Below are 910,622 nucleotides of genomic sequence, written 5' to 3'. Positions count from 1 at the left end.
GGGACCCGGCGCTGCTGTTGATCATGGGCCTGGGCGGACAGCTCATCCACTGGCCGGACGAGGTGGTGCAGCGCCTCTGCGAAAACGGCTTCCGGGTCATCCGTTTCGACAATCGCGACGTCGGACTCTCGGCCTGGATTGGCCCCGCACCTTCGACCAACCTGCCTTACGAAGTGGTGCGTTATCGCCTGGGCCTGCCGGTTTCAGCGCCTTACGGCCTGCGCGACATGGCCAGCGACTCATTGCACCTGCTGGATGCCCTGCACATTCGGCAGGCCCATGTACTGGGCGCCAGCATGGGCGGGATGATCGCCCAGCACCTGGCCGACCTCGCTCCGCAGCGGGTGCTGAGCCTGACCCTGATCATGACCAGCTCCGGCGCCCAGGGCTTGCCGGCGCCTAGTTCGGCGCTGCTGGAGCTGCTTGCACGGCGCGAGGCACCGAGCCGCGAGGTGGCTATCCAGCAACAGGCCGACTTGCTCGCCGCGCTGGGCAGTCCCGATGTCAGCGACGATCGCTTTCAACTGCTGGAGCAGGCTGCCCGCGCCTACGACCGCTCCTTCAACCCCGAAGGTGTGCAGCGGCAGATGCTGGCGATCCTCGCCGAGCCCAGCCGCGTCGACATGCTCAATCGCCTGCAGGTGCCCACCCTGGTGGTGCACGGTACGGCCGATCCGCTTCTGCCGGTGATGCATGGCGTGCATGTGGCGGCGCATATCAAGGGTTCGGAGCTGAAGCTGATTCCCGGCCTGGCGCATCGGTTCCAGGAGGCTTTCAAGGAACCGTTGCTGTCGGCGGTGCTGCCGCACCTGATGGCTCACCGCCGCTCCGAGGGGCATGTGGCACAGCTATAGCGTGTAGGTACGAGCCATTTGCCGGAACGGAGACGTGGCCAGCACCCTAGTCCGGATATCAGCCGGGCTGCTGGCTACGGAAATACCGAACGACGCAACGCGATCGCCGGGAGGTGAATTTTTTCTGGGCGCCCCGAACCTGTGTTGCACGGCGCAGTCATACGCCAGCCCCGAAATCACAATGACTCTCCTGCACGCCATTCCATGCGCCCAATCCGCCGATCCCTTCGTCTGCTTCCAACCTTGCCACTTGCCCTGCTGTCCCTGTTCACCCACGCCGCCCAGGCGGGTGATGAGCGTCAACTGCTGGCAGCGATCAACGACTACCGCACCCACAGCCAGCGTTGCGGGTGGAGCAGTGTCCAGGCGGCACCGCCGCTGAAGATGAAAGCCAACGTGGCACTGCCGGTGGGGTACTCGGGTGAACTGCGCCGGGGGCTGCGCGATGCCGGCTACGTGGCCGGTGAGGTGCGGAGCATCCGCTTGTCCGGGGCGCGTGATGCGCGTTTGGCGTTCGACATGCTCCGCGATGACTACTGCACGGATTTGATGGACCCGCAGGTGACCGATGTCGGCATTAGTCGTAGCGGCAATCAGTGGCGCCTGGTACTGGCCCGACCCATGGCCAGTGCCCAGCTTGGGGATACCCGCTCGGCCGGTCAGGCGCTGCTGGCTCAGGTCAATGCGGCGCGGGCCAAGCCGCGTATGTGCGGTGGCAAGCGCTTTGCCGCTACCCGCCCTCTCGCCTGGAGCCCCGCCCTTGGCAGTGCAGCCCAGCAGCACAGCCGCTCAATGGCCAACCGCGACTACTTCTCCCACAACGATCCCAACGGCGATTCGCCTTTCGACCGGGCGCGGGCCGCGGGCTACCGGGGACGACAAGTCGGCGAGAACATTGCTGCGGGGCAGGGCTCACCGCGCGCGGCCATGGACAGTTGGCTGGCCAGCCCAGGCCATTGCGCCAATCTGATGAATCCCCGTTTCACGCAAGTCGGCGCCGCCTACGCTGCACAAACCCGCAGCGAGAATGGCATCTACTGGACCATGATGTTCGGCGCGCCCTGAAGGGGCGCCGACAGCATTCGTTGGGCTTCGCATAGCTCAGCGCAATCTACGCGAGCACGAAACTCACTTGCGGCTTCCAGACGATTTGAGGAGGTTGTCGCGTAGCGCCGCGACGGCCTGCTGCATGCGCACGAACTCATCCGAGTCCAGGCCCGTTGCACCGTTGAGGCCTGTTTCCGCGCGTTGCTCCCTAAGCTCTTTGCCCGCCTTTGTCAGGCTGACGCGCACCTGACGCTCATCTTCTGGATCGCGCTGACGCTGGACCAGGCCCATCGCCTCGAGCTTCTTCAGCATCGGCGTGAGCGTGTTCGACTCCAGAAAGAGCTTTTCACCGAGGCTGCCGACGGTCTGATTGTCTTCATCCCATAGCGCGACGATGGCGATGAACTGGGTGTAGGTCAGCCCGAGCTGCTCGAGAATCGGCTTGTACGCCTTGCCGAAGGCCAGGTTCGCGGAATAGACCGCGAAGCACAGAAAGTCTGAGAGCGGGGCCGGTTGGGCCGGGGTCGATCTGCCGGTGGATTTCATCTGTTTCCTCGTTGAACAAAGACCGATGTCTCGAATGTCCGGACTATAGATCGCATGCGAGAACATCGGAAGTGCCTTGAGTTCAGGGGCCGACCAAGGGCCGCTGCGAATCGATCCGGAAATAGAGCGCCCGCGATGTCGCGGACGCCGTATCCCGCCTCGATCATCGCCGGCGCGCTCATTCCTTGATCACTGCACCGCCAATGTGGGCAAGGAAGAACACGGAGTCTTCGAGGGCTTCCGCGTCGTGCTCTTCACCGGAGCCGATCCTCAGGTAGTCGCCCGCTGAAAGCACCAGATCGCCGAAGCGGATGCGGCCCGACAGCATGAGAATTTCTTCCGGGCCTTCATGGTCGTGGAGGGGGAAGCGGGTACCGGCCTTGAACTCGATGAAGTCCGAGCCGTTGCCGTTCTCGCCCCAGACAGTGGCGACGCGGATGCCGGGAAGGCCGATCTCGGTGAACTGGCGGCTGGCTTGAGTCAGATGGATCATGGTCATTTCCTCGTGCGGTCGATGTTCATTTGTTGTCGCTAGCGATTAAATCGTATACGATGCAAATAATCCTCATGCAAGTGCCCATCGACGTCAAGCAGGTCCCTCATCAAAAAATGCTTGAGGCGACGACCGGTATTTTCGGAGAGAAGTCGGGCGGCGCGGGCTCGGACTTAACCGCTGGCCCCTGCGCGTCGTCCTTCAATCCAATGCCAATTTGCAATCACGCAATCACCCTCAAGAATGAATAGGGTCGGTAAAGGGATTTTCCATGACCCCCATTTCAACGTTCCTCAAGCGCGTCCAACTGCTTTGGCAGTCGTCTGATCTCGCATTGGTCGGCCAGCGCAGGGAGCGACGCATGCGTTTGCTGGCGAGCGGGCTCATGGTGCTCATGGGGCTGCTCTGGGGCGGCTACTTCTCCCTGCGGGGCGCGTGGGGGATCGTCCCGATGGACCTGGTCCTGATCTTCTGTGGGCTGGGGGTATTCGTGCTGACACTGCGCAACCGGACGCGCGCGGCCAACCTGTTGCTGTTCGGCGTGCTGATTGTCGTCATCCTGATTTCCACCCTGATGCTCGACGTGCCGACGGCGGCGGCGCCACGGGCGTCCCATCTGTATTTCCTGCCTCTGGCCCTGGCTGCGCTCATGGCCTTTCGCGACGAACCCAGGTGGTTGCGCTACGGCGTCACGACCCTCTGCCTGGCGCTGTTCGCCGGGCTGGCATCGTCCTCCTGGAGCCCGATCACCGGTTACAGCCTGCCTGACGAGGTGCGGGTGGTCGGTTCCTGGGTCCAGGGCGTGGCGTCCATGGCGATGTTCTTCATGCTGCTGCACATCCTGCAGACCGATGCGGTGGAGCGCTCGGAGCTCGACCGTGACCTGCGTACCGCCCTGCGCGAGGAGCAGTTCGTCCTGCATTACCAGCCGCAACTGGATTCCGCTGGACGAGTGGTGGCGGCGGAGGTGCTGGTTCGCTGGCGGCACCCGCAACGCGGGTTGGTGGCACCGGGCGAGTTCATCGACCATGCCGAGAAGACCGGGCTGATGCTGCCCATCGGCCAATGGGTGCTGCGTCAGACTTGTGCACAGTTGCGCGCGTGGAAGGACGACCCTGATTTGGGTGAAATGGGCCTGGCGGTGAATATCAGCCAGAACCAGTTCCGCCAGCCGGCCTTCGTACCCGAGGTGCTGGCGCTGATCGAGGAACACGGTATCGAGGCGCGGCGCCTGGAGCTTGAACTGACTGAAACGCTGGTGGTGCAGGACCTGGAAGACCTTACGCGGAAGATGACCGCGCTGGTGGAGCAGGGGGTCCGCTTCTCCCTGGATGACTTCGGCACCGGCTTCTCGTCCCTGAGCCACCTCAAGCGCCTGCCCCTGAGCAAGCTGAAGATCGATCGCTCCTTCATCTGTGATGTGCTGACCGACTCCAGCAGTGAAACCATCGTGCGCACCGTCATCGCCCTGGGACGAAGCATGGGGCTGGCGGTGATAGCCGAAGGCGTGGAAACGGAAGCGCAGCAGCGGTTCCTCGTTGGCAACGGTTGCGGGCAGTTCCAGGGCTACCTGTTCAGCCGGCCGCTGCCGCAGGAAGCGTTCGTCGAGTATGTGCGGCGGCTCAACGCGCAGGTTCCGGACAAGGAGCGGGTCGACGCCTTGTCGGCATTTCCAGCCGTCGGCCAATGAATTCGGGTGCCTGTCGCCGGGCCTAAACTCCTTCTGCCACCGATGGCCGTCGCACCCGTCGAACGCGCTGGCGGCCTGACTCCGAGCGGGAGGACATCCGATGATCAACGCTCCTACGGCCAGGATGCTTGCCCATTACAAGCAGTGGGTCGACGAACGGCTCTTCGAGGATCTTGCCGGGTTGCCGCCCGGCGAAGTCGGCAAGGAACGCGTGACCCTGTGCAAGAGTATCCTGGGCACCCTGAACCATATCCACGTCATCGATTGCATCTGGCGCGCCCACCTGGAACACCGGCCGCATCCCTACAAGACGCGCCTGGAAGTTCCCTATCCCGAGTTCGACGATCTCCGCGCCGCGCAGGCCGCCATGAACGACTGGTTCGTCTCGTGGAGCGCCGCGCAGACGGACGAATCGCTGAACACGCCGGTGGAGTTCGTCTTCTGTTCCGGGGACCCCGGCGTCATGACCGCGGGCGCCATGCTCATGCACGTGGTCAACCATGCGTCCTATCACCGCGGCAGCGTGATCCAGATGTACTTCGAGATTCCCGCGCGGCCACCGATCACCGATCTCCCGGTGTTCCTGCGCGAGACTCATCCGCTCTATGCGGCGGGCTGATCGGGCATTGCCGGCGCGGACATGTATTGCACGATCAGTTCACGGAGCCAGCGCTCGGCGGGATCGTTGTCCGTGCCGCTGCTCCAGACCATGGAGAGCTCGGAAGTGAAGATGGGGAAGGGCGGCTCATCGGCGCGTAATCCACAACCGTCGATCAGCGCATCCGCTGCGTAGTCCGGGACGGTGGCGAGCAACTCCGTGCCTGTCAGGATCGAGCGCAACCCGCTGAACTGCGGTACCGCCAGCACCACGCGGCGTGTGCGGCCAACGCGCGCCAGGTCATTGTCGATGTTTCCGGTCAGGTCGCCCGAGAAGGATACGAGTGCGTGCGGACGCGAACAGTAGTCATCCAGGGTGAGTGCGCCGGGGCGGTCGTCGCCGCGCAGGATCTTGCAGCGCAGGTTGCGCAACCGCTTGCGCTTGGCATTGGCCGGTAGTTCCGTGGTGTAGCTGACGCCGACCGAGATTTCCCCGGAGGCGAGCATTGCTGGCATGAGCAGGAAGTTGACCCGGCGCACCACCACTATGCTGTCGGGCGCTTCCTCGCGGAGCTGGTGGAGCAGGGGAGGGAACAGGCCGAACTCGACGTCGTCCGATAGGCCGATCCGAAAGGTATTGCGATAGGTGGACGGATTGAATTCCTTCGCCCGGCTGACGGCGCTGGATATCGAGTCCAGTGCAGGTTGCAGTTCCTCGAGTATTTCCAGCGCCCGCTTGGTGGGTTCGAAGACGCGGCCATTGCGGACCAGAAGCGGGTCGTCGAAGAGGTCGCGCAAGCGGGCCAGCGCGGCGCTTACCGCGGGCTGGCCGAGGAAGAGCTTTTCCGATGCGCGAGTCAGGTTTTTCTCGTACATCAGCGTCTCGAAGACCACCAGCAGGTTCAGGTCCACGCGACGCAGATCGTTCCGGTTCATCCGGGGCCTCCCCCACACTGAATCTGCCTTGAGTAAAGCTGATTCGATGGCCGGCGACCGGGTAATGGCGCTGGCGGCTATTTCACCGCCTTGTCTTCGATCACGTCGGCGTCGAACAGGTGTTCCAGTTCCGTGCGTGCTTCGCGGGCGGTCTGGATCACGGCGGCGGCGTCGTCATAGACGTTGTGCTGGGCCGCCAGGACTTCTTCGTCGTGGCGCTGGAAGCGGCGAATGCGGGCGTTGGCCCGGTCTTCGTCGAGGCCCAGGCCAAGCAGGGCCTGGCGGCTCATCTCCAACGCCGAATGGAAGGTTTCGCGCACGGGCACGGCGCCCAGGTCAAGCAGCCGATGGACGTGCTGGCGGTTGCGGGCACGGGCGATGACCTTGACGTGAGGGTAGAGGCGCTTGACCAGTTCGGTGATCTTGAGATTGGTGTCCGGGTCGTCGGTGGCGATGATGAGGAACTCGGCCTTGTCCACCTTTGCTGCGCGGAGGATTTCCGCCCGCAGTGGATCGCCGTAGTAGATGGGCATGCGGCCCAGGCTACGGCCGTACTCGATCATGTCCACCGCGGTGTCCAGGGCCACGAACGGAACCTGCTGGGCGTGCAGCACACGGGCGATGATCTGGCCCATGCGCCCCATGCCGGCGACCACCACGCGGGGCGCGTCACTGTCGATGCGCTGGTACTCCGCCGGTACCTCCACTGGTGCCGGTGCAGCGACCAGTCGACGGAACAGGGCCAACACCAGCAGCGGCGTGAGGGCCATGGACAGGGTGATGCTGAGCACCAGCAGACCGTGCAGGCGGGCGTCGAGCATGCCCTGTTCGAAGGCCACCTTGAACACCACGAAGGCGAATTCGCCACCAGCGGCCAGGACGATGCCCAGGCGCAGCGCATGGCCGCGCTCCAGCCCTCCGGCAAAGCGGCCCACCAGGTAGAGCAGCGGGAGTTTCAGCATCAGCAGCAGGATCGTCAGCACCATGACCGCGAACGGTTCGTTCAACAGCAGGCTGAGGTCAGCACTCATTCCCACGCTCATGAAGAACAGGCCCAGCAGCAGACCCTTGAAGGGCTCGATCTGCGCTTCCAGCTCATGGCGATATTCGGAGTCCGCCAGCAGCAGGCCCGCGATGAAGGCGCCAAGCGCCATGGAAACGCCGGCCAGCTCCATCAGCCAGGCGGTGCCGATCACCACCAGCAGCGAGGTGGCGGTGGAGACCTCCTTCAGTCCGGCCTTGAGCACGGTGCGGAATACCGGTCGCAGCAGGTATCGGCCGCCAATGATCACCGCACCGATACTGGCCACTGCCAGCAGCACGTCGCGCAGGTTGACGCCTTCCGTGTCCAGGTGGCCAGAGCCACTGAGCAGCGGCAGGAGGGCGATCAGCGGGATGGCTGCGATGTCCTGGAACAGCAGGATGGCGAAGGCCAGGCGGCCGTGGGGGCTGGTGAGTTCCTTGCGCTCGGCGAGTATCTGCAGGCCGAAGGCGGTAGACGAGAGTGCCAGGCCGAAGCCCAGTACGGCGGCGGTGTTCAGGCTCTTGGCGAACACCAGCCAGGCCACCAGGCCAATGGCCAGGGCGGTGAGCAGGACCTGTGCGAGGCCTGCGCCGAACACCGAGCGGCGCATCACCCAGAGCCGGCGGGGCGAGAGTTCCAGACCGATGATGAACAGCAGCAGCACCACGCCCAGTTCGGATACGTGGGCGACGCTCTCCGGGTCGCTGACCAGCTTCAGTACCGAGGGACCGATCAACACCCCTGCCAGCAGGTAGCCCAGCACAGCGCCAAGCTGCAGCCGCTTGGCCAGGGGGACGGTGATTACGGCGGCGAACAGGAACACCACCGCTGCCTGCAGCAGGCTGCCGTCATGGGGCATGGGTCACTCCTCAGTCATGCTGCTTGAAAGGGGCGACATCTTAGAGCAGTGCGGCGGACCGGGGCAGGGCGCCGCGCCAATACGACGCGGCCCCTGTGTCGTTCACTTGGCGGTGAGCGTGGTGTAGCTGGTGATCAGGTTACGGTAGTCGGGGATGTGGTTGGAGAACAGGGTGCCCAGACCCTCGATGTCGTTGCGCCAGTCGCGGTGCAGCTCGCAGGCCACGCCGAACCAGGTCATCAGTTGCGCACCGGCAGCTTCCATCCGGCGCCAGGCGGCGTCACGGGTGACTTCGTTGAAGGTGCCGGACGCATCGGCGACCACGAATACGTCGAAGCCTTCTTCAAGGGCCGACAGTGCAGGGAAGGCCACGCAGACCTCGGTCACCACACCCGCGATGATCAGTTGCTTCTTGCCGGTGGCCTTCACCGCCTTGACGAAGTCTTCGTTGTCCCAGGCGTTGATGTTGCCGGGGCGGGCGATGTAGGGCACATCGGGGAACTGCTCTTTCAGTTCTGGTACCAGCGGGCCGTTGGGACCGGTCTCGAAGCTGGTGGTGAGGATGGTCGGCAGCTTGAAGTACTTGGCCAGATCGCCCAGGGCCAGCACGTTGTTCTTGAACTTGTCGGGATCGATGTCCCGCACCAGGGAGAGCAGGCCAGCCTGGTGATCGACCAGCAGTACCGCAGCATCGTTCTTGTCCAGTCGCTTGTATTGGAAAGACATGGTGATTCTCCTTGCTTGGGTTGGGCGCCGGCTTGGGGCCTGCGCAAATAATTCAGGGCTGTTTTCTCTGTAGGGGCAAATTCATTCGCCAGGCAGGCCGAAGGTCTGCCCTTCGGGTTCGCCGGGGGCAGCGTTGCTGCCCTTGGCGATTGAAGTCGCCCCCTCAAGGAACCATCAGAAGGCAAAGCAGGAGCAGCCCAGTGCCCCCCAGAAGCCCTGGAAGTCGCTCACCGGCACGCTCGACTGCCGTGCCCGCTCGTGGCTGTGGGCGTGCACCGTGCAGGCGCCGACGCACTGGTGCACCTGGGCGGCGAGCGGCGCGGCGGGCTTCCAGTGGCCGGGGACCTTGGCCACCGGCGACCACTCCGGCAGCACCGGCAGCTGCGGCGGACCGAGCTTGTCGAACTCGCCGGCGGCGTAGACCACCTTGCCGTCGACCACGGTCAGCACCGACTCGATCCACTTGATGGCCTCGTCCTCGACGCTGAAGAAATCCGCCGACAAGGCGGCGAGGTCGGCCAGTTGGCCCACCTTGATCTGCCCCTTCTTGCCTTGCTCGCTGGAGAACCAGGCGCTGCCGTGGGTAAAGAGTTGCAGCGCGGTCTCGCGCGACAGGCCCTGGGGATAAAGCTCCAGGCCGCCGACGGTGCGGCCGCTGACCAGCCAGTACAGCGAGGTCCAGGGGTTGTAGCTGGAGACGCGGGTGGCGTCGGTGCCGGCGCCCACCGGCACGCCTTCGGCCAACATGCGCTGGATCGGCGGAGTCTGCTCGGCCGCCTTGGCGCCGTAGCGGTCGACGAAGTACTCGCCCTGGAAGGCCATGCGGTCCTGGATGGCGATGCCGCCGCCCAAGGCACGCACTCGCTCGATGTTCTTCGGCGAGATGGTTTCGGCGTGGTCGAAGAACCACGGCAGGCCGTTGAACGGGATGTCGCGGTTGACCTTCTCGAACACATCCAGCATGCGCGAGATGGATTCGTCGTAGGTGGCGTGCAGGCGGAACGGCCAGCGCTGCTCCACCAGGTGGCGCACCACCGGCTCCAGCTCCTGCTCCATGGTCTGCGGCAGGTCCGGGCGCGGTTCGAGGAAGTCCTCGAAGTCGGCCGCGGAGAACACCAGCATCTCGCCGGCGCCGTTGTGGCGCAGGAAGTCATTGCCCTGGCCGGGCTTGACCACCTTGCTCCAGTTCTGGAAGTCGGTGAGCTCTTCCTTGGGTTTCTGGGTGAACAGGTTGTAGGCGATGCGCACGCTGAGCTGGCCCTGCCTGGCCAGTTCCTCGATCACCTGGTAGTCGTCCGGGTAGTTCTGGTAGCCGCCGCCGGCGTCGATGGCGCTGGTCAGGCCGAGGCGGTTGAGCTCGCGCATGAACTGGCGGGTGGAGTTGACCTGGTACTCCAGCGGCAACTTCGGCCCCTTGGCCAGGGTGGCGTAGAGGATGGTGGCGTTGGGCCGGGCGATCAGCATGCCGGTGGGGTTGCCGCTGCCGTCGCGCTGGATTTCGCCACCCGGCGGGTTGGGCGTGTCCTTGGTGTAGCCGACCGCCTTCAGCGCGGCGCGGTTGAGCAGCGCGCGGTCGTAGAGGTGGAGGAGGAACACCGGGGTGTCCGGCGCTGCGCGGTTGATTTCCTCCAGGGTCGGCATGCGTTTTTCGGCGAACTGGAACTCGTTCCAGCCACCGACCACGCGTACCCACTGCGGAGAGGGGGTTCGGTCGGCCTGGTCCTTGAGCATGCGCAGGGCGTCGGCCACCGAGGGCACGCCTTCCCAGCGCAGTTCCAGGTTGTAGTTGAGGCCGCCGCGGATCAGGTGCAGGTGCGAGTCGTTGAGGCCGGGGATCACCGTGCGCTGCTTGAGGTCGATGACCTGGGTGGCGTCGCCGCGATGGGCCATGGCCTCGGCATCGCTGCCGACGGCGAGAAAGCGCCCGTCCTTGATGGCCACGGCGCTGGCGGTGGGCTTTTCGCGGTCGACCGTGTGCAGGCGGCCATTGAACAGGATCAGGTCGGCGGACATGGAACCCCCTGAAGTAGCGGCATGGGCGACGCCTGCGGCGCCGGTGAAGGGTAGTGCGGACCAGAGTGCGCCAGCGGCACCGAGCACGGAGCTGGCGGCGAGGAACTGGCGGCGGCTATTGCTGGATGGGTCTTCGCTCATGGAGCCCTCCCTGGATCAGTGTTGGTTCAGCCAGCCGGAGAAGAAACGCGTTACCGGAGGCATGAAAAGATAGACAACCAGCAGCACTATGCTGGCGGTAATCACCACGTTGCTGGCCACGTAGCCGCCAAGCCAGGGCTGCAGCCTGAACAGCGGCTGCCAGAGCAGCGGCACCAGCAGGGCCAGCGGCAGGATCACCAGGAAGGTGACGCAGGCCTGTTTCCAGCGCGGCGGTTGTGGCGCGTCGGCGCTTGCCGGGGTGAACCAGAATTCGCGTTCGGGGTTGATCTCCACCTGGTCGCCATCGGCCAGCAGGTGACTGACTTCCTCCACCAGTTGGCGACGGTCGGTGGATTCGAGCCAGGCCTGGAGCTGGGTGGTATTGGCGAAGCGCAGGACGCAGGTGAACAGGTGCAGGCCATCCTTGCGATCCCGCACCACATCGATGCCGAGGTGGCCGGGATAACCCTTGGCGATGCCGATGATGCGGCGCAGCCAGTTTTCGTACTCCTGTTCCCGGCCTTCCTTGACCCGATGGCGGATCAGCAGGGTGACGATGTCGTCAGTGGTCATGGCGAGGTGCTCCGTGCAAGGCGTGGAAGAAGGCCGGGGGCGTTACCCGCCGCCGGCCTTGCGGCTTACTTCACCTGGCGCTGGGGCGCCTTGTGCACCAGGGTGTAGGCGTAGTCCACGCCCATGCCGTAGGCGCCGCTGTGCTCCTGCACGAGGCCGATCACGGCGTCGTAGGTTTCCTTCTTCGACCAGTCGCGCTGGTACTCGAGCATGACCTGCTGCCAGGTCACCGGGATGGCGCCGGCCTGGATCATGCGTTGCACCGACATGTCATGGGCTTCCTTGGAGGTGCCGCCGGAAGCGTCGGTGACGATGTACACCTCGTAGCCGGCTTCGATGGCTTCCAGTGCGGGGAAGGTCAGGCAGACCTCGGTCCAGAGTGCGGCCATGATCAGTTTCTTGCGGCCGGTGGCTTTCACGGCGGCAACGAATTTCTCGTCTTCCCAGGAGTTCATCGAGGTGCGCTCGATGGGTTGCTGGCCCGGGAACACACCGAGCAGTTCCGGCCAGATGTAGCCGCTGAAGCTTTCGGTCTCGACGCTGGTGAGGATGGTCGGAACGTTGAAGATCTTGGCGCTCTTGGCAAGGGCCACGGTGTTGTTCTTCAGTTGCTGGCGGTCGATGGACTGCACGCCAAAGGCCATTTGCGGCTGGTGGTCGATCAGGATCAGGGCGGAGTTGGTCGGGTTCAGCAGTTCGCGGATGGACATGGCATTTCTCCTGAAGCGTGAGTTGTGTGATTTCTTCCTGGCCGGTGCCTCTGTCTGTGAGGCTGTTTGGTTCCGACTTGGGATAAATTCTGATCGCGCCCATAAAGAGAAACAATTAGGCATAATTGAACTTCATTGATTCTGAATTGGAGACATTGATGGACAGGGTCGAGTGCATGCGCGCCTTTATCGAAACCGTGCGCAGCAATGGTTTCGCGGCGGCGGCGCGGGCGCTGGACTTGCCACGCTCGACGGTGAGCAAGCAGGTGCAGGCGCTGGAGGAAGCCATCGGCGTGCAATTGCTGGTGCGCACGACGCGCAGCCTGCACCTGACGGAGGCGGGGACGGAGTACTTCGAATCAGCGCGGGACCTGCTGGCGGCCCTGGACGAGGCCGAGCAGCGGGCGCGAGATGGGGTGGGGGAGTTGCGTGGGGTGTTGCGGGTGAATGCGCCCATGTCCTTCGGGCTGCGCAAACTGGGGCCGCTGATCCCGCTATTCCATGAGCGGAATCCGCAGATCGAGCTGCAGCTGGTACTCAGCGACCAGCAGGTGGACCCGGTGCGTGGTGGCTTCGACGTGACCATCCGGATTGCCAGCCTGGCGGACTCGTCCATGGTTGCCCGCACCATCGCACCGGCGCCGCGCCTGCTGGTGGCTTCACCGACCTATCTGGAAAAGGCCGGGATACCGCAGTCGCCGGAAGACCTCGCCAGCCACGCCTTCCTCGGCTACGGCTACCTGCAGAGCGGCGTCAGCCTGGCGCTCAGTAACGGCGAGGAAACCCGCCGCGTGCAATTGAACGGTCCACTCCAGGCCAACAACGGCGACTTCCTCGCCCAGGTGGCCGAGGCCGGCATGGGCATTGCCCTGCTGCCGAGCTTCATCGTCGACGAAGCCCTGGCCGCCGGCCGGCTGGTGACGCTGCTCTGCGAATGGCAGGCACCCCCCATCAGCATCAACGCGGTATATCCCTCGGCCCGACGCATGCCGCAGAAGACCCGCGCCTTCATCGATTTCCTGGTGGAAGAGATGGGCAAGGTGAATGAGCGAGTGGCGTGCTGATGACCTGTCACAGCCGTTGCGGCTGATTTCGCACGTCAGGGGGAGGGGCCTTCGAGCATCTCGTCGACCAGGTGCTCGGGGTCTTCTTCGAAGTCGAGGTAACCCTGTTCGGCCAGCAGGCTGAAGAAGGCGGCGGGTGAACCGTTGACCAGCGCTTCGGCGTCCAGCGGCGGCTCTTCGGTGATGGCGCGGTCGCGATTGAGCTCGGCGATCACTTCGCGTACCAGGCTGGCGGCGGTGGGGTAGCTGCTGATGGGGCGGGCGTGGGAGGCGATCAGGGTGTCGAAATCCTCGCCTTCGATCACGCTGCTGAAGTACAGGCCGAGGGCGATGGTGTCGGCGCGCGCTCCGGCGGGCATGTGGCTGAGGTTCCAGTTGGACACTTCCAGCAAGGTTTCGGCATAGAGGACAGGGCGCACCAGGATTGCCGTGGCCAGGCCGCTGACGATGCCGCCAAGGCTTTCCATGCCTTCAGCCACGGCTACCAGGCCTGCCGCCATCTGGTCGGCCAGGTCGCGCATCAACAAGGCGTAGCTGCGGACCGAGCAGTAGGCGCCACAACCCGCGGCGATGGCCACTTCGATGGCAATGGCGATGCGGCGCACCAGTTGTTCGGCAGCGATCACGCCCGCCTCGGTGGCGCCTCGAGCAATCAGGAAACGCAACAGCGCCTGCTGTGCCGCACGACCCGACGCCGTGCGGATCGGGATGAAACCAACGCGTCCATGGACGACGAAACCGAGGATGGTCTTGACCGAGTTCAGGACGGAGTAGCTCCGGAAAGCATTCTGGAAGGTACGGAATCGTGCGTTCCCCCGCGCCCGGCCGTAGCTTTCCCGGTACTCCTCCCAGACAGCGCCGAGGAACATCTCGGTGATGTCCCGCCAGATGGCCGGCGGCACGCCGAGTTCGCACAGGGCGAAGCAAAGCAGCAGGCCGGGCTCCTGGCCGACGATCTCGGGCGTGAGCTCCTCGTCGCCGGGATCGCGACGCAGGACCGCGCCAGCGGTACCGCGCTGTTGCACCACATGGGTCAGCTCATGGGCCAGCAAGTGCTGGCCTTCGCGTGATGCCGGGGCGAATTGTCCGGCATCGAAGACGATGTCCTGGCCGACCGTGTAGGCGTGGGCGTTACAGGCTTCGCAGCTCCATGCGCTTCAGTGCGCCCCGTCACCTTTGAGCAGGTCGCTTTCGTTCCACTCGGTGTAGACGCAGGCATTCGCCGCGGCCCAGCGCAGCAGCACCGGCGCGCCGGGTTGCAGCGCAGCGGTGGCGCCGGAAAGCTCACAACGCCCCGTCCTGCCTCGCAGGATGGGGCGTTTCGCTTGTGGACCAGCAAGATGCCAGAGCTCAGCTAGCTTTTACTGATCGGGTCCCACAACAGCGGAGCAGGTCATGGCGAAGGGCAAGAAAAAGGCGGCCGCCAACGCGGCGGAGCAGGACAGTCTGGGGCGCAAGGAGTACGACAAGGAGCTCAAGCGCCTGCACGTGGAACTGGTGAAACTCCAGCAATGGGTGGTGGACCAGGGGTTGAAGGTCTGCATCGTCTTCGAAGGGCGCGACGGCGCAGGCAAGGGCGGGACCATCAAGGCCATTACCGAGCGGGTCAGCCCTCGAGTGTTCCGTGTAGTAGCGCTACCGGCACCCACCGAGCGGGAAAAGTCCCAGATGTACATACAGCGCTATCTGGCGCATATGCCGGCGGCCGGTGAAATCGTGATATTCGACCGCAGCTGGTACAACCGCGCCGGTGTCGAGCGAGTCATGGGCTTCTGTTCCGAGGAGCAATCTCACAAGTTCCTCACGGTCACGCCACTGTTCGAGAAGATGATGGTCGAGTCCGGGATCGTCCTGGTCAAATACTGGCTCGAGGTAAGTGCCGAGGAGCAGACCCGCCGGCTCAAGGACCGTATCGACGACGGGCGCAAGATCTGGAAGCTGTCGCCCATGGACCTCAAGTCATACGCTCGCTGGGATGACTACACCCGCGCCCGCGACGAAATGTTCGCTGCCACCGACTCTTCCTGGGCGCCTTGGTACATGGCCAATTCGGAAGACAAGCGTCGCGTGCGACTGAACATCATCAGCCACCTGCTCAAGCAGATTCCCTACAAGGACCTGACCCGCGATCAGAAGGTCGAGCTGCCCAAGCGCGGCAAGCTGGGCAAGTACAAGGCGGCGCCTTATCCATTCCGGTTGGTCGACGAGGTGTTCTGATTCCGTCGCCCTGGGCGGCGAAGGCGGTGTCTCATGAGGAGGAGTTGAAGCGCTTTGCCGCGCTGGTCGGCATTTTCGAGAAGCACGCCGGGACCTACGACTTCGACTACCTGATGCTGATGGCCCAGGGGTACCAGGAGTCCCAGCTCAACCAGAATGCTCGCAGCCATCGCGGTGCGGTTGGTGTGATGCAGTTGCTGCCCAGCACCGCAGCCGACCCCAGCGTGGGCATCGCGGAGATCGACAAGGACGTTGACCGCAACATCGAGGCGGGCAGCAAGTACATGCGGCTGCTGGCCGACAAGTACCTGAACGACCCCGAACTGACGCCGGTGAACCGCACCCTGATGGCCTTCGCCGCCGACAACGCCGGGCCGGGAAACCTGCGCAAGTTCCGCCGGCTGGCAGAGAAGTCGGGGTTGGACAAGAACGTCTGGTTCGGCAACGTCGAGCACGCCGCCGCGCGCCTGGTGGGGCGCGAGACGGTGGATTACGTCGGCAATATCTACAAGTACTACGTGGCCTACAAGCTCGCCCGAGACAAGCAGATGGCGAAGGCCCGGAAGTCCTGACTCAGATGGTCACGGCAGTGCCGCTGATGCTCACCATCAGCATGCTGCCGTTCTGTCCGACTACCTCGTAGTCGATATCGATGCCGACCACCGCGTTGGCTCCGAGCTTTTCGGCGCGCTCGGACAATTCCTCGAAGGCGATTTCACGGGCCTTGGCCAGTTCCTTTTCATAGGCGCCGGAGCGGCCGCCGATGATGTCGCGGATGCCGGCGAACAGGTCGCGGAACACGTTGGCGCCGAGAATGGCTTCACCGACCACGATGCCCTTGTATTCGCGGATGGTTCGGCCTTCGAGGGTGGGGGTGGTGGAGAGGATCATGTTGCACTCCTTGGCGGTGGGGATAGAGGGCAATTGTAGGGGCGATTTCGATCGTCAAGGGCTGCGTAGCAGACCTCTGGGCATTGAACGGCAGACCTTCGACCTGCTTGGCGAATGAATGCGCCCCTGCAGTCGAGGTTCTCTGCGGCTTCCTTGCGGGAGCCAAATTGAAATCGCTCCCACACAAAAAAGAACGGGCACCCCTCTCGGGATGCCCGCCCTTGTTCCTTGTGCGACTCAGACCAGGGTCAGGGTCACGTCGATATTGCCGCGAGTGGCGTTGGAGTAAGGGCACACGATGTGCGCCTTGTCCACGATGGCGCGGGCTTCCTCGCGGTCCAGGCCGGGGATGTCGATACGCAACTCCACCTCGATGCCGAAGCCGGTGGGAATGGCGCCGATGCCCACGATGCCTTCGATGGAGGTATCGGCCGGCAGCTTGTGCTTGTCGCGGGCTGCGACGAACTTCAGTGCGCCCAGGAAGCAGGCCGAGTAGCCGGCTGCGAACAACTGCTCGGGGTTGGTGCCTTCGCCGCCGGCGCCGCCCAGCTCACGCGGGGTGGTCAGGCTGACGTCGAGTACGCCGTCGGAGGAGATGGCGCGGCCTTCACGGCCGCCGGTGGCTTCAGCGTAGGCGCGGTAGAGAACGTTTTCGATGCTCATGATGGTTTCCTTTTCAGTCAGGTTTGGATTGCGTGGTGTGCGTGAGTGGTCGGGGTTGTCTGGATCAGCCGTCGTGGTTGATCAGCCATTCCGGGTACTGGGCTCCGCTGCCGTTGCCGCTGCTTTTCTGCTCGCTGCTCCCGGTATCGGCGAAGCTGGCGGAGGAAAGCGCGAGGATGGCGGTGAAGGTGATCAAGGCTTTCATGGTGATTCTCCGATGTAGTTTGTTCGTTAATGTTTTGTGCGTTAAGTAATTCGGTGAGGTGGAAATTACTGCTGAGTTATTTTGCGCGCAAGATATTTTTTAGAGCATTTCGCTCTAGCGCCCACTCAGAAAAGACATAAGCCTCTGGAATGCGCCATGAGTGGAATAGGTGGCGGAGCGGGGCGGGCGTTATGCTGCGCGCCCCGCCCGAGTCGGTGGTCTATATGAATGAGAGTGGGTCTTTCTGGTTTTGTTGTTTTAATAACAAAATATTTTGAATTTACTAGTGAATTCCCAATCGTATTGGCAGTATTGTAGTTTGTATAAAAACAAATCTACCCGCTACTTGGAGTCGAATCCATGCATCCCCGCGTACTTGAGGTAACCGAACGCCTGGTGGAGCGCAGCCGCGCAACCCGCGAGCGCTACCTGGCGATGATTCACAAGGCGGTCAGCGATGGGCCGCAGCGCGGCAAGCTGCAATGTGCCAACTTCGCCCATGGAGTGGCCGGTTGCGGTAGTGGCGACAAGCAGCGCCTGCGCCTGATGGATTCGGCCAACGTGGCCATCGTCACCGCTTACAACGACATGCTCTCGGCGCACCAACCTTACGAGGTCTACCCGGAAAAAATCCGCCAGGCACTGCGCGACATCGGTTCGGTGGGCCAGGTCGCCGGCGGTGTGCCGGCCATGTGCGACGGCGTCACCCAGGGGGAGCCGGGCATGGAGCTGGGTATCGCCAGCCGCGAAGTGATCGCCATGTCCACCGCGGTGGCGCTGTCGCACAACATGTTCGATGCCGCGCTCTTCCTCGGTATCTGCGACAAGATTGTCCCCGGGTTGATGATGGGCGCCCTGCGCTTCGGCCACCTGCCCTCGATCTTCGTGCCCGCCGGACCCATGCCGTCGGGTCTGTCGAACAAGGAAAAGGCCGAAGTGCGCCAGCGTTACGCCGAAGGCAAGGCCACCCGCGATGAGCTGTTGGAGTCGGAAATGAAGGCTTACCACAGCCCCGGCACCTGCACCTTCTACGGCACCGCCAACACCAATCAGATGCTCATGGAGATCATGGGCTTGCACTTGCCAGGCGCCTCCTTCGTCAACCCGAATACCCCGCTACGCGAGGCGCTGACCGTGGAGACAGCGCGCCAGGTAACGCGCCTGACGAAGCAGTCCGGGCAGTTCCTGCCGCTCGGCGAACTCGTCGATGAACGCGTGCTGGTCAACTCCATCGTCGCCCTGCACGCCACCGGTGGCTCCACCAACCACACTCTGCACATGCCTGCCATTGCCCAGGCGGCGGGCATCCAGCTCACCTGGCAGGACATGGCGGACCTCTCCGAGGTGGTGCCGACCCTGGCCCACGTCTATCCCAACGGCAAGGCCGACATCAACCACTTCCACGCCGCTGGCGGTGTGGCCTTCCTGGTACGCGAGCTGCTCGATGCCGGCCTGCTCCATGAAGACGTCAACACTGTCATGGGGCGCGGCCTGCGCCAGTACACCCAGGAGCCGTTCCTGGAAGACGGCAAGCTGGTGTGGCGCGAAGGTTCGAGCAAGAGTCTGGACGAATCCATCCTGCGCCCGGTTTCGATGCCCTTCTCGCCGGAAGGTGGTCTGCGTGTGATGGTGGGCAATCTTGGCCGTGGCGTGATGAAAGTGTCCGCCGTGGCACCGGAGCACCAGGTGGTCGAGGCCCCGGTGCGGGTCTTCCACGACCAGCAGGCGCTGGCCGATGCCTTCAAGGCCGGTGAACTGGACCGTGACCTGGTGGCGGTGATGCGCTTCCAGGGCCCGCGCAGCAATGGCATGCCCGAACTGCACAAGATGACCCCCTTCCTCGGTGTGCTGCAGGACCGTGGCTTCAAGGTGGCCCTGGTCACCGACGGGCGCATGTCCGGCGCTTCGGGCAAGATTCCCGCCGCCATCCATGTCTGCCCGGAAGCCTTCGACGGCGGGCCGCTGGCGCGGCTGCGCGACGGCGATAGGGTACGTGTGGACGGCACCACCGGCACCCTGGAGGTTCTGGTGGATGCCGCCGAGTTCGCCGCCCGCGCGCCGGCACCCTGGGACCTCGAAGCGAACGTGGGAACGGGGCGCGAACTCTTTGCCTTCATGCGCGAATCCTTCAGCAGTGCCGAGCAGGGCGCCAGTGCCTTCACCCGCAACCTGGAGAGCCTGAAGTGAAGTTGGCGCTGGTCGGAGACATTGGCGGTACCAATGCGCGATTCGCCCTCTGGCGAGACGAGGAACTGGAGTCGGTGCGCGTGCTGGCCACCGCCGACTTTGCCGGGCCGGAACAGGCCATCAGTCACTACCTCGCCGGCCTCGGCCTGGCGCTGGGTAGCCTGGGTGCCGTCTGCCTGGCCGTGGCCGGGCCCGTGAGTGGCGAGCACTTCCGCTTCACCAACAATCACTGGCGCCTGAGCCGCTCGGCTTTCTGCCGCACCTTGCAGGTGGAGGAGTTGCTGCTGATCAACGACTTCTCCGCAATGGCCTTGGGCATGACCCGCCTGCGCGAGCACGAAAAGCTGCAGATCTGTCCCGGCGTCGCCGATCTGGACAGTCCGGCGGTGGTGATCGGCCCTGGCACCGGCCTTGGCGTCGGCACCCTGTTGCCATTGGGCGAAGGGCGCTGGAAGGCGTTGCCGGGGGAGGGCGGACATGTCGACCTGCCGGTGGGCAACCTGCGCGAGGCAACCCTCTGGCAGCAACTGCACGGCCAGCTTGGTCATGTCAGCGCCGAGAACGTGCTCAGCGGCAATGGGTTGCTACAGCTCTATCGCGCGGCCTGTGCCGTGGACGGTCATGCACCGCGCCTGGCTTCACCTGCGGAAGTGAGTGCGGCGGCGCTGGCGGGCGACCCGCTGGCCGAGGACGTGCTGGACCTGTTCTGCGGCTGGCTTGGGCGAGTGGCCGGCAACAATGTGCTGACCCTTGGCGGCCGTGGCGGTGTGTATATAGTCGGCGGCGTGGTGCCGCGCTTCGCTGCCTTCTTCCAGAAGAGCGGCTTCGCCCGCGCCTTCGCCAGCAAGGGCTGCATGAGCGGTTATTTCGAAGGCATCCCCGTGTGGCTGGTGACAGCTGAATACCCCGGCCTGGAAGGCGCCGGAGTCGCCCTGCAGCAGGCGCTATTCCGTAGGATGGATAGAGCGTAGCGGAACGCCGCCCGACCCATCCTACCGGCACCTCGTATCACCAGTGTTTGATCAGAACAACAAAGGACGGCCACTGTGAGCCAATCCGGAAAATCCATTCTCCTGGTGGATGACGACCAGGAGATTCGCGAACTGCTGGAAACCTACCTGAGCCGCGCCGGCTTCCAGGTGCGCAGCGTGGCCGATGGCGACGGCTTCCGTCGTGCCATGGGTGAAGAGGCGGCGGACCTGGTGATACTCGACGTGATGCTGCCCGACGAAGACGGCTTCAGCCTGTGTCGTTGGGTACGCGCCCATCAGCGCCTCGCGCAGGTGCCGATCATCATGCTCACTGCCAGCTCCGACGAAGCCGACCGCGTGATCGGCCTTGAGCTGGGCGCCGACGACTACCTTGGCAAGCCCTTCAGCCCACGTGAGCTGCTGGCGCGGATCAAGGCCCTGTTGCGTCGCGTCGGTTTCGGTCAGGAGCGAGCGGTGGTCGAGGTGCTGGCCTTCGATGAATGGCGCCTGGATATGATCAGCCATCGCCTGTTTCACCTGGACGGCGAGGAGGTGATCCTTTCCGGTGCCGACTTTGCCCTGCTGAAGCTCTTCCTCGACCACCCGCAGCAGATCCTCGATCGCGACACCATCGCCAACGCCACCCGTGGCCGTGAGGTGATGCCCCTGGAGCGCATCGTCGACATGGCAGTCAGCCGCCTGCGCCAACGCCTGCGCGACACGGGCAAGGCACCACGGCTGATCCGCACCGTGCGCGGCGCGGGTTACCTGCTGGCGGCGCAGGTGACGCCGCACCACCATGCTTAGGCTGATGCCGCGCTCGCTGCTCGGGCGCATGCTGTTTCTCACCCTGCTGGTGGTGCTGCTGGCGCAGGCGTTATCCAGCGTCATCTGGGTCTCGCAGCTGCGCGCCAGCCAGATGGAGGGCCTGCTGACCAGCGCCCGCAGCTTGGCGCAATCCATGGTCGCCAGCGTCAGCTACATCCGCTCGCTGCCCATCGGCTACCGCCCCATGGTGCTGGATCAGTTGCGCTCAATGGGCGGCACGCGCTTCTTCGTGTCCCTCAACGACAAGCCGCTGGAGATGCGCGTGCTGCCGGAAACCCCGCGCAAGCGCGCGGTGCTCGACGAGGTGGAAACGGTGCTGCGTGAACGGCTGGGCAAGCAGGTGGACCTGTCCCTGCACTTCGTCAATCCGGATGATCTGCGCATCTTCAACAGTGGCTTGAAACTCGACGAACTGCCGCGCTCCTGGGCTCACTACGCGCTGACCCTGGAACCGGTGAATCCGCCCATCCTGGTCACCCAGATCCAGATCGGGCCCAGCGAATGGCTGTACCTCGCATCTTTGATGCCCGAGCCGTACGCCACGCTGGAAGACCAGGGCCTGCCCACCCAGCAGCTCTGGTTCATCATCCTCACCAGCTCGTTCCTACTGTTGTTCATCGGCCTGCTGGTTCACTGGCAGAGCCGCCCGCTGAAGCGTCTGGCCAGGGCCGCGCGGGAAATGTCCCTGGGGGCGGAAGTGGAACCCCTGCAGGAAGCCGGTGGCAGCGAAGTGGCCGACGTGAGCCGCGCCTTCAACAGCATGCGCGAACGCATCAGTCGCTACCTCAGCGAACGCAGCCAGTTGTTCAGTGCCATCTCCCACGACCTGCGTACCCCCATCACCCGACTGCGCCTGCGGGTGGAGTTGCTGGAGGACGAGACACTGCAGGCCAAGTTCAGCCGTGACCTGGATGAACTGGAACTGCTGGTGAAGGGCGCGCTGCAGTGCGTGAAGGACACCGACATCCACGAGAACATCGAGCCGGTGGATCTCAATCACCTGCTGCATGGGCTGATCGAGCCCTACCTCGGCTCCGGCCAGGTGACGCTCGAAGGGGAGGCGAGTGCGTCCTATCCCGGCAAGCCCCTGGCCCTGCGTCGCTGCATCGGCAACCTGGTGGACAACGCCTTGAAATACGGTGAGCGCGCGCACCTGCAGATCGAAGACAGCGATGACGCCTTCGTGCTGCATGTCGACGACGAAGGCCCCGGCGTGCCGGAGCAGAAGTTGGAACAGGTGTTCGAGCCGCACTTTCGCCTGGCCGGCCATACGCAGGGCTACGGGCTGGGGCTGGGCATCGCGCGGAATCTGGCGCACAGCCATGGCGGAGAACTGAGCCTGCGCAATCTGCGTGAAGGCGGCTTGCGGGTGACGCTGTGGTTGCCCAGGCAGGCCTGATTTTCTCCCTCTCCCAGAGGGAGAGGGAGTCAGCCCGAGTTTTGTAACCACCCCGTGACCATCCACTATCCCTTTGTTACCCGCGGGCTTGAAGGCCGTGGTTAGACTGCAGGCAAGCGCAAGCACCGACTTGCACAGTCATAAAAACAAGAAGGTATCCCCGTCCATGAATGCCATCTCCCGCCTGGCCGCTGTCGTTTCCCTCGCCTCCCTGTTCCCCCTGTCCGCCCTCGCCGGCGAAGTGGAAGTCCTGCATTGGTGGACGTCCGGTGGCGAGAAGCGTGCCGCCGATACCCTGCAGAAACTCGTCGAAGAGAAAGGCCACACCTGGAAGGATTTCGCCGTTGCCGGTGGTGGTGGCGAGGCTGCCATGACCGTGCTGAAGACCCGCGCCGTCTCCGGCAACCCACCGTCTGCCGCGCAGATCAAGGGGCCGGATATCCAGGAGTGGGGCGAGCTGGGTCTGCTGGCCGAACTGGATGAGGTCTCCAGCGAAGGCAAGTGGGATTCCCTGCTGCCCAAGCAGGTGGCGGACATCATGAAGTACGACGGCCATTACGTGGCCGTGCCGGTCAACGTGCACCGGGTCAACTGGCTGTGGATAAACCCCGAGGTCTTCCAGAAGGCCGGCGCGACGCCGCCCACTACGCTCGACGAATTCTTCGTGGCCGCCGACAAGCTCAAGGCTGCCGGCTTCATCCCGCTCGCCCACGGTGGCCAGCCCTGGCAGGACGGCACGGTGTTCGAGGATCTGGTGTTCAGCATTCTCGGCCCGCAGGGCTACCACAAGGCCTTCGTCCTGCAGGACAAGGCGACCCTCACCAGCGACAAGATGGTGGAAGTCTTCGCCGCCCTGAAGAAGCTGCGCGGCTACGTCGACCCCGACGCCGCCGGTCGTGACTGGAACAGCGCCACCGGCCTGGTCATCAACGGCAAGGCCGGCATGCAGATCATGGGCGACTGGGCCAAGAGCGAGTGGAGCGCCGCCGGCAAGGTGGCGGGCAAGGACTACCAGTGCCTGCCATTCCCCGGCACCCAGGGCAGCTTCGCCTACAACATCGACTCCCTGGCCATGTTCAAGCTCAAGGATGAAGCGAACATCCAGGCGCAGAACGACCTGGCGCGCACGGTGCTCGAGCCGCAGTTCCAGCAGTTCTTCAACCAGAACAAGGGTTCCATCCCTGTTCGCCTCGATCAGGACATGTCGAGCTTCGACGCCTGCGCCCAGCAGTCCATGAAGGACTTCAAGGAAGCGGCGGCCGGCGATGGCTTGCAGCCCAGCCTGGCGCACGGCATGGCCGCCTCCAGCTACGTGCAGGGCGCGGTGTTCGACGTGGTGACCAACTTCTTCAACGACCCCGCCGCCGACCCGAAGAAGGCCGCGCAACAACTGGCCGCCGCGATCGAAGCGGTGCAGTAAGCGCGCACCCGGGCGGGTCTTGCCCCGCCGGATTCCAAGTCTGAATTCAGGCACATGCCCAGGTGTGTGCCTCGGGATCGGTCGCGCCTGAACTACCTGTAGGAGCCAGCTTGCTGGCGATGCGGAGTTGGTCGGCAACCTCAATGCCGGTCGGCTGCCTCTGTTCGCCAGCAAGCTGGCTCCTACGAGGTCCGTGCCACCGCTCTTTCCTTGCGAGGAGTTATCCATGTCTTCAACCGCAGTCTTCGCCAAGGCCTCACCGCTGGACGCGCTGCAACGCTGGCTACCCAGGCTGGTGCTGGCGCCCAGTGTGCTGATCGTGCTGGTCGGGTTCTACGGCTACATCCTCTGGACCTTCCTGCTGTCCTTCACCAACTCGCGCTTCATGCCCAGCTACACGTTCGTCGGGCTGCAGCAGTACGAGCGCCTGCTGGGCAACGACCGCTGGTGGGTAGCGAGCCAGAACCTGCTGGTCTACGGCGGGATGTTCATCGGCATCAGCCTGGTGATCGGCGTGTTCCTGGCGGTACTGCTGGACCAGCGCATCCGCCGCGAGGGCTTCATCCGCACCGTCTACCTCTACCCCATGGCACTGTCGATGATCGTTACGGGCACCGCCTGGAAGTGGTTGCTCAACCCCGGCCTCGGCCTGGACAAGTTGCTGCGCGACTGGGGCTGGGAGGGCTTGCGCCTGGACTGGCTGGTGGACCCTGATCGCGTCGTCTATTGCCTGGTGATCGCTGCCGTGTGGCAGTCCTCGGGCTTCGTCATGGCGCTGTTCCTCGCCGGCCTGCGCGGGGTGGATCAGTCGATCATCCGCGCCGCCCAGGTGGATGGGGCGAGCCTGCCGACCATCTATCTGCGCATCGTCCTGCCGAGCCTGCGTCCGGTGTTCTTCAGCGCGCTGATGATCCTCGCTCACATCGCCATCAAGAGCTTCGACCTGGTGGCGGCGATGACCGCCGGCGGCCCCGGCTATGCGTCCGACCTGCCGGCGATGTTCATGTACGCCCACACCTTCACCCGCGGCCAGATGGGCCTCGGCGCCGCCAGCGCGATGCTCATGCTCGGCGCGGTGCTGGCGATCCTGGTGCCCTACCTGTACTCCGAACTGAGGAACAAGCGCCATGACTAGCCTGGCCGGAAAACCCGCCTTCAGTTTCAGCCGCCTGGCCATCCACGCCACGCTGTTCGTTGCCTGCGCCGTCTACCTGGTGCCGCTGGTGGTGATGCTGCTCACCAGCTTCAAGACGCCGGACGACATCCGCACCGGCAACCTGCTGTCGCTGCCCGACGTGTTCACCCTGGTGGGCTGGGCCAAGGCCTGGGCCAGCGTCGGTGGCTACTTCTGGAACTCGGTGAAGATCACCGTGCCGGCGGTGATCATCTCGACCCTGCTCGGCGCGCTGAACGGCTACGTGCTGTCCATGTGGCGCTTCCGCGGATCGCAGCTGTTCTTCGGGCTGCTGCTGTTCGGCTGCTTCCTGCCGTTCCAGGTGGTGCTGCTGCCGGCGTCGTTCACCCTCGGCCAATTCGGCCTGGCCAACACCACCGGTGGCCTGGTGCTGGTGCATGTGGTCTACGGCCTGGCCTTCACCACGCTGTTCTTCCGCAACTTCTACGTGAGCATCCCGAACGCCCTGGTGAGCGCGGCGCGGCTCGACGGGGCGGGCTTCTTCACCATCTTCGGGCGCATCCTGCTGCCCATGTCGGTGCCGACCATCATGGTCTGCCTGATCTGGCAGTTCACCCAGATCTGGAACGACTTCCTCTTCGGCGTGGTGTTCGCCAGCGGCAACACCCAGCCCATCACCGTGGCCCTGAACAACCTGGTGAATACCAGCACCGGAGCCAAGGAATACAACGTCGACATGGCCGCCGCGATGATCGCCGGCCTGCCCACCCTGCTGGTCTACGTGCTGGCCGGCAAATACTTCCTGCGCGGGCTCACTGCCGGCGCTGTAAAAGGCTAGGAGTCGCACCCATGGCAACCCTCGAACTGCGCAACGTCAACAAGTCCTACGGCAGCGGCCTGGCGGACACCCTGAAGAACATCGAGCTGTCCATCGACTCCGGCGAGTTCCTGATCCTCGTCGGCCCCTCGGGCTGCGGCAAATCCACCCTGATGAACTGCATCGCCGGGCTGGAGAGCATCAGCGGTGGCGCGATCATGGTCGACGGCCAGGACATCAGCGGCATGAGCCCCAAGGATCGGGACATCGCCATGGTGTTCCAGTCCTACGCCCTGTACCCGACCATGAACGTGCGCGAGAACATCGCCTTCGGCCTGAAGATCCGCAAAATGCCGGCGGCCGATATCGACGCCGAGGTAGCGCGCGTGGCCAAGCTGCTGCAGATCGAGCACCTGTTGCAGCGCAAGCCGGGTCAGCTCTCCGGTGGCCAGCAACAGCGCGTGGCCATGGGCCGGGCGCTGGCGCGGCGGCCGAAGATCTATCTGTTCGACGAGCCGCTGTCGAACCTCGACGCCAAGCTGCGGGTGGAGATGCGCACCGAGATCAAGCTGATGCACCAGCGGCTGAATACCACCACCGTCTATGTCACCCATGACCAGATCGAGGCCATGACCCTGGGCGACAAGGTGGCGGTGATGAAGGACGGCATCATCCAGCAGTTCGGCACCCCGCAGCAGATCTACAACGACCCGGCCAACCTCTTCGTCGCCGGCTTCATGGGCTCGCCGCCGATGAACTTCATCCCCCTGCGCCTGCAGCGCCGTGACGGCCGCCTGGTGGGCCTGCTGGACAGCGCCGACGGCCACTGCGAGCTGCCCCTGGGCGACGCCGATGGCGATCTGGAAGGGCGTGAACTGATCCTCGGCGTTCGGCCTGAGCAGATCCTGGTCGGCGCCAGCGACCTGCCCGCCATTCGTGCCGAAGTGCAGGTCCTGGAGCCAACCGGCCCGGACACGCTGGCCTTCGTAGAGATCAACCAGACCAAGGTCTGCTGCCGCCTGGCCCCCGATGCCCCGGTGCGCGTGGGCGACACCCTCGACCTGCAGTTCGCGCCCGACAAGGTGCTGCTGTTCGACGCGCAAAGCGGCGAGCGGCTGCGTGCACCGGGAAAGGCGGCATGCCCTGAGCGCGCCAAGGTGGCACGCCTGAAGGGCATGTAGGAGCGAGCTTGCTCGCGAGGGGCTGGCACGGAGCCGGGTTGTTCGCGAGCAAGCTCGCTCCTACCAGCGCACCGCGTAAACGATCCATCGCAACACAACAATAAAAATCTGGAGTGGACATGAGCACGACGATCAAAGGTTTGTGGGTACTGCCCTGCGCGCTTTTCGCGGTTTCCGGTATGGCGCAGGCGGTGGAATTCACCGGCTACATGCGCAGCGGCGCCGGCGGTTCCAGCGAGGGCGGCACACAATCCTGCTTCCAGTTGCCGGGGGCGCAATCGAAGTACCGTCTGGGGAACGAATGCGAGCAGTACATCGAACTGGACCTGCGCCAGGACCTGCTCAAACTCGATGACGGTTCGGTGGTCAGCGTCGAAGGCATGGCGCAGCTCTACAACGAATACGGCCATACGCCCGAGTTCACCGGTGATCATGGCTTCGCGCGGATGAACCAGATGTACGCCGAGTGGAGCAACATGCCGGCGCTGGGCGGCGGCTCCTTCTGGGCAGGGCGCCGCTTCTACAAGCGGAACGACATCCACATCTCCGACTTCTACTACTGGAACCAGAGCGCCACCGGCTTCGGCTTCGACGAAGTGGCCATCGGCGACCTCAGGTACAGCTACGTATTCTCGCGCAAGGACAACTACGACCAGGACCCTTACATCAATCGTCATGATTTCAACGTCGCGGGCTTCCAGACCAACCCCGGCGGCGAAGTGGAGCTGGGTGTCAGCTACCTCTCCAAGCCCGACAGCACGGACGCCCACAGTGGCTGGTCGGTGGCGGCCCAGCACAAGCAGAAGGAATTCCTCGGCGGGGTGAACACCTTCGCCCTGCAATACGGGCGTGGTCCGGGCACTGCGCTGGGTTACACCGGCGATCCGACCCTGGACAACGCCAACCAGAGCTGGCGCGTGGTGGAGTTCTTCGACTGGCAGGTGACCCCGCGCTTCGGTGGCCAGTTCGAGGTGATCTACCAGAAGGACAAGCGCCCGGATGGCGGCGACCAGAACTGGCTGTCCGTCGGCGTGCGTCCGAGCTATGCGATCACCGAGCAGTTCAAGCTGGTCACCGAGCTGGGCCGCGACCAGGTTGAAGCCCCGGGCGGCACCCGCAAGCTGACCAAGTTCACGGTCGCGCCCACTTGGTCGCCGGCCGGTCCTGGTTTCTGGGAGCGTCCGGAAATCCGCCTCTACTACACCTATGCCAGTTGGAACGAAGCCGCCCAGCGCGCGGCCAGCGAACTGGCAGCGGGCTCGGCGCTGTCGGATACCGGCGCCTTCGGTGATGCCCTGCACGGTTCCAATTTCGGTGTGCAACTGGAGTACTGGTGGAAATGACCGGGAACGACGATGGCCGCCGGTGAAATCCGCCGTCGCGGGCCGTGCCTGGTGAAGGCGGGAGAGGGTGCTGACCATCCCCTTGCCGGCCTGTTGCGTCCGGCGAATGGGCAACCCTTTCGCTGGACCGAGCACCAGGGGCGCGAGCTGCTGCTCGTTGAGCACCCGCGCTGTTCGGCGGTGTTCAGCCGCCAGGGTGGCCAGTTGCTGCACTTCCAGCCATCCGGCGAACGTCCGTTGCTCTGGTGTGCAGCGCGTTGGCCGCGCATCGGTGCCATTCGTGGCGGCGTGCCGGTCTGCTGGCCGTGGTTCGGTCGTCACCCCATGGAAGGTGGCTGGCCGCACCACGGTTGGGCGAGGCTGTCGGATTGGCGACTTATCCACAAAGAAGCCGATACCGACGGCGTGCGCCTGAACTGGCGTCTCGACCTGCACGACTGGCAGGTGGAGCTGGTGGTCGAGCTGGGCGAGCGTATGAGTCTGCAATTGGTCACCCGTCACCGTGACAGCGAGCCTTGCGTGCTCAGCCACGCGTTGCACGCCTATTGGCGAGTCAGTGATGTGGCGCGGGTCGGGTTGCTGGGGCTGGACGGCGCCGAAGGTCGCGACCTGCTGAGCCGCGAGGCGTGCCGGCAGGAGGGTGAACTACGGGTGATCGACGGCTGCCACACGGTGTTCCAGCGCGGCGGCCGGGTGCGGATTCAGGACGCCGGGTGGCAGCGGCGGTTGTGCATCGAGGGTGGGAGTAATCCTGGCACCGTGGTCTGGCATCCCGGCAGCCGGCCCTTGGCGGAAGTCAGCTGGTCGGAAGGGCTTGGCTTTCTCTCGGTACAGGGAGCGGCCTGTGGTGAGGACAGTGTGGAACTGGCGGCGGGGGAGGAGGCGCGGCTGAGTTTGAAGGCGTGGGTGGGGTGATCGGGGGCGGGCCTGGCCGCTAGAGGTGTAGGGGCGAATTCATTCGTCAAGCAGGCCAAAGGTCTGCCCCCGGCTTCCCTCGGGGCCGCTGCGCGACCCTTGGCGAATGAATTCGCCCCTACAAGGAGGAGTCGGGACGCTTCAATCAATCAGCTCGGCTCCTCATCCGCTGGATAGCGGCTGGCGTTGAGGCTTTCCTTGATCTTGCGCAGGTGTGGCTGGAAGTCGACGCCGCGGCGCAGGGTCATGCCGGTGGCGAGCACGTCCAGCACGGTGAGCTGGATGATGCGCGAGGTCATTGGCATGTAGATGTCGGTGTCTTCCGGCAGGGGAATGTCCAGGCTCAGGGTGCTGGCCTTGGCCAGCGGCGAGTTGGCTGCCGTGAGACCGAGTACCGATGCGCCATTCTGCCGTGCCAGGCGTGCCGCCTCCACCAGCTCACGGGTGCGGCCGGTGTAGGAAATGATCACGAAGAGGTCGCCGGTATGCGCCACCGACGCCAGCATCCGTTGCATCAACACGTCGGAGTGGGCCGACACCGCGAGGTTGAAGCGGAAGAACTTGTGCTGGGCGTCCAGGGCCACCGAGGCCGAGGCGCCCAGGCCGAAGAAGTGGATCTGCCGGGCCTGGATCATCAGGTCCACCGCGCGGCTGATCAGTTGTGGGTCGAGGCTCTGCAGGGCGCTGTCCAGGGAGGCAATGGCACTGCCGAAGATCTTCCGCGTGTAGGCCTCGGGGCCATCGTCGGCGGACACCGCCTGGCTCACGTAAGCGGCACCGCTGGCCAGGCTCTGGGCCAGTTGCATCTTGAGTTCGGGGTAGCCGTTGACGCCGAAGGAGCGGCAGAAGCGGTTCACCGTCGGTTCGCTGACCTGCGCGGCCTGGGCCAGTGCGGCAATGCTGTAGCGGGTGGCCTGCTGCGGGTCGCGCAGGATGACTTCGGCGACCTTGCGCTCGGCCTTGTTGAGTTCGTCGAGGCGGTTCTGGATCTGCTCCAGCAGGTTGTGCACGCGGTCCATTGGGATTCCTGGGAAGGGGCCTGCAATCGGTGGCCTATCGTACTGAGCGCATCCAGGCTGAGCCACCGCAATCTCGCATGTTGAGAAATGTAGTTTTATTACAACATTTTGTCTTGCTGTAACGCTTAACTGGGTGTATTCATAAGCTTATGTTTGATAGAAGAACAAATATTATGACCTCGCAACCTGTCGAACCCTGCACCCTGGCCCTCTTCGGCGGCCTGGGTGATCTGGCACTGCGCAAACTGTTTCCTGCGCTCTATCAACTGGACCGCGCCGGCCTGCTGCCGGCCGATACGCGCATCCTCGCCCTGGGGCGCGAGAACGGCGAACCCGCCTCGCATATCGCCGCCATTGGCGATCACCTGCGCCGCTACGTGCCGGCTATCGAAGTGGAGGAGGGCGCGGTACAGCGCTTCCTGGCGCGACTCGATTACCTGACCATGGACTTCCTCGACGCCAGCGCCTATCCGGCCCTGGCCGACAAGCTGGGGCCGGTTGCCCGGCTGATCGCCTACTTCGCCACGCCGGCCGCCGTGTACGGCGCCATCTGCGCGGGCCTTGCCGTCACGGGACTGGCCGAGCGCACCCGCGTCGTGCTGGAGAAGCCCATCGGCCACGACCTGGAATCCTCCCGTGCGGTGAATGACGCCGTGGCGGCGCACTTCCCGGAGAACCGCACCTACCGGATCGACCATTACCTGGGCAAGGAGACGGTGCAGAACCTGATTGCCCTGCGTTTTGCCAATAGCCTGTTCGAGACCCAGTGGAACCAGCACCACATCTCCCACGTGGAAATCACCGTGGCCGAGCAAGTGGGCATCGAAGGTCGCTGGGGCTACTTCGACCAGGCCGGCCAACTGCGCGACATGATCCAGAACCACCTGCTGCAACTGCTCTGCCTGATCGCCATGGACCCGCCCAGCGACCTCTCCGCAGACAGCATCCGCGACGAGAAGGTGAAGGTGCTGAAAGCCCTGGCGCCCATCGCCCAGCAGCAGCTTGGCCAGCAAGTGGTACGCGGCCAGTACGTGACCGGCAACATCCTCGGCAAGACGGTGCCCGGCTACCTCGAAGAGGAGAACGCCAACACCCACAGCGACACCGAGACCTTCGTTGCCCTGCGTGCCGAAATCCGCAACTGGCGCTGGTCCGGCGTGCCCTTCTACCTGCGTACCGGCAAGCGCATGCCGCAGAAGCTTTCGCAGATCGTCATACACTTCAAGGAACCGCCGCACTACATCTTCGCCCCCGAGCAGCGGCCGCTGATCAGCAACCGTCTGATCATCCGCCTGCAGCCGGACGAAGGCATTTCCCTGCAGGTGATGACCAAGGACCAGGGCCTGGACAAGGGCATGCAGCTGCGCAGCGACCCGTTGCAGCTGAGTTTCTCCAACACCTACCGCAGCGCGCGGATTCCAGATGCCTACGAGCGGTTGCTGCTGGAAGTGATGAAGGGCAACCAGAACCTCTTCGTGCGCAAGGATGAAATCGAGTACGCCTGGAAGTGGTGCGACCAGCTGATCGCCGGATGGCGCCAGCAGGGCGACGCACCCAAGCCCTACGCGGCGGGAACCTGGGGGCCGGTGGCCTCCATCGCATTGATCACCCGTGATGGCAGGAGCTGGTATGGCGATCTGTAATCTCGACCTGCCGACGCAGGTCACCGGGCTCAGCCTCGGCAGCCCTGAACAACTGGCCGGTGAACTGGCCATCACCGTGGCCAATGCCCTGCGCGTGGCCATCGAATCCCGCAATGCGGCCGTGCTGGTGGTATCCGGTGGACGCAGCCCGGTGGCCTTCTTCGAGCGGCTCTGCGCGCAGACGCTGGACTGGTCGAAGGTGACCGTCAGCCTGGCCGACGAGCGTTTCGTGCCAGTCAGCCACCCCGACAGCAACGAAGGCTTGGTGCGCCGCCATTTGCTGCAGGGCGCGGCCTCCAACGCACGCTTCGTCGGTCTCTACCACAGTTCGCAGGGTCTGGAAGAGTCAGCCCGCCTGGCCGATGCGGCCTTGGCCCGGCTGGGCGCCATCGACGTGCTGGTGCTGGGCATGGGCGAGGACGGCCACACCGCGTCGCTGTTCCCGTCCAGCCCGAATCTGGAGCAGGCGCTGAATGCCGACTGCGCGCAACGCTGCCTGCCGATGCAGGCGCCCAGCGTACCGCGCCAGCGCCTGACCCTGACGCTGCCGTTGCTGGCCAGCGCACACCTGACCCTCCTGGCCGTACAAGGCCAGGCCAAGCTGGCCACCCTGGCCGACGCGCTGGCGGGTGATGACGTGGCGGCCATGCCGATCCGCGCTTTCCTCCGCCGTCCCCTGGAAATCCACTGGTGCCCCTGAGCCCGAAGGAACGCCCATGACCAGTCTCCCCACCCATCGGGCCACCAGTCGCGAAGCCGTGCCGAGCATGGCCGACAAGGCGGCCCTGATCGATATCCTCTGCGGTGCGGCGCGCATCCTCCCGGTGATCACCATCGAACGCGAGCAGGACGTCCTGCCCCTGGCCGACGCCCTGGCCGCTGGAGGCCTGCGCACCCTGGAAGTGACCCTGCGCTCCGAGCACGGCCTCTCCGCCATCCGCACCCTGCGCGAACAGCGCCCGGAGCTCTGCGTCGGTGCTGGCACCGTGCTGGATGAATGGATGCTGGCCGAAGCCGAGGCCGCCGGCTCGCAGTTCATCGTCACCCCCGGCTGCACCGCCGAGCTGCTGCGTGCGGGCGTCTACAGCCCGTTGCCGCTGCTGCCCGGTATCAGCAGTGCGTCGGAAATCATGCTCGGCTACGCCTTGGGTTATCGCCGCTTCAAGCTGTTCCCGGCGGAAATCTGCGGTGGCGTGAAGGCCCTGAAAGCCTTTGGTGGCCCCTTCCCCGGCATCCGCTTCTGCCCCACTGGCGGGGTCAACCCCGACAACCTGCACGACTACATGGCCCTGCCCAATGTGATGTGCGTGGGTGGCACCTGGATGATGGACAAGGACTGGATACGCAACGGCGACTGGCGACGCATCCAGGAAGCCACCGCCCAGGCGCTGGAACTGCTGGGCTGAAACCCACCCAGTCAGCGTTCCTGCTTCACCTGTAGGAGCGAATTCATTCGCGAAAGGGCACCCAGTGCCCTCGGGTAGCCGCTCAGGACAGGCCAGCGGCCTGCTTCGCGAATGAATTTGCTCCTACACGTTTCAACCCCGACACCGTAGTTCCCGGACTTCAATTTCCTGCGAGAACGGATTCCGCCAAACGGTTTGCTGAAACGATTTACCAAATCAAGAAACCGCGTTAAAACCGACTTCCAGTGGTTCCGATCCAGAGGAAAGTGCAATGACCCACAACAACAAGCTCGAAGCCCTGTTCCCCACTGCCGACCAGATTCCCGAGCGCTACCGCCCCGGTGCGCCGATCGAACAGCGCGAGTACCTCGTCAACGGCGAGCTGATCCGTTGGGATGGCCCATTGGCTGCCGTGCGCAGCCCGATCTTCCTGGCCACCGACAAGGGTGATGAGCAGGTGGTGCTGGGCAGCACGCCGCTGCTGGACGCCGACGCCGCGCTGGCAGCCCTGGAGGCCGCCGTGAACGCCTATGACCATGGTCAGGGGCTGTGGCCGACGATGCGCGTGGCCGAGCGAATCCAGCACGTGGAGAAGTTCCTCGCCCGCATGCGTGAGCAGCGCGACGCGGTGGTCAAGTTGCTGATGTGGGAGATCGGCAAGAACCTCAAGGATTCCGAGAAGGAGTTCGATCGCACCTGCGACTACATCGTCGACACCATCGAAGCGCTCAAGGAGCTGGACCGCCGCTCCAGCCGCTTCGAGCTGGAGCAGGGCACCCTCGGCCAGATACGCCGCGTACCGTTGGGCGTGGCCCTGTGCATGGGCCCCTACAACTACCCGCTGAACGAGACCTTCACCACGCTGATCCCGGCACTGATCATGGGCAACACCGTGGTGTTCAAGCCGGCCAAGTTCGGCGTGCTGCTGATCCGTCCGCTGCTGGAGGCCTTCCGCGACAGCTTCCCGGCCGGCGTCATCAACATCATCTACGGCCGTGGCCGGGAAACCGTCAGCGCCATCATGGCCAGTGGCAAGGTGGACGTGTTCGCCTTCATCGGCACCCACTCCGGCGCCGCCGACCTGAAGAAGCTGCACCCGCGCCCGCACCGCCTGCGCGCGGCGCTGGGCCTGGACGCGAAGAATCCCGGCATCGTGTTACCCAAGGTGGACCTGGACAACGCCGTCAGCGAGGCCATCACCGGCGCGCTGTCTTTCAATGGCCAACGCTGCACGGCGCTGAAAATCCTCTTCGTCCACGAGGATGTGCTCGAATCCTTCCTCGACAAGTTCTGCGCCAAGCTGGCCGCGCTCAAGCCGGGCATGCCCTGGGAAGACGGCGTTGCCCTGACCCCGTTGCCTGAACCGGGCAAGGTCGATTACCTCAACACTCTGCTGGCGGATGCCGTGACCAAGGGCGCCAAAGTGGTCAACCCGAGTGGCGGCAGCCACCGGCAGAGCTTTTTCTATCCCGCCGTGCTGAGCCCGGTGAGCCCAGAGATGCGCCTCTACAACGAAGAACAGTTCGGCCCGCTGATCCCGGTGGTGCCGTATCGGGAAGTGGAGGAAGTGATCGACTACGTGCTGCATTCGGACTACGGCCAGCAGCTAAGTCTGTTTGGCAACGACCCCGCCCAGGTTGGCCGGCTGGTGGATGCCTTCGCCAACCAGGTGGGCCGCATCAACATCAACGCCCAGTGCCAGCGGGGCCCGGACACCTTCCCCTTCAATGGGCGGAAGAACTCGGCCGAGGGCACGTTGTCGGTACATGACGCCCTGCGGGTGTTCTCCATCCGTACCCTGGTGGCAACCAAGTTCCAGGCGGACAACAAAGAATTGGTGAGCGAGATCATCCGCAACCGCGAATCGAACTTCCTGACCACGGATTACATTTTCTGAGGCGGATGTGATTGCTGCTTTTTTGTGGGAGCGAATTCATTCGCGACAGGGTGGTTCCCGGTCAGGCCTTCGGCCTGATTCGCGAATGAATTCGCGACTACAAGGTTTGATTCCCCGCCGCAAAAACGGAGACTCCAATGCCCCGCACCATCAGCCGCGACACCCGGCTCTGCATGTCGCTGTCCGGCCGGCCCGGCAACTTCGGCACGCGTTTTCACAACTATCTGTACGAGGCCCTGGATCTGGACTTCGTCTACAAGGCCTTCACCACCACCGACCTGCCGGCGGCCATTGGTGGCATCCGCGCCCTGGGTATTCGTGGTTGCGCCGTTTCCATGCCGTTCAAGGAAGCCTGCATCCCATTGCTGGATGAACTGGACCCTTCTGCCTTGGCCATCGATTCGGTCAACACCATCGTCGCCGACAACGGCTGGCTGAAGGGCTACAACACCGACTACAGCGCCGTGGCCAGCCTGCTGGCGAGCCACGCGGTGCCGAGCGACATTCGCTTCGCCGTGCGTGGCAGCGGTGGCATGGCCAAGGCGGTGGCCAGCGCCTTTCGCGACAGTGGTTTCCGACACGGCACGATAGTCGCCCGCAACCCGGAGGCCGGCCCGGCGCTGTCTGAGGGCTGTGGATATGCATGGCTGGCCGAGCTGGGTGACGAGCATCCGCAGATGCTGGTCAATGTCACTCCCATCGGCATGCAGGGCGGCCCGGAAGCGGACTCCCTGGCCTTCACCCGTGAGCAGGTGGAAGCGGCCGAGTGGGTCTTCGATGTGGTGGCCCTGCCGGTGGAAACTCCGCTGATCCGCCTCGCCCGCGAGCTGGGCAAGCCGGTGATCACCGGTGCGGAAGTCATCGTGCTGCAGGCGGTGGAGCAGTTCGTGCTCTACACCGGCGTACGGCCGGAGGCAGGGTTGATCGAGAAGGCTGCGGAGTTTGCGCGAGGGTGAGGGAAACCTTGTAGGGGCGATTTCAATCGCCAAGCAGGACGGAGGTCTGCCCTTCAAGGCCCCATGGGGACACTGCGTGTCCCTTGGCGAATGAATTCGCCCCTACAGGAACTGCACCACCGGAGGAATCAATCCTCCGGCAGGTTCGCGTAGATCTTTTCCAGCGTGCCGTTGAGCTTGGCGATCTGGGCTTCGGTGAGGCCCTGGAAGCTGTTGGTGAAGATGTGCGCGGTATTGACCTGGATTTCTTCCACCATGTGCCGGCCCTTGTCGGTGATGGTCACCTGGGTGACGCGGCCGTCGTTGCTGCAGGGGGCGGTGTCTACCAGGCCGTCGTCCTTCATGCGGTAGACGATCTTGGTGACGGTGGAGAGTTTGGCGATGGCATGCTCGGACAGCTCCGAGATGCTCGACTGGCCGTTCTCCTTGAGGATGAAGAGGATGCGCCAGCGAGGGACGTCGAGGTCGATCTTCTTCAGGGTCTTCTCCATGGCCATGTTGTAGCGGCCATAGACTCTGGCGATCCAGTAGAAGGGAAACTCCTCCTTCTTGAAATCGTCGCTTGCGGGGTTGTAACGGTTGAGGCGCTTTTTCGGGGTGCTCATGCGAGGGGGGCAAGGTTCGAACTGACAGGGGGAGAGTTATAGGGGGTTGCGCGTGGGCTGTCGACAGCCATCTGCAGCGGGCTTGACCTCGGTCAGCAGGGCGGGCCGCTGCGGAGAGCGGCCAACCCCCGTCAGCCGTGCAGGAAACGCTGGGCCAGGTCGAGCTGGGAGTTGGCCAGCTGGTGCAGTTCCTGGCCGATCTGGGTGCTGCGCTGGGCCTGGCCGGCGCTCTGTCCGGCAAGCCCGGCCGGTCGACGATCGGCCGGGCTGTTTACCTAGCTGGCGAGCATCTCCTGGTGCTTGCTGGCCAGGCCCAGGTAGGCCTCGATCACACGCGGGTCATCGGCCAGTTGGGCGGCCGGGCCCTGCATGGCGATCTGGCCGGTTTCCAGCACATAGGCGTAGTCGGCCACACGCAGCGCGGCGCGGGCGTTCTGCTCCACCAGCAGGATGGAAACCCCCTGCTGACGCAGGGTGGTGATGATGCGGAAGATCTCGCGGGTGATCAGCGGTGCGAGGCCCAGACTGGGTTCGTCGAGCATCAGCAGCTTGGGCTTGGCCATCAGCGCACGACCTACGGCGAGCATCTGCCGCTCGCCGCCGGAGAGGGTGGCGGCCAGTTGGTCGCGGCGTTCCCACAGGCGCGGGAACAGGTCGTAGACCTCCTTCAGCGTGATCGCGTGGTCGCGCTTGCCGCTGCGGTGACGCTGGAAAGCGCCGAGCAGCAGGTTGTCGGCCACCGTCATGCTGCCGAACAGTTCGCGCTTCTCCGGTACCAGGCCGAGGCCGCGCGCGACCATCACTTCCACTTCCGGCACCGCCTCCAGGCTGCCGTCGAAGGCGACCCGGCCGCGGGAGCCGAGCACGCCCATGATGGCGGACAGCAGGGTGGTCTTGCCGGCGCCGTTGGGGCCGATCACGGTGACGATCTGCCCCTGGCCAACCCGCAGGCTGGCGTTGGACAGGGCTTCCACCTTGCCGTAGGCGACGCTCAGGTCGCTGACTTCCAGCACCGGATTGGCGGCGAGGTTTTCCGGCTGCTTCAGGTCTTGAATCGGCATGTTCATCACTCAGCACCTCCGAGATAGGCTTCCAGCACTGCCGGGTCTTTCTGTACGTCAGCTGGCAGGCCGTAGGCGATGCGCTGGCCGAACTCCATCACCACGACCCGGTCCACCAGGCCCATGACGAAGTCCATGTCGTGCTCCACCAGGAGAATCGCCATGCCCTCGCTGCGCAGGCGGCTGAGGAGCACGCCAAGGGCTTCCTTCTCCTTGTGGCGCAGGCCGGCGGCCGGCTCGTCGAGCAGCAGGAGGCAAGGGTTGGCGCAGAGTGCGCGGGCGATCTCCAGGATGCGCTGCTGACCCAGGGCCAGGCTGCCGGCTTCCACGTGCAGGTAGTCGCCCAGGCCGACGCGTTCCAGCTGGCGACGGGCTTCGCCCAGCAGTTCGGCTTCCTCGGTGCGGTCCAGGCGCAGCGCGGCGGAAAGAACGCCCTTGTTGCCGCGCATGTGGGCGCCGATCGCGACGTTCTCCAGCACGCTCATTTCCGGCAGCAGCTTCACATGCTGGAAGGTGCGGCTCATGCCCATGCGGGCGATCTCGCGGGAGGGGATGCCGTTGATGCGCTGGCCACGGAACAGCACGTCGCCCGAGGTGGGCGTGTCGACGCCGGACAGCTGGTTGAACAGGGTGCTCTTGCCGGCGCCGTTGGGGCCGATCAGCGCGAGGATTTCCCCGGCGCGTACGTCCAGGTTCATCGCGTTGTTGGCCACCAGGCCGCCGAAGCGGCGGGTCACGTCGCGGGCTTCCAGCAGGACTTCGCCCGCGACAGGCAGTTCACGGCGTGGCAGCTCGACGGTGGCTTCCACCGCCTTGAACGACGGGCGCGGTTTCCACGCATCCGGCACCAGGCGCAACAGCAGGGGCCAGAGGCCGCCCGGCGCACGTTGCATGAGCAGGATGATGAGCAGGCCGAAGACGATTACCTCGTAGTTGCCGGAGCTGCCGAACACGTGTGGCAGCAGGTCTTGCAGCCACTGCTTGAGCATGGTCAGCACGCCCGCGCCGAGCAGCGCACCCCAGACGCTGGCCACGCCGCCGATCAGCGCCATGAACAGGTAGTCGATGCCCATGTGCAGGCCGAAGGGCGTGGGGTTCACGAAACGCTGCGTATGGGCGTAGAGCCAGCCCGACAGGGCGGCAAACAGCGCGGAGATGAGGAAGATCACCATCTTCGCGCGGAAGGTGTTCACGCCCATCGACTCGGCCATCAGTTGGCCGCCCTTGAGGGCACGGATGGCGCGGCCTTCGCGGGAGTCCAGGAGGTTCTGGGTGATCAGCATGGCGCAGAGCAGCACGGCCCAGATCAGGTAGTAGATGTCCTCACCCTTGTTCAGCTCCCAACTGAACAGCGAGATCGACGGCAGGCCGCTGACGCCGGTGTGGCCGCCGAGGGATTCCAGGGTGCCGAACAGGTAGTAGAGCGACAGGCCCCAGGCGATGGTGCCGAGTGGCAGGTAGTGCCCGGAGAGCTTGAGGGTCAGCGCGCCTAGCAGCAGGGCCACCGCACCGGTCAGAACAAGGCCCACCAGCAGCGTCAGCCAGGGTGAGGCGCTGGCCCAGGCCAGCCAGCCCGGCAGGTCCTGCACGGTAGTCAGGTAGGCGCTGGTATAGGCGCCAAGGCCAACGAAGGCAGCCTGGCCGAAGCTGGTCATGCCGCCGACGCCGGTGAGCAGAACCAGGCCGAGGACCACCAGCGTGTAGAGGCCGATGTAGTTCAGCAGGGTGACGTAGAAGGGAGGCAGCAGCAGCGGCGCGACGCCGAGCACGGCCACCAGGGCGAGGATCAGGTAGCGCGGTTTCATTCATCGTCCTCCACATGACGGCTGGTGAGGGAGCGCCAGAGCAGGAACGGGATGATCAGGGTGAAAACGATGATCTCCTTGTAGGTGCTGGCCCAGAACATCGAGAACGCCTCGATCAGGCCGACGCCCAGCGCACCCAGCGCAGCCACCGGGTAGCTCACCAGGCCGCCGATGATGGCGCCGACGAAGCCCTTGAGGCTGATGACGAAGCCCGAGTCGAAATAGAGGGTGGTGATGGGGGCGATGAGGATGCCCGAGAGCGCACCGATGAAGGTGGCCAGCGCGAAGGTGGACTTGCCCGCCAGGTTCGGCGAGATACCCATGAGCCGGGCGCCCAGGCGATTCACCGCCGTGGCGCGCAGGGCCTTGCCGTAGAGGCTGCGCTCGAAGAACAGGAACAGGCCGACGATCAGCGCCAGCGAGACAGCGATCACCCACAGGGTCTGGCTGTTGAAGGTCACCGGACCCAGGGTCAGGCCGGCCTCGGAGAAAGGTGCGGTGCGTGCGCCTTCAGGGCCGAACATCAGCAGGCCGAGGCCGACCATGGCCACATGCACGGCGATGGAAACGATCAGCAGCACCAGCGAGCTGGCCGAGGCGATTGGCTGGAAGACCAGGCGATAGAGCTGCGGGCCCAGCGGTACCACCAGGCACAGGGTGAGCAGGGCCTGGATCGCCATCGGCAGTTCGGCCAGAGGCAGGCTACGCACCAGTCCGACCATGGCCAGCGCATAGGCGAGCTTGGGGATGATTCGTATGGGGAAACGGAAGCCGCGGCTGGCGCGGGTTGCGTCATACAGGTCCATGGCGCAATCCGCCAGGGTCAGGCCGAGCAGCAGCCAGACCAGCGCGGTGGGCTGGCCGGCCTGCAGGCTGGCCATGGCCAGCGCGCCATAGGTAACGAACTCCCCCTGGGGGATCAGCAGGATGCGCGTGACGGTGAAGACCAGCAGGAGCGACAGGGCCAGCAGCGCGTATATGGCGCCGTTGGTGATGCCGTCCTGGCCGAGCAGCAGGGCTATCTGGAGATTCATGGTGGGAACTCTTGTTGCGATTCATAGGGTGGATGACGCTTTCTCGTCCACCGTCGGTGCTCCATCCGAACCCCGAAAGGTGGACATGAGGAGCGATGTCCACCTTACGGAGCGGAAAGGTTCGTGCCGGGCGTAGGGTGGATGACGTTTCTTTCATCCACCGTCGGCGCTCGACCCGCCTCAGTCACTGCCGAGCAGCGTCCAGGTCCCGTTCTTCACCTGGATCAGTTCACGGCCGCGTTCGTCGAAGCCGCTGTGGTCTTCCGGAGTCATGTTGTAGACGCCTTGGGTAGCAGGGAGCTCGTGGCTCGATTCCAGCGCGTCGCGCAGGGCCGCGCGGAACTCCGGGGTACCCGGTGCGGCCTTGGCGGCGGCCTGCGGAATGGCCTTCTGCAGGAGCAGGCCCGCGTCGTAGGTATTGGCACCGAAGGTGGCCGGCTTGCTGCCGTTCAGCTTCTCGTAGGCGGCTACGTACTCGCCGGCGACCTGCTTGGAGGGATGGCTGTCGGGGATCTCGTCCAGCACCAGCATCAGGCTGGCGGCGAGGATGGTGCCTTCGACCTTCTTGCCGCCGAGCTTGAGGAAGTCCGGCAGGGCGGCTCCGTGGGTCTGGTACATCTGGCCGCGATAGCCCTGGTCGAACAGGGTGGTCTGCGGCAGTACCGCGGCGCTGCCAGGCGCCGCGACCAGCACGGCGTCAGGGCGGGAAGCCAGCACCTTCAGGCTCTGCCCGGTGACGGACGTGTCCTGGCGCTGGAAGCGCTCGTTAGCCACCAGCTTGATGCCATGTTCGGCGGCCAGGGCGCCCATCACCTTGGACCAGTTCTCGCCGTAGGGGTCGGCGGTGCCGATGAAGCCCAGGGTCTTCACGCCGCGCGCGGTCATGTCGTCTACCAGGGCCTTGGCGATCAGGTCGTCGTTCTGGGTGGTCTTGAACACCCACTTCTTCTGGTCATTCATCGGCAGCACCACGGAGGCGGTGCCCACCGGTGCCAGCAACGGCACACCGGCCTCGGCGACGAACTGGATCACGCCCATGGCGTTGGGCGAGCCGCTTGGGCCGATGATGGCGTCGACGTTCTCTTCGCTGATCAGCTTCTTCAGCGCCTTCACGGTAGCGGTGGGGTCGCTGCCGTCATCCAGGGGGATGTAGGTCACCGTCTGGTTCCCTGCCTGGGTAGGCAGCAGCGGCGTCGAATTCTTCTGGGGAAGCCCCACCAGGGCCAGTGGACCCGTGGAAGAGGTTATGACACCGACTTTCACTTCGGCCTGGGCATTGGCCAGGCAGATGGCACTGAGGAGCAGGGTGGACACGGCTTGTTTGAGGAACATGACGTTCTCCGAGGGTTGCAAGGCTATTGGAGAGGCAATCCGCAAGGCGCGTCGGTCCCTTGTGGGGGGGCCGGCGCGCAGATGGCTTGCCGCCTTTTTTTTGTTCTGGCGCCTTGTGGCGCTGCCGGCGGCTATCCCGCTCGGCGGAAGCGAAAGTGCAGCTCCCGTGCCAGAAAAACCTGCGCCATGGCGGTGCAATGCCGAGGCATCCCCGTTGAGGCGTTCGGCTTTCTCCTCAAGTCGGCATGTTCTGGCTCTCACGTCGGACCTTTCGGAAAACCTCATTCCTGCCAGTGGCAATCGGCCTTTCAGCGTCCTTCTTCAGGGTGTTTTACCTGCTTATTTATGTGATTTTTTAGGCTGTAAAAAGCCATATCTATCGCCAATAAAACCGCAATAATTTGCAAATAATCCGTTCGATTACCGGTCATTTCGAGATGGGGTATATGCACGCAGATTTTCAATGTGTGCGATGTGAATGATTCTTAAGTGACTTATAAATCATTAAAAAATAACGATTTAATAATCATTTTTGCGTGAAAGTTCCATTTTTAGGTTGTTACCTAAATGCACGGAAGTGGTGCTTTGTTACGTGAAAATGCACCTAATCTACACACTCTTTTTCCAGTGATAATTCAATTGACATTTCACGTAATTATTCCGATTCTGGATTTACGCAATCGACACCCTCGACGGGGTGATCGGGCACCAACAAGAACGCCAATGGGTGAAGCAGATGACGATAGTGGTCGAGCGACTGGAGCTGGGTGGCGCGGGGCGAACCGTGATGGTGAAGGACACCATCGATATCGCCGGCCACCCGACCCGTGCCTCCAGTCGTGCGCTGGAAGAAGCGCCCGACGCCGTGCGCCATGCCGATGTAGTCCAGGCGCTGCTGGATGCCGGTTGCCGCATCACCGGCAAGACCAGCCTGCATGAACTGGCCTTCGGCACCACCGGCCTCAACGCCTGGACCGGCACCGCGGAAAACCCGCGTTATCCCGGACGCGTGCCCGGTGGCTCCTCCAGCGGTTCGGCCGCTGCCGTCGCCGCGGGTCTCTGCGACTTTTCCCTGGGTACCGATACCGGTGGCTCGGTGCGCGTTCCGGCGGCCTGCTGCGGTGTGTTCGGCCTCAAGCCGACCTTCGGACGTGTCAGCCGTGCGGGTGTGATGCCGGCGCAGACTTCTCTGGATTGCGTCGGCCCCTTTGCCGACACCATCCAGATACTGATCGAGGCCATGGCTGCCATCGATCCTTCCTTTGATGCACTGCCGACGGTGAACGGCGTCCGGATCGGCGTCGTACCGGTACACGCCAATCCGGAAGTGCAGGCGGCGCTGGATGCCGTGCTGGAAGCCTCCGATTTCGAACTGCTCAGTGCGCCGCTGCCCGGGATGCAGGCCGCCTATGACGCGGGCCTGGCCATCATCAACCGGGAAACCTGGAATGCCTGCGGCCACCTGGTGGAAACCGGGCTGGTTGGCGCCGATGTCGCTTCGCGCCTGCTGGCTGCCAGTGGCACCACCGATGCCGCCTTGGCCGACGCCGAAGACGTCCGCGCCGCATTCACCGCTGAAGTGGATGCCGCCCTGGCGCGTTGCCCGATCCTCGCGCTGCCGACCATGCCGGACTACCCGGCGCTGGTCGCTGACGCTGCTGATACCCGCGCGGCCATTGGCATGACCGCCTTCGTGCGGCCGTTCAACCTCACTGGCCACCCGGCATTGAGCATGCCCTTCGAGGGCGCCTCGAAGCTGCCGGTGGGTCTGCAACTCGTTGCCGCCAAGGGCGCGGATGAACTGCTGCTGGCAGTCGCCCGCGAGATCGTGCAGCGCCTCGAACAATAACCAAGAAGCCCACCTGGAGAGCCCCATGTCTTCGCTAAGCGAGCTGGATTACCAGCGCCCCACCCCGATTACCGCGAGTGAAGGATTCCAGGCACTGCTCGCAGACATCCGCGAGCGTGCCCGGCGCGAGGAATTCGACCGGCAGAAATTCATTTCCCAGGACGTGATCGAGCGCTTCAAGGAGCTCGGCGTCTACCGTGCTCTGGTGCCCACTCGCTTCGGAGGCGATCAGCGCTCGCCGATGGAGTTCTGCCAGATGGTGGAAGACATTTCCGCCGCCGATGGCTCTGCCGGCTGGGTCGCCAGCTTCGGCATGAACCCGGTGTACCTGGCGGCGCTGCCCCTGGCGACCCTGGAAAAGATCTATGCCAACGGTCCGGACGTGGTGTTCGCCGGTGGCATCTTCCCGCCGCAACCGGCCGTCTTCGTCGAAGGCGGACTGGAGGTCAACGGCCGCTGGAAGTTCTCCAGTGGTTGCATGGGCGCCAACCTGATTGGTGTCGGCATCAGCCCGAAGAACGGTGACACCGTCGGTCTGCCTCGTCTGGCCGTGATGCCGAGCGAAAAGGTGAAGATCGAGGAGACCTGGGACGTGGTCGGCCTGATCGGCACCGGCAGCCATGACGTGGTGATCGATGGCGTGGTAGTCCCCGAGGAATGGACCTTCGTCCGTGGTGGCCCGTCCAACCTCGACGAACCGATGTTCCGTTATCCGTCCCTGTCCTTCGCCACCCAGGTGCTGTCTGTCGTGGGGCTGGGCGTCGCTCGTGCCGCGCTGGACTACCTGTCCGGCATGGCCACTGGCCGTTTCTCCGTCACCGGTGCCCCGGCCCTTTCCGACCGCCCGTTGGCGCAGATGCAGATGGCCAAGGCCGAAGCCGAATTGCGCGCCGCCCGTGCCTGGTTCTACGAGGCCATGGAAAACGCCTGGGCCAACTTGCTGGCCGGCGACCCGGTGAGCGTGGAACAGACCAACCTGCTGCGCCTGTCCTCGACCCATGCCACCCGCGTGGCGGCCGAAGTGGCGCGTACCGCGCAGATGCTCTCCGGCATGACCGGCGTGTACCGGGACAACCCGCTGTCGCGCTTCGTCAACGACACCCTGGTGATCACCCAGCACGCCTTCATGGGCGACATGACCTACCAGAACGCCGGCGCGATCTTCTTCGGCAACAAGCCGCTGCCCGGCTACCTGTGAATTCCAACTGACTGATCGGTGATTCTGATGAGCGATAAAAAAGCCCTGCGCGTCCTGTTCTGCATGGGTATCAACCAGAACTTCTTCGATGCGCCGCGCGAAGAACAACTGCAGGTCTGGGCTGCTTTCAGCGAAATGTGGAACGGCATCCACGACCTGCCCGGTGTGAAGGTGTTCGGCAACATGGACGACGACCAGAGCATGGTCGGCCCGTCCACCGGCTACCCCTGGACCACCTACCTGCTGGCCGACGTACCGGACATCGAAACCGTGCACGCCGCCTGCAACCTGTTCCGCACCACCCCGGTGGGCGACGGCACCTACAAACTCTGGCGCTACGCCAAGGTCGAGGCCCGTACCGGCCGCGAACTGATCATCCAGCGCGCGTGACCGCCATGACCGAAGCCCTTGAGCAACGCCTGCGCCAACTGGAAAGCGAACATTCCGTGCGCGCCTGCATGAACCGCTACATGGAGCTGTGCGACGCACTGGATGCCCGCACGCCCCTGGATGAGTTGGCCGGCCTGTTCACCGCCGACGCCATCTGGGAAGGCAAGGGTGCCAAGTACGCCAAGAGCTTCGGTGGCTACCAGGGCCGTGAGGCGATCCGCGCCATGTTCGCCACCTACATGGTCGAGCCGGCGCACTTCGCCCTGAACGTGCACTTCCTCTGCTCCGAGCTGATTCGCGTAGAAGGCGCGCAAGCGCTTGGCAGCTGGGTGATGTTGCAGACCTCCACCTTTGCCAGCGGCGCCTCGCACCTCAATGCAGCGCGCCTGACGGTGAAGTTCCGCGAGGAAGAGGGCACCTGGCGCATGGCGCATTTCCAGACCGAGAACCTGTTCAGCCGCCCGGTGGATGCCTGGAACGATTCCGCGCACCTGCCGGTGCCGGGCAAATGAAAACACCTGCCTGCCTTTGTGTAGGAGCGAGGGGGGACGCCGAGTCCTTGCTCGCGAAAGGGGAGCGACCGAGGTTCGCGAGCAAGCTCGCTCCTACGGAAGCCGCCAACAAGAACTTTGTGTGAGTCGACGCCTTGCGCCGACGAGGAGTGATCGTGACCAACCTGATCGAAACCGTGAACCTGGCCAGCTCGCCGGCCGACCTGGTGCTGCACGACCGCGTGCACACCTCCCTCTATACCGACGCCCGCATCTTCGACGAAGAGCTGGAGAAGGTCTTCTACAGCACCTGGATCTGGGTCGCCCATGCCAGTGAGATTCCCGAGGCCGGCAGCTACAAGAGCACCTACGTCGGCAAGCAGCCGGTGATCGTGGTGCGTGACCGCAAGAAGGACGTGCACGTGCTGCTCAACCGCTGCCGTCACCGTGGCGCCACCGTCTGCGAGCACAAGAAGGGCAAGACCAACAGCTTCGTCTGCCCCTACCACGGCTGGAGCTACGCCCTGGACGGCAGCCTGCGCGGCGTGCCGCACCCGGAGAGCTACGCCGATTGCCTGGACAAGGGCGAGCTGCCGCTGGTGAGCCTGCGTGTCGAGGAATACAACGGCATGATCTTTGCCACCTTCAAGGACGACATCGAGCCGCTGGTGGACTTCCTCGGCCCGGCCAAAAAGTGGATCGATCTGTTCATGAAGCAGGGTGCCGGCTACGGCGTTAAGGTTTCCGGTGAGCACCGCTTCCGCTTCCCCGGCAACTGGAAGATCCAGCTGGAAAACACCACGGATGCCTACCACTTCCCGCTGGTGCACAAGTCGTTCCTGTCCTCGGTGGACGAGCAAACCCTGGAACTCTTCGATTTCGTGAAGGGTCCGGGCTACGTCGAAGACCTCGGCAACGGCCACAGCGTGATGGTGATGATCCCCGACCTGGTGGACCTGGAAGCCAACCTGGACCTGCCGATCCCCGAGCGTTTCGAGGCCCTGGCCATTGATCTGCGCGCCGAAGGCATCGAGGAACAGCAGGTGCGCCGTATCGTCCGCGCCGTCGGCGGCTCCGGCTTCAACCTCAACCTGTTCCCCAACGTGGCCTGCTCCATGGCCTTCTTCCGTGTGCTGCAGCCGATCTCCGTGAACGAGACCGAGATCCACCACGCGGTGATCACCATGGACGGCGGCCCGGCCGTGGCCAACCGCTACCGGCTGCGCCTGCACGAACACTTCCAGGGCCCCATGGGCTTCGGCACCCCGGATGATTCCGAGGCCTGGGAGCGTGTGCAGAAGGGCGCCCAGGCGGGCACCGACCTCTGGATCATGCTCAACCGCGGCCTGCCCGGCGAGAAGCCGAGCGAGGACGGGCTGATCAGCGACGTCAGCGCCGAGACCGGCATGCGCGCGGCCTATCAGCAGTGGAAAAAGATGATGTCGGCCTAACCCCATCCGACGCTGCGCGCGCCCCTCCCCAGCGGTGAGAAGGGCGGCGTGGCCACGCAACGCACAGTTTGAAGAGACCAGCCATGAACCTTGAATTGCTCAACCACGTCAGCGCTTTCATCTGGCAGGAAGCGGACATGCTCGACCACGGCGAATTCGACGCCTGGTTGAACCTGTGGTCCGACAAGGGCACCTACATCATTCCGATCGATCCGACCGAGACCGATTTCGAGAACACCCTGAACTACGCCTACGACGACCACCACATGCGCCAACTGCGGGTGCAGCGTCTGATCGGCGGCGAGTCCATCTCCACCAGCCCGCGGGCCCGCACCGTGCGTGCCCTGTCGCGCTTCCGCGTGCTGGGCGAAGAAGACGGCGTGATCACCGTGCGCTGCGCACAGAACCTGCGGGAATTCCGCAAGGACGTGCTCAAGCACTACACCGCCGACATCACCTTCCAGCTCAAGCGCGAAGGCGAGGGTTTCAAGATCCAGCGCAAGCTGATCCAGCTGATCAACTCCACCGATACCCTCGCCGGTATCGGTTACATCCTCTGAGGGCCGATCCATGAGCTGCTGCGCGTCGGCGATACCGCGTCATCAATGGCTTCGAGATGCTCATTTACAGCACGTAAACTCCGCTCTCTCAGCCATTTCTTCCTTGTCTCGCTCTAGCTCGCGAGCCCATGAGTCGACCCTGCGGAGCGCGCCATGAGTCAGATTGCACTCGTCACCGGCGCCGCCCAGGGCCTCGGCCTCGCCATCGCCAGCCGCCTGTTCGCCGCCGGTTACGCCGTGGTGATCTCCGACCTGTCGCTGGAACGCGCCCAGGCCGCTGCCGACCGGCTCGACCCGAGCGGCGAACGCAGCCTGGCGCTGAAACTCGATGTGGCCAGCAAGGCCGACTTCGAGGCGGCGCTGGCGGCGTCGCTGGATCGCTTCGGTGCGCTGCATGTGGTGGTGAACAACGCAGCCATGACCATGACCACGCCGGTCATGCAGATCAGCCCCGAGGAGTTCGACCGGGTCCTGAGCCTCAATACCCGCAGCGTCTTCGTCGGCTGCCAGGTATTCGGCGCGCACATGGCCGCCGCCGGCTACGGGCGGATCGTCAACATGGCTTCTCTGGCCGGGCAGAACGGCGGCACCGCCACGGGCGCGCACTACGCCGCGTCCAAGGGCGCCATCGTCACCCTGACCAAGATCTTCGCCAAGGAGCTGGCGGCCAGTGGTGTGACCGTCAACGCTATCGCGCCCGGGCCGATCGAATCGCCCGCCGTGCGCGCAGCGGTGCCGGCCGAGCGCATGGAAGGGCTGCTTGCCAACATCCCGGTCAAGCGCCTGGGCGATGCGGATTTCCTCGGCGATCTGGTGGTGCAGCTGGCGCGTCCTGAAGCCTATTTCACTACCGGGGCGACCTGGGATGTGAACGGTGGACTGTTCATGCGCTAAGTGCGCGAAGCGACAAAGCAAGGCCGTGCGTGCAGTGCGGTGGGTAACAACGAGAACAAGCAGCACCTTGAAGGTGCGGGAAGGCCGGTATGAGTGAGCAAGTGTTGAATCTGGTGGTCCGCAAGCGGGTGGAGCAGGGCGAGGGCGTGGTGATCCTCGACCTCGCCGACCCGTCGGGCAAACCCCTGCCGGCGTTCGAAGCCGGCGCCCATGTGGATATCCACCTCAAGCCCGGCCTGGTGCGCCAGTACTCCCTTTGCGGTGACCCGGCCAACGCCTCCGTCTACCGCCTTGGCGTGCTGCGCGATCCGGCTTCCCGTGGCGGTTCGGTTGCGGTCCATGAACTGCTGCAGGAAGGCAGCGAGGTCGCCATCGGCGCACCGCGCAACCTCTTCCCGCTGGCCGGCGGCGCGAGCCGTTCGATCCTCATCGGCGGTGGCATCGGCATTACCCCGATGATCGCCATGGCCCACGAGCTGACCGCGAAGGACAGTGCCTTCGAGCTGCACTACTGCGGTCGCTCGCGCAGCCGTACCGCCTTCCTCGACGAGCTGGAAAACGCCGACTTCGCCGCTTGCGTCCGTACCCATTTCGATGATGAGGCCGCCGAGCAGAAGCTCGACCTGCCCGCCGTGCTGGGGCAACCAGCGGCCGATGTTCACGTCTATGTTTGCGGCCCGGCCGGGTTCATGGACTGGGTGATCAGTGAGGCACGCAAGGCCGGTTACGCCGACGATCACATCCACCGCGAGTACTTCCAGGTGGAAGTGGACGCCAGTGGCGACAGCTTCGAAGTCGTTGCTTCGCGCAGCGGCAAGGCGGTGCAGGTGGCTGAGGGCCAGAGCATCGTCGACGCTCTCGCCGGCGTCGGTATCAAGATCGAGATTTCCTGCGAGCAGGGCGTCTGCGGTACCTGCCTGTGCGACGTACTGGAAGGCGAACCGGACCACCGTGACGTCTACCTGACCGATGAAGAAAAAGCCGCCAACGACCAGATCCTGGTCTGCTGCTCGCGGGCCAAGTCGAAAAAACTGGTGCTGGACATCTGACAGCTGAGGGGCAAGACCATGGTCGATACCAATGGATTCCGTAATGCCATGGCGCTGCTGGGCGGCGCCGTTTCAGTCATCACCACCGATGGCACCGCAGGCCGCTGGGGCTTTACCGCTTCGGCTGTGTGCAGCGTCACCGACCAGCCGCCGACGCTGCTGGTGTGCATGAACCGCTCCTCGTTCGCCAATGGCCATTTCAAACAGAACGGCGTGCTCAGCGTGAACGTGCTGACCGCCGAGCTGAAGGAAATCTCCGGTGTCTTCGCCAACCGCGAACTGGACTCCGAGCAACGTTTCGCCCGCGCCAGCTGGAGCACCCTGGAGAGCGGTTCGCCGCTGCTGGACGACGCCCTGGTGAGCTTCGACTGCCGCATCGCCCAGGCGCATGAGGTGGGCTCGCACACCATCTTCTACTGCGAGGTGCTGGGCATCCGTCACGGCAAGAACCAGGAAGGCCTGGTGTATTTCAACCGCGCCTACCACCGCCTGGGGGATGCCTCGCGCTCGGCCTGCTGATCGACCTGTAGGAGCGGGGGCCGCGAAAGTCTGCCGCAGGTTGTTCGCCAGCAAGCTGGCTCCTACGGCAAACGAGACCCGGTTAGCGTGTAGGAGCGGATTCATTCGCGATGCGGGTCGCAGGCCTGCCAATGGATTTCGGCTGATCGCCGGAATACCGGATGAAGTTGTACTTCATCCAGTTTGAAGCTGTACCCATAACTATATATATCGAGGGCGCCCGTACATGTTCGGGTGGCGGGCCTTGCTACAACTTTTTTGCAGTAAGTGGTTATAAAAACAAAACTGTGGATTAACTGCCGAAGTTGCACTTCTTGCTAATTAATCTGCTCCCACTAGATGTGCCTTGCATGCACATGTAAGAAAGGATCACTTCCATGTTTCAGAAAAGCTGGCTGGCCAGCGGCGTGGCTGCCGCGGGCCTGATGGGGATGCTCATGCCGATGTCCGCCCAGGCGGACTTCGTGAAGGATCGGCAAATCAGCCTTGGCCTGCGCAACTTCTATATCGATCGTGATTTCAAACAGGATGATGCGCCAAAGTCGCGTATTGGAAGTTGGACCCAGGGTTTCGACTTCCGTGCCATCTCCGGATATACCGAAGGCACTTTGCAGTTCGGTCTGGATGTATCCGGGCAATATGCCTATCGCCTCGATGGCGGCGGCGGTCGCGGCCCGGACACCATCATTCCCTACGACGACAGCAAAGGTGAGCAGGTGCGCGACTACGGCCGCGCCGCGCTGACCGGAAAGGTGCGTTACTCCAAGACCGAGTTGAAGGTCGGCGAGCATCGGCCGATGCTGCCGGTGGCCTTCTACGATGATTCCCGCCAACTGATCACCACTTTCCACGGCTTCCTGCTGGAGTCCCGTGAAGTGGACCGGCTGACGCTCACCGGTGGCCGTTTCACCGAGATCAGCAGTCGCGAATCGTCCAACCGCGAGAAGATGTACCTGTTCAATGGGCCGGACATCAAACGCCGCAGCGATGGCCTGAATTTCGGCGGTGCCACCTACGCCTTCACCCCGAGCCTTACCGCCAGCTACTTCTACGGCCAGCTGGAAGACATCTACCAGCAGCATTACCTGGGCGCGACCCATACCGCTGACCTGGGTGGCGGCTATGGCCTGAAGACAGACCTGCGCTACTTCGACAACAGCGAAGACGGCAAGGCGTTGTACGGCGATATCGACAACCGCTCCTACGGCGCGATGACCACCCTGCGCAAGGGCCCCCACGCCATCGGCGTCGGCTACCAGCGCATGCTCGGCGAGAGCGTCTTCCCAACCCTCAACGGCTACGCGCCGCAGCCGTATCTGGTGAACTGGTCCACCGTCGGTTTCGTAAAACCCAACGAAAGCTCCTGGCAGCTGCGCTACGACCTCGACTTTGCCGCCTACGGCGTGCCCGGCCTGAAGCTGATGACCCGCTACCTGCGAGGCACCGGCATCGACCGTGGCAACAACGCCCTGGACCAGAACGTCGAGAGCGAACGCAACATCTACCTCAGCTACGTGGTGCAGAGCGGCCCGCTCAGGGGCGTCGGTTTCGAGTGGCGCAACATCGACGTCAAGACACGCTACGGCAACGGCAGTGCCTCGGGTCCGGACTATCAGGAAAACCGCCTGATCACCACTTATACCTTCAAGTTCTGACCCTGCGGGGCCGGTCGAAAACGGTCGGCCCCGCATTCTTACCTGGCAGCGAGACTCCGATGCGACTCTACGAACTCATCACCTTCACCCTGCGCGTGCGTACTCCCGCCGCGACCCTGGCGCGCCTGGAATCCACCCTTGCCGAAGCGCTGCCGGGCTGCACATTGGTCGGCTGCTGGTCCTCGGAAATCGGCCCCCTGAACCAGGTCGCCGTGCTGCGCGGCTTCAGCGACGAACAGGCCCGTCAGGCCGAGCGCGAGCGCTACCTGCTGGCGCGGGATGCATTCGGCATCGAGGAGTTCATGCTCGACATGAAGGTGGAGAACTACAGCTTGTTTCCCTTCCTCGAACCCCTCGCGCCGGGCGCCCACGGCCCCTTCTACGAACTGCGCGAATACAACCTGATTCCCTCCGGTCTGACCCCCACCCTGGAAGGCTGGAAAAAGGCCGTCGCGCCGCGTACCGGAGAAAGTTATTCACAGGTCTACGCGGCCTTCTACGCCACCGACGGACGCACGCCGCGTTACCTGCACATCTGGCCCTACGCGACCCTGGAACAGCGGCTGGATGTCCGCACGCGAGCCGTCGAGGACGGCGTGTGGCCACCGGAGAACTCCGGGCCGCAACTGCGTGAAATGCATTCCACCGTCTACCTGCCGGCGAAGTTCTCGCCGCTGCAGTAGGCGAAAACCCTTTTTAGCTTTACCTCAGCCCGTTCCACTCCTTTGCGGGCTTTTTTTCTTGTTGTAGGGGCGCTTCGGCCGCTCTCTTGTGGGCGTGAATTTATTCGCCAAGGGCAGCGCAGGGGCCCCGAGCACGCTCAGGCACCGATATGCCCTTCGGACAGCTCTTCGATCAGATCCAGGCAATGGGTCAGCGCCGGGGAGGCATCGCCCACACGGCGGCTGATGATGATGGGGGAGGTGGCCTGGGCTTCCTGCAGGTTGGCGTAGCCGATGTCGATGCGGTGCAGCACCTGCACCGAGGCCGGTACCAGGGTGATGCCGATGCCGGCGGCGACCAGGCCGATGGCGGTCTGCAGTTCGTTGGTCCATTGCGCCACTTCGATCTGCAGGCCGTAGGCCGCGAACAGTGCCAGCACATGGTCGGCATAGCTTGGCCGTGGGTTGCCCGGATAGAGCACGAAAGGCTCCTGGGCCAGGTCGGTAAGGCTCACCGGGCCGGGTAGAAGCGGATGTCCGGCGGGGAGGGCGGCCACTAGCGGGTCGAGGGTCAGCACCTCTTGCTGGATGGCCGGATCATTGATGTGGATGCGGCCGAAGCCGACGTCGATGCGCCCGGCCTTGAGCGAGTCCACCTGTTGCAGGGTGGTCATCTCCGACAGGCCCAGTTCCAGCCCGGCGTCGCTGCGCAAACGACGGATCAGATCGGGCAGCACACCGTAGAGGGTGGAGGGCGCGAAGCCGATGCCGAGCCAGGCTTTTTCGCCTGACCCAATGCGGCGGGTATTGTCACAAACCTTCGTCAGCTGCTCGAGGAGGGTGCTGGAGTGCTCATGGAAAAAGCGTCCTGCCTCGGTCAGGCGCAGGGGTCTGCCACGGTCCAGCAATGCCACCCCGAGCTCCTCTTCGAGTTGCTGTATCTGCCGGCTCAGTGGGGGTTGAGCGATGTGCAGGCGCTCGGCGGCACGGGTGAAATTGAGGGTTTCGGCAAGCGCCTGGAAGTAGCGCAGGTGGCGAAGCTCCATGGTGACTCCGGGGCGGTGACTTTTCGGGTTTGTCGATACCCTGTAGGTATCGTGCTAGACAAACTCTATATTGGACCCCGCGATTTGTCGCGGCCACTATCGGGACCAGATGAAACGAACCTGATGGGTATTGAAGTGAGCCAAGTCCTGATCGAAAGCGTCGAGACGATCATCGTCGACCTGCCGACCATCCGCCCGCACAAGCTGGCCATGCACACCATGCAGAACCAGACCCTGGTGGTGATCCGCCTGCGCTGCTCCGATGGCATCGAAGGCATCGGCGAGTCCACCACCATCGGTGGGCTGGCCTACGGCAACGAAAGCCCGGAGAGCATCAAGCAGAACATCGACAGCCACCTCGCGCCGCTGCTGATCGGCCAGGACGCCAGCAACATCAATGCCGCCATGCTGCGCCTGGACAAGGCCGCCAAGGGCAACACCTTCGCCAAGTCCGGCCTGGAAAGCGCACTGCTCGACGCCCAGGGCAAGCGCCTCGGCCTGCCGGTGAGCGAACTGCTCGGCGGCCGCGTGCGTGACGGCCTGGAAGTGGCCTGGACCCTGGCCAGCGGGGATACCGCCAAGGACATCGCCGAAGCCGAGCACATGCTGGAAATCCGCCGTCACCGCATCTTCAAACTGAAGATCGGCGCGGGTGAAGTGAACCGCGACCTCAAGCACGTGATCGCCATCAAGCAGGCCCTGGGCGACAACGCCAGCGTGCGTGTCGACGTCAACCAGGCCTGGGACGAATCCGTTGCCCTGCGTGCCTGCCATATCCTTGGTGATAACGGCATCGACCTGATCGAACAGCCCATTTCGCGCATCAACCGTTCCGGCCAGGTACGCCTGAACCAGCGCAGCCCGGCGCCGATCATGGCCGACGAGTCCATCGAAAGCGTCGAGGACGCCTTCAGCCTGGCTGCCGACGGCGCCGCCAGCATCTTTGCCCTGAAAATTGCCAAGAACGGTGGCCCACGTGCCGTGCTGCGCACCGCCCAGATCGCCGAGGCGGCCGGTATCGCCCTGTATGGCGGCACCATGCTGGAAGGCTCCATCGGCACCCTGGCGTCGGCCCATGCCTTCGTCACCCTCAAGCAACTGACCTGGCACACCGAGCTGTTCGGCCCACTGCTGCTGACCGAGGAAATCGTCACCGAAGCGCCGGTCTACCGCGACTTCCAGCTGCACGTGCCGCGTACCCCGGGCCTTGGCCTGGCCCTGGACGAAGAGCGCCTGGCGTTCTTCCGCCGCAAGTAAACAGGAGATCTTTCCATGCTGTTCCACGTGAAGATGACCGTAAAACTGCCGGTCGACATGGACCCCACCAAGGCGGCCAAGCTCAAGGCCGACGAGAAAGAACTGGCCCAGCGCCTGCAGCGTGAGGGCAAGTGGCGCCACCTGTGGCGCATCGCCGGTCACTACGCCAACTACAGCGTGTTCGACCTCGCCAGCGTCGAGGAGCTGCACGACACCCTGATGCAGCTGCCGCTGTTCCCCTACATGGAGATCGAGGTGGACGGCCTCTGCCGCCACCCGTCATCGATTCACGAAGACGATCGCTGATCGATTCGCGCCCGATAACAACAAGATGAGGAAATAGCCATGACTATCAAACTGTCCAGTACCGAAAGCGTCCAGAAGTTCTTCCAGGAAGTGAGCGGCTTCAACAACGACCAGGGCAGCCAGCGCATGAAGAAGCTGGTGAACCGCATCCTGGTCGACACCATCAAAATCATCGAAGACCTGGAAGTCACCACCGAAGAGTTCTGGAAAGCGGTGGACTACTTCAACCGCATGGGCGCCCGTGGCGAAGCCGGCCTGCTGGTAGCCGGCCTTGGCCTGGAGCACTACCTGGACCTCCTGCTGGATGCCCAGGACGAGCAGGCCGGCCTGTCCGGCGGCACCCCGCGCACCATCGAAGGCCCGCTGTACGTGGCCGGCGCGCCGCTGTCCGAAGGTGAAACCCGCATGGACGACGGCACCGATGCCGGTACCGTGATGTTCCTCCAGGGCCAGGTCAAAGACGCCGATGGCAAACCGATCGCCGGTGCCGTGGTCGACCTGTGGCACGCCAACACCAAGGGCACCTACTCCTACTTCGACACCACCCAGTCGGACTACAACCTGCGTCGCCGCATCGTCACCGATGCCGATGGCCGCTACCGCGCCCGCAGCATCGTGCCGTCCGGCTACGGCTGCCCGCCGGATGGCACCACCCAGGAAGTGCTGAACCACCTGGGCCGCCACGGCAATCGTCCGGCACACATCCACTTCTTCATCTCCGCACCGGGCTATCGCCACCTGACCACCCAGATCAACCTGTCGGGCGACGAATACCTGTGGGACGACTTCGCCTATGCCACCCGCGACGGGCTGGTGGGCGAGATCCGATTCACCGAGGACGCCGCCGCTGCTGCCGCCCGTGGCGCTGTGGATCGCTTCGCCGAAATCGACTTCGACTTCCAGTTGCAGAAGGCCCCGAGCCCAGAGCAGGAAGCCATCCGCGACCGCGTTCGCGCCGAAGCCTGAGTCACCGAATCGGCGGGGGAGGCTGGTTCCCCCGCTGTTTGAGCCGGCCGATTGGCCGGCTTTTTTATGGGCGGCTAGTCAACCTGGATCGGCCGTCGGGGCGTGGCCGAACGCCGCTTCCCTCACCCCAACCCTCTCCCAGAGGGAGAGGGGGCTGTCCAAGCAGGATGGCTGGTGAGTGCCCGGCGCGAGTCACCTCTCTCCTTTCGGGAGAGGGGCCAGGGGGAGGGTGGTTGACCCCGCGCTAGGCCTTTCGCGAATGAATTCTCTCCCACAAATGAGCACCCCTGACTCCCCGGATAGCCATCCCCGACTATCCGGATTTCGCCATTCCACGGGATGCCGCCTAATCGACGGACAACCATCGGAGGTGCCCATGACCCGCCCCAGTGATCCGGCCGAACTGGCCGCTTACTACGACGTGCAATACAACGCTCGCGCCAGCGTCGAAGACTTCGATCAGTACCCGCGCCAGTACCGCGCACTGAGCGACTCAGCCCACGCGAGCCTGAAGTGCTTCAAGGATGTGTCCTACGGGCCGGGTACCGGTGAGCGGTTGGATATCTTCCCTGCCGAGCAGCCGAACGCGCCGGTGCTGTTGTTCATCCATGGCGGCTATTGGCGTGCCCTTTCCAAGGCCGATTCGGCATTCATGGCGCCAGCCCTGACCGCTGCCGGCGCTTGCGTGGTGGTGCTGGACTACGACCTGGCTCCGGCCGTGACCCTCGATCACATCGTCGACCAGACCCGCCGCTCGCTGGCCTGGCTGCACCGGCATATCGCCGATTTCGGCGGCGATCCGCAGCTCCTGTATGCGAGCGGCAGCTCGGCGGGCGGGCACCTCACCGGGATGCTGCTGGCTGGAGGCTGGCACGGACGCTATGGCGTGCCGGACAGTGTGCTGCGTGGTGCGCTCCCCATCAGTGGGCTGTTTGATCTGCGACCGTTGCTGGAAACGCATATCAATGGCTGGATGGGAATGGACGAAGCGGCGGCGCGGCGCAACAGCCCGACTTTCCATTTGCCGACGCGGGGAGCCGAGCTGGTGATCAGCTATGGCGCGCAGGAAACGGCGGAATTTGCGCGCCAGTCCCACGAGTTCCTCGACGCCTGGATCGCGAGGGGGCTGCCAGGTCGCTTCGTGGCCGCACCGGGCAAGAACCACTTCGATGTCGTGCTGGAGCTAGGCCAGCCGGGGACGCAGCTGTATCGGGCAGTGTGCGAACTCATGGGCCTGAATGGGTGAGCCTGTAGAAGGTGCGAATTCATTGGCTATGTCTGCATTACGTCTTGCAAGGAGCTGCATTGCCCGTAGGAGCTGGCTTGCCAGCGAATGGCCGCGTTTCGCTGGCAAGCCAGCTCCTACAAGGCTCTTGGCCTGATGGTCAATCTCTCGCAACAGCTAACGCAGACATAGCGAATGAATTCGCCCCTACAAGGAAAGCAGCGGTGATCAACCCACCAACCCCCTCAGCTGCCTGGTGATCCGCTGCTTCTCGTCCAGCCGCTGCATGATGCGCTGGACGATTTCGTAGCGGGTGGTGGCAACGCGCTTCATCTCCGCCAGGGCCTGCAGGGCGATGGCGGATTTCTCCAGGCCGGCGCGGGTCGAACCGTCCACTTGTGCAAGGCCCGTACGTGCGTTTTCCGAGGCCTGTTGCAAGCCTCCGACAATCTCCCTGATCTGTTCGCTCGCCTCGTTGGCACGGCGGGCGAGGTGGCGCACCTCGTCTGCCACCACGGCGAATCCACGGCCCTGTTCGCCAGCGCGTGCCGCTTCAATGGCGGCGTTGAGAGCCAGCAGGTTGGTCTGTTTGGCGATCTCCTGGATGCTGCCGACGATGGAGCCGATGCGCTGTGACTGATCGCTGAGGTCGTTGAACACTTCAGTGATATGTCCCATGTACTGGCCCAGTTCGCCGATGGAGTTTTTCGAGTCCTCGATGCTGTTGGTGGAGAGCTGCAAGTTCTCGCCCGCCTGGCGAGCCAGGCTGTTGGCCTGTTGCATGTCTTCCGCGCTTTCGGCGATGGCCAGGCCAAGGTCGGCCAGGCGGGCCAGCAGGTGTTCGAGGGGTAGGGTTAGGACCGGCGCTACCGGGATTTCCAGCGCGGGCGGTGGAGCGGGTAGCGGTTCCGGCGCCGGTTGGTTCAGCGGGACCTCGACTACCCGGGCTGGCAGGTGGTGGTAGAGCAGCCCACCACAAAGGGTGCAGGCGCTCGCCAGGAGCAGGGGCCAGGAGCTGGCCAGCAACCAGGCAGCGAGCATGAAGAGTCCGCCGAGACAGAGCAGCAGGGCGGCCAGGGATTTTCGGGGCATGGCGGTTTCCTTGTCGGGGCAGGGACTGTGGGCAAGAAACCTGTTGGGGCGAATTTATTCGCCCCAACAGGGCTTAGAACAGTGCCAGGGTGTAGTTGAGGATCAGACGGTTCTCGTCGATGTCGGTGCGATAGTTGGAACGTGCGGTGACATTGCGGATGCGCACGCCCAACCCCTTGAGCGAGCCGCTCTGGATCACGTAGCCGATATCCAGGTCGCGTTCCCAGTCCTCGCCTTCGAAGCCCTTACCGGTATCCACGTTGTCGCCCTTGATGTAGCGCACCGTGGTGGTCAGGCCGGGGATGCCGAGGGCGGCGAAGTCGTAGTCATGGCGCACCTGCCAGGAGCGCTCATCCGCCGAGGCGAACTCGTAGGTCGGCACTTCGTTGCCCAGCGGCGTGATGTTGGCGAACACCTTGGGGAAGCCCTGGTCGCCGTACATACCCTGGTAGCCGACGAAGAAGGTATGGCCGCCTCGCTTGGCCGAGAGCAGAGAGTAGAAGGCCTGGTTGTCGACCTCGCCGATCAGCTTCTTGCCGTCCTCGGAAGAATCGTAGAAGCCCATGTTGGCGCCCAGCACCCAGTCACCCACCGGCTCGGCGTGCTTGAGGCTGATCAGGCGCTGGTCGTAGATGTCTTCGAGCTGCGCGTACCAGGTACCCACCGTGGTGCGGTTGGCGTTGAAGGCGTAGTCGGCACCGGCGTAGTTGAAGGCATCGCTGGAAGCCTGCCGTTGCGGCTGGTAGCCGATCTGAGCCTGGATCTTGTCGTCGCCGGCCTCGTTGCGCAGGCTTGTACCGGTCAGATGGCCGCCTTGCAAGGTCAGCCCGGCGATCTCGGTGGAGGTGATGCTGGCACCCTGGTAGCTGGGCGGCAGCAGGCGGATGTCGCTGAACATCAGCACGGGCAGGTTGGGTTGCAGTTCGCCGACTTTCAGCTCGGTCTTCGACACGCGCATTTTGCCGGCCACGCCCAGGCGGCTGTAGTCGTCGGCGGCCTCGCCATCTTCCTGCACCGGCAGCAGGCCGGTGTTCACCCGGTCGGGACTGCTGTCGAGCTTGATGCCGAGGGTGCCGATGGCATCGATGCCGAAACCGACCGGGCCGGGCGTGTAGCCGGACTTGAAGTTGAGGATGAAGCCCTGGGCCCATTCCTCGGCCTTGGACTGCTGGTTCGGCCCGACGATGTCGGAGAAATCGCGACTGAAGTAATAGTTGCGCAGTTGCAGCGTGGCGGTGGAATCCGCGATGAAGCCGGACTCTGCAGCCAGGGCGGAAAGCGGGAGGGTGCTCAAGAGGATCGGGAACGCACGGGACTTGTAGATCATCGCAAGGCTCTTCTTCTTCTGGTTTTCAGGGCGCACCCGTCCGCCGCCGGCTTTTGCTGAGCCGGTGGGGAGCGGATTGCGTCGGGATTACCGGTCCGTCTTGACTACGGGCCGGGAGGCTGGGCGTTGGTCAGACGCCCAGGTATCGATGCGACAACTCCGGTGTCGCGGCGAGCTGGTCCGGCGTGCCCTGCCAGACCTGTCGGCCCTTCTCGATGATGTGGTGGCGATCGACCACCCGCGCCATCTCCTTGAGGTTCTTGTCGATGACCAGGATGGTCTCGCCCTCTGCCTTGAGGGTCACCAGGCAGTTCCAGATGGTCTCGCGGATCACCGGGGCCAAGCCTTCGGTGGCTTCGTCGAGGATCAGCAACTGCGGGTTGGTCATCAGCGCGCGGCCGACGACCAGCATCTGCTGCTCGCCTCCGGAGAGGGTCTTCGACAACTGCTCCTGGCGCTCTTCCAGGCGCGGGAACAGGGCGTAGATGCGTGCCAGGTCCCACTTGCCGCCCTTGGTGGCGGTAGCCAGCAGGTTCTCCTTCACGCTCAGGCTGCCGAAGGTGCGGCGGCCCTCCGGCACCAGGCCGAGGCCCGCCTGGGCGATGCGGTAGGGCGTGGCGCCGCGCATCTCCTGGCCGTGTATGCGGATGCTCCCGGCACTGGGCTTGAGCAGGCCCATGATGGATTTCACGGTGGTGGTCTTGCCCATGCCGTTGCGGCCGATCAGTGAGACCACCTGACCCTGTTCGATCGTCAGGTGCATGTCGAACAACACCTGGCTCAGACCGTAGCCGGCCTGCAATCCACTGACTTCAAGCATGTTCTTCCCCCAGGTAGGCGGCGCGGACCTGCGCGTTGCTGCGGACTTCTTCGACGGAGCCGGTGAGGATCGTCTGGCCATAGACCAGCACGGTGATGCGGTCGGCCAGGGCGAACACGGCATCCATGTCGTGCTCCACCAGCAGGATGGCGTAGCGCCCCTTGAGCGACTGGAGCAGATCGGTCATCCGCGCGGATTCTTCCGCACCCATGCCCGCCATGGGTTCGTCCAGCAGCAGGACAGATGCCTCCTGGGCCAGCGCCAGGGCTAGCTCCAGCTGGCGGCGTTCACCGTGGGACAGCTCGCTAACCAGGTCCTGCGCGCGGTGGCCGAGGCCGACCTGTTCCAGGTAGTCCTGGGCCGGGTCCAGCAAGCTGCGGTCGCGGGACAGCGGGCGCCACATGCCGAAACTCTTGCCTTCGCGAGCGGCGATGGCCACGGCGACGTTCTCCAGCAGGCTGAAGTCCGCGTAGAGCTGGCTGACCTGGAAGGAGCGGGCCAGGCCCAGGCGCGGCCGCTCATGGGCCGGCACTTCGGTGATGTCCCGGCCGGCGAAGAGGATCTGCCCCTTGTCCGGCCGGATTTCCCCGGCGATCTGCGAGATAAGCGTCGACTTGCCCGCGCCGTTGGGGCCGATGATCGCGTGCAACTCGCCAGCGGCCAGCTCCAGGTTGGCGCCGTTAGTGGCTTTCACTGCACCGAACGCCTTCTCCAGGCCACGGATGGACAGTTGCGCGCTCATGGATGCACCTCACGGGTGGTGGCGACAGGGGAGGACTTGGAGTAAGCCTTGCGCGGCCGCTGGCGGGCCATCAGCAGGCCGTAGATGCCCTGGCGGCCGAACAGCACTACCAGCAGCAGGAGGGGGCCGAAGATCAGCAGCCAGTGCTCGGTCCACAGGCTCAGCAGCTGTTCCAGACCGAGGTAGGCGGCCGCCCCCAGCACCGGGCCGAGGAGGGTACCGACGCCACCGAGGATGACCATCGCCATCAGCTCGCCGGACTTCTGCCAGGCGCCCATGTCAGGGCTGACGAACAGCGCGTAGTTGGCCCAGAGCACGCCGGCCAGGCCCGCGCCGAGGCCGGCGATGACGAAGGTGGTGAGGCGGTAGCGCAGGGGTTTCAGACCGAGGCTGATGGTGCGTCGCTCGCTCTGCTTGAGGCCGCGCAGGACGAAGCCGAAGCGCGACCCGACCAGGCGCCGGCAGAACAGCAGCCAGGTCACCAGCAGGGCCACGCAGAGGTAATAGAACTGGTTGGCGTCGTTCAGGTCGAGGCCGGGCAGGCTGTTGCGCTCGTTCATCAGGATGCCGTCGTCGCCACCATAGAGCGACAGCGAGCCGAGGATGAAGTAGAGCATCTGGCTGAAGGCGAGGGTGATCATGATGAACTGTACGCCGCTGGTACGCAGCGACAGGTAGCCCATCACCAGGCCCAGCAGGGCGCAGCAGAGCAGGGCCAGCGGCCAGACGATGAGCGCGCTGTTGCTGCCTTCCCAGCCCCACAGCGGCATCGCCTGCGAGCTATGGAAGGCGATGATGCCGACCACGTAGCCGCCCAGGCCGAAGAAGGCCGCGTGGCCGAAGCTGACCAGGGCGCCGTAGCCGATCAGCAAATCCAGGCTGGCGGCGGCCATGCCGTAGATGGCCAGGCGCGTGAACAGACTGACCAGGAAGGGTTCGTCGAACAGCGCCGCCACCAGGGGCATCAGCGCGAAGGTGGCCAGGCAGGCCAGGTCGATGAAGAGGCGTCGGGACATGGAATTCTCCTCAGGCGCGGGACGGCAGCAGGCCGCGTGGACGCACCAGCAGCACCAGGGCCATGACGATGTAGGCGCTGGCGGAAATCAACCCGGCGCTCAGCGCGCCGCTGACCTCGGCCGGCAGCAGCTGGTCCAGCAGTTGCGGGATGTAGGCGCGGCCCAGGCTGTCGACCATGCCGATCAGCAGGGCGCCCACCAGGGCACCGCGCACCGAGCCAACGCCGCCGACGACGATGACCACGAAAGTAGTGATCAGCACCTTCTCGCCCATGCCGATCTCTACCGAGAGCAGCGGCGCGGCCATGAATCCGGCGAGGCCGCAGAGCATGCAGCCGAAGACGAATACCAGGGTGTAAAGACGGCTGATGTTCACCCCCAGCGCACCGACCATCTCGTGGTCGTCGGCGCCGGCGCGGATCAGCATGCCCAGGCGGGTGTGGTTGATCAGCAGCCACATGCCCAATGCCACCAGCAGGCCAGCGCCGATGAACAGCAGGCGGCTGACCGGGTACATCAGGCCGGGGAGCACTTCGACGAAGGCGTTGTACCAGTCCGGCGTCGGCATGGCCGGCGGGCTGCGGCCGAACAGCAGGGTGATCAGCTCGTTGGTGAAGAACACCACTGCGAGGGTGGCCAGCACCTGGTCCAGATGGTCGCGGTTGTAGAGGCGGCGGATGATCCCGGTCTCGATCACCAGGCCGTAGAGCGCGGCACCGGCCAGGGCGGCGAGGCCGCCGAGCCAGAACGAGCCGCTGGCGATGGCGGTATAGGCGGCACAGAAGGCGCCGACCATATAGAAGGCGCCATGGGCCAGGTTGATGACGCCCATGATGCCGAAGATCAGCGTCAGGCCGGAGGCGAGCAGAAACAGCAGCGCGCTGTACTGCAGGCCATTGAGAAGTTGTTCGAGCAACAGCATGGCGAAGTCCTGCGGTGGTGGCCCGCCGGTGTGGCCGGCGGGCTGGCGGATCAGATTGGAATCAGAGCGCGCACTGGGTCGCGTAACTGTCCACCTGGGCCTTGGCGATGGTCTTCACCGGCACTTCGGCGAGCTTGCCGTCGGCGCCGGCCTGGACCTTGAGCAGGTGCCAGTCGATCACCGCATGCTGGTTGCTACCGAAGCGGAAGTCGCCACGTACCGAGTCGAAGCGGGCATCGCGCAGGGCCGCGCGGAAGGCGTCGGCGTCCTTGAGGTCGCCGTTGGTGGCCTTGAGTGCCGAGCCGATCAGGCGCGCGGTGTCGTAGCCCTGGGCGGCATACATGGTCGGCGCGCGGTTGTACTTCTCGGTGAAGGCCCTGATGAAGGCCTGGTTGGCCGGGTTGTCGGACTGCGGGTTCCAGCCGCTGACCACGTTGACGCCCTCGGCCACGTTGCCGGTGGCGGCGAGCATGCGTTCATCCATGGAGAACACCGGCACCACCATCGGAATGCTCTTCGACAGGCCCGAGCTGCCGTACTGCTTGGCGAAGTTGATGCCTGCACCACCCGGGTGGAACTGGAACACGGCGTCCGGGTTCAGCGAGCGGATGCGCGCCAGTTCCACGGAGAAGTCCAGTTGGTTGAGCTTGGTGTAGATCTCGGTGACTTCGCCCTTGAAGGTGCGCTTGAACCCGGCCAGCGCATCGCGACCGGCCTGGTAGTTGGGCGCCAGGATGACCATCTTCGTGTAGCCCAGGTCGTTGGCGGCAACGCCGGCCATCTCATGGGGCACATCGTTCTGGTAGGAGGCAGCGAAGTAGTTCGGCTTGCACTGCGCGCCGGCAAGGTTGGACGGTGCGGCGTTGGTGCTGATGTAGAAACGGTCGCCCTGGGTGGCACCGTTAACCACGGCGGCCAGCACGTTGGAGAACATCACGCCGGTGTAGAGGGAGATGCCATCCAGGCTCATGCGGTCGATGATCTGCTTGCCCTTGGCGGGTTGCAGGCCGTCGTCCTCGACCACCAGTTCCACCGGCACGCCGCCGAGCTTGCCGCCTTCCTGGTCCATGGCCAGGCGGAAGGCGTCGCGGGCGTCCTCGCCGAGGTAACCGGCCGGGGTCGAAAGTGTGGTGATGAAGCCGATGCGCACAGGTTCCTGTGCCAGGGCGGGAAGGGAAGAGGCCAGTGCGGCCCCGAGCATCGCAAGGTTCAGAGTCGTTTTCATGGTTACCGCCTTGGTTACGCAGTGCCGTCGTGACCCGGCCTGCTAGTTGTTGTGTGGGCAGTTGGTGAAGCGGGTGGAGCGTATTTGTTGTTTTGTGTGCCGCCGTAGGCGCGAGCTTGCCAGCAGCGCACCGCGCATTCGCCAGCAAGCTGGCTCCTACAAAGGGGCCTGCGTTTGGGACGAGCCTCAGGTATTGCTCTCGGTGAACTTCTCGAAATACAGGTGGCCGTTGTCGATGCCGTTTTCCGTGAGCCAGGTCTTCACCGACTCGACCATCGGCGGGGGGCCGCAGAGGTACATGTCGAACGGGGATTCGCGCAGGGCCGCTGCATCGAAGTGCTTCGCTACGTAACCGCGCTTACCGTTCCAGTCCTGGCCTTCGTCGCTGATCACCGGGGTGAAACTGAAGTCCGGGATGCGCGCGGCATAGTTCTGGATGCGCTCCAGCTCGCAGAGGTCCGCTACCTGGCGCACGCCATAGAACAGGTGTACCGGCTGTCCGCAGCCGCCGTTCGCGGCGATATCGTCGAGCATGCCGAGGAAGGCGGAGAGGCCGGTGCCGCCGGCCACCATCAGCAGCGGTTTTTCGATGTGGCGCATGTAGAAGGCACCCAGCGGGGCTTCGAAGCGGATCTCGTCACCCACCTTGCAGCGTTCGCGGATGTAGTTGCTCATCACCCCGTCCGGCAGCAGGCGGATGAGGAACTGCAGCTTGTTCTCCGCGTTCGGTCGGTTGGCGAAGGAGTAGGAGCGTTTCGAGTCCGTGCCCGGTACCTGCAGGCGGGCGTACTGTCCCGGCAGGAAGTCCAGGTGCTGGCCGTCGATGCCGGCATCCAGGTGGAGGATGGCGGTGGTCGGCGACACCTGCTCCACAAAGGTGACCACGCCACGCTCTTGCACCGGCCGCGCCGCGCTGCAGAGCGATGAGGCGAAATCGAAGTAGAACGAGGCATCGGACTGCACACGGGTCTGGCAGGTGAGCATCCTGCGCTGCTCCAGGTCCTTGGCCGACAAGGCTTCTTCGTCCACGTAGTCCATTGCGTAGCGGCCAGATTCGCAGCGGCCCATGCAGGTGCCGCAGACACCCTCGCGGCAGTCCAGCGGAATGTTGATGCCGTTACGCAGGGCGGCGTCGAGCAGGATCTCGTTGCCCTGCACGGGGAAGAACAGGGTTTTGCCATCGGCAAAACTGAAGGCGACCTTGTGATTCATGGCGCATGCATCCGGGCAATCAGAGGTGGTAGAAGTCGAGCACCGAGTTGATGGTGTCGTTGAGCAGGACCATGTGCTTGCGGGTGATCTTCCAACTCTCGCCGCTGGGCTTGAGGTGGTAGGTCGCATGGCCAAAGAAGTGCTCGGCCTGGCCCAGGCGGTAGTACAGGGTCTGCCAGCCGGCCGTCACTTCGAGCTGACCGTCTTCGCGCTCGGTGATGCGCACATTGCTGATCTGGTGCAGGGTGCGCGGCATCGGGATGGTCGAGGCGGCCTTGCCGGTGCGGATGCGGAACACGCGGTCTTCCAGGCCCGAGCGGTTGCTGTAGTAGATCAGCGACATGCCGCGTTTCGGGTCGGTGGTGTACTGGTGCTCGGACTCCCACTGCGGCAGGTGGTACTCGCACTGCTCGTCGAACAGGTCCAGGTAGGCATCCCAGTCCTGGGCGTCGCACAGGGCGGACTTGCGATAGAGGAATTGTTCGATCTGGTATTGCAGCTGCGAGTTCATGCCTGCACCTCCTGCAGTTTCAGGGCTTTCTGGTCCAGACCCTGGAGCAGGAACCGCTGCCAGTTGCTGTGCTGGTTCACGTACAGGCCTTCATGGGTGAATTCGGTGCCGGTCATCACCGGGGCGATGCCCAGGGTCTGGCTGTTCGGCGTGGCGCCGGTGACCCACTTGCCGTAGCCGCGGGAGATGTCGCTCCAGCGCTCCAGGCGCCCCTGGAAGCCGCGTTGCTGTTCGCGGAATTCCACCAGGTCGTCGGGGGTGCCGAGGCCGGAGACGTTGAAGAAGTCCTCGAACTGGCGGATGCGGCTCTCACGGTCGGCGTCGGATTCGCCCTTCACGCCAATGCACTGGCTGATGATCTCGGTCTTGTTCCAGGCCACCGGGCGCACGATGCGCAGCTGGGAGCTGATCTGGTCCATGAAGAACAGGCTGGGGTAGATGTTCAGGTTGCGCAGGCGGTGCATCATCCACTCCGCCTTGGCCTGGCCGTGCTCCTGCACCAGGCGCGGCATTACGGTGGCGTAGCCGGGACGCACGGTTGGGTTGGGCATGTCGCTGAACAGCACGCTGTGTCCGTTGTTGAAGGAGAACCAGCCATCGTCGGTCTCGGCATCGCCGGCGCCGAGCTTGCTGTAGTCCAGCGTGCTGCTGGCGCCACCCTTGGCGGCGTTGACCTGCTGGCGATGTTGCACGGTGGCCACGTAGTTGTAGTGCACGGTGCTGACGTGATAGCCGTCCAGGCCGTTCTCGTTCTGCAGCTTCCAGTTGCCGTCGAAGGTGTAGGTGGACTTGCCCGGCAGCACTTCCAGCTCGCCGGTGGGCGACTGGGCGACCATCATGTCGAAGAACACCTTGGCGTCGCCGAGGAAGTCTTCCAGGCTGTCGGTGCCCGTGACGTCGAGGCTGATGAAGACGAAGCCCTTGTAGCTTTCGATGCGCGCCTTCTTCAGTCCTCGGGTGGCCTTGTCGAAGCCTTCCGGGTATTCGCCAGGTGCCTTCACCTTCACCAGGCGGCCGTCGCTCTTGTAGCACCAGGCGTGGAAGGGGCAGGTGAAGGTGGACTGGTTGCCCTTGCCGACGCGCGTGAGGGTGGCGCCGCGATGCTGGCAGGCGTTGATCAGGGCGTTCAGCGCGCCATTGCCGTCACGGGTGATGATCATCGGCTGGCGGCCGGCGCGCATCGTCATGAAGTCGTGGACGTTGGGGATCTCGCTCTCGTGGCAGGCGTAGATCCAGTTCTTCTCGAAGATCAGCTCCATCTCCAGGTCGAACAGGTCCGGCTCGGTGAACATGTCCCGGGCAATGCGGTACACGCCTTCGGCCGGACGGAAGTCCAGGCAGCCGCTGACGTACTCTCTCCACTGCGCAACGTTTTTATTCGAAGTATTCATGGGTGGCACCTTCCACATCGGGCGAAACAGTGGAGGTCATTAGAAGGAGCCGGGACTTCCCCGGTCTATCCGTTTGGTTGGCAAAGACGCGCCGAAAATTTTGTGTCCCGGTTGCAGGCCAGAGAGCAGACGGGGCGGGGTTTCCAGCGGATTTCGGGCGGCCGGAAAAAGCGGATAGCCTTTGTCCAGGGAGCGGATAGCGACGAGGCTCTGAAGGGGAATTGAATCCACTCTGTCGGCAGGTTGGCGGGGCGCGGTAACGGCCGCCTGGCCTGGATTGGCCCGAGGTAACGCAAAGTCGTGGAAATTGCGGATGGCTAGCCGATTCGTTCGCTGCGCGCTATCCGAAAAGTTGGCAAAGACTATCCGCCGGTGCTGCGCGGGTAACCCTTCGCCTGCGCGCCCTTCCCACGTCAGGTAACACTGGGGTGCTTTACCTGTCTGGCGGTGCTTCATCGAGTGGCGCCGGTGACGGTGGCCAACGCGCGCATCGAAGTGTTGCTGCGCGTGCTTCAGCGCGTGGCAGCAAGGCTCTGGGATGAGGCGTCCAGACGCGCGGTCTGGTTCTTTGAAGTGACCCGTCCGGGGGATCGAGGAACGGTTCTATCCGGAAAGTTGGCCAATGCTATCCTCGTTTTCTGCTCTTCGAAGGATCGTGCTGGCGTGGCATGGAGCTTGCCTGCTTTAACTCGACGCGCCGCTAGAGCGCGCATCTCCAATTGCCGCGTTGGGTGCCGCGTGATGAGTACGAAGAACCATCTTCATTTTCGAGACATATCCGCCGATCGCTACGATCTGGCCGGAGCCCGTTCCTGGATGTCGAACATTTGCGGCCCCCACCACTTGAAGGTGGCGAAGCCTGAACGCATCCAGTTCCACCACAGCGGCAATGTGCTGCCCTCGATGTCCACGACCCTGGGCTATGTGGAGTACGGCACCGACGTCACCATCGGCGTCGGCGAGGACATGAACCTCAATTGCTACAGCCTCAGCCTGCCGCTCTGCGGTGAACAGGAGCTGGCCAAGTCCGGGCGTCTGCTGCGTTCGGATCGCGACTGGGGGGTGATTGTCTCGCCCCACGAGCATCAGGAACTGACCATCGCCGGCGACTGCCACAAGTTGCAGGTAGCCATTCCCCGCGCGGCGATGCTGCAGACCCTGGAAGACCTGCTGCAACGCAGCGTGGATACTCCTCTGTGCTTCCAGGCCGAGATGGACGCCGTGGATGGCGCGGCCGCGTCCTGGTGGCGCATGGCCCGGCACCTGATCGACGAGCTGGAGCGCAGCCGCGATCTCTACGGGCAGCTGTTCTTCACCCGTGACCTGGAAAGCGCGTTGATCAAGGGGCTGATCCTGGCGCAGCCGAACAACTATTCGGAAGAGCTGCGCGAACGCCTGGAGATAAAGCTGCCTCACTACCTGCTGCGTGCCCGTTCCTTCATCCAGGTCCACGCCCGCGAGGATATCTGCCTGGAGGACATCGAGCGGGCTGCCGGCGTTTCGCGCTTCAAGCTGTTCGAGGGCTTCAAGAAGTACTTCGGCCAGTCGCCCATGGCGTTCCTGAAAAAGCACCGGCTCACTGCAGTGCGCCAGGACATCCTCGAGGACCGTTCCCAGCGCAACATCTCGGCGATTGCCCTGGCCTGGGGCTTCAATCACCTCGGACGCTTCTCCAGCGAGTACCGCAAGCTGTTCGGCGAGACGCCCAGCGCCACGGTGCAGCGCCTGGAAGCCCGGCGCGGCCACAGCCTCTGAGGCGGGGCCGTTCGTCGCCAACTCTTCGAGCGATTGTCGAGCGCACTTTCCGTCGGACGACCAATAGGGCGAGTCCCTTATCAACGTCTGGTTCAGGAGTGCGCACCATGAAGATCGACAAGCATCCCGTAGTTTCCCGAGAAGAATGGCTTCAGGCGCGCGAAGAGCTGCTGCGCAAGGAAAAAGCCTTCACCCGAGAGCGCGACAAACTCAGTGCCGAGCGGCGGGCGCTGCCTTGGGTACGAGTCGAGGAGATCTATGCCTTCGAGGGGCCGGATGGCTGGGAAACCCTGGCCGACCTGTTCGATGGGCGCAGCACGCTGGTCATCTACCACTTCATGTTTGGACCCGGCTGGGAGGAGGGTTGCCCGGGCTGTTCCTTCCTCGCCGACCATATCGACGGGCCAAACCAGCACCTGAAGCACCACGACGTGACCCTGCTGTGCGTTTCACGTGCGCCTTTGCAGGAGTTCCAGGCCTTCCGCAAACGCATGGGCTGGAAGTTCAAGTGGGTGTCGTCCCATGGCGGCAGTTTCAACCGGGACTTCGGCGTGGCCGCCAGGCCCGAGGACATCGCCGCTGGCATTGCACGATACAACTACGGCACCAGCAAGGACCCGGGTGAGGACATGCCGGGGCTCAGCGTGTTCTATCGCAACGAGGCGGGGGAAATCTTCCACACCTATTCCACCTATGCCCGTGGCCTCGACCTGCTGGTGGGCGCCTACAACTTCCTCGACCTGCTGCCCAAGGGACGGGACGAAGCGGAGATCATGGACTGGATGACCTACCACGACCGCTATGAGGACGAGCCCGTCAAGGTGCATAGCTGCTGTGCGGAGTAGCCTCTCGCAATTGTGGGGGTGAACTCATTTGCCAAGCAGACCGGAGGTCTGCCCTGGGAAGTGTCAGGGGGCAACTGCGTTGCCCTTGGCGAATGAATTCGCCCCTACAGGAGGTTTACCGCCTCATGCCAGGGCCGCAGCGGTGGTTATCGGTTTTTCCTTCCGCAATACCAGCGCACACAGCGCCGGCAGGAACAGCAGGGTGAGCACTGTGCCCACCAGTACGCCACCGATCAGCACATAGGCCAGGGATGACCAGAACACCGAGAAGGTCAGCGGGATGAAGGCCAGCGCGGCAGCCAGGGCGGTGAGCAGTACTGGGCGGGCACGGCGGACGGTGGCTTCGATGATGGCCTCGCGCAGCGGTCGGCCGTGGGCCTGCTCCTGTTCTATCTGGTCGGTGAAGATCAGCGTGTTGCGCATCAGGATTCCGCCGATGCCGATCAGCGCCAGGATGGCATTGAAGCCGAACGGCTGGTTGAACAGCAGCAGTGCCGGCATGGCGCCGATCAGGCCCAAGGGCGCGGTGGCGAATACCATGAACATCCGGCCGAAGGACCGCACCTGGAACATGATCACCACCAGCGTCAGCAAGATCATTACCGGGAATAGCACGGCCAGCGCCTTGTTGGCCTTGGCGCTTTCTTCCACCGGGCCGCCGATGGTCACCTTGTAGCCTGCCGGCAGCTTGGCGATCAGTGGTTGCAGGTCGGCGAACACGGCCTTTTCCACATCCGGCGGCTGGGTGCCCTTGATGATGTCGGCGCGCACTTCGAAGGTGAGCTCGCGGTCGCGGCGCTTGAGGATGGGGTCTTCCATCACCGGCTGGAAGCGGCCCACCTGTTCCAGCGGCACCGAGACGCCGGCAGCGTTGGTAATGGTCAGGCCCTCGATACCGCCGAGGTTTTCCCGCTGGGTGTTTTGCGCACGGACCGTTACGGCCACGGTGCGGGTGCCTTCGCGGACTTCGGTCACCGGGTTGCCGGTAAGCAGGGCGTTGAGCTGGCTCTTCACATCAACGGGTGTGAAGCCGAGCAGGCGCAGGCGGTCCTGGTCCAGTACCAGGCGATAGGAGCTGCTGCGCTCGCCCCAGTCGACGAAGGTGTCGCGGGTCTTGGGATTGGCGGCCACCACGGCGCGAACCTCTTCGCTGATCTGCCGCAGTTGGTCGAGGTTCGGACCGGAAACGCGGAACACGACCGGGAACGGCACTGGCGGGCCGAACACCAGCTGGGTGACACGTACCCGTGCGGAGGGGAATTCGCCAGCGGCGATGCGCGTCTGCATGCGTTCCCTGAGGGCGTCGCGGGCCTTGGAATCGGCGGTCTGCACGATGATCTTGGCAAACGCCGGGTCCGGCAGCTCGGGGTTAAGGGACAGGAAGAAACGTGGCGCACCACCACCCACGTAGGCGTCGACCAGTTTGGTCTGTGGCTCCTCCAGCAGGGCTTTCTCCACCTGGGCGACTACGGCTTCGGTCGCCTTGAAGGCACTGCCCGGTGGCATGTAGACCTCCACCAGTAGCTCGGAGCGGTCGGAATTGGGGAAGAATTGCTTCTTCACGATGCCCATTCCGAGGCCGCTGGCGACGAAGGCCAGCACCACCAGCACGGTGACCAGCTTGCGGTGGTTCACGCACCAGGTGATCAGGGCGCGCAGGCGCTGGTAGAGACGGGTGGCATAGAGCGCTTCATGGCCACCGGGTATGGGTTTGATCTTCGGCAGCAGCTTCACCCCCAGGTAGGGCGTGAAGAACACTGCCACCAGCCAGGAAGCGAGCAGGGCGAAGCCGACGATCCAGAAGATGTTTCCGGCGTACTCGCCCGCGCCGGACTTGGCGAAGCCCACCGGCAGGAAGCCGATGACGGTTACCAGGGTTCCGGTGAGCATGGGGGCGGCGGTGGAGGTCCATGCGAAGGTGGCGGCCTGCACGCGGTCGAGGCCTTCCTCCAGCTTCACCACCATCATCTCGATGGCGATGATGGCGTCGTCCACCAGCAGGCCCAGGGAGAGGATCAGCGCGCCGAGGGTGATCCGGTCGAACTCGCGCCCGGTCATCAGCATGATCACGAAGACGATGGACAGGGTCAGCGGTACGGCAGCAGCCACCACGAGACCGACGCGGAAGCCCAGGGCCAGCAGGCTGATCAGCATCACTACGCCCAGGGCGACGAAGAACTTGAGCATGAACTCGTTCACCGCGATGCGGATTTTCTCGGCCTGGTCGGAAACCTTGTCGAACGTGACGCCCAGCGGCAGCCCGGCGTGGATGCGGTCTTCCTCGGCCTGCAGGGACTTGTCCAGTTCAAGGCCGTTGAAGTGCGGGTCCATGATCACACCGAGCATCAGTGCCGGTTCGCCCTGGTGACGAATGCGATAGCTCGGCGGGTCCTCGTAGCCGCGCTTGACCGTGGCGACATCGGCGATGCGCAGCAGCTTGCCGTTGGCGTTGATCGGTACGTTCTCGATCAGTTTCAGGCTGTCGAAGGCGCCATCCAGGCGGATGTAGGCGCGCGGCCCGCTGGTTTCGACGAAACCTGCCGGGGCCACGCCGTTCTGCTTGCCCAGGGCTTCAAAGATCTGTTCGGGTTTCAGGCCGAGGGTGGCCAGACGTTGGTAGGAAAACTCGACGAAGATGCGCTGGGCCTGTTCACCGAGGATGTTGACCTTCTTGACGCCAGGCAGGTTGAGCAGACCCTGGCGCAGGTCCTCGGCCATCTGCACCAGCTGACGGTGGGGCAGTTGTTCGGCCTCCAGTGCATAGAGGGCGAAGTAGACGTCCGAGTACTCGTCGTTGAAGAAGGGGCCGACCACGCCTTGTGGAAGGCGCTTGGCTTCATCGGAGAGCTTCTTGCGGGTCTGGTAGAACAGCTGTTGGATGTCCCCCGGCCGGGTGGAGTCCTGGTACTGCAGCTTCATCGAGACGAAGCCGGGCTGGGCGATGGTTTCTACCCTGTCGTAGAAGTCCAGCTCCTGCAGGCGCTTTTCCAGGCGGTCTGCCACCTGCTCCTGCATTTCCCGCGCAGTGGCGCCCGGCCAGGCGGCGGTAATGGTCATGGTCTTGACCGTGAAGGAGGGATCTTCGGCGCGGCCCAGCTTGCTGAAAGCGATGGCGCCGGCGACCAGCGTGGCGATGATCAGGAACAGCGTCACCGCCCGGTTGCGTACCGCGAATGCGGAAAGATTGAAGCGGCTCATCTCAGTTCTCCAGGGCCAGCGACGGCGCCGGCAGTTCGCGCACGCTGTCACCGGCGTTCAGCAGGTGGGCGCCGAGGGCGACGATGCGTTCACCCGGCTGCACGCCACCTTCCAGCACCGCTTCTTCCTGCTCCAGGCGCACCACGCGAACCGAACGCAGCTCGACCTTGCCGTCCGCCTTGATGACCCAGACGCCGGTGCCCTGGCCTTTGTCGTGCAGGGCGCCAAGCGGCACGCGTACCAGTTGCTGTTGGGCGGCGCCTTCCAGTTGCAGGGTGATGGTGGAACCGATGGCCAGGGCCGTGGAGTCGCCACCCAGGGTGTAGCGGGCGCGGAAGGTGCGAGTGGTGGTATCCGCCGCCGCGGAGAGTTCGCGTAGGGTGGCTGGCACCGCATCGCCTGACGCTCCATATGGGTAGGCGCGGGCAGCGTGGTTGGCGAAGGAACGCTGGGTTTCCGGGATGTCGATCACCGCTTCGCGCGCACCGTCATGGGCGAGGCTGGCGACGATCTGGCCTTCGGCGACGACCTGTCCGCGGTCCACCCGTACATCGGTGATCACGCCGTCGCCATCGGCCTGCAAGGTCGAGTAAGTGCGACGGTTCTCCACCTGGGCCGCTTCGGAAGTGGCGGCGGCCTGTTCGGCCTGGGCGACCCGCAGGCGCGTGGCGGCCTGGTCGTACAGTTGGCGGGAGACCGCGCCGGTGCCGGCCAGGCGGCGATAGCGGGCTTCGTCGTCGCGGGCCTGGCGCAGTTCGGCTTCAGCCGCGGTGACGCGGTTGCGTGCGGTGCGCAGGGCCAGTTCGAAATCGGTGTTGTCCAGCACCAGCAGTACATCGCCACGCTTCACGCGGGTGCCCGGGTCCACCTTGCGGGCAATCACCTTGCCGCCGACGCGAAAGCCCAGGTCGCTGGCCGTGCGGGCGGCTACCACGCCGGTGTAGAGGGCATTCTGCTGGGCCGCCGCTTGTACGTCCGCCGCCAATACCGCCCGTGGCTGGGGCGCGCTGACCGTGGTGTCGGCCTGGCTGTTGCAACCGGAGAGCGCCAGCAGGGCGGCGGGGATCAGGGCGAGTAGGGCAAGGTGCGGGCGATTCATGGAGCGATCCTCGGAGTGGGCGGCATCGGGGCGGAGCACCGCAGGTCGAAAATATGATAGGCATAATCTAATTTCGTGTATATATGTCACTCGTCATCTAATTCGTCAGCCCAAGGGCGAAGCGACCAACGGAGGTGCATGCGATGTGCAATGAACAACAAGTGGCAGATAACGGCCTGGCCTGCGTTGCGCCGCCCGCCGTCAGCAACGACGACTGGCATGCCCTGGAGTGGCAACTGATGGCCCTGGCGCTGGAAGCCGAAGTAGTGGGAGAACTGTCATGAATCCGTCGCGCCTGCTGCTGGCCATCCTCATGGTGCTGACCGCCATGGGGGAAATCTCCACTCAACTGATCATTCCCGCCCTCGGTGCCCTCGAACAGGGGCTGGGTGCGGCTCATGGCACCAGTCTCGCGGCGCTGTCCGCTTTCGTCGCAGCGTTCGGGCTCGGGCAATTGCTGCTCGGGCCGCTGTCCGACCGGGTTGGCCGCCGACCGGTGCTGATCGGCGGTCTCAGCCTTTATCTGGCCGCAACTGCGTGGATGTTCCTGGCCGATAGCATGTCCGACTTCATTCTCGGCCGTGTGGTCCAGGGCCTTGGTGCCTGCGCGGCACTGGTGCTGGCGCGTGCCATCGTGCGTGATGTCTGGAAGACCCAGGCGGCCCCGGCCCTGGCCCTGACCGTGATCGGCATGCTCAGCGCCATCGCCCTGGCGCCCATGGTGGGCGGCCTGCTCACCCAGTGGGGCGGCTGGCATGCGCCCATCCTTGCTTCCCTGGCCATCGGCAGCCTGGCGCTGCTGGCGGTGCTGGCCTTCTACCGGGAATCCAACCCCAGTCTCGATCCCAAGGCCGGTCATCCGGCGACGCTGGCGCGCGATTACTTCGACCTGCTCAAGCAGCGTTCCAGCCGCGCCTTGGCCTTTACCCTGGCAGGTACCTATGGGGCGATGTTCGCGGTGGTGGCCGGTTCATCGGCTGTCTATATCGGCCTGCTGGGACTGAGCGCGGCGGAGTACGGTCTGGCCTTCGGCGCCACCATTTCCGGACTGATCGCCGGCGCGTTGTTCACCCAACGCAAGATCATGCAACTGGGTCCGCAACGTATCGTTGGTATTGGTGTGAGCCTGGTGGCCACGGGTGCACTGACCACCCTGCTGGTGCACGCCACGCTTGGCCTGTCGGTACTCGGCCTCTCATTGCCGCAGGTGTTGGTGACCCTGGGCGGCGGCATGCTGATTCCGGCTTCGGTGGCCGGTGTGGTCATGCCCAACGCCCACCGCGCTGGCCTTGCCGCCGGCCTGATGGGCTTCGCCCAGATGCTCGGCGCGACCTTGAGCGGCGTTCTGCTGGGGGCGCTGCAAGATGGCAGCTCCTGGCCGATGGTCGGCGTGCAAGCCGTATTCGCCGTGGCGGCCATCAGCGGGTTCACGCTGATGACCCGCAAGGCACGCAGCGCGGCGGTTTCTGCGGCGGGGTGAGGGAAAGGAGAAGCACGCACGGGGCCGCCTGCCCCAGGCCCGAGACGCAGGGCAGGGACTGACCATCGCCCAAGCTATGCCCGCCAGCCTCGTCGCAGGTCGGTAGAGAGGACTGAGAGATCGTGCGATGGATGAGAGCATCCATCGCCGTTGGCCCGAATCATGAGGACCCATTCCCCGCCGCTAAGGAGCCGCCTGGTGACCTTCGAGTAGGCCGCCAGGTAACTGGGCGAATCGCTTACTTGAACAGCGCCGCGTTGGTCGCCAGGACTTCGTCGGCGCACTGGGCGTCCAGGTGGCCACCCGGGGCGCCGGCTACGCCGATGGCGCCGATGACGGCATCGCCGGCCTTGACCGGAACGCCACCACCCAGCAGCAGGAAGCCGGGAATGTCGGCCAGGTTGGCGGCGGCCGGGTTCTTCTGGGCGTTCTCCATGATGTTCAGGGTCGGGTTCTTGGCGGAGGCGGCAGTGAAGGCCTTGGCGCGGCTGGCTTCTACGGTGTGTGGGCCGGCGTTGTTGGCGCGGGCGAAGGCTTTCAGCAGGCCGGCGCGGTCCACTACCGAAGCGCTGACGTTGTAGCCCTTGGCCTGGCAGGCGGCGACGGTTGCGACTGCCAGCTTCTGGGCGTCTTCGCTGGAGATGTTGCTTTCCTTCAGCACGGCGGCCTGGGCGGTGCCCGCGAGGGTCAGGGAGCAGAGCAGGGCAGCGAGGGAAGTACGGGGCATGGCTGTGTCCTTTCGTGGTGGACTTGAGGTGCAGCCAGTGTGTCTGGAGGGGGGGCGGCGCGGTATTCGCCCGACTACGGGACGGCCTCCGTAGTGCTACGGAGGTGGCGAGTCGAGCAGGCTGGCGTATTGGCGGATGAGCTGCGCCAGCGAGTCGGTTTCGAGCTTGGCGAAGACGTTGGCCCGATAGGTTTCCACGGTGCGCGGCGACAACTCGAACTCGCGTGCGATCTCTTTGTTGCTCATGCCCTGGACGATGCGTTCCAGCACATCGCGCTCGCGCCCCGAGAGGCGCCCCAGCCGCTCGACGGCGGCCTGGGTCACCGCCTGACGCTCGCGGCTGGCGATGTGGGTGCGCACGGCGGTCTGAACTGCGTCGAGGAAGACATCGTCGTCCGCCGGCTTCTGCAGGAACTCCATGGCGCCGCCCTTGAAGGCCCGGCGGCAGAGGTCGACGTTGGCGTGGCCGGTGAGCATCACCACCGGCAGGTCGGAGACTTCCGCCAGGCGGGCCAGCACGTCCAGCCCGCCGATGCCCGGCATGCGAATGTCCAGCACCACGCAACCGATGGCCTGCGGCGCCAGCGAGTCGAGAAAAACCTGGGGATCGCTGAATCCCTCACTGCGTAGTCCAACGCTGCGCAGCAACAGCGCCAGGGCGTCGCGCACGGCGTCGTCATCGTCCACCAGGTAAACGAGCGGAGAGTGTGCGGGGAGGCTCATGCATCGGCTCCGGCGAGGGGCAGGCGCAGGGTGAAGCAGGCGCCTCGGGGTTCGAGGTTGCGAACGCTGATGCGGCCGTCCATTGCGCCGGCCAGGGTTTCGCAGAGTGTCAGGCCCAGCCCCATACCGTGCGGTCGCGTGGTGTAGAAGGGCTCGAACAGGCGCGGCAGCGCATCGGCGGGAATGCCCGGACCGTCGTCGCTGACGCTGAATACATAGCCGCTGTCCTCGACACCGCCAGAAAGGCCGATGTTGCGGGTACTCGTCGCGTCGGCGGCGTTCTGCACCAGGTTGTGCAGGATCTGCTCGAGGGCCACCCGGTCGCCCAGCGGCCGTTCGCCCGGAGAGGCGTTGCGCCAGGTCAGGCGGATGCCACGGCGCGCCAGTTCCTGTTCGCGCAGGAACAGCAGCGAAGCCGCGAGCGCATCGGGATCGACCGCCGTGCGTGGCGAGGGTGAGCTGGGCTGCACCAGCTCGCGCATGCGCTGGATGATGTCGGCTGCGCGGCGTGCCTGGCCGGCGCTGGCGAGCAGGGCCTGGCGCACTGCCGGGCGTTCCTCTTCGTCATCCAGCAGGCGTTCGGCGGCACGCACCTGAGCGAGGATGGCTGTCAGCGGCTGGTTCAGCTCGTGGGCGATGCCAGCCGCCATCTCGCCCAGGGTGCTCAGCCGTGTCATTGCGGCCAGACGGGCTTCTTCCTGCTGCCGCCTGGCGTCGGCGCGCGTACGCTGCCAGACGCTCGTACCGGCGGCCAGCAGGCAACTGGCGACCGTCCAGACCAGCCATTCCAGCCAGGGCCAATCGCTGGGCGTCAGCCGTTTCCAACTGTGCAGGGGAAAGGGTTGGCTGACCGCGCCCAAGGGTTTGTGCAGGTCGATCAACCAGCCCAGCGAGCTGGCGCTGGATTGGCGTGCCAGCAGGGTCAGCGGCCCGGCGCCCACATCCAGCGTCAGCGTGGCCAGCGAGGGGGGGAAATCGGCGGTCGGTATGAGTTGCCGCGCATCCAGCAACAGGCTCCAGCTCGACGGTGCCACCAGCCAGTAGCGTGCCTCGTCCAGCGGCTGCGTGACGGGACGCTTCAGTTGGCGTGCCTGCTCGATCGTCGCAGCGAAGTTCGGCGGGGCGGCGAGGCTGCCCGTCCAGGTTCCGTCGCGCAGGAAACCCAGGTCCAGCAGTTGTGGCATGGAGGGTTGCAGGCTGGGGAGCAGGCGTTCGGGATCAGGCGGATGCGACAACGCGGCCAGGGTGGCCAGCACAGCCTCGTGCTGCACCGTCTTCTGGCTGAGCATGCGCTGGGCGATGCTGGTGTCCTGGAGAAAGCGCTCACGTCGGTCGGCATGGTCCTGCCAGCCGATCCAGGCGGCGACGGGGCAGAACAGCACCAGCCAGAGCAGGAATGTGCGGGTATTGGTCAGGGGTTTCACGGTGTGCATCATGCCTGGCCTGTGCCGATGGCGGCCATCCGTAGGGCTACGGAGGAGCGGTGCGATTCGCCGCGCGGGGCAGGGGCTGGAGCCAAGTGGGGCGAGTCCATCGGTGGCATCTGTCGGGCCTGGTTGCGGATGTCGAGTGGGCGTGGCTGCGTTGCAGCCCTCTGGTCACTCCCGCAAGGCTCCTGCCGCCCTACAATGCTTCGGGTTCCATTCAAGACCACTGTCTTTTGTCCTGCATGAGGGGGTTCACATGTCCGATGCACGCTATGTTCCGCCGGAAGTATGGCGGCACCTCGAACCGTCCGGGGGCGAGTTCGCCAACATCAACCGCCCGGTCGCGGGGCCGACCCATGAGCGCGAGTTGCCGGTGGGCAAGCATCCGTTACAGCTCTATTCGCTGGCGACGCCCAACGGGGTGAAGGTGACCATTCTGCTGGAAGAGCTGCTGGCCCTGGGGCATGCCGGCGCCGAGTACGACGCCTGGCTCATCCGCATTACAGAGGGCGATCAGTTCTCCAGTGGATTCGTCGAGATAAACCCGAACTCGAAGATTCCCGTGCTGGTGGATTACAGCCAGGAAAAGCCCATCCGCATCTTCGAGTCGGGCTCGATCCTGCTGTATCTCGCGGAGAAGTTCGGCCGCTTCCTGCCGTCCGATCTGGCAACGCGCACCGAAACGTTGAACTGGCTGTTCTGGCAAATGGGGTCGGCGCCCTACCTGGGGGGAGGTTTCGGGCACTTCTACGCCTACGCGCCGGAGAAGTTCGAGTACGCGATCAACCGATTCACCATGGAGACGAAGCGCCAACTGGATGTTCTGGATCGCCGTCTCGCCGATCACCGCTATCTCGCCGGCGACACCTACACCATCGCCGACATGGCCGTCTGGCCCTGGTACGGCCAACTGGTGCGGGGGCATCTGTACTCCGCGGCGGAATTCCTCTCCGCCCATGAGTACGTCCATGTGCTGCGCTGGGCCGAGGAGATCGCCCAGCGGCCTGCGGTGAAGCGTGGTCGGCGAGTCAACCGCACCTGGGGTGATCCGGCGGAACAGTGCCCGGAGCGGCATCAGGCATCCGATCTGGACGGAGACTGATGCCCGCTTGGCGTTGGGGATAGCCAGTCTGGAAGATTTGTGCAGCTGGCGGGTTCAGAGCTTCTTGCCGCTACTGGCCACCGCTGGCCTCAACGCCCGCGCTACTTCACCCTGGATTTTGTAGGCCGGGGCTTCCACCGAGTTGTAGTCCCGTGTGTAGCGCTTGGCGAAGTCCGCCACGCCCCATTCCAGGTACTGCTTTACGTGGTGCAGTTCATGAGCCCAGAGGGCGACGTTGTTCTGCGCGTCGTCCTCGTTGCGGAAGACGATCACGTCCACCAGGGTCACCGCTTCCACGTCCGGGTTCTGCATCAGGGTGTTGGCGGCGTTCATCTCGGCATCGACGCCCACCTTGTAGCGGGCCGTGTCCAGCACCTGCAGGTCGTAGTAAGGCTCCAGCTGCGCACGGATGTGCAGTGGAATGGGGTACAGAAGGGTCGCTGGCATGTTGTTGCGCGACTCCACGATCCACTGTTGCAGGCTGGTGGCGGCCATCTGGTTGACCCCTTCCAGCAGCGGGGCAATGTCCCCCTGGCTTCCCGGTGCGCAGAAACAGGTCACCACGCACACCTGCGATTGCCCGGCGGGACAGGCAAGGGCGGCGGTGGAAACGAAGGGCAGGGCAAGAATGGTCTGACGCAGGAATGTGCGAAGGGATACAGCGAACAAGGAGCCTCCCGGAGGCGCTGACGGAGCGCGCCATTATGGACAGCGGTGGCGGGGATTGGTTGCGCAATCCCCATCCGGCTGTCGGCCGATGTTCAAACGGTCTTCGTTTCCTGGGGCAGGCACGTGGCGGATGTGGAATTGTCGATTGCGTCCTGGAATGTCATGTCGCATGCTCTTCGCAGTCCTGCACAGGTATCCCTAAGTCCATGAAAAATATAGCAATGGTATTGTTTCAGGACTTCCTGCTCCTGGACATTGCCGGTCCGCTTGAAGTCTTCTCCATCGCCAACCGCTATCTGCCTGCCGACAAGCATTACCGGATCATCACCATTGGCACCGAGACCAGCGCTATTCGGGCCTCCAACGGCACCTTGATGCAGGCGGAGCTTAGCCTGGAGGAAGCCGTCGATGCCTACGACCTGCTGCTGGTCCCCGGCGGGCCAGGCGCCTACCTCAAACCCTTCCCTGAGCTGGTGGACTGGCTGCCGCGGGCCTGTGAAAAGGCCGGGCGCTTCGGTTCCATCTGCACGGGCGCGTTCATTCTCGGTTTTGCGGGGTTGCTGGATGGACATCGGGTGACAACGCACTGGCATTACACCGATCGTCTGGCCAAGGCCTTCCCCAGGGCACAGGTTCAGACCGACCACATTTTCCTGGAGGATGGTCGCCTGGTGTCCTCTGGGGGCGTCACTGCCGGTATCGACCTGGCGCTGTCGATGGTCGCCAAGGACCACGGCCGCAAGGTCGCCCTGGATGTGGCCAAGGTGCTGCTGGTGGTCATGACGCGTCAGGGCGGGCAGGCGCAGTTCAGCCCGCTGGTGGCGACGATCAGCACCCACGAGACACCGATCAGCCGGGTGCAGAGCCATGTGCTGGAGCGCCTGGACGAATCCTTCAGCGTCGCGCGAATGGCCGAGATCGCGGCCATGAGTCCGCGTCACTTCGCCCGTACCTTCGTCCGTGAGGTGCAGATGACGCCCATGGATTTCCTGCAGAACGCCCGTATCGATCACGCCAGGAACCTGCTGGAAACCAGCGACCTGCCACTGAAGACCATTGCCTTTCGCAGTGGCTTCGGCAGCGTGCGCGTGATGCGTCAGCGCTTCACCGAGCGGCTCGGGCTGACCCCCCTGCAATACCGCCAGCAGTTCAGCTGAGCCGCAGTGTCCGCATCGGGCACTGCGATGTCCGTATTCGGCACCGCCGCAGAGTTGTCGTACATCTTCCAACTGACAAGATAAAGGCCATTCGTCGGGAGCCTGGCACATGGCTGTCGGTGTGCTGACGCACGCCTGCAAAGAACCACTGGCCTCATTGCCAATCAGCAGCTTGCTGGTGATGGCCCTCACTCACCCTGCCAGACCCACCGTCTCACCACGATGGACTGAAGCAATGCCACGATCCGAGTTCCACGCCACGGGCGCCCCCGGTGCAATCTCCGGGGACGATGTGGCGTTCTCCACCGCAGGTGGGCTGAGCGCCAGCCGCGAACGCCTGGTCAAGCAGCTGATTCTCGCCAACCTCGCCAGCAGCCTTGAAGTCACCGCCCTGGCCGATGCCTGTTCTCTGTCCCGAAGCCATTTTTCCAGGGCATTCAAATGCAGCACCGGACTGTCGCCCCGGGAATGGATTCAGCGCCAACGTATCGCCCGCGCCAAGGAGCTGATTCGCCGCTCCGAGCTGAGCCTAATCCAGATCGGCCTGGAATGCGGCTTCTGCGATCAGGCGCATTTCTGCCGCAGTTTCTCGCGCAGCGTCGGGGTCACGCCCCTGACCTGGCGCCTCGGAGCGCGGCTCGACCCCAACGACTCCGCCACCAGGAATACCCCATGAACCGAAACCAACTGCGTCGCGTCGACCTCAACCTCCTGGTCGTTTTCGAGGCCCTGATGTTCGAGAAGAATGTGACGCGGGTAGCCGAGAAGCTTTTCCTCGGCCAGTCGGCGGTGAGTGCGTCGCTTGCACGTTTGCGCGACCTGTTCGACGACCCGCTGCTGATCCGCCAGGGCCGTGGCATGGAAGCCACGCCGAGGGCACAGGCCATCCTCGAGGAGTTGCGTCCGGCGCTGGACGCCATTTCCGGCGCGGTGAGCCGTGCCAAGGATTTCGACCCTGCCAGCAGTCGCGAGATATTCCGCATCGGCCTTTCCGACGATGCCGAATTCGGCCTGTTCCCGGAGCTGCTGCGGCGTCTGCGCGAGGAGGCTCCCGGCATAAAGGTGGTGGTGCGGCGGGTGAACTACCTGCTGCTGCCGTCGCTGCTGGCATCCGGCGAGATTTCCGTGGGCGTCAGCTACACCCAGGAACTGCCGGCCAATGCCAAGCGCCGAAAATTGCGCGACATCCCCTGCAAGGTGCTGCGTGGTGACGACCGGCCGGAGCCGCTGACCCTGGACGACTACTGCGAGCGGCCGCACGCCATGGTGTCCTTCTCCGGGGACCTGTGCGGCAACATCGACCACGACCTGCAACGGGTGGAACGCAGCCGTAACGTCGTGCTGGCGGTGCCGCAGTTCAGCGGCCTGCGTTCGTTGCTGCCGCGCACCGAGCTTATCGCCACTGTGCCCGACTATGCCGCCTGTGCATTGGTCGCGGGCACCAGCCTGCGCGCCGAGGATCCACCGTTTCCCATTACTCCGGCCGAGCTCTCCATGGTCTGGAGCGGGGCGCATGACAACGACCCGGCGGAGCGCTGGTTGCGCACGCACATCGTCGAACACATGTCGCGTCCGCTGCACTAGCGGGTTGGGAGCGCAGCCGTCTAGGACGGGCGTTCCAGCTGAAGAACAGCACATTCGTGCAATCGTTGCATGAGAGGACACGGCATCCTCGGGGTCCGATTTTCGCCGTCAGCCCCGGCGAGCGCGACGACCGAGGAACCGTTCATGAGCCAAGACCCATCCAGCAATAGCCGCCGCCAGTTCCTCGCCGCCAGCTCCGTGCTGGGCGCCGCTGGCGCACTCTGGTCCGCACTACCCTTCACCGGCGCCGCAGGCGTCGCCCATGCCGCTACTTCAGGGGGTTCCATGTCCGCCGACCTGATCCTGTTCAATGGCCGCCTGCACACGGTCGACCGCGAAAAGCCCACCGCCAGCGCCGTGGCATCAAGGACGGGCGCTTTCTCGCCGTCGGCAGCGATGCCGAGGCCATGGCCCATCGCGGCGACGCCACCCAGGTCATCGACCTCAAGCAGCGCACGGTGATCCCCGGCCTCAACGACTCGCACCTGCACCTGATCCGCGGCGGCCTCAACTACAACCTGGAACTGCGCTGGGAAGGCGTGCCCTCGGTGGCCGACGCCTGCGCATGCTCAAGGACCAGGCCGACCGAACCCCCTCTCCGCAGTGGGTACGCGTGGTCGGTGGCTGGAACGAGTTCCAGTTCGCCGAAAAACGCATGCCGACCCTGGAGGAAATCAACCGCGCAGCGCCGGACACCCCGGTGTTCCTCCTCCACCTCTACGACCGCGCGCTACTCAACCGCGCCGCGCTGAAGGCGGTCGGCTACACCAAGGACACGCCCAACCCGCCGGGTGGCGAAATCCAGCGCGACGGCAGCGGCAACCCCACCGGCATGCTGATCGCCCGGCCCAACGCCACCATCCTCTACGCCACCCTGGCCAAGGGGCCGAAGTTGCCGCTGGAGTACCAGGTCAACTCCACCCGCCAGTTCATGCGCGAGCTCAACCGCCTCGGCCTGACCAGCGCCATCGACGCCGGCGGCGGCTACCAGAACTACCCGGACGACTACCAGGTGATCGAGGAACTGGCCAGGCAGGGCCAGCTCAGCGTGCGCATCGCCTACAACCTGTTCACCCAGAAACCCAAGGAAGAGCTCACCGACTTCCAGAACTGGAGCAAGGTGGTCAAGCCCGGCCAGGGCAATGACTTCCTGCGCCACAACGGCGCCGGCGAGATGCTGGTGTTCTCCGCGGCCGACTTCGAGGACTTCCTCGAACCGCGCCCGGACCTGCCGCAGACCATGGAGCAGGAGCTGGAGCCGGTGGTGCGCCACCTGGTGGAGCAGCGCTGGCCGTTCCGCCTGCACGCCACCTACGACGAATCCATCTCGCGCATGCTGGATGTGTTCGAGAAGGTCAACCGCGACATCCCGTTCAACGGCCTGCCGTGGTTCTTCGACCACGCCGAAACCATCTCGCCGAAGAACATCGAGCGAGTGCGTGCCTTGGGCGGCGGCATCGCCATCCAGGACCGCATGGCCTTCCAGGGCGAGTACTTCGTCGACCGCTACGGCGCCAAGGCGGCCGAGCAGACTCCGCCGATCCAGCGCATGTTGGCCGAAGGCGTGCCGGTGGGCGCCGGCACCGACGCCACCCGCGTCTCCAGCTACAACCCCTGGACCTCGCTGTACTGGCTGGTCAGCGGCCGCACCGTCGGCGGCCTGGAGCTTTATCCCCAGGGCCTGTCGCGCGAGACCGCGCTGCAACTCTTTACCCACGGCAGCGCCTGGTTCTCCAGCGAGCAAGGCAAGAAGGGGCAGATCAAGGTGGGCCAACTGGCCGACCTCGCCGCCTTGTCGGCGGATTTCTTCAGCGTCGAGGACGAGGCCATCAAGTGGATCGAGTCGGTGCTGACCGTGGTCGACGGCAAGGTGGTCTACGCCGCCGGCGAGTTCGACAAGCTCGGTCCGCCGCAGCTGCCGGTGCTGCCGGAGTGGTCGCCGGTGGCCAAGGTCCCCGGCCACTGGAAGCCCGCCGCGCCGCTCGCCGCCCAGGTGCACCAGTGCGTCGGCGCCTGCACGGTGCACGCCCACAGCCACGAGCGGGCACGGCAGTCGAGCGTGCCGGTGAGCGACTTCCAGGGCTTCTGGGGGGCACTGGGCTGCTCCTGCTTTGCCTTCTGATGGTTCCTTGAGGGGGCGACTTCAATCGCCAAGGGCAGCAACGCTGCCCCCGGCGACCCGAAGGGCAGACCTTCGGCCTGCCTGGCGAATGAATTTGCCCCTACAGAGAAAACAACAGCAAGCCTGAATTATTTGCGCAGGCCCAAGCCGGCGCCCAACCCAAGCAAGGAGAACACCATGGCTACTCCTACAAGCGTCTCGACAAGGACAACGCGCGTCCTGCTGGTGGACCACCAGTCCGGCCTGCTGTCGCTGGTTCGCGACTTCACCCGACGAGTTCAAGAACAACGTGCTGGCCCTGGCGACATCGCCAAGTTCTTCAACCTGCCGACCATCCTCACCACCAGCTTCGAAAGCGGCCCGAACGGCCCACTGGTGCCAGAACTCAAGGCCATGTTCCCAGACGCGCCGTACATCCCGCGCCCCGGCCAGATCAACGCCTGGGACAACGCCGATTTCGTCAAGGCGGTGAAGGCCACCGGCAAGAAGCAACTGATCATCGCGGGCGTGGTGACCGATGTCTGCGTGGCGTTCCCGACCCTGTCGGCCATTGCCGAAGGCTTTGACGTGTTCGTGGTCACCGACGCCTCCGGCACCTTCAACCCGGTGGTACGCGACGCCGCACTGAACCGCATGAGCCAGGCCGGCGCCCAGCTGATGAACTGGTTCGCCGTGGGCTGCGAACTGCACCGCGACTGGCGCAACGACATCGAAGGTTTCGGCGGTCTGCTCGCCGGTCACCTGCCGGCCTACGCCAACCTGATGCAGAGCTACTCGGCGCTGAACGCCAAGTAATCCCAGCGCAAAAAAATGCCCGCATTTGTGCGGGCATTTTTGTTTCGCCGGTGGACATCGGGAGTGATGCCTGGCCAGCCCCAAGGGTGGATGACGCTCTGTTCATCCACCAGCGATGCCGATCCGGGCTCCGATCGTTGGGTCTCGTTCCTCGGCACCAACCTACCGAAGAACATCGTTCTGCACGGCGAATCTCTTACTGCAGGTGCTTCCTCAGCTCGGTACCGGCCTGACGCATGGCCGCCTGCACGGCGGGAACATGGGCCAGCGGGTTGAGCAGGCCATAGTCGTGGATCATGCCGTTGAAGCGCACGGCGGTGACGTCGACGCCAGCAGCATTCAGCTTGCGCGCATAAGCTTCGCCCTCGTCACGCAGCACGTCGAACTCGGCGGTCTGTACCAGGGTCGGCGGCAGGCCCTTGAGTTGCTCGGGCGTGGCGCGCAGCGGTGATGCATGGATCTCGGCGCGCTGCTTGGCGTCAGTGGTGTAGTTATCCCAGAACCACTGCATCATCGGTTTGGTGAGGAAATGCCCCTGGGCGAACTGGTTATAGGAGGCGGTCTCGAAGCTGGCGTCGGTCACCGGCCAGAGCAGGACCTGGGCGCGCAGTTGTGGCGTGCCCTTTTCCTTGGCCATTAGGGCGACCACTGCCGCCATATTGCCGCCGACGCTGTTGCCGGCGACGGCCAGGCGTCTGCCATCCACGCCGAGTTCCTTGCCATGCTCGGCGACCCATCGGGTGGCGGCGTAGGCCTGGTTGATGGCGGTGGGGTAGCGGGCTTCAGGGGACGGCGTGTAGCCGACATAGACTGCAACAGCGCCGGAGTTGACCACCAGATCGTGGATCAGCCGCGCATGGGTCGGGTAGTCGCCCAGCACCCAGCCGCCACCATGGAAGAACATGAATACGGGCAGCTCACCCTTGGTGCCTTCGGGGCGAACGATGGTCAGCTTGAGCGGCTGACCGTCGGCCTGGATGGTCTTTTCCTCGACGCGAGTGCCGGCGAGATCGACCTTCACCGATGCCTGGGCGCCCACCAGCACGGCACGAGCATCCTTGGGCGAGAGGGTTTCCAGGGGTTTGCCGTCGCCGGCTTCCAGGGCTTCGAGGAAGGCCTGGGTTTCATGGTCCACGCCGGGGCTGCCGGCGGCGAAGGCGGTCGCGGACGAAAGGCCGATGGCCACGGCGAGCAGGTGGTTGCGCAGGTTCAAGATTCATTTCCCTGTGTGTTTGCCAAAAATCGAGTGCGGCAACCGTGCCGCGCCCAGCTGGCTGGACTATCGCGCTGGCCGGTGCGGAGTTATTGCATGGGTGTGCTTACTTTCGGTCCGGTACCGGCCAGGGTGGAAATCCGGCGGAGCAATTCCGTCGTCACGGGCGGTGCGAAGGGAAGTCGCCGCGCAAGAACGATCAAGTGCCATCCTCTCCAGCGCGGCACACTCGCTGGCGTCTCGTAAGGAGTGAACATGGAAGACCCTATCGGCAAAGCCCTCTGGATGATCGAAACCGATGTCGACGGCCACTTCGATCTCCAGGCCATCGCCGACGCCTGTGGCGTATCCCGTTTCTGCCTGGCCCGTGCGTTCGTCGTTGCCACCGGCTGGCCGGTGATGCGCTACGCGCGGGTAAGGCGGCTAAGCCGGGCAGCGCGCAGGCTGGCTGACGGGGAAACGGACATCCTCGGCCTGGCCCTGGAGTCCGGCTATGGCTCCCACGAGGCTTTCACTCGCGCGTTTCGCGAGCATTTCGGCCTGACGCCGGAATCCGTTCGAGCACGCGGCCATCTGGACGGCATCCAATTAAGAGAGGCCATGCGCATGCGCCCCACCAGCACCTATCCACTTACCGAACCGCGTTTCGAACAGGGCGAAGAACTGCTGATCGCCGGACTCGGTGAGCGCTTCACCGCCGACAAGTCCCAAGGCATCACCGCCCTCTGGCAGCGCTTCGTGCCCTACATCGGCCGGGTATCCGGGCAGCAGGGTTACGAGACGTATGGTCTGTGCCACAGCCCGGATGAGGAGGGTGGTTTCGAGTACATGGCTGGCGTTCGGGTCAACCGCACAGACGATCTGCCGGCCGGTTTCACCCACCAGCGGCTGCCAGCGCGGCGTTATGCGGTGTTCCGCCATCAGGGGCACATCTCCAGCATCCACGAGACCTTTGCAGCGATCTTCCAGCGCTGGTTGCCGCAGTCCGGATTGCAGGCCGCCGATGCGCCGGAGTTCGAGTATTACAGTGCTGATTTCGATCCCATGGCTGGAACGGGTTGGGTGGAAATCTGGGTGCCGATAAAGGACTGAAAAGGGGGAGACTCGCGGCTTCCCGTCAGCCTAAACTGAGCGGCATTTTCGTCAGGCCCCTTGCCCATCCATGCCGAGTACGCAGGTATCAAGTCGTTGCCGAGCGTTGTGGTTCGTCGCGCTGCTGCTGGCCAGCGTGTGGCCGCTGTTCGGCCATGCCGGCCAACCGGCCGAGTACCGCATCGGGGTGGAACAGGTGGATTACTACCCCATCTACTCCGCGGTGCCGCCAGACAACGAATACCGCGGCTATGCCCGTGACCTGCTGGACCTCTTCGCCACCCGGGAAAACCTGCGCTTCATCTATGTGGCGCTGCCGGTGCGGCGTCTGTCCCATTCCTTCTGGAGTGGACGACTCGATCTGGTCTTCCCCGACAACCCGCGCTGGGCAGAGCCGCAGAAGCCCGCCGGAATCACCTACTCGCAGCCGGTGCTGCAATTCCAGGACGCCATGCTGGTGTTGCCGGAGCGCAAGGGCCAGCCGCGCAAGAACTTCCGCCGGCTCGGCTTCGTCCGTGGTTTCACGCCGTGGAAGTTTCAGGACGACATCGCTGCCGGACGGGTGGTCATCGAGGAGGCGCCCAACCCCGAGGGACTTATCCACATGGCCATGGCCGGCTACATAGACGCTGCCAACATGGCGCAGCAAGTGGCTAACTTCCACCTCAAGCACCTGGGGCGGGAAGGCGGCCTGGTGATCGAGTCGTCATTGCTGCCACTCAGCGACAGCTACTACCACCTCTCCAGCATCCAGCACCCTGAGCTCATCCACCGTTTCGATGCCTTTCTCCAGCGTGAGCAAGCGGCGATTCAGACGCTGAAGGCGAAGTACGGCTTCTAACGCCGGGGCAGGCGGTCAGGCCAGCTCGAAGGCATCCATCAATTCCGCGAGAAAGGTGCTCACCAGTTCGCTCTGGCGGATGGAATGCCGGACTGCCGCGTGGAACTGCACTTCATAGCGAAACTGGTTCGGGTTGAGGGCGCGGAGCTGGTCCAGTTCAACGTGGCGTGCCGCGTAGTGCTCGGGCAGAAAGCCCAGGTGCTGGCCAGAAAGGATCAGCAGGGCAGCGCCATCCATGCTGTCGGTGAGAGCGGTCATGCGGTCGATCGAGGTAGGGGCTGGCATTTCCGGCAGCGGGTGACTGGGCCAGACCCACTCGTGTTCGGCCACGTCGGCGACTTGTAGCGTGCCAGCCTGGAGATAGAGCGGGTGCGAGGCACTGCAATAGGCAGCCTGGGTTTCGCTGAACAGGGACAGATAGTCGAGGTTGTCGAGACGCCGCCAGAAATAGCCGATGGCCAGGTCAAGATGGCCATTGATGAGCTTCTCTTCGAGGAAGGCGGACGACAGCTCGGTGAACTGGAAGTACAGGCCCTGGTTGCGTGCGCGCAGGCGAGCGATGGCCAGGGCGATCTTCTTGTTGGCCGTCGGGTCGATCTGTCCGAGCAGGCCGATGTTCAGCGTGCCGGAGAGGGTGCGGTTGATGTGCTGCACTTCAAGGCGAAAGCCCTCGGCAGCTGCCAGCAGGCGCCGCGCCGCTTCGACGAACTGGCTGCCCTTGGACGTCAGCGCGAATCCCGCCCGGCCACGTTGGCAGAGGCGGAAGCCCACGCGAGTCTCAAGTGACGCCAGTTGCGCACTGATAGTGGGTTGCGAAGTGTTCAGCGCAGTCTGCGCAGCGGAAATGCCTCCTGCCTCGACAACCGCCAGGAACACGCGGATCAGACGGATATCCAGTTCGGATACGTTGCCCAGCATGGGGCCTCCGGGAATGCCTTACATAGAAGGCGATCTATGTGAACAGTTGGCCCGCGCTATTTTACGAGTTCGGCAGGGCACCTAGATTGCTGCTTCAGCGACGGCTCGATCCCAATCAGGATGCCGGGAATAGCCGGGTCGCCAGGCGTCATCATAGGTCGCCGCAGAGGGCGTTCGCCACAGGGCTTGGGCAGCGCCATCTCACCCAACATAGATGAACCCGATGTATGGCTGGCGCCTTGCGTGGCCCGCTGACCGCATCATCACAAGAACAACAGTTCGCTCGACCAGGAGCGAAGGAGCATCCCATGTCAGGGTCCACCCAGCCCGTTCACGCGGCTGACGCCAGCGCCGGATTGGCCATCGAAGGCCACTCGATCGACTACATCCCCGAATCCGAGCGCCACGCCCGGCTCAGCAGCCAGGGGCCGTTCTGGTTCCTCGGCAACTTCCACTTCTTCACCATCTCCATCGGTTTCGTCGGGCCGAGCCTGGGGCTGTCTGCCCTGTGGACGACCCTGGCCGGTGCGCTGGGCATCATGTTCGGCACCTTGTTCATGGCCTTCCACGGCTCCCAGGGGCCGGAGATGGGCCTGCCGCAGATGATCCAGTCCCGTGCGCAGTTCGGTTATCGCGGGGTGGTGCTGGCGTTGATGGCGACCCTGTTCGTGTTCGTCGGCTTCAACGTGGTGAACGTCTCGCTGATCATCGACGGCCTGAAAAATGTCTTCGGACTTGAGCCGCTTCCCGTGGCCTGCGCGGTGATCGCCGTCGGCGCGCTGCTGTCGATCTATGGCCACGACCTGATGCATAAGGCCTTCAAATGGGCATTGATGCTGACCCTGCCGCTCTACGCGCTGGTGACCGTCGCGCTCATGTTCGGCGCCGGGCAGTCGGAGGCAGTCGAGGCGGCCAGCCTGGGCTTCACCTGGGTTGCGTTCGTCACCCAGTTCGCCATCGCGGCCAGCTACAACATCTCCTACGCGCCCTATGTATCTGACTACTCGCGTTACCTGCCGAAGAACACCAGCCGACCCAAATTGATTGCGGCGGTGTTCCTCGGCGCTTCGCTCTCCGGTGCCTGGATGATCGGCCTCGGCGCCTGGCTTGCGCAGTTGCTGCAAGTGTCCGACGCACTGGTGGCGCTGGATCGCGTCGGCACGGCCGTGCTGCCGGGGCTGGGCCATGTTCTGGTACTGGTTTCGGTGGTCGGCTTCCTGCCGGTGATCGCGCTCAACACCTACAGCGCCATGCTTACCCTGCTGACTGGCATCGACTCGGTTCGCCGCATCAACCCGACACCGCGTGCGCGGGTGCTGTCGATCCTCATCATCACCCTGGTGCTGCTCGCCTGTGTGATGTCGATCCGTGGCAATGGCATCTCCATCCTCAATACCTTCCTGGTGCTGATGCTCTACTTCCTCGTGCCGTGGACCGCCGTGAACCTGGTGGACTACTTCTGCGTGCGCAAAGGCCGCTATGCGATCCCCCACTTCTTTACGCCGAATGGCATCTACGGCGCGTGGCAAATGCGCGGCATCGTCGCCTACGTGGTGGGCTTCGTTTGCATGATCCCGTTCTTCTTCATCTTCGATGCAGCGGCAGGCCAGGAGGTCTTCGTCGGCCCCATGGCACGCCTGCTGGACGGCGTGGATATCGCCTGGCTGGTAGGGCTGGTGGTGTCCGGCCTGACCTACTTCATCCTCAGTCGCTCGCTCGACCTGGAAAGCGAACGCCGCATCATCGATGCCATCAGCGAACGCGACATCCTCGAAATGACCCAAGCTGGCGCAAGCCAGGAACCGCGAGCCTGATATCAGGGAGTACTGCCCAGTGAACGCATCCCGAAACCTCAAGGTCGCCTGCTGCCAGTTGGCGCCGAAGATCGGTGACCTCGCCCACAACCGCCGCATTGCCGAGCGGGCCATCCGCGCGGCTGCGCTGCAAGGCGCGCGAGTCGTGGTGCTGCCGGAGCTGGTGCAGAGCGGTTACGTCTTCCACGACCTGGCCGAGGCGCTGGCTTCGGCCGAAGCCGTGGACGGGCCGACGCTGCAACTCTGGCAAGCGCTGGCCCGCGAGCTTGAGATCGTCATCGTTGCCGGCTTCTGCGAGCGACTCGATGATCAGCGCGTTGCCAACAGCGCCGCCCTGGTCGATGCCACGGGAGTGCGCGCCCTGTACCGCAAGGCGCACCTGTGGGATGCCGAAAACGCCATCTTCACCACTGGCAACGAACCGCCGCCAGTGGTGGAAACCGCCTTCGGACGGATCGGCGTGATGATTTGCTACGACCTGGAGTTCCCCGAGTGGGTGCGCCTGCCGGCATTGGCTGGCGCCGATTTGCTCTGCGCGCCGGTCAACTGGCCGGACGGCCCGCGCCCGCCCATCGAACGCCCGGCCGAAGTGGTGCGCGTGCAAGCCAACGCTGCGGTCAACCGCCTGTTCATCGCTGCCTGTGATCGGCATGGCAGCGAGCGCGGGGTGAACTGGGTGCAGGGCTCGGTGATCGTCGATCCGGACGGCTACCCGTTGGCTGGGCCGGCGGAAGAGGGCGGGGAACAGATTCTCGTCGCCACCCTGAATCTGGATGAAGCGCGCAACAAGCGCATCAGCCAGCACAACCACCTGCATGAGGATCGTCGGCCGGAGCTGTACGGGGCGGGTGGACTGCTGGAGTGAATGGCGGCTGCGAGGTGCATTGCGTGGTCCAAAGCCTGCACAGAGAAAAGCCCCGCTTGAGGGGCTTTTCCTTTTTGGAATGTCAGTTCGCTGCGTTGTTCGTGGTTTGCTCCAGGGATGCGGCCTGGCGCAGAGGCTGCGTTTCCCTGATGCAGAAGAGGACCATATGGAAGTCGCTGCCCCATTCCGACTCGCATTGGCCGCGAATGGGGCCGCTGTAGCTGGCAACGGCTTCGGCTGACTGGCGTTGCTCTTCTACGCAATAGCTGCGCATGGCATCACCGCTCCATTTCTCCAGGCAATGTGCCTGGATGGCCGATTCGTCGGCCTGGGCGCCAGTCAGGACGCCGGTAGCCATTGCTGCAGCGGCGATCAGACGTTTTCTTTGCGACATAAGTACGCTCTCTTCCTTCGAAATGTCGGCCCTCCGTGGCCTGCGAGTTACACGAAGCAGTGAGATGAATTCGTGGTTGTGAACAACCGGAGCCCTGACCGCCACGCTTGGGTGCACAGTGGTGGTGCAGTCTAGTACAGCTCCGCCTTCTTCCCAGATCACCCCATGGTGGCCCGACGTCCGGTATACGGAAGCGGCGGGGAAGGCGCGCATTTTTCCATGCAGGGACTTCACCCCACCTAACCTGGATCAATGGTTTCCGATGCAGGGCTGGCGACCGGATGGACGGCGGGCCTATCGATATGAACGAGATTTGTGGGAAAGCCAGGAACTCGTTTCGCGTGCCGCAATCTGAGGGGAACGCAAACACCCAAGGAGTCACCATGCGTTTCCGCAACACCGTTGCCACCCTCGCACTGATCGCTGTGCCATTCGCGTCTGCCGTTGCCAAACACGACCACGACGATCACGACGACCTGCTGCGAAATCTCATCTCCACCGGCGCTACCACCGCCTCCAGCTACATCACCAGCGGCGGCGACGATAAGCTCGTAGGACCGGTGAAGGACGACGCCAGCAGCTTCATCGCCAGCGGTGGCGAAATCCGCGGCCCCTATCTCGAAGCCGAACTGCAACGGATTCGCAGCGCGAACCCGAGCCTGAGCGAGCGCAGTGACCTGGATCTGGCGAGCGCCATCCTGGCGGGTGACTCGCAGTAATCAAGCGGCAGCGCTTCGCGCAAGCGAAGTGGAGGGACAGGGAGGTCCTGCCTCATTTCGCCGTACTGTGAATGAGCCATTCGGCGGCGTATTCCCTGGCGCGCAGGACGCCTCGGGAGCGGCCTGGACGGCCCTGTTCGGGGGTGTACTTCAGGGTCTTTAAGCTTCCCGCCGAACGGTCGATATCAGGCCCCTTTCCCCGCTTTCCGTGAGCTATACCCCTTCCACGCGCTCTGTTCAGAACGCGCGTACGATCTGGGGAGAGCAATGAGAGCCAAGCTGGAACATCGATTGCAAAAGCGGCTGGAAGCGTTGCTACCCGGCCATGTCATCAATTGCCAGATCGGCGCCGATGGCATTTTGGCGCTGACGGTGCATTGGCCTGCCTCCGGCGAGAGCATGGCCATCACCGGTATCACCATGCAGTCCCTGCTGGGGCGTGAAGCCCTGGAAAATACCGTCGATCAGATTCTGATCGAGATCAGTGCCGCTCGTGGTGAGTTGCCCCTCCTTCTCACCCAGCGGAAGGCGGAATAGAAGAGCAAGGGGCGATTAGGGGACAGATCTGTTATCTGCCCCCCTGCCTCTCTGTTATCCGACCACCACTGGTTCTCGCTCCAGCAAACGCGAGCATTCATTCAGCGGCAGCCACGCCTTGCCCTGCCAATGCAATACCTCCAACTCCCGCCCCAGCCAATGCAGCACCCTGCGACAGGGTCGCTGGCCGTCGAAGCGTTCCTCGCTGCGCAGGCGAGGGATCACCTGCCGAGTTATCCACTGGCGTATGCAGCGGTTCTCCGGGTGATAGAAGTGGATCAGCGTGGCATACAGGCCGGAGTCGCTAACCAGCAATTCCTCCTGGAACTCGCCATGGCTGTTGCGCATCCAGGCCCTTTGCACCTGATCTTCATCGAGGTTGCGTTGTATCCGTTCGGCAAGCTGGGGATGTGCCATCAGCCGGGCGAGATCGTTGACGGCAAACCAGGGCTCGTCGTCCAGCAGCAGTGCACGGAGCTGGCGTTTGTGGCGAATGAAGGAGAGGGGGAGCAGGACTTCGACGTCAGTCTGCTGCGCGGGGAGAAAGGGGAAATCGGGCATATCCATTACCTCTGCTTGATGGAGCAGCTTTCTTAGGGCTGTTGGAGTCGGGAGCTAAGAAACCTCAAGCAGAAGGCCGGGCATATTTCCCTTTCGGGTGTTGTATTAGCCCACTCCCGACAGTGCAGAGTTTTGCGGACGCGAGTATGCCGCGAGCACAAAAAAGCCGCTGAGCTTTCGGGAGCGGTGATCCGCTGCTTGATAGGCGTTTCTTAGGCGCCAGCGAAAGAGGGTATGGACGGTGCCGGAAAGCGGCAATGTCGAAGACGTGTGCGAAAGGGCTGATTGGGGAAGCGGATTCTGGGCGGCTCAGAGGCCCAGAAACGAAAAGACCATCAAGTGGGCCTTGATCTGAGGAGGTCTGGAGCGGGCGAAGGGCATCGAACTCTTATGACCTGTCCCCGGAAGACGCTCGACTACGCAACTGGCGGTCGGTAGTGAATGGCAGCTACCGGTTGAATCCACAGTTGATTGTGGACACCAGTACGTCACGGGAGCGCTCCTGGCATCCAATGAGGCGTCAGGTCATGAGGCTCGGAAGTGCCCAGCAGGTCGAATACCACTTTGAATCGCGTCGATTCGTGCGTCGATCAGCGGAGTGAGCAAGGCATAGAGGTCGGTAGGCTGGAGTGCGGTTCGCTGTACACCCATTAGCTCAGTGGACAGACGCCCCAGGGCCGCGCGGAGGGGCACGTCTGCATTCTTCAGCAGGCGATCATGCAGGTACTGCAGCTGAATGCGAAGCTCCAGCGGGCAGTGTTCCTGGGCAGCCGCGCGAATCGAAAGACCTCGCAGTCGGCCGAGCTCTTCGACTTGCCAGCATCGCTCGGCGACCTCCGGTGTCAGTGCCAGCAGGTGGCAACGTTGCAAGTCCAGGTGCTGGATGTGGGCAAGCAGTTGCTCCAGCAAACGGCAATGCCCATCGAAGTCCTCCGGCGTGCGCAGCAGGCCTTGCCAGGTTCGATAGTGCCCCGACGCTGTCCAGGCCAGCCAGGACTGTTCCAGTTCGGCTGCAAGCTTCTGGCGGTGGTGCAGGGCCTCGCCACTGCTCTGAGCGCCCAGCGCACGATGGCGCTGGACGCCCTGCATGAGCACCAGGCCCAACTGCAACATGGTGCGCAGTTCTTCTTGCTGGCGGTACTGCCGGCGTCGATTGGCCCACAGCAGGGCCATGCACGACGCGGCGAGGGCCGTCAGTACGGCCAGTGCGGGCAGGCTCTGCATGATCATAGCGTCGCGTCGCTTGTGAGTCGGGTGAGGTAGCGGGTCAGGTCATGCAGGTCGTGGGTCTGTCGGCTTTGCACCTGAAGGCTGGTGCTGATCTGTTGCAGCTGTTCACCGAGGTCCTGGTTCGCCTGGTGATGCTCGACCAGGGCCTGTTGCATGTTGTCGAAACGCTGCAGGTTTTCCTGACTTTTGCGGGCCAGCCGATCAAGGCTCTCGGCGAGGCTGTTGCTCTGGCCGCTACCCCGCTCCAGCAGCTCGCGGTGATGCTCGACCTCATGGCTCACCTGCTTCACAGCTTCGGCAATGGCCGAGGCTGCAGCGATTATCTCGCGCGTGGTCCTGTCGGTAGCGGTAGCCATCTGCCGGACTTCGTCGGCCACCACCGCGAAACCGCGACCTTGTTCACCGGCGCGGGCCGCCTCGATCGAGGCGTTCAAAGCCAGTAGTTGGGTTCGCTTGGCCAGGTCCTGAATGCCATGCACCGACTGCTCGACGAGCGCGGTGCTGTGCAGCAATTGCGTCACAGCTCGGGCGGTGTCGCCGAGGCTGCTGCGTATGTCCGCCATCCCTGCCCCCAGTTGCCGAGCCGCCTGGCATCCTTCCTCGCCCTGGGCATGGGCGGCCGCGAAATCCGTCCGGGCGCTACTGGCCATTTCGTCCACGCTGACCAGGCTGCGCTCAATCTGTTCGCTGGCGGCTGCGATCATGTTCACCCGCTGGCTTTGCTCACCGCCCTGGACATTGGCTTTCTGCGCCAACTGTTCCAGCGCCTGGCTGGCGAAGCGCACCTCGCTGTTGAGGCGATCATTGCCGCGCAGTCGTTCACTGCACTCGACCAGCAGGTTGGCCTGGTCGTTGGCGGATTGAGTGCTGAGCAGGCGCGCCAGTTCGTCGAACCAGAAGGCTTCGCTGCAGCGCTGGCGCAACTTATGTAGATGCAGGGAGATCGCCAGGTAGAGCGTCACGAGGATAAATCCAAGCGCCATGACCGGCTGACCTGCATATGTGCAGGCCGCTGCTCCCAGTGCCGTCCCGATGGGCAGCCATGCACCGGATTGGACACTGGCGACCAGGGCGATACCTGGCTCGAATGGCAGGGAGGTCGTCCGTCGTCGAGGCGTTCGCCGGAGGTCCTGAGCGAGTCTGGTCGCTCCGTCGATTCCAGTTACACCGGAGTCAGCGAGATTGCTCATGCAGGGATTCCCACGTGGAGTGAAGACTGTGCGTTGTCCATGATCGTGCCGCGTCCTCGTGAACGGTTCGGCGGGATCGGTGTGGGGCAAGACGCCCGCACACCGATGTACCCACCAATTTGCGGTTAGTAGGTGTATTGCACCTGCACCCAGAGCTTGTCGGTATCGACCGTGCGGGCTCGATCATCCGAGTCGTAGCTGGCGTACTTGAGCAGTCCGACCAGGCCTTTCACACCTGGAATCGGGTGCGCATAGGACAGGTCGATCTCGCTGCCGTAGCTGTCGCTGCCCTGCTCGGTGTCGAAGTCGTGGTACCAGGCTTGCAGGCTGCCGCCGGCCAATGGCGCGGTGAACCCCAGGTAGGCGTCCTCGATGCCGTCGGCCGGCGTGGTGAGGAACTGGTCGGCCCAGCCCTGAAAGATGTGCTTGGTCGCCAGCGGCGTCTGGAACGCGCGGTTGCCGGGGCCGCTGTCGCCACCCAGCACCTCGTACCCGCCCTTGAACTGCACGCCCTTGAAGACATACCCCAATTCCGCCAGGTAGTACTCACTGTCCAGGTCCAGCGGGTTATCGGCGTAGTCCTGCTGGCGTGCGTACTCCAGCGCATAGTTGAAACCGGCCAGCGCACCGTTCAGGCGCAGGCCGCTGGTCCGGCTGGACAAGCTGCCCAGCGGGGAGGTCGCGGTGGTCGCAATGTTGTCCAGGCCGAGCAGGTAGCTGTAGGCGGTCACTGCGAGTTCCGGCCGCACCAGGTACTGGGCATTGAACAGGTGGCTGTGGCCTTCGATGTTGGCCGGGTTGGTGCGGTTGTCGAAGCGGCCGTTTTCCGGGCCAAAGATGGTGTTGATGTTGTCGAGGTAGCTGTAGGTCAGGGTCAGGCCGTCGAGGGGCTTGAGTTGAGCGAGAGCCGCGTCGTAGGTCTGCTCGTTCTGCCGCCAGGCGGAGCCGCCGACGAAGCGTTGGTTGTCCAGATTGATGCGCTGGCGGCCAAGCACGGCGCTGCCGAAGGCCTGGTCGTAACGCAGCAGGGCCTGGTTGACTTCGGTGCCGTCGGGGTCGACCACCATGGCGTAGTTGGTCTGGCCATTGCGGGTGCTGTTGTAGGCGGCATCGCCGAGGCGGCTGACGTTGTCCACTTCCACCAGGCCCGAGAGGCCGTACCACTTGCCGGTCTGGAAGCCGACGCGGGTGCGCAGGGTCTGGGCATTGGCGTCGCGCAGGTTGTTGTTCTGGTCAACGTTCTCAAAGCGGTAGCGGGCATCGAGGATGGCTTTGCCCCCAGTGAACAGGTTGCTAACGTCCTCTGCGGCCAGGGCGGCGTGACTGGTGCCGGCAACGGCCAGCGACAGCAGAGCGGGTTTCAGCATGTGCATAGCGGTTTTCCTAGGTCTGAAAAGCGCAAAAAAAAACGTCACGGTGTCCGCGCTCCTGATGGAGAGGGGATTCCGCGACGTCGTTGTCGGTTGAGTGGCAGACACGCCGTTGTGCTGACCGGGGAAGGTCTTAGCAGGCACTGTGCCAGTTTGTTCAATTACTTGATTTGCCTGAAGTTTGTTTGGCGCCAAGAACATTTGGCGATTACGTCATGCACATGCGCGGGCAAGGTTGCATTGGTGGGGTGCGAAGCCGGGGACGGGGGCCCCTGCATGGGGCATGCGGGCAAGTCAAAACGCGAAAGCCCGGCACGTGGCCGGGCTTTCGCGAAGGGCAGGGCGGATACCTAAGCAGCAGGGCGCTGCTGGCGTTGGTAGAGGAACTCCAGCACCGCGGTGCGGTACTCGTGGTAGTGGGCATCGTTGGCCAGCGCCAGGCGATTGCGCGGGCGCGCCAGATCGACCCGGACGATATCGCCGACGGTGGCCGCCGGGCCATTGGTCATCATCACGATTCGGTCGGAGAGCAGCACGGCCTCGTCCACGTCATGGGTGACCATCACAACGGTACTGTGGGTCTCGCCGACGATGCGCAGCAACTCGTCCTGCAGGTGCGCACGGGTGAGGGCGTCCAGGGCGCCGAAGGGCTCGTCCATCAGCAGCACCTTGGGTTCCATCGCCAGCGCGCGGGCGATGCCCACGCGCTGTTTCATGCCACCGGAGATTTCACTGGGGTGCTTGTGCGCCGCGTGATCCAGGCCAACCATCTGCAATGCGGCGGCGGTGCGCTCCTTGAGGCGGGCCTTGCTTTCGCGGGCGCCGAAGACCCGCTCCACAGCCAGGTAGACGTTGCCGAAGCAGGTCATCCAGGGCAGCAGGCTGTGGTTCTGGAACACCACAGCACGCTCCGGGCCAGGGCCGTCGATTTCCCGGCCATTGCAAATCAGCCCGCCTTCGCTGGCGTCCAGCAGGCCGGCGATCAGGTTGAGCACGGTGGACTTGCCGCAGCCGGAGTGGCCGATCAGCGAAACGAACTCGCCACGGGCGATGCAGAGGTTGACGTTGCTGAGGGCCTGGAAGCGCCCCTGGCGTGTATCGAAGTGTTTGCTGACACCGGTCAGCTCGACGAACTTGTCCATCAGGGTTCTCCTGCTCTTGGTAGGAGCGAGCTTGCTCGCGAATGCGGTTCGCGAGCAGAGCTCGCTCCTACAGAAATGGTCAGTTGTTGTAGTCGAAGCGCTTGGCCAGCCACAGCAGGCTCTGTTCCAGGGCCAGGCCCACCAGGCCGACGATGATGATGGCGATGAGGATGTGCTCGACGTTGAGGTTGTTCCATTCGTCCCACACCCAGAAGCCCAGGCCGGTGCCGCCGGTGAGCATTTCCGCCGCCACGATCACCAGCCAGGCGACACCGATGGCCAGGCGGATGCCAGTCATCAGGTGAGGCAACACGGCGGGGAACAGGATGCGGGTGAGTACCTTGAACTCGGAGAGCTTCAGAACCCGCGCCACGTTGAGGTAGTCCTGCGGCACGCTGGCCACCCCGGCGGCGGTGTTGAGGATGATCGGCCAGATCGAACTGATGAAGATCACCCAGATCGACGCGGGGCCCGCGGCCTCGAACACCAGCAGGCCGATGGGCAGCCAGGCCAGCGGCGACACCGGGCGCAGCAGGCTGATGATGGGGGACAGCATTCCGGCCAGGAAGGTGAAGCGGCCGATGGCGAAACCCAGGGGAATACCTACCAGCGCCGCCATGCCGAAGCCCAGGCCGACCCGGCCCAGCGAGTGCAGGATGTTCCAGCCGATGCCCATGTCGTTGGGACCGTTGTCGTAGAAGGGATCGGCAAAGAGTTCCAGCGCCGAATGCCAGGTCGACAGTGGCCCCGGCAACCCTTCGCTGCGTGTCGCCACCAGGGCCCAGAGGCCGATGAACAGCAGCAGGCCGAGCAGTGGTGGGACCAGTGCCCGTGCCAGGTTGTTGAAGAACTCCACGGCTGGCTTGGCCAGTCGTGGAGCGGAGCTGGGTGCGGCCTTGGCCGGCAGAGGCAGCGGCGGAGTTACCGGAGCGTTCATCGTTACCTCCCGGGTCAGGCTTTGATGGCAAAGGACTGGGCGTAGGCGGCAGGGTTCGAGCCGTCCCACAGCTTGCCGTCAATCAGGGTGCTGCCGCGCATCTGGCTGGCCGGAACCGGCAGGCCGAGGGCGCTGGCCGCTTCACTGAACAGCTTGGTCTGGTTGACCTGGGCGGCGACGGCTGCGTAGTCCGGGTCCTGCTTGATCAGGCCCCAGCGCTTGAACTGGGTCATGAACCACATGCCGTCGGAGAGCCAAGGGAAGTTCACGTTGCAGTCCTTGCAGAAGGCCATGGCGTGCTTGTCATCCCATTTGTTGCCCAGGCCGTCCTCGTAGTGGCCGAGGAAGCGCTGCTCGATGACGTCCACCGGGGCGTTCACGTAGGCCTTGCCGGCAATGAGTTTGGCGGTGGCCTTCTTGTTCTCGTCGCTGGCCTCGATGAAGCGGCTGGCGTCGAGCAGGGCCATCACCAGTGCCCGTGCGGTGTTGGGGTTCTGCTCGACGAAATCGCGCGAGCAGCCCAGCACCTTCTCCGGATGGTCCGCCCAGATCTGCTGGGTGGTGGTGGCAGTGAAACCGATCTTGTCGAAGATCGCCCGCGCGCCCCAGGGCTCGCCGACGCAGAAGCCGTCCATGTTGCCGACGCGCATGTTGGCGACCATCTGCGGCGGCGGCACGGTGATGGTCTTCACATCGGTCAGCGGGTTGATGCCATGGCTGGCCAGCCAGTAGTAGAGCCACATGGCATGGGTGCCGGTGGGGAAGGTCTGGGCGAAGGTCAGCGGGTTGCCGCCCTTCTTGATATGCGCGGCGAGTTGTTCACCGTTGGTCACGCCAGCTTCTTTCAATTGGCGGGAGAGGGTGATGGCCTGGCCGTTCTGGTTCAGTCCCATGAGCACCGCCATGTTCTTCTGCGGACCGGCAACGCCGAGCTGGGAGCTGTACATCATGCCGTAGAGCACGTGGGAGGCATCGAGTTCGCCGGTGTTCAGCTTGTCGCGCACGCCAGCCCAGGAAGCTTCCTTGCTGGGTGTGATGGACAGGCCGTACTTGGCGGCGAAGCCCTGGGTGGCGGCCACGACCACCGAGGCGCAGTCGGTGAGGGGAATGAAGCCGACCTTCAGGGCGGTCTTTTCCGGTGCATCCGAGCCGGCGGCCCAGGCCGCGCTGCGCAGGAAACCGGGGGCGGAGAGGCCGAGGGCGGTCACGCCACCGACCGTGCCGGCAATGGCGATCGATTGCTTGAGGAAGTTGCGACGACTGTTGTTCACCGGGTCTTTGGAATCACGTTCGCTCATGGTGCTGTCCTGAATGGAGGGCAAAACAAAAACGGCGCACGCCAGAGCTCCCGAGAAGGAAAGGAGCTCTGACGGACGCCGTTGTCCGTGATCCGCGGCCCACCGCCGTTGGCGCGCTACGCAAGATTCTGCAGGTGAGACTGCAAACGCCTTGCCAGCTTGCCCAGCAGCCCGAAGCCATGACTTCGGCAGGCTGCTTTAGGTCGTTATTGTCTTTTAAATCAGCAGCTTGACTCTTTGGGTAAAAGTGCGGACAGGCTGGCGGCACTGAGCCATGTTCGTGCGGTGCAGAGGTGGCCTGAACGGTTTTGGTTCACTTGGAGTAGGAGTGCGGCGAGGGGCGGATGCCAGGAACGTAGTCCTGTGTCTGGGGCAACGACGGACCGCACCACAGTGCGCCTGCGTACGGTGTGTGGCTTGAGGTTGTCGCGGGTGTTTGCCCTGTCCATGTGGAGCGATGAGTTTGCACCCACATGGACTTGGCCGATTTCTACTCGCTGTTCAGACGCCGAGCATCTCGTGCGTGGCGATGATCTGTTCGGCCACCTGGATCAATCGTTGTTGACGCCCCATGGCCTGGCGACGCATCAAGGTGTAGGCGGCATCCTCGTCACAGCTTTTCATCTTCATCAGTAGGCCCTTGGCCAACTCGATGCGTTTGCGTTCGGCCAATTGGGTATCCCGCACCAGCAACTGGGTACGCAGGGCCTGGTCAGCCTCGAAGCGCGCCATGGCCACGTCCAGGATCGGCCGCAGGCGTTCGGCGTGAATGCCCTCGATCACGTAGGCGCTGACACCGGCCCGAATCGCCTGGCGCATCAGCTCGGGATCGTGGTCGTCGGTGAACATGACGATCGGGTGAGGCCGGTCGCGGCTGACCATCACTACCTGTTCCATCATGTCGCGACCCGCGGATTCGGTGTCTATCAGCACGACATCGGGGCGCGCGGCTTCGATCCGCTCAGGCAGGTTGATACTCAGGCCGGTTTCGTCCATGACCTCGAAACCGGCCTCCACCAGGGCATTGCGCAGACGGCCGACTTTCTTCGGGGTGTCATCAATCAGGAGAATGCGGAGCATGCTGTGATCAACTCCAGGCGTCAGAGGGAAGCAGCCGCAATGGCGGAGCTGCGGGCATGGATGGCGAAGCTGCGGGCGTAGCCGGCCGGATCGGTGCCGTCCCAGACATGGCCGTCGAACAGCCTGGAGCTGCGCATGGGGTGCTCGGGGACCACGATGCCCAGTGCTTCGGCCGCTTCGCGGTAGAGCGCAAGCTGGTGGACTCGACGGGCCACGCCGAGGTAATCCGGGTCTTCCCTGAGCAGCCCCCAGCGACGGAACTGGGTCATGAACCACATGCCATCGGACAGCCAGGGCATGGTCGCCTCTCCGTCGGCAAAGAAGCGCAACGGGTGATCATCGCGCCAGGCGTAGCCGAGGCCGTCCTCGTAGAAACCGAGAAAACGCGGCTCAATGGCTGAGAGTGGTGCATCGAGGTATTCGCCGCCGCTGATCAGTTGGGCGGTGCTGCGCTTGTTGTCGTCGCTGGCGTCGATGAAGCGGCTAGCCTCGAGCACCGCCATGGTCAGGGCGCGGGCTGTGTTGGGGTACTGCTCCACGAAGGCGCGAGTGCAGGCGAGCACCTTTTCCGGGTGGTCTGGCCAGATCATCTGACTGGTCGCCAGGGTGAAGCCTTGTTTCTCATCCACGGCGAGCGCGCCCCAGGGGCCGCCGGCACAAAAACCGTCGATGTGTCCTGTCTTGAGATGCTGGACCATCTGCGCAGGTGGCAGCACCACCGTGTTCACGTCTTCCAGCGGGTGGATACCCTGGGCCGCCAGCCAGTAGTGAAGCCACATGGCATGGGTGCCGGTGGGAAAAGTCTGGGCGAAGGTCAGCTTCGCACCGTGCTGGCGCACCCGGGCGGCCAGGGCGTCGGCACGGGTCACGCCTGCCTGACGCAGCGGTTCGGAGAGATTGATCGCCTGGCCGTTCTGGCAAAGTCCCATGAGGATCGCCATTTCGGTCGGGGCGCTGCCCAGTCCCAGGTGGGTGCCGTAGACCTGTCCATAGAGCGAATGCGCGGCGTCCAGTTCGCCGCTCAATAGTCTGTCGCGCAGGCCGGCCCAGGAGGTCTGCCGCTTCAGTTCCAGGGTCAGTCCATAGGGTTGGGCGAAACCCTGGGTAGCCGCGACTATCAGCGAGGCGGAGTCGGAAAGGGCCATGAAGCCCAGGTTCACAGTGCGCTTTTCCGGGGCATCGCTGCCCGCGACCCAGGCGAGATTGTCGTTACGGGTGCAACTCTTGTCGGTCATGTTGTTTGTCCCACCGCTGAACGAAAAAGGCGCCGCCCCAGTCACCATGGGATTGGTGACCGGGAGCGACGCCATCGTCTATGAACTGTCTCCGCCGTTGGAGGACGTTCGGAGTGCTGGTGTCAGCAAGTGATGTGCCATCGTTCAGCAAGGAAACTGAACGGAGGGCAGGGAAGGCCGGGAATATGGCGCATGAAGTAGTACTGGAAGCCAACGCCAGAGGTGAGGACGAGATGGAGAATGAGTTGCGTAGGTTTAGACATGGGTAAGTCCTCAGAAAAGGAAATTCTTGGACTGACAGCTACCCATTAACCTCAATGCCGTCGCGGAAGGCCCGTACTAGAGCGGTTCCGTGAGGAGTATGGAGCGGGCGAAGGGAATCGAACCCTCGTCATGAGCTTGGGAAGCTCAGGTAATGCCATTATACGACGCCCGCGAAGGGTGCTCTTTTTACCAGAAGGCGCGGGCGAGGTGAAGCCCGGGGCAGTCACAAGTTACTGAAAATACTTGCACCTGCCCGGGCGGCCACGCGTTCAAACGGCTACTGCCTGGTAGTCGGCAACCTGCGGGCGAGCCATGCCCTTGGTGGCCGGCGCCTTGAGGAAGCCCAGCATGGCTTGCTGGGTCTGCAGCCAGGCGGCCTTGGTTTCGACGTCGACGAAGTGGCCGGCGTTGTCGATGGTGGCGAACTGGCAATCGCGCACGTGCTTGGCGAAGTGGCGGGCATCCTCGGCGGAGGTGTACTCGTCGCGGTCCCCGTTGATGAACAGCAGCGGGATGTCGACGTTGGCCAGGCAGTCCACGTAGCAGCGCGAATCCATGTTCAGCACCTGGCAGACGTGGTGGTGCATTTGCAGGTACTCGTGGTCGTCGAGGCTGCTGCAGTGTTTGTGGTTGAAGCGCTGGTACAGGCTCGGCAGGTACTTGCCGATGGTGTTGTTGACCAGGTGGCCCACGGCGTCCCGATCGATGGCCGACAGGCAATCCAGGCCGCGGGTCAGGTAGTCCATCATCGGTTCGTTGAGGATGGGCGAGAAGGAGGTAACGATGGCCTTCTTGATCCGTGCCGGGCACTGGGCCAGGGCGAGGAGGGCGGAGACGCTGCCCCAGGAGAAGGACATCAGGTAGTCCACCCGGAAGTGCTCAATCAGGTGGAGGAGAATGTCGGCCTCGGTTTCCTTGCCGATGAAGCGCGAGTTGTCGTTATGCGGCTTGGACTGGCCGGCATAGGGCTCGTCGAAGAGCACCACGTTGAAGTGCGGTTGCAGGTATTTCACTGTCTGCGCGAACGAGGCGGTCGTCGACAAGGAGCCGTTGACCAGAATGATGGTCTCCCTGGCTTCCGGGTTGCCGTAGAACTCCGTGTAAACCTTGTACTGGCTGTGAATCTCGACGATGGCGGTTTCCGGCCTCATGTCGTTTCCTCCTGGCGCAGATGGGTCATGCGAGCCCTCTCAACGGCTTGGCCCGCTCTAAGTCTTGGCAGTAGGAAAGCGCCTTTCGATGACAATCGAATGTCAGGCTGGAATTTTTAGAATTCTTTATTTATCAAGCGGTTAGGTCGAGAAAAGACGAGGGAGTTCGGCGCTTTTCAGAGCACCGAACGAGTCTTCTAACCAGGCAGGGAACCTACGAGTGCAGAGCACAGGAGACCGCAGGGAACGCTTAGATGGTCGGCGTGACTCTTTGGTCACGCTCTGACCTTGTGTCCGATTTAAGCAGGGCATGATTTCACTCGCAAGCTCATTGAAAGGAAAAATTCTTGCAGTTCGTCGGGTTATTCAATCCCGATGTGACTCGCGAGTGATCTAGCTAAAAGCAGGCCACTTCCTGAGCCGTGAGCGACCGGTAGTCGCCTGGCTGCATCTGCGGGTCCAGCTTCAGCGGTCCGACGCTCTCGCGGTGGAGGCGTACGACCTTGTTCTGGAAGTGGCCGAACATGCGCTTGACCTGGTGGTAGCGACCCTCGTGCAGGGTCAGGCGGGCGGCGCGGGGGCCGAGGATTTCCAGCTGGGCGGGGAGGGTGGTCAGGCCCTCATAGGCGAAGTAGAGCCCTTGCGCGAAGGTGTCGATGTACTCGGTACCGATGGGCTGCTCGGTTTCCACGTAATAGACCTTGGGCTGCTTGCTGCCGGGCAGGGTGAGCCGGCGGGACCAGAGTCCGTCGTTGGTGATCAGCAGCAGGCCGGTGGTGGTGAGGTCCAGGCGCCCGCCCAGGTGCAGCTCGTGCTTGTCGGGCTCGTCGAGCAGGTCGAGCACGGTGGGATGCTCCGGATGCTCGGTAGCGCTGACGTGGCCGGAAGGCTTGTAGAGCATGAAGTAGCGGGCTGGCTTGCCGGCCTGGAGCAGGCGATCGTCGAGCTCGACGCGGCTGAATTCCCGGACCTCGAAGCGACTGTCGGTAACTGGCTGGCCATCCACTCGAATCCGACCGGCGGCTAGCAGCAGGCGCGCGTCGAGGCGGCTGAATTCCGGGAAATTGCTCAAAAATCGATCAAGGCGCATCAGCTTGGTGCATCGGGTGGCAACGCGCGTGCGCAGCGAGGACAGAGGCAGGTGCGATCGATGTCCTGCGGGGGGATCTCGTCGAGCACGGCGGGGTTGATCTTCGCCTCGAAGCACCAGCAAGCCTGGCCGGCCCTGGCGGGATCAGCCTGGGTGCACTGGTTGCTCTGGCCGCAAAGCGGGCAGCGGGTGGGATCGGGTGGGGCGCTCATGGCGGTTGATCAGGGTGGAAAGGGCGCAAGGTTGCCGTCTTGGAATTCTGGCTGCAAGTCCGCACCGATGGGTGCCGTTTTTCGGATGTTCGCGCGCCGACCGGTATTGCTGTCTGGCGCGGATGACCTAGGCTCGAATATGCAAGGTGAAGATGTCTGAAAGCGACATGGCCGGATTCACAAAACTCTGAAGGCATTTGAGAAGCTAACGCATAATCGCGGTCTATCGATTCTGTCACCCACCATTTAGAGCAGAGCTGCCTCGTGTCCACCAACATTAGTGTCGTCAATAAAGCCAAGGCCTGGTCGGCTCACGGTGTCACTGCCACCGGCGTTGTGCTGGCCCTGATGGCCATTCTCGCCCTGTTCGACAATCAGCCCCGCGACTGCCTCCTCTGGCTGGGTGCTGCCCTGCTGGTCGATGGTCTGGATGGCACTCTTGCCAGGCGTGTCCAAACCAGCACCATGCTGCCTAATTTCGACGGCTCGACCCTGGACCTGGTGATCGACTACCTCACCTACGTGTTCATTCCGGCCATCTTCATCTACCGCTACATCGACCTGCCCGAGCATACGGCGCTGGTGGCGGTGAGCCTTATCCTGGTGTCGTCGCTGTTCTGCTTCTGCAACCTGAACATGAAGAGCAGCGACAACTACTTTGTGGGTTTTCCCGCTGCGTGGAATGTGGTGGCGCTGTACATCTGGATCATCGATCCGCTGCCCGTTGTGAGCCTGCTGCTGATTTGCGCCCTCGCGGCGCTGACGCTGACCAAGCTGAAGTTCCTCCATCCGTTCCGGGTGCGCAAGCTGATGCCACTGAATATCGTGGTCACCTTCGTGTGGATGATCAGCAGCATGCTGCTCATCCTCCAGCACCCCTTCTACAAATCCCTGGTGCTGGGCATCTGGTGGCTGGCCTCGGCCTACTTCGTGGGCATCTGCTTGTGGCGCAGCCTGCTGGACTGGACCCACAAGCTGAAGGCTTGATCGTTCTTTGTCGGAGCGAATTCATTCGCGATTGAATTCGCTACCACAATCTTTCTCACCCTGATCTCGCACGTGCATTGGCCACCTCGTAATCACGCCAATTGGCCGTAGGTCACAAGCCCCGTCGGCAGTAGTTTTGAGGCATCCCTTCCCACCACGAGGATGCCTCGATGACACCACGCATGGATTACTACTCCGCCTCTCCCGACGCGCTCAAGGCGATGCTCGCCCTGGAAGCGGCGGTGAGCAAACTCCCCCTGGAGAAGCCGCTGCTGGAGTTGGTGAAGCTGCGTGCATCGCAGATTAATGGCTGTGCCTTCTGCGTCGACTTGCACAGCTCCGACGCACGCAAGCGTGGGGAAACCGAGCGCCGCCTCTACTCGGTTGCCGTCTGGCGCGAAAGCCCGTTCTTCAGTCCTCGCGAACGCGCCGCTCTGGCCTGGACGGAATCCCTGACGCGCCTGGCCGAAACTCACGCCCCCGATGAGGACTATGCCCAGTTGGCGGCCGAGTTCAGCGAGCGCGAGCGGGTGGACCTGACCCTGGCGATCAACACCATCAACAGCTGGAACCGGCTGGCTGTCGGCTTCCGCAAAATCCCGAGCGAGTGAGACCACGATGCGCAACCTGAAGACCTTGAGTGCCTTGGCCGCTGGCCTGATGCTGTTGAACCTCCCCCAGGCCTATGCGCACGAAACGGGCGAGGGCCAGGAGCAGGTCACCATCCTGCATGATCACGAGCTGCTCAATGCGCCTGGCAAGCAGGCCATCCTGCTCACCGTGGACTATGCGCCAGGGCAACGCTCCGTGGCCCACAGTCATGCAGGTTCGGTGCTCGCCTACGTTGAGGAAGGGGAGGTGATCTCCCAGCTCAAGGGCGAGGAGCCCAAGCGCTACAAGGCGGGCGAGAGCTGGTACGAGCCTGCGGGCAGTGTCCACCTGCAATCGCGCAATGCCAGCGACTCCAAGCCGGCGAAGCTGGTGGTGTGGATGCTCAAGACCGAGCAGGAGGCAGTGCTCGAGCCTTACCCGAAGTGAGCGTGAGGGGCTGTGCTATGTGTCCGTAGGATGGGTTCGGCGGCGGTCCGCGAGCCTGCGATACCCATTAGCCCGGTGTGCAGTCATCGACGGGTTTCGCTTCGCTCAGCGCCAACCTATGGGAGCCCCTCTCCCTGAAGGGAGAGGGGCGGCCCGTGCGCACATCCCTGTAGGGGCGAATTCATTCGCCAGGCAGGACGCAGTCCTGCCGTAGGTTGGCGTCGAGGAACGAGGCCCAACAGCGCGGTCCGAAGGTTGGCTTTGAGCCCTTACCAGAGTGGCAGGGTGTAGCTGAGAATCAGGCGGTTCTCGTCGAGGTCGTTGCCGAAGTTGGTCGAACGCACCGTCGCGTTGCGCCACTTCAATCCAAGGTTCTTCAGCGGGCCGCTCTGCACCACGTAGGCGATATCGGTGTCGCGCTCCCATTCCTTGCCGTCTTCGCGGCCAGCGCCCAGCTCGATGCCGTCGCCGGAGAGGTAGCGGGTCATGAAGGTCAGCCCCGGAATCCCGACAGCCGCGAAGTTGTAGTCGTAGCGTGCCTGCCAGGAGCGTTCCTCGCGGTTGGCGAAGTCGCTGATCTGCACGAAGTTCACCAGGTAGGCGTCGCTGCCATTGACGTAGGCGAAGCCGGTGTCGCCGCTCATACGCTGGTAGCCCAGGCCCACGGCGTGGCCGCCGAAGCCGTAGGTGAACATTGCGCCGAAGGCCTTGTTGTCGACATTGCTACCGCCCTCGTCAGTGGAGCGGGCAAAGCGCAGGTCGCTCTTCAGGCTCTGGCCGTCACCCAGGGGCAGCAGGTGGTTCAGGCTCAGGTAGTGCTGGCGGTAGAAGTCGTCCAGGCGGCCGAAGCCATAACCAGTGGTGAGGGCGTCGTTCCACTTGTAGCTGAGGTTGGCGAAGTCGAAGGCATCGCTGGTGGTCTGGCGCGCGCGGATGTTCTTCACGCCCACCGTGGTGATGCTCATGTCCTCGTAGTCCGAGGAGTCGCGCTGGTTCACCTGGCGCAGGCGTCCGGCATCGAAGGTCAGGCCGTCGATCTCCAGGGAGTTGAGTTGACCGCCTTCGAACGTCTGCGGCAGCAAGCGCGAATCGTTGGCCAGCAGCACCGGCAGCTTGGGCATCAGGGTGCCGAGCTTGAGGGTGCTCTTCGAGGCGCGCAGCTTGGCGGTCAGGCCCAGCTCACCGTATTCATCCTGGGCGCGCTTGGGCGCTTCGCGGTCACGCTTGAGCAGTCCGGAACCGGCACGGTCAGGGCTGGAGTCGAGTTTCACGCCGAGCAGGCCGATGGCGTCGACGCCGACACCGATCTGTCCCTCGGTGAAGCCGGACTCATAGCGCAGGAGGAAACCCTGGGCCCATTCCTCGGCCTTGGCCTGGGTCGCGTTGTCTTGGCGGAAGTCGCGGTTGAAGTAGAAGTTGCGCAGCTCCAGGCTGGCTTTCGAATCCTTGACGAAGTCCGCCAGGGCGGGTGTGGAGCAACACAGCGCGCCGCCGACGAACAGTAGGTGGGAGGTGAGGGTGGTACGGGTCATCGTGAGTCCTCTTGTTTTTGTTTTTTCAGGTACAGCGGTATTAAAAAAGCGCGGCCCAAAGGAGCACGGGCCGCGCCACGCTCAAGGGTCAGAACTGTTCGCTGGAAAGGCCGAAGAGCGGCTCGGCGCCAGCGCGGATGCTGGCCTCCAGGGCCAGGGTGCGCGGTAGCAGGCGACGGAAGAAGAACTCGGCGGTGGCCAGCTTGGCGCCGTAGAAGGCCTCGTCCTCCTCTCGACGCGCTTCGGCTACGGCAGCCATGCGCGCCCACAGCCAGGCGTAGGCCACATGGCCGAAAAGCTGCAGGTATTCCACCGAGGCTGCGCCCACTTCGTTGGGGCTGCGGCTGGCCTGGGCCAGCAGCCATTCACTGGCGCCCTCCAGGCGCCCGAGGGCTTCCAGTAGTTCGGTGGTGTAGGGGGTGGCGGATTGGCTGGCGAAGGCGCGCACATCGGCGCAGAACAGCTTGAGTGCGGCGCCGCCGTTGGCCACTACCTTGCGGCCCAGCAGGTCGAGGGCCTGGATGCCGTTGGTGCCTTCGTAGATCTGCGCAATGCGTACGTCGCGTACCAGTTGTTCCTGGCCCCATTCGCGGATGTAGCCGTGGCCGCCGAACACCTGCTGGCCGAGCACGCAGCTGTCCAGGCCGGTGTCGGTGAAGAAGGCCTTGGCCACCGGAGTGAGCAGGGCCACCAGGGCCTCGGCGCGCTGGCGTTCGTCGCTGTCATCGGCGTACTTGGCCAGGTCCAGTTGCTGGCCGACATAGCAGGCGAATGCGCGGCCACCCTCGGTCATGGCCTTCATGCTGAGCAGCATGCGGCGCACGTCGGGGTGATGGATGATCGGGTCGGCCACCTTGTCCCGCGCCACTGGGCCGGCGGGCGCGCGGCTCTGGATGCGCTCGCGGGCGTAGGCCACGGCGCTCTGGTAGGAGGCGTCGGCGCAGCCAATGCCCTGGATTCCGATGGACAGGCGCTCGTAGTTCATCATGGTGAACATCGCCGCCAGGCCCTTGTTGGCTTCGCCGATCAGCCACCCGCTGGCGCCGTCGAAGTTCATTACGCAGGTGGCCGAGGCCTTGATGCCCATCTTGTGCTCGATGGAGCCGCAGCTCACGGCGTTGGCCGCGCCGAGGGACCCATCTGCGTTGACCATCACCTTGGGCACCAGGAACAGGGAAATGCCCTTGGGACCGGCCGGCGCATCCGGCAGCTTGGCCAGCACCAGATGGATGATGTTTTCGGTGAGGTCTTGTTCGCCTCCGGTGATGAAGATCTTGGTACCGGTGATGCGGTAGCTGCCGTCGGCCTGGGGGGCGGCCTTGGTGCGGATGATGCCGAGATCGGTGCCAGCCTGGGGTTCGGTGAGGCACATCGAGCCGGCCCAGCGACCTTCGTACATCGGGGGCAGGTAGGTCTGTTTCAGGTCGGCGCTGGCGTGGGCGTCGATGGCCAGGCAGGCGCCGGAGGACAGCGCGGAGTACAGGGCGAAGCTGGAGTTGGCGGCGTAGAGCATTTCCTCGAACTGCACAGCGAGCATCTTCGGCATGCCCAGGCCACTGAAGTCCGGGTTGCCGGAAAGCCCCACCCAGCCACCGTCGATATAGGTGGCGTAGGCCTCCTTGAAGCCTGTCGGGGTGCTGACCACGCCCTCGTGCCACTGAGCGCCTTCTTCGTCACCGCTGCGGTTGAGCGGGGCGATGAGCTGCCCAGTGACCTTGGCCGCTTCTTCCAGGATGGCGTCGGCGGTGTCGACATCGACCCGTTCGGCCAGCGCAGGCAGGCGCGCCCAGAGGGACGGGGCGTCGAAGACCTCATGCAGGACGAAGCGCAGGTCGCGCAGCGGGGCGTTGTATTCGGGCATGGCGTGGAACCTCTGTTACGGCGATTGCGGGAAGGCACGGCCCGCAGGCCGTGCCGGATGGTTCAGTGGCTGCTGGCGGCGGCAGCCCCCAGGCCGGTCTGGGCGCGCACGAACTGGTCGTCATAGGCGGCGCGTTCGCGGCTGGCGCGGGCGCTGCGATCGAGAGTGGAGACGACGACGATCACCAGGAACGCCAGCGGCATGGAGAACAGCGCCGGCTGGTCGTAGGGGAACAGGGCCTTCTCATGGCCCAGCACGCCGACCCAGACGGCCGGTGCACAGATCACCAGGGCCAGGGCGCTCACCAGCCCGGTCAGCCCACCCCAGAGGGCACCACGGGTGGTCAGGCCTTTCCAGTACATGGCCATGATCAGCACCGGGAAGTTGGCCGAAGCGGCGACGCCGAAGGTCAGGCCCACGAGGAAGGCGATGTTCATCTGCTCGAAGAGAATGCCCAGGCCGATTGCGACCAGGCCGATAGCCACGGTGGCGATGCGCGACACCCGCATTTCATCCTTCTCGCTGGCGTGCCCCTTTTTCAGCACAGAGGCATAGAGGTCGTGGGAGATGGCCGAGGCGCCCGCCAGGGCAAGGCCTGCAACCACGGCGAGGATGGTGGCGAAGGCTACGGCGGAGAGGAAACCGAGGAACAGGTTGCCGCCCACTGCCTGGGCCAGGTGCATGGCGACCATGTTGCCGCCGCCCACCAGGGCGCCACCCAGCTTGCCGTCGACGAAGTACTGCGGGTCGGTGCCGACGATCACGATCGCGGTGTAGCCGAGCACGCAGACCACCAGGAAGAAGAAACCGATGAAGCCGGTGGCGAACAGCACCGAGCGGCGGGCTTCCCTGGCATTGGGCACAGTGAAGAAGCGCATCAGGATGTGTGGCAGGCCGGCGATGCCGAACACCAGGCCGAGGGACAGCGAGACGGCACTGATCGGGTCGGCCAGCAAGGTACCGGGCCCCATGATCTTGACGCCGCTGGCGTGTACGGCGACCGCTCGCTCGGCCAGGTTCTCGAAGCTGAAGCCGAACTCGCTCATGGCCATCAGCACCAGTGCGGTGCCACCGGCCAGCAGCAGGACGGCCTTGGTGATCTGCACCCAGGTGGTGGCGATCATGCCGCCGAAGATCACGTAGACCAGCATCAGGACACCGACCACTACCACGGCCAGCTGATAGTCCAGGCCGAACAGCAGCTTGATCAGCTGGCCGGCGCCGACCATCTGCACGACTAGGTAGCAGCAGACCACGGTCAGCGAGCCGAGGGCGGCGAAGCTGCGAATGCGGGTCTGGTCCAGGCGGTAGGAGACGATGTCGGCGAAGGTGTAGCGGCCCAGGTTGCGCAGGCGCTCGGCCATCAGGAAAGTGACGATGGGCCAGCCGACGAAGAAGCCGATGATGTAGACGAAGCCGTCGTAGCCCTTGGCGAACACCAGGCTCGAAAGGCCCAGCAGGGTGGCCGCCGACATGTAGTCGCCGGCAATCGCCAGGCCGTTCTGGAAGCCCGAGATGCCACCGCCAGCGGTGTAGAAGTCGGCGGTGGAGCGGGTGCGCCGGGCGGCCCACCAGGTGATGGCCAGGGTGGCCAGGACAAAGACGAAGAACATGCCGATGGCATGCAGGTTGAGGGGTTGCTTCTGCGCCGTGATGGTGTCGGCGAAGCCGCTCAGCGGCGCGAGGGCAAGGAGGGCGAGGAGGGCTTTCATGCCTGACCCTCCGCGAGGATTTCCGCGCTCAGTGCATCGAAGCGGGTATTGGCGTGACGCACGTACCAGGCGGTCAGCAGCCAGGAAAGAATGATGATGGCGGCACCCAGCGGGATGCCGCGGCTGAGATGGCTGCCCTCGTAGAGGGGAAGGTGCAGCCAGCCGGGGACGAAGGCTACGAGCATGATGAACAGGTAGTAGACCGCCAGCACCAGGGCGCTGAGCGACCAGGCGAGAACGGCGCGCTCCTGGGCCAGGCGCTGGAACTTCGGGTTGGCCATGATGCGAGCGCTGGCCGAGGTGTTGGGGGAGTGGTGAGGTGTCATATCGGGCTCCGCTTGTTGTTGTTGTCGATGCCTGTAGCCGGCCGCCGCAGCTTTTCGGGCATGCGACTGCCCTTGGCGGCAACCACTGGCTGCCGCCCCGTTCCTGGGTCTCTGGTATGTCCGGCTGCTGCCGGAGTCGGATTAGAGGCTCTTTGCCATTTCCCGCAGGACGTACTTCTGGACCTTGCCGGTGGAGGTTTTTGGCAATTGGGTGAAGATCACCGTCCTTGGCACCTTGAAGCCGGCCAAGTGCTCGCGGCAGAAGGCGATGATGTCGGCCTCGCGCGTCTCCTGCTGGTCGGCCTTGAGGGTGATGAAGGCGCAGGGGGTTTCACCCCATTTCTCGTCCGGGCGCGCCACCACGGCCGCTTCCAGTACCGCCGGGTGGCGGTAGAGCACGCCTTCCAGCTCGATAGTGGAGATGTTCTCGCCGCCGGAAATGATGATGTCCTTCAGCCGGTCGCGGATTTCCACGTAGCCGTCCGGGTGGCAGACCGCCAGATCGCCGGTGTGGAACCAGCCGCCCTCGAAGGCTTCGCTGGTGGCGCTGGGGTTCTTCAGGTAGCCCTTCATCACGGTGTTGCCGCGCATGAAGATCTCGCCGATGGTCTGGCCGTCCATGGGAACCGGTTCGAGGGTCTTCGGATCGGCCACCATGACGCCTTCCAGGGTGGGGTAGCGCACGCCCTGGCGGGATTTGATGCGGGCGCGCTCTTCCAGCGGAAGGTCGTCCCATTCGTCATGCCATGCGCAGACGGTCACCGGCCCGTAGACCTCGGTGAGGCCGTAGACATGGGTCACGCGGATGCCCATTTCCTCCACCGCGCCAATCACCTTGGCCGGCGGTGCGGCGCCCGCCACCATGGCGTTTACCGGGTGGTCGATGGCGGCCTTGGCCGATTCGGGCATGTTCACCAGCGCGTTGAGCACGATTGGCGCACCGCACAGGTGGCTGACCTGGTGTTCGCGAATCAGGTTGAGGATCTTCTGCGGGTCGACCCGGCGCAGGAATACATGCACGCCTGCTAGGGCAGTCACGGTCCAGGGGTAGCACCAGCCATTGCAGTGGAACATCGGCAGGGTCCAGAGGTAGGCCGGATGGTTGCCCATGTTCCAGGTCATCTGGTTGCCCAGGGCGTTCAGGTAGGCGCCGCGGTGGTGGTAGACCACGCCCTTGGGGTTGCCGGTGGTGCCGGAGGTGTAGTTCAGCGAGATGGCCTGCCATTCATCCTCGGGCCACTGCCAGGCGTAGTCCGGGTCGCCCTCTGCCAGTAGCGCCTCGTAATCCAGCTCGCTCACGGCCTGGCCTTCGCCGTATTCCGGGTCGTCGACGTCGATCACCAGTGGCGGGTGGTCGAGCATGCCGATGGCGGCGCGGATCACTTCATGAAACTCGCGGTCGGTGATCAGCACCTTGGCCTCGCCGTGCTGCAGCATGAAGGCGATGGCCTCAGCGTCCAGGCGCACGTTCAGGGTGTTGAGCACCGCGCCGATCATCGGCACGCCGAAGTGCGCCTCGAGCATCTGCGGGATATTCGGCAGCATCACCGCCACCGTGTCGCCCTTACCGATGCCGCGGCTGGCCAGGGCCGAGGCCAGGCGCCGGCAGCGCGCGTAGGTCTGCGCCCAGTTGCGGCGGATAGAGCCGTGGATCACGGCCGGGTAATGGGGGTAAACGGCGGCAGTGCGCTCGATGAAGCTGAGGGGGGAGAGGGCGATGTGGTTGACGGCGGCAGGGGCGAGGCCCTGATCGTAGATCGACATGCTGGATACCCGGCGGCTGATTATTAGCTCTTCTGCACCGGCGCATCTGGAAGAGGCCGGTAGTTCTCTGGGGTGATTTATATAACAAGCTTGTGGGCATATGGAAGTACTTCTAGAGTCGTATAGTAAAACTACTATAGTGTTTCTGTTCCTTCCGTAGACCGGTATATCCTTGCCCACCCCCTGCCGCTGGACTCGCTATGACCCAGACCCCGGTTCGACTTCACACTTGGCTGCGCCTGCAGCGCGAGGGCGTGTCCCTGTCCGCCCGCGCCGATGCCCTGTGCCGGGCGTTGCGCGGCTGCCCCGAGGTACGCCAGGCCTTCTATCTGAGCTGGCAGTCTGGTGCGTCCATCTACAGCCATGAAGGCAGCGGTCAGCAGCTACCACCAGGGCAGGGCGATCCGCTGCAAGCCAGCGATGAACGCCTGGTCGAGCGTCTGGCAGAGGATGGGCGGCTGTCGTTGCATCAGCTCCGCCAGCTCGACTGCTGGCTGGCTGGACGTCTGCGCCGGGCCGCGATCAGCCATGGCCAAGCGTTTGACCTGACGCTGGAGATCGGCCAGCGGGGGCTGCTGCTGGTGGAAGTGCACGAAGGCGTGGGGCTGGATTGGCTGGGCTGCGTGCACGAATTGCTCACCACTCTACTCGGCAGCGTCAACGGCCTACTGCGCGCTTCGCCGCTGCTCGGCCATGACCCGCAGCCGAGCCTGCTGGTGGATGCCGGGGCCGCCCCCCTGGAACTGAACGCCGCGCTGCTGGCGATGCTTGGGGAAATGCCCCTGGCCGAGGTGTTGCGTTTTTTGCCGGTGAACCATTCCTCTCTTGTGCGTGCCTGTCTGGCCCAGGAGCGCGCCATCGAAGGGGTGGAGGCCCAGTGCGGCGAGCGCATGCTGATCTGGACCTATATCCCCGACCCGCGGGAGCGACGGGTGGTGGCGCGCTGCCGCGAAGCTACCGCGCAGATCCTCGCCGAACGCGAGGCGGCACGGGCGCGTCGGCTCTACCGGCTGATCACTGAGAACACCACCGACCTGATTTCCCGGCACACTCCCGAAGGCCGTTTCCTCGACGCCTCGCCGGCCTCCTGGACCCTGCTCGGCTACTGGCCGGAAGAGCTGCGCGGACAGCTCGCCCAGTGCCTCTTCCATCCCCAGGAACTGGCCCAACTGGTACAGCGCGCCCGGGATGCGCTGGAGCAAGACGGTTATCACACCATGACTTACCGCATTCGCAATCGCGCCGGGCATTACCTATGGTTCGAGACGGCCAGCCGCGCCATTCGCGAGACCTACACCGGGGCCGTGGTGGAGGTGGTCAGCGTTTCCCGCGACATCACCGCGCGGGTGCAGGCCGAGGAGAACCGGCGACGCCTGGCCGAGGTAGTGGAGGCCAATACCGACCCGGTGCTGTTCGTCGACCCCTCTGGGCACATCACGTACCTCAATCCGGCTGCCCGTCGTGCCCTGCGCCTGGAGGCCCGGCAGCCGATGCCGGCGCTGGCCGAGGTGATGCTGGCGGATGATCTGGCGCGCCTGCAGCGCGAGGGCTGGCGCACCGCCGAGCGCAAGGGCGTGTGGAGCATCGATTCGCGGCTGCTGCCCCCGGATGGCAGCGCATCGGTGCCAGTGTCCATGGTGCTGCTGGCCCACAGCACGGCGGGGGGCGAACGCTACTACTCACTGGTGGCCCACGACATGACCGAGCGCGAGCTGCGCGAGGCTCAGCAGCGTCGCCACCAGGATGAGCTGGCGCACACCGCACGGCTGGTGACTTTGGGCGAACTGGCCTCCGGCATCGCCCACGAGATCAACCAGCCGCTCGCCGCGGTGGTCAACTACGCCAGTGCCAGCCAGCGCTACCTGCAATCCCTGGGCAGCAACCCCAAGGCGGCGGAGCGCGTGGCCCAGGGGCTGGAGCGCATCACCGAACACGCCAACCATGCCTCGGAAGTGATCAAGCGGCTAAGGGCCTTCCTGCGCAAGGGGCAGCGCAAGATGCAGGCGCTGGACGTGGCCGAAGTGGCCCGCGAAGCGGTGCGCCTGTGCGCCTGGGAAGCCAGCGCCTGCCAGGTGGCGATCGCCGAGCAATTACCGGACAATCTGCCGCCGGTTTACGCCGATCGGGTGTTGCTGGAACAGGTGCTGCTCAACCTGCTGCGCAACGCAATCGACGCCAACCGCGAGGCTCATCCCGGTCGGGAATCGGTGATCCGGTTGGCTGCCAGTGCACAGGACGGACAACTGCTCATCGAGGTTTGCGATCAGGGGCCAGGGCTCGGCGAAAAGGAACTGGCGCGCATCTTCACTCCCTTCTATACCAGCAAGCCGGATGGCCTGGGCCTGGGGCTGTCGATGAGCCGCAGCATTATCGAAGGATTCGGTGGCGCCCTGGACGGAATGCCGAACGGGGAGGGCGGGCTGCTCATGCGCTGCCGCCTGCCGCTGCAATAACAAGAAGGTAACAGGAGCGATTTGATGTCCAACAGTGGCGAACAGGTGGTCTATGTGGTGGACGACGACCAGGGCATGCTCGATTCCACGGTCTGGCTCCTGGAGTCGGTAGGTCTCAAGGCGCTGCCCTTCACCAGCGGCCGCGCCTTCCTCGACGCCTGCGATGCTAGCCTCGACGCCTGTGTATTGCTCGACGTGCGCATGCCCGGCATGGGAGGCCTAAATGTGCAGGAAGAAATGCGCAGCCGCGGCCTCGACCTGCCTGTGATCTTCGTCAGTGGCCACGCGGATGTGCCGATTGTGGTACGCGCCTTCAAGGTGGGCGCTCATGATTTCATCGAGAAGCCCTACAACGAACAGCTCCTGCTCGATAGCGTGCAGCAGGCATTGTCCCGCGCTGACCACCAGCGCACCGTCTCAGGTAACCAGGGGCAGTTGCAGGAGTGTCTCGACAGTCTGACTCCGCGTGAGCGCGATGTACTGCTGCCGCTGGTGCAGGGCTACACCAACCGCGAGATTGCCGAGCAGTTGGACATTAGCGTGAAGACCATCGACCTCTATCGTGCCCGCGTGATGAAACGCATGCAGGCCGAGCGCCTGCCTGACCTGGTGGGCATGGCCATCGCGGCCGGCCTGGTGGACCCTCTGAAACTGCGCTAGGCAGAACCCGAGTGTTCAGCCGTAGGGTGGACCACGCTTCACTGGTCCACCATCGAGGTCCGGTATGGCGCCGCTGGTGAATGGAAAAGCGCCATTCACCCTGCGGGGCTGCGGCTTTGACATGGAATCTCCCTCAGGCAGGGTTAATGTTTAGTCGTTGGTTAACCAAGGATAGGAAAACCTGAATTTTATTCACCCATCCCGCCGTGCGAGCCTCCAACGCATTCCAATAAAGCAGCTTTCCCACATGGGTTGTTCCACTCCGCACACTTCTCCGCTCCGCGCCCTGACCCTCGGTCAGAGCCGCGCTGCCCGCCGTGCTCCCGGAGTCGCTCCCAAGGTCCAGTTCTTCCGTAAGTGGGCCTCCCATCTCGTGATTTCCCTGCCGCTCGAACTTGCTTTCTGGGCGCTCTGGCATTGCCGCCACGCTCGTCCGCCGGACAGCGCTCTCGCCTGATCGGGCCGCCATCGCTGCGGCCAACCTCACCCAGAAAGAGAAATTCGACCCTTGCCCGAACCGGTGAGGGCCAGTTTGCGTGCCCATGGGCACTAAAGAGAGCGACATGACATTTGCCAGCGTGCAGGAAGCCCGGGATTTCCTCGAACAGAATCCGGACATCGACGCATTCGAACTCTTCATCCTCGACGCCAATGGCGTGCCTCGCGGCAAGCTGCTGCATCGCGACGAGCTCCTGGCCGTTTACGAAACCGGCCGTCCGTTACCCAGCACTATCCTGGGCCTGACCATGCATGGCGAGGATGTGGAAAACTCCGGCCTGGTGTGGGATGTGGGCGATATCGATTGCCGCGCCTATCCGCTGGCCGGCAGCCTGGTTCGCATGCCCTGGCGCAAGATGCCCACCGCCGCCGTGCAGGTCAGCATGCACCCGCAGGAGGGCATGCCCGCCGCCATCGCCGACCCGCGCCATGTGCTGGTAGAAGTGATCGATCGCCTCAAGGCCGATGGCTTCCACCCGGTAATGGCCTGCGAGCTGGAGTTCTACCTGCTGGACCAGAAGCGCGACGCTGACGGCCGTCCGCAGCCGGCGCTGGATGCCGATGGACATCGTCCGCGTGGTACCCAGGTGTATGGGCTGCGTGAACTGGAGCAGATCGAGCCGTTCCTCGCCGACCTCTATGCCGCCTGCAAGGCCCAGGGCATTCCGGCGCGCACCGCCATCTCCGAGTACGCACCGGGCCAGGTGGAAATCACCCTGGAACATGGCGATGCGCTGCAAGCCATGGATCAGGCCGTGCGTTACAAGCGCCTGGTCAAGGGTGTTGCCCACGCCCACGGCATGCAGGCGTGCTTCATGGCCAAACCCTTCGCCGAGATCGCCGGCACCGGCATGCACATGCACGTGAGCCTGGCCGACGCCGAAGGCCACAACCTGTTCGCCAGCGAAGACCCTGCCGGTACCCCGCTGCTGCGCCAGTCCGTGGGGGGCATGCTCAAGAGCCTGCTGGATTCGCTGCTGCTGTTCTGCCCCAACGCCAACTCCTATCGCCGCTTCCAGGCCAATAGCTACGCACCGCTGGCGCCGACCTGGGGTGTGGATAACCGCACTGTGAGCCTGCGTGTGCCGGGCGGCCCGGCCAACAGCCGGCATATCGAGCACCGCATCTGCGGGGCCGACGCAAACCCGTACCTGGCGGCCGCGGCCATCCTTGCCGGTATCCACCGCGGTATCCGCGAGAACATCGATCCGGGTAATCCGATCGAGGGCAACGGTTACGCCCAGGCCAAGGAGCTGCTGCCCACCGACTGGCTGACTTCACTGTGTGCCCTGGAGCGCTCCAGCTGGGCACGCGACGCGTTCGGTACCGCCTTCCTCGGCGTCTATCTGGCCGTGAAACGCGCCGAGTACCGCCAGTTCATGTCCGAAGTTGGTGAGCAGGACTGGCGCTGGTACCTGAACCAGGCCTGAGCCGGAGAACGACCGTCCGTTTCTGTTTGTGGGAGCGAATTCATTCGCGAATCGCTCCCCGGAATTGAAGGCCCCTGTGGCCAAGAAGGATCCACCCATGACCGCTGCAATCAGACATCCGCTGCCCGCCGCCGAGCGCGCGCCTTCCTATTACTCCGCGACCCTCAACGAGGAGACCGCGTACCCCACGCTCGAAGGTGAAGTGAATGTCGACGTCGCCATTATTGGTGGCGGCTTCACCGGTGTAGCCACGGCAGTGGAAATGGCGGAGCGCGGCTACAAGGTCGCCCTGGTGGAGACCCACAAGATTGGCTGGGGCGCCACCGGCCGCAACGGCGGCCAGGTGACTGGCAGCCTTTCCGGCGATGCGGCCATGCGCAAGCAGATGAGCAAGTTCCTCGGCAAGGATGTGGACGACTTCATCTGGTATCTGCGCTGGCGTGGTCACGAAATCATCAAGAGCCGCGTGGCGAAGTACGGCATCCAGTGCGACCTGAAGCATGGCCACCTGCATGCCGCGATGAAGGCCTCGCACATGGACGAGCTGAAGGCTTCCTATGACGAAGCGGTGCGCCGTGGCATGGCGGACGACGTGACCCTGCTGGATGCGGCCGGCGTGCGCGAACACCTGGATTCCAATCTGTACGTCGGCGCCATCAAGAACACCCGCAACATGCACCTGCATCCGCTGAACCTGTGCATCGGCGAAGCCAAGGCCGCTGCCAGTCTGGGCGCGCTGATCTTCGAGCATTCCGAGGTGCAGGACATCATCCACGGCGACCGCCCGGCGGTGGTCACCAGCCGTGGCCGGATCAACGCCCAGCAAATCCTGCTGGCAGGGGACGTCTACCACAAGCTGGAGCGCAAGAAGCTCAAGGGCATGATCTTCCCGGCCATGGGCGGGATCGTTACCACCAAACCCCTGGGCGACCTGGCCAAGGAACTCAACCCGCAGGACCTGGCCGTGTACGACTGCCGCTTCGTGCTCGACTACTACCGCATGACGGGCGATGGTCGCCTGCTGTTCGGCGGTGGTGCCAACTACTCCGGCCGCGACTCCCGCGATATCGCCGCAGAGCTGCGCCCCTGCATCGAGCGCACGTTCCCGAAACTCAAGGGCGTGGAGATCGACTTCAAGTGGAGCTGCGCCATGGGCATCGTGATGAACCGCATCCCGCAGCTGGGCAAGCTGTCGAAGAACGTCTGGTACTGCCAGGGCTACTCCGGCCACGGCGTGGCGACCACCCACATCATGGGTGAGGTCATGGCCAATGCCATGAGCGGCAGCCTGGAGAAGTTCGACACCTTCGCCCAGTGCCAGCATATCCGGGTGCCGCTGAGCGAGCGCCTCGGCAATCACATGCTGGCGGTAGGCATGTGGTACTACCAGATGATGGAAAAGCTGCGCTGACCGATTTGTTGTGCGTCCTTATAAAGCCGGCCTTGTGCCGGCTTCTTTTTGTCTGGCTGGTCCCCTGAGCTGATAGCGCTTGGGGTCGGCCTGTCTGCACTGAATGTTGCAGGTAGCTCCATTGCCCGTATGAGCTGGCTTGCCAGCGAATGGCCCCTTTTCGCTAGCAAGCTAGCTCCTACAAGGCTCCTGGACCGAAGGTCGATCCGCTGCACCAACAAAAAGCCCCGCATTTGCGGGGCTTTTCAGGCAAGGCGCCACTTACAGGTCGAAGTCGTAGTCGGAGAGCTGTTTCTGCAGGCGGCGTTCTTCGAGGTAGTTGTCGATGATGCGGCGCTTGGTCAGGTTGGTCTTCGCGGTTTCGGCCGGGGCTTCCGAATCGTCGGATTCCTCGGAGACGAATTCCTCTTCGAGTTCGATTTCTTCTTTGGCAGTGGTCATAAGGTTCACTCCACAATGCGGGGCGCTATTGGCGCACCTTATAACCACAAAGCCAGAGCCGGTAAAAAAGATTTTTTCAATCAGATACCTGAGTGAATCAATAGGACATCAATCGTCGGACGTCTTCGCCTTGTATTCGCACAGGTCCTCTATACGGCATGCGCCACAGCGCGGTTTGCGGGCCACGCAGACATAGCGGCCGTGCAGGATCAGCCAGTGGTGGGCATCCAGCAGGAATTCTTTTGGCACGAATTTCAGCAGCTTTTTCTCGACTTCCAGCACGTTTTTACCGGGGGCGATGCCGGTGCGATTGCTGACTCGGAAGATGTGCGTGTCCACGGCCATGGCGGGTTGGCGGAAGGCGGTATTGAGCACCACGTTGGCCGTCTTGCGGCCCACGCCGGGCAGGGCCTCGAGGTCCTCGCGGTTGTCCGGCACCTGGCTGCCGTGCTTCTCGACGAGGATGCGGCACGTCTCGATGACGTTCTTTGCCTTGCTGTTGTACAGGCCGATGGTCTTGATGTACTCCGACAGGCCTTCCACACCCAGGGCATGGATGGCTTCCGGGGTATTGGCCACCGGGTACAGCTTCGCCGTGGCCTTGTTCACACCGACATCGGTCGACTGGGCGGAAAGGATGACCGCGATCAGCAACTCGAACGGCGTGCTGTAGGCCAGTTCGGTGGTGGGGTTGGGGTCGTCGTCGTGGAGGCGGCGGAAGATTTCGTAGCGTTTGGCGGCGTTCATCAGGAGTCAGCGGTCTTCGTGGTCAGTTGGCGCCAGAGGGCCATTAGTGTGCCGAGCAGGATAAAGGCGCCAGGTGCGAGGGCGAACAGGGGAATGCCATCGGCGCCGAACTGCAAGCGCCAGCCGAGCGCGACCGGCCCCAGCAGCCAGTCGAAGTGGGCGAACAGACTGGCATGTCCGAGGGCTTCCCGCAGGGTGCCCAGCAGCAGGGCGAGCAACGTGAAGACGAGCCCCGCGCGCAGGCCGCCGGCGGCCGTGGAATCCATTGCGGCGAGTTGCAGGCACGGCAGTACCAGCAGGTAGAGGTAGGGGCCGAGGGCGCGATGCAGCTCGAAGGCGCCGGCCTGCAACAGCAGACTGGCCAGGCTCGTCAGCAGGGCGGCCAGCAGCATCGCGCCGAACCAGTAGCCGGTGTCTTGCAGATGGCGCCGCAGCAACGGCAGGAGCAGGCCAAATACCGCAAGGACAGGCAATCCGGCCAAGGCGAGCCCCAGCCCTTTGATCAGCAGGTCGGTGGCACCTGTCAGCAAGGCCAGGCCCATCAATCCGAGTTGTCGGGCGTTCATGGCGATGGGCTCCCGAGCAGCAATTGGCGATGGCCATCGAAGTACTGCAGCGCGTGCTGGATGGCGCTGACTACGGCGCGGGAAGTGATGGTGGCGCCGGCAATCTGGTCGAACTCGCCCTTGTCGGCCTCGACTCGCCATTCCGCTTCTGGATGGCTGGCCAGGGAGGCGTCGGCGAAGATTTGCAGCCAGCTGCTGCGGGCGGGTTCGATTCGGTCACCTATTCCCGCGGTTTCCCGGTGGTCGAGGACCTTGGTGGCCAGCAGGCGTCCGTCCGGGCGTATGGCCAGCAGCAGGCGGATCGGCCCCTCGTATCCTTTGGCGGTGGCCGGAAGCAGAACGGCTACCGGAGTGCCTTCGCGAGTAGCGAGCCAGGCCTGGGTTGGCGCCGGTTCACCCAGCAGTTCGCTGGCGGGCAGGGTGATGGGTTGGGCCAGTGGATGGTTGTCGTAGCTGCCAGGGGGAAGCAGATCGAGCAGGGCACGCTCGTCGGCGGAGCGGCGTTCGGCCGCTATGCGGCCATCGAGCAGTTGGCTGGTGACGACCACTACGGCCAGGCCAAGTCCCGCCAGTGCGGCCAGCAATGCCAGGCTGCGCCCGTTCATGACTGCGTCTCCTGGCCACGCGCGGCGAGGCGGTCGAGGGTCGGCACGACCAGGTCCATCAGCAGGATGGCGAAGGCCATGCCGTCCGCATAGCCACCCCAGGTACGGATCGCATACACCAGGACGCCGGCGCCTACGCCGAACAACAGTCGCGCGCGATCACTACCGGCGCCGGATACGGGTTCGGTGGCAATGAAGAACGCACCGAGCATCGTCGCGCCGCTGAACAGGTGGAACAGGGGTGAACCATTGGAGTCCGAGCCGGAGCCGTTCCAGCACAGCAGGCTGATCACGAAGAGACCTGCCAGCAGGCCCACTGGCGCGTGCCAGCGAATCACCTGGCGTTGCAGCAGGAACAGGCCACCCAGCAGGAACGCCAGATTGACCCATTCCGTGCCGCGCCCACCAAAGCTGCCGAACGCGTGGTGACCGGCGAAGAGCTCGTCGATGGTCAGGCGGTTGTTGTGCTTGAGGCTGTCCAGCGCGGTGGCCTGGCTCCAGCCATCCACCAGTCCGCCGCCGAAGCCCAACACCTGCTGCAGGGATTCACCCAGGCCGGGGTGCTGGCCCGGCGCGGGCCATTGGTTGAGGTGTGCCGGGAAGGCCACCAGCACCAGGGCGTAGCCGAGCATGGCCGGGTTGAAGGGGTTCTGGCCAAAACCGCCGAACAGTGCCTTGCCGAACAGCAGGGCAAAGGCACAGGCGCAGGCGGTAAGCCACCAGGGCGAATAGGGCGGCAGGGCAAGTGCCAGCAGCGTTGCGCTGACCAAGGCGCTGCCCTCGCCCAGCAGCGGCTGGTTGAACAGTGAGGTTTCGGGCGTGGCGGGCTGCCGGAGCTGGCGACGTACTACAGCTTCACAGATCAGGGCGACCGGGATGGCGATCATCAATTGCAGGAGGCTGCCCCAGCCGTATTGCCAGAACAGGGCGAGCAGGCCCGGCAGGCAAGCGACCAGCACCAGTTGCATGCTGGGGCGCGGGTCGAAGGCCGGGCGGGTCGTCATGAGCGGACCTGCAAGAAATCGTAGGAGCGAGCTTGCTCGCGAAGAATGCAGTTCCACATCTGTTCGCGAGCAAGCACGCTCCTACAAGGGCTACGGTCTGGGTTGTTCATTTAGTGCTTGCTCAGCCTTATGCAGGCGCTCGCGGGCCTGGGCCAGTGCCGCCGGGTCGGCATCGGGCTGGCGTTCCAGCTTGCTGAGGTCGGCGCGGGCATAAGCCAACTCGGTCTTGATGGCGCGCATGGCTGGGTCAACCGGGCGCTTCTCGATACGCTGCAAATTCGGTGGTTGCTTGCCCGAAGCGTCTTCGGCGGTGTGCAGGGCGGTTTCAGCATCGGCGAGTGCCAGGCGCAAGGACGCCAGTTCGGCCGCGTTCGCGCCCCGATGCTCGGCGCTCTTGAGCGCCGCTCGGTGGCTGGCAAGGGCAATCTTGGCCTGCTTGAGGCGGGCCTCGCCTTCGCTGATGGGGGCGGGTGCGGCTGGCGAGCCATGGGCTGCATCCAGTCGTTGTTGAGCCTGCTCCACGGCCGCACGCAGTTCGACCAGTTGGGCCTGCTGATCCTCAGTGGGGGATTCGCCGAAGGCTTTCTCGGCCCTCGCCAACTGGGTGCGGCTCATTGCAGCGGCGATTTTCGCCTGCTTGAGGGTGGCTTCGTCTGCCTGCGGAGCGGCGTCTTCCAAGGCTGCCTTGAGTGCGGCCTGGGCCTTCTCGTTGGCGGCACGTAATTCGACGACCAGAGCCTGCAAGTCGGAAGTGCCATAAACCTCCAGCTTGTCTTCGGCCTTCTTCAGCGCCACCTGAGCCATGGCAGCTTCGATCTTCAGGCGCTTCTGCTGGTCGCTGAGACTCGGGGTGGCGGCCTTCTGGGCCTTCACCCGTTCGATGGCAGCCTGCACCGCGTCCAGCGGCGCAGCGGCAGTGCTCTGCGGGGCCTCTGCGGCTCGGGCGGCACGGGCTTCGCGTTCAGCCCGGCGACGAGCGTCGTCACGGGCAAGTCGTGCGTTGCGAAACTCGAAACGCTGACGGAACTGGTCGGCGTGCTGGCGCTGGGCGCTTGCGGCAGGTTCGGCCAGGGGCAGGATGTCGATGCAGTCCACGGGACAGGGCGCCACACAGAGTTCGCAGCCGGTGCATTCATCCGTGATGACGGTGTGCATCTGCTTGGCGGCGCCGACGATGGCGTCCACCGGGCAGGCCTGGATGCACTTGGTGCAGCCAATGCATTCCGCCTCGCGGATGAACGCGATCTGCGGCGGAACCGGGCCGTTGGGTGCATCCAGCGGAAGGGGCTGGACCTTCAGCAGGTCGGCCAGGGCATGAATGGTGGCGCTGCCGCCGGGGGGGCACTTGTTGATTGCCTCGCCCTGGGCGATGCCTTCGGCGTAGGGCTTGCACCCGGGGTGACCACACTTGCCGCACTGGGTTTGTGGCAGCAGGGCGTCGATGCTCTGGATCAGGCTGGCCTGGCTCATTGCGCCCCCATGCCATTGAATCCCAGGAAGGCCAGGCCCATCAGGCCGGCGCAGACCAGCAGCAAGGGCGTGCCGCGAAAGGCGGCCGGCACCTTCGTTTCATCCACTTGCTGCAGCAGATCGTCCAGCAGGGTCAGCACCAACCAGAATCCCAGGCCTCCGCCGAGGCCCAGGCCGATAGCCACTCCAAAGCCGCTCTCACTGCCGATGAGCATGGCGCCCAGTGCTGCACCGTTCGCCAGCAACAGCGGCCAGAGCCCCTCGCGAGGCAGGCTAGGGCAAGCGCGGCCGACGCCTTCGAGGCAGAGCCAAGCGAGCGGGGCGAGCAAAGGCAGGAAGATGAACAGACGTAGCGCGCCCAGCTCCAAAGGAACCAGGACGAACTGGTCGAGCAGCCAGGCAATCGGGGTAGCCACGGCGATCAGCGCGCCACCCGCCAGGGCCAGCGCCCGGCTGCGCGACTGGCGCAGGCTGTCGGCGCCAAGGGGCAGGCCGAGGATGAGGTTGTTGACCAGCGCTGCACCGAGCAGGGCGAAGATGAAGTCGGTCATAGGGACGTAGCGTCGCCAGGCTGAAAAAGGGGCCGCGTATTATCCGGAATGCAGTCGGAGCGGTACAGGGGCACGGCCGTGAGGGCCGGGCTCTGTTACAAGGCTAGCTCAGGACCATGCGAATTCGGTTGGCGGGCTGAAGCCAGCGATGGGCCTCGCTTCCAACGTATCCGGTGCGAGAGTGGATTGCCGGTGCTCCTGAACAAAAATGCCCGCAGGAGCGGGCATTTTTTTTGGAGCTTGTGGTGTTACTTGACGCGCTGACCGGGCTTGGCGCCGCTGTCCGGGCTGAGCAGGTAGATTTCCTCGCCTCCGGGGCCGGCGGCCAGGACCATGCCTTCGGAGACGCCGAACTTCATCTTGCGCGCCGCCAGGTTGGCGACGTACAGGGTGAGGCGGCCTTCCAGCTTGCTCGGGTCCGGGTAGGCGCTCTTGATGCCGGAGAAGACGTTGCGCTTGGCATCGCCGATATCCAGGGTCAGGCGCAGCAGCTTGTCAGCGCCTTCGACGAACTCGGCCTTCTCGATCAGCGCGATGCGCAGGTCGACGGCGGCGAAGGTGTCGAAGGCGATTTCCGCCGCCAGCGGGTCCTTCGTCAGTTCGCCATTGCCTTTCGGCGCCGAGGCGGCCGCCAGGTCTTCCTTGGAGGCGGCGACCATGGCTTCGATCTTCGCAGGCTCGATGCGGGTCATCAGCGGGTTGAACGGGTTCAGTTGGTGGTCGGCGAGCAGCGTCTTATGGTCATCCCAGGCCAGCGGGGCGACATTGAGGAATTGCTCGGCAGCGACGGCCAGTTGCGGCAGCACGGGCTTGAGGAAGATCACCAGCTGGCGGAACAGGTTGACGCCTGCGGCGCATACGGCCTGCACTTCGGCTTGCTTGCCTTCCTGCTTGGCCAGGGCCCAGGGCGCCTTGTCGGCGATCCAGGCATTGGCGCGGTCGGCCAGGGCCATGATTTCGCGCATGGCGCGGGCGAAGTCACGGTTCTCGTAGGCTTCGGTGATGCTCGGTGCGGCGGCAGCGAACTCGGTGAACAGCTCGGGCGCGGCGTTCTCGGCTACCAGCTTGCCGGCATTGCCCTTGTGGATAAAGCCGGCGCAGCGGCTGGCGATATTGACCACCTTGCCCACCAGGTCGGAGTTGACCTTCTGCACGAAGTCCTCGAGGTTCAGGTCGAGGTCGTCGACGCTGCGGCTCAGCTTGGACGCGTAGTAATAGCGCAGGTATTCCGGCTGCAGGTGATCCAGGTAGGTGCGTGCCTTGATGAAGGTGCCGCGGGACTTGGACATCTTCTGGCCATTCACGGTCAGGTAGCCGTGCACGTTCAGCGCGGTCGGCTTGCGGTAACCGGCGCCTTCGAGCATGGCGGGCCAGAACAGGGCGTGGAAGTTGACGATGTCCTTGCCGATGAAGTGGTACAGCTCGGCGTTGGAGTCCTTGTTCCAGAAGGCGTCGAAGTCCAGTTCCGGGCGGCGCGCGCAGAGGTTCTGGAAGCTCGCCATGTAGCCGATCGGGGCGTCCAGCCAGACATAGAAGTACTTGCCGGGGGCGTCCGGGATCTCGAAGCCGAAGTAAGGCGCGTCACGGCTGATGTCCCACTCCTGCAGGCCAGCGTCCAGCCATTCGGCGATCTTGTTGGCCACCGAATCCTGCAGGGCGCCGCTGCGGGTCCACTCCTTCAGCATGGCGTCGAAGTCCGGCAGCTTGAAGAAGTAGTGCAGGGACTCTTTCAGCACCGGAGTGGCGCCGGAAATGGCGGACTTCGGGTTCTTCAGTTCGGTAGGCGAGTAGGTCGCACCGCACACTTCGCAGTTGTCGCCGTACTGGTCGTCGGCCGCGCATTTCGGGCAGGTGCCCTTGATGAATCGGTCTGCCAGGAACATCTGCTTGTCCGGGTCGAAGTACTGGGTCACCGGACGGGTGGCGATGTGGCCGGCGTCGCGCAGCTTGGTATAAATGCTGCTGGACAGCGCGCGGTTCTCCTCCGAATGGGTGGAGTGGTAATTGTCGAAGTCCACCAGGAAGTCGGCGAAGTCGGTGGTGTGCTCGGCGCGCACGTTGTCGATCAGCTGCTCGGAAGTGATGCCTTCCTTTTCGGCGCGCAGCATGATGGCCGAGCCGTGGGCGTCGTCAGCGCAGACGTAGACAGCCTGGTTGCCACGCATCTTCTGGAAGCGCACCCAGATATCGGTCTGGATGTACTCAACCATATGCCCGAGGTGGATGGACCCGTTGGCATAGGGAAGGGCGCTTGTCACAAGAATCTTGCGGGGCTCGGTCATGGTGCTCGGCTACCGGATACGAAACAAAAGGGAAGTCGGCAACTATATAGGCCCGGCGCGATTTTTTCACCCGTGGGCGACCCAGCGGTGAGGTGGTCGGGTAGGATAGCCGCCTGATTTGCTCGGTCTTTCCGGAGTCATGCGATGAGTAGCCTTTCCCGCGCCCAGGTCGAAGCCACCCTGCGCCAGTTCACCGATCCCCACCTCGACCAGGACCCGGTCAGCGCCGGCTGCCTGCGCGAAGTCGATATCCAGGGCGGCAACGTCCGCGTGCGCCTGGAGCTGGGTTATGCCGCCGGGCTGTTCAAGTCCGGTTGGGCACAGATGCTGAAAATGGCCCTGGAGAACCTGGCTGGCGTCGACCGCGCCGAGGTCCAGGTGGATTGCGTCATCGAGGCGCACAAGGCTCAGGAGCAGGTGCCGGCGCTGGCCAACGTGAAGAACATCATCGCCGTGGCCTCCGGCAAGGGCGGCGTGGGCAAGTCCACCACCGCCGCCAACCTGGCGCTGGCGCTGGCACGCGAAGGCGCGCGGGTGGGCATTCTCGATGCCGATATCTATGGCCCCAGCCAGGGCATCATGTTCGGCATTCCCGAAGGTACTCGGCCGAAGGTTCGCGACCAGAAGTTCTTCGTGCCGGTGGAAGCTCATGGCGTGCAGGTGATGTCCATGGCGTTCCTGACCGACGACAACACCCCTGTGGTGTGGCGCGGTCCGATGGTCTCAGGCGCGCTTATCCAGCTGATCACCCAGACCGCCTGGGAAGAACTGGACTACCTGGTTGTGGACATGCCACCGGGCACCGGCGACATCCAGCTGACCCTGGCGCAGAAGGTGCCGGTGGCCGGCGCGGTGATCGTCACCACCCCCCAGGACCTGGCGCTACTGGATGCCAAGAAGGGTGTGGAGATGTTCCGCAAGGTGAACATCCCGGTACTCGGGGTCGTGGAAAACATGGCTGTGCACATCTGCTCCAACTGCGGACACGCCGAGCACCTGTTCGGCGAGGGCGGCGGCGAGAAGCTGGCGGCCCAGTACGGCGTGGATCTGCTGGCGTCGCTGCCGCTGTCCATGGCCATCCGCATGCAGTCCGATGGTGGCAAACCCACCACCATCGCTGACCCGGAAAGCCAGATCGCGATGATCTACCAGCAGGCGGCCCGCTGCGTTGGGGCGCGCATTGCGCTGTCCGACCAGGCTGCCACCGCCATGCCGAACATCACTATCAGCGACGACTGACGCTCCGACCATCCGGCGGGGCCTTTGCCGAGGCTTTCGCCGGGCTGTAAGATTCGCCGTCAAATTTTCAGCCCCTGACAGGACGCCCGCCATGACCATCAAATCGGATAAGTGGATTCGCCGCATGGCGCTGGAGCACGGCATGATCGAGCCGTTCGTCGAGCGCCAGATTCGCGGTGCGGACGATAGCCGGGTGATTTCCTACGGCGTTTCCAGCTACGGCTATGACGTGCGCTGCGCCGCCGAATTCAAGGTGTTCACCAACATCCATTCCGCCGTGGTCGACCCGAAGAACTTCGACGAGAAGAGCTTCGTCGACATCAACAGCGACGTCTGCATCATTCCGCCGAACTCCTTCGCGCTGGCCCGCACTGTGGAATACTTCCGCATTCCCCGTGATGTGCTGACCATCTGCCTGGGCAAGAGCACCTATGCCCGTTGCGGCATCATCGTCAACGTGACCCCGCTGGAACCCGAGTGGGAAGGCCACGTGACCCTGGAGTTCTCCAACACCACCAACCTGCCGGCGAAAATCTATGCTCACGAAGGCGTGGCGCAGATGCTGTTCCTGCAGTCGGACGAGGCGTGTGAGGTCTCTTACAAGGATCGTGGCGGCAAGTACCAAGGCCAGACCGGGGTTACCTTGCCCAAGGCCTGAGGCCAATGGGCAATGAAAGAACCGGGCTCGATGCCCGGTTTTTTTGTGCCCGGTGTCCGCAGGTCGGAAAGCTTGAATGCCTGGCGGAGGGTGGGGCTCTATCCAGGGAACTCCCTACCACGGAGGAATCCGGGATGCACATCGAAAAGCTCATAGAGACACTGTCGCCGGAGTCCAGCTTCCTGCTGGGGACTGTCCTGCGCGAACTACTGGCCGGTCGCGACCCGTTGCACGAGGAAGGGCCCGGCGATCCGGGACAGCCCGACGAGCCGAGTCAGCCCCATGAGCCGGGCGAGCCCACCATTCCTGATGAGCCACCACCGGCACCGGTGGTCTGAGGTTCAGGGCACCAGCGGCAGGATGCGCTTGTGCTGGGTGTTGTCGTAGGTGCGAACGATGGTGGCGTAGGCTTCGGGGCTGACTTGCTGACCGTGCAGGAAAGCGTCGATCTCGATGTAGGTCACCCCATGAGCTTCTTCATCGGGCTTGCCGGGGCGCAGTTCTTCCAGGTCGGCGGTGGGCACTTTGTGGACCGCGCTTTCCGGTGCGCCCAAATGACGGGCAATGCTGCGTACCTGGTTCTTTACCAGACCGGAGAGGGGGGCGAGGTCGCAGGCACCATCGCCGAACTTGGTGAAGAAGCCCATCACCGCCTCGGCTGCGTGGTCGGTACCGATCACCAGGCCATTGTTTGCGTTGGCGATGGCGAACTGGGCCACCATGCGGATGCGCGCCTTGATGTTGCCGGTGACGAAGTCGCGGCGCGCGTCGGTGAGGTGGTTCAGGTGGGTAACCTGCTCGGACAGCCCGATCACGCTGTCCGCAATGTTCACGGTTTCTTCTTCGTCGGCACGAATGAAGTTCATCGCCACCTGCGCATCCGCCTCGTCGTGCTGGACGTTGTAGGGCAGGCGCACGGCGATGAAACGGTAGCCGGCATCACCCGTCTCGGCACGCAACTCCTCGACGCTGAGTTGGGCCAGGCGGCCGGCGGTGGTGGAATCGACGCCGCCGCTGATGCCCAGCACCAGGACCTTCAGGCCGGACTTGCGCAGGCAGTCCTTGATGAAGCTCTTGCGGCGTTCGACTTCGGCCACCAGGGCTGCTTCGTCGGCGAAGGGCGGGACAACATCCAGGGCTTTGGCGATTTCTTGCTGGCGGTTGCTCATGTGCGGAGTCCTTACTGGGCGTCGGTGACGCGGAAAACGTGTTTCAGGTAGGTGACGAAATTTTCGTCGCGGCATTGGGTCTTGCCCGGCTCATCGGAAATCTTCGCCACCGGTTGGCCGTTGCAGGCTGTCATCTTGATCACGATGTTCATGGGCTCGACCCCCGGGATATCGCAGGTCAGGTTCGTGCCTATGCCGAAGCTGACCTGGATGCGCCCGCGCAGGGCGCGGTAGAGCGCGAGTGCGCGGGGCATGTCGAGGCCGTCGGAGAATACGAGGGTCTTGGTCTGTGGGTCTATGCCCAGATTCTGGTAATGCCGGATGGCTCTTTCCGCCCATTGCAGCGGGTCGCCGGAGTCGTGGCGCAGGCCGTCGAAGAGCTTGGCGAAGTACAAGTCGAAGTCGTTGAGGAAGGCCTGCATGTTGATGCAGTCGGTCAGTGCGATGCCCAGCAGGCCCCGGTACTCGCGGACCCAACACTCGAGCGCGGCGATCTGGCTGTCGATCAGTCGCGGGCCGAGTTGCTGATGGGCCATCAGCCATTCGTGGGCCATAGTGCCGATGGGCTTGATGTCGTACTCGCGGGCCAGGTGCACGTTGCTGGTGCCGACGAAACGGCCGGGGAAGTCGCGCTTGAGGATGTGCACGACTTCTTCCTGGACCTTATAGGAGAAGCGCCGGCGGGTACCGAAGTCCGCCAGCTGGAATCCGCTGAGTTCCTCGTCACTGGCATTGGCCTTGAGCCAGTCGAGCTTGCGATAGAGCCTTTCGCGGGCGTGGGTCAACTTGACGTCGCGATAGCGGTAACGGTTGCGGACTTCGCTGATGATCGCCAGTAACGGAATCTCGAAGAGGATCACGTGCAGCCAGGGGCCGCGCAGGCGGACGCAGATCTGGCCGTTGTCGATACCCAGTTGCAGGTAGCGCAGGTTGAAGCGGAACAGGCTGAGGAAACGGGTGAAGTCCGGCTTGATGAAGGGGATGCGCTCGAGGAAGTTCAGTTGGTCAGGAGTGATGGAGATGTCCGCCAGTTGCTCGATCTGGAAGCGGATTTCCGCGAGGTAGGGCGTCAGGTCTTCATCGTTGCGGCAGCGGAACTCCCACTCGACTTCTGCGTTGGGATAGTTGTGCAGCACCGCCTGCATCATCGTCAGCTTATAGAAGTCGGTGTCCAGCAGGTTCTGAATGATGCGGCCGGAAAAGGCGCTGTCGGGCATGGTCGGTTCTCGGGGCTCCGGGCAAACCGTGGAAAGGGCGCAGGATGCGGCACCGGCGGGTGTTACGCAAGATTGCGGGCACTACCTCCCATGCGGAATGCCGGGCAAAAGAAAAGGCACCCGAGGGTGCCTTGAAATGTGATCTATGGAGTAAGTCCACCAGATCAGAGCGATGGGGCGGTGGGAAGTTCCACCGCTTGCCGATCATTTTTGCGGGGTCAGCATCAGGCGCTTGGTGCCATAGACGGCATCGAGGTTCTGCGGCTGGAAGGGGAACTTCACGTAGCGCGCCTTCAGCCAGGCATCGATGCCGTCGGCATAGTGCGGGCTGGCCGGGTTGCCGGACTGGCCGGAGCTGTTCACACCGATCATGGGCTCGGGCTGGCCGAAGTCGACGATGATGCGCATGGCCGGAATCAGCCAGGTATCGAAGTCTTCGCCCCAGTGGTAGGCCGAGACGTTGAGGGTGGTGTGGTCACCGCCGGCCGGGTAGGGGCCGCGATCCAGATAGCCCTTCAGGGCGTTGAGGCCGCTGCGCTGGCTGGCGCTCATGTACGGCGCCAGCTGGGTGCTGTCGGTGACCCACTCATAGGTGTGCAGCTTGCCCCATTGCCAGGCCTTGCGGTCCGCTCCCAGGCGGCCTTCGGCGTAGCTGACGGCGGCGGCCAGGCTGCGCGCGAGGATGGCTGGCTTGTCTTCCTTCTGCGGGGTGTTCACATCGTCCCAGAACGGGCTGTCGACGCGCCCCAGCAGGTGATCAGCCTGGGCTGAATAGGACAGGTCGGCGGTCTGCACCAGGGCGCGCCAGGCCGGGTTGCTCTCCGGGCCCAGTTCGTCGAGGAAGATCTGCCGCGCGCTTTCGTGGAGGAAGGCGCCGTAGTAGGCGGCGTCGGCCGACGTCGGACTGAGGCGGCCGTCGAACGACAGCAGACGGTCGAGGCCTTCCTGGGCCTTGGCCCGGTCGGTGGGCGGCAGGGCATTGATGGCCTGTTTGAGCGGCTGGGCCATGCCGGGGTCCTGCAGCATGGTCTTGAGCTTGGCCGGGAATGGGCTGGTCTGGTCGTACTGCATGGTGATCATGCTCTGCCAGTCGTGCTTGCCGCTGCCGCCAGCCAGTTCGGCGATGCGCTCGGCGCGCTCCGGGTAGTACCAGGAGTTGGACAGCTGCACGCCGTAGCCGCCCTGCACGGTGCGGTGGTTGGCGGTGCCGAGCCAGCCCTGAGCCGGGTCCTGGTCGTAAGGATGGAGCATCGGGTCGGCGTAGCCGTCCCAGTCGTAGCGGCCGTCCCAGCCTGGGGAAGGCAGCAGGCCACGGCCTTCGCGGCGGTTCGGGTAGCGGCCGGTCACCTGCCAGGCAATGTGCTTGTCATCGGCGTAGAGGATGTTCAGGCCCGTTGCACGGATGGAGCGGGTGGCCTCGTGGGCTTGGTCCACTGACTGTGCGCGGGACAGGGCAAAGAAGGCGTCCAGGGACTGGTCGGCTTCAAACTGGCTGGTCTGCAGGGCGATGCCATAGCCGCTCTTGATTTCCATGGGCTGGAGCGGGTGCTTGCGCTGGCCAAGCACCGAGTTCAGCAGTGGGCCGTGGCGGGTTTCGTAGATTACTTCGCGTACCGGGCGTTCGCCTTTGACGAAGAAGGTCTCCATGCGCTCGCTGGCAGGCACCCACTTGCCGTTGGCCTGGTAGTAAAGACGGCTGCCTTCGCGCTTGATCTTCTCGAGGAACAGATCCTGGTTGTCGCCCATGACCATGGTCATGCCCCAGGCCAGCTTGCCGTTGTAGCCGGCGACTACGGCCGGTACACCGGCGATGGAGACACCGGCGGCCTGGAACTTCGGCGAGCGGATCTGCACGAAGTTCCAGACCGAAGGCATGGAGATGGGCAGGTGGGTGTCATTGGCCAGGATGCTGCGGCCGGTGCGGCTCTTCTGCGGTGCGATGGCCCAGTTGTTCGAGGCGGCGACGCCAAGCATGTCGAGCGAGGCGATCTGGTTGGCGGCATCATCCAGCGCAGTCAGGCCAGGAATCTGGCCGCCCAGTTGCAGGCCCTTGAGCTTCTCGGCTTCCTCGAACGGCAGCGGTTCGTCGGGATAGATGGGGGTGAGCCAGGCCAGCTTGTCGGCGCCGACCTTCTGCGCCAGGACTAGGGAGGCGATTTCCTCCTGCAGGTTCACCGCCAGGCCAAAGTTCAGCAGGGTGAAGACCAGCGCCGAGTCCTCGGGCTTCCAGTAGGCCGGTTTGTAGCCGGACTCGGCCAGGTCCATCGGCAGTTTGTCGCGGTAGCGATAGAGATAAGCGTTGACGCCGCGGGCGTAGACCGCGAAGAACTCCTTCAGGCGGGGCGAGGAGTTCTTGTAGAGGATGTCGGCACTCTTGCGCAGGTTCACGGCGCGCATGAACCGGTCGATTTCCAGCACGCCGGGTCCGGCCAGTTCCGCGAGGCGGCCTTCGGCCATCAGGCGCAGGCCAACCATCTGGCTGAGGCGATCGGAAGCGTGGACGTAGCCGAGGGTGAACAGCGCGTCGTGGAAGGTGGTGGTTTCAATCAGCGGCATGCCCAGCGGGTTGCGGCGGATCGACACGCTCTGCGCGAGGCCTTTTACCGGCTGGAAGCCGGAGGTGGGCGGCAGGCTGTCCGAGTAGCGGCTGTCCAGCCAGGACTGGCAGCCACTGAGACCGATCATGGCGCCAGCGGCGGCGGCAACGCAGAACCGGGGGAGGAAGCGCTTGAAGGCTGGCGAAGCCATGGAACGGGCTCTCCTGAGAGGGGCATCGGATCAAACGCGCTACGTTAGTGAGCCGCCCCGCGCCGTGCAAGCACCGCCCGCCCTACTTTTTCACGTTACCCGGATTCACCTGTTCCACTAGTGCATAGGCGCGGATGGTCGCCGGGCGCGCCTGGATATCCAGATACCAACGCTTGAGGTTGGGGAAGTCGTCGAGGTTCTGTTCCTGCCAGGGGTGGCGGTCGATCCAGGGATAGATGGCCATGTCGGCGATGCTGTACTCGTTGCCGGCCACGTAGGCGCGGTCGGCTAATCGCTTGTCCAGCACGCCATAGAGGCGGGCGGTTTCCTTCATGTAGCGCTGGATGGCGTAGGGCAGCTTCTCCGGGGCGAAACGGTTGAAGTGATGGTTCTGCCCGGCCATCGGCCCGAGCCCACCCATTTGCCAAAACAGCCATTGCAGGCATTCCTGGCGGCCACGCAGGTCCTTGGGAATGAAGCGGCCGGTCTTCTCGGCCAGGTAGAGCAGAATGGCGCCGGATTCGAACAGCGACAGCGGCTCGGCGCCATCTGCTGGTTCGTGGTCGACGATGGCCGGGATGCGGTTGTTCGGCGAGATCTTCAGGAAGTGCGGCTGGAACTGCTCGTCCCTGCCGATATTGATCGGATGGAGTCGATAGGGCAGGCCGGCTTCCTCGAGGAACAGGCTGATCTTGTGGCCGTTGGGCGTGGTCCAGTAGTAGAGGTCGATCATCGACAAGGCTCCTGGGGCGTAGGCTTGGTCCGGAAACGAAAAGGCCCGCACTTGGCGGGCCTGGTGAGTGTCAGCAACGTCAGGCGCCGTGGCACTTCTTGAACTTTTTCTGGCTGCCGCAGGGGCAGGGATCGTTGCGGCCCACTTCCTTCAGCGGGTTGCGCACCGGCTCCTGGTGGCCGTGATTGCAGTGCGGGCCGTGGACGTGGCCGTGATGGTGGTCGTGATCATGGTCGTGGTTGCAGTTCGGACCATGTACGTGGGGTTCTTGGCTCATGAAGGTACTACTCCGGGATGTAACTGCCGGGGATTATCTCGCCATTGCGGCTCAGGTGCACGCTCTTGCCGAACATCAATCCAGTCTTAACTTCGCCTTGCAGGCGGTACTTGATGGGCTCGTCGGGCTTTTCCAGCAGCTTCACGATGTACTTCATGTGTCGCCACAGGTTGGTGCGCACCGGTACTTCGAAGGTCTGGCTGCCATGGGCGGGTACGGTGAACCAGGTACTGGATTCGCCGGATGCCAGCTTCACTTCATTGAGGTGAACGGTGTAGACCAAGCCGCGCACTGGCAGGCTGACGTCGTTGGGGTTGTCTATGCGAAAACGCAGCACGAACTGTTGTTCCAGCAGTTTGGCGCGTACCACGTCCACCTTGAGAAGGCGCACGTCGGGGTCCTGGAAGCTGTCGCTGATCCAGGTGGAGCATCCACTGAGGCCCGAAAATGGGAGGGCGAAGAAAAACAGTAGGCTGAGAATTCTTATCGTTTGCGCCTGGGAAAACATTGCAATACTCCAAGTGACGCTCCAGTGTAACAAGCAACTGCTCGGCCGCAACCAGTTGTGGGGGGAAAAAAAGCTGCGCCATACTGCAAGACAATTCGGACAGGAGTGTGACCAATGGGGCGTTATGAGATCGCCTTTTCCGGAAAGCTGGTACCAGGGGCGCAAAGGGAAGTGGTGCAGGCCAATCTGGCCAGGCTTTTCCAGGCCGATGCCCAACGCGTTGCCATGCTGTTCTCTGGTCGGCGCGTGATTCTCAAGAACAACCTGGATGAAGCCGCTGCCGAAAAATATCGCTCGACCCTGGAGCGCGCCGGTGCGCTGGTCGAAGTGGCATCCATGGAACCGGAAATAGAAGAGGTGGAACTGGCTCCGCCGCCCGAACCCGAACCGCAGGTTCAGCCGGTCCCAGCGCCCAACGCCGCGCAGCAGGCTGCATCGCCTGGTCGTTTGAAGGTGGTGCCGCGTGATGAATACATGGCTGCTTTCGTCGGTGTGGACGCACCGGACTTCGGTATCGCGCCGGTTGGCGCCGACCTTCAGGATGCCAAGCCACAATCGACGGCGCCACGCTACGACTTCTCCACTCTCAGCCTGGCGCCCGTAGGCAGCGACATGGGACAGCAGAAAACACCCCCGTCAGGCCCCCCGCCAGATACGTCGCATTTGCGGCTTGAAGAGCGCAAATAGATAGAGAAAGGCCCGCGATTGCGGGCCTTTTTTGTCAGTGCCTCAGAAATAACTCGAGCAACATTTCTTGAACTTGAGGCCACTGCCACAAGGGCAAGGATCGTTGCGGCTCGCCGTCACCGGGACGGTCGGGTCGAGGAAGTACCAGTGGTTATCCGCCTGGACGAAAGCCGAACGTTCACGATGGCTGTGCTCACCACTCTGGTCGTGCCAGCGTGCAGTGAAGGTAACGAACGCGTGCTCCGGCTGGCCGCCGAGCAACTCATGGCATTCCACCTCCAGCCCGAGCCAGGTGCTGCCAAGGCTCCAGGCGCGGATGGCCTCGATATCCAGCCCGGAGCGCTGGGCGGGCAGGGTGGTTTCCACCAGATAATCCACCAGGCCCAGTACATAGGCGCTGTAACGCGAACGCATCAGTGCCTCGGCGCTGGCGGCAGGATGACCGACATGATGGCGGCCGCAGCAGACTTCGAGGCGGTTGCCACTTCCGCAGGGGCAGATCGCAGTGCTCATGGCTTACCACCAGTATTTGCCGAAGTTTTCCGGGTTGGCCCAGAACTTCGCGTTCAGCCAATCGGGGACCTGCTTGTATTCGCGCAGGTCGTAGGTGAACAGAGTGAGGGTCTGCTCTTCGCGGCGAAAGCGCTCGCTTGCCTGGAGAGCGAGAGAAAAGAAGTCGGTGTCCCGCCAGCCGCAGGCACTGAGGTCGGCCAGCACCGCCACCCGACTGGCATTCAGATTACGGATACCGCCAAGCAGTTCCAGTCCGGTTCGCTTGGGCAGGTGTTCCAGGCAGTCCGCCAGCAGGGCGAGGTCGAAGCGCTTTGCGGCCTGTTCCGCTGGCAGCGTTCCGGCTGGCACTTGCACGACCTGGCTGTCGGGGTGTGCGGCGGCGAACGCTTCAAGGGCAGGAAGCGGGCTGTTGCCCACCAGCAGGAGGCTTTGCGGCGCGTAGCGTTCGAGCAGGGCCGCGAGTGCCTGCTGGGGTGTGCGGAAAGAGAAGCTGTCAGTCATCGAAAATCCTCGAACAAGTGGAGCAAGACTAGCCCGAAGGCGAGTCATGGCCTAGTGCTGGCGGTTTCCGGGGCTGGCGTCTTTACTCCCTAATTGTCGGTATGGGCCGATTCTAAGAGGAGACTCGCTTATGAGCATTACACGGACAGCTTTACCCCTAATCCTGGTGACCAGCTTGTTGACCGGTTGCGCCGGTCTGCAGAAGACCGACTGGCCCAAGTGTGCAGCAGTAGGTGGTGTGGTAGGTGCGGGGCTGGGTGCGATCGAAAGCAGTACTTACGCTGGCTGGGGCGCCTTGATCGGCGCCGGTACGGCAGCTGCCTATTGCTGGGTACACGGCGATGGTGACGAAGACGGCGATGGCGTATTCGACAGCCGTGACAAGTGCCCTGGCACACCGCCCGGCACCCAAGTGGACGCTGACGGTTGCCCGCTCAAGGCAGAAGAGCCAGTGGTTGAAGAAGTGGTCGTCGAGCACGAAACCATTGTTGTCCGTGACCTGCTGTTCGCCTTCGACTCCTCGAAACTCGATGCGGCAGACGAAGCCACCCTCGACAACGTAGCTACTCGCCTGAAAAACGAAGCACCTGACGCCAAGTTGACCATCACCGGTCACACTGACAGCGTTGGTTCCGACGCCTACAACCAGAAACTCTCCGAGCGTCGCGCCCATGCGGTTGCAGACTATCTGGTGCGCAGCGGCATCCCGGCCTCCAATATCGTCAGTGTTGGTGGTGCGGGTGAAAGCCAGCCAGTGGCCGACAACTCCACCAAAGACGGTCGCTCCATGAACCGTCGCGTAGAAATCCAGATCGACCGTTAAACCCCGGTAAGCCTGCGGCGCGCGCCTTGTGCGCCGTGGGCGCCGGGTCTTTACTCCTGTGTTACCGGCCTGGCCGGTGGCACAGGAGAATCATCATGGGCAACCAACTTCCCCGGGTTGCGATTTCACTTCTTCTGGTCAGCAGTTTCCTGTCTGGTTGCGCGTCCACGTCCAGTGATGGCCGTGCGGTGTTGAATCAGGGGAATTGGCCAATCTGTAGTCTGGTCGGTGGTCTCGTAGGTGGTGGGTTAGGCGCCGTGGAAAGTTCTGCCTGGGCGGCCGGTGGTGCCGCGGCAGGTGCCATAGTCGGTGGCCTCATCTGCTTTGCGCAGGATGGCGATGCCGATGGCGATGGTGTTTTCGATCGTCGCGATACCTGCCCCAATACACCCGCCGGAGCGACGGTCGATAGCCGGGGCTGTCCGGAACGGACTTATCCGCAGGCACCTCCGGAGCCCGTCCCGCCGCCACAGGACGAAGTCATCGTCCTCAGCGATATGGGCAACGTGCTCTTCGCATTCGATTCGGCCGAACTGACCTCTGCAGCGAAAGACCAACTGGCAGCAGTTGCCAATCGACTCACTGGCGCCAACCTGGTCAGCGTCAAGGTGATCGGCCACACCGACAGCGTGGGTTCCGATCAGTACAACCAGGGGCTTTCCGAGCGACGGGCGAGGAGCGTGGCGGACTTCCTGGCGAGCCAGGGCGTACCTGCTGACAAGCTGACGACCGAAGGCGTGGGCGAGAGCAAACCGGTGGCGGACAACGAGACGGATGCCGGGCGCGCGCAGAATCGCAGGGTGGAAATCCAGGTCGACCGCTGACGGATTTCCTGCGCCGTATCAAGGAGTCGATTGCAAGTGAATGCTTTTCCCGGCGACGCACTGGTGCGTCGCCGGGCTTCGGCGTATGTTCCGCAAAAACTCGAACAATGCCGGGAGGAAGGCATGCGTTTATTAATGGGGCTGGGCAAGGTAGTTGCCCTGTTGTTCTGGCTGGTCGTCATTGCCAACGTCGCTGCACCGTTCACAAAACCATTCGACATGCTGCTCAACGGTGCCGGAATCCTGCTGATCCTGGTCCACCTGTTCGAAATCATGCTGTTCAATTCCTTGCTGCACGGCCGCGCCAATCCCTGGCAGGACCGCCTGCAGCTGCTCCTGTTCGGCGTCTTCCATCTGCTCAGCATTCCGCGTCATCGCGGCAAGGAGGCACGTCATGCGTAAGCTGGGCCTCCTGCTCGCACTGATCACCCCCGTCGCCCTGGCCCAGGGCCAGGTGAAGGTGGACGCTCACAACTTCCTCAAGCTGCCCCCCAGAGCTGGGAGCCTCAGTCTCGACCAGGTCGAAGTGGCCGACTACGCCACACTACTGATTCCCGCAGGCGTTACCGAGCTGCGCATTGGCGAGTTGCGCATGGGGCGCGAGGCCCGACTTGGCATCGCACCGTCCGAGAAGGCTTTTCGTCTCGAAGTGCAGCATGGCGAGATCGGTACCGGCAGCCATATCACCGCATCGGGCGCGGCCGGCAGCATGAGCAGACCGGCTAGCGCGGGACGCAACCTCGAACTGCGCCTGGTGGATGTCCAAGTGAATGAAATGACCCTGGATGTGCGCGGCGGCATCGGCGCACCGGGACGGCCGGGGCTGGCTGGCGCCGACGGCGATGCTGCCGGTTGCCTCTGGGGCTCCGCCGGCCGTGGCTGGGACGGTCAACCCGGCACCGATGGCGAGGCTGGTGGTGCGGGCGGTCAGGTGCGCCTTGAAGTGCCGGCATCTTTCCCGGTGGATCTGGTGCGCGTGCGTCTCGAAGGTGGCGTGGGCGGCGCTGCGGGAGAGGGCGGTGCCGGTGGCCATGGAGGTGCCGGCAAAGGCTGCTTGCTGTACAAGGCCGACGGCGCCAAGAGTGGGCGCGCCGGGCAACCCGGCAAGGTCGGTGCTGCCGGCAATACCGGCAGCTTCAAGGTCGTACGATTCTGATCGAGGGCAGGCGCACAGGGACGTGCGCCTGATTCAGAAACTGGGGCGAATGGCGACTATGGTCACCAGCGTCAGCCCGATCAGCAGGTTGAATCCCACCACGCGGCGGATGCGACCGAGCACCGCGCCCCCCTCCGGCCAGTTTTCCGCATTCACCGCCGCACGCAGCTGCGGCAGCAGCAAGGCACTCACCCTCAGGAACAGTGCCAGCATCGCCACATACAGACCGATCATCATGTGCACATAGCGCGGCGCGGTTTCCATGCTGGCGTACGACATATGCAGCATGCCCACGCCGGTGAAGGGCAGGACCAGGACCGCCGGCCATACCCAATAGAAGAAACGGCGGAACACATCCAGCCAGAGACGCAGCCTGGCCGGGGGCTCCAAGGTGGCGACGGCGGCGGGGCGCAGGATCATCCAGGCGAAGAACATGCCGCCGACCCATACCAGGGCGGCCAGCAGATGCAGGGCGTAAAGGGCTGCGTGGGCAGTCATCCGGTCAACTCCATTCGGCGGGTAAAAGAAGGCGCGCTATCATAGCCGTCCTGTTAAAGTACTGAAAATTTATCCAGCTCTTCCCGCCGCAGTCATCCATGCTCAGCACCGAACTCAAATCCCAGATCCAGGGCGCCTACAGCCGTTTTCTCGAAGCCAAGGGGCTGAAGGCCCGCTATGGCCAGCGCCTGATGATTGCCGAGGTAGCCAAGGCCCTGGGTGCCATTCCCGTGGACGACGAAGGTCACCGCGAGGGCGAGCCTGCCGTGGTGGCGGTGGAGGCGGGTACTGGTACCGGCAAGACCGTGGCCTACAGCCTGGCGACCATTCCCGCAGCAAAGGCTGCCGGCAAACGCCTGGTGATTGCCACCGCCACCGTGGCGCTGCAGGAGCAGATCGTCCACAAGGACCTGCCCGACCTGATGCGCAACAGCGGCCTGAACTTCAGCTTCGCCCTGGCCAAGGGGCGTGGCCGCTATCTCTGTCTGTCCAAGCTCGACATGCTGCTGCAGGAAGGCCAGGCGCAGAGTGCCACGGCCCAGCTGTTCGCCGACGAAGGCTTCACCATCGACGTCGACGAGAAAGGGCAGAAACTCCTCAATCAGATGATCGAACGCCTCGCCGGCAACCGTTGGGACGGCGATCGCGATTCCTGGCCTGAAGCCATCGAGGACCAGGACTGGGCTCGCGTCACTACCGACCACAGCCAGTGCACCAAACGCCATTGCCCGAACTTCCAGCAGTGCGCTTTCTATAAGGCACGGGAAGGCATGACCAAGGTGGACGTCATCGTCACCAACCATGACATGGTGCTCGCCGACCTGGCCCTGGGCGGTGGTGCCGTACTGCCGGACCCGCGCGAAACGATGTACGTGTTCGACGAAGGTCATCACCTGCCGGACAAGGCCATCGGCCACTTCGCCCATTACACCCGACTGCGTTCCACCGCCGATTGGCTGGAACAGGTGGCGAAGAATCTCACCAAGCTGTTGGCGCAGAACCCCCTCCCAGGCGATTTCGGTCGTCTGGTGGAAGGCGTACCCGAGTTGGCTCGGGAGATTCGTACTCACCAGCAGTTCATGTTCAACGCTTGTGAGGAGATTGCGGACTTCCGCGCCGGTGAGGACATGGAAGGCCGCGACCGTCCCCGCCATCGTTTCGAGGCCGGTGTTGTGCCGGAGCACCTGCGAGAGTTGGGTATCGAGCTGAAGAAAGGCTTCTCCAGGCTGCACGACGTCTTCACCCGGCTGACCGAGTTGCTCAAGGAAGCCATGGACGGTGAAGCCAGCATCGGCGTTGCCAGTCATCAGGCGGAAGAGTGGTATCCCCTGTTCGGTAGCCTGCTGTCTCGTGCCCAGGGTAATTGGGAGCTGTGGACGGCCTTCACCGCCGAGGATCCGGAGGACAGTCCGCCCATGGCGCGCTGGCTGACGCTCGCTGAAAGCGGGGCGCTGCATGACATCGAGGTCAATGCCAGCCCAATCCTCGCCGCTGAGACGCTACGCCGTAACCTGTGGAATGTGGCATACGGTGCGCTGGTCACTTCCGCAACCCTCACCGCGCTGGGCAAGTTTGACCGTTTCCGCATGCGCGCCGGCCTGCCCAAGGTCGCGGTCACTGCCGTCGTGCCTAGCCCGTTCCAGCATGCCGATGCCGGTCTGTTGCGTGTTCCTGACCTGAAAGCCGACCCGCGCGATGCCGCCGCTCACACTGCCGCCATCGTCCGTGAATTGCCTGCTCTGGTGGAGGGCGCACGCGGCACGCTGGTGCTGTTTGCCTCGCGTCGGCAGATGCAGGATGTCTTCGAAGGGCTGGACCGTGACTGGCGCAAGCGCGTGCTGATCCAGGGCAACCTGTCCAAGCAGGAAACCTTGAACAAGCACAAGGCACGGGTGGACGACGGCGAGCCCAGCGTGCTCTTCGGGTTGGCGAGCTTCTCCGAAGGTGTCGACTTGCCGGGTGCCTACTGCGAACACGTGGTGATCGCCAAAATTCCCTTCGCCGTACCGGACGACCCGGTGGAAGCGGCGTTGTCCGATTGGATCGAGGCCCGCGGCGGTAACCCCTTCATGGAGATTGCCGTGCCCGATGCCTCCCTGCGTCTGGTGCAGGCATGTGGTCGCCTGCTGCGTACAGAGGCCGACCGAGGCACCATCACGCTGTTGGATCGACGCGTGGTCACCCAGCGCTACGGCCGCGCCATTCTCGATGCCCTGCCGCCGTTCCGTCGCGAGATCGCCTGATACAGGACTGCCCTTGACGCTGAGCGCCCCCCATCTGCGATGATGCCGGGGTTTTTGCGGACGCCCAGAGCGCCCGCCTTGTCCCGCTTCGTTTTGTCGCACAGTTGGCGAGATACGAACTTTTTGCGGTCTATGCTCAGCATTCTCTTGGGAACTCCGGTCCGATGCTTTCGATACCAAAACGCCCCCTCGCCCTGGCCATCCTTTTCGGGATGTCGGGAATTCCCCTGATTGCCCAGGCGGAGACCCTGTTCAACTTCGTCCGGCCGCTGGATGCGGTGCAGGTGACCACCCAGGACGCCAACCTGCCGAGCGTGACCGCTGAAACCACCGCGAATGGCGAAGTCCTGCGCCGTCTCACTTTCAATGCAGCGGAGAAGCCCAGCCTGCGCCTGACCCCGCAGAGCGGTACCTGGGACTGGACCAAGGCCGAGGCGATGAGCCTGCGCATCCAGAGTGCGCAGGACTGGGCAATTACCTTGGACGTGGCCATCGAAAGCACCGATGGCAAGGTTCTGACCACCCAGGTAGCGCTGCCGGCCGGACCGGCGCAAACCTTGCTCGTCCCCCTTTCCGCAACATCACCCAATGCCCACGGAATGAGAGCGGCGCCGCCGGTACCCTGGACCGCCGATGGCAAGCGCTGGCTGCCGGCGACACTGGTCAACGGCGAGATCGACCGCAGCAAGGTCGCCTCTGTGACGCTTTCCCTGAGCCAGCCGACTGCCGCCCAGAACGTGCTGCTCGGTCGTTTCGGAACTGAAGAGAAAGATCAGCAAGAAGCCTTCTACGACGGCCTGATGGACGCCTACGGCCAGTACACCCGCGCTGATTGGCCGGGTAAGGTGAAGAATGACGAGCAGCTGAAGAAGGCCGCCGGGGACGAAGTGAAACAGCTTGCCGACTGGACGGCCAAGTTGCCGCAGCAGGACACCTACGGTGGCTGGCTGGGTGGTGAAACCTTCGAAGCCAGCGGCTTCTTCCGTACCGAGAAGCGTAATGGTCGCTGGTTCCTGGTCACCCCGGAAGGCCATCCGTTCTTCTCGCTGGGCGTCAACGCGGTGACTCCGGGGTTGAGCCAGACCTACGTCCAGGGCCGGGAAGCCATGTTCAAGGCACTGCCGAAGGACAACGAGCCACTGGCCGGCCATTTCGGCAAAGGCGACGACCGTGCCGAAACCGACGCCAACAAGGGGCGCGAATTCAACCAGGGCCGCTGGTACGACTTCTACGGCGCCAACATCGAGCGCACCTACGGCGGGAATGATCCGCAGCGCTGGGTTCGCCACAGCCTGGATCGTCTCAAGGCGTGGGGCTTCAATACCGTCGGCAACTGGAGCGACCCGGCCTTCAACAACAGTCAGCGCATGCCCTACACGCTGCCTCTGTCCATTCACGGTGACTACGCCACCATCAAGACGGGCTTCGACTGGTGGGGCGGCATGCCCGACCCCTTCGACCCTCGATTTGCGATGGCGGCGGAGCGCGCTATCGCCATTGCCGCCCGCGACCATCGCGACGATCCCTGGCTGCTCGGCTTCTTCGCCGATAACGAACTTGCCTGGGGCGGCCACAGCGAAGACCCTAGGGCCCGTTACGCGCTGGCCTACGGCACCCTGCGCCTGACGACCGACGTGCCTGCCAAGCGCGCTTTCCTCAAGCAGCTGCGCGACAAGTACCGTAACCAGCAGGGCCTCTCGAAAGCCTGGGGCATCGATTTGCAAGCCTGGGAGCTGATGGAAGACCCGGGCTTCGAACCTCCGCTGCCGAATCCGGAGCACCCGGCCATCGAGGAAGACTTCCAGCGCTTCCAGCGCTTCTTTGCAGACACCTATTTCAAAACCATCGCCGACTCCATGAAGTGGCATGCGCCAAACCATATGCTGCTAGGTGGTCGTTTCGCCGCAACCGTGCCCGAGGCCATCGAGTCCTGCGCGCAGTACTGCGACGTGATCAGCTTCAACCGTTACACCCGTGAGCCGCAGCACGGCCTGGACATGGATTTGCTGCGTCGCCTCGACAAGCCCCTGATGCTCACCGAATTCCACTTCGGCTCCCGTGACCGCGGTCCGTTCTGGGGTGGCGTCTCCGAGGTCTACAAGGAAGAAGAGCGCGGTCCGGCTTACGCCGCTTATCTCAAGAAGGCAGCCGAGGAGCCGCTGATCGTCGGCGCCCACTGGTTCCAGTACCTCGACCAGCCCGCCACTGGCCGTCTGCTGGACGGCGAGAACGGCCACCTGGGACTGGTCGGCATCACTGACCGCCCATGGCAGGGCTTCGTCGAGGCCGTGCGCAAGGCGAACCTGGCGTTGGCCGCTGATATCAACAAGCCTGTGCAGCCCCAAGCTCCCTCGAAGGAGCAGCCCAAGACGCCGGTGAAGGAGCAGCCCAAGGAAGCGGCCAAGCCGACAGCGGCAGAAAAGCCCGTGGAGCCAGCCCAAGAGGCTGAACAACCGACTGCCGAACCGGCAGAACAGCCCAAGGCTGAGGAACCCGCCCAGCCGGCCGCTCCGAACCAGGAGGAAGCCGGGAAGCCCTGATGGGTGACCCGTCTTCGGCACGGTTCACAAGGGGCGGCAAGGCTGGAACAATGCCGCCTCCATTTTCTTTCAGGAGCATGCCGGTGCAGACCCAGGGCTATTTCGACTTGCGCTTCGAAGCGGCGAGAGACGCGTTCGCCGAACTCTTCGCTGATCCGCAGGAGCGCGGCGCCGCCCTTTGCGTGCAGGTCGGTGGCGAGACGGTGCTCGATCTCTGGGCCGGCGTGGCCGACAAGGATGGCCAGCAGGCCTGGCACAGCGACACTATCCTCAACCTGTTTTCCTGCACCAAGACCTTCGCCTCCGTAACGCTGTTGCAGCTGGTGGGGGAGGGCAAACTGGAACTGGACGCCCCCGTGGCGCGCTACTGGCCTGAGTTCGCTGCAGCAGGAAAGGAGCGAATTAGCGTTCGCCAACTGCTTTGTCACCGCGCCGGCCTGCCCGCGATTCGCGCCTTGTTACCGGCCGAGGCCCTCTACGATTGGGAAGCGATGACGTCGGCCCTGGCTGCTGAAGAGCCTTGGTGGACACCCGGGGAGGCTCATGGCTATGCGCCTATCACCTACGGCTGGCTGATTGGCGAGCTGATTCGCCGAGCCGATGGCCGGGGACCGGGCGAGTCCATCGCTGCCCGCATCGCCCAACCTCTGGGGCTGGATTTTCATGTGGGCCTGGCGGATGAGGAGTTCCATCGCGTCGCCCATATCGCACGTGCCAAGGGCAACATGGGGGATGCCGCGGCGCAGCGGCTGCTCAAGAGCATGATGACCGAGCCGACGTCGGTCAGTACCCGCTCGTTCACCAATCCGCCGTCGATCATGACCAGCACGAACAAGCCGGAATGGCGTCGCATGCAGCAGCCTGCGGCCAATGGCCACGGCAACGCGCGCAGCGTGGCGGGTTTCTATGCCGCCTTGCTGGACGGCGAGCTGCTGGACTCGGAGCTGCTCGCCGAACTGACCCGTGAACACGCCCAGGGCGAGGACCTCACCCTGCTGACCTCCACCCGCTTCGGCCTCGGCTGCATGCTCGATCAACCGGACGTAACAAATGCCACCTATGGCATGGGCCGTTACGCCTTCGGCCATCCCGGCGCAGGCGGCTCCACCGGCTTTGCCGATCCGGAGCGCGAACTGGCCTTTGGCTTCGTCACCAACACCCTCGGCCCCTATGTGCTGATGGACCCGCGAGCGCAAAAACTGGCACGCGTGGTCAAAGACTGCCTGGGCTGAGCCACTCGTCAGATACCCTGTTTATTTCTTTGCTGATTAAAGGCTTGGCGCGAAAATTTAAGCTCGATTGAGAGATTAAAACGCCATCAGCTGATGCTGGCGAGCGGCCTTCAGCGACTACGGAATCCTGCCCCATGAAGCTGTTAAAGATTTCCACCCTGATCCTCTGTGTGTCTGCCTCCGGCTGCAGCATGCTTGGCCAGCAGAAGGCCGAGGCGCCTGTTGCCAAACCCGAGAAGACCGTCTCCGCCAGCAAGGGCTGGTGGCCCTTTGGTGGTGACGAAAAGGCCAAGCAAACCAAGGTTGCCAAGGTGGATACTAAGGCGACCCAGGCTTGGCTCGATCAGTACGAGCCGCGCCTGCGCGAGGCGGTGAAGGGCAGCAAGCTGGAATTGGAGCGTCGTGAGAACGTGCTGGTGGTGACCCTGCCGGTCGACCCGTCCTACAACCCGGATCGCCCGAGCATGCTGCTGCCTATCACCCTTGGCCCCATTACCAGAGTGGCGAAGCTGGTGGAAGGCGATCCCAAGACCGCGGTGCTGGTCCTGGGCCATGCAGATAGCTCCGGCAAGGACGAAATCAACCGCAAGCTCAGCCAGGAGCGCGCCCAGTCCGTTGCGGCGATCTTCCGCCTGAGCGGCCTGCAGCGTGATCGCCTGTCCCTGAAGGGGCTGGGCTCGGATATGCCGCGCGCCGCCAACGACAGCCAGCAGGGCCGTTCCCTCAACCGCCGTGTCGAGATGATCCTGACGCCGCAGGAAACCCTGGTTGCGCTAATAGCCCAGTACAACAAGCCGGCCAAGCCGGAGCCGCTGGACAAGGCCAAGAAGGTGGTTGCGGCAGATCAAACCGAATAGGCCTGGCTTGGGTAAGCTATTGGTTTTCCGAACACAGGACTGCCAATCATGACCCAGACCCTGGCCGATATGCGCCGTGACTATGCCCGTGACGGGCTCAGCGAGGAACAGGCTCCCGCAGAGCCCTTCAGCCTGTTCCAGAGCTGGTTCGGCGATGCGGTGAAGACCGAGCAACTACCGGTCGAGCCCAACGCCATGACCCTCGCTACGGTCGACACCGAAGGCCGTCCCCATTGCCGGGTCCTACTGCTCAAGGGACTGGATGAGCGCGGATTCACTTTCTTCAGCAACTACGACAGTGCGAAGGGCGATCAACTGTCGGCCAATCCATTCGCCGCCATGACCTTCTTCTGGCCCGCCCTAGAGCGCCAGGTACGAATCGAGGGCAAGGTGGAGCGGGTGAGCCCGGCCGAGTCCGACGCCTACTACCAGGTTCGTCCGCTGGGTAGCCGCCTGGGTGCCTGGGCATCGCCACAGAGCCGGGTGATCCGCGATCGCGCGGAGCTCGAAGCGCTGCTGGCGAATACCGAACAGCGATTCCTCGATAGCGCACCCAGCTGCCCTCCGCATTGGGGCGGCTATCGCTTGCTGCCCGAGCGGATCGAGTTCTGGCAGGGGCGCCCGAGCCGTCTGCATGACCGCCTCAATTACCGGCTCGTGGATAGCGCCTGGGTTCGCGAGCGCCTGGCACCCTGACTTTCCCGAGAGAAGGCGCGAGGCCATCGACCACTCGCGCCCGAATCCGCTTTACCGCCTGGAAACGGTTGAGCCGTCCGGCCTTGATTGGCGGCTTTCCGGCGTTGAATTCGAAGTAGCGGCAGATGTGACAACCCGCTATGCGGGGCCTGTGGCGCCACTCATGTTTCCGGCCTGAAGAAGGATGCCAATCCCACGTAGGTGGAATCGCTCGACGCGGCGCCAGGGGCATTACGCGCAGCGGATCGCCGCTTGCTAGGGCCGAGACCATGGCCTGCACCTGCGCGCAGGTGCAGGCCAGCGGCCTGGGGTTTGCCGCGCGGGCCTTTCTCGGTGCCCGCTTCCGCTCCGTAGTCGAGCTGGTGGCGGAAGTTCGCCTCGACCCCCAGAGCTTGCATGGCAAGACGCCCGCTGGGCGCGGTGCGTAGCTCGATATCACCCGGCTATAGGAGCTCCCCGCTAACCGCCCTCAGGCGGTGTAACGCTGCGCCGCCCGCTCAAGCCACACCTGCAGGTCCTTGCGTCTGACGCCTTGGGCGCGGGCGGCCTGCAACTGCTCCAACATGAAGGCTTGCTTGTCCTTGTCGCCCCCGGCCAGGGACAACGCGAGGTCGCGATCAATCCAGCGCTTGATGCGAACGTACAGCCACCAGTGAAAGTAGAGGCCGGCGATGGTGGTGATCGCGATGATGAAGTAGTCCATGGGCTAACCTTGAGTGACAGGGAGCTTGTGGGAAATTTCCTTTGAAACTGTCAGAAAGCTGAATTCAGGCTGAACGATACCTGAGTAGTCAGCCCGCTCTGGTGACAGCCTCCGCGGCGCGGAGTCTAATGGACAAGTAATTAATTCTGGAGGAATTGCTATGCGTAAACCCTATCTGCTGGTTGCCTCTTTCACGGCAGTGGCACTGGCGCTGGGTGGCTGTCAGTCGAGCCTGACCGGAGACACCTATTCCCGTGACGAAGCTCGACAAGTGCAGACCGTGCGCATGGGCACCATCGAATCCCTGCGACCGGTGAAGATCGAAGGCACCAAGACGCCAATCGGCGCCGGTGCCGGCGCTGTTGTCGGCGGCATTGGCGGCAGCACCATCGGTTCCGGTCGCGGCAGTGCAGTCGCAGCCGTGATTGGCGCAGTTGCAGGCGGTCTGCTGGGTGCGGCTGCCGAAGAGGGCGTTACCCGTACCCAGGGCGTCGAAATCACTGTACGTGAAGACGATGGTTCGATGCGCGCCTACGTCCAGGAAGTCCAACCCAATGAAGTCTTCCGCGTGGGCGAGCGTGTGCGCATCACGACGGTCAACGGCACCAGCCGCGTCGCCCACTGAGGCTAAGCTGTCCCAATCGGGACAGCTTGCTGTTTCCCTCCCCGCTTCCACGTATGTCGGCGATAGCGTCATGGCGCTATCGCCGTTTGGAGTGGACGTTCTCCGCAATTGCTAGCGTTTTGAAATAATTCAATCTATCGCGATGAATCGATAGTAATGGATAATCGCTGGGTTTTTTTCTTGCCATTTCCGTTACTTGGAGGAAGTTGGCGCTGACCTAGGGGAGATATGGATGATTCTGGCGCTCATTGTCGCGCTGCCCTTTCTCGGGGCACTTCTTCCGCCGCTGGCCGAGCGCCTTGGCCGTTCCGTTTGCGCGGCCGTCACCGCATTGTTGCCGCTGACCGGCCTCGTTCTCCTGTTGTCCCAGACCGATAGCGTCTTTGCCGGGCACACCCTCAACTTCGTCCAGCCCTGGCTACCGGGCTTCGGCCTCAGCTTCAACCTTCGACTGGATGGCCTGGGCTACCTGTTCGCCCTATTGATTCTCGGCATCGGCCTGTTGGTGATCCTTTACGCCCGCTACTACCTGTCGAAGGAAGAGCCCATGGGGCGCTTCTTTGCTTTCCTGCTGCTGTTCATGGGCGCGATGCTGGGCGTCGTGATGTCCGAGAATCTGCTGCTGATGCTGGTGTTCTGGGAGCTGACCAGCCTGTCTTCGTTCCTGCTCATCGGCTTCTGGGGTTATCGCTCCGATGCGCGCAAGGGAGCACGGATGGCGCTGGCGGTTACCGGTGGCGGTGGCTTGGCGTTGTTCGCCGGGATATTGCTGGTAGGGCATATCGCCGGTAGCTTCGAGCTGACCCAGGTGCTTGCCGCAGGCGAGCAGATCCGCGCCCACAACCTCTATCCGGTGGCGCTGGTGTTGGTGCTGCTGGGTGCATTCACCAAGTCCGCGCAGTTCCCGTTCCATTTCTGGCTGCCCCACGCCATGGCCGCGCCGACCCCGGTGTCCGCCTACCTGCACTCGGCCACCATGGTGAAGGCCGGGGTGTTCCTGCTGGCGCGGCTGTATCCGGCCTTGTCCGGTTCCGACCTCTGGTTCTACCTGGTCAGCCTGAGTGGCCTGGCGACGTTGCTGTTCGGTGCCGGCATGGCGTTGTTCCAACATGATCTCAAGGGACTGCTGGCTTACTCGACCATCAGCCATCTCGGCTTGATCACGTTGCTGTTCGGCCTCGATTCGCAGCTTTCCAACGTTGCCGCAGTGTTCCACATCATCAACCACGCCACGTTCAAGGCTTCGCTTTTCATGGCCGCGGGAATCATCGACCACGAAACCGGCAGCCGCGACATGCGCCTGATCAACGGGCTGTGGCGGTACATGCCGCATACCGCGGTGCTGGCGATGGTGGCCTCTCTTGCCATGGCCGGCGTGCCCTTGCTGAACGGTTTCCTCAGCAAGGAGATGTTCTTCGGCGAGACGTTGCAGCAGGACCTGTTGGGTAGCTTCAGCTGGGTAGTGCCGGCGGCGGCGACCCTCGCCGGGGTTTTCTCGGTGGCCTATTCGCTGCGTTTCGTCCACGACGTCTTCTTCAATGGCGAGCCTGCTGTCCTGCCCAAGTTCCCGCCTCACGAGCCGCCGCGCTACATGAAGGTGCCGGTGGAGATCCTCGTATCCCTCTGCCTGCTGGTGGGCATGCTGCCGGGCATCACGGTCGCGCCTCTGCTCGCTACTGCAGCCTCGGCCAGCCTGGGGGGCACTTTGCCGGAATATGACCTGGCGATCTGGCATGGCTTCAACCTGCCGCTGGCCATGAGCCTGGTCGCGCTGGTGGGCGGCGTGCTGGTCTATGTACTGCGCAAGCCGCTGTTCCGCTGGTACGCCGACCTGCCCGATACCGATGCCAAAGAAGTGTTCGAGCAGCAAGTGCAGCGCTGTGTCGTGGCCGCCCGCTGGATCACCGGCCACCTGGAGAACGGCTCCCTGCAACGTTACCTGTCGCTGCTGCTGGGCGCTGCAATGGTGATGGTGGCGCTGTCTCTCGCGCCCTTGCCGCAGATCGCTGGCGAACGTCCGCTGACACCATTGGACGGCATCACCGCCCTGGGTTTGGTGGTGCTGGCGTTGTCTGGTGTGTTGACGGCGATATTCCATCGCCAGCGGCTGATCGCGCTGATGATCCTCGGTGTGGCCGGCTTGCTGGTAGCACTGGCATTCGCCCGGTTCTCCGCACCTGACCTGGCGCTCACCCAACTGGTGGTGGAAGTGGTGACCCTGGTCCTGCTGATGCTGGCGCTCTACTACCTGCCGTCTCGTACGCCGGGGGAAAGCTCCAGCCTGCGTGGACTGCGCGATTTCATCCTGGCCTGTGCGGTAGGCGTGATGGTGGCGTTGCTGGCCTATGCCGTGCTGACCCGTCCATACGAAGGCATCGCCGATTTCTTCCTCGCCAATAGCGTATCCGGGGGCGGCGGCACCAACGTGGTCAACGTGATACTGGTGGACTTCCGTGGCTTCGACACCCTGGGCGAAATCACCGTCCTGACGATTGCCGCCGTGGGTATCTTCGCCATGCTCTCGGGACTGCGCCTGGAAAATCCGACCTGCGACCCCCAGGGGCGCAACTGGGCCGGTGCCAAGCACCCGCTGATTCTCGAAACCCTCTCGCGCCTGATGCTTCCCCTGGCCCTGCTGATTTCGGTGTTCATCTTCCTGCGCGGGCATAACCTGCCGGGTGGCGGATTCATAGCCGGCCTGGTCACCGCGGTGGCCCTGGTGCTGCAGTACATCGCCAGTGGAATTGCCTGGGTGGAACAACGCCTGCCGTTGAATTACCAGCGCATGGCGGGTGCCGGGGTGCTCATTGCTGGACTCACTGGCCTCGGTAGCTGGGCCTTTGGCCGCAACTTCCTCACCTCGGCTTTCGGCCATTTCGAGCTGCCGCTGGTGGGGGAATTCGAGCTGGCCACCGCCATGCTGTTCGACCTCGGCGTCTATCTGGCCGTGGTTGGCTCGACGCTGCTGGTACTGGTCAACCTCGGACGGCTGAGCCTGTCCCCGCCTGCGATCAAGGAGATTCATTGATGGAGGCGCTGTTCGCCGTAACCCTCGGCCTGTTGACCGCAAGCGGCATCTACTTGTTGCTGCGCGGCCGGACTTTTCCGGTGGTACTTGGGCTGACCCTGCTGTCCTACGCAGTCAATCTGTTCCTCTTTGCCATGGGGCGTCTGGCCGGTGAAGCGGCGGTGCTCGGGCGCGACGTGCAGTTTGCCGACCCCGTGCCGCAGGCCCTGGTACTGACCGCCATCGTCATCGGCTTCGCCATGACCGCCTTCGTGGTGGTGCTGGCCCTGCGCGGCGTGGGTGATCTGAACAGCGATCATGTCGATGGCCACACCGACGGGGAGTCGGCGCCATGATCCACCTGACGATACTGCCCGTCCTGATTCCGCTGTTCACCGGCGCGCTGCTGCTGGTGCTGCCGTCCAACGAGCGCCTCAAACGCAGCCTTTCGGTGCTCGCTACCCTGGCGCTGATACCGGTGGCGCTGTACCTGATGCAGCAGGCTGGCGATGGCCAGTTGCGTGTCTATGCCCTGGGCAGCTGGCAGCCTCCCTTTGGCATTATCCTGATGCTGGACCGCCTTGCAGGGCTGATGCTGCTGGCGACCGCCGTACTGGCCAGCGCTGCCGTGCTCTATGCCGTGCGCGGCGATGATCGCATCGGTCTGCGCTTCCATGCGCTTTTCCAGTTCCAGTTGTTGGGAATCAACGGCGCCTTCCTCACGGGCGACCTGTTCAACCTCTTCGTGTTCTTCGAAATCCTGCTGATCGCGTCCTATGCGTTGCTGCTGCATGGCGGAGGTGGCGAGCGGGTCAAGGCGGGCATGCACTACGTGATCCTCAACCTCGCCGGTTCGGCGCTGTTCCTGATCGCAGTGGGCGCCCTCTACGGCATCACCGGTACCTTGAACATGGCCGACATGGCCCGCCAGGTGGCCGCAGCCGGACCGGAAAATGCCCCGGTGCTGGCCGCAGCCGGACTGGTGTTGCTGCTGGTGTTCGCCCTCAAGGCGGCACTGCTGCCGCTGTACTTCTGGCTGCCACGCGCCTATGCGGCGGCGAGTGCTCCGGTGGCCGCGCTCTTCGCGATCATGACCAAGGTGGGCATCTATTCCATCCTGCGGGTATACAGCCTGGTCTTCGGTCCCGAAGCCGGAGAGTTGGCCAACCTGGCGCAGCCCTGGCTCTGGCCGCTGGCCCTGGCGACGGTAATCCTCGGCGCTCTGGGCGCACTGGCGGCCACTACGTTGCAGGGCCTGCTGGCCTACCTGGTGGTGGTATCCGCCGGCACCCTGCTGGCAGCCATCGCCCTGGGTACCCCCGAAGCCCAGGGCGCTGCACTTTTCTATCTGCTGCACAGCACCTGGGTGGCCGGAGGCCTGTTCCTCCTCGCGGACCTGGTCAGCCGGCAGCGTGGGGAGAAGGCGGGCCACCTGGTGCAAGGACCGGCACTGCAGAACCCGAACATCCTTGGCGCGGCGTTCTTCCTCGGTGCCATTGCGGTGGCTGGTCTCCCGCCTCTGTCGGGCTTCTTCGCCAAGCTCCTGCTGCTCCAGGCAGTGCCGCCGGGCGCTGGTGCATTGCCGCTGTGGAGCGTGCTGCTGATCGGTGGCTTTGTCAGCCTCATCGCCCTGAGCCGCGCGGGCAGCACATTGTTCTGGCGCACTGGCCACCAGGTGCTCGGCAGCGCGGAGCTGGACGGTGGCCGATTGCTCGCCACCCTTTTGCTGTTGGCCGGCAGTCTGCTGCTGGTGGCGTTTGCCCAGCCACTGCTCGATTACGCCCAGGCCACAGCCATGCAGCTGCATGACCTGAACCTTTACCGCGCCATTCTCGAGGGGAGCGGAGCATGATTCGAAGAATCTTTCCTCACCCCGCCGAAAGCCTGCTGCTGCTGTTCGTCTGGTTGCTGCTGGTGGATTCCTTCGCCTTCGGCCACTGGCTGATGGGGGGCTTCCTCGGCTGGGCGATTCCGTTCTTCTTCCAGCCGCTGTTGATCGAGCGTCCGAAACGCTGGCACCCGCTCAAGTTGATGCGCTTCCTGCTGATGGTGGTGGGGGACGTGCTGGTGGCCAACTTCCAGGTGGCGCGCCTGACCCTCGGCCGTGTCGAAGCGCTGCGTCCCGCCTTCGTCGAGGTCCCCATCGAGCTGGACAACGAACTGGCCATCAGCGTGTTGGTGAGCGTGGTGTCGCTGACACCAGGTTCGCTGGCCGCCGACCTCAGCGCCGATCGCCGGACACTCCTCGTGCACGGCCTGGACGTCCCGGACAAGGCGGCCATGGTGGCCGAGATCAAGTCGCGCTACGAGGCGCCGCTGAAGGAGATCTTCCCATGCTCGGCCTAGTGATCCCCCTTTGCCTGGCCATGCTCGGCCTGGCGCTGCTGCTGACCCTGGCGCGGCTCATCAAGGGGCCTTGCCTGCCGGATCGCGTGCTGGCGCTGGACACCCTCTACATCAACGCCATCGCCATGCTCGTGCTCTACGGCATCTGGAAGGGCAGCAACCTGTTCTTCGAGGTCGCACTGCTGATCGCCGTGCTCGGCTTCGTCAGCACCGTGGCGGTGGCCAAGTACATGCTGCGCGGAGACATCATCGAATGACCGGCGAACACTTGGCCCTCTGGTTGGAAATCCTCGTGTGTGCGCTGCTGATCCTTGGCAGTGCCTTCATGCTGATCGGCGCCATCGGCCTCTATCGCCTACCGGACTTCTTCATGCGCCTGCATGGCCCGACCAAGGCCACCACCCTGGGCGTGGGTGGCGTGGTGATGGCTTCGCTGGTGTTCTTTTCGGCCGATGCCGGCGGGATCAGCCTGCACGAGTTGCTGATCAGCCTGTTCCTCTTCATCAGCGCCCCGGTCAGCGCCTATATGCTGGCCAAGGCAGCGGTGCTGCAGCAGTTGCCGCTGGACCAGAAAACCCGCGGCAAGCCCTGGAACCAGTGAACGCAACAGTTTCTCCTGCCGGCTGTGCCTGTCTGGCCCCATGGACGGCCGTCTAGACTGGCGACTTTCTCCCGGAGGTGAAGCATGGCGCAGCAAGGTCGACTGGTGGCGGTGGTCTGCCTGGTGCTGGCCATGGCGCTCTGGGGCAGCTCCTTCATCGCCCTCAAGCTGGCCTTCCAGGAGGTCGCCCCGCATTGGGTGATTTTCGCGCGTATGGCCTTGGGCAGCCTGATCTTCCTTGCCGCCTGGCGCTGGCGAGGCAACCTCGACTACCGGCCTGGCGACTGGAAATACCTGCTGGGCCTGGCCGCCTGCGAACCCTGCCTCTACTTCATTTTCGAAGCCCTGGCGCTGCAGCACACCAGCGCCTCCCAGGCCGGAATGATCACCGCGCTTCTACCGCTGCTGGTAGCGGTGGGTGCCTATGGCTTGCTACATGAACGGATCACTCGCGGCACCCTGGCTGGCTTCGTCCTCGCCGTGGTCGGCGCAGTCTGGCTCAGCCTGGCCAGCGACTCGGATAGCCATGCCCCGCAGCCGCTGCTGGGCAATTTCTACGAGTTCCTCGCCATGCTCTGTGCCACCGGCTATACGCTGCTGCTCAAGCACCTGTCATCGCGCTACTCGGCCTTCTTCCTGACCGCCATGCAGGCCTTCATCGGCAGCCTGTTCTTCCTGCCCCTGGCATGGGTCACTTCGCCCTTGCCGGAGTCCGTCAGCGCGCTGGGCGTTGGCGCCATGATCTACCTCGGCACCGTAGTCACGGTGGGTGCCTATGGCCTCTACAACTTCGGCGTCTCGCGGTTGCCGGCGAGCCAAGCCACCGGCTTCATCAACCTGATACCGGTGTTCACCCTGGTATTTGCCTGGGGCTTGCTGGGTGAGCGGCTGACTTTCGTGCAACTGCTCGCTGCCAGCGTGGTGTTCGCGGGTGTTGCGCTGAGCCAGTGGAAGAGCGCATCTCCGGCTCCGGCCGGGGTGCTGGATTGATCGTTCTGAACAATGCCTTCGCCATTCGCCTGGCCACCGCTGATGACATCCCAGCCTTGTGCGACCTGATCCTCGCGCATGGTCCCAACCCGTGGAATCACCTGCCACCAGATGAGGTCCGCGCCCACTTGCGGGGCATCGCCGATGCATCCGTAGGAGCGATCCTGGCGGAAGGCGAGGGGAGTCTGGCGGGCTTCGTCAGCTTCTACCTGAGCCAGGACATCCAGGTCCATCAGCAAGCCGGAAGGCAGGATCAGCTCCAGGGCTATGTCTGTGAGGCCGTGGTGCATCGCGATCTGGCCGGGCGCGGGTTGGGCACGCGACTACTTTTGGCCGCCATGGAGAAACTGGCCGCGCTTGGGACTGTGGACATCTATATCCAGCGGCATGAGGAGAACCTCGCCTCGGCGGGCATGATGCGCAAGGCCGGCTTCCGCGAGGTGTCGACCTTCGACGATCCTGCCCGCCGGCCCAACGGTTCTCGCCGGACCACCCTCTGCCACTGGAGCTCGGGCGGCGCAGCTTTCTAAGGGTTCAGCCACGCCAGGACCACGTCCAGCATCCGGTTGGCGAAGGCCCATTCGTTGTCGTACCACGCCAGTACCTTCACCAGCTCCCCTTGCACGCGGGTGTGATTGAGGTCGACCACGCAGGACACCGGATAGCCATTGAAGTCGCTGGATACCAGCGGCAACGCGTTGCACTCCATCACGCCCGGCGGCAGGTTCTCCGCACCGGCTACGAGGGCCGCATTGAGGACTTCGCGGCTCGTCGGGCGTTCGGCGATGAACGTGAGATCCAGCAACGACACGTTCGGCGTTGGCACCCGAACCGCCAGGCCATCCAGGCGTCCTGCCAGCTCCGGCAGCACCAGGCCGATGGTCTTGGCCGCGCCAGTGCTGGTGGGAATCATCGAGAGAGCCGCAGCCCGTGCGCGATAGGGGTCGCTGTGGCTCTTGTCCAGCAGATGCTGGTCGTTGGTGTATGCATGCACCGTGGTCAACAGGCCGCTGCGAATCCCCACTTCGCGGTGCAGCAACATGGCCAACGGCGCCAGGCAGTTGGTGGTGCAGGAGGCATTGGAAACGATCTGCTGGCTGCCCAGCTGGTCATGGTTGACCCCGAACACCACGGTCAGGTCGGCGGTTTCGAGGGGGTGCGACAGCAACACTCGCGGCGCACCCGCGGTCAGGTGCTGCTCCACTTGGGCGCGCTTCTTCAGCTTCCCGGTGCATTCCAGCACCAGGTCCACGCCAAGCTGGTCCCAGGGCAGGTTGACCGGGTCACGCTCGCGCAGCAGGTGAATGATCTGGTTGTTCACCTGCAGGCGATCATCGCTCAGGTGAACATGGCCGGAGAAGCGGCCGAAGGTCGAGTCGAAACGGGTGAGGTGGGCCAGCGATTCGAAATCGCCGAGGTCATTGATGGCTTCGATGCGCAGGCGCTGGTCGAGACCCCGCTCGAACAGAGCACGAACGAGCGCGCGACCGATGCGCCCATATCCATTCAGGGCGATGCGCAGCATGGTGTTCTCCTTCCTTTGATCCTTCCCTCAGCTTAGTGGTGAAGGACGAGGAAGGAGACCGCTGCCAATCGTCAGTTGTCGCGGGCGCCGCCGAAGGAGGCACAGCCACGTTGCGTCTTGCCGTCCAGGCGCAGCTCGGCGGTCAGGTGCTGCACCGCACCGTTCATGCTGTCGACACAGCGTTGGGGCGCTACCCAGAGCTCCAGGTGTTGGCCATTGGCTTCGCTGGACAGGTTGAATCGGCCGTCCGGCAGTTGTTCTTCCATATAGGGAAGGGCCAGGGAAGGTTGGCCGGGACGGTCGAGAATCAGGCCCTTGCCACTGACGCTGATGCTCCAGTCCGGCTCATGGCCGCTGGCGCGCAGCAGCAGGCGCTTGAAATTGAGGTCATCGCAGCCATGGCCTTCGCGCTGCAGGCGGTAGAGGGTCTTCAGGTTCAGCTGGCCGTCGGCGTCCGGCAGCTTCGTTGCGCCCATGCTGGCGCGAATATCAGCGAACAGGGTGCCGGGACCATCCGCCGAGAGGTTGGCGGCTTCAGGCAACAGCCCGGTGGCGCCACTGTCGACCAGCGCGAAGCGGCGTTTCTCGCCACAGGGGCTGAACATCACCTGCCCGGAGACTACGCTCAGCTCACCCTGCAGGCGCACCATGTTGGCGTCGGGAGCAGGGGCTTTGTCGGCGAACATCTGGCAAGCGCCGAACAGGGGCAAGAGGCTGAACAGCAAGGGGCGGGCGAAGCGCATAGTGGGTCTCCTTCAGGGAGCGGCAACGTTACCGGTGCGCAGCTTCCGGCTCAAGCGCGGAGAAGGCAGATGATCCAGTGCAAGCGAGTCTTTGATGCGGTGCAGTCCGGAGATGGCCAGCGGGTACTGGTGGATCGACTGTGGCCACGCGGATGCCGAAAGGAATCTTTGGCCCTGACCACCTGGCTGAAGGAGGTGGCGCCTTCAGACAGCCTGCGCAAACAGTTCTGCCATGATCCGGCGCTATTCGATGAGTTCCGCCTGCTATACCGCGCGGAATTGGCGGCCCATCCCGAGTACTGGCAGGGACTGCTGGAGATGGCCCGCAAAGGCGACCTGACCCTGCTCTACGCCGCCAGGGACGAGGTGCACAACAACGCCCGGGTGCTGGCGGATTTTCTCGAGGAAGAGCTTGAACGCAGCGGTCCACCCAGTTCGCCGGTGTGTTATGCCGGCGAACTTTAGGGGGGTCAGCCCACGTGGTAGGTCTGCCCGGTTTGCGCACCTTCCGTGCTCTTGGCGTAGGCCAATGCCGCCTCGGCTGCCGGTACCGCCTTGTAGCCACGGAAGTAGGGTGCGTAGTCGGGCAGGGCCTCCTCGATCACGGTCGGGCTGACGCTGTTGATGCGCATGCCGCGCGGCATCTCCAGGGCGGCGCTGCGCACGAAGGCATCGATGGCGCCGTTGACCATGCTGGCGGATGCGCCGAAACGGATCGGGTCGTGGCTCAGCACCCCGGAGGTGAGGGTGAACGAGGCACCGTCGTTGGCGAACTCGCGGCCGATCAGCACCAGGTTCACCTGGCCCATCAGTTTGTCCTTCAGGCCGATGGCGAACTCGGCTTCACCCATTTCCGCCAGGGCGCCGAAATGCACCTTGCCGGCGGCGCTGATCAGGGCGTCGAAGGGGCCGACCTTCTCGAACAGGCGACGAATCGAAGCAACGTCGGTGATGTCGGCTTGCAGCTCACCGCTGTTGCGGCCGACGCGGATGATTTCGTGGCGCTCGGTGAGCTCCTGTTCGATGGCCTTGCCAATGGTGCCGCTGGCACCGACGAGAATGATTTTCATGGGACCGGATCCTGTGTGGAGGAATGAACGACAGGTCCAGTGTAGAGTGCTGCCTGTTGTCGATAATCCATGCAATTGGAAAAATTTGGTTTTCAATTGGAAACAATAGGACCGCATTTCAATGAGCGAAATGGATGATCTGGCCGCCTTCGCGGTGCTGATGGAAGCCGGTAGCTTCACTGCTGCTGCCGAGCGGCTGGGCTGCAGCAAGGGGCAGTTGTCCAAGCGCATCCGGTTGCTGGAGCAGGGGCTGGGGGCTTCGTTGCTGCATCGCACGACGCGGAGGCTGGACCTGACCGCCGCAGGGGCAGCCTTGTTGCCGGAGGCACAGGCCCTGGCCGCCCAGGCCGAGCGAGCCAGGCAATCGGTGCGGCGCCTGCAGGAGGAACTGGCCGGCTGCGTGCGCTTGACGGTGCCGGTGTCCCTCGGTGAAACCTTTTTCGATGCGCTGTTGCTGGACTTCACCCGGCAGTACCCGCAGATCCGTGTTGAGCTGGACCTGCACAATGGCTATCGCGACCTCGTGGCGGAAGGTTTCGACCTGGCCATTCGTTCAGGCGTGGACATGGATGAGCGTCTCGTGGCGCGGCCGCTGTTCTCCCTGGAGGAAATCACCTGCGCTACCCCGGCCTATCTAGCCTCCCACGGTGAACCCCGGCAACCGGCAGACCTGGCCCGCCACCAGTGCCTGCTGAACACGCATTACAGCGGTTTCGAGGAGTGGCTCTATCACCAGCAGCACCGGCTGGAGCGGGTAAAGGTGGCGGGTGCGCTGGCGAGCAATCACTACAGCTTGCTGAAGAAGGCCGCTCTCTCTGGCGCCGGCGTTGCGCGGCTGCCCTCCTACATGATCTACGACGAACTGGCCGATGGCCGTCTGGTGTGGCTGCTGCGCGACTTCCAGACCCGTCAGACGCCAGTCTTCCTGGTTCACCCCTGGCAAGGCGGGCTACCGAGACGCACCCAGGTACTGGTGGACTACCTGCTGGCCTGGTTCGAGCGCAGCCGGCGAAAACTGGATAAAGCGGGAGAGTAGGGCAGGGGCGGCGCCAGGACGGAACAGCGCTGTCCGTCCTGGCGCAATGGGAGAGGGTGTCAGGCCAGATGCTTCAGCAGGCGTGCCTGCAGGGCTTGCAGTTCATTCGGGTCGGCCTTTTTGCTGGCGTGGATTGCCAGCGACTCGCCCTCGAAGCGCGGCACGATGTGCATGTGAATGTGGAACACCGTCTGGCCCGCCGGTGCACCGTTGAACTGCGCCACCTGTACACCGGCCGGTTGCAGTTCCTGCACCAGTACGTGGGTCAGCCGTTGCACCACGGCCATTACCTTGGCCAGGGCGTCGGTTTCGATCTCCAGGATGTTGCGGGCGGCGGATCGCTTGGGGATCACCAGCGTGTGGCCAAACGACTGCGGGAAGATGTCGAGGAAGGCGAGCACGTCGTCGTCTTCGTAGAGTTTGTAGCAGGGGGCTTCGCCGCGAATGATCTGGGCGAAAACGTTCTGCGGATCATAGGTGCCGTGCAAGCTCATCGAAGGCTCTCCATTTGCCGATTGCGAGCCGTGCACATTAACGCCCGGCGCGACGCCGGAAAACCCCGGAAGCGCCCATCCGCCACACCGACCGCTGCATCCACTGCAAGCGCAACCGCAGCATCCGGCGATTCGTCGATTTTTTCGGCCATGAGCCGGTAATCAAGGCGCTGAGACCCGTATTCGTCTGCAAGAGGATGCTTAATCGCTAATAATTTGAACTGGCAATTACTCCCATTTTGTCTTGAGGAGCTTCACCGGCAGGCTGGCTACTTTGCGGCCAGTGCCAGATCCCCTTCAGCTTTGCATGTAGGAACGATCGATTTCTGACCTTGTGCCGCGGGTTGTCCAGGCAGTCCGCGGCTTTCCTTTCTTGTTGGCCTGCTAGCCAAGTGGCCATTTCCGGTCATGCACATCCAATTGGGTGCTGAATCCACGGCCGTGAAACTGCGGGCGAACACCGCTGCGAACGACTAGGGTATCCAGGGTCGAAAGTGGACCGATGGTTCTGCGTTTTTGCCGACGTTCTGGCAAAAGTCCCCGTCGCCAGCCGCCGTTTCTGGCGTTACCCTTCGCATCTGGATAAGAAGTGGAGCACCGCAAAGCTGACGTCGGCGATCCCGCCACCTGGCACCAAGCCCGCCAGCGAGGCACGACGAAGGATGTACGCGCCAAGGCTTCCACCCCTGTTTGCTGTTTCATTCCGCCTGCGGGATGACCCTTTTTCCGCTGCCGGCCTGTCGTGGCCGGTAGCTGACTGCCTGAACCGGCCGTTCGAGCGAGCGGCCCAGTATCGAGAGGATCGACCGTGCACAACGTCGTAATCAGTGGCACCGGCCTGTACACCCCGTCCAACAGCATCTCCAACGAGGAGCTGGTGGAGTCCTTCAATGCCTACGTGCAGGCCTACAACGCCGAGAACGCCGGCGCTATCGAGCGTGGCGAAATCGAGCCCCTGGCCGAATCCAGTGTGGCCTTCATCGAGAAGGCATCCGGCATCAAGAGCCGCTTCGTGGTGAACAAGGACGGCATCCTCGATCCCAAGCGCATGACGCCGCGCATTCCGGAGCGCACCAACGATGAGTGGGGCATCCTTTGCGAAATGGCAGTTGCCGCCGCGAAGCAGGCGCTGGAGCGTGCAGGCAAGACCCCGGCGGACATCGACGGTGTGATCGTCGCCTGCTCCAACCTGCAGCGTGCCTACCCGGCGGTGGCGATCGAAGTCCAGGCGGCGCTCGGTATCGACGGCTTCGGCTACGACATGAACGTCGCCTGCTCCTCGGCCACCTTCGGTATCCAGGCTGCCACCACCGCAGTCCAGACCGGCCAGGCCCGCGCCATCCTGATGGTCAACCCGGAAATCTGCACCGGCCACCTGAACTTCCGTGACCGCGACAGCCACTTCATCTTCGGCGATGCCGCCACCGCGGTGATCATCGAACGTGCCGACCAGGCCACTTCCAGGCACCAGTTCGAGGTCGTGGGTACCAAGCTGCTGACCCAGTTCTCCAACAACATCCGCAACAACTTCGGCTTCCTCAACCGCGCCGCGGAAGAGGGCGTGGGTGCCCGCGACAAGCTGTTCGTCCAGGAAGGCCGCAAGGTGTTCAAGGATGTCTGCCCTATGGTCGCCGAGCTGATCGCCGCCCACCTGGAAGAGAACAAGCTCAACGTCACCGACGTGAAGCGCTTCTGGCTGCACCAGGCCAACCTCAACATGAACCTGCTGATCGCCCGCAAGTTGCTGGGTCGTGAGGCCGAGCCGCAGGAGGCGCCGGTGATCCTCGATACCTACGCCAACACCAGCTCCGCCGGTTCCGTGATCGCCTTCCACAAGCACCAGGACGACCTGCCCAGTGGTGCGCTGGGCGTGCTCAGCTCCTTCGGCGCCGGCTACTCCATCGGCAGCGTGATCCTGCGCAAACGTTGATGAACCAACCGGCCGACGCTGACCTGCTGCCCCGGCTCCTGGCCGGGGAGCAGGGCGCGTTTCGCGAGTTGATCGGCACCTACCAGGGCGCCATGCGTGCAGTCGCCTATGCCATCGTCGGCCAGCGGCATGCCGATGAGGTGGTACAGGACGCCTGGCTGGCCGTGGTGCGCAACCTGGACGGCTTCCAGCAGCGTTCAAGCCTCAAGACCTGGCTCCTCACCATCGTCGCCAACAACGCCCGCAGCCGTCTCAAGCAGAACCGCCGCGAGGTGTTGCTCGACGACCTGCCTGCCCCCCACGGGAGCATCGGTGCTGATCGTTTCGCCGAAGATGGCCACTGGGCCGCGACCCTGCCGGCCTGGCACGAGGATTCGCCCGAGGCCCTGCTCACTGAGGAGGAGCTGCGCGAATGTCTGGAGAAGACCTTGCTCAGCCTCTCGGAGATGCAGCGCAGCGTGGTGTTGCTGCGTGAGCGCCAAGGGCTGGAATTGGAAGAAATCTGTAATTTATTGGAGATATCGCTCTCCAATGTCCGGGTGCTGCTGCATCGTGGACGCCTGAAGCTGTTCGCCACGCTGGAACATTTCGAGGAGACAGGCCAATGCTGACGTGCAAGGAACTGGTTGCCCGTTCCAGCGAATTGCTCGATGGCGAACTGAGTTTTCGCGAGCGCATGGCTGTGCGCCGCCACCTCATGCTGTGCCGCAACTGCCGTCGCTTCATCAAGCAGATGAAACTGACCCAGGCAGTCGTCCGCCTGTTGCCGGAGGGCCAGGGTGCCGAAGTGGACGACCTGGCCGCACACCTGGCGCAGAAGCGCCGCGATTCCCTCTAGCGTTCCATTCCCGCCCGCTTCGTGAGTAGTCGCGAATCCGCATATTCGCAAGTCGCCTATTTCAAGTCCCTTAAGCTCGTCTTGCTCGGCAAAAACACCTGAAAGCCGCGTGGTAGAGCGTCTGCGTGCTTATGAAATTTCGAAGTAAAAAAGTTCCGTTGTCACAAAATATTTATATATAAGCAACTGAGCTGAAATAACCCGCCGCCAAGATTCCCCACCAGCACCGACGAGCCCAGACGCTCTCGTGTTTTCTAACGCTAAAGACCAATAGGGGAACCCTTCGATGATCCGTAAGCACTTCGCCGGTTTTGCCGCCAGCGCCATGGCTCTGGCCATTTCCGCCCAGGCTTTCGCCGGTACCGTTACCACTGACGGCGCCGATATCGTCATCAAGACCAAAGGCGGCCTGGAAGTCGGCACCACCGACAAGGCTTTCAGCTTCAAGCTCGGCGGTCGTCTGCAGGCTGACTACAGCCGCTTCGACGGCTTCTACACCGTGAACGGCGACACTGCCGACGCCGGTTACTTCCGTCGCGCGTTCCTGGAACTGGGCGGCATCGCCTTCTCCGACTGGGCCTACCAGATCAACTACGACTTCTCCCACAACGCCGGTGGCGATGCCAAGGCTGACGATGGCTACTTCGACGAAGCCTCCATTGCCTACATCGGCTTCCAGCCGGTGGTGATCAAGATGGGTCGCTTCGACCCCGACTTCGGCCTGGAAAAGGCCACCAGCTCCAAGTGGGTAACTGCCCAGGAGCGCACCGCCGCCTATGATCTGGCCGACTATGTGAACAACCACAACGGTGGCATGGGCGTGCAGGTGTCCGGCACCTACGGCGCGTCCCTGTACGGCTCCGCCGGCCTCATGGCCAACGACGCCACCAACCGCGACGAAGACGGTGACAGCGTCAAGCAGTTCAACCTGCGCGGTGTATTCGCTCCGATGCACGAGGCCGGCAATGTCCTGCACTTTGGCGTGAACTATGCCACCCGCGACCTGCAGGATACCTCCTTCGACGGTCGTATCCGCAGCCGCCTGGGCATCCGCGGTGTGAGCACCGAAGGTGGCCAGGACGCCGGTAGCAACGGCAACCGCCTGGTACTGGCCGGCGCCAACAACACCCCGGTCGGCGCTTACGACAACGACAGCACCGTTGGCCTGGAAGCTGCCTTCGCCACCGGTCCGTTCTCCATCCAGAGCGAATACCTGAAGCGCGAAGTCGAAGCCAAGGCTGCCAACCGCGAAGACATCGATGCCGACGGCTACTACGTGCAGGTTGCCTACACCCTGACCGGCGAAGCCCGCGACTACAAACTCGGCAAGTTCGACAAGATCAAGCCGGCCAACAAGGGCATCGGCGCCTGGGAAGTGTTCTATCGTTACGACAACATCAGTGCTGAAGACGACAACGGCGCCTTCGCCAACATCGACGACGTGGAAGCCAAGGTGCACAACCTCGGTGTGAACTGGTACGCCAACGAAGCCGTCAAGCTCAGCGGCTACTACGTCAAGACCAAAGTGGACAACGCCACCAACGCGGTGGGCGACGACGACGGCGACGGCATGGTCTTCCGTGCCCAGTACGTGTTCTAAGACGACACGGGTTTCCGCTCCTTTGCTTGAGCCCCGCCATCTGGCGGGGCTTTTTTACGCGCACGGAAAAGTGCGGAAGGGCGAGCGGCCCCGCCTTGGGGGCAGATCAACCACGGCTTCCTGGCGTGCCCGGCGTCGCCTACGTATGCTCTGCACTCCCGCCTTTCGGTTGTCGCGCCATGCTGCTGATCTCCAACAGCGTCCACCTTCCCCTCGATGAGATTGAATTGTCCGCCATCCGCGCCCAGGGGGCGGGCGGGCAGAACGTCAACAAGGTCTCCAGCGCGATGCATCTGCGCTTCGATATCAACGCCTCGTCGCTGCCGGACTTCTACAAGGAGCGCCTGCTGCAACTGCGCGACAGCCGCATCACCGCTGACGGCGTGATCATCATCAAGGCGCAGCAGTACCGCACACAGGAACAGAATCGCGCCGACGCCCTGGAGCGCCTGGCGGAGCTGATCCGTAGCGTGACGAAAGTGCAGAAAGCAAGACGGCCGACCAAGCCCACGCTGGGCTCGAAGAAGCGTCGGCTGGAAGGCAAGGCCAAGCGCGGGGCAATCAAGGCCGGCAGGGGGAAAGTGGATTTCTGAGGTCGTGGGTATCCGACCCGCTACTGCGCCAATCCGGTGAACAGCTGCATGCATCGCTGCGGGTCGCCGGTTTCGATTCCGGTATACAGCCACTTCTGGCGCTGCTCGAGGCTGCCGTGGGTCAGCGGGTCGCGCATGGGGGCTTTGCCTGGGATCGTGCCCTGTTCCTGTGTGTAGGCCATGACCGTCTGCAGCATCTTGTCCACGTCATCGGGATTGACCCATGGGTATTTGCGCTGGGCATAGCCGACCCAACTGCCCGCCAGGCAGTCGGCCAGCAGCTCCTGGGCGACCATCAGACCCTCCGACCCTGAGAGTTTGACGCCACCTTCCTTCATATCCTTGATCCAGCTGTTGACGCCCACCAGGTTCTGCATGTGGTGGGCCACCTCGTGCGCCACGACGTAGCTGCGTGCGAAGTCGCCGACTTCGGGTGCGTTCTTGTGCAGGCCGTCGAGGTGGTCCAGATCCAGGTAGAGACTCATGCTGCCGGGGCAATAGAAGGGACCGCTGGTTGTTCCGGTGTCCTTGCAGGGCTTTTCAACTTTGCCGCGGTACGTCACCAGCTTGGGCTTCTTGTAGGAGTAGTCGCCACGGGCGAGGAATTCGCCCCAGATGTCCTCGATGCTCTCCATCATCAGCTCCACCAGCTCCTGCGAGTCGGCCGGCGCTTGCGCCGGGGCCGGTACCGGCGCGGCGGCAACCGGGGCAGACGGGGCTTCGGTGGAGTTGCTCCCCGGGAAGAGTGGCGGGGGCGGCTTCAGGCGTTCGAACAGCTGCGCCGGGCCGAACGCGAGGTAGAGCGTCACACAGATCAGCGCCACCGCCATCAACAGCCAGGCAAGGATTCGCAGCAGGCGGAGCAGCAGACCTTTGCGGGGCCTCGGGGTGGCGGAGTTTTCGGGCATGGTGGCGTTTCCTTGTGGCGTCGAGGTTCAGTGTTGTCGTTACTTCGTGTCCTCGCCATTTGTTTCTTGCATGAGACATCTGTCACATGGTGGCAACCTGATGCTGCTTGAATGCCCTGCACCTCAAATGTCGCCCGGAGTACCGACCATGGCAGCCGAAAGCAGTCTGGCTCGCCTTCTCAAGACCGTGGAGCCGTTGGCCCCGGATATGAGTATCAGTGATGTGGCTGATCGCCTGCTGACCCCTGAGCACAAGGCTTTCCTGTCGCTGCCGGTGGTGGACGCGCAGGGCAAGCCACTGGGATTGGTCAGCCGCTACACGTTGCAGGATATTTTCATGCAGCGGTTCGGCCGCGACCTCTGGGGCCGCCGTCCGGTGGGCGACGTGATGAATTCGGCGCCGCTGACCGTGGCCCTCGCTTCTGGCCTGGAGCCGGCAGCCAAGCAGGTCACCGCACAGCTGCAGTACCCCATTACCGAAGATTTCATCCTGGTGGACGAGCAGGGACGCTACCTGGGACTGGGTACGGTGCTGGACTTGCTGAAGGCCATGGAGCTGCGCATCGCCCAGCGCAACCGGGTACTGCGCCAGGCGCTGGTCGACCTGAAGGAATCCCAGGCGCAACTGGTGCAGTCGGAAAAGATGGCGTCCCTCGGCCAGATGGTGGCGGGCGTCGCCCACGAGCTGAACACGCCGTTGGGGTATGTGAAGAACAACGTGCAGCTGATGGAAGAGCTGACCACGCCGCTGTTCGCCCTGGCCGCGAGCCAGGCTGCGCTGGCCGCTTGCCTCGAAGACCCGGCCTGCGACGAACAGCGCCTGGCCGATGCGCTGGAGCAGGCCGCCGCCAGCCGCGAAGCGGCCGCTCCCGAGCTGCTGGCCGACGACCTGCGCCAGCTGTTCGGCGACACGCTCTATGGCCTCGGCCAGATCTCCGAACTGGTATCCGGACTCAAGGATTTTGCCCGTCTGGACCGTGCCATGAGCGAGGAAGTGGACCTCAACGAGTGCATCCGCAGTTCCTTGCTCATCGCCCGCAACCACATCAAGGACAAGGCCGAGGTGCTCCAGCTGCTCGGTGAGCTGCCGCGTATCGCCTGCGCGCCGTCGCAGATCAACCAGGTGCTGCTGAACCTCTTCACCAACGCCGCCCAGGCCATGGATGCGCCGGGACGCATCCAGGTGAAGAGCTGGGCCGACGACGGCAATGTCTGCATCTCCGTGCAGGACAGTGGACGGGGCATGCCGCCGGAAGTCATGCAACGCATCTTTGATCCGTTCTACACCACCAAACCGGTGGGGCAGGGTACGGGGCTGGGGTTGTCCATCAGCTACAAGATCATCCGCGACCACGGCGGCAGCATCCGCGTGGCCTCGGAGCCGGGGCGCGGAACGCGCTTTCTCATCAGCCTGCCGCGCAGTCAGGCGGTCGAACTGAAACGGAGTGCCTGAGCCCATGAATTCACCTGTCCGCATCCTCTTCGTCGATGACGAGGAACGCATCCTGCGTAGCCTGGCGCTGCAGTTCCGTCGCCAGTACGAGGTGATCACCGAGAGCGACCCGTTGCGGGCGCTGGAGCGCCTGAAGGAAGAATCGGTGCAGATCATCGTCAGCGACCAGCGCATGCCGCGCATGAGCGGCGCCGAACTGCTGGCCCGCTCGCGGGAGGCCGCACCGGAGTGCCTGCGCATCCTGCTGACCGGCTATTCGGACCTGGATGCTGCGGTGGAAGCGCTGAACAACGGCGGCATATTCCGCTACCTGACCAAGCCCTGGGACCCGCAGGAGATGGCGTTCACCCTGCGTCAGGCGGCGGAGATCGCCGAGCGCCAGACCTGCGCGCCAGTCACTGCCGCCACCAGTGATCTGGCGGCGCCGCTGAACCTGCTCTTGCTCGACGAAGACCCGGAAACCCTGCACTGCGTAGAAGCCTTCTGCCAGGCCGGTGGGCACCGGCTGATGCGTGCCAACAATCTGAGCGAAGCGTTGGTAACGCTGAACCTGGAACCCGTGGACCTGCTCGTCAGCGACCTCAAGCTAGGTGACGAGGACATGGCGCCGCTCCTGAAATCCCTGGCCCAGGCTCATCCGCGCCTGCTCAGCCTGGTAGTGACGCCCTTCCGAGACACCCAGGCCCTGCTGAAACTGATCAACGAAGCACAGATTTTCCGCTACCTGCCCAAACCCATCCGCCGGGGGCTGTTCGAGAAGGGCCTGAAGGCCGCTGCCGAACAGGCCTTTCTCTGGCGTTCCCAACCGCTGGACCTGGTCCCGCGCATGGCCGAAGCCCCGAAAGAAGCAGGCGAAAACCAGAAGGTCGGCAGCCTGCTCGGCATGCTGGCGCGGCTGCGCGAGCGGATGATCGCCTGAGCCCCTGCCGGCGGGGCATCAGGACAGGTCCGTTCGAGTGTTTCAGGGCCTGGAAGCGCTTTCAAACGGTGACCCGAGCGTGGGTGTTTCCGGGCGCTGCGCAAAACGCTGGGACAGGACGGAGCACACCATCAGCTGGATCTGGTGAAAAAGCATCAGCGGGAGAATGAGCATCCCGATGCTGCTGCCGGCGAACAGTACCTGCGCCATGGGCACGCCGGTGGCCAGGCTCTTCTTCGACCCAGCGAAGAGAATGGTGATGCGGTCTTCGAGATTGAAGCCCAGCCACTTGCCCAGCAGATTGACGATGGTGAGCACCAGGGCCAGCAGCAGGCAGCAGCCGACTACGATGCCGAGCAATTTCAGCGGAGGGACCTGCTGCCAGAGCCCGCCGATCACGGCCGCGCTGAATGCCGTGTAGACCACCAGCAGGATGCTTCCCTGATCGACGTACTTCAGCCATTGCTTGTTGCGATTGACCCAGCCGCCGATCCATTGGCGGGCGATCTGCCCGGCGACAAAGGGCAGCAGCAACTGGATGCTGATCTTGCGGATGGCCTCGACGGTGGAGCCGCCGTCGCCATGAACCCCCATCAGAAGTGCGACCAGAACAGGCGTAACGAATATGCCGAGCAGACTCGACGCAGCGGCACTGCAAATGGCCGCCGGGATGTTGCCGCGAGCCAGAGAGGTGAAGGCAATGGCCGATTGCACGGTAGCGGGCAGGGCGCAGAGATAGAGGAAACCCGCGTAAAGCTCGGTACCCACCATGGGCAGCAGCACCGGCTTCAGTGCCAGGCCCAGGAGCGGGAACAGACCGAAGGTGCAGAGGAACACCAGCAGATGCAGACGCCAATGGCCGGCGCCGGCGATCACGGCATCGCGCGACAACTTGGCGCCGTGCAGGAAGAAAAGCAGGCCAATGGCGATGTTGGTTATCCAGTCGAACGCCACCGCGACCTGACCCTGGGCGGGCAGCAGAGTGGCAGCGGCAACGACGGCGATCAGCGTCAGTGTGAAGTTGTCGGGGAGAAAGCGCGGGCGGGCCATGGATGGATTCACTGATTGTCATTCGGGACCGGCCTAATCTAGCCTTGCTCCTCGATGCCGACTAACGCGATAGGGGCAACAAATGTCTGAAAACGGACAGGCTCAATGGTCCGAGCGCCAGATCCCCCGACTGACGAAACTCCCCCGGCCACTCTTCGCCCGAAACGAATCGCTGGCCAATGCGACGGGAACGCCCCGTCATACCCATGACTGGGTGCAACTGTCCTATGCCATTCGCGGCGTGCTGCATGTGCATACACGGGAAGGGAGTTTTGTAGCCCCACCGCAAAGGGCCGTATGGATACCGGCGCAGACGGAGCATGAGGTGTTCAGCTCGCCTCACACGGAAATGCGCAGCCTGTACCTGGACGCCGCAGTTACGGGAGGAGCGCTGAGCAGCTGTCGGGTGATCGAGATGGACGCGCTGACGCGTGAGCTGATCCGGCGCTTCTGCGAGCTTCCGGCGGAATACGACGAGGCGGGCCCCGACGGGCGCCTGGCTCAGGTGCTGCTGGATCAACTGCTGGTCGCCCGCGAGGTCAGCCTGTCATTGCCCCTGCCCAGCGACGCCAGGCTGTTGCGCCTGTGCCGGGCACTGCAGGCGGCCCCGGACGACGCGCGAACGCTGCTGCAATGGAGCGAACAGCTGGGCGCTTCCGAGAAAACCCTGCGACGGCTATTCCTGCGTGAAACCGGGTTGACCTTCCGCGTATGGCGCCAGCGCCTGCGCTTGCATGGCTCGCTGGAGGCGCTGGAACGGGGGCAGCGAGTGACGGAGGTCGCCCTTGCCTACGGCTATGACTCCACCTCCGCATTCATCGCAGCCTTTCGTCAGCACTTCGGGGTGACGCCCGGCGACTTCTTCCAGCCCTGAAACCGCGCAGGACTCAGACCGCACCCTGCTTGCGGTCAGTGCGTACGTTGACCTTCATTGCGGGCACTCATGGCGACACCTCCTGGCCGTCTGCCATGAAGACTGGCAAATCCCGCCACGCCACCCACAGCTCCCGCTGCCAACGCACTACACCCACCGGCCGGCCCAACGGATGAAGGCTAGTCGCGGTGCGGCCTTTATCTCCGGCCAACTAATGGTTGTCGACGGTGGTCGGACGGCCAAGCTGCCGTTGCCGTTCTGAGACTGCGTCGCTTCGGGCGATTCTTTTTCGAAACTCCGAGCTGCCGGTTGAACCTCCTCCGCATTGCAGGCGTAGCGGAGGAGGTTCCTGTTCAGGGCCGCTCAGGGTCTTCGTTGATCAACATCGGCGATAGCATCTCCTGGCTGGCCACGGACGTTGCAATCGAGTTCGACTTCTTGCCGACGCTCCAATACCCACGCGCAGTTCTTGCACATCGCAAGTACCCCGGCTGTGCTTGCTCTCGCTCCTGTATCCCTATACTGAGCCAGCCACGGTAAAGTCGGTGGGCCAGGCGGGGCTACGAGTGCCGGCAGCAATCAGTCCAGATGCGGCGTCGCATCGGGAAATGGAAGCGGCGAATGCAGAACTGTCCGGAAGTCCCAACTGTGAGAATTTGCTTGCGCTGGTACCAGCCTATGGACCGACATCCGCGTATCAGCTGGGAGAATGTCGATTCGTACCCTGAGCTCCTGTGAGTCGAGAAATGAGAGCGTCCTTCGAGAGCGTTCTGAAGAGCAAGAACCTGGCTCACCTGGACAAGGCCCGTCGCTCAGGACTGACAACTCCGGTCCGGCGTGTGTCCTTCATCCTGCGCGAGCATTTCTCGATGATGGCCTTCACCGGTGCTGTAGATGCGCTGGTGACCGCCAATCTCATGAGCTCGACCCCCGTGTTCGAAGTTCAGGTGGTGGGGGGAGATAGCAATCTCGTCGTGAGTGACCTGGGCATATCCATTTCCACCGATTGCGTCCTCAGCGAGCTGGATGAAAAACGTCAGGACATCCTGGTGGTTTGTGGCGGCTTTCGCGTTCGGCTCGAGACTGAGGCATTGCTAAGGACCAAGCTTCGATCAGCCGATGCCGCCGGGGCAGTGCTCGGGGGGCTCTGGAATGGTGCCTATTTTCTGGCCGAAGCCGGCCTGCTGGATGACCACGACTGCGCGTTCCATCCGGACTGCCGGGCGATGATGATGGAGCTCTTTCCAAAGGTAAGGGTAACGAGTCACTCCCAGGTACTCGATCGCAGGCGAATCAGTTGTGCTGGTGCCAACAGCTCCCTGGGCATGATGCTGGAGGTCGTTCGCCACAGTGCGGGTGATGACCTGGTGAGTGCCGTGGAAGAGGTGCTCAGCTGCGACAAAATGAAAGATGTCGTCGACGTGTCGGTCGTCTCGATCGATTTCGATCCAACGCTGCCTGAGACGATCAAGCTCGCGTTGGAGTTGATGCACAGCAACATTGAAGACCCGATCGAAATTGAAGAAATCGCTCGTTACGTGGGTATATCCAGACGACATCTGGAGCGTCTCTTCCGGCGCTATGTAAAGGCGACGCCTCCACGCTACTACCTCGAGCTTCGACTCACCCGGGCACGTCAGCTACTGCAGCACACCAATAAATCGCTGATTGAGATCGCCGTGGCGAGCGGGTTCGTGACCCTCCCGCATTTCCAGCGTTGCTTTCGCGCGATGTTCGATATGGCCCCGGGGCAGTTCCGCAAACGAAATCACTTCAAGGTTTGAGCTTGCGGGGCGGGCAAGCGGAGTCGGGGAAAACGTTTGGAGCGTTGCCGGCTTTCAGTTTGAATTTCTGTACTCCGTCTTGAATCCAGCCGATGACCTCCGCCGGCCCTATCAACGCCTTCCGACCCGCCTGGCGGCCGGAAATCACGCGTTAGTTTCACAACCAGGGACACGACATGACCTACCGAACACGGACAGAAGCCTTTTGGGCGGGCGTTCGCACGCTAGTTCCTTTGACGCCAGGTGTTGTGCCGTTCGGGCTTGTGGCGGGTGTCATGGCCGTAGACATGGGCATGTCCCCAACCATGACCATGGCAATGACCTTGTTGTTCTAATCGGGGTCGGCACAGATGGCAGCACTGCAACTGCTGCACAACGATGTGCTGCCTGTGGCGATAGTAATGACTGCCCTGGTTATCAATTTGCGCTTTGTGATGTACAGCGCATCGCTCGCGCCGTTTCTGCATCACTTGCCTAGTCGTTGGACGTGGCCACTGTCTTACATACTGTCTGACCAGTCGTACGCAATCTGCATTCTCAGGCTTTCAGGGCAGTAGTCGCCGTCGGAACATTCGCTCAGCGCCAAGTGGCAGCTGGCATGTGTCGAGAACGCACGTGGTCGGCGCAAAAAAATGCCGCCTGTGTGGCGGCGGCGAGGTCTCAAGCTTATGGCCTTTGACTAAGTCACGTCTGTTCGGAGAAGCGGGCCTCAAAACATTTGAGGCCGTGCAGGTCGCAGAACCTGGTGAGGTCCTGCCAATGCGAAGAGCTACAAGCGCACCGTGATCAATGGAGCAATGCTATTCGTGACCTGACTGCGATCAAGATTACGCTGCCGTCGCCGAGCGATAGGTGTCCATATTCGACTGCAAAAGGGAAGAACGCGACGCAGCATCGGGTGATTGCCAAGAAGGTCATCGCCGTTGGCTGCAGGCGGCAAGAATCGGAGCTCCGGGCCGGCCATGTGCCGGCCTGGAGACTCCGAAGGACACGACTCCCCCAGCTTCCCTGATTGTTATTGAACCGAGCGGTGTTCCACTTCGACAACGTCGACATCCGGAGCATCCGGCGCGTCATTGGGTTCCGCCTCGACGGCATCGACGTCCGGTGCGTCAGCAGCGTCGTCGGCTACGTCTGCAGCATCCCTGGCTGCGTCCCTGGCTGCATCAGCAGCAGTCCTGGCCGCATCCCTGGCGGCATTCGCGTCATCTTTTGCTGCGTCCCGGGCTGCGTCTGCAGCCGCTCTGGCAGCATCCCGGGCGGTATCCGCGGCGGCTCTTGCCGCATCCCTGGCCGCATCCGCACCCTCGACACCAGCCGCTCTGGCCGCGTCCCTTGCCGCATCGGCGGCTGACCTTGCGGCATCCCTGGCAGCGTCTGCTGCATCCCTAGCCGCATCTCTGGCTGCGTCTGCATCGGCTCTGGCAGCGTCTCTGGCCGCAGCCGCATCATCTCTGGCCGCGCCCCTGGCGGCATCGGCCGCATCGTTGTCGGCGTCGTTGTCCTGGCCATCGCCCGGACCATCGTTGCCCGCCATACCGCCCCGGTCCGTGTCGCCGCGTCCCGGCCCGCCATGACCGTCACCGTCGCCGCCATGTCCAGAGGCAGAGCTGCCCTTGCCACCGCCATGACCATGACCACTGCCATCACCACCGCCATGTCCAGAGCCAGCGTTGCCGCCGCCACCGCCGTGACCGCCACCATCGCCACCGTGACCGGAGCCGCCTCCGCCACTGCCGCCACCGCTACCTCCGCCGTGGCCACCGCCACCGCCGCCGCCACCAGAGCCGCCGCCATGACCACCTCCACCACTGCTACCACCACCATTTCCGCCGCCTCCATCCTGGGCGTGGACACTGAATGAGCTCGAAATGTAATCAGGTACCAGCACGCTGGATGCCGAGAGAACACCACCAATCGCTAGAGTGAGTAGGCACTTTCTAAAAGACATAGTCGGACCTCCGTCTCAGTCTTCAGGGGTTCCCTCACCGAGGAACACACATTCGGTTGAGCCCGGGACAAGGCCGTGGTTCATCGCTGGTTACATGCTTCTGGACAGGCGGGAAGCGCGTGAATTAAGACGTTTGGAGCTTGGGGGAATAAGGGGACGGCCCCCTTGGTGCGGGCGTTTTTAAGGGTTGGTGTTTTTGCGGGAAAATTTCCCACATTGATTCATGGGGGAAACAGTCGAAGGCTTTTCGACGGAAAGCGGCAAGTTCCGAGCTGGCTTTACATGCAGGCATGCAGGTGACGAACGGCAGCACCTGTTCAAGGTAAATCGCCCCGCCCTGCGCCGCGAATGGATTGTCAGGTTGGGCTCCTGCGACGTTGTGGTCACAGGGGCGGCGGCGAGGGGGCTCTGACGGTGCGTCAGCACTTGCCAGCCGCCGAGCCGGGCATGGGCGTTCCGCGTGGTAGCCGGAGATCGGCACGCAAGCCGCCGCCGTCGCGGTTGGCAAGGCTGATGCTGCCGCCCAGGCGGGAGGCGATCATCTGCACGATGGCCAGGCCGAGGCCGGCGCCCTGGGGGTTGTCCTGGCTGTAGAAGCGCTCGAACAGTCGTTCCAGCCGGCTCTCGTCGATCCCCGGCCCCTGGTCTTCGACCCGCAGTACGAGGGCGTCCTGGCCATCCGGCAGCAGGCTCACCTTCACTTCACTGCCTGTCGGCGAGAAGTTGCTGGCATTGGTCACCAGGTTCTGCAGGGCGATGCCGATGGCCGCCGGGTCGCTGGTGGTGTGGTAGTCGCCGTCCGCCACGTCGAGGGACAGTTCCAAACCCTTGTCCAGCACCAGAGGCGTGAGTTCGGCCAAGTGCTCACGAACCAGAGGCTCCAGGTCCACGGGCTGCCATTTCTGCCAGACCAGTTCAGGCTCAACCCGCGCCATGGTGAGCAACTGGTGGACCACGCGGGTCAGGCGGTCGACGCCCACGGTGAGAAACCGCAGAGCCTCGGTACGTTGCTCATCGTTCGTGGCTTCCAATGCGTTCTGCGCATGCAGGCGCAATACCGCGAGCGGCGTACGCATTTCGTGGGCGGCGTCGCCGATGAAACGGCGTTCGCGCTGGAGCATCTGTTCAATCTGCGCCAACAGCCGGTTGATCGCCGCTTGCATGGGTTCCAACTCCCGGGGCAGCGGCACGACTTGCAGCGGCGCGAGGGATTCGGCGTGGCGGCTGCGGATCACACGCGCCATGTTCTGCAAGGGGCGCAGCCCCCAGCCGATGGCCAGCCAGACCAGCGCCGCGAGGATGAGGATGCCGATCAGGTTCGGCCACAGCGTATGACGCACGATACGGCGCACCAGGTCCTGGCGCACATCGTCGCGTTCACCCACCCAGATCCGCAGGCCTTGTTCCGGGTCCGGCAGGACGAACCCGCGCCAGTGGTGATCGCCGAGCTGGAGGTTGTGGAACCCCGTGCGGATGGGGACGTGGTCGAAGGGCGGCGAGCTGGCCGATTGCACCAGGCTCCGGCCGTCGCGGTCCCAGACATGGAAGGCCAGCTTGCTCTCGTAAGGGTGGCCGACCTTGTGCGGCCCGGCCTGGCTGAGGGCCAGGTTGAATGCCTTGAACAGTTCTTCTCGGTTGCTGCTGGCCTGCGGCATGTTCATCACGCCCAGCAACAGTCGGGCGTTCTGTGCCAGGTGGGCATCGTAGATTTCTTCCACCTCGTGGCTGCTGTCGCGGTAGTTGAGGTAGACGATGAGCAGGGTGCCGAGCAGCAACAGGGCCATCACCAGCCACAGGGTGCGGTGGCGCAGTGAGGTCATGGTCGCGCATCCACCAGGTAACCGATGCCTCGCACGGTGCGAATGAGGTCACTGGAGAGTTTCTTGCGCAGGTGATGGATGTGCACTTCCAGGGTGTTGCTTTCGGCTTCCTCGTCCCAGCCGTAGAGGGTCTGCACCAGGCGCTCGCGGGTCAGCACCTTGCCCGGTTGCGAGAGTAGTTCGTGGAGCAACTGGTACTCCTTGGGTGTCAGCGGCACCGGGTTGCCCTGGTAGCTGACCTGCTGGCTGGTCGGATCGAGCACCACGCCGGCGTGTTCGATGAGCACCTGCGGCCGGCCTGCGCTGCGGCGCAGCAGGGCGCGCAGGCGCGCCTTGAGTTCATTGAGGTCGAAGGGCTTGACCAGGTAATCGTCAGCACCGGCGTCCAGACCGAGGATGCGGTCTTCAAGGGCATCGCGGGCGGTGAGTACCAGCACCGGCAGGGTTGAACCGCCCGCCCGGAGCTTCTGCAGGACGTGCACGCCATCCAGGCGCGGCAGGCCAAGGTCGAGGATGGCCAGGTCGAACTCTTCGGTCTGCAAGGCATGTAGCGCGCTGGCGCCGTCGGTGAGCCAGTCGATGGTGTAGCCCTCCTGGCGCAGACCGGCGCGCACGCCTGCGCCCAGGGCGTTGTCGTCTTCGACGAGTAGGAGTCGCATGGGCCGCCTTAGCGCTTTAGCGCTTCTGGATTTCCTGCAGTAAAGCATCGATTTCCTGGCGACGGCCCTGGTCGGCCAGTTCACGTCCGGGGCGCGGGGCGGCAGCCTTGGCTTTGAGCAGGGCCTCGCGCGCCTGTTCCGGGTGCCCTTGGCGATTGAGGTGATCGCCCCAGAAATACAGGCTGTCGATACCAGTCGGGTTGATCTGCAGCGCCTTGCGCAGCAGCTGATCGGCCTTGTCTTCGTCGCCGAAGCTGACGGGCCAGCCGGGAACGCGGTCGTAGAGCGCGCCGAGGCTGGTGTAGGCCGAGCCCTGCAGGGCTTGCGGGTCGAGCTGGATGGCGCGCTCAAGGGCGGCGCGGGCGTCCTTGACCTTGCCCAGTGCACCCAGTCCACCCTCGGCGCCGGCCCAACTGCTGGTGACAATGCCATGCCAGATCCAGGCCTCAGCGGCTTGTGGGGCGCTGCGGGTGAAGGCGCCACTCTGGGCGGCGAGTTTCTCGAACTCAGCAGCGCGCTGCTTCTCCGGCAACTGGTACTGGATTTCCGCCCAGCGTTTCTGGATGTCCGCCAGGCGCTGGCTGTCGCTGGCGTCGAGGGCCCATGCGGGGATGCTGAGGGCCAGGAGCAGGCCGAAAGCGCACAGTAGCTTGTTCATCATGAGTGGTCCTTGCCGTGGTGGAGGTTGCTGAAGCGGCGGATGATCGGCAGCTGCTTGTGCAGCGCGCGGTCCACCACGCCCGGCAGCATGCTGTTGAGGCGGACGAAAAATTTCTCCGGCCAGCCGAGGTAGAGCTCGCTGAGGTCTTTTTCGATGGCCGCGATCACCGCGCCGGCCACCTGTTCCGGCTCGTCCACGCCCACCTTGAGTTCGGCGTTGAGGGCCATGGCGGTCTGGCTGTTCATGCTGGTACGGGTGGCGCGCGGAGCGACGTATAGAACGTTCACAGGGGTGTCGGCCAGTTCCCGGCGCAGCGCCTCGGAAAAGCCGCGCAAGGCGAACTTGCTGGCGCAGTAGACGGCATAGCCGGGGTAGCCGATGGAACCGTAGGTGGAGCCCACGTTTACTACCAGGCCATGGCTTTGCTGACGCAGCAATGGCAGCAGGGCGCGGGTCAGTTGCAGGGTGGCGGTGACGTTGAGGGCAAGCATGTCTTCGATCTGCCCATCGTCCACCTGTTCCAACATGGCGAAGGCGTTCACCCCGGCTGCATTCATCAGGACGTTGATCCCGCCCATGCCGCGAGCCGCTTCCAGTGCGCGCTGGCGGCCTGCAGCCTGACGCAGGTCGGCGCCTACCCAGGACAATTGATGAGGAAAGCGTTGGCGCAATCCGGCCAGGTTTTCAGGGTGGCGGCTGACCGCCAACACCTGGGCTCCGCGCACGCAGAGTTGCTCGACCAGGGCCAGGCCAATACCGCCGCTGGCACCGGTGAGTAATACCCGGCAGTCAGCGAGCCGCATGGTCCACCTCACTGACACGAGGCAGCCCTCGGAACATCTCGGCATAGAGCTGGTAGACGACCTTTGCGGCGTGGATCACTGCCTGTTGGTCGTCTTCGTCTTCCAGGCGATCCATCAGGCGGCGGTAGGTGGCCATGTGATCCTGGTCGAGGGCTCCATGGGAGGACAGGTAGCTGAAGGCTTCCGCCGGCAGTCCGAGGCTCTCGCGGATGGTGCCGGCGGCCTGGGTCGCCAGGGCGATGCTGGTGCCTTCAAGCACGTTGACCATGCCGAACAGTCCCACCGGGTTGCCACGGGCGATCAGGTCGTAGAGGTAGGCGACCATCAGTTCGATGGCCAGCGAGGGGCGGCTAGTGCGGGCGGCCTCCGCGTCGCCTCCGCAGGCCCTGATGTCATCGAGAATCCAGCGTTCGTGGCCGTACTCCTCATCGATGTATTCGCACACGGCACCCCGCAGCCATTCGAGACGGGATGGCAGGCGCGCCCCGCAGGCCATCATCAGTGGCACGGTGTGGCGCACGTGGTGGTAGGCCTGGCCGAGGAAGGCTCGATAGCCCTCCAGACTGACCTGCCCGGCCAGGGCCTCGCGTATTACCGGCACATTGAACAGGGCATCGCGTTCCTGGGCCGTGGCGACTTGCAGCTGGTTGAAGAAACTCATGGTCTTACCTCGTTTTCGAGTTCGAGCAGGGGGCCGCGAAAGCGCTCGGCAATGGCGTCTCGGCGCAGGCGCCCGTTGCTGGTGAGCAGCCCGTCGGCGGCGCTGAAAGGAGCGGTCAGGCGGTACCAGGCCCTGACCCGTGCGTAGTCGGGGAGAGCCGCGTTGGCGCTGGCCACGGCATCCGCGAGGGTCTGTTCGTCGCACTGCGGGTCCAGCGGCCAGAGCAGGGCAAGGTTGCCGGGCAGGCCTTCGCCCTGGACGAACGCCTGGGCGATCACCCCGCGCTGCGTGAGTTCGGCTTCCACCCAGTCCGGATTCACATTGCGGCCAAAGCTGGTAATGAACTGGTGCTTCTTGCGGCCCTTGAGGTGCAGGTAGCCTTCGCTGTCGAACTCGCCCAGGTCGCCCGTGGGCCACCACTCACCTGCATGGGGCGTCTCGCCGAGGTAGCCGAGCAGGGCGGAACCGCTGACCTGCACTTCGCCATCCTCCGCCAGACGCACCTGCACATGGGGCAGGGGTTTGCCGACGCTGCCCGGGCGATTGGCACCGGGGCGGTTCAGGCAGACTACCGACGCACATTCGGAGAGACCGTAACCCTCGAACACCGGTAGACCGATCCGTGCCGCGCGGGTCAGCAGATCCTGCGAGACCCGTGCGCCGCCCACTGCGACGAAGCGGAACTGCGCGGCGCTGAGGTGGTTGCGTTCGATCGCGGTAACCAGGCCCAGCAACAACTGCGGCACCAGGATCAGGCTCTGGGCGCCACTGAGTACGAGCGTGGCGAGCAGCTTCGGCCAGTCCACCCCGCTGGCACCCTGGATGCCGAGCTGCCGCTGCGGCAGCACCGTGACGCAGGCGCCGGCAATCAACGCGGCGTAGACCCCGAGATTCTCCAGCAGGACGGCCATTGGCAGCACGGCAAGGTAGTGTGCCGGTGCGGTGGGGCGGCTGGCGATTTCCAGTTCCTGGCTGACCCGAAGCAGGGCTTGCGCACCAAGGCAGACACCCTTGGGCTGGCCGGTGGTGCCTGAGGTGTAGGTGATTTTGGCAGTGTCGGCGGGCAGGGCGGTGCGGCCGACTCCGGACCGACGCCAGAGGGTTCCATCCGAATGAAATCCGGCGTCTTCCAGGTCGGCGGTGAAGCCGTCGTCCACCACCGCCAGGCCGACCTGGCATTGCTCCAGACAGTGGGCGCGCTGCTGGGGGCTGAAGAAAGGTGGCAGGGTCAGGCAGGGGCGTCCGGCAAACAGGGCGGCCAGGTCCCAGAGCAGCGCCTCGGGTCCGTTGTCCAGACCGAGGGCGAGCACGCCTTCGGGCTCGCTGCGCAGCAGACCTTCACGCCGCTCCACTTCGGCCAGCAACTGGGCGTAGGTATAGCGCCGGGTATCCCCGCGGATGGCCAGGGGCATCGGCAGGTGGTTGGCATGCTCGCGCAACCGCTCGCGCAGGGCTTCAGGCTGCATGGTGGGCAGTCCTGTCGATATCGGGAAAGCCCAGGCGGGCGAGTACGCCGTTGCGCTGCAACAGCTCGAAGCCAAGGCGGATGTTGCCGGTAAACACCTGGGGTTTCTGCTCGTAGTAGGTGCCCCATTGCTCTTGCGCTTCCCCGAGACGGCCGGGGTCGGCTGCGCCGAGTGGCTGAGGTTCAAGGCCCAGGCGGCGGAAGCTGTTGATCAGTCCCGGGGCGCCGGTGAACACCACCCATTCAAGGCCTCGCAGGTTCAGGAGCCAGGTCACGGCGACGATGATCAGCCGGGCATTGCCGACGTTGATCGAGGCCAGGTTGCCCACTTCCACCACTTGCTCGCGCCGTACCGACTGGCCCGCTAGATCGGCGATCAGCGATTCCGCTGGCCGCTCAAGGTATTGCTCGAGGAACAGCGGTCCGTGTTCGGCGAGGCGAATGCCGGTCGCGGCGCTGAGTGCCCCGTGGTGATTGCGCAGGCTGAGCAGCTCCGGCATGAACTGGCGGATATCCGCGCCATGGGCGCTGAGGAACCGACGATGGACGAAATCCTCGACCTGACTGCGTCCTGGAACGCCGGGCAGCAGAAGGGACAGGGAGTGTTGTTGCGAATTCAGACCGAAATGGAATGGGAACAGGGCGCTCCACTCGTCGCTGTTCATCAGTAGCCCTCCAGGAGCTTTGCGGATGGAGGGCAGTATCTGCGGGAAGTCTTAAGGGACCCTGAAGATGGCGGTGATGCGCGTTTACAGGAAAGGGCTGTCAGCTACTGAGCTTCAGGGCGCTTTCGAGGCTTAGCCACTCATCGGTGTGCTGCCAGTGGGTTGCCCAGATTGCCAGTTGGTCTGCGGGCATGGGGCGGGCGATGCCATACCCCTGGGCCAGGTGACAGCCCATTCGCCGCAGCTGTCGGGCATGCTCGCGCGTTTCCACACCTTCGGCGATGACATCGAGCTTGAAGGTGTTCGCGAGCTGAATCACTCCTTCCACGATGCCGAGGTCTTCCGGATCGATGAGCATGTTGCGTATGAAACTCTGGTCGATCTTCAGAATCTGGACCGGCAGTTTGCGCAGGTAGGTGAGTGATGAGTAGCCGGTGCCAAAGTCGTCGATGGCAAAGCGCACACCCAGCGATCGACACAGTCGAAGCACGTCGATGGCTTGATCCATATCCGCTATGGCCGCGCTTTCGAGTATTTCGAGTTCGATGTGTCCGGGAGGAAGGGTGGCGTGATTGGCCAGGGTTTGGCGCATCAATTCGTGAAAGCCGGGATGCAACAGCTGGCTGGCGCTGACATTGATGCTCACGCTGATATCCAGGTGCATGTCGTACCAGCGCGCTGCCTGGGCTACCGCCTCGCGGATCACCCACTCACCGATGGGACGCTCCAGATCGCTGCCATGGACGGAGGGCAGGAACTCGCTGGGGGAGCGCATCCCCTGTAGTGGGTCATGCCAGCGCAGCAGCGCCTCTACACCCAGGAGCTGACCGTTCTGCAGGTCCACCTGGGGTTGGTAATAGAGGCGGAACTGATTGCCGTCCAGGGCGGCTCGCAGGTGTTCCAGTTGGGTGCGGCGTTTCTGGGCCTTGCGATCACTTTCCGGGTCGAACAAGTGATAACGGTTCTTGCCCGCCTGCTTGGCCAGGTACATGGCCTGGTCGGCGTGACGGAGCAACGTGTCGGGGTCTGCCTGGTCGTTCGGATACAAGCTAACGCCGATGCTGGCGGAAACGCTGAGTCGCTTGCCGCCCACGTCCACCTCCTTGCTGGCCGCAGCAAGCATGCGATCCAGGGCCAGGGCACATTCCTCTGGCGAGGCGATATCCGAGAGCAGCAGCGCGAACTCGTCGCCACCCAGCCGCGCCAGCGTGTCGTCACCGCGTAGTACCTGCCTGAGATTTTCAGCGATGCCAATCAGGAGGGCATCGCCGTTGATTGGGCCGTAGTCGTCGTTGATGGCCTTGAATCCATCCAGATCCATGAAACACACCGCAAGGGTCTTGTTGCTGCGCGCGGCGCGCATGACTGCCTGCTGGAGACGGTCTGTGAGCAAGCGGCGATTGGGCAGGCCCGTGAGTGGATCGTAGTGGGCGATACGGTCGAGCTCCGCTTCGTGGGCCTTGATCTGGCTGATGTCGGTGAACACACCGATGTAGTGCTGCACGCCCCCGCTTTCGTTCCGAGCCACCGAGATGGACAGAATCTCCGCATAGATCTCGCCGTTCTTGCGCCTGTTCCAGATTTCTCCCCGCCAGAATCCGTCGTGGTCGAGGTTGCCCCACATCTTGCGATAGAACTCTGGACCGTGAACGCCGGACGACAGCACTTTTGGCGACTTGCCCAGCACTTCGTCAAGGGCATAGCCGGTGATGCGGGAGAAGGCTGGGTTGACCTTGGTGATGGACTTCCGCGGACTGACCATCATGATCCCCTGATGGCTGCTCTCGAACACCACGGCAGCCTCCGCAAGGTCCCGCTCGATGCGCTTGCGCTCGGTGATGTCGCGAGATATCCCGAACAGCCCGACACCCTGGCCATTCGCGTCGAGCATCGGCCCTTTGGTTACCAGGAAATCCAGTGCCTTGCCGTCTTCGGTGACCAGGTGTTCCTCATGGGTCACCGTGGTACCGGCCGCCATGACCTCCTTGTCCTTGGAGACGATCTCGTGAGCGGAGTCCGCGGGAAACAATTCGAAGTCGTCATGACCGACGATAGCCGCGGGGGGTTTGCCGACATAACGCGCGGCAGCATGGTTGACCAGCAGGTAGCGACCGCGCCTGTCCTTGACGAATACCGCGTCGGAGGTTCCGGAGACCACCGAGTCGAGAAGCCGGCGTTGGAGGTTGGCCTTGCGCAGGGAGCGTTGTAGGGATTCGGCGAGCAAGCTCACGATCAGGCCGTTGAGCACCAGTGCGCCCAGTTGTACCTGGTCGTCGGGGAGGTTTATGTAGAAGCTGTGACTGGGCTCCATCGTTAAATTACCGATCCCGAATGCGGAGAGTCCGGTGGCCAGCAGGCCCGCGCCCAGCCCACCGATCAGCGCGCTCATCACGATTGGCAGCATGAACAGAATGAGCAGCGACCTCTCGCCGAATGCTGAAGCCAGATGCTCCCGCGCAGCCAGCATGGCCAGGCTGAGTGCCCCGGCGAACAGGTAGGTCAGCCAGCGTGGATACCGGCGCTGGCCCGCACTCACGGTCACCGTCGGTGCGTTACCTGATTGCGCGGGGGGAACGGTATTGAGGGCGAAGTAGAGCAGGAAGCTGGTCGACAGGACGAAGAACGCACCTTTGCCAACGGAAAGCCAGCTCTGGATCTGGCCCTCCGTCAAGGTGAACAGCAGCCGGTCGGAGAGGGCGATCCACGTCAAGGCAAGCAAGCCGTAGCAAGTGGTGACCATCCAGATGAAACGGCGTCTTGGTGGCGTAACCATACGGGCTCGACCTTCCATTGATTGACTACAGGTCCAGGAGAACAATGCAGGTCGCAGGCCAGGCAGATTCTCGCCGGGCGCCTCACCGTTATTAGTGGTCTAGCTCGATAATTGGCTATTCGCCATCATATGGGCGTTTCCCCCTCGTTGTTTCACCTGATACATCGCGGCATCCGCCGCCGCAAGAAGCGCTTCCGGGGCGGTACCGTTCTCGGGATAGCGTGCAATGCCGATGCTTGCACTGAGGGCGCAGGTCCGTCCTTCGATTCGATAGGGGCGGGCGATGCGCCGAACCAGGCTTGCCGCCAGGGCTTCCAGATAGGGCACCTCTTGTGGGCCGAGTATCAGAATCACGAACTCATCACCGCTGAGCCGGGCGACCAGGTCGCTCTTTCGTACGCCGCTACGCAGACGACCGGCAACGGCTATCAGCAGTTTGTCGCCGTAGGAATGGCCGTAGGCGTCATTGACCGGTTTGAACTTGTCCAGGTCGATGAACATCACGGCCAGTGCGACGCTGCTCTGCTTTGGGTCCTGCAGCACTTGCGCCATGCGATCAAAGAGCAGGCGCCGGTTCGGAAGACGGGTCAGTGCATCGTGCCTGGCTTCGAAGTTCACCAGGGATCGCTCGTGGTCGGCCTGGGTGAAGCTGTGCTGGATGGCCAGCAGGTGGCTCACCTGGCCCTGGTCATCCATCAGCGGCGTGATGACCTGGTTCACTCTGTAGTGATGCCCATCCCTGGCTCGCTCCAGTAGTTCTCCCTGCCAGGGCTCGCCTTTCAGCACGGTGTTCCAGAGTTGCTCATAGAACTCAGGGGGCTGTGCTCCCGAGTTGAGCAAGGCTGGCGTCTTGCCCAGCAACTCGTCGAGCGAGTAGCCGCTGTGCCGGCAGAAAGCCGGATTAGCCCATTCAATGCGTCCATTGCGGTCGGTGATCAAGATGGCATTGGCGGCGCCTTCCATAGCTTCGGCCAGTAGTTGCCTGTCGTACTCGTTCAAGAGAGGTACTCCAGCACGGCAAGAGGCTGTGTCTGTCTTCAACTCTAAGCGGTGGACAGTGAGATTTTTTTGACCGGCATCAGGGGATGGCACAGGGCCATTGCCCGTCTGCGTGGGTGTGTCACGGGAGGGCGTTTCCCGGGGTTCACTTGGCCAACGAGGGGGCTGACTTTGGCTTGCAGCGATTTGGTCATCGAATGGTCATGCGCATTGGTCATCCTGCAGGCAGGAACAGAAAGGGCACAGGAAGTGCCAGGGTGCAAATTGAAGCTGCCGGCGATGGCAGCTTTTTTTTGCTCGCGGCAAGGCGTAGGAGCGAGCTTGCTCGCGAAAGAACGCGTTCGGAAGGTTCGCGAGCAAGCTCGTTCCTACAAGTTGCGCGTCGAGCGTTACGCAGCCCTCATCAAAGCTTGTAGCCGATCTGCCTGAGCAGGCCCTTGCGCCAGGCGATGTCGTCTTCGCCTTCGATGCCCCTGGGTGAAAATCCGTCCACGACGCCGAGCACACCACGGCCCTGCTCGGTCTCGACGAGAATGACCTGGGTGGGATTGGCGGTGGCGCAGTAGATGTGGCAAATCTCCGGCACCAGCTTCAGGTAGTTGAGCACATTGATCGGGAAGAAGCCTTCGCCGAGGAAGACGATGAAGCTGTGCCCGGCACCTATGTTCAAGGCGTTGTTGCGGGCGAGTTCGAGCATCGCCTCATCGGTGCCAGAGCAACGCACCAGGCAGCTGCCGGAGGCTTCGCAAAAGGCCAGGCCGAAGCGGATGCCGGGCACGCTGCCCACCAGGGCTTCGTGGATGTCTTCGACGGACTTGATGAAGTGGGTCTGGCCGAAGATGCAATTGATCGATTCCGGCTTGTCGATGCTGACGCTGATGAGTTGCATGTGTGCGCCTCCAGCCCCCATGGCACAAGCATAGTCAGGGGATAGCCCGGTATCGGTCGGATATGCGTGGCAGCAGACCGTTCTGCGTTCGACCTGAAAAGCAGAAAACCCGGCATTGGCCGGGTTTTTTGCAGAGGTTGGCGCCTTATTCGGTACTCAGCACGCCGCGACGGATCTGGTCGCGTTCGATGGATTCGAACAAGGCCTTGAAGTTGCCTTCACCAAAACCGTCGTCGCCCTTGCGCTGGATGAACTCGAAGAACACTGGCCCCATGAGGGTTTCCGAGAAGATCTGCAATAGCAGACGCTTGCTGCCGCCTTCAGTGGTGCCGTCCAGCAGGATGCCGCGTGATTGCAGCTCGCCTTCCGGTTCGCCATGGTCCGGCAGGCGGCCCTGAAGCATCTCGTAGTAGGTGGCCGGCGGCGCGGTCATGAAGCGCATGCCGAGGGCTTTCAGTTCGTCCCAGGTCTTGATCAGGTCATCGGTGAAGAAGGCCACGTGCTGGATGCCTTCGCCGTTGAACTGCATCAGGAACTCTTCGATCTGGCCCGCGCCCTTGGAGGACTCTTCGTTCAGCGGGATGCGGATCATGCCATCCGGCGCGGTCATGGCCTTGGAGGTCAGGCCGGTGTACTCGCCCTTGATGTCGAAGTAACGGATCTCGCGGAAGTTGAACAGCTTCTCGTAGAAGTCCGCCCAGTAGGCCATGCGGCCGCGATAAACGTTGTGGGTCAGGTGGTCGATGAACTTCAGGCCGGCACCTTTCGGGTGGCGGTCGACACCTTCGATGAATTCGAAGTCGATGTCGTAGATCGAGGAACCTTCACCGAAACGGTCGATCAGGTACAGCGGCGCGCCGCCGATGCCCTTGATCGCCGGCAGGCGCAGTTCCATCGGGCCGGTGGGAATCTCGATGGGCTGGGCACCCAGTTCCAGGGCACGGGCGTAGGCCTGGTGGGCATTCTTCACGCGGAAGGCCATGCCGCAGACGGACGGGCCATGCTCGGCGGCGAAGTAGGCGGCCTGGCTCTTGGGCTCGTTGTTGAGGATCAGGTTGATCTCGCCCTGGCGATACAGGTGCACGTCCTTGGAACGGTGGGTGGCGACCTTGGTGAAGCCCATCATCGCGAAGACGGGCTCCAGGGCATTCGGGGTGGGGGACGCGAACTCGATGAATTCAAAGCCCATCAGGCCCATGGGGTTTTCGAACATGTCAGCCATTTTTTGGCACCTCAAGCAATTGATTGGAAGTTATAGGTCAATGCGAGGTGGCAGCCGGTGGCGCGCAGGAAATGCCGCGTACGCTGCGGGCGAGGTAGTCGCCGATGGTGACTTTGAATCCGAGGCTTTGCATGGACGTTGCCTCAGGCCGGTTTATCGGCTTGCTGGTCGGGGTGCGCCTGGATGAAGGCTGGATGCTCGAGGGCGAGGCCTTCTACCCGGGCGATCTTCGGATAGTGTGACAGGTCCAGCTCGAAACGGCGGGCGGCATAGACCTGCGGTAGCAGGTAGACGTCAGCCAGCCCCGGTTCGCCAAAGCAGAATCCTTCGTTGCCTATGAGGGCTTCGACCGCGCTGAAGCCTTCCGCGATCCAATGACGAATCCAGTTCATCACCTCGGCTTCCTCCACATTGAGGCCGCGCAGGCGGTTGAGCACCGCGACGTTGTGCAGCGGGTGGATATCGCAGCCGATGATGGCCGCCACCGCGCGCTGGCTGGCGCGTGCTTCCAGGCCCTGCGGCAGGAGAGCCGGCTGGGGATGGCGTTCTTCCAGGTATTCGATGATGGCGGGCGACTGGGTCAGTACCTGGCCGTCGTCGGTGCGCAGGCTGGGCACGCGACCCTGGGGATTGAGTGCCTTGTATTCGGGGCTGTGTTGCTGGCCGCCGTCCTGGATCAGGTTGACCGGGATATGCCGGGCTTCCAGTCCCTTCAGGGCCAGGGCGATGCGCACCCGGTAGGAAGAGGTGGAGCGGTAATAGGTGTAGAGGTCCATGGCAATCGCTCGGCGGCAGGCGTTCCGGTGTGAGGTCCCGGTGCCGGCATTATTGTTTTCGTAATCAATTTACACTTTGCGTAATTTGCGGGCTGGGGGCGGGGCTGTCAAGCGCGACGCTACGAGGGCACGGCCTTGTAGGAGCGATTTCAATCGCGAATCGGGCCGCAGGCACCGAAGGGTGCCGGGGTGCACCTACACGCGGCGCGTCGCGAATGAATTCGCTCCCACAATGGCGCCGGAAAAAAAGGCCCCGCATCGAGCGGGGCCTGTTCGTCAGTGGATCATCACTGGTTCTGCTTGGCGTCCTGTACGCCCGCCGTGTTGTTCAACAGACTGCCGGTGGCCGTTTGCAGGAAGGCTTCCAGGTACTTCTGCAGATGCGGGTCGCTGTCGCCGGGGACGCGCTCGACCTTGGCATCGGCACCCAATTGGTATTGGTACAGACGCGCCGGGAAGTCCTTGGGCTGCACCAGGATGCGGTCGCTGCTGACAATGGCCACGGTCTGGTCGCTGCCGGACGGCTTGATCACGCCGATGCCCGGATCGCCTTCCGGCAGGTTGAGCAGGTCGCGACCCCAGCACTGGTGGCGTACATCACCGCCCAGGCGGCCCATGATGGTGGGCACGACGTCGATCTGGGTGCCGACGGTGTGGTTGAGGTCGCCGAACTTTTCCTGCACGCCGGGGCCGATCAGCAGCAGCGGCACGTTGAAGCGGAACAGGTCCATCTCGGTGAGTTGCTTGTCGCTGCCGAAACCATGGTCGCCCACTACCACGAACAGCGTGTCCTTGAAGTAGGGCTCCTTGCGCGCCTTCTCGAAGAACTGGCCCAGGGCCCAGTCGGAGTAGCGCATGGCGGTCAGGTGCTCGTCATGGGCACCGTGGCCGGTGACCTTGTCCACCGGCAGATCCACCGGCAGGGCATAGGGCGTGTGGTTGGAAAGGGTTTGCAGCAGGGCGTAGAACGGCTTGTCTGTGGGCATCTTCGCCAGCTCGGCGGCGCCCCGGTCGAACATGTCCTGGTCGGATACGCCCCAAGTCTTGTCCATGAATACCGGGTTGACGAAGTCTTCGCGGCCAATGAAGCGGGTCATGCCCTGGTTGCTGAAGAAGCCGGACTGGTTATCCCACTGGAAGTTGCCGTTGTAGACGTAGAGGTCGTTGTAGTCGCGAGTGCTGAGCAGTTGTGGCAGGCCGGAGAACTTGTGCGCACCCTCCGGGGTACGCATCAGGTACTCGAAGCTCGGCAGGTTGGGGAAGCAGGCCATAGTGGCGAACATCCCCTGATGGGTATGGGTACCGTTGGAGAAGAAGCGGTCGAACAGCAGTCCCTCCTTGGCCAGCTTGTCGAAGTAGGGCGTGATACCCGCATCGCTGCCCATGGCACCGACCCAGCGGCCGGCGAAGCTCTCCATCAGGATCACCACCACGTTCTTGATCGGCAGGGTGCCTTCAACTGGTGGGGTGAAATCACGACGGATGGCGGCGGTGTCGGCGTCCACCAGCTTGTCGTTGGGGGTCAGCAGCATCTGGCGCACGGTGGCCAGGGCTTCATCCTCGGGCAGCGTGGACTTCCAGGCGTTGTCGCGGTGGGAGGAGAAGCTGTTCTTGGCCGCGTCTACCAGGGTCAAGGTGCCGTTCAGCCCCAGCTGGTTGGCGAACATCGAATCGGTGGTGAAGGCATCACCCCAGCGCAGCGGCGGACCCTGGCGCAGGTGGCCACGGACGGCGACCACTGCGATCACCAGGCAGACCATGAAGATCGCCACGCGGCTGAACCAGGGTGCGGTTGCACGGTTTTTTGGCCGGGTGTTCACGACGCTGGACGCGCGCGGACGGCTGATCAGGTCCAGGCCACGGAACATCAGGTACAGCAAGGTGGTGGCAAGGGCCCAGGCGATCAGGTAGCGACCCACCGGGAAGCCGTTCCAGATCATGCTGGCAACTGTGCCCAGGTCTTCCTGCAGGTACTGGAACACCAGGCTGTTCAGGCGCTGGTGGAACTCCCGGTAGAAGTCCAGCTCGCTGATCCCGAGGAACAGGGTGAGGCTGGCGAAGAAGGTCAGCCAGAGCCGGTGCAGGCCACGGGCGGCCATGGCGGGGACGCTGAGCAGCGATAGCAGCAGCGGAACCAGGGCGAACACCACTACCCGCATGTCGAAGCGCAGGCCGTTATAGAAGGCTTCGACGAAGACCGAGGCCGGGCTATCGCCGATCTGGTCACTGTTGTACGTCAGCAATGCCACCCGGAGCAGGGTGTACATCAGCATCAACGCGACGGCGCTGAGCAGGGTGAAGGCCAGGTGGCTCTTGACGGTGGGGGTGTCCAGGTTGAACGAGGACTGCCGGGTGGCTACAGGTTCCTGTGCGGTCATGCGATCAAGCATCCATTGGTCTACTCAGGGCGGGGCGGCACCTTTGGAGGTGAACGATGCCGGGGGTCAAGTAGATCACCTGATGGCACATTGGTTCCAGTTAGGTCCGCCGAAAGGGCCGGACATTGCCAGAGGGAATGTGAAGAAAACGTCGAATGGCGTCGTGCGGCGACGCCGAGATGTGTCGGGTTGTTTCGTCGGATCGGGGCCAGGTGACTGTCAGTCGGGCGTCCTGAGGCCCGCCAGTTTCTCTGGATTGCGCACGATGTAGATGTTACTGACTCGACCTTCGTCGTCGTAGGCGAAGGTGACTGAGGCCGCGATTTCGTCGCCGTGTACGAGGATCACCCCACGCCCGCCATTGAGCTCGGTGGGCAACCAGTCGTAGTCGCTCCAGTAGCCGCGCAGGGAACCGAAGATGAACGCCAGCACCTCGGCCTTGCCATGCAGCATGTGGCCCAGGGTCGGCACCTTGCCGCCGCCATCGGCGCACAGCTCCACCTCTTCCGAGAGCAGGGCGGTCAGCCCGGCGGTGGCGCCGCTGGCGATGGCCACCTGGAAGGCTTCGAGCAATTGCTCCTGGCGTTCGCGCGGCGGCTGGTGGCGCACCTTGCCTCCGGCCAGGCCCGTGCGGGCGCGGGATACCAGCTTGCGGCAGGTCGCGTCTTGCACGCCGATGGCGCGGGCTACGTCCGGGTAGTCCAGGTCGAAAATCTCGTAAAGCAGGTAGGCCGCCCGCTCCCGTGGCGTGAGGCGTTCCAGCAGCAGGAGGAAGGCGGTGGATAGCGAGGAGGAGAGTTCCAGCAGGATTTCCGGGGACTCCGTGACTTCGCTGTGGATGGGCTCTGGCAGCCAGGTGCCGACGTACTCCACTCGTGCCCGGTGGCCAAGGCGCAACTGGTCGATGCAGTGGCGAGTGCAGAGAGTGGTCAGCCAGGCGCGCGGGCTGTCCAGCGATTCGGGATCGCTCTCGCGCCACTTGAGGAAGGTTTCCTGTACCGCGTCCTCGGCGTCGCTGCGCGAGCCGAGAATGCGGTAGGCCAGGTTCAGCAGGTAGCGGCGACTGTCTTCGAAGACAGCCGTGGCATCGGCGGTTGTCACGTCAGTGCCTCGATATCTGGATGCGGTTCCAGAGGTTGATCATCGCCACGGTGGCGGTCAGCGCGCCGATTTCGACTTCGCTGAAATGCTCGCGCAGGTTGGTGCGCAGGGCAGCATAGTCGGTGCGTCGGTCGAGCTGCGTCAGCGCTTCGGTCCAGGCAAGGGCCGCTTTTTCACGCGGGGTGAAGTCGTTGCAGTGATCCCAGACCACCAGGCGATCCAGGCGCTCACTGGTTTCGCCGTCTTCACGCGCCTCGCGAGTGTGCATTTTTACGCAGAAGGCGCACTGGTTCAGCTGTGAGGCGCGCAGTTGCACCAGGTGATGCAGGCTGCGTTCGAGGCCGAGGGCATCCAGCGGCGTGTGCACCTCGCCCATGGCGTTTATGACGTCGGGGATGACCTGCTGGTAGTTGAGGGGGCTTGCGGGGCTCATCTGGTGTTCCTCATTCGGGGCTGAAAGGGGTTACACCTTCACGACGAACCAGGGATTCGAGTTGTGACATGCCCTCGTGAATTCTGCTGTCAGCAGCATGAAGTCGGAATTCATGTAGGAGCGAGCTTGCTCGCGAAAGATCGCGCTCGGACTATTCGCGAGCAAGCTCGCGTCTACACGTTTGTCTTCCTTGGCTCGCCAGTCCTGTGTTTATTCCACCCGGCGTTCCCGGATGGCTGCGGCTTCACGGGTCACCAGGTCAATGAACGACAGTGCCAGCGGTGAGCGCTCGTCGCGTCGGCGTACCAGCCACACAGCAGTGGTGGCGCCGGGGTCCAGCAGGGTGCGGTAGACCACGCCGTCGACACGGGTGCGGCGGAACGATGCGGGCAGCACCGACACGCCAAGCCCAGCCGATACCAGGCCGATGATGGTCATGGCTTCGCTGGCCTCCTGCGCGATGCGGGGCAGGAAGCCGGCATTGCGGGCAAGCGTGAGCATCTGGTCATAGAGGCCGGTACCGAAGGTGCGCGGGAAGAATACGAAGGGCTCATTCGCCAGCGCGCCGAACTGGATGCCTTCTTCGCTGCCGGCGGCCAGTGGGTGGTCGGCGCGCAGGATCGCCACCAGCGGCTCGCTGAACAGCTCCACCGCCAGCAGATTGTCCGGCAGGCTGAGGGGACGAATCACGCCCACCTGCAGGCTGTCTTCCTGCAGCGCCTTGACCGTTTCCGCGCTACTGCCTTCGGTGAGTTCCAGGTGCACGTCGGGGTAAGCCAGGCGAAAGGCGCGGATGCTGCGAGGAATGGTGGAGGTGAACGGCGCCGAGGAGGTGAAGCCCACCTTCAGCTCTCCCAGTTCGCCTCGGTGAGCGCGGCGCGCCAGCTGCACCGCCTTGTCCACCTGCACCAGTACCTGGCGAGCCTCATCGAGGAAGCGCCGACCGGCTTCGGTCAGCTCGACCCGGCGATTGGTGCGTTCCAGCAAGCGTGCACCGATCTCTTCTTCCAGCGCCTGGATCTGCTGGCTCAGCGGGGGCTGGGAAATGCCCAGTTGCTCGGCTGCCCGACCGAAATGCAGCTCTTCGGCCACGGCAATGAAATAGCGCAGGTGCCTGAGTTCCATGGGGAAATCCTTCGATATTTAAAACGTATCAAATGTGTCGAACAATATATTGGAGATAATATAAACCGCTCGATATCCTTCGGCCCATAACCCCAACAACGAATATCCCCAGCCCCTGATCCAGGCGGTACGGCCTCGTTGTGCCTGCTCGCCGCAGAATTTCGAAGGTGCCCCGTGAGCAATTCCCAAGCAGTACTCAAGACCGAAGACGAGCCCGCGTTTAGCGAGGCGGCCCGTGATGCAGCCAACGAACTGCCGGACGCCGCCGCCAACGACCCGGAGATATCCACCTACATCCGCAAGGGCACGCCGCAGTTCATGCGTACGTCCCTGGCGCTGTTCTCCGGCGGCTTCGCCACCTTCGCGCTGCTGTACTGCATCCAGCCAATGATGCCGGTGCTGTCCAAGACCTATTCCATCACCGCGGCCCAGAGCAGCCTGGCCCTTTCGGTATCCACCGCGATGCTCGCCCTCGGCCTGTTGGTGACCGGTCCGCTATCCGACGCCATCGGCCGCAAACCGGTGATGGTGGTGTCGCTGCTCGCCGCGGCGCTGTTCACCCTGGCCAGCGCGGCCATGCCGACCTGGGAGGGCGTACTGCTGATGCGCGCCTTGGTGGGCCTGGCGCTGAGCGGTCTGGCCGCAGTGGCCATGACTTATCTCAGTGAGGAAATCCATCCCAGTCATCTCGGCCTCTCCATGGGCCTGTACATCGGCGGTAACGCCATCGGTGGGATGAGTGGCCGCCTGATCAGCGGGGTGCTGGTGGACTTCGTGTCCTGGCACGCGGCAATTGCCGTGCTGGGTGGCTTGGCGCTGGTCGCCGGGCTGGTGTTCTGGCGCGTGCTGCCGGAGTCGAAGCACTTCCGTCCGCAGCCGCTCAAGCCGTCCACCCTGGTGGAGGGTTACCGCATGCATTTCCGTGATGCCGGCCTGCCCTGGCTGTTCCTCACCGGTTTCCTGCTGATGGGCGCCTTCGTCACGCTGTTCAACTACATCGGCTACCGCCTGCTGGCTTCGCCCTATCACATGAGCCAGGCGCTGGTGGGCGTGCTCTCGGTGGTCTACCTCACCGGCATCTACAGCTCGGCCTGGGTTGGTTCCCTGGCGGACAAGCTGGGCCGGCGGAAGGTGCTTTGGGTCTCGATCCTGCTGATGCTGGGCGGCCTGGTGCTGACCCTGTTCAGCCCGCTGGGGATGATCCTGGCCGGCATGTCGGTGTTCACCTTCGGCTTCTTTGGTGCCCACTCGGTGGCCAGCAGCTGGATCGGCCGACGCGCCCTGCGCGCGAAGGGCCAGGCGTCCTCTCTCTACCTGTTCAGCTACTACCTTGGCTCCAGCCTCGCCGGCACCCTCGGTGGTCTGTTCTGGCATCACTATGGCTGGCAGGGCGTCGGCCTGTTCATCGGCGGTCTGCTGGTAATTGCCGTGGCGGTGGCCCTGCACCTGGCGCGACTGCCGGCACTGCCCGGCAACGCCATCGTGCAGCCGGCGCACTGAGACGGAGTCGGCCCGCCGACGTTCTTGTCGCCGGGTCGCTGAGCCACCAGAATCTGAGGTTTTCGCAGGGAGCCAGGGAAAATGACCCAGAACATCTACGACAACCCTGACTTCTTCGAAGGTTATGGCCAGCTTGGCCGCTCTCAATTCGGACTTGCGGGCGCCCCGGAGTGGCCGGCTCTGCGCGCCATGCTGCCGGAAATGCGAGGTCGCCGCGTGGTGGACCTCGGCTGCGGCTACGGCTGGTTCTGCCGCTGGGCACGGGAGAACGACGCTTCTAAGGTGCTGGGGCTGGACGTGTCGGAGAAGATGCTGGAGCGGGCCAGGAACAGCACTGACGATCCCGCGATTCTCTACCAACGGGCCGACCTGGAACACCTGGTCCTGCCTGAAGGCAGCTTCGACCTGGCCTACAGCTCGCTGGCTTTCCACTATGTGGAAAACCTTGCCGGGATGTTCGCAGAGGTCTATCGCGCCCTGGTACCCGATTCCCGCCTGGTGTTTTCCATCGAGCATCCCATCTACATGGCGCCCGCCAACCCGGGCTGGGTGCTCGATGGCAAAGGGCGCAAGACCTGGCCGATCGATGGCTACCAGATGGAAGGCCCACGGGTCACTGACTGGCTCGCCAAGGGCGTGATCAAACAGCATCGCACCCTCGGTACCTTGCTCAACCTTCTGATTGGCACCGGTTTTCGCATTGCCCATGTAGAGGAATGGGGCCCCACCGACGAGGACATCGCCGTCATGCCCTTGCTCGCTGAAGAGCGCGAACGGCCGATGATGCTGCTGGTCGCGGCTGAGCGCTGACGGCTCGAAGACGTGCCACGGGTGCGACAAAGCGCCTCCCGTGGCGCTATCCCCCAAGTCGCTCGCGGCTGGCAGAATGGCCCGCCTACCCCACCGCGCAGAGTGGGGATATTCCTGCCTTTCATGCGTGCCCAACCCGCCGATCCAACCAGGGAAGTACAGCATGAGCATCACCTCCGCCGATATCTGCAATGCCGCCGATGCCCTCAAGGGCTTTGTCGGCTTCAACCGCAAGCTGGGTAAATACATCGTCCGATTCAGCGAGGATTCGTTCGGCATGGACGTGCCTGACGACAGCATCGTTCCGGCCTGTGAGTTCGTCTGGACATTGAAGACCGACCAGGTCATGACCTTGAGCCGCGAGTGTCTGCAGATCCTGTTGGAACAGAACATCAACGATCGCCTCAATCTGTGCGACGTGCTGTTGGTCTATCTGCGTCGCACCGACCTGGCGGAGATCAGTGCCGAACGCCGGCGTCTCTAGCTCGTACCGGCCGCGCCGGGGGCTTTCCCCGGCGACGGTCCCTCAGGGCAACCAGCGCAACCCCATCACCCCTCCCACTATCAGCCCCATGCAGGCCAATCGGCCGGCGGAGGCGGAATCCCCCATCCAGATCACGCCCGCCAGGGCGGTTCCCACTGCGCCGATTCCAGTCCATACGGCGTAGGCGGTGCCTACCGGCAAATGGCGCAACGCCAGGGTCAGCAGACCCAGGCTGCCGCTGAGTACCAGCAGGGTTCCTGCCAGGATCCATGGCCGTTGCAGGCCGTTGGCGCTTTTCAGGCCCAGGGCAAAGGCGACTTCCAGCACGCCAGCGGCGAGCAGCATCAGCCAGGAGCTTGTCGGGGTCATCGGGGGCTCTCTACTCGAAGAAAAAACGAGCCCCGGAGGGCTCGCGAAGTGGGGGAGGAGTCTCTCAGCCGGCAAGCAGCTTGCCGCGTACCAGGCTGCTCAGGGTCTTGAAGGTCAGCACGGCCAGTGCAGCGCTGAGGAACAGCAGGCTGGCCCAGGCGATCAGCTGCAGCGGCAGGCTGCCTTGCTCATGGGCGTACTTGAGTGCCGCACTGGCCAGTGCCGCCAGGGGGAAGCTGATGGCCCACCAGGACGGGGCGAAGTGCACGTCGCGGCGGAATACCTTGAAGCCCACGACAATCGCCAGGAACAGGCCGAAGTAGAAGAGCAGGGCGGCGAAGCGGTCGATCCCGAACAGATTGGTGTAGGCCAGGAAGCCGACTTCGAAAGGTGCCACCAGGATCATCAGCGACGGGATCATGGGCTTGGCCAGCGCTTCCTGATGGACCAGACGCGGGAAGATGCTGGTGAAGAAGATCAGCGCCAAGGCCGCACCAATCGCCATTGCGAAGAGGTTCAGTTCGGCTGCCCAGGCCATGGGCATATGGCCGCCGGTGACCGCCACATCGAGGGTGGCGACACCGGGGATCAGCCACGCCGGCACAGCGTGCTGCAATTCCTGCCTGCCATTGAACAGGCGCGACAGCACCAGGCCACCGAGTAACACGGTGAGCACGCTGCCTACGGTCCACAGGCCCTGGGCCAGCACTTCGCTATAAGGGCCGGCGACTACCGACAGCAGCAGGATCGCAATGACGATGGTACCGAAGAAGTTGCCGGCAATCGGATGGGTGAATTCGTTGATCACTGCCTGGCGGTGACGCAGCAGCTTGGCCAGGTAACCGACACCAAGGGCAACGAAAACCAGCGCGGCGAACAGGCCGATGGCTTCACCGATCAGCGGGCTCACGCCGAAGTACTGGTGGGCCAGGCGCCAGCCGAGTCCCAGGCCGGCCAGGCCCATGACGGAGCCAAACAGGTTGACCGGCAGGTTCTTGATCGAGGCGCTGCCGAGCGGCTTGACCTGGGCTTGCTCAAGCGGGGGAATGAAGGTGGTAGTCATGGCGGTCTCCGTTGGCTGGATTTGTCGTTGGAGATAGCTTCTGCCATGATGAATTTGACTGGAATAGACTTGTTGCGACGAATTCAGCCAACCTCTCGACAGTGACGGACACACCCATGCGAATAGCCCTGCTGGCCTTTCCCCGCGTGCAATTACTGGACATCGTCGGCCCTGCCGACGTCTTCACCGAGGCGGCGAAACAACTGGGTAATCCTCGTGCCTATCGAGTCGAGGTAATAGGTACCGAAGCCGGTCTGCTCCGGGCAAGCAATGGCTTGCGCCTGGCGGTGGATTCCACCGTGGAAACCCACAAGGGCAAGCTCGACACTCTGTTGGTGGCGGGCGGCCCCCGGGTCGATGACATCGCCGGCAATCCGGCGCTGCATCAGTGGCTGCGCCAGCAGGCGGGCTCGGTCAGGCGGATCGGGTCGGTATGCAGTGGTGCTTTCGTCCTAGCCGCCGCCGGCATGCTGCGCGGGCGTCGGGTGACCACTCACTGGAACAGCAGCGCACGCCTGTCGGAAGAGAATCCAGAAACCCAGGTCGAGTCCGACAGCATCTTCGTCAAGGACGGCAACCTCTATACCTCCGCCGGTGTCACGGCGGGGATGGACCTGGCCCTGGCCATGGTGGAGGAAGACCACGGCCGCGAGTTGGCGCTGCGCGTTGCGCGGGAAATGGTGATGTTCTTCAAGCGGCCCGGTGGCCAGTCGCAGTTCAGTGCCCACCTGGCGGCGCAGACCGCCGAGCGCTCGGTGATCAGGGACATCCAGGACCATGTGCTGGCCAATCTGAAGGGCGACCTTGGAGTGCCGGCCCTGGCCGCTCGGGCCGGCATGAGCGAGCGCAATTTCGCCCGGGTGTTCAAGCAGGAGGCGGGGTCCACACCGGCCGAGTTCGTCGAACTGGCGCGCATTGACGCCGCACGGCGCCTGGCCGAAGAGTCCGACGCTCCCCTGAAACGGCTCGCCGATGAGGTGGGCTACGCCAACGTCGATGGCTTCCGACGCGCTTTCCAGCGCCGTCTGGGGGTAACACCCAGCGATTACCGGGCGCGTTTCAAGCTGGATGGTTGAGTTCGGCTGCATCCTGCGTGGACCGAATCTGGCCCCACTGGAGTCAGACGTAAGACTGGTCGCCGAAGCCCCGTGGCAGGCGCTGCTTTCCCGGCATCCTGGTCAGTTTCTCTTCCCAGAAATAGCGCCAGTCGTTAGCCGCACGGGCAACCTTGGCCCGGCGAGCTGCGCGTCGGGCGGCGTTTCGCGCATCCCGGCGCGCCTCCTTGAAGACCTCGGTGTTCTTGCAGTTGCGGCATTTCACCCGCGCCAGTTCGGTGCTGGCGAGCAGGTTGCTGCCATGTCGTCCACAGGCAAGGTTCTTGCCGATCTTGTAGTGAGTGATCATTTGCAGATCTCCTGAAACTCAACGCCTGGGTATCCGCCGATGGGGACCGGGGCGCCAGTGGGTTGCATGTGTTTTGACAGGATGCGAGTTCCCACGGTTCGAGTTGCTGGGCCGAACGGTCTAGTAGACCCCGGGAATCAATCGCGAAGTGCGCGCGCAATAGGCTTCGTACTCCTCGCCGAATTCGGTACGCAGCAAGGCTTCTTCCGCGTGGATGCGCGCCAGCAGCGGTGGTAGCGTCAAGGCCACCAGCATCAGGCCGACGCCGGAACGGAAGGCGAGGGCCCAGCCGAGCGACGCGATCATCAGGCCCAGGTAGCTGGGGTGGCGGATCAGCCCGTAGATGCCGTCGGTCACCAGGCGGTGGCCAGGCTGGATCGCCACCAGTCCACTGAAGCGGTTACCCAGCACGAACACCGGCCATATCCGCAGTGCGCCACCGGCGGCGAACAGCAAGACGCCCAGCCAGCGGACGCCGTCGCCGCCGAAGGTCCAGACATCGAGCCGATCGGTGTAGGCCGGCAGGAAGGCGCTGAGCAGGCCGATGATACCGAACACCGGGAGCACCCAGCGGTTGCGCCGGTCTTCCCGCACGCCGCTACTGAGATTGCCCTCGGAGAAGGGCGCCAGGCCCGCCAGCATGAACAGCACCAGGGTCAGGGCCACCAGCGGCGGGTGCCCGAAGAAGACCGCGAACCCGCCCAGGCTCAGGATGGCCAGGCCCAGATAGGCGAGGATGCTGGCGAGGGTGACGAGCAGCAGGCGGGGCCGGGACATGGCGGAGCACCTCTCCGATCAGCGTCGACAGGCATTGGACAGCGGGCCGCGAGGCCGGTGCTATAACTGAAAACCTTGGGGGATTCACCTTGGAGGGCATCGTCATGGGATGCCGCGGAATCCTGTTGCTGGTAGTGGTCGCGCCCTGTGTCTGGGGGGCCGGCTATGGCGATTCGTACTACGGGCTGGGACCTTATCTGGGCACGACCTACTACCCCAGCCCCCCGCTGCAACCCTATGTATCGCCACCCCCCAGGCCCTTCGCCGACCTGCCGCCGCAACCCTTCGTCGTGGTCCCCGAATACCACCGGTTTCGCGATGCCCAGCTCCCCCGCGTGAGCACTGAAAAGCCGCAGGTGCTGATTCGCACCTTCGACCCGGAGCTGGGCGTTTATCGAGATGTGGAAGTACGGGACGGGGAGGGGGGGCCGCCAACTTGTGAAGGGGACTACTGCAGCGATTGAAGCGGTTGGGCGCTTGTAGGGGCGAATTCATTCGCCAAGGGGCGCGCAGCGCCCCCGAGTAGTTTGCGGCCGGACCGTCGGCCCGGTTGGCGAATGAATTCGCCCCTACCGGGATCTATTCGACAGGATGACCTTCAGGTTTCCCCCTGGCTCCTGCGTCCGAACCGGCGCCGATAATCCGTGGGCGATAGCCCGACCATCTTGTTGAACACCTTGCGGAACGCCGCCGGGTCCTGGTAGCCGACTTCCCAGGCGATCTGGTCCACGGAGCGGTTGGTCAGTTCCAGCAGCTCGCGGGCTTTGGCCGCGCGAAGTTGCTGGCAGTACTCGGTTGGTCGTAGTCCGGTTGCCTGCTGGAAGCGGCGCAGGAAGGTGCGCTCGCCCAGCCCGGCCTCGGCGGCCATGGCAGGCAGGCTGACCTGGCGCGCGTCGTGGCGCTGAAGCCAGCGCTGCACCTTGAGCACCGCCTCGTCGCCGTGGGTGAGGCGCGGAGTGAAACGGCGAAAGTACTGCTGGGAGTGACGGGTCAGGTCGAGCACCAGGAAGCGCGCTGCTTCCGCGGCGATGGTCGGCCCCAGGAGGCGATCGACCAGGGCCAGACCCAGGTCCGTCCAGGCCATCACGCCCCCGGCGGTGATGATGTCGCCGTCATCCACCACCAGCTTGTCGGCATCCACTTTCACTTCGGGAAATTGCTGCACGAGGTCCTTGGCCAGGCTCCAGTGAGTGGTCAGGACGCGGCCAGCCAGCAGTCCGGTCTGGGCCAGCACGAAGGCTCCGGCGCACACCGAACTCAGGGTGACGCCGTTGGCGTGCTGACCTTTGAGCCAGTCGGCGAAAGGTTGCAGGGTTTCAGTGGGAGGCAGGGCGCCCAGGCAGGGCGGAAGGATCACCACGGTGGGCACGCTCTCGGCGTCCGGATGACTGTCATGGGTGCAGCGGATTTCGCCATTCTCGACGACCGTCCAGTGCTTGACCCGCAGCAACGGCAGATCAGCGTCGGTGTGCTCGGTGGCCATGCGGTTGGCCACGGTGAACAGGTCGGAGAGGCCATGGGCCGCCGCGAGCTGGGCGCCCGGATAGAGCAGGAGGCCGATCTCCAGCATGGTCTTCATTGTCAGTTTTTCCTGCGAATTTGTCGGTCGCGCCGATCCCCAACCCGCGTCCCGAAGTTCATCTTTGGCCCCACGTTTCCACCCCCACAACCTGAGGTGAACATCATGAGCAAACAAGCCGTTATCGTAGTCGACATCCAGAACGATTATTTCCCCGGCGGCCTGTGGACGCTGCATGGCGTCGATGCTGCGGCCGACAATGCTGCGCGGGTCATCGACGGTGCTCGCGGCGCCGGCGACCTGGTGGTGCATATCCGCCATGAGTTCCCGACTCAGGATGCGCCATTCTTCCGTCCTGGCTCCGAGGGCGCGCAGATCCATCAGAAAGTCATCAACACGCCTGACGAGCACGTGGTGCTGAAGAACTTCATCAATTCCTTCCGCGATACCGACCTCAAGGCGGTGCTCGATCGCAATGGCGTGGAGAAGGTCACCATCGTCGGCAACATGAGCCATATGTGCGTCGATGGCATCACCCGCGCCGCAGTCGACTACGGCTACACAGCCACCGTGATCCACGATGCCTGTGCCTCCAGGGATCTGGAATTCAACGGCAAGGTGGTGCCGGCAGAGCAGGTGCACGCCGCGTTCATGGCGGCCCTGGGATTTGGCTACGCCAAGGTGGTTTCCACTGACGAGTACCTCGCACTGCAGGGTCGGTAACCCTGCCGCGGGTGCGGCTGCCATGTTGCCGGGCCCCAGCAGGGGCCCGGCAACCCGTGATCCTCAGCCGAAGCGCACCAGGTTGAGCGCCGGCAGCGGGCCACCGGGGAATTGCACCAAACGGCCACCGATGGCCAATTGGCCGAGGTCGATGGCGCAGAATCCCAGGCGCTCGATCAAGGCGCCGACTTCGGCCCTGGCACCAGCGTCATCACCAGAATGGAACAGCACGCGACGACCGCCTTCACTGGCCGGATTGCCCGACAGCAAGTGGGGTTGCAGGTGATTGAAGGCCTTCACCACCCGAGCGCCAGGCACCAGGTCGGTGAAAACCTCGCTGGACAGCCGGCCATGCAGATCCACCGGCTTGAACAGTGGTGCTTCGATGGGGTTGTTGGCGTCGATCACGATGCGTCCGGCGAAGTCCGGCAGGCCAGCCAGGGCCGTCGGCAACTTCGACCAGTTCACCGCCACCAGCACGATGTCCTGCGCCGCTGCGTGTTCGCGCGTACCTGCCCTGATGCCCGGGCCGAGTTCGCCGACCAGTTCTGCAAGGGATTGCGGCCCTCGGCTGTTGGCGATCACCGCTTCCACGCCCTGGCGGGCGAGGGCCCTGGCGAAGGCTGAGCCGATTGCGCCGGCACCAATGATTCCGATGCTTTTCATTGTCGCGTTCTCCAGGGTTCAGGCCGTGAAACCGCCATCGGCGATGATGTCGGCACCGGTGACGAACGACGCTTCCGGGCTGGCGAGGAAGGCCACCACATTGGCGATTTCTTCCGGCTTGCCATAGCGGCCGATGGCGATACCGGGTCCGACGATCTGGCTGACCGGGCCCCCGTCGGGGTTCATGTCGGTGTCGGTGGGACCGGGATGCACGGTGTTCACCGTAATGCCCCGTGGACCGAGGTCGCGCACCAGGCTGCGATTGAAACCGGCGATGGCGCCCTTGGTCAGGGTGTAGAGGGAGGCGGTCGGGAAGGCTGCGTAGTGGGTCATGGACGAGCCGATATGCACGATGCGACCACCGGCCGGCATATGGCGCACGGCTTCCTGGGTGGCGACGAATACGCCGGTGACGTTGACGGCCAGCATACGCTCGTAGGTTTCGAAGGCGATCTCGTCGATGGCGCCACCCAGGCCTAGTCCGGCGTTGTTCACCAGGATGTCTAGTCCGCCAAGGGATTCCACTGTTTCGGTAATGGCGGCGCGCACGGCGGCGGGGTTGCCGGCATCGGCCTGGATGGCGACAGCGCGGCCGCCGCTGGTCTGGATAGTGCGCACCACTTCAGCTGCCTTGTCGGGCGAGGCGCTGTAGGTGATGGCGACGGCGGCGCCGTCGGCGGCCAGGCGCTTGGCGATAGCGGCGCCAATGGAGCGGGAGCCGCCAGTTACCAGGGCAATCTTGCCAGTGAGGGGAAGGGTAGTGGTCATGCGGGTTGTCTCCGGGGGTGGTGGGTTGGCTCAGGACCTACTATCCCTTCCGGATTCAGCGATGATTAGTGGGTAATGGCTTGAATGATTTTCAAGTATTGATATAAGTTCGGCCCATGGAAACCCTCGCCAACCTGGAATCATTCGTCCGCAGTGCCGAGACCGGCAGCTTCTCGGCCGCGGCGCGCCGCCTGGCCCTGACACCCGCCGCCGTCAGCCGCAACGTCGCCATGCTGGAGCGCAATCTCAGCGTGCGCCTGTTCCAGCGCTCCACTCGCAAACTCACCCTGACCGAAGCCGGAGAACGCTTTCTTGATGCCATCGGCGGCAACCTGGAAGCCCTCCAGGCGGCCATCGCCGCTGTTGGCAATGACCAGGGCGAGCCGGCCGGGGTGCTCAAACTGAGCATGGCGCCGAGCTTCGGAATGACCCACATCCTGCCGTTGCTGCCGGCCTTTCGGGCGCGTTACCCACAGGTACGCCCGGAATGGCATCTGGAAAACCGCCCGGTGGACCTGATCGCCGAAGGCTACGACCTGGCCATCGGCGGCGGTTTCGAACTGGCCCAGGGCGTAGTGGCACGTCCGCTTGCTCCAGCCCACATCATCCCGGTGGCGGCGCCGGCCTATCTTGCGGGCCGCGTGCTGCCCAGCGCACCGGCAGGGTTGCTCGAGTTCGACGGCATTGTCTTGCGCTCCGCGCGTTCCGGGCGGGCGCGACATTGGTCCCTGCGCGATGCCGCCGGCAACGAAACCGCCGCGCCATTGGCCGAGACCATCATGCTCAACGACCCCACCGCCATGCGCGAAGTGGCCCTGTTGGGGCTCGGCGTAGCCATGCTGTCGGTACCCGACGCGTTGCCTTGGCTCGAGCGAGGTGAACTGGTGCGTCTGCTGCCCAACTGGTATGCCGATGCCGGTACCATTTCCCTCTATTACCCCAGCCGCAGCCTGCTGCCGGCCAAGACCCGCGCCTTTATCGACTTTCTCGTCGAACACTTTCAGCGCGAGCGGCTGGACCGGCGCTTCGCCGCAACCCCCGGCGCGCAAACCGCCTGACCTATGCTGAATGCTGCTGAATGGCCCGAAACGGAGTCCCCATGAACGATCAAACCCTTCCCTCCGAGTACCTGGAATTCGCCGAAGAACTGGCTGACGCCGCGGCCCGGGTCACCCTGACGTACTTCCGCCTCCCGCTGGAGGTGGAGAACAAGGAGGCTGAGCGTTTCGACCCCGTGACCCTGGCCGACAAGGGCGCAGAGCGGGCCATGCGTGCGCTGATCGGCGAGCGCTATCCCGGTCACGGTGTCTTGGGCGAGGAAGAAGAGAACATTGCGGGCGAAGAGCCCTGGACCTGGGTGCTGGACCCGGTGGATGGCACTCGCTCGTTCATCAGTGGCATTCCGCTCTGGGGCACGTTGATCGCCCTCAACGACGGCACCCGCCCAGCGCTGGGCATGATGGACCAGCCCTTCACCCGCGAGCGCTTTGTCGGTGACGGCAGCAGTGCATCGCTCAACGGCCGGCCCATCCAGACCCGCGCCTGCGGCAAGCTGGCCGATGCGACGCTGATGGTCACCAGCCCCGAGCATTTCCAGCAGTCGCCGTACCGCGATGTGTTCGAAAAGCTTTCGAGCGAGGTACGCCTGGTGCGCTACAGCGGTGACTGCTACGCCTATTGCATGCTGGCTCTGGGGCTGGTGGACGTGGTCCTCGATCCTGGACTCAAGCCTTATGACATTCAGGCGCTGATGCCGATCATCCAGGGCGCCGGTGGAGTGGTTTCCCGCTGGGATGGTGGCGACGCGCAGGACGGTGGCGACGTCATCGCCTGCGGCGATTCGCGCCTGCATGCGCAGATCCTGGAGCTGATGCAGTCGCTGTGATGGCTGGGCGAGGGCGGGGAACCGGCGATTCGAAGAATCGCGCCTGCGGGCATTTCTGTGTTTGCCGCCTAAGCGTATGAATGCCAAGCGTATTCAGCCGGTCGAATTATTCGACGGAAAATAAACCTGTACTTCCTGGCTGAACCGCGTATAGTCCTGCCCACTGCACTGCAATTGTCTCTGCGATACTTGGCTCGATGTTCTGATTGAAGTTATTTCATCTCCTCGATTCGTTACAGCTTTAGCACTTCAGTAATTCCTGATTAATTATCAGGGTAGTTTCTTTTTATCCTGGAGATATGAAATGTCCAATCGTCAATCCGGCACCGTCAAGTGGTTCAACGATGAAAAAGGCTTCGGCTTCATCACCCCGGCAGAAGGCGCTGATCTGTTCGTTCACTACCGTTCGATCGAAAGCTCCGGCTTCAAGAGCCTCAGCGAAGGCCAGCAAGTGACTTTCGAAGTCGTACGTGGCCAGAAAGGCCTGCAAGCGGACAAAGTTCAGGTAGTCTGATACTTTTCCGTTCAAAGAGCCCCGCTATCGCGGGGCTTTTTTATTTATATCTCCCGAATATTTCAAATGGCTCTGCTGGCTTATATCGCTGGCGGGCGTTCTTTTGTCATTCATCGCCTCCATGAATCATTGATAGTTGCAAGCAAACTATTTGGTTCTGCGCTTCTGGCGGCATCACTCACTGTATTGGAGAGTTCTGCATGCCGGGCTATCAAGTCAGATTTCAGGATATATCAGTAGGGGATATGGACTTTCATATCCGCTCATTGCTCGACCATCAGCAGTATCACGATCCGGAACTCGAGGCGGAAAACCTCGGAATATCCCCCGAAAGTTGGCCATTGTTCGGTCAGGTCTGGCCGTCCGGACAGGTCCTGGCGCACACCATGCTGACGATGGAGTTGCAGGGTAAGCGCATCCTTGAAGTGGGCGCCGGCCTGGCCTTGGCCAGCCTTGTCGTGCACCGGCGGGGCGGCAACGTTACGGCCAGTGACTACCACCCGTTGATCCCCGACTTTCTGGCGGAAAACCTGCGCCTGAACGATCTCGGGCCGATCAATTACCAGGTCGCCAAATGGTCCGACGTCAATGATGACCTGGGGCTGTTCGACATGATCATCGGCAGCGATGTCATTTACGAGCGTGAACAGCCGGCGTTGCTCGCCGACTTCATCGACCGACATTCGGCGGATCTGGTGGATGTCTACATCGTCGATCCCAATCGCCCGAACCGCTCGAAGTTCTGCCGGGAAATGGCCGAACTCGAATACGCGTCGCAGATCACCTGCATGAATCGCGTGATGAACAACGGCGAAGCCTATAAAGGTTCGCTGCTGCACTTCCAGCGCGATGACTCCCGCTTCAATCAATGAGGGGTTGCAGGGTCGTGGGCTGAACCGCCTTCGGCAGTCGCGGAGCGATTCAGCCAGGGCGCTCTACACTGGCACAGGTTATCGACTGCACTGAAGGGCGGCGTCATGACCTACCTACGTGAAAGCACCGGCCTGTTGCTGGTGGACCCATACAACGATTTCCTCAGCGAAGGCGGCAAACTCAACGGCCTGGCCAAACCAGTGGCCGATGCCGTGGGTACCCTGGATAACCTGCGTCGGGTCGTGGCTGCGGCGCGCAAGGCGGGCATCCAGGTGTTCTACGTTCCCCATCACCGGGCACGCCCCGACGACCTCAAGGGCTGGACGCATCCCAGCCCGTACCAACTCGGCGCCGCCCGCGCCCAGGTGTTCGCTGCGGGTACCTGGGGTGGTGAATGGCACCCGGACTTCCAGCCCCTTGACGGTGACGTGCTAGTGCATGAGCACTGGGGGGGCAGCGGTTTCGCCAATACCGACCTGGACTTCCAGCTCAAGCAACACGGCGTGCAGCAGGTGATCCTGGTGGGCATGCTGGCCAATACCTGCATCGAATCCACCGGACGCTTTGCCGCGGAGCTGGGCTACCACGTGACCCTGGTGACGGACGCGACGGCGGCGTTTTCAACGGAAGCCATGCACGCGGCCCATGAGCTGAACGGGCCGACCTATGCCCATGCGATCCTCAATACCGAGGAAGTGCTGGCGGCCCTCGCTCCCAACCCCTCTTCCTGAAGAGAAGAGGGGCTGACCGTGTTGGCTGGACCTTTCTGTGGGGGCGATTTCAATCGCGAAAGGAACTGGCATCGAGCTGACCCGAGACTGCCCTTACCTCAGCCCGATCGCTTCGCGCTCAGGGCGTGGTCAGGAGTAATCCGCGCTGGTGATTCGACATGCGCCGATTAGCAGGATGAACTCGGCTTTTCTGTAGGAGCGAGCTTGCTCGCGAAAGATCGCGCTCGGACTGTTCGCGAGCAAGCTCGCTCCTACCTACCTACCTACCTACCTACCTACCTACCTACCTACCTACCTGCCCTCAATACACATCCCGCACATAGCGCTTGTCCCGCGCCATGGCGCTGACATAGGCCTCGGCCTGAGCGGCGTCCATGCCGCCATGTTCGCGCACCACCGCCTTCAGCGCGGCGTCCACGTCCCTGGCCATGCGGCTGGCATCGCCACAGACATAGAAGTGCGCACCATCCTCCAGCCAGCGCCAGAGTTCGGCTCCCTGTTCCAGCATGCGCTGCTGCACGTACACCTTTTCCGCCTGGTCACGGGAGAAGGCGGTGTCCAGGCGATGCAGGTGGCCGCTGGCCTGCCAGGCGTGCAGTTCATCGCGGTAGTAGAAGTCGGTCGCTTCGCGTTGTTCGCCGAAGAACAGCCAGTTGCGGCCCTTGGCGCCGGAGGCTTCGCGTTCCTGCAGGAAGGCGCGGAAGGGAGCGATGCCGGTACCGGGACCGACCATGATCATCGGCCGTTGCGGGTCTGACGGCACGCGGAAGTGGGCGGATTTCTGGATGAAGACCGGTACGTCGGCCTGGTCGGCGCGATCGGCAAGGAAGGCCGAGCACACCCCGTCACGGTCACGCTCTTCACACCGGTAGCGCACGGTGGACACGGTCAGGTGAACTTCGTCCGGCGTGGCCAGTGGACTGGAGGCGATGGAATAGAGGCGCGGTTGCAGGCGCTTGAGAAAGCCCAGAAGTTCCTCCGCGCTGGCGCGGATCGGGAAGGCGCGCAGCAGGTCGGCCAGTTGCCTGCCCCAGAGCCACTGGTCCAGTTCCGACTTGTTCGCCGGTTCCAGCAGGCGTCGCAGTTCCGCACTGGCGGAGCGCTCGGCAATGAAGCGCAGCAGGTCGGGCGTGGGCCGGGCGATTTCGAAGTGCCGACCCAGGGCGTGCGCCAGCGGCATGCGGCCCTGGTCCTTCACCTCCACTTCCTGGCCGCCGTCCAGCTCCAGGGACGCCAGGACTTCCGTCACCAGCGACGGGCAGTTGCTGGGCCACACGCCCAGCGCATCGCCCGCCTGATAGCGCAGGCCGCTGCCCTTGAGGTCGAGGACGATCTGACGGGTTTCCTTGCCGGAGCCCGGCGAATTCAGCACCGGGTTGCGCAGCAGGCGGCTGGCCAGCGGGCGTTGGCGGCTGTAGATGGGAGCGTCCGCATCCTCGGCAGGGCCTCCTACGGTCTCCATAACCGGTTGCTCGACCGTGGCTCCGGCCAGTGCCCCGAGGACGTTGGCCAGCCAGGCAAGGGCCGGTTCCTCGTACTCCGGTTCGCAGTCCACACGCGGCGCCATGCGGCGGGCACCGAGTGCTTCGAGGCGCGCGTCGAGCTTGCGGCCGAAGCCGCAGAACTGGTCGTAGTTGGAGTCGCCCATGGCAAGTACGGCGAAGTCCAGGCCGGCAAGCGAGGGCGCGTTATCCGCGTTCAGTGCGCTCCAGAGCGAGGCACCGTTGTCGGACGGATCGCCATCGCCGAAGGTGCTGGCGATCACCAGGGCGGTACCGGCGCTGGCCAGTTCGGCGAGCTGGATGTCGTCCATCGAGCGCACCGTCACTGCGCGACCGTCAGCCTTGAGCCGTTCCGCACAGACAGCGGCGAAGCTCTCGGCATTACCGGTTTGCGAACACCAGAGCACCAGCAAGGGTTTCTCTGCGATGGCGGCGGGCGCCGATTGGGCCGCGGGTGCGTCCCAGCTGCGGGAGAACAGCCCGGCGAGGATGCCATCCAGCAGCAGGCGGGTATCCGCCGCCAGTGGCGCGCTGGCCGGCAGTGTGGGCACGCCACCTTGCTTGCGGCTCTCGTCGCTGCGCAGGCCGAGCAGATAGCCCTGCAGATAGCGCTGCTCGGTGGGCGCCAGGCAGAGGTCGGCGCTGGCCTCGAGGTTGAGTAGACGGGCGAAGGCGTTGATCGGCATGTCGGCGAGTTCCTCCGAAAAACCGGCAGCGTCGCTGGCCGCGACCGGTTCGACTTCCACCAAAGGGATGAGCTGGGGGCTGGCCGGAGCGACCGGCGCGAGGGCGACGGCGCTGTACTTGAACTCCGGCTGCAGCGAAATGGGGTCGATGGCGTCGCTGGTCACCGCGTTGATCGCCAGGTCCTCGCCGTAGCGGTCGTTCCAGTGGAAGGGCGCGAAGCAGTTGCCCGGTTGCACGCGGTCGGTGATTACCGCCGGCAGCACGGCGCGACCACGGCGCGAGCGCACCTCCACCTGGCCCTTGTCGACGATGCCGAGACGGCTGGCATCGCTCGGGTGAATTTCCAGGAAGGCGCCAGGGTTGAGCTTGTTCAGGGTGGTCACCTTGCCGGTCTTGGTCAGGGTGTGCCACTGGTGCTGCACACGGCCGGTGTTGAGCACCAGCGGGAAGGTATCGTCGGGCAGGTCCGCCGGTTCCATGTGCGGGCGAGCGAAGAACATACCCTTGCCATGCTCGGTGGCGAAGGCAATGGCCGGGCGGCTGCCGTCGGCGTTCAGCTTGAGCGCTTGGCTGACACCGTCATTGCGGTAGCGAATGGGATTGCGGGCGTTGGCTTCGCTGCCGGGCGGGCAGGGCCATTGCAGCGGGCCCTGGCGCAGCAGGTCGAAGCTGGCGCCGCGAATGTCGTAACCGGTCTTCGGGTTCCAGGCCTGTTTGATCTCTTCGAACACCTCGGCGGCACTGGCGTAAGTGAAGGCATCGGCAAATCCCATCGCACAGGCGACGCGGGCGATGATCTGCCAGTCCGGCAGGCTGTCGCCCGGGGCGTCCACGGCCTTGCGTGTGAGCGTGAGATTGCGCTCGGAGTTGATCATCACGCCTTCCGCCTCGGCCCACAGGGCACCGGGCAGGAGGATATCGGCATAGCGGTTGGTCTCGGTGTCGAGGAAAGCGTCCTGGGTGATCACCAGCTCGGCGGCTTGCAGCCCCTCGATGGCCAGGCGGCGATTCGGCACGGTGGCCACCGGGTTGGTGCAGATGACCCAGCATGCCTTGATGTCCCCGGTACTCATGGCTTCGAACATGGCGACGGTGCCGTTACCGCCGTCCTGGCGCAGGTGTCCGCGCGGAAGTCGCCACAGGTCTTCGATGAACGCGCGATCGTCATCCACCAGCAGCGAGCGCTGGCCGGGCAGGCCGGGGCCCATGTAGCCCATTTCACGTCCGCCCATGGCGTTGGGCTGGCCGGTGATAGAGAAGGGGCCGCTGCCTGGACGGCAGATGGCGCCGGTGGCCAGGTGCAGGTTGCACAGGGCATTGGTGTTCCAGGTGCCATGGGTGCTCTGGTTGAGGCCCATGGTCCAGCAGCTCATCCACTCCGGCGCATCGCCGATCCACTGGGCGGCCTTGTGGATATCCGCCTCAGGCAAGCCGGTGATAGCGGCCACTCGCTCCGGCGAGTAGTCCTCGAGGAAGGCCGGCATGGCTTCCCAGCCCTTGGTGTGGGTGGCGATGAAGTCAGGATTGGTATGGCCGTTTCGATGCAGCAGGTGCAGCAGGCCGTTAAGCAGGGCGAGGTCGGTGCCGGGCGTGATCGGCAGGTAAAGGCTGGCCTTGTCGGCGGTGGCGGTACGGCGCGGGTCGACCACGATCAACTTCGCACCGGCCTTGACCCTGTCCATCATGCGCAGGAACAGGATCGGGTGGCAGTCGGCCATGTTGGCGCCGGTTACCAGGAACAGGTCGGCCTTGTCGAAGTCCTGGTAGGAGCCGGGGGGGCCGTCCGAGCCCAGGGAAAGCTTGTAGCCGCTGCCGGCGCTGGCCATGCACAGCCGCGAGTTGGACTCGATGTGGCGGGTGCGGATGAAACCCTTGGCCAGTTTGTTGGCCAGGTACTGCGCCTCAAGCGACAACTGCCCGGATACATAAAAGGAGATGGCGTCCGGGCCGTGGGTATCGAGCAGGGCGCGCAGGCGCCGGGCGGTGTCGTCGATGGCCTGGTCGATGCCGGTGCGCACCGGGTCGCGGCAGCGCTCGTGTCGCAGGTAGGCATGCTCCATGCGGCCGGAGTCGGTGAGCGGCTGGGCGCAGGTGTTGCCCTTGGTGCAGAGGCGGCCGAAATTGCTCGGGTGGTCCTTGTCCCCCGTCACCTTGATCACGCGGTTGTCAGCGACTTCCATGACGATGCCGCAGCCGACGCCGCAATAGGGACACACGCTTCGTACTGTCTTGTTCGCCATATCCGTTACCTGGAGCGCAAACGAAAAAGCGCCATGCCACCCTCCGTCGGAACGGGGGAGACACGGCGCCTTTGTCGTGGGGTAGGGCAATCGGCATTGATTGCCCTGGCGGCCTTATCGCAAGGCACATGCCAAGTTCTGTTCAACGGCCTCCAAGGCATAGTGGGACGGACCTTGTGGTCATTTTTCGAGGGTAATCAGCTTGGGGATGGCCGGCTTCAGGATGGGGCGCAAGGTGCGTTATCGCACTGTTTTGGTTCTCGGTCGGGCCTTCATGGAGGGGAGGCCTGAATTCAGCCTGCCGGACTTCGGGTAACCCCGCAGGCCCCGTCACTGCTGATATACGGCATGCTGTCGGAGCCTCGGCTGGCGGGAGTTTTGCAATCTGGCACAGCCACTGCATAGGGAGGACCAGGCCCACCGCGAACAGTGTGGAGGGCGGCCCGGTAGATCAATGGCGATCACTTCCCCGGGCTGACAGGTGCGCCAGGCAGTGTGGCCCGGTGGCACCCATGAATGAACAGGCAAAGGCGCCTGGGACGATAAGTCCCAGGCGCTTTTTTTTGCCCCCAGAAAACGTGATTGGCTTGGGCCGGGTGCTACCTATGAACTCCAACGTCGCTTCCACTCCTGATGTGCTAACGCTGATCGTCATCGGCAACGGCATGGTCGGCCATCATTGCGTCGAGCAACTGATCGAGCGCGGCGCGCTGGACCGCTATCGCATCGAGGTCTTCAGCGAAGAGCCGCTGCGCGCATATGACCGTGTGCACCTGTCCGAATACTTCACGGGCCGCGATGCCGAGTCCCTGGCCCTGAGCGAAGCCAGCCTCTACCAGACGCCGGGCGTGACCCTGCACCTGGGCGTACCCGTGCTGGAGATCGACCGCGAGCGCCGCGAAGTGATCACCGCCAGCGGTTGCGTGCCGTACCACAAGCTGGTGCTGGCCACCGGCTCCTATCCCTTCGTGCCGCCCATCGAGGGTGCCGAAGGCAACTCGCGACTGGTCTATCGCACCCTGGCCGATCTCGACACCATCCGCGCCGCCGCTGCACAGGCGCGCCGTGGCGTGGTGGTGGGCGGTGGCCTGCTGGGCCTGGAAGCGGCCAACGCGCTGAAATCCCTTGGTCTGGATGCCCACGTGGTGGAGTTCGCTCCGCGCCTGATGCCGGTCCAGCTCGATGACCTGGGCGGTGCCGCCCTCAAGGCGCGCATCGAGGCGCTCGGCGTTGGTGTGCACCTCTCGAAAGCCACCCAGTCCATCGGTGCCGGTGATGACTACCGCTACCGGATGAACTTCGCCGGCGAGGACTTCCTCGAAACCGACCTGATCGTCTTCTCCGCCGGTATTCGCCCGCAGGACGCTCTCGCGCGCCAGTGCGGCCTCGAGCTGGGCCAGCGTGGCGGTGTGGCCATCGATGGCCAGTGCCTGACCTCGGATGCGGACATCTATGCCATTGGCGAGTGCGCCGCCTGGAACGGCAGCATCTTCGGCCTGGTCGCCCCCGGCTACCAGATGGCCCGCAGCGTTGCTGCGCAGCTCTGCGGTGAGGATGCCGATCCGTTCATCGGCGCCGACATGTCCACCAAACTGAAGCTGCTCGGCGTGGACGTGGGCTCCATTGGCGATGCCCATGGTGCGCTGCCCGGTGCGCGCAGTTACCGCTTCATCGACGAAGCCACCTCGAGCTATCGCCGCCTCGTGGTTTCCGCCGACGGCAAGCAGGCACTCGGCGCTGTGCTGGTGGGCGACAACAGCTACTACGACACCCTCCTGCAGTACGTGCAGAACGGCATCAAGCTGCCGGCCGATCCGGCCAGCCTGATCCTGCCGGCGGGCGAGGGCGCCCCGGCCCTGGGCGCCGATGCGCTGCCGGCCACTGCCACCGTCTGCTCCTGCCACAACGTCAGCAAAGGGGCGATCTGCTCCGCCATCGACAGCGGCTGCACCGATGTTGCCGGGGTCAAGTCGTGCACCAAGGCGGCCACCGGTTGCGGCGGTTGCGCGGCATTGCTCAAGCAGGTGGTGGAGCACGAGCTGTCCGCCCGTGGCGTGTCGGTGGACAAGAGCCTCTGCGAGCACTTCGCCTACACCCGCCAGGAGCTCTATGCACTGGTGCGCGTGGAAGGCATCGAGACTTTCGAGGAAATGCTCGCCAAACACGGCCGCGGCCATGTGGGCTGCGAGATCTGCAAGCCAGCCATCGGTTCCATCCTCGCTTCCTGCTGGAACCGGCCGATCCAGGACCCCTGGCTGGTACCGCTGCAGGACACCAATGACACCTTCATGGCCAACATGCAGAAGAACGGCACCTATTCGGTGGTGCCACGTATCCCCGGTGGCGAGATCACCCCGGAAGGCCTGATCGCCATCGGTGAAGTGGCGAAGAAGTACAACCTCTACACCAAGATCACCGGCGGCCAGCGCATCGACCTGTTCGGTGCCCAGCTCCACGAGCTGCCGGACATCTGGGGTGAACTGATCGCTGCCGGCTTCGAGACCGGCCACGCCTACGGCAAATCGACCCGTACCGTGAAGTCCTGCGTCGGCAGCACCTGGTGTCGCTACGGCGTGCAGGACAGCGTGAAGATGGCCCTGGATATCGAACACCGCTACAAGGGCCTGCGCTCTCCGCACAAACTGAAGTTCGCCGTCTCCGGCTGCACCCGCGAATGCGCCGAGGCGCAAAGCAAGGACGTGGGGGTTATCGCCACCGAAAAGGGCTGGAACCTCTATGTCTGCGGCAACGGCGGGATGCGCCCGCGCCACGCCGAGCTGTTCGCCACCGACCTGGATGACGAAACCCTGATCCGCTACATCGACCGCTTCCTGATGTTCTACATCCGCACCGCCGACAAGCTGCAGCGCACCTCGGTCTGGCGCGAGAGCCTGGAAGGCGGCCTGGACTACCTCAAGGCGGTGATCATCGACGACAGCCTGGGTCTTGGCGCAGAGCTGGAAGCACAGATGCAACTGGTGGTGGACCGCTATGAGTGCGAGTGGGCCAACGCCATCCAGGACCCGGAGAAGCTCAAGCGCTTCCGCACCTTCGTCAACGACGCGAGCGGCGATCCGGATATCCATTTCGTCAAAGAACGTGGGCAGATCCGTCCGGCGCGGGCGGCTGAGCTCACCCTGATCCCTGCAGCAGAGGAGGTGGTCTGATGGCCCAGCAGAGCGCGCAACGCATCGAAGAATTCGTACAATGGCGAGCCCTCTGCTCGCGCGGCGACCTGGTGCCAAACTCGGGCGTGGTGGCCTGGGTTGAGGGCGCCCAGGTGGCGTTGTTCTACCTGCCTGACGGAGAGCAGGGGCAACAGCTGTTCGCGGTGGATAACCACGATCCCCATGCAGGCGCCAACGTCATCGGCCGCGGCATCGTCGGTCACCTCGGCGGAGACCTGGTCATCGCCTCGCCCCTGTACAAGCAGCACTACCGCCTGGAAGACGGCGCCTGCCTGGAGTACCCACAGCAACGCTTGCGGGTCTGGCCGGTGCGTCTTGTGGGGGATGTGGTGGAGATCGGGCTGGCTGCTTGACGTGGCGCAGGACAGGTAGGAGCGAGCTTGCTCGCGAAGCTCTTGAACACAGCTATTCGCGAGCAAGCTCGCTCCTACACAAAGGCACGCGACTTCAGCTGAAGCTCAGCGCACCCTGCTTGCAGCAGCGCACCAGCGATGCTCGGCGTTGATGCGTCTTGTGGGGAGGTGGTGGAAATCGGGCTGTGGCGCAGGACAGGTAGCAGCGAGCTTGCTCGCGAAACTCTTGAACACAGCTATTCGCGAGCAAGCTCGCTCCTGCACAAAGACGCGCGACCTCAGCTGAAGCGCACCCTGCTTGCAGCAGCGCACCAGCGATGCCCGGCGTTGATGCGTCTTGCGGGAAAGTGGTGGAAACCGGGATGTGGCACAGGACAGGTAGGAGCGAGCTTGCTCGCGAAACTCTTGAACACAGCTATTCGCGAGCAAGCTCGCTCCTACACAAAAGACGCGCGACCTCAGCTGAAGCTCAGCGCACCCTGCTTGCAGCAGCGCACCAGCGATGCTCGGCGTTGATGCGTCTTGTGGGGAGGTGGTGGAAATCGGGATGTGGCACAGGACGGGTAGGAGCGAGCTTGCTCGCGAAACTCTTGAACACAGCTATTCGCGAGCAAGCTCGCTCCTGCACAAATACACGCGACCTCAGCTGAAGCGCACCCTGCTTGCAGCAGCGCACCAGCGATGCCCGGCGTTGATGCGTCTTGTGGGGCGGTGGTGGAAATCGGGCTGTGGCGCAGGACAGGTAGGAGCGAGCTTGCTCGCGAAGCGCTTGAACACAGCTATTCGCGAGCAAGCCCGCTCCTGCACAAAGACATGCGACCTCAGCTGAAGCTCAGTGCACCCTGCTTGCAGCAGCGCACCAGGGCTTCTTCCAGCTTGCGGTCGGGCATGGCGTGGGCGCGCAGGGTGCTCGCGGTTTTCTCCACGTAGTCCCGCGTGCTGCCGTAGTGGCCGCTTGCACCGTCGAACACCTTGCGCAGCACATGGTCCGGCAGGGCTCCGGCATAGCAGGCGAAGTCGCGGCGCAACACGAAGCCCAGGGCTTTCACCTGGGCACCGCCTTCCAGCTGGCAGTTGAGCCATTTCGGCTGATAGGCGGCGTCGGGCATTTCCCGTTGCCAGAGGGCGAACAGGTGTTCCTGTAGCTGTTCTTCCGGCAGGCGGTAGGCGAAGCCCGCGCAGGAGCCACCACGGTCCAGGCCAAGCACCAGTCCCGGCGTTTCCGGAGTGCCGCGATGGATCAGCGACCAGAGGTAGAGCCCACGGTGATAACCATGGATGCGCGCGCGGCGGGATTCCACCGTGGGGCATTCCGGTCGCCAGATCAGCGAGCCGTAGGCGAACAGCCAGACCGGCCCGCCGCGATGGCACGCCATGGTGTTTTCCAGGGAAGCGAGCAGTTCCGCGCGAGTGAGCTGAATCGGCTGCTCGAGCAGAGGCGGGTAGAGCGTGAAAGGTGTTTCTGGAGTGCTGCCGGCCATAAGTGAACTGCAATTATGGTGAGGTACGGACCCTTCCAGGGTACGGCTCCTGTTTTATCAGTTGGCGGGCTTTTGGCGAACTGGAGATCGTCGAATTCCGCACAAATTTCCAACTGCCGCAGCTGACCATGACTCATTGATGAAGGAAAGGAATTACCCGCCATAGGTTTATCGCCAGAGGCGATAACGCCTTTCTGCTGAGGCCTGCTGCCTCGGTGCCGGCGAGCTGCGCCGCAGCGTGCTTCGATGGGGTGGCCGACGGTCGCGCGGGCTACCGTTTGACCGGGAAAACCGTGCTTTCGGCGGGGGCTTTTCAGTCCGCAGCAACATCGGTCCCGGAGCGCTGCTACTACTCAGGAGTGTCGGGGGACGTTCGCCCCGCAATCGGGGCTGCCCCGAACCCGCCCGTTGCCGGCTTGCTGCCGCCGGTCTTGTGCGGCCTGTGTACGTCGGGGAGAACCTTATCGTGGAAGCCAGGATCAGGATCGGCATCGTCGACGACCATCCCCTGCTCAGGCAAGGCGTGGCCTCCGCACTCAAACGCATCGGAGACTTCCAGGTCGTGGAGCAGGGAGGCTGCTCGGAAGATGCTCTGGACATTGCCCTGCGCCTCCAGCCTGACGTTCTGCTGATGGATGTGAACATGCCGGGCGACTGCTTCGCTGCCGTGCGCCGGATCACTGCCGAAGCGAATGGGGTGCGGGTGCTGATGCTGACCGTTTCGGAAAGCGAGGACGATGCCTACGCCGCACTGGAGGCCGGTGCCCAGGGCTACGTGCTCAAGGGGGTCAGTGGGCCAGAGCTGGTGCAGGCGATCCGCACCGTCGCCGGCGGTGGCAGTTTCATCACGCCAGCATTCGCCAGCCGCCTGCTGGGAAGAATGCGGCGGCGACAGGATGTTGAGCGACACCGGATCGAGCTGACCCACCGCGAGGAACAGATCATCCGCGAAGTGGCCAACGGCCTGACCAATCGCGAAGTGGCCGACAGGCTCAACCTGAGCGAGAAAACCGTGAAGTACTACATGACCAACGTGATGCAGAAGCTCCACGCACGCAATCGCGTGGAGGCCGTCACAGCCCTGCGGCGCCAATGGGATGAAGACAACGTGCAATCGCTCGATGCCCAGGGCAAGGCACGTTAGCGGATCACGTCCTCCTCCATCCGGAAGCGAGCGCTGACAAGGGTGCCTTCGCCCGGTTTGGACTGGATGTCGAATTGCCCCCCCAACGCTTCCACGCGATAACGCATGCCGGCGAGCCCGAGTCTGCGCCGGCCTTGGCCATTGCTGGCCTGGTCGCCAGGGATGAAACCGTTGCCGGTGTCCGCCACCTGCACTTCCAACTGCCCGTCGCGCATCCGGGCCGAGAGCTTCTGGCCCTGGCCGCCGGCGTGCATCACGGCATTGTTCAGGGCTTCCTGTGTAAAGCGGTAGAGGCAGATCTTCAGCGACATCGTGGCGTTGGCCGGTAGCGGCTGGATGTCCAGCTCCACCTGGGTATCGGTACGCTGTTCGTGGCGCTGCACCACCAGGCGCAGGACTTGTTCCAGACTCAGTTCGTTGATCTCCGGTACCGCCAGTCCGCGGGAAATGTCGCGAATCTCCCGGAGGGCGTCCTGGCCTGCGCTGCGCAGGGTTTCCAGGGCATCGCTGTCGAGGGATTCGTCCTGCTGTTGCAGGCGCTCGCGCAACTGGGCGAGTTCGTCCAGGCGCACCAGGATGAGTGTCAGCAACTGTGCCGGACCATCGTGCAGGTCGGCACCCAGGCGCCGCAGGGTCAACTCGCTGATGCGCGAGAACTCCTGGTTGGCGGTCGTGATGCGGCGCTGTAAATCGGCGTTGTGGGCATGCAGGCTTACCTGTTCGGCCATTCGCTGTTTCAACGCCAGTTGCTGATGTTCGATGATGCGTTCGCCACGGCGCACCACGAAGAAGAGCAGCCCCAGCATCGCCAGCGTGGCCGATCCTACGACCGCCCAAACCTGCAGGCGCACGGTGTGGATTTCCTGCTCCAGCTGATCGGCCCGCTCATAGAATTCGCCAACCGCCACCACCTTGCCCGAGCCGGTTTCCCGTAGCGGTGCGTAGATCTCGTAGAGAGGGACCTTGAGACCGCGTTCGAAGGCGTTCTCCTCCTGGCCTAGGTCTTCCAGGTTGGTGACGATGGCGCCCTTGAGCGCCTCGTCGATCTCATCGGTAGGAAATTTGCGGTGCACCACCGACTTGTCGGTGCTGTAGATCACGGTGCCGTCAGGGCGCCAGATCTTCACCGAGGCCACATGGCGATTGAGGCTGCTGTTGATAATCAACCGGTCGATGGCCGCCGCGCTTTCCGGGGGGATGTCCTGGGTCCGCGCCAATTCCTGCACGAAGGGTTCGAGGAAGTTTTCCATGTACAGCGCACCGGCCTGCGCCGCCGACTGCACCGCGGCCCGTTCGATGCGCTGGCTCACCAGATTGCCCACCAGGCTCATGGTCAGGCCGAGGATCAGGGCGGCGGCAATGACGAACTGGGTGGAGCGCTTGAGCTGGCGGATTCGTTGGCGCAGGCGCCTCCCCCAGGAGGGCTGCTCACTGGACGTTGGTCCAGGTTCCGATTGGACCAAAGTCGGGTCGTCGTCTTGACCCAAGGTCCGCTGATTTGGTTCGACCTTCGCATCTGCGGGCATTCGCCGGACTCCTCGATGCTTTCTCCCAGGCCCTTGGAAATGCCTGCCCGAATGGGTAGCGGGAGAAAGCCATGTACAGCCTGAAAAGCTTCACGCTCAACCTGAAGGATATTAGCTACTTGCAGCAGCAGGTCAGCTTCCCCACGCTGCGCGTGGTGGGTTACACCGTCGTGGGTGAACCCCTGTTCGGCTATACCGGCTCCGATGGCACGGTGCACGTGCTGGGTATAGACGGCAGTTTCGATCCACTGGCCATCCCAGCCGGGGAGAGCGTCTGGTACAACGGCGCGCGCGACCCCATCGGCCTGCGCAACGTGTCCGGTTACTTCAATAACCTCACTCACGATGGCCATGCCTGGGGCAGCTTCGGGCAAGACTTCATCCGCCTGACACTGCCCGACTACAGCCAGTACGTGCAGCAGAACGCCGGCAATGCGGCCTGGCAGGACTACCTGTCCAGTCACCCCGACGCCCAGCTTGGCGCACCAACGTCCTACGCCGATCCGACCGCGTCGCTGGTGGACTACACGCCGAGGATGATCAGCCAGACCATCGTCAGCGGCGGGGTGGTTTTCGCCCGCGACGCCCAAGGCCACATCCTGCATGACGCCAACGGCGTCGCGGTGGTCAGCGATCCGGGTCTGCTCGGGCAACTGGGTGAAGCCGACCCCACGTCACCCAGCAGCGGCCAATACTTCATCCGCAACCTCAACACCGTCTCTGGCGACCCCTCGACCACGGGCTGGTTCACTTTGTTCGGCCAGTTCTTCGACCATGGCCTGGACTTCATCGACAAGCCGAGCAAGACCGCCACCATCACCATTCCCCTGGCGCCCGACGACCCGCTCTACGGCTCAATTGGCCCGGACGGCCAGCCAGTGCATTCGCTCACCATCCACCGGGCCAGCGTGGGCAGCGTCGACGCCGCCGGCAATCCGCAATACCGCAACCTGGATTCGCCCTACATCGATCAGAACCAGACCTACGGTTCGGATGCTTCTGTCACCCAGTTGCTGCGCGAATGGGTTGCCGACCCGGCCAATCCTGGCCAGTTCCGTGCGGGGGCACGCCTGTTCGATGGCACCACCCTGAGCGACGAGGCTGCCTGGACGCTCAATGGCGTACTCACCCATCAGACCTTGCCGACCCTCAACGAGCTGCGCGCCCACATCGTCGCCACCGGACGTGACGACCTGACCTGGGACGACCTGGCCAACTTCCGCGTACGTGATGATGCAGGCCATGTGCTGGACGCCGACTCGTCCACCCCTGGTGTCCAGGTAGTCCTTACCCGCGAAGCCCTGCTTCTGGACATGAACCCGCACTTCGATGACGCGCACATTGATGTGGCTCGTCTCATGGCCCTGGACAGCCACCTGGTGAGCGTGACCTTCGACCCGACGAACCCCTACGGGATCTTGTTCAACTACGACAACGGCCCGAGCAAGTCCCTGTTCGGCCTGGTCAATCCTGCCGATTTTTCCATCTTTGCCGATCCGGACACGGCCGATTACGCGGTCGCCAACGAACTGTTGCTGGAGTCGGTGGGCGACCACTACATCGCCGGCGATGGCCGCGCCAACGAGAACTACGGGCTGACTGCGATTCACCACGTGTTCCATGAGGACCACAACGTCCAACTGATCAACCTGCAGCAGGAAATCCTCCAGGCCGACGTGGGTGTGCGGCACAACTGGCAGGTGGGTATCGCCAATGGCGTTGGCGGCTTCTACAGCGACGCCGCCGGCAACTACACCCTCGCCGACGGCGTGACGCTCTCCTGGGACCAGGACAAGCTGTTCACCGCCGCCAAGCTGGCTGTGGAGATGGAGTACCAGCACGTTGCCATCGACCAGTACGCCCGCCTGATCACGCCGGACCTGCCGGAGTTCGTCACCTACGACTCCGGCATCAACGCCAATATCTCCCTGGAGTACGGCCAGGCCGCCTTCCGTTTCGGTCACTCGCAGTTGCGAGAAACCATCGACGCACTGGAGCGCGATGCCAGCGGTGCCTATGACTTGACCGGCGCCATTACCCGCTATGCGCTGGAGAAAGCCTTCCTCAATCCCGGCGGCTTCGCCGATATCGGTCCGACCGCCATTGCCCTCGGCATGACGCGACAGGTCAGCAACGAGATCGACGAGCTGGTCACGCCGGCACTGCAACAGGGCCTGCTGGGACAGCCGCTGGACCTGGCCACGATCAACCTGGCACGTGGCCGCGACCTGGGGCTACCAACCCTCAACGGGGCGCGTCAGCAGATCCATGACGCGCTGATTGCCGAGCGACAGACGCCGGCCGGCTCCCAGCACCACACCAACCTGATCGTGGATGCGCTGACGCCTTATACGAGCTGGAGCGATTTCGCCAACAACATGATCCACCCCGAGTCTCTGGTGAACTTCATCGGCGCGTACTCCTTCGACGGCGACGTGGCCCATGCCCAGGCCATCATCGATGCTGACCAGACCGGGCTGGACGTGACCTGGGCCGGTGGCGTGGTGACCGCCGAAGACGCGGCGCGCTTCCTGTCCAACGCCGCAGACCAGAACGGCAACTTCGTCGCAGGTTCGGATGGCTTCAACCACATCGACCTGTGGATCGGCGGACTGGCCGAGAAGCATGTCTACACCGGCCAGCTCGGTACCACCTTCAACGCCATCTTCGAAGACCAGATGGAGCGTCTGATGGATGGCGACCGCTTCTATTACCTGTTCCGCCTGGACCTCGGCCTGCCAGGCATGACCAACCTCAATGAGCAAGTGGTCACCGAGCAGTTCAAGGACATCATCGAGCGCACCACCGATGCCCGGCACCTGGCGGGCGACGTGTTCGGTTACATGGACAGCTACATCGAGCTCAGTTACCAGGACTCCGGGGCGACTGCCACCGCCTACAAGAGCGAGCACAAGTACGGCCGGTTGGTGGATGCCAACCAGATGGGCGTGTACTCCACGGGCGGCGCAGGCGGTATCGGCGGCAACGGCTTGTTGATCAACCTGATCAACCCGGAAACCCATGTTTCCAGTTCATTCATCCGTGACTACCGTCCTGACCAGGGCGAGAACCCGGATGGCACCGCAGCGGTAGGCTACAACTCGCACGAGGTGGTAGCCGGAACCGACTACGCCGACTGGCTGGACCTGGGCGATGGCGATGACACCGGCTATGGCGAGGATGGCAACGACATCCTCGACGGCAAGGCCGGCGCCGACCACCTCTACGGCGGCAACGGCAACGACGTGATCTATGGCGGCGACATCGAGGACTTCCTGGACGGCGGTGACGGCGATGACATCGTCTACGCCGGCACCAGTGCGGGTGCCATCGACATCGTCATAGGTGGCAACGGCAATGACCATCTCTACGGCGAGGCCGGGATCGACGAGCTCTACGGCGGCGCGGGCAATGACTACATCGATGCCGGTGGCGACACCGACCTGGTCCACGGCGGTGATGGCAGCGACGAAATCTACGGCGGAGACGGGCCCGACATCCTTTTTGCCGAGGCCGGGGATGACATCATTTCTGGCGGCTCGACCGGTGACCAGCTGTTCGGTGAGGAGGGCGACGACATTCTCCTGCCGGGGATCGGCGGTGCACCGGGGCAAGGTGACGGGGACGAAGCACTCGGCGATGTCGGCTTCGATATCGCGGCGTTCAGCGATGTGAACATCCAGCTGGATGCCGCCGCCGACCTCAACCAGCAGAACATCATCGCGGCACCCGGTACCAACGTGATGTTCCAGCCGTTCAACGCCCTGCTGGCAAACATCGAAGGCCTGGTCGGCTCGCGCTTCAGTGATGCACGGGCCAATCCAGCCAGCCCCGCCAACCCGACGGCGGGCCTGATCGGTGACGGCAACGAGAACTGGCTGGTAGGCGGTAGCGGCGACGACGTGGTGCAGGGCAATGCCGGCAACGATGTGCTGGTGGGCGACTCCATTGGTCTGGCCGACCTCAACCATCTGCTCGCCTCGCAGGGATTCGCCCAGCACTTCACTGGACTGCAGGCCGCGCGGTCAGGCTTCGTGCTCGGCGACAACCACGCCGGCGGAACAGCGGATGGCGCCGCCGATGAGGCGGTCTACAGCGGTAACTTTGCCGACTACAGCATTACCCTGATCAGCGATACCAATCCGGGAAGCAATGAGATTCGGGGCTTCAGGATCACGGACAAGCGTGTCGGTGCCGCCAACCTGGACGCAACCGACCTCCTGGTCGGCGTCGAGAAAGTCCGCTTCGCGGATCGCACGGTCACGCTCGACGTCAACAATCAGCTCGCAACAGGCAAGCCGCTGGTGACCGGCTATGCCACTGCCCCGACCACCCCTAGCCGGCCATTGCCGACGCAGTACCGCCTGACCGCCAGCACCGTTGCCATCCAGGACGCCGATGGCATTCCCTCCGGTGCTGGTGCGTTCAGCTTCCAGTGGCAGGTACTTTCGGGGGCCGTCTGGGCCGCGATCAATGGCGCTACTGCTTCGACCTACGCGCCGGTGGCTGCGCAGGTGGGCCAGCAGTTGCGGGTGGCAGTCAGCTTCACGGACAACCATGGCGTAGTGGAGACGGTCTACTCCGATCCCACTGAAACGGTCGGGCGGTTCATCGAGGGCACCACCTTCAATGACAACGGCCTGGGCGGCTTCCTCGACCGTGCGGCTCTGGTGGGGACCGCCTTCCAGGACGTTATCCTCGGCAACGCCGGCAACGATGTGCTCAGTGGTGGCGACGGCAGCGACCTGCTGGACGGCGGGACCGGCAATGACAGCATGAGCGGTGGGGCGGGTAACGACACCTACGTCGTCAACACCACGGGGGACGGCGTGACCGAAGCCCTGAACGGTGGGATCGATACCGTACGGTCTTCGGTGAGCTTCAACCTTGCTGCCAATGTCGAGAACCTGACGTTGACCGGCACCGCCAACATTAACGGCGTCGGCAATGGACTGGACAACTGGCTGGTGGGTAACGCCGGCAACAACCGGCTCGTCGGCCAGGCCGGCAACGATAGCGTGGAAGGCGGCGGTGGAAGCGACACCCTCGTGGCTACGGTGGGCGACGGCAATGACCACTATGACGGCGGCGAAGGCGTAGACACCTACGACCTGTCCGGTACTGCTGCCAACGCCAGCGTCGACCTGGCTGCCGGTACCGCCAGCAGCGCCCAGACCGGCAATGATGTGCTGGTGTCCATCGAGAATGTCCTGGGCAGTAGTGGCGCCAACCAGATCATGGGTAACGCTGCGGACAACCGCCTCGAAGGACTCGGTGGCAACGACAGCCTGTCCGGCGCGTCCGGAAACGACACCCTGACCGGAGGGCAGGGCAACGACAGTGCCAGTGGCGGTGTGGGTGACGATCGCTTCGTGGCGGGCCTGTTCGACGGCAATGACATCTACGCCGGTGACGACGGACTGGATACCTACGACCTTTCCGCCACCGGAGCGGCAGCCGTGGTCAACCTGACCACTGGAGTGGCCGGCAGCAGTCAGATCGGTAACGACCTGTTGAGCGGCATCGAGAGCGTTGTGGGCGGGACGGGGGCCGATACCCTGACCGGTGACTCACTGGCCAACCAACTGGCCGGCGGCAGTGGCGACGACAGTCTCAATGCCGCGGCCGGCGCCGATGTCCTCACCGGCGGTGCAGGGCGCGACCTGCTCACCGGTGGCGCGGATGCCGACATCTTCGCCTTCGCCGCGCTCAACGAATCGGGTACCAGCGGCGGTACTCGGGATGTGATCAACGACTTCCAGCTCGGGGTCGATCGCATCGATCTTGGCCAGATCGATGCGAGGACTACAGGGCCTGGCAATGCGGGGAACCAGGACTTCAGCTTTCTTGGCGAATGGAATGGTGCCGGCAACGAGTTCAACGGACAGGCTCAGCTGAGGTTCCACTACGTCAACGTCGGTGGTGTCGAGCACACCTATGTGGAGGGCAACGTGAACAACAACAACGCCGCCGACTTCCAGATCGACCTCGTTGGGCATGTCGCCCTGGCAGCGGGTGACTTCATCGGCGTGGTCTGAACGCCAACCACCCTGCGTCCCGCCGGAGGACAGGGCGCAGGCAAAGTTTCAACTCCATTCCATCTCCTCATGCAACCCGGTGCCGCCCGTACCGGGTTGTTTTTCGCAGGCGAACCCAAACGGCCAAGTGGCTACCTCATCCGCGTCCGAGAGGCCTCCTCGACTGGCGATGCGCCATACGGATCGACATCTTTTGTTGCAAGGAACTGGGTCACGTTGTCATGAAATGCGAAATTTTTGTCGTGAAATGCGAAGAGCTGACAGGAAGCTGTCCCTAGGCTTTGCGACCCGGTCCCAAGGGGTGGAGAGCCGGTTGCGCCCGCCCCGATAAACTCCTGGAGTCATTCATGGCGAAACCGCTTTGCACCCTTGCGCTGGCAGGGCTTGTCCTGCTCGGCAGCGGCTGTTCCAGCAAGATCACCCAACCTGAGGAGTACTCGGGTTTCCTGGGGGATTACTCGAAGCTCGAAGAAACCATGTCCGCCAGCGGTGAGCCTGTATTGCGCTGGACCGCGCCGGACTTCGACCCCAAGCGCTATGGCACGCTTCTGGTGGAGAAGCCGGTTTTCCATCCAGCCCCGGCCCCCAGCGACCAGATGAGCCAGCAGACCATGGACCAGATCGCCACCTACATGCGACTGGCGCTGCAGCGCGAGCTGATAGGCAGGGCACGTCTGGTCGGCACGTCGGAGGCAGACACCCTGGTGCTGCGCCCGTCCATCTCCGCGGTGGCGATCTCCACCGAGCACCTGAAGGCCTACGAGGTCATCCCTATCGCCCTGCTGGCAGCCGCCACCACCACGGCTGCGGGTATCCGCGATCAGGAAGTGGCCATCTATGCCGAGCTGGAGGCGGTGGACGCAACCAGCGGCAAGCCCGTCGTCAGGGCGGTGCGCAAGGGCCAGGGATTGAGCCTGGAGAACCGCAAGACACCGTTGGTGCTGGACGACCTCAAGCCCGTGCTCGATGACTGGGCGCGGGACGCGCGCAACTTCAGGCCATGACCGGATTCCTCCGGGTCAATCCATCGTAAGGCCCGAACCGGCGAGCAGCCGGTTCGCCTTCATCCATGCCAGCTCTTCGCACTGCGGAGCGGCCTGGCTACCTATCCGAATCCGCCCCGGCATTGGACGCAGTCTGACCGGGCGCGGAACTCCTACTGCCAACCAGGTGATGCAATGCTCAATGACGGAATTCTCGATTACTTCGCCTTAGGCGTACTGTTCTTCGTCGTGATCGTGCTGTTCTACGGGATCATCGTGTTGCACGACATTCCCTACGAAATCTCCAAGCGCCGTAACCATCCGCATCAGGACGCCATCCATGCTGCCGGCTGGGTGAGCCTGTTCACCCTTCACGCGCTGTGGCCGTTCCTCTGGATCTGGGCGATGTTGTATCGCCCGGATCGGGGCTGGGGCTTCAGTACGACCCATGCGGAACTGGAGCAGCAACTGGCCGATATGCGCCTGCGCCTCGAATATCTGGAAGACCGGGCTGCGCCCCGTTCCAGGCCTCTGGCAGAGGAGGCGTGACATGGACCTGTTGCTGATCCTTACCTACACGGCCATCTGCGTCGCCATCTTCAAGGTCTTCAAGATCCCGCTGAACAAATGGAGCGTGCCCACCGCCGCGCTGGGCGGCGTGGTGCTGATCGGTACGCTGATCTTCCTGATGAACTACAACCACCCATACTCGGAAGTGGCGCGCAGCTATTTCGTGTCGACCCCGGTGATTCCAACTGTGAATGGGCAGGTGGTGGAGGTCCCGGTCAGGACCAACCAGCCGCTTGAGAAAGGCGATGTGTTGTTCCGCATCGACCCGACGCCGTTCGAGAACCGGGTGAAGTCCATCAAGGCGCAATTGGTGTCGGCCCGCGCCGACCAGACCCGTGCCCGTGAACTGGCTGCTCGTAACGTCGGCAATCGCCGCGACGTGGATCTGACCACGGCGCGGGTGGACGACCTGCAGGCGCAGCTGAACATCGCCCAGTTCGACCTTGACCACACTGTGGTTCGTGCCCCCAGCAAAGGCTTCGTCACCCATGTCTCGCTGCGTCCGGGGATGATGGCGACCAAGTTGCCGCTGCGCCCGTCCATGGTCTTCATCCCGGACGAGGGACATTACTTCGCCGCCTGGATGCGACAGAACAGCCAGTTGCGCCTGACTCCTGGCGACGAGGCGGAAATGGCCTTCGACGGGATTCCCGGTCGGGTGTTCAAGGGCAAGGTGAAGCAGGTGATCGGGGTGATTGGCGAAGGCCAGGTGCAGCCGTCGGGTACCTTGCTCAGCTTCACTGGCGCGCCGCCCGCGGGCCGGGTGCCGGTGATCATCGAAATCACCGACCCGGACTACGCGAAGTATGCGGCGCAGATGCCGGGCGGTTCCTATGGCCAGGCGGCACTCTACAGCGAGCATTTCCACCATGTGGCGGTGATGCGCAAGATCCTCCTGCGCATGGCGGCCTGGATGAATTACATCTTCCCCTTCCATTGATTGAGCGTTGCAGCTGCCTTCCGCCCCAGGGCCCCTTGTCGGGGGGCGGAGCGACGGGCGCGCCGGGGGCGGATCCGAATTCGAACACAGGAACTCCCATGGCAAATCGAACAGGGCGCAACTTGCTGCGCTCGCTCCCGGGCGCGATCGCCCTGCCTGCCGGCCTGCTGCTGGGCGTACTGCCTCTGGCCGAAGCCATGCAGCAGGAAGTCGTGCCGATCGCGACAACCATGCTCGCGCCCGCTCCGCCGCCCAATCGAACCGATGACTTCGAGTGCATCCGTGAGCGCCGCACCATCCGCATCCTGGTCCCTTACAGCCGCACCTTCTTCCACATCGACCAGGGTCGCCAGAAGGGCGTGAGCCACGAAACCGGGCTGGCATTCGAGCGTTGGCTCAACCAGCGGTACCCGAGCCGGAAGGGGAGTGCGCGCTGGCACGTGATCTTCATCCCGGTAAGCCGTGACCAGTTGCTGCCCAGCCTGATTCGCGGTGTCGGCGACATTGCCGCAGGTGGCCTGGTGGAAGGCGAGCGTGCAGGTTTCGATGGGCAGGTGGTCATGGCGTCCGGCGAGTTCCGTACCGAGCCGGTACTGGTGATCGGGCCGGCCGGCGAGACCATTGCGAGCCTCGATGACCTGGCCGGCAAGGAGGTCGCGGTACCCGCGCTGAGCAACGACTTCTGGGGGCTGGTGGAACTGAGCCGGAGCCTCAGCGAGCGTGGCCTGGCGCCGATCCGCCTGTTGCCCCTGGCCGAAGGCATCGAGGCGGAGGTTTTGCTGGAACGGGTGAACGCCGGTGCGCTTTCCGCTGCAGTGGTGGATCGGCGGGTGGCAAGGGCCTGGAAGCCGACCCTGGACAGCATTGCGATCCAGCCCCTCGAATTTTCCTGGGGAGGTCACTACGCCTGGGCCGTGCGCAATGGCAACCCCGAGTTGCGTGGCGTACTGGCGGCATTCTTCAACGATCAGCAACACGACAGCCGTCTGGTGCGGGCCCTGGATGGAGACCGGCTGGCGGCCGGACATTTCCTCGATGAGCCGGCTTCGGCCGACGAGCTGCGCCGCTTTCGCCGCCTCAATCAGGCCTTCATCGAGTCCGCCGAACGCCATGGCCTGGACCCGCTGATGCTGATGGCCCAGGCGTTCCACGAATCGAGGTTTGACCAGCGTGCGCGCAGCAACCGGGGGGCGGTGGGGGTGATGCAGGTCCTGCCGAGCACCGCGGCGGACCCCAACGTTCGGGTTTCAGGCGTGGGCAGCAGTGCGGAGAAGAACGTCGAAGCCGCCAGCAAATACCTGCGATTTCTCGCCGACACCTACCTCGACGATCCGGCGCTGACCTCGGACAACCGCATATTTCTGCTGCTGGCGGCGTACAACGCGGGGCCTGGCAATCTGCAGAAGATCAGGCGCATGGCGCGGGAGAACGGCCTCGACCCGGATCGTTGGTACGGCCATGTGGAGAAAATGGCGGCCAGGGAGTTGGGGCGTGAGACCCTCGATTACGTGAGCAACGTGTACAAGTACTACGTCGCCTACCGCTTCGCCCAGGAGCGGGAGGAAATGCAATCGGAAAGCGTGCTGGGCAGGCTGGAAAAACGGGGCTGAGATGCAGCCCCTGGGAAAAAGCGGCTCGCTGCCGAGGCAGAAGCCGCGAGGGGAATCAGAACAGCAGGTAGGCGCTGGCGCTGGTCTGGTCCAGCTCGATGTCGCCGACCTTCAGGACTTCCTGCTCCAGGCGCACGCCGATGTTGCGGAACACGTCCAGCTCGACGCCCACGCCGTAGGTCAGGTCCAGGTCGCTGCTGTCACCAGCGGTGTCTTCGTCGGCATCCCAGGCATGCACGCCAGCGCTGGCGAACAGGCGCAGACGGTCGCCTACGGGCACGCCGAAGTGGGCGGCGGCTTGCAGGGAGTGGCCATCGAAGTCGCCACGCTCGCCAGAGAAGCTGCCGAGGTCGACCCAGGCGCCTTCCACCGCCAGGTAGGGGTTAAGGCGGTAGCCGACGTAGGCCTTGTAGCTGTTGTCTTCGTCGCCGAGGGTGTGTTCGTCAATTTCCACCCGGGTCACGCCGCCGCCCAGGTACAGGCCGCGGTCATCCGCGATGGCGCTGAGGGAGTTGAATGCCAGGAGGGCGGCTGCGAGTTGTTTGCCGAATTTCATCGTTTGTCCTGTGTGGTTGGTTGGATTGGAGTGGGCGGGATCAGGCCGGTCCCTTGTGCTGGAACTCTCGGTCCAGGCGTTCGCGAATCTGCAGTGCGGAAGCGTCGAGGGCGGGGTAGATGTCCTCGACCACGGGCTTGTCGGACTGTCCGATGTTCCGGCCTTTGGCCCGGTCGACAGCGCGAGCGAGGGTTTCGCCGCTCCTGCCGTCGCTGACCTCGCTTTCGAAGAACACGTAGAGGGTTTCATCGCGCACGCCGGTGACGTGCAGCGAGAGGCCGATGAGCATGCCGATCGGGATGTACTCCGTGACGTTTGGATCACGGGGTTTGCGCTTCAGATCGGAGATCGATACGCGCAGCGACAGGGCCCCTGGAGTGGGCCGGTCCACCAGGCGATAGCCGGCTGAGGACAGTTGCCGTTCCAGCTGGCCACGGAAGTGGCGGAGCAGTTTGCTGATATCCGCGTCGGACTCAGTCAATGCCTGTCCGTTAGTGGCGAATGATTTGGGCAAGTCGATGAATACCGACTTGTCGTGGTCACTTGAAAGGGGTGCTGGATATTTCTTCCAGGCAATGGTGCCTTCGTCTCTTTCAATGACGCGCAGTGGCGCATTGGCAGGTTGTGTAGATATGTCGGTCGTGTCGATGGAGGGAGCCATCGAACAGCCGCACAGGACCATCGAAAGCGTGAGGATGGAAAGTTCTTTGATATGCATGGGGATTCCTGTTGGAGGCGCGCCGACCGGCCCGCCGGATGCGCTGCGTATTTGCAGGCAGGAAGGCGATCCGCCTTGCCTTCGGGTGGTTCGCCTGAAGGGGAGAGCGCACGAAGCTTTGCTTTCGCGCCCTTTCCGGCGCCCTTCTACTCTGGGCTACGGGCGGCCAGAACAAGAATCAAAAATCGTTATTTGTGCCGTGAGGTGCGCAGCAGGAAGGCGATGTGCGAGACAATCCGCATCATCTCCTGTGGTTAATGAAATTTATAAACTCAGAAAAGATTCATGAAAAACCAGTTCAAGTTCTTCCTGAAAAGTGGCGGCGCAGTATTGTTCGATGCCGCAAACAATCAGTTGCATATAAGTTCGAATCTAGGTGAGCCGCGCGCGGTGACACTCTCCTATTCGGAAACACGATTGTTGCAACTTCTGCTGGATAAACCGGGGGAGACCCGGAGTCGCAACGAAATAATGGAATATGCTTGGGACAATCGTGTGGTTGCCGCCGGAAGTCTGAACCAGGCGATATTCACCCTGCGTAACCTGATCGAAGACGGCACTGATCACGAATTGCTTCAGACCGTCCCGCGCCGCGGTTATCGATTCAACGCACAGCAGGTCGCTGACGAGTCCACGCCAGAACCCGCATCGATGCCCGTATCGGGCGTCGTGGAGGCTTTGGCGGGTGGGGGCGCGCAGCGGACCTCGCTTGCCGAGGGGGCGACACCTGCCGCGCCACGGCGTCGGTTGGCAGGGCTGCTCCGCTCGCCAAAGCTGCTGCTGCCTGCCTATGCGGGGATGTTCTGCCTGCTCGCCCTGGTGGCGCTGTATCGCCTGGGCATCTTCGATGACGTCGCGTCGGAGCTGGTGATCGAGGACGTGGCGGCAGGGCCCATGACCTACCACTTCACCGGCGACAGCGCCGAGGAGAACGCCAGGATTATCGAGGCTTTCAAGCTGGCGCTGGATACCCGCGAGGAGGGCCTTGCCGGGCATATCTGGATCAACCGCTCGAATCGGCTCTACGACCTGGCCTGCGTGCGTGCGGATGGCACGACGCAGAACCTGATCTTTCTCGAGGACAACAAGATGGCCAACCTGCAACTGGAAATGGTCCGTCGCTGCATGAGGGGCTGGCCATGATGCTGCGCCGCTACAAACACGCCTTCATCCTCGGCGGGCTGGCCTTGCTGGCCGTAGCCGGCCTGGTGTTCGACCGTCCTGCCTACAGGCTCGGTGTTTCCTACCATGGCACCAGTGACATCGTGCTCAACGATGGCGCACGGATTCGCCTGGAGGAGCGGCTGATCATCGGCGAAAAGATGAGTTTTGCGGCCATGGAGCGGGTTGCCTCGGAGGTCAACTACGCGTCCCTGGTGGCGGACGTCCTGCACTTTGGGCCACGTAGCATCGATGTCCGCTTGCAGAAGGCCCAGACCAGCCGCGCCAGGCCGATGGAACGGATGAGTGAAATCCCCGACGTGCTGTTCGGTCGTCAGTACGGTCTGGCGACTGGCGCGACGATGCGTCTGGAGTTCCTGCCGGCACCGGATGGTGCGATCTGCTACTACGCGCGGGAGATCGATAACTTCCGTTGTCTGAACCGTTGAGTTCCGGCGCCTGCACCTGTCAGGCGCTTTCCGGCAGGTGAAGCTCGGTCCGTTCCTTGAGCTTTCCGTCCAGGGTGTGGGTTTCCACGCTCAGGATGACCATGGGCCGCTCCGTGCGAACGACCTTGATGCGAGTGAGGGTATCCGGTGTGTTCTGGATGACCAGGGTTTCCCCGATGTTGCGACACAGGACCAGCATTTCAGGCACTCCGTTGAAGTAGTCACGGTGTCGATTTTCGAAGTCGGCACAGGCCTGATGCGAATCAAAAATGTTCATTGGCTGGGCAGATGCTGCGTCAGGTGTTGTCGGGAAGTCCTGAGCGAAGCTGCTTGCCGAGTTCTCTGGGGCCTTCGCCTTCAATGTGCTCGTGCCAGCCTGAGGCGGCCCTCACCCCCGGCCCCTCTCCCATAGGTAGAGGGGTGACTCGCGCCGGCGAGGGACGCCCCCCCTCTCGCCGTGCCCCCGGCGCAACGATGGAGCGAGGTGAGTTCGGCGAAGCCGAACCCGGATGCAGGGGCAAGCCCTTTTGGTTTCTTTTGGGGCGACTGCCAAAAGAGACTCGCCGGGCAGCGAAACCAGAAATATAAGCAGAATTCGGCAAGCGGCTTGGCTCAGCCGTTTCCACTCGCGTCCGCGCCTCCTGCCATCCGCAGGCAACGTACTGCTAACGGCAAATGAAGATTGCTGATTTTGATTTCCCCATCCCCCCGCCAAGAATCCGCCCGTCCCGAGGTCGACGACCCGAGGGAGGCTCTCGCCTTCCCGGAGCATCCGGGGCCTGTCTTGATACGAGAAGGGGCGTTGAATGAAGTTCGTACCTGTCATCCGGCTGATCTGCTGGATCGTCTGTTCGGTCCTGGTTGCCGTGTCGTTCGGGGTCATGCGCGACTCCGTCATCGGCGGATTGCTGATGCTCTGCGGTGCGATCTGGTTGTGCCCCGCCTGTTGGCGGGCAATCGAAAGCCTTACCGGGAAAGGGGGCAGCAGCATCGCAGTGGTATTGCTCTCGGTGCCGCTTTTCCTGCTGGGCGTGCACATCGCCACCACTACCCGCGAACTGGCCGGGGCTCCCGCGCCGCAGCGCTTTCACACGGAAGGCGAGGCCGCATCGCGCCAGGAAGCGGTTGACCATCCTGGGGTGAATCCGGGGGCCCTGAATTTCTTTCGGCACATCATGGAGCAGGATTACCTGGTCGCCCTGGCGGGTGGGAAGTCGGCGCTGAACGAGCTGGCGATGGTCAATCCGGTGGAACGCATGCCCAGCTCGCGCCTGGCACAGTTCTATGAAGGTGACGAGGAGGCGGTGGACCCGTTCTTCAAGGGCCGCAAGCTCATCGTCACCGGGGAAGTCCTGGGCGTGCGGGTCGACTATGCCGATGACGTGGTCCTGGAACTGCCCGGCGCCAATCCAATGTTCAATGTGCAGGCGGAGCTCCACAGCGATCCGCGCAAGTACTCCGAGCCGCTGGTCGAAGGGAAATACGTGGATCTCTACTGCACCGTCTTCGGCAAGGTCACCGACGACAGCGCCAGCAGCCTGTATCTGAAGGACTGCACCGAAGTCGATTTCACCCCCGACGCCAAGGCCTATGCAGACAACCTCACCGAAGCCCTGCGCGGCTGGCTGCGAACTGGCGGCAAACACATCTTCCCCTCCGACAACGCGGCGACCTACTTCCTGGTTTCCTACCTGGCGGGCACCCAGTTGCCACCCGACAATCCTTGCCTGAGTGAGGATGCAGCGCTGGAGGACTGCTTGAAGTCCCTGGACAACATGCAGACCGGCGCACTGTTCGAGAATGCGCGCGGCGACCTGCAGCGCTGGCAGGAGTGGCTCGGCCTGCCGACACCGGAAGGCTACGGTCAACTGAGCAGCCGCTGATGCGCGTCGACTTCCGTCATCTGGTGCTCTGCTGCCTGCTCGGGCTGCTGGCAATCGACCCGGCGCACGCGGCGGACGTTCACCTGCGCGGGCATTGGCAGCAGTTCATAGACGAAGAAGACAGCCTCGTCGGTGTGCTGAGCCGCGACGAGGAAGGTGATGCGGTGGCTGCTGAACTGCATCTGCAGGCCTACCGCAATGGCGTCGCCATTGGCGAGGAGGTGCACCGCTTCGCGCTGCCGGAAACGGTGCGGCTGTTCGCCATTCCCCTGGAGGACGATGTCGATTGCTACCGGGTTCTGGGCGTGATTGGCCTGGATGCCGAGGGCGAACGGGTCAGCACCAAAGATGATTCCCCATCCGCCAAGGATGAATGCGATGCCCCGGAGTCACTGCCCGTCGGCGTGTTGCAGCCGATCTGAGCGGTCAGACCGACAGCTGCACTTCGCGCTGGCCGTCGATGCGCTGCGCGCCACGCCGACTCACCACCAGTTCGCCGATGGCGATCAGCCGGCTGCGGGTGACGTTGCGGCTGAGGCCCAGCAGGTTGGCGGTATGCACCTGGTTGTAGTGGCAGTGGCGATAGGCCGCGCGCAGAAGCGCGTCTTCGACCTTCTGGTGGAGGTCGCAGGCAGGTTCCTCAAACAGGCGCTGGAAGGCCTGTTGCAGCTGCGCCTCGGCACCACCTTCGGCTCCACGCGGTTCCTCCGGGCGGTCGATGCGCAGGTTGGACAGGTGCAGGTCGGCTGCCTGGATCACACCGTCGCGGCAGATCAGCAAGGTGTGGTGAATGACGTTTTCCAGCTCGCGGATGTTGCCAGGCCAGGAGTAGCCGCGCAGTTTGCGTTCGGCGTCCGGACTGAGCTCGCTGCGGCCATAGCCGAGGCGTCGGCTGTACTCGTCGATGAAGTGGCGGGTCAACGGCAGGATGTCGCCGGGGCGTTCGCGCAGCGGGCTGAGCTCCAGGCTGACGACGTTGAGCCGGTAGTAGAGGTCCTCACGGAAATGCCCGGCGTTGATGGCCTTTTCCAGCTGCACGTTGGTCGCGGCCAGTACGCGCACGTCAATGGGAATGCTCTTGCGTGAGCCCAGGCGCACCACTTCGCGCTCCTGAAGCACGCGCAACAACTTGACCTGGATCGGCATGGGCAGGTCGCCGATCTCGTCGAGGAACAAGGTGCCGCCATTGGCTGCTTCGAACCAGCCGGCCTTGGCCGACAGGGCGCCGGTGAAGGCGCCTTTTTCATGGCCGAACAACTCGGCTTCCACCAGGGATTCGGAGAATGCGCCGCAGTTGACCGCCACAAAGGGGCCGTCGCGGCGATCGCTGAGGTTGTGCACGTGTCGCGCTACCAGCTCCTTGCCGGTGCCGGTCTCGCCGATGATCAACACGCTGGCCTCGCTTGGCGCCACCTGCTGGAGATGCGCCAACAGGGACTGGGACCTGGGGTCCTCGAACACCTGGGCGGTGGCCCTGACCGACGTGGCCAGAGTTGGGGAGGGGGGCAGGGTGAGCAGGCTGGAAGAGGCTTGGCGCGGTGCTTTCATGAGTAGAAGGTCGGCTTCGGCAGAGTCTGGTTGAGGGCCCATTCACCCAGTTCGCGGACCTTGTAGTCCACCGGGTCGTGCAGGGTCTGGGTGCGCAGATTGCGCCAGTGACGGTCCAGGCGCAGGGCCGCGTGGGTGGAGCGTGCGCCGGTGACTTCGAACAGGCGGCTGCACAGGTCGAGGCCGGTGCGGGTGGCGGCCACCTTGGCTGTGGCGATGGCCAGTGCCAGTTCGCCGCGCTGGGCTTCGCCGAGGTCAGGACCCTGGTTCCACGCGGCATCGAGCAGGGCGCAGGCCCGTTGCACCAGGGCGCGAACACCTTCCAGTCCGACCCAGAACTCGCCGTAGTGAGCCAGTACGTAGGGGTCCTCGCCGATGTGGCTGGCCGGCGACTTGAACCAGGGCCGCGCCTCCTTGAGGGTGTAGGCGCGTGCGTCCTCGAAGGAGCCTTCGGCGATGCCCAGGTAGATGTTGGTGAAGATCAGTTGCGCGATCAGCGGACGTAGGCAGGCGAAGGGCGTGCTCAAGGGGCCCGGGTCCAGCAGCAGTTCGTTTTCTTCGACCCGCACTCGCTCGAAGATGGCACTGCCGCTGTCGGTCTGGCGCTGGCCCATGTTGTCCCAGTCATCCGCCAGGCTGATGCCGCTGCGTGCGGTGGGGATCGCGGCGATCAGCAACTTGCCGCTTTCTTCGTCGAGGCCGGAGGCGATCAGCATCTGCGAATCCAGCGCGCCTGAGCAGAAGCTCTTCTTGCCGGAGAACTCGCGCCAGCCAGTGAACTTCTTCACCGTGGTGCGGGTATCCAGCGGATTCAGGGCGTTGCCCCAGAACCAGCGGTTGCGCGCGGTGAGCAGGAACCAGGGCTGCCATTGCTCGGCGCGGGAGAACAATCTCACTGTGGCGAGCATCAGGTGCTGGAAACCGAAGACATGGGCAATGGAACTGTCCACGCGGGCGAACTCACGTATCACTTCCAGGGTGGTTTGCCAGTCGTGACCCAGGCCGCCGTGTTCCTGGGGAATGATCAGTGACAGCAGGCCGCTTTGGCGGATGGCGTCCCGCTCGGCCTTGGGCGTGCCGCCACGGGCGTCGCGTTCAGCCGCGGTTTCGGCGAAGCCGGCCGCCAGCTCGCTGGCGATCTGCAGCGGTGTGGGGAGGGTGAGATGCTGCGGGGCATTCACGCGGATTACCTCTTCAGGTGGATTTCTTGTCGTTGAATCGCCCCTTCGCCGGGAAGGGGCAAGGGCGATTCAGCGCGCAGCGGCGGTCTTGGGCAGCACGTCGTTGGCAATCATTTCGCCGAAGGGGCCGGTGAGGTTGGTCACGCCGCGTCCGGCCAGGCTCGCGTAGGGCTCGGGCAGCAGCGGGAACACCAGCTCGGCGAAGCGGTAGGCCTCTTCCAGGTGCGGATAGCCGGAGAAAATGAAGCTCTCGATGCCGAGGTCCGCGTATTCCTTGATGCGCTCCGCCACCTGTTGCGGGTCGCCTACCAGGGCAGTACCCGCACCACCTCGCACCAGGCCGACGCCCGCCCAGAGGTTGGGGGCGATTTCCAGGTTGTCGCGGCGGCCGCCGTGTAGCGCGGCCATGCGCCGTTGGCCTTCGGAATCGAAGCGGGCGAAGGATTGCTGGGCGGCGGTGATGGTGTCGTCGGAGATGTGCTCGATCAGCTTGCTGGCGGCTCGCCAGGCTGCTTCGGCGGTTTCACGAACGATCACGTGCAGGCGGATGCCGAACTTCACCGTGCGGCCGTGGCGGGCGGCGCGTTCGCGCACATCGGCGATCTTCTTCGCCACCGCTGTCGGCGGTTCGCCCCAGGTCAGGTAGACGTCCACTTGCTCGCCAGCCAGGTCATGGGCTGCGTCGGAGGAGCCGCCGAAGTAGAGCGGCGGGTAGGGCTGCTGGAGCGGCGGGTAGAGCGCCTTGGCGTTCTCCACCTGGATGTGCTTGCCCTTGAAGTCGACCGACTCTCCCTGCAACACGCGACGCCAGATGCGCAGGAATTCGTCGGTGACTTCATAGCGCTCGGCGTGGCTCAGGTGGATGCCGTCACCGCGGTTCTCGTCGGGGTCACCGCCAGTGACCACGTTGATCAGCAGACGGCCGCCGGAAAGGCGGTCGAGGGTCGCGGCCATGCGCGCGGACACGGTGGGGGAGATGATCCCAGGGCGAATCGCTACCAGGTAACGCAGGCGTTCGGTCAGCGGCGCCAGGGCTGAGGCCACCACCCAGGAGTCCTCGCAGGAGCGGCCAGTGGGGATCAGCACGCCGTAGTAACCGAGGCTGTCGGCGGCCTGCGCTACCTGTTTGAGGTAGGGCAGCGAGACCGGCCGGGCACCCTGGCTGGTACCAAGGAAGTGGCCATCGCCGTGGGTGGGGAGAAACCAGAAAACGTTCATGTCAGGTCCTTCAGGCAATCTTCAGCAGGTCGGCGGCAGCGCCGGTGAAGAGGGGGGCGGCGCGCTCGGCGGCGAGCTGGATGCGGGCTTTCAGTGCGTCGCTGGCGATCTGGTAGTTGTCGAAGTCGGCCTCGGAGGCATAGACGCCGATGGGCAGGGTCAGCGACTGGAAGAAACTGAACAGCGGACGCAACTGGTGGTCGAGGACCAGCGCGTGGCGCTCGCTGCCACCGGTGGCGGCGAGCAGCACCGGGGTATCGATCAGGGCATTGAGGTCGATCAGGTCGAACAGGTGCTTGAACTGGCCCGGATAGGTACCGCGATAGACCGGCGTGGCCACGACCAGCAGGTCGGCGTTCTCGATGGCGCGCAGTTCGTGCTCGACGGTATCCGGCAGTTCCTTGCGGGACAGGGCGCCGCCTACCGAGCGGGCGATATCACCCAGTTCGATCAGATGGCTCTGGATGGGCAGGTGTTTGCCCAGCTCGGCGACGATGGTCTGGGTGAGTACCAGGGTGCGGGAAGGACGGAAGGTGCTGCCGGTGACAGCGACCACTTTGATCGGCTTGGTCATGGGGAATCCCTTGTGATGTTGCTCTGTGTGCAGCAGGTCAGAGCAAGGGGCGTACCAAGACGTAAAGTGTGCTGAATCAGGGCAGTTCAATGCTGTTTTTCAGGTTTTCTCTGATTAATGCGCAACAGTTGTGCTGATGAAGTGTTGCTGTGGCAACACTCCGTCGGCCGTGTTGAAAGGTTTATATTCGAAAAAGAAATATATAAATATCAATCAATAATTTTTTTATCTATATGTGTTTCGTGCATCATCCGCCTGCGCTATCGGCTGCCAGGAATGCACCATGTCTCTGCTTACGCTCCCCAATGCCCGTGAACTGACCAAGTCGGTACGGGCCACTGTGCTGGTGTTCAAGGACCCGGCTTCCCAGGAACTGCTCAGCCGCATCGAGCGCCTGGCGCCTAGTGAGGCCAATGCGCTGATCATTGGCGAGACCGGTACCGGCAAGGAGCTGGTGGCCCGTCATATCCATAATCTCAGTCGCCGCGCCAGTGGCCCCTTCGTGGCGGTGAACTGCGGCGCCTTTGCCGAAACCCTGGTGGAAAGCGAGTTGTTCGGTCACGAGAAGGGCGCCTTTACCGGCGCCACCCTGGCCAAGGCCGGTTGGTTCGAAACGGCCAACGGCGGCACGTTGTTCCTCGACGAAATCGGCGACCTGCCACTGAACATGCAGGTGAAGCTGTTGCGTGTTTTGCAGGAGCGGGAGGTGGTTCGGCTGGGTTCGCGCACGCCCATTCCCATCGATGTGCGCCTGGTGGCTGCGACTAACGTGAACCTGGCGGACGCCGTCGTCGCCGGGCACTTTCGCGAGGACCTGTTCTATCGGCTGCACGTGGCCAGCATCAAGCTTCCGCCGCTGCGCGAGCGCAAGGGCGATGTCTTGCCCCTGGCGGAATTTTTCCTCGCAGAACATTGCCGGCGCCTGGGCTACACCCCGGCCAGCCTGAGCGAAGAGGCTGCACGCAAGCTGCTCGCCCACAGCTGGCCGGGCAATATCCGCGAGCTGGAGAACGCCATCCACCACGCCCTGCTGGTTTGTCGCAATCGCGAGGTGCAACCTGGCGATCTGCAACTGGTGGATCTGCGCCCGTCCTCGATTCGCCAGGAAGTGCCTCTTCAGCCCGTCGGCCTCGAGTCAGCGCTGGAGGCGCTGTTCGAGGAAAACCAGCCGGATCTCTACGAGCGGATCGAGGAGCGGCTGTTCCGCACGGCCTACCGTTTCTGCCATGGCAACCAGTTGCAGACCGCCAGGCTGCTGGGCATCAGCCGCAATATCGTGCGCGCGCGGCTGGAGAAGATTGGCGAACTGGAGGCTGTCAGCCGCACCCCCGGCGTTCGTGTTGCCTGATCCCATCTCCCGCGCCTCATCCTGAGGCGCGAGCGGACTGTAGGAGCGAGCTGGCTCGCGAACCTTCTGGGCCGCCCCTTCGCGAGCAAGCTCGCTCCTACACAAAGCCCAACCCGGCTGCCGATTCAGGCCAAGGCACGGTTTTTTGACTCACCTATTCGCGTATTTTGCAAGTCTTGGCGTGCGGCTTCCGGGCGGTGGCAAACAGCAGATTAACGGAGGTTTGTTGATTGGAAGGCTCTAGATCAATGGTTTCGGCGGTTGGTGATGGCCCCTGAATTGGGTGGGTATAGCCCCGAAGTACCACGTATTCGCATCTTTGTAAGAACTTATTTCATTGTAAAGCGCCGTAATAACAACAACTTAGAGTTGTAAATGTTGCGATATTGGTCATTCCGACGGTCGCTTGACAGTGTTTTTGGCCGAATCTTTAGTCAGGTGTGTAAGAAATTGTTTCGCATCGTAGGCAGCTGCATCGTGAGGGCGCTGCAGCCTTAGCCGGGAAACAATAAAAGCTAGGGAGAACGTCATGAGCACTGTCTTTCGAGTCCTGTCCCAAGGGGCGATTTCGCCCATTTCCTCTCATCTTTCCGAATATCACGACCCGCCGGGTCATTGACCCAGGTGCCGGCCAACTTCGCCGGTACCGTCAGGGATAGAACCTCCTGCTGAAGAGCATGAACTGCGCTAGCACCTGCGTCGCTTCAAGGTAGGCGTCATCTAATCCCCCAAATCCCGAAGTCAAGTCGAAAGCGTGGCGCATGACCTTGCTGCCATGGCGCACGCCCCTACGCAGTCGGAAGTGAGGAATCAGCAAAATGGCCAATTTCAACCTCGCGGACCTGGATTTCATCCTCCAGCAGATTCTTATCGCCGAAGCACACGCTTCCGGGGAGGATCTTCGCGACCTGCTACCCAACGTGCAGGTGCCTTTCGGCCTGCGCACCATCGATGGCTCGTTCAACAACCTGTTCGCTGACCAGTCCCAGTTCGGCGCTGCGGATAGCATTTTCCCGCGCCTGCTGGACCCGGTGTTCCGGCCTGCGGAGGCAGGAACTTCCTACGCGCAGACCACGGGCACGGTGATCGACTCCCAGCCGAGGACGATCAGCAACCTGATTGTCGACCAGACCGCCAATAATCCTGCAGTGGTGGCGGCGGCCTTCGATCCGGGGCCGGACGGGACCTTCGGGACCGCCGACGATGTGCTGAAGGACGGCGCCCAGATCGTGACCAGCCCTGGTCTCGACGGGCTGTTCGGTACGGGCGATGACACGCCGACCTTCTTCATTCCCAACGTCGCGCCAGATGGCGGCCTGTCCGCCCCCTTCAATGCGTGGATGACCTTCTTCGGGCAGTTCTTCGACCACGGCCTGGACCTGGTCACCAAAGGCGGCAACGACATCGTCTTCATCCCGCTGCAACCGGATGACCCGCGCTTCGTGGTGGGCAGCCCGACCAACTTCATGGTCCTGACCCGCGCCACCATGCTGCCGGGCGCAGATGGGATCCTGGGTACTGCCGACGATATCCATGAGCAGCAGAACACCACGTCGCCCTTCGCTGACCAGAACCAGACCTACAGCTCGCATCCGTCGCACCAGGTGTTCCTGCGTGCCTACGAGATCGGTGCCGATGGGCAGCCGCATGCCACCGGCAAGCTGATCACCAACCGCGCCCTCGGGGCGGACGGCGAGTTCGGCACCGCCGATGACGTGGAAATCGGCGGCATGGCCACCTGGGCGGTGGTCAAGGCGCAGGCCCGTGACATCCTCGGGATCAACCTGACCGACGCCAACGTCTTCGATGTGCCGCTGCTGGCCACCGATGCCTATGGCAACTTCATCAAGGGCCCGAACGGCTTCCCGCAAGTCGTCATGAAAGGGGCCGATGGCCTGGCCGGCAGCGCTGACGACTTCCTGGTGGAAGGCAATCCGCTGGCGCCCATCGACCTGACCAATGCGGTCGGCACCGGCCACCAGTTCCTTATCGACATCGCCCATAGTGCCGACCCCTCGGCCGCAGCTGGGCTGGTGCGCGACAACAACGGCGTGATCGGTGGTGTCCAGCCGGCCGGTACCTATGACGGCGAACTGCTCGATGCCCACTACATGGCTGGCGACGGCCGGGTCAACGAGAACATCGGCCTGACCACCGTGCACCACGTGTTCCACTCCGAGCACAACCGCCTGGTGGAACAGACCAAGGCGACACTGCTGGCTTCCGGTGATGTGGCGGTCCTCAATCAATGGCTGCTGACGCCCGTAGTCACCATCCCCGCCGACACCTCGACCCTCGACTGGAACGGCGAGCGTCTGTTCCAGGCCGCCAAGTTCGGCACCGAAATGCAGTACCAGCACCTGGTGTTCGAAGAATTCGCCCGGACCATCCAGCCGCAGGTGGATGGATTCCTGGCACCGTCCGGCTATGACACCACCATTGATCCGTCCATCGTCGCCGAGTTCGCCCACACGGTTTACCGTTTCGGCCACTCGATGCTGACCGAGACCATCGACCGCTTCGACCCGAACTTCAACCCGGTCACGGTCGATCCTCTGCACCCGACCAACGACCAGCAGATCGGCCTCATCGCCGCCTTCCTCAACCCATTGGCCTATGCCGCCAGCGGCCCGAGCGCCGAACAAGCGGCCGGTGCGATCGTGCGTGGCCTGACCCGCACCGTGGGCAATGAGATCGATGAGTTCGTCACTGAGGCCCTGCGCAATAACCTGGTGGGCCTGCCGCTTGACCTGGCGGCACTGAACATCGCTCGTGGCCGCGACGCCGGTATTCCGTCGCTGAACGCAGCACGCCGCGAGTTCTATCACATGACTGGCGACGAGCAACTGACCCCCTATACCAGTTGGGTGGACTTTGCCGATCACCTCAAGCACATGGAGTCGCTGATCAACTTCATTGCGGCCTACGGCACCCACGTCAGCATCACAGGCGCCACCACCCTGGCAGACAAGCGCGCGGCCGCAACCTTGCTGGTGCTGGGCGGTGCCGGTGAGCCGACTGACCGCCTGGACTTCCTGCACAGCACCGGCGCCTGGGCCAGCGGCGCCAACGGCGTGACCATTACCGGCCTGGACAATGTGGACTTCTGGATCGGTGGCCTGGCCGAGGAGAAAATGCCCTTCGGTGGCATGCTGGGCTCCACCTTCAACTTCGTCTTCGAGACCCAGTTGGAAGCCCTGCAGGACGGTGACCGCTTCTACTACCTGTCGCGTACCGCGGGGATGCACTTTGGCACCGAGCTGGAGAACAACTCCTTTGCCAAGCTGGTGATGCTCAACACCGACGTCACCCACCTGCCCAATGCGATCTTCACCACGCCGACCTGGACCCTGGAAGTCAACCAGGCTGTTCAGCACACGGGGTTGGGAGTTGGTGGCCGTGATGACCCCACCGGCGGCATCCTCATCAACGGCGTGGAGATCACCCCCCTGGTGATCCGGGACGATCCCAATACCGCCGCTGTGGAAACCAACTACTTGCGCTACACCGGTCCGGACCACGTGGTGCTCGGCGGCACGGCTGGCGATGACATCATCATTTCCAGCGAGGGCGATGACACCCTCTACGGTGATGGTGGCAATGACGTGCTCGAAGGCGGCTATGGCAACGACACCGTGATGGGCGGGGCCGGCGACGACATCATCACTGACGCCGGCGGCGACAACCGCATGGAAGGCGGCGACGGCAACGATGTGATCCATGTTGGCAGCATGATGGCCGGAGGCGTTGGCAATCTGATCCTCGGTGGCAGCGGCAAGGACTTCATCGTCACCATCGAAGACATGTCCACCACCTTCGGTGGCCAGGGCGACGACTTTATCTACAGCGCCAAGACAAGCCTGCCACCCACTGGCAACGAGGGCGACGACTGGATCGAGTGGGGTACCCAGGACGGTGCGCCTGGCGACAACTTTGCGCCCCTGCTGGCTGACAACATCATCGGCAACGATGTGTTCATCGGCGGCGGCGGCTTCGACGAGATGATCGGGGAGGGCGGCGACGACATCTTCGTGGGCAGCGATGCCCAGGACAAGATGGACGGCATGTCCGGCTATGACTGGGTCACTTACAAGAACGACAACATCGGCGTAACCGTCGACCTGTCCCTGGCGGCCTTCCTCGGCATCGGTGAGGTGGGCGACCACATTGCCTTCCCCGTGGCGCAGTCGCCGGCCTCCATCTTCGACCGTTTCGCCGAAGTGGAAGGCCTGTCCGGTTCTGACTTCGCCGACATCCTGCGTGGTGACGACGTGGACCCGACCACCATCATCAACCATGGTGGCGCCACCGGTGGCGCGCTGACCAACCTGGACCTGGTCACCGGCCTGCGGGCCTTCCTCGGCGATCAGGCCTCGGTAGGCGCGGATGCCATCCTAGGTACCGCAGACGATCTGGTGGACACCTTCGTCGGCGGCAATATCATCCTCGGCGGCGGTGGCAGCGACATCATCGAGGGCCGCGGCGGCAACGACTTGATCGATGGCGACCTGTGGCTGAACGTGCGCATCAGCGTGCGCCAGAACCTCGACGGCACGGGGCCCGAGATCGCTACATTCGACAGCATGGTGGACCTGATTCCGCTGATGCTGAACCGCACCTACAACCCCGGCCAGCTGGTGGCGGTGCGTGAACTGCTCAATGGTGGTGCGGACTTCGATACCGCCAACTACCAAGGCCTGGCAAGTGAGTATTCGGTGGTGGCCAACGCCGACGGCTCCTTCACCGTGACCGATTCGGTGGCCGGTCGTGATGGCATCGACCGACTGACCAACATCGAGCGCATCCGGTTCTCCGATGACACCCAGGTGCTGGTGCCGGGACTTAATGCTGAACCGACGGGCTCCCTGACCATCACCGATACCAATGGCGGATCGCTGCAGGTCGGTGACTTCCTCAGCGTGTCCGCGGCCGGCGTCAACGACGCTGACAACCCCGGCGGCGGCATCACTGACGTCACCTACGTCTGGCAGGTGGAACGCAATCCCGGTACCGGTGTGTTCGAGGACATCATCGCCGCTCCTGCGGGCGACCTGGCCTTCCAGAGTGCCAACGGCATCCGCTTCCGCATCACTCCGGACCTGGCCGGACTGGTAATCCGGGTGAAAGGTCTCTACGCCGATGCTAATGGGGTGACCGAGCAGGTGTTTTCCGCGCCCTCGGTTGCGGTCGATCCCTTCACTCCACCGCCGCCCACCACAGCTGTCGATCCGGGGCCGGCGATCACCGCCAGCGGGGCCGGTGTACAACTGGTGCGTTCGGACCTGGACTTCATCCTCAACCAGATCCGCATTGCCGAAGCTCACGCCAATGGTGCCGACTTGCTGTCCCTGGTGCCCAACGTGCGCGCGTCGGCCGGCCTGCGTACCGTAACTGGTGAGTTCAACAACCTGCTGAACTTCTCCGGCTTCGATCAGAGCCAATTCGGCGCCGCCGACAACGCGTTCCCCCGGCTGCTGCCGGCGGAATATACCAACGAGCAGGACGAGGCTGCCTTCAACGGCATCACCAACACCAACTACGACTCTGCTACGAACGTGGTGGACAGTGACCCGCGCACCATCAGCAACCTGATCGTCGACCAGACCAGCAACAACCCGGCGGCGGTAGCTGCCGCGGCAGGTACCGATGGCTCCACACTGGTGACCAGCCCCGGCCTGGATGGCTTGTTCGGCACCGCTGATGACCAGCAGGTGAACTTCGTCCCCAACGTTAGCCCGGATGCTGGCCTGACCGCGCCGTTCAACGCCTGGATGACCTTCTTCGGGCAGTTCTTCGACCATGGTCTGGATCTGGTGACCAAGGGCGGCAGCGGCACGGTGTTCATTCCGCTGCAACCGGACGACCCACGCTTTGTTGTCGGCAGTCCGACCAACTTCATGGTCCTGACCCGTGCCACCCAGGTGGCGGGGCCCGGCGCCGACGGCATCCTCGGTACGGCCGACGATACGCGCGAATCCATGAACACCACCTCACCCTTCGTTGACCAGAACCAGACCTACAGCTCGCATCCATCGCATCAGGTGTTCCTGCGCGAGTATGTGATGACGGCCAATGGTCCGGTGGCCACTGGTGATCTGATCACCAACCGAAATCTGGGGGCTGACGGTCAGTTCGGCACCACCGACGATGTGGAAATCGGCGGCATGGCCACCTGGGCGGTGGTCAAGGCACAAGCTCGCGACGTGCTCGGGATCAACCTGACCGACGCCAATGTGTTCGACGTGCCGCTGCTGGCCACCGATGACTACGGCAACTTCATCAAGGGGCCGAACGGCTTCCCGATGGTGGTTTTCGTCGGTCCGGACGGTCTGCCGGGTACCCCTGATGACGTGCTGCTGGAAGGCAATCCGGCCGCCAACGGCGGCCTCGGGATCAGCCTGGCCGGTGCTGTCGGTACCGGGCACCAGTTCCTCATCGACATCGCTCACGCCGCCGACCCGTCGGCAGCACCGGGGCTGGTCCGCGACAACGACGGCGTGATCAACAGCCAGGCCGGCGTTCCCCAGCCGGCTGGCACCTACGACGGTGACCTGCTGGATGCGCATTACATGGCCGGTGACGGCCGGGTCAACGAGAACATCGGCCTGACCGCCGTGCACGCGATCTTCCACTCCGAGCACAACCGCCTGGTGGAACAGACCAAGAGCACGGTGCTGGCCAGCAATGACGTGGCCTTCATCAACGAGTGGCTGCTGAGCCCGGTCACTAACTTCCCGACCACTCCGGCCGAGATAGCCGCACTGCAGTGGAACGGCGAGCGGCTGTTCCAGACCGCCAAGTTCGGCACCGAGATGCAGTACCAGCACCTGGTGTTCGAAGAGTTCGCGCGGACCATCCAGCCCAACGTCGACCCGTTCTTCGCGCCGACCCAGGTCTATGACATCAACCTCGATCCGTCGATCGTCGCCGAGTTTGCCCACACGGTTTACCGCTTCGGCCACTCGATGCTGACCGAGACGGTGGATCGCTTCGACGCCAACTTCAACCCGGTCACGGCCGATCCGCTGCACCCGACCAACGACCAGCAACTGGGCCTGATCGCGGCCTTCCTCAACCCCCTGGCCTATGCGGCTAGCGGGCTGACCCCGGAAGACGCCACCAGCGCCATCGTCCGCGGCGTGACCCGCACCGTGGGTAACGAGATCGACGAGTTCGTCACCGAGGCCCTGCGCAACAACCTGGTGGGCCTGCCACTCGACCTCGCCGCGCTGAACATCGCCCGTGGACGCGACACCGGCGTGCCGAGTCTCAACCATGCCCGGGCCTCGTTCTACGAAGCCACCGGCGACTCCAATCTGAAGCCCTACGTCAGTTGGGCCGACATGGTGATGCACCTGAAGCATCCGGAATCGCTGATCAACTTCATCGCGGCTTACGGCACACACCTGGACATCACCGGGGCGACCACCCTGGCCGACAAGCGTGCCGCCGCCACCGCGATTGTCCTGGGTGGCGCTACCGCCCCGGCCGACCGGCTGGACTTCCTCAATGGCACGGGTACCTGGACCGGCGTGGAAACCGGCCTGAACCTGGTGGACTTCTGGATTGGTGGCCTGGCCGAGAAGATCATGCCGTTCGGCGGCATGCTGGGCTCGACCTTCAACTTCGTGTTCGAGAACCAGCTGGAGAAACTACAGGACGGTGACCGCTTCTACTACCTGGAGCGCACCGCCGGCCTGAACTTCAACGCCGAGCTGGAAGGCAACTCGTTCGCCAAGCTGATCATGGCCAACACTGCTGCCACTCACCTGCCGGGCGTGGTCTTCCTGACCCCGGCCTTCACCCTTGAAGTCAATCCGTTGCTGCAGCACACCGGCCTCAACGATGCAGGGCTCGATGGCATCCAGGGCACGCTGGACGATGTGGTGGGCGCCGACGGCATCGCCGGCAACTCCGACCCGCTGGGTGACAACCCGCTGCTGCCACTGGTTAGTCGCGACAACCCGGACACTCCCGGGGCCGATACCAACTACCTGTTGTACCGCGGACCCGACCATGTGGTGCTGGGCGGTAGCGCCGGCAACGACATCCTGCGCTCCAGCGAGGGTGACGACACCCTCTATGGCGACGGCGGCAACGACCGCCTGGATGGTGGGTACGGCAATGACTTCATCAATGGTGGCGACGGCGACGACATCATCACGGACGTGGGTGGCGACGACAACATCAAGGGTGACAACGGCAACGACGTGATCCAGGGCGGCAATGGCGTCAACCTGATCCTCGGTGGTTTTGGCAACGACTTCATCATCACCGGTGAAGACGCCAGTGAGGCCTTCGGTGGACAGGGCAACGACTTCATCCTGGGCTCCAAGGCCAACGAGCAGGACATGGGTAACGAAGGGGACGACTGGCTGGAAGCCGGTACCTCGGACGGCGCCCCTGGCGACAACTTCGATCCGGCCGGCAACGACCCGATCGCGGGCAACGACGTCTATGTCGGCAGAGGCGAGGGCGACAAGTTCAACGCCGAGGGCGGTGACGACATCATGGTCGGCAGCGCCGGCCTGGGTGATCGCTACATCGGTGCTTCAGGCTACGACTGGGCGACCTTCAAGAACGACTCGCGCGGCGTCACGATCGACATCAGCGACCGCTTCTTCGATCAGCCGCAACTACCGGGATCGGGCGCTTCTGTGCTGGCTCGCTTCGACTTCGTCGAAGGCCTGTCAGGCTCCGCCTTCGGTGATGTGATCAGCGGCGACGACTCCGATGCCACTACGCTGCCGACAGCTGGAGCCAAGGGCAGCGTGCTGACCAACATCGCGCTGATCTCGGGTCTGCAGGAGTTCCTCGGCGCCGGGGTCACCTTCTTCGACGGCGGCAACATCATCCTCGGCGGCAGCGGCAGCGATATCCTCATGGGGCGCGGCGGCGATGACCTGATCGATGGCGACAAGTGGCTGAACGTGCGCATCAGCGTACGTCAGAACCTGGACGGCTCAGGCCCGGAAATCGCCAGCTTCAACAGCATGGCCGAGATGGTGCCGCTGATGGTCAGGGGCACCTACAACCCGGGGCAACTGGTGATCGTGCGGGAGATCCTGCAGGGCGATGCGGCGCTGGATACGGCGGCCTATCGGGGCCTTTCGTCAGAGTACGACTTCGTCACCAACCTGGACGGCTCTGTGACGGTGACCGACCTGGTGGCTGGTCGTGATGGCGTCGACCGCCTCACCAGCATCGAGCGGCTGCAGTTCACCGACGGGATCATCGATCTGTCGGGCACCGATGCCCTTCCGGTGGGCGCCGTGAGCATCAGCGACGGTACGCCTGAGGTTGGCTCGTTGCTGACCGCATCCCTGGCCGGCGTCACCGATGCCGACAATGTCGGTGGCACCATCACCGGTCCGGTGTCCTACTACTGGCAGGTGGAAACCGTCGCGGGCTCGGGCATCTTCGAAGACATCGTCTTCATCGCCGCCGGTGAGGCATCCCGCGCCACCGGCCGGACGTTCCGCGTCACCGAGGATCTGGCTGGCCTGGCCCTGCGGGTGATGGCCATCTACAAGGACGCTAACGGCGTGCTGGAGACCGTGCTGTCGAACGTGACCGATCTGGTATCGGCCACGCAGGTCAACGATGCGCCGACGGGTGCACCGGTGATCAGCGACACCACGCCGCTGCAAGGCCAGTTGCTGACGGCGAGCATTGACACCATCGCCGATGCGGATGGTACGACCACCTCGGTGTTCAGCTTCCAGTGGCAGTCGTCGCTCAACGGGGTGACCTTCACCAATATCGCCGGTGCCAGTACCGCCAACTTCACGCCGGGTGTGGCCGAGGTTGGGCGGTTCCTGCGGGTGGTGACCACCTACACCGATGACCAGGGCTTCCTCAATACGGTGAACTCGGCGGCAACAGCGGTGGTCGGGGCTCTGTTCAATGGCGGTCCGGGGGCGGATATCTTCAACGGCACGGCCGGTGATGATGTGGCCAACGGCGGTGGCGGCAACGATCAGCTCAATGGCCTGGCCGGCAACGATACCCTGGATGGTGGTGCCGGAGATGACGTACTGCGCGGCGGTACCGGTGCGGACAGCATGACCGGGGGCGCCGGCAACGACACCTTCGAGGTCGACAACGCGCTGGATACGGTAATCGAAGGTAACGAACCAGGCTTCGACGCGGTGTGGACCACGCTGGCCAACTACACCCTGGGGGCCAACCTGGAGGCCCTGATCTACAACGGTGCCGGCAACTTCAGTGGTACCGGCAACGCTCTGGGCAACCTGCTGCGTTCGGTTGGGGGCAACGACATCCTCAATGGCGGTGCGGGCAACGACGTGCTGGTGAGTGGTGCCGGTGATGACCAACTGATCGGTGGTACCGGCAACGACAACATGTCCGGTGGTACCGGCAATGACTTGTACGAGGTGGACAGTGCCGGGGATGTGGTGAACGAGGACGCGGGCGCCGGAACCGACACGGTGCGCTCGCTGGTGGCGAGCTACACCCTGGGGGCCAACGTGGAGAACCTGGTGTATGTCGGGGTCACCAACTTCACCGGTACCGGCAACGGCTTGGCGAACCGCCTGACCAGCGACAGCGGCAACGACAGCCTGAACGGCGGCGGTGGGGATGACATCCTCGAATCCGGGGCCGGCAATGACGTGCTGCGCGGCGGGACGGGCAACGACAGCATGTCGGGCGGCACCGGCAGCGATACCTACGAGGTGGACAGTGTGGGGGACAGCGTGATCGAAGGCAGCGATACCGGCTTCGATGCGGTGTGGACCACGCTGGCCAGCTACACCCTGGGCGCCAACGTCGAAGCGCTGATCTACAACGGCGGTGGCAACTTCAGCGGTGCTGGTAACGGGCTGGGGAACTTCATGCGTTCGGCGGGCGGTAACGACACGCTGAACGGTGGCGCCGGCAACGATGTGCTGGAGTCTGGCCTGGGCAACGATGTGCTGATCGGTGGCACCGGCAACGACGCCATGACCGGCGGCCAGGGTAACGACACCTATGAGGTGGACAGCGTCAACGACATCGTCACCGAGGCGCTTGGTGGTGGCATGGATGCGGTGTGGACCACCCTGGCCAGCTACACGCTGGGGGCCAACGTGGAGATCCTGGTGCGTGCGGGCAACGCGGCCTTCGTGGGCAACGGCAACGGGTTGAGCAACACCCTGATCGGTGGTGGTGGTGTCGATACCCTGAACGGCGGCGGCGGCAACGACGCCCTGCGCGGTGGTGCCGGCAACGACATCCTTATCGGCGGCGCGGGCAACGACGTGTTCCAGTTCGCGGCGGGTTTCGGCCAGGACCGCATCCTGGACTTCGATGCCAACCCGGCAGGCGGCCAGGATCGCATGGACGTGACGGCGCTGGGCATCACTGCGGCGACCTTCGCGGCCAACGTGGTGATCGCCGATGTCGGGGCGGATACCCAGGTCACCATCGGGGCCAACAGCATCACCCTGGTGGGCGTGGCGGATGCCACCACCGTGACCCAAGCGGACTTCATCGTCAGCTGAGGAGGCAGCCGACACGCCCGCTGCAGTAATCAGAAAAGGGGAAAGCACCCAGTGCTTTCCCCTTTTTTCATGTTTTATTTAAACCTTGAGCCGCTCTATTCCGGCACATTCGGCCCGCCTGGCAAGTGTCGCCGGTTTCTTGGCGATCAAATAAACTTGATGTCCATTAACAAGCAAGAAAGATGCCTCTGAATTGCCCGGATTTCCCACTTGAGTCAACGGTTGTAATCCGCTGATAAGTGGGAATACGACCAGCAGCCGCTCTAGAACGCCACTTCTAGCTGTCAGGAGAAGAGCGTGCCAGGACCGTTGGAAGAGTGCAGCCGCATGTTGAATGCACTTGGCGCACTTTAATTAGTCAACTAATCCTTTTAAATCATTAGCTTAATGTGTTTTTACATTTAGAAACACATACTGACGTTTTATTGACAGTGCCTGGGGCCGGGGCTTTAGTCAGGGTGTGAACGAGCATGACTGTTTTTTGGCACGCAGCGGCGTTGAGGGACATCGCTGTGGCGCCCGCCACAAGAGTGCTAGGGAGAACACCGCAATGAGCATCGATTCATTCTCGCGCAGTGGGCCAAATGGCCCTTCAGCCTGTGCCGCCCCCCAGATCCGTTTCCACGGCCCACCGCTCGTCTGAGTTGAAGTGCCGCCTTTGAGCGCGGCGCTGACGGGGACAAATCCATTCAGTCGGAACTGAGCCACTTCCAAGGCTTGGCGGGTTCGGCCGCGACTGCGATTTGCCCGGCTTGATCGATTTCCTTCGAAGAAACGTGGAATTGCACCCGCGTGGGCGTGATTCGGCCTGACTAATTGCTGTCGGATTGAGGAAAACAACACCATGGCCACCTACATCAAGTCTGACCTCGAGTTCATTCTCCAGCAGATCCTGATCTCTGAAGCCCATGCGGCAGGTGAGGACCTGTCGCTACTGCTGCCGAATTCGCAGGTTCCCTGGGGACTGCGGACCGTCGATGGATCATTCAACCACCTGGTACTGGGACAGACCGAGTTCGGGGCGGCGGACAACCTGTTTCCGCGCTTGCTCGATCCGGTTTTCCGCATTGCAGATAACGGGACGACCTACAGCCAGACTAGTGGTTTAGTGTTCGACTCGCAGCCGAGGATCATCAGTAACCTGATCGTCGACCAGACCGCCAGTAACCCGGCGGCGGTGGAAGCCAACGGTGGCGCGGCTCCCGTCCTGAGCCCGGGACTCGATGGCATCTTTGGCACGCCGGATGACCAGGAGGTGTTCTTCATCCCCAACACCACACCGGATGAAGGCCTGTCGGCACCGTTCAACTCCTGGTTCACCTTCTTCGGCCAGTTCTTCGACCATGGCCTGGACCTGGTGAGCAAGGGGGGCAGCGGGACCATCTTCATTCAACTGCAAGAGGACGATCCGCTGTTCGACTCGAACAGCGCGACCAATTTCCTGGTCCTGACCCGTGCTACCAACCAGCCGGGTGAGGATGGTGTCCTGGGTACCGAGGACGATATCCACGAGCACACCAACACCACGTCCCCCTTCGTCGACCAGAACCAGACCTACAGTTCGCACCCCTCGCACCAGGTGTTCCTGCGCGAATATGTGTCGACGGCCAATGGTCCGGTTACGACCGGCAAGCTGATCACCAATCGTGATCTGGTCAATGGCGTATTCGGAGATGGTGATGACGTGGACCTGGGCGGCATGGCCACCTGGGCAACCGTCAAGGCCCAGGCACGCGACGTCCTTGGCATCAACCTGACCGATGCCGACGTGGGCAGCATTCCGCTGTTGGCCACTGATCCCTACGGCAACTTCATCAAGGGTGCCAACGGCTACCCGCAAGTGGTAATGAGCGATGGTGCCGGTGGGACCTTCCTGGTCGAAGGCGATCCGACCGCTAACGGCGGACAGGGCATCAGTTTGGCCAACGCTGTGCGCACCGGCCATGCCTTCCTCGATGACATCGCCCATAGCGCGAACCCCTTCAATAGCCAGACCGGCGCGCTGCTGGCCGCCGACGCTGACGGCGTTGCCGGAACCGACGATGGCAATCCGGCCACCTACGACAACGAATTGCTGGACTCACACTACATCGCCGGTGACGGCCGGGTGAACGAGAACATCGGTCTCACCGCTGTGCACCATGTGTTCCATTCCGAACACAACCGGCTGGTGGAGCACACCAAGCAGGTTATTCTGAGTTCCGGTGATGTGGAGTTCCTCAACCAGTGGCTTCTGGTTCCCGTTGTCGGACAGATTCCCGCCGATACATCCACTCTGGTATGGAATGGCGAGCGCCTGTTCCAGGCCGCCAAGTTCGGTACGGAAATGCAGTACCAGCACTTGGTGTTCGAGGAATTTGCCCGCAAGGTGCAACCGAACATCGATGAGTTCCTGGCGCCCACGGGTTTCGACGCCAGCATCGACCCTTCGATCGTCGCCGAGTTCGCCCACGTGGTGTATCGCTTCGGTCACTCCATGCTGACTGAAACCATCGACCGCCTGGACCCGAACTTCGTCAACAGCGAAATCGGCCTGATCGCCGCCTTCCTCAATCCCCTGGCGTTTGCCGAAGGGGGAGCGGACGCCGATGCCGCCGCCGGTGCCATTATCCGTGGCGTGACGCGCCAGCAGGGTAACGAGATCGACGAGTTCGTCACCGAAGCGCTGCGCAACAACCTGCTGGGCCTGCCCCTGGATCTGGCCACCATCAACATCGCCCGTGGCCGTGACGCCGGTATCCCGTCGCTGAACGCTGCACGCCGCGAGTTCTTCGAGGCTACGGGTGACGCTCAGCTGGAGGCCTACAGCAGCTGGGTGGACTTCATGGGTGGCCTCAAGCATGAGGCGTCGCTGATCAACTTCATCGCCGCCTATGGCACTCACTCCACCATCACTGGCGCATTGACTCTTGACGACAAGCGCGCTGCCGCCATGGCCATCGTTCTAGGTGGTGCTGGTGCACCCGAGGATCGCCTGGCCTTCTTGCACAGCACCGGAGAATGGGCCAGCGGCGCCAATGGAGTGACCACTACCGGCCTGGATCTGGTGGACTTCTGGGTGGGCGGTCTGGCCGAGAAGCAGATGCCCTTCGGCGGGCTGCTGGGTTCCACCTTCAACTTCGTCTTCGAGACCCAGTTGGAGGCCCTGCAGAACGGCGACCGCTTCTACTACCTGGGCCGCTTGGCAGGACTCAACTTCCTCACCGAGATGGAGCAGAACTCCTTCGCCAAGATGGTGATGCGCAACACCGACGTTGATCGACTGCCGGCGGATATCTTCTCTGCCCCTGGTCTGATCCTGGAAGTCGACCAAGCCCGGCAGTTCAATGCGGGTGTCGTCAACAACCCCGGTGCTGATGGAATTCTTGGCGATGATCCATCCACCCCGCTTGTGGATGAAAGCGCCGACGATATCGCGACGCCCAACGAGGACCCGCTGGGCGACAATGTGCTTGTTCCGTTGGTGATCCGCGACAACCCGGCCACTCCGGGAGCCGACACCAACTACTTGCGCTACACCGGTGAAGACCACGTGGTGCTCGGTGGCACCAACGAAGCCGACATCCTGATCGCCAGCATCGGCGATGACACCATCTGGGGCGATGGCGGCAATGACCGTATCGAAGGCGGCGATGGCGTGGACAGCCTCAATGGCGGCGCCGGCGACGACATCATCACGGACATGGGCGGCGACGACAACATCAAGGGCGACGACGGCAACGACGTCATCCATGGCGGCAACGGCTTCAACCTGATCCTCGGCGGCGCCGGCAATGACTTCATCATCACCGGCGAAGACGTCTCGGAAACCTTCGGCGGTACTGGCAACGACTTCATCTACGGTGCCAAGGGCAACCTGCAGACTGCCGGTAACGAAGGCGACGACTGGATCGAGATCGGTACCCAGGACGGTGCCCCCGGTGACAACTTCTCGCCCTTTGCCCTGGATGAAGTACCCGGCAACGACGTCTTCGTCGGTGGCGGTGGCTTCGATGAGATGATCGGTGAAGGCGGCGACGATATCTTCTTCGGCTCGGAAGGTGCCGACCACTTCGATGGTGGCTCCGGCTTCGACTGGGTCAGCTACAAGTTCGACCCGTTCGGCGTGCTGGCCGACATGATCGTCGACGACTTCTTCGAGCCGCCGGTACCGGCCTCCAACGCCGGCATCTTCGACCGCTTCGCCTTCGTCGAAGGCTTGGCGGGTTCGCAGTTCGGTGATGTCCTGCGTGGTGACAACGCGGATGCTGCGGAGATCGCTGAAAACGGTCCGCTGGGCAGCGTGCTGAACCAGGCCGGCATCGACCTGATCGCCGGGCTGCAGGAGTTCCTCGGCGCAGGTGTCACGTCGTTCGGCGGGGGCAACATCATCCTTGGCGGTGGCGGCAGCGATATCCTCGAAGGCCGCGGCGGCGATGACCTGATCGATGGCGATCGTACGCTCAACGCCTATGTCAGCGTGCGTACCAATCCTAGCGATCCGGCCACGGAAATTCGCCGGGTCGACAGTATTGGCGCGCTGATTCCGGACATGCTCTCGGGTGCGATCAATCCGTCGCAGCTGGTCATCGTGCGTGAAGTCATCCAGACCGTTGGCCCCAACTACGACACAGCGGTTTACTCGGGCAACTTCGACGACTACCAGGTCGATATCAACAACAACGGCACCACGCTGGACTTCAGCGACGACGTGATCACGGTGACCCACCTTGAGGTGGACGTCGACGGCAATACCGTCATTGGTGCCGACGGCGTGGACCGGCTGACCGGCATCGAACGGCTCCAGTTCAACGATCAGTCCGTGGCTTTGGTGCCGGGTGGCAACGCCGGCCCGCAGGGGCTGCTGCAGATCAGCGATAACACTCCGCAGAACGGCCAGGTCCTGACCGCTTCGTCCCTGCTGGTGACCGATGCGGACAACATTACCGGAGGGAACCCGACGGGCGCGATTACCGGGCCGGTTGCCTACTTCTGGCAAAGAGAGACCGTTGCCGGATCGGGTTTGTTCGTGGATATCGTCAACGAAGCCGGGGAACGACCGGAAACGGCGCAACGCGACAGCTTCCGTGTGACTGCCGACCTCGACGGCCTGGCGCTGCGGGTGAGGGCTGTCTACAAGGACGCCGATGGCGTGCTGGAGAACGTGTTCTCGAACGCTACTGCCGCGGTGAACGGCAACGTGGTTGTTGCGCCGCCAGCAGCCGTACCGCAGGAAAGCTTCGTTGCCAGCCCCGGCGTACATCTGGTTCGCAGCGACCTGCAGTTCATCCTCGACCAGATCATTATCTCCGAGCGCCATGCCGCTGGTGAGAACCTGCTGGATATCGTGCCTAACTCTCGCGGTGCATTTGGTCTGCGCACTGTGGATGGCTCCTTCAATAACCTGGTTCCGGGTCAGGAGCACTTCGGTGCGGCTGACCAGCCTTTCCCGAACCTGGTCCCACCCGTGTTCCGTGACGACCAGGACGGGGACACCATGAACCTCGGCCCGGGAGGCGTGGTCACCAACACCGACTACGGCGCCCCCGGCAATGTGGCCGATACTGACCCGCGGACCATCTCCAACCTGATCGTCGACCAGACCATCACCAACCCAGCCGCTGTGCAGGCCTATGTGGATGCCGGTCTGGGAACCCTGGACCCCAGTGGCGTGCTGCTGGACCTGAACGGCGCACCGATCCCGGCTGGCCAGCCGCTGTTCATCCCCAACACCGCGCCGGACGAGGGGCTGTCCGCCGGCTTCAACTCCTGGTTCACCCTGTTCGGCCAGTTCTTCGACCATGGCCTGGACCTGGTGACCAAGGGCGGCAATGGCTTTGTCTTCGTGCCGCTGCAGCCGGATGACCCCCTCTTCGTTCCGGGGGGTACCTCGAACTTCATGATCCTCACCCGCACCAGCAACGATGCTCCGGGGCAGGACGGCTTGATGGGCACCGCAGACGACATCATCGGTGGCGGACCGCTCAATACGACCACGCCGTTCGTCGACCAGAACCAGACCTATACGTCCCACGCCTCGCACCAGGTGTTCCTGCGCGAGTACGAGCCAGACGCTAGCGGAAATCCGGTCGCCACGGGTCGCATGCTCGATGGCGTCGGTGGCCTGCCGACCTGGGCCGAAGTCAAGGCTCAGGCCGCCCAGATGCTGGGCATCCAGTTGACCGATGGCAACATCGGCAATGTCCCGCTGTTGGCGACTGACCTCTATGGCAAGTTCATCCCGGGAGCGAACGGGTTCGCGCAGATCGTCACCCTTGTTGGCGACCAGATCGTGCTCGTCGAGGGCGTCGCGGGCGGCCTCGCGATTCCGGGCAACGCCCTGTTCACCGGGCATGCGTTCCTGGATGACATCGCCCATGCGGCCAACCCGTTCAACAGCCAGACCGGCGCGTTGATGACGGCGGATGCAGACGCGGTAACCGGTCCGGTACCGAACCCCGCATTCGATCCGAATCTACCGGTGGGGCCAGGCAACCAACCGTTCCTGCCCCAACCGGCCAATACCTTTGACAACGAACTGCTCGACCGCCACTTCATCACAGGCGACGGGCGTGGTAACGAGAACATCGGGCTGACCTCGGTTCACCATGTGTTCCACGCCGAGCACAACCGCATGGTCGATCAGATCAAGGCTGTGGTGCTGGCCAGCAACGATCCGGATTTCATCAGCAATTGGCAGAATGCGGACGGCAGCTGGAATGGCGAACGTCTGTTCCAGGCGGCTCGCTTCACGACGGAAATGCAGTACCAGCACCTGGTGTTCGAGGAGTTCGCCCGCAAGGTGCAGCCGCAGGTGGATGTGTTCTTCAATGCCACCCAGGTGTATGACACCCAGATCAACCCGGCGATCGTCGCCGAGTTCGCCCACGTGGTGTACCGCTTCGGCCACTCCATGCTCACCGAGACTGTGGACCGGCTGAACCCGGACTTCACCGACGCGGGCAGCATGGATCTGATCGATGCCTTCCTGAACCCGCTAGCGTTCAACAACAACGGCGCCCTGTCGGCTGAGGAGGCTGCCGGCAACATCGTCCGTGGCATGACTCGCCAGACCGGCAACGAGATTGACGAGTTCGTCACCGAGGCATTGCGCAACAACCTCCTCGGATTGCCACTGGACCTGGCCACCATCAACATCGCTCGCGGCCGTGACACCGGCGTGCCCACGCTCAACGCGGCGCGTCAGGACTTCTACAACGCGACCGGCGACAGCCAGCTGCGGCCCTACACCAGTTGGGTCGACTTCGCTGCTCATCTGAAGCACCAGACGTCCATCGTCAACTTCATCGCGGCCTATGGCACCCATGCCGAATTGCTGGCGGCTGACGTGAATACGACTGCCGAGAAGCGTGCGGTGGCCTTCGCCCTGGTGTTTGGTGGCGATGCGATCATCAACGAAGGGACGGCGGAACAGCGCACCTTCACCGCCGACACCGCGGATCGTCTGGCCTTCCTCAATGGACCCGCGGCTACCACTGGGGTCAACGATATCGACCTGTGGATCGGTGGTTTGGCTGAAAGGCAGATGCCCTTCGGTGGTCTGCTGGGCTCGACCTTCAACTTCGTGTTCGAGAACCAGATGGAGAAACTCCAGGACGGCGATCGTTTCTACTACCTCGAACGCACGGCGAGCATGAACTTCCTCACCGAGCTGGAGAACAACTCCTTCGCCAAGATGGTGATGGCCAACACCAACGCGATCCACCTGCCAGGGGATATCTTCTCCGACCCAGGCCTGATCCTGGAGGTGGACATTTCCCGGCAGTTCAACGCGGATGTGGTCAACCCGGGGGCTGATGGCATTCTCGGTGATGATCCCTCGACGGTGGGTATCGACGAAAGCCTCGACGACTTCGCTGCTCCAGGCGAAGACCCGCAGGGCGGCAGTGCCTTGCTGCCCTGGGTGATCCGCGACAACCCGGTCAATACCGACAATCTCGCCACGGCGTTCTACAACGAGGCGAACACCAACTACCTGCGCTACACCGGTGATGAGCACGTGGTGCTGGGCGGTACCGACGGCGACGACGTCATGATCGCCAGCATCGGTGACGACACGATCTGGGGCGATGGCGGTCGTGATCGCATTGAAGGCGGCGACGGCAACGACCTGATCCGCGCAGGCGATGGCGACGACATCATCACCGACCGCGGCGGCGACGATAACATCCAGGGCGACGGTGGCAACGACGTCATCCACGGCGGCAATGGCATCAACCTGCTGCTGGGTGGTTTCGGCAACGACTTCATCGTCTCGGGTGAGGACGCCACGGAAATCTTCGGTGGCGTCGGCAACGACTTCATCCTTGGTACCCGTGGCAACGAAGCGCAGTTCGGCAACGAGGGTGATGACTGGCTGGAACTGGGCGGTCCCGACGGCAACGCCGGTGACAACTTCAACGAGTTCGGCCTGGACAACGTGCCCGGCAACGATGTGTACATCGGCGAGCGCGGCATCATCGACCGCATGGATGGCGAGGGTGGTGACGACATCATGCTCGGCAATGGCGGCGAGGGCGACCGCTATGTCGGTGCCTCCGGCTTCGACTGGGCAGTGTTCCGCGACGACCCGCAGGGGGTCAATATCGAGTTCGACCTGCGTGCCTTCGACGAAACCCCGGTGACTCCGTCGACCGCTTCCCTGTTGACTCGCTTCGAGTTCATGGAAGGTCTGTCCGGTTCGTCCCACAGCGACATCCTCAAGGGTGACGACCGCGATGCGGCGGCCATCTCCACCTCGGGCGTGAACGGCAGCATCCTCACCAACATCGGCCTGATCGCCGGGTTGGGGGAATTCCTGGGCACTGGGGTCACCTCGTTCGGCGCCGGTAACATCATCCTCGGTGGCAGCGGTAGCGACATCATCGCGGGCCGGGGCGGGGATGACCGGATCGACGGCGATCGCTCGTTGACCGTCTATATCAGCGTGAAGCAGAACGCCGACGGAACCGGACCGGAGATTGACCGCGCCTTCAGCATGACCGAGCTGGTACACGACATGCTTACCGGCCGCTACACCCCCGGTCAGTTGGTGGTCACTCGCGAGCTGCTCGCCGGCAATGGGGCGTTCAACTACGACACCGCCGAGTTTTCCGGCAATCGTGCCGATTACACGGTGCTCAACAACGGTGATGGCACCTGGACCGTGACCGACACTGTCGATGGACGCGATGGTAGCGACCGCCTGAGTGGTATCGAGCGCCTGCAGTTCAACGATGTCAGCGAGGCGCTGGTGGTTGGTCTCAATAGCGGGCCGGTAGGGTTGGCGACGGTCAACGACGCGACCCCTGAAGTTGGCACTCGGCTGGTGGCATCCATTGCCGGAGTCACCGATGCCAATAATGCTGGAGGCACCATCACCGGGCCGGTGTCCTACTACTGGCAGGCGGATGTTCGTGGTGATGGCATCTTCGAGGACATCATCATCGAGAATGCTGGTGCCGAGCTGGCTCGTGCCACCGGACAGAGCTTCCTGCTCACGGCCGCCCAGGCTGGTCTGGCCCTGCGGGTCAAGGCTGTCTACAAGGACGCCAACGGCGTGCTGGAGACGGTGTACTCGGCAGTGACTGCACCGGTTTCGGCCACCCAGACCAACGATGCGCCGACGGGTGCACCGGTGATCAGCGACACCACGCCGCTGCAAGGCCAGTTGCTGACGGCGAGCCGCGGCACCGTGGCGGACGTCGATGGAACGACGACCTCGGTGTTCAGCTTCCAGTGGCAGTCGTCGCTCAACGGCACGACCTTCACCAACATTGGCGGTGCCACGGGCGCCGACTTCACCCCGGGTGCGGCCCAGGTCGGGCGGTTCCTGCGGGTGGTGACCACCTACACCGATGACAGCGGCTTCAGCAACACGGTGAACTCGGCAGTGACCGCGGCGGTGGGCGTGCTGTTCACCGGTGGTGCGGCGGCGGAGACCTTCAACGGGTCGGCCGGTGACGACGTGGCCAACGGTGGTGGTGGTAACGACATCCTCAATGGTCTGGCGGGCAACGACACATTGGCCGGTGATCTGGACAACGACCAGCTCAACGGCGGTGCCGGCAATGACGCGCTGGATGGTGGTGCCGGAGATGACGTACTGCGTGGTGGTACTGGGGCGGACAGCATGGTCGGCGGTGCCGGCAACGACACCTTCGAGGTCGACAACGCGCTGGATACGGTAATCGAAGGTAACGAACCAGGCTTCGACGCGGTGTGGACCACGCTGGCCAACTACACCCTGGGGGCCAACCTGGAGGCGTTGATTTACAACGGCGCTGGCAACTTCAACGGCACCGGCAACGCTCTGGGCAACCTGCTGCGTTCATCCGGAGGCAACGACACCCTCAATGGCGATGCGGGCAACGACGTACTGGAGAGTGGTGCTGGTAACGACCAACTGATCGGTGGGGCTGGCAACGACAACATGTCCGGTGGTACCGGCAGCGACACGTACGAGGTGGACAGTGCCGGGGATGTGGTGAACGAGGGCGCGGGTGCCGGTACTGATACGGTCCGCTCGCTACTGGCGAGCTACACCCTGGGGGCCAACGTGGAGAACCTGGTGTATGTCGGGGTCACCAACTTCACCGGTACCGGCAACGGCTTGGCGAACCGCCTGACCAGCGACAGCGGCAACGACAGCCTGAACGGCGGCGGTGGGGATGACATCCTCGAATCCGGGGCCGGCAATGACGTGCTGCGGGGCGGGACTGGCAACGACAGCATGTCGGGCGGTACCGGCAGCGATACCTACGAGGTGGACAGTGTCGGCGACAGCGTGGCCGAAGGTGGAGATACCGGCTTCGATGCAGTGTGGACGACCACGACCAGCTATACCCTGGGCGCCAACGTCGAAGCGCTGATCTACAACGGCGGTGGCAACTTCAGCGGTACTGGTAACGGGCTGGGGAACTTCATGCGTTCGGCAGGTGGCAACGACACCCTCAACGGTGGTGCCGGTAATGACGTGCTGGAATCGGGCCTGGGTAACGATGTGCTGATCGGCGGCACCGGCAACGATGCCATGACGGGTGGCCAGGGTAACGAGACCTACGAAGTGGACAGCGCCAACGACATCGTCACCGAGGCGTTGAACGGCGGTATGGATGCCGTGTGGACCACCTTGGCGAGCTACACCCTGGGTGCCAACGTGGAGATCCTGGTGCGTGCAGGCAACGCGGCCTTCGTCGGCAACGGCAACGGGCTGAGCAACACCCTGATCGGTGGTGGTGGTGTCGATACCCTGAACGGCGGCGGCGGCAACGACGCCCTGCGCGGTGGTGCCGGCAACGACATCCTCACCGGTGGCGTGGGCAGTGACGTGTTCCAGTTCGCGGCGGGCTTCGGCCAGGACCGCATCCTGGACTTCGATGCCAACCCGGCAGGCGGCCAGGATCGCATGGACGTGACGGCGCTGGGCATCACTGCGGCGACCTTCGCGGCCAACGTGGTGATCGCCGATGTCGGGGCGGACACCCAGGTCACCATCGGGGCCAACAGCATCACCCTGGTGGGCGTGGCGGATGCCACCACCGTGACCCAGGCGGACTTCATCGTCAGCTGAGGAGGCAGCCAACGCGCACGATGCAGTAACGGAAAAGGGGTGAAGCCCTCGCGGCTTCACCCCTTTTTCATGGCATGAAGAATCGCCGTTTCACCTGCTTGATATTTCGAACGGCCGGTGCGTATTTTGTACAAGTCGCCATCCAGAGCGGCCGTAGTGCACAAGGACAACAATCATGACTACCAAAGTCCGCAGCCCGCTCGCCGAGCGCCTGGCCGGCATTGAAGAGATCGAGTGTGTCACTCCCGACCTGAACGGGGTGATGCGCGGCAAGGTTATGACGGGGGAGGGCTTTCTCTCGGGGCGACGCCTCCAACTGGCGCGTGGCGTGCTGCTGCAATGCATCATGGGCGGCTATCCGCCAGCCCGCTTCTACGGCAGTGACGACGGCGACCTAGCCCTGGTCGCGGAGCCGAGCCAGGTTCATTGCCTGCCCTGGAGCGAGCGTTCGCGCGCCTTGGCTATCTGCGATGCCCAGGAACTGGACGGTCGTCCGTCCGGGCTTTCGACCCGAGGCCTGCTGCGCAAGGTGGTGGAGCGTTATGCTGCCTATGGCTGGAAGCCCGTGGTGGCCACCGAGCTGGAGTTCTTCGTCTTTGCTCCCAATCCTGATCCGACCCAGGCCTTCCTGCCGCCGGTAGGACTGGATGGTCGTCGCGAGGATGGCTGCTCGGCCTTCAGCGTGTCGTCCAACAATGGTTTGCGGCCATTCTTCGAAGAGGTCTATCGCGGCATGGAAGCCTTCGGTATGCCCCGCGACACCTTCATGCACGAAATGGGCGTCAGCCAGTTCGAGATCAATTTCCTGCATGGCGATCCGTTGCTCCTGGCGGACCAGACCTTCCTGTTCAAGCACCTGCTCAAGGAAGTTGCGCTCAAGCACGGCATTCAGGTTGTCTGCATGGCCAAGCCGTTGGCGCATACGCCGGGTAGTTCGATGCACATCCACCAGAGCGTGGTGAGCCTCGACGATGAGCAGAACATCTTCAGCGACACCAATGGCGAAGCGACTGCGGCCTTCAATCACTTCATCGGAGGACAACAGGCGGCCATGGGGGATTTCACCGCCCTGTTCGCGCCCAACGTGAACTCCTACCAGCGCCTATGCCACCCCTACGCCTCGCCTAACAATGCCTGCTGGTCCCACGACAATCGTGCGGCAGGCCTGCGAATTCCGGCCAGCGCCCCAGTTGCGAGGAGGGTGGAGAACCGTCTGCCCGGCGCCGATGCGAACCCCTATCTGGCCATCGCTGCCAGTCTGGCGGCCGGGCTTTATGGGATGGAGCGGCAGCTACAGCCGAGCGCTCCGATCCAGGGTGAATTCGAGGCTCCGGACGAGTTGCTGTTGCCCTGTACCTTGCATGCGGCCATCGAGCGTCTGAAACGCAGCGATCTGGCACGTGAACTGTTCGGCAACGAGTTCATCGAAGGCTACATTGCTACGAAGACGATGGAGCTCTGCAGCTTCTTCGATGAGATCACTCCTTGGGAACGGCGCGTCCTCGCCGCCCAGGCCTGATCGCCCCGGGACCGCCTTTCCAGGCGGTCCTCCCTGCACTAGAAGCCGCCTGGAGCGTCGATGCATCGGATCTGGAAGTCGTTTCGCGCACTGTATTTTGCCACCTTGCTCATGCTGATCGGCTCCGGCCTGCTCAGTACCTACCTCGGCCTGCGCCTCGCGGCGGACAAGGTGGATGGGCTCTGGGTCGGCGCCCTGATGGCGGCCAACTATTTCGGCCTGATCCTTGGCGGCAAGCTGGGACACCGGCTGATCGCGCGGGTCGGGCATATCCGTGCCTACGTGGCCTGCGCCGGGGTGGTGACGGCGGCCGTGCTTGGGCACGGTCTGATCGACTTCCTGCCAGCCTGGTTGTTCATGCGGATGCTTGTTGGCCTGGGGATGATGTGCCAGTACATGGTGATTGAGAGTTGGCTCACCGAGCAGGCCGAGGCGAGCCAGCGTGGACAGGTTTTCGCGGGCTACATGGTTGCCTCCTACCTGGGGCTGGTACTCGGGCAGTTGGTGCTGGTCCTGCATCCCGGCCTCGGGCCGGAGTTGTTGATGCTGGTGGCAATGTGCTTCGCACTGTGCCTGGTACCGGTGGCGCTGACCCGCAAGCTGCACCCGGCGCCGCTGCATCCGGCACCGCTGGAGCCGCGCTTCTTCATCAAGCGGGTGCCGCAGTCCATGACCACTGTGCTGGTTTCCGGTCTGGTGATCGGTTCCTTCTACGGCCTGGCGCCGCTCTATGCCACGGCCCAGGGCCTGCCTATCGATCAGGTGGGCTTGTTCATGGGGAGCTGCATCCTGGCCGGACTACTCGTGCAGTGGCCGTTGGGCTGGCTGTCGGACCGTCATGATCGCGCGGTGCTGATTCGCAGCACGGCGGCCTTGCTCGCAGTTTCCGCCTTGCCCCTGGCGATCATGCCGACGGCGCCCCTCGAGGTGCTGTTCCCGGTAGGCTTCCTGGTCTGCCTGCTGCAGTTCAGCCTTTACCCGCTCGCGGTGGCTTTCTCCAATGACCATATAGAAACCGAAAGGAGGGTGTCGCTGACCGCCATGTTACTGATCACCTTCGGTGTGGGGGCGAGTATCGGTCCGCTGTTGACCGGCGCACTGATGAAACAGCTGGGGCCGAACATGCTCTATGCATTCGTCTGCTTCTGCGCCACGGTTCTGGTGTTGCGGGTTCGACCGGATGCCGTTACCGGGCTACACCGGGTCGACGAGGCGCCGCTGCACCATGTGCCGACCCCGGACAACATGACCAGTTCACCCCTGGTGGCAGCCCTGGACCCGCGCGTCGATGAAAAGGCGGTGCACGACCAGATGCAGAGCGGCGACGTTCCGCCGCCAGAGCCGTCGACCGAGGGAATGCCGGAACAGCCACAGCCCGACAAATAGTGGCCCAACGCCACATCGTTTTTGCCCAATTATCGACCAGTGCGGCTACCCGAGCTTCAAGCCCAAGGCCTGCCTTGGGACTTCAAGGAGGAACTGGTCATGTCGTTGAGCATTTCCCTGCATCTGCTGGCCAGCGCCCCTCAGGCTGGCAAGCACCACCCCCGCCTGGTTCCGGAGTTGGGCGAGGAGGGGGTGAGCCAGTTGCATCGGCAATTGGTGGCGCGCGTACTCAACCTACCGCCGCTTGGCTTCTGTGAGCGGATCTTCTGGATCGAGGATGGGCCGGACGAGGCCCTTGAAGCCCTGGCCGAGGACAACGACTGGATGGTCGTGGGGCAGCCGGTGGGTGACCTGGGGGAGCGCATGCGACGTATCGCTGCCTTGGGGTTGTCAGAAAACGATGCCGTGGTGCTTATCGGCCAGCATTGCCCGATGCTGGATGCCGATTACCTGTCGGCCGCTTGCGAGGCGCTGCATCAGCACCAGGCGGTTCTGGGGCCGACGGAGGATGGCCGCTACGTGCTCCTCGGCTTGCGACGTGTCGATCCGCGCCTGTTTGAAGCCATGCCCTGGGGCAGTGACCAGGTGCTGGCCCTGACGTGTGAACGCCTGCAGGAGCTGGATTGGCAGCATGGGCTGCTGCCATCGCTATGGGTGATGGACAGTCCCGAGCATCTGCCGCGCCTGGGGCGTCTGGGTTTCAAGCTCGGAACTGTCTGAGGGAAGGTCGACACAGCGGAAGCCATGCCGGGTTGAACGCTAGAAGAGCTCGTCCTTTTCGAATCGACGCGCTTCACGTTGCAGCTGGTAGACGAAGCGCTCGACGTTGCGCTGTACCAGCCCACTCATGTTGTGGAAGCGGATGCCTACGAAGCTCATACCCAGCTTCTCGTCGAAATGCAGATGGCGTAGCTCAACCGGGGTGGTAACGGGGCCGATGGGCATCTTGGCGCTGAAACGCTCATAAATCTGCCCAGGTTGCAGGCGGCCGCTCAGGTCGCCTTCGAACCGCAGCTTGCACCCGGTGGCCGAGATATCCAGCATCACACCCTTTATCGCGGACGACATCTTGTCGCCGTCCAGCTCGATGGGTACCAATTGGCTTTGCTTGAGGGGGGCACGAAAGGCGTTGCGGCGCTGGTGGTAGGTCACCTCGTCGGGCAGTGGGCACCAGTAGCAACGACCTCCCTCGAACTCCCCGAGTGTTGCCGGCTGCTGGGTATCCCAGGCGATACGCACGCCATCATGGAAGCCTTCTACACGGAAGGATTCGCCGCTCTTCAGGAAACGCTCGCCGTCGTTCGGGATCATCTCGTCCAGGGCGATAAGACCGCGATCGCGGTCCACTTCAATCAGGTAACTCTGGAAACGCTGGTTTCGGCCGTGGAAGGTGACGATCAACGGATCGTGATGCTGCTGAAGCAGACGAAGATTGGCCAGGATCTCTACCGGTGTCTTGAGCACCTTGGGGGGTTGAGGGCCGTTAACTTCGTGGAATGGATTGGACACGGTCCAGGTTTCTCCGAACGCAAACGCGGGTTACACAAAGAGCAGTGGCGTCATGCCTCCATGTGTCTTTGTGCCTTTCTTGTAATGTCTTGTCAGGCCTGGCTAAGCGGGCGCTGCTGGCCGATTCTAGCGGCCGCGCCGCGGCTGTCATAGAGGCTGGGCGTGTCACCGCCACGCAGGATGCCGAGCATGCTGCCGATCGTTGCCCGATTGGCGCGGATCAGTCGACCGTTTCGCTCGTTGGTCGTTCTGCATCGTTCGAGCAGCTCGCCCAGTTCGTCGCTGCGTTCGAGCAGTTCCTGGCCCACGGGGGAGCGCTCGGCGAGTTGCTGCAAACCGGCGCGATCGGTGCTCAATTGGAGGCTGGCCAGCAGTTGGCTGCGTTGGTGGCCATGCTGGTCGAGTTGGGCAAGCAGGGGTTGCTTGTCGGCCAGCAGTTTCTCGAGGCGGACGAGGTCGCGCTCGCCCAGAACCTGGAATTCTTCGTCCATTAGCTCAAGCAAACGCTTGGCATGGCCGATATCGTCGGTGAACAGCTGAAGCAGGTTGGTATCGTGCATACGCGCTCTGGGGCCTTAGCGTCCAAGTTCCCCAGCGCCGCCCGTGGACTAGCGCTGGGATTCGAAGTTCAGCAGCTTGCTGGCCACGCGCTTGCTGTCGACCTGGTAGGAGCCGTCGGCAATGGCCTGCTTGAGCTTTTCCACGCGTTCCTTGTCCACCACGGGCAGGTCGCGCAGTTTTTCGCCGGCTTTCTGCAGCACTTGAGCTTCGCTGCTCAGTTGCACGGATTCGCCGCTTTTGGCAGTCGGAGCCTGCTCGCCGGTGTTCTGGGTCGAAGCAGTCTGGCCGCTGGTGACGGTTTCGCTCTTGCCGGCCTGGGTGCTGCCGGTACGCCCGGAGTTGGCAGGCGTGGGGCCGTTATTAAGCCGGTTGAAGTCGATAACCATGATGCTGAACCTCGGACGCTAATTGGACGCTTACCGTTTTATCGGCCCTGTCCGGGATAACTTTAGAAAATTCTTTCGTACCGGCTGAGTTTAGGAAATCAGCCCGGTCCGGCGCCAGCGGAACCATGTCTACATATCTACCTGAACCTGGCCTGGCCCTTTCACTCGGGCCTTGATCACGCGGCCGGAGCTCAGGTTTCGGACCCGTATTTGCTCACCCGGCGCGCCCTTGCTCATGGCTTCGCCCGGCATGCGTACATTGATTGACGAGCCGACGGCGCTGATCACGACCTGGTCGCCCTTGCTCACTACTTCGGCCTGCTCCAGGTGCAATGGGGCCAATACCTGGTCGGAAACCAGGGAGCGCGTAGTTTTCTGTCCAATGATCTGCCCCGGATCGCTCAGAAAGCCCTGGCTCAGGGTGCCCACGTCACGCTCGGCCAGGGCCACGTCCTGATGGGTGATGGGCACGCCACGGCGCAATGCGCGCGTGACTACCACCACTTCGCGATAGAGCTTCACCTGGGCGGGGACGAACACTGTCCAGGGGGCGCTGCCCTCACAGCTGATTCGTACCGTGACACGCCCCAGCGGCTGGGCAGGGCTTTCCAGCTTGGCCGTCAAATCCCTGTCGCATTCTGCCAGCCGCAGGCGGGGATCGAGCCGGTTGACCTGGATTTCGCTGCGACCCTGGATATTGCCGCGCTGCAGATATTCTTCGACGGTGAACTCAAGAAAGCCTTCGGCGGTGCCGATAAGTACTTCAGGCGACGTCACACTCGCACTCGACGCAGGGCTGTAGCCGAGACAGCACAAAGCGGGTAAAACAGCCGCAAGCGTATTGCGGCGTTTTGCCATCAGGTGTCGGAAAAGCGTCATCATGGTGTTCATGCAAACTTAGAAGCAAGGCTCGTGCCGCCTGCTAGGCTGAAGCGGGCGCTCATCGACTTGTAATAGGAGTCTGGTCATGGCCGGTGTTTTGGATTCGGTTAACCAGCGTACTCAACTGGTCGGGCAGAACCGCCTGGAGCTGCTGCTGTTCCGTCTTGACGGGCCGCAGCTGTACGGGATCAACGTGTTCAAGGTGAAGGAGGTACTGCAGTGCCCCCGTCTCACTCTGATGCCCAAGTCCAGTCCGGTTGTACGCGGGGTCGCCAATATCCGTGGGGGTACCATTCCGATTCTCGACCTGTCCATGGCGACCGGGCGCAGAGGCCTCGATGACCTGAAGAACAGCTTCGTCATCATCACGGAATACAACACCAAGGTGCAGGGGTTCCTGGTGCGCTCGGTGGAGCGCATCGTCAACATGAACTGGGAGGAGATCCATCCGCCACCCAAGGGAACCGGTCGCGACCATTACCTGACGGCGGTCACCCGGGTCGACAAGCAGTTGGTGGAAATCATCGACGTCGAGAAGATCCTCGCCGAAGTGGCGCCCACCTCCGAAGTGGTGTCCGAAGGCGTTATCGATATCGACACCCAGAGCAAGGCCGTCAGCAAGCGCGTCCTGATCGTCGACGACTCTTCCGTCGCGCGCAAGCAGGTGATCCGTTGCCTGGAAACCGTCGGCGTCGAGGTCAAGGCCTTGAACGATGGGCGCCAAGCCTACAACTACCTGCGTGAATTGGTGGAAGAAGGCAAGGCGCCGGAACAGGAATTGCTGATGATCGTTTCCGACATCGAGATGCCGGAGATGGATGGCTATACCCTGACGGCGGAGATCCGCAACGATCCGCGCATGCAGAAGTTGCATATCCTCCTGCATACTTCGCTTTCGGGTGTGTTCAACCAGGCAATGGTGAAGAAGGTCGGGGCGGATGACTTCCTCGCCAAGTTCAAGCCGGATGACCTGGCCGCGCGAGTCGTGGAACGCATCAAGGTAACGGACGGGGGCTGATTCGGCCCCCTGACACGGAAACAGATCGGTGAGGCGCCCTTAGTGTCTTCAGGCAATGTGGAGTTCGAGCAGTTCCGGGTGTTCCTGGAAAAGACCTGCGGCATCCTGCTGGGCAGCAACAAGCAGTATCTGGTCTCCAGTCGGCTGAACAAGCTGATGGAGCAGAACGGCATCAAGACGCTGGGTGAACTCACTCAGCGCATCCAGGGATTTTCCCGTGGTGGCCTGCGCGAGCAGGTCATCGATGCCATGACCACCAACGAGACCTTGTGGTTTCGAGATACCTATCCCTTCGAAGTGCTGAAAAGCCGGGTGCTGCCCGAGCTGCTCAAGGCCAACCCGAATCAGCCGCTGCGCATCTGGTCGGCGGCCAGTTCGTCGGGGCAGGAACCGTTCTCCATTTCCATGACGATCGACGAGTACGAGAAGATCAACCTCGGCCAGCTCAAGGCCGGCGCGCGAATCGTCGCTACGGATCTGTCCAGCTCGATGCTGGCGGCCTGCCGCTCTGGCGAGTACGACAGCCTGGCCATGGGGCGGGGCCTCTCGCAGGAACGTCTGGTACGTTACTTCGACCCGAAAGGGCCGGGGCGTTGGGCAGTCAAGCCGGCCATTCGCAGCCGTGTGGAGTTTCGTCCGCTGAACCTGCTGGACAGCTATGCGGCGCTGGGCAAGTTCGACATCGTCTTTTGCCGCAATGTGCTGATCTACTTCTCCGCCGATGTGAAGAAGGACATCCTCACTCGCATCCACGCCACCCTTAAACCGGGCGGCTATCTGTTCCTCGGCGCGTCCGAGGCGCTGAACGGCCTGCCGGACCTCTACCAGATGGTCCAGTGCAGTCCGGGGATCATTTACAAGGTGAAGTAAAGAGGGAGGCCAGTGGCCTCCCTCTTTATTTGTCCGAGCGCACGTTACACCAAAGTCAGTGTCACGTTGATGTTGCCACGCGTAGCGTTGGAGTAAGGGCAGACGATATGCGCCTTGTCCACCAGTTCCTTGGCGGCCTGCTTGTCCAACCCGGGCAGGGAAATCTTCAATTCGACTTCGATGCCGAAACCTGTCGGCAGGGTACCGATGCCCACGGCACCTTCTATATAGGTGTCTTCGCTGAGAGTGATTTTCTCCTTGCCGGCGACGAACTTGATCGCACCGAGGAAGCACGCTGAGTAACCCGCCGCGAAGAGCTGCTCGGGGTTGGTGCCGTCGCCACCAGGGCCGCCCAGCTCCTTGGGAGTGGTCAGCTTCACATCCAGCACGCCGTCCGAGGACACGGCGCGGCCTTCACGGCCGCCGTAGGCTTCGGCGTGGGCGGTGTACAGGGCTTTTTCAATGGGCATGGCGCGTCTCCAGTTGAGGGAAGAGACAAGCAAGCCTAGTCAATGGATGCGATCTGCCCACTGCCGTTTGACTGAAAAGGCCCCTGGGTCAGGCTGTCAGCCAATCGATGAACAGGGCGAACAACTCCGCCTGGGAGCTGATTTCCAGCTTGGTGTAGAGATTCTTGCGGTGCATGCGCACGGTTTCCGGGGAGATTTCCAGCACCTTGGCGCTGGATTTTGCCGAGTGCCCGCGAAGCAGCAGGTGGGCGATTTCCCGCTCGCGTTCGGTCAGCCGGTCGCTGCCGAAGTTCATGAAGGCCTCGCGTATCTGCTGGTTAAGCGCCGCGGCCGGCGCCGAATGCATGGGCGCAGGTCCATGGCCGTCCAGACAGCGCACCAGTCCGCCGCGCTCGTCGAACTGGCGAATCAGTTCCCGAACCAGCGGCTGTGCGGCCCGAAGAAGGTCCAGCTCGGCAGTGCTGAAGCGTGCGCCGCTGCGACCCTGGTAAACGCACAGCGAAACCTTGCGCTGGCCGCCCAGGTCGACGATGAAGTGGGCGTCTTCCACCGAGCCGCATTTCAGGTAGTAGGTGCGGTAGTACTCGCTATTGAAGAAGTCGTCCGGGGCGATTTCCGAGAGGTGGTAGAAGCCTTCCGCCAGGCCGTTCTCCAGTGCAAGGCAGAAGGGGTCGAGCATGTAACCACGGGCGTAGTAGCGCTCGGTGAGCGCCTCGCGGTACTCAGCCGGGATTCCACGCTGGTAGAGCGGGCGCGGCGGCAGGCCCTTGCACTCCAGGCCAAGCAGTACGGACTCGATAGGGACGAGGCTGGCCAGCGCCTCTGCCAGCCTCTCGCAAAAGCCGGCTTCGGCAACGCTGGCCATGGCCAGGGCCAGCCCCGCATGCCAGGCATGCAGGGTGGCTGGGGTGGTTCTGTCAGCAGTGGTTTCGGTCATGGCCGGCAGTCTACTGGTGCCGCCAGGTGGCGGCCAGACCCCCTCAACTCCCGGCATAGTCGCCACTTCGCGCAAGGTCGGCGGCGGTTTCGAGGATGGCCTCGCGCAGCGTGTCGACGATCTCGTCCACCTGGGCGTGGGTGATGGTCAGCGGCGGCGACATCACGTTCAGGTGCACGATAGGCCGTACCAGTAATCCGCGCTTCTGCGCCCTCAGGTGGATCTGCTCACCGATATTCAACTCATCGGGGAACAGGGTCTTGCTGGCCTTGTTGGCAACGAACTCGACGCAGGCCATCAACTTCTTGCAGCGCACGCTGCCCACCAGCGGCAGGTCGGCCAGGGTCCGCAGGCGCTCCTCCAGATAGGCACCCACTTCGTCCACATGGGTCAGCAGGTTTTCCCGCTGGATGATCTCGATGTTCTTCAGCGCGCTGACGCAGCTCACCGGGTGCCCGCTGTAGGTGAAGCCATGGCTGAAGCAGCGGCCCTTGCCCGGCTCGCCGATCACCTGCCAGATACGATCGGAGAAGATGCAGGCACCCAGCGGCAGGTAACCGGAAGTCAGGCCTTTGGCGGTAGTGATGATGTCCGGCACGACGCCGAACACATCTTCCGAGGCGAAGAAGGCGCCCAGACGGCCGAAGGAGGTCACCACCTCGTCGGAGATATAGAGCACGTCATGGCGCTGGCAGACCTCCCACATGCGCTTGTGGTAGCCGGCCGGCGGGATGATCACGCCGCCCGAGCCCATGATCGGCTCGGCGAAGAAGGCACCCACCCGGTCCGCACCCAGGGTGAGGATCTTGTCCTCGAACTCGTTGACCAGAAAGTCCAGGAACTGCGCTTCATCGATGCCCGCTGGTGCTCGGTAGGGGTTGGGGCAGGAGATGTGATGGATGCGGTCCTTGAGGAAGTCGAACTCGGCCGGACGGTCCGCTGCCTTGCCGCCCAGCGACATGGTCAGGAACGTGGAGCCGTGGTACGCGTTGATGCGGGTGATGACGTGTTTCTTTTCCGGCTTGCCGCGGCAGTTCTGGTAGTACTGCACCAGGCGGTAGGCGGTATCCACGGCGGTGGAACCGCCGGTGGTGAGGAACACGTGGTCGAGGTCGCCCGGAGCCAGTTCGGCAAGCTTCTCGCAGAGCTCGATGGCCTTGACGTTGGCCATATCGCAGAACGGGTTGGAGTAGGCGAGTTGGCGGACTTGTTCGGCGATGGCCTCGGCCATTTCCTCGCGGCCGAGGCCAATGTTGGTGCACCACATGCCGCCCACGGCGTCCAGGTAGCGATTGCCGGCGGTGTCGAAGATGTAGGCGCCGCTGCCGGCTGCGATGTTCAACGAGCCGTTTTCCCTGTGGTCGTCGAAGATGTGGTAACCGTGCATGTAATGCGCTTTGTCGGCGGCCACCAGGCGCTCATCGTCGAACTGGGCGAAGAAGTCGGTGTTTGGGGTGTTCATGGTCTTTACCTCGGGTCCATCTCTACTGGGCAGTTCAATTCACTTGCCGGTCTTGACCGCATTCCAGGTGCGGGTGATCAGGCGCATCGCTTTCTGCGGCTGGGTTTTCTGGGTGAAGAGCCGGGCGCGGGTCGCGTCGTCGGGATAGATCGCCGGGTCGTTCCTCACCTCGGCGGCTACCAGCGGAGTGGCGGCCTTGTTGCTGTTGGCATAACGGATGTAGTCGGTAACCTGTGCGATCACCTTGGGCTGCAGCATGTATTCGATGAACTTGTGAGCGTTCTCCACATGCGGCGCGTCCTTGGGGATGTAGAAGTCATCGAACCAGATCAGCGAGCCTTCCTTGGGTATGAAGTAGTCCAGCTTCACCTTGGCGCCAGCTTCGGTGGCGCGAGCCTGGGCCGTGGCGTAGTCGCCGGACCAGGTCATGGCGATGCACTGGTCGCCATTGGCAAGACCGTTGAGGTAGCTCATGGAGTCGAACTTGCGGATGTAGGGGCGCACCTTCATCAGCAGGTCCTGGGCGGCCTTTAGGTCTTCGGGCTCGGCGCTGTTCGGGTCGCGCCCTAGGTATGCCAGCGCCAGCGGCAGCACATCAGTGGGGGAGTCGATCAGGGTCACGCCACAATCTGCGAAACGCGACACTATCTCGGGGTCGAAGACCATCGCCAGGGAGCCGATAGGCGCGTCGGGCATGCGCGCCTTGATCATGTCGACGTTGTAGGTGATGCCATTGCTGCCCCAGGTGTAGGGCGCCGAGTAGGCTACGCCCGGATCGAAGTGTTCCAGGTTGGCCAGGACCTGTGGGTCGAGGTTGCTCCAACTGGGCAGGCGGCCCTTGTCCAGCGGCTGGAAGACCCCTGCCTTGAGCAGTGGCGGCACCAGGGCGGCGTTGAGCACCACCAGGTCGTAGCCGGAACGGCCTGGCAGCAACTTGCCCTGCACGGTCTCGTAGGAATCGAAGGTGTCGTAGATCACCTTGATCCCGGTGGCCTTCTCGAACTCGGCGAGGGTGTGTTCACCTATGTAGTCCGACCAGTTGTACAGGCGCAGGGTGTTGCCGTCGTCCGCCGGGCTCAGGGCCGGCAGAAGGATGAGCGTCGCGCCGAGTGCAGCGACCAGGGTCTTGCGCATGTCGGTTCACCTCTATTGTTGTTATCGAATCGCCTCGCTACCTACTTTGTGCCCCTTGGTCGACCTCGGCCATAACCCGAACGGGTAGGTGGGGTCGACTTCCTCCTGTACAGTCGTTCAGAACCTGTCCATGATCTGCCGCGCATCGCAAGAGCTTGAACAGGTTCTACGACTCGCCGGACCACCAAAGGAGCTTTCGGCATGACGACCCAGGATGTGCGCTACTCCCGCCTGGACCCCGAGTTGCGCAAGGCGCACTTGATCGAAGCGACCCTCATATGCCTGAAACGCCACGGTTTCCAGGGGGCCTCCATCCGCAAGATCTGCGCCGAGGCCGGTGTCTCGGTGGGGCTGATCAATCACCACTACGCGAGCAAGGACGAACTGGTCGCCGAGGCCTACCTGGCTGTCACGGGACGGGTGATGAAGCTCCTGCGCGATGCCATCGACGATGCTCCGCCCAGTCCACGGCCGCGACTATCGGCGTTCTTCCAGGCGTCCTTCAGCGCAGAGCTGTTGGACCCCCAACTGCTGGAGGCGTGGCTGGCCTTCTGGGGAGCCGTGAAGACTGCCCAGGCCATCAATCAGGCTCACGATCAGTCCTATGGCGAGTACCGGGCCATTCTTGCCAAGGTGCTCACTGAACTGGCACTTGAGGAGGGCTGGCAGGGTTTCGACGCCGAGCTCGCCGCCATCAGTCTCAGTGCATTGCTCGATGGGCTCTGGCTGGAGTCCGGGCTGAACCCGCACACCTTTACGCCGGCACAAGGCGCGCAGATCTGCGAAGCGTGGGTCGACGGTCTCCAGGCTGGCGGCATGCAGCGCTTCCTGCGTCCCGTCGGCGGCTGTTGATCGATCGTTCAGCGGGCGATAACCTCCAGCCACTCCAACAATAAGATCGCCCCGCCAAGCAGCGGCGGCGGAGGGCATTTGCAATGGCTCCCAGTGTGCTGATCGTCGACGACGATCCGCTGATCCGTGAACTGCTCCAGTCCTACCTCGCCCAGGAGGGCTACCAGGTGCGTTGCGCCAGCACTGCCGAACAGGCAGAAGCCTCGCTGGCGGAAAGCCCGGTAGACCTGGTGATGCTCGACATCCGCCTACCCGGCAAGGACGGCCTGACCCTGACCCGCGAACTGCGTGTGCGTTCCGAGGTCGGCATCATCCTCATCACTGGCCGCAACGATGAAGTCGATCGTATCGTCGGCCTTGAATGCGGCGCCGACGACTACGTGGTCAAACCCCTGAATCCCCGTGAATTGGTGTCCCGCGCCAAGAACCTGGTGCGTCGGGTACGTCATGCCCAGCAACCGGCTGCGGTTCCCGGCAGTCCGCTTCGGCGTTTCGCCGACTGGATGCTGGACAACGACCGCCGCCGCCTGATCGATCAGGACGGCAGCGAGACCCTGCTAACTCATGGCGAGTTCCAGTTGCTCAGCGTGTTCCTGCGCAATGCCGGGCACACCCTTAGCCGCGACCAATTGATGGACCAGATCCGCAACCGCGAATGGCTACCCAATGACCGCTCCATCGATGTGCTGGTCGGGCGGCTGCGCCGCAAGCTGCGCGACGATCCCGCTGAACCGCAGCTGATCATCACCATCCACGGCACGGGTTATTTGTTCACCGCCACGGCCAGCGCTGCCTGAATCCATGGCGCGTACCTGGCTGCTGGCGCTGTTCATGCTCTGCAATACCGTCCATGCCGCGCCTGCCGTGCGCTACTGCGACTATCCGGTCTATCCGCCGATTTCCTGGAGCGACGGCAAGCAGGTACGCGGCCTGGCGCCGAGAGTGGTCAAGGCAGTGTTCGCCAGACTCGGCCTGGACGTGGAAATGGTGGTGCTGGGTAACTGGAAGCGCTGCCTGATGGATGCCGCGCAGGGACGTGTGGATGTGGTGCTGGCGTACCGGACGCCCGAGCGTATGGCCGAGCTGGCCTTTGCCGAAACCGCCGTACTGCGCGAGGAGGTGGCGGTGTTCTACAACCGGCAGCGCCCGCTTGAGGTGAACAAGCTGGAAGACCTCACGCGCTATCGCGGAGGTCTGCTGTTTGGTGAAAGCTACGGCGAAGCGTTCGACCAGGCTGTTGCCCGCGCTGGCAATATCGAATGGGTGTCCGACAGCCAGCAGAACTTCGGCAAGCTGATTCGTGGCCGGATCGACTTCATTCCCCATGAGCGGCGCACCGGGTTGCTCTATATCGAGCACCTGCCAGGCGGCAGCGATATCCGGGCCCTGCCGCTGACCCTGGCGGTGGACCACCTGCGTCTGGCGGTGTCACGACATTCCCCATTGGCGGTGCGCATGGGGGAAATCGACCGCGAGCTGCAGCACCTGGCCGATAGCGGTGAAATCGAGCGCTGGCTGGCGGAGAGCGAAGCCACCTACCGCGACATGATCGCCCAGCCGGAGTCGCGCCGATGACCGTGCCGAAACCCGCCAGCGGCCTGCTGCGACGGCTGCTGCTGTTCATCCTGTTGTTCAGCCTGTGCTTCACGCTGGTGGCCAGCGCAGTGCAACTGCACTTGGAATACCGCCGCGAGATGCGCGACATCGACGCGCGACTGGATCTGATCCGTGTCGGCTACTTGGCCAGCTTCGAGCGCAGCCTTTGGGATCTCAATCAGGAACAGCTCAAGATGCAGTTGCGCGGCCTGGCAGACTTTCCCGATATCGCCAGGGTTCGCCTGACGAGCGCTGATTTCGATTTGCAGGAAGGTGCCAGCGACCCCACCGGTCCGCTGCGACGCGAGCATTTTCCGCTTTCCTACCAGCCGCCCAGTGGCGAGCCACGCCAGTTGGGCGAACTGGAAGTCGCCATCGACCTCGGGGCTGTCTATCAGCGCCTTTATGCCACTGGCCTCACCAGCCTGCTGTGGATGGGAGTCTTCCTGTGTGGTCTCGCGATAACTCTGTCCTGGCTGTTCCATCGACTGGTCACCCGCCATCTGCAGGTCATGGCCGATTTCGCCCGGCGCATCGGCGCTGGTGACTGGCATGAGGCATTGCACCTCGATCGCCGGGGTGGGCGCGGCGCCGATGAGATCGACACGGTCGCTCAGGCCCTCGACGACATGCGCCGGGCTTTTGTCGACGATATTCAGCGCCGCGAAGAGGATCGGGCCGCTTTGCAGGGCATGGTGGAACGGCGCACTGCCAGCCTGCAACGGGCCAAGGAAGATGCCGAGGCAGCCAACCTCGCCAAGTCGCGCTTTCTTGCCACCATGAGTCACGAAATCCGCACCCCCCTCAATGGCATCCTCGGCATGGCCGAGCTGCTGCGTGGCGCTACTCTGGACGAGCGCGACGGAAAGCGGCTGGACGCCCTGTACAAGGCGGCGGAAGGCTTGCTGGCAATTCTCAATGAGGTGCTCTATTTTGCCCGCCTGGAGGAAGGGGAGGGCAGGCCTGAGCGGGTCGACTTCTCCTTGCCGGAACTGCTCGACCAGGTGTTGACCCTGCTGGAGCCCAGGGCCGGTGCAAATGGCACCATCCTTCGTTCGCGCCTGGATCCGAGGGTCCAGGTGCGCTGCCACGGCGCTGAACAGTTCCTGCGCCAAGTGCTGAGCAATCTGTTGGCCAATGCGGTGAAGTTCACTACGGACGGGGAAATCCTGGTGGATGTGCGGCTGCTGGAGTCGAAGCCCGATGGGCAACGACTGCGCATCAGCATCACTGACGATGGCATTGGCATCGCGCCTGAGATGCAGGAGAAAATCTTCGAGCGCTTCACCCAGGCCAGCGAAGCTGTCGCCCAACGCTACGGAGGCACAGGCCTGGGGCTGGCCATCAGCAGGCGTCTGGTGGAGTTGATGGGGGGCAGTATCGGTGTCGAGAGCGTGGAAGGTGAGGGAAGCTGTTTCTGGTTCGAGCTGACATTGCCAGTCGCACGAAATCAGAACAGCATCCCGGCTATCACGGCACCGGGCCAGCCGCTGGATGTGCTTGTGGTCGAGGACGTCGCCCTCAACCGCGAAGTCGTGACCGGGCTACTGGAGCGTGATGGCCACAGCGTCACCTTGGCAGAGGACGCCGAGCCGGCCTTGCAGCTTTGCCGGCAGCGACGCTTCGACCTGATCCTGCTGGACCTTCACCTGCCGGGCATGGCCGGCACCGAGCTATGCCGGCTGATCCGTGGCGACTTCGAGGGTGCCAACCGGGGCACCCGCATCCTCGCCTTTACCGCCAGCCTGCAGCCGGCCCTGGTGCGCAGCTGCCTGGACGCCGGCATGGATGGTGCGCTGGCCAAGCCGTTGAAGCTCGACGACCTGCGCCGTGCCCTGACCAGGCCAGGAACGGTGGCCGTAGAGGTGGAGAGTGACGAGCTGCTGGACCAGCAATTGCTGGACACCCATCGCGGCCTTCTCGGAGAGCAGAAGGTCCAGGGGCTGTTGGTCCTGCTGCGACGCATGCTCGACGAACAGCGTACCGGCTTGCTGGATGCTCTGGAGGCACAGGATTGCGCCGAAGTCGGGCACCTCGCCCATCGCCTCGCCGGCAGCAGTGAGTCCCTCGGGCTACGTGCATTGGCGAGCTGCTTGCGAGAGCTGGAAGACCTGGCGCAGGCCGGCGATGCGCTCGCCCTGCCTGCGCTGACACCGCGCCTGGAAGAGCTGCTGGCGCGCTCTGTCCAGATGCTGGACGAGCAATTGCAGCGCGCCTAGTGAGCGTCGAACAAATTCCTTACGACTTTTTACAATTTCGATCCCCGCATTCAACGGCGTCTTACAAGTCCTTCCAATAATCGGTCCGAGCCGCGTCCAACGCGGTCCTCGTGGCCTATTGGAGACAAGAATAATGACCAGCAAAGCCCGCCTCTCCCGTCGTACCTTCACCGAGGTGCGCCATGTCTGAAGAACGCATCCAGCTCACCCGCGCGCTGAAAAGCCGCCATATCTTCATGCTGTCCCTCGGTGGGGTGATCGGCACTGGCCTGTTCATGGGCTCGGGCGTCACCATCCACCAGGGCGGCCCCGCAGGCGCGGTGCTGGCCTACCTGGTAGCCGGCCTGCTGATGTACCTGGTGATGGTCTGCCTCGGTGAGCTCTCGGTACAGATGCCGGTATCCGGCTCTTTCCAGGCCCATGCCACCCGTTACATCGGTCCCGGTACCGGCTTCATGATCGGCTGGGTCTACTGGATGAGTTGGGCCACCACGGTTGGCCTGGAATTCACCGCAGCCGGCATGCTGATGACGCGCTGGTTCCCCGAAGTCCCCATCTGGTACTGGTCGGCACTGTTCGTGGTGGTGCTGTTCTCCCTGAATGCCCTGGCCACTCGCGCCTTTGGCGAGGCGGAGTACTGGTTCTCTGGAATCAAGGTGGCGGCCATTCTCGGCTTCATCGTCGTCGGCCTCCTGGCAATCTTCGGCGGCCTGCCGCTAGCCAGTGGCGAACCGGCGCCGAAGTTCTCCAACCTGATCGGTGACACCCTGTTCCCCAACGGCCTTTCTGCGGTGTTCGCCGTGATGATGGCGGTGGTTTATGCCTTCCAGGGGTGCGAGATCATGGGTGTGGCCGCCGGTGAGACGGATCAGCCGGAGAAAAGCATTCCGCGCGCTGTGCGCAACGTAGTGTTTCGCGTGCTGATCTTCTATGTGCTGGCCATCGTGGTGCTTTCGGCCATCGTTCCCTGGCAGGAGGCGGGCCTGATGGAAAGTCCGTTCGTCCAGGTGTTCGATATGGTCGGAATTCCGTTTGCAGCCGACCTGATGAACTTCGTCATCCTCACCGCCATCCTCTCGGTGGGAAACTCAGGTCTCTATGCTTCAACCCGGATTCTCTGGGCCATGTCCAAAACCGAAATGGCGCCGCGTAGCCTGGCAACACTCAGCAAGCGCGGTGTACCGCTGCGTGCCCTCTGCATCACCTTGTGCTTCGCACTGCTGTCGCTGCTGACCAGCGTCGTAGCCGCCGACACCCTGTTCATGGTGCTGATGGCCGTCAGCGGCATGGCCGGCACCGTGACCTGGATCGTCATCGCTCTGGCGCAGTACCGTTTCCGCCGCGCGCACTACAAGGCCGGCGGTACCGTTCAGGACCTGAAGTACGCAGCGCCCCTGTATCCCATCCTGCCTCTGGCCTGCATCCTGCTGTGCAGCTCGCTGTTCGTCTTCCTGGCAATGGACCCGACACAACGGCCGTCGCTTTACTGGGGCTTCGGCTTCGTCGGTATCTGCTACGCCGTCTACTACTTCCTGCAATTCAAGCGTCAGCGCCGGGCGATGGTTGCTCCTGCGGTGTAACGTCCTCGCGCGCTATTGGCGAATGACTTCGCGCCTACAGAAAGCCTGCAAATCTTCAACCTCACACGGACTGCCCCCTCTCCCTCTGGGGGAGGGGGCCAATCCTCAGCTCGAGCTTCCTGCCCATTTTGAGGGAAAGGATTGTCGGTTTCGAGTTGTTCAAAGATGTAACAACCGTCGCTCCCGTTACGTTTCTCTCCGGGCTAAATCAATTTAAAACAAACACTTAGGTGTATGGCTTCGACGTTACATACCCCATTTGGGCGGGATTGCCGGCTTCCTGAACACTCGTTTAGGATCGTCCTGAGTTCCTCACCACCAATCACAACAAGACGAGGGTTGCGATGACCACCTTGCTCAGCCAGGTCGAAGCCGGTGTCGCCCGGATCACCCTGAACCGCCCCCAACAGCGCAATGCGCTGGACATTCCCACCCTGAACGCCCTGCTTGAACTGCTTGCTGCCCATGAAGTCGATCCGGCCGTGCGCGTTGTGATGCTGACCGGAGAAGGGCGCAGTTTCTGCGCTGGTGCCGATCTTGCCGAATGGGCCGACGCGGAAGCCCGCGGCGAGTTGGAAACCTATGGCTGGACCGAAACAGCCCACGCCCTGATGACCCGGCTGCATGGCCTGGCCAAACCTACCATCGCCGCCATCAATGGAACCGCCGTCGGCGCGGGGATGGACCTCGCGCTGTGCTGCGACCTTCGCGTTGCCGCCGCCTCGGCGCGCTTCAAGGCTGGCTACACCGGCATGGCCTATTCGCCGGATGCGGGGGCCAGTTGGCACCTTCCGCGCCTGATTGGCGCCGAACAGGCCAAGCGCCTGCTGTTCCTCGATGAACTCTGGAGTGCCGACCGCGCGCTGTCGGCAGGGCTGGTAGGTGAAGTCTGCGCCGACGAGCAACTGCAGGCTGTCGCCGGTGAGCTGGCTGCGCGCCTGGCAGTTGGTCCCACCTTCGCCTTTGCCCAGGCCAAGGCGCTGATTCGTGATGGCGCCAGCCGTAGCCTCGCCCAGCAACTGGAAGCCGAACAGGCTGCCGGCTTGCTGTGTGGCCGCAGCGAAGACGCCGCCGAAGCGCTGCGCGCCGTGGCCGAGAAACGTTCCCCTCAATTCAAAGGCCGCTAAGCGCGGGCAGGTGACTCCCATGGATTTCAAACTGACCCAGGAACAGGAAATGCTCGTCGAGGCGGTGAAGAGCTTCGTCGAGAAGGAACTGTTGCCGTATGAAGAGGAAGTGGACCGCGCCGACGCCGTCTCCCCGGAGCTGGCTGCACAGATTCGCGGCAAGGCGCTGGCCGCCGGCTTCTATGCCTTCAACATGCCGGAAGAGGTAGGTGGAGGCGGACTCGACTACCTGTCCCAGGCTTTGGTCGAGCGCGAGCTGTCCAAGGTGTCCTGGGCGTTGCATGTGTTCGTCGCGCGGCCTTCGAAGATCCTCATGGCCTGCAAGGGCGAGCAGATCGAGCAGTACTTGCTGCCCTGCATCCAGGGAGAAAAGATCGACTGCTTCGCCCTGACCGAACCGGGTGCCGGGTCCGACGCCAACTCCATCAAGACCCGCGCAGTGCGCGATGGCGATGACTTCATCCTGAACGGTGCGAAGCACTTCATCAGTCACGCCGGTCATGCCGACTTCGCCATCGTTTTCGCCGTCACCGACACCTACGAGCGCAACGGCAAGAAGCGCAATGCCGTCACTGCCTTCCTGGTGGACAAGGGCACTCCCGGCATGACCGTGCGCCGTGGTCCCCGGTGTGTCAGCAACAAGGGCTATCACACCTACGAAATCTTCTTCGATGACTGCCGCGTGCCGGCCTCCAAGGTCCTTGGCGAAGTGGACAAGGGTTGGGAAGTGGCCAACGCCTGGCTCACCGCCGGCCGTGTAATGGTGGCGGCCAATTGTGTTGGCCAGGCCCAACGCGCCCTCGATCTGTCGTTGCAATGGGCCGCCGACCGCAAACAGTTCGGCCAGCCCATAGGTACTTACCAGGGCATCTCCTTCAAGCTCGCGGACATGGCCACGCAAATTCGCGCGGCCGAGCTGATGACCCTGCACACCGCGTGGAAAATGGACCAGGGCAGCATGACTGACGGCGAGGCCGGCATGGCCAAGCTGTTCGCCAGCGAAGTGCTGGGCAAGGTGGCCGACGAGACCGTGCAGATCTTCGGCGGCATGGGCCTGATGGATGAAGGTCCGGTGGAGCGCATCTGGCGCAACGCCCGGATCGAGCGAATCTGGGAGGGCACCTCGGAAATCCAGCGCCACATCATTTCCCGCGAACTGCTGCGGCCGCTGCTGCGCTGACGCCTCCGCTCCCCGCTCACTTCGGTGTCGATGAGCGATTGATCTCGAAACGATCGCGCCGGGGTGCGGAGCGGGGCAGGGGTTGAGGGAAATCCTGCCAAGTCCCAAGCCGAGAACTGACATGAATAGAGACAACCTCAAGCGCCTGCTGGCGCCCCGGCATCTGGCCTTCATCGGCGGTCGCAGCATGGCCCGTGCGCTCAAGCGCTGCGCCGAGGGCGGCTTTGCCGGCCAGATGTGGCTGGTCAATCCCCAGCACGCCGAACTGGAAGGCGTGAATTGCGTGGCCAGTGTCGCCGAACTGCCCTGCGGGCCGGATGCGGTGTTCATCGCCACCAACCGCGAGCAGACCCTGGACAGCGTTGCCGCGCTTGCCGCAAAGGGAGCGGGAGGCGCCATCTGCTACGCCTCTGGCTTTGCCGAAACCGGTGCCGAAGGCCAGGCCCTGCAGGCACAACTGCTTGCGGCGGCCGGCGAAATGGCGCTGCTCGGCCCGAACTGCTACGGCCTGCTGGACTACCTGCATGGCGCGGCTCTTTGGCCAGTAGCCCATGGCGGCCAACTGGTGGAGAAGGGCGTGGCGGTGCTCACGCAGAGTGGCAACTTCGCCTACAACCTGTCCATGAGTGACCGCTCCCTGCCCGTGGCCTACATGGCCTCTGTGGGCAATCAGGCCCAACTGGGCGTGGCCGAACTGATGGATGTGCTGTTGGATGAACCTCGCGTCACAGCCATCGGTCTGCACCTCGAGGGCTTGAAGAACATACCGGGCTTTGCCCGCGCGGCGCACAAGGCGTTGGAGAAGGGCATCCCGATCATCGCCTTGAAGACTGGTGTATCGCAGATTGGCGCAGAGCTCGCTCTCAGCCACACCAGCTCCCTGGCTGGCTCCGATACGTTGTACGACAGCCTTTTCGAGCGTCTCGGAGTGATTCGTGTCAGTGGCCCGGTGAGTTTCATGGAAACCCTCAAGGCTGCGGCCTGCGGCAAGCTGCCAAGCGGTCCCGGCCTGATCGCCCTGGCCTGTTCCGGCGGCGATGCCGGGCTGATCGCCGACTACGCCGAACTCAACGGTCTGCAATTGCCGAAGCTGGACGACGGTCAATGTCGCGAGCTGGCGCAGGTCCTGCCGGCTTACGCCAACATCGCCAACCCATTGGACTTCACCACTGCCATCTGGGGCGATGGTGCTGCACTGGCGCGCATGCTCGACAGCGCTATGGACAGTCCCGCCGACGCCGCGCTGCTTGTGCTCGACTACCCGGGCGAAGATACCGGAGAGCGCCCTCAGTGCGACCTGCTGCTGGAGCTCTACTGCGACGCCCTCGCGCGTCACGGCAAGACTGGCTTCATCGCTTCGGCCTTGCCCGAACTGCTGCCGCCCCATGCCCGTGAATACCTGCATGCTCGTGGCGTGGCCGCCCTGCAAGGGGTGGAAGATGGGTTGGCCGCCTGGGGCCGCATCGCCACCTACCGGCAGCGCCGCGACCGATTGCTGGCGCGAGGTGAGTCGGCCCTGGTGCCCCTGAGCCCGGCTCCTGTGGCAGAGGGCGAATTGCTCGACGAGTGGCAATCCAAGCAAGCCCTGCGCACCTTCGGCCTCCCGGTGCCGCAGGCGCTGCTGAGTACTCCTGAGCGGGCGCTGGAGGATGCCGGGAGGCTTGGCTATCCGCTGGTACTGAAAGCCGTCAGCGCCCATTTGCCGCACAAGACCGAAGCCGGCGCGGTTGCGCTCAACCTGCGCGACGCCGAGTCCCTGGACCAGGCCCTGGGCGAGATGCGGCAACGTATTGCCGCCTATGCACCGGGCGTGGCCTTCGACCAGGTATTGCTGGAGCGCATGGCCACACCGCCGCTGGCGGAGCTGATTGTGGGCGTCAAACGCGAAGAAGGTTTCGGCCTGGCTTTGGTGATCGGCGCCGGTGGCATTCTCGTCGAGTTGCTCAAGGACAGCCGCAGCCTGCTGCTGCCCACCAACGATGCGGCAATCCGCGATGCCCTGTTGAGCTTGCGTAGCGCGCCGCTGCTTACCGGCTTCCGTGGGCGGCCGGTGGCCGACCTGGAGGTGCTGGTGGCCGCCATTCGCGCTGTGGCGGATTACGCCTGCGAGAACGCCGGACGCTTGCTGGAGCTGGACGTGAATCCACTGCTGGTCTGCGCGGAAGGCGCCGTGGCGGTGGATGCACTGATCCGTATCGCGGAATGACATCCCCCCCTGTAGGAGCGAGCTTGCTCGCGAGCGGCGGAGCACGAGAGTTTCGCCAGCAAGCTGGCTCCTACAGGTCTTGGCATCGATTCGAGGGAATACCACATGCAACAACAGAATAGCCTCACCGGCGGCCAGGCCCTGGTTCGCCTCCTGGCCAACTATGGCGTGGATACCGTGTTCGGTATCCCCGGCGTCCATACCCTGGAGTTGTACCGCGGCTTGCCCGGCAGTGGCATCCGGCACGTGCTGACCCGGCACGAGCAGGGTGCCGGTTTCATGGCTGACGGCTATGCGCGGGTCAGTGGCAAACCCGGTGTCTGCTTCATCATCACCGGTCCCGGCGTGACCAATGCGGCTACCCCCATCGGCCAGGCCTACGCCGATTCGATCCCGATGCTGGTGATCTCCAGCGTCAACCACACGGCGAGCCTCAGCAAAGGCTGGGGCTGCCTGCACGAAACCCAGGACCAGCGCGCCATTACCACCCCCATCACCGCTTTCTCGGCCGTGGCCCTGACTCCGGAAGACCTGCCCGAACTGGTGGCGCGCGCCTATGCCGTGTTCGACGGCGAACGTCCGCGCCCGGTACATATCTCCGTGCCGCTCGACGTGCTTGCCGCCCCGGTGGCACGGGACTGGACCGCCGAGGTGGTACGCCGCCCCGGCCGTGGCTTGCCGGATAGCGCGTCCCTGGATGCGGCGGCCAAGCGGCTGGCCATGGCCAAGCGACCGATGATCATCGCGGGTGGTGGCGCCCTCGGGGCTGTCGACGCCCTGCAGGCATTCAGCGAACGTCTGGCTGCCCCCGTATTCACCAGCGTGGCTGGCAAGGGGCTGTTGCCGCCGGATGCTCCGCTCAACGCCGGTTCCAGCCTTTGCATGGCGCCCGGTTGGGAAATGATCGCCGAGGCTGACCTGGTGCTGGCCGTGGGTACCGAAATGGCTGATACGGACTTCTGGCGCGAGCGTCTGCCGCTGTCCGGCGAACTGATCCGAATCGATGTCGACCCGCGCAAGTTCAATGATTTCTACCCCTGTGCCGTGGCGCTTCGGGGCGACGCCCGACAGTCGCTCGAGGCGCTGCTGGCACGCATTCCCGAAGCAGGCAGGGCAGGGCAGGAAGCCGCCGCCCGCGTAGCTCGCCTGCATGAGGCGATACGCAATGGCCACGCCCCTCTGCAGGGTATTCACCAAGCCATCCTCGACCGCATTGCCGCCACGTTGCCGGCCAGTGCCTTCATCAGCACCGACATGACCCAGCTTGCCTACACCGGCAACTACGCATTCGCCAGCCGGGCGCCGCGCAGCTGGCTGCACCCTACGGGCTACGGCACGCTCGGTTACGGCCTGCCGGCCGGCATCGGCGCCAAGTTCGGTGCGCCAGAGCGGGCCGGTCTGGTGCTCGTTGGCGATGGCGGATTCCTCTACACCGTGCAGGAACTGGCCACCGCGACGGAAGAGCTCGACAGCCCGCTGGTGGTGCTGCTGTGGAACAACGACGCCCTGGGCCAGATTCGCGACGACATGCAGGCCCTGGACATCGAACCGGTGGGCGTGCTGCCGCGCAACCCCGATTTTGCCGCCCTCGCTCGGGCCTTCGGTTGCACGGTGATGCAGCCGCGGAGCCTCGACGAGCTGGAGCGTGACCTGCGCACAGGCTTCGACCACCCCGGCGTCACCCTGATCGAACTGAAACACGCCTGTGCTCGTTGAGCCTGGGTCAAGGAGATAATCATGCGCTTTTCCGACCTCACCCAACGTATCGCCGGCGATGGCGCGGCAGCCTGGAACATTCACTACCGTGCGCTGGAGCGCCAGGCCCGGGGCGACGACATTCTCCTGCTGTCGGTCGGCGATCCCGATTTCGACACGCCGCAGCCCATCGTCCAGGCCGCCATCGACAGCCTGCTCAATGGCAACACCCATTACTCCGACGTGCGCGGCAAGATCACCCTGCGTCAGCGTATCGCCGACTGGCACAACCAGCGCAGTGGGCAGAATGTCGGCACGGACGAAGTCGTGGTGCTGGCCGGTGCGCAGTGCGCGTTGTTCTGCGTCGTGCAGTGTCTGCTCAATCCGGGCGATGAGGTCATAGTCGCCGAGCCCATGTACGTCACCTACGAAGCGGTGTTTGGTGCCTGTGGAGCGAAGGTGGTCCCGGTACCGGTACGTTCGGAGAACGGCTTCCGCATCCAGGCGGAGGATGTCGCCGCCGCCATTACCCCGCGCACCCGGGCACTGGCCCTGAACAGCCCGCACAACCCGTCCGGTGCCAGTTTGCCGCGCACCACCTGGGAAGCCCTGGCCGAGCTCTGCACTGCCCATGATCTCTGGATGATCTCCGACGAGGTCTACAGCGAACTGCTCTTCGAGGGCCAGCACATCAGCCCGGCCAGCCTGCCAGGAATGGCGGAACGCACCGCCACCATCAACAGCCTGTCCAAGTCCCACGCCATGACCGGATGGCGGGTGGGCTGGGTCGTGGGTTCGAAGGAGCTGTCCGGGCACCTGGAAAACCTCGCCCTGTGCATGCTCTACGGCTCGCCTGACTTCGTTCAGGATGCGGCTTGCGTCGCACTGGACACTCGCCTGCCCGAGCTGGAAGCCATGCGCGAGGCCTATCGCCAGCGACGCGATCTGGTGTGCGCGAGCCTGGAAGGCTGCCCCGGCCTGCGCGCGCTGAAACCGGACGGCGGCATGTTCGTGATGGTGGATATCCGCCCAACCGGGTTGTCCGCCCAGGAATTCGCCGACCGACTGCTGGACAACCATGGCGTTTCGGTTCTGGCGGGTGAAGCATTCGGACCTAGCGCGGCCGGGCATATCCGCCTGGGGCTGGTGCTGGGCAGCGAGCCGCTGCAAGAGGCCTGCCGTCGCATTGCCCGCTGCGCGGCCGAGCTGATTGAACAGCGCAAAACCCTGTGAATGATGCTTGGCGCTACGCACCGAATCCCTGATTGTTGGGCTTCGCTACGCTCTGCACCAACCGACGGACCGTCCCATAAGGAACACCCATGAAGATCCTGATCGTCCATGCCCACCCGGAATCGCAGTCCTTCTGCAGCGCCTTGCGCGACCTGGCGGTGGAAACCCTGCAAGGGCAGGGGCACGAAGTCCGGCAGTCCGACCTCCACGCGCTGGATTGGAACCCGGTCGCCAGTGCCGCCGATTTCAGCGAGCGGCAGAACCCCGATTACTTGGTCTATGCCCTGGAGCAACGCGAAGGCGTTAAGGCCGGCAATATCGCGCCGGACATCCAGCGCGAACTCGACAAGCTGCTCTGGGCCGACCTGCTGATACTCAACTTCCCGCTCTACTGGTTCTCGGTTCCGGCCATTCTCAAAGGCTGGATCGACCGGGTGCTGGTATCCGGCGTCTGCTACGGCGGCAAGCGTTTCTACGATCAGGGCGGCCTGGCCGGCAAGAAGGCGCTGGTGACGCTGACCCTGGGCGGCCGCGAACACATGTTCGGTGAGGGCGCCATCCACGGTCCGCTGGAGGACATGCTGCGGCCGTTGCTACGTGGCACCCTGGCCTATGTCGGCCTGGAAGTTCTGCCACCTTTCGTGGCGTGGCACGTGCCCTACATCAGCAGCGATGCGCGCCAGGATTTTCTGCGCGCCTATCAGGATCGGTTGCAGGGGCTGGATCAGGACGTACCGCTCCGGTTTCCCCGGCTGGACCAGTTCGACGACAGGCTGTATCCACTGACTCGTTGAGAGCACTGAGAGCACCAAGGCCGCCCGAGGGCGGCCTTCTTCTTTCTGCGCTGAACTCTTTTTGTAGGGGCGAGCTCTGCTCGCGAAAGTCCCGGGCGTGCTCATTCGCGAGCAAGCTCGCTCCTACCGGTTCTATCGCCGGATGCCCCCGGCAAAGCGGCAACCAGCGGCAAGTTGCCCTTGCCGCTTTGCCGTCCGTCCAGCGTCCATTGCCGCTTTTTGCCGCTCATTTTTAAATCAAGCAATTGAAAATAAAGGGAAAAATAGTTTGGCACGGCCTTTGCTGAGTGTATGGCAAGCAAACCAGATTGCCACTGGCAAAGGTTCCGGACATGAGCATCAGCTTCGAAAAGGCCCTCGGCATCCATCAGCAAGCCCTCAGCTTCCGCGCTCAGCGTGGCGAGGTGCTGGCCAACAACATCGCCAACGCCGACACCCCGAACTACAAGGCTCGTGACCTGGACTTCGCCAGCGTGCTGGCCCAGCAGTCGGAGAAGGCCGCCCACGGCAGCTTCCAGGCCGCCCGGACCAACGAGCGCCACATCGTCGCCGAAGGTTTCGACATGGCTGACGCCTCGCTGAAGTACCGCATTCCCTTCCAGGCGGCCGTCGACCAGAACACCGTCGACGCCCAGCTGGAACAGTCGAACTACACCGAGAACGCCATGCAGTTCCAGGCCAGCTTCACCTTCCTCAACAGCAAGTTCAAAGGGCTGATCGGCGCCCTGCGCGGCGAATAACGGAGAGCCAAGCCATGTCACTGTCCAGCATCTTCAATATCGCCGGCACCGGCATGAGTGCTCAGAACACTCGGCTGAACACCATCTCCAGCAACATCGCCAACGCCGAAACGGTTTCCTCCAGCCTCGACCAGACCTACCGCGCCCGCCATCCGGTGTTCGCCACCATGTTCCAGGACAGCCTGGGCAACGGCGACCGTGGCTCGCTGTTCGCCGACCAGGACCAGTCCGGCGCTGGCGTGCAGGTGCTCGGCGTGATCGAGGACCAGAGCACCCTGACCCCGCGCTACGAGCCGAACCACCCGGCGGCCAACGCGGATGGCTACGTCTATTACCCGAATGTGAACGTGGTCGAAGAAATGGCCGACATGATTTCCGCCAGCCGGTCCTTCCAGACCAACGTGGAAATGATGAACACCGCCAAACAGATGATGCAGAAAGTGCTGACCCTGGGTCAGTGATAGCGCGCGAGGGAACAGCATGAGTGTCAGCAACGTAGCGTCCACCGATGGCCAGTCGTTTCTCGATCAGTACGCCATCAAGAGCGAAACCAAGAGTAAGGACCTCGGCAAGAACGAGTTCCTCGAGCTGCTGGTCGCTCAGTTGAACAACCAGGATCCGCTGTCTCCCCAGGAGAACGGCGAGTTCATCGCCCAACTGGCGCAGTTCAGCCAGGTGGAAGGCATCGAGAAGCTCAACACCAGCATGGGTTCGCTGCTGTCCGGCTACCAGTCTTCCCAGGCTCTGCAGGCTTCTTCGCTGGTGGGCCGCAAGGTGATCGTGCCGAGCGAGAAGGCGGTGGTGGACACCAGTGAAACCTTCAAGGCCAGCGCCAACCTGCCCATTTCCAGCAGCAACGTCTGGGTCAACGTCTACGACAGCGCCGGCACCTTGGTGAACCGCGTCAACCTCGGAGAGCAGCCGGCTGGCAGCGTGAGCTTCATGTGGGACGGCAAGGACTCCAGCGGCAAGGTCATGCCGCCCGGCACCTACAAGTTCGAAGCCCAGGCCCAGTACGGCAGCGAGACCAAAGCCCTCTACACCATGCTGCCGGCTAACGTCGACAGCGTCACCCTGGGCCAGAATGGCGGCGAACTGATGCTCAACCTTGCGGGTATCGGCAGCGTCGGCCTCTCCAAGGTCCAGGTCATCGGTCAGTAACTTCCCGGTTCAGAGCGCCGGGAAGCACCGGCAAAGGAGATTTAAATGGCGTTCAACATCGGTCTCAGCGGCCTGCGTGCAGCGACCAGCGACCTCAACGTCACCGGTAACAACATCGCCAACGCCGGCACAGCTGGCTTCAAACAGTCCCGAGCGGAGTTCTCCGACGTCTACGCCGCTTCGGTGCTTGGCACTGGCAAGAACGCCCAGGGTAGCGGCGTGCTGCTGGGTGATGTGTCCCAGCTGTTCAACCAGGGCAACATCAACTACACCCAGAACGCCCTGGACCTGGCCATCAACGGCAACGGCTTCTTCCAGACCAGCAACAACGGTGAAGTCAGCTACACCCGCGCCGGCTACTTCGGGACCGACCGCAATGGCTACATCGTCAACAACTTCGGCTACCGCCTGCAGGGTTATGGCATCGACGGCAATGGCAACGTGCAGAACGGCGTGGTCAGCGACCTGCAGATCCAGACCGCCAACCAGGCACCCAAGGCCACTACCCAGGTCGCCCAGAAGTTCAACCTGAACTCCACCACCAAGGCGCCGACCAATACCCCGTTCGATCCGAGCGATCCGACGACCTACACCTCGTCCACCTCGGTCAACATCTATGACTCCCAGGGCAATGCCCATGTCATGACCCAGTACTTCATCAACAACTCCGACCCGGCCGCGACGCCGCCGGTGACCAACAACTGGACCATGGCCGTACTGGTGGATGGCCGTAACCCATCCAACCCGACCAGCACAGACCCGCACACCACCAACCTGCTGTTCAATGCCGACGGCAGCCTGAACACTGCCGGCATGGCGGCAGGTGGCGAGCTGAACTACGACCCCGCTACCGGGTTGATGAACCTCGATGACTGGGTACCTGCGGTTTCCGATGGCGGCACGCCGGCCAACTGGTCGGCCAACGGCGCCACCGCCAACGCCGGCGGCATCAGCATCGACATTCGCGGCTCCTCCCAGTACTCCAGCGCTTTCGCGGTGAACAGCATCAGCCAGGACGGCTATACCACCGGCCAACTGGCCGGTCTGGAAATCGACGATACCGGCGTGATTTTCGCTCGCTACACCAATGGCCAGTCCAAAGTGCAGGGCCAGGTGATCCTCGCCAACTTCGCCAACGTCCAGGGCCTGAGCCCGGTAGGCAAGACCGGCTGGGTGCAGTCGTTCGAATCCGGCGAGCCGGTGGTTGGTACGCCGCGCTCCGGCACCCTGGGTGCCCTTCAGGCCGGTGCCCTGGAAGACTCCAACGTCGAGTTGTCGGACCAGTTGGTGAACCTGATCGTGGCCCAGCGCAACTACCAGGCGAACGCCAAGACCATCCAGACGGAAGACGCTGTAACCCAGACCATCATCAACCTGCGCTGATGAACTGCTGTTGTAGGGGCGAGCTTGCTCGCGAAGGTTTGCCCATTCGCGGGCAAGCCCGCTCCTACTGGCGGCAATTCCCCTTGCCGTTGGCGGCAGCCCCTCGCCGCCGGCGCTTTGACAAGGCCCTGTAAGGGGCCTTTTCTTTTTTAAAAAAACCATTATTTATCAATTGCTTGCTCGTGATTTTCGGGTTTGGCACGCGGCTTGCTGGATAGCTTGCACAGCGCCAAGGGCGGCAACGCCCACTCGGAGAAATTCATGGACAAGATGCTTTATGTCGCAATGAGCGGAGCCAGCCAGAACAGCCTGGCCCAGCGCGCTCATGCCAATAACCTGGCGAACATCTCGACTTCCGGTTTCCGCCGCGACTTCGAACAGGCGCGTTCTATGCCTGTGTTCGGCGACAGCTTCCCGTCGCGGGTCTATGCCATGACCGAGCGTCCCGGCACCGACTTCACGCCTGGTGCCTTGCAGGAAACCGGTCGCGACCTGGATGTGGCCATCGAAGGGGAGGGCTGGGTTGCCGTGCAAGCCCCCGATGGCAGCGAAGCCTATGTGCGCACCGCCAGCCTGCAGATCGATGCCCTTGGCCAGCTTCGCACCGGCAATGGTTTGCCGGTCATGGGCAATGCCGGACCCATCGCCATTCCGCCGGAGCAGAAAGTCGAGATCGGCCAGGACGGCACCATCAGCATCCGTGCCCTGGGTGAAGCCCCTAACGTGGTGGCCGAGGTGGATCGCATCAAACTGGTCAATCCCGATCCCAAGCAGCTGGAGAAGGGCGCCGACGGCTTGATCCGCGTCAAGGACCCGCAGCAGGCGGTGCAAGCCGACGCCAATGTCCGCGTGACCTCCGGCTTTATCGAAGCCAGCAACGTCAATGCCGTGGAAGAGATGACCGCGATCCTGTCTCTGTCCCGCCAGTTCGAGCTTTCCGTGAAGATGATGCGTACTGCCGAAGACAATTCGTCGGCAATGGCGCGGGTCTTGCAGTTCAGCTAATCACCAGTACGCGGCGCCATGTTTCCGGCGCCCGAGGAGAAGAAAATGCTTCCGGCACTCTGGGTCAGCAAGACCGGCCTGTCCGCCCAGGACATGAACCTGACCACCATTTCCAACAACCTGGCGAACGTTTCGACCACGGGCTTCAAGCGCGATCGCGCAGAGTTCGAGGACCTCCTGTACCAGATCCGTCGCCAGCCGGGTGGCCAGACCAGCCAGGACAGCGAACTGCCGACCGGCCTGCAACTGGGTACCGGTGTGCGCATCGCCGGCACCCAGAAGATCTTCACCCAGGGCAGCCTGCAAACCACCGAGCAGCCGCTGGACATGGCCATCAACGGTCGCGGCTTCTTCCAGGTGCTGATGCCCGATGGCACCGTCGCCTATACCCGCGATGGCAGCTTCCACCTGAACTCCGACGGCCAGATCGTCACCTCCCAGGGCTTCGCCCTGGAGCCGGCCATCGTCCTGCCCGCCGAAGTGCAGACCTTCACCGTCGGCGAAGACGGCACCGTCTCCGTGACCACCACCGGCAACCCCGCTGCCCAGGTAATCGGCAATATCCAGACCGCCGACTTCGTCAACTACGGCGGCCTGCAATCCATCGGCAACAACCTGTACCTGGAGACTGCCGCCAGTGGCGCGCCGCAGGTCGGTACGCCGGGTCTGACCGGCCTGGGCGTGGTGCAGCAGAACACCCTGGAGAACTCCAACGTCAGCGTGGTCGAGGAACTGGTGAACATGATCACCACCCAGCGTGCCTACGAGATGAACTCCAAGGTCATCTCCACAGCCGACCAGATGCTCGCTTTCGTCACGCAGAACCTGTAACGCCCTGAGGTAGTTGTCATGAACCGGCTGATCATTCTCCTCCCGCTGCTCGGCATCACCCTCATCCAGGGCTGCGTGCAACCTGCGCCGCGACCGAACGATCCCTATTACGCGCCCGTGCTGCCGCGCACTCCGCTGCCTGCCGCGCAGAGCAACGGCGCCATCTACCAGGCCGGTTTCGAGACCAACCTCTACGACGACCGCAAGGCCTATCGTGTGGGTGACATCATCACCATCACCCTCAACGAGCGCACCCAGGCCAGCAAGAACGCCAACTCGCAGATCCAGAAGGACAGCAACGCCAACATCGGCCTGACTTCGCTGTTCGGTGGTGGCGTCTCGGTGAACAACCCCAATGGCGGCCTCAATCCGCTGGATGCCGCACGACTGTCCCTGGATGCGGAGTACAACGCCACCCGCGATACCAAGGGTGATTCCAAGGCAGGGCAGAGCAACAGCCTGTCAGGTTCCATCACCGTCACCGTGTCCGAAGTCCTGCCCAACGGCATCCTTGCGGTTCGCGGCGAGAAGTGGTTGACCTTGAACACCGGCGACGAGCTGGTGCGCATTGCCGGCATGGTCCGCGCCGATGACATCGGCACCGATAACACCGTGCCGTCCACCCGTGTGGCCGATGCGCGCATCACCTACTCCGGTACCGGCGCCTTCGCCGACGCCAGCCAGCCGGGCTGGTTCGACCGGTTCTTCATGAGCCCGCTGTTCCCGTTCTGATGAGACCGACCATGAAGCGACTGATTTCCGCTCTCTGCCTGCTGTTGGTTGCCGGCCTTGCCCAGGCCGAGCGCCTGAAGGACCTGGCGAGCATCCAGGGTGTGCGGACCAACCAGCTGATCGGCTACGGCCTGGTGGTGGGCCTGAACGGCACAGGTGACCAGACCACCCAGACGCCGTTCACCCTGCAGACCTTCAACAACATGCTGGCGCAGTTCGGCATCAAGGTCCCGGCCAACGTCGGCAACGTGCAGCTGAAGAACGTCGCGGCGGTGTCCATCCACGCGGACCTGCCGCCCTTCGCCAAGCCGGGTCAGACCATCGACGTGACCATTTCCTCCATCGGCAACGCCAAGAGCCTACGCGGCGGCAGCCTGCTGATGTCACCGCTCAAGGGTATCGACGGCAATGTCTACGCCATTGCCCAGGGCAACCTGGTGGTGGGCGGCTTCGACGCCGAGGGCAGCGACGGCTCGAAGATCACCGTCAACGTTCCGTCCTCCGGGCGCATTCCTTCCGGCGCCACCGTGGAGCGTCCGGTGCCGAGTGGCTTCGAGCAGGGCAACTTCCTCACCCTGAACCTCAATCGCCCGGACTTCACCACAGCGAAGAACATCGTCGACAAGCTCAACGAACTGCTCGGCCCGGGCGTTGCCCAGGCGGTCGATGGCGGTTCGGTACGGGTCAGTGCGCCGCTCGATCCGAACCAGCGCGTGGACTATCTCTCGGTGATCGAGAACCTGGAAATCGAGGCGGGCCAGGCCGTGGCCAAGGTCATCATCAACTCGCGTACCGGCACCATCGTCATCGGCCAGAACGTGAAGGTGCAGCCGGCTGCCGTGACCCATGGCAGCCTTACCGTGACCATTACCGAAGACCCTATCGTCAGCCAGCCGGAAGCCTTCTCCGGTGGTCAGACCGCAGTAGTGCCGCGCTCGAAGGTGAACGCCGAGGAAGAAGCCAAGCCGATGTTCAAGTTCGGCCCTGGCACCACCCTCGACGAAATCGTGCGTGCAGTTAACCAGGTGGGCGCGGCGCCGTCCGACCTGATGGCCATCCTGGAAGCGCTGAAGCAGGCCGGTGCCCTGCAGGCCGACCTGATCGTGATTTAAGGGAAAGGCGATGAACTCGAAACTCTCCGCAGGCCTCGCTTCCGGCTCCAGGTTGGATAGCGGCGCCTATACCGACCTGAACCGGCTCAGCCAATTCAAGGCCGGCAAGGATCGCGACAGCGAGGGCAACATCCGCAAGGTGGCCCAGGAGTTCGAGTCGCTGTTCCTCAACGAAATGATGAAGTCCATGCGTCAGGCGGGTGAAGCCTTCGCCGAAGGCAACTACCTGAACAGCAACGAAACCAAGACTTACCAGGAAATGCACGACCAGCAGTTGGCCGTGACCTTGTCGAAGCAGGGCGGCGTCGGCCTGGCCGATGTGCTGACCCGACAGCTGTCCAAGACCAACAAGTCGACGGGGCCCAACCCCTTCGCGCAAGTGCAGTCCGGCGTCCAGGCCAACTGGCCTGCGCAGGGCAGCAAGCAGGTGGCGAAGGCGGAAGCCTCGGGCTTCGCCGAGCGCGACGATTCCAGGCTGCTCAATCAGCGTCGCCTGGCATTGCCCGGCAAGCTGAGCGATCGCCAGGCAGCGGGTATCGTGCCGTCGCCCGAGCAGCTTGCCGGTACTTCGCTGGCCGGCAGTGACTGGACCCCTGCCAAGACCTATGCCGCGCCCGAGCGCGAAGTAGTCGGCGCCGAAGAAGTTGAAAGCGCCAAAGGAACGGGCAAGCGCGTGTTCGCGTCGCGCAACGAGTTCATCGAAACCCTGCTGCCAATGGCCGAGAAGGCCGCCGAGCGAATCGGCGTCGACCCCCGTTACCTGGTAGCCCAGGCCGCCCTGGAAACCGGCTGGGGCAAGTCGATCATCCGCGAGGGCGATGGCACCAGCAGTCACAACCTGTTCGGCATCAAGGCGCACAAGAGCTGGGACGGCGATTCGGCGCGGGTGATGACCACCGAGTACAAGGGCGGCAAAGCGGTCAAGGAAGCGGCATCGTTCCGTTCCTACAACTCCTTCGAGCAGAGCTTCCACGACTACGTGAGCTTCCTGCAGAACAACGATCGCTACCAGGACGCGCTGGATTCCGCCGAGAAGCCGGAGCAGTTCGTCCGCGAACTGCAGAAGGCCGGCTACGCCACTGATCCGCAGTACGCCCGCAAGATTTCCCAGATTGCCCGCGGTATGCAGGTTTACCAGGCCGTTGCTGCAGTCGACAGCACGACCACCAGGATATGAGGCTTGAGTCATGGCTGACTTACTGAACATTGGCCTGTCGGGGCTTCGCGTGAGCCAGACGCAGCTCACCGTCACCGGCCACAACATCTCCAACGTCAACACCCCCGGATTCACCCGGCAGAGCGCGACCCAGTCGACGACCCTGCCGCAGTTCTCCGGCTCGGGTTACATCGGCAGCGGCGTCACCCTGACGGATATCCGTCGCAGCTATAGCGAGTTCCTCACTGCCCAGCTGCGCAACACCACGTCGCTGAGCAGCGATGTGGATGCCTACAAGAGCCAGATCGACCAGCTCGATTCGCTGTTGTCCGGCACCACCACCGGCATTACACCGTCGTTGAAGAGCTTCTTCGCGGCCATGCAGACCGCCGCCGAAGACCCCGCCAATATGCCGGCGCGGCAACTGGTGCTGTCCGAGGCCGAAGGGTTGGCTCGACGTTTCAATACCGTCTACGACCGGCTGAGCGCGCAGAACGACTCGCTGAACAAGCAGATGTCGTCGGTGGCGGACCAGGTGAACCGCCTGGCCGGCTCCATCGCCAGTCTCAACGATGCCATCGCGGTCGCGTCATCCAACGGCCAGGTGCCCAATGACCTGCTGGACTCCCGTGAGGAGGCGATCCGTCAGCTTTCCACCTACGTGGGCGTCAGCGTGGTACCGCAGAGTGACGGCACCCAGAGCATTTTCGTCGGCACCGGACAGCCGCTGGTGGTGGGTAGCAGCGCCAACCGCCTGGAAGCGGTGCCCGGCAAAGGCGACCCCAGCCGTTTCGAGCTGGAGTTCGTCAGCGGCGATTCCCGTCAGGGCGTCACCACGCTGCTCAGCGGCGGCGAACTGGGTGGCCTGATCCGCTACCGCAACGAGACCCTGGACTCCAGCCTGAACACACTGGGGCGCCTGGCCATGTCGATCAGCGACCAGGTCAACACCCAGCTCGGCCAGGGCCTGGACCTGAAGGGGAAGGTGGGGGCTGCGCTGTTCGGCAACTACAACGACCCGGCCCTGGCGGCGCTGCGGGTCAAGGCCTTCGCCGGCAACAGTAATGCCCAGCCAGCCCTGAACATCACCAATACCAGCCTGCTCAGCACCAGCGACTACCAGATGGAGTACGACGCCACGGCGACGCCGCCCTATACGGTGCGCCGCCTGAGCGACAACCAGGAGATGGTGGTCAGTGACAGCACGCCGTCCGGCACGCTGACGATTAAAGACAGCGCAGGTCGCGACCAGGGCTTCCAGATTGCCCTGGGTGTGCCGACGCCTACCACCGGCGACAAGTTCCTGCTGCAGCCGACGCGCACCGCCGCCAAGGACATCAACACCGTGCTGGACCAGGCGGACCAGTTGGCATTCGCCGCACCGCTGCACTCCGAAGCGAACGTACAGAACAAGGGCACCGGCGCTATCGGCCAGCCCAGCATCACCAATACGCTCAACCCCATGAGCCAGGCGCACCTGGCAGCGATCTCGTCCATCACCATAAATTACACGGCGGGCACTCCGGGAAGCTTGAGTTTCTCTGGCCTGCCGACTGGCGTGACCATCACCCAGCCGCCGTCCGGAACCCTGAACGTGACGCCGGGGCAGACCAACCAACTGAGCTATACCGTTTCGGTTACCACCGGCACGCCGGCCACCACGCAGGAATACCAGATCACCCAGAGTTTCAGCGGACGTGCGGAAACCGGCGACACCTTCAGCCTCGCCATGAGCACCAATGGCGTCTCCGATAACCGTAACGCGCTCAAGCTGGTGGACCTGCAGAACAAGGCCGCAGTCGGTGTCGACGCTCTGGTTGGCGGCACCGGTTCCAGCTTCTCCGACAGCTATGGTGACCTGGTGGAGCGCGTAGGCACCCTGACCGCTCAGGCACGGGTGGACAGTGAAGCCAGTACGGCGATCCTCAAGCAGGCCACGGATAACCGTGACTCGCTCTCGGCGGTGAGCCTCGACGAAGAGGCAGCCAACCTGATCAAGTTCGAGCAGTACTACAACGCCTCGTCGCAAGTGATTCAAGTTGCCCGAAGCCTGTTCGATACCTTGATGAGCACCTTCCGCTAACGGAGCCTGCGATGCGCATTTCCACCATTCAGCAGTACAACAATGGGGTGTCGGGCCTGCAGCGGAATTACGCGAACGTCACCCGTACCCAGGAACAGATCAGCACCGGCAACCGCATCCTCACGCCGGCGGACGATCCCGTGGCTTCGGTGCGCCTGCTGCAACTGGACCAGCAGCAGGGCGTTCTGGATCAATACGCTTCCAACCTGACGGCGGCCAAGAACAGCCTGACCCAGGAAGAGGTGACGCTGAACTCGGTCAATACCGTGCTCCAGCGCGTGCGCGACCTGGCGGGCGAGGCCGGCAACGGCGCCCTCAGCACCGAGGACCGCAAGGCTATCGCTGCCGAACTCAAGGAGCGCGAGGATGAGCTGTTTAGCCTGATGAACACCCGCAACGCGCGGGGTGAATACCTGTTCTCCGGCTTCCAGGGCAAGACCCAGCCCTTCGTACGCAATGCTGACGGCAGCTACAGCTACGAAGGCGACGAAGGCCAGCGCAAGCTGCAGGTGGCGAGCTCCTTGCAGATAGCCATCAGCGATAACGGAAAGCGCGTCTTCGAGAACGTAATCAACGCCGGGCGGTTGGACAGCGCCGTGACCAACAGCCCCGCAGGCTCCACGCTGAGCCCTTCGGCGCCGTTGGTGCAAGACGAGGTAGCCTTCTCCGGCAACCCGCCTTTCCCGGATACCGGCGTGCAGATCGTCTTCGGCAACCCCGACGCCAACAGCTACGAAATCTTCGCTGTGGGCACGACTACGCCAGTGCTTGGCAGCGGCGCCATCGACACGGATGACGCAACCGACGACCAGGTGGTGTTCCGTGGTGTCAGCATCAAGTTCGATGGCGTCCCCGTAGGGGGCGAGACCATCGAAGTGACCGCACAGCCGAACCAGCAGAAGCAGGGCATCCTCGACACCATCGCCAACCTGCGTATGGCGCTTGAGAACGCGCCCAATACGCCAGCCGGCAACAACCTCGTCCGCGATTCCGTCGCTGAGGCCCTGACCAACCTGGACAACGGCATCACCGTGGTCGACTCCGTGCGCGGCGACATCGGCGCACGCCTGAACGTGGTGGAATCCACCGTCACCGACAACGAAGACGTGACTTTGGTGAACCAGTCGATACAGGCCGACCTGCGAGAGCTGGACTACGCCGAGGCGCTGTCGCGGCTGTCCTTCCAGTCGATCATTCTCGAAGCCTCGCAGCAGAGCTACGTGAAGATCGCGGGACTCAGTCTGTTCAACAAGCTGGGCTGATTGGCGCGGGCCAGGAGCCTTGGGGAGAGGGAATGAATATTGGTGTGTTCGGCGCGGGATATGTAGGCCTGGTCCAGGCGGCGGTACTGGCCAACGTGGGCCATAATGTGCTTTGCATCGAAAACGATGCGGTCAAACGGGCGATGCTCGAGCGCGGCGAGTTGCCGATCTTTGAGCCGGGCCTGACGGGCATGGTGCTGACCAATGTCCAGGACGGTCGCCTGCGATTCTCCGGCTCCCTTGAGGAAGCGGTGCGCCATGCCCGGGTTCAGTTCATCGCCGTCGGCACACCCTCCGATGCCCATGGACATGCCGACCTCAGTCAGGTTTTCGAGGTGGCGAGCGGTATCGCCGGCGTCACCGGGACCGACCAGGTGGTGATCAACAAGTCCACTGTGCCGGTAGGGACGGCCGACGAACTCCAGGCCCTGATGGATCAGGTGCTCGCCGAGCGTGGCCGATCCGACCTGCGGCTTGACGTTGTATCCAACCCCGAGTTCCTCAAGCAGGGCGCCGCAGTAAGCGACTGCCAGCGACCCGACCGGATCATCATCGGTGCCCGCGAACCATCCAGCATCGAACTGCTCCAGGAGATCTACAGCCCGTTCAACCGCAATCGCGAAAAGATCATGGTCATGGATCGGCGCAGCGCCGAGCTGACCAAATATGCTGCCAACTGCTTCCTGGCCACCAAAATCTCCTTCATGAACGAGATGGCGGGGCTATCCGAACTTTTCGGTGCCGATATCGAAGCAGTACGTCGAGGCATCGGTGCCGATCCAAGAATCGGCTATGACTTCATCTACCCTGGCTGCGGCTATGGTGGTGCCTGCTTCCCGAAGGATGTCAGCGCGCTGAAGGCGTCCGCGACGCTGGCCGGTCACGAGCCGGCGATCCTGCAGGCGGTGGCGACCGTAAACGAGCGGCAGAAGCGCAAGATTGGCGAGAGCATCCACCGCTACTATGGCGGCGACCTGCGCGGTCGGGTCATTGCCCTGTGGGGGCTCGCCTTCAAGGCCAACACTGGGGACATGCGCGAAGCGCCCAGCCGAACGCTGCTGGAGCAGCTCTGGAAGGCGGGCGCGCGGGTTCGCGCCTACGATCCAGAGGCTATGCCGGAATGCCGTCGGCTCTATGGTGAGCGACGTGACCTCGAACTGGTGGACAGCAAGGAGGAGGCCCTGGAAGGGGCTGATGCGCTGGCCATCGTGACTGACTGGCAGAGCTTCAAGGCGCCGGATTTCGACCTGATCCGCGACACTCTCAAGGACGCTCTGATCTTCGATGGGCGCAACCTCTACGATCCCCGCGTGATGCAACGCTACGGCCTGCGTTACCACTCTATCGGCCGTCTCCCGGCCTGATTGCTCCCCGCTGGATACCCACCCGGTCGATTGCCGTCGACCGGGTATGGCCTGCTTATTGCAGCGCCAGGGCATCAAACAACAGCCTGCCGACTAATTGACGGGTCGGTGTAGCAGGGGAAGCAGCGATGAAAGCGGTGATTCTTGCCGGTGGCCTGGGCACTCGCATCAGTGAAGAGTCCCACCTGAAACCCAAACCGATGATCGAAATCGGTGGCAAGCCAATCCTCTGGCACATCATGAAGATCTACTCCCACCATGGCATCCAGGATTTCGTCATCTGCCTGGGCTACAAGGGCTATGCCATCAAGGATTTCTTCGCCAACTACTTCCTGCACACCTCCGACGTCACGTTCGACATGCGCAACAACCAGATGGAAGTTCACCAGAACTACAGCGAACCGTGGCGAGTGACGCTGGTGGATACGGGCGAAGACAGCATGACCGGCGGCCGCCTGCGCCGCGTGGGACGCTTCGTCGAAGGCGAGGAGGCATTCTGCTTTACCTACGGCGATGGTGTGGCCGACCTGGACATTGGCGCGCTGGTCGCCTTCCACCGCAGGCACGGCAAGCAAGCCACTGTTACCGCCGTTCAACCGCCGGGGCGCTATGGCGCGTTGGACCTGAATGGGAATCGCGTCAACGGATTCGTTGAAAAGCCGCGCGGTGACGGTGGCTGGATCAATGGCGGTTTCTTTGTCCTGTCCCCTGAGGTACTGCCATACATCGCTGAAGATTCGACAGCCTGGGAGGCTGAGCCGCTGGAGCGGCTGGCAGCCGAAGGCCAGTTGCAGGCCTATCAGCACCAGGGTTTCTGGCACGCGATGGACACGCTGCGAGACAAGAACCATCTGGAGCAGCTTTGGCAGACCGGGGAGGCGCCGTGGAAACTGTGGCACTGAACCCTGAGTTCTGGCGGGGCAGGCGCGTCCTGCTGACCGGTCATACCGGGTTCAAGGGGGGGTGGCTGGCTCTCTGGCTGAAGCAGTGGGGGGCCGAGGTAACCGGGTTCGCACTGCCGGCCGTAGCGGGCCACAGTCTCTTTGAACTGGCGCGGGTTGTGGAAGGGCTCGACAGCCGAATTGGCGATCTGCGTGACTTGCCGGCGCTGCAGCGGGTGGTCGAGGAGTGCAGGCCCGAGGTCGTGTTGCATCTCGCCGCACAACCTCTGGTGCGTGAAGGCTATCGGGACCCCCTCGGCACCTACGGCAGCAACGTCATGGGAACTCTGCACCTGCTGGAAGCGATCCGCCGTGTCGGAGGCGTGCGTGCGTGCGTGGTGGTGACCACCGACAAGGTCTACGCCAACAACGAATGGCCCTGGCCGTATCGCGAGAACGAGCCCCTGGGCGGCCATGATCCCTACAGCAGCAGCAAGGCGTGCTGCGAGCTGCTGGTGCAATCCTTCGCCGCATCATACTTCCCGTCGTCGCAATACGCCGTCCATGGGCTTGCGGTGGCCACCGCACGGGCCGGCAATGTGCTCGGCGGCGGTGATTTTGCGCCCGACCGGCTGGTGCCGGATGTCCTCGCTGCCTGGTCACGTGGCGAGCAGGTCACCCTGCGCTACCCGCAGGCAGTGCGCCCCTGGCAACACGCGCTCGAGCCCTTGGCCGGCTACCTGCAATTGGCACAGGGCCTCCATGAGCAGGGATTCGCGCTGTCGGGCGCCTGGAATTTCGGGCCCGGTGAGGGCGACTGCTGCACGGTGGGCGAGCTGGTCGAGCGGCTGGCAACGCTGTGGCCGGAGGCGCCTGGAGTGGTGGTCGAAGCGGCCCAGTTGCACGAAGCCGGATTGCTTCGGCTGGATAGCAGCCGAGCGCGACAGCAGCTTGGCTGGCGGCCCCGATGGTCGCTGCAGCAATGCCTGGAGCAGACCCTCGACTGGCATCGCCACTGGCGCGACCGTGCCGATATGCGCGCGGTGTGCCTCGCGCAACTGGACGACTATTGGAGGTGCGCGTGAGTGAGCTTCAGTTGTGCGCCTTGCCCCTCGACGGCCTGCAATTGCTCAGGCATCGCACCCACCAGGATGCGCGTGGCCGGTTTTCGCGTCTGTTTTGCGAGGGCAGCCTGGAGCTGGCTGCCCTCCCGTTCCATATCCGCCAGATCAACCTCTCCGTTACCCGGGAATCAGGGTCAGTACGCGGGTTGCATTTCCAATACCCGCCCCACGCGGAGCACAAGCTGATCACCTGCCTGCGTGGCCGCATCTGGGATGTGGCGGTGGATTTGCGGCGCGGCTCGCCGACCTTTCTGCGCTGGCATGCCGAGTGGCTGGAGGAAGGCGATGGCCAGAGCCTGCTGATTCCTCCGGGATTCGCCCATGGCTTCCAGGCGGCCAGCGATTGCGCCGAACTCCTGTACCTGCACAGTGCCGACTACAACCCTGCCCATGAGGGCGGCCTGTCGGTCAACGATCCGCGGCTGGCCATTGACTGGCCGATGCCGGTGCGTAACCTTTCTGCCCGCGACGCGGGCCATCCCTGGCTTGAGGACAGTTTCCAAGGAGTCGAGACATGAAGTGTCGTGGCTGTAGCGCCCCTGTGCACCTGCCGCTGATCGACCTTGGCACTGCGCCGCCATCGAACGCCTATCTGCGAAGCGAACAACTCGACCAGGCCGAACAGTGGGTGCCCCTGAGGGTCTGGGTCTGCGAGTCCTGCTGGCTGGTCCAGACCGAGGACTATCGCGCCGCTGACAGTCTCTTCGATGCCGACTACGCCTACTTCAGTTCCTTCAGCAGCAGTTGGCTCGAGCATGCCCGCCGCTATGTGCAGGAAATGATCGAACGCTTTTCCCTGGGCCGGGACAGCCGGGTGGTGGAAGTAGCTGCCAACGACGGCTACCTGCTCCAGTATGTGGCCGGGGCCGGTATTTCCTGCCTGGGTATCGAACCTACCACCAGTACGGCTCGGGCGGCCCGTGACAAGGGCCTGGACATCCGCGAGGTCTTCTTCGGCGAGGCGCAGGCGCAGGCCCTCGTGGCGGAGGGCTGGAGTGCCGACCTCATGGTGGCCAACAATGTCCTGGCTCATGTGCCGGACATCAACGACTTCCTCCGGGGCTTTGCCGTTCTGCTCAATGCTGACGGTGTGGCGACGTTCGAGTTTCCCCACCTGGCGAGCCTGTTGTCCGGATGCCAGTTCGACACGCTCTACCACGAACACTATTCCTACCTCTCGCTGACCGCAGTCGAGGCCATGTGCGAGCGCAACGGCCTAAAGGTTTTCGATGTGCAGCAGTTGCCCACCCACGGCGGCTCGCTGCGGCTCTTCGTCCAGCGTGCAAGCGGCGGCCGGGCTCGCACGGGCGCGGTCGAGGCGCTGCTGGCCTGCGAAAGCGAAGCGGGTGTGCGGAGCGCCGCTTACTACTCCGGCCTGGCGCCGGCCGCGCTTCGCATCAAGTACGAGCTGCTGCGCTTCCTGCTCGAGGCACGGGCGCAGGGTAAGCGGGTCGCAGCCTACGGTGCCGCGGCCAAGGGCAATACGCTGCTGAATTACGCCGGCGTGCGGGAAGACCTGCTGGAGTGGGTCGCCGACCTCAATCCTCACAAACAGGGCAAGTTTCTGCCGGGCAGTCGAATTCCGATTGTCTCGCCCGCCCGTATAGACGAAGAGCGTCCGGACTATCTGCTGGTGCTGCCGTGGAACCTGCTGACGGAAGTGCGGCAGCAATATGCCCGGATCGCGGAGTGGGGCGGGCGATTCGTTGTGGCCATACCGGAGTTGCAGGTGCTATGAGCAAGGTCCATTACACCAAGCCCAGTATTGGCGAGTTGGAGCTCGAGTACGTCACCGATGCCGTACGCAATGGCTGGGGTGAGCATTGCTACGACTACATCCATCGCTTCCAGGGCGAGTTCGCCCGTTACCTCGGCGTGTCCCATGCGGTTGCCACGTCCAGTTGCACCGGCGCCCTCCATCTGGGGCTGAGAGCGCTGGATATCGGTCCGGGAGACGAGGTGATCCTGGCCGACATCAACTGGATCGCGTCGGCTGCCCCGGTGTTCTACGTCGGAGCCCAACCGGTGCTGGTGGACGTGCTGGAGGACAGCTGGTGCCTGGACCCCGAGCAGGTTCGCCACGCCATCACACCGAGGACCCGCGCAATCATCGCGGTCCATTTGTACGGCAACCTGGCGGCGATGCGGGAACTGCAGGAAATAGCAGACGAGCACGGCCTGGCGCTGATCGAGGACGCCGCCGAGGCGCTCGGGTCTGAGATAGACGGCCGCAAGGCTGGCAGCCTGTCGACCTTCTCGGTGTTCTCTTTCCATGGCACCAAGGTCATGACCACCGGAGAGGGAGGCATGCTTGCCAGCAGCGATGCCGAACTGGTTCGCCGTGTAGAGCAGCTCAACAATCATGGCCGGGCTGCTGGCGACATGCGCCAGTTCTGGCCATCGGAGCTCGGGCATAAGTACAAGATGTCCAACCTGCAGGCTGCGCTCGGTTGCGCTCAACTCGAGCGGATCGACGACCTGGTAGCACGTAAGCGCGAGATCTTCGCGTACTACGCGCAGCGCCTGCTCGCGGCATTGCCAGGTGCACGGATGAATCCCGAACCGACAGGCTGCCTGAACAGCTACTGGATGCCGACGCTGGTGTTGCCGGTCGAGTTTTCCACGCGAAGAGCCGATGTACTCGAATCGCTGCGCCTGTCAGGCATCGATGCGCGAATTTTTTTCCAACCGCTGGGCGATACGCCGGTTTTCAACGGGGTTGCCTGTGGGCCGACCCCGATTGCTCATGATCTGGCACAGCGCGCCTTCAATCTGCCGAGCTACCACGATATGAGCCATTCGGATCAGGATCGGGTAGTGGATGCGATTCTCTTCGGCCTGGATAGGCGGGCCTCCGCCCCGGCGGGAGAACCGTCGTGAACAGCCCACTGCTAAGCCCTGCGCAGTGCGAAGCCTTCCAGCGGGACGGTCTGCTGATCGTGCCCGGTTTCTACGACCTGGAGCGGGACATCCTGCCGATCCAGCGCGGCATCTACGACATCATCGGCCTGGTTATCGACAAGTACCGCCTGCCGATTTCGCGTCTGCCTTTCAGCGCTGAAACCTTCGATAGCGGCTACCAGGCGCTGATCGCTGCCAATCGTGCCTATGGCGGCGAAGTCTATGACGCGGTCAAGCAGATCCCGGCGTTCGTACGCCTGGTGGCTCATCCGCTGCATGATTGTCTGTTCCGCGAGCTGCGGGGGGAGCAGGCGTTGCCAGGCGTCGCCGCCGGTGGCTACGGCATCCGTATCGACAATCCCGGCGAAGAGCGCTTCCGGGCCAACTGGCATCAGGAGTATCCCGCGCAACTGCGCAGCCTGGATGGCCTGGTGTACTGGAGTCCGCTGTTGGAGGTTAGCGAGGCGTTGGGCCCCGTTCAGTTCTGCCTCGCCTCGCACCGCGATGGTCTCGTTCCGGTCCACGCCAGCGGCTCGGGTGGCAAGACGCAGGCCTACGCGCTGACTCTTCAGGATGAGCAGGCGCGCATTGCGCGCTACGCACAGGTGGCGCCCCTGACCGAGCCGGGTGACCTGGTGATAGTGGACTTTCTCTTGCTGCACGCCTCCGGCTTCAACCGTGCGCAGCGTTCGCGCTGGTCGATGCAGCTCCGTTACTTCAATTTCAACGAACCCACTGGCCGCGCTCATGGCTGGAAGGGTTCCTTTGCGGCCGGCGTGGATTTTCGCAGTATCCACCCCGAGCTATGCGCTGATAGGGAGGCCGAATGACCCGGACCTTGTGTCAGGTATGCGCTGGCGCTGACCTGAAGATGCTCTACGAAATGCGCTCCGGACTGGCGCTGACCTCATTGGGCAAGACGTATCCGGCTGCCACCCGCGTATGGGCCTGCCAGGCTTGTGCTCACTTGCAGACCGACGAAATGGACCAGGTCGATCACTACTACGCCGAGCAATACAACATTCTTTCCGATAGCGAGGAAGAGGATCAGATCTACGAAGTACGCGAGGGACGGCCGCTGTATCGCACAGAGCACCAGCTCGCGGTATTGCTGGAAAAGGTCCCGCTGAAGTCCGACGCGCGGCTGCTCGACTACGGCTGCGCCAAGAGTTCGAGCATGCAGGCGCTGCTCAAACGGCGTGCCGACCTGCAGGTGCACCTGTTCGATGTCAGCGACGCGTATCAGCGATTCTGGGCCCGATTCCTTCCGGAGCAGCGCTGGGCGACGTTCGAGCCGAAGGCGGAATGGAAGGACAGTTTCGACCTGGTGACCTCGTTCTTCGCCCTGGAGCACATCGTCCAGCCGCTTCAGGCCCTGCAGCGTATTCGCGCCCTGGTTCGGCCGGGTGGTTACTTCTACTGCGTAGTCCCCAATGTGGCGACCAACATCGCCGACTTCATCGTGGTCGACCATGTCAACCATTTCACTGAAAGCTCGCTGGCGTGCCTGCTGCAGCGTGCCGGCTTCGAGGTCGACTCCATCGATGCCGGCGTGCACCGTGGCGCATTCGTGGTGCTTGCACGCCGGCCTCTGGGCGCCCTGGCCGAACCGGTAGCGGATACGCTCGAAGTAGCGCGCCAGCTGGTGTCGCTGGAAAGTATGGCCGCGTTCTGGCAGGAGGCGGCCGACAAGGTCGTGTCCTACATGGACGATTTGCCGGAAGACGCCCGTTGTGCCGTGTACGGCGCTGGTTTCTACGGTTCCTTCATCACGGCCTGCCTCGGCGGGGCCGGACGCATCCGTTGCTTCGTCGACCAGAACCCCTTCCTACAGGGGCGACGGTTGTTCGACAGGCCAATCGTGGCCCCGGCGGAGCTGGACGAAGACGTCGACACCCTGCTGGTGGGCCTCAATCCGGCCCATGCCCGGCAGATCATTGCCGACATCCCTGCGTTGCAGGGACGGTCGTTGCGCCAGTTCTACCTCTGAGGTCCGGCCATGCTTGAAGGACAGACAATCGAGTTGCGGGCCTGGCGGGATGACGATCTGCCAACCCTGGTCGCACTGCGCAATGACTTGGCACTGCAGAACCTGCTGATGGCCCAGGCGCGCCCGAACTCGGTAGAGAAGGTGCGTCGCTGGCTGGTCGACAAAAGTGGCAGCGAAGATGTGCTGTTCTTCGTGATCGGCGACCGGGACAGCGGAAGTTGCCTGGGCTATCTGCAGCTGTACAACCAGCGCCCGCTCCACGGAACGGCCGAGCTTGGCATCTGCCTGGCCCCGGCTGCACAGCGGCGGGGTGTGGGGCGGGAAGCCCTGGCTCTGCTCGAGGACTACGCCCAGCGGGTGTTCGCTATCCGCAAGATCCTGCTCCATGTGCTGGCGGACAACCCGGCGGCCGGCTTTTACCCGCGCGTGGGCTACCGTGAGGTGGGTTGCCTGCAGGCCCATGCTCGCATCGATGGGAGTTACCGCGACGTGCTCGTCATGGAGAGGCTGCTCGTGCCATGAGAGTGGTCATCTCCCAGCCCATGTTTTTCCCCTGGCCCGGCTTCCTCGAGCAGGTAAGCCTGGCCGACGTTTTCGTGCGATACGACGACGTGCAGTTTTCCAAGGGCAGCTTCACCAACCGGGTGCAGGTCAAGACGGCCAGGGGCAGCCATTGGCTCAGCGTACCTCTCGCCGGTTTGTCGCTTGGCCAGACCATTTCCGAAGTGAGTCCGGATCACCGTATCGACTGGCGCTCACGGCACCGTGCCCTGATGGCTCAGGCTTATGCCGCCGCGCCGTTCCGTGACGATATGCTGGCGCTGCTCGATCAGGTCTATGCAGCTGACTGCGGCAACATCGCCGCGCTTGGCGACCTGTCGCTCAAGGTGCTCTGCGAGTACTTCGGCCTGGCATCCGCCACACGCTTCGTTTCGATCGACGAACTGGGTATTGGAGGGGCGGGTAGCCAACGGGTCCTGGAAATCGTCAAGGCGCTGGGCGGCAGCCACTACGTGACCGGCCTCGGTGCGCGGAATTACCTGGATCACCATGCATTCGAACGCGCCGGTATCCAGGTGGACTACATGAACTACAGCAAATCGCCGTATCCGCAACAGCACGGCGACTTCACCCCTTACGTATCTAGCCTCGACCTGGTCGCCAACTGCGGGCGGCAAGGCTCGGCGCTGATTCAACCCAATACATTGCCCTGGCGGGAGTTCGTGAAAGATGAATGAGATAGAGCGGTTCGCGGCCGAGGTCGAGACGAACATCGATAGCCTTCACGGAGACCAGGATGTGCAGGCACTGTCCCGCATCTGGCTGCGGGAGATCACCCGTCACAAGTACGCGTACAACTTCCGCTGGATGGGCCGGCCAATCATCCAGTTCCCGCAGGACATGATCGCGATGCAGGAGCTGATCTGGAACATCCAGCCCGACCTGATCATCGAGACCGGCGTGGCGCACGGCGGCTCGGCGCTTTACTACGCTTCGCTGCTGGAATTACTGGGCGGCGATGGCTATGTGCTGGGTGTGGACATCGATATTCGTACTCACAACCGTGTGGAAATCGAGCGCCATCCAATGAGCAAGCGCCTGCGCCTGATCCAGGGGTCATCCATCGCCCCGGAAACGGTGCAACAGGTTGCCGAGCACGCCCGTGGAAAGGAGCGAGTGCTGGTGGTACTGGATTCCAACCACACCCACGAGCACGTGCTAGCCGAGTTGCAGGCCTATTCGCCGTTCGTGACACGGGACAGCTACCTGGTGGTGTTCGACACGCTGCTGGAAGACATGCCCGATGACCTGCAGGCGGCCGATCGTCCCTGGGGGCGCGGCAACAATCCGAAAACGGCGGTGCACCAATTCCTGGGCGAGAACGATCGTTTCGAGATCGACCGGCGGATCGTCAGCAAATTGCTCATCACTGTCGCACCTGATGGATACCTGCGTTGCATCCGCTGAGGCGAACGCGCTCCGGCCGATGCCTGTCCTTGAGTGAAAACGCCTTTGAATTTCCTGGTTACGGGGAGCCCCATGCAAAAGCTGGAACATAAAGTCATCGTCACGGTTCCCGTCTACAACGAAGGACCCTATGTGCTGGAGACTCTGAAGTCTCTGGCCGCCCAGACCTATCCGGACTTCAGGGCGCTGGTGGCCGACAACGCTTCGACCGACGAAACCGAGCGAGTCTGCCGGGAGTTTTGCGAGACGGATCCGCGCTTCACCTATGTTCGCCACGAAAGCAATCTGGGGGCCACCGCCAACTTCCAGTATTGCTTCGAGAACACCTCTTCCGAGCTGTTCATGTGGCTCGGCGGGCACGACATGTTGCATCCCGAGTTCCTCCAGGAAGCCTGCGGGCGGATGGATGCCGATCGCAGCCTGAGCCTGGTGTACAGCCACACCCAGTGGATCGATGAGAACAACCGGGTACTGGCGCACACGAATGGCGGCAACTATGTGTTCGATGAGCCGCTTTTGCCCCATGAGCGCCACCAGCGACTGCTGAATTCGCTCGACCGGTGCGAGGCGATCAACCAGCTGCTGCGGCGAGAATTCGTCGACCTGCCGTTCAGGCCCATTGTCAGTGCGGACCTGGTGTTCCTCTGTCACCTGGCCGCCCATGGCCCCTTCGCTCGCATCGAGCGGCCGCTCTACATACGCCGGGAAATCAGCAAGCGCACCTCGACCATGATGGAGCGCATCACCGGCAAGCGCGTGGAACCGAAATACCAGGAGTTGGCAGCATTCTTCACCGAAAGCATCTGTTTGCATCGGGGCGTCCCGGCGGGCGACAAGCCAAAGCTGATCGCCGACACCCTGGCCTGGCTCAACAAGCGTTTCTCGATCTTCACGCCGCCCGAAGCCTCCGAACCGGTATTTGTGCCGGCGCCGACCGCTCAGACGCCGATACCTTTCTTCAGCGTCGTCATGCCGGTCTACAACCGCGAACGCTACGTGCGAGAGGCCATCGAGTCGGTGCTCGCCCAAGACGATGCCGACTTCGAACTGGTGGTGGTGGACGATGGGTCTACCGACCGTTCAGTGGCGATCATCCGCTCCATCCAGGACCCGCGCATCCGCCTGCTCCACAACGACCATGGTGGCGGCGCTTCGGCGCGTAACAAGGGCCTGTCCGCTGCGCGCGGGGAATTCGTGGTATGGATCGACAGTGACGACCGTCAAGCCAAGGGTGCTTTGGCGGCGCTGCGTCGGAGCATCGTCGAGAACCCCGGATCGGACGTGTTCTATGGCGACCTGGAGATATTCGACGATAACTTCCCCGGCCAGGTGCACCGCACTCGCTATGCCGACTACCAGGGCAAGTCGCTGTTGCCGATGCTGGTCCAGGCCAACTGCCTGCCCAACCCCGGCACCGCGGTGCGTCGTTCGCTGTACCAGCAGCATGGTGGCTACGACACGACATTCACTCGCTGCCACGATTACCAGATCTGGACCCGCCTGGCCGACACGGCTGATTTCAAGAAAGTCGATGAGATCCTCTGCCATTGGAGGCAGCACGGCGAAAGCCTCTCCAGTGCGAAGAGCCGGGCATTCGAAGGCAAGGTCGTGCTGGACGCCTTCGCCCGTTACCCCGTCGATCGGTTGTTCCCCGACCTCGCCGATGACCAGGCAGGGAAGGCGGCCGCTTGTTGGCGCGTGTCGGGCATTCTGCGTCAGCTCGGCGAACACGATTCTGCCCTGCGCATGGCCCACAAGGCACGAGCTCTTGGCCAGGACGACGCCGTGGCCCGGGCCGAGCTGGATAAGCTGGCCGGCACGCAATACGAGCCGCTGTTCTCCATCATCCTGACCACCTACAACCGCCCCGGTCTCCTGCGGGACGCCCTGGTCAGCCTGGGTGATCAGACCCTGCGCGACTTCGAAGTGATCCTGGTGAACGACCACGGCGATCCGGTCGAGCCATTGCTGGTGGAGTTCGACTTCCCCATCACCTACCTCTATCAGGGGCGCAACCAGGGGCTGTCCGCTGCCCGAAACGCCGGTCTGAAGCTGGCCCGTGGACGTTACGTCAGCTATCTGGATGACGACGACATCTACCTGCCCGAGCACCTGGCAGTGCTGGCGAGCGCTTTCGAGCAGCAGCCGCAGGCCGTGGTCTACACCGGCGTGGAATACATCAATGAGCAGTTGGAAGGCGGCGAGCGTATCGAGTTGAGCCGAACTGCGCCGTTCGCCCATGCGGCGTATGACAAGGAGCGCCTGTTCGTCCAGAACTACATCCCTGTGAATACCTGGGCGCACCCTCGCGACATGCTGGCCGAGGTCGGCGAGTTCGATACCGGCCTGACTGCGTTCGAGGACTGGGACATGCTGCTGCGGCTGGCTGCCCGGTATCCCTTGGTCCACGTACCCCAGGTGACCGCCGAGGTGCACTTGCGGGACGCCCCGAATACCGGTTCGGACCACATGCTCGGTCGCGAGCAGAAGAACTTCGGCGCCCTCTACCAGGAGATGTATCGCCGACATTCCGACCTGGGCAGCGACGCTGTGCGCCAGGCGCGCCAGGAAATGCTCAAGCGCTTCGGCATCCAGGACTCGGTCGGAGGGCGCGTGCGCAGCGCCAGTTTGCAGGAATGGCTGCACAAGCGTGCGCTCTCGCCGACCCAGCAGCGCCTGGTGAACGAGCGCCTGCAACAGGAAGGTGGGCCGAGCGTCGGCGTCGTGATTCTGGACATGAAAGGGGATAGCGCCGCCGTGGCGCTGACGCTGGAGTCGCTGAGCCCATCCCGCAATGCCTACCACAACGTCCAGCCGCTGCTCCTGACGATTGGACAATCGGCCGTGGACGGCTTCCCCGGTCGGGTCATCGAGGCATCCCCGGATGCGTGGGTAGTGCCGCTCAACCAGGCGCTGCAGACAGCTGATTTTGACTGGGTCGTGCTGGTCAATGCCGGCGAGGAGCTCACACCCAACGGCCTGCTGATGGCTTGCCTGGAATTGCTCACGGCGCCTGACTGCAGGGCTGTGTATTGCGACCAGATGTACCGTCAGTCGAATGGTGATCTGGGCGCTGCATTCCGACCGGCGTTCAATCTCGACTATCTGCTCAGCTTCCCGGCCGGCATGGCCCATCACTGGCTGTTCCGCCGGGATGTGCTGCTTGAGGCCGGCGGGTTCGATGCGGGCCTTCCGCGTGCCGTGGAACTGGAAATGATCCTGCGATTGATCGGCTCTGGCGGGCTTGCCGGGCTCGGGCATATCGCCGAGCCGCTGTTGATCACCGATGCGCCGGCCGTGCTCGACGTCGAGGACGAGCGAGCGGCGATCCTGCGCCACCTGCAAGAGCGAGGTTACGAGCAACCCAGGATCGAATCGAGTCAGCCGGGCCATTACTGCGTCCACTACGGGCACTCGCAGCAGCCGATGGTTTCGTTGCTGGTCCTGGCCGGCAGCCATCTGGCGCGATTGCAGCGCTGTGTGGAGAGCCTGCTCGAAACGACACGCTATCCCCACTACGAACTGCTGCTGATCGAGAGCGATCCGTCGGCAGGTGAGGTCAGGGATTGGCTCACGGCTCTTGAGCAGATGGGCGAGGCTCGCCTGCGGACCGTGTGGCCCGCAGCGGCGCAGCTCGGCGTTGCAGCTGCGCTGAATCTGGCGGCTGGCCAGGCTAAGGGTGATTACCTGCTGATGCTCTCGCCGGATGCGGCAGTAATCGATGAGCAATGGCTGGACGAGTTGGTCAACCATGCTCAACGTCCGGAAGTCGGTGTTGTCGGGGGCAAGCTCCTGGCCGCGGATGGCACGATCCGCCATGCGGGCCTGATCCTCGGCCTGGAAGGGCCGGTTGGTCGCCCGTTCGTGGGGGAATCCCTGAATGCACCCGGCTACCTGCAGCGCCTGCAAGTCGACCAGGACTACAGCGCGGTGAGCCGCGAATGCCTGATGATCGGTCGTGAGCTCTACGACGCCCTGGGTGGCGTGGCAGACGATCTACCGGAGCGCTACGTTGACGCGGACATCTGTCTGCGCGCCCGGCAAGCCGGCTACCTGACTGTCTGGGCGGCCAACGCGAAATTGCTGTTCGAAGCGGACGAGGCCCCCATCGCTTCCCAGGACGAGCAGGATGCGCTCTATGCCAGGTGGCTGCCATTGCTGGCTCGCGACCCGGCGTATAACCCCAACCTTTCGCTGGCCATGCCCGGCGGCTTCAAGCTGGCCGACACCGCGTTGTCCTGGCGCCCGCTGTCGTCGTGGAAGCCTTTGCCGACGGTGTTGGCTCATCCGGCGGACCAGTTCGGCTGTGGTCACTATCGCGTGATGCAGCCGTTTGCCGCATTGCAGCAATCCGGGAAAGTGGATGGCGCGCTCTCGATGGGGCTCATGCATGTGACTGACCTGGAACGTTATGCTCCGGACAGCATCATCCTGCAGCGGCAGATCGGTGACGAACGACTGGAAGCAATGCGCCGGATGAAAGCGTTCTCCAGTGCCTTCAAGGTCTATGAGCTGGACGACTACCTGCTCAACCTGCCATTGAAAAGCGCACACCGGCAGCACATGCCCAAGGACATCCTCAAGTCCCTGAAACGAGGCCTCGGCTTCGTCGATCGCTTCGTGGTTTCCACCGAGTGCCTCGCCGAGGCCTTCGCAGGTATGCACGAAGACATCCGCGTAGTGCATAACCGTTTGCCCACCGGCTGGTGGCAGGGTCTGCAGGGGCAACGTCGCGCTTCTTCCAGGCCTCGCGTGGGCTGGGCGGGCGGCTCGAGTCACACGGGCGACCTGGAACTGATCGAGGACGTCGTCAAGGAACTGGCGAACGAAGTGGAATGGGTCTTCTTCGGCATGTGTCCGGAATCGATACGTCCCTACGTCCACGAGTTCCATCCGGGGGTGGCCATCGACCAGTATCCAGCGGCGCTTGCCCGCCTCAATCTTGACCTGGCGCTGGCTCCGGTAGAGCTGAACCTGTTCAACGAGTGCAAGAGCAACCTGCGTCTGCTGGAGTATGGCGCCTGTGGGTTCCCGGTGATTTGCAGCGATATCCGCTGCTACCAGGGCGACCTGCCGGTGACTCGGGTGAAGAACCGCTTCAAGGACTGGGTGGATGCGATCCGCATGCATCTTTCCGATCTCGACGCCACAGCCCGGATGGGTGACGAGCTGCAGGCACTGGTGCGCCGGGACTGGATGCTGGAGGGGGGCAATCTCGAACTCTGGCTCAAGGCGTGGACGCCGGACTGAGTCGAGAGCCGGCTGTGTTGGACTCGACAGGGCCCCGCATTGGCGGGGCCCTGTCATTTGGGGACGGGCATCGTCGCATCCTGACGTGTTGGTCGACATTCACGCCTCAAGTTTCCCCCGGCAGGGCCGACAAAGAGCACGGATGGTGGGATGTTGGTGCTGCAAGCCCCCGGGTCACAAAATTTTTTGAACGCCCCCCTAAAGCTTCCTCCGACACCGCCGATACGAAGTACGAATGCGAACTTTATGGGTGCCTGGGCGATGCCCGCCCAAGGTCGCAAGCTCAGGCAAACACGTAGTCCTCGGAGGACAACATCATGGCTTTGACCGTCAACACGAACATCGCTTCCCTCAATACCCAGCGCAACCTGAATACCTCCTCCCGTGCGCTGGATACTTCCCTGCAACGTCTGTCCACCGGTTCCCGTATCAACAGCGCCAAGGACGACGCCGCCGGTCTGCAGATCGCCAACCGTCTGAGCAGCCAGATCAACGGCCTGGGCGTTGCGGTGAAGAACTCCAACGACGGCATCTCCATGGCGCAGACCGCTGAAGGCGCCCTGCAGCAGTCCACCAGCATCCTGCAGCGTATGCGTGACCTGGCCCTGCAATCGTCCAACGGTTCGAACAGCACCGAGGAACGCAAGGCTCTGAACGACGAAGTGACCGAGCTGAAGAAAGAGCTGGATCGTATTTCCAACACCACCACCTTCGGTGGTCGCAAGCTCCTCGACGGCACCTTCGGCACCACCACCTTCCAGGTGGGCAGCGCCGCCAACGAAACCATCAGCGTCAAGATCGACGAGATGAGCACGGAGTCCCTGGAAGCTACCTTCAGTTCCGGTTCCGTCACTTCCGGCTCCGTTGCCACCGCTCCGGCCAGTGCTTCCGGCGCCATCGCCATCTCCGTCACCATGGCCGGCGGCCAGGCTCGTACCTTCAGCGCCACCTACGCCAGCGGTGCCACCGCTGCCGAGCAGGTGCAGGCCCTGGCTACCGTCATCAACGACGCCAACATCGGCGTAGGTGCCTTCGTCAACGACTCGGGCGACATCGACCTGGTTTCGTCGCTGACCTCCGGCTCCGCCGAAGGCAACATCCAGAACCTGACCTTCGCTTCGGGCGCCAGCGTCGCAGCTGCCGAAACCGCTGCCGGTGCCGGTACTAACCTGGCCATCTCCTCCGTGACCGATGACAACCAGGTGAAGGACATCGACCTGACCGAGGTGAAGTCTTCCCAGGAAGCCGTGATCATCATCGACCAGGCCATCCAGTCCATTGATGCCCAGCGCGCCAGCCTCGGTGCTGTGCAGAACCGCTTCGAGAACACCATCTCGAACCTGCAGAACATCGGCGAGAACGTGTCGGCCGCCCGCGGTCGTATCCAGGACACCGACTTCGCCGCAGAAACCGCTAACCTGACCAAGAACCAGATCCTGCAGCAAGCAGGTACCTCGATCCTGGCCCAGGCCAACCAGCTGCCGCAGGCGGTCCTCAGCCTCCTGGGCTAAGGCCCGGACGAGGCAAGGCGTTAAACGCGGGGGGAAGTGCTTAGCGCTTCCCCCCTTCTTGCCATTTCTGAGGTGAGCACAAAATGGATATCGGAATAGTCAACCTGACGAACAAGGGAGTGAGTACTGCTCCTGTCGGCAATGGCCAGGTCCGTGGTCCGGCAGAAAAGGAAGATCGCGAAAAGGCAGTCGGCCAGGTTCAGCAGCAGTCCGAAACCGAAGACCGCGAGCCAGTGCACGCGGCAGCCTCGAGCATCCAGGAGTTCGTCCAGAGCATTCGTCGCAATCTGAACTTCGATGTGGATGACAGCAGTGGCCGAGTAGTGGTCCAGGTGACCGATTCAGAATCGGGTGAAGTGATCCGTCAGATTCCATCGGAGGATGCGCTCAAGCTGGCTGAAAGCCTGTCGGAAATGCGCAGCCTGCTGTTCAAGGCCGAGGCCTGATACGTACCTGGGACTTGCGTGCGAGATGGCACGTTTCTTGACTCCTTTCAGCTTCATTGATGAAGGCGTCAGACGATTGGCGAGGTAAAGGAAAATGGCGGGGATAACCGGAATCGGTACGAACATGGACATCGACGGCATCGTCAAGGCCTTGGTCGATGCCGAAAGAGCGCCCAAAGACTCCCAACTGAATCGCGTGGAGAAGAGCGCCACGTCGAAGTTCTCCGCAGTCGGCCAGCTCATGGGAGCCATCAGCGAGTTCCAGACTGCGCTGAAGGACCTCAACTCGAGCGACCTGTTCGCCAAGCGTTCGGCAAAGTCGAGCAATACCGATCTGGCCACTGTCTCCGCCACGAACAAGGCAAGCTCGGGTACTTATCAGGTAACGGTCGAAAAACTTGCCAGCGCGAGCAAGGTCGGCACTGCCACCTTCGCGAAGGACGCCACTGCGGCTGCAGCCGGAACGCTGACGGTCAAGCTGGGGCCGGACGATCGCGGAGTGGACGTGCAAGTCGCTGCTGGCGCTTCGCTGTCGGAAATCCGTGACAGCCTGAACAAGGCGCTCAAGGACAAAGGCGTCAGCGCCAACATCGTCAGCAACCCAGCCGATGGCAGCTCTCGCCTGGTGCTCAGCTCCAACACTACGGGTGCTGGCAAGGACATCTATGTCCAGGCGTCCGCAGGGCTGGAAGCCTTCCGCATCGGCAATTTCGCTGACAACAATCCGGCCTCCAACCCCAGTGGCGCCCTAACGGCAATGGATACCGCCAACGCCACTAGCAGCGGCTACATCAATCAGGCTCAGGACGCGGAATTCACTATCGACGGCCTGAGTTTGCGCAGCTCCAGCAATACCGTGTCCGGTGCCATTTCCGAAGTCACCCTCAACCTGGTGAACGCTGAGCCCGGAAAGAAATTCAAGGTGACGGTCGACCAGGACACTTCCACCGTCAAAGGCAACATCAAGAAGTTCGTCGACGCCTACAACAAGTTGATAGGGGTGACCAAGAGCCTGACATCCGTGACCTCGGCCGGTGAAGGCAATACGCCAGTCACCGGTCCCCTGCTGGGGGACGCTTCGGTACGTTCGTTGTTGTCCTCCGTGCGTAACGAGCTGGTGAATCCGTCGGGTCAAAAGGGCGGTATATCCATCCTGTCAGACCTGGGTATCACCACTCAAAAAGATGGCACGCTGAAGATCCAGGACAGCAAGCTCGACAAGGTACTCAGCACGCAGTACGAGTCCGTCGCCGGCTTCTTTACCGGGGACAAGGGGCTGACGTCCCGTCTCAACGCCAAACTCGATCCCTATACCCAATCAGGGGGCATCCTGTCTGAGCGCCAGAACGGCCTGCAGGAAACCCTCAGTTCGGTCAAAGCGCAGCGCACCCAGTTGGATCTGCGCATGGCGAAAGTGCAGACGCGGCTGTATGCCCAGTACAACGCCATGGATTCCCTGGTAGCGAGTCTGAAGCAGACCAGCGACCGGTTGAGCCAGTCCCTTTCCAACCTCCCCGGTGTAGTCAAGAAGAGCTAAGTGATGGCCAATCCAATCGATACCTACAAGCAGGTCAAAACCAGCCAGGAAGTCTCCCCCTATCGCGCGGTGCAACTCCTGCTGGATGGCGCCCTGGAGCGACTTTCCCTCGCTCGTCATGGCCTTGAAACCGGCAACCCGGAAGTTCGCGGCATGGCGGTCGGATCCACTCTCAGCATCATCGGCGTGCTCCAGGCCAGCCTGGACAAGCAGCTCGGCGGTGAGATCGCCGAGAATCTCGACGCACTCTACGACTACATGACCCGCCGCCTGTCCAGGGTTGCCCTGGACAATTCGCCGCGTCCGATCGAAGAGGTCGAGGCGCTGTTGCTTGAGATCAAACAGGCCTGGGACTCCATCGGTCCGGAAGTGGATGCGCCGGTCGCCGCGGAAATTTCCTGATATCCGCAATACTGCGGGCTAAAGCTCTCGCGGGCGCTGCCGATACCTTGGGTATCCAAGCCCGACACACGAGCGAGAGCGAACATGAACGCGATGGCGGCCCTCAAGCAGTACCAATCCGTGAACACCCAGGCCCAGGCCGTGGATGCCAGCCCCCACCGGCTGATCCAGATGCTCATGGAAGGTGGCCTTACTCGCCTGGCCCAGGCTCGCGGCGCCATCGAGCGTGGTCAGCTCGCGCAAAAAGGCGAGCTGATCGGCAAAGCAATCGCTATCATTGGCGGTCTGCGTGATGGCCTGAACTTCGAGCAGGGCGGCGATATCGCAGCCAACCTCGATGCACTCTACGAGTACATGGTGTCCCGCCTGCTCGAAGCGAACCTGAAAAGCGACGCTGCGCTGGTGGACGAAGTGGCAGGGTTGCTGCGTAACGTGAAAACCGGATGGGATGGCATTGCCCAGTGATGCCGTCCGGGTTGGCAGGAGAATTCCAATGAATGCATCAGTCCAGCGTCTTGAAGCAACCGGCAGCGCCCTGCGCGATGCCTTGGCTCGCCAGGACTGGGCAGCCATCGGTGAGCTGGACCAGCTCTGCCGCCAGGCCGTCGATGACGCCATGGTCGATGCCGTGGACGATGTCGAGGTACTCGGCGCTCGCATGCAGGAGCTGCTGTCGCTCTACCGTGAACTGGTGGAGATCTGCCAGGCCGAACAGCAGCGCATTGCCTGCGAGCTGGTTCAGATCAATCAGGCTCAGCAGGGCGCCAAGGTCTACAAGTTGTTCGGCTGATGGCTGGACAGTTCCCATCTGCCATTAGTTCGATATTGCTCCGACAACCGCTTAGCCATTCCGTCGGCTCGACCAAAAAAAGCACGCCATAAAATTGACTCGGCAAGGGTTTTTCACTTTACTAGTGGCCAATTGCCGGTCAAACCCACCTTCGGGAAGCACCGTCTGTCCATGCGTCGCGGAGCGCGGCGTTCAGCCCTAAAAGCAAGAACTAGACAATGTGGCGTGAAACCAAGATTCTGCTGATCGACGACAATAGCGATCGCCGCCGCGACTTCGCGGTGATCCTGAATTTCCTCGGGGAAGAGTACCTGGACTGTGCCAGCCACGACTGGCGCGACGTGACGGGTTCCCTGAACTCCAGCCGTGACGTTCTTTGCGTCATGCTCGGCGAGGTGAGTGCCAAGGGTGGCGTGCTCGAGCTGATCAAGCAGTTGCTGGCTTGGGACGAGTTCCTGCCAGTGCTGCTGATCGGTGACCAGCCCCAGATGGATTGGCCGGAAGATTTGCGCCGTCGCCTGCTGACCAACCTGGAGATGCCGCCCAGCTACAACAAGCTGCTCGACTCCCTGCATCGCGCCCAGGTCTATCGCGAAATGTACGATCACGCCCGCGAGCGTGGCCGCCAGCGCGAACCCAACCTGTTCCGCAGCCTGGTAGGCACCAGCCGCGCCATTCAACAAGTCCGGCAGATGATGCAGCAGGTGGCCGATACCGACGCCAGCGTGCTGATTCTTGGTGAGTCCGGCACCGGCAAGGAAGTTGTGGCGCGTAACCTTCACTACCATTCCAAGCGTCGCGAAGCCCCGTTCGTACCGGTCAATTGCGGCGCCATTCCGGCAGAGCTGCTGGAAAGCGAACTCTTCGGTCATGAGAAGGGGGCCTTCACCGGCGCCATCACCAGCCGGGCAGGGCGCTTCGAGCTGGCCAACGGCGGCACCCTGTTCCTCGACGAGATCGGCGACATGCCGCTGCCGATGCAGGTCAAGCTGCTGCGGGTGCTGCAAGAACGTACCTTCGAGCGCGTGGGTAGCAACAAGACCCAGAATGTCGATGTGCGCATCATCGCTGCCACCCACAAGAACCTCGAGCAGATGATCGAGGCGGGCAGCTTCCGCGAAGATCTCTACTACCGTCTCAATGTCTTCCCCATCGAGATGGCGCCGCTGCGCGAGCGGGTGGAAGACATTCCGCTGCTGATCAACGAGCTCATCTCGCGTATGGAGCACGAGAAGCGCGGTTCGATTCGCTTCAATTCCGCCGCCATCATGTCCCTGTGCAACCACGACTGGCCGGGCAACGTCCGTGAACTGGCGAACCTGGTGGAGCGCATGGCGATCATGCATCCCTATGGCGTCATCGGCGTCAGCGAACTGCCGAAGAAATTCCGCCATGTGGATGACGAGGATGAGCAGCTCAAGGCCAGTTTGCGCGAGGAAATCGAAGAGCGTTCGGCCATCGGCGCCGGCCTGCCCGGCGTTGCCTCGCCGGCGCTGCTGCCGCCCGAGGGGCTGGATCTCAAGGACTACCTCGGCAACCTCGAGCAAGGTCTGATCCAGCAGGCGCTGGACGACGCCTCCGGCGTAGTGGCCCGTGCCGCCGAGCGCCTGCGTATCCGCCGCACCACCCTGGTGGAGAAGATGCGAAAGTACGGCATGAGCCGTCGCGACGAGGAATTGGCGGAAGAATAATTCCGCTTTTTCCAAGTCCTTGTTTTTGAAGGACTAAATTTTAGGCACGAGTATTGCTATCTCTCCCTCGACCGACCGTCTGCTGACGGTCGATGGAGCGAGAGAAGAGCAATGAGCCAGGCAGTAACCCCCGCACAGAATCCGGAAAACGCCCCCGCTGAGCAGGCCAGCCGCGCCGGCCTTGAGCAGGCGTTCGCGCTGTTCAACCAGATGTCGGCTCAGCTCAGTGAGTCCTACAGCATGCTGGAGGCGCGAGTCACTGAACTGAAGGGGCAGTTGGCCCTGGTCAGTGCCCAGCGGATGCAGGAGCTGGCGGAGAAGGAACGCCTGGCCAACCGCCTGCAAAGCCTGCTGGACCTGCTACCGGGTGGCGTCATCGTGATCGATGGGCAGGGTGTGGTGCGGGAAGCCAATCCGGTGGCGCGCAACCTGCTTGGCCAGCCCCTGGTCGGCATGCTCTGGCGCGAAGTGATCGCTCGTAACTTTGCCCCGCGTGAAGACGACGGCCATGAAATCTCCCTCAAGGACGGCCGCCGCCTTTCCATTGCCACTCGCTCCCTGAATGCCGAACCCGGCCAGTTGGTCTTGCTCACAGACCTGACGGAAACCCGTCGCCTGCAGGATCAGCTGTCCCGTCATGAGCGTCTTTCCGCCCTGGGGCGCATGGTCGCCTCCCTGGCCCATCAGATTCGGACGCCGCTTTCTGCGGCCTTGCTCTATGCCAGCCACCTGACCCAGCAGGTCTTGCCGACGGATCAGCAGCAGCGGTTTGCCGGGCGCCTGAAAGAGCGCCTGCATGAGCTGGAGCACCAGGTCCGCGACATGCTTGTGTTTGCGCGCGGCGAACTGCCGCTGCCGGATCGCCTGGCACCATCTGCCGTGTTCTCCGCACTGCGCGCCTCGGCGGAGTCCCATGTGGAAGGCAAGGAAGTGCGCTGGCAGTGCGATCTGACCGGGGGAGAGGTGCTGTGCAATCGCGACACCCTGGTGGGCGCGATGCTCAATCTGATCGAGAACGCCAACCAGGCCGCAGGACGTGATCTGCGTCTCAAGGTCCACCTCTATAGGCGCGGCGGCGACTTGCGGCTGTCCATCAGTGACAACGGCCCGGGCATCGACGCCGCTACCCTGGCGCGCCTGGGCGAACCCTTTTTCACCACCAAGACCACCGGTACCGGCCTCGGGCTGGCTGTGGTCAAAGCGGTGGCGCGTGCCCATCAGGGCGAGCTGAAGTTGCGCTCGCGACCCGGTCGCGGTACCTGCGCCACCCTGGTCCTGCCGCTGATTCCCGCGGCGCAGTCGGTTACACAGGAGTAAGGACGATGACTGCCAAAATTCTGCTGGTCGAAGATGACCGCGCCCTGCGTGAAGCCCTGGCGGACACGCTGCTGATCGGTGGTTACGACTTCCGCGCCGTGGACTGTGCCGAAACCGCGCTGGTGGCACTGGGTGAAGAGTCCTTCGGCCTGATGGTGAGCGACGTCAACATGCCCGGCATGGACGGCCACCAGTTGCTCGCCGTCGTTCGCCAGCGTTTCCCGCAGCTTCCGGTATTGCTGATGACTGCATTCGGCGCGGTGGAGCGAGCGGTGGATGCCATGCGTCAGGGCGCCGCCGACTACCTGGTAAAACCGTTCGAACCCAACACCCTGCTGGACCTCGTGGCGCGCCATGCGCTGGGGCGTGTAACCCAGCTCGCCAGCGATGGTCCGGTCGCCCTGGAGCCGGCCAGCCGTCAATTGCTGGAACTGGCCGCTCGTGTGGCGCGCAGTGACTCCACAGTGCTCATCTCGGGCGAGTCTGGCACTGGCAAGGAGGTGCTGGCGCAGTACATCCACCAGCAGTCGACCCGTGCCAACGGCCCCTTCATCGCCATCAACTGCGCGGCGATTCCGGACAACATGCTCGAAGCCACTCTGTTCGGTCACGAGAAGGGTGCCTTCACAGGCGCAATTGCCAGTGCTCCGGGCAAGTTCGAGATGGCCGATGGCGGCACCATCCTGCTCGACGAGATTTCCGAAATGCCATTGGGCCTGCAGGCCAAGTTGTTGCGGGTACTGCAAGAGCGCGAAGTGGAAAGGGTCGGCGCGCGCAGGCCGATCAGCCTGGATATCCGCGTGCTCGCCACCACTAACCGCGACCTCGCCGGGGAAGTGGCGGCGGGGCGTTTCCGTGAAGACCTCTATTACCGCCTTTCGGTTTTCCCGCTGGCTTGGCGCCCGCTGCGGGAACGTCCGGCGGATATCCTGCCGCTGGCCGAGCGCCTGCTTGCGAAACACGTCAAAAAAATGAATCACGCTGCCGTGCGCTTCTCCGTCGAAGCTCATGCGGCCCTGCTGGCCCATGGTTGGCCGGGCAACGTCCGCGAGTTGGACAACGCCGTGCAGCGCGCGCTGATCCTGCAGCAGGGCGGGCTCATCCAGCCCCACGACCTGTGCCTGACCGCGCCTATCGGCATGGCCATCATCCCGGCCATGCCGACAGTGACGTCGCTTCCGATTGCCGCCCCCGTGGTATCGCTACCGGTTGCCGCAATGCCTGCCGAGGCGCCAAGCGCGCTGGGCGATGACCTGCGCCGCCATGAGTTCCAGATGATCATCGACACCCTGCGTTCCGAGCGTGGCCGTCGTAAGGAAGCTGCGGAGCGTCTCGGCATCAGCCCGCGTACGCTGCGCTACAAGCTGGCCCAGATGCGCGACGCCGGAATGGATGTAGAGGCCTACCTTTACGCCAGCTGACGCCGGAGGCGGAAAGGCCAGTCCCGGCAAACCTTTCGTAGGAGCGAGCTCTGCTTGCGAACGGCCCGAGCGCGTTTTTTCGCGAGCAGAGCTCGCTCCTACAAGTTCGCAACCTTCCCCGTAACACCCGTCCCTGAGCTTTTGGCACCCTTGTTGCAGATACCCCTTCATCGGATCGCGTAGCGTCAAAAAAGCGCGACAGTTGGAGGAATGAGATGAGCCAGGGTGTTGAGTTCAATCGCCTGATGTTGGAAATGCGCTCCATGCAGATGGACGCAATGGCCCGTGCCAAGCCTGCCCCTGTGGCAGCCCCCGAGGCCGGTGCGCCGAGCTTCGCCGACATGCTCGGCAAGGCGGTCGACAAGGTTTCGGAAACCCAGAAGGCTTCCACCGACATGGCCACCGCATTCGAGGTCGGTCAGAAGGGTGTCGATCTCACCGATGTCATGATCGCCTCGCAGAAAGCCAGCGTGTCCTTCGAGGCCATGACCCAGGTGCGGAACAAACTGGTCCAGGCCTACCAAGACATCATGCAGATGCCGGTTTGAGGACGGATTGAGAAATGGCTGAAGCCGCTGTTGCAAAGGTTCCTGCCAAGGCTGATGCGCCGGAAGCGCAGGGAGAGAAGAAGCCGCTGTTCGGCCTGTCCTTCCTGGAAAACCTCTCGCAGATGAGCATGCTGCGTCAGGTTGGCCTCCTGGTTGGCCTGGCCGCCAGTGTCGCCATCGGCTTTGCCGTGGTGCTCTGGTCGCAGCAGCCGGACTATCGCCCGCTGTACGGCAGTTTGTCCGGGATGGACGCAAACCAGGTGGTGGAAACCCTGGGGGCGGCCGACATCCCTTACAAGATCGAGCCCAACTCCGGCGCCCTGCTGGTCAAGTCAGACGACCTGGCCCGTGCCCGCATGAAGCTTGCCGCCGCTGGTGTTGCGCCGAGCGACAACACTGTCGGCTTCGAGATCCTCGACAAGGAACAGGGCCTCGGTACCAGCCAGTTCATGGAGGCCACCCGCTATCGCCGCGGTCTGGAAGGAGAGCTGGCACGCACCATTTCCAGTCTGAACAACGTCAAGGGTGCGCGTGTGCACCTGGCCATTCCGAAGAGCTCGGTGTTCGTCCGTGACGAGCGCAAGCCAACCGCTTCGGTTCTGGTCGAACTCTATCCGGGCCGCTCCCTTGAGCCGAGCCAGGTAATGGCGATCGTCAACCTGGTGGCGACCAGCGTGCCGGAACTGGAGAAGTCGCAGGTCACCGTCGTCGACCAGAAAGGCAACCTGCTGTCCGACCAGCAGGAACTGTCCGAGCTGACTATGGCCGGCAAGCAGTTCGACTACACCCGTCGTATGGAAACCCTGTACACCCAGCGCGTGCACAGCATCCTGCAGCCGGTGCTGGGCAATGGCCGCTACAAGGCGGAAGTATCCGCGGACGTGGATTTCAGCGCGGTCGAATCCACCTCCGAAATGTACAACCCGGATCAACCGGCCCTGCGCAGCGAGCAGAAGCTCGCCGAAGAGCGCCAGAACAACGGCGGTCCGCAAGGCGTGCCGGGTGCGCTGTCCAACCAGCCACCGGCGCCGGGCGCCGCACCCCAGCAAGCCACCGGGTCAGCAACGGCCGGCGTGCAGCCGGGACAGCCGCTGCTGGATGACAACGGCCAGCAGATCATCGACCCAGCCACTGGCAAGCCGATGCTCGCGCCGTACCCGACAGACAAGCGCGATCAGACCACCCGCAACTTCGAGCTGGACCGTTCCATCAGTTACACCAAGCAGCAGCAGGGCCGCCTGCGCCGGCTTTCCGTCGCGGTGGTGCTGGACGATCAGGTGAAGGTCGACCCACAGACTGGCGAAACCACGCGAGTGCCCTGGACCGCCGACGAGATTGCTCGCTTCACCCGCCTGGTGCAGGACTCGGTGGGCTACGACGCCAGCCGTGGCGATAGCGTCAGCGTGATCAACACCGCCTTCATGAACGACAGCGGCGAAGAAGTCATCGACATTCCCTTCTACACCCAGCCCTGGTTCTGGGATGTGGTGAAGCAAGTGCTGGGCGTGCTCTTCATCCTGGTGCTGGTATTCGGTGTGCTGCGCCCGGTGCTGAACAACATCAGTGGCACCGGCAAGTCCAGGGACCTGGACGGCGGTCGCGGCGATGCCGACCTGGGCGAGATGGGGCTATCGGGCGAGCTGTCGGATGACCGCGTCAGCCTGGGCGGCCCGCAAAGCATCCTCCTGCCCAGCCCGAGCGACGGGTATGATGCGCAGCTCAACGCCATCAAGAGCCTGGTGGCCGAAGATCCTGGCCGTGTGGCCCTGGTAGTCAAAGAGTGGATCAACGCCGATGAGTGATAACCGCGCTCCCGCCAAGCTGAACAAGGTCGACAAGGCCGCCATTCTGCTGCTGTCCCTGGGCGAGACCGACGCCGCCCAGGTGCTCCGTCACATGGGGCCGAAGGAAGTGCAGCGGGTCGGCGTCGCCATGGCACAGATGCGCAATATCCATCGCGAACAGGTGGAACAGGTGATGAGCGAGTTCGTCGAGATCGTCGGCGACCAGACCAGCCTGGGCGTCGGTGCCGATGGCTACATCCGCAAGATGCTCACCCAGGCCCTGGGCGAGGACAAGGCCAACAACCTGATCGACCGCATCTTGCTGGGCGGCAGCACCAGTGGCCTGGACAGCCTGAAGTGGATGGAGCCGCGTGCCGTGGCCGACGTGATCCGCTACGAGCACCCGCAGATCCAGGCCATCGTGGTCGCCTATCTCGACCCGGACCAGGCCGCCGAAGTGCTCAGCCACTTCGACCACAAGGTCCGCTTGGACATCGTCCTGCGCGTGTCGTCGCTCAATACCGTGCAACCGTCCGCGCTCAAGGAACTCAACCTGATCCTCGAGAAGCAGTTCGCCGGCAACGCCAGCACCACCCGCACCACCATGGGCGGCGTGAAGCGCGCGGCGGACATCATGAACTTCCTCGACAGCTCGGTCGAGGGCCAACTGATGGACTCCATCCGCGAAGTGGACGAGGACCTCTCTACGCAGATCGAAGATCTCATGTTCGTCTTCGATAACCTGGCCGACGTCGATGACCGCGGCATCCAGGCGCTGCTGCGCGAAGTGTCCTCCGACGTGCTGGTCCTGGCTCTCAAGGGCTCGGACGACGCGATCAAGGAGAAGGTCTTCAAGAACATGTCCAAGCGCGCGGCCGAGCTGCTGCGCGACGACCTGGAAGCCAAGGGCCCGGTGCGTGTCAGCGACGTCGAGTCGGCGCAGAAGGAAATCCTCACCATCGCCCGCCGTATGGCCGAAGCCGGGGAAATCGTCCTCGGCGGCAAGGGCGGCGAAGAAATGATCTGAGGCGGCGCCCATGGCCAACAAGGATTCGGCAAGCGAACTGATCCGCGCCAAGGACGTCAACGTCTTCGATCGCTGGTCGCTGCCCAGTTTCGATCCGGACGCCCCGCAACCCGCCGAGCCGGAAGAGCCGTTGGCTGCGGCGGCGCCTGAGCCGGAGCCTGAATCGCAGATCGAGGAAGTGCCGGTCGAGGACGTCAAGCCGCTGACGCTGGACGAGCTCGAGGCCATTCGCCAGGACGCCTACAACGAAGGCTTCGCCACCGGCGAGCGCGACGGTTTCCATGCCGGCCAGCTCAAGGCCCGTCAGGAAGCGGAGGCTGCCGTGAATGCCCGACTGGCCCAGCTCGACGCGCTGATGGGGCACTTGCTGGACCCCATCGCCGAGCAGGACCGGCAGATCGAGGAGTCCCTGGTGCACCTCACCAGTCTGATCACCCGCCAGGTGATTCAGCGCGAGCTGCGCATGGATTCCGGACAGATCCGCCATGTGCTGCGCGAGGCGCTGAAGCTGCTGCCGATGGGCGCCAGCAACGTGCGCATCCACATCAACCCGCAGGACTTCGAACAGGTGAAGGCCCTGCGCGAACGCCATGAAGAAAGCTGGCGCATCCTCGAAGACGAAGCGCTTGAGCCCGGCGGCTGCCGGGTCGAGACCGAACATTCGCGCATCGACGCCAGCATCGAGACGCGCCTGAACCTGGCCATGAAGCAGCTCTTCGAGCAACAACGCGAGCAGAAGGTCCATCCGCCATCGGCCGATCTGGTGGTCGACCTGGACTCTCCGGACAGCCTCGATCATGCGTATTGAGCGCGCCAGCTTCGCCAAGCGGCTGGCGGGTTACAACGATGTCATCGATCTGCCTTCGCAACCCATGGTGGAAGGCCGCCTACTGCGTATGGTGGGGCTCACCCTGGAGGCCGAGGGTTTACGCGCACCAGTGGGCAGTCGCTGCCTGGTAATCAACGACGACAGCTATCACCCGGTGCAGGTGGAAGCTGAAGTGATGGGCTTTGCCGGAAGCAAGATCTACCTGATGCCGGTGGGCAGCCTTTCCGGCATTGCCCCGGGCGCCCGCGTCGTGCCACTGCCGGATACCGGCCGCCTGCCCATGGGAATGTCCATGCTTGGCCGCGTGCTCGATGGCGCCGGTCGCGCCCTGGATGGCAAGGGTGGCATGAAGGCTGAAGACTGGGTGCCGATGGACGGCCCCACCATCAACCCGCTCAAGCGCCACCCCATTAGCGAGCCGCTGGATGTGGGCATTCGTTCAATCAATTCGTTGCTTACCGTCGGCCGTGGCCAGCGGCTCGGCCTGTTCGCCGGTACCGGCGTGGGCAAGAGCGTGCTGCTCGGCATGATGACCCGCTTCACCGAGGCGGAAATCATCGTCGTCGGCCTGATCGGTGAACGGGGTCGCGAAGTGAAGGAGTTCATCGAGCACATCCTCGGTGAAGAAGGCCTCAAACGTTCCGTGGTCGTGGCGTCCCCGGCGGACGATGCGCCGCTGATGCGCCTGCGTGCCGCCATGTACTGCACCCGAATTGCCGAGTACTTCCGCGACAAAGGCAAGAACGTCCTGTTGCTGATGGACTCCCTGACCCGTTTTGCCCAGGCCCAGCGCGAAATCGCCCTGGCCATTGGCGAGCCGCCGGCCACCAAGGGCTATCCGCCATCAGTATTTGCCAAACTGCCGAAGCTGGTGGAGCGCGCCGGCAATGCCGAACAGGGTGGTGGATCGATCACGGCCTTCTACACCGTGCTCTCCGAAGGCGACGACCAGCAGGATCCGATTGCGGACTCCGCGCGCGGCGTACTCGACGGCCACTTCGTGCTATCCCGCCGCCTGGCCGAGGAGGGCCACTACCCGGCCATCGACATCGAGGCGTCCATCAGCCGGGTTATGCCCCAGGTGGTCAGCCCCGAACACATGAAGATGGCCCAGCGCTTCAAGCAGCTCTGGTCGCGCTACCAGCAGAGCCGTGACTTGATCAGCGTGGGCGCCTACGTCGCAGGCGGCGACCCTGATACCGACCTGGCCATCGCTCGCCAGCCGGCCATGAGTGCCTTCCTGCGCCAGGGCCTCGACGAGAGCGAGAGCCTTCCCCAGAGCGCCCAGCGTCTTGCGGCAGCCCTGGGTATCCAGGGCTGATAGCACATGTCACGCAATCGGGCGGCGCGCCTGGCGCCGGTGGTCGAAATGGCCGAGCGCGCCGAGCGTGAAGCCGCGCGCATGCTCGGTCGCTGTCAGGCGCAGGTCACTCAGGCGGAGATGAAACTGGGCGAGTTGGAGCGCTATCGCTCCGACTACCAGCAGCAATGGATCGAGGAAGGGCGGCGCGGTGTTTCCGGCCAATGGCTGATGAACTACCAGCGCTTCCTGTCGCAGCTCGAATCCGCCATCGGCCAGCAGTTGCAGAGCGTCAAATGGCACCGCGAGAACCTCGACAAGGCCCGCGCGGCCTGGCAACAGCGCTATGCGCGTCTCGAGGGGCTGCGCAAGCTGGTGCAGCGTTACCTCGACGAGGCCCGGGCAGCCGAGGACAAGCGCGAGCAGAAGCTGCTGGACGAACTGGTGCAACGCTTGCCCGCCAGAGGTGAGGAGTAGGGTGCGCCGTGCACACCAACCGTTCAGCGCGAAAGCGAATGCATTCTTCAACGTGTCATCTCAGAACCATAAATTCTCCCGGCTCGCCGCTTTCCAGTTGCCGTGCCTGATGGTGGGTGCTAAATCTTCACCACGCGCATTCCGAATTTGAACAAGGAGCTTTGCATGGCCATCACCTCGATGCCCTCAGACGATGGGCAGGAGCTGACCATCACTATCCAGGGACGTTTCGATTTCGGCGCCCACCAGGAATTCCGCGACGCCTACGAGCGCGTCAATTTCACCCCCAAGCGCTACGTCGTGGATCTCAAGGGCACCACCTACCTCGACAGCTCCGCACTTGGCATGCTGTTGCTGCTGCGTGACCACGCCGGTGGCGAGCGTGCCCAGATTCGCCTTGCCAATTGCAACCCCGACGTCCGCAAAATCCTCGCCATCTCCAACTTCGAACAACTGTTCCAGATCGCCTGAGGCCTGTTGCCATGCCGTCGCCGCTGACGATCCTGATTGCCGAGGACAACGCAGCGGATAGGCTGCTGCTGTCCACCATTGTCAACCGCCAGGGCCACCGGGCCCTGACGGCCGCCAATGGCCGCGAGGCCGTGGCGCTGTTCCAGCAAGAACAGCCGCAACTGGTGCTGATGGATGCCCTGATGCCCGTGATGGATGGCTTCGAAGCTGCCCGCCAGATCAAGCAGCTGGCCGGCGAAGCCCTGGTGCCGATCATCTTCCTCACCTCCCTCACCGAGAACGAGGCATTGGTGCGTTGCCTGGAGGCGGGCGGGGATGACTTCCTCGCCAAGCCCTACAACCGCGTCATCCTCGAAGCCAAAATCAAGGCGCTCGACCGTCTGCGCCGTCTGCAAGACACAGTGCTGCAGCAGCGTGACCTGATCGCCCGGCATAACGAACACCTGGTCACCGAACAGCGGGTGGCCAAGGCGGTGTTTGACAAGGTGGCGCACTCCGGCTGCCTGAGTGCCCCGAACATCCGCTATCTGCAATCGCCCTATGCGCTGTTCAATGGCGACCTGTTACTGGCCGCCTACAAGCCCTCGGGTGGCATGCATGTGCTGCTCGGCGACTTCACCGGCCATGGTCTGCCGGCAGCCATTGGTGCCATGCCGCTGGCCGAGGTGTTCTACGGCATGACCGCCAAGGGTTATGCCATGGCCGACATCCTGCGGGAGATGAACGCCAAGCTGAAACGCATCCTGCCGGTTGGCGTGTTCTGCTGTGCGACCTTTCTCAATCTGAGTTTCCAGCGGCGTTTGGTCGAGGTATGGAACGGCGGCCTTCCCGAAGGGTATCTGCGCCGCGCCGATAGCGGCGAACTGGTGCCGCTCGTGTCGCGCCACCTGCCGTTGGGCGTGCTTGACCAGGGCAGTTTCAATGCGCATTTCGAGTCTTATCCCATCGAAACGGGCGACCGCATCTTCCTGGTCTCGGACGGGGTGCTGGAAACCCGTAATGACAGCGACGAAACCTTTGGGGACCAGCGCTTGCGCGAAGTCTTCAATGCCAATGGCGACGGCAACCGGCTGTTCGACGAAATCCAGCTGGCCCTGAGCGCCTTCCGGGGCCATGCCCAGGACGACGTGAGCATGATCGAAGTGCGCATGCTCGATGACTCCACCGAGCGTGCCAAGCTGGCCTTCACCGACAGCGGCCAGGCCAGCCCGCTTGACTGGTCTGCCTCTTTCGAGTTTCGCGCCCAGACGCTTAAACGCTTCAACCCGCTGCCCTTCCTCCTGCAGTTGCTGCTGGAGGTCCAGGGGCTGCGCGACCAGGGGGGAGCGCTTTATACGGTGTTGGCTGAGCTTTACTCCAATGCATTGGAGCACGGCGTACTGGGGCTGGATTCTTCCCTCAAGCGCAACGCCGAAGGTTTCGCCCGCTATTATCGCGAGCGCAGCGAACGCCTTGCCGGGCTGGACGATGGCTACGTGCGCTTCAATCTGCAGTTGGTCCCGGAGGGCAGGGGAGGGCGCTTGCTGGTGCATGTGGAAGACAGCGGCAAAGGCTTCGACCTGGGGACTGTCCTGGCTCGTGAGCCAATGATGGACGGCCTCTGCGGCCGCGGCCTGACCCTGATCAGGCAGCTCACCGCCTATTGTGAGCCCGCCGAGGATGGCAGGGGCATACGCGTCGAATTCCGCTGGCCCGTTAAGGCATAATTTTCTGACGTTCAGTAGAGGGAGCGACGGGTTTGTCCGATATCCATCTCGACCATTCAGTGCTGTCCGCCTTGCGGGACGTCATGGAGGACGAGTTTCCGGTGCTGCTGGATACCTTCCTGGCGGACTCGACGGAGCGCTTGCGACAGATCCGCCAGGCCAACGCCGCGTCCGATAGCCAGGCCCTGCGCCTGGCCGCCCACAGCTTCAAGGGTAGCTGCAGCAACATGGGGGCCCTTGAGCTGGCGAGCCTGTGCAAGCAACTGGAGGACATGGCCCGCCGTGACCAGTTGTCCGATGCGCCAGGCGTCATCCTGCTGATCGAGCAGGAATTCCTCATCGTCCGTGATCTGCTGCAGGACGCGCGAAGCGGGCTGGCGCACTGATCAACGCTTCCACTCGCTGCCGGGCATGTTGGCCCATCCCTTGCAGTCAAACTGGCACGAACCAACCCGAGCGGAGAGTGCCCATGCCCGTTGCCCCCGATCTGCTTCTTCAGGCCAGGCCTGAAGTGAAGCCGAAAGCACCGGCCGCAAAAGCCCCGGAAAAACCGGCGGAAACCAACAAGGGCGAGGCTTCCAGCTTCGCCCAGATGTACGCGAAAGAACGCCAGGCAAAAGCTGCCGAACGGAGCGAGGCGGCTGCAAGGCAAGCCAAGACCAGGTCGGATGAGGCAGCTAGCCAGGAAAAGCCGGCGGCAGATCCTGCCACCAACCAGCCGGTAGTTGCCGAAAGCGGCAAGCCGTTGCCGGGCGAGGAAGACGGTGCAACCCAGGAGAAACCGGATGAGTCGGTGATGGACCCGCTGCTGCTCATGGCAATGACCGGCCAACCGCCTGCCGATGCCGCGTCGGTAGTGGCGGATAGTTCCGGCGAAACGCTACCGGCACTGCCCGTGACACCACAGGTGACCAGCAGTGCTCCGGCGACCCTGACCGAAGCCAGCCTCGATCCGGACCTGGACCAGCTCAATGGCTTGCCGGCCGTGAAAATGGCACTGGACCAGGGCGCTCAGGCCGCCCAGCAGGCGCAAAGCGCGACCACCCAGGCGGCGCAGACAGCGCCGACCGCAGATCAGGACTTCGCCGATGCCCTGGCGGCCTTCGCCGACAAGCCGCTGGAGACCGGTGAGGGCAAGCTGGACAAGGCCCTGTCATCCACCGAGCTGTCGGTGGAACTGACGGAAGGCCTCGGCGAAAACAAAGGTGAAGTGCGCAACGAGTTGCTGGCCAGTCGTCTCAATGCGCTGAGCCAGTCCATCAGCCAGCAGACTGCCCAGGCCCAGCGCGCGCCGGCACTGGTGCCCGGACAGCCGGTTGCCATGCAGCAGGGCGGCTGGAGCGAGGCGGTCGTGGACCGCGTGATGTGGCTGTCCAGCCAGAACCTCAAGTCCGCTGAGATCCAGCTCGATCCACAGGAATTGGGGCGACTCGAGGTACGCGTGCATATGACCCAGGATCAGACCCAGGTAACCTTCGCCAGTCCCAACGCCAACGTTCGCGATGCCCTGGAAGGGCAGATGCATCGACTGCGCGATATGTTCGCCCAGCAGGGCATGAACCAGCCCGACGTGAACGTTTCCGACCAGTCGCTCAACCGTGGCTGGCAGGGGCAGGGTGGCGACGGCGAGCGGCGCTCCGGCGGTGGCCGTGCCGACTTTGGCGGTGGGGGCGATGAGGAAATCAGCGTGAGCCATAGCGAGATCCGCCCGGCCAGCGCGGGTGGTGGACGCGGATTGGTGGACTTCTACGCCTGACTTCGTGACAGCCGCCCCTGACACTGGTATATCCGCAGCCCTGAAGCATTTGCCTGAACCGCTGGTTGGCCGGCGAGCTGGCATAACACTTGCTCATTCCCCAGGAAAAGGCGGGTTTTCCCCGCCAGGCGACGGATTATTGGCATGGCGAAGAAAGAAGCGAAGGCCCCGGCAGAGGGCGCTGTGGCAGGCGGCAAGAGCAAGCTGAAGCTCATTATCCTGGGCGTCGTGGCGTTGTTGCTGGCGATCGGTCTGTCGGTCGGCGCCACCTGGTTCTTCCTCAGTCGCGGCGACAAGGCCGCTGAGCCGGCCAAGGAAGAAGCCGCGGCCGTAGCGCCGACCAAACAGCCCGCCATCTATCAAGAGCTGGCACCAGCCTTCGTAGTCAATTTCAGCCAGAACGGTCGCCAGCGCTACATGCAGGTCAGCGTCGCGTTGATGGCCCGTGACCAGGCCGAGATGGATGCACTCAAAGTGCACATGCCGGTTCTGCGCAACAAGCTGGTCATGCTGTTCTCCAGCCAGAGCTTCGACAACCTGGTCACTCCGGTGGGCAAGGAAATGCTGCGCCAGCAGGCCACCGCCACCGTGCAGGAGCTGGCCAAGCAGGAAACCGGGGCGATCACCGTCGAGCAAGTGCTCTTCACCAACTTCGTACTGCAGTAGGCAAGGTACAACCATGGCTGTTCAAGACCTGCTGTCCCAGGATGAGATCGACGCGCTACTGCACGGTGTCGATGACGGCCTGGTTGAAACCGAAACCGACGCGGACCCTGCCAGCGTCAAGAGTTATGACCTGACGAGCCAGGACCGCATCGTCCGGGGGCGCATGCCGACCCTGGAAATGATCAACGAGCGCTTCGCCCGTTATACCCGCATCAGCATGTTCAACCTGCTGCGTCGTTCCGCGGACGTGGCGGTGGGCGGTGTGCAGGTGATGAAGTTCGGCGAGTACGTGCACTCGCTCTATGTGCCCACCAGTCTCAACCTGGTGAAGATGAAGCCCCTGCGCGGCACCTCGCTGTTCATCCTCGATGCGAAGCTGGTGTTCAAGCTGGTGGACAACTTCTTCGGTGGCGACGGTCGTCACGCCAAGATCGAGGGGCGTGAGTTCACACCCACCGAATTGCGCGTCGTGCGCATGGTGCTGGACCAGGCCTTCGTCGACCTGGCCGAGGCCTGGCACGCAGTGATGGATGTGAACTTCGAGTACATCAACTCGGAAGTGAACCCGGCCCTGGCCAACATCGTCAGCCCCAGCGAAGTGGTGGTTGTATCCACATTCCACATTGAGCTGGATGGTGGTGGCGGCGACCTGCACATCACCATGCCGTACTCGATGATCGAGCCCATCCGCGAGATGCTCGACGCCGGCTTCCAATCCGACGTCGATGACCAGGACGAGCGTTGGATCAAGGCGCTGCGTGAGGACATCCTCGACGTCAGCGTGCCGGTGGCCGCCACCGTAGTACGTCGCCAACTCAAATTGCGAGACATCCTGCACATGCAGCCCGGCGATGTGATCCCGGTGGAGCTGCCCGAGCACATGATCATGCGCGCCAATGGCGTGCCGGCCTTCAAGGCCAAGCTGGGATCGCACAAGGGCAATCTGTCCCTGCAGATCCTCGAACCGATCGAACGCCAGCGCTGATCGCGCGTTTCCCAAGAATTCAGAGCCAGCCGAGGTCAAGCGATGGCAAACGACATGGACACTACCCCAGAAGAACAGGCCCTGGCCGATGAGTGGGCCGCGGCCCTGGCCGAAGCCGGTGATGCTTCCCAGGACGATATCGACGCGCTGATGAATCAGGGCAGCACAGCTCCCAGTTCGCCACGCGCGCCGATGGAGGAGTTCGGCAGCGTACCCAAGGCCAGCGGTCCGGTAAGCCTCGACGGCCCGAACCTTGACGTGATCCTGGATATCCCGGTGTCCATTTCCATGGAAGTGGGCAACACCGACATCACCATCCGTAACCTACTGCAGCTCAACCAGGGCTCGGTGATCGAGCTTGACCGCCTGGCCGGCGAGCCGCTGGACGTGCTGGTCAATGGAACCCTGATCGCCCATGGCGAAGTGGTGGTGGTCAACGAGAAGTTCGGTATCCGGCTGACCGATGTGATCAGCCCGAGTGAACGCATCAAGAAGCTGCGCTGAAACCATGCACCGTTTTCTTCTTGCCGGGCTGTCGCTTCTGCCCATCAGCGGCATTGCCGCCGAAACCGCTGTGACCACTCCGGCATCCGCTACGGCGGCTACCCAGGCTGGAAGCGGTATGGCTGCGCAACTGGGGCAACTGGCCATCGGCCTGTTGCTGGTGGTCGGACTGATTTTCCTGCTTGCCTGGCTTCTGCGTCGGGTGCAGCAACTCGGGCCGCGTGGTGGCCAGGCGATCAAGCTGGTAGCCAGTCAGGCACTGGGTCCGCGTGATCGGCTGGTGCTGGTGCAGGTGGGGGGTGAGCAGATCCTGCTCGGCATCAGTGCTGGACGCATCACGCCGCTGCATGTACTGAAAGAGCCCGTGCAACAGGCTGACGCCGAGGCGGCTAGCCCGGAATTCGCTCAACGACTGATGGAACTGCTCGGCAAGGACAAGCATTGATGCCCCGCCTCCTCATTGCGCTGCTGCTGGTGCTGGCTGCGCCCCTGGCCCTTGGCGCCGACAATCCGCTGTCGGTGCCCGCCATTACCTTGTCCACCAATCCCGAAGGTCAGCAGGAATACTCGGTAAGCCTGCAGATCCTGCTGATCATGACGGCGCTGAGCTTCATTCCTGCGTTCGTCATGCTGATGACCAGCTTTACCCGAATCATCATCGTCTTCTCCATCCTGCGCCAGGCGCTTGGTCTGCAGCAGACGCCGTCGAACCAGATCCTCATCGGCCTGGCACTGTTCCTGACGATGTTCATCATGGCGCCGGTATTCGACCAGGTGAACCGCGAGGCGCTGCAGCCCTATCTCAATGAGCAGATGACGGCCCAGGACGCGATAGCGAAAGCTGAAGTGCCGATCAAGAACTTCATGCTGGCGCAGACTCGCGCCAGCGACCTCGACCTGTTCATGCGCCTGTCCAAGCGTACTGATATACCCAGCCCGGATGCTGCGCCGCTGACCATCCTGGTCCCGGCATTCGTCACCTCCGAGTTGAAGACAGCATTCCAGATCGGCTTCATGATCTTCATCCCCTTCCTGATCATCGACCTGGTGGTGGCCAGTGTGCTGATGGCAATGGGCATGATGATGCTCTCGCCCCTGATCATCTCCCTGCCGTTCAAGATCATGCTCTTCGTCCTGGTGGACGGCTGGGCGTTGATCATCGGTACCCTTGCCGGCAGTTTCGGCGGCGTCTAGGAGAGTTGCGATGACTCCGGAAGTTGCAATCGACCTGTTCCGTGATGCGCTCTGGCTGACCTGCATCATCGTCGGGATCCTGGTGGTGCCGAGCCTGGTGGTCGGCCTGATCGTGGCCATGTTCCAGGCCGCCACGCAGATCAACGAACAGACCCTGAGCTTCCTGCCGCGTCTGTTGGTGATGCTGCTCACCCTGATCTGGGTCGGCCCCTGGCTGACCCGCCAACTGATGGAGTACATCCAGACGCTCTATCAGAACATCCCGATGCTGATCGGCTGACCATGCTCGAACTCAGCGACGCGCAGATCGGCGGCTGGATCGGCAGCTTCCTGCTGCCGTTGTTCCGCATTGCCGCGCTGTTGATGACCATGCCGATCATCGGCACGCAGCTCGTGCCGACACGCGTTCGCCTGTACCTGGCGCTGGCGATTGCCGTGGTGCTGGTGCCCACGCTGCCCCCCATGCCGCAGGTCGACGCCATCAACCTCGGCAACATCCTGCTGGTGGGCGAGCAGATTCTGGTGGGCGCCTTGCTCGGTTTCGTGCTGCAACTGTTCTTCCACGCCTTCGTGGTGGCGGGGCAGATCATCTCCATGCAGATGGGCCTGGGCTTCGCCTCCATGGTCGACCCCACCAACGGTGTTTCGGTGCCGGTGCTTGGCCAGTTCTACCTGATGCTGGTAACCCTGTTGTTCCTCTCCATGAACGGCCATCTTGTGGTCTTCGAGATACTCGCCGAGAGCTTCGTCACCCTGCCGGTAGGCGGCGGCTTGCTGACCAATCATCACTGGGAAGTGGCCGGCAAGCTCGGCTGGGTGATGGGGGCAGGGTTGCTGCTGTCGCTGCCAGCGATCACCGCGCTGCTGGTGGTCAACCTGGCCTTCGGCGTGATGACCCGCGCAGCACCCCAGCTGAACATCTTCTCCATCGGCTTCCCACTGACCCTGGCGCTGGGCCTTGTGATCGTCTGGATCGGCATGGCCGACATCCTCTCCCAGTACCAGGTACTGGCCAGTGACGCCCTGCAGCTCATGCGTGAGCTGGCGAGGGCGCGATGAACAACTCCTTACCCGTCCCGGCGGTTACGCGGGCCTACTGCTGAGGTGAGCCATGGCAGAAAGTGAGAGCGGGGCGGATAAGAGCGAGGAACCCACAGGGAAACGGCTGCGGGAGGCCCGCGAGAAGGGACAGATCGCCCGTTCCCGGGAGCTGAATACCTTAGCCGTGACCCTGGCTGGCGCGGGTGGCCTCCTCGCAACCGGTGGTGGCATTGCCGACATGCTGATGAAGCTGATGCACAGCAACTTCGACTTGCCGCGCGAGGTGCTGATGGATGAGCGCAGCATGGGGTTGTTCCTGCTCACCTCGGGCAAGATGGCGCTGGACGCTTTGCTGCCGCTGTTGATAACCCTACTGGTGGTATCCATCGTCGGCCCGATTTCCCTGGGCGGCTGGCTGTTCTCGACCGAAGCGCTGATGCCCAAGTTCAGTCGCATGAACCCGCTTTCCGGGCTCAAGCGAATGTTCTCCCTGCATGCACTGGCGGAACTGCTCAAGGCGTTGGCCAAATTCGCACTCATCCTGCTGGTGGCGCTCGCGGTGCTCAATTCAGACCGTGACGATCTTCTCGCCATTGCCCATGAGCCCTTGGACATGGCCATCCTGCACAGCGTCCAGGTAGTGGGCTGGAGTGCTGTCTGGCTCGCCTGCGGCCTGATCCTGATTGCCGCCGTGGACGTGCCCTTCCAGCTTTGGGACAACAAGCAGAAGCTGATGATGACCAAGCAGGAAGTGCGCGACGAGTACAAGGACTCCGAGGGCAAGCCTGAGGTCAAGTCGCGTATCCGCCGACTTCAGCGGGAGATGGCCGAGCGGCGCATGATGGCCTCCGTGCCTCAGGCCGACGTCGTCATCACCAACCCGACTCACTTCGCCGTGGCGTTGAAGTACGACGCCGAAAAGGGCGGCGCGCCGCTGCTGCTGGCCAAGGGTAATGACTTCACCGCACTGAAGATCCGCGAGATTGCCCAGGAGAACCAGGTGACGGTGCTGGAGTCCCCGGCCCTGGCGCGGGCGGTGTATTACTCCACCGAACTGGACCAGGAAATCCCCGCCGGACTCTACCTTGCCGTTGCCCAGGTCCTGGCCTACGTCTATCAACTCAAGCAATTCCGTGCCGGCCGCGGCAAGCGCCCGGCGCCGCTGAACAACCTGCCGATCCCGCCGGATTTGCGGCGGGATGAGTGACGCCAGTCACCATCCTGTAGGGGCGAATTCATTCGCACCTACAGGCCATTCCCCGAATTAGTCCTTTTCATTCAGCCCCTTAACGAAGTTGGAAAGCTTCTTGCACAATGGGGATTGCGACGCCACCTGGCGTCAAAAGATTGGATGTGCGAAGTGATGCTTCGCGAAAGGGGTAGGGGAGTAGCAGTGGATCGTACGCAACTGATCGGCAATGTCCGCAACAACCTGATCGGCATGGGTCGTGGCAACCTCGGGGTGCCCCTGCTGGTGCTGGTGATGCTGGGCATGATGACCCTGCCGGTGCCGCCGTTCCTGCTCGACGTGTTCTTCACCTTCAACATTGCCCTGTCAATCGTGGTGCTGCTGGTCAGCGTCTATGCCCTGCGTCCCCTGGATTTCGCGGTTTTCCCGACCATTCTTCTGGTCGCCACCCTGTTGCGCCTGGCGTTGAACGTCGCCTCCACCCGCGTGGTGCTGCTCCACGGCCAGGACGGTCATGACGCCGCGGGCAAGGTGATCCAGGCATTCGGCGATGTCGTGGTGGGCGGCAATTACGTCGTCGGTGCCGTGGTCTTCGCGATCTTGATGATCATCAACTTCGTGGTGGTCACCAAGGGTGCCGGGCGCATCTCCGAGGTGAGTGCGCGTTTCACCCTGGACGCCATGCCCGGCAAGCAGATGGCCATCGACGCCGACCTCAACGCCGGCCTCATCGACCAGGCCGAGGCCAAGAAGCGCCGCTCCGAGGTTTCCCAGGAAGCCGACTTCTACGGTTCCATGGACGGCGCGAGCAAGTTCGTGCGCGGCGATGCCATCGCCGGCCTGCTGATTCTCTTCATCAACCTCATTGGCGGCATGGCCATCGGCATGCTGCAGCATGGCCTGAGCTTCAGTGACGCCGGCCGCATCTACTCGCTGCTGACCATCGGTGACGGTCTGGTGGCGCAGATTCCGTCGCTGCTGCTATCTACCGCTGCGGCCATCATGGTGACCCGAGTGTCTTCCTCCGAAGACATGGGCCAGCAGGTCAATCGCCAGATGTTCGCCTCGCCCAAGGCGCTGGCGGTGTCCGCCACCATCCTTATTGCCATGGGTCTGGTGCCGGGCATGCCGCACGTCTCCTTCATCGGTCTGGGTCTTGTGGCTGGCGGCGGTGCCTGGTGGATCTGGCATCGGCAGAAGCAGGTCAAGGATCAGGCTGTGAAGGAAGAACAACGTCAGCAGGAGCTGCTGCCGGCCCAGCGTGCCCAGGAAACCAAGGAACTGGGCTGGGACGATGTGATTCCGGTGGATCTCGTGGGGCTGGAGGTGGGCTACCGCCTGATTCCGCTGGTGGATCGCAACCAGGGCGGCCAGTTGTTGGCGAGGATCAAGGGTGTTCGCAAGAAGCTCTCTCAGGAAATGGGCTTCCTGATGCCCTCGGTGCATATCCGCGACAACCTCGACCTGCTGCCCAACGCCTATCGGCTGACGCTGATGGGGGTAAGCGTGGCTGAAGCGGAGGTCTATCCGGACCGCGAGTTGGCGATCAACCCCGGCCAGGTGTTCGGCACCCTCAATGGTGTCGCCGCCAAGGATCCGGCGTTCGGTCTGGAGGCCGTGTGGATTGACGCCAGCCAGCGCGACCAGGCGCAGTCGCTCGGCTACACCGTGGTCGATGCCAGCACCGTGGTCGCCACTCACCTGAACCAGGTGCTGCACAAACATGCCCATGAGCTGCTGGGTCACGAAGAAGTCCAGCAACTGATGCAGAACCTGTCCAAGAGTTCGCCGCGCCTGGCCGAAGAGCTGGTGCCGGGCATGGTGTCGCTTTCGACCCTGCTCAAGGTACTTCAGGCCCTGCTGCAGGAGCAGGTGCCGGTGCGTGACATCCGCACCATCGCCGAAGCCATCGCAAACATGGCGCCCAAGAGTCAAGATCCCGCCGCGCTGGTGGCTGCCGTCCGCGTCTCGTTGGCCCGCGCAATCGTGCAAAGCATTGTGGGACTAGAGCCGGAGCTGCCTGTGATCACTCTGGAACCCAGGTTGGAACAGATATTGCTGAATAGCCTGCAGAAGGCCGGACAGGGTTCGGAAGATGGCGTTCTCCTCGAACCCGGAATGGCCGAGAAGCTGCAACGTTCCCTGGTGGAAGCGGCGCAGCGCCAGGAGATGCTCGGCAAGCAGGCGATCCTGCTGGTGGCCGGGCCGATCCGGGCGATGATGTCGCGCTTCGCAAGGCTCGCCGTGCCAACCATGCACGTACTGGCCTACCAGGAAATACCGGACAACAAGCAGGTCACCATAGTTGCCACTGTGGGGCAGAACTAACCGAGGTCAACGGCCATGCAGGTCAAACGTTTCTTCGCCGCCGATATGCGTCAAGCCATGAAGCTGGTGCGTGATGAACTGGGCGCGGATGCCGCCATCATCGGTAACCGCCGTGTCGCCGGCGGTGTCGAGCTGACCGCGGCGCTGGACTACCCAATGCCGGCAGCAGCCCCGAGCAGGCCGAACCCGGCCCTCGAGGCGGAATTGCGCAAGACCCAGGCGCGCATCGCCGAAGCCCAGGCTGAGCTGACCACGCGTGCCCAGGCTGACGCCGGCAAGGACCGTCAATTGTTCGCCGGCGAGCCGCTGACCGCCATCGAATCCGAACTGCCGGAATCCGTCCTGGCCGCCGCCATGAGTCGTCCGCGCGCAGTCCCCCGCGCCGCGGAGCCCGTCAGCGCGCCCAAGCCCGCTGCCGTGGATCAGGCTGCCCTGGATGCCATGCGTTTCGAGCTGAGCGGCCTGCGCGAACTGATTGAAGTGCAACTCGGCTCCATCGCCTGGGGCCAGATGCAGAGCCGCCGCCCTCAGCAGGCCAGCCTCTGGCGCCGCCTGCAACGCATGGGGCTGCCGGCCGAACTGGCCCGGGCCCTGCTGGACAAGGTGGCCAAGGTCAGCGAGCCGCGTCAGGCTTGGCGCATGCTGCTGGCGCACCTGTCCCACGCCATTCGCACCCCGCAGACCGAACCGCTGGAAGAGGGCGGGGTGATCGCCTTGGTCGGTCCGGCCGGCATGGGCAAGACCACCACCCTGGCCAAGATGGCTGCTCGCTACGTGCTTAAGTACGGCGCGCAAAACGTCGCCCTGGTGAGCATGGACAGCTTCCGCATCGGTGCTCAGGAGCAGATCAAGACCCTGGGCCGAATCCTCAATGTGCCGGTGACCCTGGTCGATCCTGGCCAGTCCCTGACCCAGGCTGTGGCTCCCTTGGCCCGCAAGCGCGTGGTGCTGATCGATACCGCCGGTCTGCCGGTCAACGATCCGGCCCTGACCATGCAGCTCGAAGCACTGGCCAGCCGTGCGATAAATGCGAAGAATTACCTGGTGATGGCGGCCACCAGTCAGAGCCAGGTGCTCAAGGCTGCATATCACAGCTACAAGCGTTGCGGCCTGGTCGGTTGCATCATTACCAAGGCGGACGAAGCGGCCAGCCTGGGCGAGGTTTTGGGGCTGGCTATCGGCCAGCATCTCCCGGTAGCCTATCTGGCCGACGGCCCGCGAATCCCGGATGATCTGCAGGTTCCCCGCAGCCACCAACTGGTGAGCCGTGCGGTCAGCCTCCAGGCTCCGGAGGACCCGAGTGAAGAAGCCATGGCTGACCTGTTCGCCGGGCTTTACCAGAATCCGGCGCGCCGCGCCGGTTGAAGAATTGTGAACCGCCTCCTCGGGGGGCGGTGCTGGACCGCCAACTGGCCCCTAAGGCAAGGTATTTGAAATGGGTAGTATGCATCCCGTACAGGTGATCGCGGTGACCGGCGGCAAGGGCGGCGTCGGCAAGACCAACGTGTCCGTGAACCTCTCGCTGGCCCTGGCTGATCTTGGCCGTCGCGTCATGTTGCTGGACGCCGACCTCGGCCTGGCCAACGTCGACGTCCTGCTCGGCCTCACCGCCAAGCGCACCCTGGCCGATGTGATCAATGGCGAATGCGACCTGCGCGACGTGCTGTTGCAGGGACCGGGGGGCATTCGTATCGTCCCGGCCGCCTCCGGCACCCAGAGCATGGTGCAGCTTTCGCCCATGCAGCACGCCGGCCTGATCCAGGCATTCAGTGAAATCAGCGACAACCTCGATGTGCTGGTGATCGACACCGCCGCCGGCATCGGCGATTCCGTGGTCAGCTTCGTCCGGGCAGCGCAGGAAGTGATAGTGGTCGTCTGCGACGAACCGACTTCCATCACCGACGCCTACGCGCTGATCAAGCTGCTCAACCGCGATTACGGCATGAACCGCTTCCGCGTGCTGGCCAATATGGCCCACAGCCCGCAGGAAGGGCGCAACCTGTTCGCCAAACTGACCAAGGTTACCGACCGTTTCCTCGACGTCGCCCTGCAGTACGTGGGTGCCGTGCCCTACGACGAGTCGGTGCGCAAGGCTGTGCAGAAGCAGCGCGCGGTCTATGAAGCCTTCCCGCGTTCGAAGTGCTCCCTGGCCTTCAAGGCCATCGCGCAGAAGGTCGACAGCTGGCCGCTACCGGCCAATCCGCGGGGCCACCTGGAGTTCTTCGTCGAGCGGCTGGTCCGGCAGCCGTCTGCGGAAACCCCTGTATGACACCCGCCACGGGGCTGCGTATGTACGGCAAGGCACAGGCAAGGGATTCGCAACATCAGTTGATCGAGCGCTATGCCCCCCTGGTCAAGCGCATCGCCTATCACCTGCTCGCGCGCCTGCCGGCCAGCGTTCAGGTGGAAGACTTGATGCAGTCCGGGATGATCGGGTTGCTCGAGGCCTCGAAGAAATACGACGGTAGCAAGGGCGCCAGCTTCGAAACCTACGCCGGCATCCGCATCCGCGGGGCCATGCTCGACGAAGTCCGCAAGGGCGACTGGGCGCCGCGCTCGGTGCATCGCAATACGCGCATGGTGAGTGATGCGATCCGCACCATCGAGGCCAGAACTGGCCGTGACGCTAAAGATCAGGAAGTTGCTGCCGAACTTGGATTGAGTCTCGAAGACTACTACGGCATCCTGAGCGACACCTTGGGCAGCCGCCTGTTCAGCTTCGACGACCTGTTGCAGGACGGCGAGCAGGGCGGCGTGCACGAGGACGCCGGTGTCACCCAATTCTCGCCTTCCCATGATCTGGAAGAAGATCGTTTCCAGGCCGCGCTGGCTGATGCCATCGCGAACCTGCCGGAGCGTGAGCGCCTGGTGCTGGCGCTGTATTACGACGAAGAACTGAACTTGAAGGAAATCGGTGAAGTGCTGGGGGTCAGCGAGTCGCGAGTCAGCCAGTTGCATAGCCAGTGCGCGGCACGTCTGCGCGCACGGCTGGGCGAATGGCGCGCGCGCTGAGCGGTACACCGCTTTCGGATTTGAATGGCGTCCCCGGCAAGAGGGGCGTTTGAGACTGTACGGAGGTCGACTTGGACAAGAACATGAAAATCCTCATCGTTGATGATTTCTCGACGATGAGACGCATCATCAAGAACCTCTTGCGCGACTTGGGATTCACCAATACCGCCGAAGCGGACGACGGCACCACGGCCCTGCCGATGCTGCACAGCGGAAACTTCGACTTCCTCGTGACCGACTGGAACATGCCTGGCATGACCGGTATCGATCTGCTGCGCGCGGTACGCGCCGATGAGCGCCTTAAGCACCTGCCGGTCCTGATGGTGACTGCCGAGGCCAAGCGCGACCAGATCATCGAAGCGGCCCAGGCCGGTGTGAACGGCTATGTGGTCAAGCCTTTCACTGCCCAGGTCCTGAAAGAAAAAATCGAGAAGATCTTCGAGCGGGTCAACGGCTGAATGTCAGCCGCGAGGGCACCATGGACCAGAAAGAACACCTGCTGGGAGACTTCGAGTCGACCCTGAAAGTCCGTGCGCGGGAATTGGTGGATAGCCTCGAGAAAGGCAACTTCACCGACGCCGTGCAACTCATCCACGAACTCAATCACGTCCGTGATCGCGGCCTCTACCAGGAAGTCGGCAAGCTCACTCGTGAGTTGCACAACGCCATCGTCAACTTCCAGATCGACCCGCATCTGCCCCATGCCCAGGAAATGTCGCAGATCGCCGATGCGACTGACCGTCTTTCCTATGTGGTGCAAATGACCGAGAAGGCCGCCAACCGCACCATGGATCTGGTGGAGGAAAGCGCGCCACTGCTCAACGGCCTGAGCGACGAAGCCCAGAAGCTGGGTGAGGAATGGAGCCGCTTCATGCGTCGGGAAATCGGTGCGGACGGATTCCGTGACCTGGCCCGCCGCATCGAGCAGTTCCTCGCCCGCAGCCAGCGCGATACCGATGCGCTGTCCGGCAAGCTCAACGACATTCTGCTCGCGCAGGACTACCAGGACCTCACCGGCCAGGTGATCAAGCGCGTGACCCAGCTGGTTACCGAAGTGGAGAGCAACCTGGTCAAGCTGGTGATGATGGCCAGCCAGGTAGATCGCTACGCCGGCATCGAGCACGACCACGACGCGCTACGCGTTGAGCTGGAACAACAAAAAAATCCTTCCAGGGGTGAAGGTCCGCAGATCCATGCCGATATACGTGAGGACGTAGTGTCCGGACAGGACGACGTCGACGATCTGCTATCCAGCCTTGGGTTTTAGGGAGCACTCCACTTATGAGCTTCGACGCCGATGAAGAAATCCTCCAGGACTTCCTGGTAGAGGCCGGCGAGATTCTGGAGCAACTGTCCGAGCAGCTGGTCGAGCTGGAAAGCCGCCCGGACGACATGGACCTGCTCAACGCGATTTTCCGTGGTTTCCATACCGTGAAAGGCGGAGCTGGCTTCCTCCAGCTCAATGCGCTGGTGGAGTGCTGCCACATCGCCGAGAACGTTTTCGACATCCTGCGCAAGGGCGAGCGCCGCGTGGATGCCGAGCTGATGGACGTGGTGCTTCAGGCCCTGGACACGGTCAATGAAATGTTCCGCGAAGTACGTGAGCGCAGCGAACCGACGCCTGCGACTCGGGAACTGCTGGCTGCCTTGTCGCGTCTCGCTGAGCCGGCAGGCGCCGAGCCCGTGGTTGCTTCTTCGGTAGCTCCTGCTCCGGTGATCGTGGAGTCGGCTCCCGTCGAAGCGAAAGCCGATATCACCGACAGCGAGTTCGAGCAGTTGCTCGACGCGCTGGGCGATAACGCTGGTGGTGCCGCTGAGCCGGTTGCAGCCACTGCCGATGAAATCACTGACGACGAATTCGAAGCGCTGCTCGACCAGTTGCACGGCAAGGGCAAGTTCGTAGCTGCGGTTGAACCGGAAGCCGCCGTTGCGGCCAGCACCCCGGTGAGCGCCCTGGCGAGTGCTGGCGCGGGCGACGAAATTTCTGACGACGAGTTCGAGGACCTGCTGGACCAGCTGCATGGCAAGGGCAAGTTCAATGGCGCCGCTGAAGTCGCTGCCATCGCCCCGGCCGCTCCCGTCGTACCGGACGTACCAGCGAGCGGTGAAAACATCACCGATGACGAGTTCGAAGCGCTGCTCGATCAGTTGCACGGCAAGGGCAAGTTCAACGGTGCTACTGAAGAGCCGGCCGCGACCCCCGCTGTCAGCCGTCCTTCCCCCGTCGCTGCTCCAGCTCCAGCTCCAGTTGCCAGACCCGCTGCCAAGACCGAGCCGGCCTCGGCACCTCGTCAGTCCGCTGCACCTGCTGCCGCTGGTAATGGCGCTGCCGGCCCCGCAGTGGCCAGTGAGGCGGAAACCACCGTACGGGTGGATACCGCGCGCCTGGACGAGATCATGAACATGGTCGGCGAGCTGGTACTGGTGCGTAACCGTCTGGTACGCCTGGGCTCCAACAGCGGCGACGAGTCCATGGCCAAGGCCGTGTCCAACCTGGACGTGGTCACCGCCGACCTGCAGACCGCGGTGATGAAAACGCGGATGCAGCCGATCAAGAAAGTCTTCGGCCGTTTCCCGCGGCTGGTTCGTGACCTGGCGCGAAACCTGAAGAAGGAAATCAACCTCGAGCTGGTGGGCGAGGAAACCGACCTGGACAAGAACCTGGTCGAAGCCCTGGCCGATCCGCTGGTGCACCTGGTGCGCAACGCCGTCGACCACGGCATCGAATCGCCCGAAGAGCGCGAGGCCGCTGGCAAGCCGCGCACTGGCCGCGTTGTCCTCTCTGCCGAGCAGGAAGGCGACCACATCCTTCTGATGATCAGCGACGACGGCAAGGGCATGGATGCGGCCGTACTTCGCGCCAAGGCCGTGGAGAAGGGGCTGCTGGACAAGGATGCCGCCGAACGCCTGACTGAGCTGGAGTGCTACAACCTGATCTTCGCCCCGGGCTTCTCAACCAAGACCGAGATTTCCGATGTGTCTGGCCGCGGCGTCGGCATGGACGTGGTGAAGACCAAGATTTCCCAGCTCAACGGCACGGTGAACGTGTTCTCTCAGAAGGGCTCGGGCTCGAAGATCGTCATCAAGGTCCCGCTGACCCTGGCGATCATGCCGACGCTGATGGTGATGCTGGGCAACCAGGCTTTCGCCTTCCCGCTGGTGAACGTCAACGAGATCTTCCACCTGGACCTGTCGCGCACCAACGTGGTGGACGGCCAGGAAGTCGTGATCGTCCGCGACAAGGCCCTGCCGCTCTTCTACCTCAAACGCTGGCTGGTGCGAGATGCCGCCGTTGAGGAGCAGGGGGAGGGCCACGTTGTGATCCTTTCCGTGGGCACCCAACGCATTGGCTTCGTGGTCGACCAACTGGTGGGTCAGGAAGAAGTGGTGATCAAGCCACTGGGCAAGATGCTCCAGGGAACGCCGGGCATGTCCGGCGCCACCATTACCGGCGACGGCCGTATCGCACTGATCCTCGACGTGCCGAGCATGCTCAAGCATTACGCACGCCGTGGTTGATCTGGGGTGGCCGGGAACGGCCGCCCGCTAGGAGCTTTTTTCTTATGGCAGTCAAGGTTCTGGTGGTGGATGACTCCGGGTTCTTCCGCCGCCGCGTCTCGGAAATTCTTTCTTCCGACCCCAATATCCAGGTGGTGGGCACTGCCACCAATGGCCGCGAAGCCATTGACCAGGCACTGGCGCTCAAACCCGATGTCATCACCATGGATTACGAGATGCCGATGATGGACGGCATCACCGCAGTGCGGCACATCATGCAGCGCTGCCCGACGCCGGTCATGATGTTCTCCTCGCTGACCCACGAAGGCGCCCGCGTCACTCTCGATGCCCTGGATGCTGGCGCGGTGGATTTCCTGCCGAAGAATTTCGAGGACATCTCGCGCACCCCCGAGAAGGTCAAGCAACTGCTTTGCGAGAAAGTGCACAGCATCGCTCGCAGCAACCGCCGCTACAGCAGCTTCAGTGCCCCGGCGCAACCGGCTTATGCGGCCCCGGCAGCTGCCGCTAGCATCCCGGCACGCCCGGCTCATACCCCGGCTCATGCCCCGGCGCAGCCCAGCCATGCTGCACCGGCAACGCCGGCAGCCTCCGCCGCCCCAAAGCGTAAGGCCTACCGGTTGGTGGCGATTGGCACCTCCACCGGCGGGCCGGTTGCCCTGCAACGTGTACTCACCCAGCTGCCGGCCAATTTTCCGGCCCCCCTGGTATTGGTCCAGCACATGCCGGCGGCCTTCACCAAGGCTTTTGCCGAACGTCTGGACAAGCTTTGCCGGATTACCGTCAAGGAAGCGGAGGATGGTGACGTCCTGCGTCCGGGCCTGGCCCTGCTCGCACCCGGTGGCAAGCAGATGATGGTCGACACGCGTGGCGTGGTGCGCATCCTCCCCGGCGACGAGCGCCTGAACTACAAGCCCTGCGTGGACATCACCTTTGGCTCGGCGGCCAAGGCCTACAATGACAAGGTCCTGGCGGTGGTGCTGACCGGCATGGGCGCCGATGGTCGCGAAGGTGCGCGCCTGCTCAAGCAGGGCGGCAGCCAGATATGGGCACAGGATGAAGCCAGCTGCGTGATCTACGGCATGCCCATGGCAGTGGTGAAGGCCAACCTGGCCGATGCGGTCTATGGCCTGGACGATATTGGCCGCCACCTGGTCGAGGCGTGCATGTAATGGAGAAACCCAGGTAATGGATGTACTGAGCCTCATCGGGGTAATCCTGGCCTTCGTCGCCATCATCGGCGGCAATTACCTCGAAGGCGGCCATGCCGCAGCCCTGCTCAACGGACCTGCGGCACTCATCGTTCTGGGTGGCACCCTGGGCGCGGCTTTCCTGCAGACGCCCATGAGCATCTTCAAGCGAGCGCTGGCCATCTTCCGCTGGATTCTCTTTCCACCCCAAGTGGACCTCGCCGGTGGCATCACTCGTGTGGTGAACTGGAGCATGACCGCGCGCAAGGAGGGCTTGCTGGGCCTGGAACCGGTCGCCGACAGCGAACCCGACCCATTCGCTCGCAAGGGCCTGCAACTGCTGGTGGATGGCGCAGAACCGGAATCCATCCGCAGCATCCTCGAGGTTGATCTCTTCACCCAGGAGGGGCGCGACCTGCAAGCTGCCAAGGTATTCGAGAGCATGGGCGGCTACGCACCCACCATCGGCATCATCGGTGCCGTCATGGGCCTGATCCACGTAATGGGCAACCTGGCAGACCCCAGCCAACTGGGGGGCGGTATAGCGGTGGCCTTCGTCGCTACCATCTACGGCGTCGGTTTCGCCAACCTGCTGCTTCTGCCCATCGGCAACAAGCTGAAGTCCATCGCCATTCGCCAGTCGCGTTACCGCGAAATGCTGCTGGAGGGCATCCTCTCCATCGCCGAAGGCGAGAACCCGCGATCGATCGAACTCAAGCTGCAAGGCTTCATGGATTGAGGAACGGGCCATGGCGCGCAGGCGGCATCAGGAAGAACATGAGAATCACGAACGCTGGCTGGTGTCCTACGCGGACTTCATCACTCTGCTGTTCGCCTTCTTCGTGGTGATGTACTCCATCTCCTCGATCAACGAGGGCAAGTACAAGATCCTTTCGGAAACCTTGGTCGGCGTGTTCAACCAGCCCGACCGCTCGATCAAGCCGATCCCGGTAGGCGAGGAAAAGCCGCGTACCACCGAGCCTGACCGCAGCATGGTGGAAGAGAGCGAGCGTAGCCAGAGCTCGATCGACGATCCGGGTGCCGATCCGCTGCAAGAGATCGCCCAGAGCGTACGCGATGCCTTCGGCGACTTGATCAAATCCGAGCAGTTGAATGTGCGCGGTAACGAACTCTGGGTGGAGATCGAGATGAACTCCAGTCTGCTGTTTCCCAGTGGTGACGCCGTTCCCAATGACGTGGCTTTCACCTTGATCGAGAAAGTCGCCAGGATTCTGGCGCCCTACGACAATCCTGTTCACGTCGAAGGTTTCACTGACAACCTGCCCATCGCCACCTCGCAGTTCCCCTCCAATTGGGAGCTTTCCACGGCGCGTGCCGCCAGCATCGTGCGCATGCTGGCCATGGACGGTTTGGCGCCCCGCCGCCTGGCAGCGGTGGGCTATGGTGAGTTCCAGCCGGTTGCGGATAACGCCACGGCCGAAGGGCGCGCGCGCAATCGGCGCGTGGTGCTGGTGATCTCCCGCAATCTCGATGTGCGCCGCAGTGTCAGCGGCGTCGGTAGCGCCAATGCCAAGCCGGATGCCGCGCTGCAGAGGGCTGGCACGCAACCTGCACCAGCAGCGCCAGCACAGGCCCCTGCAGCGGGTGCCGTCAATTCCCCGTCACCTGCCCCATAGGGCAGGTTGAAAGTCTCGGTGCATCAGCGCAGCCGGGAGGATGAAGAAGATGAGAGTCTGGGCAGTAGCCAACCAAAAAGGTGGAGTCGGCAAGACCACCACGTCCATCGCCCTGGCAGGTCTGCTGGCCGATGCCGGCAAGCGCGTCGTGGTGGTTGACCTCGACCCCCACGGGTCGATGACCAGCTATTTCGGGCATGATCCGGACACGCTGGAACACAGCTGCTTCGACCTGTTCCTCAACCAGGGCAGCGTGCCCGATGGTTTGCCGCGCGAGCTGCTGCTGCAGACCAGCAACGAGCGCATCTCGCTGCTACCGTCCAGTACCGCACTTGCGACCCTCGAGCGCCAATCGCCGGGGCAGAATGGCCTCGGTCTGGTGATCGCCAAGAGCCTGGCGCAGCTCTGGCAGCAGTTCGACCACGCAATCATCGACAGCCCGCCGCTGCTCGGGGTGCTGATGGTCAACGCCCTGGCGGCCAGCCAGCAGCTGGTGATTCCGGTGCAGACCGAATTCCTTGCAGTGAAGGGCCTGGAACGCATGGTCAGCACGCTGAGCATGATCAACCGCTCGCGCAAGCAGGCTCTGCCCTACACCATCGTGCCGACGCTGTTCGACCGTCGGACCCAGGCGTCGCTCAATACCCTCAAAGTGCTGCGCAACAACTACCCGGAGAATCTCTGGCAGGCCTACATTCCGGTGGATACCCGACTGCGCGATGCCAGTCGCGCCGGCGTCACGCCGTCGCAGTACGACTCCAACAGCCGCGGCGTGATTGCCTACCGCGCTTTGCTCAAGCACCTGCTCAGCCAGCAACTGGCCACCCAGGTGGCCTGAGATGCGCTGCAACGCCGACTGCTGGAGCTCAAGTGAAGTGTGCCGCCTGCCGATAGGCTCTACAGATCAATTCCGTGGGTTCCCAACATGAGTCGTCCTCTCGCCACAGCCACCCGCCCGCAACTGGCTCTGCAGTCCTACCTGGATGCGCTGTTGCAAGAGGCTTCAGTCGAGCTGGCGGAAAGCATCAGCCGGGAAGAGTTCGAAGCCGCGGTGCTGGAAGAACAGGTACGTGACGCACGCCTGACTCACGTGCTGGAGGCAGCGCCGGCGCCGCTGGCTACTCCGATCCCGGTTGCGCCGGAGTTGGAAGTAGAGCCGCTGCTGGTCCTGGAGCCCGAAGTGCTTGTGCCGGCTGAGGTTGTGACCGCGCCGGAACTCGCGCAGGCGCGCGTCGAGCCGCTGGTAGAGCTCGGCATGCCGGGCGCGCTCCATTCAGATGTTCCCGCGCTCGTTGCCGGTGGGCGGCCCGCGTGGGGTGAAGAACCTTTCGAGTGCCTGCTGTTCGATGTCGCCGGACTGACACTGGCCGTTCCGCTGGTGTCGCTTGGCTCCATCTACCCTCTGGCCGGTCAGGAGCTGACGCCCTTGTTCGGACAGCCGGACTGGTTCCTCGGCATACTGCCGTGCCAGGCGGGCAACCTCAAAGTGCTGGATACCGCGCGCTGGGTCATGCCCGAGCGCTACCGTGACGACTTCCGCGAGGGCCTGCAGTACGTGATTTCGGTGCAGGGTTACGAGTGGGGGCTGGCGGTTCATCAGGTCAGCCGTTCCATCCGCCTGGACCCGAACGAAATCAAATGGCGCAGCCAGCGTAGCCAAAGGCCCTGGTTGGCCGGTACCGTAATCGAACACATGTGTGCGCTGCTGGACGTCTCGGCCCTCGCCGAGCTGATCGCCAGCGGCGCCATCAAGCGCATGTCACTTAATTGAGGGGTGGCTCCGTGCCGTACGGAGCTCCATGAACACAACAGCGGGTTAACCCGCGTACGCCGCCCAGGGTGGCTCAAGAGAGGCTAGGGAACATGAAGAAATCGTCCGCTCAAGGTGCCGAAGATCCCATCCTGCAATGGGTGACTTTCCGCCTGGACAATGAAACCTACGGCATCAACGTAATGCAGGTGCAGGAAGTTCTGCGTTACACCGAAATCGCTCCGGTACCGGGGGCCCCGAGCTACGTGCTGGGCATCATCAACCTGCGTGGCAACGTGGTGACGGTGATCGACACCCGCCAGCGTTTCGGCCTTGGCCCGGCGCCGGTGACCGATAACACCCGCATCGTCATCATCGAGGCGGACAAGCAGGTGGTGGGCATCCTCGTCGACAGCGTGGCCGAGGTCGTCTACCTCCGCCAGTCGGAGATCGAGACCGCCCCCAACGTCGGTAACGACGAATCCGCCAAGTTCATCCAGGGCGTCTGCAACAAGAACGGCGAACTGCTGATCCTCGTCGAGCTGGACAAGATGATGAGCGAGGAAGAGTGGTCCGAGCTGGAGAGCATCTGAGTTGATCTGGATTGCACTGCTCGCGGTGGTTCTGGCCCTGGCCTGCGCTGGCCTGGGAGCGACTTGCTACTGGCTGGCCAAGCGCCTGCGCCAGGAAGTGGAGGCGCAGGCCAAGCGCGACGCAGTGCGCGACCAGAAGATCAAGGAGCTGGGGCGCCGTCTCGAAGCCTATTTCGACGGCAGCGTGCGTATGGGCGAAGACCTTCAGGAGCTGCGTCGCGTAGTGGCTCCGCTGCCGGACAAACTGAGCCGGATGGAGCAGCGCGACCCCACGAGCCTTTCCTTCTCACAGGCGGCGCGTCTGGTAGGTCTCGGCGCCAGCGTCGATGACCTCACCCATTCCTGTGGGCTGACCAAGGCCGAAGCCGAACTGGTGAGCAGGCTCCATCAGGCAAAGTCGGAGCATGACTGATACCGGCAGCGAGGGTTGCGCTGGCCACCACTCATGCACTGGCAACCTCACTTTCCGTCAGCTGCTTTAGCGCGAGCTGTTCTTAGCGCTATCGCCGTCCGTTCCAATCGTTCCAATTCTTGGCTATGCGCTTGACCTAAGCTGAAATTCCGGGGCTTCTCTCCGGGGAGGTCCGGCGATGCGTCTGCTTCCAGTTCTGTTGTTATGCCTGATGTCCTGCCTGCAGGCCCAGGAAGCCCCCATGGAAGTAAAGGGCGCAATGACGGTCAACGTGTTGCAGGCACGTTACCTGTATGAGCGCGGCGCGATCTTCATCGATGTAAGGCCTACGCGCGAGTGGACCTGGGGCCATATTCATGGCGCCCTGCACCTTGACCTGCTCGATCGGTTCAGTGACTTGGCCCAGCCACAATGGCCGCGCCAGATACCCCTGGTGATCTATTGCGACAGCGAGGTCTGCCCCCACGGTGCTCAGGCGGTGAAGATGGCCGTCAGCTGGGGCTATCGGCAGGTGTTCTATTTCCGCGAAGGGTACTTTGCGTGGCAATTGCAGGACTTCCCCCAGGGTAAGGGACTGGCGGGGGAACGCCTGGTACTCAGTAACCCGGACCGTTGAGCAGTGGCAGGGCAGGGGTGACATCACGTTCGGCATCGGGGTCGAAGCCGTCCGGGCATTTGCCTTTCAGGTACCAGGCGAATGCAATGATCTCAGCGATGGTGCGGTAGAGCGGCTCGGGGATGGCATCGCCCAGTTCCAGACGTGCAAGCAGACGTACCAGGTCGGCGTTCTCGTAGATGGGCACTTCGTACTCGCGGGCGATGGCGAGGATGGCTTCGGCCAGTTCGTCGTCGCCCTTGGCGGTCAGGTTGGGGGCGCTTGTACCGTCGTAGGAGAGGGCAATGGCCTGGCGCGGTCTCTTGCTCATGCGGTCTCATCCACCCAGCGTTGTTCGAGTGTGGTGCGGTGCCCGCGCGGTGGCTGGCCCTGGATGCAGGCCAGTTCGCCGACGGTAAGGCCCGCGGCCTGAAGGCGCTCACGCAGGTTCGGCAGTTCGCGATCTATCAATCCGGCGGTACCGGCGCGTTCCGCCCATAGCTGACTGGACAGGCTGCCCTGTGCCAGTTGCGCCTGGACCTGCAGTGGCCCTAGGGGCTCCAGATCGAAGGCCAGTTCGATACGCCAGAGACTTTCCTTGCGCTCGTTCTTTTCCTGCCGGCCTTCCTGCTCCTGTTGCAGCTTGATCTGCAGCGGGACGATGTCTTGCTGGTTGCGCATCGGCACTTCGAGCTGCCAGGTGGTCAGCAGGTTGCCTTCTGGCGTCACTTGGGTCTGGGCGAGGCTGGAGAGTTGATGCGTCTGCAGTCGGGAAACGGCAGCGGCGGCCAGTTTGAGCAGTGTTTCCAGGTCGCCTTCTTCTTCGGCGGCCTGCGCCAGGCGCGAGGGCAGGGGGAAACTCAGCGCCTGCTGGCGGGCATTGGCCTGGCCGAGGGCACCCAGAGCGTTGCGGATGAACGCCGGCAGTGCCTGGGCCATGGCATTGCTGGTGCCGATGGTCGGCAGGCTGGTGGCGGTAGGCAAAGACGGCAGCAACTGGGCGACCAGGCGCAGCAGGTTGGCCTTGAAGTCCTGGGCCAGGGAGCCGGACTGCCCGGCCAGGAGTCGTGACTCCAGTAGGGCACCGCTGTTCTCCAGGGCGGCTGCCAGGACCTTGGGGTCGCCAAGCTGGCGGATGTCGGGCAATGCGCCAAGCAGCTTGTCCATGGCCGCGCGCAGGTTTTCCGGCAGGCTCTCCCGGCCGGTGCTTTGCAGAGCGCCGAGCAAGGCGTCGAGGGAGCCCTGGCGGCTTTGCTGCCCGGCCAGTTGCTGGGTGAGTTCGAGTTGGTCCAATTGAGCGGCGAGGGGCAGGAACTGCAGCATCTGGCTACCTTGGACCTGGGCACTCAGCAGGCTGCCGATGGCCAGCGGGCGCGGGCTTTCGATGTTCAGTTGGCTACCGGCCAGCGGGGTGTTGAGCACGTTCACCAGTACCTTGTAGACCGCCGACTGGGCCTTGCCCTGGGTGGCCAGTTCGCTTGCCACGACCTTGCCCTGGACCAGGGTGCCCACCGGCAGCAGGTCGAGATCGAGGCTGCCGAGGGCACGTTCGCCGCCTTTTAGTGCCATGGCCAGGCGGGTATCCGACAGGGCAGTGATGTTGAGCAGGCTTCCCTGGGCCAAAGGGCGCGTGCTGCTGGCCTCAAGCGTGGTCTGAGTGCCATTGGCCAGGGTCAGCTTGAGCAGCAGTTGGAAGCTCTGAGCGGTTTCCTTCAGGGCGATGACTTCGGCGTCGGCGCTTTCACCGGCGGCCAGCAGTCCGTCCAGGGGCTGAAGCAGTTTGAGCGCCATGTCCGCCGCGTTTTGCACGAGGCGGGAAACGGGCTGGCTGGGTGGGAGAGGGCGCGCGCCGCTGATTTCGGTCATGAAGGGGTTACAACCTGTCGAAAAAGCTCGCTTCGGGGGGGGGATGTGGCATGTATAATGCCGCCCCGTCCGGGCCGGCTGCGAGCCTTGGAGTTCTCCATTATAGCGGCCGGCACCTTCCTGACTTGAATACATCCCGGGTACTCATGCCGTGACCAGTCCCTATCTCGAGACCGTGGCCCTCGCCTGCGAGCGGGATTGGCGCCTGCTGTTCGAGCGGCTGGACCTGCAACTGTCCCGTGGCGAGATGCTCCAGGTCGCCGGCCCCAATGGCAGTGGCAAGACCAGCCTGCTGCGTCTCCTCTGCGGTCTGATGCAGCCCACTGCCGGTGAAGTTCGCCTGAACGGCAAGCCATTGGCCAGCCAGCGCAGCGAGCTGGCGCGCAACCTCCTGTGGATCGGTCATGCCGCCGGTATCAAGGGTTTGCTGACCCCGGAGGAAAACCTGCGCTGGCTCTGCGCCTTGCACCAGCCCGCCGAGCGCGACGCCATCTGGCGGGCACTGGAAGCGGTCGGCCTGCGTGGTTTTGAAGATGTACCCTGCCACACCCTGTCCGCCGGGCAGCAGCGCCGCGTCGCGCTGGCACGCCTGTACCTGGACGCGCCACCGCTGTGGATTCTCGATGAACCCTTCACCGCCCTCGACAGGCAGGGTGTTGCCCAGCTAGAGGCTCATCTGGCGAGCCATTGCGAGCAGGGCGGCCTGGTTGTCTTCACGACTCACCACACCATGGGCCAGGTACCCACCGGCTACCGTGAACTCGACCTGGGGCAGCGCCGCGCATGAGCAACGTCTTCACACTGCTGGTCGCCCGCGAAGCCCGCCTGCTGGTACGCCGTCCGGCGGAATTGGCCAACCCGCTGGTGTTCTTCGCCATAGTGGTCGCATTGTTTCCGCTGGCCGTCGGCCCCGAGACCCAATTGTTGCAAAGCCTTTCCCCCGGCCTGGTCTGGGTAGCGGCCCTGCTGGCCGTCCTGCTCTCGCTGGACGGGCTTTTCCGCAGTGACTTCGAAGACGGCTCCCTCGAACAGTGGGTCGTTTCGCCGCACCCCCTGCCGCTTCTGGTCCTGGCCAAGGTGCTGGCACACTGGCTCTTTTCCGGATTGGCCCTGGTGCTGCTGGCCCCGTTGCTGGCACTGATGCTTGGCCTGCCGGCACGATGCCTGCCCGTCCTGCTGATTTCGCTGTTGCTGGGTACCCCGGTCTTGAGCCTGCTGGGCGCCGTCGGCGCCGCGCTGACTGTCGGTCTCAAGCGTGGTGGCCTCTTGCTGGCGCTGCTGATCCTGCCGCTGTACATCCCGGTGCTGATTCTCGGCAGCGGGGCGTTGCAGGCGGCCTTGCAAGGATTGCCGACCGTCGGCCACCTGTTGTGGCTGGCGAGCCTCACCGCCCTGGCGGTGACCCTGACACCCTTTGCCATTGCCGCTGGCCTGACCATCAGCGTCGGCGAATAAGAAATAGAGTTGCCCTGATGAGAAAACTGCCGATGTCCGAACAGGCCGCAGCGCCGAGCAGGTGGCCCCGATGAACTGGACCTGGTTCCACAAGCTCGGGTCGCCGAAGTGGTTCTATGAGATCAGCGGTCGCTGGCTGCCCTGGCTCGCCTGGGGAGCGGTGATCCTGATTACCCTCGGCCTGGTCTGGGGGTTGGCTTTCGCGCCGCCGGACTACCAGCAGGGCAACAGCTTCCGAATCATCTACATCCATGTGCCGGCGGCCTTCCTCGCCCAGTCCTGCTACATCATGCTCGCCGTGTGCGGGGTAGTGGGTCTGGTCTGGAAGATGAAACTCGCCGATGTCGCCTTGCAGGCCGCCGCGCCTATCGGTGCCTGGATGACCTTCGTGGCTCTGGTTACCGGCGCCATCTGGGGCAAGCCGACCTGGGGCGCCTGGTGGGTGTGGGATGCCCGCCTCACGTCGATGCTCATCCTTCTTTTTCTGTACTTCGGTCTCATTGCCCTCGGGCAGGCGATCAGCAATCGTGACAGTGCTGCCAAGGCCTGTGCGGTGCTGGCGATCGTCGGCGTGATCAATATCCCGATCATCAAGTACTCGGTGGAGTGGTGGAACACCCTGCACCAGCCTGCCACCTTCAAAATCACTGAGAAGCCGGCCATGCCGGCGGAAATGTGGGTGCCGCTGCTGATCATGGTGCTCGGCTTCTACTGCTTCTTCGGCGCCGTGATGCTGATGCGCATGCGCCTGGAAGTGCTCAAGCGCGAGTCCCGCGCCAGCTGGGCCAAGGCCGAGATTCAGGCACAAGTGGGTAAGGTCTGATGAGTTTTTCTTCCTTCACCGAATTTCTCGCCATGGGTAACCATGGCCTGTATGTCTGGACCGCCTACGGCATCAGCTTGGTGGTACTGGCCATCAACGTCGCTATGCCGCTAATCGCGCGGCGCCGTTACCTGCAAGACGAGGCGCGTCGTTTGCGCCGGGAGGAGTCGAAGTGAATCCGGTTCGCAAGAAGCGCCTGTTCATCATCCTTGCCATCCTGGCGGGTGTGGGCATCGCCGTGGCGCTGGCGCTGTCCGCGCTGCAACAGAACATCAACCTGTTCTACACCCCCACTCAGATCGCCAATGGCGAGGCCCCGCAGGACACCCGTATTCGTGCTGGCGGCATGGTGGAAAAGGGCTCGGTGCAACGCAGCGGCGACTCCCTGGACGTGCAGTTCGTCGTGACCGATTTCGCGAAGAACGTGACCATCCGCTACCACGGCATTCTTCCCGACCTGTTCCGTGAAGGGCAGGGCATTGTCGCCCTTGGCAAGCTGAATGCCGATGGCGTGCTGGTGGCTGACGAAGTGCTGGCCAAGCACGACGAGAACTACATGCCGCCGGAAGTGACCAAGGCCCTCAAGGAAAGTGGCCAACTCCCGAAGAAGGAGGGGTGACCTGATGATTCCCGAACTCGGCCACCTGGCCCTGATTCTTGCCCTGTGCATGGCTGTGGTGCAGGCGACCTTGCCGCTGATCGGCGCCTGGCGTGGTGACCGCCAGTGGATGAGCCTGGCTCAGCCCGCTGCCTGGGGGCAGTTCACCTTCCTGGCCTTTGCCTTCGGCTGCCTGACCTACGCGTTCATGGTGGATGACTTCTCCGTCGCCTATGTCGCCAGCAACTCCAACAGTGCACTGCCCTGGTACTTCAAGTTCAGTGCCGTCTGGGGCGCCCACGAAGGCTCGTTGCTGCTGTGGGCCCTGATCCTCGGTGGCTGGACCTTCGCGGTTTCGATCTTCTCCCGGCAACTGCCGGAAGTGATGCTGGCTCGTGTGCTGGCGGTCATGGGGATGATCAGCATCGGCTTCCTGCTGTTCCTGATCGTCACTTCCAACCCGTTCAATCGCCTGCTGCCGAACATGCCGGCTGACGGCAACGACCTCAATCCGTTGCTGCAGGACTTCGGCCTGATCGTCCATCCGCCGATGCTGTACATGGGCTACGTGGGCTTCTCGGTGGCCTTCGCCTTCGCCATCGCCGCATTGCTCGGCGGACGGCTGGATGCCGCCTGGGCGCGCTGGTCGCGGCCATGGACCATCATCGCCTGGGCTTTCCTTGGCGTCGGCATCGTGCTCGGCTCCTGGTGGGCCTACTACGAGCTGGGCTGGGGCGGCTGGTGGTTCTGGGATCCGGTGGAAAACGCCTCCTTCATGCCATGGCTGGTGGGCACTGCGCTGATTCACTCCCTGGCAGTGACCGAGAAACGCGGCGTGTTCAAGAGTTGGACCGTGCTGCTGGCCATCGCGGCGTTCTCCCTCAGCCTGCTGGGCACCTTCCTGGTCCGTTCCGGCGTGCTGACCTCTGTACACGCCTTTGCCTCCGACCCGGAGCGCGGTGTGTTCATCCTGGCGTTCCTGCTGTTGGTAGTGGGCGGTTCGCTGGCGCTGTTCGCGGTGCGTGCTCCCGTTGTGAAGAGCCAGGTGGGCTTCGCTCTCTGGTCCCGCGAGACCCTGCTCCTGGTGAACAACCTGGTGCTGGTGGTGGCGGCGTCGATGATCCTGCTCGGCACCCTCTACCCGCTGGTACTGGATGCCTTGTCTGGCGCCAAGCTGTCGGTGGGCCCGCCGTACTTCAATGCCCTGTTCCTGCCGTTGATGGGCCTCGTCATGCTGGCCCTGGCGGTCGGCGTGCTGGTGCGCTGGAAGGATACGCCGGTGAAATGGCTGCTGGGCATGCTCGGTCCGGTGCTGATCGGCAGCCTGCTGTTGGGTGTGCTGGCCGCCTTCTTCTATGGCGACTTCCACTGGGCGGTGCTGGCTGTGGGCGCGTTGTCCGCCTGGGTCGTGCTGGCCGGTGTTCGCGATCTGCTCGACAAGACCCGTCACAAGGGCCTGCTCAAAGGCGCCGCTGGCCTGACCCGTAGCTACTGGGGCATGCAACTGGCCCACGCCGGTATCGCCGTCTGTGCCCTGGGCGTAGTGCTATCCAGCCAGTACAGCGCTGAGCGCGACCTGCGGCTGGCTCCGGGCGAGTCGGTGGAGTTGGGCGGCTATCGTTTCCTCTTCGAGGGCGCTGCGCATCATGAAGGCCCGAACTTCACCTCCGACAAGGGAACCGTGACCGTCTATGAGGGCGAGAACCAGGTGACGGTATTGCACCCGGAGAAGCGGCTCTACACCGTTCAGCAATCGGTGATGACCGAAGCCGGCATCGACGCTGGCTTCACCCGCGATCTCTACGTCGCGCTCGGCGAACCCCTGGACAATGGCGCCTGGGCTGTGCGCGTTCACGTCAAACCCTTCGTCCGCTGGATCTGGCTGGGCGGCTTGCTGATGGGCCTTGGCGGCCTGCTGGCGGCCTTCGACCGCCGCTACCGCGTGAAAGTGAAGACCCGCGTCCGTGAGGCGCTGGGGATGGCTGGAGCCCAAGCATGAAGCGTTTGATCCTCGTCCTGCCGCTGCTGGGCTTCCTTGCCATCGCGGTATTCCTTTATCGCGGGCTGTTCCTTGACCCGGCCGAGTTACCCTCGGCCCTGATCGGCAAACCGTTCCCGGCCTTCTCGCTGCCCAATGTCACCGGCGAGCGCACCCTCACCGAGGCCGATCTCAAAGGTAAGCCGGCGCTGGTCAACGTCTGGGGCACCTGGTGTGTCTCCTGCCGCGTCGAGCACCCGGTGCTGAACAAGCTGGCACAGATGGGCGTGACCATCTACGGCGTCAACTACAAGGATGACAACGCCGCCGCGCTGAAATGGCTAAAGGAATTCCACAACCCTTATCAGCTGGACATCCGCGACGAACAGGGCAGCCTCGGTCTGGACCTGGGCGTGTATGGCGCGCCGGAAACCTTCCTGATCGACAAGGACGGCATCATTCGCCACAAGTTCGTCGGCGTGATCGACGAAGTGGTCTGGCGCGAGCAACTGGCCCCTCTGTACCAGTCCCTGGCGGATGAGGGCGGCAAATGAAGCGTCTGATCGCTGCTGCCCTGCTGGGGCTGGCCCTTACCGGTGTCGCCAAGGCCGCCATCGATACCTACCAGTTCAAGGATGAGGCCGAGCGCGAGCGCTTCCGCGTCCTGACCGAAGAACTGCGTTGCCCGAAGTGCCAGAACCAGAATATCGCCGACTCCAACGCACCGATTGCCACCGACCTGCGCCGGGAAATCTTCCGCATGCTGGAGGAGGGCAAGAACAACGACGAGATCGTCGACTACCTGGTGGCGCGCTACGGCGACTTCGTGCGCTACAAGCCGCCGGTCAACGCCCGCACCGTGTTGCTCTGGTATGGCCCCGCTGGCCTGCTGATAGGAGGGCTGGTGGTGCTGGGCATCATCGTCGTCCGCCGCCGCCGGGTAGAGAACAGCCCTGCGCAGGTGCTGCTTTCCGCCGATGAGCAGGCCCGCCTCGATGCCCTGCTGAACTCCGAGAACCAGGACAAGAAAGACTCATGATCGATTTCTGGCTCGCCGCCGGCCTGCTTCTGCTGGTCGCCCTGGCTTTCCTGCTGATCCCCGTGCTCCGCGGCCGCAAGGCCCAGACCGAGGAAGACCGCACCGCCCTCAACGTGGCCCTTTATCAGGAGCGCCTGGACGAACTGGACTCCCAGCACGCCGCCGGCACCCTGACGGCCGAGCAGTTCGAGGCTGGCCGCGCAGAAGCAGCCCGTGAGCTGTTGGCCGATACCGAAGGTGCCGACATCAACCGCATTTCCCGGTTGGGCAAGGCCCTGCCGCTGGTGGCCGCCATCCTTGCACCGGCACTCGGTTTTGGCCTGTACCTGCATTGGGGCGCCAGCAACAAGGTGGAGCTGGCCCGTGAACTGCGCGAGCAGCCCCGCAGCATCGAAGAAATGACTTCGCGCCTGGAGCGAGTGGTCGAGGCACAGCCGGAATCCGCTGAAGGCTGGTACTTCCTTGGTCGTACTTACATGGCCCAGGATCGGCCGGCGGACGCCGCGCGTGCCTACGAGCAGGCGGTCAAGCGCGGGGGCCGTGAGCCCGAGCTGCTTGGCCAGTGGGCACAGGCCCTGTACTTCGCCAGCCAGAAGAAGCTGACCCCCGAGGTCAAGGCGCTCACTGAAGAGGCCCTGAAGGCCGACCCCAACGAAATCACCAGTCTCGGACTGCTTGGTATTGCAGGCTTCGAGGAAGGCCGCTTCCAGGATGCGATCACCTACTGGGAGCGCCTGATCACCCAGCTTCCGGCTGACGACCCGTCCCGCGCTGCCCTGCAGGGCGGTATCGACAAGGCGCGCGAAAAGCTCAAGGAAAGCGGTGTGGCAGTAGAAGAGCCTGCCGCAGCCCCGGCGCCAACCGGTGCCCAGCTCAAGGTCCATGTCGATCTGGCGGCAGCACTGAAGGATAAGGTGCAGCCGGGCGACAGTGTGTTCATCTTCGCCCGCGCCACCTCCGGTCCGCCCATGCCACTGGCGGTCAAGCGCATGACTGTGGCCGACCTGCCGGTGGAAGTAAGCCTGAGCGACGCGGACGCGATGATGCCGCAGCTTAAGCTGTCCAACTTCCCACAGGTGCAACTGGTCGCCCGGATCTCCCGTAGTGGCAATGCGACCGCAGGTGAATGGATAGGAAGCAGTTCGCCGCTGTCTACTGGTACGTCGGATACCCAACGACTGACCATCGACAGCCCGGACAAGAAATGACCATCCAAACTGCACTTTCGGCAGCGCCGAGCACTCGCTTCGGCCTGCCCCTGATCTGTCTCCTGCTGACCCTGGCCGGCTGTGCTGGCCAGGGTCCGTACCATGAACCCGATGAGCCGGAGTGGGAGCCTTCCCGCAAGCCGCCAGCGGTTCAGACTCCGCCGCCGCAGAATCGCCCCATTCCGCCGGTGCAGCCGCAGCCTCCCAAGCAGGCCCCGCGCATGAAGGCCCACCCGCGCTTCGCTCCGCCACCCGGTGGTAATTGCTATTGGGATACCGGCCTGGGCGTCTATGTGCTCGAAGGTGAGCGCAACGTCTTCTATCGCGAGCGCGTTTACTATCGCTGGGATAATGGCTGGAGCTATTCCAATAGCCCGCAGGGACCCTGGCAGCCCACCGACGCCAGCGGCGTTCCGGCAGGTCTAGGCCGGCATTTCCACTGATTCCGGCGTTGTGGAGCGAGCCCGCTGTCCGCTCCACGTCCCCTGGCCGCGCCGGGCCATAAGAGAAGATCTACACATCCTTGCCCCCGCCAGTTGCCCTCGACGAGCACCTTATGTAGTGTGCTGGCACTGCGCTATCTAGGAGGCCGAGGATGCCGCCCCGTCTTGCTTTTGCCGCCATTGCCCTGCTGTTGGCGCAACCCCTTACCGCCCAGGTCTACCAGTGGCGCGATGCCGATGGGAAGCTGCACTTCACCGACACTCCGCCGCCCCAGAGCCGCGCCGTACAGAGCGACAACCTCCAGGTGAACAGCATGGATGCGCTCCCGCCCAAGCAGCCGGAACCTGCTGTGGACACCGAGGCGCAGTCACCATCGCTCACACCCGCCCAGCTCCAGCAAAAGGGCATGCAGCAGTGCTCTACGGCTATCGCGCGTATGCCCACCTTGATCAATGAGACGCAAAAGCTCGGTCGCGATGCGGTGCGCAAGCAGAAGATCACCCAGAACCAGCTGGACAAGGCCATGTTCAAGATGGACGACTTCTACAAGGGCTTGAAGCGCAACGAGCGTGAATGCGTGAGCGAGTACGTTGCCAGCGAGAAGAGCCGGGTTTCCATCGACTGCCTGGCCGATACGCAGGACGTGCTGACGTTCGGCCAGTGCATGCAGTTCGCCGAGTGGGCCGAGACTTTCAAGTAGAGCTCAGGGGTTTTCCGGGTCGTGTCCCAGGGCCTGGATGAACAGCGAGAACAACTCCGGTTGGGAAGAAATGTCCAGCTTGGCGTAGAGATGCCGACGATGCACTTTCACCGTTTCCGGTGAAATCGCCAGTCGCTCGGCCATGGCCTTGGACGAGTAACCCCGGAGGATCAGTCGGGCGATCTCCAGCTCCCGATCCGACAGCACACCGGCGCCGAACTGGCTCAGGGCGTCGCGCACCTGCGAGGCCACTTCATCCTGGCGTGTCAGCAACGGAACATGGGTGCGCTGCAGCCAGTGCTGTTTCATCAGTGGCAAGACCCATCCCGACAGCAACCCCAGCAATCCGCACTCCTCGGCGCTGAAGCGGCGACGCATGCCCAGCGACAATGAGAGGCTGCTCTGGCTCTCCAGCTGGACGATGAATTGCACCTCGTCTTCCAGAACGTTGTCGTGGAAGTAGTTCAGGTAGTACTCGCTCTGGCGGAAATGGTCAGGTGCGATCTCTTCCAGCCGGTAGAAACCATTGGGTAGGCCTTCGCGGCAAGCCTGGTAGAACGGGTCGAGCAGGTACAAACCGTCCAGGTAGACAGGCATGGAGGCCGGCCCGGCCTGCGGTTCCGCGTCGTACTCCTCCTGGGGTTGAGGCGCCCCGTCGCTTGGGTAGAAGGTCGCCAGCGCATTGTCGAAGGGCAGCCACTGGTGCAGCAGCAGGATGAGCTGTTTCCAGAAGCGGTCGCCACCGAGCTGTCCGATTGTGCGGCCCAGGCCGGCGTGCAGGGCGGCTTCCCTGAACAGACTGTCCATCCGGTACTCCGATCGATATGAGGGGAAGGGGTACCCAAGCTTGGCTGATCCGGGGCGGGCATCGTCAAGGGGCGTACTCCAATAGGGTGATTGGCGTTTCCGGGAGGTCTGCCGAGAATCTGCCCACAACGACAGCGTCCCCATCACGCGACGCACCTTACCAATTCCTACTGCCTCAACCACCAATAACAACCAGAGGATCAGGATATGCCCGCCCCCACCCCGGAGAACGGCGTGCTCAAGCCCAGGCTGAGCACCGCTGACGTAGTTGCCATCACTGTTTCCAGTGTCACCCCCGCGAGTTCAGTTTTCGTCATCGCGCCCTTCGCCATCCAGCAGGCTGGTAGCGGTGCCTTCCTTTCCTACGCGCTTGCCGGCGTGCTGGCGTTGATGTTCGCCTGGTCCTACGCGGAGCTGGGGCGTGCCCATAAGTCTGCCGGTGGCGAATACGTCTACGCCAAGCGCGTGTTCGGCGGCCTGCCCGGCTACGCGACCTTCCTCCTGGTGTTGGCGATGCTGCTGTTCATCCCGCCGGTGCTGGCCACCGGGGCTGCGACCTACCTCAATGTCGCGCTCGGCACGCAGCTCGACTCGCAAGTGGTCGCACTGGTGGTCGTGGCCGCCAGCTACCTGCTGGGTATCCTCAACATCAAGCTCAATGCCTGGGTCACTGGCGCCTGCCTGCTTCTGGAAGTGGCGGCCCTGCTGGTGATAGTCGCGCTCGGATTCGGTAATGCCTCGCAGCCGGCCAGCGTCCTATTGCATCCGCAGATCGTCGACAACGGCGTACTGGGCGTGGCACCCATGGCGCTGGTGCTGAGTGCAGTCGGCATGGCGCTGTTCTCCTACAACGGCTTCGGTGGGGCGGTGCTCATGGCCGAAGACATGAAATGTGGCGGTCGTGGGGTTCCCCGTGCTGTGCTCTGGTCGCTGCTGCTGGTGGTCGCCATCGAGCTGATCCCGCTCACCGCCATCCTCATCGGCGCACCGTCGCTCTCGGAAATGATCGCCAGCCCCGACCCCATCGGTTACCTGCTTACGAGCCATGGCAACGAGACGCTGTCGCGACTGGTCAGTGCCGGCATTTTCCTCTCCGTGTTCAACGCCATCATCGCCATCGTCATCCAGATCGGCCGAGTGATCTTCAGCAGCGGCCGCGACGAGCTGTGGATGCCTTCCCTCAATCGCGCTTTCACCCGCATCCATCCACGCTGGGAGTCGCCCTGGCTGGCCACGCTGTTCCTGGCCGTGCCGTCGGCGCTGCTCAGCTTCAGTTCCAACCTGGCGGAGATGACCTCCTTCACGGTGTTGCTGATCGTCCTGGTCTACCTGATCGTCGGCCTCTGTGCGCTCTTCAGTCGCGTATTGCGGCGTGATGTCGAGCACGGATACCGCATGCCGCTCTGGCCGCTGCCTGCGCTGCTGGCAGTCACCGGTGCGGGGTACTTGCTGCTCAAACTGACCCAGGAAGCATCCAGCCGGGATCTTTTGATCATCTTCGGGCTGCTGGCTGTATCGGCCATCCTCTATGGCACCTACGGCAAACTCAGCCCAGCTTTCCAGAAACTCTGATTCACAGGAGTCGCTATGCGCGCGCGTCAACTTGGTATCACTATCGGACTCGGTACGCCGGGTGAGTTCAACGCCATCACGGATGTGCCGGGTGTGCGGGTCGGCCACAGCACCATCTGCGAGGAGCGCGACGACAAGCCAGTGCGCACCGGTGTGACGGTGGTGCAGCCCCGTGACGGTTCGGCGCGCGAGCAGCCCTGCTTCGCCGGCTGCCATGTGCTCAACGGAAATGGGGATGCCACCGGACTGGAGTGGATTCGCGAGGCAGGCCTGTTGACCACGCCCATCGCCATTACCAATACCCACAGCGTCGGCGTGGTGCGCGATGCGCTCGTGGCTGCCGAGCGGGACGGGGCCAGGGATGCGGTGTACTGGTGCATGCCGGTGGTGATGGAAACCTACGATGGCCTGCTGAATGATATCTGGGGTCAGCATGTAGGGCCGGAACAGGTGACCGAGGCGCTGGTCGGGGCTCGCTCCGGTGCGGTGAGCGAAGGTCCGGTGGGCGGTGGTACCGGCATGATCTGCCACGAGTTCAAGGGCGGTATCGGAACCGCTTCCCGGCGTCTCGCCGCGGAGCAGGGGGGCTGGACCGTGGGTGCCCTGGTACAGGCGAACCATGGTGTGCGCCAGGAGCTGCGCGTGGATGGTTATCCGGTCGGCCGCGCGCTGCGGGAAATCGAGTCACCCTTCGCCGAGCGTGATACCCCCGGTATGGGTTCCATTGTGGTCATTCTGGCAACCGATGCGCCGCTGCTGCCGCACCAATGCCGCCGCCTGGCCCAGCGTGCCTCCATCGGAATCGCCCGCACCGGTGGCGGTACCGAGGACTCCAGCGGCGACATCTTCCTCGCCTTCGCCACCGGCAACCGGGACATGCCTGCGGCGGACTACGCGCGCAAAGGCCTGCCGTTCAGCACGCCGCTCGCCATGGTCAACAACGATCACATCTCGCCATTGTTCGCGGCGGCTGCGGAGGCGGTGGAGGAGGCCATCATCAATGCGCTATTGGCCGGGCGCGAGATGGTCTGCGCGGACGGCCGGCGAGTTCCGGCGCTGGACGGGGAGACCCTGCTGGAGGCTTTGAAGGTACAGGGCTGGAGGGGAAAGCCTGCCCGCTGATGCGGGCAGGCCGGAGGTTTACTGACCGGTGTAGACCTGGTCGAAGATGCCGCCGTCGTTGAAGTGGGTCTTCTGCACGTCACGCCAGTTTCCGAAGGTCTTCTCCACGGAGAGGAATTCCACTTTCGGGAAACGGTCGGCGTACTTGGCGAGGATCTCCGGGTTGCGCGGGCGCAGATAGTTGTTGGCGGCGATAGTCTGGCCTTCGTCGCTCCACAGGTACTTGAGATAGGCCTCGGCGGCAACGCGGGTACCTTTCTTGTCCACTACCTTGTCGACCACGGCCACCGGCGGCTCGGCCTCGGCGGAAACGCTGGGGTAGACCACTTCGAAACCACCACGGCCGAACTCGCGGGCGATCATCTCGGCTTCGTTTTCGAAGGTCACCAGCACGTCGCCGATCTGGTTCTGGATGAAAGTGGTGGTGGCGGCGCGGCCGCCGGTGTCCAGCACCGGCGCCTGCTTGAACAGCTTGCCGACGAACTCCTTGGCCTTGTTCTCGTCACCGCCGTTCTTGAGAACGTAGCCCCAGGCGGAAAGATAGGTGTAACGGCCGTTGCCGGAGGTCTTGGGGTTGGGGACCACGACCTGCACGCCATCCTTGAGCAGATCCGGCCAGTCCTTCAGGCCCTTGGGGTTGCCCTTGCGCACGATGAATACGGTGGCCGAAGTGAACGGCGCGCTGTTATTCGGCAGACGGGCGGCCCAGTCCTGCGGCACCAGGCCGCCGTTGTCGGCCAAGGCGTTGATGTCGGTGGCCTGGTTCATGGTGATGACATCGGCGGGCAGGCCGTCGATCACCGCGCGGGCCTGTTTGCTGGAGCCGCCGTGGGACATCTGCAGGGTGATGTTCTCGCCTTTCTCCTCTTTCCAGTGCTTCTGGAAGGCGGCGTTGTAGTCCTTGTAGAAGTCGCGCATCACGTCGTAGGAAACGTTGAGCAGGGTCGGCGCGGCTTGGGCAGCGCTGGCCAGGGCGAGGCCGGCGGCAAGGAGGGAGGCGGAGAACAGTCGTTTCACAGGGCGTTCCTTCTAGGCAGTGTGAGCGGGCGACTATAGCTGATGGCCTTATGGGCTTTTAATACTAAAAGGTCATTTGGTTATTTCCATTCGCGCAGTCAGCTCTTGTCGGTTGTGGCTGAGCTGTGCGAGGCCCGACACGCGAAGCCGAGGCTTGCAATGTTGGGCTTCGCCGCGCTCTGCGCCAACCTGCGACAGCTCATCAAAACACTCGGCCGAGATTGAGGTAGAGCGCGCGTTCGGCTTCGTCATTCAGGCCGTAGCTGAAGTCCAGGGGCCCCAAGGGAGTGTCGAAGCTGATGAACACGCTGGCGGCGTTGATGTAGCCGCTGTCGAAGCTGTTGTCGTTGTTCCAGGCCCGGCCACGCTCCAGGCTACCGCCGACATACACCGGGAAGTCCAGCGGCAGGAAGGAGCGCTGGGTCAGGCGGCGGTAGTAGACCGCCCGCGCCAGACCGATGTTCTGTCCTGCGATGGAGTCCTGGCGAAATCCCGAGAGCTGGCGTGCACCGCCCAGAAGGAAGCTCGACGTGATCACTTCGGCATCATCCAGGGTACGACCGTAGCGGCCACCAAGGACGAAGGTGTCCGGACCTGCGCCCAGCGCCTTGTCGAGGCTCAGCTGCCACTGCCGATAGCGCTCGTCGGAACCCAGGCCGGGATCGAACTGGCGCAGGGTCAGGCTGATGTCCTCACCTTCGTGGGGGTAGTCCACATTGTCCAGGGTGTCGAAGGAGTACTTCAGCTCGTAGTAGCCCTCGGTGAACTCGAAGCTGGGCAGGTCGCGCTCGCCCACCCGCACATCCGCCTGGCCCCAGGCCTGGCCGACGCCGAAACGGATTTCACCGTTGTTGGCAATCTGCCGGCCCAGGTTGAGGCCGTAGCCGTAGCGCTCCAGGCGGTATTCGGCGATGGGGTCGTTGTCGAGGATGGCTTCGACGTTCTGTGCCTCGCCGAACAGATAGGGGGCGACGAAATAGCGCGAGCCGGCGTCCAGCGGTTGGTAGAACTCGCTATAGAGCTCCTGGTGGTCGCCCAGTTGCAGACGCGTCAGCCATTCGGCGCCCAGTTCGTTGATGCCGTTCTTGCGGTAGCTGGCACCCAGGTTGTAGGCGCTGTCGCCACGCATGTCGTCAGAAAGGTTCAGGCCCAGGCGCAGGTAGTCGGTCCCGGCGCGCTTGCCGCGTGCATTAATTACCAGGGCATTGCCGTCCTTGCGCTTGACCACCCGGTAATGCACCTGCTCGAAGTAGTCCAGGCCATACAGGGTACTCATGTCGCTCTGCAGACGGTCGAGATCCAGAGGTTGGCCCAGGGGCTGGCGAATGTAGCGACGGATGACCGCGTCCCCGATCTTCGAGTCGTTCTCGATGAGGATGCTGCGGATCACCGGCGTGCGCTCACTGGGCAGGCGCGCGCTGTCCAGTTCCTGGTCGCGACTGGCTGACAGGGGGCGCAGCTCGGTCAGCCGGGTGGCGAGTATCTGTGTGGCCCGGTAGCCAGCGTCGATCATCTCGTGGGATCGGCCGAAATCGGTGGCGCCGTAGCCGGCCAGCGGCGGCTGGATGAGAACGTCAGTGGGCTCGAGCGTGGCCAGCTGGGCTTCGGAGTTGGTGCGGGTCATCAGGGTGACCGACTGGTTGAGGACGTCCACCACCGTGGCCAGTTCCTTGCGTGAGCGCAGCGGCGTTCCGATGTCGACCACGATCACGCGGTCCACGCCCATCTCGCGCGCCACGTCCACCGGGATGTTATCCACCATGCCGCCGTCCACCAGCAGTCGCCCGTTCACTTCCACCGGGGCGAAAACTGCGGGTATCGACATGCTGGCGCGGATCGCCTGTGGCAGGTGGCCCTTGCGGAATACCACCTTCTCGCCGGTGGCAATGTCCGTGGCGACAGCGCGGAAGGGAATGGCCAACTGGTCGAAATCGCGAGTGTCGCTGGTGTGTACCAGCAAGCTCTCCAGCAGCAGGGCGAGGTTCTGGCCCTGGATCACACCCAGCGGCAGGCCGAGGCTGCCGTCGTCGCGGAAGCTCAGGCGTTGCTTGACCAGGAAATCACGGTCGTCCTGCTTGCGGCGGAAGGGGACTTCCTGGCGCGGCGGGTCGTCGGACAGCGCTCGCTGCCAGTCCATGTTGACGGCGATCTGCTCCAGCTCCTCCACCGGGTAGCCAGCAGCATATAGCCCGCCGATGACCGCCCCCATACTGGTGCCGGCGATGGCGTCGACCTTGATGCCCTGTTCTTCCAACGCCTTGAGTACGCCGATATGGGCAAGGCCGCGGGCGGCGCCGCCGGAGAGCACCAGACCGATGCGAGGTTCGGGCTGGGCGAGGCAAAGGAGGGGGAAAAACAGCAGGCAAAGCAGAAGGCGGCGCATAACGCATCCCTGGTCAGGCGAAGATCCGAAGCCGGCTATTATAGGGCGTCCAACCTGTCGCCGAGCCCAGCCATGTCCGCAAGCAAGCCCGAAATCGTCATCACCTACTGCACCCAGTGCCAATGGCTGTTGCGTGCCGCCTGGCTGGCCCAGGAACTGCTCAGCACCTTCGGCGACGACCTCGGCAGGGTGAGCCTGGAGCCTGGCACCGGCGGCGTGTTCCGTATTACCTGCGACGGCGTGCAGATCTGGGAGCGCAAGGTCGATGACGGTTTCCCCGAGGCGAAGGTGCTCAAGCAGCGTGTGCGTGACCAGATCGACCCGGCGCGGGACCTCGGTCACAACGACCGTTCCTGATCCTTCCGCGTTTGCCTCAGATCAACGGGATGGCGCCTTTCGAGGCATAGCCTGACGGCATTTCCATCTTTGTGGAGGCAGTCCGTCATGAGCATCATCGTCACCGGTGCAGCCGGCTTCATCGGTAGCAACCTGGTTCAGGCACTCAACGGCCGCGGTGAGACCGACATCATCGCCGTCGACGATCTGACCGAGGGCGACAAGTTCCGCAACCTTGCCGATGGCGAGATCGCCGACTACCTGGACAAGCGGGATCTGCTCCCGCTTCTGCGCGAGGGGCGTCTGAGTCGGCCGAGCGCAGTGTTCCACCAGGGTGCCTGCTCCAGCACCATGGAAGGCGATGGACGCTTCATGATGGACAACAACTATCGCTACAGCTGCGAGCTGCTGGAGGCCTGCCTGGCCCAGGGCGTGCCCTTCATCTATGCGTCGTCGGCAGCTGTCTACGGTGGAAATCGAGTCTTCCGCGAGGAACGCGAGGCGGAACGGCCGCTGAACGTCTACGGCTATTCCAAGTTCCTCTTCGACCAGCGAGTGCGGCGCTTGCTACCAAAGGCACGCAGCCAGGTGGTTGGCCTGCGCTACTTCAACGTCTACGGCCCGCGCGAGTGCCACAAGGGGCGAATGGCATCGGTGGCCTTTCACTGCTTTCGACAGTACCGCGCGAGCGGCAAGGTCAGCCTGTTCGGTACTTACGAAGGCTATGGTGGCGGCGAGCACCTGCGGGACTTCGTTTCAGTGGAGGACGTGGCGCGGGTGAACCTGCACTTTCTCGACCAGCCACAGCGCTCCGGCATCTTCAATCTCGGCAGCGGACGGGCCCAGCCATTCAATGATGTGGCCTGGAGCATGGTCAACGCCTTGCGCGCCGATGAAGGCCTGCCGCCGCTCAGCCTGTCGGCGATGTGCGAGCAAGGCCTGCTGTCCTACAGCGAGTTTCCCGATGCCCTGCGCGGTAAGTACCAGTGTTTCACCCAGGCCGATATCAGCCGCTTGCGCCAAACCGGCTTCCGTCAGCCGATGCTGGACGTGCAGCAGGGCGTGGAACGCTATTGCCGCTGGTTGCTGGAACAGGAATCGGGCGGCGGGCTGCCGGAAGTGGGGCAGGCTGCCTGAACGTGTTTCGCGGAACCGGGCGGGTGTTGCCATTCCCCAGACGGCAGGCTGCGGGTAGCGCTCGCCCGCCCAGTTCCGCGATCCTCAGGCTGTAGCGGGCTTTGCCTCGACAGCCGCACCTTTGCGCGCCGACAGGGCGATGGCGAAGATGATCAGCGCGCCGCCGGCCAGCATGCGCAGACCGGGCTGCTCGTCGAACAACCACCAGGCGAAGGCGATGCCGTAGACCGGCTCCAGGGCGAAGATGACCGCCGTGGTACGCGCCTTCAGCACCTTGAGGCTGGCGACGAACAGGCTATGGGCGAGGCCGGTGCAGAACACCCCGAGCAGGGCGATCCAGAACCAGTCCATTGGCTGCACCGCATGTAGCAGTGGCCAACTGAAGGGCGCCAGGCACAACACAATGGTCAGGTTCTGGCAGAGCGCCGCCTTCACCGGGTCCAGGCCTTTCACGCTGACGCGATTGAGGAGTGACAGCAGCGAGAACAGCAGGCCCGAAAGAATCGCCGACAACAGACCCAGGGTGGCCGCGCTGCCCCAGTCGAAGCTGGGCGTTACCAGCACCAGGCCCAGGCTTACCAGGGCGACTATCAGAAATTCCTGGACGCGAATGCGCTCGCGGAACAGCAACCCTTCCAGCAGCAGGGTGAAGGCCGGGAAGCTGGCGAAGCCAAGGGTAGCGATGGCCACTCCGGCCACCTGCACCGCGTGGAAGAAGGTGATCCAGTGAGCGCCCAGCAGCAGGCCGCCGAGCGCCAGCATGGCCAGTTGGCGCAGGCTTGGATTCGGGCTCTTGCCACGCGTGATGAGCTGGGCGAAGAGCGCCAGGGCGATCACAGCGAACAGCCCGCGACCGAAGGTGATGATCATCGGCGCGGTATTGGCGAGCTTGCCAAAGATGCCCGAAAGCCCGAACAGCAAGGCGCCCAGGTGAATGGCCAGCAACGCGTTACGCTCCTTCATGCCAAGCGTGCCCCGTTGGGCAGCGGCTTGTCGAAGCTGGCCAACACCACCTTGTTCTCGTCGTCATGCACACCCGTGACGAGAATCTCCGAACGGATGCCGGCGATGCGCTTGGGCGCGAAGTTGCAGACGCAGAGCACTTGGCGGCCGACCAGCTCTTCAGACTGGTAATGGGCGGTGATCTGGGCGCTGGAGGTTTTCACGCCGAGTTCGCCCAGGTCCACTTCCAGCACGTAGGCCGGTTTGATCGCCTTGGTGTTGAGGGCGGCGGACAATACAGTGCCGACGCGCAACTCGACGCGCTCGAAGTCGGCCCATTCGATGGTGGACATAGGGTTCTCCCTGTTGGCAGTCGCACCAGTCTAGTGACGACGAACGGCCTTGTCTGTCGTCAGGCTCGCGGGCTTTGTCGCGTTACTCGCGACCACTGCGCAGGGCACGAGGGGTGAGACCGAATTCGCGGGAGAGGGCCGCGGTGAAGGCGCTCTGGGAACTGTAACCGACTCGTGCAGCGATCTCGCCCACGGCCAGACGGCTTTCCAGCAGCAGTTGGCGGCCGAGATGAAGACGCCGGGCGCGCACGTAGTCCATGGGCGTTTGCCCGGTTTCGCTGAGAAAACGGGTGTGGAAACGTGCCACCGAAAGGCCGCAGAGGCGCGCCAGATCGGCGACTTGCAAGGGGTGGGCGGCATGCTGGTCGATATGGGCGTCGAGTGCGACCAGGGGTAGGACACTGCTGTCCTCCACTTGCATGCCGGGAGCGGCGAGGCTGGCCAGCAGCAATCCGGCGGATTGGCCAGAAATCACTTCATCGGCCAGGGGGCAGGCGGCGATCCAGCTGACCAGCTGACTTTGGGCCGGGTTCAGGTTCAGCGCACCTGGGCGCTCCAGCAAGCGTCGGCCGGCATCGAAATGACGGCCCAGGGTGTGCCGCAGCCAGTCGTCGTCGGGCACATCTACAACCAGGCAGAGGCTGCCACCCGGGCTGCCGCAGGCGTGCCTGGCTTCGGGCGGTACCACCGCCAGGGTCTGGCGCTCGACCCTTGCGCCGAGACCATCCACTTCGAAGTCCAGACTGCCCGTCAGGCCAAATACCAGTTGGGCGTAGTCATGGCTGTGGACCAGCAGGTCGTGGTTGTACTGGCGCAGGGACAGGATCGAATGCATGGCGCTTACCTCGGGCAGGCGGCCATTCTACTCCCTGTTGCGCGGCGCCTGTCACAGGCCTGCAACCTAGCGTTCATTCCCGGTTCACCGCGAAAGCTCACCATCGGCGAAACCCCGCCGGAGGTCGCCCATGAGCAGCGTCGAACGCCTGGAACCCGTCAACAAGACCAAGCCGCGCAAGCAACGCGTGCGTACCCTGTGGATCTCCGATGTCCACCTGGGCACCCGCGACTGCCAGGCCGAGCACCTGGCGCGCTTCCTCAAGCAGTACCACGCCGACCGAATCTATCTGGTCGGTGACATCATCGATGGCTGGAAGCTCAGGGGCGGCATTTACTGGCCACAGGCGCACACCAACGTGATCCGCCGCCTGCTGACCATGAGCAAGCGTGGCACGGAGGTGATCTACGTCACCGGCAACCACGACGAATTCCTGCGGCGCTACTCGGCACTGATGCTGGGCAACATCCAGCTGGTGGACGAGGCGGTACACGAGACCGCCGATGGCCGCCGCATGCTGGTGATCCACGGCGACCAGTTCGACGTGATCACTCGCTACCACAAGTGGCTGGCATTTCTCGGTGATTCCGCCTATGAGTTCACCCTTACCCTGAACCGTTGGCTCAACCACTGGCGCGAGCGTTGGGGATACGGCTACTGGTCGCTGTCGGCCTACCTCAAGCACAAGGTGAAGAGCGCGGTGAACTTCATCAGCGACTTCGAGGAGGCCATCGCCCACGAATGCGTCAAGCGTGGCCTGGATGGCGTGGTCTGCGGCCACATCCACCACGCGGAAATCCGCAAGGTGGGTGGGGTGGAGTACCTGAACTGCGGTGATTGGGTGGAGTCCTGCACGGCACTGATCGAGCACTGGGACGGCAGCATCGAACTCTACCGACTGGCTGACGCCCAGGCGCGGGAGCTGGAAGAGCGCGCCGTGGGGCTGGTCGAGCCGGCGGCATGAGGATACTGATCGTCAGCGATGCCTGGTTGCCCCAAGTGAATGGCGTGGTCACCAGCCTGCAGGCGCTGGTGGGAGAACTGGAAGGCCTTGGGCACCAAGTGCTGTTGCTGTCTCCCCAGGGGTTTCGTTGCCGGCCCTGTCCGAGCTATCCGGAAATCCCTCTGGCCTGGGACCTTTGGCGGGTGGGGCCGATGATCGAGGCGTTCCAGCCCGACTGTGTGCACCTGGCCACCGAAGGGCCTCTCGGCTGGGCCGCAAGGCACTGGCTGGTCAAGCGCGGATTGGCCTTTTCCAGCGCTATCCACACGCGTTTCCCTGAATACGTTCATGGCCGCTGGCCCTGGCTGCCCCTCTCCTGGGGCTATGCCTTCCTGCGCCAGTTCCACCGTCCCAGCCAGGCGGTACTGGTGACTACCGAGCGCATGCGCGAGACGTTCGCCGAACATGGCCTGGTCTGGCTCAACTTGTGGCGCAAGGGCGTGGACACGGCGCTGTTTCGTCCCGTGGCGTTGCCCCAGCCGGAGATGCCGGTGTTCCTCTACGTTGGCCGACTGGCCACGGAGAAGAACGTCGAGGCATTCCTCGGACTGGATTTGCCTGGCGAGAAATGGGTGGTAGGAGACGGCCCGTTGCGGCGCGAGCTTGAATCGCGCTATCCCGCTGCGCGCTTCTTTGGTTTCCGCCAGGGCGAGGAGTTGGCGCGCTTTTATGCCCAGGCCAGCGTCCTGGTGTTTCCCTCGCTGACCGATACCTATGGCCTGGTGATGCTCGAAGCCCTGGCCTGCGGCACGCCGGTGGCGGCCTTTCCGGTGGCCGGTCCGCTGGATGTGCTGGAGTCCGGCACGACCGGTTGCATGGACGAAGACTTGCAAACGGCCTGCCTGGCAGCGCTGGAGCTGGATCGCGAACTATGCGCTGAGAGGGCGGGACGGCTTTCCTGGCGGGCGTCGGCCCTGGAATTCCTGGCGCGGCAACCATTACTGGATGGCGAATCTTTCCCGGACGCGGTTCCCGAACTGTAGGGGCGAATTCATTCGCCAAGGGCAGCGCAGCTGCTCCCTTTCAAACTCTATGGGCAGACCTTCGGCCTGCTTGGCGAATGAGTTCGCCCCTACAAGTTGGTGATTAATCAGGGAATGATCTTGTCCCGCAGTTTTTCCGCGGCCAGTTGCAGGGCCTGGATGACCTTGGCCTTGTCGTAGTTCTGGATGCTGTTGGTATCCAGGTACATGGAGAAGCCGGGCAGTTCGTGCTCGACGTAGCTGGAGGCGGCGCCCAGGTCGCGACGGAAATCCACCACCTGGTAGATCTGCACCGGACGGGTGAAGCCCTTGACGTTTATCTGGCCCTTGTCGCGGCACATGATCACGTCTTTCACCAGCGAGTAGGTCTCGTGGGAAATAAGGATCTCGCCAGCTTCCGACGCGGTTTCCAGGCGGCTGGCCAGGTTCACTTCGCGACCGATGATGGTGTAGTCCATGCGCGTGTCCGCGCCGAAGTTGCCCACGGTGCAGTAGCCGGTGTTGATGCCCATGCGGATTTCCAGCGGCTTGGTGATGCCCTGGGCGCGCCACTGCTGGCGTAGAACCTTCATGTGCTTGCGCATTGCCACCGCCATGGAGACGGCTGCCACGGCATCCTTCTTGGCGCCTTGGGTGGAGGGGTCGCCGAAGAACACCATGACGCTGTCGCCGACGAATTTGTCGATGGTGCCGCCGTACTTGAGGGCGATCTTCGACATGTCGTTGAGGTAGTTGTTGAGCAGGTCCGTCAGGGCTTCGGCTTCGAGTTCCTCGGAGAGCTCGGTGAAGCCCTTGATGTCGGAGAAAAACACGCTGAGCTTTTTGCGCTGAGTCTCCAGGCGCACGCTCTTCTTGCCGCTGAAGATCATTTCCCAAACCTGGGGCGACAAGTATTTGGCGAGGTTGCGGGCCAGTCGCGCCGCCTTTTCCTGCTCGCGCTTGATCTCACTGCGTGCCTGGGCCAGGCGCAGGCCCTGCTGGTGCACGAAATAGGCCGTGATGCAGATGTAAAGAGTGGTGAAAAACACGCTGACCACGGACACCAGGGCTGGGGTGCCGCCCTTGATGGCCGGCTGCAGCGCCAGGCCGACGAGGGTCATGCTGATCAGTGAACCGCCCAGCACGAGGGCCATCTGGCGCAGCCCGCCGAGGATCATGGCGCTGAAGCAGAGGGTCAGCACGACCATCAGCGTAGGCACGACGGAAAAACCGAGCAGGGCGACGGCGGCGCCAGCGTGGAAGGTGTCGATGCCGAGGAGGATGCGGTCCGTGCGCTTGCCTGGGAAGCGCAGGCTCAGATGGTGGGCCAGGTGTGGATAGAGCAGGGCGTAGGGCACCATCCAGAGGATGTCGAAGCCGAAATGCTGGACTGAGGTGCCGGCAGCGATGCTGGCGGCGATGGCCATATAGGCCAGCACACGCGAGTAGTACTCACGCAGGACGGGCGTCGCTGTGGAAGGATCGAGCATGGCAGGCTTCATGGCTTGGGTCTGTCCCTGGTGCTTTCTTGACGCGGGTTTGCAGCGTTAGCGAAATGCTGCAAGTCCTGGGCCATGGCTTTGGCTGGTGCGGGATCATAACCAAGCGAGGGACTGGCGGCCAAGCTGGCGCCAGTCCCTCCGAGTTTCCGGGCTCAGAAACGGATGCGCCCGGTCAGCGCGTCCTTCAGCATCACCCAGTCGCCCATGAAGCTGTAAAGCGGATACTTGAACGTGGCCGGCTTGTTCTTCTCGAAGACGAAGTGGCCAACCCAGGCAAAGCCGTAGCCGGCGAAGGGAATGGCCAGCAGCCAGATCCACTGCTGGGTAGCCAGTGCATAGCCGAGGATGCTGAGCACCAGCAGGCTGCCGACGTAGTGGAGACGGCGGCAGGTGTCGTTGCTGTGTTCCTGCAGGTAGTAGGGGTAGAACTCGGCGAAGCTTTGGAAGCGATGGACGGACTCGGCGGGCATGTTGGCTGCTCCAGGTTCTTGTTGTCTGGAGCAGTGTAGGACGGCTGTCTCCGGGGGCCAGTGACAATGGGCGCCACTTTAGTATCCTTGCCGGCACGCCGCCCTGCTGGCGGCTGCCTTGAACTTCAGAACAAGAAGGCGCCATGAGCGAACGCACGACTTCTTCGAGCTGGGCCCTGGGGATAGTCCAGGCCCTGGAAATGGGCGGTGTGGACTGCCGCAACCTGTTTCCCGAACTCGGTCTCGACTACCAGGCCTTGAATGATCCTGACGCCCGTTTCCCCCAGGACGGCATGACACGCCTCTGGTTGCGCGCGGTCGAGCTGTCCGGTAATCCGGCCATCGGCCTGAACATGGCCAAGGTCGTACGGCCGGCATCCTTCCACGTGGTCGGCTATGCGCTGATGTCCAGCCGTACTCTCAAGGAGGGGTTCGCGCGGCTGGTGCGCTACCAGCGAATCATCGCCGAGGGCGCCGACCTCAGCTTCGGCGGCACGCCGGAAGGCTACGAGCTGCGGCTGTCGATCCATGGCGATCGGCTGCCGCCGGCGCGGCAGAGCGCCGAGGCGTCCATGGCTTATTGCCTGGCATTCTGCCGGTGGATGACCGGGCGACCGATCAACCCGCTGGAGATTCGTTTCCAGGGGCCGGCGCCCACGGACCTCGAACCCTATCGCCAGGTGTTTCAGGCCCCGTTGCGTTTCAATGCCGAGCACTGCGCCTTGCTGTTCAGTCGCGCTGACATGGATACGCCATTGCCCACCGCGAACGAATCTCTGGCCCAGCTACACGATCGCTTCGCCGGTGACTACCTGGCGCGCTTCTCCGGTACCCGCGTCACCCACCAGGTGCGGCAGGTGCTTTGCCGCATGTTGCCCCAGGGCGAGCCCAAGCGCGAGGTGGTTGCGAGCCTGATGCACTTTTCGCAACGCACCCTGCAACGGCGCTTGCAGGAAGAGGGTGTGAGCTTCCAGCAACTGCTGGACGACACGCGCCGCGAGCTGGCCGAGCAGTACCTGGCACAGGCAAACCTGACCTTGCTGGAGATTGCCTACCTGTTGGGTTTCGCTGATCCGAGCAACTTCTTCCGTGCCTTCCGCCGCTGGTTCGACAGCACACCGGGAGAATACCGAGCGCGCCTGGAAGAGGTCTGATCCGCGCCCGCCGTGGGAAATTAGCGGCCCCGTGGGTTGGTCCGAGTCTATGAGGCCCAACGCAGTCAGTTACAGGCGCCGAAGCGTTGCCTTTCGCTGCGCTCTAGCGGAACGCCGCCCGCACCAACCTACGAAAGCCTGTGGGAGCGAATTCATTCGCGATTGAAATCGCTCCTACAGTTAAACCGCTAGCGCACTGAGCCTCAGTGCCGCCAGAAATAAGGCGTGAGCAGGACCAGGACGGTGAGGATCTCCAGGCGGCCCATCAGCATGCCGAGGGTCAGCAGCCACTTGGCGCCGTCCGGCAGGCTGGAAAAGTTGCCCGCCGGGCCAATGATCTCGCCCAGCCCGGGGCCTACGCCGGAAACCGTCGCCGCGGCGCCGGTGAGTGCGGTGATCCAGTCCAGCCCCATCAGCGAAAGGCCCAGGGCGATGGCGCAAATGATTAGAGTGAAGAAGAACGAGAAGGTCAGGATCGAGCGGACGATATCTTCGTCCAGCCGGTGGCCGTTGTAGCTCTGCTTGATCACCGCGCGCGGATGCACCAGTTGCGTCAGGTTGGCTTTCAGCAGGATGTAGGCGACCTGGAATCGGAAGATCTTGATGCCGCCGGCGGTGGAGCCGGAGCAGCCGCCGACGAAGCCCAGGTAGAAGAACAACATCAGTGAGAAGTTGCCCCAGAGGCTGTAGTCGCCCAGGGCGAAACCGGTAGTGGTGAGGATGGATGTGGTGTTCACCGCCACGTGGCGCAGCGCATCCAGCCAGTGAAGTTCGGTGGTCAGCCAGTACCAGGTGCCTAGCACCAGCCATGTCGCAAGCAGCAGGGCGATGAAGCCGCGTACCTGTTCATCCTTGATCAGGGCCTTGCGATTTCCCCGCAGGACCGACACGTAGAGCATGAAGGGCAGGCTGCCGAGGATCATCACGACCACCGCTACCCAGTGCACCGCCGGCGCGTCCCACTTGGCCAGGGACTGATCGGACGTGGAGAATCCGCCGGTGGCGATAGCCGACATGGCGTGGTTGACCGCATCGAACAGGCTCATACCGGCGGCCCAGAAGGCCAGGGAGCCAATCAATGTGAAGCCCACGTAAATGGCGACGATGTATTTGGCCACCATGTGGGAGCGCGGCATGACCTTGTCCGAGCGGTCGGACGATTCGGTCTGGAACAGGCGCATGCCACCAATGCGCAGCAGTGGCAGGATCGCTACCGCCATGCCGATGAAGCCAATGCCCCCGAGCCAGTGCAGCAGCGAGCGCCAGATGAGGATGCCTGGCGACATGTTGTCCAGGCCACTCAGTACCGTGGCGCCAGTGGCGGTGATGCCGGACATGCTCTCGAACCAGGCGTCGGTGTAGCTGATGCGCTGGGTGAACAGGAAGGGCAGGGCCGCGAAAACGCAAACGACGATCCAACTCGACACTGTCAGGAGGTACATGTCGCGAGGGCGCAGGTGGACGTGTTCGGGGCGCCCGGGAATGATCAGCGCCAGTCCCGCGATGAAGGTGATCAAGCTCGACCAGACAAAGGAATTGATGTCGCCTGTGCGGTCGTAGGTCACCAGTGTCAGCACGGGAATGGCCATGCTGACCGCCAGGGTGATCAGGAAGATACCGTTGAGAAAGCCGATGATGCGAAGTGTCGGCAGGGCCATGGGGTCCGCTTCAGACAAGGGGCGAAAGGCGCAATTCTAACCCTGCGCCGCATCCTGTAAAACCGGGCATGACGGCTTCAGTGCCGCCAGAACTTCGGTGTGAACAGCACCAGTACCGTGAGAATCTCGAGACGGCCGAGCAGCATGCCGATGGTCAGCAGCCATTTGGCCGAATCCGGCAGGGTGGAGAAGTTGCCCACCGGTCCAATGATGGGCCCCAGGCCCGGTCCGACGTTGCACACCGCCGTGGCGGCTCCGGTAAGGGCGGTGACCCAGTCCAGGCCCAGCAGGCAGAGGCCGAGAGCGATTACGGCAATGGTGGTGGTGAAGAAGAACGAGAAGGTGATCAGCGAACGGACGATGTCGTCGTCGAGGTTATGGCCGTTGTACTGCTGCTTGATCACCGCGCGCGGGTGCACAAGTTGTTGCAGGTTGGCCATCAGCAATTGCCAGGCCACCTGGAAGCGGAAGATCTTCAGTCCACCGGCCGTTGAGCCCGAACAGCCGCCGACGAAGGTCAGGTAGAAGAACAGCAGCACCGAGAAACTGCCCCAGAGGGTGTAGTCGCCAAGCGCCACCCCCGTCGTCGTGACGACCGAGGTAACGTTCAGTGCAACGATCCTTACGGCGTCGAGCCAGGCGTTGTCGGAGTTGGCCCAAAGCCACGTACCGACAAATAGCCAGGTGACCACCAGGAAACCGACGAAGCCGTGGACCTGGTGATCGCGCAGCAAGGCGGTACGGTTGCCGCGCAGCGTGGCGACGAGCAACGTGAAGGGCAGGCTGCCAAGTATCATCACCACCACTGCCACCCAGTGCACAGCGGGTTGCCTCCAGTTGGCCAGCGAGGCGTCGGAGGTGGAGAAGCCGCCGGTGGAAATCAGCGACATCGAGTGGTTGACGGCCTCGAATGGCGTCATGCCGGCGAGCCAGAATGCGACGGTCCCGAGGATGGTCAGCCCGGTGTAGATCAGCACGATGTACTTGGCCACCATGTGTGAGCGTGGCATGACTTTCTCGCCCCAGTCGGATGACTCGGTCTGGAACAGGCGCATGCCGCCGACCCGCAGCAGCGGCAGAATCGCCACCGCCATGCCGATGAAGCCGATACCGCCAAGCCAATGCAGCATGGAGCGCCAGATCAGCAGACCAGGCGAAGCATGGTCCAGGCCGGTGAGCACTGTGGAACCGGTTGTTGTGATGCCGGACATGGTCTCAAAGAACGAGTCCGTGTAGCTGATGTGCTGGATCAGCACCATGGGCAGTGCCGCGAAGCAGCAGACGATGACCCAGCTCGCCGTGGTCAGCATGTACATGTCGCGCGGCCGCAGGTTGATGTGTTCCGGGCGTCCGGGACCGACCAGTGCCAGGCCGACGACGAAGGTGATCAGGCTCGACCAGAGGAAGGCGAAGATGTCGTCGGTGCGCTCGAAGAGCAGGAGAGTGAGCATGGGAATGACCATGCTCACTGCCAGCGTGATGAGAAACAGGCCGATGATGAAGCCGATAGTGCGCAGTGTCGGCAGGGACATGGAGCTCTCTGGACGGTGTTCGGACGCGGCATTCTATCCGGCCTTTGCCCCCCCTGAAACGCCCAGATCAAAGCCGCTTCAGGGAGCTGGTGCAGAACTGGATAGTTGCCCTTGCGCGGTTCCAGGTACGTAGTGTTCGATGGACTGTTGCCATCGCTGGAAGTCAGACTGATTACCGCAGATCCGGGACTGAGTCGCGTTATCGGCTAGAATGCCGGCTCCCTGATTTATGGAGGTGGCCGATGGAGGCTCTCGACGCTCTGCTTAACCGCGTATCCCTGGCTCGCCTGCAGGCACCCGCCCCGGACGCCGCCCAGCGCGAGGTGCTGTTCCGCGCGGCCTTGCGTGCACCAGACCATGGCTATCTGCGTCCCTGGCGCTTCCTGACCATCGAAGGCGAAGGTCGCGAGAAGCTCGGTGAGCTGTTCGTGTCCGCTGTGCTCGCCAAGGATGCCCAGGCGTCGGAAGCCGCTACTACCAAGGCGCGCAATATGCCGCTGCGGGCACCCCTGATGGTCGTGGTGATCGCTACCTTGCAGGCCGGCCACAAGGTGCCGGAAGTCGAGCAATTGCTGTCGGCCGGTTGCGCCGCTCACGGCATGCTGCTGGCCGCTCATGCGCTTGGACTGGGGGCCATCTGGCGTACCGGCGAGATGGCGTATGACCGCACCGTCGCCACCGGCCTCGGGCTGGCCGAGAACGAGCGGGTGGTGGGTTTCCTCTACCTGGGCAGTGTCGAGGGTGAGCGCCGTGCACCGCCGGAACTGGCTTCGGCAGACTTCGTTCAGGCCTGGGGCTGATCAGGCCTTCAATACAGTGGGTAACTCCAGGGTGGCGATGAAGCCGCCCTCGGGGTGATTGCCCAAGGACAGGCTGCCGCCGTGGCGCTCCACTGCCCGACGGGCGATGGCCAGTCCCAAGCCATGGCCAGCTCCGGTCTGATTGGGGGCGCGGAAGAAGGGTTCGCCCAGCAATGCCAGGTGTTCGTTGGCGGCACCTGGGCCGTGGTCGCGGACCTGGATCACCAGGCTTCCTTCCTGTTCCTTGACCGTTACTTCCACCGGCTGCCCTAGGGGATTGAAGCGCAGGGCGTTGCGCAGCAGGTTGTCCAGCGCGCGTTCCAGCATGTCGGGCCAGCCCTCGACTTTTGGGTCGCCGGTGCAATCGATGCGGACTTGCTGGTCCGGCGCCAACAGTCGGGCGTCGTCCTTCAGCTTTTCCAGCAGTGGCCGCATTGTGATCGGACGGTGAGCGCCAGGTTCCGCATCGAGCCGGGCCAGGGCGAGGATTTCGCTGATCAGGGCTTCGAGGCGGTCGCATTCCTGGCCCAGGCGTGGCCACAGGGCGTCCCGTTGATGGGGCTCGGCGCGCTCGGCCAGCGCCAGGGCGATGCGCAGACGCGCGAGTGGCGAGCGCAGTTCGTGGGACACGTCGCGCAGGAGTTGGCGCTGGCTGCCAATCAAGCCTTGCAGGCGTTGCCCCATGCGGTTGAAGTCGCCGGCCAGAACGCCTAGCTCATCCCGTCGACGTGCCAGGCGCGCCAGGCTGTCTTGCTGGTAAGCCGTCTGGCCGAGGTCGTGTACGGCGCGGCGAAGGCGGTCCAGCGGCCGGGTGATGGACAGGGTGAGGGCCAGGCTGAACAGCGTCAGTACTACCAGGGCGATGCCCAGCGCGCTAAAGGGCCACAGCAGGCTGCCGCGGTGCCAGGCATCCAGTTCGCGGTAGGGAATGCGGTAGATGAGCAGATAGGACTCGCCGCTGGCTGGGCTGGTGTATTCCTCGGTCAGGCGACGCCAGGGCAGTCGGCGCGAGTTCTGCTGGCGGGCCTCGAAGGCCGCAGCACGCGGAGGGAACGTACCTTCTACTACCGGTTGGCCGGTGTCGTTGAGTATCTGAATGTCGATCCGTGCGCGATGACGGAAGTGCTCCAGGTATCGCTGCGTGTCGTGCGGGCCTTGCCCTTCATAGCGCTGCACGAGGCGCTCGGCCAGCCCCTGGAGGGTGGGGTGGTGACTGAGGATCCAGGCATCCTGGTTGAGGGCGCGGCCCAGCAGGATGGACAGGCCGGCTACCAGGGCCAGCGCCAGCCAGAGGGTGGCCAGGATTCTCCAGAAGAGTGAACGCACGGGGTTGCTCCTGAACGGCAAAACCCATCAGGCCGGCTGGCCTGATGGGTGTGTGGTCGGTGCCTGCGGCGGATGCCGCAAGGCGATTACTGGGCCTTCTTGTCCTTCTCGGCCTTCCAGGCTTCGAACTCGGCGCGTTCAGCGCGACGTTCTTCCATTTTCTTCTGGATGTCGTCGAAGGTCTTCTGCTGATCGGGCTTGAGCTGAGCGCGGATGGCTTCGCGGTTCTTGGTCTCGGCGGCCTTCAGTTCGTCCTGCATGGCCTTCTTCTCGGCAGCCGGCAGCTTGTCCAGGTAGCGCTGAGTGATGTCGTGACGGGATTTCATCTGGTCGCGCATCAGCTTGCCGATCTCATGGCGCTGTTCCTGGGTCAGGTTCAGTTCCTTGAACATGTGGCCACCGAAACCGCGCTCGTGGCGCGGGCCGCCTTCCGGCATGGCCATGGCCAGGGTCGGCAGGGTAGCGGCGAGCAACAGGGCGGTAAGGGTCTTGCGCATGGTGGTTCTCCTAGTCTCGATTCCGGCCGGTTGCCGGATGTGCCCAGTCTAGGGATGGCAAGGTCAAGGGTGGTCAGTCGTGGGTAAAGGCTGGGTAAAGACGCAGAGCCTGATGACGATCTGCTGCGCGAGATCGTAAACAGACTCTCAGGCGCTGTAGTAGTAGCCGCGACTGCGCAGCGCGAGGATGCGAGGGCGCCCGTCAGCATGGGGGCCGAGCTTCTTGCGCAGGTTGCTGACATGCATGTCCAGGCTACGGTCGTAGAGGGTCAGCTTGCGGCCGAGCGCCAGCTGCGCCAGTTGCTGTTTGTCCAGTGGTTCGCCGGGTTGACGCAGCAGGGCTTCGAGTAGGCGGCCTTCGGAGAGCGTCAGGGTCACCTCGTGATTGCCAATGGTGACGACGCCCCGCGCCGGGCTGTAGCAGAGGTCGCCCAGCTCCAGTTGGCTGGATGGTTGCGGCGGCTGGCTGCGGCGAAGCACGGCGCGCAGGCGGGCGGTGAGCTCGCGGGGGTCGCAAGGCTTGGCCAGATAGTCGTCGGCGCCCAGCTCCAGGCCGAGGATGCGGTCCAAGGGTTCGCCCCGGGCGGAGAGCATGAGGACGGGCAAATCCGGATGATCGCTGCGCAACTGCTTGAGCAGTTCCAGGCCGCTACCGTCCGGCAGCATCACATCCAGCACCACTGCGGATGGCGCGTGCTCCGCCAAGGCGGTACGTGCCGAGTGGCCGTCATGGCAGGCGCGGACGACGAAGCCCTCTTGGCTGAGCCAACTGATCAGGAGCTCGCAGAGTTCCTGATCGTCATCGATAAGCAGCAGTTCACTCATGGTGCGGTCAGTTGATCCATTGGCGGCGCTGGCGACGCCCGCCGCGGGCGATCAGGCCGGTAAACAGGGAGAGCAGGGCAACGCCGCCGCCCACCGCGAACCAGGTCTGTTGCTCGCTCAGCAGGCGCGGCGCTTGCGAGGCCTGTGCTTCCTTGAGTTGCAGCTTGAGGCGCTGGTTTTCCTGACGCAACCGGGTGAGCTGGGCGTTCTCGCGCTCATTGCCGACAGCTTCGACCTGGGTGGTCAGTTCGTTGCGCAGACGCTCGCTTTCAGCCAGTTGCCGCTGCAACTGGTCGACCTGGGCGAGCAGGGCGTCGTTGGCGGCAATGGGCTCTCGGGCAGCTTCCGTCATCACCGGAGTGCTTTCCGTCTCCGGTGTTGCAGGTTGGAGTTCTTCAGCCTGGGCCAGGCTGCAGAGCAGCGCGGCGGTTAACAGCAGGGGCAATTGACCGACGTGCATGGGAACTCCTTTTTCCTGGCAGGGGCTGACTGATAGAAGGTGCTGGCTTAGGGGAATACCTGCTTGAACGGCTTGACCACAACGTCGGCATAGACGCCGGCGGCGCGATACGGGTCGGCGTCGGCCCAGGCCTTGGCCGCCTCGAGGGAGTCGAACTCGGCGACGATCAGGCTGCCGGTAAAACCTGCACTGCCCGGATCATTGCTGTCGACCGCAGGGTGCGGACCGGCCACCACGATGCGGCCTTCGGCCTTCAGCTGCTCCAGGCGTGCGAGGTGCGCGGGGCGGGCAGCGAGACGATTTTCCAGGGAATTGGCAACGTCGGTGGCGATGATGGCGTAGAGCATGACAGTCCTTATTGTTGAGGCTTTTCGGTTTCGCCGTCATGGATATGACGGGCCAGGTAGACGCCTTGGCCAACCAGGAAGAGCACGGTCATGCCGAGGCTGCCGAAGACTTTGAAGTCGACCCAGAACTCGTGGAAGGTGAAAGCCACGAAAAGGTTGGCGAAGCCGCAGACCAGGAAGAATGAGATCCAGGCCAGGTTCAGGCGCACCCAGATGACCTGCGGCAGGCTCAGGGCGTGGCCCATCACGCGCTGGATCAGGGGTTTGTCACCGATGAAGTGGCTGCCGGCGAAGGCCAGGGCGAAAAGCCAGTTCACGACCGGCGCTTTCCATTTGAGGAAAGTCTCGCTGTGGAAGGCCAGGGTCATGCCGCCGAAGACCAGGCAGGCGACCAGAGTCAGCCACTGGCCTTTTTCCAGGCGGCGCTGGTGAAGGAAGATGGCGCCATAGACGATCACCGAGCTGATTATCAGAACGGCTGTGGCACTGAAAATACCGCCTAGCATATAGGTGTGCCCTGCCAGTTCGACGGCACGCGGTTCCAGTTTGTAGACGATGAAGAAGAGGACAAGCGGGATGAAGTCGATGAATTGTTTCACGGCAGCAGCCAGAAGCGGGATGTGGCGGCATAATAACAAACCATTCCCCTAGCGAAAGCAGACCCCATGCAGATCGACCTGCATTGCCACAGTACGGCCTCCGACGGTGCCCTGGCCCCCGCGGCCCTGGTCGCCCGCGCCCATGAGCGGGGGGTTCGCCTGTTGGCGCTGACCGATCATGACACCCTGGAGGGATTGGACGAAGCCCGCGAAGCGGCCGTGGCGCTGGACATGCAGCTGATCAACGGTATCGAACTGTCCTGCACCTGGGGGGGCGCCACCATCCATGTTCTGGGATACGCCTTTGCCGCTGATGCGCCTTCTCTACTGGAGGCCATTGCCAGCCTGCATCACGGGCGTTGGGCTCGGGCAGAAGAAATTTCCCGACGCCTCGCCGCCAAAGGCATGCCGGGAGCGTTGGAAGGTGCGCGCGCGGTGCAGCAGGAGCTAGGCGACAGCGGCAATGCACCGGCGCGCCCGCACTTCGCTGAGTTCCTCGTTCGAGCGGGCCATGTGCGCGACCGCGCCGAGGCATTCCGCAAATGGCTGGGAGCCGGCAAGCTGGGCGATGTGAAACAGCACTGGCCGACCCTCGCCGAAGCGGTGGGCACCTTGAGTGCCGCCGGCGCCTGGATCAGCCTGGCGCACCCCTGGCAGTACAACTTCACCGGCGCGAAACGACGCAAGCTGGTGGCGGACTTCATTCAGGCCGGCGGTCACGCACTGGAAGTCGTGAATGGCCTGCAGCCGGCGGACCAGGTGGGAAGCCTGGCCGTGCTCGCGCGCGAATTCGGCATGTTGGTCAGTGCCGGTAGTGACTTCCATGCACCCTGCGATTGGTCGGAGCTGGGCATGTACCGACCCTTGCCGGATGATCTGCCGCCGATCTGGGGGCGCTTCCGCCATGCACACAGCCCTACTGCTGCCCTCTGAACAGGGAGACGTTGTGAGTCAATTTTTCCAGGTACACGCGGAGAATCCACAGCCGCGCCTGATCCGGCAGGCCGTGGAAATCATCAAGGCGGGCGGGGTGATCGTCTATCCCACCGATTCCTCTTACGCCCTGGGGTGTCTGATTGGTGACAAGGGCGCAGTGGAGCGCATTCGCCGACTGCGCCGACTGGACGAGAAGCACAACTTCACCTTGCTCTGCCGCGATCTCTCCGAGATCGGTGTGTTCGCCAAGGTGGATACCACAGCGTTCCGTCTCATCAAGGCACATACGCCGGGGCCCTACACCTTCATCCTCAATGCCACCCGTGAAGTGCCGCGCATGTTGATGCATCCGAAGCGGCGCACGATTGGCCTGCGGGTGCCGGACCACCCCATCACGCTGGCGTTGCTGGAACAGCTGGGTGCGCCGCTGATGAGCACTACCCTGATCCTGCCGGGGGAAGATTTGCCGATGAGTGATCCCTACGAGATGCGGCAGATCCTCGAGCACCAGGTGGACCTGATCATCGATGGCGGCCACGGTGGCATGGCCGCCTCCACTGTCATCAACCTGTCGGAAGGCAAGCCAGACGTGGTACGAGTGGGCTGCGGTGACCCGCAGCCCTTCCTCGATGAGGAGTGACGGCGTCGCTCAAAGCAGGATCGCCACCAGGATGATCACCAGCAGGATGATGATGAAGTCGGTAGTGCTGATGTTCCCGCCTGTGGGCACTGAGTCCATCTTCTGCGCCAATTGGGCCGCCTCCGCGCTGGTCAGGGCCTGCGCCCTGGCACGGGCCGTAGCGGCATCCACGCCCATTGCGCGCATTTGGTCCTGAACTTCGGATTTGCTCAGAAAAGCATCGATTCTTGCGTGATCGGTGGATTGCGGCTGGGCGGAGACTGCTTCGTCCGTGCCGATCATGCCCGCCTGTGCCGTAGTTACGGGCACGACGGCGAGGCAGAGGGACACCAGGAAGGCACTGAACATCAGGGTAAAGAGTTTCATCGGAACCTCCATGAGCCTTTGGCTCCAGACCTGACCAGGGGTGCTGCGTCACACTTTTTAAGTCTGGCACATGGTGCTAACTTGCCCGTTTTCCCGCCCACCGGTCCTTGTCGATGGGCCTCACCCCCCGGAAGTAGCGCCGCAGCGAGAGCAATAGATGCACGAAACACCGCCATCCGAGTCGCCAGATCCCCAGGCGGGTGCTCAACAGGAGCTGCCCTTTGCCCTGGTGTACGGCCAGGCGGTAACCGAGCTGCCGCAGGACCTCTATATTCCGCCGGATGCCCTGGAGGTTTTCCTCGAGGCTTTCGAAGGTCCCCTTGACCTGCTGCTGTATCTGATACGCAAGCAGAACATCGACATCCTCGACATCCCGGTGGCAGCCATCACCCACCAGTACATGGCCTATGTCGAGCTGATGAAGTCGGTGCGCCTGGAGTTGGCCGCCGAGTATCTGGTGATGGCCGCCATGCTGGCCGAGATCAAGTCACGCATGCTGCTGCCGCGCTCGAACGAAGCGGAGGAAGAGGAAGACGATCCGCGTGCCGAACTGATTCGCCGTCTCCAGGAATATGAACGCTTCAAGGCCGCGGCCGAAGGCATCGACCAGTTGCCGCGGGTAGGGCGTGACGTCACCGTGCCGCGGATCGATGCTCCAGAGGCGCGGGCGCGCAAGCTGTTGCCGGACGTCGCACTGGAAGAGCTGCTGCTGTCCATGGCCGAAGTGCTGCGCCGCGCCGACATGTTCGAAAGTCACCAGGTAACCCGCGAGGCATTGTCCACTCGCGAGCGTATGAGCGAAGTGCTGGAAAAGCTCAAGGGTGGCGCCTTCGTACCCTTCGTCATGCTGTTCACTGCGGAGGAGGGCCGCCTCGGAGTCGTGGTCACCTTCATGGCCGTGCTGGAACTGATCAAGGAACAGTTGGTGGAACTCGTGCAAAATGAGCCCTTTGCCCCCATCCACGTGCGCGCCAGGGCCGAGTAGATGAATCTCAACGACCCCAACGACCTCGCCTCGCTGCTGGAAGCCTTTCTCCTGGCGTCCGGCAAGCCCTTGTCGCTGGAGCGCCTGGCCGAACTTTTTGAAGAGGCCGAACGGCCCGAGTTGTCGGTGATTCGTGCCGCCCTGGCGATTCTGGCCAAGAGCTGCGAGGGGCGTGCGTTCGAACTGCGCGAAGTGGCCTCCGGCTATCGCCTGCAGGTGCGCGAGCGATTTTCGCCCTGGGTCGGCCGACTTTGGGAGGAGCGCCCGCAGCGCTACTCCCGCGCCATGCTGGAAACCCTGGCTTTGGTGGCCTACCGGCAACCCATCACTCGGGGCGAGATCGAGGACATCCGGGGCGTCGCGGTCAACAGCCAGATCGTCAAGACGCTGCTGGAGCGCGAGTGGATCCGCGTAGTCGGTTATCGCGACGTACCCGGAAAACCGGCGATGTTCGCTACAACCCGCGCTTTCCTCGACCACTTCAACCTCAAAAGCCTCGAAGAACTTCCACCGCTGGCTGCCCTGCGCGAGTTGGAGCCCGAGCCGGTGCTGGCTCTGGAGGACGGTGAGGCGCCGGTGCCCGATGGTCTGCAGGCCCGCGCTGATGCCGAGCAGCCGACCGAGCCGCGTGAAGAAACCAGTTTCCGTTCCCTGCTGGCCGAGCTGGACATCATGGAAGAGGGCCTGAAGACCGACTTCGACGACCTGTTGCGCACCGAGGCTGATGAAGCGGACACCGTTGCCGCTGAACAGGACGGAGAGTCGCTGCCGGACGAAACCCTGCATTGACACCACCGGTCAGCGGAAGGGCTGACGTCGGGACTTTGCTCAACTAGCCTGAGTGCCACCGGCCGCGTATGATGCGCGGCCGTTTTACTGATACACCGGGAGGTGCCCAGATGAGTGAAGTCGAATTCAGCCCCGCAGGGGAAAAACTGCAGAAGGTCCTGGCCCGTATGGGGTTGGCCTCGCGCCGCGATATCGAAGCGTGGATCACTGAAGGCCGGGTAAAGGTCAACGGCGAGGCCGCTACCCTTGGCCAGCGCGTCGATACCCATGACGCCATCAGCGTCGATGGTCGCCTGCTCAAGCGCGAAGAAGAGGTCGAGAGCGTCCGCCGCGTCCTGATCTACAACAAGCCCGAAGGCGAAGTCTGCACCCGTGACGATCCGGAAGGCCGTCCCACGGTGTTCGAGCGCCTGCCGCGCCTCAAGGCCGGTCGCTGGATCAACATCGGTCGCCTGGACATCAATACCACCGGCCTGCTGCTGTTCACCACCGACGGCGAGCTGGCCAACCGCCTGATGCACCCCTCCTACGAGATGGACCGCGAGTATGCGGTGCGTGTGCGTGGCGAAGTCACTGAGGAAATGCTGGAGAACCTCAAGAAGGGCGTAATGCTCGACGACGGCCCAGCCAAGTTCACCGACATCAAGGAAGCCCCAGGCGGCGAAGGACTTAATCACTGGTACCACTGCGTGGTGATGGAAGGTCGTAACCGCGAAGTGCGCCGTCTCTGGGAATCCCAGGGGCTGGTGGTCAGCCGCCTGAAGCGAGTGCGTTTCGGTCCCGTGTTCATCACTTCCGACCTGACCATGGGGCGCTGGCGCGAAATGAGCCAGAACGAAGTGGATATCCTCAGCACCGAAGTCGGGCTCAAGCCGGTGGCCCTCCCATCCATGAAAGGCAAGTTCCGCGAAAAGCTGGATCGCCTGCAGCGCAAGTCCGCCAAGCCTGTTGGTGCTCGCGCGCCGCGTCGTGATGACAACGAACGCCCGGCCCGTGGTCCTCGCCGTGAGGGTGATGAGCGTCCGGCTCGTGGCCCGCGCAGCGAGGGTGATGAGCGTCCGGCTCGTGGTCCGCGCCGTGAAGGCGATGAGCGTCCGGCTCGTGGCCCGCGCAGCGAGGGTGGTGAGCGTCCGGCTCGCGGTCCGCGCCGTGAGGGCGATGAGCGTCCGGCTCGTGGCCCGCGCAGCGAAGGTGGTGAGCGTCCCGCCCGCGGTCCTCGCCGTGAAGGCGATGAGCGTCCCGCTCGTGGTCCGCGTAGCGAAGGTGGCGAGCGTCCCGCCCGTGGTCCGCGTCGCGACGGTGATGAACGCCCGGCTCGTGCTCCCCGTGGCACGCCGGTGGCCGACCGTCCGCGTGACGTGAACAAGAAGCGCCCGGCCAAGCCCCAGGGTGAGCGTCCGGCCGTTGAGCTGGCCGACCGTCCGGCCCGTAAGCCCCAGCGTCCGCAGCATAAGCGCAGTGGGCCCGCTGGCGGTGACGGCCAGCGTCCGGGTTTCGGTCGTAAGCGTTGATTGACGGTGTAATGAAGAAGGGGCTCGATTGAGCCCCTTCTTTTTGTCTGTCTATTGTGCGGCGAGCACGTCGATCAGCCAGCCATGGACAGCCGATTGCGGCCTTCACGCTTGGCCACATAGAGGGCGTTGTCCGCACGACGCAGCAGGCTTTCCACCGATTCCGCAGGCAGTAGGGTGGCGCAGCCCAGGCTGATGGATAGGTCCAGCGGGTGACCTTGCGCCAGGCATTGTAGTTCGAGGATGCCCATTCGCAGGCGTTCGCCCACTATCGCGGCTGCGTCGCGGCAGGTGCCGGAGAGCAGCACGAGGAATTCCTCGCCGCCAAAGCGGAACACCATGTCGACGTTGCGCAGGCGCGATTTGAGCGTGTTGGCCACCGCTTTCAATACTTCGTCGCCGGTGCCATGACCGAACTCGTCGTTGATGCGCTTGAAGTGATCGATGTCCAGCATCAGCACTGACAGCGGCTGCAGGTTGCGACGGGCCAGGTCCACTTCGCGTTGCAGCGTCTGCTCCATGGCAATGCGATTGCCGGTGTCGGTCAGCGGATCGCGCAGGGCACTCTGGACCGCCGCACGGTAGAGCAGGGCATTACGCAGCGGGAAGAGCAGGGTGGATAGCAGGGACTCGAGCTGGTTGAGTTCGTGTTCGTCGAAGCGCTGATTGCGGCGGAAGATAAGTTCCCCCAGGTACTCACCTTCGTGAGTCAGGCGATAGCCCGCGGAGTGGCTGGAACGGTTGCCGTATTCCAGGCGCAGATCGCTGCTCTGGTGCTGATAGCCCAGGGCGTCGAGAGAGACCAGGCGCTGCACTTCGGCGAAGAACAGGCTGACGATGCGTTCCACCTCCAGGCTGGTCTGCAACTGCAGGTTCAGCTGGCGACGTAGTTCGGCCAGGCTGATTGGACGCAGCTTGGGTTGGCGCTTGCTGGAGAAGCCGAGGCGCTGCAGCTTGGCGGCGTCGAAATCGATGGTGTTGGACTGGGAGGGAGGAACCATTGAGTTGAACCTCTGACGCTATGTGCGACGACACCAGGGGTAGAGCTATTTTCGTGCCAGGAGTTTCTGGCTATTAAAAATTGCTTTAATTTCAGGTGTTTAGCTGTTATCTGCCATGTCGTGCGGCAAGCCATTGCCGGCCTGGTGGCGAAATCATGGCAATGTGATGCCGGTCACAGGGAAGCGCCGCCGGAAAACTGGCGGAGGCTGCGGCGATCGGATGACCGCCGCGGAGGGAGGTCATTGCGCGTCGAAAGCCTGGCCGTTAACACCAGCGCTGTCTGGCCCCATGAGATAGAGGTAGACAGGCATGATTTCGGCGGGTTCCGGATTGTTGTCAGGATTTTCACCGGGATAGGCCTGGGCGCGCATATCGGTGCGGGTAGCACCGGGATTGACGCTGTTGGAGCGCACGCTGGCAATGCCGTCAACTTCGTCAGCCAGGACCTGCATCAGTCCCTCGGTGGCGAACTTGGAGACCGCGTAGGCGCCCCAGTAAGCGCGTCCCTTGCGGCCGACGCTGCTGGAGGTGAAGACCACCGAGGCGTCTTTGGACAGTTTCAGCAGCGGCAGCAGTGTGCTGGTCAGCATGAACATGGCGTTGACGTTGACCTGCATGACGCGCATGAAGTTGTCGCCCGAGAGCTGCTCGATGGGCGTGCGCGGACCAAGGATCGAGGCGTTGTGCAGAATGCCGTCGATATGGCCGAATTCCGTTTCCAGGGTTGCCGCCAGTTCGTCGTACTGGTGCGGCTGGGCGGTTTCCAGGTTGAAGGGAATCACGGCGGCTTGCGGGTGGCCGGCGGCCTCGATCTCGTCATACACCGCGTTCAGGCTGGCTTCGGTCTTGCCCAGCAGAAGCACGGTGGCACCGTGGGCAGCGAAGGTCTTGGCGGCGGCGGCGCCGATGCCGCGACCGGCACCGGTGATCAGGATGACCCGGTCCTTGAGCAGATCGGGGCGGGCGGAATACTGGAACATTTGAATCTCCTACGGGGCGCTCCGGGTTTCAGCAGCTGCACAGCGCGCGGTCGAGCACTGCGCGCAGTTCGAGCGGATGGTGGACTACAACGTCGGCGCCCCAGTGCGCGGGGTTGTCGCTGGGGTGGATGTAGCCGTAGCTGACCGCAGCGGTGCGGGTGCCGGCGGCGCGGCCGGATTCGATATCGCGCAGGTCGTCACCAACGAAGAGTACTGCAGCCGGGTCCAGGTTCAGCTTGCTGCAGGCGAGCAGCAGCATTTCCGGGTCCGGCTTGCTGTTCTTTACGTGGTCGGGGCAGATCAGCACGGCGGATCGTCCGGCCAGGCCGAGCTGCTCCATGATGGGTTCGGCAAATCGCACCGGCTTGTTGGTCACCACGCCCCAGATCAGTTTGGCCTGTTCGATATCCGCCAGAAGCTCGTCGATGCCGTCGAACGGACGGGTGAGCACGGCGCAATGCTTCTGGTAGCGCTCCAGGAATTCCAGGCGCAGGGGTTCGAACTCCGGGGATTCCGGGTCCATCTCGAAGGCGCAGGCGACCATGGCGCGGGCGCCGCCGGAAACCACGTCGCGGATCGCCTTCTCGTCCCGGGCTGGTAGGCCGCGTTCAGCGAGCATGGACTGGCAGATAGCAATGAAGTCCGGCGCCGAGTCGAGCAGGGTGCCGTCCATATCGAAAAGTACCGCTTGAAGACGCATGCCGGTCATTCCTCGCGCAGGGTCTGGATCATGTAATTGACGTCGACGTCTGCTTCCAGCTTGTAGTGCTTGGTAAGCGGGTTGTAGGTCAGGCCGATGATGTCCTTCACCGAGAGGCCGGCGGCGCGGCTCCAGGCGCCGAGTTCTGACGGGCGGATGAACTTCTTGAAGTCGTGGGTGCCGCGCGGCAGAAGGCGCATGACGTACTCGGCGCCGACGATGGCGAAGAGGTAGGCCTTGGGATTGCGGTTGATGGTGGAGAAGAATACCTGTCCGCCCGGCTTGACCAGGGTGTAGCAGGCGCGAATCACCGAGGCCGGGTCCGGCACATGTTCGAGCATTTCCATGCAGGTGACCACGTCGAACTGGCCAGGCATCTCGGCAGCCAGTGCTTCGGCGGTGATGCGGCGGTACTCCACCGGTACGCCGGATTCCAGCTGGTGCAACTGGGCGACCGCCAAAGGCGCTTCGCCCATGTCGATGCCCGTCACGGTGGCGCCACGCTGGGCCATGGATTCGCTGAGGATGCCGCCGCCGCAGCCGACGTCCAGCACTTTCTTGCCGGCCAGCTTGACGCGCTCGTCAATCCAGTTGACTCGCAAGGGATTGATGTCGTGCAGGGGTTTGAACTCGCTCTCGCGGTCCCACCAGCGGTGGGCGAGGGCCTCGAACTTGGCGATTTCGACGTGATCGACGTTGGTCATGGAATGTCCTCGAAACAGAATTCAGCGGCCGGCGATGCGTTCGCCCCAGGCGCGGGCAGTGGCGCCCAGGCGCTCTTCGTCCAGGCGCGTCAGGCGGCCGTCGTCCAGCAGTTGCCTGCCGTCGACCCAGAGGTGCCGCACCGAATCGCGCCCGGTGGCATAGATGAGTTGGGAAACCGGATCGTAGACCGGTTGCTGGGCTAGCCCGGAAAGGTCGAAGGCTACCAGGTCGGCGGCCTTGCCCAGTTCCAGCGAGCCGGTGTCCTGCTCAATTCCCAGGGCCCGCGCACCGTTAAGGGTGGCCATCCGCAGCGCGCGATGGGCATCCAGGGCGCTGGCCGAGCCAGCTACCGCCTTGGCCAGCAGGGCGGCTGTGCGGGTTTCGCCGAGCAGGTCCAGGTCATTGTTGCTGGCCGCGCCATCGGTACCGACGGCGACGTTCACGCCGGCTTGCCACAGACGCTCTACCGGGCAGAAGCCGCTGGCCAGCTTGAGATTGGATTCGGGGCAGTGAATCACGTTGCTGTTGCTTTCCACCAGCATGGCCAGGTCGGAATCGTCCACCTGGGTCATGTGCACGGCCTGGAAGCGCGGGCCCAGCAGGCCGAGGCGCGCCAGGCGGGCCATGGGGCGTTCGCCGCGTTGTTCCAGGCTTTGCTTGACCTCGAAGGCGGTTTCCTGAACGTGCATATGAATGCCGGCGTCCAGTTCCTCTGCCAGTACGCGAATGCTCTCCAGTTTGTCATCGCTGACGCTATAGGGTGCGTGAGGGCCGAAGGCGACCTTGATGCGAGGGTGGTGCTTGAGATCGCTGAACAGCTCGACGCCACGGCGAATGGCCTCGGCGGAGTCGGCGGCGCCGGGAATCGGGAAATCCAGCACCGGAATGGCCAGTTGCGCCCTGATGCCTGTCGTGTGGATGACGGCGCTGGCCTGGGCCGGGAAGAAATACATGTCCGAGAAGCAGCTGATGCCGCCCTTGATCTGTTCGGCCACGGCCAGTTCGGTGCCGTCGCGGACAAAAGTCTCATCGACCCACTTGGCCTCGGCAGGCCAGATGTGTTCCTGTAGCCATGTCATCAACGGCAGATCGTCGGCCAGTCCACGGAACAGGGTCATCGCAGCGTGGCCGTGGGCGTTGATCAGGCCGGGAGCCAGCAACATGCCCGGCAGTTCACGGCGCTCGCGCGCCTCAACGCGCAGTGCCTCGTCCCGGGGGGCGAGCAGGGCGATGCGACCGTCGCGGATGCCTAGCGCGTGATCCCGCAGCACCACGCCGGCGGGTTCTACCGGGACTATCCAGGATGGGAGCAGGAGCAGGTCGAGCGGGGCATTGGAGCTGGGCATGGCGGCGCATCCTGGGCGCAAATCGAAGTGGCGGCAGTATACCCGAGCCAGAAGACCTCCGGCTCGCTATAATCTGCGGTTTTTCCGCGAGTTACGGGGTGGCGAGGTGGTCGATGCGTGAACAACTGTTAGCAGCCGAGAAGGTCAAGGCGATCGACTGGCGTGACGGCGTACTTCATCTGCTCGACCAGCGCGTGCTGCCTGCCGAGGAAGTCTGGCTGTCCTACGATTCCGCCGAAGGCGTCGCACAGGCCATTCGCCAGATGGTGGTGCGCGGTGCGCCGGCCATCGGTATCAGTGCCGCCTATGGCGTGGTGCTGGGCGCCCGGGCGCGTATCGCCGCCGGTGGCGATTGGCGCGCGGCGCTGGAAGCGGACTTCAAGGTGCTGTCCGAATCGCGGCCGACGGCGGTCAACCTGTTCTGGGCACTGAACCGCATGCGCGAGCGTCTGGAGCGCGTGCGTGAGGGCGAAACCCCGCTGCAGGCGCTGGAAGCCGAGGCCATTTCCATCCATCTGAGCGATCGCGAAGCCAACCTGACCATGGCGCAGCTGGGCATGGAGCTGATTCGCAAGCACCAGGGCAGTCCGCAGGCGCTGTTGACCCACTGCAATACTGGCGCCTTGGCCACCGGAGGTTTCGGCACCGCCCTCGGGGTGATTCGGGCGGCCCATCTGGATGGTCTGGTGGAGCGGGTCTATGCCGACGAAACCCGTCCCTGGCTGCAAGGCGCACGCCTGACGGCCTGGGAGCTGGCCAACGAAGGTGTGCCCGTGAGCCTCAATGCCGACGCCGCTGCAGCTCACCTGATGAAAACCGCCGGGATCACCTGGGTGATCGTCGGTGCCGACCGCATTACCGCCAATGGCGATGTGGCCAACAAGATCGGTACCTACCAGTTGGCGGTCAACGCCATGCACCACGGTGTGCGCTTCATGGTGGTCGCGCCTAGCTCCACGATCGACATGTCCCTCGAAAGCGGGGATGACATCCCGATCGAAGAGCGCGATGGCTCTGAGCTGCTGGACCTGGGTGGTCGTCGCGTCGCAGCGGAAGTTCATGCGGTCAATCCGGTATTCGATGTGACTCCGGCGGACTTGATCGATGCCATTGTGACCGAGAAGGGAGTGGTCGAGCGTCCCGACGCCGCCAAGATGGCTCAGCTCATGTGTCGCAAGCGCCTTCATTGAGCCATCAGGGCGGCTATTTCACCCTGCCGGCAGGCCGCCCGGCGGGGTAGGTGCGAGACGGTGACTGTGGTAAGCTCCGGCAGTTATTGCCGCCCCTCTGTTGAGGCGGCCCAATTGCACAGATCCTTGGCTTAACTCGTTGATTTGTCGTGAGTCGCTGCAGCATCTGGCCGCAGTGACGAGCTTCGCGCCGCTCAGGACGAGAGGGGCGGAGTTTCATCAGAAAAAGGAACCAGGCTTCTCATGGGCGAACTGGCCAAAGAAATCCTCCCGGTCAATATCGAAGACGAGCTGAAACAGTCCTACCTCGACTACGCGATGAGCGTGATCGTCGGGCGCGCCTTGCCGGATGCGCGCGACGGCCTGAAGCCAGTGCACCGTCGCGTTCTCTACGCGATGAGCGAACTGGGCAACGACTGGAACAAGCCCTACAAGAAGTCCGCCCGTGTGGTGGGTGACGTGATCGGTAAGTACCACCCGCATGGTGATACCGCGGTCTACGACACCATCGTACGTATGGCCCAGCCCTTCTCGCTGCGCTACATGCTGGTGGACGGCCAGGGCAACTTCGGTTCGGTGGACGGCGACAACGCCGCGGCCATGCGATACACCGAAGTGCGTATGTCCAAGCTGGCACACGAGCTGCTGGCCGACCTGGACAAGGAAACCGTGGACTGGGTGCCCAACTACGACGGCACCGAACAGATTCCCGCGGTCATGCCGACCAAGATCCCCAACCTGCTGGTCAACGGTTCCAGCGGCATTGCCGTTGGCATGGCCACCAACATCCCGCCGCACAACCTGAGTGAAGTCATTGACGGCTGCCTGGCGCTGATGGACAACGCCGACCTCACGGTCGACGAGCTGATGCAGTACATCCCGGGTCCTGACTTCCCGACAGCAGGCATCATCAACGGTCGCGCCGGCATCATCGAGGCATACCGTACCGGCCGTGGCCGCATCTATATCCGCGCCCGCGCCGAAATCGAAGACATGGAAAAGGGCGGTGGTCGCCAGCAGATCATCGTCACCGAGCTGCCCTACCAGCTGAACAAGGCGCGTTTGATCGAGAAGATCGCCGAGCTGGTGAAAGAGAAGAAGATCGAAGGCATCACCGAACTGCGTGACGAGTCCGACAAGGACGGCATGCGCGTAGTGATCGAGCTGCGCCGTGGCGAAGTGGGCGAGGTGGTGCTGAACAACCTCTACTCCCAGACCCAGATGCAGAGCGTCTTCGGTATCAACGTCGTGGCCCTGGTCGATGGCCAGCCGCGCACGCTGAACCTGAAGGACATGCTCGAAGTGTTCATCCGTCACCGCCGAGAAGTGGTGACTCGCCGTACCGTCTACGAGCTGCGCAAGGCCCGTGAACGCGGGCACATCCTCGAAGGTCAGGCCGTAGCCCTGTCCAACATCGACCCGGTGATCGAACTGATCAAGTCTTCGCCGACTCCGGCCGAAGCGAAGGATCGCCTGATCGCCACTGCCTGGGAATCCAGTGCCGTGGAGGCCATGGTCGAACGTGCGGGTGCCGACTCCTGCCGTCCGGAAGACCTGGACCCGCAATACGGCCTGCGCGAAGGCAAGTACTACCTGTCGCCAGAGCAGGCCCAGGCCATCCTGGAACTGCGCCTGCACCGCCTGACCGGCCTGGAGCACGAGAAGCTGCTGGCCGAGTACCAGGAAATCCTCACCCTGATCGGTGAGCTGATCCGCATCCTCACCAACCCCGAGCGCCTGATGGAAGTCATCCGCGAGGAGCTGGAAAAGGTGAAGGCCGAGTTCGGCGACGCCCGCCGCACCGAGATCGTCGCGTCCCAGGTGGACCTGACCATCGCCGACCTGATCACCGAGGAAGAGCGCGTGGTCACCATCTCCCACGGCGGCTACGCCAAGTCCCAGCCGCTGGCTGCCTACCAGGCCCAGCGCCGTGGCGGCAAGGGCAAGTCGGCCACTGGCGTGAAGGACGAGGACTACATCGAGCACTTGCTGGTCGCCAACAGTCACGCCACGCTCCTGCTGTTCTCCAGCAAGGGCAAGGTCTACTGGCTGCGCACCTTCGAAATTCCGGAAGCCTCGCGTACCGCGCGTGGCCGTCCGTTGGTCAACCTGCTGCCGCTGGACGAGGGCGAACGCATCACCGCCATGCTCCAGATCGACCTGGAAGCACTGCAGCAGAGCGCAGGTGCCGACGAGGACCTGGAAGAAAACGAAGGCGTGGTGATCGAAGGCGAAGTAATCGAAGCCGAAACCGGCGACGATGAAGGCGCCGACCTCGACGACGAACAGGACGAGCCCACTGGCGCCTACATCTTCATGGCTACCGCATTCGGTACTGTGAAGAAGACCCCGCTGGTGCAGTTCAGCAAACCGCGTTCGAACGGTTTGATCGCCCTGAAGCTGGAAGAAGGTGACACCCTGATCGCTGCGTCCATCACCGACGGCGCCAAGGAAGTCATGCTCTTCTCCGACGGTGGCAAGGTCATCCGCTTCAAGGAAAAACATGTCCGCACCATGGGCCGAACCGCCCGCGGCGTTCGCGGCATGCGCCTGCCGGAAGGCCAGAGCCTGATTTCCATGCTGATCCCGGAACAGGGCGCGCAGATCCTTTCCGCCTCCGAGCGCGGTTACGGTAAGCGCACTCCGCTGGAAGACTACCCGCGTCGCGGTCGCGGCGGCCAAGGCGTGATCGCCATGGTCACCAACGAGCGTAACGGCAAGCTGGTCGGCGCCGTGCAGGTGCAGGACGGCGAGGAGATCATGCTGATTTCCGACCAGGGCACCCTGGTACGTACCCGTGTCGACGAAGTCTCCAGCTCCAGCCGTAATACCCAGGGCGTGACCCTGATCAAGCTGGCCAAGGACGAAACCCTGGTCGGTCTGGAGCGGGTCCAGGAGCCCTCTGGTGGCGACGAGGACGACGAGCTGGAAGAGGGTATCGATGCGAACGTGGAGACCGTGGACGACGTCCAGGGTGATGACGTTCAGCAGGATGAAGCCCAACCGGCTGGCGACGAGTAATAGTTGTAGAAACGGGCAGGCCGTCGCCGGCCTGTCCATTCGGTAGGTAACAATTGGCGGGGGCATTGGTGCCCCCGCGCTACCCAGTGAGAATGGATGTGAGCAAGCGAGCCTTTAACTTCTGCGCCGGCCCGGCCGCGCTTCCGGAAGCTGTTCTGCAACGCGCCCAGGCGGAACTCCTCGATTGGCAGGGTAAAGGCCTGTCCGTCATGGAAATGAGCCACCGCAGCGACGAATACGTTGCCATTGCCGAAAAGGCCGAGCAGGACCTGCGCGACCTCCTGTCCATTCCCTCCAACTACAAGGTGCTGTTCCTCCAGGGCGGCGCCAGCCAGCAGTTCGCGGAGATCCCGCTGAACCTGCTACCGGAAGACGGCGTGGCCGACTACGTCGACACCGGTATCTGGTCGAAGAAGAGCATCGAGGAAGCCAGCCGCTTCGGTCGCGTCAACGTCGCAGCAAGCGCCAAGGGCTACGACTACTTCGCGATCCCCGGCCAGAACGAGTGGCAGCTGTCGAAGGATGCCGCCTACCTGCACTACGCCTCCAACGAAACCATCGGCGGCCTGCAGTTCGACTGGATTCCGGAAGTAGGTGACGTCCCCCTCGTGGTGGACATGTCCTCGGACATCCTCTCCCGCCCGATCGACATCTCCCGCTTCGGCATGATCTACGCCGGCGCGCAGAAGAACATCGGCCCGAGTGGCCTGGTAGTGGTCATCGTTCGCGAAGATCTGCTCGGCCGTGCCCGCGCCAACTGCCCGACCATGCTCAATTACAAGGTCGCTGCCGATAACGGCTCCATGTACAACACCCCGGCCACCTTCTCCTGGTACCTCTCGGGCCTCGTCTTCGAGTGGCTGAAAGAGCAGGGCGGTGTCGAGGCCATGGAGCAACGCAACAAGGCGAAGAAGGAACTGCTCTACGGCTACATCGACAAGAGCGCTTTCTACACCAACCCGATTGCCATCAACGCCCGCTCCTGGATGAACGTTCCGTTCCGCCTGGCGGATGAGCGCCTGGACAAGGACTTCCTCGCCGGCGCCGATGCCCGTGGCCTGCTCAACCTCAAGGGCCACCGCTCGGTAGGCGGCATGCGTGCTTCCATTTACAACGCCGTTGGCCTCGATGCAGTCGAAGCCCTGGTGGCCTACATGGCGGAGTTCGAGAAGGAGCGCGGCTGATGTCCGAGCAAGAACTCAAGGCGCTGCGCCTGCGCATCGACAGCCTCGACGAGAAGATCCTCGATCTGATCAGCGAGCGTGCTCGCTGCGCCCAGGACGTAGCGCGCGTGAAGATGGCCGCCCTGCCGGAAGGCGAGAAGCCGGTCTTCTATCGCCCGGAGCGCGAGGCCTGGGTCCTCAAGCACATCATGGATCGCAACCAGGGCCCGCTGGACAACGAAGAGATGGCGCGGCTGTTCCGCGAAATCATGTCTTCCTGCCTGGCCCTGGAGCAGCCGCTCAAGGTTGCCTACCTCGGTCCGGAAGGCACCTTCACCCAGGCTGCGGCGCTCAAGCACTTCGGCCACGCGGTGATCAGCTCGCCGATGGCCGCCATCGACGAAGTATTCCGCGAAGTGGCCGCGGGTGCGGTCAACTTTGGCGTGGTACCGGTGGAAAACTCCACAGAAGGTGCTGTGAACCACACCCTGGACAGCTTCCTCGAGCACGACATGGTGATCTGCGGTGAGGTGGAGCTGCGTATCCACCACCACCTGCTGGTGGGCGAGAACACCAAGACCGACAACATCACCCGCATCTACTCCCATGCCCAGTCCCTGGCCCAGTGCCGCAAGTGGCTGGACGCTCACTACCCGAATGTCGAGCGCGTGGCGGTGTCCAGCAACGCCGACGCCGCCAAGCGGGTGAAGAGCGAATGGAACTCCGCCGCCATCGCCGGTGACATGGCCGCCAGCCTCTATGGCCTGACCAAGCTCTGCGAGAAGATCGAGGACCGCCCGGACAACTCCACGCGTTTCCTCATCATCGGCAGCCAGGAAGTGCCGCCTACCGGCGACGACAAGACTTCGATCATCGTCTCCATGCGCAACAAGCCGGGCGCCCTGCACGAGCTCCTGGTTCCGTTCCACAATAACGGCATCGACCTGACGCGCATCGAGACCCGCCCGTCCCGCAGCGGCAAGTGGACCTACGTGTTCTTCATCGACTTCGTAGGCCACCACCGCGACCCGCTGATCAAGGATGTGCTGGAGAAGATCAACCAGGAAGCCGTTGCCCTGAAGGTGCTGGGTTCCTACCCCAAAGCGGTGCTTTGAATTCGCGACGGGCCGTTGCGCTCCAGCCTGGATTGGGGCGCGCTACGGCGGCCCCGAGCCCGTAGTTGAGGCTGAATCCATGAGCTGTGACTTCCTCGCCCTTGCCCAAGCGGGCGTGCAGAAACTTTCGCCCTACGTACCCGGCAAACCAGTGGATGAACTGGCCCGCGAGCTGGACCTGGACCCGGCCGGCATCGTCAAGCTGGCCAGTAACGAAAACCCGCTCGGCCCGAGCCCCAAGGCCCTCGAAGCCATCCGCAACGAACTGGCCGAGCTGACCCGCTACCCGGACGGCAATGGTTTCGAGCTCAAGCGCCGCCTGGCCGAGCGCTGCGGCGTGACCCCGGCGCAGGTCACCCTGGGCAACGGTTCCAACGACATTCTCGACCTGGTCGCCCGTGCCTACCTGGCACCGGGCCTGAATGCCGTGTTCAGCGAGCACGCCTTCGCCGTATACCCCATCGCCACCCAGGCCGTAGGAGCTGCCGGCAAGGTAGTTCCGGCCGAGGACTACGGCCATGACCTCCCAGCCATGCTGGCAGCCATCGACGCCAATACCCGCGTCGTGTTCATCGCCAACCCGAACAACCCCACCGGCACCTGGTTCGGTCCGGCGGCACTGGAAGAGTTCCTCGCCAAGGTCCCGGAGAACGTACTGGTCGTGCTGGACGAGGCCTACATCGAGTACGCCGAAGGCGAAGAGCTGCCCGATGGCCTGAACTACCTGGCCCGTTATCCGAACCTGCTGGTATCGCGTACCTTCTCCAAGGCCTACGGCCTGGCGGCGCTGCGCGTGGGCTACGGACTCTCCAGCGCCCAGGTGGCCGACGTGCTCAATCGCGTACGTCAGCCCTTCAACGTCAACAGCCTGGCCCTGGCCGCTGCCTGCGCCGCGCTGGATGACGCCGAATACCTGGCCGAGAGTCGCCGCATCAACGATGCCGGCATGCTCCAGCTGGAAGAGGGCTTCCGTGCGCTGGGTCTGACCTGGATTCCCTCCAAGGGCAACTTCATCGCCGTAGATTTCGGTCGCGACGCCGCTCCAATCAACCAGGGCATGTTGAGTGAAGGTGTGATCCTGCGCCCAGTGGCCGGTTACGGCATGCCCACTTTCCTGCGTGTCTCCATCGGCCTGCCGGCCGAGAACGCCCGTTGCCTGGAAGCACTGGCCAAGGTGCTCGGCCGTGGCTGATGTCATGACCGCGCAACAAGGCACCCCTATCTTCGGGCGCCTGGTGGTGATCGGCCTTGGCCTGATCGGTGGCTCCTTCTCCAAGGGGTTGCGCGAGAAGAACCTGTTCACCGAAGTGGTAGGGGTGGACAAGGACCACGAGTCCTGCCGCATCGCCGTCGAGACCGGCGTGGTCGACCGCTGCGAGAGTGACCTCGCTGTGGCCTGCCGCGGTGCCGATGTGATCCAGCTGGCCGTACCCATCCTCGCCATGGAAAAGCTCCTCGCCGAACTGGCCCAACTGGACCTGGGCAGCGCCATCCTGACCGACGTCGGCAGCGCCAAGGGCAATGTGGTGCGCGCGGCGCGCCGGGTCTTCGGTGGCATGCCGGCTCGCTTCGTGCCCGGTCACCCCATTGCCGGCTCGGAGAAGAGCGGGGTAGAGGCTGCCAATGCCAGCCTGTTCCGCCGCCACAAGGTCATCCTCACGCCGGTGGAAAACACCGATCCGTTCGCCCTGAAGTGCATCGACCAGCTCTGGCGGGCCCTGGGGGCGGACGTCGAACACATGGAGGTCGAGCATCACGATGAGGTGCTCGCCGCGACCAGCCACCTGCCGCACTTGCTGGCATTCGGTCTGGTCGACTCGCTGGCCAAGCGCAGCGAGAATCTGGAAATCTTCCGTTATGCCGCCGGTGGCTTCCGTGATTTCACGCGAATCGCCGGCAGCGACCCGGTGATGTGGCACGACATATTCCTCGCCAACCGCGACGCCGTGCTGCGCATCCTGGACGCATTTCGCGATGACCTCGGCGCCTTGCGCGGCGCGGTTGACGCAGGGGACGGGCATGAATTGCTGGGCGTGTTCACCCGCGCCCGCTTCGCCCGCGAGCATTTCAGTAAAATTCTGGCCCGCAGGGCCTATGTGGACGCCATGCACAATAACGATCTGATTTACCTGGCGCAGCCGGGTGGCAAACTCGCCGGCCGTGTTCGCGTTCCGGGCGACAAGTCCATTTCCCACCGTTCCATCATGCTCGGCTCCCTTGCCATCGGGACCACCGAGGTCGAAGGCTTCCTTGAGGGCGAAGACGCCCTGGCGACCCTGCAGGCCTTCCGCGATATGGGTGTGGTCATCGAAGGGCCGCACCACGGCCGCGTGACCATCCACGGTGTCGGCCTGCACGGCCTGAAGCCTCCGCCCGGCCCTCTGTACCTCGGCAACTCCGGTACTTCCATGCGCCTGCTCAGCGGCCTGCTGGCGGCCCAGCCGTTCGACACCACCCTGACCGGCGACGCCTCGCTGTCCAAGCGTCCGATGAACCGCGTGGCCAAGCCGCTGCGCGAAATGGGCGCGGTCATCGAGACTGGCGCTGAAGGCCGTCCGCCGTTGACCATTCGCGGTGGCCAGCGACTGTCCGGCATGAACTATGAAATGCCCATGGCCAGCGCCCAGGTCAAATCCTGCCTACTGCTCGCCGGCCTCTACGCCGCCGGTGAAACCGCCGTCACCGAACCCGCCCCCACCCGCGACCATACCGAGCGCATGCTGCAAGGCTTTGGTTACCCGGTGAAGGTGGACGGCAACACCGCAACCGTCGAGAGCGGCCACAAGCTCAGCGCGTCCCGTATCGAAGTGCCTGCCGACATCTCTTCCGCCGCCTTCTTCCTGGTGGCTGCGAGCATCGCCGAAGGCTCCGAACTGGTGCTGGAGCACGTTGGCATCAACCCGACCCGTACCGGCGTTATCGACATCCTCAAGCTGATGGGCGGCGACATCACCCTGGAGAACCAGCGTGAAGTGGGCGGCGAGCCTGTTGCTGACATCCGCGTGCGTGCGGCCAAGCTGAAGGGCATCGACATTCCCGAAGACCTGGTGCCACTGGCCATTGACGAGTTCCCGGTACTCTTCGTCGCCGCCGCCTGTGCCGAAGGCCGCACCGTGCTGCGTGGCGCGGAAGAGCTGCGCGTGAAGGAATCCGACCGCATCCAGGTCATGGCCGATGGCCTGCTGGCGCTGGGCGTGAAAGCCGAGCCGACTCCGGACGGCATCGTCATCGAAGGCGGCCCCATTGGCGGCGGCGAAGTCTGGAGCCATGGCGACCACCGTATCGCCATGTCCTTCAGCGTGGCTTCGCTGCGCGCCAGCGCGCCGATTCGCATCCATGACTGCGCCAACGTCGCCACCTCCTTCCCGAACTTCCTCGGCCTCGCGGCCCAGTCCGGCATCCGCGTAGCGGAAGAGGGCAAGGCATGAACGCCAACGTGCCCGTGATCGCCATCGACGGACCCAGCGGCTCCGGCAAGGGCACTGTCGCCGGCCTGCTGGCCAAGCGCCTGGGCTGGCGCCTGCTGGACTCCGGCGCGCTGTACCGTCTGCTGGCCTTCGCCGCGCGCAACCATGGCGTCGACCTGACCAACGAGGAATCCCTCAAGGTCCTGGCTGCGCACCTGGATGTGCAGTTCAATGCCAAGGCCGGTGGTGGCCAGAGCATCGTGCTGGAGGGTGAAGACGTCACCGACGTGATCCGCTCCGAGCAGGTCGGCGCTGGCGCCTCCCAGGTCGCCGCGTTGCCCGCCGTGCGCGAAGCCCTGCTGCAACGTCAGCGCGCCTTCCTCGAGGCGCCGGGCCTCGTGGCCGATGGTCGCGACATGGGCACCGTGGTGTTTCCGCAGGCACAGCTGAAGATATTCCTCACCGCCAGCGCCGAGGAGCGTGCCCGTCGCCGCTACCTGCAACTCAAGGGCAAAGGCATGGAGGCCGACCAGGTCGCCTTGCTGAAGGAAATCCAGGACCGCGACGAGCGCGACAGCCAGCGTTCCGTGGCGCCGCTGAAACCGGCCGTGGATGCGATCATCCTCGACTCCACCAGCCTCAGCATCGACGAAGTCCAGAACAAGATTCTCGAAGCCTTCTCCGCCCTCGGCCTGGACGACTGAGTCCCGACCGATACAGAAAAGCCGCAGTCACAGACTGCGGCTTTTTCGTTTGCGCGCCAGGGCGCGCCCTCACGTGTGACGAATGTCCCGGTCCTTGGTCTCGGGCAGGAACAGCGTGCCGAGAATGGCCGTCATCAGCGCGATGACGATGGGGTACCAGAGTCCGAAGTAGATATCCCCTGTGGCCGCCACCATGGCGAACGACACCGTGGGGAGGAATCCGCCGAACCAGCCGTTGCCAATGTGGTAGGGCAGCGACATCGAGGTGTAGCGGATGCGCGCCGGGAACAGCTCTACCAGCCAGGCGGCGATTGGGCCGTAAACCATGGTCACGTAGATCACCAGGATGGTCAGGAGCAGCAGTACCATCGCGTAGTTGGTCTTGGCAGGGTCGGCCTTCTCCGGGTAGCCGGCGTCTTTCAGGGCCGCGCCCATGGTGGCGGTGAAGGCGTCGTTTTGGGCCTTGAAATCGGCTGCTGGCATTCCGGTGCCTTCGAAGCTCGGAAGCACCTTGTCGCCGATGCGGATTTGCGCAACGGCGCCCGGCTCGGCCTTCTCGTTCTGGTAGGGGATGGCTTTCTTCGCCAGCAGGCTCTTGGCGATGTCGCAGGAGCTGGTGAATTTGGCCTTGCCTACCGGATCGAACTGGAAGGAGCACTGGTCGGGATCGGCGACCACGGTGACCGGGTTCTTCGCCTGCGCCGCGAACACGTCGGGGTTACCGTACTGGGTCAGCGCATGGAAGATCGGGAAGTAGGTCAGAGCCGCTATGACGCAACCCGCCATTATGATCTTCTTGCGGCCGATGCGATCCGACAGGCTGCCGAACAGGATGAAGAACGGCGTGCCGATGAGCAGCGATCCGGCGATCAGCAGGTTCGCCGTCTGCGGATCGATCTTCAGCATCTGCAGTAGGAAGAACAGCGCGTAGAACTGCCCTGTGTACCAGACAACGGCCTGCCCGGCGGTGCCGCCGAACAGTGACATGATCACCACCTTCAGGTTGTCCCAGCGAGCGAAGGACTCGGTCAGCGGTGCTTTGCAGGCCTTACCTTCAGCCTTCATCTTCATGAATATCGGCGACTCGCTGAGCTGCAGGCGGATGTACACCGAGATGATCAGCAGCAGGATCGACAGCAGGAACGGAATCCTCCAGCCCCAGGCCTCGAAGGCTTCGGTGCCGAGGATAGTGCGGCATGCGAGGATCACCAGCAGCGACAGGAACAGGCCCAGCGTCGCGGTGGTCTGGATCCAGGACGTGAAGAAGCCGCGCTTGCCCGGCGGCGCATGCTCCGCCACGTAGGTCGCCGCGCCACCGTACTCGCCACCCAGCGCCAGGCCCTGCAGCAGACGCAGCGTGATCAGGATGATCGGCGCCGCCACGCCGATGGTGGCGTAACCGGGCAAGAGGCCCACCACGGCAGTGGAGATGCCCATGATCACAATGGTGATGAGGAAGGTGTATTTGCGCCCGATCATGTCGCCCAATCGGCCAAACACTATGGCGCCGAAGGGGCGCACAGCGAAGCCCGCGGCGAAGGCGAGCAGGGCGAAGATGAAGGCTGTGGTTTCGTTCACGCCAGCGAAGAAGTGCTTCGCGATGATCGCGGCGAGCGAACCGTAGAGGTAGAAGTCGTACCACTCGAACACGGTACCCAGGGACGAGGCGAAGATGACCTTGCGCTCCTCCTTGGTTATCCCGCGGTTGGGCGTGCTGCCCGTGGATGTTTCGCCTATTGTCGCCATGAGTCTTCTCCGTCTTGTTCTTTTTGTAGGCCGGAGTATCCAAAACCGTTACCGCACTCAGGCCTTAGGACTGATGCCATCGGATTACGGATTGCGCAAAGCATGGAAACAGACTGACAACCTCACAGGACATGCGAGGTTCATGAGAAGAATAATCACCATCTCGCAGATATCCACTCGCAACCCTATCGAACTCGGGCACGAAACCGGTGCATCGCCAGAAGGACCTGCGCATTGCCAGCCGAAATACCGAATCCAGCTGGCACAGGGCTCATTGCAGATGACCCTTGAGGTTCGCTCGGTGTTCCCACAATTTTCGGACTTGATGCGACGCTGCGGCAGCGGCTCAGCCCAGGCCGGCGATGGCCAGGGCCAATTGCATGTCGCTCAGTGTGGATTGCGGATGCGTGTGCCGATAATGACGCAGCGCCTGCTCCAGCCGCGTGCCATGGATTCGCCTGCGGAAGCGACGTAAGCCAGGGCGTCGTCACGGGCTGCCTGGCAGGTACGCATGGGATGGCTGGTGGATTCACTGATGGCTACGGAGCCAACGCTGGAGGCAATGGTGAAGTGGTCGAACGAATTGCCTTGCCCGTCGATGGCCCACGCCTGGCCTGTGGCCAGGAGCGTGGTTATCGTCCGCGTGCATGCTCGCTTCAGGTAATGATCCCTATACCTGTGCGGTTTGCCGGGAGCCTGATGGAGGCGGCGCCTTATCCTTTAAATCCTTTCGCCACCAGATATACCTCCCGCGATCGCGGCCGCGACGCCTCTGGCTTGCGTATCACCACCTTCTCGAATGAAGTGCGAACGTCCTTCAGGAAAACGTCAGAGCCCTCACCCTGGAAGACCTTGACCACATAGTTTCCATTGGGCTTGAGCACCTGCCGGACCATGTCGAGGGTGAGTTCGACCAGGTACATCGAGGAGGCCTGGTCGGCGGCAGCGACGCCGCTGATATTGGGCGCTATGTCGGAGACGATCAGATCAGGCTGCCTGCCGCCGAGCTTGTCGAGAATCTGCTGGAACACGGCGTCGTCGGTAAAGTCGCCCTGTATGAAATCGACGTTCTCCAGCCCGTCCATCGGCAGAATGTCCGTGGCCAGTACCCGTCCCTTTTCGCCCACCAGACCCCCGGCCACCTGTGACCAGCCGCCGGGGGCGGAGCCAAGATCCATGACCAGCATGCCGGGGCGTATCAGCTTATCCTTCTCGTTCAGCTCAATCAGCTTGTAGCTGGAGCGGGAGCGCAAACCATCCTTCTGGGCCTGTTTGACGTAGGGATCGTTGACGTGTTCATCCAGCCAGCGACGGCTGCTTTTGGATCGTTTCATTTAAGGGCCAACCACGGAAAATCAATGTGAGGAGCGGACCAATGCCTGGGGCAGGGGGAGCTGTTGGTCGCAGAGCGGCGGCAATTATAAGCCGATAAAACTGCGCAGGTTTTATCCGCAGGGCGGGGGTGGGGCAGGGGCGATCAGTGCGGGCGCCTTCGGGAGCTTCATCAGGCCAAGCCTGACAGGGGAGGGTGGCGGCGGGTACAATTCGCCTCCTACTTCACCCCTCTTTTGCTTCCTTTGCCGGATTCACCGGCCAGGATTACCGCCATGATTCGCATCACCGAACTGTCTCTGCCCCTCGATCACTCCGCCGATGAGTTGCGCAAGGCCATCGTCAATCGCCTGAGTATCAGCGACGCCGACCTGCTGAACTTCACCGTATTCAAGCGCAGCTACGATGCCCGCAAGAAAAACAGCGTCATTCTGTTCATCTACATCATCGACCTGGAGGTTCGCGACGAGGCGGCGATTCTGGCGCGCCTGGCGGATGACCACAACGTACGCCCAGCCCCGGACACCCACTACTATCCAGTAGGGCAAGCACCGGCCAGCCTGAGCGAGCGGCCGCTGGTCGTGGGCTTTGGCCCCTGTGGGTTGTTCGCGGCGCTGTTGCTCGCGCAGATGGGGTTCAAACCCATTGTGCTGGAGCGCGGAAAGGACGTGCGACGCCGCACGAAGGATACCTGGGCACTGTGGCGCAAAAAGGTCCTGACCCCGGAATCCAACGTGCAATTCGGCGAGGGCGGCGCCGGCCTTTTCTCGGACGGCAAACTCTACAGCCAGATCAAGGACCCCAAGTTCTACGCCCGCAAGGTGATGTCCGAGTTCGTCCGCGCCGGTGCTCCGGACGAGATCATGTACGTGAGCAAGCCGCATATCGGCACCTTCCGTCTTACCGGCGTGGTATCTGCCATGCGCGAGGAGATCATCGCCCTCGGCGGCGAGGTGCGATTTGAAAGCAAAGTGACCGACCTGCTGATCAACGACGGCCAGCTCGAGGGCGTTGTTTTGGCCAGTGGTGAAACACTCCACAGCCGCCACGTTGTACTGGCGCTAGGTCATAGTTCCCGCGATACCTTCCGTATGTTGCACCGGCAGGGCGTGTTCATGGAGGCCAAGCCCTTCGCCGTGGGTTTCCGCATCGAACACCCGCAAGGCATGATCGACCAGGCTCGCCTGGGGAAATATGCCGGCCATCCGGAGCTCGGCGCCGCCGACTACAAGCTGGTGCATCACGCCAGGAATGGCCGTGCCGTCTACAGCTTCTGCATGTGCCCCGGCGGTACTGTGGTAGCGGCCACTTCCGAGCCGGAACGAGTCGTGACCAATGGTATGAGCCAGTACTCTCGCAACGAACGCAATGCGAATGCCGGCATAGTCGTCGGCATCAATCCGGAGCAGGATTTCCCAGGCGGTCCGCTGGCCGGAGTGGAGTTCCAGGAGCGCCTGGAATCCCGCGCCTATGAATTGGGTGGCAGCGATTACTGTGCGCCCGCGCAATTGGTGGGGGACTTCATTCGCGGAGTGCCGTCGGCCGAGTTTGGCGAGGTGGAGCCTTCCTACAAACCCGGCGTACGGCTGGGCGATCTTGCGCCCTCGCTGCCGGACTATGCGATCGAGGCCATCCGTGAGGCGCTACCGGCATTTGGCAAGCAGATTCGCGGCTTTGATCGCGATGACGCGGTGCTCACCGGTATCGAGACCCGCACCTCATCCCCGGTCCGTATCACCCGCGACAACGAGACATTGCAGAGCCTCAACCTGCGAGGCCTGTATCCGGCCGGTGAAGGCGCCGGTTATGCCGGTGGCATTTTGTCGGCGGGCGTGGATGGCATCAAAGTCGCCGAAGCGGTGGTCAAATCGCTTCTGTCTCAGACCGAAGCGCAGAGCGACTGAGCAACGGATAGATGAAACTCGACGACATCAAGAAACTCCACCAGAAAAAATACCGGGCCGAGTTCGGTTATTTTCTGGTGGAGGGCGAACACCTGTTGCTGGAGTTACAAAAAGCGGCCTTGCAGAACCCGCTGCTACAGCGCAGTCAGCTGTATGTAACTGGCGCCTACGAGCACTGGCAAAGCCCGTTTGAAACCCATGTGATCAACGACCGCCAGATGGCTCACATCGCCGATACCCAGACACCGCAGGGAATAATTGCGCTGGTGCCAATGCCGGCGAAAGCCGCGCCGGTTTCTGCTCCCAGTCAGAACGAACGCGCCATTTACCTGCATGAAATTCAGGACCCGGGCAATCTCGGCACCATCCTGCGTACGCTGGCGTGGTTCGGTAATTTTCGCTGCCTGCTCAGTCCCGGTAGCGTCGATCCGTACAATCCCAAAGTCGTGCGCTCCAGCATGGGCGCCATTTTTCATGCGCCCATGGAACTGGATGTGGAACTGGACTCCTTGCGTACGCGCTTCGAGCGCATTGCCTGCCTGGATATGAATGGCGACAGCTTGCAATCCGCCAGTTTCAAGACGTTCGATTGTTATCTGTTCGGCAACGAAGCACGTGGCGTGCCCCGCGAGCAACTGATCGCGCTCAACGCCCAGCCTTTTACGATTCCCGGCTGTGGCGCCATCGAATCGCTGAACCTGGCCGCAACGGTCAATATGTGTGCGTACGAGTTGAACAGATAGCGGATCAAGGAACCGTTCTCTCGAAGCGCTTCGTGAAGCAGTGACGAGGGATACAGTTTCCGCAAAAGGACGGGCCCCTTGGGCCCGTTCTTGTTTGTCGTGATTGTGTGATTGGCCGGTCGACTAAATCGACTGCGCCGCTCGCGCATTCACCTCGACCGCCGGCTCCACATCGATCGCCTCCATGCTCAGATGCGCTGTCTCCCGGAGCAGGAACGAGCACACCGCCACCATCGTCAGCCCCATAAGCCGCCACCCCGAACGGGCTGCCCGTTGCAATCAGGATGGCCGTCGCGAGGCTGGACGCCGTGCCACCGCCGAAGGCCGCGCCGATCTGGTAGGCGGCGGACATGCCGGGCCCAGAAGAAGCGCGCCTTCGAGGACGAGATCGATCGCGAACCTGGCGTGACGCCGCTCAAGCAGTGGAAGCTCTAGCTGGCAGGTGCGGCTCGTCGGGGCGCAGGGAGAGTCGCCTGTCGCGCTCTAGGCCCGGAGCTTCATCCGAGGCTGGGTCCAGCCGCGCGGGTTCGCAGTGCGTGGTGAGTGCGGCGTGCAACCTGCATAATCCGCGCATCGCCCGAGCTGGCTGCGGCATGCAGTCAGCGCTTCCCGAACGAGGTTTATCCATGAATGAGCACATCGCGCCGGTGGCGCTGGACCGCGCCTATCGCGTGCTGAATCACGGCCCGACCGTGCTGGTTTCCGCCAGTCATGGCGGCGTCGAGAATGTCATGGCCGCCGCCTGGTCCTGTGCCCTGGACTTCTCGCCGCCGAAGGTGACCGTGGTGCTGGACAAGGCCACCCGCACTCGCTCACTGGTGGAGAGCAGCGGCCTCTTTGCCCTGCAGGTACCCAACCTCAGCCAGCTCGAACTGACCTACAAGGTAGGAACCCGCAGCCTCGACGAGGCACCGGACAAGCTCGCGCAGTGCGACGTGGAGCTGTTCCGCATGGACGGTTTCGATGTGCCGCTGGTAGCCGGCAGCTCCGCCTGGCTGATCTGCAAGCTGATTCCCGAACCCCACAACCAGCAGACCTACGACCTGTTCATCGGCGAGGTGGTGGGCGCCTGGGCCGACACCCGTGTATTCAGGGATGGTCATTGGCAGTTCGAGACGGCCGCGCCCCACTGGCGCAGTCTGCACTACATCGCCGGCGGTCACTTCTATGCCATAGGCGAGGCGGCGGTGGTGAAGGACGTCTGAACGGCCCCTTGTGGGGAGGCGTCACTCACAAGTAAACGGGGGAGCTCGGCGCAAGCTGGCAAATCGTGGCCCGGATGAACATGTAGGAGCGAGCTTGCTCGCGAACAGTCCGAGCAAGATCTTTTGCGAGCAAGAACTCGGCGTCCCCCTCGCTCCTGCAGAAAGTAAATTTCGAGTTATCACCGGCAGCGCCGATGACGCATGGCCACGCCCTACCTGGCAAAGAGCTGGCCGATATCCTTGAAGGCCTTGAACTCCAGGGCATTGCCGCACGGGTCGAAGAGAAACATGGTGGCCTGCTCGCCCACCTGACCCTTGAAGCGGATGTAGGGCTCGATCACTAAGCGGGTACCGAGGGATTCCAGGCGCTCGGCCAAGGCTTCCCACTGTGACCATTCCAGCACCACGCCGAAATGCGGCACGGGCACGTCGTGGCCGTCCACCGCGTTGGTGTGGGCGTGGTGCTGCGAATCGGTCTTCGGATGCTCGTGGATCACCAGTTGGTGACCGAAGAAGTTGAAGTCCACCCATTGGCTGCTGGAGCGGCCTTCTTCAAGGCCGAACACCTCGCCATAGAAGGCACGGGCTGCGGCAAGGTCGTATACGGGAATGGCCAGGTGGAAAGGAGAAAGGCTCATCGAAAACTCCGGCGGCTCGTCATTGGAGGCTTCAATGTTCGATTCGAATCTGCTGGGGCGAAAGCGAATTGCTCCTTCGCTCAGCCAAAAGGATTCTTATGCTCGCAGCTTGCTCTTGAGATTGTTGGCCATTTCTTCCACGTAACTGTGGGCTGATGGATGGATGACCTTGCGGAACAGCTCGACCTGCGGCAGCGCCTTGTTGGCGTAGCGGCACACCAGCACGATTTCCCGTGTGAAGGCCAGTTCGCCGAGGGGATGCACCCGCGCTGTGGTACCGCCGCGGGACCAGATGCCGGCGAAGGGAATGATGGCCACGCCCAGCCCGGTTTCCACCATGCGTACGATGGCGTCCAGGTCATCCAGTTCCATCACCTGGTTCACCTGCAGCTTGCGGTCCTTGAGGAACCTGCCCACCAGGCGCCCGCCGAACGACTTGCTGTCGTAGCGAATGAAGGGGTGGCGTACGAGCGTCTGGGCGATGCAGTCGACCTGGGTGCCCGGCGGGTGGATCAGTACGAAGGGCTCCTCCAGCACGCTTTCCATGTGCATTTCCTTGGCGAGCGGGAAGGGCGGCTTGATGATCAGTGCCAGGTCCAGGTCGCCGGCCTCGACCTGGCCTACCAGGTCGAGTGAAACGCCGGGAATCAGCCTGGCCTCCATCAGCGGTGCGGCTTCCTTGAGGCGTCTGAGCGTCTCCGGCAGGACGCCGGTCTGCACCGTGCCGATAGCGCCGATGTTCAGCGCACCTCGATAACCCTCCAGGGTTTCCGGCAGGCACATTCGCGCATACAGCTCCAGCATTTCCTCTGCCAGCGGCAGCACTCGCTGCCCATTGGCGTTGAGGCTGACCGACTTGGCTGTGCGATCGAACAGTTGCATGCCGAGCGCATCTTCCAGGCTCTTCATCTGCGCACTGACCGCCGCCTGGGTCAGGCTGACCCGCCGCGCCGCGGCAGAAAAACTGCCAAGCCCGGCCACCGCCACGAATGTCCTGAGTTCTCTGATCACCGCAGGCTACCTACCCTGGAACTGGTGCGGTCATGCTACCGAAGATGCAGGCGTGTGCAGGGTGAAAAGCGTTTTTCTTTCCGCCATTTTCGAGTGGAAGCGACCTTGATCGCGAACGAATTCGCTCCCACGAAGCAGGTGGTGATCGTTGGGCTTCGCTGCGCTCTGACCAACCTACGGAGTGTCATGAGTTTTTTGCGCCAGGCGCTCACGGCAGAAGTCGACGAACAGCTGCGCCGGCTTGGTCAATTGGCCGCGCTTGAGGCGGGCGGCTACCAGGCCGGAGGTGGCGACGGGTTCGGTGATATCGACAGTGACCACCTTCTTGCCGTCGTAGGTGCATTCCGAATGGGGGCGGGTGACCAGCAGGGAGAAGCCGAAGCCCTGGCCGACCATGCCGCGCACCATCTCGATCGACGGCGAGCTGAAGACGATGTTGGGTGTCAGGCCCAGCTCGTGGAACAGGCTGACGAAGTAGGTTCGGCTCGGCTGCACGTCCAGCAGGATCATCGGCTCCAGGCAGAGGTCGCGCAGAGAGACTTGGGCTTGCTTGGCGAAGCGGTGGTTCTCTGGCAGCAGGGCATACGGCTTCTGCGGCGGCATCAGCGGTTCGGTGGCGATGGTGCTGTCCAGGTCGTGTTCGTAGAGGAAGGCAAGGTCGAAGGTGCCGGCAGTCAGGCCTTGCACCAGCTCCTGCTGCTCCCCGTCGCGGATGCGGATGTCGACGCCGGGATACTGCTCACGAAACCCGGCGATGAGCTGGGGCAGGTAGAGCGGGGCGACGGTCTCGAAACAGCCGATGTCGATCTGTCCGGCGACGATGTCGTTGTCGGCCAGGGCGTTCTGTTCGAACTCGCGAGCCACACGCAGCAGCTCCTGGGCCTTTTCGTAGAAACGCGTGCCGCTTGGCGTCAGGGACACGCCCTGGGCGTGATGGCGGATGAACAGCTGTACGCCGAAGCTTTCTTCCAGGCCCTTGATGGCGGTGGAGATGGACGGCTGGGCGATGTACAGCTTGCGCGAAGCTTCGGCCACGCTGCCAGCTTCCACGGTCGTCACGAAATACTTGAGTTGTCGCAAGGTATAGGTAGCCACGGGCACCTCTGCTTGTTGGCCGCCTGCGCGCGTGCGGGTGGCTCTTTGTGCTTGTCGTTGTGGGGTGAACATTACCCCAGGCAGCACCTGCGAGGCCGCATGGGCTGCCGAGTTTTTTCATATGACTCGAGCATATTTTTAATAATTTTCCTCTGCCGGAAGCTGGCGCACCATCTGCCTCGACCCGAAAAACAACATGACCGCGAAGACGGTCGATCTGGGAGTGCAGCGTGTTCGATCTCGGCTATTGGCAGCAAAAGGCTGCCCGGCAAGCATTCAACGACAAGGCGCTGATCGGTGGCCGGCAGGTGGCCGCTGCTTCCGGTGCCACCTTCGACTCGATCAACCCGGCCACCAACCAACTGCTGGCCCGTGTCGCCGCCTGTGGCGAGGCCGAGGTGGATCTGGCGGTCAGCACTGCACGCCGCGCCTTCAACGAAGGCGCCTGGGCGCGCATGGCCCCGGCAGAACGCAAGAAGGTGCTGCTGCGTCTCTCCGAGCTGATGCTGAACCACCGTGAAGAACTGGCCCTGCTGGATTCCCTGAACATGGGCAAGCCGGTGATGGACGCCTACAACATCGACGTACCGGGCGCCGCGCACGTGTTTACCTGGTACGGCGAGGCCCTGGACAAGCTCTACGACCAGGTCGCGCCTACCGCGCCGAATGCCCTGGCCACCATCACCCGCGAAGCGCTGGGCGTGGTCGCCGCCGTGGTGCCCTGGAACTTCCCCCTCGACATGGCTGCCTGGAAGCTGGCCCCGGCCCTGGCCGCCGGTAACAGCGTAGTACTGAAACCCGCCGAGCAGTCGCCGTTCTCCGCCCTGCGCCTGGCTGAGCTGGCGCTGGAGGCCGGACTGCCGGAAGGCGTGCTGAACGTGGTGCCGGGTCTGGGCGAGAGCGCTGGCAAGGCCCTTGGCCTGCACCCGGATGTGGATTGCCTGGTGTTCACCGGCTCCACCCAGGTGGGCAAGTACTTCATGCAGTACTCGGCCCAGTCCAACCTCAAGCAGGTCTGGCTGGAATGCGGCGGCAAGAGCCCGAACCTGATCTTCGAGGATTGCCGCGACCTGGACCTGGCCGCCGAGAAGGCCGCCTTCGGCATCTTCTTCAACCAGGGCGAGGTCTGCTCGGCCAACTCGCGGCTCTACGTGCAACGTTCCATTCGCGACGAGTTCATCGAGCGCCTTTTGGCCAAGGCCCGCGACTGGATGCCCGGCGATCCGCTGGACCCGGCCAGCCGTGCCGGCGCTATCGTCGATGCCGGGCAGACCGCGCGCATCATGGCCTTCATCGAAGGGGCGCAAGGGGAGGGGGCACAACTGCTCGCCGGTGGCCGTCGCCTGACTTTCAACGGCTCCAGCAACTTCGTCGAACCGACCGTCTTCGCCGACGTGCACAGCGACATGCAGCTGGCCCGGGAAGAAGTGTTCGGCCCGGTGCTGGCCGTCAGTACCTTCGATACCGAGGAAGAGGCACTGCGCCTGGCCAATGACAGCATCTACGGCCTGGCTGCTTCGGTGTGGAGCGATGACTTGCATCGCGCTCACAGAGTCGCCCGCGCACTCAAGGCGGGAACGGTGTCGGTGAACACGGTGGACGCTCTGGACGTCACCGTACCCTTCGGCGGCGGCAAGCAGTCCGGTTTCGGCCGCGACCTTTCGCTGCATTCCTTCGACAAGTACAGCCAACTGAAGACCACCTGGTTCCAGCTGCGCTGAGGTCGCCCTGACGACCCGGCCGCGTGCTCCTACGGTGCGCGGCCGTCCACAACAAGAAATCCAATCCCGTGCGTGGTGCACGCATGGGCTCTGGCCTCCTGGCCACGACTGCCTCAGCAACTGACCACAACTTACAAGTAGTGAGGGAGTTTCCATGCTCAAGTCCTTCCCGTGCATCCGTGCCACCCTCGGTTTCGCCCTGCTGGCCACTGCCAGCGTGCCGGCCCTGGCCCAATCCTCCAGCCTTACCGTGATTTCCTTCGGTGGCGCCACCAAGGCCGCTCAGGATGCGGCCTATTTCAAACCCTTCGAACAGAGCGGCGCCGGCAAGGTGGTGGCCGGTGAGTACAACGGCGAGCTGTCCAAGGTGAAGGCCATGGTGGACATCGGCCAGGTCACCTGGGACGTGGTGGAAGTGGAAAGCCCCGAACTGCTGCGCGGTTGCGAAGAGGGCTTGTTCGAACGCATGGACCCGGCCGTGCTCGGCGAATCCGCCAGCTACATGCCCGGCACTGTCAGCGAGTGCGGGGTGGCCAGCTACGTCTGGTCCATGGTGCTGGCCTACAACTCCGACAAGCTGGCCAGTGCACCCAGCTCCTGGGCGGACTTCTGGGACACCCAGCGCTTCCCCGGCAAGCGTGGCCTGCGCAAGGGCGCCAAGTACACCCTGGAAGCGGCGCTGCTGGCCGACGGGGTGAAGCGCGAAGACCTCTACAAGGTGCTGGAAACCCCGGACGGGGTCGCGCGTGCCTTCCGCAAACTGGATGAAATCAAGCCGCACATCCAGTGGTGGGAAGCCGGTGCCCAGCCGCCGCAATGGCTGGTGGCTGGCGATGTGGTGATGTCCGCTGCCTACAACGGCCGCATCGCCGCCGCCCAGAAAGAAGGCTCGAAGCTCGCCATTGTCTGGAACGGCAACCTCTACGACCCGGACCACTGGGCCATCGTACGCGGCAGCCCGAACAAGGCGCTTGCCGAACGCTTCATCGCCTTCGCCAGCCAGGCGCAGACGCAGCAGGTCTTCTCCAGCCAGATCCCCTACGGCCCGGTCCACAAGGACGCCCTGGCCGCCTTGCCCGCCGCCACCCAGGCGCAGTTGCCCACCGCGCCGGCCAACCTGGCCGAGGCGCAATTGGTCAGCGCGGAGTTCTGGGTCAACCACGGCGAGGAACTGGAGGAGCGCTTCAACGCCTGGGCGGCACGTTGAACATTGCGCCCCGCAGACGCCGGAAGTGCGGCGAGCGGGCGGGGCGTAACTGGCGGGGCCGGACCTTACCGCGCCCTGCACTACCAGCGCTCGTCGGTGGTTACGGCCGGGCGGGCCAATAACAAGTACAAGATCGGGAGAATGTCATGAGTGCAAGTGTGTCCGTTCCTGCCCATGGGCAGGTCGAAGAGGGTGGATTCCGCCGCGTGCTAGGCCTTGGCGCGCTATTGGCGGTGGCCATCGGCCTGGTGGTGTCCCAGGGGGTGATGGTGCTGATGCTGCAGGGCGCCGGTTTCTCCGGGTTGGGCTTCATCGTCCCGCTGGGGCTGGCCTACCTTCTGGCCCTGAGTTACGCGTTTTCCTTCTCAGAGCTGTCGCTGATGATTCCCCGTGCCGGCGGCCTTTCCAGCTACACCGAGGTTGCCCTCGGGCATTTTCCGGCCATCCTGGCGACCTTCTCCGGCTATGTGGTGGTGGCGATGTTCGCCTTGTCGGCCGAACTGCTGCTGCTCGACCTGATCGTCGGCAAGGTCTATCCGGGTGTGTTCCCGCCCTTCAGCGTGGCCTTCGGCGTTCTTGGCCTGTTCACCGTGCTCAACCTGATGGGCATCGACATCTTCGCCAAGCTGCAAACCGCCCTGGCGGTGGTGATGGTGATCGTGTTGCTGGTGCTGGGCCTGGCCGCCGTCGTTGAAGGCGCGCCCACCGAAACCGCCAGCACCGTGCTGCACGGCGACTGGAACCCCATGGGAGCGGGTGTGCTGACCCTTACCGCACTGGCCGTGTGGGGCTTCGTCGGCGCAGAGTTCGTCTGCCCGCTGGTGGAGGAAACCAAGCGTCCAGAGCGCAACATCCCGCGTTCGATGATCATCGGCCTGACCGTCATCTTCATCACCATTGCGCTCTACTGCCTGGGTGCACTGTTCATGGTGCCCACCGAGGCCCTGACCACCGACGCGCTGCCGCATTACCTGTTCGCCACCACGGTGTTCGGCAAGGCGGGTGAAGTGTTCCTGGTGATCGCCGCGGTCACCGCCACCTGCAGCACCCTGAACACCTCGCTGGCGGCCATCCCGCGCATGCTCTATGGCATGGCGCAGAACGGCCAGGCTTTCCCGCAGTTCAAGCTGCTCAGCCCGCGCGCCCGCACGCCTTGGGTGGCAGTACTGTTCGTGGCCGCCATTACCGGCCTGCCGATTCTGGTCATGGGCCAGGATGCCGCCTCCATCAACCTGCTGCTGCTCGCCGCGGCCCTGGCCTGGCTGCTGGCCTACATCATCGTGCATCTGGATGTGATCGCCCTGCGTCGCCGTTACCCGGCTATCGCCCGCCCCTTCAGCACGCCGTTTTACCCGCTGCCGCAGCTGTTCGGCATCGTGGGCATGCTTTACGCCATCTGGTATGCCTCGCCGAGCCCGGACATGACCGGCAAGATTTTCGGCATTGCCGGTGTGGTGCTGGCGCTGGTGTCGATGATTGCCGTGGTCTGGATCAAGGTCGTGATGCGCAAGGACCTGTTCCGCCCTGAACCGCTGGAGCAGACCCAGTGATACGTCGCGACTGAACGCAGGGTCGGGCGACATGCAGTTCGTCGCCCGGATACCTGTCCGCCTGCCCGGCACCCGGCCGGGCATCGGGCGCCTGGGCGCTCGGCGGGCAGGGCAGCTTTTTCATATAGCGCGAAGACAAATTTAGTATTTTCGCTGCCCATCGGCTTCGGCCAGCATCGGTATCACTGAATACCGGGACGAGGAGACCCTTAACAATGAACGCTCAATTCCAGGCCCAACGCGAAACCCGTGACTACCAGGCAGCAGATGCGGCCCACCACATCCATGCCTTCCTCGACCAGAAGGCGCTGAACGCCGAAGGGCCGCGGGTGATCGTTGGCGGTGAGCGCCTCCACCTCTGGGACAACGACGGCAAGCGTTACCTCGACGGCATGTCCGGCTTGTGGTGCACCAACCTCGGCTACGGCCGCAAGGATCTCACCGCAGCCGCTACCCGCCAGCTGGAGCAACTGCCCTACTACAACATGTTCTTCCACACCACCCACCCGGCGGTGGTGGAACTGTCCGAGCTGCTCTTCAGCCTGCTGCCGGGCCACTACAGTCACGCCATCTACACCAACTCCGGTTCGGAAGCGAACGAGGTGCTGATCCGCACCGTGCGCCGCTACTGGCAGATCCTCGGCAAGCCCGAGAAGAAGATCATGATCGGCCGCTGGAACGGCTACCACGGCTCCACCCTGGGCGCCACGGCCCTGGGCGGGATGAAGTTCATGCACGAAATGGGCGGCATGCTGCCGGACATCGCGCACATCGACGAGCCTTACTACTTCGCCAACGGCGGCGACCTGACGCCGGAAGAGTTCGGCCTGCGTGCCGCGCGTCAGCTGGAGGAGAAAATCCTCGAGCTGGGCGCCGACAAGGTGGCCGCTTTCGTCGCCGAACCCTTCCAGGGTGCGGGTGGCATGATCTTCCCGCCGGAAACCTACTGGCCGGAAATCCAGCGCATCTGCCGCAAGTACGACGTGCTGCTGTGCGCCGATGAAGTGATCGGTGGCTTTGGCCGCACCGGCGAGTGGTTCGCCCACCAGCACTTCGGCTTCGAGCCGGACACCCTGTCCATCGCCAAGGGCCTGACCTCCGGCTACATCCCCATGGGCGGCCTGATCCTCAGCAAACGCATGGCCGAGGTCCTGGTGGAGCAGGGCGGTGTGTTCGCCCACGGCCTGACCTACTCAGGGCATCCGGTGGCGGCGGCGGTGGCCATCGCCAACCTCAAGGCGCTGCGTGATGAAGGCGTGGTCGCCCAGGTGAAGGCTGACACCGGCCCGTACCTGCAACAGTGCCTGCGCGAAGTGTTCGGCAACCACCCGCTGGTGGGGGATATCCAGGGCGCCGGTCTGGTTGCTGCCCTGCAGTTCGCCGAAGACAAGGCCACTCGCAAGCGCTTCGCCAATGAGAACGACATCGCCTGGCGCTGCCGCACCATTGGCTTCGAGGAAGGGCTGATCATCCGCTCCACCCTCGGCCGCATGATTATGGCGCCGGCCCTCGTGGCCACTCGCAGCGAGATCGACGAGCTGGTGAGCAAGACGAAAATCGCGGTGGATCGCACCGCGCAGGAGCTGGGACGTCTCTGACGCCCACTAAGGAGCGCCGGCGACCAGGGCCGGCGGTCCTCTACCACAGCTGCTAGGCAGTGTTACGGCGCTCGGGATTGCTGCCCGCGCGCCGTTTTTTTTTGGAGCAGGGCCACTCCGTAGCGGCGATATCATTTAGGCCGTGGTCATGCGTCACCCGCTCAACCAGTGAAGACCCTGCGAGGTGCGGAAGTCGCCAGGGAGGGTGGGCGTTGCGGGTAGGTTGCGCTGTGCCCACCAGCGATGTCGTGCCGAATCTTTGGCCAGTTCTCTCGTTGCCTTCCTGCGGCCTGCCTGGAGATTCAAATCCCCGTACAAGCCTGACTCGATGCAAAACCGGTTCGATCATCGACCGCCTCATCACCTGCCACCAACCTGGCCGGACCGCTCCAATTCCCCCGCCATCCCCATCCCAGAAGCCCTGCGCGCCCGGGTTGTCGTACCGGTGCCCATTGTTCGCGAACCGCGAACACTCATATCGCTGAAAGCGGCATTGTTGGTGCGCCGAGCCTTTTGTAGCTTGACCTTGCCGTACGAGCCGCGCCGCATTGCGGGGTGGCTTCGGCAGGACACGCTGGGCTGCCTCCCATTGCATGTCGCTGCCGACGGACACAGGCAAACGTATAACAACAAGGTCAATGCCATGCGTGCCCACTCACCTCGCGTCCAATCGATTCCGTATGAAGCCCATCTCCCCGCCGCCTCCCTGCGAGCGCGACACGGGGTTCCATTGCGTGTCCATCTGGCCGCACACCTGCGCGGCGCCTAGCTGATGGCCGGCCCAGGCGGAGTTTCATCGCCCACCGGCTGACGCCGTTTCCACAGCCCGATCCACAGCAGATGCCCCATCGAGCGACCCACGAGGTTGCGCGAGCGGGAGACGTTTGTCCCAAAAACAAGAACTCCAGCAGGAACGTCCAGAATGCGCGTCAACAACAGCCGGGTTACTCCCGTGGCGCTGAGCACGCTGGTGCTCGGTAGCGGTCTCCTCTCCACTTGGGATGCCCAGGCATCGGGCATCCCCTTTGCGGGTAACCGACCGCAGAGCTTCCAGTTCAGCTCGGACTTCACCGAGCCTTACGATTCCTTCGGCCAGTACGTGCAGTGGAACGACGACAGCAAGCGCTTCGACGACCACGGCGACAAGGTCAAGGGCAGCGGCACCGATACCTATGTCGGCCTCTCCTCGCTGCTGCACTACTGGAAGGTCGATGGGTTGCCGAACAACGGCTTCATCGCCAGCGTCACCGTGCCGGAAGTGGCGGTACGCGGTAATGGCGTACGTGTCAGCGGCCTGGGCGATCCCCTGGTCGGCGGGCTGGTCTGGTACAACCCGACGCCCCTGCGCACCCTGGGCGCCCAGGCCTATGTGCAGTTGCCTGTCGGCGCTGACTCGGTCAGCAGCGACACGTATTCCTTCTGGCCCTCGCTGTTCTACAACGAGTGGTTTGGCAAGGTGAACATCGACCTTCTGGTCGGCGGAATCCTCCGTGGCGATGGCCCCCATGGCACCGAACCGGGCGACACCTTCCACGCCAACCTGCGCCTTGGCTACAACGTGATCGACCGGCCCACGTACCAGGTCACGCCCTTCTTCAGCTATGACCACCAGAAGACCTGGGAATCCGACGACCGCTCCGGACAGGCTATTCCCTACTCGGAATCCGATGAGACCGCCCTGGGCGCCGGCGTGCTGTTCCAGCTCAAGCCCGGCATCCAGAGCCTCTACGCGCAGAAGATGTGGGACCAGGTGTCCCTGCATTACTCCAGGGGCGTAGAGGGCAAGAACACCGCCGTCACCGACGGCCTGTTCCTGCAGCTCTGGCACTACTGGTAACCCGCCCGTACCCATCCCCTCCGTTCACCCCGGCGTCCCCGATGGATCGCCGGGGCCTTCAATCCACCTGGAGAGTCGACCATGAACGACGAACAACAGAAGCTCGCCACGTCGCGACGCAACTTCATCAAGGCCGCTGGTGCCGGTACTGCCGCCATGGCACTGGGTGGCCTGGTGGCCGGCAAGGCCGGTGCCGCCGAACAGCCGTTCGACAGCGAACACGACATCGTGGTCTGTGGCGGGGGAGGCGGCGGCCTGCCCACCGCACTGTTCGCCCGCTGGCTGGGCAATGACGTGGTCATCCTGGAAAAGGCCGCGAGTCCGGGTGGAACCGCCGCCAAGGCCGCGTTCTGGTACTGGGTGCCGAACAACAAGGCCATGCGCGACGCCGGCATGAGCGATCCCAAGCCTGATTTCCTCCGTTACGTGGCGCGTCTGACCCGGCCGCAGTCCTACGACCCCGCGTTGCCCAAGCTGGGCTTGAGTGACTGGGAATACGAAATGTGCGAGGCAATCTACGACAGCGCTTCGCCCGCTGCCGAATTGCTGGCAGAGAAGGATGCGTTGCCGTATCGCCACTGCGCCGACGTGCCGGACTACTGGTGCGAAATTCCCGAGGACAAGGCGCCCAAGGGCCGCGTGCTGGTGCCGCGTGATGCGCGCCCGAGCATGTCCGACGGTGGTCGCGTGGCGATTCGCACGCTGACCGCCGCCGCCCGCCGCGATGGTGTGGCGATTCGCACCGGGCAGCGCGTGGTGAAGGTCATCACCAACGACCAGGGCGCCGCCATTGGCGTGGAAGTGGAGACCGAGGAAGGCACTCGACTGCGGGTGCGTGCCCGCAAGGCCGTGATCTTTGCCAGTGGCGGCTTCACCCACGATCCGGAAATGCGCCGCAACTTCCTCTACGCCCCGGTATACGGCGGTTGCGCCACCCTGACCAACGAAGGTGACTTCATCCGTATCGCCAGTGATCTGGGTGTGCAGCTGCGCAACATGAATTACGCCTGGCACTGCCCGATTCTGCTGGAGAAGGCCGTGGCCAAGGATGGCTCCATGTCCGGCATCTTCACCATGACCGGTGATTCCATGCTGATGGTGAACAAGTACGGCAAGCGCGTGGTGAACGAGAAGACCGTTTACAACGAACTGGTGCCGAGCTTCTTCCAATGGGATGGGAACAAGGCCGAGTACCCCAACCTGGTCATGCTCTCCATCTGGGACCAACGCGCCCAGACCTACTGCGCCAGCGACGAATACGGCTCACCGATCGTGCCGGCAGGGGGCAACGACCGCCACGTGATCAAGGGGGACACCCTGGAAGGGCTGGCTCGCGCCATCAGTGAACGCCTGGAGAAATACCACTCCGAAACCGGTGGGATGAAGCTCTCGGCAGACTTCCTCGACAACCTGAAGGCCAGCATTGCGCGCTTCAACGACCTGGCCAGCAGCGGCAAGGACACCGACTTCCAGCGTGGCGAGCTGGCGGTAGAGCAGCTCTTCAACGGCAGCGTGAAACCGGGCGAGACCCGCCGCAACCCCACGATGCACCCGCTGGCGGGGGAGGGCCCTTACTACGCAGCCCTCATTACCGGCGGCAACCTGGATACCAAGGGCGGCCCCAAGACCAACTCCCACGGCCAGGTGCTGGACAGCGCCAACCAGCCCATCCCCGGGCTCTACGGCGTTGGTAACTGCGTGGCATCGGCATCCGGACGGGCCTACTGGGCAGGCGGCGCGACCCTCGGACCGATCCTGGCCTTCGCCTACCGGGCCGCGAACCAGGCTCACCTCGAACCCCGCAAGGCATGACCGGCCTGATCCATCACTCGCGAGGCAAAGACGATGCGAAACCTTCTTGAAACCGGACTGACCTTGGCCCTTCTGCTCGCCGCAAGTGGTGCGGCGCAGGCCGACGACCAGGCGATCGCCGAAAAACTGGCCACCAATCATTGTGCGGTTTGCCACACCTTCAAGCAGGGTGAACCCCATGGGCAGGGACCGAACCTGTTCGGACTGCTCGGCCGCAAGGCCGCCAGCGCCCCCGGCTTCACCTATTCGGACGGCTTCCGCCAGGCCATGGCGGACAAGACCTGGGACGACCAACTGCTCGACGCCTGGCTGACCGATACCCAGACCGTCGCGCCGGGCAACGCCATGACCTATTTCCAGGACGATCCTGCCAAGCGCGCCCGGATCATCCAGTACGTCCAGTCCCTGCACTGATCCCATTACCCAACCGGAAGAGATTCATGCTCAGCACACAGACCATGACTGACGAGCAGCGCAAATCGGTTGCGCTGGAATACCTGAAGGCTTTCGACAACGGCGGCATCACGTCCACTGGCGGCAGCATCCTCGACCTGTTCGCCGAGGATGCCCAGGTGTTGTTCCCCAAGTGGGGGCTGGCCACCGGCCGCGACCAGATCGGCAAGATGTTCGGTGACCTCGGTAGCCGTCTGAAGTCCATTACCCATGACTACTCGCACTTCAACTGGATCTTCTCCGGCAGCGACCTGGTGGTCTGCGAAGGCACCAGCTACGGCGAGCACGTCGATGGCCCCTGGAGAGCCGGCGTGCCCAGCTGGGGTGCCGGGTACTGGTGCGACGTGTTCGAGATCCGCGACTGGAAGATCCAGCGCTGCTTCATCTATCTCGACCCGGACTACGGCGGCCGCGATGCCGCGCGTTATCCCTGGCTGAACCAGTGACGAAAAGGGCGGGCTTCTTCCTTGAAGCCCGCCCCCTGGAACCACTGACCCCCTTTTGAGGAGCCACCCCATGGGCATCACCGACTGGAAGCATTGGCTGGTCATCATCATCGTCGCCGTACTGCTGTTCGGCACCAAACGCCTCAAGACCCTCGGCCCGGACCTGGGAGAGACCATCAAGGGCTTTCGCCGCGCCATGGCGCCCACAGAAAGGGATGCTTCGTCCATCGACCAGGAATCGGCACAGCCATCAGCGCCAGTGGTTGCAAGTGCTCCAGAGGTTTCAGCGACTACACGAAACCTTTGAAACCTCCCGGAAGGACCGGGTGACGAACGGTGGGAAAGCTCATATTGCGCATGTAATATTATGAGTGTAATTTAAGTTCACCGCTCGATCACGAGCACCTTTCCCGGAGACAGAACCATGAGCGAACAGAAGCACCAAGGCGTTGCCCTGATCACAGGCGCGTCCACTGGCATCGGCGCCACCTATGCCAAGCGCCTGGCCGAACGGGGCCATGACCTGCTGCTGGTCGCCCGTGACCAGGGTCGCCTGGAAGAGCTGGCCGCCAAGCTGCGCGAAACCGCTGGAGTGAAGGTGGAAGTGCTGAAGGCCGACCTGACCGACAGGTCCGACCTGACCCGCGTAGCGCATCGCCTTCGCAGCGATGTCGCCATCAGCGTGCTGGTGAACAACGCCGGCGTGGCCGTCAGTGGCAGCCTGCTGGACACCGACCTCGACCGCTTCGACGCCATGATCCAGCTCAACGTGGTAGCCGTGACCCACCTGGCCGCCGCCGCTGCCGCCAACTTCGTCGCCCAGGGGCGCGGCACCATCATCAACATCGCCTCGGTACTGGCGCTGGCACCGGAAATGTTCAATGGCACCTACAGCGGCACCAAGGCATTCGTGCTCAACCTCAGCCAGTCTCTGAATGCGGAAGTCAAAGACAAGGGCGTTCGCGTGCAGGTGGTGCTGCCGGGTGCGACTCGTACCGAGATATGGGAGCGTTCGGGCACCGGTATCGAGAACATCCCGCAGGAAATCCTCATGGACGTGGGCGAAATGGTCGACGCCGCGCTGGCAGGCCTGGAACAGGGCGAGCTGGTAACCATTCCCTCGCTGCCGGACAAGGAGGACTGGGACCGCTTCACTGCAGCCCGCTTCCACATGGCACCGAATCTGTCGCGGTCGAAGGCAGCTGATCGCTACAAGGCCTGATCGGCTCAAGACGGCAAAAGGCCGGGCACATGCCCGGCCTTTTGTTTCGCGAATGAATTCGCTCCTGCATATCAGGCAAATACGAAGTACTTGCGCACCGTTTCCACCACTTCCCAGGTGCCCTTCATGCCCGGCTCGATCACGAATACGTCGCCGGCTTTCAGGTGCTTTGGTTCCTCGCCTTCGGGGGTGATGATGCAGTAGCCGTCCAGGAAGTGGCAGTACTCCCATTTCTCGTAGTTCACCTCGAACTTGCCGGGGGTGCAGATCCAGGTGCCCATGATCTTGCTGCCGTCCTGGGAGAGGTAGGCGTTGAGGTTCACGGTGTGCGGGTCGCCGCCGATACGCTTCCATTTGGTCGCGTCGAGGACGGGGGTAGGGCAGGTTTCGCGCAGAACGGTGATGAAGTCGGACATTTCAGTTCCAAACGATCTGATGAAAGGCCCGTCACCATAGGTCTAACGCCTTATCGGGAGTTGTCTGGATTCGACCTCGAAGTGCCTGTGAACGCGCCGGCAGAACACGCAAAAGGACGCTAACTTGAATCCAGGGGTCGATGTTCCGGCCTCAGGCGGCGGCCCGTGTCGGGTTGCCTTGGCAGTAGCCCGTGGGGCCAGTGCGCTCCATGAGGAGGTGCTCTCATGAACACCCAGTGGTTCAGGCATGACAACGGCGACGCGGAAGGCAGTTTCGACAAGTGGTGGGATACCTACGGCGAGTGGTTCGATTCCCAGGATCAGTTGCTCAGTGGCGAAAGCGGTATCCAACGGCTGCACGCACCGGACGGCCAGGTGCTTTACAGCAAACGCCAGATCAATCACTTCCACCGCGATCTGACCCATCCCTTCGGTGAACCCACCATCCTGCACGAGGCGAAGGCCCTGCAGGCACTGAATCAACTCGGTATCCGCGTACCCCGGGTGGTGTTCAGCGGTGCACGCAAGACGGAAACCGAGTACCAGGCGCTGCTGGTCACTGAGAGCCTGAACGATTTCATCGGCCTGGATGAGTGGTATGCCCAGCCGGTTTCCGCCGGGCTTCGCCAGCAGATGATCCAGCAACTGGCCAATACCGTCGCGCGCATGCACCGAGCTGGCTGGGAGCATGGCCGCCTGTACCCGAAGAACATCTTCGTGAAGGTCACCGGCGAGCAGGAGAAGAAGGTGGAAGTGGCCTTGCTCGGACTGGCCCGAAGCAACCATCGCCTGACTGCCTACAGTGCCGCGAAGCACGACTACGAACTGTTCAAGGAACACCACAAGCCGATGCCGGACGAAGACTGGAAAGCCTTCGCTACGGCTTATCGGGATGTGATGGAAAGCGACTACGTGCCCTAGCGGGCGTGGTTCAGAGGCGGATATCCAGGGCGTGGGGCCCGTGGGCGAGTTGTTCCTGGAGGAAGTCGATGCACAGTTTCACCTTTGCCGAGCCCGAGGCCCGGGCTGCGGTCACCGCCCAGACATCCGCTTTCTGCCGATAGGTCGGTAGCACCTGTACCAGCTTGCCTGCACGTATGCTCGGTGCGGCATCCCATACCGAGGCCATGATCACTCCATGCCCCTCGTGGGCCCATTGGCGCACCACATCGCTGTGGTTGGAGGCCATGGGGCCGGTGACCTTCACGGTTTCCTCTCCATTGGGGCCGGACAGGCGCCACACGCCAAAGCCCAATTCGCGTTCGCGGAACAGCAGGCACTCATGCTGCGCGAGGTCCGCCAGGGTGCGCGGCTGGCCACGTCGCGCCAGGTAGGTGGGGGCGGCGCAGAGCATGCGGTAGCTATCGGCGATCTTGTGGGCGATCAGGTGTGGCTCATGCACCTCGCCCACGCGCAGGTCGATGTCGAAGTTCTCGCCGATCAGGTCAACCCGCCTGTCCAGCAACTCCAGCCAGACTTCCAGGCCTGGATGGCGCTGGCGCAGCAAGGACAGCACCGGCGATACATAGTCCCGCCCCAGACGCAGGCTGGTGGCGATGCGCAACACCCCACGGGGTTCGCCCTTCAGGCCGGACAAGGCCTCCACCATGCCTTCCACGTCCTCGAGGATTTTCTGCGCCCAGGCGAATGCGGCCTCACCGTCAGCGGTGATGTTCACCCGCCGTGTGGTGCGGTTGAACAGCTTGACTCCTAGGGACTCTTCCAGCATCGCGATGCGTTTGCTGACATGGGCAGGAGAGATGCCCAGCTCAGTTGCGCCAGCCACGAAACTGGAGCGCCGTGCCACGGTGCAGAACAGCAACAGGTCGCGGAGGAAGGGATCATTATTCGCTAAAAGCGCATTCTGATTTTTCATGGCGGCTGATTATAGTTCGAATCGTGAATATTAGTCTTTCGATCGACCCTTCCCCACCGGAACAGATCGAACGACATGAACACCTTGCGTATCGCCATTGCCGGCGCCGGCCTGATCGGCCAGCGCCACCTCGAACTCATCCTGGCCAGCCCCACATGCGAACTGGTCGCGCTCGTCGACCCGGCGCCCGCTGCCAGGGATGTCGCCCAGCGTGCCGGCGTGCCGCTGTACCCCTCGCTGGAGGCTTTGTTCGAAACGGAGCGTCCTGACGGCATCATCCTCGCGACCCCCAATCAGTTGCATGTCGAGCAAGCGCTGGTCTGTCTGCAGGCGGGCGTGCCCGCGCTGATCGAGAAGCCCGTGGCCCATACGCTGGAGGAGGGCGAGCGACTACTGGCCGCTTCTGCTGATTCGAAGGTGCCGCTGCTGGTCGGTCATCACCGAGCCCACAGTCCGATCCTCGACCAGGCGCGCGAACTCATCCGCCAGGGCCGCCTTGGCCAACTGGTGGCGGTGATGGGTAGCGCGCTCTTCTACAAGCCGGACGATTACTTCGATGCCGCACCCTGGCGACGCAAGGCCGGCGGCGGACCGGTGCTGATCAACCTGATCCATGAGATCGGCAACCTGCGCTCGTTGTGTGGCGAGATCGTCGCCGTGCAGGCCCTGGCCTCCAGCGCCATCCGTGGTTTTCCGGTGGAAGACACAGTGGCCATCAGCCTGCGCTTCGCCAGCGGTGCCCTGGGCAGCTTCCTGCTTTCCGACACCGCGGCGTCGGCGTGTAGCTGGGAGCAGACGTCTCGGGAAAACCGCGACTATCCCAGCTACGACGACGAAGACTGCTACTTGATCGCCGGCACCGTCGGCTCACTGGCGGTGCCTACCATGCGTCTGAAGTGCTATGCGCAGCCGGAAGACCGGTCCTGGTGGAAGCCCTTTACCTGCGAGGTGGCCGAATTGCACCGCGAAGATCCGCTGGCACGGCAACTGGAGCATTTCTGCCAGGTTATTCGCGGCGAGGCGGAGCCCCTGGTGAGTGTGCGTGACGGTTTGCAGAACCTGCGGGTGGTCGAGGCCATCGCCCAGGCGGCGCGAGAGGGCGGGACGGTGATGGTAGCGCCCTAGGGGACCGCTTGCTTGTGGGGGCGATTTCAATCACCAAGGGCGGCGCAGTTGCCCCTTTGGGGGGGCCGGGTTATCCCTTCGGGCTGCTTGGTGAATGAATTCGCCCCCGACAAGGTCTTCCACTCCCGGTAGGCCTCCTTCATGCACCGGGCACAAGGCCGATACCCCGCCGCCTGCGCCGTCGCTTCATCAAGAAAGAACACCCGCTCCTTCACGTAGCCGCCGCGCGCGATGGTGCGCAGTGCGGTGGGGCAGTCAAGGCGACCGTAGATGCGCGTCCTGCGGTGCCCTCCCAGCGCGCCAGGGGCAGGGCTGGCGTATGGTCGGCCGTCCGCATCCAGCAGGGTCCAGCCGTTCACCTTTCTGCCTCGCGCTCCAGCAAACGGCGCTTGCGCTCCACGCCCCAGCGGTAGCCGGAGAGATTGCCGTCGCTGCGCACCACGCGGTGGCAGGGGATGGCCACCGCCAGGCTATTGGCCGCGCAGGCCTGGGCCACGGCGCGCACGGCGCGGGGCGAGCCGATGCGCACAGCGATATCCGCGTAGCTGGCGGTGCTGCCTGGCGGAATCTCCCGCAGCGCCTGCCAGACCCGCTCCTGGAAGGCCGTGCCGCGTACATCCAGCGGTAGGTCAAGACCCAGTTGCGGAGCCTCGATGAAGCCGATGACCTTGGCCACCAGTTGCTCGAAGTCGCTGTCGCCGCCGATCAGCTGCGCGCGGGGGAATTTGTCCTGCAGGTCGCGCAGCAGGGTATCGGGGTCGTCGCCCAGGAGGATGGCGCAGACGCCGATGTCGCTTTGTGCCACCAGGAAGTGGCCCAGTGAACACTCCCCCAGGGCGAAGCGAATGGCGTTGTTGGCGCCTCCGGCACGGTAGTCGGCCGGCTTCATGCCCAGCACCAGGGTGGAGTCGGCGTAGAAGCGGCTGTTGGAGTTGAAACCGGCGTCGTAGATCACCTCGGTCACCGATGTGTCGGGACCGAGCTGGTCGCGCACCTTGCGCGCACGCCGGGCACGGGCGTAAGCCTTGGGCGTCAGGCCGGTGACTGCCTTGAACACCCGGTGGAAGTGCGAGGCGCTCATGCCCACCGATTCGGCCAGGGCTTCGAGCCCTGGTGCTTCCTCGGCGGTTTCGATCTGCCGGCAGGCGGCCGACACCAGTACCGCATGCTGTGCGGCCAGTTGCGTCATGTCGGCCGCGGCACGGCGGCTGGGTCGGTATCCGGCGGCTTCAGCAGCCTGGGCGCTGTCGAAGAACTCCACGTTCTCCGGGCGCGGAAGTCGCGTGGGGCTGCTGGGACGGCAGTAGATGCCGGTGGTCTTCACCGCGTAGACGAACTGCCGGTCGGCGGCCGGATCGCGGGCCTGCACGGCGGCCCAGCGAGGGTCCTGTTCGATGGCGGTCCTGGCAGAGGGCTTCATGGCGCTATCCGCTTGTGATTCGTTCATGGCAGAGAGTATGCGGGCTGCGTGCCGCCCGCATCCCGGCTCTTGCTATCGAATTCGAGAGCCAGCTCTCAAGGGCGCGAATACACCTTGAACAGCGTTTGGTCCAACTCGCTCGGCGGGCCGAAGTACTTGCTGTAGAGCGGCGTGATGGCACCGGATCGGTAGATTTGGCTCAGCGCCGTATCCACTTGCAGGCGGAAATCCTCGTCGTCCCGAGCTAGCGCCAGGGACACCGGCTCGAACTCGAAACGCCGGTCGAGCACCATCAGGTTGGTGTTGGCGGTATCCCGCGCCACCAGGCTGCGCAGGATCATTTGGCTGGCGAAGAAGGCGTCCACCTTGCCGTTGGCTACCTGCTCCACGCCCTCGGCGGGGCTGGCCACGGTCTCCAGGTTGACCAGCACTTTAAGCAGGCGCAGCTTCTCCCGCGCCCAGGTCTCCACCAGCGAGCCGCCCTGAACCGCGAAGGTGTGGGCAGACAGACCGCGATTGAGGGTGGCGCGCCAGGTGGGGCCGGTCTGCTCCACTTCGCCATTGAGCACTTTCACCAGCGACAGCGGTGCATCCTTGCGCAGCACGACACCGATCCCGGCGGTGTACACAGGCAGAGAGAAGGCGACCGTCTGGCGGCGCTTCAGGGTTTCCACCATGGGGCTGCAGAGCAGGTCCACGCCGCCGCTTTGCACCACGTCCAGAGCCTTGTCCGGCGCGAGGGGCACGAAGCGTACCTTCATCGCCGAGAGGCCGGGCTGGGTGCGTAATTGGTCGGCCACTTTCTGGCACAGGTCGATGGTGTAGCCAGAGGCCCCTTCGCCCTCGGCGGAGGAGAACGGTGGTTGGTCCGGCAAGTAGCCGAGGGTCAGCGTGCTGCTGGCGCGGATACGGTCGAGCGTCTGGGCCGGGGCCAGCGATGGCAGCAGCAGCGTTAGCAGCAGGGACAGCCAGGAGAGATGCTTGGCGTTCATGCTTTGTCCTCCAGGCCAAGGGCACGCGTGCGCGCGGCGCGCTCTTCAAGGAAACGGTCAGCGATGTAGCCGAACATCAGGTATCCAACTGCGGTAACGATCATGCCGCCGAATACCGCCTCCATGCCTGAGGCGTAGAGCGCATAGAGGCTGTAGGCCATCGCGATGATCAGTACGCCGACGTTGCGATGATGCGGGAAACCCGTTACTCCGGCCTTCTGCATGATCACCAGCAGCGCCGAGAGTGAGGTGATGTAGGGAATGATGTTGGTCACGGCAGCCAGGTTCACCAGTTTGCCGAATTGCTCCGAGGCATTGGGCGAAATGGTCGACACCGCCATGGCGCTTTGCAGGATGGCATTGGCCACCAGCCCGGCAATGGGCGCGCCCAGCAGGGTGACCTTGGCGAACAGCGTCGGGAACATGTGTTGGTCGGCGGTGACCTTGGCGGTCTGCGCCAGGGTGAACTGCCAGCCCAGCAGCGATCCGACGCAGGCCATTACCGCCAGGCCCATGATCACGTCACCCACCAGTGGGTTGAACATCTTCGCGTAGACGAAGGCGAAGGGTGCGCTGGAGTTGGCCAGTTCGGGGTTGGGCACGATGCCCATGATCACCGACGTGGACAGCACGTAGATCACCGCAGCCCCCAGGGTGCCCAGCAGGCAGGCCAGCGGCACGTTGCGCTTGGGGTTCTCCACGGCATCTGAGTTCTGCGCAGCGGATTCCATGCCGAGGAAGGCCCAAAGGGTGAGGGGAATGCTTTGGGTAATGGCGTCGTTGGTGGCGATTCCGTTCGGGTTCCAGGCAGCGCGGAAGATATCGGCGTCGAACCAGAACCAGCCGATCACCGATAGCCCCGCCACCGGGATGATCACGCCCCACACGGTGATCGAGCCGATATGCCCGGTAATCTTCGGCCCGCCGAAGTTGGCCAGGGTGGTCAGCCAGATCAGCCCCACCGCACCGATAAACAACGGGATCGCGCCGCTGCCCAGCCAGGGGAAGAAGGGCGTGAGATAGCCGACGGCGGATATCGCGATGGCCACATTGCCAATGGCCAGTGAGAGGAAATAGAGATAGGAGCAGAGGAAGAAGGCTGACTTGCCGTGGGCTTCTTCGGTATAGGCCGACATCCCGCCCGAGCGGGCACAGAAGATGCCGCACTGGGCGAAGCAGTAGGCGATGGCCATGGAACCCACTGCGGTGATGATCCAGGACAGTAGGGAGATCGCACCCAACTGCGCCATGCTGGAAGGCAGCATGATGATGCCTGACCCCATCATGTTTACCGCCACCAGGGTGGTAAGCGCGGTCAGGCTCATTTTCTTGCCGGAAGCTGCCATGCTGGAAACCTTTTGAGGGAGATGTCTCCAGAAAGATAGGTGGCGCAGGACGATGCTGCCGCTCGGCCGGGAGTAGAATTCACTTCCCTGCAACGTACCGCCGCGAGCCACTCATGCCCTTGCAACCCGACGACCTGGCCAGCATCACCGCCACGACCCTCGACGACTACAACCGCAATGCCGAAGATTTTCGCGAAGGTACCCGTGATCATGACGTTCGCCAGAACATAGAGGCGCTGCTGCGGCATATCAGGGGCGGCGCGCCGTTCACCATTCTCGATTTCGGCTGCGGTCCCGGCCGCGACTTGCAGGCTTTCACCCGTCTCGGCCATCAGGCAATCGGCCTGGATGGTGCGGAGAGCTTCGTCGCCATGGCCCGCGCCGATTCCGGCTGTGAGGTCTGGCACCAGGATTTTCTCGCCCTGGACCTGCCGGCCGAACGTTTTGACGGCATCTTCGCCAACGCCAGCCTATTCCACGTACCACGCCAGGAACTGCCCCGCGTCCTGCGCCAGCTACATGGCGCGCTGAAACCTGGCGGCGTGCTTTTCAGCTCTAACCCGCGCGGGAAGAACGACGAAGGCTGGAGCGGCAGTCGCTACGGCTCCTGGCACGACTACGACAGCTGGAAAATCCTGCTGGAAGCGGCGGGCTTCGAGGAACTGGAGCACTACTACCGTCCAGCGGGCCTGCCGCGGGAGCAGCAGCCGTGGCTGGCGAGCGTGTGGCGCAAAAGCGTTCGGTAGGGGCTAACACTCGTAGGTTGCGACTGAGCTCCGCGAAGCCCAACGTTTAAGGTCACGTCCGCGCGTTGGGCTTCGTTCCTCTGCCCAACCTACGGTAGGCCTGGGGCCTGCTTGGCGAATGAATTCGCCCCTACAGTGGGCCCTGTCAGGCTTGGATAGAGACTTCATCCCTTGCGCGGCATTTCCTTCGGCAGGTCTTTCCCCGCTTCGGGCACCTTGGGGTGGGTGAGGGCCTGGCGCACCTTTTCGTAGTCGTCGTAGGGCAGGCCGGCGCGGCTGAGCATTTCCAGGGCGAACTGTTTCACCTCGGCGTCGGTGTAGGGGCGTGGCTCGGGTTCGGCCTGGCTGGCACAGCCGGTGATGATCAGTGCCGTTACGGCCAGCGCAAGGATGTGGGCGTGCTTCATGGGGGCGTTCCCGAGCGGTGCTTGTGAGTGCGTGCAGGCTACCAACGGCGGGAGGGGGCGAAAAATCATCCCTGTAGATAATGACTATTGCCTCAAGCGCAAGGATGCCGCGGTTGCGAGACGATAGTGAGCAGGCTAACCTTTGCCATCTCAAATTCATCGGATGATTGGATGTTTGCCATGTCCGCACTCGCCCTCAAGCGCTCCCTGGTGGATATCGCCCTGGAGCAGATTCGCCAACGCATCGACGACGGCACCTGGCCCCTGGGCCAGCGTCTGCCGCCGGAGCCCGAACTCGCCGAGATCATCGGCATCAGCCGCAATACCGTGCGCGAGGCCGTGCGCGTGCTGACCTTTTCCGGCGTGCTGGAAGTGCGTCAGGGCGACGGCACCTATGTGCGCGCCTGCGCCGACCCGCTCAGCACGATGCAGGCGCTGGCCCGCAGTTCGGTGGAGCAGGCGCTGGAGGCGAGGGGAATGATCGAGGTCGAGGCGTCGCGGCTGGCGGCCCTGCGTCGCACAGAAGACGACCTTGCCGCACTGCGCGTGGCCCTGGCCGCATCCGCCGCACGTTCCGGCTATGAGGATATCGACGACTACATCGTCCATGACCTGGCCTTCCACCAGCGGGTGGTGGATAGCGCCCACAATCCGGTGCTTAGCCAGCTGTATCGCTATTTCTCCCAGGTCATCCGCGTTGGCCTGGAACGCACCATTTCCGATCCCGAGCGTGAGCAGCCGAGCTTCGACCTGCATCGCGATCTGCTCGACGCCATCGAACGCCAAGACGCGGACGCCGCCGCAGCGGCCAACCGCGCATTGCTGATCTGACCTTGCCCCATTTCTGGAGCTGCCTTGCATGAATGCCCCGAATCCTGTGGATGACCCCAAGCCGGCCTGCTCGCCGGAGGAACTGCTGATCGACGCCGAGGCCGACGACGAACCCCAGCCCCAGGCGCTACGCGGTAGCACCGTGCTGCTTCTGGTCGGGTTGGTGATGGTGGCGCTGAACCTGCGCCCTGCGCTGTCCAGCCTGGCGCCGATGCTCAACATGGTGCGCGAGGCGACGGGACTATCGGCTACCGGCGCGGGCCTGCTGACCACCTTGCCGGTGCTCTGCCTCGGCCTGTTCGCGCCCCTGGCGCCGATGCTGGCGCGGCGTCTGGGCAGTGAGCGCACGGTGCTACTGATCCTCCTGACGCTGGCCGGCGGCATCGTGCTGCGCAGCCTGTTCCCGGTAGCGGGGCTGTTCGTGGGCAGCCTGGTGGCCGGTGCGAGCATCGGCATCATCGGCGTATTGCTGCCGGGAATCGTCAAGCGTGATTTCCCCCATATCGCCGGCCTGATGACCGGCGTCTACACCATGGCGCTGTGCCTGGGCGCGGCGTTGGCTGCCGGCGCTACGGTGCCGCTGGCTGAGTTGATGGATGATGCCTGGCAGCCGGCCCTGGCCTTCTGGGCGCTGCCGGCGATCATCGCGGCGCTGATCTGGCTGCCCCAGGCTCGCCAGAGCCAGCATGCCCATCGCCAGGCCTACAAGGTGACCGGCCTGTGGCGCGACCCGCTGGCCTGGCAGGTGACCCTCTACATGGGCCTGCAATCTTCCCTGGCCTACATCGTGTTCGGCTGGTTGCCGTCGATTCTGATCGACCGGGGCCTGAGTGCTGTCCAGGCGGGCCTGGTGCTTTCCGGATCGGTGATGGTGCAGCTGATCAGCGCCCTTGGTGCGCCCTGGCTGGCCACTCGTGGCCGCGATCAGCGACTGGCCGTGGTACTGGTGATGGGCCTGACCCTCGTCGGCCTGCTGGGCATGCTCTATGCGCCGCTGTCCGGCATCTGGGGCTGGGCCGTGGTGCTCGGACTGGGGCAGGGCGGCACCTTCAGCATCGCCCTGGCGCTGATCGTGTTGCGTTCGAAAGACGCCCATGTGGCTGCCAACCTTTCCGGCATGGCCCAGGGCGTGGGGTACACCCTGGCGGCCATGGGGCCGTTGATGGTGGGCGTGGTGCATGACCTGACCGAGGGTTGGAGTGCGGTGGGGATCATCTTCGTGGTGATCAGCCTGGCCGCCACCGCGTTTGGCCTGGGGGCCGGGCGCAACCTGCATGTGGCCGCCCGCAGCGAGCATCTCTGAAGGTCGGCCCAAGTGTCTTCCCACAGTTGGTTTCTGGCGTCAAACCTGGCTCTGGCTCAGAGCCGTAGGCTGGTCTGAGGCCACGAAGTCCAACGATCCAGCACGCCACGTTGGGCTTCGCAGGGGCAGCGCGAACCTACAGGGTCATTGCGTGCCAGGCCGCCAGTTGGCGTTGAACTGTTCCGCCATCTTCTGCTGGCGGAAGCGCTCGACGATGAAATCGATGAACACGCGGGTCTTGGCCGGCAGCAGTTTCTGCGCGCTGAAGTAGAGCGACAGGCTGCCAGTGTCCACGTACCAGTCCGGCAGCACGCGCTCCAACGCGCCGCTCTTCAGGTGGGGCAGGGCGTGGACTGTGCTCACCAGGGTCACACCGAGCCCTTGCATGGCCGCATGGCAGGCTGCTTCCGGGTCGGTCATGGCCATGCGCAGCTTCAGCTCGAAGGTCGCCTGGCGATCATCGCGGGTGCGCAACGGCCAGGCACGAACGCGCCCGGTCTGGGGGGAGCGGATGAGGATGCCATCGTGCCGGGCGAGGTCTTCCGGGGAGACGATGGCAGGGCTGCGCGCCAGATATTCCCTGGATGCCAGCAGCACCCGATGTGCCGGTCCCAATTGGCGTGCGATCACTCCGGGCGGCAGTTCGAAGCCACCGCCGATGGCAGCGTCGAAGCCTTCGCCAATCAGGTCTACGGGACGGTTGTCGAAGTGCCAGTCAGGGATGATCGCCGGGTAGCGGGCAAGGAACTCACCGAGGTGCGGCAGGATGTAATCCCGGCCGAACGACACGCCCATGCTCACCTTCAGGGTGCCCGCCGGTTGGCCCTGGCTGCTGGCGAGGTTCGCCACCGCACCCTGGATGCTCGCCAGCCCTCCACTCACCTCCGCGAGGAAGCGCTCGCCGGCCTCGGTCAGTGTCAGGCGGCGTGTGCTGCGCAGGAATAGGCGCACGCCGAGGTTGGACTCCAGTCGTGCCACATTCTTGCCTACCGCGGCGGGTGTCAGGCCCAGGCGCCTTGCGGCTTCGGCAAAGCTGCCGGCCTCGGCGGCGCGCACGAAGCACTCGATGCTGCTGAGGGTTTCCATGGGTTCTCCATATACCACTGGTATCGACTGAATATAGCGATTACTGGCTTATCGGTTGCGAATAAGGGGTGAATACTGGGGCCGTCTTCCACACAAAACCCCAGTATCAGGAGATACCCAATGAGCACTCTGAAAACTCTCGAAGGCAAAGTCGCATTCATCCAGGGCGGTTCCCGCGGTATCGGCGCCGCCATCGCCAGACGCCTGGCCAATGATGGCGCCGCAGTCGCGCTGACCTACGCCGCGTCCGCCAGCAGCGCCCTTGAAGTGGTCCAGGCAATCGAAGCCGCCGGCGGCCGCGCTATCGCGATCAAGGCCGATAGCCGAGACGAAAAGGCCATTCGCGCCGCCATCCGCCACACCGTGGAGACTTTCGGCCGACTCGACATCCTGGTGAACAATGCCGGCGTGCTGGCCGTGGCGCCCATCGAAGAATTCAGCATCGACGACCTCGATCGCACCCTGGACGTCAACGTCCGCAGCGTAGTGATCGCCAGCCAGGAAGCAGCGCGTGTCATGGGTGACGGCGGCCGCATCATCACCATTGGCAGCACCAACGCCGAGCGCATGCCCTTTGCCGGAGGTTCGGTCTACGCACTGAGCAAGGCGGCCGTGGCCGGTTTCACCAAGGGCCTGGCCCGTGACCTGGGGCCGCGCGGCATCACCGTCAACAACGTGCAGCCGGGGCCAGTGGATACCGAGATGAACCCCGATAACGGCGAGTTCGCCACGTCCCTCAAGCAGTTGATGGCCCTGCCGCGCTACGGTCAGGCTGAGGAAATCGCCAGCTTCGTGGCTTACCTCGCAGGCCCTGAAGCCGGCTATATCACCGGTGCGAACCTGATGATCGATGGTGGGTTCTCGGCCTGAGGACGGGCTGACCAGGTTGTAGGAGCGAACTCTGCTCGCGAACGGTCCGTGCAAGGTTTCGCGAGCAGAGCTCGCTCCTACGAAATGCTGGATCACGCTTCATCGCTCCACCAGCGGAGTCCGGCCTGGCACCGATGATGGAAATGAGGAGTGATTTGCACCCTACAAGAGATGGATCAGCTTCTTGCGTAGCGCCTGGTCCGGCTCCTTCCCCCGTCCGGCCTGGAGGTTGTCCAGCATGTGGCGGGGGTTTCCCGTTCCGGGGATTACGCAGGTCACTGCCGGGTGGCTGAGGCAGAACTTCAGCAAGAGTTGCGACCAGCTCGTGCAGTCGTAGTCGGCGGCCCATTCCGGTAGTGGTTGCTGCAATAGGTTGCGCAGCAGGTTGCCGCCGCCGAAAGGGCGATTGACCAGCACCGCCACGCCGCGCTCCTGCGCCAGCGGCAGGATGCGCGCTTCGGCGTCGCGGTCGTTGAGGGCGTAGTTGACCTGCAGGAAGTCCAGCTTCTCGGCGCGCAGCACCTTTTCCAGTTCGCCGTACGCGCTGGAGGTGTAGTGAGTAACGCCCAGGTAGCGGATTCGGCCTTCCTCCTTCCATTGACGCAGCGTTGTCAGGTGTTCCTCCCAGTCCACCAGGTTGTGTACCTGCATCAGGTCGATGCGCTGGCGCTGTAGCAGGCGCACGGAGTGTTGCATCTGCTTCACGCCGCCCTGGCGCCCCTGGGTCCAGACCTTGGTGGCGACGAACGCATGCTCATGGGCCTTCAGCTCGTTCAGCAAGCCGCCGATCACTTCTTCCGCCTGGCCGTACATGGGCGAGCTGTCGATCACCGAGCCGCCGGCCGCGAAGAGCGCTTCCAGTACCTTGCGGCAGTCGGCCCAGGCTTCGCTGGCATTTCGGGAGATGTCGAATCCCCGGTAGGTGCCGATGCCGATCACCGGCAACTGCTCGCCGCTGGAGGGGATGGCACGGCGGCGCAGGGGCTGCTGGTCCATGTTCGCGCCCAGGCTGAATGGGCTCATGGCCAGTAGCGCGGTGCCGGCGCTGAGGCGTAGGAATTCGGCGCGGGTGATGCCGGTTCTCATGGCTTGGCCTCCTGTGAGGTTGCCGGGGATTCAGTGTGCTCATGTCGCAAGCCGAGACGCCAGCCCAGCGCGGCCCATGCCAGGGCTACACCGGCGCCGACCAGCGCCACCATGGCCGCCGTAAGGCCGATGCCATTGAGCAGCGTGGCGAGCCAGGCGCTCAGGGCGTCGCCTCCGCGATAGACCACGGTGTCGATGAAGTTCTTCGCCCGGTACTTCTGTTGGGCGCCTAGCGGCACGAAGAGCATTTCCCGTCCCGGTCGCACGAAGGCGTATTCGCCCACCCGGCGCAGCACCATCACCGCAGCCAGTACGGCGAACTGCGGCAGCAGCGCGAGGGCGAGGAAACCCAGGGCCACCAGCAGCGGCACCACCGCCAGCAGCGCACCGACGCCGAAGCGCTGGGCAACGCGCCCGGCGATGAACAACTGACAGGCCAGGGATAGGGCTTGCACGGTGAAGTCGATCAGGGCGAAGACGCGTACCTGCTGCTGGCTGTCGGGGAACAGCGCGGCCACCAGGCGGGCCTGTTCGAAGTAGAGGAAGGTGCTGGTGCAGGAGAGCAGCAGGACGAACGCGCAGATCCCAAGCAGATAGGGCGAACCCAGCACCAGGCTGATTCCGGCGAAGGGATTGCCGGGCACCGGGCGTTCCGGGGGTTCGCTTTCCGCACCTGGCCGTCCGGCACCGCCACTGGCGCGCCACGTCATCAGATAGCGGCGCAGGGCCAATGTGGGCAGCAGGAAGATCGCGGCCAGTACCAGCAATCCGGCAGTACCAGCGTCACTTACCAGCAGCCCTCCCAGCAGCGGACCTATCAGGCCGCCCAGGCTGGCGCCGGCGGCAATGGAGGGGAACAGTCGTTTCGATTGCCGACGGTCGAAAACGTCAGCCAGCAGGCTCCAGGCCAGCGACACCACGAACAGGTTGTAGACCGATAGCCAGACGTAGAAAGCTCGCGCCGCCCATAGAGGGTCCGGCGTGCGCCACAGCAGCCAGGCGAAGCCCAGCAGGTTGCTGGCGAAGAACAGGTAGACACAGTCGACGAAGATCCGTCGCGGGACTCGCGCACTGAGCCAACCATAGGCCGGTACCGCCAGCAGCATGGCAATGAAAGTCGCGCTGAACAGCCATTGCAGGTTTTCCACGCCGCCGGCGATTCCCATGGTCTCGCGCACCGGCCGCAGCATGAAGTAGCCGCAAAACAGACACAGCAGCAGGGCGAAGGCGGCCAGGGCCGGAGCCAGTTCACCGGCCCTGGCATGGATGGCGCGGTGGAGCGGGGACATGGCGGTGGTTCGTGTGGGGTGGTCTGGTGGTTTTAGACCATGCTGGAGCGGGGTGCCGGCGTGCGTCACCCCTCTCCCTCTGGGAGAGGGGCTGGGGGTGAGGGAAGATTCAGGCTGGCAGGGCGCTTGATAGGCAGACCGTCGGCCTGCTTGGCGAATGAATTCGCCCCTACAGGGTTGTTCGCGCCTTCCTACAGCCCGTACTTCTTCACCTTGTCGAACAGCGTGGTCTTGGCCATACCGAGGGCGATGCAGGCCTGGCTGAGGTTGCCGCCGTGGCGTTCCAGGGCGGCGCTGAGCAGGGACTTCTCGAAGGCTTCCACCGCTTCGGCGAAGCGCGGTTCGTTGCCGTCCGGTGTCTGGCCACTTTTCTTGAACACCGGCAATCCGAGGGCGAAGCGTTCGGCGACGTTGCGCAGTTCGCGCACGTTGCCGGGCCAGTCGTGGGCCATCAGCGCGGAGACGGTGGCGTTGTCCAGCTCTGGGGCGGCGCGGTCGAAGCGCAAGGTGGAGAGCTGCAGGAAGTGCTCGAACAGCAGCAGGATGTCTTCGCGGCGATCGCGTAGCGGCGGCAGCTCCAGGGTCACTACGTTGAGCCGATAGTAGAGGTCGCTGCGGAAACGCCCGGCGCGGCCTTCCTCGTCCAGATCGAACTTGGTGGCGGCGATCACGCGGCAGTCCACTGGAACCGATTGGTTGGAACCGAGACGCTCCAGGGTCTGCTCCTGCAGCACACGGAGGAACTTGATCTGCAGGTTGAGCGGCATGCTCTCGATTTCGTCGAGGAACAAGGTGCCCTGGTGGGCATGCTCGATCTTGCCGATACGACGCTTGCCGGCGCCGGTGAATGCGTGGGCCTCGTGGCCGAAGATTTCGCTGTCGAACAGGTTCTCTGGCAGGCCGCCGCAGTTGAGCGCGACGAACTGCTTCGACTGGCGCCGGCTGAAGTCGTGCAGGCAACGGGCAACCAGTTCCTTGCCGGTACCGGTCTCACCTTCGATCAGCACGTTGGCTGAGGTGTCGGCGACATTGGCGATCAGTTCCCGCAGGGCCTGGATGGCCGGCGAGCGACCGATGATGCGCTGCTCCAGAGACTGCCGCCCGGCCAGTTGCCGGCGCAGGCTCGACACTTCGCGGGCCAGCGCGCGTTGCTCCAGGGCGCGGCGCGCGACGTCCACCAGGCGCTCGGGGGAAAAGGGTTTCTCCATGAAGTCGTAGGCGCCGTCGCGCATGGCCTGCACCGCCATGGTGATGTCGCCGTGGCCGGTGATCAGCACCACCGGCAGGCTGCGGTCGCGGGACTTCAGGCGTTCCAGCAACGTCAGGCCATCCATGCCGGGCAGGCGGATATCGCTGATGACGATGCCGGCGAAATCCTCGCCCACCCGGGCCAGGGCTTCTTCGGCGCTGCCGACCCCGATGCTGGGGATGTCTTCCAGGGCCAGCGCCTGCTGGCAACCCATCAGGACGTGGGGGTCGTCTTCGACGATGAGGACGCTGAGGGGTTCTGTCATGGGGCTGGGCTCACGGTTTCGTCGGGGCTTTCCAGCAGCGGCAGGCAGAGCTCGAAGGCGGTGCCGCCGCTTTCCGGGTGATGGGCCGCCAGACTCCCGCCAGCGGCCGTGGCCAGGCTGGCGGAGAGGGTCAGGCCAAGGCCCAGGCCGTGTTCGCCGGGCTTGGTGGTGAAGAAGGGCTCGAACAGGTGCACGCGGTTGACCGGGTCGATGCCGGGACCGTTGTCGCGCACCTGCAGACGATAGGTACTGCCATCGGCCACGCCGCTTAGCCACAGCTGGCAGTCGGTCTGGCCGGACATGGCGTCCAGCGCGTTGGCGATGAGGTTGACCAGAATCTGCTCCAGTCGGGTCTGGTCGATGGCCAGCAGCACGTCGGCGAAGTCGCGGTGCAGTGTGAGCGGTGTGCGCTCCAGGCGGGTATGCAGGAGGAAGAGGGCGGCATCCACCGCCTTGCCCAGGTGTGCCACGCCGTGGTCGTCGGAGCGCCGGGCGAAGGCGCGCAGGCTGGCGGTGATGCGGCCCATGCGGTCGACCAGTTCGTTGATTGCCGCGAGATTGGTGCTGGCGGTTTCCAGGGCGCCTCGGGCCAGGAAGCGCACGGTATTGCCGGAGAGGGTACGCAGCGCAGCGAGGGGCTGGTTGAGTTCGTGGGCGATGCTGGTGGACATCTGCCCGATCACTGCCAGCTTGCCGGCCTGCACCAGCCCATCCTGGGCCTTGCGCAGGTTGTCTTCGGTCTGCTTGCGTTCGCGGATTTCCGCCAGCAGGCGGCTGTTGCTGGCACGCAGGTCCTGGGTACGTTCGGCGATCTTGCGTTCCAGTTCGTTGTTGGCCGCCAGCAGCGCCTCGCGGGCCGCGAGGCGGGTGGCGATGACCTTGCGTCGTTCGTTCCAGGCAATCAGCAGGAATGCCAGCAGAGCAAAGCCGACGGCGGCGAGCATGCCCTGGATCACCGCTTCGCGGCGCAGGTCGGCTAGCGGGGAGAGCAGGGTGAAATGCCAGGGTGTGTCGTTGAGGGTGCGGGTCTGTGCCAGATAGGCGACTTCGCCTTCCTGTTCGCCCTGGGGGCCACTGGCGGCAAAGCTGATGGCCTCCAGCCCTTCGCCCAAAACCTCGCGAGAGCGCGGCTCCCATTCGTTCAGCGCCCACCAGTAGTACTGCAGGCTACGGGCCAGGCGTTCCTTGTCCTCGGCCGAGAGCGGACGCACGGCCTTCATGCGCAGGGCAGGATCGCTGGACAGGATGATGATGCCGTTCTCGTCGCTGACGAAGGCTTGCAGGCGGGCCTTTTCCCAACGTTCCTGCAGGGCTTCGAGCTTCACCTTGACCACCGCCACGCCGATGATCCGGCCCTGGTAGCGCAAGCCGTGGGCGAGGTAGTAACCGGCCTCCCCCGTGGTGCTGCCGATGCCATAGAAACGGCCGGGTCGGCCTTGCACCGCTTCCTGGAAGTAGGCGCGGAACGAGAGGTCCTCTCCCAGGTAGCTGTCGGAGTCGCGCCAGTTGCTGGTGGCCAGCACGCGGCCGTTGGTGTCCAGCAGGTAGATGGCGCGGGCGCCGCTGCGGCGGTTCAGGCCTTCGAGGTAGTCGTTGACCAGATTGCGTCGGTACGGGGTGGGGTTCAGCAGCAGGTGACTGACGCTGGACTCCAGCTCCAGCAGGCTGGGCAGGTAGGTGTAGCGGTTGATTTCGCTTTCCACGGCACGGGCGTGGAGTTCCAGCTGGCGCTCGCCGTTATCCCGCAGGTGGCGGATGCCCGACACTTCGCTGAGGTGATAGCCGATATAGCCGAAGCCCAGCATGCACAGGAGCAATAGCAGGAACAGCAGCAGATGGCGGAACAGGCGCGGTTTCACGGTCAATGCGGGCGGCACGGCGCGGAGGCTGGCGGTAGGGCATTGCATCATAGACATCCGGGCCGTTCCAGTCGCCGCCACGGACGGGCGCCGAGTGGTGGAGTGGGACCGTAGGAGCCAGCTCGCTGGCGAAGTGCTCGGGGCCATTCGCGAGCAAGCTCGCTCCTACAGGTGCATCAGTGCTGGAGGATCTTCGCGAGGAACTGCTGGGCGCGATCGGAACGGGCGTTGACGTCACCGAAGAACTCGTCCTTGGCACAGTCTTCGACGATCTGTCCGCGATCCATGAAGATCACCCGGTCGGCCACCTTGCGTGCGAAGCCCATCTCGTGGGTCACGCACATCATGGTCATGCCTTCCTGGGCGAGCTCGACCATCACGTCCAGCACTTCGTTGACCATTTCCGGGTCCAGCGCCGATGTGGGTTCGTCGAACAGCATCACCACCGGGTCCATGGCCAGGGCGCGGGCGATGGCGACGCGTTGCTGCTGGCCGCCGGAGAGTTGGCCAGGGTGCTTGTGGGCATGGGCCTTGAGGCCGACGCGGTCGAGCAGCTTGAGGCCTTTCTCCAGGGCCTCGTCCTTGTTGCGGCCGAGCACCTTGGTCTGGGCGATGGTCAGGTTCTCGGTGATGGACAGGTGCGGGAACAGCTCGAAGTGCTGGAACACCATGCCGACGCGGGAGCGCAGCTTGGGCAGGTTGGTGGCCTTGTCGGCGATGGAGGTGCCGTCGACCACGATGTCGCCTTTCTGGAAGGGCTCCAGCGCGTTCACACACTTGATCAGGGTGGATTTGCCCGAGCCCGAGGGGCCGCACACCACCACCACTTCACCTTTCTTCACGTTGGTGCTGCAGTCGGTCAGCACCTGGAAGTCCCCGTACCACTTGTTGACGTTCTTGATGGAAATCATACGGCTAACCTTTTCTGCAGGAGTTTGACCAACTGTGAAGCGATGAAGCTGACGCTGAAGTAGACCAGGCCGGCGAAGATGAGGAACTCGTGCGGTTGGCCGATGATGTCGCCACGGGAACGGGCGGCATTGAGGAAGTCCATCAGGCCCACGGTGTAAACCAGCGAGGTGTCCTGGAACAGGATGATGCTTTGCTGCAGGAGCAGCGGGGTCATCTTGCGGAAGGCCTGGGGCAGGATGATCAGTCGCATGCTCTGGCCATAGGTCATGCCGAGCGCCGAGGCCGCACCCATCTGGCCCTTCGGGATGGCCTGGATGCCGGCGCGGACGATTTCGCAGAAATACGCCGCCTCGAACATCATGAAGGCCACCAGGCACGAGGTGAACGCACCGATGGGCGTGTCTTCACCGGTGATCGCGCGCAGCAGGAAAGGCACTGCGAAGTAGAACCAGGTGATCACCAGCAGCAGTGGGATGGAGCGGAAGTAGTTGACGTAAAGCCCGGCAATCTTCGACAGCAGCGGGTTGTGCGACAGGCGCATGAGGGCCAGGACGGTACCCAGCGCAACGCCACCGACGACGCCAAGCACCATCAGCTTGAGGGTCATCAGCAGGCCGTCGGCGAGGCCCGGCAGCGCAGGGATGATCGCGGAGAAATCCATCATTTACCCCCTACGGAGATCAGGCCGGGCACCGCCACTTTTCGCTCCACCGTGCGCATGATCAGCATCAGGCTCATGTTCAGGGTGAAATAGATCAGGGTGGCCAGGGTGAAGGCTTCGAACAGGTTCGCGGAGAACTCGGCGGTCTGTTTGGTCTGCGCGAGCAGCTCCATCAGGCCGATCAGCGACGCCACCGAGGAGTTCTTGAAGATGTTGAGGAACTCGCTGGTGAGCGGCGGAATGATGATGCGGAAGGCCTGCGGCAGCAGCACGTAGCGGTAGATCTGCGGCAGGCGGAAGCCCATGGCGCGGGCGGCGCCGAGCTGGCCTTTGGGCAGTGCCTGGATACCGGTGCGCACCTGCTCGCAGACGCGGGCGGCAGTGAACAGGCCGAGGCAGACCACGACGCTGAGGTAGGCCGAGGTGGCCGGGTTGAGGTCCTGCTTGAACCAGATTTCCAGCGGCTCGGGCAGCAGGTCCGGCACCAGGAAGTACCAGAGGAACAGCTGCACCAGCAGCGGCACGTTGCGGAAGGTTTCCACGTAGACGGTGGCGATGCCGGAAACCCAGCGGTTCGGCACGGTGCGCATCACGCCGAGCAACGCGCCCAGCAGCAAGGCGATGATCCAGCCCGCCAGGGCGATGGCGATGGTCCAGCCCAGGCCGGTGACGAACCAGTCCAGGTAGATTTCGCTGCCGATCCCGGTGGACTTGAAGAACACGCCCCAGTCCCAGTTGTAATTCATCAGGGTTGTCCCCTATCAGGTCGATCTGTCTGCGGTTGAAGGCAGTGGAAGGCGGGGATGGCGTTCAGGCGCGCGGCGAGTTTTCCGCCGACTCCAGACAGCCCCCTCTCCCCCGGGGAGAGGGTTGGGGTGAGGGCTGCATGACATTGCACGGAGCCCACCATCCCTCACCCCCGGCCCCTCTCCCGGAGGGAGAGGGGAGCAAGGCGTCAGATTTCTTCAGCCGACTTGTCGGAGGGGTTGGCGACCAGCTTCTTCAGCTCTTCGCTCATGGGGAAGTTCAGGTTCAGGCCCTTCGGCGGGATGGGCTGGGTGAACCACTTGTCGTAGATGCCGTTGATCTCGCCGGAGGCGAAGGTATCGGCGATGGCCTTGTCGACCACTTTCTTGAAGGCTTCGTCGTCCTTGCGAACCATGCAGCCGTAGATTTCGAAGGACTGCGGCTTGCCGGTCACGACCCAGTCATCGGGCTTCTTGGCCTTGGCCATTTCGCCGTAGAGCAGGGCGTCGTCCATCATGAAGGCCACTGCGCGGCCGGATTCGAGCATCAGGAAGGACTCGCCGTGGTCCTTGGCAGAGATGATGTTCATGCCCATCTGCTTTTCGGCGTTCATGGACTTGAGCAGACGCTCGGACGTGGTGCCGGCGGTGGTCACGACGTTCTTGCCTTTAAGGTCTTCGAACTCGTTGATGCTGGCGCTCTTCTTGGACAGCAGGCGGGTGCCCACTTCGAAGATGCCCACGGAGAAACCGACTTGCTTCTGGCGCTCCAGGTTGTTGGTGGTGGAGCCGCACTCGATATCGACGGTGCCGTTCTGCACCAGCGGGATACGGGTCTGGGAGGTCACCAGGTTGTAGCGGACCTTCAGCTCCGGCATGCCCAGTTCCTGCTTGATGGCCTCGACCACTTTCAGTTGGAGGTCATGGGAGTAGCCAATGGGCTTGCCCGGCTCGGTGCCGAGGTAGGAGAAGGGGATGGAAGCGTCACGGTGACCGAGGGTGATGGTGCCGGTCTCCTTGATCTTCTTCAGGGTACCGGTCAGCTCGGCGGCGAAGGCCGGAGCACTGATCAGGGTTGCTGCGATAGCGGTGGCCAGAACCTTTGGGAGCATACGCATGAACGACAGTCCTCGATTTAGTTTGTTCTTATCGGCGCGGTAGGAATTCGCGTCCGTCGGGGATCTGTATTGGCAGAATGCGTGCCAGCTGTATGGTCCTTCGAATTTATAGTTAAGTATTTGAAATAAAAGGATTTTAAGTTAATAGGTGGCTAACGGGATTTTCGCTTTGTCCGGGCTTCCGAATATACGCTCCGAATGTCGTTCGGATATCCGAACGAGTGACTTTGCGGTCACCTCTGGAGGGGGCAGTGCCGGGGCAAAGCAGCCCCCTCTGCCTCTAGGGGGAATCGGCATGCTTTCGGAAGCCCTGCCTCCGTTACCAAGCAACGCCTGAGCGCGAAGCGCCCAGGCTGGGGGGCAGGGCAGGGCAGGGCAGGGCAGGGCAGAGCAGGGCAGGACGGGGATGGGGTGAGGGGCGGTCCAGGGCAGCCCTTCGGCTTGCATCGCGATTGAAATCGCCAAGGGCTGCGCAGCCGCCCCTCAGGTCACTCCACTGCCTTGGATACCTCACTCGCCCTTGGCTTCGGCGCGAACTTCGCGGCCAGGCGCATGGAGGTGGTGACCAGGCGTTGGTAGAGGGTCGGCAGCAATCGCTGCATACCGTCCAGGGCCCAGGCATCGGCACCGATGAGGATGCGTCGGCTGTCGCGCAGTACGCCACGCAGGATCACTTCCGCTGCCTTGTCCGGGCTGGTGCGTAGCAACTGGTCGTTGAACTGCTGGCGAGCGCGGCTGGATTCCTGGCCGGTGACCTTGGCCAGGCTGTCATTCATGCGCGCGGTCTTGGCAATGTTGGTGCGGATGCCGCCGGGGTGCACACAGCTGGCCGATACCCCGCAGCCTTCCATGTCCAGTTCCTGGCGTAGCGATTCGGTGAAGCCGCGCACGGCGAACTTGGTGGCGTTATAGGCGCTCATGCCCGGCTGGGCGAACAGGCCGAACACGCTGGAAACGTTGACCACATGGCCTTCGCCACCGGCCTTGATGTGCGGCAGGAAGGCCTTGGTGCCGTACACCACGCCCCAGAAGTTGATGTTCATGATCCACTCGTATTCCGAGTAATCGCTGCCGTCCACGGTGCCGGCGTGGGCGACACCGGCGTTGTTGAAGATCAGGTTGACGCGACCATGGTCCAGCACCACCTGTTCGGCCCAGGCGTGCACGGCATCGCGGTTGGCGACATCAACGCGTGTCTCGGTGACCTGCACGCCCAGCTTGCGCGCCATGGCGGCGGTGTCCGCCAGGCCTTCGGCGTTCACGTCGGCGAGCGCCAGGTGGCAGCCCTGACGGGCGAGGGCGCAGGCGAGGGCGCGGCCGATGCCGGAACCGGCACCGGTGACAGCGGCGACTTTGTTCTCGAAGGATTTCATGCTGGTACCTCTTGATTAGCCATCAGCAGCGGGCCCTGGGCGGCATGCACCGGCGCGCTGCGGCTGAAATGGTAGGCCGCGGGGTCGAAGTTGCGGGTCAGCAGGCGGTAGCGCCAGGTGAAGCCGGGCCAGACGGTGCAGTTGCGACCGGTGACCGGGTGCAGGTACCAGCTCTTGCAGCCGCCGGCATTCCATACGGTGTTGCCCAGGCTGCCCTGGAGCTTGCCGTTGAACCTGTCCTGCACGTCGCGTTTGACTTCCAGGCTGCGCAGGCGGCGTTCGTCGAGCAGCTTGAGGGCGCCGAGCACGTAATGGATCTGCGATTCGATCATGTAGACCATCGAGTTGTGGCCCAGGCCCGTGTTCGGTCCCATGAGGAAGAACAGGTTCGGGAAGCCGGCGGTGAGAGTGCCCTTGTAGGCCTCGGGACCCTGCGACCAGGTGTCCAGCAGGTCGACACCGTTGCGGCCGAAGACCACGCCGCGGGGCAGGGGATCGCTGGGGGTGAAGCCGGTGCCGAAGATGATGGCGTCGATCTCGCGTTCCGTGCCGTCGGCGGTGACGATGCTGTTCGCGCGGATTTCGCGGATGCCGTCGGTGATCACGTCGACGTTGGGCTGGGTCAGGGCCGGGTAGTAGTCGTTGGAGATCAGCACCCGCTTGCAACCCATGGTGTAGTCCGGAGTGACCTTGGCGCGCAGCACCGGGTTCTTGATCTTGCGCTTGATGTGGCCCTTGGCGACCAGTTCGGCGAGCTTCATCACCTTCGGCGTCAGGGCGAAGCCCACCACGCGGCTTTCGAGGATGGCATAGATGCCGCCGCGCCAGAGTTTCTGCAGTAAGGGGAAGCGCTTGAAGCGGGAGCGCTCACCTTCGCTGATGGCGCGATCGGGCTTGGGCATGATCCAGGGCGCGGTGCGTTGGTAAAGGTCGAGCTGGGCGACCTGCTTCTGGATCTGCGGCACGAACTGGATGCTGGAGGCGCCGGTGCCGACTACCGCCACACGCTTGCCGGCAAGATCGAAGTCATGGTTCCACTGCTGGGAGTGGAAGCTCGTGCCCTTGAACTTCTCCAGATCTTTCAGTGCCGGGATCGCTGGGGTGGACAGGGCGCCCATGCCGGACACCACGAACTGCGCGCTGTAGTGATTGCCGGCGGCGTCCTCGATCTGCCACAGCTCGTCCACGTCGTTCCAGGCCAGACGGGTGATCTCGGTGCCGAGCAGGGTCTTGTCCTGCAGCCGGTACTTTTCCCAGCAGCCTTCCAGGTAGGACTTGATCTCTTCCTGCTTGGCGAACATCCGCGTCCAGTCCGGGTTCGGCTCGAAGGAGAAGGAGTACAGGTGCGATTGCACGTCGCAGCCGCAGCCCGGGTAGTTGTTCACTCGCCAGGTGCCGCCGATGCCGGGCTCTTTTTCGAATACGAGGAAATCGTTCTCGCCTTTCTGCTTCAGGCGGATCGCCATGCCCAGGCCGGAGAATCCGGAACCTATGATGGCGATCTTGCAATGGCGGGCAGAGGGTCGGGGTGACGCAGTCATTGGCTGGGCTCCTGTTCTTATTAATTGCGGCGTATACAGCTGTATACCAAGGTAGACATCTGTATACTCGCCGGCAATCCAACGCCGTCACAACCAACCTTAGGTAGGGCCCGAGATGAATTCCGCCAGCGGTGACGAGCCCCAGTCGCCAGAACGAACGCCCGATGCCCCCGGTAAGCGCCTGCTCATGGAAGCGGCGTTGCGCCTGGGTTCCCAGAGTCGCAGCCTGGGCAACCTGGGGCTTCGCGAGCTGGCGCGGGAGGCCGGGCTGAACCCCAATACCTTCTACCGCCACTTCAAGGATGTGGAGGACCTGGGGCTGGCCATCATCCGCAACATCGCTACCCAGCTGCGCCAGCCGCTGCGTGATCTGCGACGCGAGGCGGCGGCCCGCGCCGTGAAGGGTGATGGCGGACTGCTGCCGAAATTGATGGGTATCGACCTGGGCCGCGGACGGCGCGTCTGTCATGAGACGGTGCACTTGTTCTTCGATTTCGTCGACGAGAATGCCGAGGCGTTCGTCATCGGCGTGCGCGAGCTGCATGGCGCTTCCCCGGTTCTGCGGGAGGCTTTGCGCGAAGTGATGGAAGACTTCGCCGCCGACATGGCCGAAGACGTCCGCGAGTACAAACTGCTGCCGACTATGGTGGCCGAGCCGGTGGTGCGACGAGTGTCGCGGCTGGTCAGCCGCAACCTGTTCCAGATGTCGCTGGACTACATCAGTGAACCGGAGCGTCGCGAGGCGATTCGTGAGGAGGCAGTGGAACAAGTGCTGTTCCTCTTCACTGGTGCCAGTGTGTTGCAGGCGGTAGGCGCGTTGTAGGTGTTTTTCTGGGGTGGCGAGCTCATTCGCGAATGAATGCACCTTTAGGTTGCTTGCTGCCCTGTCCGGGTGGAAAGCCTGGGTCCCGATGAGGGGGTTAGGCTTTCTATTTGCTGGCGCACATCCCTGCCCACGGCCTTCAGACGTCTGTCGGAAGCTCCTCTCCAGCGTCTACCTCTCTCCCTGCACGAAGAAGCTCTTTTTCCAGTGTTCATTCTGAACTGGCCTGATAGCGGTAATACGACGGCTCGCGGCAGTCTCCTGCGTTCTGTATTTGCGCAGGGAAGTATCTCCACATGCTTGACGGACTCCACCCCATCTTCGACCCACGCTGCCACAAGCCCCGCGTTTGCACCTTTGATGCACTGCTTCACGTGCTCGCCTTCCGGGGCAAGACGGCCAGCTTCAGATTCCTCCCACTACCCGCACCGAAGTTCTTAGTTCGCCCGCGCGTGCCACCGGCCCAGTCATTGCGGCCCCGGCACGGGGTGATCAGTAGCTTCAATGACGAAGTGCACACCGTACATCGCCGCTGGTACGCCGAGCTGCTCACCAAGCGCCTGGGCCAGAAAGGAGATGCCCCATGAGACCCGCCAACGCCAGGCACCCCGAAATCGTCGTGCCCATCGCCCTCCAGCGCACCCACGAAGCGGTCTGCAGCGCGCCCTGGTTCGTCTGCGATACCGAGTACCGGCCCTGGCCGGCCAGCTACAAGCCCCTGATCAATGGCGAGGAGGCCTTTCGTGCGGTGCACCAGGCCATCGCCAATGCCGAGCGCTCGGTCGACATCATCTGCTGGGGCTTCCAGCCCTCGATGCACTTCATCCGCGACGGCAGCGACGACCGCTGCATCGGCGTACTGCTGGAAGAGAAGGCCCGGCAAGGCGTGCAGGTGCGCATCCTGGGGTGGGAGATGCCGCTCAATGCAGCCGGGGTGGTGGGTGAAGCCAACTTGCCCGGTAAGGGCGGCCTCGCCGACCGGGCAGGGCAGACCTCCAGCGATGAGCAGTACGCCTACGACCGCCAGTGGTTCAAGCAATACGCGGTCGCCGATAACAAGGCCGCCGGGTTGGCGGATGCCCATATCCCGCTGTTCGTCAGCCGTGACTTCAGCTGGTCCGAACGCGCGGAAATCGCCTATCAGCTCAAGCTCAAGCGCCTTGACCCGGAGCTGGCCAAACGCTCCGCCCTGACCATGCGCCACACGGTGACCCACCACCAGAAGTCCGTGCTGGTCGACTTCGAATTGCCGGAGCGGGCCATCGGTTTCGTCATGGGCCACAACATGCTCGACGAGTACTGGGACACCGACCACCACTCGGCCCTCTGGCGGCCGGATCCCAAACGGCCCGACGCGAAGACCCACGCCCCCAATCGCGGCCCTCGCGGCGCCTTGCCGCGCCAGGACATTTCCTGCCAGATCACCGGCCGGATCCTCAGGGACCTGCACCACAACTTCGCCACCGCCTGGGCCAAGGAAACCGGTGAGGACCTGCTGCATGCGCGCAATGCCAATGAACTGGCCAAGCAGTTACAACCGCGCCCGGAGCACGGCAACACGCTGATGGCCCAGCTCCTGCGCACCCAGGCGCAAGAAACGGAGGCCGTGCGCGACATCCAGGCCGGCTACCTGAAGGCCATCAACAACGCCACCCAGTTCATCTACATCGAGAACCAGTACTTCCGCTGGCCGCCACTGGCCGAGGCGATCAAACAGGCGGCCCAGGACCAGACCCGCGCCGAGCGGGACCCGGGCAAACACGGCGCCCTGCACCTGTTCGTGATCACCAATGTCACGAAGGAGGGCCTCGGCGCCGGCACCGTCAACACCCAGCGCATGCTGGAAAGCCTGGGCCGGGCCGACACCATTCCGGCGGTCACCAAGCTGTTGCGCATCGAGAAGGTCAAACGGGACATGCCGCCCCAGCCCAGGCCCGATGGCGCCAATGACCGACACGGGCACCGAGAACTAGCCCAATGGCAAGCCGAGCTCGACCGGCAGGTCAAACAGATTAAAGACGACGATGTGATTCCTGAAGAGCGCCCCGGCCTGAAAGCGCACGTCTGCTCCCTGGTCGCGCCCGACTCGCCGGCCGGCCAACCCTGGGTGCCAGTGTACATCCACTCCAAGCTGATGATCGTCAACGACGTCCTCACCACCCACGGCTCGGCCAACATCAACACCCGCAGCATGCAGGTGGACAGCGAACTGAACATCCTCCACGAGTGGCACAGCGTGACCCAGGCCATGCGCCGGCGGCTGTGGGATCTGCATACGGATGGAAAGGGGGTGCAGGATGATCCGGGAGATGCCTTCGACGCTTGGCAGGAGCTCATCAACGAGAACAAGGAACGTCAATCGAGCAAATCGACACCCGATACCCCTCTGGTGGAGTTCCTGTATGACAAGGCCATCCTGAGGAACCTCGACTGATGCGTTTCCTGCTCCTGCTCACGACCCTGCTACTGGCTGCCTGTGGCAGCCATGGACTCAAACTGAAAAAGGACCCGACCGTGGACCCGATCCCTCAGATCAAGGCCAACCTGGCCTTCACCTGCCAGCATGAACGCATCCCCGAACCCTCGGCCGACAGCGACCTGCTGTTCCAGTACGCCCGCTGGCTGCAGAAGAACAACCAGCTCAAGGAGGACCCGGCCGTGGACGCCGAGGTCGAGCGGCTCTACCGCATCGCCGCCGCGCACTAGCACTACAAGGCCACTATCAACCTGGTGAACGGTGCCTTTCGTAGTCATTTCCAGGTACGCGGTGCCGAGCGCCTGCGCTTGAGCCAGGAGCTGATCGACGCCGGCGTGGCCACCGGCTACTACTTCGTCGGTCTCTTCCTGCAGCGCGGCTCAGCCGGCTTGCGGGAGGACCCGGCCATGGCCCTGCGGTACTACCGCAAGGCCGCCGACGAGGGCAGCGCCCTGGGGCAGGCGCTTGTGGCCGACAAGCTGGCGCCCATCGATATCGCCCCGGACATCGCTCGGCAGATGCGCCGTTGCGCGGCCGAACAGGGACATGGGGAGGCGGCTACAGACCTGGGCGTCAACTTGAAAAACAGAGGGGATTTCCAAGGGGCGCTGGAAGCTTTTCAGCTGGGGGTGGCGGCAGGTTACAGCACCTCGGCTTCTTTCCTGAGTAATGGTTTTCGCGGTCCAAAGCCAGATAATCGGCTGCATTACCTTGCTCAACAGGAAGACCTAGAGCGCGCTGAGCGCTACAACAAGATCCGGCGTGTTCTGGGGAACTACTCCTACGCCCAACCCTCAGTCCCCGAAATCAACGACATCGTGCCCTTGCCGCCCGCCAAGCTGCCGCCCTGGGACGGCACGCTCAAATGGCTGGAAGCGCGCGAAGCCAACATTCCACCGCCCAAACCCAGCGAGGCGCTGACCCAACAACTGGCCAAGGCCCGGCAACTCGACCCCGCCACCGGTCGGCCGCTGACGGGGTCACCCCACTTCATCACGGTCGATGCACCCGCGCCGGTCTGCGACAGCGGCCAACCCTGCCTCCACGCCGGCTACTGGCAAGTCGTGGCGCTGACCCAGAATCGTCTGGCCCATCTCCACGACGGCGCCATTCGCCGCTTCGAACAGGGCGAAATCCTGCCCACGCTGCTGGTGCGGCAGAGCCATCGCCGCCTCTGGCCGCTGCCCGACAGGGTCACAGTGGGCGAGGAACTGGTTGAGTGGAGAATGCTCGGTGAAGCCTAGGGCTTGTGTGCTGGCTGTTTTGTTTTGCTCTTGGCCGCCTGCGGCGGCCATGGACTCAAACTGAAAAAGGATTCCGCCCTGGACCCGGAACCGAGCATTTCCATCAGCCAGTCTTCGTTGATCGCCAGGCCGAGTTGACTAACATCTTGACCAGGTTGGCGTAGCGGTGAAGTCCAACCAGAGCGTCCGGGAGGCGCGACTTTCTGGCCGGTAGTTACTCCCTCCACCCATGTGTACAAGAACATTGCAGGTATCGGTTGGCCATCGGTAGGCGAATCAAGCAACTGCATTGCCCGTAGGAGCTGGCTTGCCAGCGAATGGCCCGTTTCGCTGGCAAGCCAGCTCCTACAAGGCTCTTGGCCTGCTGGTAAATTTCTCGCATCCGCTAACGCAGATATAGCGAATTCATTCGCCCAAGAGATGGGTTATCACCGTCATTCCCCGTCTTCTCCAACCGTTGCGTTCTCTTCCTTGGCCTTGGCCATGCTGTGGTGGAGGAAGGCCTGGGCGATCACTGCGCGGAGCTGGTCGTCGTCCCAGGGTTTGGTGAGGAACTTGTAGATGGCCCCCTGGTTGATGGCGTCGGTAACGGACTTCAGGTCGGTGTAGCCGGACAGCACGATGCGAATGGTGTCGGGATAGAGGTCCTTGACCCGGCTGAGGAACTCGGTGCCGTTCATTTCCGGCATGCGCTGGTCGGAAAGGATGACCTGGATGTCGTGCTTGGCCAGTTGCGCGAAAGCGTCCTGGGCGCGGGTAGCGGTGAGAATCTGGTAGCCGTCGCGGCGCAGTACGCGGGTCAGCGCGCGGAGGATGTTTTCCTCATCGTCCAGCAGCAGCAGGGTCTGGGTGTTGCTGGTGCCGGAGCGCGTGTCCAGGTAGGACGCCGGGCTCTTGTGATGTTCGTGGAGGAACTGGTCGAGCTGCTCGAAGGGCATGGGGCGGGCGAAGTAGTACCCCTGGAACTCGTCACAATGGCTCTTCTTCAGGAAGGCGAACTGGGATTCGCTTTCCACCCCTTCGGCGATCACGCGCAGTCGCAGGTGGTGGGCCATGGAGATGATGCCCTGGGTAATCGCCGCATCGTGCCGGTCGCTAATGATCTCCTGGACGAAGGCACGGTCGATCTTCACCTTGTCGATGGGCAGCCGCTTTAGATAGTTGAGGCTGGAGAAACCGGTGCCGAAGTCGTCGATCGACAGACGCACGCCCAGGGTCTTGAGTGCCTGCAAGGTGGCGATGGCGCGCTCGGCGTTGTCCAGCAGCACGGTTTCGGTGATCTCCAGTTCCAGCAACTCGGCCGGCAATCGCGTTTCTTCGAGGACACGCCGCACGCTGTCGACGAAGATGTTGCGCTGGAAGTGCACTGCCGAGATGTTCACCGCCACCACCGTGCCGGTCATGCCCCGATCCAGCAGTTCACGGCAGTCGCGACAGGCGGTGGCGAGAACCCATTCGCTCAGGGGGATGATCTGCCCGGTGTCTTCGGCTACCGGTACGAACTGCGCCGGCGAAATGAAGCCAAGCAGCGGGTGCTGCCAGCGCAGCAGGGCTTCGAAGCCGGTGACGCGACCGTTGCGGCCGTCGATCTGCGGCTGGTAGTAGAGCATGAAGGCGTTGGCTTCCAGGGCCTTCTGCAGCTCATTGCGCAGGGTCACCCGTTCGCTGACTTTCTGTTCCAGGTCGGTGGTGTACCACTGGTAGCAGTTGCGTCCCTGTTGCTTGGCCTTGTACATCGCCAGGTCAGCCTGCTGGATCAGCTGCATGGGCTGCTGCATGCCTTTCTCGCTCACGGCGATGCCCAGACTGGCGGTGATGTGTATTTCGCTGCCGGCTATGGGATAGGGGCGGGCGATGCAGTCGATGACCCGCTCGGCCACCTGCAGCACGTCTTCCTCACGGGCCAGGTCCGGCAGGATCAGGATGAACTCGTCGCCGCCCAGGCGCGCCACGGTATCGCCGGGGCGAACCTGCTGGGTCAGCCGCCGCGCCACTTCCACCAGTATCTGGTCGCCGATGCCATGGCCCATGGAGTCGTTGATCGGCTTGAAACCGTCCAGGTCGATGAACATGACCGCCAGCTTGCGCTGGTAGCGCTGGCTGATCTGGCAGCCCTGGCGCAGGCGGTCTTCCAGCAGCGAGCGGTTGGGCAAACCGGTGAGTACGTCGTGGCTGGCGTTGTAGGCCAGCTCGGACTCCACTCGCTTCTGCTCGGAAATGTCGTTCTGTACACCGATGAAGTGCGTGATCTCGCCATGCTCGTTGGGGACCGGGGCGATGTAGAGGTCGTTCCAGAATGGCGTGCCGTCCTTGCGGAAGTTACGCAGCACGACGTGGACCTCACGCTTCTCCGCCAGCGCATGGCGGATCTCGGCTATGCCGGCCTGCTCGTGGTCCGCGCCCTGGAGGAAGCGGCAGTTTCGCCCCATGGCCTCGGCTGCGGTGTAGCCGGTGATGCGCTCGAAGGCCGGGTTGACGTAGACCACCGGCAGGTCGCTGGCGGTGGCATCGCAGATCATCGCGCCGTTGTAGCTGGCCTCGATGCTGCGCTGGAGGATGCGCAGCTGTTTCTCCGACTCCTTGGCGCGGCTGATGTCGCGGAACGCAATGACCCAGCCGCCGAGGGTCTGCGCGTGCAGGAGCGGCGCGCAGTCGTAGGCTATATGGCGCTCGCCGTCCAGGCTGACTTCACCATGGCGACCCGTGGTGGCGGGAGTGCTGTAGAGGTCCAGTGGCAGGTGATCGATCAGGGCCTGGCCAAGCAGGGCCTCGGGGCTCTGGCCGAGCAGTTCGGCGGCAGCCGGGTTGACGAAGTTCAGCCGTCCCTGGCGATCCACCGCGAGCAGTCCCTCGCCGACGCTGTTGGTGATGGCCGAGGTGAAGTCCAGTTGCTCCTGCAGGCGCTGTTCGCCGGAAAGCACCTGTTGCACCAGGCGGATGTTTTCCAGCGCCGCCACGGCCATCTGCGCGAACTGCTGGGCAATCGCCAGGTCGTCCTGGTTGAAGTCGCCGTCGTACTTGTCGGAGAGCTGGATCAGGCCTAGATGGCGCCCGCCGTGGTCGATCAGCGGCACCGCCAGCCAGCCCTGCAGCGGTAGCTGGCCGCTGCCCGCGTCGCCTGCCGCATCCAGTTCGGCACGAGTCAGCAGCACCGGCTGGTTGCCGACGCAGGTTCGGGCATAGAGCGCGACACCTTCAGCAGGCAACTGCGGTGTCTGCCAGTCCTGGTACTTGGGTGATAGCGAGAAGGCGCCCGGACCCTGGCCATCGCCGAGGTCGATCAATGACTGATGCGAGCCCACCAGCAGGCGCAGTTGCTCGCACATGAAGTCCAGCAGGGTGCGGGTGTCGAGAATGCCGCCAATACGCAGTGCAGTGTCGCTGAGACCGTGCAGGAGCAACGCCTTGCGCTCCGACTGGACGAGCGTGTCCTGCAGGGCGCGGGTCATGCGGTTGCGTTCGCCGATGTTCTTGGCGATGCCGAAAACCCCGACTATCTGCCCTTCGACGACGATGGGCAGGTGGGTGATGTCCAGCTCCAGCGAGCCGCCAGCCCGGTCGTGGCAGCGCACTTCGAAGCGCTGCGCCTTGCCCTTGAGGGCGCTGCGGAAATGCTCGCGGACGTGTTCGATTTCGGCGTCGAGCACCAGCCGGGAAAACGATTCGCCGAGCAGGTCTTCGGCGTTGAAGCCGATCAGCTCGCAGCCGGCCTGATTGAGACTGAGGAAGCGACCATTGCGGTCCAGGGAGAACACCGGGTCAGGGTTGAAGATGAACAGGGAACGGTAGCGCTGCTCGCTTTCCAGGAGCCGCAGGCGATCGTTCTGGCGTTCGATGGCGATGGCCGCGAGCTGGCCGGCGGTGCCGATCAATTGCAGGGACTCGTCGTCCGGGGAGCAGGGCTGGTGCAGGTAGACGGCGAATGTGCCGAGTACGTCGCCGTGGTGGGAGATCAGCGGGATTGCCCAGCAGGCGCGCAGGCCGTGGCGCATGGCCTGGTCACGGTGTTCGTGCCAGAGGGGGTCTTCGCTGATGTCTTCGCTGACCACCATCTGCCTGCGGAATACCGCGGTTCCGCAGGCGCCGGCCAGGGGGCCGATGGACTGGCCGTCCAGCGCCTGGTTGAAGGCGTCCGGCAGACTTGGCGCGGCGCCCAGGTGCAGGTGCTTGTGATCGCCGCTAACCAGGAGGACCGAGCACAGGGCTGAGGGGTCGAGGGTTTCGCTCATCAGGCAGATGGCCTTGAGGATCTCCGCCAGCGGCTGGTCGGTGGAGATCATGCTGAGGATGTCGCGCTGGTCCTCGGCATAGGCTTCATGACGCACCAGGCTGGTGATGTCGTGGGCGACGGCGAACAGGGTGCGCTCGCTCTCCGACCAGCCGGCGGACCAGAGGAGGTGGACGACGCTGCCATCCTTGCGCTGGCAGCGGTTGCGCACGGCATCCCATGACTCTCCCTGGATGATGGCTTCGATATCGCCGCGTGTGCGCTCGCGGTCCTCGTTGAGGACGAAGTCGGTGTAGGGGCGGCCGATCATCTCCTCCGGCCGATAACCGAGCACGCTGTGGCTGGAGGGGCTGACCTGGGTGAAGCGCTCGGAAGCGTCGATGGCGCAGAGCACATCCATGGAGTGGTCCATGATCCGCTGGTTCTGCGCCTGCAGGCGAGCCTGGTGCTGCAGGCTCAGTTCCAGTTCGCGGTTGCTTTCGCGAAGGCGCTGGCTGCGTTCGAGGGCGAGCCGGGAGAAGCTCTGGCTGACCATCAGGAGGAAGGTGAAACCCAGGCCGAACAGCATGAACAGCGGTGGTAGATAGACCGAGGCGTAATCGCTGCGCGGCAGGGCCTGGTAGGTGCGCATGCGCCAGCGGCCCTCCGGGCCCAGGTCGGTGAACTGCATGTCCACCGGGAACAGGCTGCGGCCATCTCTGCCCGTGCCGGACTCATAGATGCGCCGCTGGCCTTCGAAGACCTCCAGTACGAATCCATCCAGGTTCCTTCCCAGTTGGCGATCCAGGGTGGCGCTGATGTCCAGGCTGGCCACCAGCAGCGCCTTGGGTTGGCCGTCGATGTGCAGAGGTGTAGCGACCAGCGTGCTGTTGTCGGTGGCGCTGAAGCTCTGCGCCGGGCTCATCTGTGCAGCAGTACCCTGACGCACCTGTTGAAGCCAGTCGCGCAGCTCGGACTGGGCGAGGAAGCGCGCCAGCCAGTCGTCTGCCACGCGGTTGCGTCCTTGCTGCAGGAGTGGCTTGAGATCGGCGTCGAGTACGGCGATCAGGTTGAGGTTGGGGAAGTCCCGCAGGTAGCTGTCCGCTTCCTGTTGCCAGAGTCGCTCCGGCGGCATTCCTTCCAGGGTCTGCCAGCGCTCGGCCATGCGCTGGACGAGCTGCCGGCGCACGGTAACGGTATTTTCGATGGTGGATTGGGCGCGCAGCAGAAGCTGGTGGCTGTGGGCATTGAGGGTGGAAATCTCATTCAGGCTGAGGAGGAACCAGCCGATGCAGGTGGTCAGCGTGCCCAGAATGCCGGTGGCCATGGCACGCCGGTTCAGCAGGCTGCGCTGGTCCTGCGGCAGCGCACAGAGCATCAGCACGGCGGTGCCGAGCAGGGCGATGAAAAGGTGGGTGACGTGCCCGGCTTCCGGCCGGAAGGCGAAGCGAGGCAAGCCGTGGCCGGCGCCCAGCAGCGACAGTTCCGAAAGCAGTGCCAGACCGATCAGTGTGATACCACAGAGCTGGCTGAGCCAGCGGCCACCCTGGCGGGTGACGGCCAGGAGCATTGCCAGGCCGAAGAGGCAGGCGACGATCGCCAGTTCACTGCGAATGCGCCAATACCCACTGATTAGCGAGCGGCCATGGTCACTGCCGCCGGACAGCACGTTGTGTCCGAGGCTGTAACCGGCCAGGGCGACCAGGGCCAGTCCCGCCAGCCACGAGGCGCGGCGCCAGGCGCGGGTAGCGCTCAGCAGGGCGCTGCCGGCGAAGATGGTGATCATCGCGCTGTCGGGCAGCAGTACCAGTTCGTAGCGCGCCGGATTGGTCATGACCGCGAAGGCGACCATGCTGGTGACGCCCAGCGCGATCAGGGCAAAAGCCAGGCAGTGCAGGTAAGCCTGGTAGCCGAGGTTGCGGTTGTGCTTGGCCATGGGGGCGTGCCGTTCCGGTGGCGGGGGTGGTACTGGCTGACCGGACTCAGTCATCCAGGTCGCAGTCCTCGAGCAGCACGGCGCCATCGGCGTCGCGGCGCACACGAGTCAGCCCCGGGTGCTCGCTTTCCAGGCGCAACAGTTCACGGTGCTGGCGCTCCAGGGTGTCCTGCTGGCCACGAACCTGTTCCAGTAGGCGACGGTTTTCGTCGCGCAGCAGGAAGAGGTCGACGGCGGCCTGCAGGGCGCTTTCGATGTCGTAGTTCTCCCAGGGTTTGGAGAGGAAGCGATAGACCTCGGCACGGTTGATCGCCTGCATCAGCGTGGCGCGGTCGCCATGGGCGCTGAGCAGCATGCGCAGGGCATCGGGCTGTCGCTGACGAGCGAACTGCAGATAGGTCAGGCCGTCCAGTTGCGGCATGTTGAGGTCGCAGATGATGGCGGCGTACTGGTGTTCGGCCAGCGCAGCCAATGCCGTTTCGGGGTTGTCGAAGGGGTGCAGGACCCAGCCCTGCGGTCGCAACAGGCGTTGCAGGGCGCTGAGGATATGGGGTTCGTCGTCCACCAGCTGGATCTTGATCATCGTGGCTGCTCCTTTGCCGTGCTCCCGGCTGCCTCCGGCAGGCGGACGTGAAGGGTATAGCGCGCGCCTTCGCTGGCCTCGAAGGCAATGAGCTTGTCGATCAGGGTGCGGCTGAGCTGTTTGCCTGCGTTGAGCAGGAGCATGCCGCTGTCGGCCCGGAGATTTCGGGTCAGGACCATGCCCGGTTCCAGGCGACGGGTGTCGACGGCGAGGATGCCGGGATCAGCCTCAAGCAGGTCCGGCGCATGGCGGGTGCATAGATCGATGAATTGCCGGCAGAGCGCCGGATCGTAGAGGCGTCCTGCGTAACGGGCGAGAAGTTGCAGGGCTTCCGGTCGGGGCACCGGACGCTGCAGTACCAGCCCGCACTGCAGCTCGACGAAGTCCACTGCCAGTTTGAGCAGGCGTGCGCCGTAGGGAATGACTTCGCCGTGCAGTTGATCCGGGAAGCCGGTGCCGTTCCAGCGTTCCTGGTGGTGGCGGATAAGCCGCCCAGCGTCGTGGAGCGGCTCCAGTGCCATGAGCAGACTTTCGCCCAGCTGCGGATAGCGGCAGTAGCGCTCCCGCTCCTCGCGGTGCAACAGGTCGCTGGGCCGGTTGAGCAGGTGGTCGTCCCAGGTCAGCTTGCCGAGGTTGTAGAGGGCTGCTGCCATGGCCAGGTCGCGGGTATCCGCCTCCGGCAACTGATGTTCGTTGGCAAAGGCCCGCACCAGGGCGATGACCTGGGCATTACCCTGCTTGTCGCCTGGAAGGCGCTGGGAGAGTAGGGAGGAGAACACTTCTGTGGCGGTCACGTAGCTGTGCCGCAGTTCGTCGTAAGCCAGGTCGAGCATGTCGGCGGTCTGTTGCAGCTCGGCGGTACGGTCGCGGACCCGCTGCTCCAGGCTGGCGTTGAGTTCCTGCAGGCGCTGGTTCTGTTCCAGGGTGAGGCGCTCGAGCCGCTGGTGCTCGCGCTCGGCATGCTGATGGGCGAGGGCCTGGCGCAGGGTGAAACGCAGCTCGTCGTCATTCCAGGGTTTGCCCAGATAGCGGTAGATCTGTCCCTGGTTGATGGCGCGGATGCTGGTGTCCAGATCGGTGGCGCCGGTGAGCATCAGCCGCAGTGTGCCGGGCCAGCGCTGTTGTACTTCGGCAAGCAGGGCGGGGCCATCGAGCCCGGGCATGCGGGCGTCGGAAACCACCAGGTCGACCTCATTCGCGGCCAGCAGGCCGAGCGCCTCAGTTCCTCCGTTGGCGGTGAGCAGTTCGTAGGGTTCGCCTCGCAGGACACGTCGAAGGGCGCTCAGGATGTGTTCCTCGTCATCCACCAGCAGCAGGGTGGGGCGGTACTGGGCTTCACTCATGCCTGCGTCCCGCCGGGCAGGGGTTGCTTGCGGGGCAACCAGACGCGGAAGCGCGTGCCATGGCCGGGCTGGCTCACCACTTCGATGCGGCCGTTGTGTTTCTGCACGATGTTGTAGGAGAGCGCGAGACCCAGCCCCGTACCTTTACCCACCGGTTTGGTGGTGAAGAAGGGCTCGTAGATACGATTGAGAATGGCCGGGTCGATGCCCTTGCCGTTGTCTTCTACCTCCAACCAGACCCAATCGCCTTGTTGGCCGCTGCGCAGGCAGATGCGGCCGAAACTCTCGATGGCATGGGCAGCATTGATCAGCAGGTTCATCACCACCTGGTTGATCTGCGATGGGATGCACTCCACCAGCGGCAGCTCGCCGTAATCGCGCAGTACTTCGGCCTTGTACTTGAGTTCGTTGTTGACCAGATTGAGGGTACTGTCGAAACCCTTGTGCAGGTCGGCGGCGCGGAACTCCTCTTCTTCGATGTGGGAGAAGTCCTTGAGGGCGGTAATGATTTTCTTGACCCGTTCGATGCCATCCTCGGACTCGTGGATCAGGGCCTCGACGTCGTTGCGGATGTAGTCGTACTCCAGGCTGCGCTTGAGCTGCTGGAGTTCTTCCAGGCTCCCGACGCCGTCTACCGCGTCGACGATGCGCAGCAGGTCGTTGACGTAGCCGGTGAGGGTCTTGAGGTTGGAGAACACGTAGCCGATGGGGTTGTTGATCTCATGGGCCACGCCGGCGGCCAACTGGCCGATTGCTGCGAGCTTTTCCGACTGCAGCAGCTGGGCGTTGGCTTTCTCCAGCTTGTGTACCAGTTGTTCCTGTTCCAGCTGCTTGCTGCCCAGGGCGTTGAGAGCGGCGGCCAATTGCTCGTTGGAACGGGCGAATTCGGTGGTGTCGTAGAGCAATAGCCCCAGGCAGCGTTCACCGCGGCAATCGAAGGGAAACAGCAGGGTGCTCTGCAGGCGCAGGGGGGTCACCTGACCTTCGGGGCTGTAGGGGAGCTGGATCAGGTAGGGATCTTCCCGCCAGTGGGTGTAGGCGTGCAGACCCTGGTCGCGAGCCCTGGCCACCATCTTGCCGAGGCGTGGCGTGTCCGTTTCCGGGAAGACAGCGGTCAGGGGTTGTCGCAGGGCCGGGCCCAGGACTTTTCCGCTGCGCTGGCTGACGAATTCGTTCCAGTGAAGGATGCGCAGCTCCTGGTCGAGGATGATGACGCCCACCTCGATCTGTTCTACCAGGGCTCCGGCAAGGTCCAAAGGGCTGCTTTCCATGATGTCGCCCGCTTTTTTCGCTGTGGAACGGTTGGCAGGGTTGAATTCTGGCGCTTGTCCGACTTTGTTGTACGAAGTGTATGACAGATTTCAGGCGTCTGAATCCTGTCGAAGATTGCGCCTGATGGCGCCTGGGAATCCCTTCAACTGGAATGCAAGGTTAGACCATGGGGCTGGAGCCAAGGGCTGAGGCACAGGTTCGCTACGAATTCGGGTTTCCCGACGGCCGCCTATGGGTGCATGAGGTGGACCTGGCGGGGCAGAGCGAAAGCTCGGATAACGCGCCTGAATGGGCCCGGCTGGGCTTCGGGCAGTGCACCCATTGCCCGCTGAAGGCGACGGAGGTGCGCGATTGCCCCTTCGCGCGGGTGCTGGCGCGGCCGGTGGCGGTGCTGGCGCGTTCACCGTCTTACGAGGAAGTACGGGTGGCCGTGTTCTGGCGGGGCCGGGAAATTCGCCAGCAGACCACCTTGCAACGTGCGCTCGGCTCGCTGCTGGGACTGCTCGGGGCGACCAGCGGTTGCCCGCATACCCGGATGTTAAGGGCGATGGCCTGGTTCCATTGGCCATTCAGCAGCTCGGCGGAAACGCTTTATCGTGCCCTGGGCACCTACCTGCTTGGGCAGCACCTGCGCAGGCAGCGCGGGCTGGAACCGGACTGGGACATGGATGGCTTGCGCGAGCAGTACCGTAACCTGCGGCTGGTCAATCTGGGGATGGCCGGACGCCTGCGCGCTGCCGCGGAGGAGGATTCCAGCCTCAACGGACTGATCCTGCTGGACCTGCTGGCGGCCGACACCCTGTATTCGCTGGACAGCTACGAAGGGGAGCTGGATGGGTTCTTCGCGGAGTTTTTCGAGGACAGTTGAAGCGAGCTCTGTTGTGGGGGCGAATTTGTTCGCCAAGGGCAGCGACGTTGCCCCCTCGAACGCATCAGGGCGGACCTGTGGCCCGCTTGGCGATTGAAATCGCCCCTACAGAAGCACTCCAGCCGAGCGGTCAGCCGTTGAAACCCAGGCGTTCCTTCCAGCGCTTTTCCAGCGCCTTGGTTTCGTGGTCGAGCGGGTGGAATCCGGGGCGGTAGTAATCCAGATAGGGCTTGATCATCTTCGGGAAGTAACCGTTGCGCGGGCCGAGAAGCGTCTTCAGGCCACGGGCCCAGCTGCGCCAGTTGAACAGCTGGCCATCCTTGCGCATCAGGTGGACCTGGAAGGTCATGATCACGCCGAAGAACAGAAGCGTGGTCAGCACCATTGTGCCGGTGCGGATCAGGTAGCCGCCGCCAATTGCGTTGTAGGCGTCGTAGCAGACCGCCTTGTGTTCGTTTTCCTCGATCGCGTGCCACATCCACAGCTTGTACATCTTCGGGTCGTCCATCTGGGTGTTGATGTCTTCCCGGCGCAGCAGTTGCTCGGCCATGGTGGCGGTGAAGTGTTCCAGCGCGCATGTGGCGGCCAGGCGCTGCTTCCTGGTGGTGATGCGAGTGACCCACTCCAGCAGTACCTTGATGCGAAGTTCCAGGCGCTCCAGATCGATGCCGTGCTCGGCGGCGTAGTCGTTGTAGGTCGCGTGCTCCTTGGAGTGCATGGCTTCCTGGCCGATGAAGGCGCTGATGTCCTTCTGCAGCTGGGGGTCACTGACCTGGTCGCGCACGGCGCGGACGCTGTCGACGAAGAATTTTTCGCCGTACGGGAAGAGCGAGGAGAGGTTGTTCATGAAGTGCGTCATGAAGGGATCGCCACTCCACCAGTACTTCTGGGTCGACGCAAAGCTGAAGTCCATGCGGCGGACAGGAAAGTTGGCCTTGGGCAGGGGGGCGCTGACGCTGGCTGTCATGCGGGAATCCTCTCGGGCTCGGCGAGCCGTCCATTCGTTGTTATCGGCGGGCACGTCAACCGTGCCATCAGTCGATGTAACTATTGAGGATCGAGCGAGGAGGCGCGAGGGGCTGGGCGCCAACTTTCGGCGGGTGATTGCGGCGTGGCGTGGGGTGAGGAGTAACGCCAGCCGGAAGCGATGTAACCCGCAGCGGCTGGCTGTGCTTCGGTTGGGGCCCGCTGGCGCAGGCCCGCAAGTCCGATCAGCGTTCGTCGAGGGCGAAGGCGGTTAGGGCGAAGGTGGGGATGCCGGCGTCGGCGAGGCGTTCGGAGCCTCCCAGCTCGGGCAGGTCGATGATGGCAGCGGCCTCGAACACGCTGGCGCCCATGCGCCGTACCAGGCGGGTGGCGGCCAGCAGGGTACCGCCGGTGGCGATCAGGTCATCGAAAATCAGTACCCTGTCGCCGTCGCACAGGCTGTCGCTATGCACTTCGAGGAAGGCTTCGCCGTATTCGGTCTGGTAGGGCTCGGAAAGCACGTCGGCCGGAAGTTTGCCTTGCTTGCGGAAGAGCACCAGGGGCTTATTGAGTTCGTAGGCGATGATCGAGCCGATCAGGAAACCACGAGCGTCCATCGCACCGATGTGGCTGAAGTCGGCTTCGACGTAGCGCTGGATGAAGCTGTCGGCCACCAGGCGCAGGGCGCGGGGGGACTGGAACAGCGGTGTGATGTCGCGGAACACGACGCCGGGCTTGGGGAAGTCCTCAACAGGGCGGATCAGTGTCTTGATGGAGAAGTCGTCGAAGATCATCGTGGATGCCTGATGGGAAGGGCGGGTGGAACAGGCGGGGCCGTCAGATTGGCGGGCCCGCAACAATCAGCTTTCGATGGTCCCGCCAGCCATGGCGCAGAGTTCGATTGGGTCGAGGATATGCACTTCCTTGCCCTCGGCAGCGATCAGGTTGGCCTGCTGGAATCGGGTGAAGACCCGGGAAACGGTTTCGACCGCCAGCCCCAGGTAGTTGCCGATTTCGTTGCGCGACATGGCCAGGCGGAACTGATTGGCGGAGAAACCACGGGCGCGGAAGCGGGCCGAAAGGTTGACCAGGAAGGTGGCGATGCGCTCATCGGCTGTCTTCTTGGAAAGCAGCAGCATCATCTGTTGGTCGTCGCGGATTTCACGGCTCATCACACGCATCAATTGGCGGCGCAACTGCGGCAACTGGACCGAGAGCTCATCGAGGCGCTCGAAGGGAATTTCGCACACGGAGGTGGTTTCCAGTGCCTGGGCGGAAACCGGGTAAAGCTCGGTATCCATGCCAGAGAGGCCAACCAGTTCGCTGGGCAGGTGGAAACCGGTGATCTGTTCTTCGCCGGTGTCGGTCACGGTGAAGGTCTTGAGCGCACCGGAGCGCACGGCGAAGACTGAACCGAAGGCATCGCCTTGGCGGAAAAGGAGCTCACCTTTCTTCAGGGGACGGCCGCGCTTGACGATTTCGTCCAGCGAATCCATGTCCTCCATGTTGAGCGACAGCGGCAGGCAGAGTGCGGCCAAGCTGCAATCCTTGCAATGGGCCTGGGGGAGGTTGCGCACCTTGATGATCTCGGACATGAGCTATTCCTTGCAGAGCAAACACACATAGCGCGTAAGGTTAACGCAGGGTCCTGGCAACGGCCAGAAAAAGCCTGCCTGACTCTCAGTTCAAGATTGATCGATAACGGCCGATATCTGGGCTGAGTTTCAGGCAAGGAGCGGCCTTATGTTGCGCTTTGATACCAATGGCCCGGTGTATCGGGTAGCTGACGCAGTGCGGCGACAGGTCGCACGTGAGGACGACGCCCCCGTTGACCAGAATGCCGTGCGCCAGGGGATCCGCGTCAGTCTTTCCGATCTGGGCAAGACGCGTGCGGCACAGAAAAACGACGACATCGATCAGAGCAGTCTGCCCGATGGCATCAAGGAGCTGTTGAAGTTGATCCGCGCGCTAAAGGCGCAGATTGCCGAGCGGCAGGCTGAACTGGAGGCAATAGCAGCCGACCAGAGCCTGGACGAGGAAGCCCGTTTGCAGCGCCTGGAAGCGTTGCGCGGCGAACTGGCTTCACTGCAAGGCGCGCTCAGCAGTGCCAACCTCAATCTCGCCAAAGCGATTCGCGAAGCCGGGCTCAGCGATGAGCAATCGCTCGAAGTCGGCAAGCTGCTGAGCGCATGAGTCGGCTCAGATCACCCGTGAGAAACGCTGCTGGTTGTGGTCGGCCAGGTAGTGGTCGAAGAGCATGCACAGGGAACGTACCAGGAGACGACCGGCAGGCAGTACGTCGATTCGGCTGTCAGTGAGGTCGATCAGACGATCCTGGTGCATTTGCTGAAGTTGCGGCCAGATATTGGCGAAATAGCCGCGGAACTCAATATTGAAACGGGTTTCGATGCTGGCGAAATCCAGTTCGAATTCACAGATCAGTTGTTGAATCACCGCCCGTCGGATGCGGTCATCCTCGTCGCACAGCAAACCGCGATTGGTTGCGAGCAGATTCCGCTCCAGTTCGCCCTGGTACTCGTTGAGTTGCACCGCGTTCTGGCAGTAGAGGTCGCCAATCTGGCTGATGGCGGAAACGCCGAGACCAATCAGGTCGCAATGACCGTGGGTGGTATAGCCTTGGAAATTTCGCTGCAGGCGGCCGTCTTCCTGGGCGATGGCCAGTTCATCGTCAGGCAGGGCGAAGTGGTCCATGCCGATATAACGATACCCGGCGGCGCTCAGTTGCTCGACGCTACGCTGGAGCATTTCCAGCTTCTGTCCGGGGCTGGGAAGGTCTTCACCGCGAATCCGCCGCTGTGGCATGAAGCGATCTGGCAAGTGGGCGTAATTGAACACCGAGAGCCGGTCCGGTTGCAGGGCGATCACTTCGTTCACGGTGCGGGCAAAGCTCTCCGGGGTCTGCTTGGGTAGGCCATAGATCAGGTCCAGATTCAGCGAACGGTACTGCAAGGTGCGCGCGGCTTCGACTATGGCACGGGTCTCATCGAGGCTTTGCAGGCGGTTGACAGCGCGTTGCACTGCTGGCTCGAGGTCCTGTACGCCGAGGCTGACGCGGTTGAACCCCAGGTCGCGGAGAAGGCCCATGGTGGACCAGTCGGCCTCGCGAGGGTCGATCTCGATGCCGTAGTCGCCGGAGTCGTCGTCCAGCAGATTGAAGTGCTTGTGTAGATGGCCCATGAGCCGTCGCAGTTCATCATGACTCAGGAAGGTGGGGGTGCCGCCACCAAAGTGCAGCTGCTCGACTTTCTGTTGCGGATCGAGGTGGCAGGCGATGAGTTCGATTTCCCGCTCCAGGTGCTCCAGGTAGGGCAGGGCGCGGCCGCGGTCCTTGGTGATGACCTTGTTGCAGGCGCAGTAGTAGCAGATGTTCGCGCAGAACGGCACGTGTACGTACAGCGATAGCGGACGGCGGGCTTTGCGGCTGTCGCGCAGGGCGTGGAGCAGGTCGAATGACCCCACCTTGTGGTTGAACTGAACGGCGGTGGGGTAGGAGGTGTAGCGGGGGCCTGGAGTGTCGTAGCGGCGGATCAGGTCCGCGTCCCAGCAAATATTGTCGAGCATACGGGAATCCCCGGTTCGGCTGTCTGTGCCAGGGAGTCTATGGGGCCGCCATCAGGGCGACCTTGATTTGCATCAAGCCGTCTAAGGGCTGTGGGTGCCGTGCTGGTGCTCGTTGCTGCCATGGGCTCCGTGTCCCATCAGCCAGGCCTGGTGCGGGCCGGGAAGGGTCCAGAGGCCGAAGAGGATCACCAGCACGCCGCCGGCGACGCGAACCCCACGCTTGCGCAGCAGGGTCGTCACGCGTTCGGCGGCAAGACCGGTGGCGATCAGCACCGGAAGGGTACCGACCCCGAAAGCGAGCATCAGCAAGGTGCTGTCCACAGCAGACCCCTGGCTGGCGGACCAGAGCAGGGTGCTGTAGACAAGGCCGCACGGCAGCCAGCCCCAGAGTCCGCCCAGCAGCAGGGCGCGAGGCAGGCTGGACACCGGCAGCAGCTTGCGCGCCACAGGCTGGATATGGCGCCAGAGCCCTTGCCCCAAGGCCTCGATGCGGGTCAGGCCGCTCCACCAACCGGCCAGGTAGAGACCCATGCAGATCAGCAGCAGCGCGGCCACGACTCGCAGGGCCATGGCTGCCGGACTGCTGGCGACGGCCCAGCCGGCCAAGCCGATGAGCAAACCGGCAAAGGCGTAGCTGAGGATGCGCCCAAGGTTGTAGGCCAGCAGCAGGCGCAGCCGGCGGGCGCGCTGTTCAGGAGGAATGGCCAGTGTCAGCGCGCCCATCAGGCCGCCGCACATGCCGAGGCAATGGCCGCCGCCGAGCAGACCGAGTATGAGCGCGGAAAGCAGCAGGGGAGCGAGTTCAGCCACGGGGATTGTCCTGCTCGTCCTCTTTGTCTTTCTCGCTGCCCTCGGCTTCGGCAACGCCGGCCTTGTGCTTGGGGTCCTCGTCATCGAAGAGGATGCTGTGGGCCGGGCCGTCGAGGTCGTCGTACTGGCCACTGTCCACGGCCCAGAAGAACAGCCAGATGGCGAAACCGACCAGGCCGATGGCGACCGGGATCAGTATGTAAAGCGCTGGCATCAGGGGCTCCGATTGAAGATTCGTGGGTCAGGTGCGGGCCAGGCGCAGGGCGTTGACCACCACCAGCAGCGAGCTGATCGACATGCCGAAGGCAGCCCAGAGAGGGGTGATCCAGCCGAGGGCGGCGAAGGGCAGCACCAGACCATTGTACAAGGTCGCCCAGGCCAGGTTTTCAATGATGATGCGGCGTGTCCGCCGAGCCAGGGTGAACGCCTGGACAAGACTGTCTAGTCGGTTGGAAAGCAGCACGGCATCCGCGCTGGTCTTGGCCAGGTCGGTAGCGCTGCCCATGGCGACGCTGATATCCGCTCCAGCCAGGACCGGTACGTCGTTGACTCCGTCACCCAGCATCAGCACCTTGTGGCCGTGTTCATGGAGTTGGCGCAGCACTTCAAGCTTGGCATCCGGAGTCAGGCCGCCACGGGCATCTTCGATGCCCAGCTGGCGAGCGATGCCGTGCACCATGGGTGAACTGTCGCCGGACAGCAGCAGGAGTTTCCAGCCACGTTCGCGGCAGGCATCCAGCAGGGCAGGGGCGTCTTCCCGCAGACGATCGTCAAGGACGAACCAGGCCAGCGGCCCCTGTTCATCACCCAGCAATAGCCACTGCCCCTGGTTGCCGGGAATGTCGGGTGCCGCCGTGCGGCTGAGCTCAGCGACGAAACCGGGCTGACCGATGCGCAGTTGTCTATCGCCGACACGACCTTCCAGCCCGCGGCCGGGCACGCTTTCTACTTGAGCGGCTGCTTGCGGAGCACGGCCGAAAGCACGGGCAATGGGGTGTTCTGAACGGTTCTCGAGGGCCGCGGCCAGACTCAGGCAGGCATCGCGATCCAGGTCTCCCAGAGGGTGGATGGCGCTCAGGGTCAGGCGGCCTTCGGTCAGGGTGCCGGTCTTGTCGAATATCACCGTGTCGATCTGGTTCAGCCCCTCCAGCACGTGGCCACGGGTCAGAAGCAGGCCGAGCTTGTGCAGGCTGCCTGTCGCGGTAGTCAGAGCGGTCGGGGTGGCCAGGGCCAAGGCGCAGGGGCAGGTGGCTACCAGCAGGGAAAGCACAACCCAGAAGGCGCGATCCGGATCGATCTCCCACCATACGATACCGACAATAGCGGCAGCTGCGAGCACGATCAGCAGGAACCACTGGGCAACCTTGTCGGCTACTTCGGCCAGGCGCGGCTTGTCCGCCTGGGCGCGTTCCAGCAGACGGACTATGGCTGAGAGACGGGTATCGTCGCCCAGCGCTTGGACTTCGATGGTGAGCGGACCTTCGACGTTCAGGGTGCCGGCGGTTACCGCATCGCCTTCGCCGCGTGGATGGGGCAGGTATTCACCAGTTAGCAGGGACTCGTCGACGCTCGACTGACCGGACAGGATCTGGCCATCGGCTGGCAGCAGGGCGCCCGGGGGGACCAGCACGCGATCACCGGTCTTCAGTTCGCTGAGCAGGATGCGCTCGCTATGTCCTGTCTCGTCCAGACGCAGGCAGGAGGCTGGCAACAGGTTGACCAGTTGCGCGGTGGCCGCAGCGGTGCGCTCCCGAGCGCGGCGCTCCAGGTAGCGGCCTGCCAGCAGGAACAGGGCGAACATTCCCACGGCATCGAAGTACAACTCTCCGATGCCGGTCACCGTGGACCAGATGCCCGCAACGTAGGCACCGCCGATGGCCAGTGAGACGGAAACGTCCATGGTCAGGTGGCGAGTGCGCAGATCGCGCAGGGCTCCGCGGAAGAACTGGCCGCAGCAATAGAAGACGATTGGCGTGGTCAGGAACAGGCTGACCCAGCGCAGGATGGTATCCAGCTCGGGTGAGAGGTCGATATTGAATTCCGGCCAGGTCGCCATAGCGGCCATCATCACCTGCATCCAGAGCAGGCCGGCGACACCGAGCTGGCGCATGGCGCGCCGGTTCTCGCTGGCGAGGTGTACGGCGGCTTCGTCGGCCTTGTAGGGGTGACCGGCGTAACCAATCTTGCGCAGCTCTTTCAGCAACTGGCTCAGTGGCAGTTGGCTGTCGGACCAACGCACTTGCAGGCGATGGTTGGACAGGTTGAGGTTGGCCTCGGCAACGCCCGGTAGAGCCTTCAGGTGTTTTTCGATCAACCAGCCACAGGCGGCGCAACTGATACCTTCGATCAGCAGGCAGGTCTCGCTCAGTTCGCCCTGGTGCTGCACGAAGGGCTGTTGCACTTCGGCACGGTCGTAGAGGGCCAGCTCGTCAGGTAGCTCGCGGGGCAGGGCGTCGGGATTGGGGGCAGTTTCGCTGCGGTGGCGGTAGTAGTTCTCCAGGCCGCCGGCGACGATGGCTTCGGCCACCGCCTGGCATCCCGGGCAACACATGGCCCGCGTCTCTCCCAGCACGCGGGCCTCGAAACGGCTGCCGGCCGGAACCGGCAAACCACAGTGGTAGCAGGGAAGCGGTGCGCTCATGCGCTTATTCGCCGAGGCGGATAACGCTGCCCTTGTCGAGGGTTTCTTCCTCGAACAGACGCCAGTCCTGGCCCTGCTCCTGGCCGATCAGTTCGACGAAGCGACGGCCGTTGACCGGATCCTGAAGATGGCCGCGGTATTGGCCGTCGGCCTGGGGCTGTAGCACGACGCGGCGATCTTTCTCCGGCTGGGTAGGGGAGAGCAGGCTCAGTACCAGTTGTTGCGGACGGCTTTCGCCCACGAGTTGCAGTGCGACTTCGCCGCTGCCTTCGTCGATTTTCAGGCTGGCTTGCATGCCAAGCTGCGTGGCCAGGTTCTCACGCTCCAGCGAGGTGTTGATACCCTTGCCGACTTCGTAATAGTTGTCAGCGACCAGGCTCGGCGGGTTACGTGTGGCAATCACCAGCATGGTGGTGCCTAGGACCACCGATGTGCCGAGGATGGCGAGGATGAACCACGGCCAAGGCTGTTTGTACCAGGGGCTGGGAGTGTCGGACTGCATGGGTCTTCCGTTTGCTAGCGGACGCTTGGGCCGATGAAGCGGCTGTCTGCGTCGGTCTTGATACTGGGGTCATCCGCGCTGTGGACGCGGAAGAGGATCTTGTTGGTGCTGGACGGCAGCTGGTCGGGCTCGATGGACAGTTCCACCGGTACCGAGAGCACTTCGCCGGCGTCGGCGCGGACTTCGCGCTTGCCTTCGTAAACCAGTCCATCGAGGCCTTCGGCATCAATGACGAAGGTCTGATCGACCTGTGCCTTGTTCATGATCTTCAGGGTGTAGACGTTCTCGATGCGCCCCTGCTCGTTCTCGCGGAACAACACGCGGTCCTTGATTACGTCCAGTTCAACCAGGGAGCGGATGGCTACGGCGTAGGCAAAAAGGCCGATCATGGCAACGAGGGCGATAGCGTAACCGATCAGACGTGGGCGCATCAGATGGGTTTTCTGGCCATTCAGGTTGTGCTCAGTCGTGTAGCTGATCAGCCCTTTCGGGTAGTTCATCTTTTCCATGATGCTGTCACAGGCGTCGATGCAGGCGGCACAGCCGATGCACTCGATCTGCAGTCCATCACGGATGTCGATACCAGTGGGGCAGACCTGAACGCACATGGTGCAGTCGATGCAGTCACCCAGGCCCTGGGCCTTGTAGTCGAGGCCCTTCTTGCGTGGGCCACGAGACTCGCCACGGCGCGGATCGTAGGAAACGATCAGGGTGTCCTTGTCGAACATCACGCTCTGGAAGCGTGCGTAGGGGCACATGTAGATGCACACCTGTTCGCGCAGCCAGCCAGCGTTGCCGTAGGTGGCGAAGGTGAAGAACGCGATCCAGAAGTAGGCCCAGCCGCTGGCAGAGCCGGTGAAGAAGTCGATAACCAGGTCGCGGATGGGGGTGAAGTAGCCGACGAAGGTCAAGCCGGTGGCGAAGCCGATCAGCAACCAGAGGCCGTGCTTGGCTGACTTGCGCAGAAGCTTCTGGCCGCTCATGGAGGCCTTGTCGAGCCTCATGCGCTGGTTACGGTCACCCTCGGTGACTTTCTCGCACCACATGAAGATCCAAGTCCAGACACTCTGGGGGCAGGTGTAGCCGCACCAGACGCGTCCAGCGAAGACGGTAATGAAGAACAGGCCGAAGGCACAGATGATCAACAGCCAGGAGAGAAGGACGAAGTCCTGTGGCCAGAAAGTGGCGCCGAAGATGTAGAACTTGCGCTCGGGCAGGTTCCACCAGACAGCCTGGCGGTCGTTCCAGCTGAGCCAGACGGTACCGAAGTAGAGCAGGAAGAGGAAGGCTCCGCCGGTCATCCGAAGGTTGCGGAACAGGCCAGTGAAGGCTCGGGTGTAGATCTTTTCGCGGCTGGCGTACAGGTCGGTGGTTTCACCGCCCTTGGCCGGGGGAGGGGTGACGTTCTTGACGGGAATCTGTTCGCTCATCGTTCTCATACCACGGCGGTTGTCGGCGCCCTGACCAGTACATGGCCGGTCGGAGTCTTTCTGCCCGCTATATATGGTACGCCTGATAGCGGCCTGCCATGTGCGACAGTGCGTCGCGCATGGCAGGCGAGGGTATTACTTGGTTTCAGCTTCTGCAGCAGGTTTCTGCGACAGGCTGTACACGTAGGCAGCCAGCAGGTGCACCTTGTCGTTACCGAGGATTTGCTCCTGGGCCGGCATGGTGCCTTGGCGACCATAGCGGATGGTCTGTTGCAGCTGGGCGTAGCTGCTGCCGTAGATGAAGGCGCCCGGGTGGGTCAGGTTCGGAGCGCCCATCGCCGGGGTGCCTTTGCCTTCCGGACCGTGGCAGGCCACACAGTTGGCAGCGTAGATGGCTTTACCGGCTTCCGGATCAGCCTTCACGTCCTTCGGCAGATCGCGACCGTGCAGGGTCACGCGCAGGAAGGCAGCAACGTCGCGTACGCCCTGGTCGCCGACGACTTCACCCCAGGCCGGCATCACGCCGTGGCGGCCACCCATGATGGTGGTCTTGATGGTGGCGGCTTCGCCACCCCAGCGCCAGTCTTGGTCGGTGAGGTTCGGGAAACCGTAGGCGCCCTTGGCGTCGGAGCCATGGCACACGGAGCAGTAGGACGCGAACATGCGGCCGCCCATTTTCAGGGCTTTCGGGTCCTGGGCCACTTCCTCGATCGGCATGGCAGCGTACTTGGCGAAGATCGGACCGTATTCCTTATCGGCCTTGTCCATCTCCTTTTCCCACTGGTGAACGCCAGTCCAGCCGGTCTGGCCGTTGGCGAAAGGCTTGCCGTCGGTTACTTCGTTGTAACCGGGGAAGATGCCTTTCCAGTTGCCCATGCCCGGGTACATGACCAGGTAGCCGACGGCGAAGATCAGGGTGCCGACGAACAGCATGAACCACCACTTGGGCAGCGGGTTGTCATATTCCTCGATGCCGTCGAAAGCATGGCCGACGGTTTCTTCGGTGCTTTCCTGGCGCTGGCCACGACGGGTGGCGAAGATCAGCCAGGTCAGCGCTACCAGCGTGGCGCTGGTGAGCAGGGTTACATACCAACTCCAGAACGAAGTCATTCTTTGTTACTCCTAGAATCTTGCTCGTCGCGCTCGGAGGATTTGGGCGGCTCATCCGCGAAGGGCAGGTTGGCAGCTTCGTCGAAGCTGCTTTTGCGCTTGCTGCTGTAGGCCCAGAGCACGACGCCGATGAAGGCGACGAAGACAACGAAGGTACCTATGCCGCGGAGAGTCCCGATATCCATCTTGCGTTACCGTTTGTTCTTGATAGAGGTGCCCAGGCCTTGCAGGAACGCGACCAGCGCGTCCATCTCGGTCTTGCCTTTGACTGCCGCCTTGGCGCCGGCGATGTCTTCGTCGGTGTAGGGCACGCCCAGCTTGCGCAGAGCTTCCATCTTGTCAGCGGTGTGCTTGCCGTCGAGCTTGTTCTCAACCAGCCAGGGGTAGGCGGGCATCTTCGATTCCGGCACTACGTTGCGCGGGTTGTACAGGTGCGCACGTTGCCAGTCATCGGAGTAGCGGCCGCCAACGCGTGCCAGGTCCGGGCCGGTACGCTTGGAGCCCCACAGGAAGGGGTGATCCCAGACGCTTTCGCCAGCGACGGAGTAGTGGCCGTACCGCTCGGTTTCGGCACGGAACGGACGGACCATCTGCGAGTGGCAGCCAACGCAACCTTCGCGGATGTAGATGTCACGGCCTTCAAGTTCCAGCGCTGTGCGCGGCTTCATGCCTTCCACAGGAGTGTTGGTGACGTCCTGGAAGAACAGCGGCACGATCTGCACGAGGCCGCCAATGCTCACGGCAATGACCATGAACAGGGCCAGCAGGCCGATGTTCTTCTCAACTAATTCGTGTTGCTTCATTAGTGAGCTCCTTGCGGGATCTGCGCAGCGGCGTCGTATTCAGCCGGCTTCGCAGCACGTACGGTGCGATAGGTGTTGTAGGCCATCAGCAGCATGCCGGCTACGAAGAAGGCGCCGCCGATCATGCGCACCAGGTAACCCGGGTGGCTGGCTTCCAGCGCTTCGACGAAGGAGTAGGTGAGGGTGCCGTCTTCGTTGACCGCACGCCACATCAGACCCTGGGTGATGCCGTTGACCCACATGGAGGCGATGTACAGAACGGTACCGATGGTAGCCAGCCAGAAGTGGGCGTTGATCAGGCCAACACTGTGCATCTGCTCGCGGGCGAACACCTTCGGAATCAGGTGGTACAGCGAACCGATGGAGATCATCGCTACCCAGCCGAGGGCGCCGGCGTGTACGTGGCCGATGGTCCAGTCGGTGTAGTGGGAAAGGGCGTTGACGGTCTTGATGGCCATCATCGGGCCTTCGAAGGTGGACATGCCGTAGAAGGCCAGGGATACCACCAGGAAGCGCAGGATGGGGTCGGAACGCAGCTTATGCCAGGCGCCGGACAGGCTCATCATGCCGTTGATCATGCCACCCCAGCTCGGGGCCAGCAGGATCAGGGACATGGCCATGCCCAGGGACTGGGCCCAGTCCGGCAGGGCGGTGTAGTGCAGGTGGTGCGGACCAGCCCAGATGTACAGGGTGATCAGCGCCCAGAAGTGCACGATGGACAGGCGGTAGGAGTAGATCGGACGCTCCGCCTGCTTCGGTACGAAGTAATACATCATCCCCAGGAAGCCGGTGGTGAGGAAGAAGCCCACGGCGTTATGGCCGTACCACCACTGGATCATGGCGTCGGTCGCGCCGGCGTACATGGAGTACGACTTGAAGGCGTAGACCGGCATTTCCATGCTGTTGACGATGTGCAGCATGGCGGTAACCAGGATGAAAGCGCCGAAGAACCAGTTGCCCACGTAGATGTGCTTGGTCTTGCGCTTGATGATGGTTCCGAAGAAGACGACGCAGTAGGTGATCCAGACGATACCCAGGAGGATGTCGATCGGCCACTCCAGTTCAGCGTATTCCTTGGATGAGGTGTAACCCAGCGGCAGGGTGATGACTGCCAGCACAATCACGGCTTGCCAGCCCCAGAAGGTGAAGGCGGCCAGACTATCGGATACCAGACGGGTCTGGCAGGTGCGCTGCACCACATAGTAGGAGGTGGCGAAGAGTGCGCATCCGCCGAAGGCGAAGATCACCGCGTTGGTATGCAGGGGACGCAGGCGGCCGAACGAAGTCCAGGGAAGGTTCAGGTTGAGTTCCGGCCACACGAGTTGTGCGGCGATGAACACGCCTAGACCCATCCCTATGACCCCCCAGATCACCGTCATAATGGCGAACTGGCGGACCACCTTATAGTTATAAGCAGTCTGACTGATTGCTGTGCTCATGCTAGGGGTTCCACGGTTAATGGAGTTTTTTGGGGACAAAAAATCGGCGGCAAGTATGGAGAAAGAGGGTAGCCATTGCAACGACACAAGCCGACACAATCCGGGCTGAGAGGCCCACTGGACAAGGATTTGCGGCTGTGCTGGCGACTCTTTTCGACTTGCCGTCGACGCCAGGGGTGTTGCGTGGCTGGAGGGATCGCCTTGGAGTTGTGACAAGTAGCGACTGAAAAGCAGCTTAGTCGATGTCAAATGGGCGAGGGTGCTACTGGTCGGAGAGGTGCGACACTGGGTCGCACTATATAAAGGAAGGGGTGGACACTTCCCTGTGTCCCAGGTACCCGGCTCAGGGTGCCTTTTTGCGCGGCATGCAGTTCGGCCTTGCGGCCTGGCTGCCAGGTTGGAGCGGCGCTTCCTTGCACCACCCCAGCTTTCCTATTACTTGATCGCTAACTCCTGGTCCTTTCGGGACAGGCTGTAGATGTAAGCAGCGAGTACATGGACCTTGTCCTGGCCCAGGTACTCTTGCTGTGCGGGCATCTGGCCATTGCGGCCGTGGCGAATGGTCTGTTGCAGTTGGGCGAGGCTCGAGCCGTAGATCCAGCCGGCCGGGTGAGTCAGGTCAGGCGCCCCCATGGCTTCAGTGCCCTTGCCTTCGGCGCCATGACAGGCAACGCAGGTACTCGCGAAGAGTGCCTTGCCGGCTTCCGGGTCAGCCTTGGTGCCTTCCGGCAGATTCAAGCCTGCCAGGTCCTGTCGCACATAGGCAGCGACGTTCTTCACGCCTTCGTCACCCAGCACTTCGCCCCAGGCCGGCATGGCAGCGATGCGACCATGGAGAATGGTCGTTTTGATGGTTTCCGCTTCGCCTCCCCAGCGCCAGTTGTTGTCGGCGAGGTTCGGGAAACCCATGGCGCCTTTGGCATCCGAGCCATGGCAGATCGAGCAGTAGGTGGCGAACAGGCGTCCGCCCATCTTCATCGCCTGCGGGTCCTGGGCTACTTCTTCGATGGACATGGCCGAGTAGCGGGCGAAGATCGGTCCGTACTGTTGTTCGGCCTTGTTCACTTCGCGCTGCCATTGGCCCTCCTGGGTCCAGCCTTCGGCGTAACCGGGGAACAGGCCTTTCCAGTTCCCCAGGCCCGGGTACATGACCAGGTAGCCGACGGCGAAGATCAGGGTGCCGACGAACAGCAGGAACCACCACTTGGGTAGAGGGTTGTCATATTCCTCGATGCCGTCGAAGGCGTGTCCCATGGTCTTATCGGTGGTGCCCTTGGACTCGCCCCTGCGGGTGGCGAAGATCAGCCAGAGCAGTGCCAGCAAGGTGAATATGGTGAGCAGGGAGATGTACCAGCTCCAGAAAGTGGTCATGCGCGATTGCTCCTAGAATCGTTCCGGTCATCGTCGGCGAAGGGCAGATTGGCAGCCTCGTCGAAGCTGGACTTGCGTTTCCCGCTGTAGGCCCAGCAGATCACTCCGAGGGTGGCGATCAGCACCAGCAGGGTGCCAAGGCCACGCAGGGTTCCGATGTCCATGGACTTACCTCTTGTTTTTCAGGCTGGTCCCCAGTACCTGCAGGTAGGCGACCAGGGCGTCCATTTCGGTCTTGCCCTTGACCGCAGCCTGGGCGCCCGCGACGTCTTCGTCGCTGTAGGGCACGCCGAGGGTCTGCATGGCGCGGACCTTGGCGGCCGTGTCTTTGCCGTCCAGGGTGTTCTCCACGAGCCAAGGGTAGGCGGGCATCTTCGATTCCGGCACTACGTTGCGCGGGTTGTACAGGTGGGCACGGTGCCAGTCGTCCGAGTAGCGGGCACCAACACGGGCCAGGTCCGGGCCGGTACGCTTGGAGCCCCACAGGAAGGGGTGATCCCAGACACTTTCGCCTGCAACGGAGTAGTGGCCGTACCGCTCGGTTTCGGCACGGAACGGACGGATCATCTGCGAGTGGCAGCCAACGCAGCCTTCGCGGATGTAGATGTCACGGCCTTCCAGTTGCAGGGCGGTGTAGGGCTTCATGCCTTCCACTGGTGTGTTGGTCACGTCCTGGAAGAACAGCGGCACGATCTGCACCAGGCCGCCGATGCTGACCGCCAGGATCATGAACAGCGCCAGGAGACCGACGTTCTTTTCGAGTTTCTCGTGCTGTTTCATCAATGGGCTCCTTGCGGGATCTGCGCAGCAGCGTCGTATTCGGCGGGCTCGGAGGCCTTCACGGTGCGCCAGGTGTTCCAGGCCATGAGGAACATGCCGCTAAAGAAGATGGCGCCGCCGATCACTCGTACCACGAAGCCGGGGTGGCTGGCTTCCAGCGCTTCGACGAAGGAGTAGGTGAGGGTGCCGTCTTCGTTGACCGCGCGCCACATCAAGCCCTGGGTGATGCCGTTGACCCACATGGAGGCGATGTACAGAACGGTACCGATGGTGGCCAACCAGAAATGGGCGTTGATCAGGCCGGTGCTGTACATCTGCTCGCGACCGAACACCTTCGGAATCAGGTGGTACAGCGAGCCGATGGACACCATTGCGACCCAGCCGAGGGCGCCGGCGTGTACGTGGCCGATGGTCCAGTCTGTGTAGTGGGACAGCGCGTTGACGGTCTTGATGGCCATCATCGGGCCTTCGAAGGTGGACATGCCGTAGAAGGCCAGGGATACCACCAGGAAGCGCAGGATGGGGTCGGAACGCAGCTTATGCCAGGCCCCGGAGAGGGTCATCATGCCGTTGATCATGCCGCCCCAGCTCGGGGCCAGCAGCACCAGGGACATCACCATGCCAAGGGACTGGGCCCAGTCCGGCAGGGCGGTGTAGTGCAGGTGGTGCGGACCAGCCCAGATGTAAACCGCGATCAGTGCCCAGAAGTGCACGATGGACAGGCGGTAGGAGTACACCGGGCGCTCGGCTTGCTTGGGCACGAAGTAATACATCATCCCCAGGAAGCCAGCGGTGAGGAAGAAGCCCACGGCGTTGTGGCCGTACCACCACTGGATCATGGCGTCGGTGGCTCCCGAGTAAAGCGAGTAGGACTTGGTCAGGGTGACCGGGATTTCGAGGTTGTTCACCAGGTGGAGGATGGCGACGGTGAGGATGAAGCCACCGAAGAACCAGTTGCCCACGTAGATGTGTTTGGTCTTGCGCTTCACCACGGTCCCGAAGAAGACGATGGCGTAGCTGACCCAGACAATGGTGATCAGAATGTCGATCGGCCATTCCAGCTCGGCGTATTCTTTCGAGCTGGTCCAGCCCATCGGCAGGCTGATCGCGGCCAGCACGATCACCAGTTGCCAGCCCCAGAAGGTGAAGGCGGCAAGCTTGTCGGAAATCAGGCGGGTCTGGCTGGTACGCTGAACGGCGTAGTAGCTGGTGGCGAATAGAGCGCATCCGCCAAATGCGAAGATCACTGCGTTGGTGTGCAGTGGGCGCAATCGGCCGAAGCTCGTCCAGGGAAGGTTGAAGTTTAGTTCCGGCCAGGCCAATTGTGCGGCAATGAGAACGCCGAGCCCCATCCCGACTATTCCCCAAACCACCGTCATGATGGCGAATTGGCGGACCACCTTGTAGTTATAGGCGGTACTGCTTGCTGTGCTCATTTTATGGGCTTCCGTCCACGGTTTTTGGATTGCGCGGCAAGCATGGTGAAAGCCCATTTGGAGGCTATTGATCTGGATCAATCGCCCATATTCGACGGAGAAGTCTGAATGCTTTTGTGGAACAGGCCTGAAGGCCCGGCTTCGCACACCTTGATCCTGGCCCATGGCGCCGGGGCCCCCATGGATAGCCCGTTCATGGATGACATGGCGCAAAGGCTTGCCGCGCGCGGTGTTGCAGTGGCCCGCTTCGAGTTTCCCTACATGGCCGCACGACGCGAAGATGGCCGTCGCCGACCACCGAATCCCCAGCCCCAGCTACTGAACTGCTGGCGGGAGGTTCACGCCCTCGTGCGACAGCAAGTCACAGGGCCCCTGGCCATAGGCGGCAAGTCCATGGGAGGGCGGATGGCCAGCCTGCTGGCCGATGAGCTGGGCGCTCCCGCGCTGGTCTGCCTGGGATATCCATTCCATGCCGTAGGCAAGGCGGACAAACCCCGTGTGGCCCATCTGGCTGACCTGAAAACTTCGACGCTGATCCTCCAGGGTGAGCGTGACCCCATGGGCGATCGTCTGACAGTGGCGGGGTACGGCCTGTCGGATGCCATTGGCATGCACTGGCTGGCAGCAGCGGACCACGACTTGAAGCCCCTCAAGGCGTCGGGCCTGACCCATGAGCAGCACCTGGACACGGCTGCAGATGCGGTCGCGGCCTTCCTGTCCGGGGTGTGCAAGCCCTGAAATGAAGAGGGGCGCCATCTGGCGCCCTTCCTGGTTGCTTCAACGATTGAACCTGTCCACCAGGGAGTACTGACCCTGTGCCGTGTGGGTGAGTTCCTCGCTGAGCAACGCCGTGCGTTGAGCCTCTCCAGAGGTTTGGTCGGCCAGTTGGGCAATGCTGCTGATGCTCTGGTTGATCTGCTCGGCCACTGCGCTCTGTTCTTCCGTTGCTGCAGCGATCTGGTCAGCCATGTCCGCGATGTTGGCCACCGCCTCGCTGATGCCCACCAGCGCCTGGTCGGCCTGGAGCACGCGCTCAACGCCTTCGTCTGCCTGGCGACGACCGTTTTCCATGGTATGCACGGCCTCCTCGGCGGTCTTTTGCAGTTGGGCGATTAATTGATGGATCTGCCCCGTGGATTCCGCAGTGCGCTGGGCCAGTTGGCGTACCTCGTCGGCGACGACTGCAAAGCCGCGGCCCATTTCACCTGCCCGCGCGGCCTCGATTGCGGCGTTCAGTGCCAGCAGGTTGGTTTGGTCGGCGATGCCTTTGATCACATCCACGACACCACCGATCTCGTTGCTGTCCTGGGCCAGGCGCGTGACGGTTTCGCCGGTCTCGCCCACAGATTGTGAGAGGCGCTGGATGGCCTCGCGGGTTTCAGCGGCGATGTTGCGGCCCTGGCTGGTCAGGCGGTTGGCCTCCTGGGTGGCATCGGCGGTGCGCTGCACATTGTTGGCCACTTCCTGGGTGGTGGCGGCCATCTGGTTCACCGCGGTGGCCACCTGTTCGGTTTCCACGCGTTGGCGCTCCAGCCCTTCGGAGCTGTTGTGGGCCAGGGTGTCGGCCTCTCGAGCCTGCTGGGTCAGGTGTTCCGCGGTGTCCTGTAGACGCGTCAGGCAGGTCTTAAGGCGTGCTTCCTGGCTGAGCATGGCCATTTCCAGGCGCGCCTGGACGCCTCGGCTGTCGGTATACATCTGAGCGATCAGCGGGTCCGAGGTGGTTTGCTCGGCCAGGTGCAACAGGCGCTTGATTCCGCGGTTCTGCCAGGCGAGTCCAGTCAGGCCCAGCGGTACAGAAAGCAGTGCGGCGAGGAGGAAGCCCCAGTGGGAGTTCAGCCAGGCGCCGATCAGGAAACCGACCTGGCTGATGAGGATGAAGGGCAGCCAGTCCTGGAGTACTGGCAACCACTTGTCACGGCTGGGGATGGCCGCCTTGCCGGTGTTCAGGCGCTGGTAGAGGGCTTCGGCGCGACGCACTTGTTCAGCTGTGGGTCTGATCCGCACGGACTCGTAGCCAGTGACTTGGTTGCCTTCGAATATGGGTGTGACGTAAGCATTCACCCAGTAGTGGTCGCCATTCTTGCAGCGATTCTTCACGACCCCCATCCATGGACGACCCTTCTTCAGGGTGGTCCACATATGGGCGAACACGGCGGGCGGTACGTCAGGGTGACGCACCAGGTTGTGTGGGGACCGAAGCAGTTCGTCGCGGCTGTATCCGCTGATCTCGACGAACGCCTCGTTGACATAGGTGATGACGCCCTTGCTGTCCGTAGTGGAAATCAGGCGTTGTTCGACGGGGAAACTGCGTTCCCGCTGGGTGATGGGCTGATTGTTTCTCATGGTTTCCTTCCGCAAGGCTTACAGCTTCTATCGGCATCTACGCCCTAAGGTTGAGCCTTTTATTTTGGGCGCCAGTCTACCCGGATTGCGGATCCGACTGCCCGATTGCCTTGCGGGAGCGGTTCGATTACCCCGCTCGCCCAGGCACTGGGGCAGGGGCCAAGGCCCCGGAGAGCAAGGTGCTCAGCTTCCGGGGCTTTGCGCAGACGCGTTGGGCGTGTCAGCCGGCGAGCAACTGTCGCAGCACGTAGTGAAGGATGCCGCCGGCCTTGAAGTACTCCACTTCATTCAGGGTATCGATGCGGCAGAGCAGTTCGGTTCGGTCCTTCGAACCGTCCTCGCGGGTGACTTCCAGGATGAGGTCCATGTGCGGGCGCAGGCTGGCGCTATCCAGGCCACTGATGGCCAGGGTTTCCTTGCCGGTAAGGTTGAGCGTCTTGCGATCCTGGCCGTTCTTGAATTGCAGCGGCAGCACGCCCATGCCCACGAGGTTGGAGCGGTGGATGCGCTCGAAACTCTCGGCGATGACTGCCTTGATCCCCAGTAGGTTGGTGCCCTTGGCGGCCCAGTCGCGGGAGGAGCCGGTGCCGTATTCCTTGCCGGCGACTATCACCAGCGACGTGCCTTCGGACTGGTAGCGCATGGCGGCGTCGTAGATGGCCAACTTCTCGCCACTGGGCACGTGCAGGGTGTTGCCGCCTTCCTCGCCGCCGAGCATCTCGTTGCGGATGCGGATATTGGCGAAGGTCCCGCGCATCATCACTTCATGATTTCCGCGCCGTGAACCGTAGGAGTTGAAGTCCGCCGGAGCCACACCATGCTCGCGCAGGTAACGCCCGGCCGGACTGTCGGCCTTGATATTGCCGGCGGGCGAGATGTGGTCGGTGGTCACCGAGTCGCCCAGCAGGGCGAGGATGCGTGCCTGGCGAACGTCCTCCACCTTCGGCGGTGCGCCGGTAATATCAGCGAAGAAGGGTGGGTGCTGTATGTAGGTTGAGTCGGCCTGCCAGGCATAGGTGTCGGACTCCGGTACCGCTATCGATTGCCACTTCTCGTCGCCGGTGAAGACTGCGGCGTACTCCTTGCGGAACATCGCGGTATCCACCTTCTGGATAGCTGCGGCGATTTCCTGCTGGCTCGGCCAGATGTCCTTGAGGTAGACCGGTTGACCATCCCCGCCCACGCCAAGGGGCTGGCTGGCGAGGTCCAGGCGCACGCTGCCGGCCAGAGCGTAGGCAACCACGAGGGGCGGAGAGGCGAGCCAGTTGGCTTTTACCAAGGGGTGCACCCGGCCCTCGAAGTTGCGGTTGCCGGACAGCACCGAGGCGACGGTGAGGTCCGCTTGCTGGATGGCTTGCTCTATGGGCTCCAGCAGGGGGCCGGAGTTGCCGATGCAGGTGGTGCAGCCGTAACCCACCAGGTTGAAGCCGAGCTGGTCCAGGTAGGGCGTGAGGCCGGCAGCACGAAAATACTCGGTCACCACCTTGGAGCCGGGTGCAAGTGAGGATTTGACCCAGGGCTTTCGGCTCAGGCCCTTTTCCACCGCCTTTTTCGCGACCAGACCGGCGGCCATCATCACGCTGGGGTTGGAGGTGTTGGTGCAGGAGGTGATGGCGGCGATGACCACGGCGCCGTCTTCCAGGTCGAATCGCTCGCCGTCATCCAGCGTCACGCTGACGCTTCCAGCGACTGTGGTGCCGGCCGGCTTGAGCTGTAGGTCCAGCAATTCGCTGAACGCCGCGGGCACATTGGGTAGAGGCACGCGGTCCTGCGGGCGTCGGGGACCGGCCAGGCTGGCCTCGACGCTGCCGAGATCCAGCGACAGCGAATCGGTGAATACCGGTTGATGGCCCGGTTCCCGCCACAGACCCTGGACCTTGCTGTAGGCCTCCACCAATTGCACGGTTTCCTCCGGCCGGCCGGACAGGCGGAGGTAACCCAGGGTGATGTCGTCCACCGGGAAGAAGCCGCAGGTGGCGCCGTACTCCGGGGCCATGTTGGCGATGGTGGCGCGATCGGCCAGGGGGAGGTCGGCCAGGCCGTCACCATGGAATTCGACGAATTTTCCCACGACGCCTTTCTTGCGGAGCATCTGCGTGACGGTGAGCACCAGGTCGGTTGCGGTAATGCCTTCACGCAGCTTGCCGGTGAGTTTGAATCCGATCACCTCGGGAATCAGCATCGACACCGGCTGGCCGAGCATGGCTGCCTCCGCTTCGATGCCACCAACCCCCCAGCCGAGCACGCCCAGGCCGTTGATCATGGTGGTGTGGGAGTCGGTGCCGACCAGAGTGTCCGGGAAGGCATAGGTGAGCCCGTCTTCTTCACGGGTCCAGACCGTGCGGGCAAGGTATTCGAGGTTGACCTGATGGCAGATGCCAGTGCCCGGAGGCACCACGCTGAAGTTGTCGAAGGCTCGCTGACCCCAGCGGAGGAAGGCATAGCGTTCGCCGTTGCGCTGCATCTCGATCTCGACGTTCTGCTCGAAGGCCATCTGGGAGGCGAAGCGGTCCACCATCACCGAGTGGTCGATCACCAGATCCACCGGCGAAAGCGGGTTGATCCGTTGTGGGTCGCCACCTGCTGCGGCCACGGCGGCGCGCATGGCGGCGAGGTCGACAACTGCGGGAACCCCGGTGAAGTCCTGCATCAGCACGCGCGCGGGGCGGTACTGGATTTCGCGATCCGAGCTGCGCGGACCCAGCCAGTCCGCCATTGCCTTGAGATCGGCGGCACTGACCGTTTCGTCGTCCTCCCAGCGCAAAAGGTTTTCCAGCAGCACCTTCATCGACATGGGCAGTCTGTCGATCGCGCCTAGGCGCTTGGCTGCCTCGGGCAGGCTGAAGTAGTGGTAGGTCTTGCCGGCGATTTCCAGGCTGCGGCGGCAGTTCAGGCTATCCAGGGAAGGCATCGGGATTACTCCTTGAGGCCCACACGGCATGGGCCGGCTGCTCGTACGGAAGCTAAAACCCTAGCTCTGCTTGGCGGGTCTTGCCATTTCAGCCGACCGTCAGGTGGAAATAGGGTTCCCCTGTGGCTGTATCCGGCTGTAGGAAATTACTTCCTGGGCTGTGTGAAAACGGACGGTGCGCAACTATAGTGCGCGCCCAGGAGGAAACCCGATGAACACCTTGCTGTTGCACTGCCGCCCCGGTTTCGAGGGCGAGGTCTGCGCCGAAATGACCGATCACGCCGCCCGCCTCGATGTGGCCGGTTACTCCCGGGCCAAGCCGCAGAGCGCCTGCGCCGAATTCGTCTGCAGCGAGCCCGGTGGCGCCGAACGGCTGATGCGCAAAGTGCGCTTCAGTCAGTTGATCTTCCCGCGTCAGTGGGCGCGTGGTGAGTACGTCGACCTACCGGAAACCGACCGCATCGGCGTGCTGCTGGAGGCGCTGGCCGCTTACCCGGTGTGCGGCAGTCTCTGGCTGGAGGTGCTGGACACCAACGACGGCAAGGAGCTGTCGACTTTCTGCCGCAAGTTCGAGAAACCCTTGCGTGCCGCACTGACCAAGGCCGGCAAACTCAAGGACGATCCGCAGCTGCCACGACTGCTGCTGACTTTCCGCAGCGGCCGTCAGGCCTTCGTCGGCCTGGCCGAGTCGAACAACTCGGCGCTCTGGCCGATGGGTATCCCGCGCCTGAAATTTCCCAGAGAGGCCCCGAGCCGCTCCACCCTCAAGCTGGAGGAAGCCTGGCACCAGTTCATCCCGCGTAACCAGTGGGATGCACGCCTGGCGCCGGGAATGACGGCCGTCGACCTGGGCGCCGCGCCGGGTGGCTGGACCTGGCAACTGGTGCAGCGGGAAATCAAGGTCACCGCCGTCGACAACGGTCCTATGGCGGAAAGCCTTATGTACTCCGGCTTCGTCGAGCATCAACGCGCCGATGGTTTCACCTTCAAGCCGCGCCGGCCGGTTAACTGGATGGTGTGTGACATCGTTGAAAAACCCGCCCGCACCGCCGCGATGATCGAGACCTGGCTCGGCGAGGGCTGGTGCCAGGAGGCCGTGGTCAACCTCAAGCTGCCGATGAAGCAGCGCTATGCCGAAGTGCAGAAGTTGCTGGCGCGTATCGAGGCTGGCATGAAGGGCAGGGGCCTGAAGGTGTCCATCGACTGCAAGCAGCTCTATCACGACCGCGAGGAAGTGACGTGCCATCTCCGCAGGCTGTAGGGCCAGTTCCAGATTCGGGCGTCCTCTTGTAGGGGGGAGTGAATTCACCCCTACAGTTCCATCCGCTCCACCCAGTAACTCTGCTTGTGCCCTCGCGCCTGATACTCCGCCATCAGCTGTTCGGCTTCATCGCGGCGCAGCCCGGCACGCAAAACGAATACGTTGCCGTTTTCATCCAGCCGCTTGACGCACCAGTTGCGTTCAGGGGATTCAGGCATGGCGAGCTCCCGCAAAGCTCCATGCTGCACCGCCTTTCACTGGCTGGCGAGTGGTGCATCCAGGGGTAATAGCGGCGGCAGGCTGACGAGGCCTTTCAACGTCGTCACGCGCAGACTCCAGGAACTGTTGAACAGGTACTGGCCGCTGAAACCACTGACCTGCAGGCCCAGTTCATCGCCGGGCTGGAGCAGGGCGCTGGAGGCAGCGAGGTCCACCTGGCGAGCATTGATCGGAGTGCTCTGTTCGCTGAGTGCTTCTAGCTTTCCGCCGACACGTCTTACCGCCAGCGAAGCGAACAGCAGTGGCGCATCGGCTTTGCGATCCAACTCCAGGTGCACGCTGCCCACCAATCCGCTGGCTACGTCGACTTTGCGCAGGGGAATGAAGCTGGATGGTCTGAGCCAGCCGCTGGTCAGCGGTCGGATTCGAGTTTCCGGCAGGGGCTGCGGCGCTCCAGCCTGGGGAAGTTGATTCAGCGCCAGTCCATGGTCAAGGTCGAGACTGAGACAGAGATTCGGCACGCTGTCAGCGGCCCCTGGCCGCCCACGCAGCTTGTCCTCGTACCAGGCGACCACCGCCTGATAGAGGTTGATGGCGCGATCGCCACAATGCAGGACCGGCTCGTTGTTGAACGGCGGCAGGCCGCTCCAGCGCTGAAGCGGGGGTGGCAGGATGTGCCCACCCTGCATCCCCAGCAGGCGCACATCGGCCTCACCTTTGTGCAGGCATTCGCGGATGGCCAGGCCCTGGTCGAGCGGGAAAAGCGTGTCCCGCATTCCCTGAATCAGCAGCGCGTCGGCATGGGGGCGCTGGCCGCGCTGGCAATAGCTCGCGAGGCTGTGTGCCTTGAGCTCGGCCTGTACCTGGGGCGTCATCTCACCGCTTGCGCTTCTCAAGTAAGGGGCCTGGGTGAACTTGCCCAGGTCGTAGCCAGTGGCAAGGCCGAGGCCTAGCAATACGCCGGTCCAACCCACTTTCATGTGTCCGCCGGGTGCCAGGGCCTCGGACAAGTCGTACCAGGTGGCGATGGGGACGATGGCGTTGATGCGCGGATCTTCCGCCGAGGCCAGCAATTGCACGGCGCCGCCATAGCTTTCGCCCAGCATGCCGACACGTGGGTCACCAGGGCCGTCCATGCTCAGGCGCGGCAGATGGCTGACGGCCCAGTCGATGACGGCCAGTGCATCCTGTACCTCGTAGCGCGGGTCCATCATCTGGATGTTGCCGTCACTGCCGCCCCAGCCGCGCTGGTCGTAGCTGATCACCCAGAAACCCGCGCGCCAGGCCTTGAGCGCGGCACGTCCGGACATCATCTGCTGACCATAAAAACCCTCCGGCCCGGTCACCCTCCATCCACCCCAGCCGTGGGTGTGCACCACCAACGGGGCCTGTTCACCCGGTTTGAGGGCGGGTTGAAACACGGTGGCGGAAAGCCGCGTGCCGTCGCGGGCGGTGATGACGGTCTCGAAGTGCGTGGCGGGCAGCTCGCGGTCGGCAAGGGCGCTGAAGTCGGGGAGCTGTTCGCGGGCGGCGCAGCCGCCGAGTAGGAGGAGGGCGAGTAGCAGGTTGGCGAGGCGCATCGGAGGACCGCTGGCAGGAATTATCGCCTCAGCTTGCCCGAGTGGCCGGTGTGGAGGAGCCTATCCAAGGTTGTGCAACGCTGTGGCCGGACGTCGCAGCAAGGGCCTCAAGGCTGGGCGGGAAACCGGCTTTGCGCCACAATAGCCGCCAGTTTTCGGAGTGCCCCATGTCCCAACAGCCTGATGCCATTCTTGATGCCACCGGCCTGAACTGCCCAGAGCCAGTGATGATGCTGCACAACAAAGTGCGCGATCTGCCGGCTGGCGGCCTGCTCAAGGTCATCGCCACCGACCCGTCCACGCGCCGTGACATCCCGAAGTTCTGCGTCTTCCTCGGTCATGAGCTGCTGGACCAGTCGGAAGAAGCCGGTACCTACTTCTACTGGATTCGCAAGAAGTCCGACTGATGTCTTTCTACTTCGCCTACGGTTCGAACATGAATCCGGCGCGCATGCGCAGTCGTGGCCTCGCATTCAGCGAAGCTCTCGCCGGGCGCCTGGAGGGCTATACCCTGTGCTTCAACAAGCGCGCCCATGACCGTCCCGGTCGTTCCTACGCCAACATTCGCTACCAGCGGGGCGGGGTGGTAGAGGGTGTGCTCTACCGTCTGGAGCACGAGGATGAGATCTGGAAGATGGACCCCTTCGAGGGCACGCCGATCTTCTATAGTCGCGAACGCATGCCAGTGGTCACCGCCGGGGGCGTGCAGCCGGCCTGGGTCTATGTGGCCAATCCGTCGATGCGCGAGGACGGTCTGTGGCCGACCCGCAGCTACCTGGAGCACCTGCTTGCCGGCCGCGAATTCCTGACCCCTGCATACTGGGAAGACCTGGCCGCCGTTCCGGCTCATCCAGACGAGTGAAAGTTCCGCTGCAAGGAAAAGGGCCGCTTGAAGCGGCCCTTTATCATCTGCTGCGAATCCTCGCGCGCGCACTGCGCGCCAGTCGCAGACTGAGCAGCAGAGCCGCGCAGGTCAGACCTACGACCAGGCCCTGCCAGAGCCCTTTGGGGCCGCTGGGCTGGCCCAGCCAGTTGGATAGCCCGAGCGCATAGCCCACGGGTAGGCCGATTCCCCAGTAGGCGAACAGCGTGATGATCATGGTCGCGCGGGTGTCCTGATAGCCGCGCAGGGCGCCGGCCGCGGCAACCTGGATGGCATCGGAGAACTGGAACAGCGCCGAGTAGACGATCAGCATTGCGGCCACGGCGATCACCTGCGGGTCGGGGGAGTACATCTTCGCGATCAGCTCACGGCACAGCAGCATCAAGCTGGCCGAGATACAGGCGTAGGCCAGCGCAGTACCGATGCCAATACCTGCCGCGAAGCGTGCCGCCCGCGGATCGCCACGGCCCAGGGCCTGGCCGACGCGCACGGTGACGGCCATCGCCAGCGCATAAGGGATCATGAAGATCAGCGCACTGAAATTCAGAGCGATCTGGTGACCGGCGACCACGGTGGCGCCCAGTCCTCCGATCAGAAGGGCGATCACGGCGAAGATGCTCGACTCGGCGAAGACGGCGATGCCGATGGGAACGCCCACCGATAGCAGGCGTTTGATCAGCGACAGTTGCGGCTTGTCGAAGCGCTCGAACAGCTTGCTCGGTTTGTACGTCGGGGCGCGGGTCACCCAAGTCAGCATGCCCAGCAGCATGAACCACATCACCATGCCGCTGGCCCAGCCGCAGCCGACCCCGCCCAGTGCGGGCATGCCGAAATGGCCATAGATCAGGATGTAGTTCAGCGGAATGTTCAGCAGCAGTCCGCAGATGCCCAGCACCATGCTTGGACGAGTGCGGCCAAGGCCATCGCTGAAGCAGCGCAGTACGTAGTAGAGCGCCACGGCGGGGAAGCCGAAGGCGATACCGTGCAGGTAGCCCATGGCAGGATCGATCAGTTCCTGCTCCACGCCCATCAGCTCGAGCACCGGGCGCGCATTGACCAGCAACAGGGCGCCGCTGAGACCCACTGCCAAGGCCAGCCAGAGGCCCTGGCGCACCAGTGGGCCGATCTCTTCCTGCTTGCCGGCGCCAAAACGCTCGGCAACCTTGGCGGTGGTGGCAAGGAGGATGCCGGTCATCAGGAGGAAGACCGGGATCCAGATGGAGTTGCCGAGTGCCACGGCGGCGAGGTCGCGAGGGCTGACGCGACCGGCCATGACGGCATCGACGAAGCCCATGGCGGTGTTGGAGAGCTGGGCGATCATGATTGGCGCCGCCAGCTTGAGCAGCGCGCGCAGTTCCGTGCTGGCGCGGCTGAAACGGGTTTCTGCGTTGTTCACTGAGAGTTCCATATCGATAAGGCGTCCTCCGGGCGTGCCGGTGGTGTCCATGCTGAGAGTGGCTGAAAGGGATCTGGACATTGCCTGGTCGCGACGGGCTCGCGACGGTTCACTATCCCAGCCTTTGCAGGAGAGGCTGCCGGCGGAACGGGACGTGGAGGCTGAGGGGGCCTTAGTCTACGCCCTGACGCAACGGTCAGAAAAGAGGGACAGCGGATTGCCGCTTGGGCGTAGGACTGGGTGATTGCGTAGAATAGCGGTCTCTCTGCAGGAGCCTGCCATGCGAATTGTTGCCGACGAAAACATCCCCCTGGTCGACGCCTTCTTCGGCGCCCTGGGTGAAATCCGCCGCCTGCCGGGTCGCGCCATCGATGCGGCCGCCCTTGCCGATACCGATCTTCTGCTGGTGCGCTCGGTGACCCGCGTCGATCGCGCGCTCCTGGCCGGCAGTCCGGTGCGATTCGTCGGCACCTGCACCATCGGTACCGACCATCTCGACCTTGAGTATTTCGCTGAAGCGGGCATCGCCTGGTCCAGCGCGCCCGGCTGCAATGCCCGCGGCGTGGTCGACTATGTGCTGGGCAGTTTGCTGCTACTGGCCGAGGACGAAGGCGTTCGACTCGCCTCGCGTACCTTTGGCGTCGTGGGGGCCGGCCAGGTGGGTGGGCGCCTGGTGGAGGTATTGCGCGGCCTCGGTTGGCGGGTGCTGGTTTGCGATCCGCCTCGCCAGACGGCTGAGAGCGGCGACTTCGTCGATCTGGAGACCATCCTCCGCGAGTGCGATGCGATCAGCCTGCACACACCGCTGGACAATGGTGGTGATCACCCGACCCATCATTTACTGGACGCTGAGCGGCTGGAGCGTCTGCGGCCAGGCGCGTGGCTGGTCAATGCCAGCCGGGGTGCGGTGGTCGACAACCGCGCATTGCGTGGCCTGCTGGGGCGTCGCCAGGATCTGCGGGCGGTCCTGGACGTCTGGGAAGGCGAGCCTCTGGCTGATATGGAACTGGCACACCTGTGTCGTATCGCCACGCCCCACATTGCCGGCTACAGCCTCGACGGCAAGCTGCGTGGTACCGCGCAGATCTATCAGGCGTGGTGCCGCTTCAGCGGCCAGGCGGAAAGTGTGCGACTGGACGAGCTGCTGCCGACGCCCTGGCTGGGGGAGCTGACCCTGGACGCCAGCAGCGACCTCGACTGGGCCCTGGCGACCCTGTGCCGGGCCGTGTACGACCCGCGCCGCGACGACGCGGACTTCCGACGTAGCCTCGTAGGTGACGAGCACCAGCGCCGAGCCGCCTTCGATGCGCTGCGCAAGCACTATCCGGTGCGACGGGAAATCGACGGGTTACGGGTACGTTTGACGGGAGAAGCGCCGCGGTTGGCGGAAATCGTCCGGGCGCTGGGGGCCGAGCTGGTTTAGATGACGGGCCCGGGATTGCCCCGGGCCCAGGCGCTTCAGGCCTGTCTCCGCTCGGATGCCAGCTGCTTGTGAAGCTCCTGGCAGGCACGCTGGATCATGATTTCGGTAATCGGAATCTCACGGCCTTCGGCGTCGATTATCGCGCCGCCGACGGGACGACGCGGTTGCAGCGGGATCACGCGGCTATCGGAAGTGCTGTCGTGCAAGCTCATGGCCTGTCTCCTCATTCAGGTGTTGCGCGCAGTCTAGGTAGAGCATATGAACGCGCGGTGACAGTCGGCGCGAAGGGTGCGCCGGAAAAACGAAAGACCAGAAAACACTAGCAGCGAATATGCCAACTGCGAGCGTCCTGGTCCTGGTGGATGGACCCCCTGCGTGGGGCGAGAGTTCAGTACGAGGTAAGCATGTCCCTGTTCCACATGGGTCTGATCATCAACCCGCTGGCCGGCCTGGGTGGCCCAGCGGCGCTCAAGGGTAGCGACGGGGTCGCCGCCGAAGCCCTGGCCAGAGGCGCCGAGCCCCGGGCGGCGGCGCGTACGCGTCTCGCGCTGGAGTGCCTGTTGCCGCTTGTCGGGCGCATTCAGTTCATTACGTTCCCCGGCCCGATGGGCGCCGACCTGCTGGCCGAGATGGGCTTTTCCCACCGCGTGCTTGGGCATCTAGATGGCCCGATGACTTGCGCCGATGACACGCGCCACGCCGTCGAGGCCCTGCAGGCGGCCGGCGTGGCCGTGATTCTTTTCGCGGGCGGTGACGGTACCGCGCGTGATGTCAGCGCGGCGGTTCGTGACGATCAACCTGTGCTGGGCATTCCCGCTGGGGTGAAGATCCACTCCGGCGTCTATGCCATCAGCCCGCGTGCCGCCGGGGAATTGGCGCGGCGATTGGTGGAAGGTGGCCTCGTTCGTCTGGCCAGTGGCGAGGTGCGTGACCTGGACGAGACAGCGCTGCGCGACGGCAAGGTGGCGGCGCGCTGGTACGGCGAATTGATGGTGCCGGTGGAAGGGCACTACATGCAGCACGTCAAGCAAGGCGGCATGGAGTCGGAAGAGCTGGTGCTGGTGGAGCTCGCCGACTGGCTGAATGACAGCTGGGAAGAGGGCGTGCGCTACGTGTTCGGGCCGGGCTCGACGCTCCATGGCCTGGCCGACAACCTGGGCCTGGAGACGACTCTGCTGGGCGTCGATGTGATCGAGAGCGGCGTGGTAATCGCCCGTGACGTGACCGAAGCGCAACTGTTCGAATTGGTGGACGGGCATCCCACGCGGCTGCTGGTCACCGCCATCGGCGGCCAGGGCCATATCATCGGCCGCGGCAACCAGCAGATCAGCCCGAGGGTTCTGCGTGCCATTGGCCTTGAGCACCTCCGGGTAGTAGCCACCAAGCGCAAGCTCGGCACCTTGGAAGGCCGCCCATTGCTTGTGGACAGCGGCGATCCAGCACTGGACGACGCTTTCCCAGATGTGGTTCGTGTCTGGGCCGGTTACAAGGAAGAATTGCTCTACCCACTCGGTTGGGGCGACGAGGGCTGACGCCGCTCACCGGTTTCCCGGGGGATCGGATACTATCGACGACACTTTCCCGTAGATGCAGGAGCATCGCGATGGATGCCGAGCAGTACCCGCCCTACGTTCGATCCGGTGAGCGCGTCGTGCTTTTCGACGGGGTCTGCAAGCTCTGCAATGGCTGGGCGAAGTTCCTGATTCGCTATGACCGCGCGCGCGTGTTCAAGCTCGCCTCGGTGCAATCTGCGGAAGGGCAGGCGATTCTCCGCTGGTTCGGCCTGCCTACTGACAGCTATGCAACCATGCTCTATGTCGAAGGCCGCGAGCTGTTCGTCCGCTCCGAGGCCATCGCACGGATCATCCGCCAGTTGCCGGCGCCCTGGCCGCTGCTGGGGGTATTCCGCATCCTGCCCCTGGGCTTGCGGGACTGGTGTTATGACCGTATTGCCCTGAATCGCTACCGTCTTTTCGGCCGACACGACGTCTGCCTGCTACCGTCGCCCGACCACGAGGGGCGCTTCCTGAATGCCGATCGTTGATCTGCGGCGCTTTGCAATGCTGGCCCGTTGTGGGCTGGCGTTCCTGTTTCTCTACCACGGCCTGGTGCCGAAGCTGCTCTGGCTTAGCACTGACGAGAGATTGATGATCGCCGCTCATGGCCTGACCCACGTCGAGCGTGTGGCGACCCTGGCTGGGCTGGCCGAAATCATCCTTGCGCTGCTCCTGCTGGGTGTGCGCCAGTCGCGTTGGCCCCTCGTACTCGCGGCGTTCCTGCTGGCAGGGCTGTTGCTGGACGTAGCGTTGTTCACTCCAGGCCTGCTGATCCAGGCCTTCAACCCGCTTTCTACCAATCTGGTCGCGTTGTGCCTCTGCCTGGTGGGTTGGTGGGCGGAAGCGCCCGCACGCAGCGAACATTCCCTTGAACAACCCGACTGAGCCCCCGATGACATCCCTCCTTTCCGCTAGGCAGCGTAATGCGTTGCGCATGGCTGGGCGCTTCGTTGCGCCCTATCGCTGGCGGGTGATCGGCGCCTTGCTGGCGCTGCTGTTCACCGCCGGGATCACCCTGTCCATGGGGCAAGGCATTCGCCTCCTGGTCGACCAGGGACTGGCCACGCAGTCCGAGGCGTCGTTGCGACATTCGATCATGCTGTTCTTCGGCCTTGTGCTGGCTCTGGCACTGGGTACCTTCACTCGCTTCTACCTGGTTTCCTGGATCGGTGAGCGTTTCGTCGCAGACATCCGCAAGCGCGTGTTCGACCATCTGATCCAGCTGCACCCCGGTTTCTACGAGAGCAATCGCGCGTCGGAAATCCAGTCACGGCTGACGGCGGACACCACCTTGTTGCAATCGGTGATCGGCTCCTCCCTGTCCATGGCATTACGCAACGGGATCATGCTGGTCGGGGGCATCGGCCTGTTGTTCGTCACCAACCCCAAGCTCACCGGCATCGTGCTGCTGGCGCTGCCGCTGGTGCTGGCGCCGATCCTCATCTTCGGTCGGCGCGTGCGGAAATTGTCGCGTCAGAGCCAGGACCGAATCGCCGACGTCGGCAGCTACGTGGGCGAGACCCTTGGACAGATCAAGACGGTGCAGGCGTACAACCACCAGGCTCAGGACCGCCAGCGATTCGCCGGCACCGTGGAAGGCGCCTTCGATACCGCGCGCCGCCGGATTACCCAGCGCGCCTGGCTGATCACCCTGGTGATCCTGCTGGTGCTGGGGGCCGTGGGTGTGATGCTCTGGGTGGGAGGCACGGATGTGATCGCCGGGCGCATCTCTCCCGGTGACTTGGCGGCTTTCGTGTTCTACAGCCTGATTGTGGGAGCCGCTTTCGGTGCCATCAGCGAGGTGATCGGTGAGCTGCAGAGTGCCGCGGGTGCAGCAGAACGTATCGCCGAACTGCTGCAGGCGCGCAATGCCATTCATGCACCGCTTGAGGGGCCGATGACGCTGCCAGAGCGGGTCAGTGGGCAAATCGAGCTGGAGGAGGTGCGCTTTGCCTATCCGGGGCGACCTGATGTGAACGCCCTGGACGGCGTCAGCCTGGCGGTTCGCCCTGGAGAAACCCTGGCTTTGGTGGGACCGTCCGGTGCAGGCAAGTCGACCGTGTTCGAGCTGCTGTTGCGCTTCTTCGATCCCCAGGCCGGCAGCATCCGTGTGGAGGGCGTCGAGTTGCGTGAGCTTGACCCTGCCGATTTGCGTCGCTGCTTCGCCCTGGTGTCCCAGAGTCCGGCCCTGTTCTACGGCAGTGTCGAAGACAACATCCGCTATGGTCGCCCCGAGGCCAGCGATGCCGAGGTCGAGGCCGCTGCCCGTGCCGCCCACGCGCACGAATTCATCGCCCGCCTGCCGCAGGGTTACCAGACCCATCTGGGGGAGGGCGGTATCGGTCTCTCAGGTGGACAGCGCCAGCGCCTGGCAATTGCCCGTGCGCTGCTGGTGGATGCCCCCATCCTGCTGTTGGACGAGGCCACCAGCGCCCTGGATGCGGAGAGCGAACACCTGATCCAGCAAGCGTTGCCGGCGCTGATGAGCGGGCGGACCACCCTGGTGATCGCACACCGCCTGGCTACGGTACAGAATGCCGATCGCATCGCGGTGATGGAGCGGGGCAAGGTGGTGGCAATTGGTCGTCACGCGCAACTTGTGGCCGGTAGCCCGCTCTATGCACGGCTGGCTGAGCTGCAGTTTGGTATCCAGACTGAGAATGAGGTCGAGTAGCGGTACCGCGAGTCCAAAAAAAGGGATGCCAATGGCATCCCTTTTTTCATTCAGGAAAGCTTCAGGCGACCGGTTTGGTCTCGTCCTTGGCTTCTTCCTTCTCTTCTTCGGTCTTGGTCTCGGCTTGCGCCGGAACTTCGGCCTCAGTCACTACCGCGACCTGCTCAGGTTGTTCGACCGGGGCCTCAACGGCTTGCTCGACGGTGTCTTCAACCTTCTGCTCGGCAGCGACCACTTCTTCTTCTACGCCAGCGACAGCGTGAACAACAGCGGAAACCGGTTCGGCAGCAGCAGTAGCTTCGACAACCTTGGCGGCAGCCTCTTCGGCTTCCTTGGCCAGGCGCTCGGCTTCGCGCTGACGACGGCGCACTTCGCGCGGATCGTTGGGCGCACGGCCAGTGCTGGCCGGAGCCGGGGCAGGTGCTTCAGTCTGCGCTGCAACTGCCGGAGCTTCTTCGATCACGGCTGGCGCTTCGACCACGGCTTCAGCAGGAGCTGCTTCGAACATGGTCGCTTCGACGACGGCCGGAGCTTCTTCTACCACCGGGGCCTGCTCGACAACCGGAGCAGCTTCTTCGACCTGGGCGACCACGGCTTCGGTAGCTTCGGCTTCAACGGCCGGTGTTTCTACCTGTACCGGTGCTTCGGTAGCGGCTTCGGCGGCCACTTCAGCGGAAACCAATTCAGCGGCAACTACACCGGTCGCGACGACGGCAGCAGCCTGGACGACTTCACCGTCATCCTGACCTTCCACCAGCTCTTCGCCGTTGGCTTCACGCTGACGCTCGCGGCGGTTGCTGCGGCGGCGCTGGCCACGGGAGCGGCGACGAGGACGCTCGTCATCGGAGCCTTCCTGATCGTCGTCCTGCAGCAGCTCCTCGTTGTTCAGCAGTTCCTCGTCGACCGCTTCGGTCTGGGCCAGTTCAGCGCGCGGCTGGCGCTCTTCGCGAGGTTGGCGTTCTTCACGCGGCTGGCGCTCTTCACGGGCGGGACGCTCGGCGCGTTCGCCACGCTCGCGGCGACCTTCCTGGCCTTCACGCGGTTCACGCGGCTCACGGGCTTCGCGCGGCTGACGCTCCTCGCGGGGCTCACGAGGCTGGCGCTCTTCGCGAGGCTGGCGCTCTTCACGCGGTTGACGCTCTTCGCGGGGCTCACGAGCCTGACGCTCTTCGCGAGGCTGACGCTCCTCGCGCGGTTGGCGTTCTTCACGCGGCTGGCGCTCTTCGCGGGCAGGGCGCTCGCGACGGGTTTCCTGGCCTTCACGAGCTTCGCGGGGCTGGCGTTCTTCGCGTGGCTTGCGGTCTTCCTCGCGGCGGCTTTCACGACCCTCACGACCTTCGCGGCCCTCACGGCCATCGCGGCGACGGTTCTGCTGACGGCCGTTGCGACGCTCTTCACTGCGCGGCTGGCGTTCGGTGGTCGGCTTCTCGGCTTCGACCTTGGGCTCTTCCTTGCCAGCGAACAGGCCTACCAGGGACTTCACCAGACCCTTGAACAGGCTGGGCTCCGGAGTGGGTGCCGGCTGGGCTTGCGGAGCGGCTGCAATCGGTGCCGGTACGGGGCGCTCGGGGGAAACGGTCTTCACCGCTGCTTCCTGGCGAACCAGGGTGCGGGTGGAGCTGACCGGTTGGGCTTCTTCCACCTCAGCCGGGGTCATTTCGTAGCTGGACTGGTTGTTCAGCACTTCCGGACTGTCGTCGCGCAGGCGCTGGACTTCGAAGTGCGGGGTTTCCAGGTGGTCGTTCGGCAGGATGACGATGCGTGAACGGCTGCGCAGCTCGATCTTGGTGATGCTGTTGCGCTTCTCGTTGAGCAGGAAGGCGGCAACCGGAATCGGCACTTGGGCGCGGACCTCGGCAGTACGGTCCTTGAGAGCCTCTTCCTCGATCAGACGCAGGATGGCCAACGACAGGGATTCGACGTCACGGATGATGCCTTGGCCGTCGCAACGGGGGCAGACGATGCCGCTGGTCTCGCCCAGGGACGGACGCAGACGTTGACGGGACATTTCCAGCAGGCCGAAGCGCGAGATGCGACCGATCTGCACGCGTGCGCGGTCGGCTTCCAGGGCCTCGCGGACCTTCTCTTCCACGGCGCGCTGGTTCTTGGCCGGCGTCATGTCGATGAAGTCGATGACGATCAGACCGCCGATGTCACGCAGGCGCAACTGACGGGCGATTTCCTCGGCCGCTTCCAGGTTGGTCTGCAGGGCGGTTTCTTCGATGTCGCCACCCTTGGTGGCACGGGCCGAGTTGATGTCGATGGACACCAGGGCCTCGGTCGGATCGATGACGATGGAGCCGCCAGACGGCAGCTTCACTTCGCGCTGGAAGGCGGTTTCGATCTGGCTTTCGATCTGGAAACGATTGAACAGCGGAACGCTGTCCTGATAGAGCTTGATCTTGCTCTGGTACTGCGGCATCACCTGGCGGATGAAGCTGAGGGCTTCCTCGTGTGCTTCGACGCTGTCGACCAGCACTTCGCCGATGTCCTGGCGCAGGTAGTCGCGGATAGCGCGGATGATGACGTTGCTTTCCTGATAGATCAGGAAGGGGGCGCCACGCTCGCCAGAAGCTTCCTTGATGGCGCTCCAGAGTTGCAGCAGATAATCCAGGTCCCACTGCAGCTCTTCGCTGGAGCGGCCCAGACCCGCGGTGCGAACGATCAGGCCCATGTCGGCTGGAGCGTTGAGGCCGTTCAGCGCTTCACGCAGTTCATTGCGCTCTTCGCCTTCGATGCGGCGGGAGATGCCACCGGCGCGGGGGTTGTTCGGCATCAGCACCAGGTAACGCCCAGCAAGGCTGATGAAGGTGGTCAGGGCTGCGCCCTTGTTGCCGCGCTCTTCTTTCTCGACCTGGACGATGACTTCCTGGCCTTCGCTGAGCACTTCCTTGATGTTGATGCGGCCTTCGGGGGACTTCTTGAAGTACTCGCGGGAAATTTCTTTCAGGGGCAGGAAGCCGTGGCGCTCGGCGCCGAAGTCGACGAAAGCGGCTTCAAGGCTGGGCTCGATACGAGTGATTCGGCCTTTGTAGATGTTGGCCTTCTTCTGCTCGCGGGCACCCGATTCAATGTCCAGGTCGTACAGGCGTTGGCCGTCGACCAGAGCAACACGCAACTCTTCGGGCTGAGTCGCGTTAATCAGCATTCTTTTCATGTGGTACCAATGGGTTTCCGGGCTACCGGAAACGGCGATTGGCGCACACGACTCTCGCGGTCGGTGTCAGGTGCGTGTCAGGAGCGGCGGGCCACTCCAGTGTCCAGCGAACTCCAGTCAATGGGACCGGAATCGCGACTACGTCTCCTGCTTGCTGTGTCGTGACAGAAGCACTTGTTCAGGAGGAGGAATCAACGGTCGGAAGCGGACGAAATGAAGCGTCTTGAAACTACGCAGTCCGACGGTTATGCATCTCCACCCTACACTTATCCCTTGAAAATCGGGTGCCGCTCGCTGAATCCGTAGCGGGTTGCATTTACCGTGATCTCCCATAGGAAAGGGGTGATCACGCGTCATGGCTCAAGGCTTGATTTCTGAAAATTCGCAGTCATTGCAGCGAATTTTCTGTCGGACGGCCTTACGTCCTGAAAAGGTTGCAACGGTTAGGGTGGCAGTTTTGGCGAACACCCTGAAACCAGGCCGCTTTTGGCGGCGTTCGCGACTATAGCAGTAATCATTAAGTGCTTCAAATCCATAAAAAATTGTTATGATGCGCAAATGAACACTCCTGCCTCTCCAACCTCCGGCGTCCAGCTGCTTGAGGTTGCGCCGGAATATGCCGGCCAACGCATTGACAATTTCCTACGCACTCAGTTGAAGGGTGCGCCCAAGACGTTGATTTATCGCATCCTTCGCAAGGGCGAAGTCCGCGTGAACAAGGGACGGATCAAGCCGGAGTACAAGCTCCAGGCGGGCGACATCGTCCGCGTTCCGCCTTTGCGTCTGTCCGAGCCGGATGAGCCGGCCCCAGTGGCCCAAAGTCTGCTGGAGCGGCTGGAGAGTGCGATCGTCTACGAAGACAAGGCGCTGATCGTGCTGAACAAGCCGGCTGGCATTGCAGTGCATGGAGGAAGTGGTCTCAGCTTCGGCGTGATCGAAGCCTTCCGTCAGTTGCGCCCAGAAACCAAGGATCTGGAGCTGGTGCATCGCCTTGATCGCGATACCTCCGGACTTCTGATGATCGCCAAGAAGCGCAGCATGCTCCGCCACCTTCACGAGGCATTGCGTGGCGACGGTGTCGATAAGCGTTACCTGGCGCTGGTACGCGGAAGCTGGCCAACCTCGAAGAAGAAGGTCAGTGCGCCGTTGCTGAAGAATAATCTGCGTTCCGGCGAGCGCATGGTCGAGGTGAATCCGGAAGGCAAGGACGCGCTTACCGAGTTTCGCGTCGTGCGCCGTTTCGGGGAGTTCGCCACTCTGGTGGAAGCCAGTCCGATTACCGGGCGTACTCACCAGATTCGAGTGCACGCCAAGCACGCTGGCCATTCCATCGCCGGTGATCCGAAGTACGGCGATGAGGATTTCACGCGTGAAATTCGCGAACTGGGCGGCAAGCGCCTGTTCCTGCACGCGCACTCCCTGGCTATAAGCCTCCCTGATGGGGGCGAGCTTAAGCTGGAGGCTCCGGTCGATGAGATGTGGCAGAAAACCCTGGAGCGTCTAGGTGTCTGATTACCAGTTGCTGATCTTCGACTGGGACGGCACGTTGGTTGATTCCATCGCCCGCATTGTCGAATCCATGCGCGTGGCGGCAGACGTTTCCGGGCTGTCGTGGCGAGATGATGTCGCTATCAAGGGCATCATCGGTCTCGGTTTGCCGGAAGCGATCGCTACGCTCTATCCGGAGCTTGATGATCCACGGTGCATAGATGCATTCCGGCAGCGTTATAGCGAACACTACAGCGTGCTGGAGTGCCAGCCTTCACCTCTGTTCGATGGGGTGGCGGAGGCGCTGGAGGTGTTCCGTGAGCAGGGCTATCGTCTGGCGGTGGCTACCGGTAAGAGTCGTCGTGGCTTGGAGCATGTGCTGGCCGGGCGTGGCTGGTTGGATTACTTCGATATCACCCGCTGCGCTGACGAAACTGCGAGCAAGCCTGATCCGCGCATGTTGCATGAAATCCTTGCGCATTGTGGGGTGGCTGCTGGGCAGGCGGTGATGGTGGGGGATTCTCCCTTCGATCTGCGTATGGCTCATCGGGCCGGGATGGATTCCGTGGCGGTGGGTTACGGTGCCCAGCCGCTTGTTGAGTTGCTCAAGGAATCGCCCACGCTGGCGATCGAGCGTTTTGAAGAGCTGCGTCACTGGCTGGAAGGTGACCTGAGCCGGCAATTCCGAGAGGTGGAGCTTTATGTCTGACGAATGGAAAGAACCCGCTGCCGACAAGGCTGAACAGAAGAGCTGGCAGTTGCTGGAGAAGGCTGTACTGGCGGGTATCCAGGAGCAGCGTCGTGCCCGGCGTTGGGGCATTTTCTTCAAGTCGCTGACCTTTGTTTATCTGTTTATTGCCCTTGCGCTGTTCTCGCCGGCATTCGATCTGCAGAAGAGCGCTGCGCGCGGCCAGGAGCACACGGCGCTGGTAGAGGTCCGTGGAATGATCGCTGATGAAGAGGTGGCGAGCGCTGACAATATCGTGACCGCGCTGCGTGCGGCTTTCGAAGACCCGAAGACCAAGGGGGTCGTGCTGCGGATCAACAGTCCGGGTGGCAGTCCGGTGCAATCCGGTTACGTCTATGACGAGATTCGTCGGCTGCGTGCGGAACACAAGGGCATCAGGGTGTATGCCGTGATCACCGACCTTGGTGCGTCCGGTGCCTACTACATCGCCAGTGCGGCGGACGAAATCTATGCCGACAAGGCTAGCCTGGTTGGCTCCATCGGCGTCACTGCGGCGAGCTTTGGCTTCGTCGACGCCATGGGCAAGCTGGGTGTTGAGCGTCGCGTCTATACGTCCGGCGAGCACAAGGCGTTCCTGGATCCGTTCCAGCCACAGAAACCTGAGGAAACCCAGTTTTGGCAGAGCGTGCTGGATACCACTCACCAGCAGTTCATCCAAAGCGTGAAGAAGGGGCGTGGTGATCGGCTGAAGGTCGATGGCAATCCCGAACTCTTCAGTGGATTGGTTTGGTCGGGCGAGCAGGCGCTGGCGCTTGGGCTGGTGGATAAGCTCGGCAATACCAGTTTCGTGGCGCGCGAGGTGATTGGGGCGAAGGAGGTTGTTGACTACACCGTGCAGGAGTCGCCTTTCGATCGCTTCTCGAAAAAGTTCGGTGCTAGTGTCGCCGAGCGACTGGCACTTTGGATGGGGTTCCAGGGGCCGAGCTTGCGTTGAAGCTTATAGCGCCCCAAAGGAAAGCCCGGCCAGAAGCCGGGCTTTCTTCCTTCTATATGGGAGTCAGGGAATCTGTACGCCTTCGGCGAGCAGCATGTCCACGAGTCGAATCAGAGGCAGTCCGACGAGGCTGGTGGCGTCCGGGCCTTCAGTCGCACGGAACAGGCTGACGCCAAGTCCTTCTGCCTTGAAGCTGCCGGCGCAGTCATAGGGTTGTTCGGCTTCCAGGTAGCGGCCGATGCGTGCGGCGTCCAGCTCGCGGAAATGCACGGTGAAGGGCACGCAGTCCACGTGGAAGTGGCCGGTAGCGCTGTTCATCAGGGCCAGGCCGGTCAGGAAGCTGACGCTGGTGCCGCTGGCTGCCAGCAGTTGGTCGCGAGCGCGTTCAAAATTGTGAGGCTTGCCGAGTATCTGGTCGCCTAGCACTGCGACCTGGTCGGAGCCGATGATCAGATGGTTGGGGTTCTGGCTGGCAAGAGCCTTGGTCTTTTCAAGTGCCAGTCGGCGTACGAGCTGTTCGGCGGATTCGTCGGTCTTGCGGCTTTCGTCGATGGCGGGTGCGCCCCAGGTAAAAGGCAGGCGCAGGCGTTCGAGTAGTTCGCGTCTATAAGGTGAGCTGGATGCAAGCACCAGGGGCAGCATGGCGATCTCCGGTCGTAGAGGCGGGAAATTCTATAGAGGCCCGTCGCACGTGGACAATGCGGAATTTCTTTTGACAGGGCAGGGGCTCGTCCCTAGAATGTCGCGCCTATGTTGAATGGGCCGATTCCACCTCATGTAGATCCGCGAAAGCTTGCGGACCGCGAAGTCACTCTTGAGGGTGACATTGCGCTCGCCAGTCTGGAGCGACTCTGCGATCCCCTAGCGGACAACGCGGGCAGCATCCATGCGAGCCTCGCGTTCGCTCGTGAAGAGCGTCGCGCTGTCGTTATCCATAGCCGGATTGACGTCGAGGTCAAGATGGTTTGCCAGCGTTGTCTAGAGCTGGTCACCCTGAACATCCATAGCGAGTGTGATTACGCCGTGGTGAGGGAGGGGGCGGACAGTCAGTCGCTGCCGAAGGGCTATGACGTGCTGGAAGTGGGTGAGGATCCATTGGATCTGATGACTCTGGTCGAGGATGAGCTGTTGCTCGCCCTGCCCATAGTTCCGGCCCATGACCCTGAAGATTGCCAGCAGCCGGCGGGCGCCAACGAGCCCGAGCCGAGCAAGGACGAGGTTCCGCGGTCCAACCCGTTCAGCGTACTGGCGCAGTTAAAGCGTGACCCAAACGTTTAGGAGTTAATTGATTATGGCTGTTCAGCAGAACAAAAAATCCCGCTCGGCACGCGACATGCGTCGTTCCCACGACGCCCTCGAAGCCAACGCCCTGTCCGTAGAGAAGAGCACTGGTGAAGTTCACCTGCGCCACCACGTTTCCCCGGACGGTTTCTACCGTGGTCGCAAAGTGATCGACAAGGGCGCTGCCGAGTAATCCTTGGCCGCCTCGATCATCGCGATTGATGCAATGGGCGGGGACTACGGTCCCCGCTGCATTGTTCCAGCCAGCGTCGCCTGTCTGGCTGAATTCCCCTCGCTTCACTTGGTTCTCGTCGGCCAAGCCCCCCTTCTACAAGAGCTCGTTGCCCGCATTCCTGCGGCCGATCGCCTGCGCCTGCAAATCGAGCATGCCAGTGAAGTGATCGCCATGGATGAGCGCCCTGCACAAGCCTTGCGCGGCAAGCCTGACTCTTCGATGCGTGTGGCCCTCGATCTTGTGCGCAATGGTCGGGCTCAGGCCTGCGTCAGTGCAGGCAATACCGGTGCTCTGATGGCGTTGTCGCGCTACGTGCTGAAGACTTTGCCTGGAATCGATCGGCCGGCCATGGTTAGCGCCATTCCTACGGCGCGGGGCCACTGCCATCTGCTCGACCTGGGTGCCAATGTCGACTGCAGCGCCGAGCATCTCTATCAATTCGCCGTGATGGGTGCGGTTGCAGCTGAGGCCCTCGGTACTCCTCGTCCGCGTGTCGCGCTACTGAATGTCGGCACCGAGGACATCAAGGGCAACCAGCAAGTGAAGCTGGCGGCGAACCTGCTGCAGCAAGCCGAAGGCCTCAACTACATCGGATACATCGAGGGCGATGGTCTCTATCGTGGTGAAGCTGACGTGGTGGTTTGTGACGGCTTCGTCGGCAACATTCTGCTCAAGTCCAGCGAGGGTTTGGCCTCGATGATTTCCACTCGGATGGAAGCATTGTTCAGCGAGAGCCTCGGTTCGCGCATGGTGGGCGCGCTGGCCCTGCCATTGCTGCGTCGCCTTCGTACCGATTTGACCCCTGCGCGCCATAATGGAGCAAGCTTCCTGGGGCTGCAGGGTATCGTTATCAAGAGTCACGGTTCGGCTGGCTCGGAAGGCTTTCAGAGCGCCATTCGTCGCGCGATGATCGAGGTCCGTGAGAATCTGCCGCAGCGCCTCCACGGCCGACTGGAACATCTGTTGCTGTAGGATGTGACCGCTACCGGCAGCCTGTCATCCAAATGTCAGTTTCGTGCGCTTGGCTATGCCAGGCGTCAATCTCCCTATACCGCCAGATAAGGGACCTCAATCAATGTCCGCATCCCTCGCTTTCGTATTTCCCGGTCAGGGCTCCCAGTCTCTGGGCATGCTGGCCGAGCAGGGGGGCCAGCAGAAGCTGGTCCTGGATACCTTCGCCGAAGCCTCCGAGGCGCTCGGTTATGACCTCTGGGCGTTGACCCAGCAAGGTCCGGAAGAGCAGCTCAACCAGACCGACAAGACTCAGCCGGCCATTCTCACTGCGTCCATCGCCCTATGGCGTCTGTGGCTGTCTGAGGGTGGTGCGCGCCCAGCGTACGTCGCCGGCCACAGCCTCGGTGAATACTCCGCGCTCGTGGCTGCCGGCAGCCTGGGCTTCGCCGATGCGGTGAAACTTGTGGAGCGTCGTGGTCAGCTGATGCAGCAGGCCGTTCCGGCAGGGCAGGGCGGCATGGCCGCCATCCTGGGTCTGGAAGATGCCGACGTGCTGGCCGCATGTGTGGAAGCTGCCCAGGGCGAAGTGGTCAGTGCAGTGAACTTCAATGCGCCCGGCCAGGTGGTGATCGCCGGTGCCGCTGCCGCTGTCGAGCGCGCCATCGAGGCCTGCAAGGCTCGTGGAGCCAAGCGCGCCATGGCTCTGCCGGTTAGCGTGCCATCTCATTGCGCACTGATGAAGCCGGCTGCCGAGCGCTTTGCCGAGTCCGTCGACGCGCTGGCCTGGCAGGCTCCGCAAATTCCGCTGGTGCAGAACGTCAGTGCCGCCGTGGTGGCTGATCTCGGCGAACTCAAGCGCGACCTGTTGGCCCAGCTCTACAGCCCGGTTCGTTGGGTCGAGTCGATGGTCAGTCTGTCCGAGCGCGGCGTTACCGATCTGATCGAATGCGGTCCGGGCAAAGTGCTGTCAGGCCTGAACAAGCGCTGTGTGAAGGGTGTCAACACCCACAATCTGGATACCCCTGATGCTTTCGCAGCCGCCCGTGCTGCGCTGGCCTGAACAAGGAGAAGACCTATGAGTCTGCAAGGTAAGGTGGCATTGGTCACCGGTGCGAGCCGCGGCATTGGCCAGGCTATCGCCCTCGAACTGGGCCGTCAGGGCGCCGTGGTGATCGGCACTGCGACTTCCTCTTCCGGTGCCGAGCGTATCGCCGAATTCCTCAAGGACAACGGAATCGAAGGTGCCGGTCTGGTTCTGGACGTCAGCAATGATGAGTCGGTCGCCAGTACCCTGGAGCACATCCAGCAGCACCTGGGGCAGCCGCTGATCCTGGTGAACAACGCCGGCATCACCCGTGACAACCTGATGCTGCGTATGAAAGACGACGAATGGTTCGACGTCATCAACACCAACCTCAACAGCCTGTATCGCCTGTCCAAGGCCGTCCTGCGTGGCATGACCAAGGCTCGCTGGGGGCGCATCATCAACATTGGCTCGGTGGTAGGCGCCATGGGCAATGCCGGCCAGACCAACTACGCAGCCGCCAAGGCTGGCCTGGAAGGTTTCAGTCGCGCCCTGGCGCGTGAAGTCGGTTCCCGTGCGATCACCGTCAATGCGGTAGCTCCTGGTTTCATCGACACCGACATGACCCGTGAGTTGCCGGAAGCCCAGCGCGATGCGCTGCTGACCCAGATCCCGTTGGGTCGCCTGGGCCAGGCCGAAGAGATCGCCAAGGTGGTGGGATTCCTCGCTTCCGACGGCGCTGCCTATGTCACCGGTGCTACCGTTCCGGTCAATGGCGGTATGTACATGAGCTGAATGTGACGAATCCCTTCAGGAAGATGTCATATGGGCTGTCTAGAATTCGCTATATAAGTGCAGTCGGGTTATAGACATTTCGTTGCGGCGATCCTGAAGGGGTTCAGGCGTTCTGCTTGAAATGCGGAAAACCCTTTCTATACACTGCAGCCCCAGCTGCACGGATTTTTCCATAGGAGTGAAAACAAGGTATGAGCACCATCGAAGAACGCGTCAAGAAAATCGTCGCCGAGCAACTGGGCGTCAAAGAAGACGAAGTCACCAACAGCGCTTCCTTCGTTGAAGACCTGGGCGCCGATTCCCTTGACACCGTTGAGCTGGTGATGGCTCTGGAAGAGGAATTCGAGACCGAGATCCCGGACGAGCAAGCCGAGAAGATCACCACCGTTCAGGAAGCCATCGACTACATCAACGCCCACGCGCAGTAATGTAGTCGTCGGTTCCCCGACGCGGAAAAGCCGCACGACCCGATTGGGCGTGCGGCTTTTCTTTAAGCCGATTGTTGAAAATCTGCGGTTTGCGCGTTACTTGCCGGGCTTTTCAACAGTCTGTTTATCCGAATCAACCGCCGTGTAGAGATTGAAGAAGGAGATCGCTGTGTCGCGTAGACGCGTCGTGGTCACTGGCCTTGGCATGCTGTCGCCGCTGGGTACCGATGTATCGAGCACCTGGCAGGGAATTCTGGCTGGCCGCAGTGGCATTGGCCTTATCGAACATATGGATCTGTCCGCCTATTCCACTCGCTTCGGTGGTTCGGTCAAGGGGTTCAATGTCGAGGAGTACCTGTCGGCCAAAGAGGCGCGCAAGCTCGACCTGTTCATCCAGTACGGTCTTGCCGCGAGCTTCCAGGCCGTGCGTGACTCCGGTCTCGAAGTTACCGATGCCAATCGTGAGCGTATTGGCGTGGCCATGGGCTCCGGGATTGGCGGCCTGACGAACATCGAGAACAACTGCAAATCCCTGCATGAGCAAGGACCGCGCCGTATCTCGCCGTTCTTCGTGCCGGGTTCGATCATCAACATGGTGTCCGGTTTCTTGTCGATCCACCTGGGTATCCAGGGGCCGAACTACGCCATTGCCACCGCCTGTACGACTGGCACCCACTGCATCGGCATGGCCGCACGTAACATCGCCTACGGCGAGGCGGACGTGATGGTCGCAGGTGGTTCTGAAATGGCTGCCTGTGGCCTGGGTCTGGGTGGTTTCGGCGCAGCTCGCGCGCTGTCGACTCGCAACGACGACCCGACCCGTGCCAGCCGTCCCTGGGACAAAGGGCGCGACGGTTTCGTGCTTTCCGACGGCGCCGGTGCGCTAGTGCTTGAAGAGTTGGAGCATGCGAAGGCCCGTGGTGCGACTATCTACGCCGAGCTGATCGGCTTCGGGATGAGTGGCGACGCTTATCACATGACTTCGCCGCCGGAAGATGGCGCCGGTGCTGCACGTTGCATGAGCAACGCCCTGCGCGATGCTGGCTTGAATGCCGATCAGGTGCAGTACGTGAACGCCCACGGTACCTCGACTCCGGCCGGTGACGTGGCCGAAGCCATGGCGCTCAAGTCGGTGTTCGGTGAGCATGCCTACAAGCTGGCAGTCAGTTCCACCAAGTCCATGACTGGCCATTTGCTGGGTGCGGCCGGTGCCGTGGAAGCGATCTTCAGTATCCTCGCTTTGCGCGATCAGGTGGCGCCGCCGACTATCAACCTGGACGAGCCGGACGAAGGTTGCGACCTCGACTTCGTGCCACACGAAGCGCGGTCCATGCCCATCGATGTCGTTCTCTCCAACTCCTTCGGCTTTGGTGGCACCAACGGTTCCCTGGTGTTCCGCCGGTTCGCGGGCTGATGCCGAATTGGGTTGACGGCCACCCAGCCGAATCGCTGTCCATCAAGGATCGCGGTCTGGCCTACGGCGATGGGCTATTCGAGACCATCGCCGTGCGTGGCGGTCGCCCTCCGCTTCTCGAGTACCACATGGCGCGGCTCGCTGACGGCTGCCGACGCCTGCGTATTCCTCTTGACCTGCAGTTGATGCGCACGGAGTTGATGACCTTCTCGGCCGGGTTGGGCGAAGGCGTCGCCAAACTGATAGTCACTCGTGGCGAGGGTTTGCGTGGCTATGCTCCGCCGCCTGTAGCCTTGCCCCGGCGGATTCTGCAGAGTGCTGCCTTTCCGGCTTACCCTGCGGGCAATGCGGAGCAGGGGGTCCGGCTCTTTCCCTGCGCCACTCGTCTTGCCGAGCAGCCTCTGCTGGCTGGCCTCAAGCACCTCAACCGGCTGGAGCAGGTCTTGGCCCGTGCCGAGTGGCAGGATGCTCAGCACGCCGAAGGCTTGATGCGCGACCTGTCTGGTCGTGTGATCGAAGGTGTGTTCAGTAACCTTTTCATGGTGCGTAAAGGCGCGCTCGTCACCGCTGATCTCTCTCGTTGTGGGGTCGCGGGTGTCATGCGAGCTGCACTACTGGACAGCGCCAAGGCCGAAGGCCTCCAGGCCGAAGTGCGGGATGTTGACTACGACGAGTTTCTCCAAGCGGATGAGGTTTTCCTCTGCAACAGCCTTTTCGGTATCTGGCCGGTGCGTTCTGTAACAGCGCATCACTGGCCGGTCGGGCCGCTGACCCGTAAACTTCAGGCCATCGCCCGCGATCTACTGGATATCTGATACGTGATACGCAAATTCCTGCTGATGCTGGAAGCAGGCCTGCTCCTTGCTGGTCTGCTGGTAGCCTTTGCCGGCTGGCAGCAGCGCGTCACCCTCGAGCAACCCCTGAACATCTCCGCCGAGCGGATGCTGGAAGTACCAACTGGAGCCACGCCCGGTGGCCTGCTCAACCGGCTGGAAGCGGAAGGGGTTCTTAACAATGCGTTCTGGCTACGCCAATACTGGCGCTTCAATCTAGCCAACGAGTCCCTGCACAGTGGCGAGTATCGACTGACGCCGGGAATGCGCGCCGCCGACCTGCTGGCACTGTGGCAACAAGGTGATGTGGTGCAGTACAGCCTGACGCTGGTGGAAGGCTGGAACTTCCGTCAGGTCCGTGCGGCCTTGGCCAAACAGGCCAAGCTGGAGCAAACGCTGGTCGATGTCAGTGACGCTGAAGTTATGGCTCGACTCGGGCGCCCCGGCGAGTACCCGGAAGGCCGCTTTTTCCCTGATACCTATCGTTACGTGCGCGGCACCCGCGACATCGACCTGCTGAAACAGGCGCGGGATCGTCTCGACCAGGTGCTCGCCGAGGAGTGGAGCAAGCGGGCGGACCGATTGCCCTATAACGACCCCTACCAGGCGCTGATCATGGCGTCCCTGGTGGAGAAGGAAACCGGCGTTCCCACTGAGCGCGGGCAGATTGCCGGCGTGTTCGTGCGCCGCCTGAACAGCGGCATGCTGCTGCAGACCGACCCGACTGTCATCTATGGCCTGGGCGAGCGCTACAACGGCAACCTGACCCGCGACCACCTGCGCGAGGCGACGCCTTACAACACCTATGTCATCAGCGGTCTGCCGCCAACCCCCATTGCTCTCGCCGGGCGTGAAGCCATTCATGCCGCGCTGCATCCCGCGGCAGGAAAGAGCCTCTATTTCGTCGCCCGAGGCGATGGTAGCCATGTATTCTCCGAGACCCTGGGCGAGCACAACCAGGCCGTGCGTGACTTCCAAATGAAGCGCCGCAGCGACTACCGCTCCAGCCCGACCCCGCAATGAATAAGGACACCCAGTGAGCGGTCTGTTCATCACATTGGAAGGCCCGGAAGGCGCCGGAAAAAGCACCAATCGCGAGTATCTTGCAGAGCGCCTGCGCAGCCATGGCGTTGAGGTCGTACTGACTCGTGAGCCAGGTGGTACGCCGCTTGCTGAGCGTATCCGCGAACTCTTGCTGACCCCCAGCGAAGAAGCCATGGGCGTCGACACCGAACTGCTGCTGGTGTTCGCGGCTCGTGCCCAGCATCTGGAAGGTTTGATCAAGCCGGCTCTGGCGCGTGGTGCGGTGGTGCTCTGCGACCGTTTCACCGATGCTACCTATGCCTATCAGGGCGGTGGTCGTGGCCTGTCCAGTGAGCGTATCGCCTTGCTGGAAAACTTCGTCCAGGGTGACCTGCGTCCGGACCTGACTCTGGTTTTCGACCTGCCGGTGGAAATCGGCTTGAGCAGGGCTGCCGCCCGTGGCCGCCTGGATCGTTTCGAGCAGGAACAGCGCAGCTTCTTCGAAGCCGTTCGGCAAACCTACCTGCAGCGCGCTCAGGCCGCTGCGGAGCGGTACAAGGTAGTCGACGCGTCGCTGTCGCTGGCGGAAGTCCAGGCCAACCTCGATAAGTTGCTTCCCGATTTGCTGGTGCGCTGCAATGGCTGACGCCTATCCCTGGCAAACAGCGATCTGGCAGCAGTTGGCAGGCCGTCCGCGTCATGCCCACGCCTATCTGCTGCATGGACCATCCGGTATTGGCAAGCGCGCCCTAGCCGAGCGCCTGATGGCGCGCCTCCTGTGCCAGAGCCCTGCCGGGCTCGACGCATGCGGCCAATGCAAGGCTTGCATGCTGCTGGCGGCCAGTACACATCCTGACGCGTTCGTACTCGAACCGGAGGAAGCGGACAAGGCGATCCGCGTTGACCAGGTTCGCGAGCTGGTGGGATTCGTTGTCCAGACCGCGCAGCTAGGTGGGCGCAAGGTGGTGCTGGTGGAGCCGGCCGAGTCGATGAACCTCAACGCCTCCAATGCACTGCTCAAAAGCCTGGAGGAACCCTCCGGCGATACCGTTCTACTGTTGATCAGCCACCAGCCCAGCCGATTGCTGCCGACCATCAAGAGCCGATGCGTACAGCAGGCCTGCCCATTGCCCAGTGAGGCGCAGAGCCTGGCTTGGCTGGATTCGGCATTGCCTGATGCGCCACCGGAGGAATTGAGGGAGCTGCTGGTGCTTGCCGGTGGCTCTCCGCTTTCGGCGCTACGTCTGGAAGGGCAAGGTGTACGTTCCCAGCGTGCCGAAGTTGTGGATGGGGTGAAGAAGCTGCTCAAGCACCAGCTGGGTGCCAGCCAATTGGCAGAAGGCTGGAACGCTGTGCCTTTACCGCTGTTGTTCGACTGGTTTTGCGATTGGGCGCAACTGATGCTGCGCTACCAGCTCACTCGTGACGAAGCGGGGCTTGGGCTCAACGATATGCGCAAGGTGGTTCAGTACCTGGCGGACAAGGCCCCACAACAGAAGGTCTTGGCGATGCAGGACTGGCTGCTGCAACAACGTCAGAAAGTCCTCAACAAGGCCAACCTCAACCGTGTCTTGCTTCTCGAAGCTCTTCTGGTCCAGTGGGCAAGCCTACCCGGGCCGGGCTAGAATCGGTGGCTGAACCAGCTTGTCAGGAAAACCGTATGAGCCTGCCGCCGAACCTGGGCCCGCGTAACGGGATTCTGTCCTTGACCATCAAGGACAAGTCCGTGCTGTATGCCGCCTACATGCCATTCATCAAGAACGGTGGCCTGTTCATTCCGACCAACAAGACCTACAAGCTCGGCGATGAAGTATTCATGCTGCTCAACCTGATGGATGAGCAGGAGAAGATTCCAGTCGCTGGCAAAGTGGTCTGGATCACTCCCAAGGGCGCCCAGGGCAACCGCGCAGCGGGCATTGGCGTCCAGTTCAATGATGGCGACAGTGGCGCGCGCAACAAGATCGAGACCTATCTCGCCGGCGCACTCAAGTCCGACCGTCCCACCCATACGATGTAACCGGCCGCCGGGCCCGGGCTGAAAGCGACAGGCTTGAAGCTTGGCGCCTGCGCCTGGAGCCTGACCATGCTGATCGACTCCCATTGCCATCTGGACCGCCTCGATCTGGGCGCTCACGGTGGATCCCTTGACGCCGCTCTCGACGCCGCCCGTGCCCGTGGTGTCTCTCAGTTCCTCTGCATCGGGGTGAGTGCCGACAACGCCGCCGCCGTGAAGTCCGTGGCCGAGCGCTACGATGACGTGCATTGCTCGGTTGGTGTTCACCCTCTTGATTTGCAGCCCGGCGACTCCCCGGCGCTGGAGTGGTTGCTGGGCGAGCTGGAGCACCCGCGGGTCGTGGCTATCGGCGAGACAGGCCTGGATTATCACTACGAACCCGACGCCGCCGAGCTTCAGCAGCAAGCTTTCCGTCTGCATCTGGAGGCCGCGAAAGTCACCGGCAAACCAGTGATTGTGCACACTCGCGAAGCTCGCGCCGATACCCTTGCGCTATTGCGTGAGGCGGCGCTGCCGCAGGCTGGCGTGTTGCATTGCTTTACCGAAGATTGGGACATGGCGCGTGCCGCACTGGATCTCGGCTTCTACATTTCTCTGTCTGGTATCGTCACCTTCCGCAATGCCAGCGCGTTGCGAGAAGTTGCGCTTCAGGTCCCGGCGGATCGCCTGCTGGTGGAAACTGATTCGCCTTATCTCGCGCCCGTGCCATACCGTGGCAAGCCCAATCTGCCGGAATACGTACGTGAGGTGGCGGAGTTTCTGGCTGACTTGCGCGGGGTTCCATTCGAAACATTCGCAGAGCAGACCAGCGAAAACTATCTGCGTCTGTTCCCTCTCGCACGGCGTGGTTGAAAGGCTTCTGGAAGACGGTCGGAAAAAGTCGCGCACAAAAAAAACCCGGGTTCTGGGGGATGAATCCGGGTCAAGACCATTAGGAGTAAAACAAAGGAACGCGATCCACGGTTCCTCGACTGGCTGGGCACTTGGGGGGAGATGCCGCACGCCAGTAAGAGAAGTATCGGTCAATATCCCCATGCGTCCAGACAGCACGGTGGCGTTTCTTAAACCTATTTGGAATACACCGGGACCGGCTGAGTCCTCATGCGTCTGCCATCTGGCGTAAGAGCGCAAGCGTCTCGTCTATTACACGAGGTTCGGTGTAAAAGTGCGGCGAGAAACGGATTCCACCTCCACGCTGGGCGCAGACCACCTGCTCGGCGCGGAGCCGTTCGAACAGCCTCTGGTTGTCCCAGCCGTCCAGGCGGAAACTGAGGATGCCCGCGCGGCGCATTGGGTTCAGTGGGCTCAACAGCTGCGTGCCGGGGATATTCGCCAATCCGTCCTGCAACCATTGCACGCGCTCGGCAATCGCCACAGCAACCTGCTCCATGCCTACCTCTTCCAGCAACGACAGACTCGCTTCCAGCGCCATCGCGCCGAGCATGTTGGGACTACCACACTCGAAACGTCGCGCGGTGCGGGACGGCTCCCAGTCGACGCGCTCGTAGTCACCGGGATGCTCAAGCATGTGCCAGCCGTACTCATGGAGCTTCAGTTGTTCACGTAGATCGCTACGGCAATAGAAAACCCCGAGTCCTTCAGGTCCGAGCATCCACTTGTGACCGTCGGCCATGGCGAAGGCGCAATCAATGGCCTGGACGTCGAAGGGCAGGGCACCCAACTGCTGGATGGCGTCGACGCAGAAAAGCACGCCATGCCGGCGGCATTCATGGCCGAGTCGGTGCAGATTCAGGCGGAGTCCGCTGGCGTATTGCACGGCGCTTATCGAGAGCAGCCTGGTGCGCGGGCCGCATGCGGCGAGCAGCGCGCCTTCTGGATCGGCTCCTTCCAGCGACACCTGGACGGTTTCCACGCCGTAGCGTTTCAGGGCTTCCCAGACGACGCGGTTGGAAGGGAACTCCTGATCACTGATGACGACCTGATCACCCGCTGCCCAGTCCAGACCAAAGGCAACGAAAGACAGCGCTTCCGATGTATTCTTGACCAGTGCAAGATCAGCCGTGGTCGGTGAGTTCAATAGTCTGACCAGGCGTTCTCGGAGGCGACGCTCCACGGTGAGCCAGTCCGGATAATCCCTTGCACCGAGTCGCCAGTTCTCTTCGGCAAAGCTCTGGACCGCACGAGTCGCGCGTTTGGGCCAGGGCGCAACCGCAGCATGGTTGAGATAGCGGAGCCCATCGGCGTGGGCAAACTCATCTTGCAATAAGCTCATAGTCGGATGATCCGTGCATTTTTACGCCAGATAGGCATAATACGCGGCTTGATTTTTGACCCCACAGTCCCTTTATGCAGAAAGAACCCCGTAAAGTCCGTGAGTTCCGCCGCCGCGAGCAGGAAATTCTCGACACCGCCCTCAAGCTCTTCCTGGAAGAGGGTGAAGACAGCGTTACCGTCGAGATGATCGCTGACGCAGTGGGTATCGGCAAAGGCACCATCTACAAGCACTTCAAGTCCAAGGCAGAAATCTATCTGCGCTTGATGCTCGACTACGAGCGTGACCTGAATGCGTTGTTCCATTCGGCAGACGTGGATCGCGACAAGGAAGCGCTGTCGCGCGCCTACTTCGAGTTCCGCATGCGCGACCCTCAGCGCTATCGCTTGTTCGACCGCCTTGAAGAAAAGGTGGTGAAGAACAGCCAGGTGCCGGAGATGGTCGAGCAGCTGCACAAGATCCGCGCGTCCAACTTCGAGCGCCTGACTCTGCTGATCAAGGGCCGCATCGCCGAAGGTAAACTGGAAGACGTACCGCCGTACTTCCACTATTGCGCCGCCTGGGCCTTGGTGCATGGCGCCGTCGCGCTCTACCACTCGCCGTTCTGGAGCAATGTCCTGGAGGATCAGGAAGGCTTCTTCCAGTTCCTGATGGACATCGGCGTACGCATGGGCAACAAGCGCAAGCGCGAAAGCGAGTCGCCCGCCGGCTGACGCATTCAGAGCGCCTATAACGCGGTCCCGGATATGTGCCGGGCCAACCGCAGGGATATACTCCGGTGTACCAAATGCCGGAGCGTCCCATGATCGTCGACCGCCAAGGCAGGCGTTTCCGCAATCTGCGAATCAGCCTGACCGCCGCCTGTAATTACGCCTGTACCTATTGCGTGCCGGACGGCAAGAGGCTGGTAGCCGCTCAGGATGAGCTATCGGCCGAGGCTATGGTGCGCGGCGTGGCTTATCTCATCGAGGCGGCTGGCATCGAGCGTCTGCGTATCACAGGCGGCGAGCCGCTTGTCAGTCCCAAGCTCGATCCTTTCCTCCGCGCAGTCAGCAAACTCGGTCTTGAAGACATAAGCCTGACCAGCAACGGCCAACTGTTGTCCCGCAAGCTACCCCTGCTGCTCGATTGCGGGATACGCCGTCTGAACATCTCCCTCGATACCCTCGACGCTGGCGCGTTTCGTGAAATCGCCCGTGGCGGCGACCTGGCCACAGTTCTCCGTGGGCTCGACGAGGCGAAGGCGGCGGGTCTGAAGATCAAGATCAACATGGTCCCCCTGCGTGGCAAGAACCTTGATCAGGTATTGCCGCTGCTGGACTATTGCCTGGAGCGGGGCTTCGAACTTCGTTTCATCGAGCTGATGCGCATGGGCCACCTGGCCCGCGACCCCAACGGTTTCCATCAGCAGTTCGTCGGCCTGGAAGAGCTGCTGGCATTGATCCGAACTTCCCACGAGTTCGTTCAGGCCAGCGCGCCGTTGGATGCCACTGCCCTGCGTTATCGGGTGCCGGGCGAGGGCCATTTCGGTGTGATCGCCAACGAGAGCGTACCCTTCTGCCGGACTTGCTCGCGTCTGCGTCTGTCCTCTACTGGTTGGCTGCACGGCTGCCTGTCGTCGAGCAATCGTCATTACGTCGGCGATCTGCTGGAGAAGCCTCGTCACGAAGCGCTGCCTGCTTTGCAGCGGTTGCTGGTCAAGGCGCTGGCCGACAAGCAGGACCTTGCGTTCTCTGGTGGCGTCACAGTGATGAAGATCATTGGCGGTTGATGGCGCGGAAGCTGCATTGGTTCTCCATCTGTCGGTTTTACGTCGCCGGCACCTGGAGGACACACGATGCGTAGCATGATTCTGTTGCTGGCGATTCTCGGCCTGGCGGGCTGCATGAAGGTCAGTGACATGGCGGAAGGCACCCGCGAACAGTTGAGTGATGCCGGATTTCTGGACCACAGCGAAACCCGTCGCGCCAGTCCCTGGCGCCTGCAGGCGGACTCCTTCATCTACATCGCCCAGGGCTACTTCGTCCCTCCCGGTTCCGCCTATCCGCGACCCAATGTGGTCGCTGAAGAGGCCTTCAACGGTTTCGTCGAGTATTTCCCCATGGTGCGTCGTGCCAAAGGCCCTGCCGGTCTGGAAGAGGCTATGGGCCAGGCGCGTGCCGTAGGGGCGCATTATTTGCTGTACGCGCGATTCGCCAGAGCCGACGATCGCATCGGTACCGTCGAAGAGTGGGAAGACGAGGAAGCGCTGGATCGGCTCGGCCGCGACCGAGGCGTGATCCAACTGATGCTGATCGAGACCAATACACGCTATCTGGTGGATACTGCCCGAATCCGCAATCGTGGCGGTTTTCTGACGTTTTACGACGAGAAACCCGAAGACCTGATCGGGGCACCGTTGGAGGAGTATGCTCGCAGCCTGATCGGTCTCAGTCGTTGAGGAGTTTGAAATGAACGATCCCGGCAAAGCCGGTGACTTGCTGGCGCAGATACCCCTGGGCGACAAACCGGGCGGTGCGCCCGTTCATCTGTGGAACCCGCCGTTTTGCGGTGATATCGACATGCGCATCGCTCGCGATGGCACCTGGTACTACCTGGGCACGCCCATCGGACGCAAGCCTATGGTAAAGCTGTTCTCCAGCGTGATCCGCAGGGATGGCGAGGGCTACTTCCTGGTCACTCCGGTAGAGAAGGTTGGCATTAAGGTCGATGACGCACCTTTTGTTGCGGTCGAGTTGAGGGTAGAGGGGGCGGGGCAAGAGCAAAAGCTGCGCTTCGTCACCAACGTTGACGACGAGGTAGTAGCCGGTGCTGTCCATCCGCTACGCGTCGAGCTCGACCCGCAAACCCAAGAACCGTCTCCCTATGTCCTTGTACGGACAAACCTGGAAGCGCTGATCCATCGCAACGTCTTCTACGAGTTGGTGGATCTGGCCGAGCCGCGCGAGATCGATGGCATCACTTGGCTGGGCGTCTGGAGTGGTGGGGAATTCTTCTCCATCGGGCCATTGCCGGATTAGGCGGAAGACGGAAATGAAAAAGGCTCCCTAAGGAGCCTTTTTCGTGCCTGCTTACATGTTGGGGTAGTTCGGGCCGCCGGTACCTTCCGGTGCAACCCAGGTGATGTTCTGGGCCGGGTCCTTGATATCGCAGGTTTTGCAGTGGACGCAGTTCTGGGCGTTGATCTGGAAGCGCTTGGCGCCGTCGTCCTGAGTCACGACTTCGTACACGCCGGCCGGGCAGTAGCGCTGCGCCGGTTCGTCGTACAGCGGAAGGTTCTTGGCGATCGGGATGCTCGCGTCGGCCAGCTTAAGGTGGCAGGGTTGTTCCTCTTCGTGGTTGGTGTTGGAGAGGAATACCGAGCTGAGCTTGTCGAAGCTGATTTTGCCGTCCGGCTTCGGATACTCGATGCGCTTGGACTCTGCGGCCGGCTTCAGGCAGGCGTAGTCGGGCTTGTTGTCGCGCAGGGTTACCGGGATCTTGCCGCCGAACCAGTTCTGGTCGATGTAGTTGAAGGCACCGCCCGCCAGTGCGCCGAACTTGTGGATCGCAGCACCGAAGTTACGGCTGCGGAACAGCTCGTCATACAGCCAGCTGGACTTGAAGCTATCGACGTAGCCGGTGAGCTCGTCACCACCTTCCTTGCCGGCGGCCAGTGCAGCAGCAACGGCCTCGGCGGCCAACATGCCCGATTTCATAGCGGTATGGCTGCCCTTGATCTTGGCGAAGTTCAGGGTGCCGAGGTCGCAGCCGATCAGGGCGCCGCCCGGGAAGACCATCTTCGGCAGCGAGTTCAAGCCACCTTTGCAAATGGCACGGGCGCCATAGGCAACGCGCTTGCCGCCTTCCAGGTACTGCTTGATGACCGGGTGATGCTTGTAGCGCTGGAACTCGTCGAACGGCGAGAGGAAGGGGTTACTGTAGGACAGGTCGATGATCAGACCCACTACGACCTGGTTGTTTTCCAGGTGATAGAGGAAGGAACCGCCCGGGTTCTCGTCATTCAGCGGCCAGCCAGCGGTGTGAACTACCAGGCCGGGCTGGTGCTTGGCCGGGTCGATGTCCCAGATTTCCTTGATGCCGATACCGTAGTGCTGGGCGTCGGCTTCGGAGTCCAGGTTGTACTTCTTGATCAATTGCTTGCCGATGTGGCCACGGCAGCCTTCGGCGAACAAGGTGTACTTCGCGCGCAGTTCCATGCCAGGGGTGTAGTAACCCTCTTTCGGATGCCCTTCGCGGTCCACGCCGAGATCGCCGGTGATGATGCCGCGAACGACACCGTTCTCGTCGATCAACGCTTCCTGGGCGGCAAAGCCCGGGTAGATCTCCACGCCCAGGCCTTCAGCCTGTTGGGCCAGCCAACGGCAGAGATTGCCCAGGGAAATGATATAGTTGCCCTCGTTGTGCATGGTCTTGGGCACGAAGAGGCCGGGAACCTTGATCGCGGACTCGGCATCCTTGAGCATATAGATGTCGTCCCGGGCTACCGGGGTGTTCAGCGGAGCGCCCAGGTCTTTCCAGTCAGGGAAGAGTTCGTTCAGGGCTCGCGGTTCGAATACGGCGCCAGAGAGGATGTGGGCGCCGACTTCGGAACCCTTCTCGACCACGCATACGCTGATCTCTTGACCAGCTTCCGCGGCCTTCTGCTTCAGTCGGCACGCGGCGGACAGGCCAGCGGGGCCGGCGCCGACGATGACGACGTCGAATTCCATGTATTCGCGTTCCACAGTCAATCTCCTCAAGGCTCTTCGATATTTTGTGTTGGAGGGCTAGGCTCGATCCCTGACCTGAGCCGGCGCATTATATCCAGCACCTAAGGCTGGTCCAATACAAACGTTTGTTTGAATTTTGTGAAGCCCTGATAGGATAAGGCTCTGCGCCTTATGACGGGGCATTTTGCTGTATTGACCCGAATAGGCGATCCGGTCAAGATACGGGCGGTTTTGCGCTCGCTGTCTGGGCTGACGTCGGTTCCGGCCGACCTGCATCACTGGCCAGGCTCGTCTTGGCGACATTCTTATTAACCGGAGAGTAACGAGGAATCCATGAAGGTTCTTGTAGCTGTCAAACGAGTGGTCGACTACAACGTCAAGGTCCGCGTCAAGGCGGACAACTCCGGCGTCGACCTCGCCAACGTGAAGATGTCGATGAACCCCTTCTGCGAAATTGCCGTAGAAGAAGCCGTCCGTCTGAAAGAAAAAGGCGTAGCGAGTGAAATCGTCGTCGTCACCATCGGCCCGAACACCGCTCAAGAGCAGCTGCGTACTGCCCTGGCCCTGGGCGCTGACCGCGCCATCCTGGTCGAGTCCGCCGACGAGCTGAACTCCCTGGCAGTCGCCAAGCTGCTGAAGGCCGTGGTCGAGAAAGAGCAGCCGCAGCTGGTCATCCTCGGCAAGCAGGCCATCGACAGCGACAACAACCAGACCGGCCAGATGCTCGGCGCCCTGACTGGCTATGCCCAGGGCACCTTCGCTTCCAAGGTCGAGCTGGCGGGCGACAAGGTCAACGTCACCCGTGAGATCGACGGCGGTCTGCAGACCGTTGCGCTGAACCTGCCGGCGATCGTCACCACCGACCTGCGCCTGAACGAGCCGCGCTACGCGTCGCTGCCGAACATCATGAAAGCCAAGAAGAAGCCGCTGGACGTGGTTACCCCGGATGCCCTGGGTGTTTCCACTGCCTCCACCGTGAAGACCCTGAAGGTTGAAGCCCCGGCCGCCCGCCAGGCGGGTATCAAGGTCAAGTCCGTGGCTGAACTGGTCGAGAAACTGAAGAACGAAGCGAAGGTGATCTGAGATGGCAATCCTGGTAATCGCTGAACACAACAACAGCGCGCTGGCCGCCGCCACCCTCAACACCGTGACCGCCGCTCAGAAGATCGGTGGTGATATCCACGTTCTGGTCGCTGGCCAGGGCGTCGGTGCTGCTGCAGAAGCTGCCGCCAAGGTTGCTGGCGTATCCAAGGTGCTGGTCGCCGACAACGCCGCCTACGCTCACCAGCTGCCGGAGAACGTCGCTCCGCTGATCGCCGAGTTGGGCAAGGGCTACAGCCACGTGCTGGCACCCGCCACTACCAACGGCAAGAACTACCTGCCGCGCGTGGCGGCTCTGCTGGACGTCGACCAGATCTCCGAGATCATCGCCGTTGAAAGCGCCGACACCTTCAAGCGTCCGATCTACGCCGGCAACGCCATCGCCACCGTGCAATCCAGCGCGGCCGTGAAAGTGATCACCGTGCGTACCACCGGTTTCGACGCCGCTGCCGCTGAAGGCGGTTCCGCTGCCGTTGAAGCCGTGGGCACTGTTTCCGACGCCGGCAAGTCCGCCTTCGTCGGTGAAGAGCTGGCCAAGTCCGATCGTCCGGAACTGACCGCTGCCAAGATCGTCGTTTCCGGCGGCCGTGGCATGCAGAACGGCGACAACTTCAAGCACCTGTATGCCCTGGCCGACAAGCTGGGCGCTGCCGTGGGTGCCTCCCGTGCCGCCGTCGACGCCGGTTTCGTACCGAACGACATGCAGGTCGGCCAGACCGGCAAGATCGTCGCGCCGCAGCTGTACATCGCCGTCGGCATCTCCGGTGCCATCCAGCACCTGGCGGGCATGAAGGACTCCAAGGTCATCGTCGCGATCAACAAGGACGAAGAAGCCCCGATCTTCCAGGTGGCTGACTACGGCCTGGTGGCGGACCTGTTCGAAGCCGTACCGGAACTGGAAAAGCTGCTGTAATAGCGCTTCCCGGCCTGCCGTACAAAAAACCCGCTCTTCGGAGCGGGTTTTTTATTGCCGTTTAACGGCGGCTGGCGTCGAGGAAGGCCTGGTAGTGCCGGGCAGTTTCTTCCGGGCGCTCGAGCATGGGAGCGTGTCCGCAGTCCCGCATGATTACCACTGTTGGTTTTTTCAGCAGTGGTTTCATTACCTCGATGCTGGATACATCCAGCACGCGGTCGCGATCTCCCCAGAGCAGCAGGGTAGGGGCCTCGATTCGCGACAGCTCAGGCTCCAGTGGGATATAGCGCTCCCGGAGCTGGCGGAAGACTTCGTTGTAGTGCGCCTCGTTAGCCATGGATTGTTCGGCGAGGTAGGTCTTCACTGACTCGGGAAGGGGCGGCGGCTCGACGAAGACGAAATCCAGCAAGTGCTGGAAGTCATCGGCATTGCGCACTATCAGGGGATTGGACTGGCCGCCTTCGATCAGGCGAAACAGTTCGCTCTTGTTCGGGGCCGTGATCCCGCCATTGTCGAACAACCCCAGGCTGCGCACCTGCTGCGGGTAGCGTGCTGCGAAGATCCCGGCGATATGGCCGCCCATGGAGTTGCCTACCAGGTGCACTTTGCCCAACTCCAGTACCTTGATGAAGGACTCCAGGCGCTCGGCCTGGGTGCCGACATCGTAGCTGCCGGCAGGACGGTCGCTGTCACCGAAGCCAGGCAGGTCAAGCGCGATGACGTGGTAGCGCTCGGTAAAATGGCGGGCGAAGCGCAGCCAGTTGTCCTTGCTGGCGCCGAACCCGTGGATCATCACGATGGTTTCGCCCTTGGTCGGGCCGCCCTCGTAGTAATGGATGCTAAGATCGCCCAGCGCGATCTGGCGCTCCGACAAACCGGCAAGTTGGCGCTCAACGAGGCGCACGCTGGCGGTGAGCGCCATGGGAGAGAAGTAGAGGGTTGTCGCCGCAGCCGCTAGCAAGATGATGACTGCGATGATGAGTTTCTTCATGGCCTGCCCTTATTGCGAATAGTTCTTTAAGCCGCCTGTACGCTAGCATAAAGCTCGCTCCAGGCGATGCAGCACAAGTCGGTGCCAATCGAATGTCCAGCCCAGGAAACTTCAGATGCCAAGATTGCAGCTCTCGTCCTTGCTCCTCGTGCTGTGCCTGTTGCCCGGAGTCGGGCAGGCCGCCGGGAAATGCGAGCGTCTGGTGGCCACCGGCAATCCCGAGTATCCCCCCTATCTGTGGCGCGATCCCGAGAACCCCAAGCAACTCATAGGCGCCAATGCCGACCTGCTCAAGCAGATCGCCAAGGAACTCGGGCTCAAGGTGGAAATCCTCTACACCGGCCCCTGGTCCCGTGCCCAGGATGAAGTCCGTACCGGTCGCGTCGACCTGATCGCAGGGGCCTTCCTCACCCTGCCGCGCCTGGAAACCATGGACTACGTTCATCCGGCCTTCCTGGAAACCCAAAGCGTCGTCTGGGTGAAGCGCGAGCGCGCGTTCCCCTACAGCGGTTGGGAAGACCTGCGCAGCCACACAGGCGGCACGTTGGTGAAGAACAGCTTTGGCGAGGCCTTCGACCGCTTCGCCAAGGAGAATCTCAAGCTCGAAGAGGTTCCCAGCCTGACCCAGGCCTACCAGAAGCTGCTGCTGGAGCGCACCGACTACGTGCTCTATGAGCGTTACCCCGGCCTGGTGCTGGCCGACACCCTGGGCATGGCCGACGATCTGGCCGCGCTGGAACCTCCGATTTCCAGTGAAGGTCTGTACCTGACGCTGTCCCACAACTCGGCCTGCAACGACCCCTGGCTGCGCGGACAGCTCGCGAAAAAAATGACAGAATTGGTCGCCGCCGGAGTGCCGGAAACCCTGCTGCAGCGCAACCTGGAACGCTGGAAGGCACTGCAGATGATGCAACCCGCCGGCACTCCCGAATGATTAGGAATCCTCTAGTGAGCAAGACACCCCTGTTTGCCGCCGGCCTGGTTGTGCTGGCCCTGGCCGGCTGTGCCAGCGATCCGGCGCCCATCGAACAGATGCGCCTTACCGAGAAGGCCGTGGAGCAGGCCAAGGCCGTCGGCGCCACCGAACAGATCGAGGAAATGAAGCTTGCCCAGGACAAACTCGCCCTGGCCGAGAAGAACATGGGTGAGCAGGACTACAAGCGTGCGCGCGTCCTGGCCGAAGAGGCGGAACTGGATGCACGCCTGGCGGAAGCCAAGGTGCTCACCAAGAAGAGCCAGGACCAATTGGCCGAGCTGACCGCGCGGATCAATCGCCTGCGCAAGCAGCTGGGAGACGTGCAGTGATACGGAATCATGCATTGACCGCCGGCCTGATGCTTGGCCTTGGACTGCTCGGTGGTTGCGCCAACCAGCAGCAGACCGAACAGAGCCTCGAGCAGGCTCGCCAGATGTTCCAGAAGGTAAAGGAGGACCAGAACGTCCTCAGCGCCGCGCCGAAGGATGTGATCCGCGCTGGCGAATCCCTGGCTCGTGCCGAGCGCCTGTCCAGCTATTGGGGCAATGACCGGGACGTAGTCCACTACGCGTATCTCAGCCAGCGCTACAGCGAGATCGCCAGCCAGCACAGCGAACAGAGCCTGAACCAGGCGCGTGCCGCCAAGTTGCAGATGGAGCGCGAGCGCCTGCAACTGGCTCTGCGTGAAGCCAAGCTCCTCAGTGTCCAGCAGCAGGGCAAGTGGCTTGAAGAGCAGATGATCGCGCTGGCCGCCACTGAGACCGATCGTGGCCTGGTGATGACCCTGGGCGATGTGCTGTTCGATACCGGTCACGCTGATCTCAAGGCTTCGGCCAATCGCACGGTGCTGAAACTGGTGCAGTTCCTCCAGTTGAACCCACGCCGTGTCGTACGTATCGAGGGCTACACCGACAGCAGCGGCAACAAGGCAGACAACCTCAGGCTCTCCACCGATCGTGCCCAGGCGGTGGCGGATGCCCTGGTCGACCTCGGCATCGATGCCAAGCGCATCCAGGTCCAGGGTTATGGCGAAGCCTTCCCTGTAGCCGAAAACGCTTCCAACCGCGGCAGGGCGCAGAACCGTCGAGTGGAGATCGTCTTCTCCAATGAAAAGGGCGAGCTCGGCTCGGCACGCTGAAGCCGCTCTGCCACAAGGCCCCGGTTGCCGTTCGGCACCGGGGCTTTTTCATGCCTGGACAAATTCACTGTATCGCACACAATTTCCCGATCTGTACCGGTGCAGTTGTTAAGTGTTCAGATAGTGTTTCGGTCCAGTGATACAGGTGCTGCCGTCATGACCAATCTGTTGCTCTACCAACGCATCGCCCAGCAACTGGCCGATGATATTCGCCGAGGCGTCTACCAGCCGGGCGAACGCGTGCCTTCGGTGCGCAAGCTCAGTTCCCAGCTCAGTGTCAGCCACGCCACCGTGCTGCAGGCTTACGCAAGCCTGGAGGACCAGGGACTGATTCGCGCTCGTCCGCAATCCGGCTTCTATGTGCACCAGACCCCGGCCCTGACCGCGTCCACCCCGGATATCGCTCGTGTCGAACGCCCGGGCCTCGTCACCCGCGCCAGCATCATTCAACAGGTTCTAGCCGAGTCCCGCCGCGAGGGTGTCTTCCCCTTGGGCGCAGCCGTTCCCCATGTTGATTACCTGCCGGTACGCACCCTCCACCAGCAGCTCGCCAAGGTCACACGCTTCCATAGCCCGCGCGCCTTCAGCTACATGTTCAGCCCCGGCTTCGAGCCGCTGCGTCGCCAGGTGGCGATCCGCATGCGCGACGCCGGCGTAGTGGTTGACCCCAGCGAAGTGGTGATTACCCACGGTTGTGTGGACGCGCTGCAGATGAGCTTGCGGGTGCTGACCCGTCCGGGTGACCTGATTGCCACGGAGTCGCCGACCTATTACGGCCTGCTGCAACTGGCCGACCTGCTCGGCCTGAAGGTCATCGAGATCCCGAGCGACCCGACCACTGGCATCAGCCTGGAGGCCCTGCAGCTGGCAGCCAACCAATGGCCGATCAAGGCGCTGGTTCTGACTGCGCGCCTGAGCAACCCGCTGGGCGGCACCATTCCCGAGGAGCGACAGAAGCAACTGCTGCGCCTGTCCTCGGACTTTGACATCCAGATCATCGAAGACGATATCTATGGCGAACTGATGTTCGATCAGGGGCCTTCCAAAGCGATCAAGGCGTATGACCTGGACGACCGGGTGATCTACTGCTCCAGCTTTTCCAAGACGCTGTCGCCTGGTGTGCGCATCGGCTGGATGGTCGCCGGCAAGTACCAGGCGGAAATCCAGCGCCTGCAGACTTTCAGTACCCACTCGGCGTGCAGCGTCACGCAGATGGGGGTGGCGGCCTACCTCGAGAATGGCGGCTACGACCGGCACCTGCGCTACATCCGACAGGAGTACCGGAAGAACCTCACTGCCTTCCAGCTCGCGGTCCAGCAGTACTTCCCAGAAGGCACCCAGATTACCCGCCCCAATGGAGGCTTCATCCTCTGGATCAGCTTGCCGGCCAAGGTGAACACCAAGGACCTGCACATGCGTGCCTTGCAGCAGGGCATCAGCATCGCGCCGGGGCTGATCTTCAGTAACACGGAACAGTTCAACCACTGTGTACGGTTGAACTGCGGCATCCCGTGGAACCGCGAGGCTGAGCGGGCCATGATGACGCTCGGCATGCTGGCCAAGCAGCTGTGCCAGGAAGTGGGGCTGTAACTTTCAGCCAGGGGCCGCCTGTGGTCCTTGGCGAATAATTTTTTCCTGCATTAACCCGTCTGGCGTAAGGCATCCGTCTACTGGTGCGAGTGGCTCATTCGTTCCCAGGAGGCATCCATGTCCAGCCATCAGTTCCTTGCGCACCAACCTTTGGCCGCTGGCTTCACCGCGGGCCTGCTGCTCGCCCTGGCCGCCTGCAGCGCCCAGGATGCCTCGGCTCCGCCCGCCAGCAAGGCCTCGGTGCCGCCTGCGGTATTGAACCAGCCCGAGCCGGAGATGCACCGGGAGGCCATCGCCAGTGCGCCGGAAACGCTCGCCAAGCGCGCCGATTACGCTGCCGAAGCACGACAGATGCCAATGATCGCGCCCGCCCCAATGCAAGATGCCTTGCTGCCGGGCTACCGCGATGTGCCCCGGGAGCAGTACCAGCATCTGGCTGACAACCCGGTGCATTCGGTGGCCAACGAGCCCGTCTCAACCTTCAGCATCGACGTGGACACGGGCAGTTACGCCAATGTGCGACGCTTCCTCAGCGGCGGCCAATTGCCGCCGGCCGACGCGGTGCGGCTGGAGGAGATGGTGAATTATTTCCCCTACAGCTACCCAATGCCCGAGGGCGATGTGCCGTTCGGCATCGGCATCGAACTGGCGCAGACTCCGTGGAACCCACAGACGCGTTTGTTGCGAGTGGCAATCAAGGCATCCGATAGCAAGGTCGCACAGCTGCCGCCGGCCAATCTGGTGTTTCTCGTGGATGTCTCCGGTTCCATGGATCGCCGCGAGGGCCTGCCCATGGTGCAAGGCACCCTGAAACTGCTGGTGGACCAGTTGCGACCCCAGGACCGGGTTTCCCTGGTCACTTATGCGGGGGAGGCACGGGTGGTGCTTGGCTCCACGCCTGGCAGCGAGAAGGCGAAGATCCGGACCGCCATCGATCAGCTCAGCGCCGGCGGTTCCACGGCGGGCGAGTCGGGTATCCAGCTGGCTTATGCAGAAGCGCAGAAGGGCCTGATCCCGAATGGCATCAACCGTATCCTCCTGGCCACCGATGGTGACTTCAATGTTGGCATCAGCGACTTCGAAAGCCTCAAGCAGTTGGCTGCGCAGAAGCGCAAGGGCGGGGTATCCCTGACCACGCTGGGTTTCGGCATGGACAACTACAACGAACGGCTGATGGAGCAGTTGGCCGATGCCGGTGACGGCAACTACGCCTATATCGACAACCTGCGCGAGGCACGCAAGGTACTGGTGGACCAGCTTGATTCGACCCTTTCGGTAGTGGCCCGCGACGTGAAGCTGCAACTGGAGTTCAATCCGGCCGAAGTCAGCGAGTACCGCCTGCTGGGTTACGAGAACCGCGCGCTCAAGCGTGAAGACTTCAGCAACGACAAGGTGGATGCCGGCGAGATCGGTGCCGGACACACCATCACCGCGCTCTACGAGATCGTCCCCGCAGGTGCCAAGGGCTGGCTGGAGCCGCTGCGCTACCAGTCGACCGCCAAGACCCAAGGCAATCCTGGCGAACTTGCCTGGTTGCGTGTGCGCTACAAGGCGCCGGGTACGGAGCAGAGCCGCTTGTTGGAACGTCCCATCGCTGCCGCCAATGTGACCAGCCCCGGCGAGGCCAGCGAGGACCTGCGCTTTGCTGCTGCGGTAGCTGCCTTCGCCCAGCTGCTCAAAGGGGGGCAATACACCGGGGATTTCAGCCTGTCCGACAGCGCCAGCCTGGCTCGCGCGGCCCGTGGCGACGATCGCTTCGGCTTGCGTAGTGAGTTCGTACAACTGGTGGAACTGGCGCAAAGCCTGCAAACTCCCGCTCCATCCCACGCGCGGAAGGAATGACGTGAACGCGATCCTCACGGATGACGACGCCGCTTTGCTGCGGCGTTACCGCAACGGCGATGCCGAGGCCTTTGGCGTGCTCTACGCGCGGTATCGCCTTGGCCTCTACCGTTTTCTCTGTGGCCTGTGTGGTGATGGCGCGCTGGCCGAGGAAATCTTCCAGGAAACCTGGCTGAACCTGATTCGCAGCGACTCCTCGCCGCTCGGCCAGGCCAGTTTCAAGACCTGGCTCTACCAGATCGCTCGCAATCGCCTGATCGACCATTGGCGCAAGTACGGCCGCTTGCAGGGCCGGGAAGAAACCTTCGATGAGACGCTCCACGGTGAGGCACTGCCGGGCAGCAGCCCGGATCCCGAACGGGAGCTTTCCCTGAGCCGGGACCAGCAACGCCTGCGCGCGGCCCTGGACGAATTGCCGGGTGAGCAGCGCGAGGTGTTTCTGTTGCGTGCCCATGGCGACCTGGAAGTGACCGAGATCGCAGAACTCACGAGTACACCCGCGGAAACGGTGAAAAGCCGTCTGCGCTATGCGCTGCAGAAGTTGCGTCGGCTGTTGGCCGACCCGGCCGCGGCGGAGGAGGTATCCGCATGAACCAAGACCCGCACAAGCCGGACGCCATGGAACGGGAACTGCTCGAACATTACCGTCGCCACTGTCACGACGAGCCCTCGGTGCTACTGGACCAGCGTATCCTCGCCGCGGCTGCGGCGCAGGCAGCGCAGAACAGGGCTGAAAAAGTGCCTTCCTGGGGAAAGCACCTGCATGCCTGGCTGTTCGGTTCTGGCGGTCGGCAGCGCTGGGCGGTCGCTGTGGCCGGCTTCGCCACTTTGGGCATCGGGCTCAGCCTGACCTTGCGCACCCAGCAGGAGGCCGAGCAGCGTTTCGATGCTCCGCCCGCCAGCCCCATGCAGTACTCCGCTCCGGCGCCGGCCGCTGCACCCATGTCCAAGGCCGCACCGGCCACCCTGGCCAGCCCTCCTGCCCAGACTGAGAAAAAAGCTTCGGCCATGGCCGACAGCAGCGCCGAAGTCGAGGCACGCCAGCAAGAACCGATGCAATTGGAAGAGGCCGCACCCAAGGCCGAAATGGCCAGGGCCGCACCGCCAGTCGAGCCGCGAGCCAGCTTGCAACGCGTGCTGGAACTCAACAGGGCAGGCAAGCGCGAGGAAGCACGCAAGCTGATGAGTGAATTGCAGACCCGCTACCCCGAGCGGGATATCGCCGCCGAGCTGCGGAAACTGGAGCGTGACCGCTGACAGCGGTCGCGCCGGACTTGCCACGCTGCTGGCTAAGGTGGAGCATGGCGCCATCACTGCCCCCGCTAGAACTTCCATGCGTTCGATTCATCTGCTTTGTGCCGGCCTGGCACTGACTTTGTTGGCGGCATGCGACAAGGATGCCCCCTCGCAGCCCAAGTCGCCTCCCGCACCGCCACCCATCTCCGCCAGCCCGGAGCCGGCGCGCTCGGCTTCCGAACCGGCTGCACCCGTGGAGCCCCCGCCCGTGCCGGAGTCCAAGCCGGTACCACCGCCACCGGTGCCAACGCCCAAGCCGGTGCCGTCGCCTCCTGCTCCGGTCAAGCCGAAGGAACCGCCGGTGGCCGCTTCGACCGAGGCGCCATTGCCCAAGGCCAAGCTCGACCTCACCTTGCCGAAGGGGCTGGTCGATCAGCTGCAGCCGAGCGAAGCCACTGCCGATCTGCCGGACCAACCCCTGCTACCGCAGATGTTCGTGGAGAAACCTGCACCGGAGAGCCCGTTTCAGCTCAATGGCAAGTTGATTACCAACGAACGGGAAGACGACTACTGGCGCTCCGTTGAGGGCGCCGAATTGCAGTTCGAGTTCAAGCGATAGGCCGTCGCAGTCGTAGGTCGGCGCCAGCCTGTGGGAGCGAATTCATTCGCGCATGATTTCGCCCGCACAGTTTCAGGAAGCCTCAGAAACGGTATTCGCCGCGCTGTATTGCCTGATACAGCGCCCCATCCAGGGGGCGAAAGTCCGGATCGCCCGGCAGGCGGGCGAAGAGGGGCTCGCGCACTGATTCCGGGTCATAGGCTTGCTGCTTCAGCTCGGTCTTCTTGTACTTGAAGGTCCCAGTGGTCTCCACCTCTCCCAGCAGGCGCACGAAGAGTGGCGAGGCGTAGGCCGGCAGTTCTCGATCCAGATGATCGGCAAGGGCCTGGCGATCCAGTTGTGTGCCACTGCTCAGGCGCAGGGCTGCCATGCCGCAACGGCCATTAGTGCCGGGAATTTCCACGCCGTAGACCACCGCGTCCTCCACGCCGGGAAAGGCGCCCAAGGCGTTCTCGACCTCGGTGGTGGAAACGTTCTCGCCTTTCCAGCGGAAGGTGTCGCCAAGGCGGTCGACGAACTGTGCATGCTTGCAGCCGATACCACGCATCAGGTCGCCGGTGTTGAACCAGGCATCGCCCTTCTTGAACACGTCACGCAAGATCACCGCCTCGCTCTTGGCCGGATCGGTGTAGCCGTCGAAGGGCCACTTGGGGCTGATCTCGCTGATCAGCAGACCCGGCTCACCCTGCGCCACTTCCTGAAGGAAGCCACGCGGGTCCCGTAGCGGACGGTCATTTTCCAGGTCATAGCGGACGATGGCGAAAGTTGCGGGGGAGAACCCCACCGTATTGTCGAAGTTGAATACGTTGGTGAAGCCAATGTTGCCTTCGCTGGAGGCGTAGAACTCCATCACGCGCTCGATACCGAAGCGCGACTTGAACTCACCCCAGATCGATGGGCGCAGGCCGTTACCAATCATGCAGGTCAGGCTGTTGCTCCGCTCCTCGGGGCAGGGCGGCTGGTTCAGAAGGTAGCGGCAGAGCTCGCCGATATAGCCGAAGCAGGTGGCCTGATAGCGCGCGACATCCTTCCAGAAATTGCTGGCGGAGAACTTGCGACGCAAGGCGATGGCGGCACCACCGGCCAGCACCGAGGCCCAGCTCACGGTGACTGCATTGTTGTGATAGCAGGGCAGGGTCAGATAGAAGACGTCGGTCTCGCTAAGGCCAAGACCCGAGTGGCCGAAGCCGCCATAGGCCTTGATCCACTTGCCATGACTGAGGATCGAAGCCTTGGGCAGCCCTGTGGTGCCTGAGGTGTAGATATAGAAACACGCGTCCTTGAGGCGCACCTGCCCGGTGTCCGCCGGGTTGTCCCCGGGCTGGCCCAGGGCGAGGCGCATCAGGTTCCGCCAGCCGGCGGGAGCGTCGCCGGGCTCGAGCAGGCTATCGGCATCGGCCACCCAATAGCAGCGACGGGAGTCTTCCAGTTCATTGCGAACTTCATCGAAGGCACCGCGTAGCTCTTCGCCCACCACGAAATGCCGAGCTTTCACCAGGTTGAGGCTATGGCTGAGCACCTTGCCGCGCTGTGTGGTGTTCACCAGAGCGGCGATCGCCCCGAGCTTTGCCAGCGCGCCGAGTACCGCCAGCACTTCGATACGGTTCTCCAGCATCACAGCCACCACGCTGCCATGGGCAACGCCTTCGGCCTTCAGGGCATGGGCCAGACGGTTACTCCAGGCATTGAGCTGGGTGTAGTTGAGCTGGCGTTGTTCGTCGACCACTGCAGGGCGATCGGGATACAGGCGCGCGGCTCGCTCCAGCGCCCATCCGAGGGAGAGCGCTTTCTCGCGGTTGCGAATGCCGGTGTAATAAAGCCCCAGCAGCATGCGCGGCAGGCGTGGCAGGTTAGTCGGCAGGCGGGCGATGAATCTCAATGGGGAAATCAGTTCGACCTGGCTCATGGTTCTCGCGTGTTGTCGTTGTTGTACGCAGTCGTCTTCCTGACTCTAGAACGGGTCGCCGAACCCCACCATGACTCTCGCGCGGCGATGTGGGGGCAGATGGGCAAATAGTGGCGGTGGCGCAAGGCTATTGTAGGGGCGAATTCATTCGCCAAGGGCAGCATCGCTGCCCCATTCGATCTTTCAGGGCAGACCTTCGGCCTGCTTGGCGAATGAATTCACCGCTACAGGTTTTGGACCTCAATCCAGGAACAGATCCGGCACCAGCGAGCCCCCTTGCGGGTCGTAGCGGTACTGTTCGAAGTCGGTCTGGCCTTGCTCGCGCAGGATTTCTTCGTCGATCAACAGGCGGCCGGTGATGCTGCGACCCTGGCTTGCCAGGATGGCGTAGGCGGCATCAGCCATGATCGCCGGCGTGCGCGCGCGCTTGAAGGCGTCGCGGCTGCCCAGTTCGAACTCGATGGCGGCGGTAGCGATCATGGTTTGCGGCCAGAGTGAGTTGACGCTGATGCCATAGCGCTTGAACTCCTCGTTCATGCCCAGGGTCAGCATGCTCATTCCGTACTTGGTGACGGTGTAGGGCCCGTGCTGGGCGAACCATTTGGCTGCCAGGTTGAGCGGCGGCGACAGGCTGAGAATATGGCCATTGGCACTTTGCTTCAGATAGGGCAGAGCGACTTGGCTGCAGACCATCACTGCGCGAGTGTTGATCTGGTACATCAGGTCGAAACGTTTGGGCTCCAGGCGCTCCACGCCCACCAACTTGATGGCGCCGGCATTGTTGACCAGTGCGTCGATGCCGCCGAAGTGTTCGGCGGCCCTGGCCATGGCCTCGCGTACGGCGTTCTCGTCGCGCACGTCCAGTTGCAGCGCCAGGGCCTTGCCGCCGGCAGCTTCCACTTCCTCGGCCACGCTGAAGATGGTTCCAGCCAGCTTCGGATGGGGCTCGGCGCTTTTGGCAGCGATGACGATATTGGCGCCATCGGCGGCGGCGCGCAGGGCGATTTCACGGCCAATGCCGCGACTGGCGCCGGTGATGAACAGGGTCTTGCCGGAAAGAGACATCTGGACCTCCTGGTTCTTGTTGTTGTCCGGGGCCGCGCTGCGGCCATTGGCGAATGAATTCGCCCCTACAGGGCGAATCGTGCCGCAATCCTTCGCAAGCAGAGCTCGCTCCTACGAAACGTACCTCGTCAGAGGCTTTCCTCTACCTCCACCAGCAACTGGCGGCTTTTCACCTGGTCGCCTTGGCTGACCTGAACGCGGCGGATCACACCGTCAACGCCGGCCTTGAGCGGGTGCTCCATCTTCATGGCTTCCAGTACCACCAGTAGCTGGCCCTTGGAGACGCGGCAGCCTTCGGCCACCAGCACCTCGACAATGGCACCGTCCATGGGCGCCTTCACTACGCCGGATCCGGCACCGGCTTGGCCGCCGGCGGGCTCGTGGGTGACGTCTTGCAGTTCCAGATTGCCGTTCTGGCCATACAGCCAGAGCTGTGCGGCCTGCTGGTGGTAGGCGATGCGGCGACGAATTCCGTCCAGCTCCACGATCGCCCAGCGGCCATCGGCGCTCACCAGGCGAACGGCGATCTCCGCGTCATTCACCCTTGCCAGCAGGCGTGGTTGCCGGCCGGCCTCCTGCACAGCCAGCTCCACGGCGTGCTTCTGCTCTCCTTGACGCAGCACCAGGCACCAAGGGGCACTGCCGGCGCTGCGCCAGCCGGCGAGACTGCCCTGGTGGGCGGAGCGCGTGGCCGAGGCCTGGTAGAGCAGGGTGGCTGCGACGGCCAGCTCCATCGGCGAAGCCGATTGCGGGCAGAGGCTGGAATCGTCGCCGAAAGCGTCTCCAATAAAGGCGGTGGTGGCTTCCCCGCTGGCGAACCGAGGGTGACGCAGCAGGTTGGCGAGGAAGCGCTGGTTGCCCTTCACGCCGAGCAGCACGCAGTCCTCCACCGCGCGTGCGAGCTTGCGCCGGGCTTCGTCGCGAGTGGCACCCCAGGCGATTACCTTGGCCAGCATGGGATCGTAGAACGGCGACACGGCTTGGCCTTCCACCAGACCGTGGTCGATGCGGATACCCTCCAGTTCGGCTGGCTCCCAGCGCAGCACGTCGCCGGTTTGGGGCAGGAAACCGGCAGCCGGGTCCTCGGCATAGAGGCGTACCTCCATGGCGTGGCCGTTGAGGTGGATATCTTCCTGTTTCAACGGCAGCGGTTGGCCTTCGGCAACGCGAATCTGCCAGGCCACCAGGTCCTGGCCCGTAATCAGTTCGGTCACCGGGTGTTCCACTTGAAGGCGGGTGTTCATCTCCAGGAAGTAGAAGTCGCCACGGGTATCCAGCAGGAACTCCACTGTACCGGCACCGACATAGTTAACCGTGCGTGCTGCCTGTATCGCCGCTTCGCCCATGGCACGGCGCAGTTCGGCGGTCATGACCGGGCAGGGCGCTTCCTCGATGACTTTCTGATGACGACGCTGCACCGAGCAATCACGCTCGCCTAGATAGACCAGGTTGCCGTGCTGATCGCCGAACACCTGGATTTCCACGTGACGCGGTTTCAGTACGGCTTTTTCCAGGATCAGTTCGGCGCTGCCGAAGGCATTCAGCGCCTCGGAGCGAGCGGTGCGCAGTTGTGCCGCGAGTTCGTCCGGGCCGTTCGCCAGACGCATGCCACGGCCGCCGCCACCGGCGCTGGCCTTGATCATCAGTGGGTAGCCGATGCGCTCGGCTTCGCGGGCCAGCGTGGCGTCGTCCTGTTCGGCACCTTCGTAACCGGGGATGCAAGGCACGCCGGCCTCCAGCATGGCCAGCTTGGAGAGGCGCTTGCTGCCCATCAGGTGGATAGCTTCCACGGTCGGGCCGATGAAGGTGATGCCGGCAGCCTCGCAGGCCCGGGCGAAGTCAGCATTCTCGGAAAGGAAGCCGTAGCCGGGGTGAACGGCGTCGGCACCGGTCTTTTGCGCGGCGCCGATGATGGCCGGGATCGACAGGTAGGACTGGCCCACCGGCGCCGGACCGATGCACACCGCTTCGTCAGCCAGCTGCACATGGCGGGCGTCGACATCGGCTTCGCTGTAGACGGCGACAGTGCGATAGCCGAGGGCCTGGGCGGTACGCATCACCCGGCAGGCGATCTCGCCCCGGTTGGCGATCAGGATCTTGTTGAGGCTGGGCATATTCTCTGGCTCCTCGGTTTCGATTCCCCTCTTCCCCTGGGAGAGAGGCCAGGGGGGAGGGGGCTACCTGCGCGCGGCGTGGTTCCCCTCACCCCAACCCTCTCCCTGGGGGAGGGGGAGTAAAGGCTCACTGCGCCCAAGTGGGCTTGCGCTTCTGCACGAAGGCCATCGTGCCCTCGGTGCCTTCGGCGCCGGTCACGGCGGCGGCGAACTGCTCGGCGGCGCTATCCAGCAAGGGGCCAAGGGGTTCGTTCTCCGTGGCTAGTAGTAGTGCCTTGGTTCGGGCGTTGGCGCCTGGCGCACAGCGGCGGACCTGCTCCAGGCTCTCGGCCAGGCGCTGCTCGAGGGCTTCGGTGTCGGCTTCGGCGAAGTGGACCAGGCCCAGGCGCAGGGCTTCTCGACCGTCGAAGCGCGCGGCGGTCAGGGCCAGACGGCGCGCCTGGGTGAGTCCGATGCGCTTGACCACGAAGGGTGCGATCTGAGCCGGCAGAATGCCCAGGCTCGTTTCCGGGAGACCGAATTGGGCGCCGGCAAGGGCAATGGCGATATCCGAAACGCAAGCCAGGCCGAAGCCGCCGCCGAGCACCGCGCCTTCCAGCACGGTGATCAGTGCCTGGGGCTGTGCCTGGGCTTCTTCCAGTAGGCTGCCGAAGGCGCGGTTCAGGTCGCGATAGGCATCGCTACCGGCCGCACGGGCGCTGGCCATGTCCTTGATATCGCCACCGGCGCAGAAGTGCCCACCGGCGCCGCGCAGCACCACGGCGCGCACGCTGGCGTCGCTGTGCACGGCAGCCAGCACCGCGCGCAGTTCTTCAACCATGGCCAGGCTCATGGCGTTGCGACTGTCCGGGCGGTTGAGGGTGACGTGAAGTACGCCTCCAGCCTGTTCCAGCAGCAGGGCTTCGCAGTTCGGCAGGGTCATGACGTCAGCCCTTCTTCTTGCCCGGCAGGATCCCCATCAGCTTGCAGATGATGCCGAGCATGATTTCGTCCGCACCGCCGCCGATGGAAACCAGACGGGTGTCGCGGTAGGCGCGGGAAACATGGTTGTCCCACATGAAGCCCATGCCGCCCCAGTACTGCAGGCAGGCGTCGGTGACTTCGCGGCCGAGGCGGCCGGCCTTGAGTTTGGCCATGGAGGCCAGGCGCGTGACGTCCTTGCCGCTGACGTAGAGCTCGACGGCCTGGTAGACCAATGCGCGCAGGGCTTCGATCTCGGTCATCAGCTCGGCCAGGCGGAAATGGATCACCTGGTTGTCGATCAGTGGATTGCCGAAGGTCTTGCGTTCCTTGCAGTAGTCGATGGTGACGTCCACGCAGTGCTCCAGGCCCTTGATCATGTTCGCGGCGCCGAACATGCGTTCTTCCTGGAACTGCAGCATCTGCATCATGAAGCCGGCGCCTTCGTGACCGATGCGGTAGCGCTGCGGCACGCGGACGTTGTCGAAGAACACCTGGGCGGTTTCCGAACTGCGCATGCCGAGCTTGTCGAGGTGGGCGCTGAGGGTGATGCCGGGGGTGTTCATCGGCACCATGATCAGCGACTTGTTGACGTGCGGCTTGTCGTCCGAGGTGTTGGCCAGCAGGCAGATGAAGTCAGCGCTGGGGGAGTTGGTGATCCACATTTTGCTGCCGTTGATCACGTAGTCGCTGCCGTCCTTGCGGGCGGTGGTCTTCATCCCGGCGACGTCGGAGCCGGCGCCCACTTCCGAAACGCCGATGCAGCCGACCATCTCGCCGGCGATGGCCGGGCGCAGGAACTCCTCGCGCAGTTCATCGGAGCCGAAACGCGCGAGGGCCGGGGTGCACATGTCGGTCTGCACTCCGATGGACATGGGAATGCCGCCGCAATGAATGGTGCCGAACTCTTCGGCGGCGACGATGGAATAGCTGTAGTCCAGGCCCATGCCGCCGAACTTCTCCGGCTTGGAGATGCCCAGCAGGCCCAGCTCCCCGGCTTTCTTGAAGATGTCGTGGATCGGGAAGCGACCTTCCTTTTCCCACTGGTCGACATAGGGGTTGATCTCCCTGTCGACGAAATTACGCACCGTGCGGCGAAGTTCTTCGTGTTCCTGGGTAAAGATCATTCTTCTTGTTCTCCTTGTAGGGTGCGCCCTGCGCACCGAGATCCGGGATGGTGCGCAAGGCGCACCCTACCTTCAAAACCGGGCCACGCCGAAGCTGTTGGCCTTGAGCGGGCGGGCGTCGGCCTCCGCGCAGATATCCAGCAGATAGCCCAGCAGTCGGCGGCTGTCACGGGGGTCGATCAGACCGTCATCCCAAAGGTTGGCGGTGCCGTAGAGGGCGGTGGACTGGCTGTCGAGCTTCTGTGCGGTCACCTGTTCGAGCATGTCGAGCATCTTCGGGTCGGGCTCCTTGCCCTCCTTGGCGTGCTTTTCCTCGGTGACGATGCGCAGCACCTTGCCGGCCTGGGCACCGCCCATTACCGCCGTACGGCTGTTGGGCCACGCGAAGATGAAGCGTGGGTCGAGGCCGCGGCCACACATCGCGTAGTTGCCCGCGCCGTAGGAACCGCCCACCACCAGGGTGAGTTTCGGCACGCGGGCGTTGGCCACGGCCTGGATCATCTTCGAGCCATGCTTGATCACGCCCAGTTGTTCGGACTCGGTGCCGACCATGAAACCGGTGGTGTTGTGCAGGAACAGCAGAGGCACATTGGCCTGCTCGCAGAGCTGGATGAACTGTGCCGCCTTGGCCGCGCCCCGGGGCGTAATGGGGCCGTTGTTGCCGATCAGCCCGCAGGGGCGACCTTCGATGCGCAGGTGGCCGCAGACGGTCTGGCTGTCGAATTCATTCTTGAAGTCCAGGAACTCCGAGCCGTCGGCAATGCGGGCGATGATCTCGCGCACGTCGTAGGGTTTCTTCGGATCGGCCGGGACCACGCCCAGTAATTCCTCGGTGCTGTACAGCGGCTCGCGCCAATCGGTATTGGCACGGGCTGGCAGTTGGGCATTCCAGGGCAGCATGGCGAGGATGTCGCGGGCAAGGCGCAGGCCATCGGCGTCGTTCTCGGCCAGGTATTCGGCGGTACCGGCTACCTGGGCGTGCATTTCGGCACCGCCCAGTTCTTCGTCGGTCGCCACTTCACCGGTGGCGGCCTTCAGCAGCGGCGGGCCGGCGAGGAACATCTTGGCCTTGCCGCGCACCACGATGACGTAGTCCGACAGCCCAGGCTGATAAGCGCCGCCGGCAGTACTTGAGCCATGCACTACGGTCACCTGGGGGATGCCCATGGCGGAAATCCGTGCCTGGTTGGCGAAGCCTCTGGCGCCTTCGACGAAGATTTCCGCAGCGTAGTTGAGGTTGGCGCCACCGCTTTCTGTAAGGGCCACCAGCGGCAGCTTGTTCTCCATGGCGATCTGCTGCAGGCGCAGTGTCTTCTTGAGCCCCGTAGGGGAGATGGTGCCGCCCTTGATGGCGCTGTTGCTGGCACTGATCAGGCAACGGATGCCGGAGATGTAACCGATGCCGGCGATGATGCCGCCACCGGCCTGTGTGCCGTCCTTGTCGTCGTGCAATTTGTAGCCGGCCAGGGAGCAGAGTTCGAGGAAGGGGCTGCCCGGGTCCAGCAACAGGTTCAGGCGCTCGCGGGGCAGCAACTGGCCGCGTTTCTCGAACTTCGGTTTGGACTCGGCTGCCTTGTCCAGCACCTTCTGCTCGACGTCACGGAAGCTGGCGATCGCGTCGAGCATGGCGTCGCGGTTTCTGGCGAAGTCTTCGCTCTGGGCATCGAGTTCGGATTGGATGACCGTCATCGTGTCACTCCTGGTCCTTCAGCACGTCAGGCAGGTAAGCGCGGTGGAAGCCGTTGTAGCCCTTGCTCTGGCCCGGCTTGGCCTTGGCCAGGGGGAAGGCGCGGCTGCCCTGACTGGCGGCACCGTCGATACGAATGGTGTTGCCACTGATGAAGGCGGCGCCGGGGGAGAGCAGGAAGACAATAGCGGCGGCGACTTCCGACTCGCTGCCGATGCGCTTGAGTGGCACGTGTTCGCGAAGGGTCGGGATGATGGCCTTGAAGGCGCCTTCATAAGTGTCCATGCCGCTGGACGCGATCCAGCCGGGAGCCACGGCGTTGACCCGCACACCCGCATGACCCCACTCAACGGCGGCGGTCTTGGTGAAGTTCTCCATGCCGGCGCGGGCGGCGCCGGAGTGGCCCATGCCAGGCATGCCGCCCCACATGTCGGCGAGCATGTTGACGATGCTCCCGCCGGTCTTGCTCAGCGACTGGTTGAACACCTCGCGGGCCACCAGGAAGCCGCCTACCAGATTGGTGCGTACAACGGTCTCGAAACCTTTCTGGTTGATCGAGGCGAGCGGGGCGGGGTATTGGCCACCGGCATTGTTGACCAGGTGATGGATGGCGCCGTGTTCGGCCAGCACGGCTGCCACCATGGCTTTCACTGCGTCTTCGTCGCGGATATCGCAGGCCTGCCAACTGGCGACACCGCCATCTTCGATGATCTCCCCCGCGGTCTTTTCCAGTTTCTCCGGCTTGCGACCGACAAGAACGACATGTGCGCCCAGGGCCGCCAGCTCATGGGCGGTGCAACGGCCGATGCCGCTGCCGCCGCCAGTGACCATGATGGTCTGGCCGCTGAACAGGCCAGGCTTGAAAATCGAGTCGTATGCCATGGATTGCATCCTCAGAGGCTGTCGGCCAGGGCCTTGGGCACCGGCACCGGGAATTCCAGGAGTTGCTGGGCGAAGGCTTTGCCTTGCGGGTCGATGCGCAGGCTGGCGACACCGCCGCCGCCGAGGGCGTTTTCCAGCAGGAAGTTGAGGCTGTGGCTGCCCGGCAGGTACCAGCGAGACACGCGCCCGAACTGGGGATCGAGGACATGTCCCATCCAGTCGACCACGGCTTCCGGGGTCAGGGCTTCGGCGATCCAGGGCAGGAACTCCGCCTTGCGTGCCATGACGCCGATATTGCTGTGGTTGCCTTTGTCGCCGGAGCGCGCAACCGCCAGCTTGACCAGCGGAACGCTGGCACTGGCCTGGCCATCGGCGCTGGGCATCGGCAAGTCTTCAGCCAGGGTCGCCGGGTCGAAGTGGCCGGCCTGCGGTAGGGCGCATTCGCTGCGTTGGCCATCCAGCTCCACTTCCAGACGGCAAGCGGATTTGTCTACCAGAAAGGAGAACAGGCGGATCACCGGATAGACCGTGGGCCGGCCCCCGACTATGCCGGTGAGGCCCGGCGCCATGCCGGTGGCGGCCTGCGCGATCTCGCGGGAGAACAGCACCAGGGCGTCCTTGCGGTTGTGGCTGACGGCGATCTTGATCACCACTTCGCGGCTGTCCTGGCGCTGGCCGTGGGGGCCATAGGTCGCCTCGCTGCCGAGCAGTTCGATGTTCACGTCGCGGTAGGGCCCCCAGCCGCGCCCGGCGAATATCTCTTCGGTCTTGGCGATGATCGCGCGGCTGACCCGCTCGGCTTTCTTGACTGCGTCGATGCCGGCCAGCAGGCAACTGGCGGTGCAGCGGAAACCATCGGGGTAGGTGGCGCTGACCTTGTACTGCGGCGTCGGGGCCAGCCCACGAGCGCCTAGTACGCGTACGCGGTTCGGGCCGGCTTGGTCGAGGGTGACGCGCGTGAAGTCGCAAACCACGTCGGGGAGCAGGTAGGCGCGCGGGTCGCCGATCTCGTAGAGCATCTGCTCGCCGACCGAGAAAGGCGTGACCAGGCCGCCGGAACCGTCCGGCTTGGTCACGCAGAAACTGCCATCGGCCTCCACTTCGATGATGGGGAAACCGATGTGTTCATAGTCCGGCACCGACTCCCAGTCGGTGAAGTTGCCGCCAGTGCACTGGGCTCCGCACTCGATCAGATGACCGGCAAGGGCGGCCTGGGCGAGCTTGTCGTGATCCTCCCAGGACCAGTCGAACTCGTGGACCAGCGCTGCGCTTACCACCGCGCTGTCCACTACTCGGCCGGTGATGACGATGTCGGCACCCTGATCCAGCGCGGCCACTATCCCCGGTGCACCGAGGTAGGCGTTGACCGAAACGCACATGGGGGGCAGCGGGGCGTTCGTGAACATCTCGCGGATGCCGGACTTGGCCAGTTCACCCAGCCGTGGCTGCAGGTTGTCGCCATGCAGGACAGCGATCTTCATCGTTACGCCAGCCTTTTCGCAGGCGGCGGCCAGGGCGCTGGCGCAGGCCGCCGGGTTCACCCCGCCAGCATTGCTGATCACGCGCACCTTCTTTTCGGCGATCGCCGGCAGCAGGGGGGCCAGGACCTCGACGAAGTCGGTGGCGAAACCGGCGTCCGGGTCCTTCAGGCGAGCTCCGGCCATGATCGACATGGTGATTTCGGCCAGGTAATCGAAGACCAGATAGTCCAGCGTGGCGCCATGTACCAATTGGGCGGCGGCGGTGGAGGTGTCGCCCCAGAATGCAGAGGCGCAGCCGATGCGTACGGTTCTTGTCATTGGAGTATTCCGCAGCACTGTTGGGTGATGGATTGAACACTACCAAGCAAGCGCTTGGTTGAAAAGTGCCTGGCTAGCTCTTTTTCACCCGAGCGCTTGCTTGGGCGCATCAGCCAGCATAGATTTCATCAATCAAGACAGAGACTTGCGAACCATTCTTAAGTTGGAGTGGCTGACCGCAGCGGGGGAAACCAATGAGCCTTGACGACGAAAAAGCCCAGGCGGTGATGCAGGAACTGGTTGCCAGTGGCCAGATCACCGACCCCGAAAGTGCCCGTGGCAAGCTGCTGCAGACCGCTGCCCACCTGTTCCGTAGCAAAGGTTACGAGCGCACTACGGTGCGTGACCTGGCCGGCGCGGTAGGTATCCAGTCCGGCAGCATCTTCCATCACTTCAAGAGCAAGGATGAGATCCTGCGTTCGGTGATGGAGGAGACCGTTCTTTACAACACTGCGCTGATGCGAGCTTCGCTGGCGGAAGCCGGAGATTTGCGCGAGCGGGTACTGGCGTTGATCCGCTGCGAACTGCAATCCATCATGGGTGGCACTGGCGAAGCCATGGCGGTGCTGGTGTACGAGTGGCGCTCGCTTTCGGAGGAAGGGCAGCAGTACATCCTCCAGTTGCGCGAAGCCTATGAGCAACTCTGGTTGGGCGTCCTGGGCGAAGCGAGAACCGAGGGATACTTCACCGCCGATCCGTTCATCCTGCGGCGTTTCCTCACCGGCGCCTTGAGCTGGACCACCACCTGGTTCCGCCCGGAGGGCCCGATGAGTCTCGATCAGCTCGCGGAGCAGGCGCTATCCCTGGTGATCAAGGACGCCTGAAGGCAAATGTGAGATTTGTCACGTCCTGCTCGGGGAAGAGTGGGTAGTTGCAACGTTAATCACGTACTCTGCGGCGCAGTGCCGTAACTGCAGGGAGCAGCGGTAGAGATGGAAGTTTGCAGGGGGTTGTCCCTGAAGGCGTTGTGGGTTTCCGTAGTCCTGCTGATTTCAGCGCCTGCAGTGGCGTCGCAGACCGTGCAGGTCGCCGGCGCGCATTTCCCACCCTATGTGGTCAAGCCGGAGTCGGCCGAAGCCAGCGGCCTGCTTCTGGACATGCTCGCTGCACTCAACGAACTGCAGACGGACTATCGCTTCGTCGTGCGGCCGACCTCCATTCCTCGGCGCTTTCGCGACTTCCAGGAAGGACGGATCGACCTCGCGGTATTCGAGAATCCGGACTGGGGGTGGCAGGGTATTCCCGGCGCGCGGATCGACATGGGCCTGGAAGATGCAGAAATATTCGTCGCCAAGGCTCAGCAGGGGCGCAGCCAGCATTACTTCGCCAAGCTGGCCGGCAAGCGACTCGCGCTCTACAACGGCTATCACTACGGCTTTGCCGGCTTCAATCCCGATCCTGAGTTCCTCCAGCGCGAGTTCGACGCGAAGCTCACCTATTCCCACGACAGCAACCTGCGCATGCTGCTGCGGGATCGAGCGGATATCGCCTTGGTGACACGTTCCTACTTCAACGCCTACCTGGAGCAGAACCCGAGCCTGGCCGGCAGCTTCCTGGCCAGCGAACGGCTGGACCAGAGTTACCACCACTACGCCGTGTTGCGGCCAGGAGCCCCCATCAGTGCCGCGCAGTTTTCCGCGCTGCTTAACAGGCTACACAGTGGCGGCCAGTTGCAGCAGATATTCGGGCGTTATGGGGTGGTGGTCAGGCCAGTCGCAACGGGTAACTCAGTAGCAACAGATGGCAGAGATTGACCCCCAGGTGCAGGGCGATGGCTACCGAGAGCCGTCCGCTGTAGTGGAACGCAAGGCCGTAGCCCAGGCCGGCGAGTCCTGCGACTAGCGCGAACAGTGGGCTGAAGGGCAGGTGGACGGCGCCGAAGATCGCCGCTGTGAGCAGCACGCCCTTGCGCCCACCCAGCCAGGAAACCAGCGCTGGTTGGAGCAGGCCACGAAACACCAGCTCTTCCGCCAGCACCGTGGCCAGCAGGTTCACCGCCAACCACTCCCAGATCATCTCCGGCCATTTCGGCTGCCAACCCACGAGACCGATTGCGAGTGCCAACCCCGGCACCAGCAGCAGGGTTGCCAATGCAGCGAACCATGCCCGCTGCGGCGCCAGTGCGGGTGGCGCCGGGCGGCCCAACCAGCACGCCAGCAAGGTCATGCCCACCAGCAGCTTGTCCCAGGACAAACGCAGGGCATATGGCGGAGCATCGGGGCTCAATTGCTGTGGAGCAGCAAGGACAAGTGGGCTGAAGCCCGGCAGCAGATGGGCGGCCAGGGCGACGGAGAAAAGCAGGGTTACCGGCAGCCAGACTCGGGGCGGTAGCAGGCGTTCGGCGAGGACCCAACCGGAGAATGCGACGCCCGCCAGCAGTGCCACGACTTGCACGCCACCCAGGCCCTGGCCGATGGCGAGGACGACAAGCGGGAACAGCAGTTGCAGGTGAAGCGGCATGCCGCTTCCCTGTGGCAATGCCTCGGTCTGTTCTTCAGGGGCGGGCACGGGGTCAGCGGTCCTTGGCGTCCTTTGCATCCATTTCGGCATTGCGCTCGCGGATGCGCTTGAGTTGCTCTTCTGTCAGCGGCAGTTTCTTTGCCGTATCGCGCAACACCATCAGGCTACCGACTATGGAGCCGATGGCCAGGACCAGTATCAGCCAGGCATACCAAGGCATGATCATCTCCCGTGGAAAGGGTGGTTACTCTATTCGATTGTGCTCGCCTTTCCACGTTCCCGAGAATCATTCATTTCGATAGCCGGCTGTGAAGGAGCTGCTGTTACCTCAGCGCGCTGCATTCGCTGGGCCGTACTGCCGGCTCCTCCATCAGGCGGGCGCGAAGCGTGTCGTAAGCCCAGTTGAAGATCAGGGTGTAGGGCAGGAAGAACAGCAGCAGCCCGATATCCAGCACAAAGGCCTCCAGCAGTCCGATCGAAAGCCACCAGGCCGCCAGCGGCACCAGCACCAGGATCAACCCCAGCTCGAACAGCACGGCGTGGGCTATCCGTACCGGCATGGTGCGCTGGAACCCCAGGCGTTGCTGAGCCCGGTCGAACAGGCTGTTGAAGAGCATGTTCCAGAGCATCGCCACGGTGGAGAACATCAGGGTCAGTGCACCCATGTGCGCCAGTGACTTGCCCAGTACCAGGGAGAGCACGGGGGCGGTCAGCAGGACGGCCAGGCCTTCGAAGGCGAGGGCATGGAAAACCCGCTCCTTGACGGTTTTGTTCAGGGCTACATTGGTTTGGGTCATGGCGCTCTCCAGGCTTGGAGTGAATGTCTGGTCTGTATTCTCATCGGTCTATGGGATAGGGTTAAGTGAGATGCCATCGGGAAAACCGATATGAACTACTCGCCTGAATCTTTGGAAGCCTTTGTCCATGCCGTCGCCCTGGGTTCGTTCAGTGCAGCCGCGCGCAAGCTGGGCAAGAGCCAGTCAACCGTCAGCGAGGCTATCGCCCGATTGGAGATCGACCTGGGCCTGGAGCTCTTCGATCGCAGCAGTCGTCAACCCCAGCTGACCGATGCCGGCCGTGTCCTGCTGGATCGAGTCGAGGAAATCCTCGCTGCTTCGGATCGTCTGCAGCATGCAGCGGCGCAGCTGGCCGGTGGATTGGAGCCCCGGGTAAGCCTGGCCTTGTCGGATGCGTATCAGTCCGGGCAGTACGAAGAGCGTCTGGCCGAGATGGATCAGCGTTACCCCGACCTCGAGTTCGAGTGCCTGATTGCCGAGCACAATGACGTAATCGAGTTGGTCGCGCAGGGGCGCGCAACCTTGGGTCTGCTGGCTTCTCAGGGGACCTACCCGCCGGAGTTGGGGGCGGCAACCGTTGCCGAGCGTGCCGACTTCGGTCTTTTCGTGGCCCAGGAGCATCCGCTGGCGCAAATGAGTGATGTGCAGGAGAGCGACCTGGCGGGGTGGCGCTTGCTGCGCCTGAATACGCTGGGCAATGCGCTGGCGCTGGACGACGGTCTGCCAAACAGTGGTGGTCGTTGCTGGTCCGCGCCGAGCTATCTGCTGCTGCTGGAAATGGCCAGTAACGGTTTCGGCTGGGCCGAGCTGCCGCGCTGGCTGGTGAGCGGTTACGCCAACGGCCGCCTTAAAGAACTGCAGGTGCCCGGATGGCCGCGCAGTCAGGCCGTGGATGTGGTCTGGTCCCGCCAGCGGCGCCTGGGCCCGGCGGCAAGCTGGCTGTTGGGGCGCCTGCTGGACCGTCCGGCCGCCCGATGAGCCCCTTCTGTTAGCCTTGGGCCCGGCATTCAAGGAGGATACATGCAGATTTCCGTCACCCTACAAGCGGGTCTCTGGGGCTGGCTGGCCGCCAGTAGCCTGCTCATCGGCGCGGCCGTCGGTTTCCTGGTGAAGCTGCCGCAGAAGGTCGTCGCCTCGATCATGGCCTACGGCAGTGGTGTGTTGGTCGCCGCCCTGTGCTTCGGGCAGATCCCCGAAGCCGAGCGCATCGGCGGTCTCTGGCCGACCCTGGCCGGGCTGCTGGCCGGCGGTGTGGTCTTCGTCCTGGCGAGCCAATACATCGATCACCTGGAACGGCACCATCGCCGCAAGAGCGGCAACGGCGGCGGCAGCATGGTCGCCTTGCTCATCGCCGTTGGCGCATTCCTCGATGGCATCCCCGAATCCCTGGGGCTCGGGTTGGGGTTGCTGGATGGTGGGGACGTAAGCCTGCTAATGCTGGTGGCGATCTTCCTCGCCAACCTGCCCGAAGGCCTGGCCAGTGCGGCCGGGCTACGCGAGGAGAAACGCAGCGGCTGGCTGGTGTTCGGGCTCTGGGGTGCGATAGCACTGCTGTCCGGGCTGGCGGCCATGGCTGGGCCGGGATTGTTCGCCGACCTCCCTCCTCATTGGCTGGCTGTCGCCCTGGGCTTTTCGGCGGGGGCGGTGCTTTGCATGCTGGTGGATACCCTGATCCCCGAGGCGTTCGAGAGTACCCACGCCTGGACCGGGCTGGTCACCCTGGCTGGCTTCATGACGGCATTCGCACTCGACCACATCGTGTGAAGCAGCGACGCGCGCCGGCTTCCGCTACAATGCGCGCCGTTTCCGATTCGTATGAGATTTTCCCCATGTCCGCCTGTCAGACGCCGATCATTGTCGCCCTCGACTTTCCTACCCGCGAAGCCGCGCTTCGGCTGGCCGACCAGCTGGATCCCAACCTGTGTCGGGTCAAGGTGGGCAAGGAGCTGTTCACCAGCTGCGCCGCGGAAATCGTCTCGACGCTGCGCGACCGGGGTTTCGAGGTCTTCCTTGACCTGAAATTCCACGACATCCCCAACACCACCGCCATGGCGGTGAAGGCCGCTGCCGAAATGGGTGTTTGGATGGTCAATGTGCATTGCTCTGGCGGCCTGCGCATGATGGCGGCCTGCCGCGAGACACTGGACAAGTTCAATGGGCCCAAGCCGTTGCTGATCGGCGTGACCGTGCTGACCAGCATGGAGCGCGAGGATCTCGCCGGCATCGGCCTCGACATCGAGCCGAAGGAGCAGGTCCTGCGTCTGGCGGGCCTGGCAGACAAGGCTGGCATGGATGGCCTGGTGTGCTCGGCCCAGGAAGCCACCGATCTCAAGGCCGCCTATCCGCGCCTGCAACTGGTCACTCCGGGCATCCGTCCCGCTGGCAGTGCGCAGGACGACCAGCGCCGCATCCTCACTCCGCGCCAGGCCCTGGATGCCGGCTCCGACTACCTGGTGATCGGCCGTCCGATCAGCCAGGCAGCCGACCCGGCCAAGGCCCTGGCCGCAGTCGTCGCCGAACTGGCCTGATGCCGACTCAGGTGCGCTGCCCGGGCAGCGCACCTTTCGCGCCATTCAGCGAACCTTCAGCACCAGCTTCCCGAAGTTCTCCCCGCTGAACAGTTTGCCCAGGGTTTCCGGGAAACTTTCCAGTCCCGTCACCACGTCTTCCTTGCTTTTCAAATCGCCACTGGCCAGCCAGCCGGCGATGTCCTTGACCGCCTCGCCGAAGCGCGGCGCGTAATCGAACACCACCATGCCTTCCATGCGTGCGCGGTTGACCAGCAGCGCCAGGTAGTTGGCCGGCCCTTTCACCGCTTCCTTGTTGTTGTACTGGCTGATGGCGCCGCAGATGACGATGCGCGCCTTGCGGTTGATGCGGGTGAGCACGGCATCGAGGATGTCGCCGCCGACATTGTCGAAGTAGACGTCAACGCCCTTCGGGCATTCACGCTTGAGCGCGGCGTGGAGGTTCTCGGCCTTGTAGTCGATTGCACCGTCGAAACCCAGTTCTTCCACCAGGTAGCGGCACTTGTCGGCACCGCCGGCGATACCCACCACACGGCAACCCTTGATCCGTGCAATTTGGCCGGCAACGCTGCCTACCGCGCCAGCGGCCCCGGAGATGACCACGGTTTCCCCTGGCTGGGGCTGGCCTACGTCGAGCAGCGCGAAGTAGGCGGTCATGCCAGTCATGCCCAGGGCTGACAAGTAGAGCGGCAACGGCGCCTGGTTGGGGTCCACCTTCTGGAAGTCGCGTGGCTCGCCGAGGAAGTAGTCCTGCACGCCGACCACGCCGCAAACGTGTTCGCCCACCTGGTAGTCCGGGTGTGAAGAGGCCATCACCTTGCCAATGCCCAGGGCGCGCATGACCTCACCTATCGCCACTGGCGCGATGTAGGAACGGGCGTCGTTCATCCAGCCGCGCATGGCCGGGTCCAGGGACAGGTAGAGGTTCTCCACCAGCACCTGCCCGGCAGAGGGTTCGTCGGCCGGGGTTTCCACATAGGAGAACGTCTCGCGAGTGGCTGGTCCGACCGGGCGCTGGGCAAGGAGGAACTGGCGATTGAGGAGAGGCATGGCAGGAGCTCCAGATGAGGGAAAGCCTTGGTGATAGTCCCGTGGCGCGGTCGCGGCAAGTCCGCTGGCCGGGCGGAATGTACAGGCATGGATGTCCGTGATCTTGAATGGGCGCTTTCATCATCGATCTGGATGGTTCGCCCACCAGAGCCCTGATGATGCTGACGCCCTGTGCCGGTCACTGATTAGACTTCGCCACAGTTTCCATTCCCGTCGAGGATGCACAGATGAGCATGAAGTTCTCCGGCCAGGTTGCCCTGGTGACCGGCGCCGCCAACGGTATCGGCCGCGCGACTGCCCTGGCGTTCGCCGCTGAAGGCTTGAAGGTAGTGGTTTCCGACGTGGACACCGTCGGTGGAGAAGGCACCGTGGAGCTGATTCGCACCGCCGGTGGCGATGCAAGCTTCATTCGTTGCGACGTGACCCGCGAAGCCGAGGTTCAGGCGCTGATGGAGGGCACGGTCGCTGCTTACGGCCGCCTCGACTACGCCTTCAACAATGCCGGCATCGAGATCGAGAAGGGTAAGCTGGCCGAGGGCAGCGAGGCCGAGTTCGACGCCATCATGGGCGTCAACGTGAAAGGTGTGTGGCTGTGCATGAAGCATCAGATACCGCTTTTGCTGGCCCAGGGTGGCGGCGCCATCGTCAACACCGCCTCTGTGGCGGGGCTGGGCGCCGCGCCGAAGATGAGCATCTATGCCGCTTCCAAGCACGCGGTGATCGGCCTGACCAAGTCGGCCGCCGTCGAGTATGCGAAGAAGAAAGTACGAGTGAATGCCGTATGCCCGGCAGTGATCGACACCGATATGTTCCGCCGCGCCTACGAGGCCGATCCGAAGAAGGCCGAGTTCGTCGCGACCATGCACCCGGTGGGACGCATCGGCAAGGTGGAGGAAATCGCTGCTGCCGTGCTTTACCTCTGCTGCGACGCGGCAGGCTTCACCACCGGTCATGCCTTGGCCGTGGATGGTGGCGCCACTGCGATCTGATTGCCTAACCCCTCGTGCGAATCCATTCGCGATTGAAATCGCTCCCACAACAAAGAGAAAGGCGCCAATTGGCGCCTTTCTTCATTTTTGCTTGCCACTGTCCCAGTTGAGGATCAGCAAGGTCAGTACCCCGGCGATCAGTCCCCAGAAGGCGGAGCCGATCGACAGCAGCGTCATGCCGGAGGCGGTGACCATGAAGGTGATCAGCGCCGCCTCGCGTTCCTTGGGCTCGTGCATTGCAGCGGTCAGGCCATTGCTGATGGAACCGAACAGCGCCAGGGCTGCGATGGACAGCACCAGTTCCTTGGGCAGTGCGGCGAACAGCGCCGCCAGGGTCGCGCCGAAGGTTCCGGCGATGCCATAGAAAATCCCGCACCAGACTGCGGCGGTATAGCGCTTGTTGCGGTCTTCGTGGGCATGAGGTCCGGTGCAGATGGCTGCGCTGATGGCCGCCAGGTTGATGCCGTGGGAGCCGAAGGGCGCCAGCAGCAGGGACGCAATGCCAGTGACCGAGATAAGCGGCGAGGCAGGTACCTGGTAGCCGTCAGCACGCAGCACGGCGATGCCGGGGATGTTCTGCGATGCCATGGCCACCACGAACAGCGGGATGCCGATACTGATCACCGCCGTGACGGAAAACTTTGGCGTCGTCCATACCGGTTCGGCCAGGGCGAACTCGAAGCCGCTGAAATCCAGCAGGCCAAGAACCGCCGCCATCACACAGCCCACCAATAGCGCCACCAGCACGGCATAGCGCGGCTGCAGGCGCTTGAATACCAGGTAGCTGAAGAACATTGCCAGCACCAGGGCGGTGCGGTGTTGGGCGGCGATGAAGATCTCGCTGCCAATCTTGAACAGGATGCCCGCCAATAGCGCCGCTGCCAGCGACCCCGGCAGGCGACGCATCAGTCTTTCGAATCCGCCAGTCAGGCCAACCAGGGCGAGGAGGGCGGCGCAGACGATGAAGGCCCCGATTGCTTCTCCATAGCTCACGCCCGGCAGGCTGGTAATCAGCAGGGCCGCACCCGGGGTGGACCAGGCGACGACGATGGGCGTGCGATAGCGCAATGAGAGCCCGATGGTTGTCAGGGCCATGCCAATGGATAGCGCCCAGATCCATGACGAAATCTGCGCGCTGCTGAGCCCTGCAGCCTGTCCCGCCTGGAACATCAGCACCAGAGAGCTGGTGTAGCCGGTGAGCATGGCGATGAAGCCCGCCACGACGGCCGAGGGCGAGGAATCGGCCAGGGGACGAAGACGCGTCGGATTGGCCGGGGTTTCTGAAGTTGAGGTCATCAGATCGTTCCGTGGACGTCGACCAATATGGGGTAGAGCGAGGCCACCAGCAGCAGGGCCATGCCGATGTTGAACAGGCGCAGTATGCGTGGTTCGGCAAGCCAGCGGCGCAGCAGGCTACCCGCTACGGTCCAGAGTCCGACGCTGGGGCAGTTGATCAGGGCGAAGAGGGCTGCAATCAGCACCACGTTGACCACGAAATTGTCCTGCGGGGTGTAGGTGGTGATGGCGCCAATCGCCATGACCCAGGCCTTGGGGTTGACCCACTGGAAGGCCGCCGCCTGCAGGAAAGTGAAGGGTTTGGGTCGATTCTCGACGTTTCCTTCGTCCGGGGCACCGGAGCCAGCGATCTTCCAGGCCAGGTAGAGCAGGTAGGCGGCGCCGATGTAGCGCAGCGCGGTGTAGAGCACGGGAACCTGCTGGAAAATCTGGGATAGACCCAGGCCTACGCACATCACCAGCACCATGAAACCGACGCTGATGCCAAGCATGTGCGGCAGGCTACGGCGTACCCCGAAGTTCACCCCGGAAGCGAGCAGCATCATGTTGTTGGGGCCGGGCGTCACCGAGGTGACGAAGGCGAAGAGAATGAAGGCGAAGATCAGTTCCAGGCTCATGGCGGTCACCTTGTCGTTGTGTCCGCAGACTAAAGCCAGTTGCCTTGCAACGTCCCGATACAGCAGTGCGCGGGTTGAGCAATACAGTCAGTTGGCACCCCCGGTATCTGCGGCTACTGTGATGTTTTTTGCCGCTTGGAGTGCCACACATGGAGGAGAACCCCTACGCCGCCCCTCGCGTGGAACTGGTGGAGGACGCGGGGCCCCGCCAGATGAACGGCTGGACGCCTGGGCATTTGAGACTCTTGGGCTGGCTGAGCCTGGCCTGTGCCGTGTGTACCCTGATCCTCACGGGTGTCGCCTTAGCTGCTGGCGCCACCGAAGACCCGCTTATGACGCGCCTGTCCGACTGGATCGGCGTGGCGTTGACCCTTTTGGGGTGTTACCTGCTGATCCGCCTGAAGCTGTTCGCCGAGGCGCGCTTTTCCGCCGATGGGCTGGCACCGCCAGTCTGGGCAGTGATCATCGGTAGCCTGGCGATCGAAGGACTGGATTTTCTAATGGGTGATGCCAGCACCGAACCCGGCTGGCCCATGCTGTTCTACTTCGGTGCGGTCGCCGTGCTCGGCGCCTTGACGGGTTGGCTCGGTGTGCGCCTGCTCAAGGTGCAGAATGCATATCCGGCATTCCGGGTGATGGGCTGGCTGGATCTGGTGGGCGGCATCATGATGGCCACCATCGTGCTGATGTTGCTGGGGCTGCTGCCACTCATTGCCGGCAATCTGGCGATGATGCTGGTGTTCTTCCGGGGCGCGCGGGAGCTGGAACCCTCCAGCTAGTCCTCGGCGGCTTCAGTCTGCCGTGCGGTGCAGAGCGCCTGGTTGACTTCAAGCCAGCCTCGCACCGCCTCCTCCCCGGCCTCGCCAAAGGCGCGTTGCAGTAGTCGCGCCTGTTCCCGGCGCAGGGCCTGTTCCAGCCTGGCGCCCTCGGCAGTGAAACCCAGCAGGCGCTTACGCTTGTCATCGTCGGCAGCCACGCTCTCAACCAGCTTCATCTCGATCAGCTGTCGCAGCGGCGTGTTCAACGCCTGCTTGGTTACGCCCAGATAACCCAGCAGTTCCTTGACGCTCAGGCCAGGGTACTTGGCAATGAAGAACAGGATGCGGTGGTGCACCCGCGACAGGCCTCGGCGGGCGAGGATTTCGTCCGGCTTGCTGGTGAAGGCCTGATAGCCAAAGAAAAAGGCTTCCATGGCGGCTTGCTGAATGCTGGGATTTTTCAGGTCAAGCATATTGACGTATCTGTCGCGGTCGTCGTAGTTTCGGTCAAGCAGTTTGACTTAATTTCCTCGCTTCCGCACCCGGTGACAATCCATGGCATTCTCCGAACGCATCGCCCGCCTGAAAAGCTCCCTGATCCGCGAAATCCTTGCCGCCGCCCAGCGTCCGGAAGTGATGTCCTTCGCCGGAGGCCTGCCGGCCGAGCCGATGCTTCCGAAAGTGGACTGGAGCGAAATGCCAGCCAGCATGGGCCAGTACGGCATGAGCGAGGGCGAGCCGGCGCTGCGTGAGGCCATTGCCGCTGAAGCGCGCGCCCTTGGCGTGCCCTGTGAGGCGAGCCAGGTATTGATTGTCAGCGGCTCGCAGCAGACCTTGGACCTGGCGTCCAAGCTATTCATCGATCCGGGCACCGAAGTGCTGCTAGAGGCCCCGACCTATCTGGCGGCTCTGCAGGCCTTCCAGCTGTTCGGTGCCGATTGCATCGCCGTGCCGCAGGAAGCCGATGGCCCGGAGATCGCCGCGTTGCGCCAGCGCCTGGAGCAGCACAAGCCGTCCTTCGCCTACCTGATCCCGACTTTCCAGAATCCGTCCGGTACCCGCTACAGCGAGGCCAAGCGTGATGCGGTCGCTGCGCTGTTGGACGAGTTCGGAGTGACGCTGATCGAAGACGAGCCCTATCGCGAGCTGGTGTTCGACGAAGGCAGCGCCACGCCCATCGTCAGCCGCCTGAAAAAGGCCAGCTGGATCTACACTGGTACCGTTTCCAAGACCCTGCTGCCGGGCCTGCGAGTGGGCTTCCTGATTGCCACCCCGGACCTCTTCCCGCACCTGCTGCGCCTGAAACAGTCCGCGGATCTGCACACCAACCGCATCGGTCAGTGGCAGGCGCTGCAATGGCTCGGCACCGAGCAGTATCGCCAGCATCTGGCCGAGCTGCGTGACTTCTACCGCGTGCGCCGCGACTCCATGCAGGTTGCACTGGAGGAACACTTCGGCGAGCTGGCCACCTGGGAAATTCCCCAGGGCGGGCTGTTCTTCTGGCTGACCCTGAAACAGCCGCTGGATACTCGCATGCTGCTCAAGCCGGCGCTGGAGCAGAACGTTGCCTTCATGCCGGGCGAACCGTTCTTCATCGACCCGGACAAACATCCGGGCCACTTGCGACTGAACTTCAGCCATGTGGCACCCGAGCGCCTGAGCGAAGGTCTGAAACGACTTGCTGGCGTCATCCGTCAGGCCCAGGCCGCGGAAGCTGCCTGACCACAGAGGAGTAGAGCGATGTACAAGGTTTACGGCGACTACAAATCGGGCAACTGCTACAAGGTCAAGCTGATCCTGAATCTGCTCGGCCTGCCGTATCAATGGGTGCCGGTGGATATCCTCAAGGGCGAGACCGAGAGCCCTGAGTTCCTCGAGAAGAACCCCAACGGCAAGATCCCGGTCCTGGAACTGGAGGACGGCACCACGCTCTGGGAATCCAACGCCATCCTGAATTTCCTCGCTGAAGGCAGCGACTTGCTGCCCGCGGAGCCGCGCCTGCGCACCCAGGTGCTGCAGTGGCAGTTCTTCGAGCAGTACAGCCATGAGCCCTACGTCGCGGTAGCGCGCTTCATCCAGCTATATAAAGGCATGCCGGAAGACCGCCTGGAGGAATACAAGGTCTGCCAGGTGCGCGGACAGAAGGCGCTGAAGGTGATGGAGAAACAGTTGCAGCGCACGCCGTACCTGGTGGGGGATCGCTATTCCATCGCCGATATCGCTCTCTATGCCTACACCCATGTGGCCCATGAAGGCGGATTCGATCTGTCCGGCTACCCGGCGATCCTCGCGTGGCTGGATCGTGTGGCCAGCCATCCGCGGCATGTGGGAATGTTCGACTGAGATTTCCCAGTTACGAGAGAAGCCGGCGCAAGCCGGCTTCTTCGTGATGGCGGGCTCTCCGGGCCTGTACTAAGTTGGTCGCTTCAGCCTGGCCACAGGCTTTCTTCGGAGTGTCGACCATGAAATACCGGGGCAGCTGCCATTGCGGGAAGATCGCCTTCGAAGTCGAGGGGACCCTGGAACAGGTCATGGAGTGCAACTGTTCACTGTGCAGCCGACGCGGCTACCTGCTCTGGTTCGTCCCGCGCGAACAGTTCAAGCTTTCCACCCCGGAGTCCGGCCTCTCCACCTATCGCTTCAATCGCATGCATATCGCCCACCACTTCTGTGCCAACTGCGGCTGCGCGCCCTTTGGCGAAGCGACCGATCCCAGGGGCAAGGCCATGGCCGCAGTGAACGTGCGTTGCCTGGAGGATGTGCCCCTGGATGGGCTCAAAATACTGAAGGTGGATGGGAAGACCTTCTAGACAGTCCGACCTTGTGCCGGAAACAGAAACGAAAAAGCCGGCAGAAGCCGGCTTTTTCGTGGGTGCAAAACTCAGTTGTTGATCAGACTGAGGAACTCGCTGCGGGTGGCGGCGTTCTCGCGGAACTCGCCGAGCATCACCGAGGTGACCATGGAGGAGTTCTGCTTCTCCACGCCGCGCATCATCATGCACATGTGTTGGGCTTCGATGACCACGGCCACGCCCAGGGCGCCAGTGACCTGTTGTACCGCTTCGGCGATCTGGCGGCTGAGGTTTTCCTGGATCTGCAGGCGGCGGGCGAACATGTCGACGATTCGCGCGACCTTGGACAGGCCTAGCACTTTGCCGCTGGGGATGTAGGCCACATGGGCCTTGCCGATGAACGGCAGCAGGTGGTGCTCGCAGAGCGAGTACAGCTCGATGTTCTTCACCAGCACCATTTCGCTGTTGTCGGAGCTGAACAGAGCGCCGTTGGTGACTTCCTCCAGCGTCTGCTGGTAGCCGCGGCAGAGGTACTGCATCGCCTTGGCGGCGCGCTTCGGGGTATCGAGCAGGCCTTCACGGGAGACGTCCTCGCCGAGCTGGCCGAGGATCGCGGTGTAATGCTGTTCCAGGGACATGGAAATTCCTGTGGGGATTTACGCAAAGGCGCAGGGTAGGGCGCGAAGGGGCGGCTGGCAAGGGCGCCATGCGCCAGCGCGAGTCATTTTTCAGGCGCGGGCAGACGGCTGGCCCAGTGCTCCGCCCAATCCGCCAGGGGCAGGCAACGTCGCACCAGTTCCTCTCCGTCCTCTGTCAGGCTGTAGCCAGCCTCGCCATTTTCCACCAGCAGCGCCTGGCGCAACTCGCCGAGCCGAGTGTTCAGCACCGAAGGCGACAGGCTTTCGCAGCGAGCTTGCAAGTCGCGGAAAGTCGCAGGTCCTTGGTGCAGTTCCCAGAGAATGCGCAGGCTCCAGCGCCGCCCCAGGAGATCGAGCAGCGCCATGATTGGTCGCCCGCTGGCGGAGCCGCGGACGGGATGACCGGGAAAGGGTGTGGTCATGAGTGATCCTCTTGCTTCTAATTCAGTAGCGGTCTGCAATGTTGGGTGCTACGTTTTCGATAGCGTAACAGCCCAACAGGAGCATCGCCATGAACGAACCCCGTATCCAGCCGGCCCAACCACCCTATGACACCGCCATCCAGGCCGCCTTCGACCGGGTGATGCCGCCCGGAGTACCACCATTGCTGCTGTTTCGCTGTGTCGCCCGCAATCCTCGCGTGTTACAGCGGATGATGGCTGGTGGGCTGCTGGATCGCGGCAGCATCGGCCTGCGTGAGCGGGAACTGCTGATCCTGCGCAGCACCGCCCGATGTGGCGCCGAGTACGAGTGGGGTGTGCATGTGGCGGCATTCAACGCCAAGGCCGGATTCAGCCAGGCGCAGCTGGACGATACCTGCCAGGTAACGGTGGAGCCGAGCCTATGGGAGGGATCGGAGCTGGCGCTGCTGGCCCTCGCCGATGCCCTGCACGAGTGCGCGGATATCGACGATGGCTTGTGGCGGCGGCTACGCGAGTATTTCAGCGAGGAACAGCTGATTGAGTGCGTGATGCTGGCGGGGTTCTATCACGCTGTTTCCTTCCTGGCGAAGGGATTGCGCGTGGAGTTGGAGGCGCATGCACCGAGGTTTCCATCTGATCGTTCGCAGGGTTGAATCCGCTACGGGGCTTCAACCCTGCAGGCCGAAGGCTACTCGTCGCGGCCTTCAAGCATGGTGCGGCGCAGCATCACATAGACGGCGCCGGTGCCACCATGTTTCGGCAGGCAAGAGGTAAAGCCCAGTACCTGCGGGTGTTGGCGCAGCCAGGTGTTGACGTGGCTCTTGATCAGCGGCCGCTTGCCGTCCAGGCGTGCTGCCTTGCCATGGGTCACGCGCACGCAGCGCACCTCGAAGCGGGTGGCCTCGGCAATGAAGTCCCATAGCGTCTCGCGGGCCTTTTCCACGGTCATGCCATGCAGGTCGAGGCTGCCGTCGAAGCCGATCTGGCCCTGCTTGAGTTTGCGCATCTGGCCTTCCTGTACACCATCGCGGGCCCAGTGCAGTTCGTCTTCGGCACCGACATCGATGACGAACTGATCGGACAGGCCGTCGACCTTGACGTTGGCCACACTGATGGTCGCATTTTGCCGGCGGTTGGCCAGCTGCTTCAGATCGGCGCGCACCTTGCCGGTATCGGCGCGATCATTCTGGATGCGCTTCACACCGCGCATCTGCTCGGCGAACAAGGAGCTTTCGTTGTTCCAGGAGTCGTTTTTTTGGGTGTCGTCTTGCATTCATGCCTCCGCGAAGGGCGGCTAGTTTACCCAAATGACTCGCTCGAGGCTTAGTCGCGTTTCTTCATCAGGTGGGGCGACATGCTGAGGCCGGCGCGACGCCGCGAACGCCGCCGGCAGAGGCGCCAGGCAAGTACGCCGATCCAGAGGAAGAGCAGGCCGAAGAGCAGCAGCACGATGGCCGCGCCCGTGCTTTCGTTGAGGGGGCCGAGGGCAGGAGCGCGGCCAAGGAGGGTAGCGGTGCCGGCCATTGCCAGCATCACGCCGAAGCCGGCGAAGAGCGCGGACAGGGCCGCGGCAAAACGCCAGCGCCAGCTGCCTGGACCGCGTGGGCGGAGGCGGCGGGCATCGAAACCATCGGATAACTTCATCCGGACGTCCTCTTGCTTGATCGGGGTATGACCGGCGCCAGCTGGCGGTGGTTCCGGTCGACCCCGTCGCGGATGTCGCGGGATGTGATGACGCTTCCTTAGATAAGCGCCTTGGCCTGCGGCACCACGCTGGCGAAGTTGTCGGCGAGTGCGATCACCTCGACACGGTGCATGTCTTCCGCGCTGATGACGCCGCCATCGACGGTCGGCAGGTCGCGGGTTGCGCAGGCGGCGCTCACCAGCGTGCAGCGATAACCATAGTCCTTCGCGGCGCGGACCGTGGTGCTGATGCTGGAATGGGTCATGAAACCGCAGACGATCAGGTCAAGGTGGCCGATTGCCTGCAGGCGATCATGCAGGTCGGTGCCGGCGAAGGCATTGGGCAGGCGCTTCTCGACGACGATCTCGCCAGGCAGGGGCGCGACCTCGGGCAGATGCTCGCCGCGCTCGCCGCGGGGATCGAAGATGCCGCCAGGTACACCAAGGTGCTTCACATGGACAATGGCGCTGCCCATAGTGCGGGCGGTGGCGAGGAGGCTGGCGATTTCGCTGAGGGCGGCATCCAGGCCGGGCAGGGCGAGAACGCCACTGCGGTACTCTTCCTGAGCGTCGATGATCACCAGGGTGGCATTGTTCAGGTTGGCGGGCGGATAGCCGCGGCCACTGAGCTGGAACATGGATTTCGGGGCGGACATGCGAATCTCCAGGTACGACATGGCCACTATTGTCCGCCCTGCGGCGCAATAAGTGAACCATGGACCAAGGTCCAGTTGCCCCGCCAGCGCATGATGACCAGCCGCTGCGTGGCGTGCAGGTGGGAATCGGACCTTGGTTCGGGGCTTCCGTTCGTCGGTTGCCGCGGGCTGCCCCGGGGCGGCAGGGGTGGTAGAATCTGCGCCCCGTTTCCTGAGGTAGTTGCCGTGTCTGAATCCCGCCTGCGCACCCTGCGTGACTACATCCGCTGGGCTGTCAGCCGTTTCCATGCTGAGAACCTGTTCTTCGGTCACGGCACCGACAACGCCTGGGATGAGGCTCGTCAACTCGTACTTGGCGCTCTGCACCTACCTTACGAGATTTCCGACAGCTACCTGGACTGCCGCCTGGAAGACGACGAATGCGCGCGCCTGCGTGAACTGCTGCGTCGGCGTATCGAAGAGCGCGTGCCGGTGGCCTACCTGCTCGGTGAAGCCTGGTTCTGTGGCATGCCCTTCGTGGTCGACGAGCGAGTTCTGGTACCGCGTTCCCCCATCGCTGAACTGATCCAGCAGCATTTCGCTCCCTGGTTGCCCCAGGATCCGGCACGTGTGCTCGATCTCTGCACCGGCTCGGGTTGCATCGGCATAGCCTGCGCCCATGCCTTCCCCGCGGCCGAGGTGGTGCTGGGCGATCTTTCTTTCGACGCGCTGGAAGTGGCCAACCTGAACATCGAGCGCCACAGCCTGGAAGACAGGGTCTACACCGTGCAGGGCGATGGCTTCGACGGGCTGCCGGGGCAGCGCTTCGACCTGATCGTTTCCAATCCGCCTTACGTTGATGCCGAGGACTTCGCCGACATGCCGGCCGAATATCAGCATGAGCCCGAACTGGGCCTGGCTTGCGGCAACGACGGCCTGGACCTGGTGCGGCGCATGCTGGCCGAAGCCGCCGATCACCTGACCGAGAAAGGCCTGCTTATCGTGGAAGTGGGTAACAGCCAGGTGCACGTCGAAGAGCTGTATCCGGAGGTGGATTTCCTCTGGCTGGACTTCGAGCACGGTGGTCACGGGGTATTCATGCTCAGCGCCAACCAGTGCCGGGAGCACCAGGCGCTATTCCGTGCGCGCTTGAATCCCTGACTCTGGGGGTCAGTGGGTGGTGATCCAGATCAGCAGGCCGGCCTGGAACACGGCAAAGACCACCAGGCATGCGATGGTAAAACGCAGTCCGCCGTCTTCTCGCTTGTAGACGGCGATGCGCTCTTCCAGTTTGCGAATCTCCACTTCCTGCCGATGCAGGTTCTGGTCGGCTTGTTCGAGCATGGCAGCGGCTTCCTGCAGCCCCACCAGCTGGACTTTCTCGCGGTGCCAGTCACCGTGCAGCTCACTGACCCGCCCGGCGCCGTAGCTCGCTTTCAGTTGCAAGTTGTCCTGGTACTCGATCCCGAAGCCTTGGGCCTTGAGCACGTGGTCGCGGCGCAAGCGGGCTTCGTTGTCCAGGGCGTCCTTGGCCGGCAGGGCACCACCTTCGACTCGATAGTGCGCCCAGTGTTGCTTGGCCCAGGCAATGCCTTGGGCCAGGAGAAAGCGCCCCAGACCACGGTTCTGCGGCTCCAGGTTCAAACCGTTGTCCGGTCCGATACGAACCTCCTTGCTGCGGTGATCCACCCAGACTTCCAGAAGATTCTGCTCCTTGCGCACTTTCTGCCCGGGAAGCCCGATGCTCAGGCGCAGCACGCTCTGTTCCTTGCTGTGGCGTTCCACGCGCCCGAGTTCGACGAATCGCAGCGGGCGTGACCCGGTGTGTCGGTCGATGGGCAGGGGCGCGAGACGCAGCAGGTCGAAGTGTTCGGCCGCCAGCTCGGACCACGGATGGGGCTGGGGTTCGGCTTCTTCAGCGCTCTGCTGTTCGGCTGTGCTTTCGGTCATCGGGAGGTACCTTGTAAGGGCCGGTGACGATGAATCTGGTACGTGGGTACATATTCTGTGCGCAACTGCCCTTGCCAGGCGAGATTTCCTACAGAACCTTCCGCCTTATCGACTGATCTTCGAGTTTCTGGAGTCGAACTGCTCCTGAATGAATGCGAGGATGCGTTCGCCCAGCTCTCGCGCCAGGGGCAGGTTCGGGTTGCCGTAGGACGCCAGTTGCTGATCCATCTCCATGGGGACTATGCGCAGCATGTGGTTCATGCCCTCGATGATGGCTAGCTCGGCGTCAGGTCGTGCGGCCTTGAGCTGCTCAGCGTCGTTCACGCTGACCTGGATGTCGTGGCTGCCCTGCAGGATCAGCGCCGGCATCCGCAGTCGACCGAAGGCCTCGGACGGGTCCTGGCGGAACAGGGAAATCAGGTAGGGCTGCACGCTGGGGCGGAACAGTACCTCCAGCGACTGCGGCACCTCGGCCACTTGCTGGCCAGCGCGCAAGCTGGCCAGCAGGGCTTCGCTCTGATGCAGTAGGGGCGGCGGCAGACGGCTTTGCAGCTGGTCGCGCAGCAACTGGTCGATGGGGCGGGCGCTGCCAGCAATGCTGACAAGCGCGTCGGCGCCTGCACCCTCCGCTGCGAGACTGGCAATCAGTGCGCCTTCGCTGTGGCCGATGAGGATGAGTTGCGAGAAGTGCGGGTTCCGCTTCAGGCGCTGGCCCCAAGCCGCCGCATCCTGGGCGTAGAGCTCGATGCTGAGCTGGCGTTCATCGATGCCGGCATCCTGGCTGCCGGCGATGCCACGCTTGTCGTAGCGCACGCTGGCAATGCCATTGCGTGCCAGCAATTGAGCGAGTTTCTTCAGGCTGTCGTTGCGTCCGCCGAGCGGATTGTTGCCGTCGCGATCCGTGGGGCCGGAGCCGGCGATGATTAACGCCACCGGCACGGGGCGATCGATATTCGGGCGAAGCAGGGTGCCGCGCAGTATGCCGCTACCGGTGTCCAGTTCGATGGGGCGTTGCAGCACGCTCTGGGGCGCGGCCTGGGCCAGGCTGGCGAGGAGGGGGAGGAGAAGCAGTAAGAATCGCAGCATTTAGGCGGAGTCGGTTGTCGATTTGGCGGGTTGGACGCGATTGGCGGCGCAAGGTTCGAGGGGTGAACTGGCCGGACGCCGCGGGTATACTGCTCGACCTTCGATCGAGGCCCATTTCTGCGGAGCACTGTGCATGTCCGGCAACACCTACGGCAAGCTGTTCACCGTCACCACCGCTGGCGAAAGCCATGGTCCGGCGCTGGTCGCCATAGTCGACGGCTGCCCGCCGGGGCTGGAACTGTCCCTCGAGGACCTGCAACGTGACCTCGACCGCCGCAAGCCGGGTACCAGCCGCCATACCACCCAGCGCCAGGAAGCCGACGAGGTGGAAATCCTCTCCGGCGTGTTCGAAGGCAAGACCACCGGTTGCGCTATTGGCCTGCTGATCCGCAATACCGATCAGAAGTCCAAGGACTATTCGGCGATCAAGGACCTGTTCCGCCCGGCCCATGCCGACTACACCTACCACCACAAATATGGCATCCGCGACTACCGTGGCGGCGGCCGCTCCTCGGCACGGGAAACCGCCATGCGCGTCGCCGCTGGTGCCATCGCCAAGAAGTTCCTGGCCACCCAGGGCATCACCGTGCGCGGCTACATGAGTCAGCTCGGCCCGGTCGAGATTCCCTTCAAGACCTGGGACTCGGTGGAGCAGAACGCCTTCTTCAGCCCTGACCCGGACAAGGTGCCTGAGCTGGAGGCCTACATGGACCAGCTGCGCCGCGACCAGGATTCCGTGGGAGCGAAGATCACCGTGGTCGCCGAGGGCGTGCCGCCGGGGTTGGGCGAGCCGATCTTCGACCGCCTGGACGCTGAACTGGCCCATGCGCTGATGAGCATCAACGCGGTGAAAGGCGTGGAAATCGGTGCCGGTTTCGACAGCGTGTCGCAGCGCGGCACCGAGCACCGCGACGAGCTGACCCCGGAAGGTTTCCTCAGCAACAATGCCGGCGGCATTCTCGGCGGTATTTCCTCCGGCCAGCCGATCGTCGCCAACCTGGCGCTCAAGCCGACGTCCAGCATCACGACCCCCGGCCGCTCGATCGACATCCATGGCAATCCGGTGGACGTGATCACCAAGGGCCGTCATGACCCTTGCGTGGGCATTCGTGCCACTCCGATCGCCGAAGCCATGATGGCCATCGTGCTAATGGACCACCTGCTGCGCCATCGCGCGCAGAACGCCGACGTGCGGGTGGAAACCCCGGTGCTCGGCCAGCTGTGACGGGCGGCGCGAACGCGCTGCCCTATTGGCGGCTGTCCAGCTTCTATCTCTTCTATTTTTCCCTGCTGGGCGCCACGGCGCCCTTCCTCGGCCTGTACTTCGCGCACCTGGGTTTTTCCAGTGAGCGCATCGGCGAGCTGCTGGCCATCCCCATGCTGATGCGCTGCGTGGCGCCCAATCTCTGGGGCTGGCTGGGCGACCGCAGTGGCCGACGCCTGGACATCGTGCGCTTCGGCGCGTTCTGCACGCTGGTGACCTTCTCGCTGATCTTCGTCAGTCACAGCTATGCCTGGCTGGCATTGATCATGGCTCTGCACGCCTTCTTCTGGCACGCAGTGCTGCCGCAGTTCGAGGTTATTACCCTGGCGCACCTCCGGGAGCAGGCTGCGCGTTACAGCCAGGTGCGGTTGTGGGGCTCCATCGGCTTCATTCTCACGGTGATCGGCCTGGGGGCGTTGTTCGAGCTGTTCAGCCTGGACCTGTATCCCTGGGCGCTGGTTGTCATCATGGGTGGAATCGTCCTCAGCAGCTTTTGGGTACCCAATGCGGTCCCCCAGGCGCGGCCAGATGCGCCGGGGCAGGGCGGTTTCCTCGCCCAGCTGCGTCAGCCGGGCGTATTGGCCTTCTATTCCTGCGTGGGGCTGATGCAGCTGTCCCACGGCCCCTATTACAGCTTCCAGACTATCTATCTGGAGTCGCTCGGCTACTCGCGCAGCCTGATCGGTCAGCTCTGGGCCCTGGGGGTCGTGGCTGAGGTACTGCTTTTCATGGTGATGGCGCGGATCCTGGCGCGTTACTCAGTGCGTGTGGTGCTACTGGCCAGTGTCCTGATCGCCGCCCTGCGCTGGTTGCTGATCGGCAACTTCGCCGACCAACTGCCGGTGCTGCTGTTCGCCCAGCTGTTGCATGCCGCCACTTTCGGCAGCTTTCATGCAGCCGCCATCCATTTCGTGCAACGTCGTTTCGGTCCGCGCCAGCAGGGCCAGAGCCAGGCGCTCTACGCTGCACTTGCCGGTACTGGCGGAGCGCTGGGGGCGCTTTACTCGGGCTACAGCTGGAGCAGCCTGGGGCCAGTCTGGACATACGCCATCGCCAGTCTCGCGGCGCTTGCCGCAGCCGTTATCATTGCCACCCAATTGCAAGAGGAGCGGGCATGAATCGCCAACAACTCGCCCAGGAAATCATCGACGCCGGCCGCTTCCTTTACGGTCGTGGATGGTCACCGGCCACCAGCAGCAACTACTCGGCAAGACTGTCCGCCACCGAGGCGCTGTTGACCGTCTCTGGCAAGCACAAGGGCGAGCTCGGCCCGGATGATGTGCTGGCCACCGATATGGATGGCAAAAGCCTGGAGCCGGGCAAGAAGCCGTCGGCGGAAACCCTGCTGCACACCCAGCTCTACCGCTGGAAGCCGGAAATCGGTGCGGTGCTGCACACACACTCGGTGAATGCCACAGTACTGTCGCGTCTGACCCTGGCTGATTCGCTGGTATTCGCCGACTACGAGCTGCAGAAGGCCTTCAGTGGCATCAGCACCCATGAGTCCCAGGTGCTGGTGCCGATCTTCGACAACGACCAGGACATCGCTCGCCTGGCCACCAAGGTGCAACCGTGGCTGGACGAGCACCCGGACTGCGTCGGTTATCTGATCCGTGGTCACGGCCTCTATACTTGGGGGTCGCGCATGAGCGACGCCCTGCGCCAGATCGAAGCATTCGAATTCCTCTTCGAGTGCGAGCTGAAGACGCTCTCGATCACCCGGCGCTGAAGCTTCCTTCACACGAAGATGCCTGACTGACAACGGTGCCGACCGACCCGCCAGAGAGCCGGGAGGACGCCCGCAAGGAGTACCCAGATGAGCAGCCTGACCGTTTACCACGAATCCAGCCCCGACCTGCCGAACAAGGTCCTGACCCACCTGGATGACATCGCCTCCACTCTCGCGTCCGTCGGTGTGCGCTTCGAGCGCTGGGAGGCGTCCGCCCCCATCGCCCCGGGTGCCAGCCAGGAGGAGGTGATCGCGGCCTATCGCCCGCAGATCGACCGGTTGATGCAAGAGCAGGGCTACGTGACTGTCGACGTCGTCAGCTTGACCCGCGACCACCCGCAGAAAGACGAACTGCGTGCCAAGTTCCTCGACGAGCATCGCCATGGCGAAGACGAAGTGCGTTTCTTCGTCGCCGGACGCGGCCTGTTCACCCTGCACATCAACGACTATGTCTATGCCGTGCTCTGCGAGAAGAATGACCTGATCTCCGTGCCAGCGGGCACTCGCCACTGGTTCGACATGGGCGAGCATCCGCATTTCGTCGCTATCCGCCTGTTCAACAACCCGGAAGGCTGGGTCGCCAAGTTCACCGGCGACGAGATCGCCAAGCGCTTCCCGCAGCTGGAAGACTGATCCCGGCCTCTGTAGGAACGAGCTTGCTCGCGACGCTTTGTGATTTCGCCAGCAAGTTGGTTCCTACGACGGCAACATCCGATTCACCTGGAGTCCCCATGTCCATCAAGGCCATTCTCACTGATATCGAAGGTACTACCAGCGCGGTGAGCTTCGTTTATGACGTGCTGTTTCCCTTCGCTGCCAGCCATCTGCCGGAGTTCGTCCTGACCCATGCCGATGAACCGGCGGTGGCGAAGCAGGTCGAGGCCGTACGCCTGGAAAGCGGTGAAGCCGGGGCCAGCCTGGGGCGAGTCGTGGAAATTCTCCTCGGCTGGATTGCCGAGGATCGCAAAGTCACGCCGCTCAAGGCGCTACAGGGCATGGTCTGGGAGCAGGGTTATCGCGCCGGCCAGCTCAAGGGACATGTCTACCCGGATGCGGTGGAAGCGCTGGCCCGCTGGAAACAGCAAGGCTATGCGCTTTACGTCTATTCCTCCGGTTCCATCCAGGCCCAGAAACTGATTTTCGGCTGCTCCGAAGCGGGTGACCTGACCCCTCATTTCTCCGGCTACTTCGATACGACCTCCGGACCCAAGCGCGAGGCAGCGTCCTATGAGCGCATCGCTGAGTCCATCGGGCTGCCTGGCGAGGAGATCCTCTTCCTCTCCGATGTGGTTCAGGAATTGGATGCCGCGCGCGAGGCCGGTATGCAGACCATCGGCCTGGCGCGCGACGGCGGTGTGCTGGAGGGACACGAAACCGTGGCGAGTTTCGCGGTGATCGATCTGGCGCGTTTCTGACACTGACTGAAATCGTCTGACAGAGCGCGAGGAAGGCTTCTGCCGGCCGATCTATCCTTGGGGGGACTGCATCCACCTGGGAGCGTCCCCCCCATGGGTTCCTGCCTTTGCATCGTTACGGCTAGCCCCGTCCCGGGCCTGTACAGGGCAACCCGCGACCGGACGTTGCAACCGGCGGCCCGGCAATGACCCGCCTACTCGTCCTGATGATGATTGCGCTGCTGGCATTGCCGGCGGCAGCCGACCAGAAGTCGGCCTGGCAGGCGCTCCGCGAGGGCAAGGCCTTTCTCCTGCTGCGCCACACGACCGCCCCCGGCACCGGTGACCCGGAAGGCTTTCGGCTGGGGGATTGCAGTACCCAGCGCAACCTCAGTGACAAGGGGCGCCAGGAAGCGCGGCGCTGGGGCAAGCTCCTGGTGCGTCGTAAGGTCGAGCAACCGCGCCTCTATACCAGCACCTGGTGCCGTGCCCAGGACACCGCGCAGGAGATGGGGTTGGGGGCCGTCGAGACCCTGCCGGCACTGGATTCCTTCTTCAGTGACCCGGACAGCCAGGCCGCGCAAACGGTGGAGATGCGCAAGGCCATCGAAAAGGTGCCCAAGGACCGGCCGGTGGTGATGGTCAGTCATCAGGTGAACATCAAGGCACTGACCGGGGTTGAGCCGAAGAGCGGGGAAGGGCTGATCATCGAGCTGCCGCTGGCCGATCCGCCCAAGGTATTGGCGCGTGTCCGCCAGCCCTGAGATCGGACCGAAACCCAGTCTCTGGGCTAGATCAGCAGCAATTGGTCCTGTTCAGGCTGCAGCTTCACACCTTCAAGCTTCAGTAGCAGCGCCTTGCGCGGCAGGCCGCCGGCGTATCCGGTCAGGCTGCCGTCGCGGCCGATTACCCGATGGCAGGGAATGATGATGGAAATGGGGTTGGCGCCGTTGGCCGTACCTACAGCCCGCACTGCTTTGGGATTGCCGATGCGTTCCGCCAGCTCGCTGTAGCAGGTGGTGTGACCGTAGGGAATCTGCAGGAGCGCCTGCCAGACCCGCTGCTGGAAAGGCGTACCCCGTGGCGCGAGAAGCAGGTCGAAGCGCTTCAGGCGGCCGCCGAAGTAGCGGTCGAGTTGACGGCAAGGGTCATCCAGCCGTCGGCCGGCAGCTTCCCAGCGTTCGTCCGGGTAGCCGCGTCCCTCGTTGTCCATGTAGAGCATCTGCAGGCCGGACTCGTCGCCCGCCAGCAGCAGTGGGCCGGTGGGGCTTTCGTGGTAGCGGAAGTACATTTTCATTGCTCCTCGGCGTAGCTCTGCCAGAGATAGACAGCTGCGTAGGCCCGCCAGGGGCGCCACTGTTCAGCGCGTCTGGCCAGTTCCTTCGCGCTGATGCCGCCAGGGCCCCAGAGCGGCGACTTGAGCAGGCCCAGGTCGGCGGTGGGGAAGGCGTCTGGCTGGCCAAAGGCGCGCAGGGCGATGTACTCGGCCGTCCAGCGACCGATGCCGGGCAGGGCGCAAAGGCGTTCGACCAGGGCTTCGACGCCGGCGGCCAGGCTCAGTTCCAGGCTGCCGTCGGCCACCGCAAAGGCGAAGCGGCGCAATGTGTCGACACGTTTGCCGGGCATGCCGATGCCGGGTAGCGGATCGTCGGCGATGGCTTGTGCAGAAGGGAAGATCCGCTGCGGCCCGTCGAGTTCGGCATCCGCCAACGGCTCGCCAAGACGCTCCACCAGGCGTCCGGCAATGGTCACCGCTGCCTTCACGGTGACTTGCTGGCCGATGATGGTGCGCACGCCCTGCTCGAATGGGTCGAAGGCGACAGGCAGGCGCAGGCCCGGATAACGAGCCAGCAGTCCCTGTAGCAGAGGATCGCGGCCCAGGTGATGAGCGATGGCCGCCGGATCGCTGTCCAGGTCGAACATCTGGCGGATGCGCGGCGCCACTTGGGGGGCAAGGTCTCGGGCCGATGGGCTCAGCTCCAGTTCCAGGGCGCCGGGCAGCGGGCGCAAGCGAAACCAGCCGCTGCGCTCGCCCAGTCGGAAGCTGCGGCAGTAACTGTCGGCGGTCAGATGCTCGACACCAGGCAGCCGCCGCAGGGCGAAATGTTGCTGGAACTGCTTCCAGCTCCAGGGCTCGAAATAGTCAAGGCGCATGGACTTGGTGGGCTCGTGGGAATCGGAAAAGGGAGCGTTAGCGGTCATGGTGCGACGATATTCTCTTGGCGCTGCGCCGTCTCTGCAAAACTGACTTTCAAATTCCCCAGTCGCGGTTCGACCTGACATCGAAGCCACAGTAGAATGCGCGCCTTTTCATGGGGCGGTGGCACCGTCCGCTAATACAGCCAGCAGGGGAAACAACCCATGAGCGATTATCAGGAAACTCTCTACGACGGTTACGGCCAGCGCTTCCGCATGGACAAGCTGCTGCACGAAGTGCGCACCGAGCACCAGCACCTGGTGATCTTCGAGAACTCGCGCATGGGTCGTGTCATGGCCCTCGACGGTGTGATCCAGACCACCGAGGCGGATGAGTTCATCTATCACGAGATGCTCACCCACGTGCCTATCCTCGCCCATGGCGCGGTGAAGAGCGTCCTGATCATCGGTGGCGGCGACGGCGGCATGTTGCGCGAAGTGAGCAAGCATCGCGACATCGAGCGCATCACCATGGTCGAGATCGACGGCACCGTGGTCGAAATGTGCAAGGAGTTCCTGCCGAATCATTCCAAAGGCGCCTATGAAGATCCGCGCCTGAACCTGGTGATCGACGACGGCATGCGCTTCGTCGCCACCACTCAGGAGAAGTTCGACGTCATCATCTCTGACTCCACCGATCCCATCGGTCCGGGCGAGGTGCTGTTCTCCGAGAACTTCTACCAGGCCTGCCGCCGCTGCCTGAACGACGGCGGCGTGCTGGTCACCCAGAATGGCACCCCCTTCATGCAGCTCAGTGAGGTGCAGACCACTGCGAGCCGCATGGACAGTCTCTTCGCCGACTGGCACTTCTACCAGGCGGCCGTGCCGACCTACATCGGCGGCGCCATGACCTTCGCCTGGGGGGCTACCGACGCCGAACTGCGCAAGCTCCCGGTGGAAACCCTGCGCCAGCGTTACGCCGGCAGCGGTATCGTGACCCGTTACTACAACCCGGAAATTCATGTTGGCGCGTTCGCCCTGCCACAGTACGTCCTGCACGCGGTGAACAAGCCGAGCAACGACTGAGGTTGTCGGGGTAAATGAAGAAGGGGCCAGAAGGCCCCTTTTTTCGTGGATGAACAATGGGAGAGCGGGATTCTCTCACTCTGGTTCTCTTCCGGAGTTCCGGAAAAGAAAAAGCCCGGCGTGTGGCCGGGCTTATTCCTTGAAGCGATGAATCAGATCTCCGTCGGTCGCACGTGGCCGAAGAGTTCCTGGGAAAACCGTACGCGTTCGTCCGGGGTTTCCTGGATGCCCTTGGCTTTAAGCTCTTCGAGGCGTGCCTCGACGGCGTGTGCGCGATGGGTCAGGCCGCAGTCGTTGGCGATCTGGATGTTAAGGCCGGGACGAGCGTTGAGCTCGAGGATCAACGGCCCCTTGTCTTGGTCCAGCACCATGTCGACACCGATGTAGCCCAGGCCGCACAGCTCGTAGCAACCAGCCGCCAGTTTCATGAAGCCGTCCCAGTTGGGCAGCTGCACGCCATCAACCGCGTTGGTGGTGTCCGGGTGCTTGGCGATCTTGTTGTTCAGCCAGGTGCCGCGCAGGGTGACCCCGGTAGCCAGATCCACGCCAACGCCGATGGCGCCCTGGTGGAGGTTGGCCTTGCCGTTTGACTGCCGGGTCGGCAAGCGCAGCATGGCCATTACCGGGTAACCCATCAGCACGATGATGCGGATGTCCGGCACGCCTTCGTAGCTGATGCTCTTGAAGATCTGGTCAGGCGTCACACGGTACTCGATCAGCGCGCGGTCACGGTGCCCGCCGAGGGAGTAGAGACCGGTAAGAATCGAGGAGATCTGATGCTCGATTTCCTCGTGGCTGATGATCTTGCCAGAGACCGTCTTGTAGCGGCCTTCGAAGCGGTCGGCGATTACCAGGATGCCATCGCCGCCGGCACCCTGCGCCGGCTTGATCACGAAGTCGTTGCGCTCGCCGATGATCTCGTTGAGCTTCTCGATTTCCTTCTCGGTGGAGATGACGCCGTACATCTCGGGTACGTGAATCCCCGCTTCGATGGCGCGCTGCTTGGTGATGATCTTGTCGTCGACGATCGGGTACAGGTGCCGTTTGTTGTACTTCAGCACGTAGTCCGCGTTTCGCCGATTGATACCCATGATGCCTTTGGCTTCTAGGGCTTTCCACGTCTTGATCAGGCCGAACATGGCTCAGTCCTTCAGGAAGGCTTTGAAGCGGAAGAGTTCGGTCAGGCGGTAGCCGCGGTAGCGACCCATCGCCAGCATGAAGCCCACCATGATCAGCAGCACTGCCGGGAAGGTGAAGATGAAGTAGGTCAGCTCCGGCACGGTCATCAGCAGGTGCGCCAGGGTGGCCGCTACCAGGGTGCCAATGGCCACTTTGAAGGCATGGCCGCCGCCGCGCTCTTCCCAGGTGATGGACAGGCGTTCGATGGTCATGGTCAGGATCACCATCGGGAACAGGGCGACGGACAGGCCGCGTTCCAGGCCGAGCTTGTGGCTCAGCAGGCTGATGACTGCGATCAGCACCACCACGAATGTCAGCACCACCGATAGTCGCGGCAGCATCTGCAGCTTCAGGTGTTCAAGATAGGAACGTAGCGACAGGCCAAGCGCCGTGATGATGGTGAACAGCACGATGCCGAAGCCCAGTTGGGTTTCGCGGAAGGCGAGGGCGATCAGCACCGGGGTGAAGGTACCCAGGGTCTGCAGGCCGCCGAGGTTGCGCAGGATCAGGATCACCAGCACGCCAATCGGGATCATGATCATGATCTGGTAGGTCTGCTGGGTCTGCAGCGGCAGGCCGTAGAGCGAGTACTCGAGGAAATCGGCGTCGGTGTTCTCGTCGGTCAGCTTGGCCAGGCGGATGGCGTTCATCTCGCTGTTGTTCATGCTGAAGGTCACCTGGACCTTCTTGCCACCATCGACAGTGATCAGATTGTCATCACCGGTCCACCAGATCAGGCGGTCGCTGGGCAGGCCCTGCTCGCCGGTGTCCGGGTTGAAGTACAGCCAGTTCTCGCCGTTGAAGCTGCGCAGCCAGAGCTCGGGGCTCTGTGCTTGTTCGCTCATCAGGCGGATGGTGTGGACGCGCTCCATCGGCACATGAGCAATAGACAGCAGCAGCTCGATGGCCTTGGCCTTGTTCGGGGTGCCGGTGTCGCCGGCCAGCAGCAGCTTGACGTTGTCATCGTTCAGGTTGTTGACCCGCTTGATGGTCTCGCTGATGAAGGTCTCGACGTCAGCCGAGTGCTGGCGGATGGGAGCCAGCAGGGCTTCGGCGGCGATCTTCTCGGGACCTTCCACCGGAATGCTGTCGCGGAAGATCGGCCCCTTGTCCTTGGGCTTCTCGCCGCTATAGCGCTTGGTCAGTACCAGGCGGTAATAAAGGGTCTGGTTGCCACTGGCGCGACGCGCCGACCAGGTCACCTTTCGGTTGCCGTCAGCGCGATTGATGCTCACCCCATAGTTGTTGGAGATGAAGCTCTCGTTGAGGCTGACGTAGTCCCGGTTCAGCGGCGGAACGAACATCTGGACCTTCACCGGATCGCGCGGGTTTGCCTGGAACTCGACCTTGGCGTCGATGTTCCAGAGATCGTCGGTCGCATCCTCGGTGATCGGAATGCCCTGGATGAATATCTGGTAGGCCGTTATCAGAACGCCCAGGCTCACCAACAGGGTGATCAGGACTTTCAGATGCAGGGTAAGAGAGCGCATGTGGGTTACTCGTCAGAGTTTGCGTCGGTGGCACAACCGGGTTTGCCGGCAGCGTATTTAAGGCTCGGGTCGACCAGTGCATCGAAGCGCTTGAGCGCCTCGGAACCGATCAGAAGCGGGTATTGGAAAGCACTACGGTCGGTGAGGTTCACTTCGATCTGCCGCAGGGCCTTGCCCATGCACACCTCCAGTTCGATGACCGGGCGTGCGGTGTAGGTCTTGCCTTCGTCGGGATTGAAGTCCCCGGCACGGCGCTTGATCTTGCTGATTCGGGCCAGGGGGCGCTCGATCGGATGTTCGTGGGCATCATCGATGGCCAGGTAGAAGCGCACCCAGGTCTCGCCGTCCTTCTTGAAGCGCTTGATATCCCGCGCACTGAGGGACGCGGTCTTGGCACCGGTATCGAGCTTGGCGGCGACCTCCAGGTCGAGATCCTTCAGCTTGGCGTATTCATTGAGGCCGTAAACGGTCTTCTCGTTGGCGAAGCCAAGTCCGGGGAGGGCGAGCAGGCAGGCAAACGGGGCGAAGGGCTTGAGTGTCATAAGTCCTTTGAGCGTAACGCGGTCATCGGTCCAGGAGCCCGGCCCACGGCCATCTTGGCGGCGGCGCCTGGTCTGGGAGTCTAGCAGGCAAGTCATTGGCGCCCAGACTGGCGCTGGCGGCGCGCATTCTAACACGCGGATTTTCCGGCGCGACAGACGCTTATGGCTTCGGGCGCACGAGCGTGATGCCGTACCCGGTTTTTCAGCTATTAGATGGATTGTCGACAATTGGTCGGTGATTGTTTGACATGGTGGGGTTGATGGCAGTAGTTTTGCTCAACCAAACAACAATGTGTCGACAATCATGCTGGACACCCCTGAAGCCCCCGTTACTGAACAGCTGGACTCGGAAACCCTCTCCGAGAGCGTCTTCCGGCGCATCCAGACAGCCATCGTGCGTGGCGAGATCGCTCCGGGCAGCAAGATCTCCGAACCCGAGTTGGCGCGGACCTACGGAATCAGCCGTGGGCCGCTGCGCGAGGCGATCCATCGCCTGGAGGGTCAGCGCCTTCTGGTGCGCGTGCCCCACGTCGGTGCGCGAGTGGTGTCCCTCGGTCACGCCGAGCTGATCGAGCTGTACGAGATTCGCGAGTCCCTCGAAGGCATGGCCTGCCGCCTGGCCGCAGAGCGCATGAGCCAGGCCGAGATCGACGAGCTGCGCCGGGTGCTGGATACCCACGAGCGTGACGAGGCCTTCCAGGCCGGACGCGGCTACTACCAGCAGGAAGGCGACTTCGACTTCCACTACCGGATCATCCAGGGCAGCGGCAACCAGACCCTGACCAAGATGCTCTGCGGCGAGCTTTATCAGCTCGTGCGCATGTACCGCCTACAGTTTTCTTCCGTGCCGAACCGGCCACGCCAGGCCTTCAACGAGCACCACCGCATTCTCGATGCCATCGCCGATCGTGACGGCGAGCTGGCCGAGCTGCTGATGCGCCGTCACATCGGTGCCTCAAAGCGCAACATCGAGCGCCACTACAAGGAAGCGCTCGCCAACCCGTCCAAAACACGAGGTGAGTCATGAGTCAGAAAACCGCCGGCCAGCGCTTCCGCGACGCCATTGCCGAGGAACATCCGCTGCAGGTCATCGGCGCCATCAACGCCAACCATGCGCTGCTTGCCAAGCGTGCCGGCTTCAAGGCCATCTACCTGTCTGGCGGCGGCGTCGCTGCCGGTTCGCTGGGTCTGCCGGACCTGGGCATCAACACCCTGGATGACGTGCTCACCGATGTACGCCGCATCACCGACGTCTGCGACCTGCCGCTGCTCGTGGATATCGACACCGGCTTCGGTCCCAGCGCGTTCAACATCGAGCGCACCATCAAGAACCTGATCAAGGCTGGCGCGGCTGCCGCTCACATCGAAGACCAGGTTGGCGCCAAGCGCTGCGGTCACCGTCCGGGCAAGGAGATCGTTTCAACCGAAGAGATGGCCGATCGTGTCAAGGCCGCTGCTGATGCCAAGACCGACCCGAACTTCTTCCTTATTGCCCGTACTGACGCCATTCAGGCCGAGGGCGTGGATGCCGCCATCGAGCGCTGCCTGCGCTATGTGGAAGCGGGTGCCGACGCCATCTTCGCCGAAGCGGCCTACGATTTGCCGACCTACAAGCGCTTCGTCGATGCGTTGGGCGTGCCGGTGCTGGCCAACATCACCGAGTTTGGCGCAACCCCGCTGTTCTCGCGCGACGAGCTGGCTTCGGTCGGCGTCGCCATCCAGCTCTACCCGCTGTCGGCTTTCCGTGCGGCCAACAAGGCAGCCGAAGCTGTCTACACCGCGATTCGTCGCGACGGCCATCAGAAAGAAGTCATCGACCTGATGCAGACTCGTGCCGAGCTGTATGACCGCATCGGCTACCACGCCTTCGAGCAGAAGCTCGATGCGCTGTTTGCTGCCAAGAAGTAACCGGAAGTGGGGCGCCCCGGTTGGCGGGGCGGCCTGCGGAATAACAAGACTCAAGCAACCGGATTGAAATGAGGAGAATCACGCGATGAGCGCTTCCGAAACCACTACTGCCTTCAAACCGAAGAAGTCCGTGGCCCTGAGTGGCACCGCCGCTGGCAACACTGCCCTGTGCACCGTTGGCCGTACCGGTAATGACCTGCACTACCGTGGCTACGACATTCTCGATTTCGCCAACGCTTGTGAGTTCGAGGAAATCGCTCACCTGCTGGTTCACGGCAAGCTGCCGAACGTTGCTGAGCTGGCCGGCTACAAGGCCAAGTTGAAAGCTCTCCGCGGCCTGCCGGCCGGTGTCAAGGCTGCCCTTGAGCAGTTGCCGCCGTCCGCCCATCCGATGGATGTGATGCGTACCGCCGTCTCCGTGCTGGGTTGCCTGTCCCCGGAGAAGGACGATCACAACCATCCGGGCGCTCGTGACATCGCTGACAAGCTGATGGCCTGCCTGGGCTCCGCGCTGCTCTACTGGTATCACTTCAGCCACAACGGCAAGCGCATCGACGTCGAGACCGATGACGACTCCATCGGCGGTCACTTCCTGCACCTGCTGCATGGCGAGAAGCCGCGCGCCTCCTGGGTCCGTGCGATGCACACCTCGCTGATTCTCTACGCCGAGCACGAGTTCAACGCCTCCACTTTCACTTCTCGCGTGATCGCCGGCACCGGCTCCGACATGTTCTCCTGCATCACCGGCGCCATCGGTGCGCTGCGTGGGCCGAAGCATGGCGGTGCCAACGAGGTGGCCTTCGAGATCCAGAAACGCTACGACAACCCGGATGAGGCGGAAGCCGACATCCGCGCCCGCGTCGAGAAGAAGGAAGTGGTGATCGGTTTCGGCCACCCTGTCTACACCGTGTCCGATCCGCGCAACAAGGTGATCAAGGAAGTGGCTCGCGAGCTCTCCGCCGAGCAGAGCAACACCAAGATGTTCGACATCGCCGAGCGTCTGGAATCGACCATGTGGGAAATCAAGAAGATGTTCCCCAACCTCGACTGGTTCAGCGCCGTCAGCTACCACATGATGGGCGTGCCCACCGCCATGTTCACTCCGCTGTTCGTCATCGCCCGTACCTCGGGCTGGTCGTCCCACGTCATCGAGCAGCGCATCGACGGCAAGATCATCCGCCCGAGCGCCAACTATGTCGGCCCGGAAGACCTGAAGTTCGTGCCCCTCAAGGACCGTAAGTGATGAACAGCCAATACCGTAAGAGCCTGCCCGGTACGGCGCTCGACTACTTCGACACCCGCGAGGCGGTGGATGCCATCGCCCCCGGTGCCTACGCCACGCTGCCATACACCTCCCGCGTGTTGGCCGAGCAGTTGGTGCGCCGCTGCGATCCGGCCATGCTGACCGATTCGCTCAAGCAGCTGATCGAACGCAAGCGTGACCTCGACTTCCCCTGGTACCCGGCCCGCGTGGTCTGCCATGACATCCTCGGGCAGACCGCCCTGGTGGATCTGGCCGGCCTGCGCGATGCGATTGCCGAGCAGGGAGGTGATCCGTCCAAGGTCAACCCAGTAGTGCCGACCCAACTGATCGTCGATCACTCGCTGGCCGTGGAGTTCGGCGGTTCCGATCCGGACGCCTTCGAGAAGAACCGTGCCGTCGAAGAGCGCCGCAACGAGGACCGTTTCCACTTCATCGAGTGGACCAAGACCGCGTTCAAGAACGTCGACGTGATCCCGGCCGGCAACGGCATCATGCACCAGATCAACCTGGAGAAGATGAGCCCGGTGATCCAGGCGCGAGGTGGCGTTGCCTTCCCGGACACCTGCGTTGGCACTGACAGCCACACCCCGCATGTGGACGCTCTGGGTGTGATCGCCGTCGGCGTCGGCGGCCTGGAAGCGGAAACCGTGATGCTCGGCCGAGCGTCTATGATGCGCCTGCCCGACATCGTCGGCGTCAAGCTGACCGGCAAGCGCCAGCCCGGCATCACTGCCACCGATATCGTCCTGGCTCTGACCGAGTTCCTGCGCAAGGAGAAGGTGGTGGGCGCCTATGTCGAGTTCTTCGGCGAGGGTGCTGACAGCCTGTCCATCGGTGATCGCGCCACCATCTCCAACATGTGCCCGGAGTACGGCGCCACTGCGGCGATGTTCTACATCGACCAGCAGACTATCGACTACCTCAAGCTGACCGGTCGCGAGCCGGAGCAGGTGGAGCTGGTGGAGAACTACGCCCGGACCACGGGTCTGTGGGCCGACGCACTGGTCACCGCCGAGTATGAGCGCGTGCTGCAGTTCGACCTGTCCAGCGTGGTGCGCAACATGGCGGGTCCTTCCAACCCCCATCGTCGCCTGCCGACTTCCGCGCTCGCCGAGCGCGGCATCGCCGACGAAGCGAAGCTGGAGGCCGGCAAGGCTGAGGAAGCCGATGGCCTGATGCCGGATGGCGCGGTGATCATCGCTGCCATTACCAGCTGCACCAATACCTCCAACCCGCGCAACGTCGTGGCCGCCGGCCTGCTGGCGAAGAAGGCCAACGACCTCGGGCTGGTGAGCAAGCCTTGGGTGAAGACGTCCTTCGCGCCGGGCTCGAAGGTCGCCAAGCTGTACCTGGAGGAATCCGGTCTACTGCCGGAACTGGAGAAGCTCGGCTTCGGCATCGTCGCCTACGCCTGCACTACCTGCAACGGCATGTCCGGTGCGCTGGATCCGGTGATCCAGCAGGAAATCATCGACCGTGACCTTTATGCCACGGCCGTGCTGTCCGGCAACCGTAACTTCGACGGACGTATCCACCCCTATGCCAAGCAGGCTTTCCTGGCTTCGCCGCCGCTGGTGGTGGCCTACGCGATCGCCGGCACCGTGCGTTTCGACATCGAACAGGATGTGCTGGGCCATGACCAGGCTGGCAACCCTGTCACCCTGAAGGACCTATGGCCGAGCGACGAAGAGATCGACGCCATCGTCGCTGCCTCGGTGAAGCCCGAGCAGTTCAAGCAGATCTACATCCCGATGTTCGACCTCGGCACCGTGAAGGAAGCCGAAAGTCCGTTGTACGACTGGCGTCCGATGAGTACCTACATCCGCCGTCCGCCGTACTGGGAAGGCGCTCTGGCCGGTGAACGCACCCTTAAGGGCATGCGCCCCTTGGCTGTACTGCCGGACAACATCACCACTGACCACCTGTCGCCGTCCAATGCCATCCTCGCCAACTCGGCGGCTGGCGAGTACCTGGCGAAAATGGGGCTGCCGGAAGAGGACTTCAACTCCTACGCCACTCACCGTGGCGATCACCTCACCGCGCAACGCGCCACCTTCGCCAACCCGCAGCTGGTGAACGAAATGGCCGTGGTGGATGGTGAGGTGAAGAAGGGCTCCCTGGCCCGCGTTGAACCGGAAGGCAAGGTCATGCGCATGTGGGAAGCCATCGAGACCTACATGGATCGCAAGCAGCCGCTGATCATCATTGCCGGCGCCGACTACGGCCAGGGCTCTTCCCGTGACTGGGCAGCCAAGGGCGTGCGCCTGGCGGGTGTCGAGGCGATCGTGGCCGAAGGCTTCGAGCGTATCCACCGCACCAACCTGATCGGCATGGGCGTGCTGCCGCTGGAGTTCAAGCCGGGTGCCACCCGCAAGACCCTCGGCATCGACGGCACCGAGACCTTTGACGTGATCGGTGAGCGCAAGCCGCGTGCCGACCTGACCCTGGTCATCCGCCGTACCAATGGCGAATCCATCAAGGTCCCTGTGACTTGTCGCCTGGATACCGCCGAAGAGGTGTCGATCTACGAGGCTGGTGGTGTACTGCAGCGCTTCGCCCAGGACTTCCTTGAGTCCTCGTCGCAGAAAGCTGTCGGCTAGCCCATCTGTAGGCGCGAGCTTGCTCGCGAATGGCTCCCAGTGCGGGAGGGTATTCGCGGGCTAGCCCGCTCCTACCGTACCTACAGGACATGAGAATGGCCCACGTACCTCAAGTGAAAATCCCCGCCACCTACATTCGCGGTGGCACCAGCAAGGGTGTGTTCTTCCGCCTGCAGGACCTGCCCGAGCGCTGCCAGGTGCCGGGCGCGGCGCGCGATGCGCTGTTCATGCGCGTCATCGGCAGCCCTGATCCTTACTCCGCTCATATCGACGGGATGGGTGGGGCCACCTCCAGCACCAGCAAGTGTGTGATCCTGTCGAAGAGCAGCCAGCCGGATCACGACGTGGACTATCTCTACGGGCAGGTCTCCATCGACAAGGCCTTCGTCGACTGGAGCGGCAACTGCGGCAACCTCTCTACCGCCGCCGGAGCCTTCGCGCTGCATGCAGGGCTGGTGGATCCGGCGCGGATACCTGACAACGGCACCTGCGTGGTGCGCATCTGGCAGGCCAATATCCAGAAAACCATCATTGCCCATGTTCCGGTCACCAATGGCCAAATCCAGGAAACCGGCGACTTCGAGCTCGACGGTGTGACCTTCCCCGCGGCGGAAATCGTGCTGGAATTCCTCGATCCGTCCGACGACGGCGAGGAGGGTGGTTCCATGTTCCCGACCGGAAACCTGGTGGACGACCTGGAGGTGCCGGGTATCGGTACCCTCAAGGCGACCATGATCACTGCGGGTATCCCTACGGTGTTCGTCAATGCCGAGGCCATCGGCTACAGCGGCACGGAGTTGCGCGAAGACATCAACGGTAATCCTGAGGCACTGGCTCGGTTCGAGGCGATCCGGATTGCCGGGGCCTTGCGCATGGGGCTGATCAAGAGTGCGGAGGAGGCTGCGACCCGGCAGCACACGCCGAAGATCGCCTTTGTTGCACCGCCCAGGGATTACCTGTCTTCCAGTCGCAAGGAAGTGAAGGCTGGCGACGTCGACCTGCTGGTGCGCGCACTGTCCATGGGCAAGCTGCATCACGCCATGATGGGTACCGCAGCGGTAGCTATCGGGACCGCTGCTGCGATCCCCGGTACCCTGGTGAACCTCGCGGCTGGTGGCGGCAAGCGCAATGCGGTGCGTTTCGGGCATCCGTCGGGCACTCTGCGAGTTGGTGCCGAGGCCTGCCAGGTAGATGGCCAGTGGCAAGTCACCAAGGCCATCATGAGTCGTAGCGCCCGCGTGCTAATGGAAGGATGGGTACGAGTACCTGGCGATTCCTTCTAAAGCGGCAGTCGTGAAAAAGCCCGTCGAAGCGGGCTTTTCCTTCCGGGATCGGCTTACTTGAGGCGTCGTTCGACACCTTTCTCCACCAGGATCTTGGCGGAAATCTCTTCTACCGAGAAATGCGTGGAGTTGATGAAGGTGATGTTCTCGCGGCGGAAGAGATTCTCCACCTCGCGCACCTCGAACTCGCACTGGGCGAAGCTGGCATAGCGGCTGTTCGGCTTGCGCTCGTTGCGGATGGCGGTAAGGCGGTCGGGGTCGATGGTCAGGCCGAAAAGCTTGTCCTTGTACTTCTTCAGGGCGGCAGGGAGCTGCAGTCGCTCCATGTCCTCTTCGGTAAGCGGATAATTTGCGGCACGAATTCCGTATTGCATTGCCATATAAAGGCAGGTCGGCGTCTTGCCGCAGCGGGATACCCCGACGAGGATCAGGTCGGCCTTGTCGTAGTAATGAGTGCGGGCGCCATCGTCATTGTCCAGGGCGAAGTTCACAGCTTCGATCCGCTCCATATAATTGGAGTGGTGACCGATGGAGTGGGATTTGCCGACCGAGTAGGACGAATGTGAGGTAAGTTCCTGTTCCAGCGGCGAAAGGAAGGTCGAGAAGATGTCGATCATGAAGCCGTTGGAAGTGGCCAGGATGTCGCGGATTTCCTGGTTTACGATAGTGTCGAAGATGATCGGACGGGCACCGTCTACATCCGCAGCCTTGTTGATTTGCTGTACCATGGCGCGCGCTTTTTCAACGCTGTCGATATAGGGCCGCGTGATCTTGTTGAAGGTGATGGTTTCGAACTGCGCCAGGAGGCTCTGGCCAAGGGTTTCCGCAGTGATACCGGTACCGTCGGAGATGAAGAAAGCGGTTCGTTTCATTTGCGCCAAAGGCCTTAAGTCGGGAACGATTCTTGGCTATGATAGGCCGCGTTTTTCGCCAGGCCCGAGCCGGTCGGCATTGTGACGTATTTTTCTGGACCAGCGCCAGAACGCTGCGGAGCTGTTCCGCATGAGCTTTTCCAACAAATAGTGGAGAGATCACCTTGGTAGAGTACGTAGTTTCCCTCGATAAGCTCGGCGTTCACGATGTTGAGCATGTGGGGGGCAAGAACGCATCCCTGGGCGAGATGATCAGCAATCTGGCTGGTGCCGGTGTTTCCGTTCCCGGTGGTTTCGCCACTACTGCCCAGGCCTACCGTGACTTCCTCGAGCAGAGCGGCCTGAACGATCGCATCCATGCGGCCCTCGACGCCCTGGACGTGGATGACGTCAACGCCCTCGCCAAGACCGGTGCGCAGATTCGCCAGTGGGTAATGGATGCCGAGTTCCCGACCCGCCTGGATGCGGAAATCCGCACCGCCTTCGCCGCCATGGCTGGCGACAATCACAACATGGCCGTGGCCGTGCGTTCCTCCGCCACCGCCGAAGACCTGCCCGATGCATCCTTTGCCGGCCAGCAGGAAACCTTCCTGAACATCCGTGGCGTGGACAACGTGATCCGTGCGGCCAAGGAAGTCTTCGCATCCCTGTTCAATGACCGTGCCATCGCCTATCGCGTGCACCAGGGCTTCGACCACAAGCTGGTCGCCCTGTCCGCTGGCGTGCAGCGCATGGTCCGCTCGGAAACCGGCACTGCCGGCGTGATGTTCACCCTGGATACCGAATCCGGCTTCCGTGACGTGGTGTTCATCACCTCCGCCTACGGCCTCGGCGAGACCGTGGTACAGGGTGCCGTCAACCCCGACGAGTTCTACGTGCACAAAGCGACCCTGGAAGCTGGTCGTCCGGCCATCCTGCGCCGCAACCTGGGCAGCAAAGCGATCAAGATGGTCTATGGCGAGGAAGCCAAGGCTGGCAAGTCGGTGAAGACCGTGGACGTGGACCGCGCTGACCGCGCTCGCTTCTCCCTGTCCGACGCCGAAGTGACCGAACTGGCCAAACAGGCTCTGATCATCGAGAAACACTACGGCCGCCCGATGGACATCGAGTGGGCCAAAGACGGTGACGACGGCAAGCTGTACATCGTTCAGGCCCGTCCGGAAACCGTGAAGAGCCGCTCCAGCGCCACCGTAATGGAGCGCTACCTGCTCAAGGAAAAGGGCAAGGTCCTGGTGGAAGGTCGTGCCATCGGCCAGCGCATTGGCGCCGGCCAGGTCCGCGTGATCCACGACGTATCCGAGATGGACAAGGTTCAGCCGGGCGACGTACTCGTCTCCGACATGACCGACCCGGACTGGGAGCCCGTGATGAAGCGCGCCAGCGCTATCGTCACCAACCGTGGCGGTCGTACCTGTCACGCGGCGATCATCGCCCGCGAGCTCGGCATTCCGGCTGTAGTGGGTTGTGGCAATGCCACTCAGGTGCTTCAGGATGGCCAGGGCGTAACCGTTTCCTGCGCCGAGGGTGACACCGGCTTCATCTTCGAAGGTCAGCTGGGCTTCGATATTCGCACCAACTCCGTCGATGCCATGCCCGACCTGCCGTTCAAGATCATGATGAACGTCGGCAACCCGGATCGCGCCTTCGACTTCGCCCAGTTGCCCAACGAGGGTGTAGGTCTGGCACGTCTGGAATTCATCATCAACCGCATGATCGGCGTGCATCCAAAGGCGCTGCTGAACTTCGCCAGCCTGCCGGCGGAGATCAAGGAAAGCGTCGAGAAGCGCATCGCCGGTTACAACGATCCGGTCGGCTTCTACGTCGAGAAGCTCGTTGAAGGCATCAGCACCCTGGCCGCTGCCTTCTGGCCGAAAAAAGTCATCGTGCGCCTGTCGGACTTCAAGTCCAACGAATACGCCAACCTGATCGGCGGCAAGCTGTACGAGCCGGAAGAAGAGAACCCGATGCTGGGCTTCCGCGGTGCTTCCCGCTACATCAGCGAGTCCTTCCGTGACTGCTTCGAACTGGAATGCCGTGCGCTGAAGAAAGTGCGCAACGAGATGGGTCTGACCAACGTCGAGATCATGGTGCCCTTCGTGCGCACCCTGGGTGAGGGGAGCCAGGTGGTCGAGTTGCTGGCCAGCAATGGCCTGAAGCGCGGCGAGAATGGCCTGAAGGTCATCATGATGTGCGAGCTGCCATCCAACGCACTGCTGGCCGATGAGTTCCTGGAATTCTTCGATGGCTTCTCCATCGGCTCCAACGACCTGACTCAGCTGACCCTGGGCCTGGACCGTGACTCCGGCATCGTCGCTCATCTGTTCGACGAGCGTAATCCGGCGGTCAAGAAGCTGCTGGCCAATGCTATTGCCGCCTGCAACAAGGCTGGCAAGTACATCGGCATCTGCGGCCAGGGCCCCTCCGACCACCCGGACTTGGCCAAGTGGCTGATGGAGCAGGGTATCGAGAGCGTGTCTCTGAACCCTGACTCTGTACTGGATACCTGGTTCTTCCTGGCGGAAGGCCAGGCCTGATCCCTCGTAAGTCGAAACGAAAAGGGCGGGTTCGAAACCCGCCCTTTTTTGTGCAAGCAGCAATCATGCAAAGCAGTAGCGAACTCTTTCCCGTTGCGCTGATGAGCGCAGAACTCCGTGGCGACCTGACTGAAGATGTCTATCGCCTGAAGCCCGGCAACAGCCCCGACCCCAGCGTCGAATTGGTGCTGACGCGCCTTGGCCTCCTGGGGCAGGAGGATGTCCGGGGTGTGCCGGTCATACTGGTCCACGGCAGTTTTTCCAATCGCCGGTTCTGGTATTCGCCCAAGTGCCTGGGTCTTGGGCCATATCTAGTCCGTGCCGGCTTCGATGTGTGGATCGCCGAGATGCGCGGCCACGGCCTGTCGCCGCGCAACCAACAGTACCGACGTAACCGAGTGGCCGATTACGCGCGCTTTGATCTGCCCGCCATTGCCGCTTTCGTTCGCGAGCAATGTGGTCAGGTGCCGCACTGGATAGGCCATTCCCTGGGCGGCACGACCCTTGCCGCTGCCCTTGGTGGACACTATCTGGGCGAAGAGGACGTGGCGTCCGCCGCGCTGTTCGGTAGTCAGGTCAGCCGCGTCTACTGGCCGCTGAAGATGCCGCCGGTTGAGTGGGGTGGTCGGTTGCTGCTCAAGCGCTTCGAAGTGCTTTCGGGCTCGCGTCTGAAGCGAGGTCCGGAAGACGAGCCTATCGGCCTTGCTCTGGAAAGCATGCGCTGGCACGGCCTGTTCGGCCGATTCGGGGACGACGAGCGGGATTGGTGGGCCGGGTTATCGGATGTGCGCATCCCTGTGTTGGGGGTGGCGGCCGCGGGTGACCAGCAGGACCCAGTCTGGGCGTGCCGCAAGCTGTTGGAGCAGGTGCCTCGGGAGTACCGCCATTTCCTGCGACTGGCCAAGGACGAAGGATTCAGCGACGACTTCGGTCACATCGAGATGCTGGTGAGCAAGGCTGCCGAGCGTGAGGTCTGGCCGCTGGTTGCCCATTGGTTGGAACGCCTGACTTTGCCCGTGACAACGCCGACCGCTGAGGTCACGGCGCTCTAGTCCGCTGCCTGCCCGCAGTTTCCGGTTTCGGGTGTCGGGAGGCTGTGCTAAAGATGGCGGGAATCGCGGAGTGGCGGAGGCTCCATATTCGTGGCGCTGGAGTGGTTGATCAATCTGCAGGATGGTTATTGAGGCACGTTTCAGGTGTGCAGACGGTCATAGTTGCTGAGCGTCGTTGATCAGCACTCGATCCTCGTGGAAAATCGCTGCCCGCGTCAGGGCGAGCCGCTGCATTCGGCCACTTTTCGCGGTGGCGCGCTGCGTTGTTCCAGGTATGGCGGCCTCTTCGACCTGGCCAGTGGTCGTCCAGTCAATGCGCCTTGCCCTCCGTTGTAGCGCGTGACGCCGACCTTTGACGGCGACCGCATCGGTCTCGATCTGTAACTGTTATCAAGGAGATTTCCATGCAATACGTTACCCCTGATCTGTGCGATGCCTATCCGGACCTGGTCCAGGTCGTCGAGCCAATGTTCAGTAACTTTGGCGGGCGCGATTCCTTCGGCGGCGAAATCGTCACCATCAAGTGCTTCGAGGACAACTCCCTGGTCAAGGAGCAGGTCGACCTGCCGGGTAAGGGCAAGGTGCTGGTGGTTGACGGCGGTGGCTCCCTACGTCGCGCTCTTTTGGGTGACATGCTTGCCGAGAAGGCCGCGAAGAACGGTTGGGAAGGCATCGTTGTCTACGGTTGCATCCGTGACGTCGACGTGATCGCTCAGACCGACCTGGGTGTCCAGGCCCTGGCCAGCCATCCGATGAAGACCGACAAGCGCGGCATCGGAGACCTGAATGTGGCGGTCACCTTTGGTGGTGTCACCTTCCGCCCGGGCGAGTATGTGTACGCGGACAATAACGGCATCATCATTTCGCCCAAGCCCCTGGAAATGCCGGCCTGATCGAGAGGGCCCGGCGGAAGCCGGGCTTTTCTTCCAAGGAGACTGAATGTTCGAGGAGCAGAACGCCCAGTGGGGGCTAGTACATGCCTTTGTGCTGGACGGGAAGGGAGGCGCCGAGCCGATTTCACGGGAGGTGCTGGCAGAACTGAAACTGGCGCCCGCGCAAAGTCTCTGGTTGCACTGGGACCGTAGCCACCCCTTGGCGCGGCGTTGGCTGCGGGAGCAGAGCGGGCTATCCGAATTCGCCTGCGACCTGCTGCTGGAAGAAAGCACTCGGCCGCGCATGCTGGCCCTACCTGATGACGAGTTGCTGCTGTTCCTTCGTGGCGTGAACCTGAATCCAGGAGCCGTCCCCGAGGACATGGTGTCGGTGCGTATCTTTGCTGCGGCGCAGCGCATTGTCTCGCTACGCCTGCGACCCCTGCATGCCACGGATGAGCTTATCGAGCAGTGGGCAAAGGGTACTGGCCCGAGGGTGGCATCCGAGGTGCTGCTCTATCTGGCCGAGCATCTGACCGTGAAGATCGACTCGCTGGTGGCGGAGTTGTCCGAGACCATCGATGAGCAGGAAGAGCAGCTCGACAATAACGAACGCTTCCGCCCCGATCATGACCTGATGATGCAAATTCGTCGTCGCGCCGCCGGCCTCAAGCGATTTCTGTCTCCCCAGCGCGATATCTATGGCCAGTTGGTGCGCAGCCGGATGCCCTGGTTCGTCGATGACGACAGTGACTACTGGAACGAGTTGAACAACAGGCTGACTCGCTATCTGGAAGAGTTGGAGCTGATTCGCGAGCGCATCGGCCTGGTGCTGGAAAGCGAGAGTCGCCGCCAGGGAGAACGGACCAGTCGGACCATGTACCTGCTTGGCATTACCACCGGTTTTTTCCTGCCGCTGAGCTTCATCACCGGCTTGCTGGGAATGAATGTAAGGGGAATTCCCGGAGACGAGACGTCTTATGGCTTCATCATTGCCTGCGTGTTCATTCTCGGCATAGCAGGGTTCCAGATTTGGCTGTTTCGTCGTTTGCGCTGGCTTTGATGTGACCTGAGCCGACCCGGGCACGTCTAGCCGACATATCCACGCGAGGTGCGCATGCACGATCCGTTTGAAGAATCCCTGCGGGACCTGCTCAAGGCGTCTCCGCAGCCCGATCATGATGATGACGCTACCCTGGGCCGCGTGCTCAAGACTGCCAATCGTCAGGTGGGGGCGGGGGACCTGTTCAGCCTCATGGGTCACTGGCTCGACGCCATGATGATCGCCCTCAACAATGGTTCGCCCCACTTGGCGCCTGTTTCGCGCCGCAACGCTTCTGTCCGTTCTGAAGATAAGGCTGATTGAACATGGAATTCGACCCCTGGACTCAAGGTCTCGTTAACGCCATGACCTCGGTATGGACGCCGGTAGCGGGCTTCATCCCGCGCCTGTTCGGCGCGCTGGTCGTGGTTCTGCTGGGCTTCGTGGTGGCCAAGCTGCTGGATACCCTTCTGTCCAAACTGCTGGCCAAGTTGGGTCTGGATCGCCTGATGGGGGGCACCGGTCTGACCAAGATGCTGGCCCGTGCCGGGATTCAGGTGCCGGTTTCCACCTTGATTGGCAAGATCGTCTACTGGTTCGTACTGCTGATCTTCCTGGTATCCGCGGCCGAATCCCTGGGGCTGGACCGCGTTTCAGCGACCCTCGATGTGCTGGCTCTCTATTTGCCCAAGGTGCTGGGCGCGGCGCTCGTGCTGCTCGCAGGGGTGCTGCTGGCGCAACTGGTCAGCGGGCTGGTGCGTGGCGCGGCTGAGGGCGTTGGCCTGGAGTACGCCCATGGTCTGGGCAGACTTGCCCAGGGCCTGGTCATCATCATCAGCATCTCCGTGGCCATTGGCCAACTGGAGGTCAAGACCGAACTGCTGAACAACGTTATCGCGATCGTGCTGATCTCCATCGGCCTGGCAGCAGCGCTGGCACTGGGTCTTGGCAGTCGCGAGATCGCCGGGCAGATCCTTGCAGGAATCTATGTGAGGGAGCTTTATCAGGTTGGGCAACAAGTGAAGGTTGGCGATGTCGAAGGGCAGATCGAGGAGATCGGCACGGTGAAGACCCTGCTGCTCACCGAGGAAGGTGAGCTGGTATCGGTGTCTAACCGTACTTTGCTCGATCAACGGGTAACCAGCCGCTAACACGACGGCATTTCCCTGCTAATGTATGCCGCCAGACAAGGTGCGTGGTTCTCTGCGCCCCGGCGGCTTTTGACCTGACTGTCGGCCCGACCCGTTTTGAACAAGCCCCAATCGCTTTCTTTGCGCTATGACCCACGCGAGCTCTCCGATGAAGAGCTGGTGGAGCGTGCGCATGTCGAGCTGTTCCATGTCACTCGCGCCTATGAAGAACTGATGCGGCGTTATCAGCGCACGTTGTTCAACGTCTGTGCCCGATATTTAGGGAACGACCGTGATGCGGACGATGTCTGCCAGGAAGTGATGCTCAAGGTGCTCTATGGTTTGAAGAACTTCGAAGGCAAGTCGAAGTTCAAGACATGGCTATATAGCATCACGTACAACGAGTGCATTACTCAGTATCGGAAAGAGCGTCGAAAACGACGTTTGCTAGATGCACTGAGTCTGGATCCCCTTGAAGAAGCCTCGGATGAGAAGTCGCCCAAGGTCGAGGAGAGAGGGGGGCTCGAGCGATGGCTGGTACATGTCAATCCCATCGACAGGGAGATTCTTGTGCTACGTTTTGTCGCAGAGCTGGAGTTCCAAGAGATCGCAGACATTATGCATATGGGCTTGAGTGCGACAAAAATGCGCTACAAGCGTGCGCTGGATCGCCTTCGCGAAAAATTTTCCGGACTCTCTGAAACTTAGTTCGGGAAAAATTATCTCTTATGGGCCGGCGTGTTCTGCTAGACTTGCCGCCCAAGTTGTCTGGAGATTGTTCGACAACTTACTGACCACCAAGATGGGGATTTACGGATGAAACTGAAAAACACCTTAGGCGTAGCCGTTGGCTCTCTTGTTGCCGCCTTTTCGCTGAACGCGCTGGCTCAGGGCCAAGGCGCAGTTGAGGTGGAAGCTTTCGGTAAGCGTTACTTCACCGACAGTTCTCGCGATCTCGAGAACGGCAACCTGTACGGCGGCTCGGTAGGCTACTACCTGACCGACGACGTCTCCCTGGCTCTGTCGTACGGCGAATACCACGACATGACCTCCGAAGACGCTTTCGGTACCGACGGCCACAAAGATATCAAGGGCAACCTGGCTTCCCTCGATGCCATCTACCACTTCGGCACCCCGGGTGTTGGCCTGCGTCCGTACGTTTCTGCCGGCTTCGCCCATCAGAACATCAGCAACATCCCGCCGCGTACCGGTCGTGACCACAGCACCTTCGCCAACGTTGGTACCGGTCTGAAGTACTACTTCACCGAGAACTTCTTCGCCAAGGCTAGCCTGGACGGCATGTACAACCTGGACGCCCAGGAATCCGAGTGGATGGCTGGCGTAGGTGTTGGCGTGAACTTCGGCGGTTCCACCAAGCAAGCCGAGCCGGCTCCGGCCCCGGTTGCTGAAGTGTGCGCTGACAGCGACAACGACGGCGTGTGCGACAACGTCGACAAGTGCCCGGACACCCCGGCCAACGTCACCGTTGACGCTGATGGCTGCCCGGCTGTTGCCGAAGTCGTACGTGTTGAGCTGGACGTGAAGTTCGACTTCGACAAGTCCAAGGTGAAAGAAGAAAGCTACGGCGACATCAAGAACCTGGCTGACTTCATGAACCAGTACCCGGCTACCACCACCACCGTTGAAGGCCACACCGACTCCGTCGGTACCGACGCCTACAACCAGAAGCTGTCCGAGCGTCGTGCTAACGCCGTTCGTGAAGTGCTGGTTGACCAGTACGGTGTAGGTAGCGAGCGAGTCAACGCTGTTGGCTACGGCGAAACCCGCCCGGTTGCTGACAACGCCACTGCTGACGGCCGCGCTGTTAACCGCCGCGTAGAAGCCGAAGTAGAAGCCCAGGCCAAGTAATTGGTTTGAGCGGTAAGAAAAACCCGGCTCAGGCCGGGTTTTTCTTTGCCCGGAGAAAAGTGCCGGAAGAAGTCGGCAATTTCGAGCGCCGCCGTTTGGTGCCAGGCACAGCCTGCTTTCTGTACGCGCGAATTCATTCGCGAAGGGCCGCTAGCGGCCCGTGATCCCGTATCGCGAGTTCGCTCCTGCGTCCACGCCCATAAAAAAGCCCGACATCGCCGGGCAAGCACTACTTCGCAGGAGCGAAGAGAGATTCAGGCGCTTTGCGCCAGAGGGAGGGCTGCCTGTGCTGCTGCGACTTCCCCGATGACCAGGATCGCCGGACTTTTGAGTTCAAAGGCTTTGGCGTCCTCCTGCATGTGCGCGAGTGTGCTGCGGCATTCACGTTGCCAGGGGAGTGAGGCGTTTTCGATCATCGCCACGGGCATTGCGCCGGGCATGCCGCCCTCCAGCAGCCCTTGATGGATATCCCCCAACTTGGCCACCCCCATATAGACCACCAGGGTGGTACCTGACTGCGCCAGGGCTTTCCAGTTGAGGGTGCTGTCGTCCTGGGTATGGGCGGTGACCAGGGTCACGCCGCGGCTGATTCCGCGAAGGGTCAGGGGAATGCCGCAGTTGGTGGCGCCAGCCAGCCCGGCGGTGATGCCATTGACTAGTTCGCTTTCAACGCCACGCTCAGCCAGCCAGTCGGCCTCTTCGCCACCGCGACCGAAAATGCACGGGTCGCCACCTTTCAGTCGTACCACGCATTTGCCCTGGCGCGCATAACGCAGCATCAGACGATGGATGAACTCCTGTGGGGTCGAGCGGCAGCCGCCGCGTTTGCCGACCCGGACTATCTGGGCTCGCGGGCTGTGCTCCAGCACGGCCGGATTGACCAGGTCGTCGATCATTACCACTTCAGCCTGATTCAATGCCTTTACCGCTTTCAGGGTGAGGAGTTCCGGGTCGCCGGGGCCCGCGCCTACCAGCCAGACTTTGCCGTTCATTGGGGTTCTCCAGTGCGCTAGACGCGCCGCAAATGATTCAGGTCCACGCCAGCACTTCGTCGGAAGCCAGCTCTATCTGCCACTCATGCAAGGGGCACGCGCCGGGCATGCCGTGTGTCTGCCCTGGGTGTGGTATATCGCCGGCGCTGAACATCTCGATACCGGCAACCTTGAGCCGAGTACCGGTGTGGGAACCCGGGTAGCGAGCGAAGCCGAGCATGGCCAGGTGATTGGCGCACACCTTGGCTTGCTCCATCAGTGGAGCAACCAACCCGTAGGAGATGCCCCGGTGGTTCGCGCACTCGCCAATGGCATAAATGCGTGGGTCGTAGGTCTGCAGGGTGTCGTCGACCAGGATGCCGTGATTGCAGGGCAGGCCGGCCCGTTCGGCCAGCTCGGTGTTGGGCGTGATTCCGGCGGCCATTACCACCAGGTCGGCGGTTATGATCTCGCCGCCGGCCAGCTGTACTGCGCAGACGCGGCCGTCACCGTTGTCGATCAGCTCTTCGGTATTGGTGCCCAGGCGGAAACGGATGCCACGGGCCTGCAGGGCGCGTAGTAGCTTGTCGCCGGAAGGCTGGTCGAGCTGTTTTTCCAGCAGCCAATTCGGCAGGTGCACGACGGTAACGTCCATGCCGCGTTGCTTGAGGCCATTGGCTGCTTCCAGGCCAAGCAGGCCGCCACCGATCACCACGGCGTGGCTATGGGTGCGGGTTGTTTCGATCATCGCTCGAGCGCCGGCGATATCGCGGTAGCCAATTACACCCTGCAGGCGATTGCCGGGTATGGACAGGCGACTCGGCGTCGAACCGGTGGCGATGACAAGACGGTCGTAGTCGGCGCGGGTGCCATCTTCGGCAATCACCTGGCGTCGCTGGCGATCGATCTTCACTACCTTGCGATTCAGTAGCAGCTCGATGCCATTCTCAACGTACCAGTCCAGGTCGTTGAGGATGATGTTCTCGAAGGACTGCTCGCCGGCCAGTACCGGGGATAGCAGAGTGCGGTTGTAGTTCGGGTGGGGTTCGGCGCCGAACACGGTGATCCGGTAGTGCTCAGGTGCCAGTCTCAGCAGTTCTTCGAGAGTACGCACTCCGGCCATGCCGTTTCCGATCACCACCAGCTTGGATGTCTTCATGCCAGGACACTCCTGCACAAACGTCGAGCAAACAAAAAAGGCGTCCCGCTGTTGCCAGCAGGACGCCTTTGTCCAAGTCCCGTTCTATCGGGAAAGTGCCGTCTCGTCGTTGAGGCGGGCGCTTTTTGTAGATTGTCGTAATGGACATTGCAGCCCTCGTGCCAACCCCGGAAGTACCGTATTCCGGGGGGGAGAGCGATGACCTGGTGGTCGCTGCGCCCTGGCTTGGGGCATTTTGCTCCAGTCTGGTGCGCTACCCGTGCAGGAACAGGACCAGTAGCACCAGGTTCGCCAGCAGAGACGAAAGCGCTATACCGCGCCAGACTTTCAACGGTTCGCGCTCCAGTAGCGGTCGGGGCTTGGCCGTCAGCGCACGGCGTTCGCCTTGCTCCAGGGCCAGTAGCCACTCTTCCATTGTTTCGTAGCGGGTAGCGGGGTCTGCGGCCACCGCTCGCGCCAGGCATTCATCGAGCCAGGCGGGCAGGTCGGGCCGGTAGCGGCTGGCCGGCGTGGGTGTGCCAAAGCGTGGATGCTGAAATGCTTCGATCTCCCCATGGGGGTAATGGCCGGTCAGCAGGTGGTACAGGGTGACCCCTGCCGCGTAGAGATCCTGCTTCGGAGAAGGGGCCGCACCGGTGAACGCTTCCGGCGCGATGTAGCTGGGCGTCCCAGGCAGGCTGTGGGCCTCGTCCTGGGACAGGCCAGGACAAAAGGCCAGGCCGAAATCCAGCAAGCGCAGTTCGCCGTCATCCCCCCAAAGCAGATTCTCCGGCTTGATATCGCGATGCAGGATGTTGCGGCGGTGTAATTGGCCAAGAGCCTTGAGCAGCCGCGGGGCGATATCCAGCCATTCCGGCAGTGGCATGGGGCCGCCGAGGCGCAGGTGCTCGGCCAGGGTCTGCCCGGCATACTCGCGCTGCACGTAGTACAGGTGCTGGCGCTGGGGCAGCGGATGGGCTTCTGGAAAATGGCGCCCCGCGACGCGGCGCAGGAACCACTCTTCCAGCATCAGGGCCGGCCCGGCGGTTGGCTCGTCGTGTCGGCTGGTGGGCAAGGTCTTGAGTAGCCAGCGACGGTCCTGGGTGTCCCGAACCCGATAGACAATGGACTGGCGCGATTCTGCTATCAGGCGTTCCACCTGCCAGCCCTCGAAGACCTGACCTTCCTGCAGGCGCGGTGGCAGCGGCCAGTGATCGAGCTGCGCCAGGGTATCTGCCAGACCCGTCTGGGGCAGGTTGTCGACGCGGATCAGCAGCGCGCTGGCGTTGTCCTGGCCGCCCGCCAGGTGCGAAGCACTGACCAGAGCCTGGGCGGCCGCAGGGAGGTCCTGTTCGTCTTGCAAGATGCGCTGGATGCCGTGGTCGCCGAGCACTGCCCAGACGCCATCGCTGACCAGCACGAATCCCTCGCGCTCCGACAGCTCGCCGTCCAGGTAGTCCACCACCAGGTGCTGGTCCAGGCCGAGGGCGCGTTTGAGCACATGCTGCATGCCGGGTTGTTCCCAGACGTGGTCTTCGCTGAGTCGCGTCAATTGCTGGCCGTCCCAGCGGTAGACGCGGCAGTCGCCGACATGGGCCAGGGTGAAGCGGCGTCCTCGCAGCACCATGGCGGTCAGGGTGGTGAGCAGCGGCTGGCTGCCTCCATTGGCCTGGAGCCAGCGGTTCTGGGCCACCAGCAGCCGGTCCAGGGATTGAGCCACTGCCCAGGTTTCCGGCGTCGAGTAATAGTCCAGCGCCAGGGCCTGCAAGGTGGCGCGCGCGGCGAGACCGCCGTCGGCGCACTGGCTGACGCCGTCGGCGAGGGCGAAGAGATAGCCCTTGCTGGCCGCGAGGGCCGGCGCCGGAGTGACTACCCGGACGGCGTCCTGGTTTTCCGTGCGCGGACCAGTGGAGCTGGCTTCGCCAAAGCTGAGTTGCAGGGTCATCGACGGTCCGTCCTGTATGGCGAAAGGAGCGCGAGGCGCTCTTTGGTCGGATCAGTTCCGGCACCGCAAGGGTGCCGGATCGGGCTCGAGGTCAGACGCGGGCCGCGGTGACGGCAGCGGAGCCCCAGGTGGTGCGCCAGCGTTGCTTCACACCATAGAGGCCGAACCATGCCACTACGCCCAGGCTGGCGAACAGCCACAGGCCCAGCTGGTAGTCGCCGGTATGCTGTTTGATGGCGCCAAGGCCAGCAGTCAGGCAAAAGCCGCCAATTCCGCCGGCCATACCGATCAGGCCGGTCATTACGCCGATTTCCTTGTGGAAGCGTTGCGGTACCAGTTGGAAGACTGCCCCGTTGCCGGCACCGAGGCTCAGCATGGCAACCACGAACAGGGATAGGGCGGCGCTGGAACTGGAGATGTGGAAGCCCACTGCAGCGATGCACACCGAGGCCACGGTATAGACCACCAGCAGCGTGCGGATGCCGCCGATGCGGTCGGCAAAGGCACCCCCCAGCGGGCGCATCAGGCTGCCGGCGAAGACGCAGGCGGCGGTGTAGTAGCCGGCGGTAATCGGGGCCAGGCCGTATTGGTCATGGAAGTAGCCGGGCAGGGTGCTGGCCAGGCCGAGGAAGCCGCCGAAGGTCACGCTGTAGAACAGCATGAACCACCAGCTGTCGCGGTCACCCAGGGCCTTGAGGTAATCACCCAGTGCCTTGGGCGCGGGGCGGTTGGGGGCGTTGCGCGCCGCCACGAAGAAGATTGCCAGGGTCAGCACCAGCGGGATCAGCGCCAGTCCGAAGACGTTGTTCCAGCCATAAAGGGCCGCGAGGCCGGGGGCAAAGAGGGCGGCCAGAACGGTACCCGAGTTGCCGGCGCCGGCAATTCCCATGGCCTTGCCCTGGTGCTGCGGCGGATACCACTGGGAGGCGAGCGGCAGGGCCACGGCGAAAGAGGCGCCGGCGAAGCCCAGGAAGAGGCCGAGGAGCAGCGCCTGTTCATAGGTGTGAATGCCCATCTGCCAGGCGATGAACAACGAAGCGATCACCACTACCTGTCCGACCAGCCCGGCGGCTTTCGGAGAAGTGCGGTCGGCCAGCATGCCCATCAGGAAGCGCAGCACCGCGCCGGCCAGGATGGGCGTGGCCACCATCATCGCGCGCTGCTGGGTGGTGAGCTGGAGATCGGCTGCGATCTGCACACCCAGCGGACCAAGGACGTACCAGACCATGAAACTCAGGTCGAAGTAGAGGAAGGCGGAGAACAGGGTGGGCGTGTGGCCGGCTTTCCAGAAACTCGTTGTCATCGAACACCTCATCTGCAGTTAGGGGCCGGGAGGCGCGCGCACCATGATCGTGGGCATGGCGGTTGCACCTCCCGGTTAAACGTCGCGCTTGTGGCGCGCCGTCCTGCGGCCGGGGCCGCAGCGGGATTGAGTGAGCTGCAAGTGAACGTCCGGATCTCGGCCCGTTCACTGCCCCATCGCTGGGGCCGGAACGAAAAAGGCGCCGCACCACTACCCGCATTGCTGCGGAGTGACGCGACGCCTTTGTCGTGTAGTAGGGCAACCGCCTTTGGCTACCTCTGCCTGTAATAGAGCAAGAGCCGGGCCAATCCCGGGAAGTGCCGCCCTAGCGTGCTTTTCCGACCCCTTACCGGTTTGTGCGCTGATTCAAAACGGGGCGATGTGGTCGTGGGTGCACCGAGTTGAAGCTGAATGGTTCAGTCGAGCCAGTTCACCTTCGGGAAGGTACTGCGGAAGTTCTCTGGCATGGGAACCACGCGGGATTCCCGATAGTTGAAGAATACGAAGCCGGACTTGGCCATGGCCACCTGCTTGCCGTCAGCCGGCCGGGTGATGCGGAAGGTGATATCGCCGCCGTACCGGTTGAAGTCCATGACGCCGACTTCGAACAGCAGTTGATCGCGGGCGTGTGCCTCGGCCCGGTAGGTGGTCGCAAGGTCGGTGACGATGATCCCGATGCCATCCTCGGCGGTTTCGTTGATGCCGAACTCGAACAGGAAGCGCGCCCGGGCCTCGGAAATCATCGAGATCATCGAGTCGTTTCCCAGGTGGTTCGCGCCGTTGATGTCGGTGACGCGTACGGTCAGATGGGTGGAGTAGCAGTACTGATCTTCGGGGAAGTTCAGGGACAGTCGAGCCATTGGAACCTCAAGCGTAGAAGCGGCGAGGGGGTGATTCTACGCCCGTGCGATCGGATGTACCGTCATTCCCCGGTTGAATCTCAGCGATGCAGCCCGTTCAACCAGTAGAAGGTCACACGACCACCTTCGTTGGTCGCGCCGTAATTATCCTGGATGTAGGCACCAGCCTTGAAATAGAGCTGTTGATTGCTCCAGTAGCCGCTGAGCTGGCGGTACAGGTTGCCGTCATCGCCCTTGCTGGTGACGACGATGCCCAGCCTACCGGTGGGGGTGAGGCGCAGGTCGTAGCCGAAGCGTTCGCCGAGGTCGACGTTTTCCGCCAGTACGATGTTCTCCACCTCCGCGTCGCCCGGCCGCTTGCGCAGCAGTGCTTCGATCCGGCCGTTGCCGCGCAGGTAGTGGTACTGGATCTTCAGCAGCGGATCATTCTGGCTGCCGGGCTCGTCTTTGCTATGAATCTGGCCGATGACAATCTTGTTCTGGCTCGGTACCTGATCCACTGAAAGCACGGCACTCAGGTAGTTGTCTGCGCTGGCCTGGTACCAATAGCTCAGGGTTCCGTCGGCCTGGGTTTCGCGCAGCTCTGTACGTGGATAGCTGGCGTCCTCGGTGCGGGAGCCGTTCACCGGCACCCAGAAACTGATGCTGCCGTCGGAGTTGCGCCGGAAGTACTGGCTTTCGTAACCGTTATTGAGGCGGTCGGTGGTAATGAGGGTATTGGAGCTGGTGGCTGGGACCGTGAGGTTCCAGGTGCTGAGGTCGATCACTGGATGTCCTTACTGCGGATTACCTAGGGGCAGCAGTTCGTACATGCGGAAGGTAGAAAAGTTCCGGATCGGGTCAACAAGGGAGGGGATTTGGACTTTAGTGCCTGTTCGTGATGAGTCGGCGAGAGGAATTGCTCGAGGTGCTCGAAGTGCTGATTGGAAGTTTAGGGTGAAGTTTATCCGAGTGTTATCCGTTAAAACTCTTTTTTGAAACTGGGCATCCTTGCCCAGCCATCTCTTACAGCGAGGCGAGTGCGGGTTTCACTCCGGAAGGAGCGAGGTTCTCATCTCTGTTGCTTGCCCACTTCACCAGCAGCGTCATCGCGACGAAGCCAAGGCAGATGAACAGCGGGTAAGCGAACATGATTTCGCCAAGGGAGTATTTCCAGCTGAGCGGACGAGCGATGCCCAGCATGGCTCCGTAGAACCAGGAGACTCCGGAGACGACGCCCGAGAACACCGCGAGGGTGCGGGCGTTGGTTTCCATCTTGACCAGCGTGCCGGCCTTCTTGATGGCAGGCAATACAGCGCTGTGCAGCAGGAAACCGTTTACGGTCAGCAAAGTTACGACCAGGATCTTGGCCTGGAGTTTGGGGTTGAGGAAGTACACCGCGCCTTTGACAGAGTAGTCCAGCAGTACGATACCTATCCCTGTTACCCAGAGTGCCGCAAGTGCAAGCAGTACAGTTTTCTTCAGAGTATCAAGATGGGTTTTGTCGCTATGGGCCGCGTTGTCTTCGCCGGTGATCATCTGCTTGATCATGGCGTAATCGCTGGTCAGGACCAGGCCGATTGCCACGCAGCAGGCGATCAGGTGGGCATAAACAACACCCATGCGCATTAATTCCATGGTTGCTTCCTGTTTGAACAGGGAGGTAATTAGATGATACAGCTCCATGGTTGACCTCTTGTTTTACAAAGTAAGTTGGTGTGCTGATGCAGTAAGGGCACCGATATATTGTTTAAATTACTCGTTAGCCTCTAAGGACTTTTGAGTGGTTGGTCAGGTTATTAATGCATCTCTAGTTTTGTTCATGTCTTCATAGGCATTCCTCCTTTTTTGAGACAGAGAATCCTCCTGCACGTGAACTTGTGCATTTGGAATCGCTCCGGACTCAAGGGGAAAAAGACATGCGCGCCGATGACCGACCATGGTTCAAAAGTGGCGCGATGCACTTAGGCTTTCATCAGAGTGGTAGAACCCTGATTTTGTTCAAAAAGCGATCTGAAAGCCGACGAGCGGTTGTACTTGGGGAGGTGTGCCAAGCGCTTGAAAAGGCGAGGAAACCTTGCCGGGTGGGCGTTTGGGGAAAGTTCAGAGGAGGGAGCGTCCCCTGTGACCAGGGGACGCTTTCGTGCGTCAGGCCTTGCTGGCCTTCCGGGACTTGGGCGGAGTCGAGGGTTCAAGGTGTCCGTCGGCGCGGAACATGCCCTTGATGCCGCGAACGGCCTGGCGGATCCGGTCCTGGTTCTCGATCAGGGCAAAGCGCACATGGTCATCGCCGTAGTCGCCGAAGCCCAGGCCCGGGGATACGCAGACCTTGGCGTCCGCCAGGAGCTTCTTGGAGAACTCCAGCGACCCCATGGAGGCATAAGGCTCGGGAATCTTGGCCCAGACGTACATCGAGGCTTTCGGGTTCTCCACCATCCAGCCGATCTCGTGCAGGCCTTTCACCAATACGTTACGGCGCTGACGGTACTGCTCGGCGATATCGCGCACGCACTGCTGATCACCTTCCAGGGCGGCGATGGCGGCCACCTGCAGTGGGGTGAAGGTGCCGTAGTCGTGATAGCTCTTGATCCGCGCCAGGGCACTGACCAGTTCCGGGTTGCCGACCATGAAGCCGATCCGCCAGCCCGCCATGTTGTAGCTCTTGGACAGTGTGAAGAACTCGACCGCGATGTCCTTGGCGCCAGGCACCTGCATGATCGAAGGTGCCTTCCAGCCGTCATAGACGATGTCGGCATAGGCCAGGTCATGCACCACCAGGACGTCATACTGCTTGGCCAGGGCCACCACGCGTTCGAAGAAGTCCAGCTCCACGCATTGGGCGGTGGGGTTGGAGGGGAAGCCGATGATCATCATCTTCGGCTTCGGAATGCTCTCGCGAATCGCCCGTTCCAGCTCGGCGAAGAAGTCCACGCCGGGCACCAGGGGAACCGAGCGCACCTGGGCGCCGGCGATCACGGCACCGTAAATGTGGATCGGATAGCTGGGGTTGGGCACCAGTACCGTGTCGCCATGGTCAAGGGTGGCGAGCATCAGGTGCGCCAGACCTTCCTTGGAGCCGATGGTGACGATGGCTTCGGATTCGGGATCGATCTCCACGTCGTAGCGGTCCTTGTACCAGCGCGAGATGGCTCGGCGCAGGCGGGGAATGCCGCGGGAAGTGGAGTATCCGTGGGTGTCTTCACGCTGGGCGACCTGCACGAGCTTTTCCACGATGTGCGGCGGGGTGGCGCCGTCGGGGTTGCCCATGGAGAGGTCGATGATGTCTTCGCCGCGACGGCGTGCAGCCATCTTGAGTTCGGCGGTGATGTTGAAGACGTAGGGGGGGAGACGATCGATGCGCGCAAAACGGCGCGGTGAACGCTGGTCAGCCATGCTTTCCTCGGATACGTAAGCGCCCGGAACCGTCCGAGCGACGTCGGCCACTGCGGTGGCCTGGCGGCGAAGATAAGGGCTTCGCAGGGCGGTTGTCGAGGGGAGTTTCGTGTAGGTAGCCGCACCTCCGGGAATCTGGAGTGCGGCTGAGTGAGTCGTCAGCGGGAAATGCCCTTCAGGCCTGCGAGAAGGGTAGCCAAGTGCTCGATGTCGTCATCGGTGGTGCGCCAGGACGAGATGCTGAGGCGGAAGGCCGGACGGCCCTGCCAGAGCGTGGGGCCGAACCAGACTTCGCCCGAAGCCTGGGCTGCGCTGCGGATGGCGATCGTTTCTTCGTCGCTGTCGGCGCGCACGAGCACTTGGTTCAGTGCCACGCGATTGAGTACCTGATAGCCGGCCGCACGCAGGCGCTCGGCAAGGTTTTCGGCCTGGCGCATGTGGCGATCGATCATGCTGGCCAGGCCATCGCGACCGAGGGAGGCGAGGGCGGCCCAGACGGGCACACCGCGGGCGCGGCGGGAGAACTCCAGGGTCAGGTTCTTCTGCGCATCTCGCGAGGCACTGGCATAGGCAGCATCACTGTTCATGGCGATGCTCAGCGCGTCGGCGTCACGGCAGATGGCCATGGCTCCGTCGTAGGGTGTGTTCAGCCACTTGTGGCCGTCGCAGGTCCAGCTGTCGGCATGCTCCACGCCGTTGGCCAGTTGGGCATGGGACGAAGCGCGGACCCAGAGGCCGAAAGCGCCATCGACATGCACCCAGGCGCCGGCGGCGCGGGCGCGGGGAATCAGTTCGGCGAAAGGATCGAACTCGCCCGTATTGACCTCGCCGGCCTGCAGGCAGAGGACAGTCATGTCATCCATTGGCGGCAAGCGCCCCGGATCGATGCGGCCGAACTCGTCGGTGGGTGCCACCAGCAGACGGTTCATGCCGAACCCCAATATGCGCAGGGCTTTCTTCACGGTGATGTGCACATTGGCGGAGACCACCACGCGTACCTCCGGTGCCCCCATCAGGCCGTCGCCGTCGAAGTCCCAGCCCTTGCGCTGCAGAAGTGCGCGACGGGCCGCGGACAAGCAGGCGAGGGTGCAGGCGGTGGCGCTGGTGCCAAAGCCGACCGCACTGCTGGTAGGCAGGCCAAGACTTTCCAGGACCCAGCGTGCGGCCACTTTTTCGATGCGATCGGCGGCCGGCGAGTTGTCGAAGGAGGACGCGCACTGATCCCAGGCCAGCGCCAGGCGCTCGGCGGCCGCCGCGGCCGGCAGGGTTGCGCCGATGACGAAGCCGAAGTAGCGACCGCCATTGGACGCGGTGGTGGCGGGGGAGCCCAGTTCATCGAGCTGGTGCAGCACCTCGGCGGCCGGGCGACCCCGCTCCGGCAATGGTCCGTCGAAGGCTGCCAGCGCCTGGATGGCTTCCGGGGAAGGGAAGACTCGGCGCCCGGGTATGCCATCCACGTAGGCGAGGGCGCGGCGGTCGGCGTCTTCGAGAATCTGGCGTTCAGTGTCCATGGCGGTCTCGCTGGCAGGAGGGGGCTCCTTACCTTAGCGGGACCGCGCGAAAGCCAGCAGATACACCTGACGGCATACAGTTGTGTTGGGTTCGGACTTCAATGACCCAGCATGTCGTGCATCGCAATGATCTGTTCGGCTACCTGGATCAGCTTCTGCTGCCGGCTCATGGCCTGGCGGCGCATCAGGGTGTAAGCCTCTTCCTCGTTGCAGTTCTTCATTTTCATCAGCAGCCCCTTCGCCAGTTCGATGCGCTTGCGCTCGGCCAGTTGCTGGTCACGGGCGTTGAGCTGGGCGCGCAGGGCCTGGTCGCTTTCGAAGCGCGCCATGGCGACATCGAGGATGGGCTGCAGGCGGTCGACCTGGATGCCTTCGACGATGTACGCGCTGACGCCGGCCTGAATGGCCTGGCGCATGACCTTCGGGTCGTGCTCGTCGGTGAACATGACAATGGGGCGGGGCTGGTCGCGACTGACCAGTACCACCTGTTCCATTACGTCGCGGCCCGGGGACTCGGTGTCGATGAGGACCACATCCGGGCGGATGGCCTCGACTCGCCCTGGCAGGTCGATGGTCAGGCCGGATTCGTCGATGACGTCGAAGCCGGCTTCGATCAGGGCGGCCTTGAGTCGGCCGACTTTCTTCGCAGTGTCGTTGATCAGCAGAATACGCAGCATGGCGGCGGTCTTCCCTAACGGCTACAGGCGATGGCGCGGGAGTTGCCGGCCAGGGAGTGGATCGGGAAACTGCGGGCGTAGCCGGCGGGGTCGCTGCCGTCCCAGGTGCGACCGTCAATCAGGGTGGCGCTGCGCATGAGGTCTGGAAGCGGGACGTCGAGGGCTTCGGCCGCCTCGCGATAAATGTCCAGACGCTGTACGCGTCGGGCAACGGCCAGGTAGTCCGGGTCGTCCCGCAGCAGGCCCCAGCGGCGGAACTGGGTCATGAACCAGATGCCGTCGGAGAGGTAGGGCATGTTCACCTTGCCTTCTGCGTGGAAACGCAGCGGGTGCTCGTCCTCCCAGACATTGCCGAGGCCATCCTGGTAATGGCCAAGGAAGCGCGGCTCGATGGCAGACAGGGGGACGTCCACGTAGTCGCTGCCACTGATCAACTGAGCGGTGCTGCGGCGGTTTTCCAGGCTGGCATCGATGAAGCGGCTGGCTTCCAGCACGGCCATGGTCAGCGCGCGTGCAGTGTTGGGGTACTGCTCGGCAAATTCGCGAGTTACGCCAAGCACCTTCTCTGGGTGGTCAGGCCAGATCATCTGGCTGGTAGCGAGAGTGAACCCCTGGCCCTGGTCTACGGCCAATGCACCCCAGGGGCCGCCTGCGCAGAAGCCATCGATTCGGGCGGCCTTGAGGTGGGCGACCATCTGCGAAGGCGGCACGACAACTGTGTCGACGTCGCGTAACGGGTGGATGCCCTGGGCGGCGAGCCAGTAGTTCAACCACATGGCGTGGGTGCCGGTGGGAAACGTCTGGGCGAAGGTCAGGCGCGCTCCGCTCTGGTGCACGTGATGGGCCAGTGCCTCGGAATTGGTCACGCCGATGCGCTTGAGTGGTTCAGACAGGTTGATCGCCTGCCCGTTCTGGCAGAGTCCCATGAGAATGGCCATTTCCGCGCTAGGACCACCAATGCCGAGTTCGATCCCATAGATCTGCCCATAAAGGGCTTGCGCTGCATCCAGCTCACCGGACAGCAGCTTGTCACGCAGGGTTGCCCAGGACGACTGGCGCTGCAGTTCGAGAGTCAGCCCGTAGGGCTGGGCGAACCCCTGGGTGGCCGCGACTATCAGGGATGCCGAGTCGGTCAGGGGCATGAAGCCAAGGCTGAGCATGCACTTCTCCGGTGCATCGCTGCCTGCGACCCAGGCCAGGTTGTCCGTACGCGTGGTGCTCTGCTTATCCGTCATTGTGGTGGCCACCTATCAGCAAAATGGCGCCGATCCGGAGCAGCCGGGGCCGGCCGGAATCGACGCCATTGTCAGCAGCTCGCTCCGTCGTTGGAGCAGGCTTCGTTGAAGCTGCTGAAGCAAGCGATATGCCAGCGGCAATAAAAACTAGCCCCGCGAGAGCGGGGCCAGGGTTGGAGGTTGGAGCTAGCTTAACGTTCGATGATCTGCTTCACCTGGCTCTGCGGAATCTGCTGGGTTCGACCTTCGTGGTCCTCGAATTCGAGCATGCCGGTGTCTTCATCCAGTTCAGGCTTCTCATCGGTGGCGATGAGCTGGCCGTCGGTTGTGGCGATCAGGTATTCGCTGGAGCAGCCTGCCAAGCCAAGGGCGCAGATGAGTATCAAGGACCAGGTTTTCATGGCGGCATCCAAGTCGTGGGGGCTGATACTTGGAACATAGCTGCTGGCAGGGAGGCTGCAAGTTGGCCTGACGGCGAACGGCCTGGCAGCCTCCAGAAAAGAAAAAACCCCGCACGGGGCGGGGCTTTCTCATTGCCGAGCTACCGATGGGGCCTTAGGCCTGGACCACCGGAATCTTGGCGTTTGCAGCGGCTTCCTTGTACTCGGCGATCTGGTCGAAGGACAGGTAGCGGTAGATATCGGCAGCCATGCTGTCGATGTTCTTCGCGTATTCCATGTACTCCTCGACGGTCGGCAGTTTGCCCAGGATCGAGGCAACGGCCGCCAGCTCGGCGGAGGCCAGGTAGACGTTGGTGGCGTCGCCCAGGCGGTTCGGGAAGTTACGGGTGGAGGTGGAGACTACGGTGGCGCCAGTCTGCACGCGAGCTTGGTTGCCCATGCACAGGGAGCAGCCCGGCATTTCCATGCGTGCGCCGGCCTTGCCGTAGATGCCGTAGTAGCCTTCCTCGGTCAACTGGTGCTGGTCCATCTTGGTCGGCGGAGCCAGCCACAGACGGGTCGGGATGCCGCCCTTGACCTTGTCGAGCAGCTTACCGGCAGCGCGGAAGTGGCCGATGTTGGTCATGCAGGAACCGATGAACACTTCGTCGATCTTGTCGCCAGCCACGGTGGACAGCAGGCGGGCATCGTCCGGGTCGTTCGGCGCGCAGAGCACAGGCTCCTTGACGTCGGCCAGGTCGATTTCGATTACGGCGGCGTATTCGGCATCCTTGTCGGCTTCCAGCAGTTGCGGGTTGGCCAGCCAGGCTTCCATCGCCTTCGCGCGGCGCTCCAGGGTACGGGCGTCGCCGTAGCCTTCACCGATCATCCAGCGCAGCAGGGTGATGTTGGACTTCAGGTACTCGGCGATGGCATCTTCCGGCAGCTTGATGGTGCAACCGGCGGCGGAACGTTCGGCGGAAGCGTCAGACAGCTCGAAAGCTTGCTCGACGGTCAGGTCGTTCAGACCTTCGATTTCGAGGATGCGGCCGGAGAAGATGTTCTTCTTGCCTTTCTTCTCGACGGTCAGCAGACCAGCCTGGATGGCGTAGTAGGGGATGGCATGCACCAGGTCACGCAGGGTGATACCGGGCTGCATCTTGCCTTTGAAACGCACCAGAACGGATTCCGGCATGTCCAGCGGCATGACGCCGGTGGCGGCGGCGAAGGCCACCAGGCCGGAACCGGCCGGGAAGGAGATGCCGATCGGGAAGCGGGTGTGGGAATCGCCACCGGTGCCAACGGTGTCAGGCAGCAGCATGCGGTTCAGCCAGCTGTGGATGATGCCGTCGCCCGGACGCAGGGACACGCCGCCGCGGGTCTTGATGAAGTCCGGCAGAGTGTGGTGGGTGTTGACGTCGATGGGCTTCGGATACGCGGCGGTGTGGCAGAACGACTGCATTACCAGGTCGGCGGAGAAGCCGAGGCAGGCGAGGTCTTTCAGCTCGTCGCGGGTCATCGGGCCAGTGGTGTCCTGGGAGCCGACGGTGGTCATCTTCGGCTCGCAGTAGGTGCCCGGACGGACGCCTTTGCCTTCCGGCAGACCGCAGGCACGGCCAACCATCTTCTGGGCCAGGGTGAAGCCCTTGCCGCTGTCGGCGGGGGACTCCGGCTTCTTGAACAGGTCGGACGCACCCAGGCCCAGCTCGGCACGGGCCTTCTCGGTCAGGCCGCGGCCGATGATCAGCGGAATACGGCCGCCGGCGCGAACTTCGTCCAGCAGGACCGGGGTCTTCAGTTCGAAGGTGGTGACTACTTCGCCGCTGTCGTGGCGAACGACCTTGCCTTCATAGGGGTAGACGTCGATCACGTCGCCCATGGCCAGGTTGGTGCAGTCGAATTCGATCGGCAGGGCGCCGGCGTCTTCCATGGTGTTGTAGAAGATCGGGGCGATCTTGGTGCCGAAGCAGAAGCCGCCAGCGCGCTTGTTCGGAACGAACGGAATGTCGTCGCCGAAGAACCACAGTACCGAGTTGGTGGCGGACTTACGGGAGGAGCCGGTACCGACCACGTCACCGACGTAGGCAACCGGGAAACCCTTGGCCTTGACGGCTTCGATCTGGTTCAGCGGACCAACGGAGCCCGGCTGGATCGGCTCGATGCCGTCACGAGCCATTTTCAGCATGGCCAGGGCATGCAGCGGGATGTCGGGGCGGGACCAGGCGTCCGGAGCGGGCGACAGGTCGTCGGTGTTGGTTTCGCCAGGCACCTTGAACACGGTCAGGGTGACTTTCTCGGCGACGGCCGGCTTGGCCTGGAACCACTCACCTTCGGCCCAGGACTTCAGCACGGCCTGGGCGTTGGCGTTGCCTTTCTTGGCGCGCTCGGCGACGTCGTGGAAGGCGTCGAACATCAGCAGGGTGTGCTTCAGTTGCTCGGCGGCGACGGCGGACAGTTCGGCATCGTCCAGCAGTTCGACCAGGGTGGCGATGTTATAGCCGCCCTGCATGGTGCCCAGCAGCTCAGTGGCGCGGGCCTTGCTGATCAGCGGAGAAGTGGCTTCGCCCTTGGCGATAGCGGAGAGGAAACCTGCTTTGACGTAGGCGGCTTCATCCACACCCGGCGGAACACGGTTGGTGATCAGGTCGAGGAGGAAAGCCTCTTCGCCAGCCGGGGGATTTTTCAGCAGCTCGACCAGGCCTGCAGTTTGTTCGGCGTTCAGCGGCTGGGGCACGACCCCTTGGGCGGCACGCTCTTCTACGTGTTTGCGATAGGCTTCAAGCACAGTTTTACCCTCATCAGTGGCCCTGGAGTAGTCCAGGGCGCTCATCCAGGAATCCGCCGAACGCATGCGCCGCACAGCTTTTTGGGCTGTCTGGCCAAGGTTTCGGCGGCCTCCATCGAGAAGCTGTTTTCAAAGTTTTACGCCGGAAGGAAGGCCTGATGAGGGCTGGCGGCGGACATCCCGGGCGGGATGCCCGGCGCCATTATTTCCTGCCGGATCGACTGTGCTCGTGACGCTTTGAAAACAGCTTCCAACGGATATCGGCGCCTAAAATGGCGGGCTGATTCTAATGGAAAGGCGCGGCAAAGTTAAGACGAAATCCCTATTTACCCGCGCGTGACCCTGATTAGACAAAGGGCTAAGATGGCCGGCCCGTGTCACCTGCCGAATCCGCCTCCACCATGTCCAACCAGCGCATCAAGACGCCTTGCGTCGGCCTCTGTTCAACCGTCTATGGCGATCATGTGTGCCGCGGCTGCAAGCGTTTCCATCATGAGGTGGTGAACTGGAACCTCTACAACGAGGAAGAGAAGCGCGCGGTCTGGCGGCGCCTGGAGATCCTGCTAGTGCAGGTGATGGCGGCCAAGTTGGAGGTGTTCGACCCGGAACGCCTGCGGCACCAACTGGAGCAGCGCCAGGTGCGTTTCGTACCCGAGCAGTCCCCTTACTGCTGGGCGTACCAACTGATCGCGCGAGCCTCGCGGATGATCAACCGCCTCGACGCCTACGGCATCTCGTTGCTTCCTGAGTTTCGCGACTGGGCATTGCCAGAGTTGCGGGAAGCCATTGATCGGGAATTTTTCCTGCTGTCCGAGGCGCACTACGAGCGCTATATCGCTCCACGTTTCCTGCAAGAGGGCGTCGAGAGTCGTGTCTGAAGAAAAAGCCGCCATCAGGCGGCTTTTTCTAGTGGCTCGAATCAGCGCTGTGCGACCAGTTCCTCCAGGTGGGCGATGATCGCGTCGGGTTTGAGGACCAGGACATCGCTTTCCAGGGTATCCAGCACGACTTCGGCAGTATTGCCGATCAGTGCACCGGACAAGCCGGAGCGAGCGACAGTACCTATCACAGTAACCACGGCTTCGAGCTTATGGGCGACGTGGGGAATCAATACGTCTGCCGGACCTTCCTCGATATGCAACCGCTCGTCGCTGACGTCGTATTCAGCCTGAAATGCACGGCATTCGTCGCGGTAACGCGCCTCGATGGTTTCCTTGAGCTGGAAGGTGGGGTCTGCTGCCGAGAGCATGGGTGACGGGTGGGCGCTGATCACATGTAAGGTGCCGTGCGCCAGGCTGGCGATGTCGTAGCCGTGACTGACGATGGTGGCGTGCAGGGTGCGGTGCTCGCCGTCGCTGTTGCCCACGTCCACTGCAGCCAGGATGTTGCCGCCGGTCCAGGGCTTGTCAGTCTTTACCATCAATACCGGCCCCGGGCAGAAGCGCAGGAGCTTCCAGTCGTCCGGTGTGAGCAGGGCCTTTTTCAGCGGGTTGTCCGGCACGTGTTGCTTGATGACCAGGCCGCAGCCTTCCGCCTGCTGCGCAGCGATGATGGTGTGGTGCTGGTTGTCCAGCCAGCTTTGCTGTGTGCTGGCGCTATAGCCTTCAGCCTTGAGCGATTCGGCGAGGTCGCTGAGATAGTCGGCATGGTCGCCCTTGCGGTCGCAGATCAGCAGGTGCAGGTGCGACTGAGTCACTCCGGCGATCAGTTTTGCCCGTTTCAGGGCAAGGCCCTCCGGCCGGTCCGGCTCCAATACCACCAGAATGCTGCGAATGGCTTGCATGGTCCTATCTCCCTGTCGATGGCATATAGCCAAAACAAATGTAGTCCCGATTCCGCTTTGGCGTTCTTGACATATATCAAGCGGTCCAGGCTGGTCGTCGCTTCCGGCATTCGTATAATGCTCCGCCTTCGGGAGCCCGGCCAGCGTGGCCCCAGCACGATGAGAACCGCTTGTGAACCCGCCTGAGATCCATGACTTCCTTGGTTGCCGCACCCCCGATGCCTGGGTGGCGGCCGCACTGGCCGATCAGGAAACCCTGCTGATCGACCATAAGAACAACGAGTTCAAGGCAGCGTCCACGGCCATGGCGCTGATGGCCAAGTACGCCACCCGGTTGGATCTGATCAATTTCATGTCTCGCCTGGCCCGTGAGGAGCTGGTGCACCACGAGCAGGTGCTGCGCATCATGAAGCGCCGCAAGATCGACCTGAAGCCTGTGTCGGCGTCGCGCTACGCGTCCGGCCTGCGCAAGCTCGTGCGCGCGCATGAGCCGCAGAAACTGGTGGATACGCTAGTGGTGGGGGCTTACATCGAAGCGCGCTCGTGCGAGCGTTTCGAGGCGCTGGTGCCGCATCTTGATGAAGAGCTGTCGAAGTTCTATGGCGGATTGCTGAAAAGTGAGTCTCGCCACTATCAGGGCTACCTCAAGCTGGCCTATCTATACGGCGAGGCGCGGGATGTGGATCACTGCATCGAGAAGGTGCGAGTGGCCGAGCAAGAGCTGATCGAGTCGCCCGACGAGGAGTTTCGTTTCCATAGCGGCGTACCGGTCTGAAGCGGCAACGCAAGAGCGCCCTCGAGGGGCGCTTTTTTATTGGACGCGGGGGTCAGTCCAGGCTAAACGGGGTCTGCCGGAAACCGCTCTCATCCACCTGAAGGGCCCAGCCTTGCCGGTCCCAGTCGCCGAGGACGATGCGCCGAGCGGGGTGGCCATCCAGTTCCAGGTCGTGAGTGGCGGGGCGATGCGTATGGCCGTGAATCAGGATCCTTGCGTCGAATTGGCGAAGCATGCGTGGAACTTCTTCTGCGGTGACGTCGGTGATTTCCACGGCTTTCTGCCGCGTCTGCATGCGGCTTTCCTTGCGCAGCTTGCGTGCCAGCTTGTAGCGCGTCGCCAAGGGCAGGTTGCGCAGGATGAACAGGCTAACGGGGTTGCGCAGCCACTTGCGCAGGCGCATGTAGGCCTCATCCTGGGTGCACAGGCTGTCGCCGTGCATCAGCAGCACCGGCTCGCCATTCATCTGCACCAGGCTCGGGTCCTTCAGCAGGGTGCAGCCGGCTTCGCGGCAGAAGGCGCTGCCGATCATGAAGTCGCGGTTGCCGTGCATGAGGAAGATGCGTGTTCCACTGTCGGCGAGTTTGCGCAGGGCCTGGGCGATGGAGCGCTGAAAGGGCGTCATCGCATCGTCACCGATCCAGGCTTCGAAGAAGTCGCCGAGGATGTAGAGGGCTTCGGCTTGCGGTGCGCGGGTCTGCAGAAAATGAAGAAACGCCCGGGTGATGTCCGGGCGTTCCTCTTCGAGATGCAGATCGGAGATCAGCAATATCACTCGGCGATCTCGGCCTTCTCGATGATCACGTCATCGACCGGGACGTCCTGGTGGCCAGCCTTCATGGTGGTGGCCACGCCCTTGATCTTGTTCACCACGTCCATGCCTTCCACGACTTCACCGAACACGGCGTAGCCCCAGCCTTGCACGGTCGGCGCGCTGTGGTTGAGGAAGGTGTTGTCGGCAACGTTGATGAAGAACTGGGCGGAGGCCGAGTGAGGCTCCATGGTGCGGGCCATGGCAATGGTGCCGACCTTGTTGGACAGGCCATTGTTGGCCTCGTTCTTGATCGGGGCGCGGGTGGACTTCTGCTTCATGCCCGGCTCGAAGCCGCCGCCCTGGATCATGAAGTTGCCGATTACGCGGTGGAAGACGGTGCCGTCGTAGTGGCCGGACTTCACGTACTCCTTGAAGTTGGCCACGGTTTCCGGGGCTTTGTCTTCGAAGAGTTGCAGGGTGATGACGCCGTGGTTGGTGTGCAGCTTGATCATTTGGCTATTCGCTCTATCGAGAAATCCAAGGCCTGTCAGGGGATTGACAGCTTCGGCTATGATAAGCGCTTTGATTTGGCCGGCCTACCCTGAGCCGCGCACCAGCTAGATGTAAGGACCCCATGAGCAAGCCAGAGACTCCCGCCGCTTCCAACTTCCTGCGCCAGATCGTCCAGGCGGACCTGGATGCCGGCAAGCACACCAAGATCGTCACCCGCTTCCCGCCGGAGCCCAACGGCTACCTGCATATTGGTCATGCCAAGTCGATCTGCCTGAACTTCGGCCTGGCCAAGGAATTCGGTGGTGACTGCCATCTGCGCTTCGACGACACCAACCCCGCGAAGGAAGACCAGGAGTACATCGACGCCATCGAAAGCGATGTGAAGTGGCTGGGCTTCCAATGGGCCGGCGAGGAGCGTTACGCGTCCAACTATTTCGACCAGTTGCATGACTGGGCTGTCGATCTGATCAAGGCCGGCAAGGCCTTTGTCTGCGACCTGTCGCCGGAAGAAATGCGCGAGTACCGCGGCAGTCTGACCGAAGCCGGTAGGAACAGCCCGTTCCGCGACCGCTCAGTGGACGAAAACCTGGACCTGTTCGCTCGCATGAAGGCCGGCGAATTCCCGGACGGCACCCGTTCGCTGCGCGCAAAGATCGATATGACTTCGCCGAACATGAATCTGCGTGATCCGATCCTCTATCGCATCCGTCATGCCCATCACCACCAGACCGGTGACAAGTGGTGCATTTACCCGAGCTATGACTTCACTCATGGCCAGTCGGACGCCATCGAGGGCATCACTCACTCCATCTGCACCCTGGAGTTCGAGGATCACCGCCCGCTCTACGAATGGTTCCTGGAGAACCTGTCGGTCCCGGCCCAGCCGCGCCAGTACGAGTTCTCGCGTCTGAACCTGAACTACACCATTACCAGCAAGCGCAAGCTGAAACAGTTGGTGGATGAAGGTCATGTAAACGGCTGGGACGACCCGCGCATGTCGACCCTGTCCGGATATCGTCGCCGGGGCTATACCCCAGAATCGATCCGCAATTTCTGCGAAATGATCGGCGTGAACCGTGCCAGCGGCGTGGTCGATATCGGCATGCTGGAATTCAGCATTCGCGACCATCTGGATGCCACTGCGCCGCGTGCCATGTGCGTGCTGAAGCCTCTGAAAGTGGTCATTACCAACTATCCGGAAGGCCAGGCCGAAAGCCTCGAACTGCCGCGCCATCCAAAGGAAGACATGGGCGTACGCGTCCTGCCGTTCGGCCGCGAGCTGTACATCGATGCTGGAGACTTCGAAGAAGTCCCGCCGGCCGGCTACAAGCGCCTGATCCCGGGCGGTGAAGTACGTCTGCGTGGCAGCTACGTGATCCGTGCTGACGAGGCCGTCAAGGACTCCGATGGCAACATCGTCGAGCTGCGCTGTTCCTACGACCCGGAGACCCTGGGCAAGAACCCCGAGGGGCGCAAGGTCAAGGGCGTCATCCATTGGGTGCCGGCCGAAGGCAGCGTCGAGTGCGAAGTGCGCCTGTATGACCGTCTGTTCCGTTCGGCGAACCCGGAGAAGTCGGAAGAAGGTGGCAGTTTCCTCGACAACATCAATCCAGATTCCCTGCGGGTACTCAGTGGTTGCCGTGCCGAGCCTTCCCTGGCTAATGCGCAGCCGGAGGATCGCTTCCAGTTCGAGCGCGAAGGCTACTTCGTTGCCGACCTGAAAGAGACCCAGCCCGGTAAGCCGGTATTCAACCGCACCGTGACCCTGCGCGATTCCTGGGGGCAATGATGGCGCTGTCGATCTACAACACCCTCAGCAAGGCCAAGGAGCCATTGCAGCCGCTGGTCGGCAACCAGGTGCGCATGTATGTCTGCGGCATGACCGTCTATGACTTCTGCCACATTGGCCATGCCCGTGTGATGGTCGCATTCGACGTGGTTGCGCGCTGGTTGCGCCATCGTGGCTACGATCTCACCTACGTACGCAACATCACCGACATCGACGACAAGATCATCCGTCGCGCCAACGAGAATGGCGAGCCGTTCGAGGCTCTGGTGGATCGCATGATTGCGGCGATGCATGAGGATGAGGCGCGTCTCTCTGTGCTGCGTCCGGATATTGAGCCGCGCGCCACTGGCCACATCGCGGGTATGCACGAGATGATCCAGACCCTCATCGACAAGGGTTTCGCTTACGCGCCAGGCAACGGCGACGTGTACTACCGCGTCGGCAAGTTCGAAGGCTACGGGAAGTTGTCACGGCGCAAGATCGATGAGCTGAAGATCGGTGCGCGTATCGAAGTGGACGAAATCAAGGAAGACCCGCTGGACTTCGTGCTCTGGAAAGGCGCCAAGCCGGGTGAGCCGAGCTGGGCGTCGCCTTGGGGGGCGGGTCGTCCGGGGTGGCACATCGAGTGCTCGGTAATGTCCACTTGCTGTCTTGGCGAGACATTCGACATCCATGGTGGTGGTCCGGACCTCGTGTTCCCGCACCATGAGAACGAGATTGCGCAGAGCGAAGCGGCCACCGGCAAGCTTTACGCCAAGTCCTGGATGCATGCCGGCGCGGTACGTGTCGATGGCGAGAAGATGTCCAAGTCGCTGGGCAACTTCTTCACCATTCGCGAGGTGCTGGAGAAATATCACCCTGAGGTGGTTCGCTATCTGCTGGTGTCTAGCCACTACCGTAGTCCGATCAATTATTCCGAAGAGAGCCTCAAGGAAGCGAAGGGCGCTCTGGAGCGCTTCTATCACGCCCTCAAGGGGTTGCCTGATGTCGCGCCGGCAGGCGGTGAAGCTTTCGTCGAGCGCTTCGCGGCAGCCATGGATGATGACTTCAATAGTCCGGAAGCCTGCGCGGTGCTCTTCGAGATGGTGCGTGAGGTCAATCGACTGCGCGATGGCGACCTTCAGGCTGCTGCTGCCCTGGCGGCGCGGCTCAAGGAATTGGCCGGCCTGCTCGGTGTGCTTCAGCTGGAGCCGGATGCCTTCTTGCGCGCAGGTGCTGAAGGCAAAGTGGATGCAGCTGAGGTCGAGGCGCTGATTCAGGCGCGGTTGCAGGCGCGTTCCGACAAGAATTGGGCTGAGTCCGACCGTATCCGCGACCAACTGACCGCCATGGGGGTCGTGCTGGAAGATGGCAAGGGTGGCACTACCTGGCGCTTGGCTGACTAGTTTGATTGCCCAATAAAAAAGGCCGCACTTAGCGGCCTTTCTTATTTCTGTTTGCGCCTCAGGCGTGGAGCGTTTCAGCGGCGTAGAGGGTGTTTTCCAGCAGGCATGCACGAGTCATGGGGCCGACGCCGCCGGGAACCGGAGTGATCCAGCTGGCGCGCTGTTCAGCTACGTCATATTCCACGTCGCCAACCAGCTTGCCGTCGTCCTGGCGGTTGATGCCGACATCGATGACGATGGCGCCGGGCTTGATCCACTCGCCCTTGACCAGGCCCGGCTTGCCAGCGGCCACTATCACCAGGTCCGCATTGCCCACGTGTCCGGCCAGATCCTTGGTGAAACGATGGGTGACGGTCACGGTGCAGCCGGCCAGCAGCAGTTCCAGAGCCATGGGGCGGCCAACGATGTTGGAGGCGCCCACGACAACCGCGTTCATGCCATAGAGGTTTGCGCCGGTGCTCTCCAGCAGGGTCATGATGCCCTTCGGGGTGCAGGGGCGGAGCAGGGGGATGCGCTGCGCGAGGCGGCCGACGTTATAAGGGTGGAAACCATCTACATCCTTGTCGGGATGGATGCGCTCAAGCAGCTGCGAAGCATCCAGGTGCTCCGGCAGCGGCAGCTGGACCAGGATGCCGTCAATGGCCGGGTCTTCATTGAGGCGGTCGATCAGCGCCAGGAGTTCGGCCTGGCTGGTGCTGGCGGGAAGGTCATGCGCTTCGGAGAGAAAGCCGACTTCCTCGCAGTCCTTACGCTTATGTGCGACGTAGACCTGGGAGGCGGGATCGCTGCCGACCAGGATCACGGCGAGACCGGGAACGCGAAGTCCCTGCTGGCGACGCTCGGCGACACGTTGGGCTATCTGCTGGCGGAGGCGGGCGGCGATCGTTTTGCCGTCGATCAGTTGTGCGGTCATGACGCTAGATTAACCATCGGGAAGGGCTAAAAAGGGCGCGTATTCTCGCATGGAGGGGCGGGCGGGCAAAGGCGGCTGGTCAGCATTTTCCCGTAAGCCCTTTATCTTTCTGATTTTTTTCAATTTTCCTGTTGACGAGGTGTGGGGCTGGCTATAACATGCGCCCCGCTTGTCGAGCACAGCCTGTCGCTGGGTAAGATGGCAAGGGTGGATCCAGGTGATTCAGCTCAAGCCAAAGCTTTATAGTCTGCTCGCAGATTTAAGCGCCCGTAGCTCAGCTGGATAGAGCATCCGCCTTCTAAGCGGATGGTCGCAGGTTCGAGTCCTGCCGGGCGTGCCACTTGGCACATTTGGCACAAGCAATGCGTAATATGGTGGGCGTAGCTCAGTTGGTAGAGCACAGGATTGTGGCTCCTGGTGTCGTGGGTTCGATTCCCATCGTCCACCCCATATTCGAGAGAACGCCAGGCCGCGCGCCTGGCGTTTTCGTTTCAAGCGTTGCCTCTAGCGGACGTGGTGGAATTGGTAGACACACTGGATTTAGGTTCCAGCGCCGCAAGGCGTGAGAGTTCGAGTCTCTCCGTCCGCACCATGATGTTCGAGTCGTGCTGAATGGCGGATGATCCGCTGGTTCTTGACGATTCTGGTTGTTGATCGGGTTGGTCCCAGTGGACCTCCGTTGCCGATGAAAATCGGTGAATAGGTAATATGGTGGGCGTAGCTCAGTTGGTAGAGCACAGGATTGTGGCTCCTGGTGTCGTGGGTTCGATTCCCATCGTCCACCCCATATTCATGAAGGCGCCAGGCTCAATGCCTGGCGTTTTCATTTCCGGGCCGTGCGGTGCGTCCCGTCGCGGCAGGGAGTTCGAGTCGTTGCCTGTCAGCGAAGCATCCTGATTTCTGTTTCTTCTATCCCTTCCTTTTGCCGGCTGTTTCTGCTGGGTGACTTCTGTAAATCGACCCACTAGAATGCATGCCCTTGATTCTGGGGCCGGAACGGCCGGCTAATGTCTGTGCAACGAGGAATATCCATGCAAGTTTCTGTAGAAAGCACCTCCGCTCTTGAGCGCCGCATGACCATCGGCGTGCCGGCCGAGCGCGTCGAGGACGAAGTGACCAAGCGCCTGCAGCAGACTGCCCGCCGCGCCAAAGTTGCCGGTTTCCGCCCGGGCAAGGTGCCGATGAGCGTCATTCGCCAGCGCTTCGAAGATTCCGCTCGTCAGGAAGTTCTGGGTGATTTGATCCAGTCCTCCTTCTATGAAGCTGTGGTTGAGCAGAAGCTGAACCCGGCTGGCGCTCCGGCCGTCGAGCCGAAAGTGTTCGAGAAGGGCAAGGACCTGGAATACATCGCTACCTTCGAAGTATTCCCCGAATTCCAGGTTGCCGGCTTCGAAGGTATCGCCATCGAGCGCCTGCAGGCTGAAGTTGGCGACTCTGACGTCGACAACATGCTGGACGTGCTGCGCAAGCAGAACACCCGTTTCGAGGCTGTTGAGCGCGCTGCCGAGAATGGCGACCAGCTGAACATCGACTTCGTTGGCAAGATCGATGGCGAAGCCTTCGCTGGCGGTACTGCCAAGGGCACCCCGCTGGTGCTGGGTTCCGGCCGCATGATCCCGGGCTTCGAAGAGGCTCTGGTTGGCGTCAAGGCTGGCGAAGAGCGCGTGATCAACCCGACTTTCCCGGCTGATTACCAGAACCTGGACCTGGCCGGTAAGACCGCCGAGTTCACCGTGACCGTCAACAGCGTTTCCGCTCCCCAGCTGCCGGAGCTGAACGACGAGTTCTTCTCCCTGTTCGGCATCAAGGAAGGCGGCCTGGAAGGCTTCCGCACCGAAGTTCGCAAGAACATGGAGCGTGAACTGCGTCAGGCCACCAAGTCCAAGGTGAAGAACCAGGTAATGGACGGCCTGCTGGCTGCCAACCCGGTTGAGGTTCCGAAGGCCCTGATCGGTAACGAAGTCAACCGTCTGCGCGTGCAGGCTGTTCAGCAGTTCGGTGGCAATATCAACCCTGAGCAACTGCCGGCTGAGCTGTTCGAAGAGCAAGCCAAACGTCGTGTCGTGCTGGGTCTGATCGTCGCTGAAGTGGTCAAGCAGTTCGAGCTGAAGCCTGACGAAGCCCGCGTGCGTGAGCTGATCGAAGAGATGGCTTCCGCTTACCAGGAGCCGGAACAAGTCGTGGCCTGGTACTACAAGAACGACCAGCAGCTGAACGAAGTCCGTTCTGTTGTGCTGGAAGAACAAGTTGTAGATACTGTCCTGCAGAAGGCCAACGTTACCGATAAAGCGGTTTCCTACGAAGAGGCAGTCAAGCCGGCAGAAGCTCCGCAAGCCGACTGATTGTTCCGCCTCCTTCGAGTACACCATAAGCCAGCCTCCGAGCTGGCTTATGCGTCTTTAAGACATGACTATTCAATTAGGGAGTGATCGCAGGACATGTCCCGCAATTCGTTTATGCAGCAAATGCCTGACATCCAAGCCGCTGGCGGCTTGGTGCCGATGGTGATCGAGCAGTCCGCCCGTGGTGAGCGCGCCTACGACATCTACTCGCGCCTGTTGAAGGAGCGCGTAATTTTCCTGGTGGGCCCGGTCGAGGACTACATGGCCAATTTGGTGGTGGCGCAGCTTCTGTTCCTCGAGGCTGAGAACCCCGACAAGGACATCCAGCTCTACATTAACTCTCCGGGTGGTTCGGTTACCGCCGGCATGTCGATCTACGACACCATGCAATTCATCAAACCCGACGTTTCGACCCTTTGCATTGGTCAGGCGTGCAGCATGGGTGCGCTGTTGCTGGCTGGTGGTGCTGCAGGCAAGCGTTACTGCCTGCCGCATTCTCGGATGATGATTCACCAGCCGCTGGGCGGCTTCCAGGGCCAGGCGTCGGATATCGAGATTCACGCCCGTGAAATCCTGACCATCCGCGAGCGCCTGAACAAGATCCTGGCTGACCACTGTGGCCAGCCTATCGACGTGATTGCCCGCGATACCGACCGCGACAACTTCATGAGCGGCGACGAAGCAGTCAAATACGGCCTGATAGATCAGGTGCTCAACAAGCGCCAGATCGCGGGTTAAGCCCATCCGCAGGACCGCGGCCGGAGAATATCCGGCCGTTTCGCGGGGTTGAAAATGCCCGCATTTGCCTTCATCTTGTGTTTCACGCCTACCCGATTGGATCGATCGAATGACTGACACCCGCAACGGCGAGGACAACGGCAAGCTGCTTTATTGCTCCTTCTGCGGCAAAAGCCAGCACGAAGTGCGCAAACTGATTGCCGGTCCCTCCGTATTTATCTGCGACGAGTGCGTCGACCTGTGCAATGACATCATCCGTGAGGAGGTGCAGGAAGCCCAGGCCGAGAGCAGTGCGCACAAGCTGCCCGCGCCAAAGGAAATCCGCAACATCCTCGACCAGTATGTGATTGGCCAGGAACGTGCGAAGAAAGTGCTCGCGGTAGCGGTGTACAACCACTACAAGCGTCTGAACCAGCGTGACAAGAAAGATGATGTCGAGCTGGGCAAGAGCAACATCCTGCTGATCGGCCCGACCGGTTCGGGTAAGACCCTGCTGGCCGAAACACTGGCTCGTTTGCTGAATGTTCCCTTCACCATCGCCGATGCGACCACCCTCACTGAGGCTGGCTACGTTGGCGAGGACGTCGAGAACATCATCCAGAAGTTGCTGCAGAAGTGTGACTACGACGTCGAGAAGGCCCAGATGGGGATCGTCTACATCGACGAAATCGACAAGATTTCCCGTAAGTCCGATAACCCGTCGATTACCCGCGATGTTTCGGGTGAAGGCGTGCAGCAGGCGTTACTGAAGCTGATCGAGGGCACCGTTGCCTCAGTTCCTCCGCAGGGTGGACGCAAGCATCCGCAGCAGGAGTTCCTGCAGGTCGACACCCGCAACATCCTGTTTATCTGTGGTGGTGCGTTTGCCGGGCTGGAGAAAGTAATCCAGAACCGTTCCACTAGAGGTGGCATCGGCTTCAACGCAGAGGTTCGAAGCAAGGACCTGGGCAAGAAGGTGGGTGAGGCTCTCCGCGAAGTCGAGCCGGAAGATCTGGTGAAATTCGGCCTGATCCCCGAGTTCGTCGGCCGTCTGCCAGTCATCGCTACTCTCGACGAGCTGGACGAAGCTGCGCTGATGCAGATTCTCACCGAGCCGAAGAATGCGCTGACCAAGCAGTACACCAAACTGTTCGAAATGGAAGGTGTAGACCTCGAGTTCCGTCCCGATGCTCTCAAGGCCGTTGCCCATCGTGCGCTCGAGCGCAAGACTGGTGCTCGTGGCCTGCGTTCCATCCTCGAAGGAATTCTGCTCGACACCATGTATGAGATTCCCTCTCAAACAGATGTAAGCAAGGTAGTCATCGACGAAAGTGTCATCGAAGGATCGTCCAAGCCTCTGTTGATCTACGAGAACAACGAGCAGCCTGCTAAGGCGGCGCCTGACGCTTGATGAAACAAAGGGGCCTGCGGGCCCCTTTGTATTTCCTGCCTCAAAGCTTGTTTTTTCCCGGGCCTAACCCCATCTTAGGGCCAAGGGTTTTCCCATCTGTTTACGGCCTTAGGGCCGCCGTAGAGCTGATACCATGAATACGACTGCTGAATTACCTCTCCTGCCATTGCGCGATGTCGTCGTCTATCCGCACATGGTCATCCCGCTTTTCGTAGGGCGTGAGAAATCCATCGAAGCACTCGAGGCTGCGATGACGGGGGACAAGCAGATTCTCCTGGTTGCCCAGAAGAACCCCGCCGATGACGATCCGGGCGAAGACGCCCTGTATCGCATGGGCACCGTCGCCACTGTGCTCCAGTTGCTGAAACTGCCGGACGGCACCGTGAAGGTGCTGGTTGAGGGCGAGCAGCGTGGCTCGATCGAACGTTTCATCGAAGTGGATGGGCATTGCCGCGCCGAAGTCAGTCTGGTCGATGAAGTCGATGCGGGCGAACGCGAATCCGAAGTATTCATCCGCAGCTTGCTCAGCCAGTTCGAACAGTATGTGCAGCTGGGCAAGAAAGTGCCTTCCGAGGTGCTCTCCTCGCTGAACAGCATCGACGAGCCGGGCCGTCTGGTGGACACCATGGCTGCTCATATGGCGCTCAAGATTGAGCAGAAGCAGGAAATTCTCGAGCTGACTGATCTATCCGAGCGCGTTGAGCATGTGCTGGCGTTGCTGGATGCCGAAATAGACTTGTTGCAGGTCGAGAAGCGCATTCGTGGTCGCGTCAAGAAGCAGATGGAGCGCAGCCAGCGTGAGTACTACCTGAATGAGCAGATGAAGGCCATTCAGAAGGAGCTGGGCGACATCGATGAAGGTCACAACGAAGTCGAAGAGCTGAAGAAGCGCATCGACAACGCCGGCCTGACCAAGGAGGCAATGGCCAAGGCCAATGCCGAGCTGAACAAGCTGAAGCAGATGTCGCCGATGTCTGCTGAAGCGACTGTAGTGCGCTCCTACATCGATTGGCTGGTCAATGTGCCGTGGAAGGCCGAGAGCAAGGTTCGCCTGGACTTGGCCAAGGCCGAAGACATCCTCGATGCCGACCATTACGGTCTGGATGAGGTCAAGGAGCGTATCCTTGAATACCTCGCCGTGCAGAAGCGCGTGAAGAAGGTAAAAGGCCCCGTACTTTGCCTGGTTGGCCCGCCCGGCGTGGGCAAGACCTCACTGGCCGAGTCCATTGCCCGTGCCACCAATCGCAAGTTCGTACGCATGGCCTTGGGTGGTGTGCGCGACGAGGCTGAAATCCGTGGCCACCGCCGCACATATATTGGTTCCATGCCGGGTCGCCTGATCCAGAAGATGACCAAGGTTGGCGTGCGCAACCCCCTGTTCCTGCTCGACGAAATCGACAAGATGGGCAGCGACATGCGCGGTGATCCTGCGTCTGCACTGCTGGAAGTGCTCGATCCTGAGCAGAATCACAACTTCAACGACCATTACCTGGAAGTCGATTACGACCTCTCGGACGTGATGTTCCTCTGCACCGCCAACTCCATGAACATTCCGGCCCCGTTGCTGGACCGTATGGAAGTGATTCGGTTGCCGGGTTACACGGAAGACGAAAAGGTAAACATCGCGGTCAAGTACCTCGCACCCAAGCAGACCAAAGCCAACGGTCTGAAGAAGGGCGAGCTGGAATTCGACGAGGCAGCCATCCGCGACATCATTCGCTACTACACCCGCGAAGCCGGTGTGCGTAGCCTTGAGCGCCAGATTGCCAAGGTTTGCCGCAAGGCCGTGAAGGAGCATGCCCGTGAGAAGCGCTTCGCTGTACAGGTCACGGCTGAATCCCTCGAGCATTTCCTGGGCGTGCGCAAATATCGCTACGGGCTGGCCGAGCAGCAGGATCAGATCGGTCAGGTGACTGGTCTGGCCTGGACCCAAGTTGGTGGTGAGTTGCTGACCATCGAGGCCGCGGTCGTTCCCGGCAAGGGCCAGTTGACCAAGACCGGTTCGCTGGGTGACGTGATGGCAGAGTCCATTACGGCTGCGCTTACCGTGGTTCGCAGTCGTGCGAAGAGCCTTGGTATTCCCGCCGACTTCCATGAAAAACGCGACATTCACATTCATATGCCTGAAGGGGCCACTCCGAAGGATGGCCCGAGCGCCGGCATCGGAATGTGCACGGCCCTCGTTTCAGCCATGACGCAGATTCCGGTTCGTGCCGATGTAGCCATGACCGGGGAAATCACCTTGCGTGGCCAGGTGCTCGCGATTGGTGGTTTGAAAGAGAAGTTACTGGCTGCGCATCGTGGTGGAATCAAGACCGTGATCATTCCCGAAGAGAATGTGCGCGATCTCAAAGAAATTCCCGAAAATATCAAGCAAGACTTGGCGATTAAACCGGTTAAATGGATTGACGAGGTCCTGCAAATTGCGCTGCAATACGCCCCGGAGCCCTTGCCCGATGCGGCTCCGGAGATGGTTGCAAAGGATGACAAGCGCGAGACTGATTCCAAGGAGCGAATCAGCACGCATTAGCCGGGGGGCTTTCTTGACACATTTTTCGAGCCCTTGTTATAAAGCGGCTCTTATGTGTTAGCAGGCCATCCAGCACCCGCTTTGCTTACACCAAACAACTAAGAAACAACTCAACAGAAATAAGGGGACTTAAGAGTGAACAAGTCGGAACTGATTGATGCTATCGCCGCATCTGCTGACATCCCGAAAGCTGTAGCTGGCCGCGCGCTGGACGCAGTTATCGAATCCGTTACTGGCGCTCTGAAGGCTGGTGACTCCGTGGTGCTGGTTGGCTTCGGTACTTTCGCTGTTAAAGAGCGTGCCGCTCGTACTGGCCGTAACCCGCAGACTGGCAAGCCGATCAAGATCGCTGCTGCCAAGATCCCTGGCTTCAAAGCCGGCAAAGCTCTGAAAGACGCCGTCAACTAAGCGTCTTTTGGGCTCTGCCCGACCGGGTCGGGTTCAACCTGACCCGATAGCGGAGCGGTGGAAGCGGAGAGTTTCTTCCTACCACCAGAGAGGTCGAATCTCAGACTCCGCAAGCTACGAGAAGGCGCATCCTTGGATGCGCCTTTCTCATATTCGGATACTCTACCCGCGTTACTCGGCTGCGACTTAATGCGGCCGTTTCTGGGGGACCCATGCTGCAGAACATACGGGACAATTCACAGGGGTGGATTGCCAAAACCATTATTGGCGTAATCATCGCACTGCTGGCGCTGACCGGCTTCGACGCCATTTTCAATGCCACCAGCAATCGCCAGAACGCGGCTGAGGTCAACGGTGACGAAATCACTCTGGACCAGTTGAGCGAAGCTGTGAACATGCAGCGCCGCCAGTTGCAGCAGCAACTGGGCAAGGACTTCGATGCTTCCCTGCTGGACGAAAAGCTGCTGCGCGAAGCCGCGCTGAAGGGCCTGATTGAGCGCAAGCTCCTGCTGCAAGCAGCCGGTGATGCCGATTTCGCTTTCTCGCAAGGCGCCCTTGACCAGCTCATCCTGCAGACGCCGGAGTTCCAGGTGGACGGCAAGTTCAATGCCGACCGCTTCGATCAGGTCATCCGCCAGATGAACTACAACCGCCTGCAGTTCCGTCAGATGCTTGAGCAGGAAATGCTCATCGGCCAACTGCGTGCGGGCTTGGCTGGTAGTGGCTTCGTGACTGATGCGGAAGTTGAAGCCTTCGCTCGCCTGGAGAAGCAGACCCGCGATTTCGCGACCCTGACGCTCAAGGCTGATCCGGCTGCCGTCAGCGTTTCCGATGAAGAGCTGAAAACTTATTACGACGCCCATGTCGACCAGTTCAAGAGCGCCGAGCAGGTTGTGATCGAGTATGTCGAGCTGAAAAAGGCTGCCTTCTTCGACCAGGTCGAAGCCAAGGAAGAAGACCTCAAGGCTCAGTACCAGAAAGAGATCAGCAACCTGGCTGAGCAGCGTCAGGCCGCCCACATCCTGGTGGAGGTCAACGACAAGCTCAACGAGGAACAGGCCAAGGCGAAGATCGAGCAGGTCAAGCAGCGCCTGGACAAGGGCGAGGACTTCGCCGCGCTGGCCAAGGAATTCTCCGATGACTCCGGCTCTGCTGCCAATGGCGGTGACCTTGGCTTCGCAGCTCCTGGCGTATATGAGCCTGCCTTTGAGGAATCGCTGTATGCGCTGAAGCAGGGTGAAGTGTCCGCCCCCGTGCGTACCCAGTACGGCTGGCACCTGATCAAGCTGCTGGGCGTACAAGCACCTGAAGTCCCGAGCTTCGAGAGCCTCAAGCCGAAGCTGGAGCACGACATCAAGGCCCAGCAAGTTGAGCAGCGTTTCGTCGAAGTGAGCAAGGAGCTTGAAGACGCCGCGTTCGAGGCTTCCGACCTGGCCCAGCCGGCCCAGGAACTGAAGCTGGAAGTCAAGACCAGCGCACCCTTCGGTCGTGAAGGTGGCGAAGGCCTGACGGCCAACCGCCAGGTCCTCCAGGCTGCATTCAGTCCGGAAGTGCTGGAAGACGGTGCCAACAGCTCGGCGATCGAGCTGGACCCGGATACCGTGATCGTCCTGCGCGTCAAGGAGCACAAGAAGCCTGAGCAGCTTGGCCTGGATAAGGTCGGTGACAGCATTCGTCAGCATCTGATGGGCCAGAAGGCAGGCGAAGCCGCCAAGGCCAAGGGTGATGCGCTGATTGCCAGTCTGCGCGAAGGCAAGACCCCGGTTGAGCAAGCTCAGGAAGGCCAATCCTGGAACGTGGTAGAAGCCGCTACCCGCAGCCAGGAGGGAGTCGAGCCTTTGCTGTTGCAGGCCCTGTTCCGCATGCCGAAGCCGGCCGCTGCAGACAGGCCTGAGTTCACTGGTGTGAAGCTGAACAATGGCGACTACGTTGTAATTCGCCTGAACGGCGTCAATGTGCCGGAGGAGAAACTCTCCGAGCAGGAAAAGGCGATGTACAGCCGATTCCTTGCTTCGCGCAGTGGCCAGCAGGATTTCGCTGCCTACCGCCGCCAGGTCGAAGAGAAAGCGAAGATCGAGCGTTTCTGATCGATTCGCTGAAGAAGAAGGCCGCTTATGCGGCCTTTTTCTTTTGTGCGCCCAGCTTAATAACCGAACCGAACCGAACCGAACCGATTCGCGAGCAGGGCTCGCTCCTACAGGGTGGACGCGTCGGTGACGGCCACAAAAAAGCCCGCACGAGTGCGGGCTTTTTTGGGGGGCGACTATCAGTCTTCGATATTGCCCATGGCGGTGGTGTTGAAACCACCGTCGACGTACATGATTTCGCCGCTGATGCCCGAGGCCAGATCGGAGCACAGGAAGGCGCCGGCGTTGCCGACTTCTTCGATGGTCACGTTACGGCGCAGGGGGGTCTGCTTCTCGTTGGCGGCGAGCATCTTGCGGAAGCTCTTGATGCCGGAAGCGGCCAGGGTGCGGATCGGGCCGGCGGAGATCGCGTTGACGCGAGTGCCTTCCGGGCCGAGGCTGCCGGCCAGGTAGCGAACGCCTGCTTCCAGGCTGGCCTTGGCCATGCCCATGACGTTGTAGTTCGGCATGGTGCGCTCGGCACCCAGGTAGGACAGGGTCAGCAGGCTGCCGTTGCGGCCTTTCATCAGTTCGCGACCGGCCTTGGCCAGGGCGACGAAGCTGTAGGCACTGATGTCGTGGGCGATGCGGAAACCTTCACGAGTGGTGACTTCGGTAAAGTCGCCGTCCAGCTGGTCGCCAGGGGCGAAGCCAACGGAGTGCACGATGCAATCCAGGCCATCCCACTTCTTGGCGAGGGCCTCGAAGACCGCGACGATTTCTTCGTCCTTGGCCACGTCGCAGGGGAAGCACAGCTCGGCGCTGGAGCCCCAGCCCTCGGCGAACTCTTCCACGCGGCCTTTCAGTTTCTCGTTCTGATAGGTGAAGGCGAGCTCGGCGCCTTCGCGATGCATGGCTGCAGCGATGCCCGATGCGATGGACAGTTTGCTGGCTACGCCAACGATCAGTACGCGCTTACCGGCGAGAAAACCCATGTGCTTTCATCCTCTTCTGGTTAATGGGCAGTTTCCGGAGCCAGGAATGCGGCTTCCAGCAACTGCTTCGTATAGCTGTGCTGTGGGGCAGCGAAGATGGCATCGGCCGGACCCTGTTCGACCACCTGTCCGTGCTTGATCACCATCAGGTGGTGACTCAGGGCCCTGACCACCGCCAGATCATGGCTGATGAACAGGTAGGTCAGGTTGTACTTGGTCTGTAGCCTGCGCAGCAACTCCACTACCTGGCGCTGAACCGTCCGGTCGAGCGCCGAGGTGGGCTCGTCCAGCAGGATCAGTGCCGGTTTCAGCACCAATGCCCGGGCAATGGCAATCCGCTGCCGCTGCCCGCCGGAAAACTCGTGGGGGTAGCGGTGCCGGGTTTCCGGATCCAACCCTACCTCCAGGAGCGCATCGATGATGGCTTGTTCCTGTTCCGCTTCGGTGCCGATACGGTGGATTCGCAGACCCTCTCCGACAATCTGACCCACGCACATGCGTGGGCTAAGACTGCCGAAGGGGTCCTGGAAGACCACCTGCATCTCGCGCCGGAACGGCCGCACATCCTTTTGCGACAGGCCTTCCAGGGACTGGCCCTGGAAGCGGATGCCGCCCCGGCTGCCAAGCAGCCGGAGAATCGCCAGGCCCAGCGTGGACTTTCCAGAGCCACTTTCGCCCACGATGCCCAGGGTTTGGCCCTGCGGCAGGCTGAAGTTGACGCCGTCCACGGCCTTTACATGATCCACGGTGCGCCGCAGCAACCCCTTCTTGATGGGGAACCACACGCGCAGGTCATCGACCTCCAGCAGTGGCGCGCCCTCGGGGTTCTCTGCCGGCCGGCCCGAAGGCTCGGCGCCGAGCAGTTCCTTGGTGTAGGGATGCTGAGGTGCATGGAACAGCTCATCACACGACGCTTGTTCGACGATGCAACCGCGCTGCATGACACATACGCGATGTGCAATTCGCCGAACCAGGTTCAGATCATGGCTGATCAGCAGCAGCGCCATGCCCAGGCGGGCCTGCAATTCCTTGAGCAGTTCGAGAATCTTCAGCTGGACGGTGACATCCAGCGCGGTAGTGGGTTCGTCGGCGATCAGCAGTTCCGGCTCGTTGGCCAGGGCCATCGCGATCATCACCCGCTGCCGCTGGCCGCCAGACAGCTCGTGGGGGAAAGCCTTGAGTCGCTTGTGCGGTTCGGGTATGCCGACCAGCTCCAGCAGCTCCAGGGTCCGCTTCGTGGCGGCCTTGCCTGTCAGGCCCTTGTGCAGGGCGAGCACTTCGTTGATCTGCTTCTCGATGTTGTGCAGCGGGTTGAGCGAGGTCATGGGTTCCTGGAAGACCATCGCGATGCGGTTGCCACGAATGCCCCGCAGTTTGTTCTCGGGTAGTTTCAGCAGGTCCTTGCCGGCGTAGTGGATGCTGCCGCTCGGGTGGCGGGCGAGCGGGTAGGGCAAGAGGCGCAGGATGGAGTGGGCGGTCACCGACTTGCCGGAGCCGCTTTCGCCTACCAGCGCCAGGGTCTCGCCCTTGCGGATGTCGAAATTGATGCCTTCGACTACGCGTTGGGCCTTGTCGCCGCTGACAAACTCGACGGAGAGGTCGCGGATTTCGATCAGGTTCTCGCTCATCTCACTTCCTCGGGTCGAAGGCATCGCGCGCGGCTTCGCCGATGAAAACCAGCAGGGTCAGCATGGCCGCCAGCACTAGGAAGGCGGAGATGCCGAGCCAGGGCGCCTGCAAGTTGGATTTGCCCTGGGCCACCAGCTCGCCGAGGGAGGGCGCTCCTGGCGGCAGGCCGAAGCCGAGGAAGTCCAGTGCGGTGAGGGTGCCGATTGCGCCGGTCAGGATGAACGGCATGAAAGTCATGGTGGACACCATGGCGTTGGGCAGGATATGGCGGAACATGATGGCGCCGTTCTGCATGCCCAGGGCGCGCGCAGCACGCACGTATTCCAGGTTGCGGCCGCGGAGGAACTCGGCCCGCACCACGTCCACCAGGCTCATCCAGGAGAACAGCAGCATGATGCCCAGCAGCCACCAGAAGTTCGGCTGCACGAAGCTGGCCAGGATGATCAGCAGGTAGAGCACCGGCAGGCCGGACCAGATTTCCAGGAAACGCTGCCCGACCAGGTCGACCCAGCCGCCATAGAAGCCCTGCAGGGCGCCGGCGATCACGCCGATGATCGAGCTGAGCAGGGTCAGGGTCAGGGCGAACAGAACCGATACGCGGAAGCCGTAGATTACCCGTGCCAGCACATCGCGGCCCTGGTCGTCGGTTCCCAGCCAGTTGTCCGCCGAGGGCGGCGCGGGGGCCGGCACCTTGAGGTCGTAGTTGATGGTTTCGTAGCTGAACGGGATGGGCGTCCAGATCATGCTGCCGCCCTTGGATTCGATCAGTTCGCGGATATAGGGCGTCTTGTAGTTGGCTTCCAGCGGGAATTCGCCACCGAAAGTGGTTTCCGGGTAGCGCTTGAGGAAGGGGAAATACCACTGGCCGTCGTAGTTGACCGCCAGAGGCTTGTCGTTGGCGATCATCTCGGCACCCAGGCTCAGGACAAAGAGGATCAGAAATAGCCACAGTGACCACCAGCCGCGCTTGTTGGCCTTGAATCGCTCGAAGCGCCGCTGGTTGATGGGGGAGAGGGCCATGCTCAACCCTCCCGGCTTTCGAAGTCGATACGCGGATCGACCAGGGTGTAGGTGAGATCGCCAATCAGTTTCACGACCAGCCCCAGTAAAGTGAAGATGAAGAGCGTGCCGAAGACCACGGGATAGTCGCGGTTCAGGGCTGACTCGAAGCTCAACAGGCCCAGCCCATCTAGGGAGAAGATCACCTCGATCAGCAGGGAGCCAGTGAAGAAGATGCCGATGAAGGCCGACGGGAAGCCAGCGATGATCAGCAGCATCGCATTGCGGAATACGTGGCCGTAGAGCACGCGATTTTCCGACAGGCCCTTGGCGCGGGCGGTGACCACGTACTGCTTGTTGATCTCGTCGAGGAAGCTGTTCTTGGTCAGCAGTGTGAGCGTGGCGAAGTTGCCGATCACCAGGGCAGTCACCGGTAGCGCCAGGTGCCAGAAGTAGTCGGCAATCTTTTCGGTGAAGCTAAGCTCGTCGAAGTTGTTCGAGGTGAGCCCGCGCAGTGGGAACCAGTCGAAATAGCTGCCGCCGGCGAAAAGCACGATCAGCAGGATGGCGAACAGGAAGGCAGGAATGGCATAGCCGACGATGATGGCGGTGCTGCTCCAGACGTCGAAGGCGCTGCCGTGGCGTACCGCCTTGGCGATTCCCAAGGGAATGGACACCAGGTACATGATCAGGGTGCTCCAGAGCCCGAGGGAGATGGACACCGGCAACTTCTCGATGATCAGGTCGATAACCTTGGCGTCACGGAAGAAGCTCGTCCCGAAGTCCAGCTTCAGGTAGCTCGTGATCATCAGCCAGAAGCGTTCCGCGGCGGGCTTGTCGAAGCCGTACATCTTCTCGATCTCGGCCACCAGTTCCGGGTCGAGGCCTTGGGCTCCGCGGTAGTTGGAGCCAGCAGTGGCAACTTCCGAACCACCTCCGGAGATCCGACCGGTGGCGCCGCCCGCGGCGGCATCGAAGCCTTCCAGCTTGGCGATCATCTGCTCGACCGGACCGCCGGGAGCGGCCTGGATGATGATGAAGTTGATCAGCAGGATGCCGAACAGCGTTGGAATGATCAGCAGCAGTCGACGGAGTATGTAGGCGAGCATTTACTGTGCATCCGGCTCGGAGGTGGGTTGCTCAGACTGGCTAGCAGTTTCCGTGCCCGGTTTCTGCCACCAGGTCATCAGGCCGAAGTCATACAGCGGTGTGCTGTCCGGGCGCTGGAAGTGGTTCCAGTAGGCGACGCGCCAGGTATCGACGTAGTAGTTGGGCACCACGTAGTGCCCCCACAGCAGTACTCGGTCCAGGGCGCGAGCGTGTTTCACCAGGCTCTGGCGCGAGTCGGCGCGGATCAGGCCTTCCACCAGTTTGTCGATGGCAGGGTCACGCAGGCCGATGAAGTTGCGGCTGCCGGCGCTGTCGGCACTGCGCGAATGCCAGTACTCCATCTGTTCGTTACCCGGCGAGTTGGACTGGCCCCAGGTGGCGGGAATCATGTCGAAGTCGCGCGAGCGCAGTCGATTGATGTACTGGGATACGTCCACGCGGCGGATCTGCAGGTCGATACCCAGTTCGGCGAGGTTGCGCTTGAAGGGGAGGATCACTCGCTCGAGGTTGGCCTGGGCGGTAAGGAACTCGAAGACCAGGGGCTTGCCGTCCGGGCCAACCATTTTGTCGTTCTCGATCTTGTAGCCGGCGTCCATGAACAGCTGGTAAGCGCGACGCTTTTGTTCACGGATGATGCCGCTGCCATCGCTGACCGGTGGCTGGAATACCTGGCTGAAGACTTCTGCCGGCACTTGGTCGCGCAGCGGTTCGAGAATCTTCAGTTCATCAGCGTCAGGCAGCTCGTGGGAAGCCATTTCCGAGTTCTCGAAGTAGCTGCTCGTGCGTTTGTAGGAGCTGAAGAAGAGTTGCTTGTTCGCCCATTCGAAGTCGAACAGCTGGGCGATGGCTTCGCGCACGCGACGGTCCTGGAATACTGGTCGGCGAATGTTGAAGGCGAAACCTTGCATGCCGGTTGGATTGTGGTTGGGGATAGCTTCCTTGAGGATCTTGCCGGCGCGCAGGGCGGGGCCTTCGTAGCCGGTGGCCCAGTCCTTGGCGGAATACTCCAGGTTGAAGTCGAACTGCCCGGCCTTGAAGGCTTCAAGGGAGACCGACATGTCGCGGTAGTAGTCCACTGTGATGGCGTCGAAATTGTAGTAACCGCGCGTCACTGGCAGGTCCTTGGCCCACCAGTCCTTGACCCGCTCGTAGCGGATCGAGCGACCGGCGTCGACCTTGGCAATACGGTAGGGGCCACTGCCTACCGGGGGTTCCATGTTGGTCTTGCCGAAGTCGCGGCCTTCCCAGTAGTGCTTGGGCAGCACCTGGATCTGGCCGATGATCAGCGGCAGCTCGCGGTTGCCTGGATGCTTGAAATCGAAGCGCACACGTTGTTTGTCCTCCGCCTCCACCTTGGCGACGTCCGCATAGTAATGGCGGTACATGGGGTCGCCGTGCTCGACCAGGAGGTTGAAGGTGAAGACCACGTCTTCGGCGGTCACTGGCTGACCGTCATTGAAGCGTGCCTTGGGGTTCAGGTAGAAGCGCACGTAGCTGTTGTCCGGCGCTTTCTCGATCTTTTCAGCCAGCAGGCCGTACTCGGTGAAGGGTTCGTCCGGGGAGTGGAAGGTCAGGCTGTCGTAGATCAGGCCCAACTGGTCGGCTGAATTACCGCGGGGGATGAACGGGTTGAGACTGTCGAATCCGCCAACCCCGGCGAGGCGCAGTATGCCTCCCTTGGGGGCATCCGGATTGACCCAGGAGAAGTTCTTGAAGTTTTCCGGGTACTTGGCCGACTCATCGTAAAGGGTGATGGCGTACTTCGGCTCGGCGATGGCGAGCCCGGCCAGGGATAGCAGCAGGGCGCCACAGCCTTGCAGGCAAAGGTTGCGTAGCGTTTTGCTCATCGGGCGTTCTCCGTGGGCTTCAGCCACCAGGCGCGCAGGCCCAGGGTGTAGGGCGGCGTGGTGACGAAGGCGAACCGGTTGCGGTACGCCAGGCGGTGATAGTTGATGTACCAGTTGGGGATGCCGTAGTGCTGCCACAGCAGGGTGCGGTCCAGTGCGCGTGCGGCGGCCAGCTGTTCGTCGCGGCTCTGGGCGCCGAGGAGTTTCTCGATCATCTCGTCGGCTACCGGGTTGGCGACGCCCGCATAGTTCTTGCTGCCCTTCACGCCTACCTGGCTGGAATGGAAGTAGAGGTATTGCTCCAGGCCGGGGCTCAGAGTCTGCGGCAGGGTCATGAGGATCATGTCGTAGTCGAAGTGGTCCAGGCGCTGCTTGTACTGGGCGCGATCCACCGTACGCAGGCTGACGTCGATGCCGATGCTGGCGAGATTTTCGCGGTAGGGCTGGAGGATGCGTTCAAGGTTCGGATTGACCAGCAGGATTTCGAAACGTAGCGGCTGGCCACGATCATTTACCAGGCGCTGGCCGGACAACTTCCATCCGGCTTCGGCCAATAGACCCAGGGCACGGCGAAGGGTTTCCCGCGGAATGCCTCGGCCTTCTGTGGTTGGCACCTGGAAAGGCTGAGTGAACAGTGGCTCGGGCAATTCCTGGCGATGCGGGGATAGGAGTAGCCACTCATGCCCCTCGGGCTTGCCCACGGCGCTGAACTCGCTGTTCGGGTAATAGCTGGCGGCGCGTATGTAGGCGTTGTTGAACAGCGTGCGGTTGGTCCATTCGAAGTCGAACATCAGCCCCATGGCTTCGCGGACCTTGCGGTCGCCGAACACTGCGCGTCGGGTGTTCATGAACAGGGCCTGTGTCTGGGTCGGGATCTGGTGCGGAATCTCCGCGCGGATCACATCCCCTCGGGCGATGGCTGGAAAACGATAGCCGTTGGCCCAGTTCTTCGCCTGGTGCTCGATGTAAAAATCGAACTCGCCGGCCTTGAAGGCTTCGAAGGCGACGTTGCTGTCTCGGTAGAACTCCACCTCAACCCGGTCGAAGTTGTACTTGCCGCGGTTGGCTGGAAGCTGTTCGCCCCACCAGTCCTTGACTCGCTCGAACACCAGGCTGCGCCCTGGCCTCACCTGGGTAATGCGATAGGGACCACTGCCCAAGGGCGGCTCGAAGCTGGTCGCCTTGAAGTCTCGGTTCTTCCAATAGTGCTGCGGCAGCACCGGCAGTTCGCCGAGGCGAAGAATCAGCAGCGGGTTGCCGGCGCGTTTGAGCACGAAACGGATGCGGTGGCGGTTGAGGATGTCGACCCGCTTTACTTCCTGAAGGCTGGTGCGGTACTGCGGGTGGCCATTCTTGATCAGGGTGCGGTAGGAAAAGGCTACATCGAAGGCGGTTATCGGCTTTCCATCGTGGAAGCGGGCTTCTTCGCGCAGGTTGAACACCACCCAGCTTCGGTCCTCGCTGTACTCGACGCTCTTGGCGATCAGGCCGTAGCTGGAGGCAGGTTCGTCGCCGGACGGGTCGTACTGGCCGGTGCCCACCATCAGCGGCTCGTTCAACTCGGTCACGCCGTACTGCTGGAAGTTCGGCGTGGACACTGGGCTGGTGCCCTTGAAGGTGTAAGGGTTGAGCGTGTCGAAGGTGCCGAAGGCCATCACCCGCAAGGTGCCGCCTTTGGGAGCGTTGGGGTTGACCCAGTCGAAATGGTCGAAATTGGCGGGGTATTTCAGGGCGCCGAACTGAGCGTAGCCGTGGCTTTCGGTCAGGTTGGCGAAGCAGGGTTGGGCCAGCAGGCCAATGAGCATGAACGCAAGACGACGCATCAGGCGGGGGTCCGATCCATGGATATCGTGTCGGGCATGTGGGTGCTGGCCTCGCTGGCGGGATGGCGCGGGCATCGGGCCGGCGAAATCGTGTCAGGGGTCACGCGCCGCGGGTGTCGGCGGTAACGGCTGGCAAGTACAGTAACAGCTTGTACAGGCAAGAAAAAAGGGCCAGCCTGCGGGTAGCTGGCCAGCATTCTGGCCACCATTCTGAATTTTGCGCAGGGGTGCCAATCTTGGGTGAACGCAGCCATGGTTTGCAGTCATGGATCGACCGCCTCAACGAGGCCGAATTACCCGCTCTGGCCGCGGTGGTGCAGGACCTGCACCAGATGGCCCAACAGGACAAATCCTCCGTTCAGCAGCTGGCAGATGTGCTGCTACGTGACGCGACGCTGACCTCCAAGGTGCTGAAGGTTGCCAACAGCGTCTATTACAACCCGTCCCAGGAAGCCATTCGCACGATCTCCCGCGCCATCGTGCTGATCGGTTTCGAGAACGTGCGCCTGATCGGCCTCTCGGTCAGTCTTATCGACAGCCTGCTGGCTCGAGGCCCGAGGGAGCAGTTACCGGAGATTCTGGCGCGCTCCTTTCACGCGGCGGTACAGGCCCGCAACATTGCCGGCTACCTCCTGGCGCGGAGCCAGGAAGAGGTGTTCATCGCCGCCCTGTTACACAACCTGGGTGAACTGGCGTTCTGGGGCTGTGGTGGCGAGCAGGCTGATGAGCTTGCTGCAGCGCTGGCGCAACCGGGAGTCGATGAAGAGCAGGCAGTGCGCGAAGTGTTGGGCACCAACTTCCGCCAATTGACCCTGGGTCTGGTCCGCAGCTGGAACCTGGGTGAGCTGGCGAGTCTGGCGCATACCGGCTCCGCCCAGAGTGACCCGGCGGTGAAGGCCGTGAGCCTGGGGGTTCGGATCAGCGAGGCAGCCTTGCAGGGCTGGGACTCAGCCTCCATGACGCAACTTGTAGAGCAACTGGCCGGACTGGTCGGCCTGAGCCGGGAGGAGGCCATGCAGCAGGTGCTGGCCAGTGCCGATGAAGCGGTCAAGGTGGCCACCACATTTGGTGCCAGCAAGCTCTGCCACCTGATACCCCATACCGACCCGGAGCAAATCCGTCTGCAGAGAGAACAGCGCCAGGCGCGGCTGCTGCAACCGGATCTGCTGGTTATGCAGCAGGCCTTGCAGGAACTGGGAATGCTGGTGTCGCGCAAGGCGGACATCAATCTCGTGCTCGATACCCTGCTTCAGGGGTTGCACCAGGGGGCCGGGCTGGAGCGGGTGATGGTTGCAGTGCTGACCGACCAGCGCAGTCGCTTCACGGTGCGTCGGGCGGTGGGCGAGGGCAGCCAGCGCTGGCTCGACGGCTTCGTCCTGCCCGCCGGCCAATCAGAGCAACCCAATCTATTCAGCTACGTATTGCGTGCCCGCGAGACTCTCTGGATGGGTGTGCCCGCGAGTTATAGCCTGAGCGACCTGGTTACGCGGCCGATGCGCGAATGGCTGGGACAGGGGATGTTCTTCATTGCGCCGCTACTGGTGGGCAAGCGGGAGATCGGGGTGATCTACGCTGACTGCCGCCTTTCTGGACGGGCGTTACGGCACGAGCAGTTCGTGGCGTTCCAGCATTTCGCCCAGGCGGCGGGGCGCTGCCTGGAGGCGATGGCGCAGAAGAGTCAGGGCAGGTAGACCGTCAGGGTCTGGCCGGGCTTCAGGGCGCGGTCGCTGCGGGGGTTCCAGCGTTGAAGATGCTTCATCTCAACGTTGAAGCGCTTGGCGATCAGATAGAGGGAATCGCCCTGTTTGACCTTGTAGTAGGTCACTGACTCGCGGCCGTTGCTCTTGGACTTCCCCTTGCTGGTGGCGCTGGCGCTTGCGACCTGGGTGGCGCCGCCTTCAAGTTTCAGCACCTGGCCTGCCTTGAGGTGGTTGCCCTTGAGGTGGTTCCAGCGCTTGATGTCCTGCACAGTCACCTTGTACTGACGGGCGATGGTCGAAAGGTTGTCGCCCCTCTTGACCTTGTGGTTGCGTGCCGGGGTCGGCGCCGGGGCACTGGCGATGTTCTGGAAGAGCGGCTTGTCAGGTTTCAGGCCAGGCTCGACCGGGATGCTCAGCTGCTGGCCTACCCGCAGGTGGTTGCCGGAGAGGCCGTTGATCTCTTTCAGCGTCTTGACCGTGACGTGGTAACGGTTCGCGATGCCATGCAGGCTATCACCGTTGCGCACGCGGTACTGCTGCCAGTCCACCAGCATCTGGGGCTTCATCAGGGCAAGGTTGGCGGTCAGCAATTCGGCCTTGTCGGTGGGGACCAACAGGTGCTGCGGGCCATCCATGGTGATGCGTTTCTTGAAGGCCGGATTGAGCTGGTACATCTCATCGGCGTCCATGTCCGCCATCGCCGCCACGCGAGACAGGTCCAGGCGCTGCTGCTTGACTTCCACTACTTCGAAGTACGGCTCGTTGGCGATGGGGTTCAGGTTCACGCCATAGGCTTCCGGTGCCATCACCAGCTGCGACAGGGCCAGCAGCTTGGGTACGTAGTCCTGGGTTTCCTGGGGGAGCGGCAGGTTCCAGTAGTCGGTCGGCAGGCCGAGCTTCTGGTTGCGCTCGATGGCACGGCTGACGGTACCTTCGCCAGCATTGTAGGCAGCGAGGGCCAGCAGCCAGTCGCCGTTGAACATTTCGTGCAGGCGTTCGAGGTAGTTCAGGGCAGCGTTGGTGGACGCGGTGATGTCACGGCGGCCGTCGTACCAGTTGGTCTGGCGCAGGTTGAAGTGGCGACCGGTCGACGGAATGAACTGCCAGATGCCCACGGCATTGCTTCGCGAGTAGGCGAACGGGTTGTAGGCGCTTTCCACCACTGGCAGGAGGGCCAGCTCAAGGGGCATGTTGCGTTCTTCCAGGCGCTCCACAACGTAGTGGATATAAAGGCTGCCACGGTCGCTGGCGCTTTCCAGGAAGGAGGGCTTGCTCACGTACCAGAGGCGCTGGCGCTCGATGCGTGGGTTGACGCCGATCTCGTCTTGCAGCTTGAAGCCGTTGCGCATGCGTTCCCAGATGTCCTGGGGTTCGCGCTCGGTCTGTGCCTCTTCCAGCCACTGGGCCTGTTGCTGCATGGCCAGTGCGCGGTCGGTGTCGCGGCCCTGGTCATCGTCCTTCTGACCCGTGCCGGAGCAGCCGGCAAGCGTGACGGCGCACACCACCACAAGCGCGCGCGCGGCTCGTGCCAATGCATCCAGGTCGAGATTTCTGATCGGCGAAGACAACATTGGCTGTGAGGTTTTTCCGGCAAAAAAGTCCGGCGATTCTAGGAATCGACCTATGGTTGGTCAAGTTTTCACCAATTCGCCAGAGCCTGACCGAGTGTTCAGAATTGGTCTTTCCAGGCTCGAAGGGTCGCGAAGACCTCGGCTGGCGTAGGGTTATCCCGACCCGCCCGCTCGTCGGCCATTTGTTTAACGGATGTTTCAGTCACCCGCAGGAAGGGGTTGGTCGCCAACTCGAGGGCGATGGTTGATGGCAGGCTGATACCGCCTTGCTCGCGCAGCCGGGTGACCTCATCGAAACGCTTGGAAGTGGCATGGTTGCCGGGCTCTACGGCTCTGGCGAAACGCAGGTTGCTGAGCGTGTACTCGTGGGTGCAGAAGACCTGGGTGGCCGCCGGCAGCGCCGCCAGGCGATTGAGGGAGTGATGCATCTGCTCCGGCGTTCCTTCGAACAGCCGGCCGCAGCCGGCAGCGAACAGCGTATCGCCACAGAACAGCAGCGGTTGCCTGGTTTCCCCATGGTAGTAGGCGATATGGCCCAGGGTGTGGCCGGGTACTTCGATCACCTGGAACTCCAGTCCCAGTACCTGGACGGTGTCTCCGTCACCAAGCGCTTCGTCGCGGGCAGGAATCTTCTCCTGCACCGGGCCTAGTACGCGGGCGCCGGTTGCATCCTTCAGTCGCGCAACGCCGCCGACATGATCATGGTGATGATGGGTGACCATGATGTCGGTCAGCTTCCATCCGGGATGGGCTTCTAGCCAGGCCAGCACCGGTGCAGCGTCGCCGGGGTCGACCACGGCGCAGTGTCGGGTTGTGTCGTCCTGCAGCAGCCAGAGGTAGTTGTCGGAAAAGGCGGGGAGGGCATCGATCTGGATCATGAAGGGAGTCGCCAAGCAGAGAGCAATGGAGCATCTTAGGGCTCTCATGCAGGAGATTGCCATGACCGAAAAAGCATTCGCCCAAGCCGATGCCGACTGGCTGGAGCTGATCTCCGGGGCCCGCTCCTGGTTCTCCGGTCCCCTCGGCGGCCTGATGCTGTTCGAAGAGCAGCGCTTGCTGGAGGACGAGATGGCGCGCTACTTCGGCGGCTATCTGGTGCACTACGGACCCCGTGCGGAGTTGCCCCCAGGAGCCAAACAAATCCAGCGCTGCGTGCATCTCGGTGCGCCATTGCCCGGCGTGGAGATTGCCTGCGAAGAGTCCGCCTGGCCGCTCAGCGAACACGCCGCGGACGTGGTGGTGCTGCAACACGGCCTGGATTTCTGCCTTTCCCCCCATAGCCTGCTGCGTGAAGCCGCACGCAGTGTCCGTCCAGGCGGGCACCTGATCATCGTCGGGGTCAACCCATGGAGTGCCTGGGGCGTGCGCCACTACTTCGCTCGTGATGCCCTGCGCCGTGCCCGCTGCATCTCGCCGACACGGGTCAGCGACTGGCTGAACCTGCTGGGCTTCGCGCTGGAGAAACGCCGCTTCGGGTGCTATCGTCCGCCGCTTGCTTCGGCCGCCTGGCAAACACGCCTGGCTCGCCTGGAGCGCTGGGGCGCCGCCGGACAAGGGTTCGGTGCGGGCTTCTATCTATTGGTGGCGCGCAAGCTGGTGATCGGCCTGCGGCCACTGCGTCAGGCCCGGCGAGAGCCCATGGGCAAGCTGGTTCCCATGCCGGTGGCTAAGGTCAGCCGGTGCGATTCGAAACATGAGGCTTAAGTGAGCGATCTGGTCGAGATCTATACCGATGGCGCCTGCAAGGGCAATCCTGGTCCTGGCGGCTGGGGCGCCTTGCTGGTGTACAAGGGTGCCGAGCGCGAGCTCTGGGGTGGTGAGCGCGATACTACCAACAACCGCATGGAATTGATGGCCGCCATCATGGGGCTGGTAGCGCTCAAGCGTTCCTGCGAGGTGAAGATCATCACCGACTCCCAGTACGTGATGCAGGGCATCACCGAGTGGATGCCTAACTGGAAGAAGCGCGGCTGGAAGACCGCTGCCAAGCAGCCAGTGAAGAACGCCGACCTCTGGCAAGCCCTGGATGAGCAGGTCAATCGCCACACCGTGCGTTGGCAATGGGTACGCGGCCATACCGGCCACCCCGGCAACGAACGCGCCGACCAGTTGGCGAATCGGGGTGTCAGCGAACTCAACGCCCGTTAGAACCCGTTCACGATCAGCTGGGCGTCAGCCCTGCGGCGTTGAAAAGCAGTCTCGGAAAGTCGCTTGCGGCTAACGCGCTTCAGCGCGGCACGAAGGGGAGCGAAGCGAGTAATGCTCATTTACAGCTGTAAACTCTGCTTCCTCCCCTGTTTTTGCCTTGCATGGCCCTAGCTCGCAAGATCGTGAGCGGGCACTTAGAATTGCGCCCTTGCGGCAATCTCCTTCATAGGCCCTGAACATGCGTTTTGTAGTCCTCGATACTGAAACTACCGGCATGCCGGTCACCGACGGCCATCGCGTCATCGAGATCGGCTGCGTCGAGATGGAAGGCCGGCGCCTTACTGGTCGCCATTTCCACGTTTACCTGCAACCCGACCGTGAGGTGGATGAAGGCGCCATCGCGGTACACGGGATCACCAACGAATTCCTGGTGGGCAAGCCGCGCTTCAAGGACGTCGCTGACGAATTCTTCGAGTTCATCAAGGGCGCCGAGCTGATCATCCATAACGCGGCGTTCGACATCGGCTTCATCAACAACGAATTCGCCCTGCTGGGGCAGTCCGATCGCAGCGACGTCACCGAGCACTGCACCGTGCTCGACACCCTGATGATGGCCCGCGAGCGCCACCCGGGGCAGCGCAACAGCCTGGACGCCCTGTGCAAGCGCTACGACGTCGACAACTCCAACCGTGAACTGCACGGCGCATTGCTCGACGCCGAGATCCTCGCTGACGTCTACCTGGCGATGACCGGAGGCCAGACCAACCTGTCTCTCGCCGGCGAAGGTAGCGAGGGCAGCGGTGGTCGAGCCCAGGCTTCACCGATCCGTCGCCTGCCGGCCGATCGCACGCCCAGCCGGGTGATCCGCGCCAGTGAGGAAGAGTTGGCCGCCCACGCTTCGCGCCTGGCCGCCATCGAGAAAGCCGCCGGGGCTCCGGCTCTCTGGGTGCAGATGGACGCTCCACCAGCTTCCTGATTGCGACCTTTACGTACAGCCAGTGGCTGCGGGGGTACCACCCCTGTGATCGAGCTTCTACCCTGAGGGCATAGGCGGGCAGGCCCGCCCCTCAGGGAGCCACAATGTATAAAGAGCTCAAGTTCCCCGTCCTCATCGTCCATCGCGACATCAAGGCCGATACCGTTGCCGGTGACCGGGTTCGCGCCATCGCCCGAGAACTGGAGCAGGAAGGCTTCACCATCCTCTCTACCGCCAGTTCCGCCGAAGGCCGCATCGTCGCTTCCACCCACCACGGCCTTGCGTGCATTCTGGTCGCCGCCGAAGGCGCCGGGGAAAACCAGCGATTGCTGCAGGACATGGTGGAGCTGATCCGCGTGGCCCGCGTGCGTGCGCCACAGCTGCCGATATTTGCCCTGGGCGAGCAGGTGACCATCGAGAACGCACCCGCCGAGGCGATGGCAGACCTCAACCAGCTACGTGGTCTGCTTTATCTCTATGAGGACACGGTGCCCTTCCTTGCCCGCCAGGTGGCCCGAGCTGCGCGCAACTACCTGGAAGGCCTGCTACCGCCATTCTTCCGGGCGCTGGTGGAACACACCGCGCAATCCAACTATTCCTGGCACACGCCTGGCCACGGCGGTGGTGTGGCCTACCGCAAGAGCCCGGTGGGGCAGGCGTTTCACCAGTTCTTCGGCGAGAACACGCTGCGCTCGGACCTCTCGGTATCGGTGCCGGAACTGGGCTCGTTGCTGGATCACACAGGTCCCCTGGCCGAAGCCGAGGCCCGGGCCGCGCAGAACTTCGGCGCCGACCATACCTTCTTCGTGATCAACGGCACTTCGACCGCCAACAAGATCGTCTGGCATTCGATGGTTGGCCGCGACGACCTGGTGCTGGTGGATCGCAACTGTCACAAGTCGATCGTCCATTCCATCATCATGACTGGCGCCATCCCGCTGTACCTGACGCCGGAACGAAACGAGCTGGGCATCATCGGACCGATTCCGCTACGCGAGTTCAGCCGTGAGTCGATCAAGGCGAAGATCGATGCCAGTCCGCTCGCCAAGGGGCGCGAGCCGAAGGTCAAGCTGGCGGTGGTGACCAACTCCACCTACGACGGTCTCTGCTACAACGCAGAAATGATCAAGCAGGCACTGGGCGATTCGGTGGAAGTGTTGCACTTCGACGAGGCCTGGTACGCCTATGCAGCGTTCCACGATTTCTACGCCGGCCGCTACGGCATGTGCACCCAACGCGAGGAGCGCTCGCCGCTGGTATTCACCACCCACTCCACACACAAGCTGCTGGCAGCATTCAGTCAGGCGTCGATGATCCATGTACAGGACGGTGGCGCTCGCCGGCTCGACCGGCACCGCTTCAACGAAGCGTTCATGATGCACATATCGACCTCGCCGCAGTACGGCATCATCGCCTCGCTCGATGTGGCTTCCGCAATGATGGAAGGGCCGGCCGGGCATTCGCTGATCCAGGAAACCTTCGATGAGGCCCTGCGCTTCCGCCGCGCCCTGGCCAATGTGTGGCAGAACCTTGCGGCGGACGACTGGTGGTTCGACATCTGGGAGCCGCCCCTGGTCGAGGGAACCGATGCCGTCAGTACCGTGGACTGGCTGTTGCGCCCGGATGCGGACTGGCACGGTTTCGGCGATGTGGCAGACGACTACGTGCTGCTCGATCCGATCAAGGTCACCCTGGTAACGCCGGGCCTGACCGCTGACGGCAAGCTGGGCGAACAGGGCATTCCCGCGGCGGTGGTCAGCAAGTTCCTCTGGGAGCGGGGGCTGGTGGTGGAGAAGACCGGCCTCTATTCATTCCTGGTGTTGTTCTCCATGGGCATCACCAAAGGCAAGTGGAGCACCTTGCTCACTGAGTTGCTGGAGTTCAAGCGCGGTTACGACGCCAATCAACCGCTGAGCGATGCGTTGCCCTCGATCGCCACTGGACATGGGGCCCGATATGCCGGCATGGGGCTGCGCGACCTCTGCGACGCGCTGCACGCCTGCTATCGCAACAGCGCCACACCCAAGGCGCTGCGACGCATGTACACCAAGCTGCCGGAGTTGGCGATGAAGCCGGCTGACGCCTATGACAAGCTGGTCCGTGGCGACGTGGAGCCGGTGCCCCTGGACAAGCTGCAAGGGCGCATCGCCGCTGTGATGCTGGTGCCCTATCCGCCGGGCATCCCTTTGATCATGCCGGGCGAGCGCTTTACGGCTGAAACACGCGCGATAATCGACTATCTGGAGTTCGCGCGAACCTTCGACATCAGCTTCCCGGGCTTCGATATCGACGTCCATGGGCTCAACTGTCAGGAAAGTCCTACAGGTCGCTGCTATACAGTGGACTGCATCAGGGAATAAATCGGACTGCGGGGGAACGCGATGGCGACTGGGGAAGTGGCGAAGCCTCGCGGCAGAATGGGGTTCTGGACCTGCACCGCGCTGGTGGTGGGCAACATGATCGGCTCGGGCGTGTTCCTCCTTCCCTCGAGCCTGGCCGCCTACGGTGGCCTCAGCCTGTTCGGCTGGCTGATCTCCAGCACCGGAGCGGTGATCCTTGCGTTGACCTTTGCCCGTCTGGCGAGGCTCAACCCCTCGGCCGGGGGACCTTATGCCTATACCCGCGACGGATTTGGAAACTTTGCCGGCTACCTCTGCGCCTGGACCTACTGGAAGGCTGCGTGGATAGGCAATGCGGCCATCTCCGTGACCCTGGTGGGCTACCTGCAGGTCTTCATTCCCGCGCTGCGCGATCCGGTGCTGATGGTGGGCACCGCAATCGGCGCGATCTGGCTCTGCACCCTGATCAACCTGCGCGGCATCGGCGCATTCGGCCTGGCACAGAACATTCTCACCGCGCTCAAGCTCATCCCACTGCTGCTGGTGGGTATTCTCGGCTGGTTTTCCTTCCATCCCGAATACCTGCGAATTCCCGAGGTCAGCGAGCTGCCGCCAGGCGCTGGCGGATACGCCAATGCCATCGCCACCACGGCGGCACTCACGCTCTGGTCATTCATTGGCCTGGAGTCGGCGACCGTGCCGGCGGATGATGTCGACGACCCCAAACGCACCATCCCACGGGCCACGGTGTTTGGGACCCTGGTGGCGGCCGGGGTCTACATCCTTTCCATTACTGCCGTACAAGGCGTTCTGCCGCCTGACGTGCTGATGCATTCCACGGCGCCTTTCGCCGATGCAGCGCGGGTGCTGGTGGGGGAGTGGGGCTATCACCTGGTGGCCGGCGGCGCGGTGATCGCCTGCCTGGGCGCGCTGAATGGCTGGGTCCTGCTGCAGGGCCAGATTCCGATGGCCACCGCCCGCGATGGCCTGTTGCCTGAATCTCTGGCGCAGACCAACAAGTACGGCGTGCCGGCCCATGGCCTACTGGTTTCCGGTGTGCTGGTCACTGCGCTGGTGCTGGTGGATGGCCAGGGCGACCTGGTGGACGTGTTCAACGTCATCATCCTGCTCGGCACCATGACAGGCGTGGTGCCTTATGCCTTCTGCACCGCAGCGCTGCTGCAGCAACTGGCGGTGAAGCCCGGCGACTTCTCCGAGCGCGAACGTGGTCGGCTAGTGGCCATCGGCGTGTTGGGCTTCGTCTATTCCATCTGGGCCCTTTACGGCACCGGCGAGCAGGCCATCTTCTGGGGCTTCCTCGTGCTCATGGCCGGCATTCCGCTCTATACCTGGCGGCAGTGGCGCAATCGGGTGCAGGCCGAGGCGGCCGTCAGAGCCAATGGCTGACGGCCCACCAGCCGAGTACGCCCATTACGATGGTGTAGGGCAGGGCCATCCACACCATGCGGCCGTAGGACAGGCGCACCAGCGGTGCCACGGATGAGGTGAGCAGGAAGAGGAAGGCCGCCTGGCCGTTGGGCGTGGCGACACTGGGCAGGTTGGTACCGGTGTTGATGGCCACCGCCAGGGTGTCGAAATGCTCGCGGGTCATGTTCCCGGCATCCAGCGCGTTCTTCACTTCGGTGATGTAGATAGTGGCAACGAAGACGTTGTCGCTGATGGCCGAGAGCAAACCGTTGGCGATGAACAGCATCCCCGGTTGCTGGTCCACCGGCATCGCCAGTACCGCGTGGATGATCGGGGTGAACAGGTGCTGCTGCTGGATCACCGCCACCACCGCGAAGAAGGTCACCAGCAGGGCGGTGAAGGGCAGGGCGTCCTGGAATGCGCGGCCAATCTGGTGCTCGTCGGTGATGCCGTTGAAACTGGTGATCAGCACGATCACCAGCAGGCCAATCAGTCCCACTTCCGCCACATGCAGCGCCAGGCAGAGGATGAGAATCAGCGCTGCCACGCCCTGGACCATCAGCGCCAGACGCTGGTTCTGGTTGCGCCGCAGGTTCTCTTCATGGGCGAAGTCAGCCAGCACCTGCCGTACGCTGTCTGGCAACTGGGCGCCGTAACCGAACCAGCCCAGTTTCTCCAGCAGCACGCAAGTCAACAGGCCCGCCGCCAGCACCGGCATCGACACCGGCGCTACGTTCAGGAAGAAGTCCTTGAAGTGCCAGCCGGCCTCGTGGCCGATCAGCAGGTTCTGCGGTTCGCCCACCAGGGTGCAGACACCGCCCAGGGCGGTGCCCACGGCGGCATGCATCAGCAGGCTGCGGAGGAAGGCACGGAAGGTCTCCAGATCCTCGCGGCTGGAGCTGGCGACGTCGTGGTCGGAGTCGGGGCTGTGCTCATCGCCCGCACCCTTGCCGGAGGCTACGCGGTGGTACACGCCGTAGAACCCGAGGGCAACGCTGATGATCACGGCAGTCACGGTCAGCGCGTCAAGGAAAGCCGAAAGGAAGGCCGCCAGCAGGCAGAACATCAAGGCCAGCAGGGTCTTGCTGCGCACGCCGAGCAGCAGGCGGGAAAACAGCAGGAGCAACAGGTCCTTCATGAAATAGATGCCCGCCACCATGAACATCAGCAGCAGGATCACTGGAAAGTTGTGCTTGAGCTCCTCGTAAACCGCGTCGGGTGTCGCCAGGCCGAGCAGTATTGCCTCCAACACCAGGAGCCCGCCCGGCAGCAGGGGATAGCACTTGAGAGCCATGCCCAAGGCGAAGATGAACTCACCTACCAGCAACCACGAGCACACCACCGGGCCGAGAAGCCAGAGCACTACCGGATTCAGCACCAGGAAGCCGATGATCGTCAGCTTGTACCAGCGCGGCGAGTTGCCGAGGAAATTGCGGCCGAGGGCGACGGCGGGCGAGGCGGGCATCGGGGTTGTCCTTGGACTTGTGGTTACAGATGGGCGCAGGGAAAGTGACAGCCTGGTCCCGGTAGATCAAGCGTTTAAGCCGGCTTTTCGATGTGAAGTGGCAATTGCATGGCGTGGCCTGCGTCACAGTGGGCAGCATCGACTTTTACTTCGTGCTTGTTATAGTTGCCGGGCTTCCTGAATGACACTTTTTCTGTGGCGCACGCCGAGGACTGACCCGTGCCTGATTACAAAGCCTTCCGCGTAGAGTTGGCAGACAAGATCGCCCATGTGCAGATCAATCGTCCGGAAAAGATCAACGCGATGAATGCCGATTTCTGGAAAGAGATCGTCGATGTATTCCGCGAGATCGAGGATAACGATGAAGTTCGGGTAGTGGTGCTTTCCGGCGCGGGCAAGCATTTCTCCTCGGGCATCGACCTGATGATGCTCGCCTCCGTCGGTGCCCAACTTGGTCCGGATGCTGGTCGCAACGCACGCGCCCTGCGCCGGAAGATTCTAGAGCTGCAAGCCTCGTTCAACGCTGTCGACAACTGCAGCAAACCGGTGATCGCGGCTATCCAGGGCTACTGCCTGGGTGGCGCCATTGACCTGATTTCAGCTTGCGACATGCGTTACTCGACCGCCGATGCGCAGTTCTCCATCAAGGAAATCGACATCGGCATGGCGGCTGACGTCGGCACCCTGCAGCGCCTGCCGCGCATCATCGGCGACGGCATGATGCGCGAACTGGCCTATACCGGCCGCACCATCGACGGTGAAGAGGCGCAGCGCCTCGGGCTGGTCAATCGAACCTACGCCGACCAGGTCGCCCTGCTCGACGGGGTGTTCGGCATCGCCCATCAGATCGCCGCCAAGTCCCCTATCGCCGTACGCGGAACCAAGGAAATGATCCGCTACATGCGCGACCACCGGGTCGACGATGGCCTCGAATACATCGCCACCTGGAACGCCGCCATGTTGCAATCGGCCGACCTGCGCGTGGCCATGACAGCCCACATGAGCAAGCAGAAGCCAGAGTTCGCTGACTGATGCGATTCCGCACACTCGCGCGGGAGGCGCATTAAGGCATGGTCACTGGAGTCACTTCGCTGGGGCTGGTGCGCGACGAACTGTTCGCCACCATGGAACATGCGGAACAGAGCCTCGAGCAATTCATTGCCGAGCGTCAGAACGGCAGCCTTTTGCAGCTGGCCGTGGAAGCCATGCACCAGGTACGTGGAACGCTCAACCTGATCGAGCTCACCGGCGCCGAACTGCTGGCCCAGGAGCTGCTGGACCAGGCCACCGACATTCCCACGGGAGCGGGCGAGGAGCGCGACGTCCAGCTGGCAGCGCTGAGCAATGCACTGCATGTGCTGCGCCGCTACCTGGAGAATCTCGACCTGCATCGCCAGGAAATGCCGGAGCTGCTGCTGCCCGCCATCAACGACCTGCGTCAGGCTGGCGGCCAGCCGCCACTGCCGGAGAGTTACTTCTTCAGCGTCCGCCTGGACCAGGCGCGTCGTGTCGCGGTGGAGGTTCGGTTGCCGGAAGGTGCCGATCCCGACGCCCTGGCCCGGCGTTTCCGTCAGGCCTATCAGCAAGGGCTGCTCGGCTTCCTGCGCGGACAAAAGGTATCCAGTGCGCTGCGCACGATGGAGCGCGCACTTGGTGGCCTCGAACGCCTGTATGGCGATCAGCCCCGTGGCCGCCTGTGCTGGATCGGTGCGGCCGCAATCGAGTCGCAACTGGCCGGCCAACTGTTGGCGCGCAAGTCGCGCAAGCAGCTGTTTTCGCGGCTGGACCGTGAGCTGAAGTCGCTGCTGGCCAACGCCGCCTACGAGGCGCCGCGTAATCTGCAGAAGGAACTCCTCTACCTGGTTGCGTTGGCCGACAGCCAGGCACCTCGCTCCCAGGAACTGCGCGAAGTCTTCGGCATGACCGCGCTGCCTTTTACCGACCAGCTCCTGGAGCAGGAATACCAGCGTCTGTCCGGCCCTGGTCAGGCGGTTATGCGTTCGCTGTCCTCGGCCATCTTCGAGGAGCTGAACAGCGTCAAGGATATGATCGACCTGATCGAGCGCGGCACTGCGCCGGGCGAGTCCTTTGGAAGCCTGCACGCTCTGCTCGGAAAGCTGGCCAAGACGCTCGTCATGGTCGGCCTGAACTCCCCCGGCAATGCCTTGCAGGTACAGCTGCCGATGGTGGCGGCCTGGGGCGCAAGCAAACCAGTCGATTCCAGCGAACTGCTCAAGCTCGCCGATGCGGTGCTTTATGTGGAAAGCATGGTGGCCGGCCTCGATAGCGGCGAGCGCCGAGGCGTGCGCCAGGCCGTCGAGCCGGGGCATGAAGCGGAGTCCTTCGCCAATCATCAACTGGCCGAAGCGCGTATCGTGGTGCTGGATGAAGCCCAGGCGGGGCTGTCCCTGGCCAAGCGGGCCATCACTGCGTATCTCGAATCGAACGGCGACAAATTGCACCTGGCCAACGTACCGGTAAGTCTGCAAGCCGTGCGTGGCGGGCTGTGGTTCCTCGGTCAGGAGCGCGCCGCCGCCCTGGTTGCCGCCTGCGCGGAATACATCCAGCAGCAGATGCTGGAAACCTCCTTGATGCCTTCGGAGCAGATGCTTGAAACCCTGGCAGATGCCCTGACCAGCCTCGAGTATTACCTCGAAGGCGGCGCCGGCATGCGTCGTGGCTTCCAGACCGATGTGCTCGACCTGGCCGCCAATAGCGTGCGCGCCCTCGGCTTGCCGGTGGCGGCCTGATATGGCGGGCGAGCGCTGGCAGTCGGGCTTGCTGGATGCCTCGGCACCTGGTGGCTGGGCCGTGGCCCACTGCCGCCAGCAGTTCCTCACTGACAGCAATGGCGTGCTGTTTCCCCGTGAGTGGCTGAAGCGCCAGGAGTTGCCGGTGCTCGCCGAGCATGGCATCGGTCACTTCGATGGTGACCCTATCTACCTGCTGGAGCTGGCTCACCCGGCCGACGTGGCTGGCTGCTTCTGGCAGGGTCTGCGCCAGGTGATGTTGCAGGGTGATCCGGATACCTTCCGCATGCTCGGTTACGCCAGCCAGATTGGTACCTGGGCGGACCAGAACCGTTTCTGCGGCAGCTGTGGTCAGCGTATGGAGCAGGTCACGGGCGAGCGTGCAATGCGCTGCCCGAGCTGTGAAGTTCACCATTATCCGCGGCTGTCACCGAGCATGATCGTGCTGGTGAGTCGTGGCGACGAGTTGTTGCTGGCGCGCTCGCCACGCTTCGTCAGTGGCGTCTACAGCACGCTGGCGGGTTTCGTCGAACCCGGCGAGTCCGTGGAAGAGTGCGTGGCTCGCGAGGTGCGGGAAGAGGTCGGCGTAGAAATCGGCAATATCCAGTACATCTCCAGCCAGAACTGGCCGTTCCCGCATTCGCTGATGCTTGGCTTCCACGCCGAATACCGTAGTGGTGAGATCGTGCCGCAGCCCGGTGAGATCGAAGATGCCCGCTGGTTCCCCGTGGATGCGCTGCCGCCATTGCCGGCGCAGCGCTCCATCGCGCGTTACCTCATCGACCTCTACGTTGCGCGTCGTCTCGGCCTAGCCGATCCAGTGTTGCCACACTAGACGCGCGGTCAGCGCCAGTACCACCAGGATGAACACCGGGCGGATGAACTTGGCGCCGCCCTTGATGGCGGTGCGTGCGCCGAGGAAGGCACCAGCCATCAGCGCCACCCCCATGCTGATACCCAGTGCCCAGGCGACCTGGCCGGCGGCGATGAAGACCACCAGGGCCATGGCGTTGCTGACGAAGTTCATGCTGCGGGCGACGCCGCTGGCGCGCACCAGGTCCAGGGGATAGAGCAGCAGGCTGCTGACGGTCCAGAAGGCGCCAGTGCCAGGGCCGGCCACACCGTCGTAGAAACCCAGTCCGAGGCCCTGGGGCCATTGGCAGTCACGGGGTATCGGTGCGTCCTGGCTGTGCTCGACATCCGGCGTCTTGCCGAACAAGAGGTAGAGGCCACATCCGAAGACCACCACCGGCAGCATCTGGTTGAGCCATGCAGCGGGTAGCCAGTGAGCGATCACCGCGCCCAGTGCGGCGCCGATGGCCGTGGCGATCAATGCGTTGCGCCATTTCGATGGGTCGAACAGCTTGCGCCGGTAGAAGGTGTAGCTGGCGGTGGCGGAGCCGAAGGTGGCGCAGAGTTTGTTGGTGCCCAGCACCAGGTGGGGCGGCAGACCCGCAGTGAGCAGGGCGGGGATGGTCAGCAGGCCGCCGCCGCCCGCGATGGCATCGATGAATCCGGCAAGAAAGGCAACGGCGGCGAGAATCGCCAGGGTGGCGGGATCGACCGCCAGCTCGAAGGGGATTGGCATGGAAAACGAGGTCCGTGTCTACAACTGCCGCGTGGCTTGTGGCTGCGGCTTTGGGAGTTGCGCATAATGCCGGCATTTTCACGCATAAGGAATGGGCTCCATGCAGTATGACGGCCTGGCCTGGGCTACTGCCCTGCTGGCGGTGTTGGTCGCGGTAGTGGCGGGACGCATTCTCTTCGACCGCAGCTGGTTCCTCGGCTGGCTCCGTGGCACCTGTGGGCTGGCATTCCTCGCCCTGGCGTTGCTGGTAGCGTTGGTGGCCCGGGATCTGTGGAGCTACAGCACGCTACCCGAAGACAAGCCATTGGTGACCCTGAGCTTCAAATCCATGGGGCCGCAGAGCTATCAGGTCACCTTGCTCGAGGGGGCTACCGAGCGCGAACTGCTGCTGGATGGCGACCTTTGGCAGCTGGATGCGCGCCTGTTCAAGTGGAAAGGGTTGGGCAACCTGCTGGGGCTTCAACCGGGCTACCGCCTGGAGCGGTTGTCGGGTCGCTTCCTGGCCATCGAGCAGCAAGCCCTGGCCCAGCACCCGCGCGCGCAACTGGCGAGCAGCCCCTACGGCGTCGATCTTTGGCGCTGGCTGCGTCTGGCACAGCGCGACTTCTTCCTTTTCGTGCCTGAGGCTCAGCGTGTGACCTATCTGCCGATGGCTGACGGTGCGGTGTATTCCGTGAGTCTGTCACCCACAGGCCTGCTGGCCCAGCCACTGAACCAGGTGGCCAAGGAAGCGTTGAAGGACTGGCGCTGATTCCAGGACATCTCACTGCGGGAGCGAATTCACTCCCACAGAATCCTGGACATGAAAAAGGGAGCCCTCGGGCTCCCTTTTTCATGGGCGTGATCCTCAGGAGAGGAAGCCGCCGTCGACGTTCAGTGCAACGCCGGTGGTGTAGCTGGAGGCATCGCTGGCCAAATACAGAACGGTGCCAGCCATCTCGCTCGGGTCGGCAACGCGCTTGAGCGGGATGCGCTGCAGGGCGACGTTGAGGATGGCATCGTTCTTCACCAGGGCCGAAGCGAACTTGGTGTCGGTCAGGCCCGGCAGCAGGGCGTTGCAGCGGATGCCGAACTGGGCGCATTCCTTGGCGAAGACCTTGGTCATGCTGATCACGGCGGCCTTGGTCACGGAGTAGATGCCCTGGAACTCGCCTGGGGAAACGCCGTTGATGGAAGCGACGTTGATGATGCTGCCACCACCGTTCTGCTTCATCAGCTTGCCGCCTTCGATGGACATGAAGTAGTAGCCACGGATGTTGACGTCCACGGTCTTCTGGAAGGCCGACAGGTCGGTGTCCAGCACGTTGCAGAACTGTGGGTTGGTCGCGGCGTTGTTGACCAGGATGTCGAGGCGTCCGAACTTCTCGCGGATCTCGGCAAAAACGTTCTGGATCTGTTCCATCTCGCCGATGTGGCAGGCGATGGCGGTGGCCTTGCCGCCTTCGGCGATGATGGCATCGGCGACGGCCTGGCAGCCCTCGATCTTGCGGCTGGAAACGATCACGTGGGCACCTTGCTGGGCCAGCAGCTTGGCGATGGCTTCACCGATGCCGCGGCTGGCGCCTGAAACGAAGGCGATCTTGCCGTCGAGGTCGAACAGGTTGGTCTTGGACATGGGGTTCCCCTTGTTGTAAGCCGGTTTACAGCCGTGATTGGTTGATGACCTGCAGGCTCATCTGCTCCAGCAGCTTGTTCATGTGGATGAACTGGGCGAAGCGCTTGTCCTGGGTCTGGCCGTGGAAGTAGCGGTAGTAGATCTGCTGCACGATGCCGGCCAGGCGGAACAGGCCGTAGGTGTAGTAGAAATCGAGGTTGGTAATGGGCGGCAGGCCGGCGCGCTCGGCGTAGTAGTCGGCGAACTCCTGGCGGGTCAGCATGCCCGGCAGGTGGCTCGGCTGGCGGCGCATCAGTTGCACCGGCGCTGGGTCCTTGGCCTCGATCCAGTACGCCAGGGTGTTGCCCAGGTCCATCAACGGATCACCGATGGTGGTCAGCTCCCAGTCCAGTACGCCGATGATCTTCAGCGGGTCATTCGGATCGAGAATGACGTTGTCGAAGCGGTAGTCGTTATGCACGATGGCCGGCTTGTGGTGGTCTGCGGGCATCTTGTCCTTGAGCCAGGCCTTCACCGGTTCCCAGGTCGGGGCGTCCGGAGTCGTGGCCTTCTCATAGCGGTCGGTCCAACCCGCGATTTGGCGCTGCACGTAGCCTTCCGGTTTGCCCAGGTCGCCCAGGCCGCAGGCGTTGTAGTCGACCTTGTGCAATTCGACCAGCTTGTCGATGAAGCTCAGGCAAAGCTCACGGGCCTGGCCTTCCTCGAGCTTCATGTCGGCTGGGAGGTCGGCGCGCAGGATCACGCCCTTCACCCGCTCCATCACGTAGAACTCGGCACCGATCACCGATTCGTCAGTGCAGTGCACGTACGCCTTCGGGCAGTAGGGGAAGCCGGAATTGAGCTGGTTGAGGATGCGAAACTCACGGCCCATGTCATGGGCGGATTTCGCCTTGTGGCCGAAGGGTGGACGGCGCAGCACGAACTCCTGGTCGGGGTATTCCAGCAGGTAGGTCAGGTTGGATGCACCGCCAGGGAACTGGCTGATGCGCGGGGTGCCGGTCAGGCCTGGAATGTTGGCCTTCAGGTATGGGTCGATAACAGCGGCGTCGAGCTCTTCGCCTTCGCGGATGCGGGTGGACTGATCAGTAAGCGTCATGCTTATCCCTTCTACTTATGATGGGGGCCCGAGACTATTCGCTAATCTAATGCCGCCTTGGCGGCGTCACAAGCTGAACGAGCCGTTATAGACAAAGGTGTTGCAGCACAATCAGGCTGCCTGATTCGCCTGTGCCGTCTGCATCGGGCGAAAAAAAACCGGAGCCCTGGGACTCCGGTTTCTTGTTCGTGATCTGAGCGTTGAGCTTAGACCGGGAACAGTTCGCCGAGCTTCATCGCCAGCATCATGTCGCCTTCGGCGCGCAGCTTGCCGGCCATGAAGGCCTGCATGCCGTCGGTTTCGCCGGTCATGATGCCGACCAGGGTGGCGCTGTCCATGATCAGGGTGACGTTCGGATTCGGGGCATCACCCTGCTGTACGTCGCAGGTGCCATCCTTGACTACCAGGTAGTGGTTGTCGCCATCTTCGATGTTGAACTGGAATACCAGGTCCAGGCCAGCGGCGGCACCGGCGTTGAACTTGGACTGCATGGTTTTGACGATGTCAGCAACGTTGGTCATGGTGTTTTCCTTTTTCTAGGGTTTTATCCAGCGGCCCTTCCGGCCGCGGTGGGCCGGACTCAGCGATAAGTGATGAGTTCCGGCGCCTTCAACAGTTCCAGATGCACATGACTGTTGAAGGAAGCCAGGGTCACTTCGCTTCCACGGAACTTCAGGCGGCTGAGCGAGGTGTTTACGATCTGCCAATTGAGGCTGAAGGCGCTGTCGGCCGGTACACCCGCTACCAGGTGGAGCAGGGCGGTGATGGTGCCGCCCGAGGTGAACACGGCAATGTTCTGCTTGCTGTCAGCGTCGGCCAGGACACGTTCAAGACCACCACGGACCTGCTCGACGAAGGCGGACCAGCTCTGTAGGCCAGGCTTGTCGTACTCACCGGAGACCCAGCGCAGCACCAGCTTGGAGAACAGGCGCTGGAACTCGGCGCGGTTCTGCACGGCGTTGCGCAGCACGTGCAGCGCTTCGGGTTCTTCTGGAAGCAAATCCGGGAGCAGGGCGCGAATCACCGCGTCGGCATCGAATTCGTTGAAGGCTGGATCGATCTGGATTGCAGGAGCGCCAAGACCGGCAGCGTCGAACTGTGCGAGTGCGGCCTGGGCGGTATGCTGCTGGCGACGCAGGTCGCCGCTGTAGCAACGATCCAGACGCAGGCCCAGTTGGGCAAGGTGGGCGCCGAGTACTTCGGCCTGGCGGATGCCGGTGGGCGAGAGGACATCGTAGTCATCGGCGCCGAAGGAGGCCTGGCCATGTCTTATCAGATAGATGCTGCCCACGTACTGGCGTCCCGTGAGGTTGAAAGTTCCGCGAGGGTATGAGGAAGCCAGGGGGCTGTCAACGAAAAAACATACGCTTGTTTGAATGCATTCCCACTGTTTATGCAGACGTTTCCGTTAACTGGCGAGCCGGGAATGGCGCCGTTATGCTTGCGGGTCTTCGCGCCACCGAAAGGCCGGTGCCAGTTGGGATAACAAAGGGGATTCAAGTGGAGTTCTTTGCCGAGTACGCAGGTTTTCTGGCCAGGACCGTGACTGTGCTGGTGGCCATCCTTGTCGTGCTGGTGGCCATCGCGGCGTTGCGTGGCCGCAACCGTCGTGTGGCCAGCGGTCATCTGGATGTACGCAAGCTCAACGACTTCTACAGGGACCTGCGCGAGCGCCTGGAGCACTCGGTGCTGGACAAGTCGCACGTGAAAGCCGCGCGCAAGGCTGAAGCCAAGGCAGCGAAGAAAGCCAAGAAGACGGCCGAGATGAAGCCACGGGTCTTCGTGCTGGACTTCGATGGCGACATCAAGGCTTCGGCAACTGATCACCTTCGCCATGAAGTGACCGCTCTGCTGTCGATGGCCACGGACAAGGACGAAGTGGTGGTGCGACTGGAAAGCGGGGGTGGCATGGTACACAGCTACGGCCTGGCTTCGTCGCAACTGGCGCGCATTCGCGATGCTGGCGTACCGCTCACGGTCTGCGTGGACAAGGTCGCGGCCAGTGGTGGTTACATGATGGCGTGCATCGGCAACAAGATTCTCGCAGCGCCTTTCTCCATCATCGGTTCCATCGGTGTCGTTGCGCAGCTGCCAAATGTGCATCGACTGCTGAAGAAGCACGATATCGACTTCGAGGTGCTTACCGCCGGCGAGTACAAGCGCACGCTGACTGTGTTCGGCGAAAACACCGATAAGGGCCGGCAGAAGTTCCAGGAGGACCTGGAAACTACTCATGAGCTGTTCAAGGGCTTCGTCGGGCGCTATCGCCCGCAGCTGGATATGGCTGAGATCGCCACGGGCGAGGTCTGGCTGGGCATGGCGGCGCGGGACAAGCAACTGGTGGACGAGCTGAGTACCAGTGACGAGTACCTTGCTACGCGGGCCAAGGAAGCAGAACTGTTCCATTTGCACTTTGCCGCTCGCAAGAGCTTGCAGGAGCGCGTAGGGCTTGCCGCCAGTGTGACGATCGATCGTGTGCTGCTGAGCTGGTGGGAGCGGCTGAGCCAGCAGCGTTTCTGGCAGTAAACCCGATCTGCGCCAGGCCCTCTCAACCGCCTGCATTGAGTGACTCGGTTTCCCAAAAGCGAGTCGCCGCGTGTTTTTGTCGCACGCTGCCCCCCTCATCTCTCTCCTTCACTACCGTCGGCAAGATCTTGGCTAACTCCAGTTGCCGACGGAGAAGTGCCGCCATGACTGCCGATAGTGGAGACAGAAGCAAGCGCAAGGAAACCCGGTTGTTCCTTTTCCTGGTGGCGTGTCTGTTTCCCATCCTTGCCGTGATGATCGTCGGCGGATACGGCTTCATCGTCTGTATCTACCAGATGATCGCCGGGCCCTCCTGTGTAAAGGGCTGATCGACCGCCGGCTCAGTGCGTCCCAGGTCAAAGTCGCGGTGCTTTCCACGTTCCGGCACCGCAGCTTCGACCTTGCCGACATACCCATGGTGTTCAAACCGCAGAGCGACCTGTTCATCCTCAACTACATCGCCAACCACATCATCCAGAGCGGCGCGGTCAATCAAGACTTCATCGACAAGCACGTCAGGTTCGCCCAAGGTGCCGAAGTCATCGGCTACGGGCTGAGGCCTACCGACCCGCTGGAACAAAAGGCGAAGAACGCGGCCAAGGCCAACACCTGGTCCGACATCGTTTTCGACGAGTTCGCTGCTTACGTGAAGCTCTATACCCTCGAGCGTGCGGCCAAGGAATCCGGGGTTTCCGCCGCGCACCTGAAAGCCCTGGCCGAGATGTATGCCGACCCGAAGCGCAAGGTGGTGTCGTTCTGGACAATGGGTTTCAACCAGCACACGCGTGGGGTCTGGGCGAATAACCTGATCTACAACATTCATCTGCTCACCGGGAAGATCAGCGAAGCCGGTAATAGTCCATTTTCTCTCACCGGCGCGCTGGCTTCGGGCGAGGCTACCTGCATCGACTGTCACAAGGGGATCGCACACCACCTCCCTGACATGACTGGTGTGAAAGGGTGGCAGTAGCGCTCCAGGTTGGTGGTTATCAGGTCAGCTCGGGCAGCAACACGCTCTTCCACAGGGACTGTTCGTACTGCGGTTTGAAGAATCCGAAGTGGCCGATGTTCTGCTCGCCCACATCGGCGGGCGCGATGCGTTTGAAGCGTTTCTCTGCCTGGCGATAGAAGCTGTGCAGCGACTCGGTGTTGCGCCCGGACATCATCTCGTCGTCGGTAAAGGAGATCGAGGTGATGGGCGTACGTACCGCGGAAAAAGCCTCCCTCACTTCTTCGCCTTCAGCGCCCACGGCGTACTCCGGGTCCAGGCACCAGCGCCGCCACTGATTGATTACTCCCTTGGGCAGGTCGCCCACCATCCCCAAGCGCTTGCCGGGGAAGTAACCGGCCAGAGGCGTAACCAGCGGGGCGACCAGGAACCACAGGAGCCAGACGCGGCGGCGCAGTTCGGCGGTGTTCTCGCGCCAGTAGCCGCTACCCGTAGCAATGGTCAGCACTTTGCTGATGCGTTCTGCCCCTTCGACGAAGGGCAGGATCTGTCCTCCCAGGCTGTGACCGATCCAGTACAGTGGCTTGCTGCCGGCCGCATTGGCCACCAGTGAGAGCATGGTGCTGCAGTCATGGCGGGCCCAGTCGAGGATGTCCACGTTCAGGTTGCGCAGATGGCCATTGCGCGACTGGCCCATGCCGACATAGTCGAACGTGGCGACCAGGTAACCCCGGTCCGCCAGCCAGGTGGCGAAAGGGGCGTAGTAGCGTTGCGGCACACCCATGGCAGGTACTATCAGCACTGCAGCCTGGACCTCGCCTTTGGGGCGGAACCAGTTGGCGCTGATGAAGTGGCCGTTGCCGTTGTCGATCCGGGTTTCTGTCGAGCTGCTCATTGCATCCATCCTGACGTCGAGAGGCTTCTGGAAAAGCGTGAACCCGGGCAGTATACGAAGGCTAGAAAAGTATTCTAGAAAAATATTCTAGTCTCATCAAAGGACATTCATGAGCCGTCCCTCGCGCAAAGACGACATTCTCCAGGCCGCCTTGGCCTGTTTCAGTGAACAAGGGGTGGATGCCACCACCATCGAGATGATTCGTGATCGCTCGGGTGCCAGCATCGGTAGCCTCTATCACCATTTTGGTAACAAGGAGCGGATCATCGCTGCGCTCTACCTGGAGGGGGTCAGCGGCTATGCGCGCTTGCTGGAGGCAGGCTTCGCCAAGGTCGACAGTGCCGAGGGTTGCATCAAGCTGCTGGTGGCCTGCTACGTCGATTGGGTGCTGGCGAACCCGGATTGGGCTCGTTTCATTCTGCACAGCCGGGGGAGGGTAGAGGCGAGCGAGTTGGGCGAGCAGCTTCGCGAAACCAATCGCTTGCACCACGGGCGAATCGACGAGGTTCTGCGGCCCTACCGCGAACAGGGTGCCTACCGTGAAATGCCTCGTGACTGCTTCGTTTCCGTCGTCATCGGCCCGGTACAGGATTTCACCCGCAATTGGTTGGCCGGGCGCACCCGCACGAGCCTGGCCGATTGCCGCGAGTTGTTCATGCAGGTGGCATGGGACGCGGTTCGCGCCTAGTCCTTGGTGGAAAATGTACTTGTGGAGCGAATTCATTCTCGAATGAATGCGCCCCACAAACACCACACCCAACAAAAAGCCCCGCAGATGCGGGGCTTTTTATCGGCGCGTCACTCAGGCCGTGCGGCGGCGGAACAGCGGCAGGGGCTGATCGCTGGACGCCTGGTAGACCTCGGAGAACTCCTCGAAGGCCTTGAGGGCGTCGTACGGGTCCTTGTCCGCACGCAGGGCGAAGGCGTCGAAACCGCAACGCTTGAGGGCCCAGAGCTGGTCGCGCAGCACATCGCCAATCGCGCGCACTTCGCCCTTGTAGGCGTAGCGCTGGCGTAGCAAATAGGCGGTAGAGGAGTGACGGCCGTCGGTGAAAGCCGGGAAGTTCAGGGCGATGACCTGGAAGTGCTCCAGGTCATCAGCGATTTCCTCGATTTCCTCATCGCTGTCCAGCCAGACGCCCAGGCCGCCATCGCGTGCCTTCAGCGCATGGGCGTGATCGCGCCAGAGCGCGAGCGGAATGATGATGTCGTCGCAGTTGGGGATGCCGTCGAGGGTCGCGTCCTTGGCCAGCAGATGCCAGGTCTCGTCGATGACCTGGCCGTTCTTAATGATTCGCTGCATATACGCGCTCCTTGAACGGATCGATACCGATACGGCGGAAGGTGTCGAGGAACTGCTCGTCCTCGGTGCGCTGTTCCACGTAGACCTTGATGATTTTCTCGATCACATCGGCCATTTCATCCTGGGCGAAGGACGGACCGAGGATCTGTGCCAGGCTGGCATCACGGCCGGCGCTGCCGCCGAGGGACACTTGATAAAACTCCTGGCCCTTTTTGTCCACGCCGAGAATGCCGATGTGGCCGACATGGTGGTGGCCACAGGCGTTCATGCAACCGGAGATGTTCAGGTCCAGGTTGCCGATGTCGAACAGGTAATCCAGGTCGTCGAAGCGACGCTGGATGGCTTCGGCCACCGGGATCGACTTGGCGTTGGCCAGGGAGCAGAAGTCGCCGCCCGGGCAGCAGATGATGTCGGTCAGCAGGCCCACGTTCGGCGTGGCGAAGCCAAGCTCACGCAGTTCTCCCCACAGGGCGAAGAGCTGGGACTGCTCGACGTCAGCGAGGATGATGTTCTGGTTATGGCTGTTGCGGACTTCACCGAAACTGTAGCGGTCGGCCAGGTCGGCGATGGCGTCCAGTTGCTTGTCGGTGACGTCGCCGGGGGCCACGCCGGTGGGCTTCAGTGACAGGGTCACAGCCACGTAGCCGGGCTTCTTGTGGGCCACGACGTTACGGGTGCGCCAGCGGCCGAAGCCGGGGTGCTCGGCATCCAGGGCTGCGAGGGCGGCGTCCTGGTCTTCCAGGGCCTTGTAGGTCGGGTCGACGAAGTGCTTGGCGACGCGAGCTACTTCAGCTTCGGTCAGGGTGGTGGGGCCATCCTTCAGGTTGGCCCACTCGGCATTCACGCGCTCGGCGAAGACTTCAGGGGTGAGTGCCTTGACCAGGATCTTGATGCGCGCCTTGTACTTGTTGTCACGGCGGCCATAGCGGTTGTACACGCGCAGGATGGCGTCGAGGTAACTGATCAGGTGCTGCCAGGGCAGGAACTCGTTGATGAAGCTGCCCACGATCGGGGTACGGCCCAGGCCGCCACCGACGGATACACGGAAGCCCAGTTCGCCGGCATCGTTCTGCACCGCTTCCAGGCCAATGTCATGGACTTCGATGGCCGCGCGATCGCTTACGGCACCATTGACGGCGATCTTGAACTTGCGCGGCAGGTGGGAGAATTCCGGATGGAAAGTGGACCATTGGCGGATGATCTCGCACCAGGGGCGCGGGTCGACGAGCTCGTCACGGGCAACGCCGGCGAACTGGTCGGTGGTGGTATTGCGGATGCAGTTGCCGCTGGTCTGGATGGCGTGCATTTGCACGGTGGCCAGCTCGGCGAGGATTTCCGGCACATCTTCCAGCTCCGGCCAGTTGTACTGGACGTTCTGGCGGGTGCTGATGTGGGCGTAGCCCTTGTCGTAGTCGCGAGCGATCTGCGCCAGCTTACGCACCTGGACCGAAGAGAGCAGGCCGTAAGGCACGGCAACGCGCAGCATGGGCGCGAAGCGCTGGATGTACAGGCCGTTCTGCAGGCGCAGCGGGCGGAATTCCTCACCCGAGAGCTCGCCTTCCAGATAGCGGCGGGTCTGATCGCGGAACTGCTTTACGCGGTCCTCGACGATCCGTTGATCGTACTCGTCGTATACGTACATGAAATGTCCTGTTGTCAGGCTGCTTACAGCTTTTCTGCGCGCACGGCCGCGCACTCCCCGCGGAGCCGGAGGAAGATACCAGTTCGGGGTTATGCGCAAAAGTGATGTTTGAGTATATGTAAAGAACCAAAAGTTATTGTTTGGCGGGGGTGCATAACCCTTCGGCTTGAGCCCCTGCAGGGGCTGGTCTTTACTCGATGTGCAAGCCGCCTATAACCACAACAAATGGGGGACGCCATGACCGATCATTCCGAGGACTCCAACCGTGACAGCAAGGTTGACGCCTGGGCCATCTTTTTCCTGATTCTGATCGCCGTTTCCACCGCTGTTTTCTGGGTCAGCCACCAATAAAGAAGGCGTAAAGCGGGCCAGCTTCCACTGGCCCGCTTCGTCGCGCCCGAATGCCCTGCAAGAAGTGGTTATACTTCGCCGCTGCTTTTTCAGGGTGATCGAATGAAAGGTCGCTACTCCTCCCTTCTTTTTGGCTTATGCCTGGCGTTCAGCCAGTCGCTGAGTGCCGCATCCGTGGTGTTTCTCAATCCGGGCCGTACTAGCGAGCCCTTCTGGGCCAGCTATGCGCAGTTCATGGAAGCCGCTGCCCGCGACCTGGGTATGGGTCTCGAGGTCCGATATGCCGAGCGCGATATGAACCTGATGCTTGAGCAGGCCCGCGAAGTGCTTCAGGGCGAGAATCGGCCCGATTACCTGCTGTTCGTCAATGAGCAGTATGCGGGACCGGAAATCCTGCGCCTGGCCCGAGGCAGCGGGGTCAAGCTGTTCACGGTGAACAGCAACCTGACACCCGACCAGCAGATGCTCACCGGGGCCACCCGGGAACGCTATCCCGACTGGATCGGCAGCATGGTCGCGAACGATGAGGAAGCCGGGTACCTGATGGCGCGTACGCTCCTGGATCTGCAGGAACAGCGTACGCCCGGTCAGCCCTTCGATGTGCTGGCATTCTCCGGCGTCAAGCAGACTCCCGCTGCGCAGCTACGCGAGCAGGGGCTCATGCGCGCCCTGGCGGAGGCTCCCAATGCCCGCTTGAGGCAGTTGGTCTATAGCGAATGGAATCGCGATCGTGCCTACACCCAGGCGTTGCAATTGTTCCAGCGCTATCCGGAGGCCAAGGTGGTGTGGTCGGCCAATGATGAGATGGCCTTTGGTGCAATGAAGGCTGCCATTGAGCTTGGGCATGAGCCTGGAAAGGATGTGCTGTTCTCCGCCTTGAACAATTCCACGGAAGTCCTGCACACCTATCTCGATGGGAAGATCAACGCCCTGGTCAGTGGCCACTTCACCATCGGCGGTTGGGCCATGGTGCTGCTCCACGACTATGACGCCGGACTGGATTTCGCCAGGCATGGTGGCAAGGACCGGGAAGTGCGGTTGTTCATGTCGCTGGATCGGGACAAGGCGACACGCCTGCTGCGGCGTTTCGAGCGACAGGGTTTCGATCTCGATTTCCGAAAATTCAGCCTGGTCGGCAAGAAGGCTGCCGGCGATTACCGATTCTCCCTCGAGCCGTTGATCGACTGAGGCTCACACGCCAGCGAAGTGAAGCACCAACTTCACCAGCCCATAGAGCACCAGCACGAAGATCGCCGTGAAGAGCACGCCCAGGATGATGAAGTGACTGGGCTTGCCGCGGCTGAAGTCGCGAGCGCGGTTCTTCCCGCTCTGCACGCCGAAGGCGGCCGCCAGCACGCTTTGCAGCATTTCCCGGAAGCTCAGGGGTTGGTCGTGATTCTTGTCGTCCATGGAGCACCTCCTGGCCTGAGCTTAGCTCGTTGGGCCGGATTTGCCGTTGGTCGTTTCAGGACGTGGGGCGGTGCAGGCGGCGGGTGTTGACCAGTTCCACTGCGCGGGCACGCAATTGTCCACAACCGCCCTCGACGTCCTGCCCGGCAGAGTTGCGGACCTTGGTGAGCACCCCGCGACTGTGCAGGTAGCGCACTATCTGCACGATGCGGTCACCGTCAGGGCGCTGGTATTCGTCCGTGTCCAGGCTGTTGTAGGGAATGAGGTTGAGCACCGCGTACTTGCCCTTGAGCAGACGCAGGATGCCATCCATTTCCTCCTGACTGTCGTTGATGCCCTTGAGTAGCGTCCATTGGTACTGGATCGGATAACCGATGGTGCGGGCATAGGTTTCGCCCAGCTCCACCAGTTCGTCCGGGGTGATGCGCGGTGCCTTGGGCAACAGCTGTTCGCGAAGATCGGCGCGGGTGGTATGCAAGGACAGGGCGAGGGCAGGCTTGACCCGCTCGCGAGGTAGTCGCTCGAACACGCGCATATCGCCCACGGTCGAAAACACCAGGTTCTTGTGGCCGATGCCGCCGTCGGTGCCTAGCAGGTCGATCGCTTCCAGCACGTTCTCCAGGTTGTGGGCGGGCTCGCCCATTCCCATGAACACCACCTTCTTCACCGGTCGGAAGCGGCGCGCGAGGGCGACCTGGGCAACGATTTCGGCACTGCCTATCTGACGAAGCAAACCGCTCTTGCCAGTCATGCAGAATACGCACCCCACAGCACAGCCAACCTGGGTGGAAACGCAGAGGCCGTCTCTGGGCAGTAGCACGCTCTCCACCATCTGGCCGTCGCGCAGCGCTACCAGCAGGCGGGCAGAGCCGTCGGAACCAGGGTGCTGGGAGTCCAGTCGCACCAGCGCGTCCAGCTGTTCGGCCAACGCAGGTAGGCCGTCGCGGACGCTCAGAGGCAGGAAGTTTTCAGTGTGCTGGCGACGGGTGCCGCTATCCAGGGGTTTGCCTTGCAGCCAGGCACGCACCACCCGTCCGCTGTGGACGGGGAGGGCGCCGAGGTCGGCCAGCTGTTGATGGATATCGCTGATACGCATGGGGCGCGCATCCTACCACTGTCCCCGAAGGCGTGGCAGGACCGCCAGGCGTCCAGCTTGCCGGCTTCAGGGAGCCTCTACGGTGATAGCCAATGCGGAGGTCATCCGGATAACCACTTCCTGATTGAGATAGGAAGGCTTTAGCTCGATGTCGGGGCGCACCCTCACGACCTTGCGGGTGCCATCGTCGAACTCCAGCGTGGCGGTGTGCTGTGTGGAGTCGATGGCTTTGACCACTGCAGTGACTTCCACGGTATTGGCCGCCAGCATGCCCGGTTTGTCGCCTTCGGGAGCGGTTGCGACCAGGCCGGCAGCGCCATCTTCATGGGCTTCGCCAGGCGCGCGCAGCTGGATTACCCGCTCGTGGGTCACCACTGCATTGACCCGGTCTCCGATTTTCAGCTGCGGGAAATTGCGCATTTCCGGCACCGCGTTGAAGGTCTGGCGATTGCCCTTTTCGTCTTCAAGAGTGAAGGTCCGCTTCTGATGATCGATGGCCGTAACGACCGCCGAGACTTGCTCCGTCTCCGTGACGACGCTACCTGGGACACCCTGGGCGTAGGCTTCGCCTGTGCTGGTGGTCGCGTCCAGACCATCATTCTCGGCATGACTGCTGCACGCTCCGAGCAGGCTGAGTGTGATCAAGAGCGCAGGGATATGGCTGGAGTGAGGCATGTCGTGTCCACCTTGTTTGATCGGCTTCCAGAATGATTGGATGCGCGGCAGGCGGTCGTCCATTTTTATCCGGGCATCCCGCCTGGTCGGCTTCTTCAGCGTAGGCGAGGCGACGACATTTGCCTCCGTGGTATTCTGGCGCGCTGTTCGATCCAGTGATCCAGGAGCTGTAAATGAAGTTCATCCATCAACGCGAGCACCTCAACGAGGGCGACCTGGTCGTCATCCAGTGCTCGCAGACCTGCAACATTCGCCTGATGAGTGATGCGAACTTCCGCAGCTTCAAGAACGGCGGCCGTCACAGTTATCACGGCGGCGCGTTCGACCGTTTCCCGGCGAAGATCGTGATCCCTAGTACCGGCTTCTGGAACGTCACTCTCGACACCGTTACCCGTCGCGCCATCAGCGTCACGCGCAAGCCTAACTTCGAGTGGTCGATCAAGTTCGTGAGACGTACCAAGGGCTGAGCCCAATGCATGGTAGGCCAGGCTAGTTGGTCTGGTCGCCGCTCAGTAGCAGCTCTGCAAGTCTGGCCGCGTGTTGACGCAACTCTGGCACCGCGGTCGCTTCCCAGTAACGGGCACGGAGCATGGGGCTCAGCAGGAACAGGCGCTCATGGGCGTCGTTGTCTCTGCCGATCAGGCGATAGTCCGCTGTGGCCTCCACGCCCAATCCTTCGTCGTCTCGTCGTACAACGCCACGGGCGTGTAAACTGTTCAACAGCGGCTCGTCCAGTCTTGTGAGGTCACTACAGGGCCCCGTGCAGTTGATGATGTGGTCGACCTCGAAGCGTTTCGTCTGCTGCTTTCCGCGCAGCTTCAGATCCAGTATCAGCGCCTCTTCGGAGGCCTTTGCCGTTCTCACGCATCCGGCGACTACCTCCAGATGGCGATGCTGTAGCATTGCTTCGATTCGCGCGGAGACTTTCGGTGCAGCTCTGTGTCGATGAACCTCCCAATATGGCTGCAAGTGGCGCAGAAAGCGTCTGCGCTCGCTGCTATCCAGCTGCTGCCAAAGCATTGGCGTCGCAGGGCGCAGCGCTGCGAGCGCTTCACGCCAGTCATAACCATCACGCTGGGCAGCGCGCACGTATGCCCGGATGCCGGACAGCAAGTGCCTAGTCCTGGCCCGACGGAGCAGCGAATCGGGTACCGCCGGAAGGTTTGGTGATTCCAGATTGGAGCGGTGGGCCTGAGGCAGAAGCGCCCGCCGTGAAAATGCTTGCAGCGTGCCGTTGTGGCCTTGGTCTTGAAGGGCCAGCGCCACGTCGAGCATGGTAAGTCCGGTGCCGATCAACAGGACCCTTGCATTCCGCTCGATTGGCCCGAGCGCGTGGGGCCGCCACGGGTCGCGAATGAATCGTGAATCTGAGGCAATGCTGGCGAGTGGAGCGGGTACCGCTGGTGCGAAGTTCCCCGTGGCAATCACAGCCTGTGTGCTTTCCAGGCGACGGCCGTCCAGCAAGGTCAGGACGACCTGGTCGGACGCCATGTCGATATCGATGACCTGGGCTACGACATGCTCGAACGAAACTACCGGAGATTTGCAGGCAATAGCCTCCGCCAAGCGCTGCTCCAGATAATCCCCATAGAGGCTCCGAGGCAGAAAGTCGCCCATCCGCGCGCTGGGCAATTTGGACTGGGCGTACAGGAGGAAATCGTCATGGCGTTCCGGGAACAGGCTCATGCGTCCTGCGGGAACGTTGAGTAGGTGGCTGGTCGAACGGGTGCCGTAGGCCAGTCCTCTCGCCAGGCGTCCTGAGCGATTGATCAGCTGAACATGCAGTGGTCCTCTAGCGTGGTTCAGCAACTGGACGGCCAGCGCCGTCCCACAGAATCCGCTGCCAATGATGCTGATGTGCTGATGCACTCTCATGCCTATCCCCCAATACGTCCTTCGGGCACACTGCTGCAACGGATCAGATCAATTGCAATGATGCAACGCGTGCCTTTTCTAGTTCTCGTAGCCGAGGTTCGGCGCCAGCCAGCGCTCGCTTACGGTCTGGTCCTGAGCCTTGCGTTTACTGTAGCTCTCGATCTGGTCGCGCTCGACTTTGCCCACGGCAAAATACTGAGCCTCGGGGTGGGCGAAGTACCAACCGCTGACCGCGGCCGCCGGGAACATCGCGTAGTGCTCGGTGAGGGTGACGCCGGAAGCGCCTTGCGGATCGAGCAGGCGGAAGAGGGTGCCTTTCTCGGTGTGGTCCGGGCAGGCCGGGTAGCCGGGAGCGGGGCGAATGCCCTTGTACTGCTCCTTGATCAGCGCCTCGTTGTTCAGTTGCTCGTCGGCGGCGTAGCCCCAATATTCCTTGCGCACACGCTCGTGCAGCCACTCGGCGCAGGCTTCTGCCAGGCGGTCAGCCAGTGCCTTGACCATGATCGCGCTGTAGTCGTCGCCCTTGGCTTCGTACTGCTTGGCCAGTTCTTCGGCACCGATGCCGGCGGTGGTGATGAAGCCGCCGACGTAGTCGGTGATGCCGCTTTCCTTGGGCGCGACGAAGTCGGACAGGCAGAAGTTTGGCTTGCTGTCAGGTTTGATGGTCTGCTGGCGTAGGTGGTGCAGTCGGGCGAGGGCCTTGCCGTGGTTGTCGTAGACCTCGATGTCATCGTGGTCCACCTGGTTGGCCGGCCAAAAGCCGAATACCGCGCGGGCCTTGATCTGCTTGCCCTCGATCAGCTGCTTGAGCATGGCCTGGGCGTCGTTGAACAGCGAGGTGGCCGCTTCGCCCACGACCTCATCGGTAAGGATGCGCGGGTACTTGCCGGCCAGGTCCCAGGAAATGAAGAAGGGTGTCCAGTCGATGTACTGGGCCAGTACGGCCAGGTCGATGTCTTCCAGTACCTGGGCGCCAGTGAAGCTCGGCTTGGCTGCGCGGTAGCTGTTCCAGTCGAACTGCGGCTTGTTGGCCAGGGCGTCGGCATAGGCCAGGCGCTCTGTACGGGAAGCTCGATTGGCTGTGCGTTCGCGGACTTCGGCGTACTCGATGCGGGTCTTCTCGACGAAGCCGGCCTTGAGTTCCTTCGACAGCAGCTGAGTGGCAACGCCCACGGCGCGGGAGGCGTCGGTCACGTAGACCACCGCATCGTTGCTGTACTGCGGGTCGATCTTCACGGCGGTGTGGGCCTTGGAGGTGGTGGCGCCGCCAATCATCAGCGGCAGCTTGAAGCCCTGGCGCTGCATTTCCTTGGCGACGTGGACCATCTCGTCCAGCGACGGGGTGATCAGGCCGGAGAGTCCAATGATGTCGCACTTCTCGGCGATGGCGGTCTGCAGGATCTTCTCCGCCGGCACCATCACGCCCAGGTCGACGATGTCGTAGCCGTTGCAGCCGAGCACCACACCGACGATGTTCTTGCCGATGTCATGCACGTCGCCTTTCACGGTAGCCATGAGGATCTTGCCCTTGGCTTCGGGCTTGTCGCCTTTTTCCGCTTCGATGAAGGGAATCAGGTGCGCCACGGCCTGCTTCATCACGCGCGCCGACTTGACCACCTGGGGCAGGAACATCTTGCCCGAGCCGAACAGGTCGCCGACCACGTTCATACCGCTCATCAGCGGGCCTTCGATGACTTCGATCGGGCGCGCGCATTGTTGGCGGCACTCTTCGGTGTCTTCGACGATGAAGGTGGTGATGCCCTTGACCAGCGCATGCTCCAGACGTTTGCCGACCGGGTAGCTGCGCCACTCTTCGTTCTCGGCCTCCTTCACCGCGCCGCCGCCCTTGAAGTTGTCGGCAATGGCGAGCAGGGCCTCGGTGGAGTCGGGGTTGCGGTTGAGCACCACGTCTTCGACCTTTTCACGCAGCTCGGCCGGGATCTCGTCATAGATCTCCAGCTGGCCGGCGTTGACGATGCCCATCGTCAGGCCGTTCCTGATCGCATGGTAGAGGAACACCGAGTGGATGGCTTCGCGCACCGGGTTGTTGCCGCGGAACGAGAACGACACGTTGGACACGCCGCCAGATGACAGCGCGTAGGGCAGATGGTCGCGGATGTAGGCGCAGGCTTCGATGAAGTCCACGGCGTAGTTGTTGTGCTCTTCGATACCGGTAGCTACGGCGAAGATGTTCGGGTCGAAGATGATGTCTTCAGGCGGGAAGCCCACTTCGTTGACCAGGATGTCGTAGCTGCGCTGGCAGATTTCCTTCTTGCGCGCGGCAGTGTCGGCCTGGCCGACCTCGTCGAAGGCCATGACCACCACGGCGGCACCGTAGCGCTTGCACAGGCGGGCGTGGTGCTTGAATTGCTCGACGCCTTCCTTCATGGAAATCGAGTTGACGATGCCCTTGCCCTGGATGCACTTCAGGCCAGCTTCGATCACTTCCCACTTGGAGGAGTCGATCATGATCGGCACGCGGGAGATGTCCGGCTCACCGGCGATGAGGTTGAGGAACTTCACCATCGCCGCCTTGGAGTCGAGCATGCCCTCGTCCATGTTGATGTCGATCACCTGGGCGCCGGCTTCCACCTGCTGCAGGGCGACTTCCAGGGCTTCTGTGTAGTTCTCTTCGCGGATCAGCCGGGCGAACTTGGCGCTGCCGGTAATGTTGGTGCGCTCGCCGACGTTGACGAACAACGAGCTGCGATCGATGGTGAACGGCTCCAGACCAGAGAGGCGACAGGCCCTGGGGATTTCCGGAATGACGCGTGGCGGGTACTTGGCCACGGCCTCTGCAATCGCCTTGATATGCGCCGGGGTGGTGCCGCAGCAGCCGCCGATGATGTTGAGGAAGCCGCTCTTGGCGAACTCTTCCACCACTTCGGCCATTTGCTCTGCGGTTTCGTCGTACTCACCGAAGGCGTTGGGCAGGCCGGCGTTGGGGTGGGCGGAAACGTGAGTGCCGGCCTTGGCTGCGAGCTCGGCCAGATAGGGGCGCAGGTCGGCGGCGCCAAGGGCGCAGTTGAGGCCGACGGAAATCGGCTTGGCGTGACTTACCGAGTTCCAGAAGGCTTCGGTGGTTTGTCCGGACAGCGTGCGGCCGGAGGCGTCGGTGATGGTGCCGGAAATCATGATCGGCAGTTCGAAGCCGACTTCCTCGAATACGCCCTGCACCGCGAAAATCGCTGCCTTGGCATTGAGGGTGTCGAAGATGGTTTCGATCAGGATCAGGTCGGCGCCACCCTCGATCAGGCCCTTGGTGGCCTCGGTGTAGTTCTCCACCAGTTCGTCGAAGGTGACGTTGCGGTAGCCGGGGTCGTTGACGTCCGGGGAGATCGAGCAGGTGCGGCTGGTCGGGCCGAGCACGCCGGCGACGAAGCGCGGGCGATCCGGGGTTTCCAGCGTCTTGGCGTCGGCGACCTTGCGGGCCAGTCGCGCACCTTCGACGTTCAGTTCGTATACCAGTGACTCCATGCCATAGTCGGCCTGGGACACCTGGGTGGCGTTGAAGGTGTTGGTTTCCAGGATATCGGCGCCGGCGTCCAGGTAGGCTTTCTCGATGGCACCGATCACGTCCGGGCGGCTCAGGATCAACAGGTCATTGTTGCCTTTGACGTCCTGCGGCCAGTCGGCGAAGCGCTCGCCGCGGTAGTCCTCTTCCTGCAGCTTGTAGCTCTGGATCATGGTGCCCATGCCGCCGTCGAGGATCAGGATGCGCTCTTTGAGCGCCTGTTGCAGGGCTTGCTGGCGGGCGATGCGGTCGGACATGGGAACTACCTGAGGGGTGGCGTGAACAAAGGCGAGGATGATAGCAAAACCTTAGTATTTTTTAGCTTGTTCGCCGTTTCCATGAATTTTGTTCATGTTGGTGTTGGGGCCGGTTCGCCGGCCTGTCCCGTAAGTCAGTAAAATCCGCCCATTTGCTCCTCATGGACCGAGTCATGTCGTTGCGTACCTGCGCCACCCTGTTTGTTCTGTTCATGCTGTGGATTCGCCCGACAGCGGCGGAGGAGTTGTCCTACAGTCGCGACGTCCAGCCGATCTTCACCCAGAAGTGTGTGGCCTGCCACGCCTGCTATGACTCGCCGTGCCAGCTCAACCTGGGCAGTGCCGAGGGCGCCGCGCGTGGGGGCAGCAAACTGCCGGTGTATGACGGCGGCCGTACCAGGGCCCAGGCGACCACTCGCTTGTACTTCGATGCCCAGGGAGCCGACGCCTGGCGGCGCAAGGGCTTCCATTCCGTGCTGGACGCCAATGGCGCCCAGGCTGCCCTGATGGCCCGGATGCTGGAGCTGGGTCGCAGCAATCCGCCCGAGGCCAATGCAAAGCTGCCCGCCGAGCTCGATATCGGCATCAATCGACAGAATCAGTGCCCCTTGCCCGGAGAGTTCGACGACTACGCCCGCAAGCACGCGCAAGCCGGTATGCCGTTCGCCGTCACCGGTCTCAGCGAGGCGGAGTACCAGACCTTGCAGCGCTGGTTGGCACAGGGTGCGAAGGTGGAGGAGCAGGCCGTGCAGCCCAGCGATACGGAGGTCCGCCAGGTAGCCGAGTGGGAAGCGCTATTGAATGCCCCAGGGGCGCGTGAAGTGCTGGTGGGGCGCTGGCTGTTCGAGCACCTGTTCCTTGCCCATCTCTATTTTGAAGGGAGTGAGTCTGGCCATTTCTTCCAGCTGGTACGCTCGCGTACCCCCAGCGGTCAGCCCATCGACCCCATTGCCACGCGTCGTCCCAATGACGAGCCGGGCAATACCTTCTATTACCGGCTTTGGCCTATCCAGGGCGTGATTGTCCATAAGACCCACATCACTTATCCGCTGAGCGCGAAGAAGCTGGCGCGGGTCAAGGAGCTCTTCTATTCCGGTGCCTGGGTGGCTGATCAGGTTCCTGGCTACGGAGCCCAGCGCCGCGCCAATCCTTTCGAAACTTTCCAGGCCATCCCGGCACAGGCCCGCTACCAATTCATGCTGGATAACGCCGAGTATTTCGTGCGTACCTTTATTCGTGGCCCGGTCTGCCGTGGCCAGATCGCCACCGACGTGATTCGCGATAACTTCTGGGCGTTGTTCCAGGCCCCGAGTCACGACTTGTACATCACCGATGCCAGCTACCGCGAACAGGCAACCCCATTGCTGGCGATGCCGGGGCAGTTCGATGACATCGGTGACCTGCCTAGTCTGTGGCGCGCCTACCGCAACAAGCGCAACCAGTACGAGGCGCTGCGCATGGAAGCCTACGCCGACGCGCCATTTCCGAGTTGGTCGCACATCTGGACCGGTAACGACAATGCACTGCTATCGATCTTCCGCCAGCACGACAGCGCTTCGGTGCGCAAAGGCCTGATCGGCGAGATCCCGCAGACCATCTGGTGGATGGACTACCCGCTGCTCGAGCGCACGTACTACCAGCTGGTGGTCAACTTTGACGTGTTCGGCAACGTTTCCCACCAGGCGCAGACGCGGCTGTACTTCGACCTGATCCGCAATGGTGCCGAGGTCAATTTCCTTCGCCTGATGCCGGCAGAGTCCCGCGCGGCGCTGCTCGGCGACTGGTATCAGAAGATCGGCAAGGTGAAGATGTGGCTGGACTACCAGAGCATCGACAACGACACCCCCACAGCGCTGGCACTGCCTGAAAAAGACCCCAAGCGCGCGTTTGCCCAGGAATTGCTGATGCGCTACGCCGGCCTGAATGCCCGGCCCGACCCGATCAATCGCTGCCGTGATGGACGTTGCTACAGACCGGGCATAGCACCTGAACTGCAGGGTGCCGAGCAGGTTCTGAGCAGGCTGGTGAGCCGGCCAGCGGCTGGGCTCAAGGTCATCGACCAACTGCCGGAGGCGACCCTGCTCCGGGTGGAGTTGAATGACGGTAGTCGCGAGATCTACAGCCTCCTACGCAACCGCGCCCACAGCAATGTGGCTTTCATGCTCGGCGAGGAACTGCGCTACCAGCCGGGCCTGGACACCCTGACGTTGTATCCGGGCGTGCTATCCAGCTACCCGAACTTCATCTTCAGTCTCAAGGCGGGGGAAGCTGAAACCTTCGTCGCTGCCTTGGAACAGGCGAAGGATGGAGCAGCGTTCGACAAGGTGGTGGAGCGCTGGGGCATTCGTCGCACTCACCCACGGTTCTGGACCTATTTCCACGATCTGGCGGGCTATATCCGCGAAACCGAGCCCGTCGAGGCAGGTGAGCTGGATATGAATCGCTATCGGAATCTGTGAACCACTGGACGAGAATAATTCCTACTAATTTGGTAAGCCTTTAACCCCCGTTCCCCTTTGGCGTACACTGCGCCCATGTTTGCGAGGAGTTGCCATGAGCGCCATCACCATTACCCAAGCTGCCCAGGATTATCTGGCTGACCTGCTGGAGAAGCAGAACACCCCGGGCATCGGCATTCGTATCTTCATTACCCAGCCCGGCACCCAGTACGCCGAAACCTGCATCGCCTACTGCAAGCCGGGCGAGCAGAAGCCTGAGGACAACGCTGTTGCCCTGGCTGCTTTCACTGCCTGGATCGACGGCGTGAGCGAGCCGTTCCTGGATGATGCCGTGGTGGACTACGCCACTGACCGCATGGGCGGCCAACTGACCATCAAGGCGCCAAATGCCAAGGTCCCGATGGTCAACGAAGACAGCCCGCTCACCGAACGCATCAACTACTACCTGCAGACCGAAATCAATCCCGGTCTGGCTAGCCACGGCGGCCAGGTCAGTCTGGTGGATGTGGTCGAGGAAGGCATTGCGGTGCTGAAGTTCGGCGGCGGTTGCCAAGGCTGCGGCATGGTCGACATGACGCTCAAGGACGGCGTCGAGAAGACCCTGATGGAGCGCATCCCGGAGCTGAAGGGTGTACGCGACGTCACCGATCACAGCAATCGGGAAAACGCCTACTACTGAGGCGTACGCGCAATTAGAAAGGCGACCTTCGGGTCGCCTTTTTCGTATCCAGTTGCGAATGAGTCCGCTCTCACAACGAGCCTTGTGGGTTGCGGCTGGAATAAGCTCAGTCCGGGAAGTCCTGAGCACCGATGTTTGGGCTCGCTGCGTTTGGCGCCTGCGGAGTCCAGGCGCTGGCAATTCAGCCTGCCGCCAGTCTGCGCCGTAATGGCAGCAGCATCAGCAGGGCAACCACCAGCAGTGGCAGCATGCCCAGGTTCACGGCGTTCCAGCCGATACCGCTGATCAGTGCACCCGAGGTGAACGAGGCGCAAGCTGCCACCAAGCCATTGCCCAGCTCCATAAGGCCTTGGGCCTGGCCACGTTCGTTGGCGTTGTGGCCTTCGCCCAGAAGAGTGGTACCTGCCACCAGCATCAGGTTCCAGCCGATGCCCAGAAGAAATGAACTGGCCAGGAAATGACTCTGCTGCAGGCCTGTGAGGGCTATTGCGGCACTTCCCAGCAGGATCAGGCTGCCAAGTACAGCGATTCGTCGACTGCCGAGACGGTCCACCAGCGGGCCGGCAATGAAGGCGGGCAGGAACATGCCTAGCATGTGCCAGCGGATCACCTCTGCGGCTGATTCCAGCGGTAGGCCGCAAAAATTCATCGCCAGGGGTGTGGCGTTCATTACCAGCATCATCAGGCCGTGGCCAACGGCGGTAGTGGCCAGCGCGGCGCGCACCAATGGCCGTGACAGCAGGACACGAGCCTGACTCCAGCCAGCACGGGGAGGACGTGGCGCTTCACCTTCGCGCAGGCGTGACATCAGCAGCAGGGCGATCAGCGCCAGCGCCGCAATGAGTAGGTAGGCGCCGACGAAAGGTGCGTCCAGGGCATCGCGCGACCATAGGGACAGGTTTGGGGCAAAAAGCGCGGCGCAGACACCGCCTCCGATCACATAGGAAGTCGCTCGGCCTTTCTGGGCATCGCCCACTGCCTCCAGGGCGGCGAAACGGTAATACATGGCCGATGCCTGGTAGCCGCCTATAGCCAGGGCGCCCAGGCAGAACAGGACGAAGTCCCATAGCCAAACGCCTACAGCGCTTAGCATCCCGCCCAGCACTCCGCAGCTTGCGCCCAGCATCAGACCTGAGCGCCGACCGTGGCGCTGCATGAAAAGTGACAGCGGTTGCACGGCCAGCAGATTGCCCAGGATCAGCAGCGTGAGAGGCAGCGTCGCCAGGGCATTTAACGGTGCCAGTTGCAGACCTGCCAGGGAGGTAAGCGTGATGCCGATCATCGAGCAGCTCCAGTAGAGCGCCTGGCCGGCGAAGAGCACTCGGAGGGTAGGGTTGTTCAGCAGCATGGTGCTTCCTTGAGAGGTCGTTTCAGCTCGGGCAACCGTCAGGCTTGAGGACGCGCTGGGCGGAGGCGGGGAATTTCGCCAGTTTCGCCATGGGACGTATTGGCCGTCGCACGAGTTCACCGCCGCAGTTGGGGCAGGTGCCATGCAGGCGCTGGTCGGAGCAGTCCCGGCAGAAGGTGCATTCGAACGAGCAAATGAGCGCCTGCTCGGAGTCGGGTGGCAAGTCCTTGTTGCAGCATTCGCAGTTGGGGCGCAGTTCGAGCATGACCGGCTCCTCAGTTGTGAGTGGGGCGTCCGAAGCGTTGCGCGTATTCCTGCGGACCAACGGACAGGTGCTTGTGAAAGGTGCGGCGCAGGTTTTCGGGGTGACCGAAGCCGGTCAGGCGCGCCACAGTGGCGATGGAGGCCTGGGAGTCCTGCAGCAGGGTGCGAGCCGCTTCCAGCCTGACCCGCTCCACATACTTGCCCGGGCCCACGCCCAATTCCTGGGCGAACGCGCGTGACAGGCTGCGCGGCGCCATTTTTGCCTGGGCGGCTAGTGCTTCCAGCGACAGGTCGGCGCCTAGGTTCGCCGGAATCCATGCCAGTAGCGCCGCCAGCTTTGGCGTGCGGCTGGGCTCCGGTGTGAGCAGCGCACTGAACTGCGTTTGACCGCCCTGGCGGCGCAGGAACAGGACCAGTCGCCGGGCGATCGCCAGTGCCATCGGACGACCAAGGTCGGCTTCGACCAACGCCAGTGCCAGATCGATGCCAGCGGTGACGCCAGCAGAGGTGAAAATGTGGGGGTCGCCATCCTGACCCGCGGGGTCGTAAGTGTGCAGCCGATCGCCCGTCACCTCGATGCCCTCGTGGCAGCTCAGGGCTTCCACGTCCGACCAGTGGGTGGTGGCCTGGCGGCCATCCAGCAATCCGGCTGCCGCAAGAATCAAGGCGCCCGAGCAGATGGAGCCGAAGCGTCGTACCTGTGGTTCCGTACTGCGCAACCAGTCCAGCAGTTCCTGGTCCCTGCATTGGATTTGCATGTCCATGCCACCTGGAACGAGCAAGGTGTCCAGGCTTGCCGGGTCGACCTCACGCCACGCCCGGTCGGCCATCAGAGCAAAGCCGGCCGAGGTCTTCACAGGTCCCGCTTCGGGTCCCAATAGGTGGATCCCGTAACTCGGCGGAAGGCCCTGGCGCGCGCGTTCGTCGTTGGCTGACGCGAATACCTGCAGAGGGCCGGTCACGTCCAGGCTCATGACATCAGCAAAGGCCAGGCAGGCGATGTGACGAATCGATTCCATGACGATCTCGGAGAAGGCGATGGCGTCAGTCTGCAGTCAAAGGTGGGTGGCAACAATGACAATAAGCCCACAGATCTCGCCAAATAAGTGCGAATGTAGGGCCTACTGAGTATTCAGTCGCTGCGGGGAATCGATTGGAAGGCAGGGGAGAGGGGAAAACTGTGGCCGGGCGAGCAGTAGGACCTGCTCGCCGCGCATTGGGCACTGGCGCTGAAGCGTTTACTCAGGCATCGACCAGGGTTCGAGGTCGTAGCCCTTGCGGCTCAGCTCCTCACGGGACTGCTTGAGGATGTTGGCCAGTTGCTCCGGGTCGGAATAGGTGCTGCTGGGAATCTTCGAGCGGCCGAGAAGACGGGTGTTGGTGCGGTCGATCACGCTGATGCTGAGTTCGCCGGTGCCGTCTTGCAGGGCCCAGGCAACGCACTGGAACGGTTTGAATGCACGGCCAGTAATGATCAGTGCTTCGTTGAAACGTAGCGGAGTGTTCATGGGAGGGGGTCTCTCCATATTGTGCCCAATGAAGGTGACAGCGCGGCTAAGGCCTTTGTTGCGCTGTCGTGAATGTGGATGGCGAGACCCGACCGATAAGTCACAGCACGTCGTGAAAAACTAAGTTTTTGTCGCTGAAATGAATGGGTAAGCCATTTTTGTATCGGCCGTTGTGCGTTTTTATCGTGGGATAGGGTATACAGGTCGCCTTCGGTATTGTCCCGAATCGGGTCCAGCCCCTCTCGCGATGTACCGCCCGGGCTGCTGCCAGTATGATCATCGGCCGTTCGAGGTTGCCTACAGCGAGTGTTGCCGTGCCCGTCCTGAACCGCCTGTTCCGTCCCATCCTTGTCGCCACCTGCATTGCCGTGTTGGCCGGCTGTGGCGCCCAGTCGCTGTCCCCCAAGCTGCGCTCGGGGCCGGAGCGAGTCGAGTTAAGCGGTGTCCCGTTCTTCGCCCAGAACGCCTACCAGAGCGCACCGGCTTCGTTGGCGGCCTTGCTGACCCAGCAGGGAGACGAGGTCACGCCAGGCATGATCGAAAAAGAGCTGCAGTTGCCGCAGAAGGAAGCCTCCCTGCGGGATGGGTTGGCGATGACGGCACGCCAGCATGGCCTTGTGGTCTATCCCCTGGGCAGCCGGATGGACGACTTGCTGGAACAAGTAGCTGCGGGCAATCCGGTGCTCGTGCACCTGCGCGAAGGCTTCGGCTGGATGCCCTCTTGGCGCTACGCGCTGCTGATCGGTTACGACCGTAAAAACCGGCAGGTTCTGCTGCGACATGGTCACGAGCGTCGCGCCGTGATGAGTTTCGGTGCATTCGAGGCGGGCTGGACGGAGGCGGGTAATTGGGCGGTGCTGGTGCAGGCGCCGAATCAGTTGCCGGCATCGGTGGAGCGGGCTCGTTGGCTGAAAGCGGCCGATGAGCTTGCGGCGGCGGGGCAGGTTAATGCAGCGAAAATGGCACGCTTGCAGATGCCTTGATCGGCAGTTACTGAAATGAAAAACGGCGCCCTTGGGCGCCGTTCGTGTTTGCAGGCGGATCAGACGCCCAGCTTGTCGCGCATGGTGTAGTACCAGGCACCCATCGCGGTGAAGGGCACGCGGAACACGCGACCACCCGGGAAGGGGTAATGCGGCAGGCTGGCAAAAGCGTCGAAGCGCTCGGCCTGGCCACGCAGGGTCTCGGCGATCACCTTGCCGGCGATGTGGGTGTAGGTCACGCCGTGGCCGCTGCAGCCTTGGGAGTAGTAGATGTTGTCGCCAATCCGACCGACTTGGGGCAGGCGCGACAAGGTCAGCAGGAAGTTGCCGGTCCAGGCGAAGTCGATCTTCACATTCTTCAGCTGCGGGAAGGTCTTCAGCATCTTCGGCCGGATGATGGCTTCGATGTTCGCCGGGTCGCGGGCGCCGTAGACCACGCCGCCGCCGTAGATCAGGCGCTTGTCGCCGGAGAGACGGTAGTAGTCCAGCAAGTAGTTGCAGTCCTCGACGCAGTAATCCTGGGGCAGCAGGGAATTGGCCATTTCATCCGAGAGCGGCTCGGTGGTGACCACCTGGGTGCCGCAAGGCATGGACTTGCTGGCCAGTTCGGGAACCAGGTTGCCCAGATAGGCGTTGCCGGCTACCACCACGAACTTGGCTTTCACGCGGCCTTTCGGGGTGTGCACCACCGGGTTGGCGCCACGCTCGATGCGGATTGCCGGACTCTGCTCGTGAATCACGCCACCCAGGGATTCGATGGCTGCGGCTTCACCCAGTGCCAGGTTGAGCGGATGGATGTGACCGCCGCTCATGTCCAGCATGCCGCCAATATAGTTGTCGGTCGCCGCCACTTTGCGGATGCCCTTGGCATCCAGCAATTCAAGCTGGTTGTGGCCGAAGCGCTCCCAAAGTTTCTTCTGGGCTTCCAGGTGACCCATCTGCTTCTTGGTGAAGGCAGCGAATACACCGCCATCCTTCAGGTCGCACTGGATGTTGTACTTGCTGATGCGGTCGCGAATGATGCGGCCGCCTTCGAACGCCATGTCAGCCATCAGTTTGGCGTTCTTGGGGTTCGCGGTACGCTCGATCGAATCGATGTCGCGGCTGTAGCTGTTGACGATCTGGCCGCCGTTACGACCGGATGCGCCGAAGCCCACCTTGGCGGCTTCCAGGATGGTGACCTTGAAGCCGTTCTCCAAGAGGAAGAGGCCGGTGGAAAGACCGGTATAGCCTGCGCCGATAATGCAAACGTCAGTTTCGATCTCGCCTTGCAGTTCCGGGCGAGCCGGTACCGGGTTGGCCGAGAACGCGTAATAGGACTGGGGGTAGGGAGTGTGCGTCATAATGGAATCTCTGTTTTTTATTTTTTACAGATGTGACGATGCTACCTGAGTTGAAACGGGTCGGCTAGCCTCTGTGCAAAATATTAAACGAGGCGATGAACAGTAAAAAATCCACTTTTTCAGAGAGTTAGCGAAAAAAGGTGTTGACAGGGAAAAGTTAGTCCGTAGAATGCGCACCCATCGAAGGCACATAGCTCAGTTGGTTAGAGCACCACCTTGACATGGTGGGGGTCGTTGGTTCGAGTCCAATTGTGCCTACCAAATTCGATAAAAAGGGTCACTCAGGTGACCCTTTTTTATTGGGCGCTTGTCGGGGCTTTGGCTTTCTGCAAGCATCCCGCTCTTTATTACCTCCAGTGACTCTGGTTCGGCTCTGGTTGGCTGCAAGGCTCCTGCCATCGTACGGCGGGCATACCACCGAATCGCGTACTGGCTCATCCCAACCCATGTGGCCTTTGGTAGAGGTCACCACTAGGAGAGGAGGCGCCATGCCCATCATCACTCTTCCTGACGGCAGTCAGCGTACTTTCGATAAACCCGTATCCGTGCTCGAGGTGGCTCAGTCCATCGGTGCGGGGCTGGCCAAGGCGACCCTGGCTGGCAAGGTAAATGGCAGGCTGGTAGACGCTTGCGACCTGATCGAAGACGATGCCTCGCTGCAGATTGTGACCCCCAAGGACGAAGAAGGGCTGGAGATCATCCGCCATTCGTGTGCGCACCTGGTCGGCCATGCCGTCAAGCAACTCTATCCGACCGCCAAGATGGTTATTGGGCCGGTCATTGAGGAAGGCTTCTATTACGACATCGCCTTTGAGCGCTCCTTCACGCCGGAAGACATGGCGGCCATCGAAAAGCGCATGGCTGAGCTGATCGAGAAGGACTACGACGTCATCAAGAAGATGACTCCGCGGGCCGAGGTCATTGAGCTGTTCAAGGCGCGTGGCGAGGAATACAAGCTGCGTCTGGTCGATGACATGCCGGACGAGAAGGCCATGGGGCTGTACTTCCATGAGGAGTACGTGGACATGTGCCGTGGCCCTCACGTGCCGAATACCCGTTTCCTTAAGGCGTTCAAGCTTACCAAGATTTCCGGTGCCTACTGGCGCGGCGACTCGAAGAACGAGCAGCTGCAGCGTGTGTATGGCACTGCCTGGGCGGACAAGAAGCAGCTGGCTGCCTATATCCAGCGCATCGAAGAGGCCGAAAAGCGTGACCATCGCCGTATCGGCAAGCAGTTGGACCTCTTCCACCTGCAGGAAGAAGCGCCGGGCATGGTTTTCTGGCACCCGAGCGGCTGGACCGTCTATCAGGTGCTCGAGCAGTACATGCGCAAGGTCCAGCGTGACCACGGCTATGTAGAAGTGCGCACTCCCCAGGTAGTCGATCGCATCCTTTGGGAGCGCTCGGGTCACTGGTCTAACTACGCCGAGAACATGTTCACCACTTCGTCGGAAAGCCGCGATTACGCCGTCAAGCCGATGAACTGCCCGTGCCACGTTCAGATCTTCAATCAGGGCCTGAAGTCTTACCGTGACCTGCCGCTACGCCTGGCTGAGTTCGGTGCCTGCCACCGCAACGAGCCGTCCGGCGCCCTGCACGGCATCATGCGCGTGCGCGGCTTCACCCAGGACGACGCCCACATCTTCTGCACTGAAGATCAGGTAAAGAAAGAGGCGGCTGATTTCATCAAGCTGACCCTGCAGGTCTATTCCGACTTCGGTTTCAGCGATATCTCAATGAAACTGTCCACTCGTCCGGTTAAGCGGGTGGGTTCCGACGAGCTGTGGGATCGTGCCGAAGGAGCTCTGGCGGATGCGCTGAGCGAGTCCGGCCTGTCCTGGGAATACCAGCCGGGAGAGGGTGCTTTCTACGGCCCGAAGATCGAATTTACCCTGAAAGACTGCCTCGGTCGTAACTGGCAGTGCGGCACCCTGCAGTACGATCCGAACCTGCCGGAGCGTCTGGATGCCAGCTATATCGCCGAAGATAACAACCGTAAGCGCCCGGTGATGCTGCATCGCGCGATACTTGGTTCCTTCGAGCGCTTCATCGGCATGCTGATTGAACACTACGCGGGCGCGTTCCCGGCATGGCTGGCGCCTACCCAGGCGGTGATCATGAATATCACCGACAAGCAGGCCGATTTCGCCGTCGAGGTCGAGAAAGCCCTCAACGAAAGCGGGTTCCGTGCCAAGTCCGACTTGAGAAACGAAAAAATCGGCTTTAAAATCCGCGAGCATACTTTGCTCAAGGTTCCCTATCTCTTGGTTATTGGAGACCGGGAGGTTGAGACTCGATCCGTTGCTGTGCGCACCCGCGAGGGTGTCGATTTGGGTTCCATGCCCTTCGAAAGCTTCTCTGAATTGCTCGCACAAGCGGTTTCCCGGCGTGGTCGCCAAGAATTGGAGTAATCACTATTAAGCGTGAAATGAGACAGGACAAGCGGACTCAACCGAAGGCCCCGATCAACGAGAATATCTCGGCTCGTGAGGTGCGGTTGATTGGTGCTGACGGCCAGCAGATTGGCGTCGTCTCGATTGATGAAGCGCTTCGCGCTGCTGAAGAAGCCAAGCTGGATCTGGTAGAAATTTCTGCCGATGCCGTGCCGCCTGTTTGCCGGATCATGGATTACGGCAAGCACCTCTTCGAGAAGAAGAAGCAGGCTGCCGCAGCGAAGAAGAACCAGCACCAGCAGCAGATTAAAGAAATCAAGTTTCGTCCAGGGACGGAAGAAGGGGATTACCAGGTAAAACTACGCAACCTGGTACGTTTCCTTAGTGATGGGGACAAGGCCAAGGTATCCCTGCGATTCCGCGGTCGTGAGATGGCCCACCAGGAGCTGGGTATGGAGCTATTGAAGCGGGTCGAAGCTGACCTCGCCGAATATGGCACCGTAGAACAGCATCCCAAGCTGGAAGGACGCCAGCTGATGATGGTCATCGCCCCCAAAAAGCGAAAATAACCCCCAGGGCACTGGCAGGCCTTGCGGTTATATGTATTGATTGAATGCGGAGTATCCGAACATGCCAAAAATGAAAACCAAGAGCGGTGCTGCGAAGCGCTTTAAGAAGACTGCTTCCGGCTTCAAGCACAAGCACGCTTTCAAGAGCCACATCCTGACCAAAATGACTACCAAGCGTAAGCGTCAGCTGCGCGGTTGCACCCTGGTGCACCCGTCTGACGTCCGCAAAGTAGAGCGCATGCTGCGCGTTCGTTAATCGGTCAAGATTCTAGAGGAAATTACTCATGGCTCGTGTTAAGCGTGGCGTCATCGCTCGTAAGCGTCACAAAAAGATTCTGAAACTCGCCAAAGGCTACTACGGTGCACGCAGCCGCGTGTTCCGCGTTGCCAAGCAGGCGGTAATCAAGGCTGGCCAATATGCCTACCGTGACCGCCGTCAGCGCAAGCGTCAGTTCCGCGCTCTGTGGATCGCTCGTATCAACGCTGGTGCTCGTCAGAACGGTCTGTCCTACAGCCGTCTGATCGCTGGCCTGAAAAAAGCGGCCATCGAGATCGACCGTAAGGTTCTGGCCGACCTGGCAGTGAACGAAAAAGCGGCGTTTGCTGCGATTGTCGAGAAAGCTAAGGCCGTTCTGGCTTAAGTCCCCGACAATCACCGGGCTTGCCCGGTGCTAAACGTCACCGATAGGGGAAGGGCCTTGCGCTCTTCCCCTATTTCGTATCTGGAGTCAGTAAATGGAAAATCTGGATGCGCTGGTCTCGCAAGCGCTTGAGGCCGTGCAGCAAACTGAAGACGTGAATGCCCTGGAGCAGATTCGCGTTCACTACCTTGGCAAGAAAGGCGAGCTGACCCAGGTGATGAAGACCCTGGGCGATTTGCCGGCTGAAGAGCGTCCCAAGGTCGGCGCCCTGATCAACGCTGCCAAGGAGCGCGTTCAGGATGCTTTGAACACCCGCAAAGAGTCGCTTGAGCAGGCTGCCCTGACCGCCAAGCTCGCGGCCGAACGAATTGATGTGACCCTGCCGGGGCGCGGTCAGGTTTCCGGCGGCCTGCACCCGGTAACCCGCACCCTCGAGCGTGTCGAGCAGTTCTTCACTCGGATAGGCTACGGCATTGCCGAAGGCCCCGAGGTCGAAGACGACTACCACAATTTCGAAGCGCTCAACATTCCTGGCCACCATCCGGCCCGGGCAATGCACGACACCTTCTATTTCAACGCGAACATGCTGCTGCGCACCCATACTTCTCCGGTACAGGTGCGCACCATGGAGTCGCAGCAGCCGCCTATCCGCATCGTCTGCCCTGGTCGCGTCTACCGCTGCGACTCAGATATCACCCACTCGCCGATGTTCCACCAGGTCGAAGGCCTGCTGGTCGACGAAGGCATCAGCTTCGCCGACCTCAAGGGCACCATCGAAGAATTCCTCCGTGTGTTCTTCGAGAAGGACCTTGGTGTACGTTTCCGTCCGTCTTTCTTCCCCTTTACCGAGCCGTCGGCTGAAGTCGACATGCAATGCGTGATGTGCTCTGGCAAAGGTTGCCGCGTATGCAAGCAGACCGGCTGGCTGGAAGTGATGGGCTGCGGCATGGTGCACCCGAACGTGCTGCGCATGTCCGGCATCGACCCTGAGAAATACCAGGGCTTCGCCTTCGGGATGGGCGTGGAGCGCTTGGCCATGCTGCGTTATGGCGTCAACGACTTGCGCCTGTTCTTCGACAACGACCTGCGCTTCCTCGCGCAATTCCGCTAGGTCGTATTGTCCGAAACGAATCCCTTAGGAGAGCAGGATGAAATTCAGTGAACAATGGCTGCGGAGCTGGGTCAGCCCGCAGGTTTCCCGTGATGAGCTGGTCGCTCGTCTATCCATGGCCGGCCTCGAAGTCGACAGCGTTACTCCCGTAGCCGGTGCATTCAGTGGCGTTGTCGTGGGCGAGGTGCTAAGCACGGAACAACACCCCGACGCCGATAAACTGCGCGTCTGCCAGGTGAGTAACGGTAGTGAGACGCTTCAGGTTGTGTGTGGTGCGCCGAATGTGCGCCCCGGCCTGAAGATCCCCTTCGCCATGATCGGTGCTGAACTGCCGGGCGACTTCAAGATCAAGAAGGCCAAGCTGCGTGGCGTTGAGTCCAATGGCATGCTCTGCTCGGCCTCCGAGTTGCAGATCAGCGATGACCATGACGGTCTGATGGAGCTGGCTGACGATGCTCCGGTAGGCCAGGACATTCGTGCCTACCTGGGCCTGGATGATGTGATCATCGAGCTGGGCCTGACCCCCAACCGCGGCGATTGCCTGAGCCTCTCCGGTCTGGCCCGTGAAGTGGGTGCGCTCTACGCTGCTCCGGTCACCCGTCCGCAAATTGCTGCTGTTGCTCCTGCCCACGACGAAGTGCGTCCGGTCGAAGTGACTGCTCCGGCTGCCTGCCCGCGCTACCTCGGTCGCGTAATCCGCAACGTCGACCTGTCCCGCCCGACCCCACTGTGGATGGTCGAGCGCCTGCGTCGTTCCGAAGTACGCAGCATTGACGCCGCAGTCGACATCACCAACTACGTGATGCTCGAGCTCGGTCAGCCCATGCACGCCTTCGACCTCGCCGAAATCAACGGCGGCATCCGCGTGCGCATGGCGGAGGAGGGCGAGAAGCTTGTCCTGCTGGATGGCCAGGAAGTTAGCCTGCGCGCTGACACTCTCGTCATCGCCGACCACACTCGCGCCCTGGCTATCGCCGGTGTTATGGGTGGTGAGCACAGCGGCGTAAGCGACAAGACTCGCGACCTGTTCCTTGAGGCCGCTTTCTTCGACACCATCGCCGTTGCCGGTAAGGCCCGTTCCTATGGCCTGCATACTGATTCCTCGCATCGCTTCGAGCGTGGTGTCGACTTCCAGCTGGCCCGCGAAGCCATGGAGCGCGCCACTGGCCTGCTGCTGGAAATCGTCGGTGGCGAAGCGGGTCCGATCATCGAGGCCGTCAGCCAGGAAAGCCTGCCAAGCGTAGCTCCGGTTACCCTGCGTGCCGAACGCATCACCCAGATGCTCGGCATGGAAATGGACGCCGCCGAAATCGAGCGTCTGCTCACCGCGCTGGACCTCAAGGTCACCGCCGATGGTGCCGGCCAGTGGCGTGTCGATGTGCCGAGCCACCGCTTCGACATCAGCCTTGAAGTGGACCTGATCGAAGAGCTGGGCCGTCTCTATGGTTACAACCGACTGCCGGTTCGCTACCCGCAAGCCCGTCTGGCTCCGCGTGCGCGCGCTGAAGGTGCCATTGAGCTGCCGGCCCTGCGTCGTCTACTGGTCGCCCGTGGTTACCACGAAGCCATTACCTACAGTTTCATCGATCCGAAGCTGTTCGAGTTGTTCAATCCGGGCGTGAAGCCGCTGATGCTGGCCAACCCCATCTCCGCTGATATGGCCGCCATGCGTTCCTCGCTGTGGCCGGGGCTGGTGAGTGCGCTGCAGCACAACCTCAATCGTCAGCAATCTCGCGTTCGCCTGTTCGAAAGCGGCCTGCGTTTTGTGGGGCAACTCGAAGGCCTGAAGCAGGAACCCATGCTGGCTGGCGTGCTCTGCGGTTCCCGTCTGCCGGTAGGCTGGGCCAACGGCCGCGACGCCGTCGACTTCTATGACGCCAAGGCAGACGTAGAAGCCATCCTCGGTGCCGCTGGTGACCTGGGCGCCTTCAGCTTCGTACCGGGTGAGCATCCCGCCCTGCATCCGGGCCAGACCGCTCGCATCGAAAGAGAAGGGCGGCTAGTCGGCTTCCTCGGTGCCCTGCATCCGGAACTCGCAAAGGCCCTGGACCTGGATCAACCGGTGTACATGTTCGAGCTGGTGCTGGCCGAAGTGATGCAAGGCAAGCTGCCGAAGTTCAGTGAGCTGTCGCGCTTCCCTGAAGTGCGTCGTGACCTTGCCCTGCTGGTGGATCGCGACGTCGCCGCCGAGTCGGTACTCGCAACCATCCGTGAGGCTGCTGGCGAATGGCTGACTGACCTCAGGCTATTTGACGTGTATCACGGTAAAGGCATTGATCCGCTTAGAAAAAGCTTGGCGGTTGGCTTGACCTGGCAGCATCCATCGCGCACTCTTACTGACGATGAGGTGAACAACACAACGCAAAACATCGTCACCTCGCTGGAAGACAGGTTCAATGCCACGTTAAGGAAGTAGCGTATGGGGGCTCTGACGAAAGCTGAGATGGCTGAACGTCTTTATGAAGAGCTTGGCCTGAATAAACGGGAAGCCAAGGAATTGGTGGAGCTGTTCTTCGAGGAAATCCGTCAGGCGCTGGAGCACAACGAACAAGTGAAGTTGTCCGGGTTCGGCAATTTCGACTTGCGCGACAAGCGTCAGCGGCCTGGCCGAAACCCGAAGACAGGAGAGGAAATCCCGATCACGGCTCGCCGTGTGGTCACTTTCCGTCCAGGGCAGAAACTCAAAGCCAGGGTCGAAGCTTATGCTGGAACCAAGTCATAACGACGAGTTACCGCCCATTCCAGGCAAGCGATACTTCACTATTGGCGAAGTTAGTGAACTTTGCGCAGTCAAGCCCCACGTGCTGCGTTACTGGGAGCAGGAATTTCCCCAGCTCAACCCAGTAAAGCGGCGCGGGAACAGGCGCTACTACCAACGTCAGGATGTGCTGATGATTCGGCAGATCCGGGCGCTGCTTTACGATCAAGGCTTCACCATCGGCGGGGCGCGCCAGCGCCTCTCCGGGGACGAAGCCAAGGAAGACACCACCCAGTACAAGCAGCTCATCCGCCAGATGATTGCCGAGCTTGAGGACGTCCTCCATGTGTTGCGGAAGTGAATTTTTTTTAAAAAAACCTTCCACAATTCAAAAGCTTAAGATATAGTTCGCTCCGCTTCCGGCGATCCGGAGCGAGCTAGAAAACGTCGGGGCGTAGCGCAGCCTGGTAGCGCACTTGCATGGGGTGCAAGGGGTCGAGTGTTCGAATCACTCCGTCCCGACCATATTCTTGAAGAGGCTCAAGCACTTAGCGGCTTGAGCCTTTTTCATTTCTGAGGCGTGCGCAAAACTTGCGCAAAATACGCGCAAAACTCAGCCCGCAATTTCCGCAATATCCAAGTCCGCTTCCACTTCCGACCAGACAACTTCGGCGTGGTCGCGCTGGTAATTGCGCGTCATATCTTCGCTGGCATGTCCGGCGATCTTCTGCCCGTCCTTACCCGCCCGTTTATATAGGTGCAGGGAGAGGGCGCGGATCTCGTGAAAGCCTGGCATCTCCTCTTCCTTCCAACTCTTGTAACACCCGGCTTCGTCCCTGGCGTCCTTGAAGGCGCGGGTCAGGAAGCGCTCGTCCACCTTGGTCCAATGATCCTTGCCCTCGCGCTTCTTCTTGCGCTCGGGTCGGCGGTGGATCAGGTAGGGCGACAGCACCTCATCGCGGCAACGTGACAGGACAGCGGCCAGTTGCGGCGTTACTTTGATCTTCAGCCAGCCAGCGTCCGAGGCCTTCTCGGTCTTGCTCTGCACCACGTACAGATAACCATCCTTCACGTCCTCGAACTTCATGTTGAGGATATCGCCGCGGCGCTGGGCGGTGATCAGGGCCAGGTCGATGGCGTTTTGCAGCCAGAGCGGCGCGCGCCGGCGGATCAGCTTCAGGCCCTCCATGGTGTGGCGCTTGCGCTGCTTCTTCTCGATCTTCGGGATGGTGCTCGCCGCCGGGTTGTCCGGCACCAGGCCGCGAGCTGCGGCGTGGGTGAACACGTCAGTCAGGATCGCCCGGGCCTGGTTGCTGGCGCGCGGCGTCAGCGGCTCGAGGAACTCGGCCAGCATGCGGATGGTGATCTGGTCGATCGGCTGCGCGCCCAGAGCGGCGCGGATCTGCTTGAAGCGCACGCCGTACAGATCGAGAGTGGCCTTGGCCAGCTCGCGGGGCGGCAGGATGTCCTGCTCGTAAGTGCCGAGGAAGTCGGAGAGGCTGACCTTCTCCTCGCCCAGGACGGTGGCCATCAGGTCGGCGCCCTGCATGAAGGTGGCATTCAGCTGGTGAGCGGCGTCGATGGCGGCGCCGCGATCCCGGCCGAACTGGAACCACTTCCCGTCCGTGGGCCGGCGGAAACGGTAGGTGCCGCGCCTGCTGTCAAAGTACAGGTTGGGCGGCAGCCCTTTGTTCGCCTTGTTCCTGGGTCGTGGAACCATCACGCCGCTCCTTTCAGCACCATGTCGACGAGGGGATTACCAGTCTGGCGCTGGTAGGCGGCCCAGTCGACGTACCAGATTTTGCCGATCTGCTCGCCCGGGATTTTCCGGTCGCGCAATTGGTTGCGGATAGCCTGGGAGCATAGCGGAGTGCCGCCCACGCCCCATTTGCGCCGCTGGAACTCGCTGATCTTGATGAGTTCTTTTCTCATGAGAATACCTCTCCGCCGACTCTCGCCGGCAGCTGGTGGGGTAGGTGGGAAGGGGTGGGTCAGTCGAAGCCGGGAACCTGAACGGTCAGCTTCACATCGATGGCGGCCAGCAGGGTGTCGCGCTGGTTGGTGACTTCGGCCAACTCCTTCTGGGCGGCTTTTAGCTGATCCGCCATGCAGAGGTAACAGCCGCCGGCAGGTAGCTTTCTCTCGTGCCAATCGTCAGGCTGCTCGAAGCGCAGGTTGTGGATGGTGCACTTCATGACGTGGGCGTCAGCCATTCCCCACCTCCTGCCCTTGCTGGGCGAGGATGGCATCGACCTGGTTCAGCTTCGCCGCCATCCTGCTGATGAGCGATTCGGGGTCTCGGCACTGCTCCATCGTGAACGGCTCGACGATCATCCCTGCAATATCAACCAGCAGCTCGCGAGCTTGTTCTATAGCGACCACCGGCGCCACCGCGCAGCCCTCGGGGAGGGCGTAGAGCTTGGTTCCAATTGGCAGGTTGCAGGTGATGATGTCGCTGGTGCCGTCTGAGCTGAATGTTTCGTGCGAAACCTCAGCCACCGGCTTCAGTTGGTCATTCACGACTTCACCTCCTCATCCCCGCCCATCCCGCCATCCGCCTTCAACTTCTGAAGGTTCAGCGAGCCTCCATCGGTTCGGTACTCGTCGGGGTTGAAATTGAACAGCCGCAGCACTGCATCTAAGTCGTCGCATTCGCGGCGCAGTTGCTCGCGCGCTTGATCCCGCTGTCTCTGCATAGCATTGCGTTCGGCGGCTGCGTCAAGCTCATCCCCGCCCACCTGGCGGGCAGCCAGGGCTGCGCGCAGGTTCTGCACTTCGGACTGCAGCTGGAAGTAGTCCTTATCCTTCTCGCGTGCGGCCTCGGCCAGCTCATCCAACTCGGCGCGCAGCCTGGCGTTCTCCTTCTCCACCTTCTCGTGATCCTCTTCCAGCACGCACCATTTCCGTTCCTGGTGCTGGTGGAAGTCCACCATGGCGCGGTGGCGTGGGGCTCTATCCATGGGAGGGCTCCTCGCTGGTGCTGGCAGGCATGTCCAGCACAGTGCCAACTGGGTAGTAGTCGTGCGGCCCCATATCTGGGAACGGGCGTGCATTGAGATCGCGGATTTCCACCCAGCGGCTTTCGTCCTTGAGCTGTCGGAGCGCTATGCCGGCTAGGCTTTCGCCCGGCTGAGTGGTGTAGGTGTGATGCTCCGTCGCTATGGGAGCGGCGTAGAGCTGCTGTCCGACCTTCACCGATACGTCAGGGAGAATCACCGCCCACTGCCCATCGTCGCCTTCATCAACCACAGCCACCGGCTTCCCGAAGGCTGTCAGGCGCGCGGCCAGGGCGTCCCGCTCCTTCCTTTCCGCGTCACCGATCTCCCAGAACCGATACAGCCAGTGCCCTTCAGGCGGCGGAGTGGAGCCCTGCTTGCCGAATGCCAGGGCGCCCACCACGCAATCCAGCAGGTCGCGCTTGTAGGCGTTGTCGCCGTCGATGCTGAAGCCGTCTTGGCGCATCTGGTCGAGGATGGCGTCCTGCATGTCCTGGCTCACCTTGGGCCGCATGCCAGGCGCCGTTTTAGTGATCACATCGAAGATCGACGCGCCGGTGCTGCGCGCATAGTCGACCTGCTCCTGCTGACACACCTTGCATATGCCGGGGCCGCCGCAACGGGTCTTGTTGCCGTCGGGCCGCGGAATCACGTGGCCATGGCCTTTGTTCTGCTCGCTCACGGAGGTCTTGCCTGCTCCGACGCGGCCAGGGCAATCCGGTGCGTGGCGCTCAGGATCTGCGCGGAACCCTGCCGGGCAATTGCACAGTGTGTGTTTACCAATCATGGCTCTTGCTCCATAGGCCGGAAGTCGGCGAAGTAATCAACGATTTTCTTGCTGCAATCCATGGCGCCAGGGCTGGCGCAGCGGCCCACGTATTTGTGGGCGTCACGTAGCAGGGATTCGAGGGCAGCGATTCGCGCGGTTGCCAGCTGCGCTTCGATCACGCGCATGGCGGCGGATTTGTCGAGGCTCATGCCGGCAGCCCTCCCGGCGTGGCCATGGCCCGCCGCCCGATGTCGGCCGCCATCACCCTGACAATGCCCAGGTGGCAGGCAATGTGGTGCTCGAGCATGGCGCCCTTGGATTCATGCCAGTCGGGCAGCAGGGCCACGGTGTCGCAGGTGACCAACTGGGCGATGGCCAGGCGGAGGTAGCCGGACCAGGTGGTATCGGCAGGCGCTTCGTTCTCCGCGGGGTTCTCGACGTGGAAGCCAAGCTCCCGGAGGCGTTCAGCCTCGGCATGGAAGGCCGGGTAGTTGAAGTCCGGCAGGCCGGTCATGGGGCCGGCGAGGTAGATGCGCTTCATGCTGCTTGCCTCCCTGCTTCGTAGACTGCCCAGGCGTCCTTGTCGCCATTGGCGACGTAGATCTCCAGCGCGCCCGTGCCATCCTGATCGCGCAGTTCTCCGTGGTACCTCCCGCCTGGGAAGGTGAAAAGCACGCTCTGCGTAATGCGCGGCCAGCCGACGCTCCACTTCGTGAAGGTCAGGTCGGAGCGGGCTGCCAGTACCTTGGCCTTGAAGGCCTCGCCCTTGGCGTTGAGATCTGCCACCTCCCGATCCCGTGCGTCCTTGCAGTCCTGGTTGCAGTAGGCGTGCCGGCCTTCGTAGACAATCTGCAGCCGGTTGCCGTCGTCGTCCTCGGCGTCGTCGTAGAGCTGGGTTTCGCAGTTGTTGCAACTCAACCACCAGCCCTGCTCGTGGTAGGCCTTGGCTGGGATGAAAGGCTGCCCGGCGAACTCATCGGCCCAAGGCGCCCGGCGACAGAAGGTGACTTCCTCGAACATCAGGTTCAATTCGTTGCCGCCAATGCGGCGCCCTGCGGCACTGCTGGTGGCGAAGACGATCACCTGGTGACCATCACTGTCCTCGCCCACGTGGTAGGCCTTCAGTGGTTTTTCAGACATGGGAAGCCCTCCCTGGCACATGGCCAAGCTGAGTAGGTAGGGGATGGATCAGGACTTGGGTGGAACGGGGATGCAGCGGAAGCACTTGCAGGCGTTGATGAGTTGGCCGGTAGAGCGGCAGTAGATGGGGCGGGTCATGTGGCCTCGGTTCTCTCCGTATAGTGCTGGATACGCTGGTAGCGAATCTGATCGTTGAGTTCGTTCACGCGATTGATCAGGCGCCGCTGCTCGGCATAGGCGTTTCGCAGGTTCTGGTTCAGGGCTTCTGGGTCGCCCACCCGGTGCAGCAGCTTCACCAGCAGGAACTGCTCCCGGTGTCGGTCGGCATCGTGGCGCCAGGTCGCCATGTGAGCGCGCGTTGCGCCCCAGGACTCGCGGTAGTGCACGGCTAGGCCGGCGACGACCTTCACGTGGCCACGGTTGTTCACGGTGAGCAGGCCCCAGCCTTCCGGCAGTTCGCTCGGACTGATCAGGCCTTCGGGCGACATGAAGTATCGGAAGTTGCCCAGGCCGCCATCGGCTCGGTGGGCCTTCTTCTTGTCGGCCAAGAAGTCCGAGCGGCTGGTCTTGCACTCGACGACGATCGAACCGTCGTCATCGCTGCCGGCGGCGCGGAACCCGATAGCGTCCGGTATCTCTCCGGTCCAGCCGGACCGGCATTCACTGACGGCGACGTGACAGCCGGGACCGCCTGCGCTGTTCGGTCGTTTCAGCCATTTCACAGCCAGGGTGCAAAGATCGGCGTGGCTGAACTCGAAGAGGGTTCCTTCAGGCATAGCGGGATTCCTTCGCCGTAGTGGCGCTATGGCATGGAGTGGGGTAGGTTCGGGAGCCCGGCATGGGGCTGGATGAAGGAGAGTGCGATGTCGTTGTATAGCAAGCGGGTCACGACCGGCGATGTCACCATCGACCTGACTGCCGCTGACTTGGCTTCAGGATGGGATATCCAGAAAATCACTGTTCGCGGAATGCCTGTTCCCCCAACCCGAAAGGGGGAGTTTGATACCGAGGAAGAGGCCGAGGCAGCGGCGGTGGCTCGTGCAGAGGCGTTCATGAAGCAGCATGGGATTAAGCCGCGCTAAACGTCTCACACCACCCTGCAATGCCACGACTGCGCATAGGCCACCCCGTCGATGATCTCCGTGCCGGTGATCACCAGGGAGTCACCGATGAGGCTGTGTACCTGTACGTCGTAGAGGGGAGGTAGCTCGGGCTGGAGTCGACCTTCGGCCTGAACCGAGGCCGCCATGGCCGGCCGCTCCATCGGGGTGTTCTTGGCCAATCCGATCCTTACGTCACCTCGGATAGGGGTGGCGTTGACGTCTTGGCGCCTCTTCATGGCGCGGCCCTTGTGGCGCATTCTCTGGATGTCGAAGTGCATGGCGAATACTGGATAAATAAACAGTATTCTGCGCATGCCCTTCGATTCCGTCCATAGCCTGCGGTCAGGCTACCGATCGCGCCCGGTCCGGCTCATAGTCCTGCCATCCAACCTTCGGCGCCTTGGTCTTCTTGTTGATCAGCGGATTCCCCTGGGCATCGGTGAGCGCGGCCTTGCACCGGATCTGCAGGTCTCGGCACTTCAGGGTGCGCCGCGCCAAAGCAATGAACTCATCGGCGTACTGGGGGGCGTCGAAGAGCGGCCCCAGCTGTTTCACCTTGGTGCCGGCCATGATCTCGTCGGCGCGCTTCTCGCAGAGCTGAACCCACTCACTCAGCGGAATGGCGACTTCGCCCTGGGGAGTGCGGCGGGTGGTCTTCACGTTCTTGCGGGCATCGGCCAGAGCCTGGTCCCGCGTCATGCCGAATACGGCGAAGGTGCTCATAGGCCGACCTCCAAGCTGTCTGCCACCCTGTTAATTTCGTCCTCTAGGTCTTCGCTCACGCTGTAGTCATCCATCAGGGCACGCAGCTTGGTGATGGCGTCTTCAACCCTGTCGTTTAGTTTCTCTAGGTCGCGCTCAAGCTCCTCCTCGCGCTCTTCGGAGTCGCGGAGCTGCTGGCGCACCTCATCCAGCTCGACCTCTCTGGCGCCCTGGCCGGCGACGATCCGCCGAGCAAGTTCTTCTGCGGCTTCGGGGTGAATTGCTGCATACCCCTCCAACTCATCGTCAGAGCAGGCCTTCACGGGTAGGGACATGGCTTTCTCCAGGTCGAGCGATGCCGTGCCGCTGGTGCGGCTGGCGGGTGGGATGGGAGTAATCAGTCACGCCATTCGGCGCGAGCTTCCTGAAGGTCTTCGAGGCGGCACTGGCTGATGCCCTTGGCGTGAATCCACTGCGCCACGTTTTCCGACACCGTGAATTCGTGGCGCGGCACGCGAACCCGGTGAGCGGAGTGCTGCTGCCCAAGCATGTGGGTTTCGTGAATCAGCTGCTCGACCACCTGGGCCAGGTTGGTGATGCCGCGCCACTGCGCTATGTCATTCAGCATGGCGCGGGTACCGGGGCGGAGCCGGTGGCGTAGGTCTTCTACCGCTTCCCTCGGGCATTGGCTGGCTGCTGCCGCTACTGCGCCAGAGAACTCAGGACCTAGGGCGTGGGTGTTGATGATCAGGATCTGGATGGCCTCGGCCTTCTGGCTGAAGCCATGCCACAGCATGAGTTCGGCGAGAGCAGCGTTGGTACCTTTGATGACGCGGTGGCGCAGCTCGACCTCGCCCAGTTCCTTCCGCTTCTCGGCGGCATCCTGGTCGCGCTCCCATTGGGTCTTGGCCATGGTCAGGCCTCCAGCTTCTCAGGGAACTGCAGGCCATAGGTCTTGCAGATCCGGTTGAACACGCGGTAGTCCAGTTCGGAGGCCATCAGGGCCTGTCGGCGGGTGAGTCCGATCTTCAGGAAGGCACCCAGCCGTTCGGCGAAGACCTTGTCGCGCGCCATGGCGGCGAGCTGTGCACCGGTTGGGGCCGGTTTGAAGGTGATGTTGAAGTCTCGGCCGATGGTGTCGAGCATCCGGCGGCTGACGCCGAGCTTCGCGGCGATCTGGGAGATGTTCAGTGTCTCCGCCAGTTCGCGCACCTGTGGTGCCAACTCCCGTCGCTTCGCCTCTCGACGCCCCGCCTGGTCCAGGTACTCCTTCGGCGGGATGATCCGAGCATTCCTGGAAGCCTTGGGCGCCGGTTCGACTTCGCGGCGCAGGGGCAGCGGAATGGTCCGCATCTCGCCCATGTCCTGAATCTGTCCGCCGGCCGCGAGGAACTGGTCGATCTGCGCGGCCAGCATGGCACTGGTGCGGCTGTTCGCTTCAACCGCGCTGAGTTCGTGGCTGATCATGGTCAGGCCACTCCGCGTTCCAGTTCACGAGCAGCGGCGCAGGCAGCACGATGTCCCGCCCGGAACCCCATCACCTTGCCGGAGTAGGCATCCTTCAGGTGGTAGAAGTCGCGACCGCAGGGGATGACCTGAATCAGCCTGGGCAGCACAGCCTGCACCGAGCGCTGCCGGCGGCGCATGTGGAACTGTGCAATGGCGGCCTTGGTCTTGGCATTCATCTCGACCAGCAGGGCATGGGCGTCTATCACGCCTTGGGAGATTTCCATGGTGTGCACCTCGTGCTGTGAAAAGCCGGCCTTGGCCAGCGGAGGGAATAGGTGCCGGGCAACCCGGCAAAAAGGCCCCGCGTGCATAGGGGCATGGAAGTGGTGGAGCGCTGCCGGTTACGTCTCCGGCGCTGGCTTCACAGCCGTCTGCTTGGGAAGGGTGGGGATGGCATCTGATCTCCAGGCTTGCACTCGTGCGCGCCCCGGTGCTCACCAGAGCCATCCCCATAAATCGTTGCCCCTGATCGCCCAGGCGGGGCAGTTCCTGCGTTGCATCCGGTTCGCTCCTGCTTGCCGGTGGTGCCCCGTGTCGTTACCGCGGGGTTCTGGTGCGCCGCACCTTCAGCCACAACACCATACCCAGCAGAAGCCCCGAGAGGACGCCGGCGAAGTAGGTGATGGAGACGAGGTGCAGCACGGTGAAGGTGGTGAAGAGCAGGCCACCCAGGAGGATGGCCAGGGCCAGGCGGAACACGTCAGCGCACCGCTTTCACGACGCTGTTGATGCCCTTGTCGACGGCGCGGCGCACCACGCGAACTTCCTTGGCGGACAGGTCCTTGTGGTACTCGTTGTTGTAGACGACCTGGGCGCGCAGGCAGTAGGTGTCCGGCGCCAGGGTGGTGGAGGTCTTCAGGCCAGAGGTGTGGCTGCTGTCCACCGAGCAGTGGGTGTACAGCGGGTTGTCGTTGGCGTCCTTGGAGTCGGCGAAGGAGTCGTCATTGATCTCGCCGATCAGGATCTGATTGCCGAAGTCCTCGGTGATGTCGGAGGTGATGAAGCCCGGGCGTCCGACGTAGATCATGCCGGCGATCTCGATCCGCACGCCGGCCTTGGTGACGTAGCCCTGGGCGACGGCCTCGGCCGCGCTGTACCAGTCATCGAACTCGACAATGCGGACGTCTTCGTAGTCTTTGTCCGTCTTGGCGAAGTTTTTCAGTGTGACCAGGCCGCCGGATCCGGAGACCGATGCCACCGCGTAGCGCTCGGCGTTGGAGCTGCTCTCCATCTTGCCGAAGTCATCAACTCCGGCCTTGCCGTGCAGCCAATAGACCACCTCGGTGTGGGCGTCGGAGACCTTGATGTCCGACGGAAGCGGCTGACTGATCACTGCGTCGGCCTGGATGATCGCGATATCGCAGTCACCGTCCTTCAGCAGCACGGCGTTCTCGACGGAGCCGCCGGTGTTCAGCACCTCCAGTTCCGCCTGGGTGGTCTTGGTGATCGCCTTGCCGATGGCTTGGCCAAGGCTTTCGTAGAAGCCGCCCTCACCGCCGGTGCAGAAGGACAGCTTGGAAGGTGCCGCACTGGCCAGGCCGGAAACGGCCAGGAGCACGGCGAGCAACAGGACTTTCGATTTCATGGTGTTCCCTCGGTTGGTCAAGCCTTGTGGGTGCCTTCTACGCCGCGCTGAATCCGCTCGCGGGTGCGATCCAGCAGGGTCTTCTGGGCGAGTAGCAGGTGAGTGAGAGCGACTTCGTTGTAGGCGCTGGCGAACGGCCCGCGCTGGAAGCACTCCAGGCGGTCGATCACGATGGCCAGCAGCACCTCATGGGTGACGCCATTGACGCCTGCGTCAGGTATCGGACCCTGCTGGAAGAGCACGAAGTAACCGTCTTCCTCTTCGCCCAAGGAGCCAGCCAGCTCCTCCAGCACGCCGAAGCTGGGGTTGCTGTGCATGTTGGCGCCATGGATGACGTAGGCGTGGTTCGCGCCGCCGGAGCCGGGCTCATCCACCACCTGGATTCGGAGCGTGTCGTTGGCGGGGTTGACCTGGTGGCCAGTGAGTTCGCGCATGGTGTTCCCTCGGTTTGTGTGCATCCCAATGCGCCCTGTCGCCAAGGCGCATCAGTGATGCTTTCCGTGAAGCAGCCGCGCTCACCTGCTGGGGTCTTGCGCGGCGTCCTGCGTCAGCGATGTCTGTAGGCGCATTGGCTACCGATAGCCTTGGCGCGAGTCTTGGGGGCCTTCGAGCTTCCCTGTTCAGCGCGAGTAGATCGGTCTCCTCGCGATGGTCATCGGGGACGTGTACGCCACGACTACCTGCAGCTCTGCGGCGCGGGTTGGGTAGGGCAGTTCGTCGTGGGTCGCCGGCCCGTGTTGCCGGCTGGTCTTGCTACTGCATTGGCTGGTTCCTCCTCTGTTGTTTGTTCCGCTCCATGCTTGGTGCCGGGTTTCCCCACCTCTCCCCGGTGCAGCGGCTGGCTACGCATCGGGTGGCTCACACGGATCGGCGTCCTCCCGATATGGGGAGTCCGGCAGCTACCAGAGGCTGCATGGGCGACGGTTTAGCTTGTTCGCCACCGGCGGGTGCCGGTACGTCGCGGGGTTCGTCTGGTTGTTAAAGAGCGTTTGGGTTGCCCCAGGCCTCTCGGCCCTGCCGGCGCTTTCGCGTTCGGCTTGGGATAATTATGCATTGACGCATATGCATGTCAATGCATGGATGCAAAAAAATATGCATGCATTCTTCCGGGCACAAAAAAGCCCGCGCTTGGCGGGCTTTTCGGTCGATTGGGGTTACTGAGCGGTGATCTGCCGATACCGCCGCTGGTACTCCTCGTAGCTCAGGCCCTGCTCGGCCTTGAGTTGCTGGAGCTGCTGCTCCTGCCATTGCGGCTGGCTAAGCGGCGCGCTGGTGGCCACCGGCATGGCGGCGGAAGTGGCGGTCTGGGTTGCTGTAGGCGCCGCCACGATCGGCTGATCCAGCGGCTTCATGGTGGCGCCGGCTTTCGTCGGCAGGTCGTACATTGCGCCGGTGGCGGGGTCGATGATCAGCATTCCCAACAGGCCGCCGACCAGCAGGTTGCCCCAGTACCATCCCTCGATACCCGAATCGACCACGAAGACCTCGTCCGAATAGCCAGGCTTGCTGTATTTGACGGTGTATTGCTCGCCGTCGAAGTAACCGGCACTGGAGGAAAGCTTCACCACGGCAGGCGTCGTGCCGTTGTAAACCACGTTGTCGTCCTCGTCGCGAATCTCGATGGTTGCGCCAGCGGGCGAACTGGTGACGTGAACGGGGTAGGTGTCCTCGCTGAAGATGCTGGCGCAGCCAGTGGTCATCAGGGCAATCGATGCTGCGAGCAGAGTGGCGCGCATAGCGACCTCCTTGTCATTGTTGTTGGCTAGAAATACATCGCGCCCCAGAACACACGGCCTATGACGACAATTTCGTGCCGCGCCATGTCGTCGAGCGAATACTCTTCATCGGGGTGTTCGTCGCGATTAAAGCTGCGTAGACGGATGCCACCCCCCGGCAGGCGATAAGCCTGCTTCACGCGCAGCTGTCCGCCGTGGTCGATGGCGAAGAGGTCGCCATCCACGATTCGGGTGTTACCCACATCCACACCTACGGTCGCGCCGTTCTTCAACACCGGTTCCATGCTGTTCCCGGTAATGGTCACGCAGCGCGCGTTGGCTGGATCGACGCCTTTGTTCTTGAGGCTGTATTTGCCGAAACGAAGCCGGCGCTTGGTGTTCACTTCCACTGACATGCGCCCGCTCCCTGCTGCAAGTTCGACTTCCTTCAGGAATGGCACCAGAACCTCATCCTCAGGAAGGGGGGTGTCGTCATCCCAGACCTCCATCGGCCCATCCATAACGGCTTCCGGCGCCATGGGAGCACCCTGGCGATGAGCACGCGAGTTCTCTTCGGCGCTTAACGTGATCAGGTTGTCGATCGGATAGCGCCCGCGGAGCTGGTCAGTGGAGATATGGAAGTGCTCAGCGATGGGATAGACCTGCTCATCCTTAGGATTGGCGATCTTCCCGCTCAGCATTCTGGAAATGGTGGACTGTCCGACGCCGGTTATGCGGCTCAGCTCAGTCGGAGTGATCCCCTCGCGCTTGAGCAGCTGAGGAAGGATGGTCTGGATACTGTTCTTTTGCATATACGCAATGCTGCCCGTCCCTGATGCATAGGTGAATAGGGGGCTTATGCGTTGACGGTTATGCGTAGATGCATATACTGTGCATATCCGATCAGGAGATTGCGCATGACCACCATCACCCTCGCCAGCAAGCTCGATGCACTCTTGAGCGCCGGCTTCACCTACAAGGCCATTGCCGAGCGAGCAGGCTGCGATACCTCGACCATTTTCCGCATTCGCAGCGGCGCCATCAGCAATCCCAGCTACTCCGTCGGCACCGCCATCGACGCTATGCATTCCGAGCTCCCGAAGCCACCGAAGCCAAAGAAGGTCGCCTAACCGCCAGCGAAGTCGCCGTGCGGACGAACCCGGCTTTCCCAGATTCATCCAGCTGATCGATTACCAGATCAGCACGCGTTTCAAAGGCTTCCGCCACGAGAAGCCGAGTAGATGGGGGCAGAACCTGAATCAGGGCTGCCACGTAACACCGAAGGGCGAGGACTTCGCCCGGCAGTTCAGAGGGGTCATACGGCATGGATGCTTACTTCCGTGTCGGTTGATCGAGTGATGTCAGGTTGCCTCCACCCAGTCGGCGGCGCCACGCGAGAAACGACGAGGAGTTCGCAATGGAAGATTTCGAATGGACATTGCACCGGGAAGTGAAGGGGGAGGGTGGTACTGCCTTGGCCAAGCGGATGGGGGTCAACGAAACCCGCCTCATGGATTGCGTCAACCCTAATCGGGAAAACCATCGGACGAGTCTTGAGCTGTACGGCCAGATTCTGACGCACCTGTCTGAAGATGCACGGCGCCGCGTCCTGCGGGCCCAACTGGCGGAGTACGGCTACGACCTAGTGGTTCGCCCTGAGTCCACCCAGGCCAATCCGCTGCAGGCCCTGCTTAACCTCGTCGCCGAGTCCGCCGATGTCACCCGCTCGATGCACGACGCCCTGTCCGACGGCCGTATCACCAGCTCCGAGAAGTTCACCATCCGCCGCGAGATCGGCGAAGTGCGCCACGCGCTCGATGTCCTCGAGCAGTCCGTGGGCAAGGTGGCTTGAGATGGCTGGCGACTGGATCAAGATGCGTACCGACCTGCTGACGAGTCCGAAAGTCATCCGCATGGCGTCCGCATTGAAAGCGGACAGGTTTCGGATCGTTGGTGGACTTCTGTCCGTCTGGAGTCTGTTTGATTCCCACTCTGAAGACGGAAGCCTGTCCGGATATTCGCTCGAAGCGTTGGATGATCTGGCTGCGTGGTCGGGTTTTTCCGCCGCCATGGTCGACGTTGGCTGGCTGATTGATACCGGCGATTCGCTGCAGCTTCCGCGCTTCGAAGCCCACAACGGCGCGTCTGCCAAGCGTCGGGCGCAGGATAAGGACCGCAAACAGAATGACCGCAAATCGTCCGTTTCCGATGCGGACAAGAAGCGGACCAGAGAAGAGAAGAGAAGAGAAGAAGAAAACAACAACAGCGGTGGCGCGGGAGTCGATGCGCGGCAGCGTTTCGAGATGTTCGAGGAATGGCAGCCAGACGAACTGAGCCTGGCGCCCCAGCTGAAAACCATGGGCATCCAACAGACCCAGGTCACCCCCGAGGCCGTTGCCGAGTTCGTCTCGTACTGGATCACACAGCACGTCGCTGACACGCAGAAGTCCTGGTGCCGGAAGCTGGTCCTGGCGATCAAGAACGCCGGTGTCCGCGCCGCCGCCGAACCCAAGCCCGCCCCGCGTCAAACCCGCCCCACCACTGCCAAGCACACCGGCCTGAATGGCCAAGACCTCATGTCCGGACTGGAGGCCAATCCTGATGGAACCTTCTCGCTCTAACTCGCTGGTCGAAAGTCTGGCTCGCCTGACGCAGTCGGCCGGGATTGTTGGCACCGAATCGTCCAGCTGTGAAACGCACGGCGCGTTCATCGCCAGCCGTTTGCGCGATGGCCAGATCACTGGTTGCCCGGAGTGTTCCCGCGAACGTCAGGCCGTGCAGGAAGCCCAAGAGCGCGCCGAGCAGCAGCGCCAAGCTATCGCCGCCCGGCTGGAACGCTTGTTGGGGCAGGCCCTGATCCCGCCTCGGTTCAAGACCAAGACCTTCGACAACTACCGGGCCCAAACCGACAAGCAGCAGATCGCCTTGTCGGCCTGCCGGAGCTACGCAGACCGCTTCGCCGAGAACCTTGAAGCTGGCCGATGCCTGATGCTGCTGGGCAAGGTCGGCAATGGCAAGACCCATCTGGCAGCGGCGGTGGCCGGGGCGGTGATCGACCAGTACCGCTGCAACGCCATGTACACCACGGTTTCCCGCGTCTGCCAGCAGGTCAAGGCCAGCTACTCGAAGGAGTCCACGCAGTCCGAGCGCGAGGCCTTGGACATCTTCCGTGCCCCGGATCTGCTGATTCTCGACGAGGTTGGCGCGAGCTACGGGACCGACTTCGAGCGGATGGTGATGTTCGAGGTGATCAACGCTCGTTACGAGGACGTGAAGCCCACCATCGTGATCTCCAACCTGGGCGCTGGTGCGTTGGTGGAGGCGCTGGGTGACCGCACCGTGGACCGGCTGCGCGAGGGCGGTGGTGTGGTGGTGGTGTTCGACTGGGACAGCGCCCGCCGGGAGGTCGCCAATGGCTGAGCAACTTCGCATCCGACCTGTGCGCGATTCATCGGGCGCAGTCTGTCCGCATCACTGGCGGACAAATTGCGGATACACCGTCATCCCGTGTCGCTCGTTTGCTGTCGGCTTCGGCAGTGGCCTGGCGCTGATCCGGAAGGGTGATGATGCCCCATTCGCCTACGTGTGCAGCGAACCCGAGGCCTATGCCCTGATTCAGGCCGACAAGGCCGCCAGCGGGGTATCGGTATGATGCAGGGTCGCACCGTCACCCAGGCCCAAAAGGACTGGCACCACATGCTGGTCAGCGGCGTTGGCTGCATCGCTTGCCGCGTCGAAGCCGGCGAGTTCAACGACTTCTGCAGCATCCACCACATCGACGGCCGGACCAAGCCGCACGCGCACTGGAACGTGTTGCCGCTGTGCGCCGCGCACCACCAGACCGGCGGGGAAGGGGTGGCCTTCCATCACAACAAGGCCCGTTTCGAGAAACGGTTCGGCACCCAACGGGAACTGCTCGAGCGCTGCATGCAGCTCTTGGCGGAGGCTGGCCACGACATCCCGGCTGGCTTCCTGGCTTGGTTCGACGGGGAGGGCATCGAGGCATGAGCCGCGACTCCTTCAAGAACGTAGGCCAGGTGATCACCTGGTGGGTCGGGCGGATTGAGCAGAACCGCACGGTGTCCACCAGCTATCGCCGCACCATGGCCAGCCTGGCCAAGCGGCACCTGATCCCGCGCCTGGGCAGCGTGAAGCTGAAGCAGCTGAGCCGCGCCGTAGTGGACGACAAGCTGGTCTGGCCGATGCAGCAGACCCACTCACCGCACACCGCGCACAAGGCCCTGCAGGGCCTTCAGCAGTCGCTGGCGCTGGCGGAGAAGCAGGGGCGCATCGAGTCCAATCCGCTGTCGGCCGTGAGCTGGAAGGACTTCTGGACCGGCAACCTGCCGCCCCGCCCGGCGGGCCTGTTGCCGGTGGCCGTGCCGACCCTGCTGCCGCACCTCTGTCAGACCCTGGAGCAGGACCCGGTGGCCGGCATGCTGGCGCTGATGATGCTGGCCCACGGTACCCGCATCGGTGAGACCTGCCTCGCGCAGTGGCAGCACATCAGCCTGCCGGAGCGGGTGTGGATCATCCCGGCGCAGAACACCAAGACCGGACAGGAACTGGTGGTGCCGCTGACCGATCAGGTGTGCGCGCTGCTGACCCGCTACCGCGAGTTGCAGCACCCGGTTCGCCGCAACAGCCCGTGGGTGTTCGCCATGGCCGGCGGAGCTCCGCTGTCCACGTCTCAGGCCTCGACCATGTTTCGCACCATGAGCAATCGCCAGTGGCGCAGCCATGACCTGCGCAAGCTGGCCCGCACCGTGTGGGCAGAGCTCGGCATCGACTTCCTGGTGGGTGAGCTGATGCTCAACCACTCCATGGGCAAGCTCGCCAGCACCTACATCAAAACCGGCATCGACCAGGCCCGTCGCAAGGGGCTGGAGGCCTGGCATGCGTACCTCGATGAGCGTGGTTTCACCGAGGCGCACGGGCTGAAAAGTGCCGAAATAAGCTTTTCCTCGACTGCCGTTCCGGCCTAGTGCTGTGCGGTTTGTGGCCGAAATTTAACTTTCTAAATGAGGTAGATGAAATGGACGGGGAAAAGGGAGTTGCCGAGGTGATCCAGCTCGATCTGCCGTGGCCGCCGAAGGAACTCAGCCCCAACGCCCGGGTGCACTGGAAGCAACGCCACCGCCACGTGAAAGCCTACCGATATGCCTGCGGGATGCTGGCCAAGGCGAGCGGGGCAACGGTCCCGGAAGGGCGCCTGTACTTGTGGATCACCTTCTGCCCACCGAACCGCCGCTCTCACGACGACGACAACCTGATGGCGCGTTTCAAGGCGGGCCGTGATGGCGTGGCCGATGGCCTGGGGATCGATGACAAGAACTTCGTGACCACCGCCAGCATCGGCGAGCCCGTGCAGGGTGGATTGGTCCGCGTGCACATCCGCAAGTACCCCATTGAGGCGGGGGCGAATTGATGCGCCACGGTTTGGGTTATCACGCTCGCGTGGCGCGGCGAGAGCTGGCCCGCTGCGAGATCTGCCAAGGCCGCGGGGTGACGCAGGGCATCTTCCACAAGCTGGAGTGCGAGGCCTGTGACGGGACGGGTCTGGTGGATGCCGTGTCCGGCGCGCGCCTGGAGCCGCGCGAGATGATCGCCCAACTGCTGATGCGTTTGGATGCGGCAGGGAAGGCCAGTGGAGGTATGGCCGGCGGACCTGGCGTGGATTACGTGGGGCGCACGAACAACCATCACCGCAGTGGTGGCAATTGGACTGGTGACTGAGGGGTAACCAACCATGCAACTGAACACAGCACGGCAAGCCTGGCATGACGCGTACTACCAGCCCTGGGATTCGGTGATGTCACATGCGCTTGAGATGGCCCAACTCGAAGCAGCGGTGCAGAAGACTGAAAAACAACGGGGCACCACCCATGCTGTGCACCAGGCCCTGGCCGGGCGCATCCAGTTGGCGATCGACACCCTGCCGCGTGACCTGAAGCGCTTCGGCCACCACCTCTATAACCCGCTCGCCAGTCGCGGCGACGAGGTGGAGGCGAACCTGCTGGTGTGGCGGCTGGCGAAGAACGAACCCATGTCCCAGCAGAAGGAGACACGGGCCTTCGCGATCTGCTGCGGGGTCGTCCACCGCTACCGCATGCAACACCAGGGCGGCCAGAGCTCCATGCCGGATCCGCTGCCGTCGCCCGAGGCGTTTCGTGCGTGGATTCTGGAGCGCTTCAAACTCGCCATCCGCTCGGAGAATTGGGGAAGGGATTGGGCGGGGTTCGTGCAGGCCTGCTTCGACGTATGCTGTGACCTGGACCGGAAGGCCCTTGGCCCGGTTGCGGCCATGTTGGGCGAAATGAAGGAGGCAGCGTGAAGGAAGCGAATGCGACGGGGCATATCAGCAACTGCCCGAAATGTGATTCTGACCAGGTCCGCGTCGAGGTTGGCGAGACGGTCCGCAAGAAGCCGGTTCCTGGTCTGGCCTACTGGCGAGTGATCGAATGCCTTGCCTGCGGCCACCGCTCAGGCCGTATAGAGGGGCCAGGCCACATGGATAAGCAGGTCATGCGAGACCTGAACGAAGCGTGGAAGCGGTCAGCGTGATAAATGGTTTGTTATAACGTATTGACCTTATGTTCGGCTGGCGGTAGGATTTCCCCATTCTGTCGTTCTTCCCCCTGACGAAAGCGAACTCCTAAAGCCCAGCCACCGTGCTGGGCTTTTTCGTTTCTGTTCCTGCTGCTTCCCCTCATCAGCAGCGCCCCTCTGCCGGCCACCCGCCGGCGTTTTATTTGGAGATCACCTCATGGCCGAGCCAGGAACTGGCGCGATCGCCACCGCCGGGCTGTTCGGCATCGGCGGCGCCGCTCTGGTGCCCGGCGTCGACATGAACGCAGTGATCGGTGCCTTCGCCGGCGCCATGTTCTTCGTGGTGTACGCCAAGGACCTCTCGCCCTTGGCGCGCATCGGCTACTTCATCGCCTCATGGATAGTGGGGTACTACGTCGCCAGCGAATTCATAGGGCGCGAACTGGCCAAGACATCGGGCCTGGTCGCATTCGCGGGCGCCTTGTTCTGCGTCGTCGTGGGCACCAGCTTGTTGGAGTGGGTGCAGGGAGGAAAGACGCCTGGTTGGCTCCGCTTCATCGCGGACCGCTTCGGAGGTCGAAATGGTTGATCCCTGGACCCTGGCTGCTGCGTCGATCTGCAGCGCCATTTGCTTGCGCATCGCTTCCTTTCGCCGTGGCCAGTTGCGGTACCGCCTTGGCGTGTCCTTGGTGGCCTATTTGCTGTGCATTGGCAGTGGCGGATATGCGCTGACGGTTTTCGTTGAGGCACTTCGGGGCTCGCACCCTGCGTCGATCTCGCCCTGGCTGCTGATCATTCTCGGCGCTGTGATGGTTCTGATCTACCGCGCCAAGGGCAACGTCGCCCGGTTCATTCAGTTGGACTTCCAGGACAAGTGGGACGGAAAGGATCGCCGCCATGCGCACAAGTGACGCTGGCGTTGCCCTGGTTCAGGGCTATGAAGGCCTGCGCCTGACTGCGTACCGCGACAGCGTGGGTGTGCTCACCATCGGCTACGGACATACCGGCGCCGATGTGAAGCAGGGCATGACCATAACCCGTGACGAGGCCGAGCGCCTGCTGCGGGATGACCTGCATGACGCCGAGTCCGCCGTCGAAAAGGCGGTTCGCGTGCCGATGACCCAGGGCCAGTTCGATGCCCTGGTCAGTTTCGTGTTCAACCTGGGCGCTGGCCGCCTACAGACGTCCACCTTGCTGCGCAAGCTGAACGACCGTAACTACATCGGTGCTGCTGATGAGTTCCCGCGCTGGAACAAGGCCGGTGGCAAGGTGCTGGCTGGTCTGACCGCACGTCGCGGTGCTGAGCGCGCGCTCTTCCTTTCCTGAGGTATTCGTCATGCAACTGATCGATAACGTCTCCCAGCTGTTCAAGATGACCAGCGTGCAGATCGCCGGCGCCACTGGCCTGCTGGCACTGGCTGAGCAGCTGCTGCCGCAACTGGCCGGTGTTATCCCGCCGGTTGCCTATGCCGTGCTCACTGGCCTGGTGATTGTCGCCCGCGCCGTAAAGCAACCTGCGCTGGCCAAGTAAGCAATGGCTCGTCCTTGCCGTGCTCATGGATGCCCAGCCCTGGTGAATAGCCGTGGGCAGAAGGGCTACTGCGATGGTCATGCTGATCAGCGCAGCAATTGGAGCAAGCGCGAGGATCGCTCAGGCAGCACCACCGAGCGTGGCTATGGTGCGGCCTGGCGCCGCATCCGCGAACGCATCATGGCGCGTGACAAGGGGCTCTGCGTGGCGTGTGCCGAACAGGGTCGAGTCACCCCTGCCAAGCACGTCGACCACGTCATCAGGAAGGCAGATGGAGGCACCGATGACGATGCCAACCTGCAGTCCCTGTGCGTGCCCTGCCACGAGGCCAAGACGGCCAACGAGGGGAGGGGGCGGGTCAAAAGTCTGGGGCCTATGCCTAAGTGACCGCCCCGTAAAGCTTTCTCGCGTCGCCGCGAAAAATGAAATTCGGGAGTTGCGCTGATGCCGGGGGTCAAGGGGCGCTCCGGGCGCCGACCCAAGCCGACCGCTGTCAAGGAGTTGGCGGGGAATCCCGGCAAGCGAGCCCTCAATAAAGCTGAGCCTGACTTCACCCAGGTCACCAACGTCGAGGCGCCGGAGTGGCTGGCTGAAGAAGCCGCCGGCATGTGGGCGATGGTGGTCCCCGAGTTGCTGGCCCAGAAGCTCCTGTGCATCACCGATCTGCATAACGTCGAGGCCTTTTGTACGGCCTACGGCAACTGGCGCGCCGCCCAGCGGCTGGTGATCGAGCATGGCCCATTGATGACCTCGGCCATGGGCAGTCCGATGAAGAACCCCGCGCTGACCGCCGCCAAAGAGGCGATGGCGCAGATGGTGACCTTCGGCGCGCTGCTCGGTCTGGACCCGTCCAGTCGCTCGCGACTCACCGGCGGCAAGAAGTCGTCCTCCGGCAATGCGTTCCTAGACCTGCTGACCAACTGACCTATGGCCTACAAGTACCCCAACGTCGAGGCGGCGAATCGCTTCGCGCGCGACGTGGTGCGCGGCCGGGTGCTCGCCAGTCGGTACGTCAGGCTGTGCTGTCAGCGTCACCTCGATGACCTGGTGGCGAGTAAGTCGGCGAAGTTCCGTTTCAAGTTCGACCCGGCCAAGGCCGAGAAGAAGCTGCGGCTGATCCAGATGATGCCGCACGTCAAAGGCGAGTGGGGTTTCAAGCGGCAGCTGGTGTCCTTGGAGCCCTGGCAGAAATTCGGCCTCGCGGCGACCTACGGCTGGGTACGGAAGAAGTCCGCTCAGCGCCGCTTCCGCGAGAGCTACTGGGAGGTCCCGCGCAAGAACGGCAAGTCTGTGGTGGCTGCCGGCGTCGGCATTGTCGGTTTCGTTGCCGACGACGAGTTCGGTGCCGAGGTCTACAGCGGGGCCACCACCGAGAAGCAGGCCTGGGAAGTGTTCCGCCCGGCCAAGCTGATGATCCAGCGCACGCCAATGCTGATCGAAGCAGCTGGCATCCAGGTGAACGCTTCGAACATGAACCGTCCCGAGGACGGTAGTCGCTTCGAGCCAATCATCGGCAACCCGGGCGACGGCGCTTCGCCCAGCTGCGCGATCGTCGACGAGTACCACGAGCATGACAGCGCGGCGCTCTACGAGACCATGCTGACCGGCATGGGAGCACGTCGCCAACCGCTGATGTTCGTCATCACCACCGCCGGCAGCAACATCGAAGGCCCGTGCTACGAGATGCGCCGCCGGGTGATCGACATGCTCGAAGGCACGGTCCCTGACGACGAGCTGTTCGGCTGGATCTGGACCATCGACGAAGGTGACGACTGGACCGACCCCAAGGTGCTGGCCAAGGCCAACCCGAACATGGGTGTATCGGTTTATGCCGACTACCTGCAGAGCCAGCAGCAGAAGGCGGTGAAGAACGCCGCCTTCCAGAACACCTTCAAGACCAAGCACCTCAACATCTGGGTTTCCGCCCGCAGTGCCTACTTCAACATGGAGGCCTGGAAGGATTGCGCCGACCCGTCGTTGTCGCTGGAGGACTTCCAGGGCGCCGAGTGCTTCATGTGCCTCGACCTGGCGAGCAAGACCGACATCTGCGCGCGGATCAACCTGTTCTCCCGGGTGATCGGCGATCAGCTGCATTACTACTGCGTGGCCCCGCGCTTCTACCTGCCGGAGGAAACCATCCAGTACGGCAAGGAGCGCAAGGTGATCGAGCGCTACCAGAAGTGGCTGAACATGGGCCTGCTCACCGGCCATGACGGCGCCGAGGTGAACTTCGGCGTGGTGCGCGACGAGCTGTTGGCAGATGCCAAGACCGTCGCCCTGACCGAGATACCACACGATGAGTGGGGCGCCTTCCAGATAGCCCGCGACTTCGAGGAAGCCGGCTACACCCCGGTGAAGATCCCGAAGACCACGCGCAGCTTCTCGCCGGCGATGAAGGAGTTGAACGGCGCCATCCTCAATGGCCGCTTCCACCATGATGGCAACCCCATCCTCGGCTGGATGATGGGCAACGTGGTGGCGAAGCCTGATGCCAACGAGAACGTATTCCCCCGCAAGGAAACCGCGGCCAACAAGATCGACGGGCCGGTGGCCCTGCTCATGGGGATTAGCCGGGCGCTGGTCCACGAGAAGCCGCTTGACCTCGACTCCTTCCTCTCTGATCCCGTGGTGCTTTGATGCCTCTATTCCAGACGATCCGTGGTTGGTTCAGCGGACAGGGCGGCCCTGCGCGCAACCCGGGGTTGCAGAGCTCCCAGCCTGCCGGCTACACGTCCGCGTCGGCGGCCCCCGTCAACTTCGACAGCGCCATGCAGATTTCGGCGGTGTGGGGGGCGGTGCGGATCGTTTCGGAGACCATCGGCTCGCTGCCGTTCAACCTGTACGAAGTCAACGCCGAAGGTCGCAAGGTGGCCAGTGACCACCCGCTGCACCGCGTTCTGACCCGCCGCCCGAACCGCTACCAGACCCGCGTCGAGTTCTGGGAAAGCATGGCGTTGAACCTAGCTATATCGGGTAACGCCTACGCCATCATCCAGCGCAGCGGCAGCAGGATAGTTGGTCTGTTGCCGCTGTCCTCAAGCCAAGTGGAAACCACGTTGCTTGACGATGGCAGCGTGGTCCACGCGTACACCGATGGGGTAAACGTCAAGGTCTACGCCGCCGAGAACATCTGGCACGTCAAGCTGTTCGGCAATGGAGTGATCGGGTTATCGCCGTTGGCCTATGCCCGCAACAGCATCGGCATCGCCATCGCCGCCGACAACCGCGTCACCAAGATTTTCAGCAACGGGGCCAAGCCCTCCGGCGTGCTGACCATCGACAAGACCTTGACCAAGGAGCAGCGCGCCCAGGTCAGGGCCAATTTCTCCGAACTGGAGGAAGGCAACGAAGACCGGTTGTTCGTGCTTGAAGCGGGGATGCAGTACCAGCAGGTCAGCATGACCCCGCAGGATGTCGAGCTTCTGGAGTCCCGGCGCTTCCAGATCGAGGACATCGGTCGCTTCTTCGGCGTGCCGTCGATCCTGCTCAACCAGACCTTCGGACAATCGTCGTTGGGTTCCAACGTCTACGAAATCCTGAGCGCGTTCTACAAGTTGAACCTGCGCCCGTACCTGGAAAAGTTTGAAGAGTCGATTCTGCGTTGGCTGGTGACCGAGGCCGAGGCGCAGCGCCTGGAAGCGGAGTTCGACTTCGATAGCCTCCTGCGCGCCGACACCCTGAGCCGTTATCAGGCCAATCGCGAAGCCATCAACTCTGGCCAGTTGACCCCCAATGAGGCGCGCCTCAGCGAGGGTCGTCAGTCCCTGCCCGGTGGCGACCAGCTGCTGGTGCAGGGCGCCATGATTCCCATTCAGAACGCCGGCCAAAAGCCCGTGCGAGAGGTGCCCAATGGAACGCAAGACTCTCAACCTTGAGGCCATCGACGTTAAGTTCGACGCGGCCCGGCCAGGCTTCTTTTCCGGCTACGCCTCCAAGTTCGGGGGTGTGGACAGCTACGGTGACACCATCCTCCCCGGCGCCTACAAGAAGACCCTGAAAAAACGGAGCCGCCCAATTCAGCTGCGCTGGAATCACTGGGGGCCCGTGATCGGTAAATGGTTGAAGACCGAGGAAGATGAACAAGGTCTTTACGTCGAGGGCGAACTGACCCCTGGTCACTCGGTGGCCCAGGACGTGTACGCCTCACTGAAGCACGGTGCGGTCACGGGATTGTCCATCGGCTTCCGCCCGGTGCAGATCAATGACCATGGCGATGGCCGTCGCGACCTGAAGGAAATCGACCTGATCGAGATCAGCGTCGTTGAGTCGCCTGCTGACCTGGCGGCGCAGATTGGCGACGTGAAGTCCGCCATAGACCAAGCGCAATCCCTGAAAGAAATCGAGGCCTTCCTGCGCGATGCGGGTGGGTTCAGCCGGGCAGACGCCGTCACGCTGGTGGCGCGCATCAAGTCCTTGGCTCGCGGCGAGCGTGAGCCAGAACTGAAAACCGCAGAGATTGCGGGACTCTTCCAGCACTTCCAATTCCCGCAACTTTGAGGAAACAACCATGAGCGAAGAACTCAAGAGCGTCATCGAGACTGGCCTGAAAAGCGTTCAGGATCAGCTCCAGGCCAAGATGGCCGAATACAACGCAGAGCTGGCTAAGTCCACTGGCCAAGTCCGTACTGAACTGACCGGCGAAATCGAGAAGCTGGCCGAGCAGTTCAAGGGCCTGCAGACTGAACTGGCTGACCTGGCGCAAAAGCAGGGCGCCCCGTCCGCCCCGGGCGCCTTCATCACTGCTGGACAGGAGTTCGTGAAGTCCGACCAGTTCAAGGCTCTGGCCGCGCGTACCGTGAACCAGGTGCGTTTCGAGGTGAAGAACACCGTGGTCGCCGACAGCACCACCACCTTCCCAGACCAGCGCCCCGGTATCATCGCCGGCAGCTTTGCGCCGCTGACCATCCGCCAGCTGATCCCGACCATCAACGTCGCCAGCAACGCGGTGAACTCGCTGCGTGAGTCCGCCTGGACCAACGACGCCGCCGAAGTCGCCCAGGGCGCCGCCAAGCCGGAATCCGACATCACCTTCGCCCCGTACAACGTGGTGATCGAGACCGTCGCTCACTGGATCAAAGTGTCCAACCAGCTTCTCGCCGATGCCCCCGCTGTGGCCGCTTACATCGACACCCGCCTGCGCGACGGCCTGGACCAGCGCATCGACAAGCAGCTGCTGAACGGCAACGGCACCTCGCCCAACCTGTCTGGTCTGACCGATGCGGGCAACTTCACTGCCTTCACCGCCACCAGCGGCGCCAACCTGGTCGAGTCGATCAACAAGGCCAAGTACAACCGCTGGGCCGTTGGCGAGGTCGTGGATACCGTCATCGTCAACCCGGCGGATTGGGCGGTTATGGAACTGCTGCGCGAAGGCGCTGGCACCGGTGCGTACCTGTACGGCGCCCCGGGAACCAACGCTGGCATGAACCCGTTCGGCCTGAATGTGGTGCTCTCGGCCAACATGACTGCCGGCCAGTTCCTGATTGGCAGCCTGCGCGGCGGCGCCACCATCTACCAGCGCCAGGGCGCCGTGGTAGAGATGGGCTTCGTGAACGATGACTTCACCAAGAACCTGGTGACCATTCGCGCCGAAGAACGCCTGGGCCTGGCAGTAGATCGTCCGGCGGCGATCATGTACGGCCCGATCACCGCGGCCTAAGTAGGGATGGCGGCCTTCGGGTCGCCACCTCTCCAGGGGTGAAGAATGAAAGCCAAAGCGTTGAAAACCTTTTTCCACGACCAACTCGGGCGTGTAGAGAAAGGTCAAGAATTCGAGGCGAATGAGGCACAGCTTGCTCCAGTGCGCCGATTCGTCGAAGTGTACGAAACCAAGGTGATCCACGAGGTGCCGAGCAATGGCCGTGCTGACGCTGACCGAGATCAAGGCGCACCTGCGGATAGACGACGCCGCCCAGGACGCTCAGCTGCAAAGCCTGAGTGATGCCGCCGAGGACTATGCATCCCAGTACCTTGGCCGCCCATTGCCCTGGCAGGACAGCCAAGGCGCAGATGTGTCGGTGCCGGCTTCGATTCGCGCTGCGCTGCTGCTGATCGTTGGTGACCTCTACGAGAACCGCGAGGGTCAAATCGTCGGAACGATTCGCGCAGACAACCCGGCAGTCGAGCGCCTTTTGCATTTCTACCGCGTCGGGTTGGGTATATGAGAGCCGGGAAGCTTCGCCACCGAATCACCTTTCAGGCTCGGCAACTTGGCGCGGACGATTTTGGCCAGCCAAGTCAGAGCTGGCTCGAGATTGCCACTGTCTGGGCATCGGTTGAGCCGATCAGCGGCAGAGAGCTACTGGCCGCCCAGCAGGTTCACGGGGAAACCACTCACAGGATCCGCTGCCGGTACCTCGAAGGCATTACCTCGTCGGCTCGTGTCTTGTTCGGTTCTCGGGTGTTCGATATCCAGACCCTGATCAATTCAGACGAACTGGGTGCCTCCCTGGAAATCCTAGCCAAAGAGGGCCCCACCGATGGCTGATGACTGGGGCCAGGCGCGCCTGGAAGGGCTGACCGAACTGAAAGGCACCCTGCGTGCACTGACGCCCAGGCTGGAGAAACGGGTGGTGATGGGCGCCCTGCGCGCTGCCGCTCAGGTGATCCGCCGGGATGCGTTGTCGCGGGTGCCGGTATTGCAGACGCCTCACCCGTACCGGAAGCCTGGCACAGTCAAGAAGAACATCACCGTCCGCCGCTCCCGAAGAGATCGGGCGGGCGTCTACGTCGGCGTGAAGCCGATGGGCAACAAACAGATCAGAGCCTTCTCTGCGGGAGCCCGCGCTACAGGGCAGCGCGGGACCAAGAAGACCCCTCTGTCGGCCCGCAATCCGGACGATCCCTGGTACTGGATCATGCTCGAGTTCGGCACCCGCAACATGCCCGCGCGCCCATTCCTTCGCCCTGCTTTCGAGACCAAGAAGTACGAGGCGCTGCAAAAGTTCGAGGAATACATGAAGCGTCGGGTGGTGAAGGAAGCCGAGAAACTGGCCCGCGAGATGGGGATGAAAGCCGCATGATTGAGCTCGACCTACGCGCCGCGCTGCTGGCACATGCTCCACTGACCGCTTTGGTGCAGCAGAAGGTGGCGGCCCTGATCGCCCCGGAAGGCACTCAGCCACCCTATGTGACCTATCAGTTGATCACCGGCACCCGCCAGGGCTCTATGAGTACCCAGGGTTCGCTGCGCAATGCCCGCATGCAGCTGCTCTGCTTCGCCCGTAGCTATGGTGAAGCCAAGCAGGTCGCCCAGGCGGTGCAGGACGCTGTCGAGGACTCGACGCAGTTCGAAGTCGTCTTCAACGGCGATCAGGACCTCTACGAGCCAGACACCAAGCTGCAATACGTGGTCCTCGACTACTCGATCTGGCAAGACACCTAATTCCCACCTTCATCCCCTGGCCCCGCACCTGCGGGGCTTTTTCATTGGAGAGCCCACAATGGCCATCAAGAACAAAGCCGTGTCCTCGCAGGGCACTCACTTCTACATCGAAGACTCGGCAGCCGTCGTGACGCCGCTGACCATCACCGCGATCACCAAGGCTGCCCAGGCTGTGGTGAGTATCGCGAGCCATGGTCGTGTGGTGGGTGATGTGGTGAAGTTCGCAGCAGTGGTCGGTATGACGGAGATCAACGGCCTGAGCGGCATCGTCACCGCGACTGCCTCCGGCACTATCACGGTGAACATCGACTCCACCGCTTTCACCACCTACGCCAGCGCTGGTACCGCCACGCCGGTGGCGTTCATCGAAACCTGCCAGCACAAGTCCTACAGCGGCTTCGATGGCCAGGCCTCGGAGATCGACACCACCACCATGTGCAGCACCGCCAAGGAGAAGATGCTTGGCCTACAGGACTTCGGCGGCATGTCGGCCGACCTCCACTACGTCGAGGACGATGCCTTCCAGGTTGCTGCGATGAAGGCCAAGGCCGACGGGGTGGCGCGCTGGTTCCGCCTGGTCAAGAAGAACGGCTACAGCAAGCTCTGGCAGGGCATCGTGCGCAGCTTCTCCGACAGCGGCGCCGTAGACGGCACCAACTCGGGCACCCTGGCCGTGACTATCACCGGTGAAGTGGTCGAGGTGAAATGATGCTGAGCCGCGAACAGATCCTCGGCGCTACCGACCGTAAGCAGGAAACCGTCCCGGTCGAGGCTTGGGGGGGCGAGGTGATCCTTACCGCCCTGAGCCTGGGCGATCGCACCATCATCGAAGCGGATTTCGTCCGCCTGGGCAAGCTGGAGATTGGTTCGCCGGAGCGGGTCACCGGGATGCGTGACCTGCAGGTGCGGATGGTCGCGATGTCGATCAGTGACACCTCAGGCGCCCCGCTGTTCACGCTGGACGATGTGGCTGAACTGTCGAAGAAGTCTTCCGAAGCCATCGGCCTGCTGGCCGACGCTGCCACCGTGCTCAACGGCTTTGCCGCCAAGGCGGTCGAGGACCAGGCAAAAAACTGAGGTGCCGGCCGGACCGGTATTTCCGGTTCCGGCTGGCCCGCGACCTAGGCATGACCGTGCGCGAGCTGGAGCGGCGCATGGACTCCCCCGAATACGTCGAATGGATGGCCTTCTACCAGGTCGAGTACGAGCTCCTGACCGGCACCATGCCGCCGCTGGAGTTCGACGACCCGGCCGAGCACTCCGCCGCCATTGACGCCCTCTTCAGGTAATCCCCATGGCTCTCGGTACGCTTACGATCGACCTGTCGGCGAACACCGCCCGACTGGAGTCCGACCTCGGCAAGGCCAACCGCATCGCCGAGCAGCAACTGTCGAAGATGGAGAAGATTGGCAGCCAGATCGGCAATGCCATCGGCACTGCCGTCGGCGCGCTGGCTTCCGGCGCCTTCGCCGCCTGGATCAAGACCAGCATCGACATTGCCGACAACGCCAACGATATGGCCATGGCTATCGGTATCAGCGTGGAGAGTTTCACCGCGCTGCAGTACGCCGCCGAGCACGAAGGCATCGCCATGGAGGCGCTGTCGGGGACCATGGCGAAGTTCAGCAAGAACATCGCGGCGGCCGCTGCCGGCAGCAAGAAGCAGGCCCAGGCCTTCGCGGATATTGGCGTGTCCGTGACCGACGCCGGCGGCAAACTGAAGGCGACCGATACGTTGCTGTTGGAAGTGGCTGACCGGATGGCGCAGTACGAAGACGGCGCCAACAAGGCTGCTGTCGCCCAGGACCTGTTCGGCAAAAGCGGTACCGCGCTGCTGCCCCTGCTGAATCAGGGTTCCGACGGTATCCGCCAACTGACCGACGATGCCCGCCAGCTCGGGCTGGTGTTCGACCAGGACGCCGCCGACAAAGCTGGCCAGTTCAACGACACGCTGTTCGCCCTGCAGGGCGCTTCGCGCGGCATCGCCAACCAGATCAGCCAGGGCCTGTTGCCGTCGCTCAATGACCTGTCGGGCCTCATGCTCGACCTGGCCAAGGACACCGACACCGCCAACACCGCCGCCGACGTGATCAGCGGCACCCTCAAAGGATTGGCCACGGTCGGCATCGTGATCAGCGCGTCCTTCAAGACTACCGGTGCCGCGATCGGCGCGGTCGCCTCGGCGCTGACCTCGGCTGCGCAGGGCGATTTCAAGGGAGCCTGGGCCACGATCCAGGCGGGTAGCGAGGACTATCTCAACAGCACCGAGGCCGCCATCGAGCGGATCAAGAAGCTCTGGAGCGGTGACTACCGCCAGGCTGGGGAGGGCGCGGCCGCCACGGCAGGCATCGTGCGCCAGGCGCTGGAGCGCAGTTCTCAGGCAGCCGAAGACCAGGCGAAGGCGACGCAGGCGTCGACCGATGCAATCAACTCGCAGATTCAGAGCCTCCAACTGCAGGCCGCGACGCTGGGCATGAGCAAGCAGGAAGCCACTCTCTACAAATTGGCCCTGGATGGCGCGACCGATGCCCAGCTCGCTTCGGCGGCCGCCGCCCTGGAGCAGGTGCAAGCCTACGAGCGCAATGAGCAGCAATTGCAGCGCCAGACCGAGGCCGCCAAGGAGGCCCAGCGGGTGCTGGAGTCGCTGTGGACCGAACCGCAGAAAGCCCTGGCCGAGTACCAGCAGAAGACCGAGGCGCTGCTCAAGGGCGGTGTCAGTGGGGCTCAGCTGGAAGAGGCCATGGGTCGTCTGGACGAGGAGCTGAACACCAAGCTGGACAACGTCGGCAAGAAATCAGGCGATACCACCGACGAGATTTCCGAAGCCTGGAAGTCCGCCGCGCAGAACATCCAGTCGTCCATGGCCGACACCTTCATGAACATCGAAACAACCACCTTCGAAGGCTTCCTCAACAGCTGGGGCAATCTGATCCAGCGCATGGCCGCCGAGGCCGCGGCTGCTCAATTGACCAATGCGCTGTTCGGGAGCGCCGCCGGCGGCGAGGGGGATGGATGGATAAAGCAAGGCATTGCCGCCGTGGCCGGCTGGTTCGGCGGTTCCGGTAGCGCATCGGCTTCCTTGTCGGCGGGCGCCAGCCAGGCGGGCTACTCGATGGACCTTTCCAACTTCGTCGCCGGGCGCGCGGTGGGTGGTCCGGTGATGCGCGGTCGCCTCTACGAAGTCGGCGAGAACAACGTCCCCGAGGTGTTCCGCGCCAACGGCCGGCAGTACATGATCCCGGGCAACAGCGGCAGCGTGATTCCAGGGGGTAGCAACCAGACGGTCAACGCCAGCTTCTATTACCCGAACGTCACCACTGAGCGAGAAGCGCGCCAGTCGCGTATTGCTACTCTGCGTGACCTAAATCGCCTGGTAGTCGGGTCGGGGAGGGCAGCATGAGCAAGCCTTTCCTCGAAGACCGCCTGCCCGTCTGCGTCCGTGTCGGCGCGCAGTGGGACGACCGCTTCTTCGTCAATAAGGTGCCCACGGCAGGTGGCGGCGACTATCGGTCGCTGAAGAACCCGCTGATGCGCCGGACCTTCGACATCAGCTACATCCTCAAGGACAAGGCCCTGGCCACCAGCGTGGCGTCGCTCTACTACCGGGTGTGGGGTGAGTATGCCGGGTTCCGGGTGAAGGCCCACGACGACTTCACCACGGCCGTCGACGGCAAGTCTGCCTACAGCCACACCGATTGCGTGCTGACTCTGATCAGTGCCGGGGTGTATCAGTTGGTCAAGGAGTACGGCCGTGACGGCCTCGCGCTGGCGGAACTGGGCCGACCGAAGCGTCCGCTGTACAAACCGGTGGCCAGCAAAATCGCCGTTGGCATCCAGGGTCAGGCCCTCCCCGCCGCGCAGTGGTCGGCCAGCAACACCACCGGCCAGATCACCGAAGCCGCGAACAAGAGCCGCACCATCACTGCGATCACCAAGGCCGCCCAAGCCGTGGCCACTGTGGGCAGCCATACATTCCTGGTGGGTGAGTCAGTGGTCATCAGTGGCGTGGTCGGCATGACCCAGATTAATGGCCTGCGCGCCCTGATCGTCGCCATCGGCGCCAGCACCATCACGTTGGCTATCAACTCCACGGCGTTCAGCACCTACACGAGCGGTGGCTCGGTGCAGACGCGCGCGCTCAACGCCGGCGCCGACGTCCTCACTGGTGGCTGTGAGTTCGACATTCCCTGCTACTTCGATTCGGCCTTCCCGGTCACTGCCCTGGAGGGCGCGATTCGCGAGACCTCCGGCCTGCAGCTGATCGAAATGCTCGAGCTCTGATTCCATGAAAGCACACGTCGCCGACTGGCGGACGCGGGTTTACTGCGTCCGGATTGAGCCAGCCAATGATTCGCCCGTGATCCGTCTGACTGCCCAGCCGACTGGCCTCAAGATGAGTAACGGCGAGGTCTACTTGGCTGAGCACGGGTACGAATTCTCTGGCTTTGGCGCGTCCAGCACCTTCGCCAGCTCCTCCATCGACCTCAAAGGGGTTGTCCAGCAGGGCGCCATCGACCGCGACGACCTGATGGCCGGGGTTTACGACAACGCCCGCGTCTACCTCTTCGCAACCAGTTGGAAGAAGGACCTGTCGATCGAGGACGAAGAACCGCTGGGGATGTTCTTCTTCGGCAAGGTGGAGACCACCGACGAGCAGTACTCGGTGCAGCTGATGTCGGGTATCGATGTGCTGTCGCAGTCGCAGGGTCGTAGCTACGGACCGACCTGTCCCTACACGCTGTTCGACGAAACCTTGGATGGGCACGTTGTGCCGGCCAGTCAGAGTCGCTGCACGGGGCCGCGCTCGAATCCTGATGGCCCAGCCCTGGCCGACTTCAAGGTCACCGGCACGCTCACCAGCGTTACCGACCAGTACTACTTCGCCGACAGCGGGCGCGTTGAGGCGGCCGATTACTTCGCCACCGGTTCCATTCGTTTCCTGACAGGGCCGAACGCCGGCCTGAAGCCGATCGCGGTCAAGGCCTTCACCGCTGGCGGCGTGATCCAGCTGCAGGAAGCCCTCTTCTATATGCCGGCGATTGGCGACCAGTACGAAATGATCCCCGGCTGCCGCAAGCGCCCGGAGGACTGCTTGTTCTGGGCGAACATGCGCAACTTCGGCGGCCATCCCCATGTGCCGGCGCCCTCGCAGTACGGCCAGATTGGGAGAGGCGCATGACCCGGGACGACGTTATCGGCGCCGTCCGCGAGGTGGAAGGGACGCCCTTCCGACATCAGGGTCGCGTGCCTGGCCTTGGCCTGGATTGTGCCGGCGTGCTGGTGCACTGCTTCCAGCGCCTGGGGCTGCCGTACCACGACGAGATGGGCTACCCGCGCAACCCGTTCGACGGCCAACTCGAGCGCATCCTCGACTGCCAGCCTTCTCTGCGCCGAGTTCCCAATACCGAACTGCAGCGCGCCGACGTTTTGTGCATGCGGATGGCCCGCGACCCGCAGCACATTGCCATCTACCTCGGCCTGATAGATGGCCATCCCTACATCGGCCACGGCAGTTCCGAACACAGGAAGGTGGCCATCCACCGCCTCGACGAGCTCTGGGGCGCTCGCATCGTCCGCGTCTACCGCTTTGAGGGCCTGCAATGAGTACAGGTCAGATCCTGGGCGGCGGCCTTGGCGCGGTCATCGGTGGGGTTCTCGCCGCACCCACGGGCGGCCTGTCGCTTGCTGGTGGTGCTGCGCTTGGCTTCCAGATCGGTATGGCGGCTGGCGGCTACCTCGACCCGCCCAAGGGGCCTACTGTCTATGGCCCTCGCCTGGGTGATAAGTCCGTCCAGACCAGCACCTACGGGACAATCCTCACCCGCTATTACGGAACCATCAGCGCCCACGGCAACGCCACCTGGCTGGAGAATGGCGAGCTCAAGGAAACCGTTCGCAAGAAGAAGCAGGGCGGCAAGGGCGGCGGCTCGGTCTCCACGGTCAAGACCTACACCTACAGCGCAACATTCTTCCTGTCGCTGGGCGAGGGTGAAATCGCCGGCATCCGGCGTATGTGGTGTCAGGACAAGCTGATCTACAACGCCGGCAGCGATGACCTGGAAACCATCATCGCCAGCAACCAGGCGGCGACTGGCTGGAAGCTCTACCGCGGCACCGACGACCAGCTTCCGGATCCGCGCTACGAGGCGGATGTCGGGGTGGGCAATGCCCCGGCTTACCGCGGCGAGGCCTACATCGCCTTCTACGACTTCCAGCTGGCGGACTTCGGCAACAGCCTGCAGGGTGCGCAGTTCAAGGTCGAGGTGGTCACGCAGTCCGACTTCAATGGGCTGCGTGGCGCGGTGGATGCTGCGTCCGGGCAGACCTACGGCGGCACCCAGTACATCTACAACGCCGATGGCGCCACCTTCATCAGCGATGCCGGGAATGGCTACGTCCACAATTTGTCGGGGAATGCGACGTTCACCGGCGCCACCCAGATTGAGAACCAGTTGCCGGCTTCATCGGGCACGACCTCCTACGTGGGCGGCCTGTCGAACGGGCTGTACCTGTTCGTCAGGCGCACCAACCTGACCTATGTCGATGGCGTCGACATCGGGGTGCGGGTGCCGGGGTCGCTGCTGGAGACCGGCGTCGTCCTGAATATCCCGCCTGCTGACAAGACCAACAAGAAGGTGGTCGGCTGCACGGTCACCAGCGATGGTGCGCACATCATCCTCGGGCTGTGCGACGACAGCCTGGATATCAACACCAGCATCACCACCGCCAAGTACTACATCCTTGATACCAGCTTCGATGTGGTATCGAGCGGCCCTGTGCTGAGCCCCATTTCGGCGCATGTGGGCATTTGCTGGGGTCGGACGCGCACCTTTGGTTACGTGGCCGCGTGCCTGTCGAACGACCTCCAGGACCTCTATCAGGTCGATGGCGCGGGGGGCGCCCTGCATCGCTACTCGATCAGCGCGGCCGGCCTGCAGTTCGAGGAAACCCTGTCGGGCGCCATCAGCTCGGCCGGCTTCTTCACGTTCCCGGCGATCTACGAGCGGGACAGCATCATCTACGTGGCTTCGGCGGCCCGCTTCTACACGTTCATCCGTTCGCCGCAGGTCATGCCCGAACTGACGCCGCTGGCGGCCATCGTCGAGCAGGAGATCGCCTTGTCGAGTTTGCTCGGGGCGGCAGACGTCGATACCTCACTGCTGACGGCGGAAGTACGTGGTTATCGGGTCTCCGGCGGCAGCATCCGCAGTGCGCTGGAGCCACTCCAGGGAGCCTACCCATTCGACATCATTCAGTCTGGCTATCAGCTGAAGTGTGTGCCGCGTGGCCAGGCCTCGGTAATGACCATTCCGTGGCAGGACCTCGGCGCGACCGATGGTGACACCCCTGGCCCTCTGCTTCAGGAACCAAGGGAGATGGATACCCAGCTGCCGGCGCGGACCAGCATCAAGTACCTCGACGCGGCTCGCGAGTACGCCATCGCCGAACAATCGGCGGCACGCGACAACACACCGGCCATCAACCGGGTGGACAAGGAGTTGGCGCTGGTCCTGACAGCGGACGAGGCGGCGGGTGTCGCTGATGTGCTGCAGAACCTGCCCTGGTTGGAGCGCACCCCGGCCAAATTCAGCTTGCCGCCGATCTACCTGGCGCTGGAGCCTGCTGATGTGGTGACCGTCGAGGCGCCCTGGGCAACCTACGAGTTGCGTCTCACCGAGGGGAATTACACGCCTTCCGGACGTGCCGAGTGGGAAGCGAAGCCCAACCGCGCGGCGCTCTACACCAGCAACGCCAAGGGCGGGGAGGGCGTGGCGCCGCCCGGGACGATTCCCATGCCGGGCCCCACGCTGTGGATTCCGGCCGACCTTCCGGTGGTCAGCGACACCGAGCAGAACGAGCCTGGCTTCGTCACTGCGGCGCTGGGCTTCACCAATGGCTGGCCGGGCGCGGTGCTGTTCATTTCGCCGGACAACGGCCAAACCTACGCGGAAGTGCAGGGCTATGCCGGCAAGGCGACCATTGGCTACGCGCGCAACGCGCTCGGCGCCAACAGCTGTGCGCTGGTGGATCAGGGCAGCGTTCTGGCCGTCGACCTGTTGGCCGGTGAGTTGGAGAGCATCACCCTCGAACAGATGATCGCCGGTGCCAACTACGCGGCCTATGGCGTGGATGGGCGCTGGGAGATTATCCGCTTCCAGGCCGCCAGCCTGCAGGCGGACGGTTCCTACCAGCTCTCGGGGCTCGTGCGCGGCGACAAGGGCACCGAGTGGGCGACCGGCCTGCACCAGGCCGGCGACTTCTTCGTGCTGCTGGCCGACCCGGACAACATCTTCATCGGCGCCGCGGTGGAGACCCTGGGCCTGGCGCGCACCTATCGCGCCGTGACCAGTGGCGCCAGCCTGGATTCTGCCGCTGATCAGCCGTTCACCTACCAGGGCGTGAACCTGCGACCGCTGTCGCCGACCTACCCGGTCGGCAATCGCAATGCCATCGGCGACCTGGCCTTCAGCTGGACGCGGCGCTCGCGCCTCAGTTCCAGCTGGTGGGCGACCGGGGTGCCCGCTCCAGTGGGCGAGACCAGCGAGTCCTACCAGATCGACGTGATGTCCGGCGCGACGGTCAAGCGCACCATCAGCACCACCTCGCCGGCCGCCACCTACACCGCATCCGAGCAGAACGCCGACTTCGGCTCTGCGCAGCCTGCCATCTCCCTTCGCATCTATCAGCTGAGCAGCGTCGTCGGACGCGGCTTGCCGCTGGAGGTAACCCTGTGACGACGACACCCAAGACCGGCCTGACCGACCTCTCCAACAATGCTGGGCAGCACCTGGTTGTCAATGGAGACTGGTCGATCATCGACCAGTTGCTGGACGCCACGGTCAAGGACAAGGATCTCACTGCGCCACCCGGCGGGACGCTTGCCGACGGCGATGCCTACATTGTCGCCGCCAGCCCGACCGGCGCCTGGAGCGGCAAGGCCACCCAGCTGGCGTACTGGCGCACCTCGGCCGGGGTCTGGCAGTTCATTGTGCCGCGCACCGGCTGGACGATGCGGGTCAGCGATGAGTTGGACGGCAATGGTCTGCCCAAGGAGTACGGCTTCGACGGCGCCAACTGGGAACTGGTGGCCGGTGCAGGCTCAACCCCGGTGCAGGACGAAGGCTCGACCGTCGTCGCTGCACCCACGGCAATCAACTTCGTCGGCGCCGGCGTCTCCGTGACTGATGTCGGTGGCGTGGCCACCGTCACCATTTCCGGCGGTGGGGCGGGCGGCGTGGCACCTGCCCTGCAATACACCTGCGAGACCGGCAGCACCGCCGACAGCGACCCGGGCGCCGGGCTGATGAAGTGGAACCACGCGACCCAGGCCAGTGCCACGCAGCTGTTCATCGACGACCTGACCGCCGATGCGGTGAGCATGACCACCCTGTGGGGCCAGCTGTCGCCGAACGGCTTCCTGCTCATCCAGAAGGCGGCCGATGCGAACACCTGGCAGCTGTGGAAGTTCACCTCGATCACCGCCGCGTCGGGCTATGTGAAGCTGGGGGTGACCCTGATCGCGGACGGTGGCGCGTTCACCGATGGCGATGCCCTGCTGCTGGAGTTCGACAACGGGGCCAGCGGCGGCGGTGGTCTCACCAACCTGACCGAGTCGAAGGTCACTGCTGCGCCGAATGCCACGGTTCCGGTCGTCTCCCTCTCCGTCACCATCACGGAAACCAATGGCGACTTGGCCATTGTGCCGAAGGGCACAGGCGCCCTGCTGGCGTCCGTGCCGAACAATGCGGCTTCGGGCGGCAACAAGCGCGGTGACCGCGCGGTCGACTTCCAGCGCAGCCGCTTCGATGCGACTCAGGTGGCCTCGGGTGCCGATTCCTTTATTGGCGGCGGCGCGTACAACACGTCCAGTGCGCTGAATACGGTAGTGGTCGGCGGCTACCAGAACACCGCCTCCAGCAACTATTCTGCGGTACTCGGCGGCCAGCAGAACACCGCCAGCGGCGTGCATGCCTGCGTGCCCGGGGGCCATAACAGCCTGGCCGATGGCGCAGGCTCCATGGCCGCCGGCATCGATGCGTCCACCCGGGCCATTCGCGGCGCGGCCGCCTACGCAGCCGGGATGTTCTCCAGTCGTGGTGATGCTCAGCGCGCGGAATATGTGCTGCGCCGGCAGACCTCTAACGCCACGCCGGCGCGACTCAGTGCGGATGGATCGAGCACCACAGCGCAGTTCCAGATCACGCCGCCGAACAACAGTGCTTACGCGTTCAGCGGGCTGATCTCGGCGCGGGCCAACTCGGGCAGCGTGACATCCATGTGGGAGATCAAGGGTGCGATCAAGCGCGATGGCTCCGCCGGCACTGCGGCGTTGGTGGGGACGCCCACGGTCACGTTGCTGGGGCAGGACGGCGGCGCTGCGGCCTGGGCGGTCGCGCTTACGGCTGACACCACGACGGGCTGCCTGGCCATTACCGTGACCGGCGCGGCCAGCACCTTCATCAACTGGGTGGCTGAAGTCAGGACTGCCGAGGTGGCCTGGTAAAGCCTTGAAGGTCTGCCTGCCCTCGGCTACCTTGTGCTGGCGCGGCGTTCGCCGTGGCACTCCACCGGCCAGGGTTCCCCGGCCGGTACCGTCTCTGTCCATCGGGCATGCGGATTCCTCAATAGAAGGAGTCGGCCATGTCTGCCCGAAAATCCCTCGCGACACCCCGCGCCCAGGCCTTCAAGGCCCAGCGTGGTCGCTGCTATTACTGCCACCTGCCCATGTGGCAGTCCAATCCCGAACAGTTCGCCACCCGTCATGGGCTGACCGTGGGCCAGGTGCAGGCATTGCGCTGTACCGGTGAGCACCTGGTGGCGCACAAGGATGGCGGCGGGGCAGAGCGGTGCAACATCGTGGCGGCATGCCGGTTCTGCAATCAGGCCAGGCACCGGAGGCCGATTGACCTCAGTGCGGAACAGTTCGCATCCCACGTGAGGCAGCGCTTGGCCAAAGGCGCCTGGCACCCCAGGGAACTTCGCCGCCTGAGTGATCGCTAGTGCCGCCCGAGTTGCGTAGCCTTTCAAGGCTACGTTTGGTGATGTGGCTTTCTGAGGCTACGGTGCAAGCGCGGGGGGAGGGGAGTGCCCAGAACGGGCGAGAGGGGCGATTGGCAAATACCAATTTCTGTACCAATCGCTGGGGAAAGGAGGGGATTTGGGGGAATGTCGCGGGTGCGAAAGCCCCGGTTTTCCTGCCCTGTAGCCCCCTCTAGACCCCGGTTGGCATCATAAGGAAATGTCGCGACAGCGTGCGCAAAACCTCCTCTGGAGGCCGCATTGCATCGTTTGCAAAAGCACAAAAAAGGCTGTAGTTTGGCGCCCTGGATTTGATCGATTCCTTTGCGGAATCATGGGCTTAGGTGTCTTTGGTCCGCTGCATGGGGTGCAAGGGGTCGAGTGTTCGAATCACTCCGTCCCGACCATATTCAGAGAAAGGCCGGTTCAGAAATGAACTGGCCTTTTTCGTATGCGCGATTTGGCCACGCAAGGAATTGGACGCAATGCTGGGTAATGCCGGCTTACTGCGTGTTCATCGTTCATTGGTGAAGTCAGCGCTTCCAGCCTTTCTGCGGGCAACCGGCGACTACACGTGCCTTGTTGGCGCTGTTCTTTGCGTCGATGGCTGCATCAGCTCCTCGGGTGTATCGAACACCTCGAACTCATACTTGATGCCGTTGAGCTGCTTGTTGGCGGTGGGGCGGATGTCCAGCACGTCGTCCAGCCAAGCCAGGTAGCCGTCCGAGCCGCTGCAACGGAACTGCGATGCCAGGTTGAACTCCTCGACTATGGCGCCTTTGGCTTCCGCGAATTCCTTGATGGATTGCTTACTGCCAATGTCGCTGAGCGTGACGCGCTGATCTTCGTCGATGAAGAAGATCGTGCACTTGGCTGCATCAATCAGCTTCTTGATCTGGTTCTCGCCCAAGTTTCCATACAGACCGCTCTTTTCATTGAGGCGGTGAGCCTCGTCAACGATCAGCATGTCGAACATGTTCGGTTCGGTGTCGATGAATGAGCCCGAACCGGTGAACATGTGTGAGAAACGGCTACGGGTGATTGCGCCGACCAGCTTTGATTCATAGACCTTGCGCGGTGCCGCGTTCTTGGAAACGTACTTGCCCACTAGACCGAGCGAAGTGAGGTGCACGAGAAACCGCAGCGATCATTGAGATGCGCCGCGGTCCGGAGAGGCAGTGGTCAGTGAGCTGTGGCAGGGGCCCCAGACCGAGTCTGATGATTCCAGCAGGGAACTTCGCTGATCGCTGCCTCACACATATTCCGAGTACGCCAGCTGCTTAAGCGTTCAAGGCCATTTGTCGTGTAAATCTCGCAACTGGACACGTTGGCGAGGAAGCGAGGAGGCCACACATTAATAATGTCCGGGCCCACGCGGCGAGACTCAGATTCGCCAGCGCTCTGTGCAAACGGCAGGTGAGCGGGCTCGCGCATAAAGAAAGTCAGCTTGCTCCTTGCCGCATGGACCTGCCGTCTTGTGGAGCCTCGACCAGTCAGGGTCATGGTCGTCTGGTTCTCGCACTGCTCACTGTCCCACAATCTCCCGATACCGCTTCTGGTACTCCTCGTAGCTCAGCCTTTCGCGATTGAGCTGCTCCAGTTGTTGCTGCTTCCCTTGCTCATGGCCCGTCGCAATCTGGGCGGCTGGAGCGGGTGGAGGGGCGCTTGGAGAGGTTTCGGGAGGGCGGATTTCATCGACCATGCGCTTGGCTAGAGCCTGAACCTGTTCATTAGTCATTGCGGCGGAAGTGCTTTCCCAGGAAGAGGCATTGGTGTTGTAGCTGCGCTCTCCGTATTCCTTGGCGGTCTGCGAATCGAGGTAGATGACTCTCGCATCCACCCAGGCGTCCTCGTCGCTCTCGGGGTCGGAGACATAGAGGAAGTCGTCCACTTTGATTACCAGGAGCAAGCCCGGCGTAGACGTGGTGGTAATGGGCCCAACCTGTTCGGTTACGGAATACCCGTAAGAGGACGCTTCCTTCTCGATGGCAGCACGCCAAGAGGCTTTAAACCGATCCCAGTGAGCATTCCTGAACACCTGGTTGCCCGCTTTGAAATTGACGATCAGCTGCGTACGCGAGTCTGTGGGAATCGCAAGTGGTGCAGCAGACAGGTCCTCCGGTGCGTCGGTTGCACAGCCAGTGACCAGCACAGCAGTGAGAAACAGCAGAGTAGCGCGCATGGCGATGTCCTAGTCGGTATTGGCTTAACCCTTTCGGGCATTCCAGATCAGCAGCCCTTTGGTGTGGAATACCCCGTCCTCAATCTTGACGGTCTGGTTCTCCTACCTGTCGTTGTCAGAGATTAGCTTGAAGTGGTCTGCATTTGGGACCTGGTTGCGCTTGATGAACAGGTGGTTCAACCACGTCACCACGTGAAGCTGAGCGCCTTGAAAATCACGTGGTTGTTCTCTTGGCGTGGGCTCTTGGACTCACCCTTATGATTTGTTGAGCGGTCTGTTGCGTGATGGCTGCCTCCCGGGCCAGCTTCTCCTTGCTCCAGGCACGCCGCTTCATTTCGGCTTCGATCCGTTCGCCAATCTTCATGCTGTTGTTATCGCCTTGTCGTTTCCTGCAGGCGGCGTATCGTGAAAAGTACACTCCTGCATGGAGGTGCTCCTATGTTCCAGGTAATGCGAAATGGCGAGAACCGCGTAGACGTCGAACTTGCGGGAAAACTCGATAGCGATGACATGCGCGCTGCGATCAATCAGTTGTCGCAGCAGTCCGAAGGCATCGCCCACGGCCGAATGCTCTATCGGATAGGCAAATTCGATATGCCGACGCTTGGCGCCATGGCCGTTGAGGTCTCTCACATTCCACAGCTGTTCAAGGTGGTCCGTCGATTTGATCGCATGGCGGTGGTGGCCGACACGGGATGGGTGAGGAAGGTGAGCGAGGTTGAGGGGGCGCTGATTCCGGGATTGACGATCAAGGCTTTCGGCTCGCAACAAGCGGCGGAAGCTGAAGCCTGGTTGCAGCGCTGAAGCCTTCGGAGACCCATCGCTAGCGCCGCCTTCGGGCGGCGCTTCTATTTATAGAGGCGGAAGGTGGTACTGCGGCTTTCCTGCCGTAATGACAAAAAGGTTTCAGGAAAGGTGTTGACGGCAGATTCTGCATCCCTATAATGCGCACCTCTCCCAGCGACGGAGCAGATGAAATGCTTGAAAATCAAGCACTTAGCTGTAGTTAGGCGCGGGGAGGGTGATCGGCAGGCGGTGGTAGTGCTTGTCGCTTCGGTCTTCCGAGAGGTCGGCCAGAAGATGATCGCCGAGGTGTTGACAGCGACTTTCAACGCTGTAGAATGCGCCTCCCGCTGACGAGAAGAGTGAATCGGATCGAAAGCGCAAGCGGTTGAGTAGAAAAGAGATTTTCGAAAAACAGCTTGACAGTAAGAAAGGCTGCTGTAGAATGCGCGGCCTCGGTTGAGACGAAAGACTTGATCGAAACGCTCTTTAACAACTGAATCAAGCAATTCGTGTGGGTGCTTGTGAGGTAAGACTGGTAGTCAACTGATTATCAGCATCACAAGTAACACTCGTGAATTCGAGAGTTTATTTGCGATTGCTGAGCCAAGTTTAGGGTTTTCTCAAAACCCAAGCAGTATTGAACTGAAGAGTTTGATCATGGCTCAGATTGAACGCTGGCGGCAGGCCTAACACATGCAAGTCGAGCGGCAGCGGGTCCTTCGGGATGCCGGCGAGCGGCGGACGGGTGAGTAATGCCTAGGAATCTGCCTGGTAGTGGGGGATAACGTTCGGAAACGGACGCTAATACCGCATACGTCCTACGGGAGAAAGTGGGGGATCTTCGGACCTCACGCTATCAGATGAGCCTAGGTCGGATTAGCTAGTTGGTGGGGTAATGGCTCACCAAGGCGACGATCCGTAACTGGTCTGAGAGGATGATCAGTCACACTGGAACTGAGACACGGTCCAGACTCCTACGGGAGGCAGCAGTGGGGAATATTGGACAATGGGCGAAAGCCTGATCCAGCCATGCCGCGTGTGTGAAGAAGGTCTTCGGATTGTAAAGCACTTTAAGTTGGGAGGAAGGGCAGCTAGTTAATACCTGGTTGTTTTGACGTTACCAACAGAATAAGCACCGGCTAACTTCGTGCCAGCAGCCGCGGTAATACGAAGGGTGCAAGCGTTAATCGGAATTACTGGGCGTAAAGCGCGCGTAGGTGGTTCAGCAAGTTGGAGGTGAAATCCCCGGGCTCAACCTGGGAACTGCCTCCAAAACTACTGAGCTAGAGTACGGTAGAGGGTAGTGGAATTTCCTGTGTAGCGGTGAAATGCGTAGATATAGGAAGGAACACCAGTGGCGAAGGCGACTACCTGGACTGATACTGACACTGAGGTGCGAAAGCGTGGGGAGCAAACAGGATTAGATACCCTGGTAGTCCACGCCGTAAACGATGTCGACTAGCCGTTGGGATCCTTGAGATCTTAGTGGCGAAGCTAACGCGATAAGTCGACCGCCTGGGGAGTACGGCCGCAAGGTTAAAACTCAAATGAATTGACGGGGGCCCGCACAAGCGGTGGAGCATGTGGTTTAATTCGAAGCAACGCGAAGAACCTTACCTGGCCTTGACATGCTGAGAACTTTCCAGAGATGGATTGGTGCCTTCGGGAACTCAGACACAGGTGCTGCATGGCTGTCGTCAGCTCGTGTCGTGAGATGTTGGGTTAAGTCCCGTAACGAGCGCAACCCTTGTCCTTAGTTACCAGCACGTTATGGTGGGCACTCTAAGGAGACTGCCGGTGACAAACCGGAGGAAGGTGGGGATGACGTCAAGTCATCATGGCCCTTACGGCCAGGGCTACACACGTGCTACAATGGTCGGTACAAAGGGTTGCCAAACCGCGAGGTGGAGCTAATCCCATAAAACCGATCGTAGTCCGGATCGCAGTCTGCAACTCGACTGCGTGAAGTCGGAATCGCTAGTAATCGTGAATCAGAATGTCACGGTGAATACGTTCCCGGGCCTTGTACACACCGCCCGTCACACCATGGGAGTGGGTTGCTCCAGAAGTAGCTAGTCTAACCGCAAGGGGGACGGTTACCACGGAGTGATTCATGACTGGGGTGAAGTCGTAACAAGGTAGCCGTAGGGGAACCTGCGGCTGGATCACCTCCTTAATCGAAGACTTCAGCTTCTTCATAAGTTCCCACACGAATTGCTTGATTCAATTGCGAAGGCGATTGGGTCTGTAGCTCAGTTGGTTAGAGCGCACCCCTGATAAGGGTGAGGTCGGCAGTTCGAATCTGCCCAGACCCACCAATTGTCGCGGGGTCGTATGACCGGTTGACATTGGGGCCATAGCTCAGCTGGGAGAGCGCCTGCTTTGCACGCAGGAGGTCAGGAGTTCGATCCTCCTTGGCTCCACCATCTCCAGGCTGACCAAGAGTCCAGAATTGAATATCCCGGGTGGGATATTGAATTCTGAACTTTGCTTCAGAATCGTTCTTTAAAAATTCGGGTATGTGATAGAAGTGACTTGTTGAGTGTTTCACTGCACTCAATAATTCAAGGTAAAAATTTGCGAGTTCAAGCGCGAATTTTCGGCGAATGTCGTCTTCACCCCTATGATCACGAGCAGATTGCTTGGGGTTATATGGTCAAGTGAAGAAGCGCATACGGTGGATGCCTTGGCAGTCAGAGGCGATGAAAGACGTGGTAGCCTGCGATAAGCTTCGGGGAGTCGGCAAACAGACTTTGATCCGGAGATCTCTGAATGGGGGAACCCACCTAGGATAACCTAGGTATCTTGTACTGAATCCATAGGTGCAAGAGGCGAACCAGGGGAACTGAAACATCTAAGTACCCTGAGGAACAGAAATCAACCGAGATTCCCTTAGTAGTGGCGAGCGAACGGGGATTAGCCCTTAAGCTTCTTGGATTTTAGCGGAACGCTCTGGAAAGTGCGGCCATAGTGGGTGATAGCCCCGTACGCGAAAGGGTCCAGGAAGTGAAATCGAGTAGGACGGAGCACGTGAAACTTTGTCTGAATATGGGGGGACCATCCTCCAAGGCTAAATACTACTGACTGACCGATAGTGAACCAGTACCGTGAGGGAAAGGCGAAAAGAACCCCGGAGAGGGGAGTGAAATAGAACCTGAAACCGTATGCGTACAAGCAGTGGGAGCCTACTTTGTTAGGTGACTGCGTACCTTTTGTATAATGGGTCAGCGACTTATATTCAGTGGCGAGCTTAACCGAATAGGGGAGGCGTAGCGAAAGCGAGTCTTAATAGGGCGTTTAGTCGCTGGGTATAGACCCGAAACCGGGCGATCTATCCATGGGCAGGTTGAAGGTTAGGTAACACTGACTGGAGGACCGAACCGACTACCGTTGAAAAGTTAGCGGATGACCTGTGGATCGGAGTGAAAGGCTAATCAAGCTCGGAGATAGCTGGTTCTCCTCGAAAGCTATTTAGGTAGCGCCTCACGTATCACTCCAGGGGGTAGAGCACTGTTTCGGCTAGGGGGTCATCCCGACTTACCAAACCGATGCAAACTCCGAATACCTGGAAGTGTCAGCGTGGGAGACACACGGCGGGTGCTAACGTCCGTCGTGAAAAGGGAAACAACCCAGACCGTCAGCTAAGGTCCCAAAGTTCTAGTTAAGTGGGAAACGATGTGGGAAGGCTTAGACAGCTAGGAGGTTGGCTTAGAAGCAGCCACCCTTTAAAGAAAGCGTAATAGCTCACTAGTCGAGTCGGCCTGCGCGGAAGATGTAACGGGGCTCAAACTAGACACCGAAGCTACGGGTTCGTCGTAAGACGAGCGGTAGAGGAGCGTTCTGTAAGCCTGTGAAGGTGAGTTGAGAAGCTTGCTGGAGGTATCAGAAGTGCGAATGCTGACATGAGTAACGACAATGCGAGTGAAAAACTCGCACGCCGAAAGACCAAGGGTTCCTGCGCAACGTTAATCGACGCAGGGTGAGTCGGCCCCTAAGGCGAGGCAGAAATGCGTAGTCGATGGGAAACGGGTTAATATTCCCGTACTTCTAGTTATTGCGATGGGGGGACGGAGAAGGCTAGGCCAGCTTGGCGTTGGTTGTCCAAGTTTAAGGTGGTAGGCCGAACACTTAGGCAAATCCGGGTGTTCAAGGCCGAGAGCTGATGACGAGTGTTCTTTTAGAACACGAAGTGGTTGATGCCATGCTTCCAGGAAAAGCCTCTAAGCTTCAGATAACTAGGAACCGTACCCCAAACCGACACAGGTGGTTGGGTAGAGAATACCAAGGCGCTTGAGAGAACTCGGGTGAAGGAACTAGGCAAAATGGCACCGTAACTTCGGGAGAAGGTGCGCCGGTGAGGGTGAAGCATTTACTGCGTAAGCCCATGCCGGTCGAAGATACCAGGCCGCTGCGACTGTTTATTAAAAACACAGCACTCTGCAAACACGAAAGTGGACGTATAGGGTGTGACGCCTGCCCGGTGCCGGAAGGTTAATTGATGGGGTTAGCGCAAGCGAAGCTCTTGATCGAAGCCCCGGTAAACGGCGGCCGTAACTATAACGGTCCTAAGGTAGCGAAATTCCTTGTCGGGTAAGTTCCGACCTGCACGAATGGCGTAACGATGGCGGCGCTGTCTCCACCCGAGACTCAGTGAAATTGAAATCGCTGTGAAGATGCAGTGTATCCGCGGCTAGACGGAAAGACCCCGTGAACCTTTACTGTAGCTTTGCACTGGACTTTGAGCCTGCTTGTGTAGGATAGGTGGGAGGCTTTGAAGCGAGGACGCCAGTTCTCGTGGAGCCATCCTTGAAATACCACCCTGGCATGCTTGAGGTTCTAACTCTGGTCCGTCATCCGGATCGAGGACAGTGTATGGTGGGCAGTTTGACTGGGGCGGTCTCCTCCTAAAGAGTAACGGAGGAGTACGAAGGTGCGCTCAGACCGGTCGGAAATCGGTCGCAGAGTATAAAGGCAAAAGCGCGCTTGACTGCGAGACAGACACGTCGAGCAGGTACGAAAGTAGGTCTTAGTGATCCGGTGGTTCTGTATGGAAGGGCCATCGCTCAACGGATAAAAGGTACTCCGGGGATAACAGGCTGATACCGCCCAAGAGTTCATATCGACGGCGGTGTTTGGCACCTCGATGTCGGCTCATCACATCCTGGGGCTGAAGCCGGTCCCAAGGGTATGGCTGTTCGCCATTTAAAGTGGTACGCGAGCTGGGTTTAGAACGTCGTGAGACAGTTCGGTCCCTATCTGCCGTGGACGTTTGAGATTTGAGAGGGGCTGCTCCTAGTACGAGAGGACCGGAGTGGACGAACCTCTGGTGTTCCGGTTGTCACGCCAGTGGCATTGCCGGGTAGCTATGTTCGGAAGAGATAACCGCTGAAAGCATCTAAGCGGGAAACTCGCCTCAAGATGAGATCTCACTGGGATCTTGAATCCCCTAAAGGGCCGTCGAAGACTACGACGTTGATAGGTTGGGTGTGTAAGCGCTGTGAGGCGTTGAGCTAACCAATACTAATTGCCCGTGAGGCTTGACCATATAACACCCAAACAATCTGGTGATTGTGGGTGCGACTGGTTGAAGTCGACAGACCGAAAATTGGCCTGAACCGCAAAACAGACTGTCACATACCTGATTCGGGGTCGCGTCGCAGACGAGACCCCAACCGAATTGCTTGACGACCATAGAGCGTTGGAACCACCTGATCCCATCCCGAACTCAGCAGTGAAACGACGCATCGCCGATGGTAGTGTGGAGCTTCTCCATGTGAGAGTAGGTCATCGTCAAGCTTCTATCCCAAACCCCCGATCCGTGAAAACGGTTCGGGGGTTTGTCTATTAGTGAAAGCCATAGATTTCGGGATTGCGTCATGTGACGAGATCCCAACCGAATTGCTTGACGACCATAGAGCGTTGGAACCACCTGATCCCATCCCGAACTCAGTAGTGAAACGACGCATCGCCGATGGTAGTGTGGAGCTTCTCCATGTGAGAGTAGGTCATCGTCAAGCTTCTATCCCAAACCCCTGAATCGTGAAACGGTTCGGGGGTTTGTCTTTTGTGTGCGGGAATTTTCGGGGGAGCGATCCACGACTCCAGCGGTGTTGAGCTTCCTACGATCAGCAAACGATGTGCTTGGAGCGTAGAACGACATACGCGCCCATAAAAAAGGCCACCTAGTAAGGTGGCCTTTTTGCATTCTGGAACTGTCAGTCGCCGCGGTACTCGCAACCACTGGTGCAGGTTTCGTGAATGCGAATGCGGGAGAGCTCCGGGAGCAAGGGCTTGAGTTCCTGCCAGATCCATTTGGCGAGGACTTCGCTGGTGGGGTTTTCCAGGCCGGGGATCTCATTGAGGTAGTTGTGATCGAGCTGTTCGTAGAGCGGCTTGAAGATTGCCTTGAGCTCGGAGAAATCGCGAATCCAGCCGGTATGGGGATCGGGCTCGCCCTCGATGTAAATAGCTACACGGAAGGAGTGGCCGTGAAGGCGACCGCACTTGTGGCCAGCGGGCACGTGAGGAAGCCGATGCGCGGCTTCGAAGATGAATTCCTTGAAAATTTCCACAGAAGTAACGCTCTTGAAGTGACGGCCAGTAATCTGGCCTAAGCAGGAAAGCCTCGATTTTACCAGCTCTCCGACGGCCTGACCGAAAAGACAGGCGCTGTCGGACGAGCTAGCCCTTCATTTGATTCCCAGCCGCTTGGCCAGACGCAGCAGGTTGGCCCGGTCCAGCCCTAGTTCGCGGGCTGCCGCGGCCCAGTTCTGCTGGTGGCTCTCCAGGCTGGCCAGGATCAGCTGACGCTGGTACTGGTCAACCGCTTCGCGCAGATCGCCTACCGCCAATGCTGTAGGTGCTTCTATCGGGTTACTGGCAGCGGTGGGCTGGCTGCTCGGCAGTGCGAGATCGCTGGCGGTCAGCGTGAGGATGCGGGGCCTCTCGGCGCACGCTGCCAGTGCCTTGAGGGCGGCGCGTCCGATCAGATGCTCAAGTTCTCGCACGTTGCCGGGCCAGTCATAACCGAGAAGGGCTGCCTGGGCATCCTGACTAAGGCGCAGGCTGCGCAGTCCGAGTCTGGCCCGATTTTCTTCGAGGAAGAAACCGGTCAGCAGCAGCACATCGCGGCCGCGTTCCCGAAGGGGAGGGACGCGCAAGGGATAGACACTGAGACGGTGATAGAGGTCGGCACGGAAACGACCGGCGCGCACCTCCTCCGCCAGGTCGCGGTTGGTGGCGGCAATGACGCGCACATTGACCCGGTGCTCCCTGTCCGAGCCCACGCGCTGCAATTGTCCGCTCTGCAGCACGCGCAGCAGCTTGGCCTGGATTGCCAACGGCAGTTCGCCAACCTCATCGAGGAACAGCGTGCCTTCGTTGGCCAGTTCGAACTTGCCCTTGCGATCATTCACCGCGCCGGAAAACGCGCCGCGCACATGGCCGAACAGTTCGCTCTCCACCAACGTATCAGGCAGGGCCGCGCAGTTGAGACTGATCAGCGGATGTCGGGAGCGCAGTGAGCGGCCGTGGATGGACTGGGCTACAAGCTCCTTGCCGACGCCGGTTTCGCCGCTGATCAGTACCGTGAGTTCGCTGCCTCCCACCAACTTGATCTCTTCCACCAGGGCTTTATGCGCGGCGCTCTGGCCGATCATTTCCGGCGAACGGACCTGGCCCGCTGCCTGGCGATACGCCTCCGCCAGTTGCTGTTCGTCCTGGGCGCGGCGGGTGAGGGTTTCCATGCGTTCGGTGGCTTTCACCGTAGCGGCGGCCAGGCTGGCGAAGCCTTCGAGGACATCCAGGTCCTGCCCGTCGAACCGCGACGGGTCCATGGCATCCAGTGTCAGCACCCCCCAGGGGCGGTCATCCAGGTAAAGCGGGCAGCCCATGCAATCGTGGACTTCCAGATGCTCCTGGTGTCCTTCCACCAGGCCGTCGTAGGGGTCGGGCAAGCCGCAGTCGGCGGCGAAGCGGGTAACGCCGCGGTTATCCATCAGGGCTTGCAACCGAGGGTGCTCGGAGACCTTGAAGCGTCGCCCCAGGGTGTCCTGGCTGAGGCCGTCCACCGCCATTGGCACCAATTGATCACCGTCCAGGCGGAGCAGGGCGGTGGCGTCGCAAGGCAGCAGCCCGCGCAGGGCTTCCAGGAGGCGTCGATAGCGCTCGCGCTCGGGAAGCTCCCGGGACAGATCACTGACCAGTGGGATCAACGTCTGCAGGAGGGGGTGAGTTGTCATTATGACTCCGGTATGTCGATATGACTCGTCGGCTAGTGTAGTCAAAAGAACACTTCAAGGTATAAGTTATTGATTTATAAGAAATAAAAAGTTGGCACGAAAGCTGGAATAGAACAGGCAGAAAGACCCAACCCAGATAGCGGAGTCCATATGCTCACCAGCCAACAACGTGCCATCGTCAAATCCACTGTTCCCCTGTTGGAGACAGGCGGGGAAGCGCTCACCAGTCACTTCTACAAGATCATGCTGGGTGAACACTCTGAAGTGCGCCCGCTGTTCAACCAGGCCCACCAGGCCAGTGGCGACCAGCCTCGCGCTCTTGCCAACGGCGTGCTGATGTATGCCCGTCACATCGACCAGCTCGAGGCCCTCGGTCCGCTGGTTGGCAAGATCATAAACAAGCATGTGGCTCTGCAGGTCCTGCCCGAGCACTATCCGATCGTGGGCAGCTGCCTGCTGCGCGCCATCCGTGAGGTGCTGGGCGCCGAAGTGGCGACTGATGAAGTCATCCAAGCCTGGGCCGCTGCCTATCAGCAACTGGCTGACCTGCTGATCGGTGCCGAAGAAGAAATCTACTCCGCCAGCGCTGCCGCCCCCGGTGGTTGGCGTGGCGCACGTTGGTTCCGCCTGGCGCGCAAGGAAGCGGAAAGCGCGGAAATCACCTCCTTCTACTTCGCTCCGGAAGATGGTGGTGAGCTGATGGAGTTCATCCCTGGCCAGTACATCGGTCTGCGCCTCAACCTCGATGGCGAGGAAGTGCGCCGCAACTACTCGCTGTCAGCCCTTGGCAACGGCCGCGAGTACCGCATCAGCGTCAAGCGCGAACAGGGCGGCCGGGTGTCCAACTATCTGCACGACCAGCTCCAGGTGGGTGATCGCATCGAATTGTTTGCCCCGGCTGGCGACTTCGTCCTGCGCCCCAGCAGCAAGCCCCTGGTGCTGATCACCGCAGGTGTAGGCATCACCCCGGCATTGGCGATGCTGGAAGCAGCGGAGGAAAGCGGCCGGCCGATCCATTTCATCCACTGCGCACGTAACGGGGCTGTACACGCCTTCCGCGACTGGATCGACACGAAGGTTGCCGCCATCCCGCAGCTCAATCGCTTCTTCTGCTACAGCGAGCCGCATGCTGATGACCAGCCCGATGCTACCGGCTTCCTCAGCCGTGAGCAGCTTGGCAATTGGTTGCCCGCCGAGCGCGACCTGGATGCGTACTTCCTCGGGCCGAAAGGCTTCATGTCCCAGGTGAAGAAGCACCTGCGTGATCTGGGCGTGCCCGAGAGCCAGTGCCACTACGAGTTCTTTGGACCGGCCAGCGCCCTGGAGGCCTGACCACAGCAGCCCGGCGCCAAGGCGGCGCCGGGCCTTCCAGCGAGGAGTGCAAGATCATGATCAGTCTGTTCGGATGCCCCCAGCGTTTGCTGCAACTGTCTCATCTGTTCCTCTGGACCGGCCTGTTCCAGCTCGTGCTGGGCATTGCCGGCGCTTATTACCTGGATGCCTCCCTTGGGCTGCTGATGCTCATCGGCGCACACGGGATGGTCATCCTCGGGCCGACCCTGATCAAGCTCGGCTATGTCATGCGGCTGACCGCGCAATACCAGATGCGCAAGGAAGAGCGAGGGCTGGCCTATGCAGTTGCTTGATGCTTCTCGCGAGTTGGCTATCCGGCCGCTCTGGCGCCTCGGTTTCCGTCCCTTCTTTCTCTTCGGCACGGCTTTCGCCCTGGTGGCCGTGCTGATCTGGCTGCTGGCGCTACATGACCAGACCAGCGCATGGCAGCCAACCGGAGGCTGGCTCGCCTGGCACCGGCACGAAATGGTGTTCGGCTTCGGTGGCGCCATCATTGCGGGCTTTTTGCTGACCGCCGTTCAGAACTGGACCGGCAATCCTGGTTTGCGTGGGCCCGCTCTGGCTGCCCTGGCGATGCTGTGGCTGGCCGCTCGCCTGGCATGGCTATCGGGAGCGCCGGTAGCACTGGTTATTGCCCTTGAGCTGACTTTCCTGCCTGCCGTTGCCTTTGTGATGGGGCGCAGCCTCTGGCGTGTGCGCCAGCGCGGCAACTATCCGGTGGTAGCGGTGCTGACCTTGCTCGCCACGGCCGATGCACTGGTGCTCTGGGGGCTGGCGAACGGCAGCGATGCACTGCAGCGCCAAGGTGTGCTGGCGGCGCTCTGGCTCATCGCTGCGCTGATGGGGTTGATCGGCGGGCGAGTAATTCCCTTTTTCACCCAGCGCGGTCTGGGGCGAGCCCAGCAGGTGAAGGCCTGGCCTTGGCTGGACTGGAGCATGCTGCTGGGCGGCGTTCTATTGGCGGCAAGCTTTGCCTCCGGCCTGGGGCTGCGGCCTGAGCCATGGCTGGCCATCCCTTGCATGCTCCTGGGCTTGGGAAACCTGCTGCGTCTCGCGCGCTGGTACGACGCGGGAATCTGGCGGGTCGTGCTGCTCTGGCCGCTGCACCTGGCCTTCGCCTGGTTGGCTGCGGCGCCATTGGGATTGGCCGCCTGGCACCTCGGCATCCTGGCCAACCCAAGCCTGGCCCAGCACGCATTGGGTGTCGGTGCGATGGGAGGATTGATCCTGGCGATGATCGCCCGTGTAAGCCTTGGGCACAGTGGCCGGCCCTTGGAACCGTCGCGAGCAATGGGGGTGGCTTTCGCGCTGCTCAACCTGGGCGCTCTCGCTCGCGTGGTCCTGGTGCCGCTGGCCGGGTCTGACGCCCTCTGGTTGGCCGCGCTCTGCTGGATAGCAGCCTTTGCTTTGTTCCTGAGGTACTACGCGGTACTGCTGTGTACGCCAAGGCTGGACGGCAGGCCGGGTTGACCCGGTTCCGGGGCCACGTACGGGGCCGGGCAGGCGTTCAGCATGTCGCGCAGGTGGTGGGCGATGTAGTCCTGGAATCGCGCGTCGTTCCAGTATTCCAGGTGGCTCAAGGGTGTGTGGCGTCGGAACCACGACCCCACCGCCAGTGGCCGGTCCTCATGCACTACGGCGGCGTAACCCTGCACCGGACGCAGCGGGTAGCCGAGCAGGTCTGCCGGCGCATAGACGTTCAGCCAGCGTGCGGCCCGTGTCAGGCGTTCATCGAGGCAGTGGCCTGGAAAACGGATTGGCTGCACCGGGTCGTAGGCGAAGGTGAAGAGCGGGATATTGCAGCCGAAGGTGACCAGGCAGGCCAGGGTCTCCATTGCGAGGAAGGGATCGCGCGGGCAGCTCGGGGTGGCGTTGAGCTTCTGCTGGTCCCAGATGTAGTTGGAGATGATGTGCCCGCCCAGAGAATGGGCCAGCACTACCAGTGGGGTGTTCGGCCCTACCTTGGCGCGCAGGGCGTTAAGGCCGTTGCGTACGCTCTGATGAACCTGCTCGTAAGTGTTGTCGTACGCCTGGCTGACTTTTCGGTAGCCGCTGGCATCACCGAGGAAGAGGGTGACCATGCGACGCATCCAGCGCCAGCGCACCGGTTCCTGTTCGAGTTTCTCCAGGTAGGCGAGCTCGCGTTTGTCCAGCACGTTCGCCCAGTAGAGCGACTGGAACGCAACATCCTCGGCCTCTACGCCCAGTCGCTTGCGCAGCCCCGCGATCAGTCCCTGGGCGAACGCGTGTTGCCCTTCGACGTTGCGTGCGTCCTGCTGGTTGCCGATGCCATGAATGATGGCTACAGCGAGTTTCATCCCTGTACTCCTTTCGCTCCATGCGTCTCAGGTCATAGGTTCTGCAATCGCTCCGCGAGTTTCCCGCTGTCCACCAGTTCGAGGAATTCGTCGCCCAGTCTCTGACTTTCGGCCATGGCCTTGCGCCAATAGCGTTCGCGCCCGGCATCGTCGCCGAGATAGCGCTTGAAATCCTTGCGGTCGGGCAGTTTGCCATGAGGTAGCGTGGCCAGATACTCGCGTGACGGAGAAATCAACAGCACGTCCTGAAGCCGCTCGGCATTGCCCTTGCGCCAGGGCAGGCCCTTGTCGAACCAGCCGGGTACCACCTTGTCGGTGAAGTGCGGATAGAGCACCACGCCGCCCGGGTTGTAGGGCAGGTCCAGGTGATAGTCGAGAAGGCCGCCATCGCGGTAGGTGCCTGGTCCGGCGCCTGGGATATCGCGCACGCCTTCCATCACCATGGGGATCGAGCCGGAGGCGAGCAGGGCATGGCGCAGGTTGCTCGCGTCCAGCGTGTGATAGCGCGAGGGGAAATCGGACAGCGTCGTCAGCGGTGGTGCCTGGCGCGTATCGTGGAGGATGACCCGCTCGAAGTGACGAGCCAGATGCGGGCGGCCCAGCAGGTTGCTGCCGATTACCGATGACAGCCCCAACCCCAGTGCACTGCGCCGGTCATGGGCAAGCAGGCCGTGACTCTTCACCACCACCACGTTCAGGCGGTAATGGGGGTTGGCGAGTACCTGGGCATCCTGGTCCTGGAGCAGGTCGTCCAGCATCAGGCCGCAGAGGCGACTGACTTCCGCCATGCTCACGCCCTTGGGGAAGCGTTGGCTGGTGTAGAGCTCGCCCAGCCGGCGAATACCGTCGACTGAATTCGGCAGGCAGGCACTGGCGAAACGCCAGGAACCGATGGAGGCACCGATCAGTGCGCGTTCGCGCGGGTAGCGTGGTAGCCAGTCACCAAACAGCGCCAGGTCCAGGCCCTGGATTCCCAGTGCCTTGGGGCCGCCAGCCGCACCCGGCAGGATGCCGACATCGGCAGGCTTGAGGCCCTGCCCACGAATGTGCGCCTGGGCGCGGCGTCCAGCGCGCAGGGTGAGGGCAGGGAACTTGATCTGGATGGCGCTCATACAGGGCTCCTGAAAGCAAGGCAGCGATTATAGTGGCCACCCCGTCAAGGCCAAGCTTCTTCAGGGTATGAATGATCCTTCCCAAGTCTTAATGGGAATTCAGCTTCAATTAAGTCGTCCCCGGTATCTTGAGCCCATCGAAAGCACTCATTCCCCCGAGGAGATTACCCATGAAGAAGCTTGCTGCCCTGTTCACCCTTGCTACTCTCGCCGCCACTGCCGGTATTGCCCAGGCGCGTGACCTTGGCCCGGACGAGGCCCTCAAGCTGCGTGACGCCGGGACCATCCAGTCGTTCGAGAAGCTCAATGCCGCAGCGCTGGCCAAGCACGCTGGCGGCACCATCAACGAAACCGAGCTGGAAGAGGAGTACGGCCGCTACATCTACCAGGTTGAGCTGCGCGACGCCCAGGGCGTGCAATGGGACCTGGAGCTTGATGCCACCAATGGCCAGATCCTCAAGGATCATCAGGACGACTGATGCGCTGGATCCTTCGCTACAGTGGGATCATCGCCCTGATCCTGGCCGTCTTCGCACTTGAGGCGATGGCCAGGGATCTGGATCAGGACGAAGCCCTCAGGCTCCGTGAAGAGGGTGTCATCCTGCCACTCGAACAGCTGTTGCGCAGCGCCCTGGGGCTTTACCCCGGGGCGCGCCTGCTGGAGGCCGAGCTGGAAGAGGAAGACGACGTCTACATTTACGAGGTTGAACTGGTCACCACCGATGGCACGGTGCGTGAACTGGAAGTGGACGCCCGTGACGGGCGCATTCTGAAGGACGAGGAAGACGACTGATGCGGTTGTTGCTGGTAGAGGATCATGTACCCCTGGCCGATGAGCTGACCACCAGCCTCGGTCGTCAAGGCTATGCCGTGGATTGGCTGGCCGACGGCCGCGATGCCTTGCACCAGGGGGCCAGCGAGCCCTACGACCTGATCATCCTGGACCTCGGCCTCCCTGGTAAACCTGGGCTCGAGGTCTTGCAGGAATGGCGCGCCGGCGGCCTGTCGACACCCGTGCTGATCCTCACTGCACGTGGCTCCTGGGCGGAGCGCATCGATGGTCTCAAGGCCGGCGCCGATGACTACCTGACCAAGCCCTTCCATCCCGAGGAACTGGCCCTGCGCATCCAGGCGCTGCTGCGTCGCGCGCACGGAATGGCGAACCAGCCGCAGCTGGAAGCGGCAGGCCTGCAGCTGGATGAAGGGCGCCAATGCGTCACTCGTAATGGAGAAGAGGTGCAACTCACCGCCGCTGAGTTCCGCCTGCTGCGCTACTTCATGCTGCACCCCGGCCAACTGCTCTCCAAGAGCCACCTGGCCGAGCATCTTTATGACGGCGAGACCGAGCGGGATTCCAATGTGATCGAGGTGCACGTCAATCACCTGCGACGCAAGCTCGGCCGAGATGTCATCGAGACGCGACGAGGACAGGGCTATCGATTCACCGGTGAGGGCCGATGAGGTCGATCCAGCGTCGGCTCAGCCTTGGGCTGGTCGGCGTGCTGCTACTGGTGGGGCTGGTTCTGGCGCAGACCAGCCTCTGGTTGTTCGACCTGGGGTTGCGACGCTATCTGGCCGAGGGGCTGCGCAGTGAGGCCGAACTCCTGCTGGGCTCTCTGGTACGTGGCCAGACCGGCATCCAGCTTGATGAAAAACGACTCAATCCTGCCCATCAGCAGCCTTATTCCGGCCGCTATTTCATCATCCAGCTGGATGACGAACCTTGGCGCTCGCGCTCGCTCTGGGATGCCGAACTCCCTATGCCAGCGAACAAGGGGTTGGCCGAAGGCTTGTTGCCAGGGCCCGATGATCAGGAGCTGCTGGCCTGGCGCGGTGATTATCGCCGCTTCGGTCGCCAGGTACGGATAGTCGTCGCCCAGGACTACACCCCCGTGCTGGAAAGCTTTCGTCGCGTGCGCTGGATGGGCCTCGCCCTTGGCGCGGCCGGACTGCTGCTGATCCTCACCTTGCAGCGCATTACCGTGCGCCGGGCCTTGCGTCCGCTGGAGGAGGTTCGCCAGCAGATCGCCCAGCTGCAACAGGGGCAACGCAGCGAGCTGGACAGCCAGGTGCCCGAGGAGCTGGAACTCTTGGTAACGCAGATCAACCGGCTGCTCAGTCACACCGAAGACACCCTCAAGCGTTCCCGCAACGCCCTGGGTAACCTTGGGCACGCGTTGAAAACGCCGCTGGCGGTGCTCGTCAGCCTGGCCAACCGGGAAGAGCTGCGTGACCAGCCGGAGCTGCGCGCGATCCTGCGCGAACAGCTGGAGCAGATCGAGCAGCGCCTGGGCCGTGAACTGGGACGTGCGCGTCTGGCGGGGGAGGCGTTGCCTGGGGCGCATTTCGATTGCGCCGAAGAGCTACCAGGCCTGTTTTCCACCCTGGCGATGATCCATGAACGTGGGTTGGACCTGGACTGGGACGTCCCCGAAGGCCTGCGCCTGCCCTGGGACAGGGAAGACCTGCTGGAGCTGCTCGGTAACCTGCTGGATAACGCCTGCAAATGGGCGGAAACCCAGGTCAACCTGACGATTCGTGGCGGAGCGGATGGCTACAGCCTGATGGTGGACGATGACGGCCCGGGCATTGCCGAAGACAAGCGCGAAGAAGTCATCGGCCGTGGCGCGCGCCTGGACGAGCAGGTGGCGGGTCACGGCCTGGGGCTTGGCATCGTGCGAGACATAGTCGAGTCCTGGAATGGTCGCCTGAGCCTGCAGGAAAGTCCGCTGGGTGGATTGCGGGTAAGGATCGAACTCCCTGCGGCAATGACACCGTAGGGGCGCTTCTCCTGTGGGGACGATTTCAATCGCCAGTTGGACCGAAGGTTCGCCCTCCAACCTCGATGGGGCAGCTGTGCTGCCCTTGGCGAATGAGTTCGCCCCTACATTGATTTGCAGCGCCTCGCATCAGCGCAGCCAACGAGCAATCCGTTGCAGCACTTGCAGACGGCGGCTTTGCCAGTCCCCTTCGATCACTTCATATCGCTGGCCGGTGCCATCCAGCCAGCTCCTGCAATCCTCGAAGAACGTCATTCGATCCGCTAATTCAGGCTGGCAGCGCTGGCCGTCGTCCACCCATTCAACGCGCTGCGGACTCAACAACAGGTGCAGGTCGTAGCTGCGCGACAGTAGCTCGCGCTCCAGCCACTCTGGGCAGTCTTTGAATAGCTTGCGGCTCCAGAGGATGTTGCTGAGCAGGTGGGTATCGAGAATCAGCAGGGGCGGCGCCTTGGCGCGGGCATTGTCTTCCCATTCGAGCTGGCCGCGGGCAATGGCTGGGATGTCGGCATAACAGGTGTCACGCTGTTCGCGCTCGATAAAGTGGCGTACGTACTCCCCCACGAGCAGGCCGCCGAATTCAGCCTGGATCGTCGCCGCCAGCCAGCTCTTGCCGCTGGATTCAGGCCCCGTCAGTACCAGCACTTTCATGCTGCGGCTGGCGCCAGCTCGCGCCTCCAGGTGCGCCAGCCCTGCACGGCCAGCAGGGTGAAAAGCCCATAGAGCGCGGCGGTTAGATAAAGCCCCTTGCTGAGGAAGAGCAGGACGAAAAGCACGTCCAGCACGATCCAGAGCAGCCAGCATTCGACACGCTTGTGTGCCATCCAGAACTGGGCCACCAGGCTGAAGGCGGTGAGCGCGGCATCCCACCAGGGCGCTGCGGCGTCGGTCCAGGTTGCCATGACAAATCCCAACACAAGACTACCGACGGCTCCGGAAAAAACACCCAAGGCTAGCGGTTGCGTGCCCAGGCGGCTGACCTGGCGACCGTTGTGCAGCGTGCCGCCGTCGGTCCATTGCCACCAGCCGTAGAGCTGAAGAACGGCGTAGACCAGTTGCAGGAGCATGTCTGAGTAGAGCTTCACTTCGAAGAAGATCCAGCTGTACATCAGAACCATGACCAGGCCGATGGGCCAGCACCACGGGTTCTGCCTGACGGTGAGCCAGACCGCCAGCACGCCCAGGCTGGCGGCGATGAGTTCGAGAGGGGACACCCGGTCGATTCCATGGAAGAAAGCCGTCGATTGTAACGGCTCGCTCCAGTTTCGGTTGGGACAGCTACACGCGGAACTGTCCCAGCAGTTGGTTGAGCTGCTCGGCCAGTTGTCCGAGGCGCTGGCTGGCGCCTGTGGTCTGTTCGGCCGCACTGGCGCTGTCGTGGGCCAGGCCGGCAGCCTGGGTGACGTTCTGGTTGATGTCCTCCACCACGTGGGATTGCTGCAACGTAGCGCTGGCAATCGAGGCGTTGAGACCTGTCAGGGTGCGCAGCACCTGGGCGATCTGCGCCAGGCTCTCGCCGGCCTGGCTGGCCTGGTCCACCGTGGCGCGGGAGGCGCGGTTGCTTTCGTCGATCACCTGAACTGCTGCCGCGGAGTTCTGCTGCAGGCGTTCGATCATGACCTGGATTTCTGCGGTCGACTTCTGGGTTCGCTGGGCCAGCAGGCGAACTTCATCGGCCACCACGGCAAATCCACGGCCCTGCTCGCCGGCCCGGGCGGCTTCGATGGCGGCATTCAGTGCCAGCAGGTTGGTCTGTTCGGCAATTGAACGGATCACTTCCAGCACACTGCCGATCTGGGCGCTTTCCTGAGCCAGCGTCTGGATGACGTCCACCGCCTTGGTGATGGTGGTGGAGAGTTGGTCGATCTGTCGCAGGCTGCTGTCGATGTTGTCATGGCCCTGGCGCGCTTGCTCTTCGGCGTGACGCACTTCACTGGCCGCATGCTCGGCGTTCTTCGCCACGTCCTGCACGCCGTAGGTGACTTCGTTGATGGCGGTGGCCACTTGCTCCATTTGCAGCGATTGCTGCTCGCTCTGGCGCAGCCCGTTGCTGGCAATGCCGTCGAGGCTGCTCGCGGCCTGGTCGAGGGCGTTTGCGGCGTCCAGGGACTGGCGGATCACGCCTCGCAGTTTTCCTGTAAAGGCATTGAAGTGACCGCCCAGGGCCGTGATCTCGTCGCGGCCTTGGGTATCCAGGCTGCTGGTGAGGTCGCCCTCGCCGCTGGCAATGTTGGCCATCGCGGAAACCACTTCGTCCAGCGGACGGGTGATGCTGCGCGCGATGACGATGACCAGCAGCGCCATCACGATGGCAATGGCCAATCCCACCAATGAGGCGCGCATGGCCTGATCACGGAACTCCACCTGCATGTCGTCGATGTAGATGCCCGAGCCGATTACCCAGCCCCAGGGGGCGAACAACTGGACGTAGGAAACCTTCGGCACCGGGTCGCTCGCACCCGGTTTGGGCCAGCGGTACTCGACGAAGCCAGCGCCCTGAGCCTTGGCAACGCGCGCCATTTCATTGAACAGCGCCTTGCCGTCCGGGTCCTTGTAGCCGGAGAGATCCTGGCCCTCCAGTTTGGCGTTGGTCGGGTGCATGATCATGCGCGGCGTCAGATCGTTGATCCAGAAGTAGTCGCCCTTGTCGTATCGCAGGACGCGGACTGCCTGCATCGCTTGCTTCTGCGCTTCTTCGCGGGGCAGGGTGCCTGCGGCTTCCTGGGACTGGTAGTACTGCAGCACGCCCACTGCGGTCTCGACCACATGGCGGGTCTTCTGCTCCTTACCCTGGTAGAGGTCGTCGTAGATCTGCTGCAGCATCAGCACGCCAAGGGTGACCAGCATGAATACCGCGACGATGAGGATCAGCCAGAGACGGCGGCTGATCGGCAGGTTGCGCAAGCTGTGCATGGGGCGGGAACTCCTGGTTTCTTGTTATTGGTTACGTGCCTGAAGCAGAGCAGTCCGCGTGGCTGATTTCAATCAGCCTTTAGCCGCGATTTCCAATGGGCTCTCTGTTAGCATTTCGGCGCTTCGGGGCAAAGCTGAAGGCTCGTTTGTCCCCGGAACCCGCACGTCGGTGCCCGGTCTCATCGCCGAACCGCACATTTGCGCCACCAGCCAACTGCATGCACGTAACGAAAAGGCCGCCAGCAGAGCGCGCCTTGGGGGAGATTTTCGATGGATTTGTGGACGGCCTTGCAGGCCATCATTCTGGGGATTGTCGAGGGCCTGACGGAGTTCCTGCCGATCTCCAGTACCGGCCACCAGATCGTGGTCGCGGACCTGCTGGGATTCACCGGTGAACGGGCGATCGCCTTCAACATCATCATCCAGCTCGCAGCCATTCTCGCAGTTGTCTGGGAATATCGACGCAAGATCTTCGACGTCGTCGTCGGCCTGCCCACACAGCGCAACGCCCAGCGCTTCACCCTCAACCTGCTGGTGGCCTTCTTCCCGGCAGTGATCCTGGGGGTGGCGTTCTCCGACATCATTCACCACTACCTGTTCAACCCCATCACCGTTGCGTCGGCCCTGGTGGTCGGTGGCGTGGTCATTCTCTGGGCGGAGCAGCGTCAGCATCGCGTAGAGGCCGAATCCGTAGATGAAATGACCTGGAAGCATGCACTCAAGGTTGGTTGCGCACAGTGCCTGGCGCTGGTTCCGGGCACCTCCCGCTCGGGTGCGACCATCATTGGCGGGCTGCTCTTCGGTCTGTCGCGCAAGGCGGCCACCGAGTTTTCCTTCTTCCTCGCCATGCCCACCATGGTCGGCGCGGCAGTCTACTCGGGCTACAAGTATCGCGACCTGTTCCAGCCGAGCGACCTGCCGGTGTTCGCCCTGGGCTCCGTGGTGTCGTTCATCTTCGCCATGATCGCCGTGCGCAGTCTGCTGAAGTTCATTGGTAGCCACAGTTACGCGGCGTTCGCCTGGTATCGAATCGGCTTCGGCCTGTTGATCCTGGCGACCTGGCAGTTGGGGCTGATCGACTGGTCCACTGCACAGCCCTGATTGGTTTGATGTGCCGGGAAGGCGCGCCACATGGTGCGCCTTCTGCGTTTCAGGGGGTGGGGAATTCGAGGATGAAGCGTGTCCAGCCATTGGCGGATTCGCAGCGGATTTCGCCGCCATGGGCGCGCACGATGGAGCGGGTGATGGCCAGGCCCAGGCCGGCATGCTCACGACCTTCGCGGCGCGCGGGGTCGGCACGGAAGAAACGGTCGAACAGGCGCGGCAGCAATTCCGGGCGGATATCCTCGCCGTTATTGGCCACCGTCAGGTTCAGGCCGTTGGTGTGTCTGACCAGCTCTACTTCGATGCGGCCACCTTGCGGGGTGAAGCGCAGCGCGTTGTCCAGCAGGTTGGATAGCGCACGGCGCAGCATTTCCCGGTCGGCGTTCAACTGGCCGTCGCCATGGCGGACCATGGTCACCTCCGCCTCCTCGGCAAGGGGGCTGAAGTAATCCAGCAGCACGTCCAATTCGTCCCCCAGCTCCAGTGTCTTTCTGTTGGTGGCCAGCAAGCCGTGCTCGGCCTTCGCCAGGAACAGCATGTCGCTGACCATTTGCGCCAGGCGCTGGAGTTCTTCCAGGTTGGAATGCAGGGTCTCGCGATATTCATCTGAAGGGCGATCCTGGCTGAGGATTACCTGCGTCTGGGTCAGCAGGTTGGACAACGGTGTGCGCAGTTCATGGGCGATATCGGCGGAGAAGGCCGAGAGCCGCTGAAAGGTGTCGTCCAGGCGCGCCAGCATGGCGTTGAAGGCGCGCACCAGTTCCACCAACTCTGGGGGAACCTGATCGTCCGCCAGCCGAGCGGTCAGGGAATTGGCAGACACCCCAGCGGCTACTTCGGCCATACGGTGCAAGGGGCGTAGGCCTCTACGTGCAGCCCAGGCGCCAAGCAGCGCCGTGGCAAGGGCGGAGAGCCCCACTGTAAGCCAGATCAGCCGCTGCATGCGTTCGAGGAAATGCTGGTGATGAGTGATGTCCAGCGCTAGCGAAAGGCGCGGCGAATCCGGATCCTGGGGCCGCAATGGCGCGCTGTACACCCGGTAGTCGATGCCATCCTGCTGCCAGTCATGCAGCCCATCACGACCTGGTGCGCGCAGGCCGTCCGCGCTGTTGAACCAGTAGTTGCCGTCGCGGCCCTCCAGACGCAAGGCAAGGTCCGGATGCAGACGCAGCTCTGTCTGCAGAGCCTCCAGTCGGGGCGCCAGAGCAGCAAGGCTGTCGACGTCATTGACCAGGGCACGAAACGCGGTCATGCGGATTTCCAGCAATTGCTGGTCGAGTTCGACGAAGTGCGCTTCGCTGGCGCGGCTGAAGAGGACGCCGGCAATCAGCGAAACGGCCGCCGTGCACGCGGCGAAGAGCAGGCCCAGGCGGGCGGTGAGTGAGAGTCTGCGCATCAGCCTTCGCGCGCCTCCAGCACGTAACCCATGCCGCGCACGGTATGGATCAGCTTGGTGGGGAAGTCGTCATCGAGCTTTGCCCGCAGTCGGCGGACGGCGACCTCGATTACGTTGGTTTCGCTGTCGAAATGCATGTCCCAGACTTCGGCGGCGATCAGTGTCTTGGGCAGGACTTCGCCCTGGCGGCGCAGCAGAAATTCCAGCAGGGCGAACTCCTTGGTCGTCAGGTCGATGCGTCGGCCGCCGCGTTCGACCCTGCGGCTTAGCAGGTCCAGGTGCAGGTCGGCGAACTCCAGGCTGGATTCCTGCGGGGCGCTGGCGCCGCGGCGGAGCAGGGTGCGCACACGGGCGAGGAGTTCGGCGAAGGCGAAGGGTTTGATCAGGTAGTCGTCGGCACCGAGTTCCAGGCCGTGGACGCGCTCGTCCACCGCGTCCCGTGCGGTCAGGAACAGCACCGGCACCTGCAGTCCGGCCTGGCGTAGGCTGCGCAGTACCTGCCAGCCGTCGAGGCCGGGAAGCATCACGTCGAGGATGATCAGGTCATAGCCGCCCGCGAGTGCCAGGTCGCGGCCCTCCAGTCCGTTGGTGACGAGGTCGGCAGCCAGGCCGGCCTCGCTCATGCCCTGGCGCAGGAACTGGCCGGTCTTGGGTTCATCTTCGACTATCAGTAGTTTCATGAGGAGCTCGTTGCTTGGGCTGGCGCGTTATATCGCGCCTTTGGAATGCGCGGGGCAAGCTGACAAAGTTGTAATGCAGGAGCACCGTTGGTGCCGTGGATTTTTCAGCAACCGCGCGGCTGTATACAATTGCGCGATTTCCGCACTTCAGGTCTTCCCGTCAATGCATCACCCCGCCGAACACTCGCCGCTGGGCAAGTCCAGCGAGTACGTCAGCACCTACAGCCCGGAGCTGTTGTTTCCCATCTCCCGCGTGACCAAGTGGAACGAACTGGGCCTGACTGTCGCGACCTTGCCGTACCAGGGCGTGGATTTCTGGAACTGCTACGAGCTGTCATGGCTGACCCCGTCCGGCAAACCGGTCGTGGCGATCAGCGAGTTCGCCATTCCTGCTGATTCGCCCAATATCATCGAATCCAAGTCGTTCAAGCTGTACCTCAATTCGCTGAACCAGTCCGTCTTTGCCAATGCCTCCGAGCTTGAGCAGGTGCTGGCGCGGGACCTGAGCGCGGCAGCGGGTGCTCCGGTCGCCGTACGGGTGCGCAGCCTGGCCGAGGTCGAAGCCGAAGGTGTCGCGGCTTCGCCCGGCGTCTGCATCGACGAGCTGGATATCGCCATCGACCGTTACGAACACCCGCAGCCCGAACTGCTTCGTGCCGAAGGCGGCCGGCAGGTGGACGAGGCGATTCACAGTCATCTGCTGAAGTCCAATTGTCCGGTCACCGGCCAGCCGGACTGGGGCACGGTGGTGGTGGAATATCGTGGGTCCAGGCGCCTGGATCACGCGAGCTTCCTCGCCTACCTGGTGAGCTTCCGCCAGCATGCTGACTTCCATGAGCAGTGCGTTGAGCGCATCTTCCTTGACCTCAAGCGGCTGTTGGAGCCGGAAGTGCTGACCGTCCATGCGCGTTATGTGCGTCGCGGCGGACTGGATATCAATCCCTACCGCAGCACCCATCCGGTGCAGACTGACAATCGTCGTCTGGTTCGGCAGTGACAAAAACCCCGACTCGAAGTCGGGGTTTTGTTTTGTGGTGAGGCTAGATACCCATGTTCGCGAGGCTTTGCATGATGTTGCGCAAGGTCCCGGCAAGGGTAGGGTGACGGGTCTCGAAGCGCTCGACGGCCAGGTTGACCCCGTCCACCAGATTGGCGTCCGGCGCCATGGCGGCATCGTGCGCCAGACGCAGTTCGATTTCCTGCATCAACTCGATCAGCGATGCGCGCTCCTCCGCATCCAGCGGCGGTTCCTCGGCCAACTGGTCGCGCAGTTGTTGCAGTTGCTGCTGCAGGCGTTCAGGCATGTCTTTCTCCCTTTGCGAATGTCTCAGGAGTGGACCTTCTGAGGAATTCAAAGGTCCCTCATGCCTTAGAGATTAATCCAGGCAAGACGGACCTGCCTGATTCGGATCAAGCCTGAAACAAATGTTTGGGGGTCAGGGTTTTTCGCCCTTCTCGCGCCGGTAGGCGAGGTCTGCCAGGCAGGGCGCCAGCTCGCCAAGGTGGTCGATCACTGAATGGGCGCCCAGGCGATACAACTCCAGGGTGGCAGTGGCACGCAGGCGGTCGCGCTCTGTGCCATCCAGGGCTCGCCAGTCCGCCGGTGCCAGCCCGCATAGGGGGCCGCTGGCGGCGAGGCCAATGGTCCAGATTCCGGCGTTCAATCCCGACTCCAGCAGGCGCGGATTGGCGCTCACCAGCACACAGCCGTCGAGGTGCGGTACACCAAGGCCAGACAGCGCTTGCCAGCAGTTGTCTGGCGCTGGCCAGGGGCGTGTTCCATTGGATTCGCTGCCCTTCATCCAGGTGGGGAGGGGCGCAGCCAGACGCCAACACACCTGCGCGGGCAACTCGTCGAGCCAGGCACAGGGCACTCCGTAGCCATCGACGAGCGCCGCCAGCTCGTCCAGGCCAGGGACGGCTTCAGCGTGCTCGCTGGCGGCGTCCAGCAGCTGTTGCAGGAAGGCCTGGTGCAGCGCTTCGCTGGCAGGAGCTCCCAGCGCATGGTCGAGGGCGGCACGTGGAGGTAGGGCGGCGGCTTCGGCCAGACGCGGGGCCGGACAGTCTGGCAGCAGTCGGCCCAGGGCAAGGGGCAGGGTGCGGGCACCGAAGTCCACGAGACAGCCAGAGAGGCCGAAGAGGAAGGCGGTGAAGGCGGGCGATTGGCTTTGAGGCATCTGCGTCATCCTGACGAGGTCTGGCGCAGGCTAGCGGCTCGGGATGACAGCAACGTTACTGCCGCTTGCCGGCCCCCATGGCCAGGCGCAGGTCATCTGGCACCGGTACCGATCTGTCGGTTGCGTGATCGATCCAGACCAACTTGCAGTGCCCTTCGCCATAGAGCGTCGCCGGGGCTTCCAGAGTGCTCAGGCGGTGTTCCAGCACCAGGCTGCTTTTGCCCACGGCCCCAGCGTAGAGCTCTATGACAACAGTGGCGGGATGCACCACCGGCTTGAGGTAGGTATGCAGTGTCTGCAGAACGACGGGGCCTTGGGACACATTGTTCATGGCGATGCCCAGACTTTCGAACCAGGCGACCCGGGCTTCTTCCAGGTACTGGATGTAAAGGGTGTTGTTGACGTGTCCGTAGCTGTCCATGTCACCCCAGCGGACGGGAATGTGAGCAACATGAAGCAAGGTTTTTTCCGGCATGCTGGCTGTTCGCTATGCTGTCCAAATGGGGCGATGGCCTTATACTGCGCGCCTTTCTCATGGGTGGCGGCGGCGGGCCGCCACACTACTTTTCTCAAGGAGAGTCTGCAATGCAATTGATCGGCGCTCGGTGGCTCGATCGTCTGGGCCGTGCTCTAGCCTGTGTCACCCTGGCAGTGCTGCCCATCGCTGCGAATGCCGCGGAAGAGGACCCTTGGGAGGGTTTCAATCGCGTGATGTTCCGCTTCAATGACACCCTTGATACCTACGCCCTGAAACCCGTTGCCAAGGGCTATCAGACCGTGACCCCGCAGTTCCTTGAAGATGGGATCCACAACGTCTTCAACAACGTCGGTGACGTCGGCAATCTGGCCAACGACCTATTCCAGGCCAAGTTCCACAATGCTGGTGTCGACACCAGCCGCCTGGTGTTCAACACCACCTTCGGCCTGTTGGGCTTCTTCGACGTGGCCACTACGATGGGCCTGCAGCGCAACGATGAAGACTTCGGCCAGACGCTCGGCTACTGGGGCGTGGGCAGCGGGCCGTACCTGGTCATCCCGTTCCTCGGCCCAAGCACCGTGCGCGATGCCGGCGGCAAGGTGCCGGATTCGTTCCTCGAACCCTATCCCTACATCGACCATGTGCCGACCCGCAACGTCACCCGTGCCGTGGACGTGGTGGATACCCGCGCCAGCCTGTTGTCAGCCGAGAAGCTGATTACCGGCGACAAGTACATCTTCATTCGCAATGCCTACCTGCAGAACCGCGAGTTCAAGGTCAAGGACGGCGAGGTCGAAGACGATTTCTGAGCCCCAGCCGGAATCAGCGGCATGAAAAAGGCGACCCCGAGGTCGCCTTTTTCGTTTCCAGCTATTGCACCTAGCGGAGAGCCAGAATGGCCAGGCCGAAGAGGCGACTGCCATCCGTGCCTTCGCCGATGCGAACCACTTCGGCATCGGCTTCCAGCCCCTTGAGCGAACTGTGCTCGGAAGGAATGAGCACCCGGACGCAATCTCCCACGCTGAGTTTGGCGCTCGCTTCGAGCTGCATGCCGCTGCTGGAAAGGTCCAGGCAAAGGGCAGGGTACTGCTGGCCGGCGTGCTCCAGGACGGCTTTGGTCTGCACCTGCATCCTTATGAAATCGCGCTTCTCGCTGTAGTTGCGGTCGTCCAGGCTCACGCGCTGATCCTCTTGTCGTCATGGAGTGGGGCCGAACCCCTTATAACTTCCAGCGATTTTGGGTGTAAAGGCAGAGTCCAACTCGCGGCGCAAGCTTGAATCGCCCTGCGGATGGGAGTACCGTCTGCGCCGTAAAGCGAACCCCCGTACTCGTGCTCGGGCCTTAGGTCGGGTGCTACAACAACCCATCCCTGGCGCCGTTTGCCTGGATACTCCATGCACAATCCCAGTGCCAAGCTGCTGATTATTGATGACGACGAGGTAGTGCGCGCGAGCCTCGCGGCCTATCTGGAAGACAGTGGATTCAGCGTTCGGCAGGCCAGTAACGGCCTGCAAGGGCTGCAGGTTTTCGAGCAGGAGCGCCCGGATCTGGTGATCTGCGACCTGCGCATGCCTCAGGTCGATGGCCTGGAGCTGATCCGTCGCATTTCCGAACTGGAAGCAGAAACCCCGGTTATCGTGGTCTCCGGTGCCGGCGTCATGAGCGACGCGGTCGAAGCCCTGCGTCTGGGGGCTGCGGATTACCTGATCAAGCCCCTGGAAGACCTGGCCGTTCTCGAGCACTCGGTGCGCCGCGCTCTCGATCGTGCGGCCCTGCGTCTGGAGAACCGCCGCTACCGCGAGAAGCTGGAGTCGGCCAACCGCGAATTGCAAGCCAGCCTGCACTTGCTGCAGGAAGACCAGAACGCCGGGCGCCAGGTGCAGATGAACATGCTGCCGGTGACGCCCTGGGAAGTGGACGGCCTGCGTTTTGCCCACCAGATCATTCCGTCGCTGTACCTTTCCGGGGACTTCGTCGACTACTTTCGAGTAGATGAGCGTCGGGTTGCCTTCTATCTGGCGGACGTTTCCGGCCATGGCGCTTCCTCGGCGTTCGTAACCGTACTGCTCAAGTTCATGACGACGCGCCTGCTCTACGAGTCCCGGCGCAATGGCATGCTGCCCGAATTCAAGCCTTCCGAGGTGTTGGGGCACATCAACCGTGGCCTGATCAACACCAAGCTGGGCAAGCACGTGACCATGCTGGGTGGCGTGATCGACGAAGAGAATGGCCAACTGACCTATAGCATTGGCGGGCACCTGCCGCTGCCGGTGCTCTACAGCGAGGGCAAGGCCACTTACCTGGCGGGCAAAGGTTTGCCGGTGGGGCTGTTTGAAGAGGCGAGCTATGATGACCGTGTCATCGACCTGCCGTCGTCTTTCAGCTTGACCTTGCTCTCCGATGGGATCCTGGACCTTTTGCCTGGGGATACCCTCAAAGATAAAGAAGCCGCGCTACCAGATATGGTCTGTGAGGCAGGTGGCAGTCTGGATGGCTTGCGACAAGTATTTGGGCTGGCCAGTCTGGGCGAGATGCCGGATGATATCGCCTTGCTGGTGTTGAGCAGGAACCTTGCATGAGTACCGGTAAAATCCAGTTTGCCGAGCAGGAAGGGACATTCGTCCTGAAGTTCGTCGGAGAAATACGACTGACCCTGTGTTCGGCCCTGGATGCGACCATTGAAAAGATCTTCTCGGCGCTGAATTTCTCGGCGATCGTGATCGACCTGACCGAAACCCAGAGTATCGACAGCACTACGCTTGGCCTGTTGGCCAAACTGTCGATTCTTTCGCGGCAGAAGGTTGGACTGTTGCCCACGGTAGTGACCACCCATCCCGACATCACACGGCTGCTGCAGTCGATGGGATTCGATCAGGTGTTCAATATCGTTGGGACGCCAGTGCCTTGCCCTGAGTGTCTTGAGGATCTGCCTCCGCAGGATCAAACCGAGGATGTGGTCCGCACCAAGGTGCTGGAGGCCCACCGCATTCTCATGGGGCTCAACGAATCCAATCGTGAAGCCTTCCACGACCTGGTCAGTGCCCTCGAACGCAGCTGATCCGTCGCGTATTCTTCCTTAAATGAAAACGCGCGCAGCCCACAAAGGCTGCGCGCGTTCTCGTTTCAGCGACGCGAGGCGAGGAGGGCTTCCAGTTTCTCCTGGTCGCGCGCGAACAGGCGGATGCCTTCGGCCAGCTTCTCGGTGCCCATGGCATCTTCGTTCAGCTGCCAACGGAAAGCTGTTTCGTCCAACACAACGCGGGCTTCTGCTACGTTGCCTGGCGCCAGGTTGCGTCCGAGCGCGCCCTGGTCGTCTGCCAGCTTCTGCAGCAGCTCGGGGCTGATGGTCAGGCGGTCGCACCCGGCGAGGGCTTCGATCTGCCCGAGGTTGCGGAAGCTCGCCCCCATTACCACGGTCCCGTAGCCATTGGCCTTGTAGTAGCGGTAGATGCGCGAGACGGACTGCACGCCCGGGTCTTCGTCACCAACGTAGTCGCGGCCCTCGGCTTTCTTGTACCAGTCGTAGATACGGCCGACGAAGGGGGAAATCAGGAACACCCCAGCATCGGCACAAGCCGCCGCCTGGGCGAAGGTGAACAGCAGGGTCAGGTTGGTCTGGATACCCATACGTTCCAGTTGTTCGGCGGCGCGAATGCCTTCCCAGGTGGAAGCGATCTTGATCAGCACGCGTTCGCGGCCGATGCCGGCTTCTTCGTACAGACCGATGAGACGCTCGGCTCGGCGCAGGGTGGCATCGGTGTCAAAGGAGAGGCGGGCATCCACCTCAGTGGAGATGCGGCCTGGAATTACCTTGAGTATTTCCTGGCCGACAGCTACGCCAAAGCGGTCGCAAGCCAGGCCCAGGTCAGCGCCGGCTACGGCAACCGCCTTGTCGAGTAGCTCGGCATAGCGTGGCATTGCGGCGGCTTTCAGCAGCAGGGAAGGGTTTGTGGTTGCGTCGACGGGCTTCAGGCGGGCGATTGCATCCAGGTCGCCGGTGTCGGCAACGACGGTGGTGTACTGCTTGAGTTGGTCCAGCTTGGAGGTCATGGCGAAACCCTGTCGTGGCGGATGGACTGACCTTACCCGAGCCGCAGGGGCTGCTCAACGGGGGCGTAAGGGCTTTTTTACAGGCCATTGGCCTGCCCATATCAAGAGACTCGGGAAAGGGGGGCTCAGGTTCCCGAGAGAAAAAGATTTCGCATTTTCATTGCGGTTTTTCCGCACTCGTCCGTCTACATCTGTGAGACCCCGAAAATTTCGAGAAACAGGCAGTAGGGAGATTCGGCCAGAGGCTCTGCAGTACGCAGGTCCTTGATCAATAAGGAGATATTAATGCGAGTACACGCCTTGCTCCGGGCCAAGCCTATCGTCCCGCAGCACATCAGCCTGAAGGTCGAAAGGAGCCCACCGAGCCTTGAACAACGTCAATTGCGGCAGATGCTGCAGCAGGAGGGGCTGAAGACCAGCATGCCGCGCCTCAAGGTGCTGGAGATCCTCTGCCAGGTCTTCCTGGAAGGCGATGACATCCCCAGTCGCTTTCTCCACGAACGCCTGGTTGACGCGGGCGAACCGCTGTCCCTGGTCAGCGTGCGCCTGGTGCTGGGAAGGATCGTGGACAGTGGCCTGGTGGCTGCCCGAGGCGGCAGCCGATATTGCCTGGCGCCGGCCTGGGAAGCCTCAATCTTGGCTCAGCGGCCGCGCAGCAGCCCGGCGGCCTGATCCAGTAGTGCCAGCGGGTCGGCGGTCTTGTGCACGTCGACTGACAACAACTGGCGGAAGCGCCGGGCTCCAGGGAACCCCTGGCCCAGACCGAGAACATGGCGGGTGATGTGGTGCATCACGCCGCCGTCCTGGATGTGGCGCTCGATATAAGGACGCATGGCCTCGAGGGCTTCGACTCGACTGATTTGCGGACCTGCGGCGCCGAACAGCGCGGCATCCACCTCGGCCAGCAGATAGGGGTTGTGGTAGGCCTCGCGGCCCAGCATCACGCCATCAAAGGTCTCAAGGTGGCCACGGCACTCATCCAGCGTCTTGATACCGCCGTTGAGGATGATTTCCAAATCCGGGAAATCTCGTTTCAGCTGTGCTGCCACGTCATAGCGCAGAGGTGGAATCTCCCGGTTTTCCTTGGGCGAGAGGCCTTCCAGGATGGCGATACGGGCATGCACGGTGAAACTACGGCAACCTGCGTCGCGCACCTTGCCGACGAAGTCGCAAAGCTCTTCGTAGCTGTCGCGGCCGTTGATGCCGATCCGGTGCTTTACCGTCACCGGGATCTCCACCGCATCCAGCATCGCCTTCACACAATCGGCCACCAGGGCAGGATGGCCCATCAGGCAGGCGCCGATCATGTTGTTCTGCACGCGGTCGCTGGGGCAGCCGACGTTCAGGTTCACTTCGTCATAGCCCGCGTCCTGGGCCATCTTCCCGCAGGCAGCCAACTCCGCTGGCACACTGCCACCCAGCTGCAGCGCCAGCGGGTGCTCCGTTTCGTCGTGACGCAGGAAGCGCTCATGGTCGCCATTAAGCAGGGCGCCAGTGGTCACCATCTCGGTGTAGAGCAGGGCATGCCGGGAGAGCTGGCGCAGGAAGAAACGACAGTGCCTATCTGTCCAGTCCATCATCGGCGCCACGGAGAAGCGGCGGGACAGGGAAGGGCGCGTGGTTACTGGCTTTGAGGCTGATTCTAGGGACATTCTGGTACTTCTGATTTTCTACCGTTTTCTGCTGTTTCCGCTTGTTTTGGGGATGTCACTGGTACAATGTACCAACCCAGAAGGCTCATGTACCAAATTACCTATGGCGACTATCAGAAAGCGGAAGCGCAAGGACGGGACGTTCGGCTATACGGCGCAGATCCGGATCATGCGCGATGGCCAGCAAGTCTATCAGGAAAGCCAGACCTTCGACCGCCAGCAGGCAGCCAAGGCCTGGGCGACCAAGCGCGAAGCGGAACTAGGGGCGCCGGGTGCGATCGAGCGCGCTAGCCGCGATGGCGTCACAATCAAGGAGGTCATCGAGCATTATCTGGAGGAGTACGAGCGCAGGCGCCCGCTTGGCAAGACCAAGCGCCAGGCGCTCAAGGCCATTAGCGACACCTGGATCGGTGAGGTGGCTGACCGAGACCTGACCAGCCAGAGGCTGGTGGAGTTCGCCCAGTGGCGAATGACCAAGGCGGGCGGCGGCGTGCAGGCGCAGACGGTCGGGAACGACCTGGCGCACCTAGGCGCCGTGCTCTCAGTGGCACGCCCGGCCTGGGGCTATGAGATTGACCCGCAAGCCATCGGTGACGCTCGTAAGGTACTGCGGACCCTGGGAGCTGTTAGCCGCAGCAAGGAGCGCTCCCGGCGGCCTGCCGCCAAGGAACTGGACAAGATCCTGACGCACTTCTTCGATCTGCTGCGCTGGAAACCCAGCGCGATCAACATGCCGAAGGTCATCGCATTTGCCATCTTTTCGACGCGCCGCCAGGAAGAAATCACCCGCATCCGCTGGGAGGATCTGGACGTGGCCGGCCAGAAAGTGCTGGTGCGGGACATGAAGAACCCCGGACAGAAGATTGGCAACGATGTCTGGTGCCATCTGCCGGACGAGGCAATGGCAATCATCGAGACGATGCCCAAGGACTGCCCGGAGATCTTCCCCTATAACGGCAATTCCATCGGCACCTCATGGCGCAATGCCTGCAAGTTCCTCGAGATCGAGGACCTGCACTTCCACGACCTTCGCCACGATGGCGTCAGTCGTCTATTCGAAATGGATTGGGATATTCCGCGTGTGGCCAGCGTGTCGGGCCACCGGGATTGGAACTCGCTGCGGCGCTATACGCACCTGCGAGGGAGAGGGGACCCCTATCAGGGGTGGAGTTGGCTGGAGCGGATCATTGCGGCGCCCGTTGAATTGGGCGCGCGAGTACAACGGAAAGGGGAGGGCTAGCGCCTCCCCTTATCCGCTCCTCCGAAAAGGGTTCCGTCCGTGCAGCTTGTCGTTCTCGACCTTGGCCGCCTGGTGCTGGGCGTCCAAGTACTTGGCCAGGTCAGTCAGGGCAACGCCCTTGGCCGATTTCTGGCTTCCTTCCATGCGCACGATCGGCAGATCAATGGCACCGGCCAGGACCTTCTGTTGGAACTTCTCCGGCGTCAGGTGGCTGAAGTAGTCGGCGCAGATGCGGTCCAGGGGGATGATTGCGGTGCTGTTGTACTGTGCAATCAGTAGGAAAATGGTGTTCATTGTATGTACCTCGCTAGTCAGCGCCGGTGCTGAGCTACTTCGGTGCTGATACCGAACGTGGACGTAAGCAGTTCCTGCCGAAACCATTCGCCTGGGTAAACCTTCATGGTGTCGTTATTGGTGGCGCGCATGATGAGGAACTTCTCCTGGGTTGATTGCACCTCTTGATGCTGAGGAGAAAACTCTTGGTTGAGTTGGCAATTGAGCCCAGTTGAGGGCACAGATTGGCGAGGGGCTCTGTCTGCGGTGGCTGGATTAGTTGTGTTCACTTGGTTCTCCTCGATCCATTCCCGCGCGATTCGGCGCGGCGCCCATCGATCCAGCTTGCCAGTCAGTGAAAAATGCTAGGAAACCGAGTTCCGCTTCAGAGGTGTCGGCATTCCAAAACAGGCCAGAGAGTCCAGCCGATGACCAGGCAGATACTGGTCCATACAGCAATCGGTATTCGCAGGGCCAGCAAGCGGGCCGAACTACGAGGCTTTGAGTGCGAGCTGTGAATAGCTCGCATCTCTGAACGCAGCCACGACACAGGAGCCGAGTGGAACGACATTAAAAGCAGGACTCTCAGAAAGCTTGCCGTCACCGGATTTTCGCAGGCGTAGGAAACTCCTGAGTCGGTGGTGTCAGCAGTTACTTGGATGTAAATCGCGAAAATAAAAAGTAGTGGAGCGTTGAATGCAAACACCTGCCAAGGTGATTTCATAGCTTTCTCCATTGTTTCGTGTGCGATATTGAGATGGGTCGAAGGAGCTTATTTTTATTTCTCTAAATAGAGTGCAAGTCGAGAACTTAAAAGTCGTCGGGGTTAAGGTTTGTGAGGCGTGTGTGGGTGAGGAGTGAGGTAATAGTCTTCTGGTGCTCCAATAGAGCCAGTCCTGGGCATAAGGATCGGCAGGAATATGGTTTTGGTGTAGAGAGGGTTTAGTTGTTTTGAGTTGGTTGAGTGGTTTTTTGTTTATTGTCAATTATATGTTCGATAAAGCTGGGTGCTGCAGGATCTGCAGATGTGAACTCTCCTTGGGTCTTGACGATTAGCCATTCCATAGCTGCGAATGCTAACGCTTCCACAGCGTTTGCATGAGATTCCACGCCCGGTATTGCAGCGTGGGTAGTCTTCGATGTAGTCATCTATTGTTGGCCATGCTAGCCAGTCCTTATGGAGCTTTTGGCGTGCACTTGAGATGAGATTGCATGTGGTCAATGTGGCCGCGGCTGCAATGAATAACGTTATAAATAAATGGATCGACATTTTGTAATCCTCTGCTGTAGTTAATGCTTGATTTGTTTAGTTTGCATGGGATTACAGAAATGCAAGCGTTTTAACGTGAAGGGGAGTTGGCCGTTCTCCACCAAATAGATAACGATGACCCAGGTTTATGATGACGTTCGGAAAGACTCCCAAATTCCTTGGTTTTATGTATGGATCCGATTGGGGGTGGATAATATTTTTGTGATTGTTTTATGTCTTCCTGCTTTGTGAGTCCTCTGTTGATGTCGAGAAGAAGAGGGCCATAAACCTTATTTGGATCGCGGATAAAGCCCGAGAGATTCACAGCGATGAAATCGCCCTAAAAGTATCTTCGTCGAGAGTAGACCCTCGGCCATCGACCGTTCGGGAGCCTGGGGCAAAGTCAGCGGGCTGCTGAAGACCAAGCTTAATCCTGGTAGTGCTCCAACGAGTCGAAGATACTTTGAGGTTGTAGCTTTGGTCTCGGACTGGAGGTAGGGCGGCTGAGGCAATCCGTTCAGGGTATTCAGCTGCACGGCATCCGTGGCCAGCCCTATCTGCTCTAAAGGTCGACTATAGAGCGACTCACCGGATCCCGATTCGTATCGGCCGCTTCAATACTCGACTAAATGTCGACTACGGCGCGCCTGCAGGTCGACTATGGGTCGACAAGGAACAGCCTGCCACTGATTTCAAATATGCAACCCCCCAATCCGCGCCATCTGGAGGTACTTACTTGGGCCCAGGCGAAGCGGTTCTTTCCAGAGGGGAGTGGTTTACCCCTGGACAGTTTTTTTACGTGGTTTGAGTCGGCGATTCGGCGAGCTACGCGCTGATCTTTGCGATCGACAAAGGATCTTCGGGGGAGGACGTGAGAAGCGCCAGTTGCGCCATAGATTCTGCATACAGAGCCATTTGCGCGCTAATGGGGTAGGCGAAACCCCGTCTTCCTTATGGTTTATACAAATCTGTTTGCACCATAGGTAGTAGAGACAAAAACCTTTGCGAACCATGAATGCCAGCAGCGATGCGGAAGGACGATATGGACCGAACAGACTTGAATGCACCATAGATAGGAGAGCAAAGCCTGAACCACCACAAGAGGAGAGGCCTGAATTCCTTATGGTTTAGCGAGGATTGTTTGTTCCATAGGTAATAGAGCGAATGCGCTGTGCGCTTTTTCCCTATGAATGTCCGTGACCCTCCGACGGGCACCAATGGGCAGCACCAATACGGTCGAAACAGGGAAAATTGCGATGTAGATAGCTTATGGAGGAAACACCAAATGCTGCGAACCATCGAATTGACCATCGAACAGCTCGATAAATCCTTCGAGACGACCTATGAAAATGCGGTGGCGGTGAAGGAGCGCTTTTGGGCCGAAGCGAAGGAGTCGGGAAAAGTCTACTTCAGGGGGGTCGCGATCTCGCGCCGGGGTAACAGCGTGGATATCTATTGGCTGCGTATTGCCTACAAGCGGCACGAACTGGGGCCGCAGGAAAAACCCTTCATATCCCGCATCCGGAAAGGGAGGGGGTCTTTCCCTCGGTTCTCCCGTGCGCAGATGGGAACAATGGAGCCATGGCTGGAGGATATTTTCCGCCGTTACGAGGATGAGTTCGAAATCCTCCGGCAAATACTCAAAGAGAATCGAACGGTGAGGCGTAGTCTGGAACGCCAGGCGAACCTAGCTAAGAAGTTTGAGGGGTAGAGGGTTGCAGTTTCAGGGGTGGGGGTAGGTTGGAGATGTCTCTCTAACCAAGCAGGTACTCGACATGGCTCTCACCCCAATCAACGTACACAGCGATATCAGTATCCCGGCCGATCAACTCGACGGTTGGGCTGACGTCTACTTCGAAGCCAAGACGGCGGGATTGATGCAGATCCCGCTCTCTGTCTTCTTGAACGATCCATTGCGTCACCTCGCAGAAGGGAAACTCACCAGCGAGGTTGAGTCGGCGGATGATGAGTTCCTTCCGCTCCTGCCGCGGCAGGCGGAGGTGGCCGCGCGGATCCAGGAGCAATGGGATCGTGAGGATGCCCTGGAGGAAGCGCTCAAGGCCCCTCACCTGACTCCAGTCCACAATAGCGCCCACTGACAGGCGACTCGGGTTCCAGGTTGACGAGTTTTTCTCAGCCCGCGAAAGCATGGATAGGAAGGAAGCCAGCTCGGTGCATATGTCGGCGATGTCTAATGGAGCGGGGAGTAGTCCAAATACATACTCAGCGAGTGGCGTTTTTTGGCCGATAGCGGTCTGCCACCAACGACAGCTTCCGGCCGATTCTGTTGAAAAAGTCCTTATGCGATTTCTGCCTGAGAAAGTAGGCCGCTGACGTTGAAATCTGAAGAAGTTCCGCTCCCGATCTGCTTCAGATTTCGCGTAGCAACGCTAAAGCCGTGCGTTTTTTGAACGATTGAAAGACGGCTCCAGCGAAGACCGCTTTTTTCAACAGAATCGGCCAAAAGCGGTCAGCCAAACTTTCTCGGTGTTTGCCAAAGAAGCTTGGCATTCCGGTTCATCTGATATGACGGTGTGACTATGAATCAGTCGGCCCGTGTGAGCGTGACGTCGATATTACCGCGGGTGGCGTTGGAGTATGGGCAGACGATGTGCGCGCGCTCAATCAGCGTCTGGGCTTGTACTTTGTCCATGCCCGGCAGACTGATGCGCAATTCGACTTCTATGCCGAAACCGTCGGGGATGGCTCCGATACCGACTACACCCTCGATCGATGCGTCTTTTGGAATGGCCAGTTTGTCGCGGCCGGCTACGAACTTCATCGCGCCCAGGAAGCAGGCCGAGTAACCCGCGGCGAATAGCTGCTCCGGGTTGGTGCCCCCGCCACCCGCACCACCGAGTTCTTTCGGTGTGGTCAGAGCGACGTCTAGTACACCGTCGGAGGAGATGGCGCGTGGCCGGCGTAACTGGTTTGTTCGCCGATGGGTGTCAGCTGTAATGGCTGACCAGCCAGTTCGGACTCGGTTTCGGCCCTTTACCGCCCTGGCCGCGCGATAGCTCGTCATCCGCCAAACCGACGGTCTGATGAAGCGTGTCTACGGTGAGATCGATCAGAGAATGCATGATGGCTTCCTGTTGCGAGTTGGGTTGCTGGTGCTGCCGTAGAGGTATTGCTCATGTGCTGCCCAGGACGCCGTAGGAGCGTTGCTTGACTTATGGCGACCTGGGAATCACATGCGTAGGAAGGATCGGGGATCTGCCCGACTTACTTCTTGAGGAAGTCCAGCAGATCTTGGTTAAGCCGCTCCTTGTGGGTGTCTGCCAGACCGTGGGGCGCGCCTGGATACACGATCAGAGTCGCGTCCTTGATCAGTGCTGCCGAGGCCCGTGCCGAGGCATCCAGGGGGACGATCTGGTCGTCGTCGCCATGGATTACCAGGGTGGGCACGTCGAACTTCTGCAGATCCTCGCGGAAGTCGGTAGCCGAGAAGGCCGCGATCGAGTCGTAGGTGTTCTTGTGGCCGGCCTGCATGCCCTGCACCCAGAACGACTGAATCAGGCCCTGCGACGGCTTGGAACCCGGACGGTTGAAACCGAAGAAGGGTCCCGAGGCGATATCCAGGTAGAGCTGCGAGCGGTTCTCCAGGGAGGCCTTGCGCAGGTCGTCGAACACCTCGATAGGCAGGCCGCCGGGGTTGCTCTCGGTCTTCAGCATCAGCGGCGGAACGGCGGCGACCAGCACCGCCTTCTTCACTCGAGCGGTGCCATGACGGCCGATATAGCGCGCCACCTCGCCACCGCCAGTGGAGAAACCGACCAGGGTCCCCCCCTTGAGGTCCAGTGCTTCCAGCACCGCGGCCAGGTCATCGGCATAGTGGTCCATGTCGTTGCCTTCCCAGGGCTGGCTGGAGCGACCGTGACCGCGGCGATCATGAGCGACCACGCGATAGCCTTGCGAGGCGAGGAACAGCATCTGCGCTTCCCAGCTGTCCGAGTTCAGCGGCCAGCCGTGGCTGAAAGTCACCACCTGGCCGTCTCGTGGCCCCCAATCCTTGTAATAGAGCTGTACGCCGTCTTTGGTCGTGATGTAGCTGGCAGACTGGACGACGCTGCCGACGGCGGGAGCGCTGGCGCCAGCCTTGGCGGGTTGTGCGGCCTCGGCGGAAAGGGTGGCGAGCGCCAGGGTGGCCAGAGCCAGGGTGCGATTCAGAGTGTTCATCGTGTTTCTCCAAGAGTGTCGGGTTGACTGGTTGCGACCGGCGATGATCGCGTCTTGGAGACTAGGGAGAGACAGGAGGCACGAGAACTGCAGCGGCGCCGATGGCTATCATAGCCGCGGCCGATGGCCATTCAGCCAGGGCCGTTCGGCCCCACGCAACGCGCTCAGCTTGGTTCCAGTTGCGCGCTGAGATAGATCTGGCGGCGCAGCCATTGGTGGCCGGCATCCTTCTGATTGCGGGGATGCCACGCCAGTGCCAAGCGAAGCGCGGCCAGACCCAAGGGCGGTTCGAAGAGGTCCAGGCTGTCGGCGTACTGGCTCATGAAGCGCGAGGGCAGCGTGCACACCGCGTCGGTTGCGGCAAGAACCAGCGGAACATGGGAGTAATTCTGAACCGAATAGACAACGTTGCGCGAGCGGCCCAGTTCAAGGAGCACGTCGTCCACCATTCCGGCGAAACGTCCACCCAGGGTGGAAACGAGGACGTGGTCGAGGGCACAGAAGCTGTCGAGATCAAGGGGGTTAGTGCCGCGCGGGTGTCCCTTGCGTTGCGCGGTTCGAAAACCGTCCTCCCATAGCGGGCGCTGCATGAGATCTCCGGGCAAGCCGTCCGGCACCGTGATCAACAGATCGATCTGCCCCTGCTCGAGCTTCTCGTATACATCGGGTGGCGGGTAGACGCAGGCCAGCCTTGCATTCGGAGCCTCGACTGCCAGGCCTGCACAGAGCCCGGGAAGGAGCGCCGCTGCCGGGGTTTCGAACAGGGCGACGACGAAGGTGCGCGTGGTGGTGGCCGGATCGAAGAGCTCGGGCTGGCTGACCAGCCGCTTGAGCCCCTCCAGCACATGCAGCAGCTCCTGCTCCAATGCCTCGGCGCGCGGCGTAGGCACCACGCCGCGGCCATTCGCCGCCGGCACGAACAAGGGGTCGGCGAGGATATCGCGCAGGCGCGCCAGGCGTCCCGAGAGGGCCGGTTGGCTAATCCCCAGCTGCGCGGCGGCACGCGTGACATTGCGTTCCTCGAGCAGCGCCTTGAGCGCGAGCAGCAAGGCTCCGTCGATATCCGTGTAGTTCATCGCCCGCTCCCGGTTGGCGTGCTGACCTACCGGGGATGAAAGCAGACCAGGCGTCGAGTTGCATAGCCTTGGGATGGCGCCGGGCCGATAAGTCGCATCGCCCTCCTTGGGTGCCGGAAGAGCGCTCGGCCAAACATCTGGCCTCAATCGCGATTGCGGTACTCGGCCGGTACCCAGTCGTACTTGCCGGCCTCACGGCGTATGTGGCCAACGCCGGGGAACGGTAGGTGGGCAACCGCCGACAGTCGCCTCTCGCTTGCGGCCGTCTCGAACTGTTGCAGGCGCTGGGCGCGCGCCGCCAGCTGATCAACGTCGAAGGTGATGGTCACCTCGGGCTGTGGGAACTGGATGAGACCGACATGCATGATATCGCCCCAGAAATCGATGCTTTCACCCGCGCTTTCCACCCTGTAGAAGCTGTGGCCGGGGGTGTGGCCCGGCGTGGGGATAGCGGTGATACCGGGCAGGATCTGCGATTTGGCGGAGAAGCTCTTGACCTTGCCGGCATCCAGATAAGGACCGATGGTCTTCTGTGCTTCCTCCAGGTGGGCGGGCTTCAGGCCCTTGGCCAGGTTGGCGGGGTCGAGGAAGAAGTCGATGTCGGCCTGTCCGACATGGATGGTCGCGTTGGCGAACAGCATCCGCCCGCCGCGCGTCAGGCCGCCGGAGTGATCGGTATGGATGTGGGTGATCAGGATGTCGCTGATCTGCTCCGGCCGGTACCCGGCCGCTGCCAGGCTCTTGGGCAGCTTGCCGGCCACGGCGCCGAAAAGCTCGCCGGCACCGCTATCGACCAGCACCACTCGCGCGCCGGTGTCGATCACATAGGCGTTGATCGAGGTCTCCAGTGGATTACGAGCAAAGCCCCTGTGCAGCAGCGCGTCGATTTGCTTCGCGCTGATGCCCCGCAGCAGCGGATGCAGGTCCAGCGGTAGCGTACCGTCGCTCAGGGCGGTGATGCGGAACTCGCCGAGGGTGAAGCGGTAGACTCCCGCGACCTGCGCTTGGTGAGCCGAAGCAGCGTTCGCCGCCGATACCGCTGGAGCTTCCGTCGCAGTGGCCGACCAGGAATGGAGTGCGCCAAAGGAGAGGCTGGCGATGAGTAGCGCCTTGAGAGGACGCCGCAGTTGATTGTTCATGGTGAGCACCTTTGCTGACGCGACCGTCGGTGATCGCTGGGACAACGATAGGCAGCTCGCGAGCGGCAGAGAACATGGGGCGAGCTTATACGAGCCATCGCCATGGCCAATGGCTTCGACGCACACATCGACCCGGAGCGGCTGTCTGTCGCGTATCGCCCTGTCCCTGGCGGCATGAAACTCGATGGTTCGGCTCTGGCTCGCCTAGCTTTGCAGGAAGGTCGTGAAGCCGCTTGCCAACTGATCGAAGGCCAAGGCGACGCGTGGTATGCGGCGCAGATCCCGGTGCGTGGCGATCCAAACCTCCACGGCGAAATCCACCTGGCGCGGCAGCACCCGGACCAGTCCCCAGCGCTCGGCCAGCTGCCTGGGGCATACGCCGATGCCCACTCCCGCGCGCAGGGCCGCCTGCTGGGCATTGTGATTGTCAGTACGCAGTTGCAGGCGCTGCCCCTCGCCGGCAAAACCCTGCGCGGCGAGCGTGCGCAGGTCGGCGAGGCTCCTATCGGGGCCGATCATAGGTAGCTTCGACAAACTCTCCAGATCCGCTGGGTGCCCATGGTGTTCAAGAAGCTCCGGGGTTGCATACAGCCCGACCTGCAGTGCGCCGAGGCAGCGTATGAGCACATACGCGCATCTACAACAGCACCAGCGCTGCTTTAGGAATGCTGGTATTAAGAGCCGGGACACTAGACAGCAGCACGCAAATCAGTCCCATGGCGCACATTTGGACCCGTCGCAAGCAACGCTGGGTAACAATTCCAAGCCACCAAGTTCTGGCCGGCGGCCAGTAGCTCAGGGGCGGAGCATCGCGCGCCTCGTCCCGACGATTCAGATGAAGTTCTTTCCTGAAGACCTGCATCACCGCTGCTTGCGCTTGCGGAACTCGGCGACCTTATGCCGGTTGCCGCATGTCGACTTCGGCACTCGCCGATGTTGAATGGCGCACCTCTCCTGCATTCGTCAGTAGATACCGGCGGGCCATCCACAGGAGGGGGCCGTCACTCAGCGGGCCAACGTTCAGCGATATCGGTGCCAGTCACCGCCTCAACTGTGACTCTCGCCACTCCCTGGGAGCCAAACCATAGAACTCCCGGAATACCCGGCTGAAGTGGGAAAGGTCGTTGAAGCCCCAGCGAAAGGCGATATCGGATATTCGGGTCGCCGCATTGGCCGGATTGAGAAGGTCCCTGCCGCAGCGCTCCAGCCGTCGACGCAACACATACCGCATGAGGGACACACCTTCTTGCTCAAACAGTTTGTTGATGTAGCGAATGGAGAGCCCCGTTGCCAGGGAGACCTGCTGCGCGCTGAAGGCGGGGTTGCCGAGGTTGTCGTTGATGTAGACCTTGACCCGCGTGAGGGTCAGCGCCTGCGAGCGCGAGTGCTCGGAGTCCATGGGCTGCAGATGGCCGAGGGTCAGCGCGATGAGATGGGTGATCGACTCGGACAGCCGGGCCATTTCCGTAGGCGTGAACTGGCCGATCTGAGAGCTGATGCTTTCCAGGAACGAGCGCATGACCCTGCCCACCGGGCTGTCGGTCGATATTCGCGTCGCGGTGCGATATTCCATATCCACCACCAGTTCGTTTAGGCAGGTACGCGGCACACTGACGATGATTTGCCGCCAGTCATTGTCGAACGTCAGGTAATGCGGCCGCGTGGCGTCGTAGATGGAGAAATCGCCGGGCCTGATCAGCGCCCGGTTGCCATCCTGTTCCAGGTGTTCGGTGCCGTGAAGCATCAGCACCGCAAAGTATTTGTCTTCCTCCTTACACCTGGGTTGCAGATGCCGGCGATTGACGGCTTGCGCCGCAGCACCGACATCGCTGACGCGAAGGAATTCGCACTTCTGCGAGCGGACTTTGCCGAAGAACGCCGGGTTCGGGATCGCACCGATTTCCACGTCGGCGAACAACCGCAGGATCATTTCCCGCCAGTAGTCCACCCGGTCGCTGAACGAGTTGTGCTGCGTCGTGAGGTCAACGCTTTCGCTCGACCAGTCGGTTCCTGGCAGCGATTTGCCGCCGGGTTGCGGAATAGCCATTGAGAGCCCGCGAATTTCGCTGACCATTTGCACTACACCCCTATTCTTGAACTTCTTATCAGGATGGTTCCCTAGCCTGTCCTTCCCTGTCCTTCCCTTCCCTGTCCTGACCGCCGGGACTCCCCGATGCATAGCGAAGTCCTCCATGCGCGAGTGTCGGCAGATGCCTTAGGACAATTCATACAACAGCCTCCAGGCACTTGCCAGAGTCTGCGACCGAAGGGCCGTCTGAGCACATTTTTGCTTCCGTTTCGGCCAAGAAACCCAGTGCGCAGCGGCCTCATCCTTGAGTCAGCGACAAACACCCACGGCCTGAGCGATGGCCGCCGGAAGTCGCCTCTTCGCCAACCACGACCTGACGAGAGACCAGGAAGGTCAAGGACCCAACTTGCCCCGACGAGGGCTTTTCCGAGCAAGGCAGACGCAATGAAAACAATAAGACAGACGCTTCCCGAACTTAAGAAATCCCTACTGGCAAGCCTGACGCTGATCGCCGTTTCCTTCTCCACCTTCGCCGCGGAGGTGGCGCCGGGTGACTACGAGATGTATCCCACTGGCGCCACCATTGGCGTCGTCTACTACCAACATGCCACCACCGACTCCTTGTACGTCGATGGGCACAAGGCCAGTTCCGACTTCAAGCTGACCTCCGATATCGGCATTTTGCGTCTGCTGCATGTCGTCGAACTGACCGACAGGCTCACCGTCGACCCGCAGTTCCTGCTGCCATTCGGTCGCGTTTCGAGCAGCGGCGACGCCTCGGCCCTCGACGACGCCAATGGCGTTGGCGATCTCATCCTCGCGCCGGCGTTCAAGTACCGCCTCAACGACGCCCGGGACGTTATCGGCTTCACACCCTACCTCTTTGTGCCCACTGGCACTTACGACAAGGATGACGCGTTAAACCTTGGCGAGAACCGCTGGAAGCTCGACCTGCAGGCTGCCTACGTTAAGCACTTCGGTGAGAAATGGGCGCTCGACGTCGTCGGCGATGCTATCTGGTACGGCGACAACAACGATCTTGGCGCCGCCTCCTTGCGTCGTGAGCAGGACGTCTCCTACAGCGCGCAGGTGATGGGGCGCTACATGCCCACTGCCACCACCACCTTTGCCATCGGTTTCGGGCACAACTGGGGAGGCGAAAACAAAATCGATGGCGTCCGACAGGACGACGAGATGAAAACGACCAACTTCCGCCTCACCGCTACCACCTTCGTTACGCCCACGGACCAGTTCCAGGTGCAACTGGGCAAAGACCTCTCAGTCGAGTCCGGAGCACATGAAGACTTCCGAGTAAATCTTCGCTACGCACACGTGTTCTGACCCCGCTCTCACCACCAACAAGAACGAGCCAGGTGCCATGCCGACGCGCGTTGGCGGCCAACGGCATTGAAAAACTGTGAGGAAATCATGGAATCAGCAATCGACAAGCATCTGATGTGCCCGCGTACCCGCAACCGTCGCATCGACGACGGCTACACCCCGCCCTTCCCGGCCTGGGTCGGACGCGCCGACGCTTCGGTCACCCAGTTCGTGATGGGCTACTTCGGCATCCAGTCCAAGGGCGAGGGCCAACTGGGCGCGGCGTGCGCGGCACTGCGACAGATCGTGGCCAGCTTTGCCCTGGGGAACGGCCCCCAGCACCACGACCTTGCCCACTACGTGGATGCAGCCGGCTACGACAACATGATCGGCATCGCCTACTGGGACGACCCCGCAGCCTTCGCTCGCTGGGAAGCCAGCGCAGACGTAGTCGAATGGTGGAACGCCGACGCACGCGGCAGCGATGGCCTGGGCTACTTCCGCGAGATCCTGACGCCGGGCGTCGAGCGCTTCGAGACGCTCTATGCCATGCCAGAGGGCCTGGAGGGTGTGGGCGTCGTGATGGGGACCCGCAGCGACGAGATCCAGGAACATGGCTACTGGGGCGGCATGCGCGACCGGATTCCGCTGTCCCAGACCGATGCCATGGCGCCGACAGGAGCGCTGGCAGCCGATGAGAAATCGTCTCGCGTGGTGATCAAGGGCCATGAAAACCTAGTGGTCATCCGCTCGGGACAGGACTGGAGCGAAACGGTCGGCAAGGAGCGCGAGCTGTACCTTGGCGAAATGGAGCCGGTGCTGCGCGAAGGCATGGACTTCCTGCGTGATGAAGGCCTGCCCGTCGGTTGCTACAGCAATCGCTACATGCAGCACATCGACGCCATCGGGCAACCGCAGGAGAAGAGTTTCTCGGTCAGCCACTGGCGCTCCCTCTCGCACCTCGAGCGCTGGTCCGAATCCCACCCCACCCATGTCGAGATCTTCGGGACCTTCATGCGCATGGTGCAAACGCTCCAGGCCGAACTGAAGTGGAAGGGTTACCACGAAGTGAGCGTGCTGCGCGCCGAAGACCAGCGCTACGAATACATCAACTGTCACGCCGGCACCGGACTGATGCACGGAGCCTGAAGCGCTCTGTGATTCGCCAAGAGGAGAACAGTCATGAGTAACGTCCCAAGCAAGGCGATGGCGTCGGCAGGCGCCCGCGCCGTCGCCCTGAAAGACGCTCTCGTAGAGCGGGAGCTGGTACCCGAAGGCTATATCGAGAAGTTCACCGAGATCATGGAGAACGACTTCGACCCGGCCAACGGCGCGCGAGTCGTGGCGAGGGCCTGGGTAGATCCCGCCTATCGCGAACTGCTGCTGCACGACGGTACCGCAGCCTGCGACCAGTTCGGCTACACCGGCGTGCAGGGCGAGTACATCGTCGCGCTGGAAAACACGCCGACGCTGCAGAACGTCATTGTCTGCACCCTGTGTTCCTGCACCGCCTGGCCGGTCCTCGGCCTTCCGCCGGATTGGTACAAGAGCTTCGAGTACCGCGCGCGGGTTGTGCGGGAGTCGCGCACGGTCCTCCGTGAAATGGGCCTCGACCTGCCGCAGGAGGTCGAGATCCGGGTCTGGGATACCACCGCCGAAACGCGCTACATGGTCCTGCCATTCCGGCCGGAGGGCACAGAAGGATGGACGGAGCAAGAACTGGCCTCGCTCGTCACCAAGGACGTGCTGATCGGCATCGCCCGACCTGAAGTTCCAGTAAACGGCAGTCGCACGAGCCAAGGGTGACCCCCCGGCCACTACTCCCTTCATCTGCAGCGAGTGAATGAAAAATGGATGGCATACATGACCTCGGCGGCGTCCAGGGCTTCGGCCGGGTACAGCACACCGCCAACTCACTGAGCTACAAGCCAGTGTTCCACGAAGACTGGGAAAACCTCGGCTACAGCCTGCTCTTCCTCGGCGCCGCGGAACTCGGCCTGTTCAATGTCGACGAGCTCCGCCATGCGATCGAACGCATGGAACCGCGCCAGTACCTGGCATCCAGCTACTACGACAGGATCATCGTCGGCGTGGCGTCCTTGTTCGTCGAAAAAGGTGTGCTCCAGCAGCAACGCCTCGAGGAACTGGCCGGTGGCGCATACCCGTTGGCCCTGCCCTTGGGTGCGGGACGTGACGCCAGGCCTCCCGCCACGCCGTTCCAGGTGGGCGACCAGGTGCTGGTGCGCGACGAGTTCGTCTCCGGGCATATCCGCATGCCCGGCTATGTCCGCGGGAAACGCGGCGTGGTGGTGCACCGTACTACCCATGAATGGCCATTCCCCGACGCGGTCGGCCATGGCCGTTCGAGTCCGTCCGAACCCACCTACCACGTCCAGTTCACGACCCAGGAACTCTGGGGCGATGAAGCGGACGCGGGAACGGTGGTGGTCGACCTGTTCGGCGGCTATCTGCTCCTGGCCTGACGAACAGCTTTGCGGTGCGACGAGACAGGCAATAGGCGCGCAACCCCTGTGCGTCGCTCGTCGCACCTTTTTTCCGCACAGAATTCCGCGAGGACGCAGCATGTCCATTCTCAGACCCAGCAATGACCAACTCGGTGAAATCGCCGCCTCCCTCGGTATCACCCTGAGTGCTTCGCAGATCGAGGATTACCAGGTAGCCCTACAAGGCAACTTCGACGCGTATGACCAGCTCGACGCCCTGCCGGACTTTCTTCCCGAAGTCCGCTACCCACGGCATGGCGTTCAAGTGCCGGGCACCGAAGAAAACCGCTATGGCGCCTGGCAATGCAAGTCGGAAATCCGTGGCGCGGCCAATGGCCCCTTGGCGGGCAAGCGCGTTGCGATCAAGGACAACATCGGCGTTGCCGGGCTCCCCATGCTCAATGGGACCTTCACCCTCGATGGCTATCTGCCCGAAGTCGACGCCACGGTCGTCACCCGCCTGCTGGACGCCGGCGCGACCATCGCCGGCAAGGCGGTCTGCGAAGCGCTGTGCTTCTCGGGCGGTTCCCACACCGCGGCCAGTGGCCCGGTGCACAACCCACATCGCCATGGCTACTCCGCGGGAGGCTCCTCGTCGGGCAGCGCGGCGCTCGTCGCCGCAGGAGAAGTCGACCTGGCTGTCGGCAGTGACCAGGGCGGCTCGGTTCGCATTCCGTCCTCGTTCTGCGGCGTGTACGGCATGAAGCCAACCCATGGGTTGGTGCCCTATACCGGCGCAATGCCCATCGAAACGACCCTCGACCACCTGGGACCGATTACCGCCGGCGTCCGAGATAATGCACTGATGCTGGAGGTACTGGCCGGCGCCGACGGCCTCGACCCCCGCCAGTCGAATGCGACACAGGCGGGCGGTTACGTCGAGGCGCTGTCGCGCGGCGTCGCCGGAATGCGAATCGGAGTTCTCAAGGAAGGCTTCGGCCTGGCCAACTCGGAAGCGGTCGTGGACCAGGCGGTGCTGGAGGCCAGTGCGGTATTCCGTGCCCTCGGCGCGACGGTCGAAGAGGTATCACTTCCAATGCACGCCCTCGGTCCAGTCATCTGGCTGGGCATTGCAGCCGAAGGCGCCACCCAGCAAATGATGAAAGGCAACAGCCATGGCTTCAATTGGAGCGGCCTCTACCTGACCGGCATGATGGAGCACCATGCGCGCTGGCGCGGGCAGGCGGACAGTCTCCCGGACACGGTCAAGACGACGATGATCCTGGGCGAGTATCTCAGCCGCCAGTACCACGGCCGCTACTACGGCAAGGCACAGAATCTCGCCCGGCAACTGCGCCAGGCTTACGACGGCCTGTTCGAACACTGCGACCTGCTGCTGATGCCCACGCTGCCGATCAGGGCGACTCCGCTGCCGGGCCCGGATGCCGCACTGCCGGACTACCTGGGCCGCGCCTTCGAGATGCTCGGCAACACTTGTGGCTTGGATGTGTCCGGGCATCCGGCGATGTCGATTCCGTGCGCGATCCGCGATGGCCTGCCGATCGGCCTGCAACTGGTGGGCAAGCACTTCAGCGAAGCCGACATCTACCGTGCGGCCCATGCGTTCGAGCAATCCACCGACTGGCGAACCCGCTGAGCCAGGAGCAACGCCAGGCCGGTAACAACTCATCCCTAGCCACTCAGCGTCCCCCCATCCGGGGTTCGTCATCAGGTGAGCACTCGGTTTCGCCGACCGAGGCTGGAGATCGCGAATGTTTTTCTTCAATGCCTTCAAGGTCAGGGGGCTTCTGATCACCCTTGCGCAATGGCTGGAATCGCCTGAGCAGACTCCAGCGCCAGCCGTGGATTCAGCTCCGGCACTGGTGCACCGCGTTGCAACGGGCGTGGCCCTGCGCCTGGATGAGCTCAGGCGCCTCAAGGACGACTGCAGAGACCTCCAGCAGGGCGCGCGCATCCGGGATGCCGAACTGGAATGCGCAAATGCAGAGCTGCAACGCCTGAGTTCACGCTTCGAGCTGATTTGCCAGAGTGCAAGGGACGGCCTCTGGGAAATGGACATACCGGCCCATGGCCTGCTTGAACCCGGCAATCCCGTCTGGTGGTCGAACCAGATGCGTTCGCTGCTGGGGTATCAGGACCAGACGGACTACCCCGACCGCCTGGGCAGCTGGACCAACCAGCTGCACCCTCAGGACCGACAGCGCACGCTGGATGCCTTCGCCGACTACATCAACGGCCAGGCGGCCTATCAGGCGGAGTTTCGCCTCGCCACCAAGGCCGGAGAGTATCGATGGTTTGAGGTGCGCGCAGTGGCGCTGCGTGACAAGCACGGACATGCCGTGCGGATTGCCGGCTCATTCCGGGAAACGCACGACCTGAAGCTGCGCGAACTGGAGCGGGAGGTCATTGATATCCGCTTTGAAATATCTTGAGAAATGCTCAATGACGGCCTCTGGGATCTGCAAGTCGTCGCAGGAGACCCGACCAATCCGAACAACGCCATCTGGTGGTCCAGCCAGTTTCGGCGACTCCTCGGCTTTGAAACCGCCGAGGAATTCCCCGACATCTTCGAGAGCTGGTCGTCCCGCCTTCACCCGGAGGACAGGCAACGCAGTCTGGAGGCCTTTCTGGCGCATATCAGTGACCGCACAGGCAAGACCGCGTTCGACATCACCTATCGGCTCAAGCGGAAATCGGGCGACTACCACTGGTTCCGCGCCCGCGGACAGACCAGGAGAACGGCAGACGGCACGCCACTCAGGGTGGTAGGCGCGTTGACCGACATCCATGCCAGCTACGAGGAACATGAACTGCGCAAGACCCAGGAGCAGCAACACAAACTGATCCAGGAGAATCTTGCGAGGCTGACCAGCATCGTCGCGACCATCCAGGGCATCGCCAACCAGACCAACCTTCTGGCATTGAACGCGGCCATCGAGGCCGCACGGGCCGGCGATGCAGGGCGTGGATTCGCGGTTGTTGCCGATGAAGTGAGAAAGCTTGCGACGCGCACCACCGAAGCCACGCAACAGGCTGCTGAAATGATTGCGGGCTGACGATCATAGCGCCTCTTCACAGGCCTGAAGCCCGGCTATCGGCGCCATACAAAGACAAGAAGGGAAAGCCATGAATCACCAGAGCTACACCCGGGGGCGTCAGGACAAGGACCTGCTCGCCATGACCATCGGCGCGGCGTTCGACGCCACGGTTGCCAAGTTCCCCGAGCGCGAGGCGCTGGTAGTCAGGCATCAGGGCCTGCGCTACAGCTGGCAGGCACTGGCAGAGGCGGTGGATCGCCACGCCCGTGCCTTGCTCGCCCTGGGCCTGAACAGTGGCGACCGCGTCGGCATCTGGGCGCCCAACTGCGCCGAGTGGTGCATCACCCAGTTCGCCAGCGCCAAGATCGGCGCCATCCTGGTCAACATCAACCCGGCCTACCGCAGCAGCGAACTGGAGTACGCGCTCAAGCAATCCGGCTGCCGCTGGGTGATCTGCGCCGACGCCTTCAAGACCTCCGACTACCACGCCATGTTCCTCGGCCTGGTGCCCGAACTGGCCGGCGCCGAACCGGGCAGCCTGAATTGCGAGCGCCTGTCGGAACTGCGCGGTGTGGTCAGCCTGTCTGCCAATCCGCCGGCGGGATTCCTGCCCTGGGCCACCCTGCAGCAGAAGGCAGGGGAGGTGAGTGGCGAGGCCCTGGCCGAGCGCCAGGCCGGCCTGCAGTTCGACGACCCCATCAACATCCAGTACACCTCCGGCACCACCGGCTTCCCAAGGCGCCACCCTCAGTCACTACAACATCTCAACAACGGCTACATGGTCGGCGAGAGCCTTGGCCTGACCGAGCATGATCGCCTGGTGATCCCGGTGCCGCTGTACCACTGCTTCGGCATGGTGATGGGCAACCTGGGCTGCGTGACCCATGGCGCCACCATGATCTATCCAGGCGACGCTTTCGACCCGCTGACCACCCTGCGCGCCGTGGCGAGGAAAGGCCACTGCGCTCTATGGCGTGCCGACCATGTTCATCGCCGAACTGGATCATCCGCAGCGCGGCGAGTTCGACCTTTCCAGCTTGCGTACCGGCATCATGGCCGGCGCCACCTGCCCGATCGAAGTGATGCGCCGGGTGATCAACGAGATGCACATGAGCGAAGTGCAGATCGCCTACGGCATGACCGAGACCAGCCCGGTGTCCTTGCAGACCGGCCCGGATGACGAGCTGGAACTGCGGGTTACCACCGTCGGCCGCACCCAGCCGCACCTGGAGAGCAAGATCGTCGACGCCGAGGGCAGGATCGTTCCGCGCGGCACCATCGGCGAACTCTGCACCCGTGGCTACAGCGTGATGCTGGGCTACTGGAACAACCCGCAGGCAACCACCGATTCCATTGATCCGGGTCGCTGGATGCACACCGGCGACCTCGCCTCCATGGATGAGAATGGCTACGTCTGCATCGTTGGCCGCAGCAAGGACATGATCATTCGCGGTGGCGAGAACGTTTACCCCCGCGAGCTGGAGGAGTTCTTCTTCACCCACCCGGCGGTGGCCGACGTGCAGGTGATCGGCATCCCTGCAGCAAGTACGGCGAGGAACTCGTCGCCTGGATCAAGTTCCATCCCGGCCACAGCGCCACCGAAGAGGAACTGCGCGCCTGGGCCAAGGAACGCATCGCCCACTTCAAGGTGCCGCGCTTCTTCCGCTTCGTGGACGCCTTCCCGATGACGGTGACCGGCAAGATCCAGAAATTCCGCATGCGCGAGATCAGCATCGAGGAACTGACCCCGCCCAAGGATGACAAGGTGACGGCGTGAACCCCAGGCGCATGAAGTTCGACGGCTTCTGCCTCATGACCCGCGCGGCAGTGAAGGAGCCGACCGTGGGGGCGACCCTGATAACTCAGCTCTGCCTCTCAAGACCTGCATCACTGCTGCTTGCGTTTGCGGAACTCGGTGACCTTATGCCGGTTGCCGCACAGCGCCATGCTGCACCAGCGGCGGCGATGGGACTTGGTGCGGTCGTAGAACCAGAGCACGCAGTCCGGGTGCTCGCATTCGCGTACCAGATTGAAATCGCCCTCCACCAGCAGCTTCGCCGCCGCTTCGGCCAGCGGTGCCAAGTACTGCTCGGCGGTGGCAGTTGCCCACGCCTTCTCCAGTCGCAGTTCTCCACTGGCCGGCCAGTCCAGCTGCTGGTAGCTGGGTGTCGCCAGGAAGCGATTGAGCACGTCCGGCGAACCCTGGCCACCCGCCTTGCGCTGCTCCACCAGTCCGCGTACCGCTTCGCGCAGGGTCAACGCGGCCTGCAACAACTCGCCCCTGGCAAACCCCACCTTGGGTAGATTCCAGCCGGTGCGGGCCAGCCAGGCCTCGACATCCTCATCGCTGCGCCAGAACTCCAGGGGAGCACCTTCCATCACAGCCCGGGTGTTGAGCATGTCCAGTACGTGATGGTCGGCCAGTACGAAGGGTTCGAGGGCAGTCGAGGAGGCGGTGGCGGTCATGATGACGCTCCGAAAGGTAAACGGCGAGATTGTAACCCTATAAGTAGACAATTTGTAGTTACAAAGAACGGCATCTGTAACCCTATAAATCTATTTGACAGGTTACATGGCAGGTTCATACTCAGCACCTGATGTAACCATAAAATTTGTTTTTATCAGTTACGGAGCGCCCATCATGACGTCGCCTATCATGCATATCCCGGTTCGCCACCAGTTCGTCGAAGCCGACGGTGTCCGCGTCTTCTACCGGGAAGCCGGTAACCCGGCCGCGCCCACTTTGCTACTGGTGCACGGCTTTCCCAGCTCGTCCCACCAGTTCTGCGCGGCTGATCACCGTTTTTAGAGCTCGCTTTAATGTCGACGATGTCCTCACCCGCGCCCACGCCTTGTTTCGCGTAATGGATAGCGAGTTGGCCAGGATGCCCTTCCTCGCTGGCGACACCGCGACTATTGCCGACATCGCCAACTACACCTCCATCGCCCACGCGCCGGAGGGCAACGTGCCACTGGAGTACTACCACAATATTCGCGCCTGGCTGGCCCGTGTCGAGGCCCTGCCCGGGTTCGTGCCCATGCAGCGCACCGCTGTCGGCCTGCAGGCCGTCTGAATCAGCCGCTCGCTGCCGGGCAGCCCGGCAGCCTTCCCGCGAGGCATCCGCGATGGACCATCTACCCGAGCACCGCCACTCCCCCTGGCACGCTGGCGAAAAGGCAATGCACAAACGCGTCGTCGGCCCCGACACCCAGATGGTGCGTAATATTGCCCGCGAGGTGGAGGCGGTGGTCGCGTCCAGCCCGAAGGTGCGCGACGTCCAACTGGACTGGAACGACCCGGTGCGCACGTTGAAGGTGGAGCTGGACCAGGACAAGGCGAGTGCGCTGGGTCTCACACCGGCCGACGTGTCGCTGGTGACCCAGACTGTGATGAACGGCGCGACCTTGTCGCAGCTGCGCGAGGACGAGGAGCTGATCGACATCGTGGCCCGCGCTGTGCCGGAGGAGCGTCTGAGCCTCGACACGCTGAAGGACATCAACCTCTATACCCGCCAGGGCACCGTGGTGCCGCTGTCGCAGGTGGCACAGGTGCGCAGCGAGCTGGAAGAGCCGGTGCTGTGGCGCCGTAACCGCGACATGGCGATTACCGTGCGCGCTGACGTGAAGGATGGCGAGCAGGGTGTGTCGGTGACGCAGGAGATTCTGCCGCTGCTGAAAGATATCGAGGCGAAGCTGCCCTCGGGCTATCGCATCGACGTGGGCGGAGCGGTGGAGGAGAGTGACAAGGCCAACCAGGTGCTGCTGGCGGTGGCCCCGCTGATGCTGGTCGCCATTCTGTTGCTGTTGATGCTGCAGCTGAAGGACTTCTCCCGCATGTGGATGGTGGTGCTGACCGCGCCGCTGGGGCTGATCGGCGTGGTGCCGGCGCTGCTCGTGTTCCAGTCGCCGCTGGGCTTCGTCGCGATCCTCGGCATCATCGCTCTGGGGGGGATGATCATGCGTAACTCGGTGATTCTGATCGACCAGGTGCAGATCGAGATTTCCCAGGGCCGCGACCCGTGGAATGCGGTGCTGGATGCTGCCATCTGCCGGGCCCGGCCGGTGATGCTGACGGCGCTGGCTACCGTGCTGGCAATGATCCCGCTGACGCGTAGCGTGTTCTGGGGGCCGATGGCGATTGCGATCATGGGCGGCCTCACGGTGGCAACGCTTTTGACGATCTTCTTCGTCCCGGCGCTGTATGCCGCCTGGTTCAGAGTGCGCCGCGATGCGGCTGCCAGTGACCAGCAGGTTACGGTAGATGCCGCGCTCAGTTCCTGAGTGACAGGCGCGGCGGCACTGCGCCTCAACCTCACCGACAAAGGCTGATCGGGTTCGATCAGCCTTTGTCGAGTCAAGGCCGGGGCTTGGTCGCGACATTGCTGAGTTGCGTTCGACGGGCAGCCAGCCAATCGCTGCGCGCCTCCGTCTTTCTTGGAGCATCAACATCATGCTGAAAACCTTCGGGCTTGCCCTGGCCACCTTGCTTGCCGTTGTCGCTATTGCACTGTGGACCCTGCTTGGCCAGTTGGAGCCTTCCATCAAATCCGCCATCGAGACCGAAGGAGCCCTGGCCACGCAGACGCAGGTGCTCGTGGGTCGTGCGGAACTCTCGCCCTTCACCGGCATGGGCGCGCTCGATGGGCTTACCGTGGGCAACCCCACTGGATTCGCTCCGCCCTACGCCATCGTGGTGGACCGCATTGCCCTGCAGGTGGAACGCGGCTCCCTTCTCGGTGGAGGCCCGATCATTGTTGATTCCGCCACCGTCATCGCGCCGCAGATTACCTATATGGCGCGAAGCCCCACGGCCACTAGTAACCTGGAAACCATCAAGAACACAGCCCGGAACTACTCGGCGACCCCGGCCGCCATTCGGGCCAGCAGCCACGCGCGCAAAGTCATCATCCGTGAGCTCACTGTCATGGGTGGCTCGATCTCACTTGATGTTCAACTGCCCGGAGGCGCGCTTACGGTACCTCTGCCTCCGCTGCATCTTGCCAATGTCGGCGTGGCGACAAACGGCGCCACGCCGCCCGCGATCATTCGCGCCGTGAGCGAGGCGCTTGCGGACGAAGCCAAAAAGGCGGTCACTGCGGCCATCGCCCGGAAGGTCAAATCCGCTGTCGACATGATCAAAACGCCCGCGCGTGGGTTGCCAAAGTCCATGCCGTTGCCTCCGTTCCCTCCGCCCCTGCCGTCCATGCCAACACCGCCATCCCGTCCGTCCCTGCCTTCCGCGTCGACGCCGCCTTCCCCTCCGTCTCTACCGACCCTGCCGTCACCACCTTCCCTTCCACCCCCTCCGCCCGGCCTGAAGCTCTTGCCGCCCCCGCCCGGTTTCTAGGGTTGGACCGGACGAGTGAAGGCGAGGCGCGTTTGGCTTCATCGTCGAACTTGACCGAGCTCGAGAAGCCCGGATTTGATCCGTTCCCCGGGCTACATCCAGTGGTGCCAGGGCAAAGATTCGACGTGCAAAGGGGGGGAATATCTAATTCCATATTCGTTTAATCCAGGACTTGAAAACCTCGAAATCGCTTACATATTTCCCGTCGACAGGGGCTGGAGCCAGGAGCTTCGAGCCTTCTGTTCGAGATCATGTCCGTCAGCCGGGAGGAGGTTTGTCATGTACGAGTCCCTTCTTAATCTGTCGAGCGATCCTATTGCCGAGTTCGAGAGGCTGCAGCGCGAACTGCAACAAGTCTTGGGACCGGGTCTCGGGCGTCCGGGCAGCATTCGTGCCTTGGCCAGTGGTGCTTTTCCTGCGATCAACGTGGGAAGCACGCCGTCCAGCCTGGAAGTCTATGCCTTCGTTCCGGGTGTCGATCCGAACGACCTCGATCTGCAGATTCACCGAGGCTTGCTATCGATATCCGGCGAGCGCCGACCCGCGCGCAGCACGGATGAGAGCAATTGCTCCGTGTACGCCAACGAGCGGTATTCCGGACGCTTCAAGCGCACCGTGAGCCTCAACGATGAGGTCGATACCGACAAGGTCGAGGCTCACTATTGCGACGGCGTTCTGCGCATCTCTCTGCCTCGGCGGGAGGCTGCGCAACCCAGGCGCATAGCCATTCAGTAACAGCATCGGTTTGAAGGAGGTATCACCATGAACGACAAGCAAGCGGTCGTGCGCGGCGAGACTGAAACCCAAACACTGCTGCCGCGTATCGATGTCTTCGAAGATGACAACGGAATCCAGGTGTTTGCGGACCTTCCGGGCGTACCCAAGGAGCGCCTCGTGGTCAATGTGGAAGGTGACACGCTTGTGCTGGAAGGGGAGATCATGCCAGAGATGTCCGGACAGCTGGAGGCCGTCTATGCCGAAGTCCAGCTCTCGCGATTCCGGCGAGCCTTCACCTTGAGCTCCGAGCTGGATACCACCCAGATCGACGCTCAGCTGCGGGACGGGGTGCTGAATTTGCGTATTCCCAAGCATGCACATGCCCAACCGCGGAAGATTGTCGTGAGAAGCGAGTAGGCCCCTGAGCCTGCGGAGGTCGATCCTATGGATAAACTAGCTGAGCTCAAGCATGGGCTGGAGGAAACCTGGCATTCACTGGGTGAGGGCTGGCGCCAGCTTCGTGATCGTGCCAGTGAGGCCTTGACGCGCTTCACGCCCGTCAACCGGAGCAGGAACTCGTCGGAGGATGCTTCCTCGTCACCGGCACTTGCCTCGAACTGGGGATTGCTGGCCGGCGATCTTTACGAGGATGGCGACCAGGTCATCGTTCGCCTCGAGGTGCCGGGCATGGTGAAGGACGATCTGGATTTGGAGGTGCGAGGCGATGTCCTGATCATCCGTGGTGAAAAGCGAGTCGAACAGGAGCGGGGCAACGGGCGCTACCGTGTCCGCCAATGCACCTTCGGCAGCTTCCGGCGCAGCTTCCAGCTTCCTGCACCCGTCATCACCGAAAAGGCCAGAGCCAGATGCAGCAACGGCGTGCTGCGTATCGAACTGCCCAAGGAAGAGCGCGCGCGTGGCAGGCGCATCGAGGTTCGCGCGGGGTGATACTGCGACTTCATCCTGTCTGTCACAGGCAAGGGAAAACCCTCGTCACTTGGACTGCCCGCCCGCGGCAAACTCGCGGGCGGGCCGTTCTTCAACCTGCGAGGTAGATGGCCCCGGGATGCTGGCTGGCGTAGCGACTGGCAGTCGTTGGCTGGAGTCGATATCAAATGGGTTCTAGCCACGTAGGGCGGATGGCGCTCGTTTCATCCACCCAGGCATCGATATGGAAGGGGTGAGGCGTTTCACTTCGCTAACCACAGCGCGCAGCGATTCGACTTCGCGCACCGGCAGGATGTGCAGGCAACAGACTGTATTCGTTCTGGGCTGATAGAACCTATTCACGCCATCGTTTTAGCAACATCTCGATGAATAGTTCCGCAGTGCTCGACAAGTGTTCGCCATCTCGGCGCACCAGGCCGATCGTGCGCTGAATGTGAGGTGGAGGCAGCTCCCGGGAACAAAGGCTCTCATGTTCGGCATCCGGCATTGCCATGCGCGGCAAGATCGCTACACCAAGACCACATTCGACCAGGCCAAACGAGGTGGACAGATGCTGCATTTCGTAAAAGCCGTTCAGGCGGATTCCGTGGCCGGATAGGGCGCTGTCGAGCAACATGCGGTTGCCGCTGTCCCGGCTCACGGTGATCAGCCGAACCCCCTGCGGATCTTGCCAGCTCACTTCAGCCAGCGCCGCGAGGGGATGGTCGCTGCGCATGGCAAGCACGAAGGGGTCGCGAAGGAGCGGGGTGAAGCTCACGTCCGGATGCTGGGCGCTAATCATGATGATGCCAAAGTCGGCATCACCGCTCACTACCCGTTCCAGGCCCTCGTTGGCGCTGACGTCGAGAATTCGGATTCGGATGCCCACTACGGCATTGAGGATGGAATGTTCGCCATGCAGGCGGCCCAGCGTCACGGCATCAGCCCAGGGCTGTCCACGACAACACGACCTCCGTGACGCAGCGCTACACTCGGCTGTTTCCGCCGCGGCTCTAACAACAGAGCGTGGTCACGCATGGGATGAGTTCCAGGGGCGGATATTGGCGCAGTTTTTTGAATTGCTCGCGGAGCCGGCCTGGGAGAGTGCGCTGATCGTTAGCCACGATGCGGTCAATCGCATTCTGCTCGCATGGGCGGCGGGTGTTGGGCTCAAGGGGATCGCTGCCTTCGAGCAGGACACTGCCTGCCTCAACATCCTCGATGTCGACAGCCTCGGTCCCGAGGTCCTGGGCGGGATCATCCGCACACCGATGATAAGCAGCATGGTAGGACCGTGCAGTTCCTCGGCGAAGACGTCGATGACGGCGTGCGTGGCCAGGTGTTCGCCATTGGCCCTGCTGCGCACCTGACTTTCTTCGAGTCCGCCAGCTTCGAGGTGCGTTGGGCCAAGGAGTTCGCAGTGGAGAACCGTCCTGAGGGCGAGATGCTTTGGGCCAAGCTGAACCTTCCCTTCACTCTCTGATCATTCCGCGGCTCAGCTGTACACCGGTTTTCACGCCCCGCCGGCAGCTCGGCGAACCGCGGTGGGAGTGGAAGCGGTTGGTTTTTAGCGCGAGCCTGGTACCCGCGTAGAGTGGATGTCGCTCTTCTCATCCAGCTTCCAATGTCCCAGCTGCTTCGAGGCGCGTTTAGTTCTGGAGTTTCGCGTGGCGGCTGCGCAGCAGGCGTGGTTGCCAATTCGAGGAGTGTCTCTTCTGCCACTTCAAGGGATTGACGCCAAACCAGCGGTTGAATGCCCGGCTGAATCCGCTAGCGTCCGCGTAGCCCAGCAGTCCTGCCAGCTGCGCCATGCTGATGGACGGGTCGTCGAGGTAGTGGTGAGCCATTTCCTGGCGGGTGTCATCCAGTATGCGCTGGAAGGATGTGCCTTCCTGTTCCAGCCGGCGTTGCAATGTTCGCGGATTGACGGCCATGGAGTCGGCAACTTTCTCCAGGGCGGCGCGGCCGCTGGGAAGCAGGCTGCGCAGTAGTTGCCGGACATAGCTGGGAAGCTCGTCGGATGGCAGCCGCTCCATCCGCGCGATGTGTTCGACGATCAGTTGGTGCAGCCTTGCATCGGCCGTGGCCAGGGGCAGTGAAAGCACCGAGGAGTCGAACTCCAGTTCCGTGCAGGGGGCGGCAAAGACCGGTCGCACACCTAACGCACGGCGATAGACCGCCTCATCCCCCAGCGGCTGGTGCCGGAGCTGGACCGCAATCGGTCGCCAGCCGGTACCCGCCAGGGCACGCAACAGCTGCACAACGACGCTGCAGGCCAGCTCTTCCGCCTGGCGTATTCCGGGAGTTTCGCGGTCGTTGACGTGGTAGCCGAGGCGGGCGATGCCGCCGTCAAGGTCGAAGCTGATTTCGGCGCCGCTGTTGTACAGGAAGTAGTTCGCGCGCAGTTCGGCCAGGGCTTCACCGACGGTACCTGTATTGCGAATCAGGTAAAGCATGTCGCCGAACACCCTGATGCCCTGATGAAGGCCAAAGCGTAGTCCGAATAGAGGCGTGCCCGACTGGAGGGCGCAGAGTTCGAGCAGCTCGCAGTAGTGGCGGAAGGAGAGGATGCCGTCCTGCCGCCGGAGGATCTGCGCGGGCAGGGAAGCCCTGCGCAGCATTTCCTGTGGATTGAGCCCCAAGCTTGTGGCGAAGTCATCGAAGCCGGTCAGGCTAAGGGCGCGTACGAAGGGGTTCAGCGGAGTAGTGGCGTTAGTCATGGGGCGGTTCCGCTGGATGCTTGCATCGGGCGCCGATGCTGTTGCTTCCACTTCTGTGGGCTGGTCCCGGTCCAGCGGCTGAATGCGCGGGAGAAAGCGCCGAGGCTGGTGTATCCGAGTAGCGCGGAGAGCTGGGTCAGGCTGATGGATGAGTCGCGCAGGTATCGGATCGCCATGGACTGCCGCGTGCTGTCCAGCAGTTGCTGAAAGCTGGTGCCCTCGGTCTGAAGGTAGCGTTGCAGGGTCCTGGGGCTGAGCATCATCTGTTCGGCGATCTGTTCGACGGTGACGTTGCCGCTCGGGAGCCGGTTGCGCAAAAGCTTCTGCACGTAGTGCGGCAGCTCTTGCAGGTTGAGATGCGCGAGTTCATCGAAATGTCGCCGAATCAGCCGCTGGAAGCGTTCGTCGCTTGCGCTGAGCCTGGCTGCCAGCAGAGTGCTGTCGAAGACCAAGGCGTTGACTGGATTGTCGAACCGAGGGGCGATGCCCAGCAGTGCCCGGTATACCCCGGCTTTCTCAACAGGGGCGTGGCGCATGAGCAGTTCGTTGGGCTTCCAGTCCCTGCCGATTAGCGTCTGTATGAGGCGCAAAGCTACGGCCATGGCCAGCTCCACGGTTTGACGGACCGAGGCCGCATCAGCGTCCGTCACATCAAAGCGCAGGCGCACTTCGTGACCGTGGCGTTCAAGGCGGAGTTCCGCGCCGCTGCTGTGGACGTGGTAATAGCGGATCAGCGCCTCCAGCGCATCGCCCAGGGAGCTGGCACTGATGATCACGTAGAGCAAGTCGCCCAGTGCGTGGGTGCCTTGGTGAATGCCGAACTGCAGGCCGAAGAGCAGGTTGTCGGTGCGCGCTGCGCAGAGCTCCAGGAGGGCGGCGAACCTTTCCCCGGAAATTGGCCCGTCCAGGTCATCTACCGGCAGCCCGACTTCGGCGAGAAGCGCGTGCGGGTCGAGTGCCTGGCTACGGGCGAAATCTTCGAAGCCCAATAGAGCAATGCCTCGGACGAACGAGGTCATTCCGAAAGGTCTTGCGAGGGGAGGGGTAAAGCCATAGGGAGCTCCCGCTGTATTGTGGGCCGGACGCTCGATACAGCCATCCGGCGATTTGGGTGTGTGTCATGATTTGATCATTTTGTGGCGTGATCTGTGAAGCTTTTTGCGTTCACCCAGACGCAAACTCAGGCCCGTGAGTCCAATAACAACAACGTTCTGCATTCGGCCAATAGCTGAATGACGGAGGTCTCCATGCGCCAACTGCTGCTTGCTTGCCTGGTCGTGACCCTGATAACGGCGGTCATCTGTTACTCCAAAAAAGCGCCGGTTGAGGCTAGCGCCTCTTATCCCCAGCCTGCTCGCATGATCTCCAGCATCGACGACGTGTTCAGGCATCTCTGAGAGCGGTGAACGGCACCTGGGCCACGACTCAATGCAAGCCTGGCTGGGTCTGCCTGCAGGGAACGGACTCCAAGATTTGTTCAACGTACAAAGATCCAGTCCGATCTCCCCTGACGCTGTTAACAGGATGCCTAATGAGTGAGCTGATTCATTTCCGCCTTGAACAGGGCCTGGCCTTGATCAGCCTGGACCGCGCGCCGGTCAATGCGCTTGACCAGTCGCTCCGTGCGGCCTTGTCCGAAGCCTGTGAGCGTGCTGCGGTCGACCCTAGGGTTCAGGCCATCATTCTCCACGGCGAGCAAGGGCTGTTTAGTGCTGGTGCCGACATCATAGAGTTTGGTACCGAAGCGTCATTCGCCGAGCCGGACTTGCCCAGCATGCTGATGCGCCTGGCTGCCATTCACAAACCGATAATCGCTGCTCTAGGTAAGATCGCGCTGGGCGGTGGACTGGAACTGGCCCTGGCCTGCGGCTACCGCATCGGCGAACCGAACCTGCGTGTTGGTCTGTCGGAGATCAACCTTGGGCTGTTGCCGGGGGCTGGTGGCACACAGCGTCTACCGCGCCTTATTGGTGTCGAGTCCGCGCTTAACCTGATTCTCTCGGGCAAGCAGATCGATGCCGAGAACGCCCGCCTATTGGGCATCCTCGACCGCATCGCCCCCAATGCCGAGCGATTGCTGGATGAAGCCCGCGAATACGCCTACGAACTGATCGCCTGCCGCGCTCCGGCGCGGCCCGCGGAGGCCTGGCCGGAACCAGCGGAGGGCCTGCCGGATGACTTCCTCGCCCGCTATCGCGCTGAGCACGAGCCGAGCTGGAAAAGCCGCCTTGCGCCGCGCTTGGTGCTGTCGGCCCTGGAGGCGGCCTCTCTGTTGCCGCTCGATGAGGGGCTTCTGAGGGAGTTGGCGCTGTTCAAACAGGCAGAGTCGTCTCGTCAGTCGAAGGCGCTTCGCCATGTGTTCTTTGCCGAGCGCGAGGCGGCCCGGATTCCAGGCGTGCCGGCCGATCTACCTCTGCGCAAAATCGCGCGAATCGCGGTGATAGGCGCCGGCACCATGGGCGGCGGGATTGCCATGAGCTTCGCCAATGCCGGTATACCGGTCGCCCTGCTGGAGACCGATGGCAAGGCCCTGGACCGTGGCCTGACACAGATTCGGGGTAACTACGAGGTCAGCGTTCGACGTGGCAGGCTGCAAGCCGAGCAGGTGGAGTCGCGCATGGACCTGATCTTCGGCACGCTCGACTACGCCGACTTGTCCGAGGCCGACCTGGTGATCGAGGCTGTCTTCGAGAAGCTGGAGGTCAAGCAGCAGGTGTTCCGCACCCTGGAAAAGGTGTGCAAGCCGGGCGCGATCCTGGCGACCAACACCTCGTCGTTGGATGTAGACGCCATCGCGGCGACCGTGGCTCGCCCTCAAGATGTAGTAGGGCTGCACTTTTTCAGCCCCGCCAATGCCATGCGCTTGCTCGAGGTCGTGCGCGGCAGGGCCACCGCGCCCGACGTGCTGGCCACTACCCTGGACATCGCCAGGCGCATCGGCAAGTTGCCGGTGATTTCCGGCGTTTGTTTCGGTTTCATTGGCAACCGCATGCTCGAACCATATGCCCGCGAAGCCCATCGCCTGGTGCTGGAAGGCGCGACGCCGGCCCAGGTGGATCGCGTGCTTACTGACTTGGACCTGAACATGGGCGTATTCAGCATGCTCGACCTGGCCGGTATCGATGTGAATTTCCTGGTGCGCGATTCCAACCGGAACGCCATCGCCCACGACGAGAGCTACTGCCGCCTGGGCGACGAGCTGTACGCCATGGGGCGGTATGGCCAGAAGACCGGGCGAGGCTTCTACCTCTATGAGGGGCGGAATCGAAAAGACGACGCGGAGGTGATCGCCCTGGCCGAGCGTCTGGCGGACGAGCTGCAAATATCCCGGCGCCCGATTGACGACCAGGAAATTCTGGAGCGTTGCCTGTTCATGCTGATCAACGAAGGCATTCAACTGTTGGATGAGGGCATTGCCCTGCGCACAAGTGATATCGACCTGGTGTGGATCAACGGATACGGCTTCCCCGCCCACCTGGGCGGCCCTATGCACTACGCCGAGCAGCTGGGTCTCGATACTGTATTGCTTGGTCTTCAGCGCTACCGGCAGGGCCTGGGTGAATACGGCGAGATGTGGTTCAAACCGGCACCGCTGCTGAAGCGCCTGGTGGCCGCTGGCCGGAAGCGCATAGAGCGGTTCTAAGAGTCCCCCCTGCTCCGGAAGTGGGTTAGTTCAAGGGTGACCACGCCAGCCCTTGCACAGCAGCGCTTCCGGAGAAGGCGGGGAGCCAGGCAGCGCATGCTTGATGGGCTCTTCCTGGTTCCTCGCTTTCTGCACGCCGGGATACGAGGTGTCCCGTACTCGCATCAACTTTGCTCCGGCATTTCGCCTGGCTTGTTCGCCGGCTGGGAGGATTGCCAGTCCTATCTCTTCGAGGTTCTCCCATGACTTCCAGTTACGTTCAAAACTTTTCCCTTGCCAATCGCGTGGTACTGATCACCGGTGCGTCCAGTGGCATCGGCGCGCATCTCGCTCGACTGGCTGCACGTGCGGGCGCGCGCGTGGTACTGGCGGCTCGGCGTATCGAGCGGTTGCAGCAACTGGCCTCTGATATCGAGTGGGAGGATGGCCATGCGCTGCCGGTTACCCTGGACGTCACCAACCGGGCTAGCGTCGAGGCTGCCTTCGATGCGGCCGAAGCCCACTTCGGTGTGGTCGATGTGGTGCTCAACAACGCTGGTATTGGAAATGGTCAGCGACCGCTGGAGATCAGTGAAGAGGATTGGCGGGCCATGCTCTCCACCAATCTCGATGGTGTCTGGCGCGTGGCTCAGGTCGCCGGCCAACGCATGGCCCGCAGCGGTCGCGGAGGCAGCATCGTCAATGTCGCCTCCATCCTCGGACTGCGCGTGGCGACGGGCTACAGTCACTACTGCGCCGCCAAGGCTGGGGTGGTGCAACTGACCAAGTCACTGGCCCTGGAACTTGCGCGCTACGGTATCCGCGTCAACGCCATTGCCCCTGGCTACTTCAAGACCGAAATGAATGAGACCTTCTTCGAGGGCGACAAGGGCAGCGATTACATCCGCGCCATGGTGCCCATGCGTCGCCTAGGTGAGCTTCAGGAGCTGGAAGGGCCATTCCTGCTGCTGGCCAGTGATGCGGGCTCCTTCATGACTGGCAGCGTCCTAGCGGTAGATGGCGGCCATCTGGTCAGCAGTTTGTAGTCGGGGCGGAAAGGCGCCGATCAGACTCCGACGCCGTGCAGGAACATCTGCTTGAGGGTCGCGGCCGATGCACTGGCCGCTTCCGATACCTTGCGCCGCGAAGAAGCGGCCCAACGACTTCTACTACACCTACGGCCTGTTCCGCCTAGCCGGCATCGTCCAGCAGATCTACTACCGCTACTTCCGTGGCCAGAGCCAGGACAAGCGCTTGGCCCAGTTCACCCACATGAACAAGCTGCTGGAGCATATGGCCCTAGCGGTTACTGGCGAGTCGCGGCTGTATTTGGATAGAGGAGCCATCCGGCACCGGCGAACAGGTGGGCACTGACGCTGTCGTCCTATGGGGATCCTGCGAGGATTCCCATGCTTTCACGCTGGTAGCAGCCCCCGAGTGCTGCAGACTCAGTGACTACCTACCAGCAAGGCCAGCGCTTGGCAGGCCGTTTCGGTTTCCGCCTTCAGGCGCTCGAGGTCGCTGTGGGCGGTCCAGGCTACGAGCAGGCCGTCGAACAGCAGGATGAGTGTGCGGCTGGTGGCCTTGAGCGCCGCTTGGTCGAGACGGTTGCCGATGGTGCGCTCAAGGGCCAGTTCAGTTGCCTCGACACCCACGGAGTAGATCTTGCTGGCCATCTCAGGCTGGTTGCGCATGGTCCAGAAGAACAGTTCGGACTGCGCCCGGGCCAGTTCTGGATTGGTTGAGAACCAGTTGACCAATTGGCGCAGCATCTCCGCCGCCGTCTCTGACGGGGTCGTTCCGGCAGGTACTTGGTCGAGGGTCTGCTGGGGCAGGGTGAAGAGCGATTCGTAGACGGCATAGAAAAGCTCGTCCTTGGTCCGGAATACATAGTGCAACGAGGCAAGGGGGCAACCGGCTTCAGCGGCGATTCGCCGTGTGGTGGCATTGGCCACGCCATGCTCGGCGATCACCTTGACCGTCGCCTTCACGAAATCCTGCCTGCGAAGTTCAGCGCCCACTCTGGCCATGAAAGTCTCTCCGTTCCTGTCGCTATGCCGCCAATGCCCGGGTTGGGGCAGCGCCGGCGGATGCTACCCCATGCCACTTCGCGGCGTCATGGAGCGATATGTATCTGTTAATGGCGCCTATGCTTTAGCAAAGCCATTCGGCGTGGAATGCGTACCCGGTGTCTGTCTTCTTCTGCATAGTTGAATTAGGTAACACTCGTTTCGTAAATTCCCAGGTTGGTGCATGCGCTTGACGCAAATTGGTGCGTGGTGGGTGTTCAAGTACCACATCACAGTTGTTATAAAAAATTAAGTTATTGATATATAAAGAAAAAAATCATTTCTTCTGATTGGCACATGGTTTGCTGTTGATCGATTGACTTGGTCAAGTGATCAAGTCGAATGACCAGAAGTCTGGCACAGCCCGATTCTTCCTTCCAGGAAGCCCCGGTCGCCGGTTAAAGCCCCATGAGGAACTCCCAATGAAAGACGTGATTCAGCGCCCCGATGTCGGCCACTCCATCGCAGGTGGAGTCAGGCAACTGCTGGTAGCGCTGGCGGCATCGGCCGCCTTCTGTTCGGTTCAGGCTGCGGAGAGCGATGCATCCCTGCTGGGCACCACGCTAACGCCGTTGGGAGGGGAGGTTGCCGCGAGTGCTGATGGGGTGATTCCAGCCTGGGCGCCGCCGGGTCAGCAGGATTCGGGGTGGAGCTACGGCCAGGTGCGTGGCCAGCACTGGAAGTTCAAGGATGACAAGCCGCTCTTCAGCATCGACTCCAACAACGTTGCGAAATACGCGAGCAAGCTTTCGCCTGGGCAGTTGGAGTTGTTCAAGAAGATCCCAGGCTATCGCATGGACGTGTACCCGACCCGTCGCAGCTGCGGTGTGCCTGATTTCGTCGCCGAAAACACCAGGAAGAACGTAGGCTTCGCCAAGCTCGACGCAAGCGGTCTTGCCCTGGAAGAGGCCCACGTCCCCGGCATCCCCTTCCCGCAGCCCACTACTGGTGCGGAAGTGATGTGGAACATGAAGATGCACTACCGTGGCGTCGGCTTTCACATGACCAAGACCATCTCCGGTATTTCCCCGCGCAAGGCCGGAGGCGACTGGCTGAACACCTCACTGGACTGGACAATGTTCACGCCTTGGGGCGAGAAGGGCAGCAAGCTGTTTTCCTCGACCGATGGTCTGGAGACAGCGACCTACTTCTCCTATTTCGATCCGGTTTCGCTGGCCGGTCAGGCCGGCGTGCTCACCACCAAGGCGGGTGAGCAGACCACTACCTTCTATTACTTCCCAGGCCAGCGTCGGGTGCGTCGCATGCCGGCTTATTCCTATGACGCACCGCAAATCGGTCTGGACAATCAGTACACCATTGATGAGTCCAACATCTTCTACGGCCCGATGGATCGCTTCGACTGGAAGCTGGTCGGCAAGCAGGAGCTGATCGTGCCCTACAACTCCTTCGGCGCCTATGACACCTCTGCAAAGGTCGAGAGCTTCGCCAAGGACGACGCCATCGCGCCGGAGTTCCGTCGCTACGAGCAGCACCGCGTTTGGGTGGTCGAGGCCACCGTGCGCCAGGGTATGCGTCACCAGGCGCCGAAGCGCGTGTTCTACATCGACGAGGACAGCTGGAACGGCCTGATGGCGGTCGACTACGACAAGCAGGGGCAGATCTGGAAGGTGCGTGAGGGCTTCACCATCCCAGTGTACGAGACCGGCAGCTGCGATATGGAGGCCCAGGTTCAGTACAACCTGGTCGATGGTCGTTATCTGTATGACATGACCTCGGTTGGCGCGGGCAAGGATGACCATCGCTGGATCACCGAGGGCGGCAACAACCCGCGCATGAAGCGCGACTTCTATACCTCCGACAACCTGCGCTCCATCAGCGAGCGATAACCGCGAATTAGGGTGCCGACATGAAAAGAATAATTTCCCAAGCATCGGGCCTGGCCATTGCGTGTGCCGCACCGCTGGCCGTGGGGTTTACCTTCGAGACGGACAATATCCGTGGCTCTTTTGACTCAACTATCTCGGCGGGCATGGGTGTGCGTACCCAGTCTCCAGGGTGTGACCTGATCAATGCTGGTGCCGGTGGCCACAATCCGCCCGCCGGCTGCCTGGACCCGACCGTTTCCGGTATCGGCGATCAGGGCAACATGAACTATGGCAAGGGCGATCTGTTCACCAACTACGTCAAGGGTGTCCACGAGTTGGTGTTGAAGTTCCCCGAGGACTTCACCTTCATGGCGCGCGGTAGCTGGAAACGTGACTTCGCTGCTACCGATACGACGGGGGCGTTGGGAGCCGAAACTCAGTTCCGGCAGGCCTTGGGGTCAGATATTGGCAGCGATGGGTTGACCGATGATGCGCGTGACGAACTGAAATTCAAGGCGCGCCTACTCGACCTGTGGGTAAGCAAGAGCTTTGATGTGGCCGACCAGCGGGTTCGCGCGCGCCTGGGCAATCAGGTCATCAACTGGGGTGAGAGCCTGTTCGCAATTGGTGGCATCAATGCCACCAACTCCTATGACTTCCAGGCGCTTTCAAGTCCAGGGGTTCAGCTCAAGGAAGCCGTGCTGCCGGCACCTATGCTCAGCGTCGCCACGGGGCTGGGCTACGGCGTGAACGTCGAGGCGTATTACCAGTTCGGCTGGAACAAGAGCGAATTGCCGCCAGTGGGCAGCTATTGGTCGACTTACAACGTGATCGGCGAGGGCATGGAAGCTTATGGATACGACGACAAGGATGCCCGCGACAGTGGTCAATGGGGGCTCTCCGTGCGCTGGCAGCCTGAGGATAGCGACGTTAACTACGGCTTCTACGTGATGCGCTATCACGACAAACTGCCGCAGGTTAACTACAACCAGGCGACTTTCGCGCCCACATGGGTCTACCCGGAAGACCGCATGCTTTACGGCATCAGCGCCAACGGGCCGATCGGCGACTGGGCCGTGGGCACCGAGCTGTCCTATCGCCCCAAGGAGGCAGTACCGCTCAATCCCTTGCCCGGCCTCGCATTTGGCCCTGCTCCTTGTTCGGGACGGGGAGGGGAGTGCTGGAAGGACACCAAGAAGTTCCAGTGGCACCTGACGGGCATCTACAGCCTGACCAATGCCAACTCCCCGGACTTCCTCGAGTTCACCGGGGCCAGTACGGGTACCTTCCTGTCGGAACTGGTGCTGGTGAAATACCCGGGGCTGCATGACAGCTACGACGGGGAGCTGGTTGCTGCGGGGGGCAACACCTGGGTTGCAGATCTGTCGCAGTTTCCGCCTAGAGCCCACGGCGACAAGAGTTCCTCTGGGATGCATGTCGACTTCAGCCTGACCTATGACGGCACGGTCATCCCAGGCTGGACGGTGACGCCGGGAGTCTATTACCAGCGCTCCCTGGGCAATGGCCGCACGCCATCGATCTATTCGACCTATACCCGAGACGCCAGCGCGATGAATTTCTATGTGAACTTCGTGCGCAACCCGGGTAACTGGCAAGTCAGCCTGAACTACGCGAAGTTCAACGATGGCGATACCCCATACGACCAGCTGCTGCGTGATCGGGATTACGTTGGCCTGTCGGTTTCGCACTCTCTGTGAGGCATGCTGTGAACACTCCTGTTGTAGAAATAAGCGAAGTGAAGAGGCGTGGCGTGCTGCCACGCCTGGAGGATTGGCTATTCAAGCAGCGCTGGGCAGTACTGGCGCTGCTGGCCGCCTTCACTCTAGGCATGGCCTGGTTTGCCGTGCAGCTGCGCATGGACGCTGGCTTTGAGAAGCAGTTGCCGATCGGTCATGAGTACGTCGAGACCTTTCGGGCCTACCGTAATGACCTGATCGGGGCGAATCGCCTGACCATAGTCGTCAAGGCGCGCGAGGGGGATATCTGGAGCGTGGAGGGGCTCAAGCGCCTGTATGACGTAACCCAGGCGGTGACCTTCCTGCCCAGCGTTTCGCGCAGTAGCGTGCAGTCATTGTGGACGCCCAACTCTTTCGTCAACGAGATCACCGAGGAGGGCTTCCGCGCCGACCCGTTGATTCCCGGCACGGTGACACCGGAGCGCCTCGACAAAGAGATCATCGGCAAGATTGCCAGCTCCACGGCTCAGGGAGGCTTCATTGGCACCCTGGTTTCGCGTGACCAGAGCAGTGCGATGATCACCGCCGAACTCAACGAGGTCGATGCTTCTGGCGCCCACTTGGATTACGTGGCCTACAACCGGGTCCTGGAGCAGCAGATTCGCGCGAAGTTCGAGGACGCCAAGTTCGAGATCCAGATAATCGGCTTCGCCAAGCAGATCGGCGACATCGCCGATGGTGCTTCCGCAGTACTGGAGTTCTGCCTGTTGGCGCTGTTGCTGACCGCCGCCGCGGTGTACTGGTACTGCCATTCCGTGCGCTTCACCCTGCTCGCGCTGGGCTGCTCGTTGACCTCGCTGGTCTGGCAGTTCGGCAGCCTGCGTCTGCTCGGCTACGGCCTCGATCCGCTAGCTGTGCTGGTGCCTTTTCTGGTGTTCGCCATCGGTGTTTCCCATGGCGTGCAGCAGATCAATTACATAGTGCGCGAAATCGCCTGTGGCAAGAGTGCTGAGCAGGCCGCGCGCTCCAGCTTCAGCGGCCTGCTGATTCCTGGCACCCTGGCGTTGGTGACTGCCTTCGTGTCTTTCGTGACGCTGTTGCTGATCCCGATTCCCATGGTGCGCGAGCTGGCCATCACCGCCTCCCTTGGCGTGGCCTACAAGATCATCACCAACCTGGTGATGCTGCCGTTGGTGGCCTCGATGCTGAAGGTCGACGGCCGCTACGCCGCTGCCGAGGAAATTTCCCGTGAGCGCCGCAGCCGCTGGTTGCACGGCCTGGCCCGCCTCGCCGATTGGCGCAATGCCCGGTTGGTGCTGGTTGCGGCAGGGGTGGTGTTCGCCGTGGCGGTCTGGCAAAGCCATGATCGGGTGGTTGGTACGCTACAGGCCGGTGCGCCGGAACTGCGCGAGGACTCCCGCTTCAATCTCGATGCGGTGTCCATCGCCAGTAACTACGACATCGGCCTGGACTGGCTGAGCGTGGTCTTCGAGGTCCAGTCGGATGAGTCCGGCGAGGTCGTCGGCGCCTGCGAGAATGTGGCCTTGGGGCAATACCAGGACCGCTTCGTGTGGGCCATGCAAGGCGTTCCCGGGGTCCTGTCGGTTGCCTCGTTCTCGACCGGCATGCGCCAGTTCAACGAGGGCTACAACGAGGGGAATCCGAAGATGAGCACGGTCCCCATTGACTCGATGAACTACTCCTCGCTGGCCACCGAGGTCGCTCGTATCTCGGGAATCATGCGCGCCGATTGCAGCATGACCGCCGTACATCTGTACTTGGCAGACCATAAGGCCACCACCATCAAGCGGGTGATCGAAGCCGCCAAGACCTTCCGTGCCGAGTTCCCTATGCAAGGCGTTTCGGTGCGCCTGGCCTCGGGCAACGCTGGGGTGCTCGCGGCCATCAACGAGGAGGTGGAGAAGAGCGAGACGCCAATGCTGCTGTACGTCTACGCGGCCATTGCCTTGCTGGTGTTCGTGGTCTACCGCGACTTGCGTGCCGTGCTGGTGTGCTGCCTGCCGCTGACCATCGGCACCTTCATCGGCTACTGGTTCATGAAGGAGCTGCAGATCGGCCTGACAATCGCCACGCTTCCTGTGATGGTGCTGGCGGTGGGCATTGGTGTCGATTACGCCTTCTACATCTACAACCGCCTGCAACTGCACCAAGCCAACGGCCAGCCGATCACCAAGGCCGTCGAGCATGCGCTGCTCGAGGTCGGTGTGGCGACCATCTTCACCGCCATCACCCTGGCCATTGGTGTCGCCACCTGGTCCTTCTCCGAGCTCAAGTTCCAGGCCGACATGGGCAAGCTGCTGGCCTTCATGTTCATGGTCAACATGGTCATGGCCATGACTGTGCTACCGGCCTTCGCCGTTTGGCTGGAGCGAGTGTTCCCGCGCAAGCGCCCGGTACGCATGATTGGCGCGCTGGCGCACTGAGGAGAGAATGATGAGATTCGTTAAATCACTCGCCGGGGCCGCGCTTACCGCTCTGCTGCCGTTGGCTTCTCTGCAGGCCGCGCCCTTGGACGCCGTGCCGGCGGCCCCGTCGAGCTATGCCACCCAGGCCACTGTGCTGAGTGCTACGTGGGCCAATGGACGCTTGGTCGCCGTGGGGGATCACGGCATCGTACTGCTGTCCGACGATCGCGGGAGAAGTTTCCGTCAGGCCCGCTCAGTTCCGCTTTCTTCACCTCTTACCGGGGTGAGTTTCGTTGATGAAAAGCTAGGCTGGGCAGTCGGCCATTGGGGAGCGATCTTGAATAGCAGCGATGGCGGCGACACCTGGCAAGTCCAGCGCCTGTCCAGTGAAGAAGATCGCCCACTGTTCGCTGTGCATTTCTTCAATGCCCGGCAGGGCGTGGCCGTAGGCCTCTGGTCGCTGGTTCTGACCACCGACGATGGCGGTACAACCTGGACTGAGCAGTCGCTGCAAGCGCCGGAGGGATACAGCCGCGCCGACCTTAATCTGATGGGGCTTTTCGCGGACGACCACGGCAACCTGTTTGCCACTGCCGAACGTGGCCAGGTGTTGCGCTCCGATGACCAGGGGAAAAGTTGGCGCTATCTGGACACTGGCTACGAAGGCACCCTGTGGTCCGGCGCCGTGCTGGCCGATGGGACCCTTTTGGTTGGTGGCCAGCGCGGCACGCTGCTGCATGGATCAGCGGATGGGCAGCAATGGCAGCGGGTTTCCCTTAAAAGCAAGAGCTCCATCACTGACATGGCGGTAGCCGGCCGGCAAGTGGTTGTGGTCGGCCTGGATGGGTTGATGGTGCGCAGCGGCGACGGCGGGCTGAGCTTCATGGAGCAGCGTACGGCCGATGGGGTCTCGCTGACGGCTGCGCTGCTTGATGCCAATGACAATCCCGTCCTGTTCTCGCGGCGTGGCGTGGTCCCCGTGCAGGCCCAGTGATGTAGAAATTGCTCGCCTTGCCAGTGGAACCTGCCGCTGCGCGAGGCGCCGCAAGGTGTGAGCGTGACCCTTTGGGGCCCCGTCGTGACCCGGCGTTCGGCCCCTTCTTTTTTGCGCGCGAGCCAATGATGGAATCCACTGTATTTGCGGAGGGCCCATGTTTTCCGGAAGAAAGCTGAAGCGTCTGGCTGAAGAAGTCAGCTCGCGAATTTCGTCTTTGTTGAATGGTTCGCCCATCCCCGACTTCCAGGGTGGGCTGATTGAGCAGTATCCCTGGCTGAGTGACAGCTTCGATGTGCTGGAACGGCGGCTCAGTCTCCAGGAGGCGTCTGGAGGTGAGCCGCTACAGGGAGAGATTGAAAGCGCCCTGGTTTGCGACCTGAAGGCGTGCCTGCAGACGGCCCGGGACGAATTTCAGGAGCTGCAGCGCGAGATCGAGGCGCGCAACCTGACGCTATCCGAACTGAACGAACAATTGGCGCTGTACAGAGAGAAGGAACGGGTCTGGGAAGTCACCCGGAATGCACTGACCGAGGTGTGCTGGGAGCTGCTGATCGTCGACGGCGATCCGGAACATCCGGGAAATCAGCTGCGTTGGTCAAAGCAGTTCCGCGAACTTGTGGGCTATTCGGAGCGGGATTTCAACGACGACTGGGAGGGCTACTTCTCAATCGTGAATCAGGATGACCTGAAGCAGGTCGTGAAGGTGGTCACCGAATACCTGCGTGTGGGAGACCTTTCCCTTCCCTATACGGTCGAGTACCGAATGAGGCACAAATCCAGGGGGGAGGTCTGGTACCGGGAAAGGGGGCAGGGTGTCATGGACTGCAATGGCACGCTTTCTCGCATCATTGGAGCCGTACGGGACATCTCGGACGAGAAGCTGGCCGAGACCATCCATGCACGGGAAGTGTCTGGAATGCAGGCAACCTACGATCAAATCTCGCAGGTCGTGGGCGTGATCAAGGGTATTGCCGACCAGACCAACATGCTTGCCCTCAATGCTGCTATCGAAGCAGCACGAGCCGGTGATGTGGGACGTGGATTCTCAGTGGTGGCTGACGAGGTGAAGAAGCTCGCGGCACGGACCCGTGAGGCCACCCAGAAGATCCAGGAAATGCTGTCCTCAAGAGCGATCTAGCAGCCCGACAAGGTCGTTGTGGGCCGCTATTCACACAAAGACCTTGTTCCATGCCAGGAAGTCATGCCCGGATATCGGTTTGCTGATGCAGTAGCCTTGAGCTTCCTCGCAACCCCAGCTCGATAGCATCTGCATCGTCGAAACCGACTCGACACCTTCAGCGACCACTTCGATGCCCAGGCTATGGGCAAGTTTGATGATGGTTTCCACGATGGCCGCTGAGTCGCTGTCGCTGTCGAGGTCCTTCACGAATGACTGGTCAATCTTTATATAGTCGACCGGAAGATTTCGGAGGTAGGCGAGGGACGAGTATCCGGTTCCGAAGTCATCGATGAACAGCTTGAAGCCTGCTTCGCGGAGCTGCGTGAGGACGTGCCGCGCAATGGACAAGTCTTCCATGATGCAGCTCTCGGTCAGCTCGAACTGGATCCAGTCCGGTGTGCCGCCCCAGGTCTCCAGGGCCCTCGAGATCTGCTCGAGTAACTGCCGGTCTCGAATGTCATAGGGCGAAAGATTGATCGCAATTGGCACGGCATGGCCGGAGCCATGCCAGACATGACTTTCGCGAACGGCAGCCGCCAGTACCCAATGTGTGAGCCGGGTGATCAGTCCAGCGCTCTCAGCAAAACCGATGAATTGGCCTGGGCCCATCAGACCATGCTCAGGGTGCTGCCAGCGCACCAGTGCTTCCACGCCGCTCACCCGCCTTGAATGCATTCGCAGCTTGGGTTGGAACATCAGACGTAGCTCGTCGCCGTCGATGGCGCGACGCAGGTCGGTCATCAGGATCAGCCGCTGAGCGTTATCACTGTCGAGTGCGCCGGCATATACGGCAACCTTTTCCGCACTGTGCCTGGCGCCATAACGCGCAACATTCGCGCGACGCAACAGCGAATCGGGGTCACTGCCATGCCCCGGAAACATAGTGATTCCGATGCTGCAGTCAGCGGGCACCAGCAGGGTGTCCAGCTCGAACGGCGAGCTCAACGATTCCAGTACCTTTCGCGCGGCTTGCACCGCATGGCTGGCATCCATTCCTGGAAGCAATACCGAGAAAGCGGATTCGGCAATACGGGCGACCATTTCGCTGGCGACTACAGCCTCGCGCAGCCTTGTCGCAACCTCCTGCAGCAGCCGGTCACTTTCGCGGTAGCCCAATGTCTCGTTGATCTCACGGAAGTTGTCGACTTCGATATGAAGCAGGGCGACAGGATCGTGCGAGTCGCCTGAGGTGGAGATTGCTGCATTAAGTGTATCCCTCATGGATAGGCGATTGGGCAGGCCTGTCAGTTCATCGAAATAGGCCATTCTGCGGATACATTCTTCGGCGTGCTTCTGCTCGGTGATGTCGGTGATGAAGCCTTCCAGCGCGAGCACTGTTCCGTCCGCGGAGTAGACGCCGCACCCTTTGTCCCAGACCCACTTGGTCTGCCCCGTCGCGGTCCTGATTCTGTAGGTGGATTGGTAGGGTGTCCTGGCCTTCAAGGATCTGGAAACCTTGCGCCTGAGCGAGGGAATATCGTCAGGGTGAATGATGTCCACCATCCTGACCGTCCCCTTGATGAGTTCGGCGGCGGAATAGCCGATGAGCTTCTGGCAGCCCTCGCTGACGACTTCAAGACGCCAGGAAATATCATTCAGACTCCGATACGCCACACCAGGGAGATTGCTGACCAGGGTCTGTAAAGTGCGCTGGCTCTCCTTCAGGCCATCGAGCTCATCAGCCTCCTTGCTGGCTGCCTCCAGCCGGCTTCGTAGGGAGGCCCTGTGCTGAAGCAGGTTCGAGATCTGGCCAGCCAGCAAGCAGAGGGCTTCGACCTGCGACTCATCGAGGCTGCGCTTTGCGGTATCCGCTACCGAAAGCACGCCGATCACGCCTCGTTCCGCCACGGCGAGCGGAACGCCGGCGAAGAGCCTGATACCGGTTGGCCCTGTCACCAGAGTGCAGTGCTGGAGAAGCTCATTCGTGGAGGCATCCTCCACATGAACCAGTTCGTTGGACGCCACGACCACCGCGTTCAACGAGGCCGCACGGGGCATCTCCCCGAGTTCTAGCCCCAGCTTCGCGCCAAACCACTCTCGCTCCCTGTCGAGGAACGTCAGCATGGCAATGGGTACCTGGCACGCGATAGTGGCCAACCTGACGTATGCGTCGAGTTCGGGATCGGGTAACGGGTCGCGGATGTCGCGAAGCTGAAGAGCTGTCATCTCCAGGGTCCTCTACCGGAAAACTCGGCGCGATGGCTAGGGCGCCAGCCGTACGGCTGCCCGGCGTCCATTCGTGAGGGAGGAGAGCGGGTGGCGCTTCGCTGTAATTGTAGCTTTGCTGCGACGCGTGGCCGCCCGTGGAAGTGCGGTGCCGACAAGAGGGAAGGGAGTCGGCACCCACTGGGATGCCGACCCTGGAACTTGAGCTGAGGGCGTTAGAACTGTGCTTCGGCCAGTTCGTAGAGGCTGTCAGCTCCCCCGCGCACGCAGGCCGCCAGGCCCTCGATGCGGGGTAGGATGCGGTTGAAGAAGAAGCCTGCAGTGGCCAGCTTCGCCGAATAGAACTCCGGGTCTGCGTCCATCCTGGTCTTGGCCATGCTGGCCATTTTCGACCAGAGGTAGGCGTAGGTGACGTATCCGAACAGGTGCAGGTATTCCACCGAGGCGGCGCCCACTTGGCGGCTGTCCTGGCCAGCCTGGTCACGCACCCAGAAGCTGGTTTCCTCCAGCTTCTGGACGGCATCGAGCAGGACAGCGCGATGCTCGACGCTGGGCTCTTCGGCGTAGCGGCGAATCTCCGCGAGGAACTCGTCGAGTGCCTTGCCACCATCAGCGAGTACCTTGCGGCCCAGCAGGTCGAGGGCCTGAATGCCGTTGGTGCCCTCGTAGATCTGCGCGATGCGTACGTCCCGCACCAGTTGTTCCTGGCCCCATTCGCGGATGTAGCCGTGGCCACCGAACACCTGCTGGCCGTGCACACAGCTTTCCAGACCCGTGTCGGTGAAGAAGGCTTTGGCCACCGGGGTGAGCAGGGCGACTCGGGTCTGCGCCGTTTCGCGCGTCTCGGCATCTGTGCCGTGCTTGGCGATGTCCAGCTGGGCGCCTACGTAGGTGGCCAGGGCGCGGCCGCCCTCGTTCAGCGCCTTCATGGTCAGCAGCATGCGGCGTACGTCGGGGTGGTGGATGATCGGATCGGCCGCCTTGTTCTTTGCCACTGGACCGCCGGGCGCGCGGCTCTGCAGCCGGTCGCGGGCATAGGCTACCGCGGCCTGGTAGGACGCTTCGGCGCAACCGATGCCCTGGATGCCGATGGACAGGCGCTCATAGTTCATCATGGTGAACATCGCCGCCAGGCCTTTGTTGGGCTCGCCGACGAGCCAGCCGGTGGCGCCATCGAAGTTCATCACGCAGGTGGCTGAGGCCTTGATGCCCATCTTGTGCTCGATGGAGCCACAGGACAGTGCATTGCGCTCGCCCAGGCTGCCGTCGGCATTCACCCGTACCTTGGGTACGAGGAACAGCGAAATACCCTTGGGGCCGGCCGGGGCGTCAGGCAGCTTGCCCAACACCAGGTGGATGATGTTTTCGGTCAGGTCCTGCTCGCCTCCGGTGATGAAAATCTTGCTGCCGGTGATAGCGTAGCTGCCGTCGGCCTGCGGTTCGGCTCGGGTGCGGATGAGGCCGAGGTCGGTGCCGGCGTGCGCTTCGGTCAGGCACATGGAGCCCGCCCAGCGGCCCTCATACATGGGTGGCAGGTAGGTTTGCTTGAGCTCGGCGCTGGCGTGAGTGTCGATGGCCAGGCAGGCGCCGCTACTCAGGACCGAATACAGGGTGAAGCTGGAGTTCGCGGCGTAGAGCATTTCTTCGACGTGCACGGCAAGCATCTTGGGCATGCCCATGCCGCCAAGAACCGGGTTGCCGGAAAGGCCGACCCAGCCACCTTCGGCGTAAGTGGCGTAGGCCTCCTTGAATCCGGTTGGAGTGGTCACCACGCCGTCGCTCCAGCGCGCGCCTTCCTCATCGCCACTGCGGTTCAGCGGCGCCAGGGATTCGCTGGCGAACTTGCCGGCTTCTTCCAGGATGGCGCCGGCGGTGTCCATGTCGAGGCTGTCGGCGAAGTTGGGCAGGGCCGACCATTGTGCCCCGGCATCGAAGACATCGCCCAGGAGGAAGTGGATATCGCGCAGGGGCGCCTTGTAACCGGTCATGGTCGGATCTCCGAAGTGGGAATGGGATGGGCAGCCATCAGCAGACGCATGAGGATCTCGCTGCGTTGCCGTTCGTCCAGCGAGTAGCTCGACAGCCACAGCGGCAAGTGCTCGAACAGCTCCAGGGCCGGCACGCTGCTTTGCCCGGGGGCGACCAGACCTGCGGCGCACAGCAGCGAGTCGAGCTGCCGGCGCAACTGCTGGCGCAGGCGGTCGATGAACAGCCGCTGGCTCGGCTTGAGGCAGACAGCGTCGCGGGCCGCCAACTGGAAGTGCAAGGGATGGGACTCATGCAGCGCGATCAGCCCCTGGATCACGACCTGCAGGGTCGCCTTGGGGGACTCCCGGCGGTGGCGGCGGTCGAACAGCGACAGCAGCGCCATGTAGTGCTCTTCGATGAATTCCAGTAGCAGCTCTTCCTTGCTGGTGCAGTGGTTGTAGAGCGAACCGGCGGTGAGCTCGAGATGGCTGGCCAGTTCCCGCAGGCTGACCTGGGCGAAGCCGCGCTGGGCGAACAGTTCAAGGGCCCTGGGGCGGTTGCGTTCGAAGCGCGAGCCAGCGCGGGCGGCCGGCGAGACGGGCTCGATGCACTTGGCTGTATTCATGTTTCAAACCCTTTCGTTTGGACAGGTCGAGGCCAGGATGTCACCGCCGCGAAGGCGGAACGCGCCGAAGGAACCGGTCGGGATACTGCTGGAGTCGTGTCTCGGGCGAAGTCCGGCTGACGTGCCCCGACCGGCCCCCTTCAGACGCGTTCGAAGATGACGGCGATGCCTTGGCCGCCGCCAATACACATGGTGGCCAAGGCGTAGCGGCCCTTGATCCGCTGCAGCTCGTGGATGGCCTTGGTGGCGATGATCGCACCGGAGGCACCGATCGGATGTCCCAGGGAGATACCGGAACCATTGGGGTTCACCTTCTCCGGGTCGAATCCAAGCTCGCGCGCCACCGCGCAGGCCTGGGCGGCGAAGGCTTCGTTGGACTCGATCACGTCGAGGTCGGCCACGGTCAGGCCCGCGCGTTGCAGGGCCAGGCGAGTCGCCGGAATCGGCCCCAGGCCCATGACGGTTGGCTCGACGCCAGCGTGGGCATAGGCCACCACCCGAGCCATGGGGTGCAGGCCCTGGTCCTTCACCGCATCGCCAGTGGCCAGCAGCAAAGCGCTGGCGCCGTCGTTGAGACCGGAGGCATTGCCTGCGGTAACGGTGCCACCTTCGGTGAAGGCCGGCTTCATCTTCGCCAGTTGCTCAAGGGTCACCTCAGATCGCACGTGCTCGTCGATCTCGAACTGGGTTACACCCTTGCGGGTCCGGATTTCCACGGGGACGATCTGGCTATCGAAACGTCCTTCGGCGATGGCGCGGGCTGCCCGCTGCTGGCTCTGCAAGGCTAGGGCATCCTGGTCTTCTCGTGTGATGCCGCGCAGCTTGGCGACGTTCTCGGCGGTGATACCCATGTGGATGCCGTGTAGCGGGTCCTGCAGGGCGCCGAGCATGAAGTCGAGCATCTTGCTATCGCCCATGCGAGCGCCCCAGCGTGCGCTCGGCACGAGGTAGGGGGCCAGGCTCATGGATTCGGCACCACCGGCAATGGCGATGCGCGCGTCACCCAGCAGCAGGCCCTGGGCGGCGCTGACGATGGCTTGCAGGCCCGAACCGCAAAGGCGATTGACGCCAAAGGCCGGGGTTTCCTTGGGAATTCCGGCCTGCAGTGCGGCGACCCGGCTGATGTAGGCGTCTTTGGGCGTGCTAGGGATCACGTTGCCGAACACGACATGTTCCACCTGCTGCGGATCGCAGTTGGCGCGTGCGAGGGCAGTTCGGGTGACTAGTGTGGCAAGTTGCGCGGGCGGGGTATCCTTGAGGGTGCCGCCATAGGTACCGATGGCGGTACGCACCGCGCTGACAACGAAAACTTCAGGTCTGTTCATCTGAGACGCTCCTGGATTGATGGCCGGAAGTCTAGGGGGCAGTGGCCTGCCCACCTATGCCGGAATTGCGCGCACTCGGATGTCGAATTTGGACATATCAGCTGATGGGCAAGGACTATGACGGGCAACGCTGAAGAGCACATCGTCCGGACGAATGACTCTGTGGCCGCCTATTTCGTGAAGGCCGCCGTGCACCGATTGGCGCAGGCACCTACGCGCGTGGAGGCGATTCTGCGCGAAGCGGGTATCGAGCCTTCCTGGCTCGATGAACCCTTGCGCCGGGTACCGGCGGAATCGGTGACACGGCTGTGGCTGCTGCTCACCGAGGAGCTGGGAGATGAATTCTTCGCTTTCGATTCGGGTGGGATGCCTCGTGGTACGTTCGCGATCATCTGCCGCAGTGTGCTCCACGAGCCGGACCTGGGGCGCGCGCTGCGCCAGTGCCTGTCCGGCTTCAACTTGTTCCTGCGTGACATCCGCGCGCATCTGGAACTGCGCGGCAATCGCACCGCGATCGTCCTGGAAACCCGTATCGACGATCCCGCTATCCGTGGAGTCGCCGAGGAGATCTACCTCAGCATGGTAATTGGCGTGGCCTGCTGGCTTGTGGGACGCCGGCTCAATTTCGACCGTACCCAGTTTGGCCATCCTCCGCCTCCGCACGGCGCCGAACCCTTGCTCTGGGGACCCTGGATTGAGTTCGAGGCCAGGCGTACCGAGGTGGAGTTCGGTTCAGCCCAGCTGTCGCTGCCGGTGATCCGCAACTTCGCCAGTCTCAAGCAGTTCCTCCGTCACGCGCCAGAGGGTGTGGTGGTGCGATTCCGCAATCGATCAGGGCTTTCGGCCGACGTTTATCGCCGCCTCAAGACGTCCCCTGAGCTGGAATGGCCGTCCCAGACGCAGATGGCAAGCCAGGTTTCGATGAGCGAATCCGCCTTCCGCCGACAGCTGGAGCGCGAGGGTTTTTCCTATCAGGCGATCAAGCACGAAGTGCGTAAGGCATTGGCCTTCGATTACCTCAACGATGAGACCTTGAGCATCTCCGAGATCGCGATTCGTTGCGGATTCCAGGAGCCCAGCGCGTTTCATCGAGCCTTCCGCCAGTGGACCGGCATGAGTCCTGGTAGCTACCGGGCCACGCAAGCCGTTGGTAGGCGCTGAGCGCAGCCTGGCTAGTGCTGCCTTGTCGCGCGCCGTGAATCGTTCGACGTAACTCACCCTCTCGACCGCGTCCGCCCCCCGCTGTCTGACCCACTCCCATGCCGAGATCTGAATCTGCAGTGGGCCATGCTGTCGGGCAGGTTTCATTTGCGCTGCGCCATCCCCCATATCGCCAATCCACTGAACGGAAACGGCGCAAATCAATTCATTTCCTGCTGCCGGTTGCGATTGTGCCCGCCCGTTCAATTTTCGCCGGATCGGCTGAAGAGCCGCGATTGTTCGTCCCGGGGCGTTGCCTTGCCTGGGTCGTAACAAGTGTTTTGCATAACAACTGTTGCGTAAAAATAAAGACAGGATTACAGTTCTGCAAAACAACAAGAGACCCCCCTGGAGGTCGCGCATGAAAAGCTTCAAGACAGGTTCCCGTCCCAACGACGGCTTCGCCGTCTGCAGAGGTTTTCCCGGCGAAAAGAGCATTGCTTCGTTCGCCATTCAATCCAACTGCCCGGGCGTGCAGTGCCTGATGATTTGTTTGCCGGTGTCGGCGGAGGTGGTCTGATGATTACGCTCAAGCCCAACCTCACCCTTCCTGCGGCCGGACTGTCCGGTTTCGAAACTCCTCTCTCCGAGGAAGAAGCAGCCATACAGGCCTCTGTGCACCGTTTCGCCAAGGACGTGCTGCGTCCTTTGGGTCGCGAGCTGGACCGGATGACCGCCGAAGAAGTGGCTGCGCCGGGCTCTCCCTACTACTCGGTGTTCAGCGAATTCGCCAAGCTGGGGCTGGACCCCGCACTGCTAGCGGAGCTGCCGCCGGAGATGGCAGTGCGGATCGAATCCATGATCGGCGAAGAGCTGGGGTGGGGCGATGCTGGCCTGGCGGTCTCCCTTGGTTGTGCTGGCTTCCCCCTGCAGATGGCCGTCGCTGCCGGCAACGCCGAACTGATCGAGTTGTGCCAGGGGCGGATCGGTTGCTGGATGGCCACCCAGCCGGATCGCGGCAGCGACAACCAGTTGCTCGATATCAAGCGCGATTGGCCCGTAGGTACGCCGGCCAACATCGGGAACCTGACCGCCAAGGTCGTTGGCGACGAGATCATCATCAATGGCCAGAGCTCGGCCTGGGTCTCCAACGGTGCTGTCGCGCAGGTGGCATTCGGTCTGATGTGCGCCGACTACGGTGACGGTTTCTACGGTGAGGATGGATTGCCCAATGGCATCGCTGTGATCGTTCCGCTGGATATCAAGGGGGTTTCCAAGGGCAAGCCCCTGGAGAAGATCGGTCAACGTTCCTTGCCTCAGGGGGAAATATACTTCGATGACGTACGTGTCCCGCGCCGCTTCGCCATTGCCGAGCGGGACGGTTACTACGGCGCCGTGAGCTCCTCCTGGTCCTATGCCGGTACCCATATGAGCCAGGTCTTCACCGGTGTGGCTCGGGCGGCCTTCGAACTGGCGTTGCAGTACTGCCACGAGCGCCGCCAGGGTGGTCGGATGCTGATCGATCACCAGATGACCCGCCTGCGCTTGGGCGAAATGCTCCGCCGCGTGGAAATCGCCCGTGCGGTTGCCCGCCGCTCACTGAGCTTTGCACGCCTCTCGCCACAGACCCATCCCTATGCCACAGCCTCGGCCAAGGTCACCGTGACCGAAGAAGCGTTGGCGGTGGTGGAGGAGGCATTCCGCCTGTTCGGCGGCAATGGCACCACGCTCGAGTACCCCATCGAGAAGCTGCTACGCGACACCCAGTCCGCCCTGATCGAAGACGGCGAGAACCGCATCCTGACCATGCGTCTGGGGTTGCTTGCGCAGCAGCTCTACGCCGAAGGCTGGGCCCAAAACTGATTCGATCATCCGATTCAATCCATCCAAGAACAAAAGCGAGGAACACCCCAATGGCCAAATATCCTGTCGTTGTCTATGGCGCGAGCGGTTACACCGGCATGCTCACCATGGACTGGCTTATTGACCAGAAGATCCCCTTCACTGCCGTGGCCCGTAACGCCAAGCGTGCCCAGGAGATGATGGCGCAACGCGTCGTCGGCCTGGAGTCGGCCACCTACGAAATCGTCGAGTGCCCTCACGAGGTCGAGGCCCTGACTGCCGTCTTCAAGGGTGCAAAAGTTGTGTGCAACACCGTCGGCCCGTTCGTCAACTTCGGTCTGACCACCGCTGAGGCTGCCCTGAAAGCTGGCTGCCACTACCTGGACCCGGCCGGTGAGCAGGAGCATATCCGTGCCCTGCGCGATCAGTTCGGCGAGCTGTACCGCCAGGCCGGCCTGCTGCTGTCGCCCTCGCTGGCCTACATGTACACCTTCGCCGAGATCGCCGCTGAGCTGGCCCTGGAAACCCCCGGTGTCGACTCCCTGGAAACCGCGACCCTGACCCGCGGCCCGCGCGTGGGCGCTGCCGGCGTGACCGTTGGTTCCACCGCCACCATCTTCGAAGGCTTCCGTCACCCGGGTGGTTACCTGTGGGAGAAGGAACTGATTCCGTACGCGCCCAACACCAGCTTCAACGTGGTCTGCCCCAGCCTGCTCGAGTCCGTGTTCTGCTTGCCGTGGGGCGGTACCTCGCTGCCGATCTATTTCCAGAATGACGGCCGCGTGCGCAGCTGCATGTCCTGTGTCGGCTTCTACGACAACCCGGTGATGAGGACCGTCCATGCCCTGGGGCAGAAGTGGGAGGCCGAGTACAAGCATCTGCCGAAGGAGCAGCAGGACGCAGTGATCCAGAACCTGGTGGATTCCACCACCCCGAGCATGCCGCCGCGCGAGCGCAGCACCCTGCAGCGCACCGTGGACTTCGCCATCGGTCGCGGTCAGCTGTCGGCGGTGCGTGCCACCGTGCACGGCATCACCCCCTATATCGCCACCGGTGCGCTGCACGCGGCGGCTGCGGTCAAGCTGCTGGACAACGACGTTGCCAAAGTGGGCTTCGCGTCCTCCTCCAAGGCCTTCGGCCACCGTTACATGCTCGGCTTCCTCGAGCAACGCGGCCTGGCTCGCGCAACCATCACCCAGCTGTGAAGTGACGACGATGGCAATCATTGATTTCTTCGACCGTGGCTGGCGGATCAATCCGCAGGGGCCTGCCTATATCCAGGACGGCACGGTCACGACCTTTACCGAAGCGGGGGACATGTCCTGCCGCATCGCCAACGCACTGCTGGCCAGTGGATTCGCGTCCGGGGTGAAGGGCGCAGTCTGGGCAGCTAACGATGTAACCGCCTGGCTCTGTGCCCTGGGTCTGTGGCGCGCCAACCTGTGCTGGATTCCGGTGGGCGCGCGCAACGCGCCCGAGGAGAACCGCTACGTACTGGACGCGTTCGACTGCGAGATCCTGTTCTTCCAGCGCGAATTTGCCGAGACCATTGCTACCCTGCGGCCGCAGCTGCCGAAGATCAGTCAGTGGGTCTGCATAGATGGTGAAGTGGAGGGGGCCGAATCGCTGGAGCAATTCATCGCGCAACAGCCGGCCACAGATCCACGTGTCTCCGTCGATCCGGACGATGTGATCTGGCTCGGGCCCACGGGTGGCACCACGGGCTTGCCCAAGGGCGTCATGAACACCCATCGCAGCGTGCAGACTAGCTTTGCGCACTTCATGATTAACACGCCGTATCCCGCCAATATCCGGCCGGTGAACCTGGCGGCAGCGCCGATGACCCACACCGCCGGCATGCTGTCGATGCCCTGCACGGCCAGGGGCGGCGCGGTTGTGGTCATCACCAAGCCGGAACCACAACTGTTGCTGGCGGCGATCCCACAATACCGGGTGACGGAGTTCTTCTTGCCGCCAACGGTCATCTACCGACTGCTGGATATTCCCGACCTGAACAAGAAGGTCGACTTCTCGTCGCTTCGCTACTTCCTCTATGGCGCTGCACCGATGTCGGTGGAGAAGTTGCGCAAGGCGATCGAAGTCTTCGGCCCGGTCATGATGGAAGGCTATGGGCAGACGGAGGCGCCGGGCGCGATTGCGCACCTGACGCCGGGCGAGCACTTCGTGAATGGTGAAGTGGCCAGCGATGAGCGGTTGTCTTCCGTTGGAAAGCCCAACCCCCTGGTCCGCGTGGAGATCATGAACGACGGCAACGAGATTCTCACCCAGGGTGAAACGGGTGAGATCTGTGTGCGCGGCGACCTGATCATGAAGGGCTACTACAAGGATCCGCAGAAAACGGCGGAGACTCTCATCGATGGCTGGCTGCATACCGGCGATATCGGCCACATCGATGCCGACGGCTACTTGCACATCACCGACCGCAAGAAGGACATGATCATCTCGGGCGGGTTCAACGTGTACCCGAGCGAGGTTGAGCAGGTGCTCTGGAGCCATCCTGCCGTACGCGACTGCGCGGTTATCGGCGTGCCCGACGAGACATGGGGTGAGGCGGTCAAGGCCGTCATCGAGCTGAACGAGGGACAGACCGTCGACGCCGACGCACTGATTGCGTTGTGCAAGGAAAAGCTGGGTTCGGTGAAGGCGCCCAAATCGGTGGACGTCATTGAGGCGCTGCCACGCAGCCCGGTGGGCAAGGTGCTGAAGAAAGACCTGCGTGCCCGTTATTGGCAAGGCGCCAACCGGCAGATCTGAAGTCGAGGAGTCTTCTGATGGAACCCATTTACATTGCCGGTATTGCCATGACCGAGTTCGGTCGTCATCCGGATCGCAGCCTCCAGGACTTGGCCCTGGAGGCGCTCAACGGCGCCTTGGCGGATTCCGGCGCGCAGCGCTCCGACATTGGTGCCGTCTTCTATGCCGGTATTACCAACGGTGCGTTGCAGGGCCAGCTGTCCATCCCGGGGCAGGTGATCATGAGCAAGATCGGCATCGAAGGGGTGCCGGCCTACAACGTCGAGAACGCTTGCGCTTCAGGCAGCACCGCCGTTCACCTGGCAGTGCAGAGCCTGCGCGCAGGCGCTACCGATGTGGCGCTGGCCCTGGGCTGCGAGAAGATGGTGGTGGCCGACAAGGCGAAGTCCTTCGCCCTGTTCGAAGCAGGGTGGGACGTCGCCCGCGCCGAGGAGAACTTCGCCATCCTGTCGAAGATGGGCGACGGCGTCGTGCCGCCGCCCGGCTCGGAGTCCGACCGTCCGTACAGCCGCTTCATGTCCATCTACGCCGGCTTCTGCCGTTGGCACATGAAGACCTACGGCACCACCCAGAGGCAGATCGCGGCGGTGTGCGCGAAGAACCACAACCACTCGGTGCACAACCCGTACTCCCAGTTCCGCAAGCCCTTCACCATCGAGGAAGTGCTAGCGGCGCCGCCGATCACCTACCCGATCACCCTGCCGATGTGCGCACCCATGACCGACGGCGCCGCCGCCGCGATCATCTGCACCGAGGCCGGTCTGAAGCGGATCGGAGCCGACCCCCGGCGCTGCGTGAAGATCGCCGCCAGCGTGATCCGCAGCTTTACCCTGCGGAGCATCGACGAGCCGGAGAAGCACGTCAGCCACCTAGCCGCGCTGCAGGCCTATGAGATCGCCGGCCTGGGGCCGCAGGACATGCATGTCGCCGAGGTTCACGATGCGTCCGCCATGGGGGAGATCATTCAGGCGGAGAACCTCGGACTGGCGCCCCTGGGGCTGGGCGGGGTCTGTGCCGAGCGCGGTGATTTCACCGTGGGTGGCCGAGTCCCGATCAATCCCTCTGGCGGGCTGGAATCCAAAGGGCACCCGCTTGGCGCAACCGGCATTGGCCAACTCTACGAACTGACCACTCAGTTGCGTGGCGAGGCGGGTGCCCGGCAGGTCGAGGGCGCGCGCCATGCAATCCAGGAAAATGGCGGTGGCCTTATCGGGGTCGAAGAAGGCGCCGTCGCAGTTCACATCCTGAGCCGATAGGAGAACGTGTCATGTCAGCACCCCGTCGAGACGCGGAAAACAAGACCAGCTGTGGAGTCGCGCATTTTCGTCGGCTCGGTGGGTGGGTGGAAAGGCCGGCTGACATGCAGCCAGAGCTGGAGGGTGATGTCAGCGCCGATGTGATCGTGGTCGGTGCTGGCTTTGCTGGACTGTCTACTGCATTGGAGCTGACTGCACTCGGTGCGAAGGTAATCATCCTCGAGCAAGAATTCGCCGGCTTCGGCGCGAGTGGGCGCAATGCGGGCTATCTCGGTGGCAGCCTGGGGATCGAATTCGAATTCTTCGTCAACCGCGTCGGCATTGAGCAGGCGCGGAAGATCGTCAGCTTCTATGACGAGGGGGTCACCTACGTAGAACGCAGGCTCGAAGAGCTCGGCATCGACTGCGACTACAACCGATCAGGAAATATTCGCGTCGGCGTTCATCCCTCTCAGGAAAAGAAAATGCGCAAGGCCATGGAGCTTGGTCTGGAGCTCGGCTCCACGACGCAGTTCCTGGACAATGCCGACATGCGCGCGCGCGGTATCCCGCCAGCCTTCCTGTTCGGTTATGCCCAGCAGCATGGCGGCACCCTGGACCCCGGCAAGTACGTGATGGGGCTGCGGCGCGCGGCGCTCCGGGCCGGTGTGAAGCTCTACGAGAACACGCCGCTGCTGTCCTACAGCGAAGGTCCGACCATCAGGTGTGCGACCAGGCGGGGCACCGCGAGCGCGTCCTATGTTGTGTTAGCCACAAACGCCTACACCCCGCAGCTCGGCCTTCTAAGGGACAAGGTGGTACCGCTACGGGTCTCGGCGATCGAGACGGAACCCCTGTCGGCAGCGCAACTGACCTCGCTGGGCTGGTCGGGCAGGGAAGGCTTGATCACCTCGCACTGGACGATGGAGAGCCATCGTCTGACCGCTCGCAACACGCTGGTCATCACAACGAAACGGCTCGGTTATGCGTATGGCTCGCAAACCCCAAATGTGCCGGATGAAGTCGCTTATCGAGAATTGGCGGTGGCGCTGAACGATCGATTCCCAACCTTGCGCGGCCTCGGCATCCAGTCGAGTTGGAGCGGGTACGTCAGCATGGCTTATGACGCGCTTCCGGTTGTTGGTGAGACGGGCGCCCAGAAGAACGTCATTTATACCGCCGGGTGTTCCGGGCACGGCGTCGCCACCCAATCGTTGATGGGCTACCTGCTCGCCGAGCGAATTGGCGGTGTCGAGCATCCTCTGCTGGCCGCGTTGCGCCACAAGACGCCCTCGACCCTCCCTGAGCCCTTGCAGTGGTGCGCCGTCAAGCTGGCGCTGGGGGCGGCGAACCTGATGGACAACTGGGTGAATCGTAAGGTGCAGGGCGGCGCCGCTAACTGACCGAGAACCGGAACTGACGTCGCGGGAATCTCCGCACAGTTCCGAACACAACATTTCTGCTTGCGCGGAGCGATGATGAATAACAACTCAAAAGAGGCAGTGCGCGTCACCGCCTGGACCGCGATTCTGGGCGGCATCTTTGCCTACCTGAATGTCGGCTTCATGCTGATGGTCACCCAGGGTGATATGACCGTTTCACTGGACGGTGCGGCGATGCTGGCGTTCCCGGCAGAGATTCGAGAGTTTTTCCGGCTGTCCATGCTCGCCGACATTCTCGGTTTCTATCTGCCGGTGCTGGTGATCGGAGGCTACCTCTGGAGCGTCTTTCGTGAAGAGGCGGGCACCCTTGGGGATATCGCTGTGCTCGCCATCGCCCTCTACGTGGCCCTGGGTGTCATCGGCGCAGCCCTGCAACTTTCCGTGCTTAACCCGCTGGCCGACGCTCATGCGGCGGGTGGTGAAGCAGCCAAGGCAGCGGAAGTTGTCTGGACCAGCATCGCTGTCGGCAGCCAGAAAGGGCTGTGGTGGTGCGAGGGCCCGGTTGTGCTGTTCTGGGGACTGGTGGTCGGTGGCCATCTCAAGCGCGCGGGCTGGGGCCGGTCGGTGCTGCTGCCCCTCAGCTTCGTCGGCTGGTGCTTTGGCCTCTTCTTCCTGGCCGGGTTCTTCCCGCAACTGACCGGACTTTCGGCGGCCCTACTGGTCTTGGTCGTCCTGATCTTCCCGATGTGGATGATCCTGTTCGGCACGCAGTTGCTGCGCCGATCGACCTTCATACTCGCCACAGGGTGAACCCCAGGGCCAGGCCCCGAGGTTCGTTGAATTCCAATAAGCACATCGATCGCCGGGGCTCCCCGGTGAATCTCGCGGCATGCCATCGCCGGCCATTTTGGCTGTTCGCTGCCGTCTTTCCCATGCCGTAACAAGAACGACGACTTCAATAAAAAATACGTGAGGCTACGAGTATGGCGAACAAGCCCAACTCAAATTCTTCTCTCGATCTCAAGCGACGGCAGTTGCTGAAGCTGGCGGGTGCCACTGCAGCGATTGGTGGGTTCGGCCTGACCACAGGGCTGGCGCATGCCAGCGAGACGTCAGGTGACGCGATGGTGTCGACCGGGCAGGACGACGTGCTGGATGTCGTCATTATCGGTGCGGGGCTGGCCGGTCTGACCGCCGCCCGTGACCTGCAATTGGCCGGCAACCAGTCCTTCCTGGTTCTGGAAGCGAGGGATCGAGTAGGGGGGCGTACCCTCAATTACGAGGTGAATGGTTACGTCTCGGAAGTTGGTGGTCAGTGGATCGGGCCTGGTCAGACCGCCGTCGAAGACCTTGCGCGTCAGCTGGAGGTTGGCACCTTCCCGACGTTCTACGAAGGACGCACGGTCGTCATCGGCGGTGACGGTCGGCTGGAAGTCGATTTACAAGGAACCTTCGGCACCGACATGACCGTGGCTGGCAAGCTGAGCGAGATGTCTCGCGAAGTCCCCTCGGGGGCCCCCTGGAAATCCCCCAGGGCTGCTGAGCTGGACAAGCTCTCGGTCGGAGACTGGTTGGCCCAGCAAAACATCAAGCCGGAGGATCGGTCCGGCTGGGATGCCAGCATGACGCTGACTGGTGGCGTCACCCCGGCCAAAATGGGGCTGCTGCATTTCCTGTCCATGATCAATTCGGCCGGTTGCGACTACGAAAAACTCGACTCGATCAAGGACAGCGCGCAAGGCACGCGTTTCGTTGGCGGCTCGCAGATCCTCAGCATCAAGATGGCCGAGCAATTGGGCGATAAGCTGCGTTTGCAGTGCCCGGTGCGGAAGATTTCCGACTGGGATCGCGAGGTCGTGACCCTGCACACCGACCAGGGGGCGATTCGCGCGCGTAAGGTCATCGTGGCCATCCATCCGGCCCTGTGCAACCGGGTGCAGTTCGAGCCGGCCCTGCCGGCGGCGCGTGCAGCACTGCAACGTGCCTGGCCCGCGCATTCGCCGGCACGCAAGATGGCCATGGTGTATTCCCGGCCGTTCTGGCGGGACAAGGGCTTGAACGGGCACATCATGATGATGGGTGGCCCCATTATTTGGGCCTGGGACAACTCGCCGCCCAATGGCGAGATCGGCATCATCAATGCCTTCCTCTCCAACGCCAATCTGCCCTCGGATCATGAAACGGCCAAGCGCACGCTGACGGAAATCTTCGCCGACGTTTGGGGCGACGAGGCGCTGCAGCCCGTGGCATACCACGACCAGGACTGGGGGCGTGATGACCCCTGGACGCTCACCTGCGTATCCGCCATCCCGCCGGGCTTCTGGACCACCCATGGCGAGGCGCTGCGGCCACCCTGCGGCAACCTGATCTGGTCCGGTACCGAGACCGCTGATATCTGGGCCGGCTACATGGATGGCGCCGTACGTTCGGGCCACCAGAGTGCCCTGCAGGCGCTCAACGCGCTGCGTCGGGCATAGGAGGCGAAGATGAAGAAATTGATAGCGGTGGCTGTAGTCGTGGTCCTTGCCGGGCTGCTGGCTTTTTACGGTCGGGATGCCCTTGATCTCTATCGTCTGATGGACCACATCAGCACTTCCACAGAGGCCAAGGAAGCCGACGGCGGCCCATGGCCACGACTGAGCGATGCCTGTGTAGGTTGTCATGGTGTTCAAGGCAAGTCGCAGCATCAGGGGTATCCCAGCCTGGCTGGTCAACCTGCTACCTACCTGGCCAACCAACTGCGTAACTTCGCCAGTGGCGCGCGGGCCAATCCGAACATGGGGCCGCTGGCTATGACCCTGAGCGAGGCCGACGTCCAGCAGTTGGCGGCGTACTTCGCCAAGCAGTCGGCTGCGCAAAACAGCTCCTTCAAGGCTGATCCCGTGCTGCGGGATAAGGGGCAGAGGCTGGCGTTGAACGGAGGCTGCGCGGCGTGTCACGGCGAAGGGCTGATGGGGCGCGACCAGTTCCCGCGGTTGGCCGGACAGGGGCATGACTACCTGCTGGCCCAACTGAATGCCTTTGCGGAAGGGAGGCGCAAGGATTCGACGGGCGCGATGACAGCCATCGTCTCGACCTTGTCCGCGGATGATCGTCAGGCACTTTCCCACTATCTCGCAGCGCTCGTCCCTGTGGCGAAGTGAACCATCGGTAGAGTATTTGATAGAGGTTATTGCTATGGAAATTAAGGAAGTTCTTGCGCTGCTTTCTAGCGTTTTCTTGATCACTTGCGGTGTGGTTTACGGCCTCAAGTATGTGCGCATTCGGAAGAACTATCTGCTCGGATTTGAGTGGCTGATCGTGGCCTTCTCTGCTTCGAATCTACTGCTATTCCTTGTGACGGGTTTCAAGGTTGGCTACAGCATCTCTTTCTTCCTCGATGCCTTTTCCCGCGCTTTCGGTGTCCCGATCGTGGCCACGCTTGGCCTGATGGCGGTCACCCATAACTACAGGCCTTCGGTTACCAAGGACATCATGATTTTCGGGGTCACCTTCGCCGCCACTTTCGTGCTGGTACTGGCCGACTTCGTTAAAGGGCTGCTGCCGTATTTCTACCTGATCATGTGGGCCTGCTACACCCTCTATCTCTGCTATTTCACTTGGCGTCTGCTGCGCGCCGGCGAGTTCATGCATGCACTGCTCAATGCCTTGACTACGGCGGCTGCTTTGGCCGTGGCGGTCGTCTATGACTTCCTCCCAATCCCGGGAGACGAGGACAAGATGGAGTTCATGATCTACGCCCTGACCGTTTGGGGTTGCCAGATAATCCAGCAGTACTACGCCTACGGCGCGCTGGAACGGGCGAAGAACAATTCGTTTCAATCGTTTGTCCACGCCAGGTAAGTGACCCGGAGTCTGACTGTAGTGAGCCACCATTGTCTGGCGGCTCACTACACAGCACCAACTTGTCCCCGAAAGAAACGCTCCACTTCATGCTGGCGATACCATTGTACGGCAACGATAGCGTTGTTGTCAGAGCCTGGGTTTTAACGATCGCCCCATCGGAAGCAGGCAGCCCTTTTTCATCAGTTCAATGGATTGAGCGGAGTGCTGATTCCTACATGCCTCCCCGGAAGTACGTGATTGACGTGCGAGGGGGGCGTGCAGGTATTCAGAAACTCCAGCGCTTACTCACGAAGCACAACAACAAGAGGTAGCGAAAGCATGGGAAAGATGGTCTTTTCAAATTGTTCGCTGGCGCTGAGCCTTGGCCTGATCGGTCAGTTCGCCCTGGGGGCGGTCAGTGTCGAGCAGGCCGCCCAGTTGGGCGCGTCGCTCACGCCTCTGGGAGCCGAAAAGGCGGGTAATGCCGCGGGTACCATTCCCCCCTGGGACGGGGGACTGTCCAGCGGTGCCGGCAATCGAGATGCCGCGGGATTTCTCAGCAACCCCTTCGCCACAGAGCAGCCGCTGTTCACTATCACCGTGCAGAACATGGCGCAGTACCAGGACCACCTGACGCCTGGGCAAATGGCGATGCTCAAACGCTATCCAGGCACCTACCAATTACCGGTCTACCGTAGCCACCGCTCCGCCAATGCGCCTGACTTTGTCTATCAGGCGGCCAGGGAGAATGCGACAAGAACCAGAATGGTGGACGGAGGCAACGGTCTGGAGAACTTCTCCACCGCGATGCCCTTTCCCATCCCGCAGGATGGCCTGGAAGTAGTGTGGAACCACATCACCCGCTACCGTGGCGGCAGCGCCAAGCGCAGCCATGTGCAGGCCACTCCGCTGGCCGATGGCAGTTTTGTGCCGGTGCACTTCAAAGATCAGTTCACCTTCCGTGATCGCGTTGCCGACTTTGATCCGGCGAACCCAGGAAACGTGCTGTTCTATTACAAGCAGTTGGTGACTGCTCCGTCGCGTCTGGCTGGTGATGTGCTGCTGGTGCACGAGACCCTCAACCAGGTCAAGGAGCCGCGCCTGGCGTGGCTTTATAGCGCCGGGCAGCGACGCGTACGCCGTGCGCCGCAGGTCTCCTATGACGGTCCCTATCCGGCTGCTGACGGCCAGCGTGTCGCCGACAACCAGGACATGTTCAACGGCGCACCGGATCGCTATGAGTGGAAACTGGTCGGCAAGCGCGAAATCTACATCCCCTACAACAGCTACCGGCTCGACGGGGCGGACCTCAAGTACAGCGACATCATCAAGCCCGGGCATATCAATCCCGAGCTGACCCGCTACGAACTGCATCGCGTCTGGCAGGTCGAGGCGACCCTCAAACCAGGCGAGCGGCATATCTATGCCAAGCGGGTCTTCTTCGTCGACGAGGACAGCTGGCAGATTGCGTTGGCCGATCATTACGACGCGCGTGGCGCCCTCTGGCGCGTCGCCGAAGGCCACCTCTCACCGATGTACGACCTGCAGATCCCCTGGCTCGGCACCGAGGCGCTGTATGACCTGATCAACGGCCGATACATCGCGTCCGGCATGCACAACGAGGAGAAAAAGGCGCTGCAGTTCGGCTTCACCTCCAGCGCCGCCGAGTACACCGCCGCCGCACTGCGAAGCTCAGGCATTCGCTGACGACTACTCCATAGTGGGCCACAAGCCCGCTCCTTTTTGCCGCCCTTCGGGGCGGTTTTTTTTCGGTTCTTCGCGGAATGTCGGGGGGAGAGGTCTGTTCACACTGGATTGGCAATGTTGCGCGAGCGCCGTTGTCTGAAACCAAGCCTGCGGATGTTGCCCTCTCTCCCGCCCCCGCTCTGCGCCCCAGCGGGATCGCTTCGCGCTCAGTCGTTCATCGGCACCGGAAGCGATGATTTCGAAAGCGTGCCTCTTTACCCCTGAAGAAGAGAGGGGTGACTCGCGCCGGGGAGTCCACGCAGTCCTGGATTCCTGTACGGACCTGAAATGACGCAATGAAGGTGACGCCGCGCGAACTGCTCCGTCAGGGCGGGCGAGCGGAATGGATCGTCCCTCGCGCCGTACTCCCGGAGCGACGATGCTGGGCGGGGACGCCGAGTTCGGAGGCAGGGGCCAGCCCTTTGGTTCCTTTTTAGAGGACGGGGGGCCATCCGTCGATTGAGAAAGGGACTCGCCCGGACAGGCGAAACAGACACCCGCAGGCCACGCGGGAATGAGCCAGGCGCCAATGCCTGATACCGGACTACCGTTCCGTTGCCGAGCTCTGGAGCAGGGCTAATTTCGTCTGATGAATATTAATAATAACGTGTGTTGTGTTAAATTTATCCGGGATTACCGTTCAGCAAAACACCACAGGCTTCAGAGGTTCGTGCCATGAAAGGCTCTATCGATTTTCAGCGCCGCACGCACAGAACTCCAGGAGTGCGTGCGTCGCTCAGTACTGCTCGTGCTTGAGCAAGGAGACCCGAGATGAAGCTACTCAAGACATTTCTGTTCTGCGGTTATACCTGCAGCCTGGCTATGGCACTGACGGGGTGTCAGGAAGAAATACAAACGACAGAGGCGCCGCGTCCCGTCCGCACGGTCATCGCGAAGTCTGTCTCAATCGGCGATGAGGTCGCCCAGACGGGCGAGATCCAGGCGAATGTCGAAACCAACCTCGGCTTCCGCATCGACGGCCGCGTCGCGACCCGTGCCGCGGAGATCGGCATGAGTGTCGTCAAGGGGCAGGTTCTGGCGACACTCGATCCGAACGACGTCCAGAACGAAGTGCTGACCGCCGAGGCCGAGGTGAAGAGTGCCGAGGCGGCGGAGGGATTGGCGAGGTCGGAGCTCGATCGGCAGCGCACCCTCTTCGCGAAGCAGTTCGTCGCGCGTGCGCGGGTCGAGGAAGCCGAGGCCAACTGGCGCGCCGCCAACGCCAAGCTCAAGGTCGCCAGAACGGGACTGCAGACCGCCCGCAACAAGCTGACCTACACAGAGCTCCGTGCGCCCGACGACGCCATCGTCAGCGCGGTACTGGTCAATGCCGGGCAGGTCGTCGATGCTGGCCAGCCGGCGATCAAGCTGTCTTCCACCCATGAACGCGATGCCGTCTTCAACGTGTCCGAGCGGATCTACACCAGTGTGCCCTCCGACGTGCAAGTCGAAGTGGCGCTCCTCTCCGATCCCTCGGTCAAGGTGATAGGCCGGGTCCGCGATGCGAGTCCAACCGCGGACCCGGCGACCCGCACCTACCGCGTCCGTATCGCGCTGCCCGACGCCCCCGTTACCATGGCGCTGGGCGCCACGGTAAGTGGACGCCTGATCCTGCCCGGTAAGTCGCTCATCATCCTGCCGTCCTCGGCCTTGACGAGCGAGGCTGGCAACGCTGCAGTGTTCGTGGTCCAGCCCACCAGCCAGGAGCTTGTCCGCAAACCGGTGGTGGTGGCGCGCTACACGGCGACGCAAGCGCTGGTCGAGTCCGGGCTCAGCGAAGGCGATGCCGTGGTCACCGCGGGTGTGAGCAAACTCAGGCCCGGCCAGAAAGTCACCTACGATGTCGGCGAGGTGGCCAAATGAGTTCGAACAAGGCAGGTCCGGAAGGGCAGGGCGGCTTCAATCTCTCGGCCTGGTCGATCGCTCAAAAGCCGCTGATCTTCTTCCTCATGCTGATCACGCTGCTCGGCGGCGCGATGAGTTATTCGAAACTGAGCCGCAACGAAGACCCGGCCTTCACCATCAAGACCATGGTGGTGGCCGCTCGCTGGCCCGGCGCGAACATCGACGACACGACGAAGCTGCTGACCGATCGCCTGGAGAAGAAGCTCGAAGAGATCCCCTGGCTCGACCGGCTCGACAGCTACACGCGCCCGGGCGAGACGGTGATCATGGTGAACCTGCGCGACGATGCGCCGGCAGACATCGTCCCCGACGCCTGGTACCAGGTGCGCAAGAAGATGGCCGATATCGCCGCGACCCTCCCCAGCGGGGTCCAGGGTCCGTTCTTCGACGACGAGTTCGGCGACACCTATGGCCAGATCTACGGGTTCACGGCCGAGGGATTCTCGGATCGGGAGTTGCGCGACTACCTCGAGGGCGTGCGTGCGGAATTGCTGCGCATCCCGAGCATCGGCAAGGTGCAGCTCCTGGGCGTGCAGGAGGAACAGATCGCCGTCGAATTCTCCCCCAGCCTGCTGGCCGCCTTCGGGCTGGACGAGCAGGCGGTGCTGAGGGCCCTGAGCGCTCAGAACGCTGTCAGCCCCGCCGGAACAGTGCGCCTGGCGGACGATAAGATCGCTCTGCGCGTGAGCGGCAGCTTCGTCTCCGAGGAGAGCCTACGGACCATGACGCTGCGGGCGAACGACCGGTTCGTGCCGCTGACTGAGCTGGCTACTATCCGGCGTATCCCGGCCGACCCGCCATCGCCGCAGTTCCGCGTCAACGGCGAGAAGGCGCTCGGCGTCGCCATCTCCATGGCCTCCGGCGGCAACCTGCTCGAATTCGGACAAGCGGTGCGGGACCGCATGGACGAGGTGAGGAGGGCGTTGCCCCACGGCATCGAGATGCTCCAGGTCGCCGATCAATCTACCGTTGTCAAGCAGGCCGTGAGCGGTTTCCTGAAGGTGCTGGCCGAAGCGATTGCGATCGTGCTCGCTGTCTCGTTCCTTTCGCTCGGCGTCCGCGCCGGCCTCGTCGTCAGCATCTCGATTCCCTTCGTCCTGGCTCTGACCTTCATCGGCATGGAGCTGACTGGCATTGGCCTGCAGCGCATCTCGCTCGGTGCGCTGATCATCGCCCTTGGCCTGCTCGTCGACGACGCGATGATCACTGTCGAGGCGATGATTGGAAAGTTGGAGGAGGGCTGGAGCCTCAAGCGAGCGGCGAGCTTCGCCTACGACTCGACTGCCTTTCCAATGCTGACGGGCACGCTGGTGATGATCGCCGGCTTCATCCCGGTCGGATTCGCCGCTTCGAGCGCGGGTGAATACTGCTATTCGATGTTCATGGTGGTATTGATCTCGCTGTCCGCATCCTGGGTGGTCGCCGTCCTTTTCTCGCCCTTGCTCGGCACCTTGCTCCTGCCGAAATCCTTACCGAATCATGGCCATGGCAACGGCCGGATCATGGGGCTCTACCAGCGTGCCTTGTCCTGGGCCCTGGGACATCGCGCGATCACGCTTGCCGCGGCTGGCGTCGCCTTCGCGCTGTCGCTTGTCGCCTCGGGCCAGCTCGAACAGCAGTTCTTCCCGCCCTCCGACCGGCCGGAGCTCCTGGTCAGCCTGACGCTGCCGCAGAACGCGTCGCTGGAGGCGACGGAGCGGGAGGCGCTGAAGCTCGAGAAGCTGCTCAAGGAAGACCCCGGTGTCGATCTGTTCTCGACCTATGTCGGTTCCGGTGCGATCCGCTTCTACCTCCCTATGGAGGTGCTACTGCAGAACGACAATGTGACCCAGGCGGTGGTGGTGACCAAGGGCATCAAGGAGCGTGACGCACTGCAGGCCAAGCTCGCCGGGCTGTTCAAGACGGAGTTCCCAGGGCTCATCGCGCGGGCGACACCTCTCGAGCTCGGCCCGCCGGTTGGCTGGCCCCTCAAGTACCGCGTCACGGGGCCCGACCAGAGCAAGGTGCGCGACCTGGCCGGACAGCTCGCCAACCTGCTCTCGACCAACACGGATACCCGCGAGGTGCATCTGCTGTCGGGCGAGCCGCAACGGAGCGTCATCGTCGCCATCGACCAGACGCAGGCACGGGCGCTGGGGCTTTCCTCCGAGGAGATCGCCAGTGCCATGGCGTCGATCTTCTCTGGCACGACCGTGACCACCGTGCGCGACCAGGATCGTCTCGTTGACGTGATCGTTCGCGCGCAAATCGGTGAGCGCACGAACCTCGCGACCCTGGCCAACCTGCAGATCCGCTCGGCCCAGGGGCTTGCCGTCCCGCTGTCGCAGATTGCCAGGCTCAGCTACGGCGTCGAGGATCCGATCATCTGGCGGAGGCAGCGTCTCCCGCTGGTCACCGTTCAGGGCGACGTTCGTGAGGGCGTCGAGGCGGCGACCGTCGTGCAGGCGCTCGCGCCCGCCGTCGCGCAATTTGCCGCCGGCCTGCCCAAGGGCTACAAGGTCGAAACTGGCGGCGCCGTCGAGGAAGCCGCGAAGGGGAGCGCCTCGCTGGCCGCCGTACTGCCGGTGACCGCACTCGTGATGTGCGTGCTGCTGATGCTGCAGCTGCGCAGTTTCTCGCGGATGTTCCTCGCCCTGGCGATGGCACCGTTCGGCCTGATCGGAGTGGTCCTGGCCATGCTGCCGACCGGAACGCCCATGGGCTTCGTGGCGCAGCTCGGCGTCATCGCCTTGGTCGGCATGATCGTCCGCAACGCCATCATCCTCATCGAGGAAGTGGACATCAATGTCGGCGCGGGCCGGTCGCCACGCGAGGCCATCGTGCACGCCGCGACGCACCGGGCACGCCCCATCGTGCTGACGGCCTGCGCGGCGATCCTCGGCATGATTCCCATCGCGCCGCAGATCTTCTGGGGGCCGATGGCCTTCGCGGTGATCGGCGGGCTCGCCATCGCGACGGTCGTGACCCTGACGGTCCTCCCTTGCGCCATTTCCCTCCTGCTGCAATGGGAGACAGGTCGGTGCAGTCGGCTAGAGCCCGAGCCCTTGCAACATACATAATCGGGCATCAGTTTCGGCATAGTGTTCAGACATGATTGGCAGGTCTCACTGTGCTGCATCTGATAACCCTGACCCAGAAATGCTTTAGGCATCAGCTTTGGGAGGATCCAGTTGAAAAGTCGGCACCGTCCCGGCTTCCTCGCGCGGAGCCGAAAAAACCGATTGATGCGTTGCTACGGGAAATCTGGAGTAGTCAACCCTGTTGCTCTGTCTACGGCATGTTGCCGTGACTTTGCCAGGGCTTGGGAAACCGGCGATGTCGGTCTCGCCGCGCTCGGACCAATCTACGGAGTCGAGCACTGGCGTAGGTTGGTGCGGGCGGCGTTACGCTGGAGCGATGCGTTCATCCAAGCCGATAGACGTCTTGCTCGTCCACCTGCACCCGCCCGTCGGCCAGAAGTTCGACCAGGTGCTGCGAAAACGTGCGGGTCTCGGCGTCCACGACCCATGCCGCCTCGAACCCCGGCGGATAAAGCATCTGCTCCGTAATGGCGCGTTGATCGTGCCGAACTTCGCGCAAGGCGGACTGGCGGAAGGTGCCCAGGTCTTCGTCAGCCTCGCCGCGCGTGCCCGGCCCACCGAGAACGCCGAGCTCTGTGCGCCCGCCACCTTCTACCCCATGCCGAGCATTGCCTATCGGCTTGCCCGGGTGGCGGTGGGGGATGGGATCGCTGCAGTCTCCCTGTACGCGGTGTCGCCCCACGACGTGGTGGCGGGTCACGCACTGCTGCGGGCAGGTAGCGGTGGCCTTTGGAACGAACGGGGACAAGCCCTGGGCAACGCGACACCGGTGACATTCAATCAACCAGTCGGGTATTGCTTCGGCGGCGGGGAAATAGCCTGTCAGGAGCTGATGAGACGCCCGTGGCAAATTGTTCTCGCAGACAGAGCATAGTTGTGTGGCGAGCCTACAAGCGGGCAGTCCCCCTCAGCCTATGTGAAAACCACTGCTGAGCTCTGCCGCGGGTCCGGAGCACCGAAGGGTCGTATTCGGGGGAGCACGTCAGCCGACCGAGCAAAGCTCCTACAGGAGTATCGTGTGCCAGATAAACGAAGGCGTACATTACCCTGGTGGGAGGTTCTCGATGAAGATCACTGCGATGGAACAGGTCGAATCGGTCAGTGATGTCCAGTGCGACGTTTGTGGCGCTAGCACGCGTGTTGAAGGGTATGGATTGCAATTTGGCACGCTTCGCGCCAGTTGGGGCTACGGCTCGGCCCATGATGGCGAACGCTATGAGGTCCAACTGTGCGAACCCTGTTTTTTCAGGACGCTTTCAGGCCTCAGGCGTGAGCGCATGGTGAACTTCATGTTCAGTGAGGAGGATCAAGACCTCAGCGATTTTGGGCGCGTTGCTCGCGATGACTTTTTCAATGACGGCGGTAACTCGGCCACCTAATTTCCCGCTGGGGCCGCAACCTAGCAGGATGAAAATAATCAGCTGCGGAGGGCGAAGGTATGCGGCTGTTTTCCCCTGGAGAAAGGTCGATGATCGACCTTCAATCAAGGAAAGCAGAACGGAATCAGAAATTCTTCCCTGCATTGGGCTACGCGAGCTAATCGTCCTTTCGGTTAATGACTGATGTTCTTGGTTCTGATTCGCCCGAGTCGCAAGACGGGTCGGCTATCGATCTGCGGAAACCCCTGACAGCTTCTCCCAGGTCACCGCCGAGGTGCCTCAGACGCTTGCCGCCAAAAAGCACCAGTGCGATCAGAAGAATCACTGCCCAGTGTTTCCAATCAAATATGCCCATTCTTAATTCTCCACGGGTTGTGCGACTGATTTTTCCGGACCTTAGTACTGGCACAGCGATGACGTGACTGATGTGCGCAAAGCGAAAGCGAATCGACAAGGTCGGAGCTAAATCCTGTCTCCGACACTAAATGCCTACCAACACGGATCAGCCGATGGCCTGGGTCACTAGCGCGAACTGCCGGACACCGCCAAGGGGTAGGGGCGGGGTTCCGCGCGCCATCTGTGCGACGCTATCGACGTGCCGCAATCCCGCATCGCTCAACCAGTCGCCGAGCCCGATGTCCGCCAAGACATCCAGGCGCACAAATTCCCCCTGGACGTGGTCAAGCAGCTCGGCGATCAGATTTTTGGCCTGTCCCGGCGTCTCCGCGACAATAGGGCCGATGACGTGGCCACGGCCGAAGGCGCGGAGCATCGCGAAGGCGCGCAATCGGCCATCGCGCTCTATGACGGTCGTCCGCTCGATCGCGTCTTGGAGATCCTGGAATACACGGGTTCTGTCGAGACCGCTGCCCGCATGGGCCAGTTCGAGTACCTGTGGCCAGTCCTCGACGCCGGAAACTCTGCAGTGTTCGCCCGCCGCCAGGGCAGGGCGCGCAATGTATTGCACGTGACCTTGGTGCTGATGAATCTCGCCGAACTCGACAAACCCCTGGCTGGCATACAGCGGCACGCCAGCGAGGGTGGCGTTAAGTATCGCGATAGTCGAGCCGCAGGCCTGCAGCGCCTGCTCCATTAACTTGCGCCCGATACCTTGTCCCTGATACTCGTCGCTAACGATGACCAGGCCGATGGTGGCGTAGTCCCCTTGCCGGCAGGAGAAAGCCGTTCCGATCAGGCGACCGGCATCCTCCACAACGAACCCTTCAGCGACGCGTTGCAGCATGGCCCAGTCGTCCAGGCGATGCGGCCATTTGAGCTGCACAGACAAGGTATGGGCTGCCGGCACGTCGGCGGCAGTCATGGGGCGATAGGTATACCGATGATTCTTCGAGTTGGGCATGACAGGTCTCCGTGGATGGGCCGCACGGCATTGATTGCGGGTTAGATGGAGCCTGTATCCCACCTGCGCCGAAGCGTGGCAATAGCCACCGGCCAATTCGGCATATTCGCCAAGCGGACAGTTCTGCAGGCCATAGTTGTTGCTCGAACGGGCGTAGGGATCAGCAGTAAATGCCGGCCGAGATTTTGCCTTGTAGCTCGTGGTTGCAGCTCTCCAGGAGGATATTGACTCACCTTCGATCGTGCCCGTGGCGAGCCATGATTCATCCATGATTGATACACGAGGCCTTCGTCGTCGAGGACATCCCTGCCACTCCACTCGACATTGGACTAATTGAATCTGCAGGGTGTTATCAGCATGGAGGCGACAGCAGTGCGAATAGCCGCTGCCGTCACGCAACCACCTTCACAAGTACGGTCGGGCACAAAAAAGACGCCCGGTTGGGCGTCTGGAGGCAAAGGAGCGTGGAGGATGCCTTCGAAAAGAACTTGCCGATCCCTGGCAGAACAAGGCGATGACTGCGCTTACAGGATGCTCAATGGGTACTCGATGATCAGGCGTACCTCATCGACATCATTGTCGAACGAACTGGAGCGATGGGTGGCCTGGCGCACGCGGAAGGACAGGTCTTTGGCCGCGCCTTCCTGGACCACATACTTGGCTTCCAGGTCGCGCTCCCAGTGATGCTCATCGTCCGCTCCGGCGCGGAAAGAGGTGCCAGTCGGATCAGCTTTGGTGAAGTCGATCTGATCGCCTTTGATGTAGCGCGCCATCAAGGTCAGGCCCGGCACGCCGAAGCTTGCCATGTTGAGGTCGTAGCGGATTTGCACCGACCGCTCGTTGGGGGCGTTGAAGTCCGAGTACTGAACGGAGTTGGCCAGCCAGATCGAGTCGACGCCGATGTAGTCGAAAGTTTCATCACCGTCGATTTTCTGATAGGCCAGAGTCAGTTTATGCGGGCCGAAAGCATACGCGGCTTTGGCCGACCAACTGGTAGTGTCCAGTTCACCGGCACGTGCTTCTCCTTCGTCACTGGTCTTGTACGCAGTCAGACCGAACGACAGGGCGTGTTGGTTGGCAAGCGGGAGGATGTACGAGGCGCTGCCGAAGTATTGTCGCCACACCTCCTCGGCTTCGCTGGCGTAGGCCATGAAGACGAGCCTGTCGTTGACCTTGTAGGAGCCCCCGAGAAAGTCGACGCTGTCCGCTTCTACGCCGCCGTACGTGGTCAGCAGCTTGTCGTCGGAGTTGGTCGAGTTTCTCCCGTTGTACGCGGTGAAATGGCCTGCCTCGAGGAGGAGGTTATTGAGCTCGCTGCTGGACAGTTGGAAGCCGGTGGCCACTTCCGGCAGCAGGCGGTTGTCACCCATGGCGAATACCGGTGCGGTCGGGCGCTGTTCGCCATACTTCAGTACGGTGGAGGAGACACGCATCTTCACTGCGCCGCCGATCTCACCGAATGCATCCGGGACTTCAGCGTCGGCCGTCTGGTTGTTGCTGATCGGTAGCAGGCCTGCGCCAGCGCGGCCGCGACCGGTATCAAGCTTGACCCCGCCATAGGCGAAGGCATCTGTGCCGAACCCGACCGTGCCCTGCGTGAAGCCGGAAGTGAAGTTGAGCATGGCTCCGTGCGCCCACTCCTCACGATAACCATTGCGCTCGCTGACGGGCTTCGAGCGGTTGATCCCCTGGCTGTTACTGCCGCCGTGACGGAAATCTCGGTTCATGTAGAAGTTGCGGTTGAGCAGAGTGAGGCTGCTGTCTTCGATGAAGCCTTTGGCTTGTTCCTGGCCCGCTACGGCCAATTGCGAGACGGCGGTGATCGCCAGGGCGAGACAGCTCGGTTTAAGGGCGCTCATGGAGTACTCCATTGATCTTATTAGTGTTCATTGCCCAGATGGGGGACAACGCTTTTATGGCAGCTCAGATGAATCGCGTCGGTTCGAGGTGTGACGACGTTAGGTTCGTTCGGTCATTGAAATCGACTTAGTACGTGGCTGGCCGGCGAGGACCGAACCCGTCCTCCCCTCGAACGCGGTGGCTATATCTCAGCTGCAAATAAGGCCTGGCAAGGGGGGCGGATCAATTCGGTGGATTACATAAGTTTCGGATTTTCAGGCAGCAGCTAATGCTCGAGCGGGGTGGGAAGTCCGCAGCAAATATCGGGTGATATTTCCTAGCATGAGACCTGGCAGCGGAGCCCACCAAGCCGGTGCCACACCTTCTTTTCGACCTCCTTCATGAGTCGCCGATGCGCGCCTCGTCTACTCCCCATCATTGGAGACACTATCCATGTCACACCCTATTGCTTCGCTGCTGGTGCACGCCGACGGCATTCCCGCTGCAGCGTTTCCCCCCGCCTCCCTGAGTTCGTCCGATCCCTTCGGCGACGTTCGCCAAGTGGCCTATCAGGGCGACGATGGCATTTCCGCTGGCACTGTCCAGGCAAGTGGAGAGCTAGTCGTCGAGGATTACCCGCACACTGAAATGCTGGTCGTCCACTCCGGACAGGTCACGCTGCAGGACGAGCAGCAGATAATCGAACTGAGCGTCGGAGCCAGCGTGGTGATCGGTCGTGGCACGGCGCTGCGCGTGCAGGCGCAGGCTGGCAGCCTCTGGGCGTTCTTCGCGTTGAGCCAGGCCAGCGGTGAGCGCAAACCCGGCCTGACTCCACTCAATCCGCGTGCGGCGCTGAACCCCTCGCAAGGGCCGGATGCGCAGATCCTGATCAGCCCCGCCCCGCAATGCCGTTCCCATAACGCGTTCGTGGACAGTGCCAGCAATCTGCTCATCGGTGTCTGGGATTCGACGCCCTACACGCGTCACGCTCGTCCGCACAAGGTGCATGAGCTGATGCACCTGATCGAAGGCAGCGTCACCCTGCAGCTCGCCGACGGCGTCGAGCTGAAGGTCAATACCGGCGATACGCTATTCGTGGCCCAGGGCACACCCTGCGCCTGGGAGAGCAGCGTCTACGTTCGCAAGCTGTACGTCGTCAAATAAGCCTTGGTGGTCGGCGCTTGCGCGATAGCGATCCGCAGGCGCTTTACCAGTTGGCCCCCGGCTCTTCTGCTCTCTTTATGGCGTAATTGTCCCGAGCGGCACGCCGGGGCTGCCGCGTTTCAGCCAACTGGATTGGATTGCAGAAGAGGGGCAGGGTTGCCCAAGGCAGTCCGATACTCGCTCACAGGTTCGAGCAGCTCGGTCGATAACGAAGGGGAGAAGAGGCGGGAGCGAGGCTCCCGCCAGAGCGGCGAGGTGCTCAGAACTCCGAGACCTTGCCCCAGACGCCTTTGTTCAGGCGTGCGAGGCTGTACTGGGTATGGTCCACGAACGGCGTCTGCCCCTGTGCCAGTTCGGCGATCAGGCGCCCGGCGCCGGGGCCGATGCCGAAGCCGTGACCCGAGAAGCCTGCGGCCAGAATGAAGCCAGGCAGGTTTTGCGCCTCATCGATGACTGGTACACCATCGGGGGTACTGTCGATATAGCCGGCCCAGCCTGCCTGAACCGGTACGCTGCCCAGAGCGGGCAGTAGTCGGCGCGCGCGGGCCAGCGTATCGCGCAGTATCGATTCCGACGGGCGCGGATCGAGGATGCGCACCCGCTCCATCGGTGTGGGCCGGTCGAGCGCCCATTTGCTGCGCGTCTCGTGTCCGTATTGCCAACCCTGCAGGTCACCCGGTGAGAGCATTTGCCAGCGCTTGGCGAACATCGGCAGAAAGTACGAGGAGAAGCGTAGTTGCTGTGGCGTCGGATCCACGCAGGCACGTCCGGAAATGGCCAAGGTATAGCCGCCGTCGCCCCGCCGGGTGACGGTCACCTCACTGGTATGCAGCGCATCTGGAATCCCCTGTATACCCGGCATAACCGAGAGAATGGAGGAGCGCACCGAGGCCTGAGGAAAGCGAATCCCAAGCTGGGCGCAGAAAGAGGAGGCCCAGGCACCGCCGGCCATCACCACCTGGCGGGTCTTGATCACGCCTTTTTCGGTGATGACTCCCGATACGCGGCCGGCCTCGGTCTCAACGCCGCGGGCGGCGCAAAACTGATGGATCGTGCCGCCATGCTTGATGACGCCCTTGGCGATCAGCGGTGCAGCCCGCGCCGGATCGGCGATGCCGTCGAATGGCGAGAATACCCCACCCAGCCAGGGCTTGCCGGTGGCCGCGCCACGTTGGGTGGCTTCGGCGCTGCTTAGCATATGGGTGGTGACTCCCTGGGTGATGGCGAAGTCGCGCCACTTGGCCCAGCCATCGAGTTCGGCCTGGTCATCCGACAGATAGAACAGCCCACAGCGGCGGAAACCGAGGTCTTCGCCGAGGTCGGCGCTGATCTCCTCCCAGAGCGCAAGGCTCTTGGTCGATAACGGCAGTTCGCGCGCATCGCGGTTCTGCTGGCGGCACCAGCCCCAGTTGCGGCTGGATTGTTCTGCGCCAATACGTCCCTTCTCCACCAGGGCAACACTCATGCCCTGGCGCGACATGAAATAGGCGGCGCATACGCCAATGATGCCGCCGCCGATGACGACGACATCGGCGCTTTTTGGCAGCTCCGGACTGGACAGCATGGTGATCAAGGGAGCCGGCATTCTGTTCTCCTAGCCTGGAACCTGTTGTTTTACGGCTTTGCAGAAATCGGTGCAGACCAGCGCTGCAAGGCCGTGTCGGCGCGCGCCGATTAAGTTGATCGATGCGCACCAGAGCGGATGATCGAAACTGAGATTCGGGTCTCCCGCCTTGTCGCTCGTTTCGGCGTGGCAGACCAGGCTCCGGCAGTCATCGATGCCGTTGCGCTGATCCTAATCTTAGGCATCACGCCCCGGCGGGGGCTGTCGTATTGGCCGTGTGCAATCGCAGAATCGGGTGTTTTCGAGGTTGCCCTCGGAAGTTTCTGCTGCGGTGTTGGGGGCGCCAGGTTCTGTAGCTACGGGAATGCCTGCTGCACGGCCTGGGGAGCGATGCGTGAGTTGCAGGAGTGGAGCGATAGCTTTCGCCGATGGCGATAAAAATGATCGGAAGTTGCGCAGTCGCCTGGTATCCGAAATTTTCTGCCGATTGCTCGGCGGCATACTGAGCGCAGCAGATAGGCACGGCACTCTCGAGTTATTTGCGCTGATCATGCCTGTACGAATCCCTGCCCCGATTAGAGAGCAACGAGACCCCGTAGATGAAAACACTGCTGCTCAGCAAAGAAGAAGTCGGCAGATTGATATCCATGAAGGAAGTCATAGGTGCTGTGGAAGAGGCCTATAAGGCTTTCAGCGGTGGGCAGGTGGAACAGCCCGATTACATAGGCATACATCTGCCGGAGCCGCGCGGCGAGATCGACTTCAAGGTCGGTTACTGCAAGACCAATGAAATAATCTCGATGAAGGCCTCGTCCGGCGGCTTCCTCGATAACCCGGACGCGCATGGTGTGCCCAATGGCATGGGTAGCGTTCTGCTGTTCGATGCCAGGAGTTGCGCGCTGATCTGCGTGATGGATGGAAGCCTGCTCACCGGCCTCAGGACGGGCGCGTCGGGCGCCGTCTCGGTCAAGGCGCTGGCGAGAAAGAACGCCAAGAAGATCACCTGCATAGGCACCGGCAACCAGGCGCGGATGCAGATTCGCGCCATCAGCCTGGTGATGCAGATCGAAGAGATCCATGCCTGGAGCAGAAGCCCGGAAACGCGCGAGCGCTTCAAGGCGGATATCGAAGGCGAGTTCGGCATCCCGGTGATCCTGGCGGACTCGAAGCAGGAGGCGGTCGAGCAGGCCGACATCCTCATCACCACCACCCGTGGCAAGGGCTCGCTGGTAGAGGCGAGCTGGGTGAAACCCGGCACTCATATCGTCGCCATCGGTACTGATATGAAAGGCAAGCAGGAGCTGGATCCCGAGATATTCAGGCACGCCAAGATAGTCAACGACTCGATCTCGCAGTGCATCGACAAAGGGGAAACCTGGCATCCGCTCAACCAGAAGATCATCGGTCTGGACGATATCCACGCCGAGCTCGGCGAGATCCTGCTGGGCAGAAAACCGGGCCGGGAGAACGATGATGAGATCACCATTTTCGACTCCACCGGCATGGCCATACAGGACAACACCACGGCCGAAAAAATCTATCGCAATGCGCTGGAAAACAACGTCGGAACCTTCTTCGCGTTCCTTTGAGACGTGATTTTCGGCAGTAGGAGAGAGGACATCATATGCGCGACCATCCGACCATTCAGGACATTCGAGAAGCCCAACAGCGGCTCAAACCCCATATCAAACATACGCCGCTACTGCGCGCGGAGAAGATAGAAAAAGCCGCCGGTTGCCAGCTCTATCTGAAGCCCGAAACCCTGCAGATCACCGGGGCGTTCAAGATTCGCGGCGCGTTGAACAAGACACTGTCGCTACCCAGGGAAGAGATCGCCAACGGCATCATCGCCACCTCGTCCGGCAATCACGCCCAGGGCCTTGCCTATGCTGCCCGCATGCTGGGCGTGAAAGCTATTCTGGTGTTGCCGGTGACCACACCGAAGATCAAGATCGCCAATACCGAAGCCCTCGGGGCGGAGGTCATTCTTTTCGATGGCGACACCGCTGCCCGCTGGAAAAGGGTGTATGAGATCGCCGAGGAGAACGGCTATGTGCCCGTCCATGCTTTCGAGGACCCGTTGGTGATGGCCGGCCAGGGCACCATCGGCTGCGAGATCCTCGAAGACCTGACGGATGTCGATACGGTCATCATCCCCATGGGCGGCGGCGGCCTGATATCAGGCATCGCCACCGCCATCAAGGAAACCCGGCCATCGGTGCGCGTCGTCGGTGCGGAGCCGGCGCTGACGCCTAAGTACTACCACAGCCGGTTGAACAAGCAGCGCACCACGCTACCCTTGAAGAACACTATCGCTGATGGATTGCGCATCAGCGTGCCGGGGCAGAACCCCTATCCGATCATCGAGCGCTACGTTGACGAGATCGTCCTGGTGGAGGACGAGCACATCGTCCAAGGCATGCGCGCCCTGGCCAAGGACGCGAAACTAATCGCCGAGCCCGCCGCCGCGATCGGTATCGGTGCGCTGCTGGCGGGTGTGGTCAAGGTCCGGCCGGATGAGAAGGTCTGCGTGGTGCTGACCGGTGGCAACTGGGACCTGTGCGACCTGGCCGAGGTCTACGCCTCTGCCTAGGCAATGGACAGTCCGCATAGAAAACCGTGATACCGCGTACTGCCGAACGCCCTTCCTTAATGGAGGGGCGTTTTGTTTTGCCAAGCAGGAAAAGAATGGGTCGCGCTGCCCAGAAAAACTTACTGGCCAACGCAGCTGCTACCCCCGTCTGAATGCGTGGGTGTGACGACGCCACGCCGGCCGATCACGGCCCTTCAAGGGAGGGCCGCAGATCCTGCCAGCATGCTCCGGATCAAGCAGGAATCTGCCTGAGTCACCCGGCAATAGAGCATTTCCGTAGGGCTGAGATTCATAGACTTGTAGTCACCAACCTGTCATCCACCTGTAGGAGATCGACCAAGTGACATACAAACCGAAATTCATCAGCTTCGATTGCTACGGCACGCTCATCAACTTCGAAATGGGCCCGACCGCGAAAAAACTCTTCGAAGATCGCGTTCCGAGCGAGCGGATGCCGGCCTTCCTGGACAGCTTTCGCTTCTACCGTCTCGATGAGGTATTGGGTGAGTGGAAGCCGTTCTTCGATGTGGTGGAGAACTCCATTCAACGCACGTGCAAGAAGCACGGCGTGGAATATCGTCCATCCGATGCGCTCGCCCTGTACGAGGCCGTGCCGACTTGGCAGCCGCACCCAAACGTCGTCGAGACGCTTGAGGCAATCGCTCCACATGTCCCGCTGGTAATTCTGTCGAACTCGATGGTCGATCTGATCCCGCACAGCGTCGCCCACCTCAAGGCGCCTTTCCACGCGGTCTACACCGCCGAAGAGGCTCGCGCCTACAAGCCGCGGGCGCAGATGTTCGAGTACATGTTCGACCAGCTCGGCTGCGGGCCGGAGCAGATGATGCACGTCTCGTCGTGCTTCCGTTACGACCTGATGACCGCGTCGGATCTCGGATTCATGGCCAAGGCCTTCATCGACCGCGGTCACGCGCCTGCCTGCGACGGCTATGGTGTCGACCGCCTGACCGATATTCGCCAACTTCCCGGTCTGCTCGGCCTCGATTGCCTAGCCCAGACCGCCCCGATGAAACGGGGCGAGTGATGGCAGACAATCGTCCGATGGCGGCAGCGGCGTTGAGCACGGCGGCACCCAACCTCGCCCCGAACGAGGTGCGGGCCTTGGTTCGCCGTCTCTACGGCATCGATGGCAGCGTTAAATCACTGGTGGGCGAACGCGACCAGAACTGTTGCGTGGAGACGGCCGACGGCAGGCGTTACGTCGTCAAGATCAGCAATCCATCGGAGCCACTTGCGGTGGTGGATTTTCAGATCGCGGCGCTCGAACACATCGCCCGCGTCGCGCCCGGCCTGCCGGCGCCGCGGGTGGTGCGCACGCTTGGCGGGCGTGCGCGCGACAGCGTAGCGCTGGCCGGCAGGGTGCAGACCAGCGTGCGGATGCTGACCTATCTCGAAGGCGTGCAGATCCGCGAAACCCCGCGTACCGCCGCGCAGCGTCGGGCCATGGGACGATTGCTCGCGGAACTGAACCTGGCACTGCGTGATTTCAACCATCCTTCGGCGACGCACGATCTGCTGTGGAACGTTTCCGCGGCGCAGCGCCTGGCATCCAAGCTCGATGCCATCGAGGACGCCCCGCGCCGCGCGCTCGCCGAGTCGTTCATGGCGCGCTTCACCGAGCATGTGCTGCCGCGTCTGCCGGCGCTCAGATCGCAGGTCATCCACAACGATTACCACCTCTACAACGTGCTGGTCGCCCCAGAGGACCATCAGCGCATCGTGGGAATCATCGACTTCGGCGATATGCTGCATGCCCCGCTGGTGGGGGAGGTCGCCACGGCGGCGGCCTTTCACATGACTGGCAGCGCCGATCCGTTCGAGGGGGCGGCGCAGTTCGTCGGCGCTTATCACGCCACGCTGCCGCTCAGCGAAATGGAGCAGGAGGTCGTTACCGATCTCATGGCCACACGTCATCTGATCACCGTGTTGATTTCGGAGTGGCGGGCCAGGCGCTACCCGGAGAACCGCGCCTACATCATGCGCCACAACCCCGCCTCGTGGGAGGCGCTGTCGCTGATGGCCGACCTTTCCCGCGATCAGGCGCGCGACCTATTACTCACCGAAGTACGCAAAGGACAAACCAATGAAGAGCACCACTGACCTCAACATGGTCAACGCTTATATCCCTGGACGCGCCGAACTGAGCCCCGCAACCGCGGCGATGATCGAGCGGCGCAACGCTTTGCTCGGCCCGGCCTATCGGCTGATGTACGAGCACCCACTGCATATCGTGCGCGGCGAGGGCGTGTGGCTGATCGATCCGGAGGGGCGCCGTTACCTCGACGTGTACAACAACGTGGCCTCGCTCGGGCATTGCCACCCGGCCGTGACCGAGGCAATCTGCCGGCAGGTGCAGACGCTGGCGACCAACACCCGCTATCTGCACGATACCATTCTCGAACTGGCCGAGCGCCTGCTCGCCACGGTGCCCGAGACCGAGCTCGCGCATCTGATGCTGACCTGCACGGGTAGCGAGGCAAACGACGTCGCCTATCGCATCGCCCAGGTGCGCACCGGCGGCACCGGCGTGATCGTCACTGAGACCGCCTATCACGGCTTCACCGATGCGGTGTCGAAGTTCTCGCCTTCGCTCGGCGTGACGGTTGATCTCGGGGCCCACGTTCGCCTGGTGCCGGCGCCGCGTCTCTACCATGCCGAGGGTGCCGATCTCTGCGAACGCTTCACCCGCGATGTCGAGGTGGCGATCGCCGATCTGCAGCGTCACGGCATCAAGCCGGCGGCACTCATCGTCGATTCGCTGTTCACCAGTGATGGCATCCTGCCTGAGCCAGCGGGCCTGTTGAAGGGCGCGGTCGAGGCGATCAAGCGGGCCGGTGGCATTTTCATCGCCGACGAGGTCCAGCCTGGATTCGGCCGGACGGGCGAGCACATGTGGGGCTTCCAGCGTCATGGCGTGATCCCCGACATCGTCACCCTGGGCAAGCCGATGGGCAACGGGCAACCTATCGCGGGACTGCTGGCCACCGCTGAGGTGTTGGCGGAGTTCGGCAAGAACTCCAGGTACTTCAATACTTTCGCCGGCAATACCGTCTCTTGCGCCGCAGCGTTGGCCGTGCTCGATACGATCGAGAAGGAAGGCCTGGTGCAGCATGCCGCCAGGGTCGGGAAGATTCTGCGCGAAGGTATCGCCGCGCTTGCCGACCGGCACGAGGCCATCGGTGATGTACGAGGTGCGGGCATGTTCGTCGCTGTGGAACTCGTCGCGGACCGCACAACGCGAGCCCCCGACCGCGAGCTCACCACCCGGGTGGTCAATTTGATGCGCGACAAAGGTGTCCTGCTCAGCGCCTGTGCGATGGGACACAATGTGCTGAAGATTCGACCACCGTTGGTGCTGACGGCAGAGCAAGCCGGTATGGTGATCGAGACGCTCGACGCAGCGCTGACTGAAGCACAATCTGCAAAGGCGCGCTAACCGGCCTCGAAGGTAATCGACATGCGACCTACGGCTTCCCTCGACCTGTTCGATATCAAGATTCTTTTGCATCTTCAGCGCGAGGGGCGCTGTTCCAATGTCGATCTGTCGGCAGCCATCGGCCTCAGTGAGAGCCCGTGTCTGCTGCGCACCAAACGTCTGCAGGATACCGCCGTCATCCGCGGCTACCGTGCGGAGGTTGCGCTGGAGAAGCTGGGCAGCCACGTCGTGGTGTTTTCCGAGGTGACCATCAGCAGCCATCGACCCCGCGACTTCCGCAAGTTCGAAGCCGGGGTTGGCAAGTATCAGGAGATAGTCGAGTGCTACAACGTCAGCGGCGGTTACGACTACCTGCTGAAAATCGTGGCACCCAGCATTACCTGGTTCCAGGCGCTGATGGATCGGCTGCTGGATGACGAGATCGGCATCGAGAAATTTGCCAGCCGGATCGTACTGCGTGAGCCGCTCGATCGACGCGGGTATCCGCTGAACACCATCGCAACCGGAAAGCCAAGTTGGGACTAATCAAGCGTCACATTGGCGCATGAATTTCGTCCTTGCAGCGCTATGAGTCTAGGGATGGAGTTTGTCTCCGGTCGTGCTTCTAAACTTTTTCGGCGTACCGGATAAGGCGGCTATGCGCAGCTGCTGCCAGGTGCGATGAGGGATTTCGGCATATTGCGCAAATGTCGGCTCGACAAGCCGCAGCTACTGCTCAGATGGGGGGTAAGGTCGGCAGCATATGTCGGGCAATGTTTTCTAGGATGGAGGCCTGGTCATGTACGCACCGCGCCGGTGCCAAGCCCTTATCCTGGAGTCCTTTATGAACAGCTTCGACCCTAGCATCGTCAAGGTCCGTAGTGCCCACTTCATTGGTGGCAGATACCGCGATGGCCTTCCGGGGTTGGATGTAGTGCGTCCCTCCGATGGCCGGTATTACGCACCGCTGCCGGTCGCCGATGTGGCACTGGTTGACGAGGCAGTGGAGAACGCCTGGCAGGCCTTTTGCCGCAGCGACTGGGCGAGCCGTCCGCCGCGCGAGCGCTGCCGTGTCCTGCGCCGCTGGGCCGATCTGATCGAGGCCGATGCAGCGACGCTGGCGCCGATGGAGGCTATCGGCTCGACCCGTCCGCATAAGGATGTGCTGGGCTGGGACATTCCCTACGTGGCCGAGGTGCTGCGCTTCTTCGCCGAGCTTGCGGACAAGCATGGCGGGCAAGTGGCAGCCACCCAGCGCGATCGTCTCGGGATGCAGATCGCCGAACCCTATGGGGTGATCGGTGCCATCGCTCCGTGGAACTTCCCGCTGAGCATGGCCAACTGGAAGGTCGCCCCCGCCCTGGCCGCCGGCAACGCCGTTGTCCTCAAACCTTCTGAACTCACGCCATTCTCCATCCTGCGCTACGCCGAATTGGCAGTGCAGGCCGGCCTCCCGCCAGGCATCTTCAATGTGGTGCAGGGCGACGGCCGGCTCACCGGCGATGCCCTGTGCCGCCATCCGCGAATCAGCAAGGTGACCTTTACCGGTTCCACTGCTACTGGGTCGAGCATCATGTCGACCTGTGCCAAGTTCGGGCCCAAACCGGTCACCCTGGAACTCGGCGGCAAGAGCCCGCAACTGGTGTTCGGCGATGTGCCGGACCTGCGCAAGACCGCCCTCAGCGTCGCCATGGGCATCACCGGCAACGCCGGCCAGGTGTGCGTCTCCGGTTCGCGGCTGATCATCGAACGCTCGATCCTCGAGCCCTTCGTCGAGTGCCTGCAGGGCTACTTCCGCGAGCTGCGTCCGGGCCATACCTGGTCGGCGCAAACCAGCCTGTCGCCTATCATCTCGCGTCAGCAGGCCGAGCGCATTGACAGGATCGTCCAGCGTTCACGCCAGGCCGGCGCCGAGGTGCTCGAAGGCGGCAGCCCCATCGACGGCCTCGGCGGCGCCTACTACCAGCCCACCCTGTTGAGCGTGGCGGACAGCCGCAACCCAGCGGTTCTCGAAGAAATCTTCGGCCCGGTGCTGACCATTCAGACCTTCGAAGACGAACAGCAGGCACTGCAGCTTGCCGAACACCCCACCTACGGGCTGGCGGCCGGGGTGCACACCGTCGACCTCAATCGTGCCCTGCGCCTGGTTCGCAGCCTCGAGGTCGGCACGGTGTGGGTCAACCGTTACGGACGTAGCAACGATCACGTGTTGCCCACCGGTGGCTACAAGCGTTCGGGCATCGGCAAGGATCTGGGCAGCGAGGCGTTCGAAGCCAATCTGCGGCACAAGAGCGTGCTGATCGACATCGGTTGATTTCTGCTGCGATATGGCCTGCAAGGGCGCCCCAATGGGCGCCCTTGGTGTTTGTGCAGGCCCGCATATAAGGTGTGCGGGACGCGGTTTTCCTGTTGGGGGGCACTCCGCAGAGTCTGCTGAGATTGGCTTGAATGATTGTCTTCTTGTATCGAGCGGATCGAGCTTTTAACGTCATCTGCTGGGGGCTCGGTGCTGTAATGAACTCGTGGTGCTGCGACGTATCGTCGCTTTTATCAACGAACTTTCAGGACTGCCCATATGAGCTTCATGCGCCCCAAGTACATCACCTTCGACTGCTACGGCACGCTGACCAACTTCCAGATGGGCCCGCTGACCCGCGAGCTGTTCGCCGATCGCGTTGCCCCTGAACAGATGGACCAGTTCGTCAAGGATTTCACCGCGTATCGCCTGGATCAGGTGATGGGTGACTGGCGGCCATATGATGAAATTCTCGATACCGCCATGTCGCGCCTGTGCAAGCGCTGGGGCATCGAATATCGCAACGAAGGCCAGCTTTACTACAACGCCGTGCCGACCTGGGGTCCGCATCCCGACGTGACGGCCGGTCTGGCGAAGATCGCCGACAAGATCCCGCTGGTGATCTTCTCCAACGCGATGGACGAACAGATCATGTCCAACGTCGACAAGCTGGGCGTGCCTTTCCACAAGGTTTTCACCGCCCAACAGGCCCAGGCCTACAAGCCGCGTCTGCAAGCCTTCGAGTACATGCTCGACAACCTCGGCTGCGGTCCGGAGGACGTGCTGCACGTTTCTTCGAGCTTCCGCTACGACCTGATGCCGGCCGAAGACATGAAGATCAAGAACAAGGCCTTCGTCGCCCGTGGCCATGAGCAGCCGGGTAACGCTTGCTACAACTACCACCAGATCGCCGATATCGGCGGTCTGCCTGGTCTGGTCGGCCTCTGACCAGCAATCGTTGCACCGCCTCGGCAAGAGGCGGTGCGACGCTGTGCCGTATGCCCGGCATGTGGCAACTCTGCCTTAGACGAATTTTCCGAACATAGGTCCACAGGGTGATCTCATGAGCGATAACGAAACAAAAGATGGTCGGCCGCTACGCAGCGCGCGCTGGTTTCGCAAGGATGACCTGCCTGGCTTCGTGCATCGTTCGACCTTGTCGACCGCCGGCTGGAGCCGCGAAGACCTGATGGAGCGCCCGGTCGTCGGCATTCTCAACACCTGGTCCGATATCAACCCGTGCAATCTCAATCTGCGCACGCTTGCCGAAGAGGTGAAAGTCGGGATTCTCGAGTCGGGCGGTATCCCGTTAGAGGTGCCGTTGATGTCGATCAGCGAGAACATCATCAAGCCGACCTCCTTCCCGTTTCGAAACCTGCTGGCTATGGAAGCTGAGGAGACCATTCGCGGCTATCCCTTCGATGCGGTAGTGCTGCTCGGTGGATGTGACAAGACGCAGCCGGCGCTACTGATGGGGGCCGCCAGCGCGGGCGTTCCGTTCATATTCCTTGCCAGCGGCCCGGCCACCCCCCGCTCGGCGACTGGCGGCAATCTGGCGAACGCCACCGGCGTCTGGCGTCTGGTCGATCAACTGCGTGCCGGAGAACTCTCCGAAGGCGATTTCGCTGCGTTCGAGCGAAGCGTGATGGGCACGGCCGGCCACTGCGCAGAAATGGGTACCGCTTCTTCGATGGCGGTCATCTGCGAGGCCCTCGGTGTGTCGCTGCCCGGCAGCAGCCTGGTGCCGGCGGTCGACCGACGTCGTCATCAGATCGCCCGCGAGGTTGGGCGTCGTAGCGTCCGCATGGCCGCCGATGGCAGCCCCCGCCCGAGTGAGGTTCTCGATGCGCGAGCCTTCGACAATGCCATTACCCTACTGTGCGCGGTGGGTGGATCGACCAACGTAATCATTCATCTGTTGGCGCTCGCCGGCCGCGTCGGGGTACCGCTGACTCTGGAGCGCTTCGACGAGATCGCCAGGCGTGTGCCGCTGATCGCCAACGTCCAGCCCGCCGGCGAACACCTCACCGAGCGACTGATGGCCGCGGGTGGCGTACCGGCCCTGCTCAAGACCCTAGAGCCTTTTCTGCATCTCGATGCACGCACCGTCGACGGCCGCACGGTCGGCGAGATTCTCGAGACGGCGGAGGTCGTCGATAGCGATGTGATCCGCCCGCTGGATAAACCGGTCAAGCCTGGCGAGACGATGGTTGTGGTCAAAGGCAACCTGGCACCGGACGGGGCGGTGATGAAGACCTGTGCGGCGGATCCCAGGCTGTTTCGTCATCGCGGCCCGGCGGTGGTGTTCGAAGACGTGCAGACAATCGCCGATCAGATCGATAACCCTGAACTCGGCATCGACGAGAACAGCGTGCTCATTCTGCGCAATGCGGGGCCCGTGGGCGCGGCGATGCCGGAGTGGGGCATGCTGCCCCTGCCGCGCCATCTGATGGAGCGCGGCGTGCGCGACATGCTGCGCATCTCGGATGCGCGCATGAGCGGCACTGCCTATGGTGCGGCCGTGCTGCATGTTTCTCCCGAGGCTGCGATCGGCGGTCCGCTGGCTCTGGTACGTGACGGCGACATCATCGAGCTCGACGTCGCCGCGCGACGACTGGAGCTCTGCGTCGAACCGGACGAACTCGAACGTCGGCGCCAGGCATGGCAACCGCCGCTGTCCCAGCACGTGCGTGGCTACCGCAATCTATACAACCAACACATCGAGCAGGCTCATATGGGCTGCGATTTCGATTTTCTCCGTGGCGCTAACGAGGAAACCCTTCCCGAAGGGCTGTTCGATGGCTGGGTAGGAGGCTGGTAGGATCATGAGCATTCTTTATCGATCGGACGCCCCCCGCGCGGCCGCTTGGGCGCGCTACTTCGCCGAACACGCCCCCGACCTCGATTTTCGGGTCTGGCCCGATGCCGGCAACCTCGACGAGGTCGAATACCTGATCGCCTGGCAGGCGCCGGCGGAGTTCATCGCCAAGCTGCCTCGCCTGAAGGTGTTCTTCTCCTCCGGAGCCGGTGTCGATCACGTCGATTTTTCCTCGCTGCCCAAGCACGTTCCCATTGTCAGGATGATCGAGCCTGGGATCATCAACGGCATGGTGGAATATGTCAGCCTGGTCGTTCTGGCGCTGCACCGCGACTTCTTCGACTACGTGGAGGCGAAGGTGGCACGCATCTGGGATCCGTTGGAGGTACCGCCTGCCTCGGCCCGCACGATCGGCGTGATGGGCATGGGCGCGTTGGGACGTGCCGTGCTGGAGCGGCTGGCGAGCTACGGCTTCAACCTGCGTGGCTGGAACCGGTCGCTGCGCGAGATGGATGGCGTGGAGAGTTTCGCCGGCCCGGATCAGTTGCAACCCTTTCTCGCGGGGTGCGACGTGCTGATCTGCCTGTTGCCGCTCACCTCAGCCACCAGGGGCATCCTGAACCGCGAACTGTTTTCGCTGCTGCCTGCCGGTGCGTCGCTGATCAATGTCGGGCGCGGTCCGCACCTGGTCGAAGCGGACCTGCTCGAGGCGCTGGATTCGGAACAGCTATCGCGCGCGATTCTCGACGTGACCGAGCCTGAACCCCTGCCTGTGGAGCATCCTTTCTGGGACCATCCGCGGGTATTTCTGACGCCCCATGTGGCGAGCATGACGCAGCCCGAATCGGCTGCGCCGATCCTGCTGGAGAACGTCCGCCGACATCAACGGGGAGAGGCGCTCGCGGACGTTATCGACCGCTCTCGCGGCTATTGAGATGAGCGGCCCATGACGGTGTTGCGGATGACCGCACAGAATGCCGTCGAGGGTGGTACGCAAGAGCATCATCATTGAAACGGGCGTTTCCTTTGGGGGCGCCCGTTTTCGCGTTTATGCCTGGCGCATTTTCTGCGGCGGCAACGCCTGAGGGAGGCTTAAAAAGGGCTCCGAACGTTCCGCGAGGGCGCATTGGGCCTGCAATTGCCCTGCTGTAGAGCACTCCGCAATGTCTGCTGGGGGGGGGCGGTAAAACGGTGGTTTATGTTGGCTGGCTCGCGCTTTTAACGTCATCTGCTGGGGGCTCGGTGCTGTAATGAACTCGTGGTGCTGCGACGTATCGTCGCTTTTATCAACGAACTTTCAGGACTGCCCATATGAGCTTCATGCGCCCCAAGTACATCACCTTCGACTGCTACGGCACGCTGACCAACTTCCAGATGGGGCCGCTGACCCGTGAGCTGTTCGCCGATCGCGTTGCCCCTGAGCAGATGGACCAGTTCGTCAAGGATTTCACCGCTTATCGCCTGGATCAGGTGATGGGTGACTGGCGGCCATATGATGAAATTCTCGATACCGCCATGTCGCGCCTGTGCAAGCGCTGGGGCATCGAATATCGCGGCGAAGGACAGCTTTACTACAACGCCGTGCCGACCTGGGGTCCGCATCCCGACGTGACGGCCGGTCTGGCGAAGATCGCTGACAAGATCCCGCTGGTGATCTTCTCCAACGCGATGGACGAACAGATCATGTCCAACGTCGACAAGCTGGGCGTGCCTTTCCACAAGGTTTTCACCGCCCAACAGGCCCAGGCCTACAAGCCGCGTCTGCAAGCCTTCGAGTACATGCTCGACAACCTCGGCTGCGGTCCGGAGGACGTGCTGCACGTTTCTTCGAGCTTCCGCTACGACCTGATGCCGGCCGAAGACATGAAGATCAAGAACAAGGCCTTCGTCGCCCGTGGCCATGAGCAGCCGGGTAACGCTTGCTACAACTACCGCCAGATCGCCGATATCGGCGGTCTGCCTGGTCTGGTCGGCCTCTGAGTCGCAACCGTCACTTCTCAACTTGATAAGGGGTTAGCCATGCGCAATGAGTCCTACTGGCTCGATACCGCACCGGCGTTCACCGGCGCTCAGACCGGCGCGCTGCCGGCGCGAGTCGATGTTGTCGTAGTCGGGGGCGGTTTCACCGGTCTGTCGGCGGCCCGTGCGCTGGCTCTGAAGGGGGCGAGCGTGGCGGTACTGGAGGCCGGCCGGGTGGTCGGCGAGGCCTCCGGGCGTAACGGTGGGCATTGCAATACCGGGGTTGCCCAGGACTATGGCAGCCTCGTCGCCAGCCTCGGCGCCGATCGGGCCCGCGCCTATTACCGTGCCTATGAAAGCGCGGTAAAGAGTGTGGTCACGCTGGTGGAAGAGGAGGGGATCGCTTGCGATCTCCGGCGCAGCGGCAAGCTCAAGCTGGCCGCCAAGCCCCAGCATTACGAGGGGCTTGCGCGGACCTGTGAGCTGATCCGTCGAGAAGTCGATGCTGAGGTCGAGCTGCTGTCTGCCGAACAAGCCCGCGCCGAAGTCGACTCGGCCCAGTTCCATGGTGGTCTTTTGCAGCGCAACGGCGTGCAGATGCATATCGGGCGCTTCGGTGTTGGCCTGGCCGAAGTGGCGGCGCGGCATGGTGCGCTGATCTACCAGCAGACCACCGTGCAGGGCTGGAAGGCCGAGGCCGGTGGTTATCGGGTCGATACCAGTCGCGGCAGTCTGCAGGCGGGGCAAGTTCTTCTAGCGACCGGGGCCTGTCAGCACGGCGGCCTGGGTTGGTACCGGCGTCGGATAGTGCCGGTGGGCAGTTTCATCGTGGCCACCGAAGTGCTGCCCGAGACGCTGCTCCTCCGCCTGTTGCCGCAACAGCGTTCGTACGTCACCAGCCGCATGATCGGCAACTACTTCCGGGTTACCCCGGACAACCGTCTGCTGTTCGGCGGTCGGGCCCGCTTCGCCATGTCTGGAGGAAGCTCCGACGCGAAGAGCGGCAAGATCCTGCAGGCGGCGATGGCGCAGATGTTTCCGCAGTTGGCTCAGGTGAAAGTCGACTACTGCTGGGGCGGGTTGGTGGATATGACCTCCGACCGTCTGCCGCGTGCCGGCCAGCATGGCGGTGTGTACCACTCCATGGGCTACAGCGGCCATGGGGTGCAGATGTCGGTGCACATGGGGCAGGTGATGGCTGAGGTAATGGATGGCAAGGCCGAGGCCAATCCCTGGGGCGAGCTGAACTGGCCGGCGATTCCCGGTCATTTCGGCAAGCCGTGGTTCCTGCCGTTGGTGGGCGCTTATTACCGGGTTCAGGACTACTTGCACTAAGCGCGTACGTGGTTAAGGAGAGTGTATCCACACTAGCGAAACTGTTGATTCACCGTCGTTTGCGTTACCAGGTGGCTCCGCTCAACTGCGGGCATTAGAGCCTTCTCATTATCGACAGGTAGAACGATATGACTGACAACAAGAATAAAACCGAATCCCAGCTGATCAGTGGCTCGGAAAGCCAACGTATTTTTGAGGGACTCAATCGCGGCATGTCGCGCCGTGATGCGCTGCGCATGCTGGGACTGGCCGGCGTGGCCGTCGCGGGTGCTGGCAGCCTGTTCGGCTCGGCCGGCCAGGTATTAGCCTCAACTTCTACCGGCACCGACACTGGTACCGGTAAAGGCAAACGTGGTGGCCGCATCAAGGTAGCCAGTGCGACCAGTTCGACCGCCGACACCCTGGATCCGGCCAAGGGCGGGAACTACACCGACTACTGTCGCCACAACATGTTCTACAACGGCCTGACCACGTTGGACGAGCAATTGGCCCCACGCATGGCCCTGGCGGAATCGTTCGATACCAGCGACGCGATCTCCTGGACCGTCAAGCTGCGCAAGGACGTTGTATTCCACGATGGCAAGCCGTTCACCTCGGCGGATGTGGTCTATTCGTTGAACCGCCACAAGTTGCCTGAACTCGGTTCCAAGGCACTGACAATCGCCAAACAGATCAGTGAAGTGAAGGCTGTTGGTCCCCACGAGATTCAGATCATCCTGGGCAGCCCGAATGCGGACCTGCCGGCCATCCTCGGCACCACACACTTCCTCATCGTGCGAGACGGCACTACGGACTTCAGCATTGCCAATGGCACCGGGCCATTCAAATGCGTCGAGTTCCAGCCGGGCGTGCGTTCGATCGGCAATCGCAACGACAGCTACTGGAAGCCGGGCCTGCCGTATCTCGACGAGATCGAGTTCTTCTCGATTCCCGACGAGGCGGCTCGTATCAGTGCCCTGCTGGCCGGCGACGTGGACCTGATCAATCCGGTCAACCCGCGTTCGGTTTCGCGCCTTCTGGACAACCCCAAGGTCGCCTTGATGGAGACCAAGACCGGTGGCTATACCGACCTGGTGATGCGCGACGAGCTGGGCCCGGTGCAGAACCCGGACTTCGTCCTGGCCATGAAGCATCTGCTCGATCGCAAGCAGATCAACCGGGTCGCCTTCCGTGGCTATGGCACCATCGCCAACGATCAACCGATCGCCCCGAGCAACCGCTACTACTTCGCTGGTCTTCCGCAGCGTGAGTTCGACCCGGAGAAGGCCAAGTTCCATCTGCAGAAGTCCGGTATGGCCGGGCGCTCCATTCCGCTGGTGGCCTCCGAAGCTGCTACCGGTTCGCTGGACATCGCTCAATTGCTGCAGCTGTCGGGCCAGCAGATCGGGCTCAAGCTTGATATCAAACGGGTACCAGCAGACGGCTACTGGTCCAGCCACTGGATGAAGCACCCGCTGGGCTTCGGCAACGTCGGTACGCGACCGACCGCGGATCTGCTGTTCAGCCTGTTCTTCCAGTCAGACGCCGGCATGAACGAGTCGGGCTGGAAGAGCGGGCAATTCGACCAACTGCTGCTTGCCGCCCGCGGCGAGACCGACGAGGCGAAGCGGAAGCAGATGTACGCCGACATGCAGGTGCTGGTGCATGAGCACTGCGGTATCGGTATCCCCCAATTCAACAGCAGCCTCGACGGCCACAGCGCCAAGCTGAAGGGCCTTTCTCCCCATCCGCTCGGTGGATTGATGGGCTACATGTTCGCCGAACACGTCTGGCTGGATGCCTGAGCGCCGGTTCGATAACCAAGGTGCCGCCTGAAGGGCAGTGCAGGCGGCGCCATAGAAGAAAAGGGTTCAGTTATGAACAGCACCATTGCGCGCCTTGTGATTGGTCGGCTGGCTGTCGGCGTGCTGACGTTGCTTATCGTGTCGCTGGTGGTCTACTTCCTCACCAGCCTGCTTCCCGGCGATGCAGTCCAGGAGCAGCTCGGCCAGGAGGCGACCCCCGAAGCGCTGGCGGCCCTGCGTGCGCAGCTCGGCCTGGATCAGCCGGTCTACCTGCGTTACCTCTACTGGTTGGGCGGGCTGGTAACCGGCAACCCAGGTGTTTCTCTGGTCAACGGCATGCAGGTCGACTCAATGATCGCCAGCCGCCTACCCAATACCTTGAGGCTGGCCGCGATCACCGCACTGGTCTCGGTGCCGCTGGCGCTGACCATCGGCATTCTCTCGGCGATGTACCGCGGCTCGATCTTCGACCGCTACAGCAACATGCTGGCGGTGTTCGCCGTCTCCGTTCCGGAATTTCTGATAGCCACCATCGCCGTGTTGATCTTCGCCGTGAAGCTGGGCTGGCTGTCGGCGCTGTCGCGCGACGTCGACGTCCACACGTTCGGTGAGTTGGCGCGCGTCTACGCCATGCCGGTGCTGACCCTGTGCTGCGTGCTGACGGCGCAGATGGCGCGTATGACCCGCGCAGCAGTGATCGATCAGCTCAGTGCTCCCTATGTCGAGATGGCGGTGCTGAAAGGGGCGCAGCCGATCCGCGTGGTGCTGCGTCATGCACTGCCTAACGCCATCGGACCGATCGCCAACGCGGTGGCGCTGAGCCTTTCTTATCTGTTGGGGGGCGTGGTGATCGTTGAGGCGATCTTCAACTATCCAGGTATCGCGACGCTGATGGTGAACGGTGTGATTACTCGAGATATGCCGCTGGTACAGGCATGCGTGATGATGTTCTGCCTTGGCTTTCTGGTGCTGGTGCTGCTGGCTGACCTCTGTGCAATTCTTTCCAACCCGAGGCTGCGTAAATGAAAGCAAACCGTAATACACCGAAGCCAAGCGGAACGAGCGGCGGACATAACGCATTGCCTACGGAAGGACCGGTGAACGATAAGGCGTCTGCCGTCGCACCCCGCAAACGTCGCTTCTCGCTATCCGTCGGCGGCGTCATTGGTCTGCTGATCGTCTGCTTCTGGGCCCTGATGGCCTTCATTGGTCCGCTTATTGCGCCCCACGAAGCCAACGCCCTGATCGGCGATGACTTCTTTGGCCCACTTAGCCGGGAGTTCCCGCTGGGCACCGATTACCTGGGCCGCGATATCTTGAGCCGGCTGCTGTATGGCGCGCCCTACACCATCGGCCTGGCCCTGCTGGCCACCCTGCTGGCCTGCACTGCCGGGGTGGTGCTGGGGCTGGTGGCGGCCGCCTCCGGTGGCTGGGTCGACGCACTGATCAGCCGTACCCAAGATGCGCTGATCGCCATCCCCAATAAGATCTTCGCCCTGCTCATGGTCGCCTCGTTCGGCTCCTCGGTGCCGCTGCTGCTGGTGATGGCCGCCTTCGCCTACATGCCGGGCTCTTTCCGTATCGCCCGTGCCGTTGCAGTAAACGTGATGACCACGGACTTCGTCCGGGTTGCCCGCACCCGAGGCGAAGCCATGCCCTACATCATCTTCATCGAGGTGCTGCCGAACATGCTGCGCCCGGTGCTGACCGATTTCGGCCTGCGCTTCGTGTACGTGGTGCTGTTGCTTAGCGCGATGAGCTTCCTCGGCTTAGGCATACAGCCGCCGGACGCCGACTGGGGCTCGCTGGTGCGCGAGAACATCGAGGGCCTGGGCCAGGGCGCACCGGCCGTGCTGGCACCGGCGGTGGCCATCGCCACCCTGACCATGGGGGTCAACCTGCTCATCGACAGCTTCGGCGGGCGGTCCAAGCGCGAGACGGAGAAGTGAGATGAACGAAATCGTCAGGGTAAGCGGCCTGCGCGTCGCCGCACGCAACGAAGAGGGCGTCGACGTACCGATCGTGCACGGTGCCGATTTCAGCCTGAACAAGGGCGAGGTGCTGGCGCTGATCGGCGAATCCGGTTCGGGCAAAAGTACGATCGCGCTGTCGCTGATGGGCTATGCGCGTGCCGGTTGCCGCATTGTCGGCGGCTCGGTGCGCATCGGCGACGTCGACGTGCTCAAGCTGTCGAGCGCCGAGCTGGCCAAGCTGCGCGGCCGTACCGTGGCCTACATCGCACAGAGCGCGGCCGCGGCGTTCAATCCGTCGAAAAGCATCATGGAGCAGGTAATCGAAAGCGCGCTGATCCATGGAGTGCTGACGCGGCAGCAGGCGCAGGCCAAGGCCGTCGAACTGTTCCGCGCGCTGGCACTGCCGGAACCGGAGCGCATCGGCTCGCGCTATCCGCACCAGGTTTCCGGCGGGCAGCTGCAGCGTCTGATGGCAGCGATGGCGCTGATCACCGATCCGGCGCTGGTGATTCTCGACGAGCCGACCACGGCGCTAGACGTCACCACTCAGATCGAAGTGCTGCGCGCCTTCAAGCAGGTAGTACGTGAGCGCGATACCACGGCGATCTACGTGTCCCACGACCTCGCGGTCGTGGCGCAGATGGCCGACCGCATCATCGTCCTGCGTGGCGGCCAGATTCAGGAAAACAGCAGCACCGGGCAGATCCTCGAAGAGCCGGAGCACCCCTATACCCGCAGCCTGTTGGCGGCGATGAAGCCGGCGGCGAACAGTGTGGGTGACCATGAGATCGCTCCCGCGGAAGAGGGCCTGCTGCTCGAGGTGCGCGGCCTGGAGATCTGCTACGGCACGAAGAAGGTGCTGCACGACGTCGATCTGAAGATCCGCCGCGGTGAGGCGGTGGGCGTGATTGGCGAATCGGGGTCGGGCAAGACCACCCTGGCGCAGGCCATCGCCGGCCTGGCCGAGCCGTCGGCCGGGCAGATCCTGCTGGATGGACAGCCGCTCAGCCGTTCGCTGGCCGGGCGCACTCGCGATCAGTTTCGTCGTGTGCAGTACGTGTTCCAGAACGCCGATACCGCGCTCAATCCGAAGCACAGCATCGAAGACATCCTCGGCCGTCCGCTGCGTTTCTACCACGGTATGAAGGGCGCGCAGCAGCAACGGCGAATCGCCGAGCTGCTGGAGCTGGTGCAACTGCCGGCCAGCATCGCGCAGCGCCGACCGGGCGAGCTGTCCGGTGGCCAGAAGCAGCGCATCAACCTGGCGCGGGCGCTGGCGGCGGAGCCGGACCTGATCCTCTGCGACGAGGTGACCTCGGCGCTGGATACGGTGGTGGGCGCGGCGATCCTCGAACTGCTGCGCGAATTGCGCCGCGAGCTGGGGGTTTCCTACCTGTTCATCAGCCACGACATCTCCACCGTGCGTGCGCTGTGCGACGACATTGTGGTGATGTACAGCGGTCACAAGGTCGAGGCCGGCAATCAGCAGTCCTTCGTCCAGGCACCTTTCCATCCCTACACCGATTTGCTGATCAACTCGGTGCCGGAACTGCGCCAGGGCTGGCTGGAAAACTGCGGGGCCAGTTGCGGCGCGCTGCCGCCGATCGGCGAGCCGGTCGCCGGGGCGAAGCTCTGTCCGTTCCTCAACCGCTGCCCGATGCGGGTCGACGGCCTGTGCAATCGCAGCGCCCCACCACGCAACAGCATCGCCGGTGGCAGTGAGGTGCTCTGCCATCGCAGCAGCGCAGAGCTGCTCAAGGCGCAGCAGGGTACAAACAGCCTGAAGCTTGTGGGGACCTACGCATGAACGCGCGTTTCGTACGCTTGGCCGAGAATCAGAGGGCAAAGGTGAGGCTGATGGTCGATGGCGAGCCCATCGAGGCCTTGCAGGGCGACACCCTGATGGTTGCACTGCTGACGCGGGTGTCCGCCTTACGCGAGTCAGAATTCGATCCAGGCCGACGCGCCGGCTTCTGCCTGATGGGTGCGTGCCAGGACTGCTGGGTCTGGACCCGCAGTGGCGAGCGCCTGCGGGCCTGCTCCAGCGAAGTTCGCGAAGGGCTGGATATTGTGACCAAACAACCGGAGGCAATATGGCCGCTGCGTGGTTGAAAGACGTCGATAAAAAAGACGATATGCGCGTTGTGATAGTCGGTGCCGGCCCGGCCGGCACCCGCTGCGCCGAGACCCTGGTGGCTGCCGGCATCCGGCCGATCGTGCTGGACGAGAACCGCCGCGACGGCGGACAGATCTACCGCCGCCAGCCCGAGGGTTTCTACCGTGATTACGCCACTCTCTATGGTAGCGAGGCGAACAAGGCCAAGGCTTTGCACGACAGCTTCGACCGCTTGCGCGGGCAGATCGATTACCGGCCCGACACCTTGGTCTGGAGTCTGACTCATGGGCAACTGTTCTGCGTCAGTCAGGGCAGGCATACGACCGTGGATTACGATGCGCTGATCCTCTGCACTGGCGCGACCGACCGGCTGATGCCGATCGAGGGTTGGCAGTTGGCCGGCACCTACAGCCTGGGCGGCGCGCAGATCGCCCTGAAAGCCCAGGCGGTCGCCATCGGTCGCCGGGTGGTATTCATGGGCAGCGGACCGCTGCTGTATCTCGTCGCCAGCCAGTACCTCAAGGCCGGTGCCGAGGTGGCCGCGGTGCTCGACACTTCGCCGTTGCGCAAGCGCATCGCGGCCCTGCCCAAATTGCTCACCCGCCCTGGGGTGCTGTTCACCGGAATGAAGCTGCTGGCGAAGCTCTGCCTGGCGGGTATCCCGGTGCATCTGGGGGTCCAGCCGCTGCGGCTAGTGGGCGATGCGAGCGCAGGCGTCGGTGGCGTGCGTGTACGCACCGCACAGGGCGACAGCCTGCAGATCGACTGCGACGCGGTCGCCCTCGGCTATCACCTGCGCCCGGAAACCCAGTTGGCCGACCTCGCCGGTTGCCGTATGCGTTTTCATGAGCCCTCGCGCCAGTGGGTGCTGGATACCGACGAAGAGGGCCGCACCTCGGTCGAGGGTGTGTATGCCGCAGGGGACGGTACGCGGATTCGCGGCGCCGACGCCGCCGAGCACGCCGGACGCCTGGCCGCCATGGCGCTGCTGCAGGATATGCGGCTACCCGTAAGCAGCGAGGCGCTCGCCCAGCAGCGCCGCTCCCTGGCGGTGATGGAAGAGTTCAGCCGCGGCCTGTACCAGGCCTTTCCCTGGCCGGCGGCGCAGGCCGAGGCGCTTGCGGACGAGGCGATCGTCTGCCGTTGCGAGATGATCACCGCCGGCGAGCTGCGCGATGCGGTAAGGGCGAAGGGAGCCTGCGAGGTCAATCGCGCCAAGGCCTTCAGCCGGGTCGGCATGGGTCGTTGTCAGGGCCGCTACTGCTCGCAGGTCGGCGCCGAGGTGATCGCCGCAGCGGCTGGCGTCGCGGTCGAGTCGGTCGGCCGTCAGCGCGGGCAGGCGCCGGCCAAGCCGTTGTCGATGCAAATCGAGGAAATCAAGTTGGTCGATGGGGTGTCGCCGTGAGCGTTGAACAAACCGATGTACTGATAGTCGGCGGCGGCCTGATGGGCGCGGCCTCGGCATTCTTCCTGCGTCAGCGTGGGCGCTCGGTGGTGCTGCTGGAGCGGGACATGATCGGCCAGTACGCCAGTGGGGTGAACTTCGGCAACGTGCGCCGGCAGGGGCGTTTCCTGGGCCAGCTGGAGCTGGCCAACCGCTCTTTCGCCCTCTGGAAGCGCCTGCCGCAGCTGATCGACGACGATCTGGAATTCGTCGCCAGCGGTCAGATGCGCGTGTGCTACCGCGAGGAGCAGATCGCCGAGTTGGAGGCCTACGCTGCGGCGCCCGAAGCGCGCGAGCTGGATCTGAAAATCTATCGCGGCCGCGAGTTGCACGAGCGCTTTCCGTTTCTCGGCCCGGAGGTCAAGGGCGGCTCCTACGCGCCGCACGATGGCCACGCCAACCCGCGTCTCGCCGCCCCGGCCTTCGCCCGCGCCGCACGCCGGGCGGGCGCGCGCATCGAGGAGCATTGCGAGGTGACCAGCGTAGAGAAGGTTGGCGGGAAGTTCCGGGTGATCACCAGCGACGGCCGCGAGTACCGCGCCGAGCAGGTACTGATCACCGCCGGCGCCTGGGGCGAGAAGCTTTCCGCGCAGTTCGGCGAGCCGGTGCCGCTGATAGCCAAGGGGCCGCAGATGTCGGTCACCGAGCCGGTGCCCTACGCGCTGAAAACGGTGATCGGCGTCTACACCAAGCACCCCGAGGAAGTGCTGTACTTCCGCCAGATTACACGTGGCAACATCATCATCGGCGGCTGTAACCACACTCAGCCGGACATGCTCAACCGCCGTGCCCACTTCGATCCGCAGAGCCTGCTCAAGCAGATGCAGCAGATGTGCCGGCTCGCGCCGCAGATGACCAAGCTGAACATCATCCGTACCTGGAGCGGTATCGAGGGCTACGTTGCGGACTCGCTGCCGGTGATGGGCCCCAGCGGCCAGGTCGAGGGCCTGTATTACGCCTTCGGCTTCAGCGGCCACGGCTTCCAGCTCGGCCCTGGGGTTGGCGACGTGATGGCCGAGCTGATCAGTACCGGTAGCACCAGTACACCTATCACGCCCTTCCACGTCAGTCGTTTCGCCAGCACGGCCGAGCCGCGGAGCAAGGCATCGTGAGAGCGCGGGCGCTGGACATCCTCAAACGGCTGATCGCCTTCGAGACCGTCTCCTCGGAATCGAACTTGGCGCTGATCGACTACGTCCGCGAGTTGCTGGCGAGCAAGGGCATCGAATCGCTGATCGTCAAGGACGAGAGCGGACGCAAGGCCAACCTGTTCGCGAGCGTCGGTCCGCGCGATGTGCCAGGCATCCTGCTGTCCGGCCATACCGACGTAGTCCCGGCCGCCGGCCAGGCCTGGACGGTACCGGCGTTCCAGGCGACGGTGAAGGACGGGCGCATCTATGGCCGTGGCAGCTGCGACATGAAGGGCTTCATCGCCCTGGCCGTCGACGCCATGCTCAGTGCGACTGAAGCGCCGTTGACCCGGCCCCTGCAACTGGCCCTGTCGCATGACGAGGAGATTGGCTGCGTGGGTGTGCGGCGGCTGCTCGACGTGCTGCATCTGGCGCCCGTGCGGCCGATGCTGTGCATCGTCGGCGAGCCGACTGAAATGCAGTTCGTGCTTGGCCACAAGGGCAAGGGTTCCTACCGCACTCTGTGCCGTGGCCAAGAGGCGCATTCGTCCCTGGCGCCGCGCTCGGCCAATGCCATCCACCTGGCGTGCGACTTCATCGCCGCGCTGCGCGAGGGGCAACGACGCCTGCAACAGCAGGGCGCGCATGACACGGCCTACGACGTGCCTTACAGCACCGTGCATGTCGGGCAGATCGCAGGCGGCAAGGCGCTGAACATCGTGCCGAATCTGTGCACCCTGGATTTCGAAGTCCGCAACCTGCCGGCCGACGACCTCGACCAGTTCATCGAGCAGATACGCGAGCAGGCGCAGGTCATCGTCGCGGAGGCCAGGCGACTGTCCAGCGTCGCGGCCATCGAGATCGAAACCCTGAACGTCTATCCCGGCCTCGATACCCACCCGAGCGTCGAGGCCGTGCGCCTGCTGCAGGCGTTCGCAGCGCCGGGGACCGGCACCGCCAAGGTATCCTTCGGCACCGAGGGCGGACTGTTCAACCAGCGCCTGGATGTGCCGGTGGTGGTCTGCGGTCCCGGCTCCATCGAGCAGGCGCACAAGCCCGATGAATTCGTCGAGTTGAGCCAGATGGACGCCGGCGAGCGTTTTCTCGATGGGCTGCTGGGCTCGCTGAGGGCGTAGCTCCGACGTTCTGTTAAGGCGCGCATGGCGCCCGTAGCCGGGCCACGCGGCTACGCAGGCGATAAAGAACCATAACCATAAAGCGGGACTGTCGAGACTCCTCGTGGTCCCGAGCGCTTCTGGAAAACCTGCCATGAAAGCCATGGAATGCTTGTCCTTCTCCGCTAAGTTCGTCTTGCTCGGTGCATTGGCCTTCACCCTGGTCCTGGTGCCGACCACTCTGTACTTGGTAGGTGCGCTGAAAAGCGGCCACCAAGCCGAGCGTGAATTGCAGGGTGTTGTGCCGGTGCAGATGTTGTTGCAACTGGTCGCGCTGACCCAGCAGCATCGCGATCTCACCGCCAGCATTCTTGGCGGCGACAGCAGCCTGCGGCAGGCCCGCCAGGATAAACAGACCGAGTTGCAGCGTGCCTTCGAGGCGAGCGAGCAGGCGCTGCACGCAGCCGATGTGAAAGCCGATCTACTGGCCGCCTGGCAGCAGGTGAGTGAGCAATGGCGCGCGCTTTCCGAGAAGATCGGCAAGGGCGATCTCGGTGCCAGACAGAGCCTGCAACAGCATGCACAGCTGATCGCGTCCAGTCTGCTGATCGAAGATGCCTTGCTCGATCACTTCGAGTTGGCGCTGGATCCGCTTCTGGACAGCGCTGCACTGATCAACTCAGCGCTGATCGAGATGCCGCAGACCGCCGAGCTGTTCGGCCAGCTGCGTAGCTACGGCGCCCTGTATCTGGCGCAGGGTCGCATTCTGCCGGAGCAGCAAGGCGCCCTAATGGGGCTCAGTGCCCAGGCGCTGGCCAGCGCCGAGAGGATGAGCCGCGCGTTCACCAAGGCCTCTGCCGCTGATCCGGCGCTCGCGGCCATGCTGGAGGCACCGCTGGCTTCGCTGCGTCCGCAGATCCAGAAAGCCTTGGCATTGACCGACAAGGAGTTGATCTCGGCCATAGAACTGGATTTTGCCGGCGGTGGTGCCGGTTTGAAGCTGACGTACCCGGTGGCGGATTACCTGGCCGCTTATGCTCGGTCGATCGACGGCTTGCAGGTGATTAGCGACTCCGCGCTGATGGAGCTCGAGAAGAGGCTGGGCGAGCGGCGTGATGAACACCGCCGCCACACCCTGCTCATGTCCGCCGCTCTGCTGGCACTGTTACTGATTGGTGGCACTGTCGCCGCAATGATCGTTATGCGGTTGCTCGCCCAGTTGAGAGAGGCCATGGCAGCCGCCGAGCGTATCGCCAAGGGTGACCTGAGCCAGCCGCTGGCGAGTGGCGGCCACGACGAAGCGGCTCGTCTGCTGCAGGCGCTGCAACATATGCAAACTGATCTGCGCGTCACCGTCAGGCAGATTGTTTGTTCTTCAAAGCAGTTGGCCACGGCTTCGGGCGATCTGCGCACGGTAACGGAGGGGGCCTCCTGTGGACTGCAGCGCCAGTGCGAGGAACTCGATCAGGCCGCTGCCGCCGTGACACAGCTGACCACGGCCATCGAAGAGGTGGCGCGCAACGCGGTGTCCACTTCCGAGGTGTCGCGCTCGGCGGACCACTGCTCGCGTCAGGGGCAGGACAGCGTTATCCGCACGGTCGATGCCATCGAGGCCTTGGCCGGCGATATCGAACGCACCGCGCAGGCTTTGCAGTCATTGGCCGGTCGCATCGACGACATCGGTTCGGTGCTGGACGTGATTCGAGCGATCGCCGAGCAGACCAACCTGCTGGCCCTGAATGCGGCGATCGAAGCGGCGCGAGCCGGCGAAAGCGGCCGCGGTTTCGCCGTGGTGGCCGACGAGGTTCGGGCACTGGCCCGGCGCACCCAGGATTCTACCCGGCAGATCGAAACCATCATCGGCGCGGTGCAGCAGGGCAGCCAGGACGCTCTGCGGGCCATGCGCAGCAGCGATGGGCGAACCCGGGAGACCCTGGAGCTGGCCCGCGCCGCGGGTGTGGCACTGCAGCGCATCGTCGGCGCTATCACCGAGATCAACGAACGGAACCTGTGCATCGCCAGCGCCACCGAGCAGCAATCCCAGGTAGCGCGCGAGGTGGATCGCAATCTGCTCAATATCCGAGAGGTCGCCGCGTTGACTTCCAATGGAGCCGATCGGACTCAGCTGTCCAGCCGCCAACTCGCGAATCTCGCCGGGGAGATGAGCGCTATGGTCAGGCACTTCGTGATCTGAGTCTATGCCCGGCGTGTCTCTTGCAGAGCATCGGCAGAGCCTGCCGTTGGGGGATGAATTTCAGCATCCGTCACCGCTCTAGCGGCGCATTCAGCATCCTCGTCTGCCTCGGCTCATTAGACTGAAGTCTGTCTCGGAACAGGACTCGACCATGTTGAAGAATCGTCTGAAAGATCCCAGCCTGTTGGTGGAATGTGCCTATATCGATGGCCAGTGGGTGAGCGCCGACAATGACGCTACGCTCGATGTCATAAACCCTGCCAACGGCGAGTGTCTCGCCCGGGTTCCAGCTCTGCAGGGCAGCGAAACTCGCCGCGCCATCGACGCGGCCGAACGTGCCTGGCCTGCCTGGCGAGCACGGCCCGCTGCGCTGCGTGCTGCGCTACTCGAGCGCTGGTATGAGGCCATGCTCGACAATCTCGACGATCTGGCACTGATCATGACCTGCGAGCAAGGCAAGCCGCTCGCTGAAGCCCAGGGCGAGATTCGTTACGGCGCCAGTTTCGTCAAATGGTTCGCCGAGGAGGCTCGCCGGGTGTATGGCGAAACCATTCCTGCGCCTAGCGGCGATCGTCGCCTGCTCACCCTGAAGCAGCCGGTCGGTGTGTGCGCGGCCATCACGCCGTGGAACTTCCCCAATGCGATGATCACCCGCAAGTGCGCGCCAGCCCTGGCGGCCGGCTGTCCGATCGTGGTCAAACCCTCCGATCTGACTCCGCTGTCGGCGCTGGCGCTGGCAGTGCTGGCCGAGCGCGTTGGCATCCCGGCCGGGGTCTTCAACGTGGTCACCGGCATGCCGGCGGGCATCGGTGAGGAGCTGACCAGCAATCCGACCGTGCGCAAGATTTCCTTCACTGGTTCGACTGCCGTGGGCAGCTTGCTGATGCGCCAGAGCGCCAATCAGATCAAGCGCCTCAGCCTCGAGCTGGGCGGCAATGCGCCCTTCATCGTATTCGACGATGCAGACCTCGAACAGGCGGTCGCCGGGGTGATGCAGAGCAAGTTCCGCAACGCCGGGCAAACTTGCGTCTGCGCCAATCGAATCCTGGTGCAGGACGGTATTTATGAGCGCTTCGCTGCGCGCTTGGTGGAGGAGGTGGGTAAGCTCCGTGTCGGCGATGGAATGGAGTCCGCTACCACCATTGGTCCGCTGATCAATGCTGCGGCTGTGAGCAAGGTCGCCCGACATATTGACGATGCCCTGAGTAAAGGAGCCCGTCTGCTCTGTGGTGGCGTGCCTGAGGGCGATAGCCAATTCGTCAAGCCGACGGTGCTCGGCGAAGCTCGCGCCGACATGCTGCTGGCGAACGAGGAAACCTTCGGGCCAGTCGCGCCACTGATGCGCTTCAGAACTGAAGCAGAGGCCCTGGCTATCGCCAACGCGACTCCTTACGGCCTCGGCGCCTACTTCTTCACTCAGGACCTGCGTCGATCCTGGCGTTTCGGTGAGGCGCTGGAGTTCGGCATGGTCGGTCTGAATACCGGATTGATCTCGATGGAGGTAGCGCCGTTCGGTGGCGTCAAGCAGTCGGGTCTGGGTCGCGAGGGCTCCAAGTACGGGCTGGACGAATATCTGGAAATCAAGGCTTTCCATATCGGTGGGCTGCTGGGCGCCTGAGTCGACACCTAGGGGACTGAAGCATGAGCAAGACATACAGAATCGCCGCGATCGCCGGCGATGGCATCGGCAAGGAAGTGCTGCCCGAGGGGCTGCGCGTGCTGGAGCAGGCTGCGCGCAAGTGGGATCTGAATCTGAGCATCGAAGTGCTCGAATGGGCCAACTGCGATTACTACTTGGAGCACGGGCAGATGATGCCCGACGACTGGTTCGAGCAACTCAAGGGCTTCGACGCCATCTACTTCGGTGCCGTAGGGTGGCCGGACAAGGTACCCGATCACATCTCGCTGTGGGGCTCGCTGCTCAAGTTCCGCCGCGACTTCGACCAGTACGTGAACATCCGTCCTGTACGCCTGTTCCCGGGTGTGCCGTGTCCGCTGGCCGGTCGCGAAGCGGGCGACATCGACTTCGTGGTGATCCGCGAGAACACCGAGGGTGAATATTCCTCGGTGGGCGGCAAGATGTTCGAAGGCACCGAGCATGAGTTCGTGCTGCAGGAGTCAGTGTTCACGCGCCGTGGTGTGGACCGGATTCTCAAGTTCGCTTTCGACCTGGCGCAGACCCGACCGCGCAAGCAGTTAACCTCGGCGACCAAGTCCAACGGTATCTCGATCAGCATGCCGTACTGGGATGAACGCACCGAGCGGATGGCTGAGCAGTACCCTGAAGTGAGTTGGGACAAGCAGCACATCGACATTCTCTGTGCGCGTTTCGTGTTGCAGCCCGATCGCTTCGACGTGGTGGTGGCCTCGAACCTTTTCGGTGACATTCTCTCGGATCTTGGCCCGGCCTGCGCCGGCACCATCGGCATCGCGCCGTCGGCGAACCTGGATCCGGAACGGCGTTTCCCCTCGCTGTTCGAGCCGGTGCACGGTTCGGCGCCGGACATCTACGGACGCAACATCGCCAACCCCATTGCGATGATCTGGTCCGGCGCGCTGATGCTGGACTTCCTCGGGAATGGCGACGAGCGTTACCGGGCTGCCCACGACGGAATCCTCAGGGCTATCGAACGGGTCATCGCCGGAGGGCCGATCACCCCCGATCTTGGTGGGCAAGGTTCGACCCAGGATGTCGGTACCGCAATCGTATCGGCGCTCTGAAATCCCTGTCTGATTAGCTAGTTTGTAACCCTCTTAGCCCGTTCACACTGCGGGCTTTTTTTTGCGTGAGATTCGGCTGGGCCGTGCCGTTCGAGGGACTGGATATGCGTAAGTTGTTGGTCGGGATGCTGGCGTGCTGGCTGAATGCTGGTAGCTGGGCGAGCCCGCCCATCGAGGTGACCATTCTCTGTGACGCCGGCTATCCGCCTTACAGCTATGCCGAGGGCTACCAGGCCAAGGGGCTCTACCACGATATTCTGCGGGCGGCCTTCGCCCGCATGCCCGAGTATCGCGTACAGATACGCCCCTTGCCCTGGGCGCGCGCCCTCAGGGAATTGTCCAAGGGCCGGGCCTTTGCCCTGTATCCGCCGTACTACCGGCCCAGCGAGCGGCCGTGGATGGACTATTCGCGGCCCATACTGCAGGAAAAGCTGGTGGTCTTCTTGCGGGCCGAGGTCGCCCGGAAACTTTCGGACGAGCAGTTTCCGCAAGCCTACGGCGGCCTGCGCATCGGCCAGAACAGGGGCTTCATCAATGTCCTCAATCGGGATTACCAGCGCATGCTTGCCAGTGGCGAGTTGCATCAGGTCTACGTCAAGGACAACCGAACAAGCCTGGCCATGCTTTATCGCGGTCGCCTGGATGCGTACATCAACGACCGCCGTGCAGTGCTCTGGGAGCTGGAGCAAATGCACAGCGACGGCGTTTTGGGGCAGTACGGTCTTGGCTGGTTGATCGAGGGCCCTTGGCTTTCCGGTGAGTCTGGGCATCTTGGTTATACCCGCACCAACCCGCAGGCCTATCCGTACAAGCAAGATTTCAGGAAGCGTCTCGACGGTGTCCTGACCGATCTCGAGCGGGAGGGCGTTATCTATCGCATCGTCACTGGTTATGATGCGATCTATCCAATTCAGCTGCAGGCTGGCGGCATTTAGCTGCTCAGTTGGAAGGCGCTCGGATGACTCGTGCTTCCGCCGAGGCCAGGCGACTGCGCCTGGCCGTGCTTGAGCGAGCCGACCGTGTCGGTCAGAAGGTGTAGGCGATGCCGAACTGAACGGTGCACGGTGCGCCGGGGTACGCATAGAAATTGAACGCCCCTTCCTCGTACTCCTCGTTAAACAGATTCTTCACATCCAGGTTCAGTCGACATCTTCATTGAGCTTGTAGAAGCTCAGCAGGTCGACCACGCCATAGCCTTGCATGTTGTAAGCGTTTGGCGGTGTACGGCCGTCGTGGCTTATGTAATCACCCAATGACGTTCTTGCCGAGGCGTAGCCCGCCTCGGCTTACGTCACAACGGGATGCACTCGCCTGGGGGTAAGTTGTTCAAGCTGGGAGCTAGTAGCCCTGCTTGCGGTCGATCTGCCCGAGCATGGGTTCGCCGCGCTGATGACGACGGATATTCTCCAGCAGCACAGAAAAGGCGCTTTCCGGTTGGGTCATCGCAGCGATATGCGGGGTCAGCAGAATCTTCGGGTGCTGCCAGAACGGATGATCCGGCCCGGCAGGCTCCTGCTGCAGTACATCGAGCACCGCGGCGCTGAGTTGACCGCTATCCAGGGCTTCGAGCAGGTCCTCCTCTACCAGATGGCCACCGCGCCCCATGTTGATCAGCGCGGCGCCTTTGGGTAGCTGTTGGAACAGTTCGCGGTCGAGAATCCCCTGGGTCTGCTCAGTCAGCGGCAGGGCGCAGAGCAGGATGTCGCACTGGCCGAGGAAGACCGGCAGTTGATCGGGGCCAGCGAAGCAGTCGACGCCGGGGATGTGATGCAGGCTGCGGGCCCAACCGGACAGGGCGAATCCATAGGGCCTTAAGGTGGTGAGTATTTGTCGTGCCTGCAAACCAAGGCCCAGCACCCCGACCCGACGCTGGTGTGCCGGCACCAACCGGTGCGCCTGCCAGCATTTGTCGGCCTGTTGCTGACGGTAGCGCAGCATGTCCCGGTGTAGCCCGAGCACGGCGAAACTGGCGTATTCGCACATGCCCTTGGTGATGCCTGGGTCGAGCAGGCGAACCACAGGCAAGGACTGTGGCAGGCGGCCCAGGTCGAGTTGATCGACACCAGCTGATAGGGCGAAAAGCACCTGCAGATTCGGTAGCAATGAGTCGAGATTTTCCGGCGCCTGCCAGGCCGCTAGGTAACGGACGTCATGCGGGTCGCCGATATCTGGCCAGGCACGCCATTCAATATCCGGCGCCTGTTCAGCGAACAGCGCTTGCCATCTTTCGCCGCGCACCGGGTCAGCTTTGTAGAGCAGTGCCATGGGCATTTCTCCTGTATGCGAAGGCATCCAGTGTGCCGCAGCGTCAGAGCAGTAAATGTCGAAATGGCCTCGCTGAACGCAGCATGCCGAGTTGTCTCGGGCCGAATCCGGTAGATTCCATGCCGTGGCCGATTCTGCCGTTTGCCGGGAGGAAAACAGTTGATCCGAATCTCTCGGTGGCCAACTTCGGCTTAGAACTTTGCCGCGAAGGCTTAACCTCATCAGCATCGCAGCCGCCTCCCGGTTGCTCGGCTCACTATGGGAGATGCCATGAACAGCAAATGCGAAGAAACCCCTTATCTGCTCCAACAGCGTGATCGGTTCGTGCCGCGTGGCCTGGTCACCGCCCATCCGCTGGTCATCGATCGAGCTCAGGGGGCGGAGTTGTGGGATGTTGACGGCAAGCGCTACCTCGACTTCGTCGGCGGTATCGGTGTGATGAACATCGGCCACAACCACCCGCAAGTGGTCGCAGCGGTACAGACGCAGTTGGAGAAGATTACCCATGCCTGCTTCCAGGTGGTGGCCTATCAGCCCTATCTCGACCTAGTACAGCGTCTATGTGAGCTGGTCGGCGGGTCCAGCGACATTGCGCACAAGGCGGCGCTGTTCACCTCCGGTGCGGAGGCCGTGGAAAACGCGGTGAAAATCGCTCGCGCCCATACCAAGCGCCCCGCGGTGATCTCCTTCCGTGGTGGCTTCCATGGTCGCACCCTGCTCGGAACCACCCTCACCGGCATGAGCCAGCCCTACAAGCAGAACTTCGGCATGGCGCCCGAGGTTTTCCACACCCCCTACCCGAATGCCTATCGCGGCTTCACCAGCGAGATGGCGCTGAACGCCCTCAACGATCTATTCGCCACGCAAGTCGCGCCGGAGCGCGTCGCGGCGATCATCATTGAGCCGGTGCAGGGCGACGGCGGTTTTCTCACCGCGCCGCCGGAATTCCTCCAGGCGTTGCGGGCGCTCACCGAGCAGCACGGCATCGTCCTGATCCTCGACGAAGTTCAAGCTGGCTTCGGCCGCACCGGTACATGGTTCGGCTTCCAGCATGCCGGCATCCAACCTGACTTGGTCACCGTGGCCAAGAGTCTGGCCGCCGGTATGCCGATCTCGGGTGTGGTCGGCAGGGCGGAGATCATGGACGCGCCGACCCCCGGTGGCCTCGGCGGCACATACGGCGGCAACGCTCTGGCTTGCGCCGCGGCCTTGGCGGTGATCGAGACCTACGAGCGCGAACAACTGCTTGCTCGTGGCGACCAGCTAGGCGAGCGCCTGCGTCAGGGACTGCTGCGCCTCCAGGAGCGCTATCCGCAGATCGGCGACGTACGCGGAACCGGCTTCATGCTGGCAATCGAGTTGGTCAAGGACGACGCGGCCCGCAGCCCCGACCCCGAGCTCAATCAGAAAATCATCGATGAGGCCCGTAACGGCGGCCTGCTGGTGATCAAGTGCGGCGTACACCGTAACGTACTGCGTTTCCTTGCGCCGCTGGTCACTGAAGAGGCCCAGATCGATGAGGCGCTGGATATCCTCGAGGCAGCGCTGGCGCGTGTTCTGAACTAAACGCAGATATCGGTCGATGCAGGCATGCGGCATCGGCCGAGGCCGTCAGGGATTCAGATTCATGAAACGCAGCGAGGGAGCCTGGAAAGAACATGGAACTGACTGACTATCGTGCATTGCTGGTCGACTGCGACGAGGTTCTGGTCGATCGAGATTCCGGTATCTGGGCAGCCTTGCAGCCATTGCTCGAGAATCACCCAGGTTCACTGAGTAAGGAGGAGGTACTGGCCGAGTTCAGGCAAGTTGCCCAGTCGCTTTATCCACGCTTCGGCGAACTTGGCTTCGGCGGTCTGTTGTGCTTCGCGCACCGTCAGTTAGCGCAGCGCCTGGGGCTCGAAAGCAGCTGGGAGGAGGACATGACGTTTGCTCGCTCGGCTGGCGACTGGTCGCTGTTCGAGGACGCGCCCGGCGCGATGCTGTACCTGCGTAAGTTCTATCGGCTGCTAGTGTACGGCGATCGCGATAATGCCGACCGCGAAGCGCTCTGCGAGCGCCTGGGGATCCCTCCCGAGGATCTCTTGTCTTGGTCCAATACGCTGTTGGATCCCGCCTGGCTATCAGCCAATGACTTGGAACCCAAAGATATCCTGCTGGTTTCCGCCCCGTCAGCTAACACGCCAGCGTCGGTTGACCTTTGTCTTATCCGTCGCGGCGAGACTGAGTACGCCCCACCGGCGAATGCGGACTTTTGCGCTAGCAGCATGGCCGACTTGGTGGCGCAACATCAACTGTCGTTGCGTCGTTGAATTTGCTAGAAAGATCTTATCGGTTACTCGAGAGGTAGGCGATGGAAGGTATAGTCAAGCTGGACCGGATCGACATCAACATCCTGGTTGAATTGCAAAAAGACGGCCGCATTACCAACGTCAGCCTGGCGGATGCAGTAGGGCTCTCAGCCAGCCCATGCTTGCAACGGGTCAAGCGGCTTGAGGCGGCGGGTTATATCTCTGGCTACAGTGCTCACCTGAATCTGGCCAAGATTACAGAGTCAGTAACGGTGTTCACCGAGATAACCTTGAGCGACCATAAGCGCGAAGACTTTGCGAAATTCGAGTCCAATATTCGACTGGTCGATGAGGTACTAGAGTGTCATTTGATCAGCGGTGGCTACGACTATCTGGCACGTTTCATGACCCGCAGCATTCAGCACTATCAGGAGGTTATGGAGGGCTTGCTAGACAAGAACATCGGCATATCCAAATACTTCAGCTATATCGTTATCAAATCACCAGTGCTGAAGGATGGCGTACCGCTGCGCAAACTGCTGAGCCAGCAGTAATCGACCGACATCGGCTCGCGCAAATCCTTCAGTCCGTATAGCGTTGGATGATTCGGTCAACCTCACCAGCGCGGCGCATCGCGTCGAGTGCCGCGTCCAGTTGTGTGGCGAAATCCTCCTTGAAAGGGAAGCGGCCTTGGTCGCGGTTGGTGTAGCCGACGTGTGTGGTGTCCTTGTTCAGAATCGGTCCTTCTACGATGCGCCCATCCCTGGCCACGTCGTAATCTCCGCTGCGTTTAAGCTCGGCTAATCCACTGAGAGTGGATATGCGGTCAAAGGCGAAACAGTCGATCCGTCCGCGCAACATCTTGAGTAGGTTTGAGCGTGTTCCAGGAGCCTCCTCGACTTTGATCAGCTTGTTCGACTTCGCTTGCCAGAACGCTGTGCCCGCTGAGAGCGAACCTAAGTTGACGCCGAAGCGCAGTCCCTGGAAATCCTCAGGCCATAGCTGGCGTGGGCGCTTAGCAAATACTGAGTGGCGGCAGAACACCGCCACCTGTTCTTCCAGAAGTGGTGTCGAATAGCGGCCAATGAACGGCCGCTCCTGTGGTCGGAAAAAGGGCGGCACCACCGCCAGTGCTCGACCGGCCTCGACCTCGGCCAATGCACGTCGCCATCGCGTGGGTTGCAGACTCAAGCGGTAACCCCGCAGCTGTGTCTCAGCCGCACGAAGGATATCCGGGTATATACCGGTGGCCGTTCCATCGGCTGCCCGGTAGGCATAGGGCGGGTAGTTCTCGTCGACCAACAAGGTCACCAGAGTTTCGCCCGGGGTGGAGAAAGGTGCCGCGCTCAGCAACGCCCCTATCCACCAGAGCTTGGGTAGCCGGTGGGATAGGTAGTTGAACATCGCTTCCCCTCCGAGAGCCGAATATTTTGCCCCGATGGAAAAAGGCTTAACCATAATGCGGGGCCGTTGTTACGAAACTTGTGGACATCTGGCTTCCAGCATTCCACGTGCCTTTAGCTTTCTGTGCTGCTCAGTAAGTCTAGATGAAGCTTGTCTGGGCCAAGGAGCGTCTTTCGGGGCCGAATTCTCCCCCCTCGATTTCAACGACCGCTGAGAACCGGATAACCTGTCTTATGCTTGAGGTTGTGTTGAAGTCTCCGGGTATGAGAAAGAGCGCATGTCGGAGTTGTCTACGAAATTAGGGGCGATTCACAGAGGTTGTAAGTTGCACGGAAAGGTGACGGCTGCTTTTCCCCCAAAGCGGAACTGCCCTGCCAGTAAAAAGGGCCAGCGAGCAATGCTCGCCGGCCCTGTTGTTTACTCTTTGATGCCCTCAATTCCTTCGGGGCTAATGGTCTCGACCGTACTACTAGCCAGCCTCGGATGGCCGGCGCCGCTACCCTCCCCAGGGCATCGGCTGTGCACCTTCTCGGTGCATCCGTTTCAACATTCAGTGAAAAAGTTTCAGTGTTTGTTAAAAAACTACGTTCGAAACGATGGGCGTGTCGAAGGCCGCACGCGTGTCGGAGCCACGGATGAGCACCTGGTTACCGTCTGGATATTTGCCGCTCTTCTCGCCGAAGAAGACAGAGACACGGCCGAAATCGAGACGTTGGATGCCTTCCCGCAAAGCGGAATGGGTTGCTGCAGGAACCATGGCGAATTTCTTCCTGAACTGGCAATTCTTTTGTGAAGCCCCATGCGGGGATGCGATGGGACGGCGGCCTTACACTACGCCAGTCCCATCGACAACAGGTCCGGTCAATGGTCTGCGCTACCCAATGCGCGAGCAATGTCACAGGCAGCCTTGGCGCCAGTCTCGATGGCACCCTCGATACCTCCGACACCTATCGCCGCGATGTCCCCGCCTGCGAAATGGATTCGGCCGTGGGGCCTTCGCATCTGTGGAACCACCTGGGTCAGGTTGCCAGGCCGGTGATGAACCCATCCGCCTTTTGAGAAGGGATCGCTTGCCCAGTCATGCCAAGCGGTTTCCAGCACTTCGATATCCGGGACGAAGACCCGCAGTGCGCGTTGCACGGCCTCAGGGTCATTGCCATCGAGTGCCGACGCATCCGAGCAGAAGCACACCACTAGCGTGTCGCCATTGTGGCGCCATTCGGCCCGGGCGGTACTGATGGGATGCTTGCCGACCGGGGCGTGGGCGAGAAAGGCCTCGATCTCGCCCTTGACCCTCGCCCAGATCTTGCTGGGCATGATCGGGTGTTTCTGCTCGATCATGGCACGCACAGGTTGAGCAAGCGGCGGTTCGATGGAGACGTCGTCCAGGGTGTTGAGAGGGAGTGCCACGACGGCATGCCGCGCCTGGATACGCTGCCCGTCACGGGTGGTCACTATGACTTGGTCCCCGTTGTCCTCGACCGCAGTCACCGGCGTGCTCAGGAGGAGCTCGGCCTTCGAGTCGGCGGCCATCGCGTTGAGCAGTCGTCCGGTTCCACCGTCGATCGGCCAGTGCCCGGCCACTTCCATGAAGGCTTTCCAGTCGCCGAAATAGATCGCGCTCCAGAGCAGGAACTGGGCAAGCCCCTGTTCGCTCTCGGAGCCGATTAGCGTCGCCATTACGTTGACCAGGAGATCACGGTCATAGGCGGAAAGGTTCATCGAGTCGATCCGGTCGCCGATAGTTTGCTGGTCAACCGCGCTAACGTTGCACGCTTCGATGCGGTCCACCCGTGGAAAGTGCGCACGTGCATCGGCGAAGCACCGGGTGATGAGCGGGTCGGTCAATCGGGTGAATTCAGCGGGGGTTCCGCAGTGCACCTCGCCATCGGCCAGCCAGTAGGCTTTGGCAATCGACAGGGGTGTCACCAGGCCGATACCGTAGTGCGTGAGTTCACGCCAGACATGCGCCTGGGTCCAGTGTACGTAAGTGCCGCCCAGCTCCAGCGGGCGGCCGAATGCTTCACCCAGATGGGTGCGTCCGCCGATGCGCTCGCGTGCTTCGAGCAGCACCACCGAGTGGCCTGCGATGCTCAGGTCGCGGGCCGCGGTCACACCGGCAAAACCGGCACCGATCACGGCGACGTCGTACAGATCTGTCATGTGAGTTTCTCTAGGTGGAGAGGAGATGAGGGGCGAGCACCGCTCAGGCGGTGCGCACTTTGCGATTGAGGCGTTCGTCCATGCGGTTGGCCGCGGCAAATGCCCCGTTGACGGCACACCAGCGCAGCGGCTCGGGCAATGTCGATGGCGTTTCGTGGTGCATCAGCATCGTCAGCAGTGGGTTCTCGATGCCTCCAATCCGCTCGGCGAGCATGTGTCCGACTAGACCCTGGGTGCCGAGACCATGACCGGAACATCCTGCGGCGTAGTAGATGTTCCGATTGGCCCCGGTTGTGCCGATGACGGGCAACGTATCGTTGGCAAAACTGATGTAGCCGCTCCAGCAGCTCCTGATGGGGATGCCCTTCAAGGTCGGGAAGCGTTCATGCAAAGCAGCCCTCAGCGCGTGGTAGTGACGGTGCTCAGGCTCACTCGGTGTCTTTGAACCGTAGGCGTAGCGCAGCCGCTTGGTGGTCGACACGAGCGTATTGCGGGCCGTCAGGCGGTGACTTTCCATGGTCCAGTGCGCGGTCGTTATGCCTTCGCGCCCTGGCCAGCCCAGTGCCGCCAATTGCACCGACGAAAGAGGTTCCGTCTCGATTGCGGAGACCCGCAACGGCACCACCTTGTTGGCGAGCAGACCGAGCTGCGGCGTATAGGCGTTGGTGGCGAAGATCAGCAGCGGTGCGCTCGCGCTACCGCGCGGAGTGTTCACCTTGATGACCGGACCTTCGGTGTATGACAGCAGTGGCGTGTTCTCGTGGAGTTTCACGCCCGCCCGAATCGCCGCACGCCGCAGTCCCAGGACGTACTTGCCTGGATTGAGCGTGCCGCCGCGTGGCACGTAGCTACCGAACAGGAACGCTGGAGGGATGCCGCGCGCGCGCATATCGGCCTGATCCAGAAACTCCGAAGCGCAGCCGAGCTCGGCGCCGATCTGCATGTTTTCGCGCAACCGCCTTTCCTGGGAGGGGTCGATGCCTGCACGGATCAACCCCGACTGAAGGTAGTCGCAGTCGATCTCGTACTCTTTGAACTTCGCTTCGGCGAAAGCGACGCCTTCCTCGTAGAATTGGACGACCTGTCTCGCTTTTTCGGTGCCGATCTTCTTGAGGAAGAACTCGTATCCGAGCCCTTGCCCGCCAGCCAGATAGCCCGCGTTGCGACCGCTCGCGCCGAAGCCGGCGAACTCACGTTCGAGGACGACCACGCGGGCGCCTTGCCTGGCCAGCTCCAGGGCTGCGCAAAGCCCGGCCAGCCCAGCGCCAACGATCACCACATCCGCGGTGACGTTGCCCTCGAGATCCGGCTGCAGGTCCCTCGGCTTCTCTTCCCATCCGCCGAGGGTTCGATACTTGTCATCGAGTCGGGTCATCATTCTGCCTCTTTTGAATGTTTCAGCGTGTACGCTTTGCCTGGCCACACTGCCCAGGCCACGGTCACGCTGGCGAGCGCGGCCTCAGGCAGCGCAGCGACGTACAGATCGGTCATGAAAGTTTCCCTCTTGAGACAGGCAGGTGGGGGGCCAGTGTTCTGCTTGCTCCAGAGCCCGGCTGCGAACCGTTGATAGCGCCGAGCTCCTGGCCAGTGACCAGGTCGAGTGAACGCTTCGTGGTACGAGGCCCATAGAGGACGACGGGGATGGCGAAGATGATGTAGCAGGCCGCTGCGGTGAGCATCACGCTCTCGATCCCCCCGGCGGAGAAGAGCGTTGCGCCCAGGACACCGGAGGCGGCCCCGCCGAACCGGCCGCCGGACATCACGATCCCGCTGCCCAGGGCACGCAATTGGGTGGGAATGGTTTCTGGGATATAGGTGTAGTAGGCGTTGACGACGAGCCCGGTAATGATGGCAGTAGCCCCGCCTGCGATTATGACCACCGAGCTGTTGGTCGAGAGACCGAGCAGCACGAGCGGTATCGCGCTGAGGATGGAGGTGGCGAGGATGGTTGTCTTGCGCTCGAACCGGTCCAGGAACAGGTAGGTGAGGAACGGTGTGACGCAATAGACCAAGTTCCAGACGAACATGGTCTGGTATGCATCGCCCTCGGAGTATTGGAGGCCATGGATGAGTGCGTAGACACCCCAGTTCGCAAACAGGTAGTAGGCCAGGCTCGAGCCGAAATAGCCCAGGGTGACGACGGTCATGGTGCGCAGCACTGCCTTGTTTCTCAGGAGCTGCGGTAGTGAAGGCTCCTTGATCCTTTCCAGGTTCACTACCTGTGGTTCGCTCAGCGGGCCGTTGCGCAAGGCTCGTGCTTCCAGCTTGCGGACGATCTTCTCGGCGCTGTCGATCTGCCCTCGCGAGATATACCAGCGGACCGATTCCGGCAGGACGAAACGCACAATGGGAGCGATCAGCAGACCGACACTGCCTGCGATGAGCAGGTAGCGCCAGGCATTGGGGCCCCCATGGGGTAGAACAAACATGGCGAGTGCCGCCGCCCCCACTCCGGAGACCACGAACCCCAGTGTCACGATGGACACGAAGCGGCCACGTGACTTGCTCGGAAACATCTCTGCGATATAGACAAGCAGGACCGATGTGGCCGCTTGTACGCCGATACCCGTAACCACGCGGGAGATCAGCATGATCTCGAAGTTCGGTGCGAACGCTGTCGCCAGTGCTCCCAAGGAGTAGAGGACAGTGGACCAGACGAGGACCGAACGGCGTCCCCACTTGTCCGAGAGCCTTCCTCCCACCAGCGCTCCGATGACCATTCCCACGAAGAAGGCGCTGCTGATGACGCCGATCTGCTCCAGGCTCAGGTTGGTGTGCGTTTTGATGGTCGGTATCGAGTAGGCGAAGATGGCGTTGTCGTAGTACTCCAGCATAAGGTTGGCCGCGAGTAACAGAGCCCAGACATAGTGAGTGGCCATTACCGGCAGGCGGTCCAGGCGCGCCGTCAGGTTCAGCGGGTATTCGGGGGGGACGGATTGCTCCGGGCCGTCAAAGCGATTCATGTTCGTCTCCATCAGCGTTTTGTATTTGTTCTGTTGTCTTCTTGATGAAGCTGCACTGACGCGCGCGGACGTTGAGGCGCCAGCAATGGCGTCAGTGCGTAAAAGCGTTACTCAGCGGCTGCCTCATAGGGCAGCATCAGTCGGTACCGCTGCCGGCCACCGCGACGACGCGGATTTCTATCAGGAACTCGGGGCGGGCGAGCTGGCTGACGCCGATACCTGTCCACGAGGGAAATCGCTCGGGGATGAACTCATCCTTGACCTTGATGAATTCCTGGATGTCGCCCCGGAGATCGGTATGGAAAGTCATCAGCTCGACTATGTCGGCCATGCTGGCGCCCGCAGCTTCGAGGACGCTTTTCACGTTGTCGAACGCCAGCCTGGCCTGGGCCTCCATCCCTTCACCCACGGCCTGCGTGAGCCGATCGACTCCCACCTGGCCGGAGGCCCAGATCAGATCACCGACACGGGTCGCTTGTGAGAAGTGAAGCCGGTCGTAGAGTTCCTGGGTGTGTGGCGGGTTGATCATCTGTCGATTCATGGTCGCGATACTCCTTGCGATGTTCAGTCAGATGATCTGGCGGAAGATGGGCGAGCGGAACGGTTCGCCCTCGTTGAGCTTGGCCATCTCTTCGGAGAAAAGGACGCCGTTGCGTGCGTATTTCGGGTTCGATGTCGGCAGGCAGCGGAACCTGGCGTCGTCACCGAAGAAGCGCAGCACCAGCGTGTGGCGGTCCGGGCAGTCGGCATCGACGGCGGCCCCCCCGTGTAGCGAGTGTGGGTGAAGCAAGACGACATCACCCGGCGTGATCGGCCACGAAAGCACGTCCCAGGCGTTGGGGTCTTCTGCGAGGTCTTTGTCGATGTGCGGCAGGCGGGGCAGAGAGCCGTCACCGTAGAGCGGGTCAGTCGGATCCTCTGCATTGGCGAAGCTGGCCCCGTCGTACTGGATGCCGCGGTGTGAACCACGCACGATCTCCAGGGAGTTCTTCTTGGGGATCTTGTGGAAGGTGATCCAGGCATTGCCCCAGTGCTCCCCGGCCCAGGGCAGGTTCGCGGTGTCCTGGTGCCACGGTCCGCGACCGCTCTTGCCTCCTTCCTTGGCGAACACTTCCTCGGCGAAGTACCAGACATGCTCCGAGCCCCAGAGCTCCTGGAACAGCTTGCCGAACGGGAGCGACATCACCAGGTCATCGTACTTGTCCTTGACGGCCGGGTTGGCGTTGTCGATGTGGGTCTGCAGCTTGGTCCCGTCGAGCGCCTGGAACTTGTACGGCCCCGGGTTGGCGACATTCCACTTGAACGCCTCGTAGCACTGCGCCAGTTCCGTTTGGTCGAGGCAGTTCTCGATGAGGACGGCGCCGTCGTTGCGAAAGGCTTCGCGAATCGATTGATCGATGAGCATGAGGTGTCTCCTTCTATTTATTTGTCGGGGTGGAGCCAGACTCCCAGACATGACCTGGCGAGGTGAATGCCTCCAAGTGGGTATTTGCCATTACCCCCCCGCAGTGCCGGTCTGGGGGGCATCACGCTGGCGCCGGCCGGGGGCCGTCGTTCTTTCCGGCTTCGGAGAGGCGTAGTAGTACGGAAGGAGGATGTTCAGGCCGTCAGTCGGGTGCGCTGTGATGGAGCATCTTTCTGAGCCGTGTCGACGCCCTTGGGCGACGGCGTGCGACAGCCCGTGATAAGCGAGTTGGGGTAGTTGGCCAGGGCGTCCGCGACGCGGTTGCCCGACACGATGGCCGAGCTCAGGCGTGTCGGCGAAGTCGATTCCGTTGGGTCAGAGCAGAAGCCCAAGGGCTTTCGCACGGGCCGTCGCCATCGTCCGACTGCTGACTTTCAGCTTTGAATTGATGTGCTTGGCATGGGTTTTGACGGTGTAAGGGGAGAGCGAGAGGATTTTTGCGATCTCGAAGTTGGAGTAGCCCTTGGCGATCAGGCTGAGTACTGCCAACTCGCGCCGGCTCAGCAGCTCGATCTCCGGCGCTGGGGCCGTCTGCAAGTCTGCGACCGGCCCCGCTTGCAGGCTGGACCCCATGGCTTCCAGATGGGTTCCCATGAGCAGGTTGTGTTGGCCTTGGCTTATGGCCATGGCGGCAGCCGAGGCCAGGAGCCGTTCTGCCTTGTGCAGATCCCCCCTCAGACGGACAACTTCAGCCAAGGCATGCTGGGCCTGGCAGACGATGATATTGAAAGCATTGCCCTCGGCGCGTTGCAGCAGTTGGTCGAGCAGCGTGTTGGCCTCGCCGAAGGAACCCCGGGAGCACAGCACTTCTGCTTGAAGGAAACCCGCCAGGGCGTAAAGGTCGGGGTAGGCACTGGGCGGTGTGAGGGCATGCTCACCTTCGTACTGCTCACGTACGCGGGAGAGCAATCGGGATGCCGATTCGTAGTGATTGGCCTTCATCCAGATCCTGGCGGTGCACAGGTCGAGGACGCCTCTGTAAATCACTTCGGCAACGTTCCAGGAGTGCATCAGTCGTTGCGCATCCGCTAGTCGCTGTTGTGCAGTTGCGAAGTCGCCATTGTTGGCATCGAGCTGCGCAAGTATCGCCGGGGCGTGGCAAGCCACCGGATTACGGCTTGCACAGGAGAGCAACAGACCTTCTTCCAAGGCCTCGCGAGCCTGCCGCTCTTGTCCCGTCAGGATCAGGAGCCAGCCGCGCCGGATCAACGCCGCACCTTGCAGGAGTGCCGAGTCCGGGCCCTGGACCAATAGTTGATCGAATTGGTCCAGGGCCTGCAGGGCCCGAGGCAGATTGCCGGCCAGTTCCTCGATCAGCACTTCGTCCAGTATCAGCAGGCACTCGAACAGCGTTTCTCCCTTGCGGCGGGAAAGCTCGATACCTTGGTGTTGAAGGCGCTTGGCCGTCACGACGTCACCCATGGTCAGGCTGGCACGCGTCAGGCATGAGAAGCAGAGAATCATCTGCGCCCAGCGCTCATTTCTCGCGAGGCGGTCTAGAGCTCGGCATCCAATTCTCTGCGCCTCCTGCGCGTGCCCCTGATGCAGAGCCAGCTCGGCGCTCAGGGCAAGGTGCAGGTCGAAGTCTTGCTCTGCGATGAGCTGGATGGTGCGCTCGGCCTGTTCCAGGCGTCCCCCTAGCAGCAGGGCCCTGGAAACGACTTCCAGAGCTTGCGGGTTCTGCTCGATCCAGGCGATGCCGAGCTGATCGATACCTTCCAGGAGGTAGTTCAGGTTCTGCCCGATGAGCAGCTCCCGTGTGGCGATCTGGCCCATTGAGACCAGCGCGCGTGAGGCGTCCGGGATGGCCAGCGCGTAGCGGAAGGCTTCGACGTGGGCGCCGGCCAGGTGCAGCCATTGGCTAGCGGCGAGCAAGGGAGGGGCCTGGTCGGGATAGCGCTCTTGCAGAAGTCGCTTGAGCGGTGCGAACAGAGTGAAGTGGTCCGTGGAGCCCGGCAGACGACGCAGGAAAACCTGCTCGCTACGCAGCTTGCGCAAGGCCATGGGATCATCGGCCAGGAATGCGCAGAGCGGGCCGTCGACGAATGGCGCATGGGCGATGACGCGCAGAAGAGAGAGCATCTCCTTCGGCAGGTGCTCCAGGACTTCGCTGTCAAGATAATCCTCTACCAGTGAATTGCGATGCAGCAGGCCGAAGGGCCTGTCGACTCCCGACCGCAGAGACAACAGGTGCAGACTGATGCCTGCTATCCATCCGTCGCTCTGTCGCTGTAGTTCCACTGCGGAGATACGTCGGCTCAGCTTCAGCTGAGAGAGCAGCAGCTTTATCTCGGCTTCGGTCAGCGCCAGTTCCTCTGCACCCAGCAGGGTGAGTTCGTCGGCCAACAGCCACCTGCCGACTCTCCAGGAGGGAAGTCGACGTGTGCAGACCAGCCACTGGAGTGTGGTTGGGCAGTGCTCGAACAGGTGCTCGAGCCATTTGTCCGTGGTTTTCTCCGGGCAGTAGCCATCCAGCACGACGAGGCCCTGTTGTCGGTGCTTCAGTACTTCTTCCACCGATGGCGACAGTTCATCGAGGTCCAGGGCCTCGGCGAACTGGGCACGGAGATTCTCAAGGCCTTTCTCAACACTGTGCAGGTCGAGCCACACCACTGGGCAATGAGGCAGACGTGCAGCGAACTGTCGGGCCAGTTCGCTCTTGCCGAACCCCGCCGGAGCGCAAAGCAGGCGAATGCGTCGACCAGAATCCAGGTTCTCCAATAGGCGAGGGCGCACAAGCAGGCCGGGCGCCTTCGATACTTCATCAGGATGGGTCATGTTTTCTGCTCGCCTGATTCCTGGTTGAGTGGCTGTGAGAGAGTCCTGATGACAGCATTCATACCACCATCCCGGCACGTGCTTCAGGAGAAACGCGCCGAGTGGCAATGCTTCCACTCGTCATTCATCTGGGGTTGCTTGATCCTGAGTTCCGTCCAGGGCGTTCCGCCCCGGACGGATAAAGTCTCAACGGACCCCGCTCTTGCGCAGCGCCGAAGGCGTGAAGTCGCTCATTCTTGCCGTGAACCCATACTCCATGCTGCGATCTTCCTCGTTCTTCATGCCCAGCGCGACATAGCGTCCGGCCAGCAGGTCGTACAGCACTTCGAGCGTGTAGCCCATGTGCTGTTGGTTGAAGTAGTGCTTGGCATGGCCTTCGCCGACACGCCAGAGCTGGCCACGACCGTCGTAGTGCTCGGACAAGGCAATTTGCCAGCTATCCTCGTCCACGTAGAACACGCGCTTGGCGTAGATGTTGCGCTGTCCTTCGCGCAGGGTGGCCTCGACCACCCAGACCCGGTGCAGCTCATAACGGGTCAAGTCCTGGTTGATGTGCCCAGGCTTGATGACTTCGTCATACCTGAGCGCAGGCGAGTCCAGCTCGTAGCTGTTGTAGGGGATGTACATCTCGCGCTTGCCCAGAAGCCTCCAGTCATAGCGATCCATCGCGCCGTTGAACATGTCGTGGTTATCGGTGGTGCGCAGTCCATCGGAGGCGGTGCCTGGCCCGTCGTAAGCGACCTGGGGCGCGCGTCTTACGCGGCGCTGACCGGCGTTGTAGACCCAGGCCAGGCGCGGCTCCTTCACCTGGTCCAGAGTCTCATGGACGAGCAACACGTTGCCGGCCATGCGCGCGGGGGACGTGACCGTTTGCTTGAACAACTGCAGCAGATTGCGCGCGCGCTGCGGGTCGATGCCCTCCGCCAGGGCCGGTTCGACGACCTCTTCCTCGAGGTGAACCATGGTGTACTGGCCGTTTACCTGGGGGGTGGCCTGGGTGATCCAGCGTCGGAAATTGCCACCTAGGTAGCGGGTCTGGTGGTTCCAGATCACCTCCGTACCAGTCCTGGGCTGCGGGAAGGGATAGTGGCCAGTCGTGAAGTTCTCGATGCTTAGACCATCGGCGCCGAGTCGGACGACCTTGGCATTGGTCTCAGCGGCATCGTACATGCGTTGTGGCAGAGCCAGGGTGCGGTGGCTCGGGTAGACCGGCAAGCGGTAGGTTTGCGGATAGCGACGCAGCATTGCCAGTTGGCCTTCGCTAAGGTTCTTGCGGTATTTCTCGGCGCTTTCCGCAGTGATGACGAACAGTGGCTTTTCCCCGGTGAACGGGTTTGCCTGGAAGCCCCTGTCATTGATACTCGCCGCATCGGTCGGCAATCCGCCGGTCCAGGCCGGGATAGTACCCTCCTGATTGCCGATCTTTTCAGCCCCCAGAGGCGTGAGGCCGATAAGGTCGGCAGCGCCTGCAGAGGCGGTCGACAGGGCTATGGCCAGGACGTACGCGGGCGACCAAAAGTGCTTTTTCATGGCGTTATCCTTGAATTAGAAGCTGGCGCTGAAACTGACAGCGACGTAGTCACGATCGGTGTTGGGGTTGTATCGCCCGTCGAAGAAATCGACGTAGGAGAGCGAAGCGCCATAACGGTTCAGGTAGTTGGCGTTAAGCGCCAGGTACGCCGACTTGGAACCCTCATTGAAGTTGGGGCCGTAACCGTCGACATCATGGGACCAGGCAATCTCGGGAATGAGGTTGATGCCGGCGAAGACGTTGCTGTACTCAAGGCTGGCGGCCAGGCGATAGCCCCATGAGCTGCTGCTGAAGTAACCGTGCCCGTTGCAGAAGCGCGGATTGTCGGGGTTGAGCACGGTCTCGCACACGCCAGGCGTTGCGACCTCACCGTAGCCATAGATGGAGTCGCGGCCGAAGCGCAGCTCACCCGGACCACTCTTCAGGCCGTTGATTCGGTTGTAGGCCACCTCGCCCGCGAGAGCGAGGCGTTGCGCACCTGCGACCTGCTCGATCAAGTGGACAGCACCGAGTTGGAATTGAGTGACCGGCATGCGCTTGTAGCCGGCCAGGTCGGCGCCGGGGGTGAGGGGGCCGTCCTGTATCACCTCCGGGCTCGTTGGGCCGAGAATCGAGTCCAGACCGAGGGCTGCGAAGGTCAGGTCGGTGCTATTGAGCGCCAGAGGCATGTTCGGCCGATAACTGATCTCGCCGGTAACCGCAGTGGCGCCCAGGGTGGTCTGGAAGCTCAGACCATACAGGCGCATATCTTCGGGGTACTCGATGAAGTAACCGGTGTTGGGCGTGTTACCTATCAGGTTGGGATCGAAGGCCGGGTCGGACGGGTCCAGTACCGCGCTGTTGACCAGGCTGTATACCGGCAATCTGCTGTGCAGATTCATGGCATAGATGCCGATCTCGCTGTCGTTCAGCTGCGGGACGAACCAACGCAGGGCCACCCCGTACTGGCCGGTGTCACTGGCGTCGCGGTCTTTAAGGCGTGGCAGGAATATGGCGTTAGCGGGATCGAAATCGCTGCCGAAGATCAGGTTCCTATCGTTGCAACCATCGGCGGCGACGTCAGTACTGGAGTAAAAGGTGCCGCAGTTGTCGATGACCGTCTTGGCCCACTCCAGCTGGTAGAAAGCCTCCATAGATAAGCTGTCGCTCAGGTCCTGGGCAACATAGAACATGTTGACAGGGATCAGCCCTTCCTTGATCTCCGCACCTGGGCGGCGGAAGGCCGCGACGTCGACAGGGTTGATCTGATTGACGCCACGAATGAACAGGTTCTCCCCCCAGCTGACCACCTGCTTGCCAAGGCGCACCGTGCCAGCCAGGTCATTGATCTCGTAGCCGGTATAGACGAAGGCGTCGAGGAACTCTGCACCGGAAGCCTTGGCGCTGCGTGCACGGCCGTGGTCGTCAATGTCGTAGAGGTGCTGGTGGCCATCCTTCAGTTCGAAGTCGTACCAGTACTTGCCGCGGACGAAAAGGCCGGAATCACCGTACTTCAGTTCGAGGTCGTGGACGCCCTTGAAGATGCTGGAGATCACCTCGTGCTTCTTGAAGTTCAGTCGGCCATCATCGGCCGTGGTCGTCGATGATGTGCCGCCGTTGGCAACGCCAATGAAGTCCTTATCCGGATCGCGCGTCGCCCAACTGGTGCCGACGGACAGCGAACTGTCGAAACTCCCCTGAATCTCCCCGATGTCGAAGTTCACGGCCTGGGCCTGGGAGGCCAGGAACAGTGTAACGAGGGGCAGCAGTACGGGTTGCCGCCAGCTATTTGTTGTTCTTGTCGTCATAGCGTTTCCTGTGAAGTGGTGCCGTTTGGCGGCATCAGACTCACAGACAGGGCTCGACGAGGTGAATGCCTCTTAATGGGTATTCGCCAATACCCCCAGTGTCGCGTCATACCGCTGATGCGGCGCCCCGGCCTTACACTTCGCGCTCGCTCATAGGGTGCGCTGCGTGCACCAAGCCATGCCGATGGACGCTCAGTGCAATTTTGCAGGAGGTACGGCGGTGGTGGTGAGCGTCCTTGCCCACCTTGGCTGGCAGCGGATTACCTGGCGGTCGATTTCGGCGCCAGGCTGGAGAGGTAGTGGACCGTGGCCTTGAGTTCGTCTTCCGAGAGCAAGCCGGCCATGGCGTTCATGGCCTGGGTAGGGTCTTGGCGCTGCCCCTGCTTGAAGGCCTGCAACTGGTCGAGAAGATAGCCTTCGCCCTGTCCGGCGATGCGTGGGCCGAGGGGACCACCGGAGAGGTTTTCTCCGTGGCAGGCAATGCATCCTCTGGCGGCGACAACGGCTTTCCCATGTTTCGCCAGTGCTGCATCCTGGCCCGGTGCCTCCGTGGTTTCCGGCGTCTGCCTGGAGAAGTAGTCCGCCAGGGACTTGATCTGGGCATCGGTCAGGCTCGCGGCCAGCGGCCCCATCTGCGCGCTGTGGCGGCGACCCTGGGCGAAGGCGTGCAGCTGGGACTCGATATAGGGCGCTGGCTGGCCGGCCAGCGCCGCGTACTGCCCGTCACGGGGCTGTCCCCTGACGCCGTGGCAGAGCGCGCAGGAATCCTGAATCTGCGGCCAGGGCCCTCCGTTGGCCTCGTAGTCGCTGTAGTAGCCATCCAGGGCATCCATGAATCGATAGCCCGTCAGCAACTCCGGACCCAGCAGGGTGGCTGCCGCCGCGAGGCCAGCCGTGATCACCGTGGTGCCGATAAGAAAGGGTCGTTTCATTGCGAAGCTCCCAGGCCCTGGACAAGTGATTGGAGCGCTTGGAGGACGGCCAGGCGTCCGGAGCGAAGGGTTCCGAAAATCGAGAAGCGTTGGGCGCTCCAGGGTTCATGGCCTAGGTTGGTGGCCAGGGCCATCAGCGCCGCCGCCGCGATGGCTACCCCAAGTACGGTGGCACGTTTCATCAGGCGCTCCTCCGTGCCTTGGCAAGCGCTTGCAGGGCTTCCAGTGCCGCCCTGTGTCCCGAGCGCACCGCGCCGTCCATTGAGCTGGCCCAGATGTCGGCGGTTTCGGTACCCGACCAGATCAGGCGACCCACCGCGGGTTTCAGGTAATGGCCCCATTTCGTCAGGAAACCGGGGGGGATGGACGCGACGCAGGTCAGGGTCCAGGGGTCTACCTTGCCCCAGTCGTAGTCGTGGAACTGCTTGGGATGCAGCGCTTCGTCACCCAGGGCCTGGGCGAAGATGCCCGAGAGAATGCTCCCTGCTCGCTTGGCGTCATGAGGCAGTTGGGCGGTTCTGACAAAGGTGGCGAGTACGCCGACGCGTCCGTCTGGCGGTGAGTTGTCGTAGGAGAGAATCACCGGACCATCGGCCTGGGTGATCTGCCCGTTGAGGCCCTTTTCGCGCCAGAACGGCCGGTCGTAGACATGCACGGTCTTGCGCATCGGCGCATGGGACGGCCAGAGGCGTTGCAGTTGTGCGCGGCCCTCGGGCAGCGCGGGTTCGAAGGCGATCTGATTGCACAGCGCCGGGTGCAGCGCGGCGATAACCTGGCGTGCACGGATCAGGCCCCGGTCGGTATGGATCTCGACGATATCGCGATCCCAGCCGACGATCTTGCGCACGGGGCTGGACAGCCGCACCTTGTCGCCCAGGGCCTCCCGCATCCGGGTGCACAGGACCTGGGAGCCACCGACGAAGCGGGTTTCCTGGGCGCCGCCCTTGAAGCCTTCGAGCTTCTCCATGCTGCTGTCGGCGGAGTTGATCAGCGAGAGATAGTGCAGCAGCGAAAGGTTGGAGGGCGGCGTTCCCGTGGTGAGGCCGATGGAGGCGTCGAAGCTCAACCGCCCTTCATTGTCGATGCCCTGCTGGTCCAGCCACTGGCCGACCGACAGCTTGTCGATGGCGGCTGCGTCTGTCGCGGTCCAGGGTTCCCTACTAGGGACTCGCCGCGCCAGTTCATCGAGCTTCATGACGACCGGGGCGTGGCTATTCTGGCCGCTGGATAGGTCCTGCTCATACTTGGCGCCACCCACCAGGTAGACGTTCCTGCCCTGGTAGTAGGTGGGGAAGGTATCGACTTCCAGCTCGCGGGCTAGGTCGAAGATGGCGGTCTGGCCCGGGCCGATCCATTGCCCGCCGGCCTCGGAGATGACGCCGTCGCCCAGGTCGTGGTTGTAGGTGCGCCCGCCCACGCGGTCCCGGGCCTCCAGTACCACGAAGGACTCGCAGCCAGCGCGCTGCAGATCCCGTGCGGCGGTCAGGCCGGCCAACCCTCCACCGATGATCGCCACGTCAAGAACATCGTCCTGTCGCGCTGAAGCGTCCTGAGCCATGGACCGGCCGGCCAAGGCCACTCCGCCCACCAGTGTCGCGCTTCCAATCGCCTGCAGGAGCAGGCGCCGCTGGCGCGCCGACAGCGACAGTTCATTGTTGTCTGAATCCATCTTCGCCTCGGTCAACTCTGTTGTTTTAATTTGAATAACTGACGTTATGTAAATTAACTCACAACGAGTCATGTGCAAAGAGAAGAATGGCAGGGCTGTCGCAAAAGCGTTGGGTGTCGCAGGCGGATAGCCGCCGTGGCGGACACCGGGTCTGCCGCGGCGGAGTTTGGGGGAGGGCGGCGTCAGGGCAGGGTGAAGAGCACCTTCACCTTGTCGTTGACGGCGTTTCTGTCGACATAGCCGATGGCGTTCGATTCCTCGGCGACCAGCGCCACCACTGCGGCGTCATCGGCGGCGCTTCGCAGCGGCTGGCCCTTGCCGGTGAACACCAGGCCGGACCAGTAGGACTTGAGCTGCGACTCGTTCTTGCCGGTCACGCTGCCGTAGAACTTCTCCTTGGTCGGGTTCCAGCCTGCCTGGTCGATGCCTTTGAGGCGCGTGTCCTTGCCGAGGAAGATGTTGGCTACATCCGATTGGCTGGGGGCGGCGCTGGTGCCAGCGTTCACCACCACCACCACTTCGGAGTGAGCCTGGGTGGCTGCCAATAGCAGGGCGATGGCCAGCACGGCCTTTGAAAACGGCTGCATGAGGTCACTCCTTAGAACACGAAGTCGATGCCGACGCTGATGATGTCGCCGTCATAGTTGCGCGGGGAGATGCCGGCCGCACCATTGCTGGCAACGAAGCTGGCGTGATCGAAGGTCTCCTGGGCGCTTTCGACGAAGGTGCCGCGATAGCCATTGCCCCGGGTGTCCACCCGCTTGTACTCGCCCTTGAGGATGAGGGTCGGCGCCAGGTTGTAGTTCAGGCCATAGGTCCAGGAGCTCTGGCGGCCATTGTCTTCATCCAGTTGTGCATAGGTGACGTGGAGCAGCACATCACCTATGCGACGACCGCCCATCAGGTAGAACGCGTCGATGCTGCCTTCCTGGTCCGCCTCGCTGTTGTTGCTGGTCCATTCGTTGGAGGTGATCCAGGTCCCATTGTCGTACTGGTAACCGATAGAGGTGAACTTGGCCTTCTGTAGATCCAGTTGCTTGAAGCTGACGCTGGTCGGCACACCGCCCGGTGCCATTACCAAGGCCGTGATGTCGGCGTCGACATCGGCTTCGGCGTAGCCGGCGCGCAATGCGCCGAAGTCGTTGGTTTCCAGGGTGACGTTGGCGGCGAAGACCTTTTTGTAGTCGATGTCGTAGAGGTCATCCAGGGTGAACAGGTTGCGGTTGACCGCCTGGCCGCCGGCTACCTGGAACGCCAGGGAGCCGATGCCGATGGGCAGGCTGTAGAGGAGGTCGCCGCCTTCGTAGTTGCTCAACTGGACCTGACTGTAGACCTCGTCGGGCAGTCGAACCCAGGGGTGGGTGAAGCCCACGTCGAGGGTTTCCGAGTACATGTACACCGGCAGGCGCAATCGGCCCGCGCGCAAGGTCAGGCCGTCGGTGGCGGCCCAGGAGAGGTAGGCCCACTCCAGGTTCGATTTCCAGGTGTCCTGCTCCGCCTTGGCGGTGGCCTGGACGGTCACGCCCAGGCTGTCGGTCAATCCGTACTGGAACTGGGCGCCTAGCTTGGAAAGCTGGTCCCCGCGCCAGGAGTCAGTGGTCTGGCCGTTGATGCCATAGCTGCGTCCGCTGTCCTCTCCCCCCAGGTAGGTGAGGCCGGCGCTGCCGAAACCATTGAATCGATATTCGCCCTGTTCCAGGGCGATGGCCGGGGCGCTCGCGATGAGGCCGGCCAGACCGAGTGTTCTAATGCCTTGCATGCTGTTACTGCTCATGTGGTTGGGAAAGGTCAGATGCGGAACTGGGCGGTGGCGCAGCGCAGCTGCTCACCGGTATCCACGAGTTGTTCGCCCAGGCGCGCGGTGGCGTCGGCTCCCAGGGTCGTGGCCTGGGTGTCCTGCTGCAGGGCTTCGGTGTCCTGCTGGATCGAGCGGGAGAGTCCGATCTGCTCCTGGGTGAACTGGGCGATGCCCGCGTTCAGCTCATCGATCAGCAAAACGGCGCGGGTGATCGCCTCCAGGGTCCGCGTGGCCTGGTCGGAGCTTTCGATGCTGGCCCTGGCCTTTGCGCCATTCAGCGTCATTGCCTGCAGGACGCCATTGGCGCTGTTCTGCAGGCGCTGGATGATGGCCTGGATCTCCGCGGTGGACGCGGCGGTCTTCTGTGCGAGGTTGCGCACCTCGTCGGCCACCACGGCGAAGCCGCGTCCCTGCTCGCCGGCGCGCGCCGCCTCGATGGCGGCATTGAGTGCGAGGAGGTTGGTCTGTTCGGCGATGCTGCGGATCACCGTCAGCACGGAGCCGACCTGCTGGGTCTCTTCGTCCAGTTTCTGCATCGCCTGCACTGAACCCAGCACGCTGCTACCGAGGTCGCCGATGCTCGAGGACAGGTTGTCGATGTTCCGTCGCGCCTCGTCCGCCTGGCGGGTGGCGGCGCTGGCCTCTTCGGAGGCTTGCCGCGAGCGCTGCGCCACTTCCTGGATGCTGCCCGCCATGGTGCCGATGTCGCGGCTGATGGAGTCCGTGCGTTCCTGCTGGGAGCGGGCGCTCTCTTCGGCCCCCTGGGTCAGGCGATGCAGCTCCCTCGACATCTGCTCCAGCGGGTCGGCCGTTTCGATGATGGCGCGAATGGTGCCCTGCAGCCGGTCCAGCAGACCGTTGAACAGGTTGATCATCTCGCCGATTTCATCGTCGGACTGGACGTTCACGTGGCGTGTCAGATCTCCGTCGCCGCTGGCGATGGCCCTGAGCGACGCGATGACACCCCGCACGTTGGTCATGACCTGGCGAATCACCATCACGGCGCCGAGGCTCACCAGCAGCAACAACATGAGGCTGAGCAGATAGCCGACGCGCGTGGTCGTGGCATTGTCCTTCCGGACCTGGGTGAGGCCGGTCTGGAAGTCCGTGTAGACATCATTGCGGAAGCGGTCTCCCGCCTCCCTGGCCTGGCTGAGGTCGCTGGCCATGCGGTTCAGGTTCGGTCGAACCTCATCGAAGGAGGCATCTACGAGCAACCGTTCGGTTGTCGCAAGCGCGTTTTCGGCGTAACGCTCTATGGCGTTCGTCCAGTCCCGCAGCTCGTCACTCCTGCCGTTTCGCCCGTCTGTCAACGACTTCAGCTCCGCCAGCCTGGCCTGCACGTCCACCAGCGTGGTGCGGGCCTCTTCGAGGGTTTCCCGTTCGCCGGCGGCGACGGCTCCATTGAGCAGGTCGGGAACGCGAGCGAACTGGAAGATCACCCGATCCGCGCTCTCCAGTGTCGGATAGCTCAGGGTCTCCAATTCCAGCAGGCGGTTGTCGTTGTCGTTCAGCTGCACGGCGGTGTAACCCACGAACAGCAGCAGGCCCAGCAGGGCGACGGTTGGCGGAAGAGAGAGTTTCAGAGTCAGTGGCATGGAGTTGAACATGGGTCTGTCGCTCTTGGTGGAACCTGTGTGAGTCGTGAAAGAACGCCCGGCGCGCCTGGCCGCGGGCGCAGCGGGCCTTGCCGGTTGCCGGTCGTGGAGGCTCCACGGTCGGTACCGGCCCGCTGGCGGGGTGGCAATCTGGGGGCGTGCCGCGCTCTGCGACGCGGCAGTCCGGCGGCGTTTCCGGTGGTCTACATCCGGTCTCGCCCATCCAGCTGTGACCATGCCGTATCGACTGCGCGCTTCTGTGAGTCGCTCAGTCGTTCCAGGAAGAACAGGCGTCGGCGTTCCTCCTGGCTCGGCAGGGCGATGTCCGGCAGTAGTCTCCGGTTTCGCTCGCGGGTCAGGTCGAGGCTGGGCGTGAAGTGCGTAGCCCTGGCGTTGCGTGCGGCGTTGCGCGGGTCCAGCAGGTGGTTGATGAAACGATAGGCCGCGGCCTTGTTGGGGGCATCGCGCGGAATGGCCAGGCTGTCGATGAACATCAATCCGCCTTCCTGGGGAATCAGGAAACGGAGTTCGCCATTCTGGTTGGCCAGGGAGGCGATACCGTTCCAGGTGACAGTTGCGCAGATACGGCCCTGGGCCAACTGTTCCACCAGGTCGGCGAAGCCGGACGGGCCCAGGGGAATACCCAGGTCATGGAGTTCTCGCGTGGCCTTCTCGATGCCCCGCGCACTCTGGCTACGCAGGTTCTTGCCCCGGTAGTTGAGGAAGACCGAGAGCATCTGTTCCGGCTCGTTGTGCAGGACGGCGCCGCAGGATTTCAAGCTGTTGGCGTTGGCGGGGTCGAACAGCAGGCCCCAGCTGTTCGTCACTGGTCCCTGCAATGCCCGGGCAGCGGCCTTTTGATGGACGACCAGTCCGGCGATACCCCACATGTAGGGCACGACGAAGCGTTCCGCGCGGTTCTTCGACGACAGCCTGGCCAGCAGTTCACCGCTCACTTCGGCTCGATTCGGCAACAGCTGCAGGTCCAGTTCGAGCAGTTGCTTCGCCTTGATCATGCGTTCGAGCTGGAAGTCGGTGGGGACTATCACGTCGTAACGCTGCCCCGCTGCCAGGTCAGCCTCCAGCTCGGCGGCGGTGGTGAACTGGCTGTAATCGACCCGGATGCCGGTATCCCGCTCGAAGTCGTCAATCACTTCGGGGTCTATGTACTCGGCCCAGTTGTGCACTCTGACGACGTCGCCCGCTGTCACCTGGACCGCGGTGAAAGCCATCCAGAAGCCTGCCAGCAGGCTCGTTCGCAAACGCTTTCCGCGTTTGCCTTGAGACGATGGAGTTACCTTTCTGGACAGCGACAGCGCCATGTTTAACAGGTCCATCCTAGCCCTCACCACTTGGTTGCGGTTTAATTATTATTTCATGTGTTACGCAAAATACAGGAGTTTCGGAATCGTGCAAGGGAAAAAGCGTCAGATACGCGCAGCCGGCACCAGGCGCGGGGCGTGGCGCGTATGCAGGAGGAGTGAGGGGTTAAGTCAAGGAAGGCTTGGGAGGGAAGGGCGACGGGCCCTGCGACGGGCCCGGGAGCGCATGGATTACTGCGCGGATGCCTTGCCTCTGGACGGGCGCTTGGTGGGGGCGGGCGGTGAAATCAGGATGATCAATGCATCGAGCAGGGCCTGGCCGCGTTGCGCGCTGAAGCGTTCAGGCTCGATTGGCAACATCATCAGCCAACCGTCGCTGATGGCGCTGACCTGGTCGGCCAGCAGATCGGCCGCGATATCGTCGCGAATCTTGCCCTTGGCCTGGCCTTCTTCCAGCACTGCGGTGAATACCTGGCGGAAGCGTGCGTAACGCTGCTTGATGACGACGGCGAAGGCGGGTTCGTGACGGGCGTGGGTCAGCAGTTGCAACCAGGCCAGCCAATTGTCCGGTTCGTCGGACGTGGTCCAGTCGAGCCATTGCCGGATGAGCGCCCTGATATCAACCTGCTCGCGGTTGGTTTCCAGCAAGGCATCCACCCTGTCGAATAGGTTCTGCGCCACGGCGCTGACCATCTCTTCCTTGTTGGCGAAGTAGTAGGTCACGGCGCCCGTAGTGCAGCCGGCGTGCTGCGCCACCTTGCGCATCGAGGCCCCGGCGTAGCCCTCCTGCGCAATTACCGCGATCGCGGCTGCCAGCAGCTCGGCGCGCTTGGCGTTATGGTCGCCGACAGGCCTGCCCCGACGTGCGACGGGTTCGGACTCGCTGTCACTCGTGCGCTGGGTTTCGGTTCGAGGGCGGGTTTTGGCGTCGGACATGGGGGGCTCTGGAGGATTGTCAGGTCAGTTTGAAGTATTGCTGCCCGGCTGCAACGGCGGGTGAGCGCGGCCCAGCATAGGGAAATAATTGGAATAAAGCACTCCAGGAGCGCCGGGGTAGCCGCATGACGCGCGGAACCACCCCGACGATGCTTGCCTTAGTCGTCGGCGCGGAAGATCACCGGCTTGATGTCGGTGAACTTGGCGATATCACCGAGCACTTCCAGCGTCTTCGGCGAGGTAAGGGCGGCATCGATGGCCGGCTGGTCTGCGAAGCGCAGGATCGCCAGTGCGGCCAGGGGCTGCGAGCCTGAGGCCGGGAAAAGCACTTCCGCCGATTGCAGGCCGAACTCGCCCCACGCGGCTTGTGCAAGGGGCAGGTGGGTGGTCACGTAGTAGTTGCGGTCGAAACGGGATTCGGCGGTCAAGGGGTAGCTGACGGTCAGGGTTGCCATGAAAAGTCCTTGTACGGGTTGTTGGTAGTGTTGCTGTGGGATGTTCAGTCGCTTGCGCAACCGGCCACGGCCACCGCGCGGATCTCCAGGCGCAGCCCGGGCAGGGCCAGTTGCGAGATGCCCACTGCGGTCCAGGAGGGGTAACGATCGGGGAAGTACTGGTCCTTGACCTGCGCGAAGGCCTGCATATCACCCTGCAACTCGGTGTGGAAGGTCATCAACTCAACCACATCGGCCAGGGTGGCACCTGCCGCTTCAAGCACATTCTTCAAGCCTTGGAAGGCAAGATGCGCCTGCTCTTCGACATCCTTGCCCGGCGTCATGGTGGCGTCGATTCCGACCTGGCCAGACACCCAGATCATGTCGCCCACGCGGGTGGCCTGGGAGAAGTGGAAGTTGTCGTAGAACACCTGGGTGGGTGGCGGATTGATGGACTGTCGCTTCAGGTTCTGGGCATTCATTCGCGGCGCTCCTGTCAGACGAGTTGGCGGAAGGTCGGGTGGCGGAAGGCGTCGCCGGCGTTCAGGGTCGACAGCTGCTCGGTGAACAGGACGCCTTGTCTCGGGTAGCCCGAATCGCTGTTCTCCGGTAGCGGGTGGAAGGTGGCGTCGTCGCCGAAGAAGCGGAAAACGAAGGTATGACGATCCGGGAAGTCGGTGTCGACCGGCGCACCACCGTGAAGCGAGCCGGGGTGCAGCAGCACAACGTCTCCGGGCTCGGTGGCCCAGGACAGAATTTCGTAGGCGTCAGGGTTTAGTCGGCGCTCGGCTTCGACATCCGGAAGGCGGGGCAGGGTGCCGCCGCCATGCAGGGGCTGGGTCGGATCGTTGGGGTCTATGAACGTGGTGCCGTCGTAGCGTGGGCCGCGATGAGAGCCGCGAACGATCTCCAGTGCATTTTTCCGGGGAACGGACTCGAAGCTGATCCAGGCATTACCCCAGTGGTTGCCGGCCCAGGGCAGGTAGGAGGTGTCCTGGTGCCAGAGGGTCCGGGAGCCATGCCCTCCGGCTTTGAGGAACACCTCTTCGGCGAAGTACCAGACATTTTTCGAGCCCCAGAGATCAGCGAACAGCTGGCCGAACGGAAGGGAAGCCACAAGTTCTTCCAGTCGTTCCTTGGCAAGCGGGTTGGCATTGTCGACATGGGATTGCTGCTCGGTTCCATTGAACATCCGGGTCGCGTGAGGACCGTGGTTCTCCAAGGCCCAGTCAAACGCCGCCCGGCAACGGGTCAGTTGCTCCTGGTTCAGCAGGCCCTTGATCAGAACCGCCCCGTCTGCCTGAAACGCCGTGCGTAGCGCGTCGTTCATGGTGCTGTCTCCTCTGAGGTTTTCTCTCGGATGGAGGGGAGACTAGCAGCGTGAAATATTTAACGCAACGACCGTTATTTTAAAATTCGAGACCGAATCGATCGATCTCTTGAGTGGCCAGGGATGCGTAGTTCCCGGGTGATTTCACGTCGTACCGAGATGCGGTACCCGTCAGCGGCAGGCCCAGTCGGTTGTGCCCGTGGTACGACTCGGCTGTGGGCCATGAGTATTCCGGGTCGTCGTCCAGAGCGATCCACCGGACTAGCCCGTCTGCCCGAACTGCGGCGGCGGTGCTTACACCGTCCATGCGGCTATGACCGATCACCGCATCAAGGCACTGGTCTCTTTCGCGGGCGTGCATTTCGGCCGCCTGATCCGCGAGGGCTTCAGCACCTTCGATCCGGTCAGTGCACTGGAGGCCATGGGCAAGCAGCACACGGCCGAGGCCCAGGGCGCCGAGCGTCATGTCATCAACTACCTGCCGCCGTCGGTGGAGGAGGCGAGGCAGGCCGACATCACCGACATCGACGTGCTCGAAGCCACCGACTACTACAAGTCGGATCGTGGGCAGCAACCCAACGGCGCTACCAGTGGGCTGTTCTCCTTCAACAGCGCCGCCTTTGAAGCTACCGCCGCCGCCTCGTGATTGCGCGTACCAGCCGATGGCGGTGGAATCGCTCGATGCTGCGTTGCTGGACGCCATGTTGCGCCTGGTCACGCTGATCGACGACCCGATTCTGATGCCGCGATTGGCACCCCTGATCAGACAGGAAATCATCGTTCGCCTGTTGTCGGGACCTCACTGCCTGCAGTTGCAGCACCTGGCTGCGGATGGGGCACCAAGCCAACAGATAGCCCGTTCCATCGCTTGGCTTAAACAGAATTTCGCCGAGCCGCTGCGGGTCTTTGACCTGGCGGCCAGCGCCCATATGAGTCCGTCGACGTTCCGCCTGCATTTTCGCAGCGTCACCGGCATGGGCCCGTTGCAGTACCAGAAGCAATTACGCCTGCAGCAGGCGCCGCGACAACTGATACTGACCCAGAACCTCGATGCCGGTGCAACGGCAGGGCGTGTAGGTTACGAAAGCGCGTCGCAGTTCAGTCGCGAGTACAGTCGCTTGTTTGGGGAGCCGCCACAGCGGGATATCAGGCGATTGCGCATGCATTGAGATTGGGAGCCGTGAGTCCAAAGTCGCGGAAAATGATGCCATGCGAACTCAGTCCTGGTTGGGGCAAAACTGGGGCAAAAGCGGCGCCGCCGAGAGCCGCTTCAGACCGACCAGCAAGACCTGGGTGCTAATCTAGAGCGGTCTGGCGCGGCATCGGGGGTTGGCCTCTAGGGTTCAAATCCCTCGGTCAGTGCACGGCAACTGTCAGGGCGCTCATTTGCGGGGCGTTTGTTTGTGCCCGGAAGCTCTCGGTCTGTCCAATCCCCGTGGGATTGATCCGTACACTGGTACAGATTTGGTACATGGTGCAGAGGGTTTCGCTGGAAGGTGCACAATTATTGGATTGGATAGATGATTATTTCCGATCCATCATCGGCGCCACGGAGAAGCGGCGGGACAGGGCAGGGCGCGTGGATGCTAGCGCAGAGGCCGGTTTAGAAAGGCTGGTCATATGTCTCGTTTCCAGCCGTGAAGGCCCATTTCCGGCCTTTACTCAGATGTCGGCGCTACATTGTAGGACTGCGGGAGAGTCATGTAGCACCGAGAGAGAGGCATGGGGACTATCACGGCGAGGCCGCGGAAAAGCGGCGGTATTGGTTACACGGCGTAGATCAGGATCAAGCGCGAAGGGGCGGTAGTTTATCAGGAAAGCCAAACCTTCGACCGCAAGCATCGATAACACCCCGGATTCTCCGGCCAAAAGGCCGGATGGTTGCCCACCCAGGGGTGGAAACTATTGGACGCTGTTTACCCCGAATTTCTGGAATGTTCTGCACGCTGTCTTACACTTGAAGGTTGGCAACCTGGAAACCTTCGTGCTGCTCGTACTGCGCTGTCGTGGCGTGCAGCTGGTGGCCGACCACACGCTTCGAGCGGTTCAGCTATATCCCATCAGCGCCGTCCAGGTCATTTTCGCTCCTAACAGGAGAAACGCCATGACGCATACCTGCGTTCGTCCCTCGCCAGTACGACGGAATGGAATCGCGGTCGGGAAGGTGCTGTTTGCAAGCTTGGTTTTGGTCCTGCTGGCACTTGCAGAAAGGCCGGCGCACGGGCAGGTCTTGCTCACCGAGACGACATGGGGGGGGACTGGAGCCGAAGTCGCAACCGCTGTCGCCACGGCCGCCGATGGCAGCGCGTACCTCGTCGGCTCGACGGATAGCTTTGCCTTCGACCAGTTCGGCCAGCCCGCGACGCGAATGTTCATCGTCAAGCTCTCGAATGGAGCAGTTATCTGGCAGCGGATCTGGAACGGCCCGACCATCGTCGGGGTGACGGATGCGTCTGTGGCGGTCGCTGTCGACGGATCAGTTTACGTGGCCGGCATCACCGCAGACGGTGGCGGAGACGCCGTGCTAATGAAATTCGATCCGAACGGCAACCTGCTCTGGGTGCGGGCCTGGGGCGGTAACCAATCCGATAGCGCCGGCGCGGTGGCGACGCACAGCGACGGCTCCGTCTACGTCGCGGGCCGGACAACCAGCTTCGGCCCGAGTTCCGCCGGGGTGTTCGTCCTGAAGTTCGATCCGACGGGCACTCTTGTCTGGCAACGGCTCTGGGACAATGCCGCCGGCTTCGAGGCGATGACTGTCTCGCCAGACGGCAGCATCTACGCGGCCAGTTCGAAACTGCGGGGAAACGATCTCTCCCAGTTCGATGTGATGGTGCTGAAGCTGACGTCAGCGGGCGCCCTGGTCTGGGCGCGGACGTACGGAGCAGGCGAGGTCGTGGATGCGCGCGGTGGAATGGCCGCCGCCGCGGATGGGTCCATTTACACGGCTGGCGCCATCCAGGCGGCGAAGGGCGGCGGCATCATCGGCATCAACGCGCTGGTCCTGAAGATCGGGTCCGATGGTAGCTTGTTGTTCGGCAAGGAATGCTGCACCAAGGGCGGCGACACCGGTGAAGGCATCGCGGTGGCGCCCGACGGCTCGATTCTTCTCGCCGGCACGACGACAGTGTTGGGCGTTGGCTTCCAGGATGCATTCGTCGCGCGTCTGGAATCGACGGGCAAGAAGGTGACGGCCGCGGCAACCTGGGGTGGCACCGGCTTCGAGAGCGGCGGCGGGGTTGCGGCTGCGGCCGACAACACGGTGCGGCTTGCGGCGACGACGAGCCAGGGCCCGCCGTATTCGCTGCTGGACGCATCGCTGAAATTGTCCGCGCCGAAATTCACCGTCGCGACCCCTACGGGAGCGCTCGTGGATCCGGCAGGCACAGTTTCGATTCCGCCACACGGGGCGTCCGTACCGGCCGGCAGCACGACCTACAGCGGAAACTTCGAGTCGGCACTCATATCGCTCACGCTGCCGTAACCGGTCAGCGTCGCCAGAACGGTGAGGGCGGATGTAGCGCCTCCCGGTAAATCGCTCGGCCCAATGCCAACGAGACGCCCGGCACCGCCATGATGGCCAATTCGATGCGCGTGGTCGACTTGTCGATGCTGACGGGGCCGGAGCCGGCCACGCCCACAGCCACCCTTCAGGGCCGGCGGAGCCGAGCCGTTCTGATGAGATGCCCACGGTGGCCTCCTGAGGGCCCTCTAGACGGCGCCGGACAACGGCGGTGACCAGTTAGCTGGTTCACAGCGATTACCGCTAAAGGTGTGAGATGGCCTGCCCAATTCAAAGCACCAGTCCCTGGGGCAGGGGGTATTTTGACCGTAGGGGGTGTCGCTGGTCCCTTTGGTTGCTGCAGTGCCTGCTCCTGATGTCAGCCGGACAACCCGTTACCTTGGCCCAACAGTCATCCGAACCACGCACACAAGCCGGCATGCTCATCTGGTCCGAGCCCCGGGGGCAGAGGACGTCCGCGTCGTTGATGGCGAGGGGAAGCCTCGCAGCCTGGCCGATTTCCGAGGGAAGGTGCTCCTGCTCAACCTCCAGGCCACTTGGTGCGCACCCTTCCATCAGGAAATGCCGACCCTGGATTGCCTACAGGCGAATCTCGGGGGCAACGATTCTCAAGTCGTAGCGCTCTCGCTCGAGCACGACGGCGTACCGGCCATACGGGACTTCTATCGGTAGATCGGTATTCAGCACCTCGAGATCTTCGTCGATGAGCGGATGCAATCCATTCAAATCCTCGGCGCCTTCGGTTTGCCGGTCACTCTGATGCTGGACCGCGAGGTGCGGGAAATCGGCCGCAAAGCAGGTAAGGCCGAGCGGGACAGCTCGGAGGTCATTGAGTATGTCCGGGCGTACCGGCCTCCACCCCGAGCGTCCGTGATGAGCCTTAGCGATATTGGCATTCTGAGCGCGCTTGCTGCGGGCATGATCTCGTTCCTATCGCCCTGCGTACTGCCCTTGGTATCCGATTACATGTGCTTCATTGTCGGCCGCTCGGTGTACAAACTGCAGGTCCTGGAAACCCGCCGGGAACGGTTGGTGGTGATCGGCATGAGCCTGTGCTTCGTGCTGGGCTTTTCCACCATCTTCATTGCGCTGGGCACCGGCACCACCGCCATGAGCCGGCTGCTGATCGCCTATCGACAGGAGACCAACCTGATTTGGCGGCGTCATCGTGATCGCTTTCGGCCTGTTCATTGCCGGCCTGATCACCCCCCCGCTGGCTAAACAGAGACGTGCGCTTCGTCCATCAACTGCAGTCCCGTGGCGGTCCGCTAGCGGCCTACGTCTTGGGCATGGCGTCCGCCTTTGGCTGGACACCCTGCATTTTGGTCCGATCCTGGGCAGCATCCTGGTGCTGAGCGCCTCCACCGACCGAACCGGCACCAGTGGTGTTGAACTGCTGTCGATCTACTCGCTCGGCCTGGGACTTCCATTCCTGCTGACGGCCTGGTTCACCAATCTGTTTCTGGCCCACCTCAAACGCCTGCGGCGTTGGAGTGGGGCCATCCACATCGGCGCCGGCGTCATCCTGATCCTCATGGGGGCGCCATGATCATCGGGCAATTGACCGACTTCGCCTGGTGGTTGCTGGAGGTGTTCCCCATCCTCGGCAGGATCGGCTAGCGAGCATTACTCCCCAAGAAGTAGACCGCCTTCGATCACTCAATACCGAGTCAGCTAGTGAGCATTGACGGTGATCAAGAAACTACTTCGCGATTGGCGCTTAGCTTGAGAAGAGGCATAGGCCAGTCTGGCTCACGTACGCCGCCCCTCGCTGGAGCTGATTCACCATGATGAACGCTAAGCGGTTTACCTCTCTTGCGTTGGGTATATCCCTGGTTGCCAATCTGGGGCTGGCCATGGCAAACCCGACTGGAAGCGTCTACACGGCCAACGAACGGGCTACCTCCATCAGTCAGGTGGATCTTGCAACAGGCGAGGTGAAAACGGTTGCCTTGCCAATCGCACCGCACAACGTACAGGTATCGCCCGACGGCAGTTTGCTTCTCGTGGTTGGGATGTCCGGACATGCCGGGCATTCGAGTGGTGAAAACGCCGGTGGGCAATTGCTGGTATTTAGCACCACCGCACTGGATAAACCCCAGTTCAGTCTGCCGGCAGGCGAGCATCCAGCTCATGTGGTTACCGACTCAACTGGTCAGCGGGCTTTTGTGACCGATTCTGCCGCCAACCAGGTACAGGTCTTCGACCTCAAACAGCGAATCGAGCAGCCCGGCATTCCGACTGGGCGCTATCCCCATGGACTGCGTTTGAGCCCGGATGGCCGAACGCTCTACGTGGCTAACATGAAGAGCGACAGCGTATCGCTGATCGACGTGGCAACGCGCAAGGAGACTGCGCAAATTCCAGTCGGTAAAGGCCCGGTCCAGGTCGGTTTTTCCCCCGATGGCCGCCTCGCGTTCGTGTCGCTTAGTGCCGCGAACCAGCTTGGCCTAATCGATACAGCCGGACGCAAGGTGATCGGCAAGGTCGATGTAGGTCGCACGCCGATCCAGATGGTGGCCACCGTTGACGGCCGCCAGATCTATGTGGCGAATCAGGGCAGTGGTCAGAATCCGGACGATCGAGTCTCCATCGTCGATCCCCAAACGCGCAGCAGCATCGGCACCGTGACCACCGGCAAGGGCGCCCATGGTGTGGCCATCAGCACCGATGGCGCTTATGTGTTTGTCAGCAATATTGAAGCAGGCACCGTATCCGTCATCGATACGAACAGCCGCAAGGTCGTTGGCACACACAAGGTCGGCGCCGGGCCAAACGGAATCAGCTACAAGCCGTCGAGTGCCCAATAGCCCATCGATGCGCAGCGGGTAATGGGACCTGAGCACGAGACGGGGAATGAGCATTCACGCCGGCGTGGACAATTGAATGCGTCGCCAGGCGAGGCCTGGCGCCAAGACCAAGCCATCAGGCTTTGAGCATTGTTAAGGAGATGATGATGTCCAACGTTCGTAATGTACTGATCGGATTCTTTCTGGCGGCAGCGTCTGTGGGAGCCATGGCGCAAGACACCGATGAACACTCGGCACATCACCCGGCCGATGCTCCAGGAGCAGCGACCACCGAGAAGATGCCTGCTCAGCAAATGGACAAGGAACAGATGGCGGCGATGGACCAGCACATGAAGGCCATGCAAGCCATGCATGAAAAGATGGCTGCAGCAAAAACGCCAGAAGAGCGTCAGGCGCTGATGGCCGAGCATATGAAACTGATGAAGGGTGGCATGGCCATGATGAAGTCCATGGATGGTGGAATGCCGGGGATGGGGGGAATGCAAGGCGGCAAGGGCATGGGCGGGGACATGGCCGCCCGTCAGGAGATGATGGAAAAGCGCATGGACATGATGGAGTCGATGATGCAGATGATGATGGACCGCATGCCCCCTGCACCGTCGAAATAGTTCATCACCATTCCGAGGAGTCGCTATGAACCCTCATTTCGATGAACACGGCTCACCACCCAGCTTCTGGCGTTCACGGTACGCAATCGGCCTGGTGGTGATCGGCGGGGTCGCCGTCTACTTCCTGCTAACCGAGCACTTTGCCCATGTCGTCGGGGCCCTGCCGCATCTGTTGTTGCTCGCCTGCCCGCTGATGCATGTCTTCATGCATCGAGGGCACCGGGGGGGCCATCACCAGGGCCAGGGCAAGCCAGCCCCCTTCAGAAAGACCGATACCCGCAAACCGGGAGATCCATCATGAACCATGGTGAAACCGCGTATGGCCTCTGGTCGCTGGTTTTTATCAACTCAGCGATCTTCATCATGTTTGCATTCAGTTTCTTCAAACCAGCGACCGCCAGAGACTGGAGGAGCTTCGGCGCATTCTCAGCGTTCATCGTTGCCTTGTTTGTGGAAATGTATGGCTTCCCACTGACGATCTATCTGCTGTCAGGCTGGTTGCAATCCAGATTCCCCAACCTCGATCTGCTTTCCCACGACGCGGGTCATCTGTGGTCGACGTTGCTCGGTGGCCAGGGCAACGCACATTTCAGTGCATTGCACATTGCCAGTTACCTGTTCCTGGGCTTTGGCTTCTATCTGCTTTCAGCCGCGTGGAACGTGCTGTATCACGCGCAACGCCGGCATTCTCTGGCAACGGCAGGGCCCTATGCCTGGATCAGGCATCCGCAGTACGTGGCCTTTGTGCTGATTCTCCTGGGCTTTCTGCTTCAGTGGCCGACACTCCTGACGCTGGCGATGTTCCCAGTGTTGCTGGTGATGTACGGGCGCTTGGCGGTTTCCGAAGAGCGGGACATGCGCAAGGAGTTCGGCGCGGCTTATGACGCCTATTCCCGTACTACGCCCAGGTTCATTCCGCGCCTGCGCGAAAGGTTCGGTGCGGGTCAGAGAGGCTGAAATCACGACATGACAGGTGCGCTGCGCTTCAACCGTTAAGGCCGGTTGCAGCCTTGAGACCGCACGCAATCTGGAGAAAGGAACCCCGGCCAACCTGATGGCCGGCCGGGTGCGTGGATCGAACCGAGGGGTCAGTTACCGGGATATTCGGCAATGACTTGGTCGGTACCGGCTTGAGTCAGGCCTATGACCTGATAGGCATCTTGTTTCCCACCTACCTCCATTCCGGGCGAACCGGCCGGCATACCAGGCACAGCAATCCCCCGCAGATCGGAGCGCTTGCTGAGTTCAACTATTTGAGCGGCCGGGACATGACCTTCGATGAATTTGCCGTCAATCACAGCGGTATGGCAGGACGCCAAGCGAGGGGCGACACCCAGGCGCTGCTTGACCGAGGTCATATCCGCCTCGACATGATCGATGACCTTGAAGCCATTGGCTTCCAAATGCTCGACCCATTTCTTGCAGCAACCGCAACTAGCGCTGCGGTGGACATCAACCGTCAGCGCTTCTACTGCCTGGGCAGCGGAAACCAGGAACAGCGAGGCGAGCGCGACAAGTCGCAATGCTCGATGAGACTTAGCTTTCATGCACATGCTCTTTGCCATCGGCGTGAATGTGTTTTTTCGGAGCCGGTGCGGTGTCATCCTGAGCCTGCTCGGCCTCGTGATGGGAGGCCTTGCCTTCCTCGCCGGCATGGTGATCTTCACCGCCCTGTCCGGCGCCATGGTGATCATCGCCTGCCTGGCCAGCATGGTGATCTTCACCCGTGCTGTCGTGATGGCTGCCACTGGAAACATTGTCACCATGCTGGCCTTCGTGGTTATGCATCTTGGATTCGCCGCCGCCGTGCTGGTGACCACCGCTACTGGCGACCAAGGCGCGATACTGCTCAGCGTCCAGCGATGGCAGCTGCTGCAGGAAGGCAACCATGCCCCAGATGTACTGGTCACCCATGCTCTTGCCCCAGGCCGGCATGCCGGTGGCCTTGATACCGTGCTTGATGATCCAGAAGGCGTTGGCCGGATTGCCATCCACACCAACCTTGGTCAGATTCGGTGGCGCTGGATAGAGACTCTGGCTTAGCTCGGTCTGAGCCACGCCGGGAGCGAGGTGACAGCCGATGCACATGGAGTTGTAGTTGCCGGCACCGGCGCGAATCAGCGCTTCATCCTTCAGGTTCGGCACTTCGAGATCCCGTGCACGCACAGCAATCGAGCGCTCCCGGGCCATCGTCAGAAATGCGTGCACCGGTGCCCAGTGCGGGTCGTCAGCGCCTACGTTAACGACGCCCACATAAGCAACTCCCATGATCCCGGCTGCAGCAACGGTGCTCGCAATGGCTAAAGTTTTAATTGTTCTTTTCATGTCAGGTTCTCAAAACCACATCCGGATACCGGCAACAAAGCGTGCCTCGTCGTTGTCCTCACCTTCCTCGCGGGCGAAGTCGGCGGTGTTGCCGTAGTTGCGGTTCCATGTCACGCCTATGTAGGGCGCGATCTCGCGGACGATCTCGTAGCGTAGGCGCAGGCCCACCTCGGTGTTGCCCAACCCCGATCCGATGCCGCGCTCGTGGTCGTTGCGGCCGTAGAAGTTGACTTCCGCCGTGGGCTGCAGGATCAGCCGGTTGGTCAGCAGGATGTCGTAGTCGCCTTCCAGCCTCAGGGCGCTCTGGCCGTTCTCGCCGAGGAAGGCCGTGGCCTCGGTCTCCAGGCCGTACAAGGGCATGCCCTGCACGCCGAAGGCCGCCCAGGTCTGCGGCGAGCCCGGCTTGAAGTCCTGGCGCACACCGGCCACCAGCTCCCACCAGGGGCTGACAGCTCGACCGTAGAGCGCCTGGATTTCGGCTTCCTCGGTCTTGCCGTTGGCGCGTTCGCCTTCCGAGCGGAACCAGAAACGGTTGATGTCGCGGCCTATCCAGCCCGAGGCATCCCAACTCAGCACGCTGGCGTCGTCGGCGTCCTGGTACTCCAGCTTATCCATCAGGAATAGGCTGTTGATGCTGCCAGTGTGCATGTGGTGGGGCGGCAGCTGCGGGAAGGCGGCGGCGCGATCGGCCTCGGTCGGCACCGGGATGGGCGTGCGGCTGCCGTAGCCGGACGGCTGGGCCTGGTTTTTTCCGCTTTGCCCCATCTGGCCATGGTTCATCTGGCTGTGATCCATGGAACCGTGGTCCATCTGGCCATGGTTCATCTGACTGTGGTCCATGGAGCCGTGGTCCATCTGGCCATGGTTCATCTGGCGTTGATCCATGGAACCGCGGTCCATCTGGCTATGGTCCATGGCGCCATGATCCATGGTTTCCGCAGCCTTTGCGTTACCGGCTGCGGCAAGGGCCACGGCCAGGGCGATCAAGGCAGGGCGTTTGAGGCTACTGGTCATCGTTACGATCCGTCTTGGGCTTGGCGTCTTTGTCCCGGTGCATGGCGCCGTGGTCCATGTTCTGCATCTGGCCATGGTTCGTCGGCTGACCAGAGGTGGCCTGCGTCTTCTGGTGCTCGTCATGGGCGTTCTGGCCGGCCCAGGCGGCGGGTGCCAGTAGGGCGGAGGCCAGGGCGGCGGCGGTGAGGGGCTGCGCAAATTTGCTCATCGGTCTCTCCTTATTCGGTGACACGGACTTCACGGAACATGCCCATGTCCATGTGGAAGAGCAGGTGGCAGTGATAGGCCCAGCGGCCCAGGGCGTCAGCCGTGACGCGGTAGCTGCGGCGGGTGCCGGGTGGCATGTCGATGGTGTGCTTGCGCACCATGAAGTTGCCGGCTTCGTCCTCCAGGTCGCTCCACATGCCGTGGAGATGGATGGGGTGGGTCATCATGGTGTCGTTGACCAGGGTGATGCGCAGGCGCTCGCCGTACTTGAGCAGCAGCGGCTCGGCATCGGCGAAGGGGATACCGTCGAAGGACCAAGAGAAGCGCTCCATGTGTCCCGTGAGGTGCAGTTCGATGGTGCGGCTCGGCTCGCGGCCGTCCGGGTCGGGGAAGGTGCTGCGCAGGTCGGCGTAGGTCAGTACCCGGCGGCCGTTGTCACGCAGGCCGATGCCGGGGTCCGCCAGCTTGGGCGCCGGGGTCATGGTCTGCATGTCCACCAGAGGGTTGTCGGTTTCCGATGCCGGGTGGGTCTGCATCTGGCCGCCCATGCCGGCCATCTTGGAGTGGTCCATACCCGCCATCTGCGAGTGGTCCATGCCGGCCATCTTGGAATGGTCCATGCCCGCCACCTGCGAGTGGTCCATGCCGGCCATCTTGGAATGGTCCATGCCCGCCATCTGCGAGTGGTCCATGCCGGTCATCTTGGAATGGTCCAAGCCGGCCATCTTGGAATGGTCCATACCCGCCATCTGCGAGTGGTCCATGCCGGCCATGTCGCCATGCCCCATGGAGCCGTGATCCATGCCCATGTCGGCCATGCTGATCAGTGGGCGCGGGTCAGGCTCAGGGACCGGCGCGCTCAGGCCTTCGCGCAGGGCTAGGGTGCCGCGGGCGTAACCGGAGCGGTCCATGGACTGGGCAAAAATCGTGTAGGCCTCGTCGCCCGCGGGCTCCACCAGCACGTCGTAGGTTTCGGCGACGGCGATGCGGAATTCATCCACGCTCACCGGTTCGACCGGCTGGCCGTCGGCCGCGATAACGGTCAGTTTCAGGCCGGGAATGCGTACGTCGAAGTAGGTCATCGCCGAGCCGTTGATGAAGCGCAGGCGGATCTTCTCGCCCGGCTGGAACAGCCCGGTCCAGTTGCCGTCCGGCGCCTGGCCGTTGAGCAGGTAGGTGTAGGTGGCGCCGCTGACGTCTGCGAGGTCGGTGGGGCTCATCTTCATTTCCGCCCACATCTTCCGGTCGGCCATGGCGGCGGACCAGCCCTGCTCGCCGACGTCGTTGATGAAGTCCCCGACGGTGCGCTTGTGCTGGTTGTAGTAGTCCGACTGCTTCTTCAGCTTGGCCATCACGCGGGCCGGGTCTTCGTCGGTCCAGTCGCTCAGCATCACCACGTAGTCGCGCTGGTACTCGAAAGGCTCCGGTTCCTTCGGGTCGATCACGATGGGGCCGTACACGCCCACCTGCTCCTGCAGGCCGGAGTGGCTGTGGTACCAGTAAGTGCCGTGCTGCTTCACCTGGAAGCGGTATTCGTACATGCCGTCCGGCGCAATGCCGGCAAAGCTGAAGCCCGGCACGCCGTCCATGTTGGCGGGCAGGATCATGCCGTGCCAGTGGATGGAGGTATCTTCGGCCAGGCGATTGCGCACCCGCAGGGTCACGGTGTCGCCTTCACGCCAACGCAGAATTGGCCCCGGAATGGTGCCATTGATCGCCATGGCCTTCCGCGCGGAACCTGTAATGTTCACCGGGGTTTCCCCAATGAACAGGTCGAATTCGGTACCGCTCAGCGCGGTGGGCTGACCTGGACTGGTCACCGCCCAAACAGGGGTGCGCCAAAGGCCCAGTCCGCCCAGGATGCCGCCAGCGGCCAGGCCCTTGACGAAGGTTCGCCTTGAGGTTTTGCAATGCATGCCGTGTATGTCCAATGAGTCAATGGAGCCAGCGCTGAACGACCAACGCGGAGAGGCTGCCGCACCGGGTGATTCCTCCACCCCAGTAGGCTTGCTCGCGGTCGCTATCCATTAGGCGCGCGGCCGCGAGCATAAAAGCTGCCATATTCCAACCATTCAGATGATTACATTTCTGTAAGGTTGGCCAACGCACCAGACTCAGCAGTTGGCATGTTCGGCAAATTTTTCCTTTTCAGCGACCGAGGGCTCGGCCTTCTGCTGCTCCTGGCGGTAGGCATCCATCGACGCCTGGGCGAGTTTGTCGGCACGGGCCATGGTCCGATCGCCACCGCCGGCGGCCATGGCGAAGGACGAGGCAGTCAGAGCGGCAACAACGATCAGGGCTTTCATCGATTTCATAAGGGATTCCTCGACTAGGGACGTGGTAGCCCGGCATGTGCGGGCTGAGTGTCAGACTCGATGCCACACTAGCCACCCCGTGCTGTCAGAAACCTGAGTTGAACATTACAGTTTTGTAAGGTTGGCATTTCGTCCTTGTGGAGCCTTCGCCTCGGTCGGTAGTGTCCCCGACATGCCGGGCAAGACCGGCCGTCACCACTGCGGACCGACGTGCCAGGCTCAGCGGTTGCCGCGTGCCTGACAGCAACGAATACCCGGCAGGACTCCGACCACCACCATGAGAGAAAGCCTTATGTCGACCAAAACCACTGCCGCTACTGGCGCTGCACTGGCCCTTGCTGCGGCCAGCCTGTTCGCGGCCCTGCCTGCTCAAGCCGCTCAAGATGCCAAAACCGCTGACGTGAAGTGTTTTGGCGTCAACGCCTGCAAAGGCCAGAACGATTGCATGACCGCCAAGAACTCCTGCCAGGGGCAAGGCGCCTGCAAAGGCCAGGGCTTCAAGTTGATGCCCAAGGCTAAATGCGATGAGGCTGGTGGCCGGACCAGCGAGTGATGTCTTGCCGTGGGGAGTGCTCGTCACTCCCCCTTGGGAGCCCCGCATGAACGAGCACAGCACTCTCGGATTTGGCTTGGGGCTCCGCAGTGAGTATTACCACCAGATACTGGAGCAAGCCCCTGACATC

General features: G+C 62.8%; 850 protein-coding genes, 9 tRNA genes, 4 rRNA genes and 22 pseudogenes (2 of these 885 only partly in view). 519 read left to right on the top strand and 366 right to left on the bottom strand.

Annotation, left to right across the window (positions count from 1 at the left end; all coding sequences use genetic code 11):
* Positions 1-854, top strand: partial view of an alpha/beta fold hydrolase gene (locus SA496_RS19005; RefSeq protein ID WP_153918843.1) — the 3' portion only. Its footprint begins 145 nt before the window's first position; only the last 854 of its 999 coding nucleotides appear in the window; its start codon lies off the left edge, out of view; the stop codon is at positions 852-854.
* 204 nt (positions 855-1,058) lie between these two features.
* Positions 1,059-1,919, top strand: coding sequence for a CAP domain-containing protein (locus SA496_RS19000; protein WP_330114298.1), 861 nt, complete (start codon positions 1,059-1,061; stop codon positions 1,917-1,919).
* A gap of 63 nt (positions 1,920-1,982) precedes the next feature.
* Here the strand turns inward: SA496_RS19000 and SA496_RS18995 are convergent, their stop codons facing one another.
* Together SA496_RS18995 and SA496_RS18990 are read right to left on the bottom strand one after the other, a co-directional pair.
* Positions 1,983-2,447, bottom strand: coding sequence for a MarR family winged helix-turn-helix transcriptional regulator (locus SA496_RS18995; RefSeq protein WP_120655051.1), 465 nt, complete (start codon positions 2,445-2,447; stop codon positions 1,983-1,985).
* A 178-nt stretch (positions 2,448-2,625) separates the two neighbouring features.
* Positions 2,626-2,940 carry a cupin domain-containing protein gene (locus SA496_RS18990; RefSeq protein ID WP_330114297.1) on the bottom strand — a complete coding sequence of 105 codons (315 nt, stop codon included), beginning with the start codon at positions 2,938-2,940 and terminating at the stop codon, positions 2,626-2,628.
* Positions 2,941-3,211: 271 nt separating this feature from the next.
* Between SA496_RS18990 and SA496_RS18985 the strand changes: the two genes are divergently transcribed.
* Both SA496_RS18985 and SA496_RS18980 read left to right on the top strand, forming a co-directional pair.
* Positions 3,212-4,630, top strand: coding sequence for a putative bifunctional diguanylate cyclase/phosphodiesterase (locus tag SA496_RS18985; protein ID WP_120655054.1), 1,419 nt, complete (start codon positions 3,212-3,214; stop codon positions 4,628-4,630).
* Between the two features lie 100 nt (positions 4,631-4,730).
* Entirely contained in the window at positions 4,731-5,249 is a 519-nt protein-coding gene (locus SA496_RS18980) for a DinB family protein (protein WP_330114296.1), read from the top strand.
* On the opposite strand, the gene SA496_RS18975 is transcribed toward SA496_RS18980, so the two are convergent.
* The 6 genes from SA496_RS18975 to SA496_RS18950 form a co-directional block, all read right to left on the bottom strand.
* The gene (locus SA496_RS18975; protein ID WP_330114295.1) at positions 5,234-6,163 is read right to left on the bottom strand and encodes a LysR family transcriptional regulator; all 930 of its coding nucleotides are present in this window, start codon (positions 6,161-6,163) and stop codon (positions 5,234-5,236) included. The genes SA496_RS18980 and SA496_RS18975 overlap by 16 nt on opposite strands.
* A 77-nt stretch (positions 6,164-6,240) precedes the next feature.
* A complete protein-coding gene (locus tag SA496_RS18970; RefSeq protein WP_120655057.1) occupies positions 6,241-8,046 on the bottom strand; it encodes a monovalent cation:proton antiporter-2 (CPA2) family protein in 1,806 nt (601 codons plus the stop codon).
* A gap of 102 nt (positions 8,047-8,148) precedes the next feature.
* Positions 8,149-8,772: an isochorismate family cysteine hydrolase YcaC gene (ycaC, locus tag SA496_RS18965; RefSeq protein ID WP_330114294.1), complete on the bottom strand. Its 624-nt coding sequence runs from the start codon at positions 8,770-8,772 to the stop codon at positions 8,149-8,151.
* 174 nt (positions 8,773-8,946) lie between these two features.
* Positions 8,947-10,785, bottom strand: a complete 1,839-nt coding sequence (locus SA496_RS18960) for an amidohydrolase (protein ID WP_330115657.1) — start codon at positions 10,783-10,785, stop codon at positions 8,947-8,949.
* A gap of 156 nt (positions 10,786-10,941) precedes the next feature.
* A complete protein-coding gene (locus SA496_RS18955; RefSeq protein ID WP_330114293.1) occupies positions 10,942-11,499 on the bottom strand; it encodes an antibiotic biosynthesis monooxygenase in 558 nt (185 codons plus the stop codon).
* Positions 11,500-11,564: 65 nt separating this feature from the next.
* Positions 11,565-12,209: a hydrolase gene (locus tag SA496_RS18950; protein ID WP_330114292.1), complete on the bottom strand. Its 645-nt coding sequence runs from the start codon at positions 12,207-12,209 to the stop codon at positions 11,565-11,567.
* Between the two features lie 158 nt (positions 12,210-12,367).
* Here SA496_RS18950 and SA496_RS18945 point away from each other — a divergent pair, with 158 nt between their 5' ends.
* Positions 12,368-13,273, top strand: a complete 906-nt coding sequence (locus SA496_RS18945; protein WP_120655061.1) for a LysR family transcriptional regulator — start codon at positions 12,368-12,370, stop codon at positions 13,271-13,273.
* 35 nt (positions 13,274-13,308) lie between these two features.
* On the opposite strand, the pseudogene SA496_RS18940 reads toward SA496_RS18945, so the two are convergent.
* Positions 13,309-14,409: pseudogene (locus SA496_RS18940) on the bottom strand (eCIS core domain-containing protein); the annotation flags it as partial.
* A 259-nt stretch (positions 14,410-14,668) separates the two neighbouring features.
* Here SA496_RS18940 and ppk2 point away from each other — a divergent pair.
* Both ppk2 and SA496_RS18930 read left to right on the top strand, forming a co-directional pair.
* Positions 14,669-15,490 carry a polyphosphate kinase 2 gene (gene ppk2, locus SA496_RS18935; RefSeq protein WP_120655083.1) on the top strand — a complete coding sequence of 274 codons (822 nt, stop codon included), beginning with the start codon at positions 14,669-14,671 and terminating at the stop codon, positions 15,488-15,490.
* 35 nt (positions 15,491-15,525) lie between these two features.
* Positions 15,526-16,062 (top strand): annotated as a pseudogene (locus SA496_RS18930) (transglycosylase SLT domain-containing protein); the annotation flags it as partial.
* Position 16,063: 1 nt separating this feature from the next.
* On the opposite strand, the gene SA496_RS18925 reads toward SA496_RS18930, so the two are convergent.
* The 3 genes from SA496_RS18925 to SA496_RS18915 form a co-directional block, all read right to left on the bottom strand.
* Complete coding sequence (locus tag SA496_RS18925) at positions 16,064-16,381, bottom strand: heavy metal-binding domain-containing protein (protein ID WP_120655084.1); 318 nt, start codon at positions 16,379-16,381, stop codon at positions 16,064-16,066.
* A gap of 237 nt (positions 16,382-16,618) precedes the next feature.
* Complete coding sequence (locus tag SA496_RS18920; protein ID WP_028630338.1) at positions 16,619-17,044, bottom strand: organic hydroperoxide resistance protein; 426 nt, start codon at positions 17,042-17,044, stop codon at positions 16,619-16,621.
* A 64-nt stretch (positions 17,045-17,108) separates the two neighbouring features.
* Positions 17,109-17,249, bottom strand: coding sequence for a hypothetical protein (locus SA496_RS18915; RefSeq protein WP_162945880.1), 141 nt, complete (start codon positions 17,247-17,249; stop codon positions 17,109-17,111).
* 360 nt (positions 17,250-17,609) lie between these two features.
* On the opposite strand from SA496_RS18915, the gene edd reads away from it, so the two are divergent.
* The 10 genes from edd to SA496_RS18865 all read left to right on the top strand — a co-directional run bounded on the left by edd (position 17,610) and on the right by SA496_RS18865 (position 29,445).
* The gene (gene edd, locus SA496_RS18910) at positions 17,610-19,436 is read left to right on the top strand and encodes a phosphogluconate dehydratase (protein WP_330114291.1); all 1,827 of its coding nucleotides are present in this window, start codon (positions 17,610-17,612) and stop codon (positions 19,434-19,436) included.
* Positions 19,433-20,407 (top strand): glucokinase, encoded by a 975-nt coding sequence (locus tag SA496_RS18905; RefSeq protein ID WP_330114290.1) that lies wholly within the window; start codon positions 19,433-19,435, stop codon positions 20,405-20,407. The genes edd and SA496_RS18905 overlap by 4 nt, the downstream gene beginning before the upstream one ends.
* Positions 20,408-20,482: 75 nt before the next feature.
* On the top strand, positions 20,483-21,214 hold the full coding sequence (locus SA496_RS18900) for a response regulator (RefSeq protein WP_028630341.1): 732 nt from the start codon (positions 20,483-20,485) through the stop codon (positions 21,212-21,214).
* Between the two features lie 4 nt (positions 21,215-21,218).
* On the top strand, positions 21,219-22,634 hold the full coding sequence (locus SA496_RS18895) for an ATP-binding protein (RefSeq protein WP_120655087.1): 1,416 nt from the start codon (positions 21,219-21,221) through the stop codon (positions 22,632-22,634).
* Positions 22,635-22,800: 166 nt separating this feature from the next.
* A complete protein-coding gene (locus SA496_RS18890) occupies positions 22,801-24,054 on the top strand; it encodes an ABC transporter substrate-binding protein (protein ID WP_120655088.1) in 1,254 nt (417 codons plus the stop codon).
* A gap of 226 nt (positions 24,055-24,280) precedes the next feature.
* Positions 24,281-25,189 (top strand): carbohydrate ABC transporter permease, encoded by a 909-nt coding sequence (locus SA496_RS18885; protein WP_120655089.1) that lies wholly within the window; start codon positions 24,281-24,283, stop codon positions 25,187-25,189.
* Positions 25,182-26,027 (top strand): carbohydrate ABC transporter permease, encoded by an 846-nt coding sequence (locus SA496_RS18880; RefSeq protein WP_330114289.1) that lies wholly within the window; start codon positions 25,182-25,184, stop codon positions 26,025-26,027. The genes SA496_RS18885 and SA496_RS18880 overlap by 8 nt, the downstream gene beginning before the upstream one ends.
* An 11-nt stretch (positions 26,028-26,038) precedes the next feature.
* Positions 26,039-27,187, top strand: coding sequence for an ABC transporter ATP-binding protein (locus SA496_RS18875; protein ID WP_120655090.1), 1,149 nt, complete (start codon positions 26,039-26,041; stop codon positions 27,185-27,187).
* 119 nt (positions 27,188-27,306) lie between these two features.
* Complete coding sequence (locus tag SA496_RS18870; RefSeq protein WP_371924301.1) at positions 27,307-28,530, top strand: maltoporin; 1,224 nt, start codon at positions 27,307-27,309, stop codon at positions 28,528-28,530.
* 12 nt (positions 28,531-28,542) lie between these two features.
* Complete coding sequence (locus tag SA496_RS18865; RefSeq protein ID WP_120655091.1) at positions 28,543-29,445, top strand: D-hexose-6-phosphate mutarotase; 903 nt, start codon at positions 28,543-28,545, stop codon at positions 29,443-29,445.
* A gap of 149 nt (positions 29,446-29,594) precedes the next feature.
* Here the strand turns inward: SA496_RS18865 and SA496_RS18860 are convergent, their stop codons facing one another.
* Complete coding sequence (locus SA496_RS18860; protein ID WP_171016547.1) at positions 29,595-30,455, bottom strand: MurR/RpiR family transcriptional regulator; 861 nt, start codon at positions 30,453-30,455, stop codon at positions 29,595-29,597.
* 182 nt (positions 30,456-30,637) lie between these two features.
* On the opposite strand from SA496_RS18860, the gene zwf reads away from it, so the two are divergent.
* The 5 genes from zwf to SA496_RS18835 all read left to right on the top strand — a co-directional run bounded on the left by zwf (position 30,638) and on the right by SA496_RS18835 (position 36,366).
* A complete protein-coding gene (gene zwf / locus SA496_RS18855; protein ID WP_120655092.1) occupies positions 30,638-32,107 on the top strand; it encodes a glucose-6-phosphate dehydrogenase in 1,470 nt (489 codons plus the stop codon).
* The gene (gene pgl, locus SA496_RS18850) at positions 32,094-32,807 is read left to right on the top strand and encodes a 6-phosphogluconolactonase (protein ID WP_330114288.1); all 714 of its coding nucleotides are present in this window, start codon (positions 32,094-32,096) and stop codon (positions 32,805-32,807) included. The genes zwf and pgl overlap by 14 nt, the downstream gene beginning before the upstream one ends.
* Before the next feature lie 16 nt (positions 32,808-32,823).
* Positions 32,824-33,513 (top strand): bifunctional 4-hydroxy-2-oxoglutarate aldolase/2-dehydro-3-deoxy-phosphogluconate aldolase, encoded by a 690-nt coding sequence (locus tag SA496_RS18845; protein ID WP_171016546.1) that lies wholly within the window; start codon positions 32,824-32,826, stop codon positions 33,511-33,513.
* 271 nt (positions 33,514-33,784) lie between these two features.
* On the top strand, positions 33,785-35,410 hold the full coding sequence (locus SA496_RS18840; protein WP_120655094.1) for an NADP-dependent glyceraldehyde-3-phosphate dehydrogenase: 1,626 nt from the start codon (positions 33,785-33,787) through the stop codon (positions 35,408-35,410).
* A 137-nt stretch (positions 35,411-35,547) separates the two neighbouring features.
* On the top strand, positions 35,548-36,366 hold the full coding sequence (locus SA496_RS18835) for a shikimate 5-dehydrogenase (protein WP_330114287.1): 819 nt from the start codon (positions 35,548-35,550) through the stop codon (positions 36,364-36,366).
* Positions 36,367-36,494: 128 nt separating this feature from the next.
* Here SA496_RS18835 and SA496_RS18830 read toward each other — a convergent pair whose 3' ends face one another.
* The 5 genes from SA496_RS18830 to SA496_RS18810 form a co-directional block, all read right to left on the bottom strand.
* Entirely contained in the window at positions 36,495-36,971 is a 477-nt protein-coding gene (locus SA496_RS18830; RefSeq protein WP_120655096.1) for a MarR family winged helix-turn-helix transcriptional regulator, read from the bottom strand.
* A gap of 275 nt (positions 36,972-37,246) precedes the next feature.
* Positions 37,247-38,038 carry an ABC transporter ATP-binding protein gene (locus tag SA496_RS18825; protein ID WP_120655097.1) on the bottom strand — a complete coding sequence of 264 codons (792 nt, stop codon included), beginning with the start codon at positions 38,036-38,038 and terminating at the stop codon, positions 37,247-37,249.
* Positions 38,038-39,837: a branched-chain amino acid ABC transporter ATP-binding protein/permease gene (locus SA496_RS18820; protein WP_120655098.1), complete on the bottom strand. Its 1,800-nt coding sequence runs from the start codon at positions 39,835-39,837 to the stop codon at positions 38,038-38,040. Before SA496_RS18820 ends, SA496_RS18825 begins: the two co-directional genes overlap by 1 nt.
* Positions 39,834-40,871 (bottom strand): branched-chain amino acid ABC transporter permease, encoded by a 1,038-nt coding sequence (locus SA496_RS18815; protein WP_120655099.1) that lies wholly within the window; start codon positions 40,869-40,871, stop codon positions 39,834-39,836. The genes SA496_RS18820 and SA496_RS18815 overlap by 4 nt, the downstream gene beginning before the upstream one ends.
* Positions 40,872-41,051: 180 nt before the next feature.
* The gene (locus tag SA496_RS18810) at positions 41,052-42,203 is read right to left on the bottom strand and encodes an ABC transporter substrate-binding protein (protein ID WP_120655100.1); all 1,152 of its coding nucleotides are present in this window, start codon (positions 42,201-42,203) and stop codon (positions 41,052-41,054) included.
* A gap of 736 nt (positions 42,204-42,939) precedes the next feature.
* Here SA496_RS18810 and SA496_RS18805 point away from each other — a divergent pair.
* The 11 genes from SA496_RS18805 (at position 42,940) to SA496_RS18755 (ending at position 52,942) form a co-directional block, all read left to right on the top strand.
* Positions 42,940-44,052: an amidase gene (locus SA496_RS18805; protein ID WP_330114286.1), complete on the top strand. Its 1,113-nt coding sequence runs from the start codon at positions 42,940-42,942 to the stop codon at positions 44,050-44,052.
* Between the two features lie 25 nt (positions 44,053-44,077).
* Positions 44,078-45,250, top strand: coding sequence for an acyl-CoA dehydrogenase family protein (locus SA496_RS18800; protein ID WP_330114285.1), 1,173 nt, complete (start codon positions 44,078-44,080; stop codon positions 45,248-45,250).
* A gap of 27 nt (positions 45,251-45,277) precedes the next feature.
* A complete protein-coding gene (locus tag SA496_RS18795) occupies positions 45,278-45,640 on the top strand; it encodes an IacB protein (RefSeq protein ID WP_120655102.1) in 363 nt (120 codons plus the stop codon).
* 5 nt (positions 45,641-45,645) lie between these two features.
* Positions 45,646-46,152 carry a nuclear transport factor 2 family protein gene (locus tag SA496_RS18790; RefSeq protein ID WP_120655382.1) on the top strand — a complete coding sequence of 169 codons (507 nt, stop codon included), beginning with the start codon at positions 45,646-45,648 and terminating at the stop codon, positions 46,150-46,152.
* Positions 46,153-46,307: 155 nt separating this feature from the next.
* Entirely contained in the window at positions 46,308-47,582 is a 1,275-nt protein-coding gene (locus SA496_RS18785; RefSeq protein WP_120655103.1) for an aromatic ring-hydroxylating oxygenase subunit alpha, read from the top strand.
* Between the two features lie 83 nt (positions 47,583-47,665).
* Complete coding sequence (locus tag SA496_RS18780) at positions 47,666-48,142, top strand: aromatic-ring-hydroxylating dioxygenase subunit beta (RefSeq protein ID WP_120655104.1); 477 nt, start codon at positions 47,666-47,668, stop codon at positions 48,140-48,142.
* 153 nt (positions 48,143-48,295) lie between these two features.
* The gene (locus SA496_RS18775; RefSeq protein ID WP_153918350.1) at positions 48,296-49,036 is read left to right on the top strand and encodes an SDR family NAD(P)-dependent oxidoreductase; all 741 of its coding nucleotides are present in this window, start codon (positions 48,296-48,298) and stop codon (positions 49,034-49,036) included.
* Between the two features lie 89 nt (positions 49,037-49,125).
* Positions 49,126-50,085 (top strand): PDR/VanB family oxidoreductase, encoded by a 960-nt coding sequence (locus SA496_RS18770; protein WP_330114284.1) that lies wholly within the window; start codon positions 49,126-49,128, stop codon positions 50,083-50,085.
* 18 nt (positions 50,086-50,103) lie between these two features.
* A complete protein-coding gene (locus SA496_RS18765; protein ID WP_120655107.1) occupies positions 50,104-50,604 on the top strand; it encodes a flavin reductase in 501 nt (166 codons plus the stop codon).
* Between the two features lie 377 nt (positions 50,605-50,981).
* Positions 50,982-52,259, top strand: coding sequence for an OprD family porin (locus SA496_RS18760; protein ID WP_330114283.1), 1,278 nt, complete (start codon positions 50,982-50,984; stop codon positions 52,257-52,259).
* 59 nt (positions 52,260-52,318) lie between these two features.
* On the top strand, positions 52,319-52,942 hold the full coding sequence (locus tag SA496_RS18755; protein ID WP_120655109.1) for an NIPSNAP family protein: 624 nt from the start codon (positions 52,319-52,321) through the stop codon (positions 52,940-52,942).
* 137 nt (positions 52,943-53,079) lie between these two features.
* On the opposite strand, the gene SA496_RS18750 is transcribed toward SA496_RS18755, so the two are convergent.
* Positions 53,080-53,967: a LysR family transcriptional regulator gene (locus SA496_RS18750; RefSeq protein ID WP_120655110.1), complete on the bottom strand. Its 888-nt coding sequence runs from the start codon at positions 53,965-53,967 to the stop codon at positions 53,080-53,082.
* 135 nt (positions 53,968-54,102) lie between these two features.
* On the opposite strand from SA496_RS18750, the gene SA496_RS18745 reads away from it, so the two are divergent.
* The 4 genes from SA496_RS18745 (at position 54,103) to SA496_RS18730 (ending at position 57,742) form a co-directional block, all read left to right on the top strand.
* Complete coding sequence (locus SA496_RS18745) at positions 54,103-55,224, top strand: muconate cycloisomerase family protein (RefSeq protein WP_120655383.1); 1,122 nt, start codon at positions 54,103-54,105, stop codon at positions 55,222-55,224.
* 15 nt (positions 55,225-55,239) lie between these two features.
* On the top strand, positions 55,240-55,530 hold the full coding sequence (gene catC / locus SA496_RS18740) for a muconolactone Delta-isomerase (RefSeq protein ID WP_153918360.1): 291 nt from the start codon (positions 55,240-55,242) through the stop codon (positions 55,528-55,530).
* Between the two features lie 39 nt (positions 55,531-55,569).
* Positions 55,570-56,496, top strand: a complete 927-nt coding sequence (gene catA / locus SA496_RS18735; RefSeq protein WP_120655112.1) for a catechol 1,2-dioxygenase — start codon at positions 55,570-55,572, stop codon at positions 56,494-56,496.
* 376 nt (positions 56,497-56,872) lie between these two features.
* The gene (locus tag SA496_RS18730) at positions 56,873-57,742 is read left to right on the top strand and encodes an alpha/beta hydrolase (protein WP_153918269.1); all 870 of its coding nucleotides are present in this window, start codon (positions 56,873-56,875) and stop codon (positions 57,740-57,742) included.
* Between the two features lie 207 nt (positions 57,743-57,949).
* On the opposite strand, the gene SA496_RS29300 is transcribed toward SA496_RS18730, so the two are convergent.
* From SA496_RS29300 to antA, 10 genes are all read right to left on the bottom strand, one after another.
* Positions 57,950-58,504 carry a methyl-accepting chemotaxis protein gene (locus SA496_RS29300; protein WP_256661056.1) on the bottom strand — a complete coding sequence of 185 codons (555 nt, stop codon included), beginning with the start codon at positions 58,502-58,504 and terminating at the stop codon, positions 57,950-57,952.
* Positions 58,505-58,886: 382 nt separating this feature from the next.
* Complete coding sequence (locus tag SA496_RS18720; protein ID WP_120655115.1) at positions 58,887-60,140, bottom strand: OprD family porin; 1,254 nt, start codon at positions 60,138-60,140, stop codon at positions 58,887-58,889.
* A gap of 130 nt (positions 60,141-60,270) precedes the next feature.
* On the bottom strand, positions 60,271-60,960 hold the full coding sequence (locus tag SA496_RS18715; RefSeq protein ID WP_120655116.1) for an ABC transporter ATP-binding protein: 690 nt from the start codon (positions 60,958-60,960) through the stop codon (positions 60,271-60,273).
* On the bottom strand, positions 60,953-61,702 hold the full coding sequence (locus tag SA496_RS18710) for an ABC transporter ATP-binding protein (RefSeq protein ID WP_330114282.1): 750 nt from the start codon (positions 61,700-61,702) through the stop codon (positions 60,953-60,955). Before SA496_RS18710 ends, SA496_RS18715 begins: the two co-directional genes overlap by 8 nt.
* Positions 61,699-62,718 (bottom strand): branched-chain amino acid ABC transporter permease, encoded by a 1,020-nt coding sequence (locus SA496_RS18705; protein WP_120655118.1) that lies wholly within the window; start codon positions 62,716-62,718, stop codon positions 61,699-61,701. The genes SA496_RS18710 and SA496_RS18705 overlap by 4 nt, the downstream gene beginning before the upstream one ends.
* Positions 62,719-62,728: 10 nt before the next feature.
* Positions 62,729-63,640, bottom strand: coding sequence for a branched-chain amino acid ABC transporter permease (locus tag SA496_RS18700; RefSeq protein ID WP_120655119.1), 912 nt, complete (start codon positions 63,638-63,640; stop codon positions 62,729-62,731).
* A 61-nt stretch (positions 63,641-63,701) separates the two neighbouring features.
* Positions 63,702-64,865, bottom strand: a complete 1,164-nt coding sequence (locus tag SA496_RS18695; protein ID WP_120655120.1) for an ABC transporter substrate-binding protein — start codon at positions 64,863-64,865, stop codon at positions 63,702-63,704.
* Positions 64,866-65,051: 186 nt separating this feature from the next.
* Positions 65,052-66,077 (bottom strand): anthranilate 1,2-dioxygenase electron transfer component AntC, encoded by a 1,026-nt coding sequence (gene antC / locus SA496_RS18690; RefSeq protein WP_153918275.1) that lies wholly within the window; start codon positions 66,075-66,077, stop codon positions 65,052-65,054.
* A 19-nt stretch (positions 66,078-66,096) separates the two neighbouring features.
* The gene (antB, locus tag SA496_RS18685; RefSeq protein ID WP_120655122.1) at positions 66,097-66,588 is read right to left on the bottom strand and encodes an anthranilate 1,2-dioxygenase small subunit; all 492 of its coding nucleotides are present in this window, start codon (positions 66,586-66,588) and stop codon (positions 66,097-66,099) included.
* Positions 66,585-67,979 carry an anthranilate 1,2-dioxygenase large subunit gene (antA, locus tag SA496_RS18680; protein ID WP_120655123.1) on the bottom strand — a complete coding sequence of 465 codons (1,395 nt, stop codon included), beginning with the start codon at positions 67,977-67,979 and terminating at the stop codon, positions 66,585-66,587. Before antA ends, antB begins: the two co-directional genes overlap by 4 nt.
* A 741-nt stretch (positions 67,980-68,720) precedes the next feature.
* On the opposite strand from antA, the gene SA496_RS18675 reads away from it, so the two are divergent.
* Together SA496_RS18675 and SA496_RS18670 are read left to right on the top strand one after the other, a co-directional pair.
* Positions 68,721-69,734, top strand: a complete 1,014-nt coding sequence (locus SA496_RS18675; RefSeq protein ID WP_120655124.1) for an AraC family transcriptional regulator — start codon at positions 68,721-68,723, stop codon at positions 69,732-69,734.
* A gap of 107 nt (positions 69,735-69,841) precedes the next feature.
* Positions 69,842-70,579: a DUF899 domain-containing protein gene (locus SA496_RS18670; protein WP_120655125.1), complete on the top strand. Its 738-nt coding sequence runs from the start codon at positions 69,842-69,844 to the stop codon at positions 70,577-70,579.
* Positions 70,580-70,702: 123 nt separating this feature from the next.
* On the opposite strand, the gene SA496_RS18665 is transcribed toward SA496_RS18670, so the two are convergent.
* Positions 70,703-73,777 (bottom strand): efflux RND transporter permease subunit, encoded by a 3,075-nt coding sequence (locus SA496_RS18665; protein ID WP_330114281.1) that lies wholly within the window; start codon positions 73,775-73,777, stop codon positions 70,703-70,705.
* A gap of 1 nt (position 73,778) precedes the next feature.
* Positions 73,779-74,876: an efflux RND transporter periplasmic adaptor subunit gene (locus SA496_RS18660; protein WP_120655127.1), complete on the bottom strand. Its 1,098-nt coding sequence runs from the start codon at positions 74,874-74,876 to the stop codon at positions 73,779-73,781.
* A 143-nt stretch (positions 74,877-75,019) separates the two neighbouring features.
* Between SA496_RS18660 and SA496_RS18655 the strand changes: the two genes are divergently transcribed.
* Positions 75,020-75,160: a hypothetical protein gene (locus SA496_RS18655; RefSeq protein WP_162945881.1), complete on the top strand. Its 141-nt coding sequence runs from the start codon at positions 75,020-75,022 to the stop codon at positions 75,158-75,160.
* Complete coding sequence (locus SA496_RS18650) at positions 75,157-76,356, top strand: MFS transporter (protein ID WP_153918283.1); 1,200 nt, start codon at positions 75,157-75,159, stop codon at positions 76,354-76,356. The genes SA496_RS18655 and SA496_RS18650 overlap by 4 nt, the downstream gene beginning before the upstream one ends.
* 238 nt (positions 76,357-76,594) lie before the next feature.
* Here SA496_RS18650 and SA496_RS18645 read toward each other — a convergent pair whose 3' ends face one another.
* The 3 genes from SA496_RS18645 to SA496_RS18635 form a co-directional block, all read right to left on the bottom strand.
* Positions 76,595-77,083, bottom strand: a complete 489-nt coding sequence (locus SA496_RS18645) for a GlcG/HbpS family heme-binding protein (RefSeq protein WP_120655129.1) — start codon at positions 77,081-77,083, stop codon at positions 76,595-76,597.
* Positions 77,084-77,179: 96 nt separating this feature from the next.
* Positions 77,180-77,806, bottom strand: coding sequence for a response regulator transcription factor (locus SA496_RS18640; RefSeq protein WP_120655130.1), 627 nt, complete (start codon positions 77,804-77,806; stop codon positions 77,180-77,182).
* Positions 77,803-79,239, bottom strand: a complete 1,437-nt coding sequence (locus SA496_RS18635; RefSeq protein ID WP_330115656.1) for a sensor histidine kinase — start codon at positions 79,237-79,239, stop codon at positions 77,803-77,805. The genes SA496_RS18640 and SA496_RS18635 overlap by 4 nt, the downstream gene beginning before the upstream one ends.
* Before the next feature lie 250 nt (positions 79,240-79,489).
* Here SA496_RS18635 and yghU point away from each other — a divergent pair, with 250 nt between their 5' ends.
* Positions 79,490-80,335, top strand: a complete 846-nt coding sequence (gene yghU / locus SA496_RS18630) for a glutathione-dependent disulfide-bond oxidoreductase (protein WP_120655131.1) — start codon at positions 79,490-79,492, stop codon at positions 80,333-80,335.
* A 54-nt stretch (positions 80,336-80,389) separates the two neighbouring features.
* Here yghU and SA496_RS18625 read toward each other — a convergent pair whose 3' ends face one another.
* Positions 80,390-81,004, bottom strand: coding sequence for an eCIS core domain-containing protein (locus SA496_RS18625; protein WP_153918288.1), 615 nt, complete (start codon positions 81,002-81,004; stop codon positions 80,390-80,392).
* Between the two features lie 206 nt (positions 81,005-81,210).
* Between SA496_RS18625 and SA496_RS18620 the strand changes: the two genes are divergently transcribed.
* From SA496_RS18620 to ycaC (SA496_RS18600), 5 genes and pseudogenes are all read left to right on the top strand, one after another.
* Positions 81,211-82,161, top strand: coding sequence for a GlxA family transcriptional regulator (locus SA496_RS18620; RefSeq protein ID WP_120655133.1), 951 nt, complete (start codon positions 81,211-81,213; stop codon positions 82,159-82,161).
* Between the two features lie 235 nt (positions 82,162-82,396).
* Positions 82,397-82,837: a helix-turn-helix domain-containing protein gene (locus tag SA496_RS18615; protein ID WP_120655134.1), complete on the top strand. Its 441-nt coding sequence runs from the start codon at positions 82,397-82,399 to the stop codon at positions 82,835-82,837.
* Positions 82,834-83,745, top strand: coding sequence for a LysR substrate-binding domain-containing protein (locus tag SA496_RS18610; RefSeq protein WP_330114280.1), 912 nt, complete (start codon positions 82,834-82,836; stop codon positions 83,743-83,745). The genes SA496_RS18615 and SA496_RS18610 overlap by 4 nt, the downstream gene beginning before the upstream one ends.
* 144 nt (positions 83,746-83,889) lie before the next feature.
* Positions 83,890-85,867, top strand: a pseudogene (locus tag SA496_RS18605) (amidohydrolase).
* 177 nt (positions 85,868-86,044) lie between these two features.
* Positions 86,045-86,662, top strand: a complete 618-nt coding sequence (gene ycaC, locus SA496_RS18600; protein ID WP_330114279.1) for an isochorismate family cysteine hydrolase YcaC — start codon at positions 86,045-86,047, stop codon at positions 86,660-86,662.
* Between the two features lie 196 nt (positions 86,663-86,858).
* Here ycaC (SA496_RS18600) and SA496_RS18595 read toward each other — a convergent pair whose 3' ends face one another.
* Positions 86,859-87,875 (bottom strand): alpha/beta hydrolase, encoded by a 1,017-nt coding sequence (locus SA496_RS18595; protein WP_153918388.1) that lies wholly within the window; start codon positions 87,873-87,875, stop codon positions 86,859-86,861.
* A gap of 255 nt (positions 87,876-88,130) precedes the next feature.
* Here SA496_RS18595 and SA496_RS18590 point away from each other — a divergent pair, with 255 nt between their 5' ends.
* Together SA496_RS18590 and SA496_RS18585 are read left to right on the top strand one after the other, a co-directional pair.
* Positions 88,131-88,967 carry an AraC family transcriptional regulator gene (locus tag SA496_RS18590; protein WP_330114278.1) on the top strand — a complete coding sequence of 279 codons (837 nt, stop codon included), beginning with the start codon at positions 88,131-88,133 and terminating at the stop codon, positions 88,965-88,967.
* Between the two features lie 70 nt (positions 88,968-89,037).
* Positions 89,038-89,808, top strand: coding sequence for a substrate-binding periplasmic protein (locus tag SA496_RS18585; RefSeq protein WP_330114277.1), 771 nt, complete (start codon positions 89,038-89,040; stop codon positions 89,806-89,808).
* Between the two features lie 15 nt (positions 89,809-89,823).
* Here SA496_RS18585 and SA496_RS18580 read toward each other — a convergent pair whose 3' ends face one another.
* Positions 89,824-90,726 (bottom strand): LysR family transcriptional regulator, encoded by a 903-nt coding sequence (locus SA496_RS18580; protein ID WP_120655139.1) that lies wholly within the window; start codon positions 90,724-90,726, stop codon positions 89,824-89,826.
* 308 nt (positions 90,727-91,034) lie between these two features.
* On the opposite strand from SA496_RS18580, the gene SA496_RS18575 reads away from it, so the two are divergent.
* On the top strand, positions 91,035-92,540 hold the full coding sequence (locus tag SA496_RS18575) for a purine-cytosine permease family protein (protein ID WP_330114276.1): 1,506 nt from the start codon (positions 91,035-91,037) through the stop codon (positions 92,538-92,540).
* 19 nt (positions 92,541-92,559) lie between these two features.
* On the top strand, positions 92,560-93,405 hold the full coding sequence (locus SA496_RS18570) for a nitrilase family protein (RefSeq protein WP_120655141.1): 846 nt from the start codon (positions 92,560-92,562) through the stop codon (positions 93,403-93,405).
* Positions 93,406-93,487: 82 nt separating this feature from the next.
* Here the strand turns inward: SA496_RS18570 and SA496_RS18565 are convergent, their stop codons facing one another.
* Entirely contained in the window at positions 93,488-93,799 is a 312-nt protein-coding gene (locus SA496_RS18565) for a hypothetical protein (protein WP_120655142.1), read from the bottom strand.
* A 383-nt stretch (positions 93,800-94,182) separates the two neighbouring features.
* Here SA496_RS18565 and SA496_RS18560 point away from each other — a divergent pair, with 383 nt between their 5' ends.
* Entirely contained in the window at positions 94,183-94,518 is a 336-nt protein-coding gene (locus tag SA496_RS18560; RefSeq protein WP_120655143.1) for a DUF2388 domain-containing protein, read from the top strand.
* Between the two features lie 267 nt (positions 94,519-94,785).
* A complete protein-coding gene (locus SA496_RS18555) occupies positions 94,786-95,055 on the top strand; it encodes a hypothetical protein (protein ID WP_153918379.1) in 270 nt (89 codons plus the stop codon).
* Positions 95,056-95,109: 54 nt separating this feature from the next.
* Here the strand turns inward: SA496_RS18555 and SA496_RS18550 are convergent, their stop codons facing one another.
* From SA496_RS18550 to SA496_RS18490, 13 genes are all read right to left on the bottom strand, one after another.
* Complete coding sequence (locus SA496_RS18550; protein ID WP_256660925.1) at positions 95,110-95,616, bottom strand: BRO-N domain-containing protein; 507 nt, start codon at positions 95,614-95,616, stop codon at positions 95,110-95,112.
* A gap of 525 nt (positions 95,617-96,141) precedes the next feature.
* A complete protein-coding gene (locus SA496_RS18545; RefSeq protein ID WP_256660926.1) occupies positions 96,142-96,846 on the bottom strand; it encodes a hypothetical protein in 705 nt (234 codons plus the stop codon).
* The gene (locus tag SA496_RS29295; RefSeq protein WP_256661057.1) at positions 96,843-97,409 is read right to left on the bottom strand and encodes a methyl-accepting chemotaxis protein; all 567 of its coding nucleotides are present in this window, start codon (positions 97,407-97,409) and stop codon (positions 96,843-96,845) included. The genes SA496_RS18545 and SA496_RS29295 overlap by 4 nt, the downstream gene beginning before the upstream one ends.
* A gap of 752 nt (positions 97,410-98,161) precedes the next feature.
* Positions 98,162-99,409 carry an alginate export family protein gene (locus SA496_RS18535; RefSeq protein WP_153918378.1) on the bottom strand — a complete coding sequence of 416 codons (1,248 nt, stop codon included), beginning with the start codon at positions 99,407-99,409 and terminating at the stop codon, positions 98,162-98,164.
* A gap of 347 nt (positions 99,410-99,756) precedes the next feature.
* Positions 99,757-100,548 carry an ABC transporter ATP-binding protein gene (locus SA496_RS18530; RefSeq protein WP_153918376.1) on the bottom strand — a complete coding sequence of 264 codons (792 nt, stop codon included), beginning with the start codon at positions 100,546-100,548 and terminating at the stop codon, positions 99,757-99,759.
* A 79-nt stretch (positions 100,549-100,627) separates the two neighbouring features.
* Entirely contained in the window at positions 100,628-101,485 is an 858-nt protein-coding gene (gene ntrB, locus SA496_RS18525) for a nitrate ABC transporter permease (RefSeq protein ID WP_120655149.1), read from the bottom strand.
* Positions 101,486-101,499: 14 nt separating this feature from the next.
* On the bottom strand, positions 101,500-102,783 hold the full coding sequence (locus SA496_RS18520; protein WP_120655150.1) for a CmpA/NrtA family ABC transporter substrate-binding protein: 1,284 nt from the start codon (positions 102,781-102,783) through the stop codon (positions 101,500-101,502).
* A 501-nt stretch (positions 102,784-103,284) separates the two neighbouring features.
* A complete protein-coding gene (locus SA496_RS18515) occupies positions 103,285-103,863 on the bottom strand; it encodes an ANTAR domain-containing response regulator (RefSeq protein WP_120655151.1) in 579 nt (192 codons plus the stop codon).
* 20 nt (positions 103,864-103,883) lie between these two features.
* Positions 103,884-105,098, bottom strand: a complete 1,215-nt coding sequence (locus SA496_RS18510; protein WP_153918373.1) for a CmpA/NrtA family ABC transporter substrate-binding protein — start codon at positions 105,096-105,098, stop codon at positions 103,884-103,886.
* 362 nt (positions 105,099-105,460) lie between these two features.
* Positions 105,461-105,534 (bottom strand) — tRNA-Gly (locus tag SA496_RS18505).
* A gap of 97 nt (positions 105,535-105,631) precedes the next feature.
* Complete coding sequence (locus tag SA496_RS18500) at positions 105,632-106,513, bottom strand: alpha/beta fold hydrolase (RefSeq protein ID WP_120649760.1); 882 nt, start codon at positions 106,511-106,513, stop codon at positions 105,632-105,634.
* 397 nt (positions 106,514-106,910) lie between these two features.
* Complete coding sequence (locus tag SA496_RS18495) at positions 106,911-107,603, bottom strand: pseudouridine synthase (RefSeq protein WP_120649761.1); 693 nt, start codon at positions 107,601-107,603, stop codon at positions 106,911-106,913.
* A complete protein-coding gene (locus SA496_RS18490) occupies positions 107,603-107,815 on the bottom strand; it encodes a cysteine-rich CWC family protein (RefSeq protein ID WP_120649762.1) in 213 nt (70 codons plus the stop codon). Before SA496_RS18490 ends, SA496_RS18495 begins: the two co-directional genes overlap by 1 nt.
* A 264-nt stretch (positions 107,816-108,079) precedes the next feature.
* Here SA496_RS18490 and pcsA point away from each other — a divergent pair, with 264 nt between their 5' ends.
* From pcsA to SA496_RS18475, 3 genes are all read left to right on the top strand, one after another.
* Positions 108,080-108,802 (top strand): phosphatidylcholine synthase, encoded by a 723-nt coding sequence (gene pcsA, locus SA496_RS18485; RefSeq protein WP_120649763.1) that lies wholly within the window; start codon positions 108,080-108,082, stop codon positions 108,800-108,802.
* Between the two features lie 170 nt (positions 108,803-108,972).
* A complete protein-coding gene (locus SA496_RS18480; RefSeq protein ID WP_120649764.1) occupies positions 108,973-109,413 on the top strand; it encodes a carboxymuconolactone decarboxylase family protein in 441 nt (146 codons plus the stop codon).
* A gap of 7 nt (positions 109,414-109,420) precedes the next feature.
* Positions 109,421-109,840 carry a cupin domain-containing protein gene (locus SA496_RS18475; RefSeq protein WP_120649765.1) on the top strand — a complete coding sequence of 140 codons (420 nt, stop codon included), beginning with the start codon at positions 109,421-109,423 and terminating at the stop codon, positions 109,838-109,840.
* 269 nt (positions 109,841-110,109) lie between these two features.
* On the opposite strand, the gene SA496_RS18470 is transcribed toward SA496_RS18475, so the two are convergent.
* From SA496_RS18470 to SA496_RS18450, 5 genes are all read right to left on the bottom strand, one after another.
* Positions 110,110-111,372 (bottom strand): OprD family porin, encoded by a 1,263-nt coding sequence (locus tag SA496_RS18470; protein WP_330114274.1) that lies wholly within the window; start codon positions 111,370-111,372, stop codon positions 110,110-110,112.
* Positions 111,373-111,460: 88 nt separating this feature from the next.
* Positions 111,461-113,233 carry an acyl-CoA dehydrogenase C-terminal domain-containing protein gene (locus SA496_RS18465; RefSeq protein WP_153918455.1) on the bottom strand — a complete coding sequence of 591 codons (1,773 nt, stop codon included), beginning with the start codon at positions 113,231-113,233 and terminating at the stop codon, positions 111,461-111,463.
* Between the two features lie 62 nt (positions 113,234-113,295).
* A complete protein-coding gene (locus SA496_RS18460) occupies positions 113,296-114,945 on the bottom strand; it encodes a cation acetate symporter (protein ID WP_120650627.1) in 1,650 nt (549 codons plus the stop codon).
* On the bottom strand, positions 114,942-115,271 hold the full coding sequence (locus tag SA496_RS18455) for a DUF485 domain-containing protein (protein ID WP_120649768.1): 330 nt from the start codon (positions 115,269-115,271) through the stop codon (positions 114,942-114,944). Before SA496_RS18455 ends, SA496_RS18460 begins: the two co-directional genes overlap by 4 nt.
* A 141-nt stretch (positions 115,272-115,412) precedes the next feature.
* Complete coding sequence (locus SA496_RS18450) at positions 115,413-117,035, bottom strand: acyl-CoA synthetase (RefSeq protein ID WP_330114273.1); 1,623 nt, start codon at positions 117,033-117,035, stop codon at positions 115,413-115,415.
* Between the two features lie 200 nt (positions 117,036-117,235).
* On the opposite strand from SA496_RS18450, the gene SA496_RS18445 reads away from it, so the two are divergent.
* From SA496_RS18445 to SA496_RS18430, 4 genes are all read left to right on the top strand, one after another.
* Positions 117,236-119,488 (top strand): PAS domain-containing sensor histidine kinase, encoded by a 2,253-nt coding sequence (locus tag SA496_RS18445; RefSeq protein WP_120649770.1) that lies wholly within the window; start codon positions 117,236-117,238, stop codon positions 119,486-119,488.
* A gap of 24 nt (positions 119,489-119,512) precedes the next feature.
* Positions 119,513-120,148, top strand: a complete 636-nt coding sequence (locus SA496_RS18440) for a response regulator transcription factor (RefSeq protein ID WP_330114272.1) — start codon at positions 119,513-119,515, stop codon at positions 120,146-120,148.
* A gap of 563 nt (positions 120,149-120,711) precedes the next feature.
* Positions 120,712-122,076, top strand: coding sequence for a glutamine synthetase family protein (locus SA496_RS18435; RefSeq protein ID WP_330114271.1), 1,365 nt, complete (start codon positions 120,712-120,714; stop codon positions 122,074-122,076).
* 97 nt (positions 122,077-122,173) lie between these two features.
* On the top strand, positions 122,174-123,487 hold the full coding sequence (locus tag SA496_RS18430) for an NAD(P)/FAD-dependent oxidoreductase (protein ID WP_330114270.1): 1,314 nt from the start codon (positions 122,174-122,176) through the stop codon (positions 123,485-123,487).
* A 261-nt stretch (positions 123,488-123,748) separates the two neighbouring features.
* Here SA496_RS18430 and SA496_RS18425 read toward each other — a convergent pair whose 3' ends face one another.
* The 8 genes from SA496_RS18425 to metG form a co-directional block, all read right to left on the bottom strand.
* Positions 123,749-123,928, bottom strand: coding sequence for a PA3496 family putative envelope integrity protein (locus SA496_RS18425; protein WP_077527797.1), 180 nt, complete (start codon positions 123,926-123,928; stop codon positions 123,749-123,751).
* Between the two features lie 108 nt (positions 123,929-124,036).
* Positions 124,037-124,675 (bottom strand): endonuclease III, encoded by a 639-nt coding sequence (nth, locus tag SA496_RS18420; protein ID WP_120649775.1) that lies wholly within the window; start codon positions 124,673-124,675, stop codon positions 124,037-124,039.
* Positions 124,675-125,241, bottom strand: a complete 567-nt coding sequence (locus tag SA496_RS18415; protein ID WP_120649776.1) for an Rnf-Nqr domain containing protein — start codon at positions 125,239-125,241, stop codon at positions 124,675-124,677. The genes nth and SA496_RS18415 overlap by 1 nt, the downstream gene beginning before the upstream one ends.
* Positions 125,238-125,846, bottom strand: a complete 609-nt coding sequence (locus tag SA496_RS18410; RefSeq protein WP_153917263.1) for an RnfABCDGE type electron transport complex subunit G — start codon at positions 125,844-125,846, stop codon at positions 125,238-125,240. The genes SA496_RS18415 and SA496_RS18410 overlap by 4 nt, the downstream gene beginning before the upstream one ends.
* Complete coding sequence (locus SA496_RS18405; protein ID WP_330114269.1) at positions 125,843-126,850, bottom strand: RnfABCDGE type electron transport complex subunit D; 1,008 nt, start codon at positions 126,848-126,850, stop codon at positions 125,843-125,845. Before SA496_RS18405 ends, SA496_RS18410 begins: the two co-directional genes overlap by 4 nt.
* 90 nt (positions 126,851-126,940) lie before the next feature.
* Positions 126,941-128,320 (bottom strand): electron transport complex subunit RsxB, encoded by a 1,380-nt coding sequence (gene rsxB / locus SA496_RS18400; protein WP_330114268.1) that lies wholly within the window; start codon positions 128,318-128,320, stop codon positions 126,941-126,943.
* On the bottom strand, positions 128,317-128,871 hold the full coding sequence (locus SA496_RS18395; RefSeq protein ID WP_330114267.1) for an Rnf-Nqr domain containing protein: 555 nt from the start codon (positions 128,869-128,871) through the stop codon (positions 128,317-128,319). Before SA496_RS18395 ends, rsxB begins: the two co-directional genes overlap by 4 nt.
* 248 nt (positions 128,872-129,119) lie before the next feature.
* Complete coding sequence (metG, locus tag SA496_RS18390; protein WP_120649781.1) at positions 129,120-131,153, bottom strand: methionine--tRNA ligase; 2,034 nt, start codon at positions 131,151-131,153, stop codon at positions 129,120-129,122.
* 144 nt (positions 131,154-131,297) lie between these two features.
* Here metG and apbC point away from each other — a divergent pair, with 144 nt between their 5' ends.
* The 3 genes from apbC to SA496_RS18375 all read left to right on the top strand — a co-directional run bounded on the left by apbC (position 131,298) and on the right by SA496_RS18375 (position 133,388).
* On the top strand, positions 131,298-132,392 hold the full coding sequence (apbC, locus tag SA496_RS18385) for an iron-sulfur cluster carrier protein ApbC (RefSeq protein WP_330114266.1): 1,095 nt from the start codon (positions 131,298-131,300) through the stop codon (positions 132,390-132,392).
* 91 nt (positions 132,393-132,483) lie between these two features.
* A complete protein-coding gene (gene dcd / locus SA496_RS18380; RefSeq protein ID WP_153917269.1) occupies positions 132,484-133,050 on the top strand; it encodes a dCTP deaminase in 567 nt (188 codons plus the stop codon).
* 134 nt (positions 133,051-133,184) lie between these two features.
* On the top strand, positions 133,185-133,388 hold the full coding sequence (locus tag SA496_RS18375) for a hypothetical protein (protein ID WP_153917271.1): 204 nt from the start codon (positions 133,185-133,187) through the stop codon (positions 133,386-133,388).
* A gap of 3 nt (positions 133,389-133,391) precedes the next feature.
* Here SA496_RS18375 and nadE read toward each other — a convergent pair whose 3' ends face one another.
* The 6 genes from nadE to SA496_RS18345 form a co-directional block, all read right to left on the bottom strand.
* The gene (gene nadE / locus SA496_RS18370; protein WP_120649785.1) at positions 133,392-134,219 is read right to left on the bottom strand and encodes an ammonia-dependent NAD(+) synthetase; all 828 of its coding nucleotides are present in this window, start codon (positions 134,217-134,219) and stop codon (positions 133,392-133,394) included.
* An 11-nt stretch (positions 134,220-134,230) separates the two neighbouring features.
* Positions 134,231-135,436, bottom strand: a complete 1,206-nt coding sequence (gene pncB / locus SA496_RS18365; protein ID WP_330114265.1) for a nicotinate phosphoribosyltransferase — start codon at positions 135,434-135,436, stop codon at positions 134,231-134,233.
* A 204-nt stretch (positions 135,437-135,640) separates the two neighbouring features.
* Positions 135,641-138,184 carry a penicillin acylase family protein gene (locus tag SA496_RS18360; protein WP_120649787.1) on the bottom strand — a complete coding sequence of 848 codons (2,544 nt, stop codon included), beginning with the start codon at positions 138,182-138,184 and terminating at the stop codon, positions 135,641-135,643.
* 82 nt (positions 138,185-138,266) lie between these two features.
* Positions 138,267-138,917, bottom strand: coding sequence for a glutathione binding-like protein (locus SA496_RS18355; RefSeq protein ID WP_330114264.1), 651 nt, complete (start codon positions 138,915-138,917; stop codon positions 138,267-138,269).
* Between the two features lie 79 nt (positions 138,918-138,996).
* Positions 138,997-139,194 carry an SEC-C metal-binding domain-containing protein gene (locus SA496_RS18350; protein ID WP_120649789.1) on the bottom strand — a complete coding sequence of 66 codons (198 nt, stop codon included), beginning with the start codon at positions 139,192-139,194 and terminating at the stop codon, positions 138,997-138,999.
* Between the two features lie 7 nt (positions 139,195-139,201).
* Positions 139,202-139,702 (bottom strand): LEA type 2 family protein, encoded by a 501-nt coding sequence (locus SA496_RS18345; protein WP_120649790.1) that lies wholly within the window; start codon positions 139,700-139,702, stop codon positions 139,202-139,204.
* 114 nt (positions 139,703-139,816) lie between these two features.
* Here SA496_RS18345 and SA496_RS18340 point away from each other — a divergent pair, with 114 nt between their 5' ends.
* Positions 139,817-140,389 carry a hypothetical protein gene (locus SA496_RS18340; protein WP_120649791.1) on the top strand — a complete coding sequence of 191 codons (573 nt, stop codon included), beginning with the start codon at positions 139,817-139,819 and terminating at the stop codon, positions 140,387-140,389.
* A gap of 42 nt (positions 140,390-140,431) precedes the next feature.
* On the opposite strand, the gene SA496_RS18335 is transcribed toward SA496_RS18340, so the two are convergent.
* Together SA496_RS18335 and SA496_RS18330 are read right to left on the bottom strand one after the other, a co-directional pair.
* Positions 140,432-140,902 (bottom strand): YchJ family protein, encoded by a 471-nt coding sequence (locus tag SA496_RS18335; RefSeq protein ID WP_153917280.1) that lies wholly within the window; start codon positions 140,900-140,902, stop codon positions 140,432-140,434.
* A gap of 3 nt (positions 140,903-140,905) precedes the next feature.
* Entirely contained in the window at positions 140,906-141,403 is a 498-nt protein-coding gene (locus tag SA496_RS18330; protein WP_120649793.1) for a DUF6231 family protein, read from the bottom strand.
* A 130-nt stretch (positions 141,404-141,533) separates the two neighbouring features.
* On the opposite strand from SA496_RS18330, the gene SA496_RS18325 reads away from it, so the two are divergent.
* The 4 genes from SA496_RS18325 to SA496_RS18310 all read left to right on the top strand — a co-directional run bounded on the left by SA496_RS18325 (position 141,534) and on the right by SA496_RS18310 (position 144,206).
* Complete coding sequence (locus tag SA496_RS18325) at positions 141,534-142,226, top strand: OmpA family protein (protein WP_120649794.1); 693 nt, start codon at positions 141,534-141,536, stop codon at positions 142,224-142,226.
* Between the two features lie 95 nt (positions 142,227-142,321).
* Entirely contained in the window at positions 142,322-143,050 is a 729-nt protein-coding gene (locus SA496_RS18320; protein ID WP_120649795.1) for an OmpA family protein, read from the top strand.
* A gap of 36 nt (positions 143,051-143,086) precedes the next feature.
* On the top strand, positions 143,087-143,452 hold the full coding sequence (locus SA496_RS18315; RefSeq protein ID WP_330114263.1) for a DUF1145 domain-containing protein: 366 nt from the start codon (positions 143,087-143,089) through the stop codon (positions 143,450-143,452).
* Complete coding sequence (locus SA496_RS18310; RefSeq protein ID WP_120649797.1) at positions 143,445-144,206, top strand: collagen-like protein; 762 nt, start codon at positions 143,445-143,447, stop codon at positions 144,204-144,206. Before SA496_RS18315 ends, SA496_RS18310 begins: the two co-directional genes overlap by 8 nt.
* A 33-nt stretch (positions 144,207-144,239) precedes the next feature.
* Here SA496_RS18310 and SA496_RS18305 read toward each other — a convergent pair whose 3' ends face one another.
* On the bottom strand, positions 144,240-144,704 hold the full coding sequence (locus tag SA496_RS18305; protein ID WP_153917284.1) for a CopD family protein: 465 nt from the start codon (positions 144,702-144,704) through the stop codon (positions 144,240-144,242).
* 98 nt (positions 144,705-144,802) lie between these two features.
* Between SA496_RS18305 and dinG the strand changes: the two genes are divergently transcribed.
* The 6 genes from dinG to SA496_RS18275 all read left to right on the top strand — a co-directional run bounded on the left by dinG (position 144,803) and on the right by SA496_RS18275 (position 152,700).
* Positions 144,803-146,947, top strand: coding sequence for an ATP-dependent DNA helicase DinG (dinG, locus tag SA496_RS18300; RefSeq protein ID WP_330114262.1), 2,145 nt, complete (start codon positions 144,803-144,805; stop codon positions 146,945-146,947).
* 164 nt (positions 146,948-147,111) lie between these two features.
* Positions 147,112-149,487: a beta-galactosidase gene (locus tag SA496_RS18295; protein ID WP_442965064.1), complete on the top strand. Its 2,376-nt coding sequence runs from the start codon at positions 147,112-147,114 to the stop codon at positions 149,485-149,487.
* Positions 149,488-149,570: 83 nt separating this feature from the next.
* Positions 149,571-150,719: a serine hydrolase domain-containing protein gene (locus tag SA496_RS18290; protein ID WP_280359638.1), complete on the top strand. Its 1,149-nt coding sequence runs from the start codon at positions 149,571-149,573 to the stop codon at positions 150,717-150,719.
* A 191-nt stretch (positions 150,720-150,910) separates the two neighbouring features.
* Positions 150,911-151,576 (top strand): OmpA family protein, encoded by a 666-nt coding sequence (locus SA496_RS18285; protein WP_256661059.1) that lies wholly within the window; start codon positions 150,911-150,913, stop codon positions 151,574-151,576.
* 48 nt (positions 151,577-151,624) lie between these two features.
* Positions 151,625-152,272 carry a pyridoxamine 5'-phosphate oxidase gene (gene pdxH, locus SA496_RS18280; protein WP_120649802.1) on the top strand — a complete coding sequence of 216 codons (648 nt, stop codon included), beginning with the start codon at positions 151,625-151,627 and terminating at the stop codon, positions 152,270-152,272.
* Between the two features lie 269 nt (positions 152,273-152,541).
* A complete protein-coding gene (locus SA496_RS18275; protein WP_153917297.1) occupies positions 152,542-152,700 on the top strand; it encodes a hypothetical protein in 159 nt (52 codons plus the stop codon).
* Positions 152,701-152,741: 41 nt separating this feature from the next.
* On the opposite strand, the gene SA496_RS18270 is transcribed toward SA496_RS18275, so the two are convergent.
* Positions 152,742-152,975, bottom strand: a complete 234-nt coding sequence (locus tag SA496_RS18270) for a hypothetical protein (protein ID WP_120649803.1) — start codon at positions 152,973-152,975, stop codon at positions 152,742-152,744.
* A gap of 160 nt (positions 152,976-153,135) precedes the next feature.
* Between SA496_RS18270 and SA496_RS18265 the strand changes: the two genes are divergently transcribed.
* The 9 genes from SA496_RS18265 (at position 153,136) to SA496_RS18225 (ending at position 161,074) form a co-directional block, all read left to right on the top strand.
* Positions 153,136-153,600 carry a glycine zipper 2TM domain-containing protein gene (locus SA496_RS18265; RefSeq protein ID WP_120649804.1) on the top strand — a complete coding sequence of 155 codons (465 nt, stop codon included), beginning with the start codon at positions 153,136-153,138 and terminating at the stop codon, positions 153,598-153,600.
* A 232-nt stretch (positions 153,601-153,832) separates the two neighbouring features.
* On the top strand, positions 153,833-156,628 hold the full coding sequence (locus SA496_RS18260) for a monovalent cation/H+ antiporter subunit A (protein ID WP_330114261.1): 2,796 nt from the start codon (positions 153,833-153,835) through the stop codon (positions 156,626-156,628).
* On the top strand, positions 156,628-156,963 hold the full coding sequence (locus SA496_RS18255) for a Na+/H+ antiporter subunit C (RefSeq protein WP_120649806.1): 336 nt from the start codon (positions 156,628-156,630) through the stop codon (positions 156,961-156,963). Before SA496_RS18260 ends, SA496_RS18255 begins: the two co-directional genes overlap by 1 nt.
* The gene (locus SA496_RS18250) at positions 156,960-158,459 is read left to right on the top strand and encodes a monovalent cation/H+ antiporter subunit D (protein ID WP_330114260.1); all 1,500 of its coding nucleotides are present in this window, start codon (positions 156,960-156,962) and stop codon (positions 158,457-158,459) included. The genes SA496_RS18255 and SA496_RS18250 overlap by 4 nt, the downstream gene beginning before the upstream one ends.
* Positions 158,456-158,953, top strand: coding sequence for a Na+/H+ antiporter subunit E (locus SA496_RS18245; RefSeq protein ID WP_120649808.1), 498 nt, complete (start codon positions 158,456-158,458; stop codon positions 158,951-158,953). Before SA496_RS18250 ends, SA496_RS18245 begins: the two co-directional genes overlap by 4 nt.
* The gene (locus SA496_RS18240) at positions 158,941-159,210 is read left to right on the top strand and encodes a K+/H+ antiporter subunit F (protein ID WP_120649809.1); all 270 of its coding nucleotides are present in this window, start codon (positions 158,941-158,943) and stop codon (positions 159,208-159,210) included. The genes SA496_RS18245 and SA496_RS18240 overlap by 13 nt, the downstream gene beginning before the upstream one ends.
* A complete protein-coding gene (locus tag SA496_RS18235) occupies positions 159,207-159,554 on the top strand; it encodes a Na+/H+ antiporter subunit G (protein WP_120649810.1) in 348 nt (115 codons plus the stop codon). The genes SA496_RS18240 and SA496_RS18235 overlap by 4 nt, the downstream gene beginning before the upstream one ends.
* Positions 159,555-159,638: 84 nt before the next feature.
* On the top strand, positions 159,639-160,544 hold the full coding sequence (locus SA496_RS18230) for a DMT family transporter (protein ID WP_330114259.1): 906 nt from the start codon (positions 159,639-159,641) through the stop codon (positions 160,542-160,544).
* Positions 160,545-160,567: 23 nt separating this feature from the next.
* On the top strand, positions 160,568-161,074 hold the full coding sequence (locus SA496_RS18225) for a GNAT family N-acetyltransferase (RefSeq protein WP_280359639.1): 507 nt from the start codon (positions 160,568-160,570) through the stop codon (positions 161,072-161,074).
* Here SA496_RS18225 and gap read toward each other — a convergent pair.
* A complete protein-coding gene (gap, locus tag SA496_RS18220; protein ID WP_330114258.1) occupies positions 161,071-162,069 on the bottom strand; it encodes a type I glyceraldehyde-3-phosphate dehydrogenase in 999 nt (332 codons plus the stop codon). The genes SA496_RS18225 and gap overlap by 4 nt on opposite strands.
* A 71-nt stretch (positions 162,070-162,140) precedes the next feature.
* Positions 162,141-162,812, bottom strand: coding sequence for a COG3650 family protein (locus tag SA496_RS18215; protein WP_153917306.1), 672 nt, complete (start codon positions 162,810-162,812; stop codon positions 162,141-162,143).
* Between the two features lie 69 nt (positions 162,813-162,881).
* Between SA496_RS18215 and SA496_RS18210 the strand changes: the two genes are divergently transcribed.
* Positions 162,882-163,277: a DUF488 domain-containing protein gene (locus SA496_RS18210; RefSeq protein WP_120649814.1), complete on the top strand. Its 396-nt coding sequence runs from the start codon at positions 162,882-162,884 to the stop codon at positions 163,275-163,277.
* Positions 163,278-163,282: 5 nt separating this feature from the next.
* On the opposite strand, the gene SA496_RS18205 is transcribed toward SA496_RS18210, so the two are convergent.
* Positions 163,283-163,882, bottom strand: a complete 600-nt coding sequence (locus SA496_RS18205; RefSeq protein ID WP_120649815.1) for a short chain dehydrogenase — start codon at positions 163,880-163,882, stop codon at positions 163,283-163,285.
* Positions 163,883-164,003: 121 nt separating this feature from the next.
* Between SA496_RS18205 and SA496_RS18200 the strand changes: the two genes are divergently transcribed.
* A complete protein-coding gene (locus SA496_RS18200) occupies positions 164,004-164,918 on the top strand; it encodes a LysR family transcriptional regulator (protein ID WP_120649816.1) in 915 nt (304 codons plus the stop codon).
* 59 nt (positions 164,919-164,977) lie between these two features.
* Here SA496_RS18200 and SA496_RS18195 read toward each other — a convergent pair whose 3' ends face one another.
* Positions 164,978-165,412 (bottom strand): HIT family protein, encoded by a 435-nt coding sequence (locus SA496_RS18195; protein ID WP_120649817.1) that lies wholly within the window; start codon positions 165,410-165,412, stop codon positions 164,978-164,980.
* A gap of 808 nt (positions 165,413-166,220) precedes the next feature.
* On the opposite strand from SA496_RS18195, the gene SA496_RS18190 reads away from it, so the two are divergent.
* From SA496_RS18190 to arfB, 5 genes are all read left to right on the top strand, one after another.
* Positions 166,221-167,342, top strand: a complete 1,122-nt coding sequence (locus SA496_RS18190) for a beta-ketoacyl-ACP synthase III (RefSeq protein WP_120649818.1) — start codon at positions 166,221-166,223, stop codon at positions 167,340-167,342.
* A complete protein-coding gene (locus SA496_RS18185) occupies positions 167,342-167,953 on the top strand; it encodes an RNA polymerase sigma factor (protein ID WP_120649819.1) in 612 nt (203 codons plus the stop codon). Before SA496_RS18190 ends, SA496_RS18185 begins: the two co-directional genes overlap by 1 nt.
* The gene (locus SA496_RS18180; protein ID WP_120649820.1) at positions 167,947-168,180 is read left to right on the top strand and encodes a zf-HC2 domain-containing protein; all 234 of its coding nucleotides are present in this window, start codon (positions 167,947-167,949) and stop codon (positions 168,178-168,180) included. The genes SA496_RS18185 and SA496_RS18180 overlap by 7 nt, the downstream gene beginning before the upstream one ends.
* A gap of 286 nt (positions 168,181-168,466) precedes the next feature.
* Positions 168,467-169,780, top strand: a complete 1,314-nt coding sequence (locus tag SA496_RS18175; protein ID WP_120649821.1) for an OprO/OprP family phosphate-selective porin — start codon at positions 168,467-168,469, stop codon at positions 169,778-169,780.
* A gap of 179 nt (positions 169,781-169,959) precedes the next feature.
* Positions 169,960-170,373, top strand: coding sequence for an alternative ribosome rescue aminoacyl-tRNA hydrolase ArfB (gene arfB / locus SA496_RS18170; protein WP_120649822.1), 414 nt, complete (start codon positions 169,960-169,962; stop codon positions 170,371-170,373).
* A 20-nt stretch (positions 170,374-170,393) separates the two neighbouring features.
* Here the strand turns inward: arfB and SA496_RS18165 are convergent, their stop codons facing one another.
* Complete coding sequence (locus tag SA496_RS18165) at positions 170,394-171,281, bottom strand: neutral zinc metallopeptidase (protein ID WP_330114257.1); 888 nt, start codon at positions 171,279-171,281, stop codon at positions 170,394-170,396.
* A gap of 148 nt (positions 171,282-171,429) precedes the next feature.
* Here SA496_RS18165 and SA496_RS18160 point away from each other — a divergent pair, with 148 nt between their 5' ends.
* Positions 171,430-172,734 carry an ATP-binding protein gene (locus SA496_RS18160; RefSeq protein WP_330114256.1) on the top strand — a complete coding sequence of 435 codons (1,305 nt, stop codon included), beginning with the start codon at positions 171,430-171,432 and terminating at the stop codon, positions 172,732-172,734.
* Positions 172,735-172,738: 4 nt separating this feature from the next.
* Entirely contained in the window at positions 172,739-173,653 is a 915-nt protein-coding gene (locus SA496_RS18155) for a response regulator (RefSeq protein ID WP_330114255.1), read from the top strand.
* Positions 173,654-173,695: 42 nt separating this feature from the next.
* Here the strand turns inward: SA496_RS18155 and SA496_RS18150 are convergent, their stop codons facing one another.
* Entirely contained in the window at positions 173,696-174,703 is a 1,008-nt protein-coding gene (locus SA496_RS18150; RefSeq protein WP_120649825.1) for a bile acid:sodium symporter family protein, read from the bottom strand.
* An 82-nt stretch (positions 174,704-174,785) separates the two neighbouring features.
* Here SA496_RS18150 and SA496_RS18145 point away from each other — a divergent pair, with 82 nt between their 5' ends.
* From SA496_RS18145 to SA496_RS18135, 3 genes and pseudogenes are all read left to right on the top strand, one after another.
* Positions 174,786-175,577: an AraC family transcriptional regulator gene (locus SA496_RS18145; RefSeq protein WP_120649826.1), complete on the top strand. Its 792-nt coding sequence runs from the start codon at positions 174,786-174,788 to the stop codon at positions 175,575-175,577.
* A gap of 746 nt (positions 175,578-176,323) precedes the next feature.
* Positions 176,324-177,361 (top strand): GlxA family transcriptional regulator, encoded by a 1,038-nt coding sequence (locus SA496_RS18140; protein ID WP_120649827.1) that lies wholly within the window; start codon positions 176,324-176,326, stop codon positions 177,359-177,361.
* A gap of 176 nt (positions 177,362-177,537) precedes the next feature.
* Positions 177,538-177,909: pseudogene (locus SA496_RS18135) on the top strand (AzlC family ABC transporter permease); the annotation flags it as partial.
* Between the two features lie 467 nt (positions 177,910-178,376).
* Here the strand turns inward: SA496_RS18135 and SA496_RS18130 are convergent.
* A complete protein-coding gene (locus tag SA496_RS18130; protein ID WP_330114254.1) occupies positions 178,377-178,898 on the bottom strand; it encodes a hypothetical protein in 522 nt (173 codons plus the stop codon).
* Positions 178,899-178,955: 57 nt separating this feature from the next.
* On the opposite strand from SA496_RS18130, the gene SA496_RS18125 reads away from it, so the two are divergent.
* Positions 178,956-179,225, top strand: coding sequence for a hypothetical protein (locus tag SA496_RS18125; protein WP_330114253.1), 270 nt, complete (start codon positions 178,956-178,958; stop codon positions 179,223-179,225).
* 506 nt (positions 179,226-179,731) lie between these two features.
* Here the strand turns inward: SA496_RS18125 and SA496_RS18120 are convergent.
* The 16 genes from SA496_RS18120 to SA496_RS18045 form a co-directional block, all read right to left on the bottom strand.
* A complete protein-coding gene (locus SA496_RS18120; protein WP_153917316.1) occupies positions 179,732-181,132 on the bottom strand; it encodes an ATP-binding protein in 1,401 nt (466 codons plus the stop codon).
* Positions 181,129-181,791, bottom strand: a complete 663-nt coding sequence (locus SA496_RS18115; RefSeq protein WP_120649829.1) for a response regulator — start codon at positions 181,789-181,791, stop codon at positions 181,129-181,131. Before SA496_RS18115 ends, SA496_RS18120 begins: the two co-directional genes overlap by 4 nt.
* A gap of 16 nt (positions 181,792-181,807) precedes the next feature.
* Positions 181,808-182,449: a hypothetical protein gene (locus tag SA496_RS18110; RefSeq protein WP_120649830.1), complete on the bottom strand. Its 642-nt coding sequence runs from the start codon at positions 182,447-182,449 to the stop codon at positions 181,808-181,810.
* Entirely contained in the window at positions 182,449-183,255 is an 807-nt protein-coding gene (locus SA496_RS18105) for an SDR family oxidoreductase (protein WP_330114252.1), read from the bottom strand. Before SA496_RS18105 ends, SA496_RS18110 begins: the two co-directional genes overlap by 1 nt.
* Positions 183,242-183,916, bottom strand: coding sequence for a TenA family transcriptional regulator (locus SA496_RS18100; protein ID WP_330114251.1), 675 nt, complete (start codon positions 183,914-183,916; stop codon positions 183,242-183,244). Before SA496_RS18100 ends, SA496_RS18105 begins: the two co-directional genes overlap by 14 nt.
* Positions 183,913-185,382 carry an AMP-binding protein gene (locus tag SA496_RS18095; RefSeq protein WP_120649833.1) on the bottom strand — a complete coding sequence of 490 codons (1,470 nt, stop codon included), beginning with the start codon at positions 185,380-185,382 and terminating at the stop codon, positions 183,913-183,915. The genes SA496_RS18100 and SA496_RS18095 overlap by 4 nt, the downstream gene beginning before the upstream one ends.
* Complete coding sequence (locus tag SA496_RS18090; RefSeq protein ID WP_120649834.1) at positions 185,372-186,046, bottom strand: thermostable hemolysin; 675 nt, start codon at positions 186,044-186,046, stop codon at positions 185,372-185,374. Before SA496_RS18090 ends, SA496_RS18095 begins: the two co-directional genes overlap by 11 nt.
* A 100-nt stretch (positions 186,047-186,146) precedes the next feature.
* Positions 186,147-188,819: an EAL domain-containing protein gene (locus SA496_RS18085; RefSeq protein WP_330114250.1), complete on the bottom strand. Its 2,673-nt coding sequence runs from the start codon at positions 188,817-188,819 to the stop codon at positions 186,147-186,149.
* A 99-nt stretch (positions 188,820-188,918) separates the two neighbouring features.
* Positions 188,919-189,818 (bottom strand): diguanylate cyclase domain-containing protein, encoded by a 900-nt coding sequence (locus SA496_RS18080; protein ID WP_330114249.1) that lies wholly within the window; start codon positions 189,816-189,818, stop codon positions 188,919-188,921.
* Positions 189,819-190,221: 403 nt separating this feature from the next.
* Positions 190,222-190,707, bottom strand: a complete 486-nt coding sequence (locus SA496_RS18075) for an adenosine-specific kinase (protein WP_330114247.1) — start codon at positions 190,705-190,707, stop codon at positions 190,222-190,224.
* A gap of 145 nt (positions 190,708-190,852) precedes the next feature.
* Positions 190,853-191,929, bottom strand: coding sequence for a 4-hydroxyphenylpyruvate dioxygenase (gene hppD, locus SA496_RS18070; protein ID WP_120649838.1), 1,077 nt, complete (start codon positions 191,927-191,929; stop codon positions 190,853-190,855).
* Positions 191,930-192,072: 143 nt separating this feature from the next.
* Positions 192,073-192,705 carry a maleylacetoacetate isomerase gene (gene maiA / locus SA496_RS18065; RefSeq protein WP_120649839.1) on the bottom strand — a complete coding sequence of 211 codons (633 nt, stop codon included), beginning with the start codon at positions 192,703-192,705 and terminating at the stop codon, positions 192,073-192,075.
* A gap of 287 nt (positions 192,706-192,992) precedes the next feature.
* Complete coding sequence (locus SA496_RS18060) at positions 192,993-195,083, bottom strand: LTA synthase family protein (protein WP_153917320.1); 2,091 nt, start codon at positions 195,081-195,083, stop codon at positions 192,993-192,995.
* A 219-nt stretch (positions 195,084-195,302) separates the two neighbouring features.
* Positions 195,303-196,184, bottom strand: a complete 882-nt coding sequence (gene sigJ, locus SA496_RS18055) for an RNA polymerase sigma factor SigJ (protein ID WP_120649841.1) — start codon at positions 196,182-196,184, stop codon at positions 195,303-195,305.
* A gap of 1 nt (position 196,185) precedes the next feature.
* Positions 196,186-196,617 (bottom strand): carboxymuconolactone decarboxylase family protein, encoded by a 432-nt coding sequence (locus tag SA496_RS18050; RefSeq protein ID WP_120649842.1) that lies wholly within the window; start codon positions 196,615-196,617, stop codon positions 196,186-196,188.
* Positions 196,618-196,827: 210 nt separating this feature from the next.
* Positions 196,828-197,742 (bottom strand): LysR substrate-binding domain-containing protein, encoded by a 915-nt coding sequence (locus SA496_RS18045; protein WP_120649843.1) that lies wholly within the window; start codon positions 197,740-197,742, stop codon positions 196,828-196,830.
* A gap of 174 nt (positions 197,743-197,916) precedes the next feature.
* Here SA496_RS18045 and SA496_RS18040 point away from each other — a divergent pair, with 174 nt between their 5' ends.
* The 3 genes from SA496_RS18040 (at position 197,917) to SA496_RS18030 (ending at position 200,536) form a co-directional block, all read left to right on the top strand.
* Positions 197,917-199,242 carry an MFS transporter gene (locus tag SA496_RS18040; protein WP_280359633.1) on the top strand — a complete coding sequence of 442 codons (1,326 nt, stop codon included), beginning with the start codon at positions 197,917-197,919 and terminating at the stop codon, positions 199,240-199,242.
* A gap of 81 nt (positions 199,243-199,323) precedes the next feature.
* Positions 199,324-200,052: a class I SAM-dependent methyltransferase gene (locus SA496_RS18035; RefSeq protein ID WP_120649845.1), complete on the top strand. Its 729-nt coding sequence runs from the start codon at positions 199,324-199,326 to the stop codon at positions 200,050-200,052.
* A gap of 163 nt (positions 200,053-200,215) precedes the next feature.
* Entirely contained in the window at positions 200,216-200,536 is a 321-nt protein-coding gene (locus tag SA496_RS18030; RefSeq protein ID WP_120649846.1) for a DUF2025 family protein, read from the top strand.
* A gap of 42 nt (positions 200,537-200,578) precedes the next feature.
* Here the strand turns inward: SA496_RS18030 and SA496_RS18025 are convergent, their stop codons facing one another.
* The gene (locus SA496_RS18025) at positions 200,579-200,905 is read right to left on the bottom strand and encodes a DMT family transporter (protein WP_120649847.1); all 327 of its coding nucleotides are present in this window, start codon (positions 200,903-200,905) and stop codon (positions 200,579-200,581) included.
* Between the two features lie 64 nt (positions 200,906-200,969).
* Positions 200,970-201,968 carry an SLAC1 anion channel family protein gene (locus SA496_RS18020; protein ID WP_330114245.1) on the bottom strand — a complete coding sequence of 333 codons (999 nt, stop codon included), beginning with the start codon at positions 201,966-201,968 and terminating at the stop codon, positions 200,970-200,972.
* Positions 201,969-202,084: 116 nt separating this feature from the next.
* Between SA496_RS18020 and SA496_RS18015 the strand changes: the two genes are divergently transcribed.
* Complete coding sequence (locus SA496_RS18015) at positions 202,085-203,044, top strand: GlxA family transcriptional regulator (RefSeq protein WP_330114244.1); 960 nt, start codon at positions 202,085-202,087, stop codon at positions 203,042-203,044.
* Positions 203,045-203,087: 43 nt separating this feature from the next.
* On the opposite strand, the gene SA496_RS18010 is transcribed toward SA496_RS18015, so the two are convergent.
* Entirely contained in the window at positions 203,088-203,372 is a 285-nt protein-coding gene (locus SA496_RS18010; protein ID WP_120649850.1) for a hypothetical protein, read from the bottom strand.
* A 120-nt stretch (positions 203,373-203,492) separates the two neighbouring features.
* Positions 203,493-204,149, bottom strand: coding sequence for a methyltransferase family protein (locus SA496_RS18005; RefSeq protein WP_330114243.1), 657 nt, complete (start codon positions 204,147-204,149; stop codon positions 203,493-203,495).
* Between the two features lie 104 nt (positions 204,150-204,253).
* On the opposite strand from SA496_RS18005, the gene SA496_RS18000 reads away from it, so the two are divergent.
* Entirely contained in the window at positions 204,254-204,613 is a 360-nt protein-coding gene (locus tag SA496_RS18000) for a hypothetical protein (RefSeq protein WP_120649852.1), read from the top strand.
* A gap of 134 nt (positions 204,614-204,747) precedes the next feature.
* Here the strand turns inward: SA496_RS18000 and SA496_RS17995 are convergent, their stop codons facing one another.
* Positions 204,748-205,728, bottom strand: a complete 981-nt coding sequence (locus SA496_RS17995) for a GlxA family transcriptional regulator (protein WP_120649853.1) — start codon at positions 205,726-205,728, stop codon at positions 204,748-204,750.
* Between the two features lie 105 nt (positions 205,729-205,833).
* Here SA496_RS17995 and SA496_RS17990 point away from each other — a divergent pair, with 105 nt between their 5' ends.
* Positions 205,834-206,391 (top strand): cysteine hydrolase family protein, encoded by a 558-nt coding sequence (locus SA496_RS17990; RefSeq protein WP_330114242.1) that lies wholly within the window; start codon positions 205,834-205,836, stop codon positions 206,389-206,391.
* Positions 206,392-206,454: 63 nt separating this feature from the next.
* Here SA496_RS17990 and SA496_RS17985 read toward each other — a convergent pair whose 3' ends face one another.
* Both SA496_RS17985 and SA496_RS17980 read right to left on the bottom strand, forming a co-directional pair.
* The gene (locus SA496_RS17985) at positions 206,455-207,057 is read right to left on the bottom strand and encodes an NADPH-dependent F420 reductase (protein WP_330114240.1); all 603 of its coding nucleotides are present in this window, start codon (positions 207,055-207,057) and stop codon (positions 206,455-206,457) included.
* An 18-nt stretch (positions 207,058-207,075) separates the two neighbouring features.
* Positions 207,076-207,825, bottom strand: a complete 750-nt coding sequence (locus tag SA496_RS17980) for an SDR family NAD(P)-dependent oxidoreductase (protein WP_153917334.1) — start codon at positions 207,823-207,825, stop codon at positions 207,076-207,078.
* 116 nt (positions 207,826-207,941) lie between these two features.
* Between SA496_RS17980 and SA496_RS17975 the strand changes: the two genes are divergently transcribed.
* The 5 genes from SA496_RS17975 (at position 207,942) to SA496_RS17955 (ending at position 211,828) form a co-directional block, all read left to right on the top strand.
* Entirely contained in the window at positions 207,942-208,883 is a 942-nt protein-coding gene (locus tag SA496_RS17975) for a LysR family transcriptional regulator (protein ID WP_120649857.1), read from the top strand.
* A gap of 41 nt (positions 208,884-208,924) precedes the next feature.
* Positions 208,925-209,710 (top strand): histidinol-phosphatase, encoded by a 786-nt coding sequence (gene hisN / locus SA496_RS17970; protein WP_120649858.1) that lies wholly within the window; start codon positions 208,925-208,927, stop codon positions 209,708-209,710.
* Positions 209,711-210,014: 304 nt separating this feature from the next.
* A complete protein-coding gene (locus SA496_RS17965) occupies positions 210,015-210,224 on the top strand; it encodes a cold-shock protein (RefSeq protein WP_077525815.1) in 210 nt (69 codons plus the stop codon).
* A gap of 200 nt (positions 210,225-210,424) precedes the next feature.
* Entirely contained in the window at positions 210,425-211,096 is a 672-nt protein-coding gene (locus SA496_RS17960; protein WP_256660931.1) for a class I SAM-dependent methyltransferase, read from the top strand.
* A gap of 105 nt (positions 211,097-211,201) precedes the next feature.
* Positions 211,202-211,828 carry an isochorismatase family cysteine hydrolase gene (locus SA496_RS17955; protein WP_120649860.1) on the top strand — a complete coding sequence of 209 codons (627 nt, stop codon included), beginning with the start codon at positions 211,202-211,204 and terminating at the stop codon, positions 211,826-211,828.
* A gap of 301 nt (positions 211,829-212,129) precedes the next feature.
* Here SA496_RS17955 and SA496_RS17950 read toward each other — a convergent pair whose 3' ends face one another.
* Entirely contained in the window at positions 212,130-216,257 is a 4,128-nt protein-coding gene (locus SA496_RS17950; RefSeq protein ID WP_330114239.1) for a sulfite reductase subunit alpha, read from the bottom strand.
* A gap of 605 nt (positions 216,258-216,862) precedes the next feature.
* Between SA496_RS17950 and nirB the strand changes: the two genes are divergently transcribed.
* Both nirB and nirD read left to right on the top strand, forming a co-directional pair.
* Positions 216,863-219,424, top strand: coding sequence for a nitrite reductase large subunit NirB (nirB, locus tag SA496_RS17945; RefSeq protein WP_330114238.1), 2,562 nt, complete (start codon positions 216,863-216,865; stop codon positions 219,422-219,424).
* Complete coding sequence (nirD, locus tag SA496_RS17940) at positions 219,424-219,798, top strand: nitrite reductase small subunit NirD (RefSeq protein WP_330114237.1); 375 nt, start codon at positions 219,424-219,426, stop codon at positions 219,796-219,798. Before nirB ends, nirD begins: the two co-directional genes overlap by 1 nt.
* Before the next feature lie 821 nt (positions 219,799-220,619).
* Here the strand turns inward: nirD and SA496_RS17935 are convergent.
* Positions 220,620-221,279 carry a gamma-glutamylcyclotransferase gene (locus tag SA496_RS17935; protein WP_330114236.1) on the bottom strand — a complete coding sequence of 220 codons (660 nt, stop codon included), beginning with the start codon at positions 221,277-221,279 and terminating at the stop codon, positions 220,620-220,622.
* Positions 221,280-221,745: 466 nt separating this feature from the next.
* On the opposite strand from SA496_RS17935, the gene SA496_RS17930 reads away from it, so the two are divergent.
* Positions 221,746-222,423, top strand: coding sequence for a response regulator transcription factor (locus SA496_RS17930; RefSeq protein ID WP_330114235.1), 678 nt, complete (start codon positions 221,746-221,748; stop codon positions 222,421-222,423).
* Here the strand turns inward: SA496_RS17930 and SA496_RS17925 are convergent.
* On the bottom strand, positions 222,420-223,949 hold the full coding sequence (locus SA496_RS17925) for a sensor histidine kinase (RefSeq protein ID WP_330114234.1): 1,530 nt from the start codon (positions 223,947-223,949) through the stop codon (positions 222,420-222,422). The genes SA496_RS17930 and SA496_RS17925 overlap by 4 nt on opposite strands.
* Positions 223,950-224,020: 71 nt before the next feature.
* Here SA496_RS17925 and SA496_RS17920 point away from each other — a divergent pair, with 71 nt between their 5' ends.
* The 5 genes from SA496_RS17920 to SA496_RS17900 all read left to right on the top strand — a co-directional run bounded on the left by SA496_RS17920 (position 224,021) and on the right by SA496_RS17900 (position 234,090).
* Entirely contained in the window at positions 224,021-229,987 is a 5,967-nt protein-coding gene (locus SA496_RS17920) for a peroxidase family protein (RefSeq protein ID WP_330114233.1), read from the top strand.
* Positions 229,988-230,334: 347 nt separating this feature from the next.
* Complete coding sequence (locus SA496_RS17915; RefSeq protein ID WP_330114232.1) at positions 230,335-230,991, top strand: DUF3313 domain-containing protein; 657 nt, start codon at positions 230,335-230,337, stop codon at positions 230,989-230,991.
* A gap of 189 nt (positions 230,992-231,180) precedes the next feature.
* A complete protein-coding gene (locus SA496_RS17910) occupies positions 231,181-231,519 on the top strand; it encodes a DUF3302 domain-containing protein (protein ID WP_330115654.1) in 339 nt (112 codons plus the stop codon).
* Between the two features lies 1 nt (position 231,520).
* Positions 231,521-232,480, top strand: coding sequence for an HlyD family secretion protein (locus tag SA496_RS17905; protein WP_120649869.1), 960 nt, complete (start codon positions 231,521-231,523; stop codon positions 232,478-232,480).
* 98 nt (positions 232,481-232,578) lie between these two features.
* On the top strand, positions 232,579-234,090 hold the full coding sequence (locus SA496_RS17900) for a transglycosylase SLT domain-containing protein (protein WP_120649870.1): 1,512 nt from the start codon (positions 232,579-232,581) through the stop codon (positions 234,088-234,090).
* 55 nt (positions 234,091-234,145) lie between these two features.
* Here the strand turns inward: SA496_RS17900 and SA496_RS17895 are convergent, their stop codons facing one another.
* Positions 234,146-234,646: an outer membrane beta-barrel protein gene (locus SA496_RS17895; protein ID WP_120649871.1), complete on the bottom strand. Its 501-nt coding sequence runs from the start codon at positions 234,644-234,646 to the stop codon at positions 234,146-234,148.
* Positions 234,647-234,686: 40 nt separating this feature from the next.
* A complete protein-coding gene (locus SA496_RS17890; RefSeq protein WP_330114231.1) occupies positions 234,687-235,364 on the bottom strand; it encodes a DUF3313 domain-containing protein in 678 nt (225 codons plus the stop codon).
* A gap of 285 nt (positions 235,365-235,649) precedes the next feature.
* On the opposite strand from SA496_RS17890, the gene SA496_RS17885 reads away from it, so the two are divergent.
* Together SA496_RS17885 and SA496_RS17880 are read left to right on the top strand one after the other, a co-directional pair.
* Positions 235,650-236,507 carry a winged helix-turn-helix domain-containing protein gene (locus SA496_RS17885; RefSeq protein ID WP_120649873.1) on the top strand — a complete coding sequence of 286 codons (858 nt, stop codon included), beginning with the start codon at positions 235,650-235,652 and terminating at the stop codon, positions 236,505-236,507.
* Positions 236,504-236,974, top strand: coding sequence for a hypothetical protein (locus SA496_RS17880; RefSeq protein ID WP_330114230.1), 471 nt, complete (start codon positions 236,504-236,506; stop codon positions 236,972-236,974). The genes SA496_RS17885 and SA496_RS17880 overlap by 4 nt, the downstream gene beginning before the upstream one ends.
* Positions 236,975-236,993: 19 nt before the next feature.
* On the opposite strand, the gene SA496_RS17875 is transcribed toward SA496_RS17880, so the two are convergent.
* Positions 236,994-237,173, bottom strand: coding sequence for a hypothetical protein (locus tag SA496_RS17875; RefSeq protein WP_120649875.1), 180 nt, complete (start codon positions 237,171-237,173; stop codon positions 236,994-236,996).
* 607 nt (positions 237,174-237,780) lie between these two features.
* On the opposite strand from SA496_RS17875, the gene SA496_RS17870 reads away from it, so the two are divergent.
* Both SA496_RS17870 and SA496_RS17865 read left to right on the top strand, forming a co-directional pair.
* Positions 237,781-238,857 carry a hypothetical protein gene (locus tag SA496_RS17870; protein ID WP_330114229.1) on the top strand — a complete coding sequence of 359 codons (1,077 nt, stop codon included), beginning with the start codon at positions 237,781-237,783 and terminating at the stop codon, positions 238,855-238,857.
* The gene (locus tag SA496_RS17865; protein ID WP_120649877.1) at positions 238,857-239,279 is read left to right on the top strand and encodes a hypothetical protein; all 423 of its coding nucleotides are present in this window, start codon (positions 238,857-238,859) and stop codon (positions 239,277-239,279) included. The genes SA496_RS17870 and SA496_RS17865 overlap by 1 nt, the downstream gene beginning before the upstream one ends.
* 4 nt (positions 239,280-239,283) lie before the next feature.
* Here the strand turns inward: SA496_RS17865 and SA496_RS17860 are convergent, their stop codons facing one another.
* From SA496_RS17860 to msuE, 4 genes are all read right to left on the bottom strand, one after another.
* Positions 239,284-240,405, bottom strand: a complete 1,122-nt coding sequence (locus tag SA496_RS17860) for a sigma-54 interaction domain-containing protein (RefSeq protein WP_330114228.1) — start codon at positions 240,403-240,405, stop codon at positions 239,284-239,286.
* Complete coding sequence (locus SA496_RS17855; protein ID WP_330114227.1) at positions 240,402-241,586, bottom strand: acyl-CoA dehydrogenase family protein; 1,185 nt, start codon at positions 241,584-241,586, stop codon at positions 240,402-240,404. The genes SA496_RS17860 and SA496_RS17855 overlap by 4 nt, the downstream gene beginning before the upstream one ends.
* A gap of 69 nt (positions 241,587-241,655) precedes the next feature.
* A complete protein-coding gene (ssuD, locus tag SA496_RS17850) occupies positions 241,656-242,804 on the bottom strand; it encodes an FMNH2-dependent alkanesulfonate monooxygenase (protein WP_120649880.1) in 1,149 nt (382 codons plus the stop codon).
* Between the two features lie 10 nt (positions 242,805-242,814).
* Positions 242,815-243,378: an FMN reductase gene (gene msuE / locus SA496_RS17845; RefSeq protein ID WP_330114226.1), complete on the bottom strand. Its 564-nt coding sequence runs from the start codon at positions 243,376-243,378 to the stop codon at positions 242,815-242,817.
* 283 nt (positions 243,379-243,661) lie between these two features.
* Here msuE and SA496_RS17840 point away from each other — a divergent pair, with 283 nt between their 5' ends.
* The 6 genes from SA496_RS17840 to SA496_RS17815 all read left to right on the top strand — a co-directional run bounded on the left by SA496_RS17840 (position 243,662) and on the right by SA496_RS17815 (position 271,406).
* Complete coding sequence (locus tag SA496_RS17840; protein WP_330114225.1) at positions 243,662-244,726, top strand: sigma-54 interaction domain-containing protein; 1,065 nt, start codon at positions 243,662-243,664, stop codon at positions 244,724-244,726.
* 818 nt (positions 244,727-245,544) lie between these two features.
* Positions 245,545-256,230 (top strand): peroxidase family protein, encoded by a 10,686-nt coding sequence (locus SA496_RS17835; protein ID WP_330114224.1) that lies wholly within the window; start codon positions 245,545-245,547, stop codon positions 256,228-256,230.
* An 844-nt stretch (positions 256,231-257,074) separates the two neighbouring features.
* Positions 257,075-267,781: a peroxidase family protein gene (locus SA496_RS17830; protein WP_330114223.1), complete on the top strand. Its 10,707-nt coding sequence runs from the start codon at positions 257,075-257,077 to the stop codon at positions 267,779-267,781.
* Positions 267,782-268,058: 277 nt separating this feature from the next.
* Positions 268,059-269,300 carry a glutamine synthetase family protein gene (locus SA496_RS17825; protein WP_330115653.1) on the top strand — a complete coding sequence of 414 codons (1,242 nt, stop codon included), beginning with the start codon at positions 268,059-268,061 and terminating at the stop codon, positions 269,298-269,300.
* A gap of 60 nt (positions 269,301-269,360) precedes the next feature.
* A complete protein-coding gene (locus tag SA496_RS17820) occupies positions 269,361-270,686 on the top strand; it encodes an MFS transporter (RefSeq protein WP_330114222.1) in 1,326 nt (441 codons plus the stop codon).
* A 99-nt stretch (positions 270,687-270,785) separates the two neighbouring features.
* Positions 270,786-271,406 carry a TIGR04282 family arsenosugar biosynthesis glycosyltransferase gene (locus SA496_RS17815; RefSeq protein WP_120649887.1) on the top strand — a complete coding sequence of 207 codons (621 nt, stop codon included), beginning with the start codon at positions 270,786-270,788 and terminating at the stop codon, positions 271,404-271,406.
* A 39-nt stretch (positions 271,407-271,445) separates the two neighbouring features.
* On the opposite strand, the gene SA496_RS17810 is transcribed toward SA496_RS17815, so the two are convergent.
* The 4 genes from SA496_RS17810 to flgA all read right to left on the bottom strand — a co-directional run bounded on the left by SA496_RS17810 (position 271,446) and on the right by flgA (position 273,958).
* A complete protein-coding gene (locus tag SA496_RS17810) occupies positions 271,446-272,195 on the bottom strand; it encodes a flagellar brake protein (RefSeq protein WP_120649888.1) in 750 nt (249 codons plus the stop codon).
* Between the two features lie 92 nt (positions 272,196-272,287).
* Positions 272,288-272,755, bottom strand: a complete 468-nt coding sequence (locus tag SA496_RS17805; RefSeq protein WP_120649889.1) for a flagella synthesis protein FlgN — start codon at positions 272,753-272,755, stop codon at positions 272,288-272,290.
* 48 nt (positions 272,756-272,803) lie between these two features.
* The gene (flgM, locus tag SA496_RS17800) at positions 272,804-273,142 is read right to left on the bottom strand and encodes a flagellar biosynthesis anti-sigma factor FlgM (RefSeq protein WP_120649890.1); all 339 of its coding nucleotides are present in this window, start codon (positions 273,140-273,142) and stop codon (positions 272,804-272,806) included.
* A 129-nt stretch (positions 273,143-273,271) separates the two neighbouring features.
* On the bottom strand, positions 273,272-273,958 hold the full coding sequence (gene flgA, locus SA496_RS17795) for a flagellar basal body P-ring formation chaperone FlgA (RefSeq protein WP_442965092.1): 687 nt from the start codon (positions 273,956-273,958) through the stop codon (positions 273,272-273,274).
* Positions 273,959-274,109: 151 nt separating this feature from the next.
* Between flgA and SA496_RS17790 the strand changes: the two genes are divergently transcribed.
* Together SA496_RS17790 and cheR are read left to right on the top strand one after the other, a co-directional pair.
* Positions 274,110-275,042, top strand: coding sequence for a chemotaxis protein CheV (locus tag SA496_RS17790; RefSeq protein WP_120649892.1), 933 nt, complete (start codon positions 274,110-274,112; stop codon positions 275,040-275,042).
* Between the two features lie 42 nt (positions 275,043-275,084).
* Positions 275,085-275,912 carry a protein-glutamate O-methyltransferase CheR gene (gene cheR / locus SA496_RS17785; protein ID WP_120649893.1) on the top strand — a complete coding sequence of 276 codons (828 nt, stop codon included), beginning with the start codon at positions 275,085-275,087 and terminating at the stop codon, positions 275,910-275,912.
* 44 nt (positions 275,913-275,956) lie between these two features.
* Here the strand turns inward: cheR and SA496_RS17780 are convergent, their stop codons facing one another.
* From SA496_RS17780 to SA496_RS17765, 4 genes are all read right to left on the bottom strand, one after another.
* Positions 275,957-276,382: an organic hydroperoxide resistance protein gene (locus SA496_RS17780; RefSeq protein ID WP_120649894.1), complete on the bottom strand. Its 426-nt coding sequence runs from the start codon at positions 276,380-276,382 to the stop codon at positions 275,957-275,959.
* Between the two features lie 88 nt (positions 276,383-276,470).
* The gene (locus tag SA496_RS17775) at positions 276,471-277,319 is read right to left on the bottom strand and encodes a helix-turn-helix transcriptional regulator (protein ID WP_153917367.1); all 849 of its coding nucleotides are present in this window, start codon (positions 277,317-277,319) and stop codon (positions 276,471-276,473) included.
* 43 nt (positions 277,320-277,362) lie between these two features.
* Positions 277,363-278,781 (bottom strand): aminotransferase, encoded by a 1,419-nt coding sequence (locus tag SA496_RS17770; RefSeq protein WP_330114221.1) that lies wholly within the window; start codon positions 278,779-278,781, stop codon positions 277,363-277,365.
* 39 nt (positions 278,782-278,820) lie between these two features.
* Positions 278,821-279,915 (bottom strand): polyamine ABC transporter substrate-binding protein, encoded by a 1,095-nt coding sequence (locus tag SA496_RS17765; RefSeq protein WP_330114220.1) that lies wholly within the window; start codon positions 279,913-279,915, stop codon positions 278,821-278,823.
* A 201-nt stretch (positions 279,916-280,116) separates the two neighbouring features.
* On the opposite strand from SA496_RS17765, the gene SA496_RS17760 reads away from it, so the two are divergent.
* The 11 genes from SA496_RS17760 to SA496_RS17710 all read left to right on the top strand — a co-directional run bounded on the left by SA496_RS17760 (position 280,117) and on the right by SA496_RS17710 (position 294,397).
* Positions 280,117-280,767, top strand: coding sequence for a TetR family transcriptional regulator C-terminal domain-containing protein (locus SA496_RS17760; RefSeq protein ID WP_120649898.1), 651 nt, complete (start codon positions 280,117-280,119; stop codon positions 280,765-280,767).
* A gap of 83 nt (positions 280,768-280,850) precedes the next feature.
* A complete protein-coding gene (locus SA496_RS17755; RefSeq protein ID WP_120649899.1) occupies positions 280,851-281,564 on the top strand; it encodes a response regulator in 714 nt (237 codons plus the stop codon).
* A gap of 4 nt (positions 281,565-281,568) precedes the next feature.
* Positions 281,569-282,342 (top strand): substrate-binding periplasmic protein, encoded by a 774-nt coding sequence (locus SA496_RS17750; RefSeq protein ID WP_120649900.1) that lies wholly within the window; start codon positions 281,569-281,571, stop codon positions 282,340-282,342.
* Positions 282,339-284,582: an ATP-binding protein gene (locus tag SA496_RS17745; protein WP_153917369.1), complete on the top strand. Its 2,244-nt coding sequence runs from the start codon at positions 282,339-282,341 to the stop codon at positions 284,580-284,582. Before SA496_RS17750 ends, SA496_RS17745 begins: the two co-directional genes overlap by 4 nt.
* Before the next feature lie 182 nt (positions 284,583-284,764).
* Positions 284,765-286,162 (top strand): amino acid permease, encoded by a 1,398-nt coding sequence (locus tag SA496_RS17740; protein ID WP_330114219.1) that lies wholly within the window; start codon positions 284,765-284,767, stop codon positions 286,160-286,162.
* 344 nt (positions 286,163-286,506) lie between these two features.
* Positions 286,507-287,289 (top strand): enoyl-CoA hydratase/isomerase family protein, encoded by a 783-nt coding sequence (locus tag SA496_RS17735; RefSeq protein WP_120649903.1) that lies wholly within the window; start codon positions 286,507-286,509, stop codon positions 287,287-287,289.
* Positions 287,290-287,308: 19 nt separating this feature from the next.
* The gene (locus SA496_RS17730; protein WP_120649904.1) at positions 287,309-288,469 is read left to right on the top strand and encodes an acyl-CoA dehydrogenase family protein; all 1,161 of its coding nucleotides are present in this window, start codon (positions 287,309-287,311) and stop codon (positions 288,467-288,469) included.
* A 121-nt stretch (positions 288,470-288,590) separates the two neighbouring features.
* Complete coding sequence (locus SA496_RS17725) at positions 288,591-290,675, top strand: acetate--CoA ligase family protein (protein ID WP_330114218.1); 2,085 nt, start codon at positions 288,591-288,593, stop codon at positions 290,673-290,675.
* A 105-nt stretch (positions 290,676-290,780) separates the two neighbouring features.
* Positions 290,781-292,391: a 5-guanidino-2-oxopentanoate decarboxylase gene (locus SA496_RS17720; protein WP_330114216.1), complete on the top strand. Its 1,611-nt coding sequence runs from the start codon at positions 290,781-290,783 to the stop codon at positions 292,389-292,391.
* 21 nt (positions 292,392-292,412) lie between these two features.
* Positions 292,413-293,603 (top strand): pyridoxal phosphate-dependent aminotransferase, encoded by a 1,191-nt coding sequence (locus tag SA496_RS17715; RefSeq protein ID WP_330114215.1) that lies wholly within the window; start codon positions 292,413-292,415, stop codon positions 293,601-293,603.
* Between the two features lie 89 nt (positions 293,604-293,692).
* Positions 293,693-294,397: an NAD(P)H-dependent oxidoreductase gene (locus SA496_RS17710; RefSeq protein ID WP_120649908.1), complete on the top strand. Its 705-nt coding sequence runs from the start codon at positions 293,693-293,695 to the stop codon at positions 294,395-294,397.
* Positions 294,398-294,498: 101 nt separating this feature from the next.
* Here the strand turns inward: SA496_RS17710 and SA496_RS17705 are convergent, their stop codons facing one another.
* On the bottom strand, positions 294,499-294,672 hold the full coding sequence (locus tag SA496_RS17705; RefSeq protein WP_178123431.1) for a hypothetical protein: 174 nt from the start codon (positions 294,670-294,672) through the stop codon (positions 294,499-294,501).
* A gap of 57 nt (positions 294,673-294,729) precedes the next feature.
* Here SA496_RS17705 and flgB point away from each other — a divergent pair, with 57 nt between their 5' ends.
* The 65 genes from flgB to SA496_RS17380 all read left to right on the top strand — a co-directional run bounded on the left by flgB (position 294,730) and on the right by SA496_RS17380 (position 360,986).
* Positions 294,730-295,137, top strand: a complete 408-nt coding sequence (gene flgB, locus SA496_RS17700) for a flagellar basal body rod protein FlgB (protein ID WP_120649909.1) — start codon at positions 294,730-294,732, stop codon at positions 295,135-295,137.
* A 14-nt stretch (positions 295,138-295,151) separates the two neighbouring features.
* Positions 295,152-295,598, top strand: a complete 447-nt coding sequence (gene flgC / locus SA496_RS17695) for a flagellar basal body rod protein FlgC (protein ID WP_077521856.1) — start codon at positions 295,152-295,154, stop codon at positions 295,596-295,598.
* 19 nt (positions 295,599-295,617) lie between these two features.
* Positions 295,618-296,298, top strand: coding sequence for a flagellar hook assembly protein FlgD (flgD, locus tag SA496_RS17690; protein WP_120649910.1), 681 nt, complete (start codon positions 295,618-295,620; stop codon positions 296,296-296,298).
* A 45-nt stretch (positions 296,299-296,343) separates the two neighbouring features.
* Positions 296,344-297,681: a flagellar hook protein FlgE gene (flgE, locus tag SA496_RS17685; RefSeq protein WP_330114214.1), complete on the top strand. Its 1,338-nt coding sequence runs from the start codon at positions 296,344-296,346 to the stop codon at positions 297,679-297,681.
* A 261-nt stretch (positions 297,682-297,942) separates the two neighbouring features.
* Positions 297,943-298,686, top strand: a complete 744-nt coding sequence (gene flgF / locus SA496_RS17680) for a flagellar basal-body rod protein FlgF (RefSeq protein ID WP_153917386.1) — start codon at positions 297,943-297,945, stop codon at positions 298,684-298,686.
* 45 nt (positions 298,687-298,731) lie between these two features.
* On the top strand, positions 298,732-299,517 hold the full coding sequence (gene flgG, locus SA496_RS17675; RefSeq protein WP_120649913.1) for a flagellar basal-body rod protein FlgG: 786 nt from the start codon (positions 298,732-298,734) through the stop codon (positions 299,515-299,517).
* 18 nt (positions 299,518-299,535) lie between these two features.
* Positions 299,536-300,249, top strand: a complete 714-nt coding sequence (flgH, locus tag SA496_RS17670; RefSeq protein WP_120649914.1) for a flagellar basal body L-ring protein FlgH — start codon at positions 299,536-299,538, stop codon at positions 300,247-300,249.
* Between the two features lie 11 nt (positions 300,250-300,260).
* Positions 300,261-301,361, top strand: a complete 1,101-nt coding sequence (locus SA496_RS17665) for a flagellar basal body P-ring protein FlgI (RefSeq protein ID WP_120649915.1) — start codon at positions 300,261-300,263, stop codon at positions 301,359-301,361.
* 10 nt (positions 301,362-301,371) lie between these two features.
* Positions 301,372-302,538, top strand: coding sequence for a flagellar assembly peptidoglycan hydrolase FlgJ (gene flgJ / locus SA496_RS17660; RefSeq protein WP_153917388.1), 1,167 nt, complete (start codon positions 301,372-301,374; stop codon positions 302,536-302,538).
* A 10-nt stretch (positions 302,539-302,548) separates the two neighbouring features.
* Positions 302,549-304,600, top strand: a complete 2,052-nt coding sequence (gene flgK / locus SA496_RS17655) for a flagellar hook-associated protein FlgK (protein ID WP_330114213.1) — start codon at positions 302,549-302,551, stop codon at positions 304,598-304,600.
* An 11-nt stretch (positions 304,601-304,611) separates the two neighbouring features.
* Positions 304,612-305,862, top strand: coding sequence for a flagellar hook-associated protein FlgL (gene flgL, locus SA496_RS17650; RefSeq protein WP_120649918.1), 1,251 nt, complete (start codon positions 304,612-304,614; stop codon positions 305,860-305,862).
* A gap of 32 nt (positions 305,863-305,894) precedes the next feature.
* Positions 305,895-307,226: a UDP-glucose dehydrogenase family protein gene (locus SA496_RS17645; RefSeq protein ID WP_120649919.1), complete on the top strand. Its 1,332-nt coding sequence runs from the start codon at positions 305,895-305,897 to the stop codon at positions 307,224-307,226.
* Between the two features lie 128 nt (positions 307,227-307,354).
* A complete protein-coding gene (gene rfbF, locus SA496_RS17640; protein WP_120649920.1) occupies positions 307,355-308,128 on the top strand; it encodes a glucose-1-phosphate cytidylyltransferase in 774 nt (257 codons plus the stop codon).
* Complete coding sequence (gene rfbG / locus SA496_RS17635) at positions 308,119-309,192, top strand: CDP-glucose 4,6-dehydratase (protein WP_371924439.1); 1,074 nt, start codon at positions 308,119-308,121, stop codon at positions 309,190-309,192. Before rfbF ends, rfbG begins: the two co-directional genes overlap by 10 nt.
* Positions 309,189-309,749, top strand: a complete 561-nt coding sequence (locus SA496_RS17630) for a dTDP-4-dehydrorhamnose 3,5-epimerase family protein (RefSeq protein ID WP_120649922.1) — start codon at positions 309,189-309,191, stop codon at positions 309,747-309,749. Before rfbG ends, SA496_RS17630 begins: the two co-directional genes overlap by 4 nt.
* Positions 309,746-310,969, top strand: coding sequence for a class I SAM-dependent methyltransferase (locus tag SA496_RS17625; RefSeq protein WP_120649923.1), 1,224 nt, complete (start codon positions 309,746-309,748; stop codon positions 310,967-310,969). The genes SA496_RS17630 and SA496_RS17625 overlap by 4 nt, the downstream gene beginning before the upstream one ends.
* On the top strand, positions 310,966-312,111 hold the full coding sequence (locus tag SA496_RS17620; protein WP_120649924.1) for a DegT/DnrJ/EryC1/StrS family aminotransferase: 1,146 nt from the start codon (positions 310,966-310,968) through the stop codon (positions 312,109-312,111). Before SA496_RS17625 ends, SA496_RS17620 begins: the two co-directional genes overlap by 4 nt.
* Positions 312,108-312,962 (top strand): phytanoyl-CoA dioxygenase family protein, encoded by an 855-nt coding sequence (locus SA496_RS17615; RefSeq protein WP_256660932.1) that lies wholly within the window; start codon positions 312,108-312,110, stop codon positions 312,960-312,962. The genes SA496_RS17620 and SA496_RS17615 overlap by 4 nt, the downstream gene beginning before the upstream one ends.
* Positions 312,959-314,122 carry a class I SAM-dependent methyltransferase gene (locus tag SA496_RS17610; RefSeq protein WP_330114212.1) on the top strand — a complete coding sequence of 388 codons (1,164 nt, stop codon included), beginning with the start codon at positions 312,959-312,961 and terminating at the stop codon, positions 314,120-314,122. The genes SA496_RS17615 and SA496_RS17610 overlap by 4 nt, the downstream gene beginning before the upstream one ends.
* A 9-nt stretch (positions 314,123-314,131) precedes the next feature.
* Positions 314,132-314,644 carry a GNAT family N-acetyltransferase gene (locus SA496_RS17605; RefSeq protein ID WP_120649926.1) on the top strand — a complete coding sequence of 171 codons (513 nt, stop codon included), beginning with the start codon at positions 314,132-314,134 and terminating at the stop codon, positions 314,642-314,644.
* The gene (locus SA496_RS17600; RefSeq protein ID WP_120649927.1) at positions 314,641-315,360 is read left to right on the top strand and encodes a WbqC family protein; all 720 of its coding nucleotides are present in this window, start codon (positions 314,641-314,643) and stop codon (positions 315,358-315,360) included. Before SA496_RS17605 ends, SA496_RS17600 begins: the two co-directional genes overlap by 4 nt.
* Positions 315,353-316,090 carry a cephalosporin hydroxylase family protein gene (locus SA496_RS17595; protein WP_330114211.1) on the top strand — a complete coding sequence of 246 codons (738 nt, stop codon included), beginning with the start codon at positions 315,353-315,355 and terminating at the stop codon, positions 316,088-316,090. The genes SA496_RS17600 and SA496_RS17595 overlap by 8 nt, the downstream gene beginning before the upstream one ends.
* A gap of 72 nt (positions 316,091-316,162) precedes the next feature.
* Positions 316,163-321,340, top strand: coding sequence for a glycosyltransferase (locus SA496_RS17590; RefSeq protein WP_330114210.1), 5,178 nt, complete (start codon positions 316,163-316,165; stop codon positions 321,338-321,340).
* 317 nt (positions 321,341-321,657) lie between these two features.
* Entirely contained in the window at positions 321,658-322,851 is a 1,194-nt protein-coding gene (locus SA496_RS17585) for a flagellin (protein ID WP_120649930.1), read from the top strand.
* Between the two features lie 83 nt (positions 322,852-322,934).
* Positions 322,935-323,297, top strand: coding sequence for a flagellar protein FlaG (locus SA496_RS17580; RefSeq protein ID WP_120649931.1), 363 nt, complete (start codon positions 322,935-322,937; stop codon positions 323,295-323,297).
* Between the two features lie 94 nt (positions 323,298-323,391).
* Positions 323,392-324,834, top strand: a complete 1,443-nt coding sequence (fliD, locus tag SA496_RS17575; protein WP_120649932.1) for a flagellar filament capping protein FliD — start codon at positions 323,392-323,394, stop codon at positions 324,832-324,834.
* Between the two features lie 3 nt (positions 324,835-324,837).
* Positions 324,838-325,236 (top strand): flagellar export chaperone FliS, encoded by a 399-nt coding sequence (gene fliS, locus SA496_RS17570; protein WP_120649933.1) that lies wholly within the window; start codon positions 324,838-324,840, stop codon positions 325,234-325,236.
* Between the two features lie 84 nt (positions 325,237-325,320).
* Entirely contained in the window at positions 325,321-325,701 is a 381-nt protein-coding gene (gene fliS, locus SA496_RS17565) for a flagellar export chaperone FliS (RefSeq protein ID WP_028626539.1), read from the top strand.
* A gap of 28 nt (positions 325,702-325,729) precedes the next feature.
* Positions 325,730-326,026 carry a flagellar protein FliT gene (locus SA496_RS17560; protein ID WP_120649934.1) on the top strand — a complete coding sequence of 99 codons (297 nt, stop codon included), beginning with the start codon at positions 325,730-325,732 and terminating at the stop codon, positions 326,024-326,026.
* A gap of 218 nt (positions 326,027-326,244) precedes the next feature.
* Positions 326,245-327,717 (top strand): sigma-54 dependent transcriptional regulator, encoded by a 1,473-nt coding sequence (locus SA496_RS17555; protein ID WP_120649935.1) that lies wholly within the window; start codon positions 326,245-326,247, stop codon positions 327,715-327,717.
* Between the two features lie 111 nt (positions 327,718-327,828).
* Positions 327,829-329,034, top strand: coding sequence for a sensor histidine kinase (locus tag SA496_RS17550; protein ID WP_120649936.1), 1,206 nt, complete (start codon positions 327,829-327,831; stop codon positions 329,032-329,034).
* A 5-nt stretch (positions 329,035-329,039) separates the two neighbouring features.
* A complete protein-coding gene (locus SA496_RS17545) occupies positions 329,040-330,455 on the top strand; it encodes a sigma-54-dependent transcriptional regulator (protein WP_330114208.1) in 1,416 nt (471 codons plus the stop codon).
* 215 nt (positions 330,456-330,670) lie between these two features.
* On the top strand, positions 330,671-331,003 hold the full coding sequence (gene fliE / locus SA496_RS17540; protein WP_120649938.1) for a flagellar hook-basal body complex protein FliE: 333 nt from the start codon (positions 330,671-330,673) through the stop codon (positions 331,001-331,003).
* 14 nt (positions 331,004-331,017) lie between these two features.
* A complete protein-coding gene (gene fliF / locus SA496_RS17535) occupies positions 331,018-332,805 on the top strand; it encodes a flagellar basal-body MS-ring/collar protein FliF (RefSeq protein ID WP_120649939.1) in 1,788 nt (595 codons plus the stop codon).
* A complete protein-coding gene (gene fliG, locus SA496_RS17530) occupies positions 332,798-333,814 on the top strand; it encodes a flagellar motor switch protein FliG (protein ID WP_120649940.1) in 1,017 nt (338 codons plus the stop codon). The genes fliF and fliG overlap by 8 nt, the downstream gene beginning before the upstream one ends.
* A 10-nt stretch (positions 333,815-333,824) precedes the next feature.
* Positions 333,825-334,622: a flagellar assembly protein FliH gene (gene fliH, locus SA496_RS17525; RefSeq protein ID WP_120649941.1), complete on the top strand. Its 798-nt coding sequence runs from the start codon at positions 333,825-333,827 to the stop codon at positions 334,620-334,622.
* Positions 334,612-335,964 carry a flagellar protein export ATPase FliI gene (gene fliI / locus SA496_RS17520; protein ID WP_120649942.1) on the top strand — a complete coding sequence of 451 codons (1,353 nt, stop codon included), beginning with the start codon at positions 334,612-334,614 and terminating at the stop codon, positions 335,962-335,964. The genes fliH and fliI overlap by 11 nt, the downstream gene beginning before the upstream one ends.
* 6 nt (positions 335,965-335,970) lie before the next feature.
* Complete coding sequence (gene fliJ, locus SA496_RS17515; RefSeq protein WP_120649943.1) at positions 335,971-336,420, top strand: flagellar export protein FliJ; 450 nt, start codon at positions 335,971-335,973, stop codon at positions 336,418-336,420.
* Between the two features lie 165 nt (positions 336,421-336,585).
* On the top strand, positions 336,586-336,891 hold the full coding sequence (locus tag SA496_RS17510) for an STAS domain-containing protein (RefSeq protein WP_028626550.1): 306 nt from the start codon (positions 336,586-336,588) through the stop codon (positions 336,889-336,891).
* 11 nt (positions 336,892-336,902) lie between these two features.
* A complete protein-coding gene (locus tag SA496_RS17505) occupies positions 336,903-338,597 on the top strand; it encodes an ATP-binding SpoIIE family protein phosphatase (RefSeq protein WP_153917403.1) in 1,695 nt (564 codons plus the stop codon).
* Between the two features lie 32 nt (positions 338,598-338,629).
* Positions 338,630-338,983 carry an Hpt domain-containing protein gene (locus tag SA496_RS17500; protein WP_120649945.1) on the top strand — a complete coding sequence of 118 codons (354 nt, stop codon included), beginning with the start codon at positions 338,630-338,632 and terminating at the stop codon, positions 338,981-338,983.
* Between the two features lie 83 nt (positions 338,984-339,066).
* Complete coding sequence (locus SA496_RS17495; RefSeq protein WP_330114207.1) at positions 339,067-340,353, top strand: flagellar hook-length control protein FliK; 1,287 nt, start codon at positions 339,067-339,069, stop codon at positions 340,351-340,353.
* 144 nt (positions 340,354-340,497) lie between these two features.
* A complete protein-coding gene (fliL, locus tag SA496_RS17490; RefSeq protein WP_120649947.1) occupies positions 340,498-341,019 on the top strand; it encodes a flagellar basal body-associated protein FliL in 522 nt (173 codons plus the stop codon).
* Between the two features lie 13 nt (positions 341,020-341,032).
* Positions 341,033-342,004: a flagellar motor switch protein FliM gene (gene fliM / locus SA496_RS17485; RefSeq protein WP_120649948.1), complete on the top strand. Its 972-nt coding sequence runs from the start codon at positions 341,033-341,035 to the stop codon at positions 342,002-342,004.
* Between the two features lie 42 nt (positions 342,005-342,046).
* Entirely contained in the window at positions 342,047-342,508 is a 462-nt protein-coding gene (gene fliN / locus SA496_RS17480) for a flagellar motor switch protein FliN (protein WP_120649949.1), read from the top strand.
* A 4-nt stretch (positions 342,509-342,512) separates the two neighbouring features.
* Positions 342,513-342,953, top strand: coding sequence for a flagellar biosynthetic protein FliO (gene fliO, locus SA496_RS17475; RefSeq protein ID WP_330114206.1), 441 nt, complete (start codon positions 342,513-342,515; stop codon positions 342,951-342,953).
* Positions 342,953-343,702: a flagellar type III secretion system pore protein FliP gene (fliP, locus tag SA496_RS17470; RefSeq protein WP_077521919.1), complete on the top strand. Its 750-nt coding sequence runs from the start codon at positions 342,953-342,955 to the stop codon at positions 343,700-343,702. The genes fliO and fliP overlap by 1 nt, the downstream gene beginning before the upstream one ends.
* A gap of 10 nt (positions 343,703-343,712) precedes the next feature.
* Complete coding sequence (gene fliQ, locus SA496_RS17465; RefSeq protein ID WP_120649951.1) at positions 343,713-343,982, top strand: flagellar biosynthesis protein FliQ; 270 nt, start codon at positions 343,713-343,715, stop codon at positions 343,980-343,982.
* A 2-nt stretch (positions 343,983-343,984) separates the two neighbouring features.
* A complete protein-coding gene (gene fliR, locus SA496_RS17460; protein ID WP_120649952.1) occupies positions 343,985-344,761 on the top strand; it encodes a flagellar biosynthetic protein FliR in 777 nt (258 codons plus the stop codon).
* 52 nt (positions 344,762-344,813) lie between these two features.
* Positions 344,814-345,950: a flagellar biosynthesis protein FlhB gene (gene flhB, locus SA496_RS17455; RefSeq protein ID WP_153917409.1), complete on the top strand. Its 1,137-nt coding sequence runs from the start codon at positions 344,814-344,816 to the stop codon at positions 345,948-345,950.
* Positions 345,951-346,136: 186 nt separating this feature from the next.
* On the top strand, positions 346,137-348,260 hold the full coding sequence (flhA, locus tag SA496_RS17450; protein ID WP_120649954.1) for a flagellar biosynthesis protein FlhA: 2,124 nt from the start codon (positions 346,137-346,139) through the stop codon (positions 348,258-348,260).
* Between the two features lie 15 nt (positions 348,261-348,275).
* The gene (flhF, locus tag SA496_RS17445; protein ID WP_153917413.1) at positions 348,276-349,625 is read left to right on the top strand and encodes a flagellar biosynthesis protein FlhF; all 1,350 of its coding nucleotides are present in this window, start codon (positions 348,276-348,278) and stop codon (positions 349,623-349,625) included.
* A 70-nt stretch (positions 349,626-349,695) separates the two neighbouring features.
* On the top strand, positions 349,696-350,529 hold the full coding sequence (gene fleN, locus SA496_RS17440; RefSeq protein WP_120649956.1) for a flagellar synthesis regulator FleN: 834 nt from the start codon (positions 349,696-349,698) through the stop codon (positions 350,527-350,529).
* Complete coding sequence (gene fliA, locus SA496_RS17435; RefSeq protein WP_028626565.1) at positions 350,526-351,272, top strand: RNA polymerase sigma factor FliA; 747 nt, start codon at positions 350,526-350,528, stop codon at positions 351,270-351,272. The genes fleN and fliA overlap by 4 nt, the downstream gene beginning before the upstream one ends.
* An 83-nt stretch (positions 351,273-351,355) precedes the next feature.
* Complete coding sequence (locus SA496_RS17430; protein ID WP_003083073.1) at positions 351,356-351,730, top strand: chemotaxis response regulator CheY; 375 nt, start codon at positions 351,356-351,358, stop codon at positions 351,728-351,730.
* Positions 351,731-351,750: 20 nt separating this feature from the next.
* A complete protein-coding gene (locus tag SA496_RS17425) occupies positions 351,751-352,539 on the top strand; it encodes a protein phosphatase CheZ (RefSeq protein WP_120649957.1) in 789 nt (262 codons plus the stop codon).
* A gap of 14 nt (positions 352,540-352,553) precedes the next feature.
* On the top strand, positions 352,554-354,791 hold the full coding sequence (locus SA496_RS17420; RefSeq protein ID WP_330114205.1) for a chemotaxis protein CheA: 2,238 nt from the start codon (positions 352,554-352,556) through the stop codon (positions 354,789-354,791).
* Between the two features lie 44 nt (positions 354,792-354,835).
* The gene (locus SA496_RS17415) at positions 354,836-355,960 is read left to right on the top strand and encodes a protein-glutamate methylesterase/protein-glutamine glutaminase (protein ID WP_330114204.1); all 1,125 of its coding nucleotides are present in this window, start codon (positions 354,836-354,838) and stop codon (positions 355,958-355,960) included.
* Between the two features lie 16 nt (positions 355,961-355,976).
* Positions 355,977-356,717, top strand: coding sequence for a flagellar motor protein (locus SA496_RS17410; protein ID WP_120649960.1), 741 nt, complete (start codon positions 355,977-355,979; stop codon positions 356,715-356,717).
* 10 nt (positions 356,718-356,727) lie between these two features.
* Complete coding sequence (motD, locus tag SA496_RS17405) at positions 356,728-357,615, top strand: flagellar motor protein MotD (RefSeq protein ID WP_120649961.1); 888 nt, start codon at positions 356,728-356,730, stop codon at positions 357,613-357,615.
* 49 nt (positions 357,616-357,664) lie between these two features.
* The gene (locus tag SA496_RS17400) at positions 357,665-358,453 is read left to right on the top strand and encodes a ParA family protein (RefSeq protein ID WP_120649962.1); all 789 of its coding nucleotides are present in this window, start codon (positions 357,665-357,667) and stop codon (positions 358,451-358,453) included.
* A gap of 87 nt (positions 358,454-358,540) precedes the next feature.
* Positions 358,541-359,386: a CheW domain-containing protein gene (locus SA496_RS17395; protein WP_120649963.1), complete on the top strand. Its 846-nt coding sequence runs from the start codon at positions 358,541-358,543 to the stop codon at positions 359,384-359,386.
* Positions 359,387-359,478: 92 nt separating this feature from the next.
* Positions 359,479-359,958: a chemotaxis protein CheW gene (locus SA496_RS17390; protein WP_016493839.1), complete on the top strand. Its 480-nt coding sequence runs from the start codon at positions 359,479-359,481 to the stop codon at positions 359,956-359,958.
* A gap of 1 nt (position 359,959) precedes the next feature.
* A complete protein-coding gene (locus SA496_RS17385; protein ID WP_120649964.1) occupies positions 359,960-360,370 on the top strand; it encodes a DUF2802 domain-containing protein in 411 nt (136 codons plus the stop codon).
* A gap of 178 nt (positions 360,371-360,548) precedes the next feature.
* Positions 360,549-360,986 (top strand): rhodanese-like domain-containing protein, encoded by a 438-nt coding sequence (locus tag SA496_RS17380; RefSeq protein WP_120649965.1) that lies wholly within the window; start codon positions 360,549-360,551, stop codon positions 360,984-360,986.
* Here the strand turns inward: SA496_RS17380 and SA496_RS17375 are convergent.
* Together SA496_RS17375 and fliK are read right to left on the bottom strand one after the other, a co-directional pair.
* Positions 360,967-361,296 (bottom strand): EscU/YscU/HrcU family type III secretion system export apparatus switch protein, encoded by a 330-nt coding sequence (locus SA496_RS17375; protein ID WP_120649966.1) that lies wholly within the window; start codon positions 361,294-361,296, stop codon positions 360,967-360,969. The two genes, SA496_RS17380 and SA496_RS17375, sit on opposite strands and share 20 nt — an antisense overlap.
* Entirely contained in the window at positions 361,293-362,831 is a 1,539-nt protein-coding gene (gene fliK, locus SA496_RS17370; protein ID WP_330114203.1) for a flagellar hook-length control protein FliK, read from the bottom strand. The genes SA496_RS17375 and fliK overlap by 4 nt, the downstream gene beginning before the upstream one ends.
* 133 nt (positions 362,832-362,964) lie before the next feature.
* Here fliK and ccmA point away from each other — a divergent pair, with 133 nt between their 5' ends.
* From ccmA to SA496_RS17315, 11 genes are all read left to right on the top strand, one after another.
* A complete protein-coding gene (ccmA, locus tag SA496_RS17365) occupies positions 362,965-363,618 on the top strand; it encodes a cytochrome c biogenesis heme-transporting ATPase CcmA (protein ID WP_330115652.1) in 654 nt (217 codons plus the stop codon).
* Positions 363,615-364,286 (top strand): heme exporter protein CcmB, encoded by a 672-nt coding sequence (gene ccmB, locus SA496_RS17360; protein WP_120649969.1) that lies wholly within the window; start codon positions 363,615-363,617, stop codon positions 364,284-364,286. The genes ccmA and ccmB overlap by 4 nt, the downstream gene beginning before the upstream one ends.
* Before the next feature lie 70 nt (positions 364,287-364,356).
* Positions 364,357-365,109 carry a heme ABC transporter permease gene (locus tag SA496_RS17355; RefSeq protein WP_120649970.1) on the top strand — a complete coding sequence of 251 codons (753 nt, stop codon included), beginning with the start codon at positions 364,357-364,359 and terminating at the stop codon, positions 365,107-365,109.
* Positions 365,109-365,285, top strand: coding sequence for a heme exporter protein CcmD (gene ccmD / locus SA496_RS17350; protein ID WP_120649971.1), 177 nt, complete (start codon positions 365,109-365,111; stop codon positions 365,283-365,285). The genes SA496_RS17355 and ccmD overlap by 1 nt, the downstream gene beginning before the upstream one ends.
* Positions 365,282-365,728 (top strand): cytochrome c maturation protein CcmE, encoded by a 447-nt coding sequence (gene ccmE, locus SA496_RS17345; RefSeq protein ID WP_120649972.1) that lies wholly within the window; start codon positions 365,282-365,284, stop codon positions 365,726-365,728. Before ccmD ends, ccmE begins: the two co-directional genes overlap by 4 nt.
* Before the next feature lie 4 nt (positions 365,729-365,732).
* On the top strand, positions 365,733-367,706 hold the full coding sequence (locus SA496_RS17340) for a heme lyase CcmF/NrfE family subunit (RefSeq protein WP_153917418.1): 1,974 nt from the start codon (positions 365,733-365,735) through the stop codon (positions 367,704-367,706).
* Positions 367,703-368,239, top strand: coding sequence for a DsbE family thiol:disulfide interchange protein (locus SA496_RS17335; RefSeq protein ID WP_120649974.1), 537 nt, complete (start codon positions 367,703-367,705; stop codon positions 368,237-368,239). The genes SA496_RS17340 and SA496_RS17335 overlap by 4 nt, the downstream gene beginning before the upstream one ends.
* Positions 368,236-368,724: a cytochrome c-type biogenesis protein gene (locus tag SA496_RS17330; RefSeq protein ID WP_120649975.1), complete on the top strand. Its 489-nt coding sequence runs from the start codon at positions 368,236-368,238 to the stop codon at positions 368,722-368,724. Before SA496_RS17335 ends, SA496_RS17330 begins: the two co-directional genes overlap by 4 nt.
* Positions 368,721-369,932, top strand: coding sequence for a c-type cytochrome biogenesis protein CcmI (gene ccmI / locus SA496_RS17325; protein WP_120649976.1), 1,212 nt, complete (start codon positions 368,721-368,723; stop codon positions 369,930-369,932). Before SA496_RS17330 ends, ccmI begins: the two co-directional genes overlap by 4 nt.
* On the top strand, positions 369,929-370,375 hold the full coding sequence (locus SA496_RS17320) for a hypothetical protein (protein WP_153917420.1): 447 nt from the start codon (positions 369,929-369,931) through the stop codon (positions 370,373-370,375). The genes ccmI and SA496_RS17320 overlap by 4 nt, the downstream gene beginning before the upstream one ends.
* A 152-nt stretch (positions 370,376-370,527) precedes the next feature.
* Positions 370,528-371,076 (top strand): DUF4124 domain-containing protein, encoded by a 549-nt coding sequence (locus tag SA496_RS17315; protein WP_330114202.1) that lies wholly within the window; start codon positions 370,528-370,530, stop codon positions 371,074-371,076.
* 3 nt (positions 371,077-371,079) lie between these two features.
* On the opposite strand, the gene SA496_RS17310 is transcribed toward SA496_RS17315, so the two are convergent.
* Entirely contained in the window at positions 371,080-371,883 is an 804-nt protein-coding gene (locus tag SA496_RS17310; RefSeq protein ID WP_330114201.1) for a helix-turn-helix transcriptional regulator, read from the bottom strand.
* 207 nt (positions 371,884-372,090) lie between these two features.
* On the opposite strand from SA496_RS17310, the gene SA496_RS17305 reads away from it, so the two are divergent.
* Both SA496_RS17305 and SA496_RS17300 read left to right on the top strand, forming a co-directional pair.
* Entirely contained in the window at positions 372,091-373,455 is a 1,365-nt protein-coding gene (locus SA496_RS17305; RefSeq protein WP_330114200.1) for an APC family permease, read from the top strand.
* A gap of 15 nt (positions 373,456-373,470) precedes the next feature.
* The gene (locus SA496_RS17300; RefSeq protein ID WP_330114199.1) at positions 373,471-374,577 is read left to right on the top strand and encodes a DmpA family aminopeptidase; all 1,107 of its coding nucleotides are present in this window, start codon (positions 373,471-373,473) and stop codon (positions 374,575-374,577) included.
* An 18-nt stretch (positions 374,578-374,595) separates the two neighbouring features.
* Here SA496_RS17300 and SA496_RS17295 read toward each other — a convergent pair whose 3' ends face one another.
* Together SA496_RS17295 and SA496_RS17290 are read right to left on the bottom strand one after the other, a co-directional pair.
* Complete coding sequence (locus SA496_RS17295) at positions 374,596-375,594, bottom strand: sulfate ABC transporter substrate-binding protein (RefSeq protein WP_120649982.1); 999 nt, start codon at positions 375,592-375,594, stop codon at positions 374,596-374,598.
* A gap of 202 nt (positions 375,595-375,796) precedes the next feature.
* On the bottom strand, positions 375,797-377,977 hold the full coding sequence (locus SA496_RS17290; RefSeq protein WP_330114198.1) for a patatin-like phospholipase family protein: 2,181 nt from the start codon (positions 377,975-377,977) through the stop codon (positions 375,797-375,799).
* Between the two features lie 72 nt (positions 377,978-378,049).
* Here SA496_RS17290 and SA496_RS17285 point away from each other — a divergent pair, with 72 nt between their 5' ends.
* The gene (locus SA496_RS17285) at positions 378,050-378,334 is read left to right on the top strand and encodes a SelT/SelW/SelH family protein (protein WP_330114197.1); all 285 of its coding nucleotides are present in this window, start codon (positions 378,050-378,052) and stop codon (positions 378,332-378,334) included.
* An 87-nt stretch (positions 378,335-378,421) separates the two neighbouring features.
* The gene (rfaD, locus tag SA496_RS17280; RefSeq protein ID WP_330114196.1) at positions 378,422-379,450 is read left to right on the top strand and encodes an ADP-glyceromanno-heptose 6-epimerase; all 1,029 of its coding nucleotides are present in this window, start codon (positions 378,422-378,424) and stop codon (positions 379,448-379,450) included.
* Between the two features lie 84 nt (positions 379,451-379,534).
* On the opposite strand, the gene SA496_RS17275 is transcribed toward rfaD, so the two are convergent.
* From SA496_RS17275 to SA496_RS17265, 3 genes are all read right to left on the bottom strand, one after another.
* The gene (locus SA496_RS17275; protein ID WP_120649986.1) at positions 379,535-380,413 is read right to left on the bottom strand and encodes a DMT family transporter; all 879 of its coding nucleotides are present in this window, start codon (positions 380,411-380,413) and stop codon (positions 379,535-379,537) included.
* Complete coding sequence (locus tag SA496_RS17270; RefSeq protein ID WP_120649987.1) at positions 380,410-380,745, bottom strand: tRNA-binding protein; 336 nt, start codon at positions 380,743-380,745, stop codon at positions 380,410-380,412. Before SA496_RS17270 ends, SA496_RS17275 begins: the two co-directional genes overlap by 4 nt.
* An 82-nt stretch (positions 380,746-380,827) precedes the next feature.
* Complete coding sequence (locus tag SA496_RS17265; RefSeq protein WP_120649988.1) at positions 380,828-381,580, bottom strand: AraC family transcriptional regulator; 753 nt, start codon at positions 381,578-381,580, stop codon at positions 380,828-380,830.
* A gap of 130 nt (positions 381,581-381,710) precedes the next feature.
* Here SA496_RS17265 and SA496_RS17260 point away from each other — a divergent pair, with 130 nt between their 5' ends.
* Together SA496_RS17260 and SA496_RS17255 are read left to right on the top strand one after the other, a co-directional pair.
* Positions 381,711-382,544 carry a UDP-2,3-diacylglucosamine diphosphatase gene (locus tag SA496_RS17260; protein ID WP_120649989.1) on the top strand — a complete coding sequence of 278 codons (834 nt, stop codon included), beginning with the start codon at positions 381,711-381,713 and terminating at the stop codon, positions 382,542-382,544.
* On the top strand, positions 382,541-383,566 hold the full coding sequence (locus tag SA496_RS17255) for a glycosyltransferase family 4 protein (protein ID WP_153917429.1): 1,026 nt from the start codon (positions 382,541-382,543) through the stop codon (positions 383,564-383,566). The genes SA496_RS17260 and SA496_RS17255 overlap by 4 nt, the downstream gene beginning before the upstream one ends.
* 107 nt (positions 383,567-383,673) lie before the next feature.
* Here SA496_RS17255 and SA496_RS17250 read toward each other — a convergent pair whose 3' ends face one another.
* The gene (locus tag SA496_RS17250) at positions 383,674-385,047 is read right to left on the bottom strand and encodes an adenylate/guanylate cyclase domain-containing protein (protein ID WP_120649991.1); all 1,374 of its coding nucleotides are present in this window, start codon (positions 385,045-385,047) and stop codon (positions 383,674-383,676) included.
* 152 nt (positions 385,048-385,199) lie between these two features.
* The gene (locus SA496_RS17245) at positions 385,200-385,517 is read right to left on the bottom strand and encodes an Mpo1-like protein (protein ID WP_120649992.1); all 318 of its coding nucleotides are present in this window, start codon (positions 385,515-385,517) and stop codon (positions 385,200-385,202) included.
* Between the two features lie 143 nt (positions 385,518-385,660).
* On the opposite strand from SA496_RS17245, the gene SA496_RS17240 reads away from it, so the two are divergent.
* A complete protein-coding gene (locus SA496_RS17240; protein ID WP_330114195.1) occupies positions 385,661-386,671 on the top strand; it encodes an AraC family transcriptional regulator in 1,011 nt (336 codons plus the stop codon).
* A 203-nt stretch (positions 386,672-386,874) separates the two neighbouring features.
* Here the strand turns inward: SA496_RS17240 and SA496_RS17235 are convergent, their stop codons facing one another.
* Positions 386,875-388,329, bottom strand: a complete 1,455-nt coding sequence (locus SA496_RS17235; protein ID WP_120649994.1) for a TrkH family potassium uptake protein — start codon at positions 388,327-388,329, stop codon at positions 386,875-386,877.
* A gap of 77 nt (positions 388,330-388,406) precedes the next feature.
* Positions 388,407-389,861, bottom strand: coding sequence for a TrkH family potassium uptake protein (locus SA496_RS17230; RefSeq protein WP_330114194.1), 1,455 nt, complete (start codon positions 389,859-389,861; stop codon positions 388,407-388,409).
* Between the two features lie 242 nt (positions 389,862-390,103).
* Between SA496_RS17230 and SA496_RS17225 the strand changes: the two genes are divergently transcribed.
* Positions 390,104-390,661: a nitroreductase family protein gene (locus SA496_RS17225; RefSeq protein ID WP_330114193.1), complete on the top strand. Its 558-nt coding sequence runs from the start codon at positions 390,104-390,106 to the stop codon at positions 390,659-390,661.
* On the opposite strand, the gene SA496_RS17220 is transcribed toward SA496_RS17225, so the two are convergent.
* From SA496_RS17220 to SA496_RS17195, 6 genes are all read right to left on the bottom strand, one after another.
* On the bottom strand, positions 390,662-391,987 hold the full coding sequence (locus SA496_RS17220; protein WP_120649997.1) for a sensor histidine kinase: 1,326 nt from the start codon (positions 391,985-391,987) through the stop codon (positions 390,662-390,664).
* A gap of 86 nt (positions 391,988-392,073) precedes the next feature.
* Entirely contained in the window at positions 392,074-392,484 is a 411-nt protein-coding gene (locus SA496_RS17215) for an LTXXQ domain protein (RefSeq protein ID WP_120649998.1), read from the bottom strand.
* A 147-nt stretch (positions 392,485-392,631) separates the two neighbouring features.
* Complete coding sequence (locus SA496_RS17210) at positions 392,632-393,309, bottom strand: response regulator transcription factor (RefSeq protein ID WP_330114192.1); 678 nt, start codon at positions 393,307-393,309, stop codon at positions 392,632-392,634.
* 7 nt (positions 393,310-393,316) lie between these two features.
* Entirely contained in the window at positions 393,317-393,769 is a 453-nt protein-coding gene (locus SA496_RS17205; RefSeq protein WP_120650000.1) for a hypothetical protein, read from the bottom strand.
* 47 nt (positions 393,770-393,816) lie between these two features.
* Positions 393,817-394,116: a YciI family protein gene (locus tag SA496_RS17200; protein ID WP_120650001.1), complete on the bottom strand. Its 300-nt coding sequence runs from the start codon at positions 394,114-394,116 to the stop codon at positions 393,817-393,819.
* Positions 394,117-394,124: 8 nt separating this feature from the next.
* Positions 394,125-394,715, bottom strand: a complete 591-nt coding sequence (locus SA496_RS17195) for a septation protein A (protein ID WP_218569231.1) — start codon at positions 394,713-394,715, stop codon at positions 394,125-394,127.
* A 66-nt stretch (positions 394,716-394,781) separates the two neighbouring features.
* Here SA496_RS17195 and SA496_RS17190 point away from each other — a divergent pair, with 66 nt between their 5' ends.
* Together SA496_RS17190 and SA496_RS17185 are read left to right on the top strand one after the other, a co-directional pair.
* Positions 394,782-395,648 carry a PHP domain-containing protein gene (locus tag SA496_RS17190; RefSeq protein WP_120650003.1) on the top strand — a complete coding sequence of 289 codons (867 nt, stop codon included), beginning with the start codon at positions 394,782-394,784 and terminating at the stop codon, positions 395,646-395,648.
* Positions 395,649-395,661: 13 nt separating this feature from the next.
* Complete coding sequence (locus tag SA496_RS17185; RefSeq protein WP_120650004.1) at positions 395,662-396,291, top strand: L-threonylcarbamoyladenylate synthase; 630 nt, start codon at positions 395,662-395,664, stop codon at positions 396,289-396,291.
* Positions 396,292-396,300: 9 nt separating this feature from the next.
* Here the strand turns inward: SA496_RS17185 and SA496_RS17180 are convergent, their stop codons facing one another.
* Positions 396,301-396,657 carry a PA2779 family protein gene (locus SA496_RS17180; protein ID WP_120650005.1) on the bottom strand — a complete coding sequence of 119 codons (357 nt, stop codon included), beginning with the start codon at positions 396,655-396,657 and terminating at the stop codon, positions 396,301-396,303.
* Positions 396,658-396,943: 286 nt separating this feature from the next.
* On the opposite strand from SA496_RS17180, the gene SA496_RS17175 reads away from it, so the two are divergent.
* The 3 genes from SA496_RS17175 (at position 396,944) to rluB (ending at position 399,942) form a co-directional block, all read left to right on the top strand.
* Positions 396,944-397,642, top strand: a complete 699-nt coding sequence (locus SA496_RS17175) for a segregation and condensation protein A (RefSeq protein WP_162945884.1) — start codon at positions 396,944-396,946, stop codon at positions 397,640-397,642.
* Complete coding sequence (gene scpB, locus SA496_RS17170; RefSeq protein ID WP_330114191.1) at positions 397,643-398,431, top strand: SMC-Scp complex subunit ScpB; 789 nt, start codon at positions 397,643-397,645, stop codon at positions 398,429-398,431. It begins immediately after the preceding gene.
* A 110-nt stretch (positions 398,432-398,541) separates the two neighbouring features.
* Positions 398,542-399,942 (top strand): 23S rRNA pseudouridine(2605) synthase RluB, encoded by a 1,401-nt coding sequence (gene rluB / locus SA496_RS17165; RefSeq protein WP_120650008.1) that lies wholly within the window; start codon positions 398,542-398,544, stop codon positions 399,940-399,942.
* A gap of 74 nt (positions 399,943-400,016) precedes the next feature.
* Here rluB and SA496_RS17160 read toward each other — a convergent pair whose 3' ends face one another.
* From SA496_RS17160 to SA496_RS17140, 5 genes are all read right to left on the bottom strand, one after another.
* Positions 400,017-400,943 carry a GGDEF domain-containing protein gene (locus SA496_RS17160; protein ID WP_120650009.1) on the bottom strand — a complete coding sequence of 309 codons (927 nt, stop codon included), beginning with the start codon at positions 400,941-400,943 and terminating at the stop codon, positions 400,017-400,019.
* Positions 400,944-401,183: 240 nt separating this feature from the next.
* Positions 401,184-401,924 (bottom strand): YciK family oxidoreductase, encoded by a 741-nt coding sequence (locus SA496_RS17155; protein WP_120650010.1) that lies wholly within the window; start codon positions 401,922-401,924, stop codon positions 401,184-401,186.
* Between the two features lie 28 nt (positions 401,925-401,952).
* Positions 401,953-402,633: an N-acetylmuramic acid 6-phosphate phosphatase MupP gene (mupP, locus tag SA496_RS17150; RefSeq protein ID WP_174235565.1), complete on the bottom strand. Its 681-nt coding sequence runs from the start codon at positions 402,631-402,633 to the stop codon at positions 401,953-401,955.
* Positions 402,630-403,328: a bifunctional 2-polyprenyl-6-hydroxyphenol methylase/3-demethylubiquinol 3-O-methyltransferase UbiG gene (ubiG, locus tag SA496_RS17145; RefSeq protein ID WP_120650012.1), complete on the bottom strand. Its 699-nt coding sequence runs from the start codon at positions 403,326-403,328 to the stop codon at positions 402,630-402,632. Before ubiG ends, mupP begins: the two co-directional genes overlap by 4 nt.
* 21 nt (positions 403,329-403,349) lie before the next feature.
* The gene (locus SA496_RS17140; protein ID WP_330114190.1) at positions 403,350-404,675 is read right to left on the bottom strand and encodes a TRZ/ATZ family hydrolase; all 1,326 of its coding nucleotides are present in this window, start codon (positions 404,673-404,675) and stop codon (positions 403,350-403,352) included.
* 113 nt (positions 404,676-404,788) lie between these two features.
* Between SA496_RS17140 and mtnA the strand changes: the two genes are divergently transcribed.
* From mtnA to cmk, 7 genes are all read left to right on the top strand, one after another.
* Complete coding sequence (mtnA, locus tag SA496_RS17135; protein WP_120650014.1) at positions 404,789-405,865, top strand: S-methyl-5-thioribose-1-phosphate isomerase; 1,077 nt, start codon at positions 404,789-404,791, stop codon at positions 405,863-405,865.
* Between the two features lie 243 nt (positions 405,866-406,108).
* Complete coding sequence (gene gyrA / locus SA496_RS17130; RefSeq protein WP_330114189.1) at positions 406,109-408,886, top strand: DNA gyrase subunit A; 2,778 nt, start codon at positions 406,109-406,111, stop codon at positions 408,884-408,886.
* Positions 408,887-408,984: 98 nt separating this feature from the next.
* Positions 408,985-410,070 (top strand): 3-phosphoserine/phosphohydroxythreonine transaminase, encoded by a 1,086-nt coding sequence (serC, locus tag SA496_RS17125; protein ID WP_120655160.1) that lies wholly within the window; start codon positions 408,985-408,987, stop codon positions 410,068-410,070.
* Complete coding sequence (gene pheA / locus SA496_RS17120) at positions 410,070-411,164, top strand: prephenate dehydratase (protein ID WP_120650016.1); 1,095 nt, start codon at positions 410,070-410,072, stop codon at positions 411,162-411,164. Before serC ends, pheA begins: the two co-directional genes overlap by 1 nt.
* A 79-nt stretch (positions 411,165-411,243) precedes the next feature.
* On the top strand, positions 411,244-412,356 hold the full coding sequence (gene hisC, locus SA496_RS17115) for a histidinol-phosphate transaminase (RefSeq protein ID WP_330114188.1): 1,113 nt from the start codon (positions 411,244-411,246) through the stop codon (positions 412,354-412,356).
* A 4-nt stretch (positions 412,357-412,360) separates the two neighbouring features.
* Entirely contained in the window at positions 412,361-414,592 is a 2,232-nt protein-coding gene (locus SA496_RS17110) for a bifunctional prephenate dehydrogenase/3-phosphoshikimate 1-carboxyvinyltransferase (RefSeq protein WP_330115651.1), read from the top strand.
* The gene (gene cmk, locus SA496_RS17105; protein WP_120650019.1) at positions 414,589-415,275 is read left to right on the top strand and encodes a (d)CMP kinase; all 687 of its coding nucleotides are present in this window, start codon (positions 414,589-414,591) and stop codon (positions 415,273-415,275) included. The genes SA496_RS17110 and cmk overlap by 4 nt, the downstream gene beginning before the upstream one ends.
* A 69-nt stretch (positions 415,276-415,344) precedes the next feature.
* Here the strand turns inward: cmk and SA496_RS17100 are convergent, their stop codons facing one another.
* The 4 genes from SA496_RS17100 to rlmE all read right to left on the bottom strand — a co-directional run bounded on the left by SA496_RS17100 (position 415,345) and on the right by rlmE (position 418,355).
* The gene (locus tag SA496_RS17100; protein WP_120650020.1) at positions 415,345-417,021 is read right to left on the bottom strand and encodes an MFS transporter; all 1,677 of its coding nucleotides are present in this window, start codon (positions 417,019-417,021) and stop codon (positions 415,345-415,347) included.
* A 346-nt stretch (positions 417,022-417,367) separates the two neighbouring features.
* A complete protein-coding gene (locus SA496_RS17095; RefSeq protein ID WP_256661060.1) occupies positions 417,368-417,448 on the bottom strand; it encodes a DUF2388 domain-containing protein in 81 nt (26 codons plus the stop codon).
* Complete coding sequence (locus SA496_RS17090; RefSeq protein ID WP_330114187.1) at positions 417,409-417,534, bottom strand: hypothetical protein; 126 nt, start codon at positions 417,532-417,534, stop codon at positions 417,409-417,411. The genes SA496_RS17095 and SA496_RS17090 overlap by 40 nt, the downstream gene beginning before the upstream one ends.
* Before the next feature lie 200 nt (positions 417,535-417,734).
* On the bottom strand, positions 417,735-418,355 hold the full coding sequence (gene rlmE, locus SA496_RS17085) for a 23S rRNA (uridine(2552)-2'-O)-methyltransferase RlmE (protein ID WP_330114186.1): 621 nt from the start codon (positions 418,353-418,355) through the stop codon (positions 417,735-417,737).
* Between the two features lie 273 nt (positions 418,356-418,628).
* On the opposite strand from rlmE, the gene SA496_RS17080 reads away from it, so the two are divergent.
* Positions 418,629-420,257 carry an NAD(P)/FAD-dependent oxidoreductase gene (locus SA496_RS17080; protein WP_330114185.1) on the top strand — a complete coding sequence of 543 codons (1,629 nt, stop codon included), beginning with the start codon at positions 418,629-418,631 and terminating at the stop codon, positions 420,255-420,257.
* 11 nt (positions 420,258-420,268) lie between these two features.
* The gene (locus tag SA496_RS17075; RefSeq protein WP_330114184.1) at positions 420,269-421,000 is read left to right on the top strand and encodes a TrmH family RNA methyltransferase; all 732 of its coding nucleotides are present in this window, start codon (positions 420,269-420,271) and stop codon (positions 420,998-421,000) included.
* Positions 421,001-421,123: 123 nt separating this feature from the next.
* Here SA496_RS17075 and SA496_RS29290 read toward each other — a convergent pair.
* Positions 421,124-421,355 (bottom strand): annotated as a pseudogene (locus SA496_RS29290) (MFS transporter); the annotation flags it as partial.
* A 271-nt stretch (positions 421,356-421,626) separates the two neighbouring features.
* Between SA496_RS29290 and SA496_RS17070 the strand changes: the two are divergent.
* A complete protein-coding gene (locus tag SA496_RS17070) occupies positions 421,627-422,205 on the top strand; it encodes a flavin reductase family protein (RefSeq protein WP_153917448.1) in 579 nt (192 codons plus the stop codon).
* Positions 422,206-422,417: 212 nt separating this feature from the next.
* Here the strand turns inward: SA496_RS17070 and SA496_RS17065 are convergent, their stop codons facing one another.
* From SA496_RS17065 to SA496_RS17055, 3 genes are all read right to left on the bottom strand, one after another.
* The gene (locus SA496_RS17065) at positions 422,418-422,843 is read right to left on the bottom strand and encodes a VOC family protein (protein ID WP_330114183.1); all 426 of its coding nucleotides are present in this window, start codon (positions 422,841-422,843) and stop codon (positions 422,418-422,420) included.
* Between the two features lie 96 nt (positions 422,844-422,939).
* The gene (locus SA496_RS17060; protein WP_330114182.1) at positions 422,940-423,854 is read right to left on the bottom strand and encodes a LysR family transcriptional regulator; all 915 of its coding nucleotides are present in this window, start codon (positions 423,852-423,854) and stop codon (positions 422,940-422,942) included.
* Between the two features lie 174 nt (positions 423,855-424,028).
* Positions 424,029-424,949: a LysR family transcriptional regulator gene (locus SA496_RS17055; protein ID WP_120650027.1), complete on the bottom strand. Its 921-nt coding sequence runs from the start codon at positions 424,947-424,949 to the stop codon at positions 424,029-424,031.
* 230 nt (positions 424,950-425,179) lie between these two features.
* On the opposite strand from SA496_RS17055, the gene SA496_RS17050 reads away from it, so the two are divergent.
* From SA496_RS17050 to SA496_RS17005, 10 genes are all read left to right on the top strand, one after another.
* Positions 425,180-426,670, top strand: coding sequence for an aldehyde dehydrogenase (locus SA496_RS17050; protein ID WP_330114181.1), 1,491 nt, complete (start codon positions 425,180-425,182; stop codon positions 426,668-426,670).
* 154 nt (positions 426,671-426,824) lie between these two features.
* On the top strand, positions 426,825-427,877 hold the full coding sequence (locus SA496_RS17045) for an ABC transporter substrate-binding protein (RefSeq protein WP_120650029.1): 1,053 nt from the start codon (positions 426,825-426,827) through the stop codon (positions 427,875-427,877).
* Between the two features lie 146 nt (positions 427,878-428,023).
* The gene (locus SA496_RS17040) at positions 428,024-429,427 is read left to right on the top strand and encodes an APC family permease (protein WP_330114180.1); all 1,404 of its coding nucleotides are present in this window, start codon (positions 428,024-428,026) and stop codon (positions 429,425-429,427) included.
* 215 nt (positions 429,428-429,642) lie between these two features.
* A complete protein-coding gene (locus tag SA496_RS17035; RefSeq protein ID WP_120650031.1) occupies positions 429,643-431,025 on the top strand; it encodes an aspartate aminotransferase family protein in 1,383 nt (460 codons plus the stop codon).
* 922 nt (positions 431,026-431,947) lie between these two features.
* Complete coding sequence (locus SA496_RS17030; RefSeq protein WP_330114179.1) at positions 431,948-432,862, top strand: transporter; 915 nt, start codon at positions 431,948-431,950, stop codon at positions 432,860-432,862.
* Between the two features lie 81 nt (positions 432,863-432,943).
* On the top strand, positions 432,944-434,674 hold the full coding sequence (locus SA496_RS17025; protein ID WP_330114178.1) for an FAD-dependent oxidoreductase: 1,731 nt from the start codon (positions 432,944-432,946) through the stop codon (positions 434,672-434,674).
* Between the two features lie 33 nt (positions 434,675-434,707).
* Positions 434,708-435,088, top strand: a complete 381-nt coding sequence (locus SA496_RS17020; protein WP_153917455.1) for a c-type cytochrome — start codon at positions 434,708-434,710, stop codon at positions 435,086-435,088.
* Positions 435,089-435,114: 26 nt separating this feature from the next.
* Positions 435,115-435,573, top strand: coding sequence for a nuclear transport factor 2 family protein (locus tag SA496_RS17015; RefSeq protein ID WP_120650035.1), 459 nt, complete (start codon positions 435,115-435,117; stop codon positions 435,571-435,573).
* Positions 435,574-435,643: 70 nt separating this feature from the next.
* Positions 435,644-435,880, top strand: a complete 237-nt coding sequence (gene tatA / locus SA496_RS17010; protein WP_120650036.1) for a twin-arginine translocase TatA/TatE family subunit — start codon at positions 435,644-435,646, stop codon at positions 435,878-435,880.
* 117 nt (positions 435,881-435,997) lie between these two features.
* The gene (locus tag SA496_RS17005) at positions 435,998-436,795 is read left to right on the top strand and encodes an SDR family NAD(P)-dependent oxidoreductase (protein ID WP_153917457.1); all 798 of its coding nucleotides are present in this window, start codon (positions 435,998-436,000) and stop codon (positions 436,793-436,795) included.
* 71 nt (positions 436,796-436,866) lie between these two features.
* Here the strand turns inward: SA496_RS17005 and SA496_RS17000 are convergent, their stop codons facing one another.
* Complete coding sequence (locus tag SA496_RS17000; protein WP_077523605.1) at positions 436,867-437,211, bottom strand: cupin domain-containing protein; 345 nt, start codon at positions 437,209-437,211, stop codon at positions 436,867-436,869.
* Positions 437,212-437,436: 225 nt separating this feature from the next.
* Here SA496_RS17000 and SA496_RS16995 point away from each other — a divergent pair, with 225 nt between their 5' ends.
* Complete coding sequence (locus tag SA496_RS16995) at positions 437,437-438,132, top strand: lipopolysaccharide kinase InaA family protein (protein WP_330114177.1); 696 nt, start codon at positions 437,437-437,439, stop codon at positions 438,130-438,132.
* Between the two features lie 10 nt (positions 438,133-438,142).
* Here the strand turns inward: SA496_RS16995 and SA496_RS16990 are convergent, their stop codons facing one another.
* On the bottom strand, positions 438,143-439,087 hold the full coding sequence (locus SA496_RS16990) for a LysR family transcriptional regulator (protein ID WP_153917459.1): 945 nt from the start codon (positions 439,085-439,087) through the stop codon (positions 438,143-438,145).
* A gap of 75 nt (positions 439,088-439,162) precedes the next feature.
* Between SA496_RS16990 and SA496_RS16985 the strand changes: the two genes are divergently transcribed.
* On the top strand, positions 439,163-440,212 hold the full coding sequence (locus tag SA496_RS16985; protein ID WP_330114176.1) for a Gfo/Idh/MocA family protein: 1,050 nt from the start codon (positions 439,163-439,165) through the stop codon (positions 440,210-440,212).
* A gap of 26 nt (positions 440,213-440,238) precedes the next feature.
* Here SA496_RS16985 and SA496_RS16980 read toward each other — a convergent pair whose 3' ends face one another.
* The 4 genes from SA496_RS16980 to potE all read right to left on the bottom strand — a co-directional run bounded on the left by SA496_RS16980 (position 440,239) and on the right by potE (position 443,970).
* On the bottom strand, positions 440,239-440,571 hold the full coding sequence (locus tag SA496_RS16980) for an Ada metal-binding domain-containing protein (protein WP_330114175.1): 333 nt from the start codon (positions 440,569-440,571) through the stop codon (positions 440,239-440,241).
* On the bottom strand, positions 440,568-441,632 hold the full coding sequence (ada, locus tag SA496_RS16975; protein ID WP_120650042.1) for a bifunctional DNA-binding transcriptional regulator/O6-methylguanine-DNA methyltransferase Ada: 1,065 nt from the start codon (positions 441,630-441,632) through the stop codon (positions 440,568-440,570). The genes SA496_RS16980 and ada overlap by 4 nt, the downstream gene beginning before the upstream one ends.
* 95 nt (positions 441,633-441,727) lie before the next feature.
* Positions 441,728-442,624: an amino acid ABC transporter substrate-binding protein gene (locus SA496_RS16970; RefSeq protein WP_330114174.1), complete on the bottom strand. Its 897-nt coding sequence runs from the start codon at positions 442,622-442,624 to the stop codon at positions 441,728-441,730.
* Positions 442,621-443,970: a putrescine-ornithine antiporter gene (gene potE / locus SA496_RS16965; RefSeq protein WP_120650044.1), complete on the bottom strand. Its 1,350-nt coding sequence runs from the start codon at positions 443,968-443,970 to the stop codon at positions 442,621-442,623. The genes SA496_RS16970 and potE overlap by 4 nt, the downstream gene beginning before the upstream one ends.
* Before the next feature lie 113 nt (positions 443,971-444,083).
* Here potE and SA496_RS16960 point away from each other — a divergent pair, with 113 nt between their 5' ends.
* On the top strand, positions 444,084-444,716 hold the full coding sequence (locus tag SA496_RS16960) for a class I SAM-dependent methyltransferase (protein WP_120650045.1): 633 nt from the start codon (positions 444,084-444,086) through the stop codon (positions 444,714-444,716).
* A gap of 164 nt (positions 444,717-444,880) precedes the next feature.
* Here SA496_RS16960 and SA496_RS16955 read toward each other — a convergent pair whose 3' ends face one another.
* Positions 444,881-445,123 carry a hypothetical protein gene (locus SA496_RS16955; protein WP_120650046.1) on the bottom strand — a complete coding sequence of 81 codons (243 nt, stop codon included), beginning with the start codon at positions 445,121-445,123 and terminating at the stop codon, positions 444,881-444,883.
* 180 nt (positions 445,124-445,303) lie between these two features.
* Between SA496_RS16955 and SA496_RS16950 the strand changes: the two genes are divergently transcribed.
* Together SA496_RS16950 and SA496_RS16945 are read left to right on the top strand one after the other, a co-directional pair.
* On the top strand, positions 445,304-445,954 hold the full coding sequence (locus tag SA496_RS16950; RefSeq protein ID WP_330114173.1) for a FadR/GntR family transcriptional regulator: 651 nt from the start codon (positions 445,304-445,306) through the stop codon (positions 445,952-445,954).
* A gap of 28 nt (positions 445,955-445,982) precedes the next feature.
* Entirely contained in the window at positions 445,983-447,257 is a 1,275-nt protein-coding gene (locus SA496_RS16945) for a CynX/NimT family MFS transporter (protein ID WP_120650048.1), read from the top strand.
* A 144-nt stretch (positions 447,258-447,401) separates the two neighbouring features.
* Here the strand turns inward: SA496_RS16945 and SA496_RS16940 are convergent, their stop codons facing one another.
* The gene (locus SA496_RS16940; RefSeq protein ID WP_120650049.1) at positions 447,402-448,343 is read right to left on the bottom strand and encodes a LysR family transcriptional regulator; all 942 of its coding nucleotides are present in this window, start codon (positions 448,341-448,343) and stop codon (positions 447,402-447,404) included.
* A 120-nt stretch (positions 448,344-448,463) separates the two neighbouring features.
* Here SA496_RS16940 and SA496_RS16935 point away from each other — a divergent pair, with 120 nt between their 5' ends.
* Positions 448,464-449,213 (top strand): 3-oxoacyl-ACP reductase family protein, encoded by a 750-nt coding sequence (locus tag SA496_RS16935; RefSeq protein WP_120650050.1) that lies wholly within the window; start codon positions 448,464-448,466, stop codon positions 449,211-449,213.
* A 162-nt stretch (positions 449,214-449,375) separates the two neighbouring features.
* Here SA496_RS16935 and SA496_RS16930 read toward each other — a convergent pair whose 3' ends face one another.
* From SA496_RS16930 to SA496_RS16885, 10 genes are all read right to left on the bottom strand, one after another.
* Positions 449,376-450,299 (bottom strand): aldo/keto reductase, encoded by a 924-nt coding sequence (locus tag SA496_RS16930; protein ID WP_330114172.1) that lies wholly within the window; start codon positions 450,297-450,299, stop codon positions 449,376-449,378.
* Complete coding sequence (locus SA496_RS16925; protein WP_120650052.1) at positions 450,296-451,588, bottom strand: NTP/NDP exchange transporter; 1,293 nt, start codon at positions 451,586-451,588, stop codon at positions 450,296-450,298. The genes SA496_RS16930 and SA496_RS16925 overlap by 4 nt, the downstream gene beginning before the upstream one ends.
* A gap of 191 nt (positions 451,589-451,779) precedes the next feature.
* Entirely contained in the window at positions 451,780-453,102 is a 1,323-nt protein-coding gene (locus SA496_RS16920; RefSeq protein WP_120650053.1) for a sigma-54-dependent transcriptional regulator, read from the bottom strand.
* A complete protein-coding gene (locus SA496_RS16915; RefSeq protein ID WP_330115650.1) occupies positions 453,099-455,009 on the bottom strand; it encodes a sensor histidine kinase in 1,911 nt (636 codons plus the stop codon). Before SA496_RS16915 ends, SA496_RS16920 begins: the two co-directional genes overlap by 4 nt.
* A gap of 128 nt (positions 455,010-455,137) precedes the next feature.
* Positions 455,138-455,872, bottom strand: a complete 735-nt coding sequence (locus SA496_RS16910) for an amino acid ABC transporter ATP-binding protein (protein WP_120650054.1) — start codon at positions 455,870-455,872, stop codon at positions 455,138-455,140.
* Positions 455,869-456,537, bottom strand: a complete 669-nt coding sequence (locus tag SA496_RS16905; RefSeq protein WP_162945791.1) for an amino acid ABC transporter permease — start codon at positions 456,535-456,537, stop codon at positions 455,869-455,871. Before SA496_RS16905 ends, SA496_RS16910 begins: the two co-directional genes overlap by 4 nt.
* The gene (locus SA496_RS16900; protein ID WP_153917475.1) at positions 456,534-457,280 is read right to left on the bottom strand and encodes an amino acid ABC transporter permease; all 747 of its coding nucleotides are present in this window, start codon (positions 457,278-457,280) and stop codon (positions 456,534-456,536) included. The genes SA496_RS16905 and SA496_RS16900 overlap by 4 nt, the downstream gene beginning before the upstream one ends.
* Positions 457,281-457,489: 209 nt before the next feature.
* Positions 457,490-458,398, bottom strand: a complete 909-nt coding sequence (locus tag SA496_RS16895; protein ID WP_120650057.1) for a glutamate/aspartate ABC transporter substrate-binding protein — start codon at positions 458,396-458,398, stop codon at positions 457,490-457,492.
* Between the two features lie 488 nt (positions 458,399-458,886).
* Complete coding sequence (locus tag SA496_RS16890) at positions 458,887-459,771, bottom strand: SDR family NAD(P)-dependent oxidoreductase (protein WP_120650058.1); 885 nt, start codon at positions 459,769-459,771, stop codon at positions 458,887-458,889.
* Positions 459,768-461,312 carry a flavin-containing monooxygenase gene (locus SA496_RS16885; protein ID WP_330114171.1) on the bottom strand — a complete coding sequence of 515 codons (1,545 nt, stop codon included), beginning with the start codon at positions 461,310-461,312 and terminating at the stop codon, positions 459,768-459,770. Before SA496_RS16885 ends, SA496_RS16890 begins: the two co-directional genes overlap by 4 nt.
* A gap of 115 nt (positions 461,313-461,427) precedes the next feature.
* Between SA496_RS16885 and SA496_RS16880 the strand changes: the two genes are divergently transcribed.
* From SA496_RS16880 to SA496_RS16865, 4 genes are all read left to right on the top strand, one after another.
* Entirely contained in the window at positions 461,428-462,135 is a 708-nt protein-coding gene (locus SA496_RS16880) for a TetR family transcriptional regulator (protein ID WP_120650060.1), read from the top strand.
* 583 nt (positions 462,136-462,718) lie between these two features.
* The gene (locus SA496_RS16875; protein WP_330114170.1) at positions 462,719-464,569 is read left to right on the top strand and encodes a phospholipase D-like domain-containing protein; all 1,851 of its coding nucleotides are present in this window, start codon (positions 462,719-462,721) and stop codon (positions 464,567-464,569) included.
* Positions 464,569-464,841, top strand: a complete 273-nt coding sequence (locus SA496_RS16870; protein ID WP_330114169.1) for a hypothetical protein — start codon at positions 464,569-464,571, stop codon at positions 464,839-464,841. Before SA496_RS16875 ends, SA496_RS16870 begins: the two co-directional genes overlap by 1 nt.
* A 78-nt stretch (positions 464,842-464,919) precedes the next feature.
* Positions 464,920-465,855 carry an SEL1-like repeat protein gene (locus tag SA496_RS16865; RefSeq protein WP_330114168.1) on the top strand — a complete coding sequence of 312 codons (936 nt, stop codon included), beginning with the start codon at positions 464,920-464,922 and terminating at the stop codon, positions 465,853-465,855.
* Between the two features lie 434 nt (positions 465,856-466,289).
* Here the strand turns inward: SA496_RS16865 and SA496_RS16860 are convergent, their stop codons facing one another.
* From SA496_RS16860 to SA496_RS16845, 4 genes are read right to left on the bottom strand one after another with little or no spacing between them, the layout of a single operon-like run.
* On the bottom strand, positions 466,290-471,998 hold the full coding sequence (locus tag SA496_RS16860) for an EAL domain-containing protein (protein WP_330114167.1): 5,709 nt from the start codon (positions 471,996-471,998) through the stop codon (positions 466,290-466,292).
* A 46-nt stretch (positions 471,999-472,044) separates the two neighbouring features.
* A complete protein-coding gene (locus tag SA496_RS16855) occupies positions 472,045-472,581 on the bottom strand; it encodes a response regulator (protein ID WP_120650065.1) in 537 nt (178 codons plus the stop codon).
* Positions 472,578-473,924 carry an HD domain-containing phosphohydrolase gene (locus SA496_RS16850; RefSeq protein WP_120650066.1) on the bottom strand — a complete coding sequence of 449 codons (1,347 nt, stop codon included), beginning with the start codon at positions 473,922-473,924 and terminating at the stop codon, positions 472,578-472,580. Before SA496_RS16850 ends, SA496_RS16855 begins: the two co-directional genes overlap by 4 nt.
* The gene (locus SA496_RS16845; RefSeq protein ID WP_330114166.1) at positions 473,921-475,195 is read right to left on the bottom strand and encodes an ATP-binding protein; all 1,275 of its coding nucleotides are present in this window, start codon (positions 475,193-475,195) and stop codon (positions 473,921-473,923) included. The genes SA496_RS16850 and SA496_RS16845 overlap by 4 nt, the downstream gene beginning before the upstream one ends.
* Before the next feature lie 167 nt (positions 475,196-475,362).
* Between SA496_RS16845 and SA496_RS16840 the strand changes: the two genes are divergently transcribed.
* On the top strand, positions 475,363-476,064 hold the full coding sequence (locus tag SA496_RS16840; protein WP_120650068.1) for a DUF6901 family protein: 702 nt from the start codon (positions 475,363-475,365) through the stop codon (positions 476,062-476,064).
* Between the two features lie 130 nt (positions 476,065-476,194).
* On the opposite strand, the gene SA496_RS16835 is transcribed toward SA496_RS16840, so the two are convergent.
* From SA496_RS16835 to fnr, 3 genes are all read right to left on the bottom strand, one after another.
* Positions 476,195-477,031, bottom strand: coding sequence for a metal-dependent hydrolase (locus SA496_RS16835; protein ID WP_330114165.1), 837 nt, complete (start codon positions 477,029-477,031; stop codon positions 476,195-476,197).
* Between the two features lie 244 nt (positions 477,032-477,275).
* Positions 477,276-477,824, bottom strand: a complete 549-nt coding sequence (locus SA496_RS16830) for an adenine phosphoribosyltransferase (protein WP_330114164.1) — start codon at positions 477,822-477,824, stop codon at positions 477,276-477,278.
* Positions 477,825-477,890: 66 nt separating this feature from the next.
* Positions 477,891-478,625, bottom strand: coding sequence for a fumarate/nitrate reduction transcriptional regulator Fnr (gene fnr / locus SA496_RS16825; protein WP_120650071.1), 735 nt, complete (start codon positions 478,623-478,625; stop codon positions 477,891-477,893).
* A 148-nt stretch (positions 478,626-478,773) separates the two neighbouring features.
* Between fnr and SA496_RS16820 the strand changes: the two genes are divergently transcribed.
* The gene (locus SA496_RS16820; protein ID WP_256660934.1) at positions 478,774-479,223 is read left to right on the top strand and encodes a hypothetical protein; all 450 of its coding nucleotides are present in this window, start codon (positions 478,774-478,776) and stop codon (positions 479,221-479,223) included.
* A 6-nt stretch (positions 479,224-479,229) separates the two neighbouring features.
* Here SA496_RS16820 and hemN read toward each other — a convergent pair whose 3' ends face one another.
* The 14 genes from hemN to ccoN (SA496_RS16750) all read right to left on the bottom strand — a co-directional run bounded on the left by hemN (position 479,230) and on the right by ccoN (SA496_RS16750) (position 492,934).
* Positions 479,230-480,612 carry an oxygen-independent coproporphyrinogen III oxidase gene (gene hemN, locus SA496_RS16815; RefSeq protein WP_330114163.1) on the bottom strand — a complete coding sequence of 461 codons (1,383 nt, stop codon included), beginning with the start codon at positions 480,610-480,612 and terminating at the stop codon, positions 479,230-479,232.
* Positions 480,613-480,693: 81 nt separating this feature from the next.
* A complete protein-coding gene (locus tag SA496_RS16810; protein ID WP_330114162.1) occupies positions 480,694-481,422 on the bottom strand; it encodes a sulfite exporter TauE/SafE family protein in 729 nt (242 codons plus the stop codon).
* Entirely contained in the window at positions 481,415-481,636 is a 222-nt protein-coding gene (gene ccoS / locus SA496_RS16805; protein WP_120650074.1) for a cbb3-type cytochrome oxidase assembly protein CcoS, read from the bottom strand. The genes SA496_RS16810 and ccoS overlap by 8 nt, the downstream gene beginning before the upstream one ends.
* A 27-nt stretch (positions 481,637-481,663) precedes the next feature.
* On the bottom strand, positions 481,664-484,063 hold the full coding sequence (locus tag SA496_RS16800) for a heavy metal translocating P-type ATPase (RefSeq protein WP_330114161.1): 2,400 nt from the start codon (positions 484,061-484,063) through the stop codon (positions 481,664-481,666).
* 4 nt (positions 484,064-484,067) lie between these two features.
* A complete protein-coding gene (locus SA496_RS16795; RefSeq protein WP_120650076.1) occupies positions 484,068-484,565 on the bottom strand; it encodes a FixH family protein in 498 nt (165 codons plus the stop codon).
* 14 nt (positions 484,566-484,579) lie between these two features.
* Positions 484,580-485,995, bottom strand: coding sequence for a cytochrome c oxidase accessory protein CcoG (ccoG, locus tag SA496_RS16790; RefSeq protein ID WP_120650077.1), 1,416 nt, complete (start codon positions 485,993-485,995; stop codon positions 484,580-484,582).
* 135 nt (positions 485,996-486,130) lie between these two features.
* Positions 486,131-487,105: a cytochrome-c oxidase, cbb3-type subunit III gene (gene ccoP, locus SA496_RS16785; RefSeq protein ID WP_153922551.1), complete on the bottom strand. Its 975-nt coding sequence runs from the start codon at positions 487,103-487,105 to the stop codon at positions 486,131-486,133.
* Entirely contained in the window at positions 487,102-487,290 is a 189-nt protein-coding gene (locus tag SA496_RS16780) for a cbb3-type cytochrome oxidase subunit 3 (RefSeq protein WP_120650079.1), read from the bottom strand. The genes ccoP (SA496_RS16785) and SA496_RS16780 overlap by 4 nt, the downstream gene beginning before the upstream one ends.
* A 6-nt stretch (positions 487,291-487,296) precedes the next feature.
* Positions 487,297-487,908 (bottom strand): cytochrome-c oxidase, cbb3-type subunit II, encoded by a 612-nt coding sequence (gene ccoO / locus SA496_RS16775; RefSeq protein WP_120650080.1) that lies wholly within the window; start codon positions 487,906-487,908, stop codon positions 487,297-487,299.
* The gene (gene ccoN / locus SA496_RS16770) at positions 487,908-489,347 is read right to left on the bottom strand and encodes a cytochrome-c oxidase, cbb3-type subunit I (protein ID WP_120650081.1); all 1,440 of its coding nucleotides are present in this window, start codon (positions 489,345-489,347) and stop codon (positions 487,908-487,910) included. The genes ccoO (SA496_RS16775) and ccoN (SA496_RS16770) overlap by 1 nt, the downstream gene beginning before the upstream one ends.
* 435 nt (positions 489,348-489,782) lie before the next feature.
* A complete protein-coding gene (gene ccoP / locus SA496_RS16765) occupies positions 489,783-490,718 on the bottom strand; it encodes a cytochrome-c oxidase, cbb3-type subunit III (protein ID WP_120650082.1) in 936 nt (311 codons plus the stop codon).
* Complete coding sequence (locus SA496_RS16760; RefSeq protein WP_153922549.1) at positions 490,715-490,882, bottom strand: cbb3-type cytochrome oxidase subunit 3; 168 nt, start codon at positions 490,880-490,882, stop codon at positions 490,715-490,717. Before SA496_RS16760 ends, ccoP (SA496_RS16765) begins: the two co-directional genes overlap by 4 nt.
* 4 nt (positions 490,883-490,886) lie before the next feature.
* Entirely contained in the window at positions 490,887-491,498 is a 612-nt protein-coding gene (gene ccoO / locus SA496_RS16755) for a cytochrome-c oxidase, cbb3-type subunit II (RefSeq protein ID WP_280358000.1), read from the bottom strand.
* Entirely contained in the window at positions 491,498-492,934 is a 1,437-nt protein-coding gene (gene ccoN, locus SA496_RS16750) for a cytochrome-c oxidase, cbb3-type subunit I (protein ID WP_120650085.1), read from the bottom strand. The genes ccoO (SA496_RS16755) and ccoN (SA496_RS16750) overlap by 1 nt, the downstream gene beginning before the upstream one ends.
* 108 nt (positions 492,935-493,042) lie before the next feature.
* Here ccoN (SA496_RS16750) and SA496_RS16745 point away from each other — a divergent pair, with 108 nt between their 5' ends.
* Complete coding sequence (locus SA496_RS16745) at positions 493,043-493,672, top strand: alpha/beta family hydrolase (protein ID WP_120650086.1); 630 nt, start codon at positions 493,043-493,045, stop codon at positions 493,670-493,672.
* Between the two features lie 39 nt (positions 493,673-493,711).
* On the opposite strand, the gene SA496_RS16740 is transcribed toward SA496_RS16745, so the two are convergent.
* Together SA496_RS16740 and acnA are read right to left on the bottom strand one after the other, a co-directional pair.
* Positions 493,712-495,277, bottom strand: a complete 1,566-nt coding sequence (locus SA496_RS16740) for a methyl-accepting chemotaxis protein (RefSeq protein ID WP_120650087.1) — start codon at positions 495,275-495,277, stop codon at positions 493,712-493,714.
* A 220-nt stretch (positions 495,278-495,497) separates the two neighbouring features.
* The gene (gene acnA, locus SA496_RS16735) at positions 495,498-498,188 is read right to left on the bottom strand and encodes an aconitate hydratase AcnA (protein ID WP_330114160.1); all 2,691 of its coding nucleotides are present in this window, start codon (positions 498,186-498,188) and stop codon (positions 495,498-495,500) included.
* Between the two features lie 211 nt (positions 498,189-498,399).
* On the opposite strand from acnA, the gene rlmM reads away from it, so the two are divergent.
* On the top strand, positions 498,400-499,449 hold the full coding sequence (gene rlmM / locus SA496_RS16730) for a 23S rRNA (cytidine(2498)-2'-O)-methyltransferase RlmM (RefSeq protein WP_120650089.1): 1,050 nt from the start codon (positions 498,400-498,402) through the stop codon (positions 499,447-499,449).
* Positions 499,450-499,499: 50 nt separating this feature from the next.
* Here rlmM and SA496_RS16725 read toward each other — a convergent pair whose 3' ends face one another.
* The gene (locus SA496_RS16725; protein WP_162945792.1) at positions 499,500-499,667 is read right to left on the bottom strand and encodes a hypothetical protein; all 168 of its coding nucleotides are present in this window, start codon (positions 499,665-499,667) and stop codon (positions 499,500-499,502) included.
* 36 nt (positions 499,668-499,703) lie between these two features.
* Entirely contained in the window at positions 499,704-501,248 is a 1,545-nt protein-coding gene (locus SA496_RS16720; RefSeq protein ID WP_120650090.1) for an alpha/beta hydrolase, read from the bottom strand.
* A 167-nt stretch (positions 501,249-501,415) separates the two neighbouring features.
* Here SA496_RS16720 and tusA point away from each other — a divergent pair, with 167 nt between their 5' ends.
* Positions 501,416-501,655, top strand: coding sequence for a sulfurtransferase TusA (tusA, locus tag SA496_RS16715; protein ID WP_077526325.1), 240 nt, complete (start codon positions 501,416-501,418; stop codon positions 501,653-501,655).
* Entirely contained in the window at positions 501,655-502,110 is a 456-nt protein-coding gene (locus SA496_RS16710; RefSeq protein WP_330114159.1) for a gamma-glutamylcyclotransferase family protein, read from the top strand. The genes tusA and SA496_RS16710 overlap by 1 nt, the downstream gene beginning before the upstream one ends.
* A 43-nt stretch (positions 502,111-502,153) precedes the next feature.
* Here SA496_RS16710 and SA496_RS16705 read toward each other — a convergent pair whose 3' ends face one another.
* Positions 502,154-503,539, bottom strand: coding sequence for an MATE family efflux transporter (locus tag SA496_RS16705; protein WP_330115649.1), 1,386 nt, complete (start codon positions 503,537-503,539; stop codon positions 502,154-502,156).
* Between the two features lie 268 nt (positions 503,540-503,807).
* Between SA496_RS16705 and pdxB the strand changes: the two genes are divergently transcribed.
* Entirely contained in the window at positions 503,808-504,950 is a 1,143-nt protein-coding gene (pdxB, locus tag SA496_RS16700; protein WP_120650093.1) for a 4-phosphoerythronate dehydrogenase PdxB, read from the top strand.
* 35 nt (positions 504,951-504,985) lie between these two features.
* Here pdxB and SA496_RS16695 read toward each other — a convergent pair whose 3' ends face one another.
* Positions 504,986-505,162 (bottom strand): PA1571 family protein, encoded by a 177-nt coding sequence (locus SA496_RS16695; RefSeq protein WP_162945793.1) that lies wholly within the window; start codon positions 505,160-505,162, stop codon positions 504,986-504,988.
* A 192-nt stretch (positions 505,163-505,354) separates the two neighbouring features.
* On the opposite strand from SA496_RS16695, the gene SA496_RS16690 reads away from it, so the two are divergent.
* From SA496_RS16690 to SA496_RS16675, 4 genes are all read left to right on the top strand, one after another.
* Positions 505,355-506,482: an ATP-NAD kinase family protein gene (locus tag SA496_RS16690; RefSeq protein WP_120650094.1), complete on the top strand. Its 1,128-nt coding sequence runs from the start codon at positions 505,355-505,357 to the stop codon at positions 506,480-506,482.
* Between the two features lie 71 nt (positions 506,483-506,553).
* Positions 506,554-506,994, top strand: coding sequence for a thiol-disulfide oxidoreductase DCC family protein (locus SA496_RS16685; RefSeq protein ID WP_120650095.1), 441 nt, complete (start codon positions 506,554-506,556; stop codon positions 506,992-506,994).
* Positions 506,981-507,391 carry a DoxX-like family protein gene (locus SA496_RS16680; RefSeq protein ID WP_120650096.1) on the top strand — a complete coding sequence of 137 codons (411 nt, stop codon included), beginning with the start codon at positions 506,981-506,983 and terminating at the stop codon, positions 507,389-507,391. Before SA496_RS16685 ends, SA496_RS16680 begins: the two co-directional genes overlap by 14 nt.
* A 7-nt stretch (positions 507,392-507,398) precedes the next feature.
* Positions 507,399-509,180 (top strand): ABC transporter transmembrane domain-containing protein, encoded by a 1,782-nt coding sequence (locus SA496_RS16675; RefSeq protein WP_153922540.1) that lies wholly within the window; start codon positions 507,399-507,401, stop codon positions 509,178-509,180.
* A 61-nt stretch (positions 509,181-509,241) separates the two neighbouring features.
* On the opposite strand, the gene rne is transcribed toward SA496_RS16675, so the two are convergent.
* Entirely contained in the window at positions 509,242-512,337 is a 3,096-nt protein-coding gene (gene rne / locus SA496_RS16670) for a ribonuclease E (protein WP_330114158.1), read from the bottom strand.
* Positions 512,338-512,895: 558 nt separating this feature from the next.
* On the opposite strand from rne, the gene rluC reads away from it, so the two are divergent.
* Genes rluC through sppA form a run of 3 tightly spaced genes read left to right on the top strand, consistent with a single transcriptional unit; the run spans position 512,896 to position 515,507 of the window.
* The gene (rluC, locus tag SA496_RS16665; RefSeq protein WP_120650099.1) at positions 512,896-513,849 is read left to right on the top strand and encodes a 23S rRNA pseudouridine(955/2504/2580) synthase RluC; all 954 of its coding nucleotides are present in this window, start codon (positions 512,896-512,898) and stop codon (positions 513,847-513,849) included.
* Positions 513,842-514,534 (top strand): HAD-IA family hydrolase, encoded by a 693-nt coding sequence (locus SA496_RS16660; RefSeq protein WP_120650100.1) that lies wholly within the window; start codon positions 513,842-513,844, stop codon positions 514,532-514,534. Before rluC ends, SA496_RS16660 begins: the two co-directional genes overlap by 8 nt.
* The gene (gene sppA / locus SA496_RS16655) at positions 514,527-515,507 is read left to right on the top strand and encodes a signal peptide peptidase SppA (RefSeq protein ID WP_330114157.1); all 981 of its coding nucleotides are present in this window, start codon (positions 514,527-514,529) and stop codon (positions 515,505-515,507) included. Before SA496_RS16660 ends, sppA begins: the two co-directional genes overlap by 8 nt.
* A gap of 63 nt (positions 515,508-515,570) precedes the next feature.
* On the opposite strand, the gene SA496_RS16650 is transcribed toward sppA, so the two are convergent.
* Positions 515,571-516,149: a Maf family protein gene (locus SA496_RS16650; protein WP_120650102.1), complete on the bottom strand. Its 579-nt coding sequence runs from the start codon at positions 516,147-516,149 to the stop codon at positions 515,571-515,573.
* Between the two features lie 108 nt (positions 516,150-516,257).
* Between SA496_RS16650 and SA496_RS16645 the strand changes: the two genes are divergently transcribed.
* The 13 genes from SA496_RS16645 to SA496_RS16585 all read left to right on the top strand — a co-directional run bounded on the left by SA496_RS16645 (position 516,258) and on the right by SA496_RS16585 (position 526,360).
* Complete coding sequence (locus SA496_RS16645) at positions 516,258-516,785, top strand: YceD family protein (protein ID WP_120650103.1); 528 nt, start codon at positions 516,258-516,260, stop codon at positions 516,783-516,785.
* A 13-nt stretch (positions 516,786-516,798) separates the two neighbouring features.
* A complete protein-coding gene (gene rpmF / locus SA496_RS16640) occupies positions 516,799-516,981 on the top strand; it encodes a 50S ribosomal protein L32 (RefSeq protein WP_044870244.1) in 183 nt (60 codons plus the stop codon).
* A gap of 3 nt (positions 516,982-516,984) precedes the next feature.
* Entirely contained in the window at positions 516,985-517,995 is a 1,011-nt protein-coding gene (gene plsX, locus SA496_RS16635) for a phosphate acyltransferase PlsX (protein WP_120650104.1), read from the top strand.
* 103 nt (positions 517,996-518,098) lie between these two features.
* Entirely contained in the window at positions 518,099-519,037 is a 939-nt protein-coding gene (gene fabD, locus SA496_RS16630) for an ACP S-malonyltransferase (RefSeq protein WP_120650105.1), read from the top strand.
* A 15-nt stretch (positions 519,038-519,052) separates the two neighbouring features.
* Positions 519,053-519,796 carry a 3-oxoacyl-ACP reductase FabG gene (gene fabG, locus SA496_RS16625; RefSeq protein WP_120650106.1) on the top strand — a complete coding sequence of 248 codons (744 nt, stop codon included), beginning with the start codon at positions 519,053-519,055 and terminating at the stop codon, positions 519,794-519,796.
* Between the two features lie 191 nt (positions 519,797-519,987).
* Complete coding sequence (gene acpP / locus SA496_RS16620; protein ID WP_016493661.1) at positions 519,988-520,224, top strand: acyl carrier protein; 237 nt, start codon at positions 519,988-519,990, stop codon at positions 520,222-520,224.
* 169 nt (positions 520,225-520,393) lie between these two features.
* Complete coding sequence (gene fabF, locus SA496_RS16615; protein ID WP_120650107.1) at positions 520,394-521,638, top strand: beta-ketoacyl-ACP synthase II; 1,245 nt, start codon at positions 520,394-520,396, stop codon at positions 521,636-521,638.
* On the top strand, positions 521,638-522,453 hold the full coding sequence (gene pabC, locus SA496_RS16610; RefSeq protein ID WP_120650109.1) for an aminodeoxychorismate lyase: 816 nt from the start codon (positions 521,638-521,640) through the stop codon (positions 522,451-522,453). The genes fabF and pabC overlap by 1 nt, the downstream gene beginning before the upstream one ends.
* 3 nt (positions 522,454-522,456) lie before the next feature.
* The gene (gene mltG / locus SA496_RS16605; RefSeq protein WP_174235566.1) at positions 522,457-523,494 is read left to right on the top strand and encodes an endolytic transglycosylase MltG; all 1,038 of its coding nucleotides are present in this window, start codon (positions 522,457-522,459) and stop codon (positions 523,492-523,494) included.
* Between the two features lie 13 nt (positions 523,495-523,507).
* Positions 523,508-524,140 (top strand): dTMP kinase, encoded by a 633-nt coding sequence (gene tmk / locus SA496_RS16600; protein WP_330114156.1) that lies wholly within the window; start codon positions 523,508-523,510, stop codon positions 524,138-524,140.
* A complete protein-coding gene (locus SA496_RS16595; protein ID WP_330114155.1) occupies positions 524,133-525,119 on the top strand; it encodes a DNA polymerase III subunit delta' in 987 nt (328 codons plus the stop codon). The genes tmk and SA496_RS16595 overlap by 8 nt, the downstream gene beginning before the upstream one ends.
* Before the next feature lie 35 nt (positions 525,120-525,154).
* Entirely contained in the window at positions 525,155-525,511 is a 357-nt protein-coding gene (locus SA496_RS16590) for a PilZ domain-containing protein (protein WP_028627861.1), read from the top strand.
* A 66-nt stretch (positions 525,512-525,577) separates the two neighbouring features.
* Positions 525,578-526,360: a TatD family hydrolase gene (locus tag SA496_RS16585; protein ID WP_153917522.1), complete on the top strand. Its 783-nt coding sequence runs from the start codon at positions 525,578-525,580 to the stop codon at positions 526,358-526,360.
* A gap of 247 nt (positions 526,361-526,607) precedes the next feature.
* Here the strand turns inward: SA496_RS16585 and SA496_RS16580 are convergent, their stop codons facing one another.
* Entirely contained in the window at positions 526,608-527,741 is a 1,134-nt protein-coding gene (locus SA496_RS16580) for an aminotransferase class V-fold PLP-dependent enzyme (RefSeq protein WP_120650116.1), read from the bottom strand.
* A gap of 74 nt (positions 527,742-527,815) precedes the next feature.
* On the opposite strand from SA496_RS16580, the gene SA496_RS16575 reads away from it, so the two are divergent.
* The 4 genes from SA496_RS16575 to SA496_RS16560 all read left to right on the top strand — a co-directional run bounded on the left by SA496_RS16575 (position 527,816) and on the right by SA496_RS16560 (position 530,761).
* Entirely contained in the window at positions 527,816-528,454 is a 639-nt protein-coding gene (locus SA496_RS16575; protein WP_004422328.1) for a TetR/AcrR family transcriptional regulator, read from the top strand.
* A gap of 89 nt (positions 528,455-528,543) precedes the next feature.
* Entirely contained in the window at positions 528,544-529,512 is a 969-nt protein-coding gene (locus SA496_RS16570) for a GTP 3',8-cyclase MoaA (protein WP_330114154.1), read from the top strand.
* Positions 529,513-529,578: 66 nt separating this feature from the next.
* On the top strand, positions 529,579-530,181 hold the full coding sequence (locus SA496_RS16565) for a DUF4823 domain-containing protein (protein WP_120650120.1): 603 nt from the start codon (positions 529,579-529,581) through the stop codon (positions 530,179-530,181).
* Positions 530,182-530,191: 10 nt separating this feature from the next.
* On the top strand, positions 530,192-530,761 hold the full coding sequence (locus SA496_RS16560; RefSeq protein ID WP_153917518.1) for a DUF1285 domain-containing protein: 570 nt from the start codon (positions 530,192-530,194) through the stop codon (positions 530,759-530,761).
* Positions 530,762-530,812: 51 nt separating this feature from the next.
* Here the strand turns inward: SA496_RS16560 and SA496_RS16555 are convergent, their stop codons facing one another.
* Positions 530,813-532,468, bottom strand: coding sequence for an electron transfer flavoprotein-ubiquinone oxidoreductase (locus SA496_RS16555; protein WP_120650123.1), 1,656 nt, complete (start codon positions 532,466-532,468; stop codon positions 530,813-530,815).
* Positions 532,469-532,786: 318 nt separating this feature from the next.
* Here SA496_RS16555 and SA496_RS16550 point away from each other — a divergent pair, with 318 nt between their 5' ends.
* Together SA496_RS16550 and SA496_RS16545 are read left to right on the top strand one after the other, a co-directional pair.
* Positions 532,787-533,536: an electron transfer flavoprotein subunit beta/FixA family protein gene (locus SA496_RS16550; RefSeq protein ID WP_120650125.1), complete on the top strand. Its 750-nt coding sequence runs from the start codon at positions 532,787-532,789 to the stop codon at positions 533,534-533,536.
* Between the two features lies 1 nt (position 533,537).
* Positions 533,538-534,467 (top strand): electron transfer flavoprotein subunit alpha/FixB family protein, encoded by a 930-nt coding sequence (locus tag SA496_RS16545; RefSeq protein ID WP_330114153.1) that lies wholly within the window; start codon positions 533,538-533,540, stop codon positions 534,465-534,467.
* Between the two features lie 61 nt (positions 534,468-534,528).
* On the opposite strand, the gene SA496_RS16540 is transcribed toward SA496_RS16545, so the two are convergent.
* A complete protein-coding gene (locus SA496_RS16540) occupies positions 534,529-535,458 on the bottom strand; it encodes an alpha/beta fold hydrolase (protein ID WP_120650128.1) in 930 nt (309 codons plus the stop codon).
* A 115-nt stretch (positions 535,459-535,573) separates the two neighbouring features.
* Here SA496_RS16540 and SA496_RS16535 point away from each other — a divergent pair, with 115 nt between their 5' ends.
* The 8 genes from SA496_RS16535 (at position 535,574) to SA496_RS16500 (ending at position 542,859) form a co-directional block, all read left to right on the top strand.
* Positions 535,574-536,392 carry a substrate-binding periplasmic protein gene (locus tag SA496_RS16535; RefSeq protein ID WP_330114152.1) on the top strand — a complete coding sequence of 273 codons (819 nt, stop codon included), beginning with the start codon at positions 535,574-535,576 and terminating at the stop codon, positions 536,390-536,392.
* A 14-nt stretch (positions 536,393-536,406) separates the two neighbouring features.
* Entirely contained in the window at positions 536,407-536,763 is a 357-nt protein-coding gene (locus tag SA496_RS16530) for a DUF4398 domain-containing protein (protein WP_077526125.1), read from the top strand.
* A gap of 29 nt (positions 536,764-536,792) precedes the next feature.
* Entirely contained in the window at positions 536,793-537,572 is a 780-nt protein-coding gene (locus SA496_RS16525) for an OmpA family protein (RefSeq protein WP_330115648.1), read from the top strand.
* Positions 537,573-537,728: 156 nt separating this feature from the next.
* A complete protein-coding gene (locus SA496_RS16520; RefSeq protein ID WP_120650134.1) occupies positions 537,729-539,162 on the top strand; it encodes an aminotransferase-like domain-containing protein in 1,434 nt (477 codons plus the stop codon).
* Positions 539,163-539,279: 117 nt separating this feature from the next.
* Positions 539,280-541,004 carry a vWA domain-containing protein gene (locus tag SA496_RS16515; protein WP_153917223.1) on the top strand — a complete coding sequence of 575 codons (1,725 nt, stop codon included), beginning with the start codon at positions 539,280-539,282 and terminating at the stop codon, positions 541,002-541,004.
* A gap of 1 nt (position 541,005) precedes the next feature.
* Complete coding sequence (locus tag SA496_RS16510; protein WP_120650138.1) at positions 541,006-541,596, top strand: RNA polymerase sigma factor; 591 nt, start codon at positions 541,006-541,008, stop codon at positions 541,594-541,596.
* A complete protein-coding gene (locus tag SA496_RS16505) occupies positions 541,593-542,261 on the top strand; it encodes a hypothetical protein (RefSeq protein ID WP_120650140.1) in 669 nt (222 codons plus the stop codon). The genes SA496_RS16510 and SA496_RS16505 overlap by 4 nt, the downstream gene beginning before the upstream one ends.
* The gene (locus SA496_RS16500) at positions 542,251-542,859 is read left to right on the top strand and encodes a hypothetical protein (RefSeq protein ID WP_178123421.1); all 609 of its coding nucleotides are present in this window, start codon (positions 542,251-542,253) and stop codon (positions 542,857-542,859) included. The genes SA496_RS16505 and SA496_RS16500 overlap by 11 nt, the downstream gene beginning before the upstream one ends.
* Positions 542,860-542,941: 82 nt before the next feature.
* Here SA496_RS16500 and SA496_RS16495 read toward each other — a convergent pair whose 3' ends face one another.
* From SA496_RS16495 to SA496_RS16460, 8 genes are all read right to left on the bottom strand, one after another.
* A complete protein-coding gene (locus tag SA496_RS16495) occupies positions 542,942-544,765 on the bottom strand; it encodes a long-chain-acyl-CoA synthetase (protein WP_120650142.1) in 1,824 nt (607 codons plus the stop codon).
* A 240-nt stretch (positions 544,766-545,005) separates the two neighbouring features.
* Positions 545,006-545,830 (bottom strand): SDR family oxidoreductase, encoded by an 825-nt coding sequence (locus SA496_RS16490; RefSeq protein WP_330114151.1) that lies wholly within the window; start codon positions 545,828-545,830, stop codon positions 545,006-545,008.
* Positions 545,831-545,958: 128 nt separating this feature from the next.
* Positions 545,959-547,944 (bottom strand): geranyl-CoA carboxylase subunit apha, encoded by a 1,986-nt coding sequence (gene atuF, locus SA496_RS16485; RefSeq protein WP_153917217.1) that lies wholly within the window; start codon positions 547,942-547,944, stop codon positions 545,959-545,961.
* Positions 547,945-548,071: 127 nt separating this feature from the next.
* Positions 548,072-548,866: an isohexenylglutaconyl-CoA hydratase gene (gene atuE / locus SA496_RS16480; RefSeq protein ID WP_330114150.1), complete on the bottom strand. Its 795-nt coding sequence runs from the start codon at positions 548,864-548,866 to the stop codon at positions 548,072-548,074.
* Between the two features lie 4 nt (positions 548,867-548,870).
* Entirely contained in the window at positions 548,871-550,031 is a 1,161-nt protein-coding gene (gene atuD, locus SA496_RS16475; RefSeq protein WP_120650150.1) for a citronellyl-CoA dehydrogenase, read from the bottom strand.
* A 72-nt stretch (positions 550,032-550,103) separates the two neighbouring features.
* Entirely contained in the window at positions 550,104-551,720 is a 1,617-nt protein-coding gene (atuC, locus tag SA496_RS16470) for a geranyl-CoA carboxylase subunit beta (RefSeq protein ID WP_120650152.1), read from the bottom strand.
* Between the two features lie 4 nt (positions 551,721-551,724).
* Positions 551,725-552,600, bottom strand: coding sequence for an SDR family oxidoreductase (locus tag SA496_RS16465; RefSeq protein ID WP_120650154.1), 876 nt, complete (start codon positions 552,598-552,600; stop codon positions 551,725-551,727).
* Between the two features lie 11 nt (positions 552,601-552,611).
* Positions 552,612-554,399, bottom strand: coding sequence for an acyclic terpene utilization AtuA family protein (locus SA496_RS16460; RefSeq protein ID WP_330114149.1), 1,788 nt, complete (start codon positions 554,397-554,399; stop codon positions 552,612-552,614).
* Between the two features lie 194 nt (positions 554,400-554,593).
* On the opposite strand from SA496_RS16460, the gene SA496_RS16455 reads away from it, so the two are divergent.
* Both SA496_RS16455 and SA496_RS16450 read left to right on the top strand, forming a co-directional pair.
* On the top strand, positions 554,594-555,223 hold the full coding sequence (locus SA496_RS16455; RefSeq protein WP_218569233.1) for a TetR/AcrR family transcriptional regulator: 630 nt from the start codon (positions 554,594-554,596) through the stop codon (positions 555,221-555,223).
* 108 nt (positions 555,224-555,331) lie between these two features.
* Positions 555,332-556,153 (top strand): substrate-binding periplasmic protein, encoded by an 822-nt coding sequence (locus SA496_RS16450; RefSeq protein ID WP_120650158.1) that lies wholly within the window; start codon positions 555,332-555,334, stop codon positions 556,151-556,153.
* On the opposite strand, the gene SA496_RS16445 is transcribed toward SA496_RS16450, so the two are convergent.
* The 3 genes from SA496_RS16445 to SA496_RS16435 all read right to left on the bottom strand — a co-directional run bounded on the left by SA496_RS16445 (position 556,104) and on the right by SA496_RS16435 (position 557,656).
* Positions 556,104-556,859 (bottom strand): CPBP family intramembrane glutamic endopeptidase, encoded by a 756-nt coding sequence (locus tag SA496_RS16445; RefSeq protein WP_120650160.1) that lies wholly within the window; start codon positions 556,857-556,859, stop codon positions 556,104-556,106. The two genes, SA496_RS16450 and SA496_RS16445, sit on opposite strands and share 50 nt — an antisense overlap.
* Positions 556,860-556,911: 52 nt before the next feature.
* Entirely contained in the window at positions 556,912-557,079 is a 168-nt protein-coding gene (locus SA496_RS16440; protein WP_120655166.1) for a DUF2897 family protein, read from the bottom strand.
* A 103-nt stretch (positions 557,080-557,182) separates the two neighbouring features.
* Positions 557,183-557,656, bottom strand: a complete 474-nt coding sequence (locus SA496_RS16435) for a multidrug/biocide efflux PACE transporter (RefSeq protein WP_120650161.1) — start codon at positions 557,654-557,656, stop codon at positions 557,183-557,185.
* Between the two features lie 90 nt (positions 557,657-557,746).
* On the opposite strand from SA496_RS16435, the gene SA496_RS16430 reads away from it, so the two are divergent.
* The 3 genes from SA496_RS16430 to pyrF all read left to right on the top strand — a co-directional run bounded on the left by SA496_RS16430 (position 557,747) and on the right by pyrF (position 560,184).
* Entirely contained in the window at positions 557,747-558,634 is an 888-nt protein-coding gene (locus tag SA496_RS16430) for a LysR family transcriptional regulator (RefSeq protein ID WP_120650163.1), read from the top strand.
* A gap of 42 nt (positions 558,635-558,676) precedes the next feature.
* Positions 558,677-559,420, top strand: a complete 744-nt coding sequence (locus SA496_RS16425) for a ZIP family metal transporter (RefSeq protein ID WP_120650165.1) — start codon at positions 558,677-558,679, stop codon at positions 559,418-559,420.
* Between the two features lie 65 nt (positions 559,421-559,485).
* A complete protein-coding gene (gene pyrF, locus SA496_RS16420) occupies positions 559,486-560,184 on the top strand; it encodes an orotidine-5'-phosphate decarboxylase (RefSeq protein ID WP_120650167.1) in 699 nt (232 codons plus the stop codon).
* Positions 560,185-560,229: 45 nt separating this feature from the next.
* Here pyrF and SA496_RS16415 read toward each other — a convergent pair whose 3' ends face one another.
* Positions 560,230-561,234, bottom strand: coding sequence for an NADP-dependent oxidoreductase (locus SA496_RS16415; RefSeq protein ID WP_120650168.1), 1,005 nt, complete (start codon positions 561,232-561,234; stop codon positions 560,230-560,232).
* 227 nt (positions 561,235-561,461) lie between these two features.
* Here SA496_RS16415 and SA496_RS16410 point away from each other — a divergent pair, with 227 nt between their 5' ends.
* Positions 561,462-562,223, top strand: coding sequence for an SDR family oxidoreductase (locus SA496_RS16410; protein ID WP_120650170.1), 762 nt, complete (start codon positions 561,462-561,464; stop codon positions 562,221-562,223).
* Positions 562,224-562,304: 81 nt separating this feature from the next.
* Here the strand turns inward: SA496_RS16410 and SA496_RS16405 are convergent, their stop codons facing one another.
* Both SA496_RS16405 and SA496_RS16400 read right to left on the bottom strand, forming a co-directional pair.
* Positions 562,305-563,519, bottom strand: a complete 1,215-nt coding sequence (locus SA496_RS16405) for a benzoate/H(+) symporter BenE family transporter (protein WP_120650172.1) — start codon at positions 563,517-563,519, stop codon at positions 562,305-562,307.
* Entirely contained in the window at positions 563,519-564,136 is a 618-nt protein-coding gene (locus tag SA496_RS16400; protein WP_120650174.1) for a LysE family translocator, read from the bottom strand. Before SA496_RS16400 ends, SA496_RS16405 begins: the two co-directional genes overlap by 1 nt.
* A gap of 149 nt (positions 564,137-564,285) precedes the next feature.
* Here SA496_RS16400 and SA496_RS16395 point away from each other — a divergent pair, with 149 nt between their 5' ends.
* Complete coding sequence (locus SA496_RS16395; protein ID WP_330114148.1) at positions 564,286-564,915, top strand: hypothetical protein; 630 nt, start codon at positions 564,286-564,288, stop codon at positions 564,913-564,915.
* Here the strand turns inward: SA496_RS16395 and SA496_RS16390 are convergent.
* Positions 564,912-565,367, bottom strand: coding sequence for a MarR family winged helix-turn-helix transcriptional regulator (locus SA496_RS16390; protein ID WP_107504110.1), 456 nt, complete (start codon positions 565,365-565,367; stop codon positions 564,912-564,914). The two genes, SA496_RS16395 and SA496_RS16390, sit on opposite strands and share 4 nt — an antisense overlap.
* An 82-nt stretch (positions 565,368-565,449) precedes the next feature.
* Between SA496_RS16390 and SA496_RS16385 the strand changes: the two genes are divergently transcribed.
* From SA496_RS16385 to SA496_RS16375, 3 genes are all read left to right on the top strand, one after another.
* On the top strand, positions 565,450-566,616 hold the full coding sequence (locus SA496_RS16385; protein WP_120650178.1) for an aminotransferase-like domain-containing protein: 1,167 nt from the start codon (positions 565,450-565,452) through the stop codon (positions 566,614-566,616).
* Between the two features lie 18 nt (positions 566,617-566,634).
* The gene (locus SA496_RS16380) at positions 566,635-567,237 is read left to right on the top strand and encodes a glutathione S-transferase family protein (RefSeq protein WP_153917209.1); all 603 of its coding nucleotides are present in this window, start codon (positions 566,635-566,637) and stop codon (positions 567,235-567,237) included.
* 119 nt (positions 567,238-567,356) lie between these two features.
* Positions 567,357-567,704, top strand: a complete 348-nt coding sequence (locus SA496_RS16375; protein ID WP_120650182.1) for a GFA family protein — start codon at positions 567,357-567,359, stop codon at positions 567,702-567,704.
* A gap of 71 nt (positions 567,705-567,775) precedes the next feature.
* Here SA496_RS16375 and folE read toward each other — a convergent pair whose 3' ends face one another.
* Complete coding sequence (folE, locus tag SA496_RS16370; protein WP_120650184.1) at positions 567,776-568,324, bottom strand: GTP cyclohydrolase I FolE; 549 nt, start codon at positions 568,322-568,324, stop codon at positions 567,776-567,778.
* 83 nt (positions 568,325-568,407) lie between these two features.
* Positions 568,408-568,746, bottom strand: coding sequence for a winged helix-turn-helix transcriptional regulator (locus SA496_RS16365; protein ID WP_120650186.1), 339 nt, complete (start codon positions 568,744-568,746; stop codon positions 568,408-568,410).
* An 89-nt stretch (positions 568,747-568,835) separates the two neighbouring features.
* On the opposite strand from SA496_RS16365, the gene SA496_RS16360 reads away from it, so the two are divergent.
* A complete protein-coding gene (locus tag SA496_RS16360; RefSeq protein ID WP_120650188.1) occupies positions 568,836-569,399 on the top strand; it encodes a carboxymuconolactone decarboxylase family protein in 564 nt (187 codons plus the stop codon).
* Between the two features lie 35 nt (positions 569,400-569,434).
* On the opposite strand, the gene SA496_RS16355 is transcribed toward SA496_RS16360, so the two are convergent.
* From SA496_RS16355 to SA496_RS16345, 3 genes are all read right to left on the bottom strand, one after another.
* Positions 569,435-570,019 (bottom strand): Smr/MutS family protein, encoded by a 585-nt coding sequence (locus tag SA496_RS16355; RefSeq protein ID WP_120650190.1) that lies wholly within the window; start codon positions 570,017-570,019, stop codon positions 569,435-569,437.
* A gap of 50 nt (positions 570,020-570,069) precedes the next feature.
* Positions 570,070-570,390, bottom strand: a complete 321-nt coding sequence (locus SA496_RS16350) for a hypothetical protein (RefSeq protein ID WP_120650191.1) — start codon at positions 570,388-570,390, stop codon at positions 570,070-570,072.
* 98 nt (positions 570,391-570,488) lie between these two features.
* A complete protein-coding gene (locus tag SA496_RS16345; protein WP_120650193.1) occupies positions 570,489-571,085 on the bottom strand; it encodes a cysteine hydrolase family protein in 597 nt (198 codons plus the stop codon).
* 225 nt (positions 571,086-571,310) lie between these two features.
* Here SA496_RS16345 and prmB point away from each other — a divergent pair, with 225 nt between their 5' ends.
* Positions 571,311-572,225, top strand: coding sequence for a 50S ribosomal protein L3 N(5)-glutamine methyltransferase (prmB, locus tag SA496_RS16340; RefSeq protein WP_120650195.1), 915 nt, complete (start codon positions 571,311-571,313; stop codon positions 572,223-572,225).
* Between the two features lie 9 nt (positions 572,226-572,234).
* Here the strand turns inward: prmB and SA496_RS16335 are convergent, their stop codons facing one another.
* Entirely contained in the window at positions 572,235-573,014 is a 780-nt protein-coding gene (locus SA496_RS16335; protein ID WP_330114147.1) for a hypothetical protein, read from the bottom strand.
* Between the two features lie 105 nt (positions 573,015-573,119).
* Complete coding sequence (locus tag SA496_RS16330; protein WP_330114146.1) at positions 573,120-574,100, bottom strand: alpha/beta hydrolase; 981 nt, start codon at positions 574,098-574,100, stop codon at positions 573,120-573,122.
* A gap of 133 nt (positions 574,101-574,233) precedes the next feature.
* On the opposite strand from SA496_RS16330, the gene aroC reads away from it, so the two are divergent.
* The 6 genes from aroC (at position 574,234) to SA496_RS16300 (ending at position 579,251) form a co-directional block, all read left to right on the top strand.
* Positions 574,234-575,325 carry a chorismate synthase gene (aroC, locus tag SA496_RS16325; protein WP_120650200.1) on the top strand — a complete coding sequence of 364 codons (1,092 nt, stop codon included), beginning with the start codon at positions 574,234-574,236 and terminating at the stop codon, positions 575,323-575,325.
* Entirely contained in the window at positions 575,322-576,482 is a 1,161-nt protein-coding gene (locus SA496_RS16320; protein WP_120650202.1) for an MFS transporter, read from the top strand. The genes aroC and SA496_RS16320 overlap by 4 nt, the downstream gene beginning before the upstream one ends.
* Positions 576,479-577,093: a methylthioribulose 1-phosphate dehydratase gene (locus tag SA496_RS16315; RefSeq protein WP_120650204.1), complete on the top strand. Its 615-nt coding sequence runs from the start codon at positions 576,479-576,481 to the stop codon at positions 577,091-577,093. Before SA496_RS16320 ends, SA496_RS16315 begins: the two co-directional genes overlap by 4 nt.
* 87 nt (positions 577,094-577,180) lie before the next feature.
* Positions 577,181-577,726 carry a 1,2-dihydroxy-3-keto-5-methylthiopentene dioxygenase gene (locus SA496_RS16310; protein WP_330114145.1) on the top strand — a complete coding sequence of 182 codons (546 nt, stop codon included), beginning with the start codon at positions 577,181-577,183 and terminating at the stop codon, positions 577,724-577,726.
* Positions 577,727-577,824: 98 nt separating this feature from the next.
* The gene (mtnC, locus tag SA496_RS16305) at positions 577,825-578,508 is read left to right on the top strand and encodes an acireductone synthase (RefSeq protein ID WP_330114144.1); all 684 of its coding nucleotides are present in this window, start codon (positions 577,825-577,827) and stop codon (positions 578,506-578,508) included.
* A gap of 185 nt (positions 578,509-578,693) precedes the next feature.
* Positions 578,694-579,251, top strand: a complete 558-nt coding sequence (locus tag SA496_RS16300) for a histidine phosphatase family protein (RefSeq protein WP_120650208.1) — start codon at positions 578,694-578,696, stop codon at positions 579,249-579,251.
* 26 nt (positions 579,252-579,277) lie between these two features.
* On the opposite strand, the gene SA496_RS16295 is transcribed toward SA496_RS16300, so the two are convergent.
* Both SA496_RS16295 and SA496_RS16290 read right to left on the bottom strand, forming a co-directional pair.
* Complete coding sequence (locus tag SA496_RS16295; RefSeq protein ID WP_120650210.1) at positions 579,278-579,778, bottom strand: methylated-DNA--[protein]-cysteine S-methyltransferase; 501 nt, start codon at positions 579,776-579,778, stop codon at positions 579,278-579,280.
* Between the two features lie 2 nt (positions 579,779-579,780).
* Positions 579,781-580,641: a DNA-3-methyladenine glycosylase family protein gene (locus tag SA496_RS16290; RefSeq protein ID WP_330115647.1), complete on the bottom strand. Its 861-nt coding sequence runs from the start codon at positions 580,639-580,641 to the stop codon at positions 579,781-579,783.
* Between the two features lie 207 nt (positions 580,642-580,848).
* Between SA496_RS16290 and speE the strand changes: the two genes are divergently transcribed.
* A complete protein-coding gene (speE, locus tag SA496_RS16285) occupies positions 580,849-581,709 on the top strand; it encodes a polyamine aminopropyltransferase (RefSeq protein WP_120650212.1) in 861 nt (286 codons plus the stop codon).
* A 152-nt stretch (positions 581,710-581,861) separates the two neighbouring features.
* On the opposite strand, the gene SA496_RS16280 is transcribed toward speE, so the two are convergent.
* From SA496_RS16280 to rloA, 3 genes are read right to left on the bottom strand one after another with little or no spacing between them, the layout of a single operon-like run.
* Positions 581,862-582,848 (bottom strand): alpha-L-glutamate ligase-like protein, encoded by a 987-nt coding sequence (locus tag SA496_RS16280; protein ID WP_120650214.1) that lies wholly within the window; start codon positions 582,846-582,848, stop codon positions 581,862-581,864.
* A gap of 3 nt (positions 582,849-582,851) precedes the next feature.
* Positions 582,852-584,378 carry an osmotic stress tolerance membrane protein RloB gene (gene rloB / locus SA496_RS16275; protein WP_120650216.1) on the bottom strand — a complete coding sequence of 509 codons (1,527 nt, stop codon included), beginning with the start codon at positions 584,376-584,378 and terminating at the stop codon, positions 582,852-582,854.
* Positions 584,379-584,383: 5 nt separating this feature from the next.
* On the bottom strand, positions 584,384-584,920 hold the full coding sequence (gene rloA, locus SA496_RS16270; RefSeq protein ID WP_120650217.1) for a retropepsin-like aspartic peptidase RloA: 537 nt from the start codon (positions 584,918-584,920) through the stop codon (positions 584,384-584,386).
* Between the two features lie 304 nt (positions 584,921-585,224).
* Between rloA and SA496_RS16265 the strand changes: the two genes are divergently transcribed.
* The 5 genes from SA496_RS16265 to prpF all read left to right on the top strand — a co-directional run bounded on the left by SA496_RS16265 (position 585,225) and on the right by prpF (position 591,975).
* Positions 585,225-585,947 (top strand): GntR family transcriptional regulator, encoded by a 723-nt coding sequence (locus tag SA496_RS16265; RefSeq protein ID WP_120650219.1) that lies wholly within the window; start codon positions 585,225-585,227, stop codon positions 585,945-585,947.
* On the top strand, positions 585,944-586,828 hold the full coding sequence (prpB, locus tag SA496_RS16260; protein WP_120650221.1) for a methylisocitrate lyase: 885 nt from the start codon (positions 585,944-585,946) through the stop codon (positions 586,826-586,828). Before SA496_RS16265 ends, prpB begins: the two co-directional genes overlap by 4 nt.
* Before the next feature lie 85 nt (positions 586,829-586,913).
* On the top strand, positions 586,914-588,071 hold the full coding sequence (gene prpC, locus SA496_RS16255) for a bifunctional 2-methylcitrate synthase/citrate synthase (protein WP_120650222.1): 1,158 nt from the start codon (positions 586,914-586,916) through the stop codon (positions 588,069-588,071).
* Complete coding sequence (acnD, locus tag SA496_RS16250; protein WP_120650224.1) at positions 588,071-590,692, top strand: Fe/S-dependent 2-methylisocitrate dehydratase AcnD; 2,622 nt, start codon at positions 588,071-588,073, stop codon at positions 590,690-590,692. The genes prpC and acnD overlap by 1 nt, the downstream gene beginning before the upstream one ends.
* A gap of 95 nt (positions 590,693-590,787) precedes the next feature.
* Positions 590,788-591,975, top strand: a complete 1,188-nt coding sequence (prpF, locus tag SA496_RS16245) for a 2-methylaconitate cis-trans isomerase PrpF (RefSeq protein WP_120650226.1) — start codon at positions 590,788-590,790, stop codon at positions 591,973-591,975.
* Between the two features lie 53 nt (positions 591,976-592,028).
* On the opposite strand, the gene ppsR is transcribed toward prpF, so the two are convergent.
* Both ppsR and SA496_RS29285 read right to left on the bottom strand, forming a co-directional pair.
* Positions 592,029-592,847, bottom strand: coding sequence for a posphoenolpyruvate synthetase regulatory kinase/phosphorylase PpsR (gene ppsR / locus SA496_RS16240; protein WP_120650228.1), 819 nt, complete (start codon positions 592,845-592,847; stop codon positions 592,029-592,031).
* 36 nt (positions 592,848-592,883) lie between these two features.
* A pseudogene (locus SA496_RS29285) lies at positions 592,884-593,065 on the bottom strand (hypothetical protein).
* Between SA496_RS29285 and ppsA the strand changes: the two are divergent.
* The 8 genes from ppsA (at position 593,012) to SA496_RS16200 (ending at position 601,346) form a co-directional block, all read left to right on the top strand.
* Positions 593,012-595,381, top strand: coding sequence for a phosphoenolpyruvate synthase (gene ppsA, locus SA496_RS16235; protein WP_120650230.1), 2,370 nt, complete (start codon positions 593,012-593,014; stop codon positions 595,379-595,381). The pseudogene SA496_RS29285 and the gene ppsA overlap by 54 nt on opposite strands.
* Before the next feature lie 65 nt (positions 595,382-595,446).
* Positions 595,447-596,433, top strand: a complete 987-nt coding sequence (locus tag SA496_RS16230) for an alpha/beta fold hydrolase (protein ID WP_330114143.1) — start codon at positions 595,447-595,449, stop codon at positions 596,431-596,433.
* A 404-nt stretch (positions 596,434-596,837) separates the two neighbouring features.
* Entirely contained in the window at positions 596,838-597,326 is a 489-nt protein-coding gene (gene rraA / locus SA496_RS16225; RefSeq protein WP_120650233.1) for a ribonuclease E activity regulator RraA, read from the top strand.
* Positions 597,327-597,372: 46 nt separating this feature from the next.
* On the top strand, positions 597,373-598,368 hold the full coding sequence (locus tag SA496_RS16220) for a zinc transporter ZntB (protein ID WP_120650235.1): 996 nt from the start codon (positions 597,373-597,375) through the stop codon (positions 598,366-598,368).
* Positions 598,369-598,416: 48 nt separating this feature from the next.
* Entirely contained in the window at positions 598,417-598,671 is a 255-nt protein-coding gene (locus tag SA496_RS16215; RefSeq protein ID WP_174235567.1) for a CrfX protein, read from the top strand.
* 2 nt (positions 598,672-598,673) lie between these two features.
* Positions 598,674-599,498, top strand: coding sequence for a mechanosensitive ion channel family protein (locus SA496_RS16210; protein ID WP_120650239.1), 825 nt, complete (start codon positions 598,674-598,676; stop codon positions 599,496-599,498).
* 96 nt (positions 599,499-599,594) lie between these two features.
* Positions 599,595-600,185, top strand: coding sequence for an RNA polymerase sigma factor SigX (sigX, locus tag SA496_RS16205; RefSeq protein ID WP_120650241.1), 591 nt, complete (start codon positions 599,595-599,597; stop codon positions 600,183-600,185).
* Positions 600,186-600,293: 108 nt separating this feature from the next.
* Entirely contained in the window at positions 600,294-601,346 is a 1,053-nt protein-coding gene (locus SA496_RS16200; RefSeq protein ID WP_120650243.1) for an OmpA family protein, read from the top strand.
* Positions 601,347-601,600: 254 nt separating this feature from the next.
* On the opposite strand, the gene cobA is transcribed toward SA496_RS16200, so the two are convergent.
* The 13 genes and pseudogenes from cobA to acnB all read right to left on the bottom strand — a co-directional run bounded on the left by cobA (position 601,601) and on the right by acnB (position 617,523).
* The gene (gene cobA, locus SA496_RS16195; protein ID WP_330114141.1) at positions 601,601-602,338 is read right to left on the bottom strand and encodes a uroporphyrinogen-III C-methyltransferase; all 738 of its coding nucleotides are present in this window, start codon (positions 602,336-602,338) and stop codon (positions 601,601-601,603) included.
* A 136-nt stretch (positions 602,339-602,474) separates the two neighbouring features.
* Positions 602,475-603,476: pseudogene (locus tag SA496_RS16190) on the bottom strand (NAD(P)/FAD-dependent oxidoreductase); the annotation flags it as partial.
* A 253-nt stretch (positions 603,477-603,729) separates the two neighbouring features.
* On the bottom strand, positions 603,730-605,400 hold the full coding sequence (locus SA496_RS16185; protein WP_330114140.1) for a bifunctional protein-serine/threonine kinase/phosphatase: 1,671 nt from the start codon (positions 605,398-605,400) through the stop codon (positions 603,730-603,732).
* 91 nt (positions 605,401-605,491) lie between these two features.
* Positions 605,492-606,703 carry an MFS transporter gene (locus tag SA496_RS16180; RefSeq protein WP_120650255.1) on the bottom strand — a complete coding sequence of 404 codons (1,212 nt, stop codon included), beginning with the start codon at positions 606,701-606,703 and terminating at the stop codon, positions 605,492-605,494.
* 416 nt (positions 606,704-607,119) lie between these two features.
* Positions 607,120-607,563: a thioesterase family protein gene (locus tag SA496_RS16175; RefSeq protein WP_120650257.1), complete on the bottom strand. Its 444-nt coding sequence runs from the start codon at positions 607,561-607,563 to the stop codon at positions 607,120-607,122.
* Positions 607,564-607,643: 80 nt separating this feature from the next.
* Positions 607,644-608,330 carry a polysaccharide lyase family 7 protein gene (locus tag SA496_RS16170; RefSeq protein WP_120650259.1) on the bottom strand — a complete coding sequence of 229 codons (687 nt, stop codon included), beginning with the start codon at positions 608,328-608,330 and terminating at the stop codon, positions 607,644-607,646.
* Positions 608,331-608,568: 238 nt separating this feature from the next.
* On the bottom strand, positions 608,569-609,228 hold the full coding sequence (locus tag SA496_RS16165) for a hypothetical protein (RefSeq protein WP_120650260.1): 660 nt from the start codon (positions 609,226-609,228) through the stop codon (positions 608,569-608,571).
* Between the two features lie 462 nt (positions 609,229-609,690).
* Entirely contained in the window at positions 609,691-610,935 is a 1,245-nt protein-coding gene (gene alaC / locus SA496_RS16160) for an alanine transaminase (RefSeq protein ID WP_120650262.1), read from the bottom strand.
* A gap of 158 nt (positions 610,936-611,093) precedes the next feature.
* Positions 611,094-612,446, bottom strand: coding sequence for a pyridoxal phosphate-dependent decarboxylase family protein (locus SA496_RS16155; RefSeq protein ID WP_330114139.1), 1,353 nt, complete (start codon positions 612,444-612,446; stop codon positions 611,094-611,096).
* 98 nt (positions 612,447-612,544) lie between these two features.
* Positions 612,545-613,123: an ANTAR domain-containing response regulator gene (locus SA496_RS16150; protein ID WP_120650266.1), complete on the bottom strand. Its 579-nt coding sequence runs from the start codon at positions 613,121-613,123 to the stop codon at positions 612,545-612,547.
* A 14-nt stretch (positions 613,124-613,137) separates the two neighbouring features.
* Entirely contained in the window at positions 613,138-614,358 is a 1,221-nt protein-coding gene (locus SA496_RS16145; RefSeq protein WP_330114138.1) for a CmpA/NrtA family ABC transporter substrate-binding protein, read from the bottom strand.
* A 191-nt stretch (positions 614,359-614,549) separates the two neighbouring features.
* Positions 614,550-614,759, bottom strand: a complete 210-nt coding sequence (locus tag SA496_RS16140; protein WP_120650270.1) for a YgdI/YgdR family lipoprotein — start codon at positions 614,757-614,759, stop codon at positions 614,550-614,552.
* A 154-nt stretch (positions 614,760-614,913) separates the two neighbouring features.
* Complete coding sequence (gene acnB / locus SA496_RS16135; protein ID WP_120655168.1) at positions 614,914-617,523, bottom strand: bifunctional aconitate hydratase 2/2-methylisocitrate dehydratase; 2,610 nt, start codon at positions 617,521-617,523, stop codon at positions 614,914-614,916.
* A 401-nt stretch (positions 617,524-617,924) separates the two neighbouring features.
* Here acnB and SA496_RS16130 point away from each other — a divergent pair, with 401 nt between their 5' ends.
* Positions 617,925-618,401, top strand: coding sequence for a DUF1289 domain-containing protein (locus SA496_RS16130; protein ID WP_153917233.1), 477 nt, complete (start codon positions 617,925-617,927; stop codon positions 618,399-618,401).
* 41 nt (positions 618,402-618,442) lie between these two features.
* Here SA496_RS16130 and SA496_RS16125 read toward each other — a convergent pair whose 3' ends face one another.
* Positions 618,443-619,306, bottom strand: a complete 864-nt coding sequence (locus tag SA496_RS16125; protein ID WP_120650272.1) for a universal stress protein — start codon at positions 619,304-619,306, stop codon at positions 618,443-618,445.
* 172 nt (positions 619,307-619,478) lie between these two features.
* Between SA496_RS16125 and SA496_RS16120 the strand changes: the two genes are divergently transcribed.
* Positions 619,479-620,081 carry a tRNA-(ms[2]io[6]A)-hydroxylase gene (locus tag SA496_RS16120; RefSeq protein WP_120650274.1) on the top strand — a complete coding sequence of 201 codons (603 nt, stop codon included), beginning with the start codon at positions 619,479-619,481 and terminating at the stop codon, positions 620,079-620,081.
* Between the two features lie 52 nt (positions 620,082-620,133).
* Here the strand turns inward: SA496_RS16120 and lpxH are convergent, their stop codons facing one another.
* Together lpxH and SA496_RS16110 are read right to left on the bottom strand one after the other, a co-directional pair.
* A complete protein-coding gene (gene lpxH, locus SA496_RS16115; protein ID WP_120650276.1) occupies positions 620,134-620,856 on the bottom strand; it encodes a UDP-2,3-diacylglucosamine diphosphatase in 723 nt (240 codons plus the stop codon).
* Positions 620,853-621,347 carry a peptidylprolyl isomerase gene (locus SA496_RS16110; RefSeq protein WP_120650278.1) on the bottom strand — a complete coding sequence of 165 codons (495 nt, stop codon included), beginning with the start codon at positions 621,345-621,347 and terminating at the stop codon, positions 620,853-620,855. Before SA496_RS16110 ends, lpxH begins: the two co-directional genes overlap by 4 nt.
* A gap of 122 nt (positions 621,348-621,469) precedes the next feature.
* Between SA496_RS16110 and SA496_RS16105 the strand changes: the two genes are divergently transcribed.
* On the top strand, positions 621,470-623,137 hold the full coding sequence (locus SA496_RS16105; protein WP_330114137.1) for a glutamine--tRNA ligase/YqeY domain fusion protein: 1,668 nt from the start codon (positions 621,470-621,472) through the stop codon (positions 623,135-623,137).
* Positions 623,137-624,522: a cysteine--tRNA ligase gene (gene cysS / locus SA496_RS16100; protein WP_120650281.1), complete on the top strand. Its 1,386-nt coding sequence runs from the start codon at positions 623,137-623,139 to the stop codon at positions 624,520-624,522. Before SA496_RS16105 ends, cysS begins: the two co-directional genes overlap by 1 nt.
* 58 nt (positions 624,523-624,580) lie before the next feature.
* Here cysS and folD read toward each other — a convergent pair whose 3' ends face one another.
* A complete protein-coding gene (folD, locus tag SA496_RS16095) occupies positions 624,581-625,435 on the bottom strand; it encodes a bifunctional methylenetetrahydrofolate dehydrogenase/methenyltetrahydrofolate cyclohydrolase FolD (protein ID WP_120650283.1) in 855 nt (284 codons plus the stop codon).
* Positions 625,436-625,698: 263 nt separating this feature from the next.
* Between folD and SA496_RS16090 the strand changes: the two genes are divergently transcribed.
* The 10 genes from SA496_RS16090 to SA496_RS16045 all read left to right on the top strand — a co-directional run bounded on the left by SA496_RS16090 (position 625,699) and on the right by SA496_RS16045 (position 634,930).
* Positions 625,699-625,775, top strand: a tRNA-Arg gene (locus SA496_RS16090).
* Positions 625,776-625,809: 34 nt separating this feature from the next.
* Positions 625,810-625,885, top strand: a tRNA-His gene (locus tag SA496_RS16085).
* Positions 625,886-625,942: 57 nt separating this feature from the next.
* A tRNA-Leu gene (locus tag SA496_RS16080) sits at positions 625,943-626,027 on the top strand.
* A 119-nt stretch (positions 626,028-626,146) separates the two neighbouring features.
* Positions 626,147-626,222, top strand: a tRNA-His gene (locus SA496_RS16075).
* 244 nt (positions 626,223-626,466) lie between these two features.
* Positions 626,467-627,777 (top strand): trigger factor, encoded by a 1,311-nt coding sequence (tig, locus tag SA496_RS16070; protein ID WP_120650284.1) that lies wholly within the window; start codon positions 626,467-626,469, stop codon positions 627,775-627,777.
* Positions 627,778-627,873: 96 nt separating this feature from the next.
* Positions 627,874-628,515: an ATP-dependent Clp endopeptidase proteolytic subunit ClpP gene (gene clpP, locus SA496_RS16065; protein WP_077523795.1), complete on the top strand. Its 642-nt coding sequence runs from the start codon at positions 627,874-627,876 to the stop codon at positions 628,513-628,515.
* 109 nt (positions 628,516-628,624) lie between these two features.
* Positions 628,625-629,905 (top strand): ATP-dependent Clp protease ATP-binding subunit ClpX, encoded by a 1,281-nt coding sequence (gene clpX, locus SA496_RS16060; protein WP_077523794.1) that lies wholly within the window; start codon positions 628,625-628,627, stop codon positions 629,903-629,905.
* A gap of 133 nt (positions 629,906-630,038) precedes the next feature.
* Positions 630,039-632,435 (top strand): endopeptidase La, encoded by a 2,397-nt coding sequence (gene lon, locus SA496_RS16055; RefSeq protein WP_120650286.1) that lies wholly within the window; start codon positions 630,039-630,041, stop codon positions 632,433-632,435.
* 135 nt (positions 632,436-632,570) lie between these two features.
* Positions 632,571-632,843, top strand: a complete 273-nt coding sequence (hupB, locus tag SA496_RS16050; protein WP_003087931.1) for a nucleoid-associated protein HU-beta — start codon at positions 632,571-632,573, stop codon at positions 632,841-632,843.
* 212 nt (positions 632,844-633,055) lie between these two features.
* Complete coding sequence (locus SA496_RS16045) at positions 633,056-634,930, top strand: SurA N-terminal domain-containing protein (protein WP_330114136.1); 1,875 nt, start codon at positions 633,056-633,058, stop codon at positions 634,928-634,930.
* 179 nt (positions 634,931-635,109) lie between these two features.
* Here the strand turns inward: SA496_RS16045 and fabI are convergent, their stop codons facing one another.
* The 6 genes from fabI to SA496_RS16015 are packed head-to-tail and all read right to left on the bottom strand — an operon-like array spanning position 635,110 to position 643,312.
* On the bottom strand, positions 635,110-635,904 hold the full coding sequence (fabI, locus tag SA496_RS16040) for an enoyl-ACP reductase FabI (RefSeq protein WP_120650290.1): 795 nt from the start codon (positions 635,902-635,904) through the stop codon (positions 635,110-635,112).
* 20 nt (positions 635,905-635,924) lie between these two features.
* Positions 635,925-637,532 (bottom strand): ABC transporter ATP-binding protein, encoded by a 1,608-nt coding sequence (locus tag SA496_RS16035; RefSeq protein WP_120650292.1) that lies wholly within the window; start codon positions 637,530-637,532, stop codon positions 635,925-635,927.
* Between the two features lies 1 nt (position 637,533).
* Positions 637,534-638,553, bottom strand: coding sequence for an ABC transporter permease (locus SA496_RS16030; RefSeq protein WP_120650294.1), 1,020 nt, complete (start codon positions 638,551-638,553; stop codon positions 637,534-637,536).
* 2 nt (positions 638,554-638,555) lie between these two features.
* On the bottom strand, positions 638,556-639,641 hold the full coding sequence (locus SA496_RS16025) for a microcin C ABC transporter permease YejB (protein ID WP_153917174.1): 1,086 nt from the start codon (positions 639,639-639,641) through the stop codon (positions 638,556-638,558).
* Complete coding sequence (locus SA496_RS16020; protein WP_330114135.1) at positions 639,642-641,489, bottom strand: extracellular solute-binding protein; 1,848 nt, start codon at positions 641,487-641,489, stop codon at positions 639,642-639,644.
* Positions 641,486-643,312, bottom strand: a complete 1,827-nt coding sequence (locus SA496_RS16015; RefSeq protein ID WP_330114134.1) for an extracellular solute-binding protein — start codon at positions 643,310-643,312, stop codon at positions 641,486-641,488. Before SA496_RS16015 ends, SA496_RS16020 begins: the two co-directional genes overlap by 4 nt.
* 236 nt (positions 643,313-643,548) lie before the next feature.
* Here SA496_RS16015 and SA496_RS16010 point away from each other — a divergent pair, with 236 nt between their 5' ends.
* A complete protein-coding gene (locus SA496_RS16010; RefSeq protein ID WP_330114133.1) occupies positions 643,549-645,003 on the top strand; it encodes an HDOD domain-containing protein in 1,455 nt (484 codons plus the stop codon).
* On the opposite strand, the gene SA496_RS16005 is transcribed toward SA496_RS16010, so the two are convergent.
* Complete coding sequence (locus SA496_RS16005) at positions 644,991-646,583, bottom strand: LysM peptidoglycan-binding domain-containing protein (RefSeq protein WP_330114132.1); 1,593 nt, start codon at positions 646,581-646,583, stop codon at positions 644,991-644,993. The genes SA496_RS16010 and SA496_RS16005 overlap by 13 nt on opposite strands.
* A gap of 98 nt (positions 646,584-646,681) precedes the next feature.
* A complete protein-coding gene (gene gloB / locus SA496_RS16000) occupies positions 646,682-647,461 on the bottom strand; it encodes a hydroxyacylglutathione hydrolase (protein ID WP_120650306.1) in 780 nt (259 codons plus the stop codon).
* 61 nt (positions 647,462-647,522) lie between these two features.
* On the opposite strand from gloB, the gene SA496_RS15995 reads away from it, so the two are divergent.
* From SA496_RS15995 to SA496_RS15975, 5 genes are all read left to right on the top strand, one after another.
* Entirely contained in the window at positions 647,523-648,287 is a 765-nt protein-coding gene (locus tag SA496_RS15995) for a methyltransferase domain-containing protein (protein WP_120655170.1), read from the top strand.
* The gene (gene rnhA / locus SA496_RS15990) at positions 648,288-648,731 is read left to right on the top strand and encodes a ribonuclease HI (protein ID WP_120650308.1); all 444 of its coding nucleotides are present in this window, start codon (positions 648,288-648,290) and stop codon (positions 648,729-648,731) included.
* A gap of 238 nt (positions 648,732-648,969) precedes the next feature.
* The gene (dnaQ, locus tag SA496_RS15985) at positions 648,970-649,707 is read left to right on the top strand and encodes a DNA polymerase III subunit epsilon (protein ID WP_120650310.1); all 738 of its coding nucleotides are present in this window, start codon (positions 648,970-648,972) and stop codon (positions 649,705-649,707) included.
* 104 nt (positions 649,708-649,811) lie between these two features.
* Positions 649,812-652,067 carry an Orn/Lys/Arg decarboxylase N-terminal domain-containing protein gene (locus SA496_RS15980; RefSeq protein WP_153917167.1) on the top strand — a complete coding sequence of 752 codons (2,256 nt, stop codon included), beginning with the start codon at positions 649,812-649,814 and terminating at the stop codon, positions 652,065-652,067.
* A 21-nt stretch (positions 652,068-652,088) separates the two neighbouring features.
* On the top strand, positions 652,089-653,453 hold the full coding sequence (locus SA496_RS15975) for an amino acid permease (RefSeq protein WP_120650314.1): 1,365 nt from the start codon (positions 652,089-652,091) through the stop codon (positions 653,451-653,453).
* Here the strand turns inward: SA496_RS15975 and nhaB are convergent.
* Positions 653,437-654,939, bottom strand: coding sequence for a sodium/proton antiporter NhaB (nhaB, locus tag SA496_RS15970; RefSeq protein ID WP_330114131.1), 1,503 nt, complete (start codon positions 654,937-654,939; stop codon positions 653,437-653,439). The two genes, SA496_RS15975 and nhaB, sit on opposite strands and share 17 nt — an antisense overlap.
* Positions 654,940-655,158: 219 nt before the next feature.
* Here nhaB and SA496_RS15965 point away from each other — a divergent pair, with 219 nt between their 5' ends.
* Genes SA496_RS15965 through nudC form a run of 3 tightly spaced genes read left to right on the top strand, consistent with a single transcriptional unit; the run spans position 655,159 to position 658,524 of the window.
* Positions 655,159-655,971 (top strand): crotonase/enoyl-CoA hydratase family protein, encoded by an 813-nt coding sequence (locus SA496_RS15965; protein ID WP_120650318.1) that lies wholly within the window; start codon positions 655,159-655,161, stop codon positions 655,969-655,971.
* 38 nt (positions 655,972-656,009) lie between these two features.
* A complete protein-coding gene (locus tag SA496_RS15960) occupies positions 656,010-657,689 on the top strand; it encodes a ferrous iron transporter B (protein WP_120650320.1) in 1,680 nt (559 codons plus the stop codon).
* Between the two features lies 1 nt (position 657,690).
* A complete protein-coding gene (gene nudC / locus SA496_RS15955; RefSeq protein ID WP_120650322.1) occupies positions 657,691-658,524 on the top strand; it encodes an NAD(+) diphosphatase in 834 nt (277 codons plus the stop codon).
* Here nudC and SA496_RS15950 read toward each other — a convergent pair.
* The gene (locus tag SA496_RS15950) at positions 658,498-659,271 is read right to left on the bottom strand and encodes a TSUP family transporter (protein WP_162945885.1); all 774 of its coding nucleotides are present in this window, start codon (positions 659,269-659,271) and stop codon (positions 658,498-658,500) included. The genes nudC and SA496_RS15950 overlap by 27 nt on opposite strands.
* Before the next feature lie 106 nt (positions 659,272-659,377).
* On the opposite strand from SA496_RS15950, the gene SA496_RS15945 reads away from it, so the two are divergent.
* Positions 659,378-660,028 carry a hypothetical protein gene (locus tag SA496_RS15945; RefSeq protein ID WP_120650326.1) on the top strand — a complete coding sequence of 217 codons (651 nt, stop codon included), beginning with the start codon at positions 659,378-659,380 and terminating at the stop codon, positions 660,026-660,028.
* A gap of 96 nt (positions 660,029-660,124) precedes the next feature.
* On the opposite strand, the gene SA496_RS15940 is transcribed toward SA496_RS15945, so the two are convergent.
* The 4 genes from SA496_RS15940 to SA496_RS15925 all read right to left on the bottom strand — a co-directional run bounded on the left by SA496_RS15940 (position 660,125) and on the right by SA496_RS15925 (position 663,279).
* Complete coding sequence (locus SA496_RS15940; protein ID WP_120650328.1) at positions 660,125-660,892, bottom strand: SDR family oxidoreductase; 768 nt, start codon at positions 660,890-660,892, stop codon at positions 660,125-660,127.
* A gap of 25 nt (positions 660,893-660,917) precedes the next feature.
* Complete coding sequence (locus SA496_RS15935) at positions 660,918-661,988, bottom strand: phosphotransferase family protein (RefSeq protein WP_120650330.1); 1,071 nt, start codon at positions 661,986-661,988, stop codon at positions 660,918-660,920.
* A 206-nt stretch (positions 661,989-662,194) separates the two neighbouring features.
* Positions 662,195-662,509: an SCP2 sterol-binding domain-containing protein gene (locus tag SA496_RS15930; RefSeq protein WP_077526001.1), complete on the bottom strand. Its 315-nt coding sequence runs from the start codon at positions 662,507-662,509 to the stop codon at positions 662,195-662,197.
* Positions 662,510-662,568: 59 nt separating this feature from the next.
* Positions 662,569-663,279: a histidine phosphatase family protein gene (locus tag SA496_RS15925; RefSeq protein ID WP_120650332.1), complete on the bottom strand. Its 711-nt coding sequence runs from the start codon at positions 663,277-663,279 to the stop codon at positions 662,569-662,571.
* Positions 663,280-663,488: 209 nt separating this feature from the next.
* On the opposite strand from SA496_RS15925, the gene sohB reads away from it, so the two are divergent.
* From sohB to SA496_RS15905, 4 genes and pseudogenes are all read left to right on the top strand, one after another.
* Positions 663,489-664,514: a protease SohB gene (gene sohB, locus SA496_RS15920; protein WP_120650334.1), complete on the top strand. Its 1,026-nt coding sequence runs from the start codon at positions 663,489-663,491 to the stop codon at positions 664,512-664,514.
* 164 nt (positions 664,515-664,678) lie between these two features.
* Positions 664,679-664,843, top strand: a complete 165-nt coding sequence (gene napE, locus SA496_RS15915) for a periplasmic nitrate reductase, NapE protein (RefSeq protein ID WP_330114130.1) — start codon at positions 664,679-664,681, stop codon at positions 664,841-664,843.
* A gap of 38 nt (positions 664,844-664,881) precedes the next feature.
* A pseudogene (locus SA496_RS15910) lies at positions 664,882-665,328 on the top strand (periplasmic nitrate reductase subunit alpha); the annotation flags it as partial.
* 63 nt (positions 665,329-665,391) lie between these two features.
* Positions 665,392-665,484, top strand: a pseudogene (locus tag SA496_RS15905) (NapC/NirT family cytochrome c); the annotation flags it as partial.
* Positions 665,485-665,503: 19 nt separating this feature from the next.
* Here SA496_RS15905 and SA496_RS15900 read toward each other — a convergent pair.
* Positions 665,504-666,358 (bottom strand): alpha/beta hydrolase family protein, encoded by an 855-nt coding sequence (locus tag SA496_RS15900; protein ID WP_120650336.1) that lies wholly within the window; start codon positions 666,356-666,358, stop codon positions 665,504-665,506.
* A gap of 109 nt (positions 666,359-666,467) precedes the next feature.
* Between SA496_RS15900 and SA496_RS15895 the strand changes: the two genes are divergently transcribed.
* Positions 666,468-667,046: a TetR/AcrR family transcriptional regulator gene (locus SA496_RS15895; RefSeq protein WP_120650338.1), complete on the top strand. Its 579-nt coding sequence runs from the start codon at positions 666,468-666,470 to the stop codon at positions 667,044-667,046.
* Positions 667,047-667,160: 114 nt separating this feature from the next.
* On the opposite strand, the gene SA496_RS15890 is transcribed toward SA496_RS15895, so the two are convergent.
* Together SA496_RS15890 and SA496_RS15885 are read right to left on the bottom strand one after the other, a co-directional pair.
* Positions 667,161-667,661 (bottom strand): DUF934 domain-containing protein, encoded by a 501-nt coding sequence (locus SA496_RS15890; RefSeq protein ID WP_120650340.1) that lies wholly within the window; start codon positions 667,659-667,661, stop codon positions 667,161-667,163.
* On the bottom strand, positions 667,645-669,303 hold the full coding sequence (locus SA496_RS15885) for a nitrite/sulfite reductase (RefSeq protein WP_120650342.1): 1,659 nt from the start codon (positions 669,301-669,303) through the stop codon (positions 667,645-667,647). Before SA496_RS15885 ends, SA496_RS15890 begins: the two co-directional genes overlap by 17 nt.
* 453 nt (positions 669,304-669,756) lie before the next feature.
* Here SA496_RS15885 and SA496_RS15880 point away from each other — a divergent pair, with 453 nt between their 5' ends.
* Positions 669,757-670,842: an ABC transporter substrate-binding protein gene (locus SA496_RS15880; RefSeq protein WP_153917151.1), complete on the top strand. Its 1,086-nt coding sequence runs from the start codon at positions 669,757-669,759 to the stop codon at positions 670,840-670,842.
* 3 nt (positions 670,843-670,845) lie between these two features.
* Here the strand turns inward: SA496_RS15880 and SA496_RS15875 are convergent, their stop codons facing one another.
* From SA496_RS15875 to SA496_RS15865, 3 genes are all read right to left on the bottom strand, one after another.
* Entirely contained in the window at positions 670,846-671,064 is a 219-nt protein-coding gene (locus SA496_RS15875; RefSeq protein ID WP_120650346.1) for a DUF2970 domain-containing protein, read from the bottom strand.
* A 55-nt stretch (positions 671,065-671,119) separates the two neighbouring features.
* Entirely contained in the window at positions 671,120-672,160 is a 1,041-nt protein-coding gene (locus SA496_RS15870; protein WP_330114129.1) for an RNA methyltransferase, read from the bottom strand.
* Between the two features lie 66 nt (positions 672,161-672,226).
* Positions 672,227-672,898, bottom strand: a complete 672-nt coding sequence (locus SA496_RS15865) for a hypothetical protein (protein ID WP_330114128.1) — start codon at positions 672,896-672,898, stop codon at positions 672,227-672,229.
* 110 nt (positions 672,899-673,008) lie between these two features.
* On the opposite strand from SA496_RS15865, the gene SA496_RS15860 reads away from it, so the two are divergent.
* A complete protein-coding gene (locus SA496_RS15860) occupies positions 673,009-673,302 on the top strand; it encodes a DUF1883 domain-containing protein (RefSeq protein ID WP_069084458.1) in 294 nt (97 codons plus the stop codon).
* Between the two features lie 22 nt (positions 673,303-673,324).
* On the opposite strand, the gene SA496_RS15855 is transcribed toward SA496_RS15860, so the two are convergent.
* Positions 673,325-674,704 carry an FAD/NAD(P)-binding protein gene (locus SA496_RS15855; RefSeq protein ID WP_162945794.1) on the bottom strand — a complete coding sequence of 460 codons (1,380 nt, stop codon included), beginning with the start codon at positions 674,702-674,704 and terminating at the stop codon, positions 673,325-673,327.
* A gap of 84 nt (positions 674,705-674,788) precedes the next feature.
* A complete protein-coding gene (metH, locus tag SA496_RS15850; RefSeq protein WP_153917147.1) occupies positions 674,789-678,481 on the bottom strand; it encodes a methionine synthase in 3,693 nt (1,230 codons plus the stop codon).
* Between the two features lie 173 nt (positions 678,482-678,654).
* Here metH and SA496_RS15845 point away from each other — a divergent pair, with 173 nt between their 5' ends.
* Together SA496_RS15845 and nfuA are read left to right on the top strand one after the other, a co-directional pair.
* On the top strand, positions 678,655-680,940 hold the full coding sequence (locus SA496_RS15845) for a fatty acid cis/trans isomerase (RefSeq protein ID WP_330114127.1): 2,286 nt from the start codon (positions 678,655-678,657) through the stop codon (positions 680,938-680,940).
* Positions 680,941-681,034: 94 nt separating this feature from the next.
* Positions 681,035-681,619 carry a Fe-S biogenesis protein NfuA gene (nfuA, locus tag SA496_RS15840; protein ID WP_120650354.1) on the top strand — a complete coding sequence of 195 codons (585 nt, stop codon included), beginning with the start codon at positions 681,035-681,037 and terminating at the stop codon, positions 681,617-681,619.
* 181 nt (positions 681,620-681,800) lie between these two features.
* Here the strand turns inward: nfuA and SA496_RS15835 are convergent, their stop codons facing one another.
* From SA496_RS15835 to SA496_RS15820, 4 genes are all read right to left on the bottom strand, one after another.
* On the bottom strand, positions 681,801-682,967 hold the full coding sequence (locus tag SA496_RS15835; RefSeq protein ID WP_330114126.1) for an MFS transporter: 1,167 nt from the start codon (positions 682,965-682,967) through the stop codon (positions 681,801-681,803).
* A 22-nt stretch (positions 682,968-682,989) separates the two neighbouring features.
* The gene (locus SA496_RS15830) at positions 682,990-683,232 is read right to left on the bottom strand and encodes a DUF1272 domain-containing protein (protein WP_120650358.1); all 243 of its coding nucleotides are present in this window, start codon (positions 683,230-683,232) and stop codon (positions 682,990-682,992) included.
* A gap of 10 nt (positions 683,233-683,242) precedes the next feature.
* Positions 683,243-684,250 carry a GlxA family transcriptional regulator gene (locus SA496_RS15825; RefSeq protein WP_153917139.1) on the bottom strand — a complete coding sequence of 336 codons (1,008 nt, stop codon included), beginning with the start codon at positions 684,248-684,250 and terminating at the stop codon, positions 683,243-683,245.
* 219 nt (positions 684,251-684,469) lie between these two features.
* The gene (locus tag SA496_RS15820) at positions 684,470-684,739 is read right to left on the bottom strand and encodes a hypothetical protein (protein ID WP_120650362.1); all 270 of its coding nucleotides are present in this window, start codon (positions 684,737-684,739) and stop codon (positions 684,470-684,472) included.
* A 314-nt stretch (positions 684,740-685,053) separates the two neighbouring features.
* Here SA496_RS15820 and SA496_RS15815 point away from each other — a divergent pair, with 314 nt between their 5' ends.
* Positions 685,054-685,722 (top strand): PA2778 family cysteine peptidase, encoded by a 669-nt coding sequence (locus tag SA496_RS15815; RefSeq protein WP_280359274.1) that lies wholly within the window; start codon positions 685,054-685,056, stop codon positions 685,720-685,722.
* 59 nt (positions 685,723-685,781) lie between these two features.
* On the opposite strand, the gene SA496_RS15810 is transcribed toward SA496_RS15815, so the two are convergent.
* On the bottom strand, positions 685,782-687,065 hold the full coding sequence (locus tag SA496_RS15810; protein ID WP_120650367.1) for an NAD(P)/FAD-dependent oxidoreductase: 1,284 nt from the start codon (positions 687,063-687,065) through the stop codon (positions 685,782-685,784).
* A 184-nt stretch (positions 687,066-687,249) separates the two neighbouring features.
* Here SA496_RS15810 and SA496_RS15805 point away from each other — a divergent pair.
* The 10 genes from SA496_RS15805 (at position 687,250) to SA496_RS15760 (ending at position 695,002) form a co-directional block, all read left to right on the top strand.
* Positions 687,250-687,326 (top strand) — tRNA-Val (locus tag SA496_RS15805).
* Positions 687,327-687,553: 227 nt separating this feature from the next.
* The gene (thrS, locus tag SA496_RS15800) at positions 687,554-689,476 is read left to right on the top strand and encodes a threonine--tRNA ligase (RefSeq protein WP_330114125.1); all 1,923 of its coding nucleotides are present in this window, start codon (positions 687,554-687,556) and stop codon (positions 689,474-689,476) included.
* Positions 689,476-690,027, top strand: coding sequence for a translation initiation factor IF-3 (gene infC / locus SA496_RS15795; protein ID WP_174235599.1), 552 nt, complete (start codon positions 689,476-689,478; stop codon positions 690,025-690,027). Before thrS ends, infC begins: the two co-directional genes overlap by 1 nt.
* 61 nt (positions 690,028-690,088) lie before the next feature.
* Positions 690,089-690,283: a 50S ribosomal protein L35 gene (gene rpmI / locus SA496_RS15790; protein ID WP_016493509.1), complete on the top strand. Its 195-nt coding sequence runs from the start codon at positions 690,089-690,091 to the stop codon at positions 690,281-690,283.
* A gap of 28 nt (positions 690,284-690,311) precedes the next feature.
* A complete protein-coding gene (rplT, locus tag SA496_RS15785; RefSeq protein ID WP_016493508.1) occupies positions 690,312-690,668 on the top strand; it encodes a 50S ribosomal protein L20 in 357 nt (118 codons plus the stop codon).
* 94 nt (positions 690,669-690,762) lie between these two features.
* Positions 690,763-691,779: a phenylalanine--tRNA ligase subunit alpha gene (pheS, locus tag SA496_RS15780; protein ID WP_120650372.1), complete on the top strand. Its 1,017-nt coding sequence runs from the start codon at positions 690,763-690,765 to the stop codon at positions 691,777-691,779.
* A 37-nt stretch (positions 691,780-691,816) separates the two neighbouring features.
* On the top strand, positions 691,817-694,195 hold the full coding sequence (pheT, locus tag SA496_RS15775) for a phenylalanine--tRNA ligase subunit beta (protein ID WP_330114124.1): 2,379 nt from the start codon (positions 691,817-691,819) through the stop codon (positions 694,193-694,195).
* Between the two features lie 3 nt (positions 694,196-694,198).
* Positions 694,199-694,501, top strand: coding sequence for an integration host factor subunit alpha (gene ihfA, locus SA496_RS15770; RefSeq protein ID WP_003282572.1), 303 nt, complete (start codon positions 694,199-694,201; stop codon positions 694,499-694,501).
* Complete coding sequence (locus SA496_RS15765) at positions 694,482-694,838, top strand: MerR family transcriptional regulator (RefSeq protein WP_016493505.1); 357 nt, start codon at positions 694,482-694,484, stop codon at positions 694,836-694,838. The genes ihfA and SA496_RS15765 overlap by 20 nt, the downstream gene beginning before the upstream one ends.
* An 87-nt stretch (positions 694,839-694,925) precedes the next feature.
* Positions 694,926-695,002: transfer RNA gene (locus tag SA496_RS15760), tRNA-Pro, on the top strand.
* An 88-nt stretch (positions 695,003-695,090) separates the two neighbouring features.
* Here the strand turns inward: SA496_RS15760 and SA496_RS15755 are convergent.
* The 10 genes from SA496_RS15755 to SA496_RS15710 form a co-directional block, all read right to left on the bottom strand.
* On the bottom strand, positions 695,091-696,197 hold the full coding sequence (locus tag SA496_RS15755; RefSeq protein WP_330114123.1) for a tyrosine-type recombinase/integrase: 1,107 nt from the start codon (positions 696,195-696,197) through the stop codon (positions 695,091-695,093).
* Complete coding sequence (locus SA496_RS15750) at positions 696,197-696,409, bottom strand: hypothetical protein (protein WP_330114122.1); 213 nt, start codon at positions 696,407-696,409, stop codon at positions 696,197-696,199. The genes SA496_RS15755 and SA496_RS15750 overlap by 1 nt, the downstream gene beginning before the upstream one ends.
* 59 nt (positions 696,410-696,468) lie before the next feature.
* Entirely contained in the window at positions 696,469-696,690 is a 222-nt protein-coding gene (locus SA496_RS15745; RefSeq protein WP_330114121.1) for a hypothetical protein, read from the bottom strand.
* The gene (locus SA496_RS15740; RefSeq protein ID WP_330114119.1) at positions 696,683-696,997 is read right to left on the bottom strand and encodes a hypothetical protein; all 315 of its coding nucleotides are present in this window, start codon (positions 696,995-696,997) and stop codon (positions 696,683-696,685) included. The genes SA496_RS15745 and SA496_RS15740 overlap by 8 nt, the downstream gene beginning before the upstream one ends.
* Positions 696,994-697,437, bottom strand: coding sequence for a hypothetical protein (locus SA496_RS15735; RefSeq protein ID WP_330114118.1), 444 nt, complete (start codon positions 697,435-697,437; stop codon positions 696,994-696,996). Before SA496_RS15735 ends, SA496_RS15740 begins: the two co-directional genes overlap by 4 nt.
* Entirely contained in the window at positions 697,430-698,260 is an 831-nt protein-coding gene (locus SA496_RS15730) for a LysM peptidoglycan-binding domain-containing protein (protein WP_330114117.1), read from the bottom strand. The genes SA496_RS15735 and SA496_RS15730 overlap by 8 nt, the downstream gene beginning before the upstream one ends.
* A complete protein-coding gene (locus SA496_RS15725) occupies positions 698,257-698,451 on the bottom strand; it encodes a hypothetical protein (protein WP_330114116.1) in 195 nt (64 codons plus the stop codon). Before SA496_RS15725 ends, SA496_RS15730 begins: the two co-directional genes overlap by 4 nt.
* Entirely contained in the window at positions 698,448-698,783 is a 336-nt protein-coding gene (locus SA496_RS15720; protein WP_330114115.1) for a DUF4406 domain-containing protein, read from the bottom strand. Before SA496_RS15720 ends, SA496_RS15725 begins: the two co-directional genes overlap by 4 nt.
* A complete protein-coding gene (locus SA496_RS15715) occupies positions 698,780-699,382 on the bottom strand; it encodes a hypothetical protein (RefSeq protein WP_330114114.1) in 603 nt (200 codons plus the stop codon). Before SA496_RS15715 ends, SA496_RS15720 begins: the two co-directional genes overlap by 4 nt.
* Before the next feature lie 134 nt (positions 699,383-699,516).
* Complete coding sequence (locus SA496_RS15710) at positions 699,517-700,158, bottom strand: adenylosuccinate synthase (protein ID WP_330114113.1); 642 nt, start codon at positions 700,156-700,158, stop codon at positions 699,517-699,519.
* Positions 700,159-700,245: 87 nt separating this feature from the next.
* On the opposite strand from SA496_RS15710, the gene SA496_RS15705 reads away from it, so the two are divergent.
* Positions 700,246-700,464, top strand: coding sequence for a hypothetical protein (locus SA496_RS15705; RefSeq protein WP_330114112.1), 219 nt, complete (start codon positions 700,246-700,248; stop codon positions 700,462-700,464).
* Positions 700,465-700,469: 5 nt separating this feature from the next.
* Here the strand turns inward: SA496_RS15705 and SA496_RS15700 are convergent, their stop codons facing one another.
* From SA496_RS15700 to SA496_RS15650, 11 genes are all read right to left on the bottom strand, one after another.
* Positions 700,470-700,799 carry a hypothetical protein gene (locus SA496_RS15700; protein WP_330114111.1) on the bottom strand — a complete coding sequence of 110 codons (330 nt, stop codon included), beginning with the start codon at positions 700,797-700,799 and terminating at the stop codon, positions 700,470-700,472.
* A gap of 28 nt (positions 700,800-700,827) precedes the next feature.
* Entirely contained in the window at positions 700,828-701,208 is a 381-nt protein-coding gene (locus tag SA496_RS15695) for a hypothetical protein (protein ID WP_330114110.1), read from the bottom strand.
* Positions 701,205-701,522, bottom strand: coding sequence for a hypothetical protein (locus tag SA496_RS15690; RefSeq protein ID WP_330114109.1), 318 nt, complete (start codon positions 701,520-701,522; stop codon positions 701,205-701,207). Before SA496_RS15690 ends, SA496_RS15695 begins: the two co-directional genes overlap by 4 nt.
* A gap of 62 nt (positions 701,523-701,584) precedes the next feature.
* Positions 701,585-702,100, bottom strand: a complete 516-nt coding sequence (locus tag SA496_RS15685; protein WP_330114108.1) for a hypothetical protein — start codon at positions 702,098-702,100, stop codon at positions 701,585-701,587.
* Positions 702,101-702,102: 2 nt separating this feature from the next.
* A complete protein-coding gene (locus SA496_RS15680) occupies positions 702,103-702,654 on the bottom strand; it encodes a hypothetical protein (RefSeq protein WP_330114107.1) in 552 nt (183 codons plus the stop codon).
* Positions 702,655-702,656: 2 nt separating this feature from the next.
* Entirely contained in the window at positions 702,657-702,920 is a 264-nt protein-coding gene (locus SA496_RS15675) for a hypothetical protein (RefSeq protein ID WP_330114106.1), read from the bottom strand.
* Positions 702,921-703,233: 313 nt separating this feature from the next.
* Positions 703,234-703,395 carry a hypothetical protein gene (locus tag SA496_RS15670; protein ID WP_330114105.1) on the bottom strand — a complete coding sequence of 54 codons (162 nt, stop codon included), beginning with the start codon at positions 703,393-703,395 and terminating at the stop codon, positions 703,234-703,236.
* Position 703,396: 1 nt separating this feature from the next.
* On the bottom strand, positions 703,397-704,281 hold the full coding sequence (locus SA496_RS15665) for a TAXI family TRAP transporter solute-binding subunit (RefSeq protein ID WP_330114104.1): 885 nt from the start codon (positions 704,279-704,281) through the stop codon (positions 703,397-703,399).
* A 17-nt stretch (positions 704,282-704,298) separates the two neighbouring features.
* The gene (locus SA496_RS15660) at positions 704,299-704,715 is read right to left on the bottom strand and encodes a hypothetical protein (RefSeq protein WP_330114103.1); all 417 of its coding nucleotides are present in this window, start codon (positions 704,713-704,715) and stop codon (positions 704,299-704,301) included.
* A gap of 720 nt (positions 704,716-705,435) precedes the next feature.
* Positions 705,436-706,017: a hypothetical protein gene (locus SA496_RS15655; protein ID WP_330114102.1), complete on the bottom strand. Its 582-nt coding sequence runs from the start codon at positions 706,015-706,017 to the stop codon at positions 705,436-705,438.
* Positions 706,018-706,043: 26 nt separating this feature from the next.
* Positions 706,044-706,808, bottom strand: coding sequence for a LexA family transcriptional regulator (locus SA496_RS15650; protein ID WP_330114101.1), 765 nt, complete (start codon positions 706,806-706,808; stop codon positions 706,044-706,046).
* A gap of 105 nt (positions 706,809-706,913) precedes the next feature.
* On the opposite strand from SA496_RS15650, the gene SA496_RS15645 reads away from it, so the two are divergent.
* From SA496_RS15645 to SA496_RS15480, 35 genes are all read left to right on the top strand, one after another.
* Positions 706,914-707,126 (top strand): helix-turn-helix domain-containing protein, encoded by a 213-nt coding sequence (locus tag SA496_RS15645; protein WP_330114100.1) that lies wholly within the window; start codon positions 706,914-706,916, stop codon positions 707,124-707,126.
* A gap of 287 nt (positions 707,127-707,413) precedes the next feature.
* Entirely contained in the window at positions 707,414-707,848 is a 435-nt protein-coding gene (locus SA496_RS15640; protein WP_330114099.1) for a phage regulatory CII family protein, read from the top strand.
* Position 707,849: 1 nt separating this feature from the next.
* On the top strand, positions 707,850-708,617 hold the full coding sequence (locus tag SA496_RS15635) for a DnaT-like ssDNA-binding domain-containing protein (RefSeq protein ID WP_330114098.1): 768 nt from the start codon (positions 707,850-707,852) through the stop codon (positions 708,615-708,617).
* Entirely contained in the window at positions 708,598-709,416 is an 819-nt protein-coding gene (locus SA496_RS15630; protein WP_330114097.1) for an ATP-binding protein, read from the top strand. The genes SA496_RS15635 and SA496_RS15630 overlap by 20 nt, the downstream gene beginning before the upstream one ends.
* On the top strand, positions 709,409-709,648 hold the full coding sequence (locus SA496_RS15625; protein ID WP_330114096.1) for a hypothetical protein: 240 nt from the start codon (positions 709,409-709,411) through the stop codon (positions 709,646-709,648). Before SA496_RS15630 ends, SA496_RS15625 begins: the two co-directional genes overlap by 8 nt.
* Positions 709,645-710,004 (top strand): Ref family recombination enhancement nuclease, encoded by a 360-nt coding sequence (locus SA496_RS15620; protein ID WP_330114095.1) that lies wholly within the window; start codon positions 709,645-709,647, stop codon positions 710,002-710,004. The genes SA496_RS15625 and SA496_RS15620 overlap by 4 nt, the downstream gene beginning before the upstream one ends.
* Complete coding sequence (locus SA496_RS15615) at positions 710,001-710,981, top strand: tyrosine-type recombinase/integrase (protein ID WP_330114094.1); 981 nt, start codon at positions 710,001-710,003, stop codon at positions 710,979-710,981. The genes SA496_RS15620 and SA496_RS15615 overlap by 4 nt, the downstream gene beginning before the upstream one ends.
* A gap of 50 nt (positions 710,982-711,031) precedes the next feature.
* The gene (locus SA496_RS15610) at positions 711,032-711,424 is read left to right on the top strand and encodes an endodeoxyribonuclease RusA (RefSeq protein WP_330114093.1); all 393 of its coding nucleotides are present in this window, start codon (positions 711,032-711,034) and stop codon (positions 711,422-711,424) included.
* 77 nt (positions 711,425-711,501) lie between these two features.
* Positions 711,502-711,732, top strand: coding sequence for a hypothetical protein (locus SA496_RS15605; RefSeq protein WP_330114092.1), 231 nt, complete (start codon positions 711,502-711,504; stop codon positions 711,730-711,732).
* Between the two features lie 13 nt (positions 711,733-711,745).
* A complete protein-coding gene (locus SA496_RS15600; protein WP_330114091.1) occupies positions 711,746-712,330 on the top strand; it encodes a hypothetical protein in 585 nt (194 codons plus the stop codon).
* On the top strand, positions 712,327-712,560 hold the full coding sequence (locus SA496_RS15595; protein ID WP_330114090.1) for a hypothetical protein: 234 nt from the start codon (positions 712,327-712,329) through the stop codon (positions 712,558-712,560). Before SA496_RS15600 ends, SA496_RS15595 begins: the two co-directional genes overlap by 4 nt.
* Before the next feature lie 202 nt (positions 712,561-712,762).
* The gene (locus tag SA496_RS15590; protein ID WP_330114089.1) at positions 712,763-713,134 is read left to right on the top strand and encodes a putative holin; all 372 of its coding nucleotides are present in this window, start codon (positions 712,763-712,765) and stop codon (positions 713,132-713,134) included.
* The gene (locus tag SA496_RS15585) at positions 713,127-713,456 is read left to right on the top strand and encodes a phage holin family protein (RefSeq protein ID WP_330114088.1); all 330 of its coding nucleotides are present in this window, start codon (positions 713,127-713,129) and stop codon (positions 713,454-713,456) included. Before SA496_RS15590 ends, SA496_RS15585 begins: the two co-directional genes overlap by 8 nt.
* Positions 713,443-713,871 (top strand): lysozyme, encoded by a 429-nt coding sequence (locus tag SA496_RS15580; RefSeq protein ID WP_330114087.1) that lies wholly within the window; start codon positions 713,443-713,445, stop codon positions 713,869-713,871. Before SA496_RS15585 ends, SA496_RS15580 begins: the two co-directional genes overlap by 14 nt.
* Positions 713,872-713,881: 10 nt before the next feature.
* Complete coding sequence (locus SA496_RS15575; protein ID WP_330114086.1) at positions 713,882-714,076, top strand: DUF7940 domain-containing protein; 195 nt, start codon at positions 713,882-713,884, stop codon at positions 714,074-714,076.
* 42 nt (positions 714,077-714,118) lie between these two features.
* A complete protein-coding gene (locus SA496_RS15570; protein ID WP_442965063.1) occupies positions 714,119-714,463 on the top strand; it encodes an HNH endonuclease in 345 nt (114 codons plus the stop codon).
* A 57-nt stretch (positions 714,464-714,520) separates the two neighbouring features.
* On the top strand, positions 714,521-715,000 hold the full coding sequence (locus tag SA496_RS15565; protein WP_330114084.1) for a phage terminase small subunit P27 family: 480 nt from the start codon (positions 714,521-714,523) through the stop codon (positions 714,998-715,000).
* 3 nt (positions 715,001-715,003) lie between these two features.
* A complete protein-coding gene (locus SA496_RS15560; RefSeq protein WP_330114083.1) occupies positions 715,004-716,713 on the top strand; it encodes a terminase large subunit in 1,710 nt (569 codons plus the stop codon).
* On the top strand, positions 716,713-717,951 hold the full coding sequence (locus SA496_RS15555; RefSeq protein WP_330114082.1) for a phage portal protein: 1,239 nt from the start codon (positions 716,713-716,715) through the stop codon (positions 717,949-717,951). Before SA496_RS15560 ends, SA496_RS15555 begins: the two co-directional genes overlap by 1 nt.
* A complete protein-coding gene (locus tag SA496_RS15550; protein WP_330114081.1) occupies positions 717,926-718,573 on the top strand; it encodes an HK97 family phage prohead protease in 648 nt (215 codons plus the stop codon). Before SA496_RS15555 ends, SA496_RS15550 begins: the two co-directional genes overlap by 26 nt.
* A gap of 10 nt (positions 718,574-718,583) precedes the next feature.
* Positions 718,584-719,735, top strand: coding sequence for a phage major capsid protein (locus tag SA496_RS15545; protein ID WP_330114080.1), 1,152 nt, complete (start codon positions 718,584-718,586; stop codon positions 719,733-719,735).
* 196 nt (positions 719,736-719,931) lie between these two features.
* Positions 719,932-720,240 (top strand): head-tail connector protein, encoded by a 309-nt coding sequence (locus tag SA496_RS15540; protein WP_330114079.1) that lies wholly within the window; start codon positions 719,932-719,934, stop codon positions 720,238-720,240.
* Positions 720,237-720,563 (top strand): phage head closure protein, encoded by a 327-nt coding sequence (locus tag SA496_RS29280; RefSeq protein ID WP_442965062.1) that lies wholly within the window; start codon positions 720,237-720,239, stop codon positions 720,561-720,563. Before SA496_RS15540 ends, SA496_RS29280 begins: the two co-directional genes overlap by 4 nt.
* Positions 720,556-721,098, top strand: a complete 543-nt coding sequence (locus SA496_RS15535) for an HK97-gp10 family putative phage morphogenesis protein (RefSeq protein ID WP_330114078.1) — start codon at positions 720,556-720,558, stop codon at positions 721,096-721,098. The genes SA496_RS29280 and SA496_RS15535 overlap by 8 nt, the downstream gene beginning before the upstream one ends.
* Complete coding sequence (locus SA496_RS15530; RefSeq protein WP_330114077.1) at positions 721,095-721,460, top strand: DUF3168 domain-containing protein; 366 nt, start codon at positions 721,095-721,097, stop codon at positions 721,458-721,460. Before SA496_RS15535 ends, SA496_RS15530 begins: the two co-directional genes overlap by 4 nt.
* A gap of 58 nt (positions 721,461-721,518) precedes the next feature.
* A complete protein-coding gene (locus tag SA496_RS15525; RefSeq protein ID WP_330114076.1) occupies positions 721,519-722,169 on the top strand; it encodes a ubiquitin-activating E1 FCCH domain-containing protein in 651 nt (216 codons plus the stop codon).
* Positions 722,166-722,537, top strand: a complete 372-nt coding sequence (locus SA496_RS15520; RefSeq protein WP_330114075.1) for a hypothetical protein — start codon at positions 722,166-722,168, stop codon at positions 722,535-722,537. Before SA496_RS15525 ends, SA496_RS15520 begins: the two co-directional genes overlap by 4 nt.
* Before the next feature lie 77 nt (positions 722,538-722,614).
* A complete protein-coding gene (locus SA496_RS15515) occupies positions 722,615-722,749 on the top strand; it encodes a hypothetical protein (RefSeq protein WP_330114074.1) in 135 nt (44 codons plus the stop codon).
* A 5-nt stretch (positions 722,750-722,754) separates the two neighbouring features.
* The gene (locus tag SA496_RS15510; RefSeq protein ID WP_330114073.1) at positions 722,755-724,860 is read left to right on the top strand and encodes a hypothetical protein; all 2,106 of its coding nucleotides are present in this window, start codon (positions 722,755-722,757) and stop codon (positions 724,858-724,860) included.
* Complete coding sequence (locus SA496_RS15505) at positions 724,857-725,741, top strand: DUF2460 domain-containing protein (protein WP_330114072.1); 885 nt, start codon at positions 724,857-724,859, stop codon at positions 725,739-725,741. Before SA496_RS15510 ends, SA496_RS15505 begins: the two co-directional genes overlap by 4 nt.
* 4 nt (positions 725,742-725,745) lie before the next feature.
* A complete protein-coding gene (locus SA496_RS15500) occupies positions 725,746-726,639 on the top strand; it encodes a DUF2163 domain-containing protein (protein ID WP_330114071.1) in 894 nt (297 codons plus the stop codon).
* Positions 726,636-727,064, top strand: coding sequence for an NlpC/P60 family protein (locus SA496_RS15495; protein ID WP_330114070.1), 429 nt, complete (start codon positions 726,636-726,638; stop codon positions 727,062-727,064). Before SA496_RS15500 ends, SA496_RS15495 begins: the two co-directional genes overlap by 4 nt.
* The gene (locus tag SA496_RS15490; protein WP_330114069.1) at positions 727,061-730,195 is read left to right on the top strand and encodes a phage tail protein; all 3,135 of its coding nucleotides are present in this window, start codon (positions 727,061-727,063) and stop codon (positions 730,193-730,195) included. The genes SA496_RS15495 and SA496_RS15490 overlap by 4 nt, the downstream gene beginning before the upstream one ends.
* Positions 730,192-731,964, top strand: a complete 1,773-nt coding sequence (locus tag SA496_RS15485; protein WP_330114068.1) for a DUF2793 domain-containing protein — start codon at positions 730,192-730,194, stop codon at positions 731,962-731,964. The genes SA496_RS15490 and SA496_RS15485 overlap by 4 nt, the downstream gene beginning before the upstream one ends.
* Before the next feature lie 137 nt (positions 731,965-732,101).
* Positions 732,102-732,461: an HNH endonuclease gene (locus SA496_RS15480; RefSeq protein ID WP_330114067.1), complete on the top strand. Its 360-nt coding sequence runs from the start codon at positions 732,102-732,104 to the stop codon at positions 732,459-732,461.
* A 578-nt stretch (positions 732,462-733,039) separates the two neighbouring features.
* Here SA496_RS15480 and SA496_RS15475 read toward each other — a convergent pair.
* Both SA496_RS15475 and SA496_RS15470 read right to left on the bottom strand, forming a co-directional pair.
* Positions 733,040-733,614: pseudogene (locus SA496_RS15475) on the bottom strand (DNA/RNA helicase domain-containing protein); the annotation flags it as partial.
* Between the two features lie 390 nt (positions 733,615-734,004).
* Entirely contained in the window at positions 734,005-734,661 is a 657-nt protein-coding gene (locus SA496_RS15470) for a hypothetical protein (RefSeq protein WP_330114066.1), read from the bottom strand.
* Between the two features lie 438 nt (positions 734,662-735,099).
* On the opposite strand from SA496_RS15470, the gene SA496_RS15465 reads away from it, so the two are divergent.
* The 7 genes from SA496_RS15465 (at position 735,100) to rrf (SA496_RS15435) (ending at position 741,464) form a co-directional block, all read left to right on the top strand.
* Complete coding sequence (locus SA496_RS15465; RefSeq protein WP_330114065.1) at positions 735,100-735,465, top strand: STAS/SEC14 domain-containing protein; 366 nt, start codon at positions 735,100-735,102, stop codon at positions 735,463-735,465.
* A 621-nt stretch (positions 735,466-736,086) separates the two neighbouring features.
* A 16S ribosomal RNA gene (locus SA496_RS15460) occupies positions 736,087-737,623 on the top strand.
* A gap of 65 nt (positions 737,624-737,688) precedes the next feature.
* Positions 737,689-737,765, top strand: a tRNA-Ile gene (locus tag SA496_RS15455).
* 32 nt (positions 737,766-737,797) lie between these two features.
* Positions 737,798-737,873, top strand: a tRNA-Ala gene (locus SA496_RS15450).
* A 228-nt stretch (positions 737,874-738,101) separates the two neighbouring features.
* A 23S ribosomal RNA gene (locus SA496_RS15445) occupies positions 738,102-740,992 on the top strand.
* A 135-nt stretch (positions 740,993-741,127) separates the two neighbouring features.
* Positions 741,128-741,243 (top strand): 5S ribosomal RNA (gene rrf / locus SA496_RS15440).
* Positions 741,244-741,348: 105 nt separating this feature from the next.
* A 5S ribosomal RNA gene (gene rrf, locus SA496_RS15435) occupies positions 741,349-741,464 on the top strand.
* The 16S, 23S and 5S rRNA genes sit together here with 2 tRNA genes alongside, the layout of an rRNA operon.
* A 198-nt stretch (positions 741,465-741,662) precedes the next feature.
* Here the strand turns inward: rrf (SA496_RS15435) and queD are convergent.
* Positions 741,663-742,019, bottom strand: a complete 357-nt coding sequence (gene queD, locus SA496_RS15430) for a 6-carboxytetrahydropterin synthase QueD (RefSeq protein WP_120650420.1) — start codon at positions 742,017-742,019, stop codon at positions 741,663-741,665.
* Between the two features lie 117 nt (positions 742,020-742,136).
* The gene (gene norR / locus SA496_RS15425) at positions 742,137-743,687 is read right to left on the bottom strand and encodes a nitric oxide reductase transcriptional regulator NorR (protein ID WP_330114064.1); all 1,551 of its coding nucleotides are present in this window, start codon (positions 743,685-743,687) and stop codon (positions 742,137-742,139) included.
* A gap of 150 nt (positions 743,688-743,837) precedes the next feature.
* On the opposite strand from norR, the gene hmpA reads away from it, so the two are divergent.
* From hmpA to SA496_RS15410, 3 genes are read left to right on the top strand one after another with little or no spacing between them, the layout of a single operon-like run.
* Positions 743,838-745,019, top strand: a complete 1,182-nt coding sequence (gene hmpA / locus SA496_RS15420; protein ID WP_120650424.1) for an NO-inducible flavohemoprotein — start codon at positions 743,838-743,840, stop codon at positions 745,017-745,019.
* Positions 745,020-745,075: 56 nt separating this feature from the next.
* Positions 745,076-745,333, top strand: a complete 258-nt coding sequence (locus SA496_RS15415; protein WP_120650426.1) for a transmembrane sensor/regulator PpyR — start codon at positions 745,076-745,078, stop codon at positions 745,331-745,333.
* The gene (locus SA496_RS15410) at positions 745,320-746,510 is read left to right on the top strand and encodes an NnrS family protein (RefSeq protein WP_330114063.1); all 1,191 of its coding nucleotides are present in this window, start codon (positions 745,320-745,322) and stop codon (positions 746,508-746,510) included. The genes SA496_RS15415 and SA496_RS15410 overlap by 14 nt, the downstream gene beginning before the upstream one ends.
* Here the strand turns inward: SA496_RS15410 and SA496_RS15405 are convergent.
* Together SA496_RS15405 and SA496_RS15400 are read right to left on the bottom strand one after the other, a co-directional pair.
* Positions 746,462-747,358: a hypothetical protein gene (locus SA496_RS15405; RefSeq protein ID WP_153920765.1), complete on the bottom strand. Its 897-nt coding sequence runs from the start codon at positions 747,356-747,358 to the stop codon at positions 746,462-746,464. The two genes, SA496_RS15410 and SA496_RS15405, sit on opposite strands and share 49 nt — an antisense overlap.
* 32 nt (positions 747,359-747,390) lie before the next feature.
* Entirely contained in the window at positions 747,391-748,470 is a 1,080-nt protein-coding gene (locus SA496_RS15400; protein ID WP_120650432.1) for a patatin-like phospholipase family protein, read from the bottom strand.
* Between the two features lie 170 nt (positions 748,471-748,640).
* On the opposite strand from SA496_RS15400, the gene SA496_RS15395 reads away from it, so the two are divergent.
* The 4 genes from SA496_RS15395 to SA496_RS15380 are packed head-to-tail and all read left to right on the top strand — an operon-like array spanning position 748,641 to position 751,250.
* Positions 748,641-748,949, top strand: a complete 309-nt coding sequence (locus SA496_RS15395) for a PepSY domain-containing protein (protein WP_077526139.1) — start codon at positions 748,641-748,643, stop codon at positions 748,947-748,949.
* Positions 748,949-749,263 carry a PepSY domain-containing protein gene (locus tag SA496_RS15390; RefSeq protein ID WP_120650434.1) on the top strand — a complete coding sequence of 105 codons (315 nt, stop codon included), beginning with the start codon at positions 748,949-748,951 and terminating at the stop codon, positions 749,261-749,263. Before SA496_RS15395 ends, SA496_RS15390 begins: the two co-directional genes overlap by 1 nt.
* Positions 749,263-749,931, top strand: a complete 669-nt coding sequence (locus SA496_RS15385) for a response regulator transcription factor (RefSeq protein WP_120650436.1) — start codon at positions 749,263-749,265, stop codon at positions 749,929-749,931. The genes SA496_RS15390 and SA496_RS15385 overlap by 1 nt, the downstream gene beginning before the upstream one ends.
* Positions 749,928-751,250 carry a sensor histidine kinase gene (locus SA496_RS15380; protein WP_153920761.1) on the top strand — a complete coding sequence of 441 codons (1,323 nt, stop codon included), beginning with the start codon at positions 749,928-749,930 and terminating at the stop codon, positions 751,248-751,250. Before SA496_RS15385 ends, SA496_RS15380 begins: the two co-directional genes overlap by 4 nt.
* A gap of 129 nt (positions 751,251-751,379) precedes the next feature.
* On the opposite strand, the gene SA496_RS15375 is transcribed toward SA496_RS15380, so the two are convergent.
* The 3 genes from SA496_RS15375 to SA496_RS15365 form a co-directional block, all read right to left on the bottom strand.
* Positions 751,380-751,901, bottom strand: coding sequence for an AAA family ATPase (locus tag SA496_RS15375; protein ID WP_120650440.1), 522 nt, complete (start codon positions 751,899-751,901; stop codon positions 751,380-751,382).
* Complete coding sequence (gene pnuC / locus SA496_RS15370) at positions 751,898-752,464, bottom strand: nicotinamide riboside transporter PnuC (RefSeq protein WP_120650441.1); 567 nt, start codon at positions 752,462-752,464, stop codon at positions 751,898-751,900. Before pnuC ends, SA496_RS15375 begins: the two co-directional genes overlap by 4 nt.
* Before the next feature lie 64 nt (positions 752,465-752,528).
* Entirely contained in the window at positions 752,529-754,163 is a 1,635-nt protein-coding gene (locus SA496_RS15365) for a methyl-accepting chemotaxis protein (RefSeq protein ID WP_153920757.1), read from the bottom strand.
* Between the two features lie 270 nt (positions 754,164-754,433).
* Between SA496_RS15365 and SA496_RS15360 the strand changes: the two genes are divergently transcribed.
* The gene (locus SA496_RS15360; protein ID WP_120650445.1) at positions 754,434-755,264 is read left to right on the top strand and encodes an undecaprenyl-diphosphate phosphatase; all 831 of its coding nucleotides are present in this window, start codon (positions 754,434-754,436) and stop codon (positions 755,262-755,264) included.
* A 49-nt stretch (positions 755,265-755,313) separates the two neighbouring features.
* On the opposite strand, the gene SA496_RS15355 is transcribed toward SA496_RS15360, so the two are convergent.
* Positions 755,314-756,663, bottom strand: a complete 1,350-nt coding sequence (locus SA496_RS15355) for a heavy metal sensor histidine kinase (protein ID WP_153920755.1) — start codon at positions 756,661-756,663, stop codon at positions 755,314-755,316.
* Positions 756,663-757,343: a heavy metal response regulator transcription factor gene (locus SA496_RS15350; RefSeq protein WP_153920753.1), complete on the bottom strand. Its 681-nt coding sequence runs from the start codon at positions 757,341-757,343 to the stop codon at positions 756,663-756,665. The genes SA496_RS15355 and SA496_RS15350 overlap by 1 nt, the downstream gene beginning before the upstream one ends.
* A 163-nt stretch (positions 757,344-757,506) precedes the next feature.
* Between SA496_RS15350 and queF the strand changes: the two genes are divergently transcribed.
* On the top strand, positions 757,507-758,340 hold the full coding sequence (queF, locus tag SA496_RS15345; protein WP_120650451.1) for an NADPH-dependent 7-cyano-7-deazaguanine reductase QueF: 834 nt from the start codon (positions 757,507-757,509) through the stop codon (positions 758,338-758,340).
* Between the two features lie 43 nt (positions 758,341-758,383).
* Here the strand turns inward: queF and SA496_RS15340 are convergent, their stop codons facing one another.
* The 3 genes from SA496_RS15340 to SA496_RS15330 all read right to left on the bottom strand — a co-directional run bounded on the left by SA496_RS15340 (position 758,384) and on the right by SA496_RS15330 (position 759,995).
* A complete protein-coding gene (locus tag SA496_RS15340) occupies positions 758,384-758,647 on the bottom strand; it encodes a DUF4404 family protein (protein ID WP_120650454.1) in 264 nt (87 codons plus the stop codon).
* Between the two features lie 132 nt (positions 758,648-758,779).
* On the bottom strand, positions 758,780-759,520 hold the full coding sequence (locus SA496_RS15335) for an HAD family phosphatase (protein ID WP_330114062.1): 741 nt from the start codon (positions 759,518-759,520) through the stop codon (positions 758,780-758,782).
* 55 nt (positions 759,521-759,575) lie between these two features.
* Positions 759,576-759,995 (bottom strand): acyl-CoA thioesterase, encoded by a 420-nt coding sequence (locus tag SA496_RS15330; RefSeq protein ID WP_120650458.1) that lies wholly within the window; start codon positions 759,993-759,995, stop codon positions 759,576-759,578.
* 110 nt (positions 759,996-760,105) lie between these two features.
* On the opposite strand from SA496_RS15330, the gene SA496_RS15325 reads away from it, so the two are divergent.
* Positions 760,106-760,807, top strand: a complete 702-nt coding sequence (locus tag SA496_RS15325) for an MlaA family lipoprotein (protein ID WP_330114061.1) — start codon at positions 760,106-760,108, stop codon at positions 760,805-760,807.
* Positions 760,808-760,877: 70 nt separating this feature from the next.
* On the opposite strand, the gene SA496_RS15320 is transcribed toward SA496_RS15325, so the two are convergent.
* A complete protein-coding gene (locus SA496_RS15320; protein ID WP_280358994.1) occupies positions 760,878-761,177 on the bottom strand; it encodes a PilZ domain-containing protein in 300 nt (99 codons plus the stop codon).
* A 216-nt stretch (positions 761,178-761,393) separates the two neighbouring features.
* On the opposite strand from SA496_RS15320, the gene rssB reads away from it, so the two are divergent.
* Both rssB and rssC read left to right on the top strand, forming a co-directional pair.
* Entirely contained in the window at positions 761,394-762,578 is a 1,185-nt protein-coding gene (rssB, locus tag SA496_RS15315) for a two-component system response regulator RssB (RefSeq protein WP_120650463.1), read from the top strand.
* On the top strand, positions 762,575-763,057 hold the full coding sequence (gene rssC / locus SA496_RS15310) for an anti-sigma factor antagonist RssC (protein ID WP_077526154.1): 483 nt from the start codon (positions 762,575-762,577) through the stop codon (positions 763,055-763,057). The genes rssB and rssC overlap by 4 nt, the downstream gene beginning before the upstream one ends.
* Positions 763,058-763,122: 65 nt before the next feature.
* Here the strand turns inward: rssC and tal are convergent, their stop codons facing one another.
* Complete coding sequence (gene tal, locus SA496_RS15305) at positions 763,123-764,049, bottom strand: transaldolase (RefSeq protein WP_330114060.1); 927 nt, start codon at positions 764,047-764,049, stop codon at positions 763,123-763,125.
* A gap of 285 nt (positions 764,050-764,334) precedes the next feature.
* Here tal and SA496_RS15300 point away from each other — a divergent pair, with 285 nt between their 5' ends.
* Positions 764,335-764,721, top strand: a complete 387-nt coding sequence (locus SA496_RS15300) for a hypothetical protein (RefSeq protein WP_120650467.1) — start codon at positions 764,335-764,337, stop codon at positions 764,719-764,721.
* Here the strand turns inward: SA496_RS15300 and dusA are convergent.
* Positions 764,691-765,701 carry a tRNA dihydrouridine(20/20a) synthase DusA gene (gene dusA, locus SA496_RS15295; protein ID WP_330114059.1) on the bottom strand — a complete coding sequence of 337 codons (1,011 nt, stop codon included), beginning with the start codon at positions 765,699-765,701 and terminating at the stop codon, positions 764,691-764,693. The genes SA496_RS15300 and dusA overlap by 31 nt on opposite strands.
* Positions 765,702-765,870: 169 nt before the next feature.
* Here dusA and SA496_RS15290 point away from each other — a divergent pair, with 169 nt between their 5' ends.
* Entirely contained in the window at positions 765,871-766,941 is a 1,071-nt protein-coding gene (locus tag SA496_RS15290) for a site-specific integrase (protein WP_330114058.1), read from the top strand.
* Between the two features lie 9 nt (positions 766,942-766,950).
* Here SA496_RS15290 and SA496_RS15285 read toward each other — a convergent pair whose 3' ends face one another.
* Together SA496_RS15285 and SA496_RS15280 are read right to left on the bottom strand one after the other, a co-directional pair.
* Complete coding sequence (locus SA496_RS15285; protein ID WP_330114057.1) at positions 766,951-767,235, bottom strand: pyocin activator PrtN family protein; 285 nt, start codon at positions 767,233-767,235, stop codon at positions 766,951-766,953.
* Between the two features lie 17 nt (positions 767,236-767,252).
* The gene (locus SA496_RS15280) at positions 767,253-767,504 is read right to left on the bottom strand and encodes a hypothetical protein (protein WP_330114056.1); all 252 of its coding nucleotides are present in this window, start codon (positions 767,502-767,504) and stop codon (positions 767,253-767,255) included.
* A gap of 2,244 nt (positions 767,505-769,748) precedes the next feature.
* Between SA496_RS15280 and mobI the strand changes: the two genes are divergently transcribed.
* Both mobI and SA496_RS15270 read left to right on the top strand, forming a co-directional pair.
* On the top strand, positions 769,749-770,174 hold the full coding sequence (gene mobI / locus SA496_RS15275; RefSeq protein ID WP_330114055.1) for a conjugative transfer protein MobI(A/C): 426 nt from the start codon (positions 769,749-769,751) through the stop codon (positions 770,172-770,174).
* Between the two features lie 64 nt (positions 770,175-770,238).
* The gene (locus tag SA496_RS15270) at positions 770,239-770,562 is read left to right on the top strand and encodes a hypothetical protein (RefSeq protein ID WP_330114054.1); all 324 of its coding nucleotides are present in this window, start codon (positions 770,239-770,241) and stop codon (positions 770,560-770,562) included.
* A 446-nt stretch (positions 770,563-771,008) separates the two neighbouring features.
* Here the strand turns inward: SA496_RS15270 and SA496_RS15265 are convergent, their stop codons facing one another.
* The 7 genes from SA496_RS15265 to SA496_RS15235 form a co-directional block, all read right to left on the bottom strand.
* On the bottom strand, positions 771,009-771,422 hold the full coding sequence (locus SA496_RS15265; RefSeq protein ID WP_330115646.1) for an organic hydroperoxide resistance protein: 414 nt from the start codon (positions 771,420-771,422) through the stop codon (positions 771,009-771,011).
* The gene (locus SA496_RS15260) at positions 771,412-771,546 is read right to left on the bottom strand and encodes a hypothetical protein (protein ID WP_330115678.1); all 135 of its coding nucleotides are present in this window, start codon (positions 771,544-771,546) and stop codon (positions 771,412-771,414) included. Before SA496_RS15260 ends, SA496_RS15265 begins: the two co-directional genes overlap by 11 nt.
* A 142-nt stretch (positions 771,547-771,688) precedes the next feature.
* The gene (locus tag SA496_RS15255; RefSeq protein WP_330114053.1) at positions 771,689-772,642 is read right to left on the bottom strand and encodes an alpha/beta fold hydrolase; all 954 of its coding nucleotides are present in this window, start codon (positions 772,640-772,642) and stop codon (positions 771,689-771,691) included.
* A gap of 164 nt (positions 772,643-772,806) precedes the next feature.
* Entirely contained in the window at positions 772,807-773,718 is a 912-nt protein-coding gene (locus tag SA496_RS15250; protein ID WP_330114052.1) for a LysR family transcriptional regulator, read from the bottom strand.
* Positions 773,719-773,861: 143 nt separating this feature from the next.
* Entirely contained in the window at positions 773,862-774,857 is a 996-nt protein-coding gene (locus SA496_RS15245; RefSeq protein ID WP_330114051.1) for an MBL fold metallo-hydrolase, read from the bottom strand.
* Positions 774,858-775,061: 204 nt separating this feature from the next.
* Entirely contained in the window at positions 775,062-775,484 is a 423-nt protein-coding gene (locus SA496_RS15240) for a LysR substrate-binding domain-containing protein (RefSeq protein ID WP_330114050.1), read from the bottom strand.
* 412 nt (positions 775,485-775,896) lie between these two features.
* A complete protein-coding gene (locus SA496_RS15235; RefSeq protein WP_330114049.1) occupies positions 775,897-776,931 on the bottom strand; it encodes a helix-turn-helix domain-containing protein in 1,035 nt (344 codons plus the stop codon).
* A 399-nt stretch (positions 776,932-777,330) separates the two neighbouring features.
* Here SA496_RS15235 and SA496_RS15230 point away from each other — a divergent pair, with 399 nt between their 5' ends.
* From SA496_RS15230 to SA496_RS29265, 10 genes and pseudogenes are all read left to right on the top strand, one after another.
* Positions 777,331-778,227, top strand: coding sequence for a transporter (locus SA496_RS15230; RefSeq protein ID WP_120653345.1), 897 nt, complete (start codon positions 777,331-777,333; stop codon positions 778,225-778,227).
* Between the two features lie 87 nt (positions 778,228-778,314).
* Entirely contained in the window at positions 778,315-779,355 is a 1,041-nt protein-coding gene (locus tag SA496_RS15225; RefSeq protein WP_120653346.1) for a phenylacetaldoxime dehydratase family protein, read from the top strand.
* A gap of 33 nt (positions 779,356-779,388) precedes the next feature.
* Positions 779,389-780,012, top strand: a complete 624-nt coding sequence (gene nthA / locus SA496_RS15220; RefSeq protein ID WP_120653347.1) for a nitrile hydratase subunit alpha — start codon at positions 779,389-779,391, stop codon at positions 780,010-780,012.
* A gap of 44 nt (positions 780,013-780,056) precedes the next feature.
* The gene (gene nthB / locus SA496_RS15215; RefSeq protein ID WP_120653348.1) at positions 780,057-780,689 is read left to right on the top strand and encodes a nitrile hydratase subunit beta; all 633 of its coding nucleotides are present in this window, start codon (positions 780,057-780,059) and stop codon (positions 780,687-780,689) included.
* Positions 780,690-780,789: 100 nt separating this feature from the next.
* Positions 780,790-782,307 carry an amidase gene (locus SA496_RS15210; protein WP_120653349.1) on the top strand — a complete coding sequence of 506 codons (1,518 nt, stop codon included), beginning with the start codon at positions 780,790-780,792 and terminating at the stop codon, positions 782,305-782,307.
* Positions 782,308-782,422: 115 nt separating this feature from the next.
* Positions 782,423-783,103, top strand: coding sequence for a PAS domain-containing protein (locus SA496_RS15205; protein ID WP_120653350.1), 681 nt, complete (start codon positions 782,423-782,425; stop codon positions 783,101-783,103).
* Between the two features lie 3 nt (positions 783,104-783,106).
* Positions 783,107-783,718 (top strand): annotated as a pseudogene (locus SA496_RS15200) (methyl-accepting chemotaxis protein); the annotation flags it as partial.
* A 79-nt stretch (positions 783,719-783,797) separates the two neighbouring features.
* Positions 783,798-784,601 (top strand): annotated as a pseudogene (locus SA496_RS29275) (AMP-binding protein); the annotation flags it as partial.
* 91 nt (positions 784,602-784,692) lie between these two features.
* Positions 784,693-784,974 (top strand): annotated as a pseudogene (locus SA496_RS29270) (AMP-binding protein); the annotation flags it as partial.
* Between the two features lie 149 nt (positions 784,975-785,123).
* Positions 785,124-785,351 (top strand): annotated as a pseudogene (locus SA496_RS29265) (hypothetical protein); the annotation flags it as partial.
* 245 nt (positions 785,352-785,596) lie between these two features.
* Here SA496_RS29265 and SA496_RS15190 read toward each other — a convergent pair.
* Positions 785,597-786,175 carry a CGNR zinc finger domain-containing protein gene (locus SA496_RS15190; RefSeq protein WP_330114048.1) on the bottom strand — a complete coding sequence of 193 codons (579 nt, stop codon included), beginning with the start codon at positions 786,173-786,175 and terminating at the stop codon, positions 785,597-785,599.
* Positions 786,176-786,365: 190 nt separating this feature from the next.
* On the opposite strand from SA496_RS15190, the pseudogene SA496_RS15185 reads away from it, so the two are divergent.
* From SA496_RS15185 to SA496_RS15155, 7 genes and pseudogenes are all read left to right on the top strand, one after another.
* A pseudogene (locus SA496_RS15185) lies at positions 786,366-786,494 on the top strand (alpha/beta hydrolase); the annotation flags it as partial.
* Positions 786,490-786,783, top strand: a pseudogene (locus tag SA496_RS15180) (glutathione binding-like protein); the annotation flags it as partial. The pseudogenes SA496_RS15185 and SA496_RS15180, both read left to right, overlap by 5 nt.
* Positions 786,784-786,835: 52 nt before the next feature.
* On the top strand, positions 786,836-787,990 hold the full coding sequence (locus SA496_RS15175; RefSeq protein WP_330114047.1) for an efflux RND transporter permease subunit: 1,155 nt from the start codon (positions 786,836-786,838) through the stop codon (positions 787,988-787,990).
* 169 nt (positions 787,991-788,159) lie between these two features.
* Positions 788,160-789,056, top strand: coding sequence for a hypothetical protein (locus SA496_RS15170; RefSeq protein ID WP_330114046.1), 897 nt, complete (start codon positions 788,160-788,162; stop codon positions 789,054-789,056).
* A 279-nt stretch (positions 789,057-789,335) separates the two neighbouring features.
* Positions 789,336-789,791: an Hsp20/alpha crystallin family protein gene (locus tag SA496_RS15165; RefSeq protein ID WP_330114045.1), complete on the top strand. Its 456-nt coding sequence runs from the start codon at positions 789,336-789,338 to the stop codon at positions 789,789-789,791.
* Positions 789,792-789,818: 27 nt separating this feature from the next.
* Positions 789,819-790,190: an Hsp20/alpha crystallin family protein gene (locus SA496_RS15160; RefSeq protein ID WP_330114044.1), complete on the top strand. Its 372-nt coding sequence runs from the start codon at positions 789,819-789,821 to the stop codon at positions 790,188-790,190.
* Between the two features lie 27 nt (positions 790,191-790,217).
* Complete coding sequence (locus SA496_RS15155) at positions 790,218-790,721, top strand: Hsp20/alpha crystallin family protein (protein ID WP_330114043.1); 504 nt, start codon at positions 790,218-790,220, stop codon at positions 790,719-790,721.
* Positions 790,722-791,055: 334 nt separating this feature from the next.
* Here SA496_RS15155 and SA496_RS15150 read toward each other — a convergent pair whose 3' ends face one another.
* Positions 791,056-791,637 carry a LysR substrate-binding domain-containing protein gene (locus SA496_RS15150; protein WP_330114042.1) on the bottom strand — a complete coding sequence of 194 codons (582 nt, stop codon included), beginning with the start codon at positions 791,635-791,637 and terminating at the stop codon, positions 791,056-791,058.
* Between SA496_RS15150 and SA496_RS15145 the strand changes: the two genes are divergently transcribed.
* Both SA496_RS15145 and SA496_RS15140 read left to right on the top strand, forming a co-directional pair.
* Positions 791,582-792,070: a histidine phosphatase family protein gene (locus SA496_RS15145; RefSeq protein ID WP_330114041.1), complete on the top strand. Its 489-nt coding sequence runs from the start codon at positions 791,582-791,584 to the stop codon at positions 792,068-792,070. The genes SA496_RS15150 and SA496_RS15145 overlap by 56 nt on opposite strands.
* Positions 791,968-792,183 (top strand): annotated as a pseudogene (locus SA496_RS15140) (transporter); the annotation flags it as partial. The gene SA496_RS15145 and the pseudogene SA496_RS15140, both read left to right, overlap by 103 nt.
* Before the next feature lie 166 nt (positions 792,184-792,349).
* Here SA496_RS15140 and SA496_RS15135 read toward each other — a convergent pair.
* Together SA496_RS15135 and qhpR are read right to left on the bottom strand one after the other, a co-directional pair.
* Positions 792,350-793,420 carry an AraC family transcriptional regulator gene (locus tag SA496_RS15135; protein WP_330114040.1) on the bottom strand — a complete coding sequence of 357 codons (1,071 nt, stop codon included), beginning with the start codon at positions 793,418-793,420 and terminating at the stop codon, positions 792,350-792,352.
* A complete protein-coding gene (gene qhpR, locus SA496_RS15130; protein ID WP_330114039.1) occupies positions 793,417-794,439 on the bottom strand; it encodes an AraC-like transcriptional regulator QhpR in 1,023 nt (340 codons plus the stop codon). The genes SA496_RS15135 and qhpR overlap by 4 nt, the downstream gene beginning before the upstream one ends.
* A 228-nt stretch (positions 794,440-794,667) precedes the next feature.
* On the opposite strand from qhpR, the gene SA496_RS15125 reads away from it, so the two are divergent.
* The 4 genes and pseudogenes from SA496_RS15125 to SA496_RS15110 all read left to right on the top strand — a co-directional run.
* Entirely contained in the window at positions 794,668-794,817 is a 150-nt protein-coding gene (locus SA496_RS15125; RefSeq protein ID WP_179058765.1) for a hypothetical protein, read from the top strand.
* A 134-nt stretch (positions 794,818-794,951) separates the two neighbouring features.
* A complete protein-coding gene (locus SA496_RS15120) occupies positions 794,952-797,063 on the top strand; it encodes a 3-hydroxyacyl-CoA dehydrogenase NAD-binding domain-containing protein (protein ID WP_330114038.1) in 2,112 nt (703 codons plus the stop codon).
* Positions 797,064-797,305: 242 nt separating this feature from the next.
* Positions 797,306-798,088 (top strand): SDR family NAD(P)-dependent oxidoreductase, encoded by a 783-nt coding sequence (locus tag SA496_RS15115; protein WP_179058763.1) that lies wholly within the window; start codon positions 797,306-797,308, stop codon positions 798,086-798,088.
* A gap of 115 nt (positions 798,089-798,203) precedes the next feature.
* Positions 798,204-798,416 (top strand): annotated as a pseudogene (locus tag SA496_RS15110) (hypothetical protein); the annotation flags it as partial.
* Positions 798,417-798,490: 74 nt separating this feature from the next.
* Here SA496_RS15110 and SA496_RS15105 read toward each other — a convergent pair.
* Positions 798,491-799,072 (bottom strand): TetR/AcrR family transcriptional regulator, encoded by a 582-nt coding sequence (locus tag SA496_RS15105; protein ID WP_179058762.1) that lies wholly within the window; start codon positions 799,070-799,072, stop codon positions 798,491-798,493.
* 461 nt (positions 799,073-799,533) lie between these two features.
* Here SA496_RS15105 and SA496_RS15100 point away from each other — a divergent pair, with 461 nt between their 5' ends.
* The 6 genes and pseudogenes from SA496_RS15100 to SA496_RS29260 all read left to right on the top strand — a co-directional run.
* Positions 799,534-800,958 carry a DUF1329 domain-containing protein gene (locus SA496_RS15100; protein WP_280353359.1) on the top strand — a complete coding sequence of 475 codons (1,425 nt, stop codon included), beginning with the start codon at positions 799,534-799,536 and terminating at the stop codon, positions 800,956-800,958.
* 20 nt (positions 800,959-800,978) lie between these two features.
* A complete protein-coding gene (locus tag SA496_RS15095; RefSeq protein WP_280353356.1) occupies positions 800,979-802,655 on the top strand; it encodes a DUF1302 domain-containing protein in 1,677 nt (558 codons plus the stop codon).
* A gap of 131 nt (positions 802,656-802,786) precedes the next feature.
* The gene (locus SA496_RS15090) at positions 802,787-805,078 is read left to right on the top strand and encodes an efflux RND transporter permease subunit (RefSeq protein ID WP_256873315.1); all 2,292 of its coding nucleotides are present in this window, start codon (positions 802,787-802,789) and stop codon (positions 805,076-805,078) included.
* Positions 805,079-805,088: 10 nt separating this feature from the next.
* On the top strand, positions 805,089-806,054 hold the full coding sequence (locus SA496_RS15085) for a WD40/YVTN/BNR-like repeat-containing protein (RefSeq protein ID WP_179058759.1): 966 nt from the start codon (positions 805,089-805,091) through the stop codon (positions 806,052-806,054).
* Positions 806,055-806,211: 157 nt separating this feature from the next.
* Positions 806,212-806,934, top strand: a pseudogene (locus SA496_RS15080) (PAS domain-containing protein); the annotation flags it as partial.
* A gap of 30 nt (positions 806,935-806,964) precedes the next feature.
* Positions 806,965-807,177 (top strand): annotated as a pseudogene (locus tag SA496_RS29260) (methyl-accepting chemotaxis protein); the annotation flags it as partial.
* 48 nt (positions 807,178-807,225) lie between these two features.
* Here the strand turns inward: SA496_RS29260 and SA496_RS15075 are convergent.
* The 4 genes from SA496_RS15075 to SA496_RS15060 form a co-directional block, all read right to left on the bottom strand.
* Entirely contained in the window at positions 807,226-809,403 is a 2,178-nt protein-coding gene (locus tag SA496_RS15075) for a putative bifunctional diguanylate cyclase/phosphodiesterase (protein WP_330114037.1), read from the bottom strand.
* A 215-nt stretch (positions 809,404-809,618) separates the two neighbouring features.
* Positions 809,619-811,391 carry an acyl-CoA dehydrogenase C-terminal domain-containing protein gene (locus SA496_RS15070; RefSeq protein WP_280353349.1) on the bottom strand — a complete coding sequence of 591 codons (1,773 nt, stop codon included), beginning with the start codon at positions 811,389-811,391 and terminating at the stop codon, positions 809,619-809,621.
* Positions 811,388-811,996, bottom strand: coding sequence for a TetR/AcrR family transcriptional regulator (locus tag SA496_RS15065; RefSeq protein WP_330114036.1), 609 nt, complete (start codon positions 811,994-811,996; stop codon positions 811,388-811,390). The genes SA496_RS15070 and SA496_RS15065 overlap by 4 nt, the downstream gene beginning before the upstream one ends.
* 140 nt (positions 811,997-812,136) lie before the next feature.
* On the bottom strand, positions 812,137-813,321 hold the full coding sequence (locus SA496_RS15060) for an acetyl-CoA C-acyltransferase family protein (RefSeq protein WP_330114035.1): 1,185 nt from the start codon (positions 813,319-813,321) through the stop codon (positions 812,137-812,139).
* Positions 813,322-813,438: 117 nt separating this feature from the next.
* Between SA496_RS15060 and SA496_RS15055 the strand changes: the two genes are divergently transcribed.
* The 16 genes from SA496_RS15055 (at position 813,439) to SA496_RS14980 (ending at position 833,630) form a co-directional block, all read left to right on the top strand.
* Entirely contained in the window at positions 813,439-814,482 is a 1,044-nt protein-coding gene (locus SA496_RS15055; RefSeq protein ID WP_179058753.1) for an AraC family transcriptional regulator, read from the top strand.
* A 400-nt stretch (positions 814,483-814,882) separates the two neighbouring features.
* Entirely contained in the window at positions 814,883-815,041 is a 159-nt protein-coding gene (locus SA496_RS15050; RefSeq protein WP_179058752.1) for a hypothetical protein, read from the top strand.
* Positions 815,041-816,324, top strand: a complete 1,284-nt coding sequence (locus SA496_RS15045) for an acyl-CoA dehydrogenase family protein (RefSeq protein WP_179058751.1) — start codon at positions 815,041-815,043, stop codon at positions 816,322-816,324. Before SA496_RS15050 ends, SA496_RS15045 begins: the two co-directional genes overlap by 1 nt.
* Before the next feature lie 50 nt (positions 816,325-816,374).
* Positions 816,375-817,508 carry a saccharopine dehydrogenase family protein gene (locus SA496_RS15040; protein WP_280353337.1) on the top strand — a complete coding sequence of 378 codons (1,134 nt, stop codon included), beginning with the start codon at positions 816,375-816,377 and terminating at the stop codon, positions 817,506-817,508.
* Positions 817,509-817,518: 10 nt separating this feature from the next.
* Positions 817,519-819,078, top strand: a complete 1,560-nt coding sequence (locus SA496_RS15035; RefSeq protein ID WP_280353335.1) for an AMP-binding protein — start codon at positions 817,519-817,521, stop codon at positions 819,076-819,078.
* 17 nt (positions 819,079-819,095) lie between these two features.
* Positions 819,096-820,334 (top strand): thiolase family protein, encoded by a 1,239-nt coding sequence (locus SA496_RS15030; RefSeq protein WP_179058748.1) that lies wholly within the window; start codon positions 819,096-819,098, stop codon positions 820,332-820,334.
* A gap of 11 nt (positions 820,335-820,345) precedes the next feature.
* A complete protein-coding gene (locus SA496_RS15025; protein WP_330114034.1) occupies positions 820,346-821,716 on the top strand; it encodes an NAD(P)/FAD-dependent oxidoreductase in 1,371 nt (456 codons plus the stop codon).
* A gap of 75 nt (positions 821,717-821,791) precedes the next feature.
* A complete protein-coding gene (locus tag SA496_RS15020) occupies positions 821,792-822,505 on the top strand; it encodes a hypothetical protein (protein WP_179058907.1) in 714 nt (237 codons plus the stop codon).
* Positions 822,506-822,678: 173 nt separating this feature from the next.
* Positions 822,679-824,172 carry a flavin monoamine oxidase family protein gene (locus SA496_RS15015; RefSeq protein ID WP_330114033.1) on the top strand — a complete coding sequence of 498 codons (1,494 nt, stop codon included), beginning with the start codon at positions 822,679-822,681 and terminating at the stop codon, positions 824,170-824,172.
* 9 nt (positions 824,173-824,181) lie between these two features.
* The gene (locus SA496_RS15010; RefSeq protein WP_330114032.1) at positions 824,182-824,838 is read left to right on the top strand and encodes a c-type cytochrome; all 657 of its coding nucleotides are present in this window, start codon (positions 824,182-824,184) and stop codon (positions 824,836-824,838) included.
* Between the two features lie 34 nt (positions 824,839-824,872).
* Positions 824,873-825,538 carry a hypothetical protein gene (locus SA496_RS15005; RefSeq protein WP_179058744.1) on the top strand — a complete coding sequence of 222 codons (666 nt, stop codon included), beginning with the start codon at positions 824,873-824,875 and terminating at the stop codon, positions 825,536-825,538.
* A gap of 321 nt (positions 825,539-825,859) precedes the next feature.
* A complete protein-coding gene (locus SA496_RS15000) occupies positions 825,860-827,227 on the top strand; it encodes a DUF1329 domain-containing protein (RefSeq protein ID WP_377671306.1) in 1,368 nt (455 codons plus the stop codon).
* An 810-nt stretch (positions 827,228-828,037) separates the two neighbouring features.
* Positions 828,038-829,129, top strand: a complete 1,092-nt coding sequence (locus SA496_RS14995) for an efflux RND transporter periplasmic adaptor subunit (protein WP_179058742.1) — start codon at positions 828,038-828,040, stop codon at positions 829,127-829,129.
* Entirely contained in the window at positions 829,126-832,230 is a 3,105-nt protein-coding gene (locus tag SA496_RS14990; protein WP_179058741.1) for an efflux RND transporter permease subunit, read from the top strand. The genes SA496_RS14995 and SA496_RS14990 overlap by 4 nt, the downstream gene beginning before the upstream one ends.
* A gap of 337 nt (positions 832,231-832,567) precedes the next feature.
* Positions 832,568-833,125, top strand: coding sequence for a hypothetical protein (locus tag SA496_RS14985; RefSeq protein ID WP_330114031.1), 558 nt, complete (start codon positions 832,568-832,570; stop codon positions 833,123-833,125).
* A 190-nt stretch (positions 833,126-833,315) separates the two neighbouring features.
* The gene (locus SA496_RS14980; protein WP_330114030.1) at positions 833,316-833,630 is read left to right on the top strand and encodes a hypothetical protein; all 315 of its coding nucleotides are present in this window, start codon (positions 833,316-833,318) and stop codon (positions 833,628-833,630) included.
* 157 nt (positions 833,631-833,787) lie between these two features.
* Here the strand turns inward: SA496_RS14980 and tatA (SA496_RS14975) are convergent, their stop codons facing one another.
* From tatA (SA496_RS14975) to SA496_RS14965, 3 genes are all read right to left on the bottom strand, one after another.
* On the bottom strand, positions 833,788-833,985 hold the full coding sequence (gene tatA / locus SA496_RS14975; RefSeq protein ID WP_442965061.1) for a twin-arginine translocase TatA/TatE family subunit: 198 nt from the start codon (positions 833,983-833,985) through the stop codon (positions 833,788-833,790).
* Positions 833,986-834,132: 147 nt separating this feature from the next.
* Positions 834,133-834,990: a GNAT family N-acetyltransferase gene (locus tag SA496_RS14970; RefSeq protein WP_330114029.1), complete on the bottom strand. Its 858-nt coding sequence runs from the start codon at positions 834,988-834,990 to the stop codon at positions 834,133-834,135.
* Positions 834,991-835,514: 524 nt separating this feature from the next.
* Positions 835,515-836,849: an OprD family porin gene (locus tag SA496_RS14965; RefSeq protein WP_330114028.1), complete on the bottom strand. Its 1,335-nt coding sequence runs from the start codon at positions 836,847-836,849 to the stop codon at positions 835,515-835,517.
* 433 nt (positions 836,850-837,282) lie between these two features.
* Here SA496_RS14965 and SA496_RS14960 point away from each other — a divergent pair, with 433 nt between their 5' ends.
* A complete protein-coding gene (locus tag SA496_RS14960; RefSeq protein ID WP_330114027.1) occupies positions 837,283-837,993 on the top strand; it encodes a cupin domain-containing protein in 711 nt (236 codons plus the stop codon).
* Between the two features lie 259 nt (positions 837,994-838,252).
* Here the strand turns inward: SA496_RS14960 and SA496_RS14955 are convergent, their stop codons facing one another.
* Positions 838,253-839,578, bottom strand: coding sequence for an NAD(P)/FAD-dependent oxidoreductase (locus tag SA496_RS14955; protein WP_330114026.1), 1,326 nt, complete (start codon positions 839,576-839,578; stop codon positions 838,253-838,255).
* A 578-nt stretch (positions 839,579-840,156) separates the two neighbouring features.
* On the opposite strand from SA496_RS14955, the gene SA496_RS14950 reads away from it, so the two are divergent.
* The 24 genes from SA496_RS14950 (at position 840,157) to SA496_RS14835 (ending at position 869,406) form a co-directional block, all read left to right on the top strand.
* Positions 840,157-841,146, top strand: coding sequence for an ornithine cyclodeaminase family protein (locus SA496_RS14950; protein WP_151135817.1), 990 nt, complete (start codon positions 840,157-840,159; stop codon positions 841,144-841,146).
* 35 nt (positions 841,147-841,181) lie between these two features.
* Positions 841,182-842,150: a threonine/serine dehydratase gene (locus SA496_RS14945; protein ID WP_330114025.1), complete on the top strand. Its 969-nt coding sequence runs from the start codon at positions 841,182-841,184 to the stop codon at positions 842,148-842,150.
* A gap of 340 nt (positions 842,151-842,490) precedes the next feature.
* Positions 842,491-843,195 (top strand): haloacid dehalogenase type II, encoded by a 705-nt coding sequence (locus SA496_RS14940; RefSeq protein ID WP_330114024.1) that lies wholly within the window; start codon positions 842,491-842,493, stop codon positions 843,193-843,195.
* A complete protein-coding gene (locus tag SA496_RS14935; RefSeq protein ID WP_330114023.1) occupies positions 843,195-844,271 on the top strand; it encodes a phosphotransferase in 1,077 nt (358 codons plus the stop codon). The genes SA496_RS14940 and SA496_RS14935 overlap by 1 nt, the downstream gene beginning before the upstream one ends.
* The gene (locus tag SA496_RS14930; protein WP_330114022.1) at positions 844,255-845,607 is read left to right on the top strand and encodes an aspartate aminotransferase family protein; all 1,353 of its coding nucleotides are present in this window, start codon (positions 844,255-844,257) and stop codon (positions 845,605-845,607) included. Before SA496_RS14935 ends, SA496_RS14930 begins: the two co-directional genes overlap by 17 nt.
* A 21-nt stretch (positions 845,608-845,628) precedes the next feature.
* Positions 845,629-846,132 (top strand): Lrp/AsnC family transcriptional regulator, encoded by a 504-nt coding sequence (locus SA496_RS14925; RefSeq protein WP_151135807.1) that lies wholly within the window; start codon positions 845,629-845,631, stop codon positions 846,130-846,132.
* 298 nt (positions 846,133-846,430) lie between these two features.
* Entirely contained in the window at positions 846,431-847,900 is a 1,470-nt protein-coding gene (locus SA496_RS14920; RefSeq protein WP_330114021.1) for an aldehyde dehydrogenase family protein, read from the top strand.
* 261 nt (positions 847,901-848,161) lie between these two features.
* Positions 848,162-848,830, top strand: a complete 669-nt coding sequence (locus SA496_RS14915; protein WP_330114020.1) for a haloacid dehalogenase type II — start codon at positions 848,162-848,164, stop codon at positions 848,828-848,830.
* 115 nt (positions 848,831-848,945) lie between these two features.
* A complete protein-coding gene (locus SA496_RS14910) occupies positions 848,946-850,703 on the top strand; it encodes a dihydroxy-acid dehydratase (protein ID WP_330114019.1) in 1,758 nt (585 codons plus the stop codon).
* Between the two features lie 4 nt (positions 850,704-850,707).
* Positions 850,708-851,634, top strand: coding sequence for a 2-hydroxyacid dehydrogenase (locus SA496_RS14905; protein ID WP_330114018.1), 927 nt, complete (start codon positions 850,708-850,710; stop codon positions 851,632-851,634).
* Between the two features lie 377 nt (positions 851,635-852,011).
* Positions 852,012-852,680 (top strand): haloacid dehalogenase type II, encoded by a 669-nt coding sequence (locus SA496_RS14900; RefSeq protein WP_330114017.1) that lies wholly within the window; start codon positions 852,012-852,014, stop codon positions 852,678-852,680.
* Between the two features lie 39 nt (positions 852,681-852,719).
* Positions 852,720-853,994: an NAD(P)/FAD-dependent oxidoreductase gene (locus tag SA496_RS14895; RefSeq protein ID WP_330114016.1), complete on the top strand. Its 1,275-nt coding sequence runs from the start codon at positions 852,720-852,722 to the stop codon at positions 853,992-853,994.
* Positions 853,995-854,122: 128 nt separating this feature from the next.
* Entirely contained in the window at positions 854,123-855,778 is a 1,656-nt protein-coding gene (locus SA496_RS14890; protein WP_330114015.1) for an ABC transporter substrate-binding protein, read from the top strand.
* A gap of 72 nt (positions 855,779-855,850) precedes the next feature.
* Positions 855,851-856,804 (top strand): ABC transporter permease, encoded by a 954-nt coding sequence (locus SA496_RS14885; RefSeq protein ID WP_330114014.1) that lies wholly within the window; start codon positions 855,851-855,853, stop codon positions 856,802-856,804.
* A 71-nt stretch (positions 856,805-856,875) separates the two neighbouring features.
* On the top strand, positions 856,876-857,727 hold the full coding sequence (locus tag SA496_RS14880; protein WP_330114013.1) for an ABC transporter permease: 852 nt from the start codon (positions 856,876-856,878) through the stop codon (positions 857,725-857,727).
* 1 nt (position 857,728) lies between these two features.
* Positions 857,729-859,558, top strand: a complete 1,830-nt coding sequence (locus tag SA496_RS14875) for an ABC transporter ATP-binding protein (protein ID WP_330114012.1) — start codon at positions 857,729-857,731, stop codon at positions 859,556-859,558.
* Positions 859,555-859,863 carry a (2Fe-2S)-binding protein gene (locus SA496_RS14870; protein ID WP_330114011.1) on the top strand — a complete coding sequence of 103 codons (309 nt, stop codon included), beginning with the start codon at positions 859,555-859,557 and terminating at the stop codon, positions 859,861-859,863. Before SA496_RS14875 ends, SA496_RS14870 begins: the two co-directional genes overlap by 4 nt.
* A gap of 23 nt (positions 859,864-859,886) precedes the next feature.
* Entirely contained in the window at positions 859,887-861,272 is a 1,386-nt protein-coding gene (locus SA496_RS14865; protein ID WP_330114010.1) for an FAD/NAD(P)-dependent oxidoreductase, read from the top strand.
* Positions 861,269-862,423: an NAD(P)/FAD-dependent oxidoreductase gene (locus SA496_RS14860; RefSeq protein WP_330114009.1), complete on the top strand. Its 1,155-nt coding sequence runs from the start codon at positions 861,269-861,271 to the stop codon at positions 862,421-862,423. The genes SA496_RS14865 and SA496_RS14860 overlap by 4 nt, the downstream gene beginning before the upstream one ends.
* Positions 862,420-863,577 carry an acetylornithine deacetylase gene (gene argE, locus SA496_RS14855; RefSeq protein ID WP_330114008.1) on the top strand — a complete coding sequence of 386 codons (1,158 nt, stop codon included), beginning with the start codon at positions 862,420-862,422 and terminating at the stop codon, positions 863,575-863,577. Before SA496_RS14860 ends, argE begins: the two co-directional genes overlap by 4 nt.
* A 187-nt stretch (positions 863,578-863,764) precedes the next feature.
* On the top strand, positions 863,765-865,750 hold the full coding sequence (locus SA496_RS14850) for a methyl-accepting chemotaxis protein (protein ID WP_330114007.1): 1,986 nt from the start codon (positions 863,765-863,767) through the stop codon (positions 865,748-865,750).
* Positions 865,751-865,901: 151 nt separating this feature from the next.
* On the top strand, positions 865,902-867,368 hold the full coding sequence (locus SA496_RS14845; protein WP_330114006.1) for an NAD-dependent succinate-semialdehyde dehydrogenase: 1,467 nt from the start codon (positions 865,902-865,904) through the stop codon (positions 867,366-867,368).
* Positions 867,369-867,391: 23 nt separating this feature from the next.
* Positions 867,392-868,471: a tartrate dehydrogenase gene (locus tag SA496_RS14840; RefSeq protein WP_330114005.1), complete on the top strand. Its 1,080-nt coding sequence runs from the start codon at positions 867,392-867,394 to the stop codon at positions 868,469-868,471.
* Positions 868,472-868,575: 104 nt separating this feature from the next.
* Entirely contained in the window at positions 868,576-869,406 is an 831-nt protein-coding gene (locus tag SA496_RS14835) for a substrate-binding periplasmic protein (RefSeq protein WP_330114004.1), read from the top strand.
* A gap of 403 nt (positions 869,407-869,809) precedes the next feature.
* On the opposite strand, the gene SA496_RS14825 is transcribed toward SA496_RS14835, so the two are convergent.
* Positions 869,810-870,736 carry a 2-hydroxyacid dehydrogenase gene (locus tag SA496_RS14825; RefSeq protein ID WP_330114003.1) on the bottom strand — a complete coding sequence of 309 codons (927 nt, stop codon included), beginning with the start codon at positions 870,734-870,736 and terminating at the stop codon, positions 869,810-869,812.
* Positions 870,737-871,006: 270 nt separating this feature from the next.
* Here SA496_RS14825 and gabT point away from each other — a divergent pair, with 270 nt between their 5' ends.
* The 3 genes from gabT (at position 871,007) to SA496_RS14810 (ending at position 873,581) form a co-directional block, all read left to right on the top strand.
* Positions 871,007-872,302: a 4-aminobutyrate--2-oxoglutarate transaminase gene (gene gabT, locus SA496_RS14820; RefSeq protein WP_330114002.1), complete on the top strand. Its 1,296-nt coding sequence runs from the start codon at positions 871,007-871,009 to the stop codon at positions 872,300-872,302.
* 92 nt (positions 872,303-872,394) lie between these two features.
* Positions 872,395-873,048, top strand: a complete 654-nt coding sequence (locus SA496_RS14815; RefSeq protein ID WP_330114001.1) for a 2-haloalkanoic acid dehalogenase — start codon at positions 872,395-872,397, stop codon at positions 873,046-873,048.
* Positions 873,049-873,089: 41 nt separating this feature from the next.
* A complete protein-coding gene (locus SA496_RS14810; protein WP_151135773.1) occupies positions 873,090-873,581 on the top strand; it encodes an Lrp/AsnC family transcriptional regulator in 492 nt (163 codons plus the stop codon).
* 28 nt (positions 873,582-873,609) lie between these two features.
* On the opposite strand, the gene SA496_RS14805 is transcribed toward SA496_RS14810, so the two are convergent.
* The 21 genes from SA496_RS14805 to SA496_RS14705 form a co-directional block, all read right to left on the bottom strand.
* A complete protein-coding gene (locus SA496_RS14805) occupies positions 873,610-874,431 on the bottom strand; it encodes a substrate-binding periplasmic protein (protein WP_330114000.1) in 822 nt (273 codons plus the stop codon).
* 574 nt (positions 874,432-875,005) lie between these two features.
* Positions 875,006-875,188 (bottom strand): hypothetical protein, encoded by a 183-nt coding sequence (locus tag SA496_RS14800; protein ID WP_330113999.1) that lies wholly within the window; start codon positions 875,186-875,188, stop codon positions 875,006-875,008.
* Positions 875,189-875,292: 104 nt separating this feature from the next.
* A complete protein-coding gene (locus tag SA496_RS14795; RefSeq protein WP_330113998.1) occupies positions 875,293-876,594 on the bottom strand; it encodes a flavin monoamine oxidase family protein in 1,302 nt (433 codons plus the stop codon).
* A 43-nt stretch (positions 876,595-876,637) separates the two neighbouring features.
* Positions 876,638-877,972, bottom strand: a complete 1,335-nt coding sequence (locus SA496_RS14790; RefSeq protein WP_330113997.1) for an NAD(P)/FAD-dependent oxidoreductase — start codon at positions 877,970-877,972, stop codon at positions 876,638-876,640.
* Between the two features lie 109 nt (positions 877,973-878,081).
* Positions 878,082-879,557, bottom strand: a complete 1,476-nt coding sequence (locus SA496_RS14785; RefSeq protein ID WP_330113996.1) for an MFS transporter — start codon at positions 879,555-879,557, stop codon at positions 878,082-878,084.
* A 136-nt stretch (positions 879,558-879,693) separates the two neighbouring features.
* The gene (locus SA496_RS14780; protein ID WP_179058736.1) at positions 879,694-880,098 is read right to left on the bottom strand and encodes a RidA family protein; all 405 of its coding nucleotides are present in this window, start codon (positions 880,096-880,098) and stop codon (positions 879,694-879,696) included.
* 27 nt (positions 880,099-880,125) lie between these two features.
* Complete coding sequence (locus SA496_RS14775; protein WP_028628332.1) at positions 880,126-880,962, bottom strand: phytanoyl-CoA dioxygenase family protein; 837 nt, start codon at positions 880,960-880,962, stop codon at positions 880,126-880,128.
* Positions 880,963-881,337: 375 nt separating this feature from the next.
* Positions 881,338-883,800: a LuxR C-terminal-related transcriptional regulator gene (locus tag SA496_RS14770; protein ID WP_280353309.1), complete on the bottom strand. Its 2,463-nt coding sequence runs from the start codon at positions 883,798-883,800 to the stop codon at positions 881,338-881,340.
* A 186-nt stretch (positions 883,801-883,986) separates the two neighbouring features.
* Positions 883,987-885,330 carry a DUF1329 domain-containing protein gene (locus SA496_RS14765; protein WP_280353305.1) on the bottom strand — a complete coding sequence of 448 codons (1,344 nt, stop codon included), beginning with the start codon at positions 885,328-885,330 and terminating at the stop codon, positions 883,987-883,989.
* A gap of 15 nt (positions 885,331-885,345) precedes the next feature.
* On the bottom strand, positions 885,346-887,118 hold the full coding sequence (locus SA496_RS14760) for a DUF1302 domain-containing protein (RefSeq protein WP_280360010.1): 1,773 nt from the start codon (positions 887,116-887,118) through the stop codon (positions 885,346-885,348).
* 260 nt (positions 887,119-887,378) lie between these two features.
* Positions 887,379-888,050, bottom strand: a complete 672-nt coding sequence (locus SA496_RS14755) for a c-type cytochrome (protein WP_280353299.1) — start codon at positions 888,048-888,050, stop codon at positions 887,379-887,381.
* The gene (locus SA496_RS14750) at positions 888,047-888,232 is read right to left on the bottom strand and encodes a hypothetical protein (protein WP_179058731.1); all 186 of its coding nucleotides are present in this window, start codon (positions 888,230-888,232) and stop codon (positions 888,047-888,049) included. Before SA496_RS14750 ends, SA496_RS14755 begins: the two co-directional genes overlap by 4 nt.
* Positions 888,232-889,719, bottom strand: a complete 1,488-nt coding sequence (locus SA496_RS14745) for a flavin monoamine oxidase family protein (protein ID WP_179058730.1) — start codon at positions 889,717-889,719, stop codon at positions 888,232-888,234. The genes SA496_RS14750 and SA496_RS14745 overlap by 1 nt, the downstream gene beginning before the upstream one ends.
* A 182-nt stretch (positions 889,720-889,901) precedes the next feature.
* Complete coding sequence (locus SA496_RS14740; protein WP_280360012.1) at positions 889,902-890,306, bottom strand: phosphate ABC transporter substrate-binding protein; 405 nt, start codon at positions 890,304-890,306, stop codon at positions 889,902-889,904.
* A gap of 11 nt (positions 890,307-890,317) precedes the next feature.
* Positions 890,318-891,478 (bottom strand): hypothetical protein, encoded by a 1,161-nt coding sequence (locus SA496_RS14735; protein WP_330113995.1) that lies wholly within the window; start codon positions 891,476-891,478, stop codon positions 890,318-890,320.
* A 29-nt stretch (positions 891,479-891,507) separates the two neighbouring features.
* Positions 891,508-893,127, bottom strand: coding sequence for a methyl-accepting chemotaxis protein (locus tag SA496_RS14730; RefSeq protein ID WP_330113994.1), 1,620 nt, complete (start codon positions 893,125-893,127; stop codon positions 891,508-891,510).
* A gap of 191 nt (positions 893,128-893,318) precedes the next feature.
* On the bottom strand, positions 893,319-894,377 hold the full coding sequence (locus tag SA496_RS14725) for an extracellular solute-binding protein (protein WP_280353287.1): 1,059 nt from the start codon (positions 894,375-894,377) through the stop codon (positions 893,319-893,321).
* Positions 894,378-894,668: 291 nt separating this feature from the next.
* On the bottom strand, positions 894,669-895,373 hold the full coding sequence (locus tag SA496_RS14720; RefSeq protein WP_280353285.1) for a TetR/AcrR family transcriptional regulator: 705 nt from the start codon (positions 895,371-895,373) through the stop codon (positions 894,669-894,671).
* Between the two features lie 158 nt (positions 895,374-895,531).
* Positions 895,532-895,828, bottom strand: coding sequence for an EthD family reductase (locus tag SA496_RS14715; protein ID WP_028628320.1), 297 nt, complete (start codon positions 895,826-895,828; stop codon positions 895,532-895,534).
* Positions 895,829-895,872: 44 nt separating this feature from the next.
* Positions 895,873-896,289 (bottom strand): RidA family protein, encoded by a 417-nt coding sequence (locus SA496_RS14710; protein WP_179058723.1) that lies wholly within the window; start codon positions 896,287-896,289, stop codon positions 895,873-895,875.
* A gap of 14 nt (positions 896,290-896,303) precedes the next feature.
* On the bottom strand, positions 896,304-897,137 hold the full coding sequence (locus SA496_RS14705) for a phytanoyl-CoA dioxygenase family protein (protein WP_280360017.1): 834 nt from the start codon (positions 897,135-897,137) through the stop codon (positions 896,304-896,306).
* Positions 897,138-897,450: 313 nt separating this feature from the next.
* Here SA496_RS14705 and SA496_RS14700 point away from each other — a divergent pair, with 313 nt between their 5' ends.
* From SA496_RS14700 to SA496_RS14650, 11 genes and pseudogenes are all read left to right on the top strand, one after another.
* Entirely contained in the window at positions 897,451-897,783 is a 333-nt protein-coding gene (locus SA496_RS14700; RefSeq protein WP_330113993.1) for a hypothetical protein, read from the top strand.
* Positions 897,749-898,306: pseudogene (locus SA496_RS14695) on the top strand (helix-turn-helix domain-containing protein); the annotation flags it as partial. The gene SA496_RS14700 and the pseudogene SA496_RS14695, both read left to right, overlap by 35 nt.
* Positions 898,307-898,859: 553 nt before the next feature.
* Positions 898,860-898,976 (top strand): annotated as a pseudogene (locus tag SA496_RS14690) (site-specific integrase); the annotation flags it as partial.
* Between the two features lie 265 nt (positions 898,977-899,241).
* On the top strand, positions 899,242-900,621 hold the full coding sequence (locus SA496_RS14685) for a hypothetical protein (RefSeq protein WP_153920744.1): 1,380 nt from the start codon (positions 899,242-899,244) through the stop codon (positions 900,619-900,621).
* Positions 900,622-900,975: 354 nt separating this feature from the next.
* Entirely contained in the window at positions 900,976-901,332 is a 357-nt protein-coding gene (locus tag SA496_RS14680; RefSeq protein ID WP_330113992.1) for a TlpA disulfide reductase family protein, read from the top strand.
* A 39-nt stretch (positions 901,333-901,371) separates the two neighbouring features.
* Complete coding sequence (locus SA496_RS14675) at positions 901,372-901,881, top strand: cytochrome c biogenesis CcdA family protein (RefSeq protein ID WP_256673151.1); 510 nt, start codon at positions 901,372-901,374, stop codon at positions 901,879-901,881.
* Entirely contained in the window at positions 901,829-902,209 is a 381-nt protein-coding gene (locus SA496_RS14670; RefSeq protein ID WP_330113991.1) for a cytochrome c biogenesis CcdA family protein, read from the top strand. Before SA496_RS14675 ends, SA496_RS14670 begins: the two co-directional genes overlap by 53 nt.
* 238 nt (positions 902,210-902,447) lie before the next feature.
* Positions 902,448-903,470, top strand: coding sequence for a YVTN family beta-propeller repeat protein (locus SA496_RS14665; RefSeq protein ID WP_330113990.1), 1,023 nt, complete (start codon positions 902,448-902,450; stop codon positions 903,468-903,470).
* A gap of 146 nt (positions 903,471-903,616) precedes the next feature.
* Entirely contained in the window at positions 903,617-904,078 is a 462-nt protein-coding gene (locus tag SA496_RS14660) for a hypothetical protein (protein WP_120650477.1), read from the top strand.
* A gap of 25 nt (positions 904,079-904,103) precedes the next feature.
* Positions 904,104-904,379, top strand: a complete 276-nt coding sequence (locus SA496_RS14655; RefSeq protein WP_330113989.1) for a DUF2933 domain-containing protein — start codon at positions 904,104-904,106, stop codon at positions 904,377-904,379.
* Complete coding sequence (locus SA496_RS14650; RefSeq protein WP_330113988.1) at positions 904,376-905,035, top strand: methyltransferase family protein; 660 nt, start codon at positions 904,376-904,378, stop codon at positions 905,033-905,035. Before SA496_RS14655 ends, SA496_RS14650 begins: the two co-directional genes overlap by 4 nt.
* A gap of 131 nt (positions 905,036-905,166) precedes the next feature.
* On the opposite strand, the gene SA496_RS14645 is transcribed toward SA496_RS14650, so the two are convergent.
* The 6 genes from SA496_RS14645 to SA496_RS14620 form a co-directional block, all read right to left on the bottom strand.
* Complete coding sequence (locus SA496_RS14645; protein WP_330113987.1) at positions 905,167-905,625, bottom strand: DUF411 domain-containing protein; 459 nt, start codon at positions 905,623-905,625, stop codon at positions 905,167-905,169.
* The gene (locus SA496_RS14640) at positions 905,615-906,403 is read right to left on the bottom strand and encodes a c-type cytochrome (protein WP_153920735.1); all 789 of its coding nucleotides are present in this window, start codon (positions 906,401-906,403) and stop codon (positions 905,615-905,617) included. The genes SA496_RS14645 and SA496_RS14640 overlap by 11 nt, the downstream gene beginning before the upstream one ends.
* A gap of 9 nt (positions 906,404-906,412) precedes the next feature.
* Positions 906,413-907,417 (bottom strand): copper resistance protein B, encoded by a 1,005-nt coding sequence (locus SA496_RS14635; RefSeq protein WP_120650487.1) that lies wholly within the window; start codon positions 907,415-907,417, stop codon positions 906,413-906,415.
* Positions 907,407-907,625, bottom strand: coding sequence for a hypothetical protein (locus SA496_RS14630; protein WP_120650489.1), 219 nt, complete (start codon positions 907,623-907,625; stop codon positions 907,407-907,409). The genes SA496_RS14635 and SA496_RS14630 overlap by 11 nt, the downstream gene beginning before the upstream one ends.
* Positions 907,626-907,635: 10 nt before the next feature.
* The gene (locus SA496_RS14625; protein WP_330113986.1) at positions 907,636-909,540 is read right to left on the bottom strand and encodes a copper resistance system multicopper oxidase; all 1,905 of its coding nucleotides are present in this window, start codon (positions 909,538-909,540) and stop codon (positions 907,636-907,638) included.
* 198 nt (positions 909,541-909,738) lie between these two features.
* Positions 909,739-909,939 (bottom strand): co-regulatory protein PtrA N-terminal domain-containing protein, encoded by a 201-nt coding sequence (locus SA496_RS14620; protein ID WP_330113985.1) that lies wholly within the window; start codon positions 909,937-909,939, stop codon positions 909,739-909,741.
* A 292-nt stretch (positions 909,940-910,231) separates the two neighbouring features.
* Here SA496_RS14620 and bufA2 point away from each other — a divergent pair, with 292 nt between their 5' ends.
* The gene (gene bufA2, locus SA496_RS14615; RefSeq protein WP_120650494.1) at positions 910,232-910,492 is read left to right on the top strand and encodes a BufA2 family periplasmic bufferin-type metallophore; all 261 of its coding nucleotides are present in this window, start codon (positions 910,232-910,234) and stop codon (positions 910,490-910,492) included.
* A 46-nt stretch (positions 910,493-910,538) separates the two neighbouring features.
* Positions 910,539-910,622, top strand: the beginning of a protein-coding gene (gene bufB, locus SA496_RS14610; RefSeq protein ID WP_330113984.1) for an MNIO family bufferin maturase. The gene runs 756 nt beyond the window's last position; only the first 84 of its 840 coding nucleotides appear in the window; the start codon lies at positions 910,539-910,541; the stop codon falls past the right edge of the window.

The sequence above is a fragment of the Pseudomonas sp. JS3066 genome, assembly GCF_036328175.1.
Taxonomy (GTDB): Bacteria; Pseudomonadota; Gammaproteobacteria; order Pseudomonadales; family Pseudomonadaceae; genus Metapseudomonas.
Note: the sequence above shows the minus strand (reverse complement) of the source record. Positions and strands in the feature narration are given on the sequence as shown.

Coding starts and splice junctions, on each gene's coding strand:
- SA496_RS15890 (WP_120650340.1), bottom strand. CDS start 667,661: ATGCAGCGAATCATTAAGAACGGCCAGGTCATCGACGAGACCTGGCAT.
- SA496_RS17275 (WP_120649986.1), bottom strand. CDS start 380,413: ATGAAGGAGCGTAACGCGTTGCTGGCCATTCACCTGGGCGCCTTGCTG.
- SA496_RS18250 (WP_330114260.1), top strand. CDS start 156,960: ATGATCCACCTGACGATACTGCCCGTCCTGATTCCGCTGTTCACCGGC.
- nth (WP_120649775.1), bottom strand. CDS start 124,675: ATGAACGCCGCCAAACGCTACGAAATCTTCCGCCGCCTCCACGACGAC.
- SA496_RS17665 (WP_120649915.1), top strand. CDS start 300,261: ATGAAGCGACTGATTTCCGCTCTCTGCCTGCTGTTGGTTGCCGGCCTT.
- fliM (WP_120649948.1), top strand. CDS start 341,033: ATGGCTGTTCAAGACCTGCTGTCCCAGGATGAGATCGACGCGCTACTG.
- acpP (WP_016493661.1), top strand. CDS start 519,988: ATGAGCACCATCGAAGAACGCGTCAAGAAAATCGTCGCCGAGCAACTG.
- SA496_RS14700 (WP_330113993.1), top strand. CDS start 897,451: ATGACCGATCACCGCATCAAGGCACTGGTCTCTTTCGCGGGCGTGCAT.
- SA496_RS15550 (WP_330114081.1), top strand. CDS start 717,926: ATGGAACGCAAGACTCTCAACCTTGAGGCCATCGACGTTAAGTTCGAC.
- yghU (WP_120655131.1), top strand. CDS start 79,490: ATGTCCGATGCACGCTATGTTCCGCCGGAAGTATGGCGGCACCTCGAA.
- SA496_RS16445 (WP_120650160.1), bottom strand. CDS start 556,859: ATGCCGCTTCACCTGCAACTGCTGTTCCCGCTTGTCGTCCTCGCCATC.
- SA496_RS17860 (WP_330114228.1), bottom strand. CDS start 240,405: ATGAAAGCACCGCGCCAAGCCTCTTCCAGCCTGCTCACCCTGCCCCCC.
- nudC (WP_120650322.1), top strand. CDS start 657,691: ATGGCGGGCGAGCGCTGGCAGTCGGGCTTGCTGGATGCCTCGGCACCT.
- fliQ (WP_120649951.1), top strand. CDS start 343,713: ATGACTCCGGAAGTTGCAATCGACCTGTTCCGTGATGCGCTCTGGCTG.
- SA496_RS15530 (WP_330114077.1), top strand. CDS start 721,095: ATGATTGAGCTCGACCTACGCGCCGCGCTGCTGGCACATGCTCCACTG.
- SA496_RS15650 (WP_330114101.1), bottom strand. CDS start 706,808: ATGCAAAAGAACAGTATCCAGACCATCCTTCCTCAGCTGCTCAAGCGC.
- hemN (WP_330114163.1), bottom strand. CDS start 480,612: ATGCTCGACAATATTTGCTGGGACGCGGACCTGATCCGCCGCTACGAC.
- prpF (WP_120650226.1), top strand. CDS start 590,788: ATGGCCCACGTACCTCAAGTGAAAATCCCCGCCACCTACATTCGCGGT.
- SA496_RS15640 (WP_330114099.1), top strand. CDS start 707,414: ATGGAAGATTTCGAATGGACATTGCACCGGGAAGTGAAGGGGGAGGGT.
- SA496_RS16435 (WP_120650161.1), bottom strand. CDS start 557,656: ATGACCCAAACCAATGTAGCCCTGAACAAAACCGTCAAGGAGCGGGTT.
- atuF (WP_153917217.1), bottom strand. CDS start 547,944: ATGCCCAGCCTCAACAAGATCCTGATCGCCAACCGGGGCGAGATCGCC.
- mobI (WP_330114055.1), top strand. CDS start 769,749: ATGCTGCGAACCATCGAATTGACCATCGAACAGCTCGATAAATCCTTC.
- SA496_RS15610 (WP_330114093.1), top strand. CDS start 711,032: ATGGACGGGGAAAAGGGAGTTGCCGAGGTGATCCAGCTCGATCTGCCG.
- ycaC (WP_330114279.1), top strand. CDS start 86,045: ATGGCTACTCCTACAAGCGTCTCGACAAGGACAACGCGCGTCCTGCTG.
- SA496_RS18895 (WP_120655087.1), top strand. CDS start 21,219: ATGCCGCGCTCGCTGCTCGGGCGCATGCTGTTTCTCACCCTGCTGGTG.
- SA496_RS17315 (WP_330114202.1), top strand. CDS start 370,528: ATGCCGCCCCGTCTTGCTTTTGCCGCCATTGCCCTGCTGTTGGCGCAA.
- SA496_RS15885 (WP_120650342.1), bottom strand. CDS start 669,303: ATGTACGTATACGACGAGTACGATCAACGGATCGTCGAGGACCGCGTA.
- clpX (WP_077523794.1), top strand. CDS start 628,625: ATGACTGACACCCGCAACGGCGAGGACAACGGCAAGCTGCTTTATTGC.
- SA496_RS18265 (WP_120649804.1), top strand. CDS start 153,136: ATGCGTAAACCCTATCTGCTGGTTGCCTCTTTCACGGCAGTGGCACTG.
- SA496_RS16820 (WP_256660934.1), top strand. CDS start 478,774: ATGTTGCGCTTTGATACCAATGGCCCGGTGTATCGGGTAGCTGACGCA.
- SA496_RS18100 (WP_330114251.1), bottom strand. CDS start 183,916: ATGAGTTTCTTCAACCAGCTGCAAGTCGCCACGGCCCAGGAACGCGAT.
- SA496_RS15105 (WP_179058762.1), bottom strand. CDS start 799,072: ATGGCCAGAGTGGGCGCTGAACTTCGCAGGCAGGATTTCGTGAAGGCG.
- SA496_RS18730 (WP_153918269.1), top strand. CDS start 56,873: ATGACCCGCCCCAGTGATCCGGCCGAACTGGCCGCTTACTACGACGTG.
- SA496_RS16985 (WP_330114176.1), top strand. CDS start 439,163: ATGAACACCTTGCGTATCGCCATTGCCGGCGCCGGCCTGATCGGCCAG.
- SA496_RS17750 (WP_120649900.1), top strand. CDS start 281,569: ATGGCGCGTACCTGGCTGCTGGCGCTGTTCATGCTCTGCAATACCGTC.
- pgl (WP_330114288.1), top strand. CDS start 32,094: ATGGCGATCTGTAATCTCGACCTGCCGACGCAGGTCACCGGGCTCAGC.
- rlmM (WP_120650089.1), top strand. CDS start 498,400: ATGAACACCTTGCTGTTGCACTGCCGCCCCGGTTTCGAGGGCGAGGTC.
- SA496_RS17210 (WP_330114192.1), bottom strand. CDS start 393,309: ATGAGTGAACTGCTGCTTATCGATGACGATCAGGAACTCTGCGAGCTC.
- SA496_RS18890 (WP_120655088.1), top strand. CDS start 22,801: ATGAATGCCATCTCCCGCCTGGCCGCTGTCGTTTCCCTCGCCTCCCTG.
- SA496_RS15015 (WP_330114033.1), top strand. CDS start 822,679: ATGGCGAACAAGCCCAACTCAAATTCTTCTCTCGATCTCAAGCGACGG.
- SA496_RS15735 (WP_330114118.1), bottom strand. CDS start 697,437: ATGGATAGAGCCCCACGCCACCGCGCCATGGTGGACTTCCACCAGCAC.
- SA496_RS14955 (WP_330114026.1), bottom strand. CDS start 839,578: ATGCCGGCTCCCTTGATCACCATGCTGTCCAGTCCGGAGCTGCCAAAA.
- SA496_RS15730 (WP_330114117.1), bottom strand. CDS start 698,260: ATGATTGGTAAACACACACTGTGCAATTGCCCGGCAGGGTTCCGCGCA.
- SA496_RS18145 (WP_120649826.1), top strand. CDS start 174,786: ATGTCTGAAAACGGACAGGCTCAATGGTCCGAGCGCCAGATCCCCCGA.
- SA496_RS17495 (WP_330114207.1), top strand. CDS start 339,067: ATGCCCGTTGCCCCCGATCTGCTTCTTCAGGCCAGGCCTGAAGTGAAG.
- SA496_RS18670 (WP_120655125.1), top strand. CDS start 69,842: ATGAAGATCGACAAGCATCCCGTAGTTTCCCGAGAAGAATGGCTTCAG.
- SA496_RS18005 (WP_330114243.1), bottom strand. CDS start 204,149: ATGTCCCGGCCCCGCCTGCTGCTCGTCACCCTCGCCAGCATCCTCGCC.
- SA496_RS17805 (WP_120649889.1), bottom strand. CDS start 272,755: ATGCACGATACCAACCTGCTTCAGCTGTTCACCGACGATATCGGCCAT.
- pyrF (WP_120650167.1), top strand. CDS start 559,486: ATGTCCGCCTGTCAGACGCCGATCATTGTCGCCCTCGACTTTCCTACC.
- SA496_RS18455 (WP_120649768.1), bottom strand. CDS start 115,271: ATGACACCTCACCACTCCCCCAACACCTCGGCCAGCGCTCGCATCATG.
- SA496_RS15245 (WP_330114051.1), bottom strand. CDS start 774,857: ATGAACAATCAACTGCGGCGTCCTCTCAAGGCGCTACTCATCGCCAGC.
- SA496_RS16540 (WP_120650128.1), bottom strand. CDS start 535,458: ATGAAGAAACTCATCATCGCAGTCATCATCTTGCTAGCGGCTGCGGCG.
- SA496_RS17390 (WP_016493839.1), top strand. CDS start 359,479: ATGAAGAAATCGTCCGCTCAAGGTGCCGAAGATCCCATCCTGCAATGG.
- SA496_RS17965 (WP_077525815.1), top strand. CDS start 210,015: ATGTCCAATCGTCAATCCGGCACCGTCAAGTGGTTCAACGATGAAAAA.
- SA496_RS18130 (WP_330114254.1), bottom strand. CDS start 178,898: ATGGCGGGCAACGATGGTCCGGGCGATGGCCAGGACAACGACGCCGAC.
- SA496_RS18360 (WP_120649787.1), bottom strand. CDS start 138,184: ATGGCTTCGCCAGCCTTCAAGCGCTTCCTCCCCCGGTTCTGCGTTGCC.
- SA496_RS18020 (WP_330114245.1), bottom strand. CDS start 201,968: ATGACTACCACCTTCATTCCCCCGCTTGAGCAAGCCCAGGTCAAGCCG.
- SA496_RS17830 (WP_330114223.1), top strand. CDS start 257,075: ATGGCCACCTACATCAAGTCTGACCTCGAGTTCATTCTCCAGCAGATC.
- SA496_RS14845 (WP_330114006.1), top strand. CDS start 865,902: ATGTTGAAGAATCGTCTGAAAGATCCCAGCCTGTTGGTGGAATGTGCC.
- SA496_RS18675 (WP_120655124.1), top strand. CDS start 68,721: ATGAGTACGAAGAACCATCTTCATTTTCGAGACATATCCGCCGATCGC.
- SA496_RS16695 (WP_162945793.1), bottom strand. CDS start 505,162: ATGAGCTTGCACGACAGCACTTCCGATAGCCGCGTGATCCCGCTGCAA.
- SA496_RS17510 (WP_028626550.1), top strand. CDS start 336,586: ATGGCCATCACCTCGATGCCCTCAGACGATGGGCAGGAGCTGACCATC.
- SA496_RS15010 (WP_330114032.1), top strand. CDS start 824,182: ATGAAGAAATTGATAGCGGTGGCTGTAGTCGTGGTCCTTGCCGGGCTG.
- SA496_RS15225 (WP_120653346.1), top strand. CDS start 778,315: ATGGAATCAGCAATCGACAAGCATCTGATGTGCCCGCGTACCCGCAAC.
- dcd (WP_153917269.1), top strand. CDS start 132,484: ATGACCATCAAATCGGATAAGTGGATTCGCCGCATGGCGCTGGAGCAC.
- fliS (WP_120649933.1), top strand. CDS start 324,838: ATGGCCAATCCAATCGATACCTACAAGCAGGTCAAAACCAGCCAGGAA.
- SA496_RS15575 (WP_330114086.1), top strand. CDS start 713,882: ATGCAACTGATCGATAACGTCTCCCAGCTGTTCAAGATGACCAGCGTG.
- SA496_RS18880 (WP_330114289.1), top strand. CDS start 25,182: ATGACTAGCCTGGCCGGAAAACCCGCCTTCAGTTTCAGCCGCCTGGCC.
- SA496_RS14885 (WP_330114014.1), top strand. CDS start 855,851: ATGAACAGCACCATTGCGCGCCTTGTGATTGGTCGGCTGGCTGTCGGC.
- SA496_RS15045 (WP_179058751.1), top strand. CDS start 815,041: ATGATTACGCTCAAGCCCAACCTCACCCTTCCTGCGGCCGGACTGTCC.
- SA496_RS17835 (WP_330114224.1), top strand. CDS start 245,545: ATGGCCAATTTCAACCTCGCGGACCTGGATTTCATCCTCCAGCAGATT.
- SA496_RS17950 (WP_330114239.1), bottom strand. CDS start 216,257: ATGGCGAACAAGACAGTACGAAGCGTGTGTCCCTATTGCGGCGTCGGC.
- SA496_RS16425 (WP_120650165.1), top strand. CDS start 558,677: ATGCAGATTTCCGTCACCCTACAAGCGGGTCTCTGGGGCTGGCTGGCC.
- SA496_RS18295 (WP_442965064.1), top strand. CDS start 147,112: ATGCTTTCGATACCAAAACGCCCCCTCGCCCTGGCCATCCTTTTCGGG.
- SA496_RS16520 (WP_120650134.1), top strand. CDS start 537,729: ATGACCAATCTGTTGCTCTACCAACGCATCGCCCAGCAACTGGCCGAT.
- SA496_RS18060 (WP_153917320.1), bottom strand. CDS start 195,083: ATGACCGCACAGGAACCTGTAGCCACCCGGCAGTCCTCGTTCAACCTG.
- SA496_RS17735 (WP_120649903.1), top strand. CDS start 286,507: ATGACCACCTTGCTCAGCCAGGTCGAAGCCGGTGTCGCCCGGATCACC.
- SA496_RS17340 (WP_153917418.1), top strand. CDS start 365,733: ATGATTCCCGAACTCGGCCACCTGGCCCTGATTCTTGCCCTGTGCATG.
- fleN (WP_120649956.1), top strand. CDS start 349,696: ATGGGTAGTATGCATCCCGTACAGGTGATCGCGGTGACCGGCGGCAAG.
- SA496_RS17645 (WP_120649919.1), top strand. CDS start 305,895: ATGAATATTGGTGTGTTCGGCGCGGGATATGTAGGCCTGGTCCAGGCG.
- SA496_RS14730 (WP_330113994.1), bottom strand. CDS start 893,127: ATGTTCAACTCCATGCCACTGACTCTGAAACTCTCTCTTCCGCCAACC.
- fliE (WP_120649938.1), top strand. CDS start 330,671: ATGAGCCAGGGTGTTGAGTTCAATCGCCTGATGTTGGAAATGCGCTCC.
- SA496_RS15690 (WP_330114109.1), bottom strand. CDS start 701,522: ATGTCCCTACCCGTGAAGGCCTGCTCTGACGATGAGTTGGAGGGGTAT.
- SA496_RS15685 (WP_330114108.1), bottom strand. CDS start 702,100: ATGGCCAAGACCCAATGGGAGCGCGACCAGGATGCCGCCGAGAAGCGG.
- fliG (WP_120649940.1), top strand. CDS start 332,798: ATGAGTGATAACCGCGCTCCCGCCAAGCTGAACAAGGTCGACAAGGCC.
- SA496_RS17915 (WP_330114232.1), top strand. CDS start 230,335: ATGGCGAAACCGCTTTGCACCCTTGCGCTGGCAGGGCTTGTCCTGCTC.
- SA496_RS16940 (WP_120650049.1), bottom strand. CDS start 448,343: ATGGAAACCCTCAGCAGCATCGAGTGCTTCGTGCGCGCCGCCGAGGCC.
- SA496_RS16455 (WP_218569233.1), top strand. CDS start 554,594: ATGAGCCTTGACGACGAAAAAGCCCAGGCGGTGATGCAGGAACTGGTT.
- SA496_RS15030 (WP_179058748.1), top strand. CDS start 819,096: ATGGAACCCATTTACATTGCCGGTATTGCCATGACCGAGTTCGGTCGT.
- SA496_RS15020 (WP_179058907.1), top strand. CDS start 821,792: ATGAATAACAACTCAAAAGAGGCAGTGCGCGTCACCGCCTGGACCGCG.
- SA496_RS16310 (WP_330114145.1), top strand. CDS start 577,181: ATGAGCAGCCTGACCGTTTACCACGAATCCAGCCCCGACCTGCCGAAC.
- SA496_RS15825 (WP_153917139.1), bottom strand. CDS start 684,250: ATGGAATCGATTCGTCACATCGCCTGCCTGGCCTTTGCTGATGTCATG.
- SA496_RS16680 (WP_120650096.1), top strand. CDS start 506,981: ATGCCGATCGTTGATCTGCGGCGCTTTGCAATGCTGGCCCGTTGTGGG.
- SA496_RS15250 (WP_330114052.1), bottom strand. CDS start 773,718: ATGAACTACACGGATATCGACGGAGCCTTGCTGCTCGCGCTCAAGGCG.
- fliS (WP_028626539.1), top strand. CDS start 325,321: ATGAACGCGATGGCGGCCCTCAAGCAGTACCAATCCGTGAACACCCAG.
- SA496_RS18770 (WP_330114284.1), top strand. CDS start 49,126: ATGAGTGAGCAAGTGTTGAATCTGGTGGTCCGCAAGCGGGTGGAGCAG.
- SA496_RS14810 (WP_151135773.1), top strand. CDS start 873,090: ATGGAAGGTATAGTCAAGCTGGACCGGATCGACATCAACATCCTGGTT.
- SA496_RS18195 (WP_120649817.1), bottom strand. CDS start 165,412: ATGAGCTTGCACGGCACCTATGATCCGCAGAACGTTTTCGCCCAGATC.
- SA496_RS18705 (WP_120655118.1), bottom strand. CDS start 62,718: ATGTCCCGACGCCTCTTCATCGACCTGGCCTGCCTGGCCACCTTCGCG.
- SA496_RS17100 (WP_120650020.1), bottom strand. CDS start 417,021: ATGGCGACAATAGGCGAAACATCCACGGGCAGCACGCCCAACCGCGGG.
- ccoO (WP_120650080.1), bottom strand. CDS start 487,908: ATGAAGCAACACGAATTAGTTGAGAAGAACATCGGCCTGCTGGCCCTG.
- acnD (WP_120650224.1), top strand. CDS start 588,071: ATGAACAGCCAATACCGTAAGAGCCTGCCCGGTACGGCGCTCGACTAC.
- SA496_RS18825 (WP_120655097.1), bottom strand. CDS start 38,038: ATGAACATGCCGATTCAAGACCTGAAGCAGCCGGAAAACCTCGCCGCC.
- SA496_RS14805 (WP_330114000.1), bottom strand. CDS start 874,431: ATGTTCAACTACCTATCCCACCGGCTACCCAAGCTCTGGTGGATAGGG.
- SA496_RS18460 (WP_120650627.1), bottom strand. CDS start 114,945: ATGAAAGCCCTCCTCGCCCTCCTTGCCCTCGCGCCGCTGAGCGGCTTC.
- SA496_RS15680 (WP_330114107.1), bottom strand. CDS start 702,654: ATGATCAGCCACGAACTCAGCGCGGTTGAAGCGAACAGCCGCACCAGT.
- SA496_RS17840 (WP_330114225.1), top strand. CDS start 243,662: ATGTCTCTGCTTACGCTCCCCAATGCCCGTGAACTGACCAAGTCGGTA.
- SA496_RS15865 (WP_330114128.1), bottom strand. CDS start 672,898: ATGGACGACCGCCTGCCGCGCATCCAATCATTCTGGAAGCCGATCAAA.
- SA496_RS18210 (WP_120649814.1), top strand. CDS start 162,882: ATGATCCAGTGCAAGCGAGTCTTTGATGCGGTGCAGTCCGGAGATGGC.
- SA496_RS18780 (WP_120655104.1), top strand. CDS start 47,666: ATGAACCTTGAATTGCTCAACCACGTCAGCGCTTTCATCTGGCAGGAA.
- SA496_RS18925 (WP_120655084.1), bottom strand. CDS start 16,381: ATGATCCTCTCCACCACCCCCACCCTCGAAGGCCGAACCATCCGCGAA.
- SA496_RS18345 (WP_120649790.1), bottom strand. CDS start 139,702: ATGTTTTCCCAGGCGCAAACGATAAGAATTCTCAGCCTACTGTTTTTC.
- SA496_RS18405 (WP_330114269.1), bottom strand. CDS start 126,850: ATGACGACCCGCCCGGCCTTCGACCCGCGCCCCAGCATGCAACTGGTG.
- SA496_RS15625 (WP_330114096.1), top strand. CDS start 709,409: ATGGCTGAGCAACTTCGCATCCGACCTGTGCGCGATTCATCGGGCGCA.
- SA496_RS15270 (WP_330114054.1), top strand. CDS start 770,239: ATGGCTCTCACCCCAATCAACGTACACAGCGATATCAGTATCCCGGCC.
- SA496_RS15645 (WP_330114100.1), top strand. CDS start 706,914: ATGACCACCATCACCCTCGCCAGCAAGCTCGATGCACTCTTGAGCGCC.
- SA496_RS18615 (WP_120655134.1), top strand. CDS start 82,397: ATGCCACGATCCGAGTTCCACGCCACGGGCGCCCCCGGTGCAATCTCC.
- SA496_RS17005 (WP_153917457.1), top strand. CDS start 435,998: ATGAGCGAACAGAAGCACCAAGGCGTTGCCCTGATCACAGGCGCGTCC.
- SA496_RS15715 (WP_330114114.1), bottom strand. CDS start 699,382: ATGTCTGAAAAACCACTGAAGGCCTACCACGTGGGCGAGGACAGTGAT.
- SA496_RS16210 (WP_120650239.1), top strand. CDS start 598,674: ATGGAATTCGACCCCTGGACTCAAGGTCTCGTTAACGCCATGACCTCG.
- fabD (WP_120650105.1), top strand. CDS start 518,099: ATGTCCGCATCCCTCGCTTTCGTATTTCCCGGTCAGGGCTCCCAGTCT.
- SA496_RS16845 (WP_330114166.1), bottom strand. CDS start 475,195: ATGGAAAGCAGCCCTTTGGACCTTGCCGGAGCCCTGGTAGAACAGATC.
- SA496_RS15395 (WP_077526139.1), top strand. CDS start 748,641: ATGAAGAAGCTTGCTGCCCTGTTCACCCTTGCTACTCTCGCCGCCACT.
- SA496_RS15190 (WP_330114048.1), bottom strand. CDS start 786,175: ATGACCGCCACCGCCTCCTCGACTGCCCTCGAACCCTTCGTACTGGCC.
- fliH (WP_120649941.1), top strand. CDS start 333,825: ATGGCCAACAAGGATTCGGCAAGCGAACTGATCCGCGCCAAGGACGTC.
- SA496_RS14780 (WP_179058736.1), bottom strand. CDS start 880,098: ATGAATCGACAGATGATCAACCCGCCACACACCCAGGAACTCTACGAC.
- SA496_RS18530 (WP_153918376.1), bottom strand. CDS start 100,548: ATGGACAAGTTCGTCGAGCTGACCGGTGTCAGCAAACACTTCGATACA.
- SA496_RS15655 (WP_330114102.1), bottom strand. CDS start 706,017: ATGCGCGCCACTCTGCTCGCAGCATCGATTGCCCTGATGACCACTGGC.
- tatA (WP_442965061.1), bottom strand. CDS start 833,985: ATGGGCATATTTGATTGGAAACACTGGGCAGTGATTCTTCTGATCGCA.
- SA496_RS16375 (WP_120650182.1), top strand. CDS start 567,357: ATGAAATACCGGGGCAGCTGCCATTGCGGGAAGATCGCCTTCGAAGTC.
- SA496_RS18515 (WP_120655151.1), bottom strand. CDS start 103,863: ATGCTCCGCATTCTCCTGATTGATGACACCCCGAAGAAAGTCGGCCGT.
- SA496_RS16110 (WP_120650278.1), bottom strand. CDS start 621,347: ATGATCAAGCTGCACACCAACCACGGCGTCATCACCCTGCAACTCTTC.
- SA496_RS18235 (WP_120649810.1), top strand. CDS start 159,207: ATGACCGGCGAACACTTGGCCCTCTGGTTGGAAATCCTCGTGTGTGCG.
- pabC (WP_120650109.1), top strand. CDS start 521,638: ATGCCGAATTGGGTTGACGGCCACCCAGCCGAATCGCTGTCCATCAAG.
- pheT (WP_330114124.1), top strand. CDS start 691,817: ATGAAATTCAGTGAACAATGGCTGCGGAGCTGGGTCAGCCCGCAGGTT.
- SA496_RS14925 (WP_151135807.1), top strand. CDS start 845,629: ATGCGACCTACGGCTTCCCTCGACCTGTTCGATATCAAGATTCTTTTG.
- SA496_RS17035 (WP_120650031.1), top strand. CDS start 429,643: ATGAACGCTCAATTCCAGGCCCAACGCGAAACCCGTGACTACCAGGCA.
- SA496_RS16880 (WP_120650060.1), top strand. CDS start 461,428: ATGAATTCCGCCAGCGGTGACGAGCCCCAGTCGCCAGAACGAACGCCC.
- SA496_RS17905 (WP_120649869.1), top strand. CDS start 231,521: ATGGACCTGTTGCTGATCCTTACCTACACGGCCATCTGCGTCGCCATC.
- SA496_RS17090 (WP_330114187.1), bottom strand. CDS start 417,534: ATGCGTACCTGCCAGGCAGCCCGTGACGACGCCCTGGCTTACGTCGCT.
- nirD (WP_330114237.1), top strand. CDS start 219,424: ATGGCCCAGCAGAGCGCGCAACGCATCGAAGAATTCGTACAATGGCGA.
- ccoN (WP_120650081.1), bottom strand. CDS start 489,347: ATGAGCACAGCAATCAGTCAGACTGCTTATAACTATAAGGTGGTCCGC.
- SA496_RS16800 (WP_330114161.1), bottom strand. CDS start 484,063: ATGAGCGCACCGCTTCCCTGCTACCACTGTGGTTTGCCGGTTCCGGCC.
- SA496_RS18015 (WP_330114244.1), top strand. CDS start 202,085: ATGCGAATAGCCCTGCTGGCCTTTCCCCGCGTGCAATTACTGGACATC.
- SA496_RS17600 (WP_120649927.1), top strand. CDS start 314,641: ATGAGAGTGGTCATCTCCCAGCCCATGTTTTTCCCCTGGCCCGGCTTC.
- SA496_RS15500 (WP_330114071.1), top strand. CDS start 725,746: ATGAAAGCACACGTCGCCGACTGGCGGACGCGGGTTTACTGCGTCCGG.
- SA496_RS16705 (WP_330115649.1), bottom strand. CDS start 503,539: ATGGAACTCTCAGTGAACAACGCAGAAACCCGTTTCAGCCGCGCCAGC.
- fliA (WP_028626565.1), top strand. CDS start 350,526: ATGACACCCGCCACGGGGCTGCGTATGTACGGCAAGGCACAGGCAAGG.
- SA496_RS17285 (WP_330114197.1), top strand. CDS start 378,050: ATGTCCGCAAGCAAGCCCGAAATCGTCATCACCTACTGCACCCAGTGC.
- rfbF (WP_120649920.1), top strand. CDS start 307,355: ATGAAAGCGGTGATTCTTGCCGGTGGCCTGGGCACTCGCATCAGTGAA.
- SA496_RS15285 (WP_330114057.1), bottom strand. CDS start 767,235: ATGAACACCATTTTCCTACTGATTGCACAGTACAACAGCACCGCAATC.
- SA496_RS15675 (WP_330114106.1), bottom strand. CDS start 702,920: ATGGAAATCTCCCAAGGCGTGATAGACGCCCATGCCCTGCTGGTCGAG.
- SA496_RS17415 (WP_330114204.1), top strand. CDS start 354,836: ATGGCAGTCAAGGTTCTGGTGGTGGATGACTCCGGGTTCTTCCGCCGC.
- SA496_RS17865 (WP_120649877.1), top strand. CDS start 238,857: ATGCGCGTCGACTTCCGTCATCTGGTGCTCTGCTGCCTGCTCGGGCTG.
- SA496_RS18760 (WP_330114283.1), top strand. CDS start 50,982: ATGTTTCAGAAAAGCTGGCTGGCCAGCGGCGTGGCTGCCGCGGGCCTG.
- SA496_RS18180 (WP_120649820.1), top strand. CDS start 167,947: ATGCTGACGTGCAAGGAACTGGTTGCCCGTTCCAGCGAATTGCTCGAT.
- SA496_RS16505 (WP_120650140.1), top strand. CDS start 541,593: ATGAACCAAGACCCGCACAAGCCGGACGCCATGGAACGGGAACTGCTC.
- queF (WP_120650451.1), top strand. CDS start 757,507: ATGCATCACCCCGCCGAACACTCGCCGCTGGGCAAGTCCAGCGAGTAC.
- SA496_RS17710 (WP_120649908.1), top strand. CDS start 293,693: ATGAAGATCCTGATCGTCCATGCCCACCCGGAATCGCAGTCCTTCTGC.
- SA496_RS15400 (WP_120650432.1), bottom strand. CDS start 748,470: ATGAGCGCCATCCAGATCAAGTTCCCTGCCCTCACCCTGCGCGCTGGA.
- SA496_RS16365 (WP_120650186.1), bottom strand. CDS start 568,746: ATGACCACACCCTTTCCCGGTCATCCCGTCCGCGGCTCCGCCAGCGGG.
- SA496_RS18510 (WP_153918373.1), bottom strand. CDS start 105,098: ATGACCGACAAGAGTTGCACCCGTAACGACAATCTCGCCTGGGTCGCG.
- SA496_RS16145 (WP_330114138.1), bottom strand. CDS start 614,358: ATGACGGATAAGCAGAGCACCACGCGTACGGACAACCTGGCCTGGGTC.
- SA496_RS16020 (WP_330114135.1), bottom strand. CDS start 641,489: ATGAGCAAAACGCTACGCAACCTTTGCCTGCAAGGCTGTGGCGCCCTG.
- SA496_RS14750 (WP_179058731.1), bottom strand. CDS start 888,232: ATGAAACGTGCCACCGTACTTGGGGTAGCCATCGCGGCGGCGGCGCTG.
- SA496_RS15035 (WP_280353335.1), top strand. CDS start 817,519: ATGGCAATCATTGATTTCTTCGACCGTGGCTGGCGGATCAATCCGCAG.
- SA496_RS18955 (WP_330114293.1), bottom strand. CDS start 11,499: ATGACCACTGACGACATCGTCACCCTGCTGATCCGCCATCGGGTCAAG.
- SA496_RS18945 (WP_120655061.1), top strand. CDS start 12,368: ATGGACAGGGTCGAGTGCATGCGCGCCTTTATCGAAACCGTGCGCAGC.
- ada (WP_120650042.1), bottom strand. CDS start 441,632: ATGAAGCCCTCTGCCAGGACCGCCATCGAACAGGACCCTCGCTGGGCC.
- SA496_RS18775 (WP_153918350.1), top strand. CDS start 48,296: ATGAGTCAGATTGCACTCGTCACCGGCGCCGCCCAGGGCCTCGGCCTC.
- SA496_RS15745 (WP_330114121.1), bottom strand. CDS start 696,690: ATGGCTGACGCCCACGTCATGAAGTGCACCATCCACAACCTGCGCTTC.
- SA496_RS15980 (WP_153917167.1), top strand. CDS start 649,812: ATGTATAAAGAGCTCAAGTTCCCCGTCCTCATCGTCCATCGCGACATC.
- fabG (WP_120650106.1), top strand. CDS start 519,053: ATGAGTCTGCAAGGTAAGGTGGCATTGGTCACCGGTGCGAGCCGCGGC.
- SA496_RS17885 (WP_120649873.1), top strand. CDS start 235,650: ATGAAAAACCAGTTCAAGTTCTTCCTGAAAAGTGGCGGCGCAGTATTG.
- flgJ (WP_153917388.1), top strand. CDS start 301,372: ATGAACTCGAAACTCTCCGCAGGCCTCGCTTCCGGCTCCAGGTTGGAT.
- SA496_RS16895 (WP_120650057.1), bottom strand. CDS start 458,398: ATGCGTATGCTCCCAAAGGTTCTGGCCACCGCTATCGCAGCAACCCTG.
- SA496_RS16345 (WP_120650193.1), bottom strand. CDS start 571,085: ATGTCCGCCCCGAAATCCATGTTCCAGCTCAGTGGCCGCGGCTATCCG.
- SA496_RS17380 (WP_120649965.1), top strand. CDS start 360,549: ATGCGTCTGCTTCCAGTTCTGTTGTTATGCCTGATGTCCTGCCTGCAG.
- SA496_RS15705 (WP_330114112.1), top strand. CDS start 700,246: ATGTCGTTGTATAGCAAGCGGGTCACGACCGGCGATGTCACCATCGAC.
- SA496_RS17765 (WP_330114220.1), bottom strand. CDS start 279,915: ATGCGCAAGACCCTGGTCGCTGCACTCGGCGCGACGCTCATCCTTCTG.
- SA496_RS15375 (WP_120650440.1), bottom strand. CDS start 751,901: ATGAAAGTGCTGGTACTGACGGGGCCTGAATCCAGCGGCAAGAGCTGG.
- SA496_RS14705 (WP_280360017.1), bottom strand. CDS start 897,137: ATGAACGACGCGCTACGCACGGCGTTTCAGGCAGACGGGGCGGTTCTG.
- SA496_RS18215 (WP_153917306.1), bottom strand. CDS start 162,812: ATGCGCTTCGCCCGCCCCTTGCTGTTCAGCCTCTTGCCCCTGTTCGGC.
- SA496_RS16460 (WP_330114149.1), bottom strand. CDS start 554,399: ATGACAAGAACCGTACGCATCGGCTGCGCCTCTGCATTCTGGGGCGAC.
- clpP (WP_077523795.1), top strand. CDS start 627,874: ATGTCCCGCAATTCGTTTATGCAGCAAATGCCTGACATCCAAGCCGCT.
- rpmF (WP_044870244.1), top strand. CDS start 516,799: ATGGCTGTTCAGCAGAACAAAAAATCCCGCTCGGCACGCGACATGCGT.
- SA496_RS18985 (WP_120655054.1), top strand. CDS start 3,212: ATGACCCCCATTTCAACGTTCCTCAAGCGCGTCCAACTGCTTTGGCAG.
- SA496_RS18765 (WP_120655107.1), top strand. CDS start 50,104: ATGGTCGATACCAATGGATTCCGTAATGCCATGGCGCTGCTGGGCGGC.
- antA (WP_120655123.1), bottom strand. CDS start 67,979: ATGAATACTTCGAATAAAAACGTTGCGCAGTGGAGAGAGTACGTCAGC.
- SA496_RS15125 (WP_179058765.1), top strand. CDS start 794,668: ATGCGCCAACTGCTGCTTGCTTGCCTGGTCGTGACCCTGATAACGGCG.
- SA496_RS17300 (WP_330114199.1), top strand. CDS start 373,471: ATGCGCGCGCGTCAACTTGGTATCACTATCGGACTCGGTACGCCGGGT.
- SA496_RS18285 (WP_256661059.1), top strand. CDS start 150,911: ATGCTTGGCCAGCAGAAGGCCGAGGCGCCTGTTGCCAAACCCGAGAAG.
- SA496_RS18790 (WP_120655382.1), top strand. CDS start 45,646: ATGACCGAAGCCCTTGAGCAACGCCTGCGCCAACTGGAAAGCGAACAT.
- SA496_RS17605 (WP_120649926.1), top strand. CDS start 314,132: ATGCTTGAAGGACAGACAATCGAGTTGCGGGCCTGGCGGGATGACGAT.
- SA496_RS18430 (WP_330114270.1), top strand. CDS start 122,174: ATGACCGCTGCAATCAGACATCCGCTGCCCGCCGCCGAGCGCGCGCCT.
- SA496_RS14965 (WP_330114028.1), bottom strand. CDS start 836,849: ATGAGCGCCCTTAAACCGAGCTGTCTCGCCCTGGCGATCACCGCCGTC.
- SA496_RS16585 (WP_153917522.1), top strand. CDS start 525,578: ATGCTGATCGACTCCCATTGCCATCTGGACCGCCTCGATCTGGGCGCT.
- SA496_RS18650 (WP_153918283.1), top strand. CDS start 75,157: ATGAATCCGTCGCGCCTGCTGCTGGCCATCCTCATGGTGCTGACCGCC.
- SA496_RS18105 (WP_330114252.1), bottom strand. CDS start 183,255: ATGCGGCTCGCTGACTGCCGGGTATTACTCACCGGTGCCAGCGGCGGT.
- SA496_RS18695 (WP_120655120.1), bottom strand. CDS start 64,865: ATGAAAACGACTCTGAACCTTGCGATGCTCGGGGCCGCACTGGCCTCT.
- folD (WP_120650283.1), bottom strand. CDS start 625,435: ATGACCGCACAACTGATCGACGGCAAAACGATCGCCGCCCGCCTCCGC.
- SA496_RS16280 (WP_120650214.1), bottom strand. CDS start 582,848: ATGTTCGGCCTGATCAAGACGTGGAAAGCCCTAGAAGCCAAAGGCATC.
- SA496_RS15860 (WP_069084458.1), top strand. CDS start 673,009: ATGAAGTTCATCCATCAACGCGAGCACCTCAACGAGGGCGACCTGGTC.
- hppD (WP_120649838.1), bottom strand. CDS start 191,929: ATGGCTGACATGTTCGAAAACCCCATGGGCCTGATGGGCTTTGAATTC.
- SA496_RS14930 (WP_330114022.1), top strand. CDS start 844,255: ATGAAGAGCACCACTGACCTCAACATGGTCAACGCTTATATCCCTGGA.
- SA496_RS18260 (WP_330114261.1), top strand. CDS start 153,833: ATGATTCTGGCGCTCATTGTCGCGCTGCCCTTTCTCGGGGCACTTCTT.
- SA496_RS15560 (WP_330114083.1), top strand. CDS start 715,004: ATGGCCTACAAGTACCCCAACGTCGAGGCGGCGAATCGCTTCGCGCGC.
- SA496_RS15160 (WP_330114044.1), top strand. CDS start 789,819: ATGAACGACAAGCAAGCGGTCGTGCGCGGCGAGACTGAAACCCAAACA.
- SA496_RS16710 (WP_330114159.1), top strand. CDS start 501,655: ATGTCTTTCTACTTCGCCTACGGTTCGAACATGAATCCGGCGCGCATG.
- SA496_RS18550 (WP_256660925.1), bottom strand. CDS start 95,616: ATGCCCGATTTCCCCTTTCTCCCCGCGCAGCAGACTGACGTCGAAGTC.
- SA496_RS15050 (WP_179058752.1), top strand. CDS start 814,883: ATGAAAAGCTTCAAGACAGGTTCCCGTCCCAACGACGGCTTCGCCGTC.
- SA496_RS16870 (WP_330114169.1), top strand. CDS start 464,569: ATGCGTTTCCTGCTCCTGCTCACGACCCTGCTACTGGCTGCCTGTGGC.
- SA496_RS16155 (WP_330114139.1), bottom strand. CDS start 612,446: ATGGACACTGAACGCCAGATTCTCGAAGACGCCGACCGCCGCGCCCTC.
- zwf (WP_120655092.1), top strand. CDS start 30,638: ATGACCTCGCAACCTGTCGAACCCTGCACCCTGGCCCTCTTCGGCGGC.
- fliR (WP_120649952.1), top strand. CDS start 343,985: ATGCTCGAACTCAGCGACGCGCAGATCGGCGGCTGGATCGGCAGCTTC.
- SA496_RS14960 (WP_330114027.1), top strand. CDS start 837,283: ATGTCACACCCTATTGCTTCGCTGCTGGTGCACGCCGACGGCATTCCC.
- SA496_RS17000 (WP_077523605.1), bottom strand. CDS start 437,211: ATGTCCGACTTCATCACCGTTCTGCGCGAAACCTGCCCTACCCCCGTC.
- SA496_RS18490 (WP_120649762.1), bottom strand. CDS start 107,815: ATGAGCGCCCCACCCGATCCCACCCGCTGCCCGCTTTGCGGCCAGAGC.
- ccmB (WP_120649969.1), top strand. CDS start 363,615: ATGAGCAACGTCTTCACACTGCTGGTCGCCCGCGAAGCCCGCCTGCTG.
- gabT (WP_330114002.1), top strand. CDS start 871,007: ATGAACAGCAAATGCGAAGAAACCCCTTATCTGCTCCAACAGCGTGAT.
- SA496_RS16525 (WP_330115648.1), top strand. CDS start 536,793: ATGCTTGGCCTTGGACTGCTCGGTGGTTGCGCCAACCAGCAGCAGACC.
- sppA (WP_330114157.1), top strand. CDS start 514,527: ATGTCTGACGAATGGAAAGAACCCGCTGCCGACAAGGCTGAACAGAAG.
- SA496_RS15870 (WP_330114129.1), bottom strand. CDS start 672,160: ATGCGTATCAGCGATATCCATCAACAGCTGGCCGACCTCGGCGCCCTC.
- SA496_RS18585 (WP_330114277.1), top strand. CDS start 89,038: ATGCCGAGTACGCAGGTATCAAGTCGTTGCCGAGCGTTGTGGTTCGTC.
- SA496_RS15490 (WP_330114069.1), top strand. CDS start 727,061: ATGAGTACAGGTCAGATCCTGGGCGGCGGCCTTGGCGCGGTCATCGGT.
- SA496_RS18575 (WP_330114276.1), top strand. CDS start 91,035: ATGTCAGGGTCCACCCAGCCCGTTCACGCGGCTGACGCCAGCGCCGGA.
- SA496_RS15145 (WP_330114041.1), top strand. CDS start 791,582: ATGCCCACTACGGCATTGAGGATGGAATGTTCGCCATGCAGGCGGCCC.
- SA496_RS19000 (WP_330114298.1), top strand. CDS start 1,059: ATGCGCCCAATCCGCCGATCCCTTCGTCTGCTTCCAACCTTGCCACTT.
- SA496_RS17895 (WP_120649871.1), bottom strand. CDS start 234,646: ATGAAATTCGGCAAACAACTCGCAGCCGCCCTCCTGGCATTCAACTCC.
- SA496_RS15540 (WP_330114079.1), top strand. CDS start 719,932: ATGGCCGTGCTGACGCTGACCGAGATCAAGGCGCACCTGCGGATAGAC.
- SA496_RS15960 (WP_120650320.1), top strand. CDS start 656,010: ATGGTCACTGGAGTCACTTCGCTGGGGCTGGTGCGCGACGAACTGTTC.
- rsxB (WP_330114268.1), bottom strand. CDS start 128,320: ATGAGCCAGGCCAGCCTGATCCAGAGCATCGACGCCCTGCTGCCACAA.
- SA496_RS16725 (WP_162945792.1), bottom strand. CDS start 499,667: ATGCCTGAATCCCCTGAACGCAACTGGTGCGTCAAGCGGCTGGATGAA.
- SA496_RS17980 (WP_153917334.1), bottom strand. CDS start 207,825: ATGACCACTACCCTTCCCCTCACTGGCAAGATTGCCCTGGTAACTGGC.
- fnr (WP_120650071.1), bottom strand. CDS start 478,625: ATGTCCGAGATCATCAAGGTGCGCAACCTCCCCCAGGCCCATTGCAAG.
- SA496_RS18480 (WP_120649764.1), top strand. CDS start 108,973: ATGACACCACGCATGGATTACTACTCCGCCTCTCCCGACGCGCTCAAG.
- SA496_RS16495 (WP_120650142.1), bottom strand. CDS start 544,765: ATGAGCCAGGTCGAACTGATTTCCCCATTGAGATTCATCGCCCGCCTG.
- ccoP (WP_153922551.1), bottom strand. CDS start 487,105: ATGACTTCGTTCTGGAGTTGGTATGTAACCCTGCTCACCAGCGCCACG.
- SA496_RS17080 (WP_330114185.1), top strand. CDS start 418,629: ATGATTCGCATCACCGAACTGTCTCTGCCCCTCGATCACTCCGCCGAT.
- SA496_RS18120 (WP_153917316.1), bottom strand. CDS start 181,132: ATGACCTCACTGCGCCACCGCACCCTGTGGCTGGTGATGGCCCTGTTG.
- SA496_RS18835 (WP_330114287.1), top strand. CDS start 35,548: ATGCCCCGCACCATCAGCCGCGACACCCGGCTCTGCATGTCGCTGTCC.
- SA496_RS17290 (WP_330114198.1), bottom strand. CDS start 377,977: ATGCGCCGCCTTCTGCTTTGCCTGCTGTTTTTCCCCCTCCTTTGCCTC.
- ycaC (WP_330114294.1), bottom strand. CDS start 8,772: ATGTCTTTCCAATACAAGCGACTGGACAAGAACGATGCTGCGGTACTG.
- SA496_RS15060 (WP_330114035.1), bottom strand. CDS start 813,321: ATGAACAGACCTGAAGTTTTCGTTGTCAGCGCGGTGCGTACCGCCATC.
- SA496_RS17770 (WP_330114221.1), bottom strand. CDS start 278,781: ATGAACACCCCAAACACCGACTTCTTCGCCCAGTTCGACGATGAGCGC.
- SA496_RS18350 (WP_120649789.1), bottom strand. CDS start 139,194: ATGAGCCAAGAACCCCACGTACATGGTCCGAACTGCAACCACGACCAT.
- SA496_RS18150 (WP_120649825.1), bottom strand. CDS start 174,703: ATGGCCCGCCCGCGCTTTCTCCCCGACAACTTCACACTGACGCTGATC.
- SA496_RS17755 (WP_120649899.1), top strand. CDS start 280,851: ATGGCTCCCAGTGTGCTGATCGTCGACGACGATCCGCTGATCCGTGAA.
- SA496_RS17550 (WP_120649936.1), top strand. CDS start 327,829: ATGAGCCAGGCAGTAACCCCCGCACAGAATCCGGAAAACGCCCCCGCT.
- folE (WP_120650184.1), bottom strand. CDS start 568,324: ATGTCCCTGGAACAGCATTACACCGCGATCCTCGGCCAGCTCGGCGAG.
- SA496_RS18245 (WP_120649808.1), top strand. CDS start 158,456: ATGATTCGAAGAATCTTTCCTCACCCCGCCGAAAGCCTGCTGCTGCTG.
- nthA (WP_120653347.1), top strand. CDS start 779,389: ATGAGTAACGTCCCAAGCAAGGCGATGGCGTCGGCAGGCGCCCGCGCC.
- SA496_RS18875 (WP_120655090.1), top strand. CDS start 26,039: ATGGCAACCCTCGAACTGCGCAACGTCAACAAGTCCTACGGCAGCGGC.
- SA496_RS17070 (WP_153917448.1), top strand. CDS start 421,627: ATGAATGAGCACATCGCGCCGGTGGCGCTGGACCGCGCCTATCGCGTG.
- SA496_RS18085 (WP_330114250.1), bottom strand. CDS start 188,819: ATGGTTACGCCACCAAGACGCCGTTTCATCTGGATGGTCACCACTTGC.
- SA496_RS18425 (WP_077527797.1), bottom strand. CDS start 123,928: ATGACCACTGCCAAAGAAGAAATCGAACTCGAAGAGGAATTCGTCTCC.
- ccoO (WP_280358000.1), bottom strand. CDS start 491,498: ATGAAACAGCACGAGAAACTCGAAAAGAACGTCGGTCTCCTGGCGCTG.
- SA496_RS18840 (WP_120655094.1), top strand. CDS start 33,785: ATGACCCACAACAACAAGCTCGAAGCCCTGTTCCCCACTGCCGACCAG.
- ccoP (WP_120650082.1), bottom strand. CDS start 490,718: ATGACCACTTTCTGGAGCTGGTACATCTCCCTGCTCACCATATTCACC.
- SA496_RS15835 (WP_330114126.1), bottom strand. CDS start 682,967: ATGCTGCTGAACAACCCTACCCTCCGAGTGCTCTTCGCCGGCCAGGCG.
- SA496_RS17075 (WP_330114184.1), top strand. CDS start 420,269: ATGAAACTCGACGACATCAAGAAACTCCACCAGAAAAAATACCGGGCC.
- SA496_RS16930 (WP_330114172.1), bottom strand. CDS start 450,299: ATGAGAACCGGCATCACCCGCGCCGAATTCCTACGCCTCAGCGCCGGC.
- ppk2 (WP_120655083.1), top strand. CDS start 14,669: ATGGCGAAGGGCAAGAAAAAGGCGGCCGCCAACGCGGCGGAGCAGGAC.
- SA496_RS17815 (WP_120649887.1), top strand. CDS start 270,786: ATGTCGTTGAGCATTTCCCTGCATCTGCTGGCCAGCGCCCCTCAGGCT.
- SA496_RS18500 (WP_120649760.1), bottom strand. CDS start 106,513: ATGAGGCCGGAAACCGCCATCGTCGAGATTCACAGCCAGTACAAGGTT.
- tig (WP_120650284.1), top strand. CDS start 626,467: ATGCAAGTTTCTGTAGAAAGCACCTCCGCTCTTGAGCGCCGCATGACC.
- SA496_RS16405 (WP_120650172.1), bottom strand. CDS start 563,519: ATGACCTCAACTTCAGAAACCCCGGCCAATCCGACGCGTCTTCGTCCC.
- SA496_RS14625 (WP_330113986.1), bottom strand. CDS start 909,540: ATGCATTGCAAAACCTCAAGGCGAACCTTCGTCAAGGGCCTGGCCGCT.
- SA496_RS18545 (WP_256660926.1), bottom strand. CDS start 96,846: ATGATCATGCAGAGCCTGCCCGCACTGGCCGTACTGACGGCCCTCGCC.
- SA496_RS15720 (WP_330114115.1), bottom strand. CDS start 698,783: ATGAAGCGCATCTACCTCGCCGGCCCCATGACCGGCCTGCCGGACTTC.
- SA496_RS15330 (WP_120650458.1), bottom strand. CDS start 759,995: ATGCCGGAAAAAACCTTGCTTCATGTTGCTCACATTCCCGTCCGCTGG.
- fliF (WP_120649939.1), top strand. CDS start 331,018: ATGGCTGAAGCCGCTGTTGCAAAGGTTCCTGCCAAGGCTGATGCGCCG.
- SA496_RS16835 (WP_330114165.1), bottom strand. CDS start 477,031: ATGACAGCCAGCGTCAGCGCCCCCCTGCCCAAGGCCAACTTTCCTGTC.
- pdxB (WP_120650093.1), top strand. CDS start 503,808: ATGCGAATTGTTGCCGACGAAAACATCCCCCTGGTCGACGCCTTCTTC.
- SA496_RS15635 (WP_330114098.1), top strand. CDS start 707,850: ATGGCTGGCGACTGGATCAAGATGCGTACCGACCTGCTGACGAGTCCG.
- antB (WP_120655122.1), bottom strand. CDS start 66,588: ATGAACTCGCAGCTGCAATACCAGATCGAACAATTCCTCTATCGCAAG.
- SA496_RS14800 (WP_330113999.1), bottom strand. CDS start 875,188: ATGGTTCCTGCAGCAACCCATTCCGCTTTGCGGGAAGGCATCCAACGT.
- SA496_RS18800 (WP_330114285.1), top strand. CDS start 44,078: ATGTCTTCGCTAAGCGAGCTGGATTACCAGCGCCCCACCCCGATTACC.
- SA496_RS15385 (WP_120650436.1), top strand. CDS start 749,263: ATGCGGTTGTTGCTGGTAGAGGATCATGTACCCCTGGCCGATGAGCTG.
- SA496_RS17430 (WP_003083073.1), top strand. CDS start 351,356: ATGAAAATCCTCATCGTTGATGATTTCTCGACGATGAGACGCATCATC.
- nadE (WP_120649785.1), bottom strand. CDS start 134,219: ATGAGCAACCGCCAGCAAGAAATCGCCAAAGCCCTGGATGTTGTCCCG.
- dnaQ (WP_120650310.1), top strand. CDS start 648,970: ATGCGTTTTGTAGTCCTCGATACTGAAACTACCGGCATGCCGGTCACC.
- ssuD (WP_120649880.1), bottom strand. CDS start 242,804: ATGAACGTTTTCTGGTTTCTCCCCACCCACGGCGATGGCCACTTCCTT.
- antC (WP_153918275.1), bottom strand. CDS start 66,077: ATGAATCACAAGGTCGCCTTCAGTTTTGCCGATGGCAAAACCCTGTTC.
- mtnC (WP_330114144.1), top strand. CDS start 577,825: ATGTCCATCAAGGCCATTCTCACTGATATCGAAGGTACTACCAGCGCG.
- SA496_RS17595 (WP_330114211.1), top strand. CDS start 315,353: ATGAATGAGATAGAGCGGTTCGCGGCCGAGGTCGAGACGAACATCGAT.
- bufA2 (WP_120650494.1), top strand. CDS start 910,232: ATGTCGACCAAAACCACTGCCGCTACTGGCGCTGCACTGGCCCTTGCT.
- SA496_RS14840 (WP_330114005.1), top strand. CDS start 867,392: ATGAGCAAGACATACAGAATCGCCGCGATCGCCGGCGATGGCATCGGC.
- SA496_RS14640 (WP_153920735.1), bottom strand. CDS start 906,403: ATGAAAAGAACAATTAAAACTTTAGCCATTGCGAGCACCGTTGCTGCA.
- SA496_RS16385 (WP_120650178.1), top strand. CDS start 565,450: ATGGCATTCTCCGAACGCATCGCCCGCCTGAAAAGCTCCCTGATCCGC.
- SA496_RS17715 (WP_330114215.1), top strand. CDS start 292,413: ATGCGCTTTTCCGACCTCACCCAACGTATCGCCGGCGATGGCGCGGCA.
- SA496_RS14630 (WP_120650489.1), bottom strand. CDS start 907,625: ATGAGCAAATTTGCGCAGCCCCTCACCGCCGCCGCCCTGGCCTCCGCC.
- SA496_RS17065 (WP_330114183.1), bottom strand. CDS start 422,843: ATGAGCCTTTCTCCTTTCCACCTGGCCATTCCCGTATACGACCTTGCC.
- SA496_RS17720 (WP_330114216.1), top strand. CDS start 290,781: ATGCAACAACAGAATAGCCTCACCGGCGGCCAGGCCCTGGTTCGCCTC.
- SA496_RS15750 (WP_330114122.1), bottom strand. CDS start 696,409: ATGAGAAAAGAACTCATCAAGATCAGCGAGTTCCAGCGGCGCAAATGG.
- SA496_RS14650 (WP_330113988.1), top strand. CDS start 904,376: ATGAACCATGGTGAAACCGCGTATGGCCTCTGGTCGCTGGTTTTTATC.
- SA496_RS18520 (WP_120655150.1), bottom strand. CDS start 102,783: ATGAGCGAACGTGATTCCAAAGACCCGGTGAACAACAGTCGTCGCAAC.
- SA496_RS16690 (WP_120650094.1), top strand. CDS start 505,355: ATGTCCCTGTTCCACATGGGTCTGATCATCAACCCGCTGGCCGGCCTG.
- SA496_RS17230 (WP_330114194.1), bottom strand. CDS start 389,861: ATGTCCCTGCCGACACTGCGCACTATCGGCTTCATCATCGGCCTGTTT.
- rloB (WP_120650216.1), bottom strand. CDS start 584,378: ATGCGCTCTCTTACCCTGCATCTGAAAGTCCTGATCACCCTGTTGGTG.
- SA496_RS16760 (WP_153922549.1), bottom strand. CDS start 490,882: ATGGACATCGGAACCCTGCGTGGCCTTGGCACCCTGCTGGTGCTGATC.
- SA496_RS15355 (WP_153920755.1), bottom strand. CDS start 756,663: ATGCGCAGACTCTCACTCACCGCCCGCCTGGGCCTGCTCTTCGCCGCG.
- SA496_RS17590 (WP_330114210.1), top strand. CDS start 316,163: ATGCAAAAGCTGGAACATAAAGTCATCGTCACGGTTCCCGTCTACAAC.
- SA496_RS16925 (WP_120650052.1), bottom strand. CDS start 451,588: ATGTCCCCGCTCCACCGCGCCATCCATGCCAGGGCCGGTGAACTGGCT.
- SA496_RS17140 (WP_330114190.1), bottom strand. CDS start 404,675: ATGCCCAGCTCCAATGCCCCGCTCGACCTGCTCCTGCTCCCATCCTGG.
- SA496_RS14635 (WP_120650487.1), bottom strand. CDS start 907,417: ATGACCAGTAGCCTCAAACGCCCTGCCTTGATCGCCCTGGCCGTGGCC.
- SA496_RS14905 (WP_330114018.1), top strand. CDS start 850,708: ATGAGCATTCTTTATCGATCGGACGCCCCCCGCGCGGCCGCTTGGGCG.
- SA496_RS17820 (WP_330114222.1), top strand. CDS start 269,361: ATGCATCGGATCTGGAAGTCGTTTCGCGCACTGTATTTTGCCACCTTG.
- SA496_RS18865 (WP_120655091.1), top strand. CDS start 28,543: ATGGCCGCCGGTGAAATCCGCCGTCGCGGGCCGTGCCTGGTGAAGGCG.
- SA496_RS15085 (WP_179058759.1), top strand. CDS start 805,089: ATGAGATTCGTTAAATCACTCGCCGGGGCCGCGCTTACCGCTCTGCTG.
- SA496_RS15175 (WP_330114047.1), top strand. CDS start 786,836: ATGGACCATCTACCCGAGCACCGCCACTCCCCCTGGCACGCTGGCGAA.
- SA496_RS18660 (WP_120655127.1), bottom strand. CDS start 74,876: ATGAATCGCCCGCACCTTGCCCTACTCGCCCTGATCCCCGCCGCCCTG.
- SA496_RS14675 (WP_256673151.1), top strand. CDS start 901,372: ATGCAATCCATTCAAATCCTCGGCGCCTTCGGTTTGCCGGTCACTCTG.
- hisN (WP_120649858.1), top strand. CDS start 208,925: ATGAACGATCAAACCCTTCCCTCCGAGTACCTGGAATTCGCCGAAGAA.
- fliN (WP_120649949.1), top strand. CDS start 342,047: ATGGCAAACGACATGGACACTACCCCAGAAGAACAGGCCCTGGCCGAT.
- SA496_RS15495 (WP_330114070.1), top strand. CDS start 726,636: ATGACCCGGGACGACGTTATCGGCGCCGTCCGCGAGGTGGAAGGGACG.
- SA496_RS14660 (WP_120650477.1), top strand. CDS start 903,617: ATGTCCAACGTTCGTAATGTACTGATCGGATTCTTTCTGGCGGCAGCG.
- SA496_RS16130 (WP_153917233.1), top strand. CDS start 617,925: ATGTCCAACCAGCGCATCAAGACGCCTTGCGTCGGCCTCTGTTCAACC.
- cmk (WP_120650019.1), top strand. CDS start 414,589: ATGAACGCCAACGTGCCCGTGATCGCCATCGACGGACCCAGCGGCTCC.
- SA496_RS14715 (WP_028628320.1), bottom strand. CDS start 895,828: ATGGCAACCCTGACCGTCAGCTACCCCTTGACCGCCGAATCCCGTTTC.
- flgG (WP_120649913.1), top strand. CDS start 298,732: ATGCTTCCGGCACTCTGGGTCAGCAAGACCGGCCTGTCCGCCCAGGAC.
- SA496_RS16595 (WP_330114155.1), top strand. CDS start 524,133: ATGGCTGACGCCTATCCCTGGCAAACAGCGATCTGGCAGCAGTTGGCA.
- SA496_RS15170 (WP_330114046.1), top strand. CDS start 788,160: ATGCTGAAAACCTTCGGGCTTGCCCTGGCCACCTTGCTTGCCGTTGTC.
- SA496_RS14795 (WP_330113998.1), bottom strand. CDS start 876,594: ATGACAGATCTGTACGACGTCGCCGTGATCGGTGCCGGTTTTGCCGGT.
- SA496_RS16685 (WP_120650095.1), top strand. CDS start 506,554: ATGGATGCCGAGCAGTACCCGCCCTACGTTCGATCCGGTGAGCGCGTC.
- SA496_RS15765 (WP_016493505.1), top strand. CDS start 694,482: ATGCTGGAACCAAGTCATAACGACGAGTTACCGCCCATTCCAGGCAAG.
- SA496_RS15810 (WP_120650367.1), bottom strand. CDS start 687,065: ATGACGCACACTCCCTACCCCCAGTCCTATTACGCGTTCTCGGCCAAC.
- SA496_RS15290 (WP_330114058.1), top strand. CDS start 765,871: ATGCGCGATGGCCAGCAAGTCTATCAGGAAAGCCAGACCTTCGACCGC.
- SA496_RS16180 (WP_120650255.1), bottom strand. CDS start 606,703: ATGACAACGAGTTTCTGGAAAGCCGGCCACACGCCCACCCTGTTCTCC.
- SA496_RS16450 (WP_120650158.1), top strand. CDS start 555,332: ATGGAAGTTTGCAGGGGGTTGTCCCTGAAGGCGTTGTGGGTTTCCGTA.
- SA496_RS15205 (WP_120653350.1), top strand. CDS start 782,423: ATGTTTTTCTTCAATGCCTTCAAGGTCAGGGGGCTTCTGATCACCCTT.
- SA496_RS16990 (WP_153917459.1), bottom strand. CDS start 439,087: ATGAAAAATCAGAATGCGCTTTTAGCGAATAATGATCCCTTCCTCCGC.
- SA496_RS15525 (WP_330114076.1), top strand. CDS start 721,519: ATGGCCATCAAGAACAAAGCCGTGTCCTCGCAGGGCACTCACTTCTAC.
- SA496_RS16920 (WP_120650053.1), bottom strand. CDS start 453,102: ATGACAGAACCCCTCAGCGTCCTCATCGTCGAAGACGACCCCCACGTC.
- SA496_RS17995 (WP_120649853.1), bottom strand. CDS start 205,728: ATGAAGACCATGCTGGAGATCGGCCTCCTGCTCTATCCGGGCGCCCAG.
- flgF (WP_153917386.1), top strand. CDS start 297,943: ATGGACAAGATGCTTTATGTCGCAATGAGCGGAGCCAGCCAGAACAGC.
- SA496_RS15660 (WP_330114103.1), bottom strand. CDS start 704,715: ATGCGCGAACTCACTGGCCACCAGGTCAACCCCGCCAACGACACGCTC.
- SA496_RS17305 (WP_330114200.1), top strand. CDS start 372,091: ATGCCCGCCCCCACCCCGGAGAACGGCGTGCTCAAGCCCAGGCTGAGC.
- SA496_RS17870 (WP_330114229.1), top strand. CDS start 237,781: ATGAAGTTCGTACCTGTCATCCGGCTGATCTGCTGGATCGTCTGTTCG.
- catC (WP_153918360.1), top strand. CDS start 55,240: ATGCTGTTCCACGTGAAGATGACCGTAAAACTGCCGGTCGACATGGAC.
- cobA (WP_330114141.1), bottom strand. CDS start 602,338: ATGAACGGCAAAGTCTGGCTGGTAGGCGCGGGCCCCGGCGACCCGGAA.
- SA496_RS17545 (WP_330114208.1), top strand. CDS start 329,040: ATGACTGCCAAAATTCTGCTGGTCGAAGATGACCGCGCCCTGCGTGAA.
- fliJ (WP_120649943.1), top strand. CDS start 335,971: ATGTCACGCAATCGGGCGGCGCGCCTGGCGCCGGTGGTCGAAATGGCC.
- SA496_RS14935 (WP_330114023.1), top strand. CDS start 843,195: ATGGCAGACAATCGTCCGATGGCGGCAGCGGCGTTGAGCACGGCGGCA.
- SA496_RS15300 (WP_120650467.1), top strand. CDS start 764,335: ATGCGAGTACACGCCTTGCTCCGGGCCAAGCCTATCGTCCCGCAGCAC.
- gloB (WP_120650306.1), bottom strand. CDS start 647,461: ATGATCCAGATCGATGCCCTCCCCGCCTTTTCCGACAACTACCTCTGG.
- SA496_RS18000 (WP_120649852.1), top strand. CDS start 204,254: ATGGGATGCCGCGGAATCCTGTTGCTGGTAGTGGTCGCGCCCTGTGTC.
- SA496_RS15895 (WP_120650338.1), top strand. CDS start 666,468: ATGAGCCGTCCCTCGCGCAAAGACGACATTCTCCAGGCCGCCTTGGCC.
- hmpA (WP_120650424.1), top strand. CDS start 743,838: ATGCTCACCAGCCAACAACGTGCCATCGTCAAATCCACTGTTCCCCTG.
- SA496_RS18450 (WP_330114273.1), bottom strand. CDS start 117,035: ATGTCGATCTACGATCAGGGCCTCGCCCCTGCCGCCGTCAACCACATC.
- SA496_RS16330 (WP_330114146.1), bottom strand. CDS start 574,100: ATGCTGCGATTCTTACTGCTTCTCCTCCCCCTCCTCGCCAGCCTGGCC.
- SA496_RS18970 (WP_120655057.1), bottom strand. CDS start 8,046: ATGCCCCATGACGGCAGCCTGCTGCAGGCAGCGGTGGTGTTCCTGTTC.
- SA496_RS18560 (WP_120655143.1), top strand. CDS start 94,183: ATGCGTTTCCGCAACACCGTTGCCACCCTCGCACTGATCGCTGTGCCA.
- SA496_RS16645 (WP_120650103.1), top strand. CDS start 516,258: ATGTTGAATGGGCCGATTCCACCTCATGTAGATCCGCGAAAGCTTGCG.
- scpB (WP_330114191.1), top strand. CDS start 397,643: ATGAATCTCAACGACCCCAACGACCTCGCCTCGCTGCTGGAAGCCTTT.
- SA496_RS16545 (WP_330114153.1), top strand. CDS start 533,538: ATGGCAATCCTGGTAATCGCTGAACACAACAACAGCGCGCTGGCCGCC.
- fliO (WP_330114206.1), top strand. CDS start 342,513: ATGCACCGTTTTCTTCTTGCCGGGCTGTCGCTTCTGCCCATCAGCGGC.
- SA496_RS17160 (WP_120650009.1), bottom strand. CDS start 400,943: ATGGTTCCTCCCTCCCAGTCCAACACCATCGATTTCGACGCCGCCAAG.
- SA496_RS16515 (WP_153917223.1), top strand. CDS start 539,280: ATGTCCAGCCATCAGTTCCTTGCGCACCAACCTTTGGCCGCTGGCTTC.
- SA496_RS16550 (WP_120650125.1), top strand. CDS start 532,787: ATGAAGGTTCTTGTAGCTGTCAAACGAGTGGTCGACTACAACGTCAAG.
- SA496_RS15665 (WP_330114104.1), bottom strand. CDS start 704,281: ATGAAATCGAAAGTCCTGTTGCTCGCCGTGCTCCTGGCCGTTTCCGGC.
- SA496_RS15025 (WP_330114034.1), top strand. CDS start 820,346: ATGTCAGCACCCCGTCGAGACGCGGAAAACAAGACCAGCTGTGGAGTC.
- SA496_RS18115 (WP_120649829.1), bottom strand. CDS start 181,791: ATGCGACTCCTACTCGTCGAAGACGACAACGCCCTGGGCGCAGGCGTG.
- SA496_RS15115 (WP_179058763.1), top strand. CDS start 797,306: ATGACTTCCAGTTACGTTCAAAACTTTTCCCTTGCCAATCGCGTGGTA.
- SA496_RS17355 (WP_120649970.1), top strand. CDS start 364,357: ATGAACTGGACCTGGTTCCACAAGCTCGGGTCGCCGAAGTGGTTCTAT.
- SA496_RS15070 (WP_280353349.1), bottom strand. CDS start 811,391: ATGACCGGTTACAAGGCGCCCCTGCGCGATATCCACTTCCTCCTGGGC.
- SA496_RS16300 (WP_120650208.1), top strand. CDS start 578,694: ATGACCCGCCTACTCGTCCTGATGATGATTGCGCTGCTGGCATTGCCG.
- SA496_RS17990 (WP_330114242.1), top strand. CDS start 205,834: ATGAGCAAACAAGCCGTTATCGTAGTCGACATCCAGAACGATTATTTC.
- SA496_RS18185 (WP_120649819.1), top strand. CDS start 167,342: ATGAACCAACCGGCCGACGCTGACCTGCTGCCCCGGCTCCTGGCCGGG.
- norR (WP_330114064.1), bottom strand. CDS start 743,687: ATGACAACTCACCCCCTCCTGCAGACGTTGATCCCACTGGTCAGTGAT.
- flhF (WP_153917413.1), top strand. CDS start 348,276: ATGCAGGTCAAACGTTTCTTCGCCGCCGATATGCGTCAAGCCATGAAG.
- SA496_RS16220 (WP_120650235.1), top strand. CDS start 597,373: ATGTTCGAGGAGCAGAACGCCCAGTGGGGGCTAGTACATGCCTTTGTG.
- SA496_RS15340 (WP_120650454.1), bottom strand. CDS start 758,647: ATGCCTGAACGCCTGCAGCAGCAACTGCAACAACTGCGCGACCAGTTG.
- SA496_RS16945 (WP_120650048.1), top strand. CDS start 445,983: ATGAATGCCCCGAATCCTGTGGATGACCCCAAGCCGGCCTGCTCGCCG.
- SA496_RS14765 (WP_280353305.1), bottom strand. CDS start 885,330: ATGAAAAAGCACTTTTGGTCGCCCGCGTACGTCCTGGCCATAGCCCTG.
- SA496_RS18240 (WP_120649809.1), top strand. CDS start 158,941: ATGCTCGGCCTAGTGATCCCCCTTTGCCTGGCCATGCTCGGCCTGGCG.
- SA496_RS15585 (WP_330114088.1), top strand. CDS start 713,127: ATGGTTGATCCCTGGACCCTGGCTGCTGCGTCGATCTGCAGCGCCATT.
- SA496_RS16885 (WP_330114171.1), bottom strand. CDS start 461,312: ATGACTGCGTCACCCCGACCCTCTGCCCGCCATTGCAAGATCGCCATC.
- msuE (WP_330114226.1), bottom strand. CDS start 243,378: ATGACCAAGCCGATCAAAGTGGTCGCTGTCACCGGCAGCACCTTCCGT.
- SA496_RS15515 (WP_330114074.1), top strand. CDS start 722,615: ATGGACTCCCCCGAATACGTCGAATGGATGGCCTTCTACCAGGTCGAG.
- SA496_RS16360 (WP_120650188.1), top strand. CDS start 568,836: ATGAACGAACCCCGTATCCAGCCGGCCCAACCACCCTATGACACCGCC.
- SA496_RS16830 (WP_330114164.1), bottom strand. CDS start 477,824: ATGATCTTCGACGACTTCTCCATCAAGACACTGATCCGCCCTGTTGAG.
- SA496_RS18375 (WP_153917271.1), top strand. CDS start 133,185: ATGCACATCGAAAAGCTCATAGAGACACTGTCGCCGGAGTCCAGCTTC.
- SA496_RS18820 (WP_120655098.1), bottom strand. CDS start 39,837: ATGAAACCGCGCTACCTGATCCTCGCCCTGGTGGCCGTGCTCGGCGTC.
- SA496_RS14655 (WP_330113989.1), top strand. CDS start 904,104: ATGAACCCTCATTTCGATGAACACGGCTCACCACCCAGCTTCTGGCGT.
- SA496_RS17235 (WP_120649994.1), bottom strand. CDS start 388,329: ATGGCCCTGCCGACACTTCGCATCATCGGCTTTCTCAACGGTATCTTC.
- SA496_RS14870 (WP_330114011.1), top strand. CDS start 859,555: ATGAACGCGCGTTTCGTACGCTTGGCCGAGAATCAGAGGGCAAAGGTG.
- ntrB (WP_120655149.1), bottom strand. CDS start 101,485: ATGAACGCTCCGGTAACTCCGCCGCTGCCTCTGCCGGCCAAGGCCGCA.
- aroC (WP_120650200.1), top strand. CDS start 574,234: ATGTCCGGCAACACCTACGGCAAGCTGTTCACCGTCACCACCGCTGGC.
- SA496_RS14710 (WP_179058723.1), bottom strand. CDS start 896,289: ATGAATGCCCAGAACCTGAAGCGACAGTCCATCAATCCGCCACCCACC.
- SA496_RS18590 (WP_330114278.1), top strand. CDS start 88,131: ATGGAAGACCCTATCGGCAAAGCCCTCTGGATGATCGAAACCGATGTC.
- SA496_RS18665 (WP_330114281.1), bottom strand. CDS start 73,777: ATGAGCCGCTTCAATCTTTCCGCATTCGCGGTACGCAACCGGGCGGTG.
- SA496_RS18755 (WP_120655109.1), top strand. CDS start 52,319: ATGCGACTCTACGAACTCATCACCTTCACCCTGCGCGTGCGTACTCCC.
- SA496_RS16935 (WP_120650050.1), top strand. CDS start 448,464: ATGAGCACTCTGAAAACTCTCGAAGGCAAAGTCGCATTCATCCAGGGC.
- SA496_RS14995 (WP_179058742.1), top strand. CDS start 828,038: ATGAAGCTACTCAAGACATTTCTGTTCTGCGGTTATACCTGCAGCCTG.
- SA496_RS15940 (WP_120650328.1), bottom strand. CDS start 660,892: ATGTCCAAGACCAACCTGTTCGACCTCGACGGCAAGATCGCCTTCGTT.
- SA496_RS14815 (WP_330114001.1), top strand. CDS start 872,395: ATGGAACTGACTGACTATCGTGCATTGCTGGTCGACTGCGACGAGGTT.
- SA496_RS18715 (WP_120655116.1), bottom strand. CDS start 60,960: ATGCTTGAAGTCAGTGGATTGCAGGCCGGCTACGGTCTGAGCCAGGTG.
- SA496_RS16150 (WP_120650266.1), bottom strand. CDS start 613,123: ATGCTGCGTATTCTGCTGATCAACGACACTGCGAAGAAAGTCGGCCGA.
- hisC (WP_330114188.1), top strand. CDS start 411,244: ATGAGCTGTGACTTCCTCGCCCTTGCCCAAGCGGGCGTGCAGAAACTT.
- SA496_RS14920 (WP_330114021.1), top strand. CDS start 846,431: ATGAACAGCTTCGACCCTAGCATCGTCAAGGTCCGTAGTGCCCACTTC.
- SA496_RS18470 (WP_330114274.1), bottom strand. CDS start 111,372: ATGACCCGTACCACCCTCACCTCCCACCTACTGTTCGTCGGCGGCGCG.
- gyrA (WP_330114189.1), top strand. CDS start 406,109: ATGGGCGAACTGGCCAAAGAAATCCTCCCGGTCAATATCGAAGACGAG.
- SA496_RS18465 (WP_153918455.1), bottom strand. CDS start 113,233: ATGCCCGAATACAACGCCCCGCTGCGCGACCTGCGCTTCGTCCTGCAT.
- rplT (WP_016493508.1), top strand. CDS start 690,312: ATGGCTCGTGTTAAGCGTGGCGTCATCGCTCGTAAGCGTCACAAAAAG.
- SA496_RS18025 (WP_120649847.1), bottom strand. CDS start 200,905: ATGACCCCGACAAGCTCCTGGCTGATGCTGCTCGCCGCTGGCGTGCTG.
- SA496_RS16570 (WP_330114154.1), top strand. CDS start 528,544: ATGATCGTCGACCGCCAAGGCAGGCGTTTCCGCAATCTGCGAATCAGC.
- SA496_RS16045 (WP_330114136.1), top strand. CDS start 633,056: ATGCTGCAGAACATACGGGACAATTCACAGGGGTGGATTGCCAAAACC.
- SA496_RS29295 (WP_256661057.1), bottom strand. CDS start 97,409: ATGGCGGACATACGCAGCAGCCTCGGCGACACCGCCCGAGCTGTGACG.
- SA496_RS16780 (WP_120650079.1), bottom strand. CDS start 487,290: ATGGATATCGGGACTCTCCGCGGCATAGGTACCTTCGTTGTCTTCGTC.
- SA496_RS17610 (WP_330114212.1), top strand. CDS start 312,959: ATGACCCGGACCTTGTGTCAGGTATGCGCTGGCGCTGACCTGAAGATG.
- SA496_RS17335 (WP_120649974.1), top strand. CDS start 367,703: ATGAAGCGTTTGATCCTCGTCCTGCCGCTGCTGGGCTTCCTTGCCATC.
- SA496_RS15725 (WP_330114116.1), bottom strand. CDS start 698,451: ATGAGCCTCGACAAATCCGCCGCCATGCGCGTGATCGAAGCGCAGCTG.
- SA496_RS14720 (WP_280353285.1), bottom strand. CDS start 895,373: ATGTCCGACGCCAAAACCCGCCCTCGAACCGAAACCCAGCGCACGAGT.
- pncB (WP_330114265.1), bottom strand. CDS start 135,436: ATGCCCGACAGCGCCTTTTCCGGCCGCATCATTCAGAACCTGCTGGAC.
- SA496_RS14740 (WP_280360012.1), bottom strand. CDS start 890,306: ATGCAGCCGTTTTCAAAGGCCGTGCTGGCCATCGCCCTGCTATTGGCA.
- acnA (WP_330114160.1), bottom strand. CDS start 498,188: ATGCCTTCCCTGGATAGCCTGAACTGCCGCCGCAGCCTGGAAATCGCC.
- SA496_RS18565 (WP_120655142.1), bottom strand. CDS start 93,799: ATGTCGCAAAGAAAACGTCTGATCGCCGCTGCAGCAATGGCTACCGGC.
- SA496_RS18435 (WP_330114271.1), top strand. CDS start 120,712: ATGACATTTGCCAGCGTGCAGGAAGCCCGGGATTTCCTCGAACAGAAT.
- SA496_RS17040 (WP_330114180.1), top strand. CDS start 428,024: ATGAGTGCAAGTGTGTCCGTTCCTGCCCATGGGCAGGTCGAAGAGGGT.
- SA496_RS17935 (WP_330114236.1), bottom strand. CDS start 221,279: ATGGCCGGCAGCACTCCAGAAACACCTTTCACGCTCTACCCGCCTCTG.
- SA496_RS18255 (WP_120649806.1), top strand. CDS start 156,628: ATGGAGGCGCTGTTCGCCGTAACCCTCGGCCTGTTGACCGCAAGCGGC.
- SA496_RS15620 (WP_330114095.1), top strand. CDS start 709,645: ATGATGCAGGGTCGCACCGTCACCCAGGCCCAAAAGGACTGGCACCAC.
- apbC (WP_330114266.1), top strand. CDS start 131,298: ATGAGTAGCCTTTCCCGCGCCCAGGTCGAAGCCACCCTGCGCCAGTTC.
- SA496_RS16440 (WP_120655166.1), bottom strand. CDS start 557,079: ATGCCTTGGTATGCCTGGCTGATACTGGTCCTGGCCATCGGCTCCATA.
- SA496_RS16185 (WP_330114140.1), bottom strand. CDS start 605,400: ATGACCCTGCAACTCAGCTTTGGCGAAGCCAGCTCCACTGGTCCGCGC.
- SA496_RS15480 (WP_330114067.1), top strand. CDS start 732,102: ATGTCTGCCCGAAAATCCCTCGCGACACCCCGCGCCCAGGCCTTCAAG.
- SA496_RS18980 (WP_330114296.1), top strand. CDS start 4,731: ATGATCAACGCTCCTACGGCCAGGATGCTTGCCCATTACAAGCAGTGG.
- SA496_RS18415 (WP_120649776.1), bottom strand. CDS start 125,241: ATGAACGCCCGACAACTCGGATTGATGGGCCTGGCCTTGCTGACAGGT.
- SA496_RS15165 (WP_330114045.1), top strand. CDS start 789,336: ATGTACGAGTCCCTTCTTAATCTGTCGAGCGATCCTATTGCCGAGTTC.
- SA496_RS15380 (WP_153920761.1), top strand. CDS start 749,928: ATGAGGTCGATCCAGCGTCGGCTCAGCCTTGGGCTGGTCGGCGTGCTG.
- ubiG (WP_120650012.1), bottom strand. CDS start 403,328: ATGACCAACGTCGATCACGTCGAAATCGCCAAGTTCGAGGCCCTCGCC.
- SA496_RS18090 (WP_120649834.1), bottom strand. CDS start 186,046: ATGAACAGCGACGAGTGGAGCGCCCTGTTCCCATTCCATTTCGGTCTG.
- SA496_RS14685 (WP_153920744.1), top strand. CDS start 899,242: ATGACGCATACCTGCGTTCGTCCCTCGCCAGTACGACGGAATGGAATC.
- SA496_RS18645 (WP_120655129.1), bottom strand. CDS start 77,083: ATGCCCCGTACTTCCCTCGCTGCCCTGCTCTGCTCCCTGACCCTCGCG.
- SA496_RS16970 (WP_330114174.1), bottom strand. CDS start 442,624: ATGAACGCCAAGCATCTCTCCTGGCTGTCCCTGCTGCTAACGCTGCTG.
- SA496_RS17205 (WP_120650000.1), bottom strand. CDS start 393,769: ATGCACGTCGGTCAATTGCCCCTGCTGTTAACCGCCGCGCTGCTCTGC.
- SA496_RS15405 (WP_153920765.1), bottom strand. CDS start 747,358: ATGAAACTCGCTGTAGCCATCATTCATGGCATCGGCAACCAGCAGGAC.
- SA496_RS29300 (WP_256661056.1), bottom strand. CDS start 58,504: ATGCAACAGGCCAACAGCCTGGCTCGCCAGGCGGGCGAGAACTTGCAG.
- SA496_RS15055 (WP_179058753.1), top strand. CDS start 813,439: ATGACGGGCAACGCTGAAGAGCACATCGTCCGGACGAATGACTCTGTG.
- SA496_RS16490 (WP_330114151.1), bottom strand. CDS start 545,830: ATGTCTCTTTCCGGCAAGACCCTGTTCATCACCGGCGCCAGTCGCGGC.
- SA496_RS15210 (WP_120653349.1), top strand. CDS start 780,790: ATGTCCATTCTCAGACCCAGCAATGACCAACTCGGTGAAATCGCCGCC.
- SA496_RS15845 (WP_330114127.1), top strand. CDS start 678,655: ATGTCGTTGCGTACCTGCGCCACCCTGTTTGTTCTGTTCATGCTGTGG.
- SA496_RS29280 (WP_442965062.1), top strand. CDS start 720,237: ATGAGAGCCGGGAAGCTTCGCCACCGAATCACCTTTCAGGCTCGGCAA.
- SA496_RS16905 (WP_162945791.1), bottom strand. CDS start 456,537: ATGATGGATTTCTCCGCGATCATCCCTGCGCTGCCGGGCCTCGCCGAC.
- SA496_RS18410 (WP_153917263.1), bottom strand. CDS start 125,846: ATGAACGGGCGCAGCCTGGCATTGCTGGCCGCACTGGCGGGACTTGGC.
- SA496_RS16390 (WP_107504110.1), bottom strand. CDS start 565,367: ATGCTTGACCTGAAAAATCCCAGCATTCAGCAAGCCGCCATGGAAGCC.
- SA496_RS15630 (WP_330114097.1), top strand. CDS start 708,598: ATGGAACCTTCTCGCTCTAACTCGCTGGTCGAAAGTCTGGCTCGCCTG.
- SA496_RS17025 (WP_330114178.1), top strand. CDS start 432,944: ATGAACGACGAACAACAGAAGCTCGCCACGTCGCGACGCAACTTCATC.
- SA496_RS15615 (WP_330114094.1), top strand. CDS start 710,001: ATGAGCCGCGACTCCTTCAAGAACGTAGGCCAGGTGATCACCTGGTGG.
- ccmD (WP_120649971.1), top strand. CDS start 365,109: ATGAGTTTTTCTTCCTTCACCGAATTTCTCGCCATGGGTAACCATGGC.
- ppsR (WP_120650228.1), bottom strand. CDS start 592,847: ATGAAACGAACCGCTTTCTTCATCTCCGACGGTACCGGTATCACTGCG.
- SA496_RS17260 (WP_120649989.1), top strand. CDS start 381,711: ATGAGCAGCGTCGAACGCCTGGAACCCGTCAACAAGACCAAGCCGCGC.
- SA496_RS18535 (WP_153918378.1), bottom strand. CDS start 99,409: ATGCACATGCTGAAACCCGCTCTGCTGTCGCTGGCCGTTGCCGGCACC.
- SA496_RS15995 (WP_120655170.1), top strand. CDS start 647,523: ATGACCGAAAAAGCATTCGCCCAAGCCGATGCCGACTGGCTGGAGCTG.
- SA496_RS18495 (WP_120649761.1), bottom strand. CDS start 107,603: ATGCGCCTTGATCGATTTTTGAGCAATTTCCCGGAATTCAGCCGCCTC.
- SA496_RS18325 (WP_120649794.1), top strand. CDS start 141,534: ATGAGCATTACACGGACAGCTTTACCCCTAATCCTGGTGACCAGCTTG.
- SA496_RS18320 (WP_120649795.1), top strand. CDS start 142,322: ATGGGCAACCAACTTCCCCGGGTTGCGATTTCACTTCTTCTGGTCAGC.
- maiA (WP_120649839.1), bottom strand. CDS start 192,705: ATGGACCTCTACACCTATTACCGCTCCACCTCTTCCTACCGGGTGCGC.
- SA496_RS18140 (WP_120649827.1), top strand. CDS start 176,324: ATGAGAGCGTCCTTCGAGAGCGTTCTGAAGAGCAAGAACCTGGCTCAC.
- SA496_RS16950 (WP_330114173.1), top strand. CDS start 445,304: ATGTCCGCACTCGCCCTCAAGCGCTCCCTGGTGGATATCGCCCTGGAG.
- ccoN (WP_120650085.1), bottom strand. CDS start 492,934: ATGAGCACAGCAAGCAGTACCGCCTATAACTACAAGGTGGTCCGCCAA.
- SA496_RS16850 (WP_120650066.1), bottom strand. CDS start 473,924: ATGAGTGAAGCCCAGTACCGCCCCACCCTGCTGCTGGTGGATGACGAG.
- pheS (WP_120650372.1), top strand. CDS start 690,763: ATGGAAAATCTGGATGCGCTGGTCTCGCAAGCGCTTGAGGCCGTGCAG.
- SA496_RS18270 (WP_120649803.1), bottom strand. CDS start 152,975: ATGGACTACTTCATCATCGCGATCACCACCATCGCCGGCCTCTACTTT.
- SA496_RS14755 (WP_280353299.1), bottom strand. CDS start 888,050: ATGAAACGACCCTTTCTTATCGGCACCACGGTGATCACGGCTGGCCTC.
- SA496_RS16960 (WP_120650045.1), top strand. CDS start 444,084: ATGCCCTTGCAACCCGACGACCTGGCCAGCATCACCGCCACGACCCTC.
- SA496_RS17310 (WP_330114201.1), bottom strand. CDS start 371,883: ATGGACAGTCTGTTCAGGGAAGCCGCCCTGCACGCCGGCCTGGGCCGC.
- mupP (WP_174235565.1), bottom strand. CDS start 402,633: ATGACCGGCATGCGTCTTCAAGCGGTACTTTTCGATATGGACGGCACC.
- SA496_RS16795 (WP_120650076.1), bottom strand. CDS start 484,565: ATGCAGTCCGACACTCCCAGCCCCTGGTACAAACAGCCTTGGCCGTGG.
- SA496_RS17045 (WP_120650029.1), top strand. CDS start 426,825: ATGCTCAAGTCCTTCCCGTGCATCCGTGCCACCCTCGGTTTCGCCCTG.
- SA496_RS16105 (WP_330114137.1), top strand. CDS start 621,470: ATGAGCAAGCCAGAGACTCCCGCCGCTTCCAACTTCCTGCGCCAGATC.
- SA496_RS17890 (WP_330114231.1), bottom strand. CDS start 235,364: ATGCATATCAAAGAACTTTCCATCCTCACGCTTTCGATGGTCCTGTGC.
- rraA (WP_120650233.1), top strand. CDS start 596,838: ATGCAATACGTTACCCCTGATCTGTGCGATGCCTATCCGGACCTGGTC.
- nfuA (WP_120650354.1), top strand. CDS start 681,035: ATGAGCGCCATCACCATTACCCAAGCTGCCCAGGATTATCTGGCTGAC.
- napE (WP_330114130.1), top strand. CDS start 664,679: ATGACTGCCGATAGTGGAGACAGAAGCAAGCGCAAGGAAACCCGGTTG.
- SA496_RS17900 (WP_120649870.1), top strand. CDS start 232,579: ATGGCAAATCGAACAGGGCGCAACTTGCTGCGCTCGCTCCCGGGCGCG.
- SA496_RS15335 (WP_330114062.1), bottom strand. CDS start 759,520: ATGCCTCAAAGCCAATCGCCCGCCTTCACCGCCTTCCTCTTCGGCCTC.
- SA496_RS15580 (WP_330114087.1), top strand. CDS start 713,443: ATGCGCACAAGTGACGCTGGCGTTGCCCTGGTTCAGGGCTATGAAGGC.
- flgC (WP_077521856.1), top strand. CDS start 295,152: ATGTCACTGTCCAGCATCTTCAATATCGCCGGCACCGGCATGAGTGCT.
- SA496_RS17780 (WP_120649894.1), bottom strand. CDS start 276,382: ATGCCCATTGAAAAAGCCCTGTACACCGCCCACGCCGAAGCCTACGGC.
- SA496_RS17020 (WP_153917455.1), top strand. CDS start 434,708: ATGCGAAACCTTCTTGAAACCGGACTGACCTTGGCCCTTCTGCTCGCC.
- SA496_RS18655 (WP_162945881.1), top strand. CDS start 75,020: ATGTGCAATGAACAACAAGTGGCAGATAACGGCCTGGCCTGCGTTGCG.
- SA496_RS14770 (WP_280353309.1), bottom strand. CDS start 883,800: ATGACCCATCCTGATGAAGTATCGAAGGCGCCCGGCCTGCTTGTGCGC.
- SA496_RS18205 (WP_120649815.1), bottom strand. CDS start 163,882: ATGAAAATCATTCTCGTCGGTGCCAGCGGCACCATTGGCAAGGCCATC.
- SA496_RS17920 (WP_330114233.1), top strand. CDS start 224,021: ATGTACAGCCTGAAAAGCTTCACGCTCAACCTGAAGGATATTAGCTAC.
- rloA (WP_120650217.1), bottom strand. CDS start 584,920: ATGACACTCAAGCCCTTCGCCCCGTTTGCCTGCCTGCTCGCCCTCCCC.
- SA496_RS15260 (WP_330115678.1), bottom strand. CDS start 771,546: ATGCATTCTCTGATCGATCTCACCGTAGACACGCTTCATCAGACCGTC.
- gap (WP_330114258.1), bottom strand. CDS start 162,069: ATGCTGCGCATCGCCCTGAATGGATATGGGCGCATCGGTCGCGCGCTC.
- dusA (WP_330114059.1), bottom strand. CDS start 765,701: ATGTCCCTAGAATCAGCCTCAAAGCCAGTAACCACGCGCCCTTCCCTG.
- nthB (WP_120653348.1), top strand. CDS start 780,057: ATGGATGGCATACATGACCTCGGCGGCGTCCAGGGCTTCGGCCGGGTA.
- flgE (WP_330114214.1), top strand. CDS start 296,344: ATGGCGTTCAACATCGGTCTCAGCGGCCTGCGTGCAGCGACCAGCGAC.
- SA496_RS16295 (WP_120650210.1), bottom strand. CDS start 579,778: ATGTACTTCCGCTACCACGAAAGCCCCACCGGCCCACTGCTGCTGGCG.
- SA496_RS16580 (WP_120650116.1), bottom strand. CDS start 527,741: ATGAGCTTATTGCAAGATGAGTTTGCCCACGCCGATGGGCTCCGCTAT.
- SA496_RS14865 (WP_330114010.1), top strand. CDS start 859,887: ATGCGCGTTGTGATAGTCGGTGCCGGCCCGGCCGGCACCCGCTGCGCC.
- SA496_RS15095 (WP_280353356.1), top strand. CDS start 800,979: ATGAAAAGAATAATTTCCCAAGCATCGGGCCTGGCCATTGCGTGTGCC.
- SA496_RS18035 (WP_120649845.1), top strand. CDS start 199,324: ATGACCCAGAACATCTACGACAACCCTGACTTCTTCGAAGGTTATGGC.
- SA496_RS15470 (WP_330114066.1), bottom strand. CDS start 734,661: ATGCGCGCTACTCTGCTGTTTCTCACTGCTGTGCTGGTCACTGGCTGT.
- SA496_RS16900 (WP_153917475.1), bottom strand. CDS start 457,280: ATGAATTACAACTGGGACTGGGGCGTGTTCTTCAAGTCCACCGGGATC.
- SA496_RS17585 (WP_120649930.1), top strand. CDS start 321,658: ATGGCTTTGACCGTCAACACGAACATCGCTTCCCTCAATACCCAGCGC.
- SA496_RS16590 (WP_028627861.1), top strand. CDS start 525,155: ATGAGCCTGCCGCCGAACCTGGGCCCGCGTAACGGGATTCTGTCCTTG.
- SA496_RS17955 (WP_120649860.1), top strand. CDS start 211,202: ATGACCTACCTACGTGAAAGCACCGGCCTGTTGCTGGTGGACCCATAC.
- SA496_RS15975 (WP_120650314.1), top strand. CDS start 652,089: ATGGCGACTGGGGAAGTGGCGAAGCCTCGCGGCAGAATGGGGTTCTGG.
- SA496_RS18340 (WP_120649791.1), top strand. CDS start 139,817: ATGGGGCGTTATGAGATCGCCTTTTCCGGAAAGCTGGTACCAGGGGCG.
- SA496_RS15350 (WP_153920753.1), bottom strand. CDS start 757,343: ATGAAACTACTGATAGTCGAAGATGAACCCAAGACCGGCCAGTTCCTG.
- SA496_RS17330 (WP_120649975.1), top strand. CDS start 368,236: ATGAAGCGTCTGATCGCTGCTGCCCTGCTGGGGCTGGCCCTTACCGGT.
- SA496_RS18440 (WP_330114272.1), top strand. CDS start 119,513: ATGTCCAACAGTGGCGAACAGGTGGTCTATGTGGTGGACGACGACCAG.
- rluB (WP_120650008.1), top strand. CDS start 398,542: ATGAGTGAAGTCGAATTCAGCCCCGCAGGGGAAAAACTGCAGAAGGTC.
- SA496_RS16535 (WP_330114152.1), top strand. CDS start 535,574: ATGCCAAGATTGCAGCTCTCGTCCTTGCTCCTCGTGCTGTGCCTGTTG.
- arfB (WP_120649822.1), top strand. CDS start 169,960: ATGCTGCTGATCTCCAACAGCGTCCACCTTCCCCTCGATGAGATTGAA.
- thrS (WP_330114125.1), top strand. CDS start 687,554: ATGCCCATCATCACTCTTCCTGACGGCAGTCAGCGTACTTTCGATAAA.
- SA496_RS17420 (WP_330114205.1), top strand. CDS start 352,554: ATGAGCTTCGACGCCGATGAAGAAATCCTCCAGGACTTCCTGGTAGAG.
- SA496_RS15090 (WP_256873315.1), top strand. CDS start 802,787: ATGGCCTGGTTTGCCGTGCAGCTGCGCATGGACGCTGGCTTTGAGAAG.
- SA496_RS16005 (WP_330114132.1), bottom strand. CDS start 646,583: ATGTTGTCTTCGCCGATCAGAAATCTCGACCTGGATGCATTGGCACGA.
- SA496_RS18275 (WP_153917297.1), top strand. CDS start 152,542: ATGGCCTGCACCTGCGCGCAGGTGCAGGCCAGCGGCCTGGGGTTTGCC.
- edd (WP_330114291.1), top strand. CDS start 17,610: ATGCATCCCCGCGTACTTGAGGTAACCGAACGCCTGGTGGAGCGCAGC.
- rlmE (WP_330114186.1), bottom strand. CDS start 418,355: ATGAAACGATCCAAAAGCAGCCGTCGCTGGCTGGATGAACACGTCAAC.
- SA496_RS15545 (WP_330114080.1), top strand. CDS start 718,584: ATGAGCGAAGAACTCAAGAGCGTCATCGAGACTGGCCTGAAAAGCGTT.
- SA496_RS18045 (WP_120649843.1), bottom strand. CDS start 197,742: ATGGAACTCAGGCACCTGCGCTATTTCATTGCCGTGGCCGAAGAGCTG.
- SA496_RS17395 (WP_120649963.1), top strand. CDS start 358,541: ATGAGTCGTCCTCTCGCCACAGCCACCCGCCCGCAACTGGCTCTGCAG.
- SA496_RS14785 (WP_330113996.1), bottom strand. CDS start 879,557: ATGAATCGCTTTGACGGCCCGGAGCAATCCGTCCCCCCCGAATACCCG.
- SA496_RS15930 (WP_077526001.1), bottom strand. CDS start 662,509: ATGACCAACGTTGCTGACATCGTCAAAACCATGCAGTCCAAGTTCAAC.
- SA496_RS18160 (WP_330114256.1), top strand. CDS start 171,430: ATGGCAGCCGAAAGCAGTCTGGCTCGCCTTCTCAAGACCGTGGAGCCG.
- SA496_RS14970 (WP_330114029.1), bottom strand. CDS start 834,990: ATGCCCAACTCGAAGAATCATCGGTATACCTATCGCCCCATGACTGCC.
- SA496_RS16910 (WP_120650054.1), bottom strand. CDS start 455,872: ATGATTTCCATCAAGAACGTCAACAAGTGGTACGGGGACTTCCAGGTG.
- SA496_RS18870 (WP_371924301.1), top strand. CDS start 27,307: ATGAGCACGACGATCAAAGGTTTGTGGGTACTGCCCTGCGCGCTTTTC.
- SA496_RS15120 (WP_330114038.1), top strand. CDS start 794,952: ATGAGTGAGCTGATTCATTTCCGCCTTGAACAGGGCCTGGCCTTGATC.
- SA496_RS16315 (WP_120650204.1), top strand. CDS start 576,479: ATGAATCGCCAACAACTCGCCCAGGAAATCATCGACGCCGGCCGCTTC.
- flgH (WP_120649914.1), top strand. CDS start 299,536: ATGAACCGGCTGATCATTCTCCTCCCGCTGCTCGGCATCACCCTCATC.
- SA496_RS17790 (WP_120649892.1), top strand. CDS start 274,110: ATGGCCGGTGTTTTGGATTCGGTTAACCAGCGTACTCAACTGGTCGGG.
- SA496_RS17620 (WP_120649924.1), top strand. CDS start 310,966: ATGAGCAAGGTCCATTACACCAAGCCCAGTATTGGCGAGTTGGAGCTC.
- rssB (WP_120650463.1), top strand. CDS start 761,394: ATGCACAATCCCAGTGCCAAGCTGCTGATTATTGATGACGACGAGGTA.
- SA496_RS17265 (WP_120649988.1), bottom strand. CDS start 381,580: ATGCATTCGATCCTGTCCCTGCGCCAGTACAACCACGACCTGCTGGTC.
- SA496_RS16745 (WP_120650086.1), top strand. CDS start 493,043: ATGCTTTTGTGGAACAGGCCTGAAGGCCCGGCTTCGCACACCTTGATC.
- pdxH (WP_120649802.1), top strand. CDS start 151,625: ATGACCCAGACCCTGGCCGATATGCGCCGTGACTATGCCCGTGACGGG.
- SA496_RS16355 (WP_120650190.1), bottom strand. CDS start 570,019: ATGCAAGACGACACCCAAAAAAACGACTCCTGGAACAACGAAAGCTCC.
- SA496_RS15505 (WP_330114072.1), top strand. CDS start 724,857: ATGAGCAAGCCTTTCCTCGAAGACCGCCTGCCCGTCTGCGTCCGTGTC.
- SA496_RS16025 (WP_153917174.1), bottom strand. CDS start 639,641: ATGCTCGCCTACATACTCCGTCGACTGCTGCTGATCATTCCAACGCTG.
- potE (WP_120650044.1), bottom strand. CDS start 443,970: ATGGCAGCTTCCGGCAAGAAAATGAGCCTGACCGCGCTTACCACCCTG.
- SA496_RS15075 (WP_330114037.1), bottom strand. CDS start 809,403: ATGACAGCTCTTCAGCTTCGCGACATCCGCGACCCGTTACCCGATCCC.
- SA496_RS16335 (WP_330114147.1), bottom strand. CDS start 573,014: ATGACCGAAAGCACAGCCGAACAGCAGAGCGCTGAAGAAGCCGAACCC.
- SA496_RS14775 (WP_028628332.1), bottom strand. CDS start 880,962: ATGCTCATCGATCAATCGATTCGCGAAGCCTTTCGCAACGACGGCGCC.
- SA496_RS15415 (WP_120650426.1), top strand. CDS start 745,076: ATGATCAGTCTGTTCGGATGCCCCCAGCGTTTGCTGCAACTGTCTCAT.
- SA496_RS15590 (WP_330114089.1), top strand. CDS start 712,763: ATGGCCGAGCCAGGAACTGGCGCGATCGCCACCGCCGGGCTGTTCGGC.
- SA496_RS14980 (WP_330114030.1), top strand. CDS start 833,316: ATGAAGATCACTGCGATGGAACAGGTCGAATCGGTCAGTGATGTCCAG.
- SA496_RS18050 (WP_120649842.1), bottom strand. CDS start 196,617: ATGAGCCCCGCAAGCCCCCTCAACTACCAGCAGGTCATCCCCGACGTC.
- SA496_RS14825 (WP_330114003.1), bottom strand. CDS start 870,736: ATGGCACTGCTCTACAAAGCTGACCCGGTGCGCGGCGAAAGATGGCAA.
- qhpR (WP_330114039.1), bottom strand. CDS start 794,439: ATGACCTCGTTCGTCCGAGGCATTGCTCTATTGGGCTTCGAAGATTTC.
- SA496_RS15465 (WP_330114065.1), top strand. CDS start 735,100: ATGTTCCAGGTAATGCGAAATGGCGAGAACCGCGTAGACGTCGAACTT.
- SA496_RS16140 (WP_120650270.1), bottom strand. CDS start 614,759: ATGAAAACCTGGTCCTTGATACTCATCTGCGCCCTTGGCTTGGCAGGC.
- SA496_RS17410 (WP_120649960.1), top strand. CDS start 355,977: ATGGATGTACTGAGCCTCATCGGGGTAATCCTGGCCTTCGTCGCCATC.
- SA496_RS18950 (WP_330114292.1), bottom strand. CDS start 12,209: ATGTCCATCCGCGAACTGCTGAACCCGACCAACTCCGCCCTGATCCTG.
- SA496_RS17200 (WP_120650001.1), bottom strand. CDS start 394,116: ATGCTCTACGCCATCATCGCCACCGACGTTGCCAATTCCCTGGAAAAT.
- SA496_RS16165 (WP_120650260.1), bottom strand. CDS start 609,228: ATGGAGCTGTATCATCTAATTACCTCCCTGTTCAAACAGGAAGCAACC.
- cysS (WP_120650281.1), top strand. CDS start 623,137: ATGGCGCTGTCGATCTACAACACCCTCAGCAAGGCCAAGGAGCCATTG.
- SA496_RS17215 (WP_120649998.1), bottom strand. CDS start 392,484: ATGCGCAAGACCCTTACCGCCCTGTTGCTCGCCGCTACCCTGCCGACC.
- SA496_RS17825 (WP_330115653.1), top strand. CDS start 268,059: ATGACGGGGGAGGGCTTTCTCTCGGGGCGACGCCTCCAACTGGCGCGT.
- flgM (WP_120649890.1), bottom strand. CDS start 273,142: ATGGTTATCGACTTCAACCGGCTTAATAACGGCCCCACGCCTGCCAAC.
- ccoS (WP_120650074.1), bottom strand. CDS start 481,636: ATGCCAGCGCTTTACATACTGATCCCGGTCGCCATCGGCCTGGTCGGT.
- SA496_RS17425 (WP_120649957.1), top strand. CDS start 351,751: ATGGACCAGAAAGAACACCTGCTGGGAGACTTCGAGTCGACCCTGAAA.
- dinG (WP_330114262.1), top strand. CDS start 144,803: ATGCTCAGCACCGAACTCAAATCCCAGATCCAGGGCGCCTACAGCCGT.
- SA496_RS17255 (WP_153917429.1), top strand. CDS start 382,541: ATGAGGATACTGATCGTCAGCGATGCCTGGTTGCCCCAAGTGAATGGC.
- rne (WP_330114158.1), bottom strand. CDS start 512,337: ATGAAAAGAATGCTGATTAACGCGACTCAGCCCGAAGAGTTGCGTGTT.
- metH (WP_153917147.1), bottom strand. CDS start 678,481: ATGTCCGACCGCATCGCCCGCCAGCAAGCCCTGCAACAGGCGCTCAAA.
- SA496_RS17730 (WP_120649904.1), top strand. CDS start 287,309: ATGGATTTCAAACTGACCCAGGAACAGGAAATGCTCGTCGAGGCGGTG.
- SA496_RS15365 (WP_153920757.1), bottom strand. CDS start 754,163: ATGCACAGCTTGCGCAACCTGCCGATCAGCCGCCGTCTCTGGCTGATC.
- SA496_RS17245 (WP_120649992.1), bottom strand. CDS start 385,517: ATGCCCGCCGAGTCCGTCCATCGCTTCCAAAGCTTCGCCGAGTTCTAC.
- SA496_RS14645 (WP_330113987.1), bottom strand. CDS start 905,625: ATGAAAGCTAAGTCTCATCGAGCATTGCGACTTGTCGCGCTCGCCTCG.
- SA496_RS18975 (WP_330114295.1), bottom strand. CDS start 6,163: ATGAACCGGAACGATCTGCGTCGCGTGGACCTGAACCTGCTGGTGGTC.
- SA496_RS18845 (WP_171016546.1), top strand. CDS start 32,824: ATGACCAGTCTCCCCACCCATCGGGCCACCAGTCGCGAAGCCGTGCCG.
- SA496_RS15000 (WP_377671306.1), top strand. CDS start 825,860: ATGGGAAAGATGGTCTTTTCAAATTGTTCGCTGGCGCTGAGCCTTGGC.
- SA496_RS17880 (WP_330114230.1), top strand. CDS start 236,504: ATGATGCTGCGCCGCTACAAACACGCCTTCATCCTCGGCGGGCTGGCC.
- SA496_RS18230 (WP_330114259.1), top strand. CDS start 159,639: ATGGCGCAGCAAGGTCGACTGGTGGCGGTGGTCTGCCTGGTGCTGGCC.
- SA496_RS16015 (WP_330114134.1), bottom strand. CDS start 643,312: ATGCGTCGTCTTGCGTTCATGCTCATTGGCCTGCTGGCCCAACCCTGC.
- SA496_RS17875 (WP_120649875.1), bottom strand. CDS start 237,173: ATGCTGGTCCTGTGTCGCAACATCGGGGAAACCCTGGTCATCCAGAAC.
- nhaB (WP_330114131.1), bottom strand. CDS start 654,939: ATGCCCGCCTCGCCCGCCGTCGCCCTCGGCCGCAATTTCCTCGGCAAC.
- SA496_RS15040 (WP_280353337.1), top strand. CDS start 816,375: ATGGCCAAATATCCTGTCGTTGTCTATGGCGCGAGCGGTTACACCGGC.
- SA496_RS17015 (WP_120650035.1), top strand. CDS start 435,115: ATGCTCAGCACACAGACCATGACTGACGAGCAGCGCAAATCGGTTGCG.
- rluC (WP_120650099.1), top strand. CDS start 512,896: ATGAACACTCCTGCCTCTCCAACCTCCGGCGTCCAGCTGCTTGAGGTT.
- mtnA (WP_120650014.1), top strand. CDS start 404,789: ATGCGTGAACAACTGTTAGCAGCCGAGAAGGTCAAGGCGATCGACTGG.
- SA496_RS16200 (WP_120650243.1), top strand. CDS start 600,294: ATGAAACTGAAAAACACCTTAGGCGTAGCCGTTGGCTCTCTTGTTGCC.
- SA496_RS17985 (WP_330114240.1), bottom strand. CDS start 207,057: ATGAAAAGCATCGGAATCATTGGTGCCGGCGCAATCGGCTCAGCCTTC.
- SA496_RS17560 (WP_120649934.1), top strand. CDS start 325,730: ATGAATGCATCAGTCCAGCGTCTTGAAGCAACCGGCAGCGCCCTGCGC.
- SA496_RS17240 (WP_330114195.1), top strand. CDS start 385,661: ATGAGCGAACGCACGACTTCTTCGAGCTGGGCCCTGGGGATAGTCCAG.
- SA496_RS18700 (WP_120655119.1), bottom strand. CDS start 63,640: ATGCTGTTGCTCGAACAACTTCTCAATGGCCTGCAGTACAGCGCGCTG.
- SA496_RS15100 (WP_280353359.1), top strand. CDS start 799,534: ATGAAAGACGTGATTCAGCGCCCCGATGTCGGCCACTCCATCGCAGGT.
- fliK (WP_330114203.1), bottom strand. CDS start 362,831: ATGACCGAAATCAGCGGCGCGCGCCCTCTCCCACCCAGCCAGCCCGTT.
- flhB (WP_153917409.1), top strand. CDS start 344,814: ATGGCAGAAAGTGAGAGCGGGGCGGATAAGAGCGAGGAACCCACAGGG.
- SA496_RS16675 (WP_153922540.1), top strand. CDS start 507,399: ATGACATCCCTCCTTTCCGCTAGGCAGCGTAATGCGTTGCGCATGGCT.
- SA496_RS16875 (WP_330114170.1), top strand. CDS start 462,719: ATGAGACCCGCCAACGCCAGGCACCCCGAAATCGTCGTGCCCATCGCC.
- SA496_RS18810 (WP_120655100.1), bottom strand. CDS start 42,203: ATGTTCCTCAAACAAGCCGTGTCCACCCTGCTCCTCAGTGCCATCTGC.
- SA496_RS18710 (WP_330114282.1), bottom strand. CDS start 61,702: ATGAGCGCGCAACTGTCCATCCGTGGCCTGGAGAAGGCGTTCGGTGCA.
- SA496_RS17925 (WP_330114234.1), bottom strand. CDS start 223,949: ATGCCCGCAGATGCGAAGGTCGAACCAAATCAGCGGACCTTGGGTCAA.
- atuC (WP_120650152.1), bottom strand. CDS start 551,720: ATGACGGTCATCCAATCCGAACTCGATGCCCAGAGCGAAGACTTCGCC.
- ccmI (WP_120649976.1), top strand. CDS start 368,721: ATGATCGATTTCTGGCTCGCCGCCGGCCTGCTTCTGCTGGTCGCCCTG.
- SA496_RS14665 (WP_330113990.1), top strand. CDS start 902,448: ATGATGAACGCTAAGCGGTTTACCTCTCTTGCGTTGGGTATATCCCTG.
- SA496_RS16650 (WP_120650102.1), bottom strand. CDS start 516,149: ATGCTGCCCCTGGTGCTTGCATCCAGCTCACCTTATAGACGCGAACTA.
- SA496_RS16995 (WP_330114177.1), top strand. CDS start 437,437: ATGAACACCCAGTGGTTCAGGCATGACAACGGCGACGCGGAAGGCAGT.
- SA496_RS18610 (WP_330114280.1), top strand. CDS start 82,834: ATGAACCGAAACCAACTGCGTCGCGTCGACCTCAACCTCCTGGTCGTT.
- SA496_RS14895 (WP_330114016.1), top strand. CDS start 852,720: ATGCGCAATGAGTCCTACTGGCTCGATACCGCACCGGCGTTCACCGGC.
- SA496_RS17180 (WP_120650005.1), bottom strand. CDS start 396,657: ATGAAACTCTTTACCCTGATGTTCAGTGCCTTCCTGGTGTCCCTCTGC.
- SA496_RS14910 (WP_330114019.1), top strand. CDS start 848,946: ATGAGCGATAACGAAACAAAAGATGGTCGGCCGCTACGCAGCGCGCGC.
- SA496_RS17975 (WP_120649857.1), top strand. CDS start 207,942: ATGGAAACCCTCGCCAACCTGGAATCATTCGTCCGCAGTGCCGAGACC.
- SA496_RS18640 (WP_120655130.1), bottom strand. CDS start 77,806: ATGAGCCTCCCCGCACACTCTCCGCTCGTTTACCTGGTGGACGATGAC.
- SA496_RS18990 (WP_330114297.1), bottom strand. CDS start 2,940: ATGATCCATCTGACTCAAGCCAGCCGCCAGTTCACCGAGATCGGCCTT.
- SA496_RS18750 (WP_120655110.1), bottom strand. CDS start 53,967: ATGGAGCTTCGCCACCTGCGCTACTTCCAGGCGCTTGCCGAAACCCTC.
- SA496_RS15935 (WP_120650330.1), bottom strand. CDS start 661,988: ATGACGCTTACTGATCAGTCCACCCGCATCCGCGAAGGCGAAGAGCTC.
- SA496_RS17110 (WP_330115651.1), top strand. CDS start 412,361: ATGACCGCGCAACAAGGCACCCCTATCTTCGGGCGCCTGGTGGTGATC.
- lon (WP_120650286.1), top strand. CDS start 630,039: ATGAATACGACTGCTGAATTACCTCTCCTGCCATTGCGCGATGTCGTC.
- SA496_RS15755 (WP_330114123.1), bottom strand. CDS start 696,197: ATGGTTCCACGACCCAGGAACAAGGCGAACAAAGGGCTGCCGCCCAAC.
- SA496_RS15830 (WP_120650358.1), bottom strand. CDS start 683,232: ATGCTCGAACTGCGCCCCAACTGCGAATGCTGCAACAAGGACTTGCCA.
- SA496_RS15325 (WP_330114061.1), top strand. CDS start 760,106: ATGCAATTGATCGGCGCTCGGTGGCTCGATCGTCTGGGCCGTGCTCTA.
- SA496_RS16855 (WP_120650065.1), bottom strand. CDS start 472,581: ATGATCAAGATCCAGCTGGTGGACGACGAACCCCATATCCTCAGCGCC.
- speE (WP_120650212.1), top strand. CDS start 580,849: ATGAGCGATTATCAGGAAACTCTCTACGACGGTTACGGCCAGCGCTTC.
- SA496_RS15005 (WP_179058744.1), top strand. CDS start 824,873: ATGGAAATTAAGGAAGTTCTTGCGCTGCTTTCTAGCGTTTTCTTGATC.
- SA496_RS14915 (WP_330114020.1), top strand. CDS start 848,162: ATGAGCTTCATGCGCCCCAAGTACATCACCTTCGACTGCTACGGCACG.
- SA496_RS18445 (WP_120649770.1), top strand. CDS start 117,236: ATGACCCAGACCCCGGTTCGACTTCACACTTGGCTGCGCCTGCAGCGC.
- SA496_RS16430 (WP_120650163.1), top strand. CDS start 557,747: ATGAACTACTCGCCTGAATCTTTGGAAGCCTTTGTCCATGCCGTCGCC.
- SA496_RS17760 (WP_120649898.1), top strand. CDS start 280,117: ATGACGACCCAGGATGTGCGCTACTCCCGCCTGGACCCCGAGTTGCGC.
- SA496_RS14875 (WP_330114012.1), top strand. CDS start 857,729: ATGAACGAAATCGTCAGGGTAAGCGGCCTGCGCGTCGCCGCACGCAAC.
- SA496_RS14985 (WP_330114031.1), top strand. CDS start 832,568: ATGCGTTCATCCAAGCCGATAGACGTCTTGCTCGTCCACCTGCACCCG.
- SA496_RS18475 (WP_120649765.1), top strand. CDS start 109,421: ATGCGCAACCTGAAGACCTTGAGTGCCTTGGCCGCTGGCCTGATGCTG.
- SA496_RS16840 (WP_120650068.1), top strand. CDS start 475,363: ATGGGGCTGGAGCCAAGGGCTGAGGCACAGGTTCGCTACGAATTCGGG.
- SA496_RS15410 (WP_330114063.1), top strand. CDS start 745,320: ATGCAGTTGCTTGATGCTTCTCGCGAGTTGGCTATCCGGCCGCTCTGG.
- SA496_RS16175 (WP_120650257.1), bottom strand. CDS start 607,563: ATGGCTCGACTGTCCCTGAACTTCCCCGAAGATCAGTACTGCTACTCC.
- SA496_RS18075 (WP_330114247.1), bottom strand. CDS start 190,707: ATGCAACTCATCAGCGTCAGCATCGACAAGCCGGAATCGATCAATTGC.
- SA496_RS14900 (WP_330114017.1), top strand. CDS start 852,012: ATGAGCTTCATGCGCCCCAAGTACATCACCTTCGACTGCTACGGCACG.
- SA496_RS15510 (WP_330114073.1), top strand. CDS start 722,755: ATGGCTCTCGGTACGCTTACGATCGACCTGTCGGCGAACACCGCCCGA.
- SA496_RS14990 (WP_179058741.1), top strand. CDS start 829,126: ATGAGTTCGAACAAGGCAGGTCCGGAAGGGCAGGGCGGCTTCAATCTC.
- SA496_RS17725 (WP_330114218.1), top strand. CDS start 288,591: ATGAATAGAGACAACCTCAAGCGCCTGCTGGCGCCCCGGCATCTGGCC.
- ccoG (WP_120650077.1), bottom strand. CDS start 485,995: ATGAGCGAACAGATTCCCGTCAAGAACGTCACCCCTCCCCCGGCCAAG.
- SA496_RS15520 (WP_330114075.1), top strand. CDS start 722,166: ATGATGCTGAGCCGCGAACAGATCCTCGGCGCTACCGACCGTAAGCAG.
- SA496_RS18335 (WP_153917280.1), bottom strand. CDS start 140,902: ATGAGCACTGCGATCTGCCCCTGCGGAAGTGGCAACCGCCTCGAAGTC.
- SA496_RS18915 (WP_162945880.1), bottom strand. CDS start 17,249: ATGAAAGCCTTGATCACCTTCACCGCCATCCTCGCGCTTTCCTCCGCC.
- SA496_RS15235 (WP_330114049.1), bottom strand. CDS start 776,931: ATGGTCAGCGAAATTCGCGGGCTCTCAATGGCTATTCCGCAACCCGGC.
- prpB (WP_120650221.1), top strand. CDS start 585,944: ATGAGTCAGAAAACCGCCGGCCAGCGCTTCCGCGACGCCATTGCCGAG.
- SA496_RS18095 (WP_120649833.1), bottom strand. CDS start 185,382: ATGCAGCCTGAAGCCCTGCGCGAGCGGTTGCGCGAGCATGCCAACCAC.
- SA496_RS16125 (WP_120650272.1), bottom strand. CDS start 619,306: ATGCAAGCCATTCGCAGCATTCTGGTGGTATTGGAGCCGGACCGGCCG.
- SA496_RS15600 (WP_330114091.1), top strand. CDS start 711,746: ATGCAACTGAACACAGCACGGCAAGCCTGGCATGACGCGTACTACCAG.
- SA496_RS16955 (WP_120650046.1), bottom strand. CDS start 445,123: ATGAAGCACGCCCACATCCTTGCGCTGGCCGTAACGGCACTGATCATC.
- SA496_RS15695 (WP_330114110.1), bottom strand. CDS start 701,208: ATGAGCACCTTCGCCGTATTCGGCATGACGCGGGACCAGGCTCTGGCC.
- SA496_RS16030 (WP_120650294.1), bottom strand. CDS start 638,553: ATGGCCCTCTCCCCCATCAACCAGCGGCGCTTCGAGCGATTCAAGGCC.
- SA496_RS17030 (WP_330114179.1), top strand. CDS start 431,948: ATGCGCGTCAACAACAGCCGGGTTACTCCCGTGGCGCTGAGCACGCTG.
- SA496_RS15900 (WP_120650336.1), bottom strand. CDS start 666,358: ATGAGCAGCTCGACAGAAACCCGGATCGACAACGGCAACGGCCACTTC.
- SA496_RS18310 (WP_120649797.1), top strand. CDS start 143,445: ATGCGTAAGCTGGGCCTCCTGCTCGCACTGATCACCCCCGTCGCCCTG.
- SA496_RS16720 (WP_120650090.1), bottom strand. CDS start 501,248: ATGCGCCTCGCCAACCTGCTACTCGCCCTCCTCCTACTCGGCGGCTGC.
- SA496_RS15945 (WP_120650326.1), top strand. CDS start 659,378: ATGCAGTATGACGGCCTGGCCTGGGCTACTGCCCTGCTGGCGGTGTTG.
- atuD (WP_120650150.1), bottom strand. CDS start 550,031: ATGATCTTTACCCAGGAACACGAAGAACTTCGCCGCACGGTGCGTAAT.
- SA496_RS18155 (WP_330114255.1), top strand. CDS start 172,739: ATGAATTCACCTGTCCGCATCCTCTTCGTCGATGACGAGGAACGCATC.
- motD (WP_120649961.1), top strand. CDS start 356,728: ATGGCGCGCAGGCGGCATCAGGAAGAACATGAGAATCACGAACGCTGG.
- SA496_RS16265 (WP_120650219.1), top strand. CDS start 585,225: ATGCTGGACACCCCTGAAGCCCCCGTTACTGAACAGCTGGACTCGGAA.
- SA496_RS18795 (WP_120655102.1), top strand. CDS start 45,278: ATGAGCGATAAAAAAGCCCTGCGCGTCCTGTTCTGCATGGGTATCAAC.
- SA496_RS18395 (WP_330114267.1), bottom strand. CDS start 128,871: ATGACCGACTTCATCTTCGCCCTGCTCGGTGCAGCGCTGGTCAACAAC.
- SA496_RS17400 (WP_120649962.1), top strand. CDS start 357,665: ATGAGAGTCTGGGCAGTAGCCAACCAAAAAGGTGGAGTCGGCAAGACC.
- SA496_RS17740 (WP_330114219.1), top strand. CDS start 284,765: ATGTCTGAAGAACGCATCCAGCTCACCCGCGCGCTGAAAAGCCGCCAT.
- SA496_RS14735 (WP_330113995.1), bottom strand. CDS start 891,478: ATGCAAGGCATTAGAACACTCGGTCTGGCCGGCCTCATCGCGAGCGCC.
- SA496_RS15820 (WP_120650362.1), bottom strand. CDS start 684,739: ATGAACACTCCGCTACGTTTCAACGAAGCACTGATCATTACTGGCCGT.
- SA496_RS16350 (WP_120650191.1), bottom strand. CDS start 570,390: ATGAAGTTATCCGATGGTTTCGATGCCCGCCGCCTCCGCCCACGCGGT.
- SA496_RS15875 (WP_120650346.1), bottom strand. CDS start 671,064: ATGGACGACAAGAATCACGACCAACCCCTGAGCTTCCGGGAAATGCTG.
- SA496_RS17250 (WP_120649991.1), bottom strand. CDS start 385,047: ATGAAGCCTGCCATGCTCGATCCTTCCACAGCGACGCCCGTCCTGCGT.
- SA496_RS14835 (WP_330114004.1), top strand. CDS start 868,576: ATGCGTAAGTTGTTGGTCGGGATGCTGGCGTGCTGGCTGAATGCTGGT.
- SA496_RS18165 (WP_330114257.1), bottom strand. CDS start 171,281: ATGCCCGAAAACTCCGCCACCCCGAGGCCCCGCAAAGGTCTGCTGCTC.
- prpC (WP_120650222.1), top strand. CDS start 586,914: ATGAGCGCTTCCGAAACCACTACTGCCTTCAAACCGAAGAAGTCCGTG.
- SA496_RS14950 (WP_151135817.1), top strand. CDS start 840,157: ATGAAAACACTGCTGCTCAGCAAAGAAGAAGTCGGCAGATTGATATCC.
- SA496_RS17225 (WP_330114193.1), top strand. CDS start 390,104: ATGGAGGCTCTCGACGCTCTGCTTAACCGCGTATCCCTGGCTCGCCTG.
- SA496_RS15230 (WP_120653345.1), top strand. CDS start 777,331: ATGAAAACAATAAGACAGACGCTTCCCGAACTTAAGAAATCCCTACTG.
- SA496_RS17745 (WP_153917369.1), top strand. CDS start 282,339: ATGACCGTGCCGAAACCCGCCAGCGGCCTGCTGCGACGGCTGCTGCTG.
- SA496_RS16380 (WP_153917209.1), top strand. CDS start 566,635: ATGTACAAGGTTTACGGCGACTACAAATCGGGCAACTGCTACAAGGTC.
- SA496_RS18200 (WP_120649816.1), top strand. CDS start 164,004: ATGAGCGAAATGGATGATCTGGCCGCCTTCGCGGTGCTGATGGAAGCC.
- SA496_RS16290 (WP_330115647.1), bottom strand. CDS start 580,641: ATGCGCCTTGACTATTTCGAGCCCTGGAGCTGGAAGCAGTTCCAGCAA.
- SA496_RS17555 (WP_120649935.1), top strand. CDS start 326,245: ATGTGGCGTGAAACCAAGATTCTGCTGATCGACGACAATAGCGATCGC.
- tusA (WP_077526325.1), top strand. CDS start 501,416: ATGTCCCAACAGCCTGATGCCATTCTTGATGCCACCGGCCTGAACTGC.
- SA496_RS16035 (WP_120650292.1), bottom strand. CDS start 637,532: ATGAGCGAGAACCTGATCGAAATCCGCGACCTCTCCGTCGAGTTTGTC.
- SA496_RS15360 (WP_120650445.1), top strand. CDS start 754,434: ATGGATTTGTGGACGGCCTTGCAGGCCATCATTCTGGGGATTGTCGAG.
- SA496_RS18920 (WP_028630338.1), bottom strand. CDS start 17,044: ATGAGCATCGAAAACGTTCTCTACCGCGCCTACGCTGAAGCCACCGGC.
- SA496_RS15565 (WP_330114084.1), top strand. CDS start 714,521: ATGCCGGGGGTCAAGGGGCGCTCCGGGCGCCGACCCAAGCCGACCGCT.
- SA496_RS16400 (WP_120650174.1), bottom strand. CDS start 564,136: ATGAGCCTGGAACTGATCTTCGCCTTCATTCTCTTCGCCTTCGTCACC.
- SA496_RS17190 (WP_120650003.1), top strand. CDS start 394,782: ATGCAGATCGACCTGCATTGCCACAGTACGGCCTCCGACGGTGCCCTG.
- SA496_RS17375 (WP_120649966.1), bottom strand. CDS start 361,296: ATGAGCAAGAGACCGCGCCAGGCCATTGCCCTCTCCTACGACGGTACA.
- SA496_RS16560 (WP_153917518.1), top strand. CDS start 530,192: ATGAACGATCCCGGCAAAGCCGGTGACTTGCTGGCGCAGATACCCCTG.
- SA496_RS18010 (WP_120649850.1), bottom strand. CDS start 203,372: ATGATCACTCACTACAAGATCGGCAAGAACCTTGCCTGTGGACGACAT.
- SA496_RS16230 (WP_330114143.1), top strand. CDS start 595,447: ATGCAAAGCAGTAGCGAACTCTTTCCCGTTGCGCTGATGAGCGCAGAA.
- fliL (WP_120649947.1), top strand. CDS start 340,498: ATGGCGAAGAAAGAAGCGAAGGCCCCGGCAGAGGGCGCTGTGGCAGGC.
- SA496_RS14620 (WP_330113985.1), bottom strand. CDS start 909,939: ATGAAATCGATGAAAGCCCTGATCGTTGTTGCCGCTCTGACTGCCTCG.
- SA496_RS18830 (WP_120655096.1), bottom strand. CDS start 36,971: ATGAGCACCCCGAAAAAGCGCCTCAACCGTTACAACCCCGCAAGCGAC.
- SA496_RS17625 (WP_120649923.1), top strand. CDS start 309,746: ATGAAGTGTCGTGGCTGTAGCGCCCCTGTGCACCTGCCGCTGATCGAC.
- SA496_RS18960 (WP_330115657.1), bottom strand. CDS start 10,785: ATGTCCGCCGACCTGATCCTGTTCAATGGCCGCCTGCACACGGTCGAC.
- SA496_RS18620 (WP_120655133.1), top strand. CDS start 81,211: ATGAAAAATATAGCAATGGTATTGTTTCAGGACTTCCTGCTCCTGGAC.
- SA496_RS18110 (WP_120649830.1), bottom strand. CDS start 182,449: ATGAACAAGCTACTGTGCGCTTTCGGCCTGCTCCTGGCCCTCAGCATC.
- SA496_RS14945 (WP_330114025.1), top strand. CDS start 841,182: ATGCGCGACCATCCGACCATTCAGGACATTCGAGAAGCCCAACAGCGG.
- atuE (WP_330114150.1), bottom strand. CDS start 548,866: ATGACCCTGCCGAACTGCGAAGCCCTGCTGCTGGAACAGGCTGGAGGC.
- SA496_RS18555 (WP_153918379.1), top strand. CDS start 94,786: ATGAGAGCCAAGCTGGAACATCGATTGCAAAAGCGGCTGGAAGCGTTG.
- tal (WP_330114060.1), bottom strand. CDS start 764,049: ATGACCTCCAAGCTGGACCAACTCAAGCAGTACACCACCGTCGTTGCC.
- flgD (WP_120649910.1), top strand. CDS start 295,618: ATGAGTGTCAGCAACGTAGCGTCCACCGATGGCCAGTCGTTTCTCGAT.
- SA496_RS18330 (WP_120649793.1), bottom strand. CDS start 141,403: ATGACTGACAGCTTCTCTTTCCGCACACCCCAGCAGGCACTCGCGGCC.
- rssC (WP_077526154.1), top strand. CDS start 762,575: ATGAGTACCGGTAAAATCCAGTTTGCCGAGCAGGAAGGGACATTCGTC.
- SA496_RS18580 (WP_120655139.1), bottom strand. CDS start 90,726: ATGCTGGGCAACGTATCCGAACTGGATATCCGTCTGATCCGCGTGTTC.
- SA496_RS15155 (WP_330114043.1), top strand. CDS start 790,218: ATGGATAAACTAGCTGAGCTCAAGCATGGGCTGGAGGAAACCTGGCAT.
- SA496_RS15555 (WP_330114082.1), top strand. CDS start 716,713: ATGCCTCTATTCCAGACGATCCGTGGTTGGTTCAGCGGACAGGGCGGC.
- fliI (WP_120649942.1), top strand. CDS start 334,612: ATGCGTATTGAGCGCGCCAGCTTCGCCAAGCGGCTGGCGGGTTACAAC.
- SA496_RS18995 (WP_120655051.1), bottom strand. CDS start 2,447: ATGAAATCCACCGGCAGATCGACCCCGGCCCAACCGGCCCCGCTCTCA.
- SA496_RS15700 (WP_330114111.1), bottom strand. CDS start 700,799: ATGCGCAGAATACTGTTTATTTATCCAGTATTCGCCATGCACTTCGAC.
- nirB (WP_330114238.1), top strand. CDS start 216,863: ATGAACTCCAACGTCGCTTCCACTCCTGATGTGCTAACGCTGATCGTC.
- catA (WP_120655112.1), top strand. CDS start 55,570: ATGACTATCAAACTGTCCAGTACCGAAAGCGTCCAGAAGTTCTTCCAG.
- SA496_RS16415 (WP_120650168.1), bottom strand. CDS start 561,234: ATGCCTCTCCTCAATCGCCAGTTCCTCCTTGCCCAGCGCCCGGTCGGA.
- SA496_RS16565 (WP_120650120.1), top strand. CDS start 529,579: ATGCGTAGCATGATTCTGTTGCTGGCGATTCTCGGCCTGGCGGGCTGC.
- SA496_RS16915 (WP_330115650.1), bottom strand. CDS start 455,009: ATGCAATGCCCTACCGCCAGCCTCCGCGCCGTGCCGCCCGCATTGACC.
- SA496_RS15710 (WP_330114113.1), bottom strand. CDS start 700,158: ATGCCTGAAGGAACCCTCTTCGAGTTCAGCCACGCCGATCTTTGCACC.
- ihfA (WP_003282572.1), top strand. CDS start 694,199: ATGGGGGCTCTGACGAAAGCTGAGATGGCTGAACGTCTTTATGAAGAG.
- SA496_RS15135 (WP_330114040.1), bottom strand. CDS start 793,420: ATGACTAACGCCACTACTCCGCTGAACCCCTTCGTACGCGCCCTTAGC.
- SA496_RS16860 (WP_330114167.1), bottom strand. CDS start 471,998: ATGGCCAAGCACAACCGCAACCTCGGCTACCAGGCTTACCTGCACTGC.
- SA496_RS14790 (WP_330113997.1), bottom strand. CDS start 877,972: ATGATGACCCGACTCGATGACAAGTATCGAACCCTCGGCGGATGGGAA.
- flgK (WP_330114213.1), top strand. CDS start 302,549: ATGGCTGACTTACTGAACATTGGCCTGTCGGGGCTTCGCGTGAGCCAG.
- SA496_RS18125 (WP_330114253.1), top strand. CDS start 178,956: ATGTCCAGAGGCAGAGCTGCCCTTGCCACCGCCATGACCATGACCACT.
- fliD (WP_120649932.1), top strand. CDS start 323,392: ATGGCGGGGATAACCGGAATCGGTACGAACATGGACATCGACGGCATC.
- pheA (WP_120650016.1), top strand. CDS start 410,070: ATGTCCGAGCAAGAACTCAAGGCGCTGCGCCTGCGCATCGACAGCCTC.
- SA496_RS17320 (WP_153917420.1), top strand. CDS start 369,929: ATGACCATCCAAACTGCACTTTCGGCAGCGCCGAGCACTCGCTTCGGC.
- flgL (WP_120649918.1), top strand. CDS start 304,612: ATGCGCATTTCCACCATTCAGCAGTACAACAATGGGGTGTCGGGCCTG.
- SA496_RS15065 (WP_330114036.1), bottom strand. CDS start 811,996: ATGAATACAGCCAAGTGCATCGAGCCCGTCTCGCCGGCCGCCCGCGCT.
- rfaD (WP_330114196.1), top strand. CDS start 378,422: ATGAGCATCATCGTCACCGGTGCAGCCGGCTTCATCGGTAGCAACCTG.
- SA496_RS16575 (WP_004422328.1), top strand. CDS start 527,816: ATGCAGAAAGAACCCCGTAAAGTCCGTGAGTTCCGCCGCCGCGAGCAG.
- SA496_RS15255 (WP_330114053.1), bottom strand. CDS start 772,642: ATGAACACTCTGAATCGCACCCTGGCTCTGGCCACCCTGGCGCTCGCC.
- fliP (WP_077521919.1), top strand. CDS start 342,953: ATGCCCCGCCTCCTCATTGCGCTGCTGCTGGTGCTGGCTGCGCCCCTG.
- rpmI (WP_016493509.1), top strand. CDS start 690,089: ATGCCAAAAATGAAAACCAAGAGCGGTGCTGCGAAGCGCTTTAAGAAG.
- SA496_RS14890 (WP_330114015.1), top strand. CDS start 854,123: ATGACTGACAACAAGAATAAAACCGAATCCCAGCTGATCAGTGGCTCG.
- SA496_RS15880 (WP_153917151.1), top strand. CDS start 669,757: ATGAAAGGTCGCTACTCCTCCCTTCTTTTTGGCTTATGCCTGGCGTTC.
- SA496_RS18720 (WP_120655115.1), bottom strand. CDS start 60,140: ATGATCTACAAGTCCCGTGCGTTCCCGATCCTCTTGAGCACCCTCCCG.
- SA496_RS16890 (WP_120650058.1), bottom strand. CDS start 459,771: ATGAAATCCTTCGAGAACAAAGTCGCCGCTGTCACCGGTGCCGGTTCC.
- flgB (WP_120649909.1), top strand. CDS start 294,730: ATGAGCATCAGCTTCGAAAAGGCCCTCGGCATCCATCAGCAAGCCCTC.
- SA496_RS18805 (WP_330114286.1), top strand. CDS start 42,940: ATGACGATAGTGGTCGAGCGACTGGAGCTGGGTGGCGCGGGGCGAACC.
- SA496_RS16410 (WP_120650170.1), top strand. CDS start 561,462: ATGAGCATGAAGTTCTCCGGCCAGGTTGCCCTGGTGACCGGCGCCGCC.
- SA496_RS18635 (WP_330115656.1), bottom strand. CDS start 79,239: ATGCACACCGTGAAACCCCTGACCAATACCCGCACATTCCTGCTCTGG.
- SA496_RS16740 (WP_120650087.1), bottom strand. CDS start 495,277: ATGAGAAACAATCAGCCCATCACCCAGCGGGAACGCAGTTTCCCCGTC.
- SA496_RS18355 (WP_330114264.1), bottom strand. CDS start 138,917: ATGATCGACCTCTACTACTGGACCACGCCCAACGGCCACAAGATCAGC.
- SA496_RS17580 (WP_120649931.1), top strand. CDS start 322,935: ATGGATATCGGAATAGTCAACCTGACGAACAAGGGAGTGAGTACTGCT.
- SA496_RS17960 (WP_256660931.1), top strand. CDS start 210,425: ATGCCGGGCTATCAAGTCAGATTTCAGGATATATCAGTAGGGGATATG.
- SA496_RS16395 (WP_330114148.1), top strand. CDS start 564,286: ATGGAGGAGAACCCCTACGCCGCCCCTCGCGTGGAACTGGTGGAGGAC.
- SA496_RS17505 (WP_153917403.1), top strand. CDS start 336,903: ATGCCGTCGCCGCTGACGATCCTGATTGCCGAGGACAACGCAGCGGAT.
- fabI (WP_120650290.1), bottom strand. CDS start 635,904: ATGGGTTTTCTCGCCGGTAAGCGCGTACTGATCGTTGGCGTAGCCAGC.
- SA496_RS17155 (WP_120650010.1), bottom strand. CDS start 401,924: ATGTTCCAGTATTCCGCCCGCCCCGATCTGCTCAAGGACCGGGTCATC.
- SA496_RS17775 (WP_153917367.1), bottom strand. CDS start 277,319: ATGACCGAAACCACTGCTGACAGAACCACCCCAGCCACCCTGCATGCC.
- SA496_RS18815 (WP_120655099.1), bottom strand. CDS start 40,871: ATGAATCTCCAGATAGCCCTGCTGCTCGGCCAGGACGGCATCACCAAC.
- SA496_RS14760 (WP_280360010.1), bottom strand. CDS start 887,118: ATGACGACAAGAACAACAAATAGCTGGCGGCAACCCGTACTGCTGCCC.
- SA496_RS18885 (WP_120655089.1), top strand. CDS start 24,281: ATGTCTTCAACCGCAGTCTTCGCCAAGGCCTCACCGCTGGACGCGCTG.
- SA496_RS18305 (WP_153917284.1), bottom strand. CDS start 144,704: ATGACTGCCCACGCAGCCCTTTACGCCCTGCATCTGCTGGCCGCCCTG.
- SA496_RS15535 (WP_330114078.1), top strand. CDS start 720,556: ATGGCTGATGACTGGGGCCAGGCGCGCCTGGAAGGGCTGACCGAACTG.
- SA496_RS18030 (WP_120649846.1), top strand. CDS start 200,216: ATGAGCATCACCTCCGCCGATATCTGCAATGCCGCCGATGCCCTCAAG.
- SA496_RS15390 (WP_120650434.1), top strand. CDS start 748,949: ATGCGCTGGATCCTTCGCTACAGTGGGATCATCGCCCTGATCCTGGCC.
- SA496_RS14745 (WP_179058730.1), bottom strand. CDS start 889,719: ATGGATTCAGACAACAATGAACTGTCGCTGTCGGCGCGCCAGCGGCGC.
- SA496_RS16465 (WP_120650154.1), bottom strand. CDS start 552,600: ATGGCATACGACTCGATTTTCAAGCCTGGCCTGTTCAGCGGCCAGACC.
- alaC (WP_120650262.1), bottom strand. CDS start 610,935: ATGGCTGACCAGCGTTCACCGCGCCGTTTTGCGCGCATCGATCGTCTC.
- SA496_RS18175 (WP_120649821.1), top strand. CDS start 168,467: ATGATCCGTAAGCACTTCGCCGGTTTTGCCGCCAGCGCCATGGCTCTG.
- tatA (WP_120650036.1), top strand. CDS start 435,644: ATGGGCATCACCGACTGGAAGCATTGGCTGGTCATCATCATCGTCGCC.
- metG (WP_120649781.1), bottom strand. CDS start 131,153: ATGACCGAGCCCCGCAAGATTCTTGTGACAAGCGCCCTTCCCTATGCC.
- SA496_RS17270 (WP_120649987.1), bottom strand. CDS start 380,745: ATGTCCACCATCGAATGGGCCGACTTCGAGCGCGTCGAGTTGCGCGTC.